822 protein-coding genes, 16 tRNA genes, 7 pseudogenes and 1 riboswitch (1 of these 846 only partly in view) are annotated in these 910,038 nt (G+C 68.3%); of the genes and pseudogenes, 489 read left to right on the top strand and 356 right to left on the bottom strand.

The features are described from left to right. From ACO2RJ_RS07660 to ACO2RJ_RS07650, 3 genes are all read right to left on the bottom strand, one after another. Positions 1-926: the 5' portion of a glycosyltransferase family 2 protein gene (locus ACO2RJ_RS07660; protein ID WP_423267394.1), read on the bottom strand. 478 nt of this gene lie to the left of the window's left edge; 926 of the gene's 1,404 nt are visible here — the first part of the coding sequence; it begins with the start codon at positions 924-926; its stop codon lies off the left edge, out of view. A gap of 133 nt (positions 927-1,059) precedes the next feature. Next, entirely contained in the window at positions 1,060-2,004 is a 945-nt protein-coding gene (locus tag ACO2RJ_RS07655) for a hypothetical protein (protein WP_423267393.1), read from the bottom strand. Positions 2,005-2,129: 125 nt separating this feature from the next. Beyond that, complete coding sequence (locus tag ACO2RJ_RS07650) at positions 2,130-3,539, bottom strand: glycosyltransferase family 2 protein (protein ID WP_423267392.1); 1,410 nt, start codon at positions 3,537-3,539, stop codon at positions 2,130-2,132. 588 nt (positions 3,540-4,127) lie between these two features. Here ACO2RJ_RS07650 and ACO2RJ_RS07645 point away from each other — a divergent pair. Then, a tRNA-Thr gene (locus ACO2RJ_RS07645) sits at positions 4,128-4,202 on the top strand. A gap of 305 nt (positions 4,203-4,507) precedes the next feature. Here ACO2RJ_RS07645 and ACO2RJ_RS07640 read toward each other — a convergent pair. Beyond that, positions 4,508-6,220 (bottom strand): MFS transporter, encoded by a 1,713-nt coding sequence (locus ACO2RJ_RS07640; protein WP_423267391.1) that lies wholly within the window; start codon positions 6,218-6,220, stop codon positions 4,508-4,510. Between the two features lie 403 nt (positions 6,221-6,623). Here ACO2RJ_RS07640 and ACO2RJ_RS07635 point away from each other — a divergent pair, with 403 nt between their 5' ends. Together ACO2RJ_RS07635 and ACO2RJ_RS07630 are read left to right on the top strand one after the other, a co-directional pair. Continuing rightward, positions 6,624-6,941, top strand: a complete 318-nt coding sequence (locus ACO2RJ_RS07635) for a hypothetical protein (RefSeq protein WP_423267390.1) — start codon at positions 6,624-6,626, stop codon at positions 6,939-6,941. A 397-nt stretch (positions 6,942-7,338) separates the two neighbouring features. Further along, positions 7,339-8,256, top strand: coding sequence for a GSCFA domain-containing protein (locus ACO2RJ_RS07630; protein ID WP_423267389.1), 918 nt, complete (start codon positions 7,339-7,341; stop codon positions 8,254-8,256). On the opposite strand, the gene ACO2RJ_RS07625 is transcribed toward ACO2RJ_RS07630, so the two are convergent. Further along, positions 8,253-9,065 carry a TrmH family RNA methyltransferase gene (locus ACO2RJ_RS07625; RefSeq protein ID WP_423267388.1) on the bottom strand — a complete coding sequence of 271 codons (813 nt, stop codon included), beginning with the start codon at positions 9,063-9,065 and terminating at the stop codon, positions 8,253-8,255. The genes ACO2RJ_RS07630 and ACO2RJ_RS07625 overlap by 4 nt on opposite strands. Positions 9,066-9,336: 271 nt before the next feature. On the opposite strand from ACO2RJ_RS07625, the gene ACO2RJ_RS07620 reads away from it, so the two are divergent. The 44 genes from ACO2RJ_RS07620 (at position 9,337) to rplQ (ending at position 43,441) form a co-directional block, all read left to right on the top strand. After that, a tRNA-Tyr gene (locus ACO2RJ_RS07620) sits at positions 9,337-9,421 on the top strand. Between the two features lie 31 nt (positions 9,422-9,452). Further along, positions 9,453-9,526: transfer RNA gene (locus ACO2RJ_RS07615), tRNA-Gly, on the top strand. A 99-nt stretch (positions 9,527-9,625) separates the two neighbouring features. Then, entirely contained in the window at positions 9,626-10,816 is a 1,191-nt protein-coding gene (tuf, locus tag ACO2RJ_RS07610; RefSeq protein WP_423267375.1) for an elongation factor Tu, read from the top strand. Between the two features lie 136 nt (positions 10,817-10,952). Then, positions 10,953-11,029 (top strand) — tRNA-Trp (locus ACO2RJ_RS07605). A 131-nt stretch (positions 11,030-11,160) separates the two neighbouring features. After that, a complete protein-coding gene (gene secE / locus ACO2RJ_RS07600) occupies positions 11,161-11,358 on the top strand; it encodes a preprotein translocase subunit SecE (RefSeq protein WP_423267387.1) in 198 nt (65 codons plus the stop codon). Further along, positions 11,355-11,915 carry a transcription termination/antitermination protein NusG gene (gene nusG / locus ACO2RJ_RS07595; RefSeq protein ID WP_423267386.1) on the top strand — a complete coding sequence of 187 codons (561 nt, stop codon included), beginning with the start codon at positions 11,355-11,357 and terminating at the stop codon, positions 11,913-11,915. Before secE ends, nusG begins: the two co-directional genes overlap by 4 nt. A 120-nt stretch (positions 11,916-12,035) precedes the next feature. Next, complete coding sequence (gene rplK / locus ACO2RJ_RS07590) at positions 12,036-12,467, top strand: 50S ribosomal protein L11 (protein ID WP_423267385.1); 432 nt, start codon at positions 12,036-12,038, stop codon at positions 12,465-12,467. Positions 12,468-12,469: 2 nt separating this feature from the next. Further along, on the top strand, positions 12,470-13,171 hold the full coding sequence (gene rplA / locus ACO2RJ_RS07585) for a 50S ribosomal protein L1 (RefSeq protein WP_423267384.1): 702 nt from the start codon (positions 12,470-12,472) through the stop codon (positions 13,169-13,171). 338 nt (positions 13,172-13,509) lie between these two features. Further along, positions 13,510-14,028, top strand: coding sequence for a 50S ribosomal protein L10 (gene rplJ / locus ACO2RJ_RS07580; RefSeq protein ID WP_423267383.1), 519 nt, complete (start codon positions 13,510-13,512; stop codon positions 14,026-14,028). Positions 14,029-14,076: 48 nt separating this feature from the next. After that, positions 14,077-14,454: a 50S ribosomal protein L7/L12 gene (rplL, locus tag ACO2RJ_RS07575; RefSeq protein WP_423267382.1), complete on the top strand. Its 378-nt coding sequence runs from the start codon at positions 14,077-14,079 to the stop codon at positions 14,452-14,454. A gap of 272 nt (positions 14,455-14,726) precedes the next feature. Beyond that, entirely contained in the window at positions 14,727-18,845 is a 4,119-nt protein-coding gene (rpoB, locus tag ACO2RJ_RS07570; protein ID WP_423267381.1) for a DNA-directed RNA polymerase subunit beta, read from the top strand. A gap of 133 nt (positions 18,846-18,978) precedes the next feature. Next, on the top strand, positions 18,979-23,175 hold the full coding sequence (gene rpoC / locus ACO2RJ_RS07565) for a DNA-directed RNA polymerase subunit beta' (RefSeq protein WP_423267380.1): 4,197 nt from the start codon (positions 18,979-18,981) through the stop codon (positions 23,173-23,175). 142 nt (positions 23,176-23,317) lie between these two features. After that, positions 23,318-24,394 (top strand): helix-turn-helix transcriptional regulator, encoded by a 1,077-nt coding sequence (locus ACO2RJ_RS07560; RefSeq protein WP_423267379.1) that lies wholly within the window; start codon positions 23,318-23,320, stop codon positions 24,392-24,394. A 444-nt stretch (positions 24,395-24,838) separates the two neighbouring features. After that, positions 24,839-25,210, top strand: a complete 372-nt coding sequence (gene rpsL, locus ACO2RJ_RS07555; protein WP_020178159.1) for a 30S ribosomal protein S12 — start codon at positions 24,839-24,841, stop codon at positions 25,208-25,210. A gap of 11 nt (positions 25,211-25,221) precedes the next feature. Continuing rightward, positions 25,222-25,692, top strand: a complete 471-nt coding sequence (gene rpsG, locus ACO2RJ_RS07550; protein WP_423267378.1) for a 30S ribosomal protein S7 — start codon at positions 25,222-25,224, stop codon at positions 25,690-25,692. A gap of 27 nt (positions 25,693-25,719) precedes the next feature. Next, the gene (gene fusA / locus ACO2RJ_RS07545; protein ID WP_423267376.1) at positions 25,720-27,795 is read left to right on the top strand and encodes an elongation factor G; all 2,076 of its coding nucleotides are present in this window, start codon (positions 25,720-25,722) and stop codon (positions 27,793-27,795) included. Positions 27,796-27,862: 67 nt separating this feature from the next. Next, complete coding sequence (gene tuf / locus ACO2RJ_RS07540) at positions 27,863-29,053, top strand: elongation factor Tu (RefSeq protein WP_423267375.1); 1,191 nt, start codon at positions 27,863-27,865, stop codon at positions 29,051-29,053. Between the two features lie 79 nt (positions 29,054-29,132). Continuing rightward, the gene (gene rpsJ / locus ACO2RJ_RS07535) at positions 29,133-29,441 is read left to right on the top strand and encodes a 30S ribosomal protein S10 (RefSeq protein WP_131001665.1); all 309 of its coding nucleotides are present in this window, start codon (positions 29,133-29,135) and stop codon (positions 29,439-29,441) included. A 26-nt stretch (positions 29,442-29,467) separates the two neighbouring features. Next, positions 29,468-30,223: a 50S ribosomal protein L3 gene (gene rplC, locus ACO2RJ_RS07530; RefSeq protein WP_423267374.1), complete on the top strand. Its 756-nt coding sequence runs from the start codon at positions 29,468-29,470 to the stop codon at positions 30,221-30,223. Next, a complete protein-coding gene (rplD, locus tag ACO2RJ_RS07525; RefSeq protein WP_423267373.1) occupies positions 30,223-30,846 on the top strand; it encodes a 50S ribosomal protein L4 in 624 nt (207 codons plus the stop codon). The genes rplC and rplD overlap by 1 nt, the downstream gene beginning before the upstream one ends. After that, on the top strand, positions 30,843-31,136 hold the full coding sequence (locus ACO2RJ_RS07520) for a 50S ribosomal protein L23 (protein WP_423267372.1): 294 nt from the start codon (positions 30,843-30,845) through the stop codon (positions 31,134-31,136). The genes rplD and ACO2RJ_RS07520 overlap by 4 nt, the downstream gene beginning before the upstream one ends. Before the next feature lie 28 nt (positions 31,137-31,164). After that, positions 31,165-32,001 (top strand): 50S ribosomal protein L2, encoded by an 837-nt coding sequence (gene rplB, locus ACO2RJ_RS07515; RefSeq protein ID WP_423267371.1) that lies wholly within the window; start codon positions 31,165-31,167, stop codon positions 31,999-32,001. A gap of 12 nt (positions 32,002-32,013) precedes the next feature. Next, a complete protein-coding gene (rpsS, locus tag ACO2RJ_RS07510) occupies positions 32,014-32,292 on the top strand; it encodes a 30S ribosomal protein S19 (RefSeq protein ID WP_423267370.1) in 279 nt (92 codons plus the stop codon). Between the two features lie 4 nt (positions 32,293-32,296). After that, positions 32,297-32,686: a 50S ribosomal protein L22 gene (rplV, locus tag ACO2RJ_RS07505; protein ID WP_423267369.1), complete on the top strand. Its 390-nt coding sequence runs from the start codon at positions 32,297-32,299 to the stop codon at positions 32,684-32,686. 10 nt (positions 32,687-32,696) lie between these two features. Further along, entirely contained in the window at positions 32,697-33,401 is a 705-nt protein-coding gene (gene rpsC, locus ACO2RJ_RS07500) for a 30S ribosomal protein S3 (protein ID WP_423267368.1), read from the top strand. A 26-nt stretch (positions 33,402-33,427) separates the two neighbouring features. Continuing rightward, entirely contained in the window at positions 33,428-33,841 is a 414-nt protein-coding gene (gene rplP / locus ACO2RJ_RS07495) for a 50S ribosomal protein L16 (RefSeq protein WP_423267367.1), read from the top strand. 11 nt (positions 33,842-33,852) lie between these two features. Then, the gene (rpmC, locus tag ACO2RJ_RS07490; RefSeq protein WP_423267366.1) at positions 33,853-34,065 is read left to right on the top strand and encodes a 50S ribosomal protein L29; all 213 of its coding nucleotides are present in this window, start codon (positions 33,853-33,855) and stop codon (positions 34,063-34,065) included. Between the two features lie 10 nt (positions 34,066-34,075). Next, positions 34,076-34,354 carry a 30S ribosomal protein S17 gene (rpsQ, locus tag ACO2RJ_RS07485; protein ID WP_423267365.1) on the top strand — a complete coding sequence of 93 codons (279 nt, stop codon included), beginning with the start codon at positions 34,076-34,078 and terminating at the stop codon, positions 34,352-34,354. A gap of 84 nt (positions 34,355-34,438) precedes the next feature. After that, entirely contained in the window at positions 34,439-34,807 is a 369-nt protein-coding gene (gene rplN / locus ACO2RJ_RS07480; RefSeq protein ID WP_423267364.1) for a 50S ribosomal protein L14, read from the top strand. Then, positions 34,807-35,124: a 50S ribosomal protein L24 gene (gene rplX, locus ACO2RJ_RS07475; protein ID WP_423267362.1), complete on the top strand. Its 318-nt coding sequence runs from the start codon at positions 34,807-34,809 to the stop codon at positions 35,122-35,124. Before rplN ends, rplX begins: the two co-directional genes overlap by 1 nt. Then, positions 35,117-35,674, top strand: a complete 558-nt coding sequence (rplE, locus tag ACO2RJ_RS07470) for a 50S ribosomal protein L5 (RefSeq protein WP_423267361.1) — start codon at positions 35,117-35,119, stop codon at positions 35,672-35,674. Before rplX ends, rplE begins: the two co-directional genes overlap by 8 nt. A 12-nt stretch (positions 35,675-35,686) precedes the next feature. Continuing rightward, entirely contained in the window at positions 35,687-35,992 is a 306-nt protein-coding gene (rpsN, locus tag ACO2RJ_RS07465) for a 30S ribosomal protein S14 (RefSeq protein WP_423267360.1), read from the top strand. Between the two features lie 19 nt (positions 35,993-36,011). Next, a complete protein-coding gene (rpsH, locus tag ACO2RJ_RS07460; RefSeq protein ID WP_423268930.1) occupies positions 36,012-36,407 on the top strand; it encodes a 30S ribosomal protein S8 in 396 nt (131 codons plus the stop codon). Positions 36,408-36,448: 41 nt separating this feature from the next. Beyond that, positions 36,449-36,982 carry a 50S ribosomal protein L6 gene (rplF, locus tag ACO2RJ_RS07455; protein WP_423267359.1) on the top strand — a complete coding sequence of 178 codons (534 nt, stop codon included), beginning with the start codon at positions 36,449-36,451 and terminating at the stop codon, positions 36,980-36,982. Between the two features lie 12 nt (positions 36,983-36,994). After that, the gene (rplR, locus tag ACO2RJ_RS07450; RefSeq protein WP_423267358.1) at positions 36,995-37,357 is read left to right on the top strand and encodes a 50S ribosomal protein L18; all 363 of its coding nucleotides are present in this window, start codon (positions 36,995-36,997) and stop codon (positions 37,355-37,357) included. Between the two features lie 31 nt (positions 37,358-37,388). Further along, positions 37,389-37,955, top strand: coding sequence for a 30S ribosomal protein S5 (gene rpsE / locus ACO2RJ_RS07445; RefSeq protein ID WP_423267357.1), 567 nt, complete (start codon positions 37,389-37,391; stop codon positions 37,953-37,955). A gap of 25 nt (positions 37,956-37,980) precedes the next feature. Continuing rightward, on the top strand, positions 37,981-38,247 hold the full coding sequence (rpmD, locus tag ACO2RJ_RS07440) for a 50S ribosomal protein L30 (protein WP_423267356.1): 267 nt from the start codon (positions 37,981-37,983) through the stop codon (positions 38,245-38,247). Between the two features lie 17 nt (positions 38,248-38,264). After that, entirely contained in the window at positions 38,265-38,747 is a 483-nt protein-coding gene (rplO, locus tag ACO2RJ_RS07435) for a 50S ribosomal protein L15 (RefSeq protein WP_423267354.1), read from the top strand. 56 nt (positions 38,748-38,803) lie between these two features. Then, positions 38,804-40,141, top strand: a complete 1,338-nt coding sequence (gene secY / locus ACO2RJ_RS07430; RefSeq protein WP_423267353.1) for a preprotein translocase subunit SecY — start codon at positions 38,804-38,806, stop codon at positions 40,139-40,141. Then, entirely contained in the window at positions 40,138-40,737 is a 600-nt protein-coding gene (locus ACO2RJ_RS07425) for an adenylate kinase (protein ID WP_423267352.1), read from the top strand. Before secY ends, ACO2RJ_RS07425 begins: the two co-directional genes overlap by 4 nt. A gap of 243 nt (positions 40,738-40,980) precedes the next feature. Then, entirely contained in the window at positions 40,981-41,349 is a 369-nt protein-coding gene (rpsM, locus tag ACO2RJ_RS07420) for a 30S ribosomal protein S13 (RefSeq protein WP_423267351.1), read from the top strand. A gap of 90 nt (positions 41,350-41,439) precedes the next feature. Beyond that, on the top strand, positions 41,440-41,829 hold the full coding sequence (gene rpsK, locus ACO2RJ_RS07415; RefSeq protein ID WP_423267350.1) for a 30S ribosomal protein S11: 390 nt from the start codon (positions 41,440-41,442) through the stop codon (positions 41,827-41,829). A 123-nt stretch (positions 41,830-41,952) separates the two neighbouring features. Further along, positions 41,953-42,969 carry a DNA-directed RNA polymerase subunit alpha gene (locus ACO2RJ_RS07410; protein ID WP_423267349.1) on the top strand — a complete coding sequence of 339 codons (1,017 nt, stop codon included), beginning with the start codon at positions 41,953-41,955 and terminating at the stop codon, positions 42,967-42,969. A 55-nt stretch (positions 42,970-43,024) separates the two neighbouring features. Beyond that, positions 43,025-43,441 (top strand): 50S ribosomal protein L17, encoded by a 417-nt coding sequence (gene rplQ / locus ACO2RJ_RS07405; RefSeq protein WP_423267348.1) that lies wholly within the window; start codon positions 43,025-43,027, stop codon positions 43,439-43,441. An 83-nt stretch (positions 43,442-43,524) separates the two neighbouring features. On the opposite strand, the gene ACO2RJ_RS07400 is transcribed toward rplQ, so the two are convergent. Beyond that, positions 43,525-43,710, bottom strand: a complete 186-nt coding sequence (locus ACO2RJ_RS07400; protein ID WP_423267347.1) for a hypothetical protein — start codon at positions 43,708-43,710, stop codon at positions 43,525-43,527. Positions 43,711-43,876: 166 nt separating this feature from the next. Here ACO2RJ_RS07400 and ACO2RJ_RS07395 point away from each other — a divergent pair, with 166 nt between their 5' ends. Genes ACO2RJ_RS07395 through ACO2RJ_RS07380 form a run of 4 tightly spaced genes read left to right on the top strand, consistent with a single transcriptional unit; the run spans position 43,877 to position 48,321 of the window. Then, positions 43,877-45,274, top strand: a complete 1,398-nt coding sequence (locus tag ACO2RJ_RS07395) for a DegQ family serine endoprotease (RefSeq protein ID WP_423267346.1) — start codon at positions 43,877-43,879, stop codon at positions 45,272-45,274. A 56-nt stretch (positions 45,275-45,330) separates the two neighbouring features. Then, positions 45,331-46,635, top strand: a complete 1,305-nt coding sequence (locus ACO2RJ_RS07390) for a replication-associated recombination protein A (RefSeq protein ID WP_423267345.1) — start codon at positions 45,331-45,333, stop codon at positions 46,633-46,635. Continuing rightward, positions 46,632-47,009 (top strand): fluoride efflux transporter CrcB, encoded by a 378-nt coding sequence (crcB, locus tag ACO2RJ_RS07385; protein WP_423267344.1) that lies wholly within the window; start codon positions 46,632-46,634, stop codon positions 47,007-47,009. Before ACO2RJ_RS07390 ends, crcB begins: the two co-directional genes overlap by 4 nt. Before the next feature lie 49 nt (positions 47,010-47,058). Continuing rightward, positions 47,059-48,321, top strand: a complete 1,263-nt coding sequence (locus tag ACO2RJ_RS07380; RefSeq protein WP_423267343.1) for a pseudouridine synthase — start codon at positions 47,059-47,061, stop codon at positions 48,319-48,321. Positions 48,322-48,332: 11 nt separating this feature from the next. Here ACO2RJ_RS07380 and ACO2RJ_RS07375 read toward each other — a convergent pair whose 3' ends face one another. Then, positions 48,333-49,628: a DUF3616 domain-containing protein gene (locus tag ACO2RJ_RS07375; RefSeq protein WP_423267342.1), complete on the bottom strand. Its 1,296-nt coding sequence runs from the start codon at positions 49,626-49,628 to the stop codon at positions 48,333-48,335. Between the two features lie 127 nt (positions 49,629-49,755). On the opposite strand from ACO2RJ_RS07375, the gene ACO2RJ_RS07370 reads away from it, so the two are divergent. The 9 genes from ACO2RJ_RS07370 (at position 49,756) to ACO2RJ_RS07330 (ending at position 59,819) form a co-directional block, all read left to right on the top strand. Beyond that, positions 49,756-50,430 carry an HAD-IA family hydrolase gene (locus ACO2RJ_RS07370; RefSeq protein WP_423267341.1) on the top strand — a complete coding sequence of 225 codons (675 nt, stop codon included), beginning with the start codon at positions 49,756-49,758 and terminating at the stop codon, positions 50,428-50,430. Beyond that, positions 50,427-51,164 (top strand): ATP12 family chaperone protein, encoded by a 738-nt coding sequence (locus ACO2RJ_RS07365; protein ID WP_423267340.1) that lies wholly within the window; start codon positions 50,427-50,429, stop codon positions 51,162-51,164. The genes ACO2RJ_RS07370 and ACO2RJ_RS07365 overlap by 4 nt, the downstream gene beginning before the upstream one ends. Before the next feature lie 351 nt (positions 51,165-51,515). Beyond that, positions 51,516-52,328, top strand: coding sequence for a glycosyltransferase family 2 protein (locus ACO2RJ_RS07360; RefSeq protein WP_423267339.1), 813 nt, complete (start codon positions 51,516-51,518; stop codon positions 52,326-52,328). Between the two features lie 2 nt (positions 52,329-52,330). Then, positions 52,331-53,434: a GNAT family N-acetyltransferase gene (locus ACO2RJ_RS07355; RefSeq protein ID WP_423267338.1), complete on the top strand. Its 1,104-nt coding sequence runs from the start codon at positions 52,331-52,333 to the stop codon at positions 53,432-53,434. 175 nt (positions 53,435-53,609) lie between these two features. Then, positions 53,610-54,227, top strand: coding sequence for a hypothetical protein (locus ACO2RJ_RS07350; protein ID WP_423267337.1), 618 nt, complete (start codon positions 53,610-53,612; stop codon positions 54,225-54,227). Between the two features lie 129 nt (positions 54,228-54,356). Beyond that, positions 54,357-55,883, top strand: coding sequence for an acyl-CoA carboxylase subunit beta (locus ACO2RJ_RS07345; RefSeq protein WP_423267336.1), 1,527 nt, complete (start codon positions 54,357-54,359; stop codon positions 55,881-55,883). Positions 55,884-56,064: 181 nt separating this feature from the next. Continuing rightward, the gene (locus ACO2RJ_RS07340; RefSeq protein WP_423267335.1) at positions 56,065-57,348 is read left to right on the top strand and encodes a glycosyltransferase; all 1,284 of its coding nucleotides are present in this window, start codon (positions 56,065-56,067) and stop codon (positions 57,346-57,348) included. A 118-nt stretch (positions 57,349-57,466) separates the two neighbouring features. Continuing rightward, positions 57,467-59,488, top strand: a complete 2,022-nt coding sequence (locus ACO2RJ_RS07335; protein WP_423267334.1) for an acetyl-CoA carboxylase biotin carboxylase subunit — start codon at positions 57,467-57,469, stop codon at positions 59,486-59,488. 40 nt (positions 59,489-59,528) lie between these two features. Next, a complete protein-coding gene (locus ACO2RJ_RS07330; protein WP_423267333.1) occupies positions 59,529-59,819 on the top strand; it encodes an acylphosphatase in 291 nt (96 codons plus the stop codon). Between the two features lie 39 nt (positions 59,820-59,858). Here ACO2RJ_RS07330 and lipB read toward each other — a convergent pair whose 3' ends face one another. Further along, a complete protein-coding gene (gene lipB, locus ACO2RJ_RS07325; protein WP_423267332.1) occupies positions 59,859-60,608 on the bottom strand; it encodes a lipoyl(octanoyl) transferase LipB in 750 nt (249 codons plus the stop codon). A gap of 71 nt (positions 60,609-60,679) precedes the next feature. Here lipB and ACO2RJ_RS07320 point away from each other — a divergent pair, with 71 nt between their 5' ends. The 8 genes from ACO2RJ_RS07320 to ACO2RJ_RS07285 all read left to right on the top strand — a co-directional run bounded on the left by ACO2RJ_RS07320 (position 60,680) and on the right by ACO2RJ_RS07285 (position 67,077). Continuing rightward, positions 60,680-60,964 carry a FliM/FliN family flagellar motor switch protein gene (locus ACO2RJ_RS07320; protein ID WP_423267331.1) on the top strand — a complete coding sequence of 95 codons (285 nt, stop codon included), beginning with the start codon at positions 60,680-60,682 and terminating at the stop codon, positions 60,962-60,964. A 57-nt stretch (positions 60,965-61,021) separates the two neighbouring features. Beyond that, a tRNA-Leu gene (locus ACO2RJ_RS07315) sits at positions 61,022-61,106 on the top strand. A 334-nt stretch (positions 61,107-61,440) separates the two neighbouring features. Continuing rightward, positions 61,441-62,532: a glycosyltransferase gene (locus tag ACO2RJ_RS07310; RefSeq protein WP_423267330.1), complete on the top strand. Its 1,092-nt coding sequence runs from the start codon at positions 61,441-61,443 to the stop codon at positions 62,530-62,532. Further along, positions 62,522-63,610 (top strand): acyl-CoA dehydrogenase family protein, encoded by a 1,089-nt coding sequence (locus ACO2RJ_RS07305; protein ID WP_423267329.1) that lies wholly within the window; start codon positions 62,522-62,524, stop codon positions 63,608-63,610. Before ACO2RJ_RS07310 ends, ACO2RJ_RS07305 begins: the two co-directional genes overlap by 11 nt. Continuing rightward, positions 63,607-64,323 carry a PIG-L deacetylase family protein gene (locus tag ACO2RJ_RS07300; RefSeq protein WP_423267328.1) on the top strand — a complete coding sequence of 239 codons (717 nt, stop codon included), beginning with the start codon at positions 63,607-63,609 and terminating at the stop codon, positions 64,321-64,323. The genes ACO2RJ_RS07305 and ACO2RJ_RS07300 overlap by 4 nt, the downstream gene beginning before the upstream one ends. Positions 64,324-64,501: 178 nt before the next feature. Beyond that, the gene (gene mgtE / locus ACO2RJ_RS07295; protein ID WP_423267326.1) at positions 64,502-65,923 is read left to right on the top strand and encodes a magnesium transporter; all 1,422 of its coding nucleotides are present in this window, start codon (positions 64,502-64,504) and stop codon (positions 65,921-65,923) included. Between the two features lie 104 nt (positions 65,924-66,027). Next, positions 66,028-66,192: a hypothetical protein gene (locus ACO2RJ_RS07290; protein ID WP_423267325.1), complete on the top strand. Its 165-nt coding sequence runs from the start codon at positions 66,028-66,030 to the stop codon at positions 66,190-66,192. Positions 66,193-66,249: 57 nt separating this feature from the next. After that, positions 66,250-67,077 (top strand): GH25 family lysozyme, encoded by an 828-nt coding sequence (locus tag ACO2RJ_RS07285; RefSeq protein WP_423267324.1) that lies wholly within the window; start codon positions 66,250-66,252, stop codon positions 67,075-67,077. 69 nt (positions 67,078-67,146) lie between these two features. Here the strand turns inward: ACO2RJ_RS07285 and ACO2RJ_RS07280 are convergent, their stop codons facing one another. Beyond that, the gene (locus tag ACO2RJ_RS07280) at positions 67,147-68,268 is read right to left on the bottom strand and encodes an acyltransferase family protein (RefSeq protein WP_423267323.1); all 1,122 of its coding nucleotides are present in this window, start codon (positions 68,266-68,268) and stop codon (positions 67,147-67,149) included. Positions 68,269-68,396: 128 nt separating this feature from the next. Here ACO2RJ_RS07280 and ACO2RJ_RS07275 point away from each other — a divergent pair, with 128 nt between their 5' ends. Both ACO2RJ_RS07275 and ACO2RJ_RS07270 read left to right on the top strand, forming a co-directional pair. Continuing rightward, entirely contained in the window at positions 68,397-69,176 is a 780-nt protein-coding gene (locus tag ACO2RJ_RS07275) for a YdcF family protein (protein WP_423267321.1), read from the top strand. A 92-nt stretch (positions 69,177-69,268) separates the two neighbouring features. Continuing rightward, the gene (locus ACO2RJ_RS07270) at positions 69,269-71,248 is read left to right on the top strand and encodes a potassium transporter Kup (protein WP_423267320.1); all 1,980 of its coding nucleotides are present in this window, start codon (positions 69,269-69,271) and stop codon (positions 71,246-71,248) included. 22 nt (positions 71,249-71,270) lie between these two features. Here the strand turns inward: ACO2RJ_RS07270 and ACO2RJ_RS07265 are convergent, their stop codons facing one another. The 5 genes from ACO2RJ_RS07265 to uvrA form a co-directional block, all read right to left on the bottom strand. Beyond that, a complete protein-coding gene (locus tag ACO2RJ_RS07265) occupies positions 71,271-71,660 on the bottom strand; it encodes a thioredoxin family protein (RefSeq protein WP_423267319.1) in 390 nt (129 codons plus the stop codon). Positions 71,661-71,739: 79 nt separating this feature from the next. Further along, positions 71,740-72,066 carry a DUF3253 domain-containing protein gene (locus ACO2RJ_RS07260; RefSeq protein WP_423267318.1) on the bottom strand — a complete coding sequence of 109 codons (327 nt, stop codon included), beginning with the start codon at positions 72,064-72,066 and terminating at the stop codon, positions 71,740-71,742. Beyond that, positions 72,063-73,493 (bottom strand): methylenetetrahydrofolate--tRNA-(uracil(54)-C(5))-methyltransferase (FADH(2)-oxidizing) TrmFO, encoded by a 1,431-nt coding sequence (gene trmFO, locus ACO2RJ_RS07255; protein WP_423267316.1) that lies wholly within the window; start codon positions 73,491-73,493, stop codon positions 72,063-72,065. Before trmFO ends, ACO2RJ_RS07260 begins: the two co-directional genes overlap by 4 nt. A gap of 149 nt (positions 73,494-73,642) precedes the next feature. Further along, entirely contained in the window at positions 73,643-73,813 is a 171-nt protein-coding gene (locus tag ACO2RJ_RS07250) for a DUF1127 domain-containing protein (RefSeq protein WP_423267315.1), read from the bottom strand. Positions 73,814-74,116: 303 nt separating this feature from the next. Then, positions 74,117-76,990 (bottom strand): excinuclease ABC subunit UvrA, encoded by a 2,874-nt coding sequence (uvrA, locus tag ACO2RJ_RS07245; protein WP_423268929.1) that lies wholly within the window; start codon positions 76,988-76,990, stop codon positions 74,117-74,119. Between the two features lie 466 nt (positions 76,991-77,456). Between uvrA and ssb the strand changes: the two genes are divergently transcribed. Together ssb and guaA are read left to right on the top strand one after the other, a co-directional pair. After that, positions 77,457-77,960, top strand: a complete 504-nt coding sequence (gene ssb / locus ACO2RJ_RS07240; protein ID WP_423267314.1) for a single-stranded DNA-binding protein — start codon at positions 77,457-77,459, stop codon at positions 77,958-77,960. Positions 77,961-78,085: 125 nt separating this feature from the next. Continuing rightward, on the top strand, positions 78,086-79,648 hold the full coding sequence (guaA, locus tag ACO2RJ_RS07235) for a glutamine-hydrolyzing GMP synthase (protein WP_423267313.1): 1,563 nt from the start codon (positions 78,086-78,088) through the stop codon (positions 79,646-79,648). A gap of 8 nt (positions 79,649-79,656) precedes the next feature. Here guaA and ACO2RJ_RS07230 read toward each other — a convergent pair. Further along, a pseudogene (locus ACO2RJ_RS07230) lies at positions 79,657-80,033 on the bottom strand (DNA-binding protein); the annotation flags it as partial. 572 nt (positions 80,034-80,605) lie between these two features. Further along, positions 80,606-81,505: a LysR family transcriptional regulator gene (locus ACO2RJ_RS07225; RefSeq protein ID WP_423267312.1), complete on the bottom strand. Its 900-nt coding sequence runs from the start codon at positions 81,503-81,505 to the stop codon at positions 80,606-80,608. A 116-nt stretch (positions 81,506-81,621) separates the two neighbouring features. Here ACO2RJ_RS07225 and ACO2RJ_RS07220 point away from each other — a divergent pair, with 116 nt between their 5' ends. The 3 genes from ACO2RJ_RS07220 to ACO2RJ_RS07210 all read left to right on the top strand — a co-directional run bounded on the left by ACO2RJ_RS07220 (position 81,622) and on the right by ACO2RJ_RS07210 (position 83,968). After that, on the top strand, positions 81,622-82,500 hold the full coding sequence (locus ACO2RJ_RS07220) for an NmrA/HSCARG family protein (RefSeq protein ID WP_423268928.1): 879 nt from the start codon (positions 81,622-81,624) through the stop codon (positions 82,498-82,500). Positions 82,501-82,870: 370 nt separating this feature from the next. Further along, complete coding sequence (locus ACO2RJ_RS07215; protein WP_423267311.1) at positions 82,871-83,254, top strand: hypothetical protein; 384 nt, start codon at positions 82,871-82,873, stop codon at positions 83,252-83,254. 84 nt (positions 83,255-83,338) lie between these two features. Then, the gene (locus ACO2RJ_RS07210) at positions 83,339-83,968 is read left to right on the top strand and encodes an NAD(P)-dependent oxidoreductase (protein ID WP_423267310.1); all 630 of its coding nucleotides are present in this window, start codon (positions 83,339-83,341) and stop codon (positions 83,966-83,968) included. Positions 83,969-84,238: 270 nt separating this feature from the next. Here ACO2RJ_RS07210 and ACO2RJ_RS07205 read toward each other — a convergent pair whose 3' ends face one another. After that, positions 84,239-85,138 (bottom strand): LysR family transcriptional regulator, encoded by a 900-nt coding sequence (locus ACO2RJ_RS07205; RefSeq protein WP_423267309.1) that lies wholly within the window; start codon positions 85,136-85,138, stop codon positions 84,239-84,241. Positions 85,139-85,280: 142 nt separating this feature from the next. Here ACO2RJ_RS07205 and ACO2RJ_RS07200 point away from each other — a divergent pair, with 142 nt between their 5' ends. From ACO2RJ_RS07200 to ACO2RJ_RS07190, 3 genes and pseudogenes are all read left to right on the top strand, one after another. Continuing rightward, entirely contained in the window at positions 85,281-86,054 is a 774-nt protein-coding gene (locus tag ACO2RJ_RS07200; RefSeq protein ID WP_423267308.1) for an SDR family oxidoreductase, read from the top strand. 69 nt (positions 86,055-86,123) lie between these two features. Further along, positions 86,124-86,393, top strand: coding sequence for a hypothetical protein (locus ACO2RJ_RS07195; protein WP_423267307.1), 270 nt, complete (start codon positions 86,124-86,126; stop codon positions 86,391-86,393). Between the two features lie 4 nt (positions 86,394-86,397). Next, a pseudogene (locus tag ACO2RJ_RS07190) lies at positions 86,398-86,667 on the top strand (cation:proton antiporter); the annotation flags it as partial. Between the two features lie 187 nt (positions 86,668-86,854). Here the strand turns inward: ACO2RJ_RS07190 and ACO2RJ_RS07185 are convergent. From ACO2RJ_RS07185 to ACO2RJ_RS07170, 4 genes are all read right to left on the bottom strand, one after another. Beyond that, complete coding sequence (locus tag ACO2RJ_RS07185; RefSeq protein ID WP_423268927.1) at positions 86,855-87,721, bottom strand: alpha/beta fold hydrolase; 867 nt, start codon at positions 87,719-87,721, stop codon at positions 86,855-86,857. A 38-nt stretch (positions 87,722-87,759) separates the two neighbouring features. After that, positions 87,760-88,839, bottom strand: coding sequence for a tartrate dehydrogenase (locus tag ACO2RJ_RS07180; protein WP_423267305.1), 1,080 nt, complete (start codon positions 88,837-88,839; stop codon positions 87,760-87,762). Between the two features lie 194 nt (positions 88,840-89,033). Beyond that, positions 89,034-90,008 carry a tripartite tricarboxylate transporter substrate-binding protein gene (locus ACO2RJ_RS07175; RefSeq protein ID WP_423267304.1) on the bottom strand — a complete coding sequence of 325 codons (975 nt, stop codon included), beginning with the start codon at positions 90,006-90,008 and terminating at the stop codon, positions 89,034-89,036. 95 nt (positions 90,009-90,103) lie between these two features. Continuing rightward, complete coding sequence (locus ACO2RJ_RS07170) at positions 90,104-91,177, bottom strand: tartrate dehydrogenase (protein ID WP_423267303.1); 1,074 nt, start codon at positions 91,175-91,177, stop codon at positions 90,104-90,106. 121 nt (positions 91,178-91,298) lie between these two features. Here ACO2RJ_RS07170 and ACO2RJ_RS07165 point away from each other — a divergent pair, with 121 nt between their 5' ends. Together ACO2RJ_RS07165 and ACO2RJ_RS07160 are read left to right on the top strand one after the other, a co-directional pair. After that, positions 91,299-92,003: a GntR family transcriptional regulator gene (locus ACO2RJ_RS07165; RefSeq protein WP_423267302.1), complete on the top strand. Its 705-nt coding sequence runs from the start codon at positions 91,299-91,301 to the stop codon at positions 92,001-92,003. A 134-nt stretch (positions 92,004-92,137) separates the two neighbouring features. Next, complete coding sequence (locus ACO2RJ_RS07160) at positions 92,138-92,989, top strand: hypothetical protein (protein ID WP_423267301.1); 852 nt, start codon at positions 92,138-92,140, stop codon at positions 92,987-92,989. 30 nt (positions 92,990-93,019) lie between these two features. Here ACO2RJ_RS07160 and ACO2RJ_RS07155 read toward each other — a convergent pair whose 3' ends face one another. Continuing rightward, on the bottom strand, positions 93,020-93,817 hold the full coding sequence (locus ACO2RJ_RS07155) for a helix-turn-helix transcriptional regulator (RefSeq protein WP_423267299.1): 798 nt from the start codon (positions 93,815-93,817) through the stop codon (positions 93,020-93,022). A gap of 268 nt (positions 93,818-94,085) precedes the next feature. Between ACO2RJ_RS07155 and ACO2RJ_RS07150 the strand changes: the two genes are divergently transcribed. Both ACO2RJ_RS07150 and ACO2RJ_RS07145 read left to right on the top strand, forming a co-directional pair. Continuing rightward, entirely contained in the window at positions 94,086-97,781 is a 3,696-nt protein-coding gene (locus ACO2RJ_RS07150) for a FecR domain-containing protein (RefSeq protein ID WP_423267298.1), read from the top strand. A 28-nt stretch (positions 97,782-97,809) separates the two neighbouring features. After that, entirely contained in the window at positions 97,810-99,795 is a 1,986-nt protein-coding gene (locus ACO2RJ_RS07145) for a CHASE2 domain-containing protein (protein WP_423267297.1), read from the top strand. 179 nt (positions 99,796-99,974) lie between these two features. On the opposite strand, the gene ACO2RJ_RS07140 is transcribed toward ACO2RJ_RS07145, so the two are convergent. Continuing rightward, complete coding sequence (locus ACO2RJ_RS07140) at positions 99,975-102,443, bottom strand: cation:proton antiporter (RefSeq protein WP_423267295.1); 2,469 nt, start codon at positions 102,441-102,443, stop codon at positions 99,975-99,977. A gap of 362 nt (positions 102,444-102,805) precedes the next feature. Here ACO2RJ_RS07140 and ACO2RJ_RS07135 point away from each other — a divergent pair, with 362 nt between their 5' ends. The 4 genes and pseudogenes from ACO2RJ_RS07135 to ACO2RJ_RS07120 all read left to right on the top strand — a co-directional run bounded on the left by ACO2RJ_RS07135 (position 102,806) and on the right by ACO2RJ_RS07120 (position 107,067). Beyond that, complete coding sequence (locus ACO2RJ_RS07135) at positions 102,806-103,447, top strand: 2Fe-2S iron-sulfur cluster-binding protein (RefSeq protein WP_423267294.1); 642 nt, start codon at positions 102,806-102,808, stop codon at positions 103,445-103,447. After that, complete coding sequence (locus ACO2RJ_RS07130; RefSeq protein ID WP_423267293.1) at positions 103,444-104,433, top strand: FAD binding domain-containing protein; 990 nt, start codon at positions 103,444-103,446, stop codon at positions 104,431-104,433. The genes ACO2RJ_RS07135 and ACO2RJ_RS07130 overlap by 4 nt, the downstream gene beginning before the upstream one ends. A 13-nt stretch (positions 104,434-104,446) precedes the next feature. Next, positions 104,447-106,563: pseudogene (locus ACO2RJ_RS07125) on the top strand (xanthine dehydrogenase family protein molybdopterin-binding subunit). A gap of 291 nt (positions 106,564-106,854) precedes the next feature. Beyond that, complete coding sequence (locus ACO2RJ_RS07120; protein ID WP_423267292.1) at positions 106,855-107,067, top strand: cold-shock protein; 213 nt, start codon at positions 106,855-106,857, stop codon at positions 107,065-107,067. Positions 107,068-107,216: 149 nt separating this feature from the next. Here ACO2RJ_RS07120 and rpsU read toward each other — a convergent pair whose 3' ends face one another. Further along, entirely contained in the window at positions 107,217-107,549 is a 333-nt protein-coding gene (rpsU, locus tag ACO2RJ_RS07115) for a 30S ribosomal protein S21 (protein WP_423267291.1), read from the bottom strand. A gap of 48 nt (positions 107,550-107,597) precedes the next feature. Further along, a complete protein-coding gene (locus tag ACO2RJ_RS07110) occupies positions 107,598-107,972 on the bottom strand; it encodes a hypothetical protein (protein ID WP_423267290.1) in 375 nt (124 codons plus the stop codon). 461 nt (positions 107,973-108,433) lie between these two features. Between ACO2RJ_RS07110 and ACO2RJ_RS07105 the strand changes: the two genes are divergently transcribed. After that, positions 108,434-109,438 carry a DUF808 domain-containing protein gene (locus tag ACO2RJ_RS07105; RefSeq protein ID WP_423267289.1) on the top strand — a complete coding sequence of 335 codons (1,005 nt, stop codon included), beginning with the start codon at positions 108,434-108,436 and terminating at the stop codon, positions 109,436-109,438. A 153-nt stretch (positions 109,439-109,591) separates the two neighbouring features. On the opposite strand, the gene ACO2RJ_RS07100 is transcribed toward ACO2RJ_RS07105, so the two are convergent. Then, positions 109,592-111,181, bottom strand: a complete 1,590-nt coding sequence (locus ACO2RJ_RS07100) for a CHAD domain-containing protein (protein ID WP_423267288.1) — start codon at positions 111,179-111,181, stop codon at positions 109,592-109,594. Positions 111,182-111,370: 189 nt separating this feature from the next. Between ACO2RJ_RS07100 and ACO2RJ_RS07095 the strand changes: the two genes are divergently transcribed. Further along, positions 111,371-112,225 (top strand): dimethylarginine dimethylaminohydrolase family protein, encoded by an 855-nt coding sequence (locus tag ACO2RJ_RS07095; protein WP_423267287.1) that lies wholly within the window; start codon positions 111,371-111,373, stop codon positions 112,223-112,225. A gap of 178 nt (positions 112,226-112,403) precedes the next feature. On the opposite strand, the gene ACO2RJ_RS07090 is transcribed toward ACO2RJ_RS07095, so the two are convergent. From ACO2RJ_RS07090 to ACO2RJ_RS07070, 5 genes are read right to left on the bottom strand one after another with little or no spacing between them, the layout of a single operon-like run. Further along, the gene (locus ACO2RJ_RS07090) at positions 112,404-112,922 is read right to left on the bottom strand and encodes a flavin reductase (RefSeq protein ID WP_423267286.1); all 519 of its coding nucleotides are present in this window, start codon (positions 112,920-112,922) and stop codon (positions 112,404-112,406) included. Between the two features lie 32 nt (positions 112,923-112,954). Beyond that, positions 112,955-114,268 (bottom strand): NtaA/DmoA family FMN-dependent monooxygenase, encoded by a 1,314-nt coding sequence (locus ACO2RJ_RS07085; protein WP_423267285.1) that lies wholly within the window; start codon positions 114,266-114,268, stop codon positions 112,955-112,957. A gap of 4 nt (positions 114,269-114,272) precedes the next feature. Beyond that, positions 114,273-115,085: an ABC transporter ATP-binding protein gene (locus tag ACO2RJ_RS07080; RefSeq protein WP_423267284.1), complete on the bottom strand. Its 813-nt coding sequence runs from the start codon at positions 115,083-115,085 to the stop codon at positions 114,273-114,275. Continuing rightward, positions 115,085-115,903 carry an ABC transporter permease gene (locus tag ACO2RJ_RS07075; RefSeq protein WP_423267283.1) on the bottom strand — a complete coding sequence of 273 codons (819 nt, stop codon included), beginning with the start codon at positions 115,901-115,903 and terminating at the stop codon, positions 115,085-115,087. The genes ACO2RJ_RS07080 and ACO2RJ_RS07075 overlap by 1 nt, the downstream gene beginning before the upstream one ends. A gap of 22 nt (positions 115,904-115,925) precedes the next feature. Next, positions 115,926-117,011 (bottom strand): putative urea ABC transporter substrate-binding protein, encoded by a 1,086-nt coding sequence (locus ACO2RJ_RS07070; protein ID WP_423267282.1) that lies wholly within the window; start codon positions 117,009-117,011, stop codon positions 115,926-115,928. A gap of 164 nt (positions 117,012-117,175) precedes the next feature. On the opposite strand from ACO2RJ_RS07070, the gene ACO2RJ_RS07065 reads away from it, so the two are divergent. Both ACO2RJ_RS07065 and ACO2RJ_RS07060 read left to right on the top strand, forming a co-directional pair. Next, positions 117,176-117,817: a TetR/AcrR family transcriptional regulator gene (locus ACO2RJ_RS07065; protein ID WP_423267281.1), complete on the top strand. Its 642-nt coding sequence runs from the start codon at positions 117,176-117,178 to the stop codon at positions 117,815-117,817. Further along, a complete protein-coding gene (locus ACO2RJ_RS07060; RefSeq protein WP_423267280.1) occupies positions 117,814-118,620 on the top strand; it encodes a nitrilase-related carbon-nitrogen hydrolase in 807 nt (268 codons plus the stop codon). Before ACO2RJ_RS07065 ends, ACO2RJ_RS07060 begins: the two co-directional genes overlap by 4 nt. A 108-nt stretch (positions 118,621-118,728) precedes the next feature. Here ACO2RJ_RS07060 and ACO2RJ_RS07055 read toward each other — a convergent pair whose 3' ends face one another. Further along, on the bottom strand, positions 118,729-119,577 hold the full coding sequence (locus ACO2RJ_RS07055) for a TorF family putative porin (RefSeq protein WP_423267279.1): 849 nt from the start codon (positions 119,575-119,577) through the stop codon (positions 118,729-118,731). A gap of 418 nt (positions 119,578-119,995) precedes the next feature. Continuing rightward, a complete protein-coding gene (locus ACO2RJ_RS07050) occupies positions 119,996-121,000 on the bottom strand; it encodes a GlxA family transcriptional regulator (RefSeq protein WP_423267278.1) in 1,005 nt (334 codons plus the stop codon). Between the two features lie 359 nt (positions 121,001-121,359). Here ACO2RJ_RS07050 and ACO2RJ_RS07045 point away from each other — a divergent pair, with 359 nt between their 5' ends. From ACO2RJ_RS07045 to ACO2RJ_RS07025, 5 genes are all read left to right on the top strand, one after another. Then, positions 121,360-122,613, top strand: coding sequence for a sarcosine oxidase subunit beta family protein (locus ACO2RJ_RS07045; protein WP_423267277.1), 1,254 nt, complete (start codon positions 121,360-121,362; stop codon positions 122,611-122,613). Positions 122,614-122,771: 158 nt separating this feature from the next. Further along, positions 122,772-123,065 carry a sarcosine oxidase subunit delta gene (locus tag ACO2RJ_RS07040; RefSeq protein ID WP_423268926.1) on the top strand — a complete coding sequence of 98 codons (294 nt, stop codon included), beginning with the start codon at positions 122,772-122,774 and terminating at the stop codon, positions 123,063-123,065. Beyond that, positions 123,065-126,049 carry a sarcosine oxidase subunit alpha family protein gene (locus ACO2RJ_RS07035; protein ID WP_423267276.1) on the top strand — a complete coding sequence of 995 codons (2,985 nt, stop codon included), beginning with the start codon at positions 123,065-123,067 and terminating at the stop codon, positions 126,047-126,049. The genes ACO2RJ_RS07040 and ACO2RJ_RS07035 overlap by 1 nt, the downstream gene beginning before the upstream one ends. Then, entirely contained in the window at positions 126,042-126,602 is a 561-nt protein-coding gene (locus ACO2RJ_RS07030; RefSeq protein ID WP_423267275.1) for a sarcosine oxidase subunit gamma, read from the top strand. Before ACO2RJ_RS07035 ends, ACO2RJ_RS07030 begins: the two co-directional genes overlap by 8 nt. Positions 126,603-126,733: 131 nt before the next feature. Then, positions 126,734-128,086 carry an L-serine ammonia-lyase gene (locus tag ACO2RJ_RS07025; protein WP_423267274.1) on the top strand — a complete coding sequence of 451 codons (1,353 nt, stop codon included), beginning with the start codon at positions 126,734-126,736 and terminating at the stop codon, positions 128,084-128,086. Between the two features lie 27 nt (positions 128,087-128,113). Here the strand turns inward: ACO2RJ_RS07025 and ACO2RJ_RS07020 are convergent, their stop codons facing one another. Beyond that, entirely contained in the window at positions 128,114-128,497 is a 384-nt protein-coding gene (locus ACO2RJ_RS07020; RefSeq protein WP_423267273.1) for a YybH family protein, read from the bottom strand. Positions 128,498-128,761: 264 nt separating this feature from the next. Between ACO2RJ_RS07020 and ACO2RJ_RS07015 the strand changes: the two genes are divergently transcribed. From ACO2RJ_RS07015 to ACO2RJ_RS06980, 8 genes are all read left to right on the top strand, one after another. Then, positions 128,762-130,021 (top strand): aromatic ring-hydroxylating oxygenase subunit alpha, encoded by a 1,260-nt coding sequence (locus tag ACO2RJ_RS07015; protein WP_423267272.1) that lies wholly within the window; start codon positions 128,762-128,764, stop codon positions 130,019-130,021. Continuing rightward, positions 130,008-131,150, top strand: a complete 1,143-nt coding sequence (locus ACO2RJ_RS07010) for a 2Fe-2S iron-sulfur cluster-binding protein (RefSeq protein WP_423267271.1) — start codon at positions 130,008-130,010, stop codon at positions 131,148-131,150. Before ACO2RJ_RS07015 ends, ACO2RJ_RS07010 begins: the two co-directional genes overlap by 14 nt. Positions 131,151-131,334: 184 nt before the next feature. Beyond that, positions 131,335-133,377 carry an FAD-dependent oxidoreductase gene (locus ACO2RJ_RS07005; RefSeq protein ID WP_423267270.1) on the top strand — a complete coding sequence of 681 codons (2,043 nt, stop codon included), beginning with the start codon at positions 131,335-131,337 and terminating at the stop codon, positions 133,375-133,377. Between the two features lie 146 nt (positions 133,378-133,523). Then, complete coding sequence (locus ACO2RJ_RS07000; RefSeq protein WP_423267269.1) at positions 133,524-135,407, top strand: DUF3483 domain-containing protein; 1,884 nt, start codon at positions 133,524-133,526, stop codon at positions 135,405-135,407. Then, complete coding sequence (locus tag ACO2RJ_RS06995) at positions 135,404-136,588, top strand: electron transfer flavoprotein subunit alpha/FixB family protein (RefSeq protein WP_423267268.1); 1,185 nt, start codon at positions 135,404-135,406, stop codon at positions 136,586-136,588. Before ACO2RJ_RS07000 ends, ACO2RJ_RS06995 begins: the two co-directional genes overlap by 4 nt. Then, on the top strand, positions 136,585-137,391 hold the full coding sequence (locus ACO2RJ_RS06990; RefSeq protein WP_423267267.1) for an electron transfer flavoprotein subunit beta: 807 nt from the start codon (positions 136,585-136,587) through the stop codon (positions 137,389-137,391). The genes ACO2RJ_RS06995 and ACO2RJ_RS06990 overlap by 4 nt, the downstream gene beginning before the upstream one ends. A 218-nt stretch (positions 137,392-137,609) precedes the next feature. Beyond that, positions 137,610-137,828: a hypothetical protein gene (locus tag ACO2RJ_RS06985; protein ID WP_423267266.1), complete on the top strand. Its 219-nt coding sequence runs from the start codon at positions 137,610-137,612 to the stop codon at positions 137,826-137,828. A 154-nt stretch (positions 137,829-137,982) separates the two neighbouring features. Beyond that, complete coding sequence (locus ACO2RJ_RS06980) at positions 137,983-141,543, top strand: ATP-binding protein (protein ID WP_423267265.1); 3,561 nt, start codon at positions 137,983-137,985, stop codon at positions 141,541-141,543. Positions 141,544-141,583: 40 nt separating this feature from the next. Here ACO2RJ_RS06980 and ACO2RJ_RS06975 read toward each other — a convergent pair whose 3' ends face one another. The 3 genes from ACO2RJ_RS06975 to ACO2RJ_RS06965 all read right to left on the bottom strand — a co-directional run bounded on the left by ACO2RJ_RS06975 (position 141,584) and on the right by ACO2RJ_RS06965 (position 142,318). Then, positions 141,584-141,724, bottom strand: coding sequence for an entericidin A/B family lipoprotein (locus tag ACO2RJ_RS06975; RefSeq protein WP_423267264.1), 141 nt, complete (start codon positions 141,722-141,724; stop codon positions 141,584-141,586). Positions 141,725-141,734: 10 nt separating this feature from the next. Next, positions 141,735-141,917 (bottom strand): CsbD family protein, encoded by a 183-nt coding sequence (locus ACO2RJ_RS06970; RefSeq protein ID WP_423267263.1) that lies wholly within the window; start codon positions 141,915-141,917, stop codon positions 141,735-141,737. A 92-nt stretch (positions 141,918-142,009) separates the two neighbouring features. Beyond that, entirely contained in the window at positions 142,010-142,318 is a 309-nt protein-coding gene (locus tag ACO2RJ_RS06965; protein WP_423267262.1) for a hypothetical protein, read from the bottom strand. A 227-nt stretch (positions 142,319-142,545) separates the two neighbouring features. Between ACO2RJ_RS06965 and ACO2RJ_RS06960 the strand changes: the two genes are divergently transcribed. Both ACO2RJ_RS06960 and ACO2RJ_RS06955 read left to right on the top strand, forming a co-directional pair. After that, positions 142,546-142,622: transfer RNA gene (locus ACO2RJ_RS06960), tRNA-Pro, on the top strand. Between the two features lie 54 nt (positions 142,623-142,676). After that, positions 142,677-144,059: a cytochrome P450 gene (locus ACO2RJ_RS06955; protein ID WP_423267261.1), complete on the top strand. Its 1,383-nt coding sequence runs from the start codon at positions 142,677-142,679 to the stop codon at positions 144,057-144,059. 139 nt (positions 144,060-144,198) lie between these two features. Here the strand turns inward: ACO2RJ_RS06955 and glf are convergent, their stop codons facing one another. Together glf and ACO2RJ_RS06945 are read right to left on the bottom strand one after the other, a co-directional pair. Next, positions 144,199-145,386 (bottom strand): UDP-galactopyranose mutase, encoded by a 1,188-nt coding sequence (gene glf, locus ACO2RJ_RS06950; RefSeq protein ID WP_423267260.1) that lies wholly within the window; start codon positions 145,384-145,386, stop codon positions 144,199-144,201. After that, positions 145,379-146,488, bottom strand: coding sequence for a glycosyltransferase (locus tag ACO2RJ_RS06945; RefSeq protein WP_423267258.1), 1,110 nt, complete (start codon positions 146,486-146,488; stop codon positions 145,379-145,381). Before ACO2RJ_RS06945 ends, glf begins: the two co-directional genes overlap by 8 nt. A gap of 372 nt (positions 146,489-146,860) precedes the next feature. Between ACO2RJ_RS06945 and ACO2RJ_RS06940 the strand changes: the two genes are divergently transcribed. Together ACO2RJ_RS06940 and ACO2RJ_RS06935 are read left to right on the top strand one after the other, a co-directional pair. Then, positions 146,861-148,030 carry a beta-glucosidase gene (locus ACO2RJ_RS06940; RefSeq protein ID WP_423267257.1) on the top strand — a complete coding sequence of 390 codons (1,170 nt, stop codon included), beginning with the start codon at positions 146,861-146,863 and terminating at the stop codon, positions 148,028-148,030. Beyond that, complete coding sequence (locus tag ACO2RJ_RS06935; RefSeq protein ID WP_423267256.1) at positions 148,027-149,892, top strand: ABC transporter ATP-binding protein; 1,866 nt, start codon at positions 148,027-148,029, stop codon at positions 149,890-149,892. Before ACO2RJ_RS06940 ends, ACO2RJ_RS06935 begins: the two co-directional genes overlap by 4 nt. 60 nt (positions 149,893-149,952) lie before the next feature. Here the strand turns inward: ACO2RJ_RS06935 and ACO2RJ_RS06930 are convergent, their stop codons facing one another. Further along, complete coding sequence (locus ACO2RJ_RS06930) at positions 149,953-150,648, bottom strand: Crp/Fnr family transcriptional regulator (protein WP_423267255.1); 696 nt, start codon at positions 150,646-150,648, stop codon at positions 149,953-149,955. Between the two features lie 43 nt (positions 150,649-150,691). After that, on the bottom strand, positions 150,692-151,141 hold the full coding sequence (locus ACO2RJ_RS06925) for an RrF2 family transcriptional regulator (RefSeq protein WP_423267253.1): 450 nt from the start codon (positions 151,139-151,141) through the stop codon (positions 150,692-150,694). Between the two features lie 216 nt (positions 151,142-151,357). Here ACO2RJ_RS06925 and ACO2RJ_RS06920 point away from each other — a divergent pair, with 216 nt between their 5' ends. Next, positions 151,358-153,955, top strand: a complete 2,598-nt coding sequence (locus ACO2RJ_RS06920) for a hypothetical protein (protein ID WP_423267252.1) — start codon at positions 151,358-151,360, stop codon at positions 153,953-153,955. 43 nt (positions 153,956-153,998) lie between these two features. Here ACO2RJ_RS06920 and ACO2RJ_RS06915 read toward each other — a convergent pair whose 3' ends face one another. Then, entirely contained in the window at positions 153,999-156,422 is a 2,424-nt protein-coding gene (locus ACO2RJ_RS06915; protein WP_423267251.1) for a hypothetical protein, read from the bottom strand. A 222-nt stretch (positions 156,423-156,644) separates the two neighbouring features. After that, positions 156,645-157,103: a PaaI family thioesterase gene (locus ACO2RJ_RS06910; RefSeq protein WP_423267250.1), complete on the bottom strand. Its 459-nt coding sequence runs from the start codon at positions 157,101-157,103 to the stop codon at positions 156,645-156,647. 140 nt (positions 157,104-157,243) lie between these two features. On the opposite strand from ACO2RJ_RS06910, the gene ACO2RJ_RS06905 reads away from it, so the two are divergent. Both ACO2RJ_RS06905 and ACO2RJ_RS06900 read left to right on the top strand, forming a co-directional pair. Further along, positions 157,244-158,482 (top strand): metallophosphoesterase family protein, encoded by a 1,239-nt coding sequence (locus tag ACO2RJ_RS06905; RefSeq protein WP_423267249.1) that lies wholly within the window; start codon positions 157,244-157,246, stop codon positions 158,480-158,482. Between the two features lie 3 nt (positions 158,483-158,485). Further along, positions 158,486-161,953 (top strand): AAA family ATPase, encoded by a 3,468-nt coding sequence (locus ACO2RJ_RS06900; protein ID WP_423267248.1) that lies wholly within the window; start codon positions 158,486-158,488, stop codon positions 161,951-161,953. 147 nt (positions 161,954-162,100) lie between these two features. Here ACO2RJ_RS06900 and ACO2RJ_RS06895 read toward each other — a convergent pair whose 3' ends face one another. The 5 genes from ACO2RJ_RS06895 to ACO2RJ_RS06875 all read right to left on the bottom strand — a co-directional run bounded on the left by ACO2RJ_RS06895 (position 162,101) and on the right by ACO2RJ_RS06875 (position 166,024). Next, positions 162,101-162,592 carry a hypothetical protein gene (locus tag ACO2RJ_RS06895; RefSeq protein ID WP_423267246.1) on the bottom strand — a complete coding sequence of 164 codons (492 nt, stop codon included), beginning with the start codon at positions 162,590-162,592 and terminating at the stop codon, positions 162,101-162,103. A 72-nt stretch (positions 162,593-162,664) separates the two neighbouring features. Beyond that, positions 162,665-163,441, bottom strand: coding sequence for an amino acid ABC transporter ATP-binding protein (locus ACO2RJ_RS06890; protein ID WP_423267245.1), 777 nt, complete (start codon positions 163,439-163,441; stop codon positions 162,665-162,667). 14 nt (positions 163,442-163,455) lie between these two features. Further along, positions 163,456-164,346, bottom strand: coding sequence for an amino acid ABC transporter permease (locus tag ACO2RJ_RS06885; protein ID WP_423267244.1), 891 nt, complete (start codon positions 164,344-164,346; stop codon positions 163,456-163,458). After that, positions 164,343-165,095, bottom strand: a complete 753-nt coding sequence (locus ACO2RJ_RS06880) for an amino acid ABC transporter permease (protein ID WP_423267243.1) — start codon at positions 165,093-165,095, stop codon at positions 164,343-164,345. The genes ACO2RJ_RS06885 and ACO2RJ_RS06880 overlap by 4 nt, the downstream gene beginning before the upstream one ends. A gap of 125 nt (positions 165,096-165,220) precedes the next feature. Beyond that, positions 165,221-166,024 carry a transporter substrate-binding domain-containing protein gene (locus ACO2RJ_RS06875; RefSeq protein WP_423267242.1) on the bottom strand — a complete coding sequence of 268 codons (804 nt, stop codon included), beginning with the start codon at positions 166,022-166,024 and terminating at the stop codon, positions 165,221-165,223. A 422-nt stretch (positions 166,025-166,446) separates the two neighbouring features. Between ACO2RJ_RS06875 and ACO2RJ_RS06870 the strand changes: the two genes are divergently transcribed. The 4 genes from ACO2RJ_RS06870 to ACO2RJ_RS06855 all read left to right on the top strand — a co-directional run bounded on the left by ACO2RJ_RS06870 (position 166,447) and on the right by ACO2RJ_RS06855 (position 169,961). Continuing rightward, positions 166,447-166,749, top strand: a complete 303-nt coding sequence (locus ACO2RJ_RS06870; protein ID WP_423267241.1) for a hypothetical protein — start codon at positions 166,447-166,449, stop codon at positions 166,747-166,749. A gap of 230 nt (positions 166,750-166,979) precedes the next feature. Beyond that, entirely contained in the window at positions 166,980-168,650 is a 1,671-nt protein-coding gene (locus tag ACO2RJ_RS06865; protein WP_423267240.1) for a S8 family peptidase, read from the top strand. A gap of 85 nt (positions 168,651-168,735) precedes the next feature. Continuing rightward, complete coding sequence (locus ACO2RJ_RS06860; RefSeq protein WP_423267238.1) at positions 168,736-169,296, top strand: sigma-70 family RNA polymerase sigma factor; 561 nt, start codon at positions 168,736-168,738, stop codon at positions 169,294-169,296. Next, positions 169,293-169,961, top strand: coding sequence for a hypothetical protein (locus ACO2RJ_RS06855; protein WP_423267237.1), 669 nt, complete (start codon positions 169,293-169,295; stop codon positions 169,959-169,961). The genes ACO2RJ_RS06860 and ACO2RJ_RS06855 overlap by 4 nt, the downstream gene beginning before the upstream one ends. On the opposite strand, the gene ACO2RJ_RS06850 is transcribed toward ACO2RJ_RS06855, so the two are convergent. Then, positions 169,958-170,461, bottom strand: coding sequence for an RNA pyrophosphohydrolase (locus tag ACO2RJ_RS06850; RefSeq protein ID WP_423267236.1), 504 nt, complete (start codon positions 170,459-170,461; stop codon positions 169,958-169,960). The two genes, ACO2RJ_RS06855 and ACO2RJ_RS06850, sit on opposite strands and share 4 nt — an antisense overlap. A gap of 95 nt (positions 170,462-170,556) precedes the next feature. Here ACO2RJ_RS06850 and ACO2RJ_RS06845 point away from each other — a divergent pair, with 95 nt between their 5' ends. The 3 genes from ACO2RJ_RS06845 (at position 170,557) to ACO2RJ_RS06835 (ending at position 174,786) form a co-directional block, all read left to right on the top strand. After that, positions 170,557-171,333 carry a DeoR/GlpR family DNA-binding transcription regulator gene (locus ACO2RJ_RS06845; protein ID WP_423267235.1) on the top strand — a complete coding sequence of 259 codons (777 nt, stop codon included), beginning with the start codon at positions 170,557-170,559 and terminating at the stop codon, positions 171,331-171,333. 79 nt (positions 171,334-171,412) lie between these two features. Then, positions 171,413-173,896: a GcvT family protein gene (locus ACO2RJ_RS06840; protein WP_423267234.1), complete on the top strand. Its 2,484-nt coding sequence runs from the start codon at positions 171,413-171,415 to the stop codon at positions 173,894-173,896. A gap of 44 nt (positions 173,897-173,940) precedes the next feature. Next, positions 173,941-174,786 (top strand): EamA family transporter, encoded by an 846-nt coding sequence (locus ACO2RJ_RS06835; protein WP_423267233.1) that lies wholly within the window; start codon positions 173,941-173,943, stop codon positions 174,784-174,786. A gap of 12 nt (positions 174,787-174,798) precedes the next feature. Here the strand turns inward: ACO2RJ_RS06835 and ACO2RJ_RS06830 are convergent, their stop codons facing one another. Both ACO2RJ_RS06830 and ACO2RJ_RS06825 read right to left on the bottom strand, forming a co-directional pair. Continuing rightward, positions 174,799-175,512, bottom strand: coding sequence for a HEAT repeat domain-containing protein (locus ACO2RJ_RS06830; protein WP_423267232.1), 714 nt, complete (start codon positions 175,510-175,512; stop codon positions 174,799-174,801). A 12-nt stretch (positions 175,513-175,524) separates the two neighbouring features. Next, positions 175,525-176,388, bottom strand: a complete 864-nt coding sequence (locus ACO2RJ_RS06825; RefSeq protein ID WP_423267231.1) for a LysR substrate-binding domain-containing protein — start codon at positions 176,386-176,388, stop codon at positions 175,525-175,527. A gap of 104 nt (positions 176,389-176,492) precedes the next feature. Between ACO2RJ_RS06825 and ACO2RJ_RS06820 the strand changes: the two genes are divergently transcribed. The 18 genes and pseudogenes from ACO2RJ_RS06820 to ACO2RJ_RS06735 all read left to right on the top strand — a co-directional run bounded on the left by ACO2RJ_RS06820 (position 176,493) and on the right by ACO2RJ_RS06735 (position 200,043). After that, a complete protein-coding gene (locus tag ACO2RJ_RS06820; RefSeq protein WP_423267230.1) occupies positions 176,493-177,638 on the top strand; it encodes a 2-aminoethylphosphonate--pyruvate transaminase in 1,146 nt (381 codons plus the stop codon). Between the two features lie 189 nt (positions 177,639-177,827). After that, positions 177,828-179,072, top strand: coding sequence for a phosphonoacetate hydrolase (gene phnA, locus ACO2RJ_RS06815; RefSeq protein WP_423268925.1), 1,245 nt, complete (start codon positions 177,828-177,830; stop codon positions 179,070-179,072). A gap of 2 nt (positions 179,073-179,074) precedes the next feature. Beyond that, positions 179,075-180,526, top strand: coding sequence for a phosphonoacetaldehyde dehydrogenase (gene phnY, locus ACO2RJ_RS06810; RefSeq protein WP_423267229.1), 1,452 nt, complete (start codon positions 179,075-179,077; stop codon positions 180,524-180,526). Between the two features lie 118 nt (positions 180,527-180,644). Further along, a complete protein-coding gene (locus ACO2RJ_RS06805; RefSeq protein WP_423267228.1) occupies positions 180,645-181,664 on the top strand; it encodes a putative 2-aminoethylphosphonate ABC transporter substrate-binding protein in 1,020 nt (339 codons plus the stop codon). 109 nt (positions 181,665-181,773) lie between these two features. Beyond that, positions 181,774-182,874: a putative 2-aminoethylphosphonate ABC transporter ATP-binding protein gene (locus ACO2RJ_RS06800; protein WP_423267227.1), complete on the top strand. Its 1,101-nt coding sequence runs from the start codon at positions 181,774-181,776 to the stop codon at positions 182,872-182,874. Beyond that, on the top strand, positions 182,871-184,586 hold the full coding sequence (locus ACO2RJ_RS06795) for a putative 2-aminoethylphosphonate ABC transporter permease subunit (RefSeq protein WP_423267226.1): 1,716 nt from the start codon (positions 182,871-182,873) through the stop codon (positions 184,584-184,586). Before ACO2RJ_RS06800 ends, ACO2RJ_RS06795 begins: the two co-directional genes overlap by 4 nt. Beyond that, positions 184,571-185,968 (top strand): (R)-1-hydroxy-2-aminoethylphosphonate ammonia-lyase, encoded by a 1,398-nt coding sequence (gene pbfA / locus ACO2RJ_RS06790; protein WP_423267225.1) that lies wholly within the window; start codon positions 184,571-184,573, stop codon positions 185,966-185,968. The genes ACO2RJ_RS06795 and pbfA overlap by 16 nt, the downstream gene beginning before the upstream one ends. Beyond that, positions 185,965-187,620 (top strand): Na/Pi cotransporter family protein, encoded by a 1,656-nt coding sequence (locus ACO2RJ_RS06785; protein WP_423267224.1) that lies wholly within the window; start codon positions 185,965-185,967, stop codon positions 187,618-187,620. The genes pbfA and ACO2RJ_RS06785 overlap by 4 nt, the downstream gene beginning before the upstream one ends. A gap of 271 nt (positions 187,621-187,891) precedes the next feature. Further along, positions 187,892-189,478 (top strand): annotated as a pseudogene (locus ACO2RJ_RS06780) (PAS domain-containing protein); the annotation flags it as partial. Positions 189,479-189,691: 213 nt separating this feature from the next. Further along, complete coding sequence (locus ACO2RJ_RS06775; protein ID WP_423268924.1) at positions 189,692-190,069, top strand: ATP-binding protein; 378 nt, start codon at positions 189,692-189,694, stop codon at positions 190,067-190,069. A gap of 44 nt (positions 190,070-190,113) precedes the next feature. Next, the gene (locus ACO2RJ_RS06770; protein WP_423267223.1) at positions 190,114-191,481 is read left to right on the top strand and encodes a sigma-54-dependent transcriptional regulator; all 1,368 of its coding nucleotides are present in this window, start codon (positions 190,114-190,116) and stop codon (positions 191,479-191,481) included. 161 nt (positions 191,482-191,642) lie between these two features. Next, positions 191,643-192,506, top strand: coding sequence for a D-amino-acid transaminase (locus ACO2RJ_RS06765; RefSeq protein ID WP_423267222.1), 864 nt, complete (start codon positions 191,643-191,645; stop codon positions 192,504-192,506). Between the two features lie 191 nt (positions 192,507-192,697). Beyond that, a complete protein-coding gene (gene hfq, locus ACO2RJ_RS06760) occupies positions 192,698-192,979 on the top strand; it encodes an RNA chaperone Hfq (RefSeq protein ID WP_423267221.1) in 282 nt (93 codons plus the stop codon). 94 nt (positions 192,980-193,073) lie between these two features. Further along, a complete protein-coding gene (gene hflX / locus ACO2RJ_RS06755; RefSeq protein ID WP_423267220.1) occupies positions 193,074-194,420 on the top strand; it encodes a GTPase HflX in 1,347 nt (448 codons plus the stop codon). 962 nt (positions 194,421-195,382) lie between these two features. Continuing rightward, positions 195,383-196,525, top strand: coding sequence for an acyltransferase family protein (locus ACO2RJ_RS06750; RefSeq protein ID WP_423267219.1), 1,143 nt, complete (start codon positions 195,383-195,385; stop codon positions 196,523-196,525). Between the two features lie 4 nt (positions 196,526-196,529). Continuing rightward, the gene (locus ACO2RJ_RS06745) at positions 196,530-198,122 is read left to right on the top strand and encodes an FAD-dependent oxidoreductase (protein ID WP_423267218.1); all 1,593 of its coding nucleotides are present in this window, start codon (positions 196,530-196,532) and stop codon (positions 198,120-198,122) included. 13 nt (positions 198,123-198,135) lie between these two features. Beyond that, positions 198,136-198,552, top strand: a complete 417-nt coding sequence (locus ACO2RJ_RS06740; RefSeq protein ID WP_423267217.1) for a hypothetical protein — start codon at positions 198,136-198,138, stop codon at positions 198,550-198,552. Positions 198,553-198,651: 99 nt separating this feature from the next. Beyond that, a complete protein-coding gene (locus ACO2RJ_RS06735; protein WP_423267216.1) occupies positions 198,652-200,043 on the top strand; it encodes a right-handed parallel beta-helix repeat-containing protein in 1,392 nt (463 codons plus the stop codon). 192 nt (positions 200,044-200,235) lie between these two features. Here ACO2RJ_RS06735 and glnA read toward each other — a convergent pair whose 3' ends face one another. Next, on the bottom strand, positions 200,236-201,651 hold the full coding sequence (gene glnA / locus ACO2RJ_RS06730; protein ID WP_423267215.1) for a type I glutamate--ammonia ligase: 1,416 nt from the start codon (positions 201,649-201,651) through the stop codon (positions 200,236-200,238). A 68-nt stretch (positions 201,652-201,719) separates the two neighbouring features. Next, a complete protein-coding gene (locus tag ACO2RJ_RS06725; protein ID WP_423267214.1) occupies positions 201,720-202,058 on the bottom strand; it encodes a P-II family nitrogen regulator in 339 nt (112 codons plus the stop codon). A 293-nt stretch (positions 202,059-202,351) separates the two neighbouring features. On the opposite strand from ACO2RJ_RS06725, the gene ACO2RJ_RS06720 reads away from it, so the two are divergent. The 9 genes from ACO2RJ_RS06720 (at position 202,352) to ACO2RJ_RS06680 (ending at position 211,799) form a co-directional block, all read left to right on the top strand. After that, complete coding sequence (locus ACO2RJ_RS06720; RefSeq protein WP_423267213.1) at positions 202,352-203,824, top strand: NAD(P)H-hydrate dehydratase; 1,473 nt, start codon at positions 202,352-202,354, stop codon at positions 203,822-203,824. A 149-nt stretch (positions 203,825-203,973) separates the two neighbouring features. Continuing rightward, positions 203,974-204,058: transfer RNA gene (locus ACO2RJ_RS06715), tRNA-Leu, on the top strand. Between the two features lie 98 nt (positions 204,059-204,156). Next, entirely contained in the window at positions 204,157-205,575 is a 1,419-nt protein-coding gene (gene tig / locus ACO2RJ_RS06710) for a trigger factor (protein ID WP_423267212.1), read from the top strand. 83 nt (positions 205,576-205,658) lie between these two features. After that, the gene (locus ACO2RJ_RS06705; protein ID WP_423267211.1) at positions 205,659-206,300 is read left to right on the top strand and encodes an ATP-dependent Clp protease proteolytic subunit; all 642 of its coding nucleotides are present in this window, start codon (positions 205,659-205,661) and stop codon (positions 206,298-206,300) included. Positions 206,301-206,512: 212 nt separating this feature from the next. Beyond that, on the top strand, positions 206,513-207,781 hold the full coding sequence (gene clpX / locus ACO2RJ_RS06700; protein ID WP_423267210.1) for an ATP-dependent Clp protease ATP-binding subunit ClpX: 1,269 nt from the start codon (positions 206,513-206,515) through the stop codon (positions 207,779-207,781). A gap of 373 nt (positions 207,782-208,154) precedes the next feature. After that, a complete protein-coding gene (gene lon, locus ACO2RJ_RS06695) occupies positions 208,155-210,584 on the top strand; it encodes an endopeptidase La (protein WP_423267209.1) in 2,430 nt (809 codons plus the stop codon). Between the two features lie 346 nt (positions 210,585-210,930). Continuing rightward, complete coding sequence (locus ACO2RJ_RS06690; RefSeq protein ID WP_423267208.1) at positions 210,931-211,206, top strand: HU family DNA-binding protein; 276 nt, start codon at positions 210,931-210,933, stop codon at positions 211,204-211,206. A gap of 111 nt (positions 211,207-211,317) precedes the next feature. Then, positions 211,318-211,393, top strand: a tRNA-Val gene (locus ACO2RJ_RS06685). 329 nt (positions 211,394-211,722) lie between these two features. Continuing rightward, positions 211,723-211,799 (top strand) — tRNA-Asp (locus ACO2RJ_RS06680). A 492-nt stretch (positions 211,800-212,291) separates the two neighbouring features. Here the strand turns inward: ACO2RJ_RS06680 and ACO2RJ_RS06675 are convergent. Then, positions 212,292-212,696 (bottom strand): EF-hand domain-containing protein, encoded by a 405-nt coding sequence (locus tag ACO2RJ_RS06675; protein ID WP_423267207.1) that lies wholly within the window; start codon positions 212,694-212,696, stop codon positions 212,292-212,294. A 463-nt stretch (positions 212,697-213,159) separates the two neighbouring features. Here ACO2RJ_RS06675 and ACO2RJ_RS06670 point away from each other — a divergent pair, with 463 nt between their 5' ends. From ACO2RJ_RS06670 to fabZ, 44 genes are all read left to right on the top strand, one after another. Then, positions 213,160-213,861 (top strand): VIT1/CCC1 transporter family protein, encoded by a 702-nt coding sequence (locus ACO2RJ_RS06670; protein WP_423267206.1) that lies wholly within the window; start codon positions 213,160-213,162, stop codon positions 213,859-213,861. 336 nt (positions 213,862-214,197) lie between these two features. Next, entirely contained in the window at positions 214,198-214,287 is a 90-nt protein-coding gene (locus tag ACO2RJ_RS06665) for a K(+)-transporting ATPase subunit F (RefSeq protein WP_423267205.1), read from the top strand. A 13-nt stretch (positions 214,288-214,300) separates the two neighbouring features. Then, positions 214,301-216,004: a potassium-transporting ATPase subunit KdpA gene (kdpA, locus tag ACO2RJ_RS06660; protein WP_423267204.1), complete on the top strand. Its 1,704-nt coding sequence runs from the start codon at positions 214,301-214,303 to the stop codon at positions 216,002-216,004. Positions 216,005-216,027: 23 nt separating this feature from the next. Further along, entirely contained in the window at positions 216,028-218,076 is a 2,049-nt protein-coding gene (kdpB, locus tag ACO2RJ_RS06655) for a potassium-transporting ATPase subunit KdpB (RefSeq protein ID WP_423267203.1), read from the top strand. A gap of 11 nt (positions 218,077-218,087) precedes the next feature. Then, complete coding sequence (locus ACO2RJ_RS06650; RefSeq protein ID WP_423267202.1) at positions 218,088-218,693, top strand: K(+)-transporting ATPase subunit C; 606 nt, start codon at positions 218,088-218,090, stop codon at positions 218,691-218,693. A gap of 48 nt (positions 218,694-218,741) precedes the next feature. Next, on the top strand, positions 218,742-221,450 hold the full coding sequence (locus ACO2RJ_RS06645) for a DUF4118 domain-containing protein (RefSeq protein ID WP_423267201.1): 2,709 nt from the start codon (positions 218,742-218,744) through the stop codon (positions 221,448-221,450). Further along, complete coding sequence (locus tag ACO2RJ_RS06640) at positions 221,447-222,142, top strand: response regulator transcription factor (protein WP_423267200.1); 696 nt, start codon at positions 221,447-221,449, stop codon at positions 222,140-222,142. Before ACO2RJ_RS06645 ends, ACO2RJ_RS06640 begins: the two co-directional genes overlap by 4 nt. Positions 222,143-222,404: 262 nt before the next feature. Then, a complete protein-coding gene (locus ACO2RJ_RS06635; protein WP_423268923.1) occupies positions 222,405-222,770 on the top strand; it encodes an NADH-quinone oxidoreductase subunit A in 366 nt (121 codons plus the stop codon). After that, complete coding sequence (locus ACO2RJ_RS06630) at positions 222,761-223,339, top strand: NuoB/complex I 20 kDa subunit family protein (RefSeq protein ID WP_423267199.1); 579 nt, start codon at positions 222,761-222,763, stop codon at positions 223,337-223,339. Before ACO2RJ_RS06635 ends, ACO2RJ_RS06630 begins: the two co-directional genes overlap by 10 nt. Before the next feature lie 233 nt (positions 223,340-223,572). Next, complete coding sequence (locus tag ACO2RJ_RS06625) at positions 223,573-224,184, top strand: NADH-quinone oxidoreductase subunit C (protein ID WP_423267198.1); 612 nt, start codon at positions 223,573-223,575, stop codon at positions 224,182-224,184. A gap of 23 nt (positions 224,185-224,207) precedes the next feature. Next, entirely contained in the window at positions 224,208-224,633 is a 426-nt protein-coding gene (locus tag ACO2RJ_RS06620) for a GFA family protein (protein WP_423267197.1), read from the top strand. Continuing rightward, the gene (locus tag ACO2RJ_RS06615) at positions 224,626-225,057 is read left to right on the top strand and encodes a GFA family protein (RefSeq protein WP_423267196.1); all 432 of its coding nucleotides are present in this window, start codon (positions 224,626-224,628) and stop codon (positions 225,055-225,057) included. Before ACO2RJ_RS06620 ends, ACO2RJ_RS06615 begins: the two co-directional genes overlap by 8 nt. Beyond that, a complete protein-coding gene (locus ACO2RJ_RS06610; protein ID WP_423267195.1) occupies positions 225,050-226,234 on the top strand; it encodes an NADH-quinone oxidoreductase subunit D in 1,185 nt (394 codons plus the stop codon). The genes ACO2RJ_RS06615 and ACO2RJ_RS06610 overlap by 8 nt, the downstream gene beginning before the upstream one ends. 201 nt (positions 226,235-226,435) lie before the next feature. Beyond that, entirely contained in the window at positions 226,436-227,329 is an 894-nt protein-coding gene (nuoE, locus tag ACO2RJ_RS06605; RefSeq protein WP_423267194.1) for an NADH-quinone oxidoreductase subunit NuoE, read from the top strand. A gap of 3 nt (positions 227,330-227,332) precedes the next feature. After that, a complete protein-coding gene (gene nuoF, locus ACO2RJ_RS06600) occupies positions 227,333-228,643 on the top strand; it encodes an NADH-quinone oxidoreductase subunit NuoF (protein WP_423267193.1) in 1,311 nt (436 codons plus the stop codon). A 5-nt stretch (positions 228,644-228,648) separates the two neighbouring features. Beyond that, positions 228,649-228,879, top strand: a complete 231-nt coding sequence (locus tag ACO2RJ_RS06595; protein WP_423267192.1) for a hypothetical protein — start codon at positions 228,649-228,651, stop codon at positions 228,877-228,879. A 10-nt stretch (positions 228,880-228,889) separates the two neighbouring features. Further along, the gene (nuoG, locus tag ACO2RJ_RS06590; RefSeq protein WP_423267191.1) at positions 228,890-230,971 is read left to right on the top strand and encodes an NADH-quinone oxidoreductase subunit NuoG; all 2,082 of its coding nucleotides are present in this window, start codon (positions 228,890-228,892) and stop codon (positions 230,969-230,971) included. A gap of 167 nt (positions 230,972-231,138) precedes the next feature. After that, the gene (nuoH, locus tag ACO2RJ_RS06585; RefSeq protein WP_423267190.1) at positions 231,139-232,149 is read left to right on the top strand and encodes an NADH-quinone oxidoreductase subunit NuoH; all 1,011 of its coding nucleotides are present in this window, start codon (positions 231,139-231,141) and stop codon (positions 232,147-232,149) included. Positions 232,150-232,153: 4 nt separating this feature from the next. Continuing rightward, on the top strand, positions 232,154-232,387 hold the full coding sequence (locus tag ACO2RJ_RS06580) for a hypothetical protein (RefSeq protein ID WP_423267189.1): 234 nt from the start codon (positions 232,154-232,156) through the stop codon (positions 232,385-232,387). Positions 232,388-232,412: 25 nt separating this feature from the next. Further along, positions 232,413-232,901, top strand: coding sequence for an NADH-quinone oxidoreductase subunit NuoI (gene nuoI, locus ACO2RJ_RS06575; protein ID WP_423268922.1), 489 nt, complete (start codon positions 232,413-232,415; stop codon positions 232,899-232,901). A 238-nt stretch (positions 232,902-233,139) separates the two neighbouring features. Continuing rightward, on the top strand, positions 233,140-233,760 hold the full coding sequence (locus ACO2RJ_RS06570) for an NADH-quinone oxidoreductase subunit J (RefSeq protein WP_423267188.1): 621 nt from the start codon (positions 233,140-233,142) through the stop codon (positions 233,758-233,760). Next, a complete protein-coding gene (nuoK, locus tag ACO2RJ_RS06565) occupies positions 233,757-234,065 on the top strand; it encodes an NADH-quinone oxidoreductase subunit NuoK (protein WP_423268921.1) in 309 nt (102 codons plus the stop codon). The genes ACO2RJ_RS06570 and nuoK overlap by 4 nt, the downstream gene beginning before the upstream one ends. 203 nt (positions 234,066-234,268) lie before the next feature. Further along, positions 234,269-236,356 carry an NADH-quinone oxidoreductase subunit L gene (gene nuoL / locus ACO2RJ_RS06560; protein ID WP_423267187.1) on the top strand — a complete coding sequence of 696 codons (2,088 nt, stop codon included), beginning with the start codon at positions 234,269-234,271 and terminating at the stop codon, positions 236,354-236,356. Position 236,357: 1 nt separating this feature from the next. Beyond that, positions 236,358-237,869: an NADH-quinone oxidoreductase subunit M gene (locus ACO2RJ_RS06555; RefSeq protein WP_423267186.1), complete on the top strand. Its 1,512-nt coding sequence runs from the start codon at positions 236,358-236,360 to the stop codon at positions 237,867-237,869. Positions 237,870-238,047: 178 nt separating this feature from the next. Beyond that, on the top strand, positions 238,048-239,487 hold the full coding sequence (gene nuoN / locus ACO2RJ_RS06550) for an NADH-quinone oxidoreductase subunit NuoN (RefSeq protein ID WP_423267184.1): 1,440 nt from the start codon (positions 238,048-238,050) through the stop codon (positions 239,485-239,487). A gap of 81 nt (positions 239,488-239,568) precedes the next feature. Next, complete coding sequence (locus ACO2RJ_RS06545; RefSeq protein ID WP_423267183.1) at positions 239,569-240,360, top strand: biotin--[acetyl-CoA-carboxylase] ligase; 792 nt, start codon at positions 239,569-239,571, stop codon at positions 240,358-240,360. A gap of 2 nt (positions 240,361-240,362) precedes the next feature. After that, on the top strand, positions 240,363-242,033 hold the full coding sequence (locus tag ACO2RJ_RS06540; RefSeq protein WP_423268920.1) for a ribonuclease J: 1,671 nt from the start codon (positions 240,363-240,365) through the stop codon (positions 242,031-242,033). 153 nt (positions 242,034-242,186) lie between these two features. Continuing rightward, on the top strand, positions 242,187-242,591 hold the full coding sequence (gene mce / locus ACO2RJ_RS06535; protein ID WP_423267182.1) for a methylmalonyl-CoA epimerase: 405 nt from the start codon (positions 242,187-242,189) through the stop codon (positions 242,589-242,591). After that, the gene (locus ACO2RJ_RS06530; protein ID WP_423267181.1) at positions 242,588-242,869 is read left to right on the top strand and encodes a DUF1467 family protein; all 282 of its coding nucleotides are present in this window, start codon (positions 242,588-242,590) and stop codon (positions 242,867-242,869) included. Before mce ends, ACO2RJ_RS06530 begins: the two co-directional genes overlap by 4 nt. 520 nt (positions 242,870-243,389) lie before the next feature. After that, positions 243,390-244,712 carry a proline--tRNA ligase gene (proS, locus tag ACO2RJ_RS06525; RefSeq protein WP_423267180.1) on the top strand — a complete coding sequence of 441 codons (1,323 nt, stop codon included), beginning with the start codon at positions 243,390-243,392 and terminating at the stop codon, positions 244,710-244,712. A 64-nt stretch (positions 244,713-244,776) separates the two neighbouring features. Continuing rightward, positions 244,777-246,000 (top strand): lipoprotein-releasing ABC transporter permease subunit, encoded by a 1,224-nt coding sequence (locus tag ACO2RJ_RS06520; protein ID WP_423268919.1) that lies wholly within the window; start codon positions 244,777-244,779, stop codon positions 245,998-246,000. Then, complete coding sequence (locus ACO2RJ_RS06515; protein ID WP_423267179.1) at positions 245,997-246,731, top strand: ABC transporter ATP-binding protein; 735 nt, start codon at positions 245,997-245,999, stop codon at positions 246,729-246,731. Before ACO2RJ_RS06520 ends, ACO2RJ_RS06515 begins: the two co-directional genes overlap by 4 nt. 335 nt (positions 246,732-247,066) lie before the next feature. Next, positions 247,067-250,507 (top strand): DNA polymerase III subunit alpha, encoded by a 3,441-nt coding sequence (dnaE, locus tag ACO2RJ_RS06510; RefSeq protein ID WP_423267178.1) that lies wholly within the window; start codon positions 247,067-247,069, stop codon positions 250,505-250,507. 201 nt (positions 250,508-250,708) lie between these two features. Beyond that, complete coding sequence (locus tag ACO2RJ_RS06505; RefSeq protein ID WP_423267177.1) at positions 250,709-251,746, top strand: 30S ribosomal protein S2; 1,038 nt, start codon at positions 250,709-250,711, stop codon at positions 251,744-251,746. Positions 251,747-251,849: 103 nt separating this feature from the next. Continuing rightward, positions 251,850-252,782, top strand: coding sequence for a translation elongation factor Ts (gene tsf / locus ACO2RJ_RS06500; protein ID WP_423267176.1), 933 nt, complete (start codon positions 251,850-251,852; stop codon positions 252,780-252,782). 20 nt (positions 252,783-252,802) lie between these two features. Then, on the top strand, positions 252,803-253,519 hold the full coding sequence (gene pyrH, locus ACO2RJ_RS06495; protein ID WP_423268918.1) for a UMP kinase: 717 nt from the start codon (positions 252,803-252,805) through the stop codon (positions 253,517-253,519). 45 nt (positions 253,520-253,564) lie between these two features. Then, positions 253,565-254,128, top strand: a complete 564-nt coding sequence (gene frr, locus ACO2RJ_RS06490; protein ID WP_423267175.1) for a ribosome recycling factor — start codon at positions 253,565-253,567, stop codon at positions 254,126-254,128. A 153-nt stretch (positions 254,129-254,281) separates the two neighbouring features. Further along, the gene (locus ACO2RJ_RS06485; RefSeq protein ID WP_423267174.1) at positions 254,282-255,061 is read left to right on the top strand and encodes an isoprenyl transferase; all 780 of its coding nucleotides are present in this window, start codon (positions 254,282-254,284) and stop codon (positions 255,059-255,061) included. Continuing rightward, positions 255,058-255,912 (top strand): phosphatidate cytidylyltransferase, encoded by an 855-nt coding sequence (locus ACO2RJ_RS06480; protein ID WP_423267173.1) that lies wholly within the window; start codon positions 255,058-255,060, stop codon positions 255,910-255,912. The genes ACO2RJ_RS06485 and ACO2RJ_RS06480 overlap by 4 nt, the downstream gene beginning before the upstream one ends. Continuing rightward, a complete protein-coding gene (gene dxr / locus ACO2RJ_RS06475; protein ID WP_423267172.1) occupies positions 255,906-257,099 on the top strand; it encodes a 1-deoxy-D-xylulose-5-phosphate reductoisomerase in 1,194 nt (397 codons plus the stop codon). The genes ACO2RJ_RS06480 and dxr overlap by 7 nt, the downstream gene beginning before the upstream one ends. 45 nt (positions 257,100-257,144) lie before the next feature. Beyond that, positions 257,145-258,293 (top strand): RIP metalloprotease RseP, encoded by a 1,149-nt coding sequence (gene rseP, locus ACO2RJ_RS06470; RefSeq protein ID WP_423267171.1) that lies wholly within the window; start codon positions 257,145-257,147, stop codon positions 258,291-258,293. A gap of 175 nt (positions 258,294-258,468) precedes the next feature. After that, complete coding sequence (gene bamA / locus ACO2RJ_RS06465; RefSeq protein ID WP_423267170.1) at positions 258,469-260,898, top strand: outer membrane protein assembly factor BamA; 2,430 nt, start codon at positions 258,469-258,471, stop codon at positions 260,896-260,898. A 119-nt stretch (positions 260,899-261,017) separates the two neighbouring features. Continuing rightward, positions 261,018-261,950 (top strand): UDP-3-O-(3-hydroxymyristoyl)glucosamine N-acyltransferase, encoded by a 933-nt coding sequence (locus tag ACO2RJ_RS06460; protein WP_423267169.1) that lies wholly within the window; start codon positions 261,018-261,020, stop codon positions 261,948-261,950. Next, complete coding sequence (gene fabZ / locus ACO2RJ_RS06455) at positions 261,947-262,432, top strand: 3-hydroxyacyl-ACP dehydratase FabZ (RefSeq protein ID WP_423267168.1); 486 nt, start codon at positions 261,947-261,949, stop codon at positions 262,430-262,432. Before ACO2RJ_RS06460 ends, fabZ begins: the two co-directional genes overlap by 4 nt. Positions 262,433-262,537: 105 nt before the next feature. On the opposite strand, the gene gltA is transcribed toward fabZ, so the two are convergent. Together gltA and gltX are read right to left on the bottom strand one after the other, a co-directional pair. Next, the gene (gene gltA / locus ACO2RJ_RS06450; protein ID WP_423267167.1) at positions 262,538-263,866 is read right to left on the bottom strand and encodes a citrate synthase; all 1,329 of its coding nucleotides are present in this window, start codon (positions 263,864-263,866) and stop codon (positions 262,538-262,540) included. A 162-nt stretch (positions 263,867-264,028) separates the two neighbouring features. Further along, on the bottom strand, positions 264,029-265,468 hold the full coding sequence (gltX, locus tag ACO2RJ_RS06445; protein ID WP_423267166.1) for a glutamate--tRNA ligase: 1,440 nt from the start codon (positions 265,466-265,468) through the stop codon (positions 264,029-264,031). Between the two features lie 104 nt (positions 265,469-265,572). Between gltX and ACO2RJ_RS06440 the strand changes: the two genes are divergently transcribed. Then, positions 265,573-267,999 (top strand): ComEC/Rec2 family competence protein, encoded by a 2,427-nt coding sequence (locus ACO2RJ_RS06440; RefSeq protein ID WP_423267165.1) that lies wholly within the window; start codon positions 265,573-265,575, stop codon positions 267,997-267,999. On the opposite strand, the gene lexA is transcribed toward ACO2RJ_RS06440, so the two are convergent. The 12 genes from lexA to pqqA form a co-directional block, all read right to left on the bottom strand. Further along, the gene (gene lexA / locus ACO2RJ_RS06435) at positions 267,993-268,700 is read right to left on the bottom strand and encodes a transcriptional repressor LexA (protein ID WP_423267164.1); all 708 of its coding nucleotides are present in this window, start codon (positions 268,698-268,700) and stop codon (positions 267,993-267,995) included. The two genes, ACO2RJ_RS06440 and lexA, sit on opposite strands and share 7 nt — an antisense overlap. 133 nt (positions 268,701-268,833) lie before the next feature. Next, positions 268,834-270,054 carry a gephyrin-like molybdotransferase Glp gene (gene glp, locus ACO2RJ_RS06430; protein ID WP_423267163.1) on the bottom strand — a complete coding sequence of 407 codons (1,221 nt, stop codon included), beginning with the start codon at positions 270,052-270,054 and terminating at the stop codon, positions 268,834-268,836. After that, the gene (gene moaC / locus ACO2RJ_RS06425) at positions 270,051-270,536 is read right to left on the bottom strand and encodes a cyclic pyranopterin monophosphate synthase MoaC (protein WP_423267162.1); all 486 of its coding nucleotides are present in this window, start codon (positions 270,534-270,536) and stop codon (positions 270,051-270,053) included. The genes glp (ACO2RJ_RS06430) and moaC overlap by 4 nt, the downstream gene beginning before the upstream one ends. Positions 270,537-270,545: 9 nt before the next feature. Continuing rightward, a complete protein-coding gene (gene trpC / locus ACO2RJ_RS06420; protein ID WP_423267161.1) occupies positions 270,546-271,337 on the bottom strand; it encodes an indole-3-glycerol phosphate synthase TrpC in 792 nt (263 codons plus the stop codon). Then, a complete protein-coding gene (trpD, locus tag ACO2RJ_RS06415) occupies positions 271,334-272,359 on the bottom strand; it encodes an anthranilate phosphoribosyltransferase (protein WP_423267160.1) in 1,026 nt (341 codons plus the stop codon). Before trpD ends, trpC begins: the two co-directional genes overlap by 4 nt. Positions 272,360-272,370: 11 nt before the next feature. Then, positions 272,371-272,991: an anthranilate synthase component II gene (locus ACO2RJ_RS06410; RefSeq protein ID WP_423267158.1), complete on the bottom strand. Its 621-nt coding sequence runs from the start codon at positions 272,989-272,991 to the stop codon at positions 272,371-272,373. 75 nt (positions 272,992-273,066) lie between these two features. After that, the gene (locus ACO2RJ_RS06405) at positions 273,067-274,296 is read right to left on the bottom strand and encodes a DUF2865 domain-containing protein (protein WP_423267157.1); all 1,230 of its coding nucleotides are present in this window, start codon (positions 274,294-274,296) and stop codon (positions 273,067-273,069) included. Positions 274,297-274,420: 124 nt separating this feature from the next. Then, complete coding sequence (pqqE, locus tag ACO2RJ_RS06400; RefSeq protein ID WP_423267156.1) at positions 274,421-275,593, bottom strand: pyrroloquinoline quinone biosynthesis protein PqqE; 1,173 nt, start codon at positions 275,591-275,593, stop codon at positions 274,421-274,423. A gap of 16 nt (positions 275,594-275,609) precedes the next feature. Further along, positions 275,610-275,891 (bottom strand): pyrroloquinoline quinone biosynthesis peptide chaperone PqqD, encoded by a 282-nt coding sequence (gene pqqD / locus ACO2RJ_RS06395; RefSeq protein ID WP_423267155.1) that lies wholly within the window; start codon positions 275,889-275,891, stop codon positions 275,610-275,612. Then, positions 275,888-276,646: a pyrroloquinoline-quinone synthase PqqC gene (pqqC, locus tag ACO2RJ_RS06390; RefSeq protein WP_423267154.1), complete on the bottom strand. Its 759-nt coding sequence runs from the start codon at positions 276,644-276,646 to the stop codon at positions 275,888-275,890. The genes pqqD and pqqC overlap by 4 nt, the downstream gene beginning before the upstream one ends. An 18-nt stretch (positions 276,647-276,664) precedes the next feature. Continuing rightward, positions 276,665-277,606, bottom strand: a complete 942-nt coding sequence (gene pqqB / locus ACO2RJ_RS06385; RefSeq protein ID WP_423268917.1) for a pyrroloquinoline quinone biosynthesis protein PqqB — start codon at positions 277,604-277,606, stop codon at positions 276,665-276,667. 59 nt (positions 277,607-277,665) lie between these two features. Continuing rightward, positions 277,666-277,746 (bottom strand): pyrroloquinoline quinone precursor peptide PqqA, encoded by an 81-nt coding sequence (gene pqqA, locus ACO2RJ_RS06380; protein ID WP_128776471.1) that lies wholly within the window; start codon positions 277,744-277,746, stop codon positions 277,666-277,668. A 528-nt stretch (positions 277,747-278,274) separates the two neighbouring features. Here pqqA and cysS point away from each other — a divergent pair. Beyond that, positions 278,275-279,633, top strand: a complete 1,359-nt coding sequence (gene cysS / locus ACO2RJ_RS06375) for a cysteine--tRNA ligase (protein ID WP_423267153.1) — start codon at positions 278,275-278,277, stop codon at positions 279,631-279,633. Then, entirely contained in the window at positions 279,630-281,240 is a 1,611-nt protein-coding gene (cimA, locus tag ACO2RJ_RS06370) for a citramalate synthase (RefSeq protein WP_423267151.1), read from the top strand. Before cysS ends, cimA begins: the two co-directional genes overlap by 4 nt. A 4-nt stretch (positions 281,241-281,244) precedes the next feature. Here the strand turns inward: cimA and ACO2RJ_RS06365 are convergent, their stop codons facing one another. Genes ACO2RJ_RS06365 through ACO2RJ_RS06350 form a run of 4 tightly spaced genes read right to left on the bottom strand, consistent with a single transcriptional unit; the run spans position 281,245 to position 283,328 of the window. Further along, positions 281,245-281,925, bottom strand: a complete 681-nt coding sequence (locus ACO2RJ_RS06365; RefSeq protein WP_423267150.1) for a DUF599 domain-containing protein — start codon at positions 281,923-281,925, stop codon at positions 281,245-281,247. A 32-nt stretch (positions 281,926-281,957) separates the two neighbouring features. After that, complete coding sequence (locus ACO2RJ_RS06360; RefSeq protein ID WP_423267149.1) at positions 281,958-282,395, bottom strand: DUF1489 family protein; 438 nt, start codon at positions 282,393-282,395, stop codon at positions 281,958-281,960. A gap of 19 nt (positions 282,396-282,414) precedes the next feature. Further along, positions 282,415-282,843, bottom strand: a complete 429-nt coding sequence (locus ACO2RJ_RS06355; RefSeq protein ID WP_423267148.1) for a hypothetical protein — start codon at positions 282,841-282,843, stop codon at positions 282,415-282,417. A 35-nt stretch (positions 282,844-282,878) separates the two neighbouring features. Continuing rightward, positions 282,879-283,328, bottom strand: a complete 450-nt coding sequence (locus tag ACO2RJ_RS06350) for an outer membrane protein assembly factor BamE (protein ID WP_423267147.1) — start codon at positions 283,326-283,328, stop codon at positions 282,879-282,881. Between the two features lie 184 nt (positions 283,329-283,512). On the opposite strand from ACO2RJ_RS06350, the gene ACO2RJ_RS06345 reads away from it, so the two are divergent. The 10 genes from ACO2RJ_RS06345 to ACO2RJ_RS06300 all read left to right on the top strand — a co-directional run bounded on the left by ACO2RJ_RS06345 (position 283,513) and on the right by ACO2RJ_RS06300 (position 299,115). After that, the gene (locus tag ACO2RJ_RS06345; protein ID WP_423267146.1) at positions 283,513-284,061 is read left to right on the top strand and encodes a ubiquinol-cytochrome C chaperone family protein; all 549 of its coding nucleotides are present in this window, start codon (positions 283,513-283,515) and stop codon (positions 284,059-284,061) included. Then, positions 284,058-284,573, top strand: coding sequence for a YceD family protein (locus tag ACO2RJ_RS06340; protein ID WP_423267145.1), 516 nt, complete (start codon positions 284,058-284,060; stop codon positions 284,571-284,573). Before ACO2RJ_RS06345 ends, ACO2RJ_RS06340 begins: the two co-directional genes overlap by 4 nt. Before the next feature lie 121 nt (positions 284,574-284,694). After that, positions 284,695-285,777, top strand: coding sequence for a phosphate acyltransferase PlsX (gene plsX, locus ACO2RJ_RS06335; RefSeq protein ID WP_423267144.1), 1,083 nt, complete (start codon positions 284,695-284,697; stop codon positions 285,775-285,777). Next, positions 285,774-286,751, top strand: a complete 978-nt coding sequence (locus tag ACO2RJ_RS06330) for a beta-ketoacyl-ACP synthase III (protein ID WP_423267143.1) — start codon at positions 285,774-285,776, stop codon at positions 286,749-286,751. Before plsX ends, ACO2RJ_RS06330 begins: the two co-directional genes overlap by 4 nt. Positions 286,752-286,882: 131 nt before the next feature. Continuing rightward, positions 286,883-287,215: an integration host factor subunit alpha gene (locus tag ACO2RJ_RS06325; RefSeq protein WP_423267142.1), complete on the top strand. Its 333-nt coding sequence runs from the start codon at positions 286,883-286,885 to the stop codon at positions 287,213-287,215. Beyond that, positions 287,212-287,841 (top strand): MerR family transcriptional regulator, encoded by a 630-nt coding sequence (locus ACO2RJ_RS06320; protein ID WP_423267141.1) that lies wholly within the window; start codon positions 287,212-287,214, stop codon positions 287,839-287,841. The genes ACO2RJ_RS06325 and ACO2RJ_RS06320 overlap by 4 nt, the downstream gene beginning before the upstream one ends. Before the next feature lie 91 nt (positions 287,842-287,932). Then, positions 287,933-289,921, top strand: coding sequence for an autotransporter assembly complex protein TamA (locus ACO2RJ_RS06315; protein WP_423267140.1), 1,989 nt, complete (start codon positions 287,933-287,935; stop codon positions 289,919-289,921). Positions 289,922-290,006: 85 nt separating this feature from the next. Then, on the top strand, positions 290,007-297,719 hold the full coding sequence (locus ACO2RJ_RS06310; protein ID WP_423267139.1) for a translocation/assembly module TamB domain-containing protein: 7,713 nt from the start codon (positions 290,007-290,009) through the stop codon (positions 297,717-297,719). 111 nt (positions 297,720-297,830) lie between these two features. Next, positions 297,831-298,175 (top strand): Hpt domain-containing protein, encoded by a 345-nt coding sequence (locus ACO2RJ_RS06305; RefSeq protein ID WP_423267138.1) that lies wholly within the window; start codon positions 297,831-297,833, stop codon positions 298,173-298,175. 133 nt (positions 298,176-298,308) lie between these two features. Then, a complete protein-coding gene (locus ACO2RJ_RS06300) occupies positions 298,309-299,115 on the top strand; it encodes a hypothetical protein (RefSeq protein WP_423267137.1) in 807 nt (268 codons plus the stop codon). Here ACO2RJ_RS06300 and ACO2RJ_RS06295 read toward each other — a convergent pair. Both ACO2RJ_RS06295 and ACO2RJ_RS06290 read right to left on the bottom strand, forming a co-directional pair. Continuing rightward, complete coding sequence (locus ACO2RJ_RS06295; RefSeq protein ID WP_423267136.1) at positions 299,103-299,879, bottom strand: glycerophosphodiester phosphodiesterase family protein; 777 nt, start codon at positions 299,877-299,879, stop codon at positions 299,103-299,105. The two genes, ACO2RJ_RS06300 and ACO2RJ_RS06295, sit on opposite strands and share 13 nt — an antisense overlap. A gap of 12 nt (positions 299,880-299,891) precedes the next feature. Continuing rightward, a complete protein-coding gene (locus tag ACO2RJ_RS06290) occupies positions 299,892-300,356 on the bottom strand; it encodes a RidA family protein (protein ID WP_423267135.1) in 465 nt (154 codons plus the stop codon). A gap of 279 nt (positions 300,357-300,635) precedes the next feature. Here ACO2RJ_RS06290 and ACO2RJ_RS06285 point away from each other — a divergent pair, with 279 nt between their 5' ends. After that, on the top strand, positions 300,636-301,445 hold the full coding sequence (locus ACO2RJ_RS06285; protein ID WP_423267134.1) for a cell envelope integrity EipB family protein: 810 nt from the start codon (positions 300,636-300,638) through the stop codon (positions 301,443-301,445). 66 nt (positions 301,446-301,511) lie between these two features. On the opposite strand, the gene ACO2RJ_RS06280 is transcribed toward ACO2RJ_RS06285, so the two are convergent. From ACO2RJ_RS06280 to ACO2RJ_RS06265, 4 genes are all read right to left on the bottom strand, one after another. Beyond that, the gene (locus ACO2RJ_RS06280) at positions 301,512-301,832 is read right to left on the bottom strand and encodes a hypothetical protein (RefSeq protein WP_423267133.1); all 321 of its coding nucleotides are present in this window, start codon (positions 301,830-301,832) and stop codon (positions 301,512-301,514) included. Then, on the bottom strand, positions 301,816-302,301 hold the full coding sequence (locus ACO2RJ_RS06275; RefSeq protein ID WP_423267132.1) for a hypothetical protein: 486 nt from the start codon (positions 302,299-302,301) through the stop codon (positions 301,816-301,818). The genes ACO2RJ_RS06280 and ACO2RJ_RS06275 overlap by 17 nt, the downstream gene beginning before the upstream one ends. Before the next feature lie 312 nt (positions 302,302-302,613). Continuing rightward, positions 302,614-303,888 carry a DNA polymerase IV gene (locus ACO2RJ_RS06270; protein WP_423267131.1) on the bottom strand — a complete coding sequence of 425 codons (1,275 nt, stop codon included), beginning with the start codon at positions 303,886-303,888 and terminating at the stop codon, positions 302,614-302,616. A gap of 102 nt (positions 303,889-303,990) precedes the next feature. Further along, the gene (locus ACO2RJ_RS06265) at positions 303,991-304,281 is read right to left on the bottom strand and encodes a DUF3572 domain-containing protein (protein ID WP_423267130.1); all 291 of its coding nucleotides are present in this window, start codon (positions 304,279-304,281) and stop codon (positions 303,991-303,993) included. A gap of 153 nt (positions 304,282-304,434) precedes the next feature. Here ACO2RJ_RS06265 and ACO2RJ_RS06260 point away from each other — a divergent pair, with 153 nt between their 5' ends. Beyond that, positions 304,435-304,806, top strand: a complete 372-nt coding sequence (locus ACO2RJ_RS06260; RefSeq protein ID WP_423267129.1) for a response regulator — start codon at positions 304,435-304,437, stop codon at positions 304,804-304,806. Between the two features lie 10 nt (positions 304,807-304,816). Continuing rightward, complete coding sequence (locus tag ACO2RJ_RS06255) at positions 304,817-306,190, top strand: PleD family two-component system response regulator (RefSeq protein ID WP_423267128.1); 1,374 nt, start codon at positions 304,817-304,819, stop codon at positions 306,188-306,190. A gap of 145 nt (positions 306,191-306,335) precedes the next feature. Here the strand turns inward: ACO2RJ_RS06255 and rpmG are convergent, their stop codons facing one another. The 6 genes from rpmG to topA form a co-directional block, all read right to left on the bottom strand. Further along, entirely contained in the window at positions 306,336-306,503 is a 168-nt protein-coding gene (rpmG, locus tag ACO2RJ_RS06250) for a 50S ribosomal protein L33 (protein ID WP_423267127.1), read from the bottom strand. 81 nt (positions 306,504-306,584) lie between these two features. Continuing rightward, a complete protein-coding gene (locus tag ACO2RJ_RS06245; RefSeq protein WP_423267126.1) occupies positions 306,585-307,766 on the bottom strand; it encodes an MFS transporter in 1,182 nt (393 codons plus the stop codon). A 59-nt stretch (positions 307,767-307,825) separates the two neighbouring features. Next, on the bottom strand, positions 307,826-308,539 hold the full coding sequence (locus tag ACO2RJ_RS06240; RefSeq protein WP_423267125.1) for an NUDIX hydrolase: 714 nt from the start codon (positions 308,537-308,539) through the stop codon (positions 307,826-307,828). Continuing rightward, positions 308,536-308,991, bottom strand: coding sequence for a DUF983 domain-containing protein (locus ACO2RJ_RS06235; protein WP_423267124.1), 456 nt, complete (start codon positions 308,989-308,991; stop codon positions 308,536-308,538). Before ACO2RJ_RS06235 ends, ACO2RJ_RS06240 begins: the two co-directional genes overlap by 4 nt. Continuing rightward, positions 308,988-311,384, bottom strand: coding sequence for a ribonuclease R (gene rnr / locus ACO2RJ_RS06230; protein WP_423267123.1), 2,397 nt, complete (start codon positions 311,382-311,384; stop codon positions 308,988-308,990). Before rnr ends, ACO2RJ_RS06235 begins: the two co-directional genes overlap by 4 nt. A 35-nt stretch (positions 311,385-311,419) precedes the next feature. Further along, positions 311,420-314,068 carry a type I DNA topoisomerase gene (gene topA / locus ACO2RJ_RS06225; protein ID WP_423267122.1) on the bottom strand — a complete coding sequence of 883 codons (2,649 nt, stop codon included), beginning with the start codon at positions 314,066-314,068 and terminating at the stop codon, positions 311,420-311,422. A gap of 269 nt (positions 314,069-314,337) precedes the next feature. On the opposite strand from topA, the gene ACO2RJ_RS06220 reads away from it, so the two are divergent. After that, positions 314,338-314,490 (top strand): hypothetical protein, encoded by a 153-nt coding sequence (locus ACO2RJ_RS06220; RefSeq protein WP_423267121.1) that lies wholly within the window; start codon positions 314,338-314,340, stop codon positions 314,488-314,490. On the opposite strand, the gene dprA is transcribed toward ACO2RJ_RS06220, so the two are convergent. The 4 genes from dprA to ACO2RJ_RS06200 are packed head-to-tail and all read right to left on the bottom strand — an operon-like array spanning position 314,464 to position 318,494. After that, complete coding sequence (dprA, locus tag ACO2RJ_RS06215; RefSeq protein ID WP_423267120.1) at positions 314,464-315,591, bottom strand: DNA-processing protein DprA; 1,128 nt, start codon at positions 315,589-315,591, stop codon at positions 314,464-314,466. The genes ACO2RJ_RS06220 and dprA overlap by 27 nt on opposite strands. Before the next feature lie 3 nt (positions 315,592-315,594). After that, positions 315,595-316,209, bottom strand: coding sequence for a glycerol-3-phosphate 1-O-acyltransferase PlsY (plsY, locus tag ACO2RJ_RS06210; RefSeq protein ID WP_423267119.1), 615 nt, complete (start codon positions 316,207-316,209; stop codon positions 315,595-315,597). A gap of 34 nt (positions 316,210-316,243) precedes the next feature. Further along, complete coding sequence (locus ACO2RJ_RS06205) at positions 316,244-317,548, bottom strand: dihydroorotase (RefSeq protein WP_423267118.1); 1,305 nt, start codon at positions 317,546-317,548, stop codon at positions 316,244-316,246. After that, positions 317,541-318,494: an aspartate carbamoyltransferase catalytic subunit gene (locus tag ACO2RJ_RS06200; RefSeq protein WP_423267117.1), complete on the bottom strand. Its 954-nt coding sequence runs from the start codon at positions 318,492-318,494 to the stop codon at positions 317,541-317,543. Before ACO2RJ_RS06200 ends, ACO2RJ_RS06205 begins: the two co-directional genes overlap by 8 nt. A gap of 193 nt (positions 318,495-318,687) precedes the next feature. Here ACO2RJ_RS06200 and ACO2RJ_RS06195 point away from each other — a divergent pair, with 193 nt between their 5' ends. Continuing rightward, a complete protein-coding gene (locus tag ACO2RJ_RS06195; RefSeq protein WP_423267116.1) occupies positions 318,688-319,239 on the top strand; it encodes a hypothetical protein in 552 nt (183 codons plus the stop codon). A gap of 90 nt (positions 319,240-319,329) precedes the next feature. Here ACO2RJ_RS06195 and ruvX read toward each other — a convergent pair whose 3' ends face one another. Beyond that, positions 319,330-319,818, bottom strand: a complete 489-nt coding sequence (ruvX, locus tag ACO2RJ_RS06190) for a Holliday junction resolvase RuvX (RefSeq protein ID WP_423267115.1) — start codon at positions 319,816-319,818, stop codon at positions 319,330-319,332. 127 nt (positions 319,819-319,945) lie between these two features. On the opposite strand from ruvX, the gene ACO2RJ_RS06185 reads away from it, so the two are divergent. From ACO2RJ_RS06185 to gatB, 6 genes are all read left to right on the top strand, one after another. After that, entirely contained in the window at positions 319,946-320,659 is a 714-nt protein-coding gene (locus ACO2RJ_RS06185; protein WP_423267114.1) for a metal-dependent hydrolase, read from the top strand. Between the two features lie 102 nt (positions 320,660-320,761). Next, positions 320,762-321,049 carry an Asp-tRNA(Asn)/Glu-tRNA(Gln) amidotransferase subunit GatC gene (gene gatC, locus ACO2RJ_RS06180; RefSeq protein WP_423267113.1) on the top strand — a complete coding sequence of 96 codons (288 nt, stop codon included), beginning with the start codon at positions 320,762-320,764 and terminating at the stop codon, positions 321,047-321,049. Positions 321,050-321,086: 37 nt separating this feature from the next. Beyond that, positions 321,087-322,562: an Asp-tRNA(Asn)/Glu-tRNA(Gln) amidotransferase subunit GatA gene (gene gatA / locus ACO2RJ_RS06175; protein WP_423267112.1), complete on the top strand. Its 1,476-nt coding sequence runs from the start codon at positions 321,087-321,089 to the stop codon at positions 322,560-322,562. Continuing rightward, positions 322,559-322,864, top strand: coding sequence for a chorismate mutase (locus tag ACO2RJ_RS06170; protein WP_423267111.1), 306 nt, complete (start codon positions 322,559-322,561; stop codon positions 322,862-322,864). The genes gatA and ACO2RJ_RS06170 overlap by 4 nt, the downstream gene beginning before the upstream one ends. 67 nt (positions 322,865-322,931) lie before the next feature. Then, on the top strand, positions 322,932-324,041 hold the full coding sequence (locus ACO2RJ_RS06165; RefSeq protein WP_423267110.1) for a sensor histidine kinase: 1,110 nt from the start codon (positions 322,932-322,934) through the stop codon (positions 324,039-324,041). A gap of 84 nt (positions 324,042-324,125) precedes the next feature. After that, positions 324,126-325,604: an Asp-tRNA(Asn)/Glu-tRNA(Gln) amidotransferase subunit GatB gene (gene gatB, locus ACO2RJ_RS06160; protein WP_423267109.1), complete on the top strand. Its 1,479-nt coding sequence runs from the start codon at positions 324,126-324,128 to the stop codon at positions 325,602-325,604. Between the two features lie 83 nt (positions 325,605-325,687). Here the strand turns inward: gatB and sseA are convergent, their stop codons facing one another. Together sseA and ACO2RJ_RS06150 are read right to left on the bottom strand one after the other, a co-directional pair. Then, positions 325,688-326,539 (bottom strand): 3-mercaptopyruvate sulfurtransferase, encoded by an 852-nt coding sequence (gene sseA / locus ACO2RJ_RS06155; RefSeq protein ID WP_423267108.1) that lies wholly within the window; start codon positions 326,537-326,539, stop codon positions 325,688-325,690. Next, the gene (locus tag ACO2RJ_RS06150; protein ID WP_423267107.1) at positions 326,536-327,573 is read right to left on the bottom strand and encodes a cysteine synthase A; all 1,038 of its coding nucleotides are present in this window, start codon (positions 327,571-327,573) and stop codon (positions 326,536-326,538) included. The genes sseA and ACO2RJ_RS06150 overlap by 4 nt, the downstream gene beginning before the upstream one ends. Before the next feature lie 201 nt (positions 327,574-327,774). On the opposite strand from ACO2RJ_RS06150, the gene ACO2RJ_RS06145 reads away from it, so the two are divergent. Both ACO2RJ_RS06145 and ACO2RJ_RS06140 read left to right on the top strand, forming a co-directional pair. After that, a complete protein-coding gene (locus tag ACO2RJ_RS06145; RefSeq protein ID WP_423267106.1) occupies positions 327,775-328,443 on the top strand; it encodes a ChrR family anti-sigma-E factor in 669 nt (222 codons plus the stop codon). Then, positions 328,440-329,234: an SDR family NAD(P)-dependent oxidoreductase gene (locus ACO2RJ_RS06140; RefSeq protein WP_423267105.1), complete on the top strand. Its 795-nt coding sequence runs from the start codon at positions 328,440-328,442 to the stop codon at positions 329,232-329,234. The genes ACO2RJ_RS06145 and ACO2RJ_RS06140 overlap by 4 nt, the downstream gene beginning before the upstream one ends. Before the next feature lie 52 nt (positions 329,235-329,286). On the opposite strand, the gene ACO2RJ_RS06135 is transcribed toward ACO2RJ_RS06140, so the two are convergent. From ACO2RJ_RS06135 to ACO2RJ_RS06115, 5 genes are all read right to left on the bottom strand, one after another. After that, complete coding sequence (locus ACO2RJ_RS06135) at positions 329,287-330,531, bottom strand: class I SAM-dependent methyltransferase (protein WP_423267104.1); 1,245 nt, start codon at positions 330,529-330,531, stop codon at positions 329,287-329,289. Continuing rightward, positions 330,528-331,430: a DUF1365 domain-containing protein gene (locus ACO2RJ_RS06130; RefSeq protein ID WP_423267103.1), complete on the bottom strand. Its 903-nt coding sequence runs from the start codon at positions 331,428-331,430 to the stop codon at positions 330,528-330,530. Before ACO2RJ_RS06130 ends, ACO2RJ_RS06135 begins: the two co-directional genes overlap by 4 nt. Then, a complete protein-coding gene (locus ACO2RJ_RS06125) occupies positions 331,427-332,746 on the bottom strand; it encodes an NAD(P)/FAD-dependent oxidoreductase (protein WP_423267102.1) in 1,320 nt (439 codons plus the stop codon). Before ACO2RJ_RS06125 ends, ACO2RJ_RS06130 begins: the two co-directional genes overlap by 4 nt. Further along, the gene (locus tag ACO2RJ_RS06120; RefSeq protein WP_423267101.1) at positions 332,743-334,215 is read right to left on the bottom strand and encodes a cryptochrome/photolyase family protein; all 1,473 of its coding nucleotides are present in this window, start codon (positions 334,213-334,215) and stop codon (positions 332,743-332,745) included. Before ACO2RJ_RS06120 ends, ACO2RJ_RS06125 begins: the two co-directional genes overlap by 4 nt. A gap of 147 nt (positions 334,216-334,362) precedes the next feature. Further along, a tRNA-Asn gene (locus tag ACO2RJ_RS06115) sits at positions 334,363-334,437 on the bottom strand. A gap of 214 nt (positions 334,438-334,651) precedes the next feature. Between ACO2RJ_RS06115 and ACO2RJ_RS06110 the strand changes: the two genes are divergently transcribed. Beyond that, positions 334,652-335,407 carry a DUF3750 domain-containing protein gene (locus ACO2RJ_RS06110; RefSeq protein WP_423267100.1) on the top strand — a complete coding sequence of 252 codons (756 nt, stop codon included), beginning with the start codon at positions 334,652-334,654 and terminating at the stop codon, positions 335,405-335,407. 23 nt (positions 335,408-335,430) lie between these two features. Next, complete coding sequence (locus tag ACO2RJ_RS06105) at positions 335,431-335,667, top strand: hypothetical protein (protein ID WP_423267099.1); 237 nt, start codon at positions 335,431-335,433, stop codon at positions 335,665-335,667. Here the strand turns inward: ACO2RJ_RS06105 and ACO2RJ_RS06100 are convergent. The 4 genes from ACO2RJ_RS06100 to ACO2RJ_RS06085 all read right to left on the bottom strand — a co-directional run bounded on the left by ACO2RJ_RS06100 (position 335,664) and on the right by ACO2RJ_RS06085 (position 337,260). After that, complete coding sequence (locus tag ACO2RJ_RS06100) at positions 335,664-336,095, bottom strand: hypothetical protein (protein ID WP_423267098.1); 432 nt, start codon at positions 336,093-336,095, stop codon at positions 335,664-335,666. The genes ACO2RJ_RS06105 and ACO2RJ_RS06100 overlap by 4 nt on opposite strands. A 43-nt stretch (positions 336,096-336,138) precedes the next feature. After that, the gene (locus tag ACO2RJ_RS06095; RefSeq protein WP_423267097.1) at positions 336,139-336,288 is read right to left on the bottom strand and encodes a hypothetical protein; all 150 of its coding nucleotides are present in this window, start codon (positions 336,286-336,288) and stop codon (positions 336,139-336,141) included. Between the two features lie 22 nt (positions 336,289-336,310). Then, on the bottom strand, positions 336,311-336,577 hold the full coding sequence (locus ACO2RJ_RS06090) for a DUF3892 domain-containing protein (RefSeq protein WP_423267096.1): 267 nt from the start codon (positions 336,575-336,577) through the stop codon (positions 336,311-336,313). A 609-nt stretch (positions 336,578-337,186) separates the two neighbouring features. Beyond that, positions 337,187-337,260: transfer RNA gene (locus ACO2RJ_RS06085), tRNA-Cys, on the bottom strand. A 190-nt stretch (positions 337,261-337,450) separates the two neighbouring features. Between ACO2RJ_RS06085 and ACO2RJ_RS06080 the strand changes: the two genes are divergently transcribed. From ACO2RJ_RS06080 to ACO2RJ_RS06040, 9 genes are all read left to right on the top strand, one after another. Further along, positions 337,451-338,101 (top strand): protein-L-isoaspartate O-methyltransferase family protein, encoded by a 651-nt coding sequence (locus ACO2RJ_RS06080; protein ID WP_423267095.1) that lies wholly within the window; start codon positions 337,451-337,453, stop codon positions 338,099-338,101. Between the two features lie 202 nt (positions 338,102-338,303). Next, entirely contained in the window at positions 338,304-339,710 is a 1,407-nt protein-coding gene (locus tag ACO2RJ_RS06075; protein ID WP_423267094.1) for a TolC family outer membrane protein, read from the top strand. Between the two features lie 166 nt (positions 339,711-339,876). Then, entirely contained in the window at positions 339,877-340,518 is a 642-nt protein-coding gene (locus ACO2RJ_RS06070) for a PopZ family protein (RefSeq protein WP_423267093.1), read from the top strand. Between the two features lie 92 nt (positions 340,519-340,610). Next, on the top strand, positions 340,611-343,469 hold the full coding sequence (locus tag ACO2RJ_RS06065; RefSeq protein WP_423267092.1) for a valine--tRNA ligase: 2,859 nt from the start codon (positions 340,611-340,613) through the stop codon (positions 343,467-343,469). Next, positions 343,466-344,209 carry a hypothetical protein gene (locus ACO2RJ_RS06060; RefSeq protein WP_423267091.1) on the top strand — a complete coding sequence of 248 codons (744 nt, stop codon included), beginning with the start codon at positions 343,466-343,468 and terminating at the stop codon, positions 344,207-344,209. The genes ACO2RJ_RS06065 and ACO2RJ_RS06060 overlap by 4 nt, the downstream gene beginning before the upstream one ends. 92 nt (positions 344,210-344,301) lie before the next feature. Next, complete coding sequence (locus tag ACO2RJ_RS06055) at positions 344,302-345,858, top strand: glucan biosynthesis protein (RefSeq protein WP_423267090.1); 1,557 nt, start codon at positions 344,302-344,304, stop codon at positions 345,856-345,858. Positions 345,859-345,955: 97 nt separating this feature from the next. Continuing rightward, positions 345,956-347,227, top strand: coding sequence for a glycosyltransferase (locus ACO2RJ_RS06050; protein WP_423267089.1), 1,272 nt, complete (start codon positions 345,956-345,958; stop codon positions 347,225-347,227). A gap of 282 nt (positions 347,228-347,509) precedes the next feature. After that, positions 347,510-349,234 (top strand): dihydroxy-acid dehydratase, encoded by a 1,725-nt coding sequence (gene ilvD / locus ACO2RJ_RS06045; protein WP_423267088.1) that lies wholly within the window; start codon positions 347,510-347,512, stop codon positions 349,232-349,234. Continuing rightward, complete coding sequence (locus ACO2RJ_RS06040) at positions 349,221-350,024, top strand: tetratricopeptide repeat protein (RefSeq protein WP_423267086.1); 804 nt, start codon at positions 349,221-349,223, stop codon at positions 350,022-350,024. The genes ilvD and ACO2RJ_RS06040 overlap by 14 nt, the downstream gene beginning before the upstream one ends. 25 nt (positions 350,025-350,049) lie before the next feature. Here ACO2RJ_RS06040 and xth read toward each other — a convergent pair whose 3' ends face one another. The 3 genes from xth to erpA form a co-directional block, all read right to left on the bottom strand. Then, positions 350,050-350,832: an exodeoxyribonuclease III gene (gene xth, locus ACO2RJ_RS06035; protein ID WP_423267085.1), complete on the bottom strand. Its 783-nt coding sequence runs from the start codon at positions 350,830-350,832 to the stop codon at positions 350,050-350,052. 270 nt (positions 350,833-351,102) lie between these two features. After that, the gene (locus tag ACO2RJ_RS06030) at positions 351,103-351,468 is read right to left on the bottom strand and encodes a hypothetical protein (RefSeq protein WP_423267084.1); all 366 of its coding nucleotides are present in this window, start codon (positions 351,466-351,468) and stop codon (positions 351,103-351,105) included. Between the two features lie 97 nt (positions 351,469-351,565). Further along, positions 351,566-351,904: an iron-sulfur cluster insertion protein ErpA gene (gene erpA / locus ACO2RJ_RS06025; RefSeq protein WP_423267083.1), complete on the bottom strand. Its 339-nt coding sequence runs from the start codon at positions 351,902-351,904 to the stop codon at positions 351,566-351,568. Between the two features lie 145 nt (positions 351,905-352,049). Between erpA and ACO2RJ_RS06020 the strand changes: the two genes are divergently transcribed. From ACO2RJ_RS06020 to ACO2RJ_RS05960, 13 genes are all read left to right on the top strand, one after another. After that, positions 352,050-353,246 (top strand): deoxyguanosinetriphosphate triphosphohydrolase, encoded by a 1,197-nt coding sequence (locus ACO2RJ_RS06020; protein ID WP_423268916.1) that lies wholly within the window; start codon positions 352,050-352,052, stop codon positions 353,244-353,246. A 34-nt stretch (positions 353,247-353,280) separates the two neighbouring features. Then, positions 353,281-355,020, top strand: coding sequence for an arginine--tRNA ligase (gene argS / locus ACO2RJ_RS06015; RefSeq protein WP_423267082.1), 1,740 nt, complete (start codon positions 353,281-353,283; stop codon positions 355,018-355,020). Between the two features lie 75 nt (positions 355,021-355,095). Further along, entirely contained in the window at positions 355,096-356,355 is a 1,260-nt protein-coding gene (locus ACO2RJ_RS06010; protein ID WP_423267081.1) for an SPOR domain-containing protein, read from the top strand. A gap of 79 nt (positions 356,356-356,434) precedes the next feature. Continuing rightward, entirely contained in the window at positions 356,435-357,451 is a 1,017-nt protein-coding gene (gene nagZ, locus ACO2RJ_RS06005) for a beta-N-acetylhexosaminidase (RefSeq protein WP_423267080.1), read from the top strand. A gap of 19 nt (positions 357,452-357,470) precedes the next feature. Further along, complete coding sequence (locus tag ACO2RJ_RS06000; RefSeq protein WP_423267079.1) at positions 357,471-358,298, top strand: segregation and condensation protein A; 828 nt, start codon at positions 357,471-357,473, stop codon at positions 358,296-358,298. Then, entirely contained in the window at positions 358,295-359,074 is a 780-nt protein-coding gene (scpB, locus tag ACO2RJ_RS05995) for an SMC-Scp complex subunit ScpB (protein WP_423267078.1), read from the top strand. The genes ACO2RJ_RS06000 and scpB overlap by 4 nt, the downstream gene beginning before the upstream one ends. Positions 359,075-359,254: 180 nt before the next feature. Beyond that, the gene (locus ACO2RJ_RS05990) at positions 359,255-359,491 is read left to right on the top strand and encodes a twin-arginine translocase TatA/TatE family subunit (RefSeq protein WP_423267077.1); all 237 of its coding nucleotides are present in this window, start codon (positions 359,255-359,257) and stop codon (positions 359,489-359,491) included. 72 nt (positions 359,492-359,563) lie between these two features. After that, positions 359,564-360,208: a Sec-independent protein translocase protein TatB gene (gene tatB, locus ACO2RJ_RS05985; RefSeq protein ID WP_423267076.1), complete on the top strand. Its 645-nt coding sequence runs from the start codon at positions 359,564-359,566 to the stop codon at positions 360,206-360,208. Continuing rightward, complete coding sequence (gene tatC / locus ACO2RJ_RS05980; protein ID WP_423267075.1) at positions 360,205-361,005, top strand: twin-arginine translocase subunit TatC; 801 nt, start codon at positions 360,205-360,207, stop codon at positions 361,003-361,005. Before tatB ends, tatC begins: the two co-directional genes overlap by 4 nt. A gap of 318 nt (positions 361,006-361,323) precedes the next feature. Further along, complete coding sequence (gene serS, locus ACO2RJ_RS05975; protein ID WP_423267074.1) at positions 361,324-362,829, top strand: serine--tRNA ligase; 1,506 nt, start codon at positions 361,324-361,326, stop codon at positions 362,827-362,829. Between the two features lie 128 nt (positions 362,830-362,957). Then, positions 362,958-363,722, top strand: a complete 765-nt coding sequence (gene surE, locus ACO2RJ_RS05970) for a 5'/3'-nucleotidase SurE (protein WP_423267073.1) — start codon at positions 362,958-362,960, stop codon at positions 363,720-363,722. Positions 363,723-363,739: 17 nt separating this feature from the next. Further along, positions 363,740-364,402, top strand: coding sequence for a protein-L-isoaspartate(D-aspartate) O-methyltransferase (locus ACO2RJ_RS05965; RefSeq protein ID WP_423267072.1), 663 nt, complete (start codon positions 363,740-363,742; stop codon positions 364,400-364,402). 125 nt (positions 364,403-364,527) lie between these two features. Continuing rightward, positions 364,528-365,994 carry a peptidoglycan DD-metalloendopeptidase family protein gene (locus ACO2RJ_RS05960; protein WP_423267071.1) on the top strand — a complete coding sequence of 489 codons (1,467 nt, stop codon included), beginning with the start codon at positions 364,528-364,530 and terminating at the stop codon, positions 365,992-365,994. Positions 365,995-366,157: 163 nt separating this feature from the next. Here the strand turns inward: ACO2RJ_RS05960 and ACO2RJ_RS05955 are convergent, their stop codons facing one another. Together ACO2RJ_RS05955 and ACO2RJ_RS05950 are read right to left on the bottom strand one after the other, a co-directional pair. Next, a complete protein-coding gene (locus ACO2RJ_RS05955) occupies positions 366,158-367,117 on the bottom strand; it encodes a hypothetical protein (protein WP_423267070.1) in 960 nt (319 codons plus the stop codon). A 135-nt stretch (positions 367,118-367,252) separates the two neighbouring features. Further along, the gene (locus ACO2RJ_RS05950; RefSeq protein WP_423268915.1) at positions 367,253-368,119 is read right to left on the bottom strand and encodes an ATP-binding protein; all 867 of its coding nucleotides are present in this window, start codon (positions 368,117-368,119) and stop codon (positions 367,253-367,255) included. Between the two features lie 330 nt (positions 368,120-368,449). On the opposite strand from ACO2RJ_RS05950, the gene yajC reads away from it, so the two are divergent. From yajC to ACO2RJ_RS05925, 5 genes are read left to right on the top strand one after another with little or no spacing between them, the layout of a single operon-like run. Beyond that, positions 368,450-368,794, top strand: coding sequence for a preprotein translocase subunit YajC (yajC, locus tag ACO2RJ_RS05945; protein WP_423267069.1), 345 nt, complete (start codon positions 368,450-368,452; stop codon positions 368,792-368,794). Between the two features lie 41 nt (positions 368,795-368,835). Further along, on the top strand, positions 368,836-370,446 hold the full coding sequence (gene secD / locus ACO2RJ_RS05940) for a protein translocase subunit SecD (protein WP_423267068.1): 1,611 nt from the start codon (positions 368,836-368,838) through the stop codon (positions 370,444-370,446). A 19-nt stretch (positions 370,447-370,465) separates the two neighbouring features. Continuing rightward, entirely contained in the window at positions 370,466-371,443 is a 978-nt protein-coding gene (gene secF, locus ACO2RJ_RS05935) for a protein translocase subunit SecF (protein WP_423267067.1), read from the top strand. Positions 371,444-371,458: 15 nt separating this feature from the next. Then, positions 371,459-371,842 carry an Mth938-like domain-containing protein gene (locus ACO2RJ_RS05930; RefSeq protein ID WP_423267066.1) on the top strand — a complete coding sequence of 128 codons (384 nt, stop codon included), beginning with the start codon at positions 371,459-371,461 and terminating at the stop codon, positions 371,840-371,842. Continuing rightward, a complete protein-coding gene (locus tag ACO2RJ_RS05925; protein WP_423267065.1) occupies positions 371,839-372,696 on the top strand; it encodes a phytoene/squalene synthase family protein in 858 nt (285 codons plus the stop codon). Before ACO2RJ_RS05930 ends, ACO2RJ_RS05925 begins: the two co-directional genes overlap by 4 nt. Positions 372,697-372,714: 18 nt before the next feature. On the opposite strand, the gene ACO2RJ_RS05920 is transcribed toward ACO2RJ_RS05925, so the two are convergent. Then, complete coding sequence (locus ACO2RJ_RS05920; protein ID WP_423267064.1) at positions 372,715-373,320, bottom strand: TIGR00730 family Rossman fold protein; 606 nt, start codon at positions 373,318-373,320, stop codon at positions 372,715-372,717. A 168-nt stretch (positions 373,321-373,488) separates the two neighbouring features. On the opposite strand from ACO2RJ_RS05920, the gene ACO2RJ_RS05915 reads away from it, so the two are divergent. The 6 genes from ACO2RJ_RS05915 (at position 373,489) to ACO2RJ_RS05890 (ending at position 381,458) form a co-directional block, all read left to right on the top strand. Further along, positions 373,489-374,979: a LysM peptidoglycan-binding domain-containing protein gene (locus ACO2RJ_RS05915; RefSeq protein WP_423267063.1), complete on the top strand. Its 1,491-nt coding sequence runs from the start codon at positions 373,489-373,491 to the stop codon at positions 374,977-374,979. A gap of 142 nt (positions 374,980-375,121) precedes the next feature. Next, entirely contained in the window at positions 375,122-377,062 is a 1,941-nt protein-coding gene (locus ACO2RJ_RS05910; protein WP_423268914.1) for an ABCB family ABC transporter ATP-binding protein/permease, read from the top strand. 54 nt (positions 377,063-377,116) lie between these two features. Continuing rightward, entirely contained in the window at positions 377,117-377,824 is a 708-nt protein-coding gene (locus ACO2RJ_RS05905; RefSeq protein WP_423267062.1) for a phosphatidylserine decarboxylase, read from the top strand. Positions 377,825-377,828: 4 nt separating this feature from the next. After that, positions 377,829-378,671, top strand: coding sequence for a CDP-alcohol phosphatidyltransferase family protein (locus ACO2RJ_RS05900; RefSeq protein ID WP_423267061.1), 843 nt, complete (start codon positions 377,829-377,831; stop codon positions 378,669-378,671). A 379-nt stretch (positions 378,672-379,050) separates the two neighbouring features. Further along, positions 379,051-380,343, top strand: a complete 1,293-nt coding sequence (locus ACO2RJ_RS05895) for a lytic murein transglycosylase (RefSeq protein WP_423267060.1) — start codon at positions 379,051-379,053, stop codon at positions 380,341-380,343. A gap of 134 nt (positions 380,344-380,477) precedes the next feature. Continuing rightward, positions 380,478-381,458: a Bug family tripartite tricarboxylate transporter substrate binding protein gene (locus tag ACO2RJ_RS05890; protein WP_423267059.1), complete on the top strand. Its 981-nt coding sequence runs from the start codon at positions 380,478-380,480 to the stop codon at positions 381,456-381,458. Between the two features lie 82 nt (positions 381,459-381,540). On the opposite strand, the gene ACO2RJ_RS05885 is transcribed toward ACO2RJ_RS05890, so the two are convergent. Next, on the bottom strand, positions 381,541-381,924 hold the full coding sequence (locus ACO2RJ_RS05885; protein WP_423267058.1) for a hypothetical protein: 384 nt from the start codon (positions 381,922-381,924) through the stop codon (positions 381,541-381,543). 179 nt (positions 381,925-382,103) lie between these two features. On the opposite strand from ACO2RJ_RS05885, the gene ACO2RJ_RS05880 reads away from it, so the two are divergent. The 5 genes from ACO2RJ_RS05880 to ACO2RJ_RS05860 all read left to right on the top strand — a co-directional run bounded on the left by ACO2RJ_RS05880 (position 382,104) and on the right by ACO2RJ_RS05860 (position 387,555). Further along, the gene (locus ACO2RJ_RS05880) at positions 382,104-383,345 is read left to right on the top strand and encodes a hypothetical protein (protein ID WP_423267057.1); all 1,242 of its coding nucleotides are present in this window, start codon (positions 382,104-382,106) and stop codon (positions 383,343-383,345) included. 79 nt (positions 383,346-383,424) lie between these two features. After that, positions 383,425-384,048: a precorrin-8X methylmutase gene (locus ACO2RJ_RS05875; RefSeq protein ID WP_423267056.1), complete on the top strand. Its 624-nt coding sequence runs from the start codon at positions 383,425-383,427 to the stop codon at positions 384,046-384,048. Continuing rightward, positions 384,045-384,770: a precorrin-2 C(20)-methyltransferase gene (locus ACO2RJ_RS05870; protein WP_423267055.1), complete on the top strand. Its 726-nt coding sequence runs from the start codon at positions 384,045-384,047 to the stop codon at positions 384,768-384,770. Before ACO2RJ_RS05875 ends, ACO2RJ_RS05870 begins: the two co-directional genes overlap by 4 nt. Further along, positions 384,767-386,449 (top strand): precorrin-3B C(17)-methyltransferase, encoded by a 1,683-nt coding sequence (gene cobJ / locus ACO2RJ_RS05865; protein ID WP_423267054.1) that lies wholly within the window; start codon positions 384,767-384,769, stop codon positions 386,447-386,449. The genes ACO2RJ_RS05870 and cobJ overlap by 4 nt, the downstream gene beginning before the upstream one ends. 11 nt (positions 386,450-386,460) lie before the next feature. Further along, positions 386,461-387,555, top strand: coding sequence for a cobalt-precorrin-5B (C(1))-methyltransferase (locus ACO2RJ_RS05860; RefSeq protein WP_423267053.1), 1,095 nt, complete (start codon positions 386,461-386,463; stop codon positions 387,553-387,555). On the opposite strand, the gene cobM is transcribed toward ACO2RJ_RS05860, so the two are convergent. From cobM to ACO2RJ_RS05845, 3 genes are read right to left on the bottom strand one after another with little or no spacing between them, the layout of a single operon-like run. Next, positions 387,552-388,313: a precorrin-4 C(11)-methyltransferase gene (gene cobM, locus ACO2RJ_RS05855; protein WP_423267052.1), complete on the bottom strand. Its 762-nt coding sequence runs from the start codon at positions 388,311-388,313 to the stop codon at positions 387,552-387,554. The genes ACO2RJ_RS05860 and cobM overlap by 4 nt on opposite strands. A 9-nt stretch (positions 388,314-388,322) precedes the next feature. Beyond that, positions 388,323-389,579, bottom strand: coding sequence for a precorrin-6y C5,15-methyltransferase (decarboxylating) subunit CbiE (cbiE, locus tag ACO2RJ_RS05850; RefSeq protein ID WP_423267051.1), 1,257 nt, complete (start codon positions 389,577-389,579; stop codon positions 388,323-388,325). 36 nt (positions 389,580-389,615) lie between these two features. Continuing rightward, entirely contained in the window at positions 389,616-390,392 is a 777-nt protein-coding gene (locus tag ACO2RJ_RS05845; RefSeq protein WP_423267050.1) for a cobalt-precorrin-6A reductase, read from the bottom strand. Positions 390,393-390,508: 116 nt separating this feature from the next. On the opposite strand from ACO2RJ_RS05845, the gene cobA reads away from it, so the two are divergent. Together cobA and ACO2RJ_RS05835 are read left to right on the top strand one after the other, a co-directional pair. Continuing rightward, positions 390,509-391,333: a uroporphyrinogen-III C-methyltransferase gene (gene cobA, locus ACO2RJ_RS05840; RefSeq protein WP_423267049.1), complete on the top strand. Its 825-nt coding sequence runs from the start codon at positions 390,509-390,511 to the stop codon at positions 391,331-391,333. Next, the gene (locus tag ACO2RJ_RS05835; RefSeq protein ID WP_423267048.1) at positions 391,330-392,637 is read left to right on the top strand and encodes a cobyrinate a,c-diamide synthase; all 1,308 of its coding nucleotides are present in this window, start codon (positions 391,330-391,332) and stop codon (positions 392,635-392,637) included. Before cobA ends, ACO2RJ_RS05835 begins: the two co-directional genes overlap by 4 nt. Here ACO2RJ_RS05835 and ACO2RJ_RS05830 read toward each other — a convergent pair. Further along, positions 392,621-393,046 (bottom strand): DUF1636 family protein, encoded by a 426-nt coding sequence (locus ACO2RJ_RS05830; RefSeq protein WP_423267047.1) that lies wholly within the window; start codon positions 393,044-393,046, stop codon positions 392,621-392,623. The genes ACO2RJ_RS05835 and ACO2RJ_RS05830 overlap by 17 nt on opposite strands. Positions 393,047-393,188: 142 nt before the next feature. Here ACO2RJ_RS05830 and cobD point away from each other — a divergent pair, with 142 nt between their 5' ends. Both cobD and cbiB read left to right on the top strand, forming a co-directional pair. After that, entirely contained in the window at positions 393,189-394,187 is a 999-nt protein-coding gene (gene cobD / locus ACO2RJ_RS05825; RefSeq protein WP_423267046.1) for a threonine-phosphate decarboxylase CobD, read from the top strand. 30 nt (positions 394,188-394,217) lie between these two features. Then, the gene (cbiB, locus tag ACO2RJ_RS05820; protein ID WP_423267045.1) at positions 394,218-395,174 is read left to right on the top strand and encodes an adenosylcobinamide-phosphate synthase CbiB; all 957 of its coding nucleotides are present in this window, start codon (positions 394,218-394,220) and stop codon (positions 395,172-395,174) included. A 201-nt stretch (positions 395,175-395,375) separates the two neighbouring features. Here cbiB and cobO read toward each other — a convergent pair whose 3' ends face one another. The 8 genes from cobO to ACO2RJ_RS05780 form a co-directional block, all read right to left on the bottom strand. Continuing rightward, complete coding sequence (cobO, locus tag ACO2RJ_RS05815) at positions 395,376-395,984, bottom strand: cob(I)yrinic acid a,c-diamide adenosyltransferase (RefSeq protein ID WP_423267044.1); 609 nt, start codon at positions 395,982-395,984, stop codon at positions 395,376-395,378. Then, entirely contained in the window at positions 395,981-399,829 is a 3,849-nt protein-coding gene (gene cobN / locus ACO2RJ_RS05810) for a cobaltochelatase subunit CobN (protein ID WP_423267043.1), read from the bottom strand. The genes cobO and cobN overlap by 4 nt, the downstream gene beginning before the upstream one ends. A gap of 31 nt (positions 399,830-399,860) precedes the next feature. Continuing rightward, positions 399,861-400,901, bottom strand: coding sequence for a cobalamin biosynthesis protein CobW (gene cobW, locus ACO2RJ_RS05805; protein WP_423267042.1), 1,041 nt, complete (start codon positions 400,899-400,901; stop codon positions 399,861-399,863). Then, positions 400,898-401,428 carry a bifunctional adenosylcobinamide kinase/adenosylcobinamide-phosphate guanylyltransferase gene (gene cobU / locus ACO2RJ_RS05800; protein ID WP_423267041.1) on the bottom strand — a complete coding sequence of 177 codons (531 nt, stop codon included), beginning with the start codon at positions 401,426-401,428 and terminating at the stop codon, positions 400,898-400,900. The genes cobW and cobU overlap by 4 nt, the downstream gene beginning before the upstream one ends. Before the next feature lie 20 nt (positions 401,429-401,448). Beyond that, complete coding sequence (locus ACO2RJ_RS05795; protein ID WP_423267039.1) at positions 401,449-402,195, bottom strand: CbtA family protein; 747 nt, start codon at positions 402,193-402,195, stop codon at positions 401,449-401,451. A 9-nt stretch (positions 402,196-402,204) separates the two neighbouring features. Next, complete coding sequence (locus ACO2RJ_RS05790; protein WP_423267038.1) at positions 402,205-402,390, bottom strand: CbtB domain-containing protein; 186 nt, start codon at positions 402,388-402,390, stop codon at positions 402,205-402,207. 35 nt (positions 402,391-402,425) lie between these two features. After that, a riboswitch (cobalamin riboswitch) is annotated at positions 402,426-402,627 on the bottom strand. Between the two features lie 55 nt (positions 402,628-402,682). Beyond that, a complete protein-coding gene (locus ACO2RJ_RS05785) occupies positions 402,683-403,435 on the bottom strand; it encodes an arginyltransferase (protein ID WP_423267037.1) in 753 nt (250 codons plus the stop codon). A gap of 90 nt (positions 403,436-403,525) precedes the next feature. Continuing rightward, positions 403,526-404,023: an RDD family protein gene (locus ACO2RJ_RS05780; protein ID WP_423267036.1), complete on the bottom strand. Its 498-nt coding sequence runs from the start codon at positions 404,021-404,023 to the stop codon at positions 403,526-403,528. Positions 404,024-404,191: 168 nt separating this feature from the next. On the opposite strand from ACO2RJ_RS05780, the gene ACO2RJ_RS05775 reads away from it, so the two are divergent. Continuing rightward, the gene (locus ACO2RJ_RS05775) at positions 404,192-404,767 is read left to right on the top strand and encodes a TlpA family protein disulfide reductase (RefSeq protein ID WP_423267035.1); all 576 of its coding nucleotides are present in this window, start codon (positions 404,192-404,194) and stop codon (positions 404,765-404,767) included. Next, complete coding sequence (locus tag ACO2RJ_RS05770; RefSeq protein WP_423267034.1) at positions 404,764-405,864, top strand: transglutaminase-like domain-containing protein; 1,101 nt, start codon at positions 404,764-404,766, stop codon at positions 405,862-405,864. The genes ACO2RJ_RS05775 and ACO2RJ_RS05770 overlap by 4 nt, the downstream gene beginning before the upstream one ends. Before the next feature lie 89 nt (positions 405,865-405,953). Here the strand turns inward: ACO2RJ_RS05770 and ACO2RJ_RS05765 are convergent, their stop codons facing one another. Further along, a complete protein-coding gene (locus tag ACO2RJ_RS05765) occupies positions 405,954-406,463 on the bottom strand; it encodes a DinB family protein (RefSeq protein ID WP_423267033.1) in 510 nt (169 codons plus the stop codon). A gap of 69 nt (positions 406,464-406,532) precedes the next feature. On the opposite strand from ACO2RJ_RS05765, the gene ACO2RJ_RS05760 reads away from it, so the two are divergent. The 4 genes from ACO2RJ_RS05760 (at position 406,533) to ACO2RJ_RS05745 (ending at position 409,694) form a co-directional block, all read left to right on the top strand. Further along, entirely contained in the window at positions 406,533-407,213 is a 681-nt protein-coding gene (locus ACO2RJ_RS05760; protein ID WP_423267032.1) for a glutathione S-transferase N-terminal domain-containing protein, read from the top strand. A gap of 316 nt (positions 407,214-407,529) precedes the next feature. Further along, entirely contained in the window at positions 407,530-407,952 is a 423-nt protein-coding gene (ndk, locus tag ACO2RJ_RS05755; protein WP_423267031.1) for a nucleoside-diphosphate kinase, read from the top strand. A gap of 204 nt (positions 407,953-408,156) precedes the next feature. Continuing rightward, positions 408,157-408,858, top strand: a complete 702-nt coding sequence (locus ACO2RJ_RS05750) for a TerC family protein (RefSeq protein ID WP_423267030.1) — start codon at positions 408,157-408,159, stop codon at positions 408,856-408,858. Positions 408,859-408,926: 68 nt separating this feature from the next. Beyond that, positions 408,927-409,694: a TerC family protein gene (locus ACO2RJ_RS05745; RefSeq protein ID WP_423267029.1), complete on the top strand. Its 768-nt coding sequence runs from the start codon at positions 408,927-408,929 to the stop codon at positions 409,692-409,694. Positions 409,695-409,810: 116 nt separating this feature from the next. Here ACO2RJ_RS05745 and purN read toward each other — a convergent pair whose 3' ends face one another. Together purN and purM are read right to left on the bottom strand one after the other, a co-directional pair. Then, the gene (gene purN / locus ACO2RJ_RS05740) at positions 409,811-410,458 is read right to left on the bottom strand and encodes a phosphoribosylglycinamide formyltransferase (protein WP_423267028.1); all 648 of its coding nucleotides are present in this window, start codon (positions 410,456-410,458) and stop codon (positions 409,811-409,813) included. Next, positions 410,458-411,537: a phosphoribosylformylglycinamidine cyclo-ligase gene (gene purM / locus ACO2RJ_RS05735; protein WP_423267027.1), complete on the bottom strand. Its 1,080-nt coding sequence runs from the start codon at positions 411,535-411,537 to the stop codon at positions 410,458-410,460. The genes purN and purM overlap by 1 nt, the downstream gene beginning before the upstream one ends. A gap of 148 nt (positions 411,538-411,685) precedes the next feature. On the opposite strand from purM, the gene ACO2RJ_RS05730 reads away from it, so the two are divergent. The 6 genes from ACO2RJ_RS05730 to ACO2RJ_RS05705 all read left to right on the top strand — a co-directional run bounded on the left by ACO2RJ_RS05730 (position 411,686) and on the right by ACO2RJ_RS05705 (position 418,494). Further along, entirely contained in the window at positions 411,686-412,234 is a 549-nt protein-coding gene (locus tag ACO2RJ_RS05730; protein ID WP_423267026.1) for a CDP-alcohol phosphatidyltransferase family protein, read from the top strand. A gap of 124 nt (positions 412,235-412,358) precedes the next feature. Further along, positions 412,359-413,525 (top strand): AI-2E family transporter, encoded by a 1,167-nt coding sequence (locus ACO2RJ_RS05725; RefSeq protein WP_423267025.1) that lies wholly within the window; start codon positions 412,359-412,361, stop codon positions 413,523-413,525. An 8-nt stretch (positions 413,526-413,533) separates the two neighbouring features. Further along, positions 413,534-414,217 carry a hypothetical protein gene (locus ACO2RJ_RS05720; RefSeq protein ID WP_423267024.1) on the top strand — a complete coding sequence of 228 codons (684 nt, stop codon included), beginning with the start codon at positions 413,534-413,536 and terminating at the stop codon, positions 414,215-414,217. 98 nt (positions 414,218-414,315) lie between these two features. After that, the gene (locus ACO2RJ_RS05715) at positions 414,316-416,511 is read left to right on the top strand and encodes an RNA degradosome polyphosphate kinase (RefSeq protein WP_423268913.1); all 2,196 of its coding nucleotides are present in this window, start codon (positions 414,316-414,318) and stop codon (positions 416,509-416,511) included. Positions 416,512-416,542: 31 nt separating this feature from the next. Then, a complete protein-coding gene (gene ppx / locus ACO2RJ_RS05710; RefSeq protein ID WP_423267023.1) occupies positions 416,543-418,099 on the top strand; it encodes an exopolyphosphatase in 1,557 nt (518 codons plus the stop codon). 8 nt (positions 418,100-418,107) lie between these two features. Continuing rightward, a complete protein-coding gene (locus ACO2RJ_RS05705; RefSeq protein WP_423267022.1) occupies positions 418,108-418,494 on the top strand; it encodes a hypothetical protein in 387 nt (128 codons plus the stop codon). Positions 418,495-418,515: 21 nt separating this feature from the next. On the opposite strand, the gene rnd is transcribed toward ACO2RJ_RS05705, so the two are convergent. Beyond that, the gene (rnd, locus tag ACO2RJ_RS05700; protein WP_423267021.1) at positions 418,516-419,751 is read right to left on the bottom strand and encodes a ribonuclease D; all 1,236 of its coding nucleotides are present in this window, start codon (positions 419,749-419,751) and stop codon (positions 418,516-418,518) included. Positions 419,752-419,897: 146 nt separating this feature from the next. Here rnd and aspS point away from each other — a divergent pair, with 146 nt between their 5' ends. Next, positions 419,898-421,754, top strand: a complete 1,857-nt coding sequence (gene aspS / locus ACO2RJ_RS05695) for an aspartate--tRNA ligase (protein WP_423267020.1) — start codon at positions 419,898-419,900, stop codon at positions 421,752-421,754. Positions 421,755-421,767: 13 nt separating this feature from the next. Here aspS and ACO2RJ_RS05690 read toward each other — a convergent pair whose 3' ends face one another. Next, the gene (locus ACO2RJ_RS05690; protein ID WP_423267019.1) at positions 421,768-423,759 is read right to left on the bottom strand and encodes a hypothetical protein; all 1,992 of its coding nucleotides are present in this window, start codon (positions 423,757-423,759) and stop codon (positions 421,768-421,770) included. Between the two features lie 206 nt (positions 423,760-423,965). Here ACO2RJ_RS05690 and ACO2RJ_RS05685 point away from each other — a divergent pair, with 206 nt between their 5' ends. From ACO2RJ_RS05685 to ACO2RJ_RS05675, 3 genes are all read left to right on the top strand, one after another. After that, positions 423,966-426,278: an NADP-dependent malic enzyme gene (locus tag ACO2RJ_RS05685; RefSeq protein WP_423267018.1), complete on the top strand. Its 2,313-nt coding sequence runs from the start codon at positions 423,966-423,968 to the stop codon at positions 426,276-426,278. Positions 426,279-426,396: 118 nt separating this feature from the next. Next, the gene (locus ACO2RJ_RS05680; RefSeq protein WP_423267017.1) at positions 426,397-428,028 is read left to right on the top strand and encodes an EAL domain-containing protein; all 1,632 of its coding nucleotides are present in this window, start codon (positions 426,397-426,399) and stop codon (positions 428,026-428,028) included. A gap of 131 nt (positions 428,029-428,159) precedes the next feature. After that, complete coding sequence (locus ACO2RJ_RS05675; protein ID WP_423267016.1) at positions 428,160-428,444, top strand: YMGG-like glycine zipper-containing protein; 285 nt, start codon at positions 428,160-428,162, stop codon at positions 428,442-428,444. An 88-nt stretch (positions 428,445-428,532) separates the two neighbouring features. Here ACO2RJ_RS05675 and trpE read toward each other — a convergent pair whose 3' ends face one another. Together trpE and ACO2RJ_RS05665 are read right to left on the bottom strand one after the other, a co-directional pair. Beyond that, on the bottom strand, positions 428,533-430,050 hold the full coding sequence (trpE, locus tag ACO2RJ_RS05670; protein ID WP_423267015.1) for an anthranilate synthase component I: 1,518 nt from the start codon (positions 430,048-430,050) through the stop codon (positions 428,533-428,535). 29 nt (positions 430,051-430,079) lie between these two features. Continuing rightward, positions 430,080-431,975, bottom strand: a complete 1,896-nt coding sequence (locus ACO2RJ_RS05665; protein WP_423267014.1) for a SurA N-terminal domain-containing protein — start codon at positions 431,973-431,975, stop codon at positions 430,080-430,082. A gap of 198 nt (positions 431,976-432,173) precedes the next feature. Between ACO2RJ_RS05665 and tpiA the strand changes: the two genes are divergently transcribed. Both tpiA and secG read left to right on the top strand, forming a co-directional pair. Then, positions 432,174-432,938 carry a triose-phosphate isomerase gene (gene tpiA, locus ACO2RJ_RS05660; protein WP_423267013.1) on the top strand — a complete coding sequence of 255 codons (765 nt, stop codon included), beginning with the start codon at positions 432,174-432,176 and terminating at the stop codon, positions 432,936-432,938. A gap of 98 nt (positions 432,939-433,036) precedes the next feature. After that, positions 433,037-433,738 (top strand): preprotein translocase subunit SecG, encoded by a 702-nt coding sequence (gene secG / locus ACO2RJ_RS05655; RefSeq protein WP_423267012.1) that lies wholly within the window; start codon positions 433,037-433,039, stop codon positions 433,736-433,738. A 452-nt stretch (positions 433,739-434,190) separates the two neighbouring features. Here secG and ACO2RJ_RS05650 read toward each other — a convergent pair whose 3' ends face one another. Beyond that, entirely contained in the window at positions 434,191-436,884 is a 2,694-nt protein-coding gene (locus tag ACO2RJ_RS05650; RefSeq protein ID WP_423267011.1) for an Rne/Rng family ribonuclease, read from the bottom strand. A gap of 752 nt (positions 436,885-437,636) precedes the next feature. Here ACO2RJ_RS05650 and ACO2RJ_RS05645 point away from each other — a divergent pair. Next, positions 437,637-438,851, top strand: a complete 1,215-nt coding sequence (locus tag ACO2RJ_RS05645) for an N-acetylmuramoyl-L-alanine amidase (RefSeq protein ID WP_423267009.1) — start codon at positions 437,637-437,639, stop codon at positions 438,849-438,851. A gap of 153 nt (positions 438,852-439,004) precedes the next feature. Further along, entirely contained in the window at positions 439,005-441,461 is a 2,457-nt protein-coding gene (locus ACO2RJ_RS05640) for a penicillin-binding protein 1A (protein ID WP_423267008.1), read from the top strand. 121 nt (positions 441,462-441,582) lie between these two features. On the opposite strand, the gene ACO2RJ_RS05635 is transcribed toward ACO2RJ_RS05640, so the two are convergent. Beyond that, positions 441,583-441,891, bottom strand: a complete 309-nt coding sequence (locus ACO2RJ_RS05635; protein WP_423267007.1) for an EthD family reductase — start codon at positions 441,889-441,891, stop codon at positions 441,583-441,585. Positions 441,892-442,051: 160 nt separating this feature from the next. Here ACO2RJ_RS05635 and prfB point away from each other — a divergent pair. Then, positions 442,052-443,183 (top strand): peptide chain release factor 2 gene (prfB, locus tag ACO2RJ_RS05630; RefSeq protein ID WP_423267006.1). Its coding sequence is split into 2 segments (ribosomal slippage): positions 442,052-442,120 and positions 442,122-443,183, totalling 1,131 coding nucleotides; the frame shifts between segments, so codons are not numbered across the junction. Between the two features lie 4 nt (positions 443,184-443,187). Here the strand turns inward: prfB and ACO2RJ_RS05625 are convergent. Together ACO2RJ_RS05625 and ACO2RJ_RS05620 are read right to left on the bottom strand one after the other, a co-directional pair. Continuing rightward, positions 443,188-444,390 carry a M23 family metallopeptidase gene (locus ACO2RJ_RS05625; protein WP_423267005.1) on the bottom strand — a complete coding sequence of 401 codons (1,203 nt, stop codon included), beginning with the start codon at positions 444,388-444,390 and terminating at the stop codon, positions 443,188-443,190. Positions 444,391-444,460: 70 nt separating this feature from the next. Further along, on the bottom strand, positions 444,461-444,931 hold the full coding sequence (locus tag ACO2RJ_RS05620) for a peroxiredoxin (RefSeq protein ID WP_423267004.1): 471 nt from the start codon (positions 444,929-444,931) through the stop codon (positions 444,461-444,463). A 124-nt stretch (positions 444,932-445,055) separates the two neighbouring features. Here ACO2RJ_RS05620 and ACO2RJ_RS05615 point away from each other — a divergent pair, with 124 nt between their 5' ends. Continuing rightward, positions 445,056-448,520 carry a preprotein translocase subunit TatC gene (locus tag ACO2RJ_RS05615; protein WP_423267003.1) on the top strand — a complete coding sequence of 1,155 codons (3,465 nt, stop codon included), beginning with the start codon at positions 445,056-445,058 and terminating at the stop codon, positions 448,518-448,520. A 17-nt stretch (positions 448,521-448,537) separates the two neighbouring features. Here the strand turns inward: ACO2RJ_RS05615 and tyrS are convergent, their stop codons facing one another. Continuing rightward, positions 448,538-449,791, bottom strand: a complete 1,254-nt coding sequence (tyrS, locus tag ACO2RJ_RS05610; RefSeq protein WP_423267002.1) for a tyrosine--tRNA ligase — start codon at positions 449,789-449,791, stop codon at positions 448,538-448,540. 98 nt (positions 449,792-449,889) lie between these two features. Here tyrS and ACO2RJ_RS05605 point away from each other — a divergent pair, with 98 nt between their 5' ends. Then, positions 449,890-450,984 carry an anhydro-N-acetylmuramic acid kinase gene (locus ACO2RJ_RS05605; RefSeq protein WP_423267001.1) on the top strand — a complete coding sequence of 365 codons (1,095 nt, stop codon included), beginning with the start codon at positions 449,890-449,892 and terminating at the stop codon, positions 450,982-450,984. Between the two features lie 7 nt (positions 450,985-450,991). Here ACO2RJ_RS05605 and ACO2RJ_RS05600 read toward each other — a convergent pair whose 3' ends face one another. After that, positions 450,992-451,672 carry an alpha/beta hydrolase gene (locus ACO2RJ_RS05600; RefSeq protein WP_423267000.1) on the bottom strand — a complete coding sequence of 227 codons (681 nt, stop codon included), beginning with the start codon at positions 451,670-451,672 and terminating at the stop codon, positions 450,992-450,994. Between the two features lie 195 nt (positions 451,673-451,867). On the opposite strand from ACO2RJ_RS05600, the gene ACO2RJ_RS05595 reads away from it, so the two are divergent. The 10 genes from ACO2RJ_RS05595 (at position 451,868) to ACO2RJ_RS05550 (ending at position 461,051) form a co-directional block, all read left to right on the top strand. Then, positions 451,868-453,049 carry a cysteine desulfurase family protein gene (locus ACO2RJ_RS05595; protein ID WP_423266999.1) on the top strand — a complete coding sequence of 394 codons (1,182 nt, stop codon included), beginning with the start codon at positions 451,868-451,870 and terminating at the stop codon, positions 453,047-453,049. 88 nt (positions 453,050-453,137) lie between these two features. Further along, a complete protein-coding gene (gene sufB, locus ACO2RJ_RS05590) occupies positions 453,138-454,610 on the top strand; it encodes a Fe-S cluster assembly protein SufB (protein WP_423266998.1) in 1,473 nt (490 codons plus the stop codon). A 133-nt stretch (positions 454,611-454,743) separates the two neighbouring features. Then, positions 454,744-455,493, top strand: a complete 750-nt coding sequence (sufC, locus tag ACO2RJ_RS05585; RefSeq protein WP_423266997.1) for a Fe-S cluster assembly ATPase SufC — start codon at positions 454,744-454,746, stop codon at positions 455,491-455,493. 14 nt (positions 455,494-455,507) lie between these two features. Further along, positions 455,508-456,824 carry a Fe-S cluster assembly protein SufD gene (gene sufD, locus ACO2RJ_RS05580; protein ID WP_423266996.1) on the top strand — a complete coding sequence of 439 codons (1,317 nt, stop codon included), beginning with the start codon at positions 455,508-455,510 and terminating at the stop codon, positions 456,822-456,824. A 64-nt stretch (positions 456,825-456,888) separates the two neighbouring features. Then, positions 456,889-458,139 (top strand): cysteine desulfurase, encoded by a 1,251-nt coding sequence (locus ACO2RJ_RS05575; RefSeq protein WP_423266995.1) that lies wholly within the window; start codon positions 456,889-456,891, stop codon positions 458,137-458,139. 13 nt (positions 458,140-458,152) lie between these two features. Further along, on the top strand, positions 458,153-458,524 hold the full coding sequence (locus ACO2RJ_RS05570; protein ID WP_423266994.1) for an SUF system Fe-S cluster assembly protein: 372 nt from the start codon (positions 458,153-458,155) through the stop codon (positions 458,522-458,524). Positions 458,525-458,579: 55 nt separating this feature from the next. After that, entirely contained in the window at positions 458,580-458,975 is a 396-nt protein-coding gene (locus tag ACO2RJ_RS05565) for a VOC family protein (protein ID WP_423266993.1), read from the top strand. Between the two features lie 90 nt (positions 458,976-459,065). Next, positions 459,066-459,452, top strand: coding sequence for a HesB/IscA family protein (locus tag ACO2RJ_RS05560; RefSeq protein WP_423266992.1), 387 nt, complete (start codon positions 459,066-459,068; stop codon positions 459,450-459,452). After that, positions 459,452-459,787, top strand: coding sequence for a TfoX/Sxy family protein (locus tag ACO2RJ_RS05555; protein ID WP_423266991.1), 336 nt, complete (start codon positions 459,452-459,454; stop codon positions 459,785-459,787). The genes ACO2RJ_RS05560 and ACO2RJ_RS05555 overlap by 1 nt, the downstream gene beginning before the upstream one ends. A 145-nt stretch (positions 459,788-459,932) precedes the next feature. Further along, positions 459,933-461,051, top strand: a complete 1,119-nt coding sequence (locus ACO2RJ_RS05550) for an alkene reductase (RefSeq protein ID WP_423266990.1) — start codon at positions 459,933-459,935, stop codon at positions 461,049-461,051. Between the two features lie 55 nt (positions 461,052-461,106). Here the strand turns inward: ACO2RJ_RS05550 and ACO2RJ_RS05545 are convergent, their stop codons facing one another. From ACO2RJ_RS05545 to parE, 4 genes are all read right to left on the bottom strand, one after another. Beyond that, positions 461,107-462,171 (bottom strand): GGDEF domain-containing protein, encoded by a 1,065-nt coding sequence (locus ACO2RJ_RS05545; RefSeq protein ID WP_423266987.1) that lies wholly within the window; start codon positions 462,169-462,171, stop codon positions 461,107-461,109. A 116-nt stretch (positions 462,172-462,287) separates the two neighbouring features. Beyond that, positions 462,288-463,763 carry a DEAD/DEAH box helicase gene (locus tag ACO2RJ_RS05540; protein WP_423266986.1) on the bottom strand — a complete coding sequence of 492 codons (1,476 nt, stop codon included), beginning with the start codon at positions 463,761-463,763 and terminating at the stop codon, positions 462,288-462,290. Positions 463,764-464,045: 282 nt separating this feature from the next. Beyond that, a complete protein-coding gene (locus ACO2RJ_RS05535; protein ID WP_423266985.1) occupies positions 464,046-464,609 on the bottom strand; it encodes a hypothetical protein in 564 nt (187 codons plus the stop codon). A gap of 56 nt (positions 464,610-464,665) precedes the next feature. Continuing rightward, on the bottom strand, positions 464,666-466,708 hold the full coding sequence (gene parE / locus ACO2RJ_RS05530) for a DNA topoisomerase IV subunit B (protein WP_423266984.1): 2,043 nt from the start codon (positions 466,706-466,708) through the stop codon (positions 464,666-464,668). A gap of 94 nt (positions 466,709-466,802) precedes the next feature. On the opposite strand from parE, the gene ACO2RJ_RS05525 reads away from it, so the two are divergent. Next, positions 466,803-467,834 carry an alpha/beta hydrolase gene (locus ACO2RJ_RS05525; RefSeq protein WP_423266983.1) on the top strand — a complete coding sequence of 344 codons (1,032 nt, stop codon included), beginning with the start codon at positions 466,803-466,805 and terminating at the stop codon, positions 467,832-467,834. A gap of 17 nt (positions 467,835-467,851) precedes the next feature. Here ACO2RJ_RS05525 and mazG read toward each other — a convergent pair whose 3' ends face one another. The 9 genes from mazG to ACO2RJ_RS05480 form a co-directional block, all read right to left on the bottom strand. Then, the gene (gene mazG, locus ACO2RJ_RS05520) at positions 467,852-468,679 is read right to left on the bottom strand and encodes a nucleoside triphosphate pyrophosphohydrolase (protein ID WP_423266982.1); all 828 of its coding nucleotides are present in this window, start codon (positions 468,677-468,679) and stop codon (positions 467,852-467,854) included. A gap of 67 nt (positions 468,680-468,746) precedes the next feature. Further along, the gene (locus ACO2RJ_RS05515; RefSeq protein ID WP_423266981.1) at positions 468,747-469,070 is read right to left on the bottom strand and encodes a low molecular weight protein tyrosine phosphatase family protein; all 324 of its coding nucleotides are present in this window, start codon (positions 469,068-469,070) and stop codon (positions 468,747-468,749) included. An 85-nt stretch (positions 469,071-469,155) separates the two neighbouring features. Next, positions 469,156-469,956 (bottom strand): MBL fold metallo-hydrolase, encoded by an 801-nt coding sequence (locus ACO2RJ_RS05510; protein ID WP_423266980.1) that lies wholly within the window; start codon positions 469,954-469,956, stop codon positions 469,156-469,158. Then, positions 469,953-470,771: a TatD family hydrolase gene (locus tag ACO2RJ_RS05505; protein ID WP_423266979.1), complete on the bottom strand. Its 819-nt coding sequence runs from the start codon at positions 470,769-470,771 to the stop codon at positions 469,953-469,955. Before ACO2RJ_RS05505 ends, ACO2RJ_RS05510 begins: the two co-directional genes overlap by 4 nt. Continuing rightward, positions 470,768-472,330: a methionine--tRNA ligase gene (gene metG / locus ACO2RJ_RS05500; RefSeq protein ID WP_423266978.1), complete on the bottom strand. Its 1,563-nt coding sequence runs from the start codon at positions 472,328-472,330 to the stop codon at positions 470,768-470,770. The genes ACO2RJ_RS05505 and metG overlap by 4 nt, the downstream gene beginning before the upstream one ends. A gap of 29 nt (positions 472,331-472,359) precedes the next feature. Continuing rightward, positions 472,360-473,424, bottom strand: a complete 1,065-nt coding sequence (locus tag ACO2RJ_RS05495) for a DNA polymerase III subunit delta' (protein WP_423266977.1) — start codon at positions 473,422-473,424, stop codon at positions 472,360-472,362. Then, positions 473,421-474,080, bottom strand: coding sequence for a dTMP kinase (gene tmk / locus ACO2RJ_RS05490; protein WP_423266976.1), 660 nt, complete (start codon positions 474,078-474,080; stop codon positions 473,421-473,423). The genes ACO2RJ_RS05495 and tmk overlap by 4 nt, the downstream gene beginning before the upstream one ends. Continuing rightward, on the bottom strand, positions 474,080-475,288 hold the full coding sequence (locus ACO2RJ_RS05485; RefSeq protein WP_423268912.1) for a D-alanyl-D-alanine carboxypeptidase family protein: 1,209 nt from the start codon (positions 475,286-475,288) through the stop codon (positions 474,080-474,082). Before ACO2RJ_RS05485 ends, tmk begins: the two co-directional genes overlap by 1 nt. A gap of 100 nt (positions 475,289-475,388) precedes the next feature. Next, positions 475,389-476,252 (bottom strand): septal ring lytic transglycosylase RlpA family protein, encoded by an 864-nt coding sequence (locus ACO2RJ_RS05480; RefSeq protein ID WP_423266975.1) that lies wholly within the window; start codon positions 476,250-476,252, stop codon positions 475,389-475,391. Positions 476,253-476,951: 699 nt separating this feature from the next. Here ACO2RJ_RS05480 and ACO2RJ_RS05475 point away from each other — a divergent pair. Further along, positions 476,952-477,041: transfer RNA gene (locus ACO2RJ_RS05475), tRNA-Ser, on the top strand. Between the two features lie 160 nt (positions 477,042-477,201). On the opposite strand, the gene ACO2RJ_RS05470 is transcribed toward ACO2RJ_RS05475, so the two are convergent. The 33 genes from ACO2RJ_RS05470 to rpoZ form a co-directional block, all read right to left on the bottom strand. After that, the gene (locus ACO2RJ_RS05470) at positions 477,202-477,840 is read right to left on the bottom strand and encodes a calcium-binding protein (protein ID WP_423266974.1); all 639 of its coding nucleotides are present in this window, start codon (positions 477,838-477,840) and stop codon (positions 477,202-477,204) included. 417 nt (positions 477,841-478,257) lie between these two features. Continuing rightward, positions 478,258-479,520, bottom strand: coding sequence for a porin (locus ACO2RJ_RS05465; RefSeq protein ID WP_423266973.1), 1,263 nt, complete (start codon positions 479,518-479,520; stop codon positions 478,258-478,260). A gap of 278 nt (positions 479,521-479,798) precedes the next feature. Continuing rightward, positions 479,799-481,535 (bottom strand): dihydroxy-acid dehydratase, encoded by a 1,737-nt coding sequence (locus ACO2RJ_RS05460; RefSeq protein WP_423266972.1) that lies wholly within the window; start codon positions 481,533-481,535, stop codon positions 479,799-479,801. 78 nt (positions 481,536-481,613) lie between these two features. Next, positions 481,614-483,056, bottom strand: a complete 1,443-nt coding sequence (locus ACO2RJ_RS05455; RefSeq protein ID WP_423266971.1) for an NAD-dependent succinate-semialdehyde dehydrogenase — start codon at positions 483,054-483,056, stop codon at positions 481,614-481,616. Positions 483,057-483,224: 168 nt separating this feature from the next. Then, positions 483,225-485,165: a thiamine pyrophosphate-dependent enzyme gene (locus ACO2RJ_RS05450; RefSeq protein ID WP_423266970.1), complete on the bottom strand. Its 1,941-nt coding sequence runs from the start codon at positions 485,163-485,165 to the stop codon at positions 483,225-483,227. 34 nt (positions 485,166-485,199) lie between these two features. Next, on the bottom strand, positions 485,200-486,609 hold the full coding sequence (gene dctA / locus ACO2RJ_RS05445; RefSeq protein WP_423266968.1) for a C4-dicarboxylate transporter DctA: 1,410 nt from the start codon (positions 486,607-486,609) through the stop codon (positions 485,200-485,202). Positions 486,610-486,652: 43 nt separating this feature from the next. Continuing rightward, positions 486,653-487,666 (bottom strand): xanthine dehydrogenase family protein molybdopterin-binding subunit, encoded by a 1,014-nt coding sequence (locus tag ACO2RJ_RS05440; RefSeq protein WP_423266967.1) that lies wholly within the window; start codon positions 487,664-487,666, stop codon positions 486,653-486,655. Beyond that, positions 487,666-489,552, bottom strand: coding sequence for a molybdopterin-dependent oxidoreductase (locus ACO2RJ_RS05435; RefSeq protein ID WP_423266966.1), 1,887 nt, complete (start codon positions 489,550-489,552; stop codon positions 487,666-487,668). The genes ACO2RJ_RS05440 and ACO2RJ_RS05435 overlap by 1 nt, the downstream gene beginning before the upstream one ends. Further along, positions 489,545-490,468 (bottom strand): FAD binding domain-containing protein, encoded by a 924-nt coding sequence (locus tag ACO2RJ_RS05430; protein WP_423266965.1) that lies wholly within the window; start codon positions 490,466-490,468, stop codon positions 489,545-489,547. Before ACO2RJ_RS05430 ends, ACO2RJ_RS05435 begins: the two co-directional genes overlap by 8 nt. Positions 490,469-490,548: 80 nt before the next feature. Then, positions 490,549-491,712 carry a zinc-dependent alcohol dehydrogenase gene (locus tag ACO2RJ_RS05425; protein ID WP_423266964.1) on the bottom strand — a complete coding sequence of 388 codons (1,164 nt, stop codon included), beginning with the start codon at positions 491,710-491,712 and terminating at the stop codon, positions 490,549-490,551. A 62-nt stretch (positions 491,713-491,774) separates the two neighbouring features. Next, on the bottom strand, positions 491,775-492,593 hold the full coding sequence (locus tag ACO2RJ_RS05420) for an IclR family transcriptional regulator (protein ID WP_423266963.1): 819 nt from the start codon (positions 492,591-492,593) through the stop codon (positions 491,775-491,777). A 389-nt stretch (positions 492,594-492,982) separates the two neighbouring features. Then, positions 492,983-493,933, bottom strand: coding sequence for an NAD(P)H-dependent flavin oxidoreductase (locus ACO2RJ_RS05415; protein WP_423266962.1), 951 nt, complete (start codon positions 493,931-493,933; stop codon positions 492,983-492,985). A 60-nt stretch (positions 493,934-493,993) separates the two neighbouring features. After that, complete coding sequence (locus ACO2RJ_RS05410) at positions 493,994-494,545, bottom strand: sugar O-acetyltransferase (RefSeq protein ID WP_423266961.1); 552 nt, start codon at positions 494,543-494,545, stop codon at positions 493,994-493,996. Continuing rightward, positions 494,542-495,528, bottom strand: a complete 987-nt coding sequence (lipA, locus tag ACO2RJ_RS05405; protein WP_423266960.1) for a lipoyl synthase — start codon at positions 495,526-495,528, stop codon at positions 494,542-494,544. Before lipA ends, ACO2RJ_RS05410 begins: the two co-directional genes overlap by 4 nt. Before the next feature lie 164 nt (positions 495,529-495,692). Further along, positions 495,693-495,956 carry a GlsB/YeaQ/YmgE family stress response membrane protein gene (locus ACO2RJ_RS05400; RefSeq protein WP_423266959.1) on the bottom strand — a complete coding sequence of 88 codons (264 nt, stop codon included), beginning with the start codon at positions 495,954-495,956 and terminating at the stop codon, positions 495,693-495,695. An 87-nt stretch (positions 495,957-496,043) separates the two neighbouring features. Further along, positions 496,044-497,483 carry a dihydrolipoyl dehydrogenase gene (gene lpdA, locus ACO2RJ_RS05395; protein ID WP_423266958.1) on the bottom strand — a complete coding sequence of 480 codons (1,440 nt, stop codon included), beginning with the start codon at positions 497,481-497,483 and terminating at the stop codon, positions 496,044-496,046. A gap of 3 nt (positions 497,484-497,486) precedes the next feature. After that, positions 497,487-498,095, bottom strand: coding sequence for a nucleoside 2-deoxyribosyltransferase (locus ACO2RJ_RS05390; protein ID WP_423266957.1), 609 nt, complete (start codon positions 498,093-498,095; stop codon positions 497,487-497,489). A gap of 15 nt (positions 498,096-498,110) precedes the next feature. Next, the gene (locus tag ACO2RJ_RS05385) at positions 498,111-498,491 is read right to left on the bottom strand and encodes a tautomerase family protein (RefSeq protein WP_423266956.1); all 381 of its coding nucleotides are present in this window, start codon (positions 498,489-498,491) and stop codon (positions 498,111-498,113) included. Then, positions 498,491-499,894 (bottom strand): pyruvate dehydrogenase complex dihydrolipoamide acetyltransferase, encoded by a 1,404-nt coding sequence (locus ACO2RJ_RS05380; protein WP_423266955.1) that lies wholly within the window; start codon positions 499,892-499,894, stop codon positions 498,491-498,493. Before ACO2RJ_RS05380 ends, ACO2RJ_RS05385 begins: the two co-directional genes overlap by 1 nt. A gap of 4 nt (positions 499,895-499,898) precedes the next feature. Beyond that, positions 499,899-500,498 carry a Uma2 family endonuclease gene (locus tag ACO2RJ_RS05375; protein ID WP_423266953.1) on the bottom strand — a complete coding sequence of 200 codons (600 nt, stop codon included), beginning with the start codon at positions 500,496-500,498 and terminating at the stop codon, positions 499,899-499,901. Between the two features lie 10 nt (positions 500,499-500,508). After that, positions 500,509-500,817, bottom strand: a complete 309-nt coding sequence (locus tag ACO2RJ_RS05370; RefSeq protein ID WP_423266952.1) for a DUF5076 domain-containing protein — start codon at positions 500,815-500,817, stop codon at positions 500,509-500,511. Positions 500,818-500,840: 23 nt separating this feature from the next. Further along, the gene (locus tag ACO2RJ_RS05365) at positions 500,841-501,524 is read right to left on the bottom strand and encodes a hypothetical protein (RefSeq protein WP_423266951.1); all 684 of its coding nucleotides are present in this window, start codon (positions 501,522-501,524) and stop codon (positions 500,841-500,843) included. A 6-nt stretch (positions 501,525-501,530) separates the two neighbouring features. Next, positions 501,531-503,015, bottom strand: coding sequence for a pyruvate dehydrogenase complex E1 component subunit beta (locus ACO2RJ_RS05360; RefSeq protein ID WP_423266950.1), 1,485 nt, complete (start codon positions 503,013-503,015; stop codon positions 501,531-501,533). Between the two features lie 77 nt (positions 503,016-503,092). Continuing rightward, positions 503,093-504,184, bottom strand: a complete 1,092-nt coding sequence (gene pdhA / locus ACO2RJ_RS05355; protein WP_423266949.1) for a pyruvate dehydrogenase (acetyl-transferring) E1 component subunit alpha — start codon at positions 504,182-504,184, stop codon at positions 503,093-503,095. A gap of 139 nt (positions 504,185-504,323) precedes the next feature. After that, positions 504,324-504,671, bottom strand: coding sequence for an FtsB family cell division protein (locus tag ACO2RJ_RS05350; RefSeq protein WP_423266948.1), 348 nt, complete (start codon positions 504,669-504,671; stop codon positions 504,324-504,326). A 24-nt stretch (positions 504,672-504,695) separates the two neighbouring features. Then, positions 504,696-506,516 (bottom strand): potassium/proton antiporter, encoded by a 1,821-nt coding sequence (locus ACO2RJ_RS05345; RefSeq protein WP_423266947.1) that lies wholly within the window; start codon positions 506,514-506,516, stop codon positions 504,696-504,698. A 206-nt stretch (positions 506,517-506,722) separates the two neighbouring features. Next, positions 506,723-507,658, bottom strand: coding sequence for a GTPase Era (gene era / locus ACO2RJ_RS05340; protein WP_423266946.1), 936 nt, complete (start codon positions 507,656-507,658; stop codon positions 506,723-506,725). Continuing rightward, entirely contained in the window at positions 507,651-508,364 is a 714-nt protein-coding gene (rnc, locus tag ACO2RJ_RS05335; protein ID WP_423266944.1) for a ribonuclease III, read from the bottom strand. The genes era and rnc overlap by 8 nt, the downstream gene beginning before the upstream one ends. Next, on the bottom strand, positions 508,361-509,125 hold the full coding sequence (gene lepB / locus ACO2RJ_RS05330) for a signal peptidase I (RefSeq protein WP_423266942.1): 765 nt from the start codon (positions 509,123-509,125) through the stop codon (positions 508,361-508,363). The genes rnc and lepB overlap by 4 nt, the downstream gene beginning before the upstream one ends. Before the next feature lie 112 nt (positions 509,126-509,237). Next, positions 509,238-509,639 carry a holo-ACP synthase gene (acpS, locus tag ACO2RJ_RS05325; RefSeq protein ID WP_423266941.1) on the bottom strand — a complete coding sequence of 134 codons (402 nt, stop codon included), beginning with the start codon at positions 509,637-509,639 and terminating at the stop codon, positions 509,238-509,240. Then, positions 509,636-510,388: a pyridoxine 5'-phosphate synthase gene (locus ACO2RJ_RS05320; RefSeq protein ID WP_423266939.1), complete on the bottom strand. Its 753-nt coding sequence runs from the start codon at positions 510,386-510,388 to the stop codon at positions 509,636-509,638. Before ACO2RJ_RS05320 ends, acpS begins: the two co-directional genes overlap by 4 nt. A gap of 31 nt (positions 510,389-510,419) precedes the next feature. Beyond that, positions 510,420-512,633, bottom strand: coding sequence for a RelA/SpoT family protein (locus tag ACO2RJ_RS05315; protein WP_423266937.1), 2,214 nt, complete (start codon positions 512,631-512,633; stop codon positions 510,420-510,422). Between the two features lie 162 nt (positions 512,634-512,795). Next, positions 512,796-513,182: a DNA-directed RNA polymerase subunit omega gene (gene rpoZ / locus ACO2RJ_RS05310; protein ID WP_423266935.1), complete on the bottom strand. Its 387-nt coding sequence runs from the start codon at positions 513,180-513,182 to the stop codon at positions 512,796-512,798. A gap of 153 nt (positions 513,183-513,335) precedes the next feature. Between rpoZ and ACO2RJ_RS05305 the strand changes: the two genes are divergently transcribed. Further along, positions 513,336-513,923, top strand: coding sequence for an NYN domain-containing protein (locus tag ACO2RJ_RS05305; protein WP_423266934.1), 588 nt, complete (start codon positions 513,336-513,338; stop codon positions 513,921-513,923). A gap of 25 nt (positions 513,924-513,948) precedes the next feature. Here the strand turns inward: ACO2RJ_RS05305 and ACO2RJ_RS05300 are convergent, their stop codons facing one another. Then, positions 513,949-515,733: a hypothetical protein gene (locus ACO2RJ_RS05300; RefSeq protein WP_423266933.1), complete on the bottom strand. Its 1,785-nt coding sequence runs from the start codon at positions 515,731-515,733 to the stop codon at positions 513,949-513,951. Between the two features lie 149 nt (positions 515,734-515,882). Between ACO2RJ_RS05300 and ACO2RJ_RS05295 the strand changes: the two genes are divergently transcribed. Then, positions 515,883-516,548 carry a uracil-DNA glycosylase gene (locus ACO2RJ_RS05295; protein WP_423266932.1) on the top strand — a complete coding sequence of 222 codons (666 nt, stop codon included), beginning with the start codon at positions 515,883-515,885 and terminating at the stop codon, positions 516,546-516,548. A gap of 597 nt (positions 516,549-517,145) precedes the next feature. Here the strand turns inward: ACO2RJ_RS05295 and smpB are convergent. After that, complete coding sequence (gene smpB, locus ACO2RJ_RS05290) at positions 517,146-517,622, bottom strand: SsrA-binding protein SmpB (protein ID WP_423266931.1); 477 nt, start codon at positions 517,620-517,622, stop codon at positions 517,146-517,148. Positions 517,623-517,645: 23 nt separating this feature from the next. After that, complete coding sequence (gene dapA / locus ACO2RJ_RS05285) at positions 517,646-518,578, bottom strand: 4-hydroxy-tetrahydrodipicolinate synthase (RefSeq protein ID WP_423266930.1); 933 nt, start codon at positions 518,576-518,578, stop codon at positions 517,646-517,648. A 292-nt stretch (positions 518,579-518,870) separates the two neighbouring features. Here dapA and ACO2RJ_RS05280 point away from each other — a divergent pair, with 292 nt between their 5' ends. Then, positions 518,871-520,973, top strand: coding sequence for a lytic transglycosylase domain-containing protein (locus tag ACO2RJ_RS05280; RefSeq protein ID WP_423266929.1), 2,103 nt, complete (start codon positions 518,871-518,873; stop codon positions 520,971-520,973). A gap of 110 nt (positions 520,974-521,083) precedes the next feature. Here the strand turns inward: ACO2RJ_RS05280 and ACO2RJ_RS05275 are convergent, their stop codons facing one another. Beyond that, positions 521,084-522,457, bottom strand: coding sequence for a carbohydrate porin (locus ACO2RJ_RS05275; protein WP_423266927.1), 1,374 nt, complete (start codon positions 522,455-522,457; stop codon positions 521,084-521,086). 331 nt (positions 522,458-522,788) lie between these two features. Continuing rightward, positions 522,789-524,072, bottom strand: coding sequence for a porin (locus ACO2RJ_RS05270; RefSeq protein WP_423266926.1), 1,284 nt, complete (start codon positions 524,070-524,072; stop codon positions 522,789-522,791). Between the two features lie 402 nt (positions 524,073-524,474). Here ACO2RJ_RS05270 and ACO2RJ_RS05265 point away from each other — a divergent pair, with 402 nt between their 5' ends. Both ACO2RJ_RS05265 and ACO2RJ_RS05260 read left to right on the top strand, forming a co-directional pair. Next, positions 524,475-525,818: an aspartate aminotransferase family protein gene (locus ACO2RJ_RS05265; protein ID WP_423266925.1), complete on the top strand. Its 1,344-nt coding sequence runs from the start codon at positions 524,475-524,477 to the stop codon at positions 525,816-525,818. An 8-nt stretch (positions 525,819-525,826) separates the two neighbouring features. After that, the gene (locus ACO2RJ_RS05260) at positions 525,827-526,174 is read left to right on the top strand and encodes a hypothetical protein (RefSeq protein WP_423266924.1); all 348 of its coding nucleotides are present in this window, start codon (positions 525,827-525,829) and stop codon (positions 526,172-526,174) included. Between the two features lie 9 nt (positions 526,175-526,183). Here ACO2RJ_RS05260 and parC read toward each other — a convergent pair whose 3' ends face one another. Further along, positions 526,184-528,427: a DNA topoisomerase IV subunit A gene (parC, locus tag ACO2RJ_RS05255; RefSeq protein WP_423266923.1), complete on the bottom strand. Its 2,244-nt coding sequence runs from the start codon at positions 528,425-528,427 to the stop codon at positions 526,184-526,186. A gap of 98 nt (positions 528,428-528,525) precedes the next feature. Then, on the bottom strand, positions 528,526-528,897 hold the full coding sequence (locus tag ACO2RJ_RS05250) for a hypothetical protein (RefSeq protein WP_423266922.1): 372 nt from the start codon (positions 528,895-528,897) through the stop codon (positions 528,526-528,528). Between the two features lie 164 nt (positions 528,898-529,061). Between ACO2RJ_RS05250 and ACO2RJ_RS05245 the strand changes: the two genes are divergently transcribed. Next, positions 529,062-530,075, top strand: a complete 1,014-nt coding sequence (locus ACO2RJ_RS05245; protein ID WP_423266921.1) for an LLM class flavin-dependent oxidoreductase — start codon at positions 529,062-529,064, stop codon at positions 530,073-530,075. 6 nt (positions 530,076-530,081) lie between these two features. On the opposite strand, the gene recO (ACO2RJ_RS05240) is transcribed toward ACO2RJ_RS05245, so the two are convergent. Further along, positions 530,082-530,813, bottom strand: coding sequence for a DNA repair protein RecO (gene recO, locus ACO2RJ_RS05240; protein WP_423266920.1), 732 nt, complete (start codon positions 530,811-530,813; stop codon positions 530,082-530,084). A gap of 9 nt (positions 530,814-530,822) precedes the next feature. Here recO (ACO2RJ_RS05240) and ACO2RJ_RS05235 point away from each other — a divergent pair, with 9 nt between their 5' ends. The 4 genes from ACO2RJ_RS05235 to ACO2RJ_RS05220 all read left to right on the top strand — a co-directional run bounded on the left by ACO2RJ_RS05235 (position 530,823) and on the right by ACO2RJ_RS05220 (position 534,420). Beyond that, on the top strand, positions 530,823-531,395 hold the full coding sequence (locus ACO2RJ_RS05235) for a hypothetical protein (RefSeq protein ID WP_423266919.1): 573 nt from the start codon (positions 530,823-530,825) through the stop codon (positions 531,393-531,395). A gap of 127 nt (positions 531,396-531,522) precedes the next feature. Further along, positions 531,523-531,897, top strand: a complete 375-nt coding sequence (locus tag ACO2RJ_RS05230) for a lysozyme inhibitor LprI family protein (protein ID WP_423266918.1) — start codon at positions 531,523-531,525, stop codon at positions 531,895-531,897. 49 nt (positions 531,898-531,946) lie between these two features. Then, positions 531,947-533,287 carry an HdeD family acid-resistance protein gene (locus ACO2RJ_RS05225; protein ID WP_423268911.1) on the top strand — a complete coding sequence of 447 codons (1,341 nt, stop codon included), beginning with the start codon at positions 531,947-531,949 and terminating at the stop codon, positions 533,285-533,287. Next, positions 533,284-534,420, top strand: a complete 1,137-nt coding sequence (locus tag ACO2RJ_RS05220) for an MFS transporter (RefSeq protein WP_423266917.1) — start codon at positions 533,284-533,286, stop codon at positions 534,418-534,420. Before ACO2RJ_RS05225 ends, ACO2RJ_RS05220 begins: the two co-directional genes overlap by 4 nt. A 115-nt stretch (positions 534,421-534,535) precedes the next feature. Here the strand turns inward: ACO2RJ_RS05220 and recO (ACO2RJ_RS05215) are convergent. Further along, a pseudogene (recO, locus tag ACO2RJ_RS05215) lies at positions 534,536-534,817 on the bottom strand (DNA repair protein RecO); the annotation flags it as partial. A 393-nt stretch (positions 534,818-535,210) separates the two neighbouring features. On the opposite strand from recO (ACO2RJ_RS05215), the gene ACO2RJ_RS05210 reads away from it, so the two are divergent. Next, entirely contained in the window at positions 535,211-535,822 is a 612-nt protein-coding gene (locus ACO2RJ_RS05210) for a calcium-binding protein (protein ID WP_423266916.1), read from the top strand. A gap of 1,085 nt (positions 535,823-536,907) precedes the next feature. On the opposite strand, the gene eno is transcribed toward ACO2RJ_RS05210, so the two are convergent. Beyond that, a complete protein-coding gene (gene eno, locus ACO2RJ_RS05205) occupies positions 536,908-538,191 on the bottom strand; it encodes a phosphopyruvate hydratase (protein ID WP_423266915.1) in 1,284 nt (427 codons plus the stop codon). Positions 538,192-538,415: 224 nt separating this feature from the next. Between eno and queF the strand changes: the two genes are divergently transcribed. Next, entirely contained in the window at positions 538,416-538,862 is a 447-nt protein-coding gene (gene queF / locus ACO2RJ_RS05200; RefSeq protein WP_423266913.1) for a preQ(1) synthase, read from the top strand. 194 nt (positions 538,863-539,056) lie between these two features. Beyond that, on the top strand, positions 539,057-540,082 hold the full coding sequence (locus ACO2RJ_RS05195) for a hypothetical protein (RefSeq protein WP_423266912.1): 1,026 nt from the start codon (positions 539,057-539,059) through the stop codon (positions 540,080-540,082). A gap of 149 nt (positions 540,083-540,231) precedes the next feature. On the opposite strand, the gene kdsA is transcribed toward ACO2RJ_RS05195, so the two are convergent. The 3 genes from kdsA to ACO2RJ_RS05180 form a co-directional block, all read right to left on the bottom strand. Beyond that, positions 540,232-541,080 (bottom strand): 3-deoxy-8-phosphooctulonate synthase, encoded by an 849-nt coding sequence (kdsA, locus tag ACO2RJ_RS05190; protein ID WP_423266911.1) that lies wholly within the window; start codon positions 541,078-541,080, stop codon positions 540,232-540,234. A 154-nt stretch (positions 541,081-541,234) separates the two neighbouring features. Further along, positions 541,235-542,116: a VOC family protein gene (locus tag ACO2RJ_RS05185; RefSeq protein ID WP_423266910.1), complete on the bottom strand. Its 882-nt coding sequence runs from the start codon at positions 542,114-542,116 to the stop codon at positions 541,235-541,237. 240 nt (positions 542,117-542,356) lie between these two features. Beyond that, positions 542,357-543,985, bottom strand: a complete 1,629-nt coding sequence (locus ACO2RJ_RS05180) for a CTP synthase (protein WP_423266909.1) — start codon at positions 543,983-543,985, stop codon at positions 542,357-542,359. Between the two features lie 321 nt (positions 543,986-544,306). On the opposite strand from ACO2RJ_RS05180, the gene ACO2RJ_RS05175 reads away from it, so the two are divergent. The 8 genes from ACO2RJ_RS05175 (at position 544,307) to map (ending at position 551,553) form a co-directional block, all read left to right on the top strand. Further along, positions 544,307-545,707, top strand: a complete 1,401-nt coding sequence (locus tag ACO2RJ_RS05175; protein WP_423266908.1) for a M48 family metalloprotease — start codon at positions 544,307-544,309, stop codon at positions 545,705-545,707. Positions 545,708-545,807: 100 nt separating this feature from the next. Next, the gene (locus tag ACO2RJ_RS05170) at positions 545,808-546,560 is read left to right on the top strand and encodes a DsbA family protein (protein ID WP_423266907.1); all 753 of its coding nucleotides are present in this window, start codon (positions 545,808-545,810) and stop codon (positions 546,558-546,560) included. A gap of 126 nt (positions 546,561-546,686) precedes the next feature. After that, a complete protein-coding gene (gene aroQ, locus ACO2RJ_RS05165) occupies positions 546,687-547,151 on the top strand; it encodes a type II 3-dehydroquinate dehydratase (protein WP_423266906.1) in 465 nt (154 codons plus the stop codon). A 31-nt stretch (positions 547,152-547,182) separates the two neighbouring features. Then, the gene (accB, locus tag ACO2RJ_RS05160) at positions 547,183-547,659 is read left to right on the top strand and encodes an acetyl-CoA carboxylase biotin carboxyl carrier protein (protein WP_423266905.1); all 477 of its coding nucleotides are present in this window, start codon (positions 547,183-547,185) and stop codon (positions 547,657-547,659) included. After that, positions 547,659-549,017 (top strand): acetyl-CoA carboxylase biotin carboxylase subunit, encoded by a 1,359-nt coding sequence (accC, locus tag ACO2RJ_RS05155; protein WP_423266904.1) that lies wholly within the window; start codon positions 547,659-547,661, stop codon positions 549,015-549,017. Before accB ends, accC begins: the two co-directional genes overlap by 1 nt. A 12-nt stretch (positions 549,018-549,029) precedes the next feature. Next, positions 549,030-549,710 carry a leucyl/phenylalanyl-tRNA--protein transferase gene (gene aat / locus ACO2RJ_RS05150; protein WP_423266903.1) on the top strand — a complete coding sequence of 227 codons (681 nt, stop codon included), beginning with the start codon at positions 549,030-549,032 and terminating at the stop codon, positions 549,708-549,710. 58 nt (positions 549,711-549,768) lie between these two features. Continuing rightward, on the top strand, positions 549,769-550,650 hold the full coding sequence (locus ACO2RJ_RS05145; RefSeq protein WP_423266902.1) for a hypothetical protein: 882 nt from the start codon (positions 549,769-549,771) through the stop codon (positions 550,648-550,650). Positions 550,651-550,728: 78 nt separating this feature from the next. Continuing rightward, positions 550,729-551,553 (top strand): type I methionyl aminopeptidase, encoded by an 825-nt coding sequence (map, locus tag ACO2RJ_RS05140; RefSeq protein WP_423266901.1) that lies wholly within the window; start codon positions 550,729-550,731, stop codon positions 551,551-551,553. Positions 551,554-551,576: 23 nt separating this feature from the next. Here map and ACO2RJ_RS05135 read toward each other — a convergent pair whose 3' ends face one another. After that, a complete protein-coding gene (locus tag ACO2RJ_RS05135) occupies positions 551,577-552,479 on the bottom strand; it encodes a LysR family transcriptional regulator (protein ID WP_423266900.1) in 903 nt (300 codons plus the stop codon). Between the two features lie 110 nt (positions 552,480-552,589). On the opposite strand from ACO2RJ_RS05135, the gene ACO2RJ_RS05130 reads away from it, so the two are divergent. From ACO2RJ_RS05130 to ACO2RJ_RS05110, 5 genes are all read left to right on the top strand, one after another. Beyond that, on the top strand, positions 552,590-553,492 hold the full coding sequence (locus ACO2RJ_RS05130; RefSeq protein WP_423266899.1) for an NAD(P)H-dependent oxidoreductase: 903 nt from the start codon (positions 552,590-552,592) through the stop codon (positions 553,490-553,492). Positions 553,493-553,517: 25 nt separating this feature from the next. Beyond that, on the top strand, positions 553,518-554,177 hold the full coding sequence (locus ACO2RJ_RS05125) for a JAB domain-containing protein (protein ID WP_423266898.1): 660 nt from the start codon (positions 553,518-553,520) through the stop codon (positions 554,175-554,177). A gap of 154 nt (positions 554,178-554,331) precedes the next feature. Continuing rightward, positions 554,332-555,585 carry a tyrosine-type recombinase/integrase gene (locus ACO2RJ_RS05120; RefSeq protein ID WP_423266897.1) on the top strand — a complete coding sequence of 418 codons (1,254 nt, stop codon included), beginning with the start codon at positions 554,332-554,334 and terminating at the stop codon, positions 555,583-555,585. A 40-nt stretch (positions 555,586-555,625) separates the two neighbouring features. After that, the gene (locus ACO2RJ_RS05115; protein ID WP_423266896.1) at positions 555,626-556,306 is read left to right on the top strand and encodes a TauD/TfdA family dioxygenase; all 681 of its coding nucleotides are present in this window, start codon (positions 555,626-555,628) and stop codon (positions 556,304-556,306) included. Then, positions 556,299-557,237 carry a hypothetical protein gene (locus ACO2RJ_RS05110; protein WP_423266895.1) on the top strand — a complete coding sequence of 313 codons (939 nt, stop codon included), beginning with the start codon at positions 556,299-556,301 and terminating at the stop codon, positions 557,235-557,237. The genes ACO2RJ_RS05115 and ACO2RJ_RS05110 overlap by 8 nt, the downstream gene beginning before the upstream one ends. Positions 557,238-557,299: 62 nt before the next feature. On the opposite strand, the gene ACO2RJ_RS05105 is transcribed toward ACO2RJ_RS05110, so the two are convergent. The 9 genes from ACO2RJ_RS05105 to ACO2RJ_RS05065 all read right to left on the bottom strand — a co-directional run bounded on the left by ACO2RJ_RS05105 (position 557,300) and on the right by ACO2RJ_RS05065 (position 568,314). Continuing rightward, complete coding sequence (locus ACO2RJ_RS05105) at positions 557,300-559,636, bottom strand: restriction endonuclease (protein WP_423266894.1); 2,337 nt, start codon at positions 559,634-559,636, stop codon at positions 557,300-557,302. Positions 559,637-559,658: 22 nt separating this feature from the next. Next, positions 559,659-562,127 (bottom strand): AAA family ATPase, encoded by a 2,469-nt coding sequence (locus ACO2RJ_RS05100; protein ID WP_423266893.1) that lies wholly within the window; start codon positions 562,125-562,127, stop codon positions 559,659-559,661. 293 nt (positions 562,128-562,420) lie between these two features. Further along, the gene (locus ACO2RJ_RS05095) at positions 562,421-563,641 is read right to left on the bottom strand and encodes an ATP-binding protein (protein ID WP_423266892.1); all 1,221 of its coding nucleotides are present in this window, start codon (positions 563,639-563,641) and stop codon (positions 562,421-562,423) included. A gap of 300 nt (positions 563,642-563,941) precedes the next feature. Further along, positions 563,942-565,141 carry a chromate efflux transporter gene (gene chrA, locus ACO2RJ_RS05090; RefSeq protein ID WP_103729016.1) on the bottom strand — a complete coding sequence of 400 codons (1,200 nt, stop codon included), beginning with the start codon at positions 565,139-565,141 and terminating at the stop codon, positions 563,942-563,944. Positions 565,142-565,207: 66 nt separating this feature from the next. Next, positions 565,208-565,924, bottom strand: coding sequence for an arsenical resistance protein ArsH (gene arsH / locus ACO2RJ_RS05085; protein WP_098107553.1), 717 nt, complete (start codon positions 565,922-565,924; stop codon positions 565,208-565,210). Continuing rightward, a complete protein-coding gene (gene arsB / locus ACO2RJ_RS05080) occupies positions 565,924-566,979 on the bottom strand; it encodes an ACR3 family arsenite efflux transporter (RefSeq protein WP_046845539.1) in 1,056 nt (351 codons plus the stop codon). Before arsB ends, arsH begins: the two co-directional genes overlap by 1 nt. A 9-nt stretch (positions 566,980-566,988) precedes the next feature. Next, positions 566,989-567,414 (bottom strand): arsenate reductase (glutaredoxin), encoded by a 426-nt coding sequence (gene arsC / locus ACO2RJ_RS05075; RefSeq protein ID WP_423266891.1) that lies wholly within the window; start codon positions 567,412-567,414, stop codon positions 566,989-566,991. A gap of 8 nt (positions 567,415-567,422) precedes the next feature. Continuing rightward, entirely contained in the window at positions 567,423-567,950 is a 528-nt protein-coding gene (locus ACO2RJ_RS05070) for an arsenate reductase ArsC (protein WP_046845537.1), read from the bottom strand. Continuing rightward, positions 567,943-568,314, bottom strand: a complete 372-nt coding sequence (locus ACO2RJ_RS05065) for an ArsR/SmtB family transcription factor (protein ID WP_046845536.1) — start codon at positions 568,312-568,314, stop codon at positions 567,943-567,945. The genes ACO2RJ_RS05070 and ACO2RJ_RS05065 overlap by 8 nt, the downstream gene beginning before the upstream one ends. A gap of 205 nt (positions 568,315-568,519) precedes the next feature. On the opposite strand from ACO2RJ_RS05065, the gene ACO2RJ_RS05060 reads away from it, so the two are divergent. The 38 genes and pseudogenes from ACO2RJ_RS05060 to ACO2RJ_RS04875 all read left to right on the top strand — a co-directional run bounded on the left by ACO2RJ_RS05060 (position 568,520) and on the right by ACO2RJ_RS04875 (position 600,982). Continuing rightward, positions 568,520-569,941: an IS1182 family transposase gene (locus ACO2RJ_RS05060; RefSeq protein ID WP_423266890.1), complete on the top strand. Its 1,422-nt coding sequence runs from the start codon at positions 568,520-568,522 to the stop codon at positions 569,939-569,941. 169 nt (positions 569,942-570,110) lie between these two features. Beyond that, on the top strand, positions 570,111-571,061 hold the full coding sequence (locus ACO2RJ_RS05055) for an ArdC family protein (RefSeq protein ID WP_423266889.1): 951 nt from the start codon (positions 570,111-570,113) through the stop codon (positions 571,059-571,061). Further along, positions 571,061-572,008, top strand: a complete 948-nt coding sequence (locus tag ACO2RJ_RS05050) for a hypothetical protein (protein WP_423266888.1) — start codon at positions 571,061-571,063, stop codon at positions 572,006-572,008. The genes ACO2RJ_RS05055 and ACO2RJ_RS05050 overlap by 1 nt, the downstream gene beginning before the upstream one ends. A 172-nt stretch (positions 572,009-572,180) precedes the next feature. Continuing rightward, complete coding sequence (locus ACO2RJ_RS05045) at positions 572,181-572,570, top strand: hypothetical protein (RefSeq protein ID WP_423266887.1); 390 nt, start codon at positions 572,181-572,183, stop codon at positions 572,568-572,570. 139 nt (positions 572,571-572,709) lie between these two features. Beyond that, on the top strand, positions 572,710-574,863 hold the full coding sequence (locus ACO2RJ_RS05040) for a ParB/RepB/Spo0J family partition protein (protein WP_423266886.1): 2,154 nt from the start codon (positions 572,710-572,712) through the stop codon (positions 574,861-574,863). Positions 574,864-574,963: 100 nt separating this feature from the next. After that, positions 574,964-575,443 carry a DUF6878 family protein gene (locus ACO2RJ_RS05035; RefSeq protein WP_423266885.1) on the top strand — a complete coding sequence of 160 codons (480 nt, stop codon included), beginning with the start codon at positions 574,964-574,966 and terminating at the stop codon, positions 575,441-575,443. Between the two features lie 10 nt (positions 575,444-575,453). Then, entirely contained in the window at positions 575,454-575,867 is a 414-nt protein-coding gene (locus tag ACO2RJ_RS05030) for a DUF6915 family protein (RefSeq protein ID WP_423266884.1), read from the top strand. 64 nt (positions 575,868-575,931) lie between these two features. Continuing rightward, on the top strand, positions 575,932-576,348 hold the full coding sequence (locus ACO2RJ_RS05025) for a hypothetical protein (protein WP_423266883.1): 417 nt from the start codon (positions 575,932-575,934) through the stop codon (positions 576,346-576,348). After that, positions 576,341-576,985, top strand: a complete 645-nt coding sequence (locus ACO2RJ_RS05020; RefSeq protein ID WP_423268910.1) for an antitoxin of toxin-antitoxin stability system — start codon at positions 576,341-576,343, stop codon at positions 576,983-576,985. The genes ACO2RJ_RS05025 and ACO2RJ_RS05020 overlap by 8 nt, the downstream gene beginning before the upstream one ends. A gap of 163 nt (positions 576,986-577,148) precedes the next feature. After that, positions 577,149-578,699 (top strand): annotated as a pseudogene (locus tag ACO2RJ_RS05015) (strawberry notch-like NTP hydrolase domain-containing protein); the annotation flags it as partial. 445 nt (positions 578,700-579,144) lie between these two features. Further along, positions 579,145-579,309, top strand: coding sequence for a hypothetical protein (locus ACO2RJ_RS05010; RefSeq protein WP_423266882.1), 165 nt, complete (start codon positions 579,145-579,147; stop codon positions 579,307-579,309). Between the two features lie 173 nt (positions 579,310-579,482). Continuing rightward, entirely contained in the window at positions 579,483-579,737 is a 255-nt protein-coding gene (locus ACO2RJ_RS05005) for a hypothetical protein (RefSeq protein ID WP_423266881.1), read from the top strand. Between the two features lie 114 nt (positions 579,738-579,851). Then, the gene (locus ACO2RJ_RS05000; protein ID WP_423266880.1) at positions 579,852-580,106 is read left to right on the top strand and encodes a DNA -binding domain-containing protein; all 255 of its coding nucleotides are present in this window, start codon (positions 579,852-579,854) and stop codon (positions 580,104-580,106) included. Positions 580,107-580,218: 112 nt separating this feature from the next. Next, on the top strand, positions 580,219-580,635 hold the full coding sequence (locus tag ACO2RJ_RS04995) for a transcriptional regulator domain-containing protein (RefSeq protein WP_423266879.1): 417 nt from the start codon (positions 580,219-580,221) through the stop codon (positions 580,633-580,635). Beyond that, positions 580,577-581,029 (top strand): DUF2285 domain-containing protein, encoded by a 453-nt coding sequence (locus ACO2RJ_RS04990; protein ID WP_423266878.1) that lies wholly within the window; start codon positions 580,577-580,579, stop codon positions 581,027-581,029. The genes ACO2RJ_RS04995 and ACO2RJ_RS04990 overlap by 59 nt, the downstream gene beginning before the upstream one ends. 289 nt (positions 581,030-581,318) lie before the next feature. Then, entirely contained in the window at positions 581,319-581,600 is a 282-nt protein-coding gene (locus ACO2RJ_RS04985; RefSeq protein ID WP_423266877.1) for a helix-turn-helix transcriptional regulator, read from the top strand. A gap of 18 nt (positions 581,601-581,618) precedes the next feature. Beyond that, positions 581,619-582,506, top strand: coding sequence for a replication initiator protein A (locus tag ACO2RJ_RS04980; RefSeq protein ID WP_423266876.1), 888 nt, complete (start codon positions 581,619-581,621; stop codon positions 582,504-582,506). A 310-nt stretch (positions 582,507-582,816) separates the two neighbouring features. Continuing rightward, the gene (gene parA, locus ACO2RJ_RS04975; RefSeq protein WP_019198969.1) at positions 582,817-583,470 is read left to right on the top strand and encodes a ParA family partition ATPase; all 654 of its coding nucleotides are present in this window, start codon (positions 582,817-582,819) and stop codon (positions 583,468-583,470) included. Further along, positions 583,467-584,210, top strand: coding sequence for a DNA-methyltransferase (locus tag ACO2RJ_RS04970; protein ID WP_019198968.1), 744 nt, complete (start codon positions 583,467-583,469; stop codon positions 584,208-584,210). Before parA ends, ACO2RJ_RS04970 begins: the two co-directional genes overlap by 4 nt. Continuing rightward, entirely contained in the window at positions 584,207-584,461 is a 255-nt protein-coding gene (locus ACO2RJ_RS04965; protein ID WP_019198967.1) for a hypothetical protein, read from the top strand. Before ACO2RJ_RS04970 ends, ACO2RJ_RS04965 begins: the two co-directional genes overlap by 4 nt. Beyond that, positions 584,458-584,976: a DUF2840 domain-containing protein gene (locus ACO2RJ_RS04960; protein WP_019198966.1), complete on the top strand. Its 519-nt coding sequence runs from the start codon at positions 584,458-584,460 to the stop codon at positions 584,974-584,976. The genes ACO2RJ_RS04965 and ACO2RJ_RS04960 overlap by 4 nt, the downstream gene beginning before the upstream one ends. Next, positions 584,973-585,518 (top strand): S26 family signal peptidase, encoded by a 546-nt coding sequence (locus ACO2RJ_RS04955; protein WP_019198965.1) that lies wholly within the window; start codon positions 584,973-584,975, stop codon positions 585,516-585,518. Before ACO2RJ_RS04960 ends, ACO2RJ_RS04955 begins: the two co-directional genes overlap by 4 nt. Positions 585,519-585,585: 67 nt before the next feature. Next, a complete protein-coding gene (locus ACO2RJ_RS04950; protein WP_019198964.1) occupies positions 585,586-585,933 on the top strand; it encodes a DUF736 domain-containing protein in 348 nt (115 codons plus the stop codon). A gap of 69 nt (positions 585,934-586,002) precedes the next feature. After that, positions 586,003-586,698 carry a lytic transglycosylase domain-containing protein gene (locus ACO2RJ_RS04945; RefSeq protein WP_019198963.1) on the top strand — a complete coding sequence of 232 codons (696 nt, stop codon included), beginning with the start codon at positions 586,003-586,005 and terminating at the stop codon, positions 586,696-586,698. 247 nt (positions 586,699-586,945) lie between these two features. Then, positions 586,946-588,709, top strand: a complete 1,764-nt coding sequence (locus ACO2RJ_RS04940) for a relaxase/mobilization nuclease domain-containing protein (protein WP_423266875.1) — start codon at positions 586,946-586,948, stop codon at positions 588,707-588,709. A gap of 22 nt (positions 588,710-588,731) precedes the next feature. After that, positions 588,732-590,714, top strand: a complete 1,983-nt coding sequence (locus tag ACO2RJ_RS04935; protein ID WP_423266874.1) for a conjugal transfer protein TraG — start codon at positions 588,732-588,734, stop codon at positions 590,712-590,714. 4 nt (positions 590,715-590,718) lie between these two features. After that, positions 590,719-591,147: a ribbon-helix-helix protein, CopG family gene (locus ACO2RJ_RS04930; protein ID WP_040426647.1), complete on the top strand. Its 429-nt coding sequence runs from the start codon at positions 590,719-590,721 to the stop codon at positions 591,145-591,147. 307 nt (positions 591,148-591,454) lie between these two features. Next, entirely contained in the window at positions 591,455-592,435 is a 981-nt protein-coding gene (gene trbB / locus ACO2RJ_RS04925) for a P-type conjugative transfer ATPase TrbB (RefSeq protein WP_040426648.1), read from the top strand. Further along, positions 592,432-592,764, top strand: coding sequence for a TrbC/VirB2 family protein (locus tag ACO2RJ_RS04920; RefSeq protein ID WP_019198958.1), 333 nt, complete (start codon positions 592,432-592,434; stop codon positions 592,762-592,764). The genes trbB and ACO2RJ_RS04920 overlap by 4 nt, the downstream gene beginning before the upstream one ends. Next, entirely contained in the window at positions 592,764-593,045 is a 282-nt protein-coding gene (locus tag ACO2RJ_RS04915) for a VirB3 family type IV secretion system protein (RefSeq protein WP_019198957.1), read from the top strand. The genes ACO2RJ_RS04920 and ACO2RJ_RS04915 overlap by 1 nt, the downstream gene beginning before the upstream one ends. Before the next feature lie 12 nt (positions 593,046-593,057). Continuing rightward, entirely contained in the window at positions 593,058-595,508 is a 2,451-nt protein-coding gene (gene trbE, locus ACO2RJ_RS04910) for a conjugal transfer protein TrbE (RefSeq protein ID WP_019198956.1), read from the top strand. 2 nt (positions 595,509-595,510) lie between these two features. After that, a complete protein-coding gene (trbJ, locus tag ACO2RJ_RS04905) occupies positions 595,511-596,275 on the top strand; it encodes a P-type conjugative transfer protein TrbJ (protein WP_423266873.1) in 765 nt (254 codons plus the stop codon). Between the two features lie 10 nt (positions 596,276-596,285). After that, entirely contained in the window at positions 596,286-596,573 is a 288-nt protein-coding gene (trbK-alt, locus tag ACO2RJ_RS04900; protein ID WP_019198954.1) for a putative entry exclusion protein TrbK-alt, read from the top strand. Positions 596,574-596,576: 3 nt separating this feature from the next. Further along, positions 596,577-597,944 carry a P-type conjugative transfer protein TrbL gene (gene trbL / locus ACO2RJ_RS04895; RefSeq protein ID WP_019198953.1) on the top strand — a complete coding sequence of 456 codons (1,368 nt, stop codon included), beginning with the start codon at positions 596,577-596,579 and terminating at the stop codon, positions 597,942-597,944. Continuing rightward, positions 597,941-598,630, top strand: coding sequence for a conjugal transfer protein TrbF (gene trbF / locus ACO2RJ_RS04890; protein WP_019198952.1), 690 nt, complete (start codon positions 597,941-597,943; stop codon positions 598,628-598,630). Before trbL ends, trbF begins: the two co-directional genes overlap by 4 nt. Further along, on the top strand, positions 598,627-599,601 hold the full coding sequence (gene trbG, locus ACO2RJ_RS04885; RefSeq protein WP_019198951.1) for a P-type conjugative transfer protein TrbG: 975 nt from the start codon (positions 598,627-598,629) through the stop codon (positions 599,599-599,601). The genes trbF and trbG overlap by 4 nt, the downstream gene beginning before the upstream one ends. Beyond that, positions 599,601-600,752: a TrbI/VirB10 family protein gene (locus tag ACO2RJ_RS04880; RefSeq protein ID WP_019198950.1), complete on the top strand. Its 1,152-nt coding sequence runs from the start codon at positions 599,601-599,603 to the stop codon at positions 600,750-600,752. The genes trbG and ACO2RJ_RS04880 overlap by 1 nt, the downstream gene beginning before the upstream one ends. Positions 600,753-600,754: 2 nt before the next feature. Beyond that, positions 600,755-600,982, top strand: coding sequence for a DUF2274 domain-containing protein (locus ACO2RJ_RS04875; RefSeq protein ID WP_019198949.1), 228 nt, complete (start codon positions 600,755-600,757; stop codon positions 600,980-600,982). Between the two features lie 62 nt (positions 600,983-601,044). Here ACO2RJ_RS04875 and ACO2RJ_RS04870 read toward each other — a convergent pair whose 3' ends face one another. From ACO2RJ_RS04870 to ACO2RJ_RS04850, 5 genes are all read right to left on the bottom strand, one after another. Continuing rightward, complete coding sequence (locus ACO2RJ_RS04870; protein ID WP_019198948.1) at positions 601,045-601,989, bottom strand: LysR family transcriptional regulator; 945 nt, start codon at positions 601,987-601,989, stop codon at positions 601,045-601,047. A 118-nt stretch (positions 601,990-602,107) separates the two neighbouring features. Next, positions 602,108-602,428: an invasion associated locus B family protein gene (locus ACO2RJ_RS04865; protein ID WP_051488528.1), complete on the bottom strand. Its 321-nt coding sequence runs from the start codon at positions 602,426-602,428 to the stop codon at positions 602,108-602,110. Positions 602,429-603,125: 697 nt separating this feature from the next. Beyond that, positions 603,126-604,163 carry a Cj0069 family protein gene (locus ACO2RJ_RS04860; protein WP_019198946.1) on the bottom strand — a complete coding sequence of 346 codons (1,038 nt, stop codon included), beginning with the start codon at positions 604,161-604,163 and terminating at the stop codon, positions 603,126-603,128. A gap of 131 nt (positions 604,164-604,294) precedes the next feature. Further along, positions 604,295-605,710, bottom strand: a complete 1,416-nt coding sequence (chrA, locus tag ACO2RJ_RS04855) for a chromate efflux transporter (RefSeq protein ID WP_019198945.1) — start codon at positions 605,708-605,710, stop codon at positions 604,295-604,297. Between the two features lie 16 nt (positions 605,711-605,726). Beyond that, positions 605,727-606,698, bottom strand: coding sequence for a chromate resistance protein ChrB domain-containing protein (locus ACO2RJ_RS04850; protein WP_084494587.1), 972 nt, complete (start codon positions 606,696-606,698; stop codon positions 605,727-605,729). 116 nt (positions 606,699-606,814) lie between these two features. Here ACO2RJ_RS04850 and ACO2RJ_RS04845 point away from each other — a divergent pair, with 116 nt between their 5' ends. From ACO2RJ_RS04845 to ACO2RJ_RS04805, 9 genes are all read left to right on the top strand, one after another. After that, entirely contained in the window at positions 606,815-607,780 is a 966-nt protein-coding gene (locus ACO2RJ_RS04845; RefSeq protein WP_019198943.1) for a Fe-Mn family superoxide dismutase, read from the top strand. Continuing rightward, complete coding sequence (locus ACO2RJ_RS04840; RefSeq protein ID WP_019198942.1) at positions 607,777-608,247, top strand: chromate resistance protein ChrB domain-containing protein; 471 nt, start codon at positions 607,777-607,779, stop codon at positions 608,245-608,247. The genes ACO2RJ_RS04845 and ACO2RJ_RS04840 overlap by 4 nt, the downstream gene beginning before the upstream one ends. A 19-nt stretch (positions 608,248-608,266) precedes the next feature. Next, positions 608,267-608,677 carry a hypothetical protein gene (locus tag ACO2RJ_RS04835; RefSeq protein ID WP_019198941.1) on the top strand — a complete coding sequence of 137 codons (411 nt, stop codon included), beginning with the start codon at positions 608,267-608,269 and terminating at the stop codon, positions 608,675-608,677. Between the two features lie 142 nt (positions 608,678-608,819). Then, entirely contained in the window at positions 608,820-609,194 is a 375-nt protein-coding gene (locus ACO2RJ_RS04830) for a hypothetical protein (RefSeq protein ID WP_019198940.1), read from the top strand. 19 nt (positions 609,195-609,213) lie between these two features. Next, a complete protein-coding gene (locus ACO2RJ_RS04825) occupies positions 609,214-610,431 on the top strand; it encodes a cytochrome b (protein WP_019198939.1) in 1,218 nt (405 codons plus the stop codon). 105 nt (positions 610,432-610,536) lie between these two features. Continuing rightward, positions 610,537-611,265: an ABC transporter ATP-binding protein gene (locus ACO2RJ_RS04820; protein WP_019198938.1), complete on the top strand. Its 729-nt coding sequence runs from the start codon at positions 610,537-610,539 to the stop codon at positions 611,263-611,265. Then, positions 611,252-612,640: an ABC transporter permease subunit gene (locus tag ACO2RJ_RS04815; RefSeq protein WP_019198937.1), complete on the top strand. Its 1,389-nt coding sequence runs from the start codon at positions 611,252-611,254 to the stop codon at positions 612,638-612,640. Before ACO2RJ_RS04820 ends, ACO2RJ_RS04815 begins: the two co-directional genes overlap by 14 nt. Further along, positions 612,627-613,355 (top strand): LamG domain-containing protein, encoded by a 729-nt coding sequence (locus ACO2RJ_RS04810; protein WP_040426650.1) that lies wholly within the window; start codon positions 612,627-612,629, stop codon positions 613,353-613,355. Before ACO2RJ_RS04815 ends, ACO2RJ_RS04810 begins: the two co-directional genes overlap by 14 nt. A gap of 43 nt (positions 613,356-613,398) precedes the next feature. Next, positions 613,399-613,692, top strand: coding sequence for a hypothetical protein (locus ACO2RJ_RS04805; protein ID WP_019198935.1), 294 nt, complete (start codon positions 613,399-613,401; stop codon positions 613,690-613,692). Between the two features lie 34 nt (positions 613,693-613,726). Here ACO2RJ_RS04805 and ACO2RJ_RS04800 read toward each other — a convergent pair whose 3' ends face one another. Genes ACO2RJ_RS04800 through ACO2RJ_RS04790 form a run of 3 tightly spaced genes read right to left on the bottom strand, consistent with a single transcriptional unit; the run spans position 613,727 to position 616,086 of the window. Next, entirely contained in the window at positions 613,727-614,485 is a 759-nt protein-coding gene (locus ACO2RJ_RS04800) for an ABC transporter ATP-binding protein (RefSeq protein ID WP_019198934.1), read from the bottom strand. Continuing rightward, the gene (locus tag ACO2RJ_RS04795; protein ID WP_019198933.1) at positions 614,482-615,204 is read right to left on the bottom strand and encodes an ABC transporter permease; all 723 of its coding nucleotides are present in this window, start codon (positions 615,202-615,204) and stop codon (positions 614,482-614,484) included. Before ACO2RJ_RS04795 ends, ACO2RJ_RS04800 begins: the two co-directional genes overlap by 4 nt. Positions 615,205-615,228: 24 nt before the next feature. After that, on the bottom strand, positions 615,229-616,086 hold the full coding sequence (locus ACO2RJ_RS04790; protein ID WP_019198932.1) for a substrate-binding domain-containing protein: 858 nt from the start codon (positions 616,084-616,086) through the stop codon (positions 615,229-615,231). A 426-nt stretch (positions 616,087-616,512) separates the two neighbouring features. Here ACO2RJ_RS04790 and ACO2RJ_RS04785 point away from each other — a divergent pair, with 426 nt between their 5' ends. The 4 genes from ACO2RJ_RS04785 (at position 616,513) to ACO2RJ_RS04770 (ending at position 619,140) form a co-directional block, all read left to right on the top strand. After that, entirely contained in the window at positions 616,513-617,091 is a 579-nt protein-coding gene (locus ACO2RJ_RS04785) for a superoxide dismutase (protein ID WP_040426651.1), read from the top strand. After that, positions 617,088-617,468 (top strand): hypothetical protein, encoded by a 381-nt coding sequence (locus tag ACO2RJ_RS04780; RefSeq protein WP_423266871.1) that lies wholly within the window; start codon positions 617,088-617,090, stop codon positions 617,466-617,468. The genes ACO2RJ_RS04785 and ACO2RJ_RS04780 overlap by 4 nt, the downstream gene beginning before the upstream one ends. Before the next feature lie 61 nt (positions 617,469-617,529). Beyond that, positions 617,530-618,471, top strand: a complete 942-nt coding sequence (locus ACO2RJ_RS04775; RefSeq protein WP_019198929.1) for a DUF1259 domain-containing protein — start codon at positions 617,530-617,532, stop codon at positions 618,469-618,471. A 201-nt stretch (positions 618,472-618,672) separates the two neighbouring features. Then, on the top strand, positions 618,673-619,140 hold the full coding sequence (locus tag ACO2RJ_RS04770) for a hypothetical protein (RefSeq protein WP_156946995.1): 468 nt from the start codon (positions 618,673-618,675) through the stop codon (positions 619,138-619,140). A 201-nt stretch (positions 619,141-619,341) separates the two neighbouring features. Here the strand turns inward: ACO2RJ_RS04770 and ACO2RJ_RS04765 are convergent, their stop codons facing one another. After that, positions 619,342-619,767, bottom strand: a complete 426-nt coding sequence (locus ACO2RJ_RS04765; RefSeq protein WP_019198926.1) for an MFS transporter — start codon at positions 619,765-619,767, stop codon at positions 619,342-619,344. 192 nt (positions 619,768-619,959) lie between these two features. Then, positions 619,960-620,036: transfer RNA gene (locus tag ACO2RJ_RS04760), tRNA-Arg, on the bottom strand. A 533-nt stretch (positions 620,037-620,569) separates the two neighbouring features. Here ACO2RJ_RS04760 and ACO2RJ_RS04755 point away from each other — a divergent pair. The 6 genes and pseudogenes from ACO2RJ_RS04755 to ACO2RJ_RS04730 all read left to right on the top strand — a co-directional run bounded on the left by ACO2RJ_RS04755 (position 620,570) and on the right by ACO2RJ_RS04730 (position 625,356). Continuing rightward, on the top strand, positions 620,570-620,800 hold the full coding sequence (locus ACO2RJ_RS04755; protein ID WP_423266870.1) for a helix-turn-helix transcriptional regulator: 231 nt from the start codon (positions 620,570-620,572) through the stop codon (positions 620,798-620,800). A gap of 103 nt (positions 620,801-620,903) precedes the next feature. After that, positions 620,904-621,068 (top strand): annotated as a pseudogene (locus tag ACO2RJ_RS04750) (JAB domain-containing protein); the annotation flags it as partial. A 132-nt stretch (positions 621,069-621,200) separates the two neighbouring features. After that, a complete protein-coding gene (locus ACO2RJ_RS04745) occupies positions 621,201-622,598 on the top strand; it encodes a circularly permuted type 2 ATP-grasp protein (RefSeq protein ID WP_423268909.1) in 1,398 nt (465 codons plus the stop codon). A gap of 52 nt (positions 622,599-622,650) precedes the next feature. Then, entirely contained in the window at positions 622,651-623,592 is a 942-nt protein-coding gene (locus ACO2RJ_RS04740; RefSeq protein ID WP_423266869.1) for an alpha-E domain-containing protein, read from the top strand. 57 nt (positions 623,593-623,649) lie between these two features. Next, positions 623,650-624,486, top strand: a complete 837-nt coding sequence (locus ACO2RJ_RS04735) for a transglutaminase family protein (RefSeq protein WP_423266868.1) — start codon at positions 623,650-623,652, stop codon at positions 624,484-624,486. Positions 624,487-624,597: 111 nt separating this feature from the next. Then, on the top strand, positions 624,598-625,356 hold the full coding sequence (locus tag ACO2RJ_RS04730; RefSeq protein ID WP_423266866.1) for a peptidase: 759 nt from the start codon (positions 624,598-624,600) through the stop codon (positions 625,354-625,356). A 7-nt stretch (positions 625,357-625,363) separates the two neighbouring features. Here ACO2RJ_RS04730 and ACO2RJ_RS04725 read toward each other — a convergent pair whose 3' ends face one another. From ACO2RJ_RS04725 to ACO2RJ_RS04715, 3 genes are all read right to left on the bottom strand, one after another. After that, positions 625,364-625,852, bottom strand: coding sequence for a DUF2155 domain-containing protein (locus ACO2RJ_RS04725; protein WP_423266865.1), 489 nt, complete (start codon positions 625,850-625,852; stop codon positions 625,364-625,366). Positions 625,853-625,947: 95 nt separating this feature from the next. Continuing rightward, positions 625,948-626,367 (bottom strand): NADH:ubiquinone oxidoreductase subunit NDUFA12, encoded by a 420-nt coding sequence (locus ACO2RJ_RS04720; RefSeq protein WP_423266864.1) that lies wholly within the window; start codon positions 626,365-626,367, stop codon positions 625,948-625,950. A 165-nt stretch (positions 626,368-626,532) separates the two neighbouring features. Beyond that, the gene (locus ACO2RJ_RS04715) at positions 626,533-626,937 is read right to left on the bottom strand and encodes a tautomerase family protein (RefSeq protein ID WP_423266863.1); all 405 of its coding nucleotides are present in this window, start codon (positions 626,935-626,937) and stop codon (positions 626,533-626,535) included. Positions 626,938-627,035: 98 nt separating this feature from the next. On the opposite strand from ACO2RJ_RS04715, the gene ACO2RJ_RS04710 reads away from it, so the two are divergent. Both ACO2RJ_RS04710 and ACO2RJ_RS04705 read left to right on the top strand, forming a co-directional pair. Next, on the top strand, positions 627,036-627,878 hold the full coding sequence (locus tag ACO2RJ_RS04710; protein ID WP_423266862.1) for a LysR family transcriptional regulator: 843 nt from the start codon (positions 627,036-627,038) through the stop codon (positions 627,876-627,878). A 460-nt stretch (positions 627,879-628,338) separates the two neighbouring features. Then, positions 628,339-632,052, top strand: a complete 3,714-nt coding sequence (locus tag ACO2RJ_RS04705) for a vitamin B12-dependent ribonucleotide reductase (protein WP_423266861.1) — start codon at positions 628,339-628,341, stop codon at positions 632,050-632,052. 1,021 nt (positions 632,053-633,073) lie between these two features. Here ACO2RJ_RS04705 and ACO2RJ_RS04700 read toward each other — a convergent pair. Further along, positions 633,074-633,508 (bottom strand): tautomerase family protein, encoded by a 435-nt coding sequence (locus tag ACO2RJ_RS04700; protein ID WP_423266860.1) that lies wholly within the window; start codon positions 633,506-633,508, stop codon positions 633,074-633,076. Between the two features lie 129 nt (positions 633,509-633,637). Next, positions 633,638-634,042, bottom strand: a complete 405-nt coding sequence (locus ACO2RJ_RS04695) for a MerR family transcriptional regulator (protein WP_423266859.1) — start codon at positions 634,040-634,042, stop codon at positions 633,638-633,640. Positions 634,043-634,108: 66 nt separating this feature from the next. Between ACO2RJ_RS04695 and ACO2RJ_RS04690 the strand changes: the two genes are divergently transcribed. Then, positions 634,109-636,286: a heavy metal translocating P-type ATPase gene (locus tag ACO2RJ_RS04690; RefSeq protein WP_423266858.1), complete on the top strand. Its 2,178-nt coding sequence runs from the start codon at positions 634,109-634,111 to the stop codon at positions 636,284-636,286. Positions 636,287-636,355: 69 nt separating this feature from the next. Here ACO2RJ_RS04690 and ACO2RJ_RS04685 read toward each other — a convergent pair whose 3' ends face one another. From ACO2RJ_RS04685 to ACO2RJ_RS04655, 7 genes are all read right to left on the bottom strand, one after another. Beyond that, positions 636,356-636,637 carry a copper-binding protein gene (locus tag ACO2RJ_RS04685; protein ID WP_423266857.1) on the bottom strand — a complete coding sequence of 94 codons (282 nt, stop codon included), beginning with the start codon at positions 636,635-636,637 and terminating at the stop codon, positions 636,356-636,358. A 19-nt stretch (positions 636,638-636,656) separates the two neighbouring features. Beyond that, positions 636,657-637,133, bottom strand: coding sequence for a cupredoxin domain-containing protein (locus ACO2RJ_RS04680; RefSeq protein ID WP_423266856.1), 477 nt, complete (start codon positions 637,131-637,133; stop codon positions 636,657-636,659). Between the two features lie 25 nt (positions 637,134-637,158). Then, positions 637,159-638,562 (bottom strand): multicopper oxidase family protein, encoded by a 1,404-nt coding sequence (locus ACO2RJ_RS04675; RefSeq protein WP_423266855.1) that lies wholly within the window; start codon positions 638,560-638,562, stop codon positions 637,159-637,161. A 14-nt stretch (positions 638,563-638,576) separates the two neighbouring features. Next, positions 638,577-640,007, bottom strand: a complete 1,431-nt coding sequence (locus ACO2RJ_RS04670) for a TolC family protein (RefSeq protein WP_423266854.1) — start codon at positions 640,005-640,007, stop codon at positions 638,577-638,579. Continuing rightward, the gene (locus ACO2RJ_RS04665; RefSeq protein WP_423266853.1) at positions 640,007-640,231 is read right to left on the bottom strand and encodes a hypothetical protein; all 225 of its coding nucleotides are present in this window, start codon (positions 640,229-640,231) and stop codon (positions 640,007-640,009) included. The genes ACO2RJ_RS04670 and ACO2RJ_RS04665 overlap by 1 nt, the downstream gene beginning before the upstream one ends. A 129-nt stretch (positions 640,232-640,360) precedes the next feature. Continuing rightward, a complete protein-coding gene (locus ACO2RJ_RS04660; protein WP_423266852.1) occupies positions 640,361-640,768 on the bottom strand; it encodes a hypothetical protein in 408 nt (135 codons plus the stop codon). Further along, the gene (locus tag ACO2RJ_RS04655) at positions 640,765-641,040 is read right to left on the bottom strand and encodes a metal-sensitive transcriptional regulator (RefSeq protein WP_423266851.1); all 276 of its coding nucleotides are present in this window, start codon (positions 641,038-641,040) and stop codon (positions 640,765-640,767) included. The genes ACO2RJ_RS04660 and ACO2RJ_RS04655 overlap by 4 nt, the downstream gene beginning before the upstream one ends. 86 nt (positions 641,041-641,126) lie before the next feature. Between ACO2RJ_RS04655 and ACO2RJ_RS04650 the strand changes: the two genes are divergently transcribed. Further along, positions 641,127-643,499, top strand: coding sequence for a heavy metal translocating P-type ATPase (locus ACO2RJ_RS04650; protein ID WP_423266850.1), 2,373 nt, complete (start codon positions 641,127-641,129; stop codon positions 643,497-643,499). A 193-nt stretch (positions 643,500-643,692) separates the two neighbouring features. Here the strand turns inward: ACO2RJ_RS04650 and tmpT are convergent, their stop codons facing one another. Continuing rightward, the gene (gene tmpT / locus ACO2RJ_RS04645) at positions 643,693-644,334 is read right to left on the bottom strand and encodes a thiopurine S-methyltransferase (protein ID WP_423266849.1); all 642 of its coding nucleotides are present in this window, start codon (positions 644,332-644,334) and stop codon (positions 643,693-643,695) included. Between the two features lie 144 nt (positions 644,335-644,478). Between tmpT and msrA the strand changes: the two genes are divergently transcribed. Next, the gene (gene msrA, locus ACO2RJ_RS04640; protein ID WP_423266848.1) at positions 644,479-645,003 is read left to right on the top strand and encodes a peptide-methionine (S)-S-oxide reductase MsrA; all 525 of its coding nucleotides are present in this window, start codon (positions 644,479-644,481) and stop codon (positions 645,001-645,003) included. Positions 645,004-645,102: 99 nt separating this feature from the next. Here the strand turns inward: msrA and ACO2RJ_RS04635 are convergent, their stop codons facing one another. Continuing rightward, positions 645,103-645,390: a hypothetical protein gene (locus ACO2RJ_RS04635; RefSeq protein ID WP_423266847.1), complete on the bottom strand. Its 288-nt coding sequence runs from the start codon at positions 645,388-645,390 to the stop codon at positions 645,103-645,105. 320 nt (positions 645,391-645,710) lie between these two features. Here ACO2RJ_RS04635 and ACO2RJ_RS04630 point away from each other — a divergent pair, with 320 nt between their 5' ends. Beyond that, positions 645,711-647,522 (top strand): monovalent cation:proton antiporter-2 (CPA2) family protein, encoded by a 1,812-nt coding sequence (locus ACO2RJ_RS04630; protein WP_423266846.1) that lies wholly within the window; start codon positions 645,711-645,713, stop codon positions 647,520-647,522. A gap of 41 nt (positions 647,523-647,563) precedes the next feature. On the opposite strand, the gene ACO2RJ_RS04625 is transcribed toward ACO2RJ_RS04630, so the two are convergent. Next, positions 647,564-648,265 (bottom strand): RibD family protein, encoded by a 702-nt coding sequence (locus ACO2RJ_RS04625; RefSeq protein WP_423266845.1) that lies wholly within the window; start codon positions 648,263-648,265, stop codon positions 647,564-647,566. A gap of 97 nt (positions 648,266-648,362) precedes the next feature. Further along, positions 648,363-649,466: a L,D-transpeptidase family protein gene (locus ACO2RJ_RS04620; protein WP_423266844.1), complete on the bottom strand. Its 1,104-nt coding sequence runs from the start codon at positions 649,464-649,466 to the stop codon at positions 648,363-648,365. Positions 649,467-649,834: 368 nt separating this feature from the next. On the opposite strand from ACO2RJ_RS04620, the gene ACO2RJ_RS04615 reads away from it, so the two are divergent. Both ACO2RJ_RS04615 and ACO2RJ_RS04610 read left to right on the top strand, forming a co-directional pair. After that, positions 649,835-651,304 carry a helicase HerA domain-containing protein gene (locus tag ACO2RJ_RS04615; RefSeq protein ID WP_423266843.1) on the top strand — a complete coding sequence of 490 codons (1,470 nt, stop codon included), beginning with the start codon at positions 649,835-649,837 and terminating at the stop codon, positions 651,302-651,304. Between the two features lie 165 nt (positions 651,305-651,469). Beyond that, a complete protein-coding gene (locus ACO2RJ_RS04610) occupies positions 651,470-652,654 on the top strand; it encodes an asparaginase (protein WP_423266842.1) in 1,185 nt (394 codons plus the stop codon). Between the two features lie 66 nt (positions 652,655-652,720). On the opposite strand, the gene ACO2RJ_RS04605 is transcribed toward ACO2RJ_RS04610, so the two are convergent. Next, on the bottom strand, positions 652,721-653,206 hold the full coding sequence (locus ACO2RJ_RS04605) for a VOC family protein (RefSeq protein ID WP_423266841.1): 486 nt from the start codon (positions 653,204-653,206) through the stop codon (positions 652,721-652,723). A 36-nt stretch (positions 653,207-653,242) separates the two neighbouring features. Next, positions 653,243-653,653: a VOC family protein gene (locus ACO2RJ_RS04600; RefSeq protein ID WP_423266840.1), complete on the bottom strand. Its 411-nt coding sequence runs from the start codon at positions 653,651-653,653 to the stop codon at positions 653,243-653,245. A gap of 190 nt (positions 653,654-653,843) precedes the next feature. Here ACO2RJ_RS04600 and ACO2RJ_RS04595 point away from each other — a divergent pair, with 190 nt between their 5' ends. Further along, on the top strand, positions 653,844-654,800 hold the full coding sequence (locus tag ACO2RJ_RS04595; RefSeq protein WP_423266839.1) for a DMT family transporter: 957 nt from the start codon (positions 653,844-653,846) through the stop codon (positions 654,798-654,800). Between the two features lie 98 nt (positions 654,801-654,898). Continuing rightward, a complete protein-coding gene (locus ACO2RJ_RS04590; protein ID WP_423266838.1) occupies positions 654,899-656,704 on the top strand; it encodes a pyrroloquinoline quinone-dependent dehydrogenase in 1,806 nt (601 codons plus the stop codon). A gap of 112 nt (positions 656,705-656,816) precedes the next feature. Here the strand turns inward: ACO2RJ_RS04590 and ACO2RJ_RS04585 are convergent, their stop codons facing one another. Then, positions 656,817-657,161, bottom strand: a complete 345-nt coding sequence (locus ACO2RJ_RS04585; RefSeq protein WP_423266837.1) for a hypothetical protein — start codon at positions 657,159-657,161, stop codon at positions 656,817-656,819. Between the two features lie 417 nt (positions 657,162-657,578). Here ACO2RJ_RS04585 and ACO2RJ_RS04580 point away from each other — a divergent pair, with 417 nt between their 5' ends. Together ACO2RJ_RS04580 and ACO2RJ_RS04575 are read left to right on the top strand one after the other, a co-directional pair. After that, entirely contained in the window at positions 657,579-658,673 is a 1,095-nt protein-coding gene (locus ACO2RJ_RS04580) for an ATP-dependent DNA helicase (RefSeq protein WP_423266836.1), read from the top strand. A gap of 123 nt (positions 658,674-658,796) precedes the next feature. Further along, positions 658,797-659,666: a quinoprotein dehydrogenase-associated SoxYZ-like carrier gene (locus ACO2RJ_RS04575; RefSeq protein ID WP_423266835.1), complete on the top strand. Its 870-nt coding sequence runs from the start codon at positions 658,797-658,799 to the stop codon at positions 659,664-659,666. Between the two features lie 99 nt (positions 659,667-659,765). Here ACO2RJ_RS04575 and ACO2RJ_RS04570 read toward each other — a convergent pair whose 3' ends face one another. The 7 genes from ACO2RJ_RS04570 to ACO2RJ_RS04540 form a co-directional block, all read right to left on the bottom strand. Next, a complete protein-coding gene (locus ACO2RJ_RS04570; protein WP_423266834.1) occupies positions 659,766-660,119 on the bottom strand; it encodes a hypothetical protein in 354 nt (117 codons plus the stop codon). Continuing rightward, entirely contained in the window at positions 660,116-660,784 is a 669-nt protein-coding gene (locus ACO2RJ_RS04565) for a hypothetical protein (RefSeq protein WP_423266833.1), read from the bottom strand. Before ACO2RJ_RS04565 ends, ACO2RJ_RS04570 begins: the two co-directional genes overlap by 4 nt. 143 nt (positions 660,785-660,927) lie before the next feature. Continuing rightward, a complete protein-coding gene (locus ACO2RJ_RS04560) occupies positions 660,928-661,611 on the bottom strand; it encodes a response regulator transcription factor (protein ID WP_423266832.1) in 684 nt (227 codons plus the stop codon). Further along, positions 661,608-663,245 (bottom strand): ATP-binding protein, encoded by a 1,638-nt coding sequence (locus ACO2RJ_RS04555; protein ID WP_423266831.1) that lies wholly within the window; start codon positions 663,243-663,245, stop codon positions 661,608-661,610. The genes ACO2RJ_RS04560 and ACO2RJ_RS04555 overlap by 4 nt, the downstream gene beginning before the upstream one ends. A 76-nt stretch (positions 663,246-663,321) precedes the next feature. Beyond that, positions 663,322-663,570, bottom strand: coding sequence for a histidine kinase (locus tag ACO2RJ_RS04550; protein ID WP_423266830.1), 249 nt, complete (start codon positions 663,568-663,570; stop codon positions 663,322-663,324). 32 nt (positions 663,571-663,602) lie between these two features. Continuing rightward, positions 663,603-664,046, bottom strand: a complete 444-nt coding sequence (locus tag ACO2RJ_RS04545; RefSeq protein WP_423266829.1) for a hypothetical protein — start codon at positions 664,044-664,046, stop codon at positions 663,603-663,605. Between the two features lie 280 nt (positions 664,047-664,326). Next, positions 664,327-664,542 carry a hypothetical protein gene (locus ACO2RJ_RS04540; RefSeq protein WP_423266828.1) on the bottom strand — a complete coding sequence of 72 codons (216 nt, stop codon included), beginning with the start codon at positions 664,540-664,542 and terminating at the stop codon, positions 664,327-664,329. 394 nt (positions 664,543-664,936) lie between these two features. On the opposite strand from ACO2RJ_RS04540, the gene fae reads away from it, so the two are divergent. After that, complete coding sequence (fae, locus tag ACO2RJ_RS04535) at positions 664,937-665,449, top strand: formaldehyde-activating enzyme (RefSeq protein ID WP_423266827.1); 513 nt, start codon at positions 664,937-664,939, stop codon at positions 665,447-665,449. Between the two features lie 175 nt (positions 665,450-665,624). Here fae and ACO2RJ_RS04530 read toward each other — a convergent pair whose 3' ends face one another. Genes ACO2RJ_RS04530 through ACO2RJ_RS04515 form a run of 4 tightly spaced genes read right to left on the bottom strand, consistent with a single transcriptional unit; the run spans position 665,625 to position 668,652 of the window. Beyond that, the gene (locus ACO2RJ_RS04530) at positions 665,625-666,368 is read right to left on the bottom strand and encodes an ABC transporter ATP-binding protein (RefSeq protein WP_423266826.1); all 744 of its coding nucleotides are present in this window, start codon (positions 666,366-666,368) and stop codon (positions 665,625-665,627) included. Next, the gene (locus ACO2RJ_RS04525) at positions 666,365-667,120 is read right to left on the bottom strand and encodes an ABC transporter permease (RefSeq protein ID WP_423266825.1); all 756 of its coding nucleotides are present in this window, start codon (positions 667,118-667,120) and stop codon (positions 666,365-666,367) included. Before ACO2RJ_RS04525 ends, ACO2RJ_RS04530 begins: the two co-directional genes overlap by 4 nt. A gap of 9 nt (positions 667,121-667,129) precedes the next feature. After that, positions 667,130-668,134, bottom strand: a complete 1,005-nt coding sequence (locus ACO2RJ_RS04520; protein WP_423266824.1) for an ABC transporter substrate-binding protein — start codon at positions 668,132-668,134, stop codon at positions 667,130-667,132. Beyond that, the gene (locus ACO2RJ_RS04515) at positions 668,131-668,652 is read right to left on the bottom strand and encodes a DUF3280 domain-containing protein (protein ID WP_423266823.1); all 522 of its coding nucleotides are present in this window, start codon (positions 668,650-668,652) and stop codon (positions 668,131-668,133) included. The genes ACO2RJ_RS04520 and ACO2RJ_RS04515 overlap by 4 nt, the downstream gene beginning before the upstream one ends. A 359-nt stretch (positions 668,653-669,011) precedes the next feature. Here ACO2RJ_RS04515 and ACO2RJ_RS04510 point away from each other — a divergent pair, with 359 nt between their 5' ends. From ACO2RJ_RS04510 to ACO2RJ_RS04485, 6 genes are all read left to right on the top strand, one after another. Beyond that, complete coding sequence (locus tag ACO2RJ_RS04510; RefSeq protein ID WP_423266822.1) at positions 669,012-670,256, top strand: ABC transporter substrate-binding protein; 1,245 nt, start codon at positions 669,012-669,014, stop codon at positions 670,254-670,256. A gap of 69 nt (positions 670,257-670,325) precedes the next feature. After that, on the top strand, positions 670,326-671,312 hold the full coding sequence (locus tag ACO2RJ_RS04505; RefSeq protein WP_423266821.1) for a YVTN family beta-propeller repeat protein: 987 nt from the start codon (positions 670,326-670,328) through the stop codon (positions 671,310-671,312). Positions 671,313-671,388: 76 nt separating this feature from the next. Further along, positions 671,389-672,177, top strand: coding sequence for an ABC transporter ATP-binding protein (locus tag ACO2RJ_RS04500; RefSeq protein ID WP_423266820.1), 789 nt, complete (start codon positions 671,389-671,391; stop codon positions 672,175-672,177). Then, positions 672,174-673,046: an ABC transporter permease gene (locus ACO2RJ_RS04495; protein ID WP_423266819.1), complete on the top strand. Its 873-nt coding sequence runs from the start codon at positions 672,174-672,176 to the stop codon at positions 673,044-673,046. Before ACO2RJ_RS04500 ends, ACO2RJ_RS04495 begins: the two co-directional genes overlap by 4 nt. A 128-nt stretch (positions 673,047-673,174) precedes the next feature. Further along, the gene (locus tag ACO2RJ_RS04490) at positions 673,175-673,885 is read left to right on the top strand and encodes a hypothetical protein (protein ID WP_423266818.1); all 711 of its coding nucleotides are present in this window, start codon (positions 673,175-673,177) and stop codon (positions 673,883-673,885) included. After that, positions 673,882-674,883 carry a Bug family tripartite tricarboxylate transporter substrate binding protein gene (locus ACO2RJ_RS04485; RefSeq protein WP_423266817.1) on the top strand — a complete coding sequence of 334 codons (1,002 nt, stop codon included), beginning with the start codon at positions 673,882-673,884 and terminating at the stop codon, positions 674,881-674,883. Before ACO2RJ_RS04490 ends, ACO2RJ_RS04485 begins: the two co-directional genes overlap by 4 nt. 16 nt (positions 674,884-674,899) lie before the next feature. Here the strand turns inward: ACO2RJ_RS04485 and ACO2RJ_RS04480 are convergent, their stop codons facing one another. From ACO2RJ_RS04480 to ACO2RJ_RS04465, 4 genes are all read right to left on the bottom strand, one after another. Beyond that, entirely contained in the window at positions 674,900-675,478 is a 579-nt protein-coding gene (locus ACO2RJ_RS04480) for a PQQ-dependent catabolism-associated CXXCW motif protein (RefSeq protein WP_423266816.1), read from the bottom strand. A gap of 15 nt (positions 675,479-675,493) precedes the next feature. Continuing rightward, positions 675,494-676,342, bottom strand: coding sequence for a quinoprotein dehydrogenase-associated putative ABC transporter substrate-binding protein (locus ACO2RJ_RS04475; protein ID WP_423266815.1), 849 nt, complete (start codon positions 676,340-676,342; stop codon positions 675,494-675,496). 376 nt (positions 676,343-676,718) lie between these two features. Next, positions 676,719-678,527, bottom strand: a complete 1,809-nt coding sequence (xoxF5, locus tag ACO2RJ_RS04470; protein ID WP_423266814.1) for a lanthanide-dependent methanol dehydrogenase XoxF5 — start codon at positions 678,525-678,527, stop codon at positions 676,719-676,721. A gap of 316 nt (positions 678,528-678,843) precedes the next feature. Beyond that, positions 678,844-679,833, bottom strand: a complete 990-nt coding sequence (locus tag ACO2RJ_RS04465; protein WP_423266813.1) for a quinoprotein relay system zinc metallohydrolase 2 — start codon at positions 679,831-679,833, stop codon at positions 678,844-678,846. 211 nt (positions 679,834-680,044) lie between these two features. On the opposite strand from ACO2RJ_RS04465, the gene ACO2RJ_RS04460 reads away from it, so the two are divergent. From ACO2RJ_RS04460 to ACO2RJ_RS04445, 4 genes are read left to right on the top strand one after another with little or no spacing between them, the layout of a single operon-like run. Next, positions 680,045-680,632: an aspartate kinase gene (locus tag ACO2RJ_RS04460; protein WP_423266812.1), complete on the top strand. Its 588-nt coding sequence runs from the start codon at positions 680,045-680,047 to the stop codon at positions 680,630-680,632. Further along, on the top strand, positions 680,629-682,065 hold the full coding sequence (locus ACO2RJ_RS04455; protein WP_423266811.1) for a DUF6513 domain-containing protein: 1,437 nt from the start codon (positions 680,629-680,631) through the stop codon (positions 682,063-682,065). Before ACO2RJ_RS04460 ends, ACO2RJ_RS04455 begins: the two co-directional genes overlap by 4 nt. Then, entirely contained in the window at positions 682,062-682,631 is a 570-nt protein-coding gene (locus ACO2RJ_RS04450; RefSeq protein WP_423266810.1) for a DUF447 domain-containing protein, read from the top strand. Before ACO2RJ_RS04455 ends, ACO2RJ_RS04450 begins: the two co-directional genes overlap by 4 nt. Then, the gene (locus tag ACO2RJ_RS04445) at positions 682,628-683,326 is read left to right on the top strand and encodes a (5-formylfuran-3-yl)methyl phosphate synthase (RefSeq protein WP_423266809.1); all 699 of its coding nucleotides are present in this window, start codon (positions 682,628-682,630) and stop codon (positions 683,324-683,326) included. Before ACO2RJ_RS04450 ends, ACO2RJ_RS04445 begins: the two co-directional genes overlap by 4 nt. A 10-nt stretch (positions 683,327-683,336) precedes the next feature. Here ACO2RJ_RS04445 and ACO2RJ_RS04440 read toward each other — a convergent pair whose 3' ends face one another. Genes ACO2RJ_RS04440 through ACO2RJ_RS04420 form a run of 5 tightly spaced genes read right to left on the bottom strand, consistent with a single transcriptional unit; the run spans position 683,337 to position 688,281 of the window. After that, the gene (locus ACO2RJ_RS04440; protein ID WP_423266808.1) at positions 683,337-684,125 is read right to left on the bottom strand and encodes a formylmethanofuran dehydrogenase subunit C; all 789 of its coding nucleotides are present in this window, start codon (positions 684,123-684,125) and stop codon (positions 683,337-683,339) included. Further along, the gene (gene fhcD / locus ACO2RJ_RS04435; RefSeq protein ID WP_423266807.1) at positions 684,122-685,018 is read right to left on the bottom strand and encodes a formylmethanofuran--tetrahydromethanopterin N-formyltransferase; all 897 of its coding nucleotides are present in this window, start codon (positions 685,016-685,018) and stop codon (positions 684,122-684,124) included. The genes ACO2RJ_RS04440 and fhcD overlap by 4 nt, the downstream gene beginning before the upstream one ends. Beyond that, positions 685,015-686,673, bottom strand: a complete 1,659-nt coding sequence (locus ACO2RJ_RS04430) for a formylmethanofuran dehydrogenase subunit A (protein ID WP_423266806.1) — start codon at positions 686,671-686,673, stop codon at positions 685,015-685,017. The genes fhcD and ACO2RJ_RS04430 overlap by 4 nt, the downstream gene beginning before the upstream one ends. After that, positions 686,670-687,914 carry a hypothetical protein gene (locus ACO2RJ_RS04425; RefSeq protein ID WP_423266805.1) on the bottom strand — a complete coding sequence of 415 codons (1,245 nt, stop codon included), beginning with the start codon at positions 687,912-687,914 and terminating at the stop codon, positions 686,670-686,672. The genes ACO2RJ_RS04430 and ACO2RJ_RS04425 overlap by 4 nt, the downstream gene beginning before the upstream one ends. After that, complete coding sequence (locus ACO2RJ_RS04420; RefSeq protein ID WP_423266804.1) at positions 687,907-688,281, bottom strand: 4a-hydroxytetrahydrobiopterin dehydratase; 375 nt, start codon at positions 688,279-688,281, stop codon at positions 687,907-687,909. Before ACO2RJ_RS04420 ends, ACO2RJ_RS04425 begins: the two co-directional genes overlap by 8 nt. A gap of 161 nt (positions 688,282-688,442) precedes the next feature. Between ACO2RJ_RS04420 and ACO2RJ_RS04415 the strand changes: the two genes are divergently transcribed. The 6 genes from ACO2RJ_RS04415 (at position 688,443) to ACO2RJ_RS04390 (ending at position 694,355) form a co-directional block, all read left to right on the top strand. Then, positions 688,443-689,507: a beta-ribofuranosylaminobenzene 5'-phosphate synthase family protein gene (locus tag ACO2RJ_RS04415; RefSeq protein WP_423266803.1), complete on the top strand. Its 1,065-nt coding sequence runs from the start codon at positions 688,443-688,445 to the stop codon at positions 689,505-689,507. Beyond that, positions 689,494-690,387, top strand: coding sequence for an NAD(P)-dependent methylenetetrahydromethanopterin dehydrogenase (locus ACO2RJ_RS04410; RefSeq protein WP_423266802.1), 894 nt, complete (start codon positions 689,494-689,496; stop codon positions 690,385-690,387). The genes ACO2RJ_RS04415 and ACO2RJ_RS04410 overlap by 14 nt, the downstream gene beginning before the upstream one ends. Next, positions 690,365-691,543 carry an ATP-grasp domain-containing protein gene (locus tag ACO2RJ_RS04405; protein WP_423266801.1) on the top strand — a complete coding sequence of 393 codons (1,179 nt, stop codon included), beginning with the start codon at positions 690,365-690,367 and terminating at the stop codon, positions 691,541-691,543. The genes ACO2RJ_RS04410 and ACO2RJ_RS04405 overlap by 23 nt, the downstream gene beginning before the upstream one ends. Continuing rightward, a complete protein-coding gene (gene mch / locus ACO2RJ_RS04400; protein ID WP_423266800.1) occupies positions 691,540-692,499 on the top strand; it encodes a methenyltetrahydromethanopterin cyclohydrolase in 960 nt (319 codons plus the stop codon). The genes ACO2RJ_RS04405 and mch overlap by 4 nt, the downstream gene beginning before the upstream one ends. Before the next feature lie 109 nt (positions 692,500-692,608). Then, positions 692,609-693,520: an ATP-grasp domain-containing protein gene (locus tag ACO2RJ_RS04395; protein ID WP_423266799.1), complete on the top strand. Its 912-nt coding sequence runs from the start codon at positions 692,609-692,611 to the stop codon at positions 693,518-693,520. Beyond that, positions 693,510-694,355, top strand: coding sequence for a triphosphoribosyl-dephospho-CoA synthase (locus ACO2RJ_RS04390; protein ID WP_423266798.1), 846 nt, complete (start codon positions 693,510-693,512; stop codon positions 694,353-694,355). Before ACO2RJ_RS04395 ends, ACO2RJ_RS04390 begins: the two co-directional genes overlap by 11 nt. On the opposite strand, the gene ACO2RJ_RS04385 is transcribed toward ACO2RJ_RS04390, so the two are convergent. Then, on the bottom strand, positions 694,294-695,019 hold the full coding sequence (locus ACO2RJ_RS04385) for a HisA/HisF-related TIM barrel protein (RefSeq protein ID WP_423266797.1): 726 nt from the start codon (positions 695,017-695,019) through the stop codon (positions 694,294-694,296). The two genes, ACO2RJ_RS04390 and ACO2RJ_RS04385, sit on opposite strands and share 62 nt — an antisense overlap. Positions 695,020-695,230: 211 nt before the next feature. On the opposite strand from ACO2RJ_RS04385, the gene ACO2RJ_RS04380 reads away from it, so the two are divergent. Genes ACO2RJ_RS04380 through folK form a run of 4 tightly spaced genes read left to right on the top strand, consistent with a single transcriptional unit; the run spans position 695,231 to position 698,081 of the window. Next, complete coding sequence (locus ACO2RJ_RS04380; protein WP_423266796.1) at positions 695,231-696,103, top strand: ATP-grasp domain-containing protein; 873 nt, start codon at positions 695,231-695,233, stop codon at positions 696,101-696,103. Continuing rightward, on the top strand, positions 696,100-697,170 hold the full coding sequence (locus ACO2RJ_RS04375) for a hydantoinase/oxoprolinase family protein (RefSeq protein WP_423266795.1): 1,071 nt from the start codon (positions 696,100-696,102) through the stop codon (positions 697,168-697,170). The genes ACO2RJ_RS04380 and ACO2RJ_RS04375 overlap by 4 nt, the downstream gene beginning before the upstream one ends. A 28-nt stretch (positions 697,171-697,198) precedes the next feature. Continuing rightward, complete coding sequence (gene folB, locus ACO2RJ_RS04370) at positions 697,199-697,570, top strand: dihydroneopterin aldolase (protein ID WP_423266794.1); 372 nt, start codon at positions 697,199-697,201, stop codon at positions 697,568-697,570. A gap of 1 nt (position 697,571) precedes the next feature. After that, entirely contained in the window at positions 697,572-698,081 is a 510-nt protein-coding gene (folK, locus tag ACO2RJ_RS04365) for a 2-amino-4-hydroxy-6-hydroxymethyldihydropteridine diphosphokinase (protein WP_423266793.1), read from the top strand. Between the two features lie 44 nt (positions 698,082-698,125). Here the strand turns inward: folK and ACO2RJ_RS04360 are convergent, their stop codons facing one another. Next, positions 698,126-698,503 (bottom strand): response regulator, encoded by a 378-nt coding sequence (locus tag ACO2RJ_RS04360; RefSeq protein ID WP_423266792.1) that lies wholly within the window; start codon positions 698,501-698,503, stop codon positions 698,126-698,128. 103 nt (positions 698,504-698,606) lie between these two features. After that, positions 698,607-699,542 carry a LysR family transcriptional regulator gene (locus ACO2RJ_RS04355; protein WP_423266791.1) on the bottom strand — a complete coding sequence of 312 codons (936 nt, stop codon included), beginning with the start codon at positions 699,540-699,542 and terminating at the stop codon, positions 698,607-698,609. 143 nt (positions 699,543-699,685) lie between these two features. Between ACO2RJ_RS04355 and ACO2RJ_RS04350 the strand changes: the two genes are divergently transcribed. The 10 genes from ACO2RJ_RS04350 (at position 699,686) to ACO2RJ_RS04305 (ending at position 716,034) form a co-directional block, all read left to right on the top strand. After that, positions 699,686-700,714, top strand: coding sequence for a class 1 fructose-bisphosphatase (locus ACO2RJ_RS04350; RefSeq protein ID WP_423266790.1), 1,029 nt, complete (start codon positions 699,686-699,688; stop codon positions 700,712-700,714). 9 nt (positions 700,715-700,723) lie between these two features. Continuing rightward, positions 700,724-701,599 (top strand): phosphoribulokinase, encoded by an 876-nt coding sequence (locus ACO2RJ_RS04345; RefSeq protein WP_423266789.1) that lies wholly within the window; start codon positions 700,724-700,726, stop codon positions 701,597-701,599. A gap of 74 nt (positions 701,600-701,673) precedes the next feature. Further along, the gene (gene rpe / locus ACO2RJ_RS04340) at positions 701,674-702,357 is read left to right on the top strand and encodes a ribulose-phosphate 3-epimerase (protein ID WP_423266788.1); all 684 of its coding nucleotides are present in this window, start codon (positions 701,674-701,676) and stop codon (positions 702,355-702,357) included. Beyond that, positions 702,357-703,103: an HAD-IA family hydrolase gene (locus ACO2RJ_RS04335; protein WP_423266787.1), complete on the top strand. Its 747-nt coding sequence runs from the start codon at positions 702,357-702,359 to the stop codon at positions 703,101-703,103. Before rpe ends, ACO2RJ_RS04335 begins: the two co-directional genes overlap by 1 nt. A gap of 121 nt (positions 703,104-703,224) precedes the next feature. Beyond that, positions 703,225-703,764, top strand: coding sequence for a hypothetical protein (locus tag ACO2RJ_RS04330; RefSeq protein WP_423266786.1), 540 nt, complete (start codon positions 703,225-703,227; stop codon positions 703,762-703,764). A gap of 803 nt (positions 703,765-704,567) precedes the next feature. Continuing rightward, entirely contained in the window at positions 704,568-706,013 is a 1,446-nt protein-coding gene (locus tag ACO2RJ_RS04325; RefSeq protein WP_423266785.1) for an efflux transporter outer membrane subunit, read from the top strand. Beyond that, positions 706,010-707,281 (top strand): efflux RND transporter periplasmic adaptor subunit, encoded by a 1,272-nt coding sequence (locus ACO2RJ_RS04320; protein ID WP_423266784.1) that lies wholly within the window; start codon positions 706,010-706,012, stop codon positions 707,279-707,281. Before ACO2RJ_RS04325 ends, ACO2RJ_RS04320 begins: the two co-directional genes overlap by 4 nt. A 28-nt stretch (positions 707,282-707,309) precedes the next feature. Next, positions 707,310-710,408 carry an efflux RND transporter permease subunit gene (locus ACO2RJ_RS04315; protein WP_423266783.1) on the top strand — a complete coding sequence of 1,033 codons (3,099 nt, stop codon included), beginning with the start codon at positions 707,310-707,312 and terminating at the stop codon, positions 710,406-710,408. Positions 710,409-710,613: 205 nt separating this feature from the next. Next, a complete protein-coding gene (locus ACO2RJ_RS04310) occupies positions 710,614-713,682 on the top strand; it encodes an efflux RND transporter permease subunit (protein ID WP_423266782.1) in 3,069 nt (1,022 codons plus the stop codon). Between the two features lie 156 nt (positions 713,683-713,838). Next, positions 713,839-716,034, top strand: coding sequence for a hypothetical protein (locus ACO2RJ_RS04305; protein ID WP_423266781.1), 2,196 nt, complete (start codon positions 713,839-713,841; stop codon positions 716,032-716,034). Between the two features lie 10 nt (positions 716,035-716,044). Here ACO2RJ_RS04305 and gnd read toward each other — a convergent pair whose 3' ends face one another. Next, on the bottom strand, positions 716,045-717,052 hold the full coding sequence (gene gnd, locus ACO2RJ_RS04300) for a phosphogluconate dehydrogenase (NAD(+)-dependent, decarboxylating) (protein ID WP_423266780.1): 1,008 nt from the start codon (positions 717,050-717,052) through the stop codon (positions 716,045-716,047). 274 nt (positions 717,053-717,326) lie between these two features. On the opposite strand from gnd, the gene ACO2RJ_RS04295 reads away from it, so the two are divergent. The 7 genes from ACO2RJ_RS04295 (at position 717,327) to ACO2RJ_RS04265 (ending at position 723,721) form a co-directional block, all read left to right on the top strand. Beyond that, positions 717,327-718,331, top strand: coding sequence for an AAA family ATPase (locus tag ACO2RJ_RS04295; RefSeq protein WP_423266779.1), 1,005 nt, complete (start codon positions 717,327-717,329; stop codon positions 718,329-718,331). Between the two features lie 63 nt (positions 718,332-718,394). Next, positions 718,395-719,243: a DUF58 domain-containing protein gene (locus tag ACO2RJ_RS04290; protein ID WP_423268908.1), complete on the top strand. Its 849-nt coding sequence runs from the start codon at positions 718,395-718,397 to the stop codon at positions 719,241-719,243. Beyond that, complete coding sequence (locus tag ACO2RJ_RS04285; RefSeq protein ID WP_423266778.1) at positions 719,230-719,691, top strand: DUF4381 family protein; 462 nt, start codon at positions 719,230-719,232, stop codon at positions 719,689-719,691. Before ACO2RJ_RS04290 ends, ACO2RJ_RS04285 begins: the two co-directional genes overlap by 14 nt. Beyond that, positions 719,688-720,653: a VWA domain-containing protein gene (locus ACO2RJ_RS04280; protein ID WP_423266777.1), complete on the top strand. Its 966-nt coding sequence runs from the start codon at positions 719,688-719,690 to the stop codon at positions 720,651-720,653. Before ACO2RJ_RS04285 ends, ACO2RJ_RS04280 begins: the two co-directional genes overlap by 4 nt. Continuing rightward, complete coding sequence (locus ACO2RJ_RS04275; RefSeq protein ID WP_423266776.1) at positions 720,650-721,585, top strand: VWA domain-containing protein; 936 nt, start codon at positions 720,650-720,652, stop codon at positions 721,583-721,585. Before ACO2RJ_RS04280 ends, ACO2RJ_RS04275 begins: the two co-directional genes overlap by 4 nt. 1 nt (position 721,586) lies before the next feature. Continuing rightward, the gene (locus ACO2RJ_RS04270; protein WP_423266775.1) at positions 721,587-722,423 is read left to right on the top strand and encodes a hypothetical protein; all 837 of its coding nucleotides are present in this window, start codon (positions 721,587-721,589) and stop codon (positions 722,421-722,423) included. After that, positions 722,423-723,721, top strand: a complete 1,299-nt coding sequence (locus ACO2RJ_RS04265) for a hypothetical protein (protein WP_423266774.1) — start codon at positions 722,423-722,425, stop codon at positions 723,719-723,721. Before ACO2RJ_RS04270 ends, ACO2RJ_RS04265 begins: the two co-directional genes overlap by 1 nt. 25 nt (positions 723,722-723,746) lie before the next feature. Here ACO2RJ_RS04265 and ACO2RJ_RS04260 read toward each other — a convergent pair whose 3' ends face one another. The 8 genes from ACO2RJ_RS04260 to ACO2RJ_RS04225 form a co-directional block, all read right to left on the bottom strand. Then, a complete protein-coding gene (locus ACO2RJ_RS04260) occupies positions 723,747-724,145 on the bottom strand; it encodes a DoxX family protein (protein WP_423266773.1) in 399 nt (132 codons plus the stop codon). 139 nt (positions 724,146-724,284) lie between these two features. Beyond that, a complete protein-coding gene (locus ACO2RJ_RS04255; protein ID WP_423266772.1) occupies positions 724,285-725,307 on the bottom strand; it encodes a 2-dehydropantoate 2-reductase in 1,023 nt (340 codons plus the stop codon). An 86-nt stretch (positions 725,308-725,393) separates the two neighbouring features. Continuing rightward, complete coding sequence (locus tag ACO2RJ_RS04250) at positions 725,394-726,266, bottom strand: succinate--CoA ligase subunit alpha (protein WP_423266771.1); 873 nt, start codon at positions 726,264-726,266, stop codon at positions 725,394-725,396. A 3-nt stretch (positions 726,267-726,269) separates the two neighbouring features. Further along, positions 726,270-727,445 carry a succinate--CoA ligase subunit beta gene (locus ACO2RJ_RS04245; RefSeq protein ID WP_423266770.1) on the bottom strand — a complete coding sequence of 392 codons (1,176 nt, stop codon included), beginning with the start codon at positions 727,443-727,445 and terminating at the stop codon, positions 726,270-726,272. A 130-nt stretch (positions 727,446-727,575) separates the two neighbouring features. Next, entirely contained in the window at positions 727,576-728,301 is a 726-nt protein-coding gene (locus ACO2RJ_RS04240) for a GntR family transcriptional regulator (protein ID WP_423266769.1), read from the bottom strand. A 674-nt stretch (positions 728,302-728,975) separates the two neighbouring features. Next, positions 728,976-729,494 carry a tripartite tricarboxylate transporter TctB family protein gene (locus ACO2RJ_RS04235; protein ID WP_423266768.1) on the bottom strand — a complete coding sequence of 173 codons (519 nt, stop codon included), beginning with the start codon at positions 729,492-729,494 and terminating at the stop codon, positions 728,976-728,978. Between the two features lie 47 nt (positions 729,495-729,541). After that, positions 729,542-730,561, bottom strand: a complete 1,020-nt coding sequence (locus ACO2RJ_RS04230; RefSeq protein WP_423266767.1) for a Bug family tripartite tricarboxylate transporter substrate binding protein — start codon at positions 730,559-730,561, stop codon at positions 729,542-729,544. 91 nt (positions 730,562-730,652) lie between these two features. Beyond that, positions 730,653-732,167 (bottom strand): tripartite tricarboxylate transporter permease, encoded by a 1,515-nt coding sequence (locus ACO2RJ_RS04225; protein ID WP_423266766.1) that lies wholly within the window; start codon positions 732,165-732,167, stop codon positions 730,653-730,655. Between the two features lie 260 nt (positions 732,168-732,427). Between ACO2RJ_RS04225 and ACO2RJ_RS04220 the strand changes: the two genes are divergently transcribed. The 4 genes from ACO2RJ_RS04220 (at position 732,428) to ACO2RJ_RS04205 (ending at position 737,316) form a co-directional block, all read left to right on the top strand. After that, positions 732,428-733,114: a GntR family transcriptional regulator gene (locus tag ACO2RJ_RS04220; protein WP_423266765.1), complete on the top strand. Its 687-nt coding sequence runs from the start codon at positions 732,428-732,430 to the stop codon at positions 733,112-733,114. Positions 733,115-733,151: 37 nt separating this feature from the next. After that, positions 733,152-734,897: a thiamine pyrophosphate-binding protein gene (locus ACO2RJ_RS04215; RefSeq protein ID WP_423266764.1), complete on the top strand. Its 1,746-nt coding sequence runs from the start codon at positions 733,152-733,154 to the stop codon at positions 734,895-734,897. 111 nt (positions 734,898-735,008) lie between these two features. Next, on the top strand, positions 735,009-736,286 hold the full coding sequence (frc, locus tag ACO2RJ_RS04210; protein WP_423266763.1) for a formyl-CoA transferase: 1,278 nt from the start codon (positions 735,009-735,011) through the stop codon (positions 736,284-736,286). Between the two features lie 100 nt (positions 736,287-736,386). After that, a complete protein-coding gene (locus ACO2RJ_RS04205; RefSeq protein ID WP_423266762.1) occupies positions 736,387-737,316 on the top strand; it encodes a methionyl-tRNA formyltransferase in 930 nt (309 codons plus the stop codon). A gap of 9 nt (positions 737,317-737,325) precedes the next feature. On the opposite strand, the gene ACO2RJ_RS04200 is transcribed toward ACO2RJ_RS04205, so the two are convergent. Then, entirely contained in the window at positions 737,326-737,727 is a 402-nt protein-coding gene (locus ACO2RJ_RS04200) for a cupin domain-containing protein (protein WP_423266760.1), read from the bottom strand. A gap of 294 nt (positions 737,728-738,021) precedes the next feature. Beyond that, positions 738,022-739,863 carry an isocitrate dehydrogenase kinase/phosphatase AceK regulatory subunit gene (locus ACO2RJ_RS04195; protein ID WP_423266759.1) on the bottom strand — a complete coding sequence of 614 codons (1,842 nt, stop codon included), beginning with the start codon at positions 739,861-739,863 and terminating at the stop codon, positions 738,022-738,024. A 378-nt stretch (positions 739,864-740,241) separates the two neighbouring features. Here ACO2RJ_RS04195 and ACO2RJ_RS04190 point away from each other — a divergent pair, with 378 nt between their 5' ends. Next, positions 740,242-740,436, top strand: a complete 195-nt coding sequence (locus ACO2RJ_RS04190; RefSeq protein WP_423266758.1) for a hypothetical protein — start codon at positions 740,242-740,244, stop codon at positions 740,434-740,436. A 60-nt stretch (positions 740,437-740,496) separates the two neighbouring features. Here ACO2RJ_RS04190 and ACO2RJ_RS04185 read toward each other — a convergent pair whose 3' ends face one another. After that, positions 740,497-740,748, bottom strand: a complete 252-nt coding sequence (locus tag ACO2RJ_RS04185) for a hypothetical protein (RefSeq protein ID WP_423266757.1) — start codon at positions 740,746-740,748, stop codon at positions 740,497-740,499. 240 nt (positions 740,749-740,988) lie between these two features. Between ACO2RJ_RS04185 and ACO2RJ_RS04180 the strand changes: the two genes are divergently transcribed. The 14 genes from ACO2RJ_RS04180 (at position 740,989) to ACO2RJ_RS04115 (ending at position 758,239) form a co-directional block, all read left to right on the top strand. Then, positions 740,989-741,726 (top strand): Crp/Fnr family transcriptional regulator, encoded by a 738-nt coding sequence (locus ACO2RJ_RS04180; protein WP_423266756.1) that lies wholly within the window; start codon positions 740,989-740,991, stop codon positions 741,724-741,726. Continuing rightward, positions 741,726-741,974: a hypothetical protein gene (locus ACO2RJ_RS04175; RefSeq protein ID WP_423266755.1), complete on the top strand. Its 249-nt coding sequence runs from the start codon at positions 741,726-741,728 to the stop codon at positions 741,972-741,974. The genes ACO2RJ_RS04180 and ACO2RJ_RS04175 overlap by 1 nt, the downstream gene beginning before the upstream one ends. 121 nt (positions 741,975-742,095) lie before the next feature. Then, positions 742,096-742,617: a ferritin-like domain-containing protein gene (locus ACO2RJ_RS04170; protein WP_423266754.1), complete on the top strand. Its 522-nt coding sequence runs from the start codon at positions 742,096-742,098 to the stop codon at positions 742,615-742,617. Positions 742,618-742,713: 96 nt separating this feature from the next. Then, entirely contained in the window at positions 742,714-743,628 is a 915-nt protein-coding gene (locus tag ACO2RJ_RS04165; protein ID WP_423266753.1) for a manganese catalase family protein, read from the top strand. A 69-nt stretch (positions 743,629-743,697) separates the two neighbouring features. Next, entirely contained in the window at positions 743,698-744,060 is a 363-nt protein-coding gene (locus ACO2RJ_RS04160) for a hypothetical protein (protein WP_423266752.1), read from the top strand. Positions 744,061-744,105: 45 nt separating this feature from the next. Next, the gene (locus ACO2RJ_RS04155) at positions 744,106-744,687 is read left to right on the top strand and encodes a class I SAM-dependent DNA methyltransferase (protein WP_423266751.1); all 582 of its coding nucleotides are present in this window, start codon (positions 744,106-744,108) and stop codon (positions 744,685-744,687) included. 291 nt (positions 744,688-744,978) lie between these two features. Further along, on the top strand, positions 744,979-745,290 hold the full coding sequence (locus tag ACO2RJ_RS04150) for a co-chaperone GroES (RefSeq protein ID WP_423266750.1): 312 nt from the start codon (positions 744,979-744,981) through the stop codon (positions 745,288-745,290). 51 nt (positions 745,291-745,341) lie between these two features. Beyond that, positions 745,342-746,967 (top strand): chaperonin GroEL, encoded by a 1,626-nt coding sequence (groL, locus tag ACO2RJ_RS04145; RefSeq protein ID WP_423266749.1) that lies wholly within the window; start codon positions 745,342-745,344, stop codon positions 746,965-746,967. Positions 746,968-747,004: 37 nt separating this feature from the next. After that, positions 747,005-747,193 carry a hypothetical protein gene (locus ACO2RJ_RS04140; RefSeq protein ID WP_423266748.1) on the top strand — a complete coding sequence of 63 codons (189 nt, stop codon included), beginning with the start codon at positions 747,005-747,007 and terminating at the stop codon, positions 747,191-747,193. Between the two features lie 4 nt (positions 747,194-747,197). Beyond that, a complete protein-coding gene (locus ACO2RJ_RS04135) occupies positions 747,198-748,088 on the top strand; it encodes a transglutaminase family protein (RefSeq protein WP_423268907.1) in 891 nt (296 codons plus the stop codon). Between the two features lie 527 nt (positions 748,089-748,615). Next, positions 748,616-748,828 (top strand): cold-shock protein, encoded by a 213-nt coding sequence (locus tag ACO2RJ_RS04130; protein ID WP_423266747.1) that lies wholly within the window; start codon positions 748,616-748,618, stop codon positions 748,826-748,828. A 219-nt stretch (positions 748,829-749,047) separates the two neighbouring features. Then, positions 749,048-749,185 (top strand): hypothetical protein, encoded by a 138-nt coding sequence (locus ACO2RJ_RS04125; RefSeq protein WP_423266746.1) that lies wholly within the window; start codon positions 749,048-749,050, stop codon positions 749,183-749,185. Between the two features lie 11 nt (positions 749,186-749,196). Continuing rightward, complete coding sequence (locus tag ACO2RJ_RS04120) at positions 749,197-749,469, top strand: hypothetical protein (RefSeq protein ID WP_423266745.1); 273 nt, start codon at positions 749,197-749,199, stop codon at positions 749,467-749,469. 208 nt (positions 749,470-749,677) lie between these two features. After that, positions 749,678-758,239 (top strand): GH36-type glycosyl hydrolase domain-containing protein, encoded by an 8,562-nt coding sequence (locus tag ACO2RJ_RS04115; protein WP_423266744.1) that lies wholly within the window; start codon positions 749,678-749,680, stop codon positions 758,237-758,239. Between the two features lie 133 nt (positions 758,240-758,372). Here the strand turns inward: ACO2RJ_RS04115 and ACO2RJ_RS04110 are convergent, their stop codons facing one another. From ACO2RJ_RS04110 to ACO2RJ_RS04080, 7 genes are all read right to left on the bottom strand, one after another. Next, positions 758,373-761,177, bottom strand: coding sequence for a calcium-binding protein (locus ACO2RJ_RS04110; protein WP_423266743.1), 2,805 nt, complete (start codon positions 761,175-761,177; stop codon positions 758,373-758,375). Positions 761,178-761,602: 425 nt separating this feature from the next. Continuing rightward, positions 761,603-761,677: transfer RNA gene (locus tag ACO2RJ_RS04105), tRNA-Glu, on the bottom strand. A gap of 61 nt (positions 761,678-761,738) precedes the next feature. Further along, positions 761,739-762,410, bottom strand: coding sequence for an exopolysaccharide biosynthesis protein (locus ACO2RJ_RS04100; protein ID WP_423266741.1), 672 nt, complete (start codon positions 762,408-762,410; stop codon positions 761,739-761,741). 106 nt (positions 762,411-762,516) lie between these two features. Continuing rightward, a complete protein-coding gene (recJ, locus tag ACO2RJ_RS04095) occupies positions 762,517-764,340 on the bottom strand; it encodes a single-stranded-DNA-specific exonuclease RecJ (RefSeq protein ID WP_423266740.1) in 1,824 nt (607 codons plus the stop codon). A 142-nt stretch (positions 764,341-764,482) separates the two neighbouring features. After that, the gene (glpX, locus tag ACO2RJ_RS04090) at positions 764,483-765,577 is read right to left on the bottom strand and encodes a class II fructose-bisphosphatase (protein ID WP_423266739.1); all 1,095 of its coding nucleotides are present in this window, start codon (positions 765,575-765,577) and stop codon (positions 764,483-764,485) included. A 35-nt stretch (positions 765,578-765,612) separates the two neighbouring features. Then, on the bottom strand, positions 765,613-766,923 hold the full coding sequence (locus ACO2RJ_RS04085; RefSeq protein WP_423266738.1) for a homoserine dehydrogenase: 1,311 nt from the start codon (positions 766,921-766,923) through the stop codon (positions 765,613-765,615). Between the two features lie 220 nt (positions 766,924-767,143). Next, positions 767,144-768,361, bottom strand: a complete 1,218-nt coding sequence (locus ACO2RJ_RS04080; RefSeq protein ID WP_423266737.1) for an LL-diaminopimelate aminotransferase — start codon at positions 768,359-768,361, stop codon at positions 767,144-767,146. 247 nt (positions 768,362-768,608) lie between these two features. Here ACO2RJ_RS04080 and ACO2RJ_RS04075 point away from each other — a divergent pair, with 247 nt between their 5' ends. Then, the gene (locus ACO2RJ_RS04075; protein WP_423266736.1) at positions 768,609-770,138 is read left to right on the top strand and encodes a calcium-binding protein; all 1,530 of its coding nucleotides are present in this window, start codon (positions 768,609-768,611) and stop codon (positions 770,136-770,138) included. A 46-nt stretch (positions 770,139-770,184) separates the two neighbouring features. Here ACO2RJ_RS04075 and ACO2RJ_RS04070 read toward each other — a convergent pair whose 3' ends face one another. After that, entirely contained in the window at positions 770,185-770,427 is a 243-nt protein-coding gene (locus ACO2RJ_RS04070) for a hypothetical protein (protein ID WP_423266735.1), read from the bottom strand. Positions 770,428-771,359: 932 nt separating this feature from the next. Here ACO2RJ_RS04070 and phaC point away from each other — a divergent pair. Continuing rightward, on the top strand, positions 771,360-773,096 hold the full coding sequence (gene phaC, locus ACO2RJ_RS04065; RefSeq protein WP_423268906.1) for a class I poly(R)-hydroxyalkanoic acid synthase: 1,737 nt from the start codon (positions 771,360-771,362) through the stop codon (positions 773,094-773,096). A 194-nt stretch (positions 773,097-773,290) separates the two neighbouring features. Here phaC and argC read toward each other — a convergent pair whose 3' ends face one another. The 3 genes from argC to ACO2RJ_RS04050 form a co-directional block, all read right to left on the bottom strand. Then, entirely contained in the window at positions 773,291-774,343 is a 1,053-nt protein-coding gene (argC, locus tag ACO2RJ_RS04060; protein ID WP_423266734.1) for an N-acetyl-gamma-glutamyl-phosphate reductase, read from the bottom strand. Between the two features lie 378 nt (positions 774,344-774,721). Then, complete coding sequence (locus ACO2RJ_RS04055; RefSeq protein WP_423266733.1) at positions 774,722-775,708, bottom strand: MDR family oxidoreductase; 987 nt, start codon at positions 775,706-775,708, stop codon at positions 774,722-774,724. 137 nt (positions 775,709-775,845) lie between these two features. Then, entirely contained in the window at positions 775,846-777,066 is a 1,221-nt protein-coding gene (locus ACO2RJ_RS04050) for an MFS transporter (protein ID WP_423266732.1), read from the bottom strand. Between the two features lie 237 nt (positions 777,067-777,303). Here ACO2RJ_RS04050 and nadA point away from each other — a divergent pair, with 237 nt between their 5' ends. From nadA to nadC, 3 genes are all read left to right on the top strand, one after another. Next, positions 777,304-778,380: a quinolinate synthase NadA gene (gene nadA, locus ACO2RJ_RS04045; protein ID WP_423266731.1), complete on the top strand. Its 1,077-nt coding sequence runs from the start codon at positions 777,304-777,306 to the stop codon at positions 778,378-778,380. 158 nt (positions 778,381-778,538) lie between these two features. Continuing rightward, positions 778,539-780,134: an L-aspartate oxidase gene (locus tag ACO2RJ_RS04040; RefSeq protein ID WP_423268905.1), complete on the top strand. Its 1,596-nt coding sequence runs from the start codon at positions 778,539-778,541 to the stop codon at positions 780,132-780,134. Continuing rightward, positions 780,131-780,985 carry a carboxylating nicotinate-nucleotide diphosphorylase gene (nadC, locus tag ACO2RJ_RS04035; protein ID WP_423266730.1) on the top strand — a complete coding sequence of 285 codons (855 nt, stop codon included), beginning with the start codon at positions 780,131-780,133 and terminating at the stop codon, positions 780,983-780,985. The genes ACO2RJ_RS04040 and nadC overlap by 4 nt, the downstream gene beginning before the upstream one ends. Here the strand turns inward: nadC and ACO2RJ_RS04030 are convergent. Then, the gene (locus ACO2RJ_RS04030) at positions 780,982-781,938 is read right to left on the bottom strand and encodes a glutaminase (RefSeq protein ID WP_423266729.1); all 957 of its coding nucleotides are present in this window, start codon (positions 781,936-781,938) and stop codon (positions 780,982-780,984) included. The genes nadC and ACO2RJ_RS04030 overlap by 4 nt on opposite strands. Positions 781,939-782,074: 136 nt before the next feature. Further along, complete coding sequence (gene speB / locus ACO2RJ_RS04025; RefSeq protein ID WP_423266728.1) at positions 782,075-783,058, bottom strand: agmatinase; 984 nt, start codon at positions 783,056-783,058, stop codon at positions 782,075-782,077. A 221-nt stretch (positions 783,059-783,279) separates the two neighbouring features. Here speB and ACO2RJ_RS04020 point away from each other — a divergent pair, with 221 nt between their 5' ends. Continuing rightward, entirely contained in the window at positions 783,280-783,504 is a 225-nt protein-coding gene (locus ACO2RJ_RS04020; RefSeq protein WP_423266727.1) for a hypothetical protein, read from the top strand. 68 nt (positions 783,505-783,572) lie between these two features. Here the strand turns inward: ACO2RJ_RS04020 and rpsI are convergent, their stop codons facing one another. From rpsI to ACO2RJ_RS04005, 3 genes are all read right to left on the bottom strand, one after another. Further along, entirely contained in the window at positions 783,573-784,052 is a 480-nt protein-coding gene (gene rpsI / locus ACO2RJ_RS04015; protein WP_423266726.1) for a 30S ribosomal protein S9, read from the bottom strand. Between the two features lie 2 nt (positions 784,053-784,054). After that, positions 784,055-784,534: a 50S ribosomal protein L13 gene (gene rplM / locus ACO2RJ_RS04010; protein WP_423266725.1), complete on the bottom strand. Its 480-nt coding sequence runs from the start codon at positions 784,532-784,534 to the stop codon at positions 784,055-784,057. Between the two features lie 208 nt (positions 784,535-784,742). After that, complete coding sequence (locus tag ACO2RJ_RS04005; protein ID WP_423266724.1) at positions 784,743-785,201, bottom strand: PaaI family thioesterase; 459 nt, start codon at positions 785,199-785,201, stop codon at positions 784,743-784,745. 143 nt (positions 785,202-785,344) lie between these two features. Here ACO2RJ_RS04005 and ACO2RJ_RS04000 point away from each other — a divergent pair, with 143 nt between their 5' ends. Both ACO2RJ_RS04000 and ACO2RJ_RS03995 read left to right on the top strand, forming a co-directional pair. Continuing rightward, a complete protein-coding gene (locus ACO2RJ_RS04000) occupies positions 785,345-786,073 on the top strand; it encodes a hypothetical protein (protein WP_423266723.1) in 729 nt (242 codons plus the stop codon). A gap of 22 nt (positions 786,074-786,095) precedes the next feature. Beyond that, a complete protein-coding gene (locus ACO2RJ_RS03995; protein WP_423266722.1) occupies positions 786,096-786,515 on the top strand; it encodes a CoA-binding protein in 420 nt (139 codons plus the stop codon). Between the two features lie 16 nt (positions 786,516-786,531). Here ACO2RJ_RS03995 and ACO2RJ_RS03990 read toward each other — a convergent pair whose 3' ends face one another. Next, positions 786,532-787,581 (bottom strand): COX15/CtaA family protein, encoded by a 1,050-nt coding sequence (locus ACO2RJ_RS03990; protein WP_423268904.1) that lies wholly within the window; start codon positions 787,579-787,581, stop codon positions 786,532-786,534. 172 nt (positions 787,582-787,753) lie between these two features. Here ACO2RJ_RS03990 and ACO2RJ_RS03985 point away from each other — a divergent pair, with 172 nt between their 5' ends. Next, positions 787,754-787,966 carry a DUF2842 domain-containing protein gene (locus tag ACO2RJ_RS03985; RefSeq protein WP_423266720.1) on the top strand — a complete coding sequence of 71 codons (213 nt, stop codon included), beginning with the start codon at positions 787,754-787,756 and terminating at the stop codon, positions 787,964-787,966. Positions 787,967-787,972: 6 nt separating this feature from the next. Here ACO2RJ_RS03985 and ACO2RJ_RS03980 read toward each other — a convergent pair whose 3' ends face one another. Further along, positions 787,973-789,031, bottom strand: coding sequence for a polysaccharide deacetylase family protein (locus tag ACO2RJ_RS03980; RefSeq protein WP_423266719.1), 1,059 nt, complete (start codon positions 789,029-789,031; stop codon positions 787,973-787,975). Positions 789,032-789,364: 333 nt separating this feature from the next. On the opposite strand from ACO2RJ_RS03980, the gene ACO2RJ_RS03975 reads away from it, so the two are divergent. After that, a complete protein-coding gene (locus ACO2RJ_RS03975) occupies positions 789,365-790,609 on the top strand; it encodes a GNAT family N-acetyltransferase (RefSeq protein WP_423266717.1) in 1,245 nt (414 codons plus the stop codon). A gap of 25 nt (positions 790,610-790,634) precedes the next feature. On the opposite strand, the gene ACO2RJ_RS03970 is transcribed toward ACO2RJ_RS03975, so the two are convergent. Next, positions 790,635-792,944 (bottom strand): GumC family protein, encoded by a 2,310-nt coding sequence (locus ACO2RJ_RS03970; protein ID WP_423266716.1) that lies wholly within the window; start codon positions 792,942-792,944, stop codon positions 790,635-790,637. Between the two features lie 169 nt (positions 792,945-793,113). Here ACO2RJ_RS03970 and ACO2RJ_RS03965 point away from each other — a divergent pair, with 169 nt between their 5' ends. The 4 genes from ACO2RJ_RS03965 (at position 793,114) to ACO2RJ_RS03950 (ending at position 797,793) form a co-directional block, all read left to right on the top strand. Then, positions 793,114-793,674, top strand: a complete 561-nt coding sequence (locus ACO2RJ_RS03965) for a polysaccharide biosynthesis/export family protein (protein ID WP_423266715.1) — start codon at positions 793,114-793,116, stop codon at positions 793,672-793,674. A 91-nt stretch (positions 793,675-793,765) separates the two neighbouring features. Beyond that, positions 793,766-794,929 carry a glycosyltransferase family 4 protein gene (locus ACO2RJ_RS03960; RefSeq protein WP_423266714.1) on the top strand — a complete coding sequence of 388 codons (1,164 nt, stop codon included), beginning with the start codon at positions 793,766-793,768 and terminating at the stop codon, positions 794,927-794,929. Positions 794,930-795,013: 84 nt separating this feature from the next. Continuing rightward, on the top strand, positions 795,014-796,528 hold the full coding sequence (locus tag ACO2RJ_RS03955) for an undecaprenyl-phosphate glucose phosphotransferase (protein WP_423268903.1): 1,515 nt from the start codon (positions 795,014-795,016) through the stop codon (positions 796,526-796,528). Beyond that, complete coding sequence (locus ACO2RJ_RS03950) at positions 796,525-797,793, top strand: O-antigen ligase family protein (protein ID WP_423266713.1); 1,269 nt, start codon at positions 796,525-796,527, stop codon at positions 797,791-797,793. The genes ACO2RJ_RS03955 and ACO2RJ_RS03950 overlap by 4 nt, the downstream gene beginning before the upstream one ends. Before the next feature lie 244 nt (positions 797,794-798,037). Here ACO2RJ_RS03950 and ntrC read toward each other — a convergent pair whose 3' ends face one another. From ntrC to dusB, 3 genes are read right to left on the bottom strand one after another with little or no spacing between them, the layout of a single operon-like run. Further along, positions 798,038-799,477, bottom strand: a complete 1,440-nt coding sequence (gene ntrC / locus ACO2RJ_RS03945; RefSeq protein WP_423266712.1) for a nitrogen regulation protein NR(I) — start codon at positions 799,475-799,477, stop codon at positions 798,038-798,040. Between the two features lie 7 nt (positions 799,478-799,484). Next, a complete protein-coding gene (locus tag ACO2RJ_RS03940) occupies positions 799,485-800,612 on the bottom strand; it encodes a two-component system sensor histidine kinase NtrB (RefSeq protein WP_423266711.1) in 1,128 nt (375 codons plus the stop codon). Beyond that, entirely contained in the window at positions 800,609-801,643 is a 1,035-nt protein-coding gene (dusB, locus tag ACO2RJ_RS03935) for a tRNA dihydrouridine synthase DusB (protein WP_423266710.1), read from the bottom strand. The genes ACO2RJ_RS03940 and dusB overlap by 4 nt, the downstream gene beginning before the upstream one ends. Positions 801,644-801,783: 140 nt before the next feature. Here dusB and ispF point away from each other — a divergent pair, with 140 nt between their 5' ends. Beyond that, positions 801,784-803,013: a 2-C-methyl-D-erythritol 2,4-cyclodiphosphate synthase gene (ispF, locus tag ACO2RJ_RS03930; RefSeq protein ID WP_423266709.1), complete on the top strand. Its 1,230-nt coding sequence runs from the start codon at positions 801,784-801,786 to the stop codon at positions 803,011-803,013. After that, on the top strand, positions 803,010-803,513 hold the full coding sequence (locus tag ACO2RJ_RS03925) for a CinA family protein (RefSeq protein WP_423266708.1): 504 nt from the start codon (positions 803,010-803,012) through the stop codon (positions 803,511-803,513). Before ispF ends, ACO2RJ_RS03925 begins: the two co-directional genes overlap by 4 nt. A gap of 214 nt (positions 803,514-803,727) precedes the next feature. Here ACO2RJ_RS03925 and nusB read toward each other — a convergent pair whose 3' ends face one another. From nusB to ACO2RJ_RS03875, 10 genes are all read right to left on the bottom strand, one after another. Then, a complete protein-coding gene (gene nusB / locus ACO2RJ_RS03920) occupies positions 803,728-804,192 on the bottom strand; it encodes a transcription antitermination factor NusB (protein WP_423266707.1) in 465 nt (154 codons plus the stop codon). A gap of 3 nt (positions 804,193-804,195) precedes the next feature. Then, positions 804,196-804,678, bottom strand: a complete 483-nt coding sequence (ribH, locus tag ACO2RJ_RS03915; RefSeq protein ID WP_423266706.1) for a 6,7-dimethyl-8-ribityllumazine synthase — start codon at positions 804,676-804,678, stop codon at positions 804,196-804,198. A gap of 29 nt (positions 804,679-804,707) precedes the next feature. Beyond that, positions 804,708-805,322 (bottom strand): riboflavin synthase, encoded by a 615-nt coding sequence (locus tag ACO2RJ_RS03910; protein WP_423266705.1) that lies wholly within the window; start codon positions 805,320-805,322, stop codon positions 804,708-804,710. Positions 805,323-805,326: 4 nt separating this feature from the next. After that, positions 805,327-806,469, bottom strand: a complete 1,143-nt coding sequence (ribD, locus tag ACO2RJ_RS03905) for a bifunctional diaminohydroxyphosphoribosylaminopyrimidine deaminase/5-amino-6-(5-phosphoribosylamino)uracil reductase RibD (RefSeq protein WP_423268902.1) — start codon at positions 806,467-806,469, stop codon at positions 805,327-805,329. Between the two features lie 11 nt (positions 806,470-806,480). After that, positions 806,481-806,960 carry a transcriptional regulator NrdR gene (gene nrdR, locus ACO2RJ_RS03900; RefSeq protein ID WP_423266704.1) on the bottom strand — a complete coding sequence of 160 codons (480 nt, stop codon included), beginning with the start codon at positions 806,958-806,960 and terminating at the stop codon, positions 806,481-806,483. A gap of 24 nt (positions 806,961-806,984) precedes the next feature. Continuing rightward, complete coding sequence (glyA, locus tag ACO2RJ_RS03895; protein ID WP_423266702.1) at positions 806,985-808,289, bottom strand: serine hydroxymethyltransferase; 1,305 nt, start codon at positions 808,287-808,289, stop codon at positions 806,985-806,987. A gap of 326 nt (positions 808,290-808,615) precedes the next feature. Next, positions 808,616-808,741, bottom strand: a complete 126-nt coding sequence (locus ACO2RJ_RS03890; RefSeq protein ID WP_423268901.1) for a DUF6898 family protein — start codon at positions 808,739-808,741, stop codon at positions 808,616-808,618. Between the two features lie 96 nt (positions 808,742-808,837). Next, the gene (locus ACO2RJ_RS03885; protein WP_423266700.1) at positions 808,838-810,085 is read right to left on the bottom strand and encodes a L,D-transpeptidase family protein; all 1,248 of its coding nucleotides are present in this window, start codon (positions 810,083-810,085) and stop codon (positions 808,838-808,840) included. Between the two features lie 386 nt (positions 810,086-810,471). After that, entirely contained in the window at positions 810,472-810,984 is a 513-nt protein-coding gene (ldtR, locus tag ACO2RJ_RS03880; RefSeq protein WP_423266698.1) for a transcriptional regulator LdtR, read from the bottom strand. A gap of 286 nt (positions 810,985-811,270) precedes the next feature. Continuing rightward, positions 811,271-811,720: a DUF6163 family protein gene (locus ACO2RJ_RS03875; RefSeq protein WP_423266696.1), complete on the bottom strand. Its 450-nt coding sequence runs from the start codon at positions 811,718-811,720 to the stop codon at positions 811,271-811,273. 204 nt (positions 811,721-811,924) lie between these two features. On the opposite strand from ACO2RJ_RS03875, the gene hemB reads away from it, so the two are divergent. Next, a complete protein-coding gene (hemB, locus tag ACO2RJ_RS03870; protein WP_423266694.1) occupies positions 811,925-812,977 on the top strand; it encodes a porphobilinogen synthase in 1,053 nt (350 codons plus the stop codon). Here the strand turns inward: hemB and ACO2RJ_RS03865 are convergent, their stop codons facing one another. Continuing rightward, positions 812,978-813,862 (bottom strand): AraC family transcriptional regulator N-terminal domain-containing protein, encoded by an 885-nt coding sequence (locus ACO2RJ_RS03865; RefSeq protein ID WP_423266692.1) that lies wholly within the window; start codon positions 813,860-813,862, stop codon positions 812,978-812,980. Between the two features lie 172 nt (positions 813,863-814,034). On the opposite strand from ACO2RJ_RS03865, the gene ACO2RJ_RS03860 reads away from it, so the two are divergent. Further along, entirely contained in the window at positions 814,035-814,994 is a 960-nt protein-coding gene (locus ACO2RJ_RS03860; protein ID WP_423268900.1) for an SDR family NAD(P)-dependent oxidoreductase, read from the top strand. 26 nt (positions 814,995-815,020) lie between these two features. Here ACO2RJ_RS03860 and ACO2RJ_RS03855 read toward each other — a convergent pair whose 3' ends face one another. Next, positions 815,021-815,878: a transglutaminase-like domain-containing protein gene (locus ACO2RJ_RS03855; RefSeq protein ID WP_423266690.1), complete on the bottom strand. Its 858-nt coding sequence runs from the start codon at positions 815,876-815,878 to the stop codon at positions 815,021-815,023. A gap of 293 nt (positions 815,879-816,171) precedes the next feature. On the opposite strand from ACO2RJ_RS03855, the gene ACO2RJ_RS03850 reads away from it, so the two are divergent. Continuing rightward, on the top strand, positions 816,172-817,860 hold the full coding sequence (locus ACO2RJ_RS03850) for an HAD-IIB family hydrolase (RefSeq protein WP_423266688.1): 1,689 nt from the start codon (positions 816,172-816,174) through the stop codon (positions 817,858-817,860). 170 nt (positions 817,861-818,030) lie between these two features. On the opposite strand, the gene ACO2RJ_RS03845 is transcribed toward ACO2RJ_RS03850, so the two are convergent. The 6 genes from ACO2RJ_RS03845 to ACO2RJ_RS03820 all read right to left on the bottom strand — a co-directional run bounded on the left by ACO2RJ_RS03845 (position 818,031) and on the right by ACO2RJ_RS03820 (position 821,402). Then, complete coding sequence (locus ACO2RJ_RS03845) at positions 818,031-818,537, bottom strand: DUF3828 domain-containing protein (protein ID WP_423266687.1); 507 nt, start codon at positions 818,535-818,537, stop codon at positions 818,031-818,033. Between the two features lie 38 nt (positions 818,538-818,575). Beyond that, the gene (locus tag ACO2RJ_RS03840; RefSeq protein WP_423266685.1) at positions 818,576-819,091 is read right to left on the bottom strand and encodes a hypothetical protein; all 516 of its coding nucleotides are present in this window, start codon (positions 819,089-819,091) and stop codon (positions 818,576-818,578) included. 80 nt (positions 819,092-819,171) lie between these two features. Continuing rightward, on the bottom strand, positions 819,172-819,687 hold the full coding sequence (locus ACO2RJ_RS03835; RefSeq protein WP_423266684.1) for a hypothetical protein: 516 nt from the start codon (positions 819,685-819,687) through the stop codon (positions 819,172-819,174). A 79-nt stretch (positions 819,688-819,766) separates the two neighbouring features. Further along, entirely contained in the window at positions 819,767-820,033 is a 267-nt protein-coding gene (locus tag ACO2RJ_RS03830; RefSeq protein ID WP_423266682.1) for a YARHG domain-containing protein, read from the bottom strand. A 48-nt stretch (positions 820,034-820,081) separates the two neighbouring features. Next, entirely contained in the window at positions 820,082-820,312 is a 231-nt protein-coding gene (locus ACO2RJ_RS03825) for a hypothetical protein (protein WP_423266680.1), read from the bottom strand. A 208-nt stretch (positions 820,313-820,520) separates the two neighbouring features. Continuing rightward, entirely contained in the window at positions 820,521-821,402 is an 882-nt protein-coding gene (locus ACO2RJ_RS03820) for a helix-turn-helix transcriptional regulator (protein ID WP_423266679.1), read from the bottom strand. A gap of 294 nt (positions 821,403-821,696) precedes the next feature. Between ACO2RJ_RS03820 and ACO2RJ_RS03815 the strand changes: the two genes are divergently transcribed. Next, on the top strand, positions 821,697-822,833 hold the full coding sequence (locus ACO2RJ_RS03815) for an alpha/beta hydrolase (RefSeq protein ID WP_423266678.1): 1,137 nt from the start codon (positions 821,697-821,699) through the stop codon (positions 822,831-822,833). Positions 822,834-823,107: 274 nt separating this feature from the next. Here the strand turns inward: ACO2RJ_RS03815 and ACO2RJ_RS03810 are convergent, their stop codons facing one another. Both ACO2RJ_RS03810 and ACO2RJ_RS03805 read right to left on the bottom strand, forming a co-directional pair. Further along, positions 823,108-824,007: an alpha/beta fold hydrolase gene (locus ACO2RJ_RS03810; protein WP_423266677.1), complete on the bottom strand. Its 900-nt coding sequence runs from the start codon at positions 824,005-824,007 to the stop codon at positions 823,108-823,110. A gap of 103 nt (positions 824,008-824,110) precedes the next feature. Beyond that, complete coding sequence (locus ACO2RJ_RS03805; RefSeq protein WP_423266676.1) at positions 824,111-825,250, bottom strand: epoxide hydrolase family protein; 1,140 nt, start codon at positions 825,248-825,250, stop codon at positions 824,111-824,113. A gap of 188 nt (positions 825,251-825,438) precedes the next feature. Here ACO2RJ_RS03805 and ACO2RJ_RS03800 point away from each other — a divergent pair, with 188 nt between their 5' ends. The 4 genes from ACO2RJ_RS03800 to ACO2RJ_RS03785 all read left to right on the top strand — a co-directional run bounded on the left by ACO2RJ_RS03800 (position 825,439) and on the right by ACO2RJ_RS03785 (position 831,619). Continuing rightward, positions 825,439-826,338, top strand: coding sequence for a LysR substrate-binding domain-containing protein (locus ACO2RJ_RS03800; RefSeq protein ID WP_423266675.1), 900 nt, complete (start codon positions 825,439-825,441; stop codon positions 826,336-826,338). Positions 826,339-827,268: 930 nt separating this feature from the next. Continuing rightward, positions 827,269-828,450 (top strand): zinc-dependent alcohol dehydrogenase, encoded by a 1,182-nt coding sequence (locus tag ACO2RJ_RS03795; RefSeq protein WP_423266674.1) that lies wholly within the window; start codon positions 827,269-827,271, stop codon positions 828,448-828,450. Positions 828,451-828,539: 89 nt separating this feature from the next. Next, positions 828,540-830,411 (top strand): ABC-F family ATP-binding cassette domain-containing protein, encoded by a 1,872-nt coding sequence (locus ACO2RJ_RS03790; protein WP_423266673.1) that lies wholly within the window; start codon positions 828,540-828,542, stop codon positions 830,409-830,411. Continuing rightward, positions 830,408-831,619 (top strand): YeeE/YedE thiosulfate transporter family protein, encoded by a 1,212-nt coding sequence (locus ACO2RJ_RS03785; RefSeq protein ID WP_423266672.1) that lies wholly within the window; start codon positions 830,408-830,410, stop codon positions 831,617-831,619. The genes ACO2RJ_RS03790 and ACO2RJ_RS03785 overlap by 4 nt, the downstream gene beginning before the upstream one ends. On the opposite strand, the gene ACO2RJ_RS03780 is transcribed toward ACO2RJ_RS03785, so the two are convergent. Further along, positions 831,620-832,567: an AEC family transporter gene (locus tag ACO2RJ_RS03780; protein ID WP_423266671.1), complete on the bottom strand. Its 948-nt coding sequence runs from the start codon at positions 832,565-832,567 to the stop codon at positions 831,620-831,622. A gap of 216 nt (positions 832,568-832,783) precedes the next feature. On the opposite strand from ACO2RJ_RS03780, the gene ACO2RJ_RS03775 reads away from it, so the two are divergent. The 3 genes from ACO2RJ_RS03775 to hspQ all read left to right on the top strand — a co-directional run bounded on the left by ACO2RJ_RS03775 (position 832,784) and on the right by hspQ (position 834,588). Next, complete coding sequence (locus tag ACO2RJ_RS03775; protein WP_423266670.1) at positions 832,784-832,966, top strand: hypothetical protein; 183 nt, start codon at positions 832,784-832,786, stop codon at positions 832,964-832,966. 108 nt (positions 832,967-833,074) lie between these two features. Further along, complete coding sequence (locus ACO2RJ_RS03770) at positions 833,075-834,115, top strand: HpcH/HpaI aldolase/citrate lyase family protein (RefSeq protein WP_423266669.1); 1,041 nt, start codon at positions 833,075-833,077, stop codon at positions 834,113-834,115. 134 nt (positions 834,116-834,249) lie between these two features. Next, complete coding sequence (gene hspQ, locus ACO2RJ_RS03765) at positions 834,250-834,588, top strand: heat shock protein HspQ (RefSeq protein WP_423266667.1); 339 nt, start codon at positions 834,250-834,252, stop codon at positions 834,586-834,588. A 129-nt stretch (positions 834,589-834,717) separates the two neighbouring features. On the opposite strand, the gene ACO2RJ_RS03760 is transcribed toward hspQ, so the two are convergent. Beyond that, entirely contained in the window at positions 834,718-835,503 is a 786-nt protein-coding gene (locus ACO2RJ_RS03760; protein ID WP_423266665.1) for an invasion associated locus B family protein, read from the bottom strand. Positions 835,504-835,731: 228 nt separating this feature from the next. Between ACO2RJ_RS03760 and ACO2RJ_RS03755 the strand changes: the two genes are divergently transcribed. From ACO2RJ_RS03755 to ACO2RJ_RS03745, 3 genes are all read left to right on the top strand, one after another. Then, a complete protein-coding gene (locus ACO2RJ_RS03755; protein WP_423266664.1) occupies positions 835,732-837,579 on the top strand; it encodes an extracellular solute-binding protein in 1,848 nt (615 codons plus the stop codon). A gap of 101 nt (positions 837,580-837,680) precedes the next feature. Then, a complete protein-coding gene (locus ACO2RJ_RS03750; RefSeq protein WP_423266663.1) occupies positions 837,681-838,349 on the top strand; it encodes a DsbA family oxidoreductase in 669 nt (222 codons plus the stop codon). A gap of 85 nt (positions 838,350-838,434) precedes the next feature. Then, on the top strand, positions 838,435-838,581 hold the full coding sequence (locus ACO2RJ_RS03745; protein WP_423266662.1) for an Rmf/CrpP family protein: 147 nt from the start codon (positions 838,435-838,437) through the stop codon (positions 838,579-838,581). Positions 838,582-838,670: 89 nt separating this feature from the next. Here the strand turns inward: ACO2RJ_RS03745 and mfd are convergent, their stop codons facing one another. Together mfd and ACO2RJ_RS03735 are read right to left on the bottom strand one after the other, a co-directional pair. Next, positions 838,671-842,186 (bottom strand): transcription-repair coupling factor, encoded by a 3,516-nt coding sequence (gene mfd, locus ACO2RJ_RS03740; protein WP_423266661.1) that lies wholly within the window; start codon positions 842,184-842,186, stop codon positions 838,671-838,673. Positions 842,187-842,341: 155 nt separating this feature from the next. Beyond that, positions 842,342-842,644, bottom strand: coding sequence for a succinate dehydrogenase assembly factor 2 (locus ACO2RJ_RS03735; protein WP_423266660.1), 303 nt, complete (start codon positions 842,642-842,644; stop codon positions 842,342-842,344). A gap of 139 nt (positions 842,645-842,783) precedes the next feature. Here ACO2RJ_RS03735 and recG point away from each other — a divergent pair, with 139 nt between their 5' ends. Further along, positions 842,784-844,886, top strand: a complete 2,103-nt coding sequence (recG, locus tag ACO2RJ_RS03730; RefSeq protein ID WP_423266659.1) for an ATP-dependent DNA helicase RecG — start codon at positions 842,784-842,786, stop codon at positions 844,884-844,886. A 65-nt stretch (positions 844,887-844,951) separates the two neighbouring features. Here recG and ACO2RJ_RS03725 read toward each other — a convergent pair whose 3' ends face one another. Next, on the bottom strand, positions 844,952-845,731 hold the full coding sequence (locus tag ACO2RJ_RS03725) for a DUF502 domain-containing protein (RefSeq protein ID WP_423266658.1): 780 nt from the start codon (positions 845,729-845,731) through the stop codon (positions 844,952-844,954). A gap of 161 nt (positions 845,732-845,892) precedes the next feature. Here ACO2RJ_RS03725 and ACO2RJ_RS03720 point away from each other — a divergent pair, with 161 nt between their 5' ends. Together ACO2RJ_RS03720 and ACO2RJ_RS03715 are read left to right on the top strand one after the other, a co-directional pair. Next, positions 845,893-846,249 carry a YbaN family protein gene (locus ACO2RJ_RS03720; RefSeq protein ID WP_423266657.1) on the top strand — a complete coding sequence of 119 codons (357 nt, stop codon included), beginning with the start codon at positions 845,893-845,895 and terminating at the stop codon, positions 846,247-846,249. A gap of 18 nt (positions 846,250-846,267) precedes the next feature. Next, complete coding sequence (locus tag ACO2RJ_RS03715) at positions 846,268-848,595, top strand: putative bifunctional diguanylate cyclase/phosphodiesterase (protein ID WP_423266656.1); 2,328 nt, start codon at positions 846,268-846,270, stop codon at positions 848,593-848,595. A 9-nt stretch (positions 848,596-848,604) separates the two neighbouring features. Here ACO2RJ_RS03715 and glmS read toward each other — a convergent pair whose 3' ends face one another. Together glmS and glmU are read right to left on the bottom strand one after the other, a co-directional pair. Further along, on the bottom strand, positions 848,605-850,428 hold the full coding sequence (gene glmS / locus ACO2RJ_RS03710) for a glutamine--fructose-6-phosphate transaminase (isomerizing) (protein ID WP_423266655.1): 1,824 nt from the start codon (positions 850,426-850,428) through the stop codon (positions 848,605-848,607). Between the two features lie 144 nt (positions 850,429-850,572). Beyond that, positions 850,573-851,931 (bottom strand): bifunctional UDP-N-acetylglucosamine diphosphorylase/glucosamine-1-phosphate N-acetyltransferase GlmU, encoded by a 1,359-nt coding sequence (gene glmU, locus ACO2RJ_RS03705; protein ID WP_423266654.1) that lies wholly within the window; start codon positions 851,929-851,931, stop codon positions 850,573-850,575. Between the two features lie 167 nt (positions 851,932-852,098). Here glmU and ACO2RJ_RS03700 point away from each other — a divergent pair, with 167 nt between their 5' ends. The 3 genes from ACO2RJ_RS03700 (at position 852,099) to mdoH (ending at position 856,584) form a co-directional block, all read left to right on the top strand. Then, the gene (locus ACO2RJ_RS03700) at positions 852,099-852,731 is read left to right on the top strand and encodes an SPOR domain-containing protein (RefSeq protein WP_423266653.1); all 633 of its coding nucleotides are present in this window, start codon (positions 852,099-852,101) and stop codon (positions 852,729-852,731) included. A gap of 143 nt (positions 852,732-852,874) precedes the next feature. Then, the gene (locus tag ACO2RJ_RS03695) at positions 852,875-854,419 is read left to right on the top strand and encodes a glucan biosynthesis protein (RefSeq protein ID WP_423266652.1); all 1,545 of its coding nucleotides are present in this window, start codon (positions 852,875-852,877) and stop codon (positions 854,417-854,419) included. Further along, a complete protein-coding gene (mdoH, locus tag ACO2RJ_RS03690) occupies positions 854,407-856,584 on the top strand; it encodes a glucans biosynthesis glucosyltransferase MdoH (RefSeq protein WP_423266651.1) in 2,178 nt (725 codons plus the stop codon). The genes ACO2RJ_RS03695 and mdoH overlap by 13 nt, the downstream gene beginning before the upstream one ends. Before the next feature lie 190 nt (positions 856,585-856,774). Here mdoH and glp (ACO2RJ_RS03685) read toward each other — a convergent pair whose 3' ends face one another. From glp (ACO2RJ_RS03685) to fdnG, 10 genes are all read right to left on the bottom strand, one after another. Further along, on the bottom strand, positions 856,775-858,106 hold the full coding sequence (glp, locus tag ACO2RJ_RS03685; protein ID WP_423266650.1) for a gephyrin-like molybdotransferase Glp: 1,332 nt from the start codon (positions 858,104-858,106) through the stop codon (positions 856,775-856,777). Continuing rightward, a complete protein-coding gene (locus ACO2RJ_RS03680; protein WP_423266649.1) occupies positions 858,103-858,492 on the bottom strand; it encodes a hypothetical protein in 390 nt (129 codons plus the stop codon). Before ACO2RJ_RS03680 ends, glp (ACO2RJ_RS03685) begins: the two co-directional genes overlap by 4 nt. Beyond that, on the bottom strand, positions 858,479-859,009 hold the full coding sequence (locus ACO2RJ_RS03675; protein ID WP_423266648.1) for a hypothetical protein: 531 nt from the start codon (positions 859,007-859,009) through the stop codon (positions 858,479-858,481). The genes ACO2RJ_RS03680 and ACO2RJ_RS03675 overlap by 14 nt, the downstream gene beginning before the upstream one ends. Next, on the bottom strand, positions 859,006-860,952 hold the full coding sequence (gene selB / locus ACO2RJ_RS03670; RefSeq protein WP_423266647.1) for a selenocysteine-specific translation elongation factor: 1,947 nt from the start codon (positions 860,950-860,952) through the stop codon (positions 859,006-859,008). Before selB ends, ACO2RJ_RS03675 begins: the two co-directional genes overlap by 4 nt. Then, complete coding sequence (locus ACO2RJ_RS03665) at positions 860,949-861,782, bottom strand: tetratricopeptide repeat protein (protein ID WP_423266646.1); 834 nt, start codon at positions 861,780-861,782, stop codon at positions 860,949-860,951. The genes selB and ACO2RJ_RS03665 overlap by 4 nt, the downstream gene beginning before the upstream one ends. Continuing rightward, positions 861,779-863,215: an L-seryl-tRNA(Sec) selenium transferase gene (gene selA, locus ACO2RJ_RS03660; RefSeq protein ID WP_423266645.1), complete on the bottom strand. Its 1,437-nt coding sequence runs from the start codon at positions 863,213-863,215 to the stop codon at positions 861,779-861,781. Before selA ends, ACO2RJ_RS03665 begins: the two co-directional genes overlap by 4 nt. Before the next feature lie 32 nt (positions 863,216-863,247). Continuing rightward, the gene (fdhE, locus tag ACO2RJ_RS03655) at positions 863,248-864,213 is read right to left on the bottom strand and encodes a formate dehydrogenase accessory protein FdhE (RefSeq protein WP_423266644.1); all 966 of its coding nucleotides are present in this window, start codon (positions 864,211-864,213) and stop codon (positions 863,248-863,250) included. A 90-nt stretch (positions 864,214-864,303) separates the two neighbouring features. Continuing rightward, positions 864,304-864,975: a formate dehydrogenase subunit gamma gene (locus ACO2RJ_RS03650; RefSeq protein WP_423266643.1), complete on the bottom strand. Its 672-nt coding sequence runs from the start codon at positions 864,973-864,975 to the stop codon at positions 864,304-864,306. Next, positions 864,975-865,916: a formate dehydrogenase subunit beta gene (gene fdxH / locus ACO2RJ_RS03645; protein WP_423266642.1), complete on the bottom strand. Its 942-nt coding sequence runs from the start codon at positions 865,914-865,916 to the stop codon at positions 864,975-864,977. Before fdxH ends, ACO2RJ_RS03650 begins: the two co-directional genes overlap by 1 nt. A 14-nt stretch (positions 865,917-865,930) precedes the next feature. After that, positions 865,931-869,014, bottom strand: a complete 3,084-nt coding sequence (fdnG, locus tag ACO2RJ_RS03640; protein WP_423266641.1) for a formate dehydrogenase-N subunit alpha — start codon at positions 869,012-869,014, stop codon at positions 865,931-865,933. Between the two features lie 251 nt (positions 869,015-869,265). On the opposite strand from fdnG, the gene ACO2RJ_RS03635 reads away from it, so the two are divergent. After that, the gene (locus ACO2RJ_RS03635) at positions 869,266-869,547 is read left to right on the top strand and encodes a sulfurtransferase TusA family protein (RefSeq protein ID WP_423266640.1); all 282 of its coding nucleotides are present in this window, start codon (positions 869,266-869,268) and stop codon (positions 869,545-869,547) included. Between the two features lie 56 nt (positions 869,548-869,603). Here the strand turns inward: ACO2RJ_RS03635 and ACO2RJ_RS03630 are convergent, their stop codons facing one another. After that, positions 869,604-870,404, bottom strand: a complete 801-nt coding sequence (locus ACO2RJ_RS03630; protein ID WP_423266639.1) for a phytanoyl-CoA dioxygenase family protein — start codon at positions 870,402-870,404, stop codon at positions 869,604-869,606. A gap of 31 nt (positions 870,405-870,435) precedes the next feature. Beyond that, complete coding sequence (locus tag ACO2RJ_RS03625) at positions 870,436-871,110, bottom strand: GntR family transcriptional regulator (RefSeq protein ID WP_423266638.1); 675 nt, start codon at positions 871,108-871,110, stop codon at positions 870,436-870,438. Positions 871,111-871,396: 286 nt separating this feature from the next. Between ACO2RJ_RS03625 and ACO2RJ_RS03620 the strand changes: the two genes are divergently transcribed. After that, positions 871,397-871,472 (top strand) — tRNA-Lys (locus tag ACO2RJ_RS03620). 181 nt (positions 871,473-871,653) lie between these two features. On the opposite strand, the gene ACO2RJ_RS03615 is transcribed toward ACO2RJ_RS03620, so the two are convergent. The 11 genes from ACO2RJ_RS03615 to coaD all read right to left on the bottom strand — a co-directional run bounded on the left by ACO2RJ_RS03615 (position 871,654) and on the right by coaD (position 882,828). After that, a complete protein-coding gene (locus tag ACO2RJ_RS03615) occupies positions 871,654-871,887 on the bottom strand; it encodes a hypothetical protein (protein WP_423266637.1) in 234 nt (77 codons plus the stop codon). 38 nt (positions 871,888-871,925) lie between these two features. Beyond that, positions 871,926-872,414, bottom strand: coding sequence for a pyridoxamine 5'-phosphate oxidase family protein (locus ACO2RJ_RS03610; RefSeq protein ID WP_423266636.1), 489 nt, complete (start codon positions 872,412-872,414; stop codon positions 871,926-871,928). Positions 872,415-872,605: 191 nt separating this feature from the next. Further along, complete coding sequence (locus tag ACO2RJ_RS03605) at positions 872,606-874,744, bottom strand: molybdopterin-containing oxidoreductase family protein (RefSeq protein WP_423266635.1); 2,139 nt, start codon at positions 874,742-874,744, stop codon at positions 872,606-872,608. A gap of 279 nt (positions 874,745-875,023) precedes the next feature. Continuing rightward, entirely contained in the window at positions 875,024-876,376 is a 1,353-nt protein-coding gene (locus tag ACO2RJ_RS03600) for an HlyD family type I secretion periplasmic adaptor subunit (RefSeq protein WP_423266634.1), read from the bottom strand. Continuing rightward, on the bottom strand, positions 876,373-878,121 hold the full coding sequence (locus tag ACO2RJ_RS03595) for a type I secretion system permease/ATPase (RefSeq protein WP_423266633.1): 1,749 nt from the start codon (positions 878,119-878,121) through the stop codon (positions 876,373-876,375). Before ACO2RJ_RS03595 ends, ACO2RJ_RS03600 begins: the two co-directional genes overlap by 4 nt. Positions 878,122-878,357: 236 nt before the next feature. Further along, positions 878,358-879,476: a tRNA guanosine(34) transglycosylase Tgt gene (gene tgt, locus ACO2RJ_RS03590; RefSeq protein ID WP_423266632.1), complete on the bottom strand. Its 1,119-nt coding sequence runs from the start codon at positions 879,474-879,476 to the stop codon at positions 878,358-878,360. A 160-nt stretch (positions 879,477-879,636) separates the two neighbouring features. Further along, on the bottom strand, positions 879,637-880,728 hold the full coding sequence (queA, locus tag ACO2RJ_RS03585) for a tRNA preQ1(34) S-adenosylmethionine ribosyltransferase-isomerase QueA (protein ID WP_423266631.1): 1,092 nt from the start codon (positions 880,726-880,728) through the stop codon (positions 879,637-879,639). A 32-nt stretch (positions 880,729-880,760) separates the two neighbouring features. After that, on the bottom strand, positions 880,761-881,213 hold the full coding sequence (locus ACO2RJ_RS03580; RefSeq protein ID WP_423266630.1) for a DMT family transporter: 453 nt from the start codon (positions 881,211-881,213) through the stop codon (positions 880,761-880,763). 14 nt (positions 881,214-881,227) lie between these two features. Further along, on the bottom strand, positions 881,228-881,692 hold the full coding sequence (locus ACO2RJ_RS03575; RefSeq protein ID WP_423266629.1) for a peptidylprolyl isomerase: 465 nt from the start codon (positions 881,690-881,692) through the stop codon (positions 881,228-881,230). 39 nt (positions 881,693-881,731) lie between these two features. After that, entirely contained in the window at positions 881,732-882,280 is a 549-nt protein-coding gene (locus ACO2RJ_RS03570) for a peptidylprolyl isomerase (protein WP_423266628.1), read from the bottom strand. 50 nt (positions 882,281-882,330) lie between these two features. Then, complete coding sequence (coaD, locus tag ACO2RJ_RS03565; protein WP_423266627.1) at positions 882,331-882,828, bottom strand: pantetheine-phosphate adenylyltransferase; 498 nt, start codon at positions 882,826-882,828, stop codon at positions 882,331-882,333. A 151-nt stretch (positions 882,829-882,979) separates the two neighbouring features. Between coaD and ACO2RJ_RS03560 the strand changes: the two genes are divergently transcribed. After that, positions 882,980-883,150, top strand: coding sequence for a hypothetical protein (locus ACO2RJ_RS03560; RefSeq protein ID WP_423266626.1), 171 nt, complete (start codon positions 882,980-882,982; stop codon positions 883,148-883,150). Between the two features lie 164 nt (positions 883,151-883,314). On the opposite strand, the gene ACO2RJ_RS03555 is transcribed toward ACO2RJ_RS03560, so the two are convergent. The 8 genes from ACO2RJ_RS03555 to guaB form a co-directional block, all read right to left on the bottom strand. Further along, positions 883,315-883,389 (bottom strand) — tRNA-Ser (locus tag ACO2RJ_RS03555). A 98-nt stretch (positions 883,390-883,487) separates the two neighbouring features. Further along, positions 883,488-886,226, bottom strand: a complete 2,739-nt coding sequence (gene gyrA / locus ACO2RJ_RS03550) for a DNA gyrase subunit A (RefSeq protein WP_423266625.1) — start codon at positions 886,224-886,226, stop codon at positions 883,488-883,490. A gap of 172 nt (positions 886,227-886,398) precedes the next feature. Beyond that, positions 886,399-888,423: an acyltransferase family protein gene (locus tag ACO2RJ_RS03545; RefSeq protein ID WP_423266624.1), complete on the bottom strand. Its 2,025-nt coding sequence runs from the start codon at positions 888,421-888,423 to the stop codon at positions 886,399-886,401. A gap of 154 nt (positions 888,424-888,577) precedes the next feature. Then, positions 888,578-888,859, bottom strand: a complete 282-nt coding sequence (locus ACO2RJ_RS03540; RefSeq protein ID WP_423266623.1) for a hypothetical protein — start codon at positions 888,857-888,859, stop codon at positions 888,578-888,580. 58 nt (positions 888,860-888,917) lie between these two features. Then, positions 888,918-890,210 carry an RsmB/NOP family class I SAM-dependent RNA methyltransferase gene (locus ACO2RJ_RS03535; RefSeq protein WP_423266622.1) on the bottom strand — a complete coding sequence of 431 codons (1,293 nt, stop codon included), beginning with the start codon at positions 890,208-890,210 and terminating at the stop codon, positions 888,918-888,920. A gap of 95 nt (positions 890,211-890,305) precedes the next feature. Next, positions 890,306-891,898: a calcium-binding protein gene (locus ACO2RJ_RS03530; protein ID WP_423266621.1), complete on the bottom strand. Its 1,593-nt coding sequence runs from the start codon at positions 891,896-891,898 to the stop codon at positions 890,306-890,308. Between the two features lie 160 nt (positions 891,899-892,058). Further along, complete coding sequence (locus ACO2RJ_RS03525) at positions 892,059-892,481, bottom strand: MAPEG family protein (RefSeq protein ID WP_423266620.1); 423 nt, start codon at positions 892,479-892,481, stop codon at positions 892,059-892,061. Positions 892,482-892,528: 47 nt separating this feature from the next. Next, positions 892,529-894,022: an IMP dehydrogenase gene (gene guaB, locus ACO2RJ_RS03520; RefSeq protein ID WP_423266619.1), complete on the bottom strand. Its 1,494-nt coding sequence runs from the start codon at positions 894,020-894,022 to the stop codon at positions 892,529-892,531. Between the two features lie 216 nt (positions 894,023-894,238). Between guaB and ACO2RJ_RS03515 the strand changes: the two genes are divergently transcribed. Beyond that, positions 894,239-895,687, top strand: a complete 1,449-nt coding sequence (locus ACO2RJ_RS03515; RefSeq protein WP_423266618.1) for an MFS transporter — start codon at positions 894,239-894,241, stop codon at positions 895,685-895,687. Between the two features lie 2 nt (positions 895,688-895,689). Here ACO2RJ_RS03515 and ACO2RJ_RS03510 read toward each other — a convergent pair whose 3' ends face one another. After that, the gene (locus tag ACO2RJ_RS03510; RefSeq protein WP_423266617.1) at positions 895,690-896,637 is read right to left on the bottom strand and encodes a UDP-3-O-acyl-N-acetylglucosamine deacetylase; all 948 of its coding nucleotides are present in this window, start codon (positions 896,635-896,637) and stop codon (positions 895,690-895,692) included. 105 nt (positions 896,638-896,742) lie between these two features. Here ACO2RJ_RS03510 and ACO2RJ_RS03505 point away from each other — a divergent pair, with 105 nt between their 5' ends. Further along, a complete protein-coding gene (locus ACO2RJ_RS03505; RefSeq protein ID WP_423266616.1) occupies positions 896,743-897,243 on the top strand; it encodes a superoxide dismutase family protein in 501 nt (166 codons plus the stop codon). A gap of 16 nt (positions 897,244-897,259) precedes the next feature. Here ACO2RJ_RS03505 and ACO2RJ_RS03500 read toward each other — a convergent pair whose 3' ends face one another. The 3 genes from ACO2RJ_RS03500 to ACO2RJ_RS03490 form a co-directional block, all read right to left on the bottom strand. Continuing rightward, complete coding sequence (locus ACO2RJ_RS03500) at positions 897,260-897,661, bottom strand: hypothetical protein (protein WP_423266615.1); 402 nt, start codon at positions 897,659-897,661, stop codon at positions 897,260-897,262. A 93-nt stretch (positions 897,662-897,754) separates the two neighbouring features. Further along, on the bottom strand, positions 897,755-898,507 hold the full coding sequence (locus tag ACO2RJ_RS03495) for an RlmE family RNA methyltransferase (protein ID WP_423266614.1): 753 nt from the start codon (positions 898,505-898,507) through the stop codon (positions 897,755-897,757). Then, positions 898,507-899,631: a Ppx/GppA phosphatase family protein gene (locus ACO2RJ_RS03490; RefSeq protein ID WP_423266613.1), complete on the bottom strand. Its 1,125-nt coding sequence runs from the start codon at positions 899,629-899,631 to the stop codon at positions 898,507-898,509. The genes ACO2RJ_RS03495 and ACO2RJ_RS03490 overlap by 1 nt, the downstream gene beginning before the upstream one ends. Positions 899,632-899,909: 278 nt before the next feature. Here ACO2RJ_RS03490 and ACO2RJ_RS03485 point away from each other — a divergent pair, with 278 nt between their 5' ends. Beyond that, entirely contained in the window at positions 899,910-901,589 is a 1,680-nt protein-coding gene (locus ACO2RJ_RS03485) for an L-lactate permease (protein WP_423266612.1), read from the top strand. Between the two features lie 216 nt (positions 901,590-901,805). Here ACO2RJ_RS03485 and ACO2RJ_RS03480 read toward each other — a convergent pair whose 3' ends face one another. From ACO2RJ_RS03480 to ACO2RJ_RS03465, 4 genes are read right to left on the bottom strand one after another with little or no spacing between them, the layout of a single operon-like run. After that, positions 901,806-902,249 (bottom strand): NUDIX hydrolase, encoded by a 444-nt coding sequence (locus tag ACO2RJ_RS03480; RefSeq protein WP_423266611.1) that lies wholly within the window; start codon positions 902,247-902,249, stop codon positions 901,806-901,808. Further along, positions 902,230-903,630 (bottom strand): sensor histidine kinase, encoded by a 1,401-nt coding sequence (locus tag ACO2RJ_RS03475; RefSeq protein ID WP_423266610.1) that lies wholly within the window; start codon positions 903,628-903,630, stop codon positions 902,230-902,232. The genes ACO2RJ_RS03480 and ACO2RJ_RS03475 overlap by 20 nt, the downstream gene beginning before the upstream one ends. Next, positions 903,627-904,292, bottom strand: a complete 666-nt coding sequence (locus tag ACO2RJ_RS03470) for a response regulator transcription factor (protein ID WP_423266609.1) — start codon at positions 904,290-904,292, stop codon at positions 903,627-903,629. Before ACO2RJ_RS03470 ends, ACO2RJ_RS03475 begins: the two co-directional genes overlap by 4 nt. Positions 904,293-904,294: 2 nt before the next feature. After that, positions 904,295-904,591 (bottom strand): PepSY domain-containing protein, encoded by a 297-nt coding sequence (locus ACO2RJ_RS03465; RefSeq protein ID WP_423266608.1) that lies wholly within the window; start codon positions 904,589-904,591, stop codon positions 904,295-904,297. Between the two features lie 118 nt (positions 904,592-904,709). Between ACO2RJ_RS03465 and ACO2RJ_RS03460 the strand changes: the two genes are divergently transcribed. Then, positions 904,710-904,973, top strand: coding sequence for a PepSY domain-containing protein (locus ACO2RJ_RS03460; protein ID WP_423266607.1), 264 nt, complete (start codon positions 904,710-904,712; stop codon positions 904,971-904,973). A 72-nt stretch (positions 904,974-905,045) separates the two neighbouring features. On the opposite strand, the gene ACO2RJ_RS03455 is transcribed toward ACO2RJ_RS03460, so the two are convergent. Genes ACO2RJ_RS03455 through ACO2RJ_RS03445 form a run of 3 tightly spaced genes read right to left on the bottom strand, consistent with a single transcriptional unit; the run spans position 905,046 to position 907,821 of the window. Next, positions 905,046-905,675, bottom strand: coding sequence for a response regulator transcription factor (locus tag ACO2RJ_RS03455; RefSeq protein ID WP_423266606.1), 630 nt, complete (start codon positions 905,673-905,675; stop codon positions 905,046-905,048). Continuing rightward, positions 905,672-907,138 (bottom strand): histidine kinase, encoded by a 1,467-nt coding sequence (locus ACO2RJ_RS03450; RefSeq protein ID WP_423266605.1) that lies wholly within the window; start codon positions 907,136-907,138, stop codon positions 905,672-905,674. Before ACO2RJ_RS03450 ends, ACO2RJ_RS03455 begins: the two co-directional genes overlap by 4 nt. After that, positions 907,135-907,821, bottom strand: coding sequence for a hypothetical protein (locus tag ACO2RJ_RS03445; protein ID WP_423266604.1), 687 nt, complete (start codon positions 907,819-907,821; stop codon positions 907,135-907,137). The genes ACO2RJ_RS03450 and ACO2RJ_RS03445 overlap by 4 nt, the downstream gene beginning before the upstream one ends. A gap of 279 nt (positions 907,822-908,100) precedes the next feature. On the opposite strand from ACO2RJ_RS03445, the gene ACO2RJ_RS03440 reads away from it, so the two are divergent. Continuing rightward, a complete protein-coding gene (locus tag ACO2RJ_RS03440; RefSeq protein ID WP_423266603.1) occupies positions 908,101-909,996 on the top strand; it encodes a methanol/ethanol family PQQ-dependent dehydrogenase in 1,896 nt (631 codons plus the stop codon). Positions 909,997-910,038 lie beyond the last annotated feature (42 nt).

The following is a 910,038-nucleotide window of genomic DNA, read 5'->3' as shown; positions in this document are numbered from 1 at the left end:
GACCGCGCCGTGATCTCGGCGACCGCGAGGTCGACGTCGACGACGGCGCGGTCGAGTCCGGCCTCGATCAGCCGCGCCTTGAGCCTCGCCATCTCCTCGCGCGTGCGCTCGATCAGGAGGGGGGACATCGCCTCCTCGAGGTCGTTGCGGTCGTGGCTGTTGAAATAGGCCTCGCCGCGCCTCTTCGTCACCGAGGTCGCCCGGCCGCGCGCGCTCTTCTTAAACAGGAACTCGTCGCGGGATTTGACGAGGTAATGGTTGAGCCGCAGCGGGGCCCACTCCACCGCCGCGCTCAGGCCCTTGGGGCGCTTCGGCAGCGGGGCCAGCGGGGCGCCGCTCGGATGCGCCTCGACGAAGCCCGCCTTCAGCGGGAAGGCGTGCGGGTTCTTGCCGACGCCCTCGACGCCGCGGACCCGCACGATCGATTTGTAATGGTGGTTCGCCCCGAACTTCTGCGTCGCCCGCCAGGTGAAGCGCTCCGTGACGAGACCGGGCGTCGCCTCCGTGCGGAACGACGAGCCGTAGGACGCCCAATTCACCCCGACGACCCCGACATCGTCGCCGAGGCGGCCGAGCGCGTCGGCCACGGTCGCGGCAGGGTCGCTCGGGACCAGGAACTCGTCGGCGTCGATGAAGGCGATCCAGTCGGCGTCGTCGCCGTGCCGGCGCAGGATCTCGACATAAGCGGGCATCTGCGGCGGGCTGTCGGGGACGTGCGGGAAGGGGATGTGGTCGATCGCGCCGATCGTCTGCAGCCCCGCGAGCAGCGGGGTCGATTCGTCGTCGCTGTTGTTGTCGGCGACGAAGAAGCGCTCCACCCCGACGACGCGGTGAAACGCCACCCATTCCAGGATGTAGGGCGCCTCGTTCTTGAAGATCGCGCCGATCGCGAGCGTCGGCGCCGCGGGATCGCTTGGAGCGGTCACCGGCGCCGCCGGACGGTCGGGAGGCGGGGATGTGATCTGGCGCGCACGGAGGAGGCTTCGACGGTTGGGAGCGGGGCCGCATCCTTAGCCGAAAGCCTTCGGCGGAACAAAGGCCGGGCCGGCAGGCCCGACGCTAGGCCGCGGCTTGGGCCTGCGGGCCCGCTGCGGGAGCGCGCGCCCCCGCGCTCGCTGCCTTCCCCGCCTTGCGCAGCACCGCCGTGAATTCGTTGCGGCCCCGCGGGGTCTCGTAGACGCGCGCCGGCTCGAAATCGGTGCGCCCGAGCGTGCGGAGGATCGCGATGGTCGACCGGAACGAGGCCGGCGTGAACTGCCAGGCGTGGACGTCGATCTCGGGCCTCTCCGCCGCCGCGTATTCGTCCAGCGCGGCCCTGGTGCGGCTCTCGATCGAGTCGAGATAATCCGGATTGGCGTGGTCGCCGGCCCAGTGGCGTTCGGCGTCGTTGTGCGTGGTGAGCGCCCGATGCTCGATCAGGCTTGAGAGCGCATGCGTGCGCCGGTCGCCGAGATGGGCGCCGAGCACCTGCGCGATCGAGGAGGGCGCCAGAAAATGATCGAAGCAGTAGCGCTTGTCCGGGATGACGAGGAAATAATGTCCGCCGGGCTCGAGCGCCTTCGACACCTGCGCCAGATGGCGGATGAGGTCCGGCCGGCGCTGGATCCAGTGCGTGCTGAACACCGCCTTGAAGGTGTCGTTCGCCGTCATCAGATCGTCGTCGGCGGCGACGTAGTCTATCTCGGGCAGATTGGCCGGATCGGCGCCGGACCTGAGGGCGCGTTCGGTCAGGCCCTGCTTGCCGACCACGTCGAAATATCGGACGTGCGAGCCGCGCAGCAAAGGTCGAGGAAAAGGTCCGATCTCAAGGACCGGAGCGATCGACCCGGCGACCAACGCCAGGGTTTCCCGCAACGCGCCGGGCGAGGTGGTCCGACCCTCCTTCATCCCGAAGATCCGGTAGTGCTCTTCGACGTCCTGCACGGCGCGCAGATCGGCGTGGTGCGAGCGGTAGAAGTTGGCGTCGAATTCGGCGGGAAGCTCGATCTCGGATGCTGTTGCCATTGCTCATGCTGCTCTGCGCGCCTTCGCGAATCGCATGACGCTTCGACCCGGCGGACAACCGAGGTAGCGCGCCCAAGTGGCGTTCGCTATTGATCGAATGGCTAATCCTATCGAGCGGTCGCCGGCTAGCGTCCGCCCGCCGCCTCGACTCCGGCGCCCGTTTCGGCGGAGGCGGCGACATAGCGCTCGGCTAAGGCGCGCTTCTCGTCGCGCGACAGCGAGGACAGGTCGTCGACGCCCGCGAAGGCGGCGAGGCTCGACTGGAACAGCGGCGCCAGCCTTGCGCTCTCCACGATGACGACTTCGAACATCTGGTCGGGCGCGAGAATGCCCGCCGTGGGCGAAAGCAGGGCCTCGGCTCCGAGCTCGCTGAGGGGGATCTCCAGCCGGAACCCGCTGTTGGGATCGCCGGCGGGAAAGTGCCGCACGACGTCCGGGCGCGGCTGGCGCGCGACGGGCTTCGCGTCGAACACCGCGCGGCCGACATGCACCCGCAAGCGCTCGATCTGGCGTCCCGCCCCGTCGAGCGCCCAACCCTGCAGGATGAGGCGCCCGCGGGCCACGGCGGACCGGTCGACATAGCCGCGACCCTCCTCGAAGACGCCGTGCGGGTCGGCGCCGTCAAGTTTCCCTATGGCGAGGTCGGCGTCCACGACCGCCTGATCGATCCCGATCTCCAGCAGACGCCGTTTCAGGGCGTCGACGCCCTCCCTCGTTCGAGTGACGAACACGTCGCGCATCACCTCGGTGATCTCGTTGCGGTCATGCGTCTGGAAATAGCCGCCGCGCTTCACCCGGGTCGCGACCGTGGCGCTCCCGCGGGGGCTCTTCTTCCAGATGAACTCGGCGCGCGACTTCACGGCGTAATGGTTCAGCCTGAGCGTCGACCAGTCGATGACCTTGCTGAGGCCCGGCCCCCTCTCGGGATGCAGCGCCAGCGTCTCGCCGTTGGGCTGGATGGTGCGGAAGCCGGGCTTCAGGATGAAGTGGTGCGGGTTGCCGCCGGGATGGGCGACCGCCGAGGAGCGGATGATCGTCTTGTAGTGGTGGTTGTGGAAGTAGTCCCGTTCGGCGCGCTGCGTGAACCGCTGGACGACGAGTCCCGGTTCGGTGCGCGACAGGCCCGAGGAGCCGAAGACCGCCCAACTGACGACAACGGCGCCGACGTCCTGGTCCGCCGCGCTCAGGATGTCGCGGATCCGCACGCCGGGCCTGGTCGGCGCCAGGAACTCGTCCGCGTCGATGAACGCGATCCAGTCGGCGTCCTTGCGGTGACGCCGGATGATCTCGCGATAGGCCGGAAGCTGCGGGGGCGCGCCGGGGACGCTCGGGAACGGGATGTGGTCGACGACGCCGAGCGCCTGAAGCCCGGCGAGCAGCGCGGTGGTCTCGTCGTCGCTGTCGTTGTCGGCGATGAAAAAGCGGGTGACGCCGATGCCGAGGTGATACGCGACCCATTCCAGAACGTAAGGCCCCTCGTTCTTGAAGATCGCGCCGAGGGCGATCCGCGGAGGCTGGCCTGCAGCGACTGACATTTCTGACGATCCTTCTCGCCCCAAACGGAGGGGCGGCGCCGCGGTTTCAAGTCGATGCAAGAGGCGGCCGGCCTGCGACGCGTCGCGAGGGCGCGTGAAACTCACAATCACATGGCGACGCCGATCTCAAGTGCATTACCGCCGCGCACGCCTTCGCCGGACCGCCGGGGCGCTCTACGGACCTGCGCGTCGCCTGGACCGGTCCGGCCTGTGGAGGGGGACGGCGAAATCGGCGACGCGGCCGAAGAGCGCGGCGCCGCTCGCCTCGATCTCGCGCCGGAGCGCTGCGGGCGGCCAGGACATTTCCGCGCGCCTCGTCGCGACATCGGATCTGCGAGGGAGACGATCCGATCGAGCCTGCGCGTGCGCTCGGCCAGCCCCCGACCAGTCCGACGAAGGTCCGGCGAGGCGGTCGAGGCCCCGGCCCGAATCCGCGACGGCGTTCATAGTGGTCTGCGCCCGGAGCTGTGGACAACTGCAGGCGGTCGGGACCTCAGGCGAGGCCGCCGGCCGGCCGGAAGCCGGGGCCGGGCGGGCGCAAACCCTGGCCGTTGTCCTTTCGCGCGCCGTGGCTAGTATGCGCGCCGCGCCGGCTTAGCTCAGCGGTAGAGCAGCGGTTTTGTAAACCGAAGGTCGGGGGTTCAATCCCCTCAGCCGGCACCACGCGCCTTCGCGCGCCGCCGGTGATCGGCTGCGTGCTTCGAGACCCGTCGGCTTCGCCGCCGCTCCTCAGCATGAGGAGCGGAGAGAGGCGAAAACCATCCTCATCCTGAGGAGCGGGAAAAGCGAAGACCGTCCTCATGCTGAGGAGGCGCGAAGCGCCGTCTCGAAGCACGCAGGACCGCCCGCCGGCCGGCGTTGGAAGGGACCATCCTCCCGAGATGAGGCCGACCGAAAAAAAGGCCCCGCGGTCGCCCGCGAGGCCCTGACGATCCGGATGCGGCGGGCCAAGGCCCGCCGCGCGTGGATCAGGCGTGATCGTAGGTGTTGGTGTCGCGGTCCTTGGTCTCCGGAACGAAGATCAGGCCGATGACGACGGTCATGATCGCGAACACGATCGGGTACCAGAGGCCGTAGTAGATGTCGCCGGTGGCGGCCACCATGGCGAAGGCGGTCGCCGGCAACAGGCCGCCGAACCAGCCATTGCCGATGTGGTAGGGCAGCGACATCGAGGAGTAGCGGATGCGGGTCGGGAACAGCTCGACCAGCGCCGCCGCGATCGGCCCGTAGACCATCGTCACGAACAGCACGAGCACGAACAGCATCAGGATGATGCCGCCGGTCTGCGCGCGGAAGACGTCGAATGGGTGGGACATCTTCACGATCGACGGGTCGCCGGCCTTCGGATAGCCCGCGGCCTGAAGCGCCGCGGAGATGGCCTTGTTGTTCTCGGCGGTCGCCGGGCCGGCCGTGTAAGGCACCGTCTGGTCGTTGATGCGGATCGCCGTCGGCGTGCCCGCAGGCGCAGCCTCGGAGGTGTACCGCACCGACGACTTCGAGAGGTAGTCGCGGGCCACGTCGCAGGCCGTCGTGTACTTCTTGGTGCCCACCGGGTTGAACAGGCTTCCGCACTCGGCCGGGTCCGCGATCACGGCGACCTTGACGTTTTCGATCGCCTTCTCGAGCGTCGGATTCGCGATCGTGGTGATCTGCTTGAAGATCGGGAAGAAGCAGACCGCCGCGATGAGGCAGCCGCCGAGGATGATCGGCTTGCGGCCGATCTTGTCGGACAGCCAGCCGAAGAACACGAAGAAGCCGGTGCCGAGCACCAGCGACCAGGCGATCAGCAGGTTGGAGGTGTAGCCGTCGACCTTCAGGATCGATTGCAGGAAGAACAGCGCGTAGAACTGGCCCGTGTACCAGACGACGCCCTGGCCGGCGGTGAGGCCGAGCAGCGCGATCAGCGCGATTTTGGCGTTCTTCCACTCGCCGAAGGACTCCTTGAGCGGGGCCTTCGAGCGGGTGCCCTCTTCCTTCATTTTCTGGAAGGCCGGGGATTCGGAGAGCTGAAGCCGGATCCACACCGAGATGCCGAGCAGCACGACGGACAGCAGGAACGGCACGCGCCAGCCCCAGTCCGAGAACGCGGCCTCGCCCACGATGGTGCGGGTCGTGAGGATGACGATCAGGGAGAGGAACAGGCCGAGCGTCGCCGTGGTCTGGATCCAGGAGGTGTAGAAGCCGCGCCGGCCCTGCGGCGCATGCTCCGCGACGTAGGTCGCAGCGCCGCCATATTCGCCGCCGAGCGCAAGGCCCTGCAGCAGGCGGAGCAGGATCAGGATCACCGGGGCGGCGAAGCCGATGGTGGCCGCGCCGGGCAGGATGCCGACGATGAAGGTCGACACGCCCATGATCAGGATGGTGACGAGGAAGGTGTATTTGCGGCCGACGAGGTCGCCGATCCGGCCGAACACCAGCGCGCCGAACGGGCGCACGATGAAGCCCGCCGCGAACGCGAGCAGGGCGAAGATGTTGCGGGTGGCTTCATCGTAGAGCGGCTTGCCGTCCGCTCCGAGCACGCTGAAGAACTGCGCGCCGATGATCGCCGCAAGCGATCCGTAGAGATAGAAATCGTACCACTCGAACACGGTGCCGAGCGAGGAGGCGAAGATGACCTTCTTCTCCTCGCGCGTCATCGGTCGAGCCCGGCCGGCTGGGACTGTCGTGCTCGCGACTGACATAGGCGTTTTACCTCAGGCGGTTATGGCGTCCGTCGCGCGGGTGTTCCCGCGTCGCGGCGCCTTTTGCGCCGCCCGCGAAGGCGGCGTTGGTTGTGGCGGCGTTCGCAAGGCCCGTGTCGACGGGCCATCTCAGGTGGATGCGGGGCCTCCCGCATCGGTTGTCTCCCTGGCGGCCCGGCTTGCGGCCGGCCTGACGTTTCGCGTGTCTGCTGTCGGCTCCATCCACGCGAGCGGCGGCGGCTAACCCCCGAGCCACTGGCGCAAAATGTCGCTGAGCCTAGATACACACCGCGGCGACGACTCGTCGACGGGACCTGTGATGCGACTTTCGGTTAATGCCCTGTTGACAATTGCGGCTCTCGCCCTCATCGGCGCGGCGTCGAACGCCCGCGCGGAGCCGCCGATGACGTCGATCATCGCCGACCCGACCGACCGCAACCCGGGCGCGATCACGCGTCCGGCCACCAAGGCGGACCGGGAGTGGCGGAGGAGCCGCACGGCCCCGCGCCTCCGCTACGCGCCTCAACCCAAGGCCGCGAAGCGGTACGACCCGCCGCGCTACGACGGCCGCGGACGACGGCTCAACGTTCCGGGGCGGCCCGACACGCGCGACGCCTTCGGGCGCACGCGGCCCATCACGCCCTCGATCACGATCGCGCCATCGGGCCCGACGGTGCGCACCGACGCCGCGACGAGGATCAACCAGCTGCCGCGACGCTAAGCCGGGGCGGTCCTCTGCTCGTGGCGCTGCCGACGCGGCGCCGGCTTTCGGGAATGCGCCTCGACGCGCCTGCCCCTCGAGGCTGGGCTCGCGAACACCTCGCCTTGGCTGCGATCCGCTCGCCCGGACGCGCCGCGACTGGGGCGCAGCTGGCCCTTAGGGCGCTCGGCGCCGTCCTCTGGCTTGCCTTGCCTGCCGGGGACTCCAGACGGCCCGGCGATCGCCGGCCGGGGCCGCGGCCGGCGCAATCGCCTGCTCATCGCAGCACGCGCCGAAGCGCCGTGGTCTCGGACATGTTCAATCAGTTTTGAACGTAGGCTTGCCACCCCTCGGCGCCCATTGTTAAGCTTGAGTTCCACGCACAGGGGGCTCGTCTTTGCTAAATTATATGGACTGCGTGAGGCTTTATCAAAGCAACAAGAGCAGAAGAGATTTTCCCGGCCGCAGCGACAGCCGGTTCGTAAATGGCATTATATTCCCCGAATTCCGTCCGAAATTCGGTATCGATTTTCAAGCAGGAATGAAAGTATTCACCATCGGCTCGTGTTTCGCGCGAAACATAGAGGAAGCCTTGCTGCCGCTGGGCGTGAATTTGCCGACGCTGCGCTTCAAGGCGCCGATTGACGAATGGCCCTATCGTCCGAACGGTCTGCTCAACGAGTATAATCCAGGGTCGATCGCCCAGAGGATCAAATCAGCTATAAATCGGACGCCCTTCGATGATCGATCGATCGTCAAGTCGGGTACGAAATATGCCGATCTCACGCTCGTGAGCGGGGCCGACGTCACCCGCGAGCGGGCCTATGAGCGGCGGGACGAGATTGCAGGTATTTATGATGATTTGATCTCCAGTGAAGTCGTCATCATCACCCTGGGCTTCGTGGAGGGTTGGTTTGATAAAGTTTCGCAAACCTACCTCAACCGGATGCCGCCCATGACCACGGCTAAACTGGACTTTTCACGGTTCGTCTTCAGGCGGATGGACCTGTACGATACGGTTCCCACTCTAGAGCCCGTGCTTAAGCAGCTTTCGGATATGGGAAAGAAGATCGTGCTGTCGATTTCTCCGGTTCCTATAGGCAACACGTTTTCCGGAGACGACGCCGTAGTCGCAAATGAATTCTCGAAGGCTGTGCTACGTGTCACCGCGCAGCGACTCTATAACCAGATACCGAACGTCGATTACTTCCCGAGCTACGAGATCGTCAGAAGCGGAGGATCATCGTCGTTCCTGGAAGATAACATTCATGTTCGAAATGATCTGGTCAACGAGATAACCGCCTACATGGTAAAAACCTACCGCGCGGCGATTTAAAGCGGTTTCGCCCTTCGCGCGACGTGAAGCGCGATGGCGGCGGCGTTCGAGACGTTCAGGCTCTTGATCGCGCCGGGCATGTCGAGCCGCGCCAGCCGGTCGCAGGTGTCGCGGGTGAGCTGGCGCAGGCCCTTGCCCTCGGCGCCGAGCACCAGCGCGATCCCGCCCGAGCCGAAGCCCGTCTCGTCGAGGGTCGCCGGTCCCTCCGAATCGAGGCCGATCCGCAAATAGCCCCGTTCGCCGAGAGCATGCAGCGCGCGGGAGAGATTCTGGACGAGCACGAGCGGGGCGTGCTCCAGCCCGCCGCTCGCCGACTTCGCGAGCACCCCGGTCGCCTCGGGGCTGTGCCGCGCCGTCGTCACGATGGCGTCGACCGCGAACGCCGCCGCGGTGCGCACGATCGCGCCGACATTGTGCGGATCGGTGATCTGGTCGAGCACCAGCACCAGCCCGTCCTCGGGGATCGTCTCGATCGTGAGCGCCGGCAGCGCTTCGGCCTCGAGATAGAGGCCCTGATGCACGGCGTCCGGCGTCAGCAAGCGGTCGATCGCGCCGGGGCGCACGATCTCGGGCGCGATCCGCTCGGCGAGGCCGGCTTCCGTCAGACGGGCGAGCGCGTTCTCGGTCGCCAGCAGCCGGATCGGCCTGCGCTTCGGATTGGAGAGCGCCTCGACCACGCTGTGGAAGCCGTAAAGCACGACCGGCCCGTCATGGTCGCGCGGGAAGTCGCGGCGGGGGGCGCTCTTGTCGCGCGGCGGCCAGGACCGCTTCGGCTTGTGCGGCGCGTCGGGGGAGCGGGGAGGGCGCATGGGGCTCGGTCGGTCGTCGCGGAAGGATCGAAGCGGGGCGAAGGCGCGACTTGTCCCGCCTTGGCGGGGCTTTGTCACCCCGTTGCGGGACATTGCGCGGCGTGGCGGCCAAATCGCGCGCGCGTCCCGCGGCCACTACGCCGTCCGCCGCGGCCCTTTGCGGTTGACACCGGACGCGCGCCGCCCCTAAAGCACCCGCCGCAGCGGCGCGTCGTTTTCGGGCGGCGGGCCGCGCCGGCGCGGATTGACCACCGCGCCGGTCAAGCGTGCTGGAGGGGTGCCCGAGTGGTTAAAGGGGACGGACTGTAAATCCGTTGGCTCAGCCTACGTTGGTTCGAATCCAACCCCCTCCACCATCTCCCCGGCGCCTGCTATAAGACGCCTCGCGCGGGTGTAGCTCAATGGTAGAGCAGCAGCCTTCCAAGCTGAATACGAGGGTTCGATTCCCTTCACCCGCTCCATCTCCCGGCGCCTGAACGATTCCCCTTGTGGCGGACCCAAAAGCCGCCTAGACGAGCGGCGCTTCAATCGGTTGGGCGTCACCACGCAGGATTTTGTCGATGGCCAAGGAAAAGTTTTCGCGGACGAAGCCGCATTGCAACATCGGGACGATTGGCCATGTCGACCATGGCAAGACGTCTCTGACGGCTGCGATCACGAAGGTTCTGGCCGAGACGGGCGGGGCGACGTTCACGGCGTATGACCAGATCGACAAGGCTCCTGAGGAGAAGGCGCGCGGGATCACGATCTCGACGGCGCATGTCGAATACGAGACGGCGGCGCGCCATTACGCGCATGTCGACTGCCCCGGTCACGCCGACTACGTGAAGAACATGATCACGGGCGCGGCGCAGATGGACGGCGCGATCCTGGTGGTGAGCGCGGCGGACGGCCCGATGCCGCAGACGCGCGAGCACATTCTGCTCGCCCGCCAGGTCGGCGTTCCCGCGCTGGTGGTGTTTCTGAACAAGTGCGACATGGTGGACGACGAGGAGCTTCTGGAGCTGGTCGAGCTCGAGGTTCGCGAGCTTCTGTCGAAGTATGATTTTCCGGGCGACGACATTCCGATCGTGAAGGGCTCGGCGCTTGTGGCGCTTGAGAACGGCGACGCGAAGCTCGGGCATGACGCGATTCTCGAGCTGATGAAGGCTGTGGACGACTACATCCCGCAGCCGGAGCGTCCGATCGACCAGCCGTTCCTGATGCCGGTCGAGGACGTGTTCTCGATCTCGGGCCGCGGCACGGTGGTGACGGGCCGTGTCGAGCGCGGCATCGTGAAGGTCGGCGAGGAGGTCGAGATCGTCGGCATCAAGGCGACGGTGAAGACGACGGTGACGGGCGTCGAGATGTTCCGCAAGCTGCTCGACCAGGGGCAGGCGGGCGACAACATCGGGGCTCTTCTGCGCGGCACGAAGCGCGAGGACGTGGAGCGCGGGCAGGTTCTGTGCAAGCCGGGTTCGGTGAAGCCGCACACGAAGTTCAAGGCCGAGGCCTACATTCTGACGAAGGAGGAGGGCGGCCGCCACACGCCGTTCTTCACCAACTACCGCCCGCAGTTCTACTTCCGCACGACCGACGTGACGGGCGTGGTGCATCTGCCTGAGGGCACGGAGATGGTGATGCCGGGCGACAACATCGCGATGGAGGTGCACCTGATCGTGCCGATCGCGATGGAGGAGAAGCTGCGCTTCGCCATCCGCGAAGGCGGCCGAACCGTCGGCGCCGGCGTTGTCGCCACCATCATCGAGTGATCCTCGATGTCCTGTCGACGCCCTTGACCAGAGGGCGTTGACTGGCCGGATTTTTATGATCCGGCCCAAATGCGATGGGTTGCGGCGGGACGGTCGGCGTGGCATATGGAGCGCCCCGCCTAAGACCCGAGCGCTTAGGAGTGTAGCTCAACTGGTCAGAGCGCCGGTCTCCAAAACCGGAGGTTGCGGGTTCGAGTCCCTCCACTCCTGCCACGCCCGAGCGGAATCCGGCGGGACGGAATCGTCAAGCGGGGCGAACGCGGTCTAATACGCCGCTGACAACATTGGGTTTCCGGGGTGCGAGCCTGTTATTGGGAGCGCGCCCCTTTGGACGTTTCGAGGCAATGGCGAAGACATCCCCGCTCGAGTTCCTGCAGCAGGTCGGCGCTGAGACCGCAAAGGTCGTATGGCCGACGCGGCGCGAGACCGCGATCACGACCGTGATGGTGTTCGTGTTCGCCTTCGTGGCCTCGGTGTTCTTTTTCATCGCGGACATGATCATCCGCTACGGCGTGACGCTGCTGCTCGGGGTCGGCCGATGAGCGCGGTCGACGGTCAGGCGGCGGGACGGCCGAAGCGCTGGTACATCGTCCACGCTTATTCGAACTTCGAGAAAAAGGTCGCCGACTCGATCCGCGAGAAGGCCGAGCAGACCGGCCTCGCCGATCTGTTCGAAGAGATCCTCGTGCCGACCGAAAAGGTCGTCGAGGTCCGGCGCGGCCGCAAGGTCGACGCCGAGCGGAAGTTCTTTCCAGGCTACGTTCTGGTGAAGATGGATCTGACGGACCAGGCCTACCACCTGATCCGCAACACGCCGAAGGTCACCGGCTTCCTCGGCGCGGACAACAAGCCGTCGCCGATTTCGGAGAACGAGGCGCTCCGGATCCTGCGGCAGGTGCAGGAAGGCATCGAACGGCCGAAGCCGTCGGTGTCCTTCGAGGTCGGCGAGCAGGTCCGCGTGTCGGACGGTCCGTTCGCCTCGTTCTCCGGCATCGTCCAGGACGTCGACGAGGCGCGGGCGCGTCTCAAGATCGACGTTTCGATCTTCGGCCGCGCGACGACCGTCGATCTTGAATACGGGCAGGTCGAGAAGGTCTGACCCCAACCCCGGCTGTGGGAGAGGAGGGCGTCGGCGTTCGCCGCCGACCGTCCGGCTTCGCACCACGGCTCAACGACGCGAGCGGCGAAAGCTTCTGAGCGTCCTGGAGACTGAGAGACTATGGCGAAGAAGATTACAGGCTACATCAAGCTGCAGGTGCCGGCAGGCTCCGCCAACCCGTCGCCGCCGATCGGCCCGGCGCTGGGTCAGCGCGGCCTCAACATCATGGAGTTCTGCAAGGCGTTCAACGCGCAGACCGGCCAGATGGAGAAGGGGATGCCGATCCCCGTCGTCATCACCGCCTATGCCGACCGCTCCTTCACCTTCGTGATGAAGTCGCCGCCGGTCAGCTACTTCCTGAAGCAGGCGGCGAAGATCCAGAAGGGCGCGCAGACCGTCGGCAAGGGATCCTTCGTCGGCAAGGTCAGCCAGGCTCAGCTCCGCGAGATCGCCGAGAAGAAGATGGCCGACATGAATTGCGACAGCATCGACGCCGCCGTCGCGATGATCGCGGGCTCGGCCCGCTCGATGGGCCTGCAGGTGGAGGGCTGATCATGGCGAAGCTTGGAAAACGCACCGAAAAGTCCCGCGAAGGCGTCGACCGCCTCAAGCTCTATGCGCTTGACGAGGCGCTGGCGATGGTCAAGGACCGCGCCACCGCCAAGTTCGACGAGACGATCGAGATCGCGATCAACCTCGGCGTCGACCCGCGCCACGCCGACCAGATGGTCCGCGGCGTCTGCCAACTGCCGAACGGCTCCGGCCGCACGGTGCGCGTCGGCGTGTTCGCCCGCGGCCCGAAGGCCGAGGAAGCTCTGAAGGCCGGCGCCGACATCGTCGGAGCCGAAGACCTGCTCGAGATCGTGCAGGGCGGCAAGATCGAGTTCGACCGCTGCATCGCGACGCCCGACATGATGCCGCTCGTCGGCCGTCTCGGTAAGGTGCTCGGCCCCCGCGGCCTGATGCCGAACCCGAAGGTCGGCACCGTGACGATGGACGTCGCGGGCGCCGTCAAGGCCGCCAAGGGCGGCGCGGTCGAGTTCCGTGTCGAGAAGGCCGGCATCGTCCATGGCGGCGTGGGCAAGGCGTCGTTCGACGCCGAGAAGCTCGCCCAGAACATCAAGGCGTTCACGGACGCCGTGGTGAAGGCGAAGCCGACCGGCGCCAAGGGCCAGTACGTCCAGAAGATCGCGGTCTCCTCGACCATGGGCCCGGGCGTGCGCATCGAACCCTCGACGGTTCTGGGCGGCGCTTGAGTTTGTAAGAGATTCGTCCGGGGGCGACCCCGGGCGGAAGGGAAGGGCGGATCGTCATCCGTCTTTCCCGACCTGTCCGAGATAGCAGGCGGCCGTCCACGGGGACGACCTTAAGCCCGGATCACCGGGACCTGCCGAGACGGGGACGACCGAATGTCCGGCTCGCGCGAGCGACCTGGTCTTTCGGTTCGAACCATCGCCGTGCCGCTTCTTCCAGCGTCATGCGCGGACAGGCTGGAAGCCGCCGTCGCCGCCGACGGGCCTCAGGGTCCCCGGACGGACGACGGTCGTTGCAACCCGGCGGCACCCATCAGGGCGCCGTCAACCGGAGAGAGCACGTGGACCGCGCAGAAAAGCGTGACATGGTCGCGACGCTGAACTCGGTGTTTTCGAACTCCGGGGCCATCGTCGTCGCTCACTACTCGGGCCTGACCGTCGCTCAGATGTCGACCTTGCGTCGACAGATGCGGGACGCGGGCGCGAGCGTGAAGGTCGCGAAGAACAGGCTCGCCAAGATCGCTCTCGAAGGCACGGACGCGGCCCATATCGGCGCGCTGCTGCAGGGACCCACCGTCCTTGCCTACAGCGACGATCCGGTGGCGGCTCCGAAGATCGCGGTCGAGTTCGCCAAGGCGAACGACAAGTTCGTGATCCTCGGCGGCGCAATGGGCGCGACCTCCCTGAACCCCGACGGCGTGAAGGCTCTGGCCACGCTGCCGTCGCTCGACGAACTGCGCGCCAAGCTCGTGGGCCTCATCCAGGCGCCCGCGACCAAGATCGCGCAGCTCTCGACCGCGCCAGCCGCAAAGCTCGCGCGCGTGTTCGGGGCATACGCCAAGCGAGACGAGGCGGCGTAAGCCGACCCTTCAAGTTAAAATCTGGTTCGAACCTAAGGACGTAAACACATGACTGATCTGACGAAGATCGTCGACGAGCTGTCCAACCTGACGGTGCTCGAGGCGGCGGAGCTGGCGAAGCTCCTTGAAGAGAAGTGGGGCGTTTCGGCCGCTGCGGCGGTCGCGGTGGCCGGTCCCGCCGGCGGCGGGGCTGCGGCTGCGGCCGTCGAGGAGCAGACGGAGTTCACCGTCGTGCTCGCGGCGATCGGCGACAAGAAGATCGAGGTCATCAAGGAGGTCCGCGCGATCACCGGCCTCGGCCTCAAGGAAGCCAAGGACCTTGTCGAAGCGTCGCCGAAGCCCGTCAAGGAAGGCGTCACCAAGGACGAGGCCGAGAAGCTCAAGGCCCAGCTCGAGAAGGCCGGCGCCAAGGTCGAGCTCAAGTGAGCTGACGCAGGGGCTTGAAACCCTGCGCATGACAAACGACTTATGGGGGCTGGCTGGTCGCCGGCTCCCGTAAGTTCTGCTCCGAAGCCGCGTGGGACGACGTCGCGGGACGTCGTTTTCCTCCGCGGCTTTCAGCGCCTTCCGGGATCCCAGACCCCGGCGGACGGGACTACCAGCGGGCTCGGCGACGAGAGGAGCCCGCCGCGCCTGAGCCAAGGGCCGCCTCCGCGGTCTTTGTCTCAGGCGCGCCCTCGGCAGGATTGAGGAAGACGATGGCTCAGACGATCACCGGCCGCAAGCGTGTCCGCAAGTTCTTCGGCAAGATCCGCGAAGTAACCGCGATGCCGAATCTTATCGAGATTCAGAAGGCGTCCTACGACCAGTTCCTTCTGTTCGATGAGAAAGGCAGCACGCGGCCGGACGAAGGCCTGCAGACCGTGTTCAAGTCGGTGTTTCCGATTTCCGACTTCTCGAACACCTCGATGCTGGAGTTCGTGGATTACGAGTTCGAGCAGCCGAAATACGACGTCGACGAGTGCCGCCAGCGCGGCATGACCTTCGCGGCTCCGCTGAAGGTGACGCTGCGTCTGATCGTGTTCGACGTGGACGAGGAGACCTCCGCGCGGTCCGTCAAGGACATCAAGGAGCAGGACGTCTACATGGGCGACATGCCGCTCATGACGGACAACGGCACCTTCATCGTCAACGGCACCGAGCGCGTCATCGTTTCGCAGATGCACCGGTCGCCCGGCGTGTTCTTCGACCACGACAAGGGCAAGACGCATTCGTCCGGCAAGCTGCTGTTCGCCGCCCGGATCATCCCCTATCGCGGCTCCTGGCTCGACATCGAATTCGACGCCAAGGACATCGTGCACGCCCGCATCGACCGTCGCCGCAAGATTCCGGTGACGTCGCTTCTGTTCGCGCTCGGCATGGACGGCGAGGAGATCCTCGACACCTTCTACAAGAAGGTCCGTTACGACCGTGACGGCGACGGTTGGCGCACCGCCTTCGACGGCGAGCGCATGAAGGGCTTCAACGCGACGGTCGATCTGATCGACGCCGACAGCGGCGAGGTCGTGCTCGAGGCCGGCAAGAAGCTGACGCCCCGACAGGCGCGGCTCATCTCCGAGAAGGGTGTCAAGGCGCTCAAGATCTCGAACGAGGAGATGGTCGGCCAGTACATCGCCGAGGATCTCGTCAACGCCGAGACCGGAGAGATCTGGGCCGAGGCCGGCGAGGAGATCACCGCCAAGCTGCTGGAGAGCTTCCAGGAGATGGCGATCGACGAACTCGACCTGCTCGACATCGACCACATCAACACCGGCGGCTACATCCGCAACACGCTGGCGGTCGACAAGAACGCGACCCGCGAAGAGGCGCTGTTCGACATCTACCGGGTGATGCGTCCCGGCGAGCCGCCGACCCTCGACACCGCGGAAGCCATGTTCCAGTCGCTGTTCTTCGACAGCGAGCGCTACGATCTGTCCGCGGTCGGCCGCGTCAAGATGAACATGCGCCTCGACCTCGACGCCGAGGACACGGTGCGCACGCTGCGCAAGGCCGACATCCTCGCGGTCGTGAAGACGCTGGTCGATCTGCGCGACGGCAAGGGCGAAATCGACGACATCGACCATCTCGGCAACCGGCGCGTGCGCTCGGTCGGCGAGCTCATGGAGAACCAGTACCGCGTCGGACTGCTTCGCATGGAGCGCGCCATCAAGGAGCGCATGTCGTCGGTCGAGATCGACACCGTCATGCCGCAGGACCTGATCAACGCGAAGCCGGCGGCCGCCGCCGTGCGCGAGTTCTTCGGCTCCTCGCAGCTGTCGCAGTTCATGGATCAGACCAACCCGCTCTCGGAGATCACGCACAAGCGGCGTCTCTCGGCGCTCGGGCCGGGCGGCCTGACGCGCGAGCGCGCGGGCTTCGAAGTCCGCGACGTGCATCCGACGCATTACGGCCGGATCTGCCCCATCGAGACGCCGGAAGGCCCGAACATCGGCCTGATCAACTCGCTCGCGACCTTCGCGCGGGTGAACAAATACGGCTTCATCGAGGCCCCGTACCGCAAGGTGCGCGACGGCGGAGTGACCGACGAGGTGCACTACCTCTCGGCGGTCGAGGAATCGAAGCACCATGTCGCGCAGGCGAACGCGGTGATCACCGAGACCGGTCACTTCACCGAGGACCTGATCGTCTGCCGTCACATGGGCGAGGTCGTCTTCGTGCCGATCGAGCGCGTCGACTACATGGACGTGTCGCCGAAGCAGCTCGTCTCGGTGGCGGCGGCGTTGATTCCGTTCCTAGAGAATGACGACGCCAACCGCGCCCTCATGGGTTCGAACATGCAGCGCCAGGCCGTGCCGCTGGTTCGGGCCGACGCGCCGTTTGTCGGCACGGGCATGGAGTCGGTGGTCGCCCGCGACTCCGGCGCCGCGATCGCTGCCCGGCGCGCCGGCATCGTCGACCAGGTGGACGCGACCCGTATCGTGATCCGCGCGACGGAGGAGACCGACGCCGCGAAGCCTGGCGTCGACATCTTCCGCCTCATGAAGTTCCAGCGCTCCAACCAGTCGACCTGCATCACGCAGAAGCCGCTGGTCCGCGTCGGAGACCTCGTGAAGAAGGGCGAGATCATCGCGGACGGTCCCTCGACCGAGCTCGGCGAACTCGCGCTCGGGCGCAACGTGCTCGTCGCCTTCATGCCGTGGAACGGCTACAACTTCGAGGACTCCATCCTCCTCAGCGAGAAGATCGTCTCCGACGACGTCTTCACCTCGATACACATCGAGGAGTTCGAGGTGATGGCCCGCGACACCAAGCTCGGGCCGGAGGAGATCACGCGCGACATTCCGAACGTGTCGGAAGAGGCGCTGAAGAACCTCGACGAAGCCGGCATCGTCTACATCGGCGCTGAAGTGCAGGCCGGCGACATCCTGTGCGGCAAGATCACGCCGAAGGGCGAAAGCCCGATGACGCCGGAGGAGAAGCTCCTCCGGGCGATCTTCGGCGAGAAGGCGTCCGACGTGCGCGACACCTCGCTCCGGGTTCCTCCGGGCGTGACCGGCACGATCGTCGAGGTGCGGGTGTTCAACCGCCACGGCGTCGACAAGGACGAGCGCGCGCAAGCGATCGAGCGCGAGGAAATCGAGCGGCTCGCAAAGGACCGCGACGACGAACTCGCGATCCTCGACCGCAACACCTACGCCCGTCTCGCCGACATGCTCGTCGGGAAGACCGCCGTCGGCGGTCCCAAGGCGATCAAGAAGGACGAGGCGATCACGCGCGAGGCGCTGAGCGACGCGCCCCGGTCGCAGTGGTGGCAGATCGCGGTCTCGGACGACAAGATGATGTCCGAGCTCGAGGCCATGCGCGGCCAGTACGACGAGCAGAAGAAGCGTCTCGAGCAGCGGTTCCTCGACAAGGTCGAGAAGCTGCAGCGCGGCGACGAGCTGCCCCCCGGCGTTATGAAGATGGTTAAGGTCTTCATCGCGGTGAAGCGCAAGATCCAGCCCGGCGACAAGATGGCCGGCCGCCACGGCAACAAGGGCGTGGTCTCGCGCATCGTGCCGGTCGAGGACATGCCGTTCCTCGAGGACGGCACACATGTCGACATCGTGCTGAACCCGCTCGGCGTGCCGAGCCGCATGAACGTCGGACAGATCCTCGAGACGCATCTTGGCTGGGCCTGCGCAGGGCTCGGCGCGCAGATCGGCAAGGCGATCGACGCGTACCGCGCCGGCGCCGGCGTCAAGGAGCTCAAGTCCAAGATCGACGCGGTCTATGGCGATAACGCCCAGATCGCGGAGATGAACGACAATGAGCTCGTCGAGATGTCGGAGACGTTGCGGCGCGGCGTGCCGATCGCGACGCCGGTGTTCGACGGCGCCAAGGAGGCGGACATCGAGCGCATGCTCGAGCTTGCAGGCGTCAACATCTCCGGTCAGTCGACGCTGTTCGACGGGCGGACCGGCGACACGTTCGATCGACAGGTGACGGTCGGCTACATATATATGCTGAAGCTCCACCATCTCGTCGACGACAAGATCCACGCCCGTTCGATCGGCCCGTACTCGCTGGTCACCCAGCAGCCGCTCGGCGGCAAGGCGCAGTTCGGCGGCCAGCGCTTCGGCGAAATGGAGGTGTGGGCGCTCGAGGCATACGGCGCGGCCTACACGCTGCAGGAGATGCTGACGGTGAAGTCGGACGACGTCGCGGGCCGCACCAAGGTCTACGAGTCGATCGTGCGCGGCGACGACGCGTTCGAGGCCGGCATTCCCGAGAGCTTCAACGTGCTCGTGAAGGAAATGCGTTCGCTCGGCCTCAATGTCGACCTGCACACGACGAAGAAGCAGAACGAGCTTCCCCCCGCAGACGCTGCGGAGTGACGGCCTGGCCCGCGGGGCCACGTCGTTCGGCGGACGGACCGTTTGGTCCGCCCGCCGGTGAAACAGGGATTTATGCGGACCTCGAGGCGGCGCTAGCGGTGGCGCTCATCGGGTCACGCGGAAGGAGACGGCGATGAACCAAGAAGTGATGAATCTTTTCAACACGCAGGTTCCTGCCCAGACGTTCGACCAGATCCGCATCTCGATCGCCAGCCCGGAGAAGATTCTCTCCTGGTCGTTCGGCGAGATCAAGAAGCCGGAGACGATCAACTACCGGACCTTCAAGCCCGAGCGCGACGGCCTGTTCTGCGCGCGGATCTTCGGGCCGATCAAGGACTACGAGTGCTTGTGCGGCAAGTACAAGCGCATGAAGTACAAGGGCGTCATCTGCGAGAAGTGCGGCGTCGAGGTCACGCTGTCGCGCGTGCGCCGCGAGCGCATGGGCCATATCGAGCTCGCCGCCCCCGTCGCGCACATCTGGTTCCTGAAGTCGCTCCCGAGCCGCATCGGCCTGCTGCTCGACATGACGCTGAAGGATCTCGAGGCGATCCTCTACTTCGAGAAGTACGTGGTGCTCGAGACCGGCCTGACGCCCCTCAAGGACCGCCAGCTGCTGAGCGAGGACGACTATATCCGCGCGCAGGACGAATATGGCGAGGACGCCTTCACCGCGCAGATCGGCGCGGAGGCGATCCAGTCGATGCTGCGCGCGCTCGACCTGGAGAAAATGGCGGCGGACATCCGCGTCGAGATCTCGGAGGCGACCACCGAGCTCAAGCCGAAGAAGCTCGCGAAGCGACTGAAGATCGTCGAGGCCTTCATGGAGTCCGGCAACAAGCCGGACTGGATGATCATGACCGTCGTGCCGGTCATTCCGCCGGACCTGCGTCCGCTGGTGCCGCTCGACGGCGGCCGGTTCGCGACCTCGGACCTGAACGACTTGTACCGCCGAGTCATCAACCGCAACAATCGTCTGAAGCGGCTGATCGAGCTGCGCGCGCCGGACATCATCATCCGCAACGAGAAGCGCATGCTTCAGGAAGCGGTCGACGCGCTGTTCGACAACGGCCGCCGCGGCCGCGTCATCACGGGCGTCAACAAGCGCCCGCTGAAGTCGCTCAGCGACATGCTGAAGGGCAAGCAGGGCCGCTTCCGCCAGAACCTGCTCGGAAAGCGCGTGGACTATTCCGGCCGCTCGGTGATCGTCGTCGGCCCGGAGCTGAAGCTCCACCAGTGCGGCCTGCCGAAGAAGATGGCGCTCGAGCTGTTCAAGCCGTTCATCTATTCGCGGCTCGACGCCAAGGGCCTCTCGGCGACCGTGAAGCAGGCGAAGAAGCTCGTCGAGAAGGAGAAGCCCGAGGTCTGGGACATTCTGGACGAGGTGATCCGCGAGCACCCGGTGATGCTGAACCGCGCGCCGACGCTTCACCGTCTCGGCATCCAGGCCTTCGAGCCCGTGCTGATCGAGGGCAAGGCGATCCAGCTTCACCCGCTGGTCTGCGCCGCGTTCAACGCCGACTTCGACGGCGACCAGATGGCCGTGCACGTTCCGCTGTCGCTGGAAGCGCAGTTGGAAGCGCGCGTCCTTATGATGTCGACCAACAACATCCTGCACCCTGCGAATGGACAGCCGATCATCGTGCCGTCGCAGGACATCGTGCTCGGCCTCTATTACCTGACGCTGATGCGCGACAACGAGCCCGGCGAGGGCATGGCCTTCGCCAATATGGGCGAGCTGGAGCAGGCGCTGTTCACCAAGTCGGTGACGCTGCACACCAAGATCAAGGGTCGTCACATCGGCATCGGCGCCGATGGCGAGCCGACGTCCAAGATCTATGAGACCACGCCTGGCCGCATGATGCTCGGCCAGCTGCTCCCGAAGACTGCGAAGCTGACCTACGACGTCGTCAACAAGCTGATGACTAAGAAGGAAATCTCGAACATGATCGACACCGTCTACCGCAACTGCGGTCAGAAGGACACGGTCATCTTCTGCGACCGGATCATGACGCTCGGCTTCAGCAACGCGTTCAAGGCCGGCATCTCGTTCGGCAAGGACGACATGGTGGTGCCCGACACCAAGCCGAAGATCGTCGAGGACACCCGCACGCTCGCCAAGGAGTACGAGCAGCAGTACCAGGACGGTCTGATCACCCAGGGCGAGAAGTACAACAAGGTCGTCGACGCCTGGGCGAAGTGCACCGACAAGATCGCGGAGGAGATGATGTCGCGCATCTCCTCGGTTCAGGTCGACAAGGAGACCGGCCGGGCGAAGCAGATCAACTCGATCTACATGATGAGCCACTCGGGCGCCCGCGGCTCCCCGGCTCAGATGAAGCAGCTCGCCGGCATGCGCGGCCTCATGGCGAAGCCGTCGGGCGAGATCATCGAGAGCCCGATCATTTCGAACTTCAAGGAAGGCCTGTCGGTTCTGGAATACTTCAACTCGACCCACGGCGCCCGTAAGGGCCTCGCGGACACTGCGCTGAAGACCGCGAACTCGGGCTACCTGACCCGTCGTCTCGTCGACGTGGCGCAGGACTGCATCATCACCGAGGACGATTGCGGCACCGATGCGGGCATCCGGGTCCGCCCGGTGGTCGACGCCGGCCAGATCGTGGCGACGCTCGGCATGCGCACGCTCGGCCGCACCACGGCCGAGGACGTCCAGCATCCGGCGTCGGGCGAGATCATCGTGCCCAAGAACACGCTGATCGTCGAGAAGGACGTCGACGTGATGGCGCAAGCCGGGGTCCAGGAGATCCGCATCCGTTCGGTGCTGACCTGCGAGACCAAGATCGGCGTCTGCAAGGCCTGTTACGGGCGCGATCTCGCCCGCGGCACGCCCGTCAACATGGGCGAGGCGGTCGGCGTCATCGCGGCGCAGTCGATCGGCGAGCCGGGCACGCAGCTCACCATGCGCACGTTCCACATCGGCGGAACGGCGCAGCTTGCGGACTCGTCCTTCGTCGAAAGCTCGTTCGAGGGCACCGTCAAGATCCGCAACCGCAACGCGGCCCGGAACTCCGACGGCGACCTCATCGTGATGGGCCGCAACGTCGCGGTCGTGATCGTCGACGCCAATGGCGTCACGGAGCGGGCGACCCATCGCCTGCTCTACGGCGCGAAGCTGCGCGTCGACGAGGGCGACAAGATCAAGCGCGGACAGCGGATCGCCGAGTGGGATCCGTACACCCGGCCGATCCTGACCGAGGTGGACGGCAAGACCGCATTCGAGGATCTGGTTGAAGGCTCGTCGCTGAAGGAGACCTCGGACGAGGCGACCGGCATCACCAAGCGCGTCGTCATGGACTGGCGGACGTCGACCCGCAGCGCGGATCTGAAGCCGTCGATCATCGTTCTCGACAAGGACGGCAAGATCATGAAGCCGGCCAAGGGCGGCGAGGCGCGCTACCAGCTCGCTCCGGAGGCGATCCTGACCTGCTCGCCCGGGCAGGAGATGAAGGCCGGCGACGTGCTGGCCCGCATCCCCACCGAAAGCGCCAAGACGCGTGACATCACCGGCGGTCTGCCGCGGGTGGCGGAGCTGTTCGAGGCGCGTCGTCCGAAGGACGCGGCGATCATCGCCGAGATCTCCGGCACGGTGCAGTTCGGCAAGGACTACAAGAACAAGCGCCGCGTCACGCTGATCCCGAGCGAGGAAGGCGGCGAGCCCGTCGAGTACCTCATCCCGAAGGGCAAGCACGTCCAGCTTCAGGACGGCGACGTCGTGGAGCAGGGCGACTACATCGTCGACGGCAATCCGGCGCCGCACGACATCCTGGCGATCAAGGGCGTGGAGGAGCTTGCGGCTTATCTCGTCAACGAGATCCAGGAGGTCTACCGGCTCCAGGGCGTGCAGATCAACGACAAGCACATCGAGGTGATCGTCCGCCAGATGCTGCAGAAGGTCGAGATCTCGGACGCCGGCGAGACCGAGCTCATCACCAATGAGCAGGTCGACCAGCTGGAGTTCGACGCGGTCAACGCCAAGGCTCTCGAGGAAGGCAAGAAGCCGGCCGTCGGCCATCCGGTTCTGCTGGGCATCACCAAGGCGAGCCTGCAGACCCGGTCCTTCATCTCCGCCGCCTCCTTCCAGGAGACGACGCGGGTGCTGACGGAGGCCGCCGTCAATGGCAAGGTCGACGACCTGGAGGGGCTGAAGGAGAACGTGATCGTCGGACGCCTCATCCCGGCCGGCACCGGCTCGGTCATGAACAGGGTCCGCGAGATCGCGACCCATCGCGACGAACTGATCCTGGCCCAGCGGGCGCAGGAGAGCGCGAAGTCGGACACGCCTCTGCTCGAGGCGTCCGACGCAGCCGAATAAGTCGACCGCCGACAGGCGGCCGACGACGCATGACGCATGACGCGGCGGGGGCCGTCGGGCGACCGACGGCCCCCGCTCCATGACGGGCGGAGCGTGGACGCGAGCGAACGCCCGCCGTGGAAGGTGCACGGGGGAAGGGCGCGTGGCGGCGGACATCGTCGACAGGATCTATGAGGCGGCGGCGCTGCCGGAGCTCTGGGCCGACGTCTATCACGAGCTCTCTCTCGCCCACGGCTTCGTGGGCGCGGGCATGTTCACCCTGAACGAGCGGTTTCAGCGCGGCGTCGCGTCGCCGGCGATCCGGGAGTTGCTCGACGCCTTCATCGCCGGCGGCTGGGCGGCGCGCAATCCGCGCGCCCCGCGGGTCGCGGCGCGCGGCCTCGTCGGCTTCGTCCGGGATCAGGACATCCTGACCGACGAGGAGATCGCGACCGATCCGATGTATGTCGAGCTTCTCCGGCCGCATGGCGTCGGCTGGGGCGCCGGGGCGGTCGTCAACTGCCCGAACGGCGACGCGATGGTGTTCTCCTTCGAGCGCGCGCTCGAACTTGGGCCGACCGAGCTCTCCACGCTCTCGCGCCTCAATGAGCTTCAGCCGCATCTCGCGCGCGCCGCGGCGTTCTCAGCCCGGATCGATCTCGAAAAAGCCCGCGCCCGCGTTTCGGCGCTCGCCCAGGTCGGGCTTCCGGCGGCGGTGCTGTCGCTGTCGGGCCGGGCGCTCGCCATGAACGAGGAATTCGAAGCGCTGACGGCCCAGGTCACAATTGGCGCCCACGACGCCATGGCGCTTCGGGACCCGCGCGCCGATCGCCAGCTTAGAGCCGCAATCGAACGGGGCCCAGGCGGGGTCGGGCGGTCGATCGCCTTGCCGGGAGCGGATGAGGCCCCGCCGGCGGTGCTGCACGTCCTGCCCATCCGGCGCGCGGCGCGGGACGTGTTCTCGCGCGCCGACTGGCTGCTGGCCGCGCAGCCGCTCGGCATGCGCGGCGCTCCGGACGCCACGCTGCTCGGCGGTCTGTTCGATCTCACCCCGGCGGAAAGCCGCGTCGTCCGCGGCCTCTTGGAGGGCAAGACGCTCGCCGACATCGCGACGGGTCTCGGCCTCAGTCCCACGACCGTGCGCAACCAGCTCGGCTCGATCTTCGCCAAGACCGGCGTCAGCCGGCAGGCCGAACTGGTGCTGCTGTGCGGCTCCTTCGCGAGCTGCCGCGGCCAATAGGCGAACGCGCCCGCTCGGTCTTTGGGCGCGCAGGCGCTTCGAACGGACTTCCGGCTCGCGACCTCGACCCGGAGCCGGATGACGCGCCCAGCCAAGCGTTTCCAGGGCCGATTGGGGCATGGTTTCACGCCTTCGCCAACTGCGCCTTAAGATTCACGGGTTGACGGGTGGCGAGTCGCCGGGGTAGAAGGCGCGCACTCTTCGGCAGGCGGTGATCCCACGCTGCTCGGACGCGGTCCAACGCTCCGACCTTTCGGGATCAAACGCTGTCGCGACCATCTTAGGTCAGTTGCGGGTTCATGACCTGCGGCGCTTGTCGCCGTCGGTCCTCTGCAGGGAGCGGGCGCTTCCTTCGGGAAACCGGAGGCGGGCGTCGTTTCGTTTTGCGCGTCGGTATGTCCGCCGCGCGCTGGACGCATTGAACACGAAAGCGGTTAGGCCAGTATGCCCACCATCAGCCAGTTGATCCGCAAGCCGCGGCAGGCGCCCACGGCGCGCAATACGGTTCCGGCGCTCCAGGCATGTCCGCAGAAGCGCGGCGTCTGCACGCGCGTCTACACCACGACCCCGAAGAAGCCGAACTCGGCGCTTCGTAAGGTCGCCAAGGTGCGCCTCACCAACGGCTTCGAGGTCATCGGCTACATTCCGGGCGAGGGTCATAACCTCCAGGAGCACTCGGTGGTCATGATCCGCGGCGGCCGCGTGAAGGACCTTCCGGGCGTGCGTTATCACATCCTGCGCGGCGTGCTCGACACGCAGGGCGTCAAGAACCGTAAGCAGCGCCGGTCGAAGTACGGCGCGAAGCGGCCGAAGTGAGGATCTGACAGATGTCCCGTCGTCACTCCGCCGAGCGCCGCGAAATCCACCCGGACCCCAAGTTCGGGGACGTCGTGGTCACCAAGTTCATGAACACCGTCATGCGTGACGGCAAGAAGTCGACCGCCGAGCAGATCGTCTACGGCGCGTTCGACCAGGTCGAGGGCAAGCTCAAGCAGAGCCCCGTTGCGGTGTTCCACCAGGCGCTCGACAACATCTCGCCGGCCCTCGAGGTCCGCTCCCGCCGCGTCGGCGGCGCGACCTACCAGGTGCCCGTCGAAGTCCGTCCGGAGCGCCGCCAGGCGCTCGCCCTTCGCTGGCTGCTGGCCTCGGCCCGCGCCCGTAACGAAAAGACCATGATCGACCGGCTGTCGGCCGAGTTGATCGACGCTTCGAACAACCGCGGCTCCGCCGTGAAGAAGCGCGAAGACACGCACCGCATGGCGGAAGCGAACCGCGCCTTCTCGCACTACCGCTGGTAATCGAGCAGAGACTGAAGGACCGCCATCATGGCCCGCACCCACGCGATCGAAGATTATCGTAATTTCGGCATCATGGCTCACATTGACGCCGGGAAGACGACGACGACCGAACGCGTCCTGTTCTATTCCGGCAAGTCGCACAAGATCGGCGAAGTCCATGACGGCGCCGCGACGATGGACTGGATGGAGCAGGAGCAGGAGCGCGGCATTACGATCACGTCCGCCGCGACGACGACCTTCTGGAAAGACAAGAAGCTCAACATCATCGACACGCCCGGGCATGTCGACTTCACGATCGAGGTCGAGCGTTCGCTCCGCGTGCTCGACGGCTGCGTATGCGTTCTCGACGGCAATCAGGGCGTCGAGCCGCAGACCGAGACCGTATGGCGTCAGGCGGACAAGTACGAAGTGCCGCGGATCGTGTTCGTCAACAAGATGGACAAGATCGGCGCCGACTTCTTCAATTGCGTCAACGACCTCGACGTCCGCGTCGCGGGCAATCCGGTCTGCATTCAGCTTCCGATCGGCTCCGAGAACGCCTTCGCTGGCATCATCGATCTCGTCCGCATGAAGGCGGTCGTCTGGGAGAACGAGAACCTCGGCGCGAACTATCACGACGAAGAGATCCCGGCCGACCTCGCGGATCAGGCAATCGAGTATCGCGGCAAGCTGATCGAGGCCGCGGTCGAGCTCGACGACGACGCCCTTGGCGCGTATCTCGAAGGCGTTGAGCCCGACGAGGCGACGCTGAAGAAGCTGCTGCGCAAGGCTGTGCTCACGCGCGCCTTCACCCCCGTGCTGTGCGGGTCGGCGTTCAAGAACAAGGGCGTCCAGCCGCTGCTCGACGCGGTGGTCGACTATCTCCCGTCGCCGCTTGATCGCGGCGCGGTCGACGGCATCGATTTCAAGACCGAAGAGCCGGTCACCCGCGAGCCGTCTGACGACGCCGGGCTGTCGATCCTCGCCTTCAAGATCATGGACGATCCGTTCGTCGGCACCATCACCTTCTGCCGCGTCTATTCCGGCAAGGTCGAGGCGGGCCAGGGCCTGCTGAACTCGACCCGCGACAAGAAAGAGCGCGTCGGCCGCATGCTGCTGATGCATGCGAACAACCGCGAAGACATCAAGGAAGCCTTCGCCGGCGACATCGTGGCGCTTGCCGGCCTGAAGGACGTGCGCACCGGCGACACGCTCTGCGATCCGCTGAAGCCCGTGATCCTCGAGCAGATGGTGTTTCCGGAGCCGGTCATCACGATCGCGATCGAGCCGAAGACCAAGGCCGACCAGGAGAAGCTCGGCATCGCGCTTTCCAAGCTCGCGACCGAGGATCCGTCGTTCCGCGTGTCGACCGACCAGGAATCCGGCCAGACCATCCTCAAGGGGATGGGCGAGCTTCATCTCGACATCAAGGTCGACATCCTGCGCCGCACCTACAAGGTCGACGCAAACATCGGCGCTCCGCAGGTCGCGTTCCGCGAGACGCTGACGCGGCCGGTCGACGTTGACTACACGCACAAGAAGCAGACCGGCGGCACTGGCCAGTTCGCCCGCGTGAAGTTCCACGTCGAGCCGAACGAGGCCGGCAAGGGCTTCGAGTTCGTGTCGAAGGTCGTCGGCGGTTCGGTGCCGAAGGAGTACATCCCGGGCGTCCAGAAGGGGCTCGAGTCGGTGCTCGGCGCCGGAACGGTCGCGGGCTTCCCCGTCGTGGACGTCAAGGTCGAACTGGTCGACGGCGCCTATCACGAGGTCGACTCCTCGGCGCTCGCCTTCGAGATCGCATCCCGCGCGGCGTTCCGCGAGGCCCTGCAGAAGGGCGGCGCGGTGCTGCTCGAGCCGATCATGAAGGTCGAGGTGGTGACGCCCGAGGACTACACGGGATCGGTCATCGGCGACCTCAATTCCCGCCGCGGCCAGATCCAGGGCCAGGACATGCGCGGCAACGCCAACGTCGTCAACGCGATGGTGCCGCTGATGAACATGTTCGGCTACATCAACACGCTGCGGTCCTTCAGTCAGGGCCGCGCGAACTACACCATGCAGTTCGATCACTACGAGCAGGTGCCGTCCAACGTCGCGCAGGAGATTCAGGCCAAATACGCCTGATCCTGCAGCGAGTTGAACGACGCGCCTAAGTCAAAGACGTAAACAGAAGAGAACGGAGCCTCCGGCGATGGCCAAGGAAAAGTTTTCGCGGACGAAGCCGCATTGCAACATCGGGACGATTGGCCATGTCGACCATGGCAAGACGTCTCTGACGGCTGCGATCACGAAGGTTCTGGCCGAGACGGGCGGGGCGACGTTCACGGCGTATGACCAGATCGACAAGGCTCCTGAGGAGAAGGCGCGCGGGATCACGATCTCGACGGCGCATGTCGAATACGAGACGGCGGCGCGCCATTACGCGCATGTCGACTGCCCGGGCCATGCCGACTACGTGAAGAACATGATCACGGGCGCCGCGCAGATGGACGGCGCGATTCTGGTGGTGAGCGCGGCCGACGGTCCGATGCCGCAGACGCGCGAGCACATTCTGCTCGCCCGCCAGGTCGGCGTTCCCGCGCTGGTGGTGTTTCTGAACAAGTGCGACATGGTGGACGACGAGGAGCTTCTTGAGCTTGTCGAGCTCGAGGTTCGGGAGCTTCTGTCGAAGTATGATTTTCCGGGCGACGACATTCCGATCGTGAAGGGCTCGGCGCTTGTGGCGCTTGAGAACGGCGACGCGAAGCTCGGGCATGACGCGATTCTTGAGCTGATGAAGGCGGTCGACGACTACATCCCGCAGCCGGAGCGTCCGATCGACCAGCCGTTCCTGATGCCGGTCGAGGACGTGTTCTCGATCTCGGGCCGCGGCACGGTGGTGACGGGCCGTGTCGAGCGCGGGATCGTGAAGGTCGGCGAGGAGGTCGAGATCGTCGGCATCAAGGCGACGGTGAAGACGACGGTGACGGGCGTCGAGATGTTCCGCAAGCTGCTCGACCAGGGCCAGGCGGGCGACAACATCGGGGCTCTTCTGCGCGGCACGAAGCGCGAGGACGTGGAGCGCGGGCAGGTTCTGTGCAAGCCGGGTTCGGTGAAGCCGCACACGAAGTTCAAGGCCGAGGCCTACATTCTGACGAAGGAGGAGGGCGGCCGCCACACGCCGTTCTTCACCAACTACCGCCCGCAGTTCTACTTCCGCACGACCGACGTGACGGGCGTGGTGCATCTGCCTGAGGGCACGGAGATGGTGATGCCGGGCGACAACATCGCGATGGAGGTGCACCTGATCGTGCCGATCGCGATGGAGGAGAAGCTGCGCTTCGCCATCCGCGAAGGCGGCCGAACCGTCGGCGCCGGCGTCGTCGCCACCATCATCGAGTGATTTGAACTTCTGAAGACCTGAGACGCGGCGGGGCGCGCCGACCATTCGGCGCAGCCCTGGCCCGTGGAGACGGACCACCATGAACGGCCAGAACATCCGGATCCGCCTGAAGGCGTTCGATCACCGCATACTGGACACGTCGACGCGCGAGATCGTGTCGACGGCCAAGCGGACCGGCGCGACCGTGCGCGGACCCATTCCTCTGCCGACCCGCATCGAGAAGTTCACCGTGAACCGCTCGCCGCACGTCGACAAGAAGAGCCGCGAGCAGTTCGAGATCCGCACGCACAAGCGTCTCCTCGACATCGTCGACCCGACTCCCCAGACCGTGGACGCGCTGATGAAGCTCGACCTCGCCGCCGGCGTCGACGTCGAGATCAAGCTCTGACCGGATTATTGGGAAGGACGACGCAGATGCGGTCCGGACTTATCGCACAGAAGCTGGGCATGACCCGCGTCTTCACGGACGCCGGCGAGCATGTGCCCGTGACCGTGCTGAAGGTCGACCAGTGCCAGGTGGTCGCCCACCGCACGGCCGACGCGAACGGTTATGTCGCGCTCCAGCTCGGAGCTGGCTCCCGGAAGCCCAAAAACGTGACCCGCGCCGAGCGCGGCCACTTCGCGAAGGCTGAAGTCGAGCCGAAGCGCAAGATCGTCGAGTTCCGCGTCAGCGACGACGCGGTGATCCCCGTCGGCGCCGAGCTGACGGCCGATCACTTCCTCGTCGGGCAGCGCGTCGACGTGACGGGCACCTCGACCGGCAAGGGCTTCGCCGGCGCCATGAAGCGCTGGAACTTCGGCGGCCTGCGCGCCACGCACGGCGTGTCGGTCTCGCACCGTTCGCACGGTTCGACCGGCGGCCGCCAGGATCCCGGCAAGGTCTTCAAGAACAAGAAGATGGCCGGCCATCTCGGCGACGAGCGGATCACCACGCAGAACCTGAAGGTCGTCTCGACCGATCCGGAGCGCGGCCTGATCCTCGTCGAGGGCGCCGTTCCCGGCGTCAAGGGCGGCTGGATCCTGGTCCGTGACGCCGTGAAGACCAAGCTGCCGGACGGCCTTCCCATGCCCGGCAAGTTCCGTGCGCGTGGTTCGGACGAAGCGCCGGCCGCCGCCGAGACCCCGGTCGAGTCCGCGGCCCCTGAAGCCGCCGCCGAGGAGAACGCGTGATGGTCGACATTGCGATCACCAAGGCCGACGGCAAGGCCGGCGACAAGGTCTCCCTGTCGGACGAGATTTTCGGGCTCGAGCCGCGCGTCGACATCCTGCACCGGATGGTGCGCTGGCAGCTCGCCAAGCGCCAGGCCGGCACGCATAAGACGCTCGGCCGTTCGGAAATCGCCCGCACGGGCAAGAAGATGTATAAGCAGAAGGGCACCGGCCGCGCCCGTCACGCCGCGGCCTCCGCGCCGCAGTTTCGTGGCGGCGGGCGCGCCTTCGGTCCGGTCGTGCGCTCCCATGCGCATGAGCTGACGAAGAAGTTCCGGGCGCTCGGCCTGAAGCACGCTTTGTCGGCCAAGGCGCGCGACAGCCAGATCGTCGTGGTCGAGAACTTCGCCCTGGGCGAGGCCAAGACCAAGGCGTTCCTGTCGCAGATCGAGACGCTGGGCTTCTCCAACGCGCTCGTCATCGACGGCGCGGAGATCGACGCGAACGTGAAGCTCGCGGCCCGGGCGGTCCACACCGTCGACGTGCTGCCCGTCCAGGGCATCAACGTCTACGACATCCTTCGCCGCGACACGCTCGTGCTGACGCGCGCGGCCATCGATGCGCTGGAGGCGCGCTTCAAATGACCGACGTGCGCCACTACGACGTCATCCGGTCGCCGGTCATCACCGAAAAGGCGACGATCGCGTCCGAGCATAACAAGGTCGTCTTCCGCGTCGCGGACACGGCGACCAAGCCGCAGATCAAGGCGGCGATCGAGAAGCTCTTCGACGTCAAGGTCGTGAGCGTCAACACCCTCGTCCGCAAGGGCAAGACCAAGCGTTTCCGCGGTCGTCTCGGCCAGCAAGGCGACGTCAAGCGCGCGATCGTGACCCTCGCCGAGGGCCACTCGATCGACGTGACGACGGGCCTCTGAGGCAGGACGCGGGAAAGGAACCGAAGCGATGGCGCTCAAGTCCTACAATCCGATCACGCCTGGCCTGCGCCAGCTCGTGCTCGTCGACCGCTCGGCGCTCTACAAGGGCAAGCCGCTGAAGCAGCTGACGGAGGGCCTGTCGTCCTCCGGCGGCCGCAACAACCACGGCCGGATCACGGTCCGGTTCCGCGGCGGCGGCCACAAGCGGACGTACCGTCTGATCGACTTCAAGCGTCGCAAGGCGGGCGTGCCGGCCAAGGTGGAGCGGATCGAGTATGATCCGAACCGCACGGCGTTCATCGCGCTGATCCGCTACGCCGATGACGAGCTGAGCTACATCCTGGCTCCGCAGCGTCTGGCGGTCGGCGACACCGTGGTGTCCGGCCCGCAGGTCGACGTGAAGCCGGGCAACGCGATGCCCGTCGGCGCGGCGCCGGTCGGCACGATCGTCCACAATGTCGAGATCAAGATCGGGCGCGGCGGCCAGATCGCCCGCTCGGCCGGCAACTACGCGCAGATCGTCGCCCGCGACCAGGGTTACGTGACGCTTCGCCTCTCGTCGGGCGAGCAGCGCCTTGTGCACGGCCAGTGCTACGCCACCGTGGGCGCGGTCTCGAACCCGGACCATGGCAACATCAGCCTCGGCAAGGCCGGCCGTTCGCGCTGGCTCGGCCGCAAGCCGCACAACCGCGGCGTCACCATGAACCCGGTCGATCACCCGCATGGCGGCGGCGAAGGCCGCACCTCGGGCGGCCGTCATCCGGTCACGCCCTGGGGCAAGCCGACCAAGGGCAAGCGAACGCGTTCGAACAAGGCGACCGACAAGTTCATCGCCTCGAGCCGGCACGCCCGGAAGAAGAAGTAAGGGAGCCCTGACATGTCACGTTCGGTCTGGAAGGGTCCCTTTGTCGATGGGTACCTGCTGAAGAAGGCGGATGCCGCGCGGTCCTCGACCCGCAGCGAGGTCATCAAGACCTGGAGCCGTCGCTCGACCATCCTGCCGCAGTTCGTGGGCCTCACTTTCGGGGTCTACAACGGTCACAAGCACATCCCGGTCAACATCTCGGAAGAGATGATCGGCCACAAGCTCGGCGAGTTCGCCCCGACGCGCACCTTCTACGGTCATGCGGCGGACAAGAAGGCGAAGAGGAAGTAATCAGATGGGCAAGCCAGCAGCCAAGCGCGCGCTTCCCGAGAACGAGGCCCAGGCCGTGCTCCGCACGGTCCGGATCTCGCCGCAGAAGCTGAACCTCGTCGCGCAGATGATCCGCGGCAAGAAGGTCGAGACGGCGCTCGCCGAGCTCACCTTCTCGCGCAAGCGGATCGCCGGCCAGGTGAAGAAGACGCTCGAGAGCGCGATCGCGAACGCCGAGAACAACCATGATCTCGACGTCGACGATCTGATCGTCGCGCAGGCCTTCGTCGGGAAGTCGATCCAGATGAAGCGCTTCAGCCCGCGGGCGCGCGGCCGTGTGGGCACTATCGTGAAGCCGTTCTCGCATCTGACGATCATCGTTCGTCAGGTCGAGGCGGACGCGGCGAAAGCCTGAGGAGAAGACGATGGGTCACAAGGTCAACCCGATCGGGCTTCGGCTCGGCATCAACCGCACGTGGGACTCGCGCTGGTTCGCCCGCAAGGGCGAGTACGTGAAGCTGCTGCACGAGGACATCAAGATCCGCGACGCGCTGCTGAAGGATCTGAAGCAGGCGGCGGTCTCCAAGATCGTCATTGAGCGCCCTCACAAGAAGTGCCGCGTGTCGATCTACTCGGCGCGTCCGGGCATCGTGATCGGCAAGAAGGGCGCGGACATCGAGAAGCTTCGCAAGAAGGTCGGCTCGATGACCGCTTCCGAGGTGCACATCAACATCGTTGAGGTGCGCAAGCCGGAAGTCGACTCGACCCTGGTCGCGGAGTCGATCGCCCAGCAGCTCGAGCGCCGCGTCGCGTTCCGCCGCGCCATGAAGCGCGCGGTGCAGTCGGCGATGCGTCTCGGCGCCGAGGGCATCCGCATCAACTGCGCGGGCCGTCTCGGCGGCGCCGAAATCGCGCGGACCGAGTGGTACCGCGAGGGCCGGGTGCCGCTGCACACGCTGCGCGCCGACGTCGATTACGGGGTCGCCACCGCGAAGACCGCGATGGGCACCTGCGGCGTTAAGGTCTGGATTTTCAAGGGCGAAGTCATGGAGCACGACCCCATGGCTCAGGACAGGCGCCTGAACGACGGCGAGGGCGGACGTCCGCCGCGCCGCGATCAGGCGGCGTAAGGCGAGCGCCCGGGAGTTATTGAATCATGCTGCAACCGAAGCGCACAAAGTTCCGCAAGCAGTTCAAGGGCCGCATCAGCGGCGCCGCCAAGGGCGGTTTTGAACTGAACTTCGGAGCGTTCGGCCTGAAGGCCATGGAGCCTGAGCGCGTCACCGCGCGTCAGATCGAGGCCGCGCGCCGCGCGATGACGCGCCACATGAAGCGCGCCGGCCGCGTCTGGATCCGCATCTTCCCCGATGTGCCGATCTCGTCGAAGCCGACTGAGGTCCGCATGGGCAAGGGCAAGGGCGCTCCGGAATACTGGGCCGCCAAGGTCAAGCCCGGACGGATCATGTTCGAGCTCGACGGCGTGTCGGTCGAACTCGCCAAGGAAGCGTTGGCGCTGGCTGCGGCCAAGCTGCCGATCCGCACGCGCTTCGTGCAGCGCATCGACGACTGAGGACAAACGTCATGGCCAAAGCGCAAGACCTCAGGACGATGACCGTCGACCAGCTCGACGACGAGCTCGTCAAGCTGAAGAAGGAGCAGTTCAACCTGCGCTTTCAGAAGGCGACCGGTCAGCTCGAGAACACGTCGCGGGTGCGGCAGGTACGACGCGACATAGCGCGCGTCCGAACCGTCGCGTCCGTCAAGCGGGGCGACGTCGCCCAGCCGAAGGCCTGAGGAGGACATCATGCCGAAGAGAGTCCTGCTCGGGACCGTCATTTCCGACAAGAACGCCAAGACCGTCGTGGTCAAGGTCGAACGTCGGTTCACGCATCCGCTTCTCAAGAAGACGGTGCGGCGGACGAAGCATTACCACGCCCATGACGAGGACGGCCATTTCAAGGTGGGCGACCTCGTGTGGATCGAGGAGAGCCGCCCGATCTCGAAGCTGAAGCGTTGGGTTGTGCGGGCCGACGTGACCGTGGATCCCGACGTCGCCGCTCCCGCGCCGACCGCGTCCGAATAATTCATCTGAAGAGTTAGGCCCGCCGGGCCAGGTCCGCCGACGACGCGGAAACCGGCTCCGAGCGAGAAAGAAAGGTATACGGCCATGATTCAGATGCAGAGCAACCTCGACGTCGCCGACAATTCCGGCGCCAAGCGAGTGATGTGCATCAAGGTTCTCGGCGGCGCCGGCCGCCGCTACGCCTCTGTCGGCGACATCATCGTGGTGTCGATCAAGGAGGCGATCCCACGCGGCCGCGTGAAGAAGGGCGACGTCATGAAGGCGGTCGTCGTGCGCACGGCCAAGGACATCCGTCGGATCGACGGCTCCGTGATCCGTTTCGACCGCAATGCGGCCGTGCTGATCAACAATCAGAAGGAGCCGGTCGGCACGCGCATCTTCGGACCGGTTCCCCGCGAGCTCCGCGCTAAGAACCACATGAAGATCATCTCGCTTGCGCCGGAGGTGTTGTGATGGCCGCGAAGATCAAGAAGGGCGACAAGGTCGTCGTTCTCGCCGGCCGCGACAAGGGCAAGACCGGCGAAGTGCTGAAGGTCATCCCCACCGAGACGCGCGCGATCGTGCGCGGCGTCAACGTCGTGATGCGCCATCAGCGCCAGACGCAGTCCCAGGAAGGGGGCATCATCCGCAAGGAGGCCGCCATCCATTTGTCCAACATTGCGCTCGCCGATCCGAAGGACGGCAAGGCGACGCGCGTCGGCTTCAAGGTCCTGGACGACGGCCGCAAGGTCCGCGTCGCCACGCGTTCGGGAGAGCAGATCGATGGCTGAGACCGCTTACATCCCGCGCCTGAAGCGCCACTACGACGACGTCGTCCGGTCCAAGCTGGTCGAGGAGTTCGGCTACAAGAACGTCAACGCCGTGCCGACGATCGACAAGGTCGTCGTCAACATGGGCGTCGGCGAAGCCGTGGCGGACTCCAAGAAGGTCGTCAACGCTGCAGGCGAGCTCGCCAAGATCGTCGGCCAGAAGCCGGTGATCACCAAGGCGCGCACGTCGATCGCGACCTTCAAGCTGCGCGAAGGCCAGTCCGTCGGCGCCAAGGTCACGCTGCGCCGGGCCCGCATGTACGACTTCATCGACCGCCTGGTCACGATCGCGCTTCCGCGCGTCCGGGACTTCCGCGGCCTGAACCCGAAGAGCTTTGACGGCCGCGGCAACTTCGCGCTCGGCATCAAGGAGCACATCATCTTCCCGGAGATCGAATACGACAAGATCGATCAGGTCTGGGGCATGGACGTCATCGTCTGCACGACGGCGAAGTCTGACGACGAGGCGCGCGCTCTGCTGCGGGCCTTCAACTTCCCCTTCAGGCAGTGACGGGAGGATCGCATGGCTAAGAAAAGCGCGATCGAAAAGAACGAGCGGCGCCGCAAGCTGGTCGCCCGTGACGCCGTCAAGCGCGCGGAGCTGAAGCTGATCGCCGCGGACCAGAACCGTCCGCTGGAGGAGCGCTTCGCGGCGCGCCTCAAGCTCGCGGAAATGCCGCGCAACGGCGCCAAGGTTCGCATCCGCAACCGGTGCGAAGTCACCGGCCGGCCGCGCGCCTACTACCGCAAGCTCGGCATCTCGCGCATCGCGATGCGGGATCTCGGCTCCGCGGGGCTGGTTCCCGGCCTCCTGAAGTCGAGCTGGTGAGGAGGAGGGTTCCATGACCATGATGAACGATCCCCTCGGCGATATGCTGACGCGCATCCGCAACGCGCATATGCGGAACAAGACGAGCGTGTCGACGCCTGGCTCGCGCCTGCGCCAACACGTGCTCGACGTGTTGCAGTCGGAAGGCTACATCCGGGGCTACACGCAGACGGAAATGGCCAATGGCCGCAGCGAGTTCGAGATCGAGCTGAAGTACTACGACGGCGCGCCCGTCATCCGCGAGATTCAGCGGGTGTCGAAGCCGGGCCGTCGGGTCTACGCTTCGGTCAAGAACCTGCCGCGCGTCGCCAACGGCCTCGGCATCTCGATCCTCTCGACGCCGAAGGGCGTCATGGCGGATCACGACGCCCGCGACAACAATGTGGGCGGGGAGATCCTCTGCCGCGTCTTCTGACGTCGGCGGAGGCTTCTCGAAAAAGGATACGGAGAGCGATCATGTCGCGCATCGGCAAGAAGCCGGTCGACGTGCCGTCGGGCGTCACCGCGGCGGTCGACGGCCAGTACGTCAAGGTCAAGGGTCCGAAGGGCGAACTCGCCTTTATGGTCCATGACGATGTCGTGGTGGAATTTAAGGACGGCAAGGTCACGGTCCAGCCGCGCGAGGACACCAAGCGCGCGCGCTCGATGTGGGGCATGTCGCGGACCATGGTGTCGAACCTCGTCGAGGGCGTCACCAAGGGCTTCGAGAAGAAGCTCGAGATCACCGGCGTCGGTTATCGCGCGTCGGTGCAGGGCAAGAACCTGGTGCTCGCGCTGGGCTACAGCCACGACGTGATCTATCCGATCCCGGACGGGATCCAGATCGTCACGGGCAAGCCGACCGAGGTCACGATCTCGGGCGTCAATCGTCAGCGTGTCGGGCAGGTTGCGGCCGAGATCCGCGACTTCCGCCGGCCCGAGCCTTATAAGGGCAAGGGCGTCAAATACGCGGGCGAGTTCATCTTCCGCAAGGAAGGCAAGAAGAAGTAAGGGCCCGGGACAATGGCGAAGAATCTGGCTACTTTGGCCCGCCGCCAGGCGCGGGTCCGCAGGGCGCTCAAGAGCGCCGCGAACGGGCGCCCGCGCCTGTCCGTCTTCCGTTCGTCGAAGCAGATCTACGCGCAGATCATCGACGACACGAAGGGCGTGACGCTTGCGTCGGCCTCGACGCTCGACAAGGACTTCCGCGCGGGCAAGAAGACCGGCGCGGACGTGGCGGCGGCGCAGGCCGTCGGCAAGCTGGTCGCCGAGCGCGCCACCGCCGCCGGCGTGACCGACGTGGTGTTCGACCGCGGCGCCTACATCTATCACGGCCGGGTCAAAGCCCTGGCCGAGGCCGCCCGTGAGGGCGGGCTCAACTTCTGAAGCCCGCCCGAGGCGAGAGGATACGTTAGACATGGCTCGTGAGCCCAGAGAGAACCGCCGCGATCGCGACCGCGAGGACAGCGAGTTCGTCGACAAGCTGGTCCACATCAACCGCGTCGCCAAGGTGGTGAAGGGCGGCCGTCGCTTCGGCTTCGCGGCGCTCGTCGTCGTGGGCGACCAGAAGGGCCGCGTCGGCTTCGGCCACGGCAAGGCCCGCGAGGTGCCCGAGGCCATCCGCAAGGCGACCGAGTCGGCGAAGCGCGGCCTGATCCGCGTGCCGCTGCGCGAGGGCCGCACGCTGCATCACGACGTCGACGGCCGCCACGGCGCCGGCAAGGTCGTGCTGCGCGCGGCTCCGGCCGGCACCGGCATCATCGCCGGCGGCCCGATGCGCGCCGTGTTCGAGACGCTCGGCGTGCATGACGTCGTCGCCAAGTCGCTCGGCTCGTCGAACCCCTACAACATGGTCCGGGCGACGTTCGACGCCTTGAAGCATGAGGACAGCCCGCGCTCGGTCGCGGCGCGCCGCGGCCTCAAGGTCTCGACGCTGCAGGCCCGTCGTCGCGACGTCGACGCCGACGCCGTCGCCGAAGGCTGACACGTAATCGCGAAGGAGGCTGACGATGGCCGACACTGAAAAGACCAAGGCCGCCGCCGCCCCGAAAAAGGCTGCGCCGAAGGGCCGGGCCGCCAAGGCCGTGAGCGGCGAGACCGTCACGGTCGTCCAGATCGGCGCCTCGACGCGCCGTCCGGCGGACCAGCACGCCACGCTCGTCGGCCTCGGCCTCGGCCGGATCGGCAAGCGCCGGTCGCTGGAAGACACCCCCTCCGTGCGCGGAATGATCGCCAAAGTGGCGCATCTCGTGCGCGTCGAAGACGCCGCTCGCTGAGCGCTGGAGAGAACGTCATGAAGCTCAACGAACTCCACGACAATCCCGGCGCCACCAAGAAGCGGATGCGCGTCGGCCGCGGCATCGGCTCCGGCAAGGGCAAGACCGGCGGCCGCGGCGTCAAGGGTCAGAAGTCCCGCACCGGCGTCGCGATCAAGGCGTTCGAGGGCGGTCAGATGCCGCTCTACCGGCGTCTGCCGAAGCGCGGCTTCACCAATCTGTTCGCGACCGACCTCAACGAGGTCAACCTGGCTCGCCTTCAGCAGGCGGTGGACGCCGGCAAGCTCGACGCGGGCAAGCCGGTGACCGAGCAGGCGCTGATCGAGGCCGGCGTGCTGTCGAAGAAGAGGGACGGCGTGAAGGTGCTCGGCCGCGGCGAACTCAAGACCAAACTGGACCTCGAGGTCTACGCGGTCTCGAAGTCCGTCGCCGACGTCATCGAGAAGCTCGGCGGCAAGGTGTCGCTGCTCGCCCCGAAGAAGGATGCGGACGCCGCCTGACGTTCCCATCTGGAACGCTGGCGAACCGCATTTTTCTTGCTCTTTAGAGGCGACCGATGGCTTCCGCTGCCGAACAGCTTGCCGCGAATTTGAATTTTTCCGCCTTCTCCAAGGCCGGCGAACTCAAGAAGCGGATCTGGTTCACCCTCGGCGCCCTGCTGATCTACCGGCTCGGCACGTATATCCCGATGCCGGGCATCAACCCGGCCGCGCTGGCGGAGGTGTTCCGCCAGCAGTCGACCGGCATCATCGGCCTGTTCAACATGTTCTCGGGCGGCGCGGTCGGCCGCATGGCGATCTTCGCGCTCGCCATCATGCCCTACATCTCCGCCTCGATCATCGTTCAGCTGATGACCACCGTCTCGCCGCACCTCGAGGCGTTGAAGAAGGAGGGCGAGCAGGGCCGCAAGGTCATCAACCAGTACACCCGCTACGGCACGGTCGCGCTCGCCGCGATCCAGGCCTACGGCATTTCGGTCGGCCTCGAAGGCCAGCCGAACGTGGTGGTCGATCCCGGCCTGTTCTTCCGGCTGTCGACGGTGCTCACGCTGACCGGCGGGACCATGTTCCTGATGTGGCTCGGCGAGCAGATCACCGCGCGCGGCATCGGTAACGGCATTTCGCTGATCATCTTCGCCGGCATCGTCGCCGAGCTTCCGTCGGCGGTCGCGGGCACGCTCGAGCTCAGCCGTCAGGGCGCGTTGTCGACCGCGCTGATCTTCGGCATCGTCGTCATGGCGATCGTCGTCATCGCCTTCATCGTCTACATGGAGCGCGCCCAGCGACGGCTGCTGATCCAGTACCCGAAGCGCCAAGTGTCGCAGAGCCGGATGACCGGCGGCGAATCCTCCCACCTCCCGCTCAAGCTGAACACCGCCGGCGTCATCCCGCCGATCTTCGCGTCGTCGCTGCTGCTGCTGCCGACGACGATCGCGAACTTCTCGGCCGGCGGACAGGGGCCCGCCTGGCTTGGCGCGGTCACGGCCTACCTCGCGCACGGCCGGCCGCTCTACATGGTGCTCTACGTCGCCCTGATCCTGTTCTTCTCCTTCTTCTACACGGCGATCGTGTTCAATCCGACCGAGACGGCCGACAACCTGAAGAAGTATGGCGGCTTCATTCCCGGCATCCGTCCGGGCGAGCGCACCGCTGAATACATCGACTACGTGCTCACACGGATCACGGTCGTCGGCGCCATTTACATCGCGCTGGTGTGCGTGATTCCCGAGATCCTCATCTCCTACGCCGCCGTGCCATTCTACTTTGGCGGCACTTCTCTCCTGATCGTGGTGTCGGTTACGATGGACACCGTCGCGCAGGTGCAGGGCCATCTTTACGCCGCGCAGTACGAAGGCCTCATCAAGAAGGCCAAGCTCAGGGGAAAACGCAGATGAGGTTGGTGCTTCTCGGGCCCCCCGGCGCCGGCAAGGGCACGCAGGCCGAGCGCCTGGTCAAAAAGCACGGCATCATCCAGCTTTCCACTGGCGACATGCTGCGCGCCGCGGTGGCCGCGGGGACTCCCGTAGGACTGGAGGCGAAGGATCTCATCGCGAAGGGCGCGCTGGTGCCCGACGAGATCGTCGTCCGTATCGTCTCGGACCGGATCGAAGAGCCAGACGCGCGCAACGGCTTCATTCTCGACGGCTTTCCCCGGACCGTCAGCCAGGCTCAGGCGCTCGACGACCTGCTGGACGACAAGGACATGAAGCTCGACGCCGTCGTCGAACTGAAGGTTGACGACGGGGTGCTGATGTCGCGGGTCGAACGCCGCGCCGGCGAGCTCGCCGCCGCCGGAAAACCGGTGCGCAGCGACGACGCGCCGGAGGTGGTCCGCCGCCGCATCGACGACTACAACAACGTGACGAGCCAGCTGCGCCCGTTCTATCAGGAGAAGGGCCTGCACGCCGCAGTCGACGGCATGGCCTCGATCGAGGACGTCGCCGCCCAGATCGACGCGGAACTCGCCGCGGCGCGGTCGCCGGCGACCTGACGGAACGGCGCGGCGACGACCAGACGGACGCCGCGCGAGCCGTCGCTTGCGCGGAACGTGTTCTTAAGGGTTGACGAACAGCGCAAGACGGGCTACGCGCAACCCCTTCACCGAAAGCGCAACGTAGCGTGGGCTCTCAGGGGCCGCGGTGTCGTTCTGCTTTTTCAGCGTGCATGGGCCGGGCTCCACCGGACGCGCGCTTTTCTCCGACCCTTCCGGTCGGCTCAAATGGAGATGGCCCACGTGGCACGTATTGCTGGCGTCAACATTCCCACGAACAAGCGCGTGATCATCGCGCTTCAGTATATTCACGGCATCGGCGCCCAGAAGGCGACCGAGATCTGCGACAAGGTCTCGATCCCGGCCGAGCGGCGCGTCAATCAGCTGACGGACGCCGAGGTCATCCAGATCCGCGAGACGATCGACCGCGACTACATGGTCGAAGGCGATCTGCGCCGCGAAGTCGCGATGAACATCAAGCGCCTGATGGATCTCGGCTGCTACCGCGGCCTGCGCCATCGTCGCGGTTTGCCGGTCCACGGGCAGCGCACGCACACCAACGCCCGCACCCGCAAGGGCAAGGCGAAGCCGATCGCCGGCAAGAAGAAGTAAGACGTTTCAACCTGCGCGCCGCTCGTTTGGGCGGCGCCTTTTATCCCGAGCGCCTGGAACGACGGGCGCGCCCGAAGGATCGAGATCGATATGGCCAAGGAAGCCACCCGCGTTCGCCGGCGCGAGCGAAAGAACATCGCGTCGGGCGTCGCGCATGTGAACGCGACGTTCAACAACACGATGATCACCATCACCGACGCGCAGGGCAACACGGTGTCCTGGTCGTCGGCGGGCGCTCAGGGGTTCAAGGGTTCGCGTAAGTCGACCCCTTACGCTGCGCAGGTCGCCGCCGAGGACGCCGCCAAGAAGGCGGCCGAGCACGGCATGCGCACACTCGAGGTCGAGGTGAGGGGGCCGGGGTCCGGCCGCGAGTCGGCGCTGCGCGCGCTGCAGGCGGCGGGCTTCATGGTGACGTCGATCCGCGACGTGACGCCGATTCCGCACAACGGCTGCCGGCCGCGCAAGCGCCGCCGCGTCTGACGTCGCGTTTCGTTTCATGCGCCCGCGGGACGCCCGGGCGCATGTCCGTTCCGGGCCCCCGCGTTTGGCGGTGAGGCCCCCGCGTGGCGAGGGCGGCCCGCGGCTGACTAAGGATGCACTTCCGTGATCCAGAAAAACTGGCAAGACCTCATTAAGCCGAACAAGCTCGAGATCGCCGGCGGCGTCGACGGCAAGAGGATCGCGACGATGGTCGCCGGTCCGCTCGAGCGGGGCTTCGGCCTCACTCTCGGGAACGCCTTGCGCCGCGTCCTGCTGTCTTCGCTGCAGGGCGCGGCGGTCACCTCCGTCCATATCGACGGCGTGCTGCACGAGTTCTCCTCGATCCCAGGCGTCCGCGAGGACGTGACCGACATCGTCCTCAACATCAAGGACGTGGCGATCAAGATGCAGGGCGAAGGCCCGAAGCGGATGGTGCTGCGCAAGCAGGGCCCCGGTCAGGTCGTGGCGGGCGACATTCAGGTCGTCGGCGACGTCCAGATCCTGAACCCGGACCTGCCGCTCTGCACGCTCGACGACGGCGCCGAAATCCGCATGGAGTTCACGGTCGACACCGGCAAGGGCTACGTGCCGGCCGACCGCAACCGGCCCGAAGACGCGCCGATCGGCCTGATCCCGGTCGACAGCCTGTATTCGCCGGTCAAGAAGGTTTCCTACCGGGTCGAGAGCACCCGCGAGGGCCAGAATCTCGATTTCGACAAGCTCACGCTTTCGGTCGAGACCAACGGCTCGGTGACGCCGGAAGACGCGGTCGCCTACGCCGCGCGCATCCTGCAGGACCAGCTCGAAGTGTTCGTGAACTTCGAGGAGCCCAAGAAGGAAAGCGCGCCGTCGTCCATCCCGGAGCTCGCCTTCAACCCGGCGCTGCTCAAGAAGGTCGACGAGCTCGAGCTGTCGGTCCGTTCGGCCAACTGCCTCAAGAACGACAACATCGTCTACATCGGCGATCTGATCCAGAAGACCGAAGCCGAGATGCTCCGCACCCCGAACTTCGGCCGCAAGTCGCTGAACGAGATCAAGGAAGTGCTCGCTCAGATGGGCCTGCATCTCGGGATGGAGGTCGGCGGCTGGCCGCCGGACAACATCGACGAACTCGCCAAGCGCTTCGAAGAACACTACTGAGGTCGCGGACCTCGCGCCGCCCGAAAGCGGGCGCAGGTCTGAAGGAGACGACGACATGTCCATGCACGGCCGGCGGGGACGCCGCTTCAACCGTCTGCAGAGCCACCGTAAGGCGATGTTCGCCAACATGGCTCAGTCGCTGATCGAGCACGAGCAGATCGTGACTACGCTTCCCAAGGCGAAGGACCTGCGTCCGATCGTCGAGAAGCTGGTGACGCTCGCCCGCCGCGGCGACCTGCACTCCCGCCGCCTGGCGATCGCCGAGCTTCGCCACGTTCCGACGGTGCAGAAGCTCTTCGACGTGATCGCGCCGCGCTACAAGGAGCGTCCGGGCGGTTACCTCCGCATCCTCAAGGCGGGCTTCCGCCACGGCGACAACGCGCCGGTCGCGGTGATCGAGTTCGTCGACCGCGACGTCAACGCCAAGGGCGCCGTCGATCGCGCCCGCGCCGAGGCCGCCGAGGCGGCGTGACGTTTCGCCGTCATCGCTATGCTGACGAAGAGCGGCCGGCGACGGCCGCTTTTTCGTTTCGCTCGGACGAGCGGTCCGAAGCCTCAGCGACGCGACCACACGATCAGCAGCAGGCCGGCGACCGCGGTCGCCGCGCCGTAATAGGCCCACTGGATCTGGCTGATCATGAAGCTCTCTTTCGGCCACGCGATCCAGCCCAGTCCCTGGCCGGTCCAGAGCGCGCCGGCGGCGAAGACCAGAACCCCGATCACAAGAAGCAGCGTCTTCACGTGGGACCTCGCATCGTAAAGTTGGGATGGGCGTCGTCGTCGGTCCCCGATCGACCGCAGGGCGCGGGCTCGTCGTAGAGCTTTACCCTCGGAGCGTCCGATGCGGTCAAGCCGAAGCGTGACGACCTATATTGGGCTCACGTCCAGCCTGCAGGAGTCAGCCGTCATGCGTGTCGTCCCGAGCATCGTCCTGGCGCTCGCTGTCCTGGCGTCCGGATCGCCGGCCCGCGCCGAGGAGCGCCGGCCGCCCGAAACACGGCAGGAGATCAAGCTGTCCTTCGCGCCGGTCGTCGCGCGCGCCACGCCGGCCGTGGTCAACATCTACGCCACCCGCACGGAGAGCCGGCGGCGGAACCCTCTCTTTGACGATCCCTTCTTCCGGCAGTTCTTCGGCGACGGGGCGCAGCTCCCGCGCGACCGCGTGCAGCGCTCGCTCGGCTCGGGCGCGATCGTCGACGGGCAGGGCTATGTCGTCACCAACAACCATGTCGTCGAGGGCATGACCGAGGTCCGCGTGGCGCTCGCGGACAAGCGCGAATACGAGGCCAAGATCGTCCTGGTCGACAAGCGAACCGACCTCGCCGTGCTGAAGATCGGCGACGGCAAGGAGCGCTTCCCGTGGCTGCCCTTCGCCGATTCCGACGCGGTGCAGGTCGGCGATCTCGTGCTTGCGGTCGGCAACCCGTTCGGGGTCGGCCAGACGGTGACCTCCGGCATCGTCTCCGCGCTCGCGCGGACTCAGGTCGGCGTCGGCGACTTCCAGTCCTTCATCCAGACGGACGCGCCGATCAATCCCGGCAATTCCGGCGGCGCCCTGGTGGACCTCGACGGCAAGCTCGTCGGCATCAACACCGCGATCTTCTCCCAGACCGGCGGCTCGGTCGGAATCGGCTTCGCCATCCCTGCGCGTATGGTGCAGGTCGTGGTCTCTTCGGCGCGCGCAGGCTCGAAAACGGTGACCCGGCCGTGGTTCGGCGCGGACCTCCAGCCGGTGACGCCCGAGATCGCCGAGACGCTCGGGCTGAAACATCCCGGCGGCGCGCTGGTCGCGACCGTCGCCGAAGGATCGCCGGCGGCGCGCGGCGGCGTGGAGCCGGGCGACCTGATCACCGCCGTCGACGGCCGCCCGGTCGACGACGTCGAAGGCTTCTCGTTCCGCTTCGCGACCCAGCCGGTCGGCGGCTCCGCCACTGTGACGGTGCAGCGCCAGGGCCGGCCGCGGGACTTCAGCGTCGCCTTGGCCGCGGCCCCGGAAACGCCGGCGCGCGAGCAGCAGACGCTTGCGGGCGACTCGCCGTTCTCCGGCGTCGAGGTCGCGAATCTCTCCCCCGCGGTCGCCGAAGAGATGTCGCTGCCCCAGAGCATGAAGGGGGTGGTGGTCATGGCGACGCAGTCGGGGTCGGTCGCCGAGCGGTTGGGCTTTCAGCGAGGCGACGTGGTGCGCGCGGTGAACGACGCGCGCGTCTCGAACGTCCGGGATCTCGCGCGCGTCGCCTCGCGCCGGAGCGCCTACTGGAAGGTGACGATCGAGCGGGACGGCGAGACCGTGACGAGCGTGTTCTGAAGGCTACGGTCGGGCGGCGTCCGTAGAGCTGCGAATGCGGGCTGGGAGGCCCTCCGATGACCAACCTCTTCGAGGCCGCAGGGATGGCGCGCGAGGCGCCGCGGCCGCTTGCGGACCGCCTGCGGCCGCGCGCGCTCGACGAGGTGATCGGCCAGGAGCGGCTGCTCGGACCCGACGGCGCCCTCGGCCGGCTGGTCGCGGCCGGCTCGCTCGGCAGCCTGATCTTCTGGGGACCGCCGGGCACGGGCAAGACGACGGTCGGGCGCCTGCTCGCCGACGCGACGGACCTCGCCTTCGAGCCGATCTCGGCGATCTTCTCCGGCGTCGCCGACCTCAAGAAGGTGTTCGAAGCCGCCCGCGGCCGCCGGGCGATCGGCAAGGGGACGCTGCTGTTCGTCGACGAGATCCATCGCTTCAACAGGGCCCAGCAGGACAGCTTCCTGCCGGTGATGGAGGACGGCACGGTCACCCTGGTCGGCGCCACCACCGAGAATCCCTCCTTCGCGCTGAACGCGGCGCTCCTCTCGCGCGCGCGCGTGCTCGTGTTCCAGTCGCTCGACGCCGACGCGCTTGAGAAGTTGCTCGCGCGGGCCGAAGAGATCGAGGGTCGGGCGCTCCCGCTCGACGAGGAGGCCCGCGCGGCGCTGATCCGCATGGCGGACGGCGACGGCCGCGCGGCGCTCACGCTTGCGGAGGAGGTCTGGCGCGCCGCCCGCGCCGGCGAGATCTTCGACGCTGCGCGCGTGCAGGACGTCGTCCAGCGCCGCGCGCCGATCTACGACAAATCGGCGGACGGCCACTACAACCTGATCTCGGCCCTGCACAAATCGGTGCGCGGCTCCGACCCCGACGCCGCGCTCTACTGGTTTGCGCGCATGCTCGACGCGGGCGAAGACCCGCTGTTCCTGGCGCGGCGGCTGATCCGCATGGCGTCGGAGGATATCGGCCTCGCCGACCCGCAGGCGCTCACGCTCGCGATCGCCGCCCGCGACGCCTATGAGCAGCTCGGCACGCCGGAGGGGGAGCTCGCGCTTGCCGAATGCGTGGTGCATCTCGCGACCGCGCCGAAATCGAACGCGGTCTACGTCGCCTACAAGCGCGCCCGCGCGGCGGCCAAGGAGGGCGGCTCGCTCCCGCCTCCCAAGCACATCCTCAACGCGCCGACCAAGCTGATGAAGGCCGAAGGCTACGGCACGGGCTACGCCTACGACCACGACGCGCCCGAGGCGTTTTCGGGGCAGGATTACTTCCCCGAGGCGATCGGACGGCAGCGCTTCTATGATCCGCCGGACCGCGGCTTCGAGCGCGAGCTTCGAAAGCGGCTGGACTATTGGACGAAGCTGAGAGCGGAACGGTCATGATCCCGGTGCTTTTCGTCGCGCTCGGCGGCGCGCTCGGTTCGGTCGCGCGCTACGGCGTCAACGTCGCGACCATGCGCGCTTTCGGCCCGGGATTCCCCTGGGGGACGCTCACCGTCAACGTCGTCGGCGGCCTGGTCATGGGCCTGGTCGCAGCGGCCCTCGCCCTGAAGACGCAGGCTCCGATGGAGCTGAAACTGTTCCTGATGACCGGCGTGCTCGGCGGCTTCACCACCTTCTCGGCGTTTTCGCTCGACGCGATCGCTCTCTGGGAGCGCGGCGAAACCGGCCTTGCGGCGGCTTACGTCGCCGCTTCCGTGGGCCTCGCGCTCGGCGCGCTCGTCGCAGGGCTCGCGCTCGGGCGAGCGCTGGGCTAATCGAAGAGCCTAGCGCCCGGCCGTTTTCCGCGCGCACGAGAGTTTCAACATGGCGCAACGTACCCCCCGCGGCCCGAAGTCCGCCCCTGGCAAGGCCCGCCCTGGCGGCGTCTCGGCCGGCCGCAGGCCGGACGGCAAGCCGACCCGCGCCGCGACCCGGGCGGCCACGAACGCGGCGTTCCGCAAGCCGTCGTCCGATCCATTGGCCAAACCGGCGGCCAAGCCGGCGCCGCGGACGGCGGTCGAGAAAAGTCTCGCGATCGCCGCGAAGGTCCTTCCGGCGCTGCCGGGCAAGGCCGCCGGCGTGCAGTCGATCCCGGTCCGCGAGGCGGAGGAGGGGATGCGGCTGGACCGCTGGTTCAAGGAGCGCTTTCCGGCGCTCGCCTTCGGCCATCTGCAGAAGCTCTGCCGCACCGGACAGATCCGGGTGGACGGCGCGCGCGCCAAGACCGCGACGCGCCTCTCCGCCGGCATGACGATCCGGGTGCCGCCGTTGAAGGACGAGAGCGTCGAGGGCGAGGGCCCCGCCGCGCCCGCCGTCCGTCGCCCTGCGAAGGACGACCGGGACGCCCGCGAGCTGAAGGAGATGACGCTCTTCGAAGACCGCAACGTGCTGGTCCTGAACAAGCCGTTCGGCCTTGCCGTGCAGGGCGGCTCGGGAATGACGCGTCACGTCGACGGCATGCTGGCCGCGCTCACCGACCGTGACGGGCAGAAGCCGCGGCTCGTCCACCGCATCGACAAGGACACGGCCGGCGTGCTGGTGGTCGCGAAAACGCGGCTCGCGGCCTCAGAGCTCGCGCGAGCGTTCCGGTCCCGCTACGCCCGGAAGGTCTATTGGGCGCTCGTGCCGGGCGTGCCGCGCGTCAAGCAGGGGCGGATCTCGACCTATCTCGCCAAGGGCGAAGGGGAGGGGCCGGCGGGCGAGCGCATGATGGTCGCCGAGCATGGCGACGAGGGCGCCGCCCATGCCCTCACCTATTACGCGGTCGTCGACCAGGCCGGGCAGAAGCTGTCCTGGCTCTCGTTGAAGCCCGTGACCGGCCGCACTCACCAGTTGCGCGCCCACTGCGCCCATATCGGCCACCCGATCGTCGGCGACCCGAAATATTTCAACGTCGAGAACTGGGAGCTTCCGGGCGGCATCCAGAACCGCCTGCATCTGCTCGCGCGCCGGATGGTGCTGCCGCTGCCGAACGGCGACATGCTCGACGTATCCGCGCCGCTGCCGCCGCACATGGCGCAGTCCTGGAATCTGCTGGGCTTCGACGCCGAGCGCTACGACCCGATCGTCGACGCGCCCGAAGACTGAGCGCTGCGAGCTCAGTCCAATGTCGGCGGCTCGAAGAGGTCGGCGAGCACGCCCCCCTCGCGCACCAGGCGGGAGCGGCTCGGCGAATCATACGCCACGAGAAGGCTCTCCGGCGCCTCCGGCGCGAGCCGCACGAAGGTCGCGCCCTCGGCATGGTCGTCGCCTTCGCCGAACGGCAGGTCGAGCACGTGCTCGACGGCGTCCGCCGCGACCACGGACGAGGCCTGCGCGTCTAGGGCGCCGCGCCACCGGTAGAGTCGCACCGGGCCGTCGAGATCCATGGTCGGGCCTGCCAGGATGAGGAAGTCGGCGCCGTCCATCAGCAGCGACCGCACGCCGAGGCCGTCGAGATCGAGAAAGTGCTTTCTGACTTTTTGGTCGTCGGCGAAGGGCTTCAGTTTCAGGCGCCCGTCCTTCTTCGCCTTGAAGGCGACTTCGAGGATCGTCGCCCAGCCGCGCAGCACGGGGCCCCTCAGACCGAGAAACACGCGATCGCCCGCGACCGCCATGCCCTCGACGTCAAACCCGTTGTCCTTGGAGGGAATCTGCAGGAACGGCCCGAGATGCACGTCCGACGCGAGCAGCCGAGACAGCGGGTTGCCGCGGGTCGTCATCGAGAGAGCGCCGGCGCGGCGCTTGCGCCGTCCGCCATCGATCGCGGGCGCGGTCTTCGCAAGCGTGGGCACGCCTGGCCGATCGCTGGCGACCAGGGGGATGCGGCCGAGGAGGAATCGGTTGGCCTCGCGCCGGACGGTCGTAAGCGCCTCGAGCGCCGCTTCCGGATCGTCGTCGCCCTTCGGCTTCTTCCGCTTCAGGCTGTGCGAACCGACGATCCACAAGAAGCCGTCGGCGATCGCCATGCCCTCGACGTCGGCCTCCTCGTCGCGCTCTCCCGGAAAATCGAAGAAGTCGTGCAGATCGAAGCGGACATGGTCGCCATATCCCTCGATACGGCCGGTGGCGTCGCGACGCGCGGAGAGGCGCTCCAGCGAGGCGCCCTCGTCGGCTCCGATCCATAGGCATTCGCCGTCGCCCACGGCGACGACCGCGGAAACGTCCTCACGAAGGTCCGCCTCCGCGGACGGTCCGACGTCGTGAAACGCCAATGTCACGCGGCCGACGAGTTTCGCCTTGCGGCGCGCCTCCACGGCCTTAGAGAGGCGGCGATACTCAGCCGCCGTCACGCCAAGGCGGGCGATCGCCTCCGCCGGGTCCTGACCACGCTGCACGGCGTGCATCGCCGCCGCCGCGGCCCGCAGGGTAGGCAGGGCCCCTTCCGGGGCGTGGTCTTTGGACTCAACCGTCATCGCGCTCTCTCTTCATGTCGCAGGGGGATCTAGTGCCGCGCGCAGTCCCGGCGACGGCGCCGGCTTGTGCCCGGCCGATCCCGCGCGTAGGTCTGGCCTCGTTCCAACGGGAAGAGCGAAGGCGCGGATGAAGCTCGTCGTGTTCGACGTCGACGGCACGCTGGTCGACAGCCAGCACGCCATCGTGGCGGCGATGACCGCAGCCTACGTCAATCATGGGCTCGAACCGCCGAGCCGAACCGCGATCACCGGCGTGGTGGGGCTTTCGGTCGCCGAGGCGGTGGCCGAGTTGTCGCGACAGGCCCCAGGGCACCCGCGCGAGGCGATCGGCGAGGCCTTCAAGACGATTTTTCGCGAAAGCCACGCGCATGCGCCCGACGAGTCGGGGCTCTATGACGGCGCGGCGGACGTCATCTACAGGCTCTCCGCGCGCGACGACGTCATGCTCGCGCTCGCCACGGGGAACTCCCGCCGCGGGGTCGAGCGCTTCGTCGAGCGCTTCGGCTTCGAGGGGCGGTTCGTCGCCACGCAATGCGCCGACGACGCGCCGTCGAAGCCGCACCCGGCGATGCTGCTGCAGGCCTGCGCCGAAGCCGGCGTCCTCGCGCAGGATGCGGTCATGGTCGGCGACACGACCTTCGACATGCTGATGGCGCGCGCGGCCGGCGTCAGGGCGATCGGCGTCGACTGGGGCTACCATCCGCCGGAACGCCTGCTCGCGGCCGGGGCGGAGCGCGTGCTCGGGGGCTTCGGCGAATTGATGCCGGCCCTCGGACTGGCCGATCCCGCGGAGGCGATATGACCGACTCTCCGCGGCCGGGCGCGGCGTCGCTGCCGAAGCGCTTCTACGCGACCGTCGACATCGTCGAGCGCGACGGGCTGTTCGGGACCACGCTCGACGGGCGGCCCGTCCGGACGCCGGCCAAGGCGCTGCTTGGCGTGCCGACCCTGCCGCTGGCCGAGGCCGTGGCGCAGGAGTGGCGCGCGCAGGGCGACAGGATCGATCCCGCGACCATGCCGCTCACGCGGCTCGCGAACGCGGCGATAGACGGGGTCTCGCGCCAGCGTGACGCCGTCGCGGATGAGATCCTGAAATACGCCGGCAGCGATCTGGTGCTCTACCGCGCCGAAGGGCCGGCCCGGTTGGTCGCGCGCCAGTCCGTGCATTGGGATCCGGTGCTGGCCTTTGCGCGCGACGAGCTTTGCGCGCGTTTCGTCCTGGCCGAGGGCGTGATGTTCGTCGAGCAGTCCGCGGACGCGCTGGAGGCGGTGGGGCGGGCCATTCCGCGCGACGACGCCTTCGTGCTGGCGGGTCTCAGCACGATGACGACGCTGACCGGCTCGGCCCTGATCGCCCTCAAGGTTCTTCGCCGGCGCTGGACGGTGGAGGAGGCCTGGCGGGCGGCGCAGGTCGACGACGACTGGAACGCCGAACTCTGGGGCGCAGACTTCGAGGCCGAGGCGCGGACCGCCGCCCGCTGGCGGGAGATGGCGGCCGCGGCGGCGATGGCGATCGAGGCGGCCGAGCCGCGCTGATCGCCGCTTCGCCCGGCTGACGAATCGCGTCGGCCCGATGTGAGACGCCGCTCCGGCCCTGAAATGTTCATTTCGGGACGCATGCCGTCAGGCGGTCTTCGCCGTGGCGTTCGGACGGCTGGGCGCCGCGCGGCGCGCGCGCCCGCCCAGTTGCGCCGGGAGGGGGGTATTCCCCGACATAGTAAACAAAGTTAACCGCCTGGTATTCGTGGCGTCCTTCCTCACGCGGCCGTCAGATGTCGAGTATCCGTCTTCCTCGGGGCGCGAGCAGCGAATCAAACGGCTAGTGCGCGCCCAAAATTGAGATAAAATTTCTGGAGTTGAGAGCGCGCTCCTTTCCGGGAAGATGCTGTGTCAAATCCGGACATTTCTGTCATCATACCAACATACCGCCGACCGGCCGAGCTCGACGAGGCGCTTCGCAGCGTTCTGCGCCAGGACGGGGTCACGCTCGAACTGATCGTCGTGGACGACTCCGCCGAGGGTTCGGCGGAGTCGGTCGTCAATGCGCTTGGGGATCCCCGCATCTCCTATGTGCGTAACCGACCTCCCTCCGGCGGCCGACCGGCCGGGCCTCGCAATCTCGGAGCGAGCCTCGCGTCGGGGGAACTGGTCCATTTCATGGACGACGACGACCATGTGCCGGCCGGCCACTATGCCGAGGCGGCGGCGTTCTTCCGGGCGTCGCCCAATGTGGACGTGCTGTTCGGCCGCGTTCTTCCGTTCGGCGCCGACGAGGCGCAGGTCGCCGCGGAAGCCGCGTATTTTGCCGACGCGGCGCGGCGGGCCCGGCGGTGCGGGCGCCTGGGGCGGATCGCAGGTCGCTGGGCTTTCGCCGCCTCCATGCTGTTCCGGCCGGCCATGCTGGTGTGCGGCGCCGCTATCCTCCGACGCTCCTGCATCGCCGCGATCGACGGCTTCGACCTCGGACTGCCGCTCGTCGAGGACGTGGATTTCTATGCACGCGCGGTTCGCCGCTTCGACGTCCGCTTCGTCGACCGGCCGACCCTGCACTACCGCATCGCCCCGTCGATGATGCACGGGCCCGGCCGGCGGGACGCGATTGTGGCGAGCTACCGCCTGATGCACGCCCGCTACCGCAAGGAGCATGGCGTCGCGGATTTCTTCCTGCTGAAAACCTTCGCGAAAACGTGGGGAGCATGACGATGCTGACGGTTGAGACGATCACCGACGAGCGCAAGCTGGACCTGCTCGCACCCGAATGGGAGCAGCTTGACGCTTCGCTGTCGCCGCGCACGCCCTTCACCTCGCCGCTGTGGACCCGCGCCTGGTGGCGGAACTACCGCCGCGACGGATTCGTCCGCGACGATCTTCGGGTCTACGTGCTGCGCGACGCGAGCCGTCGGCTCGTCGCCGTCGCGCCCATGATGCTGACGCACCGGCCGGCGCGAGGGCCGTTCAGGGCGCGTGAACTGCAGTTCATCGGCGCCGACACCTACGTCACCGAACTCCGCGGCCCGATCTGCCGCCTGGAAGCGATGCCGGAGGTCGTCAAGACCCTCAGCGCGCATCTGGTGGGCGCCGCGCATGAGTGGGACTGGGTGCAGTGGCGCGGCCTGCGCAAGAGCGAGGAGCAGGACGACTGGCCGCGGCGCGCCGTCCCGCTGGAGCAATACGTCGAAACGCCGAACTATTATCTCCCGCTGCCGGAGACGTGGGACGCCTTCAAGGCGGGCCTCCCACGCAACATCAAGGAGTCCCTGCGCAAGTGCTACAATTCGATGGCGCGCGACGGCCACGCCTTCGAGATCCGCGTCGTCGAAGACCCCGCGGAGGCCGGCCGCGCGCTGGAGCGCTTCCTGGAGCTGCACCGCGGCCGGGCGGAAGCTGACGCCGCCGTTCAGCACCTCGACGTCTTCGCGCAGGACAACGGCCGCCGCTTCCTCTTCGACTACGGTCAGGCGATGGCGGAGGCCGGAAACCTCAGGATCTTCCAGATGCTGGTCGCGGGTCAGGTCGTGGCGACGCGGATCGGCTTCGTCCTCGGGGACGAGATCTATCTCTATTATTCCGGCTACGAGCCCGAATGGGGCCGCTACAGCGTCATGACGACGGTGGTGGCGGAAGCGATCCAGTGGGCGATCGGCAAGGGCTTCAGGATCCTCAACCTGTCCACGGGGACGGACGTCTCGAAGACGCGCTGGCGCCCGGAGCGCGTGCTGTATGCGGGCGGCTTCCAGCGCTCGACGGCGTTTTCCAGCCGGCTGGCGTTCTCGCTGGTGGACGCCTCGCGGAGACGGCGCGGCTGACCGCTTGACGCCGGTCGAAGCAAGCCGGCGCGCGCTGCGGCGCGCCGTGAGACGTGGCGCGACCGTCACAGCGGCGATCTTTCTCATGCGTGTGACGATGGGGGAATTGCGTCCTGCGCGCGCCGTCGCCGATTGAGACTGGTCGCTTCAGCCATGGATTCGGAAGGCCCGCCTCGTGTTCAGGAAGCTCGTCCCTGCGGCGCTCATCGCGCTTCCGCTTGCCGCCTGCGCCGCTACGCCTGGCATCCTGTCTCCGGGCGAACCCGCGCATATCAGCAAAGTGCAGGTCTCGCTGGCGCCCAATGTCTCGGCTCCGGGCTTCGCCGAGAGCGTGCAGGCCAAAACCCTTCAGTACGCTGCCCGCTTTCAGCGCGCTGGCGCACCGAAAGAGCTGCGCATCGTCGTCGAGCGGCACACCTATAAAAATCCGGCGCTGGCGCTTCTGGTTGGCGACGCCAACCATGTCGGCGGCCGGGTCGCCGTGATCGACGTCGCGTCCGGGCGAGTTCAGGACGAAGTCGAGGCCGCATGGAGCGACAACCACAGTGGCGGCGTCGTGGGATTGATTGTCTCGGCGGCTCAGGAAAAGCAGCGAGTGGACGACCGGCTGGCCGACGGGCTCGCCAAGATCGCGCTGAGGCTCGCCTTAGGAAGCGCCATCGTGGATCCCGTGCTCTTTCGGGACGATCCGATCATCTATATGCCGCCGGTCAAGCGTGTGCCTCAGAGGCCGGCGGAAGAGTCCATATCTGCGGCGAAGCAAGCTCCGGCGAGGGTTGCGGCGAACCGCTGAGCTGCAAGTGGTCGACGAGGGGGAACGGGCCTCCCGCGCCGCGCACGCCCTTCGTCGGCGTTGCGGCGCCGCATAGGGCGCGATAGGGCTCACGCACACATGCGACGAGACCCGAAGGCGGCGTAGGCGATGAAGGACGTTCTGGCGGAACTCGAGCAGCGGCGCGCGACCGCGCGGCTCGGCGGCGGCGAGAAGCGCATCGCCGCCCAGCACGCGCGGGGCAAGCTCACGGCGCGCGAGCGGCTCGAGATCTTCCTCGATCCCGGCTCTTTCGAAGAATACGACATGTTCGTCGAGCATCGCTCGAACGATTTCGGCATGGAGAAGCAGAAGATCCCCGGCGACGGCGTCGTCACCGGCTGGGGCACGGTCAACGGCCGCAAGGTCTTCGTGTTCGCGAAGGACTTCACGGTGTTCGGCGGCTCGCTGTCGGAGGCGCACGCCCAGAAGATCATCAAGATCCAGGACATGGCGATCCGCAACCGCGCGCCGGTCATTGGGCTGTTCGACGCCGGCGGCGCGCGCATCCAGGAGGGCGTGGCGGCGCTGGGCGGCTATGGCGAGGTGTTCCAGCGCAACGTGCTGGCGTCTGGCGTCATCCCGCAGATCTCGGTGATCATGGGTCCCTGCGCGGGCGGCGACGTCTATTCGCCGGCGATGACAGACTTCATCTTCATGGTGCGCGACCGCTCCTACATGTTCGTCACCGGCCCGGACGTCGTGAAGACCGTCACCAACGAGACGGTGACGGCGGAGGAGCTCGGCGGCGCCAAGGTCCACACCACCAAATCCTCGATCGCCGACGGCGCCTATGACAACGACGTCGACGCCCTGGTCGACATGCGCCGGCTGATGGACTTCCTGCCAGGAAACAACATCGAGGGCGTGCCGGAATGGCCGTCCTTCGACGACGCCGAGCGCGACGATTTCTCGCTCGACACGATCATCCCGGACAACCCGAACAAGCCCTACGACATCAAGGAGCTGATCCTGAAGACGGTCGACGAGGGCGACTTCTTCGAGATCCAGGCGGCCTACGCGCGGAACATCGTCACGGGCTTCGGGCGGATGGAGGGCCGCACCGTCGGCTTCGTCGCGAACCAGCCGATGGTGCTCGCCGGCGTGCTGGATTCGGACGCCAGCCGGAAGGCCGCGCGCTTCGTGCGGTTCTGCGACTGCTTCGAGATCCCGATCGTCACCTTCGTCGACGTGCCGGGATTCCTGCCGGGAACCGCCCAGGAATATGGCGGCCTCATCAAGCATGGCGCGAAGCTGCTGTTCGCCTATGCCGAGGCGACCGTGCCCAAGGTCACCGTCATCACCCGCAAGGCCTTCGGCGGCGCCTATGACGTCATGGCGTCGAAACACCTGCGCGGCGACGTGAACTACGCCTGGCCGACGGCGCAGATCGCGGTGATGGGCGCCAAGGGCGCGGTGGAGATCATCTTCCGCGGCGCGGACGCGGACGGCATCGCGGCGAAGACCAAGGAGTATGAGGACCACTTCATGTCGCCCTTCATCGCGGCCGAGCGCGGCTACATCGACGAGGTCATTCACCCGCGCTCGACCCGCCGCCGCGTCGCGCGCGCGCTCGCCATGCTCAGGGGCAAGCGGCTGGAGAACCCCTGGAAGAAGCACGACAACATTCCGCTCTGACCGCAGGCTTCCGATCGCAGCGGTTTAAGCGCGAGCGGGGCGCGCGGACGCATCGGGCCGCCTTGGCGGGCGCGCGCCGCATCTATGAGCTTTCGGCGCCGCACAATTCCGGCTATTCCCTTCGTCACGGGATCGTCATGACGCGCGGGGATGGGGCCTCACGCGTCGCCGGGATTTGTTGATGCGCATCCTAGTCGTCTCCATCGGGACTTACGGCGACGTCCTGCCCTTCATCGGCCTCGCCGCGGAGCTCACCAAGCGCGGTCACGACGTGACGATGTCGACCGCCGCGACCTTCGAGATCGCCGTTCGTCGCGCCGGCGTCGCCTTCGAGCCGCTGATGTCGGCCGAAGATTATGAGGGTCTGTTCGAGCATCCCGATTTCTGGCGCCCGTTCCGCGGCGGGCGGCGCCTGTTCTCGTCGATCGCGGCGTTCTTCAAACCGACCTACGACTTCATCGCCGAGCGCGACCGCGCGGGCGAAACGCTGGTGCTGGCGTCCAGCCTCGCGCTCGGCGCGCGGGTCGCGGAGGAGGCGCTGGGCGTCCCCACCGTCACCGTGCACCTGACCCCCATCATGTTCGCGAGCCGGTACGAGCCGACCCGCGTGCCCTATATGCGCGTCCCCGCCTGGCTGCCGAAATGGCTCAAGTGGAAGCTGCAGACGGGGCTCTACAGCTCGTTCATCGCCAAGCTTTTGCTGGCCGATCTCAACGCGTTCCGCGCGACGGTCGGCCTGAAGCGGCTGAAGAAGATCCGCAAATGGTGGCACGCCCGCGCGGGCGTGCTGCTGCTTGCGCCGCACTGGTTCGCGCCGGCGCAGCCCGACTGGCCGAAGCGCGTGCGCCAGCTCGGATTCCCCCGCGCCGACCAGTTCGGGGCCCGCTTCGGCCAGCTTGATGAACCTCTGCGCGCCTTCCTCGACGCGGGGGAGCCGCCGATCGCCGTGACCTTCGGCTCCGCCCGTTTCGGCTCGACCAAGCTCTACCGCGCCGCGATCGAGGCCTGCGCCCGCATCGGTAGGCGCTGCCTCGTGCTGTCCCACCAGCCGCTCAATCTGCCGCCGGACCTCGCGAGCATCGCCTTCGCCGCGCAATACGCGCCGCTCGGAGACGTGCTGCCGCGCTGTTCGGCTTTGGTCCATCACGGCGGCGTCGGCACCACCGCGCTCGCCTTCGGCGCCGGCGTTCCGCAACTGATCGTGCCGATGGCGTTCGACCAGTTCGACCACGCCGAGCGCGTCCGGCGGCTCGGCTGCGGCGACACGCTGCCGCGCCGCAGGTTCTCGGCCGATCGCGCGGCCGCGACGCTTGGACGGCTGATCGCCTCCGGTGAGGTCGCGAAACGCTGCGCCGAGGCCGCCGCCGCCTGCAAGGGCGTGGACGCGATCGGCGAGGCCTGCGACCTGCTCGAAGCCGAATTCTGCAACCTTTCGGCGCCGCGCCGGGCCGCCGGGTGCGTCTGACTCCGCGGGACTCTGCGCCCTTCGGAGAGTGGACGGCCGCCCGCGGGCGCCCTTAAACATCCACGCAGCTCAAGCGTCCCCTGCGGGACGGCGTTCCCGTCCGGGGGTCTCCTTCGCCATGTTCAAGAAAATCCTGATCGCCAACCGCGGCGAGATCGCCTGCCGCGTGATCAAGACGGCCCGGCGGATGGGGATCAAGACGGTCGCGGTGTTCTCCGAGGCGGACAAGGACGCGCTGCATGTCGAGATGGCCGACGAGGCGGTGCTGATCGGGCCGCCGCCGGCGGCGCAGTCCTACCTCGTGATCGACAACATCATCAGAGCCGCCAAGGAGACGGGCGCCGAGGCCATCCACCCGGGCTACGGCTTCCTGTCGGAGCGGGCCGCCTTCGCCGAGGCGCTGCAGGCGAACGGCATCGTCTTCATCGGCCCGAACCCCGGCGCGATCGAGGCGATGGGCGACAAGATCGAGTCGAAGAAGGCGGCCGCCAAGGCCAATGTCTCGACGGTCCCGGGCAATCTCGGCGTGATCGAGGACGTCCAGGAGGCGGTCAAGATCGCCGGCGAGATCGGCTACCCCGTGATGATCAAGGCGTCGGCGGGCGGCGGCGGCAAGGGCATGCGCATCGCTTATTCCGAACAGGAGGTGGCGGAAGGCTTCCGGGCGTCGAAGTCCGAAGCGAAGTCGTCCTTCGGCGACGATCGCGTGTTCATCGAGAAGTTCATCGAGAATCCGCGCCACATCGAGATCCAGATCCTCGGGGACAAGCACGGCAACATCATCTATCTCGGCGAGCGCGAATGCTCGATCCAGAGGCGCAACCAGAAGGTCGTCGAGGAGGCGCCGTCGCCGCTGCTCGACGAGGCGACGCGCCGGGCGATGGGCGAGCAGTCGGTCGCGCTGGCGAGAGCGGTGAATTACGATTCCGCCGGCACGGTCGAATTCGTCGCCGGACAGGACAAGTCGTTCTACTTCCTCGAAATGAATACGCGCCTGCAGGTCGAACATCCGGTCACCGAGCTGGTCACCGGCATCGACCTCGTCGAGCAGATGATCCGCGTCGCGGCAGGCGAAGAGCTCAAGATCAGGCAGTCGGACGTCAAGCTCACCGGCTGGGCGGTCGAGAGCCGCATCTACGCCGAGGACCCGTACCGCAATTTCCTGCCCTCCATCGGCCGGCTGACCGCCTATCGCCCGCCCGCCGAAACGGTCGAGGGTGGGATCACGGTGCGCAACGACACCGGCGTCACCGAAGGCGGCGAGATCTCGCTGCATTACGACCCGATGATCGCCAAGCTCGTCACGCACGGCCCGGACCGCCTCGCGGCGATCGAAGCTCAGGGCCAGGCGCTCGACGCGTTCGGGATCGAGGGCATCCAGCACAACATCCCGTTCCTCACCGCCCTGATGGAGCATCCGCGCTGGCGGGAGGGGAACCTCTCGACCGGCTTCATCGCGGAAGAGTTCCCGGACGGCTTCGCCCCGCGCAAGCCGGACGGCGAGATCGAGGAGACGCTGGTCGCGGTCGCCGCCCAGATCGATTCGATGGTCATGGAGCGCCGCCGCATGATCTCGCATCAGCTGCGCAAGGGCGCCGCCACCAAGGAGCGCCTGCGCACCGTTCTGCTGGACGGCGCGCCGACGCGCGTCGAGACCTCGGCGGAGGGCGACGCGGTTCTGGTGAGGGTGCTGGACGAGACGGGCGGCGAGGCCACGTTGCGCCGCGTCATCACGAACTGGCGGCCCGGCCAGCCGGTCTGGACGGGCGAGATCGACGGCCGCCGCGTCTCGGTGCAGGTGCGCAAGCGCGCGGACGCCTACGGCTACGACCTCGCCCATCGCGGCGTCGCGGTCTACGCCCGCGTCCACGGTGCGCGCATCGCCGAGCTCTTCGCGATGATGCCGGAGAAGACGATCGCCGACACGTCGAAGCAGCTGCTCTGCCCGATGCCGGGCCTCGTGGTCTCGATCGCGGTCGAGGAGGGCCAGGAGGTCAAGTCCGGCGAGACGCTGGCGGTGGTCGAGGCGATGAAGATGGAGAACGTGCTGCGCGCCGAACGCGACGGCGTGGTCTCCAAGGTCCACGTCAAGGCCGGCGACAGCCTCGCGGTCGACGCGGTGATCCTCGAGTTCGCCTGAGCGGCTTGCCGGCTTCGCGCCAGCGCCCATCTCCAGCCTCATGGCTGACCGCATCGAACGCATCGCAATCGCCGGCCGCGTGCAGGGCGTGTTTTATCGCAAATGGGCGCAGAGCACCGCGACGTCGCTCGGTCTGCGCGGCTGGGTGCGCAACCTGTCGGACGGCGGCGTCGAGGCGCTCGTCGGCGGCCCGAAAGAGCGGATAGACGCGTTCGCCGAGGCCTGTCGCGCCGGACCGCCGCACGCGGAGGTGACGTCGGTCGAGCGATCGATCGCAGATCCGGCCGATCTGCCGGAAGTCCAAGGCGTGGAGATCGCTGACGACGGGTGAGAGGGGCGACGGCGGCCGGCGCCAAACCCCGGCGGCCGATCAGGCTTGTGCGACGAGACTGGGCTGCGGCGCGTGCGCCGGCGCGGCCCCGAAAATCTCTTCGAAGCTCGCCCTCAGCGCCATGTCGACCTCGTCCATGGTGACGATCCGGCCGAGGTCGACGAGGCTCGTCACGCCGTGATCGCGCACGCCGCAGGGGACGATCCCCGCGTAGTGCGACAGGTCGGGCTCGACGTTGAGACTGACGCCGTGCAGCGTCACCCAGCGCTTCACGCGCACCCCGATAGCCGCGATCTTGTCCTCCGCGCCGCGGCCGCGCTCCGGCCGACGCACCCAGACGCCGACGCGGTCCTCGCGGCGCTCGCCGGCGACGCCGAATCGGTCGAGCGTCGCGATCAGCCAGGCCTCCAGCGCGGCGACATAGGCCCGCAGGTCCGGCTTGCGGCGCTTCAGATCGAGCATGACATAGGCGATGCGCTGGCCAGGCCCGTGATAGGTGTATTGCCCGCCGCGGCCGGTCGCGAACACCGGCAGCCGGGCGGGCTCGACGAGATCGGCGGCGTTCGCGCTGGTGCCCGCCGTGTAGAGCGGCGGATGTTCCAGCAGCCAGACGAGTTCGGGCGCATGACCGTCCGCGATGTCGGCCGCGCGCGCCTCCATCGCGGCCACGGCGGCCTCGTAGCCCACCGGCGCGTCGGACACGCGCCACTCCACCGGGGGATGGCCGGGCGCAAGCGTCAGCAGAGGCTCGATCTGGTCGCGGCGGAGCCCGGGCGGCGGATCAATCATGCCTTAACCATACGCGTGGCAGCGTGAGGGGGACGGCGCGGCTCGGCCGCGCCGGTGGAGACGTGGTTGAAGTGCGCCCGATCGACAAGGTCAACGTCGAGCTTTCCGTGGTCCTCGGCGCCACCGTCATGCCGGTGCACCAGCTGCTGCGCATGGGCCGCGGGGCGGTGATCGAGCTTGGCGCGACCGAGAACGACTTCGTGACGCTGTTCGCCAACGACCATGCCGTCGCGCATGGCGTGGTCGTCGTCAACGGCGACCGCATCGGCGTCGAAATCACGTCCCTTTTGCTTCGATCGCAAGACGCGCGGACCGAAAGGGTGGTCGGCGGCGCCGAAATCGCCGTGGCGGTCTGACGACGGCTCCGGAACGCGCTTGGCATGACGATGTCGATTTGCTATCAGCACGCCGCCGCGGTCGTGGCGGAACTGGTAGACGCGCAGCGTTGAGGTCGCTGTGGGGCAACCCGTGGAAGTTCGAGTCTTCTCGACCGCACCAGCGCTCATTCGCTGAGCGATCGCAGGAATTTGGCGTTTGATCTCGCGTCACCCCGTGACGTAGGACCGACCCGGTCTCCTGGACCTCCGATCGACGAAACGGCCCGCCTCGTGCGGGCCGTTTTCGTTTCGCTCGACCGGTTCGGGGCGGTCGGCGGCTCCGCCAAGCCGCAAAGGCGCCTTCATTTCTCAGTCTCCGCGCTGACGTCCAACCCGCGGGCGCTGCAGCGTCGGGTGCGAAGGCCGTTCGCTTTCACCGCCGGCCGCTGCGAATCGTTCCCTACGGACCGACCGTCGACGGAACGACTCCGCGCGCGCGCAGGTTTAGAGTTCGGATGAGCGCAGGCGATGTTTGGAACGTGGATCAATCAAGCTTTCCCCCTGTGGTGGCGGTTCCTGCACGCGATGAAGAGGAACGGCTGCCATATCTTATCGCGGCGCTTGGGGCTCAGCGGCCGGACGGCATGTTCCGTCAACCCCTGCCAGTCGTCCTCCTTCTGAGCAACTGCCGCGATCGATCCCGTGAGGTGGCGCGCAACGCGGCGGCGCGCTTTCCGTCGATCGCCCTAACGCTGCTCGAGATCGAACTGGCGCCCGAAGCGGCTCATGCTGGCGGCGCGCGCAGCTTGGCGATGAATGCCGCGTCCTACCTCGCGCCGACGGGCGGCGTGATTCTCACCACGGACGCCGACGCCATTCCCAGTCCGAGCTGGATCGCCGAGAACCTGCGCGCCGTGGCCGCGGGCGCCGATCTCGTCGGCGGCAGGCTGATCGGCGACCCCGCCGAGGAGGCCGAACTAGACCCCGGCGTGATACGCCGGGCCCGAGCCGTATGCCGCTACCATGATCTCTGCGACGAACTCGCCGCCCTCATCGACCCGCTTCCATACGACCCCTGGCCGCGTCATCACGACCATACCGGCGGCAGCCTCGCGGTCAGGGCGGACGTGTATCGCGCTCTCGGCGGCATGGAGCCCGTGCCTTTCCGCGAGGATCTGCGTTTCGTCGCCAAGGCGCGGGCGGCCGGCTATCGGCTGCGCCACCCGACTGCGGTGGAGATCGTGGTCTCGGCCCGCCTCGACGGCCGCGCCAGCGGCGGCATGGCCGATTGCCTCAAGCGCTGGCGGAGCGACGAGGCCGAAGCGCGGCCCTTGCTCGTCGAGGCGCCCGAGTCGGTCGAGGCGAGACTGTGGCTCCGCCACGCGATCCGCGGGTTCCGCGCATCGCCCGGCGAGGAGGAGATCCGGCCACGGGGCGCGCCGCCGCCATGGCAGGAAGCGACCTCGATGAGGTGGTCCCCGACGGCGTTGATCGAGCGGTACGCGGCCGACGATCCCGACGCTCCGGGGATCGTGCCGGCGTCGGTCGCCATCGAGATAGTCTCGAGGAGGATCGAGGAATTGAAGGCCGATGCCAATGCTGCGTGACGCTCCGGACGAGGACAAGCTCTCGGTCCTGACGGCCGCGGTGGCGGCCGACGCCGCTTCGCGCGACGAGGACGGCGCGTTTCCGAGGCGGGCCTTCGACGAGCTCACGGCATGCGGGGTGGTCGCGGAGCCGCCGCTTGCGGCCCGCGAGACGCGCATCCTGCTGCAGTTGCTCGCCGCCGTCGGCCGGGGCGACCTGAACGTCGGTCGCATCTTCGAGGGGCATGTCAACGCGCTGCTCTTGATCGAGCTGTACGGCGACGACGCGCAGCGCGCGGCCTATCGCCGGGCGGCCGAGGACGGGGCCCTGTTCGGGGTCTGGAACACCGACGCGCCGGGCGATCCGCTCCGGATCGAGGATGGTCGGCTCCAAGGCAAGAAGAACTTCGCCTCGGGCGTCGACGGATTGTCCTACGCCATCGTCACCGTGGCGGAGCAGGGGCGCCGCCAGATGATCGTGGCGCCGACCGCCGGTCTGCGGGTCGACCGCTCCTGGTGGCGGCCTCTCGGGATGCGCGCGTCGGGCAGCCATATCGCCGACTTCACGGGACTGGCGATCCAGCCGGACTGGGCGCTCGGCAAAGGCGACGATTATCTCGCCCCACCCTGGTTCTCGGCTGGGGCCGCGCGGTTCCTGGCCGTTCAGGTCGGCGGCGCGCACGCCGTGATGGACGCCGCCGTCGAGCATCTCCGGAGGACGAAGCGGGCCGCCGATCCGCATCAGGCGGCGCGGCTCGCGCGTATGGGGACGGCGGTGGAGACCGGCTATCTCTGGCTGGGGCGCATGGCGGACGCCTGGGCGACCGCCCGCGCGCCGGACGACGACGCGGCGCTGCGCGCGACCGTCGACGGCGGGCGCGTGGCCGTGGAGCGCGCCGCGCTTGACGTGCTGGAAGAGGCGGAGCGCGCGGTGGGCGCGGCGGGGTTCATCGCGCCGCATCGGCTCGAACGGCTGCTGCGCGACCTGCGCACCTATCTCAGGCAGCCGAACCCGGACGGAGCCGCCGGCGGGTTCGGAGCCGCGATCGCCAGCGGCGAGTGGGAGCCCGGTCTCGCCTTGCGACGCCGCTCTCGATGATCGCGGCGGCCGAGGCCGCGCGAGGGGTGTCGGCCGCGCTCGTCGTCGCGCCGCATCCCGACGACGAGTCGCTCGGCTGCGGCGGTCTGATGGCCGCGCTCGTGCGCCGGGGCGCCCGAGTGCACGTCGTCTTCGTGACCGACGGCGGCGCCTCGCACCCGAACTCGCGGAGCTGGCCGCGCGAGAGGCTCGCTTCGCACCGCGCGGAGGAGGCGAGGGAAGCGCTGCGCAGGCTGGGGGCCGATCCGGCGCAGTCGAGCTTTCTCGGCCTGCCGGACGCCGGCATGCCAAAGGCCGGAACGCCGGAGCGCGAGGCGGCCCTGACGGCGCTGACGGCCATCGTCGAATGGCTGCGGCCGGATCTCGTGCTGACGCCCTGGCGGCGCGATCCCCATCGTGACCATCGCGATTCCTGGGCGCTCGCCCGCGACGCGCTGCAGGCTGCCGGCCAGGAGCCGAAAATCTTGGAATACGCAGTCTGGCTGGACGAGATCGGGGCTCCCGAAGACCGGCCGCGCACCGGGGAGGCCGAGCGCGTGGAGATCGACGTCTCCGAGACGCGGGCGGCGAAGCGGGCAGCCGTGGAGGCCCACCGCACGCAGATCGAAGGCGTGATCCGCGACGACCCCGACGCCTTCCAGCTCAGCCCTCATACGATCGAGCGTCTGACGGGCGCCTGCGAGGTCTACTGGCGGCCTTGCGCCGCGACCTGATCAACCCCGACGGTTTCGAGGCGAAGATCCGGTCCGACGGGGATCCCTGGGACCCACGTGGCCGTGCCGGCCGTTCGCCGTCCCGATCCTTCCCCGCATGGTTGCCGCGCCGCACCTAAAGACCTACACCCCGCCCACGACGTTCTTCCTCGAACATGCCTGAGCCGCCGAGGGCGCGATGACCGCTGACGCCGACACGCGCCATACGAAGCCCGAGGCGGACGCCGGCATCCGCGACGAGGACGGACGCCTGCTCGCGAGTTTCGTGGAGGGGGTGGCCGAGGCGATCGGCGCGAACGACACCGCGCGGGTGCGCGAGCTCGCCGGCGACCTCCACGAATCCGACGTCGGCGACCTGATCGAGACCCTTCAGGCCGACGATCGGCCGAAGCTCATCGAGCTGCTCGGCGTCCATTTCGACTTCACGGCGCTGACCGAGGTCGATCAGACCGTCCGCACGCAGCTTCTCGAGGAGCTGCCCCCGGAGACCGTGGCCGAAGGCGTCCGGGACATCGATTCCGACGACGCCGTCTACATCCTCGAGGACCTGGACGAAGCCGACCGCGCCGCGATCCTGGCGCAGCTGCCGGCGCTCGACCGCGTCGCCCTGACGCGCAGCCTCGACTATCCGGAAGAGTCGGCCGGCCGCCGCATGCAGACGGAGTTCGTCGCGGCGCCGCCGTTCTGGACCGTCGGACATACGATCGACTACCTCGCCGACGCTGAAGGCCTGCCCGAGACCTTTTACGAGATCTTCGTCGTCGATCCCGCCCACAAGCTGCTGGGCTCGGTGCCGCTTGACCGGCTGCTACGGACCCGGCGCAGCACGCAGATCTCGGACATCCTCGAGGAGGATCCGCGCACCATCCGCGCGACCGACGACCAGGAGGACGCCGCACGCGTCTTCGAACGCTACAATCTCGTCTCCGCCGCCGTCGTCGACGACGGCGGCCGGCTGGTCGGCGTCCTCATGGTCGACGACATCGTCGACGTCATCGAGGAGGAGGCCGACGAGGACCTGCGCGCCCTCGGCGGCGTCACCGGCGACGAGGAAATCTCCGACACCGTCTTCTACACCGCCAAGAGCCGCATCCCCTGGCTGCTCATCAATCTGTGCACCGCCGTGTTTTCGGCGAGCGTGATCGGGCTGTTCGAGGCGACCATCGAGCAGATGGTGGCGCTCGCCGTGCTGATGCCGATCGTGGCCTCCATGGGCGGCAACGCCGGCACGCAGACCATGACGGTCGCCGTGCGCGCGCTCGCGACGCGCGACATCGGCGGCCACAACGCCCGCCGTCTGGTCGGCCGCGAGACCCTGGTCGGCCTCGCCAACGGCGTCATCCTCGCGGCCTTGATCGGATGCGCCGCCAGCGCGTGGTTCGGCAACCTGCAGCTCGGAGCGATCATCGCGACCGCCATGGTCGTCAACCTGGTCTGCGCCGGCCTGTTCGGCATCCTGATCCCGCTCGGCCTCGATCGGCTGAAGGCCGACCCTGCGGTCGCCTCGGGCGTGTTCCTCACGACCGTCACCGACACCGTCGGCTTCTTCAGCTTTCTCGGGCTTGCGACCTGGTGGTTCGGCCTCGGACTGGGCGCGTGAGCGCGGCTCGGTAGGACATGGTGAGCGGATCGTTAACGATTTGGCCACGTTTCTCGCTTTAACGTGCCGGCGTCATCACCGTCATCTCGAAGAGGAGCAGCGCCATGATCGAACCGATGGTCGCGCGCCTTGTCGGCTGCGTCGTCTTCGCCGGGCTACTCGGGACCCTCGTCGTCGCCATCGACGAACCCCGGCAGCGCCAGCGTTCGGACGTCGTGGCCGCGGTCGAAATGCAGCATCGCGTGCAGGACTCTATCACGCGTCCGTGAAGGGCGCGTCGTCGCCTCTCGGCTTAGAGTGCGCGCGTTGAGGAGACATCGGGGCTGATGGGTCGAACCGGGGGATGCGCCGCGCGCCTGCGCGCCTGCTGCGCCGCTGTCGCGCTGCTCGGCGGGTTCGCCCTGTCGGCATGCTCGTCGGTGGCGGGCGACGTGGACGTGGAGCGAACCGCGCTCAGGACCACGATCGACACCCAGGTGGGCACGGTGTCGCCCCTGTTCGGCGGCGTCACCACGCCGGACGATCACGCCATCAAGGGCGTCGACGTCTCAAAGTTCCAGGGAACGGTCGACTGGGCCTCCGTGCGCGCGGCCGGCACGTCGTTCGCGTATATCAAGGCGACCGAGGGCGGCGACCGCGTCGACGACCGCTTCGCCGAGAACTGGGCGGCCGCCAAGGCGGCGGGCGTCCCGCGCGGCGCGTACCACTTCTACTATTTCTGCCGCACCGGGGCGGAGCAGGCCGCCTGGTTCATCCGGAACGTGCCGGTCGATCCGCAGGCGCTCCCCGTCGTGCTCGACATGGAGTGGAATCACCTGTCGCCGAGCTGCAAGCGGCGTCCGCCGGCGGACGAGGTCCATCGCGAGATGTCGGTCTTCCTGCGGATGATCGAGAAGCACTACGGCAAGCGTCCGGCGATCTACTCCAGCGTCGACTTCCACCGCGACCGACTGGTCGGGGCCTTCCCGGGCTACCACTTCTGGCTCCGGAGCGTCGCCGGTCATCCCAGTCTGAAGTACGACGCTTCCCGCTCGTTCTCGATCTGGCAACACACGGCGACAGGTCGGGTCGCGGGCGTGACCGGCAACGTCGACCAGAACGTGTTCGTCGGCGACGTCGCCAGCTGGCGCCGGTTCGCCTCCACCGGCCGCTGATCATTCATCCACGCGCCGACACCCGGCCGCCCTCGCGGGCGTAGCGCGCCGTCTCGTCGGATGCCTGCCTCAGTCCCGAGGCGCGACGGACGCCGGTCGATCGCCCGGCTCGACCTTCCGAAGCGCCGGCAGCCGGCGCAGCGCGGCGGTGACGTAGCCGGTGCGGGCGATCGCGGGGCGCTCGACGTAGCGCCAGGACAGACCGCCAGCGACGATCGACAGCGCGAAGGCGACGCCGAACACGGCCCAGGCCGACCAGCCGGGGAAGGCGTGCGCCAGCACCTGCTCGATGAGGAAGCCGGAGACATAGAAGCCATAGGACCAGACGCCGAGCCGCGCCAAGGCGTGCGCGATCGGCCCGCCCTTGAAGCCGATCCACAGCATGCCGTAGGCGATCAGCGCCATGCCGGCGAGCGCGGCGAGAGGGGAATAGGCCAGAGGCGCCGTGATGAGAAGGACGGCGAGCATCAGCCTGCCGGAGACCGGGACGCGGTCCGCGAAGGTCGCGAGCGCGACGCCGATGCCGAAAGCGGTGCAGAAGCGGACGAGATGGTGCGGCGTGCCCAAGCGCAGATGAGCCTCGCCATGCCAGAACCAGACGAGCGCGACGGCCAGGGTCGCGACCAAGCCGGCGAACACCAGCCAACGCAGGCGCATCAGCCCAAGCGCCCAGATGGCTGCGAGCGCGATGGCGAACACCAGCTCATAGTGGATGGTCCAGAGCGGGATGTAGAGCGTGCCGGGCTCTCCGCCGGTTCCGAACACGCCCGGCAACGGCGCGTTGATGTCGAGGAGGCTCGTCACCCCCGCGATGAAGGCGAAGGGCGCGCCGCCCGCGAAATAGTCGGCGAGGCTGAGCCGCGTCGCCAAAGGCCCGACGATCAGGGCCGCGACCGTCGCGGAAACGAAAATGCCCGGGAGATACCGCATCAGCCGCGCCACGACGAAGCGCAGCGCGTCCGGCCGCTCCATCAAGCTGCGCGTCAGCAGCATCCCGGACAGGATGAAGAAGGCGTGAACGCCGTGGAAGTCGAGCGAGAAGGCGAAGACGTGGAAGAAGTCTTCCGTCTTCACGCCGGGGGTCGTGACCACCCAGGCGTGCGCGTGCAGCACGGCCGTCGCCGCGAGGATCCGGACCGCAGCGAGATCGTTGTCCTTGCGCGCAAGGCATTCGGCGAGCGTCAGGGACACGGCCTCTTTCCGGCTGGCCGCGCCCGGGCGGCGCGGCAGAAGCTTATAACCCGCCAACGATGAAAAAAGAGTCGCGGGTCCTGTCCAGGCGCCGCGCTGATCGAGGTTGCGAACGGATGTTCTTTGTCGTGTCCAAGATTCTCGGCTTTTTGGCCGCTCCGTCGAACGCTCTTGTTCTGCTCGGACTGGCCGGTCTCGTCGCGGCGCTGTTCGGCTACCGCGGCCCGGCGGTCTGCGCGATGGCCGTGTCGGTCGCCCTGATCGCGACGGCCGGCCTGTCGCCGCTCGGAAACCTCCTCTTGATCCCCCTGGAGGAGCGCTTCCCGCGCGCGGCGCAGGATCCGCCGCCGACCGGCCTGGTCGTGCTCGGGGGATCCTTCGACACCGTGGTGGCCGGCTCTCGCAACGCCGTCGCGCTGACGGAGGCGGCTGAGCGGCTGACCGAGATCGCCGAGCTCGCCCGACGCTGGCCGCAAGCCCGCATCGTCTTCACGGGAGGCTCCAACGGCCTGATCTTCGGCGGCGCCACCGAGGCCGAGCTCGCCGCGCGCATGCTGGCGAGTTTCGGGGTCGCGCGGGAGAGGATCGAGCTCGAGGACAAGGCGCGGAACACGGTGGAGAACGCTCGGTTCGCGCGCGCTCTCGCCAATCCCGCGGCTGGCGAGCGCTGGCTGCTCGTCACGTCCGCGTATCATATGCCTCGCGCGGTCGGTGTCTTCCGCGCCGCGGATTTCCCCGTGGAAGCTTGGCCGGTTGACTACCGCACCCGCGGCTGGGAGGACGTGTGGCGGCCGTTCTCCACCGTCAGCGCCGGCCTCCGGCGCACCGACGTCGCGGCGCGCGAATGGGTCGGACTTGTGAGCTACTGGATGCTGGGATATGTGACCGCCCCGTTGCCCCGCCCCTGATCCGGGACAGATACTGCGTTGCGCTGCGCCAAAGCGGCGCTACGGTTTGACGGCGACACCACCCCTCAGGCAAGCTGGGCCTTCAGAACTTCATGACGAGTGGTTTGAACGACGGCGTCGCCGCGCCATCGCCGTCCGCCGCACCGGCGGACGGCGGGCTCCCGGCGGGCGCGACCGGCACGCACGGCGCCACTCTCGCCCAGGCAACCGAGGTCACCGGCAAGCGGCACGGCTTCTGGACGGCGACCATCGGAAGCGTCGGCGTCGTCTACGGCGACATCGGCACCAGCCCGCTTTACGCGATGCGCGAGTCGCTGCTCCATCTCGGCCACCGGCCGAGCATGGAGGAGGTCATCGGCATCACCTCGCTGCTGATCTGGGCGCTGATCGTCGTCGTCACCTACAAATACGTCTTCATCCTGCTGCGTGCGGACAACCATGGGGAGGGCGGCACGCTGTCACTCATGGCCCTCGCGCAGGAGGCGATGGGACGGGTCAGCACCCCGCTGCTCGCGCTTGGCGTCGTGGGCGCCGCGCTGTTCTACGGCGACGCGATCATCACGCCTGCGGTGTCCGTGCTTTCGGCGGCCGAGGGCCTCAAGGTCGCGAGCCCGATCCTCGAGCCGTATGTGCTGCCGATGACGCTGGTCATCATCTTCGGCCTCTACGCCGTGCAGTCCTTCGGCACCGGCAAGGTCGCGGCGCTGTTCGGCCCCCTGATGGTGGTCTGGTTCCTGACGCTCGCTTTGCTCGGCGCGAGCCACGTCATGGATGCGCCGGGCGTGATCGCGGCGCTGAACCCCTATCATGCGGTGCTTTTTCTCATCGAGCACAAGTTCGTCGGCTTCGTCGTGCTCGGGGCGACCTTCCTTGCGGTGACCGGCGCGGAGGCGCTCTACGCCGACATGGGCCATTTCGGCCCCGGCCCGATCCGCACCGCCTGGCTCGGCCTCGTCCTGCCCGCGCTCGCGATCAACTATCTCGGTCAGGCGGCGCTGGCGATCTCACATCCGGATGCGATCGAGAACCTGTTCTTCCTGATGGCGCCGGAATGGGCGCGGCTGCCCTTCGTTCTGCTCGCCTGCGCCGCCACCATCGTCGCAAGCCAGGCGGTCATATCCGGGGCCTATTCCCTGACCCGGCAGGCGATGCAGCTCGGCCTGCTGCCGCATCTCGAGGTGCAGCACACCTCGGAGACCCAGCACGGCCAGATCTACATGCCGAAGGTGAACTGGCTGATGCTGGCCGGCGTCCTGGTGCTGGTCCTGGTGTTCCAGACGTCGAGCCGGCTGGCCGCTGCCTACGGCATCGCGGTCACCGGCACGATGATCATGACGAGCGTGCTCGCCACCGTCGTGATCGCGAAGTCCTGGAAGCTGGGCTGGCCGCTCGCGCTCGCGATGATGGTGCCGATCCTCGTCGTCGACTTCACCTTTCTCAGCGCGAACCTCCTCAAGCTGAAGGACGGCGGCTACATCCCGCTGCTGCTGGGCGGCGCCATGGTCGTGCTGATGTGGACCTGGATCCGCGGCGTGCGCTTCGTGGAGGGCCGCATCCGGCGCGAAAGCATTCCGCTCGGCGAATTCGCGAAGTCGATGTCCACGAGTTCGGCTACGCGGGTGAAGGGCACGGCGATGTATCTGACGTCGTCGCCTGAGATCACGCCGCCGGCGCTGCTGCACAATCTGAAGCACAACAAGGTGCTGCACGAGCGCAACGTCATCCTCACGGTGCACACGTTGAACCAGCCGACCGTGGCCGAACCGGAGCGGGTGGCGTTCAAGAAGGTCTCCGAGGACTTCGCGACGCTCGAGGTGCGCTACGGCTTCATGGAGGACCCGAACCTGCCGCGCGCGCTCGCCCAGGCGCGCGAGCAGGGCTTGCCGTTCGACATGATGAAGACGTCGTTTTTCGTCGGCCGCCGCTCCTTCCGGGCGTCGGCGAGCGTCGGCATGCCGCTGTGGCAGGACCATCTGTTCATCGGGCTCGTGCGCCAGTCCTACGACGCGACGGAGTATTTTCGGATCCCCGCCGGGCGCGTGGTCGAGCTCGGCAACCAGATGGTGGTGTGACGCGCTGGCGTGCGGGCGCCTGTCAGAGCGCCTCTTCAAGCAGCGCCGCGATCGCGGGCTCCGTCGTGTCGCCCGTCCCGCGCGCCGCCTCCCGGCCGCCCTTGAACACGAGGATCGTGCTGCGGTCCGGCGCGTTGAGCGCGCGCATCGCCGGCTTCTCGCTGTCATAGTCGACCTCGAACGCTGCGAAGGCGGCGAAACGCGGCTCGGCGAGCAGCTTCGCCAGGATCGGCTTCTGCGCCTTGCAGGTCGGGCACCACGTCGCGTCGATGTGGACGACCACGGCCTTTCCCGAGCGACGGGCCTCGTCGAAATTGACGCTGGCGTAGCGCTTCATTTCCGCGGCGAAGCCGGCGTGGGGCAGGGCGGCGAGCGCAGCGCCGATCAGGAGCGCGCGGCGGCGGACGAACATGGGCGAAGCCTCGACGACGTTGCGACGAACTGGATACGGCGAAACGCGCCGATTAGGTTCGCGGGAGTCGGTCCGGCGCTCAGCCCTCCTGCTCTCCCGGCGGCGGCTCCGTGGCCGCCGGCGCCTCGTCGGACTCGTCGACGTCGGCCGGCGGCGGCAACCCGATGCGATAGATGCCCTTGAAGTCGTTCGGGTCGACCGGCTTGCCCTTCCGGTAGATCGCGACGCCGCCCCGCAGCGCGACGCGGGTCGCCGCCGCCTTCACGGCGGTCAGCTTGCCGCGCCAGTCGTCGGGCGTTCCGCGCTGTTCGGCGACGGCCTTCGCCGCCTCGGTCGGGCAGATCGTCCTGCCCGGGCCGCGCTCGCGCGCGAGCCGCAGCACCAGATCCTCGATCGTCTCGCTCATTCCGCGGCCTCCGCTGCGGCCGGCGCGCCTGCGAGCCACGCCGCGAGGTCGGCGCGCGCGCGGTCGGTGAACATGCGCTTCTTCGCCTGCGCCTTGGCGGCGCCGCGCGGGCGGGAGCCGTCGGGCAGCCGAAGCGCGCCCTCGATCGGCGGAAACAGGCCGAAATTGACGTTCATCGGCTGATAGCTCTTGGGCCCGTCGTCTTCGACGCCGATATGCCCGCCGGTGATGTGGCTAAGCAGTGCGCCGAGCGCGGTCGTCGCCGGCGGCGCGTCGAGCCTCTCGCCCCGTCGCTCCGCCGCCGCGAAACGCCCGGCGAGCAGGCCGATCGCGGCGCTTTCGACATAACCCTCGCAGCCCGTGATCTGGCCCGCAAAGCGCAGCCTCGGCTCGGCCTTCAGGCGAAGGACGCGGTCCAACAGCTTGGGCGCGTTGAGATAGGTGTTGCGGTGCAGGCCGCCGAGCCTCGCGAACTCCGCGCGCTCCAGACCGGGGATGGTGCGGAACAGGCGAACCTGTTCGGCATGGCGGAGCTTGGTCTGGAAGCCGACCATGTTGAACAGCGTGCCGAGCGCGTTGTCCTGCCGGAGTTGGACCACGGCGTAGGACTTCTCGTCCGGCTTGTGCGCGTTGGTGAGGCCCATCGGCTTCATAGGCCCATGGCGCAGCGTCTCGGGCCCGCGCTCGGCCATGATTTCGACTGGCAGGCAGCCGTCGAAATAGGGCGTCGAGGCCTCCCACTCCTTGAAGGAGGTCTTCTCGCCCGCGACGAGGCCTGCGACGAACGCCTCATATTGCTCGCGGGTCATCGGACAGTTGACGTAGTCCGCGCCGGTGCCGCCGGGGCCGGCCTTGTCGTAGCGCGACTGCCGCCAGGCGACGGAGAAATCGATCGTGTCGGCGTGGACGATCGGCGCGATGGCGTCGAAGAAGGCGAGGTCGCCTTCGCCGGTGATCGCGCGGACCGCGTCCGCGAGGGCCGGGGAGGTCAGGGGGCCGGTCGCGACGATCACGCTGTCCCAGTCGGCCGGCGGCAGTCCCGCGATCTCTTCGCGGGCGACGGTGACGAGCGGATGGGCCGCGAGGGCGGCGGAGACGGCGTCCGAAAATCCTGTGCGGTCGACGGCGAGCGCGCCGCCGGCCGGCACCTGGTTGGCGTCCGCCGCGCGCAGAATGAGCGAGCCGAGCGCGCGCATCTCCTGATGCAGCAGGCCGACCGCATTCTGTTCGGCGTCGTCGGAGCGGAAGGAGTTGGAGCAGACGAGCTCGGCCAGGCCGTCGGTCTGATGCGCGTCGGTGCCGCGTGTGGGCCGCATCTCGTGCAGCACGACGGCGACGCCGGCCTGAGCCAGCTGCCACGCCGCCTCGCTGCCGGCGAGGCCGCCGCCAACGACATGGACGGGCGGAGAAGCGGTGTCTTCGATCATGGCCGGACCCTAGTCGGCGACCGGGACCGGAGCAACGCGCGTCAGTCGCGACGAGACCAGGGAAGGGACGTCATCCGTCGATCTCGACGCCGAAAAAACAAAAGCCCCGGAGGGCCGGGGCTTTCATTCGGCGACGCGCGGCGTGCGCGTCACGCGGCGATGGACCTGAGCGCGGCGCGGCGCGCGGTGGTCCCGATCTCGGCGCGGCGGACGTTGATGTCGGCCAGCGTGCGGTCGTCGAGATGCGCCAGTTCGTTGTAGGTCGAGTTGTACACGCTCCAGAAGCGGAACTTCTTCAGGAGGAAAGCCCAGAACAACATTGTCTTTACGTCCAGTTCGTAGGGCGGCTGTTCGGCCGACGCCCCTTGCGTCGGAATATCTGAGCCGTCGTGCTTCGGTAGAGCCGATATAAGCGAGTCTGGCGCGCTGCGTTAGGCGTAGGCAGGCATTGCTGCAATGCGCGCCACTCATGTCCGGTTAAGCGGAAGCTAACGCCTGCCCACGCGGTGGGCGATCCGCGCCAGAGCAAAGAAAATGAGCGGTTTTGGCATGTCGACGATCGCGACGCTCGGCTACGCTGCGGCGCCGCAATTATGGGCGTGAGCAGGAATGCGGCGACGCGCTCACTCCGCGGCGTCGTCCAGGCGCCGCTTCATCGGACGCCGCTTCAGCACCTCGGCGAGGAAGAACCCTGTGTGGCTGCCTTTCGCGCGGGCGATCTGCTCCGGGGTGCCGATCGCCACGACCCGGCCGCCGCCGTCGCCCCCCTCCGGTCCCATGTCGATGATCCAGTCGGCGGTCTTGATGACCTCGAGATTGTGCTCGATCACCGCGACCGTGTTGCCCTGGTCGACCAGTTCGTGGAGCACCTCCATGAGCTTCGCGACGTCGTGAAAGTGCAGGCCGGTGGTCGGCTCGTCGAGGATGTAGAGCGTGCGGCCGGTCGCCCGGCGGGACAGCTCCTTCGAGAGCTTCACGCGCTGCGCCTCGCCGCCGGAAAGCGTGGTCGCGGGCTGGCCGACCTTGACGTAGCCGAGCCCGACCCGCGCCAGCGTCTGCATTTTCTCGCGGATGGACGGGACGGCCTTGAAGAACACCACGGCCTCGTCGACCGTCATGTCCAGCACGTCGGCGATCGACTTGCCGCGATAGACCACCTCCAGCGTCTCGCGGTCGTAGCGCTTGCCCTTGCAGACGTCGCAGGTGACGTAGACGTCTGGCAGGAAGTGCATCTCGATCTTGATGAGCCCATCGCCCTGGCAGGCCTCGCAGCGGCCGCCCTTGACGTTGAACGAGAAGCGGCCGGGCTGGTAGCCGCGCGCCTTGGCTTCGGGAAGCCCCGCGAACCAGTCACGGATCGGCGTGAAGGCGCCGATATAGGTCGCGGGGTTCGATCGCGGCGTCCGCCCGATGGGCGACTGGTCGATGTCGATCACCTTGTCGAGCGCCTCGAGCCCCTCAATCCGCTCATGCGGTCCGGGGTTCTCGTTTGCGCCGTTCAGCTTGCGCGCGGCGGCGCGGAACAGGGTGTCGATCAGCAGCGTCGACTTGCCGCCGCCGGACACGCCCGAGACGCAGGTGAAGGCGCCGAGCGGGATTTCGGCGGTGACGTCCTTCAGATTGTTCGCGCGCGCGCCGATCACCTTCAACGTCTTCTTCGGGTCGAACGGCCGCCGGCGCGCGGGCGTCGGCACCGAAAGTTCGCCGGTGAGATAACGCGCGGTGAGGCTGTCGGGCGAGGCCATCACCTCCTCCGGCGTGCCCTGCGCGATGATGCGGCCGCCATGGACGCCCGCCCGCGGGCCGACGTCGACGACGTAGTCGGCCTGCCGGATCGCGTCCTCGTCATGCTCGACGACGATGACGGTGTTGCCGAGGTCGCGCAGCCGCTCGAGCGTCCCGAGCAGACGCGCGTTGTCGCGCTGGTGCAGGCCGATCGACGGCTCGTCCAGGACGTAGAGCACGCCCGTCAGCCCGGAGCCGATCTGGCTCGCCAGCCGGATGCGCTGGCTCTCGCCGCCGGACAGCGAACCCGACCCGCGCGCGAGCGTGAGGTAGTCGAGGCCGACGTCGACCAGGAATCGCAGCCGGTCGCGAATCTCCTTGAGGATGCGGAACGCGATTTCGTTCTGCTTCGCGGTGAGGTGGTTCGGCAGCTGCTCGAACCATTCGTGCGCCTTGCGGACCGACAGCCGGGCCGCCTGGCCGATGTGGCTGTCGCTGACGCGCACGGCGAGCGCCTCGGGCTTCAGGCGGTAGCCCTCGCAGACGAGGCAGGGCACGTCCGACATGTAGCGGCCGATCTCCTCGCGGGCCCAGTCGCTCTCGGTCTCCTTCCAGCGACGCTCGAGGTTCCGCACGACGCCTTCGAAGGTCTTCACCGTCTCGTAGCCGCGCAGCCCGTCGTCGTAGACGAAGCGGACCTTTTCATCCCCCGAGCCGAAGAGGATGACGTTGCGCGCCTTCTCCGGCAGGTCGGCCCAGGGCTTCGTCAGCGAGAAGCCGTAGTGCTTCGCCAGCGCGTCCAGCGTCTGGACGTAGTAGGGCGAGGTCGACCGCGCCCATGGCGCGATGGCGCCCTTGCGCAGGGTGAGGCCGCCGTCCGGGACGACCAGATTAGGGTCGACGTTGAGCTCGGTGCCGAGGCCGTCGCAAACCGGGCAGGCGCCGAAGGGGTTGTTGAAGGAGAACAGTCGCGGCTCGATCTCGGCGATCGTGAAGCCGGAGACGGGACAGGCGAACTTCTCGGAAAAGGTCAGCCGCTTCGGATCGCCGTTCTCGTCCGTCTGGTCGGCGAATTCGGCGAGCGCGATGCCGTCGGCCAGCCCCAGCGCCGATTCCAGGCTGTCGGCCAGCCGGCTCGAAATGTCGCCGCGGATGACGACGCGGTCCACCACCACGTCGATGTCGTGCTTCAGCTTCTTGTCGAGCGCAGGCGCGTCGGCGATTTCGTAATAGGTCCCGTCGATCTTGAGCCGCTGGAAGCCCTTCTTCTGGAACTCCGCGATCTCCTTGCGGTACTCGCCCTTGCGGCCGCGCACCACGGGGGCGAGCAAGTAGAGGCGCGAGCCCTCGGGCAGCGCCTTCAGCCGGTCGACCATCTGGCTGACGGTCTGGCTCTCGATCGGGAGCCCGGTCGCGGGCGAATAGGGGATGCCCACGCGCGCCCACAGCAGCCGCATGTAGTCGTAGATCTCGGTGACGGTCGCGACCGTCGAGCGCGGGTTCTTCGACGTCGTCTTCTGCTCGATCGAGATCGCGGGCGACAGGCCGTCGATCTGATCGACGTCCGGCTTCTGCATCATCTCGAGGAACTGGCGGGCGTAGGCCGACAGGCTCTCGACGTAGCGGCGCTGGCCCTCCGCATAGATCGTGTCGAAGGCGAGCGAGGACTTGCCCGAGCCGGACAGGCCCGTGAACACGACCAGCTTGTCGCGCGGAATGTCGAGGTCGACGTTCTTCAGATTGTGCTCGCGCGCGCCGCGGACGCTGATCATGCGCGCGTCGCGGCCGGGGCCGGGCGACCGCTCGGCCGCCCGGTCGAAGGCGGCTTCGAGCGCGACCGCCGCAGGCTTCGATCTCGCAGGCTTCGTCGCGTGCGACGCGGCCTGCACCTTGGATTCCCCGGGCTTCACGGCGCGGACGGGTTCCGCGCTGGCCTTCGCTTTTCGCGCAGCCGGTGTCGCGGTCCGCGTCGTCGTCTTCGCCATGTCTCATCGTCCCGGGGCGGGGGAGGGCCGCCATTCGCCGCGCATTACGTCGTATCACGACCGGCCGGATCAAGAGCCGCTTGTCGGGTCCGGTCGCCCGTGCTACGGAACATAAAAGGAACAAAAGCGCCAGCCCTTATCGGTCGGGCCCGCGTGACGGCCGGCCGGGCGATTGTGGACAAGGCGCGATCCCTGCGCGACCGCCGCTTCGGGCGAGCGTAAGGTGCGCCCTTCGAGCTTCGGGAGAATTGTCATGGCAGGCAGCGTCAACAAGGTCATTCTTGTCGGCAATCTCGGCAAGGACCCCGAGGTCCGCCGCCTGAACTCCGGCGAGCCGGTCGTCAATCTCAGGATCGCGACCTCCGAAAGCTGGCGCGACAAACAGAGCGGCGAGCGTCGCGAAAAGACCGAGTGGCACCAGGTCGTGATCTTCAACGAGAACCTCGCCAAGGTCGCCGAAAATTATCTGAAGAAGGGCTCCAAGGTCTACGTCGAGGGCCAGCTCCAGACCCGCAAATACACCGACGCCTCGGGCGTCGAGAAATACTCGACCGAGATCGTGTTGCAGCGCTACCGCGGCGAGCTCGCCATGCTCGACGGCCGGGGCGGCGACGGCGGCGGGGAGTCGTACGAGGGCGGCGGCGACAGCTTCGGCCGCTCCAGCCCCGAGCCCCGGCGACAGCCGGCGCCGGCCGGCGCCGGACCCGCAGCGGGCGGCCGCTTCAACGACGCGATGGACGACGACATCCCGTTCTGACTTGGGCGCGTGCGTCCCGAGCAGGGACGCGCGGCCTCCAGGGCTCACGGCGACGAAAATTCAGGGCGGGCATGTCGTCTAGCGCCGTTGCGGCGGATCGCGCGTTCGGGGTACGAGCATCGCCCATGACGCCTGACACTTCGCACGACCGCATACTCATCATCGACTTCGGCTCGCAGGTCACCCAGCTCATCGCGCGGCGGGTGCGCGAAGCCGGCGTCTATTGCGAGATCACGCCGTTCAATCACGCCGAAGAGGCGTTCGCGACTTTCGGCGCGAAGGGCGTGATCCTCTCCGGCGGGCCGGCCTCGGTCGCCGAGATGGGCACGCCGCGCGCGCCGCAGGCGGTGTTCGAAAGCGGGCTGCCGGTGCTCGGCATCTGCTACGGCCAGATGACCATGGCCGAGCAGCTCGGCGGCGCGGTCGAGAGCGGCCACCACCGCGAGTTCGGCCGGGCCGACCTCAGCGTCGTCGCGCCCTCGCGGCTGTTCACCGGCGTCTGGGAGGATAAGAGCCGCAACGTCGTGTGGATGAGCCACGGCGACCGAATCACGCGCATGCCGCCGGGCTTCCGCATCATCGGCGTGTCGGAGAACGCGCCCTTCGCCGCGATCGCCGACGAGCAGCGGCATTATTACGGCCTGATGTTCCACCCCGAGGTCGTGCACACGCCGCAGGGCGGCAAGCTGCTCGCGAACTTCGTCCGCGACATCTGCGGCTGCGGCGGCGACTGGTCGATGGCGGCCTATCGCGAGGAGGCGATCGACAAGATCCGCGCCCAGGTCGGCCAGGGCCGCGTGATCTGCGGCCTGTCGGGCGGCGTCGACTCGGCGGTCGCGGCCGTGCTGATCCACGAGGCGATCGGCGAGCAGCTCACCTGCGTGTTCGTCGACCACGGCCTGATGCGCAAGGACGAGGCCGAGCAGGTCGTCTCTCTGTTCCGCGGCCACTACAACATCCCCCTCGTCCATGTCGACGCGAGCGATCTGTTCCTCGGCGCACTGAGCGGCGTCGAGGACCCGGAAGCCAAGCGCAAGGCGATCGGCCGGCTGTTCATCGACGTGTTCGAGGACGAGGCGCGCAAGATCGGCGGCGCCGCCTTCCTCGCCCAGGGCACGCTCTATCCGGACGTCATCGAAAGCGTCTCGTTCTCAGGCGGCCCCTCGGTCACGATCAAGTCGCACCACAATGTCGGCGGCCTGCCGGAGCGCATGAACATGCAGCTCGTCGAGCCCCTGCGCGAGCTGTTCAAGGACGAGGTGCGCGATCTCGGCCGCGAGCTCGGCCTGCCGGACGCCTTCGTCGGCCGCCACCCTTTCCCGGGCCCGGGCCTCGCCATCCGCTGCCCCGGCGAGGTGACGAAGGGGAAGCTCGACGTCCTGCGCCAGGCCGACGCGATCTATCTCGACGAGATTCGCAAGGCCGGGCTCTACGACGTCATCTGGCAGGCCTTCGCGGTCCTGCTGCCTGTCCGCACCGTGGGCGTGATGGGCGACGGCCGCACCTACGACAACGTGCTCGCCCTGCGCGCCGTGACCTCGGTCGACGGCATGACGGCCGATTTCTACCCCTTCGACATGAACTTCCTCGGCCGCGCGGCGACCCGCATCATCAACGAGGTCCGCGGCGTCAACCGCGTGGTCTACGACGTGACCTCGAAGCCCCCCGGCACGATCGAGTGGGAATGATTCAGGCCTAATAGGCGATCGAGAAGCCCGACGTCCTGCAGCCAACCGCCATCGTCGGCCTGGAACAGGTCGGCGCATGACAGAGCCGCCAGCCGCCTCATAGGCTTCGATGCCGAGGAAGACGGCGCGCTTGTCGGACGCGCGCACCGGGGCTCGGGAAACATGCGCCGGATCTGATAGGGCTCCTTCGACCAGGCGTCCTTGAGTGCGTCCCAGACCTGCGCCTGACGAAGCGCCGGCCGTCGGCAGGCGCCTCGAACATGCCGGTCTCAACGCCTTCGGCGTCGACCACGGGAAAGACGCTGAGGCTCTGGATTAGGCCGCGACGAGCGATCGAGGCCGCCAGGTCCTCGATCGAGGCGCCGGCCTTCACACGCCGGACGTGGCGACGATCCGTTCGCGCGCCGCCTTGATGCGTTGACGAAGGGCAGGGGCGAGGAGTTCGCGAAATTCAGTAGCGCCGGGCGGCCTCGTGCGCGAAGGCGGCCGCGATGATGCGCATGATCGGCATTGTCTCGCTTGCCGATGCCCTGTCGCTCGGGTTGGTCATCGGCGTCGGCTGGCCATGTGCATGACCATCGTTTCGGGCGCCGGAAGCACCGCAGATGTGACTTTCGAATAATTACGTTTGCAGTTTGAAAATATCGCGGAAGCAACATGAGAGTGACTTGGTTCAGGGTGGTAGCCGCGATCGAATAAGAGCGGATTAAAAGCCTGTAAAATCAGCCATTGTGTCCACTTTGGCACGTTAATTTTGGAATTCTATAGCGAACGCGTAGCTCTCTTCGTTGCCGTTCACTGCCCGCCAGCCCCGCAGATTCTTCGCCATGGCAGGAATTTTCACGCGATGGCTACGTAATCGCCACCGATAGCCATGCGGCTATATATGCGGATATTTCCCACACAACCTGAGCTCGTCATCCGAATTCAGAAGCGAGAGGCGGCGCCCTTTGCCGTTCATGCCGACGGCGCGACGAAGGTCTTCTCCGGAAACGCCGTCCCAACCACTTCCAAGAACGCGCGCACCTTGGCGCCGATCAGGCGGCGTGAACTTTGCAGCGCCCATATCTCCACGGGCGGACCGGCATACTTTCCCCAGAAAGCGAGTCTGCCGGCCTCGATGTCATCGGCGACAAGGAGTTTCGGCAGCAATGCCGCGCCCGCGCCGGCCAATACGGCGTCGCGGACCATCAGGAGCGAAGAGAGGCGGAGAACTGGATCCGGGTGCAGGACGATGTCGTCATCAGTTCCGCAGGTCATCCGCCATTCAGCCGCTTGTGGCGCCGCGGAGAGCAGAACGGCCTTTGCCCTGCATTCTTCGCCGTCGGCCTTGGGAAAGGGGCGTGGCATCCCGGGAGGCGCCACGATCAGGCGTTCATCGTTGAGGAAGCGGCCGCCGACAAGGCGTTCATCCGGCGATGGGTCGATCCGAATGATCAGATCGTAACCATCCTCGATCGGATCGACCTTGCGGTCTTCGGCGACGATTTCGAGCTGAACCTCCGGATAGGCCAAGGCAAAGCGCGCGCCGATCCGCGGTAGCGCCACATGCGCGAAGACCACGGGCGCACTAACCCGCAACCTGCCTTTCGGGGTGGAGGCGCCGAGCACGACCGCTTCACCGGCCTCGGTGATTTCGCTCAAGAGGTCGTGCGTGCGCTCATGCAGCGCGCGCCCTTCATCCGTCAATCTCAGATTGTGAGAGCCGCGCTCGATCAGCCTCACTCCGAGGCTGTCTTCGAGTTCGGCGACCCGCCGCGACAATGTGGCTTTCGAGCGTCCGGAGACGCGGGAAGCGCGGCCAAATCCGCCATGGGCAGCGACAAGGTCGAAGTCGGACAAGGCCTGAAGATCCATTGTGTTGTTCCGTATTTGAGACAAGCTATCTCAATATAGGCCTCTTACGAGCACGAACGAAACGGTTATCTTCGTCCTCAACAGATGCACATCCGCCAACACAAGGAGATGTCGACATGAGCATTCTCGTGACAGGCAGCACCGGAACCATCGGGGCGCAGGTCCTCGCCCATCTTCAAGGCCGCAGCGCCGATATTCGCGCGCTGACGCGCTCGCCGGAGACGGCGCAGCTTCCCGCTGGCGTGACGACGGTCCGCGGCGACCTCGCCGACCCGGATTCGGTGCGCGCGGCGCTTTCGGGTGTCGGCACGCTGTTCCTGCTCGCTCCGAACGTCGCGGATGAACTGACCCAGGCCATGCTGACGCTGACGGTCGCCCGCGAGGCCGGTGTCAAAGGCATCGTCTATCTCTCGGTGTTCGGCGGCGATGCCTATGCGGACGTGCCGCATTTCGCGGGCAAGTACACGGTCGAGCGGATGATCGAGGCGCTTGACCTGCCCACGACGATCCTGCGCCCCGCCTATTTCATCCAGAACGATCTGCGTCAGAAGGATGGGCTGCTGAAGGCCGGCGTCTATGGCTCACCGATCGGCGCCAAGGGCGTCTCGATGGTCGATATTCGCGACATCGGCGAGGCCGCCGCGATCGAGCTGCTGCGCCGGGAACAGGCTCCGGCTCCGCTCGGCCGCGAGATCTACGCCTTGGTCGGTCCAGGCGGCCTGACCGGCGAAGGGATCTCCGCCATCTGGAGCGAAGCCTTCGGTCGCGCGATTCGCTATGGCGGCGACGATCTCGTCGTCATGGAGCAGCGCACGAAGACCATGCTGCCTGCCTGGCATGCGCTCGACCTGCGCCTGATGTTCAGCCGCTATCAGACGGAAGGCGCGGTGGCGAGCGCTGACGACATTGCGCGCCTGACCGGGCTGCTCGGCCGTACGCCACGCTCCTATGCCGCCTTCGCGAGGGATGCCGCCGCCAAATGGGCGACGGTCTGAGCCCTCCCCGGCCACGAACCAAGGAGCCCCACCATCATGACGACCAACCCTCTTGCCTGAAGATGCTCCGGCCATCGCCGCCATGCGCGAGGCCGCGTCGGCCCACAAGGGCGAGCCGATGGGCCCCGTAGCACGGCCTATGTCCGACGCCATGTTCGCCGCCACGCTTGCCGCGGCGGATATGCAGGTCGAGGCCGCGGCGGTCGGCGGCATAGCAGCTGGGAGGGCATGCCGCATGTCTTCCGAGCCTTCCTCGGCCAGTTTTTCGCAGCCGAGAAGTCGGTGAACGCCATCAGCGACTTTCTCCGCCAGCGGCTCGATACCTTGGCCGCCGAAGCCGTCACTTCCAGCCAGCCAAAGGAGCTTGATCATGACACGCGTATTGTTTGTCGGGCAGGCGCCCGAAACCGTCGACTTTTCCGATCCCTCCCTACCACCCGGGTTCAATGCCGAAAAAATCCGCGAGGGCTTCGAAGTCGCGAAGACGTCGATGAGCGAGCGCGGTTGGAATGGCGACCTCTGTATGATCGATCCCGACGACAGCGGCATCGCCGTACTGGCCGCGCAGCTGGCGAAAGCGGAATACGATTGCGTCGTGATCGGCGGCGGCTTGCGCATCCCGCCCAAAGGGTTGCTCTTCTTCGAGAAGGTCGTGAACGCCATCCACCAGGGCGCTCCGAAGGCGGCGATCGCCTTCAACACCCGTCCTCAGGATACGGCGGAAGCCGCGGCGCGGTGGATCGGCGCCGATTGAGCACGAGATCACGCCATCGCTGATTTCTGGATCGGGGGCTCAGTGATGCTTCCCCATCCATCATGGCAGCTTCTGAGGTTCGACATGAAAATACTGGTACTGGGCGCCACAGGCGCCACCGGCCGGCTGATTGTCAGCAAGGCCGCCGCGAACGGACACACGGTCGTGGCCCTCGTTCGTTCCAAGGCAAAGGCCGCAGACATTGCTGGCGCCGAACTCGTCGAAGGCGATGCCCGCGATCCCGCCGCGCTCACCCGCGCGATCGCCGGCTGTGACGCCGTCATCAGTTCGCTGGGCACCGCGATAAGCCCGTTCCGGGAAGTGACCCTGCTTTCGACGGCAACGCGCGCGCTGGTCGGCGTCATGGTGGAACAGAACATACGCCGGCTGGTGTGCATTACTGGCCTTGGCGCCGGCGACAGCCGCGGCCATGGCGGCTTCTTCTTTGACCGGCTGTTCCTGCCCCTGATGCTGCGCAAGGTCTATGAAGACAAGAACCGCCAGGAAGATGTGATCCGGGCGAGCAAGCTCGACTGGATCATCGTCCGGCCGACGGTGCTCAACGACAAGCCGGCGCGAGGTGACATTAAGGCGCTCACTGACCTGTCCGGCGTCCACGGCGGCGCCATCGCCCGCGCCGATGTCGCGGCGTTCGTCGTGCAGCAGCTCACCACCGATACGTGGCTGCACAAAGCGCCACTGATCACCTGGTAGGGTGCCTCAGGCCAATTCCTTATTTGCAAATACCTGGCGTCAAATCGACTGATAGCGGGCGGCTTCAGAGGATTATAGCGTAGACATAGTTCTCATCTTCGTCGGGCGCAGCCCGCCAGCCCCGCCTATTCTGAGCTATGGCGCGATATTTTTTGCTATGCCTACGCAAGCGCCGCCGATAACCGCACAGACTTCCAACGAGGATTTCGACTCGATCCTCCGCCTGCTGATACACACCGCAGCAAGCCGGCTCGGCAGCCTGCCAGTTGCCTACAGAATCTCCCGTTTCAGGAGCTGCTCGAGCCAGTCTGCAAAGACCTGAAGCCTCCGAGATAGATGCTGACGGTGCGGATAGAGCAGTGTCATGGGCATCGGCTCCGCCCGATGACCGGGCATCACCTCGACGAGCTCGCCCGCGTCGAGGTGGAGTTTGACGTCATAGGCTGTGATCTGGATCAGGCCAAGGCCGGCAAGGCAGCAGGCGATATAGGCCTCGGCGCTGTTGACGGTGACGCGGCTGCGCATGGGCAGCATTCGCATCTCGCCATGCTCGATCCATTCCCATTCTTCGACGCGCCCGGTCGATGGGGAGGCATAATTGACGGCGAGATGCGCCGCGAGATCGCCGGGCGCGACCGGTACGCCGTAGTGGGCGAGATAGCCGGGGCTGGCGACATTGATCAGCGGCAAGTCGCCGATCTTGCGGGCGATGAGACCGGAATCACCGAGCGGTCCGACACGCAGCACGCAATCGACGCTCTCCTCGACGAGATTGATCGCGCGGTCGGTGACGCGCAGCTCAATGTCGAGCTGAGGATGACGGGCGAGGAACTCCGGCAGGGCTGGCGCGACGATGAGACGTCCGATCCGGCCCGGCACGTCGATCCGGAGGCTGCCGCTCGGCCCGACTGAAGTCTGCCGGAATAGGCCTTCGGTTTCTTCGACGTCGGCGATGAGCCGCAGGCAGCGCTCGTAAAAGGCCGCGCCGTCCTGGGTCGGCGAGACTTTTCGCGTGGTGCGGTGAAGCAGGCGGACGCCGACCCGTGCTTCGAGCTCTATCACCGCAGCCGATACCGATGAGCGTGGCATCCCGAGCGTGTCTGCGGCGCGGGTGAAGCTCGCGCATTCGACGACGCGGGCAAAGGTGCGGAAGAGATCGATGCGGTCCAAGGCGCCGAGTCCACTGGATTGGTCTGAATTTCTGACAAGTGATGTCAGAATGAGTGTCTTTATGACAAAACTATAGACGATATTGTGCCGTGCAGGAAGCGGCCGTTCGGGTGGCCGCCGGCAGTCGAACGAGGCCACGCCAATGATCGATCATCGCGTCAAAGGAAAAACCGTCCTCATCGCGGGCGGCGCGAAGAATCTCGGCGGACTGATCGCGCGCGATCTCGCTGCGCAGGGCGCCAAGGCAGTCGCGGTCCACTACAACACCAGCGCCACCAAGCCGGCGGCCGACGAGACCGTGGCCGCGATCAAGGCAGCTGGCGCGGATGCCTTCGCGTTCCAGGGCGACCTCACCACAGCCGGCGCGGTGGAGAAGCTGTTCGCTGAGGCCAAGGCGGCGATGGGCGGTATCGACATCGCAATCAATACGGTCGGCAAGGTTCTGAAGAAGCCGATGGTCGAGATCTCGGAAGCCGAATATGACGAGATGACCGCGGTCAACTCCAAGACGGCCTTCTTCTTCCTTAAGGAAGCCGGCAAAAACGTCAGCGACAACGGCAAGGTCGTGACGCTGGTCACCTCGCTGCTCGGCGCCTTCACGCCCTTCTATGCGGCCTATGCCGGCACCAAGGCGCCAGTCGAGCATTTCACCCGGGCGGCCTCAAAAGAGTTCGGCGAGCGCGGGGTCTCCGTGACGGCGATCGGCCCCGGCCCGATGGATACGCCTTTCTTCTATCCTGCCGAGGGTGAAGACGCGGTCGCCTATCACAAGACCGCTGCGGCGCTATCGAACTTCTCCAAGACCGGCCTGACCGACATTGAGGACATCGTTCCCTATATCCGCTTCATGGTTTCCGACGGCTGGTGGATGACCGGCCAGACCATTCTCGTCAACGGTGGATACACCACCAAGTAAGGTCGGCCGCCGCGGCCCATCCTCACGGACGGCGCCGCCGGATCGCGGGAACAGCGGGCGCGCGCGTTCATGCACATGTTGCTTGTTATCGTCGGAGGAGTTGTCCTGCTGGGCGTGTTCGCCCTGTTCGGGAAGCTCTGGGGCGGCGATGTCGCCGGGATCGCAACAGCGGCGAAGGCTTTTGTTCCCGCCTGGCTTGCCGTGGCGCTCATCAACATGTGGGTCGGCGTGACCAGGGCGGGTTATACGGTCGCCCAAGAACTGCCGATCCTGCTCATCGTCTTCGCCGTTCCGGCAGCACTCGCAGCCATCTTCGCCTGGCGACTGGCCAAAGGCTGACAAGATGGCCGCCGAGACTATTGCTCATGATACCGAGGCCGCCTCCCATGGCGGCTTCAATCTCATTCCGGTCGTTGTCTTGCTCGGCGCGGCGGTCATCACCGTGCCGCTGTTCAAGCGGCTCGGCCTCGGTTCGGTGCTCGGCTAACTGGCAGCCGGCCTGGCCATCGGCCCGTTCGGCATCGATCTGTTCTCCGATACGCAGTCGATCCTGCATGTCGCCGAGCTTGGCGTCGCCATGTTCCTGTTCATCATCGGGCTGGAGATGCAGCCGGAGACATCCACAGGCGTCGGCATGTCGACGCTCAAGGGCGGGCCGAGCGATAAGGCTTTGAGCTGTTCGATCTCGCCGGCAAAATCCTCCTGCGAATGGCGCAGAGCTTCGAAGTCGTCGGCCAGGAAGCTGAGGCTCTGGCCCGTAAGGGCAAATATTAGAGTGGGATGAGCGCGCCGTCGCGCCGCTACAGGAACGGGATCAGCTCGGCGAGCGTCTCTTCCGGCCGCTCCTCCTGGAGGGTATGGCCGCAGTCGAGGGCCTTGCCGCGGACGTCGGTCGCCTTCTCGCGCCAGGTCTCCAGCACGTCGTAGGTCTGGCCGACGACGCCGCGCGCGCCCCACAAAGCGAGCAGGGGGACGCGCACGCGGGCGTCGGCGTCCGCCGCGTCGTGCTCGAGGTCGATCGTCGCGGCCGCGCGGTAATCCTCGCAGACGGCGTGCACCCCCTCCGGCGACCGGTAGCAGCGCAGATATTCGGCGAACGCCTCCGGCTCGGTCGCGCCGGGAATCTTGTTCTGCCGCTCGACATGCTCGCGCAGGAAGTAGTCGACGTCGCCGAGAATCATGCGCTCCGGCAGCGGCGAAGGCTGGATCAGAAAAAACCACCAGAAGTATCTCGTGGCGAACGCCTTGTCGGCGCGGGCGTACATCGTCGCGGTCGGCGCGATGTCGAACACCGCGAGCTTCGTCAGGGCGTCGGGGAAGTCGAGCGCGAGGCGGTGGCCGACCCGTCCGCCGCGGTCGTGGCCGACCATCGCGAAGCGCTCGAAGCCCAGCGTCCGCATGACGGCGACCTGGTCGGCCGCCATCGCGCGCTTGGAATAGGCGGCGTGGTCGCCGCCGCCCTCAGGCTTCGAGCTGTCGCCGTAGCCGCGCAAATCGGGCGCAACGACGGTGCAATTGCGTGCAAGATCGGGCGCGATCTTGCGCCAGGTGACGTGAGTCTGCGGGTGGCCGTGCAACAGCAGCAGCGGCGGTCCCTCGCCGCCGACCGCCGCCCGGATCGTGATCCCGTCTCCGACCTCGACGTCGACGAGCCGGAAGCCCGGCATCAGCGGCGCGGGGCCGAGCTCCCGGATCGCGACGCCGCTCACGACAGCGCGTCCGCGACCGCCTTTCCGCAGGTGACCGTGTCGGCCTTGCCGCCGAGGTCGCGGGTTCTCAGCCGCTCGTCGGCGAGAACGGTCTCGATCGCCGCGACGATCGCGGCTCCCGCTTCGGTCTCGCCGAGATGGTCGAGCATCATCGCCGCCGACCAGATCTGGCCGATCGGGTTCGCGACCCCCTGGCCGGCGATGTCCGGCGCGGAGCCGTGGACCGGCTCGAACAGCGAGGGGAATTTCTTCTCCGGGTTGATGTTGCCGGAGGGCGCGATGCCGATCGTGCCGGTGCAGGCGGGGCCGAGGTCGGACAGGATGTCGCCGAACAGGTTGGAGGCCACCACCACGTCGAACTTGTCGGGCTTCAGCACGAACAAAGCGGTCAGGATGTCGATGTGGTACTTGTCGGTCTCGACGTCCGGATACGCCTTGCACATCTCCTCGAAGCGCTCGTCCCAATAGGGCATCGTGATCGCGATGCCGTTCGACTTCGTCGCCGACGTCACCTTCTTGCGCTTGCGCGTCCTGGCGAGCTCGAAGGCGTATTTCATGATGCGGTCGACGCCGTGGCGGGTGAACACCGTCTCCTGGATGACCGCTTCGCGGTCGGTGCCCGGAAACATGCGCCCGCCGATCGCGGAATACTCGCCCTCGGTGTTCTCGCGCACGACGTAGAAGTCGATGTCGCCGGGCTTGCGGCCGGCGAGCGGGCAGGTCACCCCCGGCATCAGCCGGGCCGGCCGCACCGAGGCGTACTGGTCGTATTCCCGCCGGAACTGGATCAGCGAGCCCCAGAGCGAGACGTGGTCGGGCACCACGTCCGGCCAGCCGACGGCGCCGAAGAACAGCGCGTCGGAGCCGTCGAGCCGGGCCTTCCAGTCGTCCGGCATCATCTGGCCGTGCTTCTGGTAGTAGTCGCAGGAGGCGAAGTCGTGATCCTCGCCTTGGATCTCGAAGCCGAACTTCTTGGCCGCCGCCTCGAGCACGCGCACGCCCTCCGGCACGGTCTCCTTGCCGATCCCGTCGCCGGGAATGTTGGCTATGCGGTAGACGCGGTTGGTGTTCGGCATCGTTCTTCATCCTGCCAGTTGGTCGACCGTCGCGCGGCCAGACGGGAGCGGGTGCTTCGAGACGGCTGCTCTCGCAGCCTCCTCAGCATGAGGGTCGTGGCGTTTCCAGTGGACCCGACGTCCCTCATGCTGAAGAACCCGCCCTTCGGCGGCCGCCTCGAAGCGCGCGGTTCGGCTTGTATCAGTCCAAAGCCTCAGTCGGCGAACTGGCCGGCGGCCTTGATCACGGGATCCCAGCGATCGATCTCCGACAGCAGCTTCGCCTTCAGCGCCTCCGGCGTCGCGTCCTGCTTCGACGCGGCGGTCGTGATGATCTTGCCGAAGCGCTCCTGCAGCGCCGGTTCGGCGAGCGCGGTCTGCAGGGCCTCGCTCAGCCTCTTCACGACCGCGTCCGGCGTGCCTGCCGGCGCGTAGATCCCGTGCCAGGCCGACATCTGAAAACCCTTGATCCCGGCCTCGTCCGCGGTCGGCAGCTCCGGAAGCTGCTCGACGCGCTTCAGGGCCGTGACGGCATAGGCCTTCACCTGCTTGCCCTGGATCGGGCCGGTGGTGTTGGTGGTCTGGTCGCAGGTCATGTCGATCTGCTTCCCGATCAGGTCGGTCATGACGGGGCCGTTGCCCTTGTAGGGAACCGGGGTCACCTGCGTCCCGATGGTGGAGAACAGCAGCGTCCCGCAGAGATGCGACGCCGCGCCGAGGCCGGCGTTGCCATAGGTGATCTTCGTCCCGTTGGCCTTCACCTTGGCGACGAGCTGTTCGAGCGTGTCCGCGGGGAAGTCGGGCCGGGCGATGATCGTCATCGGCGCGTCGGAAACGAGGCCGATCGGCGCGAAGGCCGTCTTCGTGTCGAAGGAGAGCTTACGGTAGAGCGCCGGCGCGGTCGAAATGCCGATGTGGTGGATCAGCAGCGTGTAGCCGTCCGGATCGGACTTCGCCACGCGCGCCGACGCGAGCGTGCCGCCGGCGCCGGTGACGTTCTCGACGACGATCTGCGAGCCCAGCGCCTTCGACATGTTCTCCGCCGTGATGCGCGCGACCGTGTCGGTCGCGCCGCCGGCGGAGAAGGGGACGACGAGCGTGATGGTGCGGCTGGGGTAGGCCTCTTGGGCGTGAGCTGCGCCCACGCCGGCGGCGAGCGCCGCTGCGGCGAGTCGTGCGGTCAGTCTCATAGGCGTCGTCCTCCGGTGCGTTTCCTCGCGGTGGCGGGCGCCTGACCCGGCCGCCCCGTCTTCGCGAGGTCGGCCGGACGCCCGATGGCGTCAGCTCATGAATTGTCGCCCTCGATGGCGGCGATCACCGCGTCGGTGACCTCGCGCGTCGTCGCGGTTCCGCCGAGGTCCGGCGTGTGCAGGGAGGGGTCGGCGGTGACGCGCTCGACCGCCCGCATCAGCCGGTCGGCGGCGGACTTTTCGCCGAGATGCTCCATCATCATCGACGCCGTCCAGAAGGTGCCCACAGGGTTCGCGATCCCCTTGCCGGTGATGTCGAACGCCGAGCCGTGGATCGGTTCGAACATCGACGGAAACCGCCGCTCCGGGTTGAGATTGGCGGTCGGCGCGATGCCGAGCGAGCCGGCGAGGGCGGCTGCGAGGTCGGACAGGATGTCGGCGTGCAGGTTGGTCGCGACGATGGTGTCGAGCGTTTCGGGCCGCATCGTCATGCGCATGGTCATCGCGTCGACCAGCATCTTGTCCCACTCGACGTCGGGAAAGCCGGCCGCGACCTCGGCGGCGATCTCGTCCCACATCACCATGGCGTGGCGCTGGGCGTTCGACTTGGTGACGACGGTGAGCTTCTTGCGCGGCCGCGAGCGGGCGAGCTCGAAAGCGAATCTGATGACGCGCGCGACGCCGGCCCGGGTCATGATGGAGACGTCGGTCGCGACCTCTTCCGGCAGGCCGCGATGCACCCGGCCGCCGACGCCGGCATATTCGCCCTCCGAGTTCTCGCGCACGATCACCCAGTCGAGCTCGGGGCCTGAGACGTTGCGCAGCGGGCTCGTGATGCCGGGCAGGACGCGGGTCGGGCGCACATTGGCGTATTGGTCGAAGGGCTGGCAGATCGCGAGGCGCAGCCCCCAGAGCGTGACGTGGTCGGGCACGTCGGGCGCGCCGACCGCGCCGAAGAAGATCGCGTCGTGGTCCTTGATCTGCTCGCGGCCGTTCTCCGGCATCATGACGCCGTTGGCCTTGTAGTAGTCCGAACCCCAGTCGAAATGGTCGAAGGAGACGCCGAAGCCCTCGCGTTTCGCCAGCGCCTCGAGCGCTTCGATGCCCGCCGCGATGACCTCCTTGCCGATCCCGTCCCCCGGAATCGCCGCGATCCTGAAATGCTTCATCCTGACCTCGACCTCAAGCTTGCGCGCTAGCTTGCATGCAAGTTAGGCTGAGTTTTTGCAGGGCCATTTCGGCGAGTCAAGCCGTTCCACGGCATCTTGTATGGAAGTCGGAGGACGCCGGATGCCCGTCAATCGTGAGAACGCCGCGACCGTCGCTCCGGAGCGCCGCTCGCTGGTCGACGACGCCTATGACGCGCTGAAGGCCGGGGTCCTCGACGGCTCCTTCGCGCCCGGCCACCAGGCCTCGGAGCAGGAGATCGCGCTGCGGCTGGGCATGAGCCGGACGCCTGTGCACGAGGCGGTGATCCGGCTGCAGGAGGACGGTCTGGTGCGCGTGCTGTCGCGCCGCGGCGTGCTGATCTGCGCGATCGCCCCGGATGACATGCGCGAGATCTACGACGTGCTGGTCGCGATCGAGGGGCGGGCGGCGGAGCTGATCGCGGCGCTGCCGGAGCCCGATCGCCTCGCCGTCGCGGACGACCTCGCGCGGTTCACGGAGGAGATGGAGGCCGCGCTCGCCTCGGAGAACCGCATCGCTTGGGGCGAGACGGATGCGCGCTTTCACGCCGCCCTGATCGGAGGATGCCGGAACCGCCGCATCGTCCGCATCATGCAGACCATCAACGATCAGTCGCACCGCGCCCGCATGGTGACGCTGCGCCTGCGGAAGGGCCTTGCGGCCTCCGTCGAGGAGCACCGCGCGATCGTCGCCGCGATTCGCGCCGGGGACGCGGCGGCTGCGCACGAGGCCGGGCGCAGGCACCGGCTCAACGCCTGCGCCGAACTCATTCCCGCGCTCGAGAGCCTGGGGCTGAAGCACTTGTGACGTCGCCGCCCGCCGGAACGCGCCTAGGGCGGCCGCGGCGAAATCGGCGCTTGGCCTTGGCCGGACGATGGGTTACGCGGCGTGGCGGGCTGCGCGCCGCTCGACCGCATCGACCCCGAAGGACACGCCGCGTCATGGCCGACGAGCCGCGCATCGCCGTCATCACGGCCAACCAGCGGTCGGGCACCACCGCGATCGGCCGTCTGCTCGGGGCGCAGCCGAACGTGCGCTACGCGGGCGAGATCTTTCACAACGTCCGCGGACCGCACGACGACCCCGACTACAAGCGTTTCCTCACCGTTCCCGAGGCCAACTTCTTCACCTTCAAGCAGCGCTTCGTCGAGCGCTTCCCAGGCCTGGTGCATCCGACCGCCGTGAACCAGCACGCGATCTGGAAGGCGTATTGCGAACATCTGGGCTCGCTTGGGCCGGCGACGCTCTGGGTCATCGACGTCAAATACAACTCCTGGCACCATCTCGACCCGGTGTGGCGAAATCCGCTGATCCGGCCCGGGCTGATGGAGCTGCTCAGCCGGCAAAAGGCACCGATCCTCCATATCCTGCGCGAGGACGTGTTCGCCCAGGCGGTCTCGGCCGAGCGCGCGAACAATCTCGGTCGATGGCACCGCCAGACTGGGGAGGGCGCCGGCGCATCCGCCGGACCCACCCGGCTGGACCCGGCGAAGCTGCGGCGGCTGATGCAGCTGTCGACGCAGCTCACGCGGCACTATGAGGGCCTGCTCTCATATTATGGGACGACGCGGACCATCCATTATGAGAGCGCGTTCAAGGATCAGGACCTGACCGCCGCGGCGCGCGCGAGCGTCGCCGATCTGTTCGGCCTTCCCGCCCCGCTGCAGGGGCCGCTCGATCTCGTCAAGGGCGGCGGCGATCTGCGCGGCGCGATCTCGAACACGGATGAGATCCTGGCGTTCTTCTCGGGCGACCAGCACGAAGCTCTCGTCGCACGCCACCTGCGGCGCTGACGAGACGGCGCCGTCGCCCGCCGGGCGGCCTCAGTTCGCGCTCGGGAGCCGGGCCAGCAGCCGCACGAGCTGCGCCAGCCGCTGGACCCCGACCTTCTCGAAGACCCGCCGGCGATGAGTCTTGACCGAGTTCACGCTGACGCCCAGCCGCCGGGCGGCCGCCGCCTCGCCGTCGCCGAGCGCGAGCTCGGCCGCGACGCGGGCCTCGGCGGGCGTGAGCTCGTACAGCGCTTCGAGCAGCTTGGGCGACGGCCCCGCGTCCCGATAGCCGGTGTAGACATAGACCACCACCGCGCGGCGGGCCGCTGCGCCCACCGGGGCCGCGCACATCGCGTGGACGGCCCCGTTCGGGTCGCGGAACGAAACCGGGTCGGGGCGGCGTCCTGCCGCGGCGGCGAGGATCGCCTGGTCGAACCGGGCGCGCGCCGCCTGGTCGGGGCAGCGCATGCGCGAGGCGGTCAGCCGCAACGCGCCGTCGCAGGCGAGCGTCTCGGCGGCGCGGTTGAGGCTGGTCACCCGCGCCGACGCGTCGAGCATCAGCGCGGCGACGCCGAGCAGGTCCAGCGCGTCGAACTCCGCGCGTCGCAGCGGCGATGATTCCGCGGCTTGCCCCGCGAGCGGCGAGGAGCGATCGAAGCTGCGGGCGACAGGCCTGAGCCGAACGACCGCGCCGCTGTCGAAGGGCTCGACGTCCGGGTTTGCGCGCGGCAGCGGGGCGTGTCGCGCCGCCAGACGCGACCGGGCTGCGAGGAAATCCGCGGGGGAGGACGGCTCGTCGAAGCCCCTCTTGGCGTACTCGCTTGAAGTCGCGTTCTCGACGTCCGTCACGGGCGAGTCTCCCAATGCGCGACCACCCTAACCCCGCCGCGACGAGGGGCAAGCCAAAAGAAATCCAAAAACGAAAATTAGTGAGCGGAAGACCATGGCTGGGGTCCAAACGGCTGCGAAACACAGGCTGCGCAGCAGCTGCGGACTGGAATACGTACTTTTACGTATCTTGCATGACGGCTCCGGGTCGACCTTAAAGCTTTGCGAGGCATGCGATACGTCTGGGATCGCGCGCCGGGGGGACGGGCCGCGGGGAGCTACGGGTCGCGTGAGGGTAGCCCGCCACATTGGCGTCGTTCTGGCCGCATGCGCGCTCGCCGCGGCGACGGGCGCGCGCGCCGAGCCGATCGCCCGGCCGACGCCGATCGCGGGCGAGGTGATCGCGACGAAGGGCGGCGAGGAGCTGCAGTTCCGCTCCGAGGCGCTGTGGCGGCCGGTCCTGCTGCAGCAGGACGTCGTCGGCGGCGACACGCTCAAGACCAACGCGCTCGGAACCGTCGCCCTGCTGTTCGAAGACCGCACTCAGGTGCGCGTCGGGCGCAACTCCACGCTGATCGTCAAGGACGTCGCGCGCGGCCCGAACGGCGAGACGCTGCTCGCGCTGCCGCAGGGCTCGATGTGGGCGCGCGCGGCGCGCGGCGGCTCCGGCGTGCAGGTCGACACGCCGGCGGCCGCAGCCGCGATCCGCGGCACCGACTGGACGCTGTCGGTCGAGGGCGCGAAGACCTCGCTGATCGTGATGGAGGGCGAGGTGACGCTCGCCAACGCGCAAGGGTCCGTCACGGTGCGGCAGGGCGAGGGCGCCGAGGCCCTGATCGGTCAGGCGCCGCGCAAGATCACGCTGGTCAAGTTCGACGGCCGCGAGCAGATCCTGATCTATCGCGAGCTGCGCCAGACCTTCTTCAACCTGTCGCCGACCGACAAGACCCACCGCGAGGAGCGCGTCGCCCGCGCCCGCGCGCTCGCGGTCCCCGAACCCGCCCGCACCGCCGAGCAGTGGCTGACGCTGGCCGAGGCCGGGCTGAACTACGACGGCCTGGCGAAGGCCGAGGTCGCGCTCGCGGGCGCGCGCAGGATGAGGCTCGACGTCCGCCAGCGGGCGCGCGCCGAGTTGGTCGAAGGCTTCGTCGCCGCGCGTCGGCAGAAATGGCGGCAGGCCGCTGCGCTGTTCAAGTCCGCGCAACCGCGGCTCGACCGCACGCGCCAGGCGACCGCGGCCTACGCCGAATGGGTCGCGCTCGGCATGGCGGACCCGAACAGCCGGCCGCCGCCTCCCCCGAAGGAGCGCTACGCCGACGTTTTCACCGGGCCGCTGTCACGCGCCGCGATCGAGAGCTTCCTCGACGGGCCGGACAAGGGCGTCGCCATCATCGACGAGAACATCCGCCGCTTTCCCGACGAGATGATGATGCGGGCCGGCAAGGCGCTGCTCTACATCATGAAGGGCGACAAAGAAGCCGCGAAGCGCGCGATCGAGGAGGCGCGCGCGGTCGATCCCGACGACGTCTACGTGCTGATGGCGAGCGCGCGCTACCGCTACGTCGTGGAGAGCGACCTCGAGGGCGCGCTCGCCGAGCTGAAGCGCGCAGCCGAGATCGCGCCGGGCGCGAGCTTCGTCTATGGCGACATGGCGCTCGTCCAGGACGACCGCAACGCGACCCGCGAGGCGGAGGAGGCGCATCTCAAGGAGATCGCCTACGATCCCGACAGTTTCTCGGGCTACGCCAACTACGCGATCTTCCTGATCAACCACAATCGGCTCGGCGAAGCGCAGGAGCAGCTCCGGATCGCTGAGCGGCTCGGCGGCGGATCGAACCCGCTTTACATCGGCGCCCGAGGCAGTCTGCGGATCCGGCAGGGCGAGATCGCGGAGGGGACGCAGGACTTGCTCGCGGCGTCCGTCGCCCAGCCGACCTACGCCAGCGGCCTGAACGAGCTCGCGACGGCGATGTACGCCGCCGGCAATCTCGACGAGACCTATCAGGCGCTCGACAACGCCGACCGCTACGACGACGCCAACCCGACGACGCCGCTGATCCGCTCCGTGATCGCGCAGGACGAGTACCGGGCGGACGACGCGGTGATCAACGCGCGCGAGGCGCTGCGCCGCAAGCTCGCGCGCGGCGGGCATTACGAGTCGATCGCCGCGAGCCGCGACAACGGCTCCTTCCTCGGCGGAGCGCTGCGGTTCCTCGAGCTCGACGAATGGGCGCGCTACTACGGCGACCGCGTCGCGGACGCGTTCCTGGCCACCGCCTATTTCGACCAGGCGATCGCGAACCGCGTCTCGCCCTTCGCGCTCGGAACGCAGCAATTCGCGCCGGAGGAGGGCGGGGCGCCGAGCCTGTTCGCCTCCTCCTCGCTGGTGCAGGGCATGCTGTTCGATCCGCTCGCGATCGGCTCCCCGCAACGGCGCAGCGCGCTTGCGCGCTACCCCTTCGCGGAGACCACCGCCGGCGGCGGCCTGATCGCGCGCGACGGCGAGACCGGATGGTTCTCGGACGCGACCATCCAGGCGACGGTGATGGAGCCGATCCCGTTCTCGATCTTCACCAACGCCACCCTGACGCGGCCCGACAGCACATTCGCCAACGACCGCGACGATCAGGGCACGGCGACGACCTTCATCGGCGTCCAGCCGACCGGCCAGGACAACCTCGTCCTGTTCCAGAACTTCGTGAAGCAGCGTCAGGGCGCGCGGCGGTTCGATAGCTTCTACGTTCACCAGCCTTTGCCGACCGGCGAACTGTTTTACACGCGGCCCAACGGCTCCGAACTGACCTACGCAACGGCGGGCGCCGGCTGGAGCCACACCTTCGGCGAACGGAACGTGCTGCAGGCGTTGATCGTCGGAACCGAGCTCGATCAGAAGCAGAACAGGATCGACCCGGTCCCGATCGGGGGCGGTTTCTTCTACGGCGCGGACTTGCGGCAGAAGCTCCACGAGAAGGATCTTCTGCTGGGGGTCAACCATCTGCTCGGCGTCGGAGACGTCACCTTTCAGTACGGCGGAGAACGGATTTTCTCGCGCTATGACCTCAGGCAAAGCAGGACGGACAGGCTGACGGAGCCGCCGGTTTACAACCGCCTCGAGTTCGACGGCGACGCCTGGCGCATCTACGCCGACGCGACATGGGACGTCAGCCGCGACTTCAAGCTGGAGGCCGGCCTGTTCGCCTCGAAATCGAAAATCGATCGTGACGACCACAGCGATCTCGGCCCCCGCGCCGGCGTCGCCTGGCAACCTGTCGAGGGCCACTGGCTGCGCGCCGCCTACCGGCAGGACGCTTATTTCTCGACGGCCTATTCGCTGTCCCCGGTCACCACGGCGGGCCTGACCCCGAACGAGCTGCCGCTCGACTTCGGCGGCCGGACCAAGTCGCTGATCGGGCGGTGGGACGCCGAATGGTCGCCGCATCTGTTCACCGCGCTCGAATATCAGCGGCAGCGTGTCCGCTCGCTGTCGATCGACGTGCCCGAGACGCTTCAGAACGCGAGCATCGGAAAGGCCGAGATCAACCGGTTTTCGGCGACCGCCAACGCCTGGCTCACGCACGGCTTCGGGGCTTTCGCGACCTATGCGCGGACCAATTCGAAATCGCTCGGCGACTACAATGACGGCGGCTTCACCTATGCGGTGAACCGGGGCGATCCGCTGCCGTTCCTCGCGAAAAACTTCGCCCGGATCGGGCTCACCTTCGTCCATCCCTCGATGGTCAAGGTGACGGTCGCGCAGAACTTCATCGGGAAACGCACCGACACGGTCTTCGGCGAGCACGACGGCTATCGCACCACCGACGTCTCCGCGACGTGGGAGAGCTTCGACAAGCACCTCCTTCTGAGCGCGGAGGCGCTCAATGTCTTCGACAAGAATTTCACGCTTCTGAGGCGCCTCGGGCCGACCACGCCCGCCATCAAGGGCGACGGCCGAACCTTGACCGCGTCCATGCGGCTGCGGTTCTGAGCCGCTCCGGCGCGGGAGGACGAGCCGCGTGATCCGCCGCACCCCCGCCGCGCTCGGCGTTCCGCTCGCCGTCGCGCTGCTGCTCGCGGCGGTGCTCCTCAGCCCGCTCGGCCGGCTTCTCGACGCGCCGGCCTGGGACCTGCTGTCGACGCTCGCGCCGCCGTCGCCCGCAGCCGACGTCGTGATCGTCGCGATCGACGAGCCGTCCTTCGCCGAGATCGGCCGGCAATGGCCGTGGCCCCGCTCCCTGCACGCAGAGCTCGTCACGGCGCTGCGGGCGGCGGGCGCGAAGGCGATCGCGCTCGACATGGTGTTCGCCGAAGCCTCTACGGCGGAGGCCGACGGAGCGCTGGCGGCGGCGCTCGGACCCGACGTCGTGCTCGCGGCCGACGAGACCTGGATCGAGACGCCGCACGCGACGCAGTCGATCCGGGTTGAGCCGCTGCCGGAGTTCCTCGACCGCGGGGCCGAGGCCGGCGTCGCGGCCGTGGCGCTCGACCGCGACGGCGCGCTCCGGCGCCTCCCGCCGGGGGCGGACGGCTTTGCGGCGACCGTCGCCCGCAAGGTCGGCGCCGCGTCGCGCGACGCTGGAGAAGCGCGCCTGCTCCTGTTCCGCGGCGGACCGCGAACCTACGCGACGGTCTCCTATTACCAGGCGCTGAAGCCAGCCGAATTCCTGCCTCCGGGAACGCTGAAGGACAAGATCGTCTTCGTCGGCCTCAGCACGCAGACGGCCGCCGACGCCTCGGCCGGGGCGGCGGACGCCTTCGCGACGCCCTTCACCGCGCTGACCGGCCGCCTGACCGCCGGGGTCGAGGCGCAGGCCACGATGTTCGACGCGATCCGGACCGGCGACCTCGTGTCCCCTGCGCCGCTCTGGGCGCAGATTTTGGCGCTCGGCCTTGCGGCCGCGGGAGGCGCAGGTCTCGCGCGCGGCGGGCGGGTCTCTGGCCGCGCGGTCGCCGCCGCGGGGGCGCTGACGGCCGCGATCGCCGCGGCGAGCTGGCTCGCGTTGACCGGCGCGCATGCCTGGCTGTCGCCGGTCGCGCCGGCGGCGGCCCTGCTTCTCGTCGTCGGCGTGGACGCCGCGCTCGACTACGTCCGCGAGCGCCGAGCCCGCCGCGAGATCGCCGCCGCCTTCGGGCAGTATCTCGCGCCGGAGCTGGTCGATCGGCTGGCGCGCGACCCGTCCTCGCTCAGGCTTGGCGGCGAGCTCCGGACGCTCACCATCCTGTTCTGCGACGTGCGCGGCTTCACCACGCTGGCCGAGCGCATGAAGGACGATCCGGAGCGGCTGACGAGCCTCGTCAACCGCCTGCTGGGCCCGTTGTCGGACGCGGTGCTCGCCGAGGGCGGCACGATCGACAAATACATCGGCGACTGCGTCATGGCGTTCTGGAACGCGCCGCTCGACGCGCCCGATCACGCGGAACGGGCGGTGGCGGCGGCGCTTCGGATGCTCGACGCGGTCGAGGCGCTCAACCGCGAGCTCAACGCGGAGTCCGGCGAGGGCGCGCCGCCGCTGCAGTTCGCCGTCGGAATCGGCGTGAACACCGGGGCCTGCGTGGTGGGCAATCTCGGCTCGGCCAAGCGCTTCGACTACACCGCGATCGGCGACGCGGTGAACCTCGCCTCACGGCTCGAAGGCGCGTCCCGATTCTACGGCCTGCCGCTGCTCGTCGGCGAGGCGACGGCGCAGGCCGCGGGAGATCGCTTCGCGCTGGTCGAGCTCGACCGCCTCGCGGTGAAGGGCCGGGCCGGGGGCGTCGGCGTGTTCGCCGCCCTCGGCCGGGCGGGCGCAGAGCCCGTCGCGGCAGCTGACGCGCAGGCTGCCTTCCTCGACGCCTATCGCAAGCGGGACTGGACGCGCGCGGACGCCGCGCTCGGCGCCCTGCGCGCGGCCGAGCCGCGGCTCGGCGTCTACGCCGAGCGGATGGCGGAGCGGATCGCCGCCCTGCGGGCGTCGCCGCCGCCCGAAGACTGGGACGGCGTGTTCGCCGCGCGCGAAAAATAACGGACGGCCCGTGGCGGAAGCCGGGGCGCCTCCTGGGCCGTCGTCCTGGGCTTGTCCCAGGACCCAGAACCACCGCCGGCGCCAGACTGGTTCGACCGCGGCGGCGATGGATTCCGGGACGAGCCCGGAATGACGGCGGGGTAGCGGACGGCCCGTGGCGGCGGCGGAGCGGCCGGCCTTCAGGTCTCCGCGATCCCCGCCTCGTTCGCGCGCAGCCGTTCCGCGGCCTTGGCGGCGATCGCGGCCGCCGCGGCCTTGTCGTCGGCGAGGAAGGCCTGGAAGGCGCGGCGCGGCAGGCGCAGCAGCGAGCAGTAGGCGATCGCGTCGACGTCGGCGGTGCGCTCGCGGTCCTCCAGCAGCGCGATCTCGCCGAAGACGTCGCCGCGCCCGAGCCGCACCCGGTCGCCGGGCAGCGCCACCTCGACGGCGCCGGAGGCGATGAAATAGGCGGCGTCGCCGCGGTCGCCGCGGCGGATCAGCCGCTGGCCGGGCCGCGCCAGCATCGGCTCGACCTTGGCCAGCAGCCGGCGCTTCGCTTCGGGCGACAGCCCTTCGAACAGCGGCAGGCGCGCGACAAGCGTCGCGGCGTCGAGGCCGAGGTCGAGGGCGGGCCGGACGTCGGCCTTGGAGCGCCTGCGTCCGAGGTCGACCAGCAAATCGCGGTGCAGCTCGGGGCCGATCAGGCCTTCCTCGCGCATGCGGTCATATTCCCGCTCCTCGAACTCGAGCGCGGCGTTCTCGAGCAGCCGGCGCTCCAGCGCCTCGGCGTAGCCGGGATATTGCAGCCGGAGCGCGTCGAGCGCCCGGGACACCGCCTCGGCGCGCTCGCCGAGGGCGTCCGCGGCGGCGTCGCCGGCGTCCGGGCCGAGCACGGGGCGGATCGTCTCCTCGACGAAGCCGCCGAGCTTGCGGATCGCCATGGAGTCGAGCAGCAGCGTCTCGAACCGGTTGGCGAGCGCGCGGGCGAGCCAGCCGTTCCAGCCGAGGCGCCGCGCGACCCACTGGGCGGCGTTCTCCGTGCGCGAGAAGGCGAGCGCTTCCTGATAGGCCGCGCGGTAGCCGGCCGGGCCGGAGACCCGGGCGCGGTCGCTCAGGCGGCGGACGTCGGCGAGCAGCCGGTCGACGAGCTTCAGCGACACGCCGCGCTCGCGCACCCGCTCCATCACGAGCTCGCGCTCCGCCCGGGCGAGGGTGACGAGCGCGATCATCACCCGCTCGCGCGGGTCGATCGTGGCGGGGAGGGCCGCCTGCTCCGCGGTCTCGGCCGCCGCGGGCGGCGAGGCCGTCATGCGGTAGGTCGCGGCGGTCTCGGCGACCGCCTGCGCGACGCGGGCGCGCGCGGCGGCGAACACGTCGCGGCGCAGCGCCTGGTCGACAGGCGACAGCCGGTCGATCCCCGTCGCGCGCACCAGCGCCCGCACGGTCGTGCCCTGCACGAGCAGCGTGAACAGCACGTAGCCGGTGGCCAGCACCGCGATGAAGTTGCGGATGTCGGCCGGGATCGCGTCGTTTTCGGTGACGGCGAGCGCGAGCACCAGCGTGGTCGCGCCGCGCAGGCCGCCCCACAGCACCACCCAGCGGAACGGCCGGCTGATCGGCGGCGCCATGTCGAGCTTGGCCAGCGCCGGCATCAGCCCCCAGACGATCGCCGCCCGCGCGGCGAAGGTGGCGGCGATCAGCAAAGCGAGCAGAGCGAGGTCGCGCGCCGTCGCCTCCGCGAGCAGCCGCGGCGCCAGGATCGAGGCCAGCACGAAGATCAGCGAGGCCGCCCACCAGTCGATCTGCTCCCACACCGCGCGCAGGTGCTTCCAGACGTCGGGCGGCGCCTTCGCGGGCCCGACGGCGGCCAGCGTCATGCCGGCCGCGACCACCGCCATGACGCCGGAGACGTGGAGCCCGCTCTCGGCGACCACGAAGGCGATGTAGGGGAGCGCGAGGCTGACCGAGGTCGGCGCGAGCGAATCCTCGCGCAGCGCGCCGATCAGCGCCGCCGCGCCGCGGCCGGCGACGACGCCCACCAGCACCCCGCCGAGCGGCAGCACGAGCGCGTCGATAGCGGTCTTCGCCGGATCGAACGGCGCGCCGCTGACCAGCAATTCGAGGCACACGGCGAACAAGGTGATGGCGGCGGCGTCGTTTAGCAGGCTCTCGCCCTCGACAAGGCGGACCAGCCGGGCCGGCGCGCCGGCCTCGCGAAAGATGCCGATGACGGCGATCGGGTCGGTCGTCGCCACGATCGCGCCGAGCAGCAGGCAGGCGACCAGAGGCGCAGCCGCGAAGGGCGCGAGCGCGAAGCCGACGACGAGCGTGGACGCCACGACCGCGACGATCGCGAGGATGAAGATCGAGCTGGCGTCGTCGATGACCTGACGGAGGTCGGTGTTCATCGCGGACTGGAACAGCAGCAGCGGCAGGAAGACGAACAGGAAACCTTCCGAGTCGAGCGGCAGCTCGGTGTAGCGCGCGGCGTCCTCGCCGGCCGGCCCGAAGGCGCCGGAGCGCAGCGCGAGGCCGATCGCGCCGATCGCCAGCCCGAACAGCGCGAGCAGCACGCTCGCCGGCAGTCGCACCCGGGCGGCGATCGGTTCGGCCAGACTGACGGCGATAAGCAGGGCCGCGAGCGTGAAGACGACAAGAGCGACGGACAAAGGCGGACCCGAAACGGACGAGACGCGATGCGACCGCCTTTCTGACGGCGTTCGGCGCAAAGGCCAAGCGAGCGCGCTCCGAATGACCGCGCGCGCCCTCGATGGCGGCTGAACCCCCAATCGCCGATATGTGAACATGGCCGTTTTCGCCGTACCGAGGGGGTTGGCTCATGCTCCGAAAGTTCTAGATTTCGAATTGTTCCAAAGCGAGCTGGGGCCGAGCCCCCGCTCGGGCGGGACGGGCGGCTCGGCAACTTTTCCCGGGGCCGGGCGGGTCGTTCGCCGCCGACGCCCTAGACTTTCGCCTTGTCGCCGCCGCGCCGATGGACGCGGACGGCCGGTCGCGCCAAAGAGGAGCCGCCATGCCCCCAGGGACGAGCATCGCCCCCACGCGTCGGGATCTGCTCGAGGGCGCCGCGGTGACGGCTCTCGGCCTCGCCGTCGCCGCGCCGGCCGCCGTAGGCCCCGCCGAGGCGAGGCCTTTGCCGGGGGAGGCTGCGATCAAGCTCACTGTGAACGGCGTGGAGCGGACGCTGGCGGTCGATCCACGCGTCACGCTGCTCGACGCGCTGCGCGAGCGTCTCGCGCTCACGGGCTCCAAGAAGGGCTGCGACCACGGCCAGTGCGGCGCCTGCACGGTGATGGTCGGCGGGCGGCGGATCAATTCCTGCCTCACGCTCGCGGTGATGCACGAGGGCGACGAGATCACGACGATCGAGGGCCTCGCCGAAGGGGATGAGCTGCATCCGATGCAGGCGGCCTTCCTCGCCCATGACGGTTTCCAGTGCGGCTACTGCACGCCCGGACAGATCTGCTCGTCGGTCGCCATGCTGGCGGAGGCGAAGGCCGGCTGGCCGAGCCACGTCACCGCCGATCTCGCAGGCGCGGTCGAGCTGACCGACGCCGAGATTCGCGAGCGCATGAGCGGCAATCTCTGCCGCTGCGCCGCCTATCCCAACATCGTCGCGGCGATCCGCGACGCGAGCGCCGGAGGCGCGACATGACCCCCTTCACCTATGAGCGCGCGACCGATCCGGCGGCGGCCGCGAAGGCGGTCGCCGAACGACCGGACGCGGCCTTCATCGCGGGCGGCACCAATCTCGTCGACCTGATGAAGCTCGGCGTCGCCCGGCCCGCCCATCTGGTCGACGTCTCGCGCCTCGCGCTGTCGGAGATCGAAGAGACGCCCGAAGGCGGCCTCGCGATCGGCGCCCAGGTCAAGAACAGCGATCTCGCGGCGGATCCGCGCGTGCGGACGTCCTATCCGCTTCTGTCCCGGGCGCTGCTCGCGGGCGCCTCCGGCCAGCTGCGCAACGCCGCCTCGACGGGGGGCAATTTGCTGCAGCGGACGCGCTGTCCCTATTTCACCAATGTCGCGACGCCCTGCAACAAGCGGGAGCCTGGGTCGGGCTGCTCGGCGCTCGGCGGGCACAACCGCATGCACGCGGTGCTCGCGGCGACCGACACCTGCATCGCCACGCATCCCTCCGACATGGCGGTCGCGATGTCGGCGCTCGACGCCACGGTCGAGACGGTGACGGGCGCGGGCGAGCGCCGCTCGATCCCGATCGCCGAGCTCTACCGGTCGCCGGAGACCGACCCGCTGCGCGAGACGACGCTTGCGCATGGCGAGCTGATCACCGGCGTGAGGCTGCCGCCGCCGCCGCGCGGGCGGCAGGTCTACCGCAAGGTGCGCGACCGGGCGTCCTACGCCTTCGCGCTCGTCTCGGTCGCCGCGGTCGTCGAGGAGCGCGGCGGCGAGGTGGGCTCGAGCCGCGTCGCGCTCGGGGGCGTCGCGCACAAGCCGTGGCGCTCGGCCTCTGCGGAGGCGGCGCTGGCCGGCGCCCGCTCCGACCGCGAAGCCTTCGCGGAGGCGGCCGACGCGGCGCTCCAGGGCGCGCGCGGCTACGGCCACAATGATTTCAAGATCGACCTCGCGAAGCGGACGATCCGGCGCACGCTCGCCGACGCCGCCGGCGACGTCGCGTGAGGACGCCATGGCGATGACAGCGACGCTCAGCCCCATCGGCCAGCCGCTCGACCGGGTCGACGGCCGGCTCAAGGTCACCGGAGGCGCCCCTTACGCCTATGAACACAGGACGCCGCAGCCGGCGTCCTACGGCGTCATCGTCGGGGCGACGATCGCCAAGGGCCGCGTGACCTCGCTCGACGTCGCCGCGGCGGAACAGGCGCCCGGCGTGCTGATGGTGATGACCCATCGGAACGCGCCGCCGCAGCCCGACTTCGGGCCGCCCCGCCCGAAGGGCAACCGATTCCAGCGCGCGCGGCCGTTCCTCGCGGACGACCGCGTGCGCCATTGGGGCGAGCCGGTCGCGCTCGTGGTGGCGGAGACCTTCGAGGCCGCGCGCGACGCGGCGGCGCTCGTCAAGGCGACGTATGCGGCGGAGGCGCACGCCATCGGCTTGCGCGAGCATCTCGGCGAGGCCTACGCGCCGGAGACGATCAATGTCGGCATGAAGACCGATACGAAGGACGGCGACGTCGACGCCGCCTTGGCGGCTGCGGCGGTCACGATCGACGCCGAATATCACGTCGCGCAGCAGCACCACATGGCGCTCGAGCCGCACGCGTCCCTCGCGTTGTGGGAGGGCGACGAGCTCACCCTCTACACGGCGACCCAGACGGTCGCGAACGCGCGCGCCAGCGTCGCGGCGACGTTGCGCATCCCGAAGGAGAAGGTGCGGATCGTCACCCCTTATATCGGCGGCGGCTTCGGCGGGAAGCTCGGCGTGCGCGCCGACGCGCTGCTCGCCGCCTTCGCGGCGAAGGCGGTCGGCCGGCCGGTGAAGGTGGCGCAGAGCCGCCAGCAGGTGTTCTACACGGCGGGCCACCGTCCGGAGGCGATCCAGCGCGTGCGGCTGGCCGCGACCAAAGAGGGGCGGCTGACCGGCGTCAGCCACGACGTCTGGATGCAGTCCTGCCCGACGGAGGAATACGCCGAGCAGACCGCGGCCACCACGCGGGCGATCTACGCCGCGCCGGCGATCGCGACCTCGCACCGCCTCGTCAATCTCGACATGCAGGGCGGAGAGCCGGTGCGCGCGCCGGGCGAGGCGCCGGGCATGCTGGCGCTCGAAAGCGCGATGGACGAGCTCGCCGTCAAGCTCGGCATGGACCCGGTCGAGCTGCGCATCCTGAACGACGCCCAGACCGACCCGGAAAAGAAGGTCCCGTTCTCCTCTCGCAGGCTGGTCGAATGCCTGCGCGAGGGCGCGAGCCGCTTCGGCTGGGCGGACCGCCCGAAGACGCCGCGTTCCCGGCGCGACGGCGCGCAGCTGATCGGCTACGGCATGTCGTCGGCCATGCGGCCGAACTACATCGGCGCGGCGGCGGCCCATGTCTCGATCGACGAGCGGCGCAAGGTGACCGTGCGGATCGACATGACGGACATCGGCACCGGCACCTACACCATCCTGACCCAGGTTGCGGCCGACGCGCTCGGCGTGCCCGTGTCCGACGTGACGGTGGAGCTCGGCGACAGCCGGTTCCCAGCGAGCCCGGGCTCCGGCGGCTCGTGGGCGCGGCGAGCTCGTCGGCGGCGGTGCACGACGCCTGCGAGGCGCTGAAGGCGAAGATCGCCCAGACCAACGAGCCGCGGGCGCTCGAGGCGACCGGCTCCGTCAAGGCGATGAAGGACAATCCGGACTACAAGAACTTCTCGCAATATTGCTTCGGCGCGCATTTCGCCGAGGTCGCCATCGACGAGGACACCGGCGAGATCCGGCTGCGGCGCATGCTCGGCGTCTTCGCGGCCGGGCGCATCCTCAACGCCAAGACCGCGCGATCGCAGATGATCGGCGGCATGATCTGGGGCGTCTCGTCCGCCTTGTTCGAGGAGGCGGTGAACGACGCCCGCTTCGGCCATGTCGTGAACGGCGACCTCGCCGAGTATCACGTCGCCTCCCATGCCGACGCGCCGAACGTCGACGCCGTCTTCCTCGACGAGCGCGACGACAAAGCGAACGCGCTCGGCGCCAAGGGCGTCGGCGAGCTCGGCATCTGCGGGGCGGGCGCCTCGATCGCGAACGCCGTGTTCAACGCCACGGGCGTGCGGGTCCGGGACTTTCCGATCACGCTCGACAAGGTGCTGGCGGGCTGAACGACTTGGCCGAGGGGCGGCCGAGTGGAGCGCCTCGGCAACAGGCTCCGGCCGGTTCTTTCCGGGGAGGCGGGCCGGGATTTCAGCGCGTTCCGCGAATAAAATTGCCAGGGGCTTGTGTTTTCCGACGCCGGAAGGCATCTTGCGCCGGTCGATAGACGGCCAGAGGACTTGGCCCTGCGCGCGCTAAGTCGCGTGCGTTGCTGATGAATTCTATGCCAGACGAAGCGAAATTCGATGGGCTTGCGCTATGCGGGCCCCGCACCACCGATACATCTGAGAGGGTTTCCCATGACCACGGGAACCGTGAAATGGTTCAACGCCCAGAAGGGCTTCGGCTTCATTCAGCCGGACGACGGCGGCAATGACGCCTTCGTTCACATCAGCGCCGTCGAGCGCGCCGGCATCGGCGACCTCCGCGAGGGCCAGAAGGTGAACTTCGAGCTCGTGCAGGACCGCAAGAGCGGCAAGATGTCGGCTGACAACCTTAAGGTCGTAGGCTGATCCGACGACGCGCCGCCGCCCCTCGCGGGAGGCGGGCCGCGCGGCCGAGCCGCGCCTGAGCCGAGTGAACGCTCCGCAGTTTCAAAACCCCGTCGCCTCATCGAGGCGGCGGGGTTTTTCGTTCGAAGGGGCCGAACGCCGTCCGCTCGTCAGTTCGAGCGGAATCCGCCGCCGCCGGGGACCGCCGTGCGCGGAGCGCCGGCGCCGGCCGACGATCCGGCCGAGGAAGCGGCCAGCGGACGGCGTGCGTCAGGACGGAGCTTCTTCTTCGGCGCCGGCAGCAAGCCTTCGCGCTGGGCGGCCTTGCGCGCCACCTTGCGCGACCTGCGGATCGCCTCGGCCTTTTTGCGGTTCCGCTCTTCCGACGGCTTCTCGTAAGATTTGCGACGCTTCATCTCGCGGAAGACGCCTTCGCGCTGCATCTTCTTCTTGAGGACGCGAAGGGCCTGATCGACGTTGTTGTCGCTGACGAAAACTTTCAACGTGTCTCCTAACGGGGCTTGAAGAAAAAGGTTCGTGGAACGGCGCGCTCAGGAGCCGGACGCGGGATCCGGCGAGGGGGTCTCGGCCGTCGTCGATTCGATGGCCGCCGGCCAACTCAGGGAGCCCTGATGAACGCTCGGCAGGTCCCCGCTCGCGACGACATGGGCGACCGGTCCGCCGGATGAGCCCTTCTTGTCGCTCGTCAGCATGAGTTTCAGCTCATGGCCGTCGTCGGTCACGAACCGGACGTCGTTCTGGCCCTTGGCGAGCGCAAGCGCATGCGGGTCGGCCTCGAGCTCGCCGGAACTGGTGAGCATGCCGCCCTTGTTCTGGAAGCACTCGATTTCAAGGCTGGCGCGCGCCGAGCCGCCGGCGGGGGAGGTCAGGACGCCTTTGCAAGAGATGGTGCCGAGGTAGCGCACGAGGGCCGCTTTCTGAGACGAGGCGCGAGCGTCGCGCGGGGGTGTGACGTGTCCGCGGACGCGAAGGCGTCGTGCGGCGATGGAAACGGCGCCCAGGCTGGCCGCGGCCGCCCGCGTCGCCATGCTGAGCCCGTCGGCCGAGTCGCCGCCGCGATGGAGGCCGGGACGGCCGGCGCGAGGCGGGACGGCGAATTCAAATCTTTCGACCGGCCCTTCCTATCGCCGAATTACGTATCTAAGTAGGTCATGCAGCTATGACCCAAGAATAGCGGCGTCAGGCATGGCGAAGAGCCGCACGGCGCCGACGGTCTACGACCGGGACGCCTGCGTGACATATAGTCATTCGCAACCAAATTGCGACCCGCACCCTCCTCATCTCTCGCGCGCGTACCATTTTTACCGCTCGGCGCGGTGGGCGCCCGCGCGGGCCTCGGTCCGCCGCCGTTTGAAAGGAGCGCCTCGTGAGCGTCGGACTGATCGCTTTGCTGGACGACGTCGCGGCGCTTGCGAAAGTGGCGGCCGCTTCGCTCGATGACGTCGCGGGCCAAGCCGCGAAGGCCGGAGCGAAGGCGGCGGGCGTGGTGATCGACGACGCGGCGGTGACGCCGCGCTACGTCGTGGGCTTCGCCGCGGACCGCGAACTGCCGATCGTCGCGCGCATCGCGGTGGGCTCGCTCAAGAACAAGCTGCTGATCCTGCTGCCGGCGGCGCTCGCTTTGAGCTTCTTCGCCCCCTGGAGCATCACGCCGCTGCTGATGCTCGGCGGCGCCTTCCTCTGCTACGAGGGGACCGAGAAGGTCTATGAGGCGCTGTTTCCGCACAAGGCGCATGCGCATGAGGCGGCGATCGCCGGCGGCGCCGACGCCAAGACCCTCGAAGAGCAGAAGATCGCCGGCGCGATCAAGACCGATTTCATCCTCTCCGCCGAGATCATGGCGATCACGCTCGCGGCGGCGCCCGACGGCGGTTTCTGGATGAAGGCGATCGTGCTCGCGGTCGTGGGCCTCGGCATCACCGTCGCGGTCTATGGCGTCGTGGCGCTGATCGTAAAGGCCGACGACGCCGGCGTCGCGCTCGCCAAGACCGGCTCCGCTTCGGCCTTTGGATCGATCGCGCGCGGCGTCGGGCGAGGTCTGGTCGTGGGCATGCCGGTGCTGCTGAAGCTGCTCGCCATCGTCGGCACCGCCGCCATGGTCTGGGTCGGCGGCGGCATCATCGTCCATGGGCTCGCGCAATACGGGCTGCCGGCGATCGAACACGCCATCCACGCCGTGGCGGTCGGGGCCGCGCACGCCGTTCCCGCGGCTTCCGGCGCGGTCGAATGGATCGTCACGGCCGCCGGCTCCGGCGTCGTCGGCCTCGCGCTCGGCGCGGCGATCATCCCGCTGGTCGGCTTCGTGCTCGCGCCGGCGGCGGCGGGCCTCCGGGGGCTGTTCGGCGGCAAGCCGGCGCAGGCGGAGCGCTAGCGCGGGGATCACGTCGCCCCGCCTCGTTCGCCTCGCACCGCAGCTGTCTTTCCGGGACATGCCCGGATTGACGGGCGAGGATCGCCCGCTTCAAAGCGAGCCGATCACGCTCCAGCGGAGGGCGCTCCCGTCAGACGAGGTGGGAGCCTTCGCCTACCAGTAGGTCTTGCCCTTGCGGAGCTTCTCGAGGCTCCGCGCGGCCTTCTTCAGGAGCCGCGGCGCGGCGGCGTCCGCCTCGGCGCTGCGGCGGCCCGCCGCGAAGGCGGCGGCGCCGTCCCCGACGTCCGCGGCGTCGTCGGCGGCGGTCCGCATCAGGCCATGGGCGGTCGCGATGTCGTTGAGTCCGCCCAGTTCATCCTGAAGCGCCTTCAGCCGCTTGCCGAACGCCTTGGTCCGGCGCGCTCGCTTCTCGGCGAACAGCGGCGCGAAGAAGCCGTCCGCGTAGCGCAGCTTCTTGGCTTCGATGCGGACCTCGTGCCGCTTCTCGGGCGACAGCGCCTCGAGTTTGCGGCCGCGCTTGAGGACGCGTTTGAGGCGTCGTTCGAGCAGATCGGCGGCGAAGTCCGTGATCGGCGTCCGGCGCAGGGCGGCCGTGTCCTCCCGCCTGCGCCAGTCGCCGAGCGCGAGCCATTCCGTGAGGTCGAGCATGACCTCGCGCGAGGCGGGCGAGCGGAGCGTCTCCAGCGCGGCCAGATAGGCCGCGTCGCGCCGCTCGCCGAGGACAGCGGAGAGCGCCCGCCGCTCGTCGGTCTCGTCGGTGACGGCCTCGAAATCGGCGATCTGGACGTCGAGGTCCCGCGCGTCGCCGAGCGCGCCCGCCAGCCGCTTCAGCCCGGCGAGAACGCCGGCCGACCGCCCGTCGGACACGACCGGCTTGAACAGCGTGAAGGCGGAGCGCAACCGGCGCAGCGCGACGCGCGCCTGATGGATCGCTTCCGGGGCCGGCGTCTCGAGCAACGCGTCCTCGTTCAGCCGGAACTGGCCGACGCAATCCGCGGCGATGGCGCGGAACGCCTGCTCGACGGTCATCTCCGCCCGGACCGGCGACGGGCCGGCCTGGAAGGCCTGCTTGCCGTCGCCTTCGATCAGCGCGTAGCCGCGGGCCGATTTCGAGAGCACGCTGATCCTGAGCGGGGTGGCCGCCGCGAGATCGCGCGCAACCGCAAACAGCGCGGAGGGCCGGCCGGACAGCAGCTCCAGCTCCACCTCGCAGAACGCCGCGCGGCGGCCGTCGATCTCGACCGCCGCGTCGTCGAGCGCGACCTCGATGGCGGCGCCGTCGCGCTCGACGAGGAAGATCGTCCGCAGGTTCACGGTGGTGAAGGCGGGGCGCCAGCTCTCCGGCGCGACCCCGGCTTCTCCGAGCGCGGCGGTCATGAGCGCGGTCTCGTTGGCGTCGAGCGTCGGGACGTCGGCGGTCGCCCGCCGCTCGATCTCGGTTCGGTCGAACAGCCCGGCGTCCGCGCCTCCGCGCTTCAGCGTCTGCACGCGCTTGCGGCCCTCGCGGCGGATCCGCAGCGACAGGCCGGCCTCCCGCAGGGAGAAGCGCTCGTCGTCGAAATAGACGCTGACGAGCCGCGTCGCGCGGCCTGAGAGCTTCGCGCCGGCGTCCGCCTTGAGGCGGGCCGCGACGAGCGGGAGCGCTTCCGCCGGCGCCTGAAGCTTGAGCTCGATCTCGCGCGCGTCGCCCGAAGCTTCCGGCGCGCCTGCGGTCAAAGCTGGCCCTTCATCAAGCTCGGTCATGCACATCCATGGGTAAGGGCGCCGCGCGGGGCGCGCGCGGCCGACCGGCCGATATGGACGCGGCCGACTGTCACAAACAAGTCACGTGCGCTCGGAGCCGCCGGCTGAGGCGTTCGCGGCCGTCATGGTCCGGCGCTTGCAGGCCTCGCGGCCGACATCCCGAGCGGGACAACCGTGCTGGAGGCGGCGGTGACGTGGACGATCGATTCCGAGACCGGCGCGCTCACCGACGTGCTGCTGTGCCCGCCGACGCACTACCGATGGATCGAGACCAACGCGATCGCGATGGAGACGCTCGCCTCAGGGCGGCGGATCGAGATCGATCGGCTGCGCGGGCAGTTTCGCGAGCTCGAGGCCGCGTTCGACGAGGCCGGCGTCGTCCGGCGCCACCTCGAGCCCGAGCCGCATCTGCCTTACCAGGTCTACACGCGCGACTCGAGCCAGACGACGCCCTGGGGACCCGTGCTGACGCAGCTGGCGTTGCCGGCGCGGCGCGGCGAGGCCGCGTCCGTCCTGCGGTTCCACGGCGCCGCGGACGGCTTCTGGCGCTACGCCAGCCGCGGAACGATCGAGGGCGGCGACATCCACATCGTGCGCCCGGGGCTTCTCATCGTCGGTCATTCCGGCGTTCGCACCACGCGCGACGGAGCGGAGCAGTTCGCGGGCTGGTTCGAGGCCGAAGGTTGGGAAATCCGGCTTCAGCCCTTCGCCGCGCATTTCCTCCATCTCGACGTCGCGTTCTGCATGGCGGCCGAAGGGCTCGCCGTCGCCTGCCTCGAGGTCCTGGGCGACGACTTCGCCTCTTTCCTCAAGTCACGCGGCATACGTGTGGTCGAGGCGAGCTACCGCGAGGCGATGGCGATGAGCTGCAACCTGCTGGCGCTGGGGCGGGGCCGCGTGATCTCGCCGCGCCACTCCGCCCGCATCAACGCGGCGCTCAGGGCCGAAGGACTGGAGGTGCTCGATCCGGAGCTCGATGTGTTCGCGGCCGGCGGGGGCAGCGTGCATTGCATGACGATGCCGCTTAGGCGGGAGCCGGCCTGACGTTTTCGCGCGGCGGGGGGAGGGGTTTCGAGGCGGATCCCGCTGCCGTCATTCCGGGCCTGTCCCGGAATCCATTCCCTCCGCGCTCGGAATGGCATGGCGCCGGCGGCGGAAATGGATCCCGGGACCAGCCCGGGATGACGGTTCGGGGATCTTTTGGTTCAAGCGGGCGCGCCCCTCAGGCGCAGGCGGCGACCGTGTCGTAGCGGCGGCCGACATAGATCAGCGCCTCGGACGGCTCGCCCAGGCCGATCGCGACGACCTCGCAGAACAGCACCGCATGGGTGCCGACGTCGACGACGCTCGCCACCCGGCAATCGAAGGAGGCGAGCGCCCCTTCGAGCACGGGCGCGCCGGTCTCCGCCGTCGTCCAGACGGCGGCGGCGAAGCGCTCGTCCACATGGGTGCGGCCGCCGAACAGGTTCGACAGCGCGACATGCTCGGGCGCCAGCGTGTTGACGCAGAGCGCGCCGTTGGCGCGGAACGCCTCGCCGACCGAGCTGTCGCGCTTCACGCAGACGAGCAGGGTCGGCGGCGCGTCCGTGACGCTGCAGACGGCGGTCGCGGTGAAGCCGGCCCGACCGGCGGGGCCGTCGGTCGTGACCACGTTGACGGCCGCGGCGACCGAGGCCATCGCGTCTCGGTAGCGCTCCTTCGTGAGCGGAGCTTCGATCGCTTCGGGGCAGGTGTCGGACATGGCGGCGACGTCTTTCGCAGGGGTCGTGTCGCTCAGAACTCGAGCAGGTTGTCGCGCAGCTTTTCGTGGGCGTAGGCCGTGCGCGCAAGGCCGCGCTTCTGCAGGGCGGGCACCAGCCCGTCGGCGACCTCCACGATGAAGCGGCGGCTGACGCGCAGCACGGGCGTCGTGATCAGGAAGCCGTCGCCGCCGACCTCCTCCATCACCTCGCCCATGCGGTCGGCGACCGTGTCCGGCGTGCCGACGAGCTCGACGGAGGACACCAGTCCGCCGCCGCCGTCGACCACCAGCTCCTTCAGCGTCTTGCCGCTGCCCCATTGCTGGAACTTGTCGAGCGTGCCGGACTCGCCATTGGTCACGAGCTTTTCCGGCAGCGGCTTGTCGAGGTCGAACTGCGCGAAGTCGATCTCGGTGATGGCCGAGAGCGAGGCCAGCGTGTCGATGATGAAATGCGGCGAGTTCAGCATGCGCTGGTATTTCTCGCGCGCCTCGTCGTCGGTCTCGCCCAGCGTCGGCGTCACGCAGAACAGCACCTTGACCTGGTCGGGGTCCCGGCCGGCCTTCTCCACGCGCGCGCGGATGTCCTCGCGAAACGCCTTCATCGAGGCGACGCCGCTTGCGACCGAGATGATCGAATCCGCATGCGCGGCCGCAAAGTCGCGGCCCTTGGGCGAGGCCCCGGCCTGGACATAGAGCGGGCGGCCCTGCGGCGAGGGCACGGTGTTGAGCGGCCCCCGGACCTTGAAGTATTTGCCGACGTGGTTGACCGCGTGGACCTTGGCGTCGTCGGCGTAGACGCCGGCGTCGCGGTCGAGCACGATGGCGTCGGCGTCCCAGCTCGCGAACAGCTTGCCCATGACGTCCATATATTCGTCGGCCATCTCGTAGCGCTGGTCGCGCGGCGGCAGCTTGTCCATGCCGAAGTTCTGGGCCGCGAGGTCCTCCGCCGAGGTCACGATGTTCCAGCCGAAGCGGCCCTTGGTCAGGCTGTCGATGGTCGACGACAGCCGCGCCATCAGGAACGGCGGGTAGGCCATGGTCGACATGGTCGCCACCACGCCGAGGCGCGAGGTCGCCATGCCCATCGCCACCGCGAGCGGGGCTGGGTCGTGCTTCGGCACCATCATGCCGTGGTTGAGCGAGGCCTTGGACGAGCCGCCATAGGTCTGCGGCACCATCAGCTTGTCCTCGATCATGATGTAGTCGAAGCAGGCGCGCTCCAGGGTCTTCGCCATCTCGACATAGAACTGTCCGTCCCAGGGCAGGCCGCCTTGCCCAAAGGGCTCGCGCCACTCGTCGGGGGTGAAGTTCATGAACCAGGCGAGGTGGAAGCGCTTGTCGGCCATGTCTTCAGTCCTTTTCATGGGCGAGGGGCTGCGCCGCCGCGCCTTCCGCCGCCGCGCGCAGGCGGGCGGTCTCGAAGCGGCGGCTGTCGCGAACGATGCGGGGCTTGGCGCAGAAGTCGGAGGCGATGGTGGCGCCGTAACGCTCCGGCGCCTGGGGGTCGTGGCGGCGCTTGTCGATCGCGACGACCCGCGTGCCGAGATGGAAGGCCTCCATCAGGTCGTGCGTCACCATCACAATGGTCATCGCCTCCTCCTCCCAGAGCTCGTGGACCAGCACGTGCATCGCGCGCCGCGAGCCGGGATCGAGCGCGCCGAACGGCTCGTCGAGCAGCAGCACCTTCGGCTTGTTGATCAGGGCCTGGGCGAGCGCCAGCCGCTGCTGCATGCCGCCGGACAGCTGCTGCGGATACTTGTCCGCGGCGTCCGCGAGCCCGACGCGGTCGAGCAGCGCCATCGCCTGGTCGACCAGAGCGCGCCGCCTGGCGCCGAACAGGCGTCCAAGTAGGGGAGAGCCGGCCCATTGCGGGCCGAGCATGACGTTCGCCAGCGCCGTCTTGTGCGGGAACACCGAGTAGCGCTGGAACACCACGCCGCGGTCGGCGGTCGGCTCGGAGGCGATCGGCCGGCCGTCGAGCAGGATGCGGCCGCGCGTCGGCCGCTCCTGCGCGAGCAGCAGCCTGAGCAGCGTCGTCTTGCCGACGCCGCTCGGGCCGATCACGACCAGAAACTCGCGATCGGCGAGCTCGAGATCGACGTTCTCGAGCACGATGGTCGAGCCGTACTCCTTCCAGACGCCTTCGAAACGGATCTCGGTCATCACGCGTCCCTGAGCTGGTTCCAGGGAAACAGGGCGATCGACAGCCGGCTGAGGATGAAGTCGAGCAGGAAGGCGAGCAGCGTGATCCAGACGACGTAAGGCAGGATCACGTCCATCGCGAGATAGCGACGGACGAGGAAGATCCGATAGCCGAGGCCGCCTTCCGCGGTGATCGCCTCGGCCGCGATCACGAACAGCCAGGCGGCGCCGAGCGACAGCCGGACCGAGTCGATCAGCCGGGGCAGGGCCTGCGGCAGCACGACGTCGACGATCATCTGCCAGGTCGAGGCGCCGAGCGTCTGCGCCTTGATGATCTGCTCCCGCGGAATCGCGATCACCCGCAGCGCCACGTCGCGGACGATGAACGGCGCCACGCCGAACACGATCAGCACGATCTTGGAGGTCTCGCCCAACCCGAAGGCGATGAACAGGATCGGCAGCACCGCGAGCGGCGGGATCAGCGACAGGGCGGCGAGCACCGGCTGGAAGGTGGCGCGGAGATACGGGATGAAGCCGATCAGCACGCCGCAGACGATGCCGATCAGCGCCGAGACGCCGATGCCGGTCAGCAGGCGGGCGAGGCTGAGCCAGGTGTCGAACCAGAACAGCGGCTGGCCGGCGACCGGGTCGACGCGCGTGATCAGCCGGTGCATCTGCGTGTAGAAGGACGCGAAGCCCGGCATCAGCTTGTCGCTGGCGTCGATCGCAAGCCTTGCGTCGGAGGCGACGAGATAGGCGAGCAGGATCACCGCGAAGGGCGCGGCGCCGAGCGCGACCTTCAGGCCGCGGCTCGGCGGATAGTTGATGATGCGGCGCATCAGGCTCTCTTACCGCGCGCCGTCAGAGCTTGCCGTCCATGGCGAGCTTGGCGAAGGTCGGGTCGATCCGGATCTTCACGCTCTTCTCCGACCCCAGCACGGAGCCGTCGCTCATCTGAATGCCGATCGAGTCGACGCTGTCCGCGCCCTGGCCGTAGAGGCCCTGCTCGAAGCAGAAGGTGCGGACGTAGTTCCAGATCTCCTTGGTCTTCGGCGCAGTCAGGAAGGCGTGCGCCTCGCCCGGCGTCAGGAAGAAGTGGGTGGTCTCCATCTGCGTCTTGAGGCCAGCCTCGTCGGTCCCGAGCGCGCTCGCCATCACCGCCTCGACCTCGTCGCCCTCTTTCCCGCCCGCCTTGATGCGCCCGAGCGCATCGTACCAGGCGCCGGTGACGGCCTTGCCGAAGTCCGGATTGTCCTTCAGCGTCTCGGTCTTGGCGACGAAGATGTCCATGATCTCGCCGGGGATCTCGGAGCTGTCGAACAGGATCTTCGACCCCTTGGCGCCCTTGATCATGTCCGGAACCATCGGCTTCCACGACACCGCGTGCTCGATCTCCGGCTGGGTGATGAAGGCGGCGGAGATCTCGGCGTCCGAGATGTTGGTGGTCTTCACCGCCCCCACGCCCTTCATGTCGTTGATGACGAGCGCGCGGTTCAGGAGATAGTGGGAGACGCTGTACTGCAGGAGGTAGAGGTTCTTGCCGGCGAGCTCCTTCACGGAGTTCGCGGTCTTCGACACGATGGCGTCGTTGCCGTTGGAGTAGTCGGTGATCAGGAACAGCGAGCTGTCGACGCCGCCGGCGGCGGGCATGACCAGCTGGTCCATGTTGGTCATCGCCACCGCGTCGAGGTCGCCCGCGATGAACTGGTTGATGCCGGCGACGTAGTCGTTGATCGGGACGATCTCGACCTCGATGCCGTATTTGTCTGCCCATGTCTTCATCACGCCCGACGTGCGCAGCCACTCGAGCGGCTCGAAGCCGACATAGATGACGAAGCCGAGCTTGAAGGTTTTCTTCGGCGCGGCCGCGGCGGGCTGCGCCAGACCCCCGGCCAGCACGACGCCAAGCGCCAGGGCGACGACCACGGCATGGACGAAACGCTTCATCGCGGGCTCCCGATCGGCGCGCCCTGCTCGACGGCGCTATTAAACACGTGTTTAATATGCCTCCGAACGAGCCACTTGTGCAGCGCAAAATCTAGGCGCCCCAGCATGCCTCAAACCGTTGAATTCAGAGCCCGGCGCCCGTGAGCGGGGCGGCGTCTGCGCGCGTGGCGCGCATCCCCTCGGGCGACGCCGCGCCGGCGGTCCGACGTCGCCTCGCGCCCGCCGAGCGGACGGAGCTGATCCTCGACGAGGCGCTCAGGCTGTTCGCCGAGCGGCACTACAGCAACGTCACCATGCGCGACATCGCGGCCGCCTGCGGGATCAACCAGGCGCTGATCTACCATTACTTCGACAGCAAGGAGCACCTGTTCCGCCGCGCTTTGGGCTACGCCATCGAGCAGCTTCACGCCGGCTACGCCGCCGTCAGGGCGAAGGCGCAGGACCCGCGGGGCGAGATCATGTCGTGGCTCGACATGCACGTCTCGATCGCGGCCACGATCACGCGGATGACCAAGCTGATGGCGGACCATTCGGCGTCGAACGGCGGAGAGGCGGAGACCGGCGCGCTGATCGCGCATTTCTACGCCTTCGAGCAGGGGCTGCTCGAGGACTGCATCCGCCGCGGCGTGGCCGCCCGGCAGTTTCGCGCCGTGGACGTCGCGCGGACCGCGCGCACCGTCAGCCTTCAGCTCGACGGCATCTTCTTCGCGTCGTCGAGCCGCGGCGACGACCGCATCGCCGAGGACATCGACGACCTGCGCGAGCTGGTCGCGGCGCTGCTCGACCGGCCCGGGGACGGAGCGTGATCGTCGCGGCCTACCAGATGGTCGCCGCGTGCGGCGGTGTCGCCGCCAACCTCGCGGCGATCGAGCGCGCCGCCGAGGCGGCGGCGGGGCAGGGCGCGCGAATCCTCGTCGCGCCGGAGCTCGCGATCACCGGCTATGGCGCGGGCGACGCCATCCGCGCGCTGGCTGAGCCGGTCGACGGCCCGCAGCTGACGGCGCTGTCCTCCGTCGCGCGGCGGCTCGGGATCGCGCTCGCCTTCGGCTTCGCGGAACGTGAGGGGACGACGATCTACAATTCCGCGGCGTTCCTCTCGCCGGACGGCTGGATGAGGACCCACCGCAAGGTCTTCCTCTACGGCGCTTATGAGAAAGCGCTTTTCACTGCGGCCAAGACTCTGTCGGGCCCCTTCGCCTTCGAGGGCGCGACGGTGGGCATGCGGGTCTGCTTCGACGTCGAGTTTCCCGAAAGCGTGCGCGCCCTGGCGCTGGCCGGAGCCGACCTCGTGCTGGCGCCGACGGCCTTACCGGCCGGCCCGGGCTCCGACTTCATCGCCCGGACGATGGCGCCGACGCGGGCTTTCGAGAATGGCGTCACGCTGGTCTACGCCGATCACGCCGGTCGCGACGGCGCCTTCTCCTATGCCGGCCAGAGCGTGATCGCCTTCGCCGACGGACGCGAGGGCGCGCGCGCAGGCGCCGAGGGAGAAGCGCTGCTGGTCGCGGCGATCGATCCGGCGGCCGCGCTCCGCGCCCGGACCGAGAACGATTACCTCGGGGAGCTCGCGGCCGTCTCCGGGGCGGCTCTCGCCCCAATGCCGGGTTGAGCGGGTCGGCGGCGTCAGTTCCCGCAAGCCTCCGCCGGCCTGCGAACGAAAACGCCGCGCTCTCGCGAGCGCGGCGTCTGGTGGGTTCCGGCCTTCAGCCGGAAAAGCTCACTTCAGCTTGTTGAGCGACGTGTCGAAGGCGATCTTGCCGACGACCGTGCTGCCGCACCAGCTGCGCGCGCCCGCGAAGGCGTAGCACTCGTTCTTGCTGAGGTTCGTGTCGGTGTAGCGGACGTCGACCGTCATGGCCTTGTAGGTCACGCCGCCGCCGACGTTCCAGGTCCAGTAGTCCGGCGGGTTGAAGCCGCTGTCGGTCTTCTTGACCCACTGCTTGCCAACCTCGCCCGAGATATAGAAGCCGAGGTTCGGCATCGAGGCGACGGGGATGTTCACCTTCGGAACGATCGAGAGATAGAGCTCTTCAGCCCCCGTGTTCACGAAGTCGCTGCTCCACCAGATGTTGCCGGTGATCGAGCCGAAGTCGCCGAAGGAGTAGCTGGGGAGCGCCTTGAGCTCCCAGTAGTCGATTTCCTTCTGGCCGGGGAACTGCTTGTGTTCGCCCGGGTACCAGTAATACAGGCCGCCGACGTCGAGGGTGAAGGCGTCCCAGGTGTGACGGATGCCGGCGTAGAGATCGACTTCGGCCGCCGGATCGGTCAGGCCGCGACGCTCGGGGAAGCTGACGCTCGACGCCCAGACGCCGGCGTAGACCCAGTCGAACAGCTGCAGTTCGGCGTAACCCTGAATGGCCGGATTGTTGTTCGTCTGCGTAATGCCGCGGAACCGGTAGTCGGTCACGCCGGCGACGCCGAAGGCGATGTCCCAGTTCGGCGTGACTTCCGCCGCGACGATCGGCTCGGAGACGGCGAGGTCGGCGGCCTGCGCGCCGCCAACCATCATCGCGCCGGCGGCGACGCCGATCAGAGCCTTGTATGCTACCCCCGCAAGTCCGCTCATTTGAGTTCCCCGCTTCACGAAATTGTTGCCCAGTTCCGCAAAGAGCCTGAGCCTCCACGGCTTCGCAGTCGAGTTTCAATGACGCGCCGCACAAGCAAAGTGCGGGCGCGATGTTTTTTTGCCACATTTGTATAATTCCAGCGCGAATACGATGGTCTAAACATCGCAGTGACGTTCGGGCACGTCCGCCGGCGCCAAAGTCGCCCCTGTATCCATGGCGCGAGAAGTGTTCGCCGTTCAATACAGCTTGCACGCGACCTCTGACTGCGACCGAGATGACAAATTCGCGAAAGACAGCGGGCCGGAAGGTCTCCCGGACACGCTGATCTGACGACGGGCCCGGAAAATCGGCCACGCTCTCTTGGAAGCACTTGAGCGTCGTCGAGATCGCGGCTGAGCATCGTCCTCGCGTCGTCGCTCAGCGCCTTTCGTGCAGCACGGCCGCCGGAGACTTGCGCTCGGCGCTCGGCGGTTTGCCGAATCCCTCGAGATAGGCGCGGGAGAAGTGCGACGCGGAGCTGAAGCCGCATTCCAGCGCGATCGACAGGATCGGCATCGAGGTCTGGCGGATCAGCGCCCGGGCGCGCTCCAGACGGATCCTGAGATAGCGCTTGGCGGGCGACTGGCCGAGATATTTGAAGAACAGGCGTTCGAGCTGGCGCGTGGACAGCCCCACGGCGGCGGCGAGATCCTGGCTGCTGAGCGGCTCCTCGATCGTCTCCTCCATGAGGGCGACGACCTTCAGCAGCTTGGGATGGGCGACGCCGAGCCGCATTCTGAGGTCCATGCGCTGGCGCTCGCCGGCCTCGCGGATGCGCGGGTGCAGCAGCTGCTCGGCGACCTCCGAGGCGAGAGCCGCGCCGTGGTCGCGGGCGATCACGGCGAGCATCATGTCGGCCGCCGCGAAGCCGCCGCCGCAGGTCAGACGGTCGCGGTCGATCTCGAACAGCTCCGAATCGACGTCGGTGTCGGGGTGCTCCGTCGTGAGGCTCGGGATGTTCTCCCAGTGGATCGTCGCGCGGTACCCGTCGAGCAGCCCCGCGCGGGCGAGCACATGCGGGCCCGTGCAGAGGGCGCCGAGCGCGCGGCGGCGCGACGCGAGGCGCCGCAGCAGCGCGATGAGGGCGGCGTGGTCCGCCTTTTCGACGTCGATCCCGCCGCACACCAGCGCCATGTCGAGATCGGGAGCGTCGGCGAAGCGGCCGCCGACGCTCACTTCGACGCCGTTCGAGGCCGCGCACGCGCCGCCGCTCCGCGACCAGATCGACAGGTCGTAAAGCGCGCGCCCGGCGCCCCGGTTCGCGAGCCGGAGCGGCTCGATCGCCGAGGCGAAGGCGATCATCGAGAAGCGCTCGACCAGCAGGAAACCGATGGTCGTCGGGCGCGCGGGCTGCGCGCGGCTCGGAACGGTCTTGGCGTCCATGGCGGGCTCTCGGGCGACGCTGGCCGACGCCGCTGCTGCGCCGCACATTCGCTCCGGCCGCGCCCCGCGGTCAATGCCGGACTGGAGCGGTTTCAAGGTGGCGGCCCTGGATCGGAGAACGGCCGCTTCAGGATGAGGCGTCCTCCTTGGCTCGACCGGAGGACCCAGGTTCCAGCGGAAGGCTGAACGCCCAAGGTGGATGGTCCGGTCAAGCCGGACCATGACGAGCTTTATGCTTGGATCGCCAGGCTTCGTTCGTTCTCCGCCGTGCCGTCGCAAAAGCCCAAATCGCGGTCGCCTGCGTGCAAGCCGGCCAAGGCCCGAACCGGCACGATCCCGCCGTCATGCGAGGCTGATCGATGCGGCGCTTCTCTCTTGCATCCCTTTTCACGGAGGCAATCGGCGGCCATCAGGGCTGGGGCCGCCAGTGGCGCGCGCCGGAGCCGAAGCCCGCTTACGAAATCGTCATCGTCGGCGGCGGCGGCCATGGGCTCGCGACCGCGTACTATCTCGCGACCGTGCATGGGATCACCAATGTCGCGGTGCTCGAAAAGGGCTGGATCGGCGGCGGCAACACCGGCCGCAACACCACGATCATCCGCTCGAACTACCTCTATGACGAGAGCGCGCATCTCTACGAGCACGCGCTCAAGCTCTGGGAAGGGCTCAGCCAAGAGCTCAACTACAACGTGATGTTCTCGCAGCGCGGCGTGCTGATGCTCGCGCACAACCATCACGACGTGCAGAGCTTCAAGCGCCACGTCTACGCCAACCGGCTCAACGGGATCGACAATGAGTGGCTGTCGCTCGAGGCGTGCAAGGCGTTCTGCCCGCCGCTCAACGCCTCGTCCGACATCCGCTATCCCGTGCTCGGGGGCGCCCTGCAGCGCCGCGCCGGCACCGCCCGTCACGACGCCGTCGCCTGGGGCTACGCGCGCGGCGCCGACGCCCGCGGCGTCGACATCATCCAGAACTGCGAGGTGACGGGCGTGCGCCGCGACGCCTCCGGGGCGGCGGTCGGCGTCGAAACCTCGCGCGGCTTCATCGGCGCGGGCCGGGTCGGGGTGGTCGCGGCCGGGAACACGTCCACCGTGATGGCGATGGCGGGCGTTCGCATGCCGCTCGAGAGCTACCCCCTGCAGGCGCTGGTGTCGGAGCCGGTGAAGCCCGTCTTCCCTTGCGTGGTCATGTCGAACGCCGTGCACGCCTACATCTCGCAGTCCGACAAGGGCGAGCTCGTCATCGGCGCCGGGACCGACCAGTACACCTCCTACAGCCAGCAGGGCGGCCTCCACATCACCACCCACACCCTCGACGCGATCTGCGAGATGTTTCCTCAGTTCACGCGCATGCGGATGCTGCGCTCCTGGGGCGGCGTGGTGGACGTGACGCCGGACCGCTCGCCCATCATCGGCAAGACGCCGGTCGAAAACCTGTTCGTGAATTGCGGCTGGGGCACCGGCGGCTTCAAGGCGACGCCGGGCTCGGGCCACGTCTTCGCCCACACGCTCGCGACCGGCGAGCCGCACGCGATCAACGCGCCCTTCACGCTCGACCGCTTCCGCACCGGCCGCCTGATCGACGAAGCGGCCGCCGCCGCCGTCGCGCACTGAGGGGCCGCCATGCGCGCCGTTTCACAATCAGGCGTCATGGTCCGGCTTGACCGGACCATCCATCGCTGGCGCAGAGCGCGACGCCCGACATGGGTCCTCCGGTCAAGCCGGAGGACGACGATTCATTCTGCTTCGCCGACGTTCGTTGGGGCCGCGCCGTGCTGCTGATCGACTGTCCGTTCTGCGGGTCGCGGCCCGAGGTCGAGTTCGTCTGCGGAGGGCAGGCCCATATCGCGCGGCCGCCGGACCCGTCCGCGGTCGACGACGCCGCCTGGGCAGAGCACCTGTTCGTGCGGACCAACCCGCGCGGCCTGCACGCCGAGCGCTGGCGGCACGCGCATGGCTGCGGGCGCTGGTTCAACGCGATCCGCGACACCTGCACCGACCGCTTCGTCGAGACCTACAAGGCCGGCGAGCGGCCCTCGACCGCGCCGAACCGGACGAGGGCGTGATGGGCCAGCCGTTCCGACTGCCCGCCGGCGGCCGCATCGACCGCACGCGGCCGATCCGCTTCACCTTCGACGGCAGCACCATCGAGGGCTTCGTCGGCGACACCGTCGCCTCCGCCCTGCTTGCGAACGGCGTCCATCTCGTCGGGCGCTCGTTCAAATACCACCGGCCGCGCGGAATCCTGACCCATGGCTCCGACGAGCCGAGCGCGCTGCTTTCGGTCGATCGTGGCCCGGGGCGGGTCGATCCGAACAACCGCGCGACCGTCGTCGAGGCGGTCGAGGGGCTGAAGACCGCGTCGCAGAACCGGTGGCCGTCGCTGGCCTTCGACGTCGGGGCGGTCAACGATCTGCTGTCGCCCGTCTTCGTGGCGGGCTTCTACTACAAGACCTTCATGTGGCCGCGGGCGTTCTGGGACCGGGTCTACGAGCCGGTGATCCGGGCCGCGGCCGGGCTCGGCGTCGCGCCGCAGGCGCCGGACGCCGACCGCTACGCCAACCGCCACGCTCATTGCGACGTGCTCATCGTCGGAGCGGGGCCGGCGGGCCTCGCCGCAGCCCTGGCGGCGGCCGAAACGGACAAGCGGGTGATCCTCGCCGACGAAGGCGCGGAGCCGGGCGGTTCGCTGCTGCACGATACGGCCGCCATAATCGACGGCGCGCCCGGCGCGGACTGGCTCGCCGCCGCGCTCGCCGATCTCGACGCGCGGGAGAACGTCGTCCTGCTGCCGCGCACGACCGTGTTCGGCTACTACAACCACAACCACGTCGCGATGACGGAGCGGATCACCGACCACCGCGCAGACGCCGCCAGGGCTACGCCGCGCGAGCGGCTGTGGCAGGTGCGGGCGAAGCAGGTCGTGCTCGCGACCGGCGCCCACGAACGGCCGCTGGTGTTCGCCGACAACGACCGGCCGGGCGTCATGCTCGCCGAAAGCGTGCGCGTCTTCCTCAACCGCTACGGCGTGGCCCCCGGGCGGCGGATCGCCTTCGCGACCAGCGGCGCCTCGGCCTATCAGGCCGCAATGGACGTTCATGCGGCGGGGCTCGACGTCGTCATGGTCGACCTCCGTCCGGAAGAGGCGTGCGGTCCGGAGCTCGCGCGGTTGCGTGGCCTCGGCGTCGAGGTCCTGACCGGGCACACCGTGATCGGCACGCGCGGTGCGCGGCGCGTCGCGGGCCTGATCGTGGCGCCTGTGAGGGGCGCCGCCGTCGGCGCCCGCCGGACCATCTCCTGCGACTGCGTCGGCATGTCCGGCGGCTGGACTCCGGCGGTCCATCTGTTCTCGCAGTCGCGCGGGAAGCTCGGCTATGAGCCGGCCCTCGACGCCTTCCTCCCGGGGACATCGGCGCAGGCCGAGCGGTCCGCGGGGGCGGCCAAGGGCGTCTACGATCTCGGCGAGTGCCTCGCGAGCGGCTTTGCGGCCGGGGCTGAGGCCGCCGGCTCCGCGGCCCGCCGGACGTTCACGGCGAGCCCGACCGCGACCGGCTTCACCCCCGTCCGCGCGCTGCCGACCGACGCGAACCCCGCCAAGGTCCGCGCCTTCGTCGACTTCCAGAACGACGTGACGGCCAAGGACCTGAAGCTCGCGCTGCGCGAGGGCTTCGAGTCGATCGAGCATGTGAAGCGCTACACCACGACGGGCATGGCGACGGACCAGGGCAAGACGTCGAACATGAACGCGCTCGGCATCGTGGCGGATGGGCTCGGCCGGCCGCTGCCGGCGGTCGGAACGACGACCTTCCGGCCGCCCTACACGCCCGTCACCTTCGGCGCGCTGGTCGGACCTGCGCGCGACGCGCTGTTCGACCCGATCCGGACCACGCCGATCCACGACTGGGCGGCGGAGCGCGGCGCGACGTTCGAGAATGTCGGCCTCTGGCGCCGCGCCTGGTATTTCCCGAAGGCCGGCGAGGACATGGGCGCCGCCGTGGCCCGCGAATGCAGGGCGGTGCGGGAGGGCGTCGGCGTGTTCGACGCGACCACGCTCGGCAAGATCGAGGTCGTCGGTCCCGACGCCGCCGAGTTCATGAACAGGCTCTACGTCAACCCGTGGCTGAAGCTCGCCGTCGGCCGCTGCCGCTACGGGTTGATGCTGAAGGAGGACGGCTACGTCCTCGACGACGGCGTGGTCGCGCGCCTCGCCCCCGACCGCTTCCACGTCACCACCACGACCGGCGGCGCGGCGCGGGTGCTCGCCCACATGGAGGACTATCTCCAGACCGAGTGGCCGGAGCTCGACGTGTTCCTGACCTCGACCACGGAGCAGTGGGCGGTGATCGCGGTGCAGGGGCCGAAGGCGCGCGCGACCATCGAAGGGCTGGTCTCCGGGATCGATCTCTCGAACGAGGCTTTCCCCCATATGTCGGTGCGGGAGGGCGACATCTGCGGCGCGCCGTGCCGCCTGTTCCGCGTCTCCTTCACAGGCGATCTCGGCTACGAGATCAACGTGCCGTCGGACTACGGCCGCGCGGTGTGGGAGGCGGTGGTCTTGGCCGGAGAGCCGTTCGGGATCACGCCCTACGGCACCGAGACGATGCACGTGCTGCGCGCCGAGAAGGGCTACGTGATCGTCGGCCAGGAGACCGACGGCACGGTGACGCCCGACGATCTCGGCCTCGCCGGCATGATCGCGAAGGCGAAGCCCGATTTCGTCGGCAAGCGCTCCCTGGCGCGGCCCGATCTCGTCGCCGGCGGACGCAAGCAACTGGTCGGGCTCGCGACCGAGGACGCGCGGCTCGTGCTGGACGAGGGCGCGCAGATCGTCGCCGACGCCGGCCAGCCGATCCCGATGACCATGCTCGGCCACGTCACCTCGAGCTATTTCAGCCCGAATTGCGGCCGCTCGATCGCATTGGCGCTGGTCGCCGACGGGCGGGCGTTGACCGGCCGGACGCTCTACGCGACGACGCCGACCGGCTTCGCCCCCGTGATCGTGCGCGATCCCGTGTTCTTCGACGCCGCGGGAGGGCGGATCCATGCTTGAGAGCCGCTTCCACGCCCGGCGCGCCGGCGCGCTCGCGGCCGCGGCGCCGACCTCGCGTCCCGGCGTCGACGTGCGTCCGCTTCCGGGCGGCGCGCGGTTCTCGCTGCGCGTCCGGCCGAACGCCGCGGACGCCCTGTTCGGCCTCGATCTGCCCGTCAACCGGCTGTGGACCGCAGGCGAGCGCTTCTCTGCCCGGCTCGGGCCCGACGAGTGGCTCGTCGGCGGCCCGGAGGCGGACGCCGAGCTGCTGCGGGAGGAAACCGAGCGCGCGCTCCACGGCCGCTTCCATGCGCTGGTCGACGTCTCCCACCGCAGCGTCGCGATCGAGATCGCGGGGCCGCTCGCGGCCGAGGCGCTGAACGCGGGTTGTCCGCTTGATCTGTTCGACGAAGCCTTTCCCGGCGGATCGGCGACCCGCACGCTGCTTGGAAAATCCGAAATCGTGCTGATCCGGCCGACCGACGCGCCGACCTGGCGGGTCGAGTGCTGGCGGTCGTTCGCCGTCTACGTCCATGGCTTTCTCGTGGAGGCGGCGGGCTCCGCCGGCGCGTGACGGGATCGCGTCTGCGGGGCTTGTCCCGGACTCCATAAACTGAACGATTGCGGGAGCGGCGGCCGACCGCGGCGGGTTCTGGATCCCCGGGACGACACCGTGGTCGGGCGCGCGCAGGCGTAGAAAGCTTCATGATCAGCGCGTTCGACCTCTTCAAGATCGGCGTCGGCCCCTCGAGCTCGCACACCGTCGGGCCGATGGTCGCCGCCAAGGCGTTCCGTGACCGGCTCATGCTGACGGACGGCGTGTCGCATGCGCGCGTCGAAATCTTCGGCTCGCTCGCCTGGACGGGGAGGGGACACGGAACCGACGTCGCGCTCTGCCTCGGCCTGCTTGGCCACGAGCCTGCGACCGTCGATCCCGACGCGGTCGGCTCCCACATGGCGGCGCTGCGCCAGTCCCGCCGCCTCGACGGCGCGCTCTCCGGCGTGGCCTTCGACCCGGACGCGGACGTCGTCTTTGAGCTCGTCGAGCTCCTGCCGCTCCACACCAACGGCATGCGGTTCCGGGCCTACGCCGCGGACGGCGCGACGCTCGCCGAGCACGTCTGCTACTCGATCGGCGGTGGTTTCGTGACGACCGGCCGCGAGGCCGAGTCGCCGGACACGGTCGCCTTTCCGCTGCCGTTCGAGAGCGGCGCCGATCTGCTGGCGCTCTGCGTCGCCGGCGGGAGCACGGTGGCGGAGGTCCAACTCGCGAACGAGCTCGCGCTGCGCCCGCTTTCGGAGGTCGAGGCCGGCCTCGACGCGATCGCCGCGGCGATGTTCGAGTGCATCGAGCGCGGCATGCGGCAGGAGGGCGTGCTGCCGGGCGCCCTCAGGGTCCGCCGGCGCGCCAAGCGCCTGCGCGAGACGCTCGATCAGCGCAGCCTCGTCAACAGCCGCCCGCCGCACGAGATCGTCGACTGGATCAGCCTGTTCGCGCTGAGCGTCAACGAGGAGAACGCCTCCGGCGGCCGCGTGGTGACCGCGCCCACCAACGGCGCCGCCGGCATCATCCCCGCCGTGCTGCGCTATCTCCGCGACTTCTGTCCGGGCTGGTCGGTCGAGCGCGGCCGCGACTTCCTGCTGACGGCGGCGGCGATCGGCGGGTTGATCAAGCGCCGCGCATCGATCTCGGGCGCTGAGGTCGGCTGCCAGGGGGAGGTGGGATCGGCCGCCGCCATGGCCGCGGCCGGCCTGACCGCGGCCCTCGGCGGCACGGCCGAGCAGGTCGAGAACGCGGCCGAGATCGCGATGGAGCACCATCTCGGCATGACCTGCGACCCGATCGGCGGGCTGGTGCAGATCCCCTGCATCGAGCGCAACGCCTTCGGCGCCAACAAGGCGATCGTCGCCGCCTCGCTGTCGCTGCGCGGCGACGGCCTGCACCATGTCACGCTCGACGAGGTCATTGAGACGATGCGCCAGACCGGCGCCGACATGCAGGCGAAGTACAAGGAGACGTCGCAGGGCGGGCTGGCGGTGAACGTCGCGGCCTGCTGAGGGCGCGCCGCCAGCCTGCCGCCGCGTTCAGCCTGCGACGAGCGAGTCGACGCAGACCTTCCATTCGCCGCCGACCTTCTTCCAGACGACGAGATAGTTTCCGGCGTTCGGCGTCTCCTCGCCCGGGCCGCCGGTCTTGAACGAATAGGTCCCGACTTCGAACGCCATCGCGCCGGCTGGGTCGACCTCGATGGTGGTCGGACCGAACACGACCGTTCCGTTCGTGACGGCGAGCAAGCCCTTCCAGAAATCCGCGATCGCGGCGCGTCCGGCGATGACGGGCGAGCCCCCGACCAGAATGCGTCCGTCTTCCGCGTGTATCTCGGCGATCGCGGCGGCGTCTTCGGCCCTGACGGCGGCGAGCCAGGCGTCGATGGTCGAGCGGATTTCGGATTCGGACGTGGACGACATGGGCAGTTCTCCCGTGCAAAGCAGCATTTTGTTTTGAGCGATCATCCAGCAATAGGTGCTGCTGACAGCAACGTCTAGACGTTTTGCCTATGTTAGCCGCGAAGGCGACAGGACTTTCGGACCACCTCCTTTCCTGCGCAGGCGGAGAAGCGCGCGTCGTCAGGCCGCGTCGCGTTTCCCTCAGATGATGTCGCTCGCGGAACAGCGCATCGGCGCGCCCGGATCATAATCCCTCGAACAAGGCCGCTTCGCGGGGTTGCCCGAATGCTCGACGTGCTGACCACGCCCCTCCAGCGCCTGCTGCGCGAGCGTAAGCCCGGGCACAGCCTGCCGGCCGCGTTCTATCTCAGCCCCGAGGTGTTCGAGGCCGACATGGAGCACATCTTCGGCAAGCACTGGATCTATGTCGGCGTCGAGCCGGACGTGCCGGAGCCGGGCGACGTCGCGGTGTTCGACATCGGCAAGGCCTCGATCGCGGTGGTCCGCGACGAGGGCGGCGAGGTCCGCGCCTATCACAATGTCTGCCGGCACCGCGGCGCGCGTCTCGTGGAGGACGAGAAGACCACGGTCGGCAACCTCGTCTGCCGCTACCACTCCTGGACCTACGACCTCACCGGCGCGCTGATCCACGCCGACCACATGGGGCCGGGCTTCGACCGCGCCTGCCACGGGCTGAAGCCGGTCCACATCCGCTCGCTCGAAGGCCTGCTGTTCGTCTGTCTCGCCGACGAGCCGCCGGCGGATTTCGACGACATGGCGCGCCGGCTCGGCCCCTATCTCGCGCCGCACAATGTGCGCGGGACCAAGGTCGCGTTCCAGAGCGACATCGTCGAGCCGGGCAACTGGAAGCTCACGATGGAGAACAACCGCGAGTGCTACCACTGCGGCGTGAACCATCCGGAGCTGACCGTCCCGCTGTTCGCCTACGGCTTCGGCTTCGCGCCGGAGGAGATGGACGAGCACGACCGGGCCGAGGCCGAGCGCTATGGCCGCCTGCTCACGTCCCGGCACGCCGACTGGGAGGCGGCGGGGCTGCCGTCGCGCGAGATCGACGAGCTCGACACGATGGTGACGGGCTTCCGCACCGAGCGCCTGCCGCTCGACGGCGAAGGCGAGAGCCACACGCTCGACACCCGGGCGGCCTGCCGCAAGCTGCTTGGCGACTTCACCAGCGCCAAGCTCGGCGGCCTGTCGGTCTGGACGCAGCCGAACTCCTGGCACCATTTCCTCGGCGACCACATCATCACCTTCTCCGTGCTGCCGCTCGACGCCGACCGCTCGCTGCTCCGGACCAAGTGGCTGGTGCGCAAGGACGCCGTCGAGGGCGTCGACTACGACCTCGCAAACCTCACCGGCGTCTGGCTCGCGACCAACGACCAGGACAGCCACCTCGTCGGCCTCTGCCACAAGGGCGCGCAAAGCCCCGGCTACGAGCCCGGTCCGTATTCGCCGAACACCGAGATGCTCGTCGACAAATTCGTCAACTGGTACGCCGGCCGCATGGCCGCCCATGTCGGCCGGTGACGCCGTGATGGATGCGATCGCGAGGGCGCCGGAGCCGGCCGCCGCGCGTCTCGCGACGCCGGCGGCGTGGGACCCCGACGCCGACGACGCGCTGGTCTGCCGCGCCGTGCGCGAGGAGACGCACGACGTCAGGACCTTCGTGTTCTCCAGCCTGACGCCCCGGCGCTTCGCGCACCGGCCCGGCCAGTTCCTGACCTTCGCCTTCGAGATCGGCGGGCAGACGATCAACCGCTGCTACACGATCTCCTCGGCCCCCACGACGCCGGACACGGTCGCGATCACGGTCAAGCGCGTCGCCGGCGGCCCGGTCTCGAACTGGCTGCACGATAGGATGAGGCCGGGCTCGGTCGTCCACGCCATGGGGCCGATGGGCGCGTTCTCCTGCTTCGAGCATCCCGCGCCGAAATATCTGCTGCTGTCCGGCGGCAGCGGCGTGACGCCGATGATGGCGATGGCGCGCACCTTTCATGATCTCGCCGAGCCGCGCGACGTCGCCTTCGTCCATTCCGCCCGCACGCCCGCCGACATCGTGTTCCGCGCCGAGCTCGAACTGATGGCGCGCCGCGACGCGAGCTTCCGCTTCGCCGCGATCTGCGAGACGGATTCCCCGAGCGAGCGCTGGCACGGGTTTCGGGGCCGGCTGGGCCTGCCGGCGCTGGAGCTGATCGCGCCGGACTTCCGCGAGCGCGAGATCTTCGTCTGCGGTCCCGCGCCTTACATGGCGGCGGTCCGGGCGATGCTGGCGGGCGCCGGCTTCGACATGGCGCGCCATCACGAGGAGAGCTTCGACTTCGACGCGCTCTCGGCGGAGCAGGCCGAGCCCGTCATTCTCGCCGAAGCCGAACTCGACGCCGCGCCGACGGTGCGGACCTTCAGGGTTGCGTTCGCCAGATCCGGCCGCACGATCGACTGCGCCGAGGACGTGACGGTGCTGAGCGCCGCGCGCAAGGCGGGCGTCCGGCTGCCGTCGTCCTGCGCGAAAGGCATGTGCGGCACCTGCAAGTCGAAGCTCGTCTCCGGCTCGGTCGAGATGGCCCATGCCGGCGGCATCCGGCAGCGCGAGATCGATGCGGGGCTCGCGCTGCTCTGCTGCTCCCGTCCGAAAAGCGACCTGGTGGTGGACCGGTGAGGGCGGCGAGGTTTCCGGGCTCGCTCGCCGCTGCGTGCTTCGAGACGCCCGCTTCGCGGGCTCCTCAGCATGAAGAGGTTTGTGTCTCGGACTCCGGCTTCCTCCAGGGTCCTCATGCTGAGGAGGCCCAAAGGGCCGTCTCGAAGCACGCAGGCGCTTGCCCCCCGGCGCTCGGAGCGGGCCGATGATCGCGAACGCCGACGCGCTGCTGAAGCCGCTGACCATCAAGGGTCTGACCATCCGCAACCGCGTGATGTCGACGAGCCATGCGCCGGGCTACGGCAAGGACGGCAAGCCGCAGGAGCGCTACCAGCTCTATCACGAGGAGAAGGCTCGCGGAGGCATCGGGCTCACCATGTTCGGCGGCTCGTCCTCGGTCGCGCTCGACAGCCCGGCCGCGCCCTGGAACCAGATCTCTGTCGCCGACGACGCCGTGGTGCCGTTCTTCCGCGCGTTCTCCGATCGTGTGCATAAGCACGGCGCGAAGCTGATGATCCAGCTCACCCACATGGGTCGACGCACCAAATGGGACACGGAAAACTGGTTTCCGACGGTTTCGGCCTCGCCCCGCCGCGAGCCGGCGTCGCGCACGATCCCCAAGGAGATGGAGCAGGAGGACATCGACCGGGTGATCCGCGGCTTCGCGGCGGCCGCGCGGCGCTGCAAGGAAGGCGGCCTTGACGGCTGCGAGGTCTCGGCCGCGCACGGCCATCTGATCGACCAGTTCTGGTCGCCCGGAATCAACCAGCGCACGGACAGATATGGCGGGAGCCTCGAAAACCGCATGCGCTTCGGGATCGAGGTGCTGGAGGCGATGCGCGCCGAGGTCGGCGACGACTACGTCGTCGGAATCCGCATGTCCGGAGACGAGATGATCGCCGACGGCCTCAGCCATGAGGACTGCGTCGCCATCGCGAGCCAATACGCTGCCCGGGGGCTGGTCGACTTCCTCAACATTCTCGGCGGGCAGGCGCGCGACCACATCGCGCACGCGATCTCGCTGCCGAATATGAGCTTCCCCGTAGCGCCCTTCCTGTTCCTGCCCTCCGCCATCAAGCGCGAGGTCGACATTCCCGTGTTCCACGCCCAGCGCGTCACCGACCTCGCGACGGCCGCGCGGGCGGTCTCCGAGGGCCATGTCGACATGGTCGCGATGACCCGCGCCCACATCGCCGATCCGCATCTCGTGAGGAAGCTGTCGGAGGGCCGCGCCGACGACATCCGGCAATGCGTCGGCGCCGGCTACTGCATCGACCGCATCTATGTCGGCGGCGACGCGCTCTGCATCCAGAACGCGGCCACCGGGCGCGAAGCGACCATGCCGCATGTGATCGCGAAAGCGGACATGCGTCGCAAGGTGGTGGTGGTCGGCGCGGGGCCGGCGGGGCTCGAGGCCGCGCGCGTCTCAGCCGAGCGCGGCCATCAGGTCGTGCTGTTCGAGAAGCAGAGGCTGGCGGGAGGCCAGATCGGGATCGCGGCCAGGGCCGGCTGGCGCGAGGCGCTGTCGGGGATTCCGCGCTGGCTGGTCGGGCAGGTGACGAAGCTCGGCGTCGACCTCAGGCTCGGGGTCGAGGCGACCGAGGCGGCGATCCTCGCCGAGACGCCGGACGTGGTGGTCATCGCCACCGGCGGCCGGCCGAGCCATGGCCACGCCAAGGGCGCCGAACAGCACGCCGTGACGACCTGGGACGTGCTGACCGGCGCAGTGGAACCTACCGGCTCCGTGCTGCTCTACGACGAGATGGGCCAGCACAACGCCGCGTCGACCGCCGAACTGCTGGCGAAGCGCGGCTGCCTGGTCGAGATCGCGACCCACGACCGGATGGTGGCGGAGGAGGTCGGCACGACCAACCAGCCGATCCATCTGCGCGAGCTCTACAAGCTCGGCGTGGTGATGACGCCGAACATGGAGCTGATCGAGATCTACCCCGAGGGCAACCGGCTGGTCGCGGCGCTGCGCAACACCATGACGGACGCGGAGGAGGAGAGGGTGGTCGACCGCGTCGTCGTGGAGCACGGGACGCTGCCGGTCGACGCGCTCTATCACGGGCTGAAGGCCGGATCGGTCAACAAGGGCCAGACGGACCAGGGCGCGATCGTGCGCGGCGAGCCGCAGCCCTACGCCCTCTCACAGGCTTACGCGCTCTACCGCATCGGCGACGCCGTCGCCGGCCGCAACATCCACGCCGCGATCTACGACGCGCTCCGGCTGTGCAAGGATCTGTGAGATTTGGGCTCGGTCGAAGACCTCGGGGCCACCCTCTCCGTCGTCCTCCGGCTTGACCGGAGGACCCATCGCAGGCGTCGAGCTCCACGCCCGACATGGATGGTCCGGTCAAGCCGGACCATGACGCCAGCCTTTGATGGCGCGTCATGACCTACGCCTTCCCCGCCCTGATCCTCGCCATGGTCGCACTCGCGACGGCGCAGGCTCTGCGGCGGGCGGCGCAGTGGCGGCAGGGCGCGCCGGCCGCGGTCGCCTGGGGGGCGGGCCTCGCGGCGCTGCCCCGGCGCTACCTCGTCGACGTCCACCATGTCGTGGCGCGCGACCCTTACGCCTCCCGGATGCATGCGGTGGTCGCCGGGGGGCTGCTCGCCGCGACCGGACTGAGCGCGCTCGCCGCCCTTCCGCCGCTCGGCGGCTCGCGGGCCTATTGGGCGCTGGTCGCGCTCGCCTTCGCGGTCACCGCGGCGGGCGCCGTGCTGGTCGGGGCGCGGCGCTACCCCTCGCGTCCGAAGCGGCTGTCCGGCGGATCGTTCCAGATCCTGCCGATCCTGCTGCTCGCCTACGCCCTGGGCGGTCTGGTCTGCGCTCTCACGATCGCCGCCGGCGCCGCCGCGTCCGCCGCCTCGGCGGTGGCGCTGCTGCTGGCGGCGGCCGGCGGCCTCGGCCTCGCCTTCGAGGTCCGGCGCGGGCCGATGCGCCACGCCGTCGCCGGCGCGCTGCATCTCGTCGCCCACCCCAGGCCGGGCCGCTTCGCGGGCCGCCTCGACACGGCGCTGGCGCCGCTCGACCTCGACGCGCCCCGGCTCGGCGCCGAGACGCCGGCGGACTTCGCCTGGAACCGCCTGCTCTCCTACGACAGCTGCATCCAGTGCGGGCGTTGCGAGACGGCGTGTCCCGCCTTCGCCGCCGGCCAGCCGCTCAATCCGAAGCGCATGATCCAGGATCTCGTCGCCGGCATGACGGGCGACGAACGGCCTTACGCCGGAAGCCCCCATCCCAACACCCCAGAACGCCCCGGACCGGCGCCGTCGCTCGCCCGGCTGGTCGGGCCGGACGCCGTCATTCATCCCGACACGCTGTGGGCCTGCACGACCTGCCGGGCCTGCGTCGAGGAATGCCCGATGATGATCGAGCATGTCGACGCTATCGTCGCGCTCCGTCGCAACCAGACGCTGGAGCTCGGCCTGCCGCCGGACAAGGCCGCGGGACCGCTGGCCGAACTGCGCGGCGCCCACGAGCCCGGCGGGCGGCCGCTGTCCGCCCGCACGGACTTCGCGGCGGGTCTCGACCTGCCGCTGATCGCCGCGCGCGGGGAGGCCGACGTCCTTCTGTGGCTGGGCGAGGGGGCCTATGATCTGCGATACGGCCGCAGCTTGCGCGCTCTGGTTCGCCTGATGCACGAGGCGAAGGTCGACTTCGCCGTGCTGGGCGCGGAGGAGCGCGACGTCGGCGATCTCGCGCGGAGGCTCGGCGACGAAGCGACCTTCCAGCAGATCGCGCGCGCCAATGTCGAGACGTTGGCGCGCTACCGCTTCGGCCGCATCGTCACCGCCGATCCGCACGCGCTCCACTCGCTCCGCAACGAGTATCCGGCGTTCGGCGGCGCCTATGAGGTCGTCCACCACACCGCCTTCCTGCTCGAGCTGATCGAGGCGGGACGGCTCGCGACCGGAAGCCTGGACGGCGCCGCGGTGACCTATCACGACCCCTGCTATCTCGGCCGCTACAATGGCGAGACAGAAGCGCCGCGGACGCTGCTCGACCGGATCGGCGTCGCGCGGGTGGAGATGGCGCGCTCGGGCAGGCGCTCGATGTGCTGCGGCGGCGGGGGCGGCGCGCCGATCAGCGACGTGTCGGGCGAGCGGCGCATTCCCGACATCCGCATGGAGCAGGCGGCGGGGACCGGGGCGAAGATCGTCGCCGTCGCCTGCCCGACCTGCACCGCCATGCTGGAGGGCGTCACCGGCGAGCGGCCGCAGGTGAAGGACATCGCCGAGCTGGTGCTCGCCGCCGTCGAGGCGCGGGCGTGACCCGGGCGCGGCGCGACCCGCGGGCCGAACGAGCCGGGGCGCGCGTCGCCGGCGCGGGGCGCCCGCGCTACGACCTTGCCGCGCGGGGGGAGGGCCGCGGTCGGCTCCGTCGCGATCCTCGCGCCGAGCGGGAGGCAGCCCAGGTGACCGGCGACGCGCGGCCGCGCTTCGATCGCGGGCATCGCGGCGGCGCCCCGGTGAGCGAGGCGGCGACCGCACCGGCGGCGGCCGCGAAGATTCTCGTGGTGGACGATCCCGCCTTTCTCGTCGCGGCCGTGCTGGACGCGCCGGGCGGGCGGCTCACCACGCATGATCGTCAGGTTCTGGGCGCCGCCCGGACGCTCGCCGGCGCCTCCGGCGCCGTGGTCGCGCTCGCGCCGGAGGGGGCAGGCGGGCTCGGGCCGCTCGGCGCCGACCGGGTCGCCACCATCGGCGACGCCGGGACCTATGATCCGGAAGGGCGCGCGGCGACGCTCGCCGCGGCCGTCGCGGCCTTCGCGCCGCGCCACGTCCTGTTCCCTGAGACGCCTGAAGGCGGCGACCTCGCCCGTCGCCTGGCGCTCGCCACGGGCGAAGCGCTGTTTCCGGACGTCGAGCGGCTCTCCGCGTCCTCGGCCTCCCGTCCGGCCCGGAGCCGGCGGGTCGAGCAGCGGACGGCGCCGCCGCGGCTGATGACGCTCGCGGTCGACGCCGTCGCGCCCTACGCCGGCCCGCCGCGGGAGGCGCGGGCGGCGCCGTTCGCCCCGGCGCCCGCGCCGGACCGAAGCCTGCGCGACGCCCGCCGCGTCGCGGCCGACCCGGCGACGACGCCGCTCGCCGTCGCCGACTTCGTCGTTTCCGCCGGCAATGGCGTCACCGATATCGAGGCCTTCATGCGGCTGGCGGCGGCGCTGGGGGCGACGCCGGGGGCGAGCCGGGTGCTGTGCGACGCCGGTTTGATGCCGCGCGCGTCGCAGGTCGGAGCCTCGGGCTCGGTGCTGACGGCGACCTGCTATCTCGCCTTCGGGATCGCCGGCGCGCCGCAGCATCTGCAGGGGGTGACGGGCTGCGAACATGTCCTCGCCGTCAACACCGACCTGCACGCGGCGATGATCGAGCGGGCGGGGCTCGCGATCGTCCAGGACGCGCAGGCCGTCATGCCCGCGCTGCTCGCGGCGCTCGAGCGCGAGGGGGCGGCGTGAGGATCGCAGTCCTGCTCTCCGCCGGCCTGCATCCCGTCTCCGGCCAGCCCGTGCTGCCGACCCTGGAGGCGCAGGCCGTCCGCATGGCGCTGGCGCTCGGCGAGGTCGAGGGGCTTCACGCTGGCCCATCGAGCGCTCCCGCCGTCGACGCCCTCGGCCACGGGCTCGCCCGCCTGACGCATGTCGCGATCGGAGAGGACGACGATCCGATCCCCGCGCTGGCGGCGGCGCTCGCCGAATGGCGCCCGGATCTGGTGCTCGCCGGCCGGCGCGGCCAGGGCGGCGACGAGACAGGGCTCGTGCCTTACGCGGTCGCCGCCGCCCTGAAGGCGCCGCTTGCGCCCGACGCGATCGCGCTCGCGCCGGGGGATCGCGCGGGCGAGATCGCGCTCGAGCAGGCGCTGCCGAAGGGCGTCCGCCGCCGTCTGGCCGTGCGACTGCCGGCGGTCGTCACCATCCACCCCGACGCGCCGGCGGCGCAGGCCTTCGCCTACGGCATGGCCCGGCGCGGCGTCGTCGCGGAGGCGCGGGGTCCCTGGGCGTCGGCGCCTGCGAGCGCGCTAGGGATCGAAGAGCGCGCCTATCGGCGCCGCCCGAAGCTGATGCGCAGCGCGCCGGCCGCGGGGTCGGCGGCCGAACGCCTCGCGACCGCCACGGGAGTAGCCGACGCCCGCGGCGGTCGCCTGCTCGTCGATCCGTCCCCCGACGAGGCCGCGCGCGCCATCCTGGCCCATCTCCGCGAGATCGGCGTGCTCCCGCCGGCGCCTTCGGCGGAGGTCGCGGCGGGCGCTGGATCGTCCTGAGCGGCGATTTCGAGAGCGGCCGGGGCGGCCAGGGAGGCAGGCGCTCGGCCCGAATTTTCGCGCGAAGCCCGACCCGTCTCGGCCTCCCATCCGCGCTTTCCCGCAGGTATCCCAGCGGCTTCAGAACGCGCGCGAAAATTTTGTTTCGAAAGGACGGAACTCCGCGGGCGCAGCGCGGTTCTGCGTAGCGAAGCAAGAAAAAAAGCCTAGGAAGCGCCATGCCCTACAATGTCATCGCGACCAAGAACGGCAAGCACAGCATCGTCCACTGCCGGACGGCCACCGACGCGAAGGCCGAACTCGCCCGCGTGACCGCGGACGGCGTCGAGGGAGCCCGCGTCGTGTCGCCGGAGGGCACCGTCATTCTGCCGGATCGGCTGGACCAGATCTGCCTCATCGAGACCGGCGCCCTGCGGACGACGCGTTCAGCGGCGTAGCCCGCGCCGCCAATCGAAACGCGTGTCGGCAGGCTGAAGGCCGCGTGTCCGCGCCCCGGCGGGGACGCGGCGATGCGTAGAGTTCCGAACTACCGGCGGCGCGCGCCGCGGGCTAAGGTCGTCCGAGATCCACGTTCGGGCGATCTGACGTCCCATGCCTGACCCGATCGCATCCTCCCCGGTCCGCCTGGCCTTCGGTTCTTGTGCGGCCGCGGGAGCGGCGGCGCTCGCCGCAGCGGCGCTCATCGGACTCGCGACCGGCACGCCCGAGATCGCGAGCTTCGGCAGAAATCTCTCGCCGATGCGTCCGGACGCGGCCGTCGCGATCCTGTGCGCGGCGTGCGGCTGGTTCGCGCTGCGCAGCACGCGCCGCGACCTGCGCGCCGCGGGCTACGCGCTCGCCGTCCTCACGGCCGCGATCGCCGCGGCTCCGCTGATCGAGCCGTTCGTGGGCGTGCGCTTCGACATCGGCGACCAGATTCTTCCCGAGGCCGCAATCGGCGGACCCAGCCGCATGAACGCGGCGACCAGCGTCGCGCTGCTGCTCGCTGCCGTCACGCTGCTGTTCAGCCGATCAGTCTCCGCCCGCGCCGAGGATCTGCGCCAGTTCGCGCGGCTCGCAGGCCTCGCCTCCCCGGTCTTCGTGCTCGCGCTGCACGCCTACGACCACGCCGCGCTCAACGTCATCCGGGGCTTCGAGATGACGCCGCTGACGACGGCTCTGGCGCTCGTCCTGCTGCTGCTTGCGCTCGGCCTCGACCGCGGCGCGGGCAGCCTGCGCTGGCAGGTCGCCGAGATCGGCGTCGTCGTCATCGCGCCGCTCGCCGCCCTCACCGTGCATTTCGCGAGCGCCGAGCGCGAACTCGCGCTCGAAAGCGCGGGCGCGCGGCTCGCGAGCGTCGCGCGCGTGGGCGCCGAGCGGCAGGACGCCGTGGTCGCGCAGGGACGCCAGATGCTGGAGTTCCTGAGTCGCCAGCCGCGCGTGCAGCGTCACGAGCAAGGCTGCGGCGCGGACCTCATTGACTATCTCCCGCTGAACCCGCGCGTGCGCGCGCTCTTCACCGTGGGCCAGGACGGGGTCATCCGGTGTTCCGGCGAGCCTGGCGCGACCGGCATGCAGATCGGCGACCGGGATTATGTGAAGGCGGCCTTCGCGACGGGCGAGTTCACCGTCAGCGGCTATTTCCTGGCCCGCACGAACGGCCAGCCGCGCGTCGCCATGGCCCTGCCGTTCCGCACGGACGGCAGGCTGGACCAGCTGATCGTCGCGGCGCTCGATCTCGAGGCGCTCGGCGACCCGCTGGCCGAACTCGCGGCCGAGGGGCCGAAGGGCGCGAAAATGACCCTCGTCGACAAGAGCGGGGTCGTCATCGCCCGGCATCCGGCGGGCGGGGCGCCGGTCGGCGCCAATCTCGCGGACGCCGCGTTCGTGACACGGGCGCTCTCGCTTCCCGATCAGCCCTTCGACGCCGTCGAGTTCGACGCCGAACCGCACATCTTCGCCGCCCGCCGGGTGTTGTCGGGGGAAGCCACGCTGATCGTCGGCCTGCCGCGCAGCGTGGCGGTGGCGCCGGTGGACCGGCGCCTCAACCACCGTCTCCTGCTGATCATCGCGATCCTGCTGTGCTCGCTCGCGATCGGGATCGTCGGCAGCGAGGCCTTCGTACTGCGCCCGCTGCGGAAGCTGACGGCCTATGCCGGGAGGCTGGAGGCGGGCGACCTCGCGGCCCGGCCCGACGTGCGGGCGAGCGGGGAGGTCGGAGCGCTCGGCCGCGCGCTCGCCGTCACCGCCGCGGCCACGCAGGACCGCGAGCAGCGGCTCGCGGAGGCGGAATCACTGTTCCGGGGCCTGTTCGACCATTCGCCCGACGCCAAGGCCGTGGTCCGGGTCGAGCCGGACGGCGGATTCCGGGTCGAGACCTGGAACGCCGCGGCGGCCGAGGCGACCGGCCTTTCGGCCGCGGAGGTGATCGGCCGTTCGCCCGCGGAGGTCTTCCCGGGAACGCGGGGGGAATCGATCGAGATCGACCTGCGCCGCACCATGGCGCTCGGCGAGGTGCTGACGGTGGAGCGCGAGCCCGTCATCAACGGACTGCCGGCCGTGTTCGAACTGGTGCAGGTTCCCCTGCGCGGGCCCGACGGGACCATCGAGCGCATCTTCCTCAGCGCGCGCGACATCAGCGAGCGCAAGCGCGTCGAACGCCTGAAGAACGAGTTCGTCTCGACCGTCAGCCACGAGCTCCGCACCCCGCTGACGTCGATCGCGGGCTCGCTCGGCCTGCTCGCCGGCGGCGCCGCGGGCGAACTTGGCGAGAAGGCGCGCCACCTCATCGCAATCGCGCATTCGAACAGCCTGCGGCTGGTGCGGCTCATCAACGACATTCTCGACATCGAGAAGATCGAGGCCGGGCGGATGGCCTTCGATCTGAAGGCGCTCGTGGTCTCCGACATCGTGGACCAGGCGGTCAGCGGGCTGAAACCCTATGCCGACGAGTACGGGGTCGCGGTCGAGGTCGATCATGGCCGCGATCTCCTGATGGTGCGCGGCGACGCCGACCGCCTCACCCAGGTCATCACCAATCTGGTCTCGAACGCGATCAAGTTCTCGCCGCGGGGCGACGCCGTGACGGTTTCGCTCAGCGCCGACGGCGAGATCGTGACCATCTCCGTCGCCGATCGCGGACCGGGCATACCCGAAGCTTTTCGCGCGCGGGTGTTCTCGAAATTCGCGCAGGCCGACAGCTCGGACAGCCGCCGCAAGGGCGGCACCGGCCTTGGCCTCGCGATCGTGAAGGAGATCGTGGATCGCCACGCCGGCGCGGTCGGCTACCGCACGGAGCCCGGCCGCGGCACGATTTTCGAGGTCCGGCTGCCACGCCACGCCGTCCGTGAGCGCGCGCTCGACGCCGGCTTCGCCGAGGGCGCGCAACGGTCCACCGTGCTGGTGTGCGAAGACGAACCGGTCATCGCGTCGATCTACGCGGAGCAGATGCGCGACGCCGGATTCGCAGTCATCGTCGCCGGCGGCGTGCGCGAAGCCCTGCAGGCGATGAAATCGAGCGCCGTCGACGCGGTGCTGGTCGATCTCAACCTGCCCGACGGCGACGGGTTCGGGTTGATGCGAGATCTGCGCGCGTCGCCGAAGGGCCGCCGCATGCCGATCGTCGTGGTGTCGGGAGACGCCGAGCGGCGGCGGAGCGACCCGCGCGCCAGCGCGCTCGACGTCACCGCCTGGTTCGACAAGCCGGTCGACATCGCCCGGCTCTCCCAGACGGTGAAGAAGCACCTTCGCGCCGACCCGGCTCGTCCGCTGGTCCTGCATGTCGAGGACGACGCCGATCTGCGCAAGGTCGTGTCGGCCGCCGTCACGCCGCTGGCGGACGTCGTCTCGGTCGGAACCGTGTCGGCGGCGCGGCGCGAGATCGAACGCTCGTCCTTCGACGTGGCGATCGTCGACGTCACGCTTGAGGACGGGTCGGGCCTCGACCTGCTGGCGACCTTGAGCGGGCCGCGGCGCGTGCCGACCGTGATCTTCTCGGCGAACGACGTGGATCGGGACATCGCCGCGCATGTCGAGGCTTCGCTCACCAAATCCCGCACGTCGTTGTCGGCGCTGGTCGACACCGTCCGGCGGCTCATCGGGCGCAGGCCCGCCGGCCTACAGGAGCCGGACGCTCTGGACCCGGAAACGCACCGCGCCCGGCAGCGCGTGTGACGGGGCGACGGAGCGCCGTCCGTCGCACGCGCGCGGAGGTTCAGTTCGGAGCGCGGGTGATCGCCTTGCCGACGTTCTGGGTGTCCCGGCCGGCGCCGCGGACGGTGTTCGCGCAGGCGGCCAGCGCCACGGTTGATCCGATCAGCGCAAGCGCCGCGACGATTCGTGCGAACTTCGTCATGACGTCTCCCTTACTTTCCGGCCGATTTGGCGGCGGTGGTGGCCTTCCCGGCCGTCTTCTGCGCTTTGCCGGCGAGCGACTGCGCCTTGCCTTCGGCCTGAAGGCCCGGGCTTTTCGTAGCCTTGCCCACGGCGGCCTTCGCGTCTCCGGCCGCTTCCTTCACGGCGCCCTTGGCGGTGTTCTTGTTGACCATTGTACGTCTCCGCTTGCGATGAACCGGGATCGGTTCGGACGAGAGCCGGCGGGCGCCGGACGGTCGTGGGGATGGGCCGGCGCCTCCGGCGTTCAGAGGATGAAGCGTCCAAGCACGACGCCGACCAGGAGAGCAGCGCCGGCCGCTGCGAGAGGATTCTCGCGGATGGTGTCTTCGAGGCTCCGGGCGCGGCCGTCGATCTCGTCGACGGCCTCGTCGTAAGCGGAGGCGCCGCGGCGCGCCGTCGATCGCATATGGCGTGCGGCGTCCTTCGCAGCTTCGTCGACGGCCTCGCCCACGCGCGAGCCGGCCTGGCGCGCGCCGGCCCCTGCCTGCTCGCCGCCACGCGCGACCGCGTCCGCGGCGTCGTCGCCGGCGTTGGTGAAGTTGTTCGTCGCCATGACATGTTCCTTAGTGCGCGTGAATTATCAGCCGTCTGACCACCGCTGCTCCGCGCTTGGAGCTGCGGGACAAACGCGGCGGCTAAAGGGACCGTTGCAAAACAAACGCTAACCGGCCCAAGCGGTTCCGCCGGGTCGCGCGCTGTCGCCGGGATCGACCGACGGAAGACGTGACGGTTCGCTTGCGGACCGTCACCGCGACCCCTATAAGGGCCGCCGGCCGGTCGCGGAGTGTGGCGCAGCCTGGTAGCGCACCTCGTTCGGGACGAGGGGGTCGCAGGTTCGAATCCTGCCACTCCGACCAGCCGGCCAGCCAAATGAGAGGTCTGGGACAGACCGCTCCCGACCCGGGGGATCGATGGCCACGCCTGTCAGCCCCGCGGCGGAGCCGCCCGCGCTGGCGACGCCCGATCGCCCGTCGCGTCCGCTCTCGACCTGGGCGCTGCTCAAGGCCATTCCCACCAACTCGCTCGGCGTGCTCGACGACCAACTGTTCGAAGAGCTTGTGGTGTTCCGCCGCTATGGACTGGGCGGCATGCAGCCGGCGTGCTTCGTCTCCGACCCGGCGGGCGTGAAGCAGGTGCTGGTCGACAAATTCGACAATTACCCGCGCGTCCCAACCATCCGGCGTCTGTTCGAGGCCGAGATCGGCACGGGCACGCTGGCGAGCGAGGGCGAGACCTGGCGCCGCCATCGCCGCGTGGCGACGCCTTCGATCGACCATCGCGCCGTGCGCGGCGACACGCCGGCGGTGATCGCGCTCGCCGAGTCCGGGGCGGACCGCCTCGCCCGGCACTATGCCGGCAAGAAGTCGGTCGACATCGAGCGCTTCGCGCAGGACCTGCTCGCCCGCATGCTGAACCAGGTCGCGACCGGCGGCGACGAGCGCGCGATGCCGGTGCTGAAATGGCTCTCGACGGTGCCGCGCAAGCCGCGCGGCGTCGACATCGTTCCCAAGCCGGAATGGGTGTCGAAGCTGCTGGTCCGCCGCAGGCTCGAGGGCTCCAAGGCGGAGGCCGACGCCCAGCTGCGCGCCCTGATCGCCGAGCGGCTCCAGCCGGACTACGCCGGCGGCCAGGATCTGCTGTGGCGGCTCGCCCACGCCGAGGATCGGCAGACCGGCGTTCCCTTCACCGCGGAGGAGGCGCGCGACGAGGCGGCCTCCATCATCGCCGCCGGCGACGCCACCATCCGCGCGCTGACCTGGATCTGGTACCTGCTCGACCTGCACCGCGACGTCGAGGCGCGTTTCCACGCCGAACTGGACGAGGTCGTCGGAACCAGGCCGCTCGTCGCGGAGGACTTCCAGAAGCTGCCTTATGTCCGCCAGGTGCTCGACGAAGTGATGCGGCTCTACCCGCCGATCCCCGTGATCGTGCGCAAGGCGCGCGCCGCGGACGTGATCTGCGGCGTCAAGATTCCGCGCGGGACGATCGTGACCGTCGCGCCGTTCGTGATTCATCGCCATCGCAGGTTGTGGGGCGATCCCGACCGTTTCGACCCTGAGCGCTTCGCCGAGGGCGCACGGGTAGGGCGGCCGCGCTACGCGTTCATTCCCTTTGCAGCCGGCCCCGGCGTCTGCCCCGGCGCGACCGTCGCGATGACGAACCTGATGGCCTCGATCGTGACGCTCGGCCGCCGCTTCCGCTTCCGGCTCGCCACCACCGCGCCGATCGTCCCCTTCGGCGGCATCTCGCTGCAGCCCAAGGGCGGGCTGAAGGTGACGGTGGAGGTGCGGTAGGGCGCTCCCCCGCCGGCCCCGGGCGCGACGACGCCGGCGAGCCGCCCTGTCCCGAAGGGGGGCGCGACGGCCTCCCGCGCGAAAAGGGCGTCGCCCTTCCGGACGACGCCCCTTGTCATGTCGCGTGTCGCGGCGGCCGTCAGTTCAGCAGGCGGCCGGTGTCGAGCTTGGCTCCCACCAGACGGTCGTCGGCGCCATGAGCCTTGCCGTTGACGGCCGACTGCCAGATCGGAACCGTCTCCTGGATGCGGCGGAACTCCGCAAGAGCCTGACCTACGACCTGGTCCATATTGTAGTAGCGGTAGGTCGCGAGCCGGCCGACGAAGTGGACGTTCTCGGTCTCGTTCGCCAGCGCCTGGTACTTCTTGTAGAGCGCCTGGTTCTCCGGCCGCGGGATCGGGTAGTAGGGATCGCCCTTGTCGGCCGGATATTCGTAGGTCAGCGTCGTCTTGTGGTGCTGCTGGCCCGTCAGGTGCTTGTACTCGGTGATGCGGGTGTACTCCTCGCTCATCGGGTAGTTCACCACCGCGACGTCCTGGTGCTTCTCCTCGTCGAGCGTGACGTGCTTGAAGCGCAGCGAGCGGTAGGGCAGCCTGCCGAAGCGGAAGTCGAAATACTCGTCGATCGGCCCTGTGAAGATCAGCCGGCGATGCGGGATTTCGTCCCGGATCTCGCGGTAATCGGCGTTCAGCATGATCTTGATGTTCGGGTGCGAGAGCATGTTCTCGAACATCCGGGTGTAGCCGTGCTTCGGCATGCACTGGTGCGTGTCGCCGAAATAGCGGTCGTCGGTGTTCGTGCGCGTCGGGACCCGCGCGGTCACGGCCTTGTCGAGCTGGGAGGGATCGAGCCCCCACTGCTTGGTGGTGTAGCCGCGGAAGAACTTCTCGTAGAGCTCGCGTCCGACCTTCGAGACCACGACGTCCTCCGACGTCCTGATCTCCTCGACCGGCTCGGCGCGGGAGTCGAGGAAGGCCTGAGCCTCCTCGTCGCTCTTCAGATCGAGATCGTACAGCACGTTGATCGTCGTGCGGTTGATCGGGATCGGAACCAGCTTCTCGTCGACATGCGCGAGCACGCGGTGCTCGTAGGGCCGCCACTCCGTGAACTGGGAGAGGTGCTCGAGGATCGCGTCCGAGTTGGTGTGGAAGATGTGCGGTCCGTACTGGTGCATCAGCACGCCGGCGTCGTCATAGCGATCATAGGCGTTGCCGCCGATGTGTGGACGCCGGTCGATGATGAGGACGGATTGGTCGCGCTGTGAGGCGATCCGTTCCGCAAGCACGCTGCCTGCGAAGCCGGCCCCGACGATCAGCCAATCATACACGGAGGTTGTCCTTTCCAGTCTGGGCCCCTTCGTTGCGCGAGGAGCGCCCGTCATGGGCCTCCGTCACGAGCTCGTAGATGCGTTCGAAGGTCTGGTCCCAGGAGCCGTCCGCGAGTTTCTCGTCGACTCGCTTGATCCAGGGGCCACGGTCCGTCGCCATCAGTTCTTCGACTGATTTCACGACGCTCTCGGCGTCTTCCGCGATCGCGACGTAACCGTCGTCTCCATACGAGCGGATGACGTCGACGATTGGCGTCGACACGGTGGGCACGCCCGCCGCCAGGAACTCCGGCGTCTTGGTCGGGCTGATGAACTGCGTCGACTCGTTCCGCGCGAACGGCATGAAGCCGACGTCCCACCCGCCGATGTAGCGGGGAAGCTCCTGATAGGAGCGGCCGCCCAGCCAGTGAATGTTCTCGGCGCGCGGCAGGTCGGCCTCGTCGATCTTCACGACCGGGCCGATCATCACGAATTGCCAGTCCGGCCTGAGCGCGGCGACGTCGCGGACAAGGTCGATGTCCATGCGTTCGTCGATCACGCCGAAAAAGCCGAGGCGCGGGCGCGGGATGGCCGCCTGGTCCTCGGGATCGTCCCGGTCCTCGGCGCGTCCCTTGCCGAAATGGGCGGCGTCGATGCTCGACGGAAAGGCGTGGATGTTGCCGTGGCGGTGCTTCTTCGCCTCGTAAAGGCTGTGCCCGCCCGTGAAGACCACGTCGGCCTTCTGCATCATCTCGTCCTCGAGCGCGCGGAGTTCGGGCGGCGCGCCCTTGAAGGCCGAGAGCTCGTCCATCGAGTCGAAGATCACGACGTCGGCGTCGAGATGGCGCGTGAAGAGAAGCGCCATGGGCGTATAATACCAGAACAGCCGACGCGAGGTCGGAAGCTCCGCCAGCATCTTTTCGACGAGCTGTCGCTGCGCGAGGATCTTGCCGCTCTCGCTCAAGCCGTGCGGCAGTACGGGGACGCAGACGGTGACCCCTTCGCCGCGCGACGATCGCCGAAGCTCCGGCTGCGGCACGTCTTCGAAGATCGGCTCTTCAATCACCACCACCGGGTGCCGCTGCCCGAACCGGCTCAGCAGATGCTGCGGCCGTTGGTACACGAAATCCCACCGCAAATGGGAGAAACAGACCAGGGTCGCATCTTCGATCTGCGGCGTATCCGTCGTAGGAGCTTGTTTCGCAGAGCTTGCGGTCGGTGGCATCAGATCTCCCGATGAGCTAGGGGCGACATTCGAAGACTTCTAATCTTCGCGCGGTGTCGTCGAAAGCTGTGTAGAGTGAGGCCGCGAGGCCATGGCATTGCCCTTCTCAAACAGTTGATTGAGGCAACAGTTCCGCGGTTTGGCACATTGTACGTTACCGTACGCAAGGCTCGACGGATGCGGCCCCGCCCCCAAAGAGCACAGCAATTGACGTGTCGGCTCCGCCGCGGTCATCCGCCCGGAACCGTGCAAAATGAAGGAGTGCGCCTCTTGAGCGACAGCGTCGTCAATCTCTCCGCCGGACTTCGCAGCTTCTTTCTGGCAGGGTTCGAGTGTGCGACGCAGCGTCGCTCCGACGGAACGCGGCTCGACCTCACGGCGGCGACCCGCCACGACGTCAACGCCTACCAGGATTACGCAGCTCTCGGTGCGCACGGCATAAGCTCGGCGCGCGACGGGATGCGCTGGCACCTGATCGAGACGGCGCCGGGGGTCTACGATTTTTCCAGCGTCGCTCCGATGGCGGACGCCGCCCGCCGGGCCGGCGTGCAGGTCATCTGGGACCTCTGCCACTACGGCTATCCCGACGGGCTGGACATCTGGTCGCCGGCGTTTCCCGAGCGCTTCGGACGCTTCGCGAAGGCCGCGGCGCGCTTTCTGCGCGAGCGCAGCGACGAGGTTCCCTACTACTGCCCGGTCAACGAGATGTCCTACTGGGCCTGGGCCGGCGGCGACATGAAGCTGTTCAATCCGATGGCGAAGGGCCGCGGCGACGAGCTGAAGCGGCAGCTGGCGCGCGCCTGGATCGCCAGCGTCGACGCGGTGCGCGAGGTCGATCCCCGGGCCCGGTTCATCTGCGCGGAGCCGCTGATCAACGTCTTCCCGAAGAGCCCGAAGCCGCACCATGTCCGCGCCGCGAAGACCTACAGCGAGGCGCAATACGCCGCCCATGACATGCTGATCGGCCGGCTCGCGCCCGAACTTGGAGGCTCGCCGGACAAGCTCGACATCGTCGGCTGCAACTACTACCCGACCAACCAGTGGGTGCTCGACGGCGCGCCGCTGCCGATGGGGCACCACAATTACCGGCCGCTGCGCGAGATGCTGGCGGAGGCCTATCAGCGCTACGAACGGCCGATCTTCATTTCGGAGGCGGGGGCCGAAAACACCGCGCGGCCCGCCTGGCTCTATTACGTCGCGCAGGAGGTCGCCGCCGCGCGCGAAGCGGGCACGCCCGTCGAGGGCGTCTGCTTATATCCGATCCTGGATTATCCCGGCTGGGAGAACGACCGTCCCTGCGAGGTCGGCCTGTTCGGCTTCGCCGACGCAGGCGGCGCCCGTCCGGTCTACCGCCCGCTCGCCGAGGAGATCGCGCGGCAGCGCCCCCGGTTCGAAGACGTCGCCAGCGCCGCCCCGCCGCGACTGCGCGAGGCTTCATGAGCCTCTCTGACGCCGAGACCTCCCTCAGCCCTCAGACGCGGCCAGCGGAAGCGCCCTACGCGCCCGAGCGCGCGCCGGAGGACGCCGATTTCGCGCGCTCGCTGAAGAGCCCGATCACCTTCCTCTGGCGCTACGTAAGGCTGTGGCCCGGCCACTTCGCGGCGCTGAGCGCCGTGGTGGTGGCGGCCTCGCTCAGCGGCATCGCCTCGCAATACGGCATGAAGCTGCTCGTCGACGCGATGGAGAAGCCGCCGGCGCAGAACACCGCCGTGTGGTTCGCGCTCGGCTTCTTCGTCGGTCTGTTCGCGCTCGAGGCGGCGCTGTGGCGCGTCTCGGGCTGGCTCGGCTGCCGGACCTCGGTCGGCGTCGGCGTCGACATAAGGCTCGACCTGCTGAACTACGCGACCGGCCATCCCATGCGCTTCTTCCAGGAGCAGAGGGCGGGCTCGCTCGGCCACCGCATCACCGCGACCGCCGGCGACTTCGGCGCGATGATCAACAAGCTGACCTGGAACGTCGCGCCGCCGGTCGTGAACTTCCTCGGCGCGTTCCTGATCTTCTTCACGATCAATGTCTGGATGGCGCTGGCGCTCGCCGTCTTCGCCGCGGCGATCACGCTCGGCCTCGTCGCCTACAGCGTCCGCGGACGTCCGCTGCACCGGAAATACGCCGAGCTCGCCGGCCACACCGGCGGCGAGATGATCGACACGCTGACCAACATCTGGGCCATCAAGGCCTTCGCCGCGGGTTCGCGCGAGCGCTCGCGCCTCCGCCACACCTTCGACCAGGAGGCGACGGCGCAGCGCACGAGCTGGATGTTCACCGAGAAGGCGCGCGTCCTGCACGACGTGCTGCTGTGGATGATGGCCGGCTCGATGCTCGTCTGGGCGCTGACGCTCTGGACGCGCGGCGAGGTCAGCGCCGGCGACGTCGTCGTGGTCTCGACGCTGGTGTTCCGCATCCTGCACGGCTCGCGCGATCTCGCGATGGCGCTGGTGGAGATCGAGCAGCACGTCAACTTCCTCGGCGAGACGCTGCGCGTGGTCGGCGTGCCGCATGAGGTGATCGACGCCGAGGAGGCGAAGCCGTTCCAGCGCCGCGGCGGCGCCGTGCGCTTCGAGAACGTGACCTTCGGCTATGGCGAGGGCGACCGGCCGGTGCTCAAGGACTTCACGCTCGACATTCCGGCCGGCCAGAAGGTCGGCGTGGTCGGGCCCTCGGGCGCGGGCAAGTCGACCATCATCCATCTCGTCCAGCGCCTGCACGACGTGCAGGGCGGCCGGGTGCTGATCGACGGGCAAGACGCCGCGGAGCTCACGCAGGAATCGCTGCGCTACGCGATCGCGGTGGTTCCCCAGGAGATCTCGCTGTTCCACCGCACCGTGATGGAGAACATCCGCTTCGGGCGGCCCGAGGCGACCGACGAGGAGGTCCGGGACGCCGCCGCGGCGGCGCACTGCCAGTTCATCGACGACCTGCCGCAGGGCTACGACACGGTCGTGGGCGACCGCGGCGCGAAGCTCTCCGGCGGCCAGCGCCAGCGCGTCGGCATCGCGCGCGCGATCCTGAAGAACGCGCCGATCGTCATCCTCGACGAGGCGACGTCGGCGCTCGACACCGAATCCGAGATCGAGGTCCAGCGCGCCCTCGATCGGCTGACCAAGGACCGCACCGTCATCGCGGTCGCCCACCGGCTCTCGACGCTGTCGAGCTTCGACCGCATCGTCGTGCTGATGGGCGGCAAGGTCGCGGAGGAGGGCACGATCGACGAGCTCATGGAGAAGCAGGGCGTGTTCGCCCGCATGTGGCGCCTCCAGGTCCGCGGCATCTCCGTCGACCTCGCCCTCGACCAGGCGGTGTGAGGGGGCGAAGCCGCGCGGCTTCGCCGTCCCGCCCGGAACATCGATGATTCCACCCCCGCCTCAACTCGCCCGACGGCACCCGCAGGAATGGCCTTCGAGCCTTGCGAGGTCGCGGATTTCGATGCGGCCGCGGCGGCAGCGCACCGACTGCTCGCCCTCCATCATGTGAAGGCTCGTCGTCACGCTGGCGCGGCGCACGCCGAACAGGTCGGCGAGCTGCTGATGGGTGAGCTCGATCGGCCGGTCCGGGCCGAGCAGCGCCGCGGCCCGCGTCAGCCAGCTCGCCAGCCGCTGCTCCACGGAGTGCAGCGCGCCGCAGACGCAGAGCGCTTCGGTCTCCGCCAGGCGCTCCGCCGCATAGGCCGTCAGCTCCCGGCGCAGGGGAGGATCGTCCTCGAGCGCGTGGCGCAGAGCCCGGGCTTCGATCGCGACGCCCCGCAGGCCGGTGAGCGCCATGGCCGAGCTCCCCGCGGCCGCCGATCCCAGGAGGGCCGCGTGGCCGACCAGGCCCCCGGGGCCGACGAGCCCGGTTTCGGCCGCCTCGCCGCCGCCGCCCCGTCCGAGCAGCGCCACCAGCCCGTCGACGATGAAGAACACCGTGGCGGGCGTCGTTCCGGCCTCGATCAGCCGGGCGCCGCGCCCCTGCTCGAAGCGACGGAGCTCGCCGGCTAGCGACGCCTGCCGCTCGACCGCGACCGAAGCGAACAGCCGGTGCAGCGCTGAGACGGGTGCGGGGCGTGCGTTCGGGCGATTCATCGCGGGCGGAGTTCGCTCCTCGGGAGAGCAGCTCTTCGGACGTTCAGATCTGGTAGACGAAGCTCGTCATTCCGTTCTCGCCGATGTCGCGCATATCCGCGAGGCTGCGCTCGTCGAGCACGCTGGAGATCTGGTCGCGCACGTCGAGCATCATCAGCCGGACCTGGCAGGCCTTCACGTCGCGGCAGTCGTCGCAAGGGACATAGGCCGACCGGCTGGCGCAGGGGATCGGCGCGAGCGGCCCGTCGAGCGCGCGAACGATCGAGCCGATCGTGATCTGTTCGGCCGGCCGCGCCAGCATATAGCCGCCGGCCTTGCCCTTCTTGCTGGTCAGCATGCCGGCGTTGCGCAGCTCGCCGAGAATCGCGTCGAGAAACTTCTTGGGGATCGCGTTGCGGACCGCGACGTCCGCCACGAAAGTGGACCTGCCCGGCTCGAGCCGCGACAGGTCGACCATCGCCTTCAGGCCGTATTTGGCTTTCTTCGTCAGCATTCAACCGATTCCAGGACCGCCACGCGAGCGTTACCCATATGTCCGCTTGCGTACAATATCGCCATGCTCCGGCGGCTGCGCCAGGCCGGGCGGCGTGCGGACAGCTCGTGAATCACGGGGCCGTGACCGGAATGGCGGCGATATAGGTACTTCTCCCGATGCCACGGTTTTGAGCGTTTGAATAGCATGCGGCCGCGATAGACGAGGGAGAGCGCCGTGGCTGGTTTCTGGCAGGGGAGCGTCTACCGTGGAGATGGCACGAACGAGGACGTCCGCGGCGGCGCCGGGAACGAGACCCTGCGTGGGGCGGGGGGCGCGGACACTCTGAACGGCGGAGGCGGCGACGACAGCCTCGACGGCGGCGAAGGCGCCGACAGCCTCGCAGGCGGCCTCGGCGTCGACGTCCTCAACGGCGGGGCCGGCAACGACATCATCAGCTGCAATTACAGCGAAGGCGACGCGAAGGCGGACCGCATCGTCGGCGGCGCGGGGAACGATTACCTGTCCTTCAGCGTCTCGGAGGGCAAGATCGGGCTGACGGCGTCGGCCCTGAAGATCGATGGTCAGACGGCGGCCACGTTCAGCGGCGTCGAACGCCTCAGCGTGGCGTTCTTCAGCGAATTCGACCACGTCGTGCGGCTCGGAGCCAGCGCCGACAGCGTCACGACGGGCGCCGGCGACGACACGATCTCTCTTGGCGCGGGCGACGACAACGCGCGCGGCAACGGCGGAGACGACGTCCTGTCCGGCGGCGCCGGAGACGACACGCTCGACGCCGGCGACGGCGGCGACACGGTCGATGGCGGCTCCGGCGACGACCGCGTGGGCCTGCAGGCCGGCGGCCGGGACGACGTCGATCTGGGCGACGGAGCCGACACTCTGTTTCTGACGTCTTGGTCCGGCTCCGGGCCGTCGGCCGGCCGCGGCCGCTACGACGGCGGCGCCGGGATCGACACGTTCCACATCGATCTCGACTTCGTCGACATGAAGGGGGTCGCCTTTCGCAACGGCGTGCTGAAAGTCGGCTCGCTCGTCGTGGCCGAGACGAGCAGCTTCGAATCCTACAATTTCACCGGACCGTTCGGGCAGAATTCGGCGTTCTCAGGCGGCGCCGGCGACGACGTCGCGACCGGCGGGCAGGGAAATCAGACCTTCAAGGGCGGCGCCGGCGACGACAGCCTCTCTTCGGTTCGCGGCGCCGACAAGCTCTATGGCGACGCCGGAAACGACACGCTGCGCGCGACGCTCGACGCCCAGGCGGACACCTTTGCCGGCGGCGCGGGCGTCGACCTGCTGGATCTCCGCGCCGATTTCGACTTCGACGCCGACATCGTGATTTCGGGCGATCTCGCCAAGACGGCGACGCTGACCGGCGACGGCAAGATCCTGGCCCGCATATCGGGGATCGAAGCGATCTCGATCACGACCGGCGCGGGCGACGATTCGCTCGTCTCCGGCGCCGGCGACGACAGCCTCGGCGGCGGGGACGGCAGGAACGTCGTGCGCTCCGGAGCCGGCGACGACAAGCTGTCCGTCGATCTCGACGCCACGGTCGACTACTACGACGGCGGGATCGGCGACGACGTCGCGGACATCGCGAACTTCAGCGACGCCCGGGTGGTCATGAGCGGCGACAGCAAGCTGATGACCGTCACGCTCGGCGGAGTCGTCGCGGCGCGAATCGCCAATGTCGAAAGCTTCTCCCTGTTCACCGGCGACGCCGACGACAGTCTGCTCGGCGGCGTCGGGGACGATTATTTCTCGGCCGCCGGGGGCGCGAACGTGATGCGCGGCGGTGCCGGCGACGACAGCTTCCACTTCGAGTTCGACGCCAAGAAGGACGTCGTCGTCGGCGGCGCCGGAAACGACGACGTGTCCTATTCCGCCGGCTCGGGCTCGGTCGTGAAGGCGCAGTCGACGTCCGCCACCGGCTTCGACCTCATCCGCGACGGCAAGGTCGTGCTCCAGGCCACCGGCGTCGAGCGGGTCGACGCCACCGGCACGGACGGAAACGACACGCTGGTCGGCTTGAGCGGCGACGATCTGCTGAGGGGCGGCGCCGGCGCCGACCGGCTGATCGGCGGCGCCGGGATCGACACCGCCGACTTCGTGAGCGACTTCGGGGGAGTCTCGGTCAAGCTTATCGCCGGCAAGACCGTGACCGCCAAGGTCGACGGCAAGACCGGCGACACGCTCACCGGGATCGAGAACCTCAAGGGCACCTTCTTCGCCGACACCCTGATCGGCGACAGCGGCGACAACGTCATCACCGACAGCCGTGTCGACGGGGACGTGGCCGACGGAGGAGCGGGGGTCGACACCTTCGTCGCCATGGGCTTCGATCAGTCGTTCACCCTGGATCTCGCGAACGACTCCTCTCTGCGCAACTTCGAGAACGTGCGCGGCTCATACTGGGCGGGCGGCGATACGCTGATCGGGAACTCTAAGGCTAACCGGATCGAGAGCGGCGGCGGCGCCGACACGATGACGGGCGGCGCCGGAGCGGACGTCTTCAGCTACTCCTCCTTCAGCCAGAGCGTCGGCGGGGATTTCCACGACTTCGCGGCAGAAATCACCGATTTTTCGAAGGCGCAGAAGGACAAGATCCACCTCGCGGACATGGTCGGCGACGACGAGCCCGCATGGACCTTCCTCGGCCTCCGCGCCTTCACGGGCGCCGAGAACGAGCTGCGCTATCTCAAAGAGAAGACCGCGACCTACGTGCTGGCCGACTTCGACGGCGACAAGCAGGCCGATTTCGCGATCCAACTGAACGGGGCCCAGACCCTGGCGGGGACCGACTTCATCCTGTGAGGCGGTTTCGTCGGGCGGCGAGGCGGCGTCCCCGGTCCTGGCCTCACACCACCCGAGGCAACGTCTGCTGGTCGGTCGGCAGCAGATTCATCTCCCAGATCCCCGAGCCGATCTGCACGCTCGCCATCACGCCCTGGTTCACGACGAGCGCGCTGCCGTCGGCGATGCGGAACCAGTACTGCACCGTCGCCTGGCCTGACGCCGTGAAGCTCCCGTCCGCCGCGATCGTGAAATCCTTCAGCGGCGTGGTCGTGTCTTCATAGGCGACGTTCGCGCCGGCGAAGTAGGCCGTGCGGTACTTCGCCGAGAGCTTGCCCGCGGCCTGTCCGGAAAAGCCGGTCCCCGTGACGGTGATGGTGATGATCCCGTAGTCGCCGTCGACCGTCTCGCTGGTGGTCGCGACGATCTTGGGCGCGGGCGGGGGAGGCGGGGGAGCCGCCTCGCTCGCGACGTTCGCGGTCGCGACCGGCGAGTTCCCGGCCGAATTTCCGGCGAAGGCGGACACCACATAGGTCGTGGCGTAAGCGTCGATGCGAAACGCGCCCTCCACCCTCGAGCCGTTCTCCGTCTTCTGGAACAGGTTCGCCCCCCCATAGGGCGCGACGCGGACGGACACCCACTCCGCGCGCCGGTTGGTGTTGACGCCCGCGTCGACCGCTCGGACGGGGTGCTCGCCGAGCTTCAGCCCGGTCTGGCCGTCCGCCGGCGCCTCGATGATCGGCGCGAACGGCGGCTCGACGCGCAGCACGGTCGCCGTCGGATTGCCTTTGGTGATGATCGGCTGACCGCACTGCCACCATTCGAGCAAGAGGGTCTCGTCGGGCTGCAGCCTCCGCGACAGCGCGATCGTCGCCGATCCGTCCGCCTCCGGGATCGCGGTCCCGAGAAGGAGGGGCGCGGCGCCGCCGGTGAGCGTCAGGAGATGCGCGCGCGGACCCTTCTGAATGTAGACCGGCCCCTGCGCATATTGCAGCAGCGGCGAGAAAATCGGACCGGCGGTCAGCGAGAACAGCAGCCCCATCGCGATCTGTTGCGTTTCCTCCGGGCCGGCGCCGGGCTCGACCGGCCAGGTCTCGTCCTCCGGCGTCCACACCTGCGCGTTGTCGCAGGCGAGCACGACGGCGCGGATCTTGTCGCCGGCGGTCAGGGGAGCCGCCACCCGGACCGTCGTGCCGATCGTCCAGTCCGAGATCGCGCCGCCCGGCCAGCCCGCGCCGCTCGCCTCGGCCGCGAGCGCCGAATAGAGCCGCACGGCGAACCCGCCCTCCGGCGCTCGGTAGACATATTCGTCGCATCCCCGAAGAGGCGGCAGCAGCGTCGCCGGGGGGACGTCCCCCCGCCGCTCGTCCACGGCGACCTCCGTCGTCGGACCGACCTTGTCGCAGCGCGACTGCCACAGCTTGAGCGCGCCGACGACCGCCGGCGTCGGCAGCGTGATCCGCCGCACGCCGTTGCCTTCGAAGGCGCCCGCAGGCGGATAGGCGATCTCCGCGATCTCGCCGGACCCAAGCGGCATCCCGACATGAAGCGCCGCGTCGGGATCGAGATTCGCGACCACGATCATGCGCGCGCCCGCGCAGATCAGACCGTGGCCCGGCGCCCCCGGCGTCGGCGCCGGGCCGACCGTCACGGACCTGAGGGGCTCGGAGCTTCCCGTCGACCACAGCATCTGGGTGGCCTGGACGACGTCGCCCTCCTTCAGCGCGGCCTCGGGGCCAAGCAGGAAGGTGAGACCGGGCCGGTCGAAGAAGGCGCGCGCGCGCTCCGCGCCGTTGACGATCAGCGTGACCTCGGCGCCGTCGATCACGTTCGAGAGCGGCGCGCCGGACGCGCAGGCCGCGAGGCCGGCGATCTCGACCGGCGGCGGCAGCCGGTGTTCCCCGAGGCTCGGGTAATCGTCGCGCGGCTCGCGCGGCCGCGCCGTAAGGCGCGCGATCTCGACGCCGTCGGGATCGGTCGCGACGATCGCGACGTCGGCGCCGCCGGCGACGTGATCGCCCAGAACGACCCGCACGCCGATCGGCCGGTTCAGGATGCCGGCGAGCGCCGCCGCGTGGCCTTGGCCGAGCACGGCGCCGTTCTGCTCCACCCGCACCGTCGCGCCGGGAAACACGCCCTCGATCCACAGGGCGCGGCTGCCGATATAAAGCCGGCTGACCAACTGGGGCAGGCCCGTCGAGCCGCCGGGATACTTCGTCACCACGGGTCCGGTCGCCGGATCGCCCGCGCTTTCGGCGCCGTCGAGCGACTGGATCGCCCAGAGCGTCGTCCCGGCCGGCGGCGGGGTGATGGCGACGAGCTGTTCGCCCGCCCCAGCCGTGAGACCGCTCGCAATCTCCACGACCGCACCGGCCGCGTCGCGGGCGAACACCGAGAGCTTCGCTCCTGCGACCAAGTCTCCGATCAGAATGCGCTGCGACCAGCTGCTGACGAGGCCGATGATGAGGGGGGCGGGCAGGGCGGTCATGTCCGGGGACCTTTCGGATAAGGGTGCGGGCGACGTCTCCTTGGGCGCCAGCAACGACCGACCCGGCCGGCCGCGCGTCACCCCAAGGGGTGACTGGGCGCAATAAGGGCGGATGAGCGTGACGCGGAGCGGCGCCACGGTCCCGAAACGGGATGGCGCGGGCGCGCGGTCGGGCTTAGGCGGCGCCGGCGCCGCCATCGCCGTGAAAGCGGGTCCGACGCCTCAGCCCGAAGCGATCGGCTCCTGCCGCTCCAGGATCTTCCACACCCCGGTCGCCGCTGCGGCGTCGCGGTCGCCGACGGTCAGCGTGCCCCGCATGAACACGAGCGAACGGGTCGCGCGCACCACGACGGGGGTCAGTTCGACGAACTCGCCCATCCTCACCGCGGACAGGAACTGCATGTCGAACTGGATGGTGACGGACGGCTTGCCGCCCGCCACGGCCCAGGCGGCGACCCCGAGCGCGCGGTCGGCGAGCGTCATGAGCATGCCGCCATGGACGACGCCGAGCAGGTTGGCGTGCTTCTGCTCGGCGACGAAGGCGAAGGACCGCAGTCCGTTCTCCTCCGGGCGGACATAGAGCGGGCCGACGTGATCGACGAAGCCCTCGCCGCTGAACGGCTCCCAGCCTGCGTCCGGCGGAACGGCGGGCGGCAGGCCGGCGCAGACGGCGTCATTCATCAGGCAGACCTTTCTTCGGAGCGCTCGCTGTGTCTCATGCACCGAGAGGCCGCTCGCGTCGACCGCGCCGCATCCGTCCGGAGCGCGGAGTCGCGAATCGGCGTCGGGCTTGCGATGGTCGCCTCCCCCCTGGAGCCTCCATGAGCGCGTTCCGCTTCGTCCACGCGGCCGATCTGCATCTCGGCAGCCCCTTCGCCGGGCTGGCGCGCGTCGACGCAGGCGTCGCCGGCCGTTTCGCCGCGGCGAGCCGCGAGGCGTTTTCGGATCTCGTGACGCGCGCGATCGACGCGGAGGCCGCCTTCGTCGTCGTCGCCGGCGACATCTACGACGCGGAGTGGCGCGACAACTCCATCGGCCTGTTCTTCAACCGGGAGTTGGCGCGGCTCGACCGCGCCGGGATTCGGGTCGCGCTCATCAAGGGCAACCACGACGCGGAGAGCGTCGTCACGCGCACCATCTCGCTGCCCGACAACGTGCTGCAGTTTCCGTCGGCGAAGGCCGCCACGGTTCGGCTCGACGACCTGAAGGTCGCGCTGCACGGCCAGAGCTTCGCCGACCGCGCCGCGCCGCAGAACCTCGCCGCCTTCTATCCCGCGCCCGTGCCAGGCTGGTTCAATATCGGCCTGCTGCACACCTCCTGCGAGGGCTTTTCGGCGCACGCGACCTACGCGCCCTGCACGGTCGCGGAGCTCAGCCTGCGCGGTTACGACTACTGGGCGCTCGGTCATGTCCACGAGCATGCGGTGCTGTCGCGCGACCCCTGGATCGTCTTCTCCGGCGTGCTGCAGGGCCGCAGCGTGCGCGAATGCGGGCCGAAGGGCGCCGTGATGGTCGAGGTCGAGGACGGCTGCGTCGCGTCCGTCGACCGTCTCATCGTGGACCGCGCGCGCTGGGCGGACCTCGTGGTCGATCTCGACGGCGTCGAGGACGAGACCGTCGCGCTGGCCCGGATCGAGGCGGCCGTGCGACCGGTCGCCGAGGAGGCCGAAGGCCGGCTCGTCGCGGTCCGGCTGACGCTGTCCGGCGCGACGCGGCTTGCGGGCCGCTTCGCCGCCGACCCCCGCCGCATCGCCGACGAGGCGCAGGCCGCGGCGCAGCGCGTCCATGCCGACATCTGGCTCGAGAAGCTGAAGCTCAGGGTCGCCCCGCCGCCGCGGGCGCTGGCGACGGCGCCCGAGCTCAAGTCCTTCGACCTCGCGGCGCTGCTCGACGGGCTCGACCGCGAGCCCGAGCTCGTCGAGCGCGCGAAGGCGACGGTCGCGCAGGTCGCGGGCAAGCTGCCGGGCGGTCTCGGCGACGACGAGGCCGCGCTCGGCGACGACGTCGAGGCGCTGCTCGCCCAGGCGCGGGCGCTCGCGCTCGGCCGGCTGCAGGCCTGAGCGATGCGGCTGCTGAGGCTCGATCTCGAGAAATACGGCGCCTTCGAGCGCCGCTCGCTGGTCTTTCGTCCGAACGCGCGGCTGCACGTCGTCTACGGTCCGAACGAGGCCGGTAAGACCACCGCGCTCGCCGCCGTGTCCGACCTGCTGTTCGGGTTCGGCGCGCGGACCGATTTCGCCTTCCGCCACGCGATGAGCGACCTGCGCCTCGGCGGCGCCCTTAGCGCCGCGGACGGCCGCGAAACGTCCTTCCGCCGCCGCAAGGGCGCCAAGGCCACGCTGGTCGACGGCCGGGACGAGCCGCTGCGCGACGATCTGCTCGCTCCGCTTCTCGGCGCGCTGACCCGCGAGGTGTTCGAACGCGCCTTCGGCCTCAGCGCGCGCGGCCTGCGCGAGGGCGGCGAGGATCTGCTCGCCTCCGACGGCGAGAGCGGCGCCAGCCTGTTCGCGGCGGCGTCCGGCCTGCGCGGCGTCGAGGACGAGCGCAGGGCGATCGAGGGCGAGGCGGATCTGCTGTTTCGCCCTCAGGCCTCGACGCGCCGCTTCAACGAGGAGGCGAGGCGCTACGACGCCGCGCGCAAGGTCCGCGCCGAATGCGAGCTCGGGGCCAGCGTGTGGAAGCGGCTGAACGAGTCGATCGAGGCCTTGAGCGAGCGGCACGCGGCCCTCGATGGGCGCCTCAGGACTCTCAGGACCGAGCGCGCCCGGCTGGAGCGGCTGGCGCGCACGCACCGGGCCGCGGCGTCGGTCGACCAGGCTCGCCGCGAGCTCGAGGCCTTCGGCGAGGCGCCGGAGATCGACGCCGCCCGCGCCGGGGCGCTCGCCCGCGCGCTCGACGCCTTCGACGAGGCGCGGGCCGGCGCCGCGCGCGCAGGCGAGGGGCTCACATCGGCCGAGGCGGACGTCTCGGCGGTCGCCCTCGACGAGGCCGCGCTCGCCGCGGCCGAAGACATCGAGCGCGTGAACCGGGGGTCCGGCGCGTTCCGCACGCTTCAGACCGACCTGCCGCGCGTGCAGCGCGAAGCCGACGAGCGCGACGCGGCGCTGGCGCGGCTAGCGACCCGGCTCGGCCTCGCCGACGCCTCGGCGGTGGAGGACGCGCTCCCGACCGACGCGGCGCGCGCCGCGCTGAGGGCGCTGATCGACGAAGGCCGCGAGCTCGCCCGCGCCGGCGCCGACCGCGCCCGCGAGGCGGGGCTGGAGCGCGAGCGCATCGCGACGCTGAAGGCCGAGCTGGAGGACGAGGAGCCGTGCGATCCCCGTCCGCTCCGCGAGGCGCTGGCGGCGCTCGGCGCCCGGCTGAAGCCGCTGGAGCGGCGCGACGAATGGGCGTCGGACGCCGCGCGGGAGACCGAGGCGCTCCGCGAGGCCGCCGCGCGCCTGCGTCCGCCGGGCGGCGATCTCGACGCGCTCGCGCGCTGTCCGCTGCCGGGCGTCGAGACGATCGCCCGCGCGCGCAAGCTCGAGGACCAGTTCGCCGCCGACGCGGCGCGGCTCCGCGAGGCGATCGCCAAGGACCGGGCGGAGGCGGCCCGCGCCGAGGCTGACCTCGCGGCGCTCGTCTCGGACGGCCCGCTCGCGTCGCCCGACGCCATTCGCGCCGCGCGGGCCGCGCGCGACTCCGCTTGGACGCCGCTCAGGGCCCATCTGCTGGGCGTCGCCGAACTGGACTTCGGCGCGCGGGCGGTGGGCGCCGCGGCGCTGGAGCGCGAGACGCTCCAGTCCGACGGCCTCGCCGACCGAGCGGTCGAGGACGCCGCCCGCGTGGCGCGCGGGGCCGACCTGACGCGTCGCCGGACGGAGGCCGCCCGGTCGGCGGCCGAGGGCGAGGCGCGGCTGGCTGCGCTCGCCGCGGAACGCGAGGCCGCCGAGGCGGAGTGGCGCGAGGCCTGGGCGCCGGCCGGGTTCGTGCCGTCGTCGCCGGGCGAGATGGAGGCCTGGCGGCGGGAGGTCGCAAGCGTGATCGAGCGTCGTGAGCGCAACGGCGAACGTCTCGCGGCCGTCGCCCGCCTCGACGAAGCGGACGCCGCGCTCTGCGTCGAACTCGGGCGGATCGCGGCCGCCTGCAGCCTCTCGGGTGAGGACGGCGCCGGCGCGCTGGCGCTCGCCGCCCGGATCGACGCCCGGCTTGTGGCGATGACCGACCGCTGGCAGGCGGCGGCGAAGACCACGGCCCAGATCGGCGATCTCGAGCGGCGGCTCGCGCGGTTCGAGCGGGAGGAGGCGGCTGCGGCGGCGCGGACCGAGGCGCATCGCGCGGCCTGGCTCGCGGCGCTGCCGGCGGTCGGCCTGGCGCGGGACGCCTCGATCGCCGCCGCGGAGGCGGCTCTCGCCGCATGGGAGACGGCGCCGAACCTCATCGCCGAGCGCGACAACCGCCGCCAGCGCATCCGCGGCATGCGCCGCGACGCGGAAGGCTTCGCGGGCGACGTCGCGCGGCTGGTCGAGGCCTTCGCAGGCGATCTCGCCGACCTGCCGCCCGAGGCGGCGGCGAGCCGTCTGCATGCGCGGTTGACCGCCGCGCGGGCCGCCGACGTGCGCCGCTCCGAAACTCTGCGCCGCCGCGAGGAGGCGCTGAAGGCTGACCAGACGGCAAGGCGCCGGCTCGCGGAGGCTGCGGACGCATTAGCCGTCGCCTCGACGGGCCTGCCGGAGGGCGCGGACCTGCGCGCGCTGCTCGCCCGCGCGGCCGAGCGCGAGCGTCGTTCGGCGACGCTGGCCGAACGCTGCAGCCAGCTGCTGCTCGTCGGCGAGCGGGCGGAGGAGGGCGCGTTGCGCGCGGAGCTCGAAGGCTTCGATCCCGACGCCGCGCCGGCGCTCGATCAGTCGCTCGCCGCCGAAGAGGAGCGCGTGCAGGCCGAGGACCGGCAGGTCTTCGCCGAACTCGACGCCGAGCGGCGACGGCGCGACGCGCTCGGCGGGACCGGCGCCGAGGAGGCGGCGGCCGAACAGCGCGCCGCCGGGGCGGCGCTTGCGGCCACCGCCCGCGAATGGGCGGTGCTGAAGCTCGCGGCGCTTCTGCTGTCGGCCGCCGTCGAGCGCGCGCGGCAGAGCCAGCGCAGCCCCACGCTCGAGCGCGCGGCCGATCTGTTCGGCGCGCTGACGGGCGGCGCCTTCACGGGCTTCGCGGAGGATTACGACAAGGACGTGCCGCGGCTCGTCGCGCGCCGCGCCGGCGGCGGCAAGGTCGCGGTCGGCGGCCTGAGCGAGGGCACGCGCGACCAGTTCTATCTCGCGCTCCGGCTCGCCTTCCTCGAGGACTACGCCGCCCGCGCCGAACCCGCCCCCTTCATCGCCGACGATCTGTTCGCGAGCTTCGACGACGCCCGCACCGCGCATGGCCTCGCCGCGCTCGCCGAGATCGGCGGGCAGGTGCAGCCGATCCTGTTCACCCACCACCGCTCGGTCGTCGAGACGGCCCGCGCCGCGCTCGGCGACGCTGTCGACGTCGTCGAGTTCGCCGACGCGTAGTCGGGCGGGATCGCCTCGCCCGCGCTTGTCCCGGAACCCATTTCCGCCGCGGCTTCAGAGATATGCCGTCGTGGGCGGGAAGGGATCCCGGGACAAGCCCGGCATGACGGTCGAGGAGATCCCGCTGCAAAGTGAGCCGATCACCCTCTAGGTCCTGAACGGGAAGCGCGCGCGCAGATCGGCGGCGAAGGCGGCCGCCGCGCGCCAGGCGGCGGTGGAGCGGACCCATGCGAGGGCCCGGTCGCGCAGCGCCGTGATGAAGCGGTGCCCCGCGGCGAACCAGGCGATCGTCATCAGCGGGGCGCGGGCGGCGTGGAAGATGCGCTCGCAGATAAGGATGCTCGCGAGGTGCGCCGCGACCAGCGCCGCCGCGCCGACCACGACATGGCCGGTCGCGATCCAGTAGAGCGAGAGCGCCTTGAACGGCTCGATCACGGCGAAGGGGACGGCGAGCAGCAGCAGCGCGCCGTAAGGCGGAAGCGCCCCGATCGCCGCGCCGAGACGGACGAACAGGCGCAGGCCGGCGAGATAGGCGAGGACCGGCCGGACGATCGGCCCGAGAGCCGCGTCGAAGGCGTCGTAGACCAGCAGGATCGTCGCGAGCGGAACCGAGAGGATGCGCTTCAGCGGCTCGATCATGGCGAAGCATGTGCGGCCGGGACGCGGCCTTTTAAAGGCCGCCGGCTCAGGCGGCCGGCCGCGAGGCGGCGTTCAGAGGATCTGGCCGAGGAAGGTCTTGGTCCGCTCGTCCTTCGGATTGGCGAAGAACTCCTCCGGCGGCGCATGCTCGACGATCACGCCCTTGTCGGTGAAATAGATGTGGTCCGCGACGTCGCGCGCGAACTTCATCTCATGGGTCACGAGCAGGCAGGTCATGCCCTCTTCCGCGAGGTCGCGGATCGTGACCAGCACCTCCTTCACCGTCTCCGGATCGAGCGCCGCGGTCACCTCGTCGAACAGCATGACGTCGGGGCGCATCGCGAGCGAGCGCGCGATCGCGACGCGCTGTTGCTGGCCGCCGGAGAGCTCCCCGGGATAGCTGTTCTCCTTGCCCGTCAGCCGCACCTTGCCGATCAGCATGCGCGCGCGCTCCTCGACCTCCTTCTTGTCCTGCTTCAGCACGTTGATCGGCGCCATCATGATGTTCTGCAGCGCGGTCTTGTGCGGAAACAGATTGTACTGCTGGAATACCATGCCGACCTTGCGGCGCAGCGCCAGCTTGTCGAGCCTGGGGTCGTTGACCTCCTGGTTCTCGACCAGGATCGAGCCGGAGTTGACCTCGACCAGCGCGTTGATGCAGCGGATCAGGGTCGACTTGCCCGAGCCCGACGGCCCGATGATGCAGATCGCCTCGCCCTTCATCACGTTGAGCGAGACCCCCTTCAGCACCTCCAGGGCGCCGAACGATTTGCGCACGTCCACGATCGAGATGATCGGCTGGTCCGGCGTCCACGGGGCGGCGGCGGGCGTTCCGATGGGCTGGGACAAGACGCGTCTCCCGGTCAGGATTTCACGTTGAAGCGGCGCTCGAGACGCTGCGTCAGTCTGCCGATGGGCCAGCAGTAGGCGAAGAAGCAGAAGCCGGCGAAGCCGTAGAGCGGCGCGAACAGTTCCGGCTTCCCGCCTTCCGCGGCGTGCACCTGCGCGGTCAGCGTCAGCATCTCGGTGACGCCGACGACCGAGGCCAGCACCGTCGCCATGGTGATCAGCGAGTAGAGGTTCATCCACGGCGGCAGCATGCGCTTCACGCATTGCGGCAGGATGATCCGCCAGATCGTCTGGGTGCGGGTGAAGCCGAGCGAGGTCGCGGCCTCCCACTGGCCGCTCGGCAGCGAGCGGATCGCGCCGCGCAGCAGTTCCGACACGTTGGCCATCACCGGCAGCGCGAAACCGATGATCGCCTTGACCCAGTCCGGGAACGGAACGACGTAGCCGAACACGTTGAACTGGAACGGGATCATGAACATCGCGAAGAACAGCAGCACCAGCCAGGGCGAGTTGCGGAAGAACTGGGTGAGGAACCAGGCGAGCCTGCGCACCCCCGTGTGCAGGCTGATCTGGCCGAGCCCGAGCACGACGCCGGTCGCGGTGCCGAGCGCCATGGCGGCGACCGAGATCATGATGTTGAAGGCGAAGCCCTTCAGCAGAAGCGGCGACCATTTGATGATCACCGAGAACGGGGTCGCCGGCTCCGCCGTGAGCGCTTCGGCTGTCGAGGCGGCCGGCGCGGCGGGCGGCGTCTGGGCTGTCGCGACGCTCGCGAGCACGATCGCGACGGCGACGAACGCCAGGCCGTGGCGCCAGGTCAGGCGGGGGAAGCCGATCGGCTCGGGCGCGCGCGGGGGCAGCAGCACCGCCATCGGGCGGTCGCGCGAGAGCATGACGTCGCTCATCGGCCGCCTCCATATCCGGGGATGGCGAGCGACCGCTCCCAGCGGTTCATGATGAAGACCAGCACGCCGACGAGAGCGACATAGGTGATCAGCAGCAGCGTCATCATCGTCGGGACGTTCTGGCTGTCGGTCCAGATCTGCTTGGAGACGTAGGTGATCTCAGGCACGGCGATGGCGTAGGCGAGCGAGGTGGTCTTCAGCAGGTTGACGAGATTGTTGTTGAGCGCCGGCAGGCAGACCCGGATCGCGAGCGGCAGCACGATGTGGCGGTAGGTGCCGAGGCGGGTGTAGCCGAGCGCCTCGGCCGCCTCTTTGGTCGAGTTCGGCACCGCTTCGATCCCCGAGCGGAAGATCTCGATGTTGAAGGCGCCGGCGAACAGCGACAGCGAGAAGATCGCCCACTGCACATTGGTGAACAGCGGCCCCATCATGCCGTCGGCGTCTTCGACGCGCGGCAGCAGCGCTCCGAGCCCGAAGTAGAAGAAGAAGATCTGGACGAGCGGCGGCGTGTTGCGGAAGACGGTGATGAAGCCGTTGATCAGCGCGCGCATGATGCGGGACGGCGAACCCTGCACCCAGGCGCCGACGATGCCGATGATGAGGCTGAAGACGAGACTGATCGCGCTCAGATAGATCGTCATCCCGAGGCCCGAGATGAACCGCTTCTGATCGAAGTCGTCGTAGAGGATGGTGAGATTGATGCCGGTCGACTCGTAGAGCGACCGCCCGAACTCGGCGACGCTCTCCATCAGCGTTCGACCCCTGATGCGCCTTCCGTCGGATCCGCCATGCGCCGGTCAAGCCCCGTTCGTCTGAGAAGGAGAACGGAGACGGACCCGAGGGCCCGCCTCCGCGCGATGCCAGCCTGACAGGCTCAGCTCTTCGCCTTCTCGTCGTGCATGCGCTTTGCGTAGTCGGTCGGGGTGATCCCGTACTTCTTCTCTTCCTCGACGATGAAGCCGGACTTCATCCAGTCGACGGTGACCTCCGAGAGGTACTTGGCGAAGGCTTCCTCGCCGTTCTTGACGGCCATGATCCATGGCGTCTCCAAGATGCCGGGCAGCGGCATGCCGTAGCCTTCCGACCAGTCCTTATCGAGCAGTTTGCCCTGGATGAACGTCTGGTCGTAGAGGTAGCCGATGCACTCGCCCTGCTTCAGCGCGAACAGCGGCTTCTCCGAGCCGTCGAAGGCCTTGACCTCCGCGCCGTATTTCGAGGCGACGTCCTTGTTGTAGAAGGCGCCGGAGGTGCCGCACAGCGTCTTGCCGCTGAGGTCCTCCCACTTCGTGTATTTGGCCTTCTTCGACATCAGGATGTTGACGCTGTCGGAGTAGTACTGCGGATCGACCGCGAGCACGCTCTTCCGGCGCTCCGGCTTGTCCGACATGGTGGCGATGACGATGTCGATCTTGCCCTGCTGCAGGAATTCGATGCGGTTGGCGGAGACGACCGGGACGAGCTCGAGCTTCACGCCCATCCGCTTGGCGACGTCAGCGGCGAGGTCCGGCTCGATCCCGATGATCTGGCCCGACGGGTCGCGGAAGCCGAACGGCTTGTAGTCCGCCTTCACGCCGACGACGAGCGTGCCCTTGGACTTGATCTGCTCCATGACGTCGGCGGAGGCGGGCGCGGCCCCAGCCGCCAGCAGAGCGAGCGAAGCAAGTACGATCTTCTTCATCAGATGTTCCTTCAGAACCGGTTCGAACGACAAGGTCCCGCCCGCGCACCCCGCGACCTGCCGTCGGAACGACCATGCCGCATCAAAGAGCATGCGGCGTCAAGACGCTTCAACCTGACGCGTCGGCGGGCGCCGCCCAAAAACGCGGCGGATTTGAGCTGCGAAGCGGCGCATGAGTGCGGTCATGGCGTTTCAGTCTGGGATTGCGACTGCGGCGAGGCCGCCAAGCGCCTAAAAAATGTGCCGGACTCCGAGCTTCGTCGCCTGCGTCGGCGAGTGACGCGGGATCCTCTTCGCGCGGGCAAGGACCGCCCCTGCGCAAGAAATTCCTGCGGGCGCTTTGAACCTCGGCGCGGCGGGCGGCGACGAAGGGTCATCGGGGCCGCGACGGGCGGCTCCCATCAGACCCAGAGGGGACCGCCATGACCGTTCTCGCCACCCGCGGCCGCAAGGCCTTCGCCGCCGCTCTCACCGCCGCCACGCTCGGCGTCGCGCTGGCGCCCGCTCCGGCCTCCGCCGGCGGCTGGCACGGTCACGGCCATCACGGTCACGGCTTCGGCTACGGCGCGGCCGGCTTCGGCGCCGGGCTTCTGCTCGGCGCGATCGCGGCCTCTCCGCGCGCCGAAGAGCGGGTGATCTACGAGCGCCGCTGCTGGACCGAGCGCCGCCGCGTCGTCAACGCCTTCGGCGACAGCTACCTCCGCCGCATCCGCGTCTGCGACTGAAGGCCGGCCGCCGGAAACAGGCGGCGAAGCTCTGCGAAGTCTCGCCGCCCATCGTCGCCAATTTGAAGCAACGCGCGGTCGAGGACTTCGCGTTGACGTGGAAGCGCCGTCGTGGCCAAGTCGCGCCTTAGTTGGACTTCGTTCAACGGTAGAATTTGAACGATCGACAAGCGGCGTCGGACCAAAGTCTTGTCCGAACGCCTCCGGCGTCGGAAGCGAGAGGCAAGATCATGACGATCGCGCGGGACCTCGCAGCCCTGCTCCCAGCCTTGCCCATCGCGCCGCGTCGGAGCGTGCGCCTCGGAAGCGCTGCGGCCGTCCTGCTCGCGGCGGCTCTCGCCGCGTCGGCCTGCGCGCCTGCGCAGGCGCAGTCGCGGCAGTCTCATGACGGCGGCGGACGCGGCGGTCACGGCGGAGGCGGCCGCGGTTTCCCGAGTGGCGCGATCGGCCCGCTGATCGGATTGGGCGGCGCGCTGCTGATCGAGGCGACGCGGCCGCGCGAGCGCGTCGTCGAAGAGGTCTATGAGGACGACGAACCGCGGCCGCGCAGGCCGCGCCGCCCGAAGGCGGGCCCGCGCACCGCAGAGCCCGAGAGTCGTCCGCGATCCCCGAAGACCGTGAAGGCGAAGGCGGGTCCGCGGTCTTCCCCGAAGGACAAGGCGGCCAACCGCGCCGGCGGCTCCCGGACGCCGCCGCGGCCGGCGCCGGCGGCGCCGCCGCCGAGGCTCGCGGCGGCCGACCCTGGCGTCGTTCCCGGCGAGGTTCTGTTCGAGGTCCGCAACGGCGTCGGCGAGGACCAGGTCGCGGCGATCGCGCGGGCCTCGCGGCTCGACCGGCTTTCGGCCGAGACCTTCGAGCTCAGCGGGAGAACGCTCTACCGCTACCGCATCCGCGGCGGACGTCCGGTCGCGGCGGTTCTGCGTGAGCTCGACCGCGACACCCGCGTCCGCTCCGCCCAGCCGAACCATGTCTACAGGCTGAGCGCCGGCGTCGCCGCGCGTCTGGCGGAGTCCCAGTACGCCGTCGCGAAGATGAGGCTGAGGGAGGCGCAGCTTTCGGCTTCGGGGGAGGGCGTCCTGGTCGCCGTCATCGATTCCGGCGTCGACCCGCGTCATCCGGCCCTCGTGGGCGCGGTGGCCGAGAGTTTCGACGCCGTCGGCGGCGCCTTCAAGGCGCATGCTCACGGCACCGCGGTGGCGGGCCTCGTGGCCGGCCGCGGCGAAATCGCGAGCCCGGCGCCCGGCGCGCGCATCCTCGCGATCCGCGCCTTCTCCGGCGAGGCCGCGGGCAAGGGCAGGACCGGCCAGGAGGGGACGACGATCCACATCCTGCGCGGGCTCGACGCCGCGGCGAAGCACGGGGCGAAAGTCGTCAATATGAGCTTCGCCGGTCCGCAGGACGACAAGATGTCCGAGTTCGTCGCCGCCGGCGCCCGGCTCGGAGCAATCCATGTCGCCGCCGCCGGCAACGCCGGTCCGGCCTCGCCGCCGCTCTATCCCGCGGCCGATCCCAACGTCATCGCGGTCACCGCGACCGACGCCGCCGACAGGCTGCCGACCTTCGCCAACCGCGGCGCGCATCTGTGCGTCGCGGCGCCCGGGGTGGACGTGCTGGTGGCCACGCCCGGCGCCGGGTTCGGCTATCTCTCCGGCACGTCCATGTCCGCGGCCGGGGTCAGCGGGGTCGTTGCGCTGTTGGTCCAGGCGCGGCCCGCGCTGACCGCGGCGGAGGCGCGCGCGGCGTTGATGACGTCCGCGGTCGATCTGGGCGCGCCCGGCTTCGACCCGGACTTCGGCGCCGGCGCGACCGACGCCAGAGCCGCGCTCGACGCGCTAGGGGCTCCAGCGGCTCCCGCCGCGGCGGCGCCGGCGATCGCCGAAACGGCGTCCGCCCGCCCGTGACGGGAAGACCGCCGGAAAAACTTCGCCGCCGGTTTGAACCGCGGTCGCGCTCGGCGCGACCCATGGGCAGGCTGCGGCGCGCGCCATGACGGAGGTCTCCGACGAGATCCTGCTCACGCGCGTCGCGTCCGGCGACACGGCCGCGATGCGGACCCTGTACGCGCGTCATGCGACGCGCGTGCTGAGGTTCCTCATCCGCCTCGTGCGCGACGAAGGCCGAGCGGAGGACCTCATGAGCGACGTGTTTTTCGACGTCTGGCGACAGGCCTCCCGCTTCGAGGGACGGTCGAGCGTGTCGACCTGGATGCTGTCGATCGCACGCTTCAAGGCGCTCTCGTCGTTCCGCAAGGCGAACGACAGCGCGCTGGAGCCGGAGATGGCGGAAGCGGTCGAGGACGAGGCCGACACGCCGGAGGTGACGGTCCAGAAGGCGAGCAAGGCCGAGGCCATGCGCCGCTGTCTGGACAGGCTCTCGCGCGACCACCGCGAAGTCGTCGATCTCGTCTACTACCATGAGAAGTCGGTCGAAGAGGTCGCGCGGATCCTCAACGTTCCCGCAGCCACCGTGAAGACGCGGATGTTCTACGCCCGCAGGAAGCTAGCCGAGCTGCTCGCCGAGGCCGGGCTCGAAAGGGGATGGCCATGAGCGACGATCGCGACGACGCCCCCCGCGAGGGCGATCTGCTCGCGCCCTGGCGCTCGGTCGGGAAGCTCGACGCCAAGGATTCCGCTCTGTTCGACCGCCTGATGGCGGAGGAGCCCGAGATGGCGCGTCGGCTTGAGGTCGCCATGGAGGAGCGCGACGCGGTCGTCGCGCTCAACGAGGCGCTGCCGTCGCCCTCCGCCGCGGCGCGCGAGCGCCTGTTCGCCCGGATCGAGGCGGAGGCGGGCGCCCGTCGCGCCGCGCGCGGCGGGCTCGGCCGCTGGCTCTCGGCGCGGCTGACCGGCCTTGCGCCCTCGACGCTCGCCTGGGGCGCCGCGGCCGCCGCCGTCGTGATCGCTGTGCAGGCCGGGCTGCTGACCAACGCCTATCTCGGGGGCGGCCCCGGATACCGGACGGCCTCGGACGGGCTTGGGGTCGCGGCGACCGGTCAGACCGCCCTGGTCGCCTTCGCCCCTGCCGCCACGGCGGACGACATCGCCCGGCTGCTGGGCGAGACTGGGGCCGAGATCGTCGGCGGCCCGAAGCCCGGCGGGGTGTTCCTCGTCCGGATCGCGGAGAAGCCTTTGGCCGGCGCGGAGCTTGACGCCGCTCTGAAGCGCCTGACCGACCGGTCCGCAATCGTCCGCTTCGCCGCGCCCGGAGGCTAGGCGGGACGCGCGAATCGCGCGAAGGCGGCGGCGACGCTGGCGTAGATCCGGCGCTTGTAGGGCACGACGAGCTCGACCGTCGCCTCCAGCCGCTCCCAGCGCCATTCCGAGAACTCGGGCGGCGCGTCGACCGGCGGCTTGAGATTGATCTCCGCGTCGTCGCCATGAAACCGCATGGCGAACCAGCGCTGCCGCTGGCCGCGGAAGCCGGCCAGCCGGTGCGGCGGGCCGTCATAGGGCGGAAAATCATAGGTCAGCCAGCCCTCGGTCGCGCCGAGCAGGTCGGCGCTCGACACGCCGGTCTCCTCGTAGAGCTCCCGGCGCGCCGCCGCCTCGACGTCCTCGTTTGCGTCGATCCCGCCCTGCGGCATCTGCCATTCGCAACCCGGCTGGACGATTTCCGGCCCGTCGTCGCCGATGCGGCGCGCGATCAGCACATGGCCGGAGGCGTTGAACAGCGCGACGCCGACATTCGGGCGGTAGGGCAGGGACGAGGACATGGCGGCGAACCGACCGGACGGGCGAGGGTGCGCCCGTTCTTGCCAGCCCGCCCGCCACTCCGCAAACTCCCGCCCCCTCAGCCGAGCGCCCCTGCATGCCCCGTCCGATCGCCGCCCGCCGCCAGCAGGAGATCCTTCACCGGATCGACGTCGCGCAGACGGTGAGCGTCGAGGAGCTCGCGGAGGTGTTCGGCGTCTCGCGCGAGACCATACGGCGCGACCTCAAATCGCTCGCGGCGCTGGGCCGGCTCGACGTCGTCCATGGCGGCGCCCTGAAGCGTGCGGCCGGCGAGCCGCCCTTCGCCGAGCGGGCGAAGGAGAACGCGGAGGGCAAGGCCGCCATCGGCCGGCGCGCCGCCGCCATGGTCGAGGACGGCATGGTCGTGCTGCTCGATTCCGGCGCGACGACCCACGAGATCGCGGTGGCGCTCGCGGCGCGCCGGCCGAAGGACCTGACTGTCCTCGTCACGTCGCTCGGCGACGCGCTGACGCTCGTGCGGGCCGGCGTGAAGGTCGTCGTGCTCGGCGGCGAGGTCGACGCCGACGACGAGGCGACCGTCGGTCCGGACGTGATCGCCGCCCTGCCGCGCTACCGCATCGATCTCGCCTTCGTCGGCATCGGCGGCCTCACCGCGGAGGGCGACGTGACGGTGTTCCTGCGCGTCGCGGCCGAGACCCGCGCCGTCATGCTCGACGTCGCCAGACAGGGCTATCTCGTCGCCGATTCGTCGAAATTCGGCCGCGCAGGGATGGCGCGCATCGCGCCGAAGAGGCCGCCGGCCGGCGTCGTGGTCGACGTCGCGCCGCCGGCGAAGCTCGCCGTGGCGCTCGCCCGCAAGGGCCTCGCCTGCATCATCGCGATCGAGAGTTAATGTGGTAGTTTGTGGTTTTATGATTGATATTGAGGTCGCGGCGGGGTAGCTTCCGGGACGTAGACGGAGGCGCCGAACCATGCCGCAAGCGCAGTTTCCCACCCAGGCCCGGGTCGTGATCGTCGGCGGCGGGATCGTCGGCTGTTCGGTCGCCTATCACCTGACGAAGCTTGGCTGGAGAGACGTCGTCGTCCTCGAGCAGGGCCGGCTGTCGAGCGGCACGACCTGGCACGCCGCCGGCCTCGTCGGCCAGCTTCGCGCGCATGCCGGCATGACCCGGCTGATCCGCGCCTCGACCGCGCTCTACGCCCGGCTGGAGGACGAGGTCGGGCTCGCCACGGGCTGGACGCAATGCGGCTCGGTCTCAGTCGCGCGGACGCCCGAGCGGATGACCCAACTCCGCCGCACGCTCGCCTCCGCCCGCGCTCAAGGGGTCGAGGCCGAGGAGCTCTCGCCGGCGCAGGCGGGCGAGAAATGGCCGGTTATGCGGACCGACGATTTGGTGGGCGGCGTCTGGCTTCCCGGCGACGGCAAGGCGAACCCGACCGACGTGACCCAGGCGCTCGCGCGCGGCGCGCGGGCGGGCGGCGCGAAGATCTTCGAGAAGACGCGGGTCGGCGGCGTGACCGTCGCGAACAAGCGGGTGAGGGCGGTCGCGACCGATCGCGGCGACATCGCCTGCGAGGCGCTCGTCATCTGCGCCGGCCAGTGGTCGCGCCAGTTCGGCGCGAGTTGCGGCGTCTCCATCCCGCTCCATTCGGCCGAGCACATGTATGTCGTGACCGAGCAGATACCGGGCGTGACGCGCGATCTGCCGGTGATGCGCGACCCGGACGGCCATATCTATTTCAAGGAGGAGGTCGGCGGGCTCGTCGTCGGCGGCTTCGAGCCGGACGCGAAGCCCTGGGGCATGGCCGGAGTCCCCGACGATTTTGAGTTCCAGCTTCTGCCCGACGACTGGGACCAGTTCGAGATCCTGATGGAGAACGCGCTGATCCGCGTGCCGGCGCTCGAGACCGCGCAGATCAAGACCTTCGTAAACGGGCCGGAGAGCTTCACGCCCGACAACAACTTCCTGCTCGGCGAGGCGCCGGAGGTCAGAGGCGTGTTCGTCGGCGCAGGCTTCAACTCCGCCGGCATCGCCTCCGCCGGCGGGGCCGGACTGGCGCTTGCGGAATGGATCGTCGCCGGCGAACCGACGCAGGATCTGTGGCCGGTCGACATCCGCCGCTTCGCCCCGTTCAACGCCAACCCGGCCTGGCTGAAGGACCGCGTGAAGGAGACGCTCGGCCTGCATTACGCGATGGCCTGGCCCAACCGCGAGCTGAAGAGCGCGCGCCCGTTCCGCATGTCGCCGCTGCATGAGCGGCTCGCGGCGAAGGGCGCCGTCTTCGGGTCGAAGATGGGCTGGGAACGGCCGAACTATTTCTCCGCGGGCCCCGGCGATCGCGAGATCGCTTACGGCTTCGGACGGCCGAATTGGCTCGAGTCCTGCGCCGCCGAGCAGCGCGCCGCGCGCGAGGCCGTCGCGCTGTTCGATTTCACCTCCTTCGCCAAGTTCCGGTTCGAAGGGCCTGACGCGGAAGCGGTTCTGCAGCGCCTGTGCGCGAACGACGTGGCGCTCGCCGCCGGCGACAGCGCCTACGCCGCGATGCTGAACGCGCGCGGCGGGATCGAGAGCGAGATCACCGTCTCGCGGCTCGACGACGAGGCGTTCCTGATCGTGTCCGGCTCCGCCCAGGCGGTCCGCGACGCCGACTGGATCCGCCGCAACACGCCGGAGGGCGCGCGCGCCACGCTGACCGACGTGACATCATCCTTTGCGGTTCTGGGGCTCATGGGGCCGAACGCCCGGGACCTGCTCGGGCGGGTGACCGCCGCGCCGCTCGACGACGGAGCCTTCCCGCCGAACGCGGTGCGGACGCTCGCGATCGGCTACGCCACCGGCCTCGCGGCGCGGCGCTCCTATGTCGGCGGCCCCGGCTACGAACTCTTTGTCCCGACCGAGTTCGCCGCCGGCGTCTACGACGCGCTGGCCGCGGCCGGCCATGGCCTCGGGCTGAAGGACGCCGGCCACTACGCCGTCGACGCCCTGCGTCTCGAGATGGGCCATCGCGCCTGGGGCCGCGAGACCGGCCCCGACGTCACGCCGCGCGAGGCCGGCGTCGAGCACGCGGTGCGCTTCGACACGGGCGACTTCATCGGGCGCGACGCGCTGCTCGCCGCCGACGCCGCGCCGCGGACGAAGCGCTTCGTCTCGCTGCTCGGTCCGGCGCCCGGCGCCCAGATGGTCTGGGGCGGCGAACTGCTGCTCGCCGACGGCGCCGCCGTCGGCGAGGTGACCTCGGCGGCCTATTCCGACGCCCTCGGCGGCGTCGTGGCGCTGGCCTCGATCGATGCGGGCGCCGCGATCGACCAGAGTTGGCTGGACGCGCGCGCCTTCGCGATCGACGTGGCCGGGGAGATCGTGCCGGTCGAAGCGAGCCTTGCGCCGTTCTACGACCCCGATCGCCGCCGCCAGCCCCTCACGGCCGAACCGCAGCCGCTGAGGAAGGCGGGGTGAGGCCCGTCGCGCATTCGTCTCCGACAGTGTAAGGCCGGCTCCCGATGGAACCCCACGTCTTCGCCGCGGTCCTGGCCGCGGCCGCCATGCACGCCGGCTGGAACGCGTTCCTGAAGCTCAGGATCGATCCGTTCCTCGCCATGGCGCTGGTGACGGCCGCCGGGGGCGTCGTCGCGCTGCCCGCGCTCGCCTATCTCGGCCCGCCGAAGCTCGAAGCCTGGCCGTGGCTGATCGCGTCGGTCGCGCTGCATCTCGGCTACTACATCGCGCTGACCGAGGCCTACCGGCGCGCCGACATGAGCCAGGTCTACCCGATCGCGCGGGGAGGGGCGCCGCTGATGACGGCCGCAGCCGGCGTGCTGCTGCTCGGCGAGCCGCTGTCGGGAACCCAGACGCTCGGCGTCGGCGCGCTCGGCTGCGGCGTCATGCTGATCTCGATCCTCGGCCGCCGGAAGGGCGTGAAATTCGACCCCGGCGCGCTCGGCTTCGCGGGGCTCACCGCGCTGACGATCTGCGGCTACACGCTGGTCGACGGCATAGGCGCGCGCACCGCCGGCGACCCGCACGCCTACGCCGCGACGCTGTCGGTGGTCGACGGCGCGCCGCTGATCCTGTTCGCGCTGTGGCGGGGCGGCAGGGTCGGGCTCGCGCCGATGCGGCCCTATCTGTGGCAGGGGCTCGCAGGCGGCGCGATGTCGCTCGGCTCCTACTGGATCGCGATCTGGGCGATGACGGTGGCGCCGATCCCGCTGGTCGCCGCGGTCCGCGAATCGAGCGTGCTGTTCGCAGCCCTGATCGCCGTCTTTCTGCTCAAGGAACCGCTGCAGTGGAGCCGGGCGGGGGCGGCCGTCATCATCGTCGGCGCGCTCGCGCTCATGCGGATGGGATGAGCAGTCCGAATCCTAATCCTCATCGCATCGTCGCGCATTCTGGGCCGTTTTAAGTCTCGCACTGAGTTCCTGCGCACGGGCCCTCAGGTGTTCCTGTTCGATCGACTTGCATTTATCAATATATATCGAAGTAAGAGGCGATGATGCCTCGAAAAGAACATCCAAAGCCACCATTCGCTGGTATTCATGCCCTGTCTCCCAAGCGCGGACGGCCAACTGCTCAGTCTTGGGGGATCGTCGTGCCGAAAGCGCCAGGAGCGCCCGACGGCTCACGTACTCATCATCGTCATGGACGAAGCGCTCGAGGAGCGGCTCGACTTGCTCATCGGAAAGGTCCGGCGAGCCGAGCGCGTCCGCCAGTTGCCACCGCGCGTCGGGATCGTCGCAGTTCACGGCGTGCCCGGCCAGAGCGATCAGGTGACTTGGACTGCCAACAAGATCCTGCTTGATGCACTCCATCTCATTATCGCGGGCAATTGCGTAAAGCAGCGCCTCGATAAGAGGGGCGTCCCACTGAGCAGGGCTCGAAGCCTGCAGCAGTCTGATCACCGCTGTGTTGAGCGCAGGCCAATCGTCGTAAAATGTCTCCCATTCTCCGGCTGGCTCATCAGGCGGTCGCTGGGAATTCCATACCGAAGCCCATTGTCTGAACGCTTCGACGCCCTCGAGCACGCCTTGCCTGGCGATCTCGAACGACGGCGTGTTGATGCGTGAGGACCAATCCATTTGGCCATTGTTTCACGCCTGCACCGCTTCCAGGAAGCTCCGCACCAGGGGGATGCGCCGGCGCTCTTCCAGACAGACCGCGTATTCCGCGACTGCAAGGTCCGCGCCCGTGATCTCGAGCCGCGTCAGCCCCTCGCCCTCGCGGAACTCCGATCCGAAAATCACGCCGACGCCGAAGCCGGTCGCGACCGCGTCGCGGACGGCTTCGCGGGTCTGCACCTCGAGCAGGTGGCCGGGCTTGACGCCCGCTTCGGCGAGCCGCGTCTCGAACACCTCCCGGGTCACCGAGCCGCGCTCCCGCAGCACGAGGTCCTGGCCGACCAGCGCTTCGATCGGGACGGCGCCGCGCCGCGCGAAGGCGTGGTCCGCGCGCACGAAGCCGACCAGCCGGTCGGCGCTGAGGCGCACGCTCAGAATGCGGGGGTCGGAGGTCTGCTGCGCGGTCACGGCGACGTCCGCGGCGTAGTCGACGATCTGGCGCAGCACGTCGGACGAATTGCCGATCGAGAGCGAGAAAGTCAGGCCGGGATGCTTCTCGCGGATCCGCCCGAGCGCCGGCATCACATGGGTCGCGCTGTCGGCGGCGATCCGCAGATGGCCGCGCGACAGCGTGCGGGTGCCCGCGAGCAGCGCCTCCGCCTCCTCCTCCGCGGTGAACATGCGCGCCGTGATGACGAACAGGCTCTGCCCGAGCGGGGTGAGCTTCACGGTGCGGCCCACCCGGTCGAACAGGCGGACGCCATAGGCGTCCTCGAGGCCGCGCACCTGCGCCGACAGCGTCGGCTGGCTGACGTTCCGCGCGCGGGCGGCGCGCGTGAAGCTGCCGGCTTGCGCGACGGCGTGAAAGGCGGCGAGGCCGGACGCGCTGATCCTCATCCATAGAGCCTGTCTATGTGACCGATGGAAACTGGATATTGGACCTATCTGACAGTCCCGCGCTAGCCTCCTCTCGTCTTCAACGACAGCCGGACCAGACGCCCATGGCCTCCGCCTCCCGTCCCGCCGCTTCCGAGACCGGCGACCCGCTGCTGCTGACGCCGGGACCGCTCACGACCTCGAAATCCGTCAAGCAGGCGATGGTCCACGACTGGGGCTCGCGCGACGCGGCCTTCATCGCGATCAACCGGGCCGTGCTCGAGGGGCTGCCCAGGATCATCCACGGCGAAGGCGAGTTCGTCACCGTGCCGATGCAGGGCTCCGGCACCTTCGCCGTCGAGGCGATGCTGACGAGCTTCGTGCCGCGTTCGGGCAAGGCGCTGGTGCTGGTGAACGGCGCCTACGGGCTGCGCGCCAAGAAGATCCTCGACGTCGCGGGCCGCGCCAACGTGGTCCATGAGACGGCGGAGGACACCCCGCCGGACCTCGCCGAGATCGAGGCGATCCTGACGCGCGACGCCGCGATCACCCATGTGTTCGCGGTCCATTGCGAGACGACCAGCGGCATCCGCAACCCGGTCGAAGCGATCGCCGCGCTCGTCAAGCGGCTCGGCCGCCGTCTGCTGATCGACGCCATGAGCGCGTTCGGCGCGCTGCCGCTGGACAGCCGCGAGGTCGCCTTCGACGCGGTCGCGGCGTCCTCCAACAAATGCATCCAGGGCGTGCCCGGGCTCGGCTTCGTGCTGGCGCGCAAGGACGCGCTGGCCGAGACCAAGGGCGCCGCCACCACGCTGACGCTCGACCTGTTCGACCAGCACGCCGCGCTGGAAAAGACCGGCCAGTACCGCTTCACGCCGCCGATCCACGTCATCGTCGCCTTCCATCAGGCGCTCGAGGAGTTCTGGGCGGAAGGCGGCGTCGCCGGCCGCGGCGAGCGCTACGCCGAAAACGCCCGCATCCTGATCGACGGCATGGCGGCGCTCGGCTTCGAGACGCTTCTGCCGAAGGCCCGCCAGGCGCCGATCATCGTGACCTTCCGCATGCCGGAGGACGCCCGCTTCGTGTTCCAGCGCTTCTACGACGCGCTGAAGGACCGCGGCTACGTGATCTATCCCGGCAAGCTGACGGTCGCGGACAGTTTCCGCATCGGCTGCATCGGCGATCTGCATGCGCGGCACATGCAGGCCTTCGTCGGCGTCGTCGGCGAAGTGCTGGACGAGATGGGCGTCGGGCTGAAATCGGCGGCGTGAACCAAAGTCTCGGAGCGCGCCGCCTGCGTGCTTCGAGACGGCTTCCTCCGGAAGCCTCCTCAGCATGAGGAGCGTGGAGGACGCCAGGAACAAACCTCCTCATCCTGAGGAGCCCGCGGAACGCGGGCGTCTCGAAGGACGCAGTTGGTCGACGCAGGGTTTGCTGAAGCGGGAGCTTCCGAAATGAACATGCATGTGAATGTCGGCTCCGACATCGTCGCCAACGGCCGCGCCTACAGGTGCCCGGAGCAGCCGGTCGTCGTCATCTGCATCGACGGCTCCGAGCCCGGCTACATCGAGGCCGCGATCGAAGCGGGCCTCGCCCCGAATCTCGACCGACTGATGAAGACCGGCGCGAACACGACGGCGCTGTCGGTCATTCCGAGCTTCACCAATCCGAACAATCTGTCGATCATCACCGGCCGCCCGCCCTCCGTGCACGGGATCGCCGGCAACTTCTTCTACGACCGTGAGGCCAAGGAGGAGGTGATGATGAACGACGCGCGGTTCCTGCGCGCGCCGACCATCCTCGCCGAGTTCCAGAAGGCCGGCTGCAAGGTCGCGATGGTGACGGCGAAGGACAAGCTGCGCACGCTGCTCGGCAAGGGCCTGGATTTTTCGAGCGGGACCGCGATCGCGTTTTCCTCGGAGAAGGCGGACAAAGCGAACCTCGCCGAAAACGGCGTCGAGAACGTTCTGGGCTTCGTCGGCAAGCCGCTGCCGGAGGTTTACTCCGCCGACCTCTCCGAGTTCGTGTTCGCCGCCGGCGTGAAGCTGCTGAAGAGCTTCCGGCCGGACGTCATGTATCTCTCGACCACCGACTATGTGCAGCACAAGGCGGCGCCGGGGTCGGAGGTCGCGAACAGCTTCTACGCGATGTTCGACGCCTACGTCGGGGAGCTCGACGCCGCCGGCTGCACCCTCGTCATGACCGCCGACCACGGCATGAACGACAAGCACCTCGCCGACGGCTCGCCCGACGTGATCTACCTGCAGGAGATCCTCGACGCCAAGCTCGGCGCCGGCGCGACCCGCGTGATCCTGCCGATCACCGACCCTTACGTCGCCCATCATGGCGCGCTCGGCTCCTTCGCGACGATCTATGTCGACGCGGACCGGCGGGCGGAGGTGATCGCGATCGCGAAGGCGGTCGACGGCGTGACCGTCGCCATCACCTCCGAGGAGGCGTGCGAGCGCTTCGAGCTGCCGGCCGACCGCATCGGCGACGTCGTCGTGCTGTCCGACCGCCACAAGGTGCTGGGAACCTCGGCCGCGCGCCACGACCTCTCCGGTCTCACCGAGCCGCTGCGCAGCCATGGCGGGCTCACCGAGCAGACCGTGCCGATGATCGCAAACCGGAAGATCGAGGTTCCGGCCGGTCGCACGCTGCGCAATTTCGACGTCTTCGACGTCGCCCTGAACCTGGTGCGCTGACCATGAACGCCAACGTCAAGCCGCCCTTCCGCCGCGAGGCGATGCGGATCGCGGGCAGGCTGGTCCAGACCGACGACGTCGTCGAGGTCAAGAACCCTTACGACAATTCGGTCGTCGGCACGGTGCCGGCGGCGCGCGCGGAGCATGTGCGCGACGCCTTCGCCAAGGCCCGCGCGTTCAAGCCGACGCTGACCCGCTACGAGCGTCAGCAGATCCTGCAAAAGACCGCGGAGCTCCTGCGCGACCGCAGGGAGGAGTTCGCCCGGCTGATCTCGGCGGAATCCGGCCTGTGTTGGAAGGACGCGCTCTACGAGGCGTCGCGCGCCTATGACGTGTGGTCGTTCGCGGCCCAACTCACGATCAAGGATGACGGCGAAATCTACTCCTGCGACGTCTCGCCGAACGGCAAGGCGCGCAAGATCTACACGACGCGATTGCCGCTGCTCGGCGTCATCTCCGCGATCACGCCGTTCAACCACCCGCTCAACATGGTGAGCCACAAGCTGGCGCCCGCGATCGCGACCAACAACCGCCTGGTGCTGAAGCCGACCGAACTGACGCCGCTCACCGCGCTCGCGCTCGCCGACGTGCTCTACGAGGCGGGCCTGCCGCCGGAGATGCTCTCGGTCGTGACCGGCAACCCCTCGACGATGGGCGACGCGATGATCACCGATCCGGACGCCGACCTCGTGACCTTCACGGGCTCGGTCCGCGTCGGCAAGCACATCGCGAACACGGCGGGCTACAAGCGCATCGTGCTCGAGCTCGGCGGCAACGATCCGCTGATCGTCATGGAGGACGCCGATCTCGACAAGGCGGCGGAGCTCGCGGTGGCCGGCGCCACCAAGAATTCCGGCCAGCGCTGCACCGCGGTGAAGCGCATTCTGGTGGTCGAGAGCGTCGCCGACGAATTTTCGAAGCTGGTGGTCGAGAAGGCCAGAAAGCTGAAATGCGGCGATCCGGCTGATCCCGAGACCGACGTCGGCACGGTCATCAACGAGCGCTCCGCCATCCTGTTCGAGAACCGCGTCAACGACGCCGTGACCAAGGGCGCCGAGATCCTGCACGGCGCGCCGCGGCGCGGCGCGCTGTTCGCGCCGACCGTGGTCGATCGCGTGCCCTATGACTGCGAGCTGGTGCATGAGGAGACCTTCGGCCCCGTCATCCCGATCGTGCGCTGCCCGGACGACATCGCCGAGGTGATCCGCATCTCGAACTCGACGGACTACGGGCTGTCGTCGGGCGTCTGCACCAACCGGCTCGACTATGTCTCGCGTTTCGTCGCCGAGCTCGAGGTCGGCACCGTCAATGTCTGGGAGGTTCCGGGCTACCGGATCGAGATGTCGCCCTTCGGCGGGATCAAGGATTCCGGGCTCGGCTACAAGGAAGGCGTGGTGGAGGCGATGAAGAGCTTCACCAATGTCCGCACCTGGTCGATGCCCTGGGGCGCTTAAGTTTGTGCAGGGCGCCGAAAAACAGTTCTTGTCAGGAAACTGCAACATACGTTCAATAAAAGCGCTGAGTTGAATGATTTCAGGCCGAACAGCGGCCACATCAGAAGGATTTGGTGCGGTGAAGACTTTGATCTTGGCCGGCTTCGCGGCCGTCATTTCTGTCGCGATCCCGAATGCGGCGTGGGCCGACAAGACGAAAGTAACGGTCTACACTGCGCTCGAAAACGATCAGCTCAAGCCGTTTAAGACGGCGATCGAGCAGGCGGTGCCGGACGCCGAAGTCGTGTGGGTCCGTGACTCCACGGGCGTCATCACGGCGCGTTTCCTCGCGGAAAAGGACAATCCGCGCGCCGACATGGTGATGGGCCTCGCGGCCTCCAGCCTGCTGATGTTCGAGAAGGCCGGCCTGCTCGAACCCTACAAGCCGGCGGGCGCCGACAAGCTCAAGGAGGTCTTCCGCGACGCGAAGGACCCTTACAGCTGGACCGGCATGGACGCCTATCTCGGCGCGGTCTGCTTCAACACCGCGGAAGCCGGCGGGATCGCCGCGCCGAAATCCTGGAAAGACCTGCTGAAGCCCGAGTTCAAGGGCAAGATCGTGATGCCGCACCCGGCCTCGTCCGGCACCGGCTATCTCATGGTCGCGGGCTGGCTGCAGAGCATGGGCGAGGACGCCGGCTGGCAGTTCATGGACGGGCTGCACGAGAACATCGCCGCCTATCTCCATTCGGGCTCGGCCCCGTGCGTGCAGGCCGCGCGCGGCGAGCAGCTGGTCGGGCTCGCCCTCGACATGCGCGGCGCGTCCGAGAAGACCAAGGGCGCCCCGATCGAGGTCATCCTGCCGACCGAGGGCGTCGGCTGGGAGATGGAGGCCAACGCCATCGTCAAGGGCGCGAAGAACCTCGAGCTCGCCAAGAAGATCTCGGACTGGGTCGCCACGGAAGACGCCAACAAGCTGTTCGCCAAGACCTACGCCATCGTGGCCTATCCCGGCGCCGACAGCCCGCCGCAGAACTACCCGGCCGGCGCCGAAAAGGCGATGATCAAGAACGACCTCGGCTGGATGGCCGACAACCGCGAGCGCGTGCTCGCGGAATGGTCGAAGCGCTACGAGTCGAAGGCCGCGCCGAAGAAGTGATCCGGTTGGCGGCGCGCCCCGAGCGCGCCGCCATGCCCGCGGCGGGCGCGTGCTGGCGTGATTCCCGCATGGCCGGGAGACTGAAGTCGTGGTCCGAGGGAGCTTCGCCATGCCCGCATCCCAGCCGATCGAGACCCCGTTCGTCCGGGTGTCCGGCCTGAACAAGAGCTTCGGCGCGTTCCACGCCCTCCGGAACATCGACCTCGAGGTCGGGCGCGGCGAGTTCGTGTGCTTCCTCGGGCCCTCGGGCTGCGGGAAGACCACGCTGCTGCGGGCGATCGCCGGCCTCGACCCGCAGGACAGCGGCTCGATCCACATCGCCGGCCGCGACGTCTCCAAAGCGCCGCCGGCCGAACGCGATTTCGGAATCGTGTTCCAGTCCTACGCGCTGTTTCCCAATCTCACGGTCGCGAAGAACGTCGGCTACGGCCTGGTCAATCGGGGCTGGTCAGGGACCGACATCCGCGCGCGCGTGGCCGAGCTGCTTGCCCTGGTGGGCCTGCCGGAGCAGGGGGCCAAGTTTCCGGGCCAGCTCTCCGGCGGCCAGCAGCAGCGCGTAGCCCTCGCCCGCGCGCTCGCGACCTCGCCCGGCCTCCTGCTGCTCGACGAGCCGCTCTCGGCGCTCGACGCCAAGGTGCGCGTCCGGCTGCGCGACGAGATGCGCATGCTTCAGCAGCGCCTCGGCGTCACCACGATCATGGTCACCCACGACCAGGAGGAGGCGCTCGCCATGGCCGACCGCATCGTCGTGATGAACCACGGCGTGATCGAGCAGGTCGGAACCCCGGAGGAGATTTACCGCGCGCCGCGAACGGCTTTCGTGGCGGACTTCGTCGGCCACATGACCTTCCTCGACGCCGTCGTCACCGGCGCCAGGACCGTGCGGGCGAACGGGCTCGACTTCACCATCGCCGAGGACGCGGAGGCGCCGGTCGGCGCCGCCGTCCGGCTCGCCTTGCGGCCGGAGGCGGTGCAGGCGCGCGCGATTCCCGCGGACGCGCCGAACCGCTTCGAGGCGCGGATCGGCGATCTCTCCTTCCTCGGATCGTTCTGCCGCGCCAGGCTGGAGCCGACGGGCGCGACCGGCGGGAGCATCGCCGCCGACTTTTCCGCCAACGCCATGCGCGATCTCGGCATCGTCGAGGGCGAGATCCGCCCGGTCGCCTTCCCGCCCGAGGCGCTGCGGGTGTTCGCGAGCGCGCCGTCATGAGCGAGGTCGCCGCGCGCATGGACGCCCGGTCGTCGAGCCGTTCCCCCGCGCGGCCGCGCCTCAGCGAGGCGCAGGTCGCGGGCGCGCTGATCGCCGGCCTGTGCCTGCTGCTCGTGGTGATCATCGCGCTGCCGCTCTGGGCGCTGCTGTCGAAGAGCGTCCAGAACGTCGACGGCGGCTTCGTCGGCCTGGCGAACTTCCGCGCCTATGTCTCGTCGCCGACGCTGATCGCCTCGCTCGTCAATTCGGTGATGGTGGCGGGGGCCGCCACCGCGATCACCGTGCCGCTCGCCTTCTTCTACGCCTATGCGCTGAGCCGCAGCCGCATGCCGGGAAAGGGGGTGTTCTACGCCCTGGCCCTGCTGCCGATCTTCGCGCCATCGCTGCTCTCGGCGCTCGCGCTGATCTACATCTTCGGCAACCAGGGCATTCTGAAGTCCTGGATGATGGGGGCGTCGCTCTACGGGCCGATCGGCATCATCGTCGCCGAGGCGCTCTACAGCTTTCCCCACGCGCTGCTGATCGTGGCGACCGCGCTCGCGCTGTCCGACGGCCGGATGCGGGAGGCTGCGGAGGCGATGGGAACGACCCGCCGGCGCATCTTCTGGACGATTACGCTGCCGAGCGCGCGCTACGGCCTGATCAGCGCGACCTTCGTGGTGTTCACGCTCGTCATCACCGATTTCGGCATTCCGAAGGTGATCGGCGGCCAGTTCGACGTGCTCGCCACCGACGCCTACCGCCAGGTTGTCGGCCAGCAGAACTTTCCGATGGGCGCGGTCGTCGGAATGGTGCTGCTGATCCCGGCGGTCGTCGCCTTTTTCGTCGACCGCCGCACGCAGCGCCGGCAGTCCGCGATGCTGTCGGCGCGCGCCGTGCCCTACGAGCCGAAGCCGGACGCCCGTCGCGACCTCGGACTGCTCGCCTTCTGCGTGATCGTCGGCGGCCTGATCGTCGCGACCTACGGGGTCGCGGTGTGGGGCTCGTTCGTCCGCTACTGGCCGTACAATCTGTCGCTGACGCTCGACAATTACGACTTCGCCGCCGCCGAGCCGACCGGCTGGGACAGCTATTTCAACTCGCTGAAGCTCGCCGCGCTGACCGCGCTTATCGGCACGGCGGTGGTGTTCACGGGCGCCTACCTGATCGAGAAGCTGAAGGTCTTCCCGCGGCTTCGCGGCTTCGCGCATTTCCTCGCCATGCTGCCGATGGCGACGCCCGGCCTGGTGCTCGGCCTCGGCTACGTCTTCTTCTTCAATGCGAGCTGGAACCCGCTGAGCGTGTTCTACGGCACGCTGACAGTGCTGGTGATCAACACGATCGCGCATTTCTACACGGTGTCGCACATCACCGCGCTGACCAGCCTGAAGCAGCTCGACGGCGAGTTCGAAGCCGTCTCGGCCTCGCTGAAGGCGCCGTTCTGGCGGACCTTCTCGCGGGTCACCGCGCCGATCTGCATGCCGGCGATCCTCGACATCGCGGTCTATCTCTTCGTCAACGCGCTGACCACGGTCTCGGCGGTGATCTTCCTCTACGGCGCCGACACCAAGCTCGCCTCGATCGCGATCGTCCACATGGACGAGGCGGGCGCCGTCGCCTCCGCCGCGGCGATGGCGACCGTGATCATGGCGACCGCGATCGCGGCGAAGCTCGTCCATCTCGCGCTCAACGCGCTGGTCTTCGGCAGGCTCCAGTCATGGCGTCGCCGGTGAGCCGGCGGGCGGGCGCGCCGCGTCTGGTCGCGCAGTCCGAGAGCGACACCAACCTGACCGGCCGCCGCCAGGCGTGGCAGGAAGGCGCGCTCGGCGCCGAGGCCCGCGCGCTGCTTGCCCGCGACGAGCGCGCCTTCCTGCGCCAGTCCGTCTCGACGCCCTGCCTCAACGCGATCGCGAAGGCCGAGGGGATCTGGATCGAGGATGTCGACGGCCGGCGCTTCATGGATTTCCACGGCAACAACGTCCACCACATCGGCTACGGCCACCCGCGCCTGAAGAAGGCGATCGCCGACCAGATGGACGCGCTGCCCTTCGCGCCGCGCCGTTACGCCTGCGAGCCCGCCGTGCTGCTCGCCGAGAAGCTCGGCTCGATCGCGCCCGGGACGCTCTCCAAGGTCCTGTTCACGACCGGCGGCTCCGACGCGATCGAGCTCGCGGTCAAGATGGCGCGGATCGCGACCGGCCGCTTCAAGACCCTGTCGTTCTGGGACGCGTTCCACGGCGCGGGCGTCGGCGCGGGCGCGCTGTCAGGGGAGGCGCTGTTCCGCTCCGGGCCGGCGGCGCCGCTGGTCGCGGGCGCGCTGCACGTCGCGCCGTTCGGCGGCTTCCGCTGCCCCTACGGCGCCGCGACCCCCGAGGAGAGCGGCGCCGCCTGCGCCCGCATGATCGACTATGTCCTGTCGCGCGATCCCGACGTCGCGGCGCTGGTCGCGGAGCCGGCGAGGGCGGTGCCCTACATCGCGCCGCCCGGCTTCTGGCGCGACGTCCGGGCGATCTGCGACCGTCACGGCGTGCTGCTCGTCTTCGACGAGATCCCGACCGGCCTCGGCAAGACGGGACGGATGTTCTCCTGCCAGCACGACGACGTCGCGCCGGACATTTTGGTGATGGGCAAGGCGCTCGGCGGCGGCGTGCTGCCGATCGCGGCCGTGGTCGCGCGCCCCGAGCTCGACGTCGCCGGCGACTGGGCGTTCGGCCATTACACGCACGAGAAGAACCCGGTCACGACCCGCGCCGCGCTGACGACGATCGAGATCATCGAGGACGAGGGCCTGGTCGAGAACGCCGCCTCGGTCGGCGCGCGGGCCCTGGAGCGGCTCGAGGACTTCGGAGCGGGACGCGCGGCCGTCGGAGACGTCCGCGGCCGGGGCCTCCTGATCGGCGTCGAGATCGTGGCCGCCGACGGGCGGGAGCCCGACGCCGATCTCGCCGAAGAGATCATGTACCGTGCGCTCGATCTCGGCCTGTCGTTCAAGACCACGATGGGGAACGTGCTGACGCTCACGCCTCCGCTGACGATCTCGGCGGCGCAGATGGACGACGCGATCGACCGGCTGGAGGAGGCGATCGACGGGGCGCTCGCGGGACGAGGAGGGTGAGCGCCACCCATGTCCTGATGGAGCTGCTCGGCGAGATCGCGCTGCTGATGTGGAGCGTGCACATCGTCAACAGCGGCGTCCAGAGGGCTTTCGGCAGCGACCTGCGGCACCTGCTCGGCGAGGGGCTGAAGGGTCGCGGGCGCGCCTTTCTCGCCGGCGTCGGGGTGACCGCCCTGCTGCAGTCGAGCACGGCGACGGCGCTGATGATCTCGTCCTTCGCGGGCTCCGGCGCGGTCGATCTCGTGCCGGCGCTCGCGATCATGCTGGGCGCCAATGTCGGCACCACGCTGATCGTGCAGGTCGCCTCCTTCGACGTCTCCTACGTCTTCCCGGTTCTCCTGTTCCTGGGCGTGGCGGTCCACCGCAAGGCGCGCTCCAGCCTTGTGCGCGACATCGCGCAGACCGTGATCGGCCTCGGCCTGCTGCTCCTGACGCTGCACCTGCTGGTGGAGACGATGCGGCCGATCGAGGCCTCCGCGACGCTCCGCCTGCTGCTCGGCGCCTTGACCGAGGAGCCCGTCATCACGGTTCTGGTCGCGGCCGCGGTCAGCTGGGCGGCGCACTCCTCCGTCGCGGCCATGCTGCTCGTCATGACCTTCGCCGGCGCGGGAATCGTCTCGCCAGAGGCGGCGCTCGCCATGGTGCTCGGCTGCAATCTCGGCAGCGCCCTCAACCCGGTGATGGAGGCGGTCGGCGGCGAGCCTGCGCGGCTGCGCGCGCCGGTCGGCAATTTGCTGAACCGTCTCGTCGGCTGCGCGCTGCTGCTGCCGGTCCTCGGGCCGGTCACCGAGGCCCTGAAGGCGGTCGACTCCGACCCGGCCCGGCTCGCGGCGCTGTTCCATCTCGCGTTCAACCTGGCGCTGGCGCTGCTGTTTATCGGGCCGCTGCCCTTGATCGCGCGCGTCCTCACCAAGGCGCTTCCGGACCGTCCCCGCACAGCCGATCCCGGCGCGGCGCTCTATCTCGACGACGCCGCGCTCTCGACGCCCTCGGTCGCGCTCGCCAACGCCGCGCGCGAGGTCCTGCACATGGCGGACGTCGTGGAGCAGATGCTGCGGGGGTCGCAGGTCGCCTTCGCCCGCGACGATCCCGCCAAGGTTCTGGAGATCAGCCGGACCGACGACGTGGTCGACACGCTGTTCGACAAGATCCAGCTCTACATCGGCGCGATCGACCACGACCGGCTGAGCGACAAGGAGACCCAGCGCGTGTTCGCGACGCTCGCGCTTGCGATCAACCTCGAGCACATCGGCGACATCGTGGACAAGAACCTGATGGAGATGGCGGCGCAGCGCATCCGCGACAAACGCCTGCTGCCGCCCGCCGCCATCGCGCGGATCGGCGACATGCACGGCAAGCTCTGCGAGCATCTGAGGCTCGCGGTCGCGGTCTTCATGTCGGGCGACGCCCAGGCCGCGCGTCGGCTGGTCGCCGAGAAGGAGAAGTTCCGCGACCTCGAGCGCGAGGCGACGGAGCGGCACTTCACCGAAATGCGCTCGGGCCGGCCCGACCAGATCGAGACCAGCGCGCTGCAGCTCGACATCACCCGCGACCTCAAGCGCATCGAGGCCCATATCGCGGCGACCGTCTACGGCCTGCTCGAGCGCAAGGGCGAACTCAAGACAAGCCGCCTCGCGCCCAACCGCGTCTGACGACGCCTCGTCGCCGGTCTTCGGGGGGCCTGCTGATGTGTGGGCCCTCCACGGCTACTTCGTGACCCGCCGCGAAGTTGTCGCATTTCGACAACAGTGTGATTAAGCTGCATCAGCGGCCGGCGATTCACGCAGGGGGAGATCGCTGCCCCGCGGCGCCCGGCCGCGCAATCGCCAAGCCCCCGAGACGAGGCGCTTTTTGGTCGTCGAGAGTCCTTCCGCGACGCCGGAGACGAATGATCCCGCCCTGCGCGAGCGGCATGGGCCGGGCGTGTTCGGCCCGGTCTGCGTGGTCGCGGCGCTCGTCTCGGCGCTCGTCACCTTCGTCGTGCTCACCGGGCGCGCCGACATCGAGCCGACGGAGCGGGCGAGCCAGATCGCCGTTCTCGTCAATGGCGGCTTCGCCGCGCTGCTGCTGATCATCATCGCCTGGGAGATCCGCACCTTCGTGGTCGCGCGCTGGCGCGCCGAGCGCGGCTCGCAGATTCACGGCCGGCTCGTCGCGCTGTTTTCCGTCGTCGCGGTGACGCCGGCGGCGCTGCTCGCGGTGTTCGCGCTCGTCACCATCGACAAGGGCTTCGACAGCTGGTTCTCGACGCGCGTGCGCGAGATCGTCGACAACTCGACCGTGGTCGCCCGCGCCTATCTCAACGAGCACGCGCGCTCGATCCGCGGCGAAATCCTCGCAATGGCGAACGACGTCAACCGGGCCCGCCCGCTGTTCGACCAGGACCGCGAGCGCTTCGCCGAGTTCTTCACCGCCCAGGCCACCATCCGCGGCCTGCCCGAGGCGCAGCTGCTGTCGCCGGACGGCAAGGTGGTGGAGCGCGCGAACATCCAGATCGGGCGGGAGTTCCCGCGCCCGCCGCAGGTCGACGTCGAGAGCGCGCAGACCGACGAACCGACGCTGCTCGCGCCGGGCAAGCAGAACGCGATCGGCGCGGTGCTGAAGCTCGCGGGCTATGACGACCTGATCCTGTTCGTCGCGCGTCCGGTGGACCCGCGCGCCAACAGCTACATGCGCCTCGTGGAGCAGGGATCGGAGGAGTACAACGCGCTGACGCTGCGGCGCCCCCGCATCCAGGCGACCTTCGCGCTGCTCTATCTCCTGGTCTCGCTGTCGCTGCTGCTCGCGGCGATCTGGCTGGGGCTCGCCTTCGCCAACCGCCTGGCGTCGCCGATCCGGCGCCTGATCACCGCGGCCGACCAGGTCTCGCTCGGCGACCTCTACGTCCAGGTGCCGATCTCGAAGCGAGACGGCGACCTCGGGGCGCTCGGCGAGACGTTCAACAAGATGACGGCGGAGCTGCGAAGCCAGCGCAACCGGCTGGTCGAGGCCGCCGAGCAGATGGACAGCCGCCGCCGCTTCACGGAGGCGATGCTGGCCGGCGTCAGCGCGGGCGTGATCGGCATCGATCCCGCGGGCCGCGTGACGCTGATGAACCGCAGCGCGGAGAAGCTGATCGCCGCGCCCGAGGAGACGCTGCTCGGCCAGCCGTTGCGCGACGCGGCCCCCGAATTCGGCCCGCTGATCGACGCCGCCCTCGGTCGCGCGCAGCGGCTGGTGCAGGGCCAGCTCACGATTCTGCGGGACGGCCGCGAGCGCACCCTGAACGTGCGCTTCACGACGGAGACCTCGACCGCCGACGAGCACGGCTACGTCGTCACGATCGACGACATCACCGAGCTGGTCGCGGCCCAGCGCACTTCCGCCTGGGCGGACGTCGCGCGCCGCATCGCCCATGAGATCAAGAACCCGCTGACGCCCATCCAGCTCTCCGCCGAACGCATCCGGCGCAAATACGGCAAGGTGATCGTCGAGGAGCGCGAGATCTTCGACCAGTGCACCGACACGATCGTGCGCCAGGTCGAGGACATCAAACGGATGGTCGACGAGTTCTCCTCCTTCGCGCGCATGCCGAAGCCGACGATCGAGGAGGAGGACCTCGCCAACGTCGTGAAGCAGGGCGTCTTCATGATGCGCGTCGGCTATCCCGACATCCGCATCGAGGCTCATGGCGTGGACGCGCCGATTCCCGCGCGCTTCGACCGCCGGCTGATCTCGCAGGCCGTGACCAACATCGTGAAGAACGCGACCGAATCCGTCCACGCCGTGCCGGAGGAGACGCGCGGGCAGGGCGCGATCGACGTGACGGTCCGCCGCGAGGGCGACACCGCCGTGATCGAAGTCGTCGACAACGGCGCCGGTCTGCCGACCGAGAACCGACAACGGTTGCTGGAGCCCTATATGACCACCCGCGAGAAAGGCACCGGCCTCGGCCTCGCGATCGTGGGCAAGATCATGGAGGAGCACGGCGGGGGCGTCGAACTCATGGATTCGCCCGCTGTCGCGACCGGCGGCCGAGGCGCGATGGTTCGCCTGTGGTTCCAGGCGCGACGACCCCTCGAAACCGCGACCGTACCCACCAAAGCCGCGCCCGCCGCCTGAGCCCCAGGCCTTTCCATCCTCGATTTGGAGCTATTTTAGTCCTCATGGCGACCGACATCCTCATCGTCGACGACGAAGCCGACATCCGCGAGCTCGTCGCCGGCATCCTTCAGGACGAGGGCCACGGCACGCGCACCGCGCGCAACTCCGACGACGCGCTGGCGGAGATCGCGAAACGGCGGCCGCAACTGGTCTTCCTCGACATCTGGCTGCAGGGCTCGAAGCTCGACGGGCTGGAGCTGCTCGACATCATCCATCGCGATCATCCCGAGATCCCGATCGTGATGATCTCCGGCCACGGCAACATCGAGACCGCGGTCTCGGCGATCAAGAGCGGCGCCTACGACTTCATCGAGAAGCCGTTCAAGGCCGATCGCCTCGTGCTCATCGCCCAGCGCGCGCTCGAATCCTTTCAGCTCCGGCGTGAGCTCAAGGATCTGCGCCGCGGTTCGGGCGTCGCCACCAAGTTCATCGGCAAGTCGACGGTGATGAACCAGCTCCGCGGCGCCCTCGACCGCGTCGCGCCGACCAACAGCCGCATCCTCATCGCGGGGCCGTCCGGCTCCGGCAAGGAGCTCGCGGCCCGCGTCATTCACGGGCGGTCGTCGCGCGCCAACGGGCCGTTCGTGCTGATCAACGCCGCGGCGATCACGCCCGAGCGGATGGAGGAGGAGCTGTTCGGCGTCGAAGGCGGCGAGGGCGGCTCCCGCAAGGTCGGCGCGCTCGAGGAGGCGCATGGCGGCACGCTGTTCATCGACGAAGTCGCCGACATGCCGCGCGAGACGCAGAACCGCATCCTGCGCGTGCTGGTCGAGCAGACCTTCACGCGCGTCGGCGGCGCCACGCGGGTGTCGGTGGACGTGCGCATCATTTCGTCCTCCTCGCGCGACCTCGAGGCCGAGATCGCCGAGGGGCGCTTCCGCGAGGACCTGTTCCACCGCCTGGCCGTGGTGCCGGTGCGGGTGCCCGGCCTCGCCGAGCGGCGGGAGGACATCCCCGAGCTGATCGAGTTCTTCCTCGACCAGATCTCGTCGGCGACCGGCCTCGCGAAGCGCCGGATCGGCGAGGACGCGATGGCCGTGCTCCAGTCGCACGACTGGCCGGGCAACGTCCGCCAGCTCCGCAACAATGTCGAGCGGCTGATGATCCTCGCCGGCGGCGAGCCCGAAGCGGTCGTCACCGCCGACATGCTGCCCTCCGAAATCGGCACCATGGTGCCGCCGACGCCGAACGGGGCGGGCGGCGAGCAGCTCATGGGGCTCGCTTTGCGCGAGGCGCGCGAGATCTTCGAGCGGCAATATCTGCTCGCCCAAATCAGCCGGTTCGGCGGCAACATCTCGCGCACCGCCGAGTTCATCGGCATGGAGCGCTCGGCGCTCCACCGCAAGCTGAAGGCGCTCGGCATCGGGTGACGCGCGCGTCCGGGGGCGGCCTTGGCTGACCATTTGCATGAAGGCCGTCGTCCTCCGGCTTGACCGGAGGACCCATCCCGAGCGTGGAGATCGACGCCCGGCGTGGATGGTCCGGTCAACCCGGACGATGACAGTGTGTTCCACTTCGAAAGATACGACCGATGTCCCGCATCGCCTACGTCAACGGCCGCTACGTCCGGCACGCCGCCGCCGCCGTTCACATCGAAGACCGCGGCTACCAGTTCGCCGACGGCGTCTATGAGGTCTGCGAGGTGCGCGACGGCGCGCTGATCGACGAGGCGCGCCATCTTACGCGCCTCAAGCGCTCGCTGAAGGAGCTGTCCATCCGCGAGCCGATGGACGAGAAGGCGCTGAAGATCGTGCTGCGCGAAACGGTCCGCCGCAACCGCGTGCGGGACGGCATCGTCTACATCCAGATCACCCGCGGGGTCTCCCGCCGCGACCACTACTTCCCGCCGGACAGCGTCCGCCCGGCGCTGGTCGTCACCTCGCGCTCGGCCGACCGCGCCAAGGCCGAGGCCGGCGCCGCGGCGGGCGTGAAGGTGATCTCGACGCCGGAGAACCGCTGGCCGCGCGTCGACATCAAGTCGGTCGCGCTGCTGCCGAACGTGCTCGCGAAGCAGATGGCGAAGGACGCCGGCGCCAAGGAGGCCTGGTATGTCGACGCCTCCGGCCACGTCACCGAGGGCGGCTCCACCAACGCCTGGATCGTCACGAAGGACGGCGTGCTGGTCACCCGGCCGGCGGAGAGCGGCATCCTGCGCGGCGTGACGCGCGCGACCGTGATCGACATGGCGGAAAAGCTCCAGATGCGCGTGCAGGAGCGCGCCTTCACGATCGCTGAAGCCAAGGCCGCGAAGGAGGCCTTCATCACCGCCGCGACCGCCTTGGTGACGCCCGTGATCGCCATCGACGGCGAGCCGGTCGGCGACGGCGCGCCCGGCCCGGTCGCGCTCGCTCTGCGCCGCCGCTTCCACGAGTTCGCGGAGCGGGCGGATGGCTGAGGGGCCGTTTCGCCGCGTCGTCCATGCACCTGCTCCGGCCTTGCGAAATTCCGACGCTATGGCGTTAATACGCCCAGTGACGGGACTGACGGGGCCGGCGCGGCGAACGATTAAGGGCGAGCCGGAAACGGGCGCCGCATCCGCCGCGTCCACTTGGCTCCCTGCGTAAGCTCTAACGAAAGAACAAGAATATGGCCGCCGAGCGCGCTCAGAATCTTCAGGACACCTTCCTCAACAACGTTCGCAAGAACAAGGTGCCGCTCACCATCTTCCTGGTGAACGGCGTCAAGCTCCAGGGCGTGGTCACCTGGTTCGACAATTTCTGCGTGCTGTTGCGCCGCGACGGTCATTCCCAGCTCGTGTACAAGCACGCGATCTCGACCGTGATGCCCGGCCACCCGATCCAGCTGTTCGAGCCGGACGACGAAAAGGCGGACGTCGAGCACGCCGCGCCCGCGCGTGGCGTTCGTTGACGGTTTTTTCCGCCGCGTCTGACGTCGTCCAAGGCGTCCGTCCGCACGGCCCGGCCGCGTGAGCGGCGAGACCAGAAAAGGCCGCACGAGGGCGATGGTGATCGCGCCGGTGGTCTCCGCGCGTCCCGATCCCAACGCCGCCGCCCAGCGCAGCCCCGAGGCCCGACTGGACGAAGCGGTCGGCCTCGCCGGCGCGATCGACCTCGAAGTCGTCGAGAGCCGGCTCGTCACGCTCTCCGAAATCCGGCCCGCGACCTTTCTCGGCAAGGGCAAGGTCGCCGAACTCGCGGACGTCGCCAAGGCCGAGGAGATCGAGCTCGTCGTCGTCGACGCCGCCCTGTCGCCGGTCCAGCAGCGCAACCTCGAAAAGGAGCTCGGCGCCAAGGTGCTCGACCGTACCGGCCTGATCCTCGAGATCTTCGGCCGCCGCGCCCGCACCAAGGAAGGCGTGCTCCAGGTCGAGCACGCGCATCTCACCTGGCAGAAGAGCCGGCTCGTCCGCTCCTGGACCCATCTCGAACGGCAGCGCGGCGGCTTCGGCTTTCTTGGCGGCCCCGGCGAGACGCAGATCGAGGCCGACCGCCGGGTGATCGGCGAGCGCATCCTCAAGATCGAGCGCGAACTCGAGCAGGTGAAGCGCACCCGCGGCTTGCACCGGGCTGGCCGCAAGCGCGTGCCCTATCCCGTGGTCGCGCTCGTCGGCTACACCAACGCGGGCAAGTCGACGCTGTTCAACCGGCTGACGCGCGCCGACGTCACCGCCGCCGACATGCTGTTCGCGACGCTCGACCCGACCCTGCGCAGCATCAGGATGCCGCATGGCGCGACGGCGATCCTGTCCGACACGGTCGGCTTCATCTCGGAGTTGCCGACACAGCTCATCGCGGCCTTCCGCGCGACGCTCGAAGAGGTCATCGCGGCCGACGTCATCCTGCATGTCCGCGACGTCAGCCATGGCGACAGCGACGCCCAGGCCGCCGACGTCGCCTCGGTGCTGCGCGACCTCGGCGTCGACCCGGAGGTCGACCCGCGGGTGCTGGAGGTCTGGAACAAGGTCGACCGCCTCGCGGCGGACGAGCGGGCGAGCCTCGCCGCGACGGCCGTGCGCCGCGCCGCTGACCGCCGGCCGCTGCTGGTCTCCGCGCTGACCGGGGAGGGCGAGGACGAGTTGCTCGCCGCGGTCGAGCGCCGGCTGTCGACCGGCCGGGAGACCCTGATCGTCACGGTCGATTCAAGCGACGGCTCGGGCGAGAACTGGCTGTTCGAGCATTGCGACGTGATGGATCGCACGGTGGACGAGGACGGCGCGGTCCGCCTCACCATCCGCGTCGAGCCCGACCGGGTCGACGGCCTGCGCCGCCGCTTTCCGAACGTCGCGGGACCGACCGCCGTGAAGCCCGCGGCCCCGCGCCGACGCCCCGGGCGGCGCCGGAGCGCCTGACGCCGGCGCTTTCGGCCCGACGTCGAGGCGAGCGCGATCGTCCCCGCGTGGCGGATCTGCGGATGCTCGAGCACGATCGCTTCGCTTCGAAGCGAAAGATTACCGCCCGTCATCCCGGGCTTGTCCCGGGATCCATTCCCGCCGACGGCGTTGGGCGACTGCACACCCCGAGGAAATGGGTTCCGGGACAAGCCCGGAACGACGGCCGCGGAGAGAACCTGACGAGTCCGGGCGACGCGATCGCGCTCGAGCGCGGCGGGCGCTGCGCAGACGGTCGCGCACGCAGAAACGCCCCGCCGGCCAGGGCCCGCGAGGCGTTTCAATCAATGTCGATGCGGCAGGTTCTCACGATTGTGGGCCGGCCCAGCCAGGGGGCGTGCGGCTTGTCATGAACCGTGCTCGACGTCGATCTGTTTCGAAGTCGTCGTTTTGGCTCAACATGTCGGCCGCCTCTGCTCCGATCCTGCAGCGACGCGCCTCAAGAGAGCGTTATGCAACGCTTCGACAATCATTCATCTAAATTTTATAGCGGCCGCAGATTGTTTGCGCTCCGGATGCGCATCACCGCGGTTTGTCTTCACGCTTCGGCGGAGTCATTTTTTTAGACCTCCGTTGTCTGTGTTGACGACACGAATCATGCGCCCCTGGTCGCGGGTCGTCAAGGGAGATCGGGCTAAAAAGCCGGCTTAGTCGATCCGATCGCAGCTTGCGGCGGCTAAGCCTCTGGGATGGTTGGCGTCTTCGACCGGCGTCCGCTGCGGCCACGTTCGACCGCCTCGGGCGGGCGTCTTCGGCGCCATCCGTCAAAGTTTATGAAATCTGTCCGAAGAGGCGAGAAGGGGAAGGCCGCCCTAAGCGAGCTTTAAAGACTCTGCGCGTAGGACTTGGCGCGGGGGATCGCGGCGCCGGCGCTTCGCCGTCCCGGACAGGGCGGCCGCGCGCTCGCGGGGACAGGGATGCCGATGGCGACGGGCGCACCGACGACGATGGAAGCCGGCCGGCTGATGCCGGAGCTCGTCGCGGCTCGCGGCCTCGCCGCCGTCTGGGTCGTGCTCGCCCATACGCTCGCCCAGACGCTGCGCGGCCACGCGCCCCTGCCCGAGGCGGTCGAATACACCCGGCTGGTGGTCGACTTCTTCTTCGTTCTGAGCGGCTTCGTGCTCGCCCATGTGTATGATCCGGCCTGGAGGGCAGGGCGGTTCCGCTATCCCGACTTCCTGTCACGCCGGCTCGCCCGGCTCTACCCGCTCCACCTTGCCACCCTGCTCGCGGTCGCGGTCCTTGTCGGCGCGGGCGCGGCGCTTGGCCTCGCGCCGGTCAACGCGCATGACGGCTGGGGCTTCGTCGCCACGCTGCTGCTGCTGCACTCCACCTGGGCGACGGACGACCTCGCCTGGAACTGGCCCTCCTGGTCGGTCAGCGCGGAGTGGTGCGCCTATCTTGCGATCCCGGCCTTCTTCCTCGCCGCCGACCGGGTGAAAGGCACGCGCGTCCGGATCGTCGTCGGCCTCGGCCTGTTCGTGCTGTGCTCGGCGGTCGCGACCCTCCTGCTCGGCCATCAGCTCGTCTCGCTCACCTTCGACGGCGGCGCGTTTCGCATCGTGCCGTCCTTCTTCGCGGGCATCCTGCTGCGGCGGATCTTCGAGGAGGAGCCGTCGCTGCTCGCGATGACGCCGCGGAGCTACGCGCTTATCGTCACCGGGGTGTTTGGCGTCTGCGGCGTTCTCGTCGCGTTGAACGCGCCCTATGACGCGCTCTGGCCGGCGATGGTGGTGCTGGTCGCGGCGCTCGCCTCGCGCGCCACGTGGACCGAGCCCGGCGTGCTGCGCGGCCCGATCCTCGCCTGGCTCGGCGAGCTGTCCTACGCGATCTACCTCACCCATGCGATCGTGCTGCAGGCGCTGTTCGCCGCCGCCAAGATCCTCGGCGTCTCCGACCAGCTCTGGCAGCGCGCGCTCGTCGGAGGGCTCGCCGTTCCGACGACGCTTCTCGCCTCCTACGTCGCGTACCGCATCGTCGAAAAGCCCGGCCGTGGCGTCATGGCCCGGCTCCTGCAACGCAAGCCCCGCGCAACGTCGGCCGCCGCCGCGCCCAGAACGGACTAAGCCCATGATTTCGGATCTGAGGGACGGGGAAGCGCCCGCGGAAATCGTCGGCGACGTCTGCGTGGTCGGCACGGGGCCGGCTGGCGTCACCATCGCGCTGGAGCTCGCCCGCAAGGGGCGCAACGTCGTCCTGCTCGAAGGGGGCGGGGCGGCCTATGAGGCGGACTCGCAGGAGCTCTACCGCGGCCAGGTGATCGGCCATCACAACATCGACGTCGCGGCCTCCCGGCTCCGGCAGTTCGGCGGCACCTCGGGCCACTGGACCGGCCTCTGCGCGCCGCTCGACCCGATCGACTTCGAGTCGCGCGCCGACGTGCCGCATCACGGCTGGCCGATCGGCCGCGCCGACGTCGACCCGTTCTACGCCCGCGCCCAGCCCTATCTCGATCTCGGCCCCTACCGCTACGACTGGCGCGACTGGGCGAAGCTGAGCCCGCACCCGGCGCTGCCGCTCGACCCCGCGAAGGTGTTCACCGCGGTCTACCAGCAGAGCCCGCCGACGCGCTTCGCCGAGAAGTTCAGGGACACGATCGCAAACGAGCCGCGGATCGCCTGCTGGCTGCACGCCAACCTCGTCGACATCGCGCTGCAGGACGGCTCGGACGCGGTGCAGTCCCTGACGGTGTCGACCCTCGACGGGCGCGCCGCCAAGGTGCGGGCCGCGACCTACGTGCTCGCCTGCGGCGGGCTCGAGAACGCGCGCATCCTGCTCAACGCCCGCCGTCAGCGCCCCGCCGGCATCGGCAACGAGCATGACCTCGTCGGCCGCTACTACACCGACCACATGACGATCGAGACCTCGCTCGCGCTGATCAATCCGGGAGTCGACACCGGCCTCTATCCCGAGACGATCGACATCGACGGCGCGGCGCTGGTCATCGGCCTCAAGATCAACCCAGACGTCGTCAAGCGGGAGAACCTGAACAACAACACGGCTTTCCTGGTGCCGCAATACGAGGACGAGGTCTACAGCGACGACTTCCGGAACTACGGCTGGATCGCCTTCTCCACCATGCTCAAGACGTTCAGCCGCGGGCACGTGCCCGACCGGCTGGGCGAGCGCACCTGCGACGTGATCGACGACCTGCCGGCGGTCGCGACCGGGGTCTACCGCAACGCCATGCGGCGCGTGTTCCCGCCGGAGGCCGCAGCCTCAGCCTACAAGCTCCGGCAGGACGCCGAGCAGTCGCCGAACCCCGACAGCCGCGTCACGCTGATCGCTGAGAAGGACCATTTCGGCCTCAACCGCATCGCGCTCGACTGGAAGGTCGCGAATGCGGACCTGCTGAAGCTGCGGCGTTCGCACGAGCTGATCGGCGAGGCGCTGGGCGCCGCCGGAATCGGCCGGGTGCAGCTCGGGATCTCCGACCCGCCGGACCCGTCGATCGCCTTCTCCGGCTATCACCACATGGGCACGACACGGATGCACGATAGTCCGCGCGAGGGCGTCGTCGACGCCAACGGCCGCGTGCATTCGGTGAAGAACCTCTACATGGCGGGAAGCTCCGTCTTCACCTCGGGGGGCTGCGCCAACCCGACGCTGACCATCACCGCGCTCGCGATCCGGCTCGCCGATCGCCTCGCCGCGATCGCCTGAAGGAGGGCGCCCCATGGCCGATGTCACCCGACGCCTGCTGCTCGGAACCGCCGGCGTCGTAGCCCTCGGGGCGCTCGCCTATGGCGGCGGCCGCGTCGCCTGCCGTTTCGTGCCGCGCAACCACCCCGATTTCTTCTCCCTGCTCGACATCGCCCCCGACGACGCGGCGGGCCGCGCTATCGGCCGGGCCGCGCTCGCCGCCCCCGGCCTGCCGTCCGACCTCGCCAGCCTGGAGCGGGCCCTGACCGCGCGCCCGCTGATCCGCGAGGCGCTCGCGACCGACTGCCCGACCACCCGCCGGACGCTGGTGCAGGACCAGTGCGCCCTCGATTTCGCGGCGGGCCGGACGGTCGTCGTCGAGGGCTGGGTGCTTTCGGAGACGGAAGCGAGCCTGTGCGCCGGACGGAGCCTGGCGACACAGGTGGCGTAGTCGACGGAGCCGTTATAGGAAAAAAAGCAGATTATAGGTTGATAAGCCCGTCGCTCTGATCTAAAACGGCCACGTTCCCGTTTTGTTCAGGAGACTTGCATGCCAGCCGCCACCCAATTGAACGCCGTCGATTTCGGCTTTACGCCGGGCGCCCCCAATCCGTCCGCCGCTCTGACGAGCGCCATCGCCGCCGCGATAACCCAGGGCAAACCCCTGTTCATCGAGCCTGGCGTCTATACCGTCGGCAACGTTTTGATCGACGGCCGCCTCGAGATGACCGGCGTGTCCGGCAGGGTCACGCTGAAGATGGCGACCGGTTCGAACGCCATACTGCGGGCACTCGACGCCGGCGACGTCCTCATCCGGGGCATCACGTTCGACGGCGGCGGCCTAACGCCTGTCGACGCATATGGTGTTGGATACCGGGCTCTGGTGGTTGCGCAGAGGACAACCTCTGTAAACTTTACGATCCGGTTTGAAACATGCGATTTCAGGCAAGCAAGCGCTGACGAAGCGCATCCGGCGCAGGGCGGATACGGTCTCGGGGCGTCAAAGTGCTCCCTCTACGTTACGAACTGCGAGTTCACCGAACTCTTTGCGGCGGTAGGGGCGTCGGACCACGACGGCTTCGCCTTCCAGGGCAACAAAGTGCTCAACATGGCGAACAACGGCGTAGTCACCTCCCGGGCATCGGGCGTTCCGTCGTTTACGAGGGTCAGCGCCAACCGGTTCGCAGCGGTCGGGCGGACGCAGCTCGATTCCACGGGATGGCAGGGCAATGCCATCTACATCAGCCAGGAGTCGAACGTCCTGGTCGCGCAGAATGAAATCTACAACTGCGCATTCAGCTCGATTCGCCTCAACGGATGCGCCCGGTCGCGGGTCGCGCAGAACCACTGCGACAAGCATGGCGAGGTGGCGATCTACGTCGAAGGCTTTTCCGACGGCCGACAGGTCGCGAACGACGGCTTCGACGTCGTTGTCAGCGACAATGTCGTCAACGACGCCGGAGTCGGCATCGCCGTCGGCAACATCAATGTTGGCGGTCGACTGTCGGTCATCGCCAACAACGTCATCCGGCGTATCAGCCGGCGAAACGTCGCGGTCGGCACGACCGCTGAATACACGTCGCCCGGCCGAGGCGTCTCGACCGAGACCTGCACAATCGTCGCGAACAACTTCATTGAGGACGCGTTCGAAGGCGTCAACGTCAATGGAGGCAGCGATACGGCGGACAGCGTCGTCATCGGCAACGTCATTCGCGTGACGACCCGCGCGATGGGCGTCGGCGGCGCAAGTGGGGGCAAAGACGTTCTCGTCGCCGACAATCTCGCTGCGGGGACCGGGGCGCTGGGCGCAGGAGGCGGCGCGCTGCGTCAGCTGACGGCCGCAGGCGCTGTTACGGGATCGACCGAACTGGCGTCGTTCACGGAGAACACGGCGACGGCCAATCTGCGCATCGAAGGCGTCGTCAAGCGACAGACTCTCTGACCACGGCGACCTGACGATCAGGCGACGCGGCGCCCCGGAGCATTGGCTGCAACGCGAAGGCGGCGGCCGGGCATTGCGTCGTAGGGGACCCTCTCCGTAGGGGGAAGCGCATGTGCGCATCACGCAAAAAGGGGACGCCGCGAGGCGTCCCCTTGGTTCTGTGGCGAGGCCGCGCGCCTCGCGAAACCCGCCTCAGAGCGAGTAGTACATGTCGAACTCGACCGGGTGCGGCGTGTGCTCGAAGCGGATGACCTCCTTCATCTTCAGCTCGATGAAGCTGTCGATCTGGTCGTCGGTGAACACGCCGCCCTTCTTCAGGAACTCGCGGTCCTTGTCGAGGTTCTGCAGGGCCTCGCGGAGCGAGGCGCACACGGTCGGGATTTTCTTCAGCTCGCGCGGCGGCAGGTCGTAGAGGTCCTTGTCCATCGCCGGGCCCGGATCGAGCTTGTTGGTGATCCCGTCGAGGCCGGCCATCAGCAGGGCTGCGAAGGCGAGGTAGGGGTTCGCCATCGGGTCGGGGAAGCGGACCTCGACGCGCTTGGCCTTCGGCGAGTTGGTCCACGGGATGCGGCAGGAGGCCGAGCGGTTGCGCGCGGAATAGGCGAGCAGCACCGGCGCCTCGAAGCCCGGGACGAGCCGCTTGTAGCTGTTGGTGGAGGGGTTGGTGAAGGCGTTGATCGCCTTGGCGTGCTTGATGATGCCGCCGATGTACCACAGGCATTCCTGGCTGAGGCCTGCGTATTTGTCGCCGGCGAAGACGGGCTTGCCCTTCTTCCAGATCGACTGGTGGCAGTGCATGCCCGAGCCGTTGTCGCCATAGACCGGCTTCGGCATGAAGGTCGCCGTTTTGCCGTAGGAATGGGCGACCTGGTGGATGCAGTATTTGTAGACCTGCAGGTGGTCGGCGATCCGCACGATCTTCTCGAACTTCAGGCCGAGCTCGTGCTGGGCGGAAGCCACCTCGTGGTGGTGCTTCTCCACGACCGCGCCCATGGCCGCCATGGCGGCGAGCATCTCGCCGCGCATGTCCTGCTCGCTGTCGACCGGCGGCACGGGGAAATAGCCGCCCTTGGTGCGGACGCGATGGCCGAGATTGCCGGTCTCGTATTCGGTGTCGGAGTTGATCGGCAGCTCGACGGAATCGAGCTTGAAGCCGGTGTTGTAGGGGGTGGCGGAGAAGCGGACGTCGTCGAACACGAAGAACTCGGCCTCGGGGCCGAAATAGACGGTGTCGCCGATTCCCAGCGACTGCATATACACTTCCGCCTTCTTCACCGTGCCGCGCGGGTCGCGCTCATAGGGCTCGCCGGTGGTGGGCTCGAGCACGTCGCAGACGACCGAGAGCGTGGTCGCGGCGAAGAAGGGGTCGATGCAGGCGGTCGCGACGTCCGGCATCAGCAGCATGTCGGACTCGTTGATCGCCTTCCAGCCGGCGATCGACGAGCCGTCGAACATCTGTCCTTCCGAGAAGAAATCCTCGTCCACCATCGTGATGTCGAAGGTGACGTGCTGCCATTTGCCGTTCGGATCGGTGAAGCGGAGATCGACGTATTTGACGTCGTTCTCCGTGATGAACTTGAGGACCTCGTCGGCCGATTTGATCGCCATTCGTTTCGTTCCCTTTTTTGGCTTGTGTCGCGCCACGCCAGGCGACGCGACTCCGCAAAAGAGACGAGTCAGATGGCGTCGACGCCGGCCTCTCCGGTGCGGATTCGCACCGCTTCCTCGATCGGAGAGACGAAGATCTTTCCGTCGCCGATCCGGCCGGTCGCGGCCGCCTTGCGGACCGCCTCAACCGCGCGCTCGACCATATCATCGGCGAGCACCACCTCAATCTTCACCTTTGGGAGAAAGTCAACCACGTACTCCGCTCCGCGGTAGAGCTCGGTGTGGCCCTTCTGCCGCCCGAAGCCTTTCGCTTCGGTGACGGTGATGCCTTGCACCCCGACCTCCTGAAGCGCCTCCTTCACTTCGTCGAGTTTGAAGGGCTTGATGATCGCTTCGACTTTTTTCACGTCTATGGGCCTCCTCGTCTCGCGCGGCCGTACGCCGCGAATGAACGCAGCACGGGCGAGACGCCGCGCACTTAGCAGCAAGCATGCCAAGTGGGAGCCCGCACGAAAGCAGTGGTCGGGTCAAGCGCCGCGCCAAGATAGGGCGGGCCCGGATCGCTCAGACTCCGACGTTCATGTTCATTTTAAAGGCAAATGAACAAAAAATAGACAAGCAAATCTGTGGTGAAGAGAATGACAAGCGCGCGAATTGGGCAACTGCCGAAGATGCGGCCGACCAAGCGGGCCGGTCGGCGATGAACGAGCTCCTGACCCCCGCCGCGATGGCGGCCGTCGACGCGCGCGCGATCGCAGCCGGCGTGCCCGGCATGACGTTGATGGAGGCCGCGGGCGCCGGCGTCGCGGAGGCCGCGCGGCGGCTTGCGCCGGACGCGCGGCGCGTGCTCGTGCTGGCCGGTCCCGGAAACAATGGCGGCGACGGCTTCGTCGCGGCCCGGCGCCTCGCCGAGCAGGGCCGCGAGGTCGTCGTCGCCCTGCTCGGCGACCGCGCCGCGCTGAAGGGCGACGCCGCCGCCGCGGCGAAGCGCTGGAGCGGCGCCCTGATCCCGCTCGCGGCCGCCGACCCCGCCGGCGCCGATCTCGTGATCGACGCGCTGTTCGGCGCCGGCCTGTCACGGCCGCTCTCGGGCGCCGCGGCGCAGGCCGTCGCCGCCGCGAATGAGTGCGGCCGCCCGATTCTCGCCATCGACGTGCCGAGCGGCCTCGACGGCGCCACGGGACGCCCGACGGGCGATCTCTGCGTGCGCGCGACCGAGACCGTCACCTTCGTGCGCCTGAAGCCCGGCCATCTGCTCATGCCGGGCCGCGCGCTGTGCGGGCCGGTGCGGCTGGTCGACATCGGCGCGCCGGACAGCGCGGTGGCGGGCGCCGAGGTGGCCGCCTGGCGCAACCGCCCCGAGATGTGGCGCCGCGCCTTCCCGACCCCGGCGCTCGAGGGCCACAAATACTCCCGCGGCCATGTCGCGGTGTGGAGCGGGCCGCCGCTCGCGACCGGCGCGAGCCGTCTCGTCGCGCTCGCGGCGTTGCGCGCCGGCGCAGGCGCCGTCACCCTGCTCGGGTCGAGCCGGGCGCTCGAGACCCATGCGGCCCATGTCACGGCGGTCATGCTGCGCGAGTGCGAGAGCGGCGACTGGGCCGGCTTCCTCGCCGAGCGCAAGGTCGCCTGCGCCGTGATCGGGCCGGGCGCGGGCGCCGGCGACGCCACCCGCCGCGCCCTCGAGCAGGCGCTCCACGGCGGCCGGCGCATGGTGCTCGACGCCGACGTCTTCACCTTCTTCGCCGGACGCCCCGACGCGCTCGCGGCGGCGATCGAGGACGGAGGCGGGGAGGCGGTGCTGACGCCGCATGAGGGCGAGTTCCGCCGTCTGATGGGCGACGCGGCGCAGGACGGCTCCAAGCTCGAGCGCGCCCGCGCCGCCGCGATCCAGCTTCAGGCGACCGTCGTGCTGAAAGGCCCGGACACGGTCGTCGCAGGCCCCGACGGCCGCGCCGCGATCGCCGACAACGCGCCGCCGACGCTCGCGACCGCCGGCGCCGGCGACGTGCTCGCCGGGATTTGCGCCGGGCTGATGGCGCAGGGCATGCCGGCCTTCGAGGCCGCCTGCGCCGCGGTCTGGCTGCATGGCGAGGCGGCGAACGCAGTCGGGCCGGGGCTGATCGCGGACGATCTGCCCGGGGCGCTGCCGGGCGTTCTGAAGGCGATGGGGTAGCGGCCCGTCGGGCGGTCCGGATCGTTCTTCGCCGCGCGGGCGTGAAGCGCCTCTAGGGGCCCCGCACTTTTTTGGTGCGCTCCGTAGACGCCATGCTATAGACCGGCCGCGCTTCGCGCCGGTCCGGCGCGTCAGGCGCGGCGCCCGGCGCGGGCGTGGTGGAACTGGTAGACACGCGGGATTTAGGTTCCCGTGGCGCAAGCCGTGGGGGTTCGAGCCCCTCCGCCCGCACCAGGCCGGTCAGCCCGCCGCCATCCGTGACACGCGTTTCCTGGACGCGCCGGCCGGCGCGGACGGGCCGAGATTCAAGAGACAAGAAGAGAGCGACGCTCATGCAGGTGACGCAAACCCTCGACGAAGGCCTGAAGCGCGAGTTCAAGATCGTCGTTTCCGCCTCCGATCTCGACGCCCGTCTGAACGAGCGGCTCGCCACTCTCAAGGACCGCGTCAACATCAACGGCTTCCGCAAGGGCAAGGTGCCGATCGGCCACCTGAAGAAGCTCTACGGCAAGTCGGTGATGGCCGAGGTCGTCGAGCAGGTCGTCGCCGACGCCAACCGCAAGATCGTCGACGACAACGGCCTCAAGCTCGCCATGCAGCCGAAGGTCAGCCTGACCGAGGACGAGGCCGAGGTCGAAGGCATCATCGCCGGCAAGCACGATCTCGCGATGACGGTCGCGGTCGAGGTGCTGCCCAAGGTCGAACTCCAGGACGTAAGCGAGCTCGCGATCGAGCGCCTGGTGGTCGACGTCGAGGACGCCGAGGTCGACGAGGCGCTCGGCCGCATCGCCGCCGAGAACAAGCCCTATACGGACAAGGGCGACGCCCCGGCCGCGGACGGCGACCGCGTGACGCTCGACTTCGTCGGCAAGATCGACGGGGTCGCCTTCGAAGGCGGCTCGGCGGAAGGCCAGACGCTGACGCTCGGCTCCAACACCTTCATTCCCGGCTTCGAGGAGCAGCTCGTCGGCGCCAAGGCCGGCGACTCTAAGACGGTCTCCGTCACTTTCCCGGCCGACTATGGCCGCGCCGACTACGCCGGCAAGGACGCCGTGTTCGACGTGACGGTGAAGACGGTCGAGGCCGCCGGCGACGTCGCCATCGACGACGAGTTCGCGAAGTCGCTCGGCATGGAATCGCTCGACAAGGTGAAGGAGACGGTCCGCACGCAGATCGGCGCGGAATACGCCCGCGTCGGCCGCCAGCGCGCCAAGCGCGAGCTGCTCGACGCGCTCGACGGCGCCTACGCCTTCGACCTGCCGCCCACGCTGGTCGAGCAGGAGTTCGACAACATCTGGCGCCAGGTCAACGCCGATTACGAGCGCACGGGCCGCAGCTTCGCCGACGACGAGACGACCGAGGAGGAGGCCCGCGCCGAGTACCGCAAGATCGCCGAGCGCCGCGTGCGGCTCGGGCTGGTCCTTGCGGAAATCGGCGAGGCCAACGACATCAAGATCGCCGACGACGAGATCACCCGCGCCATGGTTGAGCGGGCGCGTCAGTACCCGGGCCAGGAGCAGCAGGTCTGGGAATTCTACCGCAACAACCCGCAGGCCCAGGCCGAGCTGCGCGCCCCGATCTTCGAGGACAAGGTCGTCGACCTGCTGCTCGAGAAGGCCAAGGTGACGGAGCGCAAGGTCGACCGGGACACCCTGTTCGCCGACCCCGACGCCGAGGCGCCGGCCGAGGACGACGCCAAGGCCAAGCCGAAGGCGAAGTCCAAGGCCAAGAAGGCCGCCGCGCCCGAGTGAGGCGGCGAACCGCATGCCGCAGCGCGGGACACGACGCTATCGTCGTCCCCGCGCCCGCCGATTCGAGCCGCTGAGGACAGACGATGCGCGACTACCAGGACCTGACGACGAACTTCCTCATCCCGATGGTCATCGAGCAGACCAACCGCGGCGAGCGCTCGTTCGACATCTACTCGCGGCTGCTCAAGGAGCGCATCATCTTCCTGTCGGGCGCGTTCAACGACGACATGGCGGCGGTGATCTGCGCCCAGCTGCTGTTCCTCGAGGCCGAGAACCCGAAGCGCGAGATCGCGATCTACATCAATTCCCCGGGAGGCATCGTGACCTCCGGCATGGCGATCTACGACACCATGCAGTACATCCGCCCGCCGGTGGCGACGCTGTGCATGGGGCAGGCGGCCTCGATGGGCTCGCTCATCCTGACCGCGGGCGAGCCCGGCATGCGCGCCGCGCTTCCGAACGCCCGCATCCTCGTCCATCAGCCCTCCGGCGGCTTCCAGGGCCAGGCGTCCGACATCGAGCGGCACGCCGAGGACATCGTGAAAATCAAGCGTCGGCTGAACGAGATCTACGTCAAGCACTGCGGCCGGACCTATGAGGAGATCGAGCGCACGCTCGATCGCGACACGATGATGTCGGCCGAGACGGCGAAGGACTTCGGGCTGATCGACCAGGTGTTCGAGAAGCGCCCGACGGACGCCGACGCCGACAAGCCGGCGGCGTGACGAAAACGGCGCCGTTCGCGACGGAATCGCGCCGCAGGTCGGCGGACTGTTGCTGCACGCGCACATTCGCCTATCATCACCGGCGGCGTTGCGTCGCGGCGGCGCCGCGCCTACGTGACGGCGCCGATTGATTAAGGTCGGTCGGCATATGACGTGACGATGAAGGCCGCGGTGGATTCGCGCGGAGCTTCGACCCGAAAGGGGTGATTTGAATGAGCAAGGTCGGCGGCGGCGACGCCAAGAACACGCTTTACTGCTCCTTCTGCGGCAAGAGCCAGCATGAGGTGCGCAAGCTCATCGCCGGACCCACCGTCTTCATCTGTGACGAGTGCGTCGAGCTGTGCATGGACATCATCCGCGAGGAGAACAAATCCTCGCTGAAGACGACCAAGGACGGCATCCCCACGCCGAAGGAGATTCGCAAGGTCCTCGACGACTACGTCATCGGGCAGGATCACGCGAAGAAGGTGCTCTCGGTCGCGGTGCACAATCACTACAAGCGGCTGAGCCACGCCACGAAGCACAACGACGTCGAGCTCGCCAAGTCGAACATCCTGCTGATCGGCCCCACCGGCTGCGGCAAGACGCTGCTCGCGCAGACGCTCGCCCGCATCCTCGACGTGCCGTTCACCATGGCCGACGCGACGACGCTGACCGAGGCCGGCTATGTCGGCGAGGACGTCGAGAACATCATCCTCAAGCTGCTGCAGTCGGCCGACTACAATGTCGAGCGGGCGCAGCGCGGCATCGTCTACATCGACGAGATCGACAAGATCAGCCGCAAGTCGGACAACCCGTCCATCACCCGCGACGTCTCGGGCGAGGGCGTCCAGCAGGCGCTGCTCAAGATCATGGAGGGCACCGTCGCCTCGGTTCCCCCCCAGGGCGGCCGCAAGCACCCGCAGCAGGAGTTCCTGCAGGTCGACACGACGAACATCCTGTTCATCTGCGGCGGCGCTTTCGCAGGGCTGGACAAGATCATCTCGTCCAAGGGGCAGGGCACCTCGATCGGCTTCGGCGCCAAGGTGCGCGGCCCGGACGACCGCAAGACCGGCGAGATCTTCCGCCATGTCGAGCCCGAGGATCTGCTGAAGTTCGGCCTGATCCCGGAATTCGTCGGCCGTCTGCCGGTGCTCGCCACGCTCGAGGATCTCGACGAGGCGGCGCTCAAGACCATCCTGACCGAGCCCAAGAACGCGCTGGTCAAGCAGTATCAGCGGCTGTTCGAGATGGAGAACGTGGAGCTCTCCTTCAACGAGGAGGCGCTGACCGCGATCGCCAAGAAGGCGATCGAGCGCAAGACCGGCGCGCGCGGCCTGAGGTCGATCATGGAGCAGATCCTGCTCGACACGATGTTCGACCTGCCCGGCCTCGAAGGCGTCGAGCAGGTGGTGATCTCCGGCGACGTCGCCGACGGCAAGGGCCGCCCGCTCTACATCTACGCCGACCGGCAGGGCGAGACGGCGAACGCCAGCGCCTGATCGGCGCGCTTCCGGCCCGAGACTTCCGACGCCCGCGGCCTGGCCGCGGGCGTTTTTCGTCGGGCCAGAGGCGCGCCGCGGCCGATCTCTATGACGGCGCGCTGGCCGGCGTCGAGGGCGCCCCGGGCAAGCGGTGGGGCTCCGGTGGGGACCGTGGCGACGCCGATGGCGCTTCGCCGTCCTTGACACCCCCCAGGCGCGGGGCCACCTAATCGTCGACCCGCCGGGAGCTCTGAGTCTCAGCGCTTTCCGGCGATTTCCCACGGGCGGTCGTTCCGCGAGGCCTTTTCAGGCTCGCCCACAGAACCGCGCTGACTCCGAAGGCCGCCACGCCGTCCTCCCCGGCGCCGCGGGCCGGCGAAAGGACCCGAGCATGCCCAGTGAAAAAACGCGCGCGCCTTCCTCGAAGGGGGCCGCGGACGTCCATCCCGTCCTGCCGCTGCGCGACATCGTCGTCTTCCCGCACATGATCGTGCCGCTCTTCGTCGGCCGCGAGAAGTCGATCCGCGCGCTCGAGGAGGTGATGAAGGCCGACAAGCCGATCCTGCTCGCGACCCAGAAGAACGCGACCGACGACGAGCCCGCCGCCGACGCGATCTACGAGATCGGCACGCTCGCCTCCGTGCTCCAGCTGCTGAAGCTGCCCGACGGCACCGTCAAGGTGCTGGTCGAGGGACAGTCGCGCGGCCGCGTGCTCGGCTACACCGACCGCACGGACTATTTCGAGGCCCGGGTCGAGGCCGTCGAGGACGTGATCGAGAAGCCGGTCGACGTCGAGGCGCTCGCGCGCTCGGTCGTGTCCGATTTCGAGAACTACGTGAAGCTCAACAAGAAGGTCTCGCCCGAAGTCGTCTCCGCCGTCAGCCAGATCGACGACGCCTCGAAGCTCGCCGACACCGTCGCCTCGCATCTCGCGGTCAAGATCCCGGAGAAGCAGGGCGTGCTGGAGCTCGTCGACGTGTTCGCGCGGCTCGAGAAGGTGCTGTCGCTGATGGAGAGCGAGGTCTCGGTCCTTCAGGTCGAGAAGCGCATCCGCACGCGCGTCAAGCGCCAGATGGAGAAGACGCAGCGCGAGTACTACCTGAACGAGCAGATGAAGGCGATCCAGAAGGAGCTCGGCGACGATGACGGCCGGGACGATCTGGCCGAGCTCGAGGAGCGCATCGCCAAGACCAAGCTCTCCAAGGAGGCGCGCGAGAAGGCCGAGGCCGAGTTCAAGAAACTCCGCCAGATGAGCCCGATGTCGGCCGAAGCGACGGTGGTGCGGAACTACCTCGACTGGCTGCTGTCGATCCCGTGGGGCGTCAAGTCGAAGGTCAAGAAGGACCTGCCGGCCGCCGAGAAGATCCTCGAGTCCGACCACTTCGGGCTGGAGAAGGTCAAGGAGCGGATCATCGAGTATCTCGCGGTGCAGAGCCGCGCGAACAAGCTGACCGGGCCGATCCTGTGTCTCGTCGGGCCTCCCGGCGTGGGCAAGACCTCGCTCGCCAAGTCGATCGCGAAGGCCACGGGCCGCGAATATGTCCGCATGTCGCTCGGCGGCGTGCGCGACGAGGCGGAGATCCGCGGCCATCGCCGGACCTATATCGGCTCGATGCCCGGCAAGGTCATCCAGTCGATGAAGAAGGCGAAGAAGGCGAACCCGCTCTTCCTGCTGGACGAGATCGACAAGATGGGCATGGACTTCCGGGGCGACCCGGCGTCCGCGCTGCTGGAGGTGCTCGACCCCGAGCAGAACCACACCTTCAGCGACCATTACCTCGAGGTCGACTACGACCTGTCGAACGTGATGTTCGTGACGACGGCGAACACGCTGAACATCCCGCCGGCCCTGATGGACCGGATGGAGATCATCCGGATCGCCGGCTACACCGAGGAGGAGAAGCTCCAGATCGCGCGGCGTCATTTGATGCCCGAGATCCTGCGCAAGCACGGCCTCGACGCCAAGGAGTTCTCGGTCGACGACGCCGCGCTTCTGACCGTCATCCGCCGCTACACGCGGGAGGCGGGCGTGCGCAATCTCGAGCGTGAGCTCGCGAACCTCGCGCGCAAGGCCGTCAAGGAGCTGGTGCTCGCGAAGCGCAAGAAGACGGTGAAGGTCACGGAGGCGAAGCTCGCCGACTATCTCGGCGTGCCGCGCTACCGCTACGGCGAGGCCGAGAGCGAGGACCAGGTCGGCGTCGTCACGGGCCTCGCCTGGACCGAGGTCGGCGGCGAGCTGCTGACGATCGAAGGCGTCATGATGCCGGGCAAGGGCCGCATGACGGTGACGGGCAATTTGAAGGACGTGATGAAGGAGTCGATCTCCGCCGCCGCGTCCTATGTCCGGAGCCGCGCCATCGATTTCGGCGTCGAGCCGCCGCTGTTCGACCGGCGCGACATCCATGTCCACGTGCCGGAGGGGGCGACCCCGAAGGACGGGCCGTCGGCCGGCGTCGCGATGGCGACCGCGATCGTGTCGATCATGACCGGCATCCCCGTCCATAAGGACGTGGCGATGACGGGCGAGATCACGCTGCGCGGCCGGGTGCTGCCGATCGGCGGGCTGAAGGAGAAGCTGCTCGCCGCGCTGCGCGGCGGCATCAAGACGGTGCTGATCCCGGAGGAGAACGCCAAGGATCTGGCGGACATTCCGGACAGCGTGAAGAGCGCGATGGAGATCATCCCGGTGCGGGTGATCGACGAGGTGCTCAGCCGGGCGCTCGTCCGCCGTCCGGTGCCGATCGAGTGGGAGGAGGACGCCTCCCACCCGCCAGCCGCCGTCGCGGTCGACGAGGACGGCGCGGGAATGCGCGCGCACTGACGTCACCGGGCGCGCGACGCGTCGTCCGCCCGACGCCTCCAAACGACGCCCGCCGGTTCCCCGCGAATCGGCGGGCGTGGTCGTCTCTACCCCTGTCCCGAGCGGCGGGTTCGACCGATCGCGCCCTGTGCCGATGTGAGACATCGGCCGCGCCGCGGGCGCCGGCGCCGGTCCGGATCGTCCTGATCGGCCGACCGACGGCCGCGGAACGGGCGGAAACGGTCAAAACTGACGGAAAAACGCTCTTCCGTTCTTGCGCCTTCGCCGTTTTCGGGAAAGGGTGCGCCCCTCATTCGAGGGGCCCGCTTTCTCTTGGGCGAGTCTCGGCATGACTACGGAGGACGACATGAACAAATCCGATCTCATCACGGAAGTCGCGGAAACGTCGGGCCTGACCAAGCTCGACGCCGCCAAGGCCGTCGACGCCACCTTCGACGCCGTCATCTCGGCCCTCAAGAAGGGCGACGAGGTCCGTCTCGTCGGTTTCGGCACCTTTGCGGTCGTGGATCGCGCCGCGGGCGTCGGCCGCAACCTGCGCACCGGCGAGACCATCAAGATTCCGGCGTCCAAGACGCCCAAGTTCAAGGCCGGCCAGGCCCTGAAGGACGCCGTCAACGGCTGATCCGCGTCGCGGGAGGGCGCCGCTCCAAGACCGGAGCGCGTCCGAACGCCTCACGCGCGGCCGCCGCCGTCGGCGACACGGGCCGGCCTCCGCGTCAGCGGGCGTCGGTTCGGGCGGTTAGCTCAGCTGGTAGAGCATCTCGTTTACACCGAGAGGGTCGGCGGTTCGAGCCCGTCACCGCCCACCAGGCCGCCTGCGAAGCGGCGCGCCCCCGGGTCTCCCGGCTGCATTCATTTTTCAAAGGCCTCGGCTGCGCGGCGACGTCGCCCGCGGAACAAGTTTGCGCGCGCGCAAACGCGAACCCGGCGGCGCCAGGAACGCAAAGCCCCAGCGCAGTCCGTGTCGTCGTGAGCCCGCCACGCCGCCTCCCGCGTCGTCGGCGGGACCCGTCCGCGCGCGCGGCGCGGAGCTTAAGGCGGGATCGGAGTCCCTGTGGATCGCGGCGGCGCCTGCGCTTGACAGTGCAGGCGGGCTCCCGTACCAACCGCGCACTTCGACGGAGCGTTCGCCCCGTTTGGGGGTGTAGCTCAGTCGGTTAGAGCGCCGGCCTGTCACGCCGGAGGCCGCGGGTTCGAGTCCCGTCACTCCCGCCATCATTCTCTTGAGGTTGGACAGAACCTCAAGACGCCGGTTGATGCGTATCCCGGCCCGCGATTGCAGCTTTCCCGCAGACGTCGCCGTTCCGCGGCTTCCGACAAGACCTTCGTCGTCGGCGACCAGGCGACCTGGCGCGAGCACGTCAAGCCGGGCGCCCCGATCGCGCCGGAGCCGGTCGTGACGGACGTCTCCGCGACCGCCGCCCAGACGAACGCAGGCGGGCGCAGGGCGGATGGGAAGGCTCCTGCGTGCTTCGAGACGGCCCTTCGGGCCTCCTCAGCATGAGGGGGACTGAGGATGCCGTCGACGATGTCCGGCAGACGCCGGAGCCGAAACCTCCTCCTGCTGAGGACCATCGCGGGAAGCGATGCGTCTCGAAGCGCGCACGACGCAACTACGCGGCGCGCCGCAGAGATTTGTCCGCTCCGCCGGAGCCTCCGTCCCGTCAAGGGTCGCCCCGGCGGCGCGGCGATCGGTCTTGCGCGCGTCTACGGCCGCATGAAGGTCTGAGCCTCGTCGGGCGTCACCTTGCCGTCCTTGTTCGCGTCCACCGCGTCGAAGACGCGTTTGTGGACGGCCGTAACCTCCTCAAAGGACAGCGCCCGGTCGCCATCGGCGTCGGCGATGGCGAACATGATCTTCATCATATGGCCGCGCCCCCCCATCATTGGCGTCGCGCCCATCATTCCCCGACCCATCATGCCGCGGCCCATCATGCCCCGGCCCATCATTCCCGGCGGCGTCATGGGGGCTTGAGCGCATGGCGCGCTTTGATCCTGTCCCGCGGCGTCCCCGGGCCCGGGCCCGGCCGGTTGGGCGCTGGCCGCAGCCGTGACGCCGAAGGCGAGGATGGCGGCGAGCGCCGCCACGCGCGTCGGTGCGGTGAACTTCATGATGTCGCTCCCGAGCGCCAATGGACTCTGCGGCTCCACGGAAATGCGCTCAGCTCTTTCCGTCGCGTCGCGACCGCGGATCGCGGCCGAAGCGCAGTGTCCGCCGAAGGAGCGGCTTCGGGTTTGAGCCGGATCAAAGGGGGGCCGCCAGCGGCGTGCAGATGTCGATGCTGGGCGCCACGTCGCAGATGGGGCGAACCGGGAAATCGACCGGCTCTAAGCCCAGGGACCGTCATATGCCGCGGACGGCAGGAAGGTGGAGGCCGATTCAACCCGGTCGCTGGCGAGTGACCAAGGCTAACGTCAACTGAGGTGGTGCGAGCCGCCGGCGCGCCGCTGCCGGCGCTGGGGCGGCATGGGCCTCGGCCGCGAGATCGGCGGGCTCCCGGCGATGCGGTTGCGCGTTCAAGTCTTGGCGGGGATCCAGAGGAGCTGGCCGCGCCGCCATCGAAGGAACGGACCGATGCAGCCGCATGACGTCGCCAAGGAGGCGCATCTCATTCACCGGATCGGCTGGCTGCGGGCGGCCGTGCTCGGCGCCAATGACGGCATCGTTTCGACCGCGAGCCTGATCGTGGGCGTGGCGGCCGCGGCCGCCGGCCCGAAGGAGATCGCGATCGTCGGGTTCGCGGGGCTGGTGGCGGGCGCTATGTCGATGGCGGCGGGCGAATATGTCTCGGTCAGCTCGCAGTCCGACACCGAGACCGCCGATCTCGCCCGCGAGCGGCGCGAGCTGAAGGCCGATCCCGCGGGCGAATTGGCGGAGCTTGCGGCGATCTATGTCGAGCGCGGCCTGGATCCGGCCCTCGCGCGGCAGGTCGCCGAGCAACTGACCGCCAAGGACCCTCTCGCGGCGCATGCGCGCGACGAGCTCGGGCTCACCGACGCTCTTTCGGCGCGACCGTTTCAGGCGGCCTGGGCTTCGGCGGCGAGCTTCGCGACCGGCGCCGCGCTTCCTCTGGCGACGGCGCTCGCGGTGCCGGCGGGCGCCGTCGTGTGGATGACCTCGGCGGCGTCGCTGGCGTTTCTGGCGGCGCTCGGCGTGGCCGGGGCCAAAGCCGGCGGCGCGAGCCTGATCAAGGGCGCGGCCCGGGTGACGATCTGGGGCGCCGCCGCAATGGCGCTGACGGCGGCCGTCGGAGCGATGTTCGGCGCGAGAGTCTGAGCGCGCCTGGCGCGGGTTCAGCCAGCGGGCGTCGAACGCGTCCGACGGCGTGCTCGGGGACGCAGGGCAGGGCGCTTCTTTATATCGTCTTTATAAGTATTCGCTTCTCGCCCTCTCGAACCTTTACGCGGCTCCTGTCATCTCATCTTCCAGGATGGGCGGCGACACGCGTCGGCCCTTCGGCAAAGGCCGTTCAGCGCGAACTCGTCGTTCGCACGCGAACAAAAGACAAGAGGCGTCACATGCTGGAACCGCTCGTATTGCTTATCGGCGTCGGGTTCTTCGCCCTGTCGATTGGGTATTGCTTCATCTGCGAACGATTTTGAGGGCGCGACCATGACGTTCGACTATGCGCTCGCCGGCCTCGTGACCGTAGGGCTGAGCGTTTATCTGACATACGCCCTGCTGCGGCCCGAGCAGTTCTGACGGAAGATCCCAGATGACCATCAATGGCTGGATCCAGATCGCGATTTACTTCGCGATCCTCACGGCGCTCGTGCTGCCGCTCGGGCGCTACATGGCGAGGGTCTTCGAGGGCGAGCGGACCTTCCTCTCGCCCGTTCTCGGGCCGGTCGAAGCAGGGCTCTACAAGATCGCCGGCGTCAGCGAGAAAAAAGAGCAGACTTGGCTGACCTACACGGTCGCGATGCTTCTCTTCAATCTCTGCGGCTTCCTGCTGCTCTACGCCATCCTGCGATTTCAGGACAGTCTGCCCTGGAACCCCGCGGGCATGACGCCGATGTCGCCGGCGCTCGCCTTCAACACGGCGGTCAGCTTCGTCACCAACACCAATTGGCAGAACTACGGCGGCGAGAGCACGCTGAGCTATTTCAGCCAGATGGTCGGCCTGACCACCCAGAACTTCCTCTCGGCCGCGACCGGCGTCGCCCTGGTCCTGGCGCTGATCCGGGGCTTCGCCCGGCCGTCCATGCGCACCGTCGGCAATTTCTGGGTCGATCTGACCCGGACCACCCTCTACGTCCTGCTGCCGCTCTCGATCCTGCTCGCGCTCGCCCTGGTGTGGCAGGGCGTGCCGCAGAACATGGGACCTTACGTCGACGCGACGACGCTCGAGGGCGCGAGCCAGACGCTCAGCCAGGGGCCCGCGGCGTCGCAGATCGCGATCAAGCAGCTCGGCACCAATGGCGGCGGCTTCTGGAACGCAAACTCCGCGGTCCCTTACGAGAACCCGACGCCGCTCTCGAACCTTCTCGAGATGCTGTCGATCCTTCTGATTCCGGCGGCGCTGACGCTGACCTTCGGGCGGATGGTCCGGGACGAGCGCCAGGGCTGGGCGATCTACGCCGCGATGTCCGCGATCTTCCTGCTCGGCGTCGCGGTCTCCTACGGGGCGGAAGGCGCCGGCAACCCGCTGCTCCATGCCCTCGGCCTCGACGGCGGCTCGATGGAAGGCAAGGAGGTTCGCTTCGGGATCGCCAATTCCAGCCTCTGGTCTGTGGCGACCACGGCCGCCTCGAACGGCTCGGTCAACGCCATGCATGACAGCCTCACGCCGCTCGGCGGCATGGTTCCGCTGGTGCTGATGCAGCTCGGCGAGATCGTGTTCGGCGGCGCCGGCTCCGGGCTCTACGGCATGCTGCTCTACGTCGTCATCGCGGTGTTCGTCGCGGGGCTGATGGTCGGCCGCACGCCCGAATATCTCGGCAAGAAGATCGAGGCCCGCGAGGTCAAGTTCGCGCTGCTCGCGATCCTGGTCCTGCCGCTCGCCATCCTCGGCCTCATGGCGGTCGCCACCGTCGCGCCCTTCGGCCTGTCCTCGATCGCGAACGCCGGCCCGCACGGCTTTTCCGAGATCATGTACCTCTATTCGTCGAGCGTCGGGAACAACGGCTCGGCCTTCGGCGGCATGACCGGGAACACGCCCTGGTACAACGTCACCGGCGGCCTCGCGATGCTGATCGGGCGCTACTTCGTCATCATCCCCGCCATGGCGATCGCGGGCGCGCTGGCGGTCAAGAAGACCGTTCCCGCCTCCGCCGGCACCTTCCCCACGCATGGCGGACTGTTCGTCGGGCTGCTGGTCGGCGTGATCCTGATCGTCGGCGGCCTCACCTTCTTCCCCGCTCTCGCGCTCGGCCCCATCGTCGAGCATCTCGCCATGGCCGCGGGCCAGACCTTCTGACGACCCGGCCGGAGTCCAGACCCATGTCCAGATCCACCACCGCGAGCCTGTTCGCGCCCGAGATCGTCCGGCCGGCGATCGGCGCTTCCTTCCGGAAGCTCGATCCGCGGACGCTCGCGAAGAACCCCGTGATGTTCGTGGTCGAAATCGTCGCGCTGCTCACGACCGTGATCTTCGCGCGCGACCTCGTGGTCGGGGGGCACTCCCTCGGCTTCTCCTTCCAGATCATCCTGTGGCTGTGGTTCACGCTGCTGTTCGCCAATTTCGCCGAGGCCGTCGCGGAAGGGCGCGGCAAGGCGCAGGCCGACTCGCTGCGAAGGACCCGGTCGGAGATCGAAGCCAAGCGGCTCTCCGGCGACGGGACGAGCTACAACAGCGTGCCGGGAGCCAGCCTCAAGGTCGGCGACGTCGTTCTCGTCGAAGCGGGCGACGTCATCCCGTCCGACGGCGAGGTGATCGAGGGCATGGCCTCGGTCAACGAGGCCGCCATCACCGGCGAATCCGCGCCCGTCATCCGCGAGAGCGGCGGCGACCGTTCGGCCGTCACCGGCGGCACGCAGGTGCTGTCGGACTGGATCAAGGTGCGCATCACGGCCGCCGCCGGCTCGACCTTCCTCGACCGCATGATCTCGCTGGTCGAGGGCGCGGAGCGCCAGAAGACCCCGAACGAAATCGCGCTCACGATCCTGCTCGCGGGCATGACGCTGATCTTCGTGTTCGCGACCGCCTCGATCCCGAGCTTCGCCTCCTACGCCGGCGGCGAGATCGGCGTGATCGCGCTGGTCGCCCTGTTCGTCACGCTGATCCCGACCACGATCGGCGCCCTGCTGTCGGCGATCGGCATCGCGGGCATGGACCGGCTGGTGCGTTTCAACGTGCTCGCCATGTCCGGCCGTTCGGTCGAGGCCGCCGGAGACGTCGACACGCTGCTGCTCGACAAGACCGGCACCATCACCCTCGGCAACCGCCAGGCGGCCGAGATGATCCCGCTCTCGGGCGTCGCCGAGCGGGAGCTCGCCGACGCCGCCCAGATCGCCTCGCTCGCGGACGAGACGCCGGAGGGCCGCTCGATCGTGGTCCTGGCCAAGGAGAAGTATGGCATCCGGGAGCGCGACATGGCGGCCCTCAAGGCGACCTTCGTGCCGTTCACCGCCCAGACCCGCATGAGCGGCGTCGACATGGAGGGGTCGTCGGTTCGCAAGGGCGCGGTCGACTCGATGCTGGCTTTTGTCGGGGCCGGGTCCGCGAACGCCGCCGCCGGGACGGAGATCCGCGCGATCGCCGAGCGGGTCGGCAAGGCCGGCGGCACGCCGCTCGCCGTCGCCCGCGACGGCCGCCTGCTCGGCGTGGTCCACCTCAAGGACATCGTCAAAGGCGGCATTCGCGAGCGCTTCGCGGAGCTGCGCCGCATGGGCATCCGGACCGTCATGATCACGGGCGACAACCCGATGACGGCGGCCGCGATCGCAGCCGAAGCCGGCGTCGACGATTTCCTCGCCGAAGCCACGCCCGAGGACAAGCTCAAGCTGATCCGCGACGAGCAGGCCAAGGGCAAGCTGGTCGCGATGTGCGGCGACGGCACCAACGACGCGCCGGCCCTCGCCCAGGCCGACGTCGGCGTCGCCATGAACACCGGCACGGTGGCGGCCCGCGAGGCCGGCAACATGGTGGACCTCGACTCCGACCCCACGAAGCTCATCGAGATCGTCGAGATCGGCAAGCAGCTGCTGATGACCCGCGGATCGCTCACGACCTTCTCGATCGCGAACGACGTCGCCAAATATTTCGCGATCATCCCGGCGATGTTCGCGGCGATCTATCCCCAGCTCGGCGCGCTCAACGTCATGGGGCTGAGCACGCCGCAAAGCGCGATCCTGTCGGCCATCATCTTCAACGCCTTGATCATCGTGGCGCTGATCCCGCTCGCGCTGAAAGGCGTGAAGTACCGCGCGATCGGCGCCGGCGCCCTGCTGCGGCGGAACCTGCTGGTCTACGGCCTCGGCGGGATGATCATCCCCTTCATCGGCATCAAGGCGGTCGACGTCGTCATCACCGCCATCGGCCTCGCTTAAAGGAGCGCGCCATGTTGCAGCATATCCGCCCAGCCCTGGTCCTCCTCGCCGCCTTCACCCTTCTCACGGGCGTCGCCTATCCCTTGGCGATGACCGGCGTCGCGCAGATCGTCTTCCCCGTTCAGGCGAACGGGAGCCTCGTCCTGCGCGACGGCAAGGTGATTGGGTCGTCGGTGATGGGACAGGCCTTCGCCAGCGAGCGCTATTTCCAGAGCCGCCCGTCGGCGACGCTTGCGCCGGACCCGAACGACTCCTCGAAGACCGTCCCTGCACCCTACAACGCCGCGAATTCCGGCGGCTCCAATCTTGGCCCCACCAGCAAGGCGCTGATCGAGCGCGTGAAAGCCGACGTCGAGGCCCGCAAGGCGGAGAACCCGACCATGCCGGTCCCGGCCGATCTGGTCACGACATCGGGCTCGGGGCTCGATCCCGACCTGTCGCCGGCGGCGGCCCTGTTCCAGGTTCCGCGGGTGGCGGCGGCGCGCAAGCTGCCGGAGGATCAGGTCCGGAAGCTCGTCGAGGCGCAGATCGTCGACCGCACGCTCGGCGTCCTCGGGGAGCCGCGCGTCAATCTGCTCGCGCTCAACACGGCGCTCGACGGCGCGAGCGGGCGGTAGCGTCGCCGCCGACTTGCCTTTGACCCCATGCAGGCCGTTCACTCGCGCATGCCCGACAACCGACGCGAAGGCGACAAGCGACCGTCTCCGGAAGCGCTCCTTCAGGCCGCGAAGCGCGAGCAGCCCGGGCACCTGAAGATCTTCCTGGGCGCCGCCCCCGGCGTGGGCAAGACCTACGAGATGCTGTCCGAAGCGCGGGCCGAGCGCGAGGCCGGCCGACGGGTCGTCGTCGGAATCGTCGAGACCCATGGCCGCAAGGAAACGGAGGCGCTCGCGCAGGGGTTCGAGGTCGTGCCCCGCAAGCAGGTCCCCTACAAGGGCCGAACCATTGAGGAGATGGACCTCGACGCCCTGATCGCCAGCCGACCCGAACTCGCGCTCGTCGACGAACTCGCGCACTCCAACGCGCCGGGCAGCCGCCATCCGAAGCGCTATCTCGACGTCGAGGAGCTGTTGAGCCTCGGCGTCGACGTCTGGACGACGATCAACATCCAGCACATCGAGAGCCTGAACGACATCGTCGCCCGGATCACGCGGGTGCGCGTGCAAGAGACCGTGCCGGATTCGATCATCGACCGCGCGGACGACGTCGAGGTCGTGGACATCACGGCGGACGACCTGATCCGCCGGCTAAAGGACGGCAAGATCTATCTGCCCGAGACGGCCGAGCGCGCGACCGCGAACTATTTCTCCTCCGGTAATCTGACGGCGCTGCGCGAGCTTGCGCTGCGCCGGACCGCCCAGCGCGTCGACGCCCAGCTCCTCAGTCATATGCAGGCGAACGCCATCGCCGGCCCGTGGGCCGCCGGCGAACGCGTGATGGTGTGTCTGGGCGAGCGCGCGCAGGTCGCCGGACTGGTGCGCTCGGCGAAGCGCGCCGCGGACCGGCTGCACGCTCCGTGGATCGCGCTCCATCTCGAGACGCCGCGCACGAGCCAGGCCTCGGAGGAGGCGCGCGACCGCGTCGCCGAAGCGCTGCGGCTCGCCGAGCGGCTGGGCGGCGAGCCCGTGACCCTGCCGAGCGACGGGCGGCGGCTCGCGGACGACATTCTCGACCTCGCCCGCGAGCGCAACGTCACCCACATCGTCGTCGGAAAGACCCGACGCTCGCGCTGGTTCGAGATCTGGAACGGATCGGTCGTCCGGGACCTGATTGCGCACGCCGGCGCCATCGACGTCCATGTCCTGTCCGAAGAGGGGCCCTCGGCCTCGTCCACGAAATCCGCGCCTGCGCCGCGGGCGACGGTCGCGCCCGCGTCGATCCTCGTCGCGCTGACGGCCGTGGCCGCCGCGCTCGGCGTGGGCAAGCTGCTTCAGCCCGTGATCGGGATCGAGGCGATCGACCTCGTGTTCCTGACGGCCGTCGTCGGCGTCGCGATGCGCTACGGCCTGTGGCCGTCGCTCGCGGCGGTGCTGGCCGCCTCGCTCTGCTACAACTTCTTCTTCCTGCCGCCGACCTACACCTTCACGATCGCCGACCCGACCAACGTCGCGTCGCTCGCTTTCTTCGTCATCGTGACGCTGCTGGTCTCGAACCTCACCGCCCGGGTGCGGGCGCAGGCCGTGACCGCCCGCAACCGCGCGCGGACGACCGAGGCGCTCTACAGCTTCAGCCGCAAGCTCGCCGGCGTCGTCGTGCTCGACGACGTGCTGTGGGCGACGGCGTTCCAGATCGCCTCGATGCTCGACGTCCGGGTCGTGCTGCTGCTGCCCGCCGATCGCGGAACGAGGACGCTCGAGGTGCGGGCCGGCTATCCGCCGGAGGACAGGCTCGACGCAGCCGACCTCGCCGCCGCCAAATGGACCTATGAGAACGATCGTCCGGCGGGCCGCGGCGCCGACACGCTGCCGGGCGCCAAGCGGCTGTTCCTGCCGATCCGCACCGGCCGCGGCGCCGTCGGCGTGGTCGGACTGGACTGCGACCGGCCGGGTCCCCTGCTGACGCCCGAACAGCGTCGCCTCGTCGACGCGCTGACCGACCAGGCCGCCGTCGCAATCGAGCGCGTGAACCTCGTCGAAGACGTCGAAAGCGCGAAGCGCGCCGCCGAGACCGACCGCCTCCGTCAGGCGCTGCTGACGTCGATCTCGCATGATCTGCGGACGCCGCTCGCGTCCATCATGGGCGCGTCCACGACCCTTCGGGACTTCCGCTCGGCGCTCGACGAGCCGGCGCAGGCGGACCTCCTCGCCACGATCCAGGACGAATCCGAGCGGTTGAACCGCTTCATATCCAACCTGCTCGACATGACGAGGCTCGAATCGGGCGCGCTTACTCCGAATGTCGGCCCGCACGACGTCAGCGACATCGTGGGCGCGGTCCTGAAGCGGGCCGCGCGCGTGCTCGGGACGCGGCGGATCGAGGTGGCGCTCGCGCCAGACCTTCCCATGGTGAGCGTCGATCCCGTGCTGATGGACCAGGCGCTTTTCAATCTGCTCGACAACGCCGCCAAATACACGCCCGCGGACGCGACCGTCACGATCAAAGCGCGCGCGCGATCCGGCGAGGTTCTTGTGCAGGTGCTGGACAATGGGTCCGGGCTGCCCGCCGAGGAGCTGGAGCGCGTCTTCGACAAGTTCTTCCGGGTGACGAAGGCCGACCGGGTGCTCGCCGGGACAGGCCTCGGCCTCGCGATCGCCCGAGGGTTCGTCGAGGCGATGGGCGGCAGGCTGACCGCCGCCAACAGGCAGGACCGGAGCGGCGCGGTCTTCACGATCACGCTCGTCGCCGCCCCGCCGCGAAAGGACGACACGCCATGAGCGCGCCGGTCCGCATCTTGGTCGTGGACGACGAGCCTCCGATCCGCAAGCTTCTCCGGGCGGCGTTCGGGAGCCAGGGCTATGACGTGATCGAGGCCGCGACCGGCGCCGAAGCGCGGAGGCGGCTCGCCGAAAAGCCCGCGCCCGACCTCGTGATCCTCGACCTCGGCCTGCCCGACGTGCAGGGACACGAGCTGTTGCGCGAGTGGCGGGAGGCTGGGGATTCGACCCCCGTGATCGTGCTCTCGAGCCGCACGGACGAAGCCGGGATCGTGGCGGCCCTGGAGCTCGGCGCCGACGACTACGTGACGAAGCCGTTCAGCGCGGCGGAGCTGCTCGCGCGCATCAAGGTCGCGCTGCGCCACCGGCTTCAGGCTCAGGGCGAGCGCCCGGTCTTCCTGCTGGGCGACCTCTCGGTCGACCTCGTCAACCGGATCATCCGGCTGAAGGGCGAAGAGGTGAAGCTGACGCCGCGCGAATACGACATCCTGCGCGTGATGATCCAATATGCCGGACGCGCGCTGACCCACAGCTTCCTCATCCGCCAGGTGTGGGGCTCCGAGGTCGACGTGCAGAACCTCAGGGTCCACATTCGGCAGCTGCGCCAGAAGATCGAGACCGATCCCGACCAGCCGCGCTTCGTGCTGACCGAGACCGGCGTCGGCTACCGCCTCAAGGCGCCCGAGCGCTGAACCCTGGAGAGCGCGCGACGCGGCCTTCGCCGCTCGGTCCGCCCCGCGCAGGCCTCGCGAAGACGAGGGGCGAGGCTCCCGGAATCGGCCGTCTTCATGGCCTCGTGCGGCAAATTTGGAATTTCTCCGCTTCGCGGCTGGCGCGCCTTGCGCCTTTAGTTCCAGGCGGCTAAGCCACGCCTTGTGGCGGATCGATGCTGCGGCGCGGCAACGCGCTCGACGGCGTCGGCCACGATCCGACCGGCCACGGCGCGGAGACATGATGACCGATCTTCTCGCGGACTATCTGCCCCTGACGATCTTCCTCGCGGTCGCGCTGGCCATCGGCCTGGCGCTGCTCGCGTCGCCCTATCTCGTCGCTCACCGCAACCCCGATCCGGAGAAGCTGTCGGCCTATGAATGCGGCTTCAACGCCTTCGACGACGCGCGGATGAAGTTCGACGTCCGGTTCTATCTGGTCGCCATCCTGTTCATCATCTTCGACCTCGAAGTCGCGTTCCTGTTCCCCTGGGCGGTCGCCTTCAAGGAGGTCGGGCTGTTCGGATTCTGGTCCATGATGCTGTTCCTCGGCGTACTGACGATCGGGTTCGTCTACGAGTGGCGCAAAGGGGCGCTGGAATGGGATTGAACGCGCCGTCCGACACGCTGGTCGCGCCGGCTCCGAAGGGTCTCGTCGATCCCTCGGGCAAGCCGATCGGCCATGACGACCGCTTCTTCGGCGAGGTGAGCGCGGAGCTTGCCGACAAGGGCTTCCTCGTGACGTCCGCGGAGGATCTCGTCACCTGGGCGCGCACCGGCTCGCTGATGTGGATGACCTTCGGGCTCGCCTGCTGCGCGGTCGAGATGATGCAGGCCTCGATGCCGCGCTACGACGTCGAGCGCTTCGGCTTCGCGCCGCGCGCTTCGCCCCGCCAGTCCGACGTCATGATCGTCGCCGGCACGCTGACCAACAAGATGGCCCCCGCGCTCCGCAAGGTCTACGACCAGATGCCGGAGCCGCGCTACGTCATCTCGATGGGCTCCTGCGCCAATGGCGGCGGCTACTACCACTACTCCTACGCCGTGGTGCGCGGCTGCGACCGGGTGGTTCCGGTCGACATCTACGTGCCGGGCTGCCCCCCGACGGCCGAGGCGCTGCTCTACGGCATTCTGCTGCTGCAGAAGAAGATCCGCCGCACCGGCACGATCGAGCGGTGAGGGGCGCCATGGCTGAGCCCGACGACATGATCCTGCCGCTGCTGCGCGACATGACCGCGATGGTTGCGTCACGCGTCGCCGTTCTGCGTGCTTCGAGACGCCGGCCGGCGGCCGGCTCCTCAGCATGAGGAGCGGCGGAGCGATGGCCATCTCAACCCTCCTCATGCTGAGGAGCCCGCGGGACGCGGGCGTCTCGAAGCACGCAGTCGCCCTGACCCCGTCCGGAGGCGCTCATGTCGGTTGAAGCCCTCGACGCGCTCGCCGTCCATGTCGCGGAAGGCCTCGGCGCGAGGCTCGCCTCGGCCACGGTCGCCTTCGGCGAACTGACGCTGAAGGCGGAGGCCGCCGACATCGTCGCGGTCCTGACCTTTCTGCGCGACGATCCCGGTTGCCGCTTCGTCAACTTTATCGACGTCTGCGGGGTCGACTGGCCGGCGCGCGAGAAGCGCTTCGACGTGGTCTATCACCTGCTCTCGCCCTATCGGAACCATCGGGTCCGCGTGAAGGTCGAGGCCGACGACGTCGCGCCTGTGCCCTCCGTCACCGGCGTGTTCCCGGGCGCACTGTGGTTCGAGCGCGAGGCTTACGATCTCTATGGCGTGCTGTTCTCCGGCCACCCGGACCTGCGGCGCCTGCTGACCGACTACGGGTTCGACGGCCACCCGCTGCGCAAGGATTTTCCGACCACCGGCTTCGTCGAGGTGCGCTGGGACGACGAGGTCAAGCGCGTGGTCTACGAGCCGGTGCGGCTCGCCCAGGAATTCCGCAATTTCGACTTTCTCTCCCCGTGGGAGGGCACGGACTACGTGCTTCCGGGCGACGAGAAGGCGAAGCAGCCGCAGTGAGCGGAGCGATGGCGGGAGAGCGCGTGTCCGGACGGTGCCTTTGCGGCGCGGTGAGCTTCGCCGCCACGCTGAAGGACGGGTCCATGCATGTCTGCCATTGCGCGATGTGCCGGCGCTGGACCGGCGGCGTGCTGATGTATCTGTCGGTCGCGCCCGACAGCTTCTCGGTGACGAAGGGGGAGGCCGAATTGTCCGTCTATCGCTCCTCCGAGGCGGCCGAGCGCGGGTTCTGCAAGGCGTGCGGTTCGTCGCTGTTCTGGCGGCTGCATGACGGGAGTCAGATCGACGTCTCCGCGCAGTCGGTCGACGAGTCCTCGCGCTTCCCGTTCGAGAGCGAGATCTTCATCGACGACAAGCCCTCGAACTACGCCTTCGCCAATCCGACGAGAAAGCTCACGAGCGCCGAATCGGCGGCCCTGAACGCGGCCGGAGGCGGCGCGAATGGCTGAGCTCGGCGTGCGATCCGGCGGCTGCCTCTGCGGCGCGGCGCGTTTCACCGCGCGGCCGAAGCCCGAGATGGGCGTCTGCCACTGCGGCCAGTGCCGCAAATGGAGCGGCGGCGTCTTCATGGCGGTGCAGGTCGCCGGCCTGTCGGTGGAGAACCCGGAAGCGCTGTCCTATTACGTGTCGTCCGACTACGCGGAGCGCGGCTTCTGCCGGACCTGCGGGACGAGCCTGATCTGGCGCCTCCGGGATGGCTCGCAGGACTACGTCTCGCTGCCGGCGCTCGACGACCAGACGGGCCTCGTTTTCGACGAGCAGATCTTCATCGACGAGAAGCCCGCGATCTACGACTTCGCCAACACGACGAAAACCATGACCGGGGCCGAGTTCGCCGTGGCGTTCGGGCGGGAGGAGAGTTCGGGTGGCTGAAGCCGACATCCGCAACTTCACGATCAATTTCGGCCCGCAGCACCCTGCGGCGCATGGTGTTTTGCGTCTTGTGCTCGAGCTCGACGGCGAGGTCGTGGAGCGCGTCGACCCGCATATCGGGCTGCTCCACCGCGGCACCGAGAAGCTGATCGAGACCAAGACCTATCTGCAGGCGATGCCCTATTTCGACCGGCTCGACTACGTCGCGCCGATGAACCAGGAGCACGCCTTCTGCCTCGCGACGGAGCGGCTGCTCGGGATCGAGATCCCGATCCGCGCGCAGCTGATCCGCGTGCTCTATTGCGAGATCGGCCGCATCCTCTCCCACCTCCTCAACGTCACCACGCAGGCGATGGACTGCGGCGCGCTGACGCCGCCTCTGTGGGGCTTCGAGGAGCGCGAGAAACTCATGGTGTTCTATGAGCGCGCCTCGGGCTCGCGCATGCATGCGGCGTACTTCCGGCCGGGCGGCGTGCACCAGGACCTGCCGCCGCAGCTGATCGAGGACATCGACCATTGGTGCGACGGCTTCTTCATCGCGCTCGACGACATCGACAAGCTTCTGACCGAGAACCGCATCTTCAAGCAGCGCAATGTCGACATCGGCGTGGTGCCGCTCGACGAGGCCTTCGCCTGGGGCTTTTCGGGCGTGATGGTGCGCGGCTCGGGGGCAGCCTGGGACCTGCGCAAGTCGCAGCCCTATGAGTGCTACGCCGACATGGATTTCGACATTCCCGTCGGCAAGAACGGCGACAATTACGACCGCTACCTCATCCGCATGGAGGAGATGCGGCAGTCCGCCCGCATCATGCAGCAATGTTGCGCGAGGCTCAGGGTCGAGACGGGCCGCATCGCGACGCTGGACGGGAAGGTCGCGCCGCCGAAGCGCTCGGAGATGAAGCGCTCGATGGAAGGCCTCATCCATCACTTCAAGCTCTACACCGAGGGCTACCGGGTGCCCGAAGGCGAGGTCTACGCCGCGGTCGAGGCCCCCAAGGGCGAGTTCGGCGTCTATCTCGTCTCCGACGGCACGAACAAACCCTACCGCTGCAAGATCCGCGCGCCGGGCTTCGCGCATCTGCAAGCCATGGACCACCTCTGCCGCGGCTCCATGCTGGCGGACGTCTCCGCGATCCTCGGCTCGATCGACATCGTGTTCGGCGAGGTCGACCGATGAGGCGCGCCGATCAGCTTCCTGCGTGCTTCGAGACGCGCGTCTTCGACGCGCTCCTCAGCATGAGGAGCGCGGTGGATGGCAGGCTGAACCTTCCTCATGCTGAGGAGGCCCGCAGGGCCGTCTCGAAGCACGCAGGCCGCGTGTCCAAAATCGTCATCGCTCCGCTCCATGGCGGGCATGACGCCGAGGGTATGAACTGAGATGTCCGTCCGTCGCCTCGCAGCCGACCAGCCCGCCGACTTCGCCTTCACGCAGGACAACCTGCCGTGGGTGGAAGCGCAGATCGCGAAATATCCGGAGGGCCGGCAGGCCTCCGCCGTTATTCCGCTGCTGTGGAAGGCGCAGGAGCAGCATGGCGGCTGGCTGCCGGAGCCGGCGATCCGGCGCATCGCCGAGATGCTGGCGATGCCGACGATCCGCGTGATGGAGGTCGCGACCTTCTACACGATGTTCAACCTCGCCCCCGTCGGCGAGCACTTCGTCCAGCTCTGCGGCACCACCCCTTGCGCGCTGCGGGGCGCGAACGCGCTGAAGGACGTCTGCCGCAAGGTGATCGGCGACGAGCGCCATGTCACCGAAGACGGCAAGCTCTCCTGGCTCGAGGTCGAGTGCCTCGGCGCCTGCGCCAACGCGCCGATGGTCCAGATCAACTACGACTACTTCGAGGACCTCGATCCCGAGAGCTTCGAGGCGCTGCTCGGTAAGCTCCGGGCGGGCGAGGCCGTGACCCCGGGCTCGCAGACTGGGCGCTCCTGCTCCGCGCCCGCCGGCGGCGACACGACGCTGACCGACGAGACGCTCTATGACGGCTCCGTGGTCGGGGCCTGGAAGACGCGCTTCGAGGAGAAAGCCGCGCCGGGCGACGCGACGGAGGCCGACTCCGCGGGGCGTCCGGGCGAAAAAGGCCGCCCGGAAGCCAAGTCCGCGACGGGGAAGTCGGACGCCGAGGCGCGGCCGGACGGCGGCGCGGGCAAGCCCGACCGGCACAAGGGCGGGGCGGCCGCCGACTCGCCGACCGCGGGCCCGGCCGCCGCGAAGCCGGTCGATCCGGGCGTCGCGCCGACCGAGGCTCCCAAGCCCGGCAAGGAGGTCTGAGCGATGCTCGCCGATCGCGACCGCATCTTCACCAATCTCTACGGCCGCCGCGGCGCCGACCTCGATTCGTCGCGCAAGCGCGGAGCGTGGGACGAGACCAAATTCCTGCTCGACAAGGGCAAGGACTGGATCATCACGGAGATGAAGGCGTCCGGCCTGCGGGGCCGCGGCGGGGCGGGCTTCCCGACGGGGCTCAAATGGTCCTTCATGCCGAAGCCCCAGGAGGGCCGGCCGCATTATCTCGTGGTCAACGCCGACGAATCGGAGCCCGGCACCTGCAAGGACCGGGAGATCATGCGGAACGACCCGCATCTCCTGATCGAGGGCTGCCTGATCGCCTCCTTCGCGATGCACGCCCACGCCTGCTACATCTACATCCGCGGCGAGTACGTCCGGGAGCGCGAGGCGCTCGAGCGCGCCGTCGTCGAGGCCTATGAGGCGAAGCTCATCGGCAAGGACAACATCCACGGCTACCCGTTCGACCTCTACGTCCACCACGGCGCGGGCGCGTATATCTGCGGCGAGGAGACCGCGCTTCTCGAAAGCCTCGAGGGCAAGAAGGGCATGCCGCGGCTGAAGCCGCCATTCCCCGCGAATATGGGCCTCTACGGCGCGCCGACGACCGTGAACAACGTCGAGTCGATCGCCGTCGCCGGCGAGATCCTGCGGCGCGGCGCGGGCTGGTTCGCCGGGATCGGCAAGCCGAACAACGCCGGGACCAAGCTGTTTTCGATCTCCGGCCATGTCGAGCGCCCCTGCAACGTCGAGGAGGCGATGGGCATCGACTTCCGCGAGTTGGTCGAGAAGCATTGCGGCGGGATCCGCGGCGGCTGGGACAATCTCTACGCGGTGATCCCCGGCGGCTCCTCGGTGCCGGTCATCCCGGCCTCCCAGTGCCAGGAGCTGTCGATGGATTTCGACACGCTCAAGGGCCTCAAGACCGGCCTCGGCACCGCGGCCGTGATCGTGATGGACAAGTCGACCGACATCGTCCGCGCCATCGCCCGCATCTCGTATTTCTACAAGCACGAGAGCTGCGGCCAGTGCACCCCGTGCCGCGAGGGCACCGGCTGGATGTGGCGCGTGCTCGAACGCATGGCGGACGGCCGCGCGGAGAAGCGCGAGATCGACATGCTGCTCGAGGTCTCGACCCAGGTCGAGGGCCACACGATCTGCGCGCTCGGCGACGCCGCGGCATGGCCCGTGCAGGGCCTGATCCGGCACTACCGCCACGAGATCGAAAAGCGCATCGACGACTATTCGCGCAACTCGACGCCGGCGGACTATCCGGTCGCGGCCGTGGCGGCGGAGTAGGGGCGATGGCGGACGAACCCGACAACGTGATCCTGGTCTATCTGCGCCGCCTTGACGCCAAGATGGACCGAATCATCGACGACGCGGCCGATCTCAAGGTGCGCATGACCGACGTGGAGGAGAAGGTGGCGAAGGTCGATCTCGCGATTGCGGGCGTCAACCGCCGGCTCGACCGTGTCGAAAGCCGGCTGGACCGGATCGAGCGGCGTCTCGATCTTGTCGACTTGCCGCATTGAGGAGCCTCGGATGACCAAGCTCATCGTCGACGGCGCCGAGGTCGACGTCCCCGCCGACTACACCATCCTGCAGGCCTGCGAGGCCGCGGGCGCCGAGATCCCGCGCTTCTGCTACCATGAGCGACTGTCGATCGCCGGCAACTGCCGCATGTGTCTCGTCGAGGTGAAGGGCGGGCCGCCGAAGCCGGTCGCCTCCTGCGCCATGGGCGTGCGCGACCTGCGTCCCGGCCCGAACGGCGAGCCGCCGGTCGTGATGACCCGCTCGCCGATGGTCAAAAAGGCGCGCGAGGGGGTGATGGAGTTCCTGCTCATCAACCACCCGCTCGATTGCCCGATCTGCGACCAGGGCGGCGAGTGCGACCTGCAGGACCAGTCGATGGCCTATGGCGTCTCCGGGTCGCGCTTCCACGAGAACAAGCGGGCCGTCGAGGACAAATACATCGGCCCGCTCGTCAAGACGCAGATGAACCGCTGCATCCATTGCACGCGCTGCGTGAGGTTCGTGGCGGAAGTCGCCGGCTCGCCTGAGATCGGCGCGATCGGCCGCGGCGAAGACATGGAGATCACCACCTATCTCGAAAGCGCGATGTCGTCGGAGCTGCAGGGCAACGTGATCGACCTCTGCCCGGTCGGCGCGCTGACCTCGCGGCCCTACGCCTTCAAGGCGCGGCCGTGGGAATTGTCGAAGACCGAGTCGATCGACGTCATGGACGCGCTCGGCTCCGCCATCCGGGTCGACGCCCGCGGCCGCGAGGTCATGCGCATCCTGCCGCGGATGAACGACGAGGTGAACGAGGAGTGGATCTCCGACAAGACCCGCTTCGTCTGGGACGGACTGGGCGCCCAGCGTCTGGACAGGCCCTATATCCGCGAGAACGGCCGCCTGCGGCCGGCCTCCTGGCCGGAGGCCTTCGCCGCGATCGCGGCCCGGGTGAAGGCGGCGCCGCCTGAGAGGGTGGGCGCGATCGTCGGCGACCTCGCCGCGGCCGAAGAGATGTTCGCGCTGAAGGACCTGCTCGGCCGGCTGGGCGTCGCCAATCTCGACGCCCGCCAGGACGGCGCGGCCCTCGACCCCGCCGCGGGGCGCGCGAGCTATCTGTTCAACGCCACGATCGCCGGGATCGAGCAGGCCGACGCGATCCTGCTGATCGGGACCAATCCGCGCCACGAGGCGCCGGTGCTGAACGCCCGCATCCGCAAGCGCTGGCGCGCCGGCGCTCTCCGTGTCGGCCTCGTCGGCGAGCGCGCCGACCTCACCTACGGCGCCGAGCATATCGGCGCCGGAAGCGACAGCCTGACCGAACTGGTCGAGGGCAAGCACTCCTTCGCCAAAGTTCTGGCCGACGCCGAACGCCCGATGATCGTGCTCGGCGCCGGCGCGCTCGCGCGCCTCGACGGCGCGGCCGTGGTCGCCGCCGCGGCGAAGCTCGCGCAGGGCGTCGGCGCCTTCGGCGACGTCTGGAACGGCTTCTGCGTGCTGCACGCCGCAGCCTCGCGCGTCGGCGCGCTCGATCTCGGCCTGGTCCCGGGCGAGGGCGGCATGACGGCGGGAACGATGGCGGAGCCGGGCGCGCTCGACGTCGCCTTCCTGCTCGGGGCGGACGAAATCGACGTCGCGCCGGGCGCCTTCGTCGTCTATGTCGGCACGCATGGCGACCGGGGCGCGCATCGCGCCGACGTCATCCTGCCGGGCGCGGCCTACACCGAGAAGTCCGGCCTTTACGTCAACACCGAAGGCCGCGTGCAGATGGCGAACCGCGCGAGCTTCCCGCCCGGCGAAGCGCGCGAGGACTGGGCGATCCTGAGAGCCCTGTCGGAGGCGCTCGGCGCGCGGCTGCCTTACGACTCGCTCGCGCAGCTCCGTGCGGCGCTGTTTGCAGCCCATCCGCATTTCGCGGCGCTCGACGAAATCGCCCCCGGCTCCGCCGCCGATCTCGAGGCTCTGGCGGGGCAGGGCGGATCGCTCGCCGCCGCGCCGTTCCGGAACGCGGTCGCCGATTTCTACCTCACCAACCCGATCGCGCGCGCATCGGCCGTCATGGCCGAAATGAGCGCCCTGCGGCTCGGCATGCACGCGGAAGCGGCGGAGTGAGCGGGATGACCCTCCATCTCAATCAAGGACTCGTCATGGTCCGGCTTGACCGGACCATCCACGTTGGTCACGGAGCACGACGCTTGACGTGGGTCCTCCGGTCAAGCCGGAGGACGACGAGCTTTATCTTGGGCCGACCGGGCGCTCAGGGCGGGGAAGGCTGATCCATGGACACCGTCCTCCACGTCCTTCTGATCCTGCTCCAGAGCGTCGCCCTGCTGGTCGGGCTGCTGGTGTTCATCGCCTACATCCTGCTCGCCGACCGCAAGGTCTGGGCGGCGGTTCAGCTGAGGCGCGGTCCCAACGTCGTGGGGCCGTTCGGGCTGCTGCAGTCCTTCGCCGACCTGCTGAAGTTCGTGCTGAAGGAGCCGGTGATCCCGTCGGGCGCGAACAAGGGCATCTTCCTGCTCGCGCCGCTCGTGATGTGCTTCCTCGCGCTCGGCGCCTGGGCGGTGATCCCGCTCGCCGACGGCTGGGCGATCGCCGACATCAATGTCGGCATCCTCTACGTGTTCGCGATCTCCTCGCTCGGCGTCTACGGCGTCATCATGGCCGGCTGGTCGTCGAACTCGAAATATCCCTTCATGAGCGCGCTGCGGGCGGCGGCGCAGATGGTGTCCTACGAGGTCTCGATCGGCTTCGTGATCATCACCGTTCTGCTCTGCGCCGGCTCGCTCAACCTTTCCGACATCGTGCGCGCGCAGGACACCGCCGCCGGCGTGTTCGGCTGGTACTGGCTGCCGCTGTTCCCGATGTTCGTGATCTTCTTCATCTCCGCGCTCGCTGAGACCAACCGGCCGCCCTTCGACCTGGTCGAGGCGGAGTCCGAGCTGGTCGCGGGCTTCATGACCGAATACGCCTCGACGCCGTATCTGCTGTTCATGCTGGGCGAGTACGTGGCGATCATGACCATGTGCGCGCTGACGACGATCCTGTTCCTCGGCGGCTGGCTGTCGCCGATCCCCTTCGTCCCCTTCACCTGGATCCCCGGCGTCTTCTGGTTCGTGGCCAAGATGAGCTTGGTGTTCTTCATGTTCGCCATGGTGAAGGCCTTCGTGCCGCGCTACCGCTACGACCAACTCATGCGGCTCGGCTGGAAGGTGTTCCTGCCGCTGTCGCTCGCGATGGTCGTGATCGTGGCCGGCGTGCTGCAGTTCACCGGCTGGGCGCCGGCGTGAGCCGGTGACGCCGGGCCTCCTCGGCGCGGCTCTCGGCGCCGTGGCCGGCGCGGGGCTCGGGCTGCTGGGCGCGCGGGCGCTCAACGCCGGTCTCGACCGGCAGATACGCATGGCGTCCCCGGAGGACGCCCGGAAGTTCACGACGGTCCGCCGGCTCGCCGGTCCGATCGTCATCGCGACGACGATCGTGGAGATCGCGGTCGTGTTCTATGTCGCGGCGGAAGTGCTGGCGGGCTGAGACGCCCGAGGAGATGAGGTTCGAGATGCGGCTCGACCAGGCTGCCAAGTCGCTGTTCCTGAAGGAGTTCGTGTCGGCGTTCTTTCTGTCGATGCGCTACTTCTTCCGGGAGAAGGCGACCATCAACTACCCCTATGAAAAGGGCGCGATCTCGCCGCGCTTCCGGGGGGAGCACGTCCTGCGCCGCTATCCCAACGGCGAGGAGCGCTGCATCGCCTGCAAGCTCTGCGAGGCGATCTGCCCCGCGCAGGCCATCACCATCGAAGCCGGCCCGCGCCGCAACGACGGCACGCGGCGCACCACGCGCTACGACATCGACATGGTGAAATGCATCTATTGCGGGTTCTGCCAGGAAGCGTGCCCCGTCGACGCCATCGTCGAGGGCCCGAATTTCGAATTCGCCACGGAGTCGCGCGAGGAGCTCTATTACGACAAGGAGCGTCTGCTCGCGAACGGCGACCGCTGGGAGCGCGAAGTGGCCCGCCGCATCGCCCTCGACGCGCCGTGGCGGTGATCGGGATGAAACGCAGCGGCGAAGGGTCTGCGTGCTTCGAGACGCCTCGGCTGACGCCGAGGCTCCTCAGCATGAGGACGGTTTTCGCTTCCCCTTCCTCAGTCGGTCCTCATGCTGAGGAGCCGGCCGAAGGACGGCGTCTCGAAGCACGCGCCTCGTTGCCGAGCGTCTCTTTACGCGCCGGCCCGCGCGCCGTACTCAGCCCCCGCCGCACCCTGCCGCGCACGGGATTCCGCGCATGACCCTGCCCGCTCTGTTCTTCTACCTCTTCGCGAGCGTGACGGTGGCCTCGGCCCTCATGGTCATCTCGTCGAAGAACCCCGTGCACTCCGTGCTCTTCCTGATCCTCGCCTTCGTGAACGCCGCGGGCCTGTTCGTGCTGATGGGCGCGGAGTTCCTGGCGATGATCCTGGTCGTGGTCTATGTCGGCGCGGTCGCCGTGCTGTTCATGTTCGTGACCATGATGCTCGACGTAGACTTCGCCGAGCTGCGCGACGGCTTCCTGCAATATCTGCCGGTCGGCGTGCTGGTCGGGCTGATCATGCTGATTGAGCTCGTCCTGGTGCTCGGCTCCTGGGGCGCCTCCGGCTCGATGCCGAAGACGGCCGCCACCGCGCCGATCCCGACCGACGTGAGCAACGCCGAGGCGCTCGGCCGCGTGCTCTACACCGAGCACGTGCTGCTGTTCCAGGCGGCGGGGCTCGTGCTGCTCACCGCCATGGTCGGCGCGATCGTGCTGACGCTGCGCGAGCGCCGCGCCGACGTGAAGCGCCAGGACGTGGCGGCCCAGGTCGCCCGCGACCCGAAGGCCGCCATCGAGGTCGTCAAGGCGCCCACGGGCCAGGGGATCGCAGGCTGATGGTCGGGCTCGAGCATTATCTCGTCGTCGCGGCGATCCTGTTCACGCTCGGCGTGTTCGGGATCTTCCTGAACCGCAAGAACGTCATCGTCATTCTGATGTCGATCGAGCTCATCCTGCTCGCGGTGAACATCAACTTCGTGGCGTTCTCGACGCATATGGGCGACCTGAAGGGTCAGGTCTTCGCCCTGTTCGTGCTGACGGTGGCGGCGGCCGAGGCCGCGATCGGGCTCGCGATCCTCGTCGTCTATTTCCGCAACCGCGGCACCATCGCGGTCACGGACATCAATCGAATGAAGGGCTGAGCGGTGGTCGGGGCGGACGCTTTGCATCGGCGAGCTGCGTGCTTCGAGACGCATGCCTATGGCATGCTCCTCAGCATGAGGATCGTGGAGGATGGCAGGCTGGGGCCTCCTCATGCTGAGGAGGCGACCGAGGGTCGCCGTCTCGAAGCACGCGAAGCCGCGGTCCCGAGCCGCTTCCAGCGGTCAATTCGGCGGGCGTTCTGATGTACTACCTGATCGTCTTCCTGCCGCTCGTCGGCGCGCTGATCGCTGGCGCGATCGCGCTCGCCGGCGCCCGCGGCCGCGAGCCCGGCGCCGTCGGCCCGGTCGACGCCTTCCACGACGCGCACGGCCACGGCGCGCATGGGCACGACCATCCCCATGGCGCGCATGCTCACGACGATCACGGGCATGACGACCACGGCCACGGCCCGGTCGAGCCCGCGGCCGCCGGTTCGGCGGCGGCGGAATACGTCACCACCGGCTTTCTCATCGTGGCGGCGCTGCTGTCCTGGGTCGCCTTCGTCGACGTCACGCTGAACGACGCCGACGCGCATGTGACGGTGATGCGCTGGATCTCGGCCGGCTCGCTCCATCTCGACTGGGCGTTCCGGATCGACACGCTGACCGCCGTGATGCTGGTCGTCGTGAACAGCGTCTCCGCGCTCGTCCACCTCTATTCCATGGGCTACATGCACGAGGATCCGCACCGCCCGCGGTTCTTCGGCTACCTCTCGCTGTTCACCTTCGCCATGCTGATGCTGGTGACGTCGGACAACCTCATCCAGATGTTCTTCGGCTGGGAGGGGGTCGGCCTCGCGAGCTATCTGCTGATCGGCTTCTGGTACCAGAAGCCCTCGGCGTGCGCTGCGGCGATCAAGGCCTTCGTGGTCAACCGCGTCGGCGATTTCGGCTTCCTGCTCGGCATCTTCGCGATCTTCGTCACCTTCGGCAGCGTGCAGTTCGAGACGATCTTCGCGGCCGCCCCCGGCGCCGCGGAGAAGACGATCCATTTCCTCGGCCACGACTGGCACGCGATGACCGTGATCGGCCTGCTGCTGTTCATGGGCGCGATGGGCAAGTCCGCGCAGCTCGGCCTGCACACCTGGCTGCCGGACGCGATGGAGGGGCCGACGCCGGTCTCCGCGCTGATCCACGCCGCGACCATGGTGACGGCGGGCGTGTTCCTGGTCGCGCGCATGTCGCCGATCTACGAGCACGCGCCCGACGCGCTCGCCGTCGTCACCCTCGTCGGCGGCGCGACCGCGATCTTCGCGGCGACCGTCGGCCTCGTGCAGAACGACATCAAGCGGGTGATCGCCTACTCCACCTGCTCGCAGCTCGGCTACATGTTCGTGGCGCTTGGGGTCGGCGCCTACGGCGTCGGGATCTTCCATCTGTTCACGCACGCCTTCTTCAAGGCGCTGCTGTTCCTTGGAAGCGGCTCCGTCATCCACGCGATGCATCACGAGCAGGACATGCGGAAGATGGGCGGCCTGCGCCGGCTGATCCCGCTGACCTACTGGATGATGGTGATCGGCACGCTGGCGCTGACCGGATTCCCGCTGACCGCCGGCTACTTCTCCAAGGACGCCGTGATCGAGGCGGCCTACGCCGCGCACACCGGCCCCGCGACCTTCGCGTTCCTGATGACGGTGCTCGCCGCCCTGCTGACCTCGTTCTATTCCTGGCGGCTGATCTTCATGACCTTCCACGGCGCGCCGCGGGCCTCGCTCGAGACCATGAGCCACGTCCATGAGAGCCCGAAGGTCATGCTCGTGCCGCTGCTGATCCTCGCGGTCGGCGCGCTGTTCGCGGGCCTCGTGTTCCACGGCGCCTTCATCGGCGAGGGCGAGCGCGAATTCTGGCGCGAGGCGATCTTCCGCTCCGAGCACAACGAGATCCTGCACCACATGCACGAGGTCCCGTTCTGGGTGGTGATCTCGCCCTTCGTGATGATGGTCGCCGGCTTCGCGATCGCGTGGCTGTTCTACATCCGCCGCCCGGACCTGCCGGTCCGGCTCGCGGCGCAGCAGGCGCTGATCTACGATTTCCTGCTCAACAAATGGTACTTCGACGAGCTCTACGACCTGATCTTCGTGCGGCCCGCCAAATGGATCGGCCGCTTCCTCTGGAAGACCGGCGACGGCCGCATCATCGACGGGCTCGGCCCCGACGGCATCTCCGCCCGCGTCGTCGACGTGACGAACCGCGTGGTGCGGCTGCAGACCGGCTACGTCTACCACTACGCCTTCGCCATGCTGATCGGCGTCGCCGCGATGTTCACCTGGTTCATGGTGCGGGGGATCTGAGGTGACCGACTGGCCGATCCTCTCGTTGCTGACCTTCCTGCCGCTGGTCGGCGTGTTCTTCCTGCTGATGATCCGCGGGACGGGCGAGGCGGCGCTGAAGAACATCCGTCACGTCGCGCTCTGGACGACGGTGATCGATTTCGTCGTCGCCTGCGTGCTGTGGGCGAAGTTCGACGCGGCCAATCCGGGCTTCCAGTTCGTGGAGCAGGCCGACTGGCTCGGCGGCGCGATCACCTACAAGATGGGCGTCGACGGGATCTCCACCCCGTTCGTCATCCTCACCGCCTTCCTGATGCCGTTCTGCATCCTCGCCTCGTGGCGCTCGATCACGGTGCGGGTGAAGGAGTACATGATCTGCTTCCTGGTGCTGGAGACGCTGATGATCGGCGTGTTCTCGGCGCTCGATCTCGTGCTGTTCTACCTGTTCTTCGAAGGCGGCCTGATCCCGATGTTCCTGATCATCGGGATCTGGGGCGGCAAGCGGCGGGTCTACGCCAGCTTCAAGTTCTTCCTCTACACGCTGCTCGGCTCGCTGCTGATGCTGGTCGGCATCCTCGCGATGTACGGCACCGCCGGCACCACCGACATCCAGGCGCTGCTGGCCTACAAGTTCCCGGCGGAGATGCAGACCTGGCTGTGGCTCGGCTTCTTCGCCTCCTTCGCGGTGAAGATGCCGATGTGGCCGGTCCACACCTGGCTCCCGGACGCCCATGTCGAGGCGCCGACCGCGGGCTCCGTCATCCTCGCCGGCATCCTGCTCAAGATGGGCGGCTACGGCTTCCTGCGCTTCTCGCTGCCGATGTTCCCGCTGGCGTCGGAGCAGTTCGCCCCGATGGTGTTCGCGCTCTCGGTCGTCGCGATCATCTACACCTCGCTGGTCGCGCTGATGCAGGAGGACATCAAGAAGCTCATCGCCTACTCCTCCGTCGCCCATATGGGCTTCGTGACGATGGGCATCTTCGCCATGAACCCCCAGGGGGTGCAGGGCGCGGTGTTCCAGATGGTCAGCCACGGCGTGGTGTCGGGCGCGCTGTTCCTCTGCGTCGGCGTGGTCTACGACCGCATGCACACCCGCGACATCGCGGCCTTCGGCGGGCTGGTGAACCGCATGCCGTGGTACGCGGCGGCCTTCATGGTGTTCACCATGGCGAATGTCGGCCTGCCCGGCACGTCCGGCTTCGTCGGCGAGTTCCTGACGCTGATGGGCGCTTTCCAGGCCAACAGCTGGGTCGCGCTGTTCGCCTGCACCGGCGTGATCCTGTCGGCCGGCTACGCGCTGTGGCTCTACCGCCGGGTGGTCTTCGGCGCCTTCGACAAGCCGGCGCTGGTCGGGATCGCCGACCTCAACCGCCGGGAGCTCGTGCTGCTCGTGCCGCTGGTGCTGCTCACCGTGCTGTTCGGCGTCTGGCCCGCCCCGGTGCTCGACATGTCCGCGGCCTCCGTCGACGGCGTCCTGTCCTCCGCCCAGGCCGCGATCGACGCGGCCGGCAAGACGGCGGAGGCGGCGAAGTGAGACGCATTCGTCTCGCGCCGGCGCCCTGCGTGCTTCGAGACGCCTCGGCTGTCGCCGAGGCTCCTCAGCATGAGGGGCGTGGGCGCTGTGGCATCCTCCGCGCTCCTCATGCTGAGGAGGCCCGCAGGGCCGTCTCGAAGCACGGCGCGCGTCGCTCCAAATACGGGTCCTGAACGACATGGACGCCTCTGCTCTTCCGCATTTCGCAGCCGCGTTGCCCGAGATCGTGCTCGCCGGCGGCGCGCTCGCGCTGATCCTGATCGGAGCGATCGCCGGGGATCGCGCGACCGGGCTCGTCAACGGACTCGCGCTGGCGCTGCTTGCGGTCGCGACCGTGCTGACGGTCGCGCTGCCGGTCGATACGCCGGCGGCCTTCGGCGGCTCCTTCACGGCCGACGCCTTCGCGCGCTTCATGAAGGCGCTCGCCTTCATCGCGGCCTTCGCGGCTCTCGCGCTGTCCTTCGACTACATGCGCCGCGAGAACTTCGCCCGCTTCGAATACGCCATCCTGGTGGTGCTCTCGACGCTCGGCATGGCGCTGATGATTTCGGCGTCGGATCTGATCGCGCTCTATCTCGGCCTCGAGCTGCAGTCGCTCGCGCTCTACGTCATCGCCGCGATCCACCGCGACGACGAGCGCTCGACGGAGGCCGGCCTCAAATATTTCGTCCTCGGCGCGCTGTCCTCAGGCATGCTGCTCTACGGCGCCTCGCTGGTCTACGGCACGACCGGCGCGGTCGGCTTCGCCGACATCGCGGCGGCGCTCCAGGGCGGAACCGGCGGCCTCGGCCTGACCTTCGGAATCGTGTTCCTGCTGTCGGGCTTCGCCTTCAAGATCTCGGCCGTGCCGTTCCACATGTGGACGCCCGACGTCTATGAGGGCGCGCCGACGCCGATCACGGCCTTCTTCGCGTCAGCCACCAAGGTCGCGGGCGTCGCGATGTTCGTGCGCGCCGTGACCGAGGCGTTTCCGGGCGTGACGACAGAGTGGCGGCAGGTGGTGGTGTTCGTCGCGATCGCCTCGATGGCGCTCGGCTCCTTCGCCGCCATCGGCCAGCGCAACCTCAAGCGCCTGATGGCCTACTCGTCGATCGGCCACATGGGCTACGTGCTGGTCGGGCTTGCGGCCGGCACGCCGGAAGGCGTGCGCGGCGTCGCGATCTACGTCGCGATCTACGTCGCCATGACGCTCGGCGCCTTCGCCTGCATCCTGTCGATGCGGATCGGAGACCGTTACGTCGAATCGATCGACGACCTGGCCGGCCTGTCGCGCACCAAGCCCGCCATGGCCTTCGTGCTGACGATGATCATCTTCTCGCTCGCAGGCATCCCGCCGCTCGCCGGCTTCTTCGCCAAGTTCTACGTGTTCTATGCGGCCGTGAACGCGGGCCTCATGTCGCTCGCGGTCGTGGGCTTCGTGCTGAGCGTCATCGGCGCGTTCTATTATCTGCGCATCGTGAAGATCATCTATTTCGATGAGCCGACGGTGGAGTTCGCGCCCATGACGCTGCCCGCCAAGGCCGTGCTCACCATCGCGGGCGGCTTCACGATCCTCTATTTTGTCTATCCCGCGCCGCTCACCGCCGCAGCCGCGTCGGCCGCCCAGTCGCTGTTCTGACCGGGATGGCTGATCCCGCGTTCCCGCCGCCGCATGCGCGCGCCGATCATGCGCAAGGCGCCGCGTGAGAAGGACGGCGGCATGAGCTTCACGCTTGGACCCGCCGCGCGCGAGTCGGGCCACGATCTCGTGGCTTACGACACCGTCGGCTCGACCAACGCCGAGGGCCTGAGCCTCGCGCGTGAGGGCAGGGGGCCGATCTGGGTGGTCGCCCGCGCGCAGACGGACGGGCGCGGGCGCCGCGGCCGGTCATGGTCGACCGAGCGCGGCAACCTCGCCGCAAGCTTCGCGGCCCAGATCGACGTGCCGGCGGCGACCGCCGCGACGCTTGGCTTCGTCGCAGGGCTCGCGCTCGAGGCGGCGCTGCGAAGCGTCGCAGCCTCGCTCGAGCCGCGGACCTCGCGGCCCGAACTCAAATGGCCGAACGACGTGGTCGTCGACGGGGCGAAACTCGCGGGGATCCTGCTCGAGGCCGACCAGCTTCCCGACGGGAGGCTCGCGATCGTGATCGGCCTCGGCGTCAACGTCGTCTCGGCGCCGGACGATCTGCCCTATCCCGCGACCTCGCTCCGCGCGCGCGGCGACCGGGCGACGGCGGAGGAGCTGTTCGAGGCGCTGACGGACACCTTCGTCACGTGGTACGACACCTGGGACGAAGGGCGCGGCCTCGCCGCCATCCGCAAGGCCTGGATGGCGCGGGCGGCGGGCCTGGGCTCCGAGGTCGTGGTCGATCTCGGCGCCCGGACGATCCGCGGACGATTCGAATCCATCGACGACAGGGGTCGGCTCGTGGTACGCGCGCCCACCGGCGTCGCGACCGCGGTCTCGGCGGGCGATGTTTATTTCGGGGCCCTTGGCGCCGACCGTTATTGAAAGTGATCATGGCGCAGGATCTGGTGTTCGTCCCCCTCGGCGGGGTGAGCGAAATCGGGATGAATCTCGGCCTCTACGGCTTCGGCGAAGGCCGCAAGCGGCGCTGGCTGATGGTCGATTGCGGCGTGCTGTTCGGCGATCCCGCCTGGACGCCCGGCATCGACATCATCATGCCCGACATTCGCTTCGCGCTCGCCGAGAAGGCCAATATCGAAGCGCTGGTGCTGACGCACGCGCATGAGGACCACTACGGGGCGGTGCTCGATCTGTGGCCGGCGATGCGCAAGCCGATCTACGCCACCCCGTTCGCGGCGGCGATGCTGGAGGCCAAGCGCGCCTCCGAGCGCGGCGCGCCGAAGCTCGACATCCGCGTGATTCCGCAAGGCGGCCGCTTCAAGGCCGGACCGTTCGACGTCGAGTTCGTGCCGGTCGCGCATTCGATTCCGGAATCGAACGCGCTCGCGATCCGCACAGCCGCCGGCCTCGTCGTCCACACCGGCGACTGGAAGATCGACCCCACCCCCGTGCTCGGACTGCCCACCGACGAGGCGCGCATGCGCGAGCTCGGCGAGGAGGGCGTCGCGGCGGTCATCGGCGATTCGACCAACGCGCTGCGCGAAGGCATCTCGCCGTCCGAGCTCGACGTCGCGGCGAGCCTCACCGAACTGATCCGCAGCGCCCCCGGCCGCGTGGCGGTGACGACCTTCGCCTCCAATGTCGGGCGTCTCAGGGCCGTCGCCGACGCCGCCCGGGCCGCCGACCGCCAGGTCGTGCTGATCGGCCGGGCGATGCTGCGGGCGACCGAGGTCGCGCGCGAGCTCGGCATGCTGGAAGGCGTGGGCGAGTTCCTGAGCCCGGACGCCTATGGCTATCTCCCGCGCGACAAGGTCGTCGCGATGATGACCGGCAGCCAGGGCGAGCCGCGGGCCGCGCTCGCCCGCGTCGCCTCCGGCGATCATCCCGAGGTGAAGCTCGCCAAGGGCGACCGCGTGATCTTCTCCTCGCGCACCATCCCGGGCAACGAGAAGGCGGTCGGCCGCATCATCAACGATCTGACCGCCGGCGGCGCCGAGGTGATCACCGACCGCACCCATTTCGTCCACGTCTCCGGCCATCCGCGCCGCGACGAGATCGCCATGCTCTACGGCTGGCTGAAGCCGAACCTCGTCGTGCCCGTGCATGGCGAGGAGCTCCACATGCACGAGCACGCGGCGTTCGCAACGTCGATCGGCGTGCCGAACGTGGCGCGGGTCAGCGATGGCCAGATGATCCGGGTCGCCGGCGGCCCGGCCGAGATCGTCGACGAGGTCCAGAGCGGCCGGATGCTGAAGGACGGCAAGGTGCTGGTCCCGATGAGCGACCAGACCATCGCGGAGCGCCGGCGCCTCGCCTTCGCCGGCGTGGTGACGGTCGCGCTCGCGATCGACGAGCGCGGCGAGGTCGCGACCGCGCCGGAAGTTCGCTACACCGGCCTGCCGCCGCGCGACGACGAGGGCACCCCGATGGCCGAAGTGCTCCGCGACACCGTGCTCGACTGCCTCGACGGGCTGGCTCGCGGCAAGCGCCGGGACCACGCGCTGGTCGCGACGGCGGTCGAGCGCGCGGTGCGCGGCGAACTCGGACTGGTCTGGGGCAAGAAGCCGGTCTGCCACGTCGCCGTGCTCGGCGTCTGAGCCGGCGCCGATCGGCGGAAAGTCTGACGCGGCGGACCGTTAACGCCGGCGCGCCGGCGGAATAGTCTGGCGTTGCGCGACATTGCGCGGATGTGCCGGCGCGTTGCGCCGTTATTGCGCGGCCGTTCCGCGCCCTTGCAGGAGCGTTTCACGATGATCGGCCGCCTCAACCACGTCGCCATCGCCGTGCCTGACCTTGCCGCCGCGACCGCCGTCTATCGCGACACTCTGGGCGCGACCGTGACGCCGGCGACCGAGCAGCCGGAGCACGGGGTCACCGTGGTGTTCATCGAGCTTCCCAACACCAAGATCGAACTGCTTGAGCCGCTTGGAGAAAAGTCGCCGATCCAAGCGTTCCTCGATCGCTCGCCGGCCGGGGGCATCCATCATGTCTGCTACGAGGTCGACGACATCCTGGCCGCCCGCGACCAGCTGAAATCGCAGGGCGCGCGGGTGCTCGGCGACGGCGAGCCCAAGATCGGCGCTCACGGCAAGCCGGTTCTGTTCCTGCATCCTAAAGATATGCTCGGCACCCTTGTGGAGCTCGAACAGGCTTGATCTTCTCCTGGATCAGTTGGGCGGCGGTCTACTTCGTGATCTGGTGGACGACGCTGTTCGCCGTTCTGCCGTTCGGCGCGCGAAGTCAGTTCGACGACGGCGTCATATCTCCGGGGACGGAGCCCGGAGCGCCGACGCGGGCGCGAATCGGGCGCCTGTTCTTGATCACGACGGCAGCGGCCACCGTCGTGTTCGCGCTGCTGTTCTGGATCCTGCGGCAGGACGTCTTCGGCCTGGACGACATCCCGTTCCTGCCGAGATTCGACCGGGTCGGCTGACGTCCTTCAGACCAGGGCAAGTCTTCGTCGGGGAGATCCCGACCGCGCGGACCGGCATGTCTTTCAGCCGGCGACGGGCTGCTTCGCTGCGGCGGGAGAGGCAGGGCGCAGGACAAAAAAAAGCAAGGCCGAAGCCTTGCTCATCTCAAGTTCGTCGTCGTCGTGCCCGATTTCGACCCAGACGCCGCGAGCGGTGCGGGACTTCGGCGTCAGGTCGGCGGCGTCGCTGCAAAGCGCGCCGCACGGACATCCTCCCAAGACTTGGGCCGGATTATCGCTGGCGAGGCAACTTCGCCGGCGGGCCCTTTCTTATGGAGCAGACCTTATCCAAGGTTTTTCAGCTTGTCATCTCTTTGTGCAGCCGGCGCCGAAAAAACGAGCGTAGGGAAATCCAGGCACCGGCGCGCGGGGCGAGCAGTCCGGGCGCCCTTGTGTTTTCACAGCTCATCGGCTTTCGTGCCGGCCTTCCCGAGAAGGGCCGGCCGCCCGCGGATTCGCCCGGAAACTCCAAGAGAACTCGATGCGCCTCAGCCGTTATTTCCTTCCGATTCTGCGCGAGGCGCCGAAAGAGGCCGAGATCGTCTCGCACCGTCTGATGCTGCGCGCCGGCATGATCCGGCAGGAGGCGGCCGGCATCTACGCCTGGCTGCCGCTCGGGCTGAAGGTGCTCAACAACATCTCGAAGATCATCCGCGAGGAGCAAGACCGCGCCGGCGCGATCGAGTTGATGATGCCGACCATCCAGCTCGCCGACCTCTGGCGCGAAAGCGGGCGCTACGACGCCTACGGCAAGGAGATGCTTCGCATCAAGGACCGGCATGATCGCGAGATGCTGTACGGCCCCACCAACGAGGAGATGATCACGGAGATCTTCCGCTCCGCGGTGCGTTCCTACAAAGACCTGCCCAAGAACCTCTATCACATACAGTGGAAGTTCCGGGACGAGGTGCGGCCGCGCTTCGGCGTCATGCGTTCGCGCGAGTTCCTGATGAAGGACGCCTATTCCTTCGATCTCGACGCCGAGGGCGCCCGCACATCCTACAACCGGATGTTCGTCGCCTATCTCCGCACCTTCGCGCGCCTCGGCCTCAAGGCCGTGCCAATGAAGGCCGACACCGGCCCGATCGGGGGCGATCTCAGCCATGAATTCATCATCCTCGCCAAGACCGGCGAGAGCGAAGTGTTCTGCCACAGCGACTATCTCGGCTTCGACACCCCGCCCGAGACGGTCGACTTCAACGACGCCGCGGGTCTGCAGGCGATCGTGGACCGCTGGACCAGCCTCTACGCCGCGACCGAGGAAATGCACGACGCCGCGGCCTTCGCCGAGACGCCCGAGGCCAAGCAGGTCTCGGCGCGAGGCATCGAGGTCGGTCACATCTTCTACTTCGGGACGAAATATTCTGAGCCCATGAAGGCCGTCGTCGCAGGCCCTGACGGCGCCATGGCCCCCGTCCACATGGGCTCCTATGGCATCGGGCCGTCGCGTCTCGTCGCCGCCGTGATTGAAGCCGGCCATGACGACGCCGGAATCATCTGGCCCGATGCGATCGCGCCGTTCCAGGTCGGGCTCGTGAATCTCAAGCCCGGCGACGCCGCGGTCGACGCGGCCTGCGACGACCTTTACGCCAAACTCAGGGGGCAGGGCGTCGACGTGCTGTATGACGACACCGACGAGCGGCCGGGCTCGAAATTCGCGACGATGGAGCTGATCGGCCTGCCCTGGCGGCTGGTCGTCGGGCCGAAAGGCCTCGCGGCGGGCACAGTTGAGCTCAAGCGCCGCTCCGGCGGCGCGGCCGAGGCGGTCTCCGCCGACGGCGCGCTCTCCGCGATCCTCGGCTGACCCGGTGGCGGCGATCGAGGACGCCGCCCCCGGCGGCACGCGACCCGGGGCCCGCTTCGAGTGGATGATCGCCGGGCGTTATCTGCGCGCCCGTCGCAAGGAAGGCTTCATCTCCGTGATCGCCGGGTTCTCGTTCCTCGGCATCATGCTCGGCGTCGCGACGCTGATCATCGTCATGGCGGTGATGAACGGCTTCCGGACCGAGTTGCTGAGCAAGATCCTCGGCATCAACGGCCATGTCGTGGTGCAGCCGCTTGACGGGCCGCTCACGGACTACGCCGCCGTCGCCGAGCGGATGTCGAAGGTCTCCGGCGTCAAGTTCGTCATTCCGCTGGTGGACGGCCAGGCGCTGGCGTCCTCGCCCGCCGCCGCGTCGGGCGTCCTCGTCCGCGGCCTGCGGGGCCAGGATCTGGGACGGCTGCAGCTCGTCTCCCGCACCATTCGCGAGGGCACGCTCGAGGGCTTCGACGACGGCGGCGGCGTGCTGATCGGAAAACGCCTCGCCGACCAGCTCGGCGTACACGCCGGCGACACCCTCTCGCTCGTCTCGCCGCGGGGCGCCGTCACGCCGATGGGCGTCACCCCGCGCATCAAGGGCTATCGGGTCGCGGCGGTGTTCGAGATCGGGATGTCGGAATACGACGCCGCCTTCGTGTTCCTGCCCTTCGAGGAGGCGCAGGCCTATTTCAACCGCGAGGGCGATGCGTCCGGCATTGAGGTCTATCTCGACGATCCGGACTCCCTCGACGTGGTCAAGCCCAAGCTGCTGGCGGCGGCCGAGCGCGGCGTCTATCTCGTCGACTGGCGCGAACGGAACAAGACGTTCTTCTCCGCGCTCGAGGTCGAGCGCAACGTGATGTTCCTTATCTTGACGCTGATCGTGCTGGTGGCGGCGCTGAACATCGTTTCCGGCCTCATCATGCTGGTGAAGGACAAGGGGCGCGACGTCGCGATCCTGAGAACCATGGGCGCGACGCGCGGCGCGATCATGCGCATCTTCCTCATCACCGGCGCGAGCATTGGCGTGGTCGGCACGCTCGCAGGCTTCGCGCTCGGCATGATCGTGTGCTGGAACGTGGAGGCGATCCGCGCGTTTCTGGCGTCGCTGACGGGGACCGAGCTGTTCTCGCCGGAAGTCTACTTCCTCAGCCGGTTGCCGGCGGATCCCTCCCTCCGCGAGACGGCGACGGTGGTCGGAATGGCTCTGCTCCTGTCGGTCGTGGCGACGCTCTATCCGTCGTGGCGAGCGGCCGCGCTCGATCCCGTCGAAGCGCTGCGTTACGAATGACCGACGACCTCTCCTTTGACGATCCTGCCGACGCCGGGGCCGCCGAACCGCAGGCCGCGCCGCTCCTCGTGCTCGACCGCGTGACGCGCGCCTATGTGCAAGGGGAGACCAGGATCGAGGTGCTCGCCGGCGCCTCGGCGACGATCGAATCCGGCGAGGTCGTGGCTCTGATCGCGCCCTCCGGGGCAGGCAAATCCACTTTGCTCCATGTCGCCGGCCTGCTGGAGCGACCGGACGGCGGCGAGGTGACGCTCGACGGAACGGCGACCTCTCATCTGTCCGACTCGGCCCGCACCGCGCTCCGTCGCAACCAGATCGGCTTCGTCTACCAATTCCACCATCTGCTGCCGGAGTTCTCCGCGCTGGAGAACGTGGTGCTGCCGCAGCTCATTCGCGGGCTCGGGGAGCGTGAGGCGCGCCGCCGCGCGGAGGAGTTGCTGACCTATCTCGGCCTCGGCGCGCGGCTGAAGCACAGGCCGGCCGAACTGTCCGGCGGCGAACAGCAGCGGGTCGCGATCGCCCGCGCGGTCGCAAACGCGCCGCGCCTGCTGCTCGCCGACGAGCCCACCGGCAATCTCGATCCCGACACAGCGAGCCATGTGTTCACGACCTTGACGGCGCTCGCCCGGGCGTCCGGTCTCTCAGCGATCGTCGCGACCCACAATCTCGATCTCGCCGCGACGCTCGACCGCCGGCTGACCTTGCGCGACGGCGGCCTCGTCGAGGCCTGACCGCCGGCCGGCCGACGAGGTTCCCCACCGCTGGACGGGCGTTTCGGGCCGGGCGCGGTCGGCGGCGGCGCGCCGGCTTGACACGCGGCGGCAAATCAGAACGAATATGGAACATAAAGTGTCCATAGGGGGTTCACATGCCGTCTCACATCTTTCGCGCCCTAGCGTTCGGGGTTCTTGAACTCGGGTCCGTCGCGGCCTTCGTCGGCGCTCTTGTGGTCTGGTCGGTCGCGCTGAGCGGCGCGTGAACGACGCTTTCCTGTGGAGAGCCGACGCGCGAGGTCCGGCGCCGCGTCCAGCCCTGTAGAAGGGGCGTAACGGTAGGGAAGGCGGGAATGGCCGATATGAGCGCGTTCAAGGCCGACCCGGGCTTCATCCACCTCAGCGTTCGCTCGTCCTACTCCCTGCTCGAGAGCGCGCTGACGGTCGCAAAGATTGCCGCGATCGCGAAGGCCGACCGCATGCCGGCGGTGGCGCTCACCGACGACAATCTGTTCGGCGCCCTGGAATTCTCCGAGAAGCTCTCCGCCGTCGGCGTCCAGCCGATCGTGGGCCTGACGCTCTCCGTGGATTTCGGCGACCGTGAGGAGCGTCTCGGCCGGCCCATGCGGGAAAGCCGCAAGCCGTCGCTTACGCTGCTCGCGTGCTCGGAGACCGGCTACCGCAACCTGATGGCGCTGAGCAGTCAGTCCTTCCTCGACGGCGATCAGGAGGAGGGGACGCATGTCCCGCTCGGGGCGCTGGTGGGGCGGATCGGGGGTCTGGTCGCGCTGACGGGGGGCCCGGACGGGCCGGTCGACCGCGCGCTGTCCGACGCGGCCGACGACATTGCGCACGCCCGCCTCGACCGCCTGAAGGACCTGTTCGGCGATTCCCTCTATGTCGAACTGCAACGCCACGGCCTCGCCGGCGAGAAGGCGGTGGAGGCGGCGATCGTCAGCCTCGCTTACGCCAACGGCCTGCCGCTCGTCGCGACCAACGGCGCGCGCTTCGCCGAACGCAGCGACCACGAGGCGCACGACGCTCTGATCTGCCTCGCGGACGGTCGCGTGCTCGGCGAGACCGAGCGGCGTCAGTTGTCGCCGGATCACTACCTGAAGTCGCGGGCCGAGATGGCGGCGCTGTTCGCCGACCTGCCGGAGGCGCTCGCCAGCACCGTCGAGATCGCGCGCCGCTCGGCCTATCGTCCGCGCACGGCCAAGCCGATCCTGCCTCGCTTCACCGCGGACCATGGCGGGGCCGCGGACGAGGCGGTCGAGCTCCGGCGGCAAGCGGAGGAGGGCCTCGTCGCCCGGCTCGCAGCCCATGGCGTCGCGCCGGGCCTGGACGAAGCGACCTATGTGGCGCGCCTCGCCTTCGAGCTCGACGTGATCGAGCGCATGAAATTCCCGGGCTACTTCCTGATCGTCGCCGACTTCATCAAATGGGCGAAGGGGCAGGGGATCCCCGTCGGGCCGGGCCGCGGATCGGGCGCGGGCTCGGTGGTCGCCTGGTCGCTCACGATCACCGACCTCGATCCGCTGCGCTTCGGCCTTCTCTTCGAGCGCTTCCTCAATCCCGAGCGCGTGTCGATGCCGGATTTCGACATCGATTTCTGCCAGGACCGCCGCGACGAGGTGATCCGCTACGTGCAGCGCCGCTACGGGCACGACCGCGTCGCCCAGATCATCACCTTCGGCACGCTGCAGGCGCGCGGCGTGATGCGCGACGTCGGGCGCGTGCTCGAAATGCCCTATGGGCAGGTCGACAAGCTGTGCAAGCTGGTGCCGCAGAACCCTGCGAACCCCGTCACGCTCCAGCAGGCGGTGACGGACGAGCCCAAGCTCGCGGAGGCGCGCGGCTCCGACCCGACGGTCGCGCGGATGCTCGACATCGCGCTCAAGCTCGAGGGGCTGTACCGCCACGCCTCGACCCACGCCGCCGGCATCGTGATCGGCGACCGGCCGCTGTCGGAGCTGGTGCCGCTCTACCGCGACCCGCGCTCGGACATGCCCGTCACCCAGTTCAACATGAAATGGGTCGAGCCGGCCGGTCTCGTGAAGTTCGATTTCCTCGGACTGAAGACGTTGACCACGCTGACCACGGCCGTCGAGCTGCTGAAACGGCGCGGCGTCGCGGTCGATCTCGAAAAGATCCCGATCGACGACGCGGCGACCTACGCCATGCTGTCGCGCGGCGAGACGGTCGGCGTGTTCCAGCTGGAAAGCGCCGGCATGCGCCGCGCCCTCGCCGACATGAAGCCGGACCGCTTCGAGGACATCATCGCCCTGGTCGCGCTCTACCGACCCGGCCCAATGGCGAACATTCCGGTCTACTGCGCGCGCAAGCACGGCCAGGAGCGGCCGGAATATCCCCACCCCAAGCTCGAGCCGATCCTGGGCGAGACCTTCGGCGTCATCATCTACCAGGAGCAGGTGATGCAGACCGCCCAGTCGCTCGCCGGCTATTCGCTCGGCGAGGCTGACCTGCTGCGGCGGGCGATGGGCAAGAAGATCCGCTCCGAGATGGACGCGCAACGGGACCGCTTCGTCTCAGGCTGCGTCGCGGGCGGGATCGGCAAGGGCGACGCGTCGACGATCTTCGACCTGCTGGCGAAGTTCGCTGACTACGGCTTCAACAAGAGCCACGCGGCGGCCTATGCGCTGGTCGCCTATCAGACCGCCTATCTCAAGGCGAACCATCCCGTCGAATTTCTCGCAGCGTCGATGACGCTCGAAATGGGTTCGACCGACAAGCTCGCCGAGTTCCGGCAGGAGGCGGTGCGTCTGAAGATCCCGGTCCGCCCCCCTTGCGTGAACCGTTCCGACATCCGGTTCGACGTGGAGGACGGCGCCATTCTCTATGCGCTCGCCGCGCTTAAGGGCGTCGGCGCGTCGGCTGTGGAAGGGCTCGTGAGGGAACGAAAGGCGCGCAGTTTCAAGAGCCTGCCGGATTTCGCCAGGCGCATCGACGCAAAGGCGCTGCCCAAACGCGCGCTTGAAAGCCTCGCCCAGGCAGGGGCGCTTGACGCGCTGGAGCCCGACCGCGCGCGCGCGCTCGCCAGCGTCGAGTCGATCATGGGGATCGCTGCGCGCACGCGCGACGACGCGGCGGTGGGGCAGAACGATTTCTTCGGCGGCGGAGACGAACCGGTTCGCGCCGTCGCGCACGAGCCATGGTCGGCCGGCGACAGGCTGAAGCGGGAGTATGAGGCGGTCGGCTTCTTTCTCTCCGGCCATCCGCTGGACGATTACGTCGCGACGCTCGCCAAGCTTCGCGTCCGCGGCTACGCCGAGTTCGCGGCCGCCGTGAAAGCGGGCGCCACGGCCGGTCGACTCGCCGCCACGGTCCTGACCCGGCAGGAGCGCAAGACCCGCACCGGCAACCGGATGGGCGTGGTCACCCTGTCCGATCCGTCCGGACACTACGAGGCCGTGATTTTTTCGGAAGGCCTCGCCAAATACCGCGATCTTCTGGAGCCGAACACGCCGGTCATCATCAACGCCAGCGCGGCGCTCGAGGGCGACGAGGTCCGGATCCGGATCGAGCATGTCGAGCCGCTCGACCGAGCGGCGGAGAAGGCGCAGCGCACGATGCGCATCTTCCTGCGCGCGCCCGATCCGCTCGACGCGGTGTCGCGGCGGCTGGAGGCGGGCGACGGCGAGGCCTTCGTGGTGATGCTGCTGGAAGGGGAGACCGAGGTCGAGATCAGGCTCCCGGGCAAGTATCGCGTGTCGCCGCAGATCGCCGGCGCGTTGAAGACCGTTCCCGGCGTCGTCCACGTCGACGCCGCCTAGGCGTCGAGCCTGGCGATGGATCTGAAATCTGCGGGCGCGAGGGCGATCGCGGTCTCCGCGGCTTGCTTTCGCTTGGGCTCTTCGCCTATAAGCCGCGCCATCCCACACGCGGGCTGACGGCGATAACCAAGCCGTTCCGGCGTCGGCTCGATCACCGAGCACCGGCGAACGTCCGCGGAGGTCCAACCGGAGAATTGCACTATGGCGCTTCCCGACTTCACCATGCGTCAGCTGCTCGAAGCTGGCGTTCACTTCGGCCATCAGGCCCACCGCTGGAACCCGAAGATGTCGCAGTACATCTTCGGCGCCCGCAACAACATCCACATCATCGATCTCGCCCAGACCGTGCCGATGCTGCACCGCGCTCTTCAGGCGGTTTCGGACGTCGTCGCCGGCGGCGGCCGCGTCCTGATCGTGGGCACCAAGCGCCAGGCGGCCGAGGTCGTGGCGGATTCGGCGCGCCGCTCCGCGCAGTATTTCGTGAACTCCCGCTGGCTTGGCGGCATGCTGACCAACTGGAAGACGATCTCCGGTTCGATCCAGCGCCTGCGCAAGCTCGAGGAGATGCTGTCGGGCGAGGCCGCGCACGGCTTCACCAAGAAGGAGCGCCTCACGCTGTCGCGCGAACGCGACAAGCTCGAGAAGACGCTTGGCGGAATCAAGGATATGGGCGGCCTGCCCAACCTGATCTTCGTGATCGACACCAACAAGGAGCAGATCGCGGTGATGGAGGCCAAGCGCCTCGGCATTCCCGTGGCCGCCATCCTCGACACCAATTCCGATCCGGACGGCATCACCTATCCGATCCCCGGCAATGACGACGCCGGCCGCGCGCTCGCCCTTTACGGCGACCTGATCGCGCGCGCCGCGATCGACGGCATCGGCCGCGGCCAGGGCGATCTCGGAGTGGACGTCGGCGCCCAGGAGGAGCCGGTGCTTGACGAGGTCGCCGCCGAGCCCGCCGTCGTCGAGGTCACGGAATTCGAAGCGCCCGTTGAGGCCTACGAACTGCTTGCCGCTCCCCGCGGCGCGCCGGACGACCTGTCGAAGCTCACTGGCGTCGGGCCGCAACTCGAGCAGAAGCTCAACGAGTACGGCATCTACCACTACTGGCAGATCGCCGCGATGAGCGCCGACGACGTCGCCAAGGCGGACGCCGAGATGAAACTGAACGGCCGCATCGGCCGCGAAGGCTGGGTCGCGCAGGCGCGCGAGCAGCTCGCGGGCGTCGCCGCCTGATCACCAGAGACCTCCGTAGCTCCCGCCGCACGCCTCCAGCGTCGCGGCGGGAAGCCGGACACCGCCGCATAACGATCCGTGCGGCGCGCATTTTGAGGATGAGATGGCCAACGTCACCGCAGCCATGGTCAAGGAGCTTCGCGAGAAGACCGCCGCCGGCATGATGGACTGCAAGAACGCGCTGAACGAGACGGGCGGCGACATCGAAGCCGCCGTCGACTGGCTGCGCAAGAAGGGTCTCGCCAAGGCCGCCAAGAAGGCCGGCCGCACGGCCGCCGAAGGTCTGGTGGCGCTCAGCGCCGAGGGCCAGAAGGGCGTCGCGGTCGAGGTCAATTCGGAGACCGATTTCGTCGCGCGCAACCCTGAATTCCAGGAGATGGCGTCCGCGATCGCCGGCGTCGCGCTGGGCGTCGGCGACGACGTCGCGACGATCGAGGCGGCCGCCTATCCCGGCGGCGGCACGGTCGCGGAGAAGATCCAGGCCACGATCGCCACGATCGGCGAGAACATGACGCTGCGCCGCGCGGCGCTCCAGGCGGTGTCGAACGGCGTCGTCGGCTCCTACGTCCACGGCCAGGTCGCGCCGGGCCTCGGCAAGATTGCCGTGCTCGTCGCGCTTGAGTCGGAGGGCAAGGCGGAGCCGCTGCTCGCGCTCGGCAAGCAGATCGCGATGCATGTCGCCGCGACCAACCCGCAGGGCCTCGACGCCGCGTCGATCGACCCCGCGATCGTGGCGCGTGAGCGCGACGTGCTGGCCGCGAAGGCGCGCGAGGGCGGCAAGCCGGAGAACGTCGTCGAGAAGATCGTCGAGAGCGGCGTGAAGACCTTCTACAAGGAGGCCACGCTGCTTGAGCAGGTCTTCGTGATGGACCCCGACGGCAAGAAGACCGTCGCTCAGGCGGTCAAGGCCGCGGAGGCCGAGGTCGGCGCGCCGATCAAGGTCACGGGCTTCGTGCGTCTCGCGCTCGGCGAGGGCGTCGAGAAGGACGAGACCGACTTCGCCGCCGAGGTCGCCGCCGCGGCCGGCCAGGGCTGAGTCCGACCATGCCCGACGCGATGACGACGCCGCTTTACCGCCGCGTGCTCGTCAAGGTGTCGGGCGAGGCCCTAATGGGGCCTCAGGGCTTCGGCCTTCACCAACCAACGGTCGACCGGATCGCGGCCGACCTCGCCGCCACCCACGCGCTTGGGATCGAGCTCGCCGTCGTCGTCGGCGGCGGCAACATCTTCCGCGGCGTGCAGGTGTCGAGCCAGGGCGTCGATCGCGCGACCGGCGACTATATGGGCATGCTGGCCACGGTGATGAACGCGCTCGCGCTCGCCGCGGCCATCATGCGCCAGGGCACGCAGGCCCGCGTGTTGTCCGCGCTCGACATGCCGGCGGTGGCCGAGACATACACGCGACCCCGCGCGCTCGCCCATCTCGATCGCGGGCGGATCGTGGTGTTCGCGGCCGGCACGGGCAATCCGTTTTTCACCACCGACACCGCCGCCGCGCTGCGCGCGGTCGAGACCGGTTGTGACGCGCTGCTGAAGGCCACCAACGTCGACGGCATCTACTCCGGCGACCCCAAAAAGGACCCTACGGCGACCCGCTACGAGCGGCTCAGCCATGACGAAGTCCTGCAGAAGGACCTCAAGGTGATGGACGCGGCGGCCTTCGCGCTTGCGCGCGAGAACGCGCTTCCGGTAATCGTCTTCTCCATTCACGAGCCCGGCTCGATCCCGGCGGTCGTCAGCGGCGGAGGACGCGCGACGGTCGTGTCGAGCTGACAGAGGCGGACACAACCGCCCCGCCTCCCGCCAGGACAAGGTTTCATGCCCGCCAGCCCGTTCGATCTCGACGACATCAAACGCCGCATGAACGGCGCGATCGCATCGCTCAAATCCGATCTCGCCGGTCTGCGCACCGGTCGCGCCTCGACCAACCTGCTCGATCCGGTCCACGTCACCGCCTATGGCGCGGAGATGCCGCTCAACCAGGTCGCCACGGTCAGCGTGCCGGAGGCGCGGATGCTGTCCGTACAGGTGTGGGACCGTTCCATGGTCGGCGCCGTGGAGAAGGCGATCCGCGAATCCAATCTTGGGCTGAACCCGATCACCGAGGGGCAGCTGCTGCGCATCCCGCTGCCCGAGCTGAACGCCGACCGGCGCAAGGAGCTCGTGAAGGTCGCGCACAAATACGCCGAGCAGCAGCGCGTGGCGGTCCGCCACGTCCGTCGCGACGGCCTCGACGTGCTCAAGAAGCAGGAAAAGGACGGCGATCTCGGCCAGGACGAGCATGACAAGCTGGCCGATCAGGTCCAGAAGGCGACCGACGCCGCCGTCGAGGAGATCGATCAGGCGCTCGCCGCTAAGGAAAAAGATATCCTTCAGGTGTGATAGGGTAGCCGGGCTCGACTCGGAGGCCGGCGCCCAGGCGTCGCGCGGGATCGGTCGAGATCGGCGCGGCTCGTTCCGCCGACCATCAGACGTCGATCGTCCGGCCGCCAAATCGGTCGGACGTGTCCGAGCACTCCTGTCAGGCCCCGCGCGATGCTGCCGAGGAACCTCAAGAGATGGACCGGAGGCGCCGCTGACAAGGCGCCCGCCCGCGACGGCCTCGCGCCGCGCCACGTCGCCATCATCATGGACGGAAACGGTCGCTGGGCGGCCGCGCGCGGTCTGCCGCGGGCCGAAGGCCATCGCCGCGGCGTGGAGGCGCTGCGCCGGGCGGTGAAGTCCGCGCACGAGCTTGGGGTCGAGCACCTCACGCTCTACAGCTTCTCCGCGGAAAACTGGTCTCGCCCGGCGGAGGAGGTCTCGGACCTCCTGAATCTGTTGCGGATGTTCATCCGGCGCGATCTGACCGAATTGCACCGCAGCGACGTGCGCATCCGGGTCATCGGCGAGCGCGACGGCCTGCCTCCGGACATCGTCAAGCATCTCGAAGAGGCCGAGAACCTTACGTCTCAGAACAGCGGTCTCACCCTGATCGTCGCTTTCAACTATGGCGGTCGGCAAGAGATCGTGGGTGCCGTCCGCCGCATCGCCGAGGCCGTGCGCGATGGCCGCCTCGACCCCGCCGCCATCGACGCCGCGGCCGTGGCCGCGCAGCTCGACACCGCCGAGATTCCCGATCCGGACCTCGTGATCCGCACGAGCGGCGAACAGCGCATTTCAAATTTCCTGCTTTGGCAGAGCGCTTATTCCGAATTTGTCTTCCTGCCGATCCACTGGCCGGATTTCGACCGCGAGGCCTTCGCCGCAGCGATAGCGAGCTTTCGGGCGCGCGAGCGGCGGTTCGGCGGCCGCGTAGCCCAGGCCGGCGAGTGACGGAGCTTCCACCGGCGCGGTCGAAGACGTCGGAGCTCGCCCGACGCGTCGCGTCCGCGATCGTCATGGTCGTCGGCGCCCTCGCCGCCGCGTGGGCAGGGGGTCTCGTCTTCGCGGCGTTCTGGACGCTGGCCGGCGTGGCCGTCGGGGTGGAATGGGCATGGCTCGCCGCCGCCGATCCCAAGGCCAGACGGTGGAGCGCTCGGATCGTCGCCGCGACGCTCGGCGTCGCTGGCGCGGGCCTGGGGATTGCGGGCTATCTTTCGATCGATCCGCTCGCCATCGCCGGCGTGCTCGTCCTCGGGGCGTTGGTCGTCTGGGTCGTCGCGCGGCCGGCCTCCGTTGCCGCCTGGGGCGTGCCTTACGGGGCGGCCGCCTTCGTCGGCGTCATCCTTCTGCGGCGCGATCCGGTCGACGGGCTGCTCGCCACCCTCTGGCTGTTCGCGGTGGTGTGGGCGACGGACATTCTGGCGTTCTTCGTCGGCCGCGCCGTGGGGGGGCCGAAGCTCGCGCCGCGGCTGTCGCCGAACAAGACATGGTCCGGGGCCATCGGCGGCGCAATCGCCGGCACGGCGGCCGGTTGCGGGGTGGCGTTCGCCGGCGGAGCGCAGAAGCTTTGGCCGGTCGCGGTCGTCGCCCTGGCCGCGGCGATCGCCGCCGAGATCGGCGACCTCTTCGAATCCGGAGCGAAGCGCGCGTTCGGCGCGAAGGATTCGAGCCAGCTCATCCCCGGCCATGGCGGCCTGATGGATCGCCTCGACGGCTTCCTCGTGGCGGCGACGCTCGCAGCGATCATCGGCGTGGCGCGCGGCGGCTTCGACGGAGCGGGGCAGGGGCTGTTGAGATGGTGACGCGGCCGCGGCGCAGCGTCACGGTCCTGGGGGCCACCGGGTCGGTCGGACGCGCGACGGTCGACCTGCTCGAACGCCATGCCGACTCCTTCGACGTCGAGGCTGTCGTCGGCGGGTCCAACGCTGCGGCGCTGGCCGATATTGCGGTCAGGCTCCGGGCGCGGCGGGCCGTGCTCGCGGACGCGGCTCGCGGCCCGGCGCTCGCCGCAGCCCTCGATGGATCCGGCGTCGCGTCCGCTGCGGGCGAACGCGCCGCTCTCGACGCGGCCTCCATCCCGGTCGACTGGACCATGGCCGCCATCTCCGGCGCCGCCGGCCTGGCGCCTACCATCGCCGCCGTGCGGCGAGGCGGAGCGATCGCGCTGGCGACCAAGGAATGCCTGGTCTGCGCCGGCGCCGCCTTCATGGCGGAAGTGGCGGCCAGCGGCGCCCTGCTGCTCCCGGTCGATTCCGAACACAACGCGCTCATGCAGGCCCTCGGCGGACAGAGCGTCGACGCGGTCGAGCGCATGACGCTGACCGCGTCCGGGGGCCCGTTTCGAGAGTGGAGCGCCGAGCGCATCGCGCGGGCCCGGCCTGAGGACGCCCTCCGGCATCCGACATGGTCGATGGGCGCGAAGATCACGATCGACTCGGCGACGCTGATGAACAAGGGCCTCGAACTGATCGAGGCCCACCACGTCTTCGCCTGTCCGGAGGAACGACTCGACGTGGTGGTGCATCCGCAATCCGTGATCCACGGATTGGTGACCTTCCGCGACGGGGCCGTGACGGCGGGCCTCGCAGCGCCGGACATGCGCGTCCCGATCGCCCACACGCTGGGATTCCCCGCGAGGCTTGCGACGCCCGCCGCCAGGATCGACCTCGCACGCATCGGTCAACTGACGTTCGAGACGCCGGATCTCGAGCGATTTCCCGCGTTGCGCCTCGCGCGGGAAGCGCTCAGCGACGGCGGCGCGGCGCCGACGGTGCTGAACGCCGCGAACGAAGTGGCGGTGCATCTCTTCCTTGCGCGCCGGATCGGCTTCTCCCACATCCCCTTCATCGTTCAAGAGACGATGGAGCGGGCGGCGGCGAGCGGATCGAACGCCGCGCCCACGACCATCGAGGATGCGCTAGCGCTTGACGCGCATGCACGGCGGCTCGCATCCGAATGCTTGCCAGAGGCCCAGTTCCGGGCGCAGTGATTAGTAGTGGCGCCTCGCATCTGGCGCGACGGTCGAGGGCTTGGAATGTCTTTCCTGAACGAAATGCTCGGCGCCGGCACGGCCACACTTGGTTACCTAATCCCGTTTCTCTTCGTGCTGACCCTCGTGATCTTTTTCCACGAGCTCGGTCACTTCCTCGTGGCGCGATGGACGGGCGTCAAGGTGCTGGCGTTCTCGCTGGGGTTTGGTCCCGAGCTTGTCGGATTCAACGATCGACGCGGCACTCGGTGGCGCATCGCGGCCATTCCGCTTGGCGGCTACGTTCGCTTCGCCGGCGACGACGACGGCGCGAGCACGCCCGACGTAGCGGCGCTCGATCGGATGAGCGCGGACGAGCGTAGGAGCAGCTTTTTCTTCGCTCCGCTGCCCAGCCGCGCGGCGATCGTGGCGGCTGGTCCAATCGCGAATTTCTTATTGGCCACGGTGATTTTCGCCGCGATCTTCATGTCGGCCGGACGGTCGGTCACCGACGCGGTCATCGACGAAGTGGAGGCTGGAAGCCCCGCCGCCGCGGCGGGCTTCGCGCCGGGCGACCGTGTGGTCAGCATCGACGGCGAGGCGATCGAATCCTTCGGGGACATGCAACGCGTCATAGAGACGGCAGCCGGCCGCACACTCAAGGTGCGGATCGATCGCGGCGGCGAATCCGTGGATCTGACCGCGACCCCGCAGGAGCGCGAGATCACCGACAATTTCGGCAACAAGATTCGCCTCGGGATGCTCGGGCTGAAGCGCACCACGAACGCCGAAAACGTGCGCCTCATCCGCTACGGACCGGTCGACGCGGTGGTCGCCGGCGCCCAGGAGACGTGGTTTCAGGCTTCGCGCACGCTCGCCTATCTCGGGCGCATGGTCGTCGGGCGCGAGTCCACCGACCAGCTCGGAGGGCCGATCCGGATAGCTAAGACCTCGGGCGATTTCGCAACGCTTGGCTTTGTCGCACTGCTTCATCTGGCCGCGATCCTGTCGGTCTCGATCGGCCTTTTGAACCTGATGCCCATACCCCTGCTCGATGGCGGGCATCTGCTTTTCTACGGGATCGAAGCCCTGCGAGGACGGCCGCTTGGCCCCCGGGCGCAGGAGATCGGCATGCGGATCGGGCTGGCGTTCGTGGTCATGTTGATGATTTTCGCGACATGGAACGACATCGTTCACCTTTCATCGCTAGGTTGAATTTCCAGGGGCGTGGCCCTGCCGCAACGGCAGGGCTGAAACGTCACGCGTGTCATGAGTAGCGAGTTTGCACGTGCGACAAAGTTCTATAGAAGCGGACGGGGTCGCTCCGCTGAGTTTCACCGCCAATGGCGAATGCGGGCGAACGGTAAACGGAACGGGGGTCCGTCAGCCCATGAAGCGTGTGGTTCGAGTTGTCGGGCGCCTTGCCCTGGCGTCGTCGGTCGCGGTCGCCGCGGTCACCGTCGGTGCCATCGGTGGGTTCCCCGGCGCCGGTGAGACGTTCGCTCAGAGCGGCGGCATCACGGTGCGGGGCAACAAGCGCGTCGACGCCGACACCGTCCGGTCCTATTTCACGGGCCGCGGCCCGCTGACGCAGGCCACCATCGACGAGGGCATTCGCGGCCTGTATTCGAGCGGCCTGTTTTCGGATGTGAAGGTGAGCCGCTCGGGCGGCGGCATCGTGGTCGTCGTGAGCGAGAACCAGGTCATCAACCGCGTCGCCTTCGAGGGCAACTCGAAGGTCAAGGACGCGGTGCTGTCGGCCGAGGTGCAGTCGAAGGCGCGTGGCCCGTTCAACCCCGCCCTCGTGCAGGCCGACGCCCAGCGCATCACGGAAATCTACCGCCGCTCCGGCCGCTATGAGGCGACCGTCGAGCCGAAGACGATCGCCCAGGACAATGGCCGCGTCGATCTGGTCTTCGAGATCAACGAGGGCGGCAAGACCAAGATCAATTCGATCAACTTCGAGGGCAACGAGGCGTTTTCGGACGGCCGCCTTCTCGACCAGATGACGACGACCGAGTCGAACTGGCTGAGCTGGCTGAAGACCTCCGACGTCTATGATCCGGACCGGATCAACGCCGACCTCGAGCTGCTGCGCAAGTTCTACCTGAACCATGGCTACGCCGACTTCCGGGTCGTCTCGGCCAACGCGGCCTTGGATAAGGCGACCAACGCCTTCACCCTCACCATCGCCGTCGAGGAAGGCCAGCCCTACAAGTTCGGGTCCGTCAACGTGGAGTCGAACGTCCCCGAGATCGACGCGGCGACGCTGAAGGGGAAGCTCGAGACCAGCGCTGGCTCGACCTACAGCGCGCAGGACGTCGACAAATCCGTCGAGGCCATGTCTCTCGAGCTCGCCTCGCGCGGCTACGCTTTCGCGCAGGTCCGTCCGCGCGGCGACCGCAACCTCTCCGACCAGTCGATCGGCATCACCTATGTCGTCGAGGAGGGCGCGCGGGTCTATGTCGAGCGCATCAACGTCCGCGGCAACACCCGCACGCGCGACTACGTCGTGCGCCGCGAGTTCGATATCGGCGAGGGCGACGCCTACAACCAGATCTTCGTCGACCGCGCGGAGCGGCGCCTGAAGGCGCTTGGCTTCTTCAAGAACGTCAAGATTTCGACCGAGCCCGGCTCGTCCCCCGACCGCGTGATCCTGAACGTCGACGTCGAGGATCAGCCCACTGGCGAATTCTCGGTGGCCGGCGGCTACTCGACCCAGGACGGCGTGATCGGCGAGGTCGCGCTCGGCGAGCGCAACTTCCTCGGCCGCGGCCAGTATGCGCGCGTCGCAGCCCAGTTCGGCCAGAACACCTCGGGCTTCGATTTCTCGTTCACCGAGCCCTACTTTCTCGGGCAGCGCGTTTCCGCCGGCTTCGACGCCTATGTCAAGCAGCGCGACGAGACGGACTATTCGTCCTACGAGCTCGACACCTATGGCGGCGGCATCCGGTTCGGCTTCCCGATCACCGACGACTTCACGATCGGCACGCGCTACCAGATCTACCAGCAGGACCTGAAGGTTCCGGGGCGCTACCAGCCATTCGTCCGGGCTAAGGATGAGACGACGCCCGACCCCGACGACACAACGCTCGTGCCGAATCCGGACCGAGCGTCGGTCGCCCTTCTCGAGGCCGAAGGCAAGACGCTGACGTCGCTTGGCGGCCTGTCCTTCATCTACAGCACGATCGACAACCCGCAGGACCCGACCAAAGGTCTCTACGCGGAGCTCAAGGGCGACGTGGCGGGTCTGGGCGGCGACACCCAGTATGTCCGCACGACCTTCGACAGCCGATACTACCACCCGATCTGGTCGGAGAACGTGATCGGCATGCTGCGCGCGCAGGCCGGGCATATCCAGGCCTGGGGCAAAGACGACCTGCGCGTGCTCGACCATTTCCCGGGCGGCCCGGATCTCGTGCGCGGCTTCGAGCCGCAGGGCTTCGGCCCGCGCGACGTCGGCAGCCCGCAGGAGGATCCGCTCGGCGGCACGACCTATTTCGGCGGTTCGGCGGAAGTCCAGTTCCCGATCTTCGGTCTCCCCAAGGAGATCGGTCTGAAGGGCGCGCTGTTCGCCGACGCGGGCACGGTGTTCAATTACGAGGGCATCAAGTCGCTCCGCTTCATCGATCCGGACGGCAACCAGCAGAAGCTCACGGTCGGCCTCGAAGACAGCAAGAAGATCCGCTCGTCGATCGGCGCGTCGCTGCTCTGGAGCTCGCCGCTTGGTCCGATCCGCTTCGACTTCGCCAAGGCGCTGTCGAAAGAGAAGTACGACGAGACGCAGATCTTCCGCTTCTCCGGCGGCACCCGTTTCTGACGTCCGGCTTTCGGACGCTCTAAAAATTTCGTAAAGGGGCGGCAGGGGCGATCCTGTCGCCCCTTTGCGTCCGCGGCTCGACGCCGCTTGCTGCGTCCCGGCTCACAGCCGCGAGGACCATGATCCAACCCCGATTTCTGCCGCAACCGAAGCCGCTCGACCTCGATCGCCTGCTCGCGCTGACGGGCGCGCGCGCGCTCGGGGCGGCGCCCGGGGGCTTCGCGATCGACGGTCTCGCCGCGATCGGTCGCGCCGGGCCGTCGGACCTCGTTCTGGTCGACGATGCGCGCGAATTGCGGGAGCTGACGCGCAGCCGCGCCGGCGCCTGCCTGCTCTCGCCCGAGACGGCCGAGAGGGCGGCTGAAGGGCGGCCCCTCCTTCTGGCCACGCTGGAGCCGGCGCGAGCCTTTGCGACGGTTGCGACCGCTCTCTATGCGCATCCCGCGCGGCCGCAGGCGATGTTCGGTCCCGGCGTCGCGGCGGGGGCGGTCGTCCATCCCAACGCGCGGCTCGAGACGGACGTCTCGGTCGATCCCGGCGCCGTGATCGGGCCGCGGGCGGAAATCGGCCAAGGGGCCATCATATGCGCGAACGCGGTCGTCGGCCCCGACGTCCGGATCGGCCGCCACAGTGTCGTGGGACCGTGCGCCTCGATCGCCAACGCCTTGATCGGGGATCGGGTGGTTGTGCATGCCGGCGCCCGGGTCGGAGGACGCGGGCCGGGCGCGCCGCGCCGCGTGCTGATCGGCCGGGTCATCCTGCAGGACGACGTCTCGATCGGCGCGAATTGCGTGATCGACGCCGGAGCGTTGCTCGATACGGTGATCGGGGAGGGCGCCCACATCGCCAATCTCGTCGCGATCGGCGCGGACGCCATGATCGGTCGGCGCTGCGTCGTCCTCGGATTGGGACTTGCAGGCGGCGAACGTATACCAGACTACGCCGTGACCACGGGCGCCGCGCCGACGCGGGAACGACTGGACGCGAAACGCATTGCGCTTGAACGCCGGCCTGAGAGCCGGGACGGCGCGCTGGAGGAGCCTGCGAGATGAACGACCACGTCGCCGTTCCGGACGCGCCGACGCCGACCACGCTCGGGACGGCCGACATCATGGCCATCATGGCGGCGCTGCCCCATCGTTACCCGTTCCTGCTGATCGATAAGGTCATCGAGATCGACGGCGACCGATCGGGCGTCGGCATCAAGAACGTCACGATCAACGAGCCGCATTTCCAGGGCCATTTCCCCGGGGCTCCGGTCATGCCCGGCGTCTTGATGATCGAAGGCATGGCGCAGACGGCGGGGGCGATCTGCGTTTCGTCGCGGACCGCGCCGGGCGCGCCGCGGGTCGTCTATTTCATGACGATCGACAACGCCAAGTTCCGCAAGCCCGTCGTGCCCGGCGACGTGGTCGAGTACCACATGACCCAGCTGAAGAAGCGCCGGAACATGTGGTGGTTCAAGGGCGAGGCGAAGGTCGCCGGGGTGCTGGTCTGCGAGGCGGAGATCTCCGCGATGATCGTCGACGCCTGAAGCGGCGCGGCGGCGCGCCGGTCGTCTCCCGGACGAAGAACGCACAAAAACGCCCGGACCTGGTCCGGGCGTTTTCGAATCAGGCGATCGACGGGACGGATGCGCTCAGCGGCGCTGGCTGATCGTGACGTATTCCCGGGGCGGAGCGCCGGTGTAGAGCTGACGCGGCCGGCCGATGCGCTGCGAGGGGTCCTCGAACATCTCCTTCCACTGCGCGATCCAGCCCACGGTGCGGGCGACGGCGAACAGCACGGTGAACATGGACACGGGAAAGCCCATCGCCTTCAGCGTGATGCCGGAATAGAAGTCGATGTTCGGATAGAGCTTCTTCTCGATGAAGTAGTCGTCCTGGAGCGCGATGCGCTCGAGCTCCATCGCCACGTCGAGCAGCGGGTCATCCTTGATGCCGAGCTCGCCCAGGACCTCGTGGCAGGTCTTCTGCATGATCTTGGCGCGCGGATCGTAGTTCTTGTAAACGCGGTGGCCGAAGCCCATCAGGCGGAACGGATCGTTCTTGTCCTTGGCCTTCGCGACGTATTTCTGGACGTTGTCCGGCGTGCCGATCTCGCCCAGCATCTTGAGCGCGGCTTCGTTGGCGCCGCCATGCGCCGGGCCCCAGAGGCAGGCGATGCCGGCCGCGATGCAGGCGAACGGGTTGGCGCCGGAGGAGCCGGCGAGGCGCACCGTCGAGGTCGAGGCGTTCTGCTCGTGGTCGGCGTGCAGGATGAAGATCCGGTCCATGGCGCGCGCCAGCACCGGGTTCACCTTGTACTCCTCGCACGGCACGGCGAAGCACATGTTCAGGAAGTTCGCCGAGAAATCGAGCGCGTTCTGAGGGTAGATGAAGGGCTGGCCGAGCGAGTACTTGAAGGCCATGGCGGCCAAAGTGGGCGTCTTCGCCACCATCCGGATCGAGGCGATCAGGCGCTGCTCGGGATCGTTGATGTCGGTCGAGTCGTGGTAGAACGCCGACAAAGCGCCCACCACGCCGCACATCACCGCCATCGGATGGGCGTCGCGACGGAAGCCGGAATAGAAGCGCGACATCTGTTCGTGCACCATGGTGTGGCGCGTGACCTGACGGTCGAACTCCGACTTCTGCGCCGCCGTCGGCAGGTCGCCGAAGAGCAAGAGATAGCAGGTCTCCAGAAAGTCGCCGTTCTCGGCGAGCTCGTCGATGGGATAGCCGCGGTAGAGCAGCACCCCTTCGTCGCCGTCGATATAGGTGATCTTCGATTCGCAGCTCGCGGTGGAGGTGAAGCCGGGGTCGTAGGTGAACAGGCCCGTCGCCTTATAAAGGCTCTGCACGTCGATCACGGAGGGGCCGATCGAGCCGTGGCGCATCGGCAGGTCGAGATCGACGCCATTCACCGAAAGCCGACCCGCTTCGGCCGGGGCGTCGTCCTTTTTCAGCGTGCTGCTCGTCGCGTTCATCGCCGATACCTTTCGCTGGACGGGCCGTGCTCCGACCTCCGGGGTCCGCGGGGCTAGCCATGGGGAACGGCGGAGCCGCGAGCCGGTTGGAGCCTGACTGCTGCAACTTTTGTTGCAGTGCGATTTAGCGCTGTCAAATGCCTTCGGCGAGGGGCCGCGCCATCAAGCCGCGCGGGAGGTCGCCGCCTGATCTCGGATGCGGCCGAGGCTTTCCTCGCGGCCGAGAGCTTCGAGCACGTCGAAGATGCCGGGGGAGGTCTTTCGGCCGGTCAGAGCAGCCCGCAGAGGCTGCGCGACCGCGCCGAGCTTGACGCTGGCCTCCTCCGCGACCTGCCGGACGACGGCTTCCGCATCCGCGGCGGTCCAGACCTCAAGCGCACCCAGCCGCGTCGCCAACGTGGCGAGAAGGCCGCGCGCGTCGGGCGTGAGCAGGTCCTGCGCGGCAGGCTCGACGGCGAGCGGTCGCTCGTCGAGCAGGAAGCGAGCACCGTCCAGCAGTTCGACCAGCGTTTTCGCGCGTTCCTTCAAGCCGGGAAGGGCGCGGGCGAGCGCGTCCCAGCGTCCGTTGGCGTCAAGTTTCGCGGCGGCCTCGGCGCCGCCGGGCAGATACGGCATCGCCTTCTTCAGCGCCGCCAGCAATTCATCGTCTGGAGTCGACCGGACATAGTGGCCGTTCAGGTTCTGGAGCTTGGCCTGGTCGAAACGGGCGGCGGAGCGTCCGACGTCGCCGATAGCGAACCACGCGATCGCCTGTTCGGTCGAGAAGATCTCGTCGTCGCCGTGGCTCCAGCCGAGCCTGGCGAGGTAGTTCCGAAGCGCCGCCGGCAGGAGCCCCATCTCGCGATAGGCCTCTACGCCGAGCGCGCCATGCCGCTTCGACAGCTTCGCTCCGTCCGGACCATGGATGAGCGGAATATGCGCCATCTTCGGCACGGACCAGCCAAGCGCCTCGTAGATCTGCGTCTGCCGCGCCGCGTTGGTGAGGTGGTCGACCCCGCGAACGATATGGGTGACGCCCATGTCGTGGTCATCGACGACGACGGCCAACATGTAGGTCGGGGTGCCGTCCGACCGCAGCAGGACGAGATCGTCCAGATCCTTGTTGGGAATGACGACGCGGCCCTGGACCAGGTCCTCGATCACCGTCTCGCCGGTCTGCGGCGCCTTGAGGCGGATGGCGGGCGCGCGGTCCGCGGGAGCGTCGGAGGCCGGGCGGTCGCGCCAGCGGCCGTCATAGCGCGGCGGGCGACCCTCGGCCTGGGCGGTCGCGCGCATTTCCTCGAGCTCTTGGGCCGACGCGTAGCACCGGTAGGCGCGGCCATCCCTCAGCATGGCGTCCACGGCCTCGCGATGGCGGTCGGCGCGGGCGAACTGGAACACCGGGTCGCCGTCCCAGTCGAGACCGAGCCAGGTGAGCCCGTCGAGAATGGCGGCGATCGCGGCGTCGGTCGACCGGGCCCGGTCGGTGTCCTCGATCCGGAGCAGCATCTTGCCGCCCTGGGACTTCGCGAACAGCCAGTTGAAGAGCGCCGTGCGCGCGCCGCCAATATGCAGAAAGCCGGTCGGCGACGGCGCGAAGCGGGTGACGACGGTTTCGGTCACGATGCGCGGGCCTTGAACGATGCGTGGATCCGCGGCGGCGGCGAACGCCTGTGCGCGACGGCGCGACCGTGTAGCATGGTCGCGCGACCGGGGGAAAGACGGGCATGGCGCGAGACACGCGGCGGGCTCAGGGACAGACGAGAACGGCTGTCCTGCCGGGCGTGCGCGACGTCGGGGACGCACGTCGGGGGACGATCGCCGCAGGAGCCGCCGACTGGCTTGCGGCGCGTTTTGCGGAGGAAGCCGATCTCGGGCGCCCCGCGCTCTGGATGCCCGTCGCCTTCGGGACCGGCGTCCTGGTCTACTTCGCCGCGGCGCATGAACCCACGCTGACGGCCTCGTTCGCGGTCTGGCTTGCGGGCGGCGGGATCGCGGCGCTGCTTCGCCGGCGGTTCGTCGCGCTGTGGCTCGCGTTGGCGGTCGCGTTCGCCGCCTCGGGATTTCTAGCCGCCAAATTGTCGACTTTGCGGGCGGAAGCTCCCGTCCTGCCGCGGGCGATGAGGGCGGACGCCGTGGGTCGCGTGGTCGCGATCGAACCACGAGCGAACGATCGTCGGCGCGTGACGCTCGTCCTTGAAAGCCTGGGGACGCTCGCGCCGGCCGATCGTCCGCGAAAGACGCGGGTCACGCTCGGCAAGGAGCCCGCGGTCGCCGCCGGTGATCGGCTGGCGCTTTCCGCCTATTGGCGACCTCCGCAAGGGCCGGTCCGCCCCGGCGGGTACGACTTCGCCCGCGTCGCCTTTTTCGAGGGGATCGGGGCCACGGGAAGCGAGCCGACAAATCTGCGCAATCTCGGGCCAGCGTCCGATCTCGGCGTCGCCGATCGGCTCTCGGCGGCCCTCGAACGCTTGAGGATGAGCCTGACCGAGCGCGTCACGCGGTCGGTCGGCGGCCCGGAAGGCACGGTGGCGGCGGCCCTCGTGACCGGGGTCGAGGGACCGATCCCACAGAAGATCGAGGACGACCTGCGGGCGGCCGGCCTCAGCCACATCCTGTCGATCTCCGGTCTGCACATGGCGCTCGTCGCGGGCACGCTGTTCTGGCTCGCGCGCGCCGGCCTGGCGCTGTCGTCGACCGCAGCGCTTCGATGGCCGGTGAAGAGCGTCGCCGCCATCGTGGCGCTCGCGGGCGCGACGTTCTACCTCGCGCTCTCCGGAGCCGAGGTGGCGACCCAGCGCTCCTACATCATGATCGCGATCGTGTTCGCAGCCGTGATCCTCGGCCGGCCGGCGATGTCGCCCCGAAACCTGGCCCTTGCGGCGCTGCTCGTCATGGCCTGGTTGCCCGAGGCGGCGCTGGGACCGAGCTTCCAGATGTCGTTCGCGGCGGTCGCGGCCCTAATCGCCTGGTTCGAGCGGAGGAGCGACGGCGCGCGACCTCCGCCGCCGGCCTCGGGCCTCGGACGCGCGTGGCGCTGGGCGCTAGCCGCAGCCGCGATCGCGGTGATGACGACCCTGGTCGCGGGGATGGCGACCGCGCCGTTCGCCGCCTATCACTTCCACCGCACGACGCCTTACGCGCTCGCCGGCAACGCGCTGGCGACGCCGTTGCTCAGCGTCCTCGTGATGCCGTCGGTCGTGGGCGGGCTGTTCTTCGCCCCGCTGGGTCTGGACGGCCTGTGGTGGCAGGCCATGGGTCTCGGCCTGAGGGGCGTGCTCGCGATCGCGGAGATGGTGGCGTCATGGCCGGGATCCGAGCGCAATGTGCCGGCCTTCGACGAGCCGGCGCTCGCCCTGTTTGCGCTCGGGATCTGCTGGGCATGTCTGTGGCGGACGCGGTTGAGATGGGGCGCCGTTCCCATGCTCGCGGCGGCGCTGGCGCTTGCCGCGGTCCCGTCGCGGCCGGATGTGGTGATCGACGCCTCGGGCCGCGAGATGGCGGCCAGGGGCCCTGACGGCGCGCTGGCGCTCGTGGGGACCCGGTCCTGGAGCTTCGCCGCCAAGGTGTGGCTCGCCGCCGACGCGGCGTCGCCCGTGAAGGCGGGCCGACCCACCGAGCGGCCATCTCAGCCGGGCGGCCGCGGTGCGCAGTCCTCGCCTTCGGCCGCGGGGGCGTCAGCCGAAGGATCATTCGGGTCGGGCGCGAAGGTCGTCGGCCAGACCACGACCGTCGTGCGCTGCGACGCCTACGGCTGCGTCGCGCCGCTGTTCGCCGGCGGATGGGCTGCGCTGGTCTGGGATGCCCGGGCCTTCGACGAAGACTGCCGTCGCGCCACGTTGGTGGTCACGCGTCTCGACGCGCCCGACGCCTGCCGGGACGCCGCGGCGGTGATCGACCGCGCCGCGCTCGCCGCGACCGGATCGCTGGCGCTGATGCGCGACGGCCCGCGGTTCATCGGGCGCTCGGCCCGAAACCCCGCCGGGTCCCGCCCTTGGCACAGGGGGAGCGCCCTGGCCACCGCGCCGCCGCCCGACGACGCGCTGAAACTCGTCTTCGCGCCAAGAGCGCGCGCCCCGGCCACAGTCGACCGACCGACCGTCGTCGATCCGACTTCGCCTGACGAGGAGCCGCCGCCGGGCGAGGATCAATAGCGCCGGATGAGCCCGACCAGCCGCCCCTGGATCGCCACACGGTCCGGGCCGAATATGCGCGTCTCATAGGCCGGGTTCGCGGCCTCGAGCGCGATCGAGGCGCCGCGCTTGCGCAGCCGCTTCAGCGTCGCCTCCTCATGGTCGACGAGCGCGACTACGATGTCGCCGGTGTCGGCGGACTCCTGCCGGCGGATCAGCACGAGGTCGCCGTCGAGGATGCCGGCCTCGATCATCGAGTCGCCGCGCACTTCGAGCGCGAAATGCTCGCCGTTGGAGAGCATATCCGGAGAGACCGAGATCGTGTCGCTCTTGGTCTGGATCGCCTCGATCGGCACGCCCGCGGCGATCCGGCCCATAACGGGGATCGCGACCATGCGCGCGGAGCTGTCGTCCGGCTCGTCGGCGGCAGGCCGCCTGCGGCCCAGATTGCCCTCGATCACGCTCGGCGTGAAGCGCCCCGTCGGCCGCGTCACGGGCGGCGCGGCCGCTTCCGGAAGGCGGACCACCTCGATCGCCCGGGCTCGGTTCGGCAGCCGTCGGATGAAGCCGCGCTCCTCAAGCGCCATGATCAGACGGTGCACGCCCGACTTCGACTGCAGCCCCAGCGCGTCCTTCATCTCCTCGAACGAGGGGGGAACGCCGGTCTCCTTCAGCCGCTCGTGAATGTAGCGGAGAAGGTCGTACTGCTTGCGGGTCAACATGGGCGGCTCCGCGCCGTGACAAAACAAATCATGAACAGATTCGTAGCTGTTCTAGGTGTGTTCCGCAAGCGTTAAGGCCGCGTTACCATCCCGGGAGGTTCTCCTCCACGAGCGTCGTTCGATCGTCCGACGATCAGAACGGATGGTGTAACATCATGATTTCGCAAGGAGTTCCGGCGTCCGCGGCCGGCGCGTGGGCCGGCCTCACGAGCAGGCACTCGGCGTCCGAGAGGGCGCGCAGCATCGACGAATCCTGGCGGTCGAAAGCGGTCGCGACGGCGACGCCGTCCGAATCAAAGGTGAGCGCCGCGCGCATATAGTCTTCACGCCGGTCGTTCTGCGCCATGTCCCGTCCAAGCCTGGCGAACGTCTTGGCCGGTTCGACGTCCTCGCGGCCGGCCATGCGACGGAGCGCGGGGACGAGAAACAGCAGCGAGCAGACGATCGCCGAGACTGGATTGCCCGGCAGCCCGAGCGCGAGCATGTCACCGCGCCGACCCGCCATCATAGGCTTGCCCGGCCGCATGGCGATCTTCCAGAAATCCAGCGCGACGCCGGCCTCTGCGAGCGCAGGCTGCACCAGGTCGTGGTCGCCGACCGAGGCGCCGCCGAGCGTCACCAGAACATCCACCTTCTCTTCGATCGCGCGGTCGATCGCCGCGCGGATGGCGGCGCGGTCGTCGGGCGCGATCCCCAGATCGACGGCGACGCCGCCTTCGCCTTCGACGACGGCGGCGATCGCAAAGCTGTTCGACGCAATGATCTGGTCCGGTCCCGCTCTTTCTCCGGGCATGACCAGTTCGTCGCCGGTCGCGAGGATCGCGACGCGGGGGCGGCGGCCCACGTCGACGGCAGGGTGGCCCAGCGCCGCGGCGAGCGCGAGATCGCGCGCCCCGAGCCTTCGGCCGGCGGGCAGGAGCTCCTGCCCGGTGGCAAAGTCGATCCCGGCGCGGCGGATGTGGCGGCCGAGGACGGCCGCCTCCTGCGCCGTCACGACCGCGCCGTCGCGCTCGGCGTCCTCCTGAAGCAGGATCGCGTCGGCGCCGTCGGGAACCGGAGCTCCGGTGAAGATCCTGACGGCCTCGCCGGGACCGACGCGCCCGCCGAAGGCGCGGCCGGCGGCGGCCTCGCCGATCACGGTCAGCCGGGCGGGGGCGCGGCCGACGTCGGATGCGCGGACCGCGTAGCCGTCCATCGCGGAGCAGTCCCAGGGCGGCTGGGTCCGGAGCGCGGATAAGGGGTTCGCAAGCGTGCGCCCGAGCGCCTCGCGCAACGCGACGCGCTCGGAGGGGAGCCGCGCGACGCCGGAGAGAATGCGGGCGCGCGCCTCGGCCACGGGCAGAAGCCCGCTCACGAGGCCTCCTCGACCCGGAAGTCGCCGGACCGTCCGCCAGACTTGGCCAGAAGCCGCACGCCCTCGATCCGCATGGCGCGATCGACGGCTTTGGTCATGTCGTAGACCGTGAGGCAGGCGACCGAGACCGCGGTCAGCGCCTCCATCTCGACGCCGGTCGGGCCCGTGACGCGCGCGGTCGCGGTCACGATCACGCCGGGGAGGGAGGCGTCGGGAATCAGCTCCACGGACACTTTCGAGAGCATGAGCGGGTGGCAGAGCGGGATGAGCTCATGGGTGCGTTTCGCCGCCATGATGCCGGCCAGCCGCGCCGTCCCGAGCACGTCGCCCTTCTTGGCGTCCCCGTCGACGATCAGGCGCAGCGTCTCCGCCGCCATGACGACGCGGCCTTCCGCCGTCGCCTCGCGGATGGTGGCCGGCTTGTCGCCGACGTCCACCATGTTGGCTTCGCCCGACGCGGAGAGATGGGTGAGGCGCGACATCGGCGGGGGTCAGGCCGCCAGAAGCTGACGGGTCGCGGCGGCCACGTCCTGCTGGCGCATCAGACTTTCGCCCACGAGCAGGGTGCGGCAGCCGACCGCGGCGAGCCGAGCGACGTCGGCCGGAGTGAAGATGCCGCTTTCCCCGACGAGGATACGGTCGGGGGGCGCGAGCGCCGAAAGCCGCTCGGTCATGTCGAGCGATACTTCGAAGGTGCGAAGATTCCTGTTGTTCACTCCCAGCAGCTTGGCGTTGAGCGGCAGCGCGCGATCGAGCTCCGCTTCGTCATGCACCTCGATCAGCGCATCCATGCCGAGGTCGGACGCTGAGGCCACCAGGTCGCGCGCTTCCGCGTCGGTCACGGCGGCCATGATGACGAGGATGCAGTCGGCGCCGAGCGCGCGCGCCTCCGCCACCTGGTAAGGCTCGTACATGAAGTCCTTGCGGATCACGGGAAGCGCCACGGCGTCGCGGGCCGCCGTCAAGAAGCCCGGCGCGCCTTGGAAGGACGGGCCGTCGGTCAACACCGACAGGCAGGTCGCGCCGCCCGCCGCGTAGGCGCGCGCGAGCACCGGCGGGTCGAAGTCGGCGCGGATCAAACCCTTTGAAGGACTGGCCTTCTTGATCTCGGCGATGAGCGCCGTACGGCCTGCGCCTAGCGTCGTCTCGATCGCCGCCACGAAGCCGCGGGGCGGCGACGCGGCCTCGGCGGCACGACGCGTCTCGGCGTAAGGGCGAGCAGCCTTGGCGTCGGCGACCTCCCGCCGCTTATAGGCTTCGATCCGGGCGAGGATGTCGTTCATGCCGCCTGCTCCTCGGCCGAGATGCGGACGAGCGCGTCGAGCCGGGAATACGCCGCGCCCGAATCGATCGCGCCTGCGGCGAGCTTGGCGCCGGCCTCCAATGTCTCCGCCCGGCCGGCGACCACGAGCGTCGCGGCGGCGTTCAGGATCGACACGTCACGATAGGCGCCGCGTTCGCCGTCGAGCACGCGGCGCAGCGCCGCGGCGTTCGCCTCGGCGTCGCCGCCGGCGAGCGCGCTCGTGGGATGGCGGGGCAGCCCGGCGTCCTCCGGCGAGACGTCGAACGTCGTGACCGCGCCGTTCTCGAGCGCCGCGACCCGGGTCGGACCGGAGGTGGTGATCTCGTCAAGACCATCCGATCCGTGAACGACCCACGCCTTCTGCGAACCAAGCGCGTTCAGCGCCTCCGCGATCGGTTCGACCCATTTGGCGGCGAAGACGCCGACCATCTGGCGTCTCACGCCGGCCGGGTTCGAAAGCGGACCGAGCAAATTGAAGATCGTCCTCACGCCTAGCTCCGTGCGGGCCGGCCCGACATGGCGCATGGCTGCGTGGTGGTTCGGCGCGAACATGAAGCCGATGCCGGCCTCCGCGATGCAGCGCGCGATCCGCTCGGGGCCGATGTCCACGTCGACGCCCAGCGCGCGCAACACGTCGGCCGAGCCCGATTTCGAGGAGAGCGCGCGGTTGCCGTGCTTGGCGACGGGAACGCCGCAGCCGGCGACGACGAAGGCGGCGCAGGTCGAGACATTGACCGAGCCGGCGCCGTCGCCTCCGGTGCCCACGACGTCGACGGAGTCCGCGGGCGCCTCCACCGGGGTCATCCGCTCGCGCATGGCGGCGACCGCGCCGGCGATCTCGTCGACGGTCTCGCCGCGGACCCGGAGCGCCATGAGGAAGCCGCCGATCTGGGCGGGCGTCGCTTCGCCCGTCATGATGCGGCCGAAGGCGCGCTCGGCTTCGTCGCGGGCGAGCGGCCGGCCGTCGGCGACCGCCGCGATCACCGCCTTGAAGGAGTCCATCGCTCCGCCTCTCAGACCGCCCGCGCGGCCGAAAGCCGGCGTCGGTTCGCGTTCCAGGCCATGGCGTCGTCGAGGAAATTGGCGAAGATCGCCGCGCCGTGCTCCGAGGCGATGCTCTCGGGGTGGAACTGGACGCCGTGCACGGGCAGACGGCGGTGCGACAGCCCCATGATCAGCCCGTCGTCGGTCTCGGCGGTGACCTCGAGCGCCTCCGGCAGTCCGTCGCGCCTGACGACGAGCGAATGGTAGCGCGTCGCGCGCAACGGCCCGTTGATGCCGCGGAACACGCCGCGCCCCGCATGATTGATGCGGGCGAGCTTCCCGTGAACCGGGACCGGCGCGCGCTCGACAACGCCGCCGAACACCTCTCCGATCGCCTGATGGCCGAGGCACACCCCGAAAATCGGCGTCTCCGGCGCGGCCCGGGCGATGAGGTCGCAGGAGATGCCGGCTTCGCGCGGCGTGCAGGGCCCGGGAGAGATCACGATCGCGTCAGGACCTTCCGAGAGCACGCGGTCGACCGAAATCTTGTCGTTGCGGTGGACGGTCACCGTCGCGCCGAGCGCGCCGATGGCGTGCACCACGTTCCAGGTGAAGCTGTCGTAATTGTCGATCAGGGTGACGGCGGTCATCGCAAGGCTCCAGCCGGCGCACTGAAGGCATTCGGGCCGTCGCCCGTCAAGGGCGGCCGAAGGCCGACGAATCCCTCAGTCCGGAATACGTTGCATGCTGGGGCCGTCCAGCGGGCGCCGTTCGACGGCGCCGCGCTCCAGGCGCGGCTGGTCGAGGATGATGACGTCGTCGCTCGGCGAGTCCCGGCCGCCCGGATCGGTGGGCTGTCCGAAGGGCGACACGGAGGGATCGGCCGGCGCGCCGGTCTCCTGCGGTTCGCTGCGCCGCCGCGGCGCCTCAGGCCGGCTTCGGGCCTGCGCCTGGGCCTGGGCCTGGGCCTTCGCCTGCTCCTCCGGCGATTTCGCGCGCGACAGCGCTTCGGACGTCTCCTCGTCGACGACGATGTCGCCCTTCTTGACCGTCTTGTCGTCGACGCCCTTCAGCGCCTCCGCCCAGCTCATGCCGTCCGGCTTGCAGGAGCATCCGGCGACGAACTCCTTGCGGTAGCGGAAGGCGTTCTCGAGCTTGGCGTAGGGCTGGCCGTCGATCGCCGTGGCGAATTCGATCTTGCTCCCCGGATTGCCATAGGCGAACAGCTTCGCTTCGGTTCCGGGGCAGGTGGCCTGGCAGATGGCGTCGTCGCGCTGAAACGCGTTGCGCGTGGTCTGGTAGGAGATCGGGAAGAAGAAGCCGTCGCAGGTCCGGACGCAGACGGTGCGGTAGGTCGAAACCCGGGGAGCGCCGCCGCTTTCGTCCATTTCCGGCTCGATCACCGTCTCTTCCGTGGTCTGCTCGGACTGGCCGCCGCCGAACAGCGTCGCGAAGAACCCTTTGCGTTCCTGCGGAGCCTCCCGGGTGATGCGGCGTTCGACCAGCCGATACTGGGGGCCGCATTGGCCTCGAGCCAGCGCGATCAAGAGTTCGCGCCGTCGCGGGTCGCCGCCGCCGCTCTGTCCGGCCTGCGTCGCCTGAACCCTCAACCGGTCGAGATTGACCTGCATCTGACGGATGCGAGATTCGAGCGGGCCGCATTCGGCTGGCGGCTCGGGCGCGAACAGGAACCGGCGGCCGCAGCTCAGGCTCCTGGCATAGGCCGTCGTGCGGTCCAGCTCGGATTGCTGCTTGGCCACGGCCTGTTCGAGCTGGCGCGGGTTCGGGCGACTCGGTCCGCGCCCGAGCGCCGCGAGCTGCGCCTCGAGGCGCAGGCATTGCTCCGACCGCGCCTGACCCGGATCCTGCGGCGCGGGTTCCTCCTGCGCACGCGAATCCTGGACGCCAGCGAACAGAACCATCGTCGCCGCCAGGGCGGCGAATGTCGACCTCATGCGCGTCCTCGTCAGCGACTCGCGCGCGCCACTTCCGAAGCGCGCTCCAGTCTCTTAACCGCTCGGCCCCGTCGCGCACAGAGGCCACGGAATGCGACTGAAGTGAGGAGACTGGGAGCGGCCCTCAGTCCGCTGCGTTCCGCGTGACGAGAACGCGGGCCTGGCCCGGCGTCGCGCCGAATCGGCGGTAGATGTAGTCGGTCGCCGTGGTGTCCGCGTCCTGGATCGCGAGCGCCGTGATCTTGGCGTGAAACGGCGAGAGCGAGCAGGCGGGATCGGCGTTGCGCGGATCCCCCGTGATGGCGAGCGCCTGACAGCGACAGCCGCCGAAGTCGATCTCCTTACGGGGACAGCTGGTGCAGGGCTCCTTCATCCAGCTCGTGCCGCGGTAGGCCTCGAAGGAGGAACCGTTCGCCCAGATGTCGCCAAGGCTCCTGTCCTGCACGTTGTCGAACTGCAGATGCGGAATCGTCTCGGCCGCGTGGCACGGCAGCACCTTGCCCTGCGGGGTGACGTTGAGAGATTGCCGCCCCCAGCCGCCGACGCAGGGTTTTGGACGACGCGCGTAATAGTCGGGCACGACCGCGTCGATCACGAGCCGGCCCTTCAATTCGTCGCGAAGCCGTTCGACGGTCGCCGCCGCCCGCATCACCTGGTCACGGGTGGGCATCAGCATTTTGCGGTTCTCGAGCGCCCAGCCGTAATATTGCGAATGCGCGATTTCGACCCGGCGGGCGCCGAATTCCAGCGCCATATTCACCAGCGCCTCGATGTTCTCGATGTTGGCGCGATGGATCACGGCGTTGATCGTGAGCGGCATGCCGAGCTCCAGCACCCAGCCCGCGAACACGCGCTTCTTCTCATGCGCGCCCTTGAGACCCGCGATCCGATCGGCGTTGTCGGGCAGCGCGTCCTGGATCGAAAGCTGCACATGGTCGAGCCCCACATTCGCGAGCTCTTCGAGCTTTTCGCGCGCGACCCCGATGCCGGAGGTGATGAGGTTGGTGTAGAGCCCCACCTCGACGGCGTGCCGGGTCAGCTCGACGATGTCCTTGCGAGCGGTCGGCTCTCCCCCTGAGAGGTGGAGGTGGAGCACGCCCATGGCGGCGGCTTCCGAAAACACGCGCTTCCAGGTTTCAGTGTCGAGCTCGCCCGACCGCTTGTCCAGTTCGACGGGGTTGGAGCAATAAGGGCAGGAGAGGGGGCAGCGGTGCGTCAGCTCGGCCAGCATGCCGAGCGGCGCCGGCGGGGCGACCCTCGCTGCGTCGGACGTGCCCGGAATGGTCATGTCGTTCATTGGATCGACAACCTCCTCAACCGAGGTCCAGGACGCGCTTGTCCGCGAGATCGCGCAGCATCGCCTTGACGTCGGTCTCGATCTGTTCGCGGGGGGCGGCGTAGGCGGTCGCGAGATCGTCTACGATCGCCGTCACCGTCCGAACGCCGTCACAGCGCTCCAGCACCGCCACTGCGACGGGATCGGGCTTCAGCACCCGTTCCGGCGCGAGCAACAGCCATTCTCCGCGCACCTCGTCGTGACGCAGACGCACCCCGCGCGGCAGTTTCGGGATGGCGTCGGACGAGACATCGTTCATTCGGCCGCTTCCAGGCCCGCTCTCGACGCGTCGGCCGGGACGAAGGCCTCCGGCCAGGGCCTTGCATACAGATAGGCGTGCTCGAGCGCGTCCAACATGGTCCACAGCATCGAACATTTGAATTCGAGCGCCGCGATCGCCGCCTGCTGCTGCTCGGCCGTGCGCGCGTGCTCCCGGACATAGGCGAGGGCGAAGTCGCTGTCGCGCTTGGCCTGCACAGGCCGCGCCGTGAAGTAGGCCAGCGTCTCCGGCGTGACGAAGTCGTAATTGGCGAGCATGCCGGAGGTGCGAATCTTGATGACCATCGGCGAGAACAGCTCGGTCAGCGACGAGGCGATGGCCTCCAGCAGCGATCGCTCTTTGACGAAGCTGACATAGGCGTTGACCGCGAACTTCGTCGCCGGCAGCGCCAGCCGGCCGGACATCACATCCGCCCGGTCGAGGCCGAGGTCGTCTGTCAGCTTCAGCCATTTGGCGATGCCGCCTTCGCCCTCGCGCTCGCCGTCATGGTCGATGATGCGCTGCCGCCACTCGCGGCGCATGCCGGCGTCCTCCATGCGCGCGAGAATGTGCGCGTCCTTCTGGGGGATGCAGGCCTGATAGAGGTAGCGGTTGAGCGCCCACGCCTCGATCTCGCCCCGCGAGCAGGCGCCGGACTGAAGGCGGAGCTGAAAGGGATGGAGATGATGGTAGCGCGTCTCGCCCACATGGCGCAGGCGGGCTTCAAGTTCGTCGGCGGTCAGAATGTCGGCCATCGCGCTTTCTCCGCAGTCTTACGCCGCGGTTGACCCGCGATCCATTAGGGACGCTGCCGCCGGATCTCCCGCGACGATCTCAAGTCCGTCTTCCGTCACACGCCATCCGCCCGCCTCGACGGCGCGCCGCTCGGGCGAGCCGTCAACGAGGATCGGATTCGTGTTGTTGACGTGAATGTAGAGCTTCCGCCCCAGCTTCACACCGTCGAACGCATGGAGCGAGCCGCCCTCTCCCGCGATCGGCACGTGGCCCATACGCCGGCCCGTCTTGGCGCCGACGCCGGCGCGGCGCATCTCGTCGTCTTCGAACACCGTGCCGTCGAACAGCAGCAGGTCGGCGCCGTCGACGCGGGCGCGGACGTCGGCGTTCACCACCGCGCAGCCCGGAATGTAGACGAGGCGCCTGCCGTCCTTGCGGACGTCCACTCCGACCGTGTCTCCCGAGGAGTCGCCGATCTTCAGGTCTTCCGTCTCGAGATAGAGCGGCACCTTGCCCGGAACCGCGAAGAATTCGATGGTCGCGTCGTCGATCGAAAACGGTCGGCCGAGTTCGACGACGGTCCGCGTGACCACGTCCTTTGCGAGCACGCCGAAGATCGGGTTGGCGTCCAGCACGGCGGTGATCTGTGAGGTGGCGTAGACGGTCAGCGGCGAACGCTCACGCAGCGTTATAAGGCCGTCGACATGGTCCACGTCGCCGTTGGTCAGCACGACGGACGAGATCGGCGTATCGCGCAATCCGCGGGGCTGCACGGCGGGCGTGGCAAGAATCTGCGCCCTGAGATCGGGAGACGCGTTGAACAACGTCCACCGTCCGGCGCCGGTCTCGACGGCGATCGACGACTGCGTCCGAGCCTTGACGCGCGGGTCGCCGTCCCAGGCGAGGGCGCACACCGGACAGCGGCAATTCCACTGGGGAAAGCCGCCGCCGGCGGCTGATCCGAGAACGATCACACGCAATGACATGACGTCAGCCAAGCTTCGCGGAAATCGTGCGGGGATCAGTCACGGCATTCAGCTCAGAGCTCGGCCGGGCTGTAGGACGTGACTTCGAGACCGACGGGGGTCTCTTCGACGATCGGAGCGGTCCAGATGGCCATTTTAGCCTCCTAAGGGTTCCCTAACACTTCAGCGTTTCAAGATCAGCCGAAGCTTCTCTTTGACGCACTATGGAACATAGCTTGAGGGTCAGCCCGACGCCAGTCGCAGCCTCCTTAAATCTTGGTAATGCGACGGCCGGATTCTCAAGAAGTTCTTAGGTTTGGAGCGGGCACGGCCGAACGGCGGCGGGCATGTCCCGAGGGCCTAACCTCGCCGTGCGCTGCGCCGGCGCGAACGCGCCCGGCACGCGCGGCGCTTGATCGATTGCTTATATGCAGCAGGGCGTCACGCGCGGCTCTTGCCGAGCTGCTGCGCGAAGAAGCGGGCGGGGGGCGGGGCAGGTTCTCCGCGCGATCTCTTGACGTTCGACGACCGTCTGACCAATGTGCCGGCCATGTCGACCGCCGCACGCGACCGCATCAACCGGATCGTCATTATCTGCGCTTAAGCCGAGAGGCTGGCCGCGGCGATTTTTTCTTGCATCGTTGAGAGAAGAGCGGCGCCCGGCCAACGAGAAGGGACGGGGCGTGACCACGCTCAAGCTCTACAGTTCGCTCACCCGAAGCAAGGACGTCTTCACGCCGATCGCGGCGACGGACGTGCGCATGTATGTGTGCGGACCCACCGTCTATGACCGCGCCCACATCGGCAATGCGCGCCCTGTCATCGTCTTCGACCTGTTGTACCGACTGCTGCGCCACGTCTACGGCCCGGAGGCCGTGACCTATGTCCGCAACATCACGGACGTGGACGACAAGATCAACGCGCGCGCGGCCGAGCGCGGCGTTTCAATCCGCCAGCTGACGGACGACACCGCGCGGGCGTTCCACGAGGACGTCGCCGAACTCGGCTGCCTCAGGCCGACCCACGAGCCTCGCGCCACCGAATTCATCTGCCGCGGCGAAGACGAGCTCGACATGGTCAAGCTCGTCGAGCGCCTGATCGAGCGCGGGCACGCCTACGAAGCCGAAGGCCATGTGCTGTTCGACGTGTCGTCGATGCCGGCCTATGGCCGACTGGCGCATCGGTCGCTCGACGAGATGCAGGCCGGCGCGCGCGTCGAGGTCGCGCCCTACAAGAAGGGCGCGATGGACTTCGTGCTGTGGAAGCCGTCTTCGGAGGCCGAGCCCGGCTGGGACAGCCCCTGGGGCCGCGGCCGGCCGGGCTGGCACCTCGAATGCTCCGCGATGTCCGCGGCGCTTCTCGGCGAGGTCTTCGACATCCATGGCGGCGGCATCGACCTGATCTTCCCGCACCACGAGAACGAGATCGCGCAGTCCACCTGCTGCTTCGGCCGCGACCGCATGGCGAATGTGTGGATGCACAACGGCTTCCTTCAGGTGGAGGGCGAGAAGATGTCGAAGTCGGTCGGCAATTTCGTCACGATCCGCGAGGTCCTGGCGGATTGGCCGGGCGACGTCGCGCGCCTCGCCATGCTGACGGCGCATTACCGCCAGCCGATCAACTGGACGATCAAGGGGCTGCAGGAAGCGGAGAAGACTCTCGGCCAGTGGTTCGACGCGGCGGCCGGCGAGGCCGATCCGCGCCCGGCGCCGGGCGTGGTCGAGGCGCTGGCCGACGACTTGAACACGCCCAAGATGATCGCCGAGATCCACCGCCTCCGGGCTGAAGGCGGCCGCAAGGCGCTCGCCGGCACGCTGGGCTTCCTCGGGTTCCGGCCGGACGCGTTCGCCGACTGGCGCGCCGCGCACGCGCCCGAGGCGGCGCTGCCGCTGGCCGAGATCGAGCGCCTCATCGAAGACCGCATCGCCGCCCGCCGGGAGCGCAACTTCGCCGAGGCCGACCGCATCCGCGACGAGCTTCTCGCGAGCGGGATCGTGCTCAAAGACGGCGCCGGGGGCACGAGCTGGGAGGTCGCGCGGTGACGACGCGCGAACGCGTCTACCTCTTCGACACGACCCTGAGAGACGGCGCGCAGACGGCGGGCGTCGACTTCACGCTCGCCGACAAGATCGCCGTCGCCGCGATGCTGGACAGGTTGGGCGTGGACTATGTCGAGGGCGGATATCCCGGCGCAAATCCGACCGACACCGAATTCTTCTCGACCCCTCGAACCTCGCGCGCGACCTTCACGGCCTTCGGCATGGCCAAGCGGGCAGGGCGCTCGGCCGCCAACGATCCCGGCCTGCAGGGCGTGCTTCAGGCCAAGGCCGACGCCTGCTGCTTCGTGGCGAAGAGCTGGGATTTCCACGTCACCCACGCGCTCGGGATCACGCTCGAGGACAATCTCGAGCAGATCCGCGAGACGGTCGCGGCGGCCGTCGCGGCAGGCCGCGAGGCGCTGATCGACTGCGAGCACTTCTTCGACGGCTACAAGGCCAATCCCGCTTACGCGCTGTCCTGCGCCAAGGCGGCTCACGACGCCGGCGCCCGCTGGGTGGCGCTGTGCGACACCAATGGCGGCACGACGCCGGAGGAGGTGTTCGCGATCGTGGCGGAGGCCGCGAAGATCGTGCCCGGGGAACGGTTGGGCATCCACGCGCATGACGACATGGGGCTCGCCGTCGCCAATTCGCTCGCGGCGGTCCGCGCCGGCGCCCGCCAGATCCAGGGCACGCTGAACGGCCTCGGCGAGCGCTGCGGCAACGCCAATCTCGTGACGATCATACCGACCCTGAAACTGAAGCCGGAATTCGCCGAACGCTTCGAGATCGGCGTCGACGACGCGGCGCTGGCGGGTCTGTCCCAACTGTCGCGCGCTTTCGACGAACTGCTGAACCGCACGTCGAACCGCTATGCGCCTTATGTCGGCGCCAACGCCTTCGCGACCAAGGCCGGCATCCACGCCTCGGCGATCCTGAAGGATCCGCGGACCTACGAGCACGTCGCTCCCGAAAGGGTCGGCAACCATCGACGTCTTCTGGTCTCGGACCAGGGGGGCAAGTCGAACCTGCTGTCCGAGCTCGCCCGCGTCGGCGTCCAGGTCGACAGGTCCGATCCGCGCCTCGACCGCCTGCTCGCCAGCGTCAAGGAGCGCGAAGCTCAAGGCTATTCCTACGAGGGCGCCGAGGCCTCGTTCGGTCTGCTCGCGAGGCGGGCGCTCGGGCGCGTGCCGGGTTTCTTTGCGGTGGAGAGCTTCCGCGTCATGGTCGAGCGCAGGCACAACGCGGCCGGCGCACTCGTCACCGTGTCGGAAGCGATCGTGAAGGTCACGGTCGACGGCGAAACCCTGATGACCGCGGCTGAGGGCATCGGCCCCGTCAACGCGCTCGATGTGGCCCTGCGCAAGGATCTCGGCCGCTACCAGCCTTACATCGCCGACCTGAAGCTGACCGACTACAAGGTCCGCATCCTGAACGGCGGCACGGAGGCGGTGACGCGCGTGCTGGTCGAATCGACCGACGGCGACGGCGAGACCTGGACCACGGTCGGCGTCTCGCCGAACATCATCGACGCCTCCTTCGAGGCGCTGGTCGACAGCGTGACCTACAAGCTGCTGAAAGCCGGCGCGGCCGCGGCCGTCGCGGCCTGATCCGTCATTCGCCGTACATCGCCGCCGCGAGCGGCTCCGAAGCGAACTGGCGGCGCCAGAGCACGACGACGACCGCCGCGGTCGTGACCATCAGCAGCGTCGGGCTCACGAACCAGCCGAGATAGGCGAGCGCGAAAAACAAGGTTCGCAGGCCGCGGTTGAAGTGCTTGCCCGCCGCCACGTTCATGCGCGCGGCCCGTTCGATCGCGATCGCCATCTCCGGAGTTCCGGCCCGGTTCGCCAGCGGCGTGCAGACGATCAGGATCGATCCGTAGTTGAACAGCCGATACGCCCACACGAATTTGAAGAAGGCGTAGACGAAGATCCCGGCGAAGCCGAGCACCTTGAGGTCGTAGAGCTGGGGCGTCGTGGCGATGCCGAAGGGCAGGGCCGCGAAGATCTGCACGGCCTCGTTGCTGGAGCGCAGGGCGGCGAGCGCGCCGCCGACGGCGAGCAGAGACGTCGAAGCGAAGAACGCCGCGCCGTTCTGAAGGCCCTGATTGGTGATGGAATCCGGCATTCGGGCGTCGCGCTCCGCCATCCGCTCCATCCAGTCGCGCCGCCGGCGCGCCATCGCGGAGTTCAGGCCGTTGGAGCGACGCTCCGAAAAGAAGTGATGCGCGAGCCACGCCCCGAGGAACAGGGCGACCGCGATCGCGTCGAGGATGCCAAGCGGTAAGGTCATGGCGCGATCCTAACCCGGAGGCGCCCCGTTCGTCACAGCAGTCCGAGGGTCTGAAGCTCTGCGATCAGATGGGCCGGCAGACCGGGCGCCAACCGCTCATCGTCGACGACGTCCGGCGGCGCCTCGTGTCCCGGCAGATAGCGCCAGCCCTGGAAGGGACGCCGCGGGGTCGGCCTGACGGCGACGAGATCCGGCGCCATCACGATCTCGCAGCGCTCGATCCCGTCGTCGCCCTTGACCGGACGAAGGTCCTTCAGCGGCTGACGCGCCAGGATCACGCCCTTGATCACCCAATAGAGCGAGCCGCCGTCGAGCAGTTCGGCGGCGCGCTTGGGCGCCATGCGGGTGGTGTGAACCTGCTCCTCAGCCGCGCCGCGCCGGCGGCGGTCGGCCATGCGCTCCTCGATCCACAGCCGGAGCTCTTCCGGCGAATCGCAGCCTACGCAGAGCTTCTGGAGATGCAGCGCCATGGCGGATGGGAGGTCCGTTTCAGATGCCGGGGGCGACCTGCCAGCCGTCAACGGTCATTCTGTTTCTAAGCCCGGCGCATTTCTGGGTCCTGACGCCCGGCAGCACGGGAATGGTCCGCCTGTTCGCGCGCGACAGGGCGTCCAGCGTCTCCCGGCATGCGATGACCTGCAGGCCGCGCGTGCTCTGAATCATCTTGTAGGCGTCGCGCTGGATCGACGACGTGCCGGGGATCGCCACGATGACCCCGCCGCCCGACAGGATGAGACGGAACTGCCGGCCGGGATGGCCCTTCACGAAATCGACGCCCGCTCGAAGCGCCCGCAGCGCGGCCGCCGGATTGTGGTCGGCGACCACGGTGAACTGCCGGTCTCCCGGCGCGGCCGCGGCGGGCGCCGCCGCCGCGAGCGCCGCCGAGGCGGCCAAGGCGAATCGTCCGATCGCACGCATCGATCCAAAGGCTCCGTATGCGACGCGGGGAACCGTCAATCCTCGAAGGACAGCACGCCCTTGAAGACCTGCTCGAGGAAGTTGCGCTCCTGGCCGGCGGTCGGCGTCACGTTGCCGATGAAGTCGAACAGCCTGCCGTCCTGGATGCCGAAGTTCGCGATGCGCTCGACCTTGCGGTCCTTGTTGAAATAGACGGCGAGAACCCGCTGATCCGTGATCGTGGGGTTCATGAAGGCGACGGCCCGGTGGGTCTTCTGCGAGATGTAGTAGTAGACCTCGCCCTTCAGCGTCGCCGTCGTCGACGGCGTGCCGAGCACCACCAGCACCTGCTCTTGGCTGGAGCCGACCGGCACCTGCTGAAGAGCGCTTTCCGAAATGACGTAACCCTTGGCCTGGTCTTCGGCGCAGCCGGCCAGCGCCGCGGCCCCGAGCGCGGCGGCGACCAGCGCGGCCATGCGGCCGGTTGCAAAGCGTGACCTATCCATGCCCGAAGCACCTCCCGATACGCGACGACGGAGGGCCCTCCGACCCGGCTGGCCCCCGACGATGCGGAGGCCTCTCCCCCCGAGACTTGCCCGCTCGCCGCACTTGGCGTAACCCGCGGCCGGCCCCAGTTCAACAGGCGAGGCGGTTGCGCGCCCTTGCGCGCCTCAGAGCGCGACGGACGGCATGATCTTTGATCTCCTGAGGAGGCGCGCGCCTCCGGCGCCCGGTCCGGCCGAGACGGCGCACGCCGCGATCGTCGAGCAGGCGCGCCGACCGTTCCTGTACCGGGAACTCGGCGCGCCCGACACCCTGCCGGGCCGTTTCGAGGTTCTCGTGCTGCACGCCGCGCTCTATTTGAGGCGTTTGCGCAGCGAAGGGTCGGACGCCCAAGGGTTGGGGCAGGAGGTCTTCGACGCGCTTTTCCGGGCGCTCGACGCCAATCTGCGCGAGATCGGAATCGGAGACCTCACGGTGCCGAAAAAGATGAACACGATGGTTCGATCGTTCTACGACGGCGCTGCGACCTATGATTCGGCCCTCGACGCGGGCGACGGAGCGGCGCTTGAGGAGGCCCTCGCGCGGATCGTTTATGGCGGCGCGCCCGCCGATCCCGGCGCGCCCGCTCGCCTCGCGGCCTATGTCCGGCGCGCCGAAGCCGCTCTGGCCGCTCAGCCGCCGAGCGAGCTGCTGACCCGGGGTCCGCGCTTTCCTGATGAGGAGCGCCCGTCATGACCGACGCGCCGCCGCTGTCCCGTCCGCTGGCCGTCTCCTCGGTCGCGCTCGAAGGTCTCTCGGTCGACGTCGTCGCAGACGCCGCGGAGCGCGCCGCGCTTGCGGCGGTGAACGAAACGGAATCGATCGAGACGTTCGTCGCTCGCCTGCGGGTTCGGCCGCTTGGCCGCGACGCGGTGGAGGTCACGGGAATTGTGGAGGCCGAGGCGACCCGGCTGTGCGTCGTCACGCTCGAGCCGTTCGTCGAAGTCGTGCGGGAGGAGGTCGCCGTCCGTTTCGCGCCGCGGGCGCCGGGCGAGCCAGACGGCGAGGCCGACGACGCTCCGGATCCGCTGATCGGCGATACGGTCGATCTGGGAGCCGTCGCCGCGGAGTTCTTCACCCTCGGACTGGATCTCCACCCCCGCAAGCCCGACGCGGTGTTCAACAGCCCGACGCCCCCGGACGACGACGACGCTTCGCCCTTCGCGGCCCTGCGCGCCGTCGCGCGCCGCGGCGGAGACGGCGAATGAGCACGGAGCCGTCAAGGGTTGCCACGCTTACGGCAGTCGTTATGGTCCGCCCGCGCCGGGCGAGCCCCCTTCCACCGCCCGCCGCCACCAAGAGGGCTCGAGGCTCCCGGCCGCAGGACGAATGACAGACAAAGTTCGCATCGCACTGGACGCCATGGGCGGCGACCACGGCCCCGACGTCGTCGCTCCCGGCGCGGCGATCGCCTTGGCGCGCAAGCCCGATCTCACATTCCTGTTCGTGGGCGACGAGGCCCGTATCCGGCCCCTGATCGACCGCGATCCTGCGCTCAAGGCGGCCTCGGAGATCCTGCACACCGACGTCGCCGTCCGGATGGAGGACAAGCCGAGCGTCGCCCTGCGCAAGGGACGCTATAAATCCTCGATGTGGCTTGCGCTCGACGCGGTGAAGCAGCGCAAGGCCGACGCGGCGATCTCGGCGGGCAACACCGGCGCGCTGATGGCGATGTCGCGCTTCTGCGTGCGCATGACGCCCGGCGTCGAACGGCCGGCGATCGCCGCCATCTGGCCGACGCTGCGCGGCGAAAGCATCGTGCTCGACGTCGGCGCGACCATCGGCGCCGACGCCCGCCAGCTCGTGACCTTCGCGGTGATGGGCGCCGCGATGGCGCGCATTCTGTTCGACATCGAGCGGCCGACGGTCGGCCTGCTCAATGTCGGCGTCGAGGAGATCAAGGGCGTCGAGCAGGTGAAGGAGGCCGCCCGGCTGCTGCGCGAGGAAGGCTTCGCCTCGCTCGACTTCCGGGGCTTCGTCGAGGGCGACGATCTCGGCAAGGGCACGGTCGACGTGGTCGTGACCGAAGGATTCTCCGGCAACATCGCGCTGAAGACCGCCGAGGGCACCGCGCGCCAGATCGGCGAGTATCTCCGTTCGGCGATCAGCCGGACCCTGCTGTCGAAGATTGGATACGTCCTGGCCAAGCATGCGTTCGACACGCTGCGGGACAAGATGGACCCCCGCAAAGTGAACGGAGGCGTCTTTCTCGGCCTCGACGGCGTGGTGATTAAAAGTCATGGCGGCACGGACGCGGAAGGTTTCGCGTCGGCCGTCGAACTTGGATACGACATGGCCCGATACGATCTGATGGCGAAGATCCAGCAGGGCCTCGCCCATGAGCAGGCGGGACGGTCGGCCGAAGACGAGAGCGCTCGGACGACGGCCGCTCTGGCCGGGGCGGCGTCGTGACGCGCATTCGCTCCGTCGTCCGTGGCTGCGGCTCCTACCTCCCCGCGGAAATACTGACCAACGAAGAGCTCGCCAAGTCGGTCGACACCTCCGACGAGTGGATCGTGCAGCGCACCGGCATTCGATCGCGTCATCTCGCCGCCCCAGGCGAGATGACCTCGGATCTGGCGATCGCCGCGTCCAAGGCAGCCTTGGCCGACGCCGGCATGGACGCATCCGAAATCGATCTGATCGTGCTCGCGACCTCGACGCCGGACAATACGTTTCCGGCGAGCGCGACGACCGTGCAGGCCGCGCTCGGCATCCACCACGGCTTCGCCTTCGATCTTCAGGCGGTGTGCTCGGGCTTCGTCTATGCGATCGCGGTCGCGGACAAGTTCCTGGTGTCGGGCCAGTACAAGCGGGCGCTGGTGATCGGCGCCGAGACGTTTTCGCGCATCCTCGACTGGACCGACCGCACGACCTGCGTGCTGTTCGGCGACGGCGCCGGCGCGGTGATCCTCGAAGCCACGGAGCAGCCCGGCGACGCCGCGGACCGCGGCGTGCTGACGACGCATCTCCGATCGGACGGCCGCCACAAGGCGAAACTCTTCGTCGACGGCGGCCCGTCGTCGACTGGCACGGTCGGGCATGTGCGCATGGAGGGGCGCGAGGTGTTCCGCCATGCGGTCGGCATGATCACCGACGTGATCAAGGACGCCTACGCCGCGACCGGCGAGAGTTCGGCTTCGATCGACTGGTTTGTGCCGCATCAGGCGAACCGCCGGATCATCGACGCCAGCGCGCAGAAGCTCGGCATCCCGCCCGAGAAGGTTGTCGTGACAGTCGATCGCCACGGCAACACTTCGGCGGCTTCGATCCCGCTTGCGCTCGCCGCCGCGCGCGCCGACGGACGGATCAAACAGGGAGACCTCGTGCTGCTCGAGGCGATGGGCGGCGGCTTCACCTGGGGATCCGCTCTGCTCCGCTGGTGAGCGCTCGATAACGCGGCTCTCGTTTGAGTGATCTGCGACGTTGACCGACCGGGTACGGGCACATAGCCTTCGACGGTCGAAACTGACGCGGACGAACACGCGCGCGACGATGGGCAGGGGGGATGACACGAATGGCGGGGCGCACCGTGACGCGTGCGGATTTGTGCGAGGCGGTCTATCAGAAGGTCGGCCTGTCGCGGACGGAATCCGCCGCTCTGGTCGAAATGGTTCTGGCTGAGATCGGCGACTGCCTCGAGCGCGGCGAGACAGTGAAGCTGTCGTCGTTCGGCTCGTTCGTCGTGCGCGACAAGGGGCAGCGGGTCGGCCGCAATCCGAAGAGCGGGCAGGAGGTGCCGATCCCGCCGCGTCGGGTGATGGTGTTCAAGCCGTCCAACATCCTGAAGCACCGCATCAATGGCGGCGCCGAGGACGACGCTCCGAAGGCGAGGAACGGCTCGACGTGACGCAGGATTTCGACGATTCCGCTGACAACGCGCCGGATGGTCCCGCCAAGGGACCGGAGGCGTTCCGGACCATCAGCGAAGTCGCCGAAGAGCTGCAACTTCCGCAGCACGTGCTGCGGTTCTGGGAAAGTCGATTCCCGCAGATCAAGCCGATCAAGCGCGGAGGAGGGCGACGCTATTATCGTCCGGGCGACGTCGATCTGCTGCGCGGCGTCAAGCAGTTGCTCTACGGCGAGGGCTACACCATCCGCGGCGTGCAACGGATCCTGCGCGAGCAGGGCGGGCGCCGCAACGCCAGCGCCGTCGGCGCGCTCGCGGCCGCGTCGTCCGTCACAAACCGTGAAGACCGCTCGCCGCAGCCTCCGGCCGGCTTGGTGATGGAGGCCGGCCCGGAGATGTGGGCCCCCGCGGCGCGGCGCGCCGTTCCCCCCCGATCGACTGCGTCCCAGGGTGGCGATCCGATCGCCCCCGAGGCGACGTATGCCGCTGAAAGCCGGCCGGACGAGGTCGTCGCGCCGGAGCCTGTCTCGGTTCGGTCCGGATTGACCGAGGATCAGGCGGCTCGGCTGTCGGCCGCGCTCGCCGAGCTCGAGGTCTGCCGGAGCCTGTTGGCGAAGCGGCTCTGACCGACGCGGCGCTTTGTCGTTTGGCGGTGGGCCGACGATCCGTTAACGGGATGGGAACGGTATCGGGATGCAGGTGGGGGACTGGCGGGGAGTGGTCGCGTTGCGTAATGGCCCAAGCTGCGCCTTGATCGGCCGCTTGTTGGCTGCGGGCCTCGCCTGCGGGCTGACGGACGCCGCGCGCGCCCAGCCGGCTCCGGAAGGGCCTGCGCCCGCCGCCGCAGCCGCGGTGCCGGGCGTCGCCTACGCAACCTCGGTCACGGTCGAGGGCGGAGACGCGGCCGTCGAGAAGATCGCAAACGACACCTCATCCCTCAAGACGCTGGAGAAGGACGCGCCGCCGGGACCGCCCGGCCTCGTCGGCCGCGCCAAGGCCGACATCGAGCGCATCTCCGCGGCTCTGAACGCGACCGGGCGCTATGGCGCGATCGTCGACGTGACCATCGCCGGCGTGCCGGCCTCGTCGGAGGCCGCCTCCAACGCGGCCCAGCGCGCTCCGAAGCCGGTCCCCGTCGTGATCCGGATCAATCCGGGTCCCGTGTTCACGTTCGGCGCCGTCCGGCTGCGCAGCGTCGACCGAGCGGCGGGGCCGATCGTCGCCGGAATCGAATTGCGCAAGGTCGGGCTGAAGCCCGGCGATCCCGCGCCGTCGGCCGCCGTCCTGTCCGCCGAGTCCAAGATCGTCGACCGCCTTCGAAACGAAGGCTACCCGTTCGCGGCGGTGAAGGGCCGCGACGCGGTGGCGGACCATACCCGCAAGCAGCTCGACCTCACGATCGACGTCGCGGCCGGCGCGCTGGCTCCCTTCGGCGAAGTGACCGTCAAGGGCACGAAGGAGGTCGACCCGGAGGTCGTCCGCGGTCGCGTGCCCTTCAAGCCCGGCGAGAAATACAGCCCCGAGAAGATCGCGGAGCTGCGCGAAGAGATCGCCAAGCTCGACGTGTTCTCTTCGATCCGGATCCGCGAGGGAACCGAGCCGGACGCGACCGGCCGCGTGCCAGTCACGATCGAGGTCGAGGAGAAGAAGTTCCGCTACGTGGGCGCCGCCGCAAAATACGACACGACCGACGGCGCGGCGGTCAACGCCTATTGGGGCCACCGGAACCTGTTCGGCGGCGCCGAGAAGCTGAGGATCGAGGCCGGCGTGTCGCGCCTGATCACCAACGCGCCGGAGGATTACGAGTACAAGTTTCGAACCCAGTTCGAGAAGCCCGGCGTCTGGACCGGTTTCGACGACCTGCTGATCGAGCTCGAGGCGATGCGCGAGCGGCCGGACGCCTATTGGCGCGACGGCGTCCGCGGCGCGGCGGCGATCCGCCGGCGGCTGACGAGCGATCTGTCGATCCAGGCGGGAGTCGAGGCGGAGGGCTCGACCATCCGGGACACGTTCGGCGAGCGCGACTACCTTCTGCTCGGCGTGCCGCTCAGCGTCACCTACGACAGCACCAACAACAAGCTCGACCCGACGGAAGGCATCCGCGCGACGCTCTCGGCCGCCCCCTACTGGAATCGCCCCGGCAAAGCGTCGAACAAGGCCCTGCAGGACGACGAGGCGAAGTCGGTCAACATCTTCAAGGGACAGATCTCGACCTACTACGCGCTCGACGAGGACGCCTGGTACGTGCTCGCGGGCAAGATCGGCGTCGGGTCGATCATCGGACCGACGTCGACCGCGGCGGTGCCGGCGAACCGGCGCTTCTTCGCCGGCGGCGGCGGATCGATCCGCGGCTTCGCCTATCAGAGCGCGAGCCCGTTCTGCATGCCGAAGCGCCGCGAAGGCAAGAAGCGGCTGGAGTGCGACGACGACCAGCCGCTCGGCGGCCGCAGTCTGCTGGAGACGTCGTTCGAGGCGCGCATCAAAGTGACCGACACGATCGGCATCGTGCCCTTCGTCGACGCCGGCGCCGCCTTCGACAAGGAGTTCCCGGATTTCAAGGAGGACATCCGCGTCGGCGCCGGCCTCGGCCTGCGCTATTACACGGCGATCGGTCCGATCCGCGTCGACGTGGCGACGCCCGTGATGGGCCGCAGCAAGAACGATCCGCGCGTCGCGTTCTACGTCAGCATCGGCCAGTCATTCTGACGCATCGCAGGATTGCGGCGCTTCGAGGCGTCAGAGGGAAGTAAGGTCGAAGGGCGGCGTCCTCGACCATGACGAACGGAATGAGATGGCGATCCTGAAGCGCGCCCTAATCGTCCTTGGCGTCCTGCTGCTGATCCCAGTGGTGGTGCTGGCGGCCGTCCTGTTCTACCTGACGACCGCGCCCGGCCTCGCGACCATCGCCAGCCTGACCTCGAAATACGCCAGCTCCGACTCGACCAAGATCACGATCGGCGGCATCGAGGGCTCCTTCCCGTACGACCTGACGCTGCGGGACGTGCGCCTCTCTGACCCTAAGGGCGAGTGGGCCACTATCGACCGTGCGCGCGTCGAGTGGTCGCCACTCCAGCTCTACCAGCGCCGGCTGACGATCGACCTCGTCGATCTCGGCCGCGTCGCGATCGCGCGGCCGCCGGAATATCCGGAAAGCGACGAGCCGACGCCCGCTCCCGATCCCAACGCGCCGCTGTTTCCCGAGCTTCCGATCGAGATCCGGCTCGACAAATTCATGCTGGCCGACCTCGATCTCGCCGAGCCGGTGATCGGCGCGCCGGCCCGCCTCTCGGCGACGGCCTCCGCGTTGGTGCGCAAGCCGGCCGAGGGAATTTCGGCCGAGTTCGACGTCCGCCGGATCGACGGGCAGGACGGCCGCTTCGCCGGCAAGGCGCAGTTCGTTCCCGCCACCAACGCGGTGCAGATCTCGCTGCGCGGCGGCGAGCCGGCGGGAGGGCTGATCGCGCGCGTGGCGCAGCTGCCGGGCCTGCCGCCGATCGACCTCGGTCTTGAAGGCTCCGGGACGCTTGACGCGCTGCGCGCGCAGCTCGTGCTGACGGCAGGCGATCAAGGGCGCATCGACGGCGTGTTCGACGTCCGTCGCGAACAGAAGACGCGCCGGATCAAGCTGATGCTCGACGGCGACGTCGCAGGCCTCGCCCCGCCGCAGTTCGCCGAGCTCGCCGCCGGCAAGACGAAGGTCGCCGCCGAAGCGGTCGTGCCCGACGAAGGGCCCATCGACCTGATCGACGCCACCGTCGACGCGGCGGCCGCCCGGCTTGGCGTCCGCGGAAAGATCGACACGGCGAAGGAGACCGTCGACCTCGCTTACGATCTGCGGGCCGGCGACGCGGCGCGCTTCGCCGGGGTTCTTCCGCCCGGCTCGTCCTGGGCGTCGCTCACCGTCCTTGGAACGGCGAAGGGGCCGCTCGACCATCCCGCCGTCAACGCCACGATCGACGGCGGCGGCCTCGCTGCGCCTCAGGGCGGGGCGGAGACGGCCCGGGTCATCCTGAGCGCGACGCCGAACGGTCCCCTGATGGACGAGACCACACAAGTCGCCGCCGTGGTCGACGCGACCGCTGAGGGCGTGAAATTCGCCGACGACCGGCTGTTCACGCTCGGCCGCAGCTTCTCTCTGTCGGCCGCGGCCACCTCGAATTTGAAGGGCTACGCCGACATCGAGCGGGCCGAGGTCAAGCTGGCGGACGTCCGGGCGACCTATGCGGGAACGGCGTCGCCGGAGGCGGCGAAGGGCAAGGCGACCGTGTCCGCGGGCGACCTGTCGACGCTCGCGCCGCTCGTCGGCCGGCCGCTGGCGGGTTCGATCGATCTCGCGAGCGACCTCGACGTCGTCTTCGATCTTTCCCGCGTGGTGGTTTCCGCGAACGGCTCGGGCAGCGGGCTCGTCACCGGCGTTCCACAGGTCGACGCGTTGACCGGCGGAGACCTGACGATCAAGGGCGGCGTGACGCGCGGCGCGGACGGCGCGTTCGCCTTCCAGGGTCTCGATCTGCGCGGCGACCACGTCACGGTCACCGCCGACGGCGTGGCCACGCGGGAGCGCGCCGACGCCAAGATCACGGCCGAAGTCGAGGATCTCGCCCTGGTCGATCCGCGCGCAGGCGGCAAGGCGACGGTGAACGCCGACCTGTCTGGCCGGCTCGACGATCTCGCCCTCAAGGCGGTCGTGTCTCTTCCGGAGGGCCGCGCCCTCGACCGCAAGCTCGAAGGCGTGGAGATCAACGTCGACGCCACCGACGTCACCGGGGACGTCAGCGGCACGGTGGAGGTCGCAGGCTCGCTGGACGGGAAGCCCGTCAAGGGATCGGCGAAGCTCGTCACCGAGATCACCGGCGTCCGCCGCATCCAGGGCCTCGATCTCGACGTGGCGTCGGCGAAGGCCAGCGGCGACGTTTCGGTCACTCCGGACGGTCTTGCGACCGGCAAGCTCGCCGTCGCGGCTCCCGATCTCTCCGAGGTCGGCGCGCTGGCGCTCACGCAGCTTGCGGGCAGCCTCGACGCAGACATCGATCTTTCGGTCCAGAACGGCGTGCAGCGCGCGGTCGTCAAGGCGAGCGGCGCGAACGTCACCGCGCCTGGGGCGAAAATCGGCTCGATCGAGGTCGCGGCGACGGTGGTCGATCCGACCGGCAAGATCACGATCGACGGAACGGCGAACGGCTCGGCCATCGCCGCCGGCGGGCAGGTCATCGACCGGCTCGCGATGGTCGCGAAGGGCGCGCCGGACGGCATGGACGTCACGCTCGATCTCGGCGCCCAGGGCTCGTCGGTCTCGACCGACGCCCGCGTCGCCTACGCCCCGAACGAGACGAGAATCGACCTCGCGCGGCTCGACATCACAGGCGGCGGCCGCAAGGCGGCGCTCGCGGCTCCGGCCAGGCTCCGGGTCATCGGTTCCGAGGTCGCGATCGACGCGTTTTCGCTGCGGTCGGACCAGGGCGGCGTGCTGAACGTCACCGGCCGCGCCGGCGAGCAGCTCGACCTGACGGTGGGCTTGCGCGAGCTGCCGCTCGCGCTCGGCAACGCCTTCACTCCGGGGCTCGGCCTCGGCGGCATGGCGCAGGGCGACGCCCGGGTCACCGGCCCCGCCGCTGCGCCCAACGCCGTTTTCGACCTCAGCGTCGCCGACCTCTCGATCGCGCAGTTTCGCGACGCCAAGGTTCCACCGCTGACCCTCGCGGCCAAGGGCCGGCTCGAAGGCCAGCGTGTCGTAGCGGACGCCAGCGTCACCGGCGCGGGCGGCCTGGAAATGACGGCGCAAGGCTCCGCGCCGCTCGGCGAGGGCGACCTCGACATGACGGTCGGGCTGAAGAGCGTGCCGCTTGCGCTCGCCAACGCCTTCCAGCCCGATCTCGGTCTCGGCGGCCGGCTCGCCGGCGACGTCCGGATCACCGGACCCATCGCCCGGCCGCGCGGGACCTACGCGGCGCGCGTGGTCGACTTCACCTCCGCGAAGGCGCGCAGCGTTCCCGCGATCACGATCGACGCCAAGGGCGAACTGCTCGGCGACCGCGTCACCACCGACACCACTTTGTCTGGCGGCGGCGGGATCGGCCTCGTCGCGCGCGGTTCGGCGCCGCTGAGCAAAGGCGACGTCGATATGAGCGTCGCCATCAAGGAACTGCCCCTCGCGCTCGCCAACGCCTTCGCGCCCGAACTCGGTCTCGGCGGCGACCTGCGCGGCGACGTGCGGCTGAGCGGGCCGATCGACGCGCCGCGCGGCAACTACAATCTGCGCGTGACGAACCTCGTCGCGGCCCAGGCGAAGGCGCTTGGCGCCATCCAGATCGACGCCCGCGGAGCGCTCGAGGGCCCCCGGGTGACGACGCTCACCAACGTCACCGGCGGCGGCGGCCTCAACATCCGCGCCGAGGGGTTCGCGCCGCTCGGCGACGGGGATCTCGGCATGGACGTGACGATCCGCGAGGTTCCGCTCAAGATCGCCAACGCCTTCATGCCGGAGCTCGGCCTCGGCGGCGAACTGAAGGGCGCCGTGCGGCTGACCGGCTCAGCCAAAGCGCCCTCCGGGACTTACGATCTAACGGTGTCCGATCTGACGTCGGCGCAGGCGCGCGGCGTGCCGGCGCTGCTCGTCGTCGCCCGCGGCGAATTGCAGCCGAAGCGCGTCACCACCGACGCCGTGATCTCCGGCGGCGGCGGCATCCAGGCGACGGCGAAAGGCTCCGCGCCGATCGGCGAGGGCGACGTCGACATGACGATCGGCCTCAAGGAATTTCCGCTGGCGCTCGCCAACGTCGCCGCCCCCGAGCTCGGACTCGACGGCGTCGCGCGCGGGCAGGCGCAGGTCTCCGGCCCGGTCACCCGGCCGCGGGGGACCTATGACCTCGTCGTCGCCGGCCTGAAGACGGCGAAGGCCAGGGACCTTCCGGCGCTCGAGGTCGCGGCGCGCGGAACGCTGGAGGGCGACCGCGCGACGACGGACGCCACGATCACCGGCGGCGGCGGCCTCAGCGTCGTGGCGAAGGGCTCGGCGCCGCTCGGCGACGGCGATCTCGACATGACCGTCTCGATTCGTGATCTCCCGCTCAAGATCGCGAACAGCGTCCGGCCGGACCTCGGTCTCGACGGCTCGCTGCGCGGCGACGTCAAGGCGACCGGTCCGATCAAGGCGCCGGTCGGAACCTACGACGTCGAAATCACCGGCCTGGTCGCGGCGGCCGCGAAGGGCGTTCCGCCGCTGAGGGTGATCGCGCGCGGCGACCTGCAGGGCGACCGCGTCACCACCGACACCTCGATCACAGGGGCCGGCGGCATCAACGTCGCGGCCCGCGGCTCGGCGCCGCTGGGGCAGGGCGACCTGAACATGCTGGTGACGATCCGCGGGCTTCCCCTCGCGATCGCCAATGGCGTGAAGCCAGAGCTCGGGCTCGGCGGCACGCTGCGCGGCGACGTCAAGCTCACCGGTCCCGCGACCAAGCCCGTCGGCTCCTACGACGTCACCGTGGCCGATCTCGTGGCGGCGCCCGCGAAGGGCGTCCCGCCGCTGCAGGTCGCGGCGAAGGGCGAGCTTCTCGGCGACCGTGCGACGACCGACACCGTCATCACGGGCGAGGGCGGGATCAGCCTGACCGCCAAGGGCTCCGCGCCGATCGGCGACGGCGACCTCGATATGGCGGTCGCGATCCGTCAGCTGCCGCTGGCGCTCGCCAACGGCGTGAAGCCGGAGCTCGGGCTCGGCGGCACGCTGCGCGGCGACGTCAGGATCAACGGACCGGTCACGAGGCCTCTCGGCGCATACAATCTCACGGTCACCGATCTGACGGCGGCGCAGGCCAAGGGCGTCCCGCCGCTTCAGGTCGCGACCAGAGGCGATTTGCTCGGCGAGCGCGTCACGACGGACACGACCGTGACGGGGCAGGGCAGGGTGAGCCTGACCGCGAAGGGGTCTGCGCCGATCGGCGACGGCGATCTCGACATGGCGGTGGCGATCCGCGAGCTGCCGCTGGCGCTCGCGAATGGGTTCAAGCCGGAGCTCGGCCTCGGCGGGACCCTGCGCGGCGACGCGAAGGTGGCGGGTCCCATCGCCGCCCCGCGCGGAACCTATGACGTCACTGTGGTGGACTTGGTCGCGGCGCCCGCCAAGGGCGTGCCTGCGCTCAAGATCACGAGCCGGGGCGCGCTCGAGGGCGAACGGGTGACCACCGACACCGAGATCTCCGGCGGCGGCGGCGTCAGCCTGACCGCGAAGGGCTCGGCGCCGATCGGGCAGGGGCCCGTCGACATGACCGTCGCGATCCGCGAAATCCCGCTCGCCCTCGCCAACGCGTTCCAGCCGTCGCTCGGCCTCGGCGGCGTGCTCCGCGGCGACGCCAAGGTCGGCGGCACGATCAGCGCGCCGCAGGGAACCTACGATCTCACGATCGCGAACCTGACCTCCGCCCAGGCCAAGGGCGTCCAGCCGCTGCAGATCGCGACCCGCGGGACGCTCGAGGGCGGCCGCGTGACGACCGCTACGGCGCTCACCGGGGGCGGCGGCGTCCGTCTCACGGCCAAAGGCGTCGTGCCGCTGGACAGCGGCGCCATGGACATGACCGTCGACATCGCCGAGCTGCCGCTCGCAATCGCCAATGGCTTCTCGCCCGGCCTCGGCCTCGGCGGAAAGCTTGCAGGCGGCGCCAAGGTCGCAGGCCCACTGTCGGCGCCCGCCGGAACCTACGACCTGCGCGTCACCGGCCTCACCTCCGCAATGGCGAAGGGCGTCCCGGCGATCCAGATCACGGCCAAGGGCGCTCTCGGCGGCGGCCGCGTCACGACCGACACCGCGGTCTCCGGCGGAGGCGGACTCCGGATCACGGCCAAGGGCTCCGGCCCCATGTCGGCGTCGGGCGCGCTCGATGTGGCGGTCGACATCAACGCCGTGCCGCTTGCGCTGGCCAACGGCTTCTCGCCGGGGCTCGGCGCCAATGGCGCGCTGTCGGGCGACGCGAAGGTTGGCGGCACGATCGCGGCTCCTTCCGGAACATACAATCTGCGGGTCGTGAATCTGTCGACCGCGGCGACCCGCGCCGCAGGCGTCCCGGCCGCCCAGATCAACTCGAAGGGGCGGATCGAAAACCTGCGCGTCGTCACCGACACGGTCGTGACGGGAGCCGGGGGCTTGCGGGTGAACGCCCGCGGCTCCGCGCCGCTCGGAGCGGGCAATCTCGACCTGTCGGTCGACGGGCGCGCGCCGCTCGGATTCCTCAATGACACGCTGTCTGTGTCCGGCGACCGGATCGACGGCGCCGCGACGTTCGACGTCAAGGTCGGCGGACCAGTGTCGGCCCCCCGCATCGAGGGCCGCGCGCAGCTCGCCAACGCGTCCTATTCGAACCGCGCGTCCGGGCTTCAGCTCCGGGCGATCAACGCGGCGATCGCCGCGAACGGGACCAAGATCAACGTCACGAGCCTGCGCGCCACCACCCGCAACGGCGGGACCATCACCGGTTCCGGCCAGGTCGACGTCAATCCGGCGGCCGGCTTCCCCGGCCAGATCAACTTCCGCGCCCAGAATGCAGAGGTGATGGGCACCGACGTGGTGACCGCCATCACCGACGCCGATCTGCGGCTGCAGGGGCCGCTGGCGCGCCGGCCGGTGATCACCGGCACGATCAACACGCGATCGATCGAAGTGCAAATACCCGACCGAATCCCTGCGGCCTACACGCCTCTTCCAAACGTCCGGCACCGCAACGCGCCGCCCCAGATCGCCCGACAGGCGAACGCGGTGAACGCCGGCAAAGCCAAGGGCGGCTCGAAGGAGGACGCCTTCCTCGCGACGCTCGACATCGACGTGCGCGCCGACAACCGCATTTTCATCCGCGGCATGGGCATGCAGGCCGAGGCCGGCGGCCAGATCAAGATCACCGGCACCTCGGCCAATCCCGTTCCGATAGGCGGCTTCCAACTCCGCCCCGGACGGAGCGCGATCACTGTGATCGGCAAGAAGCTCGACTTCACGCGCGGCGAGCTGTCCTTCGCCGGCGATCTCGATCCCACGCTCGATTTCCTCGCCGAGACCAAGGCGAAGGACATCACGGCGCAGGTCATCGTGACCGGCACGGCGTCGCGGCCGAAGATCGAGTTCGGGTCCAATCCGCAGGTCCCGCCGGACGAGGTGCTGTCCCGGCTGCTGTTCAACAAGGCGTCCGGCGAGTTGTCGCCAACCCAGGCGCTCACGCTCGCCCAGGCCGTCGCTCAGTACAGCGGTGTCGGCGGCGGAGGCGGGGGGCCGCTCGAAGGCCTGCGGAAGGGGCTCGGGGTCGACTCGCTCGACATCGCCGCCGGAGGGGAAGGCGGCCCCGGCTTGGGCGTCGGCCGCTACATCTCCGACAACATCTATCTTGGTTTCCGCCAGGGCACGACGCCGGAATCCACGAACGTGACGGTGGACGTCGACATCACGGACAACATCAAGGCCCAGGCTGAGGCGGGCGCGGCCGGCAACACATCGGCGGGCGTCGCCGTGGAGTGGGATTACTGAACCGTCGCGGCGCTCGGCCACGCGGGCATGCGATTTCGGGTGATCTCCCCGGGTGTGTAGATGCTATAAGCGCCCGACGAGTTTCGGCATGCGCGGAATGAGATCGGGACGGTGAGCGTAGAGGATGACCCTGCGCGTGAGCGCCTGGTGGCGAAGATCGACGCGGTGCGCGATCGTTTTCTGACTGGCCTCGACGCTCGAAGGCGCGGTCTGATCGATCTCTGCAATCAGGCGGCGGGCGAGGAAGCCGGTCCCGCCGGGGAAGCTCGGCTGGCGCTCCGGCGCGGCCTGCACAATCTGGCCGGCGCCGCCTCGACGCTCGGGCTCGTTCAGCTGGGCCGGGCCGCGAGCGACATCGAAGCGGCGGTCGTCGCCGCCATCGCCGGCGACAGACCGTTCGACGCGAGCCTGACGCGAGAAGTCGTCGCCAGGCTGGAGCGCCTCACGCAGACCTGACGTCGGGGGTCCGAGCGGTCGGTTGCGAATCAATTTCGTTGCACGCATATAAAAATTTGCGGCAATATCGTGGCGTTGCAACCCGCGGTCCGGATGACGTCGTCTGGGCTCATCGCGATCGGGCGCATGCGTCGTGCCGTTTGCTCTCTTCGCTCGCGTGGCGGCGGTGGTCGCTCTCGGCGTCGCCGGCGTGTCGCCCGCGATCGCGGGAGCGTTCACTCTCGATGAGGGCGAGGGGAAGGTCTTCGCGACCGGCGTCGTGAATTCGGGCGATCACTATTACGACCGCCGGGGTCGGCTCAAGGCGCGCGGCGCATATCACAAATACGATCTGCAGGCGTATCTCGAATACGGGCTGCGCGACGGCCTCACGGGCTTCGCGGCGACCGGCCTTCAGCGCATCACGGCGCGTGACGGCGGGCGCCACGAACGCGAGGGGCTCGGCCGGAGCGAGATCGGTCTGCGCGCCCGGCTGCTGCAGGGGAACGGCTGGATCGCGTCCGCGCAAGGGTCGGTCGTGATCGCGGGCGCCAAGCGCAGCGAAGGAGTCGCTTCGATCGGCGAAACGGACGACCAGGTCGATGTCCGCGGGCTGGTCGCCCGAAGCTTCGAGGCGTTCGGCAAACCGGCCTTCATCGACCTCGGCGCCGGCTATCGCACGCGCAGCGGAGATCCCGCGGACGAAATCCGGGCGGACGCCACCTTCGGCATCCGGCCTGCGCCGCGCCTGCTGCTGCTGGCGCAAAGCTTCAACACCTTCGGCACGAAGCGTTGGGACGGGCCGTACCGTCTGAAGCAGCGCATCCACAAGGTTCAGGCGGCGGCGCTTTACGATCTGACCGAGAAGCTCTCGCTGCTCGTTTCGGTGTTCTTCACGCCGGAGGCGCGTGACGCGATGGACGAGGGCGGGGCAGGCGTGGGCTTCGGTTACCGGTTTTGAACCGGCGCCGCCGCGCTGGCCGGCAGGAACCCTTCGAAGACCATCTGGTCGGCGTAACGGGCGGCGCAGGCCTGCTCCTCCGGCGTCCGCACCGTCCATGTCATCACAGGCAGCCCCAGGCGCCGCGCGACGGCGACCGCTCTCCGGGGGAGGTCGCGGACGCGCCAGGACACGAAGTCAGGCCGGGTCCAGGGCCAGTGCGCCATGTTTCGGCCGGCGAAGCGCTGTCCGCGGGTCAGTTGCGCCCAATGCGGGTCATCATCAGCGTAGGCCTCGCCGATGATCCCTCTCGGCACCTCGGGAGCCACGCGCCGCAGGACGCCGAGGACGCGCGGATCGAAGGACTTCGCGGCGACGGGTCCGCCCCGTTCGGCGAGCGTCTTCGCGACCCCGGCCACGAAAGCCATGTCGGCGGCGCGGGACGACTTGATCTCGACCACCAGGGCCTGACGACCGGCGACGAGGTCGAGGCAGTCCTCCAGGGTCCAGATCCGGTCCGCGCCGGTCCTGAACGCGATGCGGCGAAGTTCGGCGAGCGGTCGCGCTGCGACGGGGCCGGAGGCGTCGGTGAGACGCTCGAGCGTCTCGTCGTGAAACACGACGGCGGCGCCGTCCGCCGTCGGTCGCACGTCGATCTCGATCGCGAAGCCGAGGTCGATCGCGCGCGCCACCGCGCTCGGCGTGTTCTCGACCACGCCGAGCGACTGATCGTGCAGCCCGCGATGCGCGATCGGGCGGGCGACCAGCCAGTCGAGGCTGCGCATCCGCGCAGGCCCTCAGGCGACCTCGATGATCGCCTCGACCTCGACGGCCGCGCCGAACGGCAGTGCCGCGACCCCGATCGCGGAGCGCGCATGCCGACCCTTGTCGCCGAGCGCCTCGACGAGGAAGTCGGACGCGCCGTTGACGACCTTGGGCTGTTCGCCGAAGCCGGGCGCGGAGGAGACGAAGCCGACGAGCTTCACCACGCGGACGATGCGGTCGAGCGAGCCCAGCTCGGCCTTGGCCTGAGCGAGCGCGTTGATGATGCAGAGCTTCGCCGCCTTCGCGGCGTCCTCGATCGCGACGTCCTCGCCGAGGCGGCCCTTGCAGGTGAGCTCGCCGCCGGCAAGCGGCAGCTGGCCCGAAATGTAGAGCATGGAGCCTGACAGCACGGCCGGCACATAATTGGCGGCGGCCTTCGGCGCCTCCGGCAGGGTGACGCCGAGCTCCTTGAGCCGCGCTTCCGTTCGATCGTTCATGCCATGCCTTCCTGACTGTCCAAGCGACGGCCCCGCGCCGTCCGGCTGCGCGCCACCTGTGGCCTACGGGGCGACCCGCCGCAAGGGCGGCGGGCTGCCGGCTCAATTCCGCCATGCTGCCCGGCGATCAGCAGGCCTCGCAACCGCGTGGCGCATTGCCTTTGCCTGAATGCGGCGCACAATGACGTCAAGGTTTAACCGGGGGCCATCGCCGTGACCCATCTCCGCCGCACCCTACCGCCGCGAGTCGTCTCAGCCGCTCTGGGCGGCTCTTTGGCGTTGGCGGTCTTCGCCACGCCTGCGCTCGCCGCGCCGCCGGCCGCGCTCCCGGAGTCGCCGCTCGCGCCGCATCGCGCGATCTACGAGCTCAAGCTGCGCGAAAGCCGCGGCTCCGGCGCGATCGGGCAGGTGCGCGGCCGCATCGTGTATGAGTTCAAGGGCGACGCTTGCGACGGCTACGCCCTGAACTTCCGGCAGGTCACCGAGATCGGCAATGGCGAAGGCGAGACCAACGTCTCCGATCTCCGCTCCGAGACCTGGGAGGACGGCAAGGCCCGCAGCTTCCGGTTCTCGGCCCGCAACTACCTCAACCAGCAGCTCGACCGCGACACGGACGGCCGCGCCGAACGGGCGCCCGACAAGGTGAAGGTGACGCTCTCCAAGCCGGCGAAGGCGAACGCGGACTACGACGCGCGCACGCTGTTCCCGACCGAGCACCTCCGCAAGATCATCGAAGCGGCGCGCGCCCAAAAGGGCCTGCTCGAAGCGCCGGTCTATGACGGCTCCGAGGCCGGCGACAAAACCTATGACACGCTGACCGTCATCGGCCGACCGAGCGAGACGCCTCCTTCCGACATAGAACCGCCGGCGAAGACCCCCCAGCTCGAAAGGGAGGTCTACTGGCCCGTGACCGTCAGCTATTTCGAGCGGGGTAAGGCGAAAGACGGCGAACAGCAGCCGGACTACCAGATGAGCTTCGACCTTTACGCCAACGGCGTGAGCCGCGCGCTGAAGATCGACTACGGGGAATTCGTGCTCGACGGCGAACTCAAGGAACTCGAGTTCCTCGCGCCGACCGCCTGTCGCTAGTTGCGCGGCCGAAAGGCTCGCCACTCGCGCCGGCCATAAGCGGCCTGCGGGGAGAACGCCCGGCCTTCAGATGAAGAGCCCCTTCAGCGCCACGTTCATGAGCGCCGTGACGATGGCGACGCGCACGTGTTCAAATTGAGCGATGGCCAGACCGGCGGCCGTGACGACGTACATCTTCGCCAGAGCCAGCTGTCCTTTGATGAGATGGTCGAAGTCGGCCTTGCTGATGACGCCCTTGTGCAAGGCCTCAAGGTAGCCCGCGACGTCGTGCGCCCTGCGGGTCACGAAGTCCCTCATCAGATCGACGGACGCCTGCTTGATGCTGGACGGAAACCCTTGGACGATCGGCGCAAGCTCGGCGAGCGCCGTTTCAAGCAGGTTGGCCATTCTTTCCTCCCTTGGCCGCGGCGTCCGGCGCCTGGTTGCGTTCCGTCGCGCCCGGCGTAGCCCCGACGCATGACGTCGACTTCTGCTTGTTGGCCTCCAGGCAGATGATGAGGTCGAACGCCCGGGAGACCGTCTTCCGGTCTGCGTCGACCACGAACCGGCTCAGTCTCGCGTTCTGCCGCCAGTAGGTGACGAACCCGCCGAACAGGCCGCCGTCCCGGTCGCGCATCAACCGCCACTGAGCTGCGCTTGTCTGATTGTTCGGAACGCCGGCCGCAAATTCATAAGCGGCGTCGATCTTCACTCCGATCGCCCGAACCTTTTCGGCGTGCTTCTGATAGGGCTCGGTCCCGAGCTTCATGACGTCATCGACTTCCGCCTTGAGCGTCGTCGCGTTCTTGTAGGCCTCGAGGTTGTACTCGGCGATGAGCGGCGCGCAGCCCACGATAAGCAGGAGCAGGAGCGTCAACGACGCCGTCTGGGCCTGGCGCCTCCCATCTACGGCGCGAACGGAGGAGGGGGCGGCGCGTCGCATGTCGTCTCCTTGATGAGGTTCGCAGCCTGCGGTCCGTTCTTCGTACAAGAATACAACCTGAAATATATTCGTATCAGTACGTACTCCTATAAGATGCGGACGCGGGCAGTCCCCGTGGGATGGCGGTTCGCCGTCCGGGCGCGCGATTGAGGCCGGGCGAACGTTCGGCCCAGGGCCCTGAAGGGCGGAGCGACGCGGGCGTAATGCCCGAGGTGCAGGGGAAGCCTGCGGGCGCTCGCCGAGCGCCTAGCGGTCGCCGCGGCGCCTCGCGAAAGCGCGGTCCACCGAATCGCGTCCAAAGCGCGCGCGCAGGTCGGCGACGGCCGTCTCGATCCGGTCGAGTTTCTCGTAGCGCCGCTCGAGATCCGGCGGGTCGGCCTCGATCGCCGGACAGAGGTCCGACAGAGAGACGCCGATCAGCCGGAAGGCGGCCCCGTCCGCCTCCCGCCTCAGCATGTCCCGCGCGGCGCCGAAGATGCGGGCGGCGAGACGCGTCGGCGACGGCAGAGCATGGGCGCGGGTGCGCGATCGAAAATCGCTCGTCTTCAGCTTCAGCGTGATCGTGCGGCCCGCGATCGCGTCGGCGCGCATCCGGTCGGCCACCTTTTCGCAGAGCGGCCAGAGCCGCGCGGCGAGTTCGTCGGCGTCGGAGACGTCGACGTCGAACGTGGTCTCGGCGCCGACGCTCTTGCGCTCGCGGTTCGGCTGGACGGGCCGGTCGTCGCGACCGAACGCGAGCCGGGACAGCCTCAGGCCGCTTTCGCCGTAGCGCCGGGCGAGATCGCGCGGCTCGGCGCGCTGCAGATCGCCGATTGTCCGCAGGCCGTCGCGGCGCAGGGTCTCCGCGAAGGCCGGGCCGACGCCCCAGAGAAACTCGACCGGGCGCGGCGCAAGGAACGCGGGAGCCTCCTCGATCGACAGCGCCGCGAAGCCGCGCGGCTTGTCGAGGTCGGAGGCGATCTTGGCGAGAAACTTGTTGGAGGCCATGCCGATCGACACCGTGATGCCGACGTCGCGCTCGACCTCCTTGGCGAAGCGGGCGAGGGCGACAGCCGGAAGAGCGTGATGCAGCCGCTCGGTCCCGGACAGGTCGAGGAACGCCTCGTCGATGGAGAGCGGCTCGACCAGCGGCGTCAGCGCCAGCATCTTGGCCTTCACCGCTCGGCTGGCCTCGACATATTTCGCAAAGTTCGGCTTCACCACCACGGCGTCCGGGCAGAGCTTCAGCGCCTTGAACATCGGCATCGCCGACCGCACGCCGGAAATCCGCGCGACGTAGCAGGCGGTGGAGACCACGCCGCGCTTTCCGCCGCCGACGATGACCGGCCTCTCCGCGAGCGACGGGTCGTCCCGCTTCTCCACCGCGGCGAAGAAGGCGTCGCAATCGACATGGGCGACGGTCATCGCGCCGAGCCTGTCATGGCGCGCGATCCGCGGGCTGCCGCAGGCGGCGCAACGCGCACGACCGGGCGCGGGCGCGAGGCAGTCGCGGCAGAAGGACAGGGCGGTCGTGGCGGTCATGCGCGGCCCGGTGACGGCGGCGTCTACGAAAAGACCTCGCCGCGATCGGCCATCCTTACCCGCTCTGCTCGCCGAAGGAACCGGCGGGGCGCGCCAGCCGGCTCAGTCGGCCCCGCCGCCGGGCCCCGCCAGCGCGCGGCGGGCGTCGCCGACGGCCTCGGGGCGCAGGCCTTCGGCCTCCGCGAAGGCGAGCAGCAGCGTCTCGTCCGCCAGCAGATGGTCGAGCACCGCCGGGAGGAACTGCGGGCTTCGGGCGGCCGATCGAATCGTCGAAGGATCGAGCCCCGACAGCGCCAGGAACTGACCGAGACGTTCGGGATCGGAGGCGAGGAAGCCGAGCGCCCTCGCCGCCACCGCGTCGGCCGAGGGTTTGTCCAGGCGGAGTTTCAGCATGGCCGTTCGCCTTTTCCTAAGGAATGATCGGTAAGATTTTTTGAAACAGCAAGTGATCGGCTTGGGCCAAAGCGGGATAAGTTCCCTCCTGGCCGCGCCGCCTGGACGGGGCCGGACCGCGTGCGTGCGAAGCGCGGGGAGAGTAGGTGTGGCATGGCCAAGACCGTCCTGATCGTCGAGGACAACGAGCTCAACATGAAGCTCTTCCACGACCTGCTCGAGGCTCATGGCTACAAGACGATCGAGACCCGCAACGGCATCGAGGCGCTGGAGCTCGCGCGCGCCCACCTGCCGGACCTGATCCTGATGGACATCCAGCTGCCCGAGGTCTCCGGGCTCGACGTCACCCGCTGGATCAAGGAGGACGAGCGCACCCGCGCGATCCCGGTGATCGCCGTGACCGCCTTCGCGATGAAGGGCGACGAGGAGCGCATCCGGGGCGGCGGCTGCGAGGCGTATCTCTCCAAGCCCATCTCGGTGGCGAAGTTTCTGGAAACCGTCCGTCACTATATCGGCGAAGGTTGATCGACCTGACATGACCGCGCGCATTCTCGTCGTCGACGACGTTCCGGCCAACCTCAAACTGCTCGAGGCTCGGCTGACGGCGGAGTATTTCGAGGTGGTGACCGCCTCCAGCGGCCCGGAGGCTCTCGCGATCTGCGAGAGGGCGCAGTGCGACGTCGTGCTGCTCGACGTGATGATGCCCGGCATGAACGGTTTCGAGGTGTGCCGCCGCCTCAAGGCTGATCCGAAGACCCACCACATCCCGGTCGTCATGATCACGGCCCTCGACCAGCCGTCCGATCGCGTGACGGGCCTGGAGGCCGGCGCGGACGATTTCCTGACCAAGCCGGTCGCGGACGTCGCGCTGCTCGCCCGCATCCGGTCGCTCGCTCGGCTCAAGCTGCTGGGAGACGAGCTCCGCCTGCGCGCCCAGACGACCCGCGAGATCGGGATGTCGGACACGCTGATGGAAGCGGTCGCCGACACCGGCGAAGGCGGTCGCGTGCTGCTCGTCGACGACCGCCCGTCCTCGGCGGAGCGCATCTGCAAGGCGCTTGCGCGCACGCAGACAGTCGACGTCGAGCCGGAACCGCAGGAGGCGCTGTTTCGCGCGGCCGAAGGCGATTACGACGTCGTGGTCGTCGCGCTGTCGCTTGCCGATTTCGATGCGCTGCGGCTCTGCGCGCAGCTTCGCTCGCTCGAGCGGACCCGCATGACGCCGATCGTGCTGATCGCCGATCCCGAGCAGAACGCGCGCGTGCTGCGCGGCCTCGAGGTCGGGGTGAACGATTACCTGATGCGCCCAATCGAGCCCAACGAACTCACCGCGCGCATCCGGACCCAGGTGCGCCGGCGCCGCTACACCGCCCGGCTGCGCGACAACCTCCAGACCAGCATGGAGCTCGCCATCACCGACGGGCTCACCGGCCTCAACAACCGGCGCTACATGGAGATGCACCTGCAGACGCTGCTCGATCAGGCGGAGAGCCGCGGGCGACCCCTGTCCGCCTTGGTCGCCGACATCGACCTGTTTAAGGGCGTCAATGACGGCTTCGGGCATGACGCGGGCGACGAGGTGCTGCGCGAGTTCTCGCGCCGTCTCAAGGCGAGCGTTCGGGGAATCGATCTCGTCTGCCGGTTGGGCGGCGAGGAGTTCGTGGTCGTGATGCCGGAGACAGACGCCCAGGTGGCGCGGGTCGTCGCCGAACGCATCCGGTCCAAGACCGCCGCGCAGCCCTTCGCGATAGCCGGCGGCGCGCAGTCGATCGACGTGACCGTCTCGGTCGGCGTCGCGAGCTTCCTCGGCAAGTCCGACGACGCCGCCGCCCTGCTCAAGCGCGCCGACGTCGCGCTCTATCGCGCCAAGGCCGACGGCCGCAACCGCGTGGTCGCGGACGCCGCCTGATCGGCGCCGCCACCAGTCCTGAGGTCTGACCCACAGTTCTGAATTCTGAGACGCCGGCGGATGGCGGCGATCACGCCCCGCGCCCGCGCGCCGAAACGAAAAAGGCGCCCCGAGAGGCGCCTTTAGTTCGACGTACGGACCAGGATCACTTGATCTTGGTCTCCTTGAACTCGACGTGCTTGCGCGCGACCGGATCGTACTTCTTGAGCACCATCTTGTCGGTCTTGGTGCGCGAGTTCTTGCTGGTCACGTAGAAGAAGCCGGTGTCGGCCGTGCTCAGCAGCTTGATCTTGATGTTGGCGGCCTTCGCCATGGCGTGAACCTCGAAAGGGCGACGTCCAAGGCGCCGCGGCAGGAATTCGGAGCGCGCAACCTACTCAGGCGCGGCCGCCTGTCAAGGCTGAGCCGCTTCCCGGCGGATGCGGAAGGCCGCGATCACGACATAAGCGCCGAGCAGCAGGGCGACGGCGTAGAAGGCGCCGTGGGGTCGGGAGAGGTCGAATCCGACGCCGAGCAGCGGCGGCCCGGCCATCAGCCCGATCGAATACATCATCACGAAGGCCGCGTTCGCGGTCGCGAGATCGACGCCGGAGAACCGCGCGCCGAGATGCGCGAGGGCCACGGTGTACAGCCCGCCGACCACGCCGCCCCAGACCGCCACGAGCGCAAACAGCGCGACGTGGTCGTGCGCGACGAAGGGAATCGCCACGGCGCCCGCCAGCCCGCACGCGGCCAGCGCGAGGATCAGCCAGCGCCGGTCGACGCGGTCGCTGACGAGGCCGATCGGGATCTGCGACGCGATGTTGCCGACCGCCATCATGCTGACCAGCAGGGCGGCGGTCTGGACGGTGAGGCCGACCTCGGTCCCGAACAGCGGCAGAAAGGTGAAGCCGCCGGTCTCGACTGCGCCGAACACGAAGGCGCCGCCGGTGGCGAGCGGCGCGATCGCGATGAAATACATCACGCCCCGGGCGCGGTTCGGCTTCTCGATCGCCGGCGCGAGCCCGCGGGCGAACGCCACCGGCAGGGCGGCAGCGGCGTAAAGTCCGGCGCAGACGAGATAGGCGGCCAATCCGTCGGAGCCTGTGACGGCGAGGATCGCCGGGCCTGCGGCGAAGCCGACCGAGAGCGAGGTCGCGTAGACGCCCATCACCAGCCCGCGCGCGCGTTCGGGCGCGAAGGCGTTGATCCAGAATTCGGACAGCACGAACAACACCGCGAGGGAGGCACCGAACAGGAAGCGCAACGGGAACCAGGCCCAGAGCGGCGCGACGACGGCGAAGCCGAGAATGGTGGCGGCGCCGAGCGCGAGCGCCGCGAACAGCGTCGCCCGCACGCCCACAATCCCGGCCCATCGCGCGATCAACGGGGCGACGGCGATGGTCGCGAGGCCGCCCATCGCGGTGTTCAACCCGATCAGCGTGCCGGACGCGCCGCGCGCCTCCATCGCGAAGGTGAGAAGCGGGATCGAAAGGCTCAGCGCGACGCCGACGAGCGACACGCAGGCGATCGCGACCGCGATGCCGAGATTGCGCTCGCGGGCGGTCAGGTCGGAGACTGAACAGATGGCGGTCATGGCCCGCGGGGTGTGCCACGTCGGACGGCGCGGCGCCACCCAAGGCGCCCGCTATTTCATCATATCAGCTCACGCTCGCCGGCCGACCCCTTCGGATAAAACGGCAGCGGAGCGTCGCGCTCAAAGCCGATGTCGAGGCGCTCGGTGAGATCGAGCAAGACCTGCTTGGTGATGGCGGGCAGGTCGAGCTTGCGCGCGTCGTCGAGCGTGACCCAGACGATTTCGACGAGCTCCGTCTCCGCGGTGACCAGCCCGTCGACCGTGCCGCCGATCGCGCTGGCGTCGGTCGCGAAGAAGCGCGCGTCGAAGCGGCGGGGGCGGCCGGGCGGCGTGATCGCGCGCGCGACGGCGACGAAGCTTTCGAGCGACGGAAACACGCCGGCTTTCGCGAAGGCGTCCCAACTGCTCCCGCGGGGCTGGAAGGGGCCGGCGTCCGGATCGCCGATCAGAATGCCGGTCTCCTCCGCGAGTTCGCGGACGGCGGCGAGGCCGTAGGCGCGGGCCCGGGTGATCGACGGTCGCCGCACCCGCGCCTGCAGGCGGTTCTCGACATGGGGAGGATAGGTCCCCGCGACGTTCACGCGGCCGTCGTCGGCCTCGACGCGGCCGCCTGGAAACACGAACTTGCCGGGCATGAAGGCCACGCCTTCGTGGCGGCGGCCCATCAGCACCTTCGGCTCGGGGCCGGACCGGTCGACGACGATGAGCGTGCCGGCGTCCCTCGGGACGAGCGCCCTCGGCGAGAGCGCCGGTGCGTCCTGCGCCGCGCTCACGCGCGTTCGTCGTCGGGCCGGAGGCCGCCGTCGGCGAAGGGGCTGTCGTCCTCTCCGCCGAAGCCGTGCATTCGCAGCGCCCATTGCAGCCCGACAAGCGCGCCCTTCACCGCCGGCAGCAAAGCGAGCGACAGGATGATCGTGAGCGGCAGCCACATCGCGAGATGCAGCCAGACCGGCGGCTGGTAGCGGACTTCCGTCCAGAGCAGCAGTCCGATCACGACATGGGCGACGATGGTGATGACGACATAAGGCGGAGCGTCGTCGGCGCGCTGGTGATGCAGGTCCTCGCCGCAGACGCCGCAGGAATCGACCACCTTCAGATAGGCGCGGAACATCCGGCCCTCGCCGCAATTCGGGCAGCGGCAGGCCGCGCCGCGGCGAAGCGAACGGAGGATCGGGCGGCTGTCTTCGCCAGGCTCTTCAGTCTCGACGACGACGTGAGCGGTCATGAGCGGCGTCCCTTGCCCTTGCCAGGCTTCTTCGGGCCGGCCGCGCGAGATGTAGGGGAGCGGCCGCGCGATTTCGAGGCGCCGGCAGCCGCCGACGCCCGGCGCAAGCCGCGCTTGCCGCGGCCGACCGGCTTCTCCTGCCGGCCATCCGACAGCATCTCGAACCTGAGCGCGCCTGCGACCGGCGCCGCCTCGACGAGCTTCACCCGCACCTGATCGCCGAGCCGGAAGCTTTCGCCGGTCGCGCTTCCCGTCAGCGAGCGGGCGCCTTCGTCATGCACGAAATAGTCCTTTCCGAGCGATCCGATCGGCACGAAGCCGTCGGCCCCCGTATCGTCGAGCTTCACGAACAGGCCGGAACGGGTGACGCCCGCGATCCGGCCGGAAAAGCTCGCTCCGACCTGGTCGGCGAGGAAATGCGCGATCAGCCGATCGACGGTTTCGCGTTCCGCCGCCATCGCCCGGCGCTCGGCCGCCGATATGCGCGCGCCGATCTCGCCCAGCGACTGCGGCGTCGCGCCGTCCGGCAGACCGTCCGCCCCGAGATCGAGCGCGCGGATCAGCGCGCGGTGGACGATCAGGTCGGCGTAGCGGCGAATCGGCGAGGTGAAATGCGCGTAGCGACGCAGGTTCAGGCCGAAATGCCCGTAATTCTCGGAGGCGTATTCGGCCTGCGCCTGGGTCCGGAGCACCACCTCATTGACGAGGCTCGCATTGTCGGAACCCGCGACGCGTTCGAGGATGCGATTGAAGTGCGCGGGCCTGAGATTGCCGGACTTCGCGATCTCGAGATCAAGCGTCGCGAGCAGCTCGCGCAGCGCCTCGAGCTTCTCGATCGAAGGCGCGTCGTGGACGCGGTAGACGAGAGGCGTGCGCTTGGCCTCGAGGGTTTCGGCGGCGGCCACGTTGGCCTGGATCATGAACTCCTCGATCAGCCGGTGGGCGTCGAGGCGGGTCGGCACGATCACCCGGTCGACCGAGCCGTCCGGCTTCAGCACCAGCTTGCGTTCCGGCAGGTCGAGATCGAGCGGGCCGCGGGCGTCGCGCGCCGTCTTCAGGGCGGCGTAGGCGTCCCAGAGCGGCTTCAGGACGGGCTCGAGCAGCGGTCCCGTCGCGTCGTCGGGCGCGCCGTCGATCGCGGCCTGAGCCTGCGCGTAGGCGAGCTTGGCGGCCGATTTCATCATGACGCGGTGGAAGCTGTGACGGAGCTTGCGCCCGTCCTTGCTAAAGACCATGCGCACGGCGAGCGCGGGGCGGTTCTCCGCCTCCTTCAGCGAGCAGAGGTCGTTCGAGATGCGCTCCGGCAGCATCGGGACGACGCGGTCGGGAAAATAGACGGAGTTGCCGCGGTCGAGCGCTTCCCGGTCGAGCGCCGACCCCGGGCGGACATAGGAGGCGACGTCGGCGATCGCGACGGTGACGACGTGGCCGCCGAGATTGTCGGGCGCAAGGTCTGGCTCGGCGTGGACGGCGTCGTCATGGTCCTTGGCGTCGACGGGGTCGATGGTGACCAGAGGAAGTGTCCGCCAATCCTCGCGGCCCTTCAGCGTCGCGGCCGTGGCGGCCTCCGCCTCGGCGAGAGCGTCGCGCGAGAACACATGGGGGATCGCGTGGGCGTGGATCGCGATCAGGCTGACAGCCTTTTCGCTCGTGATCGATCCGAGCTTTTCCCGGACCCGCGCCGACGGCAGGCCGTAGCGGCCTTGCTTGACGATGTCGGCCGCGATCAGGTCGCCGTCACGGGCGCCGTCGGTCGCGTCGGCCGGGATCGTCAGTTCCTTGCCGGCCTCGCGCTTGGTCACGGGCACCAGTCGGCCGGAGCCGTCGGGCAGGGCGCGGAACACGCCGAGCACGCGCGCGGACTGCTTCGACAGGATCTTGATGACCCGGCCCTGGTGCGATGGGTCGCCGGGTTCGGGATCTTCGGTCGGCTCGGCGCGGACGAGGATGCGGTCGCCGACGCCCGGCGTCAGGCCAGGCTGGCGGCCGCGGCTCGGCACGATGACGAGAATGCGGGGCGCCGCCCCATGCTCGTCCTCGTCCCACTCGGCGGGCTGGGCGATCAGTTCGCCGTCGTCGTCGCGGCCGGTGACGTCGGCGAGCACGACCGACGGCAGATGGCCTGCGCGCCCGAGCTTCTTGCCTCGCCGGTCGACGACGCCGGCCTCCTGAAGCTCGTGCAGCGCCCGCTTGAGCTCCACGCGGTCCGCGCCGGAGATGTGGAACGCCCGGGCGATCTCGCGCTTCCCGACCTTGCCGCCCTGCTCGGCGATGAAGGCGATGAGCTGTTCGCGCGACGGCAGGCCCCGCGAGGCGGGACGAGCGGGCGCGGGCGGGGCTGACTTAATGCGTCGTGCCAAATCCGGCGGACCTTTGCGAGCGGGGCGAGCCATCCCTTCCCTCAAAACGGGAAGGGATCAAGCGCCCTCTATTCCGCAGCGCTCTTGGCCGCGCTTGCAGAAGCTTTCTTCCCTGACGGCTTCTTCGCCGGCGCCTTCTTGGCGGGGGACTTCTTCGGCGCCGCCGCCTTGCGCGTCGGCCGCGCGCCGCCGCCGCTCGCGGCCTTGGCCGCGACGACCTTGACCGCTTCGTCGAGCGTCAGGGTTTCGGGGTCGACGCCTTTGGGAAGGGTCGCGTTGATCTTCCCATGCTTGACGTAAGGCCCGTATTTTCCGGCGTGGACCGTGATGGGCCCGCCCTCCGACGGATGGTCTCCGAGCGCGCGTCCGGCTGGCGCGCCCCGGCCGGCGCCGCGCTTTTCCTTTTTCTCCGCGATGACGGCCACCGCCCGGTTCAGGCCGACGATGAAGACCTCCTCGACCGAGTCGAGGTTGGCGTAGGCCCCGTCATGGCTCACATAGGGTCCGTAGCGGCCGATATTGGCCTCGATCGGCTTGCCCGTCTCAGGGTGCGCGCCGACCAGCCGCGGCAGCGCGAGCAGCTTCAGCGCGTCCGCGAGCGTCAGGTCCGCCGCCGACCAGCCCTTCGGCAGCGACGACCGCTTTGGCTTCTCCTTTTCGACGGGCTCGCCCAGCTGGACATAGGGTCCGAAGCGACCGTCGCGGAGGGTGACCTCGGTCCCGGTCTCGGGATCCGCGCCCAGGATTTTCACCCCGTCCGGTCCTGCGGCCGAGCCTTCGTCTCCGCCCGGCTCGCTGCCGAGCTGGCGGGTGTAACGGCATTCCGGATAGTTCGAGCAGCCGACGAAGGAGCCGTATTTGCCGAGCTTCAGCGACAGCTGCCCATTCCCGCAGGTCGGACAGACGCGGGGATCGGAGCCGTCGGCCTTGGGCGGAAAGACATAGGGTCCGAGGAACGCGTTCAGCGCCTCCAACACCTCGGAGACGCGCAGGTCCTTGGTGGCGTCGACGGCCTTCGCGAACTCGCGCCAGAAGGCGCGCAGAACCTCCTTCCAGTCGAGCTCGTGGTTCGAAATCTTGTCGAGCTGCTCCTCGAGCGAAGCGGTGAAGTCGTATTCGACGTAACGGTCGAAGAAGCTCTCGAGAAAGGCCGTGACGAGCCGGCCCTTGTCCTCGGGCACCAGCCGCTTCTTGTCGAGCTTCACGTAATCGCGGTCGCGCAGCACCGTGAGCGTGGCGGCGTAGGTCGAGGGGCGGCCGATGCCGAGCTCCTCCATGCGCTTCACGAGCGCGGCTTCCGAATAGCGCGGCGGCGGCTCGGTGAAATGCTGCGTCGACTCGACGGGCTTCACCCGCTTCAGCGGATCGCCGGCGGCCATCTGCGGCAGGCGGCGGGCGTCGTCGTCCTCCTCGTCGTCGCGGCCTTCCTGATAGAGCGCGAGGAAGCCGTCGAACGTCACCACCGTGCCCGTGGCGCGGAGCTCGATCGTCCGGCCCGAGCCGCTGGCCGCGATGTCGACCGTGGTGCGCTCGACCTCCGCGCTCTCCATCTGGCTGGCGACGGTGCGCTTCCAGATCAGCTCGTAGAGCCGCGCCTGCTCGTCTTCGAGCCGGCTCGCCATCTCCTTCGGAGAGCGGGTCGGGTCGGTGGGACGGATGGCCTCGTGGGCCTCCTGCGCATTCTTGGCCTTGACCGTATATTTGCGTGGGCTGTCGGGCAGGTAGCGTGGACCGTGCTCAGAGCCGATCAGGCTGCGGACCGCCTGGATCGCCTCAGGTGCCATGTCGACGCCGTCGGTCCGCATGTAGGTGATCAGGCCGACGGTCTCGCCGCCGATGTCCACGCCCTCATAGAGTCGCTGCGCGAGCTGCATCGTCCGGTTCGGCGCGAAGCCGAGCTTGCGGGACGCCTCCTGCTGAAGCGTCGAGGTCGTGAACGGGGCGGCCGGGTTGCGCCGGCCGGGCTTCGCCTCGACGTTCGAAACCTTGAGCTCCGACGCCTCGATCGCCGCTTTCAGCGCCGTGGCGGTGGCCTCGTCCGGCACGTCGAGCCGCCCGAGCTTCTTGCCGTCGGCCGAGGAGACGCGGGCCTCGAAGGTGTCGCCCTTCGGCGTCGCGAGATGGGCGACGAGCGACCAGTATTCTCGCGGGACGAAGCGCTCGATCTCGGCTTCACGGTCGCAGACCAGCCTCAGAGCGACCGACTGCACGCGCCCCGCCGACCGTGCGCCGGGCAGCTTCCGCCACAGGACGGGCGAGAGCGTGAAGCCGACGAGATAGTCGAGGGCGCGGCGGGCGAGATAGGCGTCGACCAGCGCGACGTCGATCTCGCGCGGCTTCTTCATGGCGTCGAGAATCGACTGCTTGGTGATCGCGTTGAAGACGACGCGCTCGACCGGCTGATCCTTCAGCGCCTTCTTCTGTCGGAGCACTTCGAGCACATGCCAGGAGATCGCCTCGCCCTCGCGGTCCGGGTCGGTCGCGAGGATGAGCTTGTCCGCGCCCTTGACTGCGCGCGCGATCTCGTTGAGCCGCTGCGAGGCTCGGCCGTCCACCTCCCACAGCATGTGGAAGTCCGCCTCCGGGTCGACGGACCCGTCCTTAGCGGGAAGGTCGCGAACGTGCCCGTAGGAGGCCAGCACCTCGTAGTCCGAACCCAGATATTTGTTGATCGTCTTCGCCTTAGCGGGCGATTCGACGATGACGACACTGTGCATTGGATGAGGATCTCTTCGCGGCGCCAGGCGGGATCGAAGGCGGCCGGAACATGGGAGAGCGCCATCGACGTGTCAAATCGCGCGGACGCCCCGGCGCCGAGCCGAGACGCAAGCTCCATGGCTTCCATGTCGCCAAAGGTGTGCTATCAAATTAGCACAATCTTTGAGGGTATTTCGATTTGTCCATCCGGAACGATCGCACGCCACCCAATCCCGAAGCGCGGACGTCGCCTCTCGGACGCGAGGCGACGGCGGAATACGTTGCGGCGATGACGGGCGTCCTCCGCGAGCTCGCGCTTCGCAACAATCTCAGGACGTTGTCCTATCTCCTCGACATGGCGAGGCTCGAGGCCGAGACGGCCGCGCGGGCCCAGGCCGATCCCGATCGATCGCCGTCAGGGCCGGAACCCGAAATCTCTTAGGCTCACTTTTCCGCCGGGCAGCCGGTCCAGCCGGCCTGCGAGCTCGAGCTCCAGAAGGACGATCTGAACGGTCCGGGCGTCGCTTCCCGACTGGCGCACCAGATCGTCGATCGCGGCGGGCGAAGGGCCGAGCAGCTCCAGCACGCGCATTCGCTGATCGTCCTGCGGCTCGCCTCCCTCGAACCCGGCGGCGCCCGCCTGCGCCAATGAGATGGGGGGAGCGGGAGGCGGGCCGCGATCCACGAGCGGGGCGAGCGCCTCGATGACGTCGTCCGAGCGGGTGATGAACGTGGCGCCGTCGCGCAGCAGCGCGTTCGAGCCTTCGCAGCGCGGATCCAGAGGGGAGCCTGGCGCGGCCATCACCTCGCGGCCGAGTTCGGTTGCGAGCCGCGCGGTGATCAGCGATCCGGAGCGCAGCGCCGCTTCGACCACGACGACGCCGAGAGACAAGCCCGCGATCACCCGGTTTCGCCTCGGAAAATCCTGGCCCCGCGGCCTCCAGCCAAGCGGCATTTCGGTCACCAGGGCGCCGTCGTCGACGATGCGGCCGGCGAGATCGGCGTGCTCCGGAGGGTAGAGACAGTCGATTCCGCCCGCGAAGACGGCGACCGTGCCGCTCCGGAACGACGCGTCATGGGCCGCCGCGTCGACGCCGCGGGCGAGCCCGGAGACGATGACCCAGCCGGCGCCCCCGAGCTCCTGGGCGAGCCGGCTCGCGAAGCTCCGACCGGCCGACGACGCGTTCCGCGCGCCGACGATCGCCACCATGGGGCGCTGGAAGACGGTCGCGGCGCCGGCGACCGTGATCAAAGGCGGGGCGCCGTCGGCGGCCGCCAGCGTCTGCGGATAGTCCGGCTCTCCCAGCGCGATCAGCTGCGCGCCGCGGCGCTCAATCTCGGCGATTTCGCGCTCCGCTTCCGCGCGGCTGCACACCAGGATCGGGCGGCCGCCGCGACGGGCGAGATCAGGCAAGGCGTCCAAAGCGGCCGCCGCGCCCCCGAAATGATTGACGAGGCTTCGAAACGTGCGTGGGCCGACGTTTTCCGAACGGATCAGCCGAAGCCACGAGACGCGCTGTTCGGGGCTCAGGCGTGGCCCCATCGCCTAGGCTCCGCCGCGGGAGGTCGCGGACTTCTGCCCGATGCGGCTTTCGCGTCCTGCGAGCAGCCGGGAGATGTTGTCCCGATGAAAAACCCACAGCGCGACGGACAGGGCCGCGAAGGTCAGCGCGGTCGGGACCGGCTGCCAGTAGGCCGCGAGCAGCGCCGGCGCCGCGACGCTGGCGGCGAGCGCCGAGGCCGACGAGTAGCGCGTCGCCGCCGCGACCGCGATCCACACCGCGGCGAAGGCGAGGGCGACCGGCCAGGCGACGCCGATCAGCGCCCCCAGATAGGTCGCGACGCCCTTGCCGCCCTTGAAGCGCAGCCAGACGGGAAAAACGTGGCCGACGAAGGCGGCCGCCCCCGCAGCCAGACCCGCCCCCTCGCCCCAGAGGTGCCCCGCCAACAGTACGGCGACCGTCGCCTTCAGCATGTCGCCCATCAGCGTCAGGGCGGCGAGGTCTTTGCGTCCGGTCCTCAGGACGTTTGTGGTTCCGATGTTGCCGGACCCGATCGCCCGAAGATCGCCCGCGCCTCCAAGACGCGTCACGATCACTCCGAACGGCACGGAGCCGCAGAGATAGCCGAGGGCGAGAGCGGCGAGGATGGGGAGCGACATCGGGCGGGGTCCGCGGCGGGTATCACGGGCGGGTTCAAGCGTAGGTGTAGACCGTGCGTCCGGCAACGACGGTTCTGAGGACGCGGCCCTGAAAGCGCGCCTGGTCGAAGGGTGTGTTCTTCGACTTCGACTTCAGAGTCGCGGCCTCGAGCACCCAGGGGGCTTCGGGATCGAAGACGATCAGGTCCGCCGGCGCTCCGACTTCGAGATGTCCTCCGGATAGACCGAGCAGGGCCGCGGGACGGGTCGACATCGCTGCGAGCAGGCGCGGCAGCGTCACGTCGCCGGAGTGTACGAGCCGAAGGCCCGCCGCCAGCATCGTCTCGAGTCCGATCGCGCCGTCCTCGGCCTCGCTGAAGGGGCGGCGCTTGGTCTCGACGTCCTGCGGATCATGCGCGGAGACCACGACGTCGACCACGCCGTCCGCGAGTCCCTGAACCAGCGCGCGACGATCGTCCTCCGAGCGCAGGGGAGGGGCCATCTTGAAGAAGGTGCGGTATTCGCCGACGTCGTTCTCGTTCAGCGTGAGATGAGCGATCGAAGCCCCGCATGTAACCCGAGCGCCGGCGCGCTTGGCGCGGGCCATCAGCTCGACGCTTTCGGCGCAGGTGACGAGGCTCGCGTGGTAGCGGCAGCCGGTCATCGCGGCGAGGCGCAGGTCCCGCTCGAGAATCAAGGCCTCCGCCGCCGCCGGCCGGCCGGGAAGTCCAAGCCGGCTTGCGAGTTCGCCCTCGTTCATCGCGCCGCCGGCGATCAGCTCCGCGTCCTCCGCGTGGCAGCACAGCAGGGCGTCGAAATCGGCGGCGTAGGTCATGGCGCGGCGCATCACCCGCGCGCTGGCGATCGAGCGCGGACCGTCGGTGAAGGCCACAGCGCCCGCCTCGAGCAGCAGGCCGATTTCGGTCATCTCGAGGCCGGCGAGTCCCTTGGTCAGCGCCGCCATCGGGTAGACGCGCACGCAGCCGGTGTCCCGCGCCCTGCGCTTGAGGTAGTCGACGATCTCCGGAGCGTCGACCGGAGGGGTCGTGTCGGGGCGCGCCACGATCGTGGTGACTCCGCCGGCGGCGGCGGCCAGGCTTGCGGTCGCGATGGTTTCGCGGTGTTCGGCGCCGGGCTCGCCGACAAACGCTCCGAGGTCGATGAGGCCCGGCGCCAGGACGGAGCCGCGGCAGTCCACCACGTCGGCGCGGCCCGCCGGCGGGACGTCGGTTCCGATCTCGGCGATCGCGCCGCCGTCGACCAGCAGCGAACCGAGCTCGTCCCGCCCCGACTTCGGACAGATCAGCCGCGCGTTGACGAACAGCGTCGGCCGGTCGTCGGGAGACGCGAACTCACGCATTGGGCAGATGCCGCGCCAGAGCTTCCAGAACGGCCATGCGGACCGCCACCCCCATCTCGACCTGGTCCCGGATCAGCGACTGAGGTCCGTCCGCGACCTCGGAGGCGATCTCGACGCCGCGGTTCATCGGGCCGGGATGCATGACGACGGCGCCCGGCGCGGCGTAGCGCAGCTTGGCCGCGTCGAGGCCGAAATGCTGGAAATACTCTTTCACGGACGGCACGAATGAGCCGTTCATGCGCTCGAGCTGCAGCCGCAGCATCATGACGACGTCCGCTCCGGCCAGCCCTTCCTTCATCGTCCGGAACGGCGTCACGCCCAATCGGTCAACGCAGGGGGGCAGAAGCGTCGACGGGGCCACGACCCGGACGCGCGCGCCGAGGGCGTTGAGCAGCAGGATGTTCGATCGCGCGACCCTGCTGTGCAGGACGTCGCCGCAGATCGCGACGACGAGACCCTCGACGCGGCCCTTGGCGCGTTTGATGGTGAGGGCGTCCAGCAGCGCCTGGGTCGGATGCTCATGCGCGCCGTCGCCGGCGTTGACCACCGAGCAGTCCACCTTCTGCGCCAACAGCGCGACCGCGCCCGCCGCGTGATGGCGCACGACGATGATGTCGGGCCGCATCGCGTTCAGGGTCGCCGCGGTGTCGAGCACCGTCTCGCCCTTCTTGAGCGAGGACGACGCGACGGACATGTTCATCACGTCCGCGCCGAGCCGCTTGCCTGCGATCTCGAAGGACGACTGGGTGCGGGTGGACGCTTCGAAGAACAGATTGATCTGCGTTCGGCCCCGCAGGGTGACGCTCTTCTTCTCGACCTGGCGGCTCAACGCGACCGCCTGTTCCGCGGAGGCGAGCAGCCCTTCGATGTCCGCCGCCGACAGCCCGGCGACGCCAAGCAGATGCCGGTGCGGGAAGGGGGGAGGCGGGCTTGGCGCGGGGGTCATCAAGGCCTGTGTCATAAGCCCACCGGCCGGTCCCGGGCAAGCGCTGGAATGGCCTTGTCCGCAAGCGCCGCTTGCCCCATTTTCCAAAGCGAAGGGGTCGCCTCGAATGACGGGCTTTGGCCACATTCCGGGCAATGTCGTGACGTCTGCTCAATCTGAGGCTAGGTTGCGACGCCTACTGGGAGGTAATCCTATGACTTCGATACGGAATGCGATCATCGTCGGCGTCTCGTCGCTCGGCGTCATGATCGGCTCGATGCCGGCTCAGGCCGGGTCCGCGCCCTCGTCCAGCTCCAAGCAGATCGCCGGCGTGTCCTACAGCGACATCCAGACCGTGGGTCAGCGCGGCCGCGGCGGCGGTCGTGGCTGGGGCGGCGGCGGACGGCGCCACGCTGGAGGTTGGGGCGGCGGCGGCAGGCGCTACGGCGGCGCGTGGGGCGGCGGCGGCCGTCACTGGCGCGGGGGCGGCGGGCGCTACGCCTACGGCTACCGCAACTACGGCTACCGCGGCGGCTATTATGGCGGCCGGCGCTACGGATACTATGGCGGCGGCTATCGTCGTCATCGCGGCTATGGCGGCTACTACGCGGCCGGCGCCTTCGGCCTTCTCGCGGGCGCGGCGCTCGCGAGCCCGTATTACGGCGGCGGCTACTATGACGGCGGTTACGACCGTTGCCGCGTGGTGCGCTACCGGCACGACTATTACGGCCGACCGTATCGGGTGATCCGCTACGTCCCCTGCTGACGCGGCAGGAACGCAATCGCGGCGGGGCTACGGCCCCGCCGGTCTCACCGCGAACTGATCCCGAGACGGGGGACTGCCCCGGTAGGTGGCTCAGTCTTCGGCCGACCGTCGGATCGCCGCGATCCGATCCAGCGCGCCTTGCAGGATGTACGCGGCCGCGAGCTTGTCCACGACCTCCGCCCGTCGCTTCCGGCTCGTGTCGAACCCGATCAGCATGCGTTCGACCGCCGCCGTGGAGAGCCGTTCGTCCCAGAATGCGATCGGCGCCGGCGTGCGGCCCGCGAGGCTGCGTGCAAAGGCGCGTGTCGCCTGGCAACGCGGGCCCTCGGTTCCGTCCATATTGACCGGCAGGCCAAGCACGTAGGCGCAGACGCGCCGATGCTCCGCGATCGCGAGCAGACGATCTGCGTCCAACGTGAACTTCCTGCGCGCGATCGTCTCCATCGGCGAAGCGATCGTGCGGCGGGGATCCGACACCGCGACGCCGATCGTTTTCGTGCCGAGGTCGAGCCCGATCAGCGCGCCCTCGAGCGGCAGCGCTGTCACCAAGGCGTCGAAGTCGGCGATGGACGAGGACATGGTCGGCGCGTAGCACGTCGCGGGGGCCGCTCGCCAGTGCGGCGCTTGCGCTGAACCGTTGAAGACGCCGCTTCGCCGCCTATTCTCCGCGGCGACCCCTGACACCCGCACAAGGACGTCGCACCCCATGCGTATAACCTGGTTCGGACACTCCGCCTTCCGCCTCGACTTCGGCGCGAGCGCCGTGCTGGTCGATCCCTTCCTCGACAACGGCGTCTTCGAGGGCGACCAGAGGAAGGCGACAGAGGGCGCGACTCATATCCTGCTCACTCACGGCCATTTCGACCATGTCGGCGAGACGGTGGAGATCGCCAAGCGGACCGGCGCGACCGTCGTGGCCGATTTCGACCTCGCGCAGTGGATTGGCGCACAGGGAATAGAGAAGCTCGAGCCGATGAACACCGGCGGTTCGGTGGTGCTTGGGGACTTCAAGGCGACGATGACCCAGGCGTTTCATTCCTCCGGCAAGCTGCTGGAGAACGGCGTATCGATCTATCTCGGCGATCCCCACGGCTTCATCATCGCCCCGGACGGCGAGGACGAGCCGGTCGTCTACGCCATGGGCGACACCGGAATTTTCAGCGATATGAAGCTCATCAACGAACTGTATGCGCCGACCGTCGGCTTCGTCCCGATCGGCGACCGCTTCACGATGGGCGCCAAGACCGCGGCCTACGCCTGCCGGCATTTCTTCGATTTCGACCTCGTCGTGCCGTGCCACTACGGCACCTTTCCGCTGATCGATCCGTCGGCCGACCGGTTCACCGAGCTGATGGACAGCCTGCGCGGAACGACCGTGAAGGTTCCGACCATCGGAGAGGCGTTCGAGACGGAGAGCTGACCGCGCAGGCCGGAGCGTTGCCCGCCCGAAGCGCGTCGTGCTAAAGCGCCGCCGCGCCCTCGATGGCGTTTCGCCTGTCCGCACGACCGTCAAAGGCCGCTGATGTCCGTCGATGAAACGACCGTACGCCGCGTGGCGAAGCTCGCCCGCATCGCGGTCGCCGACCAGGAGGTCGCAAAGCTGAAGGGCGAGCTCGACGCCATCCTCGCCTTCGTCGAGGAGCTGTCGGAGCTCGACGTCGAGGGGGTCGAGCCCATGACGAGCGTCATTCCCGCGACGGCGCGGCTGCGCGAGGACGTCGTCGACGACGGCGAGGACGCCGAGAAGGTCCTCATGAACGCCCCGGCCCGCGAAGGCGATTTCTACGTCGTCCCGAAGGTTGTGGAATGACCCGGCCGACGCCGCGCTTCGGAGGGCTCCTGAGCCTATGACCGACCTGACCGATCTCACCTTCGCGCAGGTCCGCGAGCGGCTCGCGACGAAAGAGTTCACCGCCGTCGAACTCACGCGGAGCTATGTCGAAGCGATCGAGAGCGCGCGCGGCCTGAACGCCTATGTGCTCGAGACGCCCGAGATCGCGCTGGAGCGCGCCGCCGGCTCGGACGAGCGGATCGCGCTGGGCGAGGCGGGCGCGCTCGAAGGGCTGCCGCTGGGCGTCAAGGACCTGTTCTGCACCGAGGGCGTGCGCACCACGGCCTGCTCCCGGATCCTCGGCGACTTCACCCCGCCTTACGAGAGCCATGTCACCGAGCGCATGCGCCGGGCCGGCGCCGTGATGCTCGGCAAGCTCAACAATGACGAGTTCGCCATGGGCTCGTCCAACGAGACCTCCGCCTTCGGGACGGTGGTCAATCCGTGGCGCCGGGCCGGCTCGGAGGCTGCGCTCGTCGCAGGCGGCTCGTCCGGCGGGTCGGCCGCGGCGGTCGCGGCCCGAATCTGTCTCGGAGCGACCGCGACCGACACTGGCGGCTCGATCCGCCAGCCGGCGGCCTTCACCGGCACGGTCGGCGTGAAGCCGACCTATGGGCGCTGCTCCCGCTGGGGGATCGTCGCGTTCGCCTCCTCGCTCGACCAGGCCGGCCCGATCGCCCGCGACGTGCGCGACGCCGCGATCCTGCTCGGCGCCATGGCGGGCTATGACAGGCGGGACTCCACCTCGGTCGACCGTCCCGTTCCGGACTATGAAGCCGCCGTCGGCCGGTCTGTGAAAGGCCTCCGGATCGGCATCCCCCGAGAGTACCGCGTCGACGGCATGCCGGCCGAAATCGAGGCGCTGTGGACGCAAGGAGCGGCCTGGCTGAAGGCGGCGGGCGCTGAGATCGTCGACGTCTCGTTGCCGCACACAAAATATGCGCTGCCGGCCTATTACATCGTGGCGCCCGCCGAGGCCTCGTCGAACCTCGCGCGGTATGACGGCGTGCGCTACGGCCGGCGCGTCCCCGGCCGCGACGTCACCGAAATGTACGAGAACACCCGCGCCGCCGGGTTCGGCGCCGAAGTCCGCCGCCGCATCATGATCGGCTCCTACGTGCTGTCCGCAGGCTACTATGACGCGTATTACGTGCGCGCCCAGAAGGTCCGCACGTTGATCAAGCGCGACTTCGAGACCCTGTTCGACCAGGGGGTCGACGCGATCCTGACGCCGGCGACGCCGTCGGCCGCCTTCGGCGTCGGCGAGAAAGCCGACGCGTCTCCGGTCGAGATGTATCTCAACGACGTCTTCACCGTGACGGTGAACATGGCCGGCCTTCCGGGAATCGCGGTGCCGGCGGGATTGTCGTCGGAGGGCCTTCCGCTTGCGCTTCAGCTCATCGGGCGGCCGTTCGACGAAGAGACGCTGTTTGCGACCGGTTCCGTCATCGAAGACGCGGCCGGACGTTTCGCCCCCGGGCGGTGGTGGTGAGCGATCGGCGTCCGACCTACGCCTCGATGGACGAGGTGCGCGCAGCCATCGATGCGCTCGACGCGAAGCTTGTTCCGCTGATCGCCCAGCGGGCGCACTGCATCGCGGAGGCCGCCCGGATCAAGGCCGATCCGGGGGTCGCGCTGGTGCCCTGGCGCGTCGAAGAGGTCGCGGCGCATGTCAGGACGCTCGCCGCCGAGCATGCTATGGATGCCGACCTCGCAGAGCGCATCTGGCGCGCGATGATGTCCGAGTTCATCGCGCATGAGCGCCGCCTGATGGAGCAGGCGGCGCGACCCTAAGTCACCCGCGCCCCGTTTCATCAGCCCGCTCGACTCCAGGTCGAGGGCGCAACCGCCGGCCGCACGCATGACTTCGACGCCAACTGCGCAGGACGCCGCCGAGAAGCTCGAAGAGCTCGCGGCGACGCCGGAACTCGCCGAGGCCCTCGGCTCCGACCGGTTCAAGCAGTTTCTCGACAACGTGCCGGTCGCGATCTTCGTCAGCGAGCTCTCGGAGGCGGAAGGCGAGCGGATCGTCTACGCCAACCACGAGGCCGAGCTCATATTGGGAACGCCCTTCGCCGAGTTCGACGGCGCCGAGTGGACGCGGTTGGACGGGCGAATGGCCGCCTCCGAAGGGCCGCCCTTCAGCCAGGCGGTGCTGCAGGACGACACGTCGTCCGCCGCGTTCCTGTCGCAGCCGGAGGATGCCGGTCCCGCTCGGCGCGTCGAGGTCCAGAGCGCGCTTGCGGTCAGCGAGGACGAGGGTTCGCGTTTCCGCCTGGTGGCGCTGATCGACGTCACGGAGCGCGACGCGCCCCAGCGCGAGATCTTCGAGGCGCAGATCCGCGACAAGGACGTGCTGCTGCAGGAAATCCAGCACCGCGTGAAGAACAACCTGCAGATCGTGACCGCGCTGATCCGGATGGAGGCGCGGCGCGCCGGATCGCAGATCGGCACCGGCTTGTTCGAGCGTCTCGCGGGCCGGATCGAAGCTCTCGGCCTGCTCTACCGGCAACTCGAGTTCGACGACAAGGCGGCCGCCGTGGACATCGGGGCGTTGATCAGCCAGATCGCCGGCTCGGTCATCACCGCCCAGGGCGCCGAAGGAGTCCGTCTCGACATCCAGGTCGAGCCGTGCATGACCGGCATCAACACGGCGATGCCCATCGGTCTGCTGGTGAACGAGCTTCTGACCAACGCCATGAAATACGCTTTCGAGGGCCGCGCCGAGGGCGTCGTCGCGGTCCGCTGCCTGAAGGCCGGCGACGACGAGTGCGTCGTGTCCGTGTCCGACGACGGCGTCGGCATGGCGGAAGGCGCGTCCTGGCCTCAGCCCGGCAAACTCGGCGCCCTCATGGTCCGGTCGATCCAGGACAACGCCAAGGCGTCGGTCGAGCTCGGCGTCTCGCCGGAAGGGGGGGTCTCCACCACGATCCGGTTCCGGCTCTCCCCGCCAGTCCCCTCCCGACCGTAGCCGTCCTGCCCGCTATGTTGTGTCGGGCGGCGCGGAAGCGCTAAGGACTTCCGGCGACGCTCCCTTGCAAGGCATGATCGGCCCATGAACGCGCCCTCCCGCATTCCTCAGTCCTCGAAGCTCATCTCCGGCGCGACCGGCGACTGGGAGGTGGTGATCGGGCTCGAGATCCATGCGCAGGTCACGTCGGAGGCGAAGTTGTTCTCCGGTTCGTCGACCAGCTTCGGCGCAGCCCCGAACAGCCATGTCAGCCTGGTCGACGCGGCGATGCCCGGCATGCTGCCCGTGCTGAACCGCGAGTGCGTCCGTCAGGCGATCCGCACCGGGCTCGGCGTCAAGGCGAAGATCAACCTGACCTCGACCTTCGACCGGAAGAACTACTTCTATCCCGACCTGCCGCAGGGCTATCAGATCTCGCAGTACAAGAGCCCGATCGTCGGCGAGGGCGAAGTGCTTGTGGACATGGGCGACGGCGCGAGCGTCACCGTCGGCATCGAGCGCATCCATCTCGAGCAGGACGCCGGCAAGTCGATCCACGACCAGGATCCGCGATCTTCCTTCGTCGACCTCAACCGCTCGGGCGTCGCGCTGATGGAGATCGTCTCGAAGCCGGACCTGCGCTCCTCGGACGAGGCCAAGGCCTACGTCACCAAGCTCCGCACCATCCTGCGCTACATCGGCTCCTGCGACGGCGACATGGAGAAGGGAAATCTGCGCGCCGACGTCAACGTCTCGGTCCGTAAGCCGGGCGCGCCTTTCGGCACGCGCTGCGAGATCAAGAACGTCAATTCGATCCGTTTCATCGGCCAGGCGATCGAGACCGAGGCCCGGCGCCAGATCGAGATTCTTGAGGACGGCGGCTCGATCGACCAGGAGACGCGCCTGTTCGACCCCGTGCGCGGCGAGACCCGCGCGATGCGCTCGAAGGAAGAGGCGCACGACTACCGCTATTTCCCAGACCCGGACCTGCTGCCGCTGGTGGTCGAGCAGGCGGAGGTCGACGAGCTCGCGGCGGATCTGCCGGAGCTTCCCGACCAGAAGAAGGCCCGCTTCATCGCCGATTACGGCGTCACGCCCTATGACGCGATGGTGCTGACGCTGGAGCGGGAATCCGCCGATTATTTCGAGGCCGTCGCCCGGCGCGGCGACGCCAAGCTCGCCGCGAACTGGGTGATCAACGAACTGTTCGGCCGGCTGAACAAGGAAGGCCTGACGATCGGCGCCAGCCCGATCTCGTCAGACCAGCTCGGAGGCCTGATCGAGCTGGTCTCGGAAGGCGTGATCTCCGGCAAGATCGCCAAGGACCTGTTCGAGATTCTCTGGACCGAGGGCGGCGACCCGCGCGCCCTCGTCGAGAGCCGGGGCCTCCGCCAGGTGACGGACACGGGCGCGATCGAAAAGGTCGTCGACGAGGTGATCGCGGCCAATCCCGAGAAAGTCGAGCAGGCGAGGGCGAAGCCGACCTTGATCGGCTGGTTCGTCGGCCAGGTCATGAAGGCGTCCGGCGGCAAGGCGAACCCGCAGGCCGTGAACGAGATCCTCAAAGCCAAACTCGGGATCTGACGGGCGCCCGCGCGTCTCAAAGGGCGACGGCCCGCCGCCCCGGCGATCACGGACGAGCGCGGCGGAGCAGAGCGAAGCCCCGCTCAGCCCGTCTTCGCAGGTCCCGTCACGACCGGCCGGCCGCCGGCGCCCCAGTCGGCCCAGGAGCCGTCATAGAGGCCAGCCGCCGTCGACCCGACGCTTTCGAGCGCGAGCGCGACGATCGCCGCGGAGACGCCGGAGCCGCAGGTCGTGACGATCGGCTGAGACACGTCGATCCCCGCCGCCTCGAACATGCGACGCAGCTCCTCGGTCTCCGCGAGGCGCCCCTCCTTCACGAGGCCGGACGACGCCAGGTTGACGGACCCCGGAATGTGGCCGCAGGCGAGCCCGGGCCGCGGCTCCGGCGCCTCGCCGCGGAAGCGCGGCGCGGGGCGGGCGTCGACCACCTGGAAGGCGCTTGACACGATGCCGGCGGCGATGGCGTCGGCGTCCTTCACGGCGCTCGGATCGAAGCGGGCGCGAAATTCTGTCGGCGCGCGCGACGCGGCGCCGCTTTCAACCGGGCGCCCCTCCGCCAGCCATTTCGGGAACCCGCCGTCGAGGATGAACACCTTCTCGACGCCCATCGCGCGGAAGGTCCACCACACCCGCGGGGCCGAGAACAGGCCGGCGCCGTCATAGGCGACGAGCGTCGCGCCGTGGCCGATCCCGAGCGCGCCGACCGCCTCCGCGAAGACTTCGGGCGAGGGCAGCATGTGCGGCAGGCCCGTGCTGGTGTCCGCCACGGCGTTGATGTCGAAGAACACGGCGCCCGGGATGTGGCGCTGAAGGAACTCGGCCTCGCCGTCGCGCCTGGCGTCGGGGAGATACCAGGAGCCGTCGACCGGAATCACTCCGGGCTCGCCCAGCCGTTCGGCCAGCCACTCCGTCGAAACGAGATTGGGATTGCTCATCGCATCACCTGCGAAAGATCGACGACGCCGGGGCGCTCGAGCCAAGCCGGCACGGGCAGGTTCTTGGAGCGCAGGAAGCCGGGATCGAACAGCTTCGACTGATAGCGCGTCCCGTAGTCGCAGAGGATCGTCACGATCGTGTGGCCCGGCCCGAGATCCTTCGCCAGCCGGATCGCGCCCGCCACGTTCACGCCGGACGAGCCGCCGAGGCAAAGGCCCTCATGCTCCAGCAGATCGAACACGATCTGCGCCGATTCCGCGTCCGGGATCTGATAGGCGAAATCGACGGAAAGCCCTTCTAGGTTTGCGGTGATGCGGCCCTGGCCGATGCCTTCGGTGATCGAAGAGCCTTCCGACTTCAGCTCTCCGGTCGTGTAGTAGCTGTAGAGCGCGGCCCCTGGCGGGTCGGCGAGCGCGATCTTCACGTCCGTGTTTCGCTCTTTGAGCGCCATCGCGACGCCGGCGAGCGTGCCGCCGGTGCCGACGGCCGAGACGAAGCCGTCGACCTTGCCGTCGAGATCGGCCCAGATCTCCGGGCCGGTCGATTCGATATGCGCCTGCCGGTTCGCGATATTGTCGAACTGGTTCGCCCAGATCGCGCCCGCAGGTTCGGTTTTCGCAAGCTCCTCAGCGATTCGGCCCGAAATTTTCACGTAGTTGTTCGGGTCCTTGTAGGGGACCGCAGGCACCGGCACGAGCTCCGCCCCGGCGAGCTTCAGCATCTGCTTCTTCTCCTCCGACTGGGTTTCCGGAATCACGATGACGGTGCGGTAGCCGAGCGCGTTCGCGACGAGGGCCAGTCCGATGCCGGTGTTGCCGGCCGTGCCTTCCACGATCACGCCGCCGGGCTTCAGCTCCCCTCGCGCCACCGCGTCCTTGATGATCCACAGGGCCGCGCGGTCCTTGACGGACTGGCCCGGGTTCATGAACTCGGCCTTGCCGAGTATCGTGCAGCCCGTCGCCTCGGAGGCGCGGACCAGGCGAATGAGCGGCGTGCGGCCGATGGCCTCGACAAGGCCGCTGCGGATGAGCATGAGAGGGGTCCGGTGGGTTCGGGCGGGAAGGGGCGGGCACGTTAGGCAAGCCGGCGCGCGAAGTGAAGCGCCCAGCCTTCGGACCTTCATGACGCCCGGTTCGACTTCGGCGATGATCCGGCCTTCGACGCCCGACGTAGCCAACGACGAGACGCGGCGCGCGCAAGACGCCATGCGCGCGCCAATTGAGGATTGAGCTCCGTGACAACGCCGCCGCCGGGATCGACGCCCGAAACGCCGCGCCTGATCGATGCGCTTCTCGCGGGCTACGCGGCCGGAGCGCTGGAGCCCTATCTGCATGCGCTCATCGAATCCCACCTGATCCTGTCCGGCGAGAACCGGGACTTCGTCCGCTCGCTCGAGGCCGCGGCGGGCGCGGAGCTCGACTCGATCCAGGCTCCGCCGCCGGAGCGTCCGGCGCGCGACCACGTGCTTGCGGCGATCTATGCCGACGGGTGGTATGGCCGTCCCCGGCCGCCCAAGCTCGACCCGGACATGCCCGCGCCGCTGGCGCGCCTCGTCGGCTCACGGCTGGACGATGTCCGGTGGAAGCTGGTGGCGCCGGGGGTGCGCGAACACGTCCTCCATGACGCCGAGGGCGTTCAGGCCTCGCTGATCAAGGTCAAGGCCGGCTGCGCGATCCCCAGCCACACCCATGAGGGGCTGGAGGCGACTCTCGTGCTCCGCGGGGCGTTCTCCGACACCTCCGGGCGCTACCGCAGAGGCGACGCCGCGGTCGCGGACGCGGCCGTGGACCACCGCCCGGTCGCCGATCGGGACGGGGACTGCATCTGCTACAGCGTGTCCGACGCGCCCTTCAGATTGACGGGTCCGGTTGGACGCATCGTCGAGAAGCTGTTCCGTTCTTGAGCGGCGCGCTTGCCGGAGCGGGCGTCAAGGTCGCTTGGATCACCGGCGCCAGCTCGGGCATCGGCCGGGCGCTCGCTTTGGCGCTGGCCGCCGACGGCGTGACGGTCGCCGCGACCGCGCGACGGGCCGACGCCCTCGATGCTCTGGTTCTCGAATCCAAAGGCCTGTCCGGCCTTGTGGCGGCGTTTCCGGGCGACGTCACCGACGCGGAAGCGATGGCCAACGCAGCCTCCTCGATCGCCGTCGCGCATGGGGCGATCGATCTTGCGGTGCTCAATGCGGGCCTGTTCATCCCGGTCCGGGCCGACCCTTTCGATCTCGCCGCCTTCCGCAAGACCTTCGACGTCAATCTCGGCGGCGTCGCGACCTGCCTTTCGGCGGTCCTGCCGGCCATGACGGCGCGGCGCGGCGGGCGCCTCGTGCTGGTCTCTTCCGTGACGGGCTATGGCGGACTGCCGACATCCGCGGCTTATGGCGCGACCAAAGCCGGGCTCATCAATCTTGCGGAAAGCCTGAAATTCGATCTCGACCGGCGCGGCGTGGGGATCCAGATCGTCAATCCGGGCTTCGTCGACACCCCGGCCACGAGACAGAACCCGTTCACAATGCCGGCTCTGATGTCGGTCGACGAGGCGGCTCGGCGGATAATGGACGGGATCGTCGATGGCCGCTTCGAGATCACGTTTCCCAAGCGCTTCACTTACGTTCTGAAGGCGCTGAGGCTGCTGCCCTATCCCGCTTATTTCTGGCTGGTGACGAAGGCGACGGGCTGGGACAGGCGCACGGACTGATCTCCCATCACGCCGCTGCCTCGACCGCGTCGGGCCTCAGGGGGCCGGGCGCTCAGGCGCGGGCGAAGACGACCTGGCGGACGTCGATGTTGGTCGACCGGAAGCCGGCCTCGCAGTAGGAGAAGTAATACTCCCAGAGCCGGCGGAAGCGCTCGTCGAAGCCCTGCGTCGCGATCGCCGGCCAGGCCGCGCGGAAGCGGTCGCGCCATTCTTTCAGCGTGTCGGCGTAGTCGAGCCCGAAGACGCGCTCGGCGTCGATCCTCAATCCGGCCCGCTCCGCGACCGAGCGAAGCGCCGACGGGGAGGGCAGCATGCCGCCGGGAAACACGTAGCGCTGGATAAAGTCCGTCTCGCGCCGGTAGGCGGCGAAGAGCCGATCCTGGATGGTGATGACCTGGACGCCGGCGGCGCCCCCGGGCTTCAGGCGGTCGCGCACCTGACTGAAATAGGCCGGCCACCATTTCTCGCCGACCGCCTCGAACATCTCGATCGACGCGATCCGGTCGTAGGTCCCACGTTCGTCCCGATAGTCCTGCAGCTTGAGATCGACCTTCTCCGCCAGCCCGGCCTCGAAAATGCGGCGGCGGGCGAAGTCCAACTGCGCCGGGCTGATCGTCAGCCCCGTCACGCGGCAGCCGCGCTCCTTGGCGGCGAACTCAGCAAATCCGCCCCATCCGCAGCCGATCTCGAGGACGTGGTCGTTCTCGCGCATGCCGGCGGCGTCCGCGAGCGCCGCGTATTTGCGCGTCTGCGCCGCCCCGAGGTCGGCCGCGCCCTGGTCGAACAAGGCGGAGGAGTAGGTCATGGTCGGGTCGAGCCACTGCTCGTAAAAGCGGTTTCCGAGGTCGTAATGCGCCTCGATGTTCCGCCGGGCGCCCGTCTTCGTGTTGCGGTTCAGCCAGTGCTTCACGTTCTGAAGGGCGCGGTAGAGCGGCTTCGCCAGCAGGTAGGAGCTGACATGGTCGGAGTTGACGCAGAACAGCTCGAGAAACGCCGGCAGATCCGGCGTGTCCCACTCGCCGCGCAGATAGCCTTCGGCCACCCCGATGTCGCCGTCCCTGAGGATCCGGCCGGCGAACGCGTAGTCCTGGATCAGCATCGTCGCCGAGGGGCCGCCCTCTCCGCCGCCGAAGACCAGCGTGCGGCCGTCCGGCAAGATGGTCGTCAGCCGACCCTTGGCGAGTCGCGCGGCGACCTGCAGCGCGATGCGCACCTGCAGCGGCAGGCCGCGCGCGGCGTCGGACACGTTGGCGAGCGTGACGGTGAGGGGCGAAGGTCCGGCGTCGAGAGCGGTCATGGCTGTGCGGCGTTTTTGATCTGGCGGGGGGCAGGAGGGGTGGACGACCGGCGCGTCGGGGGGCGACCGTGGCGGATGGATCCCGGCGCATCGAAGCTGGCTGACGCCGATGGCGCGGGCGGATGTTCGGCCAGCGCCACGCCCTTCGCCCAAAGGCGGGCCGCTTCCCAATGAATGGCGGCGATCACCTTCAACGTCATGAGCGGCATGCGCGCGCAAAGGCCGGCGAGGGACGCGCTGGTCAAAGCCCGCCGTTCGCCCGCGAAGGTCGCGGACAGGATCGGCCCCTCGGCGTCGCGCTGGAGAATGCGAAGCCGCACGCCGTCTCCCGGCGGCCGCAGGCGGAAGGCGTAGGACATCGCCATGTCGAGGAACGGCGAGACGTACATCAGCTTGTCGCGCGTCTGCCGAAGTCCGGCTGCCGTAAGTTCGCCCTCGCGCACGGGCGCGACATAGGCGTGACGCTCCTTGAAGGTGTTCGTGACTTCGTAGATCACAGCCCGGAGATCGCCGTTCGTTCCATAGCACCAGTAGGTCGCGAGCGGATTGAAAGCGTAACCCAAAATTCGCGGGTAGCACAGCAGCAGCACCCGGCCGCCGGCGAGATCCACGCCGGCCCGCGCCGACAATTCGCGGGCGTGCGCGGAGAGCGAAGATCCGTCGCCGGGCCCATGGTCGCGTTCGTGGAAGGCGACGAGATTGAAACGCCCCACGGAAAACAGCCGCGAGATCCGGCCGGCGCGCTCGAGCCGGTCGAGATCGATCAGCAGCGAGAACACGCGGTAGACGAAGCGGTGCGGCTTCGGCTTCAGCCGCGCATGCATCACCTTGCCGTCGTAGAGCGAGACCGCGTCAGGGGGCGGGGGAAAGAGCGCGGCGGCCGGGGGGGCGGAGCTCATTCCGCGGCTTCGGCGAACGCCGCCCGACGCCACGGCGCCCAGCAGCCCATCCGTTCCGCGACCGCGAGGCCGGACGTCAGCCCGTCTTCGTGAAAGCCGTATCCCGTCCATGCGCCGCAATACCACGTCCGGTTCCGGCCTTGCAGATCGCCGAGCTTCGTTTGGGCGGAGAGCGCGGCGGAATCGTACTGGGGATGCGCGTAGGAGAAGCGGCGGAAGACCGTCGACGGCTCCGGCTCGAAGGGCGGGTTCAGCGTGATGAACAGAGGGCGGCGCCTGTCGATCCCTTGCAGATCGTTCATCCAGTAGGTGACCGCGACGTCGCGCTCCGCGGCCTGCGGGTCGCTGCGGCTGCCGAGATAGTTCCAGGCCGACCAGACGCTTCGTCGCTTCGGCATCAGGCGGGCGTCGCGGTGCAGGACGACGTCGTTCGAGCGATAGCGGATGGACGAGAGAACGGCGCGCTCGTCCTCTCCGGCGTCGCCGAGCATCGCGAGCGTCTCGTCCGTGTGCGACGCCAGCACGATCTCGTCGAAACGGTCATGGTCCCCCCGCGCGTCGACGACGGTCACGCCGTCGGCGTCTCGGAACACCTGCCCGACCGGCGTCGAAAGCCGGAGCCCCCCTCGATAACGCGCCGTCATCCGATCCACATAGGCGCGGCTGCCGCCGTCGACGGTCCGCCACGGCGGCCGGTCGACGTCGATCAGCTTGTGATTGTCGAAGAAGGCGATGAAGCTTTCGGCCGGAAAGTCGAGCACATGCGCGGCCGGAGTCGACCAGATGGCGGCGGCCATCGGCATCAGATAGTCGTCGCGAAACCGCCGGCTGAGGCGATGGCGGTCGAGCCATGAGCCGAGGCTGAGGCCGGTCAGGACGCCCGCGGCGCGATCCTCTCGGCAAAGCCGGTTGAACCGCAGCACTTCGCGCAACATCCAGAGATAGGACACCGCGACGAGGTTGCGGCGCTGCGCGAACAGCGTGCCGAGCGTCTTCCCCGACCATTCGAACGCGCCGCCGTCGAGCGACAGTCCAAAGCTCATCTCGCTCGGCTTCGTCGGCGCGCCGAGCTCGGCGAACAGGGCGGTCAGGTTCGGATAGTTGAGCTCGTTGTAAACGATAAAGCCGGTGTCGACCGGGATCTGCTCGCCGTCATAGTCGATGTCCACCGTGTGCGCATGGCCGCCGGGTCGCGACTCCTTCTCGTAGACCACCACATCGTGGCGTTCGGAGAGCGCCCAGGCAGCCGCGCTGCCGGCGATGCCGCTGCCGACGACGGCGATGCGCCGCCGTCCCGAGGTTCTGAACGACGTCACGCGGATACCGCTTTCAGCTTGTCGAAGGCCGCGAGCGCGCGGTCACGGGCGAAGGAATGGTCGACCACGCGGTCGGGATAGGTCTCGCCGAGAACGACCCCGACGCGCGCGAGGGTCTCGCGCGGCGCCTCCCAGGGCGCATGGATCCACCGCGCGGGCATATCCCCGAGCTCCGGCACGAAGGCGCGGACATAGTCGCCGTTCGGGTCGAATTTGACGCCCTGGAGGGAGGGGTTGAACACGCGGAAATACGGCGCCGCGTCCGCCCCCGAGCCGGCGACCCATTGCCAGCTCGCCGCGTTGTTCGCGGGATCGGCGTCGACCAGCGTGTCCCAGAACCAGCGCTCGCCCTCGCGCCAGTCGATCATCAGGTCCTTGATCAGGAAGGAGGCGCAGATCATCCGCACGCGATTGTGCATCCAGCCGGTGGTCCAGAGCTGGCGCATGCCGGCGTCGACGATCGGGTAGCCCGTCAACCCTTTGCGCCACGCCGTCCGGTGCTCCGGCTTGGGATTCGCCCAGGGAAAGGCGTCGAAGCGCGCCTGGAAGTTCCTGTCCGCAAGATCGGGAAAGTGATGCAGCAAATGATAGGAGAACTCCCGCCAGCCGAGCTCCGCCCTGAACTTCTCCACGTCCCGGCCTGACGCCGGTCCCTCGGCGCGGGCGCGCTCCACGGCGTGCCAGAGCTGATGCGGACTGATCTCGCCGAAGCGCAGATGAGGCGACATGCGCGAGGTCGACGACCTGTCCGGCCGGTCGCGGTTTTCCGCATAGCCCTTGAGATCGTCTTCGACGAAGGCGGCGAGCGCGGCCTTCGCGCCCGCCTCGCCGGGCGTCCAGGCGTCGCGCAGGCCGCCCGCCCAGTCCGGCCTGTGGGGCTCGAGGCCGAGGTCGCTGATAGCGTCGCCGTCCGGGGCCGGGCCGGACGTCACGCGCGCTTCGCCGGGACCCGGCAGCGGCGCCCGGGGCTCGCCGCGCGCCCTCGCGGCGCGCCAGAAGGGCGAATAGACCTTCAGCGGACCGCCGGCCTTCGAACGGACCTCCCAGGGCTCATGCAGCAGGCGGCCATTGAAGCTTTCGACCTCACGCCCCTCGGCGCGCAGCGCGTCCTTGAGCGCGGCGTCGATCTCCTGCTCCGCGCGCACGTAGCGGCGGTTCCAGACGATCCGTCCGACTTTCGCCTCCCGCGCCGCCTGGGGCACGATTTCGGCCGTCGCGCCGCGGCGAACCGCGAACGGGAGCCCGATCGCCGCGCAGTCGGCGGCGAGGGCCTTCAGCGATTGGGCGAGCCACCAGCGCGAAGCGCCGCCGAGCGGCCGCAGCCCAGCCGACTCGTCGTCGAGCACGTAGAGCGCCGTGACAGGCCCTCCCGACGCCAGCGCGGCGCTCAGCGCAGGGTTGTCGGCGAGGCGCAGATCCTCGCGAAACCACACGAGCGTACAGGCCGAGGACGGTTCAGTGGGGGACATCGGGCTCCGCAGGCGTCATGCGCTGGCGATGCGCACGGTGCTGCTACGGCTGAGCCCGCCGCGCGGATCATGGCGCGCGGCCAGCGTCGTTCACGGCTTCGAAAGCGACGAAGGGGCCGGCCCGACCGGACCGACCCCTTCGCGAACTGGCTCCCCGGGCAGGATTCGAACCTGCGACAACTCGATTAACAGTCGAGGGCTCTACCGCTGAGCTACCGAGGAACGGGAGCAGCGCATCGCGCGGCTCTCCCGAAGGCCGGCGCTATACCAGACGAGTCGGCGTGGCGCCACCCCGTTCTGAACGGCGTCGCGCCACGTTGAGAGGGTCGTGGAGCGTCTGCGCCGATCAAGCCTTCGCGCGCGGCCCTACCGCAACGGGCGGTCGCCGCCATATCGATGCCGCCCTCAGCCTTCCTTCGCGCATGTTCGGACCACGATGATTTTGCGTTTGCTCACCCTGTCCTCTCTCGGCTTCCTCCTGCTGTTCGTCATGCCGATCGCGCTGTCGGCGCTGCTTTACGCCGTCGGCGACGGCGTCCGGAACTGGCAGACGGCGGATCGCTCCAGCGCCGGCCTGCTGCCGCCGGCCGCGGAGAAGCGCGAGGCCGTGGTGCGCGTCTTCGCGGCGCGCACCGTGCGCTGGCGGGGCATCCTCGCGACCCATTGCTGGATCGTGGTGAAGCCCGCGGGCGCGGACGCCTACACCCGCTATGACTACACCGCCTGGGGCGAGCCGGTGCGCGTCAACGGCTTCGTCGCCGACGGCCGCTGGTTCGGCCGCGCGCCAAATCTGGTGTTCGCGGCCGACGGGGAGCTCGCCGAACGCGCCATCCCGAAGATCCGCGCGGCCGTCGAGTCCTATAGCTATCGCGAATATGGCGACTACCGCGCCTGGCCGGGCCCGAACTCGAACACCTTCGTCGCGGCGGTGATGGCCGCGGTGCCCGAGCTTGAGGCCAAGCTTCCGACCACCGCCGTCGGCAAGGATTATCCCTATGGCGGCGAATGGGTGTCGCTCACGCCCTCGAAGACCGGCGTGCGCCTGACGCTCGGCGGCTACGCCGGCGTGACGGCGGGCTGGTTCGAGGGGCTCGAGATCAACATCCTCGGTGCGGTGTTCGGCGTGGAGCTGCGCCGCCCGGCGATCAACCTGCCGGGCCTGGGCCGGTTCGGGATGGGTCAGGGGGCCTGAGCGGCCTCGCGAATTGGGTCCTCTTGCCGCCAACGCCTCGACGCGGCGGCGACGATGAATTTTGCGCAGGAGCCGACGCGACGCTGATCGGGGAGCAAGGCGACGATACGCTGGTCGCGGAAGATGGCCGCGACACCCTTTATGGCGGTCCGGGCGACGACACGCTGATTGTCGAGTCCGCCTACTCTGACACAAAAATCTCCGGCGGGGCCAAGGCTCACCCCGCCCGCCCGGAGCGCCAGATCCGGGCGGGCACCTAGCCAACACTGCGCGCGTACATGACCGCTACGTGCCAAGCGAGATAAAGAAACGCGCCCAGGATCAGAAGTCGGAACTGCGCTTTCGCGTGGCGGACGGATTGCTTGTCGTTGCGCCCTATCGCGATCTGAATTCCTTCAGACGCGGCCTCGATATAGCCGGGAATGTTCCCCACGTCAGGATGACGACCAGCCTGAATACGGAGCAGATCGAGGTTCGCATACGTAGCGCTCCCGATGTATCGAAGGTGCTGGCAACCACAATAAAAGCTGGTTGCCCAACTCAGAACGCCAATTCCGACGATCGCATGCAGGTAATTTAGGGTATCGCCCTGCGTGCGTGTAATGGCGAAAGCGATACATGCGCCAGAGGCCGCAAGCATGAAGTAGGCGTACTTCTCCTGCGATCCTCGAAACTGCGCATATATCAAGCGCTCAGATTCCTGAGGCATTTGACCTACCCAAGTTCGCCGATTATTTTTTCTTCTTTGGTGCCGGCGCCGGAGGCGCCACCCGGACTCGCTCTTTCTCCGTGGTACTGGGGTGTTTCTCCGCGTACTCCTTGGTCACGATCTGACCATTTTCGGAGTCGCGGTAGATGGTCTTTTTGGGTTCTTTGGCCATTGTTCGCCTCCCGAGCAAGTCGCTACGGACATTCTGGCAGTGACAGAAGGTTGTCGTTCCACGCGCCATCGGCGTACGTCCGTAGATACTTTCCATTTGCACCGTTGACTACGCCGATATTGCCGCGATTGCCATTCACTAGCGTGTAGAAGGTGTGAGAACCGTCTTCAATCCAGGCGATTACCTGCTGGCTGGTCCATTTTCCAGAAGAGTTGCCAAGGTGAGTGATCCCCTCATAGGGATCATTGCGCGGCTGCTTATTGATGCAGGTAATCTGAACGTCGCTCATATGTTTCACTGCCGTTTTTCTTGACGGGAGCTTCCGGCGTTTCCTCCCGATTCGCCATGGGCGAGCGCTGCTGTCCCCACAATTCACAGTTGAAGGGGCGAACGTAGGAGTGCCGTGGAACTGTGCGCCTCGCCAATTCGGAGGCCTATACGTTGACCTAGGTCGTGACCGGACCGATCCTCTGCCTAAGTTAGACCTCGACCTCGTTCCACCTCCCGATTCCCTCCAGGGCACAACGTCGCGGCTTCAATCCGAATCTGCCCGCCGGCGCCTTTCGGCCGCGTGTGCCATCCTCAGGTCTCGACGGCGATGGGGCCCTCAAGCACGACGTCGGCGATGAGGGCGAGGGTGCCCGGGACGGCCGCGACTTTGAGGAGGAGCCGTCGCTCGGCTGGCGCGTGTCCGGCGCAATGACGTCGCTCGATCGTTCGCCGTGGTTTTGCGACCTCGATCGCGGCGAGGTGCGGTCGTGTAGAGGCTCGCGTCGGCAGTGGCCTTCAAATTCTTCTTATTGGCGCTGTTTCAACCATGTGTCCCCAGCGGGTCCTCATGGAGCTCGACCACTATGAACGGCAGGATAAAAAAAGCGCCTAGCGCTTTGAAAAAAGGTGGAGGCCACGCCCGGAATCGAACCGGGATACAAGGATTTGCAGTCCTCTGCGTAACCATTCCGCCACGTGGCCCCGTGAGCGACGGCGGCGGGACGAAGGGTCCCGTGAGCTGCGGCTTTGCGGAAAGGCCGCTCTCCATAGCCCGAGCCCTCTGCGCTTCGCAACAGGCGCATGACAGGCTTCGCTTGCGCCATGCCCGCGGCTGGCGCAAAACCGGCGTCGCGGGCGGCGGCGCGCCCGCCATCGGCGCGAGGCGACAGGCATGACGGATTTCGAACGGCTGCGGCGCGGCATGGTGGATTGCCAGATCCGGCCCGCCGACGTCACCGACCACGACGTCATCTCCGCCTTCCTGACCGTGCCCCGGGAACGTTTCGTGGCCGACGGCCGCGCCTCGCTCGCCTATCTCGATTCGCGGGCCCCGCTGGAAGTCGCCGGCCGCGCCATGCTGGAGCCGATGACGCTTGCGAAGCTCGTTCAGCTGGCGGCCCCCGGGGCGGGAGAGAAGGCGCTCGTGGTGGGCTGCGGGCTGGGCTACACCGCGGCCCTGCTCGACGAACTCGGCCTTCAGGTCGTCGCGCTCGAGGTCGATCCGACGCTCGCGGCCGAAGCCCGGACGCGGCTCGCGGATCGCCCGAACGTGACGGTCTTCGAAGGGCCGCTTCCCTCCGGCGCGCCGGACCATGCGCCGTTCGACCTCATCTTCTGCGACGGCGCGGTCGCCGACGGGCTCGATGCGCTCGGGCGTCAGCTGGCGCCGCGGGGCCGCCTGATCGCCATCGCGGGCGACGCGCGATCGACCAGGGCGACCGTGTTTCGGCCTCAAAAGGCAGGCCTCTCGGCGGCGCCCGCCTTCGACGCCTATGGCTCGACCTTGCCGGGGTTTGACCGGGCCGAGGCTTTCGCCCTCTGACGGCGAGCCGGGCGTTGTGGCGCCGTTGCGCCACTTGGCGGGTCTTTCGACGAAGGGCGCAGGCGGCCGTTTCTCCGCGGCGTCCGCCCGGCTACAGTGGCGCGGGGTCGCGTCATTGCAACGTCGAAGCGGGAACGCCCGCCGGCGGGGCGCTCGAAATCCGGTGTGAATGATGTCGACGGGCGTTAAGTTTCGTCGCCGCATGGCGTTGCGCGCCACGGCGCTCGCGGTTGTCCTGGCGTTCTCGGGAACGGGAGCGGTCCAGGCGCAGTCGCTCGAACAGGCGCTGGCGCGCGCCTATGGCGCAAATCCCACGTTGAACGCGCAGCGCGCCGAAGTGCGCGCGGTGGACGAGCAGGTGCCGCAGGCGCTGTCGGCCTACCGCCCGCGAATCAGCGCGTCGGCGGACATCGGCGTCGAACGGACGCAGCAGGTGACGCCGGCGTCCAGCCAGTCGTTTCTTGGGCAGACGTTTCCCGTCCCCTCCCAGAAGACCACCGACACACAGTATCCCCGCGGCGTCGGGATCACCGCCGACCAGACCATCTTCAACGGCTTTCAGCGGCGCAACCAGCTGCGCACGGCCGAGTCGAACGTCCTCGGCGCCCGCGAGAACCTGCGCAACAGCGAGCAGAACGTGCTGTTCGACGCAGCCCAGGCCTATATGGACGTGCTGCGCGACTACGCGATCCTCGACGTCCGCCGCAACAATGTCGACGTGCTCAAGGAAGAGCTGCGCGCCGCCCGCGAGCGCTTCCAGGTCGGCGAAGTGACGCGCACCGACACGTCGCAGGCGGAAGCCGCGGTCGAAGGCGCGAACACGGCGGTGAGCGAGGCTGAATCGACGTTGAACACCAGCCGCGCCACCTATCGCCAGGTGGTCGGCGAGGAGATCGGCCGGCCCCGCGCCGCGAAATCGATCGACCGGCTGCTGCCGAAGGGCCTGCCGCAGGCGATCAACCTCGGACAGGCTCAGCATCCGGCGATTCTGGCCGCCTTCCACGGCGTCGACGCCGCGAACCTTCAGATCCGCGTGTTCGAGGGCCAGCTCTATCCTCAGATCGGCGTCGAGGCCGCGTTCCAGCGCCGCTACGACGACAGCTCGCAGATTTCTCGGGTAACGGCCGGCTCGCTCGTCGCCCGCATGACGATTCCGATCTATCAGGGCGGGTCGATCTCCTCGCAGGTCCGCCAGGCGAAGGAGACGGCGGGCCAGCGCCGGCTCGAGGCCGACATCGCCCGCGACCAGGTCCGGCAGGCGGTCGTCTCCGCCTGGGGTCAGGTGCAGGCGGCGACCGCCCAGATCTCCTCCGCGCAGGCGCAGATCCAGGCCTCGCAAACCGCGTTGAACGGCGTGCGCGAGGAGGCCAAGGTCGGCCAGCGGACCACGCTCGACGTGCTGAACGCGCAGCAGGCCGTGCTCGACGCGCGCGTCACGCTGATCCGCGCCCAGCGCGACCGCATGGTGGCGGCTTACGCGCTGCTGTCGGCGACCGGCTGGCTGACCGCCGATCGCCTCGGCCTCCGGGTCGCGCGCTACGATCCCAACACCCATTACGATCAAGTCCGCGACAAATGGTTCGGGCTTCGGACTCCCGACGGGCGCTGAACCTTCGCGGAGCTGTGGGCTTCGGCCACTGACGGCTTGTTCTGACGGGCGGGGCGCCGATACTCGCCACGACTGCCGGGTCGGCGTCTTCGGGTGATTCGCCAAACCGTCCGCGCCCTGCGGGCGGCCGCGCCTGAAGCGGCCCGGCGCGGCGAGCGGAGACAGCATGAGCACCCCCGCGAAGGCCTCAGAGCCGACGATGGAAGAGATCTTGGCTTCGATCCGACGCATCATCTCCGACGATCAGCCGGGCTCCGACGCCTCCTCCGGGGGCGAGCGACCGGCGGCTGAAGACCCTGCGGTCGACGCCCTGCGCGAGGACGAACTCGACGCCGCGCTTGCGACGCTTGCCGCGGGCGGGACGGCCGCCGAACCGACGCCGTCGCCCGCGACCGCGTCGCCAAAGCCGCACGCGGCCCCGAGGCAGTCCGTCGTTTCGACCATGTCCCCGCCTGACGATCTCGACGTTCTGGACCTGACCGAAGCCATGGCGGAGGATCAGTCCGAGCTCGAGGCGAAGCGCGACGAGACGGTTTCCCCGCCGCGGCAATCCGCCGAGAGCGCGCTGCGCCCTGAGCCCGCTCCATCGACCGAGCGGCTGTTGTCGAACGAAGCCGACGACGCGGTCACGCAGGCCTTCGGCACGCTCGCCAACACGATCTTCACCAACAACGCCCGCACGCTCGACGACGTGGTGAAGGACATGCTGCGGCCGATGCTCAGGGCCTGGCTCGACGACAATCTGCCGCCGCTGGTCGAGCGTCTGGTGCGGCAGGAGATCGAACGGGTCGCGCGCGGCGGGCGCTGAGCGGCCTTCGCCGACCGCGCGCCGTTGACACCCGCGGTGCGCTTCGCTTCAACGGCGGGCCGTATCACGCGGCCGAAGGGCGCCATTCCGAAATGCTCGACAAGACCTATTCGCCGGCCGACATCGAGGCGCGGATCGCGACGCGCTGGGACGAAGCCGGCGCCTTCAAAGCGGGGGCGGGCGCGGAGCCGGGCGCCGAGCCGTTCTCGATCGTCATACCGCCGCCGAACGTCACGGGCTCGCTGCATATCGGGCACGCGCTGAACAACACGCTTCAGGACGTGCTTGCGCGCTTCGAGCGCATGCGCGGCAAGGACGTGCTGTGGCAGCCCGGCATGGATCACGCCGGCATCGCCACGCAGATGGTGGTCGAGCGCAAGCTCGCCGCGGATCAACAGCCCGGCCGGCGCGAGCTCGGCCGCGAGGCGTTCGTCGAGCATGTCTGGGCGTGGAAGGAGCAATCTGGCGGCGCGATCCTCAACCAGCTCCGTCGGCTCGGGGCGTCGTGCGACTGGTCCCGCGAGCGCTTCACCATGGATGAAGGCCTGTCGCGGGCGGTCGCCAAGCTGTTCGTCCAGCTGCACGGACAGGGCCTGATCTACCGCGACAAGCGGCTCGTGAACTGGGATCCGACCTTCCAGACCGCGATCTCCGACCTCGAAGTCGAGCAGATCGAGGTCAAGGGTTCTCTCTGGCACATCGCCTACGCCATCGCCGACGCCGACGGTCGCCCGACCGACGAGACCATCGTGGTCGCCACGACGCGCCCGGAGACGATGCTAGGCGACACGGCGGTCGCCGTGCATCCGGACAACGAGAAGCTGAAGCACCTCATCGGCAAGGTCGCGATCGTGCCGATCGTCGACCGCCGCATCCCGATCGTCGCGGACGACTACGCCGACCCCGACAAGGGCACCGGCGCGGTGAAGATCACCCCGGCGCATGACTTCAACGATTTCGAGGTCGGGCGTCGGCACGGCCTGACCGTCATCAACATCTTCACCAAGGACGCCTGCATCAAATCGGACGACTGGGACGTGTTCGATCTCGCGCCGGCCGCCGACGGCGAGGCGCAGACGCTCGCAATCCTCGGCTCCGAAGCCGGACCCGTCCCTGAGAGCCTGAAGGGTCTCGACCGGTTCGAGGCGCGCAAGGCGATCATCGCGGCGCTGGAGGAGATCGGCCGGCTGGTCGCGATCGAGCCCAACGTCCACGCGGTGCCGCATGGCGACCGGTCCCGCAGCGTCGTCGAGCCCTATCTCACCGACCAGTGGTACCTGAACGTCAAGCCGCTCGCCGACCGCGCCATGGCGGCGGTGCGGGACGGCCGGACCCGTTTCGTGCCTGAGAACTGGGACAAGACCTTCTTCCACTGGCTCGAAGGCATCGAACCCTGGTGCATCTCGCGTCAGCTGTGGTGGGGCCACCAGATCCCGGTCTGGTACGGTCCGCAGATCGGCGAGGACGGGCTGATCGCGCTCGACCGCTTCGAGACCTTCTCGGCCGAGACCGAGGAGGGTGCGATAGCGGCGGCGGCCAAGCACTACGGCAAGGCCATCCGAATTCTGCCGAAGCAGCCCGTCGCCGGTAGCGAGCTCACGGAAGCGTCCGATTTGATCTACGCCGGGTCGATTCCGCTTTGGCGCGACGAGGACGTGCTCGACACATGGTTCTCCTCCGCGCTGTGGCCGTTCTCGACCATGGGCTGGCCGGACGAGACGGCCGAGCTCAAGCGCTATTACCCGACCTCGGTGCTCGTCACCGGCTTCGATATCATTTTCTTCTGGGTCGCCCGAATGATGATGATGGGACTTCACGTCATGAACGAAGTCCCGTTCCGCGACGTCTACATCCACGCCCTCGTCCGCGACGAGAAGGGGCAGAAGATGTCGAAGACGAAGGGCAACGTCATCGACCCGATCGAGCTGATCGACGCCTATGGCGCCGACGCCCTGCGTTTCACGCTGGCGGCGATGGCGGCGCAGGGGCGCGACATCAAGCTCGCCCGCGCGCGGGTGGAAGGCTACCGGAACTTCGCGACCAAGCTCTGGAACGCCTCGCGCTTCGCCGAGATGAACGGCTGCGTTCCGGTCGCGGGCTTCGACCCGTCCGCGGCGACCACGATCCTGAACCGATGGATTCTCGGCGAGGCGGCGCGGGCCGCCGCCGAGATCACCGCGGCGATCGAGGCCTACCGCTTCAACGAGGCCGCGGCGGCGGTCTACCGCTTCGTCTGGAACGTCGTCTGCGATTGGTATGTCGAGCTCGCGAAGCCCGTTCTGCAGGGCGAAGAGCAGGGCGCGGAGGCGCTGGAGACCCGCGCGACCGTCGCCTTCGTCCTCGACCAGTCGGCGGCGCTGCTGCACCCCTTCATGCCCTTTGTCACCGAGGAGCTCTGGTCCGCGCGCGCCGGCGACGCGCCCCGTCCGCGACCGCTCGCTTTGTCGCGCTGGCCGGATCTGTCGGGCCTCGGCGACGCGGAATCCGAGGCGGAGATCGGCTGGCTGATCGATCTCGTGACCGAGCTTCGCTCGGCGCGGGCGGAAATGGGCGTGCCGCCGTCCGCGACCCTGCCGCTCGTGCTGGTCGGCGCCTCCGCCGACGTCCGGGCGCGCGCGGAGCGGGCGGCGCCGACGCTCGCGCGCATCGCCCGCGTCTCCGGAGTCTCCTTCGCGGCCGAAGCCCCGAAGGGCGCGATCCAGATCCTGGTGCGGGGAGGGGTGGCGGCCGTGCCGCTGGAAGGCGTCGTCGACATCGCGGCCGAGAAGGACCGGCTCGCCAAGGAGCGCGCCAAGACGGAAGGCGAGATCAAGCGGATCGACGGCAAGCTCGCCAATGAGAGCTTCGTCGCCCGTGCGCCCGAGGAGGTCGTCGAGGGCGAGCGCGAGAAGCGCGCCGACTACGAGGCCCGGCTCGCCAAGATCGAAGCCGCGCTCCGGCAACTCGCATGACGAGGCGAGCGGCCCTCGTGCTCGCGTGTCTCGCCGGCGCCGCCACGCCGGTCCGGGCCGAGGACTCCGCCGCCTGCTACGGCCCGGAACTTCTGAGCGCGAAGACCTTCGTGCAGCCGGCGCTCAAGCTCGTCGCGCCTGACGCTCCCAAGCGGCTGCGCTTCGTGAAGGGCGGGCTCGACGCTCCCGGCTGTCCCAGCGCCGAGGACAAATGCCAGGAGAAGGCGTTCGTGACGCCCGGCGACCCGGTCGTCGTCGGCGTCGCTTCGGGCGCCTTCGTCTGCGCGACCTTCACGGCTCCAAACCAGAAGGCCGTCTCGACCAGCGGGTGGCTGCCGCGGGCGGCGCTGGTCGATGCGCCGACCGTCGACGAACCTTCGGTCGCCGATTGGAGCGGGGAATGGCGGTCCGGCGAGGAGAAGCAGATCTCGATCGTCGCCGCCGGCCCGTCGCTTGCGGTGCGCGGCGAGGCGACTTACGGCGCGTCCGACGCGGGCCGCGCCGAGCGCGGCGCGGTCAATATGGGCCAGATCGCGGCGAAGGTCGCGCCGGTCGGCCGGGAGGCGAGCTTCGCGCAGGGCGACGGCGGCGAGACGATGCCGGTCGACGCCGCGCGCAAGTCCGACGCCGATGTCTGCCGGGTGCGGATGTGGCGCTTCGGCGATTATCTCGTCGCCTCCGACAACGCGGCCTGCGGCGGCATGAACGTCACCTTCGCGGGCGTCTACCGGCGCGAGTGACCCCGATCCGCCTGCGACGCTCCCGCGCCTGTCGCGCCGGGCGCCGCGCCCTATGATGGTCGCGGGGCAGAAACGGAAGGCCGTGTCGTTCAATGTTGACCCGCCGTGACGCCGTCGCGCTCATCGGGGCCGGGGCCGGAAGCGCCCTCGTTCCCGCGTTCGCCCGCGCCCAGGAGACCCGCGCCGTGTTCGACCATGGCGTCGTGATCGAACGCGCCCGCCAACTCGCGACGCAGCCCTACAAGCCGGCGAGCGACGAGTTGCCGAGCTGGCTGAACGACCTGTCCTTCGACGCCTATCGCGACATCCGCTTCCGCCGTGAGAAGGCGTTCTTCGCGGGCGGTAAGAGCGGCTTCCGCATGGAGCTGTTCCACCGCGGCTTTCTCTATCGCAGGGCGGTGACGATCAATCTCGTGCGCGAAGGCGTGCCGGCGCCGATCCCCTATGACCGCTCCCAGTTCGACTTCGGCCAGACCAAGGCCGGCGACCGGCCGCCGATCGATTTCGGATTCGCCGGGCTGCGCCTGCACTTCCCGCTGAACAAGCCGACCGTGATGGACGAACTCGCGGTGTTTCTCGGCGCGAGCTACTTCCGTTTTCTCGGCGCAGGCCAGCACTACGGCGTGTCCGCCCGCGGAATCGCGGTCGGCGCGGGCGAGATGGAGCCTGAGGAGTTTCCGGACTTCCGGGAGTTCTGGGTCGAGGAGCCCGGTCCGGGCGCCGACTCGGTCGTCGTGCACGCGCTGCTCGATGGGCCCTCCCTCACCGGCGCCTACCGCATGGTGATCACGCCCGGCGACGAGACGACGGTCGCCGTCGGCGCGACTCTGTTTCCACGCCGCGACATCGCGAAGCTCGGCGTCGCGCCGCTGACCTCGATGTTCTTCTACGGCGAGAACGATCGCCGCCAGTATCGCGGCTTCCGGCCGGAGGTTCACGACAGCGACGGCCTGCTCCTGCGCCCGAAGGACGGCGACTGGACGTGGCGGCCGCTGGTCAATCCGGACACGCTCCGGAACTCCGACTTCCGCGACGGCGGCGTCCGAGGATTCGGGCTGCTGCAGCGCGACCGGATGTTCGAGCACTACCAGGATCTCGAAGTCCGCTACGATCTCCGGCCGAGCTACTGGATCGAACCGCAGGGCGAATGGGGCGCGGGCCGCGTCTCTCTGCTCGAACTGCCGACCGACAACGAGACCTTCGACAACATCGTCGCCGCATGGGTGCCGGACGCGCCGCCGAAGGGCGGCGAGACGCTGCGCTTTTCCTATGTCATCCGCTCGCTCAAGCTGTCGGAGAAGCTCACGCCGCTTGCGCGGGCGGTCCACACATTCGTGACGGAGGCTCGCGCGTCCGGAGGCGTCGACGCGCTGCCCCCGGGGGAGCGCCGGTTCATCGTCGATTTCGCCGGCGGGGAGCTCGCCTACTGGCTCGACGATCCGAAACGGGTCGTGACGGAAACGAGCGCCAGCGCCGGCAAGATCAACGCCGCCTATGTCGTGCCCAACCGCGAGACGGGCGGCTTCCGCCTGTTTCTCGACCATGCGATCGACCAGCCGAACACCGCAGCCGAGCTCAAGGCGGTTCTGAAGGTCGGCGATAAGGCCCTCACGGAGACCTGGCTGTTTCCCTGGGCGCGGAGAGACTAGACGAACCCGCGATGAGCTGGGGCCTGCCCCCGCTTTGACAAGCCGGGGCGTCCAAACGATCCTCCGGCTGCGAAAAGCCGAGCTGGGGCCGGGCGCTTTGGACATTCTCTTCATCCACAACAACTTCCCCGGCCAGTTCGTGCATGTGAGCCAGGCCTTCGCGCGTCGGAAGGGCGTGCGCATCTTCGCGGCCGGAGGCCCGACCGCGAAAGTCAGGCCGCATGTCACTCTCGCGGCCTACCGCCTTCCGAAGGATCCGCCCAAGCCAGGCCATCCGCTGGCGGAACGCTTCACCACCGACATCATCCGCGGCGAACTCGCCGCCGGCGCCATGCAGAAGCTGCAGCGCGAGGCCGGGTGCGACCCGGCCCTCGTCGTCGGCCATTCCGGCTGGGGCGAGACGCTGTTCGCCAAGGATCTGTTTCCGAACGCCAAGCACGTCGTCTACAGCGAGTTCTTCTACAACTGGAAGGGCTCGGACGTCGGCTTCGATCCGGAGTTTCCCGAAGCCGGCCTGCGCAGCGCGCTCCGCGTCCGCACCAAGAACGCCGGGATGCTGACCTCGCTCGTCGCCGCCGATCTCGGTCTGTCGCCCACCGAATGGCAGAAGCGCCAGCATCCCGAGATCCTGCTGCCGAAGATCAAGGTCGTGCATGACGGCGTCGACACGGTCGCGGCGAGCCCCAAGTTCAACGCGCGCTTCCAGGTTCCCGGCGGCCCCGAGCTCCGCCCGCGGGACGAGGTGATCACCTTCGTCAACCGCCAACTCGAGCCCTATCGCGGCTATCACATCTTCATGCGGGCGCTGCCCGAGATCCTGCGCCGGCGGCCGAACGCGCATGTGCTGATCGTCGGCGGCGACGGGGTGTCCTACGGGCGCAAGGCGCCCGACGGAAAGAGCTGGAAGCAGATCTATCTCGACGAGGTGAAGGACCGGCTGGACCTGAGCCGCGTCCACTTTCTCGGCCAGATCCCGAAGCCTGATTTCATCTCGATGCTGCAGGTCTCCTCCTGCCACGTCTATCTGACCTACCCGTTCGTGCTGTCCTGGTCGCTGCTCGAGGCGATGTCTGCGGAATGCCTGATCGTGGCCTCCGGCACGCCGCCGGTGCGCGAGGTGATCGAGGACGGCGTCACAGGCCGCCTGTTCGACTTCTTCGACGCGCCCGCCCTGTCCGAGCTTGTGGTCGACACGCTCGCGCGACGCGAGGAGCTGGCGCCCATCCGCCGAGCGGCGCGTGAGTTCGCGGTCGTCCACTACGATCTCGCCCGAGTCTGCCTGCCGCGACAGGTGGCGCTGCTCGACGAATTGCTCGGCCAGCGCATGGTGAACGGCGTCGTCCGGGCCATCGAGGCGCCCGTGGCATAACGGCCACAGCTGCCGGTCCGATCGCGCAGGGGCGAGGGCATTGCGCCCAATTCGCCGCCATTACGCCACAAACGAGCGGCTAGAACGTCTGTAACCTGCTGAAGACAAAGCGATCTTGGTTAATGACCGTCGGGGGATGGTCGACGCCAAGCGGTTCGGCGGGCCGGGCGCGAGAGGGGCGGCGTCGCGACGGGCTACAGGCCTGACGCTGCTTCCAGACGCGTCCGCGATGTGGTCGAGCGTAAGCGCGGTCCGTCCGCGCTCGGGGGGTGGGCGTACGTCATGGACGCAAAGGTCTTCGACAAGACGAAACTGCCGAGCCGCCACGTGACCGAAGGTCCGTCCCGCGCTCCGCACCGATCCTATCTCTACGCCATGGGCCTGACCAAGGCGCAGATCCACCAGCCGCTGGTCGGCGTCGCCTCGTGCTGGAACGAGGCCGCGCCCTGCAACATCTCTCTGATGCGCCAGGCGCAGGCGGTGAAGAAGGGCGTGGCCTCCGCGAGCGGCACGCCCCGCGAATTCTGCACCATCACGGTGACCGACGGGATCGCCATGGGGCACGAGGGCATGAAGTCCTCGCTCGCCTCGCGCGAGGTGATCGCGGACTCCGTCGAGCTCACCATGCGCGGCCACTGCTATGACGGCCTCGTCGGGCTCGCGGGCTGCGACAAGTCGCTTCCGGGCATGATGATGGCGATGGTGCGCCTCAACGTGCCGTCGATCTTCATCTATGGCGGATCGATCCTGCCCGGCTCGTTCCGCGGCCAGCCGGTCACCGTCCAGGACATGTTCGAGGCCGTCGGCAAGCATTCGGTCGGCGAGATGTCCGATGAGGACCTCGACGAGATCGAGCAGGTCGCCTGCCCCTCGGCCGGGGCCTGCGGCGCGCAGTTCACGGCCAACACGATGGCGACCGTCTCCGAGGCGATCGGTCTCGCGCTGCCCTATTCGGCCGGCGCGCCGGCGCCCTATGAGATCCGCGACCGGTTCTGCATGACGGCCGGCGAGATGATCATGGAACTGATCGCCCGCAACATCCGGCCCCGCGACATCGTCACCCGCAAGGCGCTGGAGAATGCGGCGACCGTCGTCGCGGCCTCCGGCGGCTCGACCAACGCCGCGCTCCATCTGCCGGCGATCGCCCATGAATGCGGCATCGACTTCGACCTGTTCGACGTCGCCGAGATCTTCCGCAAGACCCCATATGTGGCGGATTTGAAGCCGGGCGGCCGTTATGTCGCCAAGGATTTATTCGAAGTTGGCGGCGTGCCGCTGCTCATGAAGACTCTGCTCGACCATGGTTATCTTCACGGAGACTGCCTCACCGTCACCGGACGGACGATCGCGGAGAACATGGAGACGGTCCGCTGGAACGCGGACCAGGACGTCGTGATGCCGGCGGACAAACCCATCACCCGCACCGGCGGTGTCGTCGGCCTCAGGGGCAACCTCGCCCCCGAAGGCGCGATCGTGAAGGTGGCCGGCATGAAGAACCAGCAGTTCTCCGGCCCCGCCCGCTGCTTCGACAGCGAGGAGGAGTGCTTCGAGGCGGTCTCCAGGCGCTCCTATAAGGAAGGCGAGGTTCTCGTCATCCGCTACGAAGGACCGCGCGGCGGCCCCGGGATGCGCGAGATGCTCGCGACCACCGCGGCGCTCTACGGCCAGGGCATGGGCGACAAGGTGGCGCTCATCACCGACGGCCGGTTCTCCGGCGCCACGCGCGGCTTCTGCATCGGCCATGTCGGGCCGGAGGCGGCGGTCGGCGGCCCCATCGGCCTGCTGAAGGACGGCGACGTCATCTCGATCGACGCCATCGCCGGCACGATCGAGGTGGCGCTCAGCGACGCCGAACTCGATGCGAGGCGGCAATCCTGGAGGCCGCGCGACAACGGCTTCGGCTCGGGCGCTCTCTGGAAATACGCGCAAGGGGTAGGTCCCGCACGCAACGGCGCGGTGACCCATCCCGGCGCCAAATTCGAGCGGCGCGCCTATGCGGACGTCTGACCGCATCGCGCTGGTCGCGCTCGCCGTGCTCGCGCTCGTCGGCGCGGCCACGGCGGCGCGCGCCTTCGAGGGCACGCCCGCGAAGAAGGAGCAGCCCTCGCCGCTGCAGTCCTTCCAGACTGGGGCGCGGGCCTACATCGCCGGCGACAAGGCCGGCGCCGTCACCTCGCTCGTCGACGCCGCGAAGCGCGGCCACGCCATGGCGCAATGGAAGCTCGGCCGCATGTACGCCGAGGGCGACGGCGTCGACCAGGACAACGTCCGGGCGTTCGACTATTTCAGCCAGATCGCCAACGCCCACGCCGACGACGCGCCGGACACGGTCCAGGCGCGCTTCGTCGCCAACGCCTTCGTGGCGCTCGGCAATTATTATCTCGAGGGCATCCCCAACAGCCCGATCAGGGCCGACGCCGACCGCGCGCGCGAGATGTTCTCCTACGCGGCGTCCTATTTCGGCGACCCCGACGCCCAGTACAATCTGGCGCGGATGTATCTCGACGGGGCCGACGGCGAGAAGGATCCCCGGAAGGCCGCGCGCTGGCTCGGCCTCGCGGCGAACAAAGGCCAGCGCGAGGCGCAGGCCGTGCTCGGCCACATGCTGTTCAACGGCGTCGGCGTGCCGCGCCAGGCCGCGCGCGGGCTGATGTGGCTCTCGCTCGCCAACGGAGCGGCGGGTCCGGACGACAAATGGATCCGTGACCTGCACGACGAAGCCGTCGCGACGGCTTCGGAAGAGGACCGGGAGAAGTCCGACAGCTACGTCCAGGCCTGGAACAAGGACCGAGACTGAGAGTCAGCCGTCCCGAAATGAATCGTCAAAGGGCGAGTTCGACCACCGCCGGCACGTGGTCGGACGGCCGCTCCCAGCTCCGGACATGCTTGTCGACGCGGACTCCGACGAAGCGGTCCGCCGCCTGCGGCGACAGCAGCAGGTGATCGATGCGGATGCCGTCGTTCTTCTGCCAGGCGCCGGCCTGATAGTCCCAGAAGGTGTAGACGTCGCCGTCGTCGTCGGCCGCGCGCAGGGCGTCGGTGAGGCCGAGCGCCAGTAGCCGGCGCCACGCGGCGCGCGTCTCCGGAAGGAACAGCGCGTCCTTCAGCCATATGTCCGGCCGCCGGGCGTCGCGGCGCTCGGGGATGACGTTGTAGTCGCCGGCGATCACGAACGGCTCCTCCAGCAGCAGGCGCGCCGCCGCGTGCTTCCTCAGCCGCTCCATCCAGGCGAGCTTGTAGTCGTATTTGGGGCCGGGAGCCGGGTTGCCGTTCGGCAGATAGATGCCGGCGACCCGCACGGCGCCCGCTCCGAATGACGTGACGGCTTCGAGGAAGCGCGCTTGTTCGTCCTCCCCGTCTCCGGCGAGGCCGGTGGCCACGTCCTCGAGCGGGGTCTTCGAAAGGATCGCGACGCCGTTGTAGGTCTTCTGACCGTGGACGGCGACGTGGTAGCCGAGATCCTCGATCGCGCTTTTCGGAAACGCGTCATCGACGCATTTGATTTCCTGCAGGCAGACCACGTCGGGCCTCGCCTCTTCAAGCCAGCGCGTGAGCAGGTCGAGCCGCGATTTGATCGAATTGACGTTCCAGGTGGCGATCTGCACGGACGCTCCTCATCGATTGCACCGCGATCCTATCGCCGCCAACCGGTCAGAAAAAAGGGCCGTCCGCGCGAGCGAACGGCCCAAGTCTAGGGAGGAAACGCCCAAGAGGGCAGCGGCGGACACAAACGCAACGCATCCGCCGCAACGCCAAAGTGGGCGCCGGATGTGGATTTTCCAAGGCAGCGGCGCCCGGTCGGCTCCCGCGGCCATGACGAGAGCGGGATATTGTGGCTGCTCGGCAACAACGACGAGGCGCCGGCGAAGGGCCGGTTACGATTTGAGCTTCACCTTCATCCCGAAGCTGCCGGTCGCCCGCACCATCGGCCCGCGCACCGAACCGTCCTCATTGCTGGACACGTCGGTCGAGACGGACGTCAGTTCGCAGGTCGCGCCGATCGTCTCGAGCACGAGCGCGCATTCCCGCTCGGCCATGCGGTAGATCAGCCGCACGGCCTCGTCCTGCTGCTTGGCGACGTCCGCGTCGCTCTCCGGCCGCAGGGTGATGCTGCGGTTCGACTGGATGACGATCTCGCCTTCCGCGAGTGAGCGCGGACCCATCGGTCGCATCTGCGCGCCCGCTTCCGAAACCGACCCGACGGCGAGGCTGGCCGCAAACAGAGCGCCGATCATCTTCATGACGTTTCCCCGAATGTCTGAACTCCTCACGCCGCCGAAGCTTCACGGCGCGATGAACCCGATCGCTAGAGCGCCATGGTCGGCGTCCGCGCGTCGGTCAGATCGCGAAGCTGGTGCCGCAGCCGCAGGACGCCGTCGCGTTCGGATTGGTGATCTTGAAGGACGCCCCGATCAGCTCGTCGACGAAATCGATCTGCGAGCCGGCGAGATAGGGCAGGGAAACTGGGTCGATCACGACGGTCGCGCCGTCGCGGCGGATCACGAGGTCGTCGTCCTGCGCGCTGGTGTCGAAGCCGAAATCGTAGCTGAAGCCGGAGCAGCCGCCGCCCAGCACGCTGACGCGCAGCATGGTCTCGGGCGCTTCCTCGGCGAGTATCTCGCGAATGCGCCCGGCGGCGCGTTCGGTGACGATGACGGGTGTGATGTCGGTGGTCATGGTTCAAAGGTCCCTGACGCTGCAACGCTTGGCGCGGCCGTTGCCTCCGCTTCGTGATGAGAGGTAAGCACGGGCCGGGCCCCGGTCAACGCCGGCCGATCCAAGGGCTTCTCGCGGGAGCGTGCGCTTGGACCTGTCGAAATGGATGGAGCGGCCGCGCGCGCCCTGGGCCGCCGACCCGCGGGCGAGCCGCGGGCGGCTCATGAGCGAGCCGACGAGCCCGACCCGCACGGAATTCCAGCGCGACCGGGATCGCGTGCTGCACTCGACCGCCTTCCGCCGGCTGAAGCACAAGACGCAGGTCTTCGTCTACCACGAGGGCGACCACTACCGGACGCGGCTGACCCACACGCTCGAGGTCGCGCAGATCGCCCGCTCGATCGCCCGCGCGCTCGGCCTCGACGAAGATCTCGCCGAGACGGTCGCGCTCGCCCATGACATCGGCCACCCGCCCTTCGGCCATGTGGGCGAGCGCACGCTCGACGCCCTGATGGCGCGCTATGGCGGCTTCGACCACAACGCGCAGACGCTGCGGGTGCTGACGCGGCTCGAACGTCGCTACGCCGCCTTTGACGGGCTGAACCTGACCTTCGAGGCGCTCGAAGGCGTCGTGAAGCACAACGGGCCGCTGGTGGACGGGGCAGGGCGGTCGACCGGGCGCTACGCCGGCGCCGCGCTGCCGGCTCCGATCGTCGAGGGGGCCGCGCGCAGCGGCATCGCGCTCACCGGCCACGCCACGGCGGAGGCGCAGGCGGCCGCCATCGCCGACGACATCGCCTACGACGCCCACGACATCGACGACGGCCTTCGCGCCGGCCTGTTCGCGCTCGACGACCTCGCCGACGCCCCCCTTCTCGCGGCGATCCTGGATGAGGTGCGCGGGCGTTATCCCGGCCTCGACGCCGATCGCGCCGGCCATGAGGTGGTGCGGCGGGTGATCACCCGGCTGGTCGAGGACGCGATCTCTGAGGGCGCGCGCCGGATCGACGCGCAGGCGCCCGACAGCGCCGACGACGTGCGCGCCGCGCCCGACGCGATGATCGCGTTCTCGGACGGGATGGCGGAGGCTGAACGCGGCGTGAAGCGGCTGCTGACGGCGCGCATGTACCGGCACGCCGAGGTCGACCGCGTCATGGCGGACGCGGCCGTCGTCGTCCGGGACCTGTTCGGCCGCTACTTCGCCGATCTCGACGCGATCCCCGCCGACTGGGCGCGGGACGCCGGACGCCGCAGCGAGGCCGCCCACGCCCGCGCGGTCGCCGACTTCATCGCCGGCATGACGGACCGGTACGCGCTCACCGAACACCGCCGACTGTTTGACGCGACCCCGGAATTGCGTTAGCGCCCCGGCGCTCGTCCCCGCACCCCGGTAGAACATGAACGTCTTCGCCGATTTCGCCGCGCGGCTGCGCTCGACCCTTGAAGCTCTCGCCGCCGAGGGGGCGATCGCGCGCCTTCCCGACCTTGGACGCGTCGTGGTGGAGCCGCCCCGCGACCCGAGCCATGGCGATCTCGCGACCAACGCCGCCATGGCGCTCGCCAAGGAGCTGGGGCTGAAGCCGCGGGACCTCGCGGAGACCATCGCTGCGAAACTCGCGTCAGACCCGGACGTCGCGAAGGCGGACGTCGCGGGTCCCGGATTCGTGAACCTGACCTTGTCGGAGACCTATTGGCGCGCGGCGCTCGCGAGCGCGCTCGCCGCCGGCGCGGATTATGGCCGGGTCGAGAAGGCGAAGCCCGCCAGGGTCAACGTCGAATATGTCTCAGCGAACCCGACCGGGCCGATGCATGTCGGCCATTGCCGGGGCGCCGTGTTCGGCGACGCGCTCGCCAACATCCTCGCCTTCGCCGGCGATGACGTGACGCGGGAATATTACATCAACGACGCCGGAGCGCAGGTCGACGTGCTCGCCCGCTCCGCCTTCCTGCGCTACCGCGAGGCGCTCGGCGAGGCGATCGGCGACATCCCCGAGGGGCTCTACCCCGGCGACTACCTCAAGCCGATCGGCGCCAAGCTTGCCGCCGACCACGGCGCGGCGCTGCGCGATATGCCCGAGGCCGAATGGCTGCCGCTGGTCCGGGACGCGACGATCGACGCCATGATGGACATGATCCGCGACGACCTCGCGAGTCTCGGCATCGTCCATGACGTGTTCTTCTCCGAGCGGACGCTGCACGGCGAAGGCGGACCGATCGTTAGGGCGGTCGAGGATCTGCGGGCGCAGGGTCTCGTCTATGAGGGACGTCTGCCGCCGCCGAAGGGCGAACTGCCGGACGATTGGGAGGAGCGAGAGCAGACGCTGTTCCGCGCGACCGACTATGGCGACGACGTTGACCGCCCGCTGATGAAGTCGGACGGCGCCTACACCTACTTCGCCGCGGACGTCGCCTATTTCCGCTCGAAGTTCGAGCGCGGTTTCCAGGAGATGGTCTTCGTCCTCGGCGCCGATCACGGCGGCTACGTGAAGCGGCTCCAGGCGGTCGGGCGCGCGCTGTCGGGCGGCTCGGCGAAGGTCTCGGTCGAGCTCTGCCAGCTCGTGCGGCTGTTCCGGGCGGGCGAACCCGTGCGCATGTCGAAGCGCGCCGGCGATTTCGTCACGCTGCGCGACGTGGTCGACGAGGTCGGCCGCGACGCCGTGCGCTTCATGATGCTGTTCCGCTCGAACGACGCGGTGCTCGACTTCGATTTCGCCAAGGTGACCGAGCAGTCCCGCGACAACCCGGTGTTCTACGTCCAGTACGCGCACGCCCGCGCGCAGTCGATCCTGCGCAAGGGGGAGGAGGCCTTCGGCCCCCAGCCCGCCGAGATCGACCTGTCCGGGCTCGCCGATCCGGGCGAGCTGGCGCTGATCCGCAAGATCTCCGCCTGGCCGCGCGCGGTCGAACAGGCGGCCGCCGCGCGCGAGCCGCATAGGGTGGCGTTCTTCCTCCACGAGCTCGCGAGCGAGCTCCACGCGCACTGGAACCGCGGCAAGGATTCGCCCGATTTACGTTTCATTATGGAAAACAATGGATTGTTGACTCACGCTCGTTTGGCCCTTGTGCGCGCGCTCACTCTGGTGCTCGCCTCGGGTCTTGCTATTCTGGGGGTCGCGGCTCCCGACGAGATGCGGTGACGCTTCCTCGACGCCGATCGAACGGCGCGAGGGCCTCGCCCCGTTCGATCGGAGTGCTTGCGGAGGCCGATGGTCATGCAAAATCAAGCAGTCAGGCGCGGCGCCGCCGCCGGCGGCCGAGGGGCCGCAGAGCCCGCCTATGACGAGGGCTACGGCCAGGCGGACGACTACGCTCTGCGGGGCGGCCATCACTACGATCCCCAGCCCGAGCTCGAATACGACCCGCGCGCCTATGCGCCGAACCCCGACGAGCCGTACGGCTATGACGAGGACGGCAACCCGCTGTTCTACGATCCGGACGAGGGCCCAGCGCTCAAGTCGGGCCGCGGCGGCCTCCTCGTGGTGGGCGCCGTGCTGGCCGTGGCCCTTCTCGGCGGCGCGGGCGCGGTCGCGTACAAGATGATCGGGTCCGGCGGACTTGGCGGCGACGTTCCGCTGATCAAGGCGGAGACCGAGCCGGTCAAGACGACGCCGGAGCCGAAGGCCTCCGACAGCTCCCATCAGAACAAGGCGATCTACGACCGCGTCGACGCCAACACGCCGCCCAAATCCAAGGTGGTTTCGCGGGAAGAGGAGCCGGTCGAGCTTCCGTCGGCCCCCAGCACCGCGTCTCATTCAGATGGTTCGCGCGTCATCCTGCCGGGCGGTCCTGCGTCCGCCGAACCGACGGCGCCGAGCACCATGGGCAGCGAACCCCGCCGCGTGAAGACCGTGACGATCCGTCCGGATTCCGCGCTGACCGCCATCAACCAGCCGGCCCCGGCCGCCGCAAGGACCGCGTCGAACGATCCGATCGGCGACGCCGCTCGGACGGGCGAGGCGCCGCGCGGCAGCGAGTTCGACGACGGCATCATGGCGGACGGCGACGCCGCGCCGGCTTTGCGCAATTCCGACCCGAAGCCTGCCCCCCAGCGTCCTTCCGCCCCTGCGCAGACCGCCGCCGCGCGTCCCGCGACGCCGGCTCCCGCCGCTCGCCCGGCGGCTCCGGCTCCGGCTCCCGCCCCGCGCTCCGATCCGCAGCAGGTCGCGGCCGTCGCCCCGCGGGCGGCGACTCCTGCGGCCGCTCCTGCGCCTCGTCCGGCCGCAGGCGGCTTCGTCGTACAGGTGACCTCGCAGCGTTCCGAACAGGACGCCCGGACGGCCTATGCGAGCCTCCAGCGCAAATATCCTCAGGTGCTCGGCTCCTACCAGGCGTCGATACAGACGGCGAATGTCGGCGACCGCGGCACCTATTACCGCGTCCGCGTCGGCCCCTTCGCGAGCAGCTCCGACGCTTCGACGGTGTGCAGCAATCTGCGCGCGGCCGGCGGCGACTGCGTGGTCTCGCGCAACTGACGAGCCCGTCGTCCCGCGCCGCGGGGCGTCAGCGGCTCTCTCGGCCCGTTCTTCCTCCGTCCTTGCGCCAGGCCGACCGATGCCCGCACGCGCCTTCGTAGCCGGCTGCTCCGGCCTCGCCCTCACGACCGACGAGCGCGCCTTCTTCCGGGACGCCGAGCCCTGGGGCCTGATCCTGTTCGGGCGCAACGTGGAGTCCGGCGACCAGATCCGCGCGCTCTGCGCGGAGTTCCGCGACGTCGTCGGGCGCCCCGACGCCCCGGTTCTGATCGACCAGGAGGGCGGGCGCGTCCAACGGGTCCGGCCGCCCCTCGCGCTGAGCCATCCCCCCGCCGCCCGCTACGGAGCGTTGCACGTCCAGGACGCCCGAGCCGGCGTGGAGGCCGCCCGGATCGGGGCGGAGGCGATCGCCGTCGAACTCGCGGCGCTTGGCGTCACGATCGACTGCCTGCCGGTCCTCGACCTGCCGGTCGACGGCATGACCAAGGCGATCGGCGACCGCGCCTATGGCGACACGACCGACGCCGTCGCCGAACTCGGCCAGGCCGTGATCGACGGCATGCTGGCCGGCGGCGTGCTGCCGGTGATCAAGCATATGCCCGGCCACGGCCGCGCGACGGTCGACAGCCATTTTCATCTGCCGCGCGTCTCGGCCGATCGCGCGACGCTGGAGGCGACCGATTTCGCGCCGTTCCGGGCGCTGGCGTCGGCGCCGATCGGCATGACCGGCCACATCGTGTTCGATGCGATCGATCCGGAGCGGCCGGCGACGCTGTCGCCCATCGTGATCGCCGACGTGGTGCGCGGCTTCATCGGCTTCGACGGTCTGCTGCTCACCGACGATCTTTCGATGAAGGCGTTGTCGGGGAGCGTCGGCGGCTCGGCGGCCGCGGCCATCGCGGCGGGCTGCGACATCGCCTTGCATTGCAACGGCGACATGGGCGAAATGCAGGAGGTCGCGGCGGCGGCGCCGCGGCTGGAGGGGCGCTCGGCCGAGCGCGCCGCGCGGGCTTTGGCGCGGCTCGTCGCGCGGCCGACGGTCGACGTGGCGTCGCTCGCGGCGGAACGGGACAGGCTCCTCGGCGCGATCGCCTGACGCCGCCGGAGGCCGCCCGTTGGCCGACGCCGAGACCGACCATCAGCCTGCGCCGTTCGAGGCGGACGAACGCGCCTCCCGCCAGGAGGCTGCGTTCATCGTCGATCTCGACGGCTTCGAGGGTCCGCTCGATCTGCTGCTCGATCTCGCCCGCCGTCAGAAGGTCGATCTTGCGAAGATCTCGATCCTCGACCTCGCGGACCAGTACCTCGCCTTCGTCGAGGCCGCGCGCGCCGAGCGGCTCGATCTCGCAGCCGATTATCTCGTGATGGCGGCCTGGCTCGCTTATCTCAAGTCGCGGCTTCTAGCCCCGGATCCGCAGACCGACGACGAGGAGATCCCGCCCGAGATCGCCGCCGCCGCGCTGGCCTTTCGGCTGCGCCGTCTCGAGGCGATGCGTCGCGCCGGCGGGGCGCTTCTGGACCGACCGCTGCTGGACCGCGACGTCTTTCCGCGCGGCGAGGCGGCCGGGGAGGGCGCCGCCCTCGACCCGGTCTGGACGGCCACGTTGTACGATCTGCTCACGGCTTACGCCCGATTGCGCACGAGGAATCTGAAGACCGCCGTCACCGTGCGGCGACGACCGACCTGGTCGCTGGCCGACGCGCGCGCCGCCCTCGAGCGGCTCGTGGGGCGCTCCGCGGACTGGTCGCGGCTGGATTCCCTTCTGCTGCGCTTCATGACGCCGGCGATGCGCGCCTCGGTGATCGCCTCGGGCCTCGGCGCCTCGCTCGAGCTCGCGAAAGAGGGGCGGCTGGAACTCCGGCAGGACCGGGCGTTCGGGCCGCTGTTCGTGCGCAGCGGGGCGCCGCTCGCGCTGGCGCCGCTGCGCCGGGACGAACCGTGAGCGGCGAGGACGCGGACGCTCCCGACGCGTTTGCCCGCGCCGCGGAGCCCCCGCTGCCGCTCGAAGGCCTTGACGGACGGCTGACCGCGGCCGAACGAAGCCGGCTCGATCCGCTGCATCTCAGGATCGTCGAGGCGTCACTGTTCGCCTCGGCCGAGCCGATCGAGGCCCGCGCTCTCGCCGCGCGTCTGCCGGTCGGCGCCGACCTGCCGCGCGTGCTGAGGGCGTTGGCGGAGGATTACGCCGGACGCGGCGTCAATCTGCGCCGCGTCGGCGACGCCTGGGCGTTCCGCACGGCGCCGGACGTCGCCGCGGCGCTGGCCGGCGCCGCCCGCCCCAGTCGGAAGCTGTCGCGCGCGGCGGTCGAGACGCTCGCGATCGTGGCCTATCACCAGCCGGCGACGCGCGCCGAGATCGAGGCGATCCGCGGCGTTTCGACGTCGCGCGGCACCTTCGAAACCCTGCTGGAGGCCGGATTCATCCGGCTGCGCGGCCGCCGCAAGGCGCCCGGACGGCCGGTGACCTTCGGGACGACGCCCGGCTTCCTCGACCATTTCGGGCTGGAGCAGGCGTCCGATCTGCCGGGGCTCGCGGAGATGAAGGCCGCCGGGCTATTGGACGCGCGGCTTCCGCCGGGGCTCGACATGCCGGCGCCGCTCGACGACGACGCGCTGCGGGAGGACGAGGAGCCGCTCGGCGAGGGCGACGCCTTCGGGCCGTTCACCGCCGAGGCGCTCGAAGGCTCCGACGACCGGGACGAACGCGAGCCGGACTGACCCTTTCCGGAGCGCCGTCGCGGCCGATCCGCGTTCTGACGGCGGCGTGATGCCGCCATAGGCCCGGAAGTCCTTGTGTTCGAACGCGCCGAGACCTAGTTTCCCGTCAGGTCGGATGGAACTTTCGTCGCGTCGCGCCGGTTCGCGCTCGCTTCCCCCGGCCGTTCGAAAGGGAAGGTCATGAGCCTCACGCATTGGTTGGTCGTTGGCGTGCTGGTCCTGCTGCTGTTCGGCGGTCGCGGCAAGATCTCCGACATCATGGGCGACATGGCCAAGGGGATCAAAAGCTTCAAGAAGGGCTTGTCCGAGGAGGACGAGACCGCCGACGGCATGTCCCGGAGCCAGCAGACGATCGACCATCGCGCCGATCCGCAGGTTCGTCCCGGCGTCGGCAGCGTCGACACCCACAAGTCCTGACCTGATGGTCCGCCGGACCGGCGCGCCCGCTTGAGGCCGCCTCCGACGCTGCGCCCGTCGGCGGGCTGAGTCATGTTCGACATCGCCTGGTCCGAGTTTCTGGTCGTCGCGGTGGTCGCGCTCGTGGTCGTGGGCCCGCGCGACCTGCCGGCGCTGTTGCGCAACGTCGGCAAGATGGTGTCGACCGTCCGCCGCATGGCGGGCGAGTTTCAGACCCAGTTCAGCGACGCGATGCGCGAGGCCGAGCTCGACGAGCTTCAGCGCGACATCACCGGCATCAAGGACAGCGCCGCCAAGCTGATGAGCGCGCCGAATCCGCTCCAGATCGCGCGCGACGAGATCAAGAACGCCATCGACGGCCGCCCGACGGCCGCGCCCTCGGCGCTCGCAGGCGACGCGTCGCAAGGTCCGGCCGCCGCCGAGACGCCATCGGCGTTCGCGCCGCATGCGCCCCACATCGAACCGGTCGAGACGCCGCCGGCTCCAGCCTCGACCGATTTCGCGCCGGCTTCTTCGGCGCCCAAGGCCGCCAAGCCGAAGCTCGCGGGTCCGAAGGCGGCAGGCGCCAAGGCCGCCGGACCTAAAGCCGCCAAGACCGCCGCAGGGAAGCCACAAGCGGCCAAGCTGAACGGCGCGGCGTCGGCGACCGCGGACGCGTCTCCCGCGCCGAAGCCCAAGAAGCCCGCGCCCCCGAAGGCGCCCGGAGCCGCCTCGTGACGCAGGCTGACATCGACGCCACCAAGGCGCCTCTGATCGATCACCTGATCGAACTGCGCTCGCGGCTGATCAGATCGATCATCTCGTTCGTCATCGCCTTCGCCCTCTGCTTCTCGGTCGCCGGCCACATCTTCAATCTGTTGCTGGTTCCCTACGAGCTGGCGGCCGGCTCGGCCGAAGCCATCCGCCTGCAATACACGGCGCCCCAGGAATACTTCATCACGCAGATCAAGCTCGCGATGTTCGGGGCGGGCTTCATCTCGTTCCCGATCGTGGCGAACCAGATCTACAAATTCGTGGCGCCCGGGCTCTACAAGAATGAGCGCGGCGCCTTCCTGCCCTATCTGATCGCGACGCCGATCCTGTTCCTGATGGGCGCGGCCTTCGTCTATTTCGCGGCGATGCCGCTCGCGATGCGGTTCTTCCTGTCGATGCAGCAGGTCGGCGGCGACGGAAGGCCGTCGATCGAGCTTGTGGCGCGGACCAGCGAATATTTGTCGCTGATCATGACGCTGATCTTCGCCTTCGGGATCTGCTTCCAGACGCCGGTGATCCTGACGCTGCTCGCCCGCGCCGGCTTCATCGATTCGCAATGGCTGAAAGACAAGCGCCGCTACGCCATCGTCGTGGTGTTCGCGGTCGCGGCCGTGCTGACGCCGCCGGACGTCATCAGCCAGATCGCCCTCGCCGTGCCGACCCTGCTGCTCTACGAAGCCTCGATCTTCGTGGTCAAAATGGTCGAGAAGAAGCGGGCGGAGGAAGAGAAGCGGAGCGAGGACGGTTCCTCGCCGGATTGACGCCTGCGGGCCGGGTCGAATGGCTGCGTGCTTCGGGACGCCTCGGCCGAAAGCCGAGGCTCCTCAGCATGAGGAATGTGGAGAATGCCACCCGCAACCGTCCTCATGCTGAGGAGCCGTCCGAAGGACGGCGTCTCGAAGCACGCGGGCCGTTCTAGAGCGCAGTGGATTGCATGAAACCGCTGGCGGCATGCGCTTGGGCCGGGCGTCCATCCGTCCCCTGAAAAAGGGATGGATCGCGAGGCCGAGACCGGCGATGACGATTCCCTCTCAGCCGATCTTGCTCCAGCCAGACGGCGTCACTTAACGAGCCCTCCCATGCATGACATCCGGTCCATCCGCGACGATCCCGACAGCTTCGACCGCAGTCTAGCCCGCCGAGGATTGACGCCGCTGAGCGCGCGGCTGATCGCCATCGACGAGCGGCGGCGCGAGGTCATCGGCCGGCTGCAGGCCATGCAGGAACGCCGCAACGCGGCGTCGAAGGAGGTCGGGCAGGCCAAGGCGCAGAAGGACGAGGGGCGCGCCGCCGCCCTGATCGAGGAGGTCGCCCGGCTGAAGCAGGACGTGCCCGCCGCCGAGGCCGAGCAGAAGGCGATCGAGGAGGAGCTTCAGGCGACCCTCGCCGAAATCCCGAACGCGCCGCTCGCCGAAGTGCCGGACGGTCCGGACGAGACCGCCAATGTCGAGCGCCATCGCGTCGGGACCCCGCGCGAGATCCATGACGCCAGGGCCCATTACGATCTCGGCGAGGCGCTCGGCCTGATCGACTTCGAGGCTGCGTCCCGCATGTCAGGGGCGCGCTTCGCGGTGCTGAAGGGCGGAGTGGCGCGGCTGGAGCGGGCGCTGCTGTCCTTCATGCTCGACCTGCACACCAGCGAGCACGGCTACACAGAGATCGCGCCGCCACTGCTCGTGAAAGACGAGGCGATGTTCGGCACGGCCCAGCTGCCGAAGTTTCGGGAGGATCAATTCCAACTACTGACTAAGTACTTATCGGAGGGGATTAGCCAGTCGACCGCGCTAAAAGCATCTAAGCTGAATTTGGCGTCACTTGGTTCGCTTCTGGAACGTTTCGATGCGGAGCGGATGAATGATTTATCAAGAGAGTTGCTGTCAGCGATCAGGGCAGCGATAGGAAAGCAGTCAGAAGACATCGATAAGACAGAAGCTCGCATCAAAGAGCTTATTGACCCTTCGAAGGGTGGTCAGAAGAACCTCTGGCTCATCCCCACCGCCGAAGTCTCGCTCACCAATCTCGTGCGCGAACAGATCCTCGCCGAGGACGAACTTCCCGTCCGCGTCACCGCCGGCACGCCGTGCTTCCGCGCCGAGGCCGGGGCTGCGGGGCGCGACACGCGGGGGCTGATCCGCCAGCACCAGTTCACCAAGGTCGAGCTGGTCTCGATCACGACGCCCGAGAAGAGCCTCGAGGAGCACGAGCGCATGCTCTCCTGCGCCGAAGAGGTGCTGAAGCGGCTCGATCTGCCGTTCCGCACCATCACGCTCTGCACAGGCGACATGGGGTTCTCGTCGCAGAAGACCTACGACATCGAGGTCTGGCTTCCCGCGCAGAAGGCGTATCGCGAGATCTCGAGCTGCTCGGTCTGCGGCGATTTTCAGGCAAGGCGCATGAACGCGCGCTACCGCCCGACCGAGTCGAAGGGGCCGCGCTTCGTCCACACGCTGAACGGCTCCGGCGTCGCGGTCGGCCGCGCGCTCGTCGCCGTGCTGGAGAACTACCAGCAGCCAGACGGCTCGATCGCCGTCCCGTCGGTGCTGCAGCCCTATATGGGCGGGATGACGCGGATCGAGCGGGCGTAAGGCGCAGCGTTTGCGCTGTGGTCATGCGGCTGCGATAGGGAGGCTCCGCAGGTCTTTAATGCTTGAGGACGCCGGAGCCGCCGTCTCGAAGCACGCAATCCTCAGATGATCAAGAGTCCGCGACAGGCATGAGAATCCTCCTCACCAACGACGACGGCGTGAACGCGCCGGGCCTCGACGCCCTTGAGGACATCGCGGCCGCGCTGTCCGACGACGTCTGGGTGATCGCGCCCGAGACCGACCAGTCCGGCGCCTCGCATTCGATCTCGCTCAGCGATCCGCTGCGTCTGCGCGAGATCGGCGACAAGCGCTTCGCGGTGCGCGGCACGCCGAGCGACTGCGTGATCATGGGCGTGCGGCACGTCATGAAGGACCACCGGCCCGACCTGATCCTGTCCGGGGTCAACCGCGGCCAGAACGTCGCCGAGGACGTCACCTATTCCGGCACCATCGCGGGCGCGATCGAAGGGACGCTGCTCGGCGTCCCCTCGATCGCGCTGTCGCAGAACCTGGACCGGTCGCGGGAGGACCTCGACGATCCCTTCGCCGTCGCGCGCGCCCATGGCGCCGACGTCGTCCAGCGCGTGATCCGGGCGGGGTTCGGGCGCGACCGGCTGGTCAACCTGAACTTTCCCGGCTGCGCGGTGGAGGAGGTCCAGGGCGTCTCGGTCGCGCGACAGGGCCAGCGCAATCAGGAGCTCCTGCGGATCGAAGGCCGGACCGACGGGCGCGGCAACCCGTATTTCTGGATCATGTTCGGACGCGCCGACTTCGAGGCCGGGCCGGGCACCGACCTCGCGGCGATCCGCGACCGCCGGATCTCGGTGACCCCGCTGAAGATCGACTTGACGGACGAGAGCATGTTCGGCCGACTCGAGGCCGCCTTCGCCTGACGGAAGAAACCTTGCGCATGACCGATTCGGCCGACGACGCGGAACGCACCCGGCGCGCCGAACTCGTGCTCGCGCTGCGCAGCCGCGGCGTCCGGCATACCCGCACGCTCAAGGCGATGGAGACGATCTCGCGTTCGGCCTTCGTGCCGGGCCGCCTGCGCGACGTCGCCTATGCCGACCGCTCGCTCCCGATCGCGTGCGGCCAGACGCTTGAATCGCCCTCGCATGTCGCGACCGTGATCGACGCGCTCGCGGTCGGCGATCTCGACACCGTGCTCGAGATCGGCTGCGGCTCGGGCTACGCCACCGCGATCCTGTCGCGGCTCGCGCGGCGCGTGACGAGCGTCGAGCGCTGGCGCACGCTCGCCGGCAATGCGGAGCGCCGTCTGGCGGAGCTCGGCGGCGCCTCGAACGTCGCGATCCATCTCGGCGACGGCGTAGAGGGACGTCCCCAGCAGGCGCCCTTCGAGCGCATCCTCGTGTCGGCCGCCGTGACGGCGCCGCCCTCCGCTTTGCTGAACCAGCTCAAGGCGGGCGGCGTGATGATCGCGCCGATCGGCGACGCCGACGGCCAGCGTCTCACGCGCTTCCTGAAGGGCAAGGACGGTTCGCTCGACGAGGCGACCATCGGCGCCGTTCGCGTCCCGCCGATGCTGGCCGGGATCGCGGCGTCGCTCTGACGTTTCCCGGCGCGGGCGAAAATATTTGCGGCGACTTCGTGGCGCGACGGGCGGGCTAACCGTCCGTTTACCTCAATGCGCTTTAACTCTGATCATGTCGGTCGAGTTCGTCGCGAGTGCCCAACATGCGTAACTTCGTTCCATGCCTGCGCCCCGAGCTGCTGGCCCGCGTCGCCGTCGTCGCCCTGATGTCCGGAGCCACTGCGGCTTGCAGCTCCGACACGATGCGCTTCGGTGAAGATCCCTTCGCCAATCCGTTCTCGAGCTCGTCGAACGAGACGCGGCCCGAACCCCGCACCACCGGCGCGATTCAACCGGCCCCGACGGGTCGGGTCGAGCGCGCGCCGCTCAGCGCCCCGAGCGCGGCCCAGGCCCGCCCGATGCGCGGCTTCGGAGGCTCCTCGCCCTCCGACGGAAGCTACCGTTCGTCGATGGCCGAACCCCGCACCACCGGCTCGCTCGCGCCGGCCCGCGGCGCGATCGGCCGGTCCGGATCGAACTGGTCCGCTCAGGGCGGTTCGGTCGTGACGCTCGGTCAGGGCGACAGCATCCACACTCTGTCCCAGCGTTACGGCGTGCCGGCGAGCGCCATCATGCAGGCGAACAACCTGCAGAGCGCCAACGGCGTCGGCCCGGGCACGCAGCTCGTAATCCCCGTCTACTCCGCGAGCGGCTCCCCGGTCGCAAGCGCGCCGGCTCCCGTCCGGGTCGCCGCCGCTCCGTCGCCTGAGCCGGTCCGCGCAACCCCGGCGCCGAGCCGGTCGATGGGCGGAACGCATATCGTGGCGCCCGGCGAGACGCTTTCGTCGCTGTCCCGCCAGTACGGCACGAGCCGGACCGAGCTCGCGAGCGCCAACGGCCTGTCGCCGGACGCCGGCATGCGGATCGGCCAGCGCCTGTCGGTGCCGCGTCAGGCTGGCGCTCAGCAGGCCGCCCAAGCCGCGGCGCCCGTTCCGTCTGCTTCGGCGAAGGAGAAGATGCAGTTCGTGCAGGGGCCGCAGGGCAAGGGGGCCGACGCGGCTTCCGCGCCGGCGAAGCCGGTCGCCCCCGTCAAGACGGCGGCCGCGACGCCGGGACTTAAGCCCAGCGTCAGCGCCCCTCCGGCGCCCGCCTTCGCGGCCCAGCCCTCCAAGGCCTCCGCGATGGCCGACGCCGACAACGTCAAGACGGCCGCTCTCAAGGTCGATCCCGCGCCGGCCGCCGAGCCCGCCGGGCCGTCCTTCCGCTGGCCGGTGCGGGGCCGGGTGATCTCGGCCTACGGATCGAAGTCGAGCGGGTCGTCCAATGACGGCATCAACCTCGCCGTGCCCGAGGGCACCGACGTGAAGGCCTCCGACGACGGCGTCGTCGCCTATTCCGGCAGCGAGCTGAAGGGCTTCGGCAATCTCGTCCTGATCCGGCATTCGAACGGCTGGGTGACGGCCTACGCCCACAACAGCGCGCTCAACGTCAAGCGCGGCGACACGGTCCGGCGCGGCCAGATCATCGCCAAGTCCGGCGCGACCGGCAGCGTCAGCTCCCCGCAGCTGCACTTTGAAGTGCGCAAGGGTTCAAAGACGGTCGATCCCCTGGAGCATCTCCCGAACGTCTGATCCCGAAAATGCGATAGGCCCGGCTCAACGCCGGGTCTATTTTTGCTGGGGCGCCGTCGCCGTCGTCCTCGGGCTTTGCCGCAGGACCCATCCCGGTCGTCACGCTCCGCGCCGCCAGATGTATGGTCCGGTCAAGCCGGCCCACGACGCCCTATGGGCGAAACTAAGCGACGAAGGCGAAGTCGCCCGCGCTCAATTCGGCGCTCAGCACCCCGAACAGGGTGATCCGGTGTCCGTCGTCGATCGTGATGGTCGTGTTGCCGTCCTTCTCCGACATTGCGTCCTGGATGTCCGCGAAGTCGCCGAAGATCTTGCCACGCCGGAACTGGACTTCGTCGACGCCGATCTCGAAGTCGGTGATGTGATCGACGCCGGTCAAGCGGTCGAGGAAGCGAAATTGGTCGGCGCCCGCCCCGCCGGTCATGCGGTCCGAGCCGCGACCGCCCAGAATGTGGTCGTCGCCGTCGCCGCCAAAAATCCGGTCGTTGCCGCCGCCGCCATAGATACCGTCGGCGCCGTCTCCGCCCCAGATGAAGTCGTTGTCGCCTTGGACGGACAGGACATCCTCTGTGTCACCGAAGATTTGGTTGGCGCCGCCATCGCCCCGCAGACGATCTCCGCCCTCCATACCATAGATCGACTGGGCGCCGGGCGCTGTGATGACGTCCCGGCCGGCGCTGCCGAAAATCCGCCCGAAGCCGCCGAGTTGCGTGATCGGTGTGGTGTCGCCGCTGAGCAGGCTGTCGAGAAGCGCGTCGGTCGACGCGCCGGACGAGAACAGCTGGTATCTGACGTCCGCGCCGATCTTGAAGTCGTAGCGTTCCGGCGTGTAGGCGAGGCCGCGGCCGAAGACGACGTCGGTTACGGGGCCGGTGTAGTCGCCGGTCTCGTCGTCGACGAAGATCCGTCCCCGGACCGCCATGGAGAGCGTGCCGGCGACGGGGAGGTCCTCCACCACGTCCGCCACCGCGCCAAGCTTGACGCCCGTCGTGTTCGGCCGGTCCTCGCCGAGGAAGACGGAGTTCGGCTCGCTGAACTCGGCGGCTATACGCTTGAGATAGTTGGCATAGTTGACCCCGACGCCGTCGCCGTCACGGTCATACAGATAGATGGCTGAAATCACTGCAAGCCTCCCCGGCATTGGCGCGACGCTCAAGCGGCTTCTTATAGATTGCGAGAGCTACCGCAGGCATCCTGAACGAGCGACGAAAAAAGGCCTACGGCTTTTCGCATCTCGATCAGAGAAGTGGCGCGCGCGTCAGCTCCCCCCCAACCGTCCGGCCAGATCCTGCACGAACTGCCACGCCACGCGTCCGGACCTGGAGCCGCGGGTGGTCGCCCATTCCAGCGCCTCGCGACGCAGCTGCTCGGGCTCGACGGTCAGGCCGAAATGCTCGACATAACCCGTCACCATGGCCAGGAACTCCTCCTGGCTGCAGCGGTGGAAGCCGAGCCACAGCCCGAAGCGGTCCGACAGCGAGACCTTCTCTTCGACCGCTTCTCCAGGATTGATCGCGGTCGATCGCTCGTTCTCGATCATTTCGCGGGCGAGCAGGTGGCGGCGGTTTGAGGTCGCGTAGAACAGCACGTTCTCAGGCCTGCCTTCGATGCCTCCCTCCAGCACCGCCTTCAGCGACTTGTACGAGGTGTCCTCGAGGTCGAAGGACAGGTCGTCGCAAAACAGCAGGAACGGGAAGGGCGCCGCGCGCAGCAGGCCCATGAGCACGGGCAGCGACTCGATGTCCTCGCGGTGGATCTCGACGAGCTTCAGCGCCGGCTTGCCCTCGTCCTTGAGCGCGGCGGCGACGGTCGCGTGGCTCGCCTTCACCAGCGAGCTCTTGCCCATGCCGCGCGCGCCCCACAGCAGCGCGTTGTTCGCCGGCCGCCCGCGCGCGAAGCGGAAGGTGTTGTCGAGCAGCATGTCGCGCAGGCGGTCGATGCCCTTCAGCAGCACCATGTCGACCCGGCTGACCTTCGAGACGGGGGCGAGGCGCTTGTCCGCGGCCTGCCATACGAAGGCGTCGGCGGCCTCGAAATCGGGGGCGTCGGCGCGGGGGGGCGACATGCGGTCGAGCGCGTCGGCGATGCGCAGGAGCAGCGCGTCGCGGGTGTCGGTCGCGGGCATGGAGTAGAAGGGGTCGGACACGTCGGGCGCTTCCGGATCAGGAGAGGGCGAATGTCGACGTCCCGCGGGCTGGCCCCGGTCGTCGCCGAGCGCTATGGGAGACGCCGTCCGAACGGTCAAGCCGAGTCAGACGAGCAAGTCGGGCCGAACGTTCCTCCGGCGAGCGGCCTTTGGAGGACGCGGCGCGCGACCCGCGCCTGCGTGATTTGATTTCGCGGGGGTCGTGGCTATAGTCCGCGCCGCTTCGCCGGGGCCCTGTCGCTCCGGCGCGTATGTTTTCGGCCGGCCGGCTTCCTGACGGGGCCCCGCGACCTTCCTTCGGAGCCCCAGATGTTCGTCACTCCCGCTCTTGCCCAGGCGGCTTCCGGAACCGGTCCCGGAAGCACGGACTTCTTCATTCAGCTCCTGCCCTTCGTGCTGATCTTCGTGATCATGTATTTTCTGATCCTTCGCCCCCAGCAGAAGCGGGTGAAGGAGCATCGCGAGATGATCAAGAACGTGCGGCGCGGCGACACGATCGTCACGTCCGGCGGCATCATCGCCAAGGTGACCAAGGTCGTCGACGATTCGGAAGTCGAGATCGAGATCGCGCCGAACGTCCGGCCGCGGCTGTCCCGCGCGATGATCGCGGAAGTCCGCGCCAAGGGCGAGCCCGTCAAGACCGAGGCGGTCTGAGCCTCGGCGGCCGCGAGGCCGCCTGAACGCAGTGGCGTCTCATGCTCTATTTCTCGACCTGGAAGACCGTCGCCGTCCTCGCGCTGTGCCTGCTCGGGGTGGTGTTCGCGCTGCCCAACGTGCTGCCGCAGTCCGCGCGCGACGCCTATCCCAGCTGGTTTCCGGCCCGCACGGTGACGCTCGGCCTCGACCTGCAGGGCGGGTCGCAGCTGCTGCTCGAGGTGGATGGCGACGCGCTGCGGAAGACTCGCGCGGCCGCCGTCCAGGATGACGTCCGCCGGCTGCTGCGCGAGGCGCGGATCGGCACCACGGCGATCCAGCTGAACGGCATGGCGACCACGGTGACGCTGCGCGATCCTAGCCAGCGCGACCTCGCGCTCGAGAAGCTGCGGACCCTCGCAGTTCCAGCGGCGAACACAATGTTCGGCGGGGCGGGGCCGGCGGAGGTCGAGGTCAACTCGCAGGGCGACAACGTCGTCGTCGCCACCTTGAGCGAGGCGGGCGTGCAAGCGCGCATCCGCTCTGCAGTCGATCAGTCAATCGAGATCGTGCGCCGTCGTGTCGACGCCCTCGGCACGGTCGAGCCGTCGATCCAGCGCCAAGGCTCCAACCGCATCCTTGTGCAGGTGCCGGGACTGCAGGACCCTGAGCGCCTGAAGGAGATTCTCAAGACCGCGGCGCAGCTGTCGTTTCGCCTCGTCGATCTGTCGATGCCACCCGAGCAGGCTGCGAATGGTCGCCCGCCGGAAGGCTCGGAGGTGCTCTTTGAAGAGCGGGATGGTCAGCGCGTTCCGGTGTTGGTCGAAAAGCGGGTGATGGTGTCGGGCGAGGATCTGACCGACGCTCAGCCTGGCTTCGACCAGCGCACCAACGAGCCGATCGTCTCGTTCCGCTTCAACAATCGTGGCGCGCGCCTGTTCGGCGCGGTGACGCAGCAGAACGTGGGCAAGCCGTTCGCGATCATTCTCGACGGAAAGGTGATCTCGGCGCCGCGCATCAACGAGCCGATCACTGGCGGTTCGGGACAGATTTCGGGCAGCTTCACCGTCCAGAGCGCGAACGACCTCGCCGTGCTCCTGCGCGCCGGCGCGCTTCCGGCGCCGCTCACGGTGATCGAAGAGCGCACCGTCGGTCCGGGCCTCGGCCAGGACTCGATCGAGGCCGGCACCCGCGCCACCTGGTACGCCGCGATCTTCGTCGTGATCTTCATGTTCGCGACCTACGGCGTGTTCGGCTTCTTCGCGAACATCGCGCTGACGATCCACGTCGTGTTCATCTTCGCGCTGATGTCGCTGATCGGCGCGACGCTGACGCTGCCCGGCATCGCCGGAATCGTGCTGACCATCGGCACCGCGGTCGACTCCAACGTGCTGATCTACGAGCGCATCCGCGAGGAGTTCCGAGCGGGTCGCAACATGGTGTCTTCGATCGAGGCCGGCTTCAAACAGGCCTTCGCGGTCATCATCGACTCCAATTCGACGATGGCGATCGCGGCCGTCATCCTGTTCCTGCTGGGCTCGGGCCCGGTGCGCGGCTTCGCCGTGGTCTTCCTGCTCGGAATCATCACGACGGTGATCACCGCCGTGACGATGACGCGCATGATGATCGCGCTGTGGTACCGCCGCACGCGCCCGACGACCCTGCCGTTCTGACGATGGAAGGTCGCATCCGATGCGCCTGATCCGCCTTTTCCCCGACGACAGCGCCTTCCGCTTCGTGCGCTGGCGCGTGGTGAGCTTTCCGTTCTCCGCCTTCGTGTCGGTGATGACGGTCGTTCTCTTCGCGACGGTCGGATTGAACTTCGGCATCGACTTCACCGGCGGCACGCTGATGGAGATGCAGGCGAAGAACGGGCAGGCGGATCTCGCGCAGGTCCGTCAGGCAGCGCACGGCTTCGAGGTCGGCGAGGTCGAGGTGCAGGAGTTCGGGCAGGGCGGCCAGGTCTCGATCCGCTTCCGGGTCCAGCCCGGGGGCGAGGCTGCGCAGAGCAAGCTGGTTTCGAACGCCCGCGCGACCTTCGAGAAGGATTACGAGATCCGCCGCGTCGAGACGGTCGGACCGCGCGTGTCCGGCGAGCTCGTCCAGGCCGGCACGCTCGGCGTCGTGCTGTCGATCGTCATGGTGCTGGCCTATCTCTGGTTCCGCTTCGAACTCAACCTCGCGATCGGCGCGGTGATCGGCACGCTGCACGACATCGTGCTCACCGTCGGCTTCTTCCTGATCACGCGGGAGGAATTCAACATGACCTCGATCGCCGCGATCCTGACGATCGTCGGCTATTCCTTGAACGAGACGGTCGTCGTGTTCGACCGCACCCGCGAGCTCCTGCGCAAATACAAGAACCTGCCGACGGAGGAGCTCCTCGACCTCTCGATCAACCACACGATGTCGCGCACCGTCATGACCGCGACCACCACCGCGCTCTCGCTGCTCGCGCTCGTGCTGTTCGGCGGGCAGGCGATCCAGGGCTTCGCCAACGTGATGCTCTACGGCGTCCTGATCTGCACCTATTCCGCGATCTTCGTGTCGTCGCCGATGCTGATCTATCTCGGCGTGAAGACCTCGGCCCGCGCCGCGGCCGACGCGAAGGCCGACGCCGCCGCGCGCGAGGCCGCGGCGAACGCGCCCGCGACGCGCGGGACCGCCTGACGCCGGACAAGAGCCATGACGACGCCGGACGACCAGCGTCATCTCCCCGGCCGCCAGCTCATCGACGCCTATGGCGGCGGCGGCTTCCGCCTCGCCGACCTTTCCCACCGCGGATCACTGCTCGGCCTGCCGTCGGGAATGTGGGCGTGGGACCGCACGGAGCCCGATCAACTCGACGACGCCGCCTTTGAGCGGGTTTTGTCCGAGGCGGCGGAGATCGACACGCTGCTCGTCGGCACGGGCGCGGACATCGCAGGGCTGAGAGCGTCGGTTCGCGCGGCGCTCCGGGAGCGCCGCGTGGTGGCGGAGGTCATGGCCACGGGCGCCGCGGTGCGCACCTGGAACATCCTGGTCGGCGAGAGGCGGCGGGTGGCTGCGGCGCTGCTGGCGGTTGCGTGAGCGCGGACCCAATTTCGACGGGCGATCCCGTCGCGACCCTCGTCCGCTCGGAGGATTTCGATCGCTACGCGGCCACCCTGTTCGCTCCCGCGAGGGCCCGGCCGCATCTCCTCGCCCTCTACGCCTTCGACATCGAGATCGCGCGCGTCCGCGATCTCGTCAGCGAGCCCATGCCGGGGGAGCTGCGGCTGCAATGGTGGCGCGACGCGCTGGAGGATCCGGAGCGCGCAGACGCGGTGTCGCATCCGGTCGCGCGCGCCCTGGAGGGCGCGATCGCCTATGGCCGACTGCCGCGCGGCACGCTGCTCGACGTGATCGACGCCCGGACGGACGACCTCTACGACGACCCCGTGCCGTCGCTGTCGGAGCTGGAAGGGCGACTTGGCGCGACGCATTCGAGGGTGCTGCGGCTCGCGAGCCTGATCGCCGCAGGCGGCGACGATCCCGGCGGAGCCGAGGCGGCAGGCTTTGGCGGCGTCGCCCAGGGCCTCGCGCGGCTGATGGGGCGGCTCCCGCGCGATCTCGCGCGCGGCCGTCTGCTCCTGCCTGTGGATCGCATGGCGTCGCATGGCGTCGACCGGGAGCGTCTCCTCTCGGGTGTTGCGACCGAGGGGGGGAGGGCGCTCCTGTCCGAGCTCGTGGACCACGCCGATCGGCGTCTCGTCGAAGCGCGGGGGGCTTTCGAAGCGCTCGCCCCTGCGGCGGCCGCCGCCTTCCTGCCTCTGGCCGGAGTGGAGCCGGCGCTCGAGCGGCTGCGCGCGGCCCGTGATCCTCTTCGTCCGGCGCCAGAGATCGCTCCATGGCGCCGCTTGCTGCGCCTGTGGCGTATGAGCCGCCGGACGCCGCCGTTCTGACCGAGGACCTTCGCCTGGTCAGAGCTGGTCGATCGAAGCGCCTTCGCCCTCGGGCGTGAACTCATCCATCAAGGACGCCGCTCCCTCGAGCGCCGGCAGTATGTCCTCGACGCGCGTGACGACGATGTAGGGCGGCTCGAAGCCGCGCCTCATGAAGCCCTCGGCCAGCATGTGGTCGAGCAGCGCGATCAGCGGCGACCAGAAGCCGTCGAGATCGGCGATCAGAATCGGCTTTTCGTGGCGGCCAAGCTGCGCCCAGGTCATCTGCTCGACGAGCTCCTCGAGCGTGCCGATTCCGCCGGGCAAAGCCACGAAGGCGTCGGAATGCTCGAACATCAGCCGCTTTCGCTCATGCATGTCGGCGGTGACGATGAGGTTCTGCACGTCGGCGAGCATCGCTTCCCGCTCGACGAGAAATTGAGGAATAATGCCAGTGACTTGGCCGCCGGCGCTGATCGTGGCGCGCGCCACGGCGCCCATGAGTCCGATGTTGCCGCCGCCATAGACGAGCCCGAGACCGGCCGACGCGATCGCGCGGCCAAGCGCTTCGGCGGCGGCCATATGTTCGGGCCGGGCGCCCGTGCTCGAGCCGCAATAGACGCAGACGGTGCGGATTCGGTTCATGCCAGGAATTGGCCTCGGCCGGTCGCTCCGGTCAAGACGATCCGGCCGCGTCCCGTCGTTTCGCTTGGTGACGCGTGCATTTAGGCATGGTTCCTTGTAGGAGGTCGACAGTGAAGCGAACGTGACCGGAGCGCACGAGCCTCGGTCGGGGCGAGGACCCAGGACGAGATGGACCCGGCGATCAAAAAGGGCTTCGTGATCGGCTTTCTCGCCGTTGCGGCCTATCTCGGGTACCAGGCCCTGCGAGACGGGGCCGTGAAGGTCCCGTCGTCGGAGCAGCGCGCGGAGGCGCCGAACCCTCCGGCGGCGGAAACGCCGCGAATTCCTGCGCCCGCGGACCGTCCGAGCCCTCAAGCGGAAGGTGCGGCGCCTCCGTCTCGGAAGGCGCCGGAGCCCTCCGCCGCCTCGCGTCCAGCGGAAGCCCCGCAGACGGCGGCGTCGAAGCCGACCACCGAACAACCGCCGGCGGCCGACCGCTCCGCCTCCAAGGCCGCCTTTGACGTCGTGCGGGTGGAGCCGTCCGGCGAACTCGTCGTCGCCGGCAGCTGCACCGCGGGCTGCACGATCGAATTGCTCTCCAACGGTCAGCCGCGCGACAAGGCGGTCGCCGACGGCGGGGGCAATTGGGCGATGACTCCCGATGCGTTGCCGCCCGGCGACCACCAACTCGGCCTGCGGGTCACCATGCCCGACGGCCGCACCGAAACGCCGGCGCAGACCGTCACCGTCTCGGTGCCGACGCCCCCGTCGAAAGAGGTCGTCGTCGTGCTCAACGAGCCGGACGCGCCGTCCAAGATTCTTCAGAAGCCCGGTCAGTCGGCTGAGGGGCCGGCCCCGGCTGCGGCCGGTCCGTCCAACGGCGTCGCGGCGGTCGCTCCCGCCCCGCAGGCCGCGGCCCGGAAGGTCGCCGCGCTGTCGCTCGGCGCCGTCGACGCCGAGGACGGCCGCTTCTTCGTCCAGGGCGCGGCGCCGGAAGGCGCGAAACTGCGCGTCTATCTCAACAACGCTCTCGTCGCGGAGCCGGTCGCCGGCGCCGACGAGCGCTGGTCGTTGCGGGTCGATCGCGGCCTATCGCCGGGGGATTACGTGGTCCGGGTGGATCATGTCGATCCGGCGACCGCGAAGGTTCTCGGACGCGCCGAGGCGAGGTTCAGCTACGAGCCTGAGGTCGCCGCCGCGCCGCCTCCCGCCAAGCCCCGATCGCCCGCCGTGGCGATCGCGGAGCCGGAAGCGGCGTCGAAGCCGGCGCCGCCGCAGCCTTCGGCTGGCGGCGGCTCATCTGCGGAAGCTTCCGCGGGCGCGGCGCCCCCGACGCCGGCCGAACCAACCTCGACCGACTCCCATGCCGATCGGTCGAGCCCTCCGACCGCCTCCGAGCGTTCGCAGACCGCGGCCTCCTCGTTCCCCGCGCCCGCCACGCCGGGACCGACGCCGGACGCCGCGAACCTCGTGGTGCCGTCGATCGAGACGGCGAAGGTCCGGCGGGGCGACAGCCTCTGGCGGATCTCGCGGTCCACCTATGGGCACGGGCGGCGCTACACGGTGATCTTCGCCGCGAACGACCAGCAGATCCGCAACCCCAACCTGATCTATCCCGGACAGGTGCTCGTGCTGCCGGGCGGGCCTGCGGACCTGGTCGGCGCGGCGTCGAACCGCTGAGCCGCCTTGCGGCGGCGCCCGTCGCGTCCTACCTCCCGCGTCGCATGATCCCGTTCCCTCGCCTTCGCCGCGGCCGCCTGTCCGCGAAACCAGCCGGCTGCGCGCCGTGGTGAAGCGCCGCCGCGACGGCGGTCCCGACGAGATGACCGCGGGCGGTTTCGCCTTCTTCCGCACGATGCGGCGGATGCGCCCCTTCATGTGGCCCGGCGACCGGCCCGACCTGAAGCGCCGCATCGCGATCGCGATCGTCCTCCTGGTCGCGACGAAGCTCGTGACGGTGCTCGTGCCCTATGGCTTCAAATGGGCCACGGACGCGCTGACGCTGATCGCAAAGGGCGAGACTGCGGCGCCTGCGGGCGAGGGGCTGTTCGAGGAGTGGCGGGCCGCCGCGCTGGCCGCGCCGATCGCCATGGTTCTCGCCTATGGGCTCGGCCGGGTCCTGATGGTCGCCTTCGCGCAGACGCGGGACGGCATCACAGCTCCGGTCGTGCTGCACGCGGTCCGGCGGCTGTCGCTCGCCGTGTTCCGCCACATGCACCGGCTGAGCCTGCGCTTCCATCTCGGACGGCGCACGGGCGCCGTCAGCCGCGTCGTCGACCGTGGCCGGCTCGCCATCGAGACGCTGACGCGCACCGCGCTCCTGACCGTGGCGCCGACGATCCTCGAACTCGCGCTCGTGCTCGGCGTGCTCGCCTACCAGTTCGACTGGCGCTACTCGGCCGTGGTGGCCGCCATGGTCGTCGTCTACCTCGCCTTCACCTATGGCCAGACCGAGCGCCGGATCGCGTTCCGCCGCGTGCTGAACGACAACGACACCGACGCGAGCTCCAAGGCGATCGACAGCCTGCTGAACTACGAGACGGTGAAGTATTTCGGCAACGAGGCGCGCGAGGCGGAACGCTACGACCGTTCGATGGCGGGCTACGAGAAGGCGTCCATTCGCGCCTACACCTCGCTCGCGTGGCTCAACGCCGGGCAGGCGCTGATCTTCACCGGCGGCCTTACGATCTGCATGGCGATGGCCGTCGCCGACATCCGCGCTGGCCGCAACACGATCGGCGACTTCGTGCTGATCAACGCCATGATGGTGCAGCTCTACGTTCCGCTGAACTTCATGGGCTTCGTCTATCGCGAGATCAAACAGGCGGTGGCCGACCTCGAGGCGATGTTCCGGCTGCTCGGCCAGGAGCCCGAGATCGACGACCGGCCCGGCGCCGCCCCGCTTCGAGTGACGGCCGGCGCCGTGCGCTTCGAGAACGTCGACTTTTCCTACGATCCCGAGCGGCCGATCCTGAAGAAGGTCAGCTTCGAGGCGCCGGCCGGAAAGAGGGTCGCGATCGTCGGCCCGTCGGGCGCGGGGAAGTCGACGATCTCCCGGCTGATGTTCCGATTCTACGACGTTCAGTCCGGCCGCATCACGATCGACGGGCAGGACATCCGAGACGTCACGCAGGTCTCGCTTCGGGACGCCGTCGGCATGGTCCCGCAGGACACGGTGCTGTTCAACGACACGGTCCGCTACAACATCCGCTACGGCCGCTGGGACGCGAGCGACGCGGAGGTGGAGGCGGCGGCCGAGCTCGCCCAGATCGACGGCTTCATCCAGCTGCTTCCGAAGGGCTACGACACCGAGGTGGGCGAGCGCGGCCTGAAATTGTCCGGCGGCGAGAAGCAGCGCGTCGCGATCGCGCGGACCATCCTCAAGGGTCCGCCGATCCTGATTCTCGACGAGGCCACCTCCGCGCTCGACAGCGCGACCGAGAAGGACATCCAGGACGCTCTGGAGCGGGTGTCGCGCGGCCGCACCACGCTGGTGATCGCCCATCGGCTGTCGACCATCGTCGACGCCGATGACATTCTCGTGCTCGAGGCCGGCGAGATCGTCGAGCGGGGGACCCATACGGAGCTGCTCGCGCGGAACGGGCTGTACGCCAGTCTCTGGAACCGGCAGCGACAGGCGGACCAAGCGCGCGAGACGCTGGCGCGCATCGGCGAAGACGGCCGCGACGAGCCGTCCGACGACCTGCTGCTCGAGGACGACCGTCACGCTGAAGGGGACGGGCCGCGCGACGCCGCCGAGTGACGACGCGCGGCCGCCCTTGGATTGGGCGCCCCGATCGCGTAAAGACCACGTCGCATGGCGCTCGATGACATATCCGCATCCATCCGCAAGGCGATGGTCCCGATCCATCCCGAAGGCCGCAAGTTCATTGCGGTCTTTGCGATCATCGCGGTCATCCTGTTCCTGATCTGGCAGCCGCTGGGCTGGATCGGGACGGCCGCGACCATCTGGTGCGCGCTGTTCTTCCGAAACCCCGACCGCGTCACGCCGACTCGCGACGGGCTGGTGGTGAGCGGCGCCGACGGCGTCGTCTGCGACGTCAGCCAGGCGACGCCCCCGCCGGAGCTCGGGCTCGGGGTCTCGCCCCTGCCGCGCGTCGCCGTGTTCATGAACGTGTTCGACGTGCATGTGAACCGCTCGCCCGTCGCCGGCCGCGTGGTCAAGATCGCCTACACCGCCGGCAAGTTTCTGAACGCCGACCTTGATAAGGCGAGCGCCGACAACGAGCGCAACGGGCTTGTGGTCGAGAGCGCGCATGGACGGATCGGCGTGGTGCAGATCGCGGGTCTCGTCGCGCGCCGGATCGTCTGCTTCGTCCGCGAGCAGGACACGCTCGGCGCTGGGGAGCGTTTCGGCCTCATCCGGTTCGGAAGCCGCGTCGATCATTACCTGCCGGCAGGCGCGACGCCGCTCGTTGGCGTCGGGCAGCGCACGGTCGCCGGCGAGACCGTGATCGCCGACCTCGCCGCGCCGGCCGACGGCCGCAGCTTCACGCGAGGGTGACGCGATGGACGATCCGCTGCTCGACCGCGACGCGGGCGTGACGGGCGAACCGATCCAGAAGCGCCGGCGGCTGAGAAACGTGCCCCTGCGGCTGCTGCTGCCCAATCTCGTCACGCTGCTCGCCCTCTGCGCCGGCCTGACCGGGGTGCGCATGGCGATCGAGGGCAGGCTGGAGCTCGCGGTCTATCTCGTGGTCGCAGCAGCCGCGCTCGACGGGGTCGATGGCCGGCTCGCGCGCCTGCTCAAAGGCACCTCGCGCTTCGGCGCGGAGCTCGACAGCCTGACGGACTTCGTCAATTTCGGCGTCGCGCCGGCGCTGATCCTCTATATCTGGGGGCTGAACGGCCTCGGCCATGTCGGCTGGATCGGCGGCCTGATCCTCGCGATCGGCTGCGCGCTCAGGCTCGCCCGGTTCAACGTGGCGCTGGACGATCCGAACAAGCCCGCCTGGGCCGGCCTGTTCTTCACCGGCGTGCCGGCGCCGGCAGGCGCGATTGGCGCGCTTCTGCCGATCTATCTCGATTTTCTCGGCATTCCGCGCACGCCGATCGGGACGCCGCTGGTGCTCGCCTATGTAATCGCCGTGGCGCTGCTGATGGTGAGCCCGCTGCCGACCTGGTCGGGAAAGCAACTCGGGGCGCGTATCAACCGCGCCTATGTCGCGCCCGCGCTGATCGCGGCGGCCCTCTTCGTCGCCCTGCTCGTGAGCTATCCCTGGCTCGTTCTGGCGACCGTGGTGATCGGCTATCTCGCGACCATGCCGTTCGCCATCATCCACCATCGCCGGCTCGTCGCGGGCGACGGAGCGACGACGTCGGCGCAGCCGAAGGGCGGGGACCTCGGGTAGCTACCGCAGTGTCGTTTTCACCGGCTCGGGAGACGGCAGGCCGCCACCCGAAGTTCAAGCGGCGCGTCGGGAAAGGCGTTCCGTAGAATACGCAAGGCTTCGGCGGCGGACTGGGGACGGAAACGCGCAAGAAACGCGCTCATCTCCGCCGCGCGGTTGTCCAACGCGCTCGGGTGAACCGTTCGGGCGGCCGGCGGATACTCGTAACGCAATGCGGTCGTTGACATCGAGAAGTCTCCGCGACTGCTGCATTCTGAAGCTGAGCCGCAATCGTTAACGAATCGTAAAGAGCGCCGTGCACGAGCGACACTATGAAACGCCGGCGAACGGCGGTGGTTCGCGAGCGCGACTAAAAATAGTGAGGGACTCGGACGCACGCATGACACAGCTCAAACGCAGATTTTCGAGCGGGCGGCGGAGGGCGGATGCGGGCCGTCGCCGGGTGGGGGAGATCGCGCTCGCCGTCGGTCTCGCCATGGCTGCGTTCGCAGCGCCGGCGGCCGCGGCGGTGGATCGTCCACGCGTCGAGGCCGATTTCCGCGCCTGGCTGCGGGAGACGGTCCGCCCGGCCGCGCTGAAGGCGGGGGTTCCGGGAGCGACCTTCGACGACGCCATCCGCGAGGTCGCGCTCGACTGGACGCTGCCGGATCTCGCCCCGCCGGGCGCGCCCCCGCTCGAGGGCCCGCAGCGACAGGCGGAGTTCGCCGATCCCGGCAAATATGTCGCCGAGCCGAACTTCGCCGCGCTGACCCGGGAGGGGCAGGCCGAACTCAAGCGCTGGAGAAAGACGCTCGACCAGGTCGAGCGCCGTTTCGGCGTGCCGCGCGGGGTCGTGGTCGCGATCTGGGGCCGCGAGTCCCGCTTCGGCAAGGCCAAGATCGGCTACGTGGCCATCCGGGCGCTCGCCAGTGAGGCGTTCATCGGCGCGCGCAAGGAGCGGTTCTTCGCCGAGCTGATCGCGGCGCTGAAGATCCTTGCGGGCGATCACGTCTCGCTCGCGGAGATGAAGAGCTCCTGGGCCGGCGCCATGGGGCAACCGCAGTTTCTACCCTCCAAATATCTCGAGAACGCCGTCGACATGGACGGCGACGGCAAGCGCGACATCTGGACGTCCGCGCCGGACACGCTGGGCTCGATCGCGAACTATCTCCGCCGGCACGGCTGGACGCCGGGTCGGGTCTGGGGCGTCGAGATCGACCTGCCGACGGGCGTGCCCTGCACCGTCGAGGGCCCGGATCAGGCGAAGCCGATCGCCGAATGGGCGAAGCTCGGGGTTCGGACGAAAGGCGGCGCCGCGCTGCCGAAAGAGGGGTCGTTCAACCTGATGGCCCCGGCCGGGCGCACTGGACCGACGTTTCTGGTCTCGACCAACTTCTATGCGATCAAGGAGTACAACGAGTCGGACCTGTACGCGCTGTTCGTCGGACATCTCGCCGACCGGTTCTCCGGGGGCGGCCCCATCGCCGGGGCCTGGACGACGCCGAAGGGCGTGGCGCGCGCAGAGATCGCGGCCATGCAGCAGCGGCTTGAACGGCAGGGCCACGACGTCGGCACGGCCGACGGCCTGGTCGGCTTCCGCACGCGCGTCGCGGTGGGACGTTGGGAGACGAAGCAGGGCCGGACCCCGACATGTTTCCCCGATCCCGAGGACGTCAGAACGATCGGACGCTGACACGGGCGTGACGGCGCGCGACTTGCTGTCGACGCTCGCCCCGCCACATGCCAAAGTCTCCTAGGGCCAGCGAAAAGCCGGCTTTCGACATCGCCCGGCGAAGGGCGAGACACGCTGTCCTTGAGGAAACGCTGATGCTCAAATCGTTCTCCGTCTCAGCGCGTGCGCTCGGCGCCGCCGTGATCGCGCTCGCGGCCTTCGCGGGACCCGTCAGAGCCGAGTATCCCGACCGGCCGGTGACCCTGATCGTGCCCTTCGCGCCGGGCGGCTCGACCGATCTCGTCGCCCGCATCGTCGCGGCCAAGATGACGGAGATTCTCAAGCAGTCGGTGATCGTCGAGAATCGCGGCGGCGCCGGCGGCAGCCTGGGCGCCACGGCGGTCGCGAAGGCAGCGCCCGACGGCTACACGATCCTGATGGCGACGGTCGCGACCCACGCGCTCAACCCCGCGCTCTACAAGAAGATCCAGTACGACGCGGTGAAGGACTTCGAGCCCATCACCCTGCTCGTGAACGTGCCCAACGTGCTGACGGTGAACCCGAAGTTCGAGGCCAAGACGGTCCAGGAACTGATCGACATGGCGAAGAAGGATCCCGGCAAGTACGCCTACGCCTCGTCGGGCAACGGCTCGCCACTGCACCTCTCGGGCGAGCTGTTCAAGAAGATGGCCGGAGTCGACCTGATCCACATCCCGTACAAGGGCTCGGGACCGGCGCTGGTCGACGTGCTGTCGGGGCAGGTGCCGATGCAGTTCGACAATCTTCCGTCTTCGATCGAGCACGTGAAGGCCGGCCGCCTGCGCGCGCTCGGCGTCACCACGGCCCAGCGCGTTCCGAACCTGCCCGACGTGCCGGCCATCGCCGAGACCCTGCCGGGCTACGAGACCTATTCCTGGAACGCGCTGTTCGCGCCGGCGGGAACGCCGAAGGAGATCGTCGCCAAGCTGCACGACGCCGGCGTCGAGGCGCTGAAGGACCCGGGGGTGAAGCAGAAGCTGACGGACGCGACGGCGGTCATCGTCGGCTCGACGCCGGAAGAACTGGGCGAGCACGTCAAGAAGGAGCTCGCCAAGTGGGCTCCCATCGTCAAGGATTCGGGCGCCCAGATCGACTGACCGTCGCCTCGTTCGGCGGGACAAGAGAAAGGGCGGCGTCTTGCGACGTCGCCCTTTTCTCAGAGTATGTTTCCGGCGGCGCTCAGAACCAGCTGCTCCGCCGCTTGTCGTACCAGCGGCGGTCGTCTTCCTGGGCCGCGTAGACGATCGCGGCGATGATGCCCACGCCCACCGCAAGGCCCAGCACGGACATGCCCGGGTTGTCGCGGACCGCGCGGCTCGCGCGACGGCCGTAGTAGACAGCCGTGTCGCCCGCCGCCCCGAGGGCGTCGACGCCGTCGTCATAGAGAGTGCTGCTCGAGCCCTGAAGCGAGCGGGCCGCCGAACGCGCACGCTTCCGAGCCATGCGGGCCCTGTCGGAGGCGAGTTCGGCTACGCGCTCGCCGAGATCGGAGATGGTGTCCCGAAGTTCGGCGAGCTGGGTGGCTGCATCGCTGGCGAGCCCGCTTGTGTTTCTATTCGCCATGATATGACCTCGTGTGTTCGGACGGAACCGCAACGGGAGAAATCCCGCCGTTCGTCTGTATAACGTGACCCGGGTCCCGCAGGTTCCAGAATCGGCTCGGATCGCCAGCCGCACGTGCTTTTGCCTTCCGAACCTTCGAGCGCTTGCCTTCCGACCACAACGGCGCGAGGAGAGGGGCCATGGCGGATTGCCCGGGCGTGCTTCACCTTGCCGCGATGGCCGACGGTCATCTCGCCCGACTTCGCGTGCCGGGCGGCGCGCTTGACGCGCGACAGCTGAGGACGATCGCCCGCGCCTCGGCCGAGCTCGGCTCCGGCGTCGTCGATCTGACGAACCGCGCCAATCTCCAGATCCGCGGCCTCGCGCCGGACGCCGGCCCCGCGCTTGCGAGGGCGCTGGTCGAAACCGGCCTCATGGTGGGCGGCCCGGCCGACCGCCGACGCAATATCCTGCTCGACCCGTTGTCCGGGCTCGATCCCACCGAGCGGCGCGATCTCAGAGCGCTCGGGCGCGCGCTCGGAGCTGCGCTGACAGCCGCGCCCTGGATCGCCGGCCTTTCGCCGAAATTCAGCTTCGCGCTGGACGGAGGCGGCCGGGCCGCGATCGGGGGCGCGCCGTCGGACGTGGTCCTCCGGGCCGTGGAGGGCGGCCTGAGCATCGGCTTCGCGCGCGCCGAGGTCTTCGCGCGCTGCGAGGAAACCGCGCTCGCCGTCGCGCTCGCGGTGGCGAGGGCTGCCGCCGAGGCAGGTCCGGACGTCCGCGCGGCCGAGCTTCCGCCCGAGCTCCTAACGGCCCTGATCGCCAACGAGGCTGACGACGCGCTCCCGCATCGGCGAGACGACCGCTCGGGCCCCGTCGCCTTCTTCGGAGCCGCTCCGACGCAGGACGCCGGTCACGTCGCCGTCGCCCTGCCTGTCCCGGTTGGGAGGCTCGACTCGCCGATGCTCGAGTGGCTCGCGGGGGTCGCCGACGCCGATGGAAGCCTCGCGCTCGCGCCGTGGCGGGCCGTGGTGCTTCGCGGCGTGCCCGAAGCCGACGTCCATCCCCTCCTGGCGGCGTCGGAAGCGGTAGGATTTGGGTCCGTCGCCGTCGCGCGCCGCCTGACCGTCACGGCCTGCGCCGGCGCACCCGGCTGCGTGCGGGCGCGCGAACCGGCCAAGGCCGCGGGCGCCGCGCTGCTCGCCTTCGCCGCCGGCTCCGCCGATGCGCTTCCCGCGGAGCCGCGCCACGTCCACCTGTCCGCCTGCTCCAAGGGCTGCGCGGGCTCGGCTCTCGCCGATCTCCTGCTGCTCGGCTCCTCCGACGCGCCGGGATGGACGGTCCATCGGCGCGCCGCGCCCCGCGCGCCCGGCCCGGCCGTGGGCGCGACGGCGACGGCGGATCCGGCGAAGCTGCTCGCGCTGATCGCCTTCGACCGCTGACCCGCTCGGGCGAAAGGAACACTTGCCACGCGGAGCAGGCCCCGTCACAAGGCTGTCGCGCGGGGGATCGGCGGGGACGATGGACTACATCAGGGACGGCGCGGAGATCTATCGGCGCTCCTTCGCGACGATCCGCGCCGAGGCCGCCTTGGACGGTCTGCCGGAGGACGTCGCCGGAGTCGTCATCCGCATGATACACGCCTGCGGAATGACCGATCTCGCTCCCGACATCGCCTATTCCGGAGACGTGGTGTCGGCCGGCCGGGCCGCGTTGCGCGACGGCGCGCCGATCCTCTGCGACGCCAAGATGGTGGCGTCAGGCGTGACGCGGGCGCGACTGCCCGCGCGCAACGACGTCGTCTGTCTGCTTGACGATCCTCGGACGCCGGCGCTCGCCGCGGAGCTTGGAACCACCCGTTCGGCGGCTGCGGTCGAGCTGTGGCGCGACCGGCTGGACGGCGCGGTGGTCGCGGTCGGAAATGCGCCGACCACGCTGTTCCACCTGCTCGAGCGTCTCGACGAAGGCTGGCCGAAGCCCGCGGTGATTCTCGGGCTCCCTGTCGGCTTCATCGGCGCCGCCGAGTCAAAGGCGGAGCTCGCGCGCGATCCCCGCGGCGCGGCCTACCTCACCCTGCGCGGACGCCGCGGCGGCAGCGCCATGGCGGTTGCAGCCATCAACGCCATCGCGGACCCACGCGAATGACCCCCGGCAAGCTGTCCGGCGTCGGGGTAGGGCCGGGCGATCCCGAGCTCCTCACCTTAAAGGCGCTGCGCCTGATCCAGGAGGCGCATGTCGTCGCCTATCCCGCGGCCAAGGCCGGGAACGGTCAGGCGCTCGCCGCCGCCCGTCCGCACCTCCGCGCCGATCAGCAGCTGATGGCGCTGGTCTATCCGGTGACGGCCAGCCCCGAGGCCGACCTTCCCTCCTATCCGCATGTCATGCGCGACTTCTACGACGCGAGCGCCGAGGAGCTGGCGGCCCTTCTGGACGCCGGCAAGAACGTCTGCGTGCTGTGCGAGGGCGACCCGTTCTTCTACGGCTCCTTCATCTATTGGCACGCCCGACTGAAGGACCGTTACGAGACGACGGTGACGCCCGGCGTGTCGTCCGTGATGGCCGGAGCCGTCGCGCTCGACCGGCCGCTCTGCCTGCGGAAGGACACGGTGACCGTGATCCCCGGAACGCTGCCCTTGGAGGAGCTGACGCGTCGGCTCGCCGCCGCCGACGCCGCCGTGGTCATGAAGCTCGGCCGCACCTTCCGAAAGGTGCGCCAGGCCCTTGAAGCGGCGGGCGCGCTGGAGCGGGCCTTCTATGTCGAGCGCGCCAGCCAGACCGGCCAGCGCACGCTGCCGGCCGCCGCCGTCGATCCGGACTCCGTGCCTTATTTCTCGATCATCGTCGTCCCGAGCGAAGAGATCCCGTGAACCGCCCAGCCGTACTGGCCTTCAATGTCGCAGGCGTAAGCACCGCCCGCCGGGTGGCGGAGGCCGTCGGCGGCGAAACCTTCGGCCTTGTCGGCCGCGTCGAAGGGCTCGACGTCGCGTTTGACGATTCGGCGGCGACGGTCGCCGGGCTGTTCCGCGCGGGGCGCCCGGTCATCGGCCTGTGCGCCGCCGGCATCCTGATCCGCCTGCTGGGGCCGCTGCTCAAGGACAAGCACGCCGAACCGCCCGTCCTGGCCGTCAGCGACGACGGCGAGGTCGTCGTGCCGCTGCTCGGCGGGCTCGTCGGCGGCGACGCGCTGGCCCGCCGGATCGCGAGCGCGCTGGGCGTCACCGCCGCCATCACCAGCGCGGGCGCGCGGCGGTTTCGCGTGGTGCTGGAGGCGCCGCCGGAGGGCTACGCCCTCGCCAATCCGGAACATGCGAAAGGCGTGACGTCCACGCTGCTGTCCGGCGGAACCGCGCGGATCGAGGGCGACGCGCCGTGGCTGGAGGCCTCGGACCTGCCGATCGATCCGGCCGGCGACATCGTTCTGCGCGTCTCGCCGGAGGTCGGCTCCCCGCCGGAGGGCGGTCTGCTCTACCACCCCCGCGTCATCGTTGCGGAGTTCGACCGGCCGGACGTCGCCACGCTCGGCCGGATGGAGGCGGCGTTCAAGACGCTGGGCCTCGCGCCGGCGGCGCTCGCCTTCGCCACCGCGCCGGAGGGCGCCCCGATCCACCACGGCTTCACGGAGGCGCTGGAGGCGCAGGGGACGCCGCTCCGGATCGTCGAGTACCGCGTCGAGGACGGCGATGTCGTCCACAGCGAGCCCGGCCTCCGTCTGCACCGTTTTGCGAAGCCGGCCATGCCCGAACTCATCGGTCGCGCGCCGGGGCGGGTCACGGTGGTGGGCTTGGGGCCTGGCTATCGCGGGTGGCTGTCGCCGGAAGCCGCCGCGGCGCTGGACCGGGCGAGCGATCTCGTCGGCTATGAAGGCTATCTCGCGATGACGCCGGAGCGCGCCGGCCAGCGCCGCCACGGCTCGGACAACCGCGTCGAGATCGAGCGGGCCCGCGCGGCTCTGGCGCTCGCGAGCCAGGGCCGCGAAGTCGCGGTCGTCTCGTCGGGGGAGGCCGGGTTCTTCGGGATGGCCGCGGCGGTCATGGAGGCGCTCGCCGCCGAACCGCACCGCTGGCCGAGCGTCGCGATCGCGGTCGCGCCGGGCATTTCGGCGATGCAGGCGGCGGCCGCCCGCCTCGGCGCTCCGCTCGGTCACGACTTCGCGGTGCTGTCGCTGTCCGATCAGTTGAAGCCCTGGGAGACGATCGCGGCGCGCCTCGACGCCGCGGCCGGCGCGGACTTCGCGCTCGCGCTCTACAATCCGGCCTCGAAGACGCGGCGAAAGCAGCTCGCCGATGCGCTCGCGATCGTCGCGCGCCATCGCGGGCCCGAAACGCCGGTCGCGCTCGCCCGCAACGTGGGGCGCGACGGAGAGAGCCTGATCGTCACCACGCTCGGCGCCCTCGATCAGGACGCGGTCGACATGCGCACCCTGCTCGTCGTCGGCTCGTCGCGGACACGCGTCTTCGCCCGCGCGGACGGCCGCCACTGGATGTATACGCCGCGCGTCTACGAGACGGGCGACGCCGATGAGGCGCCGGAGTCGAAACCGGGCTAGCGTCGAGCGCCATGGATGACGCCACGGACCTTCCGCCGGACGACGGGCGCCCGCTGCGCCGCGGCTGGACCACGGGCGCCTGCGCGACGGCCGCGGCGAAGGCGGCGTTCGAGGCGCTCGTCACCGGAATCTTCCCCGATCCCGTCGAGATCGTGCTGCCAAAGGGCGAACGCCCGTCCTTCGCACTCGCCGTCGCCGAGCGCGGGGCGGATTTCGCGCGCGCCGGGATCGTGAAGGACGCGGGTGACGATCCCGACGTGACCCACGGCGCCCTGATCATGTCGCGCGTGCGCCGTCTCGGCGCCGGCGCGGGCGTCGTGTTCAAGGCGGGGGAGGGGGTCGGCACGGTCACCATGCCCGGCCTGCCCCTGCCGCCGGGCGAGCCCGCGATCAATCCGGCGCCGCGCGCTATGATGCGGCAGGCGATCGCCGAGGTCGCGGCCGCCGTCGGGGTCGCCGGCGACGTCGAGATCGAAGTCTCCATCCGCGGCGGCGCGGAACTGGCGCTGAGGACCTGGAATCCGCGGCTCGGCATCGTCGGCGGCCTGTCGGTGCTGGGCACGACGGGCGTGGTCGTGCCTTACTCCTGCTCGGCCTGGATCCACTCGATCCACCGCGGCGTCGACGTCGCCCGCGCCGTCGGCTACGCCCATCTCGGCGCCGCGGTGGGAGCGACCTCCGAAAAGACCCTGAAGGCGCTCTATGGCCTGCCCGACACCGCGCTGATCGACATGGGCGATTTCGCGGGCGGGCTGCTCAAATATCTTCGTACGCATCCTGTGCCGAAGCTGACCATCGCGGGCGGCTTCGCGAAGATGTCGAAGCTCGCGGCCGGCGCGCTCGATCTCCATTCCGGCCGCAGCCAGGTCGACAAGAGCTTCCTCGCCGCTCTGGCCGCCGAGCGCGGGGCAGACCCCGACCTGGTCGAGCGGATTTCGGTCGCCCCGACAGGTCTCGCGGCGCTGCGCCTCGGCGGCGCAGGCCTCGGCGACGCGGTCGCAGAGAAGGCGCGCGCGACGGCTCTGGCCGCTTTGCGCGGGGCGGAGGTCGAGGTCGAGATTCTCGCCGTCGACCGTGAGGGACGGCTGATCGGCAGAGCCGGCTAATATTTCGCCGGCTTAAGATGTCGGTCGTGCTCGGCTCCGTAGAGCGCGCTCCGGGACCCATCGTCGGGGGCGAGGGCGCGCCCGATCATGATCAGCGCCGTGCGCTCCACATTGTGAGGCGCGGCGATCGCGACGATGTCGGACAGCGTCCCACGAAGGATGAGCTCGTCCGGCCAAGTCGCTCGAACCACGACAGCTATCGGGCAGTCGAAACCGTAGAGCGGTCCGAGCTCCTCGACGATCCTCGGCAGTTGCCGCGCCGCGAGATGCAGGACGAGCGTTCCGCGCGAAGCTGCGACCGCCTCAAGCGTTTCGCTGGGCGGCATGGCGGACGCGCGCCCTTGGAGTCGGCTCAGTATGACGGTCTGGGCTAAGCCGGGCACGGTCAGCTCGACGCCGAGGCGCGCGGCCGCCGCGGCGAAGGCTGGAACGCCCGGCACGATCTCGTAAGGGATGCCGCGCGCGCGAAGCTCGGCGAACTGCTCGGCGGTCGCGCCGTAGATCGACGGATCGCCGGAATGCACCCGCGCCACGTCATGATCTGCTCTCGACGCCGCCTCGATCTCCTCGACGATGTCCTCCAGGGCGAGCGGAGCCGTATCCACGACCCTGGCACCTGCCGGCGCGCCGGCGACCACGGCGGCCGGCACCAACGAACCCGCATACAGGCACACCGGGCACCGCGCGATGAGATCGCGGCCCCTCACGGTGATCAAATCGGGGTCGCCCGGGCCGGCGCCGATGAAATAGACGGTCATGGCCGAGGCTCAGCGAGGTTTGGTCGCGACGAACTGGGTGACGGGCATGGTCGGCCGCCACCCCGTCATGCGGCCCACGGGATCGGCGTGCGCGATCTGCAGCCGGGTGAGTTCCGCGCCAAGAGCTTCGCGCGCTTTCAGCAGCACGGCTTCGGTCTCCAGCGTGACCGCGTTGGCGACGAGGCGTCCGCCAGGCTTCAGCGCGGCCCATGCGATGTCCAGGACGCCGGGCGCGGTCGCTCCTCCGCCGAGGAACACGGCGTCGGGCCGCGGCAGGCCCGCGAGGCCCTCCGGCGCCCGGGCTTCGCGAAGGTCGAGCCCGGGAACGCCAAGGCGCCGCGCGGTCGCGCGAATCCGGGCGGCGCGGTCGGCGCGCGGCTCCAGCGCTATGGCGTGGGCGCCCGGCGCCGCCCGCATCCATTCGATGCCGATGGAGCCCGAGCCGGCTCCGACGTCCCACAGCAGCGCGCCGGGGGTCGGCGCGAGACGGGCGAGCGTGAGCGCGCGGATCTCGCGCCGGGTGATCTGGCCGTCATGGTCGAACGAATCGTCCGGCAGGCCGGCGATCCTCGGCAGAGGCCGATGGGCGGGGCCGGCCACGATTTCGATCGCCACGGTGTTCAGCGGGGCGAAACGGCGATCGCCGACGTCATGAGCGGCGAGGCTGACGCTGCGCGCCTCCGGCGATCCGAGACGTTCGAGCACGGTCATGCGGGAGGCGCCGCACCCCTGCGAGACGAGCAGCGCGGCCGCGGCGGCGGGCGTCGCCCCGTCGGCGGAGTAAAGAACGACGCGCGCCCCGTCGTAGAGTTCAAGCGCCAGCGCTTCGATCGGCCTGCCACAGGCGCTGACGAGCCGCGTCTCGGTCGCCGGCCAGACCATCGCGGCGCAGGCGAGTTGGAAGGCGGAGACGGAGGGCAGCACCGCCATCTCGCCGCGGTCGATGCGCGAGAGCAGCGTGGAGGCGACGCCGTAGAGCAGCGGGTCGCCGCTCGCGAGCACGACGACCGCCGCGCCGCGCCAGCTCGCGACGACGTCGAGGAAGGGCAGCATCGGCGACGGCCAGGCGTGCCGCTGCGCTCCGGGCGCTGAGTCGTCGGGAATCAGCGCGAGGTGGCGGGCGCCTCCGACCAGGCGTTCGGCTCGGGCCAGAACCTGTCGCGCCGCCGCCGACAATCCCGCGAACCCGTCCTCGCCGACGCCGATCACGGTGAGCCAGGGCTGGTCGACGTCACGGACGGCGGCTGGAAGGACGGAAGGCGGCATGGCGAAGCGGGTCCGGGCGGCGGAAGGTCGAACCTATCACGCCGCGGCGGAGCCGAGCAGGGCGGCGACGGCGGCCGCGGCTTCGTCGACGCTCGCGACCGCGACGCCCTCCGGCCGCCGGGCGCGCTCCACCATGACGACGGGAATCCCGAGATCGCGCGCGACCGTCAGCTTGGCTGCGGCGGCGTCCGAGCCGCTGTTCTTGGTCACGAGCGAACCGAAGCGCCGCTCGGCGAACAGCGCGCGCTCGGCCTCGATCTCGAAGGGGCCGCGGTCGAAGATGAAGCTCGCGCGCGGATGGTCGAACGGCGTCTCCGGCGGATCGATCGTGCGGATCACCAGTTCGATGTCGGTGCGCCCCGCAAAATGGCGGATCTCCTGCCTCCCGATGGTGAGGAAGCAGGGCCGCTCGCCGCCCGGGATGGCTTCGGCCGCGGCGCGCAGATTGGGCACGACGCGCCAATCGTCGCCCGGCTGCGGCGTCCATGGCGGGCGCTCGATGTGGATCAGCGGCGTTCCGGCCTCGCGGCAGGCGATCTCGGCGTTCGTCTTGATCTTGTTCGCGAAGGGGTGCGTCGCGTCGACGACCACCGCGATGTCTTCGATCGTGAGATAGACCGCCATGCCCGAGGCGCCGCCGAAGCCGCCGACGCGCGCGAAGCCCGCTGGCGTCCGCCGAGTCGCGGTCCGCCCAGCGAACGACGTGACGACCTCATAACCCGCGGCGACCAGGGCGTCGGCGGCGTCGAAGCCCTCGGTGGACCCGCCCAGCACCAGGACGCGCGGGCCCTTTGCGCGTGACCGCCGGCTCAAGGGCGTCATCGGGCCGCAACCCCGCTTTCGGCCGCGGACGCGATCGGCTCGCGGGATTGTGCGGCGCCATGCGAATCGTCATGGTCCGCGGCATGTCGACAAACCTGCCTCATGGGATGCTCCCTCCGACCCCCGTCGCTCTGCCGCCGGCGATCGCCAAGGCCATGCCGCCGTTCCCTGCGGGCATGGTGTGGCTGGTCGGGGCGGGACCCGGCGACCCCGGGCTTGTGACCCTTCAGGCCGCGTGGGCTCTGTCCCAGGCCGACGCAGTGTTCTTCGATGCGCTTGTGAATGCGGATGTTTTGAGGCTGGCGCGCGGCGACGTCGAACTGAACTTCGTCGGAAAGCGGGCGGGTTGTCCATCGCCGAAGCAGGCGGAGATCACGGCTCGCCTGGTCGCCGCGGCGCGCACGGGCCGACGGGTCGTCCGGCTCAAGGGCGGCGACCCTTACGTCTTCGGCCGCGGAGCCGAAGAAGCGCAGGGGCTCGTTGCGGCCGGCACGCCGTTTCGGGTGTCGCCGGGCGTGACCGCCGGCATCGGAGGGCTCGCGGCGGCGGGCATTCCCGTCACCCATCGCGACGTCAATCAGGCCGTGACCTTCATCACCGCGCACGACGCCTCGGGCGGCCTGTCCGCCCGGCTCGACTGGGGCGCTTTGGCCGCGGGTTCGCCCGTGCTCGTGGTCTATATGGGCTTTCGGCTCATTCGCGAGATCGCGGGCAAGCTGATCGCCGCAGGGCGGAGCGAGGACGAGCCGGCGGCCGTCGTCGCGCAGGCGACGACGCCCCGACAGCAGGTCGTGCGCACCACCCTCGGCAGGCTCGCCGCCGGCGCGGACGTGGCCGGGGTCGAGCCGCCTGCGCTGATCGTGGTGGGCGGCGTCGTCGCTCTCGCTCCGGTGCTCGGCATGGCCGCGGCGACGCTGGAGCCCGCGGAGTGACGCCAGGCTTCGTGGTCGCCGCGCCGTCGAGCGGTTCGGGCAAGACGATCCTGACGCTCGGGCTGCTGCGCGCCTTCCGCGACGCAGGGAGGGCGGTCGCCTCCGCCAAGATCGGGCCCGACTACATCGACCCGCGCTTCCACGAAGCCGCGAGCGGCCGTCCTTGCGTCAACCTCGACGGCTGGGCGATGCGGCGCGATCGGATCCTGTCGCTTGCGGCGCGGGCGGGCGCGGGGGCCGATCTCGTCGTCGTCGAGGGCGTCATGGGGCTCTTCGACAGACCGGCGGAAGCCGGGGTCGAAGGCGCCGGCGGCACGGCCGACGTAACGCGAACCTTGGGCGCGCCGGTCGTGCTCGTGGTCGATTGCGGAGGCATGGCGCAGTCGGTGGGCGCGCTGGTCGACGGATTCCTACGGTTCGATCCGGGCGTCGAGGTGGCGGGCGTCATTCTCAACCGGGTCGCCAGCGCCCGCCACGAGGCGCTGCTGCGTCAGGGATGCGCGGCCGCGCGGGTCGAGGTCTTCGGCGCGCTTCCGCGCAGCGCCGAGCTCAAGACGCCGTCCCGGCATCTCGGCCTCGTGCAGGCCGGCGAACTTGCGGGCCTGTCGGCCCTTCTCGCCGCCGCCGCCGGCCTCGTCGCGGCGCATGTGGATCTCGGGCGGCTTGAGGCCGTGGCCCGGCCTTTCACGCGGCCGCGGCCGACGGCTGCAGCTCTGGCTCCCGCGGTCCCGCCGTTCGGCCGACGGATCGCGCTCGCTTCAGACGTCGCCTTCCGCTTCGCCTATCCGCATATGCTCGAAGGTTGGCGCGCCGCGGGCGCTGTGATCCACGAGTTCTCGCCGCTCGCGGACGAGGCCCCGATCGCCGGCTCGGACGCCGTCTTCCTGCCCGGCGGCTATCCCGAGCTTCACGCCGGCGCGCTGGCCGCAGCGGCGCGGTTCCGTTCCGGCATGCTGGCGGCCGCCAAGGCGGGCGTCGCGATCTACGGGGAGTGCGGCGGCTATATGACGTTGGGCGAAGGCCTGACGGACGCGGACGGCGCGCGCCATGAGATGCTGGGTCTGCTGCCGCTGGAGACGTCCTTCGCCGCGCGGCGGCTCCATCTCGGCTACCGCGACGCGACGCTCGCCGCCGACGGGCCCCTGGGCCCCTCAGGCGCCCGCTGCCGCGCGCACGAATTCCACTATGCGACGGTGACGAGGGAAGGCGAGGGCGCGCCGCTGTTCCTGCTGGACGGCGAGAAAGTCGGCCGGGCGCAGGGCTCCGTCTCGGGCTCCTTCCTGCACGTCATCGATCAGGATTGACGGCGATCTCTTCGGCGATCTCCTCGAGCAAAGCATGCTCCGCGCCGGGCGGCGGCACGCGGGCCACCGTGTTCTTGCGGATCTTCTCAGGCCTCTCTCGCCAGGGCGGCACGCCGTCGACGGCCTCGGCGTGACGCAGCGCGAAGGTGACGAGCGCGTCGGCGTCGGAAGGGTCGAGCCCGCCGATGACATAGGCGAATTTTCCGGGCGCCGAGACGCTCGCCGCGCAGGAGCGCGAGCAGGCGGACAGGCAGGCGATGGCCCGCGTCTCGATCCGTCCTTCGAGGGCCCGCCGCGCGACGATCGCATGGGCCGCGCGTCCGAGGGCCGCGCCCGGCGGCTCCCCCTCCGAAGGCGCGCCCTCCGGCCGACACGTCCGGCAGATGGTCAGCGTCGTACGCCCGGTCATGAGGCAAATCCTATCCGACTTCGCGATCGACGCCGGTCGCCCCTTGGGCGGACCGGGCTCGGACGCCGGGCCGCAGGGGCGTCCGATTGACGGCGCCTAAAATCTGCTCGACGGTCAGGCGGGTGGCAGGCGAGGTGCGTGAATGAGGCATGGGGGCGATCTCGCTGCGGGGGAGGCCGCGTTCGGCCGACCGCGCGAGGGTTGGCTTGATCTGTCGACGGGCGTCAACCCCCACGCCTATCCGGTTCCGCCCTTCGCCCCGGAACGCCTCACGAGGCTTCCGGAAAAACCGGAGATCGACGAACTGCTCGCGGTGGCCCGCGCGGCCTACGGCTGGAGCGCCGACATTCCCGTCGCGGCCGGCCCCGGCGCGCAGGCCATGATCCAGCTTCTGCCCTATCTGCGCGTGCGCGGCGAGGTCGCGGTCCTCGGCCGCACCTATGGCGAGCACGCCTATGTCTGGGCCCGAGCCGGCCACGTCGTCCGCGAAGCGCGCACGCTCCAGAAGGCCGAAGAGGCCCAGGTTGTGGTGGTGGTCAATCCGGACAACCCGACTGGGCGCACCGTGCCGCCCGAGGAACTCGCGGCGCTGGCCGAGACGCTGGCCGCGCGGGACGGCCTGCTGGTGGTCGACGAGGCCTTCGCGGACGTCACGCCCGAGATCGCGCTCGGCGACCGCGTGAAAAGCCGCGGCATGGTCGTGCTGCGCTCGTTCGGGAAGTTCTATGGCCTGGCCGGCCTCCGTCTCGGCTTCGCCGCCGGCGACGAGGAGATGGTGACGGAGCTCGCCGGCGAACTCGGCCCCTGGCCCGTGTCGGGTCCGGCGATCGCGGCGGGCCGCGCGGCGCTCGCCGACGGCGGATGGGCCGCCGGCATGCGCGTCCGGCTGGTCGCCGATTCCATGCGGCTGGACGCGGCGCTGGCGCGGGGCGGTTTCACCGGCCTCCGCGGCTGCGGCCTGTTCCGCACCGGCCGACACGAGCGCGCGGGGGCGGTCCACCGCAGCCTGGCCGAAGCCGGGATATGGTGCCGGGCCTTCGACAACCGCCCGAACCAGTTGCGCTTCGGCATTCCCGGCGACGACGCGGCGTTCGAACGCCTGGAGAGCGCGCTGATCTCGGCTTTCGAACAGGCGCTCTGACCCTTGGATCTTTCGCATCATGCGGCGGTCATGCTGATCGCTCTCGCGCTCGACGCCGTCTTCGGCGACCCGGACGTGCTGTGGCGGAGATTGGCCCACCCCGTCGCGGTCGCCGGTCGGGCGATCGCCTGGCTCGACCAGCGTTTCAATCGGCTCGAGCTCGACGAAAGCGTGCGCAAGCGGCGCGGCGTGTTCGCTCTGCTCGCGCTGATCGTCGGCGCGGCGCTCGTCGGGGCGGTGTTCGCCTGGACCTTCTCCGAACTGCCTTACGGCGTCTTCGTCGAAGGCCTCATCGCCTCCATCCTGATCGCGCAGCGGAGCCTCTACGTCCATGTCGACGCCGTGCGGAAAGCGTTCGCCTCCGGCGGGTTGGCGGCGGCGCGGCAGGCGGTGTCGATGATCGTGGGCCGCGACCCCAAGCGCCTCGACGAGGCGGGCGTGAGCCGCGCGGCGATCGAGTCCTGCGCCGAGAATTTCTCCGACGGCGTGGTCGCGCCGGTGTTCTGGGGCGTCCTGTTCGGTCTGCCCGGCCTGTTCGCCTACAAGGCGATCAACACCGCCGACAGCATGATCGGGCACAAGACCGAACGCCACCGCTCCTTCGGCTGGGCCTCGGCGAGGCTCGACGATCTCGTCAACCTCGTTCCAGCCCGCCTGTCGGGCCTCGCAATGGTGGTCGCCGCGGCGTTGAGCGGCCGTCCGGCGCGCGCGAGCTTCGCCGCCATGCGCCGCGACGCCGCGCGCCACGCCTCCCCCAACGCGGGCTGGCCGGAAGCCGCGATGGCCGGAGCGCTGGGAATCGCGATCGGCGGCCCGCGCGTCTATTCGGGCGCTCGCGTAGACGATCCCTGGATGAACGTCGGCGGCCGCACCGAAGCGACGCCGGAGGACGTCGCGGCGTCGCTGAGGCTGCTGCTGGTCGCCTGCGCAGTCCATGCGGCGCTCGTCGCGGCCGTGGGATTCGCGGCCTACGCCCTCGGAATTTGAGAGCGCGCGACCGGGAACGCCTTCCTGGGCGGCTCCGTCCTGCGTGCTTCGAGACGCCGTCCCTTGGACGGCTCCTCAGCATCAGGAGCCGTTCTGCTTGGCGATCGGAAACCGATCTCATGCTCAGGAGCCCGGCGCAGCCGGGCGTCTCGAAGCACGGAGGGCGGCGCCGTGCTCAAATGCCTGGGACGACGGGGCTCGTCAGAACTCGATGCCGGCCTGCGCCTTCACCCCGTCCCGGAACGGGTGCTTGATCTGGGTCATCTCGGTGACGAGGTCGGCGATCTCGATCATCTCGTCCTTGGCGTTTCGGCCGGTGACGACGACGTGGCAGTCCGCCGGCCGCGCCGCGATCGCCGCGAGCACCTCTTGCAGGTCGAGATAATCGTAGCGCAGCACGATGTTAAGTTCGTCGAGCACGACCAGCTTCACGTCCGGGTCGGCGATGAACTTCTTCGACATCGCCCAGGCTTCCTCCGCCGCGCGGATGTCGCGGGCGCGGTCCTGCGTCTCCCAGGTGAAGCCTTCCCCCATGGCGTGTATCTCCACGCTTTCAGGGAATCTGCGGAGCAGGTCGCGCTCGCCGGACTCCCAGGGGCCTTTCACGAATTGCACGACCCCGACCTTCATGCCGTGCGCGATCGCGCGCATCGCCATGCCGAAGGCGGCCGTCGACTTGCCCTTGCCCTTGCCGGTGTGGACAATCAGCAGGCCTTTTTCGGACTGCCGCTCGGCGACGATCTTGTCCTGATGCTCCTTGCGCTTCTTCATCTTCTCGGCGTAGCGGACGTCGTCGGTTCCGGTCGTCATTCAGCGGCCTCCCGTGTAAGCGCCGTGAGCAGGTCGTGGGCGCTGTTGCTCTTCGGGCGCCAGAACCCGCGACGCTCGGCGTCCAGGAACGCCTTCGCCATCGCGGCCAATCCGTGGGGATTGGCGTCGGCGATGAAGCCGCGGGTCTCGGCGTCTCCGAGATAGGCGTCGTAAAGGGCGTCGAACTGGTGGCTGCCGACGGCGTCCGTCGTGGCGGCGAAGCCGGACAGGTTGGTCACGGTCGCGAGCATCTCGGCCGCGCCCTTGTGGCCGTGCTCGCGCATCGCCGCGATCCATTTGGGGTTGGCGGCGCGCGCCCGCACGACGAGCGCGATCTCTTCCGACAGCGTGCGCACGACAGGCGTCTCCACGCGCGAGGTGTCGAGATGGTAGATCGCGGGCGCCGCGCCGGAGAGCTTTTCGACCGCCGCGGACAACCCGCCGGCGAACTCGTGGACGTCGTCGCTGTCGAGCAGGTCGTATTCGCGCGCGTCCTGGGTCTGCACCACGCCGTCGACGCCGCGCGCGAGGCGGTCGAGAACTGCGCGGGCGGGGGCGCCCTCGATCCCTTGCGCATAGGCGAAGCCGCTTGCGGCGAGATAGGCGTCGGCGAGTTCTTCGCGCGACTCCCACGCGCCTTCGGTCAGGAGGGGCGCGAGGCCGGTCCCATAGGCGCCCGGACGCGCGCCGAAGATCGAGCGCGAGATCCGGCCCGCGCCCAAATCCTCGCGAAGTCGTGCGGCGACCGGGTTGGCGTCGTTGTCCTCGTCGAGGCCTCCAATAAGCCGCGTCGCTTCGTCGATCAGGTCGATCTGGAACGGGAAGGCGTCCCGGAAGAAGCCGGAGATGCGAAACAGCACGTCCACGCGGGGGCGCTTCAGCTCGGAAAGCGACAGCGGCTCCAGCCCGACCACGCGGCTGGAGCCCGGCTCCCATTGCGGCGCGACGCCCATCAGCGCCAGCGCCTGGGCGATGTCGTCGCCGCCGGTGCGCATGTTGGCGGTGCCCCAGGCGGAGATCGCGAGCCTTCGCGGCCACTCTCCATGGTCCTGGAAATGGCGTCGGCAGAGCACGTCGGCCGCGGTGCGCCCTAGCCGCCACGCCGCTTCGGTGGGCGCGGAGCGGGGGTCGAGCGCAAAGAAGTTCCGGCCCGTCGGCAGCGCGTCGAGCCGCCCTCGGGTCGGGGCGCCGGACGGCCCGGGCGGCACGAATCGTCCGTCGAGCGCGGTGAGGAGGCCGGCGATCTCAGCGGCGCCTGAGGCGTCGACGCGCGGACCGATGACCGTCGCGATCTCCCGGAGAACGGCGCCGGCGCGTGAGGTCTCGATATCCGGCGCGTTCGTCGCGGGGCGGCCGGAGGCGGCCGAAGGGGCCGCATCCAAGACCAGCCGGAGCGCCAGCGCCTCGATCCGCTCAAGCGTATCGCCCGCCGTCCGCCAGGCGTCGGCGGACAGGGCCGCCAGCGCCTCCGGCTTCGGCCCGCGCCACGGCGCCGCGAAGTCCGCCGCCAGCGGGTCGAAGCCCTCCAGCCCGAGATCGGCCGCAAGCGCGCGCGTGAGAGAGGCGTCCTCCGGCCTGGGCCCCCGGGGACAGCGGGCGAGGGCGACGAGAAGTTCGGCCCGCTTCGCGCCGACAGGCGAACGGCCGAAGACATGCAGGCCATTGCGGACCTGGAGCTCCTTCACCTCGCAGAGGAACGCGTCGAGCTTGGTCAGCGCCTCGTCAGGATCGTCGGCGATCGAGAAGCCGCAATCCCTGTCGAGGCCGACATCGGCGGCGCAGGCCAGAATGTCCTTCGCGAGCGCCTTCGCGCGGCGGGGATCCAGCCCCTGCGCCTCCGCATATTCGTCGACGAGCGTCTCGACCTCGCGGAGCGCCGCCGAGTCTTCGGCTCGGGCGAGCGGCGGCGTCAGGTGGTCGATGATGACGGCGGCCGCCCGCCGTTTGGCGGCGGCGCCCTCGCCGGGGTCGTTGACGATGAAGGGATAGATGTGGGGCAGGGGGCCGAGCGCGATCTCGGGAAAACACGTCTCCGACAGCGCCAGCGCCTTGCCCGGCAGCCATTCGAGATTGCCGTGCTTGCCGACATGAACGATGGCATGGGCGCCGAAGATCTCCCGCAGCCAGACATAGAAGGCGAGGTGGCCGTGCGGCGGGGGCAGGTCGGGATCGTGATGCGCGGCCTTCGGGTCGACGTCGAAGCCGCGCGAGGGCTGGACCCCCAGGACGAGGTCGCCATAGCGACGGAGCGCGAGGCGGAAAGCGCCCGCGGCGGGATCGAAGGTCGGGTCGGAGGACGGATCGCCCCAGCGCGCGAGAATCCGTTCCCGCGGCCCCTCGGGAAGCCCGTCGAGAAAGCGCAGATAGGCGGCGAGGGGAAGCGTCGCCGGCGGGTGTGAAGGCTCGTCATGGTCCGGCGTGACCGGACCATCCATGCGCGGCGCGGAGCTCGACGCCCGACAGGGCCCCTCCGGGCGGGCCGCATGACGACGCGCGTCGCTCGGCGTCGTCGGGCCGCGCGAACGCTCCAGCGCGGCTGTCATCTGGCTGACGACGTCTGCGCCGGCCGTTGGCGCGCCGTCGGCGGCGTAGCCCGCCTCGCGCAGCGCGTCGAGGATGACCGCCGTGCTCGCCGGCGTGTCGAGGCCGACGCCGTTGGCGAGACGCGCGGCGCCGGTCGGGTAGTTGGCGAGGATCAGCGCCACCTTGCGGTCGGCCGGCGCCGTGCGTCGCAGCCGCGCCCAGTTGGCGGCGAGGTCGGCGACGAAGGCGATCCTGTCCGGAACCGGCTCGAACGACACCACCTCGGTCTCGGTCGCTGGGTCGAAACGGCCCGCGGTCTTGAAGGCGACGGCGCGGCTCATGATCCGGCCGTCGATCTCCGGCAGCGAGACGGCCATCGCGAGGTCGCGCGCCCCGAGGCCGCGCGGAGAGGCCTCCCACGTGGCGCGGTCCATGCCGGCGAACACCACCTGGAGCACCGGCGCGTCGGTGGAATCCAGAGGCGTCGCCGTCCACGCGGCGCCCGGCTTGGACACCGCGAAGGCGGTCGCGTTCAGCACGACGTCCGGCCGGACGGCGGCGAAGGTCTCCCGCACGAACGCCGCCGCCGCGGCGTCCTTCAGCGACGAGACGTAGATCGGTAGAGCGGCGACGCCGCGCTCCGTGAGCGCCGCGGCGAGGGCGTCTATGGGGGCGACGTCGCCGGCCTGAAACTGCGCGCGATAGAACACGATCGGCGCGACAGGCGCGCTTTCCGGCCAGAGCGCTCGAACCTCGTCGAGCGAAGGGGCGACGATCCCGGGCCAATAGAGACCGGCGGCGGGCACCGTCCGGGGCTCTTCGGCGATCGGGGAGCCGTCAAGCCAGCCGTGGCACGTCCGCAGCGCGGCGGCGAGGTTGTCGGGGCCGCCTTCGACGAGCGTCCGCCACAGCCGATCGACTTCGTCGAGCGGCGCCGTCGAGCGGGCGAGAAGGTCGGGGTCTGCGTTGCCGCAGCCGGGCATCACGGCGAGCGTCACGCCATGACGCTTCGCGATCCGCACGCTTTCCTCGACGCCATAGGGCCAGTAGGCCGCTCCGCCGAGCAGACGCAGGACCAGCAGCTTCGAACGCGCGACGGTTCGCTCGAGAAACAGGTCGACCGACATGTTGTGGCGCAGCTTCTGCAGGCTTGCGAGCCTGAGGCTCGGCGCGTCCGGTCCGAGGGCGGCCTGCGCGCGGGCGAGCCCGGCGATCTCCGTGTCGGCCGCGGAGACCACGACGATGTCGGCGGGGGACAGGTCGAGATCGACCGCCTCCGCGCCGTCGCCGATCGGCTGTCCCTGGGCCTTCAGGAGATGCATGCCAGTCCTTCCTTGGCGCTCCGAACGAACGCTAGCCCTTCAAGGCTGCGGAGATCGCGTCGCGCGCGATCCCGCGCTCTCCGATCACCACCAGACGGCCCAGCCGCGCCTCGCCGTCGCGCCACGGGCGGTCAAAATAGGTCTCGATCCGGGCCCCGACCGCCTGCACCACAAGGCGCGCCGACTTGCCGGCGACGGGCACGAAACCCTTCAGCCGCAGCACGTCGTGCGCGTCGAGCACCGCGCGGACGCGGGCCTCGAGTTCGGCGGCGTCGGCGACCTCCGGCGTGTCGGCGACGAAACTGTCGAAATCGTCATGGTCATGCTGCTCCTCGCCCTCCATCTCGTGGGTCGTGGGGCGCCCGTCGATCTTGTCCTCGACGCCGCTCTTCAGGCCGAGCAACACGTCCGCGGGCAGCGCGCCGTTGGCGGCCGACACGACCCTCACGCCTTCGCTCGCATGCTGGAGAATATCGGCCTTCACCGCCGCAATCTCCCCGTCGGCCATGAGGTCCGCCTTGTGCAACACCAGCAGGTCGGCCGAGCGCACCTGATCCTCGAACAGCTCTTCGATCGGGTCGTCGTGATCGACGTTCGGGTCCGCGGCGCGCTGGGCTGCCACCGCCGCTTCGTCATGAGCGAAGCGTCCGTCGCGCACGGCGGGCCCGTCGACGACCGTGACGACGCCGTCGACGGTGACGCGGGTCGCGATCTCGGGCCAGCGGAACGCCTTGACGAGCGGCTGCGGCAGCGCCAGGCCGGAGGTCTCGATCACGATGTGGTCCGGCTGGGGCGAGCGGGCGAGGATCTTCTCCATCGTCGGAATGAAGTCGTCGGCCACGGTGCAGCAGATGCATCCGTTTGCGAGCTCGACGATGTCGTCCTCCGAGCACGCCTCGCTCGCGCAGGCTCTCAGCACCTCGCCGTCGATGCCGACGTCGCCGAACTCGTTGACGATCAGCGCGATCCTGCGGCCTCCGGCGTTCTGCAGCAGATGCCGGACCAGCGTGGTCTTGCCCGCGCCGAGAAAGCCGGTGACGACGGTGGCGGGGATCTTGTGGGAGGCGGTCATTCCGAAGGCTCCTTCGGGAGCTTGAGGTCGAGGGGAAGGCCGGCGGCGACCAGCGTCACCCGGTCGGCGCGCGCGGCGACGAGCTGGTTCAGGCGGCCCTGATGGTCGCGAAAGGCGCGGGCGAGCGCATTGTCGGGGACGATGCCGGAGCCGACCTCGTTCGAGACGAGAATCACGTCCCCGGGCGCAAAGACGAGAAAGGACAGCAGGCCGTCTATCTCTTCGTCCACGTCGACGATCAGAGGGTCGGCCAGCACCAGAGCGCTGAGCCAGAGCGTAAGACAATCGACGAGCACGACCGTCTTAGGGCTGGATTCGTTCCACAGAGCGCCGACGAGCTGGCGCGACGCCTCGACCGTTCGCCAGCTTCCATCGCGCCGGGCGCGGTGATGCGCGATCCGATCTCGCATCTCATCATCCCGCGCTTCGGCCGTCGCGACATAGACCCGGTCGAGAGGAGAGGCCGCGACGAGGTCCTCTGCGAAGCGGCTCTTGCCGGAGCGCGCGCCGCCGAGGACCAACGTCACGCGTCCGGCGCGTGACGTCGTCACGCGTCCGAAAAGCGTCGGCGGAGGACGCCGGCGAGCGTTCCGAGCGCGGCCCAGAACACGAACCCGGTGACGATGACCGCCACGACGAAATTGTGCTCGAGGTCATGCGGGATGGCGGCGGGCTGCGGCGCGATCGGCGCGCCGACGACGTGGGGGGCCGCGATCAGCGCCACGCCGCCAAGCGCCGCCAGCGGGGAACGGCCATAGGCGATCAGGGCGAGGCCGATCGCGGTGGCGACCACGGTCGCCAGCCACCAGACCTGCCGATCGATCAACGGCGCGCCTTCCACGCCAGGCGCCTCGGGCGGGAGCCCCACGCTCGGCGCGAGCGTGAAGACGGCGAAGCCCGCGAGGCCCCACATCAGCCCTTCGCGCCAGGAGGTGAGGCCGCCCTTCAGTTCGCTCGCCGCGACGAGCAGGAGCGCAAAGCCCACTCCGCTCACGACGTTCGCGATCAGCGTCCAGCCGAAGCGCTCGACGCCGTCGGCGGGCTCCCAGGCGTTCGGGTCGTGATCATGCGCGGAGGCCGCAGCCTCGTCCTGCGCGACCGCGGCGGCGTGATCGTGATCGCCGGAGGCGGCATGATCATGCGGCGCCGCCGCCTTGGCGGCGTTCGCCTGTTCGACGATTTCGGCCTTGACGATGAGCGGCTGGACGCCGAACTGCTGGAGGACGGTCAGCAGTAGGCCCGCGGCGAGCCCGACCAGCGCCGCTACGAAGACGATGTTCCGGAACAGATGCATGGCGTCCCCTCAGTGGCAGGGGAAGCCGATGGCGTGCCGCTGGTCGTGCGCCGCGTTGTGCACGGCGGAGATCCCGAGGAAGCCGGTTCCGTAGATCAGCAGCACGCCGAACATCAGCGCGAAGGCGATCGGAAGCGCGCGCTGCGGCGCGAGCGCGACGGCGGAGGAGCGGGTCTGCGAGGCTGCGGTCGACATTCGATCTTGCCTTTCATGCCCTCCCACCGAGGGCGCCAGCGGGATCGCTTGCGGCAGGTTTCCTGGCTCGCGGGTCGGGGCGGACGCATCGGCCTTCCCAGGGCTTGGCCCCAGTGGCGTGAGGATCGATGCGCCGCTCGCCGCTTACAGTTGCGGGGGCAGCTCCGGATTCGAGACGAGAAGCCTCCCACCGGATTCCCTTTTGTCCCCGAAGGGACCGAAGCGAAGTCTCGGAGCCATAGCAGATGGAGCGTGCGCCCACAACGCGGCGCCGGCTGGGACTAAAGCCGCTCTAGGCGCCCTCGCGCAGGGCCCAGCCGGCGGGACCCAGCATCTCCTGCGGCTGGAAACGGCGCTTGTAGTCCATCTTGGACGAGCCATCGACCCAGTAGCCGAGGTAGAGATAGGCGAGCCCGAGCTCCCGCGCCCGCTCGACATGGTCGAGGATGACAAAGGTTCCGAGGCCGCGCGCCCGCTCTTCCGGATCATAGAAGGAATAGACGAGCGAAAGGCCGTCCGACAGCCGATCGACCAGCGCCACGGCGCGCACGGGACCGACGCCGCGGCCCGTGACGGCGGTCTCCGCGCCGCGTCGGCGATACTCCACGAGGCCGGTGCGGACATGGCTGTCCTCGACCATCGTGGCGTAGTCGAGCACGGTCATGTCGACCATTCCCCCGTCGGAATGGCGATCGTCGAGATAGGCGCGAAACAGCGAATACTGCTCCGAGGTCGGCGTCGGACCGAGCTCCGCGCGAACGAGATCGCGGTTCAGCGCGCGGTTCCGCCGGAACGCCTTGGTCCACTGGAAATCGGCGACCCGCACCCGCACCGAAACGCAGGCCCGGCAATTCTCGCAGGCCGGGCGGTAGGCGATGGTCTGGCTCCGGCGGAAGCCGCCGTGGGTGAGCAGATCGTTCAGCGTCGCCGCGTGCTCGCCGACCAGATGCGTGAACACCTTCCGCTCGAACTGGCCCTTCAGGTAAGGGCAGGGCGATGGCGCGGTCAGGTAGAATTGCGGCGTGTCGCGCGAATGTGCGGTCAAGGGTCGTTTCCGCAGCGAGCGTCGCGGTCCCGGCGCGACTCCGCTTCGAACGTCAGGATATCAGGCGCCGCTTGGCCGGCAAGCGGCTCGTCAGCGGCGGGATTCGAGAAGTCCGCGGTCCATGAACAGCACCCCGAGCGCGATGTCGTGCAGGAGCTGCTTGCGCCGCGAGAACAGACCGACCAGCAGGATGAACGGCGTCAGGAACGTGACCGTCGCATAAAGCAGCACGACATGCGCCCCGGCGACGAAGAAGCCCGGCATCGAGCCGTCCCAGCGCCGCGCCGTGAGGCCGGTCATGCGCATGCCCCAGGTGGCGGCGCGGTCTCCGCCGAGCGTCGCGCCGGAATAGAGGATGGCGACGGCCGGGAACACCATTCCATACAGCAGCCACGCAAGCCCGAGGGTAAAGACCCCGAGAAAAAAGATCACCACGCTTGCGACGAAGGTGAGCGTCAGCACGATCCCGAAGTCCACGCAGAAAGCGAGCACGCGCCGGCTGAGCGCGCCCTCATAGAGCCGCGGATCGGCCAGCGGGTCGACATACCCGCCGGACTGGTCGACGTAGAGCGGGGCGGTGGTCGTCATTTCGGGCGAAACCTCCGGAGGATCGGCTGCGGCGTTCCCGCAATGAGGGATTTGGGGCCGGCGCCGCGGGATCGCAAGCGTCCGTGATGTGCGGCTCTCCGCGCTCCACTTGACCGCGTAATGCGGGGGGACCATCGTCGGGGCCTGAGACCATGGAGCATCTGCCGCGTGCCGGCGATCGCAGACCCACCGATTGCGCCCTCCGCTCGCCGCGCGACGCCCAGCGCCGCTGGAATCCTTGCGCTCGTTCTGGCGGGATCGCCGACCGGCGCGACGGAGTTCGCGGCCTTCGCGGACGCCGGGCAGGCGCCGGCCCCGGTCGATACGGTCGATCTCGACGGTCGGCCGTTCTCGATCGGCGGCGAGCCTTCGCGTCCAACTCTCATTCATTTCTTCGCCAGCTGGTGCGAGCCCTGCGAGGAGGAGCTCCCGGCCCTCATGCGCTACGCCGAGGCGGAAGGCGAGCGTGTCCGCCTGATCGGCGTCGCCGTCGGGGAGCCTGCATCGCGCGCGAAGACCTTCGTCGCCCGTTTAGGCCTTCCCGACCCGATCGCTCACGATCCGGAGCAGGCCGTCGCGCGCGCCTTCGGCGTGCGGGGATTGCCCGCCACCGCAGTGCTGACGCCCTCCGGCGGGCGCCTCTTGCGGGCTGCGGGGCCCGTCGACTGGGCGTATCCCCGCACCTCTGAAACGCTCCACGCTCTTTCGATCCAGCTCCAAGAACACAAGGGAGAATCCCGATGATCCATCGTCGCAGCCTTCTGAAATGCGGCGCGGGCGCGCTCGCCGCCGCCGCCGCTGTCATGCGCACCGGCGGCGTCAGCGCCGGCGAAACGCCCGCCTTCGCGCCGCAGCCCGGCCCCTGGCGGTCGTTCGAGATCCGGACACGGGTCGAGCTTCCGACCAGCAAGGGCGCGGCGCGCGCCTGGGTGCCGACGCCGAGCTTCGCGGCCGACGAGTGGACCCGGCCGGGCGAGACGCGCTTCACCGGCAACGCCGACGCGTCGGATCGGATCGACGGACCTGTCGGGATGGTGGTCGCCGAGTGGAGGAGCGGGGCGGAAACGCCCGTCCTCGAGGTCGTCAGCCGCGTCTCGACCCGCGACCGCGCCGTCGCGCCCGACGGGGGCGGCGCGGGTCTCTCGGCCGAAGACCGCGCCAAATACGTCGCCGCCACGCGGCTGATCCCGACGGACGGCGTCGTCGCCCGGCGGGCCGCCGAGATCGTCGGGTCCCGGACGGACGATCGCGAGAAGGCTGAGGCGATCTATCAGTGGGTGGTCGAAAACACGCATCGCGACGCGAAGGTGCGCGGCTGCGGTCTCGGCGACGTCGCGACCATGCTGGAGAGCGGCAATCTCGGCGGCAAATGCGCCGACATCAACGCCCTCTATGTCGGGCTCGCCCGCGCGGCCGGCCTGCCGGCGCGCGACGTCTACGGCATCCGCGTCGCGCCCTCGCGCTTCGGCTACAAGAGCCTCGGGGCGAATTCCGAGACCATCACCAAGGCGCAGCACTGCCGCGCCGAGGTCTGGCTGGACGGGGTCGGCTGGTTCCCGGTCGATCCGGCCGACGTCCGCAAGGTCGCGCTCGAGGAGCCGCCGACGAAGCTCGCGCTCGACGACCCGAAGGTGCTCGCCGCCCGCAAGGCTCTGTTCGGCTCGTGGGAGACCAACTGGCTCGCCTACAACGACGCCCACGACGTCAAGCTTCCGGGCTCGCAGACGGGACCGCTCGGCTTCTTCATGTATCCGCAGGCCGAGACGGTGGCGGGTCTGCTCGACTGCCTCGACCCCGACACCTTCAGATACGCGATCACCGCGCGGGAAGTGACGGCCTGAGGCGTCGGGTTCGACCATACCGGGAGGCGGCGGTCGCCGCCGCTCCTCCTCGTCCCAATGAGGGACGGGCCGCAGCCGGTGCGCGGCGTTCAGGCGTGGCTCGCCGCGCGCTGAAAGGCGAGGAGATCGAGCGAGGGCGCCGCCGCGTTTCCGCCGAAGCGCGAAACCAGCGCGTGCGCCTGTCCGCGATGGTGGGTCTGGTGGTTGAAAAGATGGGCGAGCGCGGCCTCAATCGGCTGCTCAATGTCCTCCGCTGAGCTCACCCTCCGGTAGCGGATGAATCCCTTCAGCGTCTCTTCGCTCAGACCGGCGATCCAGTCCGACAGGAGCCGGTCTTCCCGCGCTCGGGCCTGCGAGAGCGAGGGCAGATCCTCGTGGAGCACGGCGTCGAGCCGGTTCGGCGCTTCCCCTCGGCCTGTCAGGCGCTTCATCCAGATCCGGTCGGTGACCAGCAAATGGTTCAGCGTGCCGCAAAGCGTGCCGAAGAACGCGCCGGTCTCGGCGTGAAACGCGTCGCCCGGCAGGGCAAGGACGGCGGCGTAGAGCCGCGCATTGGCCCAACCGTTGTAGCCGGCGAACATCCGCCAATACCCGATCATGCCCTTTCGCCATTCTGCGCCGGATTTGGTATGCCAGTTCAACCAAGCATGTCCGAAGGGGGCCCTTCAATGACCGCTCATATCCACGACCTTGCGACGGCAGACGGTCGCCGGCCAAGCCCCTATTGCTGGGCGGCCAAGCTCGCGCTCGCCCATAAGGGGCTGGCGTTCGAGACGACGCCCACCCGGTTCGTCGACATTCCCGCGATTAAGGGCGGCGGTTTCAGGACCGTGCCCGTGATTGAACTCGGGCACACCACGATCGGCGATTCCTTCGACCTCGCGGTTCATCTCGACAAAGCCTATCCGGACGCGCCGCCGCTGTTCGGCGGGCCGCAGGCCGAGGCGCTGACGCGCTTCGTGCTCGGCCATGTGATGTTCGCGATGGGAAAGATCGCGCGCGTCATCGCCGTCGACATCAACGCGGCGCTCGATCCGGAGACGCAGGCCTACTTTCGGAGCTCCCGCGAAAAGATGCTGAAGGCGACGCTCGAAGACGCCGCAGCCGACCGCGACGCCGGGGTCGCGGCGGCGCGCGAGGCGTTCCAGCCTCTTCGCATCATGCTGCGGAAGCAGCCCTTCCTCGGCGGCGCGGGGCCGGTGTTCGGCGACTTTCTCCTAGCGGGGGTCGTGCAATGGACGAAGGTCGTCGGCACGGTCGACTTCTTCTCCGAAGACGCGCCGATCGCGGAGTGGTTCGGCCGGATCAACGAGCGCTACGCGGCCGTGCTGAGCGCGACGCGCGGGTAGGGGCGCGCCGAATGAAAAGGCGGCGGACCGAAGCCCGCCGCTCTCGCATTCAATCGCGAGCGCTTGCCTTCCGGAAGACGTTTCCGGCGAAGGACGCCTTCCGGGCTCTTGGCGGAGCCCATCCGGGCGCCCGCCACGCCGATGAGCCCAGGCCACGCTGACGCCTTTCCAACGCCGGCGGGACGTCCGCGACCGACCTTTCGTCGCGGAATGCGCCGCGCTATAAGCCGCGCGCTTCTTCCGTCCGCCCGCGACGCCGCGGCGTTTCTCCGCCGCCGCCGCCCGCGCGGCCAAACCTTCGAGACAAGGCGATCCCATGGCCATCGAGCGCACCTTCTCCATCATCAAGCCCGACGCGACCCGGCGGAACATCACGGGCAAGGTGCTGTCCTACATCGAGGCCGCAGGTCTTCGCGTGATCGCGCAGAAGCGGATCCACATGACGAAGGAGCAGGCCGAAGGCTTCTACGCCGTGCACAAGGATCGGCCATTCTTCAACGACCTCGTTTCCTTCATGATCTCGGGACCTGTCGTCGTGCAGGCGCTCGAGGGCGAGAACGCCATCGCGAAATACCGCGAGGTCATGGGCGCCACCAATCCCGCCAACGCCGCCCCCGGAACCATCCGCAAGGACTTCGCGGAATCGATCGAGGCGAATTCGGTGCATGGCTCCGACGCGCCCGAGACGGCCAAGGAAGAGATCGCCTACTTCTTCACGGACGCCGAAATCGTCGGCTGAAGCGCCACGCGCTTTGCCGTCTTCGGTATACATGATACCAAACGCGGCCGCGGCGACGTGGCGCAGGCGCGGGCGGCCGGCGTTACGGCTCGTCCGCGTCTCAAGGCGCGCGCTTGAACCGTGGAGCGCGCGCTCCACACCATAACGACGCGCGTCGGCCACGCCGCGAAGCGTCGATCTCAGACGGGGAAGCGGGGGCGCGCCATGGGTTTCGGTTCGGCTGAGTGGCTTGCCCTCGGCGAGATCATTTGGATCAACGCGCTGCTGTCGGGCGACAACGCGGTCGTCATCGCCATGGCGTGCCGTTCGCTGCCGTCGAAGCAGCGCAAGGCGGGCATGGTGATGGGCGCGGGCGTCGCCATCGGCCTGCGCGTGCTGTTCACGCTGATCATCGTGCGCCTTCTCGGCGTGCCCTATCTCAAGATCTTCGGCGCGCTCGCGCTGCTCTACATCGCGGTCGACCTCGTCGGCCCGCAGGGCGCGGAGGACGAGCAGGGCGTGAAAAGCCATGAGAGCCTGTGGCGCGCCGTCCTGACGATCGCGATCGCCGACGTGGTGATGAGCCTTGACAACGTCATCGCCATCGCGGGCGTCGCGGGCGACCATTTTGGCCTGCTCGTTCTCGGTCTCGTGATCTCCGTGCCGATGATCGTCGCTGGCAGCGCCGTCATACTCGCCGTAATGGACAGGTTCCCCCTCATCGTCTGGGCGGGCGCCGCCCTCCTCGGCTTCGTGGCCGGCGAGATGCTGGTGTCCGACAAGGCGCTGGAGGATCGGTTCGGCGGCGCGTTCATGCACAGTTGGGAGACGACCGCGGCCGTCACGCTGGCGGTCGTCGTGGTGGCGGTCGGTTGGCTGGTCCGCCGGGTCAAGGTGCGGAACCAAGTCGAGCATCCCGCGCGTTAGCCTCCCGGTTACGTTCGGACTGAGCACGTGGAGCCGGGCGCCATTCGCGTCTGACCCTGGAGGACGGCATGGACTTCACCTTCGCCTTCGACGAGCCGGCCTTCTGGGTCTCGCTGATGCAGATCATCTGGATCGACCTGCTCCTGTCGGGCGACAATGCCGTCGTCATCGCGCTCGCCTGCCGCAAGCTGCCGGCCGACCAGCGCAAGGTGGGCATCCTCCTCGGCGCCGGCGCCGCGGTGGGTCTCAGAATCATCTTCGCCTTCTTCATCACGTTCCTCCTCGGCGTGCCCTTCCTGAAGGTCGCCGGCGGGCTTCTGCTGTTCTGGATCGCGGTCAAGCTCGCGACCGACGAGCATGACGAGCACGCGGACGTCGAAGCGTCGTCGAATCTGTGGGGCGCTGTCCGCACAATCGCCATCGCGGACGCCGTGATGAGCCTCGACAACGTCGTCGCCATCGCCGCGGCGGCCAAGGGCCACCCCGAGTTGTTCATTTTCGGCCTGCTGCTCACCATCCCGCTCATCATCGCGGGTTCGACCCTGCTCAGCACCGTGCTGCAGCGCTTCCCGTTCCTGGTCTGGCTCGGCGCCGCGCTGCTCGGCTGGATCGCAGGCGAGATGATCGTCGGCGACGTCGTGGTCGTGGGCTGGCTGCAGTCCTACGATCCGGCCTATGTGGTGGCCGATCCCGACAATGTCGGCCAATTCACGAGCGCCGGGTGGATCCACTACACGGCCGCGGTCGTCGGGGCGGTGTTCGTGCTGACCCTCGCCTTCGTGCTGAAGCGTCGCAAGCATGCGACGGCCGAGGGCACGATCAGGGACGCTTCGTAACGGGAAACGTCACGCGCGCGTCGCTTCGGCGGCGCTCGGCGGACGGGACGGAAAAAGCGCGGCTCGCGCCGCGCTTTTTTTGCGCGCGGCGCGTCACGATAGGTGGCGGCGATCCGTCAGGGCCAGATAAGGGTCGTCGCCGACGCAGGGTCTCCGGCATCCACCACGACCCGGCCGTTCTCCAGGCGTGCGCGCCCTTCCGCCCAGAGCCGCAAGGCCCTGACATAGAGGACGTGCTCCGCGGCGAGCACGCGGGCGGCCAGCGCGTCCTCGTCGTCGCCGTCAAGCACCGGCACCGCCGCCTGAGCCACGATGGGGCCTGCGTCCATCTCGGCCGTGACCAGGTGGACGGTGCAGCCATGCAGCTTGACGCCTGCGGCGAGCGCCCTCGCATGAGTGTCGAGGCCCTTGAAGCTCGGCAGAAGGGCGGGGTGGACGTTCAGCATCCTTCCCTCCCATTTCGCGATGAAGCCCGGCGTCAGCAGCCGCATGAAGCCCGCGAAGCAGAGGATGTCGGGGGCGATCCGCCGAAGCTCGGCGTCGAGCGCGTCGTCGAACGCTTCGCGGGACGGGTAGGCCTTGTGGTCGATCGTGCGCGTCGCGACGCCGGCGCGCTCCGCGATCGCAAGCGCGCCGGCGCCGGGCCGGTTCGAGATGACGGCGACGATCTCGGCGGGAAAATCCGGCTCCGCCGCGGCGTCGATCAGCGCGGCCATGTTCGAGCCGCGTCCGGAGACCAGGATCGCGACGCGCTTGCGCGGCATCAGAATGGAAGCTTGCCGGAGAAGCGCACGGGCTCGTCGGCGGGCGAGATCGGCACGACCTCCCCGATGCGCGTGACCTGCTCGCCTTCCGACCTGAGGCGCTCCTCGACGGCCGCGGCCTCCTCGGCTGCGACCACCACGACCATCCCGACGCCGCAGTTGAAGGTGCGCAGCATCTCCGCCTCGGCGACGCCGCCCGCCGACGACAGCCAGCCGAACACCGGCGGCGGCGTAACGGCGGAGAGGTCGATCGCCGCGCCGAGGCCGTCGGGCAGAACGCGCGGCAGGTTGTCGGGCAGTCCGCCTCCGGTGACGTGGGCGAGCGCCTTGACGCCGTCGCCGGCCTTCAGGACCGCGATCAGGGGGCGGACGTAGAGTTTGGTCGGCGCCAGCAGCGCGCGGCCGAGCGACTGCTCGGGGGCGAACGGGGCGGGGTCCTGAAGCGAGAGTCCCGAGCGCGCCACGATGCGGCGGACCAGCGAGAAGCCGTTCGAATGGACGCCGGAGGAGGCGAGGGCGAGAAGGACGTCGCCGGCCTTGACGTCGCGGCGCGGCAGCAGGCGTCCGCGCTCCGCGGCGCCGACCGCAAATCCCGCGAGATCGTAATCGCCGTCGGCGTACATGCCGGGCATCTCGGCGGTCTCCCCGCCCACCAGCGCGCACCCCGCCTCCATGCAGCCGGTGGCGATGCCTTTCACCACCTCGTAGGCGGTGTCGGCGCTCAGCTTGCCGCAGGCGAAATAGTCGAGGAAGAACAGCGGCTCGGCGCCCTGAACCACGACGTCGTTCACCGACATGGCGACGAGGTCGATGCCGATCGTGTCGTGGAAGCCGGTCTCGATCGCGATCTTGAGCTTGGTGCCGACGCCGTCATTGGCGGCGACCAGCACCGGATCGACGAAGCCGGCGGCCTTGAGATCGAACAGGCCTCCAAAGCCGCCGATCTCGGCGTCCGCGCCCGGCCGTCGCGTCGCGCGCACCAGAGCCTTCAGGCGCTCGACCAGCGCGTTGCCGGCGTCGATGTCGACGCCTGCGTCTGCGTAGGTCAGGCCGTCTCCGACGCCTTCTTGTCCCGCCATGCCCGTCCCGATCGCTAGGTCCGCGCCCCCTTAGACCGGCGAAGGCGGACTAGCAACCGCCGCGGTCTTGATCGGCCTTTTCCTCCCGCTTGTCGGCGCCTATGTCACACGCAAGACGCCGCGTTTCGAGCGTCGGGGAGCGGGGCGCATGAACCTGCCGAACATTCTCACGATCGGCCGGCTGTTCGCGGTTCCGCTGATCATCTGGCTGATCGCCAGCGGAGAGCATCTCGCCGCCTTCTGGCTGTTCGCGATCGCCGCGGCGACCGACGGGCTCGACGGAGCGATCGCCCGCGCCTTCGACCAGCGCACCGTGCTCGGCGCCTATCTCGACCCGATCGCGGACAAGGCGTTGCTGGTCTCGATCTATGTGACGCTCGCGATCTACGAGGAGATTCCGCGCGCTCTGGCAATCGCCGTGGTGTTTCGCGACCTGGTGATCGTGGGCGCGGTCATCCTTGCGTGGCTGATCGAGCGCCCGCTGCCAATCGATCCGCTGTGGATCAGCAAGGCGAACACGGTGGCCCAGATCGTCTATGCGGGCGCGGTGCTCGGCGGGGACGGCTTCGGGTTCGCGCTCGACGAGGTCCAGAGGGTCGGCGCCTATGTCGTCGGAGCCTTGACGCTGGGCTCGGCGGCGGCCTATCTCGCAGCCTTCATCAGGCACATGGCCAGACCCGGGAGCGCAGCGCGCTGAACGAATGTCCAGCGACGCCGATTTGCCGCTTCGCGACGCCGCCTCGAAGCCCTAGTTTCAGGGGCAGGCGCGGCGGCAGCGCAGCCGCGCCTGCCCCGGGACACTTCAGAGGAGCGTCAGCGCCATGACCCTGCAGCGTCAGGCGTTGTTCTGGCTGGGCGCCGTCATCGCGCTCGCGATGTTTCTCTATGTCTTTTCCAGCATTCTTCTGCCCTTCGTGGCCGGGCTCGCGCTCGCCTATCTGCTCGATCCGCTGGCGGACCGGCTCGAGCGTCTCGGCCTTCCGAGGGTCGCGGCGACGATCGTGATCCTCGCCTGCGTCATCCTCGTTCTCGCGCTGATGGTCATTCTGATCGCGCCCGTTCTGGGCGCGCAACTCGGCAATTTCATCGAGCGTCTCCCGGAGACCGTCGGCCGATTGCAGGAGTTGGTCGCCAAGCAGAACCAGCAATGGCTGGACCGCCTGCTGGGCCAGGGGCTGGGACAGGTGAAGGCGTCGCTCGGGACCGTGGTCGGCCAGGGCGTGAACTGGCTGACCTCCTTCCTGGCCTCGCTCTGGTCCGGAGGGCAGGCGATCGCCTCCGTGCTCAGCCTGCTGGTGCTCGCGCCGGTGATCGCGTTCTACATGCTGATCGACTGGGACCGGATGATCGGGACCATCGACGACTGGATCCCTCTGCGGCACAAGCAGACGATCCGACAGATCGCCCGCGAGATGGACGACGGAATCGCGGGCTTCGTCCGCGGCCAGGCGCTCGTCTGCCTGATTCTCGGCACCTTCTACGCCGTCGCGCTCACCATGATCGGCCTCAATTTCGGTCTGGTGATCGGGCTCGGCGCCGGGCTCATCGGATTCATCCCTTATGTCGGCTCGGTGACGGGGCTGATCGTCTCCGTCGGCGTCGCGATCGTCCAGTTCTGGCCGGATTGGACCATGGTGCTGGTCGTGTTGGGGATCTTCGTCGCCGGCCAATTCGTCGAAGGCAACATCCTCCAGCCCCGGCTCGTCGGCCGTTCGGTGGGCTTGCACCCGGTCTGGCTGATGTTCGCGCTGGTCGCCTTCGGCTATCTGTTTGGCTTCGTCGGACTTCTTGTCGCCGTGCCGCTCGCGGCGGCGGTCGGGGTGCTCGCGCGCTTCGGCGTGCGGCGCTACCTCGAAAGTCCTCTCTATACAGGGGAGCGCGAGGACGAGACTGAGGTTCTGCCCGGCGGGCCGCCGGGCGCGAGCCTCGGCCGGGCCTGGGCCGGCAAGAACACGCCTGGTCTCCCAGACCATTCCAAGGGACCGTGAGGGCCTCGATGCCGCGTGAGGCCGTCCGACAGCTGACGCTTGATCTGCCCCACGCCGCGCGGCTCGGCGTCGAGGATTTCTGGATCGCGCCGTCCAATCAGGAGGCCCACGATCTGGTCACCTCCTGGCCGCGCTGGCCCGACCGGTCGCTTCTGCTCGCCGGCCCTGAAGGCGCCGGCAAGAGCCACCTCGCCGCGATCTGGCGAGCTCAGACCGGCGGCGTCCAGGCCGCCGACATGGATTCCGCGATCCAATCGATGCGGGAAGACGCCGCAACGCCGATGCTGGTCGAAGACGTCGACGGCGCGTCGGAGACGGCGCTGTTCCACCTTCTGAACGTCGCGCGCGAGGGGCGCGGGTGCCTCCTGCTCACGGCGCGCAGCGGGCCGACGAGCGACTGGCCACGTCTCCCGGACCTCGCCTCCCGCCTGCGCGCCCTGCCGACCGCCCGGCTCGGTCAGCCCGACGACGCCACGGTCGAGGCCGTGCTGGTCAAGCTGCTGGACGATCGCCAATTGCGGGTCGACGCCGACGTCGTGAGCTTTCTCGCGCAGCGCTGCGACCGGTCGCTCGGCGCGGTCCGCCGGCTGGCCGCCGCCATCGACCGGGAGTCGCTCGCGAGGGGTCGCGCGGTGGGGCGCAAGCTTGCCGGCGACGTTCTGGCCCGCCTGCAGGAGGAGGAGGGCGAGTGACCGACGTTACGAAGCCGTCACAGAAACGTCGTAAGGAGCCGCCGCAGTCGGGGCGCGCGGAGACCGTGGCGCCTGCGCATGACGGGAAGGTCGAGCCGATGAACGAGAGCGTCCGCGTTCCGCCGCGCGAAGCGATCGCCGAGGTCAAGCTCGCAACTCCCGACGTGCCCGAGACGAAAGCGGGCGATCCCTCGCGCTTCGTAAACCGGGAGGTTTCGTGGATCGGCTTCAATCGCCGCGTGCTGGAGGAGGCCTCGAACCTCAGCCACCCGGTCCTGGAGCAGCTGCGTTTCCTCTCCATCTCGGCCAACAACCTCGACGAATTCTTCATGGTCCGGGTCGCCGGCCTCCGCGGCCAGTTCCGCTCGGGCCTGATCGAGCTCAGCCCGGACGGACTGACTCCTGCCGAGCAGCTCGCGCGGATCGGAGAGCTCGTCTCCTCGCTCGCCCACGACCAGCAGACCCGTTGGCTTGAGCTGCGCGCGCAACTGCTCTCGGTCGGCATCGTCCTCGCCGACGGTGCGACGCTGACCAAGTCCGAGCGCGTTTGGCTCGAGGATTATTTCCTGAATTACGTGTTCCCCGTCCTTACGCCGCTTGCGGTCGATCCGGCGCATCCCTTCCCGTTCATCCCCAATCTCGGCTTCACCATCGCGCTGCAGCTGGCGCGCCACGCCGACGGGCGGCCGCTCAGCGCGCTGATCCGCATGCCGGCCCGCATCGAGCGCTTCATCCGGCTGCCCGACGCGGAGAAGGCCGGCGCTCGCTTCATCAGCCTCGAACAGGTGATCGGCCTGTTCATCGCCCGCCTGTTCCCTGGCTATGCGGTCACGTCGCAGGCGGCGTTCCGCGTGATCCGCGACAGCGACCTCGAAGTCGAGGAGGAGGCCGAGGATCTCGTCCGCACCTTCGAGAGCGCGCTCAAGCGCCGCCGTCGCGGCTCGGTGATCCGTCTTGAGATCGAGAACACGATGCCGCCCGAGCTGCGCGCCTTCGTGGTCGCGGCGCTGCATGTCGCGGACGACGAGGTCTTCGTGGTCGACGGGGTCCTCGCGCTCGGCGATCTCAGCCAGATCGTCTCGATCGATCGTCCGGACCTCAAGTTCAAGGTCTACAATCCGCGCTTCCCCGAACGCATCCGCGAGCAGGCGGGCGACGTCTTCGCGGCGATCCGCGAGAAGGACTTCATCGTCCATCACCCCTACGAGTCGTTCGACGCGGTCGTGCAGTTCCTGAACCAGGCGGCGCGCGATCCGAACGTCGTAGCGATCAAGCAGACGCTCTACAGGACCTCGTCCGACAGCCCGATCGTGCGCGCCCTGGCCGAAGCCGCGGAGGCCGGCAAGTCGGTGACCGCGCTGGTCGAGCTGAAGGCCCGCTTCGACGAGGAGGCCAACATCCGCTGGTCGCGCGATCTGGAGCGCGCCGGCGCGCAGGTCGTGTTCGGCTTCATCGAGCTGAAGACCCACTCCAAGCTCTCGCTCGTGGTGCGGCGCGAGGGCGGCGGGCTCACGACCTACTGCCATGTGGGCACAGGCAACTACCATCCCGTCACGGCGAAGATCTACACCGACCTGTCGTTCTTCACCGCCGATCCGACGATCGGGCGAGACGTCGGCCGGCTGTTCAACTTCATCACCGGCTATGCCGAACCCGATACGCTGGAGCTGATGGCCGCGTCGCCGCACACCCTGCGGAAACGGTTCCTCCAGCATGTCGCCGAGGAGATCGAGCATGCGAAGGCCGGCCGGCCGGCGGCGATCTGGGGCAAGTGCAACAGCCTGGTCGATCCCGAGACGATCGACGCCCTCTACGAGGCGAGCCGGGCGGGCGTGAAGATCGATTTCGTGGTGCGCGGCATGTGCTCCCTTCGCCCGGGCGTGCCCGGCTTGAGCGAGAACATCCGCGTGAAGTCGATCGTCGGCCGGTTCCTCGAGCACAGCCGCATCTACGCCTTCGGCAACGGCCACGGTCTGCCGTCGCCGCAGGCGCATGTCTACATCTCCTCGGCCGATCTCATGCAGCGCAACCTCGACCGGCGGGTCGAGGCGATGCTGCCGATCCTCAACCCGACGGTGCATGAGCAGGTGCTCGACCAGATCATGGTGGCGAACCTGAAGGACAATCAGCAGAGCTGGACCGTCTTGCCCGACGGCGGCTCGCGCCGCATAGTCCCCGCCGACGGCGAGGAGCCGTTCAACGCGCACCAGTATTTCATGACCAATCCGAGCCTCTCAGGACGCGGAAAATCAGTGAAGACCAGCTCGCCCCGTCGACTGGCCAAGCGTGGGTAAAAATCGCCAGGCCGACAGCGCGATTGGCCGCATGACCCTCGGGTCCGCCGCCTCCGAGCCTCTCGCTTCGGTCGGCGGCGAGGCCCCGCTGGCGCGCGGCAGGCTGCCGATCGGCCCGCCGGTCGCGATCATCGACATCGGCTCTAACTCGGTGCGCCTCGTCGTCTACGAGGGCCTGTCGCGCGCGCCGACCGCCATGTTCAACGAGAAGGAGCTCTGCGCGCTCGGCCGCTCGGTCGCGGTGACCGGCAAGCTCTCCGACGAGTCGATCGACAAGGCGCTGATCGCGCTGAAGCGGTTCCGAAGGCTCGCCGACGGCATGGGCGTGGGCCGGGTCCACGTGCTCGCGACGGCGGCCGTTCGCGACGCCGCGAATGGATCCGATTTCATCAGGGCGGCGGAGGAGATCTGCCGACAGCCCGTCGAACTGCTGTCCGGGGCGCGTGAGGCGCACCTCTCGGCTCTCGGCGTCCTGTCGGGGTGTTTCCGGCCGGACGGCGTGGTCGGGGATCTCGGCGGCGGCAGTCTTGAGCTGATCGACGTCGCCAAGGACCGCATCGGCGCCGGCATGACCTTCCCGCTGGGCGGCATCCGCCTGCAGGACGTCTCGGACCGGTCGATCAAGAAGGCCGACCGCGTCGTTCGCGACTCGCTCGAAGATGCGAAGCATCTCGGCAAGCTGAAGGGGCGGGCCTTCTACGCGGTCGGCGGCACCTGGCGGGCGCTCGCCCATATGCACATGGTGCAGAAGAACTATCCGCTGCACGTGCTGCACGGCTACACGATACCGGCGCGCGAGGCGCTTGAGTTCTGCCGCCTCGTGAGACGCGTGGATCCTGACACGCTGCCCGCCGTCGGCGTCGTGTCGTCGGAGCGGCGCCCGCTGCTCGCCTATGGCGCGCTCGTGCTCGAACACATCATCCGGATCGGCAAGCCGAGCGAAATCGCCATGTCAGGGCTCGGCGTCCGCGAGGGTCTGCTCTACGAGCTGCTCGACGAGGGCACGCGCCGCGAGGACGCGCTGCTGACGTCGGCGCGCGAACTGGGCTGGCTTCGGGCGCGCGATCCTCGCCACGGCGAGGACCTCGCGCTCTGGACCGACAAGCTGTTCCGCAGCGCGGACATTGACGAGACCGTCGAGGAGAAGCGGTGGCGTCACGCCGCCTGCCATCTCGCCGACCTCGCCTGGCGCGTCCATCCCGACTATCGCGGCGAGCAGGCGCTGGACACGATCGCCCACGCGGCCTTCACGGGCGTCGATCACCCCGGCCGGGCGTTTATGGCGCTGTCGATCTTCTACCGCCACATGGGACTGCTCGACGACGAGGCCTCGCCGCGCATCCGCGAACTCGCCTCGACCCGTATTCTCGACCGGGCCCGCACGCTGGGCGGCGCGATGCGCGTCGCCTACCTCATCTCCGCGGCCGTACCAGGCGTGCTTCCGGTGACGCCGCTCGCGGTGAAGGGCGATGTTCTGACGCTGAAGCTGCCCGCCGAACTGCAGGACCTCGTGAGCGACCGTCTCAAGAACCGCCTGAACAAGCTCGGGAAGCTGCTGGCGCGGCCGACCGCCGTCGTGACGGGGTAGAGACGCGCATGCGCCGTCCGTCGCGCAAGACCGCGTCGCCGCCTCGATCGGCGATCGCCGAGTCTTCGCCGCCGCCCCGCGCCGAGTCGGGCGAGACCGGGCTGGCGCGCTACATCCTGCCGAGCTCCGGCACGATGATCGGCATCTGCACCACGCTGGTCGGGCTCGTGAAATTTCTCGAAAGCCAATCGGGACCGAGCCATGTCGACGAGTACGGCTCTCTGATCGCCGTCTGTTTCCTGTCGAGCGCCGTGCTGTCCTATCTCGCCATCCGGATGGCGAGCGCCCGTCCGCGCGTCAGCCGTCGCTGCGAGCGGGTCGCGGACGTGTTCTTCCTCGTCGGGCTCGTCAGCGTAGTCGGGATCGGAGTTCTGTTCGCGTTCGAGGCGGTGTGAGAGTCCGCCAGCGTAACCCGTTCACGACTGATCCGCGGCCGAGGGCGCCGGCTCATCGCGCTTGTCCTGCCCGCGACGGGAGCGGGCGACCTGAAAGGCGCCGCCCGCGCCGGCGTCACGCTCAAGCGTGACGACCCGCCCGCGCTCGACCGAGAGCGCCAAAGCGCCGGCCTTCAGTTTGAGCGCCAGATCGCCGAACAGCTCCCGGCGCCAGCCGTGCAGCGCCGGAACGTCCGCGGCGTCGTCGGCCGCGATCTGCTCGAGATCGTCGACATTGGCGATGATCTTGGCGGCCACCGCATTCCTCTCCGCGATCATGCGCAGCAGGACCTTCAGGAGCTCGACCGTCGCGGGATTGCCGCCGACGCCGCGGTCGCGGTCAAGTTCTGGCAGCTCCGAAGGATCGCGCGCCAGACCACGCGCTACGGCTTCGAGAATCTCCTGTCCGGCGCGGGAGCGTTCATAGCCCCGTGGGAACGCGCGCAAGCCGCCGAGGGCCTCGACGGTCTTCGGCGCGCGGCTTGCGACTTCGAGCAGTGCGTCGTCCTTGAGGACGCGGGAGCGAGGCACGTCGCGGGTCTGCGCCTCGCGCTCCCGCCATGCCGCGGCCTCGATCATCACGGCGAGATCCCGCGGCTTGCGCAGCCGCGAGCGAAAGCGCTTCCAGGCGTCGTCCGGGTGCGACTCGTAAGTCGCCGGCGACGTCAGCACCTCCATCTCCTCGACCAGCCAGCCGGCCCGCCCGCGGCGCTCCAGGTCGGCTGAAAGCTTGGCGTAGACGGTCCGGAGATGGGTCACGTCGGCGATCGCGTAGTCGATCTGCTCGTCGCTCAGCGGGCGGCGGCTCCAGTCGGTGAAGCGCGAGGACTTGTCGAGCGTGACGCCCGCCGTGCGCTGGACGAGCTGGTCGTAGGACACCGAGTCGCCGAAGCCGAGCACCATGGCCGCCACCTGAGTGTCGAAAACGGGATGGGGGACGCGGCCGGACAGATGGTGGAAGATCTCAATGTCCTGGCGGCCCGAATGGAAGACCTTCAGCACGCGCTCGTCGGTCATCAGCTCGAACAGCGGCGCCAGGTCGATTCTCTCGGCGAGCGCGTCGACGACGACAGGCCCGTCGTCGTCGGCGATTTGCACCACGCAGAGCTTCGGCCAGAAGGTCGTTTCGCGCAGGAATTCGGTGTCGACCGTCACATAGGCCGCGCGCGCGAAACGGGCGCAGGCTTTGGTCAGATCTTCGGTGGTCGTGATCATCATCGTCGGCGATATACAAGAACCGTTCGGCGGTGTCTTGCCTTTGCCGAGCCGGCCGAACGGCCGGCGCGCCTTGACAAGCCTCGGGGCGCATGCCGTCTTCCGCGCGCTCTCAGGCCGGCCGCCGGCCGCACGTCAGGACGCTCACGATGCACCGCTACCGCACCCACACCTGCGGCGACCTCCGTTCCGAGCATGTCGGGCAGGACGTTCGGCTTTCCGGCTGGGTGCACCGCGTCCGCGACCATGGCGGGCTGCTGTTCGTCGACCTGCGCGACCATTACGGCGTCACCCAGGTCGTCGCCGATCCGGATTCGCCTGCGTTTGCGGCGATCGAGAAGGCGCGTTCGGAGTGGGTGATCCGGATTGACGGCAAGGTGCGCACGCGCCCCGCCGGCACCGAGAACGCCGACCTTCCGACCGGCCAGGTCGAGCTGTTCGCGACCGCGGTCGAAACGCTCGGACCGTCGGCGGAGCTGCCGCTGCCGGTGTTCGGCGACCAGGACTACCCGGAAGAGACGCGGCTGAAATACCGCTTCCTCGATCTCCGCCGCGACCGCATCCATAAGAACGTCATGAAGCGCGGCGCGATCATCGACAGCCTGCGCCGGCGAATGCGCGATCAGGGCTTCTTCGAGTTCCAGACGCCGATCCTCACCGCGTCGAGCCCGGAAGGCGCGCGCGACTTCCTGGTGCCCTCACGCCTTCATCCGGGCAAGTTCTACGCGCTGCCGCAGGCGCCGCAGCAGTTCAAGCAGCTGATGATGATCGCGGGCTTCGACCGCTACTTCCAGATCGCGCCCTGCTTCCGCGACGAGGACCCGCGCGCCGACCGCAGCCCGGGCGAGTTTTACCAGCTCGACATCGAGATGAGCTTCGTCGAGCAGGAGGACGTGTTCCAGGCGGTCGAGCCCGTCATGCGCGGCGTGTTCGAGGAATTCGCGGACGGCCAGCCCGTCACGCAGTCCTTCCCGCGCATCGCCTACAAGGACGCGATGCTGAAATACGGCTCGGACAAGCCGGATCTCCGCAACCCGCTCGTCATCGCCGACGTCACGGCAGAGTTCTCCGACCCGACCGTCACCTTCAACGCCTTCAAGCGCGTGATCGAGGCGGGCGGCGTGGTGCGGGCGATCCCGGCGCCGGGCGCCGGCGCGCAGCCGCGCTCGTTCTTCGACAAGCTGAACGACTGGGCGCGGGGCGAGGGGGCGCCCGGCCTCGGCTACATCACCTTCGAGGAGGGCGGCTCGCTGCCGCAGACCTTCGGCGGCGACCATCTTTCGCCGCCTGCCACGAAGCTGCTCGAGGGCAAGGGACCGATCGCGAAATTCGTGCCCGTCGACGTTCAGCGGAAGATCGCGTCGAAGCTCGGCCTGAAGGCCGGCGACAGCGTGTTTTTCGCCTGCGACCTGCCCGACAAGGCCGCAGCGCTCGCCGGCAAGGCCCGCACGCAGGTGGGGACCCAGCTCGGCCTGTCCAGGACGACGGGCTTTGAGTTCTGCTGGATCGTCGACTTCCCGATGTTCGAGTTCAACGAGGACGAGAAGCGCGTCGACTTCTCGCACAATCCGTTCTCGATGCCGCAGGGCGGGCTCGAGGCGCTGGAGTCGCAGGATCCGCTGACGATCAACGCCTACCAGTACGACATCGTCTGCAACGGCGTGGAGCTGTCGTCCGGCGCGATCCGGAACCATCGGCCGGACATCATGCGCAAGGCGTTCGAGATCGCCGGCTACGGCGCGGACGTGCTGGAGGCGAAGTTCGGCGGCATGCTGCGCGCGCTGACCTACGGCGCCCCGCCGCATGGCGGCATCGCGCCAGGCGTCGACCGCATCGTCATGCTGCTGTGCGGCGAGGACAACCTGCGCGAGGTCGTGGCCTTCCCGATGAACCAGCGCGCCGAAGATCTGCTGATGGGCGCGCCCTCGGAGGTCAGCCCGAAACAGCTGCGGGAGTTGCACATCCGCTTGGCCGTTCCGCAGGCTCAGGCTCCCCGGTCCGAGTGACCGGAGGGCGCGCTCAGCGCTTATAGAGGATCGTCACGTCGACCGTCTGGGCGATGCCGGCCGGACCGAGCGGCAGCGATTGCAGGACGTCGATGAACCGTGTCTCCTGTGACTTCGGCAAGATCGTCACTGCGAGCGTTCGCGGGTCGCGCACGAAATCCGCAAGCGATTGCGCCGAGTCCGTCGCCGGCGGCCCGAACAGCCGGGCGACCATGTCCTGGGCGTCTCGCGCCGTCGACTCCCGGTAGAGCTCGACCGGCTGGCCGGCCTTCGCGGCGGCGCGGCGCATCAGCGTGTCGATAACGCCCTCATTGCGGAGGGTGAACGAGAACGGCTGCAGCAGCACCGCGCTCAGCTTTTCAATGAAGGACGCTCCCGTGCTCATGGCGAGCAGGGGATCCACCTCCGCGAGTTCGCCCTTCGCCGTGACATGGCCAAGGTCCTCGAAGTCGTAGTCGAAGGCGTCGACCGAAAGCGTCTTCGTGCTCGGATCGAGCGTGACCGCCATCTTCGCCGAACCGCGAAGACCGGCGAGCGCGACGGTCTGCAGCGCGTTCGCCGCCCACCCGCCGGGCGGCGGCGTCATGTTCAGTCCGTCGAGCCTGGCGGCGATCCGTTGGGGAACGACGTCCGCCGGAGCGTCGAAATCGAGGCGCCCCTGGTCGAGCTTGATCTTGGCTCCAGCCGCGGAGACGTCCGCCTGTCCGATCTCGACGCCGGCGAGCCTGGGCGCGATCCGCACCACATCCTCGGCGGTCGGCTCGAACGACAGCAGCGTCTCGTCGCGGCCGACTTTCTCGGCGTAGGTCACCAGACCGTTCGCGTCGAACTTCGTGGCGGCGGCGTGCGCCAATGCGGCGCGCCCGCCGTTCCCGTCGGCCAGCGTCAGCCCTCCGATGCTGAGACGGTCAAGACGGGCGTCCTGATAAGGCCCGGCCTCGACCGACGCGACCTGGGCGCGCAGCGTCCGTCGCTCCGGCCCGGCGGAGGCTTCGACGGTCGCCCCGCTGACGGCGACGCGTTCGAAAGCCAGAGCGCGGACGCCGTCGGCCAACACCAGCAGTCGTCGCCGGATGTCCGCAGGGGTCGGGGGCTCCGTCCGGCGGGTCAGCCGCGCCAGCTCGTCGAGCTCCGCGGTCGGATAGCTGAGCGGACGGATCCGGACGCCCGCGACCTCGAGCCGATCCGCCGTCACCTGGATACGTCCGGTCGGCTTGACGGCGAAGCGCGCCGCGACGCGCGAGGCGGTCACGCTCTCCGCCAGCGGCTCGCGTTCGCCAGCGCCGTCGCTTGCATAGAAGCGCCACAAGGTCGGCAGGTTGAGACCCTGATAGACGACCTCGCCGGTCGTGAGGTCGATCCCGTCGTCGGTCTCCGGATTGGAGTCGGAGAGCTGCGGCGCGGTCAGCGTGACCGACTCTGCCGTGGCGCGATCGACGACTCCCTTCTCGATGCGGCCGACCGTGACATTGTGGATGGCGCGGCGGATCCCGGAGCCCTCGTCGCGGATTTCGATCGAGGGCGCCTTCACCCCCGCTAGGGAGATTTGCGCGATGACCTCCGACTGGCTGCGCGCCATACGGCCGACGCCCGGAGTGGTCACCAGCCCGCGCGCAGGCCCGGAATATTGCGCGACGTCGATCGTCGGGATGACGATCGTCTCGCCGCCGCTTGCGATCCGAACGCTCTCGAACAGCACGCGGTTCGCGGTCAGGTCGTCTCGATCCTTGTCGGGATTGACGACGGCGATCGACCCGATGGTCACAGTGCTCAGGGCGCCTGGCGCCTGGATCGAGACGTCGGCCACCGTAACGGTCCATGTCCGCAGATTGACCGATACGGGTCCGCGGTTGACGACGGAGGTGCTCTGCTTGCGAATCTGCTTGAGAGCCTTGTCGACTTCTCTCTCGGCGATCTTCTGCGCGAGGAAGGGCGTCGCGAGGGCGGCGGCCGCTCCGAGCATGACAATCACGGCGGCCGCTATGAGGAAGATCCGCGATTTCATGAAACCCTTTCCGTGCCGTGCTTGCTGATACGAGGAGCCGAATGAATTGGTTCCCCGACGCGGCGCGCTCCTGTCACGGGCCGGCATGGGCCCGCCTGCGGTCGCATCCGCGCCTGACCCTTGACGCGCGATAGGCGGTCGCGTCATGCCGGGCGCAGAGTAGGGTCCGCGGCTAACGTGAGACCGCCGTCTTGGGGGAGAACGCGATGGCCAGCGGAATGTCTGACGAGCTTCGCACAGGCGCTCTGGTCTATCACCGCGGCTCATCAGCCACCGGCGCGCGACCGGGCAAGCTCGAGATCCAGGCGACGAAGCCGCTCGGCAACCAGCGCGACCTTGCGCTCGCTTATTCGCCGGGGGTCGCCGCCGCCTGCGACGCGATCGCCGAGGATCCCGACCTCGCGGCCGAACTCACCATCCGCCAGAACCTCGTCGCGGTGCTGACCAACGGCACGGCCGTGCTCGGGCTCGGGAACATCGGCCCCCTCGCCGGAAAGCCGGTGATGGAGGGCAAGGCGGTCCTGTTCAAGAAGTTCGCCGGCATCGACGTCTTCGACATCGAGGTCGCTGAGACCGACGCCAAGCGGCTGATCGAGGTCGTGTGCGCGCTGGAGCCGACCTTCGGCGGCATCAATCTCGAGGACATCAAGGCGCCGGAGTGCTTCGAGGTCGAAGAGGCCTGCCGCGCGCGGATGGGCATTCCCGTCTTCCACGATGACCAGCACGGCACCGCCATCATCGTCGCGGCGGCGATCACCAACGGGCTCGAACTCGCAGGCAAGGCGCTGTCGGCGGTCAAAATCGTCACCTCGGGCGCCGGCGCGGCTGCCATCGCCTGCCTGAACCTTCTGGTGACGCTCGGCGCGAAGCGCGAGAACATCTGGGTCACGGACATCGAGGGCGTCGCCTATGAAGGCCGCGAAGCCCTCATGGACCGCTGGAAGAGCGTCTACGCTCAGAAGACCGACGCCCGCACCCTCGGCGAGGTGATCGACGGCGCGGACGTGTTTCTCGGCCTCTCCGCGGGCGGCGTGCTGAAGCCCGATATGGTCGCGAGGATGGCCGCGAAGCCGATGATCCTGGCGCTCGCCAATCCGACGCCGGAGATCATGCCGGACGAGGCGAGGGCGGCGAGCCCCGGCGCGATGATCTGCACCGGCCGTTCGGATTTTCCGAACCAGGTCAACAACGTGCTGTGCTTTCCTTATATCTTCCGCGGAGCGCTCGACGTCGCCGCGAGCGAGATCAACGAGCACATGAAGGCGGCGGCGGTGCGCGCGATCGCGGCGCTTGCCCGCGAACCGTCGTCGGACGTCGTCTCCAAAGCCTATGGCGGCGAGACGCGCCTGTTCGGACCGGACTCCCTGATCCCAAGCCCCTTTGATCCCCGGCTTATCCTCCGGATCGCGCCGGCGGTGGCGCGCGCCGCGATGGAGACGGGCGTCGCCAAGCGGCCGATCGCCGACTTCCGCGCCTATGAGGAGCAGCTCAACCGCTTCGTGTTCCGCTCCGGATTCGTGATGAAGCCGGTGTTCAGCGCCGCCCGCAACGAGCCGAAGCGCGTGATCTACGCCGACGGCGAAGACGAGAGGGCGTTGCGCGCCGCGCAGGTCGCGATCGAAGAAGGCATCGCGACCCCGATCCTGATCGGCAGGCCGCATGTGATGGAGGTCCGAGCCAAGCGTTACGGCCTGACGTTCAAGCCGGGAGTCGACGTCGAGATCGTCAATCCGGAGGACGATAAGCGCTACCGCGATTACGTCGCGCTCTACCTCGACCGCGCTGGTCGCCGGGGCGTGACGCCGGACCGGGCTCGCACGGTGGTGCGCACCAACTCGACGGTCATCGCGGCGCTCGCCGTCCAGCGCGGCGACGCGGACGCGATGATCTGCGGGCTCGAGGGGCGGTTTCACAATCATCTGCGCTACATCGACCAGGTGATCGGACTCGCGCCGGAAGCGCCGGACTATTCGACCCTGTCGCTGCTGATCACGGGCCGAGGCGCGTACTTCCTCACCGACACGTATGTGACGCCGGATCCGGACGCCCAGAGCGTCGCCGATTGCGCGATGCTCGGCGCGCGCAGCGTCGAGCGCTTCGGATTGACGCCGAAGGTCGCGCTTCTCTCGCATTCCAACTTCGGCTCCGACGACACGGCGTCCGCCCGAAAGATGCGCGAAGCGCTGGCGATCCTTCGCACCGTCGCCCCGCACCTCGAAGTCGACGGCGAGATGATGGGCGACGTTGCCCTGACGCCCTCCTTGCGCGAGCGCCTGCTGCCGTCGTCCAGGCTCACGGAGGAGGCCAATCTGCTGGTGTTCCCGAATCTCGACGCCGCGAACATCGCGACGCAGCTCATCAGGACGCTGGCGGACGCTTTGCCGGTCGGTCCGATCCTCGTCGGCGCGGCCAAGCCGGCGCACATCCTGACCCCATCGGTGACGGCGCGCGGAGTGGTGAACATGACCGCGGTCGCCGTCGTCGAGTCCCAGGTCGGATCGGTGTCGCCGCCGACCTGACCGCACTTAGGCTGGCATTAACGAGGCTCGTCCAAGGTAGCTCGTCGTTCGACGCATGCGCATCCGCCACGCGGTTTCGACGACGCGGCGGCTTGTGCCGCCCCGACGGACGGGCGATGTGACGCGAATCGGCGGATTCATTCGGACAAGGCCGCTTCTTGCCGCGCTGGCGTTCGCCGCCGCGCCGGCCGTCGCGCTCAACGTGCTTCTGGCGCTGAGCGCCGTTCAGACTGCGCGCAGCGAGGCGAAAGCCGTCGGCGGCGAAATCATGGCCCTTCTCGAGCCGCGGCTCGACGAAGCGATGTCCGCCCTCGGCAAGCTTGCCAAAGACCAGGTCTGGACCTGCGCCGAATCAGACAGGCGCGCTTTGCAGGGAGCGGTTCACGCCCTGCCGGCGGTGGTCGAAGCGGCGGTGGTCGATCCCGCCGGCGTCGGCCAATGCTCTGGTTTCGACGCGCCGCGCGCCGTCGCCATGCTTTCGCCGGCTCACGGAACGAGCGATTCCGACGTCGTCCTGTCCGCGGGCGAGATCGGCGACCCGGCGTCCCCTGATCGGGTGCTGGTGCTGCAGCTTCGCGGTTCGGGCAAGGATTTGCGGCTCCTCGTCAGCGGCCAACGGCTGTTTCCGCAGATCCTCAACGGCGGACGGGACTCCGCCTTCGTCGCGCGGCTCGCGACCGTCGACGACACGCTCCTCGCGCAGCGTCCCGTAGGCGTCGAGGCGGCGGAGCGAGACAGCGCGTTCGGTCCGAACGTCGCGGTCACGACTTTATCGGCGGGGTATCCGTTGAAGGTGGTCGTGGAGTCGCCGGACGGCGCGCTCACGAACGCGACCAAGCGCATGTTCCTGTATGCGAATCTCGGCGCAGCCGCATGCGTGCTGGGCGCGCTCGCGATCGGGATCGTGGCGACGCGGCTGTCGAACCATCCGGTGCGGCGGATGGCGAGCGGAATCCGGCGCGGTGAGTTCGTGCCCTACTACCAGCCGGTGATCGACATCTCGACGGGCCGTCTCGTCGGGTGCGAGGCGCTCGTCAGGTGGCGGCGTGACGATGGCGAAGTGGTGCCGCCGGGCCGCTTCATCGCGCTGGCGGAGGCGAGCGGCGAGATCTTCCCCATGACGCTGTCGCTCATGCAGACGGCGCGCGACGAACTGGCGGAAGCCTATCGACTGAGGCCCGGCCTCAAGCTCGGCTTCAACCTGTTCGCCGGGCATTTCGACGACGACGCGATCGTCGAAGACATCCGTAGGATATTCCAGGGCTCGTCCATCCGCATGAACCAGCTGATGGTCGAAGTCACCGAACGCTATCCGTTGCCGGACATGCGACGCGCGCGGCTGGTGATCGCCCGGCTGCAGGCGCTGGGCGTCAAGGTCGCCCTGGACGACGTCGGCGCGGGCCATGGCGGACTGTCCTATCTGCTGCGGCTCGGGGTCGACGTGATGAAGATCGACAAGATGTTCGTCGATTCGATCGGCGCCGGTCGCCACTCGGTTGCGATCGTCGACAGCCTCGTGAAACTTGCGGCCGATCTCAATCTGGAGCTGATCGCCGAGGGGGTCGAGACCTTCGAGCAGGTGCAGTATCTGCGCGGCAAGGGCGTGCGCATGGCGCAAGGCTACGTCTTCGCGCCCCCGTTGCCGGCGTCCTCCTTCCTGACGCTCGTGGAGGCGATGTCGCCCGTCCCGCGCCAGGAGATGCGGTCGGGCGCGAACTATGTCGGCCCGCTCCGGCAAGGCGCCGCATGACGCGCCGCGGCCGCGCCGTGACCGAAATGCCGCAATGTTAGCAACTGCTTCGTCACGTCTGAAGGAGCGGGGTGGTCGCAGCGCGCGGGGAGCCTAGAATGACGCTATTGGTAATTGGAGCTCGGACGCCCATGAAGAAAATCAGCTCACTCGTCGCAATTTCCGCGCTCGCGCTGGGTCTCGCGGCCTGCGGAGAGACCCGCAACGAACGCACGCTGAGCGGCGCGCTCATCGGCACGGGCGTCGGCGCCGCCGCCGGCGGCCTTATCGCGGGCAACGCGACCGGCGCGCTTGTCGGCGGCGCTGTCGGCGCCGGCACCGGCGCGGTCATCGGAAACCAGTCGCGTCCTGCGGGCCGGCGTTGCTACGCCACCAACCGCTACGGCGAGCGCTATCGCGTCCCCTGCCGCTACTGAGCGGCGGAGCGACTGAAACTGACTGGGCGGATTTGAGACATTGGCGGGCGCTCCTGAGAGCGCCCGCTTTTTCGTGGCCGCGCGACCGTTATTGACCGCGTCGCGCCGAGCCCGCGAAGCGGCGGGCCTCATCGGCCGCACGGAACAGCGCCTTCGCCTTGTTCACGCACTCGGCCTGCTCGGACGCCGGCACGCTGTCGGCGACGATTCCGGCGCCGGCCTGCACGTGGATTCGCCCGTCCTTCACCACGGCGGTGCGCAGCACGATGCAGGTGTCCATCTCGCCGCTCGCGCCGAAATAGCCGACGCATCCGGCGTAGACGCCCCGCTTGTCCTTTTCCAGTTCGTCGATGATCTCCATCGCCCGCACCTTGGGCGCGCCGGAGACGGTGCCGGCCGGAAACCCCGCCACAAGCGCGTCGAGCGCGTCATGCGGCTGGGCGAGCCGGCCCTCGACGTTCGACACGATGTGCATGACCTGGCTGTAGTACTCGAGGAAGAACTGGTCGGTGACGGTCACCGTGCCGATCTCCGAAACGCGGCCGACGTCGTTGCGGCCGAGGTCGAGCAGCATCAGATGCTCCGCGCGCTCCTTGGGATCGGCGAGCAGCTCCTCGGCGAGCGCCCGGTCCTCGCCGGGGGTCGCGCCGCGCGGCCGGGTGCCCGCGATCGGCCGGATGGTGACGACGCCGTCGCGCATCCGCACGAGGATCTCGGGGCTTGATCCGACGATCTGAAAGCCGCCGAAATCGAGATGGACGAGGAAGGGCGCCGGGTTGGTCCGCCTGAGGGCGCGGTACAGCGCGAAGGCCGGCAGGTCGAACGGCGCCTCGAAGCGCTGCGACAGCACCACCTGAAAGATGTCGCCCGCGGCGATGTATTCCTTAGCCCGGGCGACCATCGCCTCGTATTCGGCCGGCGTGGTGTTCGATGTCAGGGCGTAGCCGTCCGGCGAGGCGAGGACCGCCGCCGGCTCCTTCGGCACGGGGCGGTCGAGCCCGTCGACGACTTCGGTGAGCCGATCGACGGCGCGCGCATGCGCCGCCTCGGCGCCGACGCCGGGCTCGGGGCGGACGGGCGTGATCAGCGTGATCTCGTCCTTTACGCCATCGAACACGACCATCACCGTCGGCCGCATCATCACCGCGTCGGGAACGCCCAGCCGGTCGGGATTGGGCGCCGGAAGCTCCTCCATCTCGCGGACCATGTCGTAGCCGAGATAGCCGAACACGCCCGCCGACATCGGCGGCAGGCCGTCCGGCACGTCGATGCGCGATTCTGCGAGCAGGGTTCTCAGAGCGTCGAGCGGATTCCCCGGACAGGGCGCGAAGCGGCCGGCGCCGGAGAGCGCGTCTCGATCGATCTCGGCCCGTCCGTCCTGGGACCGCCACAGCACGTCCGGCTTGAGGCCGATCATGGAGTAGCGGCCGCGTGTCGCGCCGCCTTCGACCGACTCGAGCAGGAAGGTGTTGGCCCGCCCTTCGGCGAGCTTGAGATAGGCGGAGACGGGAGTCTCCAGGTCGCCGACGAGCGTCGTCGTGACGACCTGGGCGACGCCCGCGCCGTAACGCTTCGCGAAGTCCTCGAAGGAGGGGGCGATCAACATGATGCGTTCCGCGGCGACGTCCGCCGATGTCAGCTGGAGCCGCCGCCGGTGACCTTGGCGATGGCGGTCGGATCGAATTCGGTTCCGAGGTCGTCGCGAAGCTTGCGGACATAGGCCGAGACGATGTCCGCGCCGAGCCCCTGCGCGATCTTCTCCGACTGGCCCATGTCGCCCGGCGTGTTGGGGTCGTAGGGCCGGACGTTTTCTGCGACGACGCGGAACACCAGCCGCGCGCCCTGCTCGTCGGCGGGCGTGGTTCCGAAGCCTTCGACCGGCGCCTGGAACACCGCATTCGCTTGCGCCGCCGTGATCGACGGCGCGCCGCCCATGCGGGTCGTCTCCGCCTGTTCGACCGCGAGCTTCTGCGCGGCGGCGACCTGCTCCAGCGTCTTGCCGGCCTTCAGCTCGGCCATGACGGCGTCGGCGCGAGCGTCGAGCCGCTTGCGCGCTTCCTCTTCGCGCCAGCGCTGCTCCACCACGGCGCGAACCTCGTCGAACGGCCGCTCGCGCGGCGGCGTCACGCCGCGCACGTCGTACCAGACATAGGCGTCGCCCGCGTTGATCGCCTCGGTGTCGCCGCCCAGCGTGGCGCGGAACGCCTCCGGCAGAAGCCGGTCGGCCTGCGGAAGGTCGGCCACGGGCTCTCCATTCGGGTCCTTGCCGGCTTCGTCGATCGCCTCGACGATGCGCAGCGGCGCGTTCTGGGCCTTGGCGATCTCCTCGAGCGTCGCGCCGCCAAGGCGCTGCTCATCGATCTTGTCATGGAGCGCGAGCACGTCCTTGCGCGCGGACTCCTCGGCGAGCACCGCCCGGATCTCGCCCTTGACCGCCTCGAAGCTCTTGACCCTCTGCTGCTGCACGCCGGTGACGCGCAGGATCACGGGGGCGTAGGCGCCCTGGATCGCGTCGCTGACCTCGCCTTGCTTCAGCGCGAAGGCGGCGTCGGCGATCTTCGCGTCGAACATCTGCGCCTTGGTGAGGTCGCCGAGCTGGACGTCTTCGGGCTTCAGCTTCCGCTGAATCATGATCTGCTCGAACAGCGCGCCGCCGCTCTTGATCTGGTCGGACGCGGCCTTGGCCTCCTCGAAGCTCGGGAAACTGATCTGTTCGATCGAGCGCTTCTCCGTCTCGGCGTATTTCGGGCTGTTCGCGTCGTAATAGGCGCGAAGCTCCTGGTCGGAGATGGTCTTGGTTGCGGCGAGCGTCTTCGGATCGAGGGAGAGGATCGCGATCTTGCGGTATTCCGGGGCGTTGAAGCTGCCTTTGCGATCCTCGTAGAACGCGCGGAGCGCCTCGTCCGTGGGGGCGGGCGCTGCGGCGGGCGCCTCCGGCTTCAGGTCGATATAGGCGATCGAGCGGCTGTCGGAATTGTAGGCGTGCAGCGCCTTCAGCATCGCGTCCGGCGTGTCGACGTTCGCCGACAGCGCGTCGGTGAGCTGACGCCGCGCCGAGAACGCCCGCTGCAGGCGGATGTACTCGTTCTCGTTCAGATTGTTCTGGCGCAGGATCTCGTTGAAGGTCACGCGGTCGAAGGAGCCGGTCGGGCCGCGGAAAATCTCGTCGTTCTGAATCTCGCGCGCGACCTCTTCGTCCGAGAGCGAAAGCCTGAGCTTGGCGACGGACGCGTCGATCGCGGCCTCGTTGACCATGTTGCCCAGCACGCGCTCGCCGATCCCGGCCATGCGGGCCTGTTCCGGCGTGATCACCCGCTTCGCCTGCTCGCTGATTCGGCGGAGCTCGTTGGTGTAGGCGTTGCGGAACTCCTCGACCGTGATCTTGCGGTCGCCGACGACGGCGGCGTTCTCGCCGGTCGCGCGGATGCGGAAGATGTCCTCGATGCCCCAGACCGCGAAGCTGGCGACGAGCACGACCAGGAAGCCTTTGGCGATCCAGCCGGCGGCGCCGCTGCGGAGAGCTTGAAGCATCGGAAACTCGCGTCCTTCATGTCGGGCGGCGCGACCGGGTCGTCGCGCGCCATGCGGAGAGGCGCGACCATAGCGAGCCGCGTCCGACCGTCGCAAATCGCAAGAGCGGGAGGAATTTGCAAGCGCCGCGGCATCTGATAGGTCGCGGACATGCACGCCGTCGAGGCGCAACGACAACAAAAGGGAGGCTCGAAGCCGATGTCGGACGCCGGTCGCAAGCCGCTGGTCGCGGGCAACTGGAAGATGAACGGCCTCGGCGCCTCGGCGCCGGAGTTCGTGCGGATCGTCGGCGCCTATCAGGGCGGCCTCAAGGACAAGGTCGACCTGATGGTGTTTCCGCCAGCGACGCTGCTCACGAGTTTCGCGAGCGCGACGCGCGGCGCAGGCGTCATGGTCGGCGCCCAGGACTGCCACGCCGAGGCGTCCGGCGCGCACACCGGCGACATATCGGCCGAGATGATCACCGACGCCGGCGGCAAGGCGGTGATCGTCGGCCATTCCGAGCGCCGGGCCGACCATGGCGAGACCGACGCGCAGGTCCGCGCCAAGGCCGAAGCGGCCAAGCGCGCCGGCCTCATCGCCGTCGTCTGCGTCGGCGAGACGGAAGCCCAGCGCACGCAGGGGAGGGCGACCGAGGTCGTGGCAGCCCAGCTCGCCGGCTCGCTGCCGGACGGCGCGACGGGGAAGACGCTGGTCGTCGCCTATGAGCCGGTCTGGGCGATCGGGACGGGCCTTACGCCCACCACCGACGACGTCGCTGAGATGCACGGCTTCATCCGCCAGTCCCTCGCTGAGCGCTTCGGCGCCGAGGCCGACGTGATTCGCGTGCTCTATGGCGGTTCGGTGAAGCCCGGCAACGCCGCCGAACTTCTCGCCGTGAACGACGTCGACGGCGCGCTGGTCGGCGGGGCCAGCCTCAAGGCCGACGATTTTCTGGCGATCGCCCGCGCCGCGGTCCGCTGACCGCTTCCTCGACCGATGAGGTGGCGGCGGCGGACGACGTGGTGTAAACAGCGCGACCGTGCTCCATATGCCGCGTTCCTCCATTTTCATAAAGCGCCATGCAGACCGTTCTCATCGTCATCCATCTCATGATCGTCCTCGCGCTGGTGGTGGTCGTGCTGCTGCAGCGTTCCGAGGGCGGCGCGCTCGGCATCGGCGGCGGCGGCGGCTTCATGGCCGGCCGCAGCAAGGCCAATCCGCTGACGCGGCTGACCTCCTACCTCGCGGCCGGGTTCTTCGCGACGAGCATCGCGCTGACCATTCTCGCGGGCTATGGCGGCGGCTCGGTGTTCGATCGTCTGCAGCCGACCAGCGCCGTGACGCAGCCGGCCGCGGCGCCCGGCGGGCCGCAGGCGCCGCTGGGCTCTGGGCAGGGCGGCATCTTGCCGATGCTCCGCCCGGCCGGCGCGCCGCAACCGCAGACCCCCGGCGGCGCGGCCGGCGCGCCTCCGCAGCCCGGCGCCCAGAGCGCGGAGCCGCCGGCCCCCGCAGTTCCGGGCGCGGAGCCCGCCCCGACGGGCGCGCAGCCGCCGTCTCCGGACGCCGGCGCGCCCGCTGCGGGCGACGCCAACTCGCCCCCCGCTGACGCTGCTCCGGCGGCGCCGCAGGGCGCCGCTCCGGTGACGCCTCAGTCGTCTGATCCGGCGGAATCAAAGTCCGTGGAGCAGCCGCTTCAGGCGCCCGCTCAGGAAACCGCGCCCAAGGAGCTCGAGAAGCCCGGCGGCGGCGGCGGCGCGGCGTCGCCTGAACCCGGCAAGTAGCCGCGACGTCAGCGCGGCTTCGGGCGCGCCGTCCGGTCGCGCCCGTGAATGTTGAGCGGTTTTGGTCGGTCGGCCAGGCGCGCTTTGTCTGAGCGGCGGATCCTGCGCGCCCTGCCGTCCCTGCGACCTGCACCCGCGCTGGCGCGGCCTGCTGCCCCCATGCGGGTCTGAGGCCCTGCGGATCTGGGACGGCTCCGACGCCCTCCCGCCTGCGCCTGCCGCCGGCGTTCCCCTTGGGCGCGGCGAGTTCTCGGACGTCCGTCATTCCGGTGCGAGCGGCGTTCCGGAGGCTGGGCGACCGGCGCCGGCGGCCCCTTCAGCATCGCATCGACTTCACCGCCGGAGCGCCGAGCCGTCTGACCGACGGTCTCGGCAGACATAGAAAAAGGGCCCGGAATACTCCGGGCCCTTTGGCTCATTTCGGCTTGCGGCCGGTCGACGCTTCCGCGCGCTCACCCGCCTTGGGCGCGGCGGCTCCACCAGCCTGTGCGGCGCGGGCCGGCCGCCGCCTCGGGCAGCGGTTCCGCCGCGGGCTGCCGGGGCTGCTCCCCGGCCTCGAGCTTCGCGATCGGCTCCGGCTCCGCGGGCGCCCGCTCCTCGTCGGCCTCGCTCTCGACCTCAGCGTCCTGTTCGGCCTCCGGCGCGCCATCGTCCGTTTTCGCCTCGGGCTGGGCGAGGCGCTCGGGCTCCTCCAGCGCGGCGACGGCCTCCGTCGGCTCGACCGGACGGTCCTCCTCGATCGCCTCGACGACAGCGGCGACCGCTTCGGCGGCCGTCTGCTTCACGATTTCGGCTGCTGGCCCGGCGTCGTCCTCATTCTGGGCATCGGACGAAGCGAGTTCGTCTGACGCTTCGCCCTCGGGACCTCCGCGTCGGTTGCGGCGTCCGCCGCGACGGCCGCGGCGGCGGCGCTTCGCGCCATCCTCGTCGGACTCGTCGTCGCCGCTGTCGGTCGCGACCGGCTCGCCTTCCGCTGCGACCGTCGGCTCCGGCCCCTCGACCGGCTCATGCGGGCCGTCGGTCAGGGTCTCGTCATTCTCGTCGTCCGTCTCGCCGCCGTCCGTCGCAGCCGACTCGTCGCGGTCGCCGTTTCGTCCGCCGCGCCGCCGGCGCCGCCTCCGCCGCCGCCGGCCTCCGCCCTCCAGCCCGTCTTCGTCCGAAGAGGCCGGGGACGACGGCCGCTCGCGCGGCTCCTCGACGTCGACGACCTCCGCCGCGGCGGCGACGACCTCCACCTCCTCGACCTCGTCGAACTCCTCGACCTCGCCGGGATCAATGCTGTCGACGCGAACCTGCGTGACGGGCGCGCGCGCCTGCCCGACCGCGGGCTCGGTGCGCTCGATCGCGCAATGCTGCCCCGCCGGCAGATGCCCGTCCGCCTGAACGATGATCGTGACGCCGAAGCGGCCCTCGATCTCCCGGATGTGCTCGCGCTTCTGGTTCAGCACGTAGAGCGCGACTTCGGCCCGCGTCTTGACCAGGACGTTGCGCGAGGCGTCCTTGCGCAGATGATCCTCGACCATCCGCAGGACATGCAGCGCGACGGAGGGGACCGCGCGGACGGTGCCGACGCCGCTGCAGACCGGGCAGATCTCGCTCGAGCTTTCCAGCACGCCGGTGCGGATGCGCTGGCGCGACATCTCCATCAGGCCGAAGTGCGAGATCCGACCGAGCTGAATGCGCGCGCGGTCGTTCTTCAGGCAATCCTTGAGCTTCTTCTCGACCGCCCGGTTGTTCCGGCTCTCCTCCATGTCGATGAAGTCGATGACGATCAGGCCCGCGAGATCGCGCAGGCGAAGCTGGCGCGAGGCCTCCTCGGCGGCCTCGAGATTGGTCCGGAGCGCCGTGTCCTCGATGTTGTGCTCACGGGTCGACCGACCCGAATTGACGTCGATCGCGACCAGAGCCTCGGTCTGGTTGATGACGATGTAGCCGCCGGACTTCATCGTCACGACGTTCGAGAACATCGCGTCGAGCTGCGTCTCGACGCCCATCTTCGAAAACAGCGGCTGGCTGTCGCGGTAGGGCTGGACGATCTTCGCATGGCTCGGAATGAGCATGCGCATGAAGTCCTTGGCTTCGCGGTAGCCGTCCTCGCCCGAGACGAGGACCTCGTCGATGTCCTTGTTGTAAAGGTCGCGGATCGACCGCTTGATCAGCGATCCCTCCTCATAGACCAGTGTCGGCGCCGTCGACTTCAGCGTGACGTCGCGCACCGTCTCCCACAGGCGCATGAGATATTCGAAGTCGCGCTTGATCTCGGGCTTGGTGCGGCTCGCTCCGGCGGTCCTGAGGATAACCCCCATGCCTTCCGGCACTTCGAGGTCGGAAGCGACTTCCTTCAGGCGCTTGCGGTCGAGCGCGCTGGTGATCTTCCGGGAGATGCCGCCGCCGCGGGCTGTGTTCGGCATCAGCACCGAATAGCGTCCCGCGAGCGACAGATAGGTCGTGAGAGCCGCGCCCTTCGTGCCGCGCTCCTCCTTGACCACCTGCACCAGCAGGATCTGCCGGCGCTTGATCACCTCCTGAATCTTGTAGGAGCGGATGTTGCGGCGATGGCTGCGCTCGGGCAGCTCCTCCAGCGCGTCGCCCGCGCCGATCGACTCGACCGGGTGATCCTCGTCGGCGTGATCGTCGTCGTCGCTCTTGGACGCCTGCTCGTCGACATGCGCCGCCACGGCGGCTTCCGCCTCTTCCGCGTCGGCGCCGGCGAGATCGGCGGCCGGCTCGGCGGACTCCTCCGAGACCGTTTCGGAAACCGCGTCGCCGTCGGCCGGCGACGCCTTGGGGCGCGCACGGCCGCGCCGACGCCGGGCGACGGCCGCCGGCTTCTCCTCGGCGGTCTCCTCGTCGCGGATCGCCTTCTCTTCCTCGGCGATCAGCGCCTGACGATCCGCGACCGGGATCTGGTAGTAGTCGGGGTGGATTTCGCTGAAGGCGAGGAAACCGTGGCGGTTGCCGCCATATTCGACGAACGCCGCCTGAAGCGACGGTTCGACCCGCGTCACCTTGGCGAGATAGATGTTCCCGCGAAGCTGCTTGCGGCTGGCGCTCTCGAAGTCGAATTCCTCGACTTTCGAGCCGCGGACGACGACCACCCTGGTCTCCTCGGAGTGGGTGGCGTCGATGAGCATTTTGTTGGCCATTTACGGAACTCGTGTCGGCGGCCGAGCGGGCCGCCTCCCGCCGTGAACGGCGGAGAGGACGGGGCGCTCAAGGCGCGGGATCGGCGCTCGGCGGCGGTTGGACGGGAAGTGCCTGCGCGACGCGACCCTGCCGCTGGAACAGCGGCGCGCGTCGTCGGCTGACGCCGGCGGAGCCGGCGGAACAAGGCCCGGTGCGAAGCGAAAGCGGCGTCAGTCGCCGTGCGCATGCTCCGGTAAACCTCGCAATGTCTGGACGCCCGGAACGTGACCGGCGGCGTCGGAAGATGGATACGGCCCGGACCATGTTTCCGGACGCCCAGCGTCGCCGAAGCTTCTCCGAGGACCCCGAACGGGTCGCGACGGATCGCAAGGGGCTTCGCGGCCGCGGGCCGGTCCGACGTCGTTCCGGCTGCGCCGCAGGCCTCGCCCTGAAACGAATGTGTCGGGCTGGCGCGCTACGCTCGGAACGGCGCTTCGAGAGCCGCGGAGACGGATGAGTCGCAAAAGGGACTCGATTCCGCATCGACGTGAGCAGGGGTTTTGTACCGGACGAGACGGCGCCTTGACAAGCGCCATGCCCAATGTCGGTCCAGAACCGCCTCACCGCTCCCTTTTGCGGCGACTGACGCCTTTCGGACACGTCCCGCTACGGGATTGGAGCTCTGGTTTATCGGGAGTTAACCAGACCGCCGTAACACGCTAGATGAGACGCGGAAGTCCGCGCCGTTCGGGGAGGGACGCACGGTCCTGACATGATTCGTCCGTCGCTCATCGCAGCCCTCCTGCTGACGGCCGCTCTGCTCGCGCCGGCGCCGCCTGCGCGCGCCGAATCCGGCGCCGCCGGGCGGCCGGTCGCCACCGACGCGCGGCTGGTGGGAGACGACGCCCGCACGCGGCTCATCATCGATCTGAGCGCCTCCGCCGACATCAAGGCCTTCACTCTGGCCGACCCCTATCGCGTGGTCATCGACCTTCCGGAGATCAGCTTCCAGCTTCCGGAGGCCGCCGGGCGCGAGGGCAGGGGGCTCGTCAGCGCCTACCGCTTCGGGGTCCTGGCGCCGGGACGATCGAGAATCGTGGTGGACGTGAAGCGGCCGGTGGCGATCGACAAGGCGTTCGTGCTCGACGCGGTGGAGGGCCAGCCGGCGCGCCTCGTGCTCGACCTCACCCCCAGCGATCGGAAGACCTTCCTGCAGTCGCGCGCCGCGCGCGAAGGAGACCCGACCGGCGCGATCGCCTCGACGGCGCCTCCCAAGACGAACGACCTGCCGGTCGTCGTCATCGATCCCGGTCATGGCGGCGTGGATCCCGGCGCTTCCGGACCGCAGGGGGCGAGCGAGAAGGAGATCGTCTTCGAGTTCGCCAAGCGACTGAAAGAGAAGATCGAAGCCGGGGGCGAGCGACGCGTCGTGCTCACGCGCGACGACGACACCTTCGTGTCGCTTCCCGGGCGCGTGAAGATCGCCCGCGACAACGCAGCCGCCCTGATGATCTCCATTCACGCCGACACGCTCCAGGACCCGTTCGGCGTCCGCGGCGCGACGGTCTACACACTGTCCGGGAAGGCCTCCGACAAGGAGGCGGCGAAGCTCGCCGACAAGGAGAACCGCGCCGACCTGATCGCGGGGCTCGATCTGTCCGACGAACCGGAGGAGGTCGCGGGCATCCTCTTCGAGCTCGCCCGCCGGGAGACGAGCGCCTTCACCGCGCAGTTCGCCAAGGGGCTGGTGCGCGAACTGAAGAAGGCGGCGAAGCTCAACAAGAATCCTCTGCGCTCCGCCGGTTTCCGCGTGCTGAAAGCGCCTGACGTGCCGTCGGTGCTGCTTGAACTCGGCTACCTGTCGAGCAAGGAGGACGCGAAACTCATGATGTCCGAGGCGTGGCGGGAGCAGGCGACCCAGGCGGTCGCCGAGGCGGTCGATCGCTACTTCGCGACCCGTATCGCGCAGGGCACACCGGGACGCTGAAACACGGCGGAGCTTGAGTCTCGCCGCATATTCTCCACAAAGCGGACCGATCCCGTGCCATAGCAAGAGCGCGGGTACGCTTCCAGGCGGTCGCGTCGGGGGCGTTTATGAGCCGGGCGCACGCTCGCCTCTCAATTCATTCGCGAGGTCCGCGTGCGGCTGCTGGTTCGATTCATCGGCTTCCTGTTCGCGACCGGAGCGATCCTCGCGATCGTGGCCGCGGCGGGCGTCGGCTTCTTCGTCTATAAGTATTCGCGCGAACTGCCGGATTACGAGCAGCTCTCGAATTACGAGCCGCCGATCATGACGCGGCTGCACGCCAACGACGGGCGTCTGATCGCGGAATACGCCAAGGAGCGCCGGCTGTTTCTGCCCATCCAGGCGGTCCCGAAGCGTACAATCAACGCGTTCCTGTCAGCGGAAGACAAGAGTTTCTACGAACATGGCGGCCTGGACTTCGCCGGCATCGCCCGAGCCGCGCTGTCGAACTTCCAGAACGCCGGCCGGCGGCCGCAGGGCGCCTCGACGATCACGCAGCAGGTCGCCAAGAACTTCCTGCTGACGAACAAGCAGGACTACGAGCGCAAGTTCAAGGAAGCGCTGCTCTCGCTCCGGATCGAGCAGACCTACTCCAAGGACCGCATCCTCGAGCTCTATCTCAACGAGATCTATTTCGGCCTCGGCGCCTATGGGGTGGCCGCGGCCGCGCTCGTCTATTTCGACAAGTCGGTCAACGAGCTCGACCTCGCCGAATGCGCCTATCTCGCGGCGCTGCCCAAGGCCCCGAACAACTACCACCCCTTCCGCTATCCCGAGCGCGCGATCGAGCGCCGCAACTGGGTGATCGACCGCATGGTCGAGAACGGCGCCGCGACCCGCGAGGAGGGCGACGCCGCGAAGAAGGAGCCGCTCGACGTCAAGCCGCGGTCGACGGGCACGCAGCTCGCGGCGAGCGAGTACTTCAACGAGGAGGTCCGCCGGGCCCTCTACGAGCGTTACGGGGAAAAGGGCCTCTATGAAGGCGGCCTTTCCGTGCGCACCACGCTCGACCCGAAGCTGCAGGCGCTCGCCCGCACGACGCTGAGCTCAGGTCTGGTGTCGTTCGACGAACAGCGCGGATGGCGAGGGGCGGAACGCCAGATCGACCCGCGCGGCGACTGGGGAACCGCGCTCGCCGAGATCCCGGCCTATGGCGACATCCTGCCGTGGCGGCTCGCCGTGGTGCTCGACAACGGCGCCAACGAGGCTTCAATCGGCCTGCAGCCGCACCGCGACAAGGGCGGAGCGCTGCCCCGGGAGCGCGAGACCGGCACCTTGCCGATCGAAGGCGTGCGCTGGGCGAAATGGGCCAAGGGACCAGAGCGCGGCCGCGCGGTGAAGAGCGTGTCGCAGATCGTGAAGGCCGGCGACGTCGTCTATGTCGAACCGCTGAAGGAAGGTTCGTCCGAGTATCGCCTGCGGCAAATCCCGGAGATCTCGGGCGGCCTGGTCGCTATGGACCCGTTCACGGGCCGGGTGCTCGCGCTCGCCGGCGGATTCTCCTACGACGAGAGCCAGTTCAACCGCGCCACCCAGGCGCTCCGCCAGCCCGGCTCGTCGTTCAAGCCGTTCATCTACGCGGCGGCGCTCGACAATGGCTACACCCCGTCCTCGGTCGTGCTCGACGCGGCGATCGAGATCGATCAGGGGCCCGGCATCGGCGTCTGGCGCCCCGAGAACTACGGCAAGAAATTCTATGGCCCCCAGACCCTGCGCTTCGGCATCGAGAAGTCGCGCAACGTCATGACGGTGCGGCTCGCCCAGGACATGGGCATGCCGCTGATCTCCGAATACGCCAAACGCTTCGGCGTGATGGACGATCTGCCGCCCTTCCTGTCGATGGCCCTCGGCGCCGGCGAGACCTCCGTGCTTCGGATGACGGCCGCCTACGCCATGTTCGCCAATGGCGGCAAGCGCATCACGCCGACCACGATCGACCGAATCCAGGATCGGACCGGCAAGACGATCTACCGCCACGACGACCGGCAGTGCGTGGGCTGCACGGCGACCGCGTGGGCGCATCAGGACGAACCCAAACTGATCGACGCCCGCGAACAGGTGCTCGATCCGATGACCGCCTATCAGATCACCTCGATGATGGAGGGCGTCGTCCTGCGCGGCACGGCGACGGGGGTGAAGGCCGTGGGCCGCCCGATCGCCGGCAAAACCGGCACGACCAATGACTACAAGGACGCCTGGTTCGTCGGCTTCTCGCCGGATCTCGTGGTCGGCGTCTATCTCGGCTACGACAAGCCCCGCTCCATGGGCGACGGCGAGACCGGCGGCGCGGTCGCGGCGCCGGTGTTCACCGACTTCATGAAGGTGGCGCTCGCCGATAAGCCGCCCACCCCGTTCCGCGTGCCGCCGGGCATCAAGCTGATCCGCATCAACCCGTCGACCGGCATGCGCGCGTCGGGAGGGAAGGTCATCCTCGAGGCGTTCAAGCCGGGCACGGCCCCGCCGGACAGCTATTCGATCATCGGACAAGCCGGCGGCAGATCGGATCGCCCGCAGTCGGTGACGCCCGAAGCCGACCGCGCGGTGCGCTCGGGAACCGGGGGCCTCTACTGAGCGAGCCGGAGACGCGGGGCGAGATCGACCGCGTGTAGCGCCTCCGTCGATCCGCCAACGCGGTCGGGCGCCGATGGAGGCCGCCCGCGCGCCGAGGGGGACGGCCTCCGAGCGACGACGGTCAGCCGTCGGTGGCGTCGATCACGGCGATGGTCGGAGCGTCGGGCGAGTAGTTGGGGATGTCGGCGACTGCGGCCTGGCCTTCGGGCGAGGCGAGCGCGGCGCCCAGGGCGTCCTTGCTCTCCCACGTGCCGACAAAGATCCAGAAATAGGGACCCTCGCCGCCGTCCGGACCTGTCGAGGGCCCGAAGCTGTGGCTCTTGAGGCCCGGCATCTTCGCCACGAGCGGAACATGGGTGTTCCGGAAATAGGAGTCGAACTGCGCGGGGTCCTGGGGCTTGGGATACATGACGACGAGTTTCGTGCTCACGTGCGGTTCCTTCCGAAGGATCGATCGATGCGGCTCTCTTTACGCCGCGCAAGCCGCCACATAGGGCGGCTGGTCCCGCCGTCGCCGGTTTACAGCGGCGCCTGACGTGGGCTAACAGTCGCGGCCCGTTCAGCTTCCGCCGAAAGCCGTCGCTTCGCCCATGCGCGCCGAAATCGAAACCCTCGTTCAGGACATCGAGCAGTCAGTCGGGCTGCTGAGGAGGCATCTTTGACTGGGACGCCGCGCAGTCCCGTCTCGAAGAGCTGAACGACGCCGCCGAGGACCCTGCGCTCTGGGAGGACCCGGCGCGCGCGCAGAAGGTCATGCAGGAGCGCGGCGCGCTGGACGACTCCATGAGCGGGGTCGTGCGCATCGAGCGCGAGCTCAAGGACAATCTGGAGCTGATCGAACTCGGGGAGATGGAGGGCGACGAGGGCGTCGTCGCCGAGGCCGAGAAGGCGCTGCAGGCGCTGAAGGACGAGGCGGCGCGGCGTCAGCTCGAATCGCTGCTCTCGGGCGAGGCCGACGGCTTCGACACCTTCCTCGAAGTGCACCCCGGCGCCGGCGGAACGGAAAGCCAGGACTGGGCCGAGATGCTGCTGCGGATGTACACCCGCTGGGCGGAACGGCGCGGCTTCAAGATCGACGTCATCGACCATCAGAACGCCGAGCAGGCGGGCATCAAGTCCGCCACCCTTCAGATCAAGGGCCACAACGCCTATGGCTGGCTGAAGACCGAGGCCGGCGTTCACCGCCTGGTGCGCATCTCGCCCTTTGACTCGAACGCGCGCCGCCAGACGAGCTTCGCCTCGATCGACGTCTATCCCGTGATCGACGACACCATTAAAATCGAGATCAACGAAAGCGACGTGCGCACCGACGTGATGCGCTCCGGCGGCGCCGGCGGCCAGCACGTCAACAAGACGGAGTCCGCCGTCCGACTCGTCCACATTCCGACTGGCATCATGGTGGTGAGCCAGGGCGATCGCTCGCAGCACAAGAACCGGGCGACGGCCTGGGACGTGTTGCGCGCCAAGCTCTACGAGCGTGAGCTGAAGATCCGCGAGGAGCAGGCCGCCGCCGATCAGGCCGCCAAGACCGACATCGGCTGGGGCCACCAGATCCGCTCTTACGTGCTGCAGCCCTATCAGCTGGTGAAGGACCTCCGGACGGGCCACACCTCGACCTCGCCGCAGGACGTGCTCGACGGCGATCTCGACGGCTTCATGGAGGCGACGCTGGCGCAGCGCGCCTATGGCGGGGCGCCCGAGAGCGTCGAGGACGCCGACTGAGGGTTCAGTCGGCCGAGACGAGGATGCTGCCGGCGCGCAGGAAGCGCAGGGGATCGACCGCTTCGCCGTCGATCCGGGTCTCATAGTGCAGATGCGGGCCCGTCGAGCGGCCGGTCGAGCCGACGCGGCCGAGCGTCGAACCGGGCTTCACGTCCTGGCCGATTTCGACGGCGATCGACGACATGTGGCCGAACCGCGTCGTCAAGCCTCCGCCATGGTCGATCTCGACCATGTTGCCGTAGCCGCCGCTGGGGCCGGCCGCGATCACGCGGCCCGCGGCGGTCGCCCGGACGGGCGACCCGAACGTCTCTTCGAAATCGAGACCGGCGTGATAGGCCGGCCGTCCCAGGAACGGATCGGGGCGGACGCCGAACCCGCTGGAGATGGACGCGCCGGGCGCCGGCGTGCGGATCGGCGCGCGGTCGAGACCGCGGTCGAGCGCGTGCACGAGGTCGCGCTCGGCGGCCACCTGGGCGGCCTTGGCCTCGAAGCTCAGCGCCCGGGCCGGAGCCGGCTCATAGGGGCCGCCGCGCGCCCTGCCGTCGGCCGGAGGGGTAGGCTTCCGAAGACCGGCGGCGTTGTAGACGCGCTCGAGTTTGACACGTCGGACGGCGGTCTTCTGCGCGATGTCGTTGAGAGCGCGGGCCTGGCGGAGCTCCAGAGCGTCGAGCGAGGCGGCGAGGGCGTCCGGGGACTTGGCCTCGGTTCTCAGCCCCTCCGCGGGCGACTCGACATCCTCGAGCGATTCGAGCGGCTGATCGAGCGGCGTCGGCTTCAGCGAATTTCCATAGGCCGGCTGGACGGCGAGCGGCGCCGCAGACGGCGCTCCGGCGCCGAGATCGGCCAGCTTCGTTTGCCGCTGCTCCAGCGCCTCCTGCCGGCGGGCGAGGTCGCCGAGGCGGTCCTCGACTCCGGCGCGTTCGACCATCCGGCGGGTGCGGGAGCGTTCGAGCTCGTCCTTCAGGACGGCGATCTGGGCCTCGTAGCCCTGCGCGGTCGCCTTCGCGTTGCTGCGCAACGCGGCGACGACGGCGTCGTGAAACAGGATGTACCCGCCCGCGGCGAACGACCAGGCAGCCAACAGGACGACCGCTATGCCCAGCGCCGCGACGCCGTGCCGGGGCAGGCGGACCGCGGTCCGACGCCCCCCGCGCTCGAACACGATCCGATCGGTCGCGGCGCTTTGGGCATGCGGATCGATCGGCATCGGCTCCCCCAGATCAGGTGGGGAGATTTTGAGGGCGTTAGGGTTAATCCCGCGATAACGAGCGGCTGGTTCAGAGCGCCTGTGCGGCCGCAAGGACCTCCTCGGCATGCCCGGGCACGCGCACCTTCGTCCACACGCGGACGATTCTGCCCTCTCGGTCGATCAGCACCGTCGTGCGCTCCACGCCCATATACTTTCGACCGTACATGCTCTTTTCGACCCAAACGCCGTAGGCCTCCAGCGCCTGGCGCTCCTCGTCAGCGGCAAGGTCCAGACCGAGGTCGTATTTCCGGCGGAACTTGTCGTGGCTGGCGACGCTGTCGGGCGACACGCCGATCACGGTCGTCGCGGCCTCGGTGAAAGCCGGCTTCAAGCGACTGAAATCCTTGGCCTCGACGGTGCAGCCCGGGGTGTCGTCCTTCGGATAGAAATACAGCACGACCGCCTGTCCCTTGAGGTCGGCCAAGCTGACGACGCCGCCGCCTGAGGCGGGCAGCGTGAACTCCGGCGCCGCCGAACCGACCGTGAGCGCGCTCGTCATTGTCTGATATCCCCCTTATTCATCAGAACGCCGGCATGGTCCGGCATTGCTATACCGCACATAGTGACCCGCTTGGCGCCAGCGCCGAATCGGCGGCTCGATGGAGGAGACCTAACCGCGCCCCATGGCGGATCCTGCCCGAAAGCATCGCCTCTCCCGCGTACGGTCGGCCGCTCTCCCCTGGATCGGCCGTTCGCGCGAACCTGCGCGCGCCGACGGGCTGCCGGCCTCGCCCGCCGCGACGCCGCGGCGGCTGGTCGGGCTGGTCGGCGCGGGGGTCTTCGCTCTGATCCTGGTGATCGGCGCCGCATGGCTCGCTATCCAGCATATGCCGCTGCCGGCCTCGCAGGTGATTCCTCGGGTCAAGACGGCGATCGAGCAGCGGCTGGGCCCCGACTACGCGGTCGCGATCGAGGACGCCGAGCTGCATCGCGGGGCGGCCGGAATCGAGCTCAGGCTGGTCGATCTCGAGATCGCGAAGGCTGGCGGCGGGCCCGTGATCGCGAGCGTGCCCCGCGCCGAGCTCAATCTCGACGGGCTCGGACTTTTCGGCGGCGACGTCGGCGTGACCTCCGTCCATCTGACGAACCCGAAGCTCGACATGCGCCTCGACGTGACCATGGACGCCGCGTCGAAGAATTCCGACCTGCCGAGCCGCATCCTCGCCGCCGTTGGTGATCTGGACCGTCTGCTGGGGGCGGACGGCGCGGCGGGCGCATTGCAGGAGGTCGTGGTGAACGGCGCCACGCTCGTCGTGGCTTCGCAGAGCCGCGCGCCCCTGGCGCTCGACGGCGTGGATCTGCGTCTCTCGCGCGGCGCAGGGGGCTCCATCGCGCTGACGACGTCGTCGTCGCGTCCGGGCGACCGCTGGACGACGGCCGTGACGGTCACCGCGCCCGCCGACGACAAGGCCCGCACCGTCGATCTCGGGCTGGAGAACGTCGATCTCGCGCCGTACTCGGCCCCGCTGGCCGAGAAGGCCGGCGCTTCCCCGATCACCGGTCGTGTGTCGGGCCATTTCAGCGCCCGGATCGGCGCCGACGGGCGGCTGCTGGCAGGAGACGGACGGCTGGACGGGCGCGCGATCGTCGTGGCGATGCCAGGCCCCGCCGTAGAGACCGGCGGACCTCCACGCAGCGTCGCCATAGACCGCATTCAGCTCGCGCTCGGCTGGGACGCCGCCTCCCGCACCTTGAAGATAGAGCCCTCCCAGCTCAGAAGCCGCGGCGGCCAGATGAGCTTCACCGGCGCGTTCTCCGCCCCCCAGCGTCCCGGCGCGCCCTGGCTCGCCACGTTCGACGGGCGCGACGTCCTGCTGGCGAGCGAGCGGGCCGGCGAAGCTCCGCTTCGGCTCGACCGCATCGGCATCGCGGCGAGCTTCGACCCGACCGCCGGCGCGCTCGAGATCAGCAAGGCGGAGTTTCTCGGACCGACCGCCAAGGCGGCGGCCTCCGGATCGGTGCGATTCGAAGGCGCGAGCCCCGCGATCCGGCTCGGACTGGTCAGCGACCCCATGCCGTCCTCCGCGGTCAAGCGGCTGTGGCCGTTCTTTCTGGCGTCGTCGGTGCGCGAGTGGGTGATCGACAATGTGGGAGCCGGGCGGATCGACGGCGTGTCGCTGACGATCGACGTTCCGGCGGGCGCGCTTGCGACGCTCGGCCCGCACGATCCGCTGCCAGACGGCTCTATGGCGTTGGAGGTGCTGTTTTCGGAGGGATCTCTGCGCGGAGGGGCCGACATGCCCTGGATCGAGGGCGCGAGCGGGCGCGTCGACGCGACGGCGCGAACGGTCGTCGCCACGGTGAACGAGGGCTATGTCGCCGGCCTCGGCGAGGAGGGACCCGTTACGATCAGGGACGCCCGGTTCACCGTGCCGGATCTCGCGCCGCGGATGCCAAAGGCGCAGCTGACGCTCAAGGCGGACGGGTCGCTCCGGCGGGCGCTGTCGATGGTCGCCTCGGGCGCCTTCGGGCCCAGTCCCGTGCCGGCGCTGATCGACGTCGCCAAAGTCAGCGGAAAGGTGGCGGCGGACGTGACGGCGGGCTTCGAATTGGGGCACGCCCCGGGAGACGCTCCGAAGCCGCAGGTGCGGGTGTCCGCCCAACTCAGCGACGTGAGGATCGCCGACGTCTTCGCCGGCCGTGATTTCGAGAAGGGAAGCTTCCGCCTGGAAGCCGCCGATGGTCCGCCGACGCTCGTCGGAAAGGGGGTCGTCAGCGGAGCGCCGGCGACCGTCGCCGTCAGCGGGACGCCCGGGACCGCAACCGCTCCGGCCCGCCGCAAGCTCGCCGTCGCTCTCACCGCCGACGCCGGCGACCTGACGAGGCTCGGCCTCGACGTGCCCGGCTCGATCACCGGCTCGGTTCCCCTGACGGCGGATTTCGCGCTCGACGAACCCGGGGCGCCGTTCGCGGTGAAGGCGGACCTGACAACCGTCGGCATCGACGGGCTGGTGCCAGGGTTCCGGAAGCCGGCGGGTAAGGCCGGCCGTCTCGGCTTCATTGTCGAAAAGACGGCGGAGCGCACGCAGATCAAGGACTTCGCGCTCGAAAGCGGCGACCGCGGCGTGCGCGGGACCATCGAGTTCGGCCCCAAGGGAGATCTGATCGCCGCGACTCTGCCGATCTACAGGCCGGCGCCCGGAGACGACGCCAAGGTCGACATCGATCGGACGAAGGGCGGCGTCACGAAGGTCGCCGTGCAGGGCGCGGCGCTCGACCTCAAGCCGCTTCTCGACGCGGCGCGCGGCAAGTCGTCCGGAGGCGCCCGGACGAAGGCGAGCGACGCCGGCTCCGCCCCGAAAAACCTCGACGTCTCGGCCAAGCTGGGGACCGGGCTCGGCTATGGCGACGAAGCCGTGGCCGGCCTCGACATCAAGCTCGCGGTGCGCGACGGCAAGGTGACCGACGCCGACGGCGCCGGCCGGATCGGAGCCGGGGCGATCCGCATCGCGACGGGCGAGGGCGGTCGGCTGAATCTGGCCGGAGGCGACGCCGGCGCCTTCTTCCGCTTCGCCGACCTCTATGGCCGGATCGACGGCGGCGTGTTCGACCTCGCCGCGTCGCTGTCCGGAGGCCCCGGCGTTCTCAGGATCCGCGATTTCAGCGTTCTCAACGAGACGACCCTGGACAGGGTCAGCCAGACCACCGGCGCGGATCGCGAAGCTCCGGCTGCGGCCCGGGGCGCGACGAAATTTTCGCGGCTGCGCGTCGCGTTCGTGCAAGGCGGCGGCGTGGTCAAGGTGAACGAGGCCACCGTCTACGGCCCGACCCTCGGCGCGACGCTGGAGGGCTCGGTCAACTACGCCGCCAACAAGGTGGATCTCGTCGGCACCTTCGTGCCGATCTACGCGCTGAACAATCTGCTCAGCCGCGTGCCGCTGATCGGCGAACTGCTCGGCGGCGGCAAGAACGGCGGACTGGTCGGGGTGACCTTCCAGGTCAAGGGGCCGACGACCGCGCCCACCGTGACGGTGAACCCGATGTCCGCCGTCGCGCCGGGCTTCCTGCGGCGCATGTTCGAATATCGCCAGGAAGGCCAGGCGAGCGACCCGGCCACCGGAGCGACCTCGCGCGAGACGGCGCAGTAGGTCGACGCGGCCGCCCGTCAGCGAGGGCGCAGGAGGACGTGCTTCTTCTTGCCGACCGACAGCTTGATCACCCCTTCCGGCGTCAGGTCCCGGTCGGAGAGGGCGGCCCGGTCGTCGACGACCGGCGCGTCGTTGACCCGTAGGCCGCCGCCCTTCACCAGACGCCGCGCCTCGCCGTTGGAGGCGGCGAGGCCAGCGGTCACGAACAGGCCGAGCACGCCGAGCCCCTGGGAGAGCGAACCGGCGTCGATCTCGACCGTCGGCAGCGTCTCCGCGAGCGCGCCCTCTTCGAACGTCTTGCGGGCCGTCGCCTCCGCCTCTTCGGCCGCGGCGCGGCCATGGACGATCGCCGTCGCCTCCGTGGCCAAAATCTTCTTGGCGTCGTTGACCTCCGCGTCCCTCAGCGCGCCGAGACGTTCAATCTCGGCGAGCGGCAGATCCGTGAACAGCTTGAGGAAGCGCACGACGTCGGCGTCGTCGACGTTTCGCCAGTACTGCCAGAAGGCGAAGGGCCCGGTCATGTCGGCGTTCAGCCACACCGCCCCGCCGGCGGTCTTGCCCATCTTGGCGCCGGACGCCGTGGTGATCAGCGGGCAGGTGACGGCGAACAGCTGCTTGCCGTCGACCCGTCTCCCGAGCTCGATGCCGTTGACGATGTTGCCCCACTGGTCCGAGCCGCCCATCTGGAGCCGGCAGCCGTAGCGGCGATTGAGCTCCAGGAAGTCGTAGGCCTGCAGGATCATGTAGTTGAATTCGAGGAATGAGAACGGCTGGTCCTGATCGAGCCGGCTCTTCACGCTGTCGAAGCTCAGCATGCGGTTGACCGAGAAGTGCCGGCCGATCTCGCGCAGGAACGGCACATATTCCAGCCGGTCGAGCCAATCCGCGTTGTCGACCATCACAGCGTCGGTCGCACCGTCTCCGAAGGCGACGAACTGCGTGAAGACCGCCTTGATCGTCTCCTTATTGGCGGCGATCTGCGCGTCGTCGAGCAAAGGGCGCTGCTCGTTGCGGAACGACGGGTCGCCGATCTTGGTGGTGCCGCCGCCCATCAGCACGATCGGCCGGTGGCCGGACTGCTGGAGCCGGCGCAGCATCATGATGTTCGCCATATGCCCGACATGCAGGCTCGGCGCTGTGAGGTCGTAGCCGATATAGGCCGTGACCGGGCCTTCAAGCGCGAGCGCGTCGAGCGCGTCCGGGTCGGAGATCTGGTGGATCTGGCCGCGCTCGTCGAGCAGGCGCAGCAGGTCGGAACGGTAGGCGGTCATAACGGGAAGCTCGATCGACGGTCTTGGCGGGGCGGCCGCTGTGTAGCAGGTTCGCGCATCGAATCCACGGGCAGGCGTCCGTAGAGGGGACCTGCGGCATGCGCGCGATCGGACTGATGAGCGGGACGTCCTTCGACGGCGTCGACGTCGCGCTGGTCGAGACCGACGGCGAGCGCATCGAGCGCTTCGGCCCGACCGGCTACCACCCCTACGATCCACCCGAGCGGGCGGTGCTGGCGCGCGCTCTCGGCGACGCCGCCGGCCTGACCGACCGCGCCGCGCGGCCCGGCGCGCTTGCGCTCGCCGAAGCGATCGTCAACGGCGCCCACCGGCTGGCGGTCGAGAGCTTCCTGTCCGGCAACGACATCGCGGCGTCCGGGATCGACGTCATCGGGTTTCACGGCCAGACCGTGCTGCACCGGCCGGAAGCGGGGCTCACCGTCCAGATCGGCGACGGCCCGGCGCTGGCGCGCGCGCTCGGACGGCAGGTGGTCTATGACTTCCGCGCCGCCGACGTCGCGGCAGGAGGGCAGGGCGCGCCGCTGGCGCCGACCATTCACCCCGTGCTGATCCGCGATCTCGACCTGCCGCGGCCGGTCGCCGTGCTCAATCTCGGCGGAGTCGGCAACGTCACCTTCATCGGCGCGGACGGCGAACTGATCGCCTTCGACACCGGGCCGGCGAACGCGCTCATGGACGACCGGCTGTGTCGCGAGACCGGGCAGCCTTACGATTCGGACGGCGCGATCGCGGCGGCGGGGCGGGTGGACGAGACGATCCTCGACCGGCTGATGGCGCACCCCTATTTCGATGCGCCGCCGCCGAAGTCGCTCGACCGCAACGCCTTCGACGCCCGGCCGACCGACGCTCTCGCCCTCGCCGATGCGCTCGCCACGCTCGCCGCCTTCACGGCGCGGTCGGTCGCGAGCGGGGCGGCGCGGCTGCCGCAGCCTCCGAAGCTCTGGATCGTGGCCGGCGGAGGCGCGAAGAACCCGACGCTGCTCGCCATGCTGAGGCGTGAGCTGACGGGGGACGTGACCACGGCCGACGCCGTCGGTCTGTCCGGAGACGCGTTGGAGGCGCAGGCCTTCGCGGTGCTCGCCGTGCGCAGCCTGAAGGGGCTGCCGCTCACTTATCCCGGCACGACCGGCGCGCCGCGCCCGATGACGGGCGGCGTGCTCGCGCGGCCGTAAGCCGTGATCAGGCGGCGGTGGCGCCGCCTTCAGGGAGGGCGTCGCCGGTCGGTCCGAGGCGCTTGTCGAGATAGGCGTTGATCTCGACCATCAGCTCTTCGATGCGATTCTCGAAGAAGTGGTTCGCGCCGGGGATGATCGACTGGTCGATGATGATGCCCCTCTGCGTCTTCAGCTTCTCGATCAGCGTCTGGACGTCCTTCATCGGCGCGACGCGGTCCTGGTCGCCATGGACGAACAGGCCCGACGAGGGGCAGGGCGCGAGGAACGAGAAGTCGAAGCGGTTCGCGGGCGGCGCGACCGAGATGAAGCCCTCCACCTCCGGCCGGCGCATCAGCAGCTGCATGCCGATCCACGCGCCGAACGACACGCCGGCGATCCAGCAGGCGCGGGCGTCGAGGTTGAGGCTCTGCGCCCAGTCGAGCGCGGAGGCCGCGTCCGAAAGCTCCCCGGAGCCATGGTCGAAATTGCCCTGGCTGCGGCCGACGCCGCGGAAATTGAAGCGGAGGACCGAGAAGCCGCGGTTCAGGAACGCGTAATAGAGGTTGTAGACGATCTGGTTGTTCATCGTGCCCCCGAACTGGGGGTGCGGGTGCAGGATGAGCGCGATCGGCGCGCGGCGGCGCTTGGCGGGATGGTAGCGGCCTTCGAGCCGGCCGGCGGGTCCGCTGAAGATCACCTCGGGCATATCGGGTCCTTGAAACTGGAGCGCCCTGGCGGGGCGCGTCTGGGCTACCGGGACCGCGGCTCTCTCGGAGCGACGTGTCGGGCGGGCCGCCTTGCGCAATAGATCGGCTGTCTCTAGCACGGAAGGACCGACGAAAGGCAAGGATCGCGTCACCCCGCGACGCCGTTTCCCGACGACCGGAAGGAGCGCGACGCCATGAACGAGCGCCGGATCTATCTCGATCACAACGCGACGACCGCGACCCGTCCGAGCGTGATCGCGGCGATGGCGGAAGCGCTCGCCGTCACCGGAAATCCGTCGTCGATCCACGCCGAGGGTCGGGCCAAACGCCGTCTCGTCGAGGAGGCCCGCGCGAAGGTCGCGGCGCTGGTCGGGGCGCGGCCCTCCTGCGTCACCTTCACCAGCGGCGGCACCGAGGCGTCCAATCTCGCTTTGTCGCCGACGATCCGGGACCCCAGGAACGGACGGCCAGTGACGAGGCTCGCGGTTTCGGCCGTCGAGCATCCCGCGGTCGCCGTCGGCGCGCGCTTTCCGGCGGGCGCGGTCGAGACCATGCCGGTCGACGGCGACGGCCTGATCGATCTCGCCGCGGCGGAGGCGGCCTTCGCGCGCCACGCGAAAGCCCGTCCGGGCGAGCGGATGATGCTGGCGCTGATGGCTGCGAACAACGAGACCGGCGTCATCCAGCCGGTCGCCGAGGCGGCGGCGATCGTGAGGCGCTTCGGAGGTCTGCTCCATGTCGACGCCGTGCAGGCGGCGGGGAAGATTCCCGTCGACATGGCGGCGCTCGGCTGCGACTTCCTCGCGCTCGCCGCGCATAAATTCGGCGGACCGGCCGGCGTCGGCGCGCTCATCCGGTCGGAGGAGGCGCTGCATGTCGAGCAGGCCGTGGTGCGCGGAGGCGGGCAGGAGCGCGGCTGGCGCGGCGGGACGGAAAACGTCGCCGGGATCGTCGGCATGGGGATCGCGGCCGAGGAGGCGCGCGCGGACCTCGACGCCTTCGCAGCCCTCGCCGACTGGCGTGACGCGATGGAGGCGGGGCTGAAACGGATCGGACCGGTCACGATCTTCGGCGAGGGCGTCGCGCGTCTTCCCAACACCTCGTGCTTCGCCATGCCAGGCGTCGCGTCCGACCGCGCGATGATCGCCCTCGATCTCGCCGGGATCGCGGTGTCTGCGGGATCGGCCTGTTCGTCCGGCAAAACCAAAGCGTCTCCGGTGCTTGACGCGATGGGTGTGGATCACGATCTGTCCATTGGAATGCTGCGTGTCAGCTTCGGCTGGCCGTCAAACGCGACCGACGGCGCGGCGTTTCTCGAAGCGTGGGCGGCGATCGCCGCACGCCACGCGGGGCCGTCCTCCGCGACAGCGGCGTGACACAAGACGTTCCGCGCGCGCGAAAGCCCTGCTAGAGAGTTTCTAAGAACGCGCCCCGACGGCTCGTCGCGGCGAAGGAGCGAGAAGAATGCCGGCAGTTCAGGAGACCGTCGCCCGCGTCCGCGCGATCGACGTCGACCAGTACAAATACGGCTTCGTCACCGACATCGAATCCGATCGCGCCGAGCAGGGGCTTTCGGAGGACACGGTTCGCTTCATCTCCGGGAAGAAGGGCGAGCCCGAATGGATGCTCGACTGGCGCCTCGAAGCCTATCGCCGCTGGCGCACGATGATCGAGCCCAAATGGGCGCGGGTCGACTATCCGCCGATCCCCTATGAGGAACTCTATTATTACTCCGCGCCGAAGGGCAGCGGGACGGGGCCGCAGACGCTCGCCGACGTCGATCCCGAGCTGCTGCGCACCTATGAGAAGCTGGGCATCCCCCTGCAGGAGCAGGAGATCCTCGCGGGCGTCGAGCAGCGGCGCGTGGCGGTCGACGCGGTGTTCGACTCGGTCTCCGTCGCCACCACCTTCAAGGATGAGCTCGCCAAGGCCGGCGTGATCTTCTGCCCGATCTCCGAGGCGCTGCGCGAGCATCCCGAGCTCGTGCGGAAATATCTCGGCACCGTGGTGCCGGCCTCCGACAACTTCTTCGCGACGCTGAACTCCGCCGTGTTCTCCGACGGCTCATTCGTCTACGTGCCGAAGGGCGTGCGCTGCCCGATGGAGCTGTCGACCTATTTCCGGATCAACGAGCGCAACACCGGCCAGTTCGAGCGCACGCTGATCATCGCCGACGAGGGCTCCTATGTGAGCTACCTCGAAGGCTGCACCGCGCCGATGCGCGACGAGAATCAGCTGCACGCGGCGGTGGTCGAACTGGTCGCGCTCGACGACGCCGAGATCAAATATTCGACCGTGCAGAACTGGTACCCCGGCGACGCCGAGGGCAAGGGCGGCATCTACAATTTCGTCACCAAGCGGGGCGACTGCCGCGGAAAGAATTCGAAGATCTCCTGGACCCAGGTCGAGACCGGCTCGGCCATCACCTGGAAATATCCGAGCTGCATCCTGCGCGGCGACAATTCCAGGGGCGAGTTCTACTCGATCGCGATCTCGAACGGCCGCCAGCAGGTCGATTCGGGCACCAAGATGATCCATCTCGGCAAGGACACGACGTCGAAGATCATCTCGAAGGGCATCTCGGCCGGGCGCTCGCAGAACACCTATCGCGGCCTGGTCTCCGCGCACCGCAAGGCGACCAACGCGCGCAACTTCACCAATTGCGACTCGCTCTTGATCGGCGACCAGTGCGGCGCGCACACCGTGCCCTATCTGGAGGCCAAGACGTCGACGGCGGTCTTCGAGCACGAAGCGACGACGTCGAAGATCTCGGACGATCAGAAGTTCTACTGCCAGCAGCGCGGGCTGTCGGAGGAGGAGGCGGTGGCGCTCATCGTCAACGGCTTCGTCAAGGACGTGCTGCAGCAGTTGCCGATGGAGTTCGCGGTCGAGGCGCAGAAGCTGATCTCGATCTCGCTCGAAGGCAGCGTTGGATAAGAGGCTGCGCCGCCCCGAAGGGCCTGAGGGCCGTTCTGGGATTGCGCGATGATGTGGCGTCCTTTTCACAGGGCGATTTCGGCCCGCGGGACTCGCCCGCGTCCGGGATGACGGATGAGAGAACGGGAAGAGCATGCTCTCGATCAAGAACCTGCACGCCTCCGTCGAGGATAAGCCGATCCTCCGGGGCCTCGATCTCGAGGTCAAAGCGGGCGAGGTCCACGCCATCATGGGGCCGAACGGCTCCGGCAAGTCGACCCTGAGCTACGTGCTCGCGGGTAAGTCCGACTACGAGGTCACCGGCGGGTCGGCGACGCTCGACGGCGAGGATCTGCTGGCGCTGGAGCCCGACGAGCGGGCCGCCAAGGGCCTGTTCCTCGCCTTCCAGTATCCGCTGGAGATTCCCGGCGTCGCCACCATGACCTTCCTCAAGGCGGCGGTGAACGCGCAGCGCCGCGCCCGCGGCGAGGCCGAGCTGCCGACGCCGCAGTTCATCAAGCTCGTGCGGGAAAAAGCCGACGGGCTGGACATTTCGACCGACATGTTGAAGCGCGGCCTGAACGTCGGCTTCTCCGGCGGCGAAAAGAAGCGCAACGAGATTTTGCAGATGGCGTTGCTTGAGCCGAAGATGTGCGTGCTGGACGAGACCGATTCAGGCCTCGACATCGACGCGCTCAAGGTGGTGTCGCAGGGCGTGAACGCGCTCCGCGCCAAGAACAGGGCGTTCCTCGTCATCACGCATTACCAGCGCCTGCTCGACCACATCGTCCCGGACGTCGTGCATGTCATGGCGAAGGGCCGTATCGTGCGGACCGGCGGCAAGGAGCTCGCGCATGAGCTCGAGGCGCAGGGCTACGCGGCCTACGTCGACGAAGCGGCGTGAGGGCAGGCGAGATCATGAACGCGGAGGTCCGTCCCATCCGAACCGGCGCCGAAGCCGGCCTCGCCGAGGCCTTCGCCGCCGTCCGCGACGTCCTGCCGGGCGGAGAAGCCGCGACCAGGCTCCGCGATGACGCGTTTCGGGGGGTCGCGTCCAAGGGGTTGCCGAACCGGCGCGTCGAGGACTGGAAGTACACCGATCTGCGCGCCCTCATGCGGGAGGCGCGCCCGCTCGCCGACCTCGTGTCGGCCGAGGAGATCGAGGCCGCCCGAGCGCTGCTGCCGCTCGCGGAGGTCGACGCGCACCGCGTGGTGTTCGTCAACGGCCGGCTCGCGCCCTCTTTATCGGACGTCGACTCCACGCCCGACGGAGTGGCGATCGCCCCGCTCGCCGTCGCGCTCGCCGGCGACGCCGCACAGACGCTGACGATCGACGGCGCGCCAGCCGACAACGCCGCGATCGCGCTCAACACCGCCTTCGTCGCCGACGGCCTGACCGTGACCATCGCCGACGGGGTGACGGTCCGACGCCCGATCCATATCGCCAACATCCAGGTCGGCGCCGCGCATGCGGCCTATGGCCGGGTTCTCATTTCGGTGGGCGAGGGCGCCTCGATCGACCTCATCGAGAGCCACGCCGGAGACGGCGCCGCTCACCAGACCAACACCCTAATCGCGCTCGATCTCGCGGACGGCGCCAGGGCGACGCTCGCGACGTTGCAGGACGAAGGACTGGGCACGCTTCACCTCAGCACGCTCGCCGCGCGGCTCGGGGCCAAATCCGAGCTGACGACGGCGTCGCTCTCGGTCGGAGCGGCGGCGGCGCGCCGGCAGATCTTCCTCGCCTTCCAGGGCTCGAAGGCCACCGCGAACCTGTGCGGGGCGGGGGTCGCGGCCGCGCGGCGCCATCTCGACACCACCATGGTGGTCGACCATGCGGCGCCCGGCTGCTCCAGCCGGGAGCTGTTCAAGTCGGCGCTCGACGGCGAGGCGCGCTCGGTGTTCCAGGGCAAGATCGTCGTCCGCCCCGCCGCGCAGAAGACTGACGGCAAGATGATGGCGAAGGCGCTGCTCCTGTCGGAGGGCGCCGAGGCGGACGCCAAGCCGGAGCTCGAGATCTTCGCCGACGACGTCGTCTGCGGCCATGGCGCGACGGTCGGCGCGCTCGACGACGAGCTGCTGTTCTATCTCAAGTCCCGCGGCCTGCCGCAGGCCGACGCCGAGGCGCTGCTCGTGCGGGCCTTCATCGGCGAGGCGTTCGAAGACCTCGCCAGCGAGCCCCTTCACGACGCGCTGATGGCGCGCGCGGAGCGTTGGCTCGTCGCCCGCGACTGAGGGCGTCCGGCCGGGCGGGCGCCTCCGCCCTTGCGTTCGCGGTCGCAGCGTTTAGATCATCCCCATGTCTCTCGCAGAACCCTTGACCGCCGCCCCGCCCTATGACGTCGCGCGGCTGCGCGCCGATTTTCCCGCGCTGTCGCTCCAGGTGCACGGCAAACCTCTGGTCTATCTCGACAACGGCGCGTCCGCGCAGAAGCCACGGCAGGTGCTCGACCGCATGCGGCGGGCCTATGAGAGCGAATATTCAAACGTTCACCGCGGGCTGCATTATCTCGCCAACGCGGCGACCGAAGCCTTTGAAGGCGCACGCGAAACCGTCCGCGCCTTCCTGAACGCAGGGTCGGTCGACGAGATCATCTTCACGCGCTCGGCGACGGAGGCGATCAACCTCGTCGCGAACGGCGTCGGCCTTTCCGGCATCGGCGAGGGCGACGAGATCGTGCTCACCATCATGGAGCATCACTCGAACGTCGTGCCCTGGCACTTCCTGAGGGAGCGAAAGGGCGCGGTCCTGAAGTGGGTCCAGGTGCGCGAGGACGGGTCGTTCGACATCGACCTGTTTGAGCAGGCGCTGACGGAACGGACCAAGTTCGTCGCGATCACCCACATGTCGAACGTGCTGGGCACCGTGGTCCCGGTGAAGGAGGTCGTGCGGCTCGCCCATGAGCGCGGCGTGCCGGTGCTGGTCGACGGCAGCCAAGGGGCCGTGCATCTCGCCCCCGACGTCCAGGACATCGACTGCGACTACTACGTCTTCACCGGCCACAAGGTGTACGGCCCGACCGGCATCGGCGCGCTCTACGGCAAGAAGGAGCGGCTCGCCGCGCTGCCGCCTTTCAACGGCGGCGGGGAGATGATCCGCGACGTGACGGAGGCCAACGTCACCTATGGCGATCCCCCGCACCGCTTCGAGGCCGGGACGCCGCCCATCGTGCAGGCGATCGGACTCGGGGCGGCGCTCGACTACATGCGGGAGGTGGGGCTCGAGGCGATCGCAGCCCACGAGACGACGCTGCGCGACTACGCCCACGAACGTCTTGGCGCCATGAACGCCCTGACGATCTTCGGCAAAGCGCCCGGCAAAGGCGCGATCGTCTCGTTCAACCTGCAGGGCGCGCACGCCCACGACGTGGCGACCGTCCTCGACCGATCAGGGGTCGCGGTCCGTGCGGGGACCCATTGCGCGCAGCCCCTGCTGCAGCGGCTGGGCGTCACCTCCACGTGTCGCGCGTCCTTCGCCCTTTACAACACGACCGACGAGGTCGATCGTCTCGCCGAGGCGCTCACCAAGGCGCGCGATCTGTTCGCGTGAGAAAGGCTCCGACATGAGCGACGCTGCGACCGCAGAGAAGACGGCGATCGACGCCCAGTCCGCCATTCCGCCGGAGGAACTGGACCGACTGACGGACGACATCGTCGCCGCGCTGAAGACGGTCTACGATCCCGAGATTCCGGTCGACGTCTACGAACTCGGGCTCGTCTACCGCATCGACATCTCCGACGATCGGGACGTGACGATCGACATGACGCTGACGGCCCCGGGCTGTCCGGTCGCGGGCGAGATGCCGGGCTGGGTGGAGAACGCCGTCGGCGCGGCGCCGGGGGTGGGCAAGGTCACGGTCCGCATGGTCTTCGATCCCCCATGGGACCAGAGCCGGATGTCCGACGAGGCGCGCGTCGCCCTCGACATGTGGTGAGACGCCCCTGAGAGAGCCTCAGGAGCCTGGCGAGGCGGCGCCGGCCGTCGGCGGCGTGCTGGAGAGCGCGCTCTACGTCGACGATCTCGATCGCGCCGCCGCCTTCTACGACGATCTTTTCGGCTTCCCCCATCTGTTCGCGAATGAATCGCTCGTCGCTCTCGACGTGTCCGGCCGAAGCGTGCTGCTGCTGTTCAAGCGCGGCGCGTCGGCCGTCGAGCAGCGCATCCCCGGCGGGGTGATCCCGCCGCATGACGGGCAGGGGCCGCTGCACATGGCGTTCTCCATCGCGGTCGACTCGTTGTCGGATTGGGAGCGGCGGCTCGCCGCGAAGGGCGTCGTCGTCGAGGCACGCATGCGCTGGCCGCGCGGCGGGGTGAGCCTCTATTTCCGCGATCCTGACGGCCATCTCCTCGAACTGGTGACGCCGAAGGTGTGGGCGACCTACTGACGAGGACGCCCTCGCATCCCTGAACGGAAGCGCCTATCTTGTGACTGCGACGACAGACGACGGCTGCGCCGCGTCAAGGAGTTCCGGTTTATGGCGACGACACGTCCCCGCCCCAAAGTACTGACCCTGACCGACCGCGCGGCGGCGCGCGTCCGCTCGATCGTCGAGCGGTCGGAGACGCCGATCGCGGGCTTGCGCATCGGCGTCAAGACCGGCGGGTGCGCGGGTATGGAATACACGCTCGACTACGCCGCCGCCCCGGGGCCGGCCGACGAGGTGGTGGAGGACAAAGGCGTCACGGTGCTTATCGATCCGAAGGCGATCCTCTACCTGCTTGGCACGGAGATGGACTTCGTCACGGAAAAGATGACCCAGCGCTTCGTGTTCAAGAACCCGAACGAGGTGTCGGCCTGCGGCTGCGGCGAATCCGTGTCGATCACGCCGGCGCTGCCCGAAAGCTACCAGCCCGTGGCGTAATGGCGCTCGACCCCGAGCGCGCCGCCGAGCTGTTCGCCGGGCTTGGTCCGGTGCGCTGCCGGCGGATGTTCGGGGGCACTGGCGTCTATTCGGGCGACGTCATGTTCGCGCTCGAGGCGCGGGACACGCTCTACCTCAAATCCGACGCCACGACGGACGCGGCGTTCGACGCGGAAGGCTGCGAGCCGTTTTCGTACGAGACCGGGGGAGGGCGACGCGTGATCACGTCCTACCGGCTCATTCCCGCCCGATTGCTCGACGACCCGGACGATCTCGCCCCCTGGGCCGAACGCGCCCTCGCGGTCGCCCGTCGCGTGAAGCTGCGCAAGCGCTGAGGGTCGAGGCGCGGGCGCCGACGCATGAAGGCCGTTGCGTTCAGAACGGGCGCCGGGACTTTGCTGCGCCGCAAAAGCCCTTATCTCCAGAAGCGCCCGGGCGGCCGCTGCGTCGCCGCTCCCGAAACGTGCTTTGGAGACCCGAATGTCCGATCCGACCGTCGCGCCGCTGTTCGAGCCCTTCAGGCTCGGCGCCCTCGATCTGCCAAACCGCATCGTCATGGCGCCCCTGACCCGCTCGCGGGCCGATCACGCCACGCTTGCGCCCCGCCAGCTCAACGCCGACTACTACGCGCAGCGCGCCTCGGCGGGCCTGATCATCGCGGAAGCGACCCAGATCATGCCGGAAGGTCAGGGCTACGCCTGGACGCCCGGCGTCTACTCCGACGAACAGATTGAAGGCTGGAAGATCGTGACCGGGGCGGTTCACGCCAAGGGCGGCCGCATGGCGCTGCAGCTCTGGCACGTCGGGCGGATTTCGCATCCGGATCTGCAGCCGGGCGGCGGGCTGCCCGTCGCGCCCTCGGCCATCAAGCCGGAAGGCCAGGCCTTCACCGAAACCGGGTTCAAGCCCATGGTGACGCCGCGCGCCCTTGAGCTCGACGAGATCAAGGCCATCGTCGCGCAATATGGAAAGGCCGCGGCCAACGCCCGCGCGGCGGGCTTCGACATGGTCGAAATCCATGCCGCGAACGGCTATTTGATCGATCAGTTCCTGCGGGACAAGACCAACACGCGGACCGACGCCTATGGCGGATCGATCGATAACCGCGTCCGCTTTTTGATCGAGGCGACCAAGGCGGCCGCGGACGCGGTGGGGGCCGATCGCGTCGGGGTGCGTCTCTCGCCCCTGAGCCCGTTCAACGACATCGCGGACTCGAACCCCGGCCCTCTCTTCCAACGCGCCGTGGAGCGTCTCTCCGAGCTGAACGTCGCCTATCTGCACGTCATCGAAGGCGAGACGCAGGGCGCGCGCGAGCCGGAGAACGGCTTCGATCTCGCGACGCTCCGCAAGCTCTTCAAGGGCGCCTATATCGGCAACAACGGCTACGACCCGGCTCTGGCGGCGCAGCGCGTGGCTGGCGGGGACGTGGACCTGGTGGCCTTCGGCCGGGCCTACATCGCCAATCCGGATCTGGTCGATCGCATCCGCCTCGGGGCGCCCCTCGCCGAACTGGACAAGGCGACGCTCTATGGCGGCGGCGCCGAAGGCTATGTCGACTATCCCGCCTTGAACGCCGGGGCCGAAGCCAAGGTGGCGTGAGCGTTCGGGCGGACAGGGGCGGCCGCCGCGCCGCCCCTGTCGTCCGGCGGCGTGATCAGGCGACGCGCACCGGCGCAACGTCGGCGACGCTCGGATCGTCCTCCGAAATGACCAGATTCCGGCCGTTTCGCTTCGCGCCGTACATGCAGCGGTCGGCGCGGTCGATGATCGTCTGCGCGGAATCCCCGACGCGCCAGGTCGCGACCCCGATCGACACCGTCACGCGGCCGAGATGCTCGCCGGTCGAACGTTTGACGAGGTCCTTGGCCATCACGGCGCGACGGATGCGTTCGGCGACGGCCGCCGCCCCGGAGATCGGCGTCTCCGGCAGAACGATCGCGAACTCCTCGCCCCCGAAGCGGGCGGCGAGATCCTGCCCCTTGACGTTCTGCTTGAGCGCCAGCGCCACCAGCCGGAGGACCTGGTCGCCGGTGAGGTGACCGTAATTGTCGTTGAACGTCTTGAAGTGATCGATGTCGATGATGAGGATCGAGAAGATCTGTCCCGTGGCGGCGTCGGCGAGGGAACGCTCGAGCGTGCCTTGCAGGAACTTGCGGTTCGCAAGTCCCGTGAGCGGATCCGTCAGCGACTCCGCGCGGATGGCCTCCAGCGTATTGTGGAGCTCCTGCATCTCATCTTGCGTGGTCGCGAGCTGCCGCTCCAGATCACGCGTGCGTGAGACCATGGCTCCGGTCTCGGTCAGAAGCCTTCGGACGAGGTTGCCGAGCGCTTGACTCGCCTCGCCTTGGCCGGCGACCTCGGTCGAGATCGACTCCAGGCTCGTCGCGTAGTCGTTGCTCGACTCGCGCGCGTTCTTCAGGAGGTCGGTGACCTCGGCGATCTCGGCCAGGATCCGGGCGCCGATGTGGTCGACGCGCTCCGACAGTCGCAGCGGAGACAGATAGGTCTCGTAAAGCAGGTCGAGCTCGGCTTCGGAGATGGTCGCTTCGCGTTCGAGCGCCTGATTGATCGCCCGGTTCAGCGCGGCGTTGTAGCCTGTGGCGTAAGTGTACCACAGTTCGTAGTTGCGCGGATAAGCCGGATGCTTGTGTGACCGCAGCCGGTGAATCGCGGCGTCGCTGAAAGCGATCGTACGATCAAAATCGTTCAGCCCCGGCATCGACGCACCTTGTCCCCAGGTCCGCCCGGCGACGGCCGAGCATTAACGCCGCCCTCTGAGCCCGTTCAACTTGTAGCACGCCTCTAAAAGCTGCGTTAACGCTCTCAAGGTTGTGTTTAAGCCCTTGCGAGACGGGTCGGCCGCAGCAGGAACGCCGGAACGTGGTCGCCGAGACCCACGACGCGATCATCAGACGCGGTCGACTGAGAACGGCGCTCGGGTTCCGGACGCCGGGTCCGGGCGACGGGGGCGGGCTCGGCGGCCTTTCGCGGCTCGACCGCCGCGGCCATGACCGGTTCGTCAGCCGGCGCCGCTTCGGGCCGGGCGCGCCGCCGCCGCGGGGCTGGCTTGGCGGCCTCCCGCGGGGGCGGGGCTGCGCGGTCCTCGGAGGGCGCAGCCTCCCGGCGACGCGCTCCGGCGCGTCCGCGGCCGGCGGCTCGCGGACGTTCGGCGGCCGCGCCGGGGTCGAGGGGCTCGCCCTGCCACGCGATCGGCACATCCGTCAGCCGCTCGATCGCCTGAAGGTTCTTAGCGTCCGAGGGCGCCACGAGGGTGATCGCGACGCCGGTGAGGCCTGCGCGACCGGTGCGGCCGATGCGATGGACGTAGTCTTCCGCGTGGTGCGGGACGTCGTAATTGATCACATGGCTGACGGCCGGGATGTCGAGGCCACGCGCCGCCACGTCGCTTGCGACGAGCAGATCAACCTCGCCGGTCTTGAAGCTGTCGAGCGCCGCCATGCGGGCGCGCTGGTCGAGGTCGCCATGCAGCGCCGCGACCTTGAAGCCGTGCCGCTGGAGCGACTTGTAGACCACGGCGACGTCCCGCTTGCGATTGCAGAACACGATCGCGTTCTTGAAGGCGTCCGCGTCGCGGACCGCGCGCCGCAGGGCGTCCCGCTTTTCGGACGGATCGTCGCTGGCGGCGACGAGAAGCTGCGTCACGGTGACCGCGGCGGTCGCCGGGCGGCCGACTTCGACCCGTTCAGGATTGCGCAGAAACTGCTCGGTCAGACGGGTGATCTCCGGCGGCATGGTCGCGGAGAAGAACAGCGTCTGCCGGGACGGGGGGATCAGCTTGCAGATGCGCTCGATGTCCGGGATGAACCCCATGTCGAGCATGCGGTCGGCCTCGTCGATGACGAGAATCTCGATGCCGTTGAGCAGCAGCCGTCCGCGCTCATGATGGTCGAGCAGGCGGCCCGGCGTCGCGATCAGCACGTCGACGCCGCGCGTGAGCTTCGCGTCCTGGTCGCCGAAGGAGACGCCGCCGATCAGCAGCGCCATGGAGAGCTTATGGTTCTGGCCGTATTTCGCGAAGCTCTCTTCGACCTGCGCCGCGAGCTCGCGCGTCGGCTCGAGGATGAGCGTGCGGGGCATGCGCGCCCGGGCGCGGCCGCTTTCGAGCAGCGTCAGCATGGGCAAGGTGAAAGAGGCCGTCTTGCCCGTGCCCGTCTGCGCGATCCCGAGCACGTCCCGGCGCGCGAGCACGTGGGGGATGGACTGCGCCTGAATGGGCGTGGGTTCGGTGTAGCCGGACGCCTCGACGGCGGCGAGCACCTTCGGGCTGAGGCCGAGTTCTGAAAAGGTCATGTCGTCCTTAAAGCAACGCGATCGGGGTTGGGCCGGGCTGAGCCGCCAGGAGCCGTCGCCTCGGACGCCCTCAGGGTCGTCTCGGCGTCTGCGATCTACGTTGGGAAATGAGGCTTTTGACCAAGTTTGTCAATCGCAAGGCGCAGATCGGCGTCACGACCGCCCCGACATCGCACGGGCGCGGCGACCGTCTCGGCCGGAACATCGCGGGAAGCCGAAGCCTTCACCGCTGACATCTGCGCGTCATCTTCGCCTCGACCTGCGCGCCGGGCGACGGCTCGGTCAGTTCGTCGCGGGACCGAACCTCGTCTCGCCGGGCTCGCCGACGATCAACACCCAGGTGTCGCGCAGGCCCTCCTTGTCGGGCGCCGTGTCGAGGAACATCGACAGCCCGGTGTCGCTCGGTTCGGCGCGCACGTCGCCGAAGGCGAGCTTCGCCGCTTCCTCGTCAACGAGCTCCTTGGTCTCGACCACCGCGCCGTCCGGCTCCGAGAGCCACTGCACGTAAAGCCGCTGGCGGTCGCCAGCGTTGACGCCGACGACGCGCGAGAAGCCCTGCCGTCCCTCGGATGTCCAGGGGCCGGCGACGCGAACCACGAACACGTCGGAGCGCACGCCCAGCGGGTCCTCGGCGGAGGCGGCCGGGGCGGCCGCCGACGGCTTCGAAGCGTCGGGCTGGACGGGGACCGGGTCGATCTTGTCCGGCGGAGCGGTGTTCGCGGGCGGCGGGGCGGCGGTCTGGGCCTGCGCGGCCGCCGCGGCTACCGCGAGCGCGCAAGCCGCAGCGAGAATGACGTGAGTTCGCAAGGGGGTCTCCTCAGTCGGGTCGAGGAACGTCCACGCCATATAGGGCCGCCGACGGAGGAAGCGCGGCGGGGAGGGCGCTTTGAGCGCCCACCCGATCAAATATCGATCAGGTCGCCGGCGAAGGCGGCGCGCTCCTGGATGAAGCGGAACCGCGCCTCGGGCTTCGTGCCCATCAGCCGGTCGACGGCGTCGCGCGTGCCCTCGGCGTCCTCCTCGTCGATCGCGACCCTCAGCAAAGTGCGTTTCGAGGGCGCCATCGTGGTGTCGCGCAGCTGCGCCGGCATCATCTCGCCGAGGCCCTTGAAGCGGCCGATGTCGACTTTCTTGCCCTTGAAGCGCTTGGCGAGCAGCTCGTCCTTGTGGGCGTCGTCGCGGGCGTAGAGCGTCTCGGCGCCGACCGTCAGACGGTAGAGCGGAGGGACGGCGAGATAGAGGTGGCGATGCCGGATCAGCTCCGGAAGCTCGCGATAGAAGAAGGTCATCAGCAGCGAGGCGATGTGCGCGCCATCGACGTCGGCGTCGGTCATCACGATCACGCGGTCGTAGCGCAGGTCGGCCTCGGAGTAGCGGCTGCGGGTCCCGCAACCGAGGGCGAGCATCAGGTCGGCGAGCTGCTGGTTCTGCGCGAGCTTGTCGGCGCCGGCGCTCGCCACGTTGAGAATCTTGCCGCGGAGCGGAAGCACCGCCTGGGTGGCGCGGTCGCGCGCCTGCTTGGCCGAGCCTCCGGCGGAGTCGCCCTCGACGATGAAGATCTCCGAGCCCTTCGACCCGGCCTGGCTGCAGTCGGCGAGCTTGCCGGGAAGGCGCAGCTTGCGGGTGGCGGTCTTGCGCGCGACGTCCTTCTCCTGGCGCCGGCGCAGGCGGTCTTCGCCGCGCAGGATGATGCTCTCGAGCAGGCGGTTCGCCTGCTGGGGGGAGGCGGCGAGCCAGTGGTCGAAAGCGTCCTTCACCGCCGTCTCGACGATGCGTGAGGCTTCCGCGGTGGCGAGCCGCTCCTTGGTCTGGCCCTGGAACTCGGGTTCGCGGATGAAGGCCGAGAGCATGGCCGCCGCGCCCGCCATCACGTCCTCGCCCGTCAGGATCGACGCGCGCTTCACGTTGGTGAGCTCGGCGTAGGCCTTCAGCCCGCGGAGGAGGGCGATCCTCAGTCCCTGCTCATGCGTGCCGCCTTCGGGCGTCGGGATGGTGTTGCAGTAGGAGCGGGAGAAGCCGTCGTCGCCGTCGTCTGTCCAGGCGACGGCCCATTCGACCGCGCCATGACCGCCGGGACGGTTCTGCGAGCCGGCGAAAATCTCGGCCGAGAGCTGACGGTCGACGAGGCTGCTGGCGAGATACTCCTTGAGCCCCCCCGGGAAGTGCAGCGTCGCCTTCTCCGGCACGCTCTCGACGCCGTCGATCAGCTCGGCCGCGCAGGTCCAGCGGATCTCCACGCCTGAGAACAGATAGGCCTTGGAGCGCGCCATCCGATAGAGCCGCGCGGGCTGCAGCCGGGCGTGCTCGCCGAAGATTTGCGGGTCCGGCAGGAAGCGCACCTTGGTGCCGCGCCGGTTGTGCACCGGGCCGATCTCTTCGAGCCCGGTGAGCGCGAGGCCGCGCGAGAACGACTGCCGGTAGAGCTTCTGGTTTCGCGCGACCTCGACGTCGAGCCGCTCGGAGAGCGCGTTGACCACCGAGATGCCGACGCCGTGCAGACCGCCGGAGGTCTCGTACACTTTCGAGTCGAACTTACCGCCGGAATGCAAAGTCGTCATAATGACTTCGAGGGCGGACTTGCCGGGGAACTTCGGGTGCGGGTCGATCGGCACGCCGCGACCGTTGTCGGTGACGGACACCGCTCCGTCGGCGGTGACGTCGACGCCGATGAACGTCGCATGGCCGGCGACCGCCTCGTCCATGGCGTTGTCGATCACCTCGGCGAAGAGGTGGTGCAGCGCCTTCTCGTCGGTGCCGCCGATATACATGCCGGGGCGGCGCCGCACCGGCTCCAGCCCTTCCAGAACCTCGATGTCGGCCGCGGTGTAACCGGCCTCCGCGGCGGTCGTCGACGACGGCGCGCTTGGGCGGGCGCTCTCGCGTGCGGCGGCGCGTCGCGGCGCTTCGGGCGTCGCGCCCGTAAAAAGGTCATTGGTCTTCGCCATAAGCAGTCCGGATCGATGATTCGCCGCCGCCCGCGGCGACGCTCCATAGTGACACACGCGCGGCGGCTACGCGCCGCCTAGGTTCTCTCGCCAGATGCGTCCAGCTCACTTTCCCGACGACGGACCTGGCCGGACCACGGCCGCCGAGGTCCTGAGCGCCCAGGCGCGGCTTCTGCGCATCTTCATGCGCTACGCCGTGAAGACGCGCATTCACGCGACGCCGGACATAGCGCGCATTCGTCGATCCATGGAGCAGGTCGCGCGCATCGCGCCCGACCAGCCCTTCGGCGTCACGCGCCGGCAGGTCCTGACCGGCGGCGTGATGGCCGAGCGTCATGCCCCGCAGCGAGGGCCGGTCCGCGGCGCGATCCTCTATCTGCATGGCGGCGGGTTCGTTTCGGGCTCCCCTCGGACCCATCGCGGCATAGCGGGCCGGCTCGCGCGCGGAGTCGGCGCGGAGGTGGTCGTGCCGGACTACCGGCTTGCGCCGGAGCATCCGTTTCCGGCGGCGCTCGACGACGCCGCCGCCGTCTACCGCGCGCTGCTGGCGCGGACCGGCGACCCGTCGAGACTTGCGATCGCAGGAGATTCCGCTGGCGGCAACCTCGTCTTCGCTCTGCTGCTTCGGCTGAAGGAGGAGGGGGATCCGATGCCGGCCGCAGCCGTCGGCCTCTCGCCCTTCGCCGACTTCACGGGAAGCGGGGACAGCTTCCAGACGAACGCCGCGCTCGATCCGCTGCTCCATGTCCGCGGCTTTCCGTCCGTCGTCGACGCCTATGCGCCGGGCCTGGACGTCACGAACCCCCTGCTGTCCCCGATCTTCGGCGATCTCTCCGGCCTGCCGCCGACGCTGATTCACTGCGGCAGCGACGAGATCCTGCTCGACGACGCGGTCAGGCTGCACGCGGCGCTGGTCGCCGCAGGCGTCGCGAGCGAGCTCGATGTCTGGGAGCGAATGCCGCATGTCTGGCACGCCTTCGCGCTCTTCCTGCCCGAGGCGCGCGCGGCGATGGCCCGCGTCGTGAGCTTCCTGGACGGCCGGCTCCCGAGACCGGCGCCCCGGCCCGGGCCCCCCGTGCCTGAGCGCGCGCCGGCGCGTCCGGGCAGGCGGGCGAGCGACAGCTAGGCGGGGCAGGGCGCGCCCTACTCCGTGCGGACGCGCTCCGCGCGCTTGGCTTCGTTCCAGATCGCATCCATCTCTTCGAGGGTGCTGTCCGCCGGCGACGAGCCCCGCGCCTTCAGCGCCCCCTCGATCGCCCGGAATCGCCGTTCGAACTTGGCGTTCGAGCGCCGGACCGCGGCTTCCGGATCGACCCCGGCGTGGCGCGCGAGATTGGCGATGGCGCACAGCAGGTCGCCGATCTCGTCCTCCATCGCGTCGCGGTCGCCGGAGGCGACGGCCTCCGCGACCTCGTCGATCTCCTCCCGGACCTTTCCGACGACCAGCGCGACGTCATCCCAATCGAAGCCGACGGCTGCGGCCTTCTCCTGAAGCTTCACGGCGCGCGTGAGACCGGGCAGAGCGCTCGTCACCCCATCGAGCAGGCTGGAGGCCGCCGCCGGCTCCCCGCCCCGCGCGGCCGAGCGGAGCGCCTTCTCGTCGGCCTTGATCGCGTTCCAGAGCTTTTCGACCTCGGCGGCCGGGAGATCGCGGGCGTCGCCGAACACGTGCGGGTGCCGGCGGATCATCTTCGCCGTCACCGCCTCCACGACGTCGCCGAAGGCGAAGGCGCTGGTCTCCTCGGCCATCCGGGCGTGATAGACGACCTGCAGCAGAAGGTCGCCGAGCTCGTCCCGGAGATCGGCCATGTCGCCGCGTTCGATCGCGTCGGCCACTTCGTAGGCCTCTTCGATCGTGAACGGAGCGATCGACGCGAAGCTCTGCTCCAGATCCCAGGGGCAGCCGGTCACGGGCGTTCGCAACGCGGCCATGATCTCGATCAGGCGCGCGATGTCCTTCGACGGCGTCATGGGCGTTCCCCGAGGGCGATGCGTCGCCCGACCTGGCCCGACCCGCAAGCGGGGTCAAGAGGCCGGTTCAGCGGAGGTGCGGACCGGCCCGAACCTCAAGCAGGGCGATCAGCCTCGGGTCCATGAATTCGTACTCGTCTGGGATGTCGAGGCAGATGATCCGCGTGTCGCGGAGATAGGGCCTGAATCGTCGGATCAGCCGGGAGCGGTGGATCTTCTCCATCACGAAGACCAGCTCCGCCGTGGCGAGATGCTCGGGCGACACCGGCTCGTCCGCGTCCGGGGCGAGGCCGGCTAACGCGACCTCAAGATCGGCCCGGCCACCGAAGATGCGCTCTGCGGTGGGGCTGCGCCGACGGTTGCGGCTGCAAAGGAAAAGCACGCTCTTCATCGCCGACCCGCGAGTCGCATAAGATATATTATGGAACTATGGGATCGTCCGCTTGGCCGGTTGACGGACCGGCGACGCCGACAGCTCAAGCCGCCTCGATCCGCATGCCGTCATAGGCCACGTCGACCTTGGCAGGCAGCCGGCGCTTCAGCGTGGCGTAGTCGAGGTCTGTGTGAAGGTTCGTCAGCACGGCGCGCTTCGGTTTCAGCCGCTCGATCCACTCGAGCGCCTCGTCGAGCGAGAAATGCGTGGGATGCGGCGTGTCCCGCAACGCGTCGACGATCCAGACGTCGAGGCCCTCCAGGGCGGGCGCGGAAGCGTCGGGAATCGCGTTGAGGTCCGGCGTGTAGGCGATGTCGTCGAAGCGGAAGCCGAGAGCGTGCGTCGTGGGGCCGTGCATCAGATCGATGGGCAGCGCCTCGACGACCCCGCCGGCGCCTTCGATCGCCACGGGAACGCCGACCTCGAGTCGGCGGTCGGTCAGGATCGGCGGATAGTCGCTGCCCGGCGGCGATGCGAACACGTAGCCGAAGCGGCTGCGCAGGACGTCGGCGGTCGCCTCGTCGGACCACGCCTCGATCTTCCGGCGCATATGGATGACGAGCGGCCGCAGATCGTCGATGCCGTGGGTGTGGTCGGCATGGTCGTGGGTGATGAGCACGCCGTCGAGCGCGGTGATCTCGGCCGACAGCAACTGGTCCCGAAGGTCGGGTCCGGTGTCCACCAGCACGCGCGTAACGCCCGACGGCGCGATCCTCTCCACGAGGATCGCGCAGCGCCGCCGCCGGTTGCGCGGTTCGGCCGGATCACATTTGCCCCAGCCGACCGCCACCCGCGGGACGCCGCCGGACGAGCCGCAGCCGAGGATGGTTACGGCGAGGCTCACGCAGCGTCCGCGGCTTTCGGACCCACAAGAGCGGATCGCGGCGTCTTGCTGAAAAGACGAAAGAAATTGTCCGTGGTCGTGCGACGCGTTTCGTCCTCGCTCCAGCCTTTGATCGCGGCCAGGACAGCCGCCGTTCGCACCGTGTGGGCGGGTTCGTTGCGCCGGCCGCGAAAAGGCTCCGGCGCGAGATAGGGCGCGTCGGTCTCCACCAGCAGCCGGTCGGCCGGCACGTCGGCCGCGATCGCGCGCAGCTCGTCGGACCGCTTGAACGTGAGGATGCCGGAGAACGACACGTAGAGCCCGAGAGCGACGCCGCGCCGCGCCAGTTCGGCGCCGGAGGAGAAGCAGTGCAGGACGGCGGGAAAGGCGCCCTTCCCCATCTCGTCCTCGAGCACGGCGATCATCCTGTCGTCCGCCGCGCGGGAATGGATGACGAGCGGAAGCCCCGTCGCCCGGGCGGCCGCCATATGCGTGCGAAAGCCCTGCTCCTGCGCTTCCGGGCTGCTGGTGTCGTAGTGGAAGTCGAGGCCGGCCTCGCCAAGGCCGACGATCTTGGGATGCGAGGCGAGCCGGATCAGTTCGTCGGCGGTGACGTCGAGTTCTTCATGGGCGTTGTGCGGATGCGTGCCGACCGTGCCGTAGACGCCGGGATAACGGTCGATCAGCGCAAGGATGCGCTCGAACTGGCGCACCCGGGTCGAGATCGTCACCATCAGCGCGACGCCCGCCGCGTGCGCCCGCTCCACGATCGCGTCACGCTCGGGCGCGAAGTCGTCGAAGTCGAGATGGCAGTGGCTGTCGACGAGCGGGGTCACGGCTGAGGCTCCGGCGCCGGCTCGACATAGCGCGGGAACACCGGCTGAGGCGCGGGCAGGGGCGTGCCGGGCTTCAGCCGCCCGCCCTCCCCGAGCGACGTGAAACCGCGCTTGGTCACGCCTGAGCCCAACAGATCGAGCAACTTGGCGGCCGCGCCCGGCATGAAGGGCTGCGTCAGCAGCGCGACCTGCCGGACCACCTCGGCGGTGACGTAGAGAACGGTCGCCATGCGTTCGGGATCCGTCTTCTTCAGCGCCCAGGGCTCCTGGCCGGCGAAGTAGCGGTTGGCGTCGGCGACGACCGCCCAGATCGCCGACAACGCGGCGTGCAGAGACAGATCCTGGAATGCGGCGTCGACCTTCGCCCGCAGCCCGTCCGCGGAGGCGAGCATGGCGGCGTCCGCCTCTGAAAAGGCGCCGGGCGAGGGCGCCCTGCCCTCGCAATTCTTGGCGATCATCGAGAGCGAGCGCTGCGCCAGATTGCCGAGGTCGTTCGCGAGGTCGGCGTTGATCCGGCCGATGATCGCGTCGTGGCTGTAGCTGCCGTCCTGGCCGAAGGGCGCCTCCCGCAGCAGGAAGTAGCGCACGGCGTCGACGCCGTAGCCGTCGGCGAGCGCGAAGGGGTCGACGACGTTGCCGACCGACTTCGACATCTTTTCCCCGCGATTGTAGAGAAAGCCGTGCGCGAACACGCGCTTGGGCAACGGGAGCCCGGCCGACATCAGGAAGGCGGGCCAGAACACCGTGTGGAAGCGGATGATGTCCTTGCCGATGATGTGGAGGTCCGCGGGCCAGTAGCGCCAGAGGTCGGAGCTCTCGTCCGGGAAGCCGGCGCCGGTGAGGTAATTCGTGAGCGCGTCGACCCAGACATACATCACATGCCTCGGATCATCCGGCACGGGCACGCCCCAGTCGAAGGTGGTGCGGCTGATCGACAGGTCCGACAGGCCGCGCTTCACGAAGGCCAGCACCTCGTTCCGTCGCGTGTCCGGACCGATGAAGCCGGGCTGCTCCTCATAGAGCCTGAGCAGCCGGTCCTGGTAGGCGGACAGGCGGAAGAAGTAGCTTTCCTCGACCACCCACTCGACTGGCGCGCCGGTCGGAGCGAGGCGCGTTCCGCCCTCTCCGACCGTCGTTTCGTTCTCGTCGAAATAGGCCTCGTCCCGGACGGAGTACCAGCCCTCGTATTTGCCGAGATAGACGTCGCCGTTCGCGGCCATGCGGCGCCACAGCTCCTGGCTCGCGGCGTAGTGGTCCTCGTCGGTCGTGCGGATGAAGCGGTCGAAGGAGATGTCGTAGCGCTCGTCCATCGCCTTGAACAAGGCGGCGTTCTTCGTCGCCCAGGCGAGCGGCGAGACGCTCTCCCGCTGGGCGGTCTGCGCCATCTTCAGACCGTGCTCGTCCGTGCCGGTCAGGAACCGCACGTCGCGCCCGGCGAGCCGGTGGTGACGCGCGATCGCGTCCGTCGCGATCGCTTCGTAGACGTGCCCGATATGCGGGACGCCGTTGGGATAGGCGATGGCGGTCGTGACGTAATAGGGCGTCTTCTGGTCCGGCATCGCGGGTTCCGGTTACGACGAAGCCGGCGTCAACGGCGCGAGAGGCCGGCGAGCTCTGTCAGCGTCTCGATGACGAAGGGCCGGCGATCGAGGTTGAACACCTCGATTTCACGGGCTGCGCGGGCGGTTTTCTCCCATAGCTCCGCCACGCGCGCAAGGCGCGGCTCCCGCACTTCGGCCCCCGCCCGGACGCGATCGTGCAGCCAGTCGCCGATCAGGGCGACGAACAGCGCGAAGCGCTCCTCCGCGCCGCGCTTCGAAAGGTCTTCGGCCAAAGCGTGCGTCGCCTTCACGTCGACGGTCGGAAGACGCTCGAGCAGATCGTGGACCTTGCGGCGGAGCGTTACGCCGTCGCCCGCCAAGAGGGACAAAGCGCGCGCCACGCTGCCCTCCGCCAGCTCCGCGGCGCCGGAGAGCGCTTCGGAATCGTGGTCCTCGGCCTCCGGCAGGGTCTGAAGCACGGCGAGCGTCTCGGCGGCGGAAAGCGGCGCCAAACGGAGCGCGCGGCAGCGCGAGCGCACGGGAGCCGGCAGCATGCGCGGCGTCGAGCTCACGAGCAGGAAGAGAGCGCGCGCCGGCGGCTCCTCCAGCACCTTGAGAAGGGCGTTCGCGGCGGCCCCGTTCATGTCGTCGGCCGTGTCGACCACGCACACCCGCCAGCCGCCCTCCCCGGCGGTGGAGCCGAAGAACGAAACCGCCCGGCGCGCGTCCTGCACGCGGATTTCAGCGCCGAGAGCCTTGCGGTCCGGGTTCCATTCACGACGCAGGACGAAGAGGTCGGGATGCGCCAGCCGCGCCGCCCGTCGCGCCGCCGGGTGCTCCTCAGGCACGAAAAGCGACGTCGCCGCCGCGACGTCCGCGCCGAGCGGTTCGGGATGGGCCAGTGCGAAGCGCGCCATGCGGTAGGCGAGCGTCGCCTTGCCGATTCCTTCGGGACCGGAGATGAGCCAGGCGTGATGCATGCGATCCGAGCGGTAGGCGGACAGCAGCGCCTGCTCGGCCTCGCCATGACCCACAAGGGTGGAGACCTCCCGCGGATGCGGGCAGCCCTCCCGGCGGTCGGCCTCGGGAAGCGCGTCGGGATCCGGCGTCATGCGCCGGGCGCCATGGCCGCCGCATCGAGGCCGAGCCTCCGCGCGACGACGGACCAGATCCGACGCTCGACCTGATCTTCGTCGCTGGTCGCGTCGATCAGTACGCAACGCTCCGGCTCCGCCCGCGCGATCGCAACGAAAGCCCGCCGCAGCCGTTCGTGGAAGCCTACGTCTTCCGCCTCGAACCGGTCGGCCGGCCCCTCCCCGCCCCGCCTTCGGGCCCGGGCGAGCCCGGTCTCGGCGGGCGCGTCGAGGATCAGAGTGAGCTCCGGACGGACGTCGGCCGCCGCCACGCGCTCGAGGTCGCGGATCGCGTCCGCGGGCGCTTCGCCGAGCGCTCCCTGATAGGCGCGGGTCGAATCGATGAAGCGGTCGCACAGCACGATCGCGCCGCGGGCGAGCGCCGGACGGATCAGCGCGTCGACGTGATCTGCGCGCGCCGACGCGATCAGGATCGTCTCGGCGAACGGCCCGAAGCGCTTGGCGGCGCCCGACAGCAATGTCTTGCGCAGGCGCTCGGCGCGCAGCGAACCGCCGGGCTCGCGCGTCGTCACGACTTCCCGTCCGGTCGCGGCGAGGCGTGCGGCCAGCCGCCGGATCTGCGTCGACTTGCCGACGCCCTCCCCGCCTTCGAAGGTGACGAAGCGCCCGGCCATCAGATCCGTTCGGCGACGGTGTCGACCAGTCCGCTCACCAGTTCGAGGGCGCCGTCGAACGCCCGCCGTCCGAGGTCGCCTTCGGCGACGTCCGCGCCCGCGACCAGGGGAGTCTCGACGGTCAGCGTGTCGCCCCGCCACACCCTCAGCGTCGCGACCTTGTCGCCTTTGGCGATGGGCGCCCGCAGCGGGCCGTCATAGGTGACGCGCGCCGCGACGCGGCTCTCGTCGCCCTTCGGCGTGAGCAGATCGATGGGCTGGATCGAGACCAGCGGCACGTAGAGCGAGGTCCCGCCGAACACGCGGGCGTCCGCCACAGGCGCGCCGGCCTCGAACAGCCGTCGCTGGGCGAAGGCGGTGAATCCCCAGTCGAGCAGCTTGCGGGCTTCCTCCGCGCGGGCCTTGGCGGTCTCGAGACCGTTGAGCACGATGATCAGCCGCCGGCCGTCGCGCAGCACCGAACCCGCCAGTCCGTAGCCGGAGTCCGCGGTGAAGCCGGTCTTGAGGCCGTCCGCGCCCGGATAGTCCGCGAGCAGCGGATTGCGGTTGCGCTGGGTGATCTTGTTCCAGGTGAATTCGGGCTCCGCGAAGATCTTGTATTCCCGGGGATAGGCCTCGATCAGGTGGGCCGCCAGGATGGCGATGTCGCGGGCCGTCATCTTCTGTTCGGGATCCGGCTGGCCGGTCGCGTTGCGGAAGGTCGAGCGCGCCAGGCCGAGTTGCTTCGCGCGGCGGTTCATCTCCTCGGCGAAGGCCGGCTCCGAGCCCGCGAGCGCGACGGCGAGCGTGATGGCCGCGTCGTTGCCGGCCTGGACGATGACGCCGCGCAGCAGGTCGGAGACCGGCACCTCGGACTTCAGCTTCGCGAACATCGTCGAACTGCCGGAGGGCGCGCCGCCGCGCCGCCAGGCGTCTTCCGTGATCTTCAGCGTGTCGCTCAGCCGGAGCTTCTCCTCGCGTAGCGCCTTGAAGACAAGCTCGAGCGTCATCAGCGTCGCCATGCTCGCGGGCGGCGCCGGCAGATCGGCCTGCTTCGCGAACAGCGTGGCGCCGGAGGCGACGTCGTAGAGAAAGGCGATCGGCGCGTCCGTCGGCGTGGCGGCCTTGGCGGGCGCGGCGGCCACGGGCTCAAGCGAAACCGCCGCGACCGCGGCGACGGCGATGAGGGATGCGAGCCGCTTTGAGGCGGCGCCGAAGAACCAGAACATCGTCACGCCACGCCTCGCCCTACGCCGCATGAGATTACGCCGACGGAGCGTCCCGCACAATCGACGCGAGGGTTCGCCCGATCGCGGTCTCGCGTCAGGGTTAGCGGAACGCGTCGAGCGTGTTCACCGCCGAAGGATCGCCGAAGCCTTCGAAGCTTGCGGCGATCCGCTGCGAGACGTCCGCGCGCGCGGACGCCGGCTCCTGCGGCGCGCTGGGAATCGTCCGCAGCGCGGGCGCGGCGCTTGCGAGCACAGGCTCGCTCGGTTCGATCACGCGTTTCGCCGGGGCCGGCCGAGGCGCGGTCGCGGCCCGTGTCACCGCGCGCGCGGCGGCGGCCGCCGGCGTGGCGATCAGCGGCTGGGGCGCGACATAGGCGACGGCGAGCGGCGCGGGATCGACGACGCCAGATGCTGCGGCCGACGGCGGGGCGGGGCGGACCGGCGGCGCCGAGGCGACCAGGATCGCCGCGGCCGGGCTCGCTCCGCCGGCGGCCTCCGCCGCCAGCGCGGCGTCGGGAACCGGCGCGAGCGCCGCGATCCGCTCGCCCTGGGGCCGCGCGGGATGGCCGAACTCCTGGTAGCTCGCGAGCAGCCTGCGGTCGTCGCTGCCGCCCGCGGGCGCCCGGCCGATATAGTCCATCTTGACGTTGCCGACGCCCGAGCCGGTGAAGCCCAGCACCTCGGCCGTGCGCTTCGAAACGTCGATCACGCGTCCGCGGTGATACGGCCCCCGGTCGTTCACCCGCACGACGATCGAGCGCCCGTTCGTCACATTGGTCACCCGGACGTAGGACGGCAGCGGAACGTTCGGATGCGCCGCGGTAAAGGCGTGCATGTCGAACGCCTCGCCGTTCGCCGTGCGCCGGCCGTGGAACGCGGCGCCGTACCAGGAGGCGAGCCCGCTCCCGAGCCGCCCTGCCCGCCGCCCGCCCTGCGCCGAGGCCACGGTCGGAGACGTCGCCACGGATTTCGCAGCTCCGCCGGCCGACGCCGCCGCGCCTTTGGGCGTCGGCAAAGGCACGGTCGATGCAGGAGATTCCGTTCCCTTCACGCGGGATTCGGTCGTCAGCGCCACGGGCGACGCGGCCGCAAGCGCGGCCTGCCCCGGGGTTGCGGCCTGGCGGCTGTCGTGAGCGGAGCAAGCGCCGAGCAGGGCGCAGGCGGCGCCGACCGCGATCGTTCGGCCGCGAATATCAGGAAACACTGAGGCGATGGAGGTCTTTGAAGAGCGGGAGAAGTCTCGCATGGAGCCGTGGAACGAGCCGTCGCGAGCCATGCGTTCAGTCCCCTTCGAAGGCGAGCGGCGCTCGCGCGGCCCCGAAAAGGGTCCGCCCGGCCGCCTGCGGCTCTCGTTCGCCGCGCCTCCGCCCCGTTGTCGTTTGACGAAACTGTCACCGTCTCGCCACGCTTACGCGACAACCAAGCGGTCAAATTAAGGCGCAAATGCGGCGTGGTAAATTTGTCTTTAATTTGAACTAAGGGCGAAGCTGCGCCTGGGAGACCGCCTCTCGCCGCTTTGGTCTCCCAGAATGAAGCGTCGTCCCCCAGAATGAAGCGTCGCGTTCCCCAGCCGGCCGGCTCGCGTGCGCCGGACCGGCGTCGCGCCGGTTGCGGCGGACTTGCACGCGGCGCTAAACATCGCGCACGGGCGAGCGCCCGACGCGGAAGGGTGGCCGAGTGGTTTAAGGCAGCGGTCTTGAAAACCGCCGTGGGGGCGACTCCACCGTGGGTTCGAATCCCACCCCTTCCGCCACGGACTTCAACGACACCTACTCTACCCTGTCCCTATCCCTGTCCGGCGCACGGCAATCCTGGGACGTGTCGCGAGCCGTGCTGAAGTCGGGACGCGACCCGGTTGCCTGAAGACGAGCGGCTTGTAAGTTCCATAGTATCCGCGTAGTTCGATTATGCCTTTAAGACGCTCCAAACAAGAAATCTTCTGCGGATAGCTCGTCCTTACCCACCCCAATTAGGCGGATAAAATTATTACTGTTGTAGCGAACTATGACATTTCCAGCCTGATCTTCATACGAGTGTGCGATGACATCGGCAAAATTATCAAAAAAGTACGGTCGTTCTAGTTTTGGATCGCCGCTACCTAGGCGGATTCTGTCTACTCCGACTTCAAAATCTGTTATTATATCTTTACCAAACTTATGATCTTCGATTCCCGTCCCTGGAGTTACTCTATAATCAAAGTAGTCTCGATCTGAACCACCCGTCAGGACATCATTTCCTTTGCCGCCATAAATAAAATCGACGCCCGATCCGCCGAAAATCCGATCTCGGCCATCTTCGCCGCGAAGAATGTCAGCTCCGCCTCCCCCGTAAATCAGGTCGTTGCCGTCGCCGCCTCGGATCGTGTCATCGCCCGCCATCCCATACAAGGTGTCTGCGGCTCCGAGCCCCTCAATGACATCACCGATCCGACTGCCCACCCAACGATTGCGCCCGTCGTCGCCGATGTAGTCCCTCGGCTCTTCGTCCGCAGCGACAGCGAAGTCCTCGGCGAGGTAAAAGCGGTCGTAATCAGTTTTAGGAAGTCGCGACATGGTCGTGCGCTCCGTGAATTGCCCACTCACGCGAAGGTTGCACGGCGTCGGACACACGGCGAGAGCTTACTCTGCACGAGAGAGTGATCGACGCGTCGGCCACCCGACCTCTGGAGGTTAGGAGATTGGTCAAGGACGGCCGCCCGCGGGGTCGAGGACCGGCGGGGTGAGCGAGATGCGCGCCATAGCGCGGCGACCGTTCAAGACGTCGAGACCGTCGTACCGCCGTGGTCCCCAGGATTTGCCGGCCGCACCGCTCGATCGTCGTTTTCAGCGGGCGAAAGGAATTCGGCGCCGTCGAGTTGTGCGTGCACACGCCGGGCAAGCTAGAGCGCTTCGTCGCATCCCGAGATGTTCATGCAGCCGGCGCGACGGGGACGACTCGCCGCCCCCGTCCACGCCGGCGCGGGACATCGATCAGAAGTCGCGCTGAACCCGGAGGCGGCCGACGAAGGCGTCGTCGTCCGACGTGCCCTTATAGGCGACCTGGGATTTCTTCATATTGTTGATGTAGGAGAGCTCGGCGCCGATATCGAGTTTCTTCACCGGCGTCCAGATCAGGTTGCCGATCAGCGCGCCCGTCCGCCAGTCGGCGTCGACGCGGCGGTAGTCCACGTCGATATAGGTGGCGTGGAGCGCCGAGCGCCACTTGGGCGACCAGTAGTGCAGCACGCCGAGATTGGCGCTGAACGCGCGCGTCTTCTCGGTCTCCCCGCCGATCAGCAGATAGTCGCGCTGCAGGTTGAAATTGGCGATGTTCTGGGTGCGCCCCGAGCCGAAGTTCTGATCGCCGACCCCGTTGTAGGACAGGCCGACGCCGTCGGTGTAGGCGGCCTGCGCCCAGAGGAAGTCGCCCTTGGCGTCCGAGGTGTTGGCGGTCGGCAGGTTGAGCTTGAAGCCGGCCTGGACGCCCCAGCCCCAGCCGTTGTCGCCGCCCCTTTCGCCGGTGATCGGGTCGGCGAAATTCTTCATCGGGTTGATCCGGGACGCCACCCCCGAGAGCTGCGCCTCGCCCCAGCCCTGCTTGACGCGCAGATTGGCGACGATGTCCGGCATGGTCTGGCCGGCGTTCGGCTGCGCGTTGGCGCTTTCGCGGTAGCGGTAGGTCTTGTCTTCGAGCGACACGCTGGCCGACACGTCGCCGAACTTCGCCGTGTAGGCCAGCGCCGGCAGCGTCCGGTCGGAGACGAACGGGATCGCGAAGGTCGGGTACGGCTTGAAGTCCCAGAACGAGTCCGTCACGCCGGCCGTGAGGCCTGCAAACTGGACATAGGCCTGGTCGAACAGGAAATCGTCGCCGTCGAGGCCGGTGGTCTGGCCGAGCGAGCCCGGCGATCCCGAGTCCTTCTGGAACTGCATGCGGACGAAGGTCCGCAACGCGCCGTATTCGGTGTCGGTGCGGGCGTCGAACCAGAGGCGCGTGCGCGTGCGGAACCCGGTCCGGCTCGCGTCGTCGTCGTCGCCGTGACGGTCGGCGACCCCGGTGAGCTCGAAGCGCACCAGGCCGCCGATCTGGAGGCAGGTGTCGGTGCCCGGAATGTAGAAGAAGCCCGCGCCGTAGGCGTCGCAAACCTTCACATATTCGACGGGCTCGGCGCCCGGCAGGTCGGCCGCCTGAGCGCCGCTCATCATCACGATGGCCGCGGCCGAGCCGAGCGCCACGCTTTTCAACAGTTTCATGCCAGTCCCCCTAACGCCCCGGATCCGCCGTCTGACGCATTGAAGCGTGACGGCTTGTCTTGCCCGGCGGCGCCTCCTCACGTCAGTCTACTGAGACGCCTCCCACACCTTCGCCCGCCGCTTCTGCCGTGGACAAGCTGTTTTCCCATGATCGTTGTGAAAATCGCATGTTTTTGTCAGATTGTTGCCGTTTTGCACGTACTTATACGTCACGTCACTCTTGAAGTTATTCAATATCGTGAAATTTCATGTATTGAAATCTAGCGCTCAGCAGTTTTTTAGACGGTCGTCTTGGTCGCGGTGGGACCCGACAAGGCTTCCGAGCGGAGAAAGTCGAAATCGCAACCGTCGTCAGCATCGAGGACGTGCCTGGCATAGAGCCGCCCATACCCTCGGGCGGGGGGCTCCACAGGGCGGCCGAGCTCCTGGCGTCGACGCGCGAGCTCCGCGTCCTCGACCAGCAGATCGATCCGACGCTCCTTCACGGACAGGCGGATACGATCGCCGTTTCGCACCAGCGCGAGTGGGCCGCCGGACGCGGCGTCGGGGGTCACGTGGAGCACGATCGTTCCGAACGCCGTGCCGCTCATCCGCGCGTCGGAGATGCGGAGCATGTCCTTGACACCCTGGGCCGCGAGCTTCTTCGGGATGGGCAGGTATCCCGCTTCCGGCATGCCCGAGGCGCTGTGCGGCCCGGCGTTCTGCAGCACCAGCGCGTCGTCGGCCGTGACGTCGAGGTCCGGATCGTCGATCCGCTCAGCGAGATCGGCGAGCGACGTGAAGACGACCGCCCTGCACTCCTTCTCGAACAACGTCTTGTCGGCCGCGGAGCGCTTCAGGATCGCGCCGCGCGGGGCGAGCGAGCCAAAGAGGGCGACGAGGCCGCCGACCGGTTCGAGCGGCTGCTCCCGCGAAGCGATCGCCGAACGGTCGACCCAGCCGTCATGCGGCGCGTCGAGCCGCTCGCGCAGCGTCTGGCCCGTGACCGTCAGGACGTCGAGCTCGAGCAGCGGCCGGAGCTCCCGCAACACGGCGCCCATCGCGCCCGCGGCGTGGAAATCCTCCATGTAATGCTGGCCCGTCGGCTTGAGGTCGACCAGCACCGGCGTCTCGTCCGACAGCTGGTTGAAGCGGTGGAGATCGATCTCAAGCCCTGCCCGTCCGGCGATCGCCGCGAGATGGATGATCGCATTGGTCGAGCCGCCGAGCGCGAGCAGGACGCGCATGGCGTTCTCGACCGCGGCCTGGGTGACGATGCGCTTCGGCGTGATGTCGGAGCCGATCAGCCGGACCGCCTGCATGCCGGTCGCCTCCGCCGCGCGCAGCCGGTCGGCGTGGACGGCGGGGATCGCGGCGGTGCCCGGCAGGGTCATGCCGAGCGCCTCGGCGAGACACGCCATGGTCGAGGCGGTGCCCATCACGGCGCAGGTTCCGGCGGTCGTCGCGAGCCGCCCCTCCACGACCTCGATCTCCTCGCGATCGATCTTTCCCGCGCGGTACTGCGCCCAAAAGCGCCGGCAGTCGGTGCAGGCGCCGAGCCGTTCGCCTCTGTGCCTCCCCGTCATCATAGGACCGCCGATCAGCTGGATGGTCGGACGATCCGCCGACACGGCGCCCATCAACTGCGCGGGCACGGTCTTGTCGCAGCCGCCCATCAGCACGACCGAGTCGATCGGCTGGGCCCGGATCATCTCCTCGGTGTCCATGGACATGAGGTTGCGGTAGCGGAGGGACGTCGGCGACAGAAACACCTCGCCGAGCGAGATCGTCGGGAACTCGAGCGGCAGCCCGCCCGCGGCCAGCACGCCGCGCTTCACGGCCTCGAGCAGCTCGGGGAAGTGCCGGTGGCAGTTGTTGAAGCCGCTCGGCGTATAGGCGATCCCGACGACCGGCCGCTTCAGCATGTCGAGCGAATAGCCCATCGACTGCGCGAAGGAGCGGCGCAGGTAGATCGAGAAGTCGCGGTCGCCATAATTGGTGAGGCCGCCGGCGATGCCGTGGGTCTGGTCGGTCATGGGCCTTCAGTCGCTGGACCCCGGAGGCGAACGCCTGCGTTCGCCTCCGGGGATTTGAGCCGGGGGTCGCGTCGATGATTACAGCCGCGTCTTCACATATTTGGGCTCGAGATAATCCTTCAGGCCGAGCGAGCCGCCCTCGCGTCCCATGCCGCTCTCCTTCACGCCGCCGAACGGGATTTCGGCGGCGGCGAGCATCATGTCGTTGACGCCGACCATTCCGACCTCCAGGGCCTCAGAAGCGCGGGCGGCGTTCTTGAGGCTCGACGTGAACACATAGCCGGCGAGCCCGAACGGCAGCGCGTTGGCGCGCGCCGTCACCTCGTCGAAATCCGAGAAGGTGGTCAGCGGCGCGACCGGGCCGAACGGCTCGTCGATCATCACGCGCGCGTCGTCCGGGGTGCGCCCGAGCACCGTGGGCTCGAAGAAATAGCCGCGGTTGAAGCCGCTCGGCTGCTGGCCGCCATTGAGCAGTTCGGCGCCCTTCTCCACCGCGTCCTTCACCAGGGCCTTGGCGTTGTCCAGCCCGCGCTGATTGGCGAGCGGGCCGAGATTGACCCCCTCCCCGTCGAATCGGCCGAGCTTCAGCTTCCTGACGGCGGCCACGAAGGTGTCGGCGAACTCGTCATACACGCGCTCGTGCACGAAGAACCGCGACGGAGAAATGCACACCTGCCCGCAGTTGCGGAATTTGGTCGCGGCCGAAGTCTCCGCCGCCGTCTTCACGTCGGCGTCGTCGAACACCAGCACCGGCGCATGGCCGCCGAGCTCCATCGAGACCTTCTTCACGCCCTCCGCGGCGAGCTTCAGGATCTGCTTGCCGACCGGCACGGAGCCGGTCAGCGAGACCTTGCGGACGACCGGCGAGCGGATCAGGTGCTCGGAAATGCGCGATGAGTCGCCCGTCACCAGATTGACGGCGCCCTCGGGGATGCCGGCGTCCGCGCAGGCCTGGACGATCGCCATCGCGGTCGCCGGCGTCTCGCCGGCGGGCTTCAGGATCACCGAACAGCCGGCCCCGAGCGCGGCGGCGACCTTGCGGGCGGGCAGCAGCGCCGGGAAGTTCCAGGCCGACAGGGCCACCACGACGCCGACCGGCTGATAGATCACCGACAGGCGCACGTCCTGTTCGCGGCCCTCGATGATCTGCCCATAGATGCGCTTGGTCTCCTCCGCGTACCACTCGAACTGGTCGGCGGTCGCGCCCCATTCGCCGCGGCTCTCGGCGAGCGGCTTGCCGGATTCGGACGACATGATCTTGGCGTAGGGTTCGACGCGCTCCCGGATCAGGTCGGCGACCTTGCGGAGCTTTGCGGCCCTCTCCCATGGCTGGACCCGGCGCCACGTGGCGAAGCCCCTCTGCGCGGCCGCGATAGCGCGGTCGAGATCCTCGGGCGTCGCGTTCGGCACGGTGCCGAGCACCTCCTCGGTGGCCGGGTCGAACACCTCCTTTACGCCGCCGCCGCCGGCTGGGCCCCAGGCGCCGCCGATATAGAGGCCGAAGTCGTCGTAGCCGTACATGTGCTGTGTCCGTTCAATTAAGGGCTGGATTAGCGCGACGCGTGCTTCGAGACGGCCCTTCGGGCCTGCTCAGCATGAGGAAAGGTGAGGATGCCGAGAGCGGACCTCTTCATGCTGAGGAGCCGCACGAAGGACGGCGTCTCGAAGCGCGCGGTTCGTCTCCCATCCTCAGATGTCCTGCTCAATCCAGGTCTTCTGGACGTCGGCGCACCAGTTGCCGACGTTCCATCGACCCCATGCGCCGAGGCCCGCGAGCTCATCTTCCCCGGCGTAGACCGGAACGTGCACGACCGAGAGACCAGGGTGCCGGCGCGCCTCTTCGAGCGCCGCCTTGAGGCCGTCGGCGTCGAAGCCGGCGAAGACGGCCTTCACGCCGGCGACCGCGCGTGCAAGCGCCACATAGTCGACGGCGACGCCGTCATTGGTCCGGAACTCGCGTCCATACTGGGCGCGCTGCAGTCCGGTGATGGCCGCCATACGGCGGTTGTCGAAGATCACCACCATCCCGTTCACGCCGTGTTCGACGGCGTCGACCAGGATCTGCGGGTTCATCATGAACGAGCCGTCGCCGGTGAAGGCGATGGTGTAGCGCGGGGTCTGGGCGAGACCGCTCGCCAGCAGGCCGCTGGTCGCGAAGCCCATGTAGGACGCGCCGGTTTCGGTGAAGGTCTCGCCGCTGCGGTCGTCTTCGACGATCTGGAATCCGTTCGCCTGCACGTCGCCGGCGTCGAACAGCTTCGCGGCGCCGATGCCCTTCGCGAAGTCGGCGACGATCTTGATCGCCGCCGGCTGCGCGAGCGCAGGCTCGGACCACACCGCGTCCGCCATCGGCGGGGCGTCGTAGCGCGCCTGCTTGTAGGCCGCCCACTCCGCCTTCTTGGCCGCGCAGGCGGCGAGCCACTCGCGCTTGGCCGGGGATGACGCCGCGTTCAGGGCCTCGAGCCGCGCGGCGAGCCGCTCGGCGATCACTCCGACGTCGCCCTGGAGCGCGATCGTGTTGTTGTAGTGGAAGGCGTCGCCCAGATCGCCGTTGATGTTCACCACCGTTTCGGCCGAGCGGTAGCCGATCCCCGAGCAATCCGCCTGACAAACCCCGCGGGAGCCCGCGACGATGACGAGTTCGGCGTTCTCCATGGCGAAGTTGCCCGAGATCGAGCCCTTCGAGCCGCCGACATGCATGTTGAGCGGATGCGCATCGGGCAGCACGCCGGAGGAGCCCGGCGAGAGCGCGACCGCGGCGCCGGCGGCCTCCGCGAGGCGCGTGATCGCGGCGTCATGGCCGCGGGTTCCGCCGCCGGCCTTGATCACGACGCGGCCCGCGGCCGCGACGGCCTGGGCCGCCTCCATCAACGCCGCGTCGTCTGCGGGCGCGACCTTCGGCGGCGCCATCCGCGCAGGCAGGGCGGCGAGGTTCAGCGTGAACTCGACCGGCTGCGTGTTGAGCGGCAGCAGCAGGAAGAACGGTCCCGCCTTGTAGGGATGGTTCACCTGGGCCGAACCGCGGCGCATCGCGTCGCGCAGTGCCTCGGGGGTGTGCAGCACGTAGGAGGCTCCCATCAGCTCGGTGATCTTGCCGAACACGCCCTGCTCGCCCTTTTGGGCCTGCTGCATGTTGGGACCTTCGCCGAAGGTCGTCTCGTCGCCATAGATGTGCCAGACGCCGACCCCGTTGGAGGAGGCTGCGAGCGACCCCGCCATGGCCTGGAGGGCGCCTGGGCCGATGGAGGTGACGACCGCGCACTGTTCGCCGTACTGCCAGGCGAGGGCCGTGGCGGCGTGCGCCATGGCGACCTCGTTGCGGCAGTTGAAGGTGCGCGTGACGCCCGCCTCTTCGTAGACCCTGAGGGCTTCGCCGAGATCGGTCGAGCCGTGCCCGAAGATCGCGAGATATTTCGTCACGCCCTGCTTCAGCAGGCCGAGGATCAGCGCTTCCGAGAGCGTGGCCTGGACGAGCTTGGGCAGGGCGCCCGCGGCGAGCGCCGGCTCGACGCCGCCGTGACGGGCGATGGCGCGCGCCCGTCCGACGATGTCGGCGGCCGCTGACGGCGCCCGCTCCTTCGCCTCGGCGGAGGCGAGGTGACGGACGATCGAGGCGGATGTCGGCGTCATGGGTGCTCTGTCTCTCGTCTTCAGGTCTCGGTCGTCACGCGGTCGCGACGTTTGCCGGCACGGGCCGCAGTTGCTCGACCGGCCGGACCGGCTGCTCATCCGCCTGCTCGCGCTCGGCCACAGCGTCGGCCTCGGGGCCCCGGGCGAGCATGTCGTTCGCCTGCGCCATGTCGACGGCGCCGACCCAGCGGCCGACCACCAGCGTCGCGATGATGTTGGAGGTCAGGTTCGTGGCCGCGCGGATCTCGGCCATGAAGCGGTCGACGCCGATCAGCAAGGTCAGTCCGGCGACCGGAAGCACGCCGATGGTCGGGATGGTCGCGGCGAGCGCGATGAAGCCGCCGCCGGTGACGCCCGCCGCGCCCTTCGAAGTGAAGAGCATGATGAACAGGATCGTCAGCTGCTGGCCAATCGACAGCTCGATGTTGGTGGCGTGCGCGATGAACAGCGTCGCCATCGTCATGTAGATCGCCGTGCCGTCCATGTTGAAGGAAAAGCCCGTCGGCATCACGAGGCCGACGACGTCCTTCTTCACGCCGAGCCGCTCGAGCTTCTGGATCGAGCGCGGGATCATGGTCTCGGCCGAGGTGGCGGCGAACACCACGAGGATCTCGTCCTTGAAGTAGGACAGCACCCGCCAGAGGCTGAAGCCTGCGAGCTTCAGGAAGCCGCCGAGCACGATCACCACGAACAGGATGCTGACGAGGTAGACCGCGAGCACCAGCTCGCCGAGGTTGAGGAGCGTGCCAAGTCCGTACTTGCCGATCGTGAACGCCATGGCGCCGAGCGCGCCGAGGGGCGCGAAGCGCATGATTATGCCGACCATCCCGAACAGGCCGGCTGACGCCTGCTCCAGCATCCCCACGAAGGGCTTCACCTTGTCGCCGAACTTGCAGAGCGCAAGGCCGAACAAGACGGCGACGAAGAGCACGGGAAGGATCTCGCCCTTCACGAAGGGCTCGACGAAGGTCGACGGGATGATGTTCACGAGGAACTCGACGAGCGTCATCGACTTCGCGCTCGTCACGTAGCCCGCCACCGCGGCGCTATCGAGCGTCGCGGGATCCGCGTTGATGCCCGCTCCGACCGTCCAGATGTTGCCCACCACCATTCCGATGACGAGCGCGATCGTGGAGGCGACCTCGAAATAGATCAGCGCCTTGAGGCCGACGCTCGCGATGCGTCGCATGTCGCCCATCGTGGCGATGCCGACGACGATCGTGAGGAAGATGATCGGCGTGACGACCACTTTGATCGCCCGGATGAAGACGTCGCCGAGCGGCTTGAGCTGCTGGGCGAACTGCGGCTCGAAATGGCCGAGCAGCGTGCCAATGATCACCGCGACGATGACCTGGACATAGAGCTTCTTCAGGAAACGGACGCCCCACCAGGTCTGGCGGTCTTGCGGATGTTTGGGCGCGTCCAGCGGCACCGCGTCGATCATGATGTTCTCCCTCCCCAGGGACGGCTCGGTTACGTCCGCCTCATCAGGCGGCCGCTTGGGCGATCTTCGTCGCCTCGTTCTTCTTGCGGATCGCCTCGATGATCTTGTCGGGCGTCGCAGGCAGACTGGTGATGCGGACGCCGATGGCGTCGTAAATCGCGTTCATCACGGCGGGTATCGTCGGCACCATTGCGGGCTCGCCGATCCCCTTCACGCCGAGCGGTCCGATCGGATCAGGGTCCTCGACGATCACGCTCGTGATCTTCGGCACGTCGAGAGCGGTCGGCAGGATGTACTTGGCGAAGCCGGGCGTCGTGGTGCGCCCCTCATGGGTCTCGTAGTGCTCCATCAGGCCCTGTCCGATGGCCTGGACGACCCCGCCCTCGATCTGGCCCTCGACGCCTTTCGGATTGACGGCGCGACCGACGTCGTGCGCGGCCCAGACCCCGAGGACCTGGACCTCGCCCGTCATCGTGTCGACCTCGACCTCGGCGACCTGACAGCCGAACACATAGGCCTGCCAGGGCCGGCCCGAGCCGTCCTCGCCGTCGAGGCCGGTGTGATGGGCGGTGAAGCTGGCGGACCCGACGGGCACGACGCCGCGCTTTTTGGAGATATCGACCGCCTCTTTCATCGTGCAACGATGGTTCGAGCCGTCGGACCAGATCTCGCCGTCGCGGCTGTCGAGCGACGCGACGGCGACGCCCCAATGGTCGGCCATCTGTTCAAACAGGCGCGCCCTCGCCTCGCGGCAGGCCAGCGCGACCGAGTTGCCGATCATGTAGGTCTGGCGGGTGGCGCCGGCATGGGCGGCTTCGGGCGCGCGCGCCGTGTCGTTGTCGCCGATGGTGACCTCCCACGGGCGGACGCCGAGCTCTTCGGCCGCGATCTGGGCGAGCACGGTGAGGATGCCCTCCCCGATCTCGGTCACGCCGGTGACGACCTTGGCCGTGCCGCCGTCGTCGAGCTCCGCCCAGGTCGCCGCCCGGTCGATGCTCGCCGTGCGGGCGATGCCGTACCAGCCGCCGGCGACGCCGCGTCCTCGCTTGAGCGCCATCACGCCACCTCGCTGAGCTTGGCCGCGGGCGACGCCCCGGTGAAGCGGGCGCCGAGACGGCACGGCGCGCGGCAGCCGTCTCCGTCGAGATCGCCGCGGGTCGTCCCGCGCGACGTCGGCGCGCCGGGCTGCCAGCCCGACGCCTTTTCGGCGCCGTCGAGACAGGCGAGCAGGCTTGCGCTCTTCAGTTCCTGCTTGGTGTGCGTCCGGTCGCCGGCCCGCATGGCGTTGAGGCGTCGGATCTCGAAGGGATCGAGTCCGAGCCGCTCGGCCGCAATGTCGAGCATCGACTCGGTCGCGAACTGCGTCTGCAGCGAGCCGAAGGAGCGGAAGGCGCCGGAGGGCGTGTTGTTGGTGTAGACGCCGTAGGTGTCGATCTTGACGTTCGGCACGGCGTAAGGGCCGCCGGCCAGGATCGCCCCCTTGCGGATCACGCCTTCCGTGGACATGCCGTAGGCGCCGCCGTCATAGACGACGCGGATTTCGCTCGCGACGATGCGGCCGTCTTTGGTCAGCCCCATGCGGTAGGAGGTGCGCGAGGGATGACGCTTCGCCGTGGTGGCGATCGATTCCTCGCGGGTGAAGACGAGCTTGACCGGGCGGCCCGACTTGATCGCGAGCAGGGCGAGCATGCCCTGATAGATCATGTCCTCCTTACCGCCGAAGCCGCCGCCGACCGGGCTCATGATGAACCGGACCTTGTTGATCGGCATCGCGAGGATCTCCGCCAGCATGTGGCGGTGATGCGTGATGTTCTGGCTCGGGCTGACCACCGTCACGACGCCGTCCGGATCGACATAGGCCAGGCCCGCCTCCGGCTCGAGATAGGCGTGCTCGACCTGCTGCGTCTCGAAGCGCTCCTCGATGACGAGGTCGGCCATGGCGAAGCCCGCCTCGACGTCGCCCTTACGGATCGGGATGTGCTTGACGAGATTGTCCGGCGCGTAGTCGTGGATGACCGGCGCGCCCTGCTGCATCGCCTCGTCCGGGTCGAACAAGCCGGGCAGTTGCTCGTACTCGACCTTGATCTTCGCGAGAGCGCGCTTGGCCGTCAGCAGGTCTTCAGCGGCGACCGCCGCGACCGCCTCGCCGACATAGCGCGTCTTGCCGCGCGCCATGATCGGCTGGTCGTGGACGAATACGCCGAAGCCGTCCTTGCCGGGCACGTCGGCGCAGGTGACGACCGCTTCGACGCCCTCCATCGCCTCGGCCTCGGAGACGTCGATCGAGACGATGCGGGCGTGCGCATGCGGCGAGCGCAGAACCTGGACCTGCAGCATGCGCGGCAGGACCATGTCGCCGGCGTATTTGAGCGCGCCCGACACCTTGGACGGCGCGTCGAGACGGCGGACGTTTGCGCCGATGTAGCGGCCGTCCTCGGCCGCCTCCTCGTCGAGTGCGCTTTCCGGCAGACGCCCGTTCATGACGTCGCGGGCGAGGCCGACGGCGTCGAAAATCTTCTGGTAGCCGGTGCAGCGGCAGATGTTGCCGCCGAGGCGCTCCTTGACCTCCTCGTCGCCGACGAAGGGGTTCTCCCGGATCGCGGAGGTCGCGGCCATCACCATGCCGGGGATGCAGTAGCCGCACTGGCTGGAGCCGGCCTTGTGGAAGGCCTTCTGCATGATCGACAGCGCGCCGGTGCGTCCGAGGCCTTCGATGGTCTCGATCGTCGCGCCGTCCGCCTTGCCGACCGGCACGAGGCACGACTTCACCAGCCGGCCGTCGACGAACATCGAGCACGCGCCGCATTCACCGGCGCCGCAGCCGTCCTTGGTGCCGGTGAGCTCCAGCTCCTCGCGGACGAAGTCGAGCAGGCGCTGGTGCGGCTGCGCGAGCCGCTTGATCTTGCGACCGTTGACGGTCGCTGCGATGACGAGCTCAGGCATGCTGGTACATCTCCAGTTCGGCCTCGACAGCGTCGAAGTCCGCGCCGGCTTCGCGGGCCGCTCCGGCGAGCGCCCGCGAGACGAAGCCGCGCAGCACCTCTCGCCGGTAGGCCACCCGCGAGCGGGATTGGACCAGGCCGACGCACAGCCGCGCCGCCTCGTCGATCGTCGCCGCTTCGATCTTCGCGCCGCGCAGCAGCGCCTCGACATCGGCGAGCCGCAGCGCCTTCGGTCCCACCCCGCCGACGGCGAGGCGGACGTCGTCAAACTCCGTAGCGTCGGCGTTGAGCGAGACCAGAGCGGAGACGCAGGCGACGGCGATCACCAGCGAGCGACGGTGGCCGACCTTCTCGAACGCGCCGCCATAGCCGGGGAGCGCGTCGCACTCGACGGCGACGATCAACTCATCCTGAACGAGCTGGTTGCCGCCGGGACCGGTGATGAAATCCGCGAGCTTCATGCGGCGGCGGACGGTCTCGCCGTCCCTTCGCGAGGCGAGCTCGACGTCGGCGTCGAGCGCCAGCAAAGGCGGCGTTCCGTCGGCGGCGGGCGAGGCGTTCGCCAGATTGCCGCCGAGGGTGGCGCATTCGCGGATCTGGTCGTCGGCGAACCAGATCGCGCAATGGCGCATGTTCGGCATGGCCGCCGTCAGATCGGCGCGGTCGAGGAAGCGCTGGAACGGCGTGGCCGCGCCGAGCCTCACGCGACTCGCCCCGACCGAGACCTCGTTCAGCTCGGCGACTTTCGAAATGTCGATCAGATACGGCACGTGCACGTCGCCGGCCCGACCCTCGCGCGCCCAGGGCAGGATGTCGGTCGCGCCCGCGACGATGCGCTGACGGCCGGAGTGGCGCGTCATCAGCTCAAGCGCGTCGTCGAGCGTCGTCGGGACGATATAGTCGTCGCACGTCAGCACGGATTTCTCCTGCCATTTGCGTCGTTGGGAGCGGGGTCGCCCCGGCTGGCTGGCGGCGCCCGGAGGCGCCGCCTTCGGGGTCACTCGGCCGCGATGCGGGCCGCCTCCGCGCCACGCGTTTTCACCACCACCTTGATCGCGTCCTCGATCCGCTCGCGCGCGTATTTCAGCGCCGTCGGCAGGTCTTCGAGCGGGAAGGTGTGGGTGTGGATCTTGGTGGCGTCGAACCGCTTCTGGGCCATGAACGCCTCGGCGCGGTGCGTCGCGCTCTTGCCCTCGCCGCGGATGCCGTAGAGGTAGATGTTGTTGCGCACGAGATAGGCGACGTCGATCGGCGTCGGCTCATGGGGGAACGCCGCGAGGCAGATCTTGCCGCCGCGGTTCAGCATCCTGGCCGCTTCGTTGATGGCGTCGGGAGCGCCCGAGCACTCGATCACATAGTCTAGCCCCTTGCCGCCGGTCAGCTCGCGGACTTTGCCGACGACGTCGGTTTCGGTCCGGACGTTGATGACGTGATCGGCGCCGAGCTCGAGGCCCATCTGCAGGCGGTTGTCGCGCGTGCCGGTCAGGATCACGGGCTGTGCGCCGAGCGCCTTGGCGACGGCGACGCCGAGCAGGCCGATCGGCCCCGGTCCGAGCACCGCGACGCTTTCGCCGGCGACGAGTCCGCCGAGCTCGGTCAGGCCGTACATCGCGGTGCCGGCGGTGACGACGAGCGTCGCCTCTTCGTCCGACATCGCGTCGGAGACCGGCACCAGGGTGTTGACGCTGTTGATCGCGTATTCCGCGAAGCCGCCGTCGGTCGTGAAGCCGTTGGCGCGGTGGCCCTTGTCGCGCTCGCCGTAGTTCAGGCCGTAATTGTGGCAGGCGGTGTACATGCCCTCGCGGCAGCGCTTGCACTGCCCGCACCCGGCGTGGATCTCGACCGTGACCCGTTGGCCGATCTCATACTCGTCGACGCCCGGTCCGAGCGCGACGACCGTCCCCATATATTCGTGGCCGGGGGTGAAGTTCTTGTTGAACGGCAAGCCGCCTTGGATCTGGGCGGGCGGACCCTTGTGGATGATTTCGAGATCGGTCGCGCAGATCGCGACGGCGTCGATCCGGACCAGCACCTCGGCCTTCTTCGGCGTCGGCACGGGCTTGTCGGCGAGCGTCAGCTGATCGGGATCGCCGAGCACCCACGCCTTCATGCTGTCCGGGATCGGATAGTTCGGATCGGTCTTCACGCCCTGTGCGCGCATGGTCGTCTCCTCAATGTGTCCTCGCGGGCCCGTTCGCCGAGCCTCTCGAATGGTGTGCGGCCTCAGGCCGCCGAGTAGCCGAGCTCCTCCGAAAGCTGTCGGGTCGCGCCGATCACCTCTGCGCGCATCAGCGCGAGGTGATCCTCGGTGGCGCGCATCGTCGGAGTGGAGGCGCTGATCGAGCCGACGACGGCGCCCGTGAAGTCGCGGATCGGCGCGCCGACGCAGACCACGAAGGGCTGGAACTCCTCCCGGTCCATCGCGAAGCCGTCGCGGCGCACCGTCTCGAGTTCGGCGGCCAAGGCCTCGAACGTCGTGATGGTGCCGTTCGTGAACGCCCTCAGACCTCGGTGTTCGACGATCCGGCGCATCTCGCTCTCGGGCAGCGCGGCGAGGATCGCCTTGCCCGTCGCCGTCGCATGAGCGGCGTCGCTCTTGCCGAGATTGCCTGCGTCGACGCGGACGGCGTGGCGCGCGTCGCGCTTGGCGATGGTCGTCAGCTCGCCTGACTGGAGCACCGCGAGATGGACGGTCTCGCCCGTCGCGGCGTTGATGCGTTCGAGATAGGGAGCGGCGCGCTGCGAGAGGTCGACGTGCTTGAGCGACGCCTGCCCGAGCGACAGCATTCTCGACCCCGGCCGGTACCGCCGGCCCGGCGCCTTCGCGACATAGCCGCGCTGAACGAGCGTGGCCAGCAGGTGATGGCAGGTGGAGGCGTTGAGCCGCGCCTGGACCGCGAGCTCGTTCAGCCCGACGTCCTGGTTCGACTCCGCGATCAGCTCGAGCAGCGTCAACGCGCGCTCCACCGACTGGATCGTCGGCGGCTTCAGCGGCGACGTCAGAGGAGGCGTCGCCTGGGCGTGATCGATGTCGTCGAGCAAGAAGCGTCTCCTTGAGCGCTTCCAGTATGAAACCCGACGGACAATTGCGTCAACGAAATTTCACGCTGCCGATTGTTATTTCATATCATGAAATTTATGGCCAATCCACGAGCAGCCTCATCATCCGCAGAACTGCGGATTGCCAGACCGTCACAAAGCGGTAACCATTTCCCCGGGAATGGAGCATGGACATGCATGAAGCGAGGGGGCCCATCGGCCGCTTCGCGGCCGATGACGACGTGACTCAGCCTCTGCGATCGGCTCTCGCCTACGCGGTCGTTCTGCTGGGTTTCGCTGTTACGGCCGCGACTCCGCCGATGGCGATTTATCTTATCGTGCGCGACGGGTTCGTCTGACCGCCGCGCGCTGTGATCGCATGGCCGCTTCGGTCACGCCGCGAGCGCGGCCTTCGCGGCGGCGTAGTCGCGCGCCAGGCGGGCGATCAATTCGCCGGCGGGAGGCGCGTCGGCGATGGCGCCGAGCCCCTGCCCCGCCCCCCAGACGTCGCGCCAGGCTTTCGCCGCGGCACCGAAATCCATCTTCGACTTCTCGGCGCCCGGCAGCGAATCCGGATCGAGGCCGGCGGCCGCGATCGACGGTTTCAGGTAATTGCCAGCCACTCCCGTGAACAGCGAGGAGTAGACGATGTCGCTCGCCGCCCCGTCGATCAGCATGGCCTTGTAGCGCGGGTCCGCATTGGCCTCCGCCGTGGCGATGAAGCGCGTGCCGACATAAGCGAGATCCGCGCCCATCGCCTGAGCGGCGAACACCGCCCGGCCGGTCGCGATCGCGCCTGAGAGGATGATCGGCCCGTCATAGATTGCGCGCACCTCCTGAACCAGAGCGAACGGGCTGAGCGTTCCGGCATGGCCTCCCGCCCCCGCGCAGACCAGGATCAGCCCGTCGACGCCGGCTTCGATCGCCTTCTCGGCGTGCCGCACCGAGATCACGTCATGGAGCACGATCCCGCCCCAGTCATGCGCGGCCTTGACCACTTCGTTGGGCGGACGAAGCGAGGTGATCACGATCGGCGCGCGGCGCTTCGCGCAGGTCGCCATGTCCTCCGCCAGCCGGCTGTTGGAGGCGTGCACGATCTGGTTGACCGCATAGGGCGCGACGGGCTGGTCCGGATTGGCGTCCGCGAAATCCGCCAGTTCGGTCTCGATCCGCGTCAGCCAGTCGTCCAGCGCCGCCGCCGGCCGCGCGTTCAGCGCGGGAAACGACCCGACAACCCCGGCCTTGCACTGTGCGATGACGAGGTCCGGTCCCGAGACGATGAACATCGGCGCGCCGATCACCGGCAGGGCGAGACGGCCTTCAAGACATGGGGGAAGGGGCATCGACCCGTCTCGCGCGACTTGGTGTGTGGATGCACAAGCTAGCGTGCGGGACGCAAAGCGTCATCCTAGACGACGGGCGGGGGCGCCGGCGACCGTCGCGCCGGACGGGACGTCGCGCGTCACCACGCTTCCGGCCCCGACGATGGCGTCGTCGCCGACCGTCACGCCCGGAAGGATGAGCGCGCTGCCGCCGATCCAGACGTTGCTGCCAATCGAAACCGGCCGCCCGAACTCCAGCAGCGCCCGGCGCTGCGCGGGATCGCGCGGGTGATCGGCGGTGAGGATCTGCACCCCAGGCCCGATCTGCGCGCCGTCGCCGATCGTGACCCTCACGACGTCGAGAACGACGCAGTTGAAGTTCATGAACACGCCGGCGCCGATGCGGATGTTGTAGCCGTAGTCGCAATGAAACGGCGGTCGGATGTCCGCCCCTTCGCCGACGCTCCCAAGCTGCTCGGAGAGCAAGGCGCGGCGGTCTGCGACGGGGAGAGCGAGAGATGCGTTGTAACGGACGAGCCAGGCCATGCAGCGGGCGTAATCGGCGGCGATCTCCGGCCCCTCGGCGCGGTAGAGCTCGCCCGCGAGCATCTTGTCCTTCTCGGACCGCGTCACTCCGCGGCGATCGCAGACGGCGCTCTGCCCGCGAGCTTCGCCTGGCGCGCAGCGACCAGCTTCGTGAAGTCGTCGCCGGCATGGTGCGAGGAACGGGTCAGCGGGCTTGCCGACACCATGAGGAAGCCTTTGGCGAAGGCCATGGTCTCGTAGGACTTGAACTCGTCGGGGGTCACGAAACGCAGCACCGCGTGGTGTTTCCGGGTCGGCTGGAGATACTGTCCGATGGTCAGGAAATCGACGTCCGCCGACCGGAGGTCGTCCATCAGCTGCAGCACCTCGTTCCGCTCCTCGCCCAGCCCGACCATGATGCCGGACTTCGTGAACATCGTGGGGTCGAGCTCCTTCACGCGCTGCAACAGCCGCATGGAGTGGAAGTAGCGGGCGCCGGGACGGACGGTCAGATAGAGCGACGGCACGCATTCCAGATTGTGGTTGAACACGTCCGGCCGCGCCTCGACCACCTGCTCGAGCGCCCCGTCCTTGCGCAGGAAGTCGGGCGTCAGGACCTCGATCGTGGTGCCGGGACTGGTCGCGCGGATGGCCCGGATGACCTCGGCGAAGTGCTTCGCGCCGCCGTCCGGCAGGTCGTCGCGGTCGACCGAGGTGATCACGACGTGGTGCAGGCCGAGCTTCGCCACGGCGTCGGCGACCCGGGCCGGCTCGCCCGCGTCGAGCGCCTCGGGCATGCCGGTGCGCACGTTGCAGAAGGCGCAGGCCCGCGTGCAAGTGTCGCCCAAGATCATGAAGGTCGCGTGCTTCTTCGACCAGCACTCCCCGATGTTCGGGCAGCCGGCCTCCTCGCACACGGTGACGAGCTTGTTGTCGCGGACGATCTCCTGCGTCTCGCGATACACGGGCGAGCCCGGCGCGCGCACGCGGATCCACTCCGGCTTCTTCAGCGTCTCGCTGTCCGCGCGCCGCGCCTTCTCGGGGTGGCGCGGCCGCTCGAGCGGCCGGGTGAGATCGAGCACCGTGACCATGACGCCTAGATCGTCCCGCAGGGGCCCCGGCGCAAGCCGCGGCCAAGGCATGAAAAAGGGAGAGCGGGCCTTAGGCCTGCTCTCCCCGAAACTCTAGACGAGGCGCCGCGCCGCGTCACCCGCCGACGCGCGCCCGCACGGCGGACGCGCGCTCCGCGCAGGACTTACACCGCCGAAGGGCGGCCCTTGATCATGCGGTAGAGGAAGATCAGCAGACAGGCGCCCGCGACCGCGACGATGCACTGCCAGATCCAGCCGCCAGGAGGCACGACGCCGAGTAGACCGAGAATCGCGTTCATCACCAGGGCGCCGATGATGCCCAGAATGATGTTCATGATCAGTCCCATGTCGGACTTCATGAGTTGCTCTGCGATCCACCCGGCGATCCCGCCGATGATGATCGCCATGAACCAGCCGACGCCCGTCATAATGCCTACTCCTCATATGTCCCGTCGGCACAGAAACCCGCGACCGGCGAAAGCGGTTCCCCGTCCCAGGAATAATTTACGCGCCCGTCAGGTGTGAATGACCCGCCCATAGGCGTCCAGAACGCTCTCATGCATCATTTCGGAGAGCGTGGGATGAGGGAACACCGCGTGCATCAGCTCCTCCTCGGTGGTCTCGAGGTTCATCGCGATGACGAAGCCCTGGATCAGCTCGGTCACCTCCGCGCCCACCATATGGGCGCCGATGAGCTCGCCGGTCTCGGCGTCGAAGATCGTCTTGACCAGCCCCTCGGGCTCGCCCAGCGCGATCGCCTTGCCGTTGCCGCTGAAGGGGAAACGGCCGACCTTGACCTTCCGGCCCTGCTCCTTGGCCTTCTTCTCCGTCAGCCCGACCGAAGCGATCTGGGGCTGGCAGTAGGTGCAGCCGGGAATCTTCGCCTTGTCCATGGGATGGACGGGCAGGCCCTTGACGCCCTCGACGCAGATCACGCCCTCATGCTCGGCCTTGTGGGCGAGCATCGGCGGTCCCGCTACGTCGCCGATGGCGTAGATGCCCTTGACGTTGGTGCGTCCGAGGCCGTCGGTGACGACGCAGCCGCGCTCGGTCTTCACGCCGAGCGCCTCCAGGCCCAGATTCTCGATGTTGCCGACGACGCCGACCGCCGAGATGACGCGGTCGACCTTCAGCGTCTCGGTCTTGCCGTCGCCGGTCTCGATCGTCGCGGTGACGTCGTTCGATCCCTTGTCGAGCTTGGTGACCTTGGCGCCGGTGAGGATCCTGATCCCCTGCTTCTCGAAGCGCTTGCGGGCGTGGGCCGCGATCTCCTCGTCCTCGACGGGCAGGATCTGCGGCAGCACTTCGACGACGGTGACCTCAGCTCCCATCGTGTGGAAGAAGCTCGCGAACTCGATGCCGATGGCGCCGGAGCCGACCACCAGCAGCTTCTTCGGCAGCGTCTCCGGGACCATCGCCTCGAAATAAGTCCAGACCAGCTTCTTGTCGGGCTCGAGACCGGGCAGCACGCGCGGCCTCGCGCCGGTCGCGACGATCACGTTCTTCGCCTGGTAGGTCCCCTCCCCCAGCGCGCCTTTCGGCGGCGGCGCGGGCGGCCCGAGCACGGACTTCTTCGGCGGGGTGACCTGGACCTCGCCGGGTTTCGTCAGCGTCGCCTCGCCCCAGATCACGTCGACCTTGTTCTTCTTCATGAGGAAGCCGACGCCGCCATTGAGCTGCGCCGACACCCCCCGCGAGCGCTTCACCACCGCGGCCATGTCGAAGCCGACCTTCTCGGCCGTCAGCCCGTAGTTCTGCGGGTGCTGCAGGTAGTGGAACACTTCCGCCGAACGGAGCAGCGCCTTGGTCGGGATGCAGCCCCAGTTGAGGCAGATGCCGCCGAGATGCTCCCGCTCGATCACCGCCGTCCGAAGCCCGAGCTGTGCGGACCGGATCGCGGCCACGTAGCCGCCGGGCCCGCCGCCGATGATGAGGACGTCGTAAGGTTCGGCCATGGGTCAGCCCGCCATCCCTGATGCGTTTCGTTGGGCCGCTTGGCGGCCGGTTTGCTTGCGGGGCGCGCTCGCGACCAAAGCGAGGCAGGTCCCGAACAGCGTCAGGTCCTCGATCGGGCGTTCCGACCCTACCGCCGGCGACAGGAAGACGCCGCCTGAGGCGCGGATCGCCTCGATCAGCATGAGATTGTCGGCGAGGCCGAAATCCTCGATCGCCAGACCGTCGGCGTGGAGCGGACGGCCGTCCGGCGCCGTCGCGAGCGTTTCGCGCGCCGCGCCGGCGGCGCGCTCGAAGTAGGAAAGCGACCCGTTGGTGTAGCCGTGCACCGGCTTGCCCATCGCGAAGCCGAGGCCGACCTCGACCGCCGTGCCGGCGTCCGCGCTGAGCCCGCGAAACGGCGTGAGGTTGGCGATCACGGCGTCGGCCCGTTCGATCATCGCCACGTTCGCCGCAAAGATCGCGGCGGCGGCGTTCGGCTCGTCGTCGGCGACGGCGCCGTCAAGGGGGTACAGGCCCTCGACGCCGTGCCGCGCGCATATCGCTTTCTTGGCCTCGCCCGCGGCGAGCGCGTCGGCCAGAAACACCTCGGGGCCGGCGAGGTAGATCCTCATGGCGCCGGACTGGGGTCAGGCATACTGCGCCATGCCGTCGCCGAAGGACCAGTTCTCCTTCTTCACCTCGATCAGGTTGATCAGGACATTGCGCGGCTCCACCCCCGCCGCGGCGTGGAAGCGTTCGGCGATCGCCTTGTAGAGCGCCTTCTTCTGCTGGACCGTGCGCCCTTCGTTCGCCGTGATCTGCACGATGACGAGCCCGTCGTCATGGGCGATTCCGAGATAGCTCCGGGCATAGACGAACCCATCCCGGTCATGCTCGTGCATCACGACGAACTTGTCGTCCTCCGGGATGCCGAACGCCTCCCGCAAGGCCTCATAGGCGGCCTCGCACAAAGCATGCTTGTGCGCTTCGTTGCGGCCCCTGAGCAGGGAAATGCGAACGAGCGGCATCAGACGAGCATCCCCATCGGCTTCTCGATCAGCGTTTTGACCGTCGAGAGCAAGGTGGCGCCGAGCGCGCCGTCGACGGCGCGGTGGTCGCAGGAGAGCGTGAGGCTCATCACCGTCGCGATCTTGATCTCGTCGCCTTTCACCACCGCCCGCTTCTCGCCGCCGCCGACCGCGAGGATGGTCGCATGCGGCGGGTTGATCACGGCGGTGAAGTCCTTGACGCCGAACATGCCGAGATTGGAGACCGCCGTCGTGCCGCCCTGGTACTCCTCGGGCTTCAGCTTGCGCTCCTTGGCCCGCGCCGCGAAGTCCTTCATCTCGCGGGCGATCGCCGACAGCGTCTTGGTCTCGACGGCGCGGATGATCGGCGTGATCAGCCCGTTGCCGGGCAGCGCCACCGCGACCCCGACATCGGCGTGCTTGTGGCGGAGCATCGCGCCTTCCGTCCAGCTGACATTCGCGTCCGGCACCTGCGCGAGCGCGACGCCGAGCGCCTTGATGACCATGTCGTTGACCGAGACCTTCCAGGCCGGCTTGCCGTCCTTCTGGGGCGCGGAGGCGTTGATCTGCTCGCGCAGCTTCAGCAGCTCGTCGATGTCGCAGTCCACGGTGACGTAGAACTGCGGAACGGTCTGCCGCGCCTCCGTGAGACGGCGCGCGATGGTCTTGCGCATGCCGTCATGCGGAATCTCTTCGAAGGAGCCCGCGGGAAACAGCTTCTTGATCGCCTCGTCGGACGCGCCGGCCGCCGGGGGGGCCTTGGCCGCTGCGGCGGGGGCGGCTTCGGCGCCTTTCCCCGCGGGAGAGGGCTTCGCGCCGCCGGAGGCCTTGGCCTCCTCGACATCCGCCTTGACCACGCGGCCATGCGGTCCGGAGCCCGCGATCGCCGAGACGTCGATGCCCGCCTCCTTGGCGAGCCGGCGGGCGAGCGGCGAGGCGAACACGCGCTCGCTCTTGTCATGCCCGTTCGCGGCGGAGGCGGTCTTCGGCGCTGGCTTCGGCGCCTCGTCGCGCCTGGCCTCGCTCGGGCGCGGTGCGGGCGTCTCGCCCTTCGGCGCCTCGGACTTGGCCGACTCCGGCTTCGCCGGCTCGGATTTCGCGGGCTCCGGCGCGGCCTTGGCCTGCGGCTTGGGCGCGTCCTTGAGCGCGCTTGCGTCCTCGCCCTCTCCGAGGAGAACCGCGATCAGCTCGTTGACCGGCACGTCCGACGTGCCTTCCGCCACGACGATCTTGCCGACGGTCCCCTCGTCGACCGCTTCGACCTCCATGGTCGCCTTATCGGTCTCGATCTCGGCGATGACGTCGCCGGACTTGACCGCGTCGCCTTCCTTCACGAGCCACTTCGCGAGGTTGCCCTTCTCCATGGTCGGCGACAGCGCGGGCATCAGGATGTTCGTGGGCATGTGATCAGGCCTCGTCGGAAGGCTTCTGTGGCGTCGGTTCGTCGAACGGGAAGAGCCCGTCGAGCGGAAAGCTGACGGCGTCGAATGGAGCGACGCGAACGTCCTCGCCAGGCTCGATTGTAGCGAGGAGAAGCCACTGATCGCCAGCGTTGGCGAAGGCTTCGAGAACGCGCGAGCGGGGATCGAGCAGCCAGAGATGAGGTACGCGGGACTCGGCATAAATCCGGCGTTTTGGGCCTCGATCCAGCCGTTCGGTGGACGGAGATACGATTTCGCACACCCAGTCGGGCGCGGTCTCGACATAGGCCGTCTGGGGCGCCGTCGGCAGCCGATCGGAACGCCATCCCGCGATGTCCGGAACGACGACGTCCGCTCCCAGATGCACTTCCGGTTCGACCATGAAGACCCAGCCGCCCGGACCCCCGCGTCCGCGCTGAAACGGTCCGGTGACTTCGAAGCCGAGAAGATTGGCGGCGGTCGCATGACGCGGCGACGGCCGCGGATGCGTCTCCAGCACGCCGTCGACGATCTCCGCGACCAGATGCGGCGGGACCGCTTCGAGGTCGGCGTAGGTCGCTCGGTGGAGGGCGGGGCCGGCGCTCATGATCCTAATCCTACTGGATCGCGCTCGTTGATCCCATGTCCGTCCCGCCATCCGATTCGGCGTCAAGCATGGCCTTGTTCTTCGTAAGCGCGCCGCCCTGCGTGCCGAACCCTTTTGTCTCGAAGATCCGCGCGACGTGGCGCTCGACGTCGGTCAGGAGCGCGCCCGAGGCCGCCGGGTCGTCGAAGCCGCGCTGCAGCGAGACGCGCAGACCGTCGTCGACGATCCAGGCGCGCAGCACCTCCGTCGCCTCGGCGGACTCGTACGCGAACAGCGGAACCGCGAGCTCCTGAATGGTCAATTTGCTCGTCTCAGCCATCGTAAGTGTTCCAACGATATCATTCAAGAAGAAGGGATTTGCGGCAGATTATCCGAGGGCGGAAGAACGACACCCTCTTCGCGTGCCTGACTTCGCATTACGATCTTGAGTATTTCTTTTACCTGTTCCACAGCAGGCTTCGCTTTCTCAGCCATATCCCCTACGGCGAATGCCATATCACCCATGAACGCAAAATATCTTTCCGTGCGAGTTTTGGCTTGAAGAGATTCTTCATAAAGGGAGGCAACAAGGCCCAACATTCGGGCCTTCTTCTTTTCCCCTAAGTCAGAATCCGATATTACAATTCTAAGTCGCTCTATATGGACAATAATTTTAGCTCTCTCGTCCTCGCTAAACCTAGCTATGCCGAACTCTAGACCATCTCTACTTTCTTTCCACGACCGAATTTCGTCAGCGGCCTCACGTTCAAGTGCAGCAAGGTTATGCTTTGAAATCAAATCAGCATATTGGGTTCGGAGATGTGTAAAATCGACGGACCAAGGCTCGTTATCTAGTGGTTCTGTTGAAATATTAATCCCCGTCTCTATTATAAAGCGACGAGCTAATTTAAATGCGACCTCAAAGTCCTCAGACCCACTGAACTCCGATAATTGAGAACTGAGACGATCTAAGACTTCGCCCACCGCCAGCATCTCGTCGGAAGACAGCTCCCTAAAGACAAGCTTCACATCAATCGCCATGGTCATTCACCATCAGCGGTAGCAGACGGCCTTCGCCGCCTCGACCACCTCGGCGACGCTCGGCAGCGCCAGCTTCTCGAGATTCGCCGCATAAGGCATCGGCACGTCCTTGCCCGACACGCGCGTCACCGGCGCGTCCAGCCAGTCGAAGGCTTTCTCCATGACGCGCGCGGATATTTCCGCGCCGACGCCGGACTGCGCCCAGCCCTCCTCGACGGTGACCAGCCGGCCGGTCTTCTTGACGGACTCAACGATGGTCTCCGTGTCCATGGGCCGGATGGTCCGGAGGTCGACGACCTCGGCCTCGATCCCGTCCTTGGCGAGCTCCTCGGCGGCCTTGAGCGCGTAGGTCATGCCGATCGACCAGGCGACGATCGTCACGTCCTTGCCCGGCCTAGCGACCTTGGCCTTGCCGATCGGCACGACATAGTCGTCGAGCTTCGGCACAGGGAACGACTGGCCGTAGAGGATCTCGTTCTCGAGGAAGATCACCGTGTTCTCGTCGCGAATCGCGGCCTTGAGCAGCCCCTTGGCGTCGGCTGCGGTGTAGGGCGCGATGACCGTCAGACCCGGCACGTTCGAATACCAGGACGCGTAGTCCTGGCTGTGCTGGGCGGCGACGCGGGCCGCGGCGCCGTTCGGCCCGCGGAACACGATCGAACAGCCCATCTGGCCGCCGGACATGTACAGCGTCTTCGCCGCGGAGTTGATGATCTGGTCGATCGCCTGCATGGCGAAATTGAAGGTCATGAACTCGACGATGGGCTTCAGGCCGGCGAGCGCCGCTCCCACGCCTACGCCTGCGAAGCCATGCTCGGTGATCGGCGTGTCGATGACGCGCTCCTTGCCGAACTCGTCCAGCATGCCCTGGCTGATCTTGTAGGCGCCTTGATACTCCGCGACCTCCTCGCCCATCAGGAACACGCGGTCGTCGGCGCGCATCTCCTCGACCATCGCGTCGCGCAGGGCCTCCCGCACGGTCGTCATGACCATCTCCGTGCCTTCCGGCACGTCGGGCTCGGGCAGGACCTCGGGCTTGGGCGGGTTGGCGGCGGCGGACTGGGTGGCCTTGGCCTCGCTGACGGACTGCTTGCCGCCGCTGTCGTCCGACTTCGAACCTTCGTCGGCGGATTTCGCGGCCGCCTCGCCGGCGCCTTTCGGCTCCTCGGCCGGAGACCCCGCCTCGGGCTTAGGTTGCGCCCCTTCGCCCTTCGCCGGCGGCGGCGCGCCCTTCTCCAGCGCGCTTTGGTCCTCGCCTTCGGCCAGGATCAGCGCGATCGGCGTGTTGACCTTGACGTCCTCGGCGCCGTCCTCGATCAGGATCTTGCCGATCGTCCCCTCGTCGACCGCCTCGACCTCCATCGTGGCCTTGTCGGTCTCGATCTCCGCGATCACGTCGCCGGACTTGACCGAATCCCCCTCTTTTTTCAGCCATTTGGCGAGCTTGCCCGCCTCCATGGTCGGCGACAGCGCCGGCATGAGGACTTCGATCGGCATGGGGGACGTCCCTCTGTTGAGGCTTCTTAGATTGGCCCAGCGGAAGCGCGGGCAATACGCTCAGGCGTTCGCCGGCGTCAGCGCAGAATGTCGGTCCAGAGCTCGGACGGATCGGGCTCCGGATCGTTGGTCGCGAATTCGGCGGCGGCGTTGACGATGTCGCGCACCTCCTTGTCCACGGCCTTGAGTTCGTCCTCGGTCGCGAACTTGGCCTCGACCAGCCGCTTGCGGACCTGCTCGATCGGATCGTGGGTCTCGCGCATCTTCTGGACCTCGTCCTTCGAGCGGTATTTCGCCGGATCGGACATTGAATGGCCGCGGTAACGGTAGGTCACCATCTCCAGGATGTACGGCCCCTTGCCGTCGCGCGCGTGCTTCACGGCGCGGTCGCCGGCGGCCTTGACCGCGCGCACGTCCATGCCGTCGACCTGCTCGCCCGGAATCTCGAAGCTGAGCCCGCGGCTCGACAGGTTGGTGTTCGACGAGGCGCGCTCGACGGACGTGCCCATGCCGTATTTGTTGTTTTCAATGACGTAGACCACGGGAAGCTTCCAAAGCTTCGCCATGTTGAAGCTTTCGTAGACTTGCCCTTGGTTGGAGGCTCCGTCGCCGAAATAGGCCAGCGTTACCTTGCCGTTCTTTCTGTACTTATTAGCGAAGGCGAGGCCGGTGCCGAGCGACACCTGCGCTCCGACGATGCCGTGGCCGCCGTAGAACTGCTTCTCCACGCTGAACATGTGCATGGAGCCGCCCTTGCCCTTGGAGTAGCCGCCGCGGCGCCCCGTGAGTTCGGCCATCACGCCCTTGGGATCCATCTCGCAGGCGAGCATGTGGCCGTGGTCGCGATAGCCGGTGATGACCTGGTCGCCCTGCTCGAGCGCCATCTGCATGCCGATCACGACCGCTTCCTGCCCGATGTAGAGATGGCAGAAGCCGCCGATGAGGCCCATGCCGTAGAGCTGGCCGGCCTTTTCTTCGAAGCGGCGGATCAGCAGCATTTCGCGATGGGCGTGGAGCTCCTGCTCCTTGGTGAACTTCAGCGCCCCGTTCGCCCACGGGGCGGCCCTCGCCTTCCCCGATCCGTTCGCGGATTTCGGTTTCGGCGCGGCGTCGGGCGAGGTCGTGCGCGCGCGCTTCGTCGGCGCGGCCTTCGCGGCTGTGGCTGCCATGACTGTCCCTGTGCGTTTCGCGTCTTCTTTTATGAAAGGCTAGCGCGGGGGAGCGTCGAAAGCGAGAGGAGAGCCGCGAAGCCTCTCTCACAGATGTGCCAGATATCCGACGAAAGTCGCAAGGGCGATGACGTAGCGCTCAGCGCGGAGCGGCCATTCCCGCCGAGCGGGCCTGCACGACGCGGTCGCTCGGGCTGACCCAGCCGAGATCTTCGCGGGCCTGCTCGTCGAGCAGATCGGGGTCGAGCCGATCGGTGCTCAGCAGGTCGATGCGATGCTCTAGGCCGTCGCGGGCCTCCTTGAGCTCGGCGAGCTTCGCCGACAGGCTCTCGATCTCGACTTCCATGGTCCGACTCGCGACCAGCCCATGGGCGCCGACATAGGCCTGTTGGCCGAAATAAGCGACGGCTCCGCCGGCGACGAGCCAGAGCGTGAGCTGTGCGGCGGCCATGCGCCACTTGGTGCGGACGATCATGGGGCGGAGCATGCCGCGCCATGGTTTCCGAACCGTTTACGCCGCCCGTTCCAGCGCGCTGCGGACGACGGCGCGGAAGCGCTCGAACAGGCCCGGCGGCGGTCGCGTGTCCTCTCCCGCGTCGGGCGTGAGCGAGACCGTAGGCTCGCCCTCGTCCTCAAGGCGCAAGGCGGCGCGGACCACCCTGCCCTCGTCGACGCCGCGCACCACGAGGGTCGCGGGCCCGAACTCCAGCGCGTCGCCCACCGCCGGCTCGTTTTCGTAGCGGTTCGCGAAGATGTCGGCGACCGTCAACCCGCGTTCCTCGGCGGCCACATGGAGACCGTAGAGCTCGGCCAGCATCGCGAGCGCCGCGTCGCCGCGAAGCGGGAATTCGCCAAGAGCCGGGCGGGCCCGACCGGCCTCGGTCGACGCGAACAGGCCGTCGAGTTCGGCGACGCGCTCCGGAGCCGCGAGAAAGTAGCCGTAATCGCCGGCCTTGAGGGAGCCCGCTTCGAGGGGGTCGAGGATGCGGGTGTCGCGCACCACCATCACCGGGCGCGCCCATTTCGGAATCGAATCCCGCGCCAGGATCGGGCATTTCGGCGTGACGGCGTAGCCGACCATCTCCTGCGAGAGCTGTCCGGGAAGATCGATCTCGACCCGGTGAACCGCGCGGGACGTCTGGCGCACGGCGAGCCGGAGGCGCCGCGCCAGCGGCGCGACCGTCCAGCCCTGCACGAGGAGGGACACGATCACCACGACGAAAGCGACGTTGAAGTAAATCTCGGCGTGGGGCGCGCCCGCCAATGTCGGGATCGCCGCGAGAAAGATCGACACCGCGCCGCGCAGCCCGACCCAGCCGACGAAACCGATTTCCTTCGCCGAAAAGCCGAACGGCGCGAGACAGAGCGCGATCGCCGCAGGACGCGCTACGAAGATCAGCACGACCGCGATCGCGAGCGCCGCCGGCAGCGACGGCAGGATGTTGGACGGCGTGACGAGCAGCCCGAGCACCATGAACATCACGATCTGGCAGAGCCAGGTCACGGTGTCGTGGAAGGCGATGATGCTCGGCAGCGCCCGAACCGGGCGGTTCCCGACGATGATCCCCGCGAGATAAACCGCGAGAAAGCCCGAGCCGTGCAGCACGGCCGCGAGCGCATAGAGCGCGACGGCGCCGGCGATCACGAACAGCGGGTGCAGGCCTGAGGGAAGATCGACCCGGTTCAGCACGAAGGCGAGTGCGAAGCCGCCGGCGACGCCGGCCGCGGCGCCGATCATCGCCTCCTGCAGGAAATGGCCGACGATCGGCAGCCCCGCGCTGTCGCCGGGCGCGGAGATCAGACCGACCAGCATCACCGTCAGAAACACCGCGACCGGATCGTTGGTGCTGGACTCGATCTCGATCACGGCGCCGACGCGACGCTGCAGCTGGAGGCCGCTGGCGCGAATCAGGAAGAACACCGCCGCGGCGTCGGTCGACGCGATCATCGCGCCCACCAGGAACCCTTCGAGCCAGCTGAGATTCAGAACCCAGGCTGCGAAGACGCCGATCAGTCCGGTCGTGATCACCACGCCGAGCGTCGCCAGCGTCACGGCCGGCGCGAGCGCTCCGGACAGATGCGAGATGCGCGTTCTCAATCCGCCGTCGAACAGGATGATGGCGAGCGCGATCGAGCCGATGAGATAGGTCAGGCCGTAATTGCTGAAAGCGACGCCGCCGGGACCGTCCTGGCCGGTCAGCATGCCGATCACGAGGAAGACGAGCAGCAGCGGCGCGCCGAACCGGGACGCGACCAGGGACGATAGAATGCCGACCAGCATCAGCGCGGCGCCGAACAGCAGGATCGCGTTGACGACGCCGATATTGTCCATGCCCGCCCGCTTGAGCACCCGGTGCGGCTGCGCGGCGCCCGCGTCTTTTTGCGCGAGCGTCGTCCGAGCGCCGAAGCCTCAGAGAAGAATGACGAGATTTCACCGACGATTGGCGCGATATCAAGGCGTCGCGCGCGAGATCGCCGTTATTCCGTCAGGTGCGGCTCCAGCGCGTCAGCGGTCCGACGGCGGCGCTGGCGACGACCTCAGCCGCGCGGGAATTCCAGGCCCATCTCGCGGTAGCGTTCGGGATCGTCCGCCCAGTTCTCCCGCACCTTCACGAACAGGAAGAGGTGCACCGTGGTCTCCGCGATCTCGCCGATCTCCTTGCGCGCTTCGCTCGAAATCGCCTTCACGGTCTGGCCGCCCTTGCCGATGACGATGCGCTTCTGGGTCTCGCGCTCGACATAGATCGTCTGCTCGACGCGCACCGAACCGTCGGGCCGCGTCTCCCACTTCTCGGTCTCGACGGTCGATTCGTAGGGCAGTTCGTCGTGCAGCCGCGCAAACAGCTTCTCGCGCGTGATCTCGGCCGCGAGCGAGCGCAGCGGCACGTCGGAGATGTCGTCGGCTGGGTAGAGCCATGGGCTCTTCGGCATGTGCCCGGCGAGATACGGCGCGAGGTCGGCGACGCCATCGCCGGTCAGAGCGGAGATCATGAACACGCGGTCGAAGTTCACCCGGGCGGCGGCGTCCTGCGCGAGGGCGAGCAGCGCGTCGCGACGGATCATGTCGATCTTGTTCAGAATGAGGACCTTGCGCCGCGGCGCTTCGGCGAGCTTGTCCAGAATCGCGAGATTGCCCTCGTCCAGCCCCTTGCGGGCGTCGATCAGCAGCGCGATCACGTCCGCGTCCGCGGCGCCGCCCCAGGCGGTCGTCACCATGGCGCGGTCGAGCCGACGCTTCGGCGCGAAGATGCCGGGCGTGTCGACGAAGACGAGCTGGGCGTCGCCCTCGATGACGAGGCCGCGGATCAAAGCGCGGGTCGTCTGCACCTTGTGGCTGACGATCGAGACCTTGGCGCCGACCAGCGCGTTGACGAGCGTCGACTTGCCGGCGTTGGGCGCGCCGACGAGCGCCACGAAGCCGCAGCGCGTGTCGGCTCCGGCCTCAGGGCCCGGCATAAGTGCGTCTTCAGCCATGCTGGGCCTCCGTTAGGGCGCCGACCTCGGCCAGCATGATCTCGGCCGCGGACTGCTCGGCCGCGCGTTTGGAGCGCCCGTCGCCCTCGCGCTCGCCGCAGCCTTCGACGAATACGGAGACGCGGAATCGCGGACTGTGGTCGGGCCCCGACCGCGCGACCTCGCGATAGACGGGCGTGGCGAGCCCGCGCCCCTGGGCCCATTCCTGCAGCTCGGTCTTGGCGTCGCGCAGCGGACGCACCGGTTCAAGCATGCGAGGCCGCCAGAACCGGTCGATCACGCCGGCGGCGGCGGCGTAACCGGCGTCGAGATGCACGGCCCCGACCACCGCTTCGCAGACGTCGGCGAGGATCGCCGCCTTCTTGCGGCCGCCCGAGCTCGCCTCGCCCGCACCGAGCCGGATGTGGGGACCGAGATCCATGGCGAGCGCGACCTCGGCGCAGGCCTCGGCCCGCACGAGCTCGGCGAGGCGGCGCGACAGCTCGCCCTCGTCGGCTTTGGGAAACGTCTCGATCAGCATGCAGGACACCGCGAGGCCCAGCACCCGATCGCCGAGGAACTCCAGCCGCTGGTAGCTCCCGAGCCGACCTTCGGCGCCGGTGGCCGCGCTGATATGCGTGAGAGCGCGCTGAAGCAGCGCCGCGTCCGCGAAATGGTGGCCGAGCCGCGCTTCGAGCTCGCCGGTCGCGGGCGCGCGCCGTCTCACTCGAGCAACGTGCCGATGCGCGACCAGCGCACGGTCCATGGCCACTTCCAGAACGCCCAGGCGTGCTCCTCGCGCTCCACCGAGAAGAAGATCATCTCGGCCCGCCCGACGAGGTTTTCGGCCGGGATGAAGCCGACGGCGGACTGCACGCGGCTGTCGGTCGAGTTGTCCCGGTTGTCGCCCATCATGAAGTAATGTCCGGGCGGGACCTCGTAGACCGGCGTGTTGTCGAGGAACCCGTTCGGGTCCATGTCGAGCACTTCGTAGGAGCGGCCGTTGTCGAGCGTTTCGCGGAAGCGCGGAATCCGCCGCGTCGCGCCGCCTTCTCCTTCGATGTAGTCGTTGGGAAGCCGGACCTTGGGGACGGCCTTCCCGTTGATGTGGAGCACGCCGTCGATCATCTGGATCTTGTCGCCCGGCAAGCCGATCACGCGCTTGATGTAGTCGGTCCAGCCGTCCTTCGGCACCCACACTTTGAACACGGCGACGTCGCCGCGGGTGGGCTCGCCTTCGAGGATGCGGCCGGAGAAGATCTGGGGGCTGAACGGCAGCGAGTGATGGCTGTAGCCATAGGCGTATTTGCTGACGAAGAGGTAGTCGCCGACGAGCAGCGTGTCCTCCATCGAGCCCGACGGAATGTTGAAGGGCTGGAAGATCAGCGTGCGGATCACGACGGCGATGAGCAGCGCCTGCGCGCAGATCTTCAGCATCTCGCCGAAGCCGCCCTCGGCGTCCTGTTTCTTGTCAGCGGTTGCGCTCATGCCGATTCCGTTCGGGTTCCCGCGCCGCAGGGCGACGCGACGCGGTGATAACCGCCGCTGAGGTCAGTGGCAATCAACGGGCCGGGATCGAGCGCCCCACGAGCGAGGAGCGTCACGACCGGGGGGCTGCGCTGATGATGACGACCGCCGAAGCGAGCGGCGCCTCGTCGGTGAGCGTGACGTCGATGCGCGCTTCGTAGCCGTCCGGGGTCATGCGATCGAGATGCGCCTTGGCGCCGCCCGTCAAAATCATCGTCGGGCGCCCCGAGGCGAGGTTGGTCACGCCCATGTCGCGCCAGAACGTGCCGTTGCGGAAACCGGTTCCGAGCGCCTTGGCGCAGGCTTCCTTGGCCGCGAAACGCTTGGCAAGCGTTGCGGCCGGAGCGCCTTTGGCGAAAGCGCGCCTCCTCTCCACGTCGGTGAACACCCGATCGAGGAACCGCTCGCCGAACCGGTCGAGCGTCCGTTCGATCCGTCGGATGTCGCAGAGGTCGTTGCCGAGGCCGAGGATCATGCCGCGGCCCTCCGCCGGCCGCGCGCGATCGCGGCCTTCATCGTCCGGACGGCCTCGGGGAAGCCGATGGCGAGCGCCTCGCCGACCAGGAAATGACCGATGTTTAGCTCCGCGACGGCGGGGAGGCCCGCGATCGTCTCGGCGCTGGCGTAATCGAGGCCGTGGCCTGCGTGAACTTCGAGGCCGAGCTTCGCCGCGTAGGCGGCCGCATCGGCGAGGCGCTTGAACTCGCGTTCGGCGCGTGCGCCCTCGCCCGTCGCGATCGCCTCGCACCAGGAGCCGGTGTGCAGCTCGACCACGGGCGCGCCCATCAGTTCGGCCTGGTCGAGCGCCTCGGCGTCGGGCTCGACGAACAGCGACACGCGGATTCCGGCCGCGACCAACTCCTTGACCACCGGCGCGACGAGCCCCTTCTGGCCCACGACGTCGAGGCCGCCTTCGGTCGTCCGCTCCTCGCGCTTCTCCGGCACGAGGCATGCGGCGTGAGGCTTCGCCCTGAGCGCGATCGCGAGCATCTCCGGGGTCGCCGCCATCTCGAAATTGAGCGGCGCGCCGAGCGCCATCAGCCGCTCGACGTCGGCGTCCCGGATGTGTCGGCGATCTTCGCGCAGATGGGCGGTGACGCCGTCGGCCCCGGCCTCGATCGCGAGCCGGGCGATGCGCGCGGGGTCGGGGCTGTCGCCGTCGCGGGCGTTGCGCACCGTCGCGACGTGGTCGACGTTGACCCCCAGTCTGACATGTTCCGTCATGACGGCCCTTCGATATCGGAGGGGAGCGGCGTCAGCCGTTCACCCGCTCCACGTTGCTGACCACCGGGGCCTGCCTCAGATCGCCGATGATGGCCCCGAGATGCTTGGCGTCGAAGACGCCGAGGTCGAACAGGATGTCGTGGAAGTCCGGCGACCGCGAGACCATGTGCACGTCGTCGATGTTCGCCTCATAGGCATAGATGATGTTCGCGATGGTCGCGAGCGAGCCGGGCTCGTTCAGCGACGTCACGGTGATGCGGACAGGGAACCGCTCGCGCTTCGCGAGATCCACGTCCCACCTCACGTCGAGCCACCGTTCCGGCTGGTCGTCGAAGTCCTTCAGGGCCGGCGACTGGATGGGGTAGATCGTGATCCCCTGCCCCGGGTCCAGGATGCCCACGATGCGGTCGCCCGGCACCGCGCCGCCGTCCGGCGCGAACCTGACCGGCAGATCGCCGCGCAATCCCCGGATCGGGATCGAAGGGCGTTCGCCGTCCGCTGGCTCCCCGCCGGGAGCCTTGAAGCGCAGCGAAGCGGCGCGCTCCAGACCGAACCAGCCGCTCGCCGGCGCCGCCATCCCCTGGGACGTCTGGGGCCGCTCGTCCCGCACCTCGGGGTAGACCGAACGGACCACGTCGATCGAATGCATCTCGCCCCGGCCCACGGCGGCGAGCACGTCCTCGACCGAGGTGCGCGCCAGCCGATGGAGCGAGGCCCGAAGCCGCTCCTCGGCGAAGGTCTTGCCCGCGCGCTCGAAGGCGCGCTGCACGATCTGGCGACCGAGGCCCGCATATTGCGCGCGCACGGCCGAGCGGGTCGCGCGGCGGATCGCGGCGCGAGCCTTGCCGGTGACCACCACGGCCTCCCAGGCGGCGGGCGGCGTCTGGGCGTCGGAGCGGATGATCTCGACCTCGTCGCCGTTGCTCAGCGCCTTCACGAGGGATTCGGTGCGCCCGTTGACCTTGGCGCCGACGCAGCCGTTGCCGACGCTGGTGTGGACGGCGTAGGCGAAGTCGATCGGGGTCGCGCCCCGCGGCAGCGCGATCAGCCGCCCCTTGGGGGTGAAGCAGAACACCTGGTCGGAGAACAGCTCGAGCTTGGTGTGCTCGAGAAACTCCTCGGGGTTGTCGCCTTCCGCGAGTAGCTCGACCGTGCGCCTGAGCCATCCATAGGCGCGGCTCTCCCGCGTGAGGCCCTCGCGGTCGCCGCCCAGCCCGTCCTTGTAGAGCGCATGCGCCGCGATGCCGTATTCGGCGAAACGGTGCATCGCCTCGGTGCGGATCTGGAGCTCGACGCGCTGATGGTCCGGACCGACGATCGTGGTGTGGATCGAGCGGTAGTCGTTCTCCTTCGGCGTCGAGATGTAGTCCTTGAAGCGCCCCGGAACGGTCGGCCAGCCCGTGTGGAGAACGCCGAGCGCACGGTAGCAGTTCGGCACGTCCGCGACGTTCACCCGGAACGCGAAGATGTCCGACAGCTGCTCGAAGGCGACGGATTTGCGCTCCATCTTGCGCCAGATCGAATAGGGTCGCTTCGCCCGACCCGTGATCTGGGCCTCGATCTTGGCGGCCGCGAACCGTTCCTCGAACGCCGATTGGATTTCCTGGATCGAGGCCGCGTTGCGCTCGGCCAGACGGTTCAGCCGCCCGACGATGGTGTCATACGCGTCGGGAAACAGCGTCTTGAAGCAGATGTCCTCGAGCTCCTCGCGCATCGCCTGCATGCCCATGCGCGCCGCCAGCGGCGCGTACAGGTCAAGCGTCTCCTGCGCGATCCGCGCACGCTTCGACGCCGGCACGAAATGCAGGGTGCGGACGTTGTGGAGGCGGTCGGCGAGCTTGACCAGCAGAACGCGGACGTCGTCCGCGATGGCGAGAAGGAGCCGGCGCAGATTCTCGGCCTGGGCCGCTTCCTTCGTGACGAGGTCGAGCTTCTTGAGCTTGGTGAGACCTTCGACCAGCCTGCCGATCTGCGGCCCGAACAGCGCGTCGATCTCGTCGCGCGTGGCGTCGGTGTCCTCGATCGTGTCGTGCAGGAGCGCCGCCGCGATGGTGGCGTCGTCGAGCCTCAGATCCGTCAGGATCGCCGCGACCTCGAGCGGATGGGAGAAATAGGGGTCGCCCGAGGCCCGTGTCTGCGTGCCGTGCGCCTTCATGGCGTAGACATAGGCGCGGTTGAGCAGCGCCTCGTCGGCGTTCGGATTGTACGCCTTGACGCGTTCGACGAGCTCGTATTGCCGCATCATGAAGCGAACGCCGCACGGACTTGCGCGGCGGCGCCGCGCTTCGTCGCTAGATATTGTCGGCTTCGACGCGACGCACAACGATGGGGGACCGAAACGACGAAACGCCGCGCGCGGCATGCCGCGGCGGCGCTGTCATTCACGGTCGGAAGGAGGGGCTGAGGGTCAGTCCTCGTCGTCGGTCTCCGCCGGCGGAACGAGACCTTCGAGGCCCCGCAGCAGATCCTCTTCCGTCATGCGGTCGAAGGCGACGCTGCCGTCGTCCTCGGGCGCGCCGGCCGTTCCTGCGAGCGCGGGAACGGCTTCCGCCTCGGGCTCGTCGACCTCGACATACTTCTGAAGCGAGTGGATGAGGTCTTCTTTGAGATCGTCCGGGGAAACCGCCTCGTCGGCGATCTCGCGCAACGCGACGACGGGATTCTTGTCGTTGTCACGGTCGATCGTCAGCGGCTGGCCGGACGAAATCAAGCGTGCGCGATGGCCGGCGAGCAGCACGAGCTCGAACCGGTTCTCGACTTTGTCGATGCAATCCTCGACGGTGACGCGGGCCATGGGGCCTCCGCTTCTTCGGGTGACGGGCTGTGGAGTTAGCCGCGGTCTTTACCGCGAGGCCGTTCTCGTGGCAAGGACCGCGCGATGCGGTCCGCGCTTGGCTGTTGCAGCCGTCGTTGCCGCAGTCCCAACGCGACGAAAGATATTTGAGACATGTTTTATTCGGACGAACGACTCGGCCTGTTCATTGACGGCGCCAATCTCTACGCCACCGCCCGGGGCGTCGGCTTCGACATCGATTTCCGCCGCCTGCTGCGCGACTTCCAGGGTCGCGGCTATCTTATCCGCGCCTATTACTACACGGCTCTCGCCGAAGACCTCGAGGTCTCGACGATTCGGCCATTGATCGACTGGCTCGACTACAACGGTTACACCGTCGTCACCAAGCCGACGAAGGAGTTCACCGACAGCCAGGGGCGGCGGAAGGTGAAGGGCAATCTCGACATCGAGCTCGCGATCGACGCGCTCGACATGGCCGACAAGATCGACCACATGGTGCTGTTTTCGGGCGACGGCGACTTCACCCCCCTGGTCGCCGCCATGCAGCGCCGCGGCGTCCGGGTGACGGTCGTCTCCACCGTCACGACCCAGCCCGCCATGATCGCGGACGACCTGCGCCGCCGCGCCGACCACTTCCTTGATCTCGCCGACCTGTCGTCCAAGATCGGCCGCGACCCCGCGGAGCGGATCGCGCGCGAGGCTCGCCGCCAGGCCGCGATCGACACCACCCCGGAGCCCTGAGCCGCTGGGCGCGGAGGTCCGCCCCTCAGCGAGCGCGTACGGCCACGCTCTCTGCGCCGACGATCATGTCGCCGGGGCGCCCTGCGCCCAGCGCCTGCTCGAACATCAGGAAGATGCGTCGTTGCGAGGGATCGAAGGCCGGCGGGGCGGTCGGCCCGCGCACGAACACCTTGAAATGCTTCAGCGCGTTCTTCGTCCCGACATAAGCGGTCGAGGCGGCAGCCGCGCGCAGACAGGCGCCGCGCGCGTCCGTCTCGCAGACCGTCGCGGCGAACAGAGCGCCCGGAGCGTCGTCGAAGGGGCGGATATAGACCGGCCTCGCGACCAGCCGGGCCGTCGCGCCGACGTTCTTGGCCGTGACGCGGAACGCGGCTGTTCGACCGGCGGGCGTGACCACAACGCCCGTGACCGGGGCGACGGTGCGCGCCAGGACGTCCGCCGGCGCCGCCCGTGCGCGCGCGGTCACGCCGAAATGGTTGCTCTGATCGAGATCGGGCTCCCGCGCATTGGCGCAGTCGACGAGCACGTCGCCGTCGAAAGTGGGGTCGGCGAGCGACGGCTGTCTCGGCCGGACGGCGACGCGCACCCGCGCCGACTTGCCCGGGGCGATGGCGAATGGCTGGTTGGCGGGCCCGATCAAGGCGCCGGTGTCGGGATTGATCCTGTTCCACAGCACGTCGAGCGGTTGGTAGACGGCGCCCCGGGCGTGACACCCGCGAACCGTCACGCCGGCCACATTGCGCATATCGACGTCGAACGCCCTCAGCTCGCCGACCGGCCCGGCGCGCGTCTGGGCGTCGACCTTCACCTCCACCGGCTCCACGCCGGCGAACGCCGACTTCACGACGATCAGGGCGGCGTGACTTGCGGTCGTCGCGAGCTTGCCGCCGACCCGGCCGGAGAACAGGAAGCGTCCGGAGATCGTGCGGACCGTCGTCGCGTCGAACCCGGCCGTGAAGCTGAATTTCGCGGCGGCCGTCGCGCCCGGCGCGAGAACGATCGGCCTCGGCGCCCTCACGCCCGGTCCGAGCGTGCTGGACGACGTCACCGTGACGGGAGAGGCCATGCTGTTGTGCAGGATGAAAGTCGGCTCCGTCACGCCGGGCGAACAGGCTCCCGGGGCGACGCAGACGAACGCTCCGTTGAAGAAGGCGTGGCCGTTGTAGCGCGCAAGGAACGCCGAGAGACCGCCGCCGGGCGGAAACACGTTCCCCGTGAGAAACACATCGTCCTCCTCGCCGGAGGGGCTGCCGATCTGCAGGCGGTAGTCCCGGGCCGCCGCGGGCGCGTCGAACTGGATCAGGCTCTGCTTGCGGCCAAAGCCCGCGACCGGCTTGTCGTCGTTGAAGGCGACGCGCCTGAGGCCGGTGAGACGGTCGCCCTGGTAGAGCGCGAGCGCTGTATCGATCCGGGAGCCGAAGGTGTGGAGCACGATCCGCGCCGGCTTCGACCGCGCGAAGCCCATCCAGACGGTCTTGCGCATCCGGCCGTCGACGGTGGGTTCCTGGTCCTCGACCGTCGCCCCGTAATTGACGAGCGCGACGGTCTCCGACGTCAGGGCGACGACCGGAGCGGCCGCGGCGGCCATGGCGCCTGCCGCGTTCGGACCGAAGGCGCCGTCCTCGGTCGAGAGGTCGCCGAGATCCTCGTTCGCCCGGATCCCAGCCTCGAACCGCTTGTACTCCCAATAATCGTCGAAACTGTCGAAGCTTTCCGCGAAACCGTCGGCGCTCGCCGGGATCGCGCCGAGGGCCGAAAACGCGGCTACGGCGGCGATTGCGAGGCCGATCGCGAAGGCTGCTTTGCGCATGCGACAACCCCTTCATCTGTCCGGGAGCTCATCGATAAAGTTATCACCGCCCGAACGGCGGGACCATCCGTCGTTTTTCATCTCGGACGCCGCCGACGTCTCTGCCGCGAGATCATAAGGCCAGTATTCGATGATCGATTGTTTAGCAGATGACTGACGCGCCTCTACGGCAGCCCGCCACGCCGCCGCACGACTGTCCCGCATGCCCACGCCTGGTTGCGTTCCGGGAAGAACAGCGCGTGCGCCGACCCGAATGGCACAACGCTCCGGTTCCGGCTTTCGGGCCGCTCGGCGCGCGACTTCTGATCGTCGGCCTGGCTCCGGGCCTCCAAGGCGCCAATCGCACCGGCCGACCGTTCACCGGCGACTACGCCGGCGACCTCCTTTATGCGACTCTTCTGAAGTTCGGTTTCGCCAGCGGCGTTTACGCAGCCCGTCCCGATGACGGCCTAGAGCTGACGGGCGCGCGCATCGTCAACGCGGTGCGCTGCGTGCCGCCGCAGAACAAGCCGGAGCCGGCGGAAATCGCGACCTGTCGCGTCTACTTATCGAGCGAACTTGAAGCTTTGCCTGAAGACGGCGTCGTCGTCGCGCTCGGCCGCATCGCGCATGAGAGCGTGTGTCGGACGCTCGGCGTAAAGCTGAAGGCGGCGCCGTTCGCTCATGGCGCGGAGCACGGGCTTGGCTCTGTGACGCTCTTCGACAGCTATCACTGCTCCCGCTACAACACCAACACGCGCGTGCTGACGACGGCGATGTTCGAGGCGGTGTTCGCGCGCGTTTGGGATCGCCTAGCGAGCAAGAGCAGTGAGTGACGGTGACTGAACCTCTTTCTAGCCACCGCCACTCAGATTGCGTTACCGGACCTTGGTCCACGCCGAGGCGACTTCTGGCGGAAACATGTACCGCCACTCGCTATGATCTGCATCCCACTCCCAGTCCAGAAGATCACGCCCTTTCGGCCATCCAGATGTATTGGCGACTCGTCGACCAAGTGCACCACGAACACCCGCCAGCTGAGATTTCGTAAGCTTTAACTTGTCACTCACTTCGCTCCAAAGCGCGCCTTTACGCCCCACGCTGAGAAGTAGATCGAACAGGCCTCTCTGGCTTGCGGACACTGGCAGACGAGTCAGAGCTTCTTTAGCTGCAGCTTCGGGGATAGGCCCCCGAACCTGGGCATCGCCGTTGGCTTGGCTTCGAGTTATATCTGAGTTATCCCGAAAGACCATTTGCCCGGAGGGGTCTCCGAAGAGGTGGCTCACCGCGCGGAATTCCTCGGGGGAGCCTTCAAAGCTCATATTAGTCAATTTCATGGGCCCATCTCCACGCTCCTGTCCAAAACGCGCGAGGGAGCGTCACCCGCCATCGAAAGATAGGGGCTTTTTTCTTAAGTTCAAGATATTTTCAAGCTATCCTCGGTCCCGCATGATGCGAGCCTTGTCGCGGTTCCAGGTCTTCGCCTTGTCGGCTTCGCGCTTGTCGTGGAGCTTCTTGCCGCGCGCCAGCGCGATCTCGACCTTGGCGCGGCCGCGGTCGTCGAAATAGAGCTTGAGCGGAACCACCGTCATCCCCTCGCGGGTGATCGCGCCCGTCAGCTTGTTGATCTGCGCCTTGTGCAGCAGCAGCTTCCGCGGACGCTTGGTCTCGTGGTTGAACCGGTTCGCCTGCAGATATTCCGGGATGTAGGCGTTGTAGAGGTAGAACTCGCCACCGTATTCGCTGGCGTAGGACTCACCGATCGTGGCCTTGCCCTGGCGCAGCGACTTCACCTCGGTGCCGACGAGCGCGATCCCGGCTTCGATCGCTTCGCCGATCTCGTAATTGTGGCGCGCCTTGCGGTTGTCGGCGACGATCTTGAATCGCGGGTTCGGCGCCTTGGCGTTCATGGGGAGGGACAGTCTTTTTCGGTTCAGGCGCGCCCGACGGCGCGGATCTGAGCGGGCTCGGCTTCGGCCTGGACGATGCCGGCATGGACCAGCGCCGCCCGCACCTTGGCGCGGGTCTCGTCCGTGCAGGGCACCATGGGAAGACGCATCGCCTCGCCGCAACGGCCGAGCATGGCGAGCGCGACCTTCGCGGGGCCCGGATTGGTTTCGCAGAACAGGTCGACATGCAGCGGGAACAGCCGGTCCTGATAGGCCAGCGCCGCCGCGTAGTCGCCCTTCAGGCACGCCTCCTGGAAGGCGGCGCAGGGTCCCGGCGCGACGTTGGAGGCGACCGAGATGCAGCCGTGCCCGCCATGCGCCATGAAGCCGAGCGCCGTCGCGTCCTCGCCGGACAGTTGGATGAAGTCGGGGCCCATCTTGGCGCGCTGCGCGCTGACGCGCGCGACGTTGGCGGTCGCGTCCTTCACGCCGACGATGTTTTCGATCTCGTAGAGCCGGGCCATCGTGTCGACGGACATGTCGACCACGGAGCGGCCTGGAATGTTGTAGATGATGATCGGCAGCGCCGTCGCTTCGGCGATCGCGCGGTAATGCGCGTAAAGTCCGCCTTGCGTGGGCTTGTTGTAATAGGGCGTGACGACGAGCAGCCCGTCGGCGCCGACGTTCTCCGCGTGCTTGGCGAGACCGATCGCTTCCGCGGTGGAGTTTGAACCGGCGCCGGCGATGACGGGCACGCGGCCCCGCGTCTCCTCCACGCACCAGCGCACGATGTCGATATGCTCGGCGTGGCTCACGGTGGGGCTCTCGCCGGTCGTGCCCACGGGAACCAGCCCGTGCGTGCCCTCCGCGATCTGCCAGTCGACCAGCGCGCGGAAGGCCCCTTCGTCAAGCGCGCCGTCCTCGCGCATCGGCGTGACGAGCGCGGTGTTGGAGCCGTGGAAGATGGGCTTGCTCATGGTCTGTCGCGTCCGTCGCGCGCCGGCCGATCGGCGTCCGGTCTTGAATGCGGGTCGCCGCCCGTGCCGGGCGCCGCGTTCGGCCGACCTTGATAGCCGCGCGCGGCCTCGACGGGAAGCCCCGCCTCGCCGCGCCCTCCGCGTTGAACATTTCGTCATCCTCGCTGCATTGCGGCGTCGGGGTCTCTCGGTTAGCGATTCGTAAAGTCGCGGTGGCGAAACTGAGGCTAATCCGCCCTCGCGCCGGCTCGCCGCCGGAGCCCCGAGCCGAAGCCGAGCGTCGATGTCTGCGTTGAGAGTTCTTCGTTGCGGCGTCGCCGCCGTCGCCCTGGTCGCCGTCGCGAAGTCTGCGTCGGCCCTCGAAAGCGAGCCGGACGCGGCGTCGGCGGAGACCCTCGCCTCCGCCGAAATCGTCCTCGCCTACGACATGACGACGACCGGCGCGATCTCGACCAGCTCGCGCTCGGTTCCGTCCGCCGAGGTCTCCGCCTCGGACGTCGCGAAGATCAAAGCCGCCATCGCGGCCATGGAGCGCGGGGATCTGTCCGGCGCCCAGGCGATCCGCCCGAGCCTGTCCGATCCGGGCGCGGTGGCGCTTCTCGACTACCTGTCGATCCGCCTGGCGTCGCGACAGATCGGTTTCGCCAAGATCGACGCCTTCCTCAGAGCGCACCGCGGCTGGCCGATGGAGAGCCTCGTCCGCCGTCGCGCCGAAGAGGCGCTCTGGCTGGAAAAGGTCCCGCCGGCGACCGTGCGGGCCTTCTTCGCCGCGAACGGCAAGCCCACCCGGGCCGAAGGCAAGCTGGCGCTCGCGCGCGCGCTGATCGCCTCCGGCGACAAGAGCTCCGGCGCGGCCATCGCCCGCGAGGCCTGGCGCTCGGAGGAGCTCGACGGGGCGCTCGAGACACAGGCCTATTCGGCCTTTGGGTCGCATTTCACCGTCGCCGATCATCGCGCCCGCGCCGAGATGCGCCTGCTGGACGACGAGGTGGACGCAGGGCTGCGGGCCGCTGCCCGCGTCGGCGGCGGCTATCTCGCCATCGCCAAAGCGCGCGCGGCCGTCATCCGCAAGCTGCCGAGCGCCGCAGCGGCGCTCGCCGCGGTTCCGGCGTCCGCGCGCTCCGATCCCGGCTATCTCTTCGCCGTCGCAAAGTTCCAGCGGCGCGCCGAACGTCCGAAGGAGGCGGCGGCGGCTCTCGCCAAGGCGCCCCGCGGCGGGGCGGCGCTGGTGGATCCGGACGCCTGGTCGGTCGAACGGCGGGTGGTCGCGCGCGACCTGCTCGACATCGGCGACGCGCGCGGCGCCTATCAGGTTCTGGCGCGCGACGAGCCGACCTCCGACAGCGACAAGATCGAGTCCGACATGCTCGCCGGCTTCATCGCCCTGCGCGCGCTTGGCGACGCCCGCACAGCTTACAGGCATTTCGTCGCCGTTCAGAAGGAGGCGACGATCCCCGGGACGGCGTCGCGCGCCGCTTACTGGCAGGGCCGCGCTCTCGAGGCGATGGGCGACGGGTCCGCCGCGCGGGCCGCCTATGAGCGGGCGGCTCGGCACGTCACGAGCTATTACGGCCAGATCGCGCGGGCCCGCCTCGGCGCGACCGACCTGCCGGTCCGCTCGCTGCCCACGCCGACGTCGACCGATCGCGCCACCTTCGGGTCGCGGCTGGCCGTGCGCGCGGTCGATCTGCTGTACCGCGCGGATCAGAAGGAGCTGGCGCTCGCCATGGTGGCGGCGCTCGCCGACGATCTCAAGAGCCCCGGGGAGGTCGTGCTTCTGGGCGCGTTGACCCAACGCTACAAGGACGCCCGCGCGACGCTCGTCGTGGGCAAGGCCGGCCTGAACAACGGTCTGCCCGTCGACGCCCTCGCCTACCCCACCAGCGGCGTGCCGAGCTACCGCCCCGTCGGCCCGGCGATCGAGACGCCGGTGGTGCATGCGATCGCCCGACAGGAGAGCGCCTTCAACCCGAAGGCCGTCAGCCACGCGAACGCCCGCGGCCTTCTGCAGCTGCTGCCGACCACTGCGGCGCGCACCGCCAAGAACGCCGGCGTCGCCTTTGACGCCAGGCGCCTGACGACGGACGCCGCCTTCAACGCCCAGCTCGGCGCCGCCCATCTCGGCGAACTCGCGCGAGACTTTGACGGCTCCTACGTCATGGTGTTCGCGGCCTACAACGCCGGCGCGAGCCGCGTGACCCAGTGGGTGCAACGCTACGGCGACCCCCGCAAGCCGGACGTGGACCCGGTCGACTGGGTCGAGCGGATCCCCTTCACCGAGACGCGAAACTATGTGCAGCGGGTGATGGAGAACACGCAGATCTATCGCACGCGCCTGAACGGCCGCACGGCGCTCCTGATCGAGCGCGACATGGCGCGCGGCGCCGGGCAGTGACGTCGGCCTGACGCCGCGGTTCGTCCGCCGCCTGCCCGCTTCCATCGCCTGCGAATCAGAAGGCCCGCGACGACGCTCGTCACGGGCCTTTCCGATGGGACGTCCTCGCGTCAGAAATCTACGATGGTGCGGACGCCCAGAATCGTCGCGTTCTTGATGCGGCGATTGGGGCGATCGGGATCCGGGTCGCCGCCGCCCGGACGAACGACATATTGCGCGAAAGGCTGCACCTTCAGCCAGCCGGCGACCGCGGCCTGGTAGGACGCCTCGATCACCATCTCGGACGACCGCACCGTCCCTGAACCGTTGATCCGGATCGAGTCCCGATCCAGGCGTTGCGCCTGCTTGGAGATGTGGGCGTAGGCGAAAGCGACGCCAAAGACGTCGTCGGGACGGCTGCGGAACGGGCCCTTGAAGTTAAATCCGACGTCGAAATAGTAGTCGATCAGGCTGCGGTCACTCTCTGGCGAGACGACGCCCCGAGCGAACACGGAGAGCGCGCGGCCGGCGGCCTCCGGCTTGGGATCCTTCAGGTCCGTCGCCGTCGTCTCCTGCCACACCGTCTGGTCGATCACGCCGTAGATCGCGTAGGCGCCGTCGTGGCGGCGCGGATCGTCGGCGCCGGGGTCGGCCAGCGACAGCCCGTTCTGGGCGCGGCGCAGATCCTCGAAGTGCAGCGAGTTGTACCAGGCGCCGACCTTGTAGACGCCGGGCAGCCCGCCCTCCGGCGCATGAGTGTAGATCAACTCGCCGATCGCGAAGGCGCCGTCGTTCACGGGGAAGTCGAGGTTGTGATCGTTCTTGTCGTCGCGGCCCGCCGGATCGCCGTTGTAGAGGCCCGCCTGGACCGACCACTGGTCGTTGAACGTGTAGGCGGCGTGGACGCCGGGCGTCGGCACGGGGTAGGCCGGCCCGCCGCTGTAGAGATCGACGCCCATCAGGCCCGGCCAGCCGAAGGTCGAGTTCACGAACAGGCCAGCGGTGTCGCTGGTCGCGAAGTCGCCGTCGGCGGCGAGCTGGCCGATCTTGAATGTCAGTTTGTCGTCCAGCAGCGTCTGCTTGAAATAGACCTCGGCCAAGCGGTTCGAGTGGTCGAACTCGATGTTCGACATGGTCAGCAAATTCCCCACCTCATGGGTCGTCAGCCCATGGCCGCGGATGAAATAGGCGCCGGCGTAGATCTCGCCGCCCTGCCAGCCGACGAGCTTCTCGAGGTCGAGCGTCAGGCCGAGCTGCAGCAGGCCCGAGAAGCCCTCGTCCCTCCGAAGGCCGCCGGACGTGTTGGTCGAGAAGTCCCCGGTGAAGGTGGCTTCGACGCTCACGCCCTTGTCTTCGAGCGCGCTGCGCGCGCCGCCCCAGTCGCCCGTGAGCTTCTCGCGCTCCATAAGGTCGCCGAAGAAGCCCGACGGCTCCGCGGCCTGCGCGCCCGCGGCGAACGACGCCGCAAGTCCAAGTCCGATCAGCGACCCCCGCCAGGCGTTCATGCGCATTCCCCCGATGTCCGAAGGCGTGCCGACGACGATGGCCGCGCATCCGCGCGACGGAATGGACCCGTCGCCGGAGCCTCGATCAAATGATCATGCCAGCATGTTGGAGAGCAAGAGAGCGACAAGCGCTTCACTCGGAAACAAGCAGCAAATAATCGGTCTGTAACTACAGGGTCACAATAGGATTAGATCTATAACAGTTCTAGGAAAAGAGAAGTGGTATACTTATGCGGCTGATGCCTCACGCGCAAGTCGCGGGGGGCGTCTTGAACGAGAACAGCCCCGGCGCGTGGCCGGGGCTGTCGCAGTGAAAGTCCGATCGAGTGGATCAGAAGTCGCGCTGGACGCGGAGGCGACCGACGAAGGCGTCGTCGTCCTTCGGACCGCTGTAGGCGATCTTGGCCTTCTCGAGGTTCTTGATGTAGACGACCTCGGCGCCGATATCGAGCTTCTTGACCGGGGTCCAGATCAGGTTGCCCGTGAGCGAGCCGGTCTCCCAGTCGGCGTCCACCTTGCGGTAGTCGACGCTGATGTAGGAGGCCTGCAGCGCCGAGCGCCACTTGGGCGACCAGTAGTGCAGCACGCCGAGGTTGGCGTTGAAGGCGCGGGTCTTCTCGGTCTCGCCGTTGACCAGGAGGTAGTCGCGGCCCGGGTTGAAGCCCGCGACGCTCTGCGTGCGGCCCGATCCGTTGTTGTTCTCGAACACGCCGTTGTAGTTCAGGCCGGCGCCGTCGGTGTAGGCGGCCGACGCCCAGAGGAAGTCGCCCTTGGCGTCCGAGGTGTTGGCGGTCGGCAGGTTCAGCTTGAAGCCGCCCTGCACGCCCCAGCCCCACTCGTTGTCGCCGCCGACGCCCAGAGCGACGCCGCCGAGCGAGTCGGCGTAGTTCTTCCGGGGATTGATGCGGGTGACGACGCCGGAGAGCTGCGCCTCGCCCCAGCCCTGCTTGACGCGCAGGTTGGCGACCACGTCAGGCATCGTCTGGCCCGCAGCCGGGGTGCCGTTGATGCTGTTGCCGTAGCGGTAGGTCCGGTCTTCGAGCGAGACGCTCGCCGAGAAGTCGCCGAACTTCGCCGTATAGGCCAGGACCGGCAGGGTGCGATCCGAGATGAACGGGTTCATGAAGGTCGGGTAGGGCTTGAAGTCCCAGAACGAGTCCGTCACGCCGGCCGTCAGGCCCGCGAACTGGACATAGGCCTGGTCGAACAGGAAGTCGTCGCCGTCGAGGCCGGTCGACTGGCCGAGGCCGTTGCCGCTCGAGCTGCTCTGCGGGCCCGATTCCTTCTGGAACTGCAGGCGGATGAAGGTGCGGAGCGCGCCATACTCGGTGTCGGTGCGGGCGTCGAACCACAGACGGGTGCGGACGCGGTAGCCGGTCCGGTTGTCGAACTCGTCGTCGCGGATGCGCTCGCCCGAAGTCAGTTCGAGACGGGCGAAGCCGCCGATCTGAAGGCAGGTGTCGGTGCCAGGAATGTAGAAGAAGCCCGCGCCGTAAGCGTCGCAGACCCTCACATATTCGACGGGCTCAGCGCCCGGCAGGTCGGCAGCCTGAGCGCCGCTCATCATCACGAAGGCGGCAGCCGAGCCGAGCGCAAGGCTCTTGACCAATTTCATGTCGTTCCTCCAACCCCGATACGTCGGCCGGACCGTTCGACGGTCAGCCGGCGGCGACGAATTTCTGAACTGATCGCCGACCCCCGACGACCCCCGATGCCGGGAGCCCGTCCCGACGTCGCAGTTCGACCATATTCGTGGCGGCGCCGTGCGCAAGCGCGATCCTCATTGTGACGATTGTAATCCGCGGCTTTGGATCGGGCTGTGGCTGGAATGCCACGAACCCTTGAGCCGCGCCGGGTTTCCGGCCCGCCGTCGTTTAGGATTCGCTAAGACGCGCCGCCTCGATCCCGCCCCGTTGCGGCCGGACTCCGCCTCAATCCGTCGGCGAATCGCCGCCTTGACCTCGGGCGCCGGGCGGTCCCACCCTGTTGGCAGCCGATCACCTGGGACGAGACCATCATGACCGCGAGCTCCGTCGTTGCGCTGCGCCCGGCGCCGACCAACAATCTCGAAGCGTTTTGGATGCCGTTTACGGCGAACCGGCAGTTCAAGAGCGCGCCGCGCATGCTCGCCGGCGCGAAGGACATGCACTACGTCACGCCCGACGGCCGGAAGGTGCTCGACGGCACGGCCGGCCTCTGGTGCGTGAACGCCGGCCATTGCCGGCCGAAGATCGTCGAGGCGATCCAGGCCCAGGTCGCCGAGCTCGATTTCGCGCCGACCTTCCAGTTCGGGCATCCCAAGGCGTTCGAGTTCGCAAGCCGCCTGACCGCCATGGCGCCGCCTGGCCTCGACCATGTGTTCTTCGCGAATTCGGGGTCCGAGGCGGTCGACACCGCCATGAAGATCGCGCTCGCCTACCACGCCGCGCGGGGCCAGGGTCAGCGGATCCGGTTCATCGGGCGCGAGCGCGGCTATCACGGCGTCGGGTTCGGCGGCATCTCGGTCGGCGGCATGGTCGCGAACCGCAAGACCTTCGGGCCGGGCCTGCCGGCCGTCGACCATCTGCGGCACACCCACGACATCGCCCGCAACGCGTTTTCGCGCGGCTTGCCGGAGCATGGCGCCGAGCTCGCCGATGATCTCGAGCGCATGGTCGCTTTGCATGGCGCGGAGACCATCGCCGCGGTCATCGTCGAGCCGGTGGCGGGCTCGACGGGGGTGCTGCTGCCGCCCAAGGGCTATCTCGAGCGGCTGCGCGCGATCTGCGACAGGCACGACCTACTGCTGATCTTCGACGAGGTCATCACCGGCTTCGGGCGGCTCGGCGCGCCGTTCGCGTCGGATCGGTTCGGCGTGATCCCGGATCTCATGACGACCGCCAAGGGCGTCACCAACGGCACGATCCCGATGGCCGCGATCTTCGCGTCCTCGGAGATCTACGAGGGGATGATGCACGGGCCGGAGCACATGATCGAGCTGTTCCACGGCTACACCTATTCGGGGCACCCGATCGCCTGCGCCGCGGGTCTCGCGACGCTCGACGTCTATCAGGAGGAAGGGCTACTCACGCGCGCCGCCGACCTCGAGACGCGCTGGGCCGACGCGGTCCACGGGCTGAAGGGCCTGCCGAACGTGATCGACATCCGCACCTTCGGCCTGGTCGCCGCCGTCGAGCTCGAACCGATCGCCGGACAGCCGTCGAAGCGCGCCTTCTCGGCCTTCCTGAAGGCGTTCGACGCCGGGATCATGATCCGGACGACCGGAGACACCATCGCGATGTCCCCGCCCCTCATCGTGTCGGAGGCGGAGATCGACGAACTCGTGGGCAAGCTCGCCGACGTCCTGCGCGCGATCGCGTGAGCCCCGAAATGGGAGACGCCGCCGGCCGCCCCGTCCGCCACGCCGCCTTCGTGGCGGGCGTATGGTGCGCGATCGCCCTGATCGGGCTTTCGGTGGTCGGCATGGCGCATGCGCGGTCAGTGCAGGGGCACGCCGAGACCGCGTTCTGGATCGTCGTCGCGCTCGTCGCGGCGGCGGCCGGCTGGACCGCCCTCGCCTTCGCGCGCGCGCCGGTCGCGACCCGCGCCGGCCGCGTCGTCCAGCGCGTGGCGGCTTCGCTGATGGCGCTCGCGGTCGTCCTGTTCCTGTGGGAGACGATCGTCGTGGGCGGCGGTCTCGGCTACCCGCCCGCGCCGACGAGCCTTCTGGCGCGCTAGCGCGGCCGCTCAGTCGGAGAACCGATTCGACGCCGGAAAGCCCCGCGGCGGAAGGCGGCCGGATTCGGCGCGGTTGCCAAGCCAGTCGCGCAGTTCGTCGCCCTTGAGCGACCATGTCTTGCCGCCATTGGTGACGAAGGAGAAGCCGTCCGCGAGCGCGAAGACCTTCGCGTCCGAGACGCCGCCGTCCTTGTAGCGCTGCAGTCGGACGCCGCGGCCGCGGCTCATCTCGGCGACCTGCGCGATCGGGAACAGCAGCAGCTTCCGGTTCTGCCCGACGATCGCCACCGTGTCGCCGTCGGCGAGCGCGAAGCGCACGACCCGGTCGCCGGCGTCGAGATTGGCGACCTGCCGGCCCTTGCGGGTCGAGGACAGAAGCTGGTCCTCGGGCGCGACGAAGCCGCGGGCGTCGCTCGCGACCACGAGGCGCTTCGCGCCGGGCCGATGCGCGAACACGTCGACGATTTCGGCGCCTTCGTCGACGTCGACCATCAGCCGGATCGGCTCGCCCGCGCCGCGCCCGCCGGGGAGCTTGGCGGCGTCGAGCGTGAACACCTTGCCGTTGGTCGTGACGACGAGCAGCTTGGCCGTGGTCTCCGTGCGAAAGGCGAGCTTGAGCTGGTCGTCGGCCTTAAAGGTCAGCCCCGACAGATCCTGCACATGGCCTTTCAGCGCCCGGATCCAGCCCTTCTCCGAGACCACGACGGTGATGGGTTCGCGCTCGACGAAGGCCTCGGCCGCGTCGAAGGCCGCGGACGAGGGCGGGGCCTCGAAGGTCGTGCGGCGCCTGCCGAGCGGGGTGTCCGGCCCGAAGCTCTTGGCGAGGCCGTCGAGCTCCTTGCCTACTCGTCTCCACTGCTTCGCCTCGGAGGCGAGCAGCCCGCGCAGATCGTCGCCCTCCTTCGTAAGCTTGTCGTGGTCGCGGCGAATCTCGATCTCCTCGAGCTTCGCCAGCGAGCGCAGTCGCATGTTCAGGATCGAATCGGCCTGCAGCTCGGTCAGGTCGAAGGCCGCGATCAGCTCGGCCTTCGGATCGTCGGCCTGCCGCACGATGCGGATCACCTCGTCGATGTTGAGGTAGGCGATCAGCAGCCCGTCGAGGATCTCCAGCCGCCGGACGATGGCGTCGAGCCGATGCTGTGCCTGGCGCTGGACGACCTCCCGGCGATGGTCGAGCCAGTGCCGGAGGACGTCTTTCAGCCCGAGCACGACCGGAGTCTGGCCACGGACCAGCACGTTCATGTTGAGCGGAATCCGGGTCTCGAGCTCGGTGAGCTTGAACACCGATTCCATCATGACGATCGGGTCGACCTGGCGCGCCCGCGGCTCGATCACGAGGCGCACCACGTCGGTCGACTCGTCCCGCACGTCGACCACGAGCGGCAGCTTGCGCTCATTGATCAGGTCCGCGATGCGCTCGACCAGGCGGCTCTTCGGCACGAGCCAGGGAATCTCGGTCACGACCGCGACCCAGGTTCCGCGGCCGAGATCCTCGACCGACCAGCGCGCCCGGGTGCGGAACGAGCCGCGGCCGGTGCGGTAGCTCTCGGCGATGACCTGCCGGCTGTCGACGACGACGCCGCCCGTCGGGAAGTCCGGCCCGAGCACATGGACGAGGAGGTCGTCGGTCTCGGCCTGCGGATTCGCGAGCAGCGCTCTCGCCGCCTCGACCAGTTCGGCGACGTTGTGCGGGGGAATGGCGGTCGCCATGCCGACCGCGATTCCCTGGCTGCCATTGGCTAAGAGGTTGGGGAACGCGCCCGGCAGCACGATCGGCTCCTGCTCGGAGCCGTCATAGGTCGGGCGGAAGTCGACGGCGTTTTCGTCGAGGCCGTCGAGCAGCAGGCGGGCGACCTCGGTGAGGCGCGCCTCGGTGTAGCGCATGGCGGCGGCGTTATCGCCGTCGACATTGCCGAAATTTCCCTGCCCTTCGACCAGCGGCCAGCGCTGCGCGAAGTCCTGCGCGAGCCGCACCAGCGCGTCATAGACCGACTGATCGCCGTGGGGGTGATATTTGCCGATGACGTCGCCGACGACGCGGGCGCATTTCTTGAACGCCGCGCCTGGGTCGAGCTTCAGCTCGCGCATGGCCCACAACACGCGGCGGTGCACCGGCTTCAGCCCGTCGCGCACGTCCGGGAGCGCGCGCTGCGTGATCGTCGAGAGCGCATAGGCGAGGTAGCGCTCCTCCAGCGCCGCCCGGAGGTCGACGGGGAGGACGCCGTCCTCGGGCGGAGGCGCAAGTTCGCTCATGCGCCTCAGTTACGGGGGAGGCCGATTCGGATCAAGGACCGCTCGGCCGCAAGGTCAGGCCGTCCCGCCGCCCTGAGGGCGGCGGGACGGACGCGCGGTCAGTTCTGGTTCGCGCTCGACGAGCGGCTCGTGCCGTCGCCGACGTTCGGCGTGCGCTGGCGGGTTTGCGTGTCGCGCTCCAGCGTCGCGTTGGCTGGGACCTCCCGAACCGTGCGCGCGCCGGGCTCCGTGACGACGGCGCCGGTCGTCGTCGAAGGAACGGCGACGGACGGCGCGGCGGGCTCGGCGACCGTCGTCTTCTCCCGCTCGCGGAGCACGGTTGTGCCCTCCGAGGGGTATTCTCGCGCCTGCGGCGTCGCGCCGGCGACCGGCGCGGAGTAGTTGCCGACCTCGCGCTCCTTCACGACGGTCTGGGCGTTCGCGGCGGTGGCGACCGCCACGGCGGCTGCGGCGAGCATCAGGGTCTTCATACGGGTTTCCTCTTGCGGCCTCGCGGAAGAAACGCGCGGCGACCGCCCATTCGTTCCCCGGCGCGCGAAAACCCCGTCGCTCCGCGTGCGTCAGCCCTGCGCCCCTTGTCTCGGCTCCCCTCGGCCACAACGTTACGATCAACATCGAATTATCGGAGGCTCACATGGCCGCCCTCTCCGTCCTGGACCTCGCCTTCATCCCCGAAGGCGGCGACGCCGCGGAGGCGCTGCATCGCTCGCTCGAACTCGCGCGGCATGCGGAGCGCCTCGGCTACCGCCGCTTCTGGCTCGCGGAGCACCACAACATGGTCGGCATCGCGAGCGCCGCGACCGCGGTCGCGATCGGCTATGTCGCCGGCGGCACGTCGACGATCCGCGTCGGGTCCGGCGGCGTCATGCTGCCGAACCATTCGCCGATGGTGATCGCCGAGCAGTTCGGCACGCTCGAATCGCTCTATCCCGGACGCATCGATCTGGGGCTCGGCCGCGCGCCCGGCACCGACCAGCAGACCCTTCGGGCCTTGCGGCGCGATCCCTCGGCGTCCGACACCTTTCCCCAGGACGTGCTCGAGCTCCAGGCGCTGCTCGGTCCGGTCCAGCCCGGTCAGACCGTCCAGGCGGTTCCGGGCGCTGGAACCAACGTGCCGCTGTGGATTCTCGGCTCCAGCCTGTTCGGCGCCCAGCTCGCCGCCATGCTGGGCCTGCCTTACGCCTTCGCCTCGCATTTCGCGCCGGACGCTCTCGACGCCGCGATTGCGGCCTATCGCCAGCGCTTCGAACCTTCGGCGCAGCTTGACCGCCCTTATGTCGCGGCAGGCCTCAATGTCGTCGCGGCCGAGACCGACGCGGAAGCGCGCCGGCTGTTCACGTCAGCGCAGCAGAGTTTCACCCGGATGTTCCGCGGAACGCGCGGCCAGCTTCCGCCGCCGGTCGACGACATCGAGACCTACTGGACGCCGCGCGAGAAGGCGCAGGCCTCGGCGATGCTCGCCTGCTCGGTCGTGGGATCCCCGGAGACCGTACGCCAGGGCGTGAGGGCCTTCGCCGACCGTACGGGCGCGGACGAACTCATCGTCGCCTCCGCGATCTGGGACCGGACGGCGCGGCTGACCTCCTACGAAATCCTCGCCGACGTCGCGGGCGATCATGCGTCGCCCCGGCTCGCCGCCTCCGCCTGAGCCGGTTCAGAGGCTTCGCTTCGCGAGCGTCGCGAGATAGGCGGCGCGCGAATCCGGGGGCCGCAGTCCGCGCGGCTCCCAAACCCGGGATTCGAGGAAGTGTCCCGTGAGCGCGAAGCCGGCCGCGACGTCGTCGCGCGTCGGCGACGCGTTCGCGCCTCGGGCGATCAGGAAGGGCGGCAGGGCGAACAGCTTGTCGGCGTAAGGCCCGCCGGCGCGCGCGCCCACCGCCCGTCCGGTTTTCGGCGAGACGTAGATCAGGTCGTGCGTCTCGCCGGTCGCCGCGCAGGCGGCGAGGTCGAGCCCGAAGCCGAGTTCGGACAGGAGCGCGAGTTCGAGCATCACGAGCAAGGCGGGCGCGCTGTCGGGATCGTCGAGATGTTCGGCGACGATCTCAGCGGTTTCGAAAAGGGCTTCGTGAGGATCGCGCTCAGGCAGCAGACGCAGCAGTCCGCCGAGATGGCCGACGCCGTGCAGCGCGTCGGCCCGGCCCATGATGCGCCCGGCCCTGGCCGCGACGGGCTCCACCGTGAACGCCCCGAGATGGTCGTCGAGCCGGGCGCGCCAGGTCGCGCGCACGGAGTTGCCCGGCTGCAGAACGGCGCGCAGCCGCGACGACCGCCCTCCCCGCACGAGGCCGAGATGCCGGCCATGCGCGCGGGTGAAGAGCTCCAGCACCACGGAGGTCTCGCCGTGCCGGCGAACGCCGAGGATCAGGCCGTCATCGGTCCATTGCATGGGAGGAAGATGGCGCCCCGCGCCGCGCGCGTCATCACGCGCCTTGCGCAGGACGCTCCGCAGCTAGCGCGGGCGGGTCAAGCGTGGACGCGGCCGCGCCGCCTTCGCTGTGCGTGGACGACCGGCGCGAACGAGCCCTCCGGCCGTTTCGGTCACAAGATTCATCTCTCTGCGCAGGCTGCGGACATGACATCTCAGATAAAATGCACGAAGCTCAAGCGCCTTTTAACTTGGCTGTTGCTCCATGCGTTGGCGAATGCGTTTCTGAAGTCTGAGGGACCTCTTATGAGACGATTTTTAAGCGCGATCGTGGTGGTGGCGCCGACGACCTTGGGTCTGTCAGCATGCAAGACGACTGAAGACCGCTGGGTTCGGGACCAGACCCCGCGCAGCGCGGTCGACCAGGACAAGGCGGAGTGCAAGTATCAGGCCGAGCAGGCGACCGCCACGATCGGCACGGAGCGGACCAGGGGCGGCTTCTCGAAAGCGATCGGCGACGGCATTGGCTCCGGCGTCGCGAAAGGCATGGAGCAGGCCGAGCTGATCGAGTCCTGCATGAAAGCCAGGGGTTACCGGCAGTAACGCCGGTTTCGTTCTGCCTTGGCTCGACCCGGCGGCTTCGATAGGGCGGCCGGGTTCTCAGGCCCGGCTCAAAAGTCCAACCCATGAGACGCTTATGCGAATTCTGATGATTGCCGGCGCCATAGGGATGGCGTTCGCCACTGCGCCCGCGGCCCGGGCCGGCGACTGCGCCGATACGAGCCAGGCGGGAATGAACCGCTGCGCCGACCGAGCTTACAAGAAGACTGACGCTGAGCTGAACGCGCTCTACCGACAGATCGAGCGCCGATTGAAGTCGGACGCGGATACGACGAAGACGCTCGTCGCCGCGCAGAAGGCGTGGCTGGCGTTCCGCGACGCTGAATGCAGATTCGCGGCGTCCGGCGTCGAGGGGGGAAGCGTCTACCCGATGGTCCTGACCCAGTGCCTCGATGGATTGACGAACCAGCGCGTCAAGGATTTCAAGGGCTATCTCAATTGTCAGGAAGGCGACATGAGTTGCCCGACGCCGTCGGCCGACTGACCGGCCCCGATAACCTGTAGGCCAAGCATCGTCGGGGAACTGCGTCATGATGAGATTGGCTTTTCTTCTGCTTGGCGCCACGGCGCTTCGCCGACAATGGCTGGTGCTGGCCGCCGCCGGCCTGATCTGGCTGCTGTGCGGCGTCGGCATTCTTATTGATATCAGCGATGGCCGACTTTCCGTCATCATGGACGTGCTTGCGGTGTTTCTGATTGTCGAAGGCGCTGTTGAAATCGGCGCAGCCGTGGCCCGCGGCCTTCGACGCAACTGGTCCGATGCGCTCCGCGGCCTGGGTTTTTTGTTCACGGCTTTCGTCGTCTTCGACGTTCCGTGGGACAATAACATCGCGGCCGCTGTCTTGTTCGGCTTGGCTTTTCTGTTCGACGGCGTGCTTCGACTTGTCTCTGCCCTGTTGGTGCATGCGTGGCGGTGGCGTATGGGGATCGTCGCCGGCCTCGTAGAGATCGCGCTAGCCGCGGTCATCCTCCTGGGATCGCCGCTGCCTCACCGGTTGACCGTTCCCTTCTGCTTCGCGCTGCTGTTGATCACGTCGGGCTACACGCTGCTGCGCATGGCGCTGCAGCTGCGCGGCTTGTCGCCCGGAATGTCGGTGACCGCGTTGCCGCTGTTCGCCGCGCGCAACTGGCACGCACGGGGACTTGTTCCAGCCGAGGCGCCGCACGACCGTCCGGAACACGGCCTGTTGCATGTGCATGTCTGGACGCCGGTCGGCTCGGCGACGAACCCGGAGCGCCGGATGCTGGTCGACCGCTATGTTGCGGCCGTGGACGGCAAGGGCGTCATCTCCACCGGGCACAGCGCGCTGGAAATGCCGCCGGATCTCTATATCAGCCACTATCCGGCGGTCGAGATCGATCACAGCGAAAGCGACTTCAGGGCTCTGCTCTCGGCCGGGCGCCAGAACGACGTGCCCGGCCGCTTCCAGCCTTCACTCGCGGTGGAGGCGGCCGGCTGGTGCATGCCCAACAGGACGGTCACGTTCCGGCGCTTCAACGAGCCTGCGCTGCGCGCGTTCTGGAAGACCTATTCGGCGAACGACACCTACAATCTGACGGCCAGAAACTGCTCTTCGACGGTGCTCCTGGCGCTCGACGCCGCGATTGAAGGAGCGGTCGGGGACCGAGGCCTGTGGCGTGGGGCGTTTCGTCTGATCAGCGATCCTCATTTCTGGCTGCTGCGGATGGTGCGCGGCCGGGCGGAGGCGATGACCTGGACCCCCGGCCTCGTGCTCGACTACTCCAGCCTGCTGCAACTCGTCGTAGATCACGGCGAGCGTCGATGGCGCACGCGCCTTACCGGCGCCTTGGCGGCGCGACGGGCGCTGGTCCACGACGCAGAACGGCGCGACGCGTCCCGGACCCCGGCGTGACCGCGACCCTCAAGGCGCAGGCCGCCGTGATCGCGACGGCGGCGATCTTCGGGCTGACTTACGGCCTCAGCGCCCCCTTGATCGCCCTCGATCTCGCGAAAGCGGGTTACGGCGAAACCGCGATCGGCGCCAACGCGGCCATGCATGCCCTGGGCGTGCTTGTGATCGCGCCCTTCCTGCCTCGGCTGGCCTTCGCCTGGGGCGCTCGACGCCTTGCGATAACGGCGCTTCTGGCCGCAGCCGTCCTGCTCGCCGCGTTTCCCGCAGCGCCGACGCTCTGGCTGTGGTTCCCGCTTCGCATCGCGCTTGGGGCCGCCTCGGAGACGCTGTTCGTCATTTCCGAGACCTGGCTGAACCAACTCGCCGCCGAACGCTCGCGGGCCCGCACCATGGCGGTCTATACGGCGGCTCTCTCGTCCGGATTCGCGCTTGGGCCTCTCATCATCGTCGCCGTGGGCGGCGAGGGCCCGTGGGCGTTCCTGATCGGCGCCGGGCTTTCACTCGGCGCCTGCCTGCTCACGCTCCTCGCCGGCGCCAAGTCTCCGCCGATGGAGCGGCCCGGACCTGTCACCACGATGCGCTACCTGCGCCTCGCTCCGGTCGCCATCGCCGCGGTGGCGCTCAACGCGGCGCTCGAAACTGCGGGGCTTGGCCTCCTCGCGCTCTACGCCATAGGGCTCGGTTGGGCAGAGGACCCGGCGACGCTTCTGATCTCAACCCTGATGATCGGAGCGATCCTGCTTCAGCTACCGATCGGCTGGCTCGGCGACAGGATGGACAGGACCCGGCTCGTGATCATCCTGGCGGCCCTTTCAACGGCCGGCGCATTGATCTGGCCGGTGGCGCTCGGCGAAGCGTGGCTCGCCTATCCGCTGCTGTTTCTCTGGGGCGGCGCGTTCGCGGGCATCTACACGATAATGCTTACCCTCGTCGGCGAGCGCTTCCGCGACGCGGAACTCGTCGGCATTTATGCCGTGATGTCTGTCGCGTGGGGACTTGGGGCGTTGGTGGGGCCGGGCTTGGGAGGAGTCGCGATGGAGATGACCCTGCACGGACTGCCGATGTTCGCCGCCCTGCTGTGCGGCGGCTTCACTTTGTTCGCCGTCCTGAGGGCGCGGGCGGAGCGAATGTAGCGGAATGCCTGTGCGTCGCGCGGGGCCGCGAGGATCGCTCGCCAGCCGGGAACCTTAGAAAGCAAGCGCCGTCGGGCCGGCGAAAGGCGCGGCGCGATCAATGCCGCGATTTAAGGAGATGGCCGACGCCGTGCAGCGCGTCGGCCCGGCCCATGATGCGCCCGGCCCTAGCGGCGACGGGCTCCACCGTGAACGCCCCGAGATGATCGTCGAGCCGGGCGCGCCAGTTCGCGCGCACGGAGTTGCCCGGCTGCAGAACGGCGCGGAGCCGCGACGACCGCCCTCCCCGCACCAGGCCGAGATGCCGCCCATGCGCGCGGGTGAAGAGCTCCAGCACCACGGAGGTCTCGCCGTGCCGGCGGAGGCCGAGGATCAGCCCGTCGTCGGTCCATTGCATCAGGGGAAGATGGCGCCTGGGCGGTCGGGCGCCATCAGCGCGCGGCAGAACAAACCAATGGTCTCTGTTTGTTCTCGACATTAGGAATGTTGCTGACACACTCGCGCAGACCGCCGATGACTGGAGCCTTCGGATGCCGTTTGCCACTCAAGTAGGGGGAGTGTCTCAGCCAGATGGCTTACTGCCGCCCTGCAACTCGACCTTAAGCTCCTGCGGCTTCGCATCCTCTCTAAGGCAGGCTTCGATCCGAACCAACCGCGCGTGCCCGCAGGCCGATCGGGCGGCGGGCAGTGGACAGATGACGGGGCGGCTCTTTTCGGGTTGCCCAGAATGCGCTCCGAGGCGGTGGTCTGCCCCCTGAGAAGTGGCCCACACAGTCAAAGGACAACCCCTGTGCTTAAGCATCATTATGATCAATATCATCCCGAGTACGACGTTTGGCCCCTCGATGCAGACACGCCGCGAAATTTCGAGGGTGATGACAACCCAAACCGATGGGTCGGAAGCAACGTGCAGGATTTTATTCGCGGAAATGGGGGTAATGATACGCTTTATGGCCAAGCTGGCGACAGAGACGATTTGTTTGGTGGGGATGGAAACGATTTAATATATGGGGGAAGTGGAAGTGATTTTATTCATGGGGACTCCGGCCGCGACAGATTATTTGGCGGAAGTGGAAGCGATCGGCTGTTCGGTGGGGTGGGGAATGACGTCATGACGAGTGGAGGGGGGAATGACATGTTTACGTTCGGCGTTACAACGCGCGAGGAAGACCGTCGTTTCGGATTGGATGTAATTACTGATTTTGAGGTTGGAGTTGATTTAATCGCCTTTCAAGCGGCCGTAGGAAGACCAGCATACTTTGATGATTTCGACGACTTGATGCGACACACGCACAATGATTCGAGCGGGAACGCCATCATTCGCTATAACAGCAATAATATCATTCGACTGATCGACGTTGGAAAAGAAGACTTGAGTGCCGAGGACTTTTTTTTCGGCTAATTGAGACCCATCCTCGTCTCCGAGTGTGATATGACTTCATATCGCGTTGTTGGGACTGGTTTGGTGGGTGTGCCAGCCCACCATCCTCGGCGATGTTGCGGAACTTTGAAGAACCCCTGCGCCACGCCAACCGTCGCGTCAGCGACGCTCATGAACTAACATTCCAACCGGACCACTCGATGGGGGCCGACCAGCGGAGGACGAGGCGGCCGAGCCGGATCTGGGTTGGGGACCGGGACCCCTTCGCAACTCGCCAGGCTTGAGGTTTCTCAAGCTTTGGCTGACGCCGCCGTCGCGCGAGTAAGAAAAATAGACCCCAACTGGTCACCGCGACCTGGTTTTCACCAGACTGTGGAAGGTCAGATCGCGCAGAATATTGCTATGGAGCGCGAAGCCAACGACCGCTACGTCGCATTGAGGACGGATCAAGTATCTTTCGGACCCTTTGCCATAGAACGGTCCGATGGCCCGGGACCATTTCGAAAGGCCACCAAAAGCCAAAGGGAAGAAGTTAATCGCTTAGGGGCGCTTTACGGATGTCACACGTGCGGCGCTCGTGAGCCAGGGACACGATCTGGCCGCTGGGTGTTTGATCATCAGGGTCCATCGGCGCTCGGCGGTGCTGGGGCTGGCCTTGCCGGCGTGCCTCACTGCACTTCTTGTCAGGTCTGGAGCGGCGGAGTGATCAACAACATCCTGAGGTATAGACAATGAAACTAACGAAGCGGATCGCACCGCCTTACTCTATCTTGTTCATTTCAGACCGTGACCTAGGCGAACCGCTAGAACCGAGCCGGGAACCGCTTCAGTGGTCTGACACAGCGGCTCGCATCTCCTGTCTCAACGAACAAGATGGCAGCACGACGATCGTGCTCGGGCATGTTTCGGAAGTCGGCCTTACGTCCCCGCCAGCCTTCAATGGCGAAATAAAGACGCCGAACAAACAGATCGTCGTATCGACTGCGCTTCTTGAGACGGTTCTCGCTATCGACGTTTCACGCAGGAACACGCGTATCTGGATCTGGCGAAACCACCCGACCGAACCTGATGAGATCGTCGTTGGGATCGAATAGAAGACGCTGACTTCACCCGAGCGCCTTCAGCGCCGCCTTGCCGGCGTAGCGCGCCTGGGGCCCCAGCGCCTGTTCGATCCGCAGCAGCTGGTTGTATTTGGCGACCCGGTCGGAGCGGGCCAGCGAGCCGGTCTTGATCTGTCCGCAGTTGGTCGCGACCGCGAGGTCGGCGATGGTCGAATCCTCGGTCTCGCCCGAGCGGTGCGACATGACGGCCGTGTAGCCGGCGCGGTGGGCCATGTCGACGGCCGCCAACGTCTCGGTCAGCGAGCCGATCTGGTTGACCTTCACCAGGATCGAATTCGCCACGCCCTTGCGGATGCCCTTCGACAGCCGCTCGACATTGGTGACGAACAGGTCGTCGCCGACCAGCTGGCACGTGTCGCCGCAGAGCTCGGTGACGGCCTTCCAGCCGTCCCAGTCATCCTCGGCCATGCCGTCCTCGATCGAGGCGATCGGGTAGGCCTTGGCGAGCTTTGCGAGATATTCGGCCTGCTCGTCCGGCGTGCGGGTGACGCCTTCGCCCTCGTAGACGTATTTGCCCTTCTTGAAGAATTCGGTGGCGGCGCAGTCGAGCGCGATGACCACGTCCTTACCCGGCTTGTAGCCGGCTTTGTCGATCGCCTTCATGACGAAGTCGAGCGCCGCCTCCGCCGAAGCGAGATTCGGCGCGAAGCCGCCTTCGTCGCCGACATTGGTGTTGTGGCCGGCGTCCTTCAGCTGCTTCTTCAGCACGTGGAAGATCTCGGCGCCGACTCGCAGCGCCTCGGCGAAGCTGTCCGCCCCGACCGGCATGATCATGAATTCCTGGAAATCGATCGGGTTGTCGGCGTGGGCGCCGCCGTTGATGATGTTCATCATCGGCGCCGGCAGGACGCGGGCCGAGGTTCCCCCGACATACCGGTAGAGCGGGGCGTCGATCGCCGCGGCCGCCGCCTTCGCCACGGCGAGAGAGACGCCGAGGATCGCGTTTGCGCCGAGCCGCGCCTTGTTGGGCGTGCCGTCGAGGGCGATCATCGTCTCGTCGATCTTGACCTGATCCTCGGCGTCGAAGCCGCCGATGGCGTCGAAGATCTCGCCGTTGACCGCGTCGACCGCCTTGGTCACGCCCTTGCCGCCATAGCGCTTCTTGTCGCCGTCCCGCAGCTCCACCGCCTCGTGGGCGCCGGTCGAGGCGCCGGAGGGCACCGCCGCGCGGCCGACGGAGCCCTCCTCCAACGTCACGTCGACTTCAACGGTCGGATTGCCGCGGCTGTCGAGAATTTCGCGGGCGACGATGTCGACGATGGCGGTCATGGGCGGGCTCCGGCCTTCAGAGTGTCTGACGCGGCGCACCTCTAGCGTAAGCGCGCGCGGGCGGAAAGCCGCAGCGGCATCCTTGTCCCGGCCTTGAGCCGGGACCCAGAGACGCAGGTCTCACGCCAAACACCGCCGCGATCGCGGCGCGGCCGTCGTTCCCTCCTGCGGCGACTGCGTTTATGGGTCTCGGCTCAAGGCCGGGACAAGAAAGCGAAACGCCCATGAACGACCTGAAGCTCGGCGCGCCGACCGCCCTGCCCGCCTCGCCGGACGAGGCGACGCTCGATCGCGTGCCGAACCCCCATCCGGACGTCGACTACGTCGCCCGCTTCGCGGCGCCGGAATTCACCTCGCTATGCCCGGTGACGGGACAGCCGGACTTCGCCCACCTCGTCATCGACTATGTCCCGGGAGACTGGCTGGTGGAGTCGAAGTCGCTGAAGCTCTATCTCGGCTCCTTCCGGAACCACGGCGCGTTCCACGAGGACTGCACGGTCGCGATCGGCAAGCGGCTGGTCGCGGAGCTGTCGCCGCGATGGCTCCGGATCGGCGGCTACTGGTATCCGCGCGGCGGCATTCCGATCGACGTGTTCTTCCAGTCCGGCGCGCTTCCCGAGGGCGTCTGGGCGCCGGACCAGGGCGTCGCGCCCTATCGCGGGCGGGGCTGACGTCTCGCGCATTCGACATGGCCCAAATGCGGCGAAGAGCGTCGTCGCGCCGTCATCGAAGCCCTCCGGACGAGTCCGCGCGCCGAGAGGGCGTAGGCCAAGGAGTCGTGACCGGCGTCCGCCCCGGAAACGCCCCATGCCCCGGCCAGATTCGCAGGTACCGACCGCTCAGTGATTTGCCGGAGCCTCCTTCCATGACGGCCAAGACTCCGACGGGCTCCAGCCCGACCGACACGCTCATCCTGACGAATGGCGACAGCGCGGTCGCGCGCCTTGAGGAAGCGGGCGTCGGCGGCCGCATCCTGCCGTGGCGCGACGTGTTGCATGACGGGCCGGTGCCGGCGGTCGACGCGCTCGAAAGCCTGTCCGCGATCCGCTCGACCTTCATCGCCGCCGATCTCGGACTGGCGGCCGAGGAGGTCGGCGCCGAGTTCCGCAGCCGCGACGCCGGCGTGCGCGGCCACGCCGCTTACGCCCGCGTCGAGATCTGGCTCGAGCATGATCTCTACGACCAGCTGCAGCTCATCCAGATCCTGGACTTCTTCCACGCCGAGCGCCGGCTCGAGGGGCTTCATCTCGTGCAGGCTGACGACTATCTCGGCCGTCAGGGCCCGGACGCGGTGCGCCGCCTGGCCGCCACGGCCCGGCCGGTGACGGGCGCGCAGCTCGCGCTCGCAGCCGAGGCCTGGGCGGCCTTCACCGCCGCGACCCCGCACGCGCTGGCCGACCTCGCCGGACGAGACGCGCCCGACCTCCCTTATCTCGGCCCGGCGCTCAGGCGCCTTCTGGCGGAGCTGCCGGACCCGCTGCGGGGGCTGACCCTCACCGAAGAGCGCGCTCTGTGCTGCCTCGCGGAGGCGCCGGCCTCGACCGGCGAGCTGTTTCGGCGGGTGACCGAGCAGGACGAGGCGCAGTTCCTCGGCGACGCCAGCTTCTTCCGGAGGCTCGACGGACTCGCCTTCGCCGACGAGCCGCTGATCGCCGGGCTTCCCGGGCCGTCGCAGAGCTATTGCAATCCCGGCCGCGCCCCGCAGGACGGCTACGCCGCCTTCGCCCGCGCAAGGCTCAGGCTGACGCCGGCCGGGCGTTCCGTGCTGGAGGGGCGGCTCGACCACCGCGTGGTCAATCGCGTCGACCACTGGGTCGGCGGCGTCCACGTCTCCCCGGCGGCCTGGATACGCTACGACCGCGCCGCCGGGCATCTGGTCGCGCCGGACTGAGTGGCGACGATGTCCTTCTTGTCCCGGCCTTGAGCCGGGACCCAGAGCCGTCGAGGTCTCAGAACTGCGCGAGAAGCCTCGGCCGCACGTGTCGCTGTCGCGTCTCTGGGTCCCGGCTCAAGGCGGGGGCAAGGGGGCGCCGCGCTCGTTCAGCCGGCCTTCGCCAGCCGGTCGAACGCCGTCAGCCGCTCGAGCAGCGCGGGCATGTCCGTCAGCGCCACCATGTTCGGTCCGTCCGAGGGCGCGTGGTCGGGATCGGGATGGGTCTCGATGAAGACGCCGGCGACGCCGACAGCGACGGCCGCGCGGGCCAGCACGGCGACATATTCGCGCTGGCCGCCCGAAGAGTCGCCCTGCCCGCCCGGCTGCTGCACCGAATGGGTCGCGTCGAAGATCACAGGCGCGCCGGTCTTCGCCATTTCGGGAAGCGCGCGCATGTCGGAGACCAGCGTGTTGTAGCCGAAGGAGGCCCCGCGCTCGGTCAGCAGGACGTGCGGGTTTCCGGCGCCGACCAGCTTCGCCACCACGTTCTTCATGTCCCAGGGCGCCAGGAACTGGCCCTTCTTGACGTTGACCGCGCGGCCGGTGGCGGCGGCCGCGAGCAGCAGGTCGGTCTGCCGGCAGAGGAAGGCCGGGATCTGCAGCACGTCGACCGCTTCGGCGACGGGTCCGCACTGGCCGGCGTCGTGGACGTCGGTCAGCGTCGGGAGGCCGAGGCTCTCGCGGATCTCGGCGAACACCGGCAGCGCGGCCTTCAGGCCCATGCCGCGCTCGGCGGAGGCGCTGGTGCGGTTGGCCTTGTCGAAAGAGGTCTTGAAGATGAGGCCGATCCCGACCTTCGCCGCGATCTCCTTCAACGCCGCCGCGACCTCGAGCGCATGCGCCCGGCTCTCCATCTGGCAGGGGCCGGCGATCAGCGCGAGCGGCAGCGCGTTTCCGAAGCGGACGGCGCCGATCTCGACGACGGCGTCGGGGCGATTCTGGAGGGGGGCGTTCATGGGCGTCCCTGGTTCGACCCCGTAGGGCTCGCGTTGGAACTCCTCGTCATCCTCCGGCTCGACCGGAGGACCCATGTCAGGCGTCGAGCGCGACGTCCGGCGTGGATGGTCCGGTCAAGCCGGACCCTGACGAGGTCTGTTCGGCAGCGGCTTATCAGTCCTTCGCGGCGGCTTCCAGCGTGAGCGTCAGGCCGAACAGTTCGCCGGCCGGGACGACCAGGAGATCGCCGCGGCGCGTCGCTCGTCCGCCGGCGCCCCGCTCCGCGGCGCCAAGATCGGCGACCGCGACGCGGATCGCGGCGAGGCGCAGGCCCGTTCCCCCCGGCGCCGCGACGCCCGTGCGTTGCGTGAAGGCGCCCGGCGTTAGGACCTCGATCTCGCCGTTCGGCGTCGGGATCGCAAGGCCGAGCGACGACGCCCGGAAATCGCGCACGCCGGTGAACTCTTTCAGGAACACGTGGTGGTCCGACGGATTCTCGGCCGTCAGCACGATGCCCGGAACGCCGGTCGCCATGTTCGGATGTCTCTGGGCCGCGGCGCTCCAGAAGTTTTCGGGATGCTTGTGCTCGCAGGCGAAGAACGCCGTGTCGGGCGACTCCGCGTCGACCGCGAAGGCGAGCTCGAAGGCGACATGAACCTCGGAGCCGTCCGGCCGCCGCCCGCGCCGCTCGAAGAAAAACGGTTCGAAATCGCCGATTCCCGCAGCCGCATAGGCCGCGGCGTCCGCCGCCCCGTCCCGGCTCGCCAGCACGACCGCCGAGCCGCCCTCGCCCATCCTTGCCAACCGGTCGCGGTGAAACGCGGCGAAGGAGAAGCTCCGGCCGCCATGCTCCGGAATCGGCGCGTGATCGCCGACGGCGAGAAGTTCGAGAAAGACGCCCGGAAGCTGGACGATGCGGTTCTTCGTGCCGAAGGGATGGCGGTTCTCGCCGCTGACCGCGAAGCCCAGCCGCTCATAGGCCGCGACCGCGGCGTCGAGATCGCGGACGAGATGGATCAGGTGGTCGAGGCCGCGCCCCGGATGCAGCCGGCTCACCCGGACCGGTCCTTGGAGCGGCGCGTGACTGCCGCTGCGGCGCCGGCCTGCGTGCTTCGAGACGCGCCTTCGGCGCTCCTCAGCATGAGGAGCTTCGCGAGTCGTGAAGTTCGATGACGCGCGACCCACGCCGCCGCCAACCCTCTCGCAAGGCTCCTCATGCTGAGGAGCCTTGCGCAGCGAGGCGTCTCGAAGCACGCAGGCCGGTCCCGCCGGGCCCAAGTCTCCTCCAAGTCCCCGTCACACCAGCCGGCTCTGCGTCACCGCGGCTTCCACGAAGGAGGCGAACAGCGGGTGCGGCTCGAACGGCCGGGACTTCAGCTCGGGATGGAACTGCACGCCGACGAACCAGGGATGGTCGGCGTATTCGACGATCTCCGGCAGCAGGCCGTCCGGCGACATGCCGGAAAAGAGCAGCCCCTTGTCCTCGAGCCGCGCGCGGTAGGCCGTGTTCACCTCGTAGCGGTGGCGGTGGCGCTCGGATATGTCCTCCGAGCCGTAGATCCGGGCGACCTTCGAGCCGTGGGCGAGGCGCGCCTCATAGGCGCCGAGCCGCATCGTGCCGCCGAGATCCCCCGCGGCGTTGCGGCTTTCGAGCGTGTTTCCGCGGGTCCACTCGGTCATCAGGCCGACGATCGGCTCGGGCGTCGGGCCGAACTCGGTCGAGTTCGCCTCCCCGACGCCTGCGAGGTTCCGGGCCGCCTCGATCACCGCCATCTGCATGCCGAAGCAGATCCCGAAATACGGCACCTTGCGCTCGCGCGCGAAGGTCGCCGCCCGGATCTTGCCCTCCGCGCCGCGCTGCCCGAAGCCGCCGGGCACCAGGATGCCGTGCACGTGCTCAAGGAACGGCGCGGCGTCCTCGCGTTCGAAGATCTCGCTCTCGATCCACTCGACGTTGACCTTCACGGTGTTGGCCACGCCGCCGTGGACCAGCGCCTCGTAGAGCGACTTGTAGGCGTCCTTCAGCCCCGTGTACTTGCCGACGATCGCGATCGTCACCTCGCCTTCCGGATTGCGGATGCGGTTGGTGACGGTCCGCCAGCGCGACAGGTCCGGGGCGTCGCCGGGATGCATGCCGAACGCGCGCAGCAGCTCGATGTCGAGGCCCTCCCGATGGTAGGCCTCCGGCACCGCGTAGATGTTGTCGACGTCGCGCGCCTCGATGACGGCGGTTTCGCGCACGTTGCAGAACAGCCCGAGCTTGCGACGCTCCTCGGCCGGGATCGGGCGGTCACAGCGGCAGAGCAGGATGTCGGGCTGGATGCCGATCGAGCGCAACTCCTTCACCGAATGCTGGGTCGGCTTGGTCTTGAGCTCGCCCGCGCTCGGAATGAACGGCAGCAGCGTGAGGTGGATGTAGATCGCGTCGCCGCGCGGCAGGTCGTTGCCGAGCTGCCGGATCGCCTCGAAGAACGGCAGCCCCTCAATGTCGCCGACCGTGCCTCCAATCTCCACCAGCACGAAGTCGAAATCGTCGTTGCCGTCGCGCACGAAGGCCTTGATGGCGTCGGTGACGTGCGGGATCACCTGGACAGTGCCGCCGAGATAGTCGCCGCGGCGCTCCTTGGCGATGATGTCCTGATAGATGCGGCCGGTGGTGATGTTGTCGCTCCTGGAAGCCGCGACTCCCGTGAAGCGCTCGTAATGGCCGAGGTCGAGGTCGGTCTCCGCGCCGTCGTCGGTGACGAACACCTCGCCGTGCTGCGTCGGGCTCATCGTGCCGGGATCGACGTTGAGATAAGGGTCGAGCTTGCGCAGCCGCACCTTGAAGCCGCGCGCCTGCAAGAGCGCGCCGAGCGCTGCGGATGCCAGTCCCTTGCCAAGCGAGGAGACCACGCCGCCGGTGATGAAGACGTAGCGCGCCATAGGCTCTCAAATTCCTTCGGGGCGTCGCGCGGAGTTTTCGCCGCACGACTCGTCAGCCTTACGCCGCCGCCCCGCGATTCGACGAGGAGAGAGCGTTCGTTGTCCACATCGCAAGACGCTCCCCGCCGGCGAAACGGCTGAGCGGAGAGCTGAACGGTGGAGGTCGCCGCGCGTGTTACATCGCCAGGACGCCGCGCGCAAAGCCGGACGACGCGGGGCAGCCAGACGCCGCCGTCACGGCCGGTTGACCGCGTCCGCGTTGACCGGACGTTCGACCGCTACGTAAGGTCCCGCCGCGGCAACCCTTTTTGGACGGAGCGCATGGCTCTTCGCTTTCCCGGCCTGTCGACCGCCAGAGCCGCGCTGAAACGCGCGACTTTGACGCTCGTCGCGCTGTCGATCGCCGTCGCTCCCGTCTCCGCCCAGGGCGGACCCCGCGGGCTTCCCACGATCCGCGACGCCGAGATCGAGGGGCTGCTGCGCGACTACATGGCGCCGATTTTCCGCGCCGCGGGCATCAATGAGGGCGTCGTCGAGATCACGCTGATCAATTCGCGCGAGTTCAACGCCTTCGTGGCCGACGGACGGCGCATCTTCGTCAATGTCGGCGTTCTGATGGACGCCAAGACGCCGAACGAAGTGATCGGAGTTCTAGCGCATGAGACGGGCCACATCGTCGGCGGCCATCTCGCCCGGCTGCGCCAGCGGCTCGATGGCGCTCAGACCATGTCGATCGTCGCGATGCTCCTCGGCGTCGGCGCGGTGGCCGGCGCGATGGCGGGCGGCTCCGGCAGCGCCGGCCAGGCCGCGGCCGGCGCGATCATGGCGCCGCAGGAGGCGATCCGCCGCTCGCTGCTGTCGTATCAGCGCGGCGAAGAGATGGCCGCCGACCGCGCCGCCGTCGGCTATCTCAACAAGTCCGGCCAGTCGGCCAAGGGCATGCTCACCACCTTCAAGCGCTTCGCCGACCAGGTCGCCTTCTCCAAGCGCTACATCGACCCGTACGCCCAGAGCCATCCGATGCCGTCGGACCGCATCTCGAACCTGCAGGAGCTCGCGGAGAAGAGCCCCTATTACAACAAGCTGGACCCGCCCGCCCTGCAGGCGCGGCATGATCTGATGCGCGCCAAGCTGGTCGGCTTCGTGGAGGCCGGCGACGGCGTCACGCGGCGCTATCCGATGAGCGATCAGAGCCTTCCGGCGAAATATGCGCGGGCGATCGCCGCCTACCGCTACGGCGCGCTCGATGGCGCGATCGGCCAGATCGACGGGCTGATCGCGGCCCAGCCGAACAATCCGTGGTTCCACGAGTTGAAGGGCCAGGCCTATCTGGAGAACGGCAAGCCGGGCCTCGCTGTGCCGGCTCTCAAGCGCGCGCTCGCGCTCGCGCCGAACGCGCAACTCGTCCGCACCATGCTGGGTCAGGCGCTGGCGACCGGCTCCGGCCCGAAGAACGCGGACGCGGCGATCGCGGAGCTGACCCGCGCGACCGCACGCGACACGAAGAATCCGGAAGCGTACCGGCAGCTCGCGATCGCCTTCGCCCGGAAGGGCCAGATCCCGCAGGCCGACCTCGCCAGCGCGCAGGCGGCGTTCGCGGAAGGCGATTACCCGACGGCGAGACAGCTCGCCGAGCGCGCCAAGAAAGGTCTGAAGCAAGGAACGCCGAACTGGCTCAAGGCCGACGACATCGCGACCTACAAGCCGCAGAAACTGAACTGACGTTCGGCGCCGCGCCGTTCTTTCGACACCGATCCGACCGACAAGGATCAGAATGGCCGCTCCGCGCACAGTTGGGCCGCCCACGGAGATGAGACTTCAGATGATACGTGCGATCCGCCTCGCGCTCGCCGGCGCCCTCGCTCTCGCCGCCCTGCCGGCCGCCGCCTTCGACGCGCCGGAGAAGGAGGAGATCGGCAAGATCGTCCGTGAGTATCTGATCCAGAACCCCGAGGTCCTTTACGAGGCCCAGAAGGAGTGGAACCGCCGCCAGGAGGCGAAGCTCCAGGAAAAACGGGAGACGGCGCTTAAGACCTATGCCGAGACGCTCGCGACGTCGAAGCTCCACGCGGTCCTCGGCAACCCGAAGGGCGACGTCACGCTGGTGGAGTTCTTCGATTACAATTGTGGCTATTGCCGGCGCGCGATCTCCGACCTCGACGCGATGATCGCCGCCGATCCGAAGCTCAAGATCGTGCTGATGGAGCTGCCCGTCATCCGCGAGGAATCGCTTGGCGCGGCTCAGGTGTCGATCGCGGTGAGCCAGACGGCGCCCGAGAAGTTTCGGGCGTTTCACGAGAAGCTGCTCAACAGCCAGACGCTCGCGACCCGGGCCAAGGCGCTGGCCGTCGCCAAGGAGGTCGGCGTCGACGCCGCCAAGCTCGACGCGGCCATGAAGGGCCCGCAAGTCGAGCGAACGCTGATCGAATCCAAGACCATGGCCGACGATCTCGGCGTCGAGGCGACGCCGACCTTCGTGGTCGGCGACGCCGTCGTGCCGAACACGAAAACGGTCGTCGACGACCTGCAGGGCCGCATCGCCGCGATCCGGACCTGCGGCAAGGCGATATGCTGACGTCGGAGGGCCGGTCTGGGAATCGCTTGGGTTCACGGCCGTGGTTGCCTATAACCCCACCCGCGCCGTCCTTTCGCTGAAAGGATCGGCGCGCTCGTCAACGCGTCGTTCGCCTGTCGGAAATCCGTGAACCCGGTCATTTTCATCCTGAACGGACCGAACCTGAACATGCTCGGCGTGCGAGAGCCGGCAGTCTATGGCTCGACGACGCTCGCGGACGTCGAGACGCGCGCCCGGTTGATCGCCGCAAGCCTCGGCTTGAGCGTCGACTGCCGCCAGTCGAATCACGAAGGCGACCTCGTGGGCTGGATTCAGGAAGCGCGCACCGCGGCGGACGGAATTATCCTGAACGCCGGCGCCTACAGCCACACCTCGATCGCGATCCACGACGCAATTCTCGCGGCCGGCGTGCCGGTGATCGAGGTGCACGTCTCGAATATCCATGTCCGCGAATCCTTCCGCCACCACTCCTACGTGTCGCGCGTCGCGGCCGGCGTCATCGTCGGCCTCGGGACTGACGGCTACGAATTCGCCCTTCAGGCGCTCGCCCGGCGCGTGGCGCACGATCCCAATGAGCCGATCACCGCGTGACACGCGAAACGCGATCCCCTAAGCGCCTCCCATGAGCGAGCAGACCATGAGCAAGGCCCCCGTCCGCGCGAACGTCTCCGACCAGGAGCTGGTGCGCGATCTCGCGGACATTCTGAACGAGACGGGCCTCACCGAGATCGAGATCGAACGCGGCGACTTCCGCGTCCGGATCGCGCGCCAGACGACCATCGCGGCGGCGTCCGGCGGGGCGCCCGCCGCGCCGCCCGCGCCCGTCGCCCTCGCGGCGGCGGCCCCCGAAGATCCGGCCAGCCACCCTGGGCTGGTCGCCTCTCCAATGGTCGGCACGGCCTATCTCGCGCCGGAGCCCGGCGCGAAGCCCTTCATCGAGGTCGGCGCGACCGTCCGCCAGGGACAGACCCTTCTGATCGTCGAAGCCATGAAGACCATGAACGCCATCCAGTCGCCCCGGGCCGGCGTGGTGCGCGAGATTCTCGTCACCGACGGCCAGCCGGTGGAGTTCGGCGAGCCTCTCCTGATCGTCGACTGATGGCTTCCATCGACAAGATCCTGATCGCCAACCGCGGCGAGATCGCGCTGCGGATTCTGCGCGCCTGCAAGGAGCTCGGAATCGCGACGGTCGCCGTGCATTCGACCGCCGACGCCGACGCCATGCATGTCCGGCTCGCCGACGAGAGCGTCTGCATCGGCCCGCCCGCCGCGCGCGACAGCTACCTCAACGTGCCGGCGCTGCTCGCGGCCTGCGAGATCACCGGCGCCGACGCCGTCCATCCCGGCTATGGCTTCCTGTCGGAAAACGCGCGCTTCGCCGAAATTCTCGAGGAGCACAACCTCGTCTTCATCGGCCCGAAATCCGAGCACATCCGGATCATGGGCGACAAGATCGCGGCGAAGCAGACTGCGGCCAGGCTCGGCATCCCGGTCGTGCCGGGCTCCGAAGGCGGCATAACCGAGGACGACGAGGCGATCCGCATCGCCCGCGACATCGGCTATCCCGTCCTGGTGAAGGCGGCCTCCGGCGGCGGCGGGCGCGGCATGAAGGTCGCGCGCACCGAGGACGATCTGCTCGAAGCGCTGAGAACCGCGCGGTCCGAGGCCAAGGCCGCCTTCGGCGACGACGCCGTCTATCTCGAGAAGTTCCTCGGTCGGCCGCGCCACATCGAAGTGCAGGTGCTGGGCGACGGCGAAGGCGCCGCCATCCATCTCGGCGAGCGCGACTGTTCGCTGCAGCGCCGCCATCAGAAGGTCTGGGAGGAAGCGCCCTCGCCTGCGCTCAACGTCGCGGATCGGGCCGAGATCGGCGAAACCGTCGCCGCGGCGATGCGCGAACTGAAATACCGCGGCGCCGGTACGGTCGAGTTCCTGTTCGAGGACGGCAAGTTCTACTTCATCGAGATGAACACCCGCATCCAGGTGGAGCATCCCGTCACCGAGATGATCACCGGGATCGACCTCGTGAACGAGCAGATCCGCATCGCGGCCGGGGCGCGCCTGACGATCGCCCAAGAGGACGTCGTGTTCCGCGGGCACGCGATCGAATGCCGGGTGAACGCCGAGCATCCCGAGACCTTCCGGCCGTCGCCGGGCCGCATCGCGTACTACCATGTGCCCGGGGGCCTTGGCGTGCGCGTCGATTCCGCGGCCTATCAGGGCTATACGATCCCGCCTTATTACGACAGCTTGATCGGCAAGCTGATCGTCCACGGCCGCAATCGGACGGAGTGCCTGATGCGGCTCCGCCGCGCGCTCGACGAGTTCGTCGTCGACGGCATCGACACCACGCTTCCGCTGTTCCGCAGGCTGGTGCGCAACGCCGCCATCCAGGACGGCGACTACGACATCCACTGGCTGGAAAAGATGCTCGCCGAAGAGCCCACGGCCGCTTAAGTTTTTGGCGGCATGACGCGCATCAACGACGTCCTCGTCGAAATCACGCCGGAGGTCCTGCTCAAGGCCTACGCCTGCGGGATCTTTCCCATGGCGGAGAGCGCCGAGGACCCGGGCCTTTACTGGATCGAGCCGGAGCTGCGCGGCGTGCTGCCGCTCGACGGCCTGAGGGTGTCCGAGCGTCTCGCGCGCACGGTGCGTTCCGACCGCTTCGAGATCCGGATCGACACGGCCTTCGACGAGGTGCTCGACGGCTGCGCGTCGCCGGCGCCCGGACGGACGAAGACCTGGATCAACACCCGTATCCGCCGGCTGTATGGCGAGCTCCACGCGATCGGGCGATGCCACAGCGTCGAGGCCTGGCGCGACGGGCGGCTCGCCGGAGGCCTCTACGGCGTGCGGCTCGGGGGCGCCTTCTTCGGCGAGAGCATGTTCCACGTCGAGCGCGACGCCTCGAAGGTCGCGCTGGTTCATCTCGTCGCGCGGCTGAGGCATGGCGGCTTCCGGCTGCTCGACACCCAGTTCGTGACCGATCATCTGAAGCGCTTCGGCGCCATCGAGACGTCGCGGCGCGACTACCACCGCATGCTCGAACAGGCGTTGCCCGTCGCCGCGGATTTCTTCGCCTGGGAGAAGGGGCGCGCGGTGTCCGGCGCCGAGGCCCTCGCGGCGCTCGCGGAAGGCCCGAGGTAACGGTTCGGTAAGCACGATGATGGTTACTCGGGGGTAACTGGCCTCCCGAGAGTCCGCCATGACGCATGAACCGAACGCCCCAGCCTCCGAGCCCGCTTCGGAGCCTCAGCCGCAGACCGGATCGGCGGTCGCGATCTGGACGTCGGCTCCCGACGACGAGCATCCCCCGGCGGTCCCGCTCAGCCTGCGCGCCCGTACGCTTCCGTTTCTGCCTTACGCCCTGGTGCTCGGCGTCGCTCTCGTCGCGGGCTTCGGCGGCGCGACCTTCGCGACGGCGCCCGCGCTGACGGACGCCGTCGACGAGGTCGCCGCGATCGACGCGCGCGGCATGGGGCTCGCAGCTGATCTCGACCCGACGGGTCAGCAGAAAAAATCCGCGGCTCTCGGCCGCGACCTCGGCGCGCTCAAGGGGGAGATCGCCCGTCTGCAGCGCGCTCTCGACCAGGCGCGCACGGCGCAGTCGGCCCAGTCGAAGGCCGTCGCCGGCCAGGCCGCCTCCAGTCAGGACGAGGTGAAGTCGCTCAAGGGCGAGATCGCGAGCCTCCAGAAGATGCTGGAGGCCGCGCGGGAGGCCTCTTCCGCCAAGATTGATCAACTGTCCGCCAAGCTCGACGCCTCGAAGGACGGCGAAGCCCGGCTCGCCGAGATGCGCGCTCGCCTCGACCGCATCGAGAAGACCGCCGTCGACTCGCCGAAGCCGGGCGCCGACGCGGGTCCGGTGACCACCGGAAGCGTAGCCCGGCGCGAGCCGGAGCGCGTCGTCCGGAACTGGGTGGTCCGCGAGGTGTTCGACGGCGTGGCCCTGCTCGATGGGCGCTTCGGGTCGGTGGAGGTCGTCCGCGGCGGTCGGGCGCCCGGCCTCGGTCGGGTGCGCTCGATCGAACGGCGCGACCGGCAATGGGTCGTCGTGACCGACAAGGGCGTCGTGCTTCAGCGCTGAACGTCGCCGCGCTTGCGCGACGAGGGCGCAGGCTTATCTTGGGACGTCTTCCCGACGCCCAAACGAGCCTGATCCCTGATGACATTCGTCGACGCCGACACGGCGCCGCTCCGCAAGAACGGCATGATCAAAATCCACGACGCGGAGGCGTTCGAGGGGATGCGTCGCGCCGGACGTCTCGTCGCGGAAGCGCTCGACGTGCTGGGCGAGCGCGTCGCGCCGGGCGTGACGACCGAGTCGCTCGACAAGCTCGCGCTCGAGTTCGGGCTCGACCACGGCGCCCTGCCCGCGTGCCTCTACTACCGCGGTTACGCCCACACGATCTGCACCTCGATCAACCATGTGGTCTGTCACGGCATCCCGAACGACAAGCCGCTGCGCGAGGGCGACATCGTCAATGTCGACGTCACCTACGTGCTCGACGGCTGGCATGGCGATTCCAGCCGCATGTACGCGGTCGGGGCGATCCCGCGGCGCGCCGAGCGGCTGATCGAGATCACCTACGAATCGCTGATGCGGGGCGTCGCCGCGGTGAAGCCGGGCGGGACGACCGGCGACATCGGCGCGGCGATCCAGGATTACGCGGAGGGCGAGCGCGCCTCCGTGGTACGCGACTTCTGCGGCCACGGCATCGGCCGGCTGTTCCACGACGAGCCCAACATCCTGCATTACGGTCGCCGCGGCGAAGGCGCGACGCTGAAGCCCGGCATGTTCTTCACCATCGAGCCGATGATCAATCTCGGCCGCCCCCATGTGAAGATCCTGGGCGACGGCTGGACGGCGGTGACGCGCGACCGCTCGCTCTCCGCCCAGTACGAGCACATGGTGGGCGTCACCGAGGACGGCTGCGAGGTCTTCACCCGCTCGCCGCGCGGACTCGAAGCGCCGCGCTTCCAGGTCTAGCGGGACCAGCGCCCGCCTTTCTTTCACGCGTCCCGGCAGAAGGTCGCCAGCCGGTCCCGCAGCCAGCGATGCGCGGGATGGTCATGGGTCCGGTCGTGCCAGGCCATCGCGATGCCGAATCCGGGGACGGCGACCGGCGGCTCGAACATGTCCAGCCGGTCAGCGTAGCGGCTCGCGAGCCGTGCCGGCGCCACAGCCAGCAGGTCGCTGCGCGAGACCGCCTCGACCAACGTCACGAAGGACGACACGGCGAAGGACACGGTCCGCGTCAGCCCGAGCGCCGCGAGAGCTTCGTCGGTCGGACCGCTGAACCCGTCGCCGGCCGGCGAGACGATGACGTGACGGGCCGAGACGAAGCGCTCGAGCGTCATGCTCCTTTCCGTCGCGCCGCCCCGACGGGCGATCCCGATGTAATTCTCTTCAAGAACAAGCGACGATCGCAGGCCGGCCACGTCCGGGCCGCCGGCCTGCACGAAGGCGAGATCCAACCCGCCGCGCTCGAGTTCCGCGCTGGTCGCCCGCCCCGCGCCGAGCCGCGCCATCATCCGCAGGTTCGGCGCGATCTCGTTGAGCGCGAGAAGGAAGGGCAGCAGAACGCTCGCCTGCATGTAGTCGCTCGACGACACCGTGAATGTGAACGCCGCGGTGGCGGGATCGAAGCTGCGGCCCTGGTCGAAGACGCGCCTCGCCTCGTCCAGCGCCCGGCGCACCGGCGTCCGAAGCTCTTCTGCGGCGGCCGTCGGCAGGACCCCCCTCGACGTTGGCGTGAAGAGCTGATCGCCGAAATGCGTCCGCAACCGCGCGAGCTGTGCGCTCAGCGCCGGCTGGCTGAGGTTCAGTCGTTTGGCGGCCCGCGTCACGTTCCGCTCGGAGAGCAGCGCATCGAGCGCGAGCAGCAGGTTGAGGTCGAGGCGCCTGGTATCCATAGAATGGATAGCAGCACCATAAACTTACAATTTCAATAGATAGCGCGGGCACATCATCTCTCGGATCGGATACGGCCTCGCAGGGCCGATCGCGTTCAGCGGAGATTTCGATGAAGTATCTGATCGTCTACGCCCACCCGGAACCCCAGTCGCTTACCGGCCACCTGAAGGAACGCGCCGTCGAAGCGCTCGAAGCGGCCGGCCATGAGGTCGTCGTCTCGGATCTCTACGCCATGCGATGGAAGGCGGTCGCGGACGGCGAGGACTTTCCCGACCGGCGGGCCGATGGTCCCCTCAACTATGCGCTCGCGTCAAAGGAGGCGTTCGAGGCCGGCCGCCAAGCCCCAGACATCGCTGAGGAGCAAGGCAAGCTTCTCTGGGCGGACGCGGTCGTCCTGCAGTTCCCATACTGGTGGTACGGGATGCCCGCGATCCTGAAGGGGTGGTTCGAGCGCGTCTACGCCTATGGCTTCGCCTATGGCGTGGGGCGGCATGGCGGCTCTCAGTGGGGCCGGCGCTTCGGAGAAGGCGTTCTTCAGGGCAAGCGGGCGATGATCGCGACGACCGTGGGCGGACGGATGGCCCATTACGGCCCGCGCGGCGTCAACGGGCCGATCGACGACCTGCTCTGGCCGATCCAACACGGCCTGCTGTTCTATCCCGGCATGACGGTCGCGCCGCCGGTCGTGTTCTACGAGGTCAACAAAGCGAGCCCGGAGGCGGTGGAGGAGATGGCCGAGACTTATGTCCGCCGCCTGCTCGACATCGCGACGGTCGAGCCGATCGCATTCCGGCCGCAGAACGCCGGGGACTATGACGACCTGCAGGTCCTGAAGCCGGAGCACGGCGCGGGTCTCGCGGGTCTTGCGTTGCACCAGAGCGGAACGCCCCTCGTGTCGAACACGTTTCTTGGCGTCGCCGGCGACCAGCGAGTCCGCCACTTCGCCCCCACGTCCCGGGACGACGACGAACGCGCGCACGCTTGCCGCGCGGATGGCGGACGGTCACGATAGGCGGAACCTTGAAACCAGAGAGCCGATGCCCCCGGACCCAGAACGCAGTCTGCCCGGCTTCGACGAGGCGTCGCCGCCCCCCGCCGGAAAAAAGAAGGTCTCGCCGGACGAAGGCGAGCCGCATTACGTCGGCCACCGCGCCCGCCTGCGCGATCGTTTCCTGGAGACCGGACCGGAGTCGCTCCCGGATTACGAGTTGATGGAACTGGTGCTGTTTCGCACGCTGCCGCGCGGCGACGTGAAGCCGCTCGCCAAGCATCTGGTCGCGACCTTCGGCTCCTTCGCGGACGCCCTCGCCGCGCCCTTCGAGCGGCTGGTGGAGATCAAGGGCGTCAAGGAGGCCACCGCGACCGACTTCAAGGTGATCGAGGCGGCCGCTCGGCGGTTCGCCAAGGGCGCCATCGGCAAGCGCACGGTGCTGTCGTCATGGTCGTCGCTGATCGACTACTGCCGCACCGCCATGGCCTTCGACGACCGCGAACGCTTCCGCATCCTGTTCCTCGACAAGAAAAACGCGCTGATCGCCGACGAGGTGCAGCAGACCGGCACGGTCGACCACACGCCGGTCTATCCGCGCGAGGTCGTGCGGCGGGCGCTCGAGCTCCGGGCCACGGCGTTGATCCTCGTTCACAACCACCCCACTATCCCCTTTTCGATCCCGCTAGATCACGCACAAGCACATTGAAACACTGATAAAATAGCGATTTTTTCGGATTGCGTAGTGGGGGCGGTTTTGGCAAATTGGGGGCTGTAAAAGGGGTAGAAAACGGCCTTCCGCTCCCAGCTAGCGATCCCTGCTTCTCCTCGACCGATCCCAGTTCCGGAAGGAGGAAAACGCTATGCCCGCCCTGACCGACACCGCGATCCGACATGCGCTGAAGCGCGTCGAGATCAGTCGCAAGCAGGAGAACCTCGCCGATGGCGAAGGGCGCGGCACCGGCCGTCTCGTCCTAGTTCTCAAGCCCATGCCGAAACGTGTCACCGCTGACTGGATGGCTCAGCAATGGCGGGACGGCAAACGCACCAAGAAGAAGATCGGCGCTTATCCCTCCATGTCGCTCGCGCAGGCCCGCGAGATCTACAAGCGTGACTTTGCAGATGTCATCCAGAAGGGGCGCAGCATCAAGATCGCCACCGACACCCGCCCCGGCACAGTCGCCGATCTGTTCGAGGGCTATGTCGCGGCGCTCAAGGATGCAGGCAAGCCATCCTGGAAGGAAACTGAAAAGGGCCTCAACAAGATCGCCGACACGCTCGGGCGCAATCGCCTCGCGCGCGAGATCGAGGCCGAGGAAATCATCGAATTGATCCGCCCGATCTATGAGCGCGGCGCGAAGTCGATGGCCGACCATGTGCGCTCCTACCTCCATGCCGCATTTGGCTGGGGTATGAAGTCCGACAACGACTATCGACAGCAATCTGCTCGCCGTTTCCGTCTCCCCTTCAATCCGGCGACGGGCATCCCGACCGAACCGAAGGTCAAAGGCACTCGATGGCTCGACGAAGACGAGTTCGTCCGGCTCTACCGATGGCTCGAATGTCCTGACACACCGGTCCATCCCTCCTACCCGCGCGCCGTGCAACTCATCATGCTGACTGGCCAGCGTGTCGAGGAAATCGCGCGCCTCCATGTCGATCAATGGGACGCCAAGGAGCGGATCATCGACTGGTCCAAAACCAAGAATGACCAGCCCCACGCCGTCCCAGTGCCCTTGCTCGCTGCCGGACTAATCGAGTCGATAAAGCCGAACGAATACGGCTGGTTCTTCCCCTCGGCCAAAGATCCGAAGAAGCCCGTCAGCCACGGCACGCTCTACAGCTTTGTCTGGCGCCAGCGAGACCGGGGCGTGATTCCCTACGCCACAAACCGCGATCTCCGCCGGACCTTCAAGACGCTCGCCGGCAAGGCGGGCGTATCGAAGGAAATCCGCGATCGCTTACAGAACCACGCGCTGCAGGACGTCAGCTCCAAGCACTACGACCGCTGGCACTACATGGTCGAAAAGCGCGCCGGTATGGCGAAATGGGACAAATTCGTCCGCGCGCTACTTTCCAAGAAGAAGGGCAGCAGCGCCCTGAAACAGGCCGCGTGATGCGGCGCAGCGTATCCCATGCGCCCGGCACCATCCCCAGATGCAGGACACGTTGACAGCTCCCTTGCCGACATTCGTGACCACGTTGGCCAAACGCGGATGGTCGACGCACACCCCGGTCAGCCTCGACGCCGACTCGGTCGTCCGCGAACTCAACCGGATCGGGAATATTCTCGGCGCGCGCGTCGCGGGCCGCGCCGCCGCCCTGGAGGAAGTAATCGAGCCTCAAGCGCCCGGCGATGCACATCCACGCTCGCTCAGCGCCCAATTCGGCCTGGGCACGCTACCCTTTCATGTAGAGCTTAGCCATCGACCGCGTCCCTGCCGGTATCTTCTGCTCGGATGTCTCGCCCCCGGCTCGCCTAGCGCCGCGACAACGCTGCTCGATTGGCGTACGCTCGGCCTTTCGTCAGATGAGCTCTATCTCCTCGAAAGCGCACCGATCCTCGTTCGCACCGGTCGTCGATCGTTCTACTCGACGCTACTGCCGCCCGACCGCGCTTTCCTCCGCTACGACCCCGGCTGTCTTGAGGCCGTAGACGAGCGCGGCCGCGCCGTCCTGGACCTTGTCCAACGTCGGCTAGGCGCCGGCGTCCTAGGAATTCATCAATGGCGCCGCGGCGACATCCTGATCATCGACAACTGGCGCGTCCTCCACGGGCGCGCGCGTTCGGACCAGGGGTCCGGACGCCGTCTCGCGAGGATACTCATAGATGCCTGAGAACGTCTTCATCGCCATCAGCGGCGACGCCCTTCATGCCAAGTCGAAGGTCTATATAGGCCGCGCCCTGGCCAGGAAGGCACACGGGGATCTCGACGAGTACCAGCTCTGGTCATCGCTGGCGCTCGAACTGCTCGGCAAGGCCGCTCTCGCACGCAAGCATCCGAGCCTAGTGGTCGATCCGACCCACTGGCAGTCAATGTTCGTCGCCGCCGGTATCAACGTCACCACTGACGTAAAGACGATCACCGCCAAGACCTTGTTCGAGCGCCTGGCCCACTTGGTCCCGCGCTTCGACAAGACCGTGCAAAAGTTTTGCCAGGATATCGCGGAGCGCCGGAACGCCGAGCTGCACTCAGCCGACCTGCCGTTCAAGACCATGAAGCTCGAAGCTTGGGAAGCGCGCTACTGGCACGCCTGCGACACGATCCTTCACCAGATGGGATCATCGTTGGAAAAATGGTTGGGCGCGGCCGATGCGGCAGCTCCCCGCCAACTGCTCGACGAGGCGGCCAAAGCCCTTGAGGCCGCCGTGAAACTTCGCGTCCAAGCAGCCAGCGCGCAGTTCGAGGCGCTGAGGAAGGCCGAACGCGAGCGCTTGGCGACAGAGGCCGAGGCGCGCGAGCCCCAGCATCAGACCGGGCTCTTCAAGGGCAAATACGACGAGATCTGGATCGAGACCTGTCCCGCCTGCAAGTGTCGCTCCTTCATGACCGGCGAACAGACTGGCGAGGACATCAGCGAAGAGCGTGACGAGCATGCCATCTGGGAAATCGTCGATCGCGAATTTGTTGGCGAGGAGTTTCGGTGTCCGACGTGCGACCTGACACTGATGGGAAGCGACGAGATCGACGCGGCCGGCCTGAACTACATCCATGAGGATCAGCAGGAACGCGAGATGGAGTACGAGCCTGACTACGGCAATGACTAAGTTGAGGCATGGCACTCGGGTATCCGTATAGAATTCGACTGCGCTGACCGAGGTTACCCCTTCTATTGATCGACATCTGAGAAAACCGACCGCTTGCGCTTGTCTGTAGGCAATGGTGCCGCGGGCTTCACAGCCTGTGGGGCCGAGGCCATATAGGTCCACTCCTCGGAATGGTCTTCCTCTTCTTTTTCCTTGGCTCGTTTGCGCTCTTCTAGGTCCGCGACGGCAGCCTTGACAGCATCGCGGGCCTCCTTGACCAGCTCGGCAATCGCCGAGTCCGACGGTGCCAGGTCCTCTAGGGTGCCGAGAGCATCGTTGATCCGCTCAAAATGGCTTTCCGGATCTTCTGATAGGTCCGCTTCCTCACTGGTAGTTGAGATGTGCTCGGTAGCGTTCGGCAGTAAATCGTTCCTAAGGCGAATGCCGAGCGAGACAAGGTCTATCGGAGGGATAAGCGCTAGGACGTCCCTCCGATCGAAGAAAGACAGGTCGAAATCCTGAAGAGCGCTCGATTCGAGGCGCCGAGCGGCGTCCTCGCGTAGCTCATCGGAGAGCAATCCGAACTCATGGGCGCGGGCCAGCGTACGGAGTTTTGGATCACCGCTGGTCCGGTAAAACACCCAGGCTTTACGTCGCAGAATATCAGGGTCGACCACCAGAAGGCGCTGGACGACATCATCACTCGCGCGGTGCGCCAAGAATGAAAAGAGTGTCCAGTTTGATGACGCGCTGTCCTCGCAGGCTGATAGGCGTTTTACTAGAATCTCGTTCAGGGTCGCAGGGACGACTGGTGCGTCGAGCACGAAGTCAGCTCCCTCACAGACAAACCCGTTCATTATCGTGTCGATCGGCGCTCCCCGGAGAAGTGCGGCGATCATATGCGAACGATCCTTCAGGATGTCGGTAAGCGCGTCCGCAATTGTGGGATGCGCAAACCCCCAGACGTCTTTGCCATTCACTCGGGCGACCCGGAGAAATGATCCCTTTAGCTCGTGCATGCGCTCATGAATGCGCGGGAGCGATTCTCCCACCAACTCCGCGACAGCTCTACAAGCTTCGTCGTCGCCCTGGTCACTGCTCAGCGCCCCTTGATGGACGTAGACAAGGATCAGCGCCGCCCGGAGCGGTTCGTCGAGCGCATTGATCGTATCGACAAGATGCTCGCGTGGCTCTTTCATGAAGCGAATCAATTCACGCTCCGAAGTGCCGAGCCCCTTCGTGAACGCAGGATCACCAAGACGTTCGGCGATGCCGGGTAGAAATCCCTCCACGCCCGCAACGGAGTCGAGATGGTCACGCACCGATCTCTTCCAACTCTGCGTCTGCGCTCCGTAGGTGACGTGGTTATAGAGAATTTGAGTCTTCTCTTCGGAGGAGAGTTCGCCGACATCAACGACCGCACGACCATCCAGAAAGGCCGGATGGTTTCGTTGGCCAAGGCCACGTTTTGCAGCTTCGTAGATATGCCGGCGCGAGGTCAAAACAAACCGATTCCCATGCCCGACGGCCGCCTGCACCTTTCGGAATGCCGAGGTCCAATCCCGCACATATTCGTCGCGCACCGCATTTGAGCCAAAAGCGTCATCGACCCAAAAGAAGCGCTTGCGGTCAGCCGGATTCCAGTTCCCTTCGAAGTCCCGCGGGCTGGTGAGGTGTAAGACAGTATGATCAGCATCTTCGCTTGCGATGGTCGAAAGGATGGCTCCAATCGTTGATTTGCCAGTCGATGGATTGCCGAGCAGGAGGACGATCCCGTGTTCGGTCAGCGCGTGAACGGCCTTCCTATGCGCCGATGTCGGGACATACAGCTTGAGCTTCGGAATCCAGTGGTCAAGCAACGCTCGGGTCTGCTGGATTAGCCGTTGATCAAGGATCGCGCCGAGGTCGCCAAGGCCATAGACCTGCGGAATAAGTGCGCGGAGCCGAGCGCTTGCCCGGATTGCTCGCACAAGGTATTCGCGGCCGAGCACATGCGGCTTTCGAACGCCCAGCGCCCGCAATTTCGTGCGGATGTCGATGGCGACGGTGGCATCGACGCCCATGCTGGTTATCAAGAAGTAGGTATCGGCTTGGTTGGCCGCGACCAACTCAGAAACGGTCGCGAATTCCTCATTGAGATCGCTCCCTTTCAGCCGCCTGCGCGGATCGGATGAGTGCTTGCACTGCACCGTTGCATCGACTGCCCCATTGGGGGCCTCCACAATGAAAACCGCGTCCTGACCACCATCCTGGGCCTCTCGATAAATCTGCACCGGCCTCCTCAGCACCTCCTCGCAAACTTGAGAGCAGAGATCCTGGAAAGCCTTCCAACCGATAGTCTCCAGAGCAAGGCTCGACCACGGCCCCTCGGCGCGTGCGCCAGAAACGTCGCTCTCCCGATCTCCGCCCCTCATGTCCATTTATCCTCTTCCAACTGCAGCGCTACGCCCTTTGGCCCAAGGATTTGTAGTAACGAGGCGGGCTACCAGGGGGATCAGAGAAGCGAAAGCAGTCGGCATAAGCATCGATCGCGCTCATAACACCCAAGAGTGCTCCAGCACTGAAGCTATGCGCAGAGCCAGTTCCCCAATGGGCAAGGTAATTCCCTGTTATGGTCGCGACGTGCGTGGACAGAGAGGCCTGCTGGGCGGCGTCTAACACCAGTGTTCCGGCCTTCTTGTTGAGCTCAACGGCAGCGTCAATAGCGTCGAGATAGCCTTGGGCGAGTTGCTTGTTCTCGTTGAACGCCAAATCAAGTGGGACAGGAATCCGACACCTTTGCGCGACTTCTTCAAGTCTAAACTCCAGATATTGCCGAATGTAGGGAGCAGCGTCGTCGACTCGACCAGCATTGAGGAAGTCCCGCGTTCTATCACCTACCTTGTCGACGGCATTGTTCTGCGGGAGCACTGCCGTCCGCGCCGTTCCTTGTAACCTCTGATGCCACCAGCCTCCGGTACTCACATTCTTGTTGAACAGCTTTTCGAGAAGTGTGTCGTGGCTCAGAAGGATTACCTGCGGGCCGGTGGGCACGACTGGTCTTGCAAACTGCGTCCGAATGACTTCAACCAAATGGTATTGGTGGCCAGCGTCGAAGCTGGAAGTGATGTCGTCGAGAACAAGAAATCTCGGTGCCCCCCCGTAAAGCTTCGCGGCAGCCAGATAAACGGATGCCGCGAAGGCATTGCGGAAACTTTCGGAGAGGAGAGCCTGTGCAGAACCACCGTCCAATGAAAAGAACTTCGATAGCGATATGGACAACTCTTCGGTGCCCGACCGCTTCTTGAGGGCCGGAACAACAGGCTCGTGCATGATCGCGGCGAACAGGGTCTGGCAGAGAGGCTCGACGGCCGCGAGTCTTCGCACGCCCGCATCCGATTCGGCCGTTGAGAACAAAGAACAGGCTTTGTCCAGGAAGCCCTTGAGCCGCGCAGTACGTTCGGCCCACGTGGTCTCCAGAACCAGTTCAGCTTCGGCTTCTTCCAACTGACCCCAACTGCGCTGGAGGCGACGCGCCGCTTCGACTGTTTCTGTTACTGCCACCAGCGAAGGGGGTAAGCTTGCCGACAGCGCCTCGCGTTCATTGGCCAGAGCATCTTGCGCTCCCTTTGCCCGAAGCCGAATGATCGACAGGCGTTCGGCAAGCGCACCGACTTCCGTTTCGGTCAGACTGCGCTCGCTTATCGTTGAGTCTACAGCCCGAAACCGGCTTGTCTCGCCGTCGGCGAGAACCTTCTGTTCGAGGTTGGCCAGAGCAGGCCAGCCATCGCCAGCCCATGCGACAGAGAGTTCCTCAGCCGCTGCCTCAACGGCGGTGTAGTGACCAAGTTTCTCTCGGAGGGCCACGAGAATAGATGTATCACCATGATTGTCACAGGCGGGGCACAGGTTCTTGTTGTCCCAGGCATCGTCGCCAGTGATCCTTTCCCCAAGCTCATAAAGCTGGCGAAGAAGGTCCCCTTTAGTGGCAGCAAGAGCCAAATCTCTTTTGCGTGCGAGCTGCTTGAGGCGATCAACAGCACCCGAGTCAGGTTGATCGCTGACGAGTGAATTCCAGGCCCCTTCTTGCTGAATGATCTGCGCGAGTTTCTGCCGGTCGGGACCGGCTTCCGCGTCCTTGATAGCGGTCGCGCACACGTCTACGTCAATTTCCTTGAACGACCTTCCTTTGCAATGGTCCGCCAGCAATGCGATCTGGGCCAGGGAGTGGTGCGCTTTGTCATGAGCCGCCTTCGTGGAGGCGACGTCCGTGATCGGCTCCTTCACCAAGGCCAGATAATCCGCGGTCACGGCTTGTCGGTGTTGGGTGACGCGTCGCTCGGCGGCTGAGCGGGCGGCCTTATGACCTGCGTCTCCAAATTGGTTGTTGAACGCACGGGTGTTTGAGATCGACTGCAGCCCCTGCCGCAAAGCGGAATATGAGGCAAGACCGAGAAGTCCCGCAAAGCTACGCCCGCGATCCAAGGGCGCGCGAGATATGAAATTTTGAAATGTCTCTGCATCCAGCAGCACGAACTCGCGATTAAGTTCGGCGAGCGCCACTTCTGCATCTGTCCCATCAGAGCAGGAACTGGTTCGGGACCCGTCGGCAGCGCGTGTGACTGTTATGGTCCGAACATTTCCACCGAGGTCAGGAACGAGGGTCAACTTGATCGTCCCGATCCCACCGGAGTGAAATTTATTCAGATAGTAGCTGCCGCCAGCTTCGGCCGCTGGAAGGTCTTCTAGCTTGGGAACACGGCCCGTTAATGCATACGTGAGTGCGTCGAATATCGAACTCTTGCCGACACCGTTGGGCGCGGAGATGGAGTTGACCTTGTCGGTCTTGAATTTGAGGACCAATGGCGCGTTTTCATTGTTGATCCCTCGAAATCCTTCGACTTCGATCTCTTGGAGAAGCCAGCCGGTCATTGGGACGGTTCCTCCTTTTGTTCAGAGTCCGATTTGGCTTCGACGTCGAGAGCCGCTCTCAACCTCGGAAGCATGGTGCTCTTGTCACCGTTGGGCTCCTTCATTAGAGACGGCAGAAGGTCCGCTAGCAGCGGTCCTAGATCGGGATCGATCTCTTTGAGCTTTTCTTTGTAAGCTTCGAGATTTTCTAAGACTGACTTATCGTCAGCAATGTCGTAGCTGATTACAGGCTTCGCCAATTTTGTTTCCCCCATCCTTCTATTGTAACGCTGCCAGCAACTTGACACATCGTCTCAGATCCACAGACACGATAGTGGCGCCGCCCCAAGCCGATCGCCGAAAGGCACGACGTCCGTATTGTCATAGAGGACCACACCGAAGGCGAAACGATCTCCGCAAGCCTCGGCCAGTGCCCGCAAGCCGGCGAAGTCGCCGGCCTTCACCGTAGCGCTCGCCTTCACCTCAATCCCGACAATCATGCCGTCATCGCGCTCCAGCACGATGTCCACCTCGCGCATGTCCCGGTCCCGGAAATGATGCGGTGTCAGCCGCAGGTCCGAAGCGCCCATCAGCTTCAGCACCTCCGAGAATACGAAGGTCTCCAGGAGCGCGCCGAATGTTCCGCGGTCGGCCTTCACCCTGTCGAAGGTGAGCCCCCGCACGGTCGCCAGCAGGCCGGAGTCGAGGAAGTGAAGCTTGGGCGTCTTGACGATGCGCTTCAGCGCATTGGTGAACCAGGGCTGCACCGTCGCGATCAGGAACACCTGCTCGAGCAGCCCGACATAGCGCTGCCCGGTCTTGTGGGTGACGTTGATGCCGGCTGCGAACTGCGAATAGTTGACCAACTGCCCAGAGTGCTCGGCCAGCAGCCGCACGAATTTCGGAAGCTCGGTCAGTTTCTCCACGTCGGCGATGTCGCGCAGATCGCGCGTCAGGATCGACGTGAGATAGGATCGCAACCAGTCCTGCCGCCGTCGCTCATTGTCGCGGCTGATCGCTTCCGGAAAACCGCCGAGCAGGACGAGCTCGATCAAATCATCACCGACGATCGCGTCCCCCTGGCTTTGGGGCTTTCCTTCAAAGAGGCGCTCGAGAAAGGTCGGTTGGCGGCCTTCGACCTCCGCCTTTGCCAGCGGCAGCATCTGGATGGTTTCCATCCGTCCGGCCAGGCTGTCGGCGATCCGCGGCAGAGTCAGCACGTTCGCCGATCCCGTCAGCAGGAATCGTCCCGGCCGATAGTCCTCATCGACCGTCTTCTTGATCGCCAGCAGCAGGTCTGGCGCGCGCTGGATCTCGTCGATGATGGCTTGATCCAGGCCTCGGATGAATCCGGCCGGATCGGATTGAGCAGCCGCCAGAACCGTCTGATCGTCCAGCGTGATATAGGTTCGGCCGGCGTCGCCCATCTTTCGGACGAGCGTGGTCTTGCCGGCCCGGCGCGGTCCGACGATCAGGACTACCGGGGTATCCGAAAGGGCTTCTTCCGCCCGTCGCTCCACAAACCGTCCGAACATGCCAGCTCCGAATCCCAGCCGATCGGGATTATCGGGCTCGGCTAATTGGGAGTCAATGGTCCGCTAATTGGGAGTTATATGGTTGCTATCTGGGAGGTCTGGAGGGGAAAGCCTTCCCCCTGGTCGGCACTTCGTTGCCGACGCACCCCCATCTGCGGGGAGACCCCCAGGCTGTGCAGAAACTCTCCCTGATGTCGCTGGGCTTGGATCTCGCCGGCTAGCGTTGGCGTGGCGCGACACAATTCAGCATCGTGCTACCTCGGGTTTGACAGAGTGAGCCCGATAGCTTTCGAAACCGCCTTACATCAACAGGCTAAGCGCAGCTCCACCCACGGCCGCCAGCAACACGACGACCCATGGCGGAGCTTTCCAGGCCATCAGCGCCACGAAACAAATCAAGGCCAGTGCGAAATCCGGCATGCCTCCGATCGCGCTGGTGAAGACAGGCGAATAAAGCGCAGCGCCGAGGATTCCGACGACTGCGGCATTGGCGCCCTGCATGGCCGACTGCGCCCACGTCTTACGGCGCAGTTGATCCCAGAAGGGCAACGCCCCGATCAGGATCAGGAAGCCCGGCAGGAAAAGTGCGACAAGAGCGATCGTCGCGCCGGCCACGCCGTTCGGCGCCGGTCCCATGACCGCTCCGAGCCAGGCGGCAAAGGTAAAGAGCGGTCCGGGGACCGCCTGCGCTGCGCCATAACCCGCAAGGAAGGCATCATCGGACACCCATCCTGGCGTGACAGTTTCAGCCTGTAACAGCGGCAACACGACATGTCCGCCACCAAAGACAAGCGAGCCGGCACGAAAGAAGCTGTCCGCCAGCGCCCATCCTTGCGCTTGCCCCGCTAGGACCGGCAGGCCAATCAGTAGGGCTACGAACAGCGCGAAGGCCATCAGTCCGGCTTTGCGTGAAACCGGCACAGGCAGATGCTCGCCAATCGTGACCTGTCCTTTGCCAAGAGCCAGCCCGGCAAGTGCGCCCAGCAGTATGGCCGCCATCATCCCGATCGCTCCCGGCGCCCAGGCAAGCAGAAGCACGGCCACGACCGCGATCGTGGCGCGCTCCTTATCGGGGCACAGGTTTTTTGCCATGCCCCACACGGCTTGCGCCACGATGGCGACGGCGACGATCTTGAGACCATGTAGGACGCCAAGCGCTAACGGGCTTTCCAGCCGCGTAGCCGTCATGGCAAGCGCAAGAAGGATCATGGCCGATGGCAGGGTGAAGGCGAGGAAAGCTGCGAACGCGCCGAGCCATCCCGCCCGCGTCAGACCAAGAGCAAAGCCGACCTGGCTGGAAGCCGGACCGGGCAGGAACTGGCACAGTGCCACCAAATCGGCATATGCGCTTTCGCTCATCCATTTTCGCCGCGTCACCAGCTCGTCCCGGAAATAGCCCAGATGTGCGATCGGTCCACCGAAGGAGGTGAGCCCTAGCTTCAGGAATGCGCGGAATACCTCGGAGACGCTTCCTTGCGACTGTTGCGGGCTATGATCCATTCAAGGGACCTCGTTGGTTGGGGCATTCTTGCGAGCGATGACGTGCGATCGGCGCGGAATAGATTCTCAGGTTGCAGCCGTCAGATTGACCCGCTGCATCAGGGCCTCGCCGCTCTCCTTGCGCTCGGAATAGCGGTCGGTCAGGTAGGGTGAGACGTCGCGCGTCAGAAGCGTAAACTTCATCAGTTCCTCCATTACGTCGACCACTCGATCATAATAGGAGGACGGTTTCATCCGGCCCGCATCGTCGAACTCCTGAAAGGCCTTGGCGACGGAGGACTGGTTGGGGATCGTCACCATGCGCATCCAGCGGCCGAGCACACGCATCTGGTTGACGGCGTTGAAGCTCTGCGAGCCGCCGGAGACCTGCATCACCGCGAGTGTCCGGCCCTGCGTTGGCCTTACCGCGCCGACCGAAAGGGGAATCCAGTCGATCTGCGCCTTCATCACCGCGCTCATTGCGCCGTGCCGCTCCGGGCTGGTCCAGACCTGGCCTTCCGACCAGAGCGAGAGCTCTCGCAGTTCCTGCACTTTCGGATGCCTGACCTCGGCGCCGTCCGGCAATGGCAGGCCATGCGGATCGAAGATGCGTGTTTCCGCGCCAAAGTGTTTCAGCAGACGCTCGGCCTCGAATGTCAGGAAACGGCTGTAGGATCGCTCGCGGAGCGAGCCATAAAGCAGCAGGATACGCGGCGGATGGGTAGAAGGGTCGGTTACGCGCAGCCGACCAAGGCTGGGAGTATCAACGCAGCCGGCATCAAGATTGGGAAGATCGTCCGGCATCAACGCTGCTCTTTCGCGAGTTCGGACACCTTGCCGCCACGCTCATACCAGCCTTTGGAGCGGTTCACGATCCAGACGACCGAGAGCATCACCGGCACTTCGATCAGCACCCCGACAACGGTGGCGAGCGCCGCACCCGAGTGAAAACCGAACAGGCTGATGGCGGCGGCAACCGCCAGTTCGAAGAAATTTGACGCGCCGATCAGCGCCGAGGGACCGGCAACGCAATGTTGTTCGCCGGCAAGCCGGTTGAGCAGATAGGCAAGGCCGGAGTTGAAATAGACCTGAATCAGGATCGGCACTGCCAGCAGGCCGATGATGGCCGGCTGCGCGATGATCTGCTCGCCCTGAAATCCGAACAGCAAAACAAGCGTCGCCAGCAAAGCGACGAGAGAAGCCGGGCCGAGCTTTGAAAGCAGCCGGTCAAGCGCTGCCTGCCCGCCACTTGTCAGCATCCGGCGACGGATGATCTGCGCGATGATGACGGGAATGACGATATAAAGGATGACCGACAGGACCAGCGTGCCCCACGGCACGGTGATGGCTGACAGGCCCAGCAGCAGGCCGACAATCGGCGCAAAGGCGACGACCATGATCGCGTCGTTGAGGGCGACCTGGCTCAATGTGAAATGCGGTTCACCCTTGGTCAGGTTCGACCAGACAAACACCATGGCCGTGCATGGCGCTGCTGCAAGGATGATGAGGCCGGCAATGTAACTGTCGATCTGGTCGGCAGGTAGATAGGGCCGGAACAGCCAGCCGATGAACAACCAGCCCAGTAGCGCCATCGAGAACGGTTTTACCGCCCAGTTGATGAACAGCGTTACGCCGATGCCGCGCCAGTGGCGGCCGACCTCACCAAGCGCAGCGAAGTCGATCTTGAGCAGCATAGGGATGACCATCAGCCAGATCAGTACCGCCACCGGCAGGTTGACCTTGGCAATTTCCATCGTGCCGATGGCATGAAATGCGCCCGGCAGAAAATGGCCGAGCGCGATGCCGACGACAATGCACAGCGCGACCCAGAGGGTCAGGTAGCGTTCAAAGGTGGACATGCAATTCTCTCACGCCCTTGCGACGCGACGGCCGTGTTCGTCCACCACGCGCTCGCCGTCTTCCTTGACGAACGCGCCGCGTTGCGGCGGCAGCAGGTCGAGCACGTCCTCGGACGGTCGGCAGAGCCGGACGCCCTTAGGGCTGACGACGATGGGTCGGTTGATCAGGATAGGATGCGCCATCATGGCATTGAGCAATTGCGCCTCGCTCAGAGCCGGGTCGCCAAGGCCACGTTCGGCATAAGGCGTGCCTTTCTCACGGAGCAGCTCTCGCGCAGATATACCCATGCGCGCGATAAGCCGAGTCAGCATGTCCCGAGATGGCGGCGTCTTCAGATATTCGATGACGTGCGGCTCGACGCCCGCATTGCGGATCATCGCCAAGGTATTGCGCGAAGTCCCGCAATCCGGGTTGTGATAGATGATGACATCCATGGCTTGCCTCACGCCGCGCTGTTTCTGGGAGACGACGCGCCATCTGATTGGCCGATCTCGGTCAGCTTCGTGCGCAGCGACGCCTTGTCGAGACTAGCAACCGGCAGGGACGTGAACGCCGAGATGCGGTTCTTCATGTAGCGGAAGGCCGCAGCGAAGGAGACTTCCTTCTGGATATCCGGCCCATCGACGGCGGCAGGGTCTTCGATGCCCCAATGAGCTGTCATCGGCTGGCCAGGCCAGACAGGGCAGGTTTCGCCGGCGGCGTTGTCGCAGACGGTGAACACGAAATCCATAACAGGCGCATCAGGCCCAGCAAACTCTTCCCAACCCTTCGAGCGGAAGCCTTCAGAGGGGTAGTCGAAGCTCTTCAGCACCTTCAGCGCGAAGGGATTGACCGCCCCCTTGGGTTGCGACCCGGCAGAGAAGGCACGAAATCGGCCTTCGCCATCCTTGTCCAGGATGCTTTCCGCGAGGATTGAGCGCGCCGAATTGCCGGTGCAGAGGAACAGGACGTTGAAGATGCGGTCAGTCATGAGTGGCCTCCTTTGCGGTGAGGGTTTGCGGTGAGCAGCAAGGGGAAAAATCGGCGATCAGCGGCGCGCAGATCTCGGGTCGGCCGCCGCAGCAATCCTTGACGAGAAAGCTGGCAAGCGCGCGAACGGCGTCGAGCCTTGCCCGATAAATGATCGACCGGCTATGCCGCTCCGCCTCTATCAGGCTGGCGCGCGTCAGCGTCGCCAGATGTGTGGACATCGTATTGTGGGGGACATCTAACCTGCGGGCGATCTCGCCTGCGGGCAACCCGTCCGGCTCATGCTCCATCAGTAGACGGAACACGTCGAGTCGGGTCGGTTGCGCGAGCGCGGCGAAAGCGAGGATGGCATTATCTGATTCCATATGTCGAGAATAATCGACATATTGGCGAGAGTCTAGGCAGGGACGATCCGAAGTTTCCACCTGGTCGGGTAGCTGGACAGCGCCGCCGAACAGTGAGGACGGGAAGCCCAAGCGCGCTCAGTAGATATTGCTCGTATTGCCAAGCATTTACTGGGGTTATTCACCTGCGGATGGTACACTTAATTATTTGCGGGACGGGGGCACGATGGGACGCTTTATTGAGGGATATGACCGGAGCCAGCCGTTACTGCTGCCCGCCTGTGTTGAAGATTACGTGTCGCAGGACTCTCTCGTCCGCGTCATTGATGCCTTCGTCGAAACCCTCGATCTCACGGCGCTCGGCTTCGAGCGCACCGTCTCTGCCCCGACAGGACGACCTGGCTATCACCCCGGCGACATGCTGCGGCTCTACATCTGGGGCTACCTGAAACAGTTGCGTTCATCGCGACAATTGGAGCGCGCCTGCCAGCGCGATCTGGAGGCCATCTGGCTGATGCGGCGCATGACCCCGGACTATCGGACCATTGCGGCGTTCCGGCACGACAACCCCGAAGCGATCATCCGCACGGGGGCCGCATTCATCAGCTTCTGTCGCGAGAACGGCTTGGTCACTCCTGGCAAGGTGGCGCTGGACGGAACAAAGATGCGGGCGGTTGCCAGCGCGAAGAATATTGCAGGAGCGGATCGTCTGGCACGCGACATCGCTCATACCGAAACAGAAATCGCCTACTATCTCGACCGCCTCAACATAGCAGATCAACACTCGGAGCGCGCGCGCGATCAGACGGTCAATCGCGCGGCGTTTGCCAGCGCGATCGCGTCACTCGAACGCCGTAAGCAGCGCTTGGAAAAGCGGCAGGCCGAACTTGCTGAGCATGATACCAACGTCGTGGTCTTCGGAGAGCCGGATGCACGACCAATGGGATATGGCCGGGCGCCGAAGTTCCCGGCCTATAATCTCCAGAGTGTCGTCGATATCGAAAGCGGGCTGATCATTCACAACGATGTCGCCAACGAAGCCAACGACAGCCAGTTGCTGCATCCAATGGCGATAGCGGCAAAAGAAGTGCTCGACGTCGACCAGCTCGAAGTGCTGGCGGACGGAGGCTACTCGAACGCGCAGGAAGTCGCGCGTTGCGAACAGGACGGCGTCCGCGTGGCAGCGCCGATCAAGCGCGGGGCCATGAGCGCGCAATACTTCCGCCCCGTGCAATTCGTCCATGACGAGCAGACCGACACGATCCGCTGCCCTGCTGGTGAAACCATGTATCCCAAGGGCAAGCATACCCGAAATCGGGCGATCCGTTACAGAACGCCCGCCTGCCAGACTTGCCAGATCAAACAGCAGTGTACGCCGGGATATCAGCGCACCATTCACAGGCTCGTGGATCAGGGCGCGCTCGATCGGATGGAACGTCGGGTTCAGGAGAAACCTGATCTTATGACGATCCGGCGCTGCACGGTCGAGCATCCCTTCGGCACCATCAAGCGAATGTCTGGCGGAGGTCGCTTCCTGACCCGCGGTTTGCGGCGGGTGAAAGCCGAAGCTGCCCTCTCGGTCCTGGCATTCAACATTATCCGCGCTTCGAACGCCTTCGGAACCGGAGCGCTGATGTCGCGGGGCTGAGAACCCCGCTCTATTCGGTTTGCGTCATCGCGGCCGCATCGAGTCCTCGCTGAGTTTCTGCACAGCCTGCCCCGCAACGCCCCCTTTAGAGTCAGAGTGCGGACGGGTTTTGCCGTGACGGGTTGAGGACCGGAGGAGAGTCTTCCGGCGCCCGTCGCGGAGAACCGCGATGTCTAGATACGATCGCAGCCCTCGCACCGGTTCCGACCGGGCGAACCTCTATGACGAGATCACCAACAAGATCATCGCCGAGCTGGAAGCCGGCCGGGTGCCGTGGGTGCAGCCCTGGGGCACCTCGGCGGCGAAAGCCCCACTCGGCCTGCCGAAGAATGCCGCGACCTCCCGCAACTACAGCGGCATCAATGTGCTCATCCTCTGGGGCGCCGTCATCGAGCACGGTTTCCCCGGCCAGGGCTGGCTTACTTTCCGGCAGGCACTGTCGCTCGGCGGCAATGTCCGCAAGGGTGAGCGCGGCACCACCGTCGTCTATGCCGATCGCTTCACGCCCGAAGACGAGAAACGCCGCGCCCGCGAGGCCGGCGAGGAAGCGCACGCCATTCCGTTCCTGAAGCGCTTCACCGTCTTCAACACGGCGCAATGCGAGGGCCTGCCTGGCGACATCGCCACCGTTGTTCCGCCGCCTCCACCCGGCCTGATCGAGCCGAGGGTCGAGGCTCTCATCAAGGCCACCGGCGTCGATTTTCGCATCGGCGGCAATCGGGCCTTCTACGTCCCGTCCCAGGACTATGTGATGGTCCCGCCGCCGATGGCGTATTTCGAGCCGATCAATTGGCACCGCACGGCCTTGCACGAATTGGGGCACGCCAGCGGTCATCACAGCCGCCTGAACCGTGATCTGACCGGCTCATTCGGCTCAAAGAAATACGCCTTCGAAGAAATCCTCGTGGAGATTTCGGCCGCGTACAGTTGCGCTGCTCTCGGCATTGTGCCGACCGTGCGGCACACCGATTACATCGGCAGTTGGCTCGACGTGATGCGCGAGGATTCCCGCGCCATCGTGCGCGCGGCATCGCAGGCGAGCAAGGCGGCCGACTGGCTGCTCAGCTTCGCGCTGAACGCCGATCACGGCATGACCGATGACGAGCGGGAGGCGGCGTGATGAATGCGTCCGCCTTCCCCTCTCTAGCGCCCACCGCTGCGCAACGGGAGACGATCCGCCTGCGCGTTCTCAGTCTTGGCGCGGGCGTTCAGTCGACCACACTCGCGCTGATGGCGGCTCATGGCGAAATCGGCCCCATGCCGGATTGCGCGATCTTCGCCGATACCGGTTGGGAGCCGCAGGCCGTCTACGAGCATCTCGCCTGGCTGCGATCGCCAAACGTCCTGCCTTTCCCGGTCCACTTGGTCTCGGCCGGGGATCTGCGTGCCGATCTCCTTGCGGGTGCGCAAGGAGATCGCTGGGCTTCGATCCCTGCGTTCACCCGCAATGTCACGCCGGCGGGGACTGAACTTCCCGTCTATGATGAAGATGAGAACGGCGAACTTGTTATCGTCGGTTCGCGGATACTCCAAACCGATCGCGTTGGCGTCGGCATGATCCGCCGCCAATGTACAGGCGACTACAAGATCACGCCCATCCGGCGGAAGGTCCGCGAAATGCTCGGCCTCACGAGGCGGCGCTCGCCGTCATCGCCGATCGCCGAGCAGTGGATTGGGATCTCGCTGGACGAGGCCCTTCGGATGAAGCCCTCGTTCGAGCCGTGGCAGATCAATCGTTGGCCGCTGATCGAACTGGGGATAACACGCCTCGATTGCCTGCACTGGCTGGCGCGAAACGATTACCCCGTGCCGCCCAAGAGCGCCTGCATCGGCTGTCCGTTTCATTCCGACGATCATTGGCGACAGATGCGCGATCATGATTCTGCGGCATGGACCGACGCCGTGAATGTCGACCACGCCATCCGCACCGGATTCCGCGGCATTCGCGGCCAGGTCTATCTGCATCGCTCTGCTGTGCCGTTCGATTTGGCCGATCTCTCGACAGAGGCCGATCGCGGCCAACTCGATCTCTGGCCGAACGAGTGCGAGGGCATGTGCGGAGTGTGATTTCCTGAAATCCCCAGACGCGCAAAACCGGCTTTCCAGTTTAGCGGCTTTTCGGCTCTCCAGGTTTACAGATTTGCGGCGCCGTCCTCCGGAGTCAGGGGGCGGCGCTTCCTCTCGTGGCGGGTTGGAAACCGGGAGAAAGGCTCGCGGTCGCCCGTCACGGAGAAGCCCGATGACGACCCTGCAATCATCGATCCCCCTGAAGAAATACCTCATCTGCTACGGCGCCGAAAACGAGTTCTGGCTGTGCGATGCCGAGGACCGCGACCATGCCGTCGAGCAGTTCGAAAACGCTGGGATGGGCGGCGAGATCAACGAGGTGTTCGCATGCGTCCCCGCCACGAACCGCTATTTCGTCCGCCAGCGCCGGGCCATGTGGGTCTGCTTTGTCCAGGAGGTTGAAGCCGAGGATGAAGAGGCCGCAGTCGAGGTCTTCCACAATCAGTTCGATCCGCAACACTCCTTCATGGAAGGCGCTCGTCAACATGCCGATCACGGCCCAGCAGCTGTATTCGACCGTCGGGACTATCCGACGGCACAGGAGGTCGCCGAGGCCGACTGACCGGCGTGATCTCCGGTTGTATGTTTTTCCGGTACCGGTTCGGTGGCGCTGCCCTCCTAGAGTGAGAGGGCGGCGCTTCGCTTCGTGACGGGTAAGGGTCGAGAGAGAGGCTCTCGGTGCCCGTCGCGGAGAAACCACCATGGCCAAGGCTGCCAAGAAGTCGAAGAAGCCCGTCGTCGCGATGATCGAGTTTTCGCGCTCGCGCGATATCCCGTTCAACCGCATCCACTTGTCGAAGGATAATGTCCGCGAAACCGACGTCGAAGCCGGCCTCGACGATCTCACCCACGATATCGACCGGCGCGAGGACATCGTGCAGGGCCTCAATGTCCGCGCCATCCTCGACGCGGACGGCAACGAGACCGGCGATTTCGAGACTCCGGCCGGCGGACGCCGCCATCGCGCGATCGCGCGCCTGGTGGCGGCCGGGCGCTTCCCCGAGGACGGCCTCGTCCCTTGCCTCGTCAAGAAGGCGAACGCGAAGACCTCCGCGGTCGATGACTCGTTCGCCGAGAACATGTGGCGCCTGGCGCTGCATCCGCTCGACCAGTTCCGGGCGTTCAAGCGCATGTTCGACGACGGCATGACGAGGGAGGAGATCGCCGACGCCTATCGCACCACGCCGCGCTACATCACCCAGCGTATGCGGCTTGCGTCGGTCTCGCCGCGCTTGCTCGAGGTCTATGCGCGCAACGGCATGCCGCTGGCGATGCTGGAGGCGTTCACCGTCAATCCCGACCATGCCCGTCAGGAGCAGGTCTGGGAGGCAGCGCAGCGCTCGTACAACGTCCAGCCCTGGCAGGTTCGCCAGTTCCTCACGGAAACCACCGTTCCGACCGATGACAAACGCGTGCTCTTCGTTGGTGTCGAAGCCTATGAGCAGGCTGGCGGCGCAATGCTCCGCGATCTCTTCTCTGAGAACGACGGCGGCTGGCTCGAAGACGTGGCGCTCCTCGATCGCCTGGTTTCGGAGAAGCTGAAGACGATCGCCGATGAGATCGCGGCCGAAGGCTGGAAGTGGGTCAGCGTCGATATTGATCCGCCTTATGGCCACGATCACAGTCTTCGCGTCATGACCGGCGCCGCTGTCGATCTCACCGACAACGAGCGCGCCGCTCGCGAGGCGCTGCGCGAGGAGTACGACCGGCTCGAGGCGGAATATTCTGAAGCCGACGAGCTACCCGACGAGATCGACCAGCGCCTCGGCGAGATCGAAGCGGCGCTCGAAGCGTTCGAGCAGCGGCCAGTCATCTACGATCCCGACGAGATCGCGCGCGGCGGCGTGTTCGTCAGCATCGATCGCGATGGCGAGCTCATCGTCCGTCGCGGCTATATCCGTCCGGAGGACGAGGCTCCCATCGATGCCGAGGGTCGTGAGGTCGATGGCGCTTCCGATCCGGTCGGGACCGACGCAGGCATCGTTGGCAATGTCCAGCGCGCCGTCATCACCATCGGCGGCCAGTCGGCCGAGCCGGAGGAGGATGACGAGGAAGATGTCATCAAGCCGCTGCCGGAACGGCTCGTCACGGAGCTGACCGCGCACCGCACGCTCGCGCTTCGCGATGCGGTCGGCGCCAATCCGCAGGTTGCCATGACGGCGTTGCTGCACAAGCTCGTGCGCGACACCTTCCAGCGCACCGGCACGTCCGGCGCGAGCTTGCAGGCGTCCGTCAATCACGTCTTCTTCCGCGAACAGGGCAAGGATCTTGGCGAGACGTCCTATGCCAAGTCCATCGCCCAACGGCACGAGGACTGGAAGGCGGATCTGCCTGCGGACGAGGATGCGCTGTGGGATTGGCTTACCGCTCTCGACGATGCCAGTCGCCTGGCGCTGCTCGCCCACTGCGTCAGCTACGGCGTCAACGCGCTCTATGAACGGCCCAATCCCTATAGCGGCAATGGCGTTTCGCAGTCCGGGCTCGATCGCCGCATGGCAGAGGCGGATCGGCTGGCGCGCGCGACAGGCCTCGACATGGTAGAAGTCGGTTTCCGCCCGACCGTCGAGAACTATCTCGGCCGTGTGACGAAGCCGCGCATCCTCGCCGCGGTGCGCGAAGGTGCGGGCGAACGCGCTGCCCAACTCATCGACCATCTGAAGAAGGGCGACATGGCAAAGGAGGCCGAACGTCTGCTCGCCGATAGCGGCTGGCTCCCCGAACCGCTGCGCCTGGTCGAGCAGGACGAGCCGGCGACGAGCGGCGAAGGCGATGAGGCGCTGCCAGCCTTCCTCGCCGACGACGATGAGCCGTCCGACGACGAGGACGAGGTTCTGCACGTTGTCGCTGCCGAGTAGCGCACTGGCGCGGGGCGGCTTCAGTCACCCCGCGCCCTTCTTTCCAATTCGTCCATCAGCCCGGCCATCGCGCCGGGCGCTTTCGTTTCAGGAGATCACAATGTCCGAGACTTCCGATACCAACACCGTTCCGGCCCCAGCACTTTCGGAATGGGAAACGCTATCCGCCTTGCGAACCCAGCTTGAGACAGAGCTTTTCCAGACCAACAAGGCGACGTTGTTTAGCGCCTTGGAACGCGCCGGCGTCACCAGGATCGTCGTCACCTTCGACGGCTATGGCGACTCCGGCCAGATCGAGAATGTCGAGGCCAAAGCCGGCGCCGATGACATGGCCATGCCCAACGCCATGATCGAGTTTGCAACAACGGTGTGGGGTCAGCCCGAGCCAGAGCGATCTTCCGTCACCGTCACCACTGCCGTCGAAGGCCTGGCCTATGACGCTCTCGAACGAACGCATGGAGGCTGGGAGAACAACGACGGCGCCTATGGCGACATCATTTTCGACGTCGCGGATTACGCGATCACGCTCGATTACAACGAGCGTTACACCGCATCCGAAAACTACACGCACAGCTTTTGAGGAGGTCGCGATGGGACATTGTTATCACCACGCGCTGTCCTCGGCGCGCAAATGGGGCGGCACGGCGGAGGATTATCTGCCACTGCACCAATGGTTCGATGAGTCGAAGGAGATCACGGCTGACTTCCGGCATCGCGCGCTGCGCCACCATGCGCAGGGCATATTCGAGCTGGAGCGGACCTTCGGGGCGACCATCACCATCTCGACCGGCCGCGTCGTGCCGGTCCGGGTGATCGGCGAGCAGCATGTGCTGGAAGATCTCGGCTTCATTCCGAGCTTTGCCGATTGGGTGCGCTGCATCCGGCCGCAGCCCTGGATGGGGCGGGCACAGCCTATTCACAAACTGGTCGATCCCTTCGCGACGCCGCCGGAGCCCGACCCACACCCTCCATCGCAAGCCGACCTCGATCCGGCGGCCGCCTGATCACCGCCATTCGCCCAAATCAGCCCGGCCATCGCGCCGGGCGTTTTCGTTTCAGGAGCCTGTCATGGCCGACTATTTTACACATTTCTCATGCCTGCTTGACGTGGGGACGCCCGAGAATGCCGCTCGCGCGCTCGACCTTTACAACAAGCTGTCTGAAGATGGCGCATCGGAGGAGCCGCCTTCGGGAAGCTTCCTTCTGTCGATCCAGCCCGAACATGGCGGCACCCAACTCTGGATGCATGACGACGTCACAGGCGATCCCGAACGGCTGATTCAGTTCGTGAAGATCTGCGCCGCCGAATTCGGACTGACGGGCCGGTGGGGTTTCCAATACGCCAACACCTGCTCACGCCCTCGGCTCGATGGCTTTGGCGGCGGCGCGCACGTCCTCGATCTCGCCACAGGCGATACGGTGGACTGGACCTACACCGACGGGTGGCTCGCTCAGGTTCTCGATGGAGGCGATCCCGATAAGTGAGGTGATCGAAACCATTGTTTATCGCTTCGATGAATTGTCGGATAGCGCGAAGGAGACGGCCCGTTCATGGTATCGCGAAGGCGATCTCATCGACGATTGGCATGAGTTCATCTACGAAGACTTCGAGCGTGTATGCGATATTCTCGGCCTTCGCCTGAAAACTCGCACCGTTCGCCTCTATGGCGGCGGTGTCCGGCAACGACCCTGCACCTGGTTCAGCGGTTTCTGGAGCCAAGGCGACGGAGCGTGTTTTGAAACCTACTATTCCTATCGGAAAGAGGCTCCGCGCAGGATCAGGAAATATGCGCCGCGAGAGACAATGCTTCATCAGATCGCTGATGCGCTTCAGGCGATCCAGCGCCGGAATTTCTACCAGCTCCACGCCGAAGCCAGCCATCGTGGTCGCTACTATCACGAATACTGCATGTCGATTTCGGTAGAGCGCGACAGTCCTATGTATCAGGGCATGACCGCCGATGCCGAGGACGTTGTGGCCGAAGTGTTGCGTGATATCGCCCGCTGGCTCTACCGCCAACTTGAATCGGAATATGAGTTCCTGATGTCGGATGCGGTCGTGGATTCGGCGATCACCACCAACGAATACACCTTCACCGAAACCGGACAACGTTTCGGCTGATTCCTCAAAAGCGCCCCGCCATCTGGCCGGGGCGCTTTTTTCATGTGGCCACGGCCAGCCCGAGTGAGAGACAGAGGGAAGCCGGGACGGGTTTGAGCCGGTGCGGTCGAGAGAGAGCGCTGCGCGGGCTCGATCCTGTCCTGCTCTCCTCAAGGCTTTTCCCATGAACATGATGTCCGTATCGGCAGCGCCTGCCGCCGGAACCCTTCCGCTTGCCTCCGATCAGGAGTCGGCTGCAACGATCTTCGCTGCGGCGGGCCTGCTATTGCCTCGTCTCGAACGCGGCGAGCGTGTTGACGCCGCGACCTTGCGCGCGGCGATGGAAACCGCTTTCGGAGCCTCCGACGCGAGCGGCGCCTGGGACTGGAAGGCGGCCTATGACGCCTGTGAGGCGGCGACAGTCCTGTTCCTGCGCAAATACGGAAAGGCGCTTTTCCGCAAAGCCGGCTCTCCGGCTGCACGGCTTGTCCCGCTGACGAAGATCGCCGGGCTCCTGCCTACGCATACGCGGCGCTCGTCCGAAAGCCAGACCTTCCAGCAATTCTCGACGCCGATCCCGCTCGGCCTAGCCGCGGCTCACGCCGCCGCCATCACGCCGGCTGACCGGGTGCTGGAGCCTTCGGCGGGCACCGGACTTCTCACCATCCTCGCCGAGATCGCTGGCGGCAGGCTCGTTCTCAACGAACTGGCCGAGATGCGCGCGGCGTTGCTCTCCTCCCTCTTTCCGGCTCTTCCCGTCACCCGCTTCGACGCGGCGCAGATCGACGATCATCTCGATCGCGCGATTGTACCGAGCGTCGTGCTGATGAATCCGCCGTTCTCGGTCATGGCGAATGTCGAGGGCCGAGTTGCGGACGCCGCGTTCCGCCATGTCGCCTCGGCGCTGGCGCGTCTGGCGCCCGGCGGCCGTCTCGTCGCGATCACCGGCGCGAGCTTCGCGCCCGACAATCCGGCCTGGACCTCCGCCTTCGCCCGTTTGCAGGAGCGCGGCCGCGTCGTGTTCTCCGCCGCGATCGACGGCGCGGTCTATGCCAAGCATGGCACGACCATCGATACGCGTTTGACCATCATCGACAAACGGCCAGCCGACGATCCTGCCGCGTTCCCCGCTGCGCCCGGCATGGCGCCTGATGTCGGCACGCTCATGGTGTGGCTCGACGGGCAACTGCCCGCGCGGCTTCCCGTTGACCCGTCCGTCGCCGTTCCCGTGGCCGCCACGGCTGCGCCCCGCAGCGTGCGCGGCTATCTCAATCGCACGGACAGCACCGTTGCGGCTGCGCCGATGGCCGAACCGGAGGGTTTGCCGCTCGCCTATGAGACGCTTGACTGGCAGGCCGGCGAAGCGGGCCGCCTGTCCGACGCCATCTATGAGGAATACGGATTGCAGGCGATCCGTATTTCCGGATCTCAGGCGCATCCGACCAAGCTCGTGCAATCGGCTGCGATGGCGAGCGTCGCACCGCCGAAGCCGGCCTATCGGCCGCGCCTCCCGGCCAACGTCCACGAGCTGCTGTCCGACGCGCAATTGGAGACTGTGATCTACGCCGGTGAGGCGCACGCCGATTATCTCGCCGGATCGTGGACGGTGGACGCGACCTTCGATGTCGCCAGCGCCGCGCGCGAGGATGAGGCGAACGCCGTGCGCTTCCGGCGCGGCTTCATGATCGGCGACGGCACCGGCGTCGGCAAAGGCCGCCAGTCAGCGGCCATCATCCAAAAACGCTGATGTATTCTGAACGAGAGCGTTTTTCTCGTAAAGACAATTATAGCCGCCGGGAACGCGCTTCCCTTTCTGGCCGTGGATGCCGAAGTCCCACCGGCTCAGGCGAAAAAACCGCACCTGACTCCATTCCCACCATTTCGGCTGCGGACATGCAGCGGCGCTCCATCTCGACCGTATCGCAACCATCAGGGTGGCGGCAGGGCTATGGCAGTGAGCAACGCGAGGATTTCCGCTCCGGTCAGCGGGCACCATCCCCGCTCTTTAAGGCTGACCCTGGTTTCAATCCCGGCCTCGTGGGGTCAACCCTTATGGGGTCCGCTACGCGAAGCGTGCGGTCAGGTCGGCTTCGCCTCTCTGATGACCCCGGCCGCGACCGAAACACCTCGGGCGCCTGTCGAGCGGGGATGGTCCCCGCCTCCAGACAGGAGCCACGAAAATGTCCCTCGCAGATGCCTACGCCTTCGCCTTCAGCCTCGCCGCAACCCTGATGGTTACGATCATCATCTTCCGCGCCGGCGACGGCACCATGAGCGTCATGCCCGCCGCGGAATATGATGGAGAGGCCGACACGATCGTTGGCGAGATCGATCCGTTCGCCTGAGCCGGATGGGGCTTCGGCCCCGCCTTCGGCAAAACGGCGCGACCGAATCAGTTGCTCGCCGTTGCTGTCCCATAGTGCCGCCAAGAGACTTTTCGGGTGGGCAATTCGCCAAGAACGACTATAATAGTCGTAGTTCTGGCAAGTGCGTTCGCGTCGGTGGGAGGTGATCATGCATGATCACCTCCCGACAATCACGGGCCGCGCGCGCGTTGCTGGGGTGGACGCAGGAGACGCTCGCTGACAGGGCCCGCACATCGCTGACCGCGCTCAAGCGCCTCGAATCCGAGAATGGATTCGAAGTCTATGAGTCGACGCGCGATCAGGTTCGACGTGCGCTTGAGGCAGCCGGCATCGTCCTGCTTTCCACCGACAAGGGCGAAGGGGTGCTACTGCTTCATGATCGGGATCATCGTCCAGCAAGATGCTAGCGACCCCGCAAGCACGTCGCTTGAGACCGTCCGTCGCCCTTCGCCACAGTAAAGCCGGGTAGGAGGGTTAACGAATCCTTTCCGAGCGAATATAGTCGCCCGATGGAATCCGCGATGCAGCCGTTTCTCGACGAGCCCCCGATCAGCCAAACTCTCACGGTCTATGACCGCGAGCATATGGTTCTCTATCTGCGCCTGCTTGATTCCTCGCGCGATGGCGCGGATTGGCGCGAAGCCGTCCAGATTCTCTTTGGCCTCGATCCCGCACGCGAACCGACGCGATGCCGCCAGATTCATGACACGCATCTCGCCCGTGCGCAGTGGATGACCGAGCATGGCTATCGCGAGTTGGTCCGCTCGGCGCAGTGATCGCCGCGATGCCGCTTTGGCATCACCCTTTGCCGGCGCGCCGACTTCCGCTGAACAACCCAGCCGGGAATCCTGACTCTCCCACAAGTTCAAGAACCAAGGGAGGATCGCGATGACACCAGATCCGTCCGGCTGGCGCTCCTCGGGACGCTATGCGTATGTCGCGGACATGGCCGCCTCCGACGTCGCGTGGGAATGGCTGCGTCGGAACGAATCCTACGACAAGGATTTTCGAGCACTGGCCGACAACAAAGACAACCTGCGCACGCTGACCGAAAAGATCGGAGAGCAGTGGGGCTTGCGATTTCCCGGTGGATCCGATGCAGGCCCCTCCCGAGGCGCAGGTGTTCTGGCTCCCGCAGGCCGACACCAGCACAATTATGCTGGCGGCGGCTCCCCCGATCTTCTCTCTGGATCGCGATGCACGAGCCGCATTCGATATCGCTCGATCGGTCGAACAGGGTGGCGAAATGCTTCTGCTCTACGAGGTGAGCAAGAATCAGCACCTCCAGCTCATCCTGTCAGCTGACTATTCGTCTGCGACTCCTTTGGTCGCCATGGTCCCGATCGGTCTGGAAGGATTTGATCGGATAGAGTCCATTTACCGCCTTCTTGCGTCGCTCTACGGCCGCGCGGTGCCGCCGGACACACGCCTCACGCGGCAGAAACGCAGACGGATGCGTCACATGCTGCAAGCGTTTGATGGTTTCCGGGATGGCGCTACCCAACAGGAGATCGCCCGGATCATCTTCCGTCTTCCGCGGATGAAGCGGGACGACTGGCAGATATCCTCGGCCCGCCACGCCGTCATGGCCTTGCTGCGCGATGCCCATGCGATGGTCGCTGGAGGTTATCGAACGTTGCTGCGCCACCGGCGGTCCCAGGGTTCGCGAACCAGGCGAACCGAAAACGACGAACAATGAACGCAGAACATCGCCGTTACATGATCGCAGGACACCTGCGGATGCGTTGCCCGCCTCTCGCGAACCGCTGACGTACAATGCCGATAGCATAGCGCTTCTCACAAAATTCCTTCCATCCGCCGCGAACACATCTTTGCTGTCGGCCCGCCCCAGGGGCTCGGCGGACGTGGTGTGGGATTTCAGGTCCCCTCAAAATCCCACTCCATCTGACCTGTTTCGCTTCGCCATCGTGGTCTTCGCCCGCCGCTGATTTCCAGCGGCTCACGCAAACACCACGAAAGGCCGATCCATGCGACCTGAACTCGCCGTTCTCCCGCCGCGCTTTCTGCGCACCAAGGAAGCCGCCGAATTCCTCGGCCTGTCTGCCCGGACCCTGGAAAAGCACCGGACCTACGGAACCGGCCCGGCTTATCGAAAGCTCGGCGGCCGCGTCGTCTATGCCATCGACGATCTCGAAGCCTGGGCCGATCGCGGCGCCGTCACCTCGACCTCCGATCCGCGCGGTTCGGTTCTTCCCGCCAAGCGCCAGTCGCCGACGTCGCCAGCGCGCGCAGGACGACACGCACGCTGACGGCGCACGATTTCCAGAATGGCGGCGCGGCAACAGTCCCCTTCGGAGCGCGGACAGCTCGATCTGTTCCGGGCGCTCCCCGGCGACTTCGCGCCGCGAGACGCGCAGGATCTCATGGCTTATCCGTTCTTCTCCCTCGCCAAATCGAAACGCATCGCGCCCATCGATTTCAAAGCCGGCGATGTGACCATCCGTGTCGAGGCCGTGCCCGATCACGGCATGGCGACCATCTGGGATGCCGACATCCTGATCTGGGCCGCGAGCCAGATCGTCGAGGCGCGCGACGCAGGCCTGCGCACCTCCCGGCTCATGGCGACGACACCTTATGAGATTTTGACCTTCGTCGGCCGTGGCGTATCGCTGCGCGATTACCAGCGCCTGAAGGCCGCGCTCGACCGGCTCCAATCCACTACCGTCGCAACCTCGATCCGCCAACCGGCGGAAGGCCGTCGGCATCGCTTCTCGTGGATCAACGAATGGCAGGAGCGAACCGATCGCGACGGTCGCCCTGTCGGCGTCGAGCTGATCCTGCCGGACTGGTTCTATCGCGCCGTTCTCGATGACGCGCTCGTTCTGACCATCGACCGCGCCTATTTCGATCTGACCGGCGGGCTCGAACGCTGGCTCTACCGCGTCGTGCGCAAACATGGCGGCCGCCAGTCCTTCGGCTGGAGCTTCGACTTCGCTCACTTGCACCAGAAATCCGGCAGCCTCTCGCCGCTGAAGCATTTCGCCTACGACCTGCGCGACATCATCCGCCGCCAGCCCCTGCCTGGCTACCGGCTCGCCATCACGCAGCAGGTCGGCGGTCCCGAACTCCTCACCTTCGTCGCAACCGATCCGACTTTTTTCACCCCGCCGCGCCCGCGACGGAAACCGTCAACGCGCTTTGGGGACAAGCTGTGAATTCACTCGTGCTATCGGGGACCGCCCCTATCGTGCCATCGGGGACCCGATCCTCGTGCTATCGGGGACCGGAAACGACGATTCATCGCCGAGATTCAAAGGCTTGCGACGGCCGTAACTTCTCTAACCTAGATTCCTTCGGAATCTTTCTAACGCCCCCGCACTGTTGCACGCCTGCGGATAACCTCCGCAACGATGGCGCAAAGGCTGGAAACGGCTGGCAATCCGCCGTTGTTTTGCTCCTCAAATCGGAGACCGGGTTTCCTTTAATCGTGAACTGGCCTGGCAAGTTCACGAACGGAGGCGCGTCATGATCGTAGCGCTCCTCAATCAAAAGGGTGGTGTCGGCAAGACGACACTCGCGCTGCATCTCGCCGGCGAATGGGCCGGGAAGGGGAAGCGGGTCACGCTGATCGACGCGGACCCGCAGGGCTCGGCTCTCGACTGGTCGCAACAACGCGCCCGTGAACGCTCGCCGCGCCTGTTCGGTATTGTTGGCCTTGCGCGCGATACCCTGCATCGTGAGGCGCCCGAGTTGGCGCGCGACGTCGATCATGTCGTGATCGACGGTCCGCCGCGTGTCGCCGGCCTCATGCGCTCGGCGCTGCTCGCAGCCGACCTGGTGCTGATCCCGGTGCAGCCGTCTCCACTCGACGGTTGGGCCTCGGCGGAGATGCTCGCGCTTCTGAACGAAGCTCGCATCTATCGCCCCGGCCTTGCCGCGCGGTTTGTCCTCAACCGTTGCGGCGCGCGCACTGTCATCGCTCGCGAGACGGCCGAGACGCTGGCCGATCACGATCCGCCGGTACTGCGCACGGCGATCGGGCAGCGCGTCATCTACGCCGACGCCGCGCAGTCGGGCCGGCTCTCTTTCGAGATCGATGACGACGGTCCCGCCGCTCGCGAGATCGCTGCGCTCGCCAGCGAGATCGAGCAACTTCGCATCGGGAGGATCGCACCATGACGATCCTCACCGGCGATTGCCGCCACCTCATGCCGGCGCACGGCCCGTTCGATCTGATCCTCGCCGATCCCCCTTATGGCGACACGTCGCTCGCCTGGGACCGGCGGGTCGACGGCTGGATCACGCGCGCTCGCGATGCGCTGCGCCCGACCGGCTCGTTGTGGGTGTTCGGCTCGCTGCGATGCTTCATGGCGACCGCCGACCGCTTCGCCGACGCGAGGCTACGCGTCGCGCAGGAAATCGTCTGGGAGAAGCAGAACGGCTCCAGCTTTCACGCGGATCGCTTCAAGCGCGTGCATGAACTGGCCGTCCAGTTCTATCCAACCGAGACGCCGTGGCGCGACATCTACAATGATGTGCAGACGACGCCCGATGCGACGGCGCGCACCGCGCGACGGAAGCAACGTCCGCCGCATACCGGCCAGATCGATGCCGGCCACTATCTCAGCCATGACGGCGGCCCAAGGCTCATGCGCTCCGTCATCTACGTGCGCAATTGTCATGGTCGCGCGATCCATCCGACCGAGAAGCCGTCAGCGCTGCTCGAAATTCTGATCCGCACGAGCTGCCCCGAAGGCGGCCTGGTCGGCGATTGGTTCGCCGGTTCCGGCGCGGCCGGTGAAGCCTGCCGGCTCAGCGGCCGTCGTTATCTCGGCTGCGAGATCGATGCCGTCATGGCTGAGCGCGCCCGCGCGCGCATCGCAGCCCTGCTGCCGTTCCATGGTGGAGGCGCGGCATGACGGAGCGCGCCGACAAACGCCGGTTTGTGTCCCGGCCGGGCAATCCCGAAAAATGGATCAGAGCGACTGAGCCGCAACCGCCCGGCATGGCTGCCGACAATGCGTTCACCGCCCGCTTGACCATCGACATCACGCCTGAACTGCGCGGTCGCATCAAGGTCGCGGCCTTTCGACGCGGGATCACCGTCGCCGAGGCGTTGCGCGAGCTGCTCGCGCGCGAATTTCCACCCATCGCGGGAGATCAGCCATGACGGGCAGAGCGGCCCATCGCGCGCGCAGCCGTCCGCGGCCGGACGGGCCTGCGCCGTTCACGACATTGGTCGAACTGACCTTCCAGAAACAGAAGGTCGAGCACTGGATCAGGTTCGGCCGCAAGAATTACGAACAGATCCTCGATCGCCGCCGCAGCATCGTCGGGTTCGCGCCGAACAGCATCTTCGCCTTCGTCCGCTGGGCGGCGGGCGAGTACGGCACGATCATCTCGCGCATCGACATCGTGCGCGCGGTGTGCCGCGGCGAGCCGTTCCAGACGCTGCCCTTCGTGCGTCCTGGCGGCGACATCCTGCTCAAGATCGAGAGCTGGCCGAAGGTCGAACGCGTGCTGCAGGCGATCGACGCGATCGAGCGTCTCGGCATCGATCCCGCAGCGGTCTCGCCCGACCACTGGCGGCATATTCACAACCGAATGACCGCCGGCCAGGAACCTCGCGCCTACACGTCAGACCAACATCACGTCTACCTGCTGCGCCGAAAGGTCGAGCCATGACGCGCTTTGGCTTGATATTCACGACGGCGCTCGCGGCCATGGGCGTCGGCTATCCCGGCCTCACGTCGATGCCGACCAAGCTGATCTGGAACGCCTCCGCCAGCGCGCCGATCGGCTTCTACTCGATCGACTTCGAGGGGCTGTTCGAAGTCACCGATCTGGTCGCCGTCGATGCACCGGAACCACTCGCTACCTTCCTCGCCGAGCGCGGCTACCTGCCGAAGGGCGTGCCGCTGCTGAAGCGTATCCTCGCCGTGTCCGGGCAGACGGTTTGCCGCTCGAACCTCGCCATCACCGTCGATGGCGTCAATGTCGGCGTGGCGCTCGATCGTGATCGCGCTGGCCGCGATCTTCCGGTCTGGCAGGGCTGCCGCCGCATCGCGACCGGCGAAGTCTTTCTCATGAACTGGCAGGTCAACGACAGTCTCGACGGCCGCTATTTCGGCCTGACCTCCACCGACCAGATCATCGGCCGCGCCATCCCGCTGTGGAGCGACGAGGGCGGCGACGGCCGTTTCGAATGGCGCGCACCGACGCGCTGACCGCCTTTCCTTCGGCGGGAGCGGTGCCCGTCGACGGATTTCCAACCTCACCGCCAAGGAGACCATCATGCCGCAAATCGGACAGTTCACGCGCGAGGAATCCCGTATCGTCGGGCGCATCGAAACATTCACGCTTTTCCACGACATCGTCATCGTTCCGGCCGATCCGTCGGATGCGGAGAATGCGCCGGACTACCGCGTCCATGACCACGATCCGGGCGTCCGAGACATCGGCCCGGAGATCGGCGCGGGCTGGAAACGCACCGGCGAGAAGGCCGGCGAATACATCGCGCTGGTGATCGACGATCCGGGTTTGGCGCAGCCGATCCGCGCCAACCTATTCCGTGACGACGATGCCGGCAGCACCTGGTCGCTGCACTGGTCGCGTCAACGCGATCGCGGCGAGAAGGAGTGAGTGATGCTTGGCTCTCGTTCGCCGACGAGCCATCTAAATGTGTCCGGGTTGCATCGCGCGGCCCGGCGCATGGCTCTTCTTCTCCTTTCCGGCCTTGCCGTCGTGTACGTCATGCCGGCGGTCACGATGGCGCAGAGCTTAGCCGTCGCATCGGCCTCGGCCGGCGATCCTTATGCCGCCCATATCACTGAGGCCGCGACGCGCTTCCGCTTGCCGGCCACTTGGATTCGCGCCGTCATGCGCACGGAAAGCGCTGGCGATCCGCGCGCCATTTCGCCGAAGGGCGCGATGGGTCTGATGCAGATCATGCCGGCGACATGGGCGGAGCTGCGCGCTCGCCATCGTCTCGGCGGCGATCCCTACAACGTGCGTGACAACATCATCGCGGGTAGCGGCTATATCCGCGAGCTGCTCGATCGCTATGGATCGCCGGGCTGGATCGCGGCCTATAACGCCGGTCCCGGCCGCTACGACGAAGCGTTGAACGGCCGCCCGCTACCGGCGGAAACCCGCGCCTATGTCGCCACTGTCGCGTCGGCCATCGGCTCCGGCGGGACAATGATGGCGGCTGCCGATCCGCTCGCCTGGATCCGCGCACCGCTGTTCATCGCGCAGCCGGATCGTAGATCAGCCGCCGATCCTGTGCCGCCCGGCCGTTCATCCGTCACCGCTCCGAATGCAGCCCCGGCGCGCGATCTCTCCGCCATCGTTCCACGATTGGGCGGCCTGTTCGTCGCGCGTTCGGGCGACAGGACCACGCCATGAGCCTGCTCGGCATCTGTCGCACGGTCTCGGGCTCCCGCGTGTCATGGCGTGCGAAGAGGGGGGAGACAGGGAACGACCGACTGAGAGGGCAAGGTAAAAGCCCATGCCCGGATCAACGCAAGCCATTGGCATGGCTTGTGTTTTCACGGGCATGGCGGTCGGTCGCGGGCATGCTGCCCGGATTTTACAAGCGTTTTCAACGCTTCCGTATGCACGGCGCGATTTGCGCGCCGATCGGAGCGCCGGCATGAGCGAGCGCGACAGCGACTTCCGCATCAAGCCGGGCCGCGTCCGTTCGACGCGCGCGCCGAGGACAAAGAGCTTCGTCAATCAGGTGCTCGCCGCTGCGCAGCGTGCCGGCCATACGTCTGGCGGAGCGCCGGCAGGCAAGGCTGGCCGGCGCCTTGGCCACTCAACCTTCGGGCGTGGCCGCAACGTCTTCGGCCGCTCGCGGATCTTCTCCCCGCAGCGTCGCGTCGTCATCAAGGCGCGCATCGCCCGCCATCAGGGCAAGGCGTATCGCTCGGCGCCCCTGACCAGCCATGTCAACTACCTCAAGCGCGAGGGTGTGAGCCGCGACGGAGAGAAAGGCGTCATGTTCGACGCCGGAACTGATCGCGCCGATGATCTCGCCTTCGCCGAGAGGTGCAAGGACGACCGGCATCATTTCCGGTTCATCGTCTCGCCCGAGGACGCGACCGAGATGACCGACCTCAAGGCGTTCACCCGCGACCTTGCTCGGCAGATGGAAGTCGATCTCGGCACGCGCCTCGACTGGATCGCCGTCGATCACTGGAACACCGACAATCCCCATGTCCATCTCCTGGTGCGTGGCGTCGACGAGACCGGCGCCGATCTCGTCATCTCGCGCGACTATATCAGCCGGGGCCTGCGCTCCCGCGCCATGGACCTGGTCGACATCGAACTCGGCCCGAAGCCCGAACACGAAATCCGCAACGCGCTGGAAAAGGAAATCACCACTGAACGCTGGACCCGCATCGATGGCGAGATTCAACGCGCCGCCAATGAGACCGGCTTCATCGATCTGCGCCCCGATCAGCGCGGTCCCTCCGATCCCGAACTGCGCCGCCTCATGGTCGGCCGCCTCCAGCATCTTAAGAAGATGGACCTTGCGTTCGAGGGTGAGCCCGGCCAGTGGACGGTCGGACTCGGAGCCGAACGCACGTTACGCGAGCTCGGCATCCGCGGCGACATCATCAAGACCATGCACCGCGCCTTCGCCGGGCGCGATCAGGATCGCGGCTTTTCCGATTTCGTGATCGACGGCGGCGCAGCCGAAGCTCCGATCATTGGCCGTCTCGTCGATCGCGGCCTGCACGACGAGCTGAGCGGTGAGGCCTATGCCGTCATCGATGGCGTCGATGGGCGTGCGCATCATGTCCGCTTTCGCGACATCGACGCCCTTGAACGCGCTCCAGCCAATGGCGGCATCGTCGAGGTTCGCCGCTTCGGTGGCCCCGCGGACGAACGTCCGACCCTCGTGCTCGCGATGCGCTCCGATCTCGATCTTCAGGCGCAGGTCACGGCGCCCGGCGCGACATGGCTCGACCATCGCCTTGTCGAGCGCGAGGCGATGCCGCTCGCACAATCAGGCTTCGGGCAGGAGGTGCGCGACGCCATCCATGCACGAGCCGATCATCTCGCCGATCAGGGACTGGCGCGCCGGGACGGCCAGCGCATCGTCATGCAGCGCGATCTTCTTAACACCCTGCGTCGGCGCGAACTCGATGCCGTCGGCGACAAACTCGCGGCCGAAACCGGCCTGTCGCATGTGAAGGCGCAGACCGGCGAGTACGTCGCCGGCACCGTGCGCCAACGCCTCATGCTCTCCTCTGGTCGATTCGCGATGATCGATGACGGGCTCGGCTTCCAGCTCGTCCCCTGGTCCCGCGACCTTGAACGCAAGCTCGGTCAGCACGTCGCCGGCGTCGCCAAGGAGGGCGGCGGCATCGAATGGGGGATCGGCCGCAAGCGCGATCTCGGCATCTGACATCAGCAGAAAGGATCTCGCCATGTCCGCGACCAAAATCCTCTGGGGGCAGATTCTCGTCGTCACCCTCATCGTGCTCGCCACCACCTGGGGCGCCACGCAATATGTCGCCTGGCAGCTTGGGTTTCAGGCGCAGCTCGGAACACCCTGGTTCAAGCTCGGCGGCATATCCGTCTACTATCCGCCAGCCTTTTTCTGGTGGTGGTATTTCTACGACGCTTATGCGCCGGGCATCTTCACGGAAGGCGCCTTCATCGCCGCGTCCGGCGGTTTCATCGCGATCGCCGTCGCCATCGGCATGTCGGTCTGGCGCGCCCGCGAGGCCAAGAATATCCAGACCTACGGTTCGGCGCGATGGGCCGAGAAGAAGGAGGTGGTCGCGGCGGGGCTGCTCGGCGCCGACGGCGTGGTGCTGGGGCGGCTGGAGCAGGATTATCTGCGCCATGACGGACCGGAGCATGTCCTGTGTTTCGCGCCAACGCGCTCCGGCAAAGGCGTCGGCCTGGTCGTGCCCTCGCTTCTGACCTGGCCGGGCTCGGCCATCGTCCATGACATCAAGGGCGAGAACTGGCAGCTCACCGCCGGCTTTCGCGCCCGGCATGGCCGCGTGCTGCTGTTCGATCCGACCAATCCGAAATCGTCTGCCTATAATCCTTTGCTCGAGGTCCGGCGCGGCGAGTGGGAAGTCCGCGACGTGCAGAACGTCGCCGATGTCCTGGTCGATCCCGAGGGCTCGCTCGACAAGCGCAATCATTGGGAAAAGACCAGCCACTCCCTTCTCGTCGGCGCGATCCTGCACGTCCTCTATGCCGAGGAGAACAAGACGCTCGCGGGCGTCGCAGCTTTTCTCTCCGATCCGAAACGGTCGATCGAGGCGACGCTCTCCGCGATGATGGCGACGAAGCATCTCGGTGAAGCCGGTCCGCATCCGGTCGTCGCCTCGACGGCGCGCGAACTCTTCAACAAATCCGACAACGAGCGCTCCGGCGTGCTCTCGACCGCCATGTCGTTCCTCGGCCTCTATCGCGATCCGGTCGTGGCGGAAGTCACCAGCCGGTGCGACTGGCGCATCGCCGATCTCACGACCGAGGAAAAGCCCGCCACGCTTTATATGGTCGTGCCGCCGTCCGACATCTCGCGCACCAAGCCGCTGATCCGCCTGGTCCTCAACCAGATCGGCCGCCGTCTCACCGAGGATCTGCACGCCAAGGAGCGCAAGCACCGCATCCTGATGATGCTCGACGAATTCCCGGCGCTCGGCCGCCTCGACTTCTTCGAGTCGGCACTCGCCTTCATGGCCGGCTACGGCATCAAGAGCTTCCTCATCGCCCAGTCGCTCAACCAGATCGAGAAAGCTTACGGGGCCAACAATTCGATCCTCGACAATTGCCATGTCCGCGTCAGCTTCGCGACCAATGACGAGCGGACCGCCAAGCGCGTCTCGGATGCGCTGGGGACCGCGACCGAGATGAAGGCGATGAAGAACTATGCCGGGCACAGGCTCTCGCCCTGGCTCGGCCATTTGATGGTGTCGCGTTCGGAAACCGCCCGGCCGCTGCTCACCCTAGGCGAGATCATGCAGCTCCCGCCGACCGACGAAATCGTCATGGTCGCCGGCACGCCGCCGGTGCGGGCGAAGAAGGCGCGCTATTACGAAGATGCACGGTTCCGCGAGCGCGTGCTGCCGCCGCCAGATTCGCAAAAATCGGGGCGCACCCGTCATAAGGATGGCTGGTCGACTCTCCAGCCGCAAAAGCCCGATCCCGCGCTGGTAGCCGCCCACAAGCCCGACAAGGCCAATGCGGGCCTGCGCCGCGAACCCGAGCTTCCCGACCATGTTGCGATCGTCAAGGAGACGACCGAGATGCGTCCCGCCGAGGAGTTCACGCGCATCCTCGACGACGAGCCGGAAGACGTCGCGCGCCAGCGCCAGGCGCTGCGTCGCCAAATGACCGGCATCGCCCGCCAGGTCGCACTCGATCCCGGCGACAACATGGAGCTGTGACACCATGCGCGACCGTCTCAATCTCACTTTGCCCGCCGAACTCATCGGTCGCATCAATGAGCTTGCCGATCGCAAGAAATTGCCTCGGTCCGCGATCGTCGAGGCGGCCGTCAGTTCGTTCCTGTCGCCCGACCACGCGGACGCGCGCGAAGCAGCCTTCGCCCGCAGGCTCGACCGGCTGTCCAGACAGGTCCAGCGGATGGAGCGCGATCTCGGCGTCACCGCCGAAACACTGGCGCTCTATGTGCGCTTCTGGCTGTCGATCACCCCGCCCGTGCCGCCGGACGCCCACGCTGCCGCGCAGGCCAAAGGCCGCGAGCGGTTTGACGGCTTCGTGGAGACGCTCGGCAAGCGATTGCAGAAGGGCCAGAGCTTCCTGCGCGAAATCCCGGACGATGTGCCGGGCGCCGCGCCGAGCGAAGTGTCGGAATAGCCTGCTGCCCTTGCGCCCGTCGACCATAGTGCCGCGTTGAAAATCTCGATCATTGCCCGACGAACGGACGCAGTCGGCAAAAACAAATGGCGCAGCACCAATGCCGAATCTGTCTATCGATCATCGAACCTTCCTTCCGACGACCTTCTTGTCGCTCACCTCGGATCTGTGATTCCGCCGATCTCCTGTATTTGCGCGCTACACTACTACGCCTCTGTTTTCTTGTTGAAGTGGCCTCAGATCTGGCTCTTTTAATCAGCCCCGCATGGGGGTGCGTCTGTCAGTCCCGGCTGGAAATCGGGGCGATATGGCGGCTATGCATCAATATTCGGAACGTCACGCGCGCGGCGCGCGCATGCTGCGCACGGCGCTCGGTCCAGCCATCGCGCGGTTTCTGGAAGATGCTGCCGTCGTCGAGGTAATGCTGAACCCGGACGGGCGCATCTGGATTGATCGTCTCTCGGAAGGGCTGGCTGATACGGGCGAGCGACTGTCGGCGACCGATGGCGAACGCATCGTGCGTCTGGTCGCGCATCACGTTGGCGCGGAGGTTCACGCGCGGAGCCCGCGTGTCTCCGCCGAGCTTCCCGAAACTGGTGAACGCTTCGAAGGGTTATTGCCTCCCGTTGTCGCGGCGCCTGCCTTCGCCATCCGCAAGCCCGCCGTCGCGGTGTTCACGCTCGACGACTATGTCGCCGCCGGCATCATGTCCGCCGATCAGGCCGCGTCGCTACGTATCGCAGTCGTCTCCCGCGCCAACATTCTTGTCGCAGGCGGCACCTCGACCGGCAAGACCACGCTGACCAACGCGCTGCTGGCCGAAGTCGCCAAGAGCGCCGATCGTGTCGTCATCATCGAGGACACGCGCGAGCTGCAATGCGCCGCGCCGAACCTCGTCGCCATGCGCACGAAAGACGGCGTGGCGACGCTCTCCGATCTCGTGCGGTCCAGCTTACGCCTGCGGCCCGATCGCATTCCCATCGGCGAGGTGCGCGGCGCCGAAGCGCTCGATCTCCTCAAAGCCTGGGGCACCGGCCATCCCGGCGGCATCGGCACGATCCATGCCGGAACCGGCATCGGTGCGCTGCGCCGGCTCGAACAGCTCATCCAGGAAGCCGTCGTCACGGTCCCCCGCGCGCTGATTGCCGAGACCATCGACCTCGTTGCCGTCCTCTCCGGCCGCGGGTCCGCGCGCCGGCTGGCCGAACTCGCCCGCGTCGAAGGGCTCGGTCCTGACGGCGACTACCACATCACCCCTGCCACTTCGAACTCCATGGAGCCCGCATGATCCGTACAGCAATCCGTATCCGCCGCACCTTCGCGACGGCGGTCGCCGTCGCCACCATCAATCTCATTCTGCTCCCGGCCGCCCATGCCTCCGGCTCTTCCATGCCGTGGGAGCAACCGCTTCAGAAAATCCTTCAGTCGATCGAAGGGCCGGTCGCCAAAATCGTCGCGGTGATCATCATCATCGCGACCGGCCTGGCGCTCGCTTTCGGCGACACCTCCGGCGGCTTTCGCCGTCTGATCCAGATCGTCTTCGGGCTTTCGATCGCCTTCGCCGCGTCGAGCTTTTTCCTGTCCTTCTTCTCCTTCGGCGGCGGGGCGCTGATCTGATGGCTGCCGCCTTCGAACAACTCGACGCCGTGCCGGGATATTCGGTCCCGGTCCACCGCGCACTGACCGAGCACATCCTGCTCGGCGGCGCGCCGCGGTCCATCGCAATTCTGAACGGGACGCTGGCCGGAGCCGTGGGCCTCGGCCTGCGCCTCTGGCTGGTCGGCTTGGCTATCTGGGCCGTCGGCCATTTCGCGGCGGTGTGGGCGGCGAAACGCGATCCGCTCTTCGTGGAAGTCGGCCGCCGCCATCTGCGTATCCCCGGTCATCTGTCGGTCTGAGGAGCGCGATCCATGATGAATCTCGCCGAATATCGCCGCTCGGCTTCGCGCCTTGCCGACTATCTGCCCTGGGTCGCGCTCGTCGGCCCCGGCGTCGTGCTCAATAAGGACGGCAGCTTTCAGCGCACGGCGAAGTTTCGTGGCCCCGATCTCGATAGTGCTGTTGCCGCCGAGCTGGTCGCCGTCGCCGGCCGCATCAACAACGCCTTCCGCCGTCTCGGATCGGGCTGGAGCATTTTTGTCGAAGCGCAGCGCCATGAGGCCGCAACCTATCCCAATAGCGTCTTTCCTGATCCGGCCTCTGGCCTCGTTGATGCCGAGCGCAAGGCCGACTTCGAGGAAGAAGGGATCCATTTCGTATCGGGCTATTTCCTGACCTTCCTCTATCTGCCGCCGGCCGAGGAAGCAGCACGCACCGAAGCCTGGCTCTATGAGGGCCGGGAAAAGTCAGGCGTCGATCCGCATGAGATTCTGCGCGCTTTCACCGATCGCACCGATCGCGTTATCGCGTTGCTCGATGGCTTCATGCCGGAATGCGCCTGGCTCGATGACAGCGAGACGCTGACTTACCTCCATTCCTGCGTTTCGACGAAACGTCATCGCGTCCGTGTTCCCGAGACCCCGATCTATCTCGATGCGCTGCTCGCCGATCAGCCGCTGACCGGCGGGCTGGAGCCACGCCTTGGCGATCAGCACGTTCGCATCCTCACCATCACTGGCTTTCCGACCGCGACCACGCCCGGCCTGCTCGACGATCTGAATCGGCTGGCGTTCCCGTATCGCTGGTCCACGCGGGCGATCCTGATCGACAAGACCGACGCCACGAAGTTGCTGACGAAGATCAGACGGCAGTGGTTCGCCAAGCGCAAGTCCATCGCCGCGATCCTCAAGGAGGTGATGACCAACGAGCAATCCGTGCTGGTCGATACCGATGCGTCGAACAAGGCGGCTGACGCCGATATGGCCTTGCAGGAACTCGGCGCGGACGTGGCGGGCATGGCTTATGTCACCGCGACCATCGCCGTCTGGGATGCCGATCCGCGTCTCGCCGATGAGAAACTGCGCCTCGTCGAGAAGGTCATTCAGAGCCGCGACTTCACGGCCATGATCGAAGGTGTGAACGCCGTCGATGCCTGGCTCGGCTCGCTCCCCGGACATGCCTACGCCAATGTCCGCCAGCCGCCGGTCTCGACGCTCAATCTCGCCCACATGATCCCCCTCTCTGCTGTGTGGGCGGGGCCGGAACGGGACGAGCATTTCGGTGCGCCCCCGCTGCTCTACGGCAGAACGGAAGGCTCGACCCCGTTCCGGTTATCGTTGCACGTCGGCGATGTCGGCCACACGCTGGTCGTCGGCCCGACCGGCGCGGGCAAATCGGTCCTGCTTGCCCTCATGGCTTTGCAGTTCCGCCGCTACGACAATTCGCAGGTCTTCGCCTTCGACTTCGGCGGCTCGATCCGCGCCGCCGCGCTCGCCATGGGCGGCGACTGGCACGATCTCGGCGGCGGGCTGACCGAAGGCTCCGACGCTTCCGTGTCGCTCCAGCCGCTCGCACGCATTCACGACACCTATGAGCGTGCCTGGGCCGCCGACTGGATCGTGGCGATCCTGATGCGCGAAGGCATCACCATCACGCCCGAAGCCAAGGAACATATCTGGACGGCGCTGACCTCGCTCGCCTCCGCGCCGGTCGAGGAGCGCACCATCACCGGCCTCTGCGTCCTGCTTCAGTCCAACGATCTGAAACAGGCGCTGCGTCCGTACTGCGTTGGCGGTCCCTATGGCCGACTGCTCGATGCCGAGGCCGAACAGCTCGGCCGCGCCGCCGTGCAAGCCTTCGAGATCGAGGGGCTTGTCGGAACCGGCTCGGCCCCGGCTGTGCTCGCGTATCTGTTTCACCGCATCGGCGACCGGCTCGACGGCCGCCCGACGCTGCTCATCATCGATGAAGGCTGGCTCGCGCTGGACGATGAAGGCTTCGCCGGCCAGTTGAGGGAGTGGTTGAAGACGCTGCGCAAGAAGAACGCCAGCGTCATCTTCGCCACGCAGTCGCTCAGCGACATTGACGGCAGCAATATCGCGCCCGCAATTATCGAGAGCTGCCCGACGCGGCTCCTGCTGCCGAACGAGCGCGCGATCGAGCCGCAGATCACGGCCATCTATCGCCGCTTCGGCTTGAATGACCGACAGATCGAAATTCTGGCGCGGGCGACACCCAAGCGCGACTATTACTGCCAGTCGCGGCGCGGCAATCGGCTGTTCGAACTGGGACTCAGCGAAGTAGCCCTCGCGCTTTGCGCCGCGTCCTCCAAATCCGCCCAGACCCTGATCGCCAATCTCGTCGCCGAGCATGGTCGCGAAGGATTCCTCGCGGCCTGGCTCCAGTCCCGCGACGTCGGTTGGGCCGCCGATCTCATCCCGACTTTCCCGGCGCTCATCCCCCAGGCCGAAAAGGAGTCTTGACCATGAATATCCGTCTTTTCCGTTCGCGCGCCATGATCCTGGCCGCGACCATGCTCGCGGCGCCCATCGCGCTCACGCCGATTCTCGCAACTCCTGCGCACGCGCTGATCGTGTTCGATCCGTCGAACTATGCGCAGAACGTGCTGACCGCCGCGCGCTCGCTGGAGCAGATCACCAATCAGATCACGTCGCTCCAGAACCAGGCGCAGATGCTCATCAACCAGGCGCGCAATCTGGCGAGCCTGCCGTATTCCGCGCTCCAGCAGCTTCAGCAGAACGTCCAGCGCACCCAGCAGCTTCTCAGCCAGGCGCAGAACATCGCCTTCAACGTCCAGCAGATCGACCAGATGTTCAGCCAAAAATACGGGAGCGTCTCGATATCGGCGACCGATCAGCAGCTCATCACCGACGCGCGCTCGCGCTGGCAGAACACGGTCGGCGGGTTGCAGGACGCGATGCGCGTGCAGGCCGGCGTCGTCAGCAATATCGACAGCAACCGCACGCAGATGTCGGCGCTGGTCAGCCAGAGCCAGTCGGCGACCGGCGCGTTGCAGGCGACGCAGGCCGGCAACCAGCTCCTCGCGCTTCTCGCCCAGCAGCTTGCCGATCTCACCGCCGTTGGCGCCGCCAATGGCCGCGCGCAGATGCTGACCGAAGCCGAGCGCACGGCAGCCGCCGAACAGGGCCGCGAGCAGCGTCGCCGCTTTCTAGCGCCGGGCAGCGGCTACCAGCCCGGCAACGCCCAGATGTTCAACAGCGGTAACTGAGGGCGAGAGCATGGACGGCAAGATGCTGGCGCGCATCGGCGCAATCATGTTCGTCGCGGTCGCTATCACGGCGACCGCGATCGAACTGACCCGCAAGGACGACGCGCCGGCATCTTCGCCGATGCCGCAGCTCCACCCCGCAACCGATCCGTTGCGCGCGAGCCAGCGCCGGTGTCAGCAGCTTGGGCAGGCGGCGGCGAACGACGCCGACTGCCTGCGCGTCTGGGCCGAGACCCGCGATCGTTTTCTCGGCAAGACGGCCGCGCCCGTTGCGCCGCTGCCCCCGGAAGGGCGGTGACGCATGGGTAGTGGCGTCATCGACAATTTCCTCGGGGTTTTTACCCGCTATATCGACTCCGGCTTCGGGCTGCTGTCCGGCGAGGTCGCATTCGTGGCGAGCACGCTGATCGTCATTGACGTGACGCTGGCGGCCCTGTTCTGGAGCTGGGGCGCCGATGACGACATCATCGCGCGCCTCGTCAAGAAGACGCTGTTCGTCGGTGTCTTCGCCTATCTGATTTCTAACTGGAACAATCTCGCCAAGATTGTCTTCGATAGCTTCGCCGGTCTCGGCCTGAAGGCGAGCGGGACGGGGTTTTCCGCGGCGGACCTGATGCGTCCCGGCAAGGTCGCGCAGACCGGCCTCGACGCCGCCCGGCCGTTGCTCGAAGCAATCTCGCCCCTGATGGGCTGGATCTCGGTATTCGAGAACCTGATTCAGATCGTCTGCCTGCTCTTCGCCTGGGCGCTGGTGATCCTCGCCTTCTTCATTCTGGCGATCCAGCTCTTTATCACCCTCATCGAGTTCAAGCTCTCGACGCTCGCCGGCTTCGTGCTGATCCCCTTCGGCCTGTTCGGCAAGACCGCCTTCATGGCCGAGCGCGTCCTCGGCAATGTCATCTCCTCCGGCATCAAGGTTCTCGTCCTTGCGGTCATCATCGGCATCGGTTCGACGCTGTTTTCGCAGTTCACGCAGAGCGCCAGCGCGCAGACGATGACTGTCGATCAGGCCATGGCCATCGTGCTGGCCGCGCTGTCGTTGCTCGGTCTCGGCATCTTCGGTCCCGGCATCGCCAATGGTCTCGTCTCCGGCGGTCCGCAGCTTGGCGCGGGCGCCGCCGTAGGAACCGGCCTTGCTGTCGGGGGCGCGGCAGTGGCTGCCGCCGGAGCGGCGGGCCTGGCCGCGAAGGGAGGAGCAGCCGCCATCTCGGGCGGGACGGCTGCCGTTCGTGGTGGCGCCACGGCTGCCGGCGCTGCTTCGTCAGCCTACACCCTTGGTTCTCTCGGGCAGTCTGGCGCATCCGGCGTGGCTTCCGGTCTGGGTGGCGTCGCGCGCGCCGCCGGCTCTGCCGTCGCATCACCGCTACGCCGCGCCGCCGCCCGTGCCGGCGAGAGCGTCAAATCAAGCAACGCTGATGGCGCGAAAGCCGGTTTCGCCATGACAGGCGGCGCCTCGACCATGGGAACGGTCGAGGGCGCCCCTGCAGCCGATGCCTCATCCGCCGAAAGCCAGGCAACGGTACGCGGCGGCGCGCCCGACTGGGCCAGGCGCATGAAGCGCCATCAGGCCGTGAGTCACGGCGTCAGCGCCGTCGCACATGCCGTCCGCTCCGGCGACAGTCACGGCTCCGGCTCCTCCGTCAACCTCTCCGAAAGCGATCGCTCATGAACCCCTTCAGACGCCCCGCCACGCATTACGGCAAAACACCGCAACCTGAGACGCCGTACCAGCGCGCTGCCCAAGTATGGGACGAACGCATCGGCTCGGCCCGCGTACAGGCGAAGAACTGGCGATACATGGCCTTTGGATCGCTGATCCTGTCGGCCGGCTTCGCCGCCGCGCTTGTCTGGCAATCCGCGCGGGGGACCGTCGTGCCGTGGGTGGTGCAGGTTGACAATCTCGGCCAAGCGCAAACCGTCGCCGCCGCTACGGCCGACTATCGCCCGACCGATCCGCAAGTGGCCTGGCATCTCGCCCGCTTCGTCGAACAGGTCAGGAGTATTCCAGCCGATCCGATCATCGTCCGGCAGAACTGGCTGCGCGCCTATGAATGGACAACCGATCGCGGCGCGGCCGCGCTCAACGATTATGCCCGCGCCAACGACCCGTTCGCCAAGGTCGGCAAGCAGCAGGTCGCGGTGGAAGTCTCCAGTGTCATCCGCGCTTCGGCGGATAGCTTCCGCGTCGCCTGGATTGAGCGTCGCTACGAGGACGGAAAACTCTCCGCGACCGAGCGCTGGACCGCGATCCTAACCATCGTGGTTCAACCGCCGCGCGACGCCGAACGGCTCAAGGCCAATCCGCTCGGCATCTACATCAACGCAATCTCATGGTCGCGGGAGATGAGCCAATGACCGGGCCGACGATCCGCAAAGGCGGGATGCCGTCTTTCCGTAAATCCACAATCGCGGCTTTGCTGCTTTCCGCAAGCGTGCTTGCGGGCTGCGCGAGCAAGCCGCCGGAGATTACTTACGATTCAAGCGTGCCGCCTTTGCCCTCTGTTCCGGCCGCCGTCACCAATGATCGGCCGAGGCCGCTGCATGTCCCACCGGCGTGGACGCCTGCACGCGGAGGGGTCGCCGCAGGCACGCCGACAGCCCGCGTCGAGAACGCCAACGCCGCCGCCCGCGTTCAGCCGCGCCGCGAAGGCTATTACAACGCCATCCAGATTTATCCGTGGTCGGATGGCGCGCTCTACCAGGTCTATGCGGCGCCGGGGCAGATCACCGACATCGCGCTCGAACCCGGCGAAAGCCTGACCGGCGCAGGCCCGATCGCAGCGGGCGACACCGCGCGCTGGATCATCGGCGACACCGAGAGCGGCAGCGGCGCCACGCGGCGCGTCCATGTGCTGGTGAAACCCTCGCGCGCCGACATCACCACCAATCTCGTCGTCACCACCGACCGGCGCACCTACATGCTCGAACTGCGCTCCGGCCAGAAGCCCTATATGCCCGCCGTCGCCTGGGCTTATCCGCAAGCTCCCGGCCAGCGGCAGGCCATGCCGGCGACGCCGGTCATCCCGGCCGCCGCTGCGCGCAACTATCGCTATGGCCTCACCGGCGACAATCCGCCGTGGCAGCCGGTCGCGGTCTATGACGACGGCCGCCGCGTCTATGTCGAGTTTCCGCGAGGGATCGTCCAGGGCGAGATGCCGCCGATCTTCGTGATCGGCTCGGAGGGCGAGGCGCAGATCGCCAATACGCGCATCTATCAACACATCCTGATCGTCGACCGCCTGTTCGGCGCGGCTGAGCTACGCCTCGGCAGCGGCGACCGCCAGCAGACCGTCCGCATCGTCCGGACCGACGGGAGGCCGTCATAATGAGCGACAACTCAACCAATACCGCTGCCCCGATGCGTCTTCGTGCCGAGCCGCCGCGCGTCACCCGCCTGTCGCGCAAAGTGCTCGCCAGCGTCGCAGCGGTCGCGCTGGTCGGCATCGGTGGATCGCTGATCTACGCCCTCCAGACCCGCAATGCCGGCAAGGAGGGCGAGGAGCTGTATTCGACCGGCAACCGGCAGCCCGCCGACGGTCTCGCTGGCCTGCCGCGCGACTATACCGGCCCCGTTCTCGGGCCGCCGCTGCCGGGCGATCTCGGACGGCCGATCCTCTCCGCACAGAATGCAGGCCAACCCGTCGTGCCGCCTGTCGTTCCGGCGCCCGGCGTCGACGAGGCCGAGCAACGCCGCCGCGCCGAGGAGGAAGCCGCCCGCACCAGCACCGTGTTTTTCCAGTCGCGGGCAGGTTCGCCGGCCGCAGCCGGAACACCGACGCCGGGCCTTGCCGGCTTCGACATGGCGAGCCTGTCAGGGCTGCCCGGTCAGCAGACGGCGCAGGACAAACAGCTCGCATTCCTGAACGCGCCCGTCGATCGCCGCACGACTTCGTCGGATCGCGTCATGGCGCCAGCCTCGCCCTTCGTACTCCAGGCCGGCGCCGTCATTCCGGCCGCGCTCATCACCGGCATCCGTTCCGATCTTCCCGGCCAGATCACCGCGCAGGTCACGGAGAACATCTACGACAGCCCCACGGGACGCATTCTGCTCGTGCCGCAGGGGACACGGATCATCGGCCAGTATGACAACAATGTGCAGTTCGGCCAGCGCCGGGTGTTGCTCGTCTGGAATCGCCTCATCATGCCGAACGGTCGCTCCATCGTGCTGGAACGCCAGCCCGGCGCCGACACGCAAGGCTATGCCGGGCTTGAAGACGGCGTCGATTACCACTGGTGGGACCTCGCCAAGGCCGCCGGCCTTTCCACCTTGCTCGCGGTCGGCTCCGAACTCGCCATCAGCGACGAGAACCGATTGCTGCGCGCCATTCGTAGCGGCGGGCAGGACACCATCAATGATGCTGGCCAGCAGATCGTCCGCCGTCAGCTCAATGTCGCGCCGACGCTGACCATCCGGCCGGGATTCCCGGTCAGGATTGTCGTCACGCGAGATCTGGTACTCGAAGCATACAGGGGGTAGTCATGACCAAGCTCAAACTCGGCCCCATCGCTGACGACAGGCCGGTGAAGATCGCGCTGGAGCTGCCGGCGACCTTGCATCGCGATCTCTTGGAATACGGCCGCCTCCTCGCCGATGGCGGCGCGCCAGTCGAGCCGGCCAAGCTCATCGTGCCGATGCTGGAGCGCTTCATCGCCACAGATCGCGGGTTCGCCAAGGGGAGGCGCGTCTCTCGTTCCGAAAAGGTTTGATCTGTATCGGGGGACGGAATTCTCGCCCTTGATCGTTCACGCGTATCGCCATTGGAACGGGCTTATGTCCGCATCTTTGAGGCCATCGAACGCGCGAGGTTCAAAAGTTTGTCGGCGGCGGGGTTGTTGTTCCTCGCCGACCACACAGCACTGAAGGGCAGGACTTCATTGCGGATCGGCCGATACCTGATCCCCGGCATCTGCATCGCGATCGTCGCCTCGCTGGTCAGCGTCAAGCCGCGCTCGAGCGAAACAAAAGCCAGTAGGCTGTCCCGACCGACGAATTGCGGATTGATCTCCGGATGCCGGCCGAGGTCCGCTAGATGCTGGACCAGATAGTCGCGGATCTCCTCGCCGGGCGCGGTGTCACTGACGATGAACTTTTCGCTAGTCAAGTTCTCCCATTCCAGCTCCTCGTGCCGACAGAGATGATGTCCATCAGGCAGCACGACAAACACGCGCTCGGTCCAGAGCTGTTCGGTCTCGCATTCCGGCCAATCGACGGTTCCGGTGATGAACGCCAAGTCGAGCCGAAGCTGTCGAATGGCCGCGATATGTTCGGAAGGATTGCCGTCGATCAGTTCGACATGGACCCCGGGATGTTCTTTCGCGAAAGCATCCAGAAGTTCACGCAGAAAGCCGGAGGCGATCGAGGAGAAAATGCCGGTCCTGATCCGTCCTTCTCGCCCGTACGCGACGACGGCGGCATCTCCAGCGCCCTCCTGAACGTGACGAAGCGCGCGTTTCGCCCGCGGCAAAAAACGCTCGCCGGCGTCGGTGAGCTGAACGCCCCAACTGCATCGCTTGAAAACGGCGACGCCGAGATGGCCCTCGAGATCGCGAATGCGGCGGCTGATCGCCGATTCCTGAATGCGAAGTGCAACGCTGGCCTTGCGGAAGCTGCCATGCTCGACCGCCGCCACGAAATAGCGCAGATGCCGTAGCTCGATCGCGGCGATCTGTTTGCAGTTAGCGCAGAACGGCTTGTTGGGTTTGTGCGTCAGCATGGGGCAGCCCCCCACGCTGTTTCGAGCGGGGTTTCCGGCCGGTGCCTTGCGGTCGCTCGCCGATACCGGGGCGAGACGTAACGTAACCGCGTTGAATGGTCCGCTCGGCTGGCCAACCTCAACACGACAGCCCCCCCGCGCCGTCAAGCGCAGTGGCGAAACCTTGCGGCGAGCTCGAGAACGGCGCAGCGGCCCTACCATCGGCGACAGCCTTTACCTTCAACGCTGTGCCGGAGCGGAGCACAACTGTCGTGGGCGCGTCGAAGGCGACGATGATGAGGCATCTATCCGGCACGCAGGTCCTGAAGCGCGGGGCCTGCATCGCGGGCTTGTCGTCAATCTGAAGGGACACGCCTGAATCAAGCGCGAGCCCGAATGGCATGATCAGCGTGCCTGAAACCGTATTGCCGTTCGGCGCGTTCAATTCGATCGCCAGCACACGCTGGCCTCCTGACGTGCCTGAACTTGCGATAGCGAGCAGCGCTTGGCCGTCCCATCCTGAACGCAGGCGACGCGCCAATCCCGGTAGGTCTCGCTGAGTGAGGATGCACCGCCGGGAAGGCCGGAGGCGGTCCTGCCAGCGTTTGCGCCGGCCGGTTGTGCCGACTGTGCGAGCTCGAAGCGCTGCGGCGCGGGACCGTCATAGCGCTCGATGATCGAAGCTGCCTGGCTCGGCGCAGAGATCGTAACGCCGGGCGTAATACAGATCGTTATGCCGGCTGCTATTGCGAGCATTGCGAATGAGACGCCTCCAAAGAACCGAAATTGCCCGCTCATCGTCCGAGTGTCTTTCGTTCATCGGTTGAAACAGTGGTGCCAATTGCCGGCCTAATTTGCGGCCCTCGGCCAGCGCGTTGCCATCTGTGGCGTGTCGCCGCGACGACAGGAACGCCCGAAGCCGGTCCCGGCAGCAGTCTCCAGGCCATGCATCGGTGTGGAACGCTCCTAGACAGAAAGCCGGTAACCATGCTCTCCGAAGTGTCTGATGCGGTCAGTCATGTAGAGCCAAACGTCGTAGCCGCTGCGACGCACCAGTTCGCAAAACACGTAGTCCCCTCCAACGGCCCCTTCCGTGTCATAATTGAAATGAAAGAAATTATAGGCCGCTCCCATGTTGTGGGCCTTGTAGCGATCATTCAGCGTTTCGATTGCAGTCGTTCGGCAACCCGGCGCGCGATCTCCGTCGGCGCCTCGTCGGGAATCGGAAACACCGAGCTGACATTGATTTCCCCCAGCACGTAGCTGTCGGTCCCGTCGGCGTTTGATGGACCCAGCATGAAGTCCGCATCCCATATTATTGGGAGGTCGCGTGGCGGGATGCCCAGCAAGGAGGTCAACTGCGGGGTCCACTCGTCTTCCATCAGCCGGCGCAGACGCTGGAAGCGCGGATCGGCATTGGAGGTGTAGAGTCGCGGTCCGGCCTCAGCGCGTGCCGCAGGCGCCTCGACCAGCGCCCTGACCTTCTGATGGCCAAAGCCGGCGCAGCGGTTGCCCGCCATATAGCAGCGCACCACACCTTCAGTCAGGCGCGGCTGGAACTGCTGATCGATCACGCAACCGTCTTCGAAATACGCGACGCAACGCTCTAGAAAGCGATCCAGCTCCAGCTCCTCCGCCGCATTCTTGGTGGCATCGAGCACACGTACCATCGGCTGGTTTCGTGAACTTGCCAGCGTCTCGACCTTCCAAACGCCCTGGCCGCCATTGCCGCGGTTGCGCTTAATCACACGCGGGCCGGCGGCAAGCCGCGCCGGCAATTCTGCGCGCATCTCCTCGGCCGTTCGATAGAGGGCCGTGTTGCAGCCCCAACTCATGGTGCGGGTGCGATAGAGCACGTCTTTTGTGCCCATCTTGAGAATTACATCGGGATGGGCGCTCACCCATACCCCGCTCGTCGCGATCTCGCGGAGCAGCGCGTCGAGTTTCGCGCGGTTGCGCCCCTCATGGATCGGGTTGACCCAGACCAACACACCATCAAACGCAGCAAGTTGTGCGCGCACGGCGTCCAGAACGTCATCTTCGTAGACCACCGGTTTCGCATCGATACCGACTTCGCCGAGCGCCGCGAAGACAGCCTTGAACCGGCTCGTCTCCGGCGTGGCAGTGCAGCGTGCCGCTTCATCGTCCCGCCATAGAATGGCGATGCGGCCAAGGCGAGCGGTGGACTGAGACATGGCAATCGGCCCTCGAAATACATGCAGCACCTCTCGGCGGAGAGGCCACGAAACGACACGTCGAGCGTATGGCCATGAACGCGAGGCCGCTGCTCAGCTCCCCGCTACGACCCCGATCCCGGCCGCTCCGATCAGACACCCCCAGCGAAAAGCCCATAAAGAATTCCGGCGACCGAGCAGCTACCCAACACCGTCAGCATGCCGATTTTGAAGCGGAACACCGCGATGATCGCGCCAGCCGTCAGGATAAGTGAGGGAATGTTCACCGAACTCAGGACGGGCAGATCGACCGTCGCGCCAAAGCCGCGAACCTCATGGACCTGCGAAAACAGCACATGCAACGCGAACCAGACCGAAAGATTGAGGATCACGCCGACGACGGCGGCGGTAATCGCCGAGAGTGCCGCCGACAGCGCCTTATTGTTGCGCATGTTCTCCATGAACGGCGCGCCGAGGAGAATCCACAAAAAGCAGGGAACGAAGGTCACCCAGGTTGTCAGCAACCCGCCCAGCGTGCCGGCGAGCAGAGGGTTCAACGCCCCCGGTGAGCGGTAGGCGCCCAGGAAGCCGACGAACTGCGTCACCATGATCAACGGGCCGGGAGTCGTTTCAGCGAGGCCGAGACCGTCCAGCATCTCGCCCGGCTTCAGCCAGCCATAGTGCTCGACCCCTTGTTGCGCGACATAGGACAGGACCGCATAGGCGCCGCCGAAGGTGACCATGGCCAGTTTGGAAAAGAAGATGGAAATGTCGGTGAAGACGTCTCCTGACCCGAGAAATACAAGTAGCGCAAGGACAGGCCCGCCCCAGACCAGCGCTCCGACCATCGCGACCTTGAGCGACCACGAAAGCGGAGGACGGGCATGTTCTGGAACCCCTTCGCCGAGCACGCTGTCGATGTCCGCGACCTCCTTGCCACTAAATTTGCCGTGGCTGCCGCCGGCAAGAAACGCCTTCCATCCAGCTCGCCCGCCGATATAGCCGATCAGGCCCGCCCCAAAGACCACGAGCGGGAACGGCGCCTGAAACACAGTCAGAGCAAGGAAGGCGACCGCCGCCATGCCGATCAGGACGTTGTTCTTGAGCGAGCGCCGGCCAATGCGAATAACGGCTTCGAGTACGATCGCCAGCACCGCGGCTTTCAGTCCGAAGAAGAGAGCCTGGACGGCGCCAACATTGCCGAAAATGACATAGATCCAGCTCAGCGCCATGATGGCCAGTGCGCCGGGAAGCACAAACAGGATTCCGGCGACGAGGCCCCCCTTGGTCTTATGCAGGAGCCAACCGATGTAGATCGCGAGCTGTTGCGCCTCCGGTCCCGGCAAAAGCGTGCAGTAGTTCAACGCATGCAGAAAGCGCGTATCGCCGATCCAGCGTTTCTCCTCGACGATGATCCGGTGCATCACGGCGATCTGCCCGGCAGGGCCACCGAAGCTGAGGGCAGCGACACGCGCCCAGACGCGCATGGCTTCACCAAACGAAATGCCATGAGCAGGCACATCGGAATTCTGGATTGTCGACTTATCGATCGCTTCTATTTGGCTCATGGTCACTTCCTGTCGGTCAACCGCGCTTGGAGCGGAAATACTGATAAAGATTGTCGAAGACGCTCGTGCCTTGAACGACGCGCTGCTCGTCCTGTGGATTTGCCGCACAGATGCCGGCGATCAGGCTGGCGATACCCGTCGTTTCCTCGCGGCTGAACTTGCTGTCCTTGAGATCGATGTCATGGACGATCTCGGAGATCGCCTGGAGTGCGGGGTCCGCAATGCCGGCCCGTGCCAGCAAGACCTCAAAGCTGCAACGGTCGCCCTCGTGAGTAATTTCGCCCTCGAACATGTCGAAGCGCAATTCTCCGACCTTGGGCTTGTATCCCTTGCCCGGCACGAAACGAATTACTGCCTCGGGATCGATAAAGCGGCGGATCAACCAGCTACAGGCGATGCGATCGACATGCACGCCCTTGCGCGTGACCCAGGTTCGCCCCTTGAAATCACCCAGCGTTTGCGCCGGGACCTCCACCAATTGCTTCGTCATATCCACATCCTCTGCGAGCCTGGATTCGATCTCCGCGATCAGGCTCTCGGCTGTCAGGCGGCCGGTCGCCCCGAAGAAATCAATCGCCGCGATGTCTGAGAGCCGTCTGCGCAGACGACTGGCTTGCGAGCGGGCTTCCGCCTTCTCCTCGGACGTCACACCGATATCGAGGCGTTCGATCAGCGTGCGCAATTCCTTGGCGACCGCCTCGTAGTCCTCGTCGCGGGCTGCGTCGAAGAGCCCGCGAACCTGGACATCGGAGAGACCGTCGATCAGGCGGGCCTCGCAAACCATCGCCTCGCCGCCGCCCTCAGCGATCTCCTTCAGGAGCCATTCGAAATCCTCCTGCGTCTCCGCATTCGCCGGCAGCGCGTAGACCGTGCTCTTGACCGCCACAGCCCCGATGCCTTGCAGCCGACGCCAGATTTTCACTCGAAAATAGGCCGGCTTGCTGGGCAACTGGTGGATCAGGAGCAGCCATCGCTGCTCGGCAGGCATTCCATCACAACTCATATCCATACTGTACCATCAAAATTCCCAAACGCAACACTTGTATCATTTCAGATTCGCGCGTAGCCTTCACCTCAATCGCGCATCCCGAGTGGAGGACCGTCATGCATCGGATCATGCCATTGCCATTCAAGCCGCCGCGCCTCGAGGGGCTCTCGGAGCGACTTTTGGCGAGCCACTATGAGAACAATTACGGAGGTGCCGTCCGGCGGTTGAACGCTATCGAGCGCCGGCTGGACGAAATAGATTGGGGAGCAGCCCCGGTCTTCGACATCAACGGCCTGAAGCGGGAGGAACTGATCGCGGCGAACTCAGCGATCCTGCACGAGATCTATTTCGACGGCCTCGGAGGAACGGGAGATGCGGCTGCCGATCTCGCAACGGCCCTCGAGCGCGATTTCGGCAGCGTCACCAAATGGCGATCCCGCTTTGCGGCCTGCGCCAAGGCGCAGGCCGGCGGATCGGGCTGGACCTTGCTGGTCTGGTCGGAGCGCCATCGGCGCCTGGTGATCCAATGGGGGCAGGATCACACGAACTGCCTTGCAGGCAGTATCCCGATCATGGCGCTCGATATGTACGAGCATGCCTACCACATCGATTTTGGGGCGAAGGCCGGCGCCTATGTCGATGCCTTCATGAAGAACATCCACTGGGAGCGTGTCGGCAAACGATTCCAGCGCATCGCTGACCGGCAACTGGATGCGCACGAGAATGATGAGCCCGACCTCGGAATTGCCCCTGAAGATCTGCTTGTCCGACTTCAGCGGCAAGAGGACGTTTTGCTCATCGACACCTGTCTGGTCGAAGATCTGCCGATGCGCAACGACATGCTTCCGGGTGCGACGTTCCGTGCTCCGGAAGCGGTCGCTGACTGGATCGATGAACTGACTGGCGGCAAACCCGTGATTGCCTACTGCACTTACGGTCTTCAGGCCAGCCGCAATGTGGTCGCCGAGCTTCACCGTCGCGGCTTCGATGCGCATTTTTTGTCCGGTGGCATCGCCGCCTGGCGCGCGATCGGAGGATCGACCGTTCCGTTCACTGCTTCCACCAGGAGGACCGCATCATGAAGTGGGTTACCCGTGAACGTCCGGTCATCGACCGGATCGCCTGTCCCTGGCTGATCGCAAGGTTCATCGACAAGGAGGCGGAATTCCTGTTCGTGCCGCCGGATCAGGTCAGAAAGGTTGCTGAAGAAGCCGGAGCCATCCCCTACGACGTGCCCGGCGTCGAATACACGCATTTCGGTGAGGGCTGCAGTTTCGACGCCTTCGTCGAGAAGCATGATCTCGCCAAGAATCCGGCCATCGTCACGATTGCGGCCATCGTCCGCGGCGCCGATACGGATAGGCACGATCTCACACCGCAGTCAGCCGGTCTGTTGGCGATCTCAATGGGACTGCGCGACCTGTCTCCGGATGACCACGAGGTCCTGAACCACGGCTTCGTCATCTACGACGCGCTCTATGCCTGGGCATCACGACGTAAAGCGGAAACGCATAACTGGCCGCCCGCGATGAAGGCGACATCCGGCTGACTGACATCGGAGGCGTTTCATGCATCAAGACTTAGCACGCTATCAGCTGGCACGGCGGATCATGCTCGGCGTCGCCGCACTCGCGATTGTCGCCGCAACCTTTCCGTGGAACGGCATTGCGCGCGCAGCGGGTACGTTTCGGATGCTCAAAGGCTCCGAGATTCGGGCGACGTTAGCGGGTATGGAACTCACCGACGAGGTTCATTGGGCGTATGTCTTTGCTCGTAGCGGCACTCTCACGATCTATTCGATGAGCCGAAAGATCGCGGGGCGTTGGAGCGTGCAACAAGATCAACTCTGCCTGGATCAGGCGGCAGATGATCAACGCTGCTATGAGGTTTGGCGCTCGGGAAAAACATTTCAACTTCGTCAACCCGGCTTGGACATCTACGACGAAGGTATCCTGCAGCGTCCACTGAGGCGAAATTGATGAGTGCTCTGTACCGCCATCCAACGGAAAATCGACGTTCGGGAATCCAGATGAGGCGGTTGCAGCTCTCAACCTTAGGTCAGCGAGCATGGCACACGGCCGTCTTTTCTACGAGAGAAGATGAAATACGAGTGTTTTGACGATGAAGCCCAATAAACTTATCCCGATCATCATCGCCTGTGCTGTTGGTTTGGCTGGACACGCCAACGCAGAGGAATTCCGAAAACTGTCGGGGGCGCAAATCCGGGCGAAGCTGACCGGCATGCAACTGACGGATGAATCCCATTGGGTGGAATCCTATTCGCCAAGCGGGAAGTTTACGAGTGACGAGATGGGCAATATTCGCACAGGTCTATGGCAAATCGTCAAAGATCAGTTTTGCAAGACCTACAACGACGAGAAAAAGACAATCTGCTACGAGGTCTGGATCTCTATGCGCACGCTTCAGATGAAAATTCCAGGCTCGTCCTATCCTCCCTTTGAAGGCGTTCTAGAAAGAATGAGTAACCGCCGATAGATCGCCAGGAGTTCCGTCGATGAGCCAGCCAGATCATCAAAATCGTTTTATCGCGTGGATCGACTATCGCTTACCGATCTTTTCCTTCTTGCGACGCGAGTTGCACGACTATCCCACGCCACGAAATCTGAACTACCTTTGGAATTTTGGTTCTCTGGCTGGTCTTACACTCGTGATCATGATCGCGACCGGCATCGTTCTGGCGATGCACTACACGCCAACCGCCGACGGCGCCTTCAATTCCGTCGAGCAGATCATGCGCGACGTGAACTACGGATGGCTCATCCGCTACCTCCACACCACCGGCGCATCGATGTTCTTTGCTGTTGTCTACATCCACATCTTCCGCGGAATGTACTACGGCTCCTACAAGTCGCCCCGCGAGCTTCTATGGGGAGTGGGTATCATTATTTTCTTGCTGATGATGGCCACGGCATTCTTCGGCTACACGCTGCCATGGGGCCAGATGAGCTTCTGGGGCGCGACGGTCATCACCAATTTGTTTTCTGCAATTCCGGGCATTGGCGACAGCATCGTCACGTGGTTGTGGGGCGGATACTCAGTGGGTAATCCCACGCTCAACCGCTTCTTTGCGCTGCACTATCTGTTGCCCTTCGTGATTGTCGCCGTTGTCGGATTGCATCTGATCGCCCTGCATCGTTTTGGCTCGAACAATCCGCTCGGCGTCGATAGTAAAGGCCCTGAAGACACAGTCCCGTTTCATCCCTATTATACAGCAAAGGATCTGTTTGGCGTGGCGATCTTCCTGATCGTCGTTTCGTGGTTCACCTTTTACGAGCCGAATGCGCTACTGAATCCGGACAACTCGATTCCGGCGAATCCAGCGGCGACGCCGCCCCACATCGTGCCTGAGTGGTACTTTCTGCCCTTCTACGCGATCCTTCGCGCCGTGCCGAACAAGCTCATTGGCGTGATCAGCATGTTCAGCGCCATCTTCGTGTTGTTCCTTCTACCGTGGCTGGATACGAGCCCCGTGCGCTCGGCCCGGTTTCGGCCGGTCTTCCGTTGGTTCTTCTGGATTTTTGTGAGCGACTGCGTGTTGCTCACATTTGCGGGCGGGCAACCGCCAGAAGGTGCGTGGCTCATTTTGAGTCGTATTGGCGCCACCTACTACTTCCTGCACTTCCTGATCGTTCTTCCTTTCGTTGGCTGGTTCGAGCATCCCCAGTCGCTCCCTGTCGCAACCCGTCAATCGGTATCTGTGCCTGCAAGATGAGGCTGTGACGACTGTCCAAAGGACGCCCGCATGACAGAGGCAGAAGCATCCGACCTCAAGCCGTTCGATCCGAACGACAAGGCGCGTTGACCGGAGAAACCGCCCATGACGGTTGCCGTTTTGCGAAGTGAACCGCTGATGGAAATCGTCTCGCTGACGAAGCGCTATGGCGAGCAGCTCGCGCTCAACGACGTTGGCTTCGCTGTTTGCGAGGGCGAAGTGCTGGGCCTGATCGGTCCAAATGGCGCCGGCAAGACTACCCTTCTTGAAGCCCTCGCCGGCCTTCTTCCGTCGGATAACGGTTTTGTATTGGTGAGGGGCGCTTCGATCGCGCCGGCTCGGCGCCGTGATTTCATGTTTTACGTCCCCGATGGCGTTCGGCCTTATGCCGATCAACCGGTCGCACGGGTGCTGTTCTTCGTCGCCGATGTCTATGGCAGATCGCGGGAGTTCGTAGCGGGTATCGTTATCAGGGTGGGTCTCGAAGGGTCGCTGGCGAAGCGCGTCGGGTCACTCTCAAAAGGCTTTAACCGCCGCCTGATGCTGGCGCTGGGTTTTCTGGCGCGGCAACCGCTTCTTTTGATGGATGAACCGTTCGACGGTTTCGATCTGAAGCAGACCCGGGAGATGATGAAGGTGCTGCGGCGGGAGGCTGCGCAGGGCCGCACGCTCCTTTTGTCCATTCACCAGCTATCTGACGCCGAGCGCATGTGCGACCGCTTCGTCCTGCTATCGGCAGGTGAGGTGCGCGGGGTGGGCACACTCGATGAGCTTCGCACGCGCATCAAGGCACCCAATGCCGGCCTTGAGGAGGTGTTTCTTGCGCTCGCTTAAGCCCCAAACGCGCGCGCCGCTCCTGCCGCTGCTCGTCAAAGAGCTTTGGGAGATCTTCGGCGGACGTGCGGCGTGGGCCATGTTGCTGCTGCTTTGTCCGCTGGTCGGCTTCAGTTTCATGGAAGCCTTGCGGATCTACAGCGAAGCCAGCTCGGTGGCGATCGGCTCACCCGTCATGGCCAACAGCCTTTCGCCTCTGGACGGCATCCTCGTGCCGACCTTCGGCGGCTTCTACGTTGCCGTGACCCTGCTATTTCCCTTTGTCGCGATCCGTGTCTTGGGCGGCGAAAAAGAATCCGGAGCGGTCCGGCTGTTGCTTCAGTTGCCTTATCGCGTCTCGACCGTGATCGGCATCAAGCTTGTCGCCGTCGGGTTGGCTTGGTTCGTGGCTGCGGGCGTGGCGTGCGGATCGGCCCTTCTGGCCTGGCTGTTCTTCGGCGGTCATTTGGCTGGTCCCGAGCTTCTGAACCTTCTACTCGGACATGGGCTATATGCTCTTCTGGTCGGCTCGATTGCGTTGTTTGCCGCATCTCTTTCTGATTCCTCGGCGACGGCGGCGATCATCACTTTGGCCTTTACGATCGGATCGTGGGTCCTCGATTTCACGACTGCCGGCAGCTCCGGTTTCATGGGCTTGGTCGCGCATCTCTCCTTGACGCCGACACTGCGCACGTTTGAAGGCGGGTTGTTGTCGTTTGGTCTCGTCGCCGGCATGATTGCGGCGATCACCGGCTTCTGCGGGTTGGCGGCTGTCTGGCTGCCGACGGGCGTCCCGGCACGCAAAAAAATGTGGCGTTCGGCGGTTTGCGTTGCCGCCCTCGGGCTTACCTTGGGTGCATCGGGCGCCCTGCGAACCACGTTCGATGTGACTGAAGATCAACGCAATTCTTTCGCCACGGCGGATCAGTGGGCGCTGGCCAAACTCACCGGGCCTTTATTGATCACCGTGCATCTCGCCATTGAGGACCCACGTTATGTCGACCTTCGGCGCAATGTGCTGGCAAAGCTTGAAAGAGCGGCACCAAATGTGACCGTTGAAATCGCGGATGGTCTATTCAGTCCTCGCACGGGTACGAGCGATGAACGCTATGGCGAGGTAACCTACGTCTACAATCGGCGAACGGATGCCAGTCGGTCGACCAGCCCTCGCGAGATCCTTCCTTTGATCTATTCGCTGGCCGGCCTTGCTCCGCCAACCCAGCTCTCGACACCCGACTATCCGGGTTATCCCCTCGTCGTCACCCAAACCGGCCCGGTCTGGGCCTGGTTCTTTGGTGGTTTGCCGCTGCTGATCGCTCTTTGTTGGAGGTGGAGCCGCCGCACCCTCGATGTCCGCAAAATGTTCAAGTTGGAGGACACCCATGCACACGCATAGTCATCTCACCATCGCAGCAACACTATCCGCTTGCTTGCTAACTCTGGCCGCCGTTCCGCTCGCCGCACAACAGGCAATAAAGGTTGACCTTGCGAAAGAGTCCGTCGGCACCGAGCCCAAGTCCTTTTTGAGCGTCGTCGGAATTTGGCGGATCGAGCAAGAAGGAGGGAAGAACGTCATCGTTGTCGATGGCCGTAAGTGGAAAGAAGGACAATCGTCTGCCGGTGTCGCTGACAAAGCGCGCGCGCTGTATGGCGAGCGCTACGCCGAGTTTCTGGACCGCGTGCAAGCCTATGCGTATTTTCCCTATGCCGTGGCTAAGGACATCCCGGATTTCAAAAGTGGCGAGATCACGGTCCAGTTCAAAGGAATTTCCGGTCGCATTGATCAAGGCGCTGGCATTCTGTTCAATCTCAAGCCGAACGGCGACTACCTGACCATTCGCGCCAATTGTCTCGAAAACAACCTCGTGCTGTGGAAGTTCGAGAAAGGCAAGCGCTCCTCGGTCAAGTGGGTGCGCAATACGCCGACTGCGGCCAATCAATGGCATGAATTGAAGGTTCGCATTAACGGCACCAAGGTCGAAGGTTATCTCGACGGCAAGCTTTACCTCGAAGACACCCTGGCGCAACCGGTGTCGGGACGCGTCGGCCTGTGGTCGAAGGCCGACAGCCATATGTACTTCAGCGACTACACCGTCACTGGGGCCGATTGAAACATGCAGACGCAAACGGGGGGCCGAGACGAGGAGAACCGCCATGGACAGGAAGTGGATATTTGCAGCTAGCGGCGTGTTGCTGTTGGCCATTACCGGAGCGGCCATGCTCACGGCCGAACCCCGCCGAGGCCCGGTTTTCATAGCAGGCGACCAGCCGGTCACCGAGGATCAAGTGCGACAGAAGTTGCAATCCGACGGTTGGTCAAACGTACAGATCGTTCGCGATGGACGGTATCTTGAAGCGATCGGTGCGAAGGCCGGCCAAACCACGAAGGTCGTCGTCGACGCGCGAACCGGCCGGTTGCGCGCGGCTGACGACGATGACGATGATTGAGGCCTGAGTCTGGCCTCTCATTGTTACAATTGATCTATTGACCACTATTGGTGCGGGCATCCCAGAGATGATCGCTGCCGACGATCTCGGCAACACGACGCGTTCCGGGGTGTTGCACGATTCCCTGGGGCGAGCCTTCCTGGATGATCGTTCCTGCGTCGATGATCAGGCAGCGAACGCAAAGGATGGAAGCCTCCGCCAGATCGTGGCTAACGAACACCGTCACCATTCGCCGCGCTCGCAGTACGACCGCCAATTCCTGAACCAGGCGACGACGGGTCGGCTGGTCGAGCGCGGCAAATGGCTCATCGAGGAACAGGACTTCCGGCTCGAGCACCAAAGCTCGCGCCAGGCTCGTTCTCTGCGCCTCTCCACCTGAGAGCGTGGCAATGTTGCGGTCGGCGAGATGGTCGATCTTCAATTGCTCGAGCACCGGCTTGACCCGTGCCTGGCGCTCGATGCGGCCGACGCCCCGCAAGGCCAGTCCAAGGCCGACATTGTGGCCGACTGTGCCACGGAGAAGCAGCGGTTGCTGAAATACGGCCGCGATGCGTCGGTGGTAGGCTAATGGTGGCAACTCCCGTCCCAGAATCTGCCCCTTCAAGGCGATCGAGCCCGAGGCAAGAGGGAGCAGGCCCGCGAGCGCCTGCAACAAGGTGCTCTTTCCGGCGCCGTTTGGACCATAGATGCCTATAGTTTCGCCGGCATGCGCGAGGAAATCGGTTGGCTGGAGCGTCAGGCGGCTGCCCCGGTGAACACTGATGCCCGTGGCCCGAAGGAGCGCGCCCGTCACCGGTGACCATCGCGTTGTTGCGCCCAGGTCAGCAGGCCGACGACCAGCGCCACCAGCAGGAGCAAGACGATGCCGTAGGCCATAGCCCGATCATAATGACCCATGCCGGTTTCCATGACGATCGCTGTGGTCAACACCCGCGTCGAGCCGGGCAGGTTTCCGCCGAGCATCTGACTTGCACCGACTTCGGACACGACCGCGCCGAAGCCGGCCATGTATGCAACCAACAAAGGCAGGCGTATTTCGCGACTCAAGAGCCAAAGCGTTTGCCAACGTGAGGCGCCAAGTGCCCAGATTTGAAGCCGAAGCTTTGGGTCGAGTTGCTGGAGCGCAACGACGGTCAGATTGACGATGATCGGCACGCTTAGGATGAACTGGCCGACCATCATCGCATAGGGTGTGAACCGCAGGTTCAGGTATCCCAGCGGCCCATGCCTCAGCAGCAGAATCGAAAGGACCAGGCCAACGACGACCGGCGGAAGCCCGAAGCCGGTGTTGCAAATGGCAAGCAAAACCACGCGGCCTGGAAACCTCGCATAGGTGATCCAGAGCCCGATTGGAACGCCGACCGCCATGCTGGCGAGGGTGGCCGAGACCGAGATAAGCAGCGACTGCCGAATGATGATCCACGTTTCGGGATCGCCCGTCACGAGCAGCAGAACCGCGTCGACAAGCCCCTGACCAATCTCGGCCCAGTAGTCCCAGGATCCGGTCCCCATCACGCAGCCTCGCCGATCCCGGTATCAGTTCTGCAGAAGCTGGGCCTCGTTCAGGTTTGCGGCCGGCACAAATAGCGACCGGCCATACTCTGCCTTTCCGACTTCGGCGATAACCGCCTGTCCCTCCGAAGAAACGATCCAGTCTGCGAACGCTTGCCCGGCTGGCGCGTTCACGCGGGGGAACTTGGTCGAGTTCACCGGCATGACGTGGTAAATATTGTAGAGGACAGGATCGTTCTCGACGAGAACGGGCAAGCCGAGGCGTTTGGCGTGGACAAGGTAGGTGCCCCGATCGGTGAAGGCATAGGCTTGGAACTGGGACGCGACATCCATCGTCAAGCCTTGGCCCTGACCCGTTTCACGATACCAGGACTGGCCTTTCGGATCGATCCCGGCTCGTTTCCATGTTGCCAATTCTCGAACATGCGTTCCGGATTGATCGCCACGGGACACAAACGGCGATTTGGTCTCAGCAATGCGCCGCAGTGCGTCGACCGCCTTCAGGCCCCGGATCTTCGCCGGGTCACTGTCCGGCCCGATAACGACAAAATCATTATACATCACGAGCCGCCGCGACGTGCCATTGCCATCGCTCATCCAGAGCTTCTCAGCCTCGGGCGAATGCGTCAGCAGGACGTCCCCCTCGCCACGGGCACCCTGTTTCAGGATGTCGCCACTGCCGGCGACAATCGCTTTTACGGTCAGGCCGGATTTTTTCGCAAATGCATCGGTCAGGACTCGTAGGATTCCGCTATCCTGCGTGGTCGTGGTCGTCAGGACAACGAGTTCATTGGAGTTGGCAGGTTGCGCGTTTGCCGGCGTAACCAGACCCGCTAGGCCGACGAAAAGAGTAGCCAGAAGTAAATGGCAACGGCGAATCATGCGTCAGTCTCCTGCGCGATCCATCACGGTGGATGAATGGATTTTGAAATCACCGGCATCGTCATGCCAGAATGCGCAGCGGCTCATCAGCTTGCTACGATGGAACCGACAGTAGCGGGAGAACCGTCGATGGAAAAGGTCCTACACGCGACTGATGAGAAATTTCCGCCTGCCAATGGGTGGCTTGGACCAGTACCCGGCTTCGACATTGACAAATTGGCTTCTCCGGCCTTACCTACCTTCATGGGGAAGCGATCTCCCCACGAGGCGACATGCCCAAGAATCGCGTCCGGTTTTCCACCAAGGGCGCATCATGTCTGCCGATATCCCAATCTCACCCGATAAAATCTCTGATGCTGGCGTGCTGCGGTCAGCCGACGGCTCAGGTGTCAGGTTGCCTTCCAGGCCATACGTCGGGAGGCTGTCATGAAACCCCTTTCATGCGATCCGAGCCGCATCCGTGGCATGTCCGAACGCATGATCGTCAGTCACTACGAGAATAACTACGGCGGCGCGGTGAAGCGGCTGAACCTCATCGAAGAGCAGCTTGCCGGCCTCGACTATGCAACGGCACCCAATTTCCTGATCAACGGGCTGAAGCGAGAACAGCTCATCGCGACCAATTCAATGATCCTGCACGAGGTGTTCTTCGATGGCCTTGGTGATGAAAGCGAGCCGGGAACCAGCCTGAAGGACGCGCTCGCACGTGATTTCGGTTCCTATGGGCGCTGGCAGACCGAATTCATCGCAATGGGCAAGGCGCTGGGTGGTGGTTCAGGCTGGGTACTGCTGACCTGGTCGCCGCGTGATCCGAAACTCGTCAATCAATGGGCGTCTGATCACTGCCATACCTTGGCCGGCGCAACGCCGATCCTGGCGCTCGATATGTACGAGCATTCCTATCACATCGATTACGGCGCGAAGGCTGGCGATTATGTCGGCGTCTTCATGTCAACCATCAATTGGCCGGCAGTGCAGCGCGTCTATGAGGGGCTCCTGAAATGACTTCGCATCGACGACTTGGGATCGTGCTAGTTGCAAGCACGCTCACGCTCGCCTCACAATCTTCCGCGCGCGCAGAAGACCAGTTTAAATTGCTCGATGCGAGCCAGATTCGTGCGCGGATCGTCGGCAACGACATCACCGACGGTCCGCACTGGTCGATGTATCTGCGGCCGGACGGCAAGCTGATTAGCGCCGAGTCCGGTAGTTCATGGACCGGCATCTGGAAGGTCCAGGGCAACAAGCTTTGTATATCGTTGCCGAGCAGTACGTCGGTCGAGTGCAGTGAGGTGTGGATGTCCGGAGCGAATGTCAGGATGCGCGCCAGCAAGGATCAGGAGACATTCGACGCCATTATTGCCAAGCATCGCGGCAAGTGACGATGAAATTAATGCGGGCTCGGAGGGGGGATCTGTTTTGATCCAACCATGGAGGTTCACAATGCGTCTGAGAAATTGTCTGGCTGCTTCAATCCTGGCGTCGTCGTCCGCATTGAGCGCGAATGCGCAATCCATCGACTGGAAGGTCTTTACCGAACCATTCATCTCCAGTGCCTACGCCCAGACCATCGAGTGGCAAAAGGTCGATGACATCTTTGGTCGGAAGCCGGCGATCTCCGGCGAGGTGCATCGTTATGGATTTCCACGCAGTGATCTGACCGTCACGCTGGATGGCGTGACCATCAAGCCGTCGTTGGCGCTCGGCGGCTGGATTGCGTTCATGCCGATGCACGGCGAAGCCATGGCAATGGGCGATCTCGTGCTGCTGGAAACCGAAGTCAACCCGGTCATGGCCAAGCTTATCGCGGGTGGGCTTGAGATCACCGCGATTCACAACCACCTGCTGCGGGCGAGTCCCGCGACCTTCTACATGCATGTCGGCGGTCGCGGCGATCCTGTGAAGATGGCTGCCGTCATCCGCGACGCGCTGGCAGCAAGCAAGACGCCGTTGACGCCGACCGCTGCATCTGCGCCGCCAGCGATCGATCTCGATACCGCCCAGCTCGATCAAATCATCGGCGCCAAGGGGCAGAACAATGGCGGCGTCTACGCTTTCGCCGTTCCGCGGCGCGATCCGATCAGCGAGGGCGGAATGCAGATCGCGCCGGTCGGCCCGATGGGCGTGGCGCAGGCGATCAACTTCCAGCCGACCGGCGGCGGCAAGGCCGCGATCACGGGTGATTTTGTTTTGACGGGCGACGAGGTCAATCCGGTCATCAAAGCCCTAAAATCGAATGGCATCGACGTGACGGCGATTCATAGCCACATGCTCAGCGAGCAGCCGCGACTGTTCTTCCTGCATTTCTGGGCCGTCGACGATGCGATCAAGCTGGCAAAGAGTCTGCGCGCGGCGCTCGACAAGACCACCAGCACAATGAGATAGAACAGGAGGAACGAATAATATGCCGAACTTGAGGAGAAACCGGTGGATGAGGCGCGCGGCCCTGGTGGCGCTCGCGGTGACTGTTCTCTTCGCCGCTGATCGGGCCGCCGAAGCCCAGACGTCCTGCAAGGTATGCGCCGAACAGCGTAAGGCGTGTATGAAGAATTACGCAGGTCTGGCCTGTAAGACCGAGTACCAGATATGTCTCAAGTCGTGCAAACCAAAACACTAAGTGCCGTTGTGCGTGGACGTGGTGCAAGACCGATCATCCAGTTTGTCGGCATCACCTTTCTGACCCTGCTGGTGTTCGAGAGCGGGAGCACATGGGCGGAAAATCTAAAGAGGCTATCGGGCGTACAGATACGCGCCAGATTTTCGAATATGCAGCTCACCGATGAAGTGCATTGGCGCGAAGTCTACCAACGGGACGGCTCGGTCCGCAGCTACTCGATGGGCAAGCTGCGAACGGGAAAATGGTTCGTTCGTGCGGATGATTTCTGCGTTGATCTCCCCGAACCCGATGGAGGCTGCTACGAAGTGAAGTCCTCGGGCTCGCGGATCGTAATGACGCCGAAGGGAACGGGTCTAACGATCGAGGGTGTTCTCCAGCCGATTTCAGATGCCAGCAATTCGGCGGCGTGGCCGAATTTGCCGACAAGAGGCAGATGACGCCGTTCGGCACCAGTTGCTACGGCCAAGCCTCGATAACTATTCTGAGTGTTCGCCGTGTCATTGAACCGCGCGGCACATTACGCGCCGGCAGCGAACCGGCGCGCACGAGCCTTCGCGATTACGTGCACCGTCCGAACCGAACGCTTTGCCAAAATCGGGCCAAGTGCAAGATATCAGGTATTTCTTGGGGCAAGCGCACTACGCAGTTTGTCTCTGCCGAGATGTCAGTATGGCTGAGAGAGCAGCAATCAGAAGCAGACCGGCGCGGGCTGCAAATGTTATGCGATAGCCGCTCATGTCATAGAGGACGCCTCCAATCACGGCACCGAACGTAATCGCATGCTGGATCACAGCGACCAGCAGATCGCCGCCGGTTTTCGCGTCATCCGGCAGCGATCGCGTCAGCCAGGTCCACCAGCCGACCGGCGTGACCGTGCCAATGAGGCCCCAGGCCGCAAGAACCGTCGCGGTGACGGCGAGGTGCCCGCCGAACAGGATCAGCGTAACCGCAATGCCTGCCATCGCGACCGGGATCACAATCAAGGTGCGATAGGGGCCATCCTTCCGGAAACGGCTGATGAAGCTGGTGCCGATGAAACCGGCAATGCCAATCCCGAGCAGCACCCGTGAAAGCGTTGAGCCATCGACCTGGGGCTGCGCGGGATAATAAACGCGATATCACCGTCAGCGATTCGAGCTTGTTCACCCCAAACACCGCAGTTTCTACGCTTTTTCGCGCACGGACCATCTTCCGCTCTTCGCGCATGCGTAGTTTCGGCGGGTTATCGGCGGCTTTAGAGGGCAATCGGCGGTATTTGGCGCACCCGACAGGATTCGAACCTGTGACCTTCGGCTTCGGAGGCCGACACTCTATCCAGCTGAGCTACGGGTGCATTGATCTTCAGATAGTGGCCGAGACCGAACAGGGTCAATCTCGAATCTGACATTCACATCAGCGCAACGACGCGGGCTCACGCCCCACCGATTGTCGCCGTTCGTACTCTACACACTCCCCACCGTTTGCTTCCGCGATGCTTCCGCGACCACGGAAGCGGTTTTCCTGCTTCCTTCGAGTTTTGCCAATCGCTTGGTTTACCTCGATTTTCTCGACTCGCACCTTCACCGCACTTGACTTAGCGTTGCCTTCGGAGGGCAATGGTCAATCAGATAGCCCTCACGCTAAACTAGAAAGACCACCCCGCCTACTTTTAACCGCAGCTAACCGCCATCCCTACGCCTTTCGAAAAGTCTTTCCTTCCCCCGCATTCGCGTGCATCGATTCCCATGCAGCAGCGTGAGCTACTGGAGGCGGGCGAGCATGTCGATGAGACTGAGTGACGTTTCGTTCAAAGGAATCCCCTCACGCCCACCATCATCACATGACTATCGATGCACAGCTAAAGCGCCGCTATTCACAGGAGGCATCATGTCCGAAACCAAATTCCTCACCCCTGATGAGGTCAGCGCGCGCTATCGTGGAGGTGTATCCGTAGGGACGCTTCGAAACTGGCGTGCTATGAAAATTGGACCGTCGTTCGTGAAGATCGGCAAGGCCGTTCTCTATCCGATCGACGAGCTTGAAGCGTGGGACGAAGGGAATAGAGTGAAGTGCCGTGCTTCAAAGCGGCTCGACGAGCATATCGGTGATCAAGCGTGACGATCACGGTCGAGCATTGTGGACATATCCCAATCCCCGGCACCAGTCGCCGATGAAATCGCAAAAAGTGGCGTAATTTCATCATATTAGAAATCTGCCTTGACTGGTTCACAACCACCCCTCGGGCGATCCCACACCGAGCCGCGCCGACATCGAGATGACGCGCACCATCGTCGACGTTGCGAAACCGCTCGGGATCGCGGTGCACGACCACGTCGTGGTGGGCCGGGACGGACATGCGAGCTTTCGCGCGCTTAAGTTGATCTGACCGTCTTCGGGCGCCTCGGCGCCGTAAAAACGGGCGCCGCACCCCTTTCCACGCGCGCCACGTGGATTAGCATCTGACGGAATTCGCAGGTCAGGAGTCGCAGCCGCTTTGCCTTCGCCAACATTCGACGAGATGACGCTCGCCGACGGCTCCGTCCGGGAGGCCTATGGAAGGCTCTCCGAGTGGCTCTCCGCCGCGCCCACCGATTTGCTCGACTACCGGGTCAAGGAAGCCGAGCTGCTGTTCCGGCGCATCGGCATCACCTTCGCGGTCTACGGCGACACTCAGGCTCAGGAACGGCTGATCCCGTTCGACATCATTCCGCGCATCATCACGAGCGCGGAGTGGGAGCGGCTGGCGAAGGGGCTGACGCAGCGCGTCGACGCCCTCAACCGCTTCATCGCCGACGTCTACGGCAAGCGCGAGATCCTCAAGGCGGGAATCCTGCCGGAGGACTTGGTGTTTCAGAACGAGGCGTTCCGGCCGGAGATGGCCGGCAAGTCGCCGCCCCACAATCTCTGGGTCCACATCGCCGGCATCGATATCGTGCGCGTGGACGCCGACACCTTCTACGTGCTCGAGGACAACGCCCGCACGCCCTCCGGCGTGTCGTACATGCTCGAAAACCGCGAGGTGATGATCCGGCTGTTCCCGGAGCTGTTCTCGCGCCACCGCGTCGCGCCGGTCGAACGCTATTCCGACGAACTCCTCGCGACGCTGCGATCGCTCGCGCCGCGCTCGGCGCCCTCGGATCCCAACGTCGTCCTGATGACGCCCGGCGTCTACAATTCGGCCTATTACGAGCACTCGTTCCTCGCCGACAAGCTCGGCGTCGAACTGGTCGAAGGGCGCGACCTCTTCGTGCGCGACGACGTCGTCTACATGCGCACCACCGAAGGTCCCCAGCGCGTCGACGTGATCTACCGGCGGATCGACGACGAATTCATCGACCCCCTGGTGTTCCGCGCCGACAGCGCGCTCGGCGTGCCGGGCCTGATGAGCGCCTATCACGCCGGCAACGTCACGCTGACCAACGCCGTCGGCACCGGCGTCGCCGACGACAAGGCGATCTACAGCTACATGCCGGAGATCATCAAATTCTACCTCGGCGCCGAGCCGATGCTGAAAAACGTGCCGACCTACCGCTGCCGGGAGCCGGAAGCGCTGAAATACGTCCTCAGCCATCTCGAAGAGCTGGTGGTGAAGGAGGTCCACGGCTCCGGCGGCTACGGCATGCTGGTCGGCCCCCACGCCTCCAAGGATCAGGTCGAACTGTTCCGCAACAAGCTCAAGGCGTCGCCGGAAGGCTTCATCGCGCAGCCGACCCTCGCGCTGTCCACCTGCCCCACTTACGTCAACGCCGGCGTCGCGCCCCGCCATGTCGACCTGCGCCCCTTCGTGCTGACCGGCTCCGACGGCGTGCGCATCGTGCCGGGCGGCCTCACCCGCGTCGCGATGCGCGAGGGGTCGCTGGTGGTGAATTCGAGCCAGGGCGGCGGAACGAAGGACACCTGGGTGCTCGACGAATGAATCCGGGCGCTCGACGACTGTTCCGCCTGTCCCTTTCCGCCGTGAGCGCGCCATGCTGAGCCGCACCGCCGACAATCTGTTTTGGCTGTCCCGCTACGTCGAACGGGCGGAGTCCCTCGCCCGCATCCTCGAGACCACGCAGCGCCTGGCCTCGCTGCCCAAGGCCTATGGCGGCGCGACCAATGAGTGGGAGAGCGCGCTCGCGACGGCCGGGTGCCTCAACGGCTTCCTCGCCAAGAACGAGGAGGCCGACCACGATTCCGTCGTCGCCTATCTCGCCTTCGACCGCGACAACCCCTCCTCCATCCTGAACTGCTTCGAGACCGCCCGGCACAACGCCCGCTCGGTGCGCACCGCGCTCACCATGGAGATGTGGGAGACCATCAACGGCGCCTGGATCGAGCTTCGCCGCACGGCTGACCGCAAGCTCGTGGGCGAGGAGCTCTCGCGGTTCCTCGGCTGGGTGAAGGAGGTCGGGCTGCGCTTCGACGGCTCGGCGTCGCGCACCATGCTGCGCAACGACATCTATGACTTCTCGCGGCTCGGCATGCTGCTCGAGCGCGCCGACAACACCGCGCGCATCCTCGACGTGAAATACCACCTGCTGCTGCCCGAGCAGGGCGAGGTCGGCGGCGGCCTCGACTACTACCAGTGGCAGGCGATCCTCAGGGCGGTCTCCGCCGTGACGAGCTATCACTGGGTCTATCGCCAGAGCCTGAAGCCCTGGCTGGTGGCGGACCTGCTGATTCTGAACGATCAGATGCCGCGCTCGATCGCCTCCTGCTATGGCGAACTCGTCCGCCACCTCGACTTCCTCGCCCGCGCCTATGGCCGGCAGGGGCCGGCGCAGCGGCTCGCCCGCGCCTCTCGTTCGCGGTTGGAGAACGCGGAGATCAAGGAGGTCTTCCAGAACGGCCTCCATGAGTTCATCACGAGCTTCATCACCGACAACAACAAGCTGGGCTCGGCGATCAACGAACAGTACCTCTCCTGACGTCATGGCCGTCCGTCCGTCTGAGCCCGTGACCACGTCTCGAACCCGCGAGCGCCCATGCGCCTGACGATCCGCCACGAGACCGCCTACCGCTTCGCGACCTCGCCGAGCTCCGTGATCCAGACTCTGCGCATGACGCCGCGCGGGCACGACGGGCAGCACATCGTCCGCTGGCGCCTCGACGTCGACCGGAACTGCCGCGTGCGCGCCTCCGAGGACGCGTTCGGCAACATCACCCACACCTTCGCCGTCGACGGGCCGATCGAGTCGCTGACCGTCCTGGCCGAGGGCGAGATCGACACGCAGGACACCGACGGGATCATCCGCCACACCGTCGAGCGGTTTTCGCCCGGGCTCTATCTCAGGGACACGGCGCTGACGGCGCCGGACTCCGCGATCGGCGTGTTCGCGGAGGAGGCTGCGGCGGCGTCGGACGGCACGGTCCTCGGCAAGCTGCACGCAGTGCTCGACGAACTCCACGAGACGATGACGTTCGACGTCTCGCCCACCGACAGCGCCACGACCGCCGCCGAGGCGTTCCGCATCAAGCGCGGGGTGTGCCAGGACCTCACCCATGTGTTCATCGTCGCCGCGCGGCATCTCGGGGTCCCGGCCCGCTATGTCTCGGGCTATTTCCGCCGCGCCGACGACGTGCTTCAGCAGGAGTCGGGCCACGCCTGGGCGGAGGCCTTCGTGCCCGATCTCGGCTGGATCGGCTTCGATCCGGCGAACGGGCAGTGTTCGACCGACGCCTATGCGCGGGTGGCCATCGGCCTCGACTATCTCGGCGCGGCGCCGATTCGCGGATCGCGTTACGGCGGCTCGGGCGAAACCCTCACCGTGGCGGTGATCGTCGAAGACGCGCGCGGGCCGCGCGCCTTCCGCCGTTCCTGACGCGATTTCCGGGCTTGCGATTTTCTTCGTGCGAAACGTCTTTTCGCCGATTGGCGGCGGCGCGCGACTTTTGCTAGCGTCGCGCCCTTCGGTGCTCGGGGTTCAAGATCGATGACTTATTGCTGCGGCATCCTCGTTCGCGAGGGTCTCGTGATGATCGCGGACACCCGCACGAATGCGGGAATCGACAACATCGCGACGTTCCGCAAGTTGAAAGTGGTGTCCGAGAAGGGCCGCCGGACGCTCGCCATCGCGACGTCCGGCAACCTGTCGGTCAGCCAATCCGTGCTGTCGATGCTGGCCGAAGGCGTGGAAGATCCCGAAACCGGGGAGCTCGAGACGCTCGAAAGCCAGCCGACCATGTTCAAGGCGGCGCAGCTCGTCGGCCGGGCGGTTCGCGAAGTCTGGCGCGTCGACGGCCCGAGCCTCGAGCAGATGACGGCGCGCTTCGACGTCCAGCTGCTGTTCGGCGGGCAGGTCGCAGGCGGCAGGCTCCGCCTGTTCATGATCTACGCCGCCGGCAACTTCATCGAGGTGACGCCGGACACGCCTTACTTCCAGATCGGCGAGCACAAATACGGCAAGCCGATCCTCGACCGCGCCGTGACCTACGAGACCGACCTCTACGACGCGCTCAAGATCGGCCTGATCTCGATGGATTCGACGATGCGCTCGAATCTCGGCGTCGGGCCGCCGATCGACGTGATGGTGCTCAGGAAGGACGCGCTATCGCCCGAGCTCGATTTCCGCATCGAGACGAACGACCAGTATTTCCTCGACCTGCGCGACCGCTGGTCGAAGGCGCTGAAGGACGCGCATATGCAGATCCCGCGGCCGCCCTACGGCGACAACGTGCCCGGCGACATCTGACGCCGGCTCACTCGCCGAGCGTCGGACCCTGCGGCGCTTCGGGCCGGGCGCCGCCCTTGCAGTCGACCAGCCACACGTCGAAGATCGGGTGCTCCACCCCGGACAGGCCTGGGCTCGACGCGAACATCCAGCCGGAGAAGATCTTGCGCTGTTCGTTCGACAGCGTGATCTCCTCGACGTCGACATAGGTCGTCGTGTTCGGCGCCTCGGTGGGCGGGCGCGTGTAGCAGATGTGCGGCGTGACCTTGAGCTGGCCGAAGGTGACGGTCTTCTCGATCGGCGCGTCGAACTCCGTGATCCGGCCCGTGATCTTGTCGAGCCCGTTGAAGACCGCGATCGGGTTCTCGATCCGCGGGGTCGGGGCGACGACCTCGGGCCGGGCCGCGCGCGGCCCTTTGTCGAGCGTCGATGTGCCCGGATTCTGCGCCTGGACCCCGCCGGCGGGGACAAGCGTGGCGACGAGCGCGGACGCGAGCAGCATTCGGCGGGCGGACACGGGCTGAGGCTCTCGCGGCTGAGACAGGGAAGAGACGCGCGGTCGAACGCGCCGAGGAGGCCTCGCCAATGCGGCCCCGTCGGGGCGGCGCGGCGTCAATCGTCGGGCGACCAGGCCTTGTAGTCGCCGGTCGCCGCCGGCCGCTGGCGAGTCGACAAGGCCGAGCCGCGGGGCCGGTAGGCGTCGGCCGTGCCGGTGCGGTTGGCGAGGTGCGGCTTCTCCCACTCGCGGGGCGAATAGTTCTCGTTCGCGGGTGGCGCCTGGACCGTGTGGTGCATCCAGCCGTGCCACCCCGCGGGGATCGCGGAGGCCTCCGCGTAGCCGGCGTAGACCACCCAGCGCCGCTCCGTCCCGAAAGCCGCGTTCTTGGCGGGGTCGTTCGGCAGGCGGTAATAGCGGTTGCCCGCCTCGTCCTCGCCGACGAACTCGCCGCCCCGGCTCAGCGCAAAACGGGTGCCGACGGTCGCGCCGTTCCACCAGGTGAAGACGTCGGTGAGGATGCTCATCAAAGACATGCGCGATCGCCCGTGCCGGCCAGATTGAAGGACACGCCCGGTATCGGACGCGCGCGCGCCAATGTCCAGATGCGGGCGCGTCTCGTCCCGACGTCGTCTCAGCCTTATTCGACGCCGGGCGCTCATGACCAAGGCCATGGAGCGGGACCGGGACCGTTCCGCGCCTCAAGCCGGAGAGGCCGACGCCCAGCGCGCGTTCTGAGTGCGCCCGCCGTAACCATAGGCGTCGCCATCGACCGCGTGGACAAGCACGTAGCTTTCATCGTGCAGCGGCCCAAGCAACTGCGCCATGCCCTCGAAGGTCGCGTGCACGAAGCGCGCCGTCTCCGCTTTTGTGTTGGTGCCCGCCGTGATCTTGATGTCGAGCCAGAAGGCGGCGAGCCCGTCCTCCGTCGGGCGACGGCCGGCGACGAACCAGCCGTCCGGGTCGGCGGGCTCCACCAGGACGGCGGTGACGCCGGGATCTTTGCCAAGCGTCTCCGCCGCGAGGCGTCCCGCGAGGGCGGCGACCTGGCCTCGCAATTCGGGCCTCGGCGCTGGGCTGACGTAGCGGACGACGATCATGGGCATGGCGGCCTCCTTCTCGGGCGTGACGATCGCTCCGATCTACGGCCCCGGACGGCTGATCCAAATGCTATGCTTCGCCATCGTCACGATAGCGGATCGTTATGATGCTCGATATCCAGTCCGTCCGGCTCTTTGTTCTCGCCGTCGACCTCGGCAATCTGACGCGCGTCGCCGAGGCGGCGGGCACGGTCCAGCCCGCAGTGAGCCAGCGCTTGAAAGCGCTGGAAGCGCAGCTCGGTCGTCGGCTGCTAGAGCGCTCGCCGCGCTTCGTGCGCACGACGGCGGACGGCGGCGCGTTCCTCGTTCACGCGCGCGCCCTTCTCGCGGCGCATGACGCGGCGCTGGCCTTCGCGTCGGAGCCCGCGGTGCGATTCTCGATCGGGGCGAGCGAGCACGCCCTCGGAGTGAGGCTGGAGGAAGCGCTGCGGCTGGTGCGGGCGTCGCTGCCCCCCAACGCCGCGATCGCCGTGCGGATGGGGCGGTCGCAGGCGATCCGGGCCGCCTTCGACGAAGGAGAGTTCGACGCCGCGATCATCCGGCGCGAGGGCGGCGGCGGCGACGGCGAGGTGATCGGAACCGACCCGCTCGGCTGGCGCGGCGGCGCTCAAAGCGCGCCGTCGGGTGACGCGGTTCCGCTCGCCAGCCTGGGGGCGCCGTGCAGCGTGCGCGAGGTCGCGATTCGCGCGCTCGATCGCGCCCGGCGACCGTGGCGCGAAGCGTTCACGGGCGGCAGCTGCGCCGTGCTGCTGGCGGGGGTGAGGGCCGGCCTTGGAATCGCTCCGATGGGGCGCGCGGGCTCCGGCGGCGCGCCGGACGTCGGGCAGGCGCTCGGCCTGCCGGCGCTGCCGGTCTCCGACATCGTGCTGTTCGCGCGCGCCGGTTCCAGGCCGGTCGCGGCGGCTGTCCGCGCCCTGGAGGCCGGCGTGAAGGCTGCGCTGCGCTAGGGCGCCGCGTGGACGAAAAGGCGCCCCCACGGATTATCCCCGCTGTTATCCCCAAGGCTGCGGAGCACGGGTGCGAGAGGTAACGCGCTCCGTTTTCAAGGGGTTGGCGGCCCCCGCGCGGCGCATCGTCAACCTTTGATTCACGACTCGCTGACCACTATATCTTGTGTGCAACACCCTGGACGTTAACGAGGGCTAGCGCTTCGAAGCGGGGATAAGGGGAATATCGTGACTCGACGCCAGCGAAAGACTCGCCGTAGTTTGATCGCAGTCGTCGAGGTCGCTCAGGGCGCTCTCGCCAGATGACGATCAACGCGAACGCCGCCGTCACGGGCGCTCTGCGCCCCTGAAAATGCTTCTGCGCACTCACTGCGCGGGTTCGCCCGCGTGCGCGCCGGCTCCGGTCGGCGGTAACGCGCCGCGAGCGCGTCCGATCTAAGATTTGGAGCTTTGGACCATCATGCGCATCGACCGTCGCTACACCAAGGCCGGCCAGTCCCCTTACGCGGAGATCGCGTTCCGCAAGGCGACCAGCGAGATCCGCAATCCGGACGGCTCAACCGTGTTCCGCGCGGCCGACATCGACGTGCCGGAGGCGTGGAGCCAGGTCGCGGTCGACATTCTCGCGCAGAAATATTTCCGCAAGGCCGGCGTGCCGGCGAAGCTGAAGCCGGTCGAGGAGAACACGGTTCCCTCCTGGCTGTGGCGCTCGGTCGCCGACGAGACGGCGCTCGCGGCGCTGCCCGAGGCCGAACGAATCGTCGGCGAGCGCGACGCCCGCCAGGTGTTCTCGCGGCTTGCGGGAACCTGGACCTATTGGGGCTGGGGGGAAGGCTATTTCGACACCGAGGAGGACGCCCGCGCCTTCTTCGACGAGCTCTGCTTCATGCTTGCGACCCAGAAGGCGGCGCCGAACTCCCCGCAATGGTTCAACACCGGCCTGCACTGGGCCTACGGGATCGACGGTCCGAGCCAGGGCCATTTCTACGCCGACCATGCGACCGGCGAGGTGCGCCCCTCCCCGTCCTCCTATGAGCGGCCGCAGCCGCACGCCTGCTTCATCCAGGGCGTCTCCGACGACCTCGTCAACGATGGCGGCATCATGGATCTTTGGGTGCGCGAGGCGCGCCTGTTCAAATACGGCTCGGGCACCGGCTCGAACTTCAGCCAGCTGCGCGGCGAGGGCGAGAAGCTCTCCGGCGGCGGGCGCTCCTCCGGCCTGATGTCGTTCCTCAAGATCGGCGACCGAGCAGCCGGGGCCATCAAGTCCGGCGGCACGACGCGCCGCGCGGCCAAGATGGTCGTGGTCGACGCCGACCACCCCGACATCGAATCCTACGTCTCCTGGAAGGTGAAGGAGGAGCAGAAGGTCGCCGCGCTCGTCACCGGTTCGCGCATCGTGAAGAAGCATCTCAAGGCGATCTTCAAGGCCTGCGTGAACTGCGACGGCGAAGGCGACGCCTGCTTCAACCCCGAGAAGAACCCGGCGCTGAAGCGCGAGATCAAGGCCGCCCGCAAGGCGCAGGTCTCCGACAACATGATCAAGCGCGTGCTGCAGCTCGCGGCCCAGGGCCAGGCCGACATCGATTTCGACGCCTACACCACCGACTGGGACGGCGAGGCCTATCTGACCGTCGCCGGTCAGAACTCGAACAACTCGGTGCGCGTCACCGACGCCTTCCTGCGCGCGGTCGAGACCGACGGCGAGTGGGAGCTGACCTCGCGCACCACGGGCAAGGTCACCAAGACGCTGAAGGCGAAGAAGCTCTGGGAGCAGGTGTCCTACGCCGCCTGGGCCTGCGCCGATCCCGGCCTGCAGTTCCACACCACGGTGAACGACTGGCACACCTGCCCGGCCTCGGGGCCGATCCGCGCCTCGAACCCGTGCTCGGAGTACATGTTCCTCGACGACACGGCCTGCAATCTCGCCTCCCTCAACCTGCTGCAGTTCCGCCGCGCCGACCGGAGCTTCGACGTCGAGTCCTACGCCCACGCATGTAGGCTTTGGACGGTCGTGCTCGAGATCTCCGTGCTGATGGCGCAGTTTCCGTCGCGCAAGATCGCGGAGCTGTCATGGCGCTACCGCACGCTCGGCATCGGCTACGCTAATATCGGCGGCCTGCTGATGTCGTCCGGCGTCGGTTATGATTCGCCCGAGGCCCGCGCGCTGTGCGGCGCGCTCTCGGCGCTGATGACCGGCGTCGCCTACGCGACCTCCGCCGAGATGGCGGGTGAGCTCGGCGCCTTCGCGGGCTACGGGCCGAACCGCGACCACATGCTGCGCGTCGTCCGCAACCACGCCCGCGCCGCGCGCGGCGAGGCGGCGGGCTATGAGGGCCTGTCCACCCTCCCCGTCCCGCTCGACGTGGCGGCCGTGAAGGAACAGGCGATCGTGAAGGCGGCGCAGGCCGCCTGGGAGCGGGCGCTCACGCTCGGCGAGACCCACGGCTTCCGCAACGCGCAGGTCTCGGTCGTCGCCCCGACCGGCACGATCGGCCTCGTGATGGACTGCGACACCACCGGCATCGAGCCCGACTTCGCGCTGGTGAAGTTCAAGAAGCTCGCCGGCGGCGGCTACTTCAAGATCATCAACCGCGCGGTGCCCGAGGCGCTGCGCGCGCTCGGCTACGCCGAGCACCAGATCGCCGAAATCGAGGCCTACGCCGTCGGTCACGGCTCGATGCGGCAGGCGCCGGCGATCAACCCCGCGACGCTCCGGACCAAGGGCTTTTCGGACGAGCTGATCGAGACGCTGGAAGGCGCCGCGAAGGCGGCCTTCGACATCAAGTTCATCTTCAACAAATGGACGCTGGGCGAAGCCTTCCTCACCCAGACGATGAAGGTGCCCGCCGAGAAGCTCGACGACCCCTCCTTCGACCTGCTCGCCCATCTCGGCTTCTCCAAGGCCGAGATCGAGGCCGCGAACACCCATGTCTGCGGCGCCATGACGGTCGAGGGCGCGCCGCATCTGCGCCCCGAGCACTACTCCGTGTTCGACTGCGCCAACCCCTGCGGCCGCACCGGCAAGCGCTTCCTCTCCGTCGACAGCCACATCCGCATGATGGCGGCGGCGCAGCCCTTCATCTCCGGCGCGATCTCCAAGACCATCAACATGCCGAACGAGGCGACGGTCGAGGATTGCGCGGCGGCCTACATGCTCAGCTGGAAACTGGCGCTGAAGGCCAACGCCCTCTACCGCGACGGCTCCAAGCTCAGCCAGCCGCTGTCCTCGCAGCTGATCGCCGACGAGGAGGACGAGGACGACGCCGTCGAGGCGCTGATCGCGCAGCCCGCCGCCGCCCGCACCGCGCAGGTCATCGAGAAGATCGTCGAGCGCGTGCAGCTGGTGCGCGAGCGCGAGAAGCTGCCCGGCCGCCGCAAGGGCTACGCCCAGAAGGCGATCGTGGGCGGGCACAAGGTGTACCTGCACACCGGCGAGTATGACGACGGCCGCCTCGGCGAGATCTTCATCGACATGCACAAGGAAGGCGCCGCCTTCCGCTCGGTGATGAACAATTTCGCGATCGCGGTCTCGCTCGGCCTGCAATATGGCGTGCCGCTGGAAGAGTATGTCGAGGCCTTTACCTTCACGCGCTTCGAGCCCGCGGGCTTCGTGCAGGGCAACGACACGATCAAGAACGCGACGTCGATCCTCGACTATGTGTTCCGCGAGCTCGCGGTGTCCTATCTGTCGCGCTACGACCTCGCCCATGTCGACCCGTCGGAGATCACCCCGGATTCGATCGGCACGGGGGTGGCGCAGGACAAGGCCCCCGCTCCCGCGGCCGCGCCGGTGTCGCGCGGCCTGGTGCGCGGCCGTCAGCTGACGGCGGTGCCCAGCGCGCCGCCGCTGACAAGCGAGCCCAAGAGCGCAGGCTCCAGCAACGTCACCGCGATCGGCGGCCGCCCCGCCGCCACCGCGCTCGGGACCCAAGGCGCGACCGCGCTGAAGCGCGACCTCTCGCCCGAGCCGACGCCGGCCCTCGGCCACCTCGCCTGGGAGGCCCCGGCCTCGCCCGCCCCCGCCGCGAAGACCGCCGACGCGCTGCGCATGGAGGCCCGCCTCAAGGGCTACGAGGGCGAAAGCTGCTCGGAATGCGGGAATTTCACGATGGTGCGCAACGGGACGTGTTTGAAGTGCGACACGTGCGGGTCCACGAGCGGGTGCAGCTGAAGGGCGGCCAATTCCAATGAACGCGGGGTCGGACGGATCCGATTTATGCCTTTCGTTATTTGCATTTGCTTGCAAAGAAAGGCCCGCGGAGCGCCTAGAAGCTAGACTTAACCGATTTTTCGCTCTTGAGACGGGTGCCGAGAATCTCGATTGCGCACTGTTTGCGAGGACCTTCGGTTCGAACAGCAAGGCTGACTATCTTCTGGAACGTAGACGTTTCGTTGCTGAGATTAAGAGCGTAGCGGGGGATCCGAGAATTCCTGTCCAGGAGCGGTTGAAGCAGCGGTTTTCAAGGCCAGGATCGCCTAGTTGCTACGGCCAAGTTGGCGTTGCGCATGCTCTACAACTTCTTCCCGATGAGGAAGAGGTTACAAGAATGGTATTAGATGTCACGTCGCGATCGATACGAAAGGACCTAAGCTTATCCGCGAGGCAGATAGCCGCGACGAAAACTCAATTGAATATCCCTGATGCCTCGGGCCTGGCGATTTTATTGAACGATCGCGAGCCCATGATTGAGGCAGCAGTGATAGGATATGCCATTAGATCTGCAATAATGTCAGCTATCGGCGGACATAATCATCTACGATACATCTGGGCGACCGTCGAGGCACACCAAATTCGCCTCCCAACCGGCGATCTGGGCTTTCCCCAGCTTCTAGTATGGCGGGAAAGTTCCTCAGAAGACGAAGCGCATGCAATTCGGAAAATCATTTCGCGTTGGGCCGTCTTTAACAACGCCACACTTATGCAGATAGATCATAGGGGAGAATGGGACATTCTTAAGCCTGTATTTTACGAAGGGCCTCCCGTTCTCCAATTACACTGACTGACTTGCGTTGCCGTCGTCCGCAGTTGAGGCGCTGGTACACCCGATCTGATCCGAGTCGAAGTGAATAGCAAACTCGGCGTTCTCGCCGTCATAGTTGGGCTGGCCCGTGATCTATCGGGCGCCGACGCGCCCGGCGGGATGAATGCCCGGATCACGTATGGGCCATGACGGTCGGCGCCCCACCTTCGCCTAACCCGCCGCCCTCAACTTCTCCCTCACCTCCGCCGGCAGAGCCTCCAGCCACGCCGCCTCCCCGCCCGGTTCCGGCAGGACGGCGCCGAACTCCAGCACGCCCTGGGCTGGGATGTCCGAGACGTAGACCCAGACGGACTGTTCGGAGATGTCCAGGATCGCGCTCGTCTCGCGCATGATCCGCGTGAGGATGGCGGCCTTCTGCTCCTTGCTGCGTCCCGCGCGGATAAGGGCGTTCACCCAGACATGGTCGGCGCCGGCCGCCTCCCCGCCGATGAACAGCGCCCCGTCCTCGACGGCGTAGAACACGACCTGCACGAAGTAGCGCGGCGCCGCCGCCTCCGCCGAGTGGATGGCGGTGACGCTCGCGACGATCTTCCGCTTCTGCTCGAGCGTCAGGCGCTTCGCCGTGGTGAAGGCGTAAGTCGGCATCGTCGTCCTCCTGTCTCGCGGCGGACACGGCGGCCACGGGCGTCGCTGGGAGACAACAGATATATCAGAGCGACACGGTTGGAAAACGGACGAAGCGCGCGGGTCGGCCGGCGAGGGATCGGACCCCCGTCATGGCGCGGGCGACAGCGTCTCGATGATCCGGCAATCGCGGACCGCGCCGTGGCCGCACTGCTGGATCATGCTCTTGAGCTCAGCCCGAAGCGCCGTCAGGTCCGCGATCTTTCGCTCGACCTCCGCGAGATGTCCCTTGGCGATCTCGTCGACGGCCGCGCAGGGACGGTCCTTGTGGTCGGCGAGGTCGAGCAGCGCCCGGATCTGGTCGATGGAGAAGCCAAGGTCGCGGGAGCGGCGGATGAAGCTCAGGCGGTTCAGGTGGGCGCCGTCATAGGCGCGATAGTTGCCCGGCGTGCGCCGCGGCGCCGCCAGCAGGCCGATCCGCTCATAGTAGCGAATGGTCTCGACCTTCGTGTCGGTCGCCCGGCCCAGTTCGCCGATCGCGATCATGTCGGACATCGCTTGACCCTCTAGTGGCTACAGGGTCCATATCAGGCGTCACTCCGGGTTTGTCGAGGTGACGAGATGGCTGACGCCAGCGCCCTGAAGCTCCGCATCGAGGGCATGGACTGCGGGTCCTGCGCCGCGAAGATCGAGACGGCGATGCGGCGCCTGCCGGGCGTCGCCGACGTCGAGGTCAGCGTCGCAGGCGAGTCGCTGTCGCTCACCCTGGACGAGGACCGGACCAGCCGGGCGACGATCAAGGCGAAGATCGCCGCTCTCGGCTTTCACGCGCTCGACCCCGCGCCGGGGCCCGGCCTGCAGGCCCATGATCATGCGCCGACGCACGGCCACTGGGCCGCCTCGGCCAAGGGCCGGCTCGTCATCGCCAGCGGCGCGCTGCTGGCTGCGGCCTGGGTCGTGTCGCTCGCCGGGCCGCAGTGGGCGGAGTGGCCCTATGTGGCGGCCGCTGTGGTCGGGCTCGCGCCCATCCTCCGCCGCGCCTTCGCCGGCGCGATGAACGGCACGCCCTTCAGCATCGAGACCCTGATGTCGGTCGCGGCCGTCGGCGCGATCGCGATCGGCGAAGCGCCGGAGGCGGCGGTCGTCGTGTTCCTGTTCGCCGTAGGCGAGCTTCTCGAGGGCGTCGCCGCCAACCGCGCGCGGGCCGGAGTGAAGGCGCTCGTCGACCTGATCCCAAGGACGGCGCGGCGGGTGCGCGACGGCGTGGTCGAGGCGGTCCCGGCGGAGGCGCTCGAAGTCGGCGACCTCGTGCTCGTCCGTCCCGGAGACCGCATCCCGTCCGACGGCGCGGTGCAGGCCGGGACGTCCGAGGTGAACGAGGCGCCGATCACCGGCGAGTCGGCGCCCGTCCTCAAGGAGATCGGCTCGACCGTCTACGCCGGCAGCGTCAACGCCAACGGGGAGCTTCACGTCGCGATCACGAAGGCCGCAGCCGACAACACGATCGCCCGCATCGTTCACATGGTCGAAGAGGCGCAAGGCTCGAAGGCCCCGACCGCCCGCTTCATCGAGCGCTTCAGCCGCTGGTACACGCCCGGCGCCATGGCGCTCGCCCTCGCCGTCGTCGTCGCGCCTCCGCTTCTGCTCGACGGCGACTGGCGGACCTGGATCTATCGGGGCCTCGCGGTTCTGCTGATCGCCTGCCCTTGCGCGCTGGTGATTTCGACGCCTGCGGCCGTCGCGTCCGGCCTCGCCGCCGGCGCGCGTCGCGGCCTGCTCATCAAGGGCGGCGCCGCGCTGGAGGCGCTTGGCCGGGTGACGACGGTCGCGTTCGACAAGACGGGCACTCTGACGGTCGGCCATCCCGGGGTCACCGACGTCGTCGCGATCGAAGGATCGATGGAGTCGATGCTCGGCAAGGCTGCCGCGGTGGAGCGGAATTCGAGCCATCCGCTGGGAGCCGCGATCGTCGAGGAGGCCGTCGCGCGGGGCGTCGAGATCCCGCAGGCGTTCGGCGGCGGAATCGCGACGCCGGGCAAGGCGGTGACGGGCCGCCTGAAATCCGGCTTCGTGTCGGTCGGGTCGCCGCGGCACGCCGTCGAGGGCGGCTTGATGACGGCCGCGGTCTCGGACCGCGTCGCGGCGCTGGAGTCCGAAGGGAAGACGGTCGTGGTCGTGAGCGAGGGCAAGCGCCTGCTCGGGCTCGTGGCGCTTCGCGACCGGCCGCGCGAGGACGCGGTCGCGGGGCTCGCCCGTCTTCGGGCTCTAGGCCTGCGCACCGTCATGCTGACGGGAGACAACGCCCGCGCCGCCGCCGCGATCGCAGTCGAGCTCGGACTTGAACACCGGGCCGAACTGCTGCCCGAGGCCAAGCTCGCCGCCATCGCCGGCTACCGCGCGGAGGGGCCGGTCGCGATGGTCGGGGACGGCGTGAACGACGCCCCTGCGCTCGCCGCGGCCTCGGTCGGGATCGCGATGGGCGGCGGGACCGACGTCGCGCTCGAGACCGCCGACGCCGCCCTGCTCAAGGATCGCGTCGGCGGCGTGGCGGAGCTGGTCGTGCTGTCGCGCGCCACGCTGTCGAACATCTGGGTGAACGTCGCGATCGCTCTGGGGCTGAAGGGCGCCTTCCTGGTCGCGACCCTGACCGGCGCCGCCCCGCTCTGGATGGCGATCCTCGCGGACACCGGAGCGACCGTGCTCGTCACCGCCAATGCGCTGCGCCTGCTGCGCTTCGATCCGGCCCGCTCGAGCGCCGTCAAGGCGGCGCGCCCGACCGCGCGCCGCGACGGAGGCTGAACGCCGCGCGCAGATGCAGGCGGAGGTCGCCGGGAAGGCGCCGACGCGCCCTCGCCCGCCGCGCGAGGCCTATTTCTTCTTGATCTTGGTCACGGTGATCTGACCGTTCACGCGCTCAGCCTCGAACGTCACCTTGTCACCGGGCTTGACGGTCTTCAGCATCGCGGGATCGGCCGCCTTGAAGACCATCGACATCGGCTCGTCCATGCCGAGGTTCTTGATCGGACCGTGCTCAAGCGTGATCTTGCCCGCGCCTTCGTCGACCTTCTTGACGGCGCCGTCCGCGGCGGAAGCGGCGGTTGCGGCCAATGCGGCCGCGAGGGCGCCGAAGATGGCGAATGTCCTTTTCATGGGCGTCTCCTCTTGAGGGTCACTTGACGGCGACGACGCCGTCCATCCCCGCCTCGCGATGGCCGGGGATCAGGCAGGCGAAGTTAAACTCGCCCGATATCGAGAACTTCCAGATGATCTCGTCGGACTTGCCCGGCGCGACGCGGCGGCCGTTCGGTTCGTCGTGCTCCATGTCCGGGTTCTTCCGCATCTGGGCGGCGTGCCGATCGTTCTCGGCGCGGGTCGCGAGCATGAACTCGTGGTCGATCCGCCCCGTGTTCTTCAGGACGAAACGGATCTGCTCGCCGCGCTTGACCGCGACCGAGATCGGCTCGAACAGCATCTTGCCGTCCTCGGTCTCGGTCATGACGATTTCGACCGTGCGTGCGGGCTTGTGCGGATCGCCCGGTTCGCCGAAGGCCCTGGCTTCGCGATGGGCGTGCGAATGTTCGGCGTCGGCCCGCGCGGCTGCGGGAAGAAGCGCGGCGAGAACGGCGAGCGTGAGGAACGTCTTCATATGCGGCTCCGCTTGATCTGCGAGGTCAGTGGTTCGCGTGCCCGCCGGAGCCCGCTTTGGGCTTCACGACGTTCATTTCGACGTCGCCGATCTTCGGCTTGGCGGGAGGCGCGGCCGCCGCATCCTGCTTCGGCCCCTTCCATTCGAAGGCGACGGCGCCTTCCGGGTGCTTGAACCAGCCCGGGTCCTTGTAGCCGCCGGAGGCCAGGCCCTCGCGGACCTTCACCACCGAGAACATCCCGCCCATCTCGATCGGGCCGAACGGACCGAACCCGGTCATCATCGGCAGCGTGTTGTCGGGCAGCGGCATCTCCATCGCGCCCATGTCGGCCATGCCGGCCTCTCCCATCGCCATGTAGCCGGGAACCAGCGCCTTGATCTTCCGGGCGACGTCCTTCTTGTTGACGCCAATGAAGTTGGAGACGCCGTGGCCCATGGCGTTCATGGTGTGGTGCGATTTGTGGCAGTGGATCGCCCAGTCGCCGGGGGCGTCCGCCACGAAGTCGAAGGCGCGCATCTGTCCGACCGCGCAATCGATCGTGACCTCGGGCCAGGCGGCCGCCTCCGGCACCCAGCCGCCATCGGTGCACGACACCTTGAAGTCGTAGCCGTGCATGTGGATCGGGTGGTTCGTCATGGTGAGATTGCCGAACCGCACCCGCACCTTGTCGCCCTTGGCCGCCACGAGGTGGTCGATGCCGGGGAAGACCCGCGTGTTCCAGGTCCAGAGGTTGAAGTCCGTCATTTCCGCGACGCGGGGCACATAGGCGCCGGGTTCGATGTCGTAGGCCGACATCAGAAACACGAAGTCGCGGTCGACGCGGCGGAAGGCTGGATCCTTCGGGTGGACCACGAAGAAGCCCATCATGCCCATGGCCATCTGGACCATTTCGTCGGCGTGCGGGTGGTACATGAAGGTCCCGCTCTTGCAGAGCTGGAACTCGTAGACGAACGTCTGTCCCGGCTTGATGTGCGGCTGCGTCAACCCTCCGACGCCGTCCATGCCGGAGGGCAGCAACTGGCCGTGCCAGTGCACCGTCGTGTGCTCCGGCAGGCGGTTGGTGACGAAGATCCGGACCTTGTCGCCCTCGACCGCCTCGATGGTCGGTCCGGGAGACTGGCCGTTGTAGCCCCAGAGATGGGCGACCATGCCGGGCGCGAGTTCGCGGATCACGGGCTCGGCGACGAGATGGAACTCCTTCCACTCGCCGTTCATCCGCCAAGGCGCCGTCCAGCCGTTCAGCGTGACGACGGGGTTGTAGTCGGGGCCCGTGAGGGGGACGAGCGGCGGCTGCATGGTCGCGTCCTTCATGGTCGCGGCCTCGGGGATCGCCGCGGCCTCGAGGCGGCCGGAGACGGCGGTCGCCGCGACGAGCGACGTCGCCCCGGCCGCGGAGGCCGACAGGAACGATCTGCGCGAGACGGGCATTGGGGTCTCCTTGGTCACTGCGGAGCGGACGCCGACGTCGCGAAGGCGAGCCTGGGCTCGGGCGCGGACTGGGCCGCCGGCCCGCCGCCGATGAGCGCGGCCTGGAAGTCGACGTCGGCCAGAAGGAAGTCGCGCTTCGCCCGGATCGCGGCGACGTTCGCCGCCACGGTCTCGCGGGCGTTGGTGAGCAGCTCAAAGGCGTCGACCAGCATCCCGTTGTACTGGAGCTGCGACTCCTCGGCGATGACCTTGCGCAACGGCAGCACGCGACTCTGGTAGGCGCGTGCGATCTCGTGACGACCGCGATAGATCGCGTAGGCCTCGCGGGCTTCGGAACGGGCGTTGACGGCCTTCTCCAGCAGGCGGTTGACCGCGCCCATATAGGTCTCGCGAGCCTTCGCCGAGCGCGCCCGGCCGAAGTCGAAGATCGGGATCTGGATCGCGACCTCGAAGCCCTTAGGATTCGCTCTGTCCCCTTCGGCCGACCTCGTTTGATTGGCGAGGCCGGTGACCTCGAGCATCGAGATCGCGCGGGTCTGCTCCGTGAGCCCGTAGGATTGGGCGAGCGCGTCGAGCTCCAGCCGGTCGGCGATGAGGTCCACCCGGCGCCGGATCGCGGTCGCTTCGACGTCGCCCTGCGTCCTGAGGCGGGGAAACGACGGCAGCCGCGCGGGCAACCTGTAGTCGAGGTCCCTGCCCCACAGCCCGAGTTGCCGGGTCAACGCTTCGCGCTGTGTCGTGACCTCCAGCCTGGCCTCGGCCAACTCGGTCGCGACCTCCGCGTAGAGCGCGCCGGCCCGCGCCTGGTTGAGCCTCGTGGCGGCTCCTGTCTCGCCGAGCTTCCGGCTGAGTTCGGCCGCGGCGCCCGCCGACGCCCGCGCCGTTTCGAGGAAGGCGGCGATCTCGCGGGCGGCGACCGCCCGATAGAACGCCCGGCGCGCCTCTGCGGCGGTCCGGAAGGTGGCGGCGATCGCCCTGTGCTGGGCGGCGCGGAAGTCCGTCTCCGCGATCTTGGAGCGGCGCGGCAGAGTCAGAAGCTGGAGCAGGTCGGCGATCAGCCGCCGCTCGATGTCGAGGTCGCCGGACCCGGCCACACGCTCGATCGAGACCGCGGGCGACGGCGGCAGGCTCGCTTCGACATACGCCGCCTCGGACACGCCGAGCGCGTTGTATTCGGCTTGGAGGCCGCGGTTGTTCAGCAGCGCGATCTGGACCGCGGCGTCGGCTGTGAGCGGCCTCGCGAGCAGACGGTCGACGCGCGCCTTGACCGCTGCGGCGTCCGCGGCCGTGACGATCTTCGCGGTGTCCTTGGAGAGGTCCAGCGAGACGCGCGACACGACCGGCGTCATCCCGCCGTCCGCGCCGATCGACGCGCAGGCCCCGAGCGAGGCCGACAACGCGACGGCCGCAGCCGTCCGGAGGAGGCGTGGGCGCAGGGCCGCCATCACATGCCCTCCGTCGGCCCAGGCGAAACGCCCTTGTTCTGCTCGAGCCAGGGCTTCGGCTCGACCGGGCGGTGGTCGACCGCGCCCGCGGTGACGGAGCTGCGCCGGACCGCGGGGACGGATACCGAAGGGTCGCGGGGGTCGTCTCCAGCGACGGGCGACGGCAATGGAGCAGAGCAGCCCGCCAACAGAAGCGCGGCGGCGGCCGAGACGAGCGGCTTCATGAGGAACCCCGAAATCTGAACGAGCAGGCGCGATGGCGCGCGGGCGCAGACAGGCGCGAGGTCGGTCAGATGTCTCGGGCGTCGCCGACGGGCCCCGAAACCGGGGCGCGCGTCGACGTCATGTGGACGTCAGCCGACCAGCGCGGCGGACGGTCTCGGGGGGCGCTTGATGTGGCTCGTCGGCCCCGCCAGAGGAGGCGGAGCGGGACGCCCGGGTAGGACGGCGACGGCGACCGTCACGGTCTGCAGCGAAGCCAGGTCGGTCGAGATGACGGCATGGCAGGCGGCGCCGCAGCAGGATGACGGTCCTGAACCGGGCTGCCCAACGTGACCTGCGCAGTCCCCTGACTCGGATTGGACGACCGGCTCGGCCGCGGCCGCCCCGGTGTCGGAAGCCGCGGCGTCCTCGGCGGGCTGCGTCGCCGCGGCGGGCTCGCGGTGGCCCGCGTGGGCTTCGCTCGGCGTCGACCAGCTCACGGCCACGAAGAGCGCGAGCGCGAGGCCGACGACCAGCCGCAGAGCCGCGCGGACGGTCATCCGCGCACCCTCCCGAGGACGTCGACCAGCTCGGCGACCTTACGGCGCTGCTCGTCCTTGTCGCCGGACTGGATAGCGTTCTCGACGCAGTGCCCGACATGGTCCTTCAGGATCTCCTCCTCGACCCGCTTGAGCGCGGCGCGGACGGCGGAGATCTGGGTCACCACGTCGATGCAGTAGCGGTCCTCGTCCAGCATGCGCGCGATTCCGCGGACCTGACCCTCGATCCGGTTCAGCCGCTTCGCGCAGGAGGTCTTGGTGCAGCACTGCATGGGTTGCCTAAGTACCCCATAGGGGTATAGTGCGCAAGTCGCATATACCCATGTGGGGTATATGATCCGGGACGCGAGGAGACTCCATGGAAACGCATGGACATGCTCACGGGGCCACGACGGGCTCGTGTTGCGGCGCGCATGGGCGTCCGCACGACCATGCCGCCGGCATGGCCACGGATCCAGTCTGCGGGATGTCGGTCGACATCGCGACCGCCAGGCATCGGTTCGAACATTCCGGTAAGACCGAGTTCTTCTGCTCGGCCGGCTGCAAGGCGAAGTTCGAGGCGGATCCGGGCAAGTATCTGTCGTCCTCCCCCGCCGATCCCGAGCCGGCGCCCGAAGGCACGGTCTACACCTGCCCGATGCACCCGGAGATTCGCCAGGAGGGGCCAGGCTCCTGCCCGATCTGCGGGATGGCGCTCGAGCCCGATCTGGTCACGGCCGAGGCGCAGCCCAACCATGAGCTCGCCGACATGACGCGGCGGTTCTGGATCGGGCTCGCGCTCGCGGTCCCGGTGTTCCTGCTGGAGATGGGGGCGCACGTCGCGCCTGCGATCCATCACCTCGTGCCGCCGTCGGTCTCGGCCTGGATCCAGTTCGCGCTGGCGACGCCGGTCGTGCTCTGGGCCGGGCGGCCGTTCTTCCAGCGCGGCTGGGCGTCCGTCGTCTCGCGCAACCTCAACATGTTCACGTTGATCGCGATGGGCACCGGCGTCGCCTACGCCTACAGCGTGATCGCGACGCTCGCGCCGGGGATCTTTCCCCCGGCGTTCCGTGGACCGGACGGAACGGTCGCGGTCTATTTCGAGGCGGCGGCCGTGATCACGGTGCTGGTCCTGCTCGGCCAGGTGCTGGAGCTCCGCGCCCGCGACCAGACCTCCGGAGCCATCCGGGCGCTGATCAACCTTACGCCCAAGACCGCGCGCCGGCTCCGGGAGGACGGATCGGACGAGGAGGTCCCGGTCGAGAAGATCGCGGTCGGCGACCGCATCCGGGTCCGCCCGGGCGAGAAGGTTCCCGTGGACGGCGAGGTCGTGGACGGACGCTCCGTCGTCGACGAGGCGCTGGTCACGGGCGAGTCGATGCCGATCGCCAAGACCGTCGGAGATTCCGTCACCGGCGGCACGCTGAACCAGTCCGGCGGACTGACCGTCCGGGCAACCAGGATCGGACGGGACACCATGCTCGCCCGCATCGTCCAGATGGTGGCTCAGGCGCAGCGCTCCCGCGCGCCGATCCAGCGGCTGGCCGACACGGTCTCGGGCTGGTTCGTCCCCGCCGTCATCCTGATCGCCGCGCTCGCATTCGTGGCCTGGGCCGCATTCGGGCCGGAGCCGTCCTACGCCTACGGCCTGGTGGCGGCCGTCGCGGTCCTGATCATCGCCTGCCCCTGCGCGCTCGGCCTCGCCACCCCGATGTCGATCATGGTCGGGGTCGGCAAGGGCGCGGGCCTCGGCATCCTCGTGCGCAACGCCGAGGCGCTGGAGCGACTGGAGAAGGTCGACACGCTGGTGGTCGACAAGACGGGCACGCTGACCGAAGGCAAGCCGTCGCTCACGGCGGTCGTCACGGCGGAAGGCTTTGCGGAGGACGACCTCCTGCGCCTCGCCGCCGCGGTCGAGCGGGCGTCGGAGCACCCGCTTGGGGTCGCGGTGCTGGCGGCCGCGGAAGCCCGCGGCCTCGACGTCCCGGCGGTCGCGGATTTCGACGCCCCGAGCGGCAAGGGCGTGTCCGGCACGGTCGGCGAGCGCCTGGTGGTGATTGGAAACGCCGAGTTCCTGAAGGCGCGCGACGTCGACGTCTCCGCGCTGAGCGCCCGCGCCGACGATCTCAGGCGCGACGGCGCGACGGCGATCTATGTCGGCGTCGACGGGAGGGCGGCGGGCGTGCTCGCGATCGCCGACCCGATCAAGCCGACGACCGCCGAGGCGATCCGCGCGCTGAAGGCCGAGGGGCTCCGCGTGGTCATGCTGACGGGCGACAACCGCACGACCGCCGAGGCCGTCGCGCGAAAGCTCGGCATCGACGAGGTCGAGGCGGACGTGCTGCCGGAGGCCAAGCACGCGGTCGTCGAACGGTTGAAGCGCGAGGGTCGGGTCGTGGCGATGGCGGGCGACGGCGTGAACGACGCGCCTGCGCTCGCCGCGGCCGACGTCGGGATCGCGATGGGCGCGGGCACGGACGTCGCGATCGAAAGCGCGGGCGTGACCCTGGTGCATGGCGACCTCAACGGCATCGTCCGCGCGCGGCGGCTGTCGGAGGCGACGATGTCGAACATCCGCCAGAACCTGATCCTGGCCTTCGTCTACAACGCCGCCGGCGTCCCGATCGCCGCAGGCGTGCTCTACCCCGCCTTCGGCCTGCTGCTCTCGCCCGTCGTGGCGGCCGCCGCGATGGCGCTGTCCTCCGTCAGCGTGATCGGGAACGCCCTCCGGCTGAGGGCCAGAACGATATGATTCGGTCGATGGCGTCTCAGACGTCAGCGCCCGGTCCGGCAATCGAATGGAATGACCACCACCGCGTCGTCGGAAAACGGGAAGTCCTCGCTTTCGAAGAATCGGCGGATCGCGCGCGTTTCGACGCAAAGGGAGCCGCGCCGTCTTCTCGGCCTGCTCAATCGCATCCGCGCCGAGAGGCGACCGCGCTCGGCTAGGCCGACGCCTTCAGCAGCCAGACCTGCTCCTTCGCCGGATATTTTCCCTTCAGACCCCCGTCGACCTCGGCGCTGTCCAGCAGGGCGACGTCGTAGGCCCCGGCGTAGAGCGCCCTCACCTCCTCCGCGCCGACGGAGAAGGGCGGGCCGTCCATCAGGCTCTGGTCGTAGTCGAACGACACGAGAAGCTGCGGCGCGCCGTCGGCGATCGCCGTCATATGGGCGGCGTAGCGCGGGCGGAGCGCTTCGGGCAGGGCGACCAGAGCGGCGCGGTCGTAGATGGCGTCCACCCGGCCCAGCCTGTCGGCGGACAGGTCGAAGATGTCGCCCGCGAACACGTCGATCCCCTCCGCGGAGTAACGCGTCAGACGGCCGAGCTTTTCGATCCTCGGCTCCCGGCCGAGCTCGGCGAACAGCTGCTCGACCGCCGTCTCGACGAGCTCCGCGCCCGCCACGCGAAAGCCCTCGCCAAGCAGCCAGCCCAAGTCGAGGCTCTTGCCGCAGAGGGGCACGAAGATTCGGGCGCCCGCGTCGAGGCCGAGCGCGGGAAAGTGCCGGATCAGCAGCGGGTTCGCCGCGGGCTGGTGGAAACCGATGGCGTTGTCCCGCCACCGGCCGCGCCAGAAGTCTCCGTCCATGGCCAGATCCCCGTCCGTGGCGCCCCGGCGCGGAGGCCGCGCGGCCGGCGCCGAGGCGGCATTCTACCGCCGAAGGAGCCGCTTTTGAAAAAGCGGCTCTCAATCCCGATATTGCTCCCATCACCTAAATCCAAGGAGCCGGCGATGACCACCACCACAGAACGCGCGATCCTGGCCGGCGGCTGCTTCTGGGGGATGCAGGACCTCATCCGCAGGCAGCCGGGCGTGGTCTCGACCCGTGTCGGCTACACCGGCGGCGACGTCGCGAACGCCACCTACCGCAACCACGGCACGCACGCCGAGGCGATCGAGATCGTCTACGATCCCGCGGTCACCAGCTTCCGCCGGATGCTCGAATTCTTCTTTCAGATCCACGATCCGACCACGAAGAACCGGCAGGGCAACGATCGCGGCCTGAGCTACCGCTCGGCGATTTTCTATCTCGACGACGAGCAGAAGCGGGTCGCCGAAGACGCCATCGCGGACGTCGACGCCTCCGGGCTATGGCCGGGCAAGGTCGTCACCGAGGTCGCGCCGGCGGGACCGTTCTGGGAGGCCGAGCCGGAGCACCAGGACTATCTCGAGCGGTTTCCGAACGGCTACACCTGCCACTTCATCCGCCCGAACTGGCGGCTTCCGAGCCGGGACCCGATCGCGCAGGCAAGCTGACGCATGGGGGACGTCTGCCGGGAGGCGTCCGCCTGACCGACCCGCAAGAAAGCGCCCCGCAGGCTGAAAGCCTGCGGGGCGCGCTTCAGGCCCCGTGACTTACTTGCCCGTGGTCGGGGTTTCGCTGTGCCCGCGCAGATCCTTGGCCTGATTCTCGGATGTGCCGGCGGACGTCGGCGTCTCCGGCTTCTTCATCGAATCCGACCCCATCGTGCCGGAGTCCTTCATCTCGGAGTGCCCCGGCGCGGTCTTCATCTCGGAGCCCGAGGTCGAGCTGGAGCCGGTGGTGGCGTTGTTTCCAGTTCCGGTCGCCTGCGCCATCGCGACGGTGGACGAGGCGGCCATGGCGAGAGCCGTCAGGCCTGCGGTCAAAATATTCTTCGTCAAAGCAAGTCTCTCCTGCAGTGTGCTGCCGTGTCAAAGACACGGTTCAAGGGAAGAAGACCTCGTGATCTCGTCACTCGTCTTGTGAGAGTTCACAAGGTCTTTTCGAAAAGCATTACGTGGTTCGGGGTTGATTAGTTTCATTGCGCACAAAATAATTTTGAACGACCCGCATTCGAGGGCGTCCGGCGCGATCCTTGCGCCCGGCGCCGTGGTCCTGCACTCCACACATCGTGTCCCCCGGCGCGCTCGTAAAACTGCGTGCGGGACCGCGCGCTCGCCGGTATGCGTGTGGGCGCTCAAAAATCGGGGACACCATCCATATGGCGGCCGAAGCCCAGAACGAACTCGTGCAGGTCGTCGCGCTGCTGGGCGCCGGGGTCGTCGCCGTGCCGATTTTTCGGCGGCTCGGCCTCGGCTCCGTGCTCGGCTACTTCGCCGCCGGCCTCGTCATCGGCCCGTTCGGGCTCGCTCTCTTCTCCGACTCCGGGACGATTCTTCACGTCGCCGAGTTCGGCGTGATCATGCTGTTGTTCGTGATCGGGCTCGAGATGCAGCCCTCCCGATTGTGGAGCTTGCGACGCGAGATTTTCGGGCTGGGCGTAGGACAGGTGGTCGCGTCGGGCGCGCTGCTCACGCTTGCGGGCGTCGCGGCCGGGCTCGACGCCCGCGTCGCCTTCGTCGCCGGCATGGGCTTCGTGCTGTCGTCGACCGCGGTCGTGATGCAGATGCTCGACGAGCGCGGCGACACCTCGACGCCCCAGGGGCAGAAGGCGGTGTCGATCCTGCTGCTCGAAGACCTCGCCATCGTGCCGCTGCTTGCGGTCGTCGCCTTCATCGCCCCCACCGGCGCCGGCGAGGACATGAGCGACCGCTGGAGAGACATCGCCCTGGGCGTCGGCGCCGTGGTCGTCCTCGTCGTGGCGGGTCGTTATCTGCTGAACCCGATGTTCCGCATCCTCGCCCGGTCGCAGGCGCGCGAGGTGATGACGGCGGCGGCGCTGCTCGTCGTGCTGGGCGCGGCGCTGCTGATGGAGATCGGCGGGCTGTCGATGGCGATGGGCGCGTTTCTCGCCGGCGTGCTGCTGTCGGAATCGACCTTCCGCCACCAGCTCGAAGCCGACATCGAGCCGTTTCGCGGCATCCTGCTCGGCCTGTTCTTTCTGGCGGTCGGCATGTCGCTCGACCTTGCGGCGATCGCAATCCATTGGCAGGTCATCCTCGGCTTCACCGCGCTGTTCATTGCGGTGAAAGGGGTCGCGATCTTCGGCGTGGCGCGGGCGCTCGGCTCCTCGTCCCGTGAGGCGGTTGATCGGGTGGCGCTGTTCGCGCAAGGCGGCGAGTTCGCCTTCGTGCTCTATTCCGCCGCCGCCGCCGTGGGCATCCTCGACGCCCCGACCAACGCGATCTTCACCGCGGTGGTGATCCTGTCGATGGCGCTGACCCCGCTCACCGCGCTCGTTCTGAAGCGCCTTGCGCCGCGGCCGGCGCAGTCGCTCGACGGCGTGGAGCAGGCCGACGGCCTCACAGGGCAGGTGCTCGTCATCGGCTTCGGGCGCTTCGCGCAGGTGGCGAGCCAGTCGCTGCTCGCGCGCGGCTGCGACATCTCGATCATCGAGATCGACGTCGAGATGATCGACGCGGCGGCGACCTTCGGCTTCAAGGTCTATTACGGCGACGGAACAAGGCTCGACACTTTGAGGGCGTCAGGCGCCGGCGAGGCGCGGGCCGTGCTCGTCTGCGTCGACAAGCAGGAAGCCGCCGAAAAGATCGTCGAGCTCGTGAAGTCCGAATTCCCGCTCGCGAAGCTGCTCGTGCGCGCCTTCGACCGAGGTCACGCCATGGATCTCGTTCGCGCCGGCGTCGATTACCAGATCCGCGAGACGTTCGAATCCGCCATGGCCTTCGGCGAAGCGGCGCTGACGGCGCTCGGCGTGCCGGAGGAGGAGGCGGCCGAGATCGCAGCCGACGTCCGTAGGCGGGATCTGGAGCGGTTTGATCTTCAGGTCGCGGGCGACATTTATTCCGGCACGAGCCTGATCCGCGGCAACGCGCCGATCCCGACGCCGTTGACGCGCCCGCGCCGCCCTGGCCGGATCATGGACCGGGCCAGGGAACAGCCGCACGGCGGTTAACGCGCGTCCAAGACCTGCAGGTCCCGTCCCGCGGGCGCTTATCATCGCTCGCGCATCTCCACCTTGTACTGCAGCCGCACGACCCCGTCCTGCGCGTCGCATCCGGTCTGGGTGAGCTGGAGGGCGTTCGCGAGCCCCTCCTCGCCGGCCTCGTAGATCGTACGCTCGCCGGTGATTCCATTGATCGAGGGCCAGACCAGCTGCACGATCTTGTCGACCAGTCCGGCCTTCAGGAACGCTCCGTTCACGCCGCCGCCGCCTTCCAGCAGCAACCGCTTCACGCCGAGTTCGCGGGCGAGCACGTCGAGCGCGGCCCGGAGGTCGATCTCGGCTGAGTCCGCGACGACATAGGACACGCCGTCGGCCAGAAGCTCGGCGAGATGCGCGTCCGAGACCCCGTTCGCGAGCAGCACGACGACGTGATCGCCTGCGATGTCGCCCGTCTCGAAATGGACCTTGCCGGACGGGTCGACGACGATCCCGTAGGCCGGGGCGTCGCGGCGCGCGAAGTGATGCGGGCGCGGCGGACGACCGGGCTCCGCCGGCGGATGCGGCTTCGCCTTCGACATCTCCTGCGCGGTGACGCGGCCGATGATCCAGCCGTCGCCGCCAATCTCGTCATGCGCCGTCTCGAAGGCCTTGCCCCGGGCCTTGATCTCCTCGGCCGCCCCCTCCCCCGTCCGCCCGGAGCCGAGCCGGCCGTCGAGCGAGGAGAGCATCAGGCAGGTGACATGCGGCTTCATGGGCGACTCCCGTTCGGCGCGACGGCTGCGCGCGGCCGGAGCTAGGGCGTGGCGCGGCCGGGTCGATGGGCCGGCGGACGACGCGCCGCGGTCCGCGTCAACGGAACTCGACCTCCGTCTTGCCCTTGTCGACGAGCCGGCCCAGAGCCGCGGCGTCCCAGTTCGTCAGCCGCACGCAGCCATGGCTGCCGGACTTGCTGATCTTGTCGGGGTCTGGCGTGCCGTGGATGCCATAGGTCGGCTTCGACAGGTCGATCCACATCGAGCCCACCGGGCCGTTGGGGCCCGGCGGAAGGTCGAGCTTTCTTCGGTTGCGTCCCTGCTGAAAGTTCTTCTTGGGGTCGTATTTGTAGTGTGGGTCCGGGAAGCTGCCGTTCACCTTCATCCGCCCGGAAGGGGACGGCGTGTCGTCGGAGCCGACCGTCGCAGGGTCGACGAGCACCAGCGTTCCGTCGGCGGCGTAGGCGCGCAGCTCGCCGCCGGCCTTATCGATCTCGATGCGCGCCACCCGGGCCTCGGGCTCGCCGCCGGTCTCGGCCACGAGCAGGGACTGGCCGGCGCGTCGGAAATCGGCGCCGGGGTTGAGGCGGCGGAGCAGCGCTTCGCTCATGTGGAAGCGTTCGGCCAGCATCTCCTCCGGGCCGGTGAAGCCGATCCATTTGAGCTTCGCGAGCTTCGCGTAGTCCTTCGGGACCTTGTCGAGATAGCGGTCGTCTATGTCCTCGGGGGTGATCGCGTAAATCTTCGTCGCCTTGGCGGCGTCTGCGGAAATCGCGCTCCAGACCTCGGCGTCGAGCGCGTCGGCGGGCGGCATCTTCCGCAGCTCGCGGAACGCGCGGACGGCCTTCTTGAGATTGTCGCCGTCGCGGCCATCGATGGCCCCGGGCGAGGCGTGCGCGCGGTCGAGCAGAATCTGGACGCGGATGAGGAACGGGTTCGGGTCGTCGTCGGTCGCGATCTTCGGCGCCGGCTCCTGCGCTTTATCCTTGCGCCGTTTCGCCGGCTTCGGCGTCGCCTCCTGCGCGGCCTTCGCCTGCGCCCGGGCGTCCACCCTTGCGCGCCACCCGTCGAAATCGGCGCCGTCGATCGCCTGCTCGGTGAGCTCCGGCGGCGCGGCCGCCGGGTCCGGCGGCGGCGCGGCCATCGCCGCGGCCGGCGACAGGAGGGCCAGGACAAGAAGGCGTCTGACGAGACTTTTCATGGGGTGTCGGCTCTCCGGCGCGATCGCGCGGAACGTCAACGCGCGAAAGAACGATCGCGCTCCCGGCGCCGCTGCAATCGTCAAATATGCGCGCGAGGAGTCGACTGGGCCCCCAAACCGGTTGGTTGAGGCGGCTTCCACGCCGATCCCCCGAAAGTCCGTGGAAGCCGCCTCGGGCCGTAGCCGCGGAGGCACCCTTATCGTTGATGGTTAACGATTGTTTAACAGTGAGGCCCGATCCCGCCCCTTCAGGCGGCCCCGGCGGAGCTCGACTGGGGAAAACCGAGCCTCGCCCATAGCTTCGCCGACGCGCTTCGGCCACCCTCCGCCCTCGCGGCGCGGCCGCATGTGAACGGCGTCGGGCGGGCATGACGATCAGCGTGGACATCGGCGCGAAGAGCAACGGGCAGCGCGCGGCGTTCGACCTGGAGGAATTGCTCGCCACCCGCCTGCTGGTGCAGGGCAATTCCGGCTCGGGAAAATCGCATCTGCTGCGCCGCCTGCTCGAGCAAAGCGCGCCCTGGGTGCAGCAATGCGTCATCGACCCTGAGGGCGACTTCGTCACGCTCGCCGACGCGTTCGGCCATGTGGTGATCGACGCGGCGAGCGTGGAGCGCGAGCTCGCCACGATCGCCGACCGGGTGCGGCGTCACCGGGTGTCGGTGGTGTTCAACCTCGAAGGCCTCGAGGTCGACAAGCAGATGCGCGCGGCGGCGCTGTTCCTGAACGGCCTGTTCGAAGCCGACCGGGACGTCTGGTACCCGATGCTCGTCGTGGTCGACGAGGCGCAGCTGTTCGCGCCGGCGGCGTCGGGCGACGCCGACGAGGAGTCGCGGCGCCAGTCGCTCGGCGCGATGACGAACCTCATGTGCCGCGGCCGGAAGCGCGGGCTCGCCGGCGTCATCGCGACTCAGCGGCTCGCCAAGCTCGCCAAGAACGTCGCGGCGGAAGCCTCCAACTTCCTGATGGGCCGCACCTTTCTCGACATCGACATGGCGCGGGCCGCCGATCTGCTCGGCATGGAGCGCCGGCAGGCGGAGACCTTCCGCAATCTCGAGCGCGGCCATTTCGTAGCGCTCGGGCCCGCGATCGGACGCAGGCCGGAAGCCGTCCGCATCGGCGCCGTCGCCACCGAACCGCGCGGCGGAGGACCGAAGCTCACGCCTCTGCCGGAGACGCCGACCGAGGACGCCGCCGGCCTGATCTTCCGCGCCGGTCCCGCAGAGATGCCGAAGCCGCGCGCGGCTCCTCCGCCGTCGGCGGCCGACGTCCTGGCGCGGCTCGCGGAGTCGAAGCCCGAACCCTTCGCGCCGTCGCCGGAGGATCTGTTCGCCGGCGCGGAGCGCGACGCGGCCGTCAGCGCCATCATCACGGAGATGATGGCCGAGCCGGAAGCGGGTTTTCAGCCGATGGCCTTGCTCTACCAGGACTTCCTCGTCCGCTGCCGGATCGCCCGCGTCGCCGGCGAGCCGCCGGACCTGCCGCGCTTTCGCAAGGAGATCACGCTTGCGAAGGCCGGCGTCGGCGACGACGCGGCCGTGGCGTCCGGAGACTGGGACCAGGCGACGCTGGTCGCCGCCGCGCTCCCCGACGACGTGCGCGGCGTGTTCCTGCTGGTCGCGAGAGCCGCGCTGACCGGCGCGCCCTGCCCCAGCGACGCCGAGATCGCCCGGGCCTACGGCACCCGCTCGAACGGCCGGGCGCGGAGGCTGCTCGCCTATATGGAGGAGCGCGGCTTCATCGCCACCGCCACCGACCTGCGCGGCGCGCGGATCGTCACCCTGCCGGATCTCGGCTGGCGCACCGCGCCCGGGCTGGCGGAGCTCGCCGCGGTCTGACGGCTGCGCTTCCGGCTGCGAGAGCCGCTCCCGGGAACGCCCAAAGGACGCATCAAACGCTTGTCCGACTTAAGTCAGTCGGGTCACTGTAGGCTCTCGGCGACGCGCGGCCGGACGACGCCGGCTGTTCGCCGCCGAACCCGCTGGCAACGAGGAGGTGAGACGGTGACACACGCGATCGGAAAAGCGCCATCCGGAACGGCGCAGGGCTGCGTCTCGCCGACGCTTCGGACGGGACACAAAGACGACGGCCGCCGTGGAGCCGCGCGGATCTATCGGAGCGTCGCCGTCGCGATCGCCCTGTTCGGCGCCGTGCCGGCCGCTTTCGCCCAGGAGGCTGCTCCGCCGGCCGCCCAGGCCACGACCAAGCCGAACATCGTGATCATCGGCACCGGAGGCACGATCGCAGGCGCCGGCGCCTCCAGCGTCAACACCGGCGACTACGACTCCGCCAAGGTCGCGGTCGACAAGATCATCGCCGCCGTGCCGGAGATGAAGGAGGTCGCGAACGTCAAAGGCGAGCAGATCTTCCAGATCGGCTCCGAGAGCTTCAACGACGAGCGGCTTCTGAAGCTCGCCCACCGGGTCTCGGAGCTCGTGAAGCAGCCCGACGTGGACGCCGTCATGATCACGCACGGCACCGACACGATCGAGGAGACGTCCTACTTCCTCAACCTGACGCTGAAGACCGAAAAGCCGGTCGTCATCGTCGGCGCGATGCGGCCAGGCACCGCGCTGAGCGCCGACGGCCCGCTCAATCTCTACAACGCCGCGGTCGTGGCGTCCGCCAAGGAGGCGCGCGGCAAGGGCGTGCTGGTCGTGATGAACGACGAGATCCATTCCGCGCGCGACGTGACGAAGTCCAACGCGCTCAAGGTCGAGACCTTCAAGTCGCTGTACGGTCCGCTCGGAGTCGTGGTCGAGAGCAAGCCCTATTTCTACCGGCTGCCGGCCCGGCCGCACACGATGGCGACGGAGTTCGACATCGACCAGATCGAGGCGCTGCCGAAGGTCGACGTGTTCTACGCCCACGTCACCATGGACCCCAAGGCGCTCGACGCCATCGCCGGCCTCGGCGGCAAGGCGCTGATCTACGCCGGCACGGGGAACGGCAGCGTCGCCGACTACATGGAGGAGCCGCTCAAGAAGGTCCGGGAGAAGGAGATCGTCGTGCGCGCGACGCGCACTGGCAGCGGGCTGGTCGTGCGCAACGGCGAGGAGAAGGACGACGACAACGACTGGATCGTCGCCGCCGACCAGAGCCCGCAGAAGGCGCGCATCCTGATGTCGCTCGCCCTCATGAAGACGAGCGACACCAAGCAGTTGCAGGACATCTTGTACAAGTACTGAGCGCCGCGGCGGCCGGGCGGCGCAGGAACGGCGTCCGGCCGGAATTGATCGGCGAACGTTCGAGGCTCAGGCGGGAGCCTCTCCCCGCGCGGCGGCCTCGAGGCCCGCAACGTCGAGCTTCACCATCCCGAACATCGCCTGCGTCATGCGCGCGGCCGCCGCCTTGTCGGGACGCGCCAGGATCTGAAGAAGCGCGCGCGGCACGATCTGCCAGGCCAGACCGTATTTGTCGTGAATCCACCCGCACTGCTTCGGCGTCCCTTCCTCGGCCAGTCTGTCCCACAGCCGGTCCACCTCGGCCTGGTCGGCGCAGTCGATCGAGAACGAGACGCCGTGATTGAAGGGGATGCGCTCGCCGCCATTGAGGGCCTGGAAGCGCTGCCCGGCCAGCGTGAACTCGATGAAGAGCACGCTGCCTACCGGTCCCGACGGCGTCTCGAGGACGTTCCTGTGCACGACGTCGATCCGCGAGTCGGGCAGCAGGGAGACGTAGAAGTTCGCGGCCTCCTCGGCCTCGGTCGCGAACCATAGGCAAGGCGCGATCTTGGACATCGTGACTTCCTTAGAATGCAGGTTGATCGCGGTCGCTCAGGCGGCGGCGACGGCGGCGGGATCCATCCACACCGCCTCCCAGATGTGGCCGTCCGGATCCTCGTAGCTCCGGCCGTACATGAACCCGTGGTCCTGAACGGGAATCGGATCGGGGGAGCCGCCGGCGGCCGCCGCGTCCGCTACGAGGGCGTCGACGGCTTCGCGGCTCTCGGCGGACAGCGCGATCATCACCTGCGCCGTGGCCTTGGCGTCCGGGATCGCCTTGGTCGTGAACTGCCTGAATTTGTCATGGGTCAGCAGCATCGCGTGGATGGTCTCGGAGAAGACCATGCACGCGGCCGTGTCGTCCGAAAACTGCGGGTTCTTCTTGGCGCCCACGGCCGCGTAGAACGCGACGGAACGCGCGAGATCGGCGACAGGCAGATTGACGAAGATGAGTTGCGTCATTGGGGTCTCCTCCAGGTCGTGCGGTCCCAGGACGAACCGGGCGCGCGAGATCCGACAACCGATTCATTTTTCTTGCCGGAGCTGCGCATGAGGCGACCGCACGCATGCCGGCCATGCGCAATGAGCGGGCGTAAGGCTAACGCGCCTTAACGTCGATCCGGCTACATGAGGGCCTCCCACAGCCGATCGCATGCCGCTCCCCACAATGTCGTTCTCCGATCTCAGCCTGTCCGGCCGCGCCTCCACGCTCGACCCCACCACGCGCGGCGTCATCGCCATGGTCGTCGGCATGGGCTTTCAGGTCGCCAACGACACCGTGGTGAAGCTCGCCTCGGCGCGGCTGCCCGCGCATGAAATCATGGGCCTGCGCGGCCTGATGGCGATCGCCCTCACCTTCCTCGTCATCTGCGTCCTCGGCCAGCGCGACCGGTTGAAGCTTGTGGCGAGCCCGACGGTGATGCTGCGCTCGGCCCTCGAGGCCGCCGCGTGCTTCACCTATATGAGCGCCCTCGCCCATCTCGGCCTCGCGGAGTTCACCTCGATCATGCAGGCGACACCGCTGATCATGACGGCGCTTGCCGTCATGCTCGGGTGGCAGAAGGTGGGCTGGCGCCGCTGGCTCGCGGTCGCCGTAGGCTTCGGCGGGGTTCTCCTGATCGCCCGCCCGTCCACGCAGGGCGTCAACGCCTATGCGGCGCTCGCGCTGCTGTCGGCTGCGATCGTCGCCGTGCGCGACCTCGTCACCCGGCGGATGCCGCAGGACGCGACCTCGTTCGTCGTGACGCTCGGCGCGACGATCGCCGTCACGACGGTCGGCTTCGGCCTCGGCGCGGCGCAGCCCGAGACATGGGTCATGCCCGGCCCCGGCGACCTCGTCTTCCTCGCCGTCGCCGCCTGTCTCGTCGTGCTCTGCAACATGACGATCGTGCTGGCGTTCCGATCCGGCGACATGGCCGTCGTCGGCCCGTTCCGCTACAGCGTGATCCTCGGCTCGCTCGTGCTGGGCGCCCTCGTCTGGGGCGATCGGCCCGACGCTTTGGCGCTCGCCGGCTCCGCCCTGATCGTCGCGTCCGGCCTCTACGCCCTGAAGCGCGAGCGCTCCCGCCACGAGCCGGCGACCGTCGCCGCCCCCACCCCGCTCGCCTGATCCGGCGGCGTCCGAGCCAACACGGACGGATGGCGCGCGTCGGGCTTGCGGACGCGCTGCGGCTGGCGTCTCTTCCTCCGCCCGATCGGAGGACGCCCATGCGCCGGAAACTGGCCTGTCTCGGATTGACGCTCATCCTCGCCGCCTCGATCGCGACCGCGGCTTCCGCCGCGCCGATCGACGACGCGCGGCTGACCGCGGCCGACGGCGACGCCGCGAACTGGGTGCTGCCGGGGCGCGACTACGGGAATCAGCGCTTCTCGCCGCTCGACCAGGTCAACGTCGGGACCGTGAAGGGTCTGGTCCCGAAGTGGATCTACCAGACCGGCTACGCCGCGACCTTCCAGACGACGCCGCTGGTGGCGGACGGGGTGATGTACCTCTCAGCCCCGTTCTCCCACGTCATCGCGATCGACGCGAAGACCGGCGTCGAGCGCTGGCGCTACGAGCACAAGGCGACCGCCAAGAAGCTCTGCTGCGGACCGGCGAACCGCGGCGTCGCCCTCGGCTACGGTCGGGTCTATGTCGCGACCGTCGACGCCCGGCTGGTCGCGCTCGATCAGGCGACGGGCAAGCCGGTCTGGGACGTCAAGCTCGCCGAGGCCGCCGACGACGGCCCGAGCGAGGACCGCGCGTCGCTCGGCCAGGGCGATCTCATGCTCAAGGGCGAGGTGTCCGGCGCGACCGGCATCGGCGCGAACTCGGCGCCCCTGGTCTATGACGGCAAGGTGATCGTCGGCATCACCGGCGTTGGCTACGGCCTGCACCTCGACAGCGATCGGCCGGGCGCGCCGCTCGGCGCGGTGGTCGGCGTCGCCGGACGCTACGGCCGGCCGGGCTTTCTCGCAGCCTTCGACGCGCAGACCGGGAAGCCGGTCTGGACGTTCGACACGACGCAGGCGGACTGGGAGGGCGAGTTCCGCCAGGAGACGCCCTACGGGGTGCGCCTCGATCGCGACATCCCCGCCGAGAAGGCCGCGGCGCCGGCCCACAAGGACGCCTGGAAGTTCGGTGGCGGCTCGATCTGGCATGCGCCGGCGCTCGATCCGAAGACCGGGCTGCTGTTTCTCGGAATCGGCAACCCGTCGCCGCAGTCCGCCGGCGAGAGCCGGCCGGGCGACAACCTCTACACCTCATCGCTGGTGGCGATCGAGGCGAAGACCGGCAAGCTCGTCTGGCACTACCAGCAGGTCCCGCATGACATGTGGGGCTACGACGTCGCGAGCCCGCCCTCGCTGTTCTCGCTCGACGTGGACGGACGGCCGACGGAGGTCGTGGGTCAGGCGTCCAAGCTCGGCTGGTACTTCGTCCACGAGCGCGCCACCGGGAAACTGCTCTTCAAATCCGAGCCCTATGTCCCGCAGTCGAACCTGTTCCGCGCGCCGACGGCGGAGGGGATCGTGATCGCGCCGGGCGTCGGCGGCGGCGTGAACTGGTCGCCGGCTTCGGTGGACGCCAGGGCCGGCGTCGCCTTCGTCGCGGCCATGCACTGGCCCGCCACTTACCGGGCCCAGACGCTGCCGGCGCAAGGCGACAAGCCGGAGGTGCGGTTCTTCAGCATCGAGCCGGTCAAGGACGGAACCTACGGCGTGCTGGCCGCGATCGATCTCAAGGCCGGCGGCCGCATCAAATGGCGCCAGACCACGCCGAGGCCGCTGATCGGCGGCGTGCTGGCGACCGCGGGCGGCCTCGTCTTCAACGGCGAGGGCGACGGCGACCTCGCGGCGTTCGACGCCTCAAGCGGCGAGAAGCTCTGGCGGTTCAACTGCGGCGCCGGAGTCAACGCGCCGCCGATCGCCTATGCGGTCGACGGCCGGCAATATGTCGCCGCCGCGGCCGGCGGCAGCCAGATCTGGGGGTTCCGCCAAGGCGGTGCCGTAATCGCCTTCGGCCTTCCGGACTGACGTCTCTGCGCGCGAGCCGCTAGGCGGACTTAGCGCGCGTCGCCGCCCGGGGGCGGCGGCTGAGGCGACGCGGGAGAGGGGGCGCTCCCCGCGTCGCCGCCGGAACCAAAAGTCAGTTCGCGGACGACTTCCCGTCGGCGCTGTTGCGCGCTTCGACCTCGGTCTTCTGGCCCTCATAGGCCAGGATGCTGTCCTTGCCGATCACCAGCTTCTCGCCGGGCGCGCCCGGCAGCCCGTACCCCATGCCCGTCACGCGCAGTTCGCAGCCGCCGGCGCAGTCGAGCTTGGCGGACTTGCCGGCTTCGATGGTGGTCTTCGGCTCCTTGTCGCCAAGGTCGACCGTCACCTCATGACTCTTGTCGCTCTGGTTGGTCACCGTCACCGCTAGGGCCGGGCCGGCCGCCAACATCGTCACCGCGGCCGCCACAGCGGCGGTCTTCGCATAAGCCAAACGCATCTCTTTGTCCTCCACTTGTCTTTTGTTGAGGCGCGAAACTTCCCTGTTCGTCGACGACAGCATCGTCGACGCGACTGAGGTCCTGAATTGCGCCGGAAGATATTTCTGGATCCGATACGACGTCTTCAATGGATCTACAGGCTTGTGATCCCGGCTTCCGATCGTCTGACGGCGCCGTGATCGTTCTTGCAGCCTCGCCGACGACCAGCCTGAATATGCTTAGAGCCGGAGCTGTTCGATAAAACGGATTCCGCGAAAATGTTGAGAACAATTGCAGATCATGGGTATCATTACCTAGATTGAATCTAGGACTAAAAGCCTGCTGATTTGTTAGCCGGCGCGTCGTGGTCCGCGCTGGCCCGGAGCGCGGCGACTCGCGGTACAAGGCGGCGCGGGCAAGCGGAGAAGGATCGCGTCATGCGCTGGTCGCCCCAGCAGGATCAGGCGCTGAAGGCCGTCGCGGAGTGGCTGGCGCGGCCGCGCGCTCAGGTGTTCCGCCTGTTCGGCTACGCCGGAACGGGCAAGACCACGCTCGCCCGCCATCTCGCCGAGGATCTCGACGGCGACGTCGCGTTCGGGGCCTACACGGGCAAGGCTGCGCTTGTGATGCGCTCGAAGGGCTGCGCCGGCGCGACCACCATCCACGCGATGATCTACCGCCCGCGCGCCGGGACCGAAGAGGACGGCCCCTCCTTCGCGATCAACCGCGACGGCGCCGCTGGGGAAGCCGACCTCATCGTGATCGACGAATGTTCGATGGTCGACGAGGAGCTTGGCCGCGACCTGCTCTCGTTCGGCAAGAAGGTGCTGGTGCTGGGAGACCCCGCCCAGCTTCCGCCGGTCAAGGGCGGCGGCTTCTTCACGGACGCCGAGCCGGACGCGATGCTCACCGAGGTCCATCGCCAGGCGGCCGACGACCCCATCATCCGCATGTCGCTCGACGTCCGCGAGGGACGCGAACTCGAGCCCGGCCAGTACGGCGACAGCCGCATCGTCTCACGCCGCGACATCACGACGGAGGACGTGACGGAGGCCGATCAGGTTCTGGTCGGCACCAACCGGACGCGCCGCCTCTACAACGGCCGGCTGCGCGAGATCAAAGGCCTGATCGATCCTCTGCCGGCGGTCGGCGACAAGCTCGTCTGCCTGCGCAACGACAAGACGAAGGGATTGTTCAACGGCGGCGTCTGGACCGTGCAGCGCCTGAAGGGCGCCGACGGGGTGAAGGTGAAGCTTGACCTGCTACCCGACGAGGAGGGCGCGCGCCGCTCCGTCTCGGTCTCCGTGCTGCGCGCGTTCTTCGAGGGCGACCCGGAGTCGATCCCCTTCGCCCAGCGCCGCAAGTCGGACGAGTTCGACTACGGCTACGCGCTGACCGTCCACAAGGCGCAAGGGTCCCAGTGGGACGACGTCGTGCTGTTCGACGAGAGCTTCGCCTTCCGCGAGCACCGCGCGCGCTGGCTCTACACTGGGCTCACCCGCGCCGCGAAGCGCGTCACCGTGGTGCGCTGACCACATGTCGGATCCGATTGCCGAAGGATCGCGCTGGGCGCATATTACGCGCCGAGAGAGCGTCGCAGGATGCGGCGCGCCGAGGCGCCGCCAAGAGCGCTTAGTCCTACCGGGAGACGCCTGATGTCGATTGCTGTCCCCTACCCTCGTTCCACGCTGCGCGCTGCGGCGTTGGTCGTCGGCGCGCTCGCGCTGTGGGCCGGCCCCGCCGCCGCCGAGCAGAACACCGACGCGACCTTCGCGTCCTTCAAGGAGGATGCGTTCGGGCCGAAGCCGATCGCCGACGGATCCGGCTTCATTAAGATCGACGGCCCCTACCGCGCTGAGGATGCGGCCGTCGTCCCGATCGACGTCGAGGTCACGCTGCCGGAAGGCGACACGCGCACGATCTCCAAGGTGACGCTGGTCGTCGACGAGAACCCCTCCCCGATCGCCGCCGCCTTCACGCTCGGGCAGAAGCGCAAGGAGTTCGCTCTCTCCACCCGGCTGCGCGTCAACGCCTATTCGACGGTCCGCGCCGTGATCGAGACCGACGACGGCAGCCTGTTCATGAACGGCCGCTTCGTGAAGGCGAGCGGCGGGTGTTCGGCGCCGGCGCTCAAGGATCAGGACGAGGCGGTCAACCGCATTGGCCAGACCCGGTTCCGCACCGTGTCGGCGAACGCCGCGGCGCCGAAGCCGGAGCAGACCGCGACGCCGTTCGACCGCGCACAGCTCATGATCCGGCACCCGAACTATTCGGGCCTTCAGATGAACGTGATCGACCGGTCGTACATCCCGGCCTGGTTCGTCAACCACATCGAGGTCAAGCAGGGTGAGGAGACTGTGTTCACGATGGACGGCGGGATCTCGCTCAGCGAGGACCCCATGATCCAGTTCAGCTATCCCGCCAAGCCCGGCGTCGCGCTGGCCATGACGGGCACGGACACCCAGGGCAAGAGCTTCGAGGCCGCGCTGAAGGGCGGCGACGCGGCGAAGTCCGGCGGTATCTGACGCAAGCAGGTCAACGGCGTCCGCAATCGAAAACGCCGGCTTGAATGGGCCGGCGTTTTTCGTTTTTGCGTTCCCGGCCGGCCGGTCAGGCCCGCCCGATCACGGGAAGCACTTGATCTCTGCTTCAGCCTGCGCGCGGCGCAGATTGGCGACCTTGTCCTTGAGCTGCGCGCTCGTGCGGAACAGCTCGGAGGACTGCCCCGCCACCTTGTTGAGCCGCAGGACCGTCTCGGCCTCTTCATACTCGGAGTAAGGCAGGATCGTCGCGATCGTGTCGATCGAGCATGCGCAATGCTCGAGCGACTCCCGCGTCTGGCCGTTCGCCGCCATGCAGCCGAAGATGTAGTCGGCCTTATCCACTGTCGAATAATCGTCGCCGACCTCCGCCGAGGAGGCCTGCCCGACTGAAAGCGCCAGCGCCAGTCCCGCCCCGATCAACGTCCTCGCGATCATTTTTTCGTCTCCGCGCCGGGTTGCAGCGTCAGTTCCTCCACAAGCAGCGGCTTGTCGCCGCCGCTCTTCGGGGTGACGGATTTTAGGGCGTAGAGCCCTCCCGGCACGCCTTCGGAGAAGGTGATCTCGTAGGTGCGGTCCGCATAGGCGCCGAGCTTGTCCCGGTTCTGGTCGCGCAGGAACGGCTTCAGCGTGACCTTCCATCCCTCGACGCTTCGCCCATCGTAGTCGAATGTCGTCGCCTCGACCTGCTCGCCCGCCCGGATCGCGTCCATGATCCGGTTCCGCATGTAATACGGGCTGCCGCCGAGCACCTTCTGCATCTCGCGGATATCGTTCTCCAGGACGGCGATGACCACCGGGTTGCCGCTGCGCGCGATCGGGCCGATCGAGTAGGCGCGCTTGTCGGAGAACAGGTCCACGATCACCGCTTCCGCCTTGCCGTCCGGCGCGACGCGCAGTTTCACGCTGTCCTCGAACGAGGGGTCAAGCTTCGGGTCGTCCGCGGTGCGCGCGAAATGGTAGTTGAGTTCGGAGCCGTCGCTGAGCTTGGCCAGATAGGGTCCGTAGAACACGAGATCGACGGCGGAGGGCGCGGCGGCGGCAGGCGCCGCGGCCAGAGCGACGGCCATCGCGGCGCCGGCGACGCGGGTAAACATCGACATTGAAAGCCTTCCTCTCGGATGGGGGCTCTTGGTCCGCGAGCGCGTCCCGCGCAGCGCCGGACGGCGGCGGCCCCTTATCTCGGCCTTATAATGCATCGCCGACGCTGCCGGCGGCAATATGACGTGCGGACCGTGTGCGGCCCTCACGATGGCGCGAACATGAAGCCCCTGCCGCGAACCGTCACGATGAGGCGGCCGCCATCGGGCGTCGCCTCGCCCAGCTTGTGGCGGAGATAGCCTATATAGACGTCCACCACGTTGAGCGAGGCGCCGCCATGACCCGCCCACAGCGCCGCGAAGATGTCGGCGCGGCTGAGAGGTTCGCCGGCGTGGCGCATCAGCAGAGCGAGAAGATCGACCTCGCGCTCGGTCAGCCGGGCCGAGCCGTCGGCGGTCGTCGCGGTGCGGGTGTCGAGATCGAGATCCACGGGGTGGACGACGAGATGGCGTTGATCGGCGCCGCTGTTCTCCCGCTTGAGCTCCTGGACGCGCACCCGCGCCAGCAGCTCCTCGAAGTCGAACGGCTTGACGAGGTAGTCGTCGGCGCCCGCGAGTAGGCCTTCCGTCCGGTCCGAGACGCTCGAGCGCGCCGACAGCATGATGATCGGCGCCGTCTGGCCGGCCGCCCGCAGCGCCTTGCAGACCTCGAGCCCGGATCGGCCCGGCAGCATCACGTCGAGGATGATGGCCGACAGCGATTTTCCCGTCGCGACCGCGAGCGCGGACTCGCCGTCGCCGACGAGCTCGACCTCGTAGGCCTCGGCGGCGAAACCTCGCCTCAGGACCGAGCCGATATCGGCGTCGTCTTCCACGATCAGGATGGTCATGAGGCGGCTCCGAAGGCGAGGCGGGGCGCGAGCGCGGGCAGACGAATGGTGACGGTGGTGCCGGAGCGCCGGCCGGGGGCCGAGGCGCGGCTCTCGATGGCGATCGTTCCGCCATGCCGCTCGACCACCCATCGGGCGAGGGCGAGGCCGATCCCGAAGCCGGAGCCGGATCGCTCGGACCTCCCGACCCCCCGATAGAAGCGTTCGAAGACGTGCGGCAGATCGGCGTCCGGGATGCCTTCGCCGTCGTCGGCGACGGACACCAGCGCTCCTCCGTCCGCCTCGCGCCGGACGTCGAGCCGGATCGAGCCGCCGTTCGAGGAATGCCGGACGGCGTTGGCGATCAGACCCTCGATCACCTGACGCAGCCAGTCCGCGTCGGCCTCGATCACGGGTTCGGAGCTGTCGCGCGCCGAGAGCAGCGTCAGCCCGGCGGCGAGCGCCTGCGGGGCTATGCCTTCACGCGCCTGTTCGACGATGTCGGCGACGGAGACAGGTTTGAATTCGAGCTCCAGCTGCCCGCTCTCGGAGCGAGCGACCCGCAGCAGGTCCTCGACCCGCCGGTGCAGGCGCCGCGCGCGCGAGCGAATGGTGCCGAGCGCGGTCTTCAGGTCGGAGGCGGGCGGATCGGCCGCGCGCAGCGTCACGTCGGCCTCCCCGAGGATCACGGTGAGCGGCGTGCGCAATTCGTGGCTGACATCGGTGAAGAACCGGCGGCGGGCGCGATCGATCTCCGACAGCCGCTCATTCGCGCTGCGGAGCTCCGCGGTCCGTGCGTCGACCGTCTCCTGCAGGCGCAGCTGCGCGGACATCAGCCGGCTCTCCCGCCGCGAGAGCTGCGCCGCCATCCGGTTGAACCGCATCATCAGCAAAGAAAGCTCGTCATGGCCGCGCACGGACAGCCGTATGTCCGTGCGTCCGCGAGCGATATCCGACGCGGCGCTCGCGACCTCCGACAGGCGCGCCAGCAGAGGGCTCGCCACGGTCCGGTAGAGCAGCGCCGCGATCAACGCGGCGAGACCCACCGCGACGACGGCGTTCGGGATCAGCTTGGCCCGGAGGTCCGACATCGCGGCCTCGGCCCGCCTCGACGCCGCACGCTCCTCCTCGATCGCCTGCCCGAGGGACGGGCCGAAGCTGCTGGCGAACAGGTCCATCGCGACCTTCACCCTGACGTCGCCGCCTTCCGCCCCGCCGCGCGCGTCCTTGATCGCCTGCATGGTCTGACGGTCGAGGAAGTCGAACCGGGCGCGCATATAGGCGACCACCCGGCTGCGGGCGTTGATGAGCGCCGCCGCCGACTCATCGGACTGCCGCGAGACCTCGTGGCCGATCTCGTCGTCCAGCCGTTTGAACGCCTCCTGGACGCGCTTGCGCGGCAAAGAGAGCTCGTCGCTCTGGTTGGCGTGGGACTGCGTGGTCTGCAACGCGATCAGGGCGTAATCGCCGACGCGGCTTGAGATCGCGGACAGGTGCTCCAGCCGACGCTGGGCCGCAGCCAGCTCCTTCACGTGGTCGTCGGCGATCGTGAACGTCCACACGGTCGCGATCGCCGCGGCGGCCGTCACGGCCACGACGGCGGCGACAAGGATCGCCATCCTGATTCGCAGAGAGCGGAAGACGTGGCGCCACATGAGTCAGACTCCCACGCGACCGGAGCCGGCAAGGGCTTCGGTCAGCCCCGGATCGACGCCGACGGGCGCGCGGTCGTCATCGTCCGAGCGCCTTCTTGGCGTCCGCGACCGCGTCGAGACACTCGTCATACTCCTTCTCGCCCTGTTCGCGTTTCGCCACGCGCAGGGCGGTGGCGAGGCTGTCGGCCGTCTTCTGCGGATGCTTCTTGGCGATCTCGGCCGAGATCATCGCGATTCCGGCGTCGCATTCCGCCGCGTCGTCGGCGCGCGCCGCGGCCGGGCTGAGCATGAAAGCCGCAAGCGCGACGGCGAGGATCCTGGTCATGGTCGTATCTCCCCCGATCATAGAGTCGCCGCTCACTTCGCGCTGAACGTGCCGGTCATGCCCTTGCTCTCGAGCCCGTCGATCCACCACTTGAACTGGCCTGGCCGGATCACGACGAACTCGAGCCGTATCGCGCCTTCGTCGTCCCATTCGAGATGATGCGGAGATCCGGGGCCGTGGATCTCGAGGTGGTTGATCACGATCTGGTTGATCCAGATGTGCCTGAACAATTCGGGGGCGAAGAATTTGTACTCCTTGCCGCCCTTCGAGACGATGTCGAGCTGGTAGGCCTTGCCGGATTCGAGCTCATAGTCCTTTTGGCTGACGGCGTAGTCCTCGCCGTTCTCGGCGCCGAGCACGAGGTCGGGCAGGGTCTGTCGACCCTTCGCCAGGTCGACGGACGCCGCCGGCGTGGCGAGGACGAGGCAAAGCAGCGCGCCGACCGTTCCGGCGCGCGCGACGATCCGCTTGATCATTGAAACTCTCCCGCTTCGAGACCCTGTTGTCGGGTCCTTCTTATCCACGCAACGCGACGGGGGGCCATTCCAGTCCGCGCCCTGTCCCAACCGGCGCTCGAATCGAACGCCGTTCGCTCCCTGCGCTCGGCCGGCGGCCCGCCCGCGCGACGTTGTCCGGTTCGCCCGTCCCGCCGAAGCTCCGACGAGCGCTGAAAAGACTAGTGACCGGAAAGCTTCGCGTCTATATTTGGGAATATTATTCTTTTCTTATGAAGTTTCTCTTAGCTCGGTTGAGCCCTCAGCCGAAGTTGCGCGTGACGCGACTGTCGGAGGTCGATCCGCACCTCCAGCGGGAGATCTGCCACTCGGGGTGGCCGCCCGCCCATTCCGCGATGATCGGAACCGCGCCGGCCATGCACATGCGGGAATCGGACTGTTCGACGCTGACGAGAACGCGCTCTTCGCGACACGTCTGCGGAGACGCGACGAGGCACACAAGGATGACGAGGTCCATGGCATCCGCTCCAGCGATGCGCGGCGGACGGCGCCGCATCGGCCGCCCGCGCGCGAGTCGCGCCGCGGCCAACACAGCCTACGCTCGGAATTGTGCATCGCAACACATTCGTGTTGCAGTGCGCCCGAAGGACGCTTAGTGCGGTTTGGGCGCAACAGGCGTGCGTCACGGCGGCGCGGCGGCGCGACGCGTTATCTCTAAGAAGCGCTTGCCGTGCGGCGCCGGTCCCGACTAGTGTGCGCGCCTCATGTCCTGACACTGCGCTATCCGGCCAACCGGTTCGGCCCCATCCGAACGCAGACGCAACGATAGTCGGGGGCATAGGCCGCCGGTCATTTCATCCCACCCCTCGCCCGGCGGCGACACCACGGCTCAACTGGGAGGTTTTATCTCTATGGCGAAGATCACCAAGACGCTCATCGGCGAGTCGCTCGTCGGCGACGGCAATGAGGTCGCTCACATCGACCTGATCATCGGCCCGCGTGGTTCGTCCGCGGAGACGGCGTTCGTCACCGCGCTGACGAACAACAAGGACGGCTTCACCTCGCTCCTCGCGGTCGTGACGCCGAACCTGCTCGCGAAGCCGAACACGATCCTGTTCAACAAGGTCACCATCAAGGACGCCCGTCAGGCCGTCCAGATGTTCGGCCCGGCGCAGTACGGCGTCGCCAAGGCGGTCGTCGACTGCGTCGCCGACGGCACGATCCCCGAGGACGAAGCCGACGACCTGTTCATCTGCGTCGGCGTGTTCATCCACTGGGAAGCGGCGGATGACGCCAAGATCCAGCAGTACAACTACGAAGCGGTCAAGGAATCCATCAAGCGCGCCATCAATGGCGAGCCGAAGGCCAAGGACGTCGTCGCCCAGTCGGCGACTGCGAAGCACCCCTTCGCCTCGAACGCTTAGAGCGGAAACCACCCTGGACAGACTCCGCCTGCAGCAAAGCCTCCAGGCCTGCTCCAGCGGTTGGCCGCCATCTTATTTGGTAAGTAAGTAAGACTGTCGGCGACGGCCCGAAGCGCAAGCTTCGGGCCGTATCCGTATCTGGCCGTCGCTGGTCGCCTCAGCCATGTGGGTCCGTTCACGCGGTGGCGGCCGCCGCCGAAGGCGGCGCGGTGACCACGCTCCTCACCCGGTCGATCTCGCCCGACTGGCGGCGCTTGTCCGGCGTCAGCTCCACGCGCACGTCACGCTCGATTCGAACCGGCGGCCCGGCCAGCACCACCACGCGGTCGGCCAGCCTCACGGCTTCGCGGCTGTCATGGGTCACGAACAGGACCGTCGTCGGCCGCCGCTCGATCAATTCCGCGAGCAGGTCCCGCAATCGTTCCGCCGTGCTCTCGTCGAGCGAGACGAAGGGCTCGTCCATCAGCAGCAGATGCGGCTCAAGGGCGAAGGCGCGCGCGAGCGCGACGCGGCGCTGCATCCCGAGCGACAGACGTTCGGGATAGACCCCGCTCGCGTCGCCGAGCCCCATCTCCGCGAGCACGGACCGCGCCCTCGCCTCGGCCTCGGCCGTGCGCGGCAAAGGCAGCGTCACATTTTGGAGCACCGTGCGCCAGGGAAGCAGCCGCGGGCTCTGGAAGGCGTAGCCGATGCGCGGCTCGCGGACGCCCGACGAGAAGGACACCCGCCCTTCAAAATCGCGGTCGACGCCGGCGATCATGTTGAGGAGCGTCGTCTTGCCCAGTCCGGAGGGGCCGAGCAGCGCCACGAAACTGCCGTCGGCGACCTCGAAATGAAAATCCTGATAGAGCGCGCGCTCGGGCGCGCCGTGCTCGGCCGGGAAGACCTTGCGCGCGATGTCGACCGTGAGGCCGGTCATCGGCGCCACCTGTTCGCCGCGCGCTCCCAGGGCTGAAGGACGCCGAGCTCGATCGCCTGCACGATAAGGCCGAAAGCCAGCGCATAGGCCAAAATCGCCGCCACGTCCCAGAGCTGGAAGGCGGTCTGCATTTCGAACCCGACCCCGTTCGGGCGGCCGAGAAGCTCGACCACCAGCACGATCTTCCAGACCAGCGCCAGGCCGGAACGGGCGGCGGCCGCGAAATAGGGCGCGAGCTGCGGCAGTATGACATGGCGCAGCGTCTTCCATCGTCCGAAGCGGTAGATCGACGCCATCTCGCCGAGATCGCGGCTGAGCGCCGCGGCGCCCTCGCGCAGCGTGACCGCGACGTTCGGGATCTTGTTGATCGCGACCGCCGCCACGGCCGCCGACTCCACGAGACCGAACCAGACATAGCAAAGCATGATGATGACGAGCGCCGGGAGGTTGAGGAACACGACCACCCACGGCCCCAGAAAGCGGTCGACCGTCCTCGACATTCCCATCGCGATGCCGAGCGCCGATCCGAGCGCCATCGCGAGCAGGAAGCTCGCGGCGACGCGGGCGACGGTGATCGCCAGATTCTTGAAGAGAGCCCCGGTCTCGGCGAGATTGACGAGCGACGCTCCGACCAGAGCGGGCGTCGGCAGGAGCTTGGGCTCGCCATAGATCATGGCCGCGAACTGCCACGCCAGGACGAACGCTCCCAGCGACGCCGCCCACCAGCCGAGTCTCGTCGCCGCCGCCGCCATCGCCGACACTCAGACTTTAGGAGACCAGAACAGGGCCGGATCGAATTTGGGATTGGGGCCGACGAATTCGGCGCCGCCGAGGTCGCTCAGAAGCCCGTAGAGCTTCTGAGCCGACGCGAGTTCGGCAGGTCCCCACGGTCCGGGCACGCCCGCCCGGAAATAGTCGCGGAGCCGCAGGAACTCGGCGTCGGAGGACAGCTGCATCTGCGGCTTCAGGCGGTCCCAGGCCGCGTCGGAAGTCTTCAGCGTCTCGTTCGCCGCGGCGACCGCCCGGAAGAAGCCCTCGACCTGCGCGCCGGAGTCTTGGAGCAGCGTATCGCGCCACACGAAGCCGACCAGAGGCGGCGGCGGCGTCAGCCCGAGCTGCTCCATGACTTCGGCGACGTCGATCAGGCGGCGGTAGCCTTCCGCGTCGAGCCGGGCGGCGAAATTCCAGAAGGTCAGGATCGCGTCGATGCGACCGAGGCGCAGCTGCTCGGAGAGCAGAGGCGGCGCGCCGAACACCGGCTCGACCATGGCCGCGATGTCGCCGTCGACCTCCTTGTGCGCATGGGCCCGGAACAGCAGCCAGCTCTTGTCGAGCGGACCGCCGGCGACGCCGAGCTTCTTTCCCTTGAGATCCGACAGCGTTGCGATCTTCGAGTCCCTTCCCACCATCAGCGCGCCCAAAGCCGCGGAATAGGGAGCGAAGCGGAACGGCTCGCCGTCGATGCGGCGACGCATCGCCCATGGCCAGTCGCTGACGGTCAGATCGCATTGGCCGGCCTGCAGAGCGACGGTGAGCGCCTGCGTGGAGGCGAGCTCGACGCGTTCGATCTCGAAGCCTTCGCGCGAATCGAAGCCTTCGCCCTGGATCGTGTCGAGCAGCCAGTTGACCGTCCCGAACTTCAGAGTGGCGAGCCTGAGCGGCTTGCCCTCCGCGCGCGCCGCCAGGGGCAGGCTCGCCGCGATCGCCGTCGCGGCGGCCCAGGTCAGCGCCTGACGGCGATCGAGATATGAACCGAGGAAGCTCATGGAGCGCCGTCGGCTGTCAGCGGCTGCTTCAGGATGGTGTTCTTCATGAGATACTTCGTTCCGCGCGTCCACGACTCTTCGGTGTTGCCCCGGATGTCGGCGCTGCCGCCTCTGACGGTTCTGCCCGATCTGGCGTCGACGATCTGGACGTTGATGTTCAGGATGAGGTTCGAGACCTTCTGCACATGCCCGATGACCGCGAGGTCGGCCCCTACCGTCTGAGCGGCCTTCTGAGCGCATTTCAGGCACTCGTACAGCGCCTTGACGTCCTTCAGCTGCTCGTTCGCGCCGGAAGGGTCCACGAGCTCGACGCCGGCGGCCTTGAGAGCGTCACGGACCTGGCTCGTCGTCTCGCCCAAGCGGCGCGTCTGGTCCGCGCGCACGCCATCCATTTCACCTTCCTGGCTGGAGTCGACAAGTTCGAAATTGAAGACGGCGGCCTTGAGCGGGGCGGCATGCGCCCCTCCGCCGAACATTGTCGCGGCGGCCAGAGCGACGGCGAACGTAGGTATGAACATTAGGCGCATCGGCCCTCATTCCTCCATCGTTTCTTGTGTGGTCGCAGCTTGCAAGCGAAGCGTCGCCCACTTATCCCGCGCTCCAAGGATAAAGTTGCAACTGCATACGGGCATATCAAGCAAATGTCAGAACTTATTATTTTCTTATGCCTTGCATTCGAGACGGGAACGCTATGATTTCAAAGGGCCGGGGCGATCTGCCCTTCGGGCCGCGACACGCGCTCTTATGCGCGGCGCTCCGTCTCATGGCTGAACGTTCCGGTCCCTGAAACATTCCGCTCGTGAGACAAGGCGGCCCAAGACCGCCGTTCTGGGAGAGGCTCGATGATCCACCTGTCGTCTGCGAAGCGGCTTGCGCCGTGATCCTGCGCGCACTCGCCGGCGCCGTCGTCGCCGCGGCCCTCGCGCTGACGAGCGTCGCGGCCCAGGAGGCCGCCCCGACCGACGCGCCGAAAACCCCCGGCGCCGCGCCCAAGAACGCGCCGCAGCCCGTCCAGTTCAAGTTCGCCGTGTTGCGGCAGTTCCCCCAGAATCCGCCGTGGTGGAACAATCTGGTCACGCGTCCGCCCGAGGATGACGGGATCGCGGGCGCCGAGCTCGGCGTGATCGACAACAACACCACCGGGCGGTTCCTGAAGCAGGATTACGTGATCACGGCGAAGGAGCTGGTGCCCTTCGGCGAGGATCCGATGCCGGCTTTCGACCGCATCCTCGCCAGCGGAGCCAAGTTCATCGTGCTGGCGGTCCCTGCCGACGTCCTGCTCAAGATGGCCGACGCGGCGAAGGACAAGGACGTCATTCTGTTCAACGCGGGCGCGACCGACGACCGGCTGCGGCAGGCGGACTGCCGCTACAACGTCCTTCACGTCGCCCCCAACCGCGCGATGCTGACCGACGCCCTCGCTCAGTACCTCGTGTTCAAGCGCTGGTCGAAATGGACGTTGCTGATCGGGCGGCGCGCCGAGGACAGGCTCTACGCCGACGACGTCAAGCGCTCGGCGAAGAAGTTCGGGGCGAAGGTCGTCGGGGAGAAGACGTGGAGCTTCGGTCCGGACGTACGCGAGTCCGGCAGCGACGTCATCCCGGTCTTCACGCAGGACATCGATTCCGACGTCATCGTCATCGCCGACGAACTCGGTGAGTTCGGCGATCTCATCGCCTATCGCTCTTGGAATCCGAAACTCACCGCCGGCACCGCGGGCCTGACGCCCGTCACCTGGCACGAGACCGTCGACAGCTGGGGCGCGGCGCAGCTGCAGAACCGGTTCTACCGCCACGCGAAGCGCGGCATGCGGCCGCTCGACTTCCAGATGTGGCTCGCGATGCGTACGATCGGCGAGACCGGAGCGCGCGTGAAGTCCGACGACGTCAAGACGCTTCGCGAGTACATCTTCGGCCCGCGGTTCGAACTCGCCGGCTTCAAGGGCAAGTCCTTTTCCTATCGACCCTGGGACCACCAGTTGCGGCAGCCGATCGTCCTCGCCCAGCCGGCCGCGCTGGTGTCGACGGCTCCTCAGGAGGGCTTTCTGCACCAGAGCAATCCGCTGGACACGATCGGCTTCGACAAGCCGGAAAGCCAGTGTCGGTTCCCGACGACCCCGTGAGCCGGCGTTCCGGCGCAGAACAAGAACGCGCGCCCGTTTGAGCCGCGCTTCGCCTTGAGGAGACACCGCATGATCCCTCTCCGTCCCCGCAGGGCAGCGCTCGCCGCAGCCCTGGCGGTCGCGTCGCTCGCGGCTGCCGTGCCGGCCGAAGCCGGCAAGCTGTTCGTCACCAACGAGCGCGACCACACGATGACGGTGCTCGACACCGACACGCTGAAGATCATCGACACGATCAAGACCGGCCGGCGCCCGCGCGGCGTGCTGGCGAGCCCGGACAACAAGCTGATCTATGTCTGCGCGAGCGACGACAATCGCGTCGAGGTCTATGACGCCGACACGCTCAAGCTGGTGCGCACGCTGCCTTCGGGCCCCGATCCGGAGCTGTTCATCCTGCATCCCTCCGGCAGCCCGCTTTACATCGCGAACGAGGACGACGCGCTGGTCACGATCGTCGACACCAAGACGGGCCAGGTCATCTCCGAGATCCCCGTCGGCGTCGAGCCGGAGGGCATGGGCGTGAGCCCGGACGGCAAGACGCTGGTCAGCACCTCCGAGACCACCAACATGGCGCATTTCATCGACACGGAGAAAAAAGAGATCGTCGAGAACGTGCTGGTCGACAGCCGCCCGCGCTTCGCCGAGTTCACGCCGGACGGCAAGTTCACATGGGTCTCGGCCGAGGTCGGGGGCACCGTCTCGGTGATCGACAACGCCACGCATCAGGTGGTGAAGCGCATCGAGTTCAAGATCCCTGGCGTGACCGCGGACGCGATCCAGCCCGTCGGCGTGCGGATCACGAAAGACGGGTCGCGGGCGTTCGTCGCCTTGGGACCGGCGAACCGCGTGGCCGTGGTGGACGTGAAGACCTATGAGGTGAAGAAGTATCTCCTCGTCGGGCAGCGGGTCTGGCAGCTCGCCTTCTCGCCGGACGAGAGCAAGCTCTACACCACGAACGGCAACTCCAACGACGTCTCGATCATTGACGTCGCGGCCGACAAGGTGACGAAGTCGGTCACGGTCGGGCGCTCCCCCTGGGGGGCGGTGGCGATCCCATAACGCTCGACAGGCGCGCGGACCGCCTTACATGCCGCCTGCCCGTCAGGATGGAACAGCACATGGATCGGACGCCGGAATGACCGCGGACGGGCCCAGGACGGCGGCGCTCAGCGTCGAGCACGTCACCCATGTCTTCGGAAAGACGAAGGCCCTCGACGACGTGAGCCTGGAGGCGCCGACCGGCGCTTTCACCGCGCTTGTCGGGCAGAACGGCGCCGGCAAGACCACCCTGTTCTCGCTGATCACGCGGCTCTACAACAACCGCAGCGGCGAGATTCGGGTGCTGGGCCACGACGTCCGGCGAGAGCCCGCCAAGGCGCTGTCGCGGCTCGGCGTGGTGTTCCAGGCGCGCACCCTCGATCTCGAACTGAGCGTGATGCAGAACCTGCTGTACCATGCGGCCCTTCACGGCATCGGCCGAGGCGAGGCGAAGCGACGCGCCGAAGCCGCCCTCGCCCGGGTCAATCTCGAAGGCCGCGCGGGCGACAAGGTGCGCGCCCTCTCCGGCGGCCAGATGCGCCGCGTCGAGATCGCGCGGGCTCTGCTCCATCAGCCGCCTTTCCTGCTGCTGGACGAGCCAACAACCGGGCTGGACATCGGCTCTCGGCGGACGCTCCTCGAGGAGGTCCGCCGCCTCATCGTCGAGGACGGCATCGGCGTGCTGTGGGCGACCCATCTCGTCGACGAGATCGAGGTCGCCGACAAGGTCGTGGTCCTGCATCGCGGACGCGTCATGGCCGACGGGACCGTGCCGGAATTGCGCGCAAGGACGGGCGCCGACGATGTCGGCGCGGCCTTCCTGCGGATCGTCGGAGACGGCGGCGAGGGTCCTCTGTCACCGATCATGACGAGAGCCTCGGCATGAGCCTCGCCGCGACGACCGGCGCCGCGCGTCCCGAGCGGCCGGTTCGAGAGATCACGTTCGGCGGCTACGTCGTCTGCCTCACGGGGATCGTGTGGCGCGAAAGCCTGCGCTTCCTGCACCAGCGCGGCCGGTTCCTGTCGGCGCTGGTGCGGCCGCTGGTCTGGCTGTTCATCTTCGCCGCAGGCTTTCGGGCGGCCCTCGGCGTCTCGATCATCCCGCCTTACGAAACCTACGTTCTCTACGAGGTCTACATCGCGCCCGGCCTGATGGCGATGATCCAGCTCTTCAACGGGCTGCAGTCGTCGCTCTCGATGGTCTATGACCGGGAGGTCGGGGCGATGCGCATCCTGCTCGTCAGCCCCTACCCCCGCTGGTTTCTGCTGCTGTCGAAGCTGGTCGCCGGCATCGCCGTGTCGCTGCTGCAGGTCTATGCGTTTCTCCTGGTCGCCTATTTCTGGGACGTCCGGCCGGACACTCATTGGGGCTACCTGACGGTCGCGCCTGCGCTGGTGCTCACCGGCCTGATGCTGGGCGCCATGGGCCTCGCGATGTCCTCGGTGTTCAAGCAGCTCGAGAACTTCGCGAGCGTGATGAACTTCGTGATCTTCCCGATGTTCTTCGCCTCGTCGGCGCTCTATCCGCTGTGGAAGGTCAGGGAGTCGAGCGAGCTGCTGTACGCGATCTGCAGCTACAATCCCTTCAGCCATGCGGTGGAGCTGATCCGCTTCGCATTCTACGGCCAAGTCGAATGGACGGCGCTCGCGGTCGTCTCGGGTTGTTCGATCGTGTTCATCGTCGCCGCCGTCCTCGCCTACGACCCCTCCTCCGGCTTCACCGCGCGGAAGGGCGGGCCGGACGCCGCGCGATAGCCGACGCCCAGGAACGCGTCGGCGCCGTGATTCCGGCGCCGTTCGCCGACAAACCATGCCAGAAGAGCGCTTGTCGCGGCCGCCTCCTCCCGACAGAGCGCCATCGATTCCGGGAGATCAGGACGCAGATGACATTCCCTTTCCCCAAACCCACGGCGCGGGTCCTATGGGCTCTCGCGGCCTGCTCAGGCCTCGCTCTCGCGCAGAGCGCCGCGGCGCAGTCCGACGGGCCGAAGACGCCTCTCCCGCCGCGCGACGCTCCCCGGGCCGCCCAGCCAGGCGCGGCGAAGCCGGCGCAGGACCCGGACTGGCCGTGCGTCCAGGTTAAAGTCGGCTCGATGAGCTACGGGCAGTTTTGGGCCGGCCCTCCGATCGAGGACGCCATGAAGGTCTGGCGCGAAGACCCCGCGGTCGCCGACCTCGTCCCCGTGCTGGTCGCCCGGCGCACCTCGATGGAGGAGGTTCGCAAGGAGCTCGACGCGTTCGCCGCGTCGGCGGGCGACAAGAAGGCCGAGAAACTGCAGCTGCTGTTCGCGGGCGTGTTCGAGGAGCTGAACTCCCAGCGCGGGCGTCTGATCACCGGAATCGAACGCTACGCGCGCAAGCAGCGCGCGCTGTCGGAGCGCATCAAGACGGAAAGTCTGAAAATCGCCGAGACCCAGAAAGACATGGCCTCGCAAAACTCCCCGGAAGGCGTTCAGCAGCAGCAGGCGCTCGATTGGGACACCCGGATCTACGACGAGCGTTCGCAGTCGCTGACCTATGTCTGCGAAAGCCCGGTGCTGCTCGAGCAGCGGGCGTTCGATCTCGCCCGCGAGATCCAGGCTCGACTGGGGTGACCGTTCGCGACCGCTTTCCAGCCCGGCCGCCGCTCCTCCTCGACCGCCGAAGCGCGGCGCGGGGCCTTGCGGCGACGGGCGTCACGGGCGGCTTGATCCATCCGGTCCGAGCGCAGATCGCAAGTCTGGAGATCCTCGCCCCGGTCGGGGCCGGACGCGGCTCCGATCAGCTGGCGCGCGCCGTCGCGGAGGGGCTGCGGCTCGAACGGCTGGTTCCGAGCGCCAGCGTGTCGACCGCGCCGGGCGACGACGCGGACGCGATTGTGGACCTCGTCGGCGGAAAGCGGCCCTCGGCCAATATGATGGTTATCGGTCTCGAGACCATCGGCGCCCTGTTCGCGCGGGGCTCGAAGGTCGACATCCTGCAGGCGCCGCCGCTGGCGCGCCTGACCGGCGAGGGTCTGGCGCTGGTCGCGCCCGCAGGCTCGCCGATCAAGTCGCTGGCCGAGCTCCTCTCCGCGCTGCGTCAGGACCCCGGGTCCGTTCGCTGGGGCGGCCGGGGCGCGGGCAGCCCCGACGAGCAGCTTTGCGTGTCGGTGGCGCGCGCGACGGGGGTCGACGCCAAACGCATCGCCTATGTTCGCGACCGCGACGGCGTGGCCGTGTCCATGCGGGTTCTGCGCGGCGAGGTGACGGTCGCCGGCGCCCCGCTCAGCGACCTCATCCACCAGATCCGCGGCGGAACGCTCACGCCGCTCGCGCTGTCGAGCGGCGCACGCGCGAAGGGCGTCGATCTGCCCACCTTTCACGAGCTCGGCCTCGACGTCGAGCTTACGATGTGGCGCGGGGTGGTCGCGCGGCCGGCGATGAATTCGACGCTGTTCGAACGTCTCGAAGGCGCCCTCCAGGCGCTGACGAAAGCGCAGGGCTGGCGGGAGATGCTCGAGCAGCGCTTCTGGTTCGACGACTACCAGGCGTCGGACGCGTTCGCGCGGTTCGTGGCGTCCGAGCAGCGTCGGGTCGCCGACCTGCTGCGGGATGCGGGAAGGCCGAACTGACGCGGGGGACCAACCCTCAGGGCGTTTTGGCCGCGGGCGGCGGAACATAAGGCTTGCCGGGCTCGAGCGGCTGTCCGTCCTCGCTCCAGCCGTCGGTCCCGGCCGGAAACCAGAGGACGCGGGAGTAGCCCCAGGACAGCGCGCGCTTCGCCGCGTTCCAGGACATCCAGCAGTCCGCCCGGCAGTAGAACAGCAGCGCGCGGCTTTGGTCGCCCGCCGTCAGAACCCGCAGACTTTCTCTGAAATACGCCTCCATCTCCGGACTGAGCGCGCCATAGCCGACATTGGCGAGCCAGACGCTGCCGGGGATGTTGTCGCGCGGCTTGTCGCGCCAGATCGTGCCCGGCGGGAGGCTCGGCGGCTTCACGTCGCGCGGCATGGTGTCGAGGAAAAGGACGTCGCCTTCCCGCCGCAGCGCCTTCGCCTCGGCGGGGTCCACAACCCGCGCGCCGGCGAGCGTCGCCGGCGTCGGGGAACGGTAGTCATCCATCCGATAGCCGGCCGGTTCGGGCGGGGCGCTCTGCGCGCGAGCGCCGAACGCCCCGCCCGCCAATCCGAGCGCGACGAGAGCCGCCGCCAGGCAAAACAGCCTCATCGCGAAGCGGACCGCTTACTGGGTGACGGGCAGCGGTTGGTCGCGTTCATCGAGCAGCGGAATGTTGTAGGACGCCAGAATCTTGTTGATCTCGGCCTGATGCTTGGAGATGAAGTCGTTAAGACGGTGCTTCCAGTTCTCCTCGCCCGGCCGCACGCCAAAGGTGATGCGATAGGACATCGGAGGCGCGCCCTTCTCCTTGACGAGAGGGACCGAAGACATGTCTCCGGCAGCTTTCACCGCGGCGCCGCCGATGGGCCCCCAGAGGATGCCGGCGTCGATCGCGCCCGACTGAATGTCCTTGATCATGTCGTCCGCCGGGGATTCATAGCGCCGATCCACCGTCAGGGAATACGGCTTGGCCGTGCCCATCAACCCGTTCCGGATGAGGTGGCTGGCGGCCGGTGTCCCCGCGATCACCCCTACGCGCTTCCCCTTCAGTCGAGGATCAGAAAGGGCGTCGACGCCTTCGAGCGGCCCGCCCTTCTTGACGACGAGGATGGAGGTCGAGCGCATGAACGCGTTCGTGTTGAGATAGGGATCCGCGCCCGCGGCGACGCCGAGGACGACGTCGCATTGTTTGACGCCCAATGTCATGCGGTAGAAGCCCGTGGCCTGCGGAAACCACTTGTATATGAGCGGAATGCCGAGATCCTGAGCGAGCAGCTCGGCGATCTTGTTCTCGTAGCCCTCGCCCTTCTCGTTGGAGAGCGGCATGTCCGCCGGGTCCGCGCAGACCCGCAGCGTCGCGCGGTTCACGAGATCGGACGTCTGCGCGCCAGCCGGCGCGACCGCCGCGAAGGCGGCGGCGACGGCGAGCGCCGCGGCAGGCCATGGCTTGAAATGGCGGAATCCAAAAATCATCGCTTCAGCGTCTCCTCTTTCGGCCGTTGACGTCGACCTGGCTTTGATCCGGAGCCCATCGGCCGCCCAATGGCCGCCACGTCGTCGACGGTCTGAGGCCAACGGTTCAAGCGCCCGACGGTTGCGGCCCTCGCCGGCCCGGCCGCGCGCAATGTCAGCCGAGGCGGGTGGCGGGTCTTGCTGGTCCGGGGCGCCCTCGACGCCCGCCGACAGCGCTCGGGCGCTTCCGGTCGTCGCCCTCAGCCTGCCCTGCCGTTCATCATGGGATCGGCGTCGCCGTCGTCCTTGATACGCGAAGGCCCGGCCGCCGGATTTCTCCGACAGCCGGGCCCCCATTTAGATGGAGCTTGACCTCAGACGGTCAACTCCGATCGCGTCACGAGCTCGGCAGAGCGAAGACCGTGAGCTGGCCGCCGAGAGCGGTGTAGTTGGACAGCGCCGCATAGCCGCCGACCGCGCCGAGGCCGTCGGTGGAGTTGGTCAGGCCGGCCGCGAGGCCGATGCCAGCCCAGCCGCCGATGCCCGAGAGGATCGCGACGTACTGCTTGCCCTTGTGCTCATAGGTCATGACGTTGCCGATGATGCCGGACGGGGTCTTGAACTTGTAGAGTTCCTTGCCCGTCTTGGCGTCGACCGCCTTCAGGTAGCCCTCGAGCGTGCCGTAGAACACGACGCCGCCAGCGGTGGCCAGAGCGCCGGACCACACGGAGAACTGCTCCTTGTTGGACCAGACGATCTTACCCTTCTTGCCGTCCCAAGCGATGAAGTTGCCCATGCCGCCATGGCTGTTCGGCGCGGGATACATCGAGAGGGTCGCGCCGACATAGGGCTGGCCGGCGGTGTACGAGACGCGGAACGGCTCGTAGTCCATGCAGACGTGGTTGGTCGGCACGTAGAACAGCTCGGTCTCCGGCGAATAGGCCGCAGGCTGCTGGTCCTTGGTGCCGAGCGCCGCCGGGCAGATGCCCTGCGAGTTCACGTCTTCGCCGTTCTGCTCCGTGGAGTACTTCGCCACGACGAGCGGACGGCCGTAGGTCTTGGACGACTTGTCCATGTCGACCTTGGTGGCCCAGTTCACGACCGGGTCGTACTTCTCGGCGACGAGAAGCTCGCCGGTCGCGCGATCGAGCGTATAGCCGAAGCCGTTACGATCGAAATGCGTGAGGATGGGACGCTTCTTGCCGTCGATTTCCTGGTCCGACAGGATCATCTCGTTGATGCCGTCGTAGTCCCACTCGTCATGCGGGGTCATCTGGTAGACCCACTTGGCCTTGCCCGTGTCAGGGTCGCGGGCGAAAATGGTCATCGACCACTTGTTGTCGCCAGGACGCTGCTTCGGGTTCCAGGTCGAGGGGTTGCCCGTGCCGTAATAGATCAGGTTCAGCTTGGCATCGTAGGAGTACCAGCCCCAGGTCGAGCCGCCGCCGGTCTTCCACTGATCGCCTTCCCAGGTCTTCAGCGAAGAGTTCTCGCCGACCGGCTTGCCAAGCTCCATGGTTTCCTTGGGATCGATCAGGGTCTGATCGTCCGGGCCCATGGAGTAGCCGCGCCACACCATCTTGCCGTCTTTGATGTTGTAGGCGGTGACATGGCCCTGGACGCCGAACTCGCCGCCCGAGATGCCGACGATCACCTTGTCCTTGACCGGAAGAACGGTCGCGGTGTTGGTTTCGCCCTTCTTCGGGTCGCCGTTGACGACCGACCACTTCTTCTCGCCCGACTTGGCGTCGAGCGCGACGAGGGTGGTGTCGGCCTGGTGCAGGAAGATGATGCCGTCGGCGTAAGCGAGACCGCGGTTGACGGTGTCGCAGCACATCACCGGAATGACCGACGGATCCTGCTTCGGCTCGTACTTCCAAACGATCTTGCCGCCCTGGTCGAGATCCAGCGCGAACACGTTGTTCGGGAACGGCGTATGCAGATACATCATGTTGCCGATGACGAGCGGCGAGCCTTCGTGACCACGAAGCACGCCGGTCGAGAACGTCCAGGCCACCTGAAGCTTCTTGACGTTATCCTTGGTGATTTCGTCAAGCTTCGAGTAGCGCTGGTTGAAGTAGTCGCCCGTCTGAATGCCCCACTGCTTGGGGTCCTTGATGATGTTGGTGACGCTGTCGTTGGCGGACACCGGCCAAGCCATGCAGGCGGCGCCCATCAGGCCCGCTGCGATCGCGACTTTGCGCATTCCTTAGTTCTCCCTCTTGTACGCAGTCCTTAGTCAGCCCCTCGCGAGACGCACCAATGGAGAGGCACCATTCATTATTGTTGGACTTTCGCCTTCCGCATCGTGTCACGGTTAGCCGGCGCATGGCTTGCGGCGCTTGGGACGCCGCAGGCCCCGACCACTCCTACGAACCGCCATAGTCCATAAGGACGCCGACGTAGAAGCCGAAGACTGTGCGGAGGCTAGACCGCTTCCTTTGACCACGCAACAGGACTTTAAGATATAAGGGACTTATTATGAATTTGCTGCATGCGCTAACTTATTATATTGCACCGCATTATCGCCATTCCGCCTCGCGATAGGCCTCGATCGCGTTTCGCGCGTTGAATTCGTCGAACAGAGCCCAGCCGTCGCGCTCCGAAAGCCCGGCGCTTTCCGACGCCTCGCGCAGCGTCGCCGCCTTCTCGATCATGGCTTCGACGTCGGACCGAAGCCGGTCGAAATAACGCTGTTGCGGGGCGAGCGCGCCGGGCCAGTCGACCGAGGCCGGCCCGTGCCCCGGCACCACGCGCGCCACCTTCCGCTCGGCCGTCCGCCTCATCACCTTCACCCAACCCTCAAGCGAACCGTCCACGCTCGGAAGATGGCCGACGAACAACAGGTCGCCGAGGAACCAGGTGTCGGTCCGCGCGTCGAGGATCGTCAGGTCGTTGTCGGTGTGGGCCGTCGGCTCCGCCTGCAATTGAAGCTTACGGTCGCCGAGATCGAGCTCCAGGCGGTCGGCCACCTCGATGTCGGGCGTCACGATGTCCTCGAGCCGCAGGTCGGCCGCGCCGTCGGTCTGGCGCTTGGCCGCGTCGAGATAGGATTGCGCGCGGGCGAGAAGCGCCCGGGCGAATTTCGCGTGGGCGACGAACTTCGTCCCGTCGGCCTTGAAGGCGACGTCGCCCAGCGCGTGGTCGGGATGCATGTGGGTGTTGATGACATAGGCGATGGGCAGCTTCGTGCGCGCTCGCACGGCCGCCAGCAGGCGCTCGCCCGCCTGACGCGTGTTGCCGGTGTCGATGACCGCGACCGAATCGCGTCCCACGATGAAGCCGACATTGGCGATCGCGCCTTGATTCGCCGCGGACAGAAGCGCGTAGGGCGCCTGGTAGACGAAGACGCCCGGGGCGACTTCGGTCGTCGGCAGCGGCTCGACCCCATCGGCGCGGGCGGCGACGGACGCCATGACGGTGACGGCGCAGAGCGCCGCCAGGCCCGATCGAAGCGCGCTCCATCGAAGAGCGGGCGATCCGGGCGCGACGGGCGACGGGCGAGGACTCATGCGAACGCTCCCTGATGCCGCGCCGGTTCTCGCGCCGACGTCGGCCGAGATTTAACCCCCCGGGCCCCGTCCGTCGATCCGGAGCGATCCGGCCCGCCGCGTCCATACGGCGCGCCGGAGCCCGGGCGAGTTGGAAAGCGGCGTCCCGGCTGGTAGCGTCGCGCGTTCTTTCTTTCAGCCGCCAGGCGACGGCCGGCGACGGCTCACCCCGATGCATGCACTCGTGAAATTCGGCGGCAGCCTGCTCGGCTCTGCCCTGCTTCAGTCCCTGCTCGACGTCGCGACGCGCCGCGGCGCCATCGTCGTTCCCGGCGGCGGCCCTTTCGCCGACGCCGTCCGCGACGAGCAGGCGCGGCTCGGATTCGGCGACGCCGCCGCGCACCGCATGGCGATTCTCGCGATGGACCAGGTCGCCTGCGTTCTGGCTGAACGGGCGCCGTCGCTCGTGTCCTGCGCGACGGCCGACGACTTCGCCGCCGCCAGGCTCTCTGGACGACCGACGCTGTGGCGCCCCTCCGTCATGGCGCTCGCGGCCGATCTCCCGGCCTGCTGGGACGTGACCTCGGACAGCCTCGCGCTGTGGCTGGCGACCGAGCTGGGCGTCGCGCGGACGATCCTGCTCAAGTCCGCGCTCGTCCCCCCCGGCGGATCGCCCGACGAATGGGCGAAGGCCGGGGTGATCGACCCGCATGCGCCGATTCTGGCGCGGGCCTATCGCGGCGACCTCCAGTGCCTCGGTCCGGCGGACCCCGCCGCGCTCGACGCCGCGCTCGGCGCGCCTCGGCGCATCGCGGCGTGAGCGCGGAGAAGGTCGCCCTGATCACCGGGTCGCTCGCCGAGACCCGGCTGACTCGTCTTGCGGACGAGCTGCGCGGCGAGACGCTCGATCCGGTCGTGCTCAATGTCGGCGTCAAGGTCGCGGCGCTGATGACGGCCGAGATCGTGGAGCGGCGGCTGACGCTGCCCGAGTCGGTCGTGCGCGCCGTCATGCCCGGCCGGTTCCGGGGCGATCTCGACCGTCTCCAGGCGCATTTCGGCGTTCCGTTCGAGCGCGGGCCGGAGGAGCTCGCCGATCTGCCGGGCTTCTTCGGCCGCGGCGGGCTGGAGCCCGACCTGTCGCGCCACGACTGCCTGATCTTCGCCGAGATCGTCGACGCCACCGTCCTGTCGACGGCGGACATCGTCGCCCGCGCCACGTCGCTGAAGGCCGACGGCGCGGACGTCATCGACCTCGGCTGCATGCCCGACACGCCCTTCGGCCATCTGGAAGAGGCGATCGCGGCCCTGAAGGCGGAAGGCTTCGCCGTCAGCGTCGATTCCGCGAACCCGGAGGAGCTCGCGCGCGCGACCCGCGCCGGCGCGAGCTATCTGCTCAGCCTGAACGAGACCACCCTCGCCATCGCCGACGAGGGCGAGGCCGTCCCGATCCTCGTGCCCTCGACGCCGGGCGACCTGCCGTCGCTGATCCGGGCGGTCGACGCCATGGAGGCGACGGGCCGGCCGTACTTCGCCGATCCCGTGCTCGATCCCATCCATTTCGGCTTCACGGCCTCCGTGGTGCGCTACGCCGAACTCCGGCGCCTGCGGCCCGAGGCGCCGATCCTGATGGGCATCGGCAACCTGACCGAGTTGACCGACGCCGACACGACGGGGATCAACGCCATTCTGATGGGCATGATCTCGGAGCTCGCGATCACGGCGGTGCTCGCGGTCCAGGTCAGCCCGCACTGCCGGACGGCGGTGCGCGAGTTCGACCGGGCGCGGCGCGAGTTTTTCGCCGCGCGCGAGGCAGGCTCGCTGCCGCAAGGCTTCGGCGGAGGGCTGATGGCGCTCCGCGACCGGCGGCCGGTGGCGTCGAGCGCGGCGGACGTCGCGGCTCTCGCCGCCCAGATCCGCGACCGCAACTACCGGATCGAGGTGTCGGAGGCGGGCGTGCACATCTTCAACCGCGACGGCCTGCGCACCGCGGTCGACCCGTTCGATCACTATCCCCATCTCGCCGTCGAGGGCGACCCTGGCCACGCCTTCTATCTCGGCGTCGAGACCGCCCGCGCGGAGATCGCGTTCCGGCTCGGCAAGCGCTATGCCCAGGACGAAGGACTGCGTTTCGGCGTCGCCGGCGAGACCGCGGAAAGCATCGAGCAGGCCCACAAGATGGCGTCCTTCAAGGAGGCGGGATCGACGCTCGCGGACAAGAGAGGGCGCAAGGCGCCCGGGGAGCCTGACTCGTGATCCGCGAGACGATCGTCACCACCCTGTCGCCCGAAGGAAGGCCGCACGTCGCGCCGATGGGCGCAACCCCGATCGACGGCGGCTGGCTGCTGCAGCCTTTCCGTCCTTCGACGACGCTTGAGAACTTTCTCGCGACTCGCTGCGGCTGCGTGAACTTCACCGATGACGCCCGGGTGTTTGCCGGCTGCGTGACGAAGCGCCGGCAGGACTGGCCGACCGAACCCGCCCTGGCCGTTCCCTCAGTTCGTCTCGCCGGCGCCCTCGCCCATGACGAGGTCGAGGTCGAGAGGATCGATGACGGCGAGGGCCAGCGGCCGAAGCTTTATTGCCGGACGGTCCACGCCGCGAACGACCGGGCCTTCGGGGGCCTGAACCGCGCCGTGGCGGCGGTGCTGGAGGGCGCCGTGCTCGTGAGCCGGCTGGACATGCTGCCGGCGGACAAGATCGACGCCGAATTCGGCTATCTCCAGATCGCGATCGACAAGACCGCCGGCCCCGAAGAGCGCGAGGCCTGGGGCTGGCTCAGCGACGCCGTCGCGGCGCACCGCGCGAAGGCCGCGTCGTGACCGGCCTGCTCGCAAGCGTCGCGACAGTCGACGAAATGGAGGTCGTTCGCGCGGGCGGCGCCGCGATCGTCGACCTCAAGGAGCCGTCGGCCGGCGCGCTCGGCGCCTGGAGAACCGCGGCGCTCGAGGCGGCCGTCGCCCGCTGGCGGGGCTGGCCCTCCCCGTCGCCCCTGCTGAGCGCGACGATCGGCGACCAGCCGATGACCCCTCCGGTCGTGGCCGCCGCGGCGGAGCGCGTCGCCGCGACCGGCGTCCCCATGGTCAAGCTCGGGATGTTTCCGGGCGGCGAGCCGCTCGGCTGCCTTGAGGCGCTCGCCCCGTTGGCCGCGCGCTGCGATCTGATCGCGGTGTTCTTCGGCGACGCCGAACCGGACTTCGGGCTGCTTCCGGCCATCGCGGAGGCGGGCTTCCATGGCGCCATGATCGACACCGCGGACAAGTCGGCCGGCGGCCTCCGGAGGCATATGACGGACGCCGCGCTCGCCGCTTTCGTGACGCGGGCGCGGGAGCGCGGCCTTCTGGTCGGCCTCGCGGGATCGCTCAAGATCGAAGACGTCGGCCCGCTTGCGGCGCTGAACCCGGACTATCTCGGCTTCCGCGGCGCGCTCTGCGCGGGCGGCCGGACGGGCCGGATCGACGCCCGCGCCGTCGCCGCCCTCGCCACGGCCCTACGGGATCGCCGGCGCGCGGCATAAAGCTTTTCCGTCAGCCGACGACCAACGCCTCGCCCTTGCCGCCGGCGTAGAGGTCGCCCGCCAGCCGTCGCGCGCGGGTCACGCTGGTTCCGAAGAAGGCGGCGAGCTCCTGCGATCGCCGGGCCAGCACGCGCAGCATGACGAGGTCATGCACGCCCGCATCCGCGAAACCGCCGCCGAGGCCGTCCGTCGAGCGCAGAAACAGCGTGCCGCGTTTCATGCCGCGGCCGGCGTTCTTGCCGAGCTTGCCCGCGATCGCGACCGTGCCGGCGATCAGGTCGGTGGCGGCGCCCTCGCCCGCGTCGCCATGGACGACGATCACGCCGCCCCGCAGGCGCTCGGCCGCGCGCGGCCCGGCGGATCCGCCGACCACGACGACGCCGCCGCTCATGCCGCGCTTGGCGCCCTCGCCCGCCGCGCCCAGCCGCTCGCCGGCGTCGCCGCCGATGACGATCTTGCCGCCCGCCATCTCGCTCGCGGCGAACGCGCCGGCCGAGCCCTTCACGGAGATCATGCCGCCCGTCATGCCGCGGCCGAGCCGCGTGCCGACGTCGCCTTCGACGACGATCTCGCCTTCGGAGAGGCCGGCGCCGACGCCGTCGAGCCGTCCGTCGCTCCCGTGGAGCGTCAGGCGTCCGGCGCCCGAGCCGCTGATCGCGAACAGCTCGCCGAGCTCCACCGACTTGCCGCCATAGCCGATCCGCCGTCTGGCGAGATCGACGCCGTCCTCCGGCAGGACGTTCGAGAGGTCGACGCGCGCCTCGAAGACTCCGCGGGGAGTGAGGATGATCCCGGTCACGCCATGATCTCCCGGAGCTTGAAGTGGAAGGGTCCGAGATTTCCGCCGTAGTTGCCCGCGTCGATCGCGACCACGCCCTTGGCGCGGCCGAGGGCGACGATCGCCTCGATTCCCGCCTTGGTGCAGGCCGTGACCGCGGCTTCGGAGACGCCGTCGATCACGATCTCCATGACGGATGCGACCTCGGCCGGCAGCTGGCTCTCGGTCTGGGCCCTCAGCGTCGGGCAATAGGCGTTGTTCGAGGAGGCGAACATGCCCTTGTATTTCGAGCCGACCTTGGAGCCGGAGCGCACGATGCCGCCCGGAAACGGCAGGATGCAGCCCTCGACCTTGGTCATGCTCTCGACGGCCGCTTCGGCCGCCGCCAGAGCCTCGCCGCGCGAGGTGGCGAGAATCAGGATGTTGCCGCCGCCGACGCCGGAGACCGAGCCGGTCTCATGGTCGCAGACGAATTCGCCCTCCATCACGGGGATGCGCCAGATCCGGCGGCCGTCGACGTTCTTCGAGATCTGCCAGCCGTCGCCGAAATAGCGCAGCGCCTTGCCGATCGAGATGGCGTCGCCGCCTTCGAGGCCGGAATAGCAGGCGGAGGTGGGCGAGGTCAGCACGCACTGGCCGATCCGGTTCGGCACCACCGCCTTGAGGCTCTTGATGTCCATGGCGAAGATCAGCACGGCGACGCCGGGGCGCCCGTCCGGCGTGTCCTCCGGCGCAAGCTCCTTCTCGACGCCGGCCTCGCAGCCGCAGCCGATGACGGAGGTCGCGAAGCCCGTCATGGTCTTGGCCGCGATCATCGCCCACTTCGCCGTGTCGGCGGTGATGATCAGACGCGCGCCGACCATCGGGAACGCTTCCGCGAAGCTGTCGCGGATTTCGACGCCGTTGAGGATCATGCCGACCGCTCCGTCGCGTGCGTCACCGTGCCCTGCCCGCCCCGGATCTCGCTGTCCGAGAGCTTGAAGGTCTTGGCCTTGAAGCCCATCGCCTCGTCGAACCAGCGGTCGAGCTTGGCGTCCATGCTGGCGTCGTGCTCGGGCGCCACCTGGTGGGTGCGGCCGTAGACGAGATCGACGATCTCGCCGTTCTTCACGATGACCGTGCCGTCCTTCACCACGTAAGCCGCCTTCGCGAACATCGCCTCGCGATCGGGATCGTCGCGATAGACCACGACGTCGCCCACGCCGCCGGCGCCGAGATGGCCGCGGTCATGCAGCCCGAGGATTTTCGCCGGAGCCGCGCGGGTGATGATCGCGATCTCCTCCAGCGTGTACTCCCGCTTGATCTCGAGCAGGTTCGAATGCTTGCGCGCGGCCTTGGACAGCCTGCCGAACTGCTCCTCGCGGAACTGGCGGTCCATCAGCAGCTTGATGAGGTGCGGATAGGTCGTGAACGGCGCGCCGTTCGGATGGTCGGTGGTGAGGAAGATCCGCCAGGGATCCTCGACCAGCAGAAACAGCTCCAGTCCGATCGCCCATTGCAGCGCATTGACGAAGGACTTGTCCTTGTACTCGAACGGCACGATCCCACAGGCGGCGTCCATCTCGATATCCATGCCGATCCAGCGGCTTGGGCTCGCGATGCCGCGATTGCGGTGCTGCGACATGAAGTCGGCGGACGCCGTCACCGTCTGCCCGAACATGATCTGGCCGACGTCGATCGAAATGTTCGGGTTCTTGTTGACGGCCTCGGCGATCCGGGCCGCGCCGGAGGAGAACTTCCGGTCGCCCTCGGTTCCGTAACTGTGGAACTGCACATGCGTCATGTGCAGCGGCATGCCTTCGGCCGCCGCGATCGTGTCGATCGTGGTCTGCTCGTTGCCGGGCACGCCCAGATTGCAGCCGTGGAGATGGATCGGGTGCGTCAGCCCGAGCTGAGTCACCGCCTTGATCAACGTCTGCAGAATGGTGCGCGGCGTGATCTCGTAATGCGGGTTCTTCTCGTCGAGATCCATTTTCCGGGCGTTGAACTTGAACGCGTTGATGCCGCCCGGATTGACGATCTTGATCGCCATGCATTTGGTCGCCTTCAGCATCCAGGCGACGTAGTCGTTGACCGCCTGCTGCCCCGAGCCCGAGGCGATCAGGTCGAGCAGGAAATCGTCATTGCCGAGCACGAGATAGCCGCCCGTGTCGAGGAACGGGATGTCGCCCATCTCGGCGTGCATGTGGCGCGCGTTCGCCGCCACCACCGCGGGTTCGAAAGCGGCCGTGAAGCCCATTTCGGCGTAGCGGCAGCCGGTGGCGTGCGCGGTCATGGTCGAGAGGCCGCCGCCGCAGGCGCAGAACGGACCCTGCGGCTCGCGGAAGGCGCGCTGCTCCTCGACCATCAGGAGGCGGGCGATGTTCGACTTGCCGCCGGCGATGTGGCTGTGGATGTCGATGCCGCCGGCCATCACGATTCCGCCTGAGGCGTCGATCGTCTCGGTCACCCCTTCGGCTGCGTCCGCGGCGACGATCCGACCGTCCTGGATCACGACGTCGCGGACGACGCCGACCTCGCCGTTCGCGGGATCGAGGACCTTGCCGCCGGTGATGCGAATGGCGCTCAACGGTGCTGCTCCAGAATGCGCTTGAGAACGTCGGCGACGCTCGGCAGGCCGCTGTCGCGGTGCTTGCCGAGCGGGATGGCGACGACCGTGTCGGTGCGGAAGGCGAGGCCCGCGTGGTCGAGGCCCGGCTGGCCCACGGGAATGAACACGTCCGGCTCGCGCTCGAATTTTGTGGCGGGATGCGCGATCGCGATCAGCCTGGCGTCGGATTCCGGCGGAAGCTCCGGCCGGAACGACGACGTCCACACCAGCACGTCGGCCTCGGCGAGCGCGGCCTCGGTCGCGTTCAGCGTCTGGTCGTGGCTCGCCACGCCGCCGCTGAAGGCGGTGCGAAGCGGGAAGCCGACATTCCAGAGGAAGGTCTGGTTCGCCCCGATCAGATTGTCGCGGCCGGCGAGCGGCAGGCAGGCGGCGCGCGTCTCGACGTTGAGCGCGTCGACGACCGCCGCGGCGCGCTCGACGACGAGGTCGCCGTCGGAGCCGAGGGAGGCAGCGCTCCAGGCGAGCACGCCGTATTTCGCGGCTTTGAGAGACGTTGCGAGCGGTCCGATGTCCGGATCGCCGGAGGCGGCCGGCGTACCGGCCACGAGGGCGTGCAGGCGCGACAGACAGTCGACCAGGCCGCCCTCCGGGACGGAAATCGTCTCCACTTTGGCCCCGGCGAGCTGGGTTTTCGCCTCTGCCGTCGGCTCCCCGCCGAGAAAGACGACCCGTCTCACGCCCTCGACAAAACGTCCCTTCGCGGGCGTCACGCGGTCGTACAGGCGATGGAACGACTCGGACGGATCAGGACCGACCACGACCAGCAAATCGCAGCGGTTACGGACCTCGGCGAGCGTCGTCGCGACCCAGCCCTTGCGTTGCGCGGTCGAAAGGTTCCGGAACAGACCGGCCGAGGCGTAGTGGTCGACGCCGCCTCCGACCTTGCCGGCGAGCTTGATCACGGCGCGAACGCCGTCGACGTCCGTCCCGAGCCCGGCGTGGAACGGGGCGCGCGCTCCGGCGAGCAGGTCCGCCGCCGCCGCGATCGCCTCGTCGAGCGAAGCGTCGGAGCCGCCCACGCGCGGGGCGGGATTGGAAGCCTGCGAGCGCCTGAACAGCGCGGCCGCGCGGCCGCAGGCGCCCTCCCCGGCTTCAACCGCCAGACCATCGATCTTGAGCGAGACGTCGTCGCATCCGAGCCCGCAAAACGGGCAGACCACGTCGATGTGCGTGGAGCCGCCGCCCTGCGCCTCAGTCATATTTCACATAGGCGAAGCGCTGGTCGCCCTGCGGCGTGCCCTCGAGCCCCTGCCCTTCGGTCCCGGGCTGCCACTGCACCACCTCTTCGATCTTCTTCGCCAGAGCGAAGTCCCGATCGGTGATTCCCTTGGCGTCGTGCGACATCAGCCGCACCTCGACCCAGGCGTAGGAGGCCGTGATGTCGGGATGGTGCCAGGCCGCCTCGGCGAGATGGCCGACGGTGTTGATCACCATCAGGGTGCTTTTCCAGCCTTGGGTCTTGTAGGTGCGGCGGATCCAGCCGTCTTCGAGCCTCCATTTCGGCAGCTCGGCGGCGAGACGCTCCTTCACCTGATCGTCGGGGATGGAGGATTTTCGTTCAGCCATTGTCGGGCGTCCTCGCGTCGCTCTTATTTTGAATCCGAGGGTTACATAGCCCAGCAAGGCCGCGCAACGCGTCGCGACCTTTCGTCCGCCTAGGCTTTCGACCCATCTTGCAAGGATGGCGAGCCCGGCGTCGACCGCCTATGGTGAAGATCGGATCGCCTATGACATCATCTTCGAACCGGACCCTATCGCGCGACAGCGGCGTCGGCGCCGCCCGCGCCGTTTCGGTGAAGGCGCCCGGCCGTCTGCATATCGGCTTCCTCGACATGGGCGGCTCGCTCGGGCGCACCTTCGGCGGGCTCGGCATGGCGCTCGACCGGCCGGCGACGCGCGTGACGCTGACGTTCGCCGAGCGGGCCGCGTCGGGCGGCCCCGACGGAGATCGCGCGGAGGCGGCGATCGCGACCGTCGCCGCGGCCCTGGGGGTCGATGATCGGGTCTCCGTCACCGTCGAGACGGCGCTGCCGCCTCATGCCGGTCTCGGTTCGGGCACGCAGCTCGGCCTTGCGGTCGGCGTGGGTCTCGCCCGCCTGAACGGCCTCTCGACCACGCCCCGCGAGATCGCGGAGATCCTCGGCCGCGGCCGACGCTCGAGCATCGGGCTCGCAGCCTTCGAAGGCGGCGGCGGCGTCGTTCTGGACGGCGGCAAGGGACCGGGCGGCGGCGCGCCCCCGATCCTGTCGCGGATCGCGATTCCGGACGACTGGCGCATCCTCCTCATCCTCGACGGCAAGATGGCCGGACTCAGCGGCTCGCGGGAGACGACGGCGATGGCGCGCCTCCCGCTCTTTCCGGAGGCCTTGGCGGATCGGCTGTGCCGGCTGGCGGTGCTTGGCGCCCTGCCGGCGGCGGCGGAGGGCGACGCCGTCGCGTTCGGCCGGGCTGTCGGCGAGATGCAGCGGCGCCTGGGCGACCATTTCGCGCAGGCCCAGGGCGGCCGCTTCACCAGCCCGGACGTCGCCGACGCCCTCGCCGCGATCGAGGCGACCGGCGTTCCCGGCGTCGGGCAGAGCTCGTGGGGCCCCACCGGCTTCGCCGTGCTGGGCGATGCGACGCAGGCCGAGGATCTGGCGATCGAGATGCGCAGGCGTTACGCCGACCGGCCGAGCCTCGCCTTCGAAGCGGTCCGCGGCTCCAACCGCGGCGCGACCATCGTGATCACGCCCGAACGCGCCGCGCCGGACCGCCTGTCCGAACTGTCTGGAGACGCCGATGTCCGACGCTGAACCCATCCTGCACATGATCACGCCGCTCAAGAACACCAGTCCGTTCGACGTGAACATGGGCGTGGACGCCGGCTTCAAGACGATCGCGACCTACCAGGAGGTCGGCCTCAAGGACGTCGTCGGCCTGACGCAGGACGCGATGTTCTCGCGCTCGCCGAACGACGCCAAGCGGACCGTGCTCTTCATCGGCGGCAAGGACGCGAGCCTGGCGCTCGACCAGATGGCGGCGGCAGCCTCCGCCCTGTTCCCGCCCTTCGAGATCTCGATCTTCGCCGACCCGTCCGGCGCCTTCACGACGGCCGCGGCCATGATCGCGCAGGTGGAGAAGCGTCTCCGCGGCAAGCGCGAAGGCGGCCTCGAGGGCGCCCGGGTGCAGGTCTACGGGGCGACCGGCATCATCGGCGGCATCGCCGCGGTGATCGCGGCGCAGGCCGGCGCGAAGGTCACGATCGTCAGCCATCTCGTGATCGAGGACGTCGAAGCCAAGGCCGTCGACTTCAAGAAGCGCTTCGGCGTGAAGCTCGACTGCGCCGTGGCGCGGGACGATGCGGAAAAGACGGCGCTGGTGAAGAACGCCGACGTCATCCTGACCTGCGCGTCCGCCGGCGTCGAAGTCATTTCGGCGGACGTGCTGAAGGCGGCGGACAACCTCCTCGTCGCAGCGGACATCAACGCCGTGCCGCCGAACGGCGTCGCCGGCGTCGATTCGAACGCGGACGGCGTGGCCCTGCCGCACGGCGTCGGCATCGGCGCGCTGACCATCGGTCAGGTCAAGTATCAAGTGCAGCACCAGATCCTGAAGCGGATCCGGAACTCCGACACGGCGCTGCAGATCTCCTTCCTCGAGGCGTTCGAGCTTGCGCGCCAGCTCTCGGAGTGACGCCTTAGACGTCGCGGTCGTCGCCCTGTCGGCGCGCGCGCTCGCCCGATCCGCGCGGCGGGCCGGGCTTCGCGCGCTCGCCGTCGATCTCTTCGCCGATGCCGACACCTGCGAACACGCCGCACTCGCCGTGCGCTCGCCCGCCGGGCGCCGCGGCGTGCGGTTCACGCGCGCCGGGCTGCTCGCGACCCTGAAGGCTCACGCTCCCGAGGGGCTGCCGGTGGTCTTCGGCGCAGGACTTGAGCACGCCCCTTCGCTGATGGCGGAGATCGGCCGGCGTCACCCGATCCGCGGAGCGTCCCCGGACACGGTCGCCCGCCTCAAGGACCCGGAAAGCTTCGCCCGCCTGCTCTCAGATCTCGACGTGGCGCATCCTCGGATTCGAACCGGCGGCGGCGCGCCGCGGGGCCACGAGTGGCTGTCGAAGCGCGCCGGCGCGTCCGGCGGCGGGCATATCCGTTCCGGCGTCGGTCACGGACGTCCCACGGCTGCGGGCCGCTATCTGCAGGAGCGGGTTCCGGGGCGATCGATCTCGGCGCTGTTCCTCGCCGACGGCCGCGCGTCGCGGATCGTCGGCTTCTCCGAGCAGTGGCCGGATCCGACGCCGCGATCGCCGTTCCGCTATGGCGGCGCGGTCGGTCCGGTCGCCTTGCCCGGCCCGCTGGTCGCCGAGGTGGCGCGCACGCTCGACGGATTGGTCGCGGCCACCGGTCTTGTCGGCCTCGCCAGCGCCGACCTCATCGTGCCCGATGGCGCGCCTGGAGCCGCCTTCTGGGTGCTGGAGATAAACCCCCGCCCCGGCGCCACGCTCGACGTGTTCGATCAAGGGGCCATGCCTTCACTGCTCGGCCTGCACCTGGACGCCTGCTCAGGCCGACTTCCGCACGCCCTTCCCGAACCGGCCTGCGCCTACGCCGCGGCGGTCGTTTACGCCGAACGCCCTGTCTCGACGGCGTCGCTACCAAGGCCGGTCTGGACGGCCGACTGGCCGTCGTGCGACGAAACGGTCCCCGCCGGCGCGCCCGTCTGCACGATCGCGGCCGCCGGCGCCTCGCCTCAAGCGGCCCGCGCGCTCGTGTCCGAGCGCCGCGCCGCGCTTCTGACCTCAATCCGCGCCGCGCAGCCGGCGCCCACGAACCTGATGGTGTCCGCATGACGAAGAAGCCCAGCGTCGCGAAGCTCTCCGCGCCGCTCGTCGAGGCCCTGATCGCGGACGCGGAGATCCTGCGCCTCGGGGTCGAGCGCACCGAAACCGGCGCGACCATCGTCGACGGCGGGATCGACGTGCGGGGCGGCCTGGAGGCCGGCCGGCGCATCATCGAGATCTGCCTCGGCGGGTTGGGTCACGCCCGCTTCGTGCCCGATGCACGCTTCCCCCGCTGGACGACCGGCATCCAGATCGTCACCAACGATCCGGTCATCGCCTGCCTCGGCAGCCAGTATGCGGGATGGAGCCTCTCGGAAGGCGACTTCTTCGCGCTGGGCTCCGGCCCCGGCCGCGCGCTTGCGGCGAAGGAGGATCTCTACGGCGACATCGCCTACTCCGACGCGGGCGACGCAGCCGCGCTCGTGCTCGAAGTCGACAAGCGCCCGCCGGCTACCCTGGTCGCTCAGATCGCCAAGGATTGCGGCGTCGCCGAGGACAAGCTGACGCTGATCCTGACGCCGACCCAGAGCCTCGCCGGCACCGCGCAGGTCGTCGGCCGGGTGCTCGAAGTGGCGCTTCACAAGGCGCATGCGGTGCATTTTCCACTCGAGCGAGTCGTCGACGGCTCGGGCCTCGCGCCTTTGCCGCCGCCCGGCGCGGATTTCCTGTCCGCCATGGGCCGGACCAACGACGCGGTGCTCTACGGCGGCCAGATCACGCTCTATGTCGAGGGTCCGGAAGACGAGGCCGAGCAGCTCGCCAACCAGCTCCCCTCGAGCACCTCGCGCGACCACGGCCGACCGTTCGGCGAGATCTTCGCGGGTTACAACTACGATTTCTACGCCTGCGACGCGGGGCTGTTCTCGCCTGCGGTCGTCACCGTGACGGCGCTCCAGACCGGGAAGAGCTTCACCGCCGGCGGCTTCGAGCCGGCCCTGATCGAAAAGTCGTTCTCGGGCGCCTGATGCGCCGGTCCCGGCGACTGCGGCCGCCGTCGGCGGCCGCAGTCGCCCGTGGGCGTGTGGCCGGCGCGGGGTCGAGACACAAAGCCATGACGGAGCTTACAGCGGCCCCATGATCGTCGAAGACGCCGTCGTCATCTTCACGGAAAAGGCCGATTGGCACAGCCACGGCCTCGCCGCGGCTTTGTCGCGCGAAGGCTTGCGCCCGCACATCCTGTCGATGGCCGAATGCGGCTTCGACCTGGCGACCGGACGACCCGGACTGCGCGTGCCCGGCCTCGCCGGCCGCCTTCCGGGCGCGATCTTCGTGCGGCTGATCCCGTCGGGCACGACGGAACAGATCACCAGCCGGCTCGGCCTGCTGCATGCGGCGGCGTCGCTCGGCGTCGCCGTCGTCAACGACGCGCGCGCGATCGAGGCCTGCGTCGACAAGGGCATGACGACCTTCCGGCTCGCCGCCGCGGGCCTGCCCACGCCCCGCTCGGTCGTGCTCGAACGCCGGGACGACGCGCAGGCGGCCTTCGAAAGTTTCGGTGGCGACGCCGTGCTGAAGCCGCTGTTCGGCGCGCAGGGCAAGGGCATCGTCCGGCTCGCGCAAGGCGACGCCCTACCCACGCCCGAAGAGGTCGGCGGCGTCTACTACCTCCAGGAGTTCGTCGCGAGCCGCGGGTCGAGCGCCTCCGGCGGCGCCCACGACTGGCGCGTCTTCGTCGTGGACGGACGCGCGGTCGGCGCCATGATTCGCCGATCGAGCGGCTGGATCACCAACATCTTTCAGGGCGCCGAGGGCGAACCGGCGGCGATCGACGGCGAAGCCGCCGCGCTCGCCGTGCGCGCGGCGGCGGCCGTCGGCGCGGCCTATGCCGGCGTCGACCTGATCGAGGCGGAGGACGGCCGCTTCCTGGTGCTCGAGGTCAACTCGATGCCGGCCTGGAAGGGCCTCGCCAAAGCGACCGGCGTCGATGTGGCCGCCCTGCTCGCCCGTGATCTCGCGAGGCGCCTGGCGCGCGCCGATGCCGCCTGAGCCCTGGGACCTTGTAGGCGTCGCGAACGCCTTCCGCGCGGCCTGTTTCGCCGAACTCGACGCGCTCAAGCCGGGCAACGTCCACCGCTTCCGCGACGGCCACGGCATGACGGTCGCGACCTTCCGGCGCGCCGCGGAAGTCGCGTCCGTCCGACTGGTCGCCGGACGGACGGTGGGGGAGCGCATCGAAGGCGCCGTCAAAGCCTCGCTCGCAGCCGTCGGCTGCAACGCCAATCTCGGCATCGTGCTGCTTGCGGCGCCTCTGGCCCACGCCGCCCAGACCAAAGACCGCGACGAGCGGCTGCGCACCGCCGTCAGCCGCGTGCTCGACCGCCTCACCGTCTCGGACGCGGAAGCGGCGTATCGCGCGATCGCCGCCGCCAATCCCGGCGGTTTGGGCTCAGCCGACCAGCACGACGTGAGGGAGCCTCCGCGCATTACGCTGCGCGAAGCCATGGCGGAAGCCGCCGGGAGAGATCGAATCGCGCTCCAATACGTGACCGACTTCGAGGACGTGTTCGCCGCGGCGGAGGCGTACGCGGTCCGCGGCCCCGGTCGCGAGGCCGTCGAGGACGTCTATCTCGGTCTGCTCGGCCTCTATCCGGACAGCCATGTGGCGCGAAAGTTCGGAGCCGAGACGGCGGAGGCCTTACGCCGGGAGAGCGCGCTGTTCGCCGCCGGTCTCGACGGCCGCCCAGATCGTCAACGGGCGCTCGACGCCTATGACCTGCATCTGAAGGCCAAGGGGCTGAACCCCGGCACCACCGCCGACCTCACGGTCGCCGCGGTGTTTGCAGCGACGCTCGACGGACCGCCGCCAGATCGGCCGACGTGAGGCGTCCGTCATGCAAAGCGCTCGCGACCAGCGCTCCGGCGACGCCGAGCTCGGCCAGGGCCGTCAGATCCTCCAGGCCGCGAATCCCGCCGGCGGCGTAGACCTGCCGGTCGCCCGCGCGCGCCACGACGTCCGCCAGTCGCTCGAAATCCGGTCCCGCGTCGGCGCCCACGCGGGCGAGCGTCATCACGATCACCCTCGACGGCCACATCTTGGCGTCGTCGTGCGCCTCGCGCGGGCCGAGCGGACCCGAAGCGTCGTGGTCGAGCGACAAGACGGATTTGCCCGCCCACAGAGCGCGCTTGACCCCGAACGCGTCGTCGAAGGATTCCGTCCCGACGACTGTTCGTCCGGGCCCCTGCCGCGCGCGCCGCTGCAGGGAGCGGACGTCGCTCTCGCCGCGATCGACCCAAAACTCCAGGTCGCGAAAAACCGCTGCGAGCGCCGAAATCGTGGCGTCATGGCCGCCTCGGCCTCGGATGGCGTCGAGGTCCGCGACATAGAGGCGGCGAAAGGGCGCGACGGCCATCAGCGCCGCGACGATCGCGAGCGGATCGGAGCCTGGGGTCAGGCGTGACGCGATCGGGCGGTAGGCGTCGCGTTCGCCGCGCCGGGCGTGAACGACCTGCCCGCCCATGAGATCGAGCACAGGGATGACGTCCAATGTCGCGACGCTCCGTCGACGCGGTACGGTTTCCTGACGGGCGCCAAGGACTTATGGTCCGGCGCTTCGAAGGGACGGTATATGCGGCCGCGGCCGTCCGCGCTTCGACTTTCGCGGGGGTCCGGTGCGCGTCTTCCTATGTGAATATGTGACGGCCGGCGGTTTGCGAAGCGGTTCGCTGCCGGCGTCGCTGGCGCGCGAGGGCCGCCTGATGCGCGACGCTCTCGCGCGCGATCTTCTCGACCTCGCCGGCGTGACGCTCTCGATGACGCATGACGACCGTCTGCCGCCGCCGTCCATCGGCGACAGCGCGCCCGTGACGAAGGGCGTCGATCCGTGGCCGCTGTGGCGCCGTCTTGCAAGCGAGGCCGACGCGGCCTGGGTGGTGGCGCCGGAGACGGGCGGATTGCTCGAACGGCTCGTCGGCCTCTGCGCCTCCGCGGGCGCGACGATCGTCGGTCCCGATCTCGCAGCGATCCGGATCGCTGCGAGCAAACGTGCGACCGCAGAGCGGCTCGCGACGCATGGCGTGGCGGTAGCGCCGGTCTGGCGGCCGGACGGCGTTCCGCCCGGCGAGGCCGGGCCCTTCGTCTCCAAGCCTGACGACGGCGCCGGCTGCGACGCCACGCGCCTGTGGACGCGCGCGCCCTCCCCGGTCGACCTGTCCGATGGCTCCGTCATCCAGCGCTACGTGCCGGGAGAGGCCGCGAGCCTCACCGTCCTGCGGCGCGACGGGACGACCTTCCTGCTCGCGGCGAACCGCCAACGGATCGCCGTTCATGACGGCGCATTCCAGTTTGACGGCCTCGACGTCGCGGCTTTCGAAGATCCGGATGGCCGCCTGGCCGCGCTCGCCCGGGAGGTCGGCTGCGCCCTGCCGGGACTCGACGGCCTGTTCGGCGTCGACATCGTGTTGGGTGAGGCGGGTCCGGTCGTGATCGAAGTGAACCCGAGGCTGACCACGGCCTATGCCGGTCTGCGCGAAGCGCTGGGCGTCAATCCGGCCGCGCTCGTCGCGCCCTTTGCGGCCGCTGACGTCGTGACCCCGCCGCTCGCCAGCCGAACCGTCGAGGTCCGGCCTTGAGCGCGACCGTCGGGCTCGACGTCGGCGGCGCGCATCTCAAGGTGGCGCGTCTCGACGCCGCCGGCGCGCTCGTCGCGGCCCGAACCGTGGCGTGTCCGCTCTGGCGGGGACTGGACCGTCTGGACCAGGCGCTGGACGAGGCTGCCGACGATATCCTGCCCACGTCCGAAATCGCCGTCACGATGACCGGCGAACTGGTCGACCTCTGGCCCGACCGGGCGAGCGGCGCCGCGGCGATCGTCGCAGCCCTCGCCGACCGTTACGGCGCCGCCCGACTTGCCTTCTACGCCGGCGCTGTCGGCTTCGTCGATCGCGACGCGGCCGCCGGCCACGTGGCCCGGATCGCGTCCGCCAACTGGCGGGCGACCGCGGAGGCGATGGCGCTGGAGCATGAGTCGGGCCTGTTGGTCGACGTCGGGTCGACCACAGCCGACATCATTCCCGTCGCGAACCGCCGGGTCTCGGCGCGCGGCGCGACGGACGCCGAGCGTATGGCGGCGGACGAGTTGATTTATCTCGGCGTGGCGCGCACGCCGGTCATGGCGATGGCGACCCGGCTGCCTTTCGGCGGCGCATGGGTCCAGCCGATGGCGGAGCATTTCGCGACCTCGGCCGACGTGTTCCGCCTCACCGGAGACCTCGTCGAGAGCGCCGACCTTCATCCGTCAGCCGATGGCGGCCCGAAGACGCGGGAAGCGAGCGCCCGAAGGCTGCTGCGGATGGTGGGCGCGGATCTCGACGCCAATACGGCCGCCGCCGCCGAGTTGCTGGCGCGCCATCTCGGGGAAGCCTCTCTGCGCCGACTGTGCGACGCGGCGACAGCCGTGCTGTCCAGGACGCCGACCGCCCCCGCCCAGACCGTCGTCGGGGCCGGGGTCGGCCGATTCCTCGCTCGGCGGCTGGCGGAAAGGCTCGGGCTCTTGTATCGCGACGTCGCGGCGGGCTGGACCGAGGATGCGGCGCTGGCCCGAGCGGCCGCCGACGCGGCCCCGGCCGTCGCCGTCGCGAAGCTTTGCGCGATGCGTCGGCGCCCGGCTGAGACCGATGGCGGGCGCTCGCCGTTATGACCTTGAGAGCCCTGCGAGCGCGAGCGACATGAGCGACCGAATTTTTCTGCGCGGCCTTCAGGTCCATGCCCATCACGGGGTGTTCGAGGAGGAGAAGACGCTCGGACAGCGCTTCGTCTTCGACATCGACTACTGGCTGGACACCCGCGCCTACGGCCTCACGGACGATTTCACCGACGCGGTGTCCTACAACGACGTCTATCTGGCGGTCGTCGAGATCGCGACGACGCAGCGCTTCAACCTCCTGGAGGCGCTCGCCGAGCGCATCGCCGAGACGTTGCTCGATCGTTTCGCGACGATCGAGACGGTCCGCGTCGAGGTTCACAAGCCGATGGCCCCGATCGCGGGCGTGTTCTCAGACGTCGGCGTCGAGATCATCCGCCGGCGCGGCGAGGCTTGAGTTGACCGAAATCGGCCTCGGCTTCGGCAGCAATGTCGGCGACAAGATCGCGAATCTCAACCGCGCCATGGAGCGCGTCTTCACCGGCGAAAGCGTCCATTTCGTCGCCGCGTCGTCGATCTGGCGCACGGCGCCGTGGGGCTATGTCGAGCAGGACTGGTTCGCGAACGCCTGCGCCGTCGGTCGGACCGACATGTCGCCCGAAGAGGCGCTCGCCTTCACGCAGAGCGTCGAGGAGGAGCTCGGCCGCGAAAAGACCTTCCGCTGGGGACCGCGGCTGATCGACGTCGACATCCTCTATCTCGGCGATGAGAAGGTCGCGACCGAGCGGCTCATCGTGCCGCACAAGGAGATGTTCAACCGGGCTTTCGTGCTGGCGCCGTTGGCGGAAATCCGGCCCGACCTGGTCCTTGACGGCGTCGCAATCCGCGACGCGGCGGCGAAGGTCGACGTCGAGGGCTTCGCGAAGCTTTCGCCGCCCTGGCGGCCGCGCGCCCTCCCGAGCCAATAGCATTCAGACGGCTGCGGCCGTACGAAGCCCCGGGCAGGCCGGAATCAGGTCGCTTCTTCGTCGGAGGCGTCGCACTCCGGGGCCTCGCCCAAGCTCGATATGATGTCCCTGATATCCTGCGCGCAAAACGGCTTCGGGATGAACCTGGCGCCGGCGAGCTCCTGCGGAGCTTCGTCGGAGCGGGCGCCGGACACAAACGCGAAAGGGACCTTGTTGAGGCACAGCTTCAGCGCGAGCGGATAGGTCTTGCCGTCGGTGACGTCGATATCGAGGAAAGCTAAGCCGAGGACCTGGTCGGCCTCCAACAAGGCCTCCGCCACAGACATGACCACACGCACTTCAGCATTCGGCAGTCTCTCGAGAACGATCGCTTCGATCTCGAGGGCGATGATTGGCTCGTCCTCGACGATCAACACGCGCATCGTGGTCCAACGCTTCCTGCGGGCGCCTCGGCGCCGCGCATGCGGGCCTAAGCTCCCACGCCGCAAAAACGCACGGCGTTAGGCGTAGACGCTTTGACGCTCGCTAAGGTTCCGCTCGCGGGATGACCGGCAGGAATTCCGCTCCGTGCTCGGATAGGAATGCGTTCATTGCGAGGGCGGGCGGCGTCAGCCGTTTTCCCGCCCGGCGCACGACGTGCCACTGTCTCAGGATCGGCAACCCTTCCACGTCCAGGGCGACGATGCGACCGTCGGCGATTTCGGCGGCGACCGTATGGGCCGAGATCAGGGCTAGCCCGAGCCCGGCGATGACGGCCTGCTTGATCGTCTCGTTCGAGCCGATCTCCATGCCGGTCCGGACTTTCACGCCCTCCTGCTCGAACAGCCGCTCCATCAGACCGCGCGTTCCGGAACCGCCCTCGCGCATCAGAAACACATGGCCGTCGAGATCCTTCGGCCGGACCGTCCGACTGGCGAGAGGATGGCCGGGCGCTGCAATGACGATATGGGGGTGATCTCCGATCACGGTCCGGTCGACGTCGAGATCTTCGGGCGGACGCCCCATGATCGCGACGTCGACCTGGTCCGTCCGCAGAAGATTGATCACCTCCGCCCGGTTGCCGATGACCAGGCTGAGCTCGACCTTGGGATGCGACCGCGCGAAGGCCCCGAGCGCCATGGGCGCGAAATACTTGGCCGTCGAGACGATCGCGACCGACACCCGGCCTCCCTCGAGGCCCTTCATCGCTTCAAGCGCCGCCACGCAGTCCCGGATCGCGTGCTCGACGCGCGCGGCGGCTTCGGCGACCTCGCGTCCTGCGTCGGTGGGACGAAATCCGTCCCCGCTTCGATCGAGCAGCGGCAGTCCGACCGCCTGCTCCAGCAGTTGAACCTGCATGGTGACCGCCGGCGGCGTCACGCCGAGCCGACGGGCCGCGGCGCTGACCGCGCCGGTGTCCGCCACCGCGGCGAGAGCGCGCAGTTGCTTCAGGGTCAACGAACGGATCAGATCTTCAGACATTCTGAATGTCGCAATTAGTTTATGTGGCAAATCTAAGCAACCGGCCTACGACGATCTGTTGCTTTCACGACGCGTTCGGGGCCTGTATCGCTGGAGCGCGGCGGGGCAGACTGCGCCCGAAAAATACTGGCAGGGAGCCGCACGTGGCCGACGACACCACCCTCGACGCCTATCTCGACGCCTGGGCCGCCGGCGATCCCACGCGCGCCGCCGTGGCCCGGACGGTGACGGCGATGACGGCGGCGGGACGGACGATCGCCAAGATCGTGGCGCGCGGAGCGCTCGAAGGAGCGATGGCCGCCGCGGTCGGCGACAACGCCGGCGGCGACACCCAGAAGGCGCTCGACGTGCGCTGCCACGAGATCACGGTCGAGGCCTTGCGCCGCGCGCCGGTGGCGCTGGTCGGCTCGGAAGAGGCCGACGAGGTCCAAGAGCTCGATCCCACCGCTCCGCTCGCGGTCGCGACGGATCCGCTCGACGGATCGTCGAACATCGAGACCAACGTCTCGATCGGCACGCTGTTCGGCGTTTTGCCGAACATCGGAGACGGCACGTTCCTCCAGCCGGGCTCCAAGCAGCTCGCGGCGGGGTTCATCGTGTACGGTCCCGCCACCGCGCTCGTGCTCACCGTGGGCGACGGCGTCCAGATCTTCGTGCTGGACGCCGAGCGCGACGCCTTCCTGCGGAGCCATGCCGACGTCAGGATCGCGGAGACCACCAAGGAATACGCGATCAACGCCTCGAACCACCGCCACTGGGACGACGCGATGACGGCCTATATCGGCGATTGCCTCGCCGGCGAGACGGGTCCTCGGGAGAAGAATTTCAACATGCGCTGGGTCGGCTCCCTGGTCGCCGACGTGTTCCGCATCCTCGTCCGGGGCGGCGTCTATCTCTATCCGGGCGACGCGCGGAAGGGATATGAGCAGGGACGGCTGCGGCTCGTCTATGAGTGCAACCCGATCGCGATGGTGTGCGAGCAGGCCGGCGGCGCGGCGACCGACGGCCGGACGCGCATCCTCGACCTCATCCCCGAAAAGCTGCATGTGCGCGCCCCGCTGATCGCGGGGTCGGCCGAGGAGGTCGAGCGCATCGGCCGCTATTACGCCGAGCCCGCGCGCAAGGGATCATCGTCGCCGCTGTTCGCGAGACGCGGCCTGTTCCTCGCCTGACGGTCGTCGATGTCGCTGCGTCACCCGATCATATCCGTCACCGGCTCGTCGGGGGCCGGCACCACGTCGGTGCGCACGACGTTCGAGCAGATTTTCCGGCGCGAGAAGATCGTCGCCGCCTTCGTCGAAGGCGACGCCTTTCATCGCTACGACCGGGACGGCATGCGCCGCCACCAGGAGGAGGAGGAGGCGCGCGGCAACCACCATTTCAGCCATTTCGGCCATGAGGCGAACCTGCTCGAGGAGCTCGAGCGCACTTTGGCAAGCTATGGCGCCAACGGCGGGGGACGGACGCGCCATTACGTCCATGATCTCGCCGCCGCGCAGCGCTTCGGCCAGCCGATGGGCACCTTCACCGAGTGGACCGACCTGCCCCGGCCCACCGACCTCATGATTTACGAGGGGCTGCACGGCGCGACCGTAACCGACGGCCTCGACCTCGCCCGCCACGCCGACCTCAAGATCGGCGTCGTGCCCGTGATCAATCTGGAGTGGATCCAGAAGATCCACCGCGACCGCGACGACCGCGGCTACACCACCCACGACGTGACGCAGACGATCCTGCGCCGGATGCCGGACTATGTGAACTACATCTGCCCCCAGTTCACCCGCACGGACATCAACTTCCAGCGCATCCCGACGGTCGACACCTCGAACCCCTTCATCGCGCGCTGGATCCCGACCGCCGAGGAGTCGATGGTGGTCATCCGGTTCCGCGATCCCCGCGGCATCGATTTCCCCTATCTCCTGTCGATGATCCCCTGGAGCTTCATGTCGCGGGCGAATTCGATCGTCATTCCCGGCGGCAAGCTCGATCTCGCCATGCAGCTGATCCTCACGCCGATGATTCTGAGCCTTGTCGAGATGAAGCGCCGCGCCGGTTGAACGCACCGGACTGTACGACGGGCGACGAAAGGTTTATGCGCTCGCCGCATCGCAGCAGAACCGGCTCGCCCGCCATGCCCTCCGCCGTCATCGCCCCCTCGATCCTCTCCGCCGACTTCTCCCGCCTCGGCGAGGAGACCCGCGACGTCGTCGCGGCAGGCGCCGACTGGGTGCATCTCGACGTGATGGACGGCCATTTCGTGCCGAACATCACCTTCGGGCCGGAGGTGGTGAGGAAGCTGCGCCGCTGGACCGACGCCCTGTTCGACTGCCATCTCATGATCGCGCCGGCCGATCCCTATCTTGAGGCCTTCGCCAAGGCCGGCTGCGACCGGCTGACGGTCCACGCTGAAGCTGGCCCGCATCTCGACCGCTCGCTTCAACTCATCCGCTCGCTCGGAAAGCAGGCGGGCGTCGCGATCAACCCCGCGACCTCGGAGAGCGCGATCGAGCACGTGCTCGACAAGATCGATCTCGTTCTCGTCATGACGGTGAATCCCGGTTTCGGGGGCCAGGCCTTCATTCCCGCGATGACGGAGAAGATCGCCCGCGTGAAACGCATGATCGGCGCGCGGCCCATCCGCATCGAAGTCGACGGCGGCGTGACGGCCGAGACCGCGCCGCTCTGCGCGGCCGCCGGAGCCGACGCCTTCGTCGCCGGCAACGCCGTCTTCAGGGACGGCCCGGACTTCTACGCGCGCCACATCACTGAGATCCGGGCCGCGGCGGACGCCGCACTGGGCCGTCGGGCCGCCTGATGGGGCTCGAGGCGCTGATCTTCGACGTCGACGGCACGCTCGCCGAGACCGAGGAAGCTCACCGCCGCGCTCTGAACGAGACCTTCCGGGCCTTCGATCTGCCCTGGGAGTGGGACCAGCCGACCTACCGCCGCCTGCTGCGGGTGATGGGCGGCAAGGAACGGCTCCGGCACTTCATCGAGCACGACCGGCCGCCGCAAGCGGACCGCGCGCTCGCCGCGCTCGGCGAGCTTCACGCCGCGAAGAACCGGCGCTACGCTGAACTCGTCCATGAGGGCGCGGTGACGCTGCGACCGGGCGTCGAGCGGCTGATCCACCAGGCGCGCGCCGCCGGCGTCCGTCTCGCCATCGCGACCACGACGAGCCTCGGCAATGTGGAGGCGCTGCTGTCGACCACGCTCGGCGCGGACGGGCCGGGACTGTTCGAGACGATCGCGGCCGGCGACTCCGTCGCCGTGAAGAAGCCGGCGCCGGACATCTACCTGCTCGCTCTCAAGCGCCTCGCGCTTGACCCTTCGGAGGCCATCGCCTTCGAGGATACGGTCTACGGCGTGCGCTCCGCCGCGGCGGCGGGCCTCCGATCCGTGGCGACGCCAAACTTCTACACCGACGACCAGGACTTCTCCGGCGCCGCCGCGGTGTTCGACAGCCTCGGCGAGGCGGATCGTCCCGCCCGGTGGCTGGCCGGCGCAGGCCGAGGCCAGACGATGGTGACGGTGGAGTTTCTGCGCACGCTGATGGACTGATGGACTGATGGGCTGGCTGCACACGAATTGAGACCGAGCCTTTCCCCCGCTATGGTTTCGCCGTTCGCAGCGCATGGCGCCGCGTGACGGCGCGCCGCGCCAGCCAACGCACGGATCGGACATGTCCGCGATCGAGCCGCCCCAGTCGACCGACGAGCCGCCGGCCTTCGAACAGTCCGCCTTCGCCGCAAGCGCGGCCGCGCTCGTCGCCAACCACACGATGTCCGACCGGGTGTGGGACCTCTATTTTCCCGAGATCCCGAAGAGCCAGCCCGAACTCAGGACGATCCTGATCGAGACGCATCAAAAGGCCCTGTCCGGCCAGCCGAACAACATCGGCGAAACGGTGCGATTCATCGAGGATCGCTTCGACGTCAGCGACAACACGGCTCGCGAGTGGATCAGGGATCTCGTCGAACTCAAATTCCTTGTCCACGTCCCCGCGGAGAAGAAGAACGAGTTCCACGTCGTTCCGTCCACGCCGGCGAAGGTCGGCCTGTTCAAGGTCGGCCAGGAATACGCGCTCTTCCTCGGTCTGCTCGGCCGGCTCCTGAGGTCGGCCGAGCAGACCAGCGATCTCGACGTCGAGCAGATCGACTGGTTCAGGTCCGTCGAGACGACGCTGACCCGCGAGGCGGTGGACTACCCCACCAGCTGCTGACCGCCCCGGCGGACATCCTCTCCACTCCGGACCAGCCGCTCGGGATCGAGCTGGCGGATCGACGGCGTGACTCGCTGGACGGCGCGACGCCGTCGGCGGGGCGGCGGCGCCGAAGCTTGCCCAAGAAACTTGGACAAGACTGTTTAGCAAAGAAATGGACCAACAATACATCCCAAAGACTTGGAATTTTATTGGCGCTTTGACTTCTGTACATTCTCCACAAGCGAGCAAACGACGCGCATTGAGCGCGAACGATCGCCGTGGGGACAGAGGAGAAGCGATAATGAGCGAGTATAATATTCTCGGAGCGCTTTTGATGAGCGTCGTCGCATTGGTATCGATCAAGTCCGAACCGGCAGTGAGCTTGTCTCATGATATCGGTAAAGGCCGATATTCGGACCGACTACTTCCCACCCCGAGCGTCCCCGCCTCGGTTGAGAGCGCCGCTCAGCGCCGCGAGGGCTTCAAATGACGGCCCTCCGCAGGCGTGGCGCCGGGGCGTCCAGCGCGAGACGTCGGCCGCCGGTCCGGACGTGGCGGTCGGTGGCGCAGTTTGGAGACGTCGCCTTGCTCGCCCTGCTGCTAAGCGCTCTCGGCGTGATCTCCGCCATCGGCTAACCGGGCCGCGTCATTCCCGTCTGCCCCGCGCAGCGGGGGGCGGCTCCGCCCGGTCCGCGCAGGGACCGGGCGTCCTTTCCGTACAACGTCACGCAGATCGCCCGTCCGGTGTCGCGCCGGCGCAATGGCGGCGGCCGGGCGGGCGTGGCAGTTGATCGGGCGTGCGCGTAACAGACGGGAACATCGTGCGGGGGCTGAAAACGACCTTACGGCTCGCGGCGGCCGGTCTCGCCGCCGCGACGCTTTCGGCCTGCGCGGACGGCTGGAGTCGCCCCGAAATCGGGCTGCCGACGGCCGAGCGCTGGAAGGACGCGCGGGCGGCGGACCCGATCTGGCCTCAGGCGGACTGGTGGCGGGGGTTCGGGTCGAGCGAGCTCGTCCGGCTCGTGGTCGAGGCCGAACGCGCCAATCAGGACATCGCCGCCGCCAAGGCGCGCATCGAGCAGGCCGACGCCCAGGTCCGCATCACCGGCGCCGCTCTCATTCCGTTCGTTCAAGGGACGGGCGACGCCGGAGCGCAGAAGACCGCGAACTCCCTTCGCGGCGCCCAGGGCTCGTTCCAGTCGGCGCTCTCGGCGAGCTACGAGCTCGACTTCTGGGGCAAGAACCGCGCGAACGTCCGCGCGGCGCAGGCGTCCGCCTTCTCGGCCCGCTTCGCCGCAGAGGTCACGGCGCTCGGCGTGGTGACGAGCGTCGCCAACACCTATTTCGCCCTGATGTCCGCGCAGGAGCGGCTCGCGATCGCGCGGGGCAATGTGCGCAGCGCGCAGACGATTCTGGATGCGATCCAGGGGCGGCTCGACGTCGGCACTGCCTCCGGGCTCGACCGCGCCCAGCAGCGCAGCGTGCTCGACCTGCAGCGCGCCTCGATCCCGCCGATCGAACAGGAAATCCGCACCAACGAGACCGCGCTTGCGCTGCTGCTCGGACGGCCGCCGGTCGCGCTCGACGTGAAGGGCGGACGCCTCGCCGCGCTGAAGACGCCGCGCGTCGCCCCCGGCCTCCCCGCCGATCTGCTGCGCCGCCGCCCCGACGTCCGTCAGGCCGAGTTCAACCTGGCGGGGACGGACGCCGACATCACCGCGGCGCGGGCCGCCTTCCTGCCGTCGATCTCGCTGACGGCTCAGGGCGGCTATCAAAGCACGGCCCTGAAGCGGCTGTTCGAATCCCAGGCCGGCTTCTACTCGCTCGCCGCCGGCGTCACGCAGCCGCTGCTCGACCCGACGCTGCCGGGCGGCCTCGACCTCGCCAAGGGCCAGTATCGGGAAAATCTCTACGCCTACCGCCGGGCGGCGGTGCAATCCTTCGTGGATGTGGAGAACGCGCTGATCGCGGTCCGCAAATCGGCGGAGCAGGAGCGCCTGCAGGGCGCCGCGGTGAAAAGCGCCCGCGAAGCCTATGACATCGCGCAGGCCCAATTGAAGGAAGGAGCCGTCGACATCGTCACGGTGCTGAACACGCAGCAGACGCTGTTTTCCGCGCAGGACGCGCTCGTCGCCGCTCGGCTCGCGCGCTACCAGGCGCTGGTGTCGATGTTCGAGGCGCTCGGCGGCGGCTGGGCCGCCTCAGGCGCGCCCGCCGGCGGGCCAGCTCTGCCGCCCTTTCCCGTTCCCGCGATCGCGGCGCGATGAAGCGCGTCATCGTCCTGCTGCTGCTGGTCGCGATCGGCCTCGCCGCCTGGAAATTCTGGCCGCCGCCGGATTATCTGCTGCCGCCCTTTCTGAAGGCCTCCACCGAGGCTGGCGGCTCCGCTCAACGGCAGGGCCGCGCCGGGGGCCGTCGCGGCGGCGGGGCGGACGGGCCGGTTCCGGTGATCGCCGAGGAGGCGAAGAAGCAGGACGTGCCGGTCTTGCTGGAAGGCGTCGGCACGTTCCAGGCGCCCAACACGGTGACCGTGCGCCCGCAGGTCGAAGGCATTCTCGTCGAAGTCGCCTTCCGCGAAGGCCAGGACGTCAAGGCCGGCGACGTGCTCGCCCGGATCGATCCCGCGACCTATCAGGCTCAGTATGACCAGGCGGTGGCCCAGAAGGCGCAATACGAGGCCCAGCTCGCCAACGCCCGCCGCGACTTCGAACGCTACAGCCGCCTCGCCAAGAACGACTACGGCACCCAGCAGCAGGCCGACACCGCCAAGGCGACCATCGCGCAGCTCGAGGCGCAGGTGCGCTACTACGCGGCGACCATCGACCAGGCGAAGGCGACGCTCGACCGCACCGTGGTGCGCGCGCCGATCTCCGGTCGCACCGGCGTCCGCGGCGTGGACCAGGGGAACTACGTCACGGCGGGCGAGACCACCGGCATCGTCACCATCACCCAGGTCCAGCCGATCGCGGCGCTGTTCACGCTGCCGCAGCAGGACATCATGGCGGTAAACAAGGCGCTGGCGCGAGGCTCCGTGCCGGTCGAGGCGCTCGCCGGCGACGGGACGACCGTGGTCGATCGCGGCGCGCTCGACGTTCTCGACAATCAGGTCGACCAGACGACCGGCACGGTGAAGCTGAAGGCGACCTTCCCCAACGCCGAGCTCGCGCTCTGGCCGGGCCAGTTCACGACGATCCGCGTGGCGGTCGACACGCTGGTCGGCGTGACGACCGTTCCCGGGCCCGCCGTGCAGCAGGGTCCCGACGGCCCGTTCGCCTTCGTCGTCAAGGACGGAGCGGTCGAGCAGCGCAAGGTGACGGTCGCGCGCCAGGACGCCGTGCTCGCGGTGCTCTCCTCCGGCGTGGCCCCGGGAGAGCAGGTCGTGACGACAGGATTCACCCGTCTGCGCGACGGCTCGAAGGTCGCCGTCGGCGCGCCCGGGGCGAGCTCCGAGCCGGAGAGCGACGCGCCCGGCGCGGGCGCGGAGAACCGGGAGCAGCGCCGTCAGCGCCGCGCCGATCGGGAGCGGACGCCGTGACCGCGTCGCGCGGGCGGCGCGCCCACTGATGAACATCTCCGCGCCCTTCATCGCGCGGCCCGTGGCGACCACGCTGCTCGCTTTCGCGGTGCTGCTCGCGGGCGCGCTCGGCTATCTCCGGCTGCCGGTCTCCTCGCTTCCCCAGGTCGACTTTCCGACCATCCAGGTCACCACGCGGCTGCCGGGCGCGAACCCTCAGACGATGGCCGCGCTCGTCACGGCCCCGCTCGAACGGCAGCTCGGCCAGATCCCCTCGCTCGACAACATGACGTCGGCGAGCTCCTTCGGCCGTTCGAGCATCACGCTCCGCTTCGACCTCGACCGGGACATCGACGGCGCGGCGCAGGACGTCCAGGCCGCCATCAACGCGGCGAACTCCACGCTGCCGAACGACCTGCCCTACCCCCCGGTGTTCTCGAAGGTCAATCCGGCGAACACGCCGGTGCTCACCGTCGCCCTGACCTCCGACACCGTGCCGGTGCGCGACGTGTCCGACCTCGCCGACACCCTGGTCGCCCAGCGCCTGGCGGAAGTCGGCGGCGTGGGCCGCGTCAGCGTCGGCGGCGGCGTGAAGCCCGCGGTGCGGGTGCAGGCCGACATCCGCCGGCTTGCGGCCTACGGCATCGGGTTGGACGCGCTGCGCACGGCGATCGCGGGCGCAAACGTCGCGGGCCCCAAGGGATCGATCGACGGCGACCGGCAGTCCTTCACGATCTCCGCCAACGACCAGATCGCGACGGCTGAAGCCTATCGCGAGATCGTCATCGCGCAGACCAACGGCGCGCCGGTGCGGCTCCGGGACGTGGCCGACGTCGTCGACGGGCTCGAAGACCAGAGCGTGGCGGCGACCTATCAGGGCCGGCCCGCCATCATCATCGAGGTGCAGCGCCAGCCCGGCGCCAACACCGTCGCGACCGTCGAAGCGCTTCGCAAGGCGTTGCCGGAGATCCAGCGGGCGATGCCGGCGGGCGTCCGCGTCGCGGTCGTCGACGACCGGACCGACACGATCAAGGCCTCGATCCACGAGGTCGAGATCACGCTGGCGCTGTCCGTCGGTCTCGTGGTGCTCGTCGTCCTGCTGTTTCTGCGGACGCTGCGCGCGACGCTGATCGCCGGCGTCGCGCTCCCGCTGTCCCTGATCGCGACTTTCGCCGTGATGTGGGGCCTGGGCTACAGCCTCGACAATCTCTCGCTGATGGCTCTGGTGGTCGGCGCCGGTTTCGTGGTCGACGACGCGATCGTCATGATCGAGAACGTCCAGCGCCACATCGAAGACGGCGAGCCGCCGCTCAAGGCCGCCTATGAGGGCGCCCGCGAGATCGGCTTCACCATCGTCTCGCTCACGGCCTCGCTAGTCGCCGTGTTCATTCCGCTGCTGTTCATGAGCGGGCTCGTGGGCCGCGTGTTCCGCGAGTTCGCGGCGACGCTGACGATCGCCGTGGTGGTGTCGATGGTGATCTCGCTCACCCTCACCCCGATGATGTGCGCCAAGCTGCTGCGTCCCCCGAAGGCGGGCGGCTCGCGTCTCGGTCGAGCGGCCGAGCGGGCGACGGAGCGCTTCATCGAAGGCTACCGGCGCTCGCTGCTCGTGGTCCTGCGGCATCAGGGGCTGACGTTGCTGGTGACCGTCGCGACGCTGGCGGCGACCGGCTGGCTCTACGTCGTCGCGCCGAAGGGGTTTCTGCCGGAGCAGGATTCCGGCCTGATCACCGGGACGCTCGAGGCCGCTCAGGACGTATCCTTCGCGGAACTGAGGCGCCGCGACGCAGCCGTCACCGCCGCGATCCGCAAGGATCCCGCCGTGCGATCTGTGGTCTCCGTGCTGGGGGTCGGCGAGCAGACGCCGACCCCGAACGCCGCCCGGCTGACCGTGGTCCTGAAGGCCCATGACGAACGCGAGGAGTCCGCCGATGAGGTGATCGCGAGGCTCAACCGGACGGTAGCCGGCGTCGCCGGCGTCTCGATCGTCTTCCAGGCGACGCAGGATCTACAGATCGCGACCCGCGCCAGCCGGGCCCGCTATCAGTACACGCTGACCGACAGCGACGCGGACGAGCTTGCGGATAACGCGAGCAAACTTGTCGAACAGCTTCGGAAGTCCAACGTTTTGCGGAACGTCGGCTCGGACGCCCGACCCGGCGGGCTGCAAGCGCGCGTGGCGGTCGATCGAACGGCGGCGGGCCGGCTCGGCGTCACGGTGCAGGCGATCGCCGACACGCTCTACGACGCCTACGGTCAACGGCAGATCTCGACCATCTACGGCCAGGCCAACCAGTACCGGGTGGTGCTGGAGGCTGCCCCCGCGCAACAGCGCGGCATGGAGGCGATCGGCCGGCTTTACGTGACCTCGGCGGGCGGAGCGCAGGTTCCGCTCGCGGCCGTCGCGAGCGTCTCCCTGGAACCTGCGAACCTGATCGAGACCAAGGAAGAGCAGTTTCCGTCGGTCACCTTGTCCTTCGACCTCGCGGAGGGCTTCGCGCTCAGCGACGCGCTGACCGCAATCGCCGAGGCGGAGGACGCGATCGACCAGCCCGCGACCGTCGTCGGACGCTTCTCGGGCGACGCGGCGGAGTTCGCGGAGTCGCTGGCAGGCCAGCCCTGGCTCGTGCTCGCCGCGATCATCGCGATCTACATCGTGCTGGGCGTGCTCTACGAGAGCTTCATCCACCCGCTCACGATCCTCTCCACCCTGCCCTCGGCCGGCGTCGGGGCGCTGATCGCGCTGGAGCTGTTCGATCTCGATCTGTCGATCGTCGCGCTCATCGGCGTGATCCTGCTGATGGGCATCGTGAAGAAGAACGCGATCATGATGATCGACTTCGCGCTTGACGCCGAACGGACCCGTGGCATGGCGCCCGAGGCCTCGATCGTCGAGGCGGCCGCGCTGCGGTTCCGCCCGATCATGATGACGACGCTCGCCGCCCTGCTCGGCGCGCTGCCGCTCGCGCTCGCGACCGGCCCCGGGGCGGAACTGAGGGTTCCGCTCGGCGTCACCATCATCGGCGGCCTGCTGCTCAGCCAGCTTCTGACGCTCTACACCACCCCGGTCGTCTATCTCGCCATGGAGCGGGTCAGGATGCGGTTCGCCGGCGGCGCCAAGGCGCCGGCCGCGGAGCCGGCGAAGTGACGTCGCTCCGGCGCTTCAGGAAGACAAGGCTGTTGAGGCCGGATGCGTGCTTCGGGACGCCGTCCTGCGGACGGCTCCTCAGCATGAGGAGGGCTTGCCCTCGATCGCCCTCCACGGTCCCCATCCTGAGGAGCCCCCTCTTCGCCGGCGTCTCGAAGCACGCATTCGCGTCCGCCGCCCTGGCTGGTCTCGCAGGGCGGCGCTGATGTCGCTCTCCGCCCCCTTCATCCGGCGGCCCGTCGGCACGACGCTGCTCGCCGTCGGGCTGATCCTCGTCGGCTTCGCGGCCTATCTCCGGCTGCCGGTCGCGAGCATGCCGAACGTCGAATTCCCGGCGATCTTCATCACGGCGTCCCGCCCCGGCGCCGATCCCGGCGTGATGGCGTCGACCGTCGCCGCGCCGCTCGAGCGCACGCTCGGCGCGATCGCGGGCGTGACGGAGCTCACGTCGGTCTCGTCTCTCGGCTCCACGCGGATCGCGGTGCAGTTCGATCTCGACCGCAACATCGACGACGCGGCCCGCGACGTGCAGGCCGCGTTGAACGCGGCCGCCGCCGACCTCCCGTCGGACATCCCGAACCTGCCGACCTTCCGCAAGATCAACCCGGCCGCCTTCCCGGTGCTGGTGCTCGCTCTCACCTCGGAGACGATTCCGCGGAGCCAGATCTACGACGCAGCCGACAGCGTGCTCGTCCAGCGGCTCTCTCAGGTGAAGGGCGTCGGGGAAGTCTCCGTCGCCGGCGCCGAACAGCCCGCGGTGCGCGTCCGGCTCGACCCCGACCGAATCGCCGCCATGGGCATGGCGCTGGACGACGTCCGCCAGGCGATTGCGCGGGCGAACGTGCTGGCCCCCGTGGGCTCAATCGAGGCCGGCGACCGCTCGCTCGCCATCGCCCTCGACGGCGAACTCGGGTCGGATCCGGAAAACTACAAGGGCGTCGTCATCCGCGTGTCGAACGGCGTGACCGTGCGGCTGGGAGACGTCGCCGAGGTCGCGGCCGGCACACGCAACTCCCGCACGGCCGGCTTCTTCAACGGAAAGCCCGCGGTGCTGCTCAACGTGACCAAGCAGCCCGACGCCAACGTGCTGGAGACGGTCGACGGCGTGAAGGCCTTGCTGCCCGAGGTCTCCCGCTGGATCCCGGCCGGCATCGACGTCACCGTGCTCGCCGACCGCACGCAGACCATCCGCGCGAGCGTCGAGGACATGCAGTTCACGCTGCTGATCTCGATCGCGCTCGTGATGCTGGTCGTGTTCGTGTTCCTGAAGCGCCTCGCGCCGACCTTCGCCGCCGGCGTGACGGTGCCCCTGGCGCTCGCCGGCTCGTTCGCGGGCATGTGGGCGCTCGGTTTCTCCGTCGACAATCTGTCGCTGATGGCGCTCGCGGTCGCCGTCGGCTTCGTGGTCGACGACGCCATCGTCATGATCGAGAACGCCTACCGCAACCTTGAGAAGGGCATGAGCCCGATGGAGGCGGCGCTGACCGGCGCGCGCGAGATCGCCTTCACCGTGGTCGCGATCTCGGTCTCGCTCGTCGCGGCGTTCACCCCGCTGCTGTTTCTCGGCGGACTCGCCGGGCGCATGTTCTTCGAATTCTCCATGACGCTCGTCTTCGCGATCGCGGTGTCGACCGTGGTGTCGCTCACCGTCACGCCGATGATCTGCGGCCAGCTGCTCCGGCCCGAGCCGCGCTCCGAGCGCCGCAGCCTGCTCGACCGCGTCGGCGACGGCTACGCGCGCAGCCTCAGGGTCGCGATGAAGGCGCCCTGGCTGATGGCGCTCCTGATGGCTGCCGCCGCCGCATGGTCGGTGCAGCTCTACATCGCGACGCCCAAGGGGTTCTTCCCGCAGGACGACACCGGCCTCGTCAACGCCTTCACACAAGGGGCGCCGGACGTCTCCTTCGACGCGATGTCGGATCTCATGAAGCGGGCCGCGGCCATCATCGCGGCCGACCCCGCCGTGGAGGCCGTGGCGCCGTCGCTCGGCGGCGGACGCGGCTCCGCCAACCAGGGCCGGATCCAGATCGCGCTCAAGCCCCAGGGGGAACGACCGAGCGCGCAGGCGGTGGTTGAGCGCCTGCGCAAGCCGCTGTCGGAGCTTGCGGGCCTCCGGGTCTTCCTCAGCCCTCAGCAGGAGCTGCGAGCCGGCGCGCGGGAGGGCCGCTCGCAGTACCAGTTCACGTTGTGGTCGGCCGACCTGAACCTTCTGCAGGACACGGCGCCGCGCGTCGTCGAACGGCTGTCCCGCATTCCCGGCCTGCGCGACGTCGCGACCGACCGCGAGGCGAATGGCATCGACCTCGTGATCACGATCGACCGTGAGACGGCCTCCCGCCTCGGCGTTTCCATCGACTCGATCGACGCGGCGCTGAACACCGCCTTCGCGCAGCGCCAGATCTCGGTGATCTACGGCGCCCGCAACCAGTACCGCGTCGTCATCGAGGCAGACCCGGCCAGTTCGCGGGATCCGACCGACGTGCTCAAGATCCACGTACCCGCCGCCGAGGACCGACAGATCCCGCTCTCCGCGGTCGCGAGCCTGACGCGGCAGGTCTCGCCGCTGGTGGTGAACCATCAGGGTCAGTATCCTTCGATCACCATCACCTACGACGTCGCGCCGGGCGCATCGACGGGCGACGCCATGGCGACCGTCGCCTCGGCGGTCGCGGAGATGCGGCTGCCGGACGGACTCAACGCGGAATTCGCCGGCAACGCCGCAGCCTTCGCTCAGGCCTCGTCGAGCCAGCCGATCACGATCGTCGCCGCCCTGCTCGCAATCTATCTCGTGCTCGGCGTGCTCTATGAGAGCTACATCCATCCGCTGACGATCCTCTCCACTCTGCCGCCCGCGGGCCTCGGCGCGCTGCTCGCGCTGCAGGTCGCCGGCGACGATCTCACGATCATCGCCCTGGTCGGCGTCATCCTGCTGATCGGACTGGTGAAGAAGAACGGGATCATGCTGGTCGACTTCGCGCTCGAGGCCGAGCGCTCGCGCGGCCTCTCCCCGCGCGAGGCCATCATCGAAGCGGCGCGGGTGCGCTTCCGGCCCATCCTGATGACCACCTTCGCCGCCCTCCTCGGCGCCCTGCCGCTCGCCTTCGGCGAAGGACCGGGCTCGGAGCTGAGGCGCCCGCTCGGCGTCACGATCGTCGGCGGGCTCCTGGTGAGCCAGGTTCTGACGCTCTACACGACGCCCGCGATCTACCTGCTGCTTGATCGCCTGCGGCGCAGGCGGCGAGACGAGGCGCCGAAGCTTCAGCCGGCGGAGTGACGCCCGGCGGCCGGCGCAACACCGCCCTCGGATGCGCGCCGCGACGTTTCAGCGCCCGCAGTTGTGTTAGGCTGACAGCGGAGCGCTCCCAGACACGGGGCTGAGCCGGGAAGTAAATGATCTAACGAAAACAACCAACAACGTCTGGAGCGCGCTATGACGACGGTCGACGCAAGCAACAGCACGTCCCGATTCAACATGACGGACGGGGAGCAGTTCGATCTCGCGGCGCCGCACACTGCGGGAGGCCCGCTGGTCTATGGATGGCGGACCACCGCGTTCACCCGGATCGAGGCGACCGGGACCGGATTCGAGGTCGACGGGGCCAACTATCCCACCGACGGAGCAGTGGAGCATCTGACGATCGACCTTGCCCAGGATGAGGGCCGCATCGATCCGACGCCCGAAACCGACGTCACCATCGAGCCGTCCCGTCTCACCGCCCTGACCGCGCTCGTGAGCCGGGTCGGGACGAATCCCCAGAGCGCTGCTGACAAATTCTGGGAGACCTTGCTGTCCGGCGACGATCGAATGATCGCGCCGAAAGGCGTCGGCGCAGCGCTGTTCGGCGACTTCCTGCAAATCACCGCCAATCGCCTGTTCCGCGAGACGAAGGTCGGCGGCGACGACACGCTGAGCGCCGATCCGGGCGAGTTCCCGGGAGGTCTCGTTCCGATCGGGGGCGGACGATCGCTCAGCAACTCGCTGCTGATCGGGGACGCGGACCTCGTCAGCGGCACGCATCAGACAAAGGGCGACTTCACGTTCCACGGTCGCTTGACCGGCGGCGACGACGTGCTCCGACTGACGGGGTCGCCTTACTACTCCCTCATCGGAGACGCGCGCAGCGTGACCGAATACGGCGTGCTGACTGGCGGAAACGACCACATCCGCTCGGACGCCGAGGCGGAGTTCTTCTTCGGTCGACAGCAGTCCGCCCTGGTCGGAGACGCCGACGACAGCGCAGGGACCGTCCGCGGCGGCGCGGACGTCGTCACCGGATCCGATTTCTCCTTCCTCGACGAGATCCTGGCCGGCGACGTGCGGGTGATGACCGATGGCGACCTCACCGGCGGCGCCGATCTGATCAACGGTCGCGGCGGGCACGATTACATCGGCGGCGACGCGATCGCCGCGCTTGGCACGGTGCGCGGCGGAAACGACACGATCACCGGCGGCGAGGACAGCGACATCATCGCCGGCGACGCGCTCCAGGCCGGCGGGGGCGGTTCGTTCGGAGCGTCGGGGACGCCGTCGACGACGATCGTCGCCATCCGAGGCGGCGCGGACGTGATCAGCGGAGACGACGGCGCGGACCGCATCGCCGGCGACGTCTACTTCATCGGCGGCGCCTCGCTCACCGCGGCCATGACGGGCGGCAGCGACACCATCGCTGGCGGAAACGGGAACGACCGACTGTTTGGAGACTTCGGCGTCGGAGACAGGACCGGCAAGGCTCTCACCGGGGCGGCCGACACGATCCGCGGCGGCGCGGGCGACGACACGATCGACGGCGGCTCCGGCGGGGGCGGCGACCTCATGGAGGGCGGAGCCGGGAACGACGTCTTCTATGTCGACGTCGCCGGCGACCGGGTGGTCGAAGCGGCCGGCGGCGGCGTGGATCGGGTGTTCTCGACCGCGACCTATCAGCTCACGGCGAATGTCGAGAACCTCGCTCTGCTCGGCGCCGCGGCGATCAACGGCGTCGGCAACGGCCTTGCGAACGTTCTGACCGGAAACGACGCGGCGAACCGCCTGAACGGGCTCGCCGGGGCGGACACGATGATCGGCGGCCGCGGCGCCGACGTCTATCACGTGGACGATTCGGCCGACCGCGTCGTCGAGGCGGCGAATGAGGGGAGCGACACCGTCGTCGCGGAGGCGTCCCACACCTTGGCCGCGAACGTTGAAAACATCACGCTCGTCGGCTCGGCCGCCGCGAACGCCACCGGCAACGCGATGGCGAACGTGCTCTTGGGCAACGCCGCGTCGAACCTCCTCAACGGCGGCCTGGGCTCCGACACCCTGACCGGCGGAGCGGGCGACGATGTCTTCGTGTTCCGCGATCCGCTCGGTCCGACCAACATCGACACGGTCGAGGACTTCAGCGTCGCCGCCGACACGATCCGCATACGGGGAGTGATCTTCGACGGCCTTCCGGTCGGACAGCTGGCCGCCGCCACCTTCAAGATCGGCGCGGCGGCCAACGACGCGTCGGACCGCATCGTCTACAACGGCGCGACGGGAGCGCTGTACTTCGACGCCGACGGCAATAGGGCCGGCGCCGCGGTCCAGTTCGCGCGATTGGACGGGGGCCTCGCCCTCACCGCCGCGGATTTCCTCGTGGTCTGACGACCGCCCGTCAGGTCTTCGCCTTGGGAGTCTCCCCGATCCCCGCGGGCGCTTCGACATGGCCTCCGAACTGGAAGCGCATGGCCGACAGCAGGCGGTCCGCGAACGAATGCTCCTGCCGCGAGCGGAAGCGCGCGAACAGCGCCGTCGCCAGCACGTCGACCGGCACCGCCTCCTCGATCGCGGCCTCGATCGTCCAGCGTCCCTCGCCGGAATCGGCGACGCGGCCCTCGAAGCCGTCGAGCTTGGGGTCGGAGGCGAGCGCCGAGGCGGTCAGGTCGAGCAGCCACGACGAGACCACGCTGCCGCGCCGCCAGACTTCCGCCACGTCCGCCACGTCGATCGTGAAGCGGCGGTCCTCCGGCAACGCCGCGGAAGCCTTCTGCCGCAGGATTTCGAAGCCCTCGGCATAGGCCTGCATCAGGCCGTATTCGATGCCGTTGTGGACCATCTTGACGAAATGGCCGGCGCCGGCCGGGCCGCAGTGGATGTACCCCTCCTCGACGCGAGGGTCGCGGCCCTCCCGGTTCGGGGTTCGGTCAATGTCCCCGCGGCCCGGCGCGAGGGCCTTGAAGATGGGGTCGAGGCGGTTCACCGCCTCGTCGTCTCCGCCGATCATCAGGCAGTAGCCGCGCTCCCGGCCCCAGACGCCGCCGGACGTGCCGGCGTCGACATAGTGGATGCCCTTCTCCTTGAGCGCGGCGGCGCGCTTGATGTCGTCCTTGTAGTAGCTGTTGCCGCCGTCGATCACGACGTCGTCGGGAGACAGCGCTTCGCCGAGAGCAGCCACGGCGTCGCCGGTGATCTTGCCCTCCGGCAGCATGACCCACACCGCGCGCGGCGCCGGCAGGGCGGCGACGAGATCGGCCAGTTCATGGACGCCCGACGCGCCTTCCCCGGCCAGCCGGTCGACGGCGCCCCCGTCGACGTCGTAGACGACGCAGGCGTGCCCATGATCCATCAGGCGGCGCGCAATGTTGCCGCCCATGCGGCCCAGTCCGATCACTCCGATATGCATCGCTCTCGCCTCTCGGAAAAAACGCCCAGGATCCGGCGCCGGAAGAGACATAATGTGTCATACGCCGCTGTCGATCGAATGACCGCCTGACGGTCACGCCAGGCGCCGACGCCAATTGGCCGCGGGCGGTTCGGGATTGACGCCCGCGCGCAGAGCGGGCGTGATCCCTAATAAGGCCCTTAAGAGGCCACTCGAGGAAATCGGAGGAGTCCATGCCAGCGCCTGCCCATCCGTCGCCCAGGCGCCTCCTGCGAACGAGCGGGGTCGACGCGAAATGAACGTCCAAGACAAAAGCCCGACGCCGTCCGAGCCGGCGGCTGACGCGGCCCTGCGCGATCGCGTGGTGCGGCTGCGACTCGGGCTGGAGGAAGGCCTGATCGGAATCTCCGGTCTGGTGGAGCGGCTGCTGATCGGGCTTCTGACCGGCGGCCACGTTCTGATCGAAGGCGCGCCCGGCCTCGCCAAGACACGCGCCGTCAAGCGCCTCTCCGCCGGTCTCGACGCGAGCTTCGCGCGCATCCAGTGCACGCCGGACCTCATGCCGGCCGACCTTACCGGCACGACCGTGTGGCGGCCCGACCAGGGGCGGTTCGAGTTTCTCGCCGGACCGCTGTTCCATTCGCTGATCCTCGTCGACGAGATCAATCGCGCGCCGCCCAAGGTCCAGTCAGCATTGCTGGAGGCGATGGCCGAGCATCAGGTCACCGCGGGATCGAACACCTATCCCCTGCCCGACCCCTTCATGGTGGTCGCGACCCAGAACCCGATCGAGCATGAGGGGACCTTTCCCCTGCCGGAGGCGCAGCTCGACCGCTTCCTGATGCATGTCGTCGTCGGACTGCCGGACGCCGTGTCCGAGCGGAAGATCCTCGACCTCGTCGAGCTCGAGACGGCAGGCCACGAGCAGGTCATGCCGCTGCGGCTGACGGGCGAGGAGATCCGGCGGGCGCGGCGCGACGTCGCCAACGTCCACCTCGCGGCGGCGCTGAAGGACTACATCGTGCGCATCGTCACCGCGACGCGCGACCCCGACGTCGCGCCCGAGGTGCGACGGGCGATCGAATATCCCGTGTCGCCGCGGGGAACCCTCTCGCTCGCGGCGGCGGCGAAGGCGCGCGCCTATCTGCAGGGCCGCGACCACGTCACGCCGGACGACGTCGTCGACCTCGCGGCTGACACGCTCGCGCACCGGCTGGTCCTGACCTGGCGGGCCGCCGCCGACGGCCGCACCGCCCGCGACCTCGTCGCGCCGCTGCTCGACGCGGTCCGGCCGCTGTAAGGGGACGGAACACTCGTGGACGCGGTCGCGGTTCCCGGCGTCGATCTCGACGCCAACGCGCTGATGGGTTTGCGCCACCTGACCGGTCGCGCGCCGTCCAAGGCGACGCGCCGGCTCGCCGCGCGGCCCGGCGGCATCGTCACGCGCAGGCGGGGGCGAGGCAGCGAGATCGACGACGTGCGGATGTGGATCGACGGCGACGACATCCGCCACATCGACCGCAACGCCACCGCCCGGACCGGCCAGTTGCACACGCGCACCTTCCGCGACGAGCGGGAGCGCGCCGTGTTGCTGGTCGCCGACTTCCGGCCGGCCATGCTGTTTGGAACCCGCCGCGCCTTCCGTTCGGTCGCGGCGGCCGAAGCGCTCGCCATGGTGGGTTGGCGGGCCGCCGCCGAGGGCGGCCGCATCGGCCTGCTGACGATCGGGACCGGGGAGCCGAATTTCGTGCGGCCGAAAGGCGGCGAGCGGGCGATGAGCGCGATCGTCGGCGTCATGGCGCGCGCCCACGCCGACGCGCTCGCGGAGGAGGACCGGGCGGACCCCTCGCTGAGCGCCGCCCTCGAAACGGCCGTCGGCGCGCTGCCGCGCGGAGGCCATTTGATCCTCGCGAGCGGGCTGGACGAGCCCGGCCCCGGCTTCGACGAAGTGATCAGGGCCGCGACGACGCGCATCTCCATCTCCGTTCTGCTCGTCACCGACGCCTTCGAGACCGAGGCCCCGAAGGGCGCCTACGCCTTCCTGTCGCGCGACGGACGGCGCGGCTGGCTGTCAGGACGCAAAGAGACGCGCGCGGCCGACCAGCGGCGCGCGCGCCTGACGGCGCTCGGCGTGCCTGTGGTCGACATCGACGCCGCGTCCGGGCCTGAGCGCGTCGCGCCGATGCTGGAGCGTCTCGATGCCGCCCGATGACCCTCTGGCCGGTCTGAGGGCCCTGCATCTGCCGCCCGAGACGCATTCGGTCTGGGCGGATCTGGGGCTCGCCGTGGCGGCGGGCCTGGCGGTCGCGCTCCTGGTCGCGTTCGCGGCGCGCCTGTTCCTTCGGCCGAAGCGGTCGCTGCGCGCCTCCGCGCTCGAGGCGTTCGAAGCCGCGAACACGCTCCCGCCCGACGACAAACGGGCCGCGCAGGCTGCGCTCCTGCGGCGGGTCGTGCGCACGATCGAGGGGGAGGCCGCGGCCCACGCCGCCGGCCCCGAATGGAGCGCGACGCTCGACCGCGTGTTCAAGACCGACCTGTTTCGCGCGCGCTCGGGCAAGTCGCTGACCGAAGAGCTTTATGTCCGGCCGGAACGCCGCGGCCCCGACGACGCCGAGCTCGACCGCGAGCTCGCCGGCCTGCTCGAAAGGCTCCGGCGATGAACGGGCTGTGGCAGTTCGCCTTTCCCGTCGCCCTGCTGCTGCTTCCGCTGCCGTTCCTCGCCGCGCGCTATCTGCCGGCCGACGGGCGGGTCGGCGGCGCGCTGAAGGTTCCGGGCACCGTCGCCGCGAGCCAAAGCGAGGCCGATCCGTCTTCGGCCGCGACCGGCGGACGGCGGCTCGTCGCTTGGATCGCCTGGATCGCGCTCGTCGTCGCGCTCGCAGGCCCACGCGTCGTGCTGCCGGCGGCGGCGCTTCCGACGACCGGGCGCGACCTGCTGGTGACCTTCGACCTGTCCGGTTCGATGGAGCGGACCGATTTTTCGCTCGACGGCCAGACCGTGCGGCGGCTCGACGTGGTGAAGACCATCGGCGCCCGCTTCATCCGCGGCCGCGCGGGCGACCGGGTCGGCCTCATCGCCTATGCCGACCAGACCTATGTCGTCTCGCCGCCGAGCTACGACGTCGAGGCGGTGGCGCGCGCGCTCGACGGCTTCGCGATCGGCCTCGTCGGGCGCTCGACCGCGATCGGCGACGGTCTCGGCCTCGCGCTGCGGCGCCTCGCCGACGCGGACGCCAAGTCGCGCGTGGTCGTGCTGCTGTCGGACGGCGTGAACAACGCGGGAGTGTCGCAGCCGCGCGACGTGGCGCGGCTCGCCCGGGAGATGGGCGTGCGGGTCCACACCATCGCGATGGGCCCGCGCGACGTCGGCGAGGGCGACGGCAACCCCGACGTGGTCGACGTCAAGACGCTGACGGACATCGCGACCGAAAGCGGCGGCCGCATGTTCCGCGTCAAAACCAGCGAGGACATGGAGGCCGCGGTCAAGGCGATCGACGAGGTCGAGCCGACCCGTTCGCTCGCGCCGCCGGCCCCGATCTGGCGCGAGCTCTGGCCTTGGCCGGCCGCGCTCGCCTTCCTCGCCTCTGCGGCGACCGTGCTGGTACGGAGGCGCGGCGGATGACGGAGATGTTCGGGCTCGCGCTGCTCAGGCCATGGTGGCTGCTAGGCGTGGCCGCCGCCGGCCTGGTCGCCTTCGCCGCCGTGCGCCAGGCGGGCGGCGTCGGGGACTGGCGGCGCGCGGTCGATCCGCATCTGCTCGACGCCTTGGCGCGGCGCGGCGCGGTGGTCGCGGGGCGCGGACGAGGCGCGATCGTGGCGGCGGTCGCGGCCGCCCTCATCGCGCTCGCGCTGATCGGCCCGGCGGTCGAGCGCAGCGAGGCCACGAGCTTCCGCAACCTCGACACCATGATCATCGCGCTCGATCTGTCCCGCTCGGTCGCCGAAAGCCCGCAGTTCCGCGACGCGCGCCTCGCGGCTCTGACGGCCGCCGAAGCCGCCGGCACGCGCCAGGTCGCCGTGATCGCCTTCGCCGGCGACGCCTATCTCGTGAGCCCTCCCACCAACGACCGCAAAGGGCTCGAGACGACCCTGTTCGCCCTCGACGGTCAGACCGTGCCGGACCCCGGCAGTTCGCCCACCCGCGCGCTCGCCCTCATCCGCAGGACGCTGAAGGACGCCGGCGCCGTCGGCGGCGACGTGGTGATGATCACGGACGGGGGCGGGATCGACGAGGGCGCGCAGAACGAGGCGCGCGGCCTGAAGGACGACGGGCAGGCGCTGCACGTCATCTTTGTGACGCCGAAGACCGCGACCAACGCCCCGCCCGGAAGGGCCATGACGGGCCGGCCCGAGCTCGAAGCGCTCGCCTCGATCGGCGGCGGACTGTCGGGCGACGTCGACCATACGGAGGCGATCTCGGAGAGGCTCTCCAGCGGGGCCGCGCAGCGGCTCGGCCCCGGGGCGTACTCCTCCCTCGTCTGGCACGATTTCGGGCGCTGGCTGCTCGCGCTCGCGCTCGCCCCGGCCCTGCTCCTGTTCCGCCGTGGAGGCTGACGTGGCGCGCGCGCTCCTCGTCCTGCTGCTGATCGTCGGCGCCCTGGCCGTGGCGGCGCCCTCGGAGCGCCTCGGTCGGTCGCTCTACGCGGCCGGCATGCCGCGTCTCGCAGGCGCGCTTCTCGACGGCCCGGCCTGGCGGGGAGCGACGCTCTACGCGCAAGGGCGCTTCGCGGAGGCCGCCCAGGCCTTTCAGGGGGCGACCTTCGCGGCGGCCTCCTATGACGAGGGAACGGCGCTGGCGCGCGCCGGCGCGCTGGGAGAAGCGATCACCGCGCTGAACGACGCCCTCTACCGCGATCCGAACGACGAGGACGCCCGCTACAATCTCGCGCTCGTCGAAGCCCTGAAGGCCCGGCGCGAGCGGCAGCTGCGCGACGCCATGAACGCGGCGAACGCGACGGCCACGAAGCAGAAGCGCGGCGGCGAGGCGCCGTCGAGCGCCGAGAACGAGGTCAACTCGACCGGAGAAGGCGCGGCCGGGGACCGCGATTCCGGCCGCCAGGCGAACTCGCCCGGACGCGCGCAGGTGACCCGCGCCGGTCGCGCCCAGCAGAGCGAGGTCGACTGGCTCGGCGGCGAGGCGCGGGGCTCGGTCGGCGCGGCGGAGGGCGGCGGCCGCACCGGCGGCGATTCCTCCAAGGTCGCGACCTCGTTCGACATGGCGATCCGGCTGCCGAAGAAGAGCTACAGCCAGCAGACCGTGCACCCCACCCGCCAATGGCTGCAGACCATTCCCGACGATCCCGGCAAGTTTCTGCGGCTCAAGCTTGCGGCCGAGCGGTCCGGGCGCGCGGCGCGCGGCGTCGCGGCGCCGGGCAACATGGATCCATGGTGATGCGCAAGCTCTTCGCCGCCTGCGGCCTCGCGGCCGCGCTAGGCCTCCCCTCCGCGCCGGCCGCAGCGCAGGCGCCGAGAAGCGAATTCGACGACGTGAAGCTCGAGGTGTTCGCCGACACCCACGGCGTCGACCCCTACCCCGGCGAACTCGTGCTGCTGCGCATCCGCGGGACCTATCGCCCGAAGATCAATCTGCAGAAGCTCATTCAGCCCGACCTCGTCAATTTCGGCTGGAACAACCTCACCCGCGACCGCAGCTGGTCGACCGAGTTCCGGAATTTTCCGGCGACGGCGTTCGAGCGCACGATGGCGCTGTTTCCCGAGAAGACGGGTCCCCAGGAGATCGGGGCCTTCACGCATCACCTGACAGTGGTCGACGGCGACACGAACCGGATCCTCGACGTCAAGTCGCAGCCGATCACCCTCAATGTCGCGACATGGTCGGGACCGGGCGGCCCTGACGATCCCAACGTCTGGTGGCTGCCCTCGAGCGACGTCCGGATCACGGACGAATGGTCGGTCGATCCCAATCGCGTGCCGCGCGGCGAGAACGTCCGCCGCACGGTCACGATCGAGGCCGACGGCGTGACGGCCGAGCATCTGCCGCCCCCGCCGGTGATGCGCTCGCCCGGCGTGATCTCGTTTCGCGGACCGAACGACCGCGAGACGCGCGTGACCGAGAACGGACCAGTGGCGCGCGCGATCTACCGCTGGGACATGCGGCCGATCACGGCGCACCCGGCCACCATGGAGGCGGTGACGATCCCCTGGTTCGACACGCGAACCCGGACGCTGCGCGAGGCGACGATCCCGGCTCAGCGCCTGGCCTGGGCGGCCGGCGGAGGCGCCGAGGGCGAAACGGTCGCGCCGCCGCCGCCCGCTCCGCGCGCGTCCGTTCCCCAGATCGCGGGCGCCGCCGCGGCAGGCCTCGCCGCCGGTCTCGCGCTGCTGCTCGTCGGGGCGAAGGGCGGCGGAGACGGCCCGCCGCGGTTGCCGCCGCGGGAAATATGGGCGCTGAGGCTCGCTGGGCTGCGCCGCGATCCCTCGGCCCTGCGCGCGGCCGTCACGGCGCTCGCCCGGCGGGAGCCGGACAGGGCGAGACGATGGCTCGCCGAACACGAGGTGCGCGCCGGCCTCGCCGAGCTCGATCGCCATCTGTTCTATCCGGGCGCGGCGCCGCCGCCGGACGTGCGGAGGCTGGCGCGGACTGTCCTGGCCGCCCGCCGTCGCACGCGGCCCAAGCTGTCCGGCCGATCGGGCCTCGCGCCGCTTGACGGCCCGTATCGGCCCGGCTGATCCGCCGGGCCCGAGTGGAGTTGGATCAGACGGCCCGGCCTCTGCTCCGCATCATCGCGTCGACGCTCCACGGACCCGGCCCGGCGGCGAAGATGTAGAGGAACACGAAACAGTAGAGCGCGATCAGCTCGCCCTTGTTGATGATCGGAAAGAACCCTTGCGGGGCATGGGCGAGAAAATAGCCGACGGCGCACATGCCCGACATGATGAAGGCCGCCGGGCGGCTGAAGAGCCCGATCGCAAGCAGCGCGCCGCCGATCAGCTCGATCGCGCCCGCGACCGTGGTGAGGGCGCTCAAGGGGTTGGCCGGCAGGGGGAAGCCCAGAAGCTTCTGGGTCCCGTGCTGCATGAAAAGCAGCGCTGACACGATGCGGAGCACGCTCAGCAGCTGAGGCGCCCAGGGACTGGCGAAGGCGAATGACATGGCCGGCCTTTCGGGTTCGGAGAACGAGCCCGCCACGTCTATCGGTTCGACGCAGGCTCACCAACAACCGCGACGGCGCCCGCTCGGCAAAGTGAACGGGCGCCGGCGCGACGGGCGGCGGCGCGCTGATCCGCTCGCGCTACTCCGCGGCGACGATCGCTTGGGCCGGCGCCTCTTCCGGGAAGGTCGGGTAGACGTTGAAGGAGCGGCCCATCTGCTTGGCCAGCGCCAGCACGGCGTCGATGAACGGCGTCTCGACCTGCACCAGCTGCCCCATCTCCTGCACCGCGGACAGAAGGGCGTCGAGCTCGAGCGCCTTGCCGGCCTCCAGATCCTGCAGCATCGACGTGCGGTGCGCGCCGACCTTCGCGGCGCCGTTGATGCGGCGCTCGACGTCGACCTTGAACGTGGCGCCGAGCTTTTCGCCGATCTGCTGCGCCTCGAGCATCATCTTCTTCGACAAAGCCCGCGTGCCGGGATCGGTCGCGACGATGTCGAGGGTTGCGCGGGTCAGCGCGGAGATCGGGTTGAAGCACAGGTTTCCCCACAGCTTCAGCCAGATGTCGTCGCGGATGTCGTCATAGTAGCGCGCCTTCAGGCCGCTCGCCTCGAGCGCCTCGCCGAACGCTTTCAGCCGCGCGCTCTCCTTCCGGTTCGGCTCGCCGAGGCCGAAGGTGTCGCCGTAGATGTGCTTGATGACGCCGGGCTCGGTGATCTCGGTCGCGGGATAGACGGTGGAGCCGATCACCCGCTCCGGGCCGATCGCGTTCCACTGCCGGTCGCCGGGATCGACGGTCTTCAGACGCAGGTCCTTGTAGGGCGCGTCGAGGCCGAAAAAGTACCACCACGGCACGCCGTTCTGGGCGGTGACGACGGCGGTGTGGTCGCCGAACAGCGGCTTCATGTCCTCGGCCGACTCCCAGGCCTGGTGCGACTTGAGGCCGACGATCACGTAGTCCTGCGGTCCGAGCTCGGCTGCGACCTTGGTCGCGGGCATCTCGGCGACCTTCTCCTCGCCGCCGATGATAAGCTTCAGGCCCTTCTCGCGGATCGCGGCGAGATGGGGTCCGCGCGCGATCAGCGAGACGTCAATGCCGGCTTGCTTCATCTGCACGGCCATATAGCCGCCGATCGCGCCCGCCCCGTAGATGCAGATCTTCATGGCAGCGTTCCTTCAATCGAGAATGCGTAAGGGACCCGCAGCGCCCGCTCGGCGCCGCGCAGCCTGAACCAATGTGAGATGGGCCGCTAGCGCAGCGCCTCGGCGATCGTCCGCCCGACGAGATGGGCGCTCGGGGCGATGCGGACCCCGGCGCGCTCGAGCGCCGCGATCTTCGCCGCAGCGTCCGCGCCCTCGCCGAAGGTCAGCGCGCCGGCGTGGCCCATCCGGCGCTCCCGCGGCGCGTGGGCGCCCACGATCAGCGCCACGATCGGCTTCGACGGCCGGGCGCCCGCCACGTAATCGGCGACCTCCTGCTCCTCGACCCCGCCGATCTCGCCGATGATCACGACGCCGTCCGTCTCTGGATCGGCGAGGAACAGTTCGAGGCACTCACGCATCGACATGCCGTGGACGGCGTCGCCGCCGACGCCGACGGTCGTCGACTGGCCGAGGCCGGCCGCGGTCACCTGAGCCACCACTTCGCTGGTCAGCGAGGCCGAGCGCGACACGATTCCGACGCCGCCGGCGCGCTCGCTTCCCGTCGCCATGACGCCGAGCTTGCAGACGCCCGGCGCAAGCACCCCCTGGCTGTTGGCGCCGACGAGCCGGGTGCGCGACCCCTTGAGCGCCTCGCGGACGCGCAGCATGTCGAGCACGGGCACGCGCTCCGTCACCGTGACCACCAGCGGCATCTCGGCCTCGATCGCCTCGATCATCGCGGCGCCCGCGGTCGGCGGCGGCACGAAGACGATCGAGGCGTTGGCGCGCGTCTCCCGCATCGCCTCGGCGACCGTGTCGTAGATCGGCGCGCCCAGATGCCGGCGCCCGCCCTTGCCGGGCGTCACGCCCGCGACGACGTTGGAGCCGTATTCGATCATGCCCGCCACATGGTGCGTGCCGGCCCAGCCGGTCATGCCCTGGCTGAGAATGCGGGTGTCCTCGCTGAGCAGGATCGCCATCGTTCAGGCCGTCCCGCCGGCGGCGATCGCGACGGCCTGCTGGGCCGCCGTTCCCATGTCCGGCGCCTCGATCACGGCGCAGCCGAAATTCGCCAGCCGGCTGCGCGCAAAGTCGGCGTTCTGGCCGGCGAGCCGGATGACGATCGGAAGCTTGCGGCCTGATCGTCGGAGCGCGACGCCGAGCCCTTCCGCGATCGTGTCGCAGGACTGCATGCCGCCGCCATGCACGTTGATCAGCAAAGTGCGGATGCGCGGATTGTCGAGCAGCAGCGAAAAGCCGTGCGCGATGTCGAGGCTGCGCGCCGTGGTGCGGATGTCCATGAAGTTCGCGGGCCGCCCACCGGCCTTCGCGACCATGTCGAGCGTCGCGAGCCCGAGGCCCGCGCCGTTGGAGACCAGGCCGATGTCGCCGTCGAGCTGCACGAAGTTCAGCTGGTCGCGATGGGCCGAGAGCTTGACCCGGTCAACCTCTTCCTCGTGGCGCAGCGAGGCGAGCTCCGGATGGCGGAACAGCGCGTTGTCGTCGAGCGTCATCTTGACGTCGAGCGCCTTGATCGCGCCGTCGGCCAGCACCGCGAGAGGGTTGATCTCGATCAGGCTCGCGTCGAGTTCGATGAAGGCGCGGCGCAAGCCCCGGATCAGGGCGGAGGCGGCCTCGTTCGCGGCGCCCTCGACGCCGACGCGCGCGAGAAAGCCGGAGAGCTCGCCCGGGTCCGGCTCCGTCGCGACCGAGAGCCGGAGCTTCTCGCGCTGAAGCTTGCCTTCGCGCACCCGCTCCTCGATTCCTTCCCCGCCGTCCGGCGCTCCGAGCAGGACCAGCCCGTCGGCGGACGGGTCGACCAAGAGCGCGAGATAGACCGCCTTGAGCGCGGCGACGCCTTCCTCGACCAGCACGCGGCGCACCGTCTCGCCCTCGCCCTCGGTCTGGGCGGTCGTCATGCGCTGACCGAGCAGATCGGCGGCGGCGGCGCGCGCCATGGACGGGCCGTGCGCCATGCGGACGCCTCCGGCCTTGAGCCGCTCGCCGGCGTGGATCTGGGCTTTGACATAGACCGGGCTCGCGCCGAGATCGCGCGCGACCGCCTCCGCCTCGTCGGCCGTCAGGGCGACGGCGCCGCGGGGAGCGACCAGTCCGTAATCGGCAAGCAGGCGCTTGGCCTGGAATTCGTGAAGCCGCATCGCGACGCGCCTCCTCCCCGTCGAGCGCCTCGCGGGCGCTTCTCTTTGGTATACTTCATGCCAAAACGCGCCAGCAATCCGCCGATGGGCTGACTCGATCCGCCGCGCGGCGCGCCGCCGCGGAGCGCCTTTAGTCGAAGATGTCGCCGTGCTCCTCCACATAGGTGGCGAGTCCCAGCGTGTGGTCGCGCGATCGGCGCTCGGCCGCCTCCTGGTCGCGGCGCTCGAGCGCCTCGATGATCGCGAGGTGATCCTCCATCGAACGGCTCGCGCGGTCGTCGCGGCCGATGGTGATCTGCCGGATGCCGCGCACATGCATGAAGATGTTCTCGGTCATGTCGAGCAGCGTCGCGGAGCCGCTGAGCTTGATCAGCGCCTGGTGGAACTGGATGTTGGCGGCCGAATATTCGCTGAGGAAGTCTTCGGGCTTGTGGCCCTCGTCGAACCCTTCGAACAGCTTCCGCAGCTTGGCGATCGCCGCGTCGCTCGCGCGCTCGGTGGCGAGTCGCGCGGCCATGCTTTCCAGAGCCGCCCAAGCCTGGACCATCTCGATGACTTCGCGCTTGGTCTTCTTGAGCACCATGATGCCGCGGCGGGGCATCGACTTCACGAAGCCTTCCTGCTCCAGCATGGCGACGGCCTCGCGCACGGGAGTCCGGCTCACGCCCAGTCGCTCCGAGAGTTGCCGCTCGTCGAGCCAGGTCGGATCCGAGGTCGAGTAGATGTCCATGTTGACGATGCCGCGCTTGAGGGCGGCATAGACTTTCGTCTTGTAGGTCTGCTCGGGGGCGAACCGTTCCAGGACGAGTTCGCCTTCCGCGTCGTCTGCGGCCGGCCAACGCAATTGGGATTTCACAGGCTCGTTCTCCGGCGACGACTGACCATTCTGCTGTCCTATGCATAGCAGACGGAATCGTTCAGGAGAACTTGAACGCTCAGCTTCTTCGACGGCGCCTCGCCGGCCGGGACTGGCGCCGGGCTGGCCTACGGAATCCCACAAAAAAGAACGCCATGGTCGGCGAGGAACCGGCCATGGCGAAGTTGCCTGAGCAGAAACTCTGGCGACCCGCGTCAGAAAGCGGCGCCGCCGACGCGGCGTCGGGCGCGCTGTCCAGACCGGTCGCGCGACCATGTGGGCGGCCCCAATCGCGGCCCACTTCTGGCATTTGGCATACCAGACGGGCGCATTGTCAAGCCTGCAGCGACGCCGGGTCCGGTCATGGGCGACTGACGGCCTGAAGAATGCGCGGGAAGACTGACTTCGACTTTCGTGACGTCTTCCGGATTCGGAGCAGGACGCACTGTGGTCCCCAAGGGGGCGCGCCGAGCACGCCGGTCGGTCCGAACGTGTCCGCATCCGTGCCGAAGGCGCCCGAAGGCGTGGAGGCGGCGGCCCCTAAGTTCTCAAGCGCTGACGATGTGCTGCGCGACGCCGGTCCGGCGCGTGGCGGAGTCGCCCCCGCGTCAAGGTCTCGCCGGATGCGAGACCATGCCGTTCGTCGATCGTACGGGCCCAGCGGGCCGCCGCGATCAGAAGCCCAAGGCGTCTTCCAGCGGTCCCTTGGGCAGGGGCACGAGGAACCACACCTCGAACATCAGGAAACTGACGAGCGCGATCGACAGCGAGACCGCCAGCGATTTCCAGACCGGGAACTTGCCGAAGAACAGCATGAAGCCCGCGATATAGATCGCCGAAGCCACATAGATGCCGATGTAGGAGGTCGCGAACACGTAGAACACGGCGGGGATGAAGATCGCCATCATCCGCATGAAGCCCGGGCGCGTCGTCATCACGCCCGCGCCTTCCTCCGAGGGGATCGCCGCGCGGATCAGATTGACGATGCTCGAGAGCGCCATGACCACGGCGACGTAGAACGGGAAGTAGCCGGGAGCGGGGCCTTCGTTCGGCCGCCAGTTGAAGCCGAGACGCACGCTGTCCGTGATGACGATGGCGGAGACGACGAGGAACAGCAGCGCCACGGCGATGTCCGTCGTCCGGTAACTGACGAGCGTCTGCTCGTCCTGAACGTCGTGTGGTGCGTGACTCATGGCTGGCCTCGTCGTCTCGGCTTACAGGGTCGGGTTGTCGACGAACGTCACTGCGTCTGCACGAGGAAGCCGGCTTCCTGCATGAGTTCGCGGTGCTTCTTCTCGGCCTCAGTCAGCCAAGCCTCGAATTCCGCACCCGACATGGTGGTCTCGTTGAAGGCGCCCTTGTCCATGAAGCCCTTCCAGTCTTCGGTCGCCATGACCTTCTTGAACAGATCCACGTAGAACGCGACCTGCTCGTCCGTGGCGCCCGAGGTGGTGAAGATGCCGCGCAGCATCTGATACTCGACCGGCAGACCGGATTCCTTGCAGGTCGGCACGTCGCTCCAGGCCATGTCCTCGGTGATCTTCGCGGTGTGGGTCGAGCGCTGGGCGTCGAAGATGCACAGCGGCTTGAGCTGCTTGCCGCGCCACTGCGCGACCGCCTCGATCGGGTTGTTGACGCTGGAGTCGATGTGCCCGCCGACGAGCTGCACCGCGACCTTGCCGCCGCCGTCATAGGGAATGTAGGTGAATTTCTTGCCGCCGGTCTGGCGTTCGATCGCCGCCGTGATGATCTGGTCTTCCTGCTTCGAGCCGGTGCCGCCCATCTTGAACTGGCGGTCCGGCGCGGCCTTGACCGCCTCGATGTAGGCCTTGGCGTCGGGGTAGTTCTTCTCGGCGTTGGTCCACAGGATGAACTGGTCGAGCGCGAGCATCGAGACCGGCCTCATGTCCTTCCAGTTGAAGGGCGTTCCGGTGCCGAGCGGAGTGGTGAACAGGTTCGACAGCGTGATGATGATCTTGTGAGGGTCACGCGCGCTTCCCTTCATGTCGAGGAAGCCTTCGGCGCCTGCGCCGCCGCCCTTGTTCAGGACGACGACGGGCTTCTCCATCAGGTTGTTCTTCTGGATCACGCCCTGGATGAAGCGCGCCATCTGATCCGCGCCGCCGCCCGTGCCGGCCGGAATGATGAAGGTGACGGGCTTCGTGGGCTTCCACTCGGCCGCGGCGGAGGCGACGCCTCCCCCGAAGGCGAGCGCGGCGCCGAGCGCCAGCGCGGCGGTCTTCCGAGACAGTGCAGACATGGACGTCCTCCCAGTGTCGCCGCTTTCGCCGCGGCTTGTGCGTTCAGGCGGTTGGCATGCGCAGTTCAAGCCCGCGGACGAAGCGGCGGCCTTAAGCCGCCCGCCGCACCGAATCGTCGCCCCTCAGTCTTTCGAGCAGAGCGGACACCAGCGGCCAGAGCGCGAGCACCAGGCCGAGGGTCATGATCCCGCCGCAGAGCCAGTTGGACCAGAACACCGTCACGTCGCCCTGTGAGCTCAGCATGGCCTGGCGGAAGGAGCTTTCCGCCTGGTCGCCGAGCACCAGGGCGAGCACGAGCGGCGGCAAAGGATAGCCGAGCTTCGAGAACAGATAGCCCATGACGCCGAAGACGAGCATCATCCAGACGTCGAACATGGCGTTGTTCACGGTGTACGCGCCGATCGCGCACACCACCACGATCGCCGGGGCGATGATCGAGAACGGCACGCGCAGGATGGCGGCGAACAGCGGCACGCAAGTCAGCACGAGCACGAGGCCGACGACGTTGCCCATATACATCGAGGCGATCAGGCCCCAGACGAAGTCCTTCTGCTCGACGAACATCAGCGGCCCCGGCTGAAGTCCCCAGATCAGCAGGCCGCCGAGCAGGACGGCGGCCGTCGGCGAGCCGGGAATGCCGAGCGTCAGCATCGGCAGCAGGGCTGCGGTTCCCGCGGCGTGCGCGGCCGTCTCCGGCGCCACGACGCCCTCGAGCTCGCCCTTGCCGAAATGCGCGCCGCGCTTCGAGAAGCGTTTGGCGAGGCCATAGCCCATGAAGGACGCCGGCGTCGCGCCGCCGGGCGTGATGCCCATCCAGCAGCCGACGATGCAGCTGCGGAGGAACGTCCAGCCCATTTTCGGCAGCTGCTTCCATGTCCGGATGACGGCGTCCATCCGCAGCTTGGCCGTGGCGCCGCGGAAGCTCAGCCCCTCCTCCATCGAGGTCAGGATTTCGCCGATGCCGAACAGGCCGATGACCGCGACCAGGAACTTGAAGCCGTTCAGCAGCTCTTCGTGGCCGAAGGTGAGGCGCAGCGTTCCGGTGACGCCGTCGAGGCCGACGGAGGCGAGCGCGAACCCCAGACACATCGACGCGAGCGTCTTGAAGGGCGACCCGCGGCCCATGCCGAGGAAGCTCGCGAAGGTCAGGAACTGGACCGCGAAGAACTCGGCCGGCCCGAACCGCAAGGCGAATTTGGCGATGATCGGCGCAAGGAAGGTGATCAGGATGACGGCGAAGATCGCGCCGACGAAGGACGAGGTGAAGGCCCCGACGAGCGCCTCGTCGGCCTTGCCCTTCTGCGCCATCGGATGGCCGTCGAAGGTGGTGGCCACCGACCATGGTTCGCCGGGTATGTTGAAGAGGATCGCGGTGATCGCGCCTCCGAACAACGCCCCCCAGTAGATGCTGGTGAGCATGATGATCGCGGAGGTCGGCTCCATCGAAAAAGTCAGCGGCAGCAGGATTGCGACGCCGTTGGCGCCGCCCAGGCCCGGCAGGACGCCGATGATCACGCCCAGAACGATGCCGATGACCATCAACAGCAAGTTGTAGGGCGTGATGGCTACGGCGAAGCCGCCCAACAAGGAGCTGAACTCCTCCATGCGTGTCCTCCCACCCGTTTTATTGGATCATCGATGGTCGGACACCCGCCGTCCGACCTTCCGCGTCCGTTTGAACAGACGCTAAGCCGAGATCTTCTGGCATGCAATATGCCTTTTTTTGTTGCGCCGCAGCAACAAAACAGCTTCCGAAAAGACTAACGTCGGCTGGATTTGGCCCAAATGTATGGTATGCCAGAAACCACCGAGGCGATAACCATGGTTTTCATCCGTGGTTGGCCTGACCGCAGGCGCGACGTCCAATGACGAATGCGGAACTCGACATCAGGCCGATCGAAGAGGTCCAGAGCCTCAAGTCACGCACCTACGATGCGCTGAAAACCGCGATCGCGTCGATGAACATATATGACGAGAACGCCCAGCTTCGGCTGGACGAACGCGCCCTGTCGCTGCGATTCGGGGTGAGCCGGACGCCGCTGCGCGAGGCGCTCGCGCAGCTCGAGCAGGAAGGACTGGTCCGCATCGTTCCGCGGCGCGGCATCTACATCGCGCGCAGGACCAAGGCCGAGATCCTGGAGATGATCACGGTCTGGGCGGCGCTCGAGAGCATGGCCGCGCGGCTCGCGACGGAGGTCGCGAGCGACGAGGAGATCGCGGGCCTCCATCCGCTCGTCGACGCCTTCTCGAGCTCGGGCGTCGACGCGCACATGTACGAATATTCCGACGCCAACATCAGCTTCCACGCCGCGATCATCGGCCTGTCGCGCTGTCAGCTCGTCATCGACATCGCGAACGGCCTGTTCACCCATGTGCGCGGCATCCGCCGCCGCACCATCTTCGAAAAGGACCGCGCGCGCCGCTCGATCGTCGACCACAAGGATATCGTTGAGGCCCTCGAAACACGCAACGCGGAGCGCGCCGAACGTTTGGTCCGCGAACACACCCTAAAACTCCGCGATCACGTTGAGCGCTTCGTCGCTCTCGACTGACGCCAACGATAATCAACAAGTCCAGGAGGAAACCGCCATGAACGTCGCCGTCAAACCCGCCCCGAGCACCGCCGAGGACACGCTCGCCCAGAAGAGCCGGGACGCCAGCGTCATCTCCGGAGGACGTCTCGTCGCGAAAGCGCTGAAGGCGGAAGGCGTCGACACGATCTTCACGCTCTGCGGCGGTCACATCATCGACATCTATGACGGCTGCCTCGACGAGGGCATCCGCATCATCGACGTCCGCCACGAGCAGGTCGCGGCGCACGCCGCCGACGGCTACGCGCGGCAGACCGGGCGCCTCGGCTGCGTCGTCACCACCGCCGGCCCCGGCTGCACCAACGCCGTCACCGGCGTCGCCACGGCGTTCCGCTCGGAGAGCCCCGTCCTGCACATCGGCGGCCAGAGCGCGCTCACGCAGTGGAAGATGCAGGGCCTTCAGGACCTGCCGCATGTCGACATGATGAAGCCGATCACGAAGTTCTCATCGACGGTGATGTCGACGGAGCGCGTCGCCGACATGGTGTCGATGGCAGCCCGCGAGTGCTTCTCGGGCGCCTATGGCCCGGCCTATCTGGAGATTCCCCGGGACGTGCTCGACCGCGAGATCCCGATCGAGAAGGCGATCGTGCCGAAGCCCGGCCACTACCGCGCCTCGGTCAAGTCGATCGGCGATCCCGCCGACATCGAGAGGCTCGCCGACCTCCTCGTCAACGCCGAGCGGCCCGCGATCCTGCTCGGCCAGCAGGTGTGGTCGTCGCGCGGCCACGAGGACGCCATCGCTCTGTTGCGCGGCCTCGACATCCCCGGCTACTTCAACGGCGCCTCGCGCGGCCTGCTGCCGCCCGGCGATCCCCACCATTTCGACCGCACCCGGTCGCTCGCCTTCGGCAAGGCGGACGTCGTGGTCATCGTGGGCACGCCGTTCGACTTCCGCATGGGCTACGGCAAGCGCATCAACGTGCCGACGCTCGTTCAGATCGACCAGGGCTACAACATGGTCGGCAAGAACCGCGACGTCGATCTCGGCATCGCCGGCGATCCCGGCGCGGTCCTGAAGGCCGTGCTCCAGGCGGCGTCGGGCCGGATCAAGAACGACAAGCGGCAGGCCCGGAAAGACTGGATGAAGTCGCTGCACGCGGCCGAGGACGCGGCCTATCAGAAGGTGCTGCCGCTGCTGCAGTCGGACCAGAGCCCGATCCACCCCTATCGCGTCGCCTACGAGCTCAACGAATTCCTGTCGGACGACACGGTCTATATCGGCGACGGCGGCGACGTCGTCACGATCTCAGCCCAGGCGGTGCGTCCGCGCCGGCCCGGCCAGTGGATGGATCCCGGCGCGCTCGGCAGCCTCGGCGTCGGCACGGGCTTCGCGCTCGCCGCCAAGGTCGCAAACCCGGAAAAGGAAGTGCTGGTCTATTACGGCGACGGCGCCTTCTCGATGACCGCCTTCGACATGGAGACCTGCGACCGCTTCAACGCGCCCTACCTCGCGGTGATCGGCAACAACTCCTCGATGAACCAGATCCGCTACGGCCAGATCGCCAAATATGGCGAGCAGCGGGGAAATGTCGCGAACAAGCTCGGCGACGTGCCGTTTTCGAAGTTCGCGCACATGCTCGGCAACCATGGCGAGGAGGTCCACGAGGCCAAGGACATCCAGCCGGCGTTGCTGCGCGCTCGCGAAGCGATCGCCAAGACCGGCCGGTCCGCGGTCGTCAACATCTGGGTCGACCCGAACGAGTACGCCCCGGGCACCAAGAACCAGACAATGTATAAATAATGCCAGAGACGAATTGACGGCGCGGGCGACCGCGCCGTCATGTGATCGCCGCAATGAAACACGCGCCGCAGGCTTTGGACCCCGGCGCGCGCCTGACAGGGAACATCAGTTATGAGCAAAGCTCTCGAAGGAGTCCGCATTCTGGACTTCACGCACGTCCAGTCGGGCCCGACCTGCACGCAGCTCCTCGCCTGGTTCGGCGCGGACGTCATCAAGGTGGAGCGCCCCGGCGCCGGCGACGCCACCCGCCAGCAGCTGCAGGACATTCCGGACGTGGACAGCCTCTATTTCACGATGCTGAACCACAACAAGCGGTCGATCACGATCGACACCAAAAACCCGAAGGGCAAGGAGGTGCTCTGGCGGCTCGTCAAGGAATGCGACGTGCTGGTCGAGAACTTCGCCCCCGGCGCGCTCGCCCGCATGGGCTTCTCCTGGGAGAAGCTGCATGAAGCGAACCCTAAACTCATCGTCGCCTCCGTGAAGGGCTTCGGGCCCGGGCCGTTCGTCGACTGCAAGGTCTATGAGAACGTCGCGCAATGCGCCGGCGGCTCGGCCTCGACCACCGGTTTCCGCGACGGCCCGCCGCTCGTCACCGGCGCCCAGATCGGCGACAGCGGCACTGGCCTGCACCTCGCGCTCGGCATCGTCACGGCGCTCTACCACCGCACCCATTCCGGCGAAGGCCAGCGCGTCGACTGCGCCATGCAGGACGGCGTGCTGAACCTCTGCCGCGTCAAGCTGCGCGACCAGCAGCGCCTCGCCCATGGCCCGCTGCACGAATACAGCCAGTTCGGCGAGGGCGTTCCCTTCGGCGACGCCACGCCGCGCGCCGGCAATGATTCAGGCGGCGGCCAGCCCGGCCGGATCCTGAAGTGCAAGGGCTGGGAGCACGATCCCAACGCCTACATCTACTTCATCACCCAGGCCGCGGTGTGGGAGCCGATCTGCGACATCATCGGCGAGCCGAGCTGGAAGACCGATCCGGGCTATGCGAGCCCGAAGGCCCGCCTGCCGCACCTCAACGAGATCTTCACGCGCATCGAGGCGTGGACCATGAAGCACGACAAGTTCGAGGCGATGGACATCCTCAACGAGTACGACATCCCCTGCGGCCCGATCCTGTCGATGAAGGAGATCGCCGAGGATCAGTCGCTGCGCGAGACCGGCACGATCGTCGAGGTCGATCATCCGACCCGCGGTAAATACCTGTCGGTCGGCAACCCGATCAAGCTCTCAGCCAGCCAGACGGAAGTCACCCGTTCGCCGCTGCTGGGCGAGCACACCGAGGAGATCCTTCGCGAGGTGCTGGGCTATCGGGACAACGAGATCGCCGAGATCGAGGGATCGGGCGCAGTCGGCCGGGTGACGCGCCTGGCGGCCGAATAAGCGCGTCAAACGCACATCTGTGACCCCGCCGTCTCCGGACGGCGGGGTTTTGCGTTTAGGATCGGGGGAACGAACAAACGGAACCGGCAAGGAGGGCTCCATGCGCATCGTCGTCCACGGACAGCAGGCTTTCGGCAAGGCGGTGCTGGAGGCGCTGCTCAACCGCGGCGAGGAGGTGGTCGCGGTCTATGTCGCGCCTGAGAAGGAAGGACAGAAGGCCGACCCGCTGAAGGAGGCGGCGCTCGCCGCCGGCCTCGAGGTGCGCCAGCCCTCCTCCTACAAGGACGAAGCGGTCGCCGAGGCGTTCCGTGCCCTGAAGCCCGACCTGCAGGTCATGGCCTTCGTCACCCTGTTCGTGCCGTCCGAGTTCCTGAACATCCCGACCCACGGGTCGATCCAGTACCACCCCTCGCTGCTGCCGGCCTATCGCGGCGCAAGCGCGATCAACTGGCCGATCATCAAGGGCGAGACGACGACCGGGCTCTCGATCTTCTGGCCCGACGACGGCCTCGACACCGGCGACGTGCTCCTCCAGAAGACCACGGAGATCGGCCCTGAGGACACGCTCGGCACGGTCTATTTCGACCGCCTGTTTCCGATGGGCGTCGAGGCGATGCTGGAAGCCGTCGACCTCGTGAAGGCGGGGAACGCGCCGCGCATCAAGCAGGACGAGGCGCTCGCGACCTATGAAGGCCTTTGCCGCGCCGCCAACGCCAAGATCGACTGGGGCAAGCCCTGGTCCCAGATCGACCGGCTGATCCGCGGCTGCAATCCGGCGCCGGGCGCCTGGACGACGCTCGACGGCCAGACGCTCAAGATCTTCGACGCGACCCCCCTCCCCGCCAAGTCGCCGAAAGGCATCGCCGGCAAGCTCGGCGAGATCGCCTCGGTCGAGGAGGACGGCTTCCTCGTGGTCTGCGCCGACGGCCGCTTCAAGGTCACGCGGGTGCAGGCCGACGGCGAGAAGAAGGCGCCCGCCCATGAATGGGCGGCGGCCGCGGGCCTCCAGAAGGGCGCGAGGTTCGGCTGAGGCGCGCGATCAGTCCTTGAGAATGACCGTCGCATGGCCCTTTTCGATCTGGTCGATGACCAGCAGCTTGACGGTGTCGGGCCCGATGTTCGCGCCCTGATGCCACTGACCGATCGCCTCGACGACGAAATCGCCGGGCTTGAACACCGCCGTCACGCCGGTGGCGTCGTTGGCGACGCTCAGTGTGCCGGAGACGACATAGGCGTAGCGCGCGGAGGGATGTTTGTGCACGGGCAGCGTCGCGCCCGGCTGGATCTCGTAAGTCGACACGATGAGCTGGACGTCGGTCTGCGGGAGCACGATCGGCTGGCCGCTCGACGTCACCGACGTCGTCAGCATGGGCGTCACGGTGACCGGCTTGGTCGGCTCCAACGCCACGACTTGGGACGAGACCAGGCAGAAACCCGCCACGCATGAAATCCGCAAGGCCCGCATAATTTATCTCCTCAATATGTCCGGATGATTGACGTTATTCTTTAAATTCGAGCGCCGCCGGCGGTTGACCGAACCCGCAACCCGCTTCTCGACATGAGAAATACACGGCGCGCGCTTAACGCGCCGTTCCGAAACTCTGCAAACTCTTCCGCCGGGCGCTGGCTCCCGATCACAGGCGAGAGCGGCTGGGCGTCCGGAAGCGAACCGCTTGAGCCTGGGAGCGAGGAGCGTGCGCGCCTGCCGCTCAGCGGCGCGGAAGGGTCAACTCCCCTACTCCGCCGCATCCTTCGCATTGGGCCCGCCATAGACCTTCAGCACGTGGCGGTGCAGCCGGCGCTCGCTCGGGTAGCTGCGGACCATCGGCACCTTGCCCTCGCAGATGGCGCGCTGCATGCCCAGCCAATAGTCGACGCTGAGCAGTTGCGGATGGGCCGTGCGGAACAGGCGGCGGAGCTCCGGATCGTTGATCCTCAAGCCCGTCATCATCTCCTCGGGCAGGAAGATCGTGCCCTCCTCGAAGAACCAGTCGGGCACGTCCTCCTCGCCGTCCTCGCGGCCGACATTGGTGCGGATCTTGACGTCGGTCAGCGGCTCGACCGCGTCGTAATCGAACAGATAGACGCGGCCGATCGGGCTGACGCCGTAGTTGCGGCCGTCGAGGTCCTTGTTGAAGATGTTCACCGCGGCGTTGTTCTTGATGCAGTCGCCAAGGTTGCGCACGGCCGTGCGGCAGGCCTCGGGGCTCGCCGTCTCCAGGAACAAGGTGAGCGGGATCATCTTCATCTGAACGATGAGGTGGCGGAACAGCGCCTTGTCGCCGTAGAGGCTGACGGCGCCCGCGGCGTCCTTCAGAAGCTCGTCCAGCAGCGCCGGCGCGAACAGGCCGCGGTCGAGCGTGACGTTCTTGTAGATGACGTTGTCCAGCATCGAGCCGGCCCGGTCGGCGTCGTGGACCAGGCCGTATTTGTCGAGCACCGCCTTCACGCCGGCGAAGGCGCCCCATTTGTAGCCGGCGGTCGGCGCGTCCCGGATGACCTTCAGCACATAGGACGAGGACGGCGCGGTGAATCCGATCGCCACCGTGCCGCGAAATCCCGGCGCCGTGTCGAACGGCTCTCCGCTCGCGCGATGCTCCCCGACGATCTCGTCCATGACCGCGCGTTTGCCGACATGGTTGAAGCCGATCGTTGAATAATGGGCGCCGAGCGGCCGCTTCGGCATGAGCTGGTGCAGGAAGGCCGCGAGCTCGTGATAGTGCGCGAGGGTGACGTGAAAGTTGGCGAGCGTGGACGAGAACACGTAGAGAAGCTGGTCAGGCTCCGTGAGCACGGCGTCGACATAGAGCCCCGCCGGGCCGTTCAGGACGGCGATCAGCAGCGGGACCGGCGCTCGGCCCTCCGACGCCGCGCGGCCGACGAGATAGGCGCCGCGGTTCCGGAAGAACCCGGCGTCGACGATCTCGAGCGTCAGCGGCTCGCCGTCCCGGACGCCCGCCTTCAGCAGAGCGCGGTTGATCTCCATCGCCGTCAGCCGCGCGTCGGTCGCCTTGTCGCGCCAACCGATCGCGAACGACGCGACGTCCAGCACCCGCGCGACGTCCGCGCCGCGGACCGGCAGCGCGCCCTGAAAGCGCCGCAGGATATCGGCTGGCCGGGCGAGTCCTTGGGCGTCGGAGGAGATTTCGTAGGCCGCCGGCTTCCAGACGTCCTCGAACAGCTCGCGGCGGATCGAGGTGAGAAAGGCGAAGGCGAGATCGGCCTCGTACCGCCCGCGGATCAGGTCGAGGCAGCGCGTCTCGAGGGCCGTCCAGAACGCCTCGTCGCGCTTGAGCTCCGGACACGCCGATTCGAGATCGCCCGTGAGCCGCGCCACAGCCGCGGAGTAGAGCGACAGCCGGTTGCGCGAGAGCGCGACGATGCGCGGCCAGTCGCGAGCCTCGAAGGCCTCCTTGGCGCGAAACGGAATCGCGCGCGACTCCGCGTAATAGTCGTCGAAACCGGCGCAGACGATCCGGGCCACGATGGCGGCCCGCTCCTCGCGATCGATCGCGGCGTAGAGATCGGAGATGTCGACCTCGCCGCGACCGGCGCCGGACATGCGGCCGTCGGCCATCGCTCCTCCTGTGAGCCCCGCCGAGGTTCTGCCGCCGCGGCTTGGGATCTTCGACGGCATAGTGTCCGACCGCGCCGGCCTGCGGAAGCCCCGACGCGTCCGGACGAGGGGTGAGCGGACCGACACGGCGAGGTCCAGGAGATCACGCCTTGCGCGCTCTTTGCGGGGCGGCCACGCCAGCGGCGGCGCGAAGGCCGACGTTCCGCTTCGGCTCCCAGTTCGAGATGGAGGCGTCGCCCGGCGAATGCGACCTGATCACCGACTTCAAGCGACGCCGCGGCGGCCGCGATTTTAAGGTTGATAATCGGTTTCCCTTCCGGGAGGGGCCGCCCGGCGCCAGGATCAGCCACGGAGAAATCAGGCCGCGGAGGAACAGCGATGGGTGAGCTTGAAACCGTAATGGAGCGCCTCGGCGCTCACGCGAGGCGCCTGGAAGAGCGCTCGCGGTCGGCGCGGTCGGCGAATGACGACGGCGCCCTGATGGTCCAGACCCTCGCCCTCATGTCGGAAGCTCTGCTCAGGGTCGGGCGGGACGTCCGGCACCTTCGCAACCAGCTCGCCGACAGGCCGTAGGCGGCCTTCGCAGCAGGCGAAGGCCGCCGCCGGATCGGCGGACGCGTGGCGCCGGGGCCTTCAGTACGTGTAGCGGCGCTCGTGGCGACGATCGTGCTTGCGATCGTCCTTGCGGTCGTACCGACGGTCGCGCCGGTTGTCCTTGCGGACTTCGCGGGTCACGACCCTGCGTTCGACGACGCGGCGATCGTAGCGCGGCGTCGTGTCGACCACCACGGTCCTGCGATCGTAGCCGCCGGCGCGCCGTCCGGTCTCGGTGCAGCCGGCCGTCGCCGCCGCAAGCGCGATCACCGCGCAGATTCCAAGTTTCATCGCCTCAGGCCTCTGATTCGTTTCTCTCGTTAGGCCATCTAGCCCGATAAGGAGGCGACGGTCACTCAAGGCGGGGCGAGGCCGCGCCCCTGGACGCCGCTCGGGCGTTATACCGATATAAGCGCACGCCGCTCAGCGGCCCCCTTTCAGTGTCGAAAGCGGACATAACGACGGTTGTGGCGTTGAACGTCGCCCGGCCTTCAGTCAGTCATGCCGCGTTCGAAAGGGGACGGCCAAGCGATGTCGACCGCCATCATCGGCAAACTCGAAGCGCTTCATCCGCTTCCGGAAGACGACAAGAAGCTGCTGCACGCGGTGGTCGGGCGCGGCCGGCCGCTCAGGGCGGGCGAGGACATCGTCTCGGAGGGCGACCACACCGCCGTCGTTCACGTCATCATCGAGGGCCACGGCTACCGCTACAAGACGCTTCCGGACAACAAGCGCCAGATCATCGGATATCTGGTTCCCGGCGACTTCTGCGACCTCTACGGCTTCCTGCTGGACCGGATGGATCACGGCATGGCGGCCCGCACCGCCTGCCAGGTCGCGGAGCTCACCGAGGACCACATCCTGATGCTGACCTCGCGGCCGGCGCTGGCGCGCGCGCTGTGGTGGTCCGAGCTCGTCAACGCCGCGATCCTGCGGGAGTGGCTGGTGAACATGGGACGGCGCACGCCGAGCGCGCGCGTCGCGCATATTCTCTGCGAACTGCTTGTCAGGCTTCAGGTGGTCGGTCAGGCGAAGACGGACCGCTTCAGGCTCGAACTGTCGCAGGCCGATCTCGCCGACACGGTCGGGCTGACCACCGTGTCGGTGAACCGTGCGCTGCAGCGGCTGCGCGGCGCCGGCCTTATCCATCAGACGGGCCGCGACATCGACATACCGGATGTCGAGGCCCTCAAAGCCTTCGCCGACTTCGACCCCAGCTATCTGCATTTCAGGCAAGACCGCGATGACGCGAACGGAGGACACGGGTGATGGAGTTCAAGCCGATCAAGGTCGCGACGGGCTCAGCCGATGACGAGGGACGTCTCGTGATGCACGAGGGCAAGCTCATCGCCGTGCTCGTTCGGCTCGACGATCCTGGGCATGGACCCGCAATCGGCCAGTGGAGCCTCGAAGCGGGCTTCAACGGCGTCGACAGCGCCAAGCCTCCGCTGTTTGCGAACCTTCAGGCCGCCGAGCGCTGGATCGAGCTGCAGCTGACAAACTTTATAGCCCTATAACGATTTTCAAACGTCGTCGGCGCTTTCGCTCTCCGCCCACGGACGAAACGCCCAGTCCGCGGGAACGATGATCCGGCCCATGCGTAGGTGGAGTCCTCACCACCTGCCATGGGAGCCAAATTTGGCCAAGGAAAAGACGCTCGCGGACGCCTTCCACGAGACGCTCAAAGACGTCTACTACGCCGAGAAGCAGTCGGTGCGCGCGCTGAAGAAGTCGGCGAAGGCCGCTCAGTCCCCCGAACTTAAGACTGCGTTCGAAGACCATCTCGAAGAGAGCCAGGAGCAGGTTGAGCGGCTTGCCCAGGTGTTCGAGATCATCGGCAAGCCCGCCCGCGCGAAGACCTGCGAGGCGATGACCGGCCTGACCGCCGAGATGGAAGAGGATCTCGAGGATTTCGGCGGCACCCAGGCCTCCGACGACGTGCTGATCGGCTGCGCGCAAGCCGTCGAGCACTACGAAATCGCGCGCTACGGCCTGCTCAAGACCTGGGCCGCGAAGCTCGGCTACGACGAGGCCGTGCCGCTGCTCGAGCAGACGCTGGCCGAGGAAAGGAAAGCCGACGAACTGTTGTCCAACATCGCGCTCGGGCTCGACGTCTCGGGCGAGACGGCCAAGCCGAAGGCCAAGTCCAAGGCGGCCTGAGCGGCGGCGGTGAGGCTCGGGCGTGACGAACTGCCTTGCGCCCGGGCCGCCGCCTACGACCGACATCACCTGATTCTATTTTGAGGTTTCCACGAAATGTTTATGCGGATTGATAAACTACAGGCCGAACTCCCGAAGCCGAAAAAGGCGGATCCGAACGCCGCTGCGGCGTTGCAGGAGCTGCTCGGCGGCAAATTCGGCGAAATGTCGACCCTGAACAACTATATGTACCAGAGCTTCAACTTCCGAAATAAATCCAAGGTTATGCCGTTCTACAGCCTTGTCGCGAGCATCACGGCGGAAGAGCTGGGCCACGTGGAGCTTGTCGCGAACGGCATCACGATGCTCGCGAACGGCCCGACGCCGGATAAGGACCACAAGGGCGACATTTCGAAGTCGCCTTTCGAAGACATGAAGGACATCCGCTCCGCTGCGTCGTTCCTGCACGCCGGGGGCGGCGCGATGCCCGTCGACTCCAACGGGCTGCCGTGGAACGGCACCTTCGTGTTCAGCACCGGCAATCTGGTGCTCGACCTGCTGCACAACTTCTTCCTCGAGTGCGGCGCGCGGATGCACAAGCTGCGCGTCTACGAGACGCTTTCCGACCCAACCGGCCGTGAAGTCTGCGGATATCTGCTCGTCCGCGGCTCGGTGCATGCGCACGCCTACGCGCTCGCGCTGAAGAAGCTCACCGGCGTCGAGATGGAGAAGATGCTGCCGACGCCGAACATCGATCTTTCGAAGATCCCGGAGTCCCAGAAGTATCTCGACGAGGGTAGCCACCGGCGTCTCTACACCTGGGGCGAGGAAACCTATCGCGAGATGGCCGCGGTTTGGGGCGGCGGCGAGCAGGCGCTTCCGGGCGACCCGCCCGGCGAGCTGGAAGTCGTCTCCGGTCACCCGGACGGCGGCAAGATCGACGAACTCGTGGGCGCGTCGTCGGCGTTCACGACCGATTACGATCCGAACGAAATCTTCGAGATCGCATCGAAGCTCCACAGCAAGCTTTGATTGGAAGGCTGTTCCGGAAGCGCGACCGTCGCGCTTCCGGAGACGTGCCCATGAGCGGTAGGACCCGGCTTGCGCATCGGAATTATCGCCCACCCGAAGCATCCCATAGCCGAGCCTTTCGCGGGCGGCCTGGAAAACCACACTCACCTCCTCGCCAGCGGCCTGCGCCGCAAGCGCCACGACGTCACGGTGTTCGCGTCGAATCGCTCGGACCAGGACCTGGGCCTCGAGCCGATCTGCGGACAGACCGCGGTCCCCGAGGTCGGATTGGCGGAGGCGCCCGACGTCGCGCTCTTCCGCGAGCACGACGGAAGAGCGGCCCCGCCTGCTCGACGCGGCGAAGCTCTCGACGCCCGCCGGATCGCCAGCCCGCACGACCCGCACGGCGGCGAGAAGGCCGCCCGCTTCCTGCTCGAGCGCGCGGACGCATGAGCGCGGCCCCTCTCACGCCCGTGCTCTGTTCGGAGGATTCGCGTCATGCGGCGTAGCGGCTCGCTGCCTCCGGGCTACTTCGAGGACATGTATCGGGCCGATCCCGATCCATGGCGTTTCGAGAGCAGCGCCTATGAGGCGGAAAAATACGATCGGACCATCGCGGCGCTCGGCGGCCGACGCTACGCGACCGCGCTCGAGATCGGCTGCGCCAACGGCGTGCTGACGCGCCGCCTCGCCGACCACGCCCTCGACCTTCTGGCGATCGACGTCAGCGAGACCGCGCTCGCCCGAGCCCGGACGCGCTGCCGCGACGGCGGCGTGCGTTTCGAGCGGCGGATGTTTCCGAGCGACGTGCCCGAAGGACCGTTCGACCTGATCGTCCTCTCCGAAGTCGCCTATTATCTGGACGACGCCGACCTCGCGACCGCCGCGCGCTGGCTCGACGGCGCGCTCCGGGCGCATGGCGACCTCCTTATGGTGCACTGGACGGGCGAGACCGACTATCCGCAGTCGGGCGACGAGGCGGTCGCCAAGCTCACGGCCGGGATCGAGGCGCCCCTCCACCGGCTCACGGGCGAGCGGACCGAGAGCTACCGTCTCGACCTCTGGCGACGGACGCCGTGAGCGGCGTCAGCGTGCTCACGCTCGCGCGGGGCAGAATGCGAGGCTGTTCCGGCGCAAATGGGGCTGGTGGCCGATGGAGGGCTGGCTTCGCGCCTTCGAGGCCACGGGCGCGATCGCGCTGAGCGGCCACGAGATCCGGGTCCTCGCCTGACGCCGGACGGCTGCGTCCTCAACGCTTGCGAGGGCTGGCGTTGGAACTTATTCCGCGGCCGCCATATCAATCCCGTCGCCATGCGCCCATATGAAGGTCTGACGCGCTTTACGCGGGTCCAGCCCGAAAGGGGCCTCTCCATGTCATTCCACCCTCTTCATGATCGGGTCGCCGTTCGGCGCCTCGACGGCGACGCGATGTCGAAGGGCGGGATCATCATCCCTGACACGGTGAAGGAGAAGCCGCAGGAGGGCGAGGTCGTCGCCGTCGGTCCGGGCGCGCGCGACGAGGCCGGCGCGCGCATACCGCTCGACGTCAAGGTCGGCGACATCATCCTGTTCGGCAAATGGTCCGGCACGGAGGTCACGATCGACCACGTCGATCTCCTCATCATGAAGGAGAGCGACGTCATCGGGGTGCTCGACCGGCCGAAGCTCGCGCAGGCGGCATAAGCCCGCGCTCCGCGCTCTCTTTCCCAATTCTCTTTTCAGAAAGCTGTTCTCATGACCGCCAAGACCGTGATTTTTTCGTCCGAAGCGCGCGACCGCATGCTGCGGGGCGTCGAAATCCTGACCGACGCCGTCAAGGTGACGCTCGGCCCCAAGGGCCGCAACGTTCTCATCGACCGCTCCTACGGCGCGCCGCGCATCACCAAGGACGGCGTGACCGTCGCCAAGGAGATCGAGCTGCTCGACAAGTTCGAGAACATGGGCGCGCAGCTCGTCCGCGAGGTCGCCTCGAAGACCAACGATCTCGCCGGCGACGGCACGACGACCGCGACGGTGCTCGCCGCCGCCATCCTGCGCGAGGGCTCGAAGCTCGTCGCCGCCGGCCTGAACCCGATGGATCTCAAGCGCGGCGTCGACCTCGCGGTCGCGGCGGTCGTCAAGGACATCGAGGCGCGCGCCAAGAAGGTCGGCTCCTCCGAGGAGATCGCGCAGATCGGCACCATCGCGGCCAATGGCGACGCCTCCGTCGGTCAGATGATCGCCGAGGCGATGAAGAAGGTCGGCAATGAGGGCGTGATCACGGTCGAGGAGGCGAAAACCGCCGACACCGAGCTCGACGTCGTCGAGGGCATGCAGTTCGACCGCGGCTACCTCTCGCCCTACTTCATCACCAACGCCGAGAAGATGTCCGTCGAGCTCGAGGACCCCTACATCCTGATCCACGAGAAGAAGCTCGCGGGCCTCCAGGCGCTTCTGCCCCTGCTCGAAGCGGTGGTGCAGACCGGACGACCGCTGCTGATCATCTCCGAGGACGTCGAGGGCGAGGCGCTCGCGACGCTCGTCGTCAACAAGCTCCGCGGCGGCCTCAAGGTCGCGGCCGTCAAGGCGCCGGGCTTCGGCGACCGCCGCAAGGCGATGCTCGAAGACATCGCGACGCTGACCGCCGGCCAGGTCGTCAGCGCCGATCTCGGGGTGAAGCTCGAAAACGTCACGATCGAGATGCTCGGCCGCGCCAAGCGCGTGCGGATCGACAAGGACACCACCACGATCGTCGACGGCTCGGGCGACAAGGACGCCATCCAGGCCCGCATCGGTCAGATCAAGGGCCAGATCGAGGAGACCACCTCCGATTACGACAAGGAGAAGCTCCAGGAGCGTCTCGCCAAGCTCGCGGGCGGCGTGGCCGTCATCCGCGTCGGCGGGGCGACCGAAGTCGAGGTCAAGGAGAAGAAGGATCGTGTCGACGACGCGCTGAACGCGACGCGCGCCGCGGTTCAGGAGGGAATCGTGCCCGGCGGCGGCGTCGCGCTGTTCCGCGCCAAAGCCGCCCTCGCCCATGTCACGTCCGACAACGCCGACGTTCGGGCAGGCGTCTCCATCGTGCTCCGGGCGCTCGAGGCGCCGCTGCGGCAGATCGTCGAGAATGCCGGCTCCGAAGGCTCGATCGTCGTCGGCAAGCTGCTGGATTCGGAAGATCCGAACACCGGCTTCGACGCTCAGACCGACGCCTATGTCAACATGATCGAGGCCGGCATCATCGACCCCGCCAAGGTGGTGCGGACCGCGCTGCAGGACGCAGGCTCGGTCGCCGCCCTCCTCATCACCAGCGAGGCGATGATCGCGAGCGTTCCCGACAAGGATGGCGCGCCGCAGGCCGGCGGCGGCATGGGCGGGTACTGACCGCCCGTCGCCCTCCCCAACAGGAGCTTGAGGACCAGTGGTCAAACTGATCGAAGTGAAAAGCCTGGGCGGGACGAATTTCGTCCGGGCGGATCGGGTCATCGCCGTGCAGACGTCGGCGACCGGTTCGACCGTCATCGTCATGGAGGGCGGCGCCGTCGTAAACTCGTCGGAGCCCACGCCAGTGGTCGCCGCCCGGCTGCGGGCGGCGGAGGATCAGGGATAGCCGCCTGGACACGCTCGACGTCACCATCCGGCACCGGACGGCGTATCGTTATCGCCGGCCGGTGAGCCTTCAGCCTCATCGACTGGTGGTGAGCCCGCGCGAAAGCCGCGAGCTGCGGCTGGCGTCGATGGACGTCACGTTTGCGCCTGCGGCGTCGTTGTCATGGTCCTACGACGTGTTCGGCAACGCCGTCGCTACCGCGAGTTTCTCCGAGGCGGCCGAGAGCCTGCTCATCGAGAGCGTCGCCCGGATCACGCTCGAGACGGCCGCCTGGCCGGTGTTCGACATCGCCGCCTCGGCGATCCTCTATCCGTTCCCTTATTCGCACGACGATCGGATGGACCTCGGGCCCCTGGCGCTCAACCAGCATCTCGACCCCGCAGGCCGCCTGCACGCCTGGGCGCGGGCCTTCATCTTCGCCAACCCCACCGACACGCTGTCTTTGCTGAAGGACATCAACGCCGGCGTCTGGACGCGCATCTCATACGAGATCCGCGAGGACGAAGGCACGCAGTCGCCGCTGGAGACGCTCGACCGCGGACGCGGCTCCTGCCGGGATTTCGCGACCCTGTTCGCGGAGGCCGTCCGAACCCTCGGCTTCGGCGCGCGCGTCGTCTCCGGCTATCTGCACGACCCGGCGCGGGGACTGGTCGGCTCGGCCGGACCGGGCTCGACCCATGCATGGGCCGAGGTCTATGTGCCGGGCGCGGGCTGGATCACCTTCGATCCGACGAACCGAAGCGTCGGCAACGCCAACCTCATCCCGGTCGCCGTCGCCCGCGACATCCGGCAGATCATGCCCGTGTCCGGGAGCTATTTCGGCTCCGACGACGCGTTCCTGGACATGTCGGTCGACGTGTCCGTCGGTTTGACCGATCCTGGCGGGTCCTCCTGAGGCGCTTCGGCCACGCGACGGCACACGCCCCTGGTATGAGTCTCGATCGCCGCCAGCGCCTCGTCGAGCGAGTGGAACGGACCGGGCCGCATGCCTGACATCGTCATCTTGGCGTTGCCCTCCGGCTCGACCAAGAACGTCCGCTCCTCCGTGGTGCGGATAACGCCCATGGCGCGGCCGAGTAGATCGGTCAGCACCCATTCGTTCCGGTCCTCGACCGGTTTGACCATGACGTCCAAGCGCGCTCCTGCCTCTGTCGGCGCCCGGCGAACCCCTCACGATCCGGAACAGGACCGATGGCGTCCTCGTCGCCGGACGTCGTCGAGCGTACGAAAATAAAGCGCCGTCGTCCTTGTAAAAGCCCGTCGGCAGGCGCATTTTAAAATCGTTGCTTCAACAGTGTATGATTTGGCCAGCGCGAAGCCAAGGCGACGCGCGCCGGGTTCTATTTCTAGCGGATAGCAAATTCGACGGCGCTGACCCAGGGGGTGAGCGGATGTCTATCGTTACTTTGAAAAGGAATTCCCATGTCTTCGGGAACAGTCAAATGGTTCAACGCCCAGAAGGGCTTTGGTTTCATCGCGCCGGATGACGGCGGCGCAGACGCCTTCGTGCATATTAGCGCCATGGAGCGCGCCGGGATCGCCGATCTCCAGGAGGGCCAGAAGGTCAGCTACGAGCTCGTCGCCGATCGCAAGAGCGGCAAGATGACCGCCGACCGACTGCAAGTTCAGGCCTGATCGCGCCGCCGGCCGGCTTCGGAGCTTCGAGCAGCCGGCGAAAGCGCCGCCATCACGCGAGGTCGACCACGGATGTACTGGCGAACCTCGTTTGCGGCGGCGCCGCAGCGTCAAGTCGGAAGAGACGCCTAGCGTCTTCGGACCCCGTCGTCTTTCGAGACGGCGGGGTCTTTTCTTTTCGCTCACCGATCGTGGGCGTCGAACCCGGGAGCAAGGCGCATGGCCAAGGCACAGAAGCGCGGCAACAAGGAAGCCAAGAAGCCCAAGAAGGTCAAGGAGCCCGTGGCCGTCCCGACCGCGCTCACGCGCGGCGTCTCCGCGATCTCGGCGACGTCGGCCAAGCCCAAGAAATCCTGAAGGCCGGCGCAATGTCGACCCGGACCACCGAAACCACCGTCACCTTCGAGCGGCCCTTCACGTTGAAGGCCCTCGACGGAGTTCAGCCGCCCGGGACCTATCGGCTCGTCATCGACGAGGACGAAATTCTGGGCGTGTCCTTCCTGGCCTATCGACGCGCCGCCACGATGCTGCAGACGCCGGAGCTCTCCGTCCGCGGCGGGCTGGTTCAGTCGCATCTCGTCGATCGCGCGGACCTCGAGGCCGCGCTCGAAGGGGACAGGACCGCTGCGCCCGCGCCCTGAGCGGACGCCTGCCCCGCGATCGGACGCGGCCGTAGCGCCGTGGGCGACGAAAGATCCCTCCTGCCGTCTGTGACGACGGCCGCCGTCGGCCCCTCTCTGCGCGGCGGGATGGATCGACGCAGGCCTCGGCTGAGGCCGCGAAAGACGACCCGGCGAGCTCGGGCGCAACAGATCGCCTCGCCTTCAGGTCGTGGCCGGAAGGACGAACATGCTTGATCTCGTGCAGAACCTCATGGCCCGCCGCGCGCAGGCGACGCCGTGGAACGACGTCTCCCCGGTTCGTGAAGAGCTCTTCGGCGTCGAACGGCTGGAGCAGCACGCCGAAACGCTCGCGGCCGCCCAGCCCGTGACCCGTCGGCCGCCCCGCGTGCGCTCGCTCCGGGTGCGGCTGGGCGAGAACGCGGCGACGCTGCTCGCCGCCTACAAGGCGAGCGCCGCGGAGCTCGAAACCGGCCACGGCGTCACGCCGGCCGCGGAATGGCTGCTCGACAACTACCATCTCGTCGAAGACCAGATCCGCGAGATCCGCGAAGACCTTCCGCCGGGCTACTACCAGCAGCTGCCGAAACTTGCGGAGGGCCCGTTCGCCGGCTATCCGCGCGTGTTCGGCCTCGCCTGGGCGTTCGTCGCGCACACCGACAGCCATTTCGATCCCGTCATTCTGGCGCGGTTCGTCGCCGCCTATCAGCGGGTTCAGCCGCTCACCATCGGCGAGCTGTGGGCGGTCGCGATCACGCTGCGGATCGTGCTGATCGAGAACCTCCGCAGGCTCGCAGACCAGATCGACGCCGCGCGCTCCGAACGAGCCGACGCCGAACGGCTGGCCGACCGCCTGCTCAGCGCGGGCGGCGCGCGGGCGGCGCTCGACGCCGACATCTCGACGCGCGAAGCCGGGCCGGTCTCCGAGCTGTTCGCAGGGCATCTCGCCAAACGCCTGCGCGATCAGGACCCGCGGACCAATCCCGCGCTCGAATGGCTCGAGTCGCGCCTGAAGCTGCAGGGCTCGTCGGTCGACGAGGCGGTGCAGCACGCCCAGCAGCGGCAGGGCGCGTCGAACGTCTCGGTCCGCAACGTCATCACCAGCATGCGGCTGATCTCCGACATCGACTGGGCCGAGCTCGTCGAGAGCGTCAGCCTGGTCGACGAGCGGCTGCGCGGCGCGAGCGGCTTCGCGGGCATGGATTTCGCGACCCGCAACCTCTACCGCAGCGCGATCGAGCAGCTCGCGCGCGGGTCTGGCGCCACCGAGCTCGAGGTCGCCGACGCAAGCCTCGCCGCGACGCGCGCCCCGGGCGGCGGCCGTGAGGCCGAGGCCGAGCGCCTCATGGACCCGGGATTCCACCTGATCGCCGAGGGGCGGCCGGCGCTCGAACGCGCGATCGGCTTCCGGCCGTCGCCAGGGCTGTGGTTCAACCGGTTCAGCGTCCGGCTCGGCATCGGCGGCTATGTCGGGACGATCCTGCTGCTCGCCGCCGTCCTGATCGGACTTTCGCTGTGGGGCCTCTCGGTCGCCGGCGCCGGGGCGCTCTGGCTCGTCGTCGTCGGGCTGCTCGCCGTCGTGCCCGCGACCGACGTCGCGACCGCGCTGGTCGACCGGGCCATCCAGTGGAGCTTCGGCTCTCATGCGCTGCCGGGCCTCGATCTCTCGGCGGGCGTGCCCGCCGAACTCCGGACGCTCGTGGCCGTGCCGACGCTGCTCACCAGCGAGGCGGATCTCCTCGAGCAGATCGGCCGGCTCGAGATCCATCATCTCGCCGGCGCCGGCGGCGATTTGTCCTTTGCGCTCGTGTCCGACGGCGTCGACGCCGACCGCGAGACGCTCGACGGCGACGCGCCGCTTCTCGCCGTCGCGGCCGAAGCGATCGCCCGGCTGAACCGACTCTACGGCCCTACCCCCGGCGGAGAACGCTTCCTGCTGCTTCACCGCCGTCGGCTCTTCAACGCGGAGGAAGGCGTCTGGATGGGCTGGGAGCGCAAACGCGGCAAACTGCATGAGCTCAACCGCCTGCTGCGCGGCGCGACCGACACGAGCTTCATGGCCGTCGACGGCCGCGCGCCGCATGCGCCGACCGGCGTCCGCTATGTCATCACGCTCGACGCCGACACGCGTCTGCCGCGCGACGCCGCCGTCCGGCTGGTCGGCAAGATGGCGCATCCGCTGAACCGCCCGTCCTTCGACGCCGACAGGCGGCGGGTCGTCGGCGGCTACGGCATCCTTCAGCCTCGGGTCACGCCCTCGCTGCCGATCGGCCGCGAAGGTTCGGTCTATCAGCGCGCCTTCTCGGCGCCCGGCGGCATCGATCCGTATGCGGCGGCGGTCTCCGACGTCTATCAGGACCTGTTCGGCGAAGGCTCGTACACCGGTAAGGGCATCTACGACGTCGACGCCTTCGAAGCCTCGCTCGCCGGCCGCACCCCCGACAACGCGATGCTGAGCCACGATTTGTTCGAGGGCGTGTTCGCCCGCGCGGGGCTCGCCTCCGACGTCGAGGTGATCGAAGACTTCCCCGCACGCTACGACGTCGCCGCCCGCCGGCAGCACCGCTGGACCCGCGGCGACTGGCAGCTGCTGCCCTGGGTTCTGGGCGTCGGCCAGGGCCAAGCCGGCCTGCCGGCCGTCGGGCGCGGCAAGATGCTCGACAATCTTCGCCGGTCGCTGAGCTCGCCCGCCGCTCTGGCGACGCTCGCCGCCTGCTGGCTGCTCCCGCCGCCGGCGGCCGCCTGGGGCGTCGCGCTGCTGCTCGCGGCCCTCGCGATTCCCGCCGCGCTCCACCTCGTCTTCGCGGTCGTGCCGGGCCGGGCCGGCATCCATATGGCCAACCACAACCGCATGCTGCTGGCGGATTTGCGGCTGGCGATCCTGCAGATCGGCCTCACGATCGCCTTCCTGCCCGACAAGGCCTGGCGCATGGGCGACGCGGTGCTGCGCTCGCTCGACCGCGTGTTCCGGACTCGTCGGCTGCTGCTCGAATGGACGACGGCCGCGCAGTCGACGGCCGCTCCGCGGCTTACTCTGAACGGGTTCTACCGCATGATGGCCGGCGGAACGGCGCTCGGGCTCGGGCTCGCGGCGGTCTGTCTCGCCGTCGCCCCGGCCTCGTGGGCGCTGATCCTGCCGTTCGCGGTCGTCTGGGGCGCCGCGCCTGCGATCGCGCTGTGGGCGAGCCGCGCGCCGAGCGCGACCGCGGCGCTCGCCCTCCCCCCGCAGGACGCCGTCGAACTTCGGCTGATCGCGCGGCGCACCTGGCGCTTCTTCGAGACCTTCGTCACCGCCGCCGACAACATGCTGCCGCCGGACAATTTCCAGGAGGACCCGAGCCCCGTCGTCGCGCGCCGGACCTCCCCCACCAACATCGGCCTCTATCTGCTCTCCGCGGTCGCCGCACGCGACTTCGGCTGGACGGGAACGGCAGCCGCCGTCGACCGCATCGAGGCGACGCTCGCGTCGCTCCGAACGCTGCAGCGACACCGGGGCCATTTCCTCAACTGGTATGGCACCGAGCGCGGCGAGGCGCTTGTTCCGGCCTATGTCTCCACGGTCGACAGCGGAAACTTCGCCGGCCATCTGATCGCTCTGGCGCAGGCCTGCGAGCAGTGGGCGTCAGCGCTGGTCTCGCCGAACGCGCGGTCCGGGCTCGCGGACGATCTGGCGCTCGCGCGCCGCGCGCTTGCGGGGCCGCCTCATGCCGGAGCGTCGCGCGCGAGGCAGGCGAGCCTGATCCTCGACGAGATCGAGGGGCATCTGAGGAGCGCGGTCGCTTTGCCCGCCCTCGCCCCGGTCCTGATCCGCCTCGCCGACAAGGCGGCCAAGACCGTCGATGGCCCGCCCTCGGCCGAGGAGGAGGATGCGTCCGACTTCGGCTTCTGGATGGCGGCCCTGTCCCGGGCGGCGGCCGAGCACGCCCATGATCCGGCCGTCGCGCAGGACGTCGGCGCGCGACTGGCCGCGGTCGCGGCGGAAGCCCGGCGGACCGCTCTCGAGATGGATTTCGCCTTCCTGCTCGATCCCGAAAGAAAGCTGCTGTCGATCGGCTATTCGCTGCCCGACAACCGCCTCGACCCGAGTTGCTACGACCTGCTCGCCTCGGAGGCGCGGCTGGCCAGCCTGTTCGCGATCGCGAAGGGCGACGTCCCGACAAGGCACTGGTTCCGCCTTGGCCGGACCGCCACCCCGATCGGCAACGGCTCCGCGCTGATCTCATGGTCGGGATCGATGTTCGAATATCTGATGCCGTCGCTCGTCATGCGCGCGCCGGCCGGGAGTCTGCTGGACGAGACCAACCGGCTCGTGGTGCGGCGCCAGCAGGACTACGGCCGTTCGCTCGGCGTCCCGTGGGGCGTGTCGGAATCCGCCTACAACGCCCGCGACCTCGAATTCACCTATCAGTATCTGAACTTCGGCGTGCCCGGCCTCGGGCTGAAGCGGGGCCTCGCCGAGAACGCCGTGATCGCGCCCTACGCCACCGGGCTCGCGGCCATGGTCGACCCGCAGGGCGCACGGGCCAATTTCGGCCGCCTCGAGGACTTGGGCGCGTGCGGTCGCTACGGGTTCTACGAGGCGCTGGACTTCACCCGCTCCAGGGTGCCGGCCGACGCCCGGTTCGCGCTCGTGCGCAACTACATGGCCCACCACCAGGGCATGACGATCGTCGCGATCGCGAACGTGCTGCAGGAGGGCTGCATGCGGGCCCGGTTCCACCGCGAGCCGATGATCCAGGCCTGCGAATTGCTGATGCAGGAGCGCGTCCCGCGCGACGTCGCCGTCGCCCAGCCGCGGGCCCAGGAGGTCAAGGCTTCGACCCATGAGGACGTTGGGACGTCGGCCGCGCGGCACGTCGCCCCCGCGACCGGCGGGCCGCCCGTCACCCATGTCCTGTCCAACGGCCGCTACGCCGTCATGCTGACGGCGGACGGAACCGGCTACAGCCGCTGGCGCGACCTTGCGGTGACCCGTTGGCGCGCCGACGCGACGCGCGACGATCACGGCTCGTTCGTGATCTTGCGCGACGTCGGCAGCGGCCGCGTCTGGTCCGCCGGGTCCGAGCCCGTCGGCGCGGCCGCCGACCATCAGGAGGTGGTGTTCGAAGAGGACAACGCCTCCTTCATCCGCCGCGACGGCCCGCTCACCACGACGATGGACGTGCTGGTGTCGGGCGAGGTCGACGGCGAGGTGCGGCGCGTCACGCTGACCAATGCGGGCCGGACCGCCGTCGAGGTCGAGCTGACGTCCTACGCGGAGATCGTGCTCGCGCCGCCGGCCGCGGACGCCGCGCATCCGGCCTTCGCCAAGCTGTTCGTCGAGACCGAACATCTCGCCGAGTTCGGCGCGCTGGTCGCAACGCGGCGTCCCCGGGCCCAGAGCGAGGCGACGATCAGCGCCGCGCATTTCGCGGTGGTGGAAGGGGAGGCCTCCGGCGAACCGCAATATGAGACCGACCGCGCCCGGTTTCTCGGCCGCAGCCTCGCGCCCCGCGACGCTTTTGTCGGCGCCGCCCGGCGGAACCTGTCGAACACGGTCGGCGCGGTTCTCGACCCCGTTTTTTCCATCCGCCGCCGCGTGGCGGTTCCTGCGGGCGGCGTCGTGCGCGTCGCCTTCTGGACCGTGGTCGCGACGTCGCGGGACGCGCTTCTGGACCTCGTCGACACGCATCTCGATCGAAGCGCGTTCGATCGCGCGAAGACGCTCGCCTGGACGCAGGCTCAGGTGCAGCTCCGCCATCTCGACGTGGCCGCGGACGAGGCCGCGGACTTCCAGCGGCTCGCCGCCCCGCTGCTGTATCCGGACGCCCGCTTCCGGGCTCCGTCGGACGCGATCGAGCGCGGCGCCGGCCCGCAGCCCGGCCTGTGGCCGCACGCGATCTCGGGCGACCTGCCGATCGTCCTGCTCCGAATCGACGACGTCGAAGACCTCGAGCAGGTGCGGCAGCTGCTGCGCGCCCACGAGTACTGGCGCATCAAGCGCATCGGCGTCGACCTGGTGATCGTCAACGAGCACGCCTCGTCCTACCTGCAGGATCTCCAGGTGGCGATCGACACCGCGGTCCGCAGCAGCCAGTCGCGCCCGAGGCTCGGCGACGCGCCGGCGCAGGGATCCGTGCACGCCCTGCGCGCCGACCTGCTCACGGCCGAGGCCCGCAACCTCATCCTTTCGGTAGCGCGCGTCGTGCTGGTCGCGCGACGCGGCCCGATCGCGGCGCAGATCGACCGGACGCCCGAGCCCGCCCCGCGCGGCGCTCCCGTCGTGACGCCCACGCCGAACGCGACGGCGTCGCCGGGCCGGTCGGCCCAGGCCGCCGCGGGTCTCGAATTCTTCAACGGCCTTGGCGGCTTCGCGAAGGACGGCCGGGAATACGTCACGATCCTGGACGGCGGCCGGACCACGCCCGCGCCGTGGATCAATGTGATCGCCAATCCGACCTTCGGCTTCCACGTGTCGTCCGGCGGCAGCGGCTTCACATGGTCGGAAAACAGCCGCGAGAACCAGCTCACGCCGTGGTCCAACGATCCCGTCGCCGATCCCGCGGGCGAAGCGATCTACGTACGGGACGACGAGACCGGCGAGGTGTGGACGCCCACCGCCCAGCCGATCTGCGACGGCGGCCTCTACGTCGCCCGCCACGGCTTCGGCTACAGCCGGTTCGAGCATGAGGCGAACGGCGTCGCGCTCGAGCTGACGCAATACGTGGCGGCGGATGATCCCATCAAGATCTCGCGGCTGACGCTCCGCAACACGTCCGGGCGACCGCGTCGCCTTTCGGTGACGGCCTTCGCGGAATGGGCGCTGGGCGCATCGCGCGCGGCGTCGGCGCCTTTTGTCGTGACGAGCGTCGACGCCGCGACGGGCGCGCTGTTCGCCCGCAATCCATGGGGGGCGTCTTTCGCCGGCCGCGTCGCCTTCGCCGATCTCGGCGGGCGCCAGACGTCATGGACCGGCGACCGCACCGAGTTCCTCGGCCGCCACGGCGGACCGTCCGCGCCCGCAGCCCTGTTCCGGTCGGACCCACTCTCCGGGGCCGTCGGGGCCGGGCGCGACCCGTGCGCCGCGCTGTCGACGATCGTGTCTCTCGCCGCGCATGAGAGCGTCGAGATCGTCTGGTCGATCGGCCAGAGCGCCTCGGACGACGAGGCGCGCGCGCTCGTCCGGCGCTATCGCGCGGCCGATCTCGACGCCGCGCTGGCGCACGTCACGGACCGCTGGAGCGCGCTGCTCGGCGCCGTCCAGGTCCGCACGCCGGACCGGGCCATGGACGTGATGCTGAACGGCTGGCTGCTCTATCAGGCCCTCGGCTGCCGGATCTGGGCGCGATCGGGCTTCTACCAGGCGAGCGGCGCCTACGGGTTCCGTGACCAGATGCAGGACGGCATGGCGCTGTCCTTGGCCTATCCGGCGGAGACGCGCCGTCACCTGCTGCGCGCCGCCGGCCGGCAGTTCCCCGAAGGCGACGTGCAGCATTGGTGGCTGCCGCATTCCGGCCAGGGCGTGCGCACGCGCATCTCCGACGACCGGGTGTGGCTCGCTTATGCGACCGCGACTTATGTGACAGCCACCGGCGACGCCGCGCTGCTCGACGAGGAGACGCCCTTTCTGGAAGGGCCGCAGCTGAAGGCCGGCGAACACGACGCCTTCTTCCTGCCGATGGAGTCCGCCGAGCGCGCCTCGGTGTTCGAGCATTGCGCGCGCGGGCTCGATCAATGTGTCGGGCTGACCGGCGCCCACGGCCTGCCCCTGATGGGCACGGGCGACTGGAACGACGGCATGAACCGCGTGGGCGAAGGCGGCCACGGCGAAAGCGTATGGCTCGGCTGGCTGTTCATCCGCGCCGTCGCGCTGTTCGCTCCGCTCGTCGACGCCCGCGATCCCGCGCGCGCGGGACGATGGCGGGCGCATGCCGAACAGGTGCGGGCGTCGATTGAACGTGAGGCCTGGGACGGCGAGTGGTACCGCCGCGCGACCTTCGACGACGGGACCTGGCTCGGCTCGGCGTCGAGCGACGAATGCCGCATCGATTCGATCGCGCAGTCATGGAGCGTGCTCTCCGGCGTGGCGGCCCCCGCGCGCGCCGCGCAGGCGATGGCGTCCGTCGACCGCCGTCTCGTCCGGCGCGACGACGGCATCGCCGTGCTGTTCGACCCGCCGTTCAAGTCGACGCCCCGCGATCCCGGCTACATCAAAGGCTATCCCGCGGGGCTGCGCGAGAACGGCGGCCAGTACAGTCACGCCGCGATGTGGACGATCCTGGCCTTCGCCAGGCTGGGCGATGGAGCGAAGGCGCACGAGCTGTTCGCCATGCTCAACCCCATTAACCACGCGCGCGACGCCAACGAGGTCGAGCGCTACAAGGTCGAGCCCTATGTGGTGGCGGCCGACGTCTACTCGGTCGCGCCCCATGAGGGACGCGGCGGCTGGACCTGGTACACCGGCTCGGCCGCCTGGATGTACCGCGCCGGGATCGAAGGCCTGCTCGGCCTCGTCCGCCAGGGCGCCGTTCTGCGGATCGCGCCATGCATCCCTGATTCGTGGAGCGGCTTCGAGGCCACGGTCACGTTCGAGGGGACGTCGTGCCGGATCGCCGTCGCCAGGACCGCGGCGACGGCTCCGGAATGCGCCCTCGACGGGGGACCGCTCGCCGCCGTCGCGGGCGGGTTCAGCGTGCCGCTGGACGGCCGGGAGCACGACGTCAGACTGCTTCTGCCGCACGGCCAGACGCCCGTCACAGCCCCGGCGTCCGCCGCTCTTGCAGCCGGCGCGGCCGCGGCCCCGCCGGCGTGATCGGGCGCAACGGGCGCGTCGTCGATTGCGCCGATCGCCTAGTGGGCTACCCCTACGCCCCGCGCCGAAGGGAGCGGCAGAGCAGGGCGCATGTGCTCCTCGAGCAGACGCGCCAATGCGCTTCATGGTCTAACTAGGCAAGGATGAAATCCGAAGCGCTTAGCGGAGCTTGGTTCATCAGCTGAGCGAAGCGGACCGCCTGCATCGCGCCCGAGCCGTCGTAGTCGACGAACAGATCACCAGTCTTGATATCGTAAACGATGCGGTCGTTCGCGTCGACCTTTGAGCCGGCGACGCCGATCGTCTTGAACTGCGCGGCTTTGAGCGCCCCCTTATTGCCTACCGCCAGGGAAATCCAAGCCCCGAGCTCGATCGTGTCGCCGCCTTGCGAAGCGAGGCCCGAAAAATCGCTGACGTAGTCGACGGTGCGCGCCTCGTCGGGCGGCCCGTCAAACACGAACCTATCGTTCCCACCGCCTCCGTGCAGCGTGTCGGAGCCGCGAAGGCCGGACAGGCGGTTGTCGCCCGCGTTGCCGAAGAGCTCATTGTCGAGCGAATTGCCAAAGCCCGCGAGCGGCTTCGCGCCGGGCTCAAGCACGAGCTTCTCGACATGCTTGCCAAGGCGGTGGCTCACCGAGGCGACCACCGTGTCGACCCCGCGGCCGGCCTGCTCGACGGCTGCGTCGCCGCGGTCGTCGACGAAGTAGCGGTCGTTCCCGAAGCCGCCGACCATGCGGTCTGCGCCGACCTTGCCGTCGAGGCGGTTGGCGAGCGCGTTGCCGATGATGAGGTTGTTCTCGGCGTTGCCGATGCCGACGGCCGCGCGCCCGACGAGCGTGAGCTCCTCGACGTGGTCGGCGAGCGTCCCTCCGATCTGCGACAGGACGCGGTCGCGGCCCTCGCCGGCGAGCTCGACCACCACATCGCCGCGGGCGTTGACGAGGAAGACATCGTCCTCCGCCCCTCCCACCATCGTGTCGCGGCCAGCGCCACCGTCGAGCGTGTCGTCGCCCGCTCCGCCGCGTAGTTCGTCGCTCCCGGCCATCCCGCGAAAGAGGTCGTCCACAGCGCCCGCTTCGCCGGCTGGTCCATTCCGGCCCATGACGACGTCGTTGAAGCGGGTGGCGACGATTTCCTCGACGCTGAGAGAGTCGCCCGCCGCCGCGCCCCATGCGCCGTCCGCCGTGCCGTTGGTCACGTTGAGGTCGAGCCCGATCGCCGTTAGGGCGAGTTCATAACTGACCACGTCATGGCCATCGCCGCCGACGAGATGATGAAAGCCGACCCTCGGGCCGTCAGTTCTCACCAAGACGAAGCGGTCGTCACCGTCGTCGCCGTGGAGCCAGTCGATCTCGAAATAGTATTCGGAGAGGCCGAACCACATGACATCGTCGCCCTCGCCGGCGGTGACCTCATCGCTTCCCTCCTGAGCCGCGATCGAGTCGCTCCCCGAGCCTCCCGAGATTTGATCTGCGCCCTTGCCCCCCAGGATAAAGTCCTCGCCGGCGTTGCCGAAGATCTGATCGTGGCCGTCGTCGCCGAATAGCTGATCGGCGCCCTCGTCGCCGTCGAGGAAATCATCGCTATCGCCGCCGCGCAGCGTGTCGCCCCCGGCGCCGCCGTCGAGCGCGTCGTCGTGGAAACCGCCGAGCAGCGAGTCCTGGCCGCCCTGGCCGAACAGCACATCGTCGCCGTGGGTCCCGTCCATCGTGTCGTCGCCGGCGCCGCCATAGTGGCAGTCGCCGAGATCGGCGGGCGTCTGGCCGGGCTTCAACCCCGTTCTGCCGATGAAGTTGAACGCGACGGGATTGTCGACCTCGAGCCCGAGCCGGGTCGCGATCTCGCGGATGACGACCTCGTCCGGCTCGACCAGCCAGCGGAACTCCTTCTTCGCCGCGTCGTACTCCCACTGCGGCTCGGGCGCGGCCTCGCCGTAGCGGATCCCGTCGTTGAACAGGCTGACGCCGTCGCTGGCGTAAGGGTCGTTGCCGGCGTCGTCCGCGAGCGCCATCCGCTTCGGCTTTTCCTCGCCGAGCAGACCCCACTCGCGCGCCTTTTCGGTCGAGTAGGAATCGATCACGCCGGCCACGACGCCGCCAACCACGAGGCCGATCCCGATGCCGACGAAGACCGGCGCGCCGACCGCCAACGCGCCCGCGATCAGCACCGGCGTCGCGGCCGCGCCCACGACGCGCCCGGCGAAACCCGATCCGGCGGCGATCATCAGCTTGGTCGCAACCGCGACGGAGGCGTCAAGGCCGCTCGCGTCGGGCTTCGCAAGCGCGTTGCGCGCTTCGTCGAAGCACTCGTAGACCTTTACCGCCGTGTCGACCGCCGAAATTGATTTGCCGAGCAGCCCGGTGTTCAACTTGATCTTCAGACCGTCGGGCGCGTCGGTGTCAACGATCGCCTTGTAGGGCGCGTTGTTGTCGATGACGTAGTTCAGGCTGTCGCTGTCGAGGCGGATCTTGGTCTTGTCGTCGCGAGCGAACTCGACAGCGTCGAGCGAATATTTGGCGAAGCTGCCAAAGGACGCCTTGGCCCGAGCGGCCTCCTCGGCTGTCGGTGGTATATGGACCGAACCATCAGGCTGCCGCTCGCCGCGATCGATGATGTCGATAATGTTTACGGTGTAGACATACTCAAGAAACTGATCGCCAACTCCCCAATTGTGGCAAACGACGGTGAAATATTCAGTCGGCTCGTTTATGATGTCGTCAACTATCTTAATGCGTACCGTAATAGTTTGAGGGGTTGAAATTCTCTGAATATCTCGTGACTCGGCAAACGCTTCGTAGTCATTGGCGGTAGTAGTTGCAGTGTATCCTCTTGTTTGAATGTCGAGGAGAGTCGTTCCGCCCCTCCAGTACCAAACAAAGCTGAGATCAATGAATTGCGCCTCTTCCGCTACATTGAATTTGGCCGTAAGCGTCGTCATCCTGACCTCAACACAGCCGGCTTAGTTCGACGCGGGCGACAACCCGCTGCCTGCGCGGCAGCCCCTCTTCTAACTTGGTGCGACGTTACGATCATATACGTAGAAGAACTGATCGAGCCTGGTCGCGGCGGAGGCGTTGCGGCCCGCGGTGCTGGACCTCGAGCGCACGTGCGGCCCGGACCCACAGGTGTCGCGCTCGCCGCCCGGCCTCGCGCGGCTGCGCTTGATCGACGGTGGCCGCGCGCCGAAGGACGCGGCAGAGTAGGCGTATGTGCAGCCTCTACAGCCTCACAAAGGCCGGGCGGCGGGCGCGGGCGGGAATCGCGGCGCTCGCTGTGGACAAAGCACAGAAAGCGCGAACCCTTCGGAAAGGTTCGCGCTTTCTGCCGATAAGTCGTTGTTATTGAAAGCTATTTTCGAACGAGTGGCGCGCCCTACGGGAGTCGAACCCGTCTCTCCAGCGTGAAAGGCTGACGTCCTAACCGATAGACGAAGGGCGCGGGCCGCGGACGTATAGGGGGGTTCCGGCCGGCGGGCAAGTCGCGCGGCGCGCCTGTCCCGTCAGACGCCGAAGAGCCGCATCACCGGCTCGGCGAAGTTCGAGACCGCCGCGGTGATCGCGGTCGACAGGGCGACCAGAATCGCCACGCTGATCAGCGTTCCCAGCCAACCGACGCCGATCGCGACGCCGTCGCTCTCGATCATGCCGAGCGCGAAGGCCGCGATCGTGGCCGCCGGCGGCATGTTGCCGAAGGGTATCGGCAGGGTCAGGATGATCGACAGCACGAAACACGCCGCCCCGGTGAAGCGGTCGGCGACCGGCGTGGTCAGGAGGCCGAAGCGCGGCTTCAGCAGGCGCTCGAGCTTCATGATCCACGGCTCGATCTTGTTCGCCAGCGTCCGGAAGTCCTCGCGCCGCATCGACCGGCGGGTGATGAAGGCGGGGAGCCAGAGCACCCCGCGTCCGATCATCAGCTGGAAGGTGATGAAGACGAGCGGCGCGCCGAGCACGGCGGAGGTGCCGGGCGGCATCGGCAGGGCGTTCGGCAGCGCGAACACCAGAAGCAGGGCGCCGAAGGCCCGGTCCCCGAAGGCGGAGAGAATCGACCCGACGCTGACGCGCTCCTGATCGCCATCGGCCAACCCGCGCAGAACGGTCGAAAATCCGCGGTGCTGCGGCGGGGCTTGGTCGTCCGGGGCGTTCACCGGACGTCGGCTCGCAAGATCGGTCACGATGCTCCGTCAAGGGCTTGTGTGGCGCAGGGGATCGCGCGGCGCGCGCGCATCAAACACGATAGAGATGAAGATCAGGTGGCGTCGACCGCCGGAATGGCAAGCGTCACGTGTCGGCGCGCGCCGCGTCCAGCACGCGCAGCGACACGCGCTCGGCGCCGCCCCAGCGGTCGATGCCGAGGCAGCCCGCGACATGGATGCGCGCGCCCCGGCTCGCGAGCAGCGCCCGGCCGAGCTCAGTGTCGCCGGCGCGAAACGCCATGGCCCCGACCGACGCGCCGTCGCCCGCCCTGAGACGCAGGCGGACATGGCCCTGGCCGACGACATCCGCCGAGGCGACCGTATGCCCGGCGAAAGCCAGAATGGGCTCGGGAGCGCCCGAGCCGAACGGACCCGCGCGGTCAAGTTCCCGCACCAGGTCGGGCGTCGCCGCGGCCGCCGTCAGCGCCGCGTCGATCGACAGCGCGCGCTCGGCCCGCGCGGCCCGCACCGAGGTCCCCAGCCGCGCCTCGAGAAAGGCGCGGAACGCGCCGAGCCGGGCCGCCTCGATCGTCACGCCGGCGGCCATCGCATGTCCGCCGCCTTTGACCAGCACGCCCTCATCGACCGCGGCGCGGACCGCCGCGCCCAGATCAACGCCCGGCACGGAACGCCCGGAGCCCGTGCCGACGCCGTCGGGGCCGAAGGCGATGGCGAAGGCCGGGCGGCGGCATTTCTCCTTCAGGCGCGCGGCCACGAGGCCGACGACGCCCGGGTGCCAGCCCTCCCCCGAGACGACCAGGACGGACGCGCCCTCCCCGTCGAGTCCGAGCGACGCGTTCGCCTCGGCCTCGGCCTCGAGCAGAGTCGCGCGTTCGATGGCCTGACGCTCCCCGTTCAGGCGGTCGAGTTCGGCCGCGATCGCCTGCGCCTCCGTCTCGTCGTCCGACAGCATCAGGCGGCAGCCGAGGCCGGCGTCGCCGATGCGGCCGCCGGCGTTGATGCGCGGGCCGAGCAGGAAGCCGAGGTGGTAGGGCGTGGGCGGACCGTCGAGCCGGGCGGCGTCCATCAGCGCGCGGAGGCCGATCCGGCCGCGGCCGCGCAGCGCGATCAGCCCCTTCGCCACGAAGGCGCGGTTGAGTCCCACGAGGGGAACGACGTCGGCCACCGTGCCGAGCGCGACAAGGTCGAGGGTCGCGAGCAGATCCGGCTCCCCTCCCCGCGCCGCCCAGAAGCCGCGTCGGCGAAGCTCGCGGGCGGTCGCGACGAGGACCATGAAGGACACGCCGCAGGCGGCGAGATGGCCGAGGCCCGACAGATCGTCCTGCCGGTTCGGGTTCACCACCGCCGTCGCCTCGGGAAGCGCCTCGCCGACCTGGTGGTGGTCGATCACCAGGACGTCGAGGCCGCGTCCACGGGCATGGGCGAGGGCCGCGTGGCTCGTCGAGCCGCAGTCGACGGTGACGAGCAGCGTCGCTCCGCCGTCGGCCAGCATGTCGATCGCGGGACTGTTCGGGCCGTAGCCCTCGAAGATGCGGTCCGGAATGTGCGTTCGGACCGTAGCGCCGGCGTCCCGGAGGAAACCCGCCACGAGGGCCGTCGAGGTCGCGCCGTCGACGTCGTAGTCGCCGAACACCGCGACGTTCTCCGCGCGTTCCGCGGCGTCCGCGAGGCGGGCCCCGGCGGCTTCCATGTCGGCCAGGACGTCGGGGTCCGGCATCAGGCCGCGGATGGAAGGGTCGAGATGGGCGGCGACGGACGCGCTGGTCACCCCGCGGCCGGCGAGCACCCGCGCCAGACGGTCGCTCAGGCCATGGTCCCGGACGATCTCCGCGGCGACCGCCCTGCCCCGCAGATCGAGCCGGTCGCGCCACGCCCGTCCCGTGAAGGACGCCTCAACGCCGAGGAAGCAGTCGGGCGCGGCAGGCCTGAGCAGCGCCGCGACGCTCACGGCGCGGCCTCCGGCTGACAAGCGAATCGGGGCCGCGGGCTCATCCTTCAGGCGTAGCCGAGCGTCGCGGGTCTGGCCATGGCGCGGCGCAGAGATCTGTGGAGCGTGGCCGGCTCGGCGCGCGACGGAAGCGCGCGCGGCCTCAGCCGAGGCGGAACTTCTCCAGCGACCGGTGCTCGGCGCGAATGCGGCGCGTGGTTCCGGTGGAGGAGCGCATCACCAGCGTCTCCGTCACGATCTCGTCGGGCCCGAAGACCACGCCGGACAGGAGCCTTCCGTCGGTCACGCCGGTCGCCGCGAAGATCACGTCGCCGCGCGCCATGTCGTCCACGCGGTAGATCCGCGAAGGGTCGCTGACGCCGAACGCCGCCGCCTTGCGGCGACGCTCATCGGTGTCGAGAACGAGCCTGCTCTGCATGCGCCCGCCGATGCACTTCAGGGCTGCGGCGGCGAGGACCCCCTCGGGCGCCCGCCCGATGCCGAGATAGACGTCGACGCCGGTCTCGAACGGGTTCGTAGCGTCGATCACGCCGGCGATGTCGCCGTCCGTGATCAGACGGATCGCGGCGCCGCTCGCCCGGATCGCCTCGATCAGCTTCGCATGGCGCGGACGATCGAGGACGCAGGCCGTGATCTCCTCGACGCCCACCCCCTTCGCGCGCGCCAGCCTGCGGATGTTCTCCTCCGGGGGCGCGGCCAGATCGACCGTGTCGTCCGCATATTGCGGGCCGATCGCGATCTTCTCCATGTAGACGTCCGGCGCGTTGAGCAGCGTGCCGGGCTCCGCGATCGCGATGACGGAAATGGCGTTCGGCTGCGCCTTGGCGCATAGCGTGACGCCCTCCAGGGGATCGAGCGCGATGTCGACGCGCGGCCCGCTGCGATCCCCGACCTCCTCGCCGATGAACAGCATCGGCGCGTGGTCGCGTCCGCCCTCCCCGATAACGATGGTGCCGTGAATGGCGAGATTGTTGAGTTCGCGCCGCATCGCGTCGACGGCGGCCTGGTCGGCCGCCATCTCGTCGCCTCGCCCTCTGAGTCGCGCCGCCGCGACCGCCGCGCGCTCCGTGACTCGGACGATCTCGATCGTCAGCGATCTGTCGATCACCTCGCCCGCCGACACGGTGGGCGGCGGCTCGGCGGTCGCGGCGACGGCGCGGAGCGCCAATCGATCCGGCCGCGCGGGCGATCGTTTGACCGCCGGGGCCTTGCGCTTCACAGCCGGCCGTTTCGCCATGTGACGTTCCCCCGGCCGCCCAGCGGCCCGACGTGTCAGCGTTTCTCGATACGAATCACTTGCGGCGCGCCGTCGATATGACCATCGGCCTCGATGGCGTCCAGTGCCCGGCGCAACGCGGCCTCGTTTGTGGCGTAAGTGATGAGGACGACGGCCACCGGCTCGGGGCTCGGACGGTCGTTGTCGAATTCGCGGCCGCGCTGGACGATGCTCTTAAGCGAGATGCCTTGCTCGGCCATCCGGGTCGCGATCGCGGCGGCGGCGCCCGGGCGATCGATGACCGACAGACGGATGTAATAGCCGCCCTCATGCGTGCCCATCGGCGCCCGCGACGGGGCTGCGAGGCGCGTCGCAGGCACGCCGAAGGTCGGCACGCTCAAGCCGCGGGCGATGTCGACGATGTCGGCGATGACGGCCGACGCGGTGGCGTCGCCGCCGGCGCCCGGGCCCGCGAGCACCAGCGCGCCGACCGCGTCGCCGTCGATCTCGACGGCGTTGGTCACGCCGTCGACCCGCGCGATCGCGCTGTCCTTGGGCAGCATCGACGGATGGACGCGGAGCTCAATCCCGGCGTCCGAGCGCGTCGCCACGCCGAGCAGTTTCACGCGGTAGCCGAGCTCCTCGGCCATCGCGAGGTCGAACGGGGTGATCGACGCGATCCCCTCGACATAGATGCCGTCCGGGTCGGGCTCCACGCCGAAGGCCAGCGTCGCCAGCAAAGCGAGCTTGTGCGCGGTGTCGAAGCCGCCGACGTCGAAGGTCGGATCGGCTTCCGCGTAACCGAGCCGCTGGGCTTCCGCGAGGCAGTCCGCGAAGGCCAGCCGCTCCTTCTCCATACGGGTCAATATGTAGTTGCACGTCCCGTTCAGGATGCCGAAGACGCGGGTGACGCGGTTGGCCGAAAGCCCTTCGCGGAGGATCTTCACCACGGGGACGCCGCCAGCGACCGCGGCCTCGAAGCCGATCGCGACGCCCGCCGCCTCCGCCGCGCGGGCGAGCGCCGCGCCGTGCTTGGCGAGCAGGGCCTTGTTCGCGGTGACCACCGAACGCCCGGCCTCGATCGCGCTCTCCACGCAGGCCTTCGCCGCGCCGTTCGCGCCGCCGATCAGTTCGACGACGAGATCGACGTCCTGGCTGCGGGCGAGCTGGCTCGGGTCCATGTGCCAGGCGACGCCCTCGAGCGGCAGTCCGCGGTCGCGTCCCTTGTCGCGCGCGGACACCGCGGTGACGACGATCGGACGCCCCGCGCGCTCGGCGATCTCGTCGGCCTTGGCGGCGAGAATGCGCACGACCGAGGCGCCGACGGTTCCGAGGCCGGCGACGCCGACCCTGAGAGATTCAGTCATTGGTCGCAGCCTTGGCTGAAAACGCGTTGGGACAGCGTTCTGCGTCCTTCGAGACGCAGCCCTGCGGGCTGCCGCTCAGGATGAGGACCGTGGAGGATGCCAAGCGCCAAGCTCCTCATGCTGAGGAGCCCCGGCAAACAGCCGGGGCGTCTCGAAGCACGCAGCTACGTCGACGCAGCTTTGCTTCCGGTTTTCGGAGCCGCAGCGGAAGCGTGCCAGCCTACCGTGCCGCGGCGAGCGGGACGACGTTGTGCAACGTCTCGTCCGCGGTTTCAAGGAAGCGGCGGATAGAGCGCGCGGCCTGCCGGATGCGGTGCTCGTTCTCGACCAGCGCGATGCGGACATACTCGTCGCCATGCTCGCCGAATCCGATGCCGGGAGCGACGGCGACCGAGGCTTTCTCGACGAGCAGCTTCGAGAATTCGAGGCTGCCGAGCGGCCGGAACTTCTCGGGGATCGGCGCCCAGGCGAACATCGAGGCGCGCGGGCTCGGCACCGGGAAGCCGGCGCGGCCGAACGAGTCGACCATCGTGTCCCGGCGCTTTTTGTAGATCTCCCGCATCTCGACGATGCAGTCGTCGGGGCCGTTCAGCGCCGCCGCGGCCGCCACCTGGATCGGCGTGTAGGCGCCGTAGTCCAGATAGGACTTCACGCGGGCAAGCGCCGCAATGAGCCTCTCATTCCCCACCGCGAAGCCGACGCGCCAGCCCGGCATGGAGTAGGTCTTCGACAACGAGGTGAACTCGACCGCGACGTCCATCGCGCCCGGCACCTGCAGGATCGACGGCGGCGGATTTCCGTCGAAATAGATCTCGGAGTAGGCGAGGTCCGACAGCACGAACAGGTCGTGCTGCTTCGCGAAGCGCACGACGTCCCTGTAGAAATCGAGGTCGGCGACCTCCGCCGTCGGGTTGGAGGGGTAGCAAGTGATGATCGCGATCGGCTTCGGGATCGAGTGCATCACCGCCCGCTCGAGCGCATGGAAGTACTCCGGCCCGGGCGTCGCCGGGACGTTGCGGATCACGCCGCCCGCCATCAGGAAGCCGAAGGCGTGGATCGGGTAGCTCGGGTTCGGCGCGAGCACCACGTCGCCCGGCGCGGTGATGGCCTGCGCCATGTTGGCGAAGCCCTCCTTCGAGCCGAGCGTCGCGACGACCTGCGTCTCCGGGTCGAGCTTCACGCCGAAACGGCGCCCGTAATAGGCAGCCTGCGCGCGGCGAAGGCCCGGGATGCCCTTCGAGGTCGAATAGCGGTTGGTGCGCGGCTTCGTCACCGCCTCGACCAGCTTGGCGTTGATATGCTCCGGAGTGGGCAGGTCCGGATTGCCCATGCCCAGATCGATGATGTCCGCCCCGCCCTTGCGGGCGGCGGCCTTCACGCGGTTCACCTGTTCGAAGACGTAAGGCGGCAGGCGGCGCACGGAATGGAATTCGGACATGGCGGCAGGCTTCGCGTTGGAAGATGAGCGGCCGCCGACGCAGGGCGGGCGCGCCCGGGTCGCCTGGAAATACCCCAAGCGGGCGAAGCGGGCAAACGCCGCGACCGCTCGCGCGATCCGCCCTCGAGGCTGGGTCATTTACCTTTACGTAAGATACCTTTTGACCGGCCCATCCAGTTCGACGAAAAGTCTCGTCACATCTTAAGCGACTTCGTCCGTTTCGTAAGAAGACCTTGGGGAGTCTGCCATGGCGCGCGTCACTTTCGACAAGGGAACTGGCACGCGGCCCTTCGCGGCCCAGTCCAACAACGCAGCGATCTCCAAGATCGAGGGCGGCCTCACCTGGAAGGCCGACTTGAACTTTCCGTATGATGGTCAAGTCATCCTCGAGACCGTAGGCGGCAGCCAGAATGGCAAGGGCGAACCCGTTGGCACGGCGTCCGCCTTTTCCCTCAAGACGCCGGGCGGCGATCTGCTGTTCGCCGTTCAGGGCGTGAACGTGTCGATCAAAGAGCTGCTTGCCGGCGTGCCAAATGGCGGCCCTCACGCCGACTTCTGGCCTCGCCTGTTCGAGGGAGCCGACGTCATGGTTGGTTCAGCCATCGGCCAGGCACTGGGCGGCTACGAGGGGAACGACACCCTCTACGGCCGCGGCGGCAATGATTCTCTTTACGGCGACCGTGGCTCCGACGTTCTGGACGGGGGCGCCGGTTCCGACTTGGCGAGCTTCCGAGGGGGCGACATCTTCAGAGGCGTCATCGACCTCCTAAAAGGCACAGCGATCTTCGGCGACGACGTCGACATCCTGCGTTCGATCGAGAACGTGGAAGGCAGCAACCAGAGCGACGTCATCAAGGGCTCGAACCAGGCCAACATCCTGCGCGGGGGTGCCGGCAAGGACGTCATCTATGGGCGCTCCGGCGACGACACCCTCATGGGCGGCGACCGCGCGGACACGCTCGACGGCGGCAAGGGCTTCGACACGGCCGACTTCAGCGACTGGTCGCACGGCCTGAGCGGCGGCGTGATCAACCTTTCCACCGGTCGCGCGGTCCTGGGCGATTCCTCCTTCCAGCAGACCGACGTCCTGCGCTCGATCGAGTTCGCCGTCGGCACCGACTATAACGACACGATCGTCGGCACCCTGAACGCCAACAAGCTCTGGGGCGGCGACGGCGACGACCAGATCTTCGGCGGCCGCGGCTTTGACACCGTCTATGGCGGCGACGGCGACGACGTTCTCCAGGGCGGCGAAAAAGCCGACACGCTGTTCGGCGACGAAGGCGACGACTATTTGAACGGCGGCAGGCACGACGACATCCTCGAGGGCGGCGTCGGCGACGACGGACTCTACGGCAGCTCCGGACACGACGTGCTGCGCGGCGGCGAGGGCGACGACGTGCTGAACGGCGGTTCCGGCTTCGACACGCTCTCCGGCGGCCTCGGCGAAAACCGCCTGATCGGCGACGCCGGCCACGATGTCTTCCTGATCGGCTCAGGCACGGACTTCGTCTCGACCGGCCGGAACGACGACGTGCTGCGGGTCGTCAACGGCGGCGGAACGGCCGTCGTCAGCGACTTCAACGTCAACGCCGACCGGATCGAGCTCGACGTCGCGGGCAAGACCCTGCCCTCGGTCGACCAGCTCATTTCCTCCGGCCGCCTGACGATCACGGGCGACGCCGAGCACACGCTGCTGACCTTCGGGCAGACGACGATCGACCTCGACAACGTCGCGTTCTCGGGGTTCGACCTCGACCTCATCACGGTCGTCTGAGCCGCCGGCGTTCCAGCGGACGCCGGCCGGCGACCCGCTCGGCGCGCTAGCGCCGCGCGCCGGGCCTTGTCTTGGCCAGCAGTTCGGCCTTGAGGCGCTGCTGCTCGGCCTCGGTCTTCAGCCGGTTCTGATGTCCCGACGGCACGGCGTTGACGTTCGGGTAAGCGACGTCCGCGGGCGGCGGCGGCAGGCCGCGGCGACCATCGGCGCAGCCCTGCAACGCCCAGGCGCCGGTCAGGACGAGCGCCGCGGCAAGACATCGTGACGAGCGAAATGCGGGGGCTGCCAAGGCGGGCTCTCCGGTGAGGCTCTCGCCCGCCAAAGGTCGGGCGTCTTTTTTCCGAGATCGAGACCGCGCGACGCCCGTGGCGCGGCGCGCGCGTTCCGCCTATTGTCACGGGAAGACAGTACGAAGCAACCCGCGGACCGACCGCCGGAACGCCCCTCGTCAACCGCGGGCGCCCACAAGGAAGGAACGCGTCTATGGGCCGCAGCGCCTTGCGCCGCACGCCATCGCCGGCGCGGACGAAACGATCCGCCGAGAGACGCGCGAAGCGCGGAGAAGCCGCCAAGGCTCCGTCGGAGCAGGGGAGCGCCGCAGCTCGCCCGGCCGAGACCGGATCCGAGTCTTCGAAGGCTTCGCGACCCGAGGCCCAGCCTCCCAAAGCGTCGGCGCCCAAGAGGTCGGCGTCCAAGACCTCGGCGTCCAAGATCTCGACGTCCAAGACCGCCGGCCGGTCGAAGGGTGAAACGACGTCGGGCGCCGGCGGAGAGCGGGCGGAGAAGAGCGCGGCGGACGCCCCGAAAACCTCCCGTTCGACGAAGAGCGCTTCAGCGAAGCGCGCGCCGCGCGTCGCCAAAAATCCGGCTCTGGCGTCGGGAAGGCCTGAGACGAAGGCCGACTCCCTCGAGACGCCGACGCGCGCTCAGCCACGCCCGAAGCCGCGGGCCCAGGCGCCAAGCCGCTCCGCCGCGGCGCCGGTCGGCCGGGAGACCGACCAACCGTCCCCGGCCGCCGCCGCGACCGAATGGGTGAACGCGGCGGCGCAGGCCGCCGCCGAGGTCGAGGCTGCGCGGGCCGACGCGAAGGCGCAGGCTTCAGCCGACGCCAGCAGGGCCGCGGCGTCGGACGAGGCCGCTGCCGGGCCCAATGGGGCCGAGCGCGACCCGCAGTCCGAAAATCATTTCGTCAGTCCCGACGTCGAGCGCTTCGCGGCCAACATGGCGCGGCTCTGGGAGGCCGGAGGCCGGGCGCTGTCGGCCTACGCCCGTCCCCGCGAGGAGGGCGTCCGGCCCGCCGCCGACACCTCGGAGATCGCCGACATCGCCAAGACGCTCGGTCAGGTCGTCGAACGCTGGGCGTCGGACCCCACGCGCGTCGCGAGGGCGCAGAGCGCCTACGCGGGAGGCTTCCTCGACCTGTGGGCCAGGACGCTGAAGCGCCTGAGCGGCGAGGACGCCGAGCCGATGATCGCGGCCGACCCGCGGGACGGACGCTTCAAGGATCCGGAGTGGACCGCCCACCCGGTCTTCGACTTTCTGAGGCAGGCCTATCTGCACTCTGCGCAATGGGCGGAGCAGATGGTCGAAGACGCAGAGGGCCTCGACCCCCACGTCCGCCACAAGGCCAATTTCTACGTCAAGCTGCTGTCGAACGCGGTCTCGCCGTCCAACTTCGTGCCGACGAATCCCGAGCTGATCCGCGAGACCTTCGCCCAGAAAGGCGAGAACCTGGTGCGTGGCATGCGGATGCTCGCCGAGGACATCGAGTTCGGCCGCGGCGATCTGCGCATCCGCCAGACGGACCGGACGGGCTTCGAGGTCGGCAAGAACCTCGCCACCACGCCGGGCAAGGTCATCTTCCGCAACGAGCTGTTCGAACTGATCCAGTACGCGCCGTCGACGGAAATGGTCCGCACCCGCCCGGTGCTGATCGTGCCGCCCTGGATCAACAAGTTCTACATCCTCGATCTCAACCCTGAGAAAAGCCTGATCAAATGGTGCGTCGACCAGGGGCTCACGATCTTCTGCGTGTCCTGGGTCAATCCGGACCGCTCGCACGCCCAGCTCAGCTTCGACGACTACATGCGCGACGGGATCATGAAGGCGATCGACGTCGCGCGTGAGGCGTCGGGGACGGAGCAGGTCGACGCGATCGGTTATTGCGTCGGCGGCACGCTGCTCGCCGTCACCCTCGCCTATATGGCGGCGAAAGGCGACGACCGGATCGCGAGCGCGACCTTCTTCACCACCCAGGTCGACTTCACCCATGCCGGCGACCTGAAGGTGTTCGTCGACGAGGAGCAGATCGCCGCGGTCGAGCAGAAGATGGCGCACAACGGCTATCTCGAGGGCTCCAGCATGGCGAACGCCTTCAACATGCTGCGCTCGAACGACCTGATCTTCCCTTACATCGTCAACAACTACCTCAAGGGCAAAGCGCCCTTCCCGTTCGATCTGCTGTACTGGAACTCGGACGCCACGCGCATGCCGGCCGCGAACCATTCGTTCTACCTGCGCAGCTGCTATCTGAACAACGAGCTCGCGCAGGGCCGGATGGAGATCCTCGGCGAGAGGCTCGACCTCAAGAAGGTCAGGGTCCCGGTCTATCAGCTCGCGACGCGGGAGGACCACATCGCGCCGCCCCGGTCGGTGTTCGAAGGCTCGCGGCTGTTCGGCGGCCCCGTCCGCTTCGTGCTGGCCGGATCAGGCCACATCGCCGGCGTCGTCAATCCGCCGGCGAGGGTCAAGTACCAGCACTGGGTCGGCGACGCGCCGTCCGGCGAGCTCGCCGACTGGATCGCGGCGGCCGAGGAGAAGCCGGGCTCGTGGTGGCCCGACTGGCGCGCCTGGCTCGCCGCGTCCGACGCCACCATGGTCGCGGCCCGGACGCCGGGGGACGGACCTTATCCCGCGATCGAAGACGCGCCGGGCTCCTATGTGAAGGTCCGGGTGTAGCGGCCGCGAGATCGAAACCGCCTCGCTTTGTCGCGAGAGGTCCCGCTCGTCATCCCGGGCTTGTCCCGGGATCCATTTCCGGCGACGGCGCCAAGCCCTTCGATACGCGGCGGAAATGGGTTCCGGGACAAGCCCGGAACGACGACGGATGTGACCGTCCGGCGGTTCCGCCCCCGGCTGTCCGCCGGCAGATCTCACGGAAACAGCGGCAGCTGCCCCAGCCCCTCGGTCTCCGGAAACCCGCAGATCAGGTTCATGTTCTGAACCGCCTGCCCCGAGGCCCCTTTCACCAGATTGTCGAGCGTCGCGATCACGATCGCCCGGTCCGGCCCGCGGTCGGCGACGACGCCGAGCTGGGCGTGGTTCGAGCCGCGCACATGGCGCGATTGCGGAACCTTGCCGAAGGGCAGCACGGCGACGAACGGTTCGCCCGCATAGGTCTCGGCGAGCGCCGCGTGGACGGACTCGGCGGTCGCGCCCGCCGACAGCGTCACGGTGATCGTGGCGTAGATGCCCCGGTTCATCGGGATCAGCAGCGGCGTGAAGGTCGCGCGCGCCTCGCGACCCGCGGCCCTGTCGAACTCCTGGTCGAGCTCGGAGGTGTGGCGGTGCTTGCCGACGCCATAGGCGTGAACGCCTTCGGAGACCTCGGAGAACAGCATCTCCTCCTTCGCGGCCCGCCCTGCCCCGGACATGCCCGTCGCCGACACGATCACGATCGAAGCCGGATCGATCAGCCGGCGCGCAAGCAAAGGCGCGACCGGGAGGATCGAGGTCGTGGAGTGGCAGCCGGGATTGGCGACGAGCCGCGCGGACGCGATCGCATCCCGGTTGAGCTCGACGAGGCCGAACGCCGCCTCGCTTTGCAGCTCCAGCGCCTGGTGCGAGTGGCCGTACCACTGCTCATAGGCGGCAGGGTCGCGCAGCCGGAAGTCGGCGGAGAGGTCGACGACCTTGATCGTCGGCTTCCGCGCGAACAGATCGGCGATCACGCCTTGCGTCGTGCCGTGCGGCAGCGCGCAGAAGACGAGGTCGACGGCCGCGAGATCGACCTCCGCGATCGTCGTCAGCCGCGGCAGGTCTATGCCTGCGAATTGCGGGAACACGTCCGCCATCGCCTGCCCCGCCTTGCGGTCGGCGGTGAGCGCCACGATCCGCACGCGCGGATGGCGCAGCAGCAAACGCACGAGTTCGGCGCCGGTGTAGCCGGAGGCTCCGAGGATCGCGACGTTGATGGGGTCAGTCATCGAATCTTGCTCAGGTCTAAATCGCGTTTACTCGTTGGCCGCCTGCGAACTCGCGTTGGTCTTAGGGTAGGACGTGCGCAACACCGATCACTCGCTTCTCCCATAAGCGGAACGTTTTTGCCTTGCGAAGCGCATCGGCCGCCTGTGAACCCATCAGGAAAACAAATCCAACGCGTCTCGTCTCGCCCGGAACCATTTCGTACTCGAGAAGGGGATAGCCGCTCCAACTTTCAACGCTGTCATCGCTCTGACAGGGACAGAACCAGCCGAAGCCAATCGCAGCTTCCCGACCGCCCTCGCTACCAGACAAGAGCCGCAGGTCCACCGTGAGATCAGGCGTTTGTGTCTCAAGCCGCGATCTCAGAAAAGCAAGGTGGCTCACCCTATCTGCACCACGACGCGGCCGCGGACCTTGCCTTCGACGATCTTGTGCGCCGTCGGGATGATGTCGTCGAAGCCGATCGTCGTCGTGATAGCCCGCAGCTTGTCCGCGTCGAGATCCTTCGCAAGCCTGTCCCACGCCTCGATGCGGATCGGCTTCGGCACGGTCACGCTGTTGATGCCGAGCAGCGAGACGCCGCGCAGGATAAAGGGCGCGACCGTCGTCGGCAGGTCCATGCCGGCGGCGAGACCGCAGGCCGCCACCGCGCCGCCCGACATGGTCTGCGCCAGCGCGTTCGCGAGCGGCACCGAGCCGACAGAGTCCACCACGGCGGCGAAGCGCTCCTTCTGCAGCGGCTTGCCGGGGACGGCGAGCTCCTCGCGCGACATGATCTCGCTCGCGCCGAGCTGCTTCAGATAGTCCGCCTCCTCCGGCCGCCCGGTCGAGGCCACGACCTCGTGGCCGAGCTTGGCGAGTATCGCGACCGCGACCGAGCCGACGCCGCCGGCCGCCCCGGTCACCAGAACGGGACCGCGTCCGGGCGTCAGGCCGTGGCGCTCGAGCGCCATGACGCAGAGCATGGACGTGTATCCCGCGGTGCCGATCGCCATGGCGTCGGCGGGCGCGATCCCCTTCGGCAGCGGCACCAGCCAGTCGCCCTTCACCCGCGCGATCTCGGCGTAGCCGCCGAGATGGCTCTCGCCGACGCCCCAGCCGTTCAGGACGACCGCGTCGCCGACGGCGAACTCCGGATTGGTCGAGGCCGACACCGTGCCCACGAAGTCGATGCCCGGAATCATCGGATAGCGGCGCACGATCGGGGACTTGCCGGTGATGGCGAGGCCATCCTTGTAGTTCACCGTCGAATGCGAGATCCGCACGACGACGTCGCCCTCCATCAACTCGGACTCGGGGAAGTCGACCGCAGCCACGGTCTGGCCGTTGTCGCCTTTGTCGATGCGCAGGGCGCGGAACGAGGACATGAAGGCTCCCATGTGGGGTTCGTGACGCAGGGCGTGTTCGCGTCGAAGGGCTTGGCGCTAGATAGAGCCGCCGGACGGTTTCGTCATCCCGGAAGACCGCGGGGGGCGCGACGAAGCGGGGAGCCCACCGCGACCCATCAGGCGGAGGCGAGGCGCGCCACAGGTCGCTCGCGGATCGGCAGATTGACGAGGCCCGACATGATGCTGAGCCCGATCGCGAGCTTCCAGACGAGGTCGTAATTGCCGGTCGCTTCGTAGACGACGCCGCCGAGCCAGACGCCGATGAACGAGCCGATCTGGTGGCTGAGGAAGACGATTCCATAGAGCATCGTCATGTAGCGCGCGCCGAACATGGTCGCGACCAGGCCGGAGGTCGGCGGGATCGTGGACAGCCAGAGCAGTCCGATGCCGGCGCCGAACAGCAGCGCGCTGGTCGACGTCACGGGCGTGAACACGAAGCCTGTGATCAGCACCGCGCGCGCGAAATAGATCGCGGCCAGGATGTGCCGCTTCGGGAGCCGCCCCGAAAGCGCCCCCGACGAGAGCGAGCCGACGATGTTGAACAGCCCGATCAGCGCGAGCGTCCAGCCGCCGATCGCGACCGATACGCCGTTGTCGATCAGGAACGGCGGGAGATGGGCCGTGACGAAGGCGAGGTGGAAGCCGCAGGTGAAGAAGCCGGTCAACAGCAGCCAGTAGCTCGGCGTCGAAAAGGCCTCGCCGAGCGCCTGGCCCAGCGTCTGGTCGGCGCCGACCGCCTTCTGCGCGTCCGACGTGGCCTTCGGGGTCGCGAGGGCGAGCGACAGCGGCAGCACGAGCAGCATCAGGGCGGCGAAGATCAGAAGCGTGGTTTGCCAGCCGACCGACGCGATCAGGGTCGCCGCAAGCGGCGTGAACAGGAACTGCCCGAACGATCCCGCCGCGGTCGCGAAGCCGAAGCCCATCGTCCGCCACTCGGGCGGTAGCAGCTTCCCGAACGCGCCGATCACGATCGAGAACGACGCGCCGGACAGCGCGAAGCCGACGAACGCGCCGGCGCTGATGTGCATCGCGCCCGGCGTCGTCGAAAACGGCATCAAAGCGAGGCCGGCGGCGTACAGCAGGCCGCCGGCCGCCAGCACGGGCCGCGCCCCGAACCTGTCCGCCACCGCGCCCGCGAAAGGCTGGCCGATGCCCCACAGCAGGTTCTGGATCGCGAAGGACATCGCGAAGACGTCCCGGCCCCAGCCGTTGGCGTCGGAGATCGGCGTCAGGAACAGGCCGGACGTCGCGCGCGGCCCAAAAGTGAGGCAGGCGATCGCGCATCCGCAGAGGATGACGAGAAGCGGAGCGCGGGACGCGCCGGAGGATCTGTCCAAGCTGCTCACGACGCCTCGGCCCTGCAATCACACTGAACCGCCAGTTTAGCCGATCGCTCGCGCGGCGTTCATGAAACGTGGTGATCCCACGCATCGCCGGCGGGAATGAGCGAATGCGGCGCGATCAGGACGAGGATGACATTTTCACGTCACGGGCCTTCAAATTCGGCGCCGTGCGCATTATCATAGTTATGCTCGAAATGAGCATAATGTCCCGGTTGATCTTTGGAGGACGCCATGTCCCCACTCGCCGCGCTCTCTCAGCCCTTCGTCCCGGAGGCGCTGCCCAGTCCGCGCCGGCATCCGCCGGTGGCGATGCCGTCGCTCGAATGGACCCCCGAGGTCCAGGCGGCGACCGCGCACCTGTACGACCGGGTGAAGACCGTCATCCCGCCGGTCGAGTGGCCGTTCTTCGCGCCCTACGTCAAGGCGATCAACGAGCTGAAGCGCGTGCGCAACGCCGTGATCCTGGCGCACAACTACCAGACGCCGGAGATCTACAATTGCGTGGCCGACGTCGTCGGCGACAGCTTCCAGCTCGCCCGGGAGGCGACCAAGACCGACGCCGACGTGATCGTCCAGTGCGGCGTCCACTTCATGGCCGAGACGTCGAAGATCCTCAATCCCGACAAGACCGTGCTGATCCCGGACAGCCGCGCCGGCTGCTCGCTCGCGACGTCGATCACCGCGGCCGACGTGCGCGAGCTGCGCCGCCGCCATCCCGGCGTGCCGGTCGCGGTGTACGTGAACACCACGGCCGAGGTGAAGGCCGAGGCCGACATCTGCCTCACCTCCGGAAACGCGGTGCAGGTGGTCGAGTCGCTCGAGTCCCCCGAGGTCATGGTGCTGCCGGACCAGTATCTCGCGATGTGGATCGCCTCCCAGACCAAGGTGAAGATCATCTCCTGGCACGGCGCCTGCGAGGTGCATGAGCGCTTCACCGCGGGCGAGCTGCGCGCCTATCGCGAGGCCGACCCCGGAATCGTCATTCTCGCGCATCCGGAATGCCCTCCGGACGTTCTCGCGGAGGCCGACTTCACCGGCTCGACGGCGAAGCTCGCGGACTATGTGAAGCTGCGGAAGCCGAAGAAGGTCGTCATGGTCACGGAGTGCTCCATGGCCGACAACGTCATGGCGGAGGCTCCTGAGACCGAGTTCGTCAAGCCGTGCAACCTCTGCCCGCACATGAAGCGGATCACGCTGCCGAAGATCCTCGAGTCGCTCGTGCACATGCGCGACGAGGTGATCGTCGATCCCGCGGTCGCGGAGCGCGCGCGCGCGAGCGTGGAGCGCATGGTCAATCTCAAGATCTGAGCCGCGCCCCATACGGTGAACCGTCGTCCCGGCCGAGCGAAGCGAGAGCCGGGATCGTCTGACGAGAAGCGCTTCGTTTCTGACGATCCCGCCTGCTCGCGGCGCCGCCGCCCAGACCGGGAGGACGAGTGATCCCGATGACCGAACATCTTGAACCCGTGACGTCCGACGACCTCGCCCCGCTCTCCTGGCGCGGCGTCGACGACGTCGTGATCGTGGGCGGCGGGCTCGCCGGCCTGTTCACGGCGCTGAAGCTGAGCCCGCGGCCGGTGACCATCGTCGCGGCGGCGCCGCTCGGCGACGGCGCCTCCTCGGCCTGGGCGCAGGGCGGGATCGCGGCGGCGGTCGGGCTTGGCGACAGTGCGGAATCGCACGCCGCCGACACGATCGCGGCCGGCGCCGGCATCGTCGACGAGGAGATCGCGAGGCTCATGGCGCGCGAGGCGCCGGCGCGCATCGCGGACCTCTTGTCTTACGGCGTGCCGTTCGACCGCGACCTTGAGGGCAAGCTTCTGCTGTCACGCGAAGCGGCGCATTCCGAGAGGCGCATCGTGCGCGTGAACGGCGATCTCGCCGGCCGCGCGATCATGGGCGCGCTGGTGGCGGCCGTCCGCCGCACGCCCTCGATCCGCGTGCTCGAAGGGCTGGTCGCCGAAAACCTGATCCTCGAAGGCCGCTTCGTCACCGGCGTCACCGCGCGGGCCGCCGGCGCGCCGCGCGCCCGGCCGGTCCAGATCTTCGGCCGCGCGGTCGTTCTGGCCTCGGGCGGGATCGGGCATCTCTACGCCGTCACCACCAATCCGGTCGAAGCGAGCGGCGGCGGGCTCGCCATGGCGGCCCGCGCCGGCGCGACGCTCGCCGACCTCGAATTCGTGCAGTTTCACCCGACCGCGCTCGCGGTCGGCCGTGATCCCGCCCCGCTCGCGACCGAAGCGCTGCGGGGCGAAGGCGCCGTCCTGGTCGACCGGCAGGGGCGCCGGATCATGGAGGGCGTGCATCCGGACCTCGACCTCGCGCCGCGCGACATCGTCGCCCGCGCCGTCTATGAGGCGGCGCGATCGGGCGGAGCCTTCCTCGACGCCCGCGACAGCGTCGGCGAGCGCTTCGCGACCCGCTTCCCGACCGTCTACGCGGCCTGCCGCGAAGCGGGCGTCGACCCTGTCCGTGAGGCGATCCCGGTCGCGCCGGCCGCGCACTACCACATGGGCGGCGTCTATGTGGACGCCAACGGACGGTCCTCGCTCGACGGCCTCTGGGCGTGCGGCGAGACTGCATCCACGGGCGCGCATGGCGCGAACCGGCTCGCCTCGAATTCGCTGCTCGAGGCCGTCGTCTTCGGGGCCCGCATCGCCGAGGACATCGCGGGCCTCGTGCCCGCCGCCCCGCCCGCCGCCCGCGCCGCGACCTCGAGCTTCGCGGGCGTCGGCTCGCCCTCCGACGAGGCGGCGATCGCGACGCTTCGCCGGGCGATGACCGATCAGGTCGGGGTGGTGCGCGACGCCGGCCGCATGGCCCGCGCGGTCGAAGGCATCGACCGCATACGCCGAGGCGCGCGCTCGGTCGACGTCGCGAACATGGCGACGGCTGCGCTGCTGATCGCGGTCGCGGCCGAGCGGCGGAAGGAAAGCCGCGGCGGCCACTTCCGCTCGGACTTCAATGCGCCGCGCGAGGAGCTGCGGCGGCGCTCGACTCTCACCCTGGACGACGCCCTGGCGGGGCTGCCGGCTCCGGCGGAAGAGCGCGCCGCCTCGTGACGCCCTCTCCGCTCGATCCGCTCTCCGTCCGCCGCGCCGTCGAGGCCGCGCTCGCGGAAGATCTCGGCCGCGCCGGCGACGTGACGAGCGCGGCGACGATCCCCGCGGAGGCGCGAGCGACCGCGGCGATCGTGGCGCGCGCAGCCGGCCGGCTCGCCGGGATCCAGCTCGCGGAAGCGGCTTTCGCCGCGCTCGATCCGGACGTGAGCTTCAAAGCCGAGCTCGCCGACGGCGCCCGGCTCGCGCCCGGCTCGGTCGTCGCCCGAATCGAGGGGCCGGCGCGCGCCGTCCTGTCGTCCGAGCGCGTGGCGCTGAACTTCCTCGGCCATCTCTCGGGCGTCGCGACGGCGACCGCGGCCTATGCCGATCTGATCGCCCACACGCAGGCGAAGATCTGCTGCACCCGCAAGACGACGCCGGGCTTGCGCGTGTTCGAGAAATACGCGGTGCGGTGCGGCGGCGGCGCGAATCACCGCTTCGGCCTCGACGACGCGATCCTGATCAAGGACAACCACATCGCGATCGCCGGCGGGATCGAGCCGGCGCTGCGCGCGGCGAAGGCCGCGGCCGGCCATCTCGTGAAGATCGAGATCGAGGTCGACACGCTCGACCAGCTCGACCGCGTGATCGCCGAAGGCGCCGACGTCGTGCTGCTCGACAATATGGGGCCGGAGATGCTGCGCGAGGCGGTGGCGCGCGTCGCCGGGCGGATGCGGACGGAGGCCTCCGGCAATGTCTCGCTGGAGACCGTCGTGGCGATCGCGGAGACCGGCGTCGACCTGATCTCCGTCGGCCGCATCACGCATTCCGCGCCGACGCTCGATCTCGGGCTCGACATCGAGATCGCCTAGGGCGCGTCGGGAGACCTGTCAGCGGCCGGGCGGAAGATCGACCAGCCGGTGGCGTCCGCCAGCCGCGCCAGCGCGATCGTGCCGAGCTGCGAGTTGCCGCGCGTGTTCAGGCCGGGCGACCACACCGCGATCGACGCGCGCCCCGGCACGATCGCCATGATGCCGCCGCCCACGCCGGACTTCCCGGGAAAGCCGACGCGGTAGGCGAAATCGCCCGAGGCGTCGTAATGCCCGCAGGTCAGCATCAGCGCGTTGATGCGCCGCGCGCGCGCGGCCGACACCACGTGCCGGCCGCTTCCGGGATGGACGCCGTCCAGCATCAGGAACCGGCCGGCCTTCGCCAGCTGCCGGCAGTTCATCGCGATCGCGCATTGATGGAAATAGACGCCGAGGGCGAGCTCGACGGCGTGCTCGAGATTGCCGAACGACTTCATATAGTTCGCGAGCGCGGCGTTGCGGAAGCCGGTCGCCCGCTCGGACTGCGCAACCTTGTCGTCGATCACGACGCTGTCGTCCTCGGCGAGGTGGCGCAGAAACTGCAGCAGCTCCCCGATCGTCTCGCGCGGCTGATGGCCAGCGAGATTGACGTCGGCGACCACGATCGCGCCGGCGTTGACGAACGGGTTCCGCGGCACGCCGCTCTCATGCTCGAGCTGGACGATGGAGTTGAAGGCCGTGCCGGACGGCTCGCGGCCGACCCGGCGCCAGAGGCCGTCCCCCACCTTGCCCAGCGCGATCGTGAGCGCGAAGACCTTGGAGATGCTCTGGATCGAGAACAGCGTGTCCGCATCGCCGGCGCAGTGCGTCTCGCCGTCCGCGGTGACGATGGCGATGCCGAACTGATTTGGATCGACCCGCGCGAGGCCCGGAATGTAATCGGCGACGCGGCCGCGGTCCTCGGCGCGCGCCATGTCCGCCGCGATGGTCGCGACGATGCGCGAGAGATCCGTCATGCTCGTCCCCGTCGAGAGATGGCGAGGACGAACCGCCTCGCGGCGCCGAGGATAGCACCGACGGTTCGCGGGTCGCGCAGCCCGCGCGCGACGCGGAGACGCACGGGCCGGGTCGGCGCAGCACGCATTGCGCCGCTCAGGGCGCGATCGACTTGCCCGCGCGCTTTCGCTCCGCCAGCAGCCCGAGATAGACCTGCGCCAGCGTCGCGCCCGCCAGCGCCGTGATCCCCGCATGATCGTAAGGCGGCGAGACCTCGACGATGTCGAAGCCCTTCAGGTTCAGCGCCCCCAGGCGCCTCAGGCAGCTGATGGCGAAGGCCGAGGTCACCCCGCCGCACACGGGCGTGCCCGTGCCGGGGGCGAAGGCGGGATCCAGGCAGTCGATGTCGAAGCTGACATAGACCGGCGCATCCTCGACATGGCCCAGGATACGGCTCGCCGTCGCGAGCGGTCCGAGCTCCTGCGCCAGAAGGCTGTCGACCAGCGAAATCCCGTAATCCGCCGGAGCGTGCGTGCGTATGCCGATCTGGATGGAGCGCTCGGGCAGGATCAGTCCGTCGCGAACGGCGCGCGTGATCATCGTCCCATGGTCGATGCGCGATCCGTCGTCGTCCCATGTGTCCTGATGCGCGTCGAACTGCACCAGGGCGACCGGACGGCCAAGCTTCGCCGTCAACGCCTTGAGGACGGGATAGGTGAGGAAATGATCTCCGCCCAGCGTCAGCAGATGCGCTCCGCCCGCGAGCTTTTCCGCCGCCTGCGCCTCGATCGCCTTCGGCGCCTCGTCGATGCGTCCGTAGTCGAGAGAGCAGTCGCCGGCGTCGACGACGTCGAGCGCCTCGAAGATGTCGAAGCCGAAGGGATAGGCGGGATCGCCGCACATGATCGTGGACGCGTCGCGGATGGCGCGGGGGCCGAAACGGGTTCCCGGACGGTTCGACACGGAGGTGTCAAGCGGGACGCCCCACACCGCGACGTCCGCGCCCTCGGCCGATCGCGCGTAGCGGCGCCGAAGGAACGACGTCGCGCCGGCGTAATTCGCCTCGATCGATTCCCCGAAGCGGCGCGACGAATCGAGCGCGTCGTCGACGGGGCGTGGGCGGAGGGGATCGTGCGCCATGCGAAGTCCTGGTGCCGTGGGTCGCGTCGCGGCGGGCTGACCGCGACGCGCCTGCTTAGCAGGCGCGCGCGCGCGCCGCGACCGTCGCGCCAAAGCGCGCCTTTAGAAGGTATCAGAGCCCCGTTCGGCGACGCATGGGCGGCATGCCCACTGGATCATTGTCTATGCAGGCCCAAGACTCATACACACGTGCAGTTGTAGCGCGCAGGGATCGCATCCTCATGACCGGGACGGACAGCAAGGCTTTCGGAATCGTTCGTCTGCACTTCAGGAGCGACGACTCGTGGGCTGTGGTCCGGCAGCGCTCGGGCGCCATCGTGGTGAAGGACTCCGGCGCGTTGCTGATGCGCCTGAGCCGATCGGAAGCCGAAGCGATCGCGGAGCGCATGTCGGCGGACGCCGCCGCGGAAGGTCTGCGCGCGGCGGAGCCGTCGTCCCGCGGCTGACGCCGAAACGAAAAAAGCGGGCCCGGGGCCCGCTTTCTCCATACGCAGCACCTGAAGATAAGGGAGCGTCAGCGCTTCGAGAACTGGAAGCTGCGGCGGGCCTTGGCGCGGCCGTATTTCTTGCGCTCGACGACGCGGCTGTCCCGGGTGAGGAAACCGCCCTTCTTGAGGACGCCCCGAAGCTCCGGCTCGAAATAGGTCAGCGCCTTCGACAGGCCGTGACGCACGGCGCCCGCCTGGCCGGAGAGGCCGCCGCCGGCGACCGTGACGGTGATGTCGTACTGACCGGAGCGGTTTGCGACGCCGAGCGGCTGCTCGAGGATCATGCGCAGCACGGGCCGAGCGAAATAGACCTCGAGGGGACGCTTGTTGATCAGGACCTTGCCCGAACCCGGGCGGATCCAGACACGGGCGACCGCGTCCTTGCGCTTGCCGGTGGCGTAGGCGCGGCCGAACTGGTCGACCTTCTTGACGTATTTCGGGGCTTCCGGCTGCGAAGAGCCCAGGGCGCCGCCGAGCTCGCCGAGCGACTGGATGTTCTCGGCCATGGTCAGGCGCTCCTGATGTTCTTGCGGTTCAGCGCGCCCACGTCGAGCGACGTCGGCTGCTGGGCCTCATGGGGATGGCTGTCGCCGGCGTAGACCCTGAGGTTGCCGAGCTGTTTGCGGCCAAGCGGCCCGCGCGGAAGCATGCGCTCCACGGCCTTCTCGACCACGCGCTCCGGGAAGCGCCCGTCGAGCACCTGGTGCGCCTTGCGCTCCTTGATGCCGCCGGGATAGCCGGTGTGCCAGTAATAGGTCTTGTTCTCGCGCTTGCGGCCCGTAAAGTGGACCTTGGCCGCGTTGATGACGATGATGTGGTCGCCATCGTCGACATGCGGCGTGAACGTCGCGAGATGTTTGCCGCGGAGACGAAGAGCGATGAGCGACGCGAGCCGGCCGACGACCAGGCCTGCGGCGTCGATCACCACCCACTTCTTCTCCACGTCGGCCGGTTTGGCCACGAAAGAGCGGGCCGGCTGGGGTCGCATGAGATGAGCCTCGATAGAAAAAACGAAGCGCGCGGACGAGGTCCGCGCGACGGGTGGTTGATACCGAATTGCCGCGCGGAACGCAATGCGCGCGTCATGCAAAAAATCATTCATTTTCAATGGCTTATAAAAATGGTATTTTGATACCTCTAATGGAGGCCTAGAGGCGCAGGCGTCTCCGCCGTCGATCGCGCCGCGAGCGACGCTGTCAGGTCCTCGGCGGTATCGAATAGGTCGCGACGACGTGGGCGACCGCCTCGGCCGTCCCCGCCCGCGCGAGCTCGGCCTCCCCGACGGCGAGGCTTCGCCCGATCTTGAGGTAGCGGCAGGTCGCGATCAGGTCGCCCGGCTCCGGGCGGCGCAGGAAGTTGATCGAGAAGTTCGTGGTTACGGCGAGCTTCACCGGGCCGATGGCGCCGAGCAGCGCGACGTAGAGCGCGACGTCGGCCAGCGCCATCATCGACGGGCCGGAGATCGTGCCGCCGGGCCTCAGATGCCGCTCGTGATGGATGAGCCGCATGCGCGCCGTACCGTAGCCGATGTCCTCGACCTCATAGGTCGGTCCGTCCTGCGCGATCTGGGGAAATTCGACCGCGAGAAAGGCGTTGACCTGGTCGAGCGTCAGCCGCGGCGCGCGATCGACGGCGGTGCGTGGCATTTCCGTCATGGTCGCGTCCATTTTGAACGGTCATAGTCCCGAATCTGAAGGCCGCGCTCCGAGTGTGAGAGCGCGGGCTCGGGCGGCCGCCATCAAGCCGCTTCGAGCCGGCCGCGCAACCCCGCGTCGCCGCATGTCTTCCGGAGGACGTCATGCCCATCGCCGCCAAGGCCCAAAGTCTACGCGCCCTCACTCTGGCCCTGCTCGCCGCCGGCGCCTGGACCTTCGCCGCCCCGGCCTTCGCGCAGGACGCGCAGAAGCCGGCGGCCGAGGCGGCGCCCGGCCCGGAGGACGCCGCCGGCGACGTCGAGCCGAAGCAGGTTCCGCTCAACGGCAAGCAAGTCGAGAACTTCATCGCCGCATGGCCGGAATTCGAGACGCTGCGCGAGAAGCTCGCGTCTCAGAATCCGACGGCGAAGGAGCAGGACAAGAACCCCGGCAACCAGCCCGAAAGCGACGAGGCCGAGGTCGGCGAGGCCGAGGACCCGGTCGGCGCGCTCGCGGCCTATCTCGACAAGCCCGAGGCCAAGGACCAGATCGAGGCCATCCTCAAGAAGCACGAGTTCCCGACCTATTCGGATTGGGCGAACGTCGCGCAGTCCGTGCTGCTCGCCTTCGGCGCGAGCGACCCCGACGGCGGCGAGACCGACCTCTCGGCCGAAAAGAACAAGGTGCAGAACGAGATCGAGAACGACGCCGCGCTGTCCGACGACGAGAAGAAGGCGGCGCTGAAGGATCTCGACGAGCAGTTCGCGGCGCTCGAGAGCTTCCAGCCGCTGCCGGGCAACGTCGAGGCGGTCAAGCCCTATCTCGACAAGATCAAGGATCTGTTCGGCGACGACCAGAACGATCCGCAAGAGGCGCCGCAGAAGCCGAACTGAGCTCCGCCCGAGCGGACGGAGCATGACGTCGTATTCCGACGAGCTCCTGCGCCACGTGCTGACGACCGTCCGCACGATCGCCGTCGTGGGCGCCAGTCCCAACCCGGCGCGGCCGAGCCACCGGGTGGCCGTTTATCTCGCGCGCAGCGGCTACCGCGTGTTCGCGGTCAATCCCGGGCATGACGGGTCGACGATCGCCGGCCTGCCCGCGTTTGGCCGGCTCGCCGACATCCCCCATCCGATCGACATGGTCGACGTGTTCCGGTCGAGCCGGCATCTCGCCGGAGTGGTCGAGGAGGCGCTCGCCCTCTCGCCGCGTCCGAAGGTGATCTGGTCCCAGCTCGGCGTGGTCAACGAGGGCGCCGCCGCGCGGGCCGAAGCCGATGGCGTCACCATGATCATGGACCGCTGCCCCGCGATCGAACGCCCGCGGCTTCTCTGAACGAACGCTCGGCCGCCTATTCTGCGGCCTGCGGCAGCCCCTGCCCTGCGGCGGCGGCGCTGCGGTCGCGGGTTGCGCGCTCGCGCAGCAGGGCGGCGTTCGCGACGGCGACGCCGAGAAGCACGACGGCCAGGAACTGGTGGGCGAGGCCGAGCGCGAGCGGCACGACCATCACGAGGGTCGCGACGCCCAGAACGGCCTGCAGCGCGACGATATGGACGAGAGCGATCGCCCGCCGGCTCGCCCTTCGGCAGAACCGCGCGCGGACCACGGCGACGGCGTATCCGATCGTCACGAGCAACAGGAGATAGCCGCCCAGGCGGTGGTTCAGCTGCACGAGGGCCGCGTTGTCGACGAAGTTCTCCCACCACGGCGACGTCGCGAACAGCGTGTCCAGCCCCGGGGCGAAGCCGCCGTCCATCGCCGGCCAGGTGTTGAAGGCGAAGCCTGCGCGCGAGCCCGCCACGAGGCCGCCGAGCAGGATCTGCGCGAAGGTCAGCGCGAGCACGGCGTAGGACCAGGCTCGAAGCCCCGGCGTCAGCAGGCCGTCGTCGCGCCCAAACTGCCGGAGCCGGACGAGGAACGCGACCAGCGTCGACAGAAACAGCAGAGCCAGCCCGAGGTGCAACGTGAGCTTGATCGGCGCGACCGCCGTCATGCCGGGCTGCAGGCCGGACGCGACCATGATCCAGCCGACCGCGCCCTGCGCGCCGAGCAGCAGCCCCATGGCGAACAGGGTCAGCCCCTCGCCCAAGCTGACGCGGCGCGTGACGGCCGCGAAGGCGAGCCCGCCGGCGAAGACCAGCCCGATCAGCCGCCCGAGCTGACGGTGGCCCCATTCCCACCAATAGATGAACTGGAACTCGCCGAGCGACATGCCCTCGTTCAGCAGCTTGTATTGCGGGCTCGCCTGATATTTGGCGAACTCCTCGCCCCAGGCGGCCGCGCCCAGCGGCGGCACGGCGCCCGTCACCGGCTTCCACTCCGTGATGGACAGTCCGGAGCCCGTCAGCCGGGTCGCGCCGCCGACGACCACCATCAACGCCACCAGCGCGAGGGTGATCATCAGCCAGGCGCGGACGAAGCGGCGCGGGGATCGGGCGGCGAGCGGCTGGGACACGAAGGAGCGCCTCCTTGGGCGCGACGTCTTGATCGGACGGGGCCTCACGGCTTTAAGTCCGTCCTCCGGCGCGGACAAGGCGCCGGGGGTCACGTTCCCGAACGGCCGGAGCGGCGCGATGACGCCCAGGATCAAGAAGCTGATCGGCATGGTGGCGCTGGTGGTCGGCGTGACCGTCTACGCGCTGATCGTGATGATGGTCGGGCAGTTTCGCCTGGCGCAGTCCGGGCCGCTGATCCAGCTCGTCTATTTCGCGGTCTTCGGGCTGATCTGGATCGTTCCCGCCGCTTTGCTCATCCGCTGGATGGAGCGGGTGAACCCGAAGCCCTGAAGGCCGTCAGGCGCGGCCGCGCAGCCGGCCGGCCGCCTGCAGGGCGAGAAACGGCGCGCCCGAGAGCAGCGCGTCGACCGCCGAGCGGGTCTGGAAATGGCCGTTGAGCGACACCCGCGGCAGCGCCGTCGGCGTCGCCGCATGCGCTTTCGTCAGATGGCCGGGCCGGGTCGTGACCGCCGTCGTGAAGCCCAGGTCGGCGGCGAGCGCGTAGTCGCGCGGGCCTGCGGCCGACAGATCGCCGACGGGATAGGCGAAGTGCTCGGCGACCAGGCCGAGCTTCGCGCGGATCGCGTCGCGGCTGTCGGCCATCTCCGCGCGGGCCACGGCGTCGGAGTGCTTGGCGAGCATCGGATGGGTGACCGTGTGCGCGCCGATCGTGATCAGCGGGTTCTGCGCGACGGCCTGGAGTTCGTCCCACCGCATGCACAGCTCCCGGGCGAAGGAGCCGACGTCGATCCCCTGGCCTTCCGCGAGACGCCGCGTCTCGGCGCGCAGCGCGGCCTCGCCGCCGGCGCGCAGGCGCCAGTAGATGGTCGCCCAGGCGGCGTTCTTCTGGCGGGCCGTCCGCGTCTCCACGGCCGCCTCGCCGCGGCCGAGATCGATGAACAGCCGCGACGCGCGGGCGATCGCGGCCTCGAGCGCGAGCCACCAGATGTCGGCCTCGCCGTCCGCGAAGGCCGACGCCACATAGAGCGTCGCCGGCGCGCCGTGCTTCTCCAGAATCGGCAGCGCGTGATCGCGCACGTCGCGATAGCCGTCGTCGAAGGTGAGATGCAGAAAGGGCCGCACCGAGACTCCGGACGCGACCCGGCGCCAGGCCTCGTCCAGCGAGACGAAGTCGAAGCCCAGGTCCCGCGCGCGCGACAGCGTCAGGTCGAGGAAGTCGGGCTCGACCTCGAGCAGCCGGTTCGGCGCGAAGGCTCCGCCGGTCCATGGGCGCACATGATGCAGCGTGAGGATGAGGCCGAGCCCCCGCGCCCGCGGGCTCAGCGCACGGTTCGCGCCGCTCGCGTCGAGGGCTGCGAAGCTCAGCCGGAACAGGCGCGTGCGCATGCCGCTCATTCGGTCCCGATCCGTTCCGGCTTCATGTCGGGCACTCTCGTCGAAGACGGTGAACGAAGGGTAGCGTCGCCCCGCCGCCCCTCTTCAGACCAATGCCGAAGCGCGGGGGCAGCAGAGCGGACAGGTTAACGAGTTGCCGCCGAGATCGATCGAGCGCGCGCCGAATAGACACCAAGCGGTAACGATGTCACGATTTTCATACAATTTTAGGCGATCGATTTCACGAGTCGTAGATCTTCGCGGCTATCTTTCGCGGTCATGGCGATGCAAAGCGTGAAGCGGTTCGGACGACCGCCGGCGAACGCGGCGTCAAATCGCGCGAGGGAACAGTCCATGTCAGTCGCCGGCGCCTTGGAAGGCTCGCCGCTCGCGGAGGCCGCCGTGTCGAGCATGGGCGCCGCTCCGGCCTTCGCCAGCGTCGAGGTGCATGCAGACCTTGAGGCGGCGCTCGACGCGTGGGCCAGCCTGATGCCGCTCGCGCTCGCCACTCCCTACCAGACGCCTTCGCTGCTCAAGGCGTGGGTCGATCACGTCGCCCCGCACGAGGGCGTGAGCCCGATGATCGTCGTGGCGCGCGACGCGCAAGGTCGGCCCGTCGCCGTGCTCCCCTTCGGGCTGCGCCGACGCTTCGGCGTCCGCATCGCGTCTTTCCTCGGCGGCAGCCATTCGAACTTCAATCTTCCGGTCCTGCGCCGGGATCGGCTGGCTCTCTTCACCCCGGCCGAAACCCTGCGCCTCTTGCGCCAGGCGGCCGCCGTCTCCGGGGCGGACGTGTTCGCGCTGACCAATCAGCCCTACGAATGGGAGGGCGTCGCCAACCCGTTCCTGGCGCTGCCGGGGCAGCCTTCGCCTGACCCGGCGTTCAGCAGCGTTCTCGCGGCGGACATTGAAGAGCATTTCCGGCAGTCGCTGTCGGCCAAGGCGCGGTCGAAGCAGCGGCGCAAGATGCGGCGCTTCGAGGAGCTCGGCGTTCCCAGGATCTTCCGGGCCGAAACGATCGAGGAGCGCGCGCGGCTGCTCGACGCCTATCTCGCGCAGAAGGGCGTGCAGCTCACCGGCCGCGGCATCACGAACGTCTTCGGCAAACCCGGCGTCCGTGAGTTCCTGGCGGACGCCACCGGGGCCTCGGGCCTGGCGCCCGCTATCGATCTCTATGGCTTCGAGCTGAACGGCGAAATCATCGCGGTGACCGGAGCTCTCGGAGGCGGCGGTCGCTGCAGCGGGATGTTCAACTCGATCTCGAGCGGCGAGCACGCCAAATACAGCCCCGGCGAGCTGCTGATGACCTTCGTGGTCGAGGACGCTATCCGCCAAGGCTACAAGATGTTCGATCTCGGCGTCGGGGTCGCGTCCTACAAGAAGATGTACTGCCCGGACACGGAGCCGCTGTTCGATTCGATGCTCGGCGTCACGATCGCCGGCCGGGCCGCCGCGGCGAGCCTCGCCGCGGCCCGCAGGGCGAAGGCCCGCATCAAGGCGAACCGCGCCGTCTATGAGCTGTTCTACCGGCTTCGCCGGATGGCCGCGGGCCGGCGGGGAACGTCTCACGAGACGCCGCCTTCGGGCGACGCCGACTGACCGAACCGCCGGTCGGCTGAGACGGTCAGGCTGCGAGCGATCGCCCGCGCGGCCCGCCGCGGTCGCCGGCGCCGCCGACGAGCAGCACGACCACGTCCTCGATGCCCGCCTTGCGCACGCGCTCATGCGCCTCGATCGTCGCCACGTCCGAGGCGCCGACGGCCGAGACCAGCACCGCCGCCTGGCAATGGCGGGCGAAGGGCTCGGAGCCGCCGGGTCCGCTCGGCGTGACCAGCATCACGAAGTCATAGGTGAGCGCGAGCGCGTCGAGCACGATGGCGAGCCGTCCGCGCGCCGCGGCGTCCAGACGCTCGAACCGCTCCCGACCGGCCGGAACCAGATGCACGCGGGAACCGGCATCCCGATGAATCGCCTGCGAGAAGGTCGCGTCGCCGGAGAGCAGCTCGGCGAGGCCGGGCTGCGCGGCGTCCTGCGCCGTCCCTCCGCCCGCATCCACCATGACGACGCGCCGGCCGGAGGACGAGATGTGGCTGGCGAGCTTCGTCGCCACCGCGGCCACGGCGAGATCGGGCACCGTGCCGGTGGCGAGAATCCGCAGGGCGCCGTCTCCCGTCGGCATGTCGGCGAGCTGTCGGGCGAGCGCCGCGACCAGCGTGGCGTCCGCGACCTCGATGGTCGCCTCGCGCGCCCGGCCTTCGACGCCGGCGGCGGAGCCGGCGACCGCGGGAGCGGCCGTGGGCCGGACGTCGCTCGGGAGGGCGGGAGCGACGGACGCCTCTTTCGTCTCCGCGCCCGCCGACGGCTCCGGCCGGTCTTCCGCGGGCGCCGAACCCTGCGGCGCGGCGGCCGTCGGCTCATATCGGGCGTGCGGCGGGGGCGGAGCCGGAGCGCGCGTCTCGGGCCCCATCCTGCCGTGCAGGCGACCGAACACGGGGACTTCCCCCAAGGCGGGCGGCGGCGTCGCGTCTTCCTCGTCCCGGCTCTGCGGACCGCCGAACACTTCCGCGGCCGCGGCCCAGAACAGCGACAGCACGAAGGCGCCGAGGGCGGCGAGCAGCACCGTCGGCAGCTTTTTCGGGAAGTAGGGCTCGCTCGGCGCCGCCCCGCGGGAGATCACGCGGGCGTCGGCGAGCAGGGCCTCCGGATTGTCGCGCGCAGCCGCTTCCCGGTAGCGGGCGAGCATCTGCTCCAGCAGGTCACGCTGGGACCTCGCCTCGCGCTCCAGCGCCCGGAGCTGGACGTCCTGCGCGTTGGCGCCGGCCGCGACCGTCTTGAAGTCGTCGAGCTGCTTCTCCAGAGCGGCGACCCGCGCGCCGGCGGTCTTCGCTTCGTTCTCGAAGCCGCGGGCCATCTTCTCCGCTTCGGTGCGGACCTGTTGATCGAGGCCCTGCAGCTGGGCGGAGAGCTCGCGCATCCGCGGGTGCTGGGGCAGAAGCGTGCGGCCCTCGCTCGCGATCTGGGCGGCGAGCTGCGAGCGCTGCTGGGCCAGAGCCCGCACCACGTCGGAGTTCGCGATGTCGAGGGCGTCGGCGGGGCGCCCCTGGCGAAGCAGCGTGCGGATCGTGTCGGCCTTGGCCTGAGCCTCCCCGCGCTGCGACTTGGAGGCCGAAAGCTGATTCGCGGCCTCGCCGAGCTGCTGCGCCGCGACGGTGGTGTTGTTCGAGCCGACGAGCAGCCCCGCTTTGCTGCGGAACGCCTCGACCCTGTCCTCGGCTTCCCCCACCCGGGTGCGAAGGCCGGCGATCTCGTCGGAGAGGTACTGGGTCGCCTGACGGTTCTGCGCGCGCTTTGAGTCGCGCTGGATCTCGAGATAGGCGTCCACGAAGCCGTTGACGATCCGGGCGGCGGTGTCGGGATTGTTGGAGACGAATTCGAGGCCGACCACCCGCGATCCCTGGATGGGATAGACCACGAGGTTCTGGCTGACCTTATCGACCACGCGCTCGTTGAACGGCTGGTCGTCCTTCGCTCCGCCGAGACCGATCATCCGCAGGAGCCGCCGCGGCAGCGACTCGCGCGCGCCGCCGAATTCCGGGTCCTTGCCGAGGTCGAGCGCCTTCACCACCGAGCGCACCAGATCGCGCGACTGGATGAACTGGACCTGGGTCGCGACCGCCTGATCGTCCGGAAGCGGCGTCTCCCGATCGCCGGCGCGCGGCGAAAAGCTTTCGCGGTTCTCGATCAGCACCAGCGCGCTCGACCGGAACATCGGCGAGCTGATCTGGACGAAGGCGAAGGCGGCGAGCGCGACGACGAGCGTCGGCAGCAGGATCCACAGCTTGCGCCGCCACACGCCACGGCCGAGCGCACGCAGGTCGATCTCCCCGCCGAGGGTCCGATCGTCTCCGTCCCCTTGACCGACGCGTTGAGCCATTACCCTTAGTCCCCGATTCCGCGTGCTCGCGATTTCAGTGCGTTCACCATGGCCTAATCATGGTTGCCGCGGAGTTAACCCTGCGTCGGCGAGGATCCGGCGGGACAACAGATTGTTAACCCAGTCCCTGTAACGAAACATAAACCATGATCGGAAAGGGACGGTCCTCATGACGTCGCGCCGCTGGCCGCTCGCGCTTGCTTTCGCCGCGTCGCTCGCCGGCTGCGCCGCTCCGCGCGCCGTGCCGCCGCCGCTCGCCGCGGAGTTCGACGAGCCGTATGTGCTTGCGAGCGGCGACCGCCTGCGCGTCAACGTCTTCGGACAGCCCAATCTGTCGAACAGCTACGCCGTGGAGCCGGACGGCTCGATTTCGATGCCGCTGGTCGGCCGGCTGAAGGTGTCCGGCTCGACCTCCGACCAGGTGCGGACCACCCTCGAAACCCGGCTGAAGAGCGGCTATCTCCGCGATCCCAACGTGTCGGTCGAGATCGAATCCTACCGCCCGTTCTTCATCCTCGGAGAAGTCACCAACGCGGGGCAATATCCCTACGTCGCCGGGATGACCGCGCAGAACGCCGTCGCGATCGCGAGCGGCTTCTCGCCCCGGGCCGTGCGCTCCCGCGTTGAGCTGACCCGCCGCAACGGCGACCGCGTCTTCAAGGCCGAGGTGCCGCTGACCTATCCGATCCGTCCGGGCGACACGATCACCGTTGAAGAACGCTGGTTCTGAACCGCTCCGACAGGCTCTTTCCCTTAGCAATTGTTTCGCCCTTGTGGCGTAAGGACGACCCCGGAGGACGGAGACGTCCCGCGGGAAGCCCATGACACAGTCCACGACCGAACAGACGCCCCTGCGCATCGTGCATGTCGTGCGCTCGCCCGTCGGGGGCATCTTCAGGCATATCGCCGATCTCGCCTCGGCGCAGGCGGACGCCGGCCACCAGGTCGGCGTCGTCTGCGACAGCCTGACGGGCGGGGCGTTCGAAGCGGAGAAGATCGCCGCGATCCTGCCGAAGCTCGCTCTGGGCTCCGTGCGCCTGCCGATCGCCCGCGAGATCGCCCCGTCGGACCTGCGCGCGATGGCCAAGGTCAAGGCGGCGCTCACCCCGCTGGAGCCCCAAATCATCCACGCCCACGGCGCCAAAGGCGGCGTCTTCGGGCGGCTGGTCGGCGCCTGGATGGGCCGCTCCCGCCCTATCGCGCGGTTCTACGCGCCGCATGGCGGAAGCCTGCATTACGATTCGCGCTCGGCCGAAGGGCGTCTCTACTTCGCCGTGGAACGCGCGCTCGAACGGATCACGGACGCGATGATCCATGTCAGCGGCTACGAGGCGGAGACCTATGTCGCCAAAGTCGGACGGCCGCGCTGCGAGGCGTTCGTCGTCCGCAACGGCCTGACCCCGCCTGAGTTCGAGCTGGTCGAACCCGCGCCGGACGCCGTCGACTTCCTGTTTCTCGGCATGCTGCGCGACCTCAAGGGCGTGGACGTCTTCATCGAGGCGCTCGCGAAGCTCGCCGCCGGCCGCGCCGCCCCGACGGCCGTCATCGTCGGCGACGGGCCCGACGAGGCCAGATACCGCGCGATGGTCGCCGAACGCGGGCTCGCCGACCGCGTGAGCTTCCGCCCCCCGACGCAGACGCGCGATGCGTTTCGTCTTGCGCGCGCCGTCGTCGTGCCGTCGCGCGCGGAATCGATGCCCTATGTCGTCCTCGAGGCGATCGCGGCCGGCCTGCCGATGGTCTGCACGCGGGTCGGCGGCGTGCCGGAGATCTTCGGCCCCTTCGCCGACGAGCTGATTCCTCCGGGCGACGCCGACGCGCTCGCCGCCGCCATGGCCGCCCTGGCGGCCGATCCGGAGGCCGCGAAGGCCGCGGCCCTGGCCCGCCGCGCCCATGTCGGCGACGAGTTCTCGCTTAAGGAAATGTCGGCGCGGATCGAAAATATTTACCGCAATGCCATCGAGATCCGGCTCACGCGCCGTTGAATCGCCGCCGTAAAGTGTTTTTGGGGGAATGGGGCGCATAATCGCGATCTCACGGGGAGTCCGAGAGACGTGATCGACGTGTCCATGGCCCAGATCAAGATCGTGAAGCCGGCGCAAGCCTCGACCGCGCCGACCGCGCGGCAATCCCAGCTGAACGAGCAGGCGCGCGAGATCGCGGAGCGCTTCAGCGCCGCCTCGATCTCGCAGGTTCTGCTGGTCGGCGCCGTCCGCGGCCTCGACGTCGCGATCGTCCTCGGCGCCGGCCTCGCCTCCTATCTGACCGTCTTCGACGGGCTCGGAGCGATCGGCTGGCCCTATCTTGCGGCGACCCTGCTCGGCGTCGTTCTGACGTCGGTGTTCGCGCAGGCCAGCGACGCCTACAACATCGTGGCCTTCCGCTCCGCGAGCGGCCAGATCGGCCGCATGCTCGGCGCGTGGACGCTGCTGTTCGCAGCCCTGGCGGCGGTCGGGGCCTTCTTCGATTTCGGCGGCCTGGTCGAGCGGAAATGGCTCGGCTACTGGTTCGTCTACGGCGCGTGCGGCTTCACGGTGGGCCATTCGCTCGTCGCCGTGCTCGTCAAGAAATGGGCGGCGGACGGGCGGCTCGGGCGCAAAGCGGTGATCGTGGGCGGGGGGCAGCCCGCAGCCGAGCTGATCCACTCGCTCGAATCCGCGCCCGGCAACGACATCCACATCTGCGGCGTGTTCGACGATCGCTCGAACGACCGCTCGCCGGCGATCGTGGCCGGGTACCCGAAGCTCGGCAACATCGCCGAACTCGTCGAGTTCGGCCGTCTCGCGCGCATCGACCTCTTGATCGTCACCATCCCGATCAGCGCGGAGGGACGCGTCGCGCAGATTCTCAAGACGCTGTGGGTCCTGCCGGTCGACATTCGCCTGTCAGCCCACACCGACAAGCTCCGCTTCCGGCCGCGCGCCTATTCCTATCTCGGCGCGATTCCGATGGTCGAGCTCGCCGAGAAGCCGATCGCGAACTGGGACTTCGTGGCGAAGCGCGCCTTCGACCTGGTCGTCGGCGCGCTCGCGCTCGTGCTGCTCGCGCCCCTGATGATCGGGACCGCGATCGCGATCAAGATCGACTCCCGCGGGCCCGTGTTCTTCCGGCAGAAGCGCTACGGCTTCAACAACGAGGTCATCGACGTCTTCAAGTTCCGCTCGCTCAAGCACGAGATGTCGGACCCGGACGCCAAGACCTCGGTGACCAAGAACGATTCGCGCGTCACCCGCATCGGCAGGTTCATCCGCAAGACCTCGATCGACGAACTGCCGCAGCTGTTCAACGTGATCAGGGGCGAGCTGTCGCTGGTCGGACCGAGGCCGCACGCCGTCGGCGCCCACACCTCGGAGCGCCTGTGGAACGACGTGGTCGACGGCTATTTCGCGCGCCACAAGGTGAAGCCGGGCGTCACCGGCTGGGCCCAGATCAACGGCTGGCGCGGCGAGGTCGACACGCAGGACAAGCTGCGCAAGCGCGTCGACCACGACCTCTATTACATCGAGAACTGGTCGATCCTGTTCGACATCGTCATCCTGGCGAAGACCCCCTTCGCGCTCGCCAAGAGCGAGAACGCCTATTGAGCGAGGTCGCGGCGCTCCGTCCGGCGCGGCCGCGGCGGCGCTTCGCCGTCGACGCCGAGTCCCTCCGCGAGGGGCTCGTCTGGATCGCGGTCGCGTCCAGCTTCTTCGTGATGTTCGAGCCGGCCGCCTACGATCTCCTGATGATCGCGGCCTTCGTGCTGTTCGCCTTCACCGGGCTGAAGCTGCCGCGGACGCTGCTGCCGTTCCTGCTGCTCGTGATCCTCTACCAGCTCGGCGCGGTGCTGACGCTGACCCTGGTCTATGATCGGCCGGACACGACGAAGTGGACGCTGGTCGGGATCTTCCTCGCGATCACGGGGGTGTTCTACTGCCTGTTCCTCGCCGAGCGAACCGCCATTCGGGCCAATCTCATCGCCAACGCCTGGGTGATCGCGGGCGTGATCAGCGGCTCGCTCGCCATCGTCGGCTATTTCCACCTCGCGCCGTTCTCCGACAGCCTGCTGCTGTTCAGCCGTGCCAAGGGCGCGTTCAAGGATCCCAACGTCTACGCGCCGCACCTGGTGTTTCCGGCGCTGGTGCTCATCCAGCGGCTGTACTCCTCCGATCTCAAGCGCTCCCTCCTGGTTCTCCCTCCTCTCGGCCTCATCATGGCCGGCGTGCTGCTGAGCTTCTCGCGCGGCTCCTGGGGGCATCTGGTGGCCTCGGCCGCGCTGATGACCGCCCTGACGGTGCTCGTCGCCCCCTCGCCGGGCCGCCGGGCGCGCATCGTCGTGACCTGCGCCGCGGCGGTCCTGGCGGCCGCCATCCTGGTGATCGGGCTGCTGCAGCTGCCGTCGGTCTCGAGCCTGTTCGCCGAACGCGCGAGCCTCGAGCAGAATTACGACGTCGGCCATGGCGGGCGGTTCTCGAACCACATCATCGGCTGGCGCATGGCGCTGGACGATCCGATGGGCATCGGGATCTACCAGTTCGCGGTCCGCGTCGGGGCCGACGTCCACAACACCTATCTCAACGGCTTCCTCTCCTATGGCTGGCTCGGCGGCGTGTCGCTGCTGACGCTGACCCTGCTCACCCTCGTGTTCGGCTTCCGCTACGTCCTCGCGCCCACGCCGTGGCGCGCGATCTTCATCTGCACCTTCTCGACCTGGGTGGTGCTGATGATCGAGGCGGCCGTGATCGACATCGACCACTGGCGCCACCAATGGGCGCTGCTCGGCATGACCTGGGGCTTCATCGCAGCCAACATCGCGCAGGACTGGCGCGCGCGCGACGCGCGGCCGCCTCTCCGACGCGCCGCGGGTTAGCCGTCGCTGTCCGACGCCTCCGCCACGCGTCCCGCGAGCAGAGCTGGACAGAGGTGGCGATCCAGGGATCACGTCGTCGCCCGGAATCGTAAAATCTCTCCCGGACCCGCCGTTCCGGGCTTGTCCCGGAACCCATTTCCTTCGCGCGGTCAATGACATCGCGCCGTTGGTGGGAATGGATCCCGGGACAAGCCCGGAATGACGGTCGAGGATATTCCCCTTTAAAGGGAGCCGACCAAAAGCGTCAGCGCGACAGGCGGACGACCTGGACGTCGAGGTCGCGGATCTTCTTGCGCAGCGTGTTGCGGTTCACGCCGAGCAGCTCCGCCGCCTTGATCTGGTTGCCGCGGGTGGCGGCGAGCGCGGCGGAGATCAGCGGGTACTCCACCTCGCGCAGCAGGCGGTGATAGAGCCCGGGCGGCGGGAGGTTCTCGCCGAACTCGCCGAAATACTTCGTCAGGTGCCGCTCGACCGAGCCGCCGAGCGTCTCCGCGCCCGCCGCCTCGTCGCCGGGGCTCGTGGGCTCGGGTTCGGACAGCTCGGCCTCGATGATCGAGGCGCCGATGATCTCCTGCGGGTAGAGCGCGGCGAGGCGCCGGATCAGATTCTCGAGCTCGCGGATGTTGCCCGGCCAGCGGTAGCGCTTCAGCCGGTCGAGCGCCGCCGAATCGATCTGCTTTGCGGGCAGCCCCTCGCGCAGCGCGAGCGCGAAGAAGTGCCTCACGAGGTCCGGCACGTCCTCCGAACGCTCGCGCAAAGGCGGCAGGCGGATTGGTACGACGTTCAGCCGGAAGAACAGGTCCTCGCGGAACAGGCCCTGCTGGATCAGCAGGCGCAGGTCCTTGTTGGTCGCCGCGACGATGCGCACGTCGGTCTTGATCGCGGTGCGGCCGCCGACGGTGGTGTATTCGCCCTGCTGCAGCACGCGCAGCAGCCGGGTCTGCGCCTCCATCGGCATGTCGCCGATCTCGTCGAGGAACAGCGTTCCCCCCTCGGCCTGCTCGAAGCGGCCAGAGCTCCGCGCCTGCGCGCCAGTGAAGGCGCCCTTCTCATGGCCGAACAGCTCGGCCTCGATCAGGTCGCGCGGGATCGCCGCCATGTTGATCGCGACGAAGGGTCCGCCGCGGCGCTTGCCGTAATCGTGCAGCGCGCGGGCGACCAGCTCCTTGCCGGTGCCGCTCTCGCCGGAGATCATGACGGTGAGGTCGGTCTGCATCAGCCGCGCGAGCACGCGGTAGATGTCCTGCATGGCGGGCGAGCGGCCGACCAGCGGGATGTCGTCGGTCTCGACCTCGTCGTTGCGCTTGGCGCGGCCCTTGGGCTCGGTCATCGCGCGGCCGACGATCGCGATCAGCTCCTTCAGGTCGAAGGGCTTCGGCAGATATTCGTAGGCGCCCTTCTCCGACGCACGGATCGCCGTCATGAAGGTGTTCTGCGCGCTCATCACCAGGACGGGCAGATCGGGGCGCGCCTTCTTGATGCGCGGCAGCATGTCGAAAGCGTTCTCGTCGGGCATCACCACGTCGGTGATGACGAGGTCGCCGTCGCCTTGGCTGACCCACCGCCAAAGGGTCGCGGCGTTGCCTGTCGAACGGACCTCGTAGCCCGCGCGGCTGAGCGCCTGATTGAGGACGGTGCGGATCGCCGCGTCGTCGTCGGCGACGAGAATGCTGCCTTGCGGCATGGGCTTCTCAGCTCCTCGTATTGCGGCGTTCGCCGACGAACATCGGCATCAGCACGCGGAAGATCGTCCGCCGCGGCTGGGATTCGCATTCGATGATCCCGCCGTGATTGCCCACGATCTTCGCGACCAGCGCGAGGCCGAGGCCGGTGCCAGTGGGCTTCGAGGTCACGAACGGGTCGAACAGATGGGGCATCAGGTCTTCCGGCACGCCGGGGCCGTTGTCGCGCACGGTGAACTGCAGCGGCAGGCTCACCCGCGTCGACGAGCCCGGCACGCTCAGCCGCACGCCCGGACGGAAGGCCGTGGTGAGCTGGATCTCGCCGTCGGCGGCGTCGCCGATCGATTCCGCCGCGTTCTTCACGAGGTTGAGGAACACCTGGACCAGCTGGTCGCGGTTGGCGAACACCGGCGGGAGCGAGGGGTCGTACTCTTCGACGATTCTGATGTTGCGGCCGAATCCCGACGCCGCGAGCCGCTTCACGTGCTCCAGCACGGCGTGGATGTTGACCGCCTCGCGCTCGATCGGGCGCTCGTCGGAGAACACCTCCATCCGGTCGACCAGCTTCACGATTCGGTCGGCCTCGTCGCAGATCAGACGGGTGAGCGCGCGGTCCTCGTCATTCGCCGACTGCTCCAGAAGCTGCGCGGCGCCGCGGATGCCCGACAGCGGGTTCTTGATCTCATGCGCCAGCATGGCCGCGAGCGCGGTGACCGAGCGCGCCGCGCCGCGATGGGTGAGCTGACGATCCATCTTGTCGGCGATGGTGCGCTCCTGGAGCACGATCACGACGACGCCCGGACGCTCCGACAAAGGCGCGACATGGATGTCGACGATGCGCTCCCCGCCGTTCTTCGGCGTGCCGAGATCGACGCGGTACTCGTTGACCGGGGCGTGCCGCTCGCGCGCCTGTTCCAGAAGCTGCACGAGGGGCGAGCCGAAAGGCACGAATTCGCGGATGTCGCGCCGGCGCAGGACATTGGCGCTCGCCTCGAAAAAGGCTTCCGCCGAAACGTTGACGTCGACGATCCGACCGTCTTCGGAGACGCAGATCACGGGATGCGGCAGCGCGTTCAGCACCGCCTCGGAAGCGCCGGCTCCGGTGCGCGAGCGGTGTTCGTCAGCGGCGACGCTCATGCTGCATGCCTCCAGCCGAGATCGTCATAGCCGCGGGCCAGAGCTGCCAGAGCTGTTTCCGCGGTGGGCGCGGTCTGGACCGCGGCCTTTGCGGCGGGCGACGGCTGCGCGCCGACGCTCTCCGCAGCGGCCTCGAGATACCAGCCGAGATGCTTGCGGGCGTGCCGGACCCCCGTCTCCCGCCCATAGAGCGACAGAAGGCCGTCATAATGCTCGACGGCGAGCGCCTGCTGCTCGGCGAGCGGCGGCGGGGCCGGTTCGACGCCGGTCGCGAGATAGGCCGCCACCGCGGCCGGGAACCAGGCGCGCCCCTGCGCGCCGCGGCCGATCATGACGCCGTCCGCCCCGGAGGCTTCGAGCATCGCCGGGGCGTCGGCGCAGGCGACGAGGTCGCCATTGGCGATCACCGGGATCGACACCCGCTCCTTCACGGCGCGGATCGCGCCCCAGTCCGCCCTGCCCTCGTAGAACTGAGACCGCGTGCGGCCGTGCACCGTGACCATCGCGACCCCTTCGCGCTCCGCGCGTTCGGCGAGCTCGGGCGCGACGATCGCGTTCTCGTCCCAGCCGAGCCGCATCTTGACCGTGACGGGAACGTCGACGGCCGAAACCGTCGCCGCGATCAGCCGGACCGCGAGGTCGAGCTCCTTCAGCAGCGCCGAGCCGCCATGGCCGCCGACCACCTTCTTCGCGGGACAGCCCATATTGATGTCGATGATCGCGGCGCCCGCCGCCACGGCTGCGCGCGCGGCTTCCGCCATCCACGCAGGATCGCGGCCCGCGAGCTGGACGACATGCACGTCGAGGCCCGCGCCCTCCGCCCGAAGCCGCGCCTCATCGTCGGCGCGGGCGAGTTCGGCGGACGCGACCATCTCGGACACGACGAGGCCGGCGCCGAGCCGGGCCGCGATTCGGCGGAACGCGAGGTCGGTCACGCCGGACATCGGGGCGAGGAGCACGGGATTGCGTGCGACAAGGCCCCCGATCGCGAGAGGCGCCAGCGTGGTCATAAGGGAATGTCGCTTGCTCATTTATTAGTCGCTGCGATCGATGCACACATATTAGACAGTTTTTGCGGTTGCACAATGGCTCATCGGCGCCCCGCGACAGCGCGGCGCGCGTCGGGTATCACCACAGCCCATGACGACATGCGGACAGGAACAGGACCACCGTGAGGCCGACCACGCAGCATGACGGGCCGAAGGCGGCCGCTCTGATCTGCGCGGCCGGCTCCGGCCTGCGGGCCGGCGCGGGCGGCCCGAAGCAGTATCGCGAGGTCGCGGGGGAAGCCATGGCGGCGACGGCGGCCCGCGTGTTTCTCGACCATCCCCGCGTCGCCGCTGTCCGGTTCGTGATCGGGCGAGATCAGCGCCTGGACTATGACGCCGCCATGGCCGGGCTTGCCGGGCACCCCAAACTGATGCCCCCCGTCGCCGGCGGCGCGACCCGGCAGGCGTCGGTGCGGGCGGGGCTCGCGGCCTTCGCCGACCAAGCGCCCGAGATCGTGCTGGTGCACGACGCGGCGCGCCCCTTCGCGAGCGCAGCCCTGGTCGACCGCGCGATCGACGCCGCCCGCCACGGCGGCGCGGTTCCCGGCGTTCCCGCGACCGACACGATCTGCCTCGTCGGCGCGGACGGCGCGCGAGGCGAAACGCTCGATCGCGGCCTCCTGCGCGCCGTGCAGACCCCGCAGGGCTTCCCCTTCGCCGATCTCGTCGCGGCCCATGCGCGCGCCGAGGCGGAAGGCCGGGACGATTTCACCGACGACGGCGCGCTGTTCGCCTGGGCGGGGGGCCGAGTCGCCCTGTTCGAAGGCGAGACCCGCAATGTGAAGCTGACGACCTCGGACCAGTTTCACGACGAGGCTCTGCGCCGGGCCGGTTCCGCCTTTCTGGCGCTGGGCGACGTGCGGATGGGAACCGGCTTCGACGTCCACGCCTTCGGACCGGGAGAGTACGTGACGCTGGGCGGCGTCCGCGTTCCCCACGGCTTCGGCCTCACCGGACATTCGGACGCGGACGTGGTTCTGCACGCCCTGACGGACGCGATCCTGGGCGCGCTCGGCGACGGCGACATCGGCGCGCATTTTCCGCCGTCGGACGCCCGGTGGAAGGGTCAGGATTCGGCGCTGTTCCTTCAGGACGCGATCGCCCGTGTGCGTGGGGCCGGCGGCGTGATCGCCCATCTCGACGTCACGGTCATCGGCGAGGCGCCCAAAATCGGGCCGCACCGCGAGGCCATGCGGACGCGGATCGCCGCGATCGCAGGCGTTCCCGTCGGCCGCGTCGGCGTCAAGGCGACGACGACCGAGCGCCTCGGCTTCGCCGGCCGCCGGGAGGGGCTGGCGGCGATGGCCTCCGCCACCCTCCGCCTGCCGTTCCGCGAGGACTTTTGGACATGACCCGCGGTCCCTATGAACTCGCCGAGGAGGCGCTGAGGCTGGCGATCGGGGCCGGCCTCACGATCGTGACCGCCGAATCCTGCACCGGCGGGCTGGTCGCCGGCGCGCTGACCGAGGTCCCTGGTTCGTCGCGCGCCGTCGACCGCGGCTTCGTCACCTATTCCAATGCGGCGAAGACGGCGCTGCTTGGCGTGCCCGTGTCGCTGCTCGACGCGCATGGCGCGGTGAGCGAGCCGGTCGCGCGCGCGATGGCCGAGGGCGCCCTCGCCGCAGCCGGCGCCGGGCTCGCCGTCGCGGTCACCGGGATTGCGGGGCCAGGCGGGGGCACGGACGAGAAGCCCGTCGGGCTGGTGCATTTCGCAGCCGCCCGACGCGGCCGGCCGACTCTGCACCGCAGGATGCTGTTCGGCGACCCCGGCCGCGCAGAGATCCGAAGGCTTTCCGTGCTCACGGCGCTGGAGCTTCTATGCGAGGCGGCCGGGGCCGAGGCCGCCGCGTAGCGGGATCGATTTAAGACGGATCCTCGACCGTCATCCCGGGCCTGTCGCGGGATCCATTGCCGCCGACGGCGCCATATCGTTGAAGTCAGCGAAAATGGGTTCCGGGACAGGCCCGGAACGGCGACTGCGGCGGTGTCGGTACGACCGAAACGCCAAGAGTCCGGCGCGGCGCAACGCGAAACGGCTCTAGCCGCCCGGCAAGCCGGCGCCTCCCTCACGCCCTCTTGGCGAACTCGTCCGGGCGGGTCTCGCGGGCGACGGCGTCGAGCACGGCGTTGATCATGCCGACCTCGTCGCGTTCGAAGAAGGCGTGGGCGATGTCGACATATTCGGTGATGACGACCTTCACCGGCACGTCCTTGCGCTTGCCGAGCTCGAAGGCGCCGGCCCGCAGGATCGCCCGCATGATCGCCTCGACGCGCTTCAGCGGCCAGCCGCCGGCGAGCGTCCTGTCGATCAGCGGATCGAGGGTGCGCTGCTGCTTCAGCACGCCGCCGACGAGATCGCGGAAGAAGGCGGCCTCCGCCGGCTTGTACTCGTCGCCGTCGACCGTCTGACCGAGCCAGTGCGATTCGAACTGGGCGAGCGTGTCCGGCAGCGGGGAGCCCGAGATCTCCATCTGGTAAAGCGCCTGCACCGCGGCGAGCCGGGCGGCGGAGCGCTGTTCGCCCTTGGCCATGCCTTAAGCCTCCGCGCGCCGTTTGAGGCGCAGCACCGCGAGCGCCGCCTCGGCCGCGCCGCCGCCCTTGTCCATCTGGGAGACCTGCGCGCGCGCCATCGCCTGGCTCTCGTTCTCGACGGTGAGAATGCCGTTGCCGAGCGGCAGCTTGCGGGCGACGGAAAGCTCCATCAGCGCCCGCGCGCTCTCCATGGAGACGATCTCGTAATGGGTGGTCTCGCCGCGGATCACGCAGCCGAGCGCGACGGCCGCATCGTAAGGCTCGCCCCTCTCCGCGGCGGCGTCGAGCAGGATCGCGATCGTCGCCGGGATCTCGAGCGCGCCGGGCACCGTCACGACGTCGTAGGTCGCGCCGGCCTGGTCGAGGTGCCCGGTCGCGCCCTCGAGCAGCCCGTCGGCGATCACGTCGTAGAAGCGCGCCTCGACGATGAGCACGCGGGCCCGCGTGGGCTCGACGACGCCTGCGCGCCGCTGCGGTTCTGCCATGTGCAAAGAGCCTTGATCGATGGGAGGCGTCAGTAGCCGAGCGCGCTCGCCTCGGCAAGCCGCGCAGCGTAGCGGGCCATCATGTCGACTTCGAGGTTGACGCGCGTTCCGACCGTCTTGTCCGCCCAGTTGGTGGCGGTCAGCGTGTGGGGGATCAGGTGGACGGAGAACAGCTCGCGGTCGACCTGGTTGACGGTCAGCGATGTTCCGTCGAGGCACACCGAGCCCTTCACCGCGATGAACTTCGCGGCGGAGGACGGGGCCGCGAGCGTGAAGCGGATCGTGTCCGGCCCGTCCTCGCGCTCGACGATCTCGGCGACGCCGTCGACATGGCCGAGCACGAGATGGCCGCCGAGCTCGTCGCCGATCTTCAGCGCGCGCTCGAGATTGAGGCGCGTCCCGACGCGCCAGCCGCCGGCGGTCGTGAGGCCCAGCGTCTCCGGTCCGGCCTCGACGGCGAAGTCCGCGCCGCCGTCGTCCGGATCGACGGCGACGACAGTCAGGCAGACGCCGTCGCAGGCGATCGATGCGCCGATGGCGATGCTCGCAGGGTCGTAGCGCGAGGCGATCATGAGGCTCGTCACCTCCTCCCCGGCCTCGAGGGCGACGATCTCGCCGACGTCCGTGACGATGCCTGTGAACATGCTGCTACCGTCGTTCGTAGGTCGCCCAGCGGTCGTCGCCGACGCGGGTGTCCGAGGTGAGTTTGAGGCGCGTGTCAGCGGTCAGCGCCGTGAGCGGCAGGCCGGCGAGCGCGTCGATGGCGTCCGGCCCAAGCGTCGCGGGGCCGGTGAGGATCGTCGCCTCGTCGACGAGGTCGTCGCGGAACAGCGCCGCCGCGACCGTCGGGCCGCCCTCGACCATGAGCCGCGTGACCCCACCGAGCGCGAGCAGCTTCAGGACCGGCCTCAGCGACAGCCCGCCTTGCTCGTCGCGGTCGACCCGCATCACCTCGGCGCCCGCGGCGCGCAAGACGCGCTCGGCCTCTTCGGACGCGTCGGTCGCGGCGACGATCCAGACCGGGACATCGCGCGCCGTCGCGACAAGCCGGCTCGACGGCGGCGTCCTCAGCGTCGTGTCGAGCACGATTCGGACCGGCGAGCGGCCTTCCATGCCCGGCAGCCGGCAGGTGAGTTCGGGATCGTCGGCGAGCACGGTCCCGACGCCCACCAGGATCGCGTCGGCCTCGGCGCGCATCAGATGAACGCGGGCGCGCGACGCCTCGCCGGTGATCGCGACCGGGCGGCGGCCGGCGAGGCCCGCCTTGCCGTCGGCGGAGACGGCGAGCTTCAGCGTGACATGCGGCCGGCCTTGCGTGACGCGCAGGACATGGCCGGCGTTGATCCGCGCCGCCTCTCTCGCGCCGACCCCCACCGTGACGGCGACGCCCGCCGCCTGCAGGCGCGCGACGCCGCGCCCGTCGACGCGCGGGTCGGGATCGGTCATCGCCAGCACGACGCGGGCGACGCCCGCCGCGACGACCGCTTCGACGCAAGGCGGCGTCCGGCCGAAATGGCTGCAGGGTTCGAGGGTGACGTAGAGCGTCGCGCCGCGCGCGGCATCGCCGGCCTGCGCGAGCGCGACAGTCTCGCCATGCGGCCGGCCGCCGACGCCCGTCCAGCCGCGTCCGACCATGCGGCCGCCGTCCGGGCCGGGCGCGACCAGCACGGCGCCGACGCTCGGATTGGGCGCCGTGGTCCCGAGACCGCGCCGGGCGAGCGCGAGCGCGACCGCCATCCACCGCGCGTCCTCGGAGGCGCTGGCGTGCACGTCCGGCGTCAAAGCCGCCATCGTCGCGGCGGTCACCGGGCGCCGCCTCCGGCCGCCGTATCGTCGCCGGCGAGCTCGCCGAGCAGCGTCTCGAAGTCCTTGGCTTCGCGGAAATTCTTGTAGACCGAGGCGAAGCGGACATAGGCGACGTCGTCGAGGCCTTTGAGCGCCTCCATGACCAGCCGGCCGATCGTCTCTGCGGGAATGTCCGAATCGCCGCCGCTCTCGAGCTGGCGGACGATGCCGGAGACCGTCGTCTCGATGCGCTCGGGATCGACGGGGCGCTTGCGCAGCGCGACCTGCAGCGAGCGGTGCAGCTTGTCGCGGTCGAAGGGCACTCGCCGGCCGGACCGCTTCACCACGACGAGCTCGCGCAACTGCACGCGCTCGAAGGTGGTGAAGCGCTGACCGCAGGCGCCGCACACCCGCCGTCTGCGGATGGCGGCGCCGTCTTCGGTGGGGCGGGAGTCCTTGACCTGACTGTCAGGCGCGCCGCATTGCGGACAACGCATTCAAGAACTCCCGTCGCATTCGGCTCACGCGTAGATGGGGAACCGCTCGACGAGCTGCGAGACCTGCTTGCGGACCTTGCCCTCGACCTCGGTGTCCTCGTCCGTCCCCTTCTGGGAGATGACGTCCAGGACCTGCGCGATCATGTCGCCGATCTCCTGGAACTCGGTCACGCCGAAGCCGCGGGTGGTGCCGGCGGGCGTGCCCAGCCGGATGCCCGACGTCACCATCGGCTTCTCCGGGTCGAAGGGGATGCCGTTCTTGTTGCAGGTGATGTGGGCGCGGCCGAGCGCGATCTCGGAGACCTTGCCGGTCAGCTTCTTCGGACGCAGGTCGACCAGCATGAGATGCGTGTCGGTGCCGCCGGAGACGATGTCGAAGCCGTGGCCCTTGAGGTTTTCCGCAAGCGCCTTCGCGTTCTGGATGACGTTCTTCGTGTAGATCTTGAAGTCCGGCTTGAGCGCTTCGCCGAAGGCCACCGCCTTCGCCGCGATGACGTGCATCAGCGGGCCGCCCTGCAGGCCGGGGAACACCGCGGAGTTGAACTTCTTCGCCAGCGCCTCGTCATTGGTCAGGATCATGCCGCCGCGCGGGCCCCGCAAGGTCTTGTGCGTGGTGGTGGTCGCGACGTGGCAGTGGTCGAGCGGGTTCGGGTGCTGCCCGCCGGCGACGAGGCCGGCGAAATGCGCCATGTCGACCATGAAATAGGCCCCGACGCGGTCGGCGATCGCGCGGAAGGCGGCGAAGTCGATCTGGCGCGGATAGGCCGAGCCGCCGGCGATGATCACCTTCGGCTTGTGCTCGTCGGCGAGGCGGGCGACCTCGTCCATGTCGATGAGGTGGTCGTCCTCCTTGACGTGGTAGTTGACCGCGTTGAACCACTTGCCGGACATCGCCGCCTTGGCGCCGTGGGTCAGGTGCCCGCCGGCCGCAAGGTCGAGGCCCATGAAGGTGTCGCCCGGCTGCATGAGCGAGAAGAACACCGCTCCGTTCGCCTGCGCGCCGGAATGCGGCTGAACGTTCGCGAACTGGCAGTTGAACAGCTTCTTCGCCCGATCGATCGCGAGCTGCTCGGCGACGTCGACGAACTGGCAGCCGCCATAATAGCGGCGGCCGGGATAGCCCTCGGCGTATTTGTTGGTGAGCACCGAGCCCTGCGCCTCGAGCACGGCGCGGGAGACGATGTTCTCGGACGCGATCAGCTCGATCTCGTCGCGCTGGCGGCCGAGCTCGGACTTCACGGCGTCGGCGAGCTCCGGATCGACCTCGGCGAGCGTCGCCTGGAAGAACCGGCTCTCCGAACCGTGAGCGTGGGCGTCAGTCATGGACATGCCGGTCTTCCTCCGTTCCAGCGGGGGCGCTCGTTTCGGCGCCGACGGCCGCGATAAGGGCGGGCGTCCCTTGGTACGCCCGCGCCGTCGCGGCGGATTGTGTCTACCCGCCTACCATAAGTGTCGAAGTCGAGCCAAGGCGCGGCTGAGCCTTTGGGGCGCCGCATTTTGACTTGGGGGGGCGCGCAACACCTTAAGACTAAAGGATGAAATCATCCAGAAAGGACGTCGGAACGACCTGCCGCGCGACGATCGCGTCGGGCGGACGCCGGCGATCGACAGGGAGCGCTCGCGCGTTGCCTGCGGCGTCGGGGCTTCGACGAGCCCTAGCGCTGCGCCTGTCGCAGGCGCAGCTTCCGAAGAGCGAGCGCCTTGAGGTCGGCGTCGCGCGCCGCGGCGGGGCCGAGCACCACGACCTCGAGACCCGTATCGGCGTGTCGATCGCCGCGCAGCGGGCGGCGTTCCCGACGATCCGGATCTCGAACAGCACGTCGCCGGGAGCCGAGGCTCCCGGCCCGCGCGGCGCCCGCGTCGTCACGCGGCGGGCTTCAGCGCGCCTGGTCGGCCATGGCGAGTTCGCCGGTGCCGTCCTGACCGTAGATGTCCTCGCGGAATTGCACCGTGCCGTCGGCCGCGCCCCAGCCGGAGATGTAGCGCCAGTAGACCGGCGTCGGCGGGGTGACGCTGACGTCGATCCGGTCGCCGGTCTTGATCGCCGCGTCGATCGCGCGGCGGTCCCAGTTCGGCTGGTTCTTCAGGAGCCAGCTCACCAGCTCCTTGACGTTCTGGATCCGCATGCAGCCCGAGGAGTGGAAGCGGGTGTTCTCGCCGAACAGGTTCTTCGACGGCGTGTCGTGCATGTAGACGCCGTGCTTGTTCGCCATGTTGATGCGCACGGTCCCCATCGAGTTGTCCTCGCCGGGATCCTGCTTGTACATGTACTGCGTGGCTTCGTCGGTGTTCCAATTGACCTGATCAGGCTGGATCTCGACGCCCGAGCGATCGATGATGTGGATGTTCTTCTTCGTCAGGTATTGCGGGTCTTTCTGCATCTGCGGGATCAGGTCCTTCTTCACGATCGAAGCCGGGACCGTCCAGAACGGATTGAAGTTGACCTGCGTGATCTTGGCGTCGAGCACCGGCGACGCCCGGTCGGCCTTGCCGACGACGGCGGTGTAGCGCGCCGCGACCTGGCCGTTCTCGACCGCCTCGATCTCGGCCGCCGGAATGTTCGCGAGCACGTAGCGCTGACCGAGGTCGCCCGTCATCGTGCGGATGCGGACCAGATTGGTCTCGAGCTGCCGCAGCCGGGTCGCGGCCGGGATGTTGAGCGACTGCATGGTGTCGTCGCCGACGACGCCGACCGGGATCAGCCCGTGGCGCGCCTGAAAGCGGCGGACGCCGCCCTCGACATAGCTGTCGAAGGTCGCGCCGTTGACGAGGCTCGGGTCGAGATCGCCGGTCGTGACGAGCCTCTGCCGCAGCGCGAGCACGCGCTCGCCGGTCGAGCCCAGCTTCAGGCGCGGGCCGTTCGGCACCATCTCCCAGCCGCCGCGCGTGACGAGGCTGTTGTAGTCCTCGATCGCGCGCTCGGTCGCCTGGGCCGTCTCGGCGCTGAGCGTGGGGGTGCGGGAGGCCGAGGTGCGGGTGACGGTCGCGCCGCGCGACGCGTCGTAGCGATCGCTCCACTCCGCCTGGGCGCCCCATTCCTGCGCGGAGGCCGCGCCGGCCGCGACGGCCGCCGCCGCCGCGCCGAGCCCGAGCTTCAACGCCTCCCGGCGCGTCGCCGCCGCCATATCTGAAGACCGATCCGTCACGTGTGCCGAGCTCCCAAACCCGTTTGAGGGCGCGCGCGAAACCCCGCCGGTCCGCGACGCGCCGCCAGCAGGGTGCCGCAGCCTTGGTTAACGAAACCCGACCCGACCGCCCTGCGCGACCCAGAATCCGCGGCCGGCGATCACGTTGCGGACATCAGCCCGTTACCGCTCCGCCGACGCGACGGCGCTCACGGCGCCTGCGTCTTCTAGAGGTTTCGAAGAGCCACCGATTTGGGGCGGAACAATGTCATCGCCCTGTCGCGCCGGGGATCGTGACCGCGCCGGACGAGGCAAACGCGAAAGCCCGCCGCGGGCGACCGCAGCGGGCTTCGAAAGAACGCTCGACCGCGGGGGCCGGCGCCGCGTCAGAGGCGGAAACGGATCTGGTCGGTCCAGAAGCGCTCGAGGCGCACCAGCGCGACGTTCAGCGTCTTGAAGTCCTCGGCGTTGACGCCGCCAACCTGCTCGATGGTGCGGACGTGCTTGGCGTAGAGCTGGTCGACGATGTCGTGGATCTCGCGGCCCTGCTCGGTCAGGCTGATGCGCACCGAGCGGCGGTCCATCCGCGAGCGCTGGTGGTGCAGATAGCCCATCTCGACGAGCTTCTTGAGATTGTAGGACACGTTCGAGCCGAGATAGTAGCCGCGCGTCCGGAGCTCGCCGGCGGTGAGCTCGGCGTCGCCGATGTTGTAGAGCAGAAGCGCCTGGACGGAGTTGATGTCGGCGCGGCCGCGGCGGTCGAACTCGTCCTTGATGACGTCCAGCAGCCGGCGGTGAAGCCGCTCGACCAGCGTCAGCGCTTCCAGATACAGCGGGCGAACCGGCGAGTCCTTGACGTCGGCTGCGGCAGGCTCCGGGCGGCGAGCGATGTTTTTCATGACTGACGCCTTCCTGTCATTTCGATTTACTTGAGGCGTCGTCCACGTCCGCGCCTCATTGATCTCGAATGTAGGTTGGTCAGATGAAAATGAGCTTAAATGACGTGCTGAAAATTGTATTTATTTGTCGTACTGAACAAAGCGTTGCCTGCCTCGGTCAACAAGTTCTTACCCCGCAAGGCATGAATCGATCTTCATTTGTCCTTCCGAAACCTGAAGAGTTGCAACCGTTCGTTCTCCAGCAACTCTTATGCGAGGCGCTTGAGCTGCAAGACCTTCAAGAGGTTCAGTCGGCTTCGCGGCGCGCCTTCAGCGACAGCACGAGATAAGCGAGCATCGCCGCCAGTTCGAAGCCGCCCAAGGCGAGGCTCGCGGCGGACGGCGCGCCGACCAGCCCGACGGTGAAGAGATGGGCGAGCGCCGCGAGCAGCCAGATCGCGACGCCCCAGGCCGCGCCGATCCAGAGCCCCACCGCCGCCACCGGATCGGCGGCCGCGAACACCACCGTCGCGATCAGTGCGTCGCGCGGCGTCGCGTCCAGCGGGTCGGGGCCGCCGCCGACGCCGAGCAGCGCGCCCCAGGTAACGAGGCCGCGGACGAGTTCGATCGCCGCCATCGCGCGCAGGAAGACGAACAGGCGGAAACTCCACGGCCGCGCCTGCCGGTCGTCGGCGAAGCGGGACTCGCGGAGCGAGATCGCGGGAAGCCCGCCGCCCTCGTCGTCCTGAGCCGCCATGCCGCCTCCCCGTTCCGTCTCCCGCACGGGCGCCACCCTTTCCGACTCCGCCGCCGGACGCAAACCGGCCCCGCCCTCGACGCGGGTCCCACGCGCCGACGTGGCCTGTCTGCCGGGCCGCCCGGGTGCTATGGCTTGCCCGCGCGGGCGAAGACGTCAGAAGACGCCGACCCCGCGACGAGGATGACCAGGACGGACGGGCTTATGCACGACAGGATCGGATCGCTCGAGAACGCGCGCCGCGCCGCGGCGGAGGACAGCGCCCTCGCCCTCGCCCGCCGTCCGCGCCGCAACCGCCGCGCCGACTGGTCGCGACGCCTGGTGCGCGAAACCACGCTCACCGTGGACGACCTGATCTGGCCGATCTTCCTGATCGAAGGCGAAGGCCGCCGCGAGCCCGTCTCCGCCATGCCGGGCGTGGACCGGCTCACCGTCGACGAAGCGGTCCGCGCCGTCGAGGACGCCGCGTCCCTTGGAATCCCTGCCGTCGCCCTCTTCCCCTACACCGACCCCGCCAAGCGCGACGCCCAGGGGTCGGAGGCGCTCAACCCCGACAATCTGGTCTGCCGGGCCTTGCGCGCTCTGAAATCGGCCGTGCCGCATATCGGTCTCGTGACCGACGTCGCGCTCGATCCCTACACCAGCCACGGCCATGACGGGCTGATGGAGGGCGACCGCATTCTGAACGACGCGACGGTCGCGACCCTCGTGCGGCAGGCGCTGACGCAGGCCCACGCCGGCGCCGACGTCATCGCCCCCTCCGACATGATGGACGGCCGCATCGGCGCGATCCGCGCCGGCCTCGACGCGGCCGACTTCACCGACGTCCAGATCATGTCCTACGCCGCGAAATACGCCTCCGCCTTCTACGGTCCCTTCCGCGACGCGATCGGGACGAGCAAGGCGCTGATCGGCGACAAGAAGACCTATCAGATGGACCCGGCGAACGGCGACGAGGCGCTGCTGGAGGCCGAGCTCGACGTCGCCGAGGGCGCCGACATGCTGATGGTGAAGCCCGGCCTGCCCTATCTCGACATCGTCCGCCGGCTCAAGGATCGCTTCAGGATGCCGACCTACGCCTATCAGGTGTCCGGCGAATATTCGATGATCCAGGCCGCGGCCCGCAATGGCTGGCTCGACGGCGACGCCGCCATGATGGAGAGCCTGACGTCCTTCAAGCGCGCCGGCGCCGACGGCGTGCTGACCTATTTCGCGATCGCGGCGGCGAAGAGGCTCCGGGGCGAGCGGCAGGGGTAATCACGCCGGCAGCTCTTCCGCCGCCCGCAGGCGCGCCGCGTCGCGGGCGGGAGGCGCGCCGAACAGGCGCGCATATTCCCTGCTGAACTGCGAAGCGCTCTCGTAGCCGACGGCGTAGGCCGCCCGGGCCGCCTCCTCATTCGCGATCAGCAGGTTCCGGGCCTGCTGGAGCCGCAGGATCTTCTGATATTGAAGCGGGCTCATCGCGGTCGCCGCCTTGAAGTGGCGATGGAACGACGCCGCGCTCATCCCGGCGCGCGTCGCAAGGTCCTCGATCCGGAGCGGCTGGTCGAAGCCGGCGCGAATCTCGGCGATGGCGAGGCGGACGCGCGACAGCCGGCTGTCGGCCCGGGCGAACTGGCGCAGCACCCCGCCCTGCGGTCCGCGCAGCAGCCGGTAGAGCAGCTCCTGCTCCGCGAGCGGCGCGAGCGTCGGGACATCCTCCGGCGTTTCGAACAGCCGGGCGATCCGGAGCCAGACCTCGAGAAGCTCGACGGTGACGGGGCTCACCCCAAAGGCCGGCGCGGCCGCCTCCCGGCCCGGCGGCGCGTCGGTCAGCAGGGGCGCGAGCTTGCCGGGGTCGATCCGGAGAGCGAGCACGATATAGGGCTTCTCGGGCGTCGCCTCGATGATCCAGCTCGTCACCGGCAGGTCGAGCGAAGCGAGGAAATAATTGGCGGCGTCGTAGCGCAGCGCCTCGTCGCCGATCGTCACGCGCTTCGCCCCCTGCAGGACAAGGCAGAACATCGGCTCGTAGAGGCTCGTCGTCGGCAAGGTCTCGCCACGGTGCACGCCGATGAGCACGCCCGGGACGACCGTCTCGCAGATCGCGCCGTCGGCGTGACGCAGCGCGCGCGCCTTCAAGTCGTTCAGCAAAGCGTCCATCGCGGCACTGTCGCGCGCGAACCGGGCGCCGGCAAGGCCGGCCGGGCGGATCGCGCCCGGTGAGAGGAATAGGCAAGCGATTGCGAGGATCGGGCGCGCGGGCGGCGCAAGGGCGGCCCACATGCCGACCGTCCGCAAGACGCTTTCGGCGGACGATCTGAAGGAGAACCTCATGACGAACGCTTTTGGCGCTTACTCCACGACCGACGACGTGCTGGCGGGCGTCGATCTCTCGGCCAAGCGCATCCTGGTCACCGGCGTCTCTGCGGGCCTCGGCGTCGAGACGGCGCGCGCTCTCGCCGCGCGGGGCGCCCGGGTGGTCGGCGCCGCGCGCGACCTCGACAAGGCGACGCGCGCGACCGACATCGTTCGGCGCGACGCCGCGAACGGCGGCGGGCTGGAGCTGGTCGAGCTCGATCTCGCCTCGCTTGCCAGCGTGCGCGCCTGCGCGGACCGCCTTGTCGCCGCCGGCGAGCCCTTCGACGTCGTCATCGCCAACGCCGGCGTGATGGCCTGCCCGAAGGGCGCGACCGCGGACGGCTTCGAGACGCAGTTCGGCACCAACCATCTCGGGCATTTCGTGCTCGTGAACCGGATCGCGTCGCTGATGACGCCCGGCGCGCGGCTCGTGAACCTCGCCTCCGCCGGCCATCGCTTCGCCGACGTCGACCTCGACGACCCGAATTTCGAGCGCACGCCTTACGAGGAGTTCGTCGCCTATGGCCGCTCGAAGACCGCGAACGTCCTGTTCGCCGTCGAGTTCGACCGGCGCCACAAGGAGCGCGGCGTGCGGGCGGCCGCGGTGCATCCCGGCGGCATCAACACCGAGCTCGGCCGCCACATGACCGAGGAGGCGATGCAGGAGCTGATCGACGGCATCAACGCCTCGCAGCCGGAGGGCGCCCAGGGCTTCGAGTGGAAGACGATCCCGCAGGGCGCGGCCACCTCGGTCTGGGCGGGCGTGGTCGCCACCGCCGACGAGGTCGGCGGACGCTATTGCGAGGACTGCCATGTCGCCGCGATCGAGGACAGCGAAGGCCTGCGCCCCGGCGTGCGGTCCTACGCCCTCGATCCGGCCCGCGCCCGGGCGCTGTGGGCGAAGAGCGAGGAGCTCGTGGGCGAGCGGTTCTGAGCAGGCGCCCCTCGCCCGCCGCCGCGTCACAGGCTCGGCGCGGCGGCGAGCTCCTCGGTGCTGATCGCGTCGACGGTGCGGGGGGTCGGCTCCGGCGCGCCGTCGGCGCGGGCGATCCAGATCTTCACCTCGCCGGGCTCCATCAGCCCGTAGGGCGTGCAGAACGCGACCTCGGCGGCGTCGCGCCCGACGCCGATGCGCACGAGCCCGTCGAGCGCCGCCTGCCGGGTGCCGTCGAACAGCCACCAGCGGCCGTCGAGATAGGCCTCGAACACCGCGTGGAAGTCGCCGGGGTCGAGCCCGAAGGCGTAGCAGCTGACGAAGCGGGCGGGGATGCCGAGCGCCCGGCAGAAGGCGATGCCGAGATGGGCGAAGTCGCGGCAGACGCCGGCGCGCTGGATCAGGATTTCGGTCGCGGTGGTCTCGGAGTTGCTGGAGCCGCGCTGGTACTCGATGTTGCGGTAGATCCAGCTGCAGATCGCGCTCACCCGGTCATGGCCGCGCGGCAGCTCAGCGAACTCCTTGTAGGCGAAGGCGGCGAGCCGGTCGGACGGCACGAAGCGGCTCGGCAGCAGGAAGGGCAGGATGTCGAGCGGCAGGTCGCGCACGTCCATCTCGCGCACGCTCGACGGCTCCGCGCGGTGGACGTCGAGATCGACCTCGGCGGTGTAGGAGACCGAGAACGGCCCCGGCCCGACGATGACGCCGGTGTAGCGGTTTTTGGTGTCGGGCGTCATGTAGGTGCGCCGCGGCAGGTCGGGCGACAGGATGAAGCGGTCCATCAGCTCGCGGTGCCGCGGCAGCGGCGCGACCTCGAGATTGAAGATGAACACGGTCTCCTCGACCACCTGATAGGACAGGTCGCATCCGAGCTTGAACTTCATCGGGGGGCCTGGTCCTTCGCGTCGCGGGCCTTCCGGGGGATCGGCCGTACCCGACCCATAACATGGCCGGGGCCGGGGACGTTCCCGCGCCGAGCGATGACGCCGCCCGGACGCGCCGCCCAACGAACGAGTCGCCGCCAAGGCCAGCCTCGGCGCTCTTCGCAAGCCGATGCCTGATCTCGATCAAGGCCGTCGCCCTCGCAGAGGAGAACACTGCGGGCGGTCAACACCGCTGCGCGATCGCCATGATGCCGCGGACGTTGCGTCGCCGGCGGCCTGTGGGAGATCCCGTCTTGTACTTCCTGGCTTTGGCGGCGGACTACGACGGAACGCTCGCGGATCAAGGCGCGGTGAACGCTGCGACCCTCGAAGCTCTCCGGTCGTTCAAGCGATCGGGGCGCCGCCTGATCCTTGTTACGGGACGCGAACTTGACGACCTCAGGCGGTCTTTCCCCGATCTGCCGCTGTTCGATCGCGTGGTCGCCGAGAATGGCGGCCTGCTCTACGACCCCGCCACTGGCCGCGAACGGCTCCTTGGGCCGCCGCCGACAGGGGAGTTCGTGAGGAGGCTGGTGGAGAAGCGGGTAGAGCCGATCTCGGTCGGGCGGACGATCGTCGCCACGTGGCGGCCTCATGAGACCGCGGTCTTGCAGACGATCCAGGAGCTCCACCTTGATCTGCAGATAACCTTCAACAAGGCCGCCGTGATGGTCCTGGGCCCGGGGGTCAACAAGACCAGCGGCCTGCAGGCGGCGCTCGACGAGCTCGGCCTCTCGCCGCACAACGTCGTGGCGGTGGGCGACGCCGAGAACGACCATGGTTTCATGGCCGCCTGCGGCTGCTCCGCGGCCGTGGCGAACGCTCTCCCGACCATCGCGGACAGCGCCGACATCCGGCTGAAGTTTGATCATGGCGCCGGCGTCGCAGAGCTTTTGCAGGCGGTCGAGGCTCGCGACATCAGCGTGGCGCCGCCCTCCCGCGTCGGCGTCGACATCGGCCCCGACCGCGACGGCGCTCCGGCCTTTCTCTTCCCGACCGAGACGGCGCTCGTCGTGGGGCCCTCAGGATGCGGGAAGTCCAGCTTCGCCACGCGGCTGACGGAGCTGCTGGCGCAGAAGCGGTTCGAGTTCTGCGTGATCGACCCGGAGGGCGACTACGACAGCCTTCAGGACGCCATAAGGCTCGGCGACGGGGCGACGCCTGTCTCTGTCGACCGCGCGATCCACTTCCTCCAAACGTCCGGCCTCAACCTCGTGGTCAACACGGTCGCGATGACGCTTCCGGAACGCGGGCGTCTGCTGGAGGCGCTGCTGCGCGCGCTGGTCGAGCTTCGGCGGAAGACCGGACGCCCTCACTTCCTGCTGGTCGACGAGGCGCATCATTTCCTGCCGAGCAGCCACGCGGAAGACGCCGAGACGCTGCTCAACCAGATCCGGGGCGTCGTGCTCATCACCACGAATCCTGGGCTGATGGCCCGCGCGGCGCTGGCCGAGATCGACGTGCTGCTGGCCGCCGAGCCCGTCCAGTCCGCGATCGCGGCCATCGCCGAGGCCAGAGGAGCGCCGCCGCCGCGGGCGCCGACGCCGAACCAAGGCGAGCTCCTGTTCTGGAGGGTGAATGACGCCGGACCGCCGCGCATCATCGCCAACACAGCGCCGGCGCAGCCGCACAGGAGGCATCGCGGCAAATACGCCGCGGGCGACGTCGGGACCTGGAAGGGCTTCCGGTTCGGACATTTGGGCCCGGACGCGCCCTGCGCCACCAATCTCGCCGACTTCGTCCGCCTCGCCGCCGCCGTCGGGGACGACGTCTGGCTGAGGCACCTCCGGTCCGGAGACTACGCCGCCTGGTTCCTGAACGTGATCCGGGACCAAGAGCTCGCACAGGCCGCAACCGAGATCGGCTTGCAGGTCGGCCTGCCGGCCGCGGAAAGCCGGAAGCGCGTCATCGAGGAAATACGGAGCCGTTACGCCCTGTCGTAGCGGGCTGAGGAAGGCGGCCCCCAAGCGGCGCTCAGCGCCGCGCCGGCTTCGCCGTCAGCCTTTCGGCCAGCCGGTCTCGCCCGGAGCGTTCGGTTCGGAGGCCGTGATCGTGATCGGCATGCGAAACCGACCCCGAGCAGCGTGGACGTCGGCAGGGTTCTCGGGACCGCCTATCGAAGCTGGCTTTTCAGGATGGTGCGATAGGACGGCACGTCGGCCGTCGTGATGTCGTCGATCAGCCAGCCATAGTCGCCATTGGCGAGCACCAGCTTCAACGTGCCGCTGTCGCCGCCGTTCCGGTAGCTGACGTCGACCAGCGCGATGCGGTCGTCGCCTCCGACATGCACCTTGGTGACGCGGAACGTCACGACGTCCTGGCACTGGCACAGCGGATCGCCCTCGATGAGGCCGATCTCGCCGCCGGCCTGGGCGCGGTCCTTCAGGACGAGCGCGCGGAACCGTTTGGAGAAGATCGGGACGCCATCGCGCAGCGTGAAGTCCCGCGGCGCGGCGCGGCGCTCATAGGGCTTGTAGACCTCGCGGACGAAACCCTCCGGCGAGCCGGTGTCGCCGATCTCCTGCGCGCGCGCCGCCAGCGGCGAAAGCGTGGCGAGCGCGAGCGCGAAGACGGTCAGTCGTCTGCGGAGCATGGTCTTGGTCTTGGTCTTGGCCTTCATGCGAATGCGTCGAAGTCATCGGTCCGGATGGACGGGGATCAGCCGTTGCAGCTCGGGATGGTTCCCTCGCGGCCGCCCTGGGTCCAGAAGATCCCGCCCCACTGGTAGCCTTCGACGTCGCCGTAGCGGACGCGATACCATTTGTACTCGTTGAACCAGACGCCGGCGTCCTCGACGCTGTCGAACTGCTGGCCTTCGGCGACGCTCGCGACCTTGCTCGCGTTCATGGACGGCCGGCTGCGCAGCACGCCGCCGCAGGAGAAGCTCGGCCCTTCGCTTCGCCTCTCGCTGACCTTGTCCCGGCGCCGATCGTCACGCTGCTGTTGGCGCGCCTCGCGATCCATCTCCACCATGCTCTGGACGTCGCCTGTGCATTTCTGCGGGATGTAGTCCCAGATGTCGTTCTTCCTGAAGCACTGGCCAACAGTGACGTCGACGCACAGCGCGTCGACGATCTTGGAGCAGCGCTCGTCCATTCCCTGAGCGCCGGCCGCGTGCGGCGCACAGGCCAGGGCCGCCGCGGCGAGCGCTCCGAGGAGCAAGGTTTTACGCATGTTCGTTCCCCCGAACGTGGACGGCGCATCGGCGCCGGCATGGGTATGGGCGGCGCGGCGCGAGCCGCCGCGTCGCGTCGTCAGTTCTCGCCGATCAGGCGGCAGGTGATGATGACGGGCTTCGCCCGGGCGACGGCGAGCCGATCGTCGAACAGGTCGCAGTCGAGCAGATTGTCCTCCGCCGCCTTCCGCGCCGAGAAGACGTTGACGTTCACGTGGACGGGATTGCGGCCGTAGGCGGCGGCGTCCGCCGCCGTGACGCCGCGCGCCGGCATATTCGCGACGCCGCCCACGGCCGGCATCGTCACCGTGTCGCCCGGCAGTTCGATCTGGCCGGGCTCCTCGCCGTCCGCCTCAGCGCGCGTGATGTCGGCGGCCGTCGGCTTCTTTGACGCTTTGCCGTGGTAGAACGAGCTCACCGTCACGCTCTCCGAGATCGCCGACAGCTTCGCGAGCGCCTTGGGCGACAGCGACACCTGCACGACGAAGCCGAACGGGCTCGCCGCGGCCTGCGCGGCGGCGCCGGCCGGAAGGGCGAGCGCGCAGGCGGCAGCCGCGCCTGCGAGCGCTCCGGCGAGGGCTAGTCGGTCAGCCATGTGGTCCTGCATGTGGGCCGTCGGTCGGCGCGGCGACCCGCCCGCCGTGGAGCCGCGGACACGCCGCATGGGGGCGGCGTCAGCGCGGGCAATTGTTGGCGCGTTCCTGGTCCTGGATCTCCGCGATCTTCTTGCGGTCGCGCGCCGAGAGCGGGACGTCCTGGATGTTGGTGTAGCGGCAGCCCTCGTTCAGCCCGAAGGCGCGGATGGCGCGGTCGGTCTTGAAGCAGTAGCCGGCCTCGAAATAGACCGCGTTTCGCTCGCCCCAGAGTTCGTCGCAGGGGAACTTCGCGAAGGCCGGCGAGGTCAGGAGAACGGCCGAGACGGCGACGGCGACGCGCAGCATGTGCAATCCTTGATGAGACGGTCCGAGGCGCAGGCGTCACGAGCGCGCCTAACGTGCAGGCCGGCGCGGGCCGGTCTTTTCGAGCTCGATCATGAGCTCGACATCCTGCAGGCAACGCTCGTCGACCGACTGCCAGGACGACGAATAGACGAAGCATGTCGTCACAGTCCTGGCGCCGCAGAGCGCCTTGACTTTGTCGACGCAGATCCGGCTCGGCGCTTTGGCGGCGGCGCACTGTAACGGCAACAACACAAACGCCGCCACGAGAAACTTGAACACGCCAAGGCCTAATCTAAGAGCACGAACCAGAAATATTAATACATGCTTTCATTTCTGGGAGTCGCATTTATTGACAAGACGTTCGTAGACTTACAACCTAAGTATAAACGCGTATACCAATATGCGGCCGATCGCCGTGAGCGTCACGCATCGCATGTCGAAGCGCGGTCGACGCACTCTCGGCGCGAGCGCCTCACCAGATGTGGCGTTACACGCCAGTCTTGTACTGCTTCGGCGAGACGCCGGCGAACTGGCGGAACACCTTGGCGAAGTGGCTCTGGCTGGAGAAGCCGAACTCGGTCGCGACCTGGCTCGCCGACAGGTTTGTGGTGGCGAACAGGCGCTTCGCCATCGCGACGCGCTCGCGCAGGACGAACTGGTAGGGCGTCATGCCGAAGGCGGCCTTGAAGACGCGGGCGAAGCGCGACGGGCTGATCCGGGCGAGGCCGGCGAGCTCCGTCACGGAGATGTCGCCGGCGAGGTTGTCGCGGATGTAGCCGACGAGGCGGCGCATCTCGGCCGGCGACAGGCCCGCCTCGCGGTCGCGGGCGGCGGGGGTCGCGTAGCGCGCAGCGAGGTAGGCGAGCAGCGCGGTCGAGATCGACTCCGCGTAGAGCCGGCCGGAGCGGCAGCCGCCGTGGACCTCGGCCCGCATGGCGCCGAGCAGGGCTGCGAGCTGGGGGTCCTGCGTCACCCGCGCGGAGTCGAGAGAGCGCTCGATCGCCAGCACCTCGTCGCCGGCCAGCGTCTCCAGCCGGGCGGCGTCGAGCTGCAGCACCATCATGGTGATCGCGCCGTCCGGCACGGCGTTCTGGATCTCGGCGTCGCGCCGGATGACGGACACGGTCCCGGGGGCAAGCGCGTCGGCGTTCCAGACGCCGCGGTGGCGCCAACGCAGCGAGGCCTCGCCGCCGGTGACGTAGAGCAGGGTCGTCTTCGCCCAGGCGTGCGCCGGCAGCGGCTCGCCCGGGCCCTCGGCCTCCTCGAAGGCGAAGCCGGTCCAGGCGAGCGCGGCGCTCGCGAGCTCGGGGGCGGCGAAGAACGGCACGCGCCGCCCCTGCAGACTGTACTGGATCCGCTCCGCTTTCATCGGCCTCTCGGCGTCCGCGTGTTCAGGCGAAGGCCGATCGGCCCGGGCTTTCCGTCGGTTCAGTCTGACGCGCCGTAATGATCGGTCGTGCCGGAGGCGCCGAAACGGGCGCCGCAGGCCGCCGGAGCGGGCTCGCCGGCGCAACGCAAAACGTCGGGCGCCGGCAGGATCATGCTCGGATGAGCACGATCGTTGTAGTTCTCGCTCGTGTCTATCCCTAGCGTTGTTTTCGGCGGCGCGCAGTCAGCAATAAAAAACGTGCAAAGACGCGCCGTTGCAATCGGAGGAAGCGCAGTGGACAAGAAGAAAAGTTTAACTGTCGGCCGACGCATAGGTTTCGGCCTCGCCGCCGGCGCCTTGCTGCTGCTGGGCGCGGCGGCCCCGGCCTCGGCCCAGGAGAGGACGACCGCGATCAAGCTCTGGCGGTCGGGCGGGTTCGCGATCGGCGGCAAGGTGATCACGGATCCGGAGAATCCGGGCCGGACCCTGTCCTGCGACCACGGCTACATGGAGTATTTCATGCCGTGGCGTCCCCGCGAGACCAGCCTCGTGATGTGGCACAGCTCGAGCCCGCAGGGCTGGCAGAACCGCTGGGACGGCGGCGAAGGCTACAAGGACAAATTCCTGCGCCGCGACTACCCCGTCTATCTCTGGGACGGGCCCCGCGTCGGCCGCGCCAACTGGAGCTGCGAGCCGATCAACTACGTGCCGGCCTACCGCGACCAGGGCAATTTCACCGCCTGGCTGTTCGGCCCGACGGCGCCCTCCGGCTATCCGAAGCCGGGCGACTGGCATCCCGGCGTGCAGTTCCCCACCACGAGCGCGGAGGCCTGGAACCAGGCGACCCGCGCCCGCTATGACGAGTTCGACACCGGCGCCAACATCCAGCTCCAGACCGACGCGGCGGCGGTCGCCGCGGATTCGGGCAAGCTCGGCGACCAGATCGTCTACCTCACCAATTCCGCGGGCGGCCTGCGCGCCATGGTGACCACGACCAAGGCCGAGAAGAAGAACATCGCCGGCATCGTCACCTATGAGAGCATCGGCTACGTGTTCCCGGAGGGCGTCTCGGAATCCCCTCCGGCCTGCACGGATCCGGGGCCGGCCTGCGCCTTCGGTCCGATCCACGTTCCGCTGAAGGACTTCAAGAAGCTCGCCAGGCTGGCGGCGATCCAGTTCGTCTGGGGCGACAACAGGCCCGAGACCGACCGCTTCCTCCAGCAGTCGCGGCTCGCCGCCAAGCTGATCAACAGGTATGGCGGCAACGCTCGGGTCCTCGTGCTCGGCCGCGACGCCAAGCTCTGGGGCAGCACCCACATTCCGTTCGCGGATCTCGACAACGAAAAGGTCGCGGGGCTCCTGGACAAGTTCCTGGCGAAGAACCGGCTCGACGGCTACGCGGCGCGCCGGCCGGACTGGATCGTGAAGTAACCGACGCCTGAGGTCCGCCCGCGGGTCTCGGGCGGACCTTCCGGGCGCAGCGCTCGTGCGGGGCTGCGCCCGGCCTTCGGCGACCGTCTCGCCCCGGCGGCGGTTCCCGATCCTTCCGCCGACGAGCCCTTCCCGCGCCACGCGCGGCGCAGGGTTTTTTGCGCCGCGGTTGACGCGCGACCGCCCCGACGAGGTTGCGGCTCGGCGCCATCAGCCGCCATTCGGCCCTTCCCTGAAACGGGGCGCTCAGAGGGGCGCTGACCGAATGTCCGGGTCAGATCAGCCATTCGCGCACCTTCGCGATGGCGCTCGCAAAAGCCTCGGGCGCCTCCTGCGGCAGATTATGTCCCGCATCGACGACGCGGTGCTCGTGCAGACCGACGAACATCCGGGCCTGCTCCGCCGTCCCCCCAGGTTTGAGCGGGTCTCTCGCGCCGTCGATCGATACCGCGGGCGTTTTGATTTCAGGCTTCTGTTTCAGGCGATCTTCGAGCGATTCAAGCGCTGGATCGCCGGACTCAAGGCCAAATGAGCTCCGGTAGCAGTGAATGACGACATCCACGAAATCGGGATTGTCGAAGGACGCCGCCGACCGGGCGAAAGTCGCCTCGTCGAAGTTCCAACTGGGCGACCAGCTCTTCCATAGCAGCTCGCAGAGATCGCGGCGGTGCTCAGCAAGACATGCGCGGCCGCGCTCGGTCTGAAAGAGATGCTGATACCAAAAGACGCGCTCGAGCGATGGGGCGACGGCGCGCTGTTGCCCGGTCACATCGATGATGTCGTAGCTCGCATACGAGACAAGTCCGCCGATCCGCTCCGGCCAGAGCGCGGCGGCGACGCAGGATGCGTTGCCTCCCCAGTCGAACCCACCCAAGATCGGACGTCGCAGCTCAAGCGCGTCGGCGAGCTGGATGATGTCGCGACCCCGAGCCGCCTGCTGCCCGCTCCGCATGGCGGTTTCAGAGGCAAACCGGGTCGGGCCAAATCCCCGCGCATACGGGGTGATGACCCTTGCTCCCGCCTCGGACAGGATCGCAGCCACGTCGTCGAAGGCATGGATGTCGTATGGAAAGCCGTGCGACAGGATCACCGGCCATCCAGTCGCAGGACCGCGCTCGACATAGGCGATCCGCAGGGCGTCGGTCTCAACGCTTCGTATCGGCTGCTCGTCCATCGCGGGCCATTCCTGGATGTGCGCCGAGCGCAGGCTCAGAAGATGCAGGCAGCGTGTCTAAACGGAGGTCTGCGCGGGGCCTCGGCGACAGCGGTCTCCGGCTTCAGGCGCCGTCTCCCATCACTTTGGCGATAAACGCCCGAAGATCAGCCAGCATCAGCTCCGGTTGCTCCCAGGCGGCGAAGTGCCCTCCCGAGGCCATGTCAGTCCAGTGGACGACGTCGTAGGTCTTTTCGACGAAGGAGCGAGGCGTCGGGATAAACACGGGGTCGGGGAACGCCGCGACCCCCATCGGCGCCCGAATGCGCGTCCCCGCGGGAAACCTGTCCGATCCTTCGAGGCGCTTGCCGTGATAAATCCACGTCGCCGTGACGACGGCTGACGGCGCGACGTAGAGCATGATGTTGGTGAGCAGTTCCTCTTCCGAGAACTTGCTCCAGATGTCCGGACCGCCATCGGCGGCAGGAGGAAGATCGGCCCACGCCCCGAACTTCTCGAGTATCCAGGCGGCGGCGCCGACGGGGCTGTCGGCCATGGCGACGCCGAGCGTCTGGGGACGCGTCTCCTGCTCGTGATTGTAGCCTGTCTCCCAATCGAAGATCTCATCGCGGCGGGAGAAGTGCTCCGCTTCGTCGGGGGTCGTCGGAACGGCGTCCTCTGCGAAGATGCTCACCATGTTGATGTGGAAGCCGAGCAGCGCGTCCGGCTGCGTGCAGGCCATCCAGCTGGCGATGTGCGCGCCCCAGTCGCCGCCCTGGACGACGTAACGCGTTTCGCCGAACAGCCGGACCATCAGCCCAAGCATGAGTTCAGCGGCGCGGCGCGGTCCGATCACCCCGGTGATTGGCTTCGAGAAGGCGAAGCCCGGAAGCGAGGGCACGACGACATCATGTCCGTCGGCGGCCAGCGGCTCCAGGAGCTGTTCAAACTCGAGAAATGAGCCGGGCCAACCGTGAAGGAGAAGGACGGGCGGCTTGGTCCCGTCGCCCTTCACATGGACGAAATGAATGCGCTCGCCCTCGATGTCGGTCGTGAAGTTGGGAAGATCGTTGAGGCGTCGCTCGACCGCGCGCCAGTCGTAGCTGTCCCGCCAATACGCCACGAGGCGCTTGAGGTCAGCGATCCCGACGCCTGAGTTCCATCCGCCTGCGTCGGGCAGCTGGCTCCAGTCATAGGCATCCACTTTCGCCATGATGGCGGCCAGCCGTTCGTCGGGCACGTGGACCACAAAAGGCGAAACCATAGTCCTCTCCTCGATGGCGCGCCGTGCAGTGCAGACGGCCCTCGACGTGGCCACGACCGGCGAGTGCGATGCATCCTCATGGCAGCGACATCATCAGGTTATCTGTCGCAAAGATGGACGACACAGTCTGACACGTCTATACGGAGAAGCTGCCCAACATCTTTGCGCAGAACGCATAAGCAGGCGAGATGGACCTTGCAGGCGACCTTGAGGTTTTCACGCTTGTGGCCGAGGAAGGCAGCTTTTCGGCGGCCGGACGTCGGCTGCGGCTCGCCCCGTCATCCGTCGCGCGCGTCGTCGACCGGATCGAAGCTCGGCTGGGGATCCGTCTGCTGTTGCGTACGACGCGATCGTTGACGCTGACCCCGGAGGGAATGACCTACCTGTCTTCCGCCCGGCGGATCCTCGCGGATCTTCGGGAAACCGAGCAGTCGATCGCCGACCAAAACTCGCCCAAAGGACGCCTGCGCCTGAGCATTTCACAGCTGTTCGGGAGGCTGTTCGTTGTGCCGCTCTTGCGGGACTTCATGCAGAAGTACCCGTCAATTCTGCTCGAGGTGATCTCGACCGACGCTGTCGTAGACATCGCGGCGGGCCAGGCGGACGTCGCAATTCGGCTGGGACCGCTGCCTGATGGCCCGCTTACAGCCCGCAAGCTTGGCGAGACGCACAAGGTGATCGTCGCCTCTCCGACCTATCTGGCCCGCCGGGGACGCCCCGCAGTCCCCGAGGACCTGCACGCGCATGACTGTATCGCGTTCAATTTCAAGCGTGCGGCCCCGACTTGGCCTTTCCGGAAGGACGGGCGCGACTACGCGTTGCCGATAAGAGGCAGGATAGAAACGAACAACGGCGAGACGGAAGGCCAGCTCGCCGCCGAGGGCATTGGAATCGCTCGGGTCTGCGCCGAGACGGTCGAACCGGCGATCGCCGCCGGCCAGCTTGTGCCGCTCCTTGAAGCGTTCAATCCTGGCGACGGCGAGGAGGTTCACGCGGTCTTCGTCGGCGGGGCGCACACGCCTGCAAGGGTGCGTTGTTTCGTCGACTATCTCAGCGACCAATTTAGAGCTCGAGCCCGCGAAATGTGAGCATACCGGCAGTAAGAAGTTCCGTGATCGGTAGGGCGCTAATAGGAGTGGCGACCCACCATTCACAAATTCGTCTAATATTTTGCGTCGCAAATGACATCAAACATCGCCAGCCTTTGGGGCGATCCCAAGAGAGCGAACGGGCGACTCCCCGACAGCCCATCAGCGGCCCGCGCGAGTTCCGCAATGGGTCGAAAGCCGCTAGCCCGCCCCGCTGCACGGAATAAATTCCTTGACACCCCTCCCCCCTCCATGCTCTCCTCTGCGCATCCTTCCCCGTCAGGAAGGCGTGTCCGGACCGGCCGGCCATGCGGGGGAGGAGCGGCGCCTGCGGCGGGGATGACCGGATGTCTCCGTCCCGGGACGTTGGGCTGTGGCGCCCGCGGGGCTCGCGCGTCTCCTCTTCGAGGGCGGCGCTTGCTCCGCGCGTGAAGAGAACCGCCCCGCATTAAGACGGGGCGCGCCTTTTGCGGCGTAGGTTCGCGTGGCGGCGTCGATCGGGGGTCCGGCTCCAAAGGCCGGAACGCCCGTCCGGCGCCCGAGGCCCCCAAGGGCGGCGCTGCCGCCGGGGGCCGGGACGGCCATGAGCGTCCGAGACTTCGTCCGCAGCAGACGCAAAGCCGCCGCGCGCGGGGACGCCGGGCGACCGGTTCCGCCGAAGACTACGGCATGACAGGTGGCCCGGCGTCCCGCGCCCTTCCCCACCCTGTATCATCCGTCCGACCTTTTTCGCCGCAGGCGCGCCCCGCGCCGTGCGGGCGTTTCCGCGCGCCCTCCCCCGGCCGCGGTCGACGGCGGCGGGCCTGCGGGCCCCGGCCGAGACGGTTCGCGTCCACGGAACGAAAGCCCGACGGCGACGGTTGCGGGATCATGACACCACCGAGCCGCCCGCTCCGCGCGCGGCTCTCTCGCACATCTGGGAGTTTTTTCATGAAAGCGTTGGCCTGGCACGGCAAGGGCGATATCCGCTGCGACAGCGTGCCCGATCCGCGGATCGAGGACGACCGCGACGTCGTGATCAAGGTGACGGCCTGCGCGATCTGCGGTTCGGACCTGCATCTGATGGGCGGCTTCATGCCGACCATGGAGCGCGGCGACGTGCTCGGGCACGAGACGATGGGCGAGGTCGTCGAGGTCGGCCGGGCCGCGGCGTCGCGGCTCAAGGTCGGCGACCGAGTGGTGGTGCCCTTCACGATGTCCTGCGGCGAATGCCGGCAGTGCAAATGGGGCAATTGGAGCTGCTGCGAGCGCACCAACCCGAACGGCAAGATGCAGGCGGAGCAGTTCGGCTATCCGCTGGCGGGCCTGTTCGGCTTCTCGCACATCACCGGCGGCTACGCCGGCGGCCAGGCGGAGTATCTCCGCGTGCCCTTCGCCGACGTCGGCCCGCTGGTGATCCCGGAAGGGTTGAGCGACGAGCAGGTGCTGTTCCTGTCCGACATCTTCCCGACCGCCTATCAGGCCGCCGAGAATTGCGGGATCACGGGCGGCGAGACGATCGCGATCTGGGGCGCGGGGCCGGTCGGGGTGCTCGCCGTGACCTCCTGCTTCCTGTTGGGCGCGGAGCGGGTGATCTCGATCGACACGGTGCCCGAGCGGCTCGCGCTGGCGCGGCAGGCCGGCGCCGAGACGATCGATTTCGGCGAGGAGACCGTGCAGGAGCAGATCATGGAGATGACCGGGGGCAAGGGCCCGGACGCGGTCATCGAGGCGGTCGGCATGGAGGCGCACGGCGCCGACACGCTGGCGCAGAAGGTGTCCTCCGCGGTGCTGGCGGCGACGGTGAGCATGGAGCGGCCCTTCGCGCTCAACCAGGCGTTCCTCGCCTGCCGTCCTGGCGGCGTGGTCTCGATGCCGGGGGTCTACGCCGGCATGGCCGGCCCGGTCGCGCTCGGAATCTTCATGAACAAGGGGCTGACGCTGAAGACCGGCCAGACCCACATGCTGCGCTACATGAAGCCGCTGCTCGAGCGGATTGAAAAGGGCGAGGTCGACCCCTCCTTCATCATCAGCCACCGCACCACCTCGCTCGAAGACGGCCCGGAGCTCTACAAGACGTTCCGCGACAAGCAGGACGGCTGCACCAAGGTGGTGCTGAAGCCGCACGGCTGAGCCGCGGCGCGCCGTCCGGAGCGGTTTCCGCCCCCTGACGGCGCGCGTCCCTCTTGCCGCGCCGCACAACGCGCGGCACAAGACGGCGCATGATCCATGTGAACGACCTCACCTGCCGCGTCGCGGGCCGCGTGCTGATCGACAAGTCGACCGTCGCCTTGCCGGACGGCGCGCGCGTCGGCGTCGTCGGGCGCAACGGCACCGGCAAGACCACTTTGTTCAAGCTGATCGCCGGCGACCTGCAGCCGGACGACGGCTCGGTCGGCATTCCGAAGGGCACCCGCCTCGGCCGCGTCGCCCAGGAGGCCCCGTCCGGCCCGGAGGCGCTGATCGACGTGGTGCTCGCCGCCGACCTCGAGCGCGCGGTGCTGATGGCGGAGGTCGAGACCGCGACCGACCCCGACCGCATCTCGGACATCGTGACGAGGCTGATCGACATCGACGCCTATGAGGCGCCGTCGCGGGCGGCGCGGATCCTGTCCGGCCTCGGCTTCGACGACGAGGCGCAGAAGCGCCCCTGCTCCGACTTCTCCGGCGGCTGGCGCATGCGCGTCGCGCTCGCGGCCGTGCTGTTCTCCGAGCCCGACCTCCTGCTGCTCGATGAGCCCACCAATCACCTCGACCTCGAAGGCACGCTGTGGCTGCAGGAGTATCTCGCGAAATACCCCCGCAGCGTGCTGGTGATCAGCCATGACCGCGACCTGCTGAACGCGTCCGTCGATCACATCCTGCACTTCGAGAACGGCAAGCTTAATCTCTGGAAGGGCAATTACGACCAGTTCGACCGCATGCGGCGCGAGAAGCTGTCGCTCGACCTGAAGGCGCAGAAGGCGCAGGCTGACGAGCGGGCGCGGTTGGAGGCGTTCATCGCCCGCTTCAAGGCCAAGGCGTCCAAGGCCACCCAGGCCCAGTCGCGCGTCAAGCGGCTGGCCAAAATGCAGCCGATCTCCGCCGTCATCGAGCGCACGGTGACGCCGTTCGAGATTCCGGAGCCGGAGAGGGAGCTGGCGCCGCCGCTGATCGCGCTCGACGGCGTGTCCGTCGGCTATGGCGAGCGCACGATCCTGCACAAGCTGTCGCTGCGCATCGACCCCGACGACCGCATCGCGCTGCTGGGCTCGAACGGCAACGGCAAGTCGACCTTCGCCAAGCTGCTCGCCGGGCGGCTGGGAACGCAGGCCGGACGGGTGAACAAGTCGGAGAAGATTCTCGTCGGCTTCTTCGCCCAGCATCAGGTCGAGGATCTCGACGTCGACGCCACTCCTTACGACCACATCCGCCAGAAGATGCCGGCGGCGAGCGACGCCCAGGTGCGCGGCCGGGTGGCGCGGATCGGGTTTCCCGGCGACCGCGCGAACACCGTCGTCGGCAAGATGTCCGGCGGCGAGAAGGCGCGCCTCGCCTTCGGCCTCGCGGTCTTCAACGGCCCGCATCTGCTGATCCTCGACGAGCCGACCAACCACCTCGACATCGACAGCCGCGAGAGCCTCGCCCAGGCGCTGAACGAGTTTTCCGGCGCGGTGATCCTGATCAGCCATGACCGCCATCTGCTCGACGCCACCGCCGACCGGCTGTGGGTCGTCGGCGACGGCGGCGTGTCGGCCTTCGACGGCGATCTCGACGACTACCGCCGCTACATTCTGTCGGCCGAAGGCCAGGGCCGCGCCTCGAAGAAGCCGGGCGGCGGCACGGGCAAGTCGGCGGAGGCCGCGGAGGGAAAGCGCGTCGACCCCGGCGCGCTCAAGAAGAAGATCGCATCGCTCGAGGAAGTGATCGGCCAGTGCGAGAGCGAGATCGGCCGCATCGACGCCGAGCTCGCAGCCGGACGGGGCTTTCCGGACAAGCCGCAGAAAGCCGCCGAGCTCGGCCGCCGCCGCGCCGAGTTCGCCGCCGCGCTCAGCGAGGCTGAGGAGACCTGGCTCGCGGCCACCGCCGACCTCGAAGGAGCCGCCGCCGCGTGACGCGGCCGCTTTTCATAAAGGCGCTCTCCGTCCCGCGACCCGTCGCGGGACTTTCGGTTCTGGCCGTCGGCGCCGCCGCCGCCGCGGCGCTTGCGGCCGTCGACGGCGGGTTCGGGCAACGGGCCTGGCCGCTTGTCGCAGGTCTGGTCTTCGGCGTCGCCCTGCAGCGCGGCGAGCTGTCGCTGGTGCGGGCCTGGCGCGACCTCCTGATGCTGCGCGACTCCGGTCAGCTGCTGGGCTTTCTCTCGGCGCTCGCCGTCGCCGCCGTGCTGACGCTGGGCTGCCTCGCGCTGCTTGGCGCGTCGGGACCGCCTGTGAACGCGCGGATCGGCCATGTCGGCTGGCTGCTGCCGATTTCGGCCTTCGTCTTCGGCGTCGGCTCGGTCGTCGCCCGCGGCGGCGTGATGGTGCATCTGCGCCGCCTCGGAGAAGGCTCGCTGGTGGCCGTGCCCGCGCTGCTCGCGACATTCGCCGGCTTCGTCGCCGGGATCGCGATGTGGCCTTGGGCCTACCGGACGGCGATCGCCCCCGCCGCCTCGCCGTGGCTGCCGGAATGGGTCGGGCTGGCGGGCGCGCTCGGGCTCCAGATCGCCGCGCTCGCCGCCTGCGCGGCGGCGCTGTGGCGATTTCGTCCCCGGCGCGGCCCCGATCCGCGGCCGATGTCGATCCGCGTCCTGGTGGAGCCCTGGCCGGCCTCGGTCGCCGGCGGCCTTCTCGGGGCGCTCGTCGCCGCGAGCTACGCCGCCGGACAGCCGCTCGGCCTGATCGCGGAATGCGCGACCGTCGCCCGCTGGCTCGCGACGGCGGTCGGATGGGCGCCCGCCGCGATGCCGGAGCTCGACGCCGGCATAGGCGGCATCGTGGTGCCGCTGCCCGACGGCTTCGGCCTGACGGAGCATGTCGTCATCGTGGCGGGCTTCGTGGTCGGCGCCTTCGCCTGCGCGCTCGCCTCCGGCCGTTTCACCCTGGCGCTGTTCACCGCGCGCGACATGGCCGAAATGATCGTCGGCGGCCTGATGCTGGGCTGGGGCGCGATGACGTCGCTTGGAGCCGTCACCGGCGAGGCGATCGCCGGCGTCGCGATCGGGGCGGCGTCCGGCTGGGTCTTCCTGCTGTTCGCGTCACTTGGCGTCGTGGCGGCGCTGAAGCTCGACCGCCGTGCGGCGGTCACCCACCCCGGCCCGGACCTGGTCGGTCCCGAAGGCTGATCAGGGCGTCAGGTGGCCGCCGACGATGAGCGCGAGCAGGCCGGTCACCGTGACCACCGAGGCGACGGTGCCGATGAGGATCGTGCTGGAGGCGCGCTCGACATAGGTGCGGTACTGGCTCGCCATGACAAAGACGTTCAGCGCCGGCGGAAGCGACGCCATGAGGACGGCGGTCGCGACCCAGACGGGATCGAAGCCGCCGACCGCCGTCAATGCGCAATAGACGATCAGCGGGTGGAGCAGGAGCTTCACGCCCAACAGCGCCGGCAGCTCAGCCGGCACGCGCCGGATCGGTCGCAGGGCCACCGTCACGCCCAGCATGAACAGCGCGCAGGGCGCGGCGGAGCCGCTCAGCAGCGTCACCATCTGAAGAAGCGGCTTAGGCGGGATGTAGTGGAAATAGGCCGCGAGGCCGCCGATCAGCGTCGCGATGTTGAAGGGGTGGAACGCGACCCGTCTGGCGACCAGCAGGGCCGTCGCGGCTAGACCCTCGCTCCGACTTGACATCGACATCAGGAACGGGACCAGCGTGAACAGCAGCACGCAGTCGAAGACGAAGATCAGCGCGGTCGGCGCCGCCGCCGCTGATCCGAGCGCGGCCAGCGTCAGCCCGGGTCCCATATAGCCGACATTGGAGTAGCTGCCTGCCGCGGCCTGAATCGTCGCCTCCGGCAGGTTTCCGCGGCTGGCGTACAGGCCGACGCCGAGCGAGATCAGGAACGCCGTCAGCGTGCTCGCCGTGGTGATTGCGACGAAGCCCACATTGGCGAGCTCCTCGAACGGGGTCTGCGAGATCAGCACGAAGTACAGCGCCGGGACCGCCACATAGATGATGTAGATGTTGAACCACTCGAGGCCCCGCTCGTCCTGGTTCGCCAGCCTTCCGCACAGGAAGCCGAGGAAGATCAGGCCGAAGAACGGCATGGCGAGGCCAACGACGTCGGTCATGCGGCGCGATCGGTCCGAGAATGGTGGAGGGGAGACTAGCGCGACATGGCCGCGACGCGTCCCGCCTACCGCTTTTCGCGCGGGGTGTCGACGCGGAGCGACGCATCGCGGCCCCGATCGTTACGCTTGGTTCACCGTTCAGACCTCGGAACGTCGACGGTCGGAACACGGGAGGGCATGGTCCGTTGAGATCGCGCGGCCTGCTAGGAGCAAGCGATGTATGATCTCGGCCCGGACGAACGGCAAACTCTCGAACTGTTGGCTTCGCCTGAAGACACGGTGGTCGAGAAGCGCACGCTCGAGGGTCTGCGCGGCAAGGGCTTGGTGGAGCTGTCGGCGGACGGCTGGGGCGTAACGGCCCTCGGCGAGGCGGCGCTGAACATCGAGCTTCTGGACTGAGGGAGGACGTCGCGGCGACGCGCTGCGACGAAAGACGTCTTGCGCCGCAGCATGGCCCCGCGAATTGTCCCGGCGACTTCCGCTGCGATTGCCCCGAGGCTTCCCGACATGATCGTTCCGAGCGCCTATTACCGTCCTCTTGCGCTCGGCGCGCCGGCCCCGTTCCGCGAGCCGCCCGTGCGCGTTGAGCGCATGATCCATTTCGTGCCGCCCCACGTCGAGAAGATCCGCGCCCGCGCCGGAGCGCTCGCCGCCCAGGTGGACGTCGTGCTGGGCAATCTCGAGGACGCCGTGCCGGCCGACGCCAAGGAGGCGGCGCGTGCGGGCTTCATCGAAATGGCCAGAGCGAACGACTTCGGCGCCGCCGGCCTCTGGATCCGCATGAACGCCCTCGACAGTCCGTGGGCGCTCGACGACGTCATCGAGATCGTCGGCGCGGTCGGCTCGAAGCTGGACGTGATCATGCTGCCCAAAGTCGAGGGATCGTGGGACGTCCACTATCTCGACCGGCTGCTCGCCCAGCTCGAGGCGCGCCACGAGATCGCGCGGCCGATTATGATCCACGCCATCCTCGAGACCGCGCAAGGCGTCATGAACGTCGAGGAGATCGCCTGCGCGAGCCCGCGCATGCATGGCATGAGCCTCGGTCCCGCGGACCTTGCGGCCTCGCGCCGGATGAAGACGACCCGCGTCGGCGGCGGGCATCCCGGCTACGGCGTGCTGACGGACAAGAGCGGAGACGATGCGCGCGCCTTCTATCAGCAGGATCTCTGGCACTACACGATCGCCAAGATGGTCGACGCGTGCGCTGCGAACGGCATCAAGCCGTTCTATGGCCCGTTCGGCGACTTCTCCGATTCGGAAGCCTGCGAGGCGCAGTTCCGCAACGCCTTCCTGATGGGCTGCGTCGGCGCCTGGACGCTGCACCCCAGTCAGGTTGAGATCGCCAAGAAGGTGTTTTCGCCGGACGTGGACGAGGTGGCCTTCGCCAAGCGCATCGTCGAGGCCATGCCGGACGGCACGGGCGCCGTCATGCTCGACGGCAAGATGCAGGACGACGCCACCTGGAAACAGGCCAAGGTGATCGTGGACCTGGCGAAGCAGATCGCCGAGCGCGAACCGGAGGCCGCGGCCCGGTACGGATTCTGACGCAGCGGCGCCTGAAATCCGCCGCGACGTCAGCGACGTACTGGCGCAGGGACGCGGTCCGATCCGTCGCGGCCGTTTGACAGCGGAGGAGCGCCCCGCTCATGTCGCGCGCCGCACCGAATCGTAAAGGCCCCATGTCCCCGTCCGCGCCACGCTTGGCCAAGTTCATGATCGGCGACGTCGTGCGCCACCGCGTCTACCCCTTCCGCGGGGTGATCTTCGACGTCGACCCGACGTTTTCGAACACTGAGGAGTGGTGGGAGGCGATTCCGGAGGACGTGCGTCCCGTGCGGGACCAGCCCTTCTATCACCTGCTCGCCGAGAATTCGGAAAGCGAGTACGTGGCCTACGTCTCGGAACAGAACCTGATCCCGGACACCTCCGGCGACCCGCTGCGGCACCCCCAGATCGACGAGATGTTCGAGCGGACCCCCGAGGGCGGCTACCGCGCTCTGGAGGGCGCCCGTCACTGAGGGCGCCAGTTACTGAGGACGGCGAGGCCGTCCGCGCCGTCGCCCCTGCTCGGCGCTGTCACTATAAAAAAGCCCGGGACGAGGTCCCGGGCTTTTCCACATCAGGTGGAGCGGTGGTCCAATGCGCGCTTAGCGCGCCGGAACCTGCGCCTTGCCGCCTGGCGCGGCCCCGCCATCGTCGGGCTGCTGGGCGCCGCTTGGAACCTGCAGCTTGTCCTTGGCTTCCTGGGCGCGTCGATTCAGGCCCTCGTTCAACTCCTTACGGCTGTCGGCGAAGGCCTTGCGGTCCATCGCCGGACCCTCCACCGCCTTCGAGAAGCCCCCAAGGCTGACCGGGAAATTGATCGTCTTGGCCTGCTGGTTCATCGCCTGAACGACGAGATTGTTGCCCTTCTGCATGTTCTTGAAGAAGGCGTCGTTGATCTCGACCTCGGCGTAGCAGGCGTTCGGGAAGCAGATCGAGTATTTGCCGGTGGCCGGCGTGTTCTGATCGACCGCGATCCGCACGCCCGGCTGGATGAGCAGTCCGGGCGGCACGGCGGCGAGGAAGAAGCGCTTGTTCTCGCCCGTGATCTGCCTGATCGCGACGGAGGCCACATTCTGACCCGTGTCGGTCCGCACGTCGCGGGAGATCAGGCAGACCTCCTTCTTGACGGTCGGATCGGTGTTGCAGATCTTGACCCAGTTCGGCTGAGCCGCCGCGGCCTTGTCGCCGCCTTCCGCGGGAGCGGCGCCGCCTGCCGGCGCGGCGGGGGCCGGCGCGGCCTCTGCGGGTTTCGCCGCATCCGGCTTCTGCTGAGCCAGAGCAGGTCCGGCGACGAGACCGGCGGTCGCCGCGATGACGGCAAGGCGGGCGAACTTACCCAGTTCCATGAAGCGTTCCTTCTTGTCGTTCGGGACGACGGATCCGGTCACGTCCGTCGCGCAAGGTGTTAACCGAATGCGCATCGCGCAGCGCTGCGACGCCGGACCGCTACGAAACCGAAGTCCGCGTGTCTGTCGAGCAAATGCGGCGACAGAGTGACATATTTCGTGAAGGCGCGGGGTCGCGTCCGGTCAGCGGGCACGCCAGACGCGCGCAGGCTGTGTTACGCTCTTTTCCGTGATTTGCGAATCGGGCTTCAGGTCGGCCAGTTGACGTCCATGGCGACCCTGTCGCGACGCCGCCCCCTCCTGACCCGTCGCAGCGCGCTCGCGGCTCTGCCGGGACTCGCCTTGGCGCTGTCGGCCGCGCGGTCGCGCGCCGACAGCGAGCCGCTCTGGCGTCACGGCGTGGCCATGCATGGCGAGCCCGCGCTTGCCCCCGATTTCCCTTCCCTTCCCTACGCCCGGCCCGACGCTCCCAAGGGCGGCCGCCTGACCTATGGCTGGCTGGGCGGCTTCGACACGCTCAACTCGTACGCCTACAAGGGCGCCCAGGCGCAGGGACTGCGCGGCTACGTCTATGAGAGCCTCCTTGCGCGGAGCTATGACGAGCCGTTTTCTCTCTATGGGTTGGTCGCCGAGGCGCTGGACCTGCCGGACGACCGCAGCCGGGTCGTCTTCCGGCTGGACCCCCGGGCCAAATTCTCCGATGGCGAGCCGGTCCTGGCCGACGACGTTCTGTTCACCTTTGAACTGCTTCGCGACCATGGGCACCCGACGTTTCGCTCGAACTACCGCCGGGTGGCGGCGGCCGTGGTCGAGGACGATCGCACCATCCGCTTCGAACTCGGAAGCGGCGAGGACCGGGAGCTTCCTCTCATCCTCGGGCTGATGCCGGTGCTTCCGGCGCACGCGATCAACGTTGCGAGCTTCGAGCAGACGACTTTCAAGCCGCTGATCGGCACCGGCCCTTACATCATAAGCGGCGTCGAGCCGGGTCGTTCGGTGACCTTCCGCCGCGACCCCGACTATTGGGGTAAGGACCTCGCGGTGAACCGCGGTCTGAACAATTTCGACGAGATCCGCTACGACTACTACCGCGATGCGAACGCCATGTTCGAGGCCTTCAAGAAAGGCCTGATCGACGTGCGGATCGAAGGCGATCCCGTTCGATGGACGACCGGCTACGACATTCCGGCGGTGCGTCGCGGCGACATCGTGAGGGAAAGCTTCGCCTCCGGGCTGCCCTCGGGCATGAACGGCTTCGTTTTCAATACCCGCAAACCGCAATTCGCGGACGTCCGCGTGCGGGAGGCGCTCGGCTTCCTGTTCGATTACGAATGGATCGACCGCAACATGTTCGGCGGCGGGACTGCACGGACGCGGAGCTACTTCGAGGGCTCGGAGCTCGCCTCCGCCGGCTTGCCGGCCGACGATCGGGAGCGCGCACTGCTCGCGAAATTCCCCGGCGTCGTGCGCGACGACGTGCTGGAGGGGCGCTGGAGCCCGCCGAGCGCCGACGGCTCGGGGCGCGACAGGGGCCTGCTCAAGGAGGCGCTGGCGTTGCTGGAGACCGGCGGCTGGAAGGTGCGGAACGGCGATTTGCGCAGCGTCGCGACCGACGAGGCGTTTCGTTTCGAAATCTTGGTCTGGACCAAGGACGACGAGCGGCTGTCGCTCGCCTTCGCGCGAGGGCTGGAGCGCGCTGGCGTCCGCGCGACCGTGCGGCTGGTGGACAGCATCCAGGCGCTGAGGCGGCTGCAGACCTACGACTTCGACATGATCATCTACAATTGGTACTCTTCGCTGTCCCCCGGACTCGAGCAGCGGAAGTTCTGGGGCGTCTCGGCCGCCGACACGCCGGGCGAGCGCAACTACATGGGCGTGAAGCAGCCGGCGGTGGACGCGATGATCGACGCGCTGCTCGTCGCGCGCGAACGGCCGGAATTCATCTCCGCCGTGCGCGCGCTCGACCGGGTGCTGCTGTCCGGCTTCTACGTGGTGCCGCTGTTCCACGTGAAGGAGAAGTGGATCGCGCGCTGGAAGACGCTGGCGCGGCCTGAGACCACGCCGCTGTTCGGGCCGATGCTCGAAACTTGGTGGCGGGCGTCGGACCACGCCGGCTGATCGGCGCCGTCTGTTTCTCCCCGCGGTCGCCGCCGGGTTCACAGCGGGCGCTCCGAAGCCCATATCGGCGGCTTGTCGATCTCTTCTCGAAAGCTGACCCTATGTCCGCACCGCTCGTCATCGACGTTTTCGCGGACCCCGTCTGCCCCTGGTGCTGGGTCGGCAAGCGGCGTCTGGAAGCCGCGCTCGCCGCGCGGCCGGACGTCGAGGCCACCGTGCGCTGGCGCGCCTATCAGCTCGATCCGTCGATCCCGCCCGAGGGGCTCGACCGCGCCGACTATCTCGAAACGAAGTTCGGGGACGTATCGCGAGTCCGCGCCATGCAGGACCAACTCGCCGCCATCGGCCGCGACGAAGGAATCGCCTTCGTGTTCTCCGACATCGAGCGGTCTCCCAACACGGTCGACGCGCACCGCGCGATCCGCTGGGCCGCGGAGGAAGGCCCGATCGGACAGAGCGCGCTGATCGAGCGCCTGTTCGAGGCCTATTTCACCGACGGCGAGGACATCTCGGAGCGCGACGTGATCGCCCGCGCTGCCGACGACGCGGGCCTCGACTGGGAAACGCTGCGCGACCGACTCGACAGCGACGAGGACGTCGAGGCGGTGCGCGACGAGGTCGAGCGCGCCCGCGCCATCGGCGTCGAGGGCGTGCCGTGCTTCATTTTCGAGAACAAGCTCGTGGTGATGGGCGCTCATCCGCCGGAGGTGCTGGTCGAGGCGATCGACCGGGCCCTCGGCGACGAGGATGATGCGACGGAGGACTCCTGAGCGCCTTTTCGGCGCCGGCTCGCCGATGCCCGTCGCCAATCGATCGCGATCCCTATATGCAGAGCGCGAAACATGGGAGGGCGCTATGGCGACCGCAGTTGAACAAGAAGGCCGCGACGCTTACGCCGCGGGAATTGAGCCGCGGCGTTGCCCGTACAAGGACGCCTTCCGGCGCGACGCCTGGCTGAAGGGCTATTTCGACGCCCGCCGCGAGCACAACTCGCCGGACTGACCGCCGGCCGGTCCGCCGAGCCCTCTCCCCATGGGGAGAGGGCTGAGGCGATAAGCAAAGGAGGACGGCTCGGGACCGTCCACAGCCGATCAGGCCGCCTTCCTGGGGGCCTCGGCGATCTTCACAAGTTCGCGCAGCAGCTGCGCCGCTCCCTTGAGGCGGGCCTGCGCGCTCGGCCACTCCCTCCTGAACACGACCTTCATGTCCGGCCGCACCTTGGCGTTCGGACCCTCCTCGCGCGCAATGTGCATGACGAGGCCGTCGGGGTTCGCGAAGGAGTTGTCGCGGAACGACAGCACGACGCCCTTCGGACCGGCGTCGATCTTCTCCACGTTCGCGCGGCGGCAAAGCGCCTTGATCGCGGCGATCTCCAGCAGTTGCTTGACCTCGGTCGGCGACGGGCCGAAGCGGTCGACGAGTTCGGCCGCGAAGGAGTCCAGCGTCTCGTCATCGTCGATTTCGGCGAGGCGACGATAGAGCGACAGTCGCACCGCGAGGTCGCCGACATACTCCTCCGGGATCATCACCGGCGCGCCGAGCGTGATCTGCGGCGACCACTGGTCCGGCGCGGCCTGGGCGCCGCCCTCCTTCAGCGTCTCGACGGCGTCCGCCAGCATCTGCTGGTAGAGCTCGTAGCCGACCTCGCGGATATGGCCGGACTGCTCCTCGCCGAGCAGGTTGCCGGCTCCGCGGATGTCGAGATCGTGCGACGCCAGCTGGAAGCCTGCGCCAAGACCCTCGAGCGACTGCAGCACCTTGAGCCGCCGCTCGGCGTTGGCCGTGATGGCCTTGTTCGCCGGCACGGTGAACAGCGCATAAGCGCGCGTCTTGGCGCGTCCGACGCGGCCGCGAAGCTGGTAGAGAGCGGCGAGGCCGAACATGTCGGCCTTGTAGACGATCAGCGTGTTGGCGTTCGGGATGTCGAGCCCCGACTCCACGATCGCGGTTGAGAGCAGCACGTCGTAGCGGCCCTCGTAGAAGTCGGTCATCACCGTCTCGAGCTCGCCGGCGGCCATCTGGCCGTGGGCGACCGCGAGCTTCACCTCCGGCACCTCGCTTTCGAGGAAGCGGCGGGCGTCCGCGATATCCTCGATCCGCGGGCAGACGAAGAACGACTGCCCGGATCGATAGCGCTCGCGCAGCAACGCCTCGCGCACGATCAGCGGATCGAACGGCGCCACGAAGCTGCGCACCGCGAGCCGGTCGACAGGAGGCGTCGCGATCATTGACAGCTCGCGCACGCCGGTCATGGCGAGCTGCAGCGTGCGCGGGATCGGGGTCGCCGACAGCGTCAGCACGTGCACTTCGGCGCGAAGGGCTTTCAGCCGCTCCTTGTGGCCGACGCCGAAATGCTGCTCTTCGTCGACGATGACCAGGCCGAGATCCCTGAAGTCGATCCCCTTGCCGAGCAGCGCGTGGGTTCCGACCACGATATCGACGTCGCCCGAAGCGAGGCCTTTCTTGGTCTCGCTCAGCTCCTTGGCGGAGACGAAGCGCGAGGCGTGGCCCACTTTCAGCGGGAGGCCGCGGAAGCGTTCGGCGAACGTCTTGTAATGCTGGCGGGAGAGCAGCGTGGTCGGGACCACCACGGCGACCTGACGGCCCGACATCGCCACGACGAAGGCCGCGCGCAGCGCGACTTCCGTCTTGCCGAAACCGACGTCGCCACAGACCAGCCGATCCATCGGACGCCCCGCCGCGAGATCGTCGAGCACGGCGTCGATCGCCGCCTGCTGGTCTTCGGTCTCGTCGAAGGCGAAGCGGGCGGCGAACTCGTCGTAGAGTCCCTCCGGCGGCAGGCTGCGCGGCGCCTCCTTGGTCATGCGCGCCGCGGCGATCTTGATGAGCTCGCCCGCCATCTCGCGGATGCGGTTCTTGAGCTTCGCTTTGCGGCCCTGCCAGCCGACGCCGCCGAGCTTGTCCAGTTGGGCCTCGGCGTCCTCGGAGCCGTAGCGGGTCAGCAGTTCGATGTTCTCGACGGGCAAAAAGAGCTTCGCCCTGTCGGCGTAATGCAGCTCGACACAGTCATGCGGCGCGCCGGCGGCCTCGATGGTCCTGAGGCCGACGAACCGGCCGATGCCGTGGTCGACATGCACGACGAGATCGCCCGCCGCGAGGCCCGCCGCTTCCGTCAGATAGTTCTGGGCGCGCTTGCGCTTCTTCTGGCCGGCGCGCACGAGCCGGTCGCCGAGGATATCCTGCTCGGCGACGACCGCGACGTCATCGGTCTCGAACCCCTGCTCGATTCCGAACACGCCGAGCGCGACCGCGTCCGGCGTCAGCGCCATCGCGTCGCGCCAGTTGGCGACGAAGCGCGTGGCGGCGAGACCGTGGTCGGCGAGCACCGTGCCGAGCCGGTCGCGCGCGCCCTCGCTCCAGGCGGCGACCAGCACGCGCTTCTTGTCTGCGATCAGCTCCCGGATGTGAGCGACGACCGCGTCGAACACGTTGGCGCTCTCGTCCGCGCGTTCGCTCGCGAAGGTGCGGCCGGCGCGGGCGCCTCCGTCGAGCGTCCGGCCGCCCTGCCCTTCCGGAAGCGCGAAGGGAGTGAGTCGGATCTGCGCTGCGTCCTCCAGGCGGTCGCGCCATTCGGACGGCGCGAGATAGAGCGCGCTGGGCTTGAGCGGCTTGTAGACGCTGCCTGATCGGTCGTGTTTCAGCGCCTCGGCGCGGGCGTCGTAATAGTCGGCGATCTGGGCAAGGCGTTCGCCGGCGGCGTCGTCGGCCTGAGGGTCCAGAACGAAACGCGCGTCCGGCAGATGGTCGAACAGCGTCGAAAGCCCGTCATGGAACAGCGGCAGCCAGTGTTCCATGCCGGGGTAGCGCCGGCCTTCGCTGATCGCGGAATAGAGCTGGTCGTCGCGGCCGGGCGCGCCGAAGGTCGCCGCGTAGGCTTGGCGAAAGCGGCGGATGGTTTCGGAGGTGAGTTGGATCTCCGACATCGGGACAAGGTCGAGCGATCGGTGCTGGCCCGTGGAGCGCTGGGTCTCCGGATCGAACGGCCGGATCGATTCCAGCGTGTCGCCAAAGAAATCAAGGCGGATCGGCTCGGCGTGGCCGGCCGGAAACAGGTCCACGATTCCGCCACGGATCGCGTACTCGCCGTAGTCGCGCACCGTGGACGAGCGCGTGAAGCCGTTGACCTCGAGCCACTCGGTGAGGGCCTTGAGATCGACCACGTTGCCGGGCGCGGCCGAAAAGCTTTGGCGCGCGACGTGCTCCGGCGTCGCGACGCGCTGAAGCGCGGCGTTGACGGTCGTGAGCACCACCCGGGGCTTGTCGCCGCCGCGCGTGGCGACGATGCGCGCAAGCGCCGTCGTGCGCGCCGCGACGACCGCCGCGTTGGGCGAGACGCGATCGTAGGGTTGGCAGTCCCACGCCGGGAACGTCAGCCGCTCCACATCCGGCGCCACGAAGGCGAGCGCCCGCTCCATGGCCGCGAGCCGCGAACCGTCGCGGGCGACGTGCACGACGCCCGCGGCGTCGTATTTACGTCCGACCAGCGCGCGCGCGAGGTCGGCGACGATCAGCGCGTCGAACCCGTCCGGGACGTTGGCGACGGTGGCGGGCTGCGGAGAAAGAAGGGCGTCGAGCTTGAGAGTCATCTGTCTTGTGATCTTGAGCGCATGAGCCGCCGCCGTCGGTTCCGGCCTTAGGCCCGACACCGGAGCGGCGACGGCCAGAGGACTTGGCGGACCGATCGTTCGGGAACGGCGGCGTATATAGGTCGCGGCTCAGGACGGCGACGAGAAACGCCGCGTCAGCCGATGTGCTCCGTCGTCGGAAAAGCCTCGTGGAACGCCTTGAGGCGGCGAAAGATCGCGGTGTCGTAAGCGGGGGGCGTTTCGACCGCGTGGGTCAGCCAGGCGAAAAGATCACGGTCGGGCGCCTCGACGAGCGCCTCGAAGATCTCCAGCTCGGCGTCGTCGAGGCGGTCGATCTCCGCGTCGGCGAAGCGGCCCATCAACAGGTCCATCTCGCGCGTGCCCCGCCGCCAGGAACGGTAGAGCGCGCGGCGGCGCCGGGGGTCGAGGCCCTCGCTGGTGCGGGTGGATCCGGTCATGACGTCGCGCAGATGGGATCGGGACCGTCTCCTAGCAGCCCCGCCGCGCGATGTCAGCCGCGCCTTCCCTCCTGGTCTTCCCGGAGAACGCGCGGGCGGGCTTGCGTCGGGAGCGCCGGCGTTCTTCCTTGGCCGCCCCATGCGCGACTCCCGCCTCGACCCGCTGTTCGCCGAAGCGACCTCCCTGCCCGGCGTCGGGTCGAAGGCGGCGAAGGCGCTTGGCCGGCTGCTCGGCGCAAATCCGTCTGGCGGCGGGCCGCGCGTGATCGACCTGCTGCTGCACGCCCCGACCGGCGCCGTAGACCGCCGCGCGCGGCCCAAGATAGCCGAGCTGACGCCGGGCGAAGTCGCGACGGTCGGCGTCGTCGTGGAGCGCCACCAGCCGGGCCGCAGCCCCCGAGCGCCCTATCGCGTCGTCGTCTCCGACGAGACCGGCGCGATGACGCTGGTGTTCTTCCGGGCGTCGCAGGCGCATCTCGAGCGCATCTTGCCGGTCGGCGCGGCGCGCTGGATCTCCGGAGCGCCTGAACTCTTCGACGGCATGGTCCAGATGGTCCATCCCAGCCACATCCTCGACGAAGAAGGGCTGAAAGATCTGCCGCCGGTCGAGCCGACCTATCCGCTGGTCGAGGGGCTCAGCCATGGCCTGATCGCCAAATTCGCCCGGGCGGCCCTGGCGCGCGTTCCCGACCTCGCGGAGTGGCAGGACGACGCTTTCCTGAAGCGCAGCCTGTTCGACAGCTTCGCAGCCTCGCTCCGCGCGCTCCATCAGCCGGCCACGCCGGAGGACGTCGCCCCCGAAGGGCCGGCGCTGACCCGTCTCGCCTATGACGAATTGCTCGCGAACCAGCTCGCGCTCCAGCTCGTGCGCGCTCACATGCGCCGGGCGAGCGGCCGCTCCGTCGTCGGCGACGGCCGGATTTCGGCGAGAATCGTCGCCGCCCTGCCCTTCGCGCTGACGGGCGCGCAGACCCGCGCGGTGGAGGCGATCCGCGCCGATCTCGCGGCGAAGACCCGCATGCTCCGGCTGCTGCAGGGCGACGTCGGCTCGGGCAAGACGGTGGTCGCGCTCCTTGCGGCCGCCACGGTCGTCGAGGCGGGACGGCAGGCCGCGCTCATGGCGCCGACCGAAATCCTTGCCCGCCAGCACCTTGCGACGCTGGAGCCGCTCGCGGCCGCCGGCGGGCTCACGGTCGCGCTGCTCACCGGCCGTGAGAAGGGCCGCGAGCGCGCTTCCCTGCTCGAGCGGCTCGCCGCGGGAGAGATCGACCTGCTGGTCGGCACCCACGCGCTGTTTTCCGACGACGTCGCGTTCCGCGACCTCGCGCTCGCGATCGTCGACGAGCAGCACAAGTTCGGCGTCCGCCAGCGGCTCGCGCTCGCCCAGAAGGGGGCGGCCGTGGACGTCCTGGTTATGACGGCGACGCCGATCCCGCGCACCCTGGTGCTCACCGCCTTCGGCGACATGGACCACTCCGCGCTCGACGAGAAGCCGCCGGGCCGGCAGCCGATCGACACCCGCCTCGTCAGCCTCGACCGACTCAGCGAGGCCATCGCCGCGATCGGCCGCGCGATGGAAGGCGGCGCCCGGGTCTATTGGGTGTGCCCTCTGGTCGAGCAGTCGGAGACGCTCGACGTCGCCGCCGCCGAGGACCGTTTCGCGGCGCTGGCGGAGGCGTTTCCCGGTCGCGTCGGGTTGGTCCACGGCCGGATGAAGGGCGCGGAGAAGGACGCGGCGGTCGCCCGCTTCGTCTCCGGCGAGACGCCCGTGCTGGTCGCGACCACGGTGATCGAGGTCGGCGTCAACGTGCCCGAGGCGACGGTGATGGTGATCGAGCATGCAGAGCGATTCGGCCTCGCCCAGCTCCACCAGCTGCGCGGCCGCGTCGGCCGCGGCGCCGGGCGCTCGACCTGCCTGCTCATGTGGAAGGGCCCGCTCGGCGAGACCGCAAGGGCGCGGCTCGAGACGCTGCGCGACACAGAGGACGGCTTCGTCATCGCCGAGAAGGACCTCGAGCTGCGCGGCGAGGGCGAGGTGCTGGGCGCCCGCCAGAGCGGCCAGGCCGTGTTCCGGCTCGCGCGGATCGAGGCGCATGGCGAGTTGGTGAAGACGGCGCACGCCGACGCCGGCCTGATCCTCGCGCGGGACCCGAACCTGACGAGCCCGCGCGGGCAGGCGCTCCGGCTGCTGCTGCATCTGTTCGAGCGCGACGCGGCGGTGCGCCTGCTCCGGGCGGGATGAGTCTCATCCGAAAACGAAACCCGTCCTCGTCAGGCTTGACTGGCCTGGCCGCGAACACTGGGCCTCTATCCCTGCGCGTCGACCTCGGCCGTCGCCTTGAGGCGCTCCGCGGCGCTCTCAGCCCCCTCGGCCGTCGCCTCCACCTCCTTCTGGAGAGCGGTCGGAGCGATTTCGCGCGGCTGGATGATGCCCATCGACATGATCAACTTGAACGCTTCGTCGGTCGTGACGCCGATCTCCGTCACCTTCGACGCCTCGATCATCACGAGGTATCCGGTCGTCGGGTTGGGCGTGCAGGGCACGAACAGGCAGATATGGTCGGGCCCCGGAAGTCCGGCGGCCAACGCCCCCCGCGCCGGCTCCGTGATGAAACAGATCGACCACATGCCCGGCCCCGGCCACTCGATCAGCCCGACGCGGCGGAAGCTGGTGCCGTCCTGCTTGAACACCGTCTCGAAGATCTGCTTCACGCCCTTGTAGAGGCTGCGCACGATCGGCATGCGGTGGAGCACGTTCTCGCCCGACTGCACCACCGTGCGCCCAACCAGGTTGGCGGTCAGCGCCCCGAGGATGGTGAGACCGATCACGGCGGCCAGCACGCCCACCCCGGGTACGGCGACAGGGAGGTAACTGTTTGGATTCCAAGCGGGAGGAATCAGCGGCTTCACCCAGCTGTCGATCAGGTTGATCAGCCACAGCGTCAGCCAGATGGTGATCGCGACAGGCCCGGCGACCACAAGGCCGGTGAGGAAATAGTTTCTCAGTCGGGCGAGGCCGCTCGGCTTCTGCGGCGGCAGGAGCGGTTCGCCGATCGGTCCGAGAGCGCCGGGGAGCGGTTGCGTCATTGCGCGAGGTCGCCCTCATCTGCTGAAGCGCCGTCGCACGGCGCTGCGGCGCACAATATTGCATAGTGTGGGGCGATTCCGCGACCGTGCGAGGGGGACCGACTGCGATGGAGGGCTCCGGCGACCGCGGCGGGGGGGCGCCCTATCGCGCTGGGGCGCGCTTGGCCTGGCTCGCCCTTGGATTGATCCTCACCGGCGTCGGGATCGCCGGCGTGATCTTGCCGCTGTTGCCCGGCACGATTTTTCTGATTCTCGCTGCCGGTTGCTTCGCGCGAAGTTCTCCGCGCCTGGAAGGCTGGTTGCTCGCACATCGCCGCTACGGCCCGGCGGTCGCCGCCTGGCGCCGCGACCGGGCCATCCCCATCAAGGCGAAGCTTGCCGCCTTCGCCGGAATGAGCCTGTCGCTCGTCGTGGTCTCGCTGTCGGGCGCGCCGCCTATCGCGCTGCTGTCGACCGCGGTCCTGATCGGAGCGAGCGCTCTTTACGTCGGCACGCGCCCATCGGGGCCGCCGGAATGAAGCCCGCGGGACGGGCGAATGCGCGCGCAGATCCGGCGGGCCAGACTTGGCCAATGGCGATTGTGTAGCGATGGCCGCTCATTGACGCCCCAACCACGTCAAGCGTTCATTTCCCATTTGCCTGTTATCGATCGCAAAAGACATGAAAATGCGATCCTGAGCGGACGAGGCGCGACAATGAAAGCGTACGGGGCCGAAGGCCCGTCGGCCCGACCGGACGCCGCGCTCCCGCGAACCGGGGCGGCCCCCGGGAACGATCGCGCGCTGTCCGAGCCCCTCTTCGGAGCAGCGCGCGTCGGTCACGCCGCGGAGACGCCGCCTCGCGAGGCGCTCGTCCCGCGATCCCCAGAAGAAGCCGTTCCGCGCGATCGCCCGGACGATCGCGCCCTGCGACGGCTGATCCGGACCGACCAGCTTCACGCGGTTCGCCGCAGCGTCCTGATCGCGATGCCGGTGAACGCCGCCCTTGGCCTGGCGGCTGTTTCGATGGCCCTTCATTACGGGCAGGACGTGGTCCCGCTTGTCTGGTTCGCAGCCTCTTCGCTCGTCAACGGACTGCGGGTCGCCGCCGCGCGAAAGCCGCTGCCGGTCGTGCCCGACCCAGACGACGCGCTCGAGGGCGAGCGCTTTGACCGGACTGTGGAGCGCCAGTTGCGGTTCTTCGGAGGCGCTGCGCTCTTCTCCGGCGTCGTGTGGGCGTGCGTCCCGCTGCTCTGTCAGGGCTACACGTCTCCCCAGACCCTGTTCTACCTGACGGTGGTGTGCGGCATCACCGCCGGAGCCGTCACGCATGGCGCGGCCAGCGCGGTGAATGCGATTAGCTTCATCACCCCGGCGCTGCTCTCCGTGATCGGCTGCCTGATCTATGCGGGCGGCTTTGACCGGATCTCTCTGGCCGCCACCGTGCTGCTGTACCTCGCCGCGCTCGTGCGAAGCGCGCTCCAGAGCGAGGCGGCGTTCCGCGAAACGAGCCGTCTGACGAATGAAGCCACCATCATGGCGCGCTCGCTGCGGGACGCTCACGAGCGCTCCATCGAGGTGGCGGAGCAGATGACTCACCGCGCCGCCCACGACCCGCTGACCGGTCTGCTCAACCGCAGCGGCTTCATGCAGGAGTTCGAGACCTGCGCGGCCACGGCCCGCTCGCCGCTCTGCCTCATGTTCCTGGATCTCGACGGGTTCAAGATGATCAACGACGTCTTTGGGCACAAAGTCGGCGATCAGGTGCTGATCGAGGTGGCCCGGCGTCTCCGGCAAAGCTTGTCCCGGGACGTGACGGTGGCCCGGCTGGGCGGGGACGAGTTCGCGCTGCTCTACGTCCCTGGCCCCATCAACGATTCCCCGGAGCGGCTGGCGACCGAGCTCATCGCCGCGATCGCCATTCCGTTCGCCGTCTTCGACGCGGGTCGGGTGAGCGCGAGCATCGGCATCCATCAGGCGTTGGGGGAGGACATCACGGAGATGCTGACCTGCGCCGACGAAGCGCTGTACGCCGCCAAAAAGGCGGGCCGCAACCGCCATCATATGTTCGACGACGCCCTCCGCCGTCGGCTGGACATGCGGCGCGACATCGAGCGGGATCTCCTGAAGGCGCTGGCCTACGAATCACTCGAATTGTGGGTTCAGCCCATCTTCCGCCGCGGCGGCCGGACGCTCAGCCATTTTGAGGCGCTGATCCGATGGGAGCATCCGAAACATGGCTGGATTCCCCCGGCCGAACTGGTCGCCGCCGCCGCGATGTCCGGCCTTTCGGAACGGCTGATGCGGTTCATCCTGAAGCGCGCCTGCGAGATCGTCCAGACGCTGCGCGGCCAAGGATACGAACGCTTGTGGGTGGCGATCAACGTTTCTCCCCGGGAGATGGCCCAGATCCCTGTCGACGAGATCGTGCTGGCGACGCTGAAGTCCAAGAACGTCCCGACGTCGATGATCGAGATCGAGATCACCGAGGAGACGGCGATGGACATTCGGGCCGTGCAGGACAAGCTGGCCACGCTGTCGCGCGCGGGCGTGCGGATCGCGATCGACGATTTCGGCGTCGGCTATTCGTCCCTGGCCTCGCTCAGGCACCTCCATGTCGACCGGATCAAGATCGATCGGTGCTTTGTCACGGGGATCGCGAACTCGACCGGCGACCAGGTGCTGGTGCAAGCGATCCTCAATCTCGCCCGCTCGCTGGGCGTGGGCGTCGTCGCGGAAGGCGTCGAGACGGCGGAGGATCTGCGGATGCTCCGTTCGTTCGGATGCGACTCCATGCAAGGCTATCACCTCGGCCGCCCCATGCCGCCGCGCGACATCATCCGCTGGATACGTCAGCACGCCTCGCAGTCGTCCTCCGCCCCCTGACCGCCGCCCCTACTCCACCGTCACCGACTTCGCGAGGTTGCGGGGTTGGTCGACGTCCGTGCCCATGAACACGGCCGTGTGGTAGGCGATGAGCTGGATCGGCACGGCGTAGATCAGCGGACTGACAAAGGCGTAGGCCTTGGGCACCACGATCGTCGCGAAGGTCTCGCCCGCGTGTCGGGCGCCTTCCTGGTCGGTGATCAGCACGATCTTGCCGCCGCGCGCGGCGACCTCCTGCATGTTGGAGGCCGTCTTCTCGAAGAGCGCGTCATAAGGCGCGAGCACCACGACGGGGACGTTCTCGTCGACCAGCGCGATCGGCCCGTGCTTCAGCTCTCCGGCGGCGTAGCCTTCGGCGTGGATGTAGGAGATTTCCTTGAGCTTGAGCGCGCCTTCGAGCGCGATCGGATAGCTCGTGCCGCGGCCGAGATAGAGCACGTCCTGCGCCTTCGCGAAGGTCGGCGCGAGCTTCTCGATCTGGTCTTCGAGATGCAACGATTCCGCCATGAGGCGCGGCAACTCGATGAGAGCCGAGACGAGCTTCGCCTCGTCGTTCTCCGACAGCACGCCGCGATCGCGGCCGGCCTTGATGGCGAGCGCCGCCAGCACGCTGAGCTGACAGGTGAAGGCTTTGGTCGAGGCGACCCCGACCTCCACGCCGGCCACCGTCGGGAACACCACGTCCGCCGCGCGGGCGATGGTGGAGGTCGGCACGTTGACGACGGCGCCGATCTTCATGCCCTGCGCGGCGCAGAAGCGGAGCGTCGCGAGCGTGTCGGCCGTCTCGCCAGACTGCGAGATCATCAGCGCCAGCCCGCCGGGGGTGAGCGGCGGCTCGCGGTAGCGGAACTCGGAGGCGATGTCGATGTCGACGGGCAGGCGCGCGAACTTTTCAAACCAGTAGCGCGCGACGAGGCCGGCGTAATAGGCGGTTCCGCAGGCGGAGATCGCCAGTCGATCAAGGCCGGAGAAATCGAAGTCGGAGCCCGCGGGCAGGCGGATGCGGCCCGTCGTCATGTCGACGTAGCGCACGAGGGAATGCCCCACGACTTCGGGCTGCTCGGCGATCTCCTTCGCCATGAAATGACGGTAGGCGCCCTTGTCGACCACGACCGAGGCCACCGCGGATCGGACAGCGTCGCGCGAGACGGGCGCGCCGGCCTCATCGAAGATCTCGACGCCCGAACGGGACAACGCGACGCAGTCGCCATCCTCGAGATAGGTGACGGCGTCCGTGAAGGGGGCGAGCGCGACCGCGTCGGAACCGAGATAGCCCTCGCCTTCGCCATGGCCGATCGCCAAGGGACTGCCGCGGCGGGCGCCGATGAGAAGGTCCTCCTCGCCCTCGAACACGAAGGCGAGCGCGAAGGCCCCGCGCAGCCGCTTCAGGGCCTGCTGGACGGCCAGCCGCGGCGTCGCCCCCGCCGCCAAGGCCTGCGCGACGAGATGCGCCACGACCTCGGTGTCGGTCTGGCTCTCGAAGACGGCGCCGGCTCCTTCGAGCTCGGCGCGCAGCTCGCGATAGTTCTCGATGATGCCGTTGTGGACGACGGCGACCCCGCCCGCGGCGTGGGGATGGGCGTTGGCCTCGGTCGGCGCGCCATGGGTGGCCCAGCGGGTGTGCCCGATGCCCGTACGGCCCGAAAGAGGGTGGGCGACGAGACTGGCCTCCAGGTTGCGGAGCTTGCCCTCGGCGCGACGACGAACGATCCGTCCGTCCTCAAGCGTCGCGACGCCGGCGGAATCGTAGCCGCGGTATTCCAGCCGCTTCAGCCCGTCGACAAGCTGCGGAGCGGCCGCGTCCCTGGCCAGTATCCCGACGATTCCACACATGCCGAAGCCTACTCCTCAAGCCCGCCCGCACGACGCGTCATAGCACGGAGAGCTTAGCGGCGATTGAAGGGCGAAGCCGCGGCGCTCGCCTGTGAGCGAACGCCTTGTCGCGACAAATCCGGCGCCGTCGAGGAGCGAAACCTCTTACGCGCCCTTGCGCGCCCTGAAGGCGGCCTTGAGCCGAGCGGCCCTGCCGGGCTTCGTAACCTGACGCGCCCGGGCGATGGCGAGCGCGTCGGGCGGAACGTCGTCGGTGACGACGCTTCCGGTGCCGACATAGGCGCCGTCGCCGATCGTCACCGGCGCCACAAGCGAGGAGTTGGTTCCGATGAAGACGTCCGCGCCGATCGTCGTCCTGTGTTTGGCGATCCCGTCATAGTTGCAGGTCACCGTGCCGGCCCCGAGATTGGCGCGCGGGCCGACGCTGGCGTCGCCGACATAGGCGAGGTGGTTGAGCTTGGCGCCCTCTCCCACTTCCGCGTTCTTGACCTCGACGAAGTTGCCGACCCGCGCGCCCGTGGCGAGCGTCGCGCCCGGCCGAAGGCGCGCGAAGGGGCCCACCGAGACGTCGGGGCCGATGTCCGCCCCTTCGAGGTGACAGAAGGCGTGGATCACCGCGCCGTCGCCGACCGTGACGCCAGGGCCGAACACCACGTTGGGCTCCACAAGCACGTCCCGGCCGAGCGCGGTGTCGTGCGACAGGAACACCGTCTCGGGCGCGACCAGGGTCGCGCCGCCCGACATCGCCTTGGCCCGCAGCCGGCTCTGGAATTCGGCTTCCGCGACGGCGAGTTGCGAGCGGTCGTTGACGCCCTGCACGTCCGCCTCGGGCGCCGCCTCCACCGCGACGGCGAGGCCGCTCATGACGGCGACCTCGACGATGTCGGTGAGGTAGAATTCGCCCTTGGCGTTGCGGTCCCCGATTTTTTCGAGCAGCTCGAGCGCGCGTCCGCCGGCGATCGCCATCAGTCCGCCGTTCGACAGCCGGATCGCGCGCTCCTCGTCGCTCGCATCCTTCTCCTCGCGGATCGCCACCAGGCTCTCGCCCCGAGAGATCAGGCGGCCGTACCCGGTCGGGTCGCGCGCTTCGAAGCCGAGCACCACGACCGAGGCGCCGTGCGCCAGCGGCGCTCGCAATGAGCGCAGGGTCTCCGGCCGGATCAGCGGCGTGTCGCCATAAACGATGAGGACGTCGTCATAGTCGTCCCGGATCGCCTCCCGAGCGGCGAGCACCGCATGCGCGGTGCCTCGACGCTCGGCCTGGACGAAGGTGCGCGCGCCCGGCGCGACCCGCGCCGCCTCCGCGGCGACGTCCTCCCGACCGGGTCCCACGACGACGGCCGTCGCGTCGGAGCCCGCCTCCTGCGCCGCAGCGAGCACATGGCCGAGCAACGTGCGCCCCGCCGCCTTGTGCAGCACCTTCGGAAGGTTGGACCGCATCCGCGTCCCCTCGCCGGCGGCGAGCACGACGGTGAGGCAGCGGCGGGCGGCGGAGGCGGTCATTCTCGATTCCGGATGCTGGCCGGCGCAAGGCTGCGGCGCGGAGGCGACAGGGGCCGGCGACAGTGGCGTCTCGCGGCCGTTCCCGCAACCGTGCGGCGCACGCGCCGCAGGAGCGGAACCCGCGACTCAGCTATTCTTGCTCGCGGTATCGTCTCCGAGGATCGCGCGTGGACCGCAGCCTGTACGATGAACGGCCTTATGCGGAGCACCGCCTCGACCGCGCGTCGCCCTCGCTGATCTGGGGGGCGTTGATGACGATCGCCTTGTTCGCCGCGACCGCGACCGTCTGGCGTTCAGCGTCCGACCCTGCGGTGAACGGACGGCTCGTCGCGTCGGACGATATCGGCGACCTCCGTCGCGACCTCCGTCAGCTCGCATCCGAGCGCGACCGGATGGTCGAACGGCTCGCCCGCGTGGAGCGCGGCGTTGGCGAACTCAAGATCGCGGCGAACGCCTCGCCATCGACGGAGGTCACCGGTTCGATCGGCCGTCCGGCCGGCGGAACGCCCTCTCCCGTCCAGCCGGCGAGGACCGGCGGCTTCGGCGTGGCGCTCGGGGCCGACGCCTCGGTTGAAGCCGTGAGGCGGCGCTGGGGCGCGCTCGCCGCGCGTCATCCTGACACCCTGTCCCGCCTGACGCCGCGCGCGCTCCGCGTCGGCCAGGGCGCGGGCGTGTTCGACCTGATCGCAGGTCCCTTTCAAACGCGCATGGAGGCCGAACGCGTCTGCGCGGCCCTTGCGGACCAGGGCCTCGCCTGCGATACGACAACCTACGCCGGCGAACCGATCGCGCGGCCCTGACGGTCCGCCTCAGCGGCCGTCCGCGGATCGCTCCCGTCGGGCCGTCGCCCATAGATTCGTCGCGGGAGCGCTACATCTCTCGAACCACGCGATCCAACGTCCCTAGTTCCGGCGGCCGTCGCGAGCCGCCCTGCGCCGCATCGATGGACCGAAGAGCATTCGTCTCAGGCGCGCTGGCCGCGCCCTTCGCCGCCGCGGCGGCGACCGCCCAGGACCAGCCAAAGCCGGCGGCCCCGCCGCCGCCCGACCTCTATGCGGACGGCGCTTCCTTCACCCGCGAGGCGCTGGAGGAGACGGCGCGCCTCTTGGCCTCGCGGCCCCACGAGGCGCCGCGGGGCTTCCTTCCCGAGGGACTGGCCGAGCTTCCGCTCGACGTCTACCGCACCATCCGGATGAAGCCCGAACGCGCGCCGTGGCTGAACGAGAACCGCGGCTTCGTGCTCGACGTCCTGCCGGGCGGCTTCATCTACCGGTCGCCGGTCCGGATCGCGACGATCGACGACGGTCTCGTTCGCAAGCTGCCGGAAACCACGGACTGGTTCGACTTCGGCAAGGCGCCGAAGCCTCAGCCGGACAAGCCGTTTCCGCTGTCGGGCTTCACCGCGCGGGCGCCTATCGACAGGCCGGACGAGTTTCGCGAGTTCGCGACCTTCCAGGGCGCGACGATCTTCCGCGCGCTGGCCCGAGGCCAGATCTTCGGAGCCTCGGCGCGCGGCCTTGCGATCGACGTCGGCGAGCCCAACGGCGAGGAATTCCCGCTCTTCCGTTCGTTCTGGATCGAGCGGCCCAACCCCGGCGCGGGCGCTCTCGTCGTGCACGCTCTGCTCGACAGCCGCCGCGTCGCCGGCGCCTACCGCTTCACCCTCCGGCCGGGCGAGATCACCGTCATCGACGTCGAGCTCACGCTGTTTCCCCGCGAGGCGCTGAACCACGTCGGCGTCGGTCCGATGACCTCGATGTTCTATTTCGGCCCGAACGATCGTGTCGGCGTCGACGACATCAGAGGCCAGGTGCACCGCGCCGACGGACTGCAGATCTGGAATGGCGGCGGGGAATGGGTCTGGCGCCCGCTGGTCAATCCGTCCGAGCTGCAGATCAGCGTGTTCGGAGACAACAACCCGCGCGGCTTCGGCCTGCTTCAGCGCCAGCGCGGCTTCCCCGCCTATAACGATCTCGGCCGTCGTTACGACCGCATGCCGAGCGTGTGGGTGGAGCCGATCGGCGACTGGGGCGAGGGCCAGTTCCAGCTCCTCGAAATTCCGACCGACACCGACATCAACGAGAACATCGTCGCCTACTGGCGGCCGAAAGCTCCGCTGGAGCCGGGAAAGCGCACCTCGCTCGCCTATCGCCTGCATTGGTGCTGGACGCCGCCCGACCGGCCGGCGAACGCCGTCACTTTCGCGACCGTGACCGGCGCAGCCGGCGGACGCCGCCGGCGCTTCGTGGTCGACTTCGTCGGCGAAGCCGTCGCCGACCCGAGCCGCGCGTCGGCCATACGCCCCGTCGCTTCGACCTCCGTCGGCGATCTTCGCGAGATAGCGGGGCGTCCCAATCCGGAGATCAAGGGCTACCGCGTGACGTTCGATCTCGATCCCGGCAACGAGGACCTCTGCGAGCTTCGTCTCGTGCTCGAGGCGGACGGCAAACCGATCAGCGAGACTTGGCTCTACCGGTGGACCGCGTGACCGACGAGATCGCTGCGGCTCCCGATCGCGCCAACGCGCCCCCGGCCATGCCCCCCGAGCGCCGGCTCGACATGCCGACCCAGCCGCTCAAGCGATGGTCGAAGGATCAAGTTCGGCCGCGGACGCGGCCTGAGGCATGGAAGACGCCCTGGATCAGCCGCACGGTGGTGGCCGTCGGCTTCATCGTCTCCGTCGCTCTCGGCGCGCGAGAAATGTACGGCGTCGTCGAGGTCGGCGGCGTCACCGTCCTCGAGTGGGCGCTGCTTGGGCTGTTCCTGATCAACTTCTCCTGGATCGCGCTCGCCTTCGCGAGTTCGATCGTCGGCTTCTTCGTGCTGATCGGCAAACCGGCCATCGAGCAACCGGACGTCCCGGAGACGCTCGTCTCCCGCACCGCGCTCGTGATGCCGATCTACAACGAGCAGCCGAGCCGCGTGTTCGGCGCCATCCAGGCGGTCCACGCGGAGATCGGCCGGCTTGGCTTCGGCGCGCATTTCGATTGCTTCCTGCTGTCGGACACGACCGATCCGGATGTCTGGATCGCGGAGGAGCGCGCCTTCCTGCTACTGCGCGAGGCGCTTGGGCCGGACTGCCGCGTCTATTACCGGCACCGCGCGGTGAATCATCGGCGGAAAGCCGGCAACATCGAAGATTTCGTGGGCCGTTGGGGCGGCGCCTACGAGCAGATGGTGATTTTCGACGCGGACAGCCTCATGACCGGACACGCCGTCGTGGCGTTGGCCGGCGCCATGGAGGCCGATCCTGACGCCGGGATCATCCAGACGCTGCCGCTCGTCATCAATCGGAACACGCTGTTCGCGCGCGTCCAGCAGTTCGCGAGCCGAGTCTACGGGCCGGTCATCGCGGCGGGCATCGCGACCTGGTTCGGCCGCGACGGCAACTACTGGGGCCACAACGCCATCATCCGCATGGAGGCTTTCGCCGGCGGCGCAGGGCTGCCGGACCTGAAAGGCCGCCCGCCCTTCGGCGGTCTGATCATGAGCCACGACTTCGTCGAGGCCGCGCTCATACGGCGCAAAGGTTGGGCGGTCTACATGCTGCCCCGCGTGGAGGGCTCCTACGAAGAGAGCCCGCCTTCCCTGATCGACGTCTCGCAACGCGACCGGCGCTGGTGCCAGGGGAACCTGCAGCACACAGCGCTGCTGACGACCCGTGGCCTGCACCCCTTGAGCCGCCAGCACTTCCTCAACGGCATCTTCTCCTATCTCGCTTCGCCGCTCTGGATGTTCATGCTGCTGTGCGGCATCGCGCTCGCCCTGCAGTCCAAGTTCATCCGCCCGGAATACTTCACGGACGAGTTCTCGCTGTTTCCGGCCTGGCCGCGTTTCGACGCCGAACGCGCGCTCGCATTGTTCGGGGCGACCATGGCGATTCTGATCGCCCCGAAGATCTTCGGGCTGATCGTGCATCTCCTCAACGGCCGTTCGCGGCGCGCCAGCGGCGGCGCATTTCGGACCATCGTCTCGTCCCTGATCGAGATCGTGCTCTCGTCGCTGTTCGCGCCGATCATGATGCTGGTGCAGTCCGGCTCCGTGTTCCAGATCCTGCTCGGCCGCGCGACCGGCTGGAATCCGCAGCGTCGCGACGACGGATCGATTCCCTTCATCGACATCGTGCGCCGGCACCGCTGGCACACCGCGCTCGGGGTCGTCACGCTGGTGACCGCCTTGATGATCGCGCCGTCGCTCGCCGGATGGATGTCCCCGACAATCGCAGGCCTGCTGCTCGCTATTCCGCTGTCATGGCTCTCGGGAAACCTCGCCTCGGGCCTCGCGCTCAAGCGGCTTGGGCTGATGATGATCCCCGAGGAAACCGAGATCCCCGAAATCGCCACCGCCGCCCGGGCGAGCGCCGAGTCGTTGGCGAAGGCTGGCACGGACGACGGCGAGGCGCTCATGGCGCTCGCCAGCGACGGGGACTTCATGAGAGAGCACGAGCGCATGCTGCCCGAGGCGCCGCCGCGGCGGCGCGGCGCGATCGAGCCCGACCGGGTGATCGCGGCGGCGAAGCTGACGGAGGCCGAGCATATCGGCGACGCCGTCTCGTGGCTCACGCCCCGGGAGAAGACGGTGGTGCTCCACGACCGGGCGCTGCTCGGTCTGCTCGCCCGTCTGCCCCGCGAAGCGCCCGAGCCCGCCGAATAGGCGACGGTTTCGCCTCGAGCTTGGGCCTCGCTAATAATAAGTGTGCGGACGCCGGAACCTGCGGGCCGACGATTCGTTCTTCCTACAGTTCATCGCTCAAAATTCGGTCGATCCGGCCATATGCCAGGCATAGGACCTTCCCAGCCGCCCGGTCCCTCCCGGGCGGTTTTTTTGCCGATTTTCAGCTTGCTCAGAGTTCCGCAGCCGCTTCGAAAGCGAGAAAGCCGATCTCGTCGCCGGGACGGACATCTCCCCCGCCGGCTGGAATGACGGCCAGGCCGTTGGCCGCGATCAGCGGAGCGAGCCGGGCGGAGCCGCCGCGACCGAGCTTTTCGATCATCGGCAGGCCCGCCCGGTTCACCCCGATGATGCGCGCGGGAGCGAACTCGGTCCGCCCTCCGGGCCCGCGCTGACTGAAGGCTGCGACGCCCGGCAGCGGCTGGAACCGCCGCGGCTCCAAGCCGGCCAGCCTCTCGAGCGCGACGCGCCCGACGACCAGATAAGCGACCAACGCGGCGAACGGATTGCCGGGGAGTCCGATCAGAACGGCGCGCCCGACGCGTCCTGCGATGATCGGCTTTCCCGGCTTCAGCGCGACGCGCGCCAGTTCGAGCCGGCCGCCAGCCTCGGCGACGGCGGCGGCGAGATGGTCCTCCTCCCCGACCGATGTCGCGCCGCTCGTCACGATGACGTCGCAGCGCGAAGCGGCGTCCACGATCAGCCGCCGCAGCTCGACGCGATCATCCGGCGCGACGCCGAGATCGACGATCGCATGCGAGGGATGCGCCAGCAGCGCCGCGAGCATCGGCCGATTGGCGTCGTGGATGCGGCCTGGCGCGGGCGGCTCGCCTGGCCTCAGCAGTTCGTCGCCTGTGGACATGAGGCCGATCACGACGGGGCGGCGCACCTGGACGTCCGTCACGCCCGCGGAGGCCAATATGGCGACGTGGCGCGCGTCGAGCGCGACGCCCGCAGGCACGATCATGTCGCCGACGCCGACGTCCTCGCCGCGGCGGCGGATGTTGGCGCCCCTCACGGGGGGCTGCTCCAGCGTGATGCGATCGCCCCGCCGGCTCGCCCGTTCCTGCATCGCCACCGCGAGGGCCCCCGGCGGCACGGGAGCGCCAGTCATGATGCGGACGGCCTCGCCCGGCTTGAGCGCGTCGCGCAGGCCCGCCGCGCCGGCTGCGAGGCGGGCGCGCACCACGTGCTCGACACCGAGGTCGCCCAGCGCATAGCCGTCCATCGCAGAATGGTCGAAAGGCGGCAGAGGGGTCGGGCTGAGCACCTCCTCGGCCGACACCCGGCCGCGCAGCGCGGCGAGCGCGGCCCGCTCGGCCGGAACCGGCGCGTCGACGAGCGCCGCCGCGCGCGCTTGCGCGGCCGTGATCGACAGCAGGTTGGGATCGTCGCACCGGTCGAAGCCGAAATCGACCCCGCCTACCGATCCGCCGAGCGACTTCAGGGGCGGCTCGCCTGCGGCCGCCGCCCGATCCTCCGCCGGGGCCGCTCTCGCCGTCACTCCGCCGCCTCGTCCTCGTCGATGCGCATGCGCCGGCCGTGGCGGTCGAAGAAGGCGCCCTCGTTCAGCGTCAGGCGATCGTCGTCGATCATGGACTCGACGCGGCGCAACTCGATCCGCGCGAGCGGCTCAGGGATAGGGCCGCCTTCTTTCGCCGTCTCCGTAAAGAAGACGGCGCCGTTCCACTTTCCCGGAGCGCTTGCGAACATGCGCCGCATCGCGGCCCAGTCGGTCTCGTCCCCAATGACATGCAGAAAGGTGGACGCGACGGGCGTCGCGTCGCGCTCGCCGATCTCAACCAGCACCACCAGCGCCGTGAAGCCGCCGGTCTCCGCGAAGGCCGCCTTCAGCCAGCCGTCGAAATGCATCTCGTCAGAAGTCGACAAGCGGCGTCTCCGCAAGCGTCCGGTCGAAATTCGCGACGAAGGGCCTGCCAAGGACCGACTCGTACCACGCCTCGAAAGCCAGCAACGCCTGCAGCAGATCGATCCCGGCGTCGCCGTCGCTCGCATCGTCCGAGCCGCGGGTGGCGGCGACCCGCACGACGGTCGCTTGGGAGTCCGAGCCGCCTTCCGCCCGCAGCCGGGCGTCGTGCACCGCGTCGGCGAGCGGCTCCAGGGCGTCGAGCACCGGCCTCCGCGCGGAGTCGATGGCGTCCCATTCGAGTTCGTCGGCGGCGGCCGCGCGCTGGGCGGCCCGGGACCCCTCGCGGTCAGCGGCGCCCGCGTCCGCGTCGATCAGCGCCTTGAGAAAGCCCCACCGTCGATAGGCGCGGCGACGCTCGGTTTCGAGCCGCACAATCTCTTCGGCGAAGCTGGCGCGCAGCCGGCGTTCGGCGGCGTCCGCTTCGCTCGCGACGGCCTTCAGCGCGTCGAGCGCGCAGGGTGTGGTCGCTTCGGTCATGCCGCTTCCTCGCCGGTGACGTCGCTCCGCCGAAACAGATCGACGCGGTGGCGGTTGATCCGCCGTTCGTCGCCGCGGCGGATGGTGACGCCGTGACGGTCCAAGAATTCGAGGATCTGGATCGCGACCTTGCGGCCGTTGTCGAGCCGATCACGGAACCGCGCCGCCGTCAGCACGCCCTCTTCGGTCCGGGCGACGTCCGTCGCCGCCGTGACCAGCTCGGCGGTGGTCTCGCGCAGGAAGAAATGGTCATGGGCGATCTCGTCGACGCGGCCGAGCCGGCACAGGAGCTTCAGCGTGCGACGGACGTCCGCCTCGGTCGCTCCGAGCGCATCGGCGAGGTCGCGCACGCGAGGTGGACGGAACCGGGCGTCGCCGCCGAGCAGAGGCGCGACCCTGGCCCACAGCGCTTCGTCGGCCGGCGCAAGCCGCGCGGCATGGCCCGGCAGGCGGATCCACGCGCCCTCGACGCCGACCTCGCCCCGGCGCTGAAGCGCGGCGATCGCGGCGAGGAACACGGGCGCCGGAAGGCGCGGCTGCACCGAGAGACGCAGACGTTCGGCGCCGACGCCTTGCAAATCAGGATTCGCCTCGTGATGGGCGGCGAGTTTCGCAGCGACATCGGCGGTGAACGAAGCCCAGGTTTCGGCCGCAAGGGCGGCGGCCGAACGCCCGGGAAGCTGCACGAGGCCGAGCTGCGCCATCACCGTCTCGGCGTCGCTGGGACCGACGTTCCGGTCGCGGAAGAAGGCGGCGGCGTCGACCGCGAAGGGCGGCGCGGCGAGCAAACTCCCGAGCGCCGCGGCGTCGTCGGCTTCGCTCAGCGCGTCGAGCTGCAGGACCCGCTCCGGCGAACGCCGCTTCCGGGCCGGCGCCCGCAGATCGAGGATGCGGCCTCCGCCGATCGTGCGGGAGCCGCTGGTGTCGCGCAGCACGAAGCGGTCGAGCGCAATGGCCGCGATCGGACGTTCCAGAACAAGCTGCACGCGCCCGGTCTCGCCCGGACGAAGCCCCTCGCCTTCGAGCGGCACCACGCGGCCGGCGATTTCGGCAGCGCCGTGGTGCAATCTCACAGGCGTCCATGCGCTGAGCGGGCGGGGCTCGCCAGCGAGCAGCTTGAGTTCGACGTCGATCCGGGCCGTCGGGGCGTGCAATTCGGGGGCGCAGACGACGTCGCCGCGGGCGATCGCGTCCTTGGTCACGCCTGGACCCGCAAGGTTGAGCGCACAGCGCTCGCCGGGCCGGCCGATGTCTGCGGCGCGGTTCTGCGCGTGGATCGCCCGTACGCGGGCGCTCAGGCCGGAGGGCGACACGACGACGCTGTCGCCGACGCGCACCGCGCCGTCGCGCACCGCTCCGGTGACCACCGTTCCGGCGCCGGCGAGCGTGAAGCAGCGATCGACGGCGAGCCGGAACCGGCCATTCTCCTTGCGCGCTTCCTGCGCCGATAGCGCGACGTCGAGCCGGGCGAGGAGGTCGTCCAGTCCTTCGCCCGTGACGACCGACACGGGCAGCACCTCGGCCTCGCCGAGCGCGGCGCCGCGCAGCATCGCGCGGATCTCGTCCTCTACAACCCGGCGGCGGGCGGCGTCGGCAAGGTCGCATTTCGTCATCGCCACCAGCCCGTTGCGGACTCCCAGCAGGTCGACGATCGCGAGGTGCTCGCGAGTCTGCGGCATCGGCCCGTCGTCGGCGGCGACCACGAGCAGCACAAGATCGATCCCGCTGGCGCCGGCCAGCATGTTGCGCACGAAACGCTCGTGTCCCGGCACGTCGACGAAGCCCATCACCGCTCCATCCGGCCGCGGCAGATAGGCGAAGCCGAGATCGATGGTGACCCCGCGGGCCTTCTCCTCCTTCAAACGATCCGGATCGACGCCGGTCAGCGCGCGCACCAGCGCCGATTTGCCGTGATCGATATGCCCAGCCGTGCCTACGATCACGACGGCCCCTCGTCGTCGGACGGAGGCTCGGCGATTGGAACGGCCGCCGCCTGCTGCGCGAGCCTGACGTCCTCGTCCGGCAGCCGATTGCGCACCACGCCGACGAAGGGAGCGGCCAGGCTGCTGCCGCCCTTGTCGGCGCGCAAGAGCCACACGAGGGCGGCGCGGTCGTCCTGCTTGACCCCCTGCCCGAGATGGAGGGCCGCCCCCAGCATGGCCTGACCGTCAGGCTCGCCGCGCCGGGCGGCCTCGAACCACCAGCGGGCGGCCTCTTCGGGGTCGCGCTCCATGCCGAGAGCATTGTGAGCGATCAGCCCGAGCCGCGTCATCGACGTCGCGATCTGCTGCTCGGCGGCGGCGAGCGCCCATCGGCGAGACTCCACCGCGTCAGTTTCGACGCCCTGTCCTTCGAGCAGCATCCAGCTCAGCATGTCCTGCGCCGCGGCGTCGCCCTGCTCGGCCGCGATCCGATAGTATTCGGCCGCTATAGCGTCGTCCTGCTCCACGCCGCCCTCGCCCTTGAAATAGAGCGCGGCGAGGTTGCGCTGACCGACCGCGTCGCCGGCCTCCGCGGCCTGCGCAAACCATTGGAAGGCGGCGCCCAGATCGCGCGGCAGGCCGAGCCCCTCGGCGTAGCAGGCGCCGAGATTGCTCTGCGCGCGCGCCACGCCAGCCTCGGCGAGCGGCCGCCACATGGCGACGGCGGTGTCGTAGTCGCCGGCGGCCGCGGCGTCGTAGGCCGAGCTCATCAGCGCCTCGATGTCGGCCTCCTCTTCCGCATCCAGCTCGGGGTCGCTTGGACCGGAAAACAGGCGTTCAAACCAGCTCATCGCGCCGCTCCCGCCGCGGCGGTCGTAGCCGCGAGTTCGTCAAGGCTCGCGGCGAACGCCGCCTCGTCATCGAGCGCCCGCAGGTCCAGAATGAGACGGTCGTCGGAGATGCGGCCGATGACCGGCGTCGAAACCGCGCGCAGCGCCGCCGCGAGCTTCTGCAGCGCGCTCCCCGCGCGGCGAGCGTCGACGGACGCCACCGTGAGGCCGCCGCTCGGGATCGTGGCGAGCGGCAGGGCCCCGGAGCCGATCTGGCTCTCGGTGTCTGCGACCGCGACCTCGTAATCCCGTCCCGCCGCGCGGGCGAGCGCCGGAGCGAATCGGCCCGCGAGCGCCTTCAGCGCGTCTGGCGGACGCGTCAGCAGAGCGAGCGTCGGCAAACGGGCGGCGAGCCGGTCCGGATCGCGATAGAGCTTCAGCGTCGCCTCCAGCGCCGCCAGGCGGAGCTTGTCGAGCCGCAGCGCGCGTTTGAGATGATTCTTTGCGAGCCGCTTCACGAGGTCGGCGCGCCCGATCACGAGGCCAGCCTGGGGCCCCCCGAGCAGCTTGTCGCCGGAGAAGGTGACGAGGTCCGCGCCGTCACAGACAGCCTCCTGCACCGTCCGTTCGCGGACGAGGCCATAGGCTGCGAGATCGACCAACACGCCCGAGCCGAGATCGTCCACCAGAGGCAGCCCATGGTCGCGCGCGAGCGGCGCGAGTTCACGCGCGCAGACCTCCTTCACGAAGCCCTCGATCCGGTAGTTCGACGGGTGGACCTTCATGATCAGCGCCGTGTCGGGGCCGATCGCGTCCGCGTAATCGGCGAGATGGGTGCGGTTGGTGGTTCCCACCTCGACCAGACGTGCGCCCGCGCGCGCCATGATCGACGGCATGCGGAAGGATCCGCCGATCTCGATCAGTTCCCCGCGCGAGACGATCGATTCGCGGCCCTCGCTCAGCGAGTTCAGCGTCAGCAGCACCGCGGCCGCGTTGTTGTTGACGGCGACCGCGTCCTCCGCGCCGGTCAGTTCGCGGAGCAAACCGCGGACATGGTCGTCGCGCTCGCCGCGCTGGCCGGTCGCGAGGTCGAATTCGAGCGAGGACGGCCCGCGCATGGCTGCGGTGACGGCGGCGATCGCCTCTTCGGCGAGCAGCGCCCGCCCGAGATTGGTGTGCAGCACCGTTCCGGTGAGATTCAACACGCGGCGCTGGCTCGGCCGAGCCTCGGCCTCCAAACGAAGCGTCGCCGCCGCGGCGATCCGCTCGGGAGATATGTCGACCGATGCGCCGCCCAGCCAGGCCGGCCGCACCTCGGACAGGCTGGCGCGCACGCTCGCCACCGTGGCCGCGCGGCCGAACCGCTCGGCGAGGACGCGCGCGGCGTCGGTCGCCAACACGCGGTCAACGGCAGGAAGCGGCGGCCGGGTCTCGACGGCGGTCGCGTTCGACACGATCTTTAAGCCTTGCGGGACGACATCCCTGATCAATAGCCGAGAAGATAGGGATTGAAAGCGGCCCGCGCCCAGCCGGCCTCCCGCACCTTCAGATCGAGCCCCAGCGTCGCGACATCGTCCGCGACCGGATCGATACCGGGATCAAGATGTTGGTGTAGTATCTTCACGTAGCAGCGACACGTGTCGCAGGTCTCCGCTTTGACGGGCGTGCGCTCATCTCGCGGCTTGGGGGCCGGTTCCGCCTCGACGGACTCACCGTCGTCCGAGAGCGAGCGATAAGCGATCCCGGTCGTGGAATCGCAGGCGACGCACTTGACGCGCACATGGTTCCAGAGCGTCCCGCACAGGGCGCAGACGACGTAGCGCACGCCATGCGCGCTCGCCCAGCCGACGACGAGGCTCGCGACCGGCGGTCCGCCGCAGCAGGGGCAAGCGCCGACGCCGACCGACTTCAGCCGGGCGGCGTCGACTTCGGCCGCCGCGAGTCGCGCGAAATGCACCTGCAACGCGGCGCCGGCGAAAACATGGTCGGCGAGCGTGTCGACCGAAGCCGCGCTCTCCAGCGCGTCGGTGAGCAGCCGAACGCGCGCTTCAGGCGCCGCCGCGGCGAGTCGCGCCCGGGCGGCGGCGGCGGGCTCCGGCATGGCGATCGTGGCGGCGCGGTCGAGCAGACGGTCGAGCGCCTCCACCGCGCCGCGGTCGACGTCGTATCGGCCACGATCGATCGGCGGCATGCCGAACTCATAGGCGCGCTCCAGCGCCTCGACCGGCGGCGGGATCGGCTGTTCGAGATCGTCTTGGATCGCGTGCTGGGCCTCGGTGAGATCCCCGAGGAACGTGAGATAGTCCTGCAGGGGATGGCCGGCTGAGAGCGCTCGGAAGCGGGCAGCTCGCGTCGAAAACATCGTGCGCGGCTCCGGCGACACCGCAAAGGCCGCCTCGGCGACGACGCCGATATCGATCGGCGTCGGCTCGATGGAGTGAGGTCCAGCCATGAGGGCTCCCTTTACGAACGAGGCCCGGCGGACAGACCGCCGGGCCTCGAGCTTATGTGACGGCGGGCTCGGCGCCCGCCGACGATTTGGTCACTCCGGGCGGCCGCCGTCGCCCCGCACTTCGCGACGCAGCCATTTGCGATGGTGGCGCCAGGCCCAGCCGCCAGTCACCCGACCGCGCGTCATGCTGGCGACCGACCCCCTGACCCAGATGCCGGCGTAGATATGGACGATGATGAGCATGATCGCAAAGAACGCCATCACCGCGTGCACCAGCGCCGCAAGCCTATTGGTCTCGATCGTGACGTAGCCGCCGAAATATTGGTCCCAGATCACGAGACCGGTGCAGAACAGCACCAGGATGAGCAGAGCCTGCCCCCAGAACACGCCCTTTTGGCCGGCGTTGTACTTCTCGAGTTCCGGCAGCTTCTCCTCGTCGCCCTTCACCACGTCCGTGATCTGCGACATCCACTGGGTGTCGTCGCGGTTCCAGAGGTTTTGCCGCCAGAACTGGAGGAACATCCCGAAGAAGCTGATCAGAAGGATGACCCCGAGCCATGGATGGATCGCCCGCGTCAGCGCCCCTCCCCCGAACAGGCTGGTGAGGAAGTAGAGGCTCGGATGGAACAGCGCGAGACCGCTCAGCGTCAGCAGGCTGAAGGTGATCGCGGTGATCCAGTGGTTGACGCGCGCGAAGGCGGAGTAGCGGCGCACCGTCGTGCGCGTCTGCACGATCGGCCTGTGCTCGATGTCGATCGCCATCAGCCGACCCTCGCTTCGGGGGAGGATGGAGGCGTTGGCCGCTTGGCCTCCTCGGCGAGTTCGGCGGCGTTCTCCTCGTCGTGCTCGGTGACCTTGTTGGGGCCGACCACTGTGTGATGGAAGAACGCGCCGACGGCCGCGAAGGCGAGCGCCCCGAGCGCGAACACCTTGCCGGTGCCCTTCCAGGCCGAGACCAGCGCGCTGATCTTCGGCTCGCGGGGCAGACCCGCATAGATCTCCGGCTTGTCGTTGTGGTGCAGCACATACATCACATGGGTGCCGCCCACGCCGGCCGGATCATAGAGCCCGGCATTGGCGTAGCCCCGCGACTTCAGGTCGACGATACGCTTGGCCGCCTGCTCCTTCATCGCCTCCTTGGTGCCGAACATGATGGCGGCCGTCGGACACGCCTTCGCGCAGGCCGGCCCCTGCCCGACCGCGACGCGGTCGGAGCACAGCGAGCACTTGTAGGCCTTGTGGTCGACTTTGGAGATGCGCGGGATGTTGAAGGGGCATCCCTTGATGCAGTAGGCGCAACCGATGCAGTTCTCGTGGACGAAATCCACGATGCCGTTCGTGTATTGCACGATCGCGCCCGGCGCGGGACACGCCTTGAGGCATCCCGGATCCGCGCAATGCATGCAGCCGTCCTTGCGGATCAGCCACTCGAAATTGCCGTTGTCCGGGTTGTCCCATTCCGTGAACCGCATCAGCGTCCAGCTGTTGGCGGTCAGATCGTGCGGATTGTCGTAGACGCCGGTGTTGACCCCGACCTCCTCGCGCAGATTGTTCCACTCGAGGCAGGCCGACTGGCAGGCCTTGCAACCGATGCATTTCGACACGTCGATCAGCTTGGCGACCTCGATGGTCGCCGAGCCGGTGTTCGGAGGCGTGTCGGTCGACGCCGACAGACGAAGCAGATTCAGGGACTGATCAGCCATTTCTCAGCCCTCCCTCACGCCACGGGACCCGAGGCGATCGCCTCGATGTTGACCAGGAACGCCTTGTATTCCGGCGTTTCGATATTCGCGTCGCCGACGAAGGGGGTCAGGGAGTTCGGGTTCATTCCCTTCTTGGCGGCGCCCATGAAGCCCCAGTGCTGGGGTATGCCGACGACGTGGATCGGCTTGCCGTCGACGATCAGCGGCTTGATGCGTTTGGTGACCACGGCCTTGGCTTTGATCGAGCCGCGGTTGGACCAGACGCGCACCCAGCCGCCCTTGACGACGCCCTTCTCCTTCGCGAGCTCTTCCGAGATCTCCACGAAGAATTCCGGCTGGAGCACCGCGTTGACCCAGACGTGCTTGGTCCACTGGTGGAAGTGCTCGGTCAGCCGGTAGCTCGTCCCCACGTAAGGGAACTTGTCGGACGCTCCGAGCGCCGCGAGATCGTCCTTGAAGATACGCGCGGCCGGATTGCCGCGAACCTTCGGCGCCACCGCGTTGGCGACGGGGGATTCAAACGGCTCGTAATGCGTGGGGAAAGGCCCGTCACGCATCATCTTGCGGGTGAACAGGCGGGCGACGCCCTCCGGGTTCATGATGAAGGGGCCGACAGCCTGCTCCGGCTTGATGGTGGGGCCGTAGTCCGGCACGTCGAGGCCGCCCCACTTCTCGCCGGTCCAGTAGACCAGCTTGCGGGAGTCGTCCCATGGCTTGCCCGCGACGTCGGATGAGGCGCGGTTGTAGAGAATGCGCCTATTCGCGGGCCACGCCCACGCCCATTTCGGCGCAAGTCCGGCGCCTTCCGGATCGCTCTTGTCGCGCCGGGCCATCTGGTTGCCGGCCTCCGTCCAGCAGCCGGAATAGATCCAGCAGAAGGACGAGGTCGAGCCGTCGTCCCGAAGCTGCGCGAAGCCGTCGAGCTGCTTGCCCTTCTGGACGAGCACCTTAGCGGGATCCTTCGGGTCGGTGACGTCGGCGAGCGCCGACCCGTTCATCTCCTTCGCAAGCTCCTGCGGCGAGGGCTCCTCGGGATTGGCGTAAGGCCAGTTCAGCTGGACGATCGGATCAGGGAACTTGCCCCCCTCCGACTTGTAGAGCTCCTTCAGCCGGAGATGGATGCCGGCCATGATCCAGGTGTCGACCTTGGCCTCGCCCGGCGCCTCCTGGCCGGGATAGTGCCATTGAAGCCACCGACCGGAGTTGACGAGCGAGCCTTCATCCTCGGCGAAGCAGGTCGTCGGCAGCTGAAACACCTCGGTCTGGATGTCCGCCGTTTTCACGTCGTTGAACTCGCCGTGGTTCTGCCAGAACCGCGAGGTTTCGGTGTCGAGCGGGTCCATCGTCACGAGGAACTTGAGCTTCGACAGCCCCGCGGTGATCTTGCCCCGGTTGGGGAAGGTCATTAGCGGATTGAAGCCCTGGCAGAAGTAGCCATTCATCTTGCCCTGCGCCATCAGATCGAAGGCGCGCAGGACGTCGTAGGTGACGTCGAGTTTTGGTAGGTAATCGTAAGCCCAGTTGTTTTCCGCGGTGGCGGACGCGCCCCACATCGACTTCTGGAACGAAACGAAAAACTTCTTGTAGTTCTGCCAGTAGCTCATCTGGCCCGGCCGCAACGGCTTAAAGCCGCGGGTCGACATATAGGCGTTGATGTCCGGCTCCTTCTCCGTCGGCAGAGTGAGGTAGCCGGGGATCAGGTTGGACATCAGGCCAAGATCGGTGAGGCCCTGGATGTTGGAGTGCCCGCGGAGCGCGTTCATGCCGCCGCCGCGCACGCCGATGTTGCCCAGCAGCAGCTGGATCATCGCCATGGCGCGGATGTTCTGCGCGCCCTTGGAATGCTGCGTCCAGCCGAGAGCGTACATCGACGTCATGGTCTTCGTCGGCGTCGAGCACGTCGAGATCATCTCGGCCACCTTCAGGAACTTATCCTTAGGCGATCCGCAGATTTTCTCCACCATTTCGGGCGTGTAGACCGCGAAATGCTTCTTCATCAGCTGGAAGACGCAGTTCGGGTCCTGCATCGACTCGTCGATCTTGGCGAATCCCTGATCGTCGGTCTGATACTCCCAGGTCGACTTGTCGTAGTCGCGCTTCGCCTCGTCGTAGCCGACGAAGAGGCCGTCTGCGAACGAGTAGCCCGGGTTCACCAGATAGGACGCGTTGGTGTACGCCTTGACATAGTCGTGCTGGATTTTGTCGTTTTCCAGCAGATACTTGATCACGCCGCCGAGGAAAGCGATGTCGGTTCCTGGCCGGATCGGGCAATAGAAGTCCGCGACCGAGGCCGACCGCGTGAAGCGCGGATCGACGACGATCAGCTTCGCGCCGCGGTTGGCCTTCGCCTCAGTGACCCACTTGAAGCCGCAGGGATGCGCCTCCGCCGCGTTGCCGCCCATGATGATGACGAGATCGGTCGAACCGATGTCGCCCCAGGAGTTGGTCATCGCGCCGCGACCGAATGTTGGGGCCAGACTGGCCACCGTCGGTCCGTGTCAAACACGCGCCTGGTTGTCGAACACCACCATGCCGGCCGAACGCACGACCTTGTAGGTCAGCGTCGCGGTCTCATTGGTCGTGGCGGACGCCGCGAGGAAGCCCGTCGTCGCCCAGCGGTTGACCCTCACGCCGTCTTTCGACGTCTCGACGAGGTTCTGGTCGCGATCGTCCTTCATCAGCCGCGCGATGCGGTCGAGCGCGAAATCCCACGTCACGCGCTCGAACTTGTCCGAGCCCGGCTTGCGGTGCATCGGATATTTCAGCCGCGTGTCCGAGCGCACGAAATCGAGCAGCGCGGCGCCCTTGGGGCACAGCGTCCCGCGGTTCACCGGATGGTCCGGATCCCCCTCGATGTGCATGATGGACTGCTTGTTGTTCGCCGAGCCGTCGCCGATCCCGTACATCAGGATGCCGCACGCCACCGAACAATACGGGCAGGTGTTCCGGGTCTCCGTCGTCTTTGCAAGCTTGAAGGGACGCACCGCCTGGGCCAAGGCCTGCTCTGCGCCGCCGAAGCCCATTGCTCCGAGCGTCGTCCCGGCGATGCCTGCGCCTGCAGTTTTCAAGAACTGCCTTCGCGAAAATTCGCCGATCATTGGGGAAGCATCCTCCCTCGATAGGCCGGCGCGCCCACCGGTCACGCACGGATGTTGCGTCGGCGCCATGCCGACGGCTCACGAGGAAGCTACGATTTGAATCCTTCGAATGTCAAACGCCTCTAGTTTGGAACACCGACGAAAAGACGTGTGAAGATAAGCTGTTAGCGAAGCTCAAGAGCAGGCTCTCGCAACCGTGTGCAGATAGCCGTCGGCTGATAGACGTATTCGATCAAGCCAAGAAGGTGGAAATGGTCAAAGCGCTGAACGAGGACCTCGTCCGACTCGACTTGCGGGGGCTGCGCTGCCCCCTGCCCGTCCTCAGGATCCGCAAGGCGTTGCGAGGCATGGAGCCGGGTTCGACCTTAATCGCGTTCTGCGATGACCCGCTCGCCGCGGTCGACGTGCCTCATTTCGTGAGGACGACCGGCGACGAGTTGATCGAGATCGTCGACGGGCCGGCGCGCGCCTTTCGCATTCGCCGCGCAGCGCCGGCCAGGCCTGAGCCCGGCTCGCGCGCCGCATCATCCTGACCCTGCCGAGCGCCGGGCCGGGCGCAGACGCAGCCGCTTTCCCAAGCCCTTCCGCGTTACTCGGCGGCCTGACGGGGCGCGCGGGCCAGTTGGACCAGCGAATCGTCATCCACCGTTTCGATCGGACGGAAGTCCCGGTGCGCGATGAATTCAGGCCTGGTCGGCGTGCGGATGTAGTTCGAGCAGGCATTGAGCGTCAGATACACGATCTTGCGGGGATAGGGGGTGATGTTGCCGGCGGAGCCGTGCACCAGATTGCCGTGGAACATCAGCATGCTGCCGGCCTTTCCCGTCGGCGCGACGATGCCGCCCTCAGCGACCAGACGCGTCACCGTCTCCTCGTCGAGCGTCCACAGCGGGTAGGACGTCGTCTCGAGGTCATGCGACGCCTTGAGGTCGCCGGCGTTATGGCTGCGGGGCACGAGCATCAGCGGGCCGTTGATCGGCATGACCTCGTCGAGGAAGACCGAGATGTTCATGGCCCGCGGCTCCGGCATGCCGTCGTCGCGCTTCCAGGTGCCGTAGTCCTGATGCCATTGCCAGACCGCGCCGGTGAAGGCGGATTTCGCGTTGATCTTGTACTGATGCATGTAGACGCGCTCGCCGAACAACTGTTCAACCGGACCGATCATGCGCGGATGCGCGCCTAGCAGGCGGAACGCCTCGTTGTAAGTGTGGGCCGCGAAGGCCGTGCGGGGCGCGCCATCCTTCTCGCGCCACACCTCAGGCCGCTGCTCGCTATAGATGGCGAGCGCCTCGCGGCGCAGAAGGTCGACCTCCTCGGAGGTGAACAACTCCGGCAACAGCAGCCAGCCTTCGGTGTGGAACTGTTCGATCTGCTCCTGGTTCAGCCTCATCGCGTCCTCCCTTCTGGTTTTCTTGGCGGTCTCAGGCCGCGGATTGCAGCGACCTCAGTCGTTCCTCCGTCGCGCGTCCGGCGTCGAGAGCGTGGGCCTGCGCCGCCCCCTCCGCGCCCGGTCCGTCGCCGGCCAGGACCCTCCCCGCGATCTCGCGATGCTGGGCCCACACCCGCGTGCGGTAATCCGTGTCGGTCAGCACCGCCGCCATTGAGCGGCGCATGTGCGGCCACTGCGGACCGGCCATCTCCTCGATCGCAGGATTGCCGGAGAGCCGGTACAGCGCGCGGTGGAAGTCGACGTCGAGCGCTATGAGGTCGCCGAGCGGCGTCTGCGCGTCGACCGCCCCGCCTGCGGCGAGCGTCGTCTGAAGCACGGCGCGATCTCCCGCGCAGCAAGCCGCGCGGGCCGCGGCGAGGCGCGCGGCGAGCGCGTCGAGAGCGCTGCGCACCTCATAGACCTGGCGGATGCGTTCGGGGTCGAGCGGCGCGACCTGAAAGCCCTTCCGCCCGCTCTCCGCCACCAGTCCCTGTCGATGCAGCAGGTGCAGCGCATGGCTCACCGGCTGGCGCGACACGCCAAGGCGCTCGGCCAACTCCTGCTGCCGTATGCGTGCGCCGGGCGCGAGGGAATGGTCGATGATCGCCGACAGCAGACGGTCATAGACCTGCTGGATCAGGTTCGGCGAAACAGAAAGCTCGAGCACGAGGCCTAGCGCCCTTACAATTTGGAATTCCGAATTCTATCGGCGCCTGCCAAGCGCGGTCAATCGCGCCTGCCCCGCCTGCCCCCGCTCGAGAGGCGGGCACATCGCCCCTGATCTGGGCGGCGATCGCCGACGGGGATCGGCGTCAAATGACGGGGGGCCCGCAGCGACCGCGATAGGCAGAAACGCCATGCCCTCTTCTGCCGGGCCTGAGACCTAGCGTCGCCGCGAAGAGGCTCGCGTGATGCGGCTGAGGATGCTAGATGACCCCGCCCGCGGGCTGCGGGAGCGCGTAGCTCAGCTGGTAGAGCAACGGACTTTTAATCTGTAGGTCCTGGGTTCGAGTCCCAGCGCGCTCACCAACCCCCTGTGACGACCTTAATTGAGGCGTGGCGCTCCGAGGCGCGCGCCTTTAGCCAACCTCATCGTAGGCCAGACGGCGGGGCGCTCATATCACAGCCCGAACCATCGAGGGTCGGCGATCCCCGCGCTTGCGCCGCGGCCGCTGGCGGCCTGACACGGCGCGGGCGCCGGGTGGAACGATCACACAGGAGGCGGATTGATCGGGCCAGGGCCGGGCCGGGCCGGCTCGTCGATGGACGGATCGATGCCCGGGTCCGGATTCGGCACGATGTCGGGGTCTTGAATCGGAATCTCGTTGGGTTGCGGCGGGGGAACGATGTCCTGCCCCGGAGTCGGCGTCTCGTCCGGGACCGGCGGGCGAATCGGCTCCCCGGGCGTGGGGATCGGAGGCGTCGGCACGTCGGAAGCTGCCATCACGGAGTTCCTTCCTATCGCGGCTGAGACATGAGCCTTCACCCGAGCGCGACCTTGCGGTTCTCGCCGAGGTCCGGCCGCTCGTGCTTCGCGCGCGCCTTCGCGACCTCGAAGGCCACGACGAGCGGGTTCGCCGTGCCGTCCCAGTATTCGCCGGCGTGCGGCGTCACGAGGAGGAGGCGAATGTTCTGGTCGTCCGGCCCGTCCGGGAACCACGTCTTCGCCATCTCGCCCCAATGCGCCTTGATCGCCGCGCGGTCGTTCGAGACCACAGCTGCCCCGGACAAGGAAACGTAGGTGTTGGAATCGGGCTTCGCGAACGCGAGACACACCTCGGGCGCACGGGCGATCTCGTCGTCCTTGTGGGCGCGCGCGTCGGTGAAAAAAGCGATCTCGCCAACGTCCCGGTCGGCCATCGCGTGCATCGGACGGGCGCGCAGATCGGAGCCGGCCTTCGAGGTCAGCATGCACACGCCGATCTCGTCGACCAGCTCCCAGACGCGTGCGACGTTGGATTCTGCAGGCATGGGGAACCTCCTCGACGCTGCGGCGAGCTTCGCCCGCCGCGTGGTGCTTTCACTCCCAACATCTCGCGGCCGAGGAGGTTCCCCGGCCGGAGAGCCGATGCGGCGGATGAACGCGGATGAAAACGCCGGCGGCTCATGCGAGCCGCCGGCGTCGAACAGTCGTCCTGGTCGCAAAGCGTCGAGGCGAACGCTCAGCCCGCGAGACGGACCTCGACGAGGTTGTCGCTGAAGGTCGGCGAATGGCCCATGCCGCCATAGGCCGAGGACGAAATGATGTTGACCGCCCCGTCGCGGTTCAACGAGCGCCAATACCCGAGTGACGCGACCACCACGCCGGGCGGCACGTCCTCGGTCACCTTGGCGGCGCCGTGAAACTGGCCGCGGCCGTTGAACACCTGGACGAGCGCGCCATCCGCCACCCCGCGCGCGCCGGCGTCGGCCGGGTTGATCAGAATCGCCTGCTCGCCCTGGATTCTGATCTTGTGGGCTTCGTTGGCGTATTGCGAGTTCAGGAAGCCGTGGCTCTTGGGCGATACGATGTTGAGCGGGAACCGCCTGGCCTCATCGGGCGAGGTCTCCGCGCTTTCGAAAGGCGCGACGTAGCCCGGCAGCGGGTCGAGCGCCTCGCCGCCCTGCATCTTCTCGTACATCTGGCGGAAGGGCGGCGCGACGAAGTTGCCGTTGTCCTTAGCCGCCTGGGAGAAGAACTCGACCTTGCCCGACGCCGTCGGGAAATCGCCCTCGGCGTGCGGCGTGCGCGTCGCCGGATCGCCGACCGCGAGCCGCCAGTAACCGACCGTGCGGAAGTGATCCATGTCGCAGCCCGCCATTTTCGGCGAGGACCAGTCGATGTACCACTCCATGAGCTCCTTCTCGCTCATGGAGAACTGCGGCTCGTCGAAGCCGAAGCGCTTCGCCAAACGGCGAAACAGCTCGGCGTTCGAGATGGTCTCGCCGGGGGCGGGGATCGCCTTTTCGTTCAGCGTGAAGAAGAAGTGGCCCCAGGAGAACATCATGTCGTCCTGCTCCGCCGCCATGGTCGCGGGCAGCAGAATGTCGGCGTAACGCGCCGTGTCCGTCACGAAATGATCGCTGACGACGGTGAACAGGTCCTCGCGCTCGAGCCCCTTCACGATCTTGTCGGTGTCCGCGGATTGCGAGACCGGGTTGCAATTGTAGACCATCAGCGCGTGTACGCCCGGATCCAGGTCGCTCTCTCCGGTCAGCGCCGCCCCAAGTTTCAGCACGTTGATGGTGCGCGTGCCTTCCGGGATCAGATCTGGACGGCACACCCGGTCCCAGTGCACCGGGAATTCCCACAGCGGCATCTGGTAGACGCCGCCGCCGGGGTCCTTCCAGGCGCCGGTCAGGGCGGGCAGCGAGAAGATCGCCCGCAGGGCCTGGCTGCCGCCGGCTGAACGTTCGACCGCAACGCCAGGCCGCAGCGCCGCGTTGCGGGTCGTCGCGTATTCATGGGCCAGCATGCGGATGTCTTCGGCCGGCACGCCGCAGAGCGTTTCGGCGTATTCCGGCGTAAAGGCCTGCGCCCGCTCCTTCAGTTCGTCGAAGCCGACGGTGTGCTTCTCGACATAGTCCATGTCGGTCAGGTTGCCGTTGATGATCACGTTGATCATCGCCATCGCGAGCGCGCCGTCGGTGCCGGGCTTCGGCTGGATGTGCCAGTCGGCCTCCTTGGCGGTGCGGGACTTGTAGGGGTCGATCACCACCACGCGCGCGCCGTTATGCTTCTGCGCGTCCTTGACGATGTGCCAGTGGTGGATGTTGGTCGAGACCGAGTTGCAGCCCCAGATGATGATGAGCTTGGACTGCGCGAAGGACAGCGGATCCATGCCGTTGGTCGGGCCGACCGTGAGCAGCCACGCCGTGCACGAACCCGAGCCGCAGAAGGTCTTCTCGGCGACGGTCGCGCCCAGCTTGTTGAAGAAGGCGTCTCCGACGGTGAGCCCCTGCACCAGGCCTTCGTTGCCGAGATAGTTGTAGGGCAGGATCGCCTGCGGCCCATGCGTCGCGATCGTGTCGCTGAAGCGGGCATGGATCGTGTCGATCGCCTCGTCCCACGAGATTCGCTCGAACCGGCCTTCGCCTTTCGCTCCGACCCGCTTCATCGGGTGCATCAAGCGATCGGGATTGTAGTGGTGCTTCTCGAAATCCTTGACCTTCACGCACAGCGATCCGCGCGTCATCGGGTGTTCAGGATTGCCCCTCACCGAGACGAGAGTGTCGCCCTCGGTCGTGTAGATCATGGCGCAGGTGTCGGGGCAGTCATGCGGGCACGCCCCCAGATGCGTCTCGGCCTTCGATTCGAGCATGGGACGTCTCCCCCGTCGTGATTGGCCCGACGGCGTGTCCATCGACCGCGCCTATCGGCTGATGGCGGTCATCATAGGTGGCTTGGAATCCTTCCAGCAAGCCGGGCCGGCCGCGGCGAGGTCGCGCGCGCCTTTTGGCCTATGCCGGGCGAGGCCGCGCCCGCTCGCCGCCGCCGTGGGGCGAACGGAACGACCGCGATCGCCGCTGCGCGTACGGCGCGCCCTGGTCAGCAGGTTTCAAGCAACGTCTGTTAGAGAGCCGCGGCCGGGCCGCTGTCGTCACTGTTCGCGGAAGCTCTTGCGGAAGGAGTGCACGACCGGATCGATGAAATACTCCATCGCGACCCGCTTATGCGACTCGACGTAAGCTTCGACGGGCGTGCCGGGCTTCATGTCCTCGAGCTTGGCGTAGGCCGCGAAGGCCTGCCGGTCGACCGCGATTTTGGTGGCGTAATAACTCTCGCGGGTCTGCGGATCGGTGATGATGTCAGCCGCGACCGTCAGCACGCGGCCGGGAATCATCGGCATGTCGCGCATCGGGAACGACGTGAAGGACACCCGCGCCGGCTGGCCGGCCTCGATGTTACGGATCTCCTGCGGCGCGACGCGGCCTTCGATGATGAGGTCGCCGTCCATCGGCACGATCTGCATGATCTCGGTGCCCGGACGAACCACGCCGCCGACCGTCTTGACCTGAAGGTTGAGGACATAGCCGTCGTCCGGCGAGAGCACCTGCGTGCGGGACAGAACGTCCGACGTCGCGGCGAGACGCGCCTGCAGGCCTGCGATCTCGGAACGCGCCTTGGACAGCTCCGTCGAACTCTCGTTCAGGAAGGTCGTCCGCGCGTTGCGGAGGGTGATCTCCTTCTCCACCGCCTCGATCTCGGCGCGCCTGATGTCGGCGTTCAGAGCGGCGATGTCGGTGTCGAGCTCCGATCGGCGGCGCTGAAGAGCCAGCATCTGCGGCTTGCGGGCCAGGCCCTTGTCGAACAGGCCCTTGGTGTCGGCGATTTCGATGTCGATCAGGTCGCGTTGCGCGATCGACCCGTCGATGCGCGCCCTGTTGCCGTCGGCCTGCGCCTTCAGCTTCGTGATCTGCGTCCTCAGCAGCTCCTCGCGCTCGGCGACCTCCCGCACGCTTGTGGTGAAGAGCGCCTTCTGACCCTCGACGAAGTCGGTGAAGTTGGGATCGCCGTCGGCGTTCGCGAGCGCGGCGGAGAAGTCGATGGCGGTGGCGCCCGACAGCTGCGCCGTCAGGCGCGCGGCTTCGGCTTGCCGCCGAGACAGCGTGTTGCGGATCTGGCCGAACGCCGCCTGCGCCTGGGTCCGCTCGAGCGTGATCAGGGGTTGTCCGCGCTTCACGATGTCCCCGTCCCTGACGAGGATTTCCCGGACGATGCCGCCCTCGAGATGCTGGATCGACTTCCGGCTGCCTTCAGGGCTGACGACGCCGCGCACGGCGGCCCCCGCCGACAGAGGCGCCGTCGCCGCCCACACGGCGAACCCGCCCATGAACCCGAAGATCACCACGCCGCCGGCGAGCGCCACGCCGCGCAGGCGGGCCGCGAGCTTCTGGGGGCGCTGGACGAACGACGCGCCTCCGTCGGCCGCCGTGACCGCGGTCTTGCTCATCGGGCTCCCCCAGGAATGGCGCGGACGTCCGACTTCACCGGGCCGACGAGCTCGCGAAGCACCTCGGTCGGAGGGCCGAGTTTGGTGACCTGCCCGTTCTGCATGACCGCGACGCGGTCCGCGAGATGGGCGAGCGCCGGCTTGTGCGTCACAAGAACGACGGTGACGCCCCGCTGCTTCAACGTCGCGATGCAGTTGACCAGCGCGCGCTCGCCCTCGCCGTCGAGGCTCGCATTCGGTTCGTCAAGCACGACCATGCGGGTGTCGCCATAGACCGCCCGCGCGAGCGCGATGCGCTGACGTTGCCCGCCCGACAGCATCGCGCCGCCATTCGCGAGCATCGTGTCGTAGCCCTGCGGCAAAGAGAGGATCAGGTCGTGGCAGCCGGCGAGCTTGGCGGCCTCCACCACGGCCGCGTCGTCCGGCTCGTCAAAGCGGGCGATGACGTCGCGGACCCGGCCTGAGAACAGCTCGGTGCCCTGCGCGAGATAGCCCACGAACTTCCGGCGCTGGTCGTCGCGCCACAGCATGATGTCGCCGCCGTCCAGCCGGACGGTGCCTCGCGTCGGCGTCCTGCTGCCGACGATCGCGCGGCAGAGCGTCGACTTGCCCGACCCCGACGGCCCGATGAAGGCGATGCTCTCGCCTGGTTTCACGGTGAGCGAGACGCTGGCGAGGATCGCCTTGTCGTTGGACGGCGTCATGATGGTGACGCCCTCGATCGTCAGCCGGCCCTCGGGCGTGGGCAGCGCGATCGGGTTCTCGATCAAGGCGCCCGCGGCGTTCAGAAGCCTTCCGATGCGACCCCAGGCCAGCCGGCACTGCTGCAGGCCGCGCCAGGCCGCGATCGACTGATCGAGCGGAGCAAGAGCGCGCGACAGGATGATCGAACTCGCGATCATGCCGCCCGGCGTGATGTGTCCGGACAGCGAGAGCCATGCGCCCAAGGCGAGCGTGCAGATCTGCGCCACGACGCGAAGGAACTTGCCCGCGCCGATCATAAGCGTGCCGCGGTCGGTGGCGTCGGCGAGGATGGACATCGAGGCCTGATTGGCCCGGCTCGCCTTCTCCGCGAGCGGACGAGCGAGTCCCATCGCCGATACGCTGTCGACGTTGCGCGCCGCCTCCGCCAGCACGCGCTGCGCCTCCTGGTGACCCTGCTGCACCCGCTCGGTCGCCGGCTTGGTGACGCGGTCGTTGAGCAGCGCGAGGGCGACGATCAGCACCGAAAATACGAGGCCGAGCAGCCCGAGATATGGATGGATCAAGAGGCAGCAGAACAGGAACATCGGCACCCACGGCACGTCGCAGAGCGACGGCAGCGTCGGGCCGGAGAGAAAACTGCGCACCGTCCGCAGATCGTTGAAGGGCGTGCCTTCCTGCGCGCCGGTGGTCTTCACCAGCCCCCGCTCCGCGCCCATGGCGGCGGCGAACACGGGCTCGAACAGCCGGTCCTCGATCCATTCGCCGATACGGGCGAGAGCGCGCAGACGGATGGTTTCAAGGGCGGCGTAAACCGCAATGGAGGCTGCGGCGATCAGGGTGATGTAGATCAGCGTCTCGACGACGCCCGACCGCAGCACGCGGTCGTAGACCTGCATCATGTACAGCGACGGCACGAGCAGCAGGATGTTGATCGCCACGCTGAAGACCGAAAGCAGGCCGACCGCCGAGCGGAGCTCCAGACGCACCTGCTTCAGCGCCTCGGCGCCGGGCCCTTTGCCCTGATCGCTCGTCTGAGCCATCGACCGTCCCTGCGGTTGAAGCGGCCTCAGAAGTCGGAGGGGCCGCTAATGATCGAGTGAATATGCCCTCGGCGCGCCTTCGCGCAATTGAGGGAAACTGCGTACGCCCCCAATCCTATGCCCGCGTTGTGTAACGCTTCGTCACCCGACGCCGGATCTCTGTAACAGGTACACGCGATCACTGTGAAAGGGCGCACTAGAAACGCTCACGCTACCAAAGTGGGGCGACCCCGGCGTCACCCTTCCTGCGGCTCTCGGCCGACGCTCGCCGCCGCGGCGTAAGCCTCGAAGCGACCCTCGGCGATCGCCGCCCGCGCGCCCGCCATCAGCGCCTGATAGGTCGCCAAATTGGCCCAAGTCAGCAGCATCATGCCCAGGATCTCCCCGGATCTGACGAGGTGGTGCAGATAGGCGCGGGAGTAGTCCCGCAGAGCGGGGCAGTCGCTCTCCTCGTCGAGCGGACGCGGGTCGTCGGCGTGGCGCGCGTTCTTAAGGTTGATCCGACCGAAGCGGGTATAGGCCTGCCCGTGCCGTCCGGCGCGGGTCGGCATCACGCAGTCGAACATGTCGACGCCGCGCGCGATCGCCTTCAAGAGGTCGTCCGGCGCGCCGACTCCCATGAGATAGCGGGGCCGGTCGGCCGGCAGCTCCGGCACGGTCTCGTCGAGCATCGCGAGCATGGTGTCCTGCGGCTCGCCGACCGCGAGGCCGCCGATGGCGTAGCCGTCGAAACCAAGGCGCACGAGGCCGCGCGCCGAACGTTTGCGGAGTTCGGCGACGTCGCCGCCCTGCACGATGCCGAACAGCGCCCTGCCCTCCGGCGCCCCGAACGCCGCCTTCGACCGCTCCGCCCAGTCGAGCGAGAGGAGCATCGCGCGCTCCACCTCCTCGGGCGTCGCCGGAAGGCGCACGCATTCGTCGAGCTGCATGGTGACGTCCGAACCGAGCAGGCGCTGGATCTCCACGGACCGCTCTGGCGTCAGCCGATGCTGCGAGCCGTCGACATGGGAGCGGAAGGTCACGCCGTCGCGGTCAAGCTTCCGCAGCGCCGCCAGCGACATGACCTGGAAACCGCCGCTGTCGGTCAGGATCGGGCGAGGCCAGCGCATGAAATGGTGGAGGCCGCCGAGAGCCGCGACCCGCTCGGCGCCCGGCCGCAGCATCAGGTGGTAGACGTTGCCGAGCACGACGTCGGCCCCGGTCTCCCGCACCTGCTCCGGGTACATCGCCTTCACGGTGGCCGCCGTGCCGACCGGCATGAAAGCTGGCGTGCGGATCTCGCCACGCGGAAATTCCAGTTCGCCCACGCGGGCGGCGCCGTCGGTCGCGGAGATGCGGAAGGGGATCTGGCTCATCGACGCGGACCGGTTGCGGGGCCCGCCTGCGTGCTTCGAGACGCATCGCTGGCGCGATGCTCCTCAGCATGAGGACCGCGTGGAATGGAAACCTCAGCCCCCCTCATGCTGAGGAGGCCCAGAGGGCCGTCTCGAAGCACGCACGCCGTATCCCCCACGCTCACAACCGGCGCTCCGGCAGGAACAGGCAGGCGTCGCCATAGGAATAGAAGCGATAGCGTTCGGCGATCGCATGAGCGTAGGCGCGTCTGACGACGTCGAGTCCGGCGAAGGCCGCGATCAGCATCATCAGGGTCGAACGCGGAAGGTGAAAGTTGGTCAGCATGGCGTCGACGGCCCGGAACGGCGTGCCCGGCGTGATGAAGATGTCGGTCTCTCCCGAGAAGGCCGCGAGCCGTCCGTCCGCGCCGATCGCGCTTTCAAGCAACCGCGTAGAGGTGCTGCCGACAGCGACGACGCGCCCGCCGCGGGCGCGCGTCTCGTTCAACGCTTCGGCCGTCGCGACGTCGAGCGCGCCCCATTCGGAGTGCATCTTGTGGTCGTCGGTGTCCTCGGCCTTCACCGGGAGGAAGGTGCCGGCGCCGACATGCAGCAGCGTCTCGTGGCGCGTCACGCCTTGCGCCTGCAGGGCGGCCAGAAGGGACGGCGTGAAATGGAGCCCGGCCGTCGGAGCGGCGACCGCGCCGGGCTCCCGGGCAAACATCGTCTGATAGTCGGCGGCGTCCTGCGCGTCGGTGGCGCGGCGGCCCGCGATGTAGGGAGGCAGCGGCAGTTCCCCGGCCGCCGCGATCGCGGCGTCGAGATCGGGACCCGCGAGGTCGAAGCGAAGCGTCACCTCTCCGCCTTCGCCGCGCGCCTCCACCGTGGCGTCGAGAGCGCCGAGCAGGCAAACCTCGCCTGCTCCAGCCTCGCCCGCCGTCACGCGGTCGCCGGCCGCGAGCTTCTTGGCTGGTCTTGCGAAGGCTTTCCAGCGGCTGGCGTCGAGGCGCTGGTGAAGCATGAGTTCGACCCGGGCCGCCCCGTCGCCGCGATGGCGGACGGCGGCCAGACGCGCGGGGATCACTCGTGTCGCGTTGACGACCAGCGCGTCGCCCGGCGCAAGGAGGTCGGGAAGGTCGGCGACGACGCGGTCCTCGAGCTCCAGCTCTGCCCCGGGCCGAACGACCAGCAGCCTGGCGGCGTCGCGAGGGACGGCCGGCCGAAGCGCGATCAGCTCGTCCGGCAGGTCGAAGTCGAACAGCGCGACGTCCATCTCGGGAAAGCTCCGGCGCCGGCGGCCGGCGTCTAGTACAGGCGGACGAGCACGGCGCCGGCGATCAGCAGACCGATGCCGGCGAGACGCGCCAGGGTCAACGGCTGGATGTCCAGGCCGAGCAGTCCGAAATGATCGAGGACGGCGGCGGCTGTCAGCTGTCCCGCGATCACGAAGGCGGTGGTCGACGCGATGCCGAGCCGCGGCACAAGCAGCGTCATGCTCGTGACGAAGCAGGCGCCGAGAAGGCCGCCGACGATCCACCACGCCCAGCCGAGGCTGCGGCCGGAGGCGAGCGCCGCCGGCAGACCGCCGCCCGCGACCGAGATCGTGGTAAGCGCCAGCGTGCCCACCCAGAACGACACCGTCGCCGCTACGACGCCGGAGGCCATCCCGCGGGCGAGGCCGGCGTTGACGACGCTCTGCACGGCGAGGCCGCAACCGACGGCCACCGCGAGGAGCGCGACGACGACCTTGGCCAGCACCGCTCGAGTCCTCCTCAGGCGGCGTCGGCGGCGATCTTGATCGACAGGATCTTGTCGGGGTCGGCGACCGGCTCGCCACGCTTGATGTTGTCCACGTTGTTCATGCCGTCCGTGACCTTGCCCCACACGGAGTACTGTCCGTCCAGCCAGGGCGCGTCCTCGAAGCAGATGAAGAACTGGCTGTCGGCCGAATTCGGGTCCATGGCGCGCGCGGCCGACACCGTGCCGCGGGTGTGCTTCTCCTTCGAGAACTCCGCCTTGAGCTTCTTGCCCGAGCCGCCGCGGCCCGTGCCCTCGGGGCAGCCCGTCTGCGCCATGAAGCCGTCGATGACCCTGTGGAAGACCACCCCGTCGTAGAAGCCTTCGCGCACCAGCTCCTTCACCCGCGCGACGTGCTCGGGCGCGAGGTCGGGGCGCATTTCGATGACGATGGCGCCCTTTGTCGTGTCGAGCAGCAGCGTGTTTTCGGGATCGCTCATTTCAGTCTCCTTGAATGGAATCGCCGGGACGGCGGCGTCTCAGCCAGGCCCGCCTGCGAGGCGGATCGATTTGACCTTGTCGGGGCTGGCGACCGTGCCGCCGCCGCCCTGCCCCTTCTTGAGCTGGTCGATGACGTCCATGCCCTCGGTGACCTCGCCGACGACGGTGTACTGCCCGTCGAGCCATGGGGCCGGCGCGAAGCAGATGAAGAACTGGCTGTTGGCGCTGTTCGGATCGGACGTCCGCGCCATACCGACGACGCCGCGCTTGAAGCTCTCGCGCGAAAACTCGGCCGGCAGATCTGGGTATTTCGAGCCGCCTTCGCCCGTCCCGGTGGGGTCGCCGGTCTGCGCCATGAAGCCCGCGATGACCCGGTGGAACGGCACGCCGTCATAGAATTTCTCGGCCACGAGTTGCTTGATGCGCTCAACATGCTTCGGCGCGAGGTCGGGTCTCAGCCGGATGGTCACGGTTCCCTTGGTGGTCTCCATGACGACGGTCGGGCCGGCCGGCGCCTTGGGCGCGGCGGTTGCGGCGCCCGGCGCGACGAGCGCTATGGCCGTGAGAAGGGCGGCGAGCAGTTTCATGACATGGAACCTCAAGGCCAGAGTGTTCAGAGCCGCGCCGCTGCGGGCGGTCAGGAGGCGAAGCGGGCGGCGAGCCGGCCGACGACGACGTCCGGGACGAAGGGGGAGACGTCGCCGCCCATCGCCGCGATCTGGCGGACGAGCGTGGCGTTGATCGGGCGCACCGAGGGCGCGGCCGGCAGAAATACGGTCTGTAGTCCGGCGTCGAGTTCGGCGTTCATGCCGGCCATCTGCATCTCATAGTCGAAATCTGTTCCGTCGCGCAGCCCCCGCACCAGGAGAGTCGCCTCGAACCGTCGTGCGGCGTCGACGACGAGCCCGTCGAACGTTCCGACCTCGAACGCCGTTCCGCAGCGCTCCGCCAGCGGCCGGCAGGTCTCGGTGAGCATCGTCGAACGCTCCTCGATCGAGAACAGCGGCGTCTTGCCCGCATGGGTCCCGATCGCGACCACCAGCCGATCGACGAGCCGGCACGCGCGCGCGACGATATCGAGATGGCCGTTGGTCACCGGGTCGAACGAGCCGGGATAGATGGCGATGCGAGGCATTGCGGCTCCGGCAGCGTTAGGGCGCCGTGCTTACCCCGCGGCGGCGGTCTCCCGCAAGCGATCCCGCCGTGAACGCATGATGAACGCGCGAGCCAGACAGCGTTCAGTCGCGATCCTTAGTCTCGGGACTCGAAACATCGAGGAGGTCGCAATGATCAAACCGACGATGCGCGTGACAGGCCTGAAAACGGCGTTCGCGGCGACCGCGGTCCTGATTGCGGCCGCCGCCCTGGCCATCCTGGCGACGGCGTCGGTCGACGGAGCTTCGTCCCGATCGGGACTGAACGCCGGCTTCCTCGACCAAGGGCCCCTCGAGCGTTGACCCCCGCCGCGAACCGGCGACGGAACGGATTTCCGCCCCTCTCCGCTCCGGACACGCACGAGGACGCCCGGCCGCATGGGGACCGGCCGGGCGACTGATCCGCCGCCCTCGGCGGACGAAAACGGAAGCGGCGTCTCCAGATCCTGGAGACGCCGCTTCAATTTTGGAGGCCCAGCCTGGATTTGAACCAGGATGAAGAGACGTTCCCGCCCCCCGGGTAGCCATTCCCCCACCGGGCCATAGCGCAAGACTGCACGGGAACCGGGCGCACACGCAATCAGGACAGGAAATTAGCGTTAACGAAGCTCGCGTCGCGTCCCGAAGGCTTCGCCCAGGCTCAGACGTCGTCGACGTCGCCCTCCGCGCCGGCCTCTTCCTCGATATGCTCCACCGAGACCACGCGCTCGCCGTCGCCGGTCGAGAACACGATCACGCCTTGCGTCGAGCGCCCGGCGAGCCGGATGCCGTCGACGGGACACCGGATGGTCTGCCCGGCGTTGGTGACGAGCATGATCTGGTCGGAATGCTGCACGGGGAAGGAGGCGACGAGCGATCCGTTGCGGTCATTCGTGACCATCGCCACGATGCCCTTGCCGCCGCGGCCCGTGACCCGGTACTCGAAGGACGACGAGCGCTTGCCGTAGCCGTTCTCCGAAACGGTCAGGATAAGCTGCTCCGCCTCGCTCATCGCGGCGTAGCGCTCGCCGCCGAGCTCGATGTCCGCCCCGCCGGCTTCGATCTCGCCTTCCGCCTCCGACCCGGCGTCGTCGGCGACGCTTTCGCCCTGCCCGCGCCGGACCGCGTTCGCACGCTTGAGATAGGCGACGCGTTCGTCCGGCGTCGCCTCGAAATGCCGCAGGATCGACAGCGAGATGACGTTGTCCCCGGGCGCGAGCGTGATGCCCCGGACGCCTACGCTGTCGCGGCCCTTGAAGACGCGCACGTCGGTCGCGGCGAAGCGGATGCACTGGCCGAGGCGGGTGGTGAGCAGGACGTCGTCGTCCTCCGAGCAGATCTGGACGTCGACGATCGCCTCGCCCTCATCGAGCTTCATCGCGATCTTGCCGGAGCGGTTCACGTTGACGAAGTCGGAGAGCTTGTTCCGCCGCACGGTGCCGCCGGAGGTGGCGAACATCACGTCGTAGCGCGCCCAGTCCGCCTCGTTCTCGGTGAGCGGCATGATCGTGGTGATGCGCTCGCCCGGATCGAGCGGCAGCAGATTGATCAGAGCCTTGCCGCGCGCCTGCGGGGCGGAGAGCGGCAGCTTCCAGACCTTCAACTTGTAGACTTGGCCGAGCGAGGAGAAGAACAGCACCGGCGTGTGGGTGTTCGCCACGAACAGCCGGCTGACGAAATCCTCCTCGCGGGTCGCCATCCCCGACCGGCCTTTGCCGCCGCGGTTCTGCGAGCGGTAGGTCACGAGCGGCACCCGCTTGATGTAGCCGCCATGGGTGAAGGTGACGACCATGTCCTCGCGCTGGATGAGGTCCTCATCCTCGAAGTCCGCCTCAGACTCCAGAATCTCCGTCCGGCGCGGCGTGGCGAAGGAGGCTTTGGCGGCGAGCAACTCCTCGCGGACGATCGCCTGAACGCGGGCGCGGGAGCGCAGGATCTCGAGGTAGTCGGCGATCTCGGCCGCGAGCTTGTCGAGCTCCTCCCCGATCTCTTCGCGACCGAGCGCCGTGAGGCGCTGCAGGCGAAGGTCGAGGATCGCGCGGGCCTGCTCCATCGACAGCCGATAGGTGCCGTCGTCCTGCAGCCGGTGACGCGGGTCGTCGATCAGCACGATCAGCGCCTCGACGTCGCGCGCCGGCCAGTCCCGGTCCATCAGGCGCTCGCGCGCCGTCGCCGGGTCGGGCGCGGTGCGGATCAGGCGGATGACCTCGTCGATGTTCGCGACCGCAATGGCGAGGCCGACCAACACATGCGCCCGATCGCGCGCCTTGTTGAGACGGAACTTGGTGCGACGGCTGACCACCTCTTCGCGGAAGGCGATGAAGGCGACGAGCATGTCGCGCAGCGACATCAGTTCCGGCCGGCCGCCGGTCAGCGCCACCATGTTGGCGCCGAAGGTCGTCTGCAGCGCCGAGAAGCGGAACAGCTGGTTCAGCACGACGTCGGCGACGGCGTCGCGCTTGAGCTCGATCACCATGCGCATGCCCTGGCGGTCGCTCTCGTCGCGCAGGTCGGAGATGCCCTCGACGCGCTTTTCGCGGACGAGATCGGCGATCCGCTCGATCAGGGTCGCCTTGTTCACCTGATAGGGCAGCTCGGTGACGATAAGCGCCTCGCGATCCTTGCGGATCTCTTCGGTCTCGACCTTCGCCCGCATCACGATGGAGCCGCGGCCCGTGGTGTAGGCCGAGCGGATGCCGCCGCGGCCGAGAATGCGGCCTGCGGTCGGAAAATCCGGGCCGGGAACGATCTCGAGCAGCGCCTCGACGTCGAGCTCGGGCGTCTCGATCAGCGCCACGCAGGCGTCGACGACTTCGCCCAGATTGTGCGGCGGGATGTTGGTCGCCATGCCGACTGCGATGCCGCCGGCGCCATTGACGAGCAGGTTCGGAAACTGGGCCGGAAGGACCTTCGGCTCGCGCTCGGAGCCGTCGTAATTGTCCTGGAAATCGACCGTGTCCTCGTCGATGTCGGACAGCAGCGACATCGCGGGCTTCGCGAGCCGGATCTCCGTGTACCGCATCGCCGCCGGCGGATCGCCGTCGACGGAGCCGAAGTTCCCCTGGCCGTCGGCGAGCGGCAGCCGCATCGAGAACAGCTGCGCCATGCGCACGAGCGCGTCGTAGATCGATTGGTCGCCGTGAGGATGGTATTTACCGATGACGTCGCCGACGACGCGGGCGGATTTTCGGTACGGCCGATCCGGGAAGTAGCCGTTCTCGTTCATTGAGAACAGGATGCGTCTGTGAACCGGCTTGAGCCCGTCCCGCACGTCGGGCAGCGCCCGCGCGACGATCACGCTCATCGCGTAATCGAGATAGGATCGACGCATCTCGTCGGCGATGGAGACGAGGCGGACGTCGGAGGGTTCGCCCGACGTCGGATCGGTGGGATCGGCCAAGATCTTGGGACTTTCTATCGTTCAACGCGCGCGGGACGTTAGACGATTCCGGCGACGAAGGCCAATCTCCCGCCGCGTTGCGCACATCAAAATAAGCGCAGCAGATCATACACTTAGATGACGGGAGTTCGCAGCTTCCGTAATGGGCGATCTCGACGGGGGCGCCGGCGCCTCAGGGCGCCGCCGGCCTGGAGCTTTTGGCGGCGTCCGGGCGACGACGCGCAAGCTCCGCGAACAGCGGGTCGTAGAGACCGCTCAACTCCGTCGCGGCGGTCAGGCTGATATGGTCTTCGTCGGAATACAGCAGCACCCCGTCGCGCTCCACCCGGCACGTCGCGTCGTCGCAGAACGCCGGGGTCGGGTCGATCACCTCGCCGCCATGGCGGCCGGCCACGGCGGTCAGGATCGCGAGGGGACGCGCCTGCCTGGCGGCGACCGCGGAACGCGCCGGCGCAAGGTTCGGCGTCTCGTTTTGCAGAAGCTCTCTCGCGGTGGCGTAAGGCACGTCATAGCCGGGCTCTGGCGTGTCCATGACGAGCACCGGCGTGACGCCGGCCGCCCGGAGCCTCGCCAGCGTGGCGTCGAGCGCCGCCTCCAGGCGGACGTCTTCCCCGGCGACGGGAGGCTTGATCTTTCGCGGATCGAAGAAATAGCCCTCATTGCCGAATTCCGAACCGAGCGCGTATTTCGGCCAGCGCGCGACGAGGAAGACGTAGGCCGGCCTCTGGGCTTCGACATAGTCGAGCGCCGCGGCGTTGGTCTCGTGGCAGCGCCGCTCCGTCCGATCGCGCACGTCGAGCGTGTCGTAGCCCGGGAGCGGGGGACAGGATCCCGCCCCCACGAACGCGCCCGACGCGCCGTGACGGCCGGCCGACGTCAGGATCGCCGGCGCCATCGACGCCGCATGGCTGTCGCCCCAGATCACGAAATCAGGTCGCGCCGCCGCGCTCGCGGCTCCGAAGCGGCACATCCGTCCGGAGCGGATGTCGTCCGGCGTCGGACCGCTTCGCCCCTTGGTGTCCACAAAGCACCGGTCGCCGTCCTTCCAGACGTCCTTGCCTGCGGCGAAGGCCGCGCGCACATTCGCCGGCATCTGGCCGGCCATGCCGTCGGACATGTCGAAGCTCGCCCCGACGGCGCAGGCGACGGCCGTGGCGGCCGTCGCCGCGCCGAACACGCGCCAATAGGCGCCGAAGCGGGCGGGCCGCCGGAAGGGTTGCTCGACATAGACGTAGGAGAGCGCCGCGATCGCGAGCGACAGCGCGATGACGGCGACCGACTCCCAGCCCTGGACCGGGTCGCCGCCGCGGTATTCGATCAGCGCGATCAGCGGCCAGTGCACGAGGTAGAGGGAATAGGAGATCCTGCCTACGGCGACGAGCAGCGGAGCCCCCAGAATCTGCGCGGCCCGCGTGCCTTCCCGGGCGCAGGCGATGACGAGCGCCGCGCCCACAGTCGGCAGCAAAGCCGCAAGGCCGGGAAATCCGACGGAGTCGTCGTAGAGGAGGTAGGCCGCGCCGATCATCGCGATCCCGAGCCCCGCCATCGGCGACCCAAAGCGCAGGCGCGGCAGCGGCCTGAGCGCGATCAGCGCGCCGAGCAGCAGCTCCCAGACGCGGAACGGAGCGAGGAAGAACGCCGCCTGCGGCTTCTCGGCGACCGCCCAGACGCTTGCGGCGAGCGAGATGACGAACAGCGCCAGGAGCACGGGGACGACCGCACGCCTCGCGCGCCGCCACAGCGCGGCGAGCAGCAGAGGATAGACGAGATAGAACTGCTCCTCGATGCCGAGCGACCAGGTGTGGAGCAGCGGCTTGGTCAGCGACTCCGTGTCGAAATAGCCGGCCTCGAGCCAGAAGTGAACATTCGCGACCATCAGCGCCGCTGCGACCGCGCTCTCGCCGAAGGCGTCGAGATCGGGAGGCAGCAGGACGAAGGGGGCGACGGCCGCCGTGATCCCGATGGTCGCGAGCAGCGCCGGCGCGATGCGTCGGACCCGGCGCTCGTAGAAGCCTGCGAGGGTGAACCCGCCCCGAGCGAGCTCGGCGGACAGCACGCCAGTGATGACATAGCCGGAGATGACGAAGAACACGTCCACCCCGGCGTATCCGCCCGGGAGAATCCCCCCGGCGTGGAACAGCAGCACGGCCAGCACGGCCACCGCGCGCAGGCCGTCGATCTCGGGCCGATAGGTCATGGAACGCTCGTCATCGTCCCGCGACCGTGTGGCCGCTTACGCAGGTCGGCGCAAGACCGAAATCAGCGCATGACGAAGACCCGTGTCGCCTTCAAGCGAAACGCGACTTCACGCCCGGCTCAGTCGGAGGCGCCCGACCGCCCATCAATCGGGGTCAGAGCGAGCCGCCGCCGTCGGGGCGGGCGGGCTCCGGCGCCGTCGTCGGCGGGGTGACGGATCCCGCGACAGGGCTGCAGGCCGTGGGCGCGGCCTGAGGGAACCTTTGGTTGAGCTTGCCGCAACCCCAGTCCCGCATCGGACCGGGGATCCACGGCGTGAGGGCCACGCCGACCTTGTCGTTCGGGTTCGAGCCCCAGGTCGCGTACCACGTCCAGTATCCCGCGACGAGGATGACCAGAAGGCCGAGAAGCTGCAGAAAACCGCTGATCGTACGCATTGTCTGGACCGACTCCTGGCGCCCTCGATCTTTCGAAATGGCTTAGCCCCGCCTCCGGTCAACCCCGCGTCAGCACGGCGACGAAAAAGCCGTCCGTGCCGGAGCGCCGCGGGCTGAACAGCAGCGCGTCGCCCGCGCTATTCGCGAAGCGCGCGAGGGCGGGGAGTCCAGCTCCGACCGCCGCCTCCGCGGGCGGCGTCGCGGCGAAGTCGGGACGGCGCGCGAGAAAGTCGGCGACGCGGTCCTCGTTCTCCTCCGTCAGCAGCGAGCAGGTGACGTAGACGAGCCGTCCTCCCGATCGGGTCAGTCGGGCGGCGTCGTCGAGGGCCGCGTCCTGCTCCCCCATGCGCATCTGCAGCGCGTTCGGCCGCATCCGCCATTTGGCGTCCGGGTTGCGGCGCCACGTGCCGACGCCGGTGCAGGGCGCGTCGACCAGAACGAGATCGGCCTTGCCCTCCAGGTCGGCGAGCACGTCGGCGCCGCCCCGCGGCGAGCGAATCTGCAGGTTGCGGACGTCGGCCCGTGTCGCACGGTCGGTCAGCGGCGCAAGGCGCCGCAGGTCCGAATCGTGCGCGTAGAGCTGGCCGCGGCCCGCCATCTGCGCGGCGAGCGCCAGCGTCTTACCGCCCGCGCCGGCGCAGAGGTCCACGACCTGCTCGCCAGGCGCCGCGGCCGCGATCAGGGCGGCGAGCTGGGAGCCCTCGTCCTGCACCTCAACGAGACCCTTGAGATGGGCCGGCTCCGCCTGCACCGGCGGGCCTCGGCCGTCGTCGGTCAGCGGCACGCGCAGGCCGATCGGCGACAGGGGGGTCGGCTCTGGTCGGAGATGATCCAGTTCGCGCAACGCCTTGTCGCGGTCGCCCTTCAGCGTGTTGACCCGCAGGTCAAGTGGCGCTCGATGCGCGAGCGCCGCCCCCTCCCCCGCGCGATCCTCGCCGAAGGTTCGAGCGAGCGAGGCGTCGAGCCATTCGGGATAGTCGCCGCGGACATGGTCGGGCGCGCCGTCGAGCGAACCCGAGACGATCGCCGCCCGTTCGGCGTCGTCGAGCGGGGGCGGCGCGTGGCGGCCTTCGGAGAAGGCCTGCGCGATCGCGCCGACGGCTTGGCCGCGGCCGAAGGCCAGCGCGCCCAAGATCAGCGCGCGCGGCGTGTCGGAGCCCATGCGCCACGCGATCGACGACCGCGCACGCAGGGCGTCGTAGATCAGGCTCGCGATTCGCGCGCGATCGCCGGAGCCGGCGAAGCGGTTCGCGGCGCCCCATTCTTTCAACGCTTGGGAGGCCGGGCGGCGGCGCGCCTCGAGCTCCGAGAGAACCTCGATCGCGGCGAGCGCGTGGGCGGCGGGGGTCATGGGTCGGGGTCGCGCTCCGGAAGCTTGAAGCTTGCGCAGGAACACGACCGGGGACGCCATGACAAGGCCGCGCCGCCCGAAGCGGCGGCGCGGCCTCAGACGATGAAGTCGTCGACGCCCAGGAAGGCCAGCTTGCGACCCACCAGCGTCACCACCGCGGAGCCTCCGCCGTCGTCGTCGAACAGACGGATCTGGACGTCGGCGCCGACCTGCCGCGCGTCCGCCAAGGCGTCCTCCGCGTCGTCATAATGGAAGGCGGAGACGTCGAGCCGATCGAGACGGTCGAAGTCCATGACCTTGTCGGCGCCGCCCTTGGGCCGGAACACGAACACGTCGCCCTTACCGCCGCCATAGAGCACGTCGTTTCCGGCGGCGCCGATCAGCATGTCGGCGCCCTCGCCGCCGATCAGCCGGTCGACGCCCGCTCCGCCGTCGAGCGTGTCGGCGCCCGCCCCGCCATTCAGCGTGTCGTTGCCGCCGGCGCCGAGGATGATCTCCCCGGGGTTCTTGCCGGCGATCTGCTCCGACCTGGCCGTCCCCACCTTCGGCGCCGGGACGCCGTCGGCGTAGACCAGACCGTTCGCCGTAAAGATCTTGACGTAAGATCCGTCGGGCAGGCGCGCGTACTCGGTGTCGTCGCTGGGCGAAGCCAGGCCCGCTCCGTCGCTTCCGAAATACTCGGTGACGATGTCGTCGGAGATCGCAACGCCCTTCTTGTCGAAAAAGCGGATGGACTGGGTCTCGCGGAACGGCGCCAGCGGCGAGAACTCTTCGCTCCAGGCGATCGCGAAGCATTTCTCGAAGGACAGGACCTCCGGCGCAGTCTGGTTGCCACCGAGATCGGTGTTGACCGAGAACTCCTTGCTGAGGGCGGCGCCGTTCTCGCCGTAGACGCGGGCGTGAACATCGAAATTGATGTTCTGACCCTTATCCAACGTCGTCCAGGTGACGACGTAGCCGCCGGTGTCGAGCTCTTCCGCCTTCACGCTGAAGCGGGCCAAGGAGAACAGGTCCAGGCTGCGCATCTCGACGCTGTTGATCTTGAACGTCGCGCCGGCCTTGCCGTTCGCGTCGAAATTTACCGCCTTCAATTGGCTGTCCGCGGCGCGAAAGATCGCGACGCCGCCCTTGCCGTTGCTCACGACCGTCTGCTCGTAGGTCGCGGCGCCGAACGGCCCGGCGACGTCGTCCTCGATGACGACCGGCTTGCCCACCGGCTTCATCGACTTGTCGAGGATGAACAGCGTGGTGTCTTCGCCGCCGGTGGCGGCGCTCCGCGTCACCAGCGCGACCTTACCGCCGGGAAGCGGCGCGAGGTCGTGGATGAAGCTCGCCGGGAACTTGTCGGTGATCACCGTCGAAGGGCTGGACTTGCCCGTGGCCGCGTCGATCACCGTGCTCTCGAGCGTGATCGGATTGGCGGTCTTCCAGACCATCCCGTATTTGTCGCCGCCGAGCTCGACGAACTCCGGCAACCCCTCGAGGAAGCCCGGCCCTTCGACCGTGACCGCCTTGCCGATCGGCGCGCCATTGGCCGAGAACCGCTGATATTGAACCTCGGTGTTGAAGCCCGCGACCTTGTTCCAGCCCGCGATGAACCCCGTCTTCGTTCCGATCGCTTCGAAGAACGTGTAGCTCTGGCCCGAGGCCGGCCTGGTCAAAGCGATCGGCGTCGTCGGAATCGGCATGCTGTCCCCCATGCTATGCGCACCACGGGGCGGACCATTATCGAGCGGCAATAAAACCGCAATAGAAATAGGTCACGTTTCCGTCATATACGTGGATGTACTTATTACTATTGCATTGTCATTCGATTACTTACTTTGGAATGCACGTCGCGATGGGCCGTCAGAGGCTCGCGAGCACGCGCAGCGCGAAGATCGCCCACATCGCCGCCAGAACCACGACCCCGGCCGCGAACAGCGGGTGGCGCAGCCTGATCCGGTTGGCGTGGGTGTGCTCGAACGCGTGCGCCCAGCGCGTCGCGACGAAGATCCACGCCAGGACGACGAACAGCAGGTCGGCCTTGTGGGTCAGCATCGCGAGCGGGACCAGCGCGTAGAACAGCGGAGGGAGTTCGAGCTGATTGTGGAAGCAGTCCGAGACCTGCTGCGTCCGGCCTGGCCACTCGAAGGTCCGCGGCGACGCCCGGCTCGTCTTGACCTCTCCGGCGCGCACCGCGGTCAGGCGAACCCGGCCCATCCAGAACAGCAGGACGAAGGCCAGCAGAACAAGCGCAAAGACCGGGGCGAGAACCGCTTGGACGGACATAGGCTAACTCGCCCCTCTGCGCTTGGAGGCGCCGCCGCGCCTCGCGCTCATACCATGCTCGGATAGTTCGGGCTCTCGCGGGTGATCGTCACGTCGTGGACGTGGCTCTCCCTGAGAGAGGCGCCCGAGATGCGGACGAACTGCGCCTTCTCGTGGAGCTCCTGGATGGTGGCTGCGCCGACATAACCCATCGCGGCGCGCAGGCCGCCGGCGAGCTGATGCACCACCGCGCCCACGGGCCCCTTGTAGGGCACCTGCCCCTCGATGCCTTCCGGCACGAGCTTCAGACGGTCGCCCACGTCCTGCTGGAAGTAGCGGTCCGCGGAGCCCTGGCTCATCGCGCCCACCGAACCCATGCCGCGATACGATTTGTAGGAGCGGCCCTGGTAGAGATAGACGTCGCCCGGGCTTTCGTCGGTGCCGGCGAGCAGCGAGCCGACCATCGCGGCGTCCGCGCCGGCGGCGATCGCCTTGGCGAGGTCGCCGGAGAACTTGATGCCGCCGTCCGCGATGACCGGCACGTCGGCCAAGCGCGCCACCTCCACCGACTCCATGATCGCGGTGAGCTGGGGCACGCCGACGCCGGCGACGATCCGGGTCGTGCAGATCGAGCCCGGCCCGATGCCGACCTTGATCGCGTCGGCGCCCGCGTCGATCAGCGCGCGGGTGGCCTCGCCGGTCGCGACGTTGCCGGCGACGACCTGCACCTCGTTCGATAGCCGCTTGATGCGGCTGACCACGTCGAGCACCTGCTGGGAATGGCCATGCGCGGTGTCGACCACGACAAGGTCGCAGCCCGCGTCGATCAGCGCCTCCGAACGGCCGAAGCCCTTGTCGCCGACGGTCGTCGCCGCCGCGACCCTCAGGCGCCCCTGCGCGTCCTTGTTGGCGTTGGGATTGGCGACCGCCTTCTCGATGTCCTTCACCGTGATCAGGCCGACGCAGCGATAGGCCTCGTCGACCACCAGAAGCTTCTCGATCCGATGGTGATGCAGCAGGCGCTTGGCCTCGTCCTGGCCGACGCCCTCATGCACCGTGATCAGATTCTCCTTGGTCATCAGCTCGGAGACCGGCTGGTTCGGATTGGTGGCGAAGCGCACGTCGCGATTGGTCAGGATGCCGACGAGCTTGCCGGTTCGGCCGTTCTCGCCGCCCTCGACCACGGGAATGCCGGAGATGCCGTAGCGCTTCATGAGCTCGAAGGCCTCGGCGAGCGTCGCGCCGGGCGCGATCGTGACGGGGTTCACGACCATGCCGCTCTCGAACTTCTTGACTTGCCGAACTTCGGCGGCCTGCTCCTCCGGCGTCAGATTGCGGTGGATGACGCCGATGCCGCCGGCCTGCGCCATGGCGATCGCCAGACGGGACTCGGTGACGGTGTCCATCGCCGAGGACAGGATCGGAATGTTGAGGGAGATGGTGCGGGTGACCCTCGACCGCAGGTCGGCCTCGCCGGGCATGACCGTGGAGAGACCCGGGCGCAGAAGCACGTCGTCGAAGGTGAGCGCCTCGCGCACCAGAATGTCGTCGATCCTGGCCATGCCGAACCTCCTGGCTTGGGGATGTGCGCGAGAGCGCCCGGCGCCGCCTCGAACGGCGTCCGGCCCCTGGATGCGTCGGCGAAAGGCCGGATCGCGGGATGGGAAAGTTGGCGCGGACGCATAGCACGCCTCGGCCGCGGCGCAAATGACGCCGATGCGAACGCATGGCGGCCATGTCGCGCAACGCCGCGCACAGCGCTATATGCCGCTCAGCCCATGTCCCGTTTCCCCCGCACAGCGATCCCCAATCGCATCCTGGTCCCGCTGATCGTCGCCTGCGCGCTGTTCATGGAGAACTTGGACAGCACGGTGCTTGCGACCTCGCTGCCGGCGATCGCGCGCGAGCTCAACGAGAACCCGATCGACCTCAAGCTGGCGCTGACCTCCTATCTGCTCAGCCTCGCCGTCTTCATCCCCGTGTCCGGCTGGCTCGCCGACCGCTTGGGCGCGCGGCTTGTGTTCCGATCCGCGATCGCGGTGTTCGCGCTGGGATCGGCGCTTGCGGGCCTGTCCTCCTCGATGCCGGAGATCGTCGCGTCCCGAATCGTTCAGGGCGTCGGCGGCGCGATGATGGTGCCGGTCGGCCGGCTGGTGATCCTGCGGACGGTGCCGAAATCCGAGCTCGTGGGCTCCCTGGCCTGGCTGACGATCCCGGCTTTGATCGGGCCGGTGCTCGGGCCGCCGGTCGGCGGCTTCATCACAACCTACTTCTCGTGGCGCTGGATCTTCTGGATCAATCTGCCGATCGCGGCGCTCGGATTCGTGCTGGCGACCCTGTTCATTCCCGACGTGCGGGCGGAGGAGTCGCCCCCCTTCGACACGCGCGGCTTCATCCTGTCGGGGCTCGGCCTCTCGGCGTTGGTGTCCGGATCGACCGCGCTCGGCCTCGACGCCATTCCGCATCTCGCGGCCGGCGCGCTGCTCGCCGTCGGCGTCGGGCTTCTCGCCCTGTACGCGCTCCATGCGCGGCGGGCCGAGCATCCGATCCTTGATCTCGGCCTGTTCGCGATCCCTACCTTTCGCGCCGCGATCCTGGGCGGCTCGCTGTTCCGCGTCGGCATCGGGGCCGCCCCGTTCCTGCTGCCGTTGATGCTGCAGCTCGGCTTCGGACTGACGGCCTTCCAGTCCGGCATGCTGACCTTCGCCTCGGCTCTCGGCGCGCTCGTCATGAAGTTCACGGCCCAGCCGATCCTCAGGCGTTTCGGATTCCGCGCCGTCATGACGACCAACGCCCTGATCGCCGCGGCCTTCATGACCGCGCCCGCGCTCTTCACCGCGACGACGCCGACGCTCATCATGCTTGGCGCTCTGCTGGTCGGGGGCTTCTTCCGTTCGCTGCAGTTCACCGCGATCAATGCGCTGGGCTATGCCGACATCGACTCCGCGCGGATGAGCCGGGCGACGAGCCTTGCAAGCGTGGCGCAGCAGCTGTCGCTATCGATCGGGGTCAGTCTCGCCGCGCTCGGGCTCGAAGCGATCCTGGCCGGGCGCGGCGGGACGCAGCTGGAGACCGGCGATTTTCCGCCGGCATTCCTGCTGATCGGGCTGGTGTCGGCCGCGTCCGTGTTCATTTTCGCCCGGCTCGCGCCGAACGCGGGCGAGGAGGTGTCCGGCCATTCGGAGCCGCGGCCCGACCCTGTCACGGCGGCGCGGGAGCGCGGTTGACGTTAGGCGGCTTCGACGCGCCGCGCTGCGCCGTCCACGTCGAAGACGACGAGCTCCCAGGCCGAGTGATCCGCCATCAGTGCGGCGAGCAGGCCGAAATTGTGCTCATGGCCCGGCCGCGCCGCGAAAACGCGGCCGATCAGAGGCGCGCCGGCAAGAGACAGGTCTCCGATCAGGTCAAGCGCGCGGTGGCGAACAGGCTCGTCCGGAAAGCGCAGTCCTCCGATCGCGGTCTTCCCCCACAGCGCCGCGGTGTTCTTCAGATCCGCCCCACGCAGCACCGGCTCCCGACGGAACAGATTGATCAGCTTTGACGGAAACGCCCATTTGAACCGGCCGAAGCTGCGGGAAGCCGCGAGCTCGCGCGCGAAGGTTTCGGGCGTGACCGCGCCCTCCCAACGCAAACGTCCGAAGTGCGACAGGGTGATCACCGTCGAGATCTGAAAGCTCGGCGCGGGCTCGATCCGCTGGTTGTGCGGGCCGGACACGTAGTCGACGCGCTTGAGCACACGCAGATAGGCGCGCGGACGGTCGAGCTCGACGCGACCAACCGCGGCGATCGCCGCGCGCCACGGCTCGGCGCTGCCGTCGAGAATGGGCAACTCCTCTGCGTCGAGCTCGACCAAGGCGTTGTCGATCCGCTCGGCGGCAAGCGCGGCGAGCAGGTGTTCGACCGTTCGGACCAGCGGCCCGTCGCCGACCTGGAGGGCCGTGCAGAGCGGGCGTGACCGCCGGTTCGTCCAGAGCGCCGGTATCTCGTGAGCGACGCCCGCCACAATGCGGCGAAACACGACGCCATGTCCGGCCGGGGCCGGTAGGATGCGCGCCGACGATCTCCGTCCGGTGTGAAGGCCCTTCCCCGCGCACATGGCGGTTCCGCCGAGGGTCGCCTCGAAGCGAGGATGCGGCGCAGCCGCCGGCGACGGGTCGAGCGGCGCGGATGCGTTCACTCGGTTGGGACCGTGCGCGCGGACCCCGACTGGAACCATCGCCGCGTCAAGTCATTGGACTGACGTCCGGGGGCTTCCGTTCGCCCGTCGTGAAGGAGATCCATCATGAAGCTTTCGCTCGCCGGCGCCTGCGTGGCGCTCGCCCTTTCGACGGCCGCCGCCAAGGCGGCGGACACTTACGAGGTTCTCGGCAAGGACGGCAAGAAAATCGGCGAAATCACGCTCACGGGCGCGCCCAAGGGGACGCTGCTCGACATCGAGATCGCGCCCGGCAGCCTGCCCGCGGGCAAGCACGGACTTCATTTCCATGACGTCGCCGACTGCTCCGACGTCGGCGAATACAAGAAATCCGGCTCGCATGCCGGCCACGCCGAAGGCAAGCACGGCCTGCTCAATCCGAACGGGCCCGAACCCGGCGACCTCCCGAACCTCATCGTCCTGGGCGACGGCTCGGCCCAGGCCGGCCTCTACACCGGCCTGATCAAGCTCGACGAATTGAAGGACGCCAACGGCAGCGCGCTGATCATCCATGCCGACAAGGACGATCACATGTCCCAGCCGATCGGCAAGGCTGGCGCCCGCATCGCCTGTGCGACCATCAAGTAAAGCGGCGAAGTCTCGGTCACCAGAACCGCCACCAAGGCTTTGGCGCCGCGGAGCGGGAGCGTTCGCCCGCGGGCACGAAGGGTGTGATCACGCCTTCCGCCGAAACGGCGACCACGACGTTGTTGCGCACCCGATAAGCCTCGCCTCGAGGCCCGACGACTTGGACGCCGAGGCGATCGGCCAGCGCGATCATGCGGCGGACGGTCTGTTCGCTCGGAAGCGAGACCACGACCTCGCCGTCCGCGAGTTCGAACAGCTTGGCGCGCTTGAGCGATCCGCGATCCCATGTCGCTCGTCCGGCCGGGTTCAGCACGCGCATGTCGGGAAACGATTCGACCGCGCGGCGCCATTCGTCCGGGCCGATCCGCGTCCAGCCAGGTCCGCGCTCGCCGCGGGTTATGCGAAGATGCTCCGCCATCGGTCCGTCCGCCCAACGGCAGGCAGATGTACAGGGGGAACGTCAGCACGCCAAGGTTGAATTTAGCGTGTGCTCACTTTTTCGGCGAACGCCTCATCTCGCGGCCTCGCCACCGCGAAACCCTGTCGCCAAGACATAGAGTTCGGACGAGTCCTTGCGGCTGGACGGCGGCTTCACGTGCAGGACCTTCGAGAAGTCCCGCTTCAGAGCGGCGAGCAGCTCCGTCTCCGTGCCGCCTTGAAAGACCTTCGCGAGGAACGCGCCGCCCGGCGCTAGCACCTCGGCCGCGAACGCCGCCGCGGCTTCCACCATCGCGATGATGCGCAGGTGATCCGTTCGCTGATGGCCGACCGTGTTCGCCGCCATGTCGGAGAGCACGAGATCGGCTTTGCCGCCAAGCCGTTCCTTCAGGATCGCCGGGGCGGCGTCGTCGAGAAAGTCGAGCACCAGGAAGTCGACCCCTGGCAGCGGCTCCATCTGGAGAAGATCGATCGCGACGACCGGGTCGGACTTTCCCTCGCTCGCGCCCGTACGCTGGGCGGCGATCTGGCTCCAGCCGCCGGGCGCAGCTCCGAGATCCACGATCTTTTGGCCGGGCTTCAGCAGCTTATGCTTCTGATCGATCTCGATCAGCTTGAACGCCGCGCGCGACCGGTAGCCCTCGCGCTTGGCCGCCTGCACGTAAGGGTCGTTGAGCTGGCGATTGAGCCAGAGCGTGGAGGCGTGGCTGCGCTTGCGGGCGGTGTGGACGCGGACGCCAAGGCTGCGCGCTCCGCCGCCGCCTCCGCCGCCGCTTCGTGATCCGCCCTTGCCGGAACCGGCGGCTCCGCCGCCTCGGCCGCTCATCAGCGCCGCCCGCGCCGGCGGGGCCCGCGCCGGCGCCACACGCCGTCGGCTCGCATGAGCTCGACGAGCATGCCCTCGCGAAGGCCGCGATCGGCGACGCGAAGCCGCGCGACCGGAAACGTCCGGCGGATCGCCTCCAGCACGGCGCAGCCGGCGAGGACGAGATCCGCTCTGTCCGGCCCAATGCACGGGTTCTGGCAGCGCTGGTCGTAGGACATCTCTCGCAAGGATTCGACCACCCGCGTCACGTCCGTGGAGGCCATCCACTGCCCGTCGACCAGGCGCCGCTCGTAGCGCGGCAGGCCGAGATGGACCCCCGCGATGGTGGTGACGGTGCCGGAGGTCCCGAGCAGATGGATGTCGCTCAGCGAGGCGCTCAGCGTCTCCCGTTCGGGGAAGGCCTCGAGCATGCGCTCGACCTCGGCGACCATCTCCTCGAACACTTCGGTGGTGACCTTCACTCCGCCATGGCGCTCGGCCAGCGTCACCACTCCGACGGGCAGAGAGACCCAGGCGCGCATCTGCAGCGCGCCCGGGCCGCCGCCCCGCTTGCGCTCGAGCCACACGACCTCCGACGAGCCGCCGCCGATGTCGAACAGGATCACCCCGCCGGCCTCGGGGTCGGCGAGCGAGGCGCAGCCGGCTGCCGCGAGCCGCGCCTCCGTCGCACGGTCGATGATCTCGAGTTCAAGCCCTGTCTCGCGTTTCACGCGGACCAGGAAGTCGTCGCCGTTCTCGGCCTGGCGGCAGGCCTCGGTCGCGATCAGCCGCGAGCGGAACACGCCCCGGCCCTGCATCTTGTCGCGGCACACTCCGAGCGCCGCGACCGCGCGCGTCACGGCGGCGTCGGACAGACGGCCGGTGTGCGCGAGCCCCTCCCCCAGCCGCACGATGCGCGAAAAGGAATCGACCACCCGGAAGCCGCCGTCCCGTTCCGGCCGCGCGATCAGGAGCCGGCAGTTGTTGGTGCCGAGGTCGAGCGCGGCGTAGAGCGGCGCCGGGGGCCGAGACCGCGTCTCTCCGTCAGCGCGCACGTCGATCGCGGGCTTCGCCGCGGCGGCTGGCGCCGGCGTCGGAGTCTCGACCGTTCCTGCGCCGCCGAACGTGGCGCCATCATGAGGCAACAATGACCGTCCCTCGGCCGCGCGCGCCTCTTCAGGGCCGGATGGCCCCGGGCGCCGCCGGCCGCTCGCGTCAATCTACGTTGCGACGGAGCATAACAGCCGACGCTCCTGCCGCAAGGAGCGGGCTGCTGGGGCAAAAATCACGGCCCGCTCTCGAATCTGTGAACCATCGGCCCCGATCCCCTTGCGGCCTCGAACGGAGGGAATTAGCGGTTGATCACCCCCGCGGTGGCGGTGGACGGAACGCGTCGCTCGACGGCGCGCAGAGGAGGCGCCGCATGCTGTGGCAGCAAGTTTACGACCCGTTCGACAATGCGGTCATCTCGACGCTCGTCGCCGCCATTCCGATCGTCGTGCTGCTGGGCGGCATCGGACTTCTCCACATGAAGGCCCATGTGGCGGCTGTCGCCGGCCTGACGGCCGCTCTCGCCATTGCGGTGTTCGCGCATGGCATGCCGGTCGATAAGGCGGGGATGACGGCCGTCTACGGCGCCGCCTTCGGCCTGCTGCCGATCGGCTGGATCATCATCGACATCATCTTTCTCTACCAACTCACGAAAGAAAAAGGCTATTTTGACATCCTGCAGGACTCGATCGCGGGCATCACCGAGGATCGCCGGCTGCAGCTTCTGCTGATCGCCTTCTGCTTCGGGGCGTTCTTCGAGGGCGCCGGCGGCTTCGGCACGCCGGTCGCCGTGACCGGCGCGATCCTCATCGGCCTCGGCTTCGCGCCGCTCGCAGCCTCCGGCCTGTCCCTGATCGCGAACACGGCCCCGGTCGCGTTCGGGGCGCTCGGCACGCCCGTGATCGCGCTCGCCGCCGTCACCGGACTGCCGCTCACCGATCTGTCGGCGATGATCGGTCGGCAGCTGCCGTTCTTCTCAGTCCTTGTTCCGTTCTGGCTGATCGCCGCCTTCGCGGGCTTCCGCGGCATGGCGCAGATCTGGCCCGCGATCCTGATCGCAGGCGTCTCCTTCGCGGTCCCGCAGTTCCTGGTCTCCAACTATCACGGCCCGTGGCTCGTCGACGTGATCGCTTCCGTCGCGTCGATAGGCTGCCTGACGCTGTTCCTGAAGGTCTGGCGCCCGAGCCAGATCTGGGCGTCGCCCGACGGCTCGGCTCCCAGCGCGGCCTCCGGCGGCGACGCGCATGTCGGCGGCCAGCATGCGACCGGCGACGTCATTCGCGCTTGGATCCCGTGGCTGATTCTGTCGGTGGTCGTGGTGTGCTGGGGCATCCCAAGCGTGAAGACCGCGCTCGACAGCGTGTCGCTGGTGAAATTCCCCGTCACCCATCTCGACCAACTGGTGCAGCGCGTGCCGCCGGTGGTGCCGGCGCCGAAGGCCGAGGCCGCGGTCTTCAGCCTGAACTGGCTGTCGGCGACGGGCAGCGGCATTCTGGCGTCGGCGATCGTCGCAGGCTTCGTCATGGGCTTCTCGCCGCTCGGGATGATCCGCACCTACGGCCGCACGCTCCACCTCATGCGCTACTCGCTGCTGACGATCTCGGCGATGATGGCGCTCGGCTTCGTCACGCGGTACTCCGGCGTCGACGCCACGCTCGGCCTCGCCTTCGCCAAGACCGGCTGGCTTTACCCGTTCTTTGGGACCCTTCTCGGCTGGCTCGGCGTCGCCCTGACCGGGTCGGACACCTCGTCCAACGTGCTGTTCGGCTCGCTGCAGAAGATTTCGTCGGAGCAGCTCGGCATATCGCCGACGCTGATGGCGGCCGCGAACTCGTCCGGCGGCGTGATGGGCAAGATGATCGACGCCCAGTCGATCGTCGTGGCCTCGACCGCGACGCGCTGGTACGGCCACGAAGGCGAGATCCTGCGCTACGTGTTCTTCCATTCGATCGCGCTTGCGACCCTCATGGGCATGCTGGTCACCGCGCAGGCCTATCTCTGGCCGTTCACCGAGATGGTGATCCACGCGCCGGCCGCGGTGGCGGCCCCCTAACGCGGCGGCTCGGCGCGCGGCGGACGCTTCCCGCCGCGCCGCGTGGGCGCGTTCGCCAGCCCGGACGAACGATAACGGCAGCCCGCTGCAGGCCGCGGCGGTCAGCCCTACGGCCCCTCATGAAGCCCAAGAAGGACCGCCCGCGTCATCCGCCGAAAGATCTTGCGAGTGGATGTCGTCCCAACGAGCGAACGAGCCACGGCAGACACGGGAATTCTAGGACGCGGACGCGAGCCGACCGGGAAAGTCGAGAAGGATCATCTGGAGGTGCTCCTCCTGCACGACGGCCGCGGCGTCGTGATGCGCGAACCACTGCCGGTCTCGCTCATGCCGCTCCGGCCATTCCTCCTTCTCGTCCGTCACCCGCAGCGCGAACAGCTCGACCCGGCAATGCTGGACGTGGCCGGAGCGCAGGACCTTGGGGTAATGGAATTCGCCGACCGCCGGCCCGCCGTCGCCCGTCACGCCGGCTTCTTCGAACGCCTCCCGAAGGCCGGTGCCAAGCGGGCCGAGCTTCTTGATCGGCCAGCCCTTCGGCACCATCCAGCGACGCGTCTCGCGGGTGGTGATGAGCAGGATTTCGAACTCTCCGGCCGCCGAGATGCGATAGGGCACCACGCCATACTGCTGCCTTGGGATGCTACGCGGCTTCTTCGACATGATGTCCATCTGGAGGCTGTAGCGGCGCGTTCAATGCAGGCCAGGACAAAACGGCTTCCAGGCCGCCCAGCGAGGAGCGCGCGAGATCGAGCCGCCCGCCCGTCGCCTCGACCAGATCCTGGGCGATGGCGAGGCCGAAGCCGGTCCCGGGGGTCGACTCGTCCCATCTCTTGCCGCGCGCGACGCTGGATATCGCAGCCTCGTCCATGCCGGGGCCGTCATCCTCGATCGCGATGCGGTCGCGCCGCGAATCGCTGAATGCAGAGATTATGACGATCCCTTGAGACCATTTGCGCGCGTTGTCGAGCAAGTTGCCCAGCATCTCGAGCAGATCGCCGTCCGAAACCGGACACGCCGCTGCGGGAGACAGCTCGACGCGGCACTTGATCCGCTCGGCGTCCGGCAAGCGACTGAACGCCTGAACGAGCTCACCGACCACCGGCGCGACGGCCGTGCGGCGGCGTTCGATGCCGGCGGACGCCGCCGCACGCGTTCGCGCGAGGGCGCGGGAGACCTGCGCCTTCATGGACTCCACCTGCTCGTCGATCTCGGCCGCGAGCGCGGGCTGGACGGACGCCGAGCGGCGCGCAATGGCCGACAGCACCGCAAGAGGGGTCTTGAGACCGTGGGCCATGTCGCCGGCCTGCGTGCGAGCGCGCTGCAGCGCCTGCTTCTGGAGGCCGATCAGCCGGTTCAGATCGTCCACGAGGGGCCTCACCTCGTCCGGGTACCGACCGGCGAGCTGCGAAGCCTTTCCCTCGTGAATTCTCTTCAGCTCCTCGCGCAGATTTCGGAAGGGACCGAGCGCCCGGTGAACGAACGCCGCCATCGCGACGATCAGAGCGATTCCCAACGCGAGAAGCGACGGCGCCAGCAGGCTGATGACGCTGCCGCGGCTCGCGGCGAGCTCCCTGCGGTCCAAACCGACGGTGATGATCACGAGCTCCGGCGGCGTCCGGTTCGCGATGCGAATCGCGCGCACGACCGCGATAAGCGCGCCGCCGTCCGGGCCCTTCGCGTCGATCGTCTGATGATGCGGGGTCTCGGCCGAGGGCGAGGTCCCCAGCGTCAGCGTCTTGTCCCACAGCGAGCGGGAACGCAGCGTTCTGCCGTGTCGGCTCTCGACCTGCCAGTAGAGGCCGCCATAGGGCGTCGCATAACGCGGATCGGCCGGCGCCTGCTCGACCGTCAGACGTCCGGCGGGATCGAACGCGACCTGGCCGGCGAGCAGCTTCGCCGTGTGGTTCAGTTCGTCGGCCGTGCGCCGGTCGAGCGCTGCGTCGAAGATCAGGAAGAGCCCGAAGCCGCCGACCAGCAGCGCGGCGGCTATCAGCCCGGCGGCCGCGGCTCCCAGTCTGAGGACGAGCGAATTGCGGCTCACGGCGGGTCCGCCGCGACGACGTAGCCGTGACCGCGCCGGGTCTCGATCACCGGCGCGCCGAGCTTCCGGCGCAGTCTGGCCATCAGCGCTTCGATCGCGTTGACCTCGCGGTCGGTCCCGCTCGCGTAGACATGCTCGAGGAGCTCGCCCGCTGAGACAACGCTTCCAGATCGATGCATGAGAAAGGCGAGCGTGCGATATTCGAGCGGCGTGAGCTGGAGGGCGCGACCCGATACGCTGACGGCCTTCGTCCGCGTATCGAGCTCGAGGTCGCCCGCGCGCAGGATCGGCGAGGCGTGACCGGCGGCGCGCCGAAGGATCGCCCGAAGCCTGGCGATCAGTTCCTCCATCCGAAACGGCTTCGCAAGATAGTCGTCGGCGCCGGCGTTGATGGCGTCGACGCGCTCGCGCCAGCCGTCGCGGGCGGTGAGGATCAGAACGGGAAGCACGCTGCCCGCGGCGCGCAAGCGGGTCAGCACGGTGACGCCGTCCAGCCTGGGAAGGCCGAGGTCGAGAACCATCGCGTCATAGCTCTCGACGTCCGCCTGGAACCAGGCTGCGTCGCCGTCGCCGACCACGTCGACCGCAAATCCGGCCTGCTCGAGTCCCTGCCTGACGTCGGCGGCGATTCTCGGCTCGTCCTCGGCGACCAGCACGCGCACGGTCAGTCGACCTCAAGGACGGCAAGCGTGCTGGCGTCGATCTCGACCTCGCGGCGCTCGCCGGACTCCGTCAGAATCTTGATCTCGTAGGTCCAGCGGCCGCCGTCGCGTTCGAGCTCGACCTTCACTACGTCTCCCGGCACCCGGGCGCGCGCGACCTTCAGCACCTGGTCGAGCGATCGAATTTCGCCGCCTTCGACCGCCCGCCGCGCTTCGTCCTGTTCGCTGTCGCCCCGGGCCGAAGGCGCAGTCGCCGCGAGCGCGAGGCACACGGTCAGGCCAAGTCGGACGGCGCGCATGGGCATTCCGGATCCTTACCGGCCCCGTGCTGACAATTCGCTGACGGGCGCCGTCAGCATGGCATGGGCGGAGCGTGAAAGAAGGGCGTTCTCAACCGCACGCACAAGGAGTTCAGCCATGCCCGCCATCCGCACAGCCCTTCTCGCCGCCGCCTTCGCCGTCACGGCGGGCGGCGCGGCTTTCGCCGACACGCCCGGCGCCGACTGGATCAGCATGGACCAGACGATTCAGAAGCTGAAGGACGCCGGCTACGCGTCGGTCTCCGAAATCGAGGCCGATGACGGCCGCTGGGAAGGCAAAGGCCTGAAGAACGGCCAGGTCCTCGAGTTCCACGTCGATCCGCGAAGCGGCGCGATCTCGAATGAGCGTCCTGACGACTGAACGCAGGCCGTCGGCGAGGAACGGCGATCGCGACCCCGCCGCCGTTCTTCCCCGGTGCGCCGGGCGCCGGCGTCAGCTGCTGACCTGATGGATCACGGCGACCCGCACGAGATCCTGCAGCGAGGTCGCGTTCAGCTTGTCCTTCAACGTGGAGCAGGTGTTCGCGACGGTCTTGTAGCTCACGCCGAGCGCGTTCGCGATCTGGGCGTAGGATTTGCCTTCCCCGAGCAAAGAGAGCGTCTGGAGCTCCCGCGAGGTCAGGTCGTTCTGCTCGGCGCGCGCGCGAGACCCGAGCAGCGCGACCTGAACCGCCATGTCGTGCGCGATGTAGGGCTGGTTGCGGCGCACCTTTTCGACCGCCTCGAGGAAGGTTTTCGGCCCGGTGTCCTTCACGAGAAAGCCGGTGGCGCCGGCCTTGAGGGCCTGACGCGCGATCACCGGGTCGCCGTGCATCGAAAACACCAGGATCGGCGTTCGGACGTCGTTGATGCGCAGCCTGCGGATCAACGCCAGACCGGCGAGCCCCGAGCCGCGAATCGCGAGGTCGACGATCACGAGATCGGGTCGGGCGCGGCGGTAGAGCCGGAAGCCGGCGAGAAGCGCGCTGGCCTCCAGCACGTCGTCGAAGCCGGCGTCGAGCAGCACCCGGCGGCAGCCCTCGAGCACGATCGGGTGGTCGTCGATGACGAGCGCGACGCTCACGCTGAAGTCCTTTCGATCGATTTCGCGCGCACATGCGCGAGCGGCACGACGACGTCGAGCGCGGCGCCGCCGCGGACATTGTGCAGTCGAAAGCTTCCCCCGAGCGCGCGCAGGCGCTCGCCGAGGCCGACCAGTCCGAAGCCGGGCGGCGCTGGCTCCACCACGCCGCCGCCGTCGTCGAGCACCCGTACCAGGATCGCGGCGGCGCCGGTATCGTCGTGGCCGGGATCGATCATGACCGTCACTCGCGCGCAGGCGGCGTGCCGGATGGCGTTCGTCACGCCTTCCTGAACGCAGCGGTAGACGGTGAGGTCGACGACCTCGCCATAGCCGTGGCCAAGCTTGCTCGCGGCGAGTTCGAAGCGCCGTTCCGGATGCTGGCGCTGGAAGTCCGCCATCAGTCCCGCAAGAACGTCCGCCAGCGGCGCGGCGCCGAGCGCCATCGGCCGGAGGCGCCTCAAAAGGCGCCGGTTCATGTCCGCGAGACGTTCGGAGAGATCGGCGACCGTGGCGAGCCGATCCGCGGTCTCGGGCCGCAGGACGGCGTCGCCTGCGGTCACCTCCCGCTCGAGCGAGGCGAGATTGGCGCGCAGGCCGAACAGGCAGGGTCCCAACTCATCATGCAGCTCCTTTGCGATCAGGCGACGTTCGTCGTCCTGCAACGTCACCATGCGCCAGCACATTCGGGCGTTGTTGGCGCGCTCGGACGCCAGCGCCCCGCCAAGGGCGTTGAAGCGCTCGACGATCGACGCGAGCTCGCGGCTCTTCGGCGCCGGAAGCCTCCGGTCGAGGCGCCCAAGGCGGAGATCGGCCATGCCCTCGGCAAGCGCCCCGAGCGGCGCCAGCACGCGCCCGAGCAGACCCGCGAACACGATCAGCGCGACGAGGTTGAGGATCACGAAGAGCGTCCCGAGGGCGACGAGATCCTCCCAGACCTCCGCGATCTCGTCGCTCGGCTCGCCGTGCACCACCACCGCGCCGGCCCGCTCGCCGTCGATCGTCACGGGAATCTCGGTCAGGGCCGGCGGAGGCGCGATCAACCAGGTGAACCAGCCGGGCACGCCGGCGCGTTCGCTTTCGTCATGGCGGGAGCCCGGCTCGCGCGCGGCGACCGCACGGCCCGCCTCGTCGTGCAGGACGATCCGGACATGGCGCACGCTCGGCAGCGACGCCTGCAGGTCGGCCACCGTCCGGAGACGGCCGACGTCCCGCTGAAGGCGCATCACGGTCTCACGCACGAACGGACCGGCGATGTCGAGCGACGAGGCGATCTCGACCCGGGTGGCCTCGCGCGCGTTTATGATGGTGACCGCTCCGGCGGCGCAGGCGCAGATCACGTTCACCCCGGCGAGCAGGCCGAGAATGCGCAGCCGAAGCGACAGCGACGCGCCTCCCTCGAAGATCGCAAGGGCGCGCGCCCGCTGGAACGGGTGTCGCAGGCTGGCGGCGACGTCCACGGTCACGGTTGAGACTCTCGGGGCGTCGGGAGGGGCGCCCCCTGGCGACGCAGGGCCTCAAGCGCCTCCGCCCGCGTGCGGCCGGCGGTCCGCGCGTTGACGTAATGCTGACAGGTCTCGCCGAAACCGGCCCGCTCGTCCGGCGCAGCGATCGACACCAGCCCCTCGATCACCTGGCGGGGAGACTCTTTGACGCCCCGTTCGGCCAGCATGGCCTGAACCTGAACGGCGCGGTTGGCGATCATCCGCGGATCCTCCGTGAAACGAAGGTCGGCTTCGCCGAGCAGCCCCCGTAGCGCGGCGACGGAGGGATCGTCCGGAGCAACGTCCCGATCGGCCTCGCGACTCGCGAGCCAGACCGCCGGCGCGATCTTGTCGTTGACGTCGATCCAGCGGCGATCCGCGATCGAGAAGGCGTTGACGCGCGGCGCCGTCGCGCCCGCCGGGGGCGCGGGGGGAGCTGGGTCGTCGCAAGCGCCCAGAAAGAAAATACAGGTGAACGCCAGCCATGCCGACTTTCTCTTAATAAGTGAATATTGAGAACACGGCTCTGTCGTCTTAAGGTATCGAACGAATGTATTAGACGGCTTCGCCGTCCGGCCAGGCTGATCGAGAAGGCGCCGCTCAGCCCGAGCGCCGGCTCCCGGCCGCCCTAGATCGTCAACGATTTCATAGAGAATTGCCAGCATTGGCTTTTTTGCTCTCGCGCCGGTTCGATGAGGATACTGCCGGACTGCGGCAGTCGCTATGCCAAAAGTTCCCGACGACTTTTTCCACTATGGCCAAAGACAGCTCTCGCCTATTCGGAAAGAGTTGCGGCGCTGCGTAACGCAATAAGCCCGACCGGCGCAAAGTAAAAATCTCCCGGCGTGAACGCCCGGGCGGCGCGACGCAGCGCGCTAGAGGGTCCAGGCTGGCCTGGGACCGGCGCCGCACAAGAAGACTCTGGGAAACGCAAGGGGTTTCAGATGATCAACCTTCGAACGTCCGTTTCGGCGTTCACGCTCGCAGCCACAGCGGCGGTCGGCGTGGCTGCGGCGGCTCTCCCTGCGCTCGCGAACGACAAGCTCGTCGAGCTGTCGAAGAGCGAAGCGAACTGGCCGATGACCGGCAAGAGCTACAGCGCTCAGAACTATTCGACCGCCAAGCAGATCACCTCCGAGAACGTCAAGGAGCTCAGGCCGGCATGGGCGTTCTCGACCGGCGTGCTGCACGGTCATGAGGGCACGCCGCTCGTCATCGGCGACCGCATGTATGTGCACGCCGCCTTCCCGAACCCGACCTTCGCGCTCGATCTCAACGAGCCGGGCAAGATCCTCTGGCAGCACAAGCCCAAGCAGGCCCCGACAGCGCGCGCCGTGGCGTGCTGCGACGTCGTCAACCGCGGCCTGGCCTACTGGCCCGGCGACGGCAAGACGCCTGCCCTGATCCTCAAGACCCAGCTCGACGGCCATATCGTGGCGCTCAACGCCGACACCGGCGAAGAGGTCTGGAAGATGGAGAACTCCGACATCAAGGTCGGCTCCACCCTGACGATCGCGCCTTACGTGATCAAGGACTCGGTGCTGGTCGGCTCATCGGGCGCCGAGCTCGGCGTGCGCGGCTACGTCACCGCCTACGACGTCAAGACCGGCGCCCAGAAGTGGCGCGCCTACGCCACAGGTCCGGACGAGGACATCAAGCTCGCCAGCGACTTCAACATGGCGAACCCGCACTACGGCCAGAAGGGTCTCGGCACCTCCAAGACCTGGGAAGGCGACGCCTGGAAGATCGGCGGCGGCACCAACTGGGGCTGGTACGCCTTCGATCCGGACACCAACCTCTTCTACTACGGCTCGGGCAACCCGGCGCCGTGGAACGAGACGATGCGTCCGGGCGACAACAAGTGGACGATGACGATCTGGGGCCGCGACATCGACACCGGCGAGGCCAAGTTCGGCTACCAGAAGACGCCGCACGACGAATGGGACTACGCCGGCGTCAACGTGATGATGCTGTCGGAGCAGAAGGACAAACAGGGTAAGATGCGTAAGCTTCTGACCCATCCGGATCGCAACGGCATCGTCTACACGCTCGACCGCGAAGACGGCACGCTGATCTCGGCCGACAAGCTCGACGATACGGTCAACTGGGTGAAGCAGGTGGATCTGAAGACCGGCATCCCGGTCCGCGATCCCGAATTCGCGACCCGCATGGACCACAAGGCGACCGAGATCTGCCCGTCGGCGATGGGCTACCACAACCAGGGCCACGACTCCTACGATCCGGAGAAGCAGCTCTTCTTCATGGGCATCAACCACATCTGCATGGACTGGGAGCCGTTCCAGCTGCCGTATCGGGCCGGACAGTTCTTCGTCGGCGCGACGCTGTGGATGTATCCCGGACCGAAGGGCGATCGTCAGAACTTCGAAGGTCTCGGCCAGATCAAGGCCTACAACGCGATCTCGGGCAAATACGCCTGGGAGAAGATGGAGCGGTTCTCGGTCTGGGGCGGCACGCTCGCGACCGCCGGAGATCTGGTGTTCTACGGAACGCTGGACGGCTTCATCAAGGCGCGCAACTCGAAGACCGGCGACCTTCTCTGGAAGTACCGTCTGCCGTCCGGCGTGATCGGTCACCCCATGACCTACGTGCATGACGGCGTGCAGTACGTCGCGATCTACTACGGCGTGGGCGGCTGGCCCGGCGTCGGCCTGGTGTTCGACCTGAACGATCCGACGGCTGGTCTCGGCGCGGTCGGCGCGTTCAAGAACCTCGCCAACTACACCCAGATGGGCGGCGGCGTGCAGGTGTTCTCGCTCAACGGGAAGAACCCCTACGACGACGTCAATGTCGGCGAGTGGACCGGCAAGCAGGGCGGCTGACGCCTGCAAGCCTGGGCTCCCGGCGCGATGTCGCGCCGGGAG

The organism is Hansschlegelia sp. KR7-227 (assembly GCF_049446035.1).
Classification (GTDB): Bacteria; Pseudomonadota; Alphaproteobacteria; order Rhizobiales; family Methylopilaceae; genus Methylopila.
The sequence above is the reverse complement of the archived record's forward strand: the minus strand, read 5'-3'. Positions and strand labels throughout refer to the sequence as shown.

Bases quoted from the DNA above. Each gene is read 5' to 3' on its own strand.
- ACO2RJ_RS07655 (WP_423267393.1), bottom strand. From the start codon at position 2,004: ATGGCAACAGCATCCGAGATCGAGCTTCCCGCCGAATTCGACGCCAAC.
- ACO2RJ_RS07650 (WP_423267392.1), bottom strand. From the start codon at position 3,539: ATGTCAGTCGCTGCAGGCCAGCCTCCGCGGATCGCCCTCGGCGCGATC.
- ACO2RJ_RS07640 (WP_423267391.1), bottom strand. From the start codon at position 6,220: ATGTCAGTCGCGAGCACGACAGTCCCAGCCGGCCGGGCTCGACCGATG.
- ACO2RJ_RS07635 (WP_423267390.1), top strand. From the start codon at position 6,624: ATGACGTCGATCATCGCCGACCCGACCGACCGCAACCCGGGCGCGATC.
- ACO2RJ_RS07625 (WP_423267388.1), bottom strand. From the start codon at position 9,065: ATGCGCCCTCCCCGCTCCCCCGACGCGCCGCACAAGCCGAAGCGGTCC.
- tuf (WP_423267375.1), top strand. From the start codon at position 9,626: ATGGCCAAGGAAAAGTTTTCGCGGACGAAGCCGCATTGCAACATCGGG.
- secE (WP_423267387.1), top strand. From the start codon at position 11,161: ATGGCGAAGACATCCCCGCTCGAGTTCCTGCAGCAGGTCGGCGCTGAG.
- nusG (WP_423267386.1), top strand. From the start codon at position 11,355: ATGAGCGCGGTCGACGGTCAGGCGGCGGGACGGCCGAAGCGCTGGTAC.
- rplK (WP_423267385.1), top strand. From the start codon at position 12,036: ATGGCGAAGAAGATTACAGGCTACATCAAGCTGCAGGTGCCGGCAGGC.
- rplA (WP_423267384.1), top strand. From the start codon at position 12,470: ATGGCGAAGCTTGGAAAACGCACCGAAAAGTCCCGCGAAGGCGTCGAC.
- rplL (WP_423267382.1), top strand. From the start codon at position 14,077: ATGACTGATCTGACGAAGATCGTCGACGAGCTGTCCAACCTGACGGTG.
- rpoB (WP_423267381.1), top strand. From the start codon at position 14,727: ATGGCTCAGACGATCACCGGCCGCAAGCGTGTCCGCAAGTTCTTCGGC.
- rpoC (WP_423267380.1), top strand. From the start codon at position 18,979: ATGAACCAAGAAGTGATGAATCTTTTCAACACGCAGGTTCCTGCCCAG.
- rpsL (WP_020178159.1), top strand. From the start codon at position 24,839: ATGCCCACCATCAGCCAGTTGATCCGCAAGCCGCGGCAGGCGCCCACG.
- rpsG (WP_423267378.1), top strand. From the start codon at position 25,222: ATGTCCCGTCGTCACTCCGCCGAGCGCCGCGAAATCCACCCGGACCCC.
- fusA (WP_423267376.1), top strand. From the start codon at position 25,720: ATGGCCCGCACCCACGCGATCGAAGATTATCGTAATTTCGGCATCATG.
- tuf (WP_423267375.1), top strand. From the start codon at position 27,863: ATGGCCAAGGAAAAGTTTTCGCGGACGAAGCCGCATTGCAACATCGGG.
- rpsJ (WP_131001665.1), top strand. From the start codon at position 29,133: ATGAACGGCCAGAACATCCGGATCCGCCTGAAGGCGTTCGATCACCGC.
- rplC (WP_423267374.1), top strand. From the start codon at position 29,468: ATGCGGTCCGGACTTATCGCACAGAAGCTGGGCATGACCCGCGTCTTC.
- rplD (WP_423267373.1), top strand. From the start codon at position 30,223: ATGGTCGACATTGCGATCACCAAGGCCGACGGCAAGGCCGGCGACAAG.
- ACO2RJ_RS07520 (WP_423267372.1), top strand. From the start codon at position 30,843: ATGACCGACGTGCGCCACTACGACGTCATCCGGTCGCCGGTCATCACC.
- rplB (WP_423267371.1), top strand. From the start codon at position 31,165: ATGGCGCTCAAGTCCTACAATCCGATCACGCCTGGCCTGCGCCAGCTC.
- rpsS (WP_423267370.1), top strand. From the start codon at position 32,014: ATGTCACGTTCGGTCTGGAAGGGTCCCTTTGTCGATGGGTACCTGCTG.
- rplV (WP_423267369.1), top strand. From the start codon at position 32,297: ATGGGCAAGCCAGCAGCCAAGCGCGCGCTTCCCGAGAACGAGGCCCAG.
- rpsC (WP_423267368.1), top strand. From the start codon at position 32,697: ATGGGTCACAAGGTCAACCCGATCGGGCTTCGGCTCGGCATCAACCGC.
- rplP (WP_423267367.1), top strand. From the start codon at position 33,428: ATGCTGCAACCGAAGCGCACAAAGTTCCGCAAGCAGTTCAAGGGCCGC.
- rpmC (WP_423267366.1), top strand. From the start codon at position 33,853: ATGGCCAAAGCGCAAGACCTCAGGACGATGACCGTCGACCAGCTCGAC.
- rpsQ (WP_423267365.1), top strand. From the start codon at position 34,076: ATGCCGAAGAGAGTCCTGCTCGGGACCGTCATTTCCGACAAGAACGCC.
- rplN (WP_423267364.1), top strand. From the start codon at position 34,439: ATGATTCAGATGCAGAGCAACCTCGACGTCGCCGACAATTCCGGCGCC.
- rplX (WP_423267362.1), top strand. From the start codon at position 34,807: ATGGCCGCGAAGATCAAGAAGGGCGACAAGGTCGTCGTTCTCGCCGGC.
- rplE (WP_423267361.1), top strand. From the start codon at position 35,117: ATGGCTGAGACCGCTTACATCCCGCGCCTGAAGCGCCACTACGACGAC.
- rpsN (WP_423267360.1), top strand. From the start codon at position 35,687: ATGGCTAAGAAAAGCGCGATCGAAAAGAACGAGCGGCGCCGCAAGCTG.
- rpsH (WP_423268930.1), top strand. From the start codon at position 36,012: ATGATGAACGATCCCCTCGGCGATATGCTGACGCGCATCCGCAACGCG.
- rplF (WP_423267359.1), top strand. From the start codon at position 36,449: ATGTCGCGCATCGGCAAGAAGCCGGTCGACGTGCCGTCGGGCGTCACC.
- rplR (WP_423267358.1), top strand. From the start codon at position 36,995: ATGGCGAAGAATCTGGCTACTTTGGCCCGCCGCCAGGCGCGGGTCCGC.
- rpsE (WP_423267357.1), top strand. From the start codon at position 37,389: ATGGCTCGTGAGCCCAGAGAGAACCGCCGCGATCGCGACCGCGAGGAC.
- rpmD (WP_423267356.1), top strand. From the start codon at position 37,981: ATGGCCGACACTGAAAAGACCAAGGCCGCCGCCGCCCCGAAAAAGGCT.
- rplO (WP_423267354.1), top strand. From the start codon at position 38,265: ATGAAGCTCAACGAACTCCACGACAATCCCGGCGCCACCAAGAAGCGG.
- secY (WP_423267353.1), top strand. From the start codon at position 38,804: ATGGCTTCCGCTGCCGAACAGCTTGCCGCGAATTTGAATTTTTCCGCC.
- ACO2RJ_RS07425 (WP_423267352.1), top strand. From the start codon at position 40,138: ATGAGGTTGGTGCTTCTCGGGCCCCCCGGCGCCGGCAAGGGCACGCAG.
- rpsK (WP_423267350.1), top strand. From the start codon at position 41,440: ATGGCCAAGGAAGCCACCCGCGTTCGCCGGCGCGAGCGAAAGAACATC.
- rplQ (WP_423267348.1), top strand. From the start codon at position 43,025: ATGTCCATGCACGGCCGGCGGGGACGCCGCTTCAACCGTCTGCAGAGC.
- ACO2RJ_RS07395 (WP_423267346.1), top strand. From the start codon at position 43,877: ATGCGTGTCGTCCCGAGCATCGTCCTGGCGCTCGCTGTCCTGGCGTCC.
- ACO2RJ_RS07390 (WP_423267345.1), top strand. From the start codon at position 45,331: ATGACCAACCTCTTCGAGGCCGCAGGGATGGCGCGCGAGGCGCCGCGG.
- crcB (WP_423267344.1), top strand. From the start codon at position 46,632: ATGATCCCGGTGCTTTTCGTCGCGCTCGGCGGCGCGCTCGGTTCGGTC.
- ACO2RJ_RS07380 (WP_423267343.1), top strand. From the start codon at position 47,059: ATGGCGCAACGTACCCCCCGCGGCCCGAAGTCCGCCCCTGGCAAGGCC.
- ACO2RJ_RS07375 (WP_423267342.1), bottom strand. From the start codon at position 49,628: ATGACGGTTGAGTCCAAAGACCACGCCCCGGAAGGGGCCCTGCCTACC.
- ACO2RJ_RS07370 (WP_423267341.1), top strand. From the start codon at position 49,756: ATGAAGCTCGTCGTGTTCGACGTCGACGGCACGCTGGTCGACAGCCAG.
- ACO2RJ_RS07365 (WP_423267340.1), top strand. From the start codon at position 50,427: ATGACCGACTCTCCGCGGCCGGGCGCGGCGTCGCTGCCGAAGCGCTTC.
- ACO2RJ_RS07355 (WP_423267338.1), top strand. From the start codon at position 52,331: ATGCTGACGGTTGAGACGATCACCGACGAGCGCAAGCTGGACCTGCTC.
- ACO2RJ_RS07345 (WP_423267336.1), top strand. From the start codon at position 54,357: ATGAAGGACGTTCTGGCGGAACTCGAGCAGCGGCGCGCGACCGCGCGG.
- ACO2RJ_RS07340 (WP_423267335.1), top strand. From the start codon at position 56,065: ATGCGCATCCTAGTCGTCTCCATCGGGACTTACGGCGACGTCCTGCCC.
- ACO2RJ_RS07335 (WP_423267334.1), top strand. From the start codon at position 57,467: ATGTTCAAGAAAATCCTGATCGCCAACCGCGGCGAGATCGCCTGCCGC.
- ACO2RJ_RS07330 (WP_423267333.1), top strand. From the start codon at position 59,529: ATGGCTGACCGCATCGAACGCATCGCAATCGCCGGCCGCGTGCAGGGC.
- lipB (WP_423267332.1), bottom strand. From the start codon at position 60,608: ATGATTGATCCGCCGCCCGGGCTCCGCCGCGACCAGATCGAGCCTCTG.
- ACO2RJ_RS07310 (WP_423267330.1), top strand. From the start codon at position 61,441: ATGAGCGCAGGCGATGTTTGGAACGTGGATCAATCAAGCTTTCCCCCT.
- ACO2RJ_RS07305 (WP_423267329.1), top strand. From the start codon at position 62,522: ATGCTGCGTGACGCTCCGGACGAGGACAAGCTCTCGGTCCTGACGGCC.
- ACO2RJ_RS07300 (WP_423267328.1), top strand. From the start codon at position 63,607: ATGATCGCGGCGGCCGAGGCCGCGCGAGGGGTGTCGGCCGCGCTCGTC.
- mgtE (WP_423267326.1), top strand. From the start codon at position 64,502: ATGACCGCTGACGCCGACACGCGCCATACGAAGCCCGAGGCGGACGCC.
- ACO2RJ_RS07290 (WP_423267325.1), top strand. From the start codon at position 66,028: ATGATCGAACCGATGGTCGCGCGCCTTGTCGGCTGCGTCGTCTTCGCC.
- ACO2RJ_RS07285 (WP_423267324.1), top strand. From the start codon at position 66,250: ATGGGTCGAACCGGGGGATGCGCCGCGCGCCTGCGCGCCTGCTGCGCC.
- ACO2RJ_RS07270 (WP_423267320.1), top strand. From the start codon at position 69,269: ATGACGAGTGGTTTGAACGACGGCGTCGCCGCGCCATCGCCGTCCGCC.
- ACO2RJ_RS07265 (WP_423267319.1), bottom strand. From the start codon at position 71,660: ATGTTCGTCCGCCGCCGCGCGCTCCTGATCGGCGCTGCGCTCGCCGCC.
- ACO2RJ_RS07260 (WP_423267318.1), bottom strand. From the start codon at position 72,066: ATGAGCGAGACGATCGAGGATCTGGTGCTGCGGCTCGCGCGCGAGCGC.
- trmFO (WP_423267316.1), bottom strand. From the start codon at position 73,493: ATGATCGAAGACACCGCTTCTCCGCCCGTCCATGTCGTTGGCGGCGGC.
- ACO2RJ_RS07250 (WP_423267315.1), bottom strand. From the start codon at position 73,813: ATGTTGTTCTGGGCTTTCCTCCTGAAGAAGTTCCGCTTCTGGAGCGTG.
- uvrA (WP_423268929.1), bottom strand. From the start codon at position 76,990: ATGATCAGCGTCCGCGGCGCGCGCGAGCACAATCTGAAGAACGTCGAC.
- ssb (WP_423267314.1), top strand. From the start codon at position 77,457: ATGGCAGGCAGCGTCAACAAGGTCATTCTTGTCGGCAATCTCGGCAAG.
- guaA (WP_423267313.1), top strand. From the start codon at position 78,086: ATGACGCCTGACACTTCGCACGACCGCATACTCATCATCGACTTCGGC.
- ACO2RJ_RS07225 (WP_423267312.1), bottom strand. From the start codon at position 81,505: ATGGATCTTCAGGCCTTGTCCGACTTCGACCTTGTCGCTGCCCATGGC.
- ACO2RJ_RS07220 (WP_423268928.1), top strand. From the start codon at position 81,622: ATGAGCATTCTCGTGACAGGCAGCACCGGAACCATCGGGGCGCAGGTC.
- ACO2RJ_RS07215 (WP_423267311.1), top strand. From the start codon at position 82,871: ATGACACGCGTATTGTTTGTCGGGCAGGCGCCCGAAACCGTCGACTTT.
- ACO2RJ_RS07210 (WP_423267310.1), top strand. From the start codon at position 83,339: ATGAAAATACTGGTACTGGGCGCCACAGGCGCCACCGGCCGGCTGATT.
- ACO2RJ_RS07200 (WP_423267308.1), top strand. From the start codon at position 85,281: ATGATCGATCATCGCGTCAAAGGAAAAACCGTCCTCATCGCGGGCGGC.
- ACO2RJ_RS07195 (WP_423267307.1), top strand. From the start codon at position 86,124: ATGCACATGTTGCTTGTTATCGTCGGAGGAGTTGTCCTGCTGGGCGTG.
- ACO2RJ_RS07185 (WP_423268927.1), bottom strand. From the start codon at position 87,721: ATGCCGGGCTTCCGGCTCGTCGACGTCGAGGTCGGAGACGGGATCACG.
- ACO2RJ_RS07180 (WP_423267305.1), bottom strand. From the start codon at position 88,839: ATGCCGAACACCAACCGCGTCTACCGCATAGCCAACATTCCCGGCGAC.
- ACO2RJ_RS07175 (WP_423267304.1), bottom strand. From the start codon at position 90,008: ATGAGACTGACCGCACGACTCGCCGCAGCGGCGCTCGCCGCCGGCGTG.
- ACO2RJ_RS07170 (WP_423267303.1), bottom strand. From the start codon at position 91,177: ATGAAGCATTTCAGGATCGCGGCGATTCCGGGGGACGGGATCGGCAAG.
- ACO2RJ_RS07165 (WP_423267302.1), top strand. From the start codon at position 91,299: ATGCCCGTCAATCGTGAGAACGCCGCGACCGTCGCTCCGGAGCGCCGC.
- ACO2RJ_RS07160 (WP_423267301.1), top strand. From the start codon at position 92,138: ATGGCCGACGAGCCGCGCATCGCCGTCATCACGGCCAACCAGCGGTCG.
- ACO2RJ_RS07135 (WP_423267294.1), top strand. From the start codon at position 102,806: ATGCCCCCAGGGACGAGCATCGCCCCCACGCGTCGGGATCTGCTCGAG.
- ACO2RJ_RS07130 (WP_423267293.1), top strand. From the start codon at position 103,444: ATGACCCCCTTCACCTATGAGCGCGCGACCGATCCGGCGGCGGCCGCG.
- ACO2RJ_RS07120 (WP_423267292.1), top strand. From the start codon at position 106,855: ATGACCACGGGAACCGTGAAATGGTTCAACGCCCAGAAGGGCTTCGGC.
- ACO2RJ_RS07100 (WP_423267288.1), bottom strand. From the start codon at position 111,181: ATGACCGAGCTTGATGAAGGGCCAGCTTTGACCGCAGGCGCGCCGGAA.
- ACO2RJ_RS07090 (WP_423267286.1), bottom strand. From the start codon at position 112,922: ATGTCCGACACCTGCCCCGAAGCGATCGAAGCTCCGCTCACGAAGGAG.
- ACO2RJ_RS07085 (WP_423267285.1), bottom strand. From the start codon at position 114,268: ATGGCCGACAAGCGCTTCCACCTCGCCTGGTTCATGAACTTCACCCCC.
- ACO2RJ_RS07080 (WP_423267284.1), bottom strand. From the start codon at position 115,085: ATGACCGAGATCCGTTTCGAAGGCGTCTGGAAGGAGTACGGCTCGACC.
- ACO2RJ_RS07075 (WP_423267283.1), bottom strand. From the start codon at position 115,903: ATGCGCCGCATCATCAACTATCCGCCGAGCCGCGGCCTGAAGGTCGCG.
- ACO2RJ_RS07070 (WP_423267282.1), bottom strand. From the start codon at position 117,011: ATGAAGCGTTTCGTCCATGCCGTGGTCGTCGCCCTGGCGCTTGGCGTC.
- ACO2RJ_RS07055 (WP_423267279.1), bottom strand. From the start codon at position 119,577: ATGAGCGGACTTGCGGGGGTAGCATACAAGGCTCTGATCGGCGTCGCC.
- ACO2RJ_RS07050 (WP_423267278.1), bottom strand. From the start codon at position 121,000: ATGGACGCCAAGACCGTTCCGAGCCGCGCGCAGCCCGCGCGCCCGACG.
- ACO2RJ_RS07045 (WP_423267277.1), top strand. From the start codon at position 121,360: ATGCGGCGCTTCTCTCTTGCATCCCTTTTCACGGAGGCAATCGGCGGC.
- ACO2RJ_RS07035 (WP_423267276.1), top strand. From the start codon at position 123,065: ATGGGCCAGCCGTTCCGACTGCCCGCCGGCGGCCGCATCGACCGCACG.
- ACO2RJ_RS07030 (WP_423267275.1), top strand. From the start codon at position 126,042: ATGCTTGAGAGCCGCTTCCACGCCCGGCGCGCCGGCGCGCTCGCGGCC.
- ACO2RJ_RS07025 (WP_423267274.1), top strand. From the start codon at position 126,734: ATGATCAGCGCGTTCGACCTCTTCAAGATCGGCGTCGGCCCCTCGAGC.
- ACO2RJ_RS07020 (WP_423267273.1), bottom strand. From the start codon at position 128,497: ATGTCGTCCACGTCCGAATCCGAAATCCGCTCGACCATCGACGCCTGG.
- ACO2RJ_RS07015 (WP_423267272.1), top strand. From the start codon at position 128,762: ATGCTCGACGTGCTGACCACGCCCCTCCAGCGCCTGCTGCGCGAGCGT.
- ACO2RJ_RS07010 (WP_423267271.1), top strand. From the start codon at position 130,008: ATGTCGGCCGGTGACGCCGTGATGGATGCGATCGCGAGGGCGCCGGAG.
- ACO2RJ_RS07005 (WP_423267270.1), top strand. From the start codon at position 131,335: ATGATCGCGAACGCCGACGCGCTGCTGAAGCCGCTGACCATCAAGGGT.
- ACO2RJ_RS07000 (WP_423267269.1), top strand. From the start codon at position 133,524: ATGACCTACGCCTTCCCCGCCCTGATCCTCGCCATGGTCGCACTCGCG.
- ACO2RJ_RS06985 (WP_423267266.1), top strand. From the start codon at position 137,610: ATGCCCTACAATGTCATCGCGACCAAGAACGGCAAGCACAGCATCGTC.
- ACO2RJ_RS06980 (WP_423267265.1), top strand. From the start codon at position 137,983: ATGCCTGACCCGATCGCATCCTCCCCGGTCCGCCTGGCCTTCGGTTCT.
- ACO2RJ_RS06975 (WP_423267264.1), bottom strand. From the start codon at position 141,724: ATGACGAAGTTCGCACGAATCGTCGCGGCGCTTGCGCTGATCGGATCA.
- ACO2RJ_RS06970 (WP_423267263.1), bottom strand. From the start codon at position 141,917: ATGGTCAACAAGAACACCGCCAAGGGCGCCGTGAAGGAAGCGGCCGGA.
- ACO2RJ_RS06965 (WP_423267262.1), bottom strand. From the start codon at position 142,318: ATGGCGACGAACAACTTCACCAACGCCGGCGACGACGCCGCGGACGCG.
- ACO2RJ_RS06955 (WP_423267261.1), top strand. From the start codon at position 142,677: ATGGCCACGCCTGTCAGCCCCGCGGCGGAGCCGCCCGCGCTGGCGACG.
- ACO2RJ_RS06935 (WP_423267256.1), top strand. From the start codon at position 148,027: ATGAGCCTCTCTGACGCCGAGACCTCCCTCAGCCCTCAGACGCGGCCA.
- ACO2RJ_RS06930 (WP_423267255.1), bottom strand. From the start codon at position 150,648: ATGAATCGCCCGAACGCACGCCCCGCACCCGTCTCAGCGCTGCACCGG.
- ACO2RJ_RS06925 (WP_423267253.1), bottom strand. From the start codon at position 151,141: ATGCTGACGAAGAAAGCCAAATACGGCCTGAAGGCGATGGTCGACCTG.
- ACO2RJ_RS06915 (WP_423267251.1), bottom strand. From the start codon at position 156,422: ATGACCGCCCTGCCCGCCCCCCTCATCATCGGCCTCGTCAGCAGCTGG.
- ACO2RJ_RS06910 (WP_423267250.1), bottom strand. From the start codon at position 157,103: ATGAATGACGCCGTCTGCGCCGGCCTGCCGCCCGCCGTTCCGCCGGAC.
- ACO2RJ_RS06905 (WP_423267249.1), top strand. From the start codon at position 157,244: ATGAGCGCGTTCCGCTTCGTCCACGCGGCCGATCTGCATCTCGGCAGC.
- ACO2RJ_RS06900 (WP_423267248.1), top strand. From the start codon at position 158,486: ATGCGGCTGCTGAGGCTCGATCTCGAGAAATACGGCGCCTTCGAGCGC.
- ACO2RJ_RS06895 (WP_423267246.1), bottom strand. From the start codon at position 162,592: ATGATCGAGCCGCTGAAGCGCATCCTCTCGGTTCCGCTCGCGACGATC.
- ACO2RJ_RS06885 (WP_423267244.1), bottom strand. From the start codon at position 164,346: ATGAGCGACGTCATGCTCTCGCGCGACCGCCCGATGGCGGTGCTGCTG.
- ACO2RJ_RS06880 (WP_423267243.1), bottom strand. From the start codon at position 165,095: ATGGAGAGCGTCGCCGAGTTCGGGCGGTCGCTCTACGAGTCGACCGGC.
- ACO2RJ_RS06875 (WP_423267242.1), bottom strand. From the start codon at position 166,024: ATGAAGAAGATCGTACTTGCTTCGCTCGCTCTGCTGGCGGCTGGGGCC.
- ACO2RJ_RS06870 (WP_423267241.1), top strand. From the start codon at position 166,447: ATGACCGTTCTCGCCACCCGCGGCCGCAAGGCCTTCGCCGCCGCTCTC.
- ACO2RJ_RS06865 (WP_423267240.1), top strand. From the start codon at position 166,980: ATGACGATCGCGCGGGACCTCGCAGCCCTGCTCCCAGCCTTGCCCATC.
- ACO2RJ_RS06860 (WP_423267238.1), top strand. From the start codon at position 168,736: ATGACGGAGGTCTCCGACGAGATCCTGCTCACGCGCGTCGCGTCCGGC.
- ACO2RJ_RS06855 (WP_423267237.1), top strand. From the start codon at position 169,293: ATGAGCGACGATCGCGACGACGCCCCCCGCGAGGGCGATCTGCTCGCG.
- ACO2RJ_RS06850 (WP_423267236.1), bottom strand. From the start codon at position 170,461: ATGTCCTCGTCCCTGCCCTACCGCCCGAATGTCGGCGTCGCGCTGTTC.
- ACO2RJ_RS06845 (WP_423267235.1), top strand. From the start codon at position 170,557: ATGCCCCGTCCGATCGCCGCCCGCCGCCAGCAGGAGATCCTTCACCGG.
- ACO2RJ_RS06840 (WP_423267234.1), top strand. From the start codon at position 171,413: ATGCCGCAAGCGCAGTTTCCCACCCAGGCCCGGGTCGTGATCGTCGGC.
- ACO2RJ_RS06835 (WP_423267233.1), top strand. From the start codon at position 173,941: ATGGAACCCCACGTCTTCGCCGCGGTCCTGGCCGCGGCCGCCATGCAC.
- ACO2RJ_RS06830 (WP_423267232.1), bottom strand. From the start codon at position 175,512: ATGGATTGGTCCTCACGCATCAACACGCCGTCGTTCGAGATCGCCAGG.
- ACO2RJ_RS06825 (WP_423267231.1), bottom strand. From the start codon at position 176,388: ATGAGGATCAGCGCGTCCGGCCTCGCCGCCTTTCACGCCGTCGCGCAA.
- ACO2RJ_RS06820 (WP_423267230.1), top strand. From the start codon at position 176,493: ATGGCCTCCGCCTCCCGTCCCGCCGCTTCCGAGACCGGCGACCCGCTG.
- phnA (WP_423268925.1), top strand. From the start codon at position 177,828: ATGCATGTGAATGTCGGCTCCGACATCGTCGCCAACGGCCGCGCCTAC.
- phnY (WP_423267229.1), top strand. From the start codon at position 179,075: ATGAACGCCAACGTCAAGCCGCCCTTCCGCCGCGAGGCGATGCGGATC.
- ACO2RJ_RS06800 (WP_423267227.1), top strand. From the start codon at position 181,774: ATGCCCGCATCCCAGCCGATCGAGACCCCGTTCGTCCGGGTGTCCGGC.
- ACO2RJ_RS06795 (WP_423267226.1), top strand. From the start codon at position 182,871: ATGAGCGAGGTCGCCGCGCGCATGGACGCCCGGTCGTCGAGCCGTTCC.
- pbfA (WP_423267225.1), top strand. From the start codon at position 184,571: ATGGCGTCGCCGGTGAGCCGGCGGGCGGGCGCGCCGCGTCTGGTCGCG.
- ACO2RJ_RS06770 (WP_423267223.1), top strand. From the start codon at position 190,114: ATGGCGACCGACATCCTCATCGTCGACGACGAAGCCGACATCCGCGAG.
- ACO2RJ_RS06765 (WP_423267222.1), top strand. From the start codon at position 191,643: ATGTCCCGCATCGCCTACGTCAACGGCCGCTACGTCCGGCACGCCGCC.
- hfq (WP_423267221.1), top strand. From the start codon at position 192,698: ATGGCCGCCGAGCGCGCTCAGAATCTTCAGGACACCTTCCTCAACAAC.
- hflX (WP_423267220.1), top strand. From the start codon at position 193,074: ATGGTGATCGCGCCGGTGGTCTCCGCGCGTCCCGATCCCAACGCCGCC.
- ACO2RJ_RS06750 (WP_423267219.1), top strand. From the start codon at position 195,383: ATGGCGACGGGCGCACCGACGACGATGGAAGCCGGCCGGCTGATGCCG.
- ACO2RJ_RS06745 (WP_423267218.1), top strand. From the start codon at position 196,530: ATGATTTCGGATCTGAGGGACGGGGAAGCGCCCGCGGAAATCGTCGGC.
- ACO2RJ_RS06740 (WP_423267217.1), top strand. From the start codon at position 198,136: ATGGCCGATGTCACCCGACGCCTGCTGCTCGGAACCGCCGGCGTCGTA.
- ACO2RJ_RS06735 (WP_423267216.1), top strand. From the start codon at position 198,652: ATGCCAGCCGCCACCCAATTGAACGCCGTCGATTTCGGCTTTACGCCG.
- glnA (WP_423267215.1), bottom strand. From the start codon at position 201,651: ATGGCGATCAAATCGGCCGACGAGGTCCTCAAGTTCATCACGGAGAAC.
- ACO2RJ_RS06720 (WP_423267213.1), top strand. From the start codon at position 202,352: ATGAACGAGCTCCTGACCCCCGCCGCGATGGCGGCCGTCGACGCGCGC.
- tig (WP_423267212.1), top strand. From the start codon at position 204,157: ATGCAGGTGACGCAAACCCTCGACGAAGGCCTGAAGCGCGAGTTCAAG.
- ACO2RJ_RS06705 (WP_423267211.1), top strand. From the start codon at position 205,659: ATGCGCGACTACCAGGACCTGACGACGAACTTCCTCATCCCGATGGTC.
- clpX (WP_423267210.1), top strand. From the start codon at position 206,513: ATGAGCAAGGTCGGCGGCGGCGACGCCAAGAACACGCTTTACTGCTCC.
- lon (WP_423267209.1), top strand. From the start codon at position 208,155: ATGCCCAGTGAAAAAACGCGCGCGCCTTCCTCGAAGGGGGCCGCGGAC.
- ACO2RJ_RS06690 (WP_423267208.1), top strand. From the start codon at position 210,931: ATGAACAAATCCGATCTCATCACGGAAGTCGCGGAAACGTCGGGCCTG.
- ACO2RJ_RS06675 (WP_423267207.1), bottom strand. From the start codon at position 212,696: ATGAAGTTCACCGCACCGACGCGCGTGGCGGCGCTCGCCGCCATCCTC.
- ACO2RJ_RS06670 (WP_423267206.1), top strand. From the start codon at position 213,160: ATGCAGCCGCATGACGTCGCCAAGGAGGCGCATCTCATTCACCGGATC.
- ACO2RJ_RS06665 (WP_423267205.1), top strand. From the start codon at position 214,198: ATGACGTTCGACTATGCGCTCGCCGGCCTCGTGACCGTAGGGCTGAGC.
- kdpA (WP_423267204.1), top strand. From the start codon at position 214,301: ATGACCATCAATGGCTGGATCCAGATCGCGATTTACTTCGCGATCCTC.
- kdpB (WP_423267203.1), top strand. From the start codon at position 216,028: ATGTCCAGATCCACCACCGCGAGCCTGTTCGCGCCCGAGATCGTCCGG.
- ACO2RJ_RS06650 (WP_423267202.1), top strand. From the start codon at position 218,088: ATGTTGCAGCATATCCGCCCAGCCCTGGTCCTCCTCGCCGCCTTCACC.
- ACO2RJ_RS06645 (WP_423267201.1), top strand. From the start codon at position 218,742: ATGCCCGACAACCGACGCGAAGGCGACAAGCGACCGTCTCCGGAAGCG.
- ACO2RJ_RS06640 (WP_423267200.1), top strand. From the start codon at position 221,447: ATGAGCGCGCCGGTCCGCATCTTGGTCGTGGACGACGAGCCTCCGATC.
- ACO2RJ_RS06635 (WP_423268923.1), top strand. From the start codon at position 222,405: ATGACCGATCTTCTCGCGGACTATCTGCCCCTGACGATCTTCCTCGCG.
- ACO2RJ_RS06630 (WP_423267199.1), top strand. From the start codon at position 222,761: ATGGGATTGAACGCGCCGTCCGACACGCTGGTCGCGCCGGCTCCGAAG.
- ACO2RJ_RS06625 (WP_423267198.1), top strand. From the start codon at position 223,573: ATGTCGGTTGAAGCCCTCGACGCGCTCGCCGTCCATGTCGCGGAAGGC.
- ACO2RJ_RS06615 (WP_423267196.1), top strand. From the start codon at position 224,626: ATGGCTGAGCTCGGCGTGCGATCCGGCGGCTGCCTCTGCGGCGCGGCG.
- nuoE (WP_423267194.1), top strand. From the start codon at position 226,436: ATGTCCGTCCGTCGCCTCGCAGCCGACCAGCCCGCCGACTTCGCCTTC.
- nuoF (WP_423267193.1), top strand. From the start codon at position 227,333: ATGCTCGCCGATCGCGACCGCATCTTCACCAATCTCTACGGCCGCCGC.
- ACO2RJ_RS06595 (WP_423267192.1), top strand. From the start codon at position 228,649: ATGGCGGACGAACCCGACAACGTGATCCTGGTCTATCTGCGCCGCCTT.
- nuoG (WP_423267191.1), top strand. From the start codon at position 228,890: ATGACCAAGCTCATCGTCGACGGCGCCGAGGTCGACGTCCCCGCCGAC.
- nuoH (WP_423267190.1), top strand. From the start codon at position 231,139: ATGGACACCGTCCTCCACGTCCTTCTGATCCTGCTCCAGAGCGTCGCC.
- nuoI (WP_423268922.1), top strand. From the start codon at position 232,413: ATGCGGCTCGACCAGGCTGCCAAGTCGCTGTTCCTGAAGGAGTTCGTG.
- ACO2RJ_RS06570 (WP_423267188.1), top strand. From the start codon at position 233,140: ATGACCCTGCCCGCTCTGTTCTTCTACCTCTTCGCGAGCGTGACGGTG.
- nuoL (WP_423267187.1), top strand. From the start codon at position 234,269: ATGTACTACCTGATCGTCTTCCTGCCGCTCGTCGGCGCGCTGATCGCT.
- nuoN (WP_423267184.1), top strand. From the start codon at position 238,048: ATGGACGCCTCTGCTCTTCCGCATTTCGCAGCCGCGTTGCCCGAGATC.
- ACO2RJ_RS06545 (WP_423267183.1), top strand. From the start codon at position 239,569: ATGAGCTTCACGCTTGGACCCGCCGCGCGCGAGTCGGGCCACGATCTC.
- mce (WP_423267182.1), top strand. From the start codon at position 242,187: ATGATCGGCCGCCTCAACCACGTCGCCATCGCCGTGCCTGACCTTGCC.
- proS (WP_423267180.1), top strand. From the start codon at position 243,390: ATGCGCCTCAGCCGTTATTTCCTTCCGATTCTGCGCGAGGCGCCGAAA.
- ACO2RJ_RS06520 (WP_423268919.1), top strand. From the start codon at position 244,777: ATGATCGCCGGGCGTTATCTGCGCGCCCGTCGCAAGGAAGGCTTCATC.
- ACO2RJ_RS06515 (WP_423267179.1), top strand. From the start codon at position 245,997: ATGACCGACGACCTCTCCTTTGACGATCCTGCCGACGCCGGGGCCGCC.
- dnaE (WP_423267178.1), top strand. From the start codon at position 247,067: ATGGCCGATATGAGCGCGTTCAAGGCCGACCCGGGCTTCATCCACCTC.
- ACO2RJ_RS06505 (WP_423267177.1), top strand. From the start codon at position 250,709: ATGGCGCTTCCCGACTTCACCATGCGTCAGCTGCTCGAAGCTGGCGTT.
- tsf (WP_423267176.1), top strand. From the start codon at position 251,850: ATGGCCAACGTCACCGCAGCCATGGTCAAGGAGCTTCGCGAGAAGACC.
- pyrH (WP_423268918.1), top strand. From the start codon at position 252,803: ATGACGACGCCGCTTTACCGCCGCGTGCTCGTCAAGGTGTCGGGCGAG.
- frr (WP_423267175.1), top strand. From the start codon at position 253,565: ATGCCCGCCAGCCCGTTCGATCTCGACGACATCAAACGCCGCATGAAC.
- ACO2RJ_RS06485 (WP_423267174.1), top strand. From the start codon at position 254,282: ATGCTGCCGAGGAACCTCAAGAGATGGACCGGAGGCGCCGCTGACAAG.
- dxr (WP_423267172.1), top strand. From the start codon at position 255,906: ATGGTGACGCGGCCGCGGCGCAGCGTCACGGTCCTGGGGGCCACCGGG.
- rseP (WP_423267171.1), top strand. From the start codon at position 257,145: ATGTCTTTCCTGAACGAAATGCTCGGCGCCGGCACGGCCACACTTGGT.
- bamA (WP_423267170.1), top strand. From the start codon at position 258,469: ATGAAGCGTGTGGTTCGAGTTGTCGGGCGCCTTGCCCTGGCGTCGTCG.
- ACO2RJ_RS06460 (WP_423267169.1), top strand. From the start codon at position 261,018: ATGATCCAACCCCGATTTCTGCCGCAACCGAAGCCGCTCGACCTCGAT.
- fabZ (WP_423267168.1), top strand. From the start codon at position 261,947: ATGAACGACCACGTCGCCGTTCCGGACGCGCCGACGCCGACCACGCTC.
- gltA (WP_423267167.1), bottom strand. From the start codon at position 263,866: ATGAACGCGACGAGCAGCACGCTGAAAAAGGACGACGCCCCGGCCGAA.
- ACO2RJ_RS06440 (WP_423267165.1), top strand. From the start codon at position 265,573: ATGGCGCGAGACACGCGGCGGGCTCAGGGACAGACGAGAACGGCTGTC.
- lexA (WP_423267164.1), bottom strand. From the start codon at position 268,700: ATGTTGACCCGCAAGCAGTACGACCTTCTCCGCTACATTCACGAGCGG.
- moaC (WP_423267162.1), bottom strand. From the start codon at position 270,536: ATGTCGCGCCTCACCCATCTCTCCGCGTCGGGCGAAGCCAACATGGTG.
- trpC (WP_423267161.1), bottom strand. From the start codon at position 271,337: ATGAACGACATCCTCGCCCGGATCGAAGCCTATAAGCGGCGGGAGGTC.
- trpD (WP_423267160.1), bottom strand. From the start codon at position 272,359: ATGGACTCCTTCAAGGCGGTGATCGCGGCGGTCGCCGACGGCCGGCCG.
- ACO2RJ_RS06410 (WP_423267158.1), bottom strand. From the start codon at position 272,991: ATGACCGCCGTCACCCTGATCGACAATTACGACAGCTTCACCTGGAAC.
- ACO2RJ_RS06405 (WP_423267157.1), bottom strand. From the start codon at position 274,296: ATGAGGTCGACATTCGCCGCCCTGGCGGCGACGATGGTTCTGTTCGCT.
- pqqE (WP_423267156.1), bottom strand. From the start codon at position 275,593: ATGAACGACATGACCATTCCGGGCACGTCCGACGCAGCGAGGGTCGCC.
- pqqD (WP_423267155.1), bottom strand. From the start codon at position 275,891: ATGAACGATGTCTCGTCCGACGCCATCCCGAAACTGCCGCGCGGGGTG.
- pqqC (WP_423267154.1), bottom strand. From the start codon at position 276,646: ATGGCCGACATTCTGACCGCCGACGAACTTGAAGCCCGCCTGCGCCAT.
- pqqA (WP_128776471.1), bottom strand. From the start codon at position 277,746: ATGGCCATCTGGACCGCTCCGATCGTCGAAGAGACCCCCGTCGGTCTC.
- ACO2RJ_RS06365 (WP_423267150.1), bottom strand. From the start codon at position 281,925: ATGACCTTACCGCTTGGCATCCTCGACGCGATCGCGGTCGCCCTGTTC.
- ACO2RJ_RS06360 (WP_423267149.1), bottom strand. From the start codon at position 282,395: ATGGCGCTGCATCTCCAGAAGCTCTGCGTAGGCTGCGATTCGCCGGAA.
- ACO2RJ_RS06355 (WP_423267148.1), bottom strand. From the start codon at position 282,843: ATGCGTGCGATCGGACGATTCGCCTTGGCCGCCTCGGCGGCGCTCGCG.
- ACO2RJ_RS06350 (WP_423267147.1), bottom strand. From the start codon at position 283,328: ATGGATAGGTCACGCTTTGCAACCGGCCGCATGGCCGCGCTGGTCGCC.
- ACO2RJ_RS06345 (WP_423267146.1), top strand. From the start codon at position 283,513: ATGATCTTTGATCTCCTGAGGAGGCGCGCGCCTCCGGCGCCCGGTCCG.
- ACO2RJ_RS06340 (WP_423267145.1), top strand. From the start codon at position 284,058: ATGACCGACGCGCCGCCGCTGTCCCGTCCGCTGGCCGTCTCCTCGGTC.
- plsX (WP_423267144.1), top strand. From the start codon at position 284,695: ATGACAGACAAAGTTCGCATCGCACTGGACGCCATGGGCGGCGACCAC.
- ACO2RJ_RS06325 (WP_423267142.1), top strand. From the start codon at position 286,883: ATGGCGGGGCGCACCGTGACGCGTGCGGATTTGTGCGAGGCGGTCTAT.
- ACO2RJ_RS06310 (WP_423267139.1), top strand. From the start codon at position 290,007: ATGGCGATCCTGAAGCGCGCCCTAATCGTCCTTGGCGTCCTGCTGCTG.
- ACO2RJ_RS06295 (WP_423267136.1), bottom strand. From the start codon at position 299,879: ATGCGCAGCCTCGACTGGCTGGTCGCCCGCCCGATCGCGCATCGCGGG.
- ACO2RJ_RS06290 (WP_423267135.1), bottom strand. From the start codon at position 300,356: ATGAACGATCGAACGGAAGCGCGGCTCAAGGAGCTCGGCGTCACCCTG.
- ACO2RJ_RS06280 (WP_423267133.1), bottom strand. From the start codon at position 301,832: ATGGCCAACCTGCTTGAAACGGCGCTCGCCGAGCTTGCGCCGATCGTC.
- ACO2RJ_RS06270 (WP_423267131.1), bottom strand. From the start codon at position 303,888: ATGACCGCCACGACCGCCCTGTCCTTCTGCCGCGACTGCCTCGCGCCC.
- ACO2RJ_RS06265 (WP_423267130.1), bottom strand. From the start codon at position 304,281: ATGCTGAAACTCCGCCTGGACAAACCCTCGGCCGACGCGGTGGCGGCG.
- ACO2RJ_RS06260 (WP_423267129.1), top strand. From the start codon at position 304,435: ATGGCCAAGACCGTCCTGATCGTCGAGGACAACGAGCTCAACATGAAG.
- ACO2RJ_RS06255 (WP_423267128.1), top strand. From the start codon at position 304,817: ATGACCGCGCGCATTCTCGTCGTCGACGACGTTCCGGCCAACCTCAAA.
- rpmG (WP_423267127.1), bottom strand. From the start codon at position 306,503: ATGGCGAAGGCCGCCAACATCAAGATCAAGCTGCTGAGCACGGCCGAC.
- ACO2RJ_RS06245 (WP_423267126.1), bottom strand. From the start codon at position 307,766: ATGACCGCCATCTGTTCAGTCTCCGACCTGACCGCCCGCGAGCGCAAT.
- ACO2RJ_RS06235 (WP_423267124.1), bottom strand. From the start codon at position 308,991: ATGACCGCTCACGTCGTCGTCGAGACTGAAGAGCCTGGCGAAGACAGC.
- rnr (WP_423267123.1), bottom strand. From the start codon at position 311,384: ATGGCTCGCCCCGCTCGCAAAGGTCCGCCGGATTTGGCACGACGCATT.
- topA (WP_423267122.1), bottom strand. From the start codon at position 314,068: ATGCACAGTGTCGTCATCGTCGAATCGCCCGCTAAGGCGAAGACGATC.
- ACO2RJ_RS06220 (WP_423267121.1), top strand. From the start codon at position 314,338: ATGACGGGCGTCCTCCGCGAGCTCGCGCTTCGCAACAATCTCAGGACG.
- dprA (WP_423267120.1), bottom strand. From the start codon at position 315,591: ATGGGGCCACGCCTGAGCCCCGAACAGCGCGTCTCGTGGCTTCGGCTG.
- plsY (WP_423267119.1), bottom strand. From the start codon at position 316,209: ATGTCGCTCCCCATCCTCGCCGCTCTCGCCCTCGGCTATCTCTGCGGC.
- ACO2RJ_RS06205 (WP_423267118.1), bottom strand. From the start codon at position 317,548: ATGCGTGAGTTCGCGTCTCCCGACGACCGGCCGACGCTGTTCGTCAAC.
- ACO2RJ_RS06200 (WP_423267117.1), bottom strand. From the start codon at position 318,494: ATGACCCCCGCGCCAAGCCCGCCTCCCCCCTTCCCGCACCGGCATCTG.
- ACO2RJ_RS06195 (WP_423267116.1), top strand. From the start codon at position 318,688: ATGACTTCGATACGGAATGCGATCATCGTCGGCGTCTCGTCGCTCGGC.
- ruvX (WP_423267115.1), bottom strand. From the start codon at position 319,818: ATGTCCTCGTCCATCGCCGACTTCGACGCCTTGGTGACAGCGCTGCCG.
- ACO2RJ_RS06185 (WP_423267114.1), top strand. From the start codon at position 319,946: ATGCGTATAACCTGGTTCGGACACTCCGCCTTCCGCCTCGACTTCGGC.
- gatC (WP_423267113.1), top strand. From the start codon at position 320,762: ATGTCCGTCGATGAAACGACCGTACGCCGCGTGGCGAAGCTCGCCCGC.
- gatA (WP_423267112.1), top strand. From the start codon at position 321,087: ATGACCGACCTGACCGATCTCACCTTCGCGCAGGTCCGCGAGCGGCTC.
- ACO2RJ_RS06165 (WP_423267110.1), top strand. From the start codon at position 322,932: ATGACTTCGACGCCAACTGCGCAGGACGCCGCCGAGAAGCTCGAAGAG.
- gatB (WP_423267109.1), top strand. From the start codon at position 324,126: ATGAACGCGCCCTCCCGCATTCCTCAGTCCTCGAAGCTCATCTCCGGC.
- sseA (WP_423267108.1), bottom strand. From the start codon at position 326,539: ATGAGCAATCCCAATCTCGTTTCGACGGAGTGGCTGGCCGAACGGCTG.
- ACO2RJ_RS06150 (WP_423267107.1), bottom strand. From the start codon at position 327,573: ATGCTCATCCGCAGCGGCCTTGTCGAGGCCATCGGCCGCACGCCGCTC.
- ACO2RJ_RS06135 (WP_423267104.1), bottom strand. From the start codon at position 330,531: ATGACCGCTCTCGACGCCGGACCTTCGCCCCTCACCGTCACGCTCGCC.
- ACO2RJ_RS06130 (WP_423267103.1), bottom strand. From the start codon at position 331,430: ATGAGCTCCGCCCCCCCGGCCGCCGCGCTCTTTCCCCCGCCCCCTGAC.
- ACO2RJ_RS06120 (WP_423267101.1), bottom strand. From the start codon at position 334,215: ATGTCCCCCACTGAACCGTCCTCGGCCTGTACGCTCGTGTGGTTTCGC.
- ACO2RJ_RS06110 (WP_423267100.1), top strand. From the start codon at position 334,652: ATGATTTTGCGTTTGCTCACCCTGTCCTCTCTCGGCTTCCTCCTGCTG.
- ACO2RJ_RS06095 (WP_423267097.1), bottom strand. From the start codon at position 336,288: ATGGCCAAAGAACCCAAAAAGACCATCTACCGCGACTCCGAAAATGGT.
- ACO2RJ_RS06090 (WP_423267096.1), bottom strand. From the start codon at position 336,577: ATGAGCGACGTTCAGATTACCTGCATCAATAAGCAGCCGCGCAATGAT.
- ACO2RJ_RS06080 (WP_423267095.1), top strand. From the start codon at position 337,451: ATGACGGATTTCGAACGGCTGCGGCGCGGCATGGTGGATTGCCAGATC.
- ACO2RJ_RS06075 (WP_423267094.1), top strand. From the start codon at position 338,304: ATGGCGTTGCGCGCCACGGCGCTCGCGGTTGTCCTGGCGTTCTCGGGA.
- ACO2RJ_RS06070 (WP_423267093.1), top strand. From the start codon at position 339,877: ATGAGCACCCCCGCGAAGGCCTCAGAGCCGACGATGGAAGAGATCTTG.
- ACO2RJ_RS06065 (WP_423267092.1), top strand. From the start codon at position 340,611: ATGCTCGACAAGACCTATTCGCCGGCCGACATCGAGGCGCGGATCGCG.
- ACO2RJ_RS06060 (WP_423267091.1), top strand. From the start codon at position 343,466: ATGACGAGGCGAGCGGCCCTCGTGCTCGCGTGTCTCGCCGGCGCCGCC.
- ACO2RJ_RS06055 (WP_423267090.1), top strand. From the start codon at position 344,302: ATGTTGACCCGCCGTGACGCCGTCGCGCTCATCGGGGCCGGGGCCGGA.
- ilvD (WP_423267088.1), top strand. From the start codon at position 347,510: ATGGACGCAAAGGTCTTCGACAAGACGAAACTGCCGAGCCGCCACGTG.
- ACO2RJ_RS06040 (WP_423267086.1), top strand. From the start codon at position 349,221: ATGCGGACGTCTGACCGCATCGCGCTGGTCGCGCTCGCCGTGCTCGCG.
- ACO2RJ_RS06030 (WP_423267084.1), bottom strand. From the start codon at position 351,468: ATGAAGATGATCGGCGCTCTGTTTGCGGCCAGCCTCGCCGTCGGGTCG.
- erpA (WP_423267083.1), bottom strand. From the start codon at position 351,904: ATGACCACCGACATCACACCCGTCATCGTCACCGAACGCGCCGCCGGG.
- ACO2RJ_RS06020 (WP_423268916.1), top strand. From the start codon at position 352,050: ATGGAGCGGCCGCGCGCGCCCTGGGCCGCCGACCCGCGGGCGAGCCGC.
- argS (WP_423267082.1), top strand. From the start codon at position 353,281: ATGAACGTCTTCGCCGATTTCGCCGCGCGGCTGCGCTCGACCCTTGAA.
- ACO2RJ_RS06010 (WP_423267081.1), top strand. From the start codon at position 355,096: ATGCAAAATCAAGCAGTCAGGCGCGGCGCCGCCGCCGGCGGCCGAGGG.
- nagZ (WP_423267080.1), top strand. From the start codon at position 356,435: ATGCCCGCACGCGCCTTCGTAGCCGGCTGCTCCGGCCTCGCCCTCACG.
- ACO2RJ_RS05990 (WP_423267077.1), top strand. From the start codon at position 359,255: ATGAGCCTCACGCATTGGTTGGTCGTTGGCGTGCTGGTCCTGCTGCTG.
- tatB (WP_423267076.1), top strand. From the start codon at position 359,564: ATGTTCGACATCGCCTGGTCCGAGTTTCTGGTCGTCGCGGTGGTCGCG.
- serS (WP_423267074.1), top strand. From the start codon at position 361,324: ATGCATGACATCCGGTCCATCCGCGACGATCCCGACAGCTTCGACCGC.
- surE (WP_423267073.1), top strand. From the start codon at position 362,958: ATGAGAATCCTCCTCACCAACGACGACGGCGTGAACGCGCCGGGCCTC.
- ACO2RJ_RS05965 (WP_423267072.1), top strand. From the start codon at position 363,740: ATGACCGATTCGGCCGACGACGCGGAACGCACCCGGCGCGCCGAACTC.
- ACO2RJ_RS05960 (WP_423267071.1), top strand. From the start codon at position 364,528: ATGCGTAACTTCGTTCCATGCCTGCGCCCCGAGCTGCTGGCCCGCGTC.
- ACO2RJ_RS05950 (WP_423268915.1), bottom strand. From the start codon at position 368,119: ATGCCCGCGACCGACACCCGCGACGCGCTGCTCCTGCGCATCGCCGAC.
- yajC (WP_423267069.1), top strand. From the start codon at position 368,450: ATGTTCGTCACTCCCGCTCTTGCCCAGGCGGCTTCCGGAACCGGTCCC.
- secD (WP_423267068.1), top strand. From the start codon at position 368,836: ATGCTCTATTTCTCGACCTGGAAGACCGTCGCCGTCCTCGCGCTGTGC.
- secF (WP_423267067.1), top strand. From the start codon at position 370,466: ATGCGCCTGATCCGCCTTTTCCCCGACGACAGCGCCTTCCGCTTCGTG.
- ACO2RJ_RS05930 (WP_423267066.1), top strand. From the start codon at position 371,459: ATGACGACGCCGGACGACCAGCGTCATCTCCCCGGCCGCCAGCTCATC.
- ACO2RJ_RS05920 (WP_423267064.1), bottom strand. From the start codon at position 373,320: ATGAACCGAATCCGCACCGTCTGCGTCTATTGCGGCTCGAGCACGGGC.
- ACO2RJ_RS05915 (WP_423267063.1), top strand. From the start codon at position 373,489: ATGGACCCGGCGATCAAAAAGGGCTTCGTGATCGGCTTTCTCGCCGTT.
- ACO2RJ_RS05910 (WP_423268914.1), top strand. From the start codon at position 375,122: ATGACCGCGGGCGGTTTCGCCTTCTTCCGCACGATGCGGCGGATGCGC.
- ACO2RJ_RS05905 (WP_423267062.1), top strand. From the start codon at position 377,117: ATGGCGCTCGATGACATATCCGCATCCATCCGCAAGGCGATGGTCCCG.
- ACO2RJ_RS05900 (WP_423267061.1), top strand. From the start codon at position 377,829: ATGGACGATCCGCTGCTCGACCGCGACGCGGGCGTGACGGGCGAACCG.
- ACO2RJ_RS05895 (WP_423267060.1), top strand. From the start codon at position 379,051: ATGACACAGCTCAAACGCAGATTTTCGAGCGGGCGGCGGAGGGCGGAT.
- ACO2RJ_RS05890 (WP_423267059.1), top strand. From the start codon at position 380,478: ATGCTCAAATCGTTCTCCGTCTCAGCGCGTGCGCTCGGCGCCGCCGTG.
- ACO2RJ_RS05885 (WP_423267058.1), bottom strand. From the start codon at position 381,924: ATGGCGAATAGAAACACAAGCGGGCTCGCCAGCGATGCAGCCACCCAG.
- ACO2RJ_RS05880 (WP_423267057.1), top strand. From the start codon at position 382,104: ATGGCGGATTGCCCGGGCGTGCTTCACCTTGCCGCGATGGCCGACGGT.
- ACO2RJ_RS05875 (WP_423267056.1), top strand. From the start codon at position 383,425: ATGGACTACATCAGGGACGGCGCGGAGATCTATCGGCGCTCCTTCGCG.
- ACO2RJ_RS05870 (WP_423267055.1), top strand. From the start codon at position 384,045: ATGACCCCCGGCAAGCTGTCCGGCGTCGGGGTAGGGCCGGGCGATCCC.
- ACO2RJ_RS05860 (WP_423267053.1), top strand. From the start codon at position 386,461: ATGGATGACGCCACGGACCTTCCGCCGGACGACGGGCGCCCGCTGCGC.
- cobM (WP_423267052.1), bottom strand. From the start codon at position 388,313: ATGACCGTCTATTTCATCGGCGCCGGCCCGGGCGACCCCGATTTGATC.
- cbiE (WP_423267051.1), bottom strand. From the start codon at position 389,579: ATGCCGCCTTCCGTCCTTCCAGCCGCCGTCCGTGACGTCGACCAGCCC.
- cobA (WP_423267049.1), top strand. From the start codon at position 390,509: ATGCTCCCTCCGACCCCCGTCGCTCTGCCGCCGGCGATCGCCAAGGCC.
- ACO2RJ_RS05830 (WP_423267047.1), bottom strand. From the start codon at position 393,046: ATGACCGGGCGTACGACGCTGACCATCTGCCGGACGTGTCGGCCGGAG.
- cobD (WP_423267046.1), top strand. From the start codon at position 393,189: ATGAGGCATGGGGGCGATCTCGCTGCGGGGGAGGCCGCGTTCGGCCGA.
- cbiB (WP_423267045.1), top strand. From the start codon at position 394,218: ATGCTGATCGCTCTCGCGCTCGACGCCGTCTTCGGCGACCCGGACGTG.
- cobO (WP_423267044.1), bottom strand. From the start codon at position 395,984: ATGACGACCGGAACCGACGACGTCCGCTACGCCGAGAAGATGAAGAAG.
- cobN (WP_423267043.1), bottom strand. From the start codon at position 399,829: ATGCATCTCCTGAAGGCCCAGGGACAGCCGATCGGCGACGGCGCGGAG.
- cobW (WP_423267042.1), bottom strand. From the start codon at position 400,901: ATGACCGCCTCCCACAAGATCCCCGCCACCGTCGTCACCGGCTTTCTC.
- ACO2RJ_RS05795 (WP_423267039.1), bottom strand. From the start codon at position 402,195: ATGCATCTGTTCCGGAACATCGTCTTCGTAGCGGCGCTGGTCGGGCTC.
- ACO2RJ_RS05790 (WP_423267038.1), bottom strand. From the start codon at position 402,390: ATGTCGACCGCAGCCTCGCAGACCCGCTCCTCCGCCGTCGCGCTCGCG.
- ACO2RJ_RS05780 (WP_423267036.1), bottom strand. From the start codon at position 404,023: ATGACGACCACCGCCCCGCTCTACGTCGACCAGTCCGGCGGGTATGTC.
- ACO2RJ_RS05770 (WP_423267034.1), top strand. From the start codon at position 404,764: ATGATCCATCGTCGCAGCCTTCTGAAATGCGGCGCGGGCGCGCTCGCC.
- ACO2RJ_RS05765 (WP_423267033.1), bottom strand. From the start codon at position 406,463: ATGATCGGGTATTGGCGGATGTTCGCCGGCTACAACGGTTGGGCCAAT.
- ACO2RJ_RS05760 (WP_423267032.1), top strand. From the start codon at position 406,533: ATGACCGCTCATATCCACGACCTTGCGACGGCAGACGGTCGCCGGCCA.
- ndk (WP_423267031.1), top strand. From the start codon at position 407,530: ATGGCCATCGAGCGCACCTTCTCCATCATCAAGCCCGACGCGACCCGG.
- ACO2RJ_RS05750 (WP_423267030.1), top strand. From the start codon at position 408,157: ATGGGTTTCGGTTCGGCTGAGTGGCTTGCCCTCGGCGAGATCATTTGG.
- ACO2RJ_RS05745 (WP_423267029.1), top strand. From the start codon at position 408,927: ATGGACTTCACCTTCGCCTTCGACGAGCCGGCCTTCTGGGTCTCGCTG.
- purN (WP_423267028.1), bottom strand. From the start codon at position 410,458: ATGCCGCGCAAGCGCGTCGCGATCCTGGTCTCCGGACGCGGCTCGAAC.
- purM (WP_423267027.1), bottom strand. From the start codon at position 411,537: ATGGCGGGACAAGAAGGCGTCGGAGACGGCCTGACCTACGCAGACGCA.
- ACO2RJ_RS05730 (WP_423267026.1), top strand. From the start codon at position 411,686: ATGAACCTGCCGAACATTCTCACGATCGGCCGGCTGTTCGCGGTTCCG.
- ACO2RJ_RS05725 (WP_423267025.1), top strand. From the start codon at position 412,359: ATGACCCTGCAGCGTCAGGCGTTGTTCTGGCTGGGCGCCGTCATCGCG.
- ACO2RJ_RS05720 (WP_423267024.1), top strand. From the start codon at position 413,534: ATGCCGCGTGAGGCCGTCCGACAGCTGACGCTTGATCTGCCCCACGCC.
- ACO2RJ_RS05715 (WP_423268913.1), top strand. From the start codon at position 414,316: ATGAACGAGAGCGTCCGCGTTCCGCCGCGCGAAGCGATCGCCGAGGTC.
- ppx (WP_423267023.1), top strand. From the start codon at position 416,543: ATGACCCTCGGGTCCGCCGCCTCCGAGCCTCTCGCTTCGGTCGGCGGC.
- ACO2RJ_RS05705 (WP_423267022.1), top strand. From the start codon at position 418,108: ATGCGCCGTCCGTCGCGCAAGACCGCGTCGCCGCCTCGATCGGCGATC.
- rnd (WP_423267021.1), bottom strand. From the start codon at position 419,751: ATGATGATCACGACCACCGAAGATCTGACCAAAGCCTGCGCCCGTTTC.
- aspS (WP_423267020.1), top strand. From the start codon at position 419,898: ATGCACCGCTACCGCACCCACACCTGCGGCGACCTCCGTTCCGAGCAT.
- ACO2RJ_RS05690 (WP_423267019.1), bottom strand. From the start codon at position 423,759: ATGAAATCGCGGATCTTCCTCATAGCGGCCGCCGTGATTGTCATGCTC.
- ACO2RJ_RS05685 (WP_423267018.1), top strand. From the start codon at position 423,966: ATGGCCAGCGGAATGTCTGACGAGCTTCGCACAGGCGCTCTGGTCTAT.
- ACO2RJ_RS05675 (WP_423267016.1), top strand. From the start codon at position 428,160: ATGAAGAAAATCAGCTCACTCGTCGCAATTTCCGCGCTCGCGCTGGGT.
- trpE (WP_423267015.1), bottom strand. From the start codon at position 430,050: ATGTTGATCGCCCCCTCCTTCGAGGACTTCGCGAAGCGTTACGGCGCG.
- ACO2RJ_RS05665 (WP_423267014.1), bottom strand. From the start codon at position 431,975: ATGCTTCAAGCTCTCCGCAGCGGCGCCGCCGGCTGGATCGCCAAAGGC.
- tpiA (WP_423267013.1), top strand. From the start codon at position 432,174: ATGTCGGACGCCGGTCGCAAGCCGCTGGTCGCGGGCAACTGGAAGATG.
- secG (WP_423267012.1), top strand. From the start codon at position 433,037: ATGCAGACCGTTCTCATCGTCATCCATCTCATGATCGTCCTCGCGCTG.
- ACO2RJ_RS05650 (WP_423267011.1), bottom strand. From the start codon at position 436,884: ATGGCCAACAAAATGCTCATCGACGCCACCCACTCCGAGGAGACCAGG.
- ACO2RJ_RS05645 (WP_423267009.1), top strand. From the start codon at position 437,637: ATGATTCGTCCGTCGCTCATCGCAGCCCTCCTGCTGACGGCCGCTCTG.
- ACO2RJ_RS05625 (WP_423267005.1), bottom strand. From the start codon at position 444,390: ATGCCGATCGATCCGCATGCCCAAAGCGCCGCGACCGATCGGATCGTG.
- ACO2RJ_RS05620 (WP_423267004.1), bottom strand. From the start codon at position 444,931: ATGACGAGCGCGCTCACGGTCGGTTCGGCGGCGCCGGAGTTCACGCTG.
- ACO2RJ_RS05615 (WP_423267003.1), top strand. From the start codon at position 445,056: ATGGCGGATCCTGCCCGAAAGCATCGCCTCTCCCGCGTACGGTCGGCC.
- tyrS (WP_423267002.1), bottom strand. From the start codon at position 449,791: ATGACCGCCTACCGTTCCGACCTGCTGCGCCTGCTCGACGAGCGCGGC.
- ACO2RJ_RS05605 (WP_423267001.1), top strand. From the start codon at position 449,890: ATGCGCGCGATCGGACTGATGAGCGGGACGTCCTTCGACGGCGTCGAC.
- ACO2RJ_RS05600 (WP_423267000.1), bottom strand. From the start codon at position 451,672: ATGCCCGAGGTGATCTTCAGCGGACCCGCCGGCCGGCTCGAAGGCCGC.
- ACO2RJ_RS05595 (WP_423266999.1), top strand. From the start codon at position 451,868: ATGAACGAGCGCCGGATCTATCTCGATCACAACGCGACGACCGCGACC.
- sufB (WP_423266998.1), top strand. From the start codon at position 453,138: ATGCCGGCAGTTCAGGAGACCGTCGCCCGCGTCCGCGCGATCGACGTC.
- sufC (WP_423266997.1), top strand. From the start codon at position 454,744: ATGCTCTCGATCAAGAACCTGCACGCCTCCGTCGAGGATAAGCCGATC.
- sufD (WP_423266996.1), top strand. From the start codon at position 455,508: ATGAACGCGGAGGTCCGTCCCATCCGAACCGGCGCCGAAGCCGGCCTC.
- ACO2RJ_RS05575 (WP_423266995.1), top strand. From the start codon at position 456,889: ATGTCTCTCGCAGAACCCTTGACCGCCGCCCCGCCCTATGACGTCGCG.
- ACO2RJ_RS05570 (WP_423266994.1), top strand. From the start codon at position 458,153: ATGAGCGACGCTGCGACCGCAGAGAAGACGGCGATCGACGCCCAGTCC.
- ACO2RJ_RS05560 (WP_423266992.1), top strand. From the start codon at position 459,066: ATGGCGACGACACGTCCCCGCCCCAAAGTACTGACCCTGACCGACCGC.
- ACO2RJ_RS05555 (WP_423266991.1), top strand. From the start codon at position 459,452: ATGGCGCTCGACCCCGAGCGCGCCGCCGAGCTGTTCGCCGGGCTTGGT.
- ACO2RJ_RS05550 (WP_423266990.1), top strand. From the start codon at position 459,933: ATGTCCGATCCGACCGTCGCGCCGCTGTTCGAGCCCTTCAGGCTCGGC.
- ACO2RJ_RS05545 (WP_423266987.1), bottom strand. From the start codon at position 462,171: ATGCCGGGGCTGAACGATTTTGATCGTACGATCGCTTTCAGCGACGCC.
- ACO2RJ_RS05540 (WP_423266986.1), bottom strand. From the start codon at position 463,763: ATGACCTTTTCAGAACTCGGCCTCAGCCCGAAGGTGCTCGCCGCCGTC.
- ACO2RJ_RS05535 (WP_423266985.1), bottom strand. From the start codon at position 464,609: ATGGCGTGGACGTTCCTCGACCCGACTGAGGAGACCCCCTTGCGAACT.
- parE (WP_423266984.1), bottom strand. From the start codon at position 466,708: ATGGCGAAGACCAATGACCTTTTTACGGGCGCGACGCCCGAAGCGCCG.
- ACO2RJ_RS05525 (WP_423266983.1), top strand. From the start codon at position 466,803: ATGCGTCCAGCTCACTTTCCCGACGACGGACCTGGCCGGACCACGGCC.
- mazG (WP_423266982.1), bottom strand. From the start codon at position 468,679: ATGACGCCGTCGAAGGACATCGCGCGCCTGATCGAGATCATGGCCGCG.
- ACO2RJ_RS05515 (WP_423266981.1), bottom strand. From the start codon at position 469,070: ATGAAGAGCGTGCTTTTCCTTTGCAGCCGCAACCGTCGGCGCAGCCCC.
- metG (WP_423266978.1), bottom strand. From the start codon at position 472,330: ATGCCGGACCAGAAGACGCCCTATTACGTCACGACCGCCATCGCCTAT.
- ACO2RJ_RS05495 (WP_423266977.1), bottom strand. From the start codon at position 473,424: ATGACGCCGGATCCCGACGCGCTTCCCGAGGCCGACCGCCGGGAGGGC.
- tmk (WP_423266976.1), bottom strand. From the start codon at position 474,080: ATGGCCGGGCGCTTCGTCACCTTCGAAGGCGGGGAGGGCGTCGGCAAG.
- ACO2RJ_RS05485 (WP_423268912.1), bottom strand. From the start codon at position 475,288: ATGTTCTGGTTCTTCGGCGCCGCCTCAAAGCGGCTCGCATCCCTCATC.
- ACO2RJ_RS05470 (WP_423266974.1), bottom strand. From the start codon at position 477,840: ATGTCGCGACTTCCTAAAACTGATTACGACCGCTTTTACCTCGCCGAG.
- ACO2RJ_RS05465 (WP_423266973.1), bottom strand. From the start codon at position 479,520: ATGAAACTGTTGAAAAGCGTGGCGCTCGGCTCGGCCGCGGCCATCGTG.
- ACO2RJ_RS05460 (WP_423266972.1), bottom strand. From the start codon at position 481,535: ATGACCGACCAGACCCACGGCATCGCCGGCGGCCTCACCAATTATGGC.
- ACO2RJ_RS05455 (WP_423266971.1), bottom strand. From the start codon at position 483,056: ATGTACGGCTACGACGACTTCGGCCTCTATATCGGCGGCGCCTGGGGC.
- ACO2RJ_RS05450 (WP_423266970.1), bottom strand. From the start codon at position 485,165: ATGACGCCGACATCCGCCTCGATCGTCCGTCACCTCGCCTCCGCCGAG.
- dctA (WP_423266968.1), bottom strand. From the start codon at position 486,609: ATGATCGACGCGGTGCCGCTGGACGCGCCCAAACATCCGCAAGACCGC.
- ACO2RJ_RS05440 (WP_423266967.1), bottom strand. From the start codon at position 487,666: ATGGCGCTCAAGCGAGGACGCGGCGTCGCCGGCGGCTGGTACGGCATC.
- ACO2RJ_RS05435 (WP_423266966.1), bottom strand. From the start codon at position 489,552: ATGCCTGAGCTCGTCATCGCAGCGACCGTCAACGGTCGCAAGATCAAG.
- ACO2RJ_RS05425 (WP_423266964.1), bottom strand. From the start codon at position 491,712: ATGCGCGCACAGGGCGTGAAGACCGATCCGAACTATCCGATCCCGGAC.
- ACO2RJ_RS05415 (WP_423266962.1), bottom strand. From the start codon at position 493,933: ATGCCCCTTCCCCCATGTCTTGAAGGCCGTCTCGCCCTGCCGGTGATC.
- lipA (WP_423266960.1), bottom strand. From the start codon at position 495,528: ATGGTCACGGTGCTCGATCTCACCCGGCCGCTCGAGCGGCCGCGCCAC.
- ACO2RJ_RS05400 (WP_423266959.1), bottom strand. From the start codon at position 495,956: ATGACGGGCGTCGGCTGGTTCATGGCGATCATCATCGGCGGGATCGCC.
- lpdA (WP_423266958.1), bottom strand. From the start codon at position 497,483: ATGGCCGAACCTTACGACGTCCTCATCATCGGCGGCGGGCCCGGCGGC.
- ACO2RJ_RS05390 (WP_423266957.1), bottom strand. From the start codon at position 498,095: ATGAGGATCTACCTCGCCGGCCCCGAGGTGTTTCTGGCCGACGCGCTC.
- ACO2RJ_RS05385 (WP_423266956.1), bottom strand. From the start codon at position 498,491: ATGCCGCTCGTTCGCATTTCCCTGCTCAGGGGCCGCAACGAAGCGCAC.
- ACO2RJ_RS05380 (WP_423266955.1), bottom strand. From the start codon at position 499,894: ATGCCCACGAACATCCTGATGCCCGCGCTGTCGCCGACCATGGAGAAG.
- ACO2RJ_RS05375 (WP_423266953.1), bottom strand. From the start codon at position 500,498: ATGAGCGCCGGCCCCGCCCTCCACCGAGCGACCTACGCCGACCTCGAA.
- ACO2RJ_RS05370 (WP_423266952.1), bottom strand. From the start codon at position 500,817: ATGGCTGAGACGAGCAAATTGACCATTCAGGAGCTCGCGGTTCCGCTG.
- ACO2RJ_RS05365 (WP_423266951.1), bottom strand. From the start codon at position 501,524: ATGACCATGGCGATTGATGTGAAGCTTGTCTTTAGGGAGCTGTCTTCC.
- ACO2RJ_RS05360 (WP_423266950.1), bottom strand. From the start codon at position 503,015: ATGCCGATCGAAGTCCTCATGCCGGCGCTGTCGCCGACCATGGAGGCG.
- pdhA (WP_423266949.1), bottom strand. From the start codon at position 504,184: ATGGCAGCCACAGCCGCGAAGGCCGCGCCGACGAAGCGCGCGCGCACG.
- ACO2RJ_RS05350 (WP_423266948.1), bottom strand. From the start codon at position 504,671: ATGCTCCGCCCCATGATCGTCCGCACCAAGTGGCGCATGGCCGCCGCA.
- ACO2RJ_RS05345 (WP_423266947.1), bottom strand. From the start codon at position 506,516: ATGGACAATATCGGCGTCGTCAACGCGATCCTGCTGTTCGGCGCCGCG.
- era (WP_423266946.1), bottom strand. From the start codon at position 507,658: ATGGCTGAAGACGCACTTATGCCGGGCCCTGAGGCCGGAGCCGACACG.
- lepB (WP_423266942.1), bottom strand. From the start codon at position 509,125: ATGAGCGCAACCGCTGACAAGAAACAGGACGCCGAGGGCGGCTTCGGC.
- acpS (WP_423266941.1), bottom strand. From the start codon at position 509,639: ATGATCCTCGGCCTCGGCAACGACCTCTGCGACATCCGACGGATCGAA.
- ACO2RJ_RS05320 (WP_423266939.1), bottom strand. From the start codon at position 510,388: ATGACGGAACATGTCAGACTGGGGGTCAACGTCGACCACGTCGCGACG.
- ACO2RJ_RS05315 (WP_423266937.1), bottom strand. From the start codon at position 512,633: ATGATGCGGCAATACGAGCTCGTCGAACGCGTCAAGGCGTACAATCCG.
- rpoZ (WP_423266935.1), bottom strand. From the start codon at position 513,182: ATGGCCCGCGTCACCGTCGAGGATTGCATCGACAAAGTCGAGAACCGG.
- ACO2RJ_RS05305 (WP_423266934.1), top strand. From the start codon at position 513,336: ATGTTTTATTCGGACGAACGACTCGGCCTGTTCATTGACGGCGCCAAT.
- ACO2RJ_RS05300 (WP_423266933.1), bottom strand. From the start codon at position 515,733: ATGCGCAAAGCAGCCTTCGCGATCGGCCTCGCAATCGCCGCCGTAGCC.
- ACO2RJ_RS05295 (WP_423266932.1), top strand. From the start codon at position 515,883: ATGACTGACGCGCCTCTACGGCAGCCCGCCACGCCGCCGCACGACTGT.
- smpB (WP_423266931.1), bottom strand. From the start codon at position 517,622: ATGAACGCCAAGGCGCCGAACCCGCGATTCAAGATCGTCGCCGACAAC.
- dapA (WP_423266930.1), bottom strand. From the start codon at position 518,578: ATGAGCAAGCCCATCTTCCACGGCTCCAACACCGCGCTCGTCACGCCG.
- ACO2RJ_RS05275 (WP_423266927.1), bottom strand. From the start codon at position 522,457: ATGAACGCCTGGCGGGGGTCGCTGATCGGACTTGGACTTGCGGCGTCG.
- ACO2RJ_RS05270 (WP_423266926.1), bottom strand. From the start codon at position 524,072: ATGAAATTGGTCAAGAGCCTTGCGCTCGGCTCGGCTGCCGCCTTCGTG.
- ACO2RJ_RS05265 (WP_423266925.1), top strand. From the start codon at position 524,475: ATGACCGCGAGCTCCGTCGTTGCGCTGCGCCCGGCGCCGACCAACAAT.
- ACO2RJ_RS05260 (WP_423266924.1), top strand. From the start codon at position 525,827: ATGGGAGACGCCGCCGGCCGCCCCGTCCGCCACGCCGCCTTCGTGGCG.
- parC (WP_423266923.1), bottom strand. From the start codon at position 528,427: ATGAGCGAACTTGCGCCTCCGCCCGAGGACGGCGTCCTCCCCGTCGAC.
- ACO2RJ_RS05250 (WP_423266922.1), bottom strand. From the start codon at position 528,897: ATGAAGACCCTGATGCTCGCCGCAGCCGCCGTGGCGGTCGCCACCGCC.
- ACO2RJ_RS05245 (WP_423266921.1), top strand. From the start codon at position 529,062: ATGGCCGCCCTCTCCGTCCTGGACCTCGCCTTCATCCCCGAAGGCGGC.
- recO (WP_423266920.1), bottom strand. From the start codon at position 530,813: ATGCAATGGACCGATGACGGCCTGATCCTCGGCGTTCGCCGGCACGGC.
- ACO2RJ_RS05235 (WP_423266919.1), top strand. From the start codon at position 530,823: ATGGCGCCCCGCGCCGCGCGCGTCATCACGCGCCTTGCGCAGGACGCT.
- ACO2RJ_RS05230 (WP_423266918.1), top strand. From the start codon at position 531,523: ATGGCGTTCGCCACTGCGCCCGCGGCCCGGGCCGGCGACTGCGCCGAT.
- ACO2RJ_RS05225 (WP_423268911.1), top strand. From the start codon at position 531,947: ATGAGATTGGCTTTTCTTCTGCTTGGCGCCACGGCGCTTCGCCGACAA.
- eno (WP_423266915.1), bottom strand. From the start codon at position 538,191: ATGACCGCCATCGTCGACATCGTCGCCCGCGAAATTCTCGACAGCCGC.
- queF (WP_423266913.1), top strand. From the start codon at position 538,416: ATGAACGACCTGAAGCTCGGCGCGCCGACCGCCCTGCCCGCCTCGCCG.
- ACO2RJ_RS05195 (WP_423266912.1), top strand. From the start codon at position 539,057: ATGACGGCCAAGACTCCGACGGGCTCCAGCCCGACCGACACGCTCATC.
- kdsA (WP_423266911.1), bottom strand. From the start codon at position 541,080: ATGAACGCCCCCCTCCAGAATCGCCCCGACGCCGTCGTCGAGATCGGC.
- ACO2RJ_RS05180 (WP_423266909.1), bottom strand. From the start codon at position 543,985: ATGGCGCGCTACGTCTTCATCACCGGCGGCGTGGTCTCCTCGCTTGGC.
- ACO2RJ_RS05175 (WP_423266908.1), top strand. From the start codon at position 544,307: ATGGCTCTTCGCTTTCCCGGCCTGTCGACCGCCAGAGCCGCGCTGAAA.
- ACO2RJ_RS05170 (WP_423266907.1), top strand. From the start codon at position 545,808: ATGATACGTGCGATCCGCCTCGCGCTCGCCGGCGCCCTCGCTCTCGCC.
- accB (WP_423266905.1), top strand. From the start codon at position 547,183: ATGAGCGAGCAGACCATGAGCAAGGCCCCCGTCCGCGCGAACGTCTCC.
- accC (WP_423266904.1), top strand. From the start codon at position 547,659: ATGGCTTCCATCGACAAGATCCTGATCGCCAACCGCGGCGAGATCGCG.
- aat (WP_423266903.1), top strand. From the start codon at position 549,030: ATGACGCGCATCAACGACGTCCTCGTCGAAATCACGCCGGAGGTCCTG.
- ACO2RJ_RS05145 (WP_423266902.1), top strand. From the start codon at position 549,769: ATGACGCATGAACCGAACGCCCCAGCCTCCGAGCCCGCTTCGGAGCCT.
- map (WP_423266901.1), top strand. From the start codon at position 550,729: ATGACATTCGTCGACGCCGACACGGCGCCGCTCCGCAAGAACGGCATG.
- ACO2RJ_RS05135 (WP_423266900.1), bottom strand. From the start codon at position 552,479: ATGGATACCAGGCGCCTCGACCTCAACCTGCTGCTCGCGCTCGATGCG.
- ACO2RJ_RS05130 (WP_423266899.1), top strand. From the start codon at position 552,590: ATGAAGTATCTGATCGTCTACGCCCACCCGGAACCCCAGTCGCTTACC.
- ACO2RJ_RS05125 (WP_423266898.1), top strand. From the start codon at position 553,518: ATGCCCCCGGACCCAGAACGCAGTCTGCCCGGCTTCGACGAGGCGTCG.
- ACO2RJ_RS05120 (WP_423266897.1), top strand. From the start codon at position 554,332: ATGCCCGCCCTGACCGACACCGCGATCCGACATGCGCTGAAGCGCGTC.
- ACO2RJ_RS05115 (WP_423266896.1), top strand. From the start codon at position 555,626: ATGCAGGACACGTTGACAGCTCCCTTGCCGACATTCGTGACCACGTTG.
- ACO2RJ_RS05110 (WP_423266895.1), top strand. From the start codon at position 556,299: ATGCCTGAGAACGTCTTCATCGCCATCAGCGGCGACGCCCTTCATGCC.
- ACO2RJ_RS05105 (WP_423266894.1), bottom strand. From the start codon at position 559,636: ATGGACATGAGGGGCGGAGATCGGGAGAGCGACGTTTCTGGCGCACGC.
- ACO2RJ_RS05100 (WP_423266893.1), bottom strand. From the start codon at position 562,127: ATGACCGGCTGGCTTCTCCAAGAGATCGAAGTCGAAGGATTTCGAGGG.
- ACO2RJ_RS05095 (WP_423266892.1), bottom strand. From the start codon at position 563,641: ATGTTCGGACGGTTTGTGGAGCGACGGGCGGAAGAAGCCCTTTCGGAT.
- chrA (WP_103729016.1), bottom strand. From the start codon at position 565,141: ATGGATCATAGCCCGCAACAGTCGCAAGGAAGCGTCTCCGAGGTATTC.
- arsH (WP_098107553.1), bottom strand. From the start codon at position 565,924: ATGCCGGACGATCTTCCCAATCTTGATGCCGGCTGCGTTGATACTCCC.
- arsB (WP_046845539.1), bottom strand. From the start codon at position 566,979: ATGTCCACCTTTGAACGCTACCTGACCCTCTGGGTCGCGCTGTGCATT.
- arsC (WP_423266891.1), bottom strand. From the start codon at position 567,414: ATGGATGTCATCATCTATCACAACCCGGATTGCGGGACTTCGCGCAAT.
- ACO2RJ_RS05070 (WP_046845537.1), bottom strand. From the start codon at position 567,950: ATGACTGACCGCATCTTCAACGTCCTGTTCCTCTGCACCGGCAATTCG.
- ACO2RJ_RS05065 (WP_046845536.1), bottom strand. From the start codon at position 568,314: ATGGAATCAGATAATGCCATCCTCGCTTTCGCCGCGCTCGCGCAACCG.
- ACO2RJ_RS05060 (WP_423266890.1), top strand. From the start codon at position 568,520: ATGGGACGCTTTATTGAGGGATATGACCGGAGCCAGCCGTTACTGCTG.
- ACO2RJ_RS05055 (WP_423266889.1), top strand. From the start codon at position 570,111: ATGTCTAGATACGATCGCAGCCCTCGCACCGGTTCCGACCGGGCGAAC.
- ACO2RJ_RS05050 (WP_423266888.1), top strand. From the start codon at position 571,061: ATGAATGCGTCCGCCTTCCCCTCTCTAGCGCCCACCGCTGCGCAACGG.
- ACO2RJ_RS05045 (WP_423266887.1), top strand. From the start codon at position 572,181: ATGACGACCCTGCAATCATCGATCCCCCTGAAGAAATACCTCATCTGC.
- ACO2RJ_RS05040 (WP_423266886.1), top strand. From the start codon at position 572,710: ATGGCCAAGGCTGCCAAGAAGTCGAAGAAGCCCGTCGTCGCGATGATC.
- ACO2RJ_RS05035 (WP_423266885.1), top strand. From the start codon at position 574,964: ATGTCCGAGACTTCCGATACCAACACCGTTCCGGCCCCAGCACTTTCG.
- ACO2RJ_RS05030 (WP_423266884.1), top strand. From the start codon at position 575,454: ATGGGACATTGTTATCACCACGCGCTGTCCTCGGCGCGCAAATGGGGC.
- ACO2RJ_RS05025 (WP_423266883.1), top strand. From the start codon at position 575,932: ATGGCCGACTATTTTACACATTTCTCATGCCTGCTTGACGTGGGGACG.
- ACO2RJ_RS05010 (WP_423266882.1), top strand. From the start codon at position 579,145: ATGTCCCTCGCAGATGCCTACGCCTTCGCCTTCAGCCTCGCCGCAACC.
- ACO2RJ_RS05005 (WP_423266881.1), top strand. From the start codon at position 579,483: ATGATCACCTCCCGACAATCACGGGCCGCGCGCGCGTTGCTGGGGTGG.
- ACO2RJ_RS05000 (WP_423266880.1), top strand. From the start codon at position 579,852: ATGCAGCCGTTTCTCGACGAGCCCCCGATCAGCCAAACTCTCACGGTC.
- ACO2RJ_RS04995 (WP_423266879.1), top strand. From the start codon at position 580,219: ATGACACCAGATCCGTCCGGCTGGCGCTCCTCGGGACGCTATGCGTAT.
- ACO2RJ_RS04990 (WP_423266878.1), top strand. From the start codon at position 580,577: ATGCTTCTGCTCTACGAGGTGAGCAAGAATCAGCACCTCCAGCTCATC.
- ACO2RJ_RS04985 (WP_423266877.1), top strand. From the start codon at position 581,319: ATGCGACCTGAACTCGCCGTTCTCCCGCCGCGCTTTCTGCGCACCAAG.
- ACO2RJ_RS04980 (WP_423266876.1), top strand. From the start codon at position 581,619: ATGGCGGCGCGGCAACAGTCCCCTTCGGAGCGCGGACAGCTCGATCTG.
- parA (WP_019198969.1), top strand. From the start codon at position 582,817: ATGATCGTAGCGCTCCTCAATCAAAAGGGTGGTGTCGGCAAGACGACA.
- ACO2RJ_RS04970 (WP_019198968.1), top strand. From the start codon at position 583,467: ATGACGATCCTCACCGGCGATTGCCGCCACCTCATGCCGGCGCACGGC.
- ACO2RJ_RS04965 (WP_019198967.1), top strand. From the start codon at position 584,207: ATGACGGAGCGCGCCGACAAACGCCGGTTTGTGTCCCGGCCGGGCAAT.
- ACO2RJ_RS04960 (WP_019198966.1), top strand. From the start codon at position 584,458: ATGACGGGCAGAGCGGCCCATCGCGCGCGCAGCCGTCCGCGGCCGGAC.
- ACO2RJ_RS04955 (WP_019198965.1), top strand. From the start codon at position 584,973: ATGACGCGCTTTGGCTTGATATTCACGACGGCGCTCGCGGCCATGGGC.
- ACO2RJ_RS04950 (WP_019198964.1), top strand. From the start codon at position 585,586: ATGCCGCAAATCGGACAGTTCACGCGCGAGGAATCCCGTATCGTCGGG.
- ACO2RJ_RS04945 (WP_019198963.1), top strand. From the start codon at position 586,003: ATGGCTCTTCTTCTCCTTTCCGGCCTTGCCGTCGTGTACGTCATGCCG.
- ACO2RJ_RS04940 (WP_423266875.1), top strand. From the start codon at position 586,946: ATGAGCGAGCGCGACAGCGACTTCCGCATCAAGCCGGGCCGCGTCCGT.
- ACO2RJ_RS04935 (WP_423266874.1), top strand. From the start codon at position 588,732: ATGTCCGCGACCAAAATCCTCTGGGGGCAGATTCTCGTCGTCACCCTC.
- ACO2RJ_RS04930 (WP_040426647.1), top strand. From the start codon at position 590,719: ATGCGCGACCGTCTCAATCTCACTTTGCCCGCCGAACTCATCGGTCGC.
- trbB (WP_040426648.1), top strand. From the start codon at position 591,455: ATGGCGGCTATGCATCAATATTCGGAACGTCACGCGCGCGGCGCGCGC.
- ACO2RJ_RS04920 (WP_019198958.1), top strand. From the start codon at position 592,432: ATGATCCGTACAGCAATCCGTATCCGCCGCACCTTCGCGACGGCGGTC.
- ACO2RJ_RS04915 (WP_019198957.1), top strand. From the start codon at position 592,764: ATGGCTGCCGCCTTCGAACAACTCGACGCCGTGCCGGGATATTCGGTC.
- trbE (WP_019198956.1), top strand. From the start codon at position 593,058: ATGATGAATCTCGCCGAATATCGCCGCTCGGCTTCGCGCCTTGCCGAC.
- trbJ (WP_423266873.1), top strand. From the start codon at position 595,511: ATGAATATCCGTCTTTTCCGTTCGCGCGCCATGATCCTGGCCGCGACC.
- trbK-alt (WP_019198954.1), top strand. From the start codon at position 596,286: ATGGACGGCAAGATGCTGGCGCGCATCGGCGCAATCATGTTCGTCGCG.
- trbL (WP_019198953.1), top strand. From the start codon at position 596,577: ATGGGTAGTGGCGTCATCGACAATTTCCTCGGGGTTTTTACCCGCTAT.
- trbF (WP_019198952.1), top strand. From the start codon at position 597,941: ATGAACCCCTTCAGACGCCCCGCCACGCATTACGGCAAAACACCGCAA.
- trbG (WP_019198951.1), top strand. From the start codon at position 598,627: ATGACCGGGCCGACGATCCGCAAAGGCGGGATGCCGTCTTTCCGTAAA.
- ACO2RJ_RS04880 (WP_019198950.1), top strand. From the start codon at position 599,601: ATGAGCGACAACTCAACCAATACCGCTGCCCCGATGCGTCTTCGTGCC.
- ACO2RJ_RS04875 (WP_019198949.1), top strand. From the start codon at position 600,755: ATGACCAAGCTCAAACTCGGCCCCATCGCTGACGACAGGCCGGTGAAG.
- ACO2RJ_RS04870 (WP_019198948.1), bottom strand. From the start codon at position 601,989: ATGCTGACGCACAAACCCAACAAGCCGTTCTGCGCTAACTGCAAACAG.
- ACO2RJ_RS04860 (WP_019198946.1), bottom strand. From the start codon at position 604,163: ATGTCTCAGTCCACCGCTCGCCTTGGCCGCATCGCCATTCTATGGCGG.
- chrA (WP_019198945.1), bottom strand. From the start codon at position 605,710: ATGAGCCAAATAGAAGCGATCGATAAGTCGACAATCCAGAATTCCGAT.
- ACO2RJ_RS04850 (WP_084494587.1), bottom strand. From the start codon at position 606,698: ATGCCTGCCGAGCAGCGATGGCTGCTCCTGATCCACCAGTTGCCCAGC.
- ACO2RJ_RS04845 (WP_019198943.1), top strand. From the start codon at position 606,815: ATGCATCGGATCATGCCATTGCCATTCAAGCCGCCGCGCCTCGAGGGG.
- ACO2RJ_RS04840 (WP_019198942.1), top strand. From the start codon at position 607,777: ATGAAGTGGGTTACCCGTGAACGTCCGGTCATCGACCGGATCGCCTGT.
- ACO2RJ_RS04835 (WP_019198941.1), top strand. From the start codon at position 608,267: ATGCATCAAGACTTAGCACGCTATCAGCTGGCACGGCGGATCATGCTC.
- ACO2RJ_RS04830 (WP_019198940.1), top strand. From the start codon at position 608,820: ATGAAGCCCAATAAACTTATCCCGATCATCATCGCCTGTGCTGTTGGT.
- ACO2RJ_RS04825 (WP_019198939.1), top strand. From the start codon at position 609,214: ATGAGCCAGCCAGATCATCAAAATCGTTTTATCGCGTGGATCGACTAT.
- ACO2RJ_RS04820 (WP_019198938.1), top strand. From the start codon at position 610,537: ATGACGGTTGCCGTTTTGCGAAGTGAACCGCTGATGGAAATCGTCTCG.
- ACO2RJ_RS04810 (WP_040426650.1), top strand. From the start codon at position 612,627: ATGCACACGCATAGTCATCTCACCATCGCAGCAACACTATCCGCTTGC.
- ACO2RJ_RS04805 (WP_019198935.1), top strand. From the start codon at position 613,399: ATGGACAGGAAGTGGATATTTGCAGCTAGCGGCGTGTTGCTGTTGGCC.
- ACO2RJ_RS04795 (WP_019198933.1), bottom strand. From the start codon at position 615,204: ATGGGGACCGGATCCTGGGACTACTGGGCCGAGATTGGTCAGGGGCTT.
- ACO2RJ_RS04790 (WP_019198932.1), bottom strand. From the start codon at position 616,086: ATGATTCGCCGTTGCCATTTACTTCTGGCTACTCTTTTCGTCGGCCTA.
- ACO2RJ_RS04785 (WP_040426651.1), top strand. From the start codon at position 616,513: ATGAAACCCCTTTCATGCGATCCGAGCCGCATCCGTGGCATGTCCGAA.
- ACO2RJ_RS04780 (WP_423266871.1), top strand. From the start codon at position 617,088: ATGACTTCGCATCGACGACTTGGGATCGTGCTAGTTGCAAGCACGCTC.
- ACO2RJ_RS04775 (WP_019198929.1), top strand. From the start codon at position 617,530: ATGCGTCTGAGAAATTGTCTGGCTGCTTCAATCCTGGCGTCGTCGTCC.
- ACO2RJ_RS04770 (WP_156946995.1), top strand. From the start codon at position 618,673: ATGTCTCAAGTCGTGCAAACCAAAACACTAAGTGCCGTTGTGCGTGGA.
- ACO2RJ_RS04755 (WP_423266870.1), top strand. From the start codon at position 620,570: ATGTCCGAAACCAAATTCCTCACCCCTGATGAGGTCAGCGCGCGCTAT.
- ACO2RJ_RS04745 (WP_423268909.1), top strand. From the start codon at position 621,201: ATGACGCTCGCCGACGGCTCCGTCCGGGAGGCCTATGGAAGGCTCTCC.
- ACO2RJ_RS04740 (WP_423266869.1), top strand. From the start codon at position 622,651: ATGCTGAGCCGCACCGCCGACAATCTGTTTTGGCTGTCCCGCTACGTC.
- ACO2RJ_RS04735 (WP_423266868.1), top strand. From the start codon at position 623,650: ATGCGCCTGACGATCCGCCACGAGACCGCCTACCGCTTCGCGACCTCG.
- ACO2RJ_RS04730 (WP_423266866.1), top strand. From the start codon at position 624,598: ATGACTTATTGCTGCGGCATCCTCGTTCGCGAGGGTCTCGTGATGATC.
- ACO2RJ_RS04720 (WP_423266864.1), bottom strand. From the start codon at position 626,367: ATGTCTTTGATGAGCATCCTCACCGACGTCTTCACCTGGTGGAACGGC.
- ACO2RJ_RS04715 (WP_423266863.1), bottom strand. From the start codon at position 626,937: ATGCCCATGATCGTCGTCCGCTACGTCAGCCCAGCGCCGAGGCCCGAA.
- ACO2RJ_RS04710 (WP_423266862.1), top strand. From the start codon at position 627,036: ATGATGCTCGATATCCAGTCCGTCCGGCTCTTTGTTCTCGCCGTCGAC.
- ACO2RJ_RS04705 (WP_423266861.1), top strand. From the start codon at position 628,339: ATGCGCATCGACCGTCGCTACACCAAGGCCGGCCAGTCCCCTTACGCG.
- ACO2RJ_RS04700 (WP_423266860.1), bottom strand. From the start codon at position 633,508: ATGCCGACTTACGCCTTCACCACGGCGAAGCGCCTGACGCTCGAGCAG.
- ACO2RJ_RS04695 (WP_423266859.1), bottom strand. From the start codon at position 634,042: ATGTCCGACATGATCGCGATCGGCGAACTGGGCCGGGCGACCGACACG.
- ACO2RJ_RS04690 (WP_423266858.1), top strand. From the start codon at position 634,109: ATGGCTGACGCCAGCGCCCTGAAGCTCCGCATCGAGGGCATGGACTGC.
- ACO2RJ_RS04685 (WP_423266857.1), bottom strand. From the start codon at position 636,637: ATGAAAAGGACATTCGCCATCTTCGGCGCCCTCGCGGCCGCATTGGCC.
- ACO2RJ_RS04680 (WP_423266856.1), bottom strand. From the start codon at position 637,133: ATGAAGACGTTCCTCACGCTCGCCGTTCTCGCCGCGCTTCTTCCCGCA.
- ACO2RJ_RS04675 (WP_423266855.1), bottom strand. From the start codon at position 638,562: ATGCCCGTCTCGCGCAGATCGTTCCTGTCGGCCTCCGCGGCCGGGGCG.
- ACO2RJ_RS04670 (WP_423266854.1), bottom strand. From the start codon at position 640,007: ATGGCGGCCCTGCGCCCACGCCTCCTCCGGACGGCTGCGGCCGTCGCG.
- ACO2RJ_RS04665 (WP_423266853.1), bottom strand. From the start codon at position 640,231: ATGAAGCCGCTCGTCTCGGCCGCCGCCGCGCTTCTGTTGGCGGGCTGC.
- ACO2RJ_RS04660 (WP_423266852.1), bottom strand. From the start codon at position 640,768: ATGACCGTCCGCGCGGCTCTGCGGCTGGTCGTCGGCCTCGCGCTCGCG.
- ACO2RJ_RS04655 (WP_423266851.1), bottom strand. From the start codon at position 641,040: ATGCAGTGCTGCACCAAGACCTCCTGCGCGAAGCGGCTGAACCGGATC.
- ACO2RJ_RS04650 (WP_423266850.1), top strand. From the start codon at position 641,127: ATGGAAACGCATGGACATGCTCACGGGGCCACGACGGGCTCGTGTTGC.
- tmpT (WP_423266849.1), bottom strand. From the start codon at position 644,334: ATGGACGGAGACTTCTGGCGCGGCCGGTGGCGGGACAACGCCATCGGT.
- msrA (WP_423266848.1), top strand. From the start codon at position 644,479: ATGACCACCACCACAGAACGCGCGATCCTGGCCGGCGGCTGCTTCTGG.
- ACO2RJ_RS04630 (WP_423266846.1), top strand. From the start codon at position 645,711: ATGGCGGCCGAAGCCCAGAACGAACTCGTGCAGGTCGTCGCGCTGCTG.
- ACO2RJ_RS04625 (WP_423266845.1), bottom strand. From the start codon at position 648,265: ATGAAGCCGCATGTCACCTGCCTGATGCTCTCCTCGCTCGACGGCCGG.
- ACO2RJ_RS04620 (WP_423266844.1), bottom strand. From the start codon at position 649,466: ATGAAAAGTCTCGTCAGACGCCTTCTTGTCCTGGCCCTCCTGTCGCCG.
- ACO2RJ_RS04615 (WP_423266843.1), top strand. From the start codon at position 649,835: ATGACGATCAGCGTGGACATCGGCGCGAAGAGCAACGGGCAGCGCGCG.
- ACO2RJ_RS04605 (WP_423266841.1), bottom strand. From the start codon at position 653,206: ATGTCCAAGATCGCGCCTTGCCTATGGTTCGCGACCGAGGCCGAGGAG.
- ACO2RJ_RS04600 (WP_423266840.1), bottom strand. From the start codon at position 653,653: ATGACGCAACTCATCTTCGTCAATCTGCCTGTCGCCGATCTCGCGCGT.
- ACO2RJ_RS04595 (WP_423266839.1), top strand. From the start codon at position 653,844: ATGCCGCTCCCCACAATGTCGTTCTCCGATCTCAGCCTGTCCGGCCGC.
- ACO2RJ_RS04590 (WP_423266838.1), top strand. From the start codon at position 654,899: ATGCGCCGGAAACTGGCCTGTCTCGGATTGACGCTCATCCTCGCCGCC.
- ACO2RJ_RS04585 (WP_423266837.1), bottom strand. From the start codon at position 657,161: ATGCGTTTGGCTTATGCGAAGACCGCCGCTGTGGCGGCCGCGGTGACG.
- ACO2RJ_RS04580 (WP_423266836.1), top strand. From the start codon at position 657,579: ATGCGCTGGTCGCCCCAGCAGGATCAGGCGCTGAAGGCCGTCGCGGAG.
- ACO2RJ_RS04575 (WP_423266835.1), top strand. From the start codon at position 658,797: ATGTCGATTGCTGTCCCCTACCCTCGTTCCACGCTGCGCGCTGCGGCG.
- ACO2RJ_RS04570 (WP_423266834.1), bottom strand. From the start codon at position 660,119: ATGATCGCGAGGACGTTGATCGGGGCGGGACTGGCGCTGGCGCTTTCA.
- ACO2RJ_RS04565 (WP_423266833.1), bottom strand. From the start codon at position 660,784: ATGTCGATGTTTACCCGCGTCGCCGGCGCCGCGATGGCCGTCGCTCTG.
- ACO2RJ_RS04560 (WP_423266832.1), bottom strand. From the start codon at position 661,611: ATGACCATCCTGATCGTGGAAGACGACGCCGATATCGGCTCGGTCCTG.
- ACO2RJ_RS04555 (WP_423266831.1), bottom strand. From the start codon at position 663,245: ATGTGGCGCCACGTCTTCCGCTCTCTGCGAATCAGGATGGCGATCCTT.
- ACO2RJ_RS04550 (WP_423266830.1), bottom strand. From the start codon at position 663,570: ATGACCAGGATCCTCGCCGTCGCGCTTGCGGCTTTCATGCTCAGCCCG.
- ACO2RJ_RS04545 (WP_423266829.1), bottom strand. From the start codon at position 664,046: ATGATCAAGCGGATCGTCGCGCGCGCCGGAACGGTCGGCGCGCTGCTT.
- ACO2RJ_RS04540 (WP_423266828.1), bottom strand. From the start codon at position 664,542: ATGGACCTCGTCATCCTTGTGTGCCTCGTCGCGTCTCCGCAGACGTGT.
- fae (WP_423266827.1), top strand. From the start codon at position 664,937: ATGGCGAAGATCACCAAGACGCTCATCGGCGAGTCGCTCGTCGGCGAC.
- ACO2RJ_RS04530 (WP_423266826.1), bottom strand. From the start codon at position 666,368: ATGACCGGCCTCACGGTCGACATCGCGCGCAAGGTCTTCCCGGCCGAG.
- ACO2RJ_RS04525 (WP_423266825.1), bottom strand. From the start codon at position 667,120: ATGGCGGCGGCGGCGACGAGACTCGGCTGGTGGGCGGCGTCGCTGGGA.
- ACO2RJ_RS04520 (WP_423266824.1), bottom strand. From the start codon at position 668,134: ATGAGCTTCCTCGGTTCATATCTCGATCGCCGTCAGGCGCTGACCTGG.
- ACO2RJ_RS04515 (WP_423266823.1), bottom strand. From the start codon at position 668,652: ATGTTCATACCTACGTTCGCCGTCGCTCTGGCCGCCGCGACAATGTTC.
- ACO2RJ_RS04505 (WP_423266821.1), top strand. From the start codon at position 670,326: ATGATCCCTCTCCGTCCCCGCAGGGCAGCGCTCGCCGCAGCCCTGGCG.
- ACO2RJ_RS04500 (WP_423266820.1), top strand. From the start codon at position 671,389: ATGACCGCGGACGGGCCCAGGACGGCGGCGCTCAGCGTCGAGCACGTC.
- ACO2RJ_RS04495 (WP_423266819.1), top strand. From the start codon at position 672,174: ATGAGCCTCGCCGCGACGACCGGCGCCGCGCGTCCCGAGCGGCCGGTT.
- ACO2RJ_RS04490 (WP_423266818.1), top strand. From the start codon at position 673,175: ATGACATTCCCTTTCCCCAAACCCACGGCGCGGGTCCTATGGGCTCTC.
- ACO2RJ_RS04480 (WP_423266816.1), bottom strand. From the start codon at position 675,478: ATGAGGCTGTTTTGCCTGGCGGCGGCTCTCGTCGCGCTCGGATTGGCG.
- ACO2RJ_RS04475 (WP_423266815.1), bottom strand. From the start codon at position 676,342: ATGATTTTTGGATTCCGCCATTTCAAGCCATGGCCTGCCGCGGCGCTC.
- xoxF5 (WP_423266814.1), bottom strand. From the start codon at position 678,527: ATGCGCAAAGTCGCGATCGCAGCGGGCCTGATGGGCGCCGCCTGCATG.
- ACO2RJ_RS04465 (WP_423266813.1), bottom strand. From the start codon at position 679,833: ATGAGTCCTCGCCCGTCGCCCGTCGCGCCCGGATCGCCCGCTCTTCGA.
- ACO2RJ_RS04460 (WP_423266812.1), top strand. From the start codon at position 680,045: ATGCATGCACTCGTGAAATTCGGCGGCAGCCTGCTCGGCTCTGCCCTG.
- fhcD (WP_423266807.1), bottom strand. From the start codon at position 685,018: ATGATCCTCAACGGCGTCGAAATCCGCGACAGCTTCGCGGAAGCGTTC.
- ACO2RJ_RS04425 (WP_423266805.1), bottom strand. From the start codon at position 687,914: ATGACTGAGGCGCAGGGCGGCGGCTCCACGCACATCGACGTGGTCTGC.
- ACO2RJ_RS04420 (WP_423266804.1), bottom strand. From the start codon at position 688,281: ATGGCTGAACGAAAATCCTCCATCCCCGACGATCAGGTGAAGGAGCGT.
- ACO2RJ_RS04415 (WP_423266803.1), top strand. From the start codon at position 688,443: ATGACATCATCTTCGAACCGGACCCTATCGCGCGACAGCGGCGTCGGC.
- ACO2RJ_RS04410 (WP_423266802.1), top strand. From the start codon at position 689,494: ATGTCCGACGCTGAACCCATCCTGCACATGATCACGCCGCTCAAGAAC.
- mch (WP_423266800.1), top strand. From the start codon at position 691,540: ATGACGAAGAAGCCCAGCGTCGCGAAGCTCTCCGCGCCGCTCGTCGAG.
- ACO2RJ_RS04395 (WP_423266799.1), top strand. From the start codon at position 692,609: ATGATCGTCGAAGACGCCGTCGTCATCTTCACGGAAAAGGCCGATTGG.
- ACO2RJ_RS04390 (WP_423266798.1), top strand. From the start codon at position 693,510: ATGCCGCCTGAGCCCTGGGACCTTGTAGGCGTCGCGAACGCCTTCCGC.
- ACO2RJ_RS04380 (WP_423266796.1), top strand. From the start codon at position 695,231: ATGCGCGACGCTCTCGCGCGCGATCTTCTCGACCTCGCCGGCGTGACG.
- folB (WP_423266794.1), top strand. From the start codon at position 697,199: ATGAGCGACCGAATTTTTCTGCGCGGCCTTCAGGTCCATGCCCATCAC.
- ACO2RJ_RS04360 (WP_423266792.1), bottom strand. From the start codon at position 698,503: ATGCGCGTGTTGATCGTCGAGGACGAGCCAATCATCGCCCTCGAGATC.
- ACO2RJ_RS04355 (WP_423266791.1), bottom strand. From the start codon at position 699,542: ATGTCTGAAGATCTGATCCGTTCGTTGACCCTGAAGCAACTGCGCGCT.
- ACO2RJ_RS04345 (WP_423266789.1), top strand. From the start codon at position 700,724: ATGTCGCTGCGTCACCCGATCATATCCGTCACCGGCTCGTCGGGGGCC.
- rpe (WP_423266788.1), top strand. From the start codon at position 701,674: ATGCCCTCCGCCGTCATCGCCCCCTCGATCCTCTCCGCCGACTTCTCC.
- ACO2RJ_RS04335 (WP_423266787.1), top strand. From the start codon at position 702,357: ATGGGGCTCGAGGCGCTGATCTTCGACGTCGACGGCACGCTCGCCGAG.
- ACO2RJ_RS04330 (WP_423266786.1), top strand. From the start codon at position 703,225: ATGTCCGCGATCGAGCCGCCCCAGTCGACCGACGAGCCGCCGGCCTTC.
- ACO2RJ_RS04320 (WP_423266784.1), top strand. From the start codon at position 706,010: ATGAAGCGCGTCATCGTCCTGCTGCTGCTGGTCGCGATCGGCCTCGCC.
- ACO2RJ_RS04315 (WP_423266783.1), top strand. From the start codon at position 707,310: ATGAACATCTCCGCGCCCTTCATCGCGCGGCCCGTGGCGACCACGCTG.
- ACO2RJ_RS04310 (WP_423266782.1), top strand. From the start codon at position 710,614: ATGTCGCTCTCCGCCCCCTTCATCCGGCGGCCCGTCGGCACGACGCTG.
- ACO2RJ_RS04305 (WP_423266781.1), top strand. From the start codon at position 713,839: ATGACGACGGTCGACGCAAGCAACAGCACGTCCCGATTCAACATGACG.
- gnd (WP_423266780.1), bottom strand. From the start codon at position 717,052: ATGCATATCGGAGTGATCGGACTGGGCCGCATGGGCGGCAACATTGCG.
- ACO2RJ_RS04295 (WP_423266779.1), top strand. From the start codon at position 717,327: ATGAACGTCCAAGACAAAAGCCCGACGCCGTCCGAGCCGGCGGCTGAC.
- ACO2RJ_RS04290 (WP_423268908.1), top strand. From the start codon at position 718,395: ATGGGTTTGCGCCACCTGACCGGTCGCGCGCCGTCCAAGGCGACGCGC.
- ACO2RJ_RS04285 (WP_423266778.1), top strand. From the start codon at position 719,230: ATGCCGCCCGATGACCCTCTGGCCGGTCTGAGGGCCCTGCATCTGCCG.
- ACO2RJ_RS04280 (WP_423266777.1), top strand. From the start codon at position 719,688: ATGAACGGGCTGTGGCAGTTCGCCTTTCCCGTCGCCCTGCTGCTGCTT.
- ACO2RJ_RS04275 (WP_423266776.1), top strand. From the start codon at position 720,650: ATGACGGAGATGTTCGGGCTCGCGCTGCTCAGGCCATGGTGGCTGCTA.
- ACO2RJ_RS04265 (WP_423266774.1), top strand. From the start codon at position 722,423: ATGCGCAAGCTCTTCGCCGCCTGCGGCCTCGCGGCCGCGCTAGGCCTC.
- ACO2RJ_RS04260 (WP_423266773.1), bottom strand. From the start codon at position 724,145: ATGTCATTCGCCTTCGCCAGTCCCTGGGCGCCTCAGCTGCTGAGCGTG.
- ACO2RJ_RS04255 (WP_423266772.1), bottom strand. From the start codon at position 725,307: ATGAAGATCTGCATCTACGGGGCGGGCGCGATCGGCGGCTATATGGCC.
- ACO2RJ_RS04250 (WP_423266771.1), bottom strand. From the start codon at position 726,266: ATGGCGATCCTGCTCAGCGAGGACACCCGCATTCTCAGCCAGGGCATG.
- ACO2RJ_RS04245 (WP_423266770.1), bottom strand. From the start codon at position 727,445: ATGCGGCTTCACGAATTCCAGGCCAAGCGCCTGCTTGCCGATTACGGA.
- ACO2RJ_RS04235 (WP_423266768.1), bottom strand. From the start codon at position 729,494: ATGAGTCACGCACCACACGACGTTCAGGACGAGCAGACGCTCGTCAGT.
- ACO2RJ_RS04230 (WP_423266767.1), bottom strand. From the start codon at position 730,561: ATGTCTGCACTGTCTCGGAAGACCGCCGCGCTGGCGCTCGGCGCCGCG.
- ACO2RJ_RS04225 (WP_423266766.1), bottom strand. From the start codon at position 732,167: ATGGAGGAGTTCAGCTCCTTGTTGGGCGGCTTCGCCGTAGCCATCACG.
- ACO2RJ_RS04220 (WP_423266765.1), top strand. From the start codon at position 732,428: ATGACGAATGCGGAACTCGACATCAGGCCGATCGAAGAGGTCCAGAGC.
- ACO2RJ_RS04215 (WP_423266764.1), top strand. From the start codon at position 733,152: ATGAACGTCGCCGTCAAACCCGCCCCGAGCACCGCCGAGGACACGCTC.
- frc (WP_423266763.1), top strand. From the start codon at position 735,009: ATGAGCAAAGCTCTCGAAGGAGTCCGCATTCTGGACTTCACGCACGTC.
- ACO2RJ_RS04205 (WP_423266762.1), top strand. From the start codon at position 736,387: ATGCGCATCGTCGTCCACGGACAGCAGGCTTTCGGCAAGGCGGTGCTG.
- ACO2RJ_RS04195 (WP_423266759.1), bottom strand. From the start codon at position 739,863: ATGGCCGACGGCCGCATGTCCGGCGCCGGTCGCGGCGAGGTCGACATC.
- ACO2RJ_RS04190 (WP_423266758.1), top strand. From the start codon at position 740,242: ATGGGTGAGCTTGAAACCGTAATGGAGCGCCTCGGCGCTCACGCGAGG.
- ACO2RJ_RS04185 (WP_423266757.1), bottom strand. From the start codon at position 740,748: ATGAAACTTGGAATCTGCGCGGTGATCGCGCTTGCGGCGGCGACGGCC.
- ACO2RJ_RS04180 (WP_423266756.1), top strand. From the start codon at position 740,989: ATGTCGACCGCCATCATCGGCAAACTCGAAGCGCTTCATCCGCTTCCG.
- ACO2RJ_RS04175 (WP_423266755.1), top strand. From the start codon at position 741,726: ATGGAGTTCAAGCCGATCAAGGTCGCGACGGGCTCAGCCGATGACGAG.
- ACO2RJ_RS04165 (WP_423266753.1), top strand. From the start codon at position 742,714: ATGTTTATGCGGATTGATAAACTACAGGCCGAACTCCCGAAGCCGAAA.
- ACO2RJ_RS04155 (WP_423266751.1), top strand. From the start codon at position 744,106: ATGCGGCGTAGCGGCTCGCTGCCTCCGGGCTACTTCGAGGACATGTAT.
- ACO2RJ_RS04150 (WP_423266750.1), top strand. From the start codon at position 744,979: ATGTCATTCCACCCTCTTCATGATCGGGTCGCCGTTCGGCGCCTCGAC.
- groL (WP_423266749.1), top strand. From the start codon at position 745,342: ATGACCGCCAAGACCGTGATTTTTTCGTCCGAAGCGCGCGACCGCATG.
- ACO2RJ_RS04130 (WP_423266747.1), top strand. From the start codon at position 748,616: ATGTCTTCGGGAACAGTCAAATGGTTCAACGCCCAGAAGGGCTTTGGT.
- ACO2RJ_RS04125 (WP_423266746.1), top strand. From the start codon at position 749,048: ATGGCCAAGGCACAGAAGCGCGGCAACAAGGAAGCCAAGAAGCCCAAG.
- ACO2RJ_RS04120 (WP_423266745.1), top strand. From the start codon at position 749,197: ATGTCGACCCGGACCACCGAAACCACCGTCACCTTCGAGCGGCCCTTC.
- ACO2RJ_RS04115 (WP_423266744.1), top strand. From the start codon at position 749,678: ATGCTTGATCTCGTGCAGAACCTCATGGCCCGCCGCGCGCAGGCGACG.
- ACO2RJ_RS04110 (WP_423266743.1), bottom strand. From the start codon at position 761,177: ATGACGACGCTTACGGCCAAATTCAATGTAGCGGAAGAGGCGCAATTC.
- glpX (WP_423266739.1), bottom strand. From the start codon at position 765,577: ATGGCGAAACGGCCGGCTGTGAAGCGCAAGGCCCCGGCGGTCAAACGA.
- ACO2RJ_RS04085 (WP_423266738.1), bottom strand. From the start codon at position 766,923: ATGACTGAATCTCTCAGGGTCGGCGTCGCCGGCCTCGGAACCGTCGGC.
- ACO2RJ_RS04080 (WP_423266737.1), bottom strand. From the start codon at position 768,361: ATGTCCGAATTCCATTCCGTGCGCCGCCTGCCGCCTTACGTCTTCGAA.
- ACO2RJ_RS04075 (WP_423266736.1), top strand. From the start codon at position 768,609: ATGGCGCGCGTCACTTTCGACAAGGGAACTGGCACGCGGCCCTTCGCG.
- phaC (WP_423268906.1), top strand. From the start codon at position 771,360: ATGGCGCGGCTCTGGGAGGCCGGAGGCCGGGCGCTGTCGGCCTACGCC.
- argC (WP_423266734.1), bottom strand. From the start codon at position 774,343: ATGACTGACCCCATCAACGTCGCGATCCTCGGAGCCTCCGGCTACACC.
- ACO2RJ_RS04055 (WP_423266733.1), bottom strand. From the start codon at position 775,708: ATGTCCTCGTTCCGCGCCCTGCGCATCGACAAAGGCGACAACGGCCAG.
- nadA (WP_423266731.1), top strand. From the start codon at position 777,304: ATGTCCCCACTCGCCGCGCTCTCTCAGCCCTTCGTCCCGGAGGCGCTG.
- ACO2RJ_RS04030 (WP_423266729.1), bottom strand. From the start codon at position 781,938: ATGACGGATCTCTCGCGCATCGTCGCGACCATCGCGGCGGACATGGCG.
- speB (WP_423266728.1), bottom strand. From the start codon at position 783,058: ATGGCGCACGATCCCCTCCGCCCACGCCCCGTCGACGACGCGCTCGAT.
- ACO2RJ_RS04020 (WP_423266727.1), top strand. From the start codon at position 783,280: ATGACCGGGACGGACAGCAAGGCTTTCGGAATCGTTCGTCTGCACTTC.
- rpsI (WP_423266726.1), bottom strand. From the start codon at position 784,052: ATGGCCGAGAACATCCAGTCGCTCGGCGAGCTCGGCGGCGCCCTGGGC.
- rplM (WP_423266725.1), bottom strand. From the start codon at position 784,534: ATGCGACCCCAGCCGGCCCGCTCTTTCGTGGCCAAACCGGCCGACGTG.
- ACO2RJ_RS04005 (WP_423266724.1), bottom strand. From the start codon at position 785,201: ATGACGGAAATGCCACGCACCGCCGTCGATCGCGCGCCGCGGCTGACG.
- ACO2RJ_RS04000 (WP_423266723.1), top strand. From the start codon at position 785,345: ATGCCCATCGCCGCCAAGGCCCAAAGTCTACGCGCCCTCACTCTGGCC.
- ACO2RJ_RS03995 (WP_423266722.1), top strand. From the start codon at position 786,096: ATGACGTCGTATTCCGACGAGCTCCTGCGCCACGTGCTGACGACCGTC.
- ACO2RJ_RS03990 (WP_423268904.1), bottom strand. From the start codon at position 787,581: ATGATCACCCTCGCGCTGGTGGCGTTGATGGTGGTCGTCGGCGGCGCG.
- ACO2RJ_RS03985 (WP_423266720.1), top strand. From the start codon at position 787,754: ATGACGCCCAGGATCAAGAAGCTGATCGGCATGGTGGCGCTGGTGGTC.
- ACO2RJ_RS03980 (WP_423266719.1), bottom strand. From the start codon at position 789,031: ATGAGCGGCATGCGCACGCGCCTGTTCCGGCTGAGCTTCGCAGCCCTC.
- ACO2RJ_RS03975 (WP_423266717.1), top strand. From the start codon at position 789,365: ATGTCAGTCGCCGGCGCCTTGGAAGGCTCGCCGCTCGCGGAGGCCGCC.
- ACO2RJ_RS03970 (WP_423266716.1), bottom strand. From the start codon at position 792,944: ATGGCTCAACGCGTCGGTCAAGGGGACGGAGACGATCGGACCCTCGGC.
- ACO2RJ_RS03965 (WP_423266715.1), top strand. From the start codon at position 793,114: ATGACGTCGCGCCGCTGGCCGCTCGCGCTTGCTTTCGCCGCGTCGCTC.
- ACO2RJ_RS03960 (WP_423266714.1), top strand. From the start codon at position 793,766: ATGACACAGTCCACGACCGAACAGACGCCCCTGCGCATCGTGCATGTC.
- ACO2RJ_RS03955 (WP_423268903.1), top strand. From the start codon at position 795,014: ATGGCCCAGATCAAGATCGTGAAGCCGGCGCAAGCCTCGACCGCGCCG.
- ntrC (WP_423266712.1), bottom strand. From the start codon at position 799,477: ATGCCGCAAGGCAGCATTCTCGTCGCCGACGACGACGCGGCGATCCGC.
- ACO2RJ_RS03940 (WP_423266711.1), bottom strand. From the start codon at position 800,612: ATGAGCGTCGCCGCTGACGAACACCGCTCGCGCACCGGAGCCGGCGCT.
- dusB (WP_423266710.1), bottom strand. From the start codon at position 801,643: ATGAGCAAGCGACATTCCCTTATGACCACGCTGGCGCCTCTCGCGATC.
- ACO2RJ_RS03925 (WP_423266708.1), top strand. From the start codon at position 803,010: ATGACCCGCGGTCCCTATGAACTCGCCGAGGAGGCGCTGAGGCTGGCG.
- nusB (WP_423266707.1), bottom strand. From the start codon at position 804,192: ATGGCCAAGGGCGAACAGCGCTCCGCCGCCCGGCTCGCCGCGGTGCAG.
- ribH (WP_423266706.1), bottom strand. From the start codon at position 804,678: ATGGCAGAACCGCAGCGGCGCGCAGGCGTCGTCGAGCCCACGCGGGCC.
- ACO2RJ_RS03910 (WP_423266705.1), bottom strand. From the start codon at position 805,322: ATGTTCACAGGCATCGTCACGGACGTCGGCGAGATCGTCGCCCTCGAG.
- ribD (WP_423268902.1), bottom strand. From the start codon at position 806,469: ATGGCGGCTTTGACGCCGGACGTGCACGCCAGCGCCTCCGAGGACGCG.
- nrdR (WP_423266704.1), bottom strand. From the start codon at position 806,960: ATGCGTTGTCCGCAATGCGGCGCGCCTGACAGTCAGGTCAAGGACTCC.
- glyA (WP_423266702.1), bottom strand. From the start codon at position 808,289: ATGTCCATGACTGACGCCCACGCTCACGGTTCGGAGAGCCGGTTCTTC.
- ACO2RJ_RS03885 (WP_423266700.1), bottom strand. From the start codon at position 810,085: ATGGCGGCGGCGACGCGCCGGGAGGCGTTGAAGCTCGGGCTCGGCGCG.
- ldtR (WP_423266698.1), bottom strand. From the start codon at position 810,984: ATGAAAAACATCGCTCGCCGCCCGGAGCCTGCCGCAGCCGACGTCAAG.
- ACO2RJ_RS03875 (WP_423266696.1), bottom strand. From the start codon at position 811,720: ATGGCGGCTCAGGACGACGAGGGCGGCGGGCTTCCCGCGATCTCGCTC.
- hemB (WP_423266694.1), top strand. From the start codon at position 811,925: ATGCACGACAGGATCGGATCGCTCGAGAACGCGCGCCGCGCCGCGGCG.
- ACO2RJ_RS03865 (WP_423266692.1), bottom strand. From the start codon at position 813,862: ATGGACGCTTTGCTGAACGACTTGAAGGCGCGCGCGCTGCGTCACGCC.
- ACO2RJ_RS03860 (WP_423268900.1), top strand. From the start codon at position 814,035: ATGACGAACGCTTTTGGCGCTTACTCCACGACCGACGACGTGCTGGCG.
- ACO2RJ_RS03855 (WP_423266690.1), bottom strand. From the start codon at position 815,878: ATGAAGTTCAAGCTCGGATGCGACCTGTCCTATCAGGTGGTCGAGGAG.
- ACO2RJ_RS03845 (WP_423266687.1), bottom strand. From the start codon at position 818,537: ATGAAGGCCAAGACCAAGACCAAGACCATGCTCCGCAGACGACTGACC.
- ACO2RJ_RS03840 (WP_423266685.1), bottom strand. From the start codon at position 819,091: ATGCGTAAAACCTTGCTCCTCGGAGCGCTCGCCGCGGCGGCCCTGGCC.
- ACO2RJ_RS03835 (WP_423266684.1), bottom strand. From the start codon at position 819,687: ATGGCTGACCGACTAGCCCTCGCCGGAGCGCTCGCAGGCGCGGCTGCC.
- ACO2RJ_RS03830 (WP_423266682.1), bottom strand. From the start codon at position 820,033: ATGCTGCGCGTCGCCGTCGCCGTCTCGGCCGTTCTCCTGACCTCGCCG.
- ACO2RJ_RS03820 (WP_423266679.1), bottom strand. From the start codon at position 821,402: ATGAAAGCGGAGCGGATCCAGTACAGTCTGCAGGGGCGGCGCGTGCCG.
- ACO2RJ_RS03810 (WP_423266677.1), bottom strand. From the start codon at position 824,007: ATGGACGAGCAGCCGATACGAAGCGTTGAGACCGACGCCCTGCGGATC.
- ACO2RJ_RS03805 (WP_423266676.1), bottom strand. From the start codon at position 825,250: ATGGTTTCGCCTTTTGTGGTCCACGTGCCCGACGAACGGCTGGCCGCC.
- ACO2RJ_RS03800 (WP_423266675.1), top strand. From the start codon at position 825,439: ATGGACCTTGCAGGCGACCTTGAGGTTTTCACGCTTGTGGCCGAGGAA.
- ACO2RJ_RS03795 (WP_423266674.1), top strand. From the start codon at position 827,269: ATGAAAGCGTTGGCCTGGCACGGCAAGGGCGATATCCGCTGCGACAGC.
- ACO2RJ_RS03790 (WP_423266673.1), top strand. From the start codon at position 828,540: ATGATCCATGTGAACGACCTCACCTGCCGCGTCGCGGGCCGCGTGCTG.
- ACO2RJ_RS03780 (WP_423266671.1), bottom strand. From the start codon at position 832,567: ATGACCGACGTCGTTGGCCTCGCCATGCCGTTCTTCGGCCTGATCTTC.
- ACO2RJ_RS03775 (WP_423266670.1), top strand. From the start codon at position 832,784: ATGTATGATCTCGGCCCGGACGAACGGCAAACTCTCGAACTGTTGGCT.
- ACO2RJ_RS03770 (WP_423266669.1), top strand. From the start codon at position 833,075: ATGATCGTTCCGAGCGCCTATTACCGTCCTCTTGCGCTCGGCGCGCCG.
- hspQ (WP_423266667.1), top strand. From the start codon at position 834,250: ATGTCCCCGTCCGCGCCACGCTTGGCCAAGTTCATGATCGGCGACGTC.
- ACO2RJ_RS03755 (WP_423266664.1), top strand. From the start codon at position 835,732: ATGGCGACCCTGTCGCGACGCCGCCCCCTCCTGACCCGTCGCAGCGCG.
- ACO2RJ_RS03750 (WP_423266663.1), top strand. From the start codon at position 837,681: ATGTCCGCACCGCTCGTCATCGACGTTTTCGCGGACCCCGTCTGCCCC.
- ACO2RJ_RS03745 (WP_423266662.1), top strand. From the start codon at position 838,435: ATGGCGACCGCAGTTGAACAAGAAGGCCGCGACGCTTACGCCGCGGGA.
- mfd (WP_423266661.1), bottom strand. From the start codon at position 842,186: ATGACTCTCAAGCTCGACGCCCTTCTTTCTCCGCAGCCCGCCACCGTC.
- ACO2RJ_RS03735 (WP_423266660.1), bottom strand. From the start codon at position 842,644: ATGACCGGATCCACCCGCACCAGCGAGGGCCTCGACCCCCGGCGCCGC.
- recG (WP_423266659.1), top strand. From the start codon at position 842,784: ATGCGCGACTCCCGCCTCGACCCGCTGTTCGCCGAAGCGACCTCCCTG.
- ACO2RJ_RS03725 (WP_423266658.1), bottom strand. From the start codon at position 845,731: ATGACGCAACCGCTCCCCGGCGCTCTCGGACCGATCGGCGAACCGCTC.
- ACO2RJ_RS03715 (WP_423266656.1), top strand. From the start codon at position 846,268: ATGCGCGCGCAGATCCGGCGGGCCAGACTTGGCCAATGGCGATTGTGT.
- glmS (WP_423266655.1), bottom strand. From the start codon at position 850,428: ATGTGTGGAATCGTCGGGATACTGGCCAGGGACGCGGCCGCTCCGCAG.
- glmU (WP_423266654.1), bottom strand. From the start codon at position 851,931: ATGACCGCCTCCGCCGCCCGCCGCTGCCTCACCGTCGTGCTCGCCGCC.
- ACO2RJ_RS03695 (WP_423266652.1), top strand. From the start codon at position 852,875: ATGGACCGAAGAGCATTCGTCTCAGGCGCGCTGGCCGCGCCCTTCGCC.
- ACO2RJ_RS03675 (WP_423266648.1), bottom strand. From the start codon at position 859,009: ATGACCGAAGCGACCACACCCTGCGCGCTCGACGCGCTGAAGGCCGTC.
- ACO2RJ_RS03665 (WP_423266646.1), bottom strand. From the start codon at position 861,782: ATGAGCTGGTTTGAACGCCTGTTTTCCGGTCCAAGCGACCCCGAGCTG.
- fdhE (WP_423266644.1), bottom strand. From the start codon at position 864,213: ATGGCTGGACCTCACTCCATCGAGCCGACGCCGATCGATATCGGCGTC.
- ACO2RJ_RS03650 (WP_423266643.1), bottom strand. From the start codon at position 864,975: ATGGCGATCGACATCGAGCACAGGCCGATCGTGCAGACGCGCACGACG.
- fdxH (WP_423266642.1), bottom strand. From the start codon at position 865,916: ATGGCTGATCAGTCCCTGAATCTGCTTCGTCTGTCGGCGTCGACCGAC.
- ACO2RJ_RS03635 (WP_423266640.1), top strand. From the start codon at position 869,266: ATGGTCAAAGCGCTGAACGAGGACCTCGTCCGACTCGACTTGCGGGGG.
- ACO2RJ_RS03630 (WP_423266639.1), bottom strand. From the start codon at position 870,404: ATGAGGCTGAACCAGGAGCAGATCGAACAGTTCCACACCGAAGGCTGG.
- ACO2RJ_RS03615 (WP_423266637.1), bottom strand. From the start codon at position 871,887: ATGGCAGCTTCCGACGTGCCGACGCCTCCGATCCCCACGCCCGGGGAG.
- ACO2RJ_RS03610 (WP_423266636.1), bottom strand. From the start codon at position 872,414: ATGCCTGCAGAATCCAACGTCGCACGCGTCTGGGAGCTGGTCGACGAG.
- ACO2RJ_RS03605 (WP_423266635.1), bottom strand. From the start codon at position 874,744: ATGCTCGAATCGAAGGCCGAGACGCATCTGGGGGCGTGCCCGCATGAC.
- ACO2RJ_RS03600 (WP_423266634.1), bottom strand. From the start codon at position 876,376: ATGAGCAAGACCGCGGTCACGGCGGCCGACGGAGGCGCGTCGTTCGTC.
- ACO2RJ_RS03595 (WP_423266633.1), bottom strand. From the start codon at position 878,121: ATGGCTCAGACGAGCGATCAGGGCAAAGGGCCCGGCGCCGAGGCGCTG.
- tgt (WP_423266632.1), bottom strand. From the start codon at position 879,476: ATGAGCCAGATCCCCTTCCGCATCTCCGCGACCGACGGCGCCGCCCGC.
- queA (WP_423266631.1), bottom strand. From the start codon at position 880,728: ATGGACGTCGCGCTGTTCGACTTCGACCTGCCGGACGAGCTGATCGCG.
- ACO2RJ_RS03575 (WP_423266629.1), bottom strand. From the start codon at position 881,692: ATGAGCGATCCCGAAAACACGCTGCTGCTCGACACGACAAAGGGCGCC.
- ACO2RJ_RS03570 (WP_423266628.1), bottom strand. From the start codon at position 882,280: ATGAAACTGCTCGCCGCCCTTCTCACGGCCATAGCGCTCGTCGCGCCG.
- coaD (WP_423266627.1), bottom strand. From the start codon at position 882,828: ATGCCTCGCATCGCCATCTATCCCGGCTCGTTCGACCCGGTGACCAAC.
- ACO2RJ_RS03560 (WP_423266626.1), top strand. From the start codon at position 882,980: ATGATCAAACCGACGATGCGCGTGACAGGCCTGAAAACGGCGTTCGCG.
- ACO2RJ_RS03545 (WP_423266624.1), bottom strand. From the start codon at position 888,423: ATGACCTATCGGCCCGAGATCGACGGCCTGCGCGCGGTGGCCGTGCTG.
- ACO2RJ_RS03540 (WP_423266623.1), bottom strand. From the start codon at position 888,859: ATGCGTACGATCAGCGGTTTTCTGCAGCTTCTCGGCCTTCTGGTCATC.
- ACO2RJ_RS03535 (WP_423266622.1), bottom strand. From the start codon at position 890,210: ATGACCCCCGCCGCCCACGCGCTCGCCGCGATCGAGGTTCTCTCGGAG.
- ACO2RJ_RS03530 (WP_423266621.1), bottom strand. From the start codon at position 891,898: ATGCCGATTCCGACGACGCCGATCGCTTTGACCAGGCCGGCCTCGGGC.
- ACO2RJ_RS03525 (WP_423266620.1), bottom strand. From the start codon at position 892,481: ATGTCCGTCCAAGCGGTTCTCGCCCCGGTCTTTGCGCTTGTTCTGCTG.
- guaB (WP_423266619.1), bottom strand. From the start codon at position 894,022: ATGGCCAGGATCGACGACATTCTGGTGCGCGAGGCGCTCACCTTCGAC.
- ACO2RJ_RS03515 (WP_423266618.1), top strand. From the start codon at position 894,239: ATGTCCCGTTTCCCCCGCACAGCGATCCCCAATCGCATCCTGGTCCCG.
- ACO2RJ_RS03505 (WP_423266616.1), top strand. From the start codon at position 896,743: ATGAAGCTTTCGCTCGCCGGCGCCTGCGTGGCGCTCGCCCTTTCGACG.
- ACO2RJ_RS03500 (WP_423266615.1), bottom strand. From the start codon at position 897,661: ATGGCGGAGCATCTTCGCATAACCCGCGGCGAGCGCGGACCTGGCTGG.
- ACO2RJ_RS03495 (WP_423266614.1), bottom strand. From the start codon at position 898,507: ATGAGCGGCCGAGGCGGCGGAGCCGCCGGTTCCGGCAAGGGCGGATCA.
- ACO2RJ_RS03485 (WP_423266612.1), top strand. From the start codon at position 899,910: ATGCTGTGGCAGCAAGTTTACGACCCGTTCGACAATGCGGTCATCTCG.
- ACO2RJ_RS03480 (WP_423266611.1), bottom strand. From the start codon at position 902,249: ATGTCGAAGAAGCCGCGTAGCATCCCAAGGCAGCAGTATGGCGTGGTG.
- ACO2RJ_RS03465 (WP_423266608.1), bottom strand. From the start codon at position 904,591: ATGCGCGCCGTCCGACTTGGCCTGACCGTGTGCCTCGCGCTCGCGGCG.
- ACO2RJ_RS03460 (WP_423266607.1), top strand. From the start codon at position 904,710: ATGCCCGCCATCCGCACAGCCCTTCTCGCCGCCGCCTTCGCCGTCACG.
- ACO2RJ_RS03445 (WP_423266604.1), bottom strand. From the start codon at position 907,821: ATGCTGGCAATTCTCTATGAAATCGTTGACGATCTAGGGCGGCCGGGA.
- ACO2RJ_RS03440 (WP_423266603.1), top strand. From the start codon at position 908,101: ATGATCAACCTTCGAACGTCCGTTTCGGCGTTCACGCTCGCAGCCACA.